The 831,509-nt window shown below is 39.2% G+C and carries 714 protein-coding genes, 6 tRNA genes, 1 other RNA gene, 2 pseudogenes and 2 riboswitches (1 of these 725 cut by a window edge); of the genes and pseudogenes, 399 read left to right on the top strand and 324 right to left on the bottom strand.

Annotated features, from left to right (window positions below; genetic code table 11):
- The 13 genes from NY014_RS01010 to NY014_RS01070 form a co-directional block, all read left to right on the top strand.
- Positions 1 to 742 carry the 3' portion of a phenylacetate--CoA ligase family protein gene (locus NY014_RS01010; RefSeq protein ID WP_259412663.1) on the top strand. The gene continues 596 nt to the left of window position 1, outside the view, so only the last 742 of its 1,338 coding nucleotides appear in the window; its start codon lies off the left edge, out of view; the stop codon is at positions 740 to 742.
- A gap of 81 nt (positions 743 to 823) precedes the next feature.
- On the top strand, positions 824 to 1,219 hold the full coding sequence (locus NY014_RS01015) for a GNAT family N-acetyltransferase (RefSeq protein ID WP_259412664.1): 396 nt from the start codon (positions 824 to 826) through the stop codon (positions 1,217 to 1,219).
- Positions 1,212 to 2,864, top strand: coding sequence for a hypothetical protein (locus NY014_RS01020; RefSeq protein ID WP_259412665.1), 1,653 nt, complete (start codon positions 1,212 to 1,214; stop codon positions 2,862 to 2,864). The genes NY014_RS01015 and NY014_RS01020 overlap by 8 nt, the downstream gene beginning before the upstream one ends.
- Entirely contained in the window at positions 2,839 to 3,921 is a 1,083-nt protein-coding gene (locus NY014_RS01025) for a lipid II:glycine glycyltransferase FemX (RefSeq protein ID WP_259412666.1), read from the top strand. Before NY014_RS01020 ends, NY014_RS01025 begins: the two co-directional genes overlap by 26 nt.
- Positions 3,918 to 5,111 (top strand): glycosyltransferase family 4 protein, encoded by a 1,194-nt coding sequence (locus NY014_RS16380; RefSeq protein ID WP_259412667.1) that lies wholly within the window; start codon positions 3,918 to 3,920, stop codon positions 5,109 to 5,111. The genes NY014_RS01025 and NY014_RS16380 overlap by 4 nt, the downstream gene beginning before the upstream one ends.
- Positions 5,111 to 5,983, top strand: a complete 873-nt coding sequence (locus tag NY014_RS01035; RefSeq protein ID WP_259412668.1) for an NAD-dependent epimerase/dehydratase family protein — start codon at positions 5,111 to 5,113, stop codon at positions 5,981 to 5,983. Before NY014_RS16380 ends, NY014_RS01035 begins: the two co-directional genes overlap by 1 nt.
- A 3-nt stretch (positions 5,984 to 5,986) precedes the next feature.
- Positions 5,987 to 7,021: a glycosyltransferase family 1 protein gene (locus tag NY014_RS01040; protein WP_259412669.1), complete on the top strand. Its 1,035-nt coding sequence runs from the start codon at positions 5,987 to 5,989 to the stop codon at positions 7,019 to 7,021.
- A 2-nt stretch (positions 7,022 to 7,023) separates the two neighbouring features.
- Positions 7,024 to 8,871 (top strand): asparagine synthase (glutamine-hydrolyzing), encoded by a 1,848-nt coding sequence (asnB, locus tag NY014_RS01045; RefSeq protein WP_259412670.1) that lies wholly within the window; start codon positions 7,024 to 7,026, stop codon positions 8,869 to 8,871.
- Positions 8,872 to 9,155: 284 nt separating this feature from the next.
- Positions 9,156 to 16,322: a PKD domain-containing protein gene (locus tag NY014_RS01050; RefSeq protein WP_259412671.1), complete on the top strand. Its 7,167-nt coding sequence runs from the start codon at positions 9,156 to 9,158 to the stop codon at positions 16,320 to 16,322.
- Between the two features lie 367 nt (positions 16,323 to 16,689).
- Positions 16,690 to 17,727, top strand: a complete 1,038-nt coding sequence (locus NY014_RS01055) for an N-acetylneuraminate synthase family protein (RefSeq protein ID WP_259412672.1) — start codon at positions 16,690 to 16,692, stop codon at positions 17,725 to 17,727.
- Positions 17,714 to 18,874 (top strand): UDP-N-acetylglucosamine 2-epimerase, encoded by a 1,161-nt coding sequence (gene neuC, locus NY014_RS01060; protein WP_259412673.1) that lies wholly within the window; start codon positions 17,714 to 17,716, stop codon positions 18,872 to 18,874. Before NY014_RS01055 ends, neuC begins: the two co-directional genes overlap by 14 nt.
- Complete coding sequence (locus tag NY014_RS01065; RefSeq protein WP_259412674.1) at positions 18,871 to 19,578, top strand: acylneuraminate cytidylyltransferase family protein; 708 nt, start codon at positions 18,871 to 18,873, stop codon at positions 19,576 to 19,578. The genes neuC and NY014_RS01065 overlap by 4 nt, the downstream gene beginning before the upstream one ends.
- Positions 19,579 to 19,742: 164 nt before the next feature.
- Positions 19,743 to 20,561, top strand: coding sequence for a glycosyltransferase (locus tag NY014_RS01070; RefSeq protein ID WP_259412675.1), 819 nt, complete (start codon positions 19,743 to 19,745; stop codon positions 20,559 to 20,561).
- Between the two features lie 41 nt (positions 20,562 to 20,602).
- Here NY014_RS01070 and NY014_RS01075 read toward each other — a convergent pair whose 3' ends face one another.
- Positions 20,603 to 21,508 carry a hypothetical protein gene (locus NY014_RS01075; protein WP_259412676.1) on the bottom strand — a complete coding sequence of 302 codons (906 nt, stop codon included), beginning with the start codon at positions 21,506 to 21,508 and terminating at the stop codon, positions 20,603 to 20,605.
- 5 nt (positions 21,509 to 21,513) lie between these two features.
- Complete coding sequence (locus NY014_RS01080; RefSeq protein WP_259412677.1) at positions 21,514 to 22,530, bottom strand: MBOAT family O-acyltransferase; 1,017 nt, start codon at positions 22,528 to 22,530, stop codon at positions 21,514 to 21,516.
- Positions 22,531 to 23,173: 643 nt separating this feature from the next.
- Here NY014_RS01080 and NY014_RS01085 point away from each other — a divergent pair.
- The 35 genes from NY014_RS01085 (at position 23,174) to NY014_RS01255 (ending at position 59,718) form a co-directional block, all read left to right on the top strand.
- On the top strand, positions 23,174 to 24,145 hold the full coding sequence (locus NY014_RS01085) for an MraY family glycosyltransferase (RefSeq protein ID WP_259412678.1): 972 nt from the start codon (positions 23,174 to 23,176) through the stop codon (positions 24,143 to 24,145).
- 447 nt (positions 24,146 to 24,592) lie between these two features.
- Positions 24,593 to 25,063 (top strand): nucleoid-structuring protein H-NS, encoded by a 471-nt coding sequence (locus NY014_RS01090; protein WP_259412679.1) that lies wholly within the window; start codon positions 24,593 to 24,595, stop codon positions 25,061 to 25,063.
- A gap of 22 nt (positions 25,064 to 25,085) precedes the next feature.
- Positions 25,086 to 25,664: a hypothetical protein gene (locus NY014_RS01095; protein WP_259412680.1), complete on the top strand. Its 579-nt coding sequence runs from the start codon at positions 25,086 to 25,088 to the stop codon at positions 25,662 to 25,664.
- Positions 25,661 to 26,500, top strand: a complete 840-nt coding sequence (locus NY014_RS01100) for a hypothetical protein (protein WP_259412681.1) — start codon at positions 25,661 to 25,663, stop codon at positions 26,498 to 26,500. The genes NY014_RS01095 and NY014_RS01100 overlap by 4 nt, the downstream gene beginning before the upstream one ends.
- Complete coding sequence (locus NY014_RS01105; protein ID WP_259412682.1) at positions 26,487 to 28,940, top strand: leucine-rich repeat domain-containing protein; 2,454 nt, start codon at positions 26,487 to 26,489, stop codon at positions 28,938 to 28,940. The genes NY014_RS01100 and NY014_RS01105 overlap by 14 nt, the downstream gene beginning before the upstream one ends.
- Before the next feature lie 416 nt (positions 28,941 to 29,356).
- Complete coding sequence (locus tag NY014_RS01110; protein WP_259412683.1) at positions 29,357 to 30,298, top strand: glycosyltransferase family 2 protein; 942 nt, start codon at positions 29,357 to 29,359, stop codon at positions 30,296 to 30,298.
- Positions 30,299 to 30,307: 9 nt separating this feature from the next.
- Positions 30,308 to 31,183: a methionyl-tRNA formyltransferase gene (locus tag NY014_RS01115; RefSeq protein WP_259412684.1), complete on the top strand. Its 876-nt coding sequence runs from the start codon at positions 30,308 to 30,310 to the stop codon at positions 31,181 to 31,183.
- Between the two features lie 12 nt (positions 31,184 to 31,195).
- The gene (rffA, locus tag NY014_RS01120; protein ID WP_259412685.1) at positions 31,196 to 32,383 is read left to right on the top strand and encodes a dTDP-4-amino-4,6-dideoxygalactose transaminase; all 1,188 of its coding nucleotides are present in this window, start codon (positions 31,196 to 31,198) and stop codon (positions 32,381 to 32,383) included.
- 83 nt (positions 32,384 to 32,466) lie between these two features.
- On the top strand, positions 32,467 to 33,945 hold the full coding sequence (locus tag NY014_RS01125; RefSeq protein WP_259412686.1) for a hypothetical protein: 1,479 nt from the start codon (positions 32,467 to 32,469) through the stop codon (positions 33,943 to 33,945).
- Between the two features lie 670 nt (positions 33,946 to 34,615).
- Positions 34,616 to 35,497 carry a hypothetical protein gene (locus NY014_RS01130; RefSeq protein WP_259412687.1) on the top strand — a complete coding sequence of 294 codons (882 nt, stop codon included), beginning with the start codon at positions 34,616 to 34,618 and terminating at the stop codon, positions 35,495 to 35,497.
- Positions 35,498 to 36,087: 590 nt separating this feature from the next.
- Positions 36,088 to 36,687: a hypothetical protein gene (locus tag NY014_RS01135; protein ID WP_259412688.1), complete on the top strand. Its 600-nt coding sequence runs from the start codon at positions 36,088 to 36,090 to the stop codon at positions 36,685 to 36,687.
- 136 nt (positions 36,688 to 36,823) lie between these two features.
- Positions 36,824 to 37,330 carry a winged helix-turn-helix domain-containing protein gene (locus NY014_RS01140; RefSeq protein WP_259412689.1) on the top strand — a complete coding sequence of 169 codons (507 nt, stop codon included), beginning with the start codon at positions 36,824 to 36,826 and terminating at the stop codon, positions 37,328 to 37,330.
- Between the two features lie 164 nt (positions 37,331 to 37,494).
- On the top strand, positions 37,495 to 38,271 hold the full coding sequence (locus tag NY014_RS01145; RefSeq protein ID WP_259412690.1) for an ABC transporter permease: 777 nt from the start codon (positions 37,495 to 37,497) through the stop codon (positions 38,269 to 38,271).
- Between the two features lie 125 nt (positions 38,272 to 38,396).
- Complete coding sequence (locus NY014_RS01150; RefSeq protein WP_259412691.1) at positions 38,397 to 38,783, top strand: endonuclease domain-containing protein; 387 nt, start codon at positions 38,397 to 38,399, stop codon at positions 38,781 to 38,783.
- A gap of 332 nt (positions 38,784 to 39,115) precedes the next feature.
- On the top strand, positions 39,116 to 40,624 hold the full coding sequence (locus NY014_RS01155; protein WP_259412692.1) for an MBOAT family O-acyltransferase: 1,509 nt from the start codon (positions 39,116 to 39,118) through the stop codon (positions 40,622 to 40,624).
- Between the two features lie 10 nt (positions 40,625 to 40,634).
- Complete coding sequence (locus NY014_RS01160) at positions 40,635 to 41,555, top strand: hypothetical protein (RefSeq protein WP_259412693.1); 921 nt, start codon at positions 40,635 to 40,637, stop codon at positions 41,553 to 41,555.
- A 48-nt stretch (positions 41,556 to 41,603) separates the two neighbouring features.
- Positions 41,604 to 41,810 (top strand): PglD-related sugar-binding protein, encoded by a 207-nt coding sequence (locus NY014_RS01165; protein WP_259412694.1) that lies wholly within the window; start codon positions 41,604 to 41,606, stop codon positions 41,808 to 41,810.
- 122 nt (positions 41,811 to 41,932) lie between these two features.
- Entirely contained in the window at positions 41,933 to 42,205 is a 273-nt protein-coding gene (locus tag NY014_RS01170; protein WP_259412695.1) for an LbetaH domain-containing protein, read from the top strand.
- A gap of 32 nt (positions 42,206 to 42,237) precedes the next feature.
- The gene (locus tag NY014_RS01175; RefSeq protein WP_259414116.1) at positions 42,238 to 43,089 is read left to right on the top strand and encodes a polysaccharide pyruvyl transferase family protein; all 852 of its coding nucleotides are present in this window, start codon (positions 42,238 to 42,240) and stop codon (positions 43,087 to 43,089) included.
- On the top strand, positions 43,079 to 44,131 hold the full coding sequence (locus NY014_RS01180; RefSeq protein WP_259412696.1) for an acyltransferase family protein: 1,053 nt from the start codon (positions 43,079 to 43,081) through the stop codon (positions 44,129 to 44,131). The genes NY014_RS01175 and NY014_RS01180 overlap by 11 nt, the downstream gene beginning before the upstream one ends.
- A 1-nt stretch (position 44,132) precedes the next feature.
- Positions 44,133 to 45,365 (top strand): ABC transporter ATP-binding protein, encoded by a 1,233-nt coding sequence (locus NY014_RS01185; RefSeq protein WP_259412697.1) that lies wholly within the window; start codon positions 44,133 to 44,135, stop codon positions 45,363 to 45,365.
- The gene (locus NY014_RS01190) at positions 45,365 to 46,084 is read left to right on the top strand and encodes a class I SAM-dependent methyltransferase (protein WP_259412698.1); all 720 of its coding nucleotides are present in this window, start codon (positions 45,365 to 45,367) and stop codon (positions 46,082 to 46,084) included. The genes NY014_RS01185 and NY014_RS01190 overlap by 1 nt, the downstream gene beginning before the upstream one ends.
- Positions 46,054 to 46,971, top strand: a complete 918-nt coding sequence (locus tag NY014_RS01195) for a glycosyltransferase family 2 protein (RefSeq protein WP_259412699.1) — start codon at positions 46,054 to 46,056, stop codon at positions 46,969 to 46,971. The genes NY014_RS01190 and NY014_RS01195 overlap by 31 nt, the downstream gene beginning before the upstream one ends.
- Entirely contained in the window at positions 46,958 to 48,079 is a 1,122-nt protein-coding gene (locus NY014_RS01200; protein WP_259412700.1) for a glycosyltransferase family 2 protein, read from the top strand. The genes NY014_RS01195 and NY014_RS01200 overlap by 14 nt, the downstream gene beginning before the upstream one ends.
- Complete coding sequence (locus NY014_RS01205) at positions 48,076 to 49,035, top strand: glycosyltransferase family 2 protein (protein WP_259412701.1); 960 nt, start codon at positions 48,076 to 48,078, stop codon at positions 49,033 to 49,035. Before NY014_RS01200 ends, NY014_RS01205 begins: the two co-directional genes overlap by 4 nt.
- Positions 49,025 to 49,885 carry a glycosyltransferase family 2 protein gene (locus tag NY014_RS01210; protein WP_259412702.1) on the top strand — a complete coding sequence of 287 codons (861 nt, stop codon included), beginning with the start codon at positions 49,025 to 49,027 and terminating at the stop codon, positions 49,883 to 49,885. Before NY014_RS01205 ends, NY014_RS01210 begins: the two co-directional genes overlap by 11 nt.
- Positions 49,878 to 50,762, top strand: coding sequence for a glycosyltransferase (locus NY014_RS01215; RefSeq protein ID WP_259412703.1), 885 nt, complete (start codon positions 49,878 to 49,880; stop codon positions 50,760 to 50,762). Before NY014_RS01210 ends, NY014_RS01215 begins: the two co-directional genes overlap by 8 nt.
- 4 nt (positions 50,763 to 50,766) lie before the next feature.
- On the top strand, positions 50,767 to 51,486 hold the full coding sequence (locus tag NY014_RS01220) for an FkbM family methyltransferase (protein ID WP_259412704.1): 720 nt from the start codon (positions 50,767 to 50,769) through the stop codon (positions 51,484 to 51,486).
- Positions 51,479 to 52,348: a glycosyltransferase family 2 protein gene (locus NY014_RS01225; RefSeq protein WP_259412705.1), complete on the top strand. Its 870-nt coding sequence runs from the start codon at positions 51,479 to 51,481 to the stop codon at positions 52,346 to 52,348. The genes NY014_RS01220 and NY014_RS01225 overlap by 8 nt, the downstream gene beginning before the upstream one ends.
- Positions 52,345 to 53,682, top strand: coding sequence for a glycosyltransferase family 4 protein (locus tag NY014_RS01230; RefSeq protein WP_259412706.1), 1,338 nt, complete (start codon positions 52,345 to 52,347; stop codon positions 53,680 to 53,682). Before NY014_RS01225 ends, NY014_RS01230 begins: the two co-directional genes overlap by 4 nt.
- Before the next feature lie 10 nt (positions 53,683 to 53,692).
- Entirely contained in the window at positions 53,693 to 55,318 is a 1,626-nt protein-coding gene (locus tag NY014_RS01235) for a glucosamine inositolphosphorylceramide transferase family protein (RefSeq protein WP_259412707.1), read from the top strand.
- Positions 55,315 to 56,400, top strand: coding sequence for a glycosyltransferase (locus NY014_RS01240; RefSeq protein WP_259412708.1), 1,086 nt, complete (start codon positions 55,315 to 55,317; stop codon positions 56,398 to 56,400). Before NY014_RS01235 ends, NY014_RS01240 begins: the two co-directional genes overlap by 4 nt.
- A gap of 268 nt (positions 56,401 to 56,668) precedes the next feature.
- Positions 56,669 to 57,847: a hypothetical protein gene (locus NY014_RS01245; protein WP_259412709.1), complete on the top strand. Its 1,179-nt coding sequence runs from the start codon at positions 56,669 to 56,671 to the stop codon at positions 57,845 to 57,847.
- A 201-nt stretch (positions 57,848 to 58,048) separates the two neighbouring features.
- On the top strand, positions 58,049 to 58,450 hold the full coding sequence (locus NY014_RS01250) for a four helix bundle protein (RefSeq protein WP_259412711.1): 402 nt from the start codon (positions 58,049 to 58,051) through the stop codon (positions 58,448 to 58,450).
- Positions 58,451 to 58,746: 296 nt separating this feature from the next.
- Entirely contained in the window at positions 58,747 to 59,718 is a 972-nt protein-coding gene (locus NY014_RS01255; protein ID WP_259412712.1) for a polysaccharide deacetylase family protein, read from the top strand.
- 46 nt (positions 59,719 to 59,764) lie between these two features.
- Here NY014_RS01255 and NY014_RS01260 read toward each other — a convergent pair whose 3' ends face one another.
- The 3 genes from NY014_RS01260 to NY014_RS01270 form a co-directional block, all read right to left on the bottom strand.
- Positions 59,765 to 61,012, bottom strand: a complete 1,248-nt coding sequence (locus tag NY014_RS01260) for a glycosyltransferase (RefSeq protein WP_259412713.1) — start codon at positions 61,010 to 61,012, stop codon at positions 59,765 to 59,767.
- A 515-nt stretch (positions 61,013 to 61,527) separates the two neighbouring features.
- Positions 61,528 to 62,451 (bottom strand): GNAT family N-acetyltransferase, encoded by a 924-nt coding sequence (locus tag NY014_RS01265; RefSeq protein ID WP_259412714.1) that lies wholly within the window; start codon positions 62,449 to 62,451, stop codon positions 61,528 to 61,530.
- A 52-nt stretch (positions 62,452 to 62,503) separates the two neighbouring features.
- Entirely contained in the window at positions 62,504 to 62,644 is a 141-nt protein-coding gene (locus tag NY014_RS01270) for a hypothetical protein (protein WP_259412716.1), read from the bottom strand.
- Positions 62,645 to 63,241: 597 nt separating this feature from the next.
- Here NY014_RS01270 and NY014_RS01275 point away from each other — a divergent pair.
- From NY014_RS01275 to NY014_RS01285, 3 genes are all read left to right on the top strand, one after another.
- On the top strand, positions 63,242 to 64,066 hold the full coding sequence (locus NY014_RS01275) for a polysaccharide biosynthesis/export family protein (RefSeq protein ID WP_259412718.1): 825 nt from the start codon (positions 63,242 to 63,244) through the stop codon (positions 64,064 to 64,066).
- Positions 64,067 to 64,071: 5 nt separating this feature from the next.
- A complete protein-coding gene (locus tag NY014_RS01280; protein WP_259412719.1) occupies positions 64,072 to 66,531 on the top strand; it encodes a GumC family protein in 2,460 nt (819 codons plus the stop codon).
- Positions 66,532 to 66,663: 132 nt separating this feature from the next.
- Positions 66,664 to 67,458, top strand: a complete 795-nt coding sequence (locus tag NY014_RS01285) for a cation efflux transmembrane domain-containing protein (protein WP_259412720.1) — start codon at positions 66,664 to 66,666, stop codon at positions 67,456 to 67,458.
- A 323-nt stretch (positions 67,459 to 67,781) separates the two neighbouring features.
- Here the strand turns inward: NY014_RS01285 and NY014_RS01290 are convergent, their stop codons facing one another.
- Positions 67,782 to 68,252, bottom strand: a complete 471-nt coding sequence (locus NY014_RS01290) for a heme-binding domain-containing protein (protein WP_259412721.1) — start codon at positions 68,250 to 68,252, stop codon at positions 67,782 to 67,784.
- A 5-nt stretch (positions 68,253 to 68,257) separates the two neighbouring features.
- Positions 68,258 to 68,644 (bottom strand): heme-binding domain-containing protein, encoded by a 387-nt coding sequence (locus NY014_RS01295; RefSeq protein WP_259412722.1) that lies wholly within the window; start codon positions 68,642 to 68,644, stop codon positions 68,258 to 68,260.
- Positions 68,645 to 68,970: 326 nt separating this feature from the next.
- Here NY014_RS01295 and NY014_RS01300 point away from each other — a divergent pair, with 326 nt between their 5' ends.
- Genes NY014_RS01300 through NY014_RS01310 form a run of 3 tightly spaced genes read left to right on the top strand, consistent with a single transcriptional unit; the run spans position 68,971 to position 71,481 of the window.
- On the top strand, positions 68,971 to 69,744 hold the full coding sequence (locus tag NY014_RS01300; protein WP_259414117.1) for an MlaE family ABC transporter permease: 774 nt from the start codon (positions 68,971 to 68,973) through the stop codon (positions 69,742 to 69,744).
- Positions 69,745 to 69,754: 10 nt separating this feature from the next.
- Entirely contained in the window at positions 69,755 to 70,495 is a 741-nt protein-coding gene (locus tag NY014_RS01305; RefSeq protein WP_259412723.1) for an ABC transporter ATP-binding protein, read from the top strand.
- Positions 70,492 to 71,481 carry an MlaD family protein gene (locus NY014_RS01310; RefSeq protein WP_259412724.1) on the top strand — a complete coding sequence of 330 codons (990 nt, stop codon included), beginning with the start codon at positions 70,492 to 70,494 and terminating at the stop codon, positions 71,479 to 71,481. Before NY014_RS01305 ends, NY014_RS01310 begins: the two co-directional genes overlap by 4 nt.
- Before the next feature lie 293 nt (positions 71,482 to 71,774).
- Here the strand turns inward: NY014_RS01310 and NY014_RS01315 are convergent, their stop codons facing one another.
- Entirely contained in the window at positions 71,775 to 72,161 is a 387-nt protein-coding gene (locus NY014_RS01315) for a hypothetical protein (RefSeq protein ID WP_135069594.1), read from the bottom strand.
- A gap of 194 nt (positions 72,162 to 72,355) precedes the next feature.
- Positions 72,356 to 75,586, bottom strand: coding sequence for a S41 family peptidase (locus NY014_RS01320; RefSeq protein WP_259412725.1), 3,231 nt, complete (start codon positions 75,584 to 75,586; stop codon positions 72,356 to 72,358).
- Positions 75,587 to 75,798: 212 nt separating this feature from the next.
- Here NY014_RS01320 and NY014_RS01325 point away from each other — a divergent pair, with 212 nt between their 5' ends.
- A complete protein-coding gene (locus NY014_RS01325) occupies positions 75,799 to 77,364 on the top strand; it encodes a sulfatase family protein (RefSeq protein ID WP_259412726.1) in 1,566 nt (521 codons plus the stop codon).
- A 28-nt stretch (positions 77,365 to 77,392) separates the two neighbouring features.
- Here the strand turns inward: NY014_RS01325 and NY014_RS01330 are convergent, their stop codons facing one another.
- The 16 genes from NY014_RS01330 to NY014_RS01405 all read right to left on the bottom strand — a co-directional run bounded on the left by NY014_RS01330 (position 77,393) and on the right by NY014_RS01405 (position 94,314).
- Complete coding sequence (locus NY014_RS01330) at positions 77,393 to 78,949, bottom strand: glycoside hydrolase family 99-like domain-containing protein (RefSeq protein ID WP_259412727.1); 1,557 nt, start codon at positions 78,947 to 78,949, stop codon at positions 77,393 to 77,395.
- A gap of 149 nt (positions 78,950 to 79,098) precedes the next feature.
- Positions 79,099 to 81,867 (bottom strand): carboxypeptidase-like regulatory domain-containing protein, encoded by a 2,769-nt coding sequence (locus NY014_RS01335; RefSeq protein WP_259412728.1) that lies wholly within the window; start codon positions 81,865 to 81,867, stop codon positions 79,099 to 79,101.
- 92 nt (positions 81,868 to 81,959) lie between these two features.
- Positions 81,960 to 82,961 (bottom strand): DUF6515 family protein, encoded by a 1,002-nt coding sequence (locus tag NY014_RS01340; RefSeq protein WP_259412729.1) that lies wholly within the window; start codon positions 82,959 to 82,961, stop codon positions 81,960 to 81,962.
- A 12-nt stretch (positions 82,962 to 82,973) separates the two neighbouring features.
- Positions 82,974 to 83,705, bottom strand: a complete 732-nt coding sequence (locus NY014_RS01345; protein ID WP_259412730.1) for a DUF2092 domain-containing protein — start codon at positions 83,703 to 83,705, stop codon at positions 82,974 to 82,976.
- A 110-nt stretch (positions 83,706 to 83,815) separates the two neighbouring features.
- Complete coding sequence (locus NY014_RS01350; RefSeq protein ID WP_259412731.1) at positions 83,816 to 84,367, bottom strand: GNAT family N-acetyltransferase; 552 nt, start codon at positions 84,365 to 84,367, stop codon at positions 83,816 to 83,818.
- Between the two features lie 102 nt (positions 84,368 to 84,469).
- Positions 84,470 to 85,432 carry a transketolase family protein gene (locus NY014_RS01355; RefSeq protein WP_259412732.1) on the bottom strand — a complete coding sequence of 321 codons (963 nt, stop codon included), beginning with the start codon at positions 85,430 to 85,432 and terminating at the stop codon, positions 84,470 to 84,472.
- Between the two features lie 23 nt (positions 85,433 to 85,455).
- A complete protein-coding gene (locus NY014_RS01360) occupies positions 85,456 to 86,307 on the bottom strand; it encodes a transketolase (RefSeq protein ID WP_259412733.1) in 852 nt (283 codons plus the stop codon).
- Between the two features lie 12 nt (positions 86,308 to 86,319).
- Positions 86,320 to 86,769: a thioredoxin-dependent thiol peroxidase gene (gene bcp / locus NY014_RS01365; RefSeq protein ID WP_259412734.1), complete on the bottom strand. Its 450-nt coding sequence runs from the start codon at positions 86,767 to 86,769 to the stop codon at positions 86,320 to 86,322.
- 27 nt (positions 86,770 to 86,796) lie between these two features.
- Positions 86,797 to 88,674 carry a M23 family metallopeptidase gene (locus NY014_RS01370; protein WP_259412735.1) on the bottom strand — a complete coding sequence of 626 codons (1,878 nt, stop codon included), beginning with the start codon at positions 88,672 to 88,674 and terminating at the stop codon, positions 86,797 to 86,799.
- Positions 88,661 to 89,272 (bottom strand): fumarylacetoacetate hydrolase family protein, encoded by a 612-nt coding sequence (locus tag NY014_RS01375; RefSeq protein ID WP_259412736.1) that lies wholly within the window; start codon positions 89,270 to 89,272, stop codon positions 88,661 to 88,663. The genes NY014_RS01370 and NY014_RS01375 overlap by 14 nt, the downstream gene beginning before the upstream one ends.
- Before the next feature lie 125 nt (positions 89,273 to 89,397).
- A complete protein-coding gene (locus tag NY014_RS01380) occupies positions 89,398 to 90,078 on the bottom strand; it encodes a DUF4377 domain-containing protein (protein WP_259412737.1) in 681 nt (226 codons plus the stop codon).
- Entirely contained in the window at positions 90,075 to 90,794 is a 720-nt protein-coding gene (locus NY014_RS01385; RefSeq protein ID WP_259412738.1) for an SGNH/GDSL hydrolase family protein, read from the bottom strand. The genes NY014_RS01380 and NY014_RS01385 overlap by 4 nt, the downstream gene beginning before the upstream one ends.
- Entirely contained in the window at positions 90,791 to 91,837 is a 1,047-nt protein-coding gene (locus NY014_RS01390) for a S66 peptidase family protein (protein WP_259412739.1), read from the bottom strand. The genes NY014_RS01385 and NY014_RS01390 overlap by 4 nt, the downstream gene beginning before the upstream one ends.
- A gap of 78 nt (positions 91,838 to 91,915) precedes the next feature.
- Entirely contained in the window at positions 91,916 to 93,217 is a 1,302-nt protein-coding gene (locus NY014_RS01395) for a D-alanyl-D-alanine carboxypeptidase/D-alanyl-D-alanine-endopeptidase (RefSeq protein ID WP_259412740.1), read from the bottom strand.
- Positions 93,218 to 93,598, bottom strand: a complete 381-nt coding sequence (locus tag NY014_RS01400) for a DUF423 domain-containing protein (RefSeq protein WP_259412741.1) — start codon at positions 93,596 to 93,598, stop codon at positions 93,218 to 93,220. It lies immediately after the preceding gene.
- Between the two features lie 44 nt (positions 93,599 to 93,642).
- The gene (locus NY014_RS01405) at positions 93,643 to 94,314 is read right to left on the bottom strand and encodes a YggS family pyridoxal phosphate-dependent enzyme (RefSeq protein ID WP_259412742.1); all 672 of its coding nucleotides are present in this window, start codon (positions 94,312 to 94,314) and stop codon (positions 93,643 to 93,645) included.
- Between the two features lie 300 nt (positions 94,315 to 94,614).
- On the opposite strand from NY014_RS01405, the gene NY014_RS01410 reads away from it, so the two are divergent.
- On the top strand, positions 94,615 to 95,604 hold the full coding sequence (locus NY014_RS01410) for an SH3 domain-containing protein (RefSeq protein WP_259412743.1): 990 nt from the start codon (positions 94,615 to 94,617) through the stop codon (positions 95,602 to 95,604).
- Between the two features lie 83 nt (positions 95,605 to 95,687).
- On the opposite strand, the gene ald is transcribed toward NY014_RS01410, so the two are convergent.
- Entirely contained in the window at positions 95,688 to 96,800 is a 1,113-nt protein-coding gene (ald, locus tag NY014_RS01415) for an alanine dehydrogenase (protein WP_259412744.1), read from the bottom strand.
- 422 nt (positions 96,801 to 97,222) lie between these two features.
- On the opposite strand from ald, the gene NY014_RS01420 reads away from it, so the two are divergent.
- The gene (locus tag NY014_RS01420) at positions 97,223 to 99,637 is read left to right on the top strand and encodes an alpha-ketoacid dehydrogenase subunit alpha/beta (RefSeq protein ID WP_259412745.1); all 2,415 of its coding nucleotides are present in this window, start codon (positions 97,223 to 97,225) and stop codon (positions 99,635 to 99,637) included.
- 132 nt (positions 99,638 to 99,769) lie between these two features.
- Here NY014_RS01420 and NY014_RS01425 read toward each other — a convergent pair whose 3' ends face one another.
- Positions 99,770 to 100,447, bottom strand: coding sequence for a hypothetical protein (locus NY014_RS01425; protein WP_259412746.1), 678 nt, complete (start codon positions 100,445 to 100,447; stop codon positions 99,770 to 99,772).
- Positions 100,448 to 100,509: 62 nt separating this feature from the next.
- On the opposite strand from NY014_RS01425, the gene NY014_RS01430 reads away from it, so the two are divergent.
- Entirely contained in the window at positions 100,510 to 101,505 is a 996-nt protein-coding gene (locus tag NY014_RS01430; RefSeq protein ID WP_259412747.1) for a LuxE/PaaK family acyltransferase, read from the top strand.
- A gap of 185 nt (positions 101,506 to 101,690) precedes the next feature.
- Here the strand turns inward: NY014_RS01430 and NY014_RS01435 are convergent, their stop codons facing one another.
- Positions 101,691 to 102,848 carry a sigma-54-dependent transcriptional regulator gene (locus tag NY014_RS01435; RefSeq protein ID WP_259412748.1) on the bottom strand — a complete coding sequence of 386 codons (1,158 nt, stop codon included), beginning with the start codon at positions 102,846 to 102,848 and terminating at the stop codon, positions 101,691 to 101,693.
- 17 nt (positions 102,849 to 102,865) lie between these two features.
- Positions 102,866 to 103,281: RNase P RNA component class A (gene rnpB / locus NY014_RS01440), an RNA gene on the bottom strand.
- Positions 103,282 to 103,627: 346 nt separating this feature from the next.
- On the opposite strand from rnpB, the gene NY014_RS01445 reads away from it, so the two are divergent.
- Positions 103,628 to 104,194, top strand: a complete 567-nt coding sequence (locus tag NY014_RS01445; RefSeq protein ID WP_259412749.1) for a DUF3109 family protein — start codon at positions 103,628 to 103,630, stop codon at positions 104,192 to 104,194.
- A gap of 82 nt (positions 104,195 to 104,276) precedes the next feature.
- Here NY014_RS01445 and NY014_RS01450 read toward each other — a convergent pair whose 3' ends face one another.
- Positions 104,277 to 105,422, bottom strand: coding sequence for an acyltransferase family protein (locus NY014_RS01450; RefSeq protein WP_259412750.1), 1,146 nt, complete (start codon positions 105,420 to 105,422; stop codon positions 104,277 to 104,279).
- A 101-nt stretch (positions 105,423 to 105,523) separates the two neighbouring features.
- Here NY014_RS01450 and NY014_RS01455 point away from each other — a divergent pair, with 101 nt between their 5' ends.
- Both NY014_RS01455 and NY014_RS01460 read left to right on the top strand, forming a co-directional pair.
- Positions 105,524 to 106,408, top strand: coding sequence for a PPK2 family polyphosphate kinase (locus NY014_RS01455; RefSeq protein ID WP_259412751.1), 885 nt, complete (start codon positions 105,524 to 105,526; stop codon positions 106,406 to 106,408).
- A gap of 88 nt (positions 106,409 to 106,496) precedes the next feature.
- Entirely contained in the window at positions 106,497 to 107,900 is a 1,404-nt protein-coding gene (locus NY014_RS01460) for a S8 family peptidase (protein ID WP_259412752.1), read from the top strand.
- Between the two features lie 87 nt (positions 107,901 to 107,987).
- Here NY014_RS01460 and NY014_RS01465 read toward each other — a convergent pair whose 3' ends face one another.
- The 4 genes from NY014_RS01465 to NY014_RS01480 form a co-directional block, all read right to left on the bottom strand.
- Positions 107,988 to 110,198, bottom strand: a complete 2,211-nt coding sequence (locus tag NY014_RS01465) for an adenylate/guanylate cyclase domain-containing protein (RefSeq protein WP_259412753.1) — start codon at positions 110,196 to 110,198, stop codon at positions 107,988 to 107,990.
- 174 nt (positions 110,199 to 110,372) lie between these two features.
- Positions 110,373 to 113,336 carry a DNA polymerase III subunit alpha gene (locus tag NY014_RS01470; protein ID WP_259412754.1) on the bottom strand — a complete coding sequence of 988 codons (2,964 nt, stop codon included), beginning with the start codon at positions 113,334 to 113,336 and terminating at the stop codon, positions 110,373 to 110,375.
- Between the two features lie 447 nt (positions 113,337 to 113,783).
- Positions 113,784 to 114,029, bottom strand: a complete 246-nt coding sequence (locus NY014_RS01475; protein WP_259412755.1) for a GIY-YIG nuclease family protein — start codon at positions 114,027 to 114,029, stop codon at positions 113,784 to 113,786.
- Between the two features lie 192 nt (positions 114,030 to 114,221).
- Positions 114,222 to 114,295, bottom strand: a tRNA-Ile gene (locus NY014_RS01480).
- A 281-nt stretch (positions 114,296 to 114,576) separates the two neighbouring features.
- On the opposite strand from NY014_RS01480, the gene NY014_RS01485 reads away from it, so the two are divergent.
- Both NY014_RS01485 and NY014_RS01490 read left to right on the top strand, forming a co-directional pair.
- Positions 114,577 to 115,206 (top strand): HAD family hydrolase, encoded by a 630-nt coding sequence (locus NY014_RS01485; protein WP_259412756.1) that lies wholly within the window; start codon positions 114,577 to 114,579, stop codon positions 115,204 to 115,206.
- Entirely contained in the window at positions 115,199 to 116,305 is a 1,107-nt protein-coding gene (locus tag NY014_RS01490; RefSeq protein ID WP_259412757.1) for a site-2 protease family protein, read from the top strand. Before NY014_RS01485 ends, NY014_RS01490 begins: the two co-directional genes overlap by 8 nt.
- A 35-nt stretch (positions 116,306 to 116,340) precedes the next feature.
- Here the strand turns inward: NY014_RS01490 and NY014_RS01495 are convergent, their stop codons facing one another.
- The 6 genes from NY014_RS01495 to NY014_RS01520 form a co-directional block, all read right to left on the bottom strand.
- The gene (locus tag NY014_RS01495) at positions 116,341 to 116,637 is read right to left on the bottom strand and encodes a rhodanese-like domain-containing protein (RefSeq protein ID WP_259412758.1); all 297 of its coding nucleotides are present in this window, start codon (positions 116,635 to 116,637) and stop codon (positions 116,341 to 116,343) included.
- A gap of 1 nt (position 116,638) precedes the next feature.
- Positions 116,639 to 118,465, bottom strand: coding sequence for a T9SS type A sorting domain-containing protein (locus tag NY014_RS01500; RefSeq protein ID WP_259412759.1), 1,827 nt, complete (start codon positions 118,463 to 118,465; stop codon positions 116,639 to 116,641).
- 5 nt (positions 118,466 to 118,470) lie between these two features.
- Positions 118,471 to 119,211: a PASTA domain-containing protein gene (locus NY014_RS01505; protein ID WP_259412760.1), complete on the bottom strand. Its 741-nt coding sequence runs from the start codon at positions 119,209 to 119,211 to the stop codon at positions 118,471 to 118,473.
- Positions 119,212 to 119,349: 138 nt separating this feature from the next.
- Positions 119,350 to 122,421: a M43 family zinc metalloprotease gene (locus NY014_RS01510; protein WP_259412761.1), complete on the bottom strand. Its 3,072-nt coding sequence runs from the start codon at positions 122,419 to 122,421 to the stop codon at positions 119,350 to 119,352.
- 14 nt (positions 122,422 to 122,435) lie between these two features.
- The gene (locus NY014_RS01515; protein ID WP_259412762.1) at positions 122,436 to 122,684 is read right to left on the bottom strand and encodes a NifU family protein; all 249 of its coding nucleotides are present in this window, start codon (positions 122,682 to 122,684) and stop codon (positions 122,436 to 122,438) included.
- A gap of 3 nt (positions 122,685 to 122,687) precedes the next feature.
- Positions 122,688 to 123,782 carry an Mrp/NBP35 family ATP-binding protein gene (locus NY014_RS01520; protein ID WP_259412763.1) on the bottom strand — a complete coding sequence of 365 codons (1,095 nt, stop codon included), beginning with the start codon at positions 123,780 to 123,782 and terminating at the stop codon, positions 122,688 to 122,690.
- Positions 123,783 to 123,935: 153 nt separating this feature from the next.
- Here NY014_RS01520 and dnaG point away from each other — a divergent pair, with 153 nt between their 5' ends.
- The 5 genes from dnaG to NY014_RS01545 all read left to right on the top strand — a co-directional run bounded on the left by dnaG (position 123,936) and on the right by NY014_RS01545 (position 130,695).
- On the top strand, positions 123,936 to 125,876 hold the full coding sequence (gene dnaG / locus NY014_RS01525) for a DNA primase (protein ID WP_259412764.1): 1,941 nt from the start codon (positions 123,936 to 123,938) through the stop codon (positions 125,874 to 125,876).
- 79 nt (positions 125,877 to 125,955) lie between these two features.
- Positions 125,956 to 127,167: a bifunctional 3,4-dihydroxy-2-butanone-4-phosphate synthase/GTP cyclohydrolase II gene (locus tag NY014_RS01530; protein WP_259412765.1), complete on the top strand. Its 1,212-nt coding sequence runs from the start codon at positions 125,956 to 125,958 to the stop codon at positions 127,165 to 127,167.
- Between the two features lie 57 nt (positions 127,168 to 127,224).
- On the top strand, positions 127,225 to 127,875 hold the full coding sequence (locus NY014_RS01535) for a hypothetical protein (RefSeq protein WP_259412766.1): 651 nt from the start codon (positions 127,225 to 127,227) through the stop codon (positions 127,873 to 127,875).
- Complete coding sequence (gene surE / locus NY014_RS01540; RefSeq protein ID WP_259412767.1) at positions 127,875 to 128,654, top strand: 5'/3'-nucleotidase SurE; 780 nt, start codon at positions 127,875 to 127,877, stop codon at positions 128,652 to 128,654. The genes NY014_RS01535 and surE overlap by 1 nt, the downstream gene beginning before the upstream one ends.
- Positions 128,655 to 128,742: 88 nt before the next feature.
- The gene (locus NY014_RS01545) at positions 128,743 to 130,695 is read left to right on the top strand and encodes an ATP-binding protein (RefSeq protein ID WP_259412769.1); all 1,953 of its coding nucleotides are present in this window, start codon (positions 128,743 to 128,745) and stop codon (positions 130,693 to 130,695) included.
- On the opposite strand, the gene NY014_RS01550 is transcribed toward NY014_RS01545, so the two are convergent.
- The 4 genes from NY014_RS01550 to NY014_RS01565 form a co-directional block, all read right to left on the bottom strand.
- Positions 130,666 to 131,538, bottom strand: a complete 873-nt coding sequence (locus tag NY014_RS01550) for an ABC transporter substrate-binding protein (protein WP_259412771.1) — start codon at positions 131,536 to 131,538, stop codon at positions 130,666 to 130,668. The genes NY014_RS01545 and NY014_RS01550 overlap by 30 nt on opposite strands.
- Before the next feature lie 12 nt (positions 131,539 to 131,550).
- A complete protein-coding gene (locus NY014_RS01555) occupies positions 131,551 to 132,876 on the bottom strand; it encodes an MFS transporter (RefSeq protein WP_259412772.1) in 1,326 nt (441 codons plus the stop codon).
- A gap of 21 nt (positions 132,877 to 132,897) precedes the next feature.
- The gene (locus NY014_RS01560) at positions 132,898 to 135,336 is read right to left on the bottom strand and encodes a glycoside hydrolase family 31 protein (protein ID WP_259412773.1); all 2,439 of its coding nucleotides are present in this window, start codon (positions 135,334 to 135,336) and stop codon (positions 132,898 to 132,900) included.
- A gap of 184 nt (positions 135,337 to 135,520) precedes the next feature.
- Positions 135,521 to 136,558, bottom strand: a complete 1,038-nt coding sequence (locus tag NY014_RS01565) for a LacI family DNA-binding transcriptional regulator (protein ID WP_259412774.1) — start codon at positions 136,556 to 136,558, stop codon at positions 135,521 to 135,523.
- A 344-nt stretch (positions 136,559 to 136,902) separates the two neighbouring features.
- Between NY014_RS01565 and NY014_RS01570 the strand changes: the two genes are divergently transcribed.
- From NY014_RS01570 to NY014_RS01615, 10 genes are all read left to right on the top strand, one after another.
- Positions 136,903 to 137,937, top strand: a complete 1,035-nt coding sequence (locus tag NY014_RS01570; protein WP_259412775.1) for a SusE domain-containing protein — start codon at positions 136,903 to 136,905, stop codon at positions 137,935 to 137,937.
- 79 nt (positions 137,938 to 138,016) lie between these two features.
- A complete protein-coding gene (locus NY014_RS01575; protein WP_259412776.1) occupies positions 138,017 to 140,815 on the top strand; it encodes an alpha-amylase family glycosyl hydrolase in 2,799 nt (932 codons plus the stop codon).
- A gap of 17 nt (positions 140,816 to 140,832) precedes the next feature.
- Positions 140,833 to 141,894 (top strand): class II fructose-bisphosphate aldolase, encoded by a 1,062-nt coding sequence (fbaA, locus tag NY014_RS01580; RefSeq protein ID WP_259412777.1) that lies wholly within the window; start codon positions 140,833 to 140,835, stop codon positions 141,892 to 141,894.
- 73 nt (positions 141,895 to 141,967) lie between these two features.
- Positions 141,968 to 143,524, top strand: a complete 1,557-nt coding sequence (locus NY014_RS01585) for an alpha-amylase family glycosyl hydrolase (RefSeq protein ID WP_259412778.1) — start codon at positions 141,968 to 141,970, stop codon at positions 143,522 to 143,524.
- Positions 143,525 to 143,814: 290 nt separating this feature from the next.
- The gene (locus tag NY014_RS01590; protein WP_259412779.1) at positions 143,815 to 144,981 is read left to right on the top strand and encodes a glycosyltransferase family 4 protein; all 1,167 of its coding nucleotides are present in this window, start codon (positions 143,815 to 143,817) and stop codon (positions 144,979 to 144,981) included.
- A gap of 98 nt (positions 144,982 to 145,079) precedes the next feature.
- The gene (locus NY014_RS01595) at positions 145,080 to 146,216 is read left to right on the top strand and encodes a DegT/DnrJ/EryC1/StrS family aminotransferase (protein WP_259412780.1); all 1,137 of its coding nucleotides are present in this window, start codon (positions 145,080 to 145,082) and stop codon (positions 146,214 to 146,216) included.
- A 2-nt stretch (positions 146,217 to 146,218) separates the two neighbouring features.
- A complete protein-coding gene (locus NY014_RS01600; protein ID WP_354003151.1) occupies positions 146,219 to 146,875 on the top strand; it encodes a sugar transferase in 657 nt (218 codons plus the stop codon).
- A gap of 199 nt (positions 146,876 to 147,074) precedes the next feature.
- Positions 147,075 to 148,985: a polysaccharide biosynthesis protein gene (locus tag NY014_RS01605; protein ID WP_259412781.1), complete on the top strand. Its 1,911-nt coding sequence runs from the start codon at positions 147,075 to 147,077 to the stop codon at positions 148,983 to 148,985.
- 128 nt (positions 148,986 to 149,113) lie between these two features.
- Positions 149,114 to 150,694: an NAD(P)/FAD-dependent oxidoreductase gene (locus NY014_RS01610; protein ID WP_259412782.1), complete on the top strand. Its 1,581-nt coding sequence runs from the start codon at positions 149,114 to 149,116 to the stop codon at positions 150,692 to 150,694.
- Positions 150,695 to 150,752: 58 nt separating this feature from the next.
- Positions 150,753 to 152,147 (top strand): exonuclease domain-containing protein, encoded by a 1,395-nt coding sequence (locus NY014_RS01615; RefSeq protein WP_259412783.1) that lies wholly within the window; start codon positions 150,753 to 150,755, stop codon positions 152,145 to 152,147.
- A gap of 28 nt (positions 152,148 to 152,175) precedes the next feature.
- On the opposite strand, the gene NY014_RS01620 is transcribed toward NY014_RS01615, so the two are convergent.
- Entirely contained in the window at positions 152,176 to 153,375 is a 1,200-nt protein-coding gene (locus tag NY014_RS01620; protein WP_259412784.1) for a PQQ-dependent sugar dehydrogenase, read from the bottom strand.
- A 90-nt stretch (positions 153,376 to 153,465) separates the two neighbouring features.
- Between NY014_RS01620 and NY014_RS01625 the strand changes: the two genes are divergently transcribed.
- Together NY014_RS01625 and NY014_RS01630 are read left to right on the top strand one after the other, a co-directional pair.
- Complete coding sequence (locus NY014_RS01625; protein WP_259412785.1) at positions 153,466 to 155,397, top strand: ABC-F family ATP-binding cassette domain-containing protein; 1,932 nt, start codon at positions 153,466 to 153,468, stop codon at positions 155,395 to 155,397.
- A 37-nt stretch (positions 155,398 to 155,434) separates the two neighbouring features.
- Entirely contained in the window at positions 155,435 to 156,703 is a 1,269-nt protein-coding gene (locus NY014_RS01630; RefSeq protein WP_259412786.1) for a type IX secretion system plug protein, read from the top strand.
- A 70-nt stretch (positions 156,704 to 156,773) separates the two neighbouring features.
- Here NY014_RS01630 and cas6 read toward each other — a convergent pair whose 3' ends face one another.
- From cas6 to NY014_RS01655, 5 genes are all read right to left on the bottom strand, one after another.
- Positions 156,774 to 157,658: a CRISPR-associated endoribonuclease Cas6 gene (gene cas6, locus NY014_RS01635; RefSeq protein WP_259412787.1), complete on the bottom strand. Its 885-nt coding sequence runs from the start codon at positions 157,656 to 157,658 to the stop codon at positions 156,774 to 156,776.
- A gap of 97 nt (positions 157,659 to 157,755) precedes the next feature.
- The gene (gene ychF / locus NY014_RS01640) at positions 157,756 to 158,853 is read right to left on the bottom strand and encodes a redox-regulated ATPase YchF (protein ID WP_259412788.1); all 1,098 of its coding nucleotides are present in this window, start codon (positions 158,851 to 158,853) and stop codon (positions 157,756 to 157,758) included.
- A gap of 4 nt (positions 158,854 to 158,857) precedes the next feature.
- Positions 158,858 to 159,946 carry an AI-2E family transporter gene (locus NY014_RS01645; RefSeq protein ID WP_259412789.1) on the bottom strand — a complete coding sequence of 363 codons (1,089 nt, stop codon included), beginning with the start codon at positions 159,944 to 159,946 and terminating at the stop codon, positions 158,858 to 158,860.
- A gap of 77 nt (positions 159,947 to 160,023) precedes the next feature.
- Complete coding sequence (locus tag NY014_RS01650) at positions 160,024 to 160,353, bottom strand: DUF3276 family protein (RefSeq protein ID WP_259412790.1); 330 nt, start codon at positions 160,351 to 160,353, stop codon at positions 160,024 to 160,026.
- 172 nt (positions 160,354 to 160,525) lie between these two features.
- Positions 160,526 to 160,873 (bottom strand): 4Fe-4S dicluster domain-containing protein, encoded by a 348-nt coding sequence (locus tag NY014_RS01655; RefSeq protein WP_259412791.1) that lies wholly within the window; start codon positions 160,871 to 160,873, stop codon positions 160,526 to 160,528.
- A 122-nt stretch (positions 160,874 to 160,995) separates the two neighbouring features.
- Between NY014_RS01655 and NY014_RS01660 the strand changes: the two genes are divergently transcribed.
- Positions 160,996 to 162,012 carry an acyl-CoA reductase gene (locus NY014_RS01660; protein ID WP_290426995.1) on the top strand — a complete coding sequence of 339 codons (1,017 nt, stop codon included), beginning with the start codon at positions 160,996 to 160,998 and terminating at the stop codon, positions 162,010 to 162,012.
- A 3-nt stretch (positions 162,013 to 162,015) separates the two neighbouring features.
- On the opposite strand, the gene NY014_RS01665 is transcribed toward NY014_RS01660, so the two are convergent.
- The gene (locus NY014_RS01665) at positions 162,016 to 163,773 is read right to left on the bottom strand and encodes a sensor histidine kinase (RefSeq protein ID WP_354003152.1); all 1,758 of its coding nucleotides are present in this window, start codon (positions 163,771 to 163,773) and stop codon (positions 162,016 to 162,018) included.
- A gap of 86 nt (positions 163,774 to 163,859) precedes the next feature.
- Here NY014_RS01665 and NY014_RS01670 point away from each other — a divergent pair, with 86 nt between their 5' ends.
- The 5 genes from NY014_RS01670 (at position 163,860) to NY014_RS01690 (ending at position 171,966) form a co-directional block, all read left to right on the top strand.
- Positions 163,860 to 165,167: a TIGR00366 family protein gene (locus NY014_RS01670; RefSeq protein ID WP_259412793.1), complete on the top strand. Its 1,308-nt coding sequence runs from the start codon at positions 163,860 to 163,862 to the stop codon at positions 165,165 to 165,167.
- A gap of 142 nt (positions 165,168 to 165,309) precedes the next feature.
- Positions 165,310 to 167,574 carry an aconitate hydratase gene (locus NY014_RS01675; protein WP_259412794.1) on the top strand — a complete coding sequence of 755 codons (2,265 nt, stop codon included), beginning with the start codon at positions 165,310 to 165,312 and terminating at the stop codon, positions 167,572 to 167,574.
- Between the two features lie 81 nt (positions 167,575 to 167,655).
- Positions 167,656 to 168,231: a hypothetical protein gene (locus NY014_RS01680; RefSeq protein ID WP_259412795.1), complete on the top strand. Its 576-nt coding sequence runs from the start codon at positions 167,656 to 167,658 to the stop codon at positions 168,229 to 168,231.
- A complete protein-coding gene (locus NY014_RS01685; protein WP_259412796.1) occupies positions 168,231 to 168,935 on the top strand; it encodes a DUF2490 domain-containing protein in 705 nt (234 codons plus the stop codon). The genes NY014_RS01680 and NY014_RS01685 overlap by 1 nt, the downstream gene beginning before the upstream one ends.
- Positions 168,936 to 169,050: 115 nt before the next feature.
- Positions 169,051 to 171,966 (top strand): ATP-binding protein, encoded by a 2,916-nt coding sequence (locus NY014_RS01690; RefSeq protein ID WP_259412797.1) that lies wholly within the window; start codon positions 169,051 to 169,053, stop codon positions 171,964 to 171,966.
- On the opposite strand, the gene NY014_RS01695 is transcribed toward NY014_RS01690, so the two are convergent.
- From NY014_RS01695 to NY014_RS01725, 7 genes are all read right to left on the bottom strand, one after another.
- Positions 171,954 to 172,886 (bottom strand): tetratricopeptide repeat protein, encoded by a 933-nt coding sequence (locus tag NY014_RS01695; protein ID WP_259412798.1) that lies wholly within the window; start codon positions 172,884 to 172,886, stop codon positions 171,954 to 171,956. The genes NY014_RS01690 and NY014_RS01695 overlap by 13 nt on opposite strands.
- Entirely contained in the window at positions 172,867 to 173,967 is a 1,101-nt protein-coding gene (locus NY014_RS01700; protein WP_259412799.1) for an AI-2E family transporter, read from the bottom strand. Before NY014_RS01700 ends, NY014_RS01695 begins: the two co-directional genes overlap by 20 nt.
- A gap of 35 nt (positions 173,968 to 174,002) precedes the next feature.
- The gene (locus NY014_RS01705) at positions 174,003 to 176,033 is read right to left on the bottom strand and encodes a M3 family metallopeptidase (RefSeq protein ID WP_259412800.1); all 2,031 of its coding nucleotides are present in this window, start codon (positions 176,031 to 176,033) and stop codon (positions 174,003 to 174,005) included.
- A gap of 173 nt (positions 176,034 to 176,206) precedes the next feature.
- A complete protein-coding gene (locus NY014_RS01710) occupies positions 176,207 to 178,624 on the bottom strand; it encodes a zinc-dependent metalloprotease (RefSeq protein ID WP_259412801.1) in 2,418 nt (805 codons plus the stop codon).
- A 72-nt stretch (positions 178,625 to 178,696) separates the two neighbouring features.
- Complete coding sequence (locus NY014_RS01715; RefSeq protein WP_259412802.1) at positions 178,697 to 180,796, bottom strand: ComEA family DNA-binding protein; 2,100 nt, start codon at positions 180,794 to 180,796, stop codon at positions 178,697 to 178,699.
- On the bottom strand, positions 180,784 to 181,533 hold the full coding sequence (locus tag NY014_RS01720) for a PorV/PorQ family protein (protein WP_259412803.1): 750 nt from the start codon (positions 181,531 to 181,533) through the stop codon (positions 180,784 to 180,786). The genes NY014_RS01715 and NY014_RS01720 overlap by 13 nt, the downstream gene beginning before the upstream one ends.
- A 177-nt stretch (positions 181,534 to 181,710) precedes the next feature.
- Positions 181,711 to 183,153: a POTRA domain-containing protein gene (locus tag NY014_RS01725; RefSeq protein WP_259412805.1), complete on the bottom strand. Its 1,443-nt coding sequence runs from the start codon at positions 183,151 to 183,153 to the stop codon at positions 181,711 to 181,713.
- A 57-nt stretch (positions 183,154 to 183,210) separates the two neighbouring features.
- Between NY014_RS01725 and yidD the strand changes: the two genes are divergently transcribed.
- The gene (gene yidD, locus NY014_RS01730) at positions 183,211 to 183,435 is read left to right on the top strand and encodes a membrane protein insertion efficiency factor YidD (RefSeq protein ID WP_237563102.1); all 225 of its coding nucleotides are present in this window, start codon (positions 183,211 to 183,213) and stop codon (positions 183,433 to 183,435) included.
- Here the strand turns inward: yidD and NY014_RS01735 are convergent.
- Genes NY014_RS01735 through NY014_RS01755 form a run of 5 tightly spaced genes read right to left on the bottom strand, consistent with a single transcriptional unit; the run spans position 183,432 to position 188,656 of the window.
- Positions 183,432 to 184,538, bottom strand: coding sequence for a prolipoprotein diacylglyceryl transferase (locus NY014_RS01735; RefSeq protein WP_259412806.1), 1,107 nt, complete (start codon positions 184,536 to 184,538; stop codon positions 183,432 to 183,434). The two genes, yidD and NY014_RS01735, sit on opposite strands and share 4 nt — an antisense overlap.
- 1 nt (position 184,539) lies before the next feature.
- Entirely contained in the window at positions 184,540 to 186,381 is a 1,842-nt protein-coding gene (gene nadE, locus NY014_RS01740) for an NAD(+) synthase (RefSeq protein WP_259412807.1), read from the bottom strand.
- Between the two features lie 18 nt (positions 186,382 to 186,399).
- On the bottom strand, positions 186,400 to 187,140 hold the full coding sequence (gene rnc / locus NY014_RS01745) for a ribonuclease III (RefSeq protein WP_259412808.1): 741 nt from the start codon (positions 187,138 to 187,140) through the stop codon (positions 186,400 to 186,402).
- Between the two features lie 9 nt (positions 187,141 to 187,149).
- Positions 187,150 to 188,400: a beta-ketoacyl-ACP synthase II gene (gene fabF / locus NY014_RS01750; RefSeq protein ID WP_259412809.1), complete on the bottom strand. Its 1,251-nt coding sequence runs from the start codon at positions 188,398 to 188,400 to the stop codon at positions 187,150 to 187,152.
- 19 nt (positions 188,401 to 188,419) lie between these two features.
- Positions 188,420 to 188,656 (bottom strand): acyl carrier protein, encoded by a 237-nt coding sequence (locus tag NY014_RS01755; RefSeq protein WP_024282156.1) that lies wholly within the window; start codon positions 188,654 to 188,656, stop codon positions 188,420 to 188,422.
- A gap of 152 nt (positions 188,657 to 188,808) precedes the next feature.
- Between NY014_RS01755 and NY014_RS01760 the strand changes: the two genes are divergently transcribed.
- From NY014_RS01760 to NY014_RS01785, 6 genes are all read left to right on the top strand, one after another.
- Positions 188,809 to 189,237, top strand: a complete 429-nt coding sequence (locus NY014_RS01760) for an IPExxxVDY family protein (RefSeq protein ID WP_135069846.1) — start codon at positions 188,809 to 188,811, stop codon at positions 189,235 to 189,237.
- 2 nt (positions 189,238 to 189,239) lie between these two features.
- The gene (pyk, locus tag NY014_RS01765) at positions 189,240 to 190,664 is read left to right on the top strand and encodes a pyruvate kinase (protein WP_259412810.1); all 1,425 of its coding nucleotides are present in this window, start codon (positions 189,240 to 189,242) and stop codon (positions 190,662 to 190,664) included.
- 136 nt (positions 190,665 to 190,800) lie between these two features.
- The gene (locus tag NY014_RS01770) at positions 190,801 to 193,110 is read left to right on the top strand and encodes a fasciclin domain-containing protein (RefSeq protein WP_259412811.1); all 2,310 of its coding nucleotides are present in this window, start codon (positions 190,801 to 190,803) and stop codon (positions 193,108 to 193,110) included.
- Positions 193,111 to 193,374: 264 nt separating this feature from the next.
- Positions 193,375 to 194,259: a sensor histidine kinase gene (locus NY014_RS01775; protein ID WP_259412812.1), complete on the top strand. Its 885-nt coding sequence runs from the start codon at positions 193,375 to 193,377 to the stop codon at positions 194,257 to 194,259.
- Positions 194,210 to 194,983 carry a LytR/AlgR family response regulator transcription factor gene (locus NY014_RS01780; RefSeq protein WP_259412813.1) on the top strand — a complete coding sequence of 258 codons (774 nt, stop codon included), beginning with the start codon at positions 194,210 to 194,212 and terminating at the stop codon, positions 194,981 to 194,983. Before NY014_RS01775 ends, NY014_RS01780 begins: the two co-directional genes overlap by 50 nt.
- Before the next feature lies 1 nt (position 194,984).
- Positions 194,985 to 195,350: a hypothetical protein gene (locus NY014_RS01785; protein WP_259412814.1), complete on the top strand. Its 366-nt coding sequence runs from the start codon at positions 194,985 to 194,987 to the stop codon at positions 195,348 to 195,350.
- Positions 195,351 to 195,352: 2 nt separating this feature from the next.
- Here NY014_RS01785 and NY014_RS01790 read toward each other — a convergent pair whose 3' ends face one another.
- From NY014_RS01790 to NY014_RS01810, 5 genes are read right to left on the bottom strand one after another with little or no spacing between them, the layout of a single operon-like run.
- A complete protein-coding gene (locus NY014_RS01790) occupies positions 195,353 to 196,927 on the bottom strand; it encodes an NFACT RNA binding domain-containing protein (protein WP_259412815.1) in 1,575 nt (524 codons plus the stop codon).
- On the bottom strand, positions 196,927 to 197,691 hold the full coding sequence (locus NY014_RS01795) for an MBL fold metallo-hydrolase (RefSeq protein ID WP_259412816.1): 765 nt from the start codon (positions 197,689 to 197,691) through the stop codon (positions 196,927 to 196,929). Before NY014_RS01795 ends, NY014_RS01790 begins: the two co-directional genes overlap by 1 nt.
- Positions 197,688 to 197,966: a hypothetical protein gene (locus NY014_RS01800; protein WP_259412817.1), complete on the bottom strand. Its 279-nt coding sequence runs from the start codon at positions 197,964 to 197,966 to the stop codon at positions 197,688 to 197,690. Before NY014_RS01800 ends, NY014_RS01795 begins: the two co-directional genes overlap by 4 nt.
- Before the next feature lie 2 nt (positions 197,967 to 197,968).
- A complete protein-coding gene (locus tag NY014_RS01805; protein ID WP_259412818.1) occupies positions 197,969 to 198,346 on the bottom strand; it encodes a response regulator in 378 nt (125 codons plus the stop codon).
- Positions 198,343 to 199,098: a response regulator gene (locus NY014_RS01810; RefSeq protein WP_259412819.1), complete on the bottom strand. Its 756-nt coding sequence runs from the start codon at positions 199,096 to 199,098 to the stop codon at positions 198,343 to 198,345. The genes NY014_RS01805 and NY014_RS01810 overlap by 4 nt, the downstream gene beginning before the upstream one ends.
- Before the next feature lie 43 nt (positions 199,099 to 199,141).
- On the opposite strand from NY014_RS01810, the gene miaA reads away from it, so the two are divergent.
- Positions 199,142 to 200,053 (top strand): tRNA (adenosine(37)-N6)-dimethylallyltransferase MiaA, encoded by a 912-nt coding sequence (miaA, locus tag NY014_RS01815; RefSeq protein ID WP_259412820.1) that lies wholly within the window; start codon positions 199,142 to 199,144, stop codon positions 200,051 to 200,053.
- 18 nt (positions 200,054 to 200,071) lie between these two features.
- Here the strand turns inward: miaA and NY014_RS01820 are convergent, their stop codons facing one another.
- Both NY014_RS01820 and pfkA (NY014_RS01825) read right to left on the bottom strand, forming a co-directional pair.
- Positions 200,072 to 200,407: a hypothetical protein gene (locus tag NY014_RS01820; RefSeq protein ID WP_259412821.1), complete on the bottom strand. Its 336-nt coding sequence runs from the start codon at positions 200,405 to 200,407 to the stop codon at positions 200,072 to 200,074.
- Between the two features lies 1 nt (position 200,408).
- On the bottom strand, positions 200,409 to 201,383 hold the full coding sequence (gene pfkA / locus NY014_RS01825) for a 6-phosphofructokinase (RefSeq protein ID WP_259412822.1): 975 nt from the start codon (positions 201,381 to 201,383) through the stop codon (positions 200,409 to 200,411).
- Positions 201,384 to 201,501: 118 nt separating this feature from the next.
- On the opposite strand from pfkA (NY014_RS01825), the gene NY014_RS01830 reads away from it, so the two are divergent.
- Together NY014_RS01830 and NY014_RS01835 are read left to right on the top strand one after the other, a co-directional pair.
- The gene (locus NY014_RS01830; RefSeq protein ID WP_259412823.1) at positions 201,502 to 202,392 is read left to right on the top strand and encodes an aldo/keto reductase; all 891 of its coding nucleotides are present in this window, start codon (positions 201,502 to 201,504) and stop codon (positions 202,390 to 202,392) included.
- A 62-nt stretch (positions 202,393 to 202,454) separates the two neighbouring features.
- Complete coding sequence (locus tag NY014_RS01835; RefSeq protein WP_259412824.1) at positions 202,455 to 204,635, top strand: acylase; 2,181 nt, start codon at positions 202,455 to 202,457, stop codon at positions 204,633 to 204,635.
- 458 nt (positions 204,636 to 205,093) lie between these two features.
- Here the strand turns inward: NY014_RS01835 and NY014_RS01840 are convergent, their stop codons facing one another.
- On the bottom strand, positions 205,094 to 206,206 hold the full coding sequence (locus NY014_RS01840; protein ID WP_259412825.1) for an alanine racemase: 1,113 nt from the start codon (positions 206,204 to 206,206) through the stop codon (positions 205,094 to 205,096).
- Positions 206,207 to 206,461: 255 nt separating this feature from the next.
- On the opposite strand from NY014_RS01840, the gene alaS reads away from it, so the two are divergent.
- The 50 genes from alaS to NY014_RS02090 all read left to right on the top strand — a co-directional run bounded on the left by alaS (position 206,462) and on the right by NY014_RS02090 (position 266,129).
- Entirely contained in the window at positions 206,462 to 209,086 is a 2,625-nt protein-coding gene (gene alaS / locus NY014_RS01845; protein WP_259412826.1) for an alanine--tRNA ligase, read from the top strand.
- 19 nt (positions 209,087 to 209,105) lie between these two features.
- On the top strand, positions 209,106 to 210,566 hold the full coding sequence (gene gatB, locus NY014_RS01850; RefSeq protein WP_259412827.1) for an Asp-tRNA(Asn)/Glu-tRNA(Gln) amidotransferase subunit GatB: 1,461 nt from the start codon (positions 209,106 to 209,108) through the stop codon (positions 210,564 to 210,566).
- 6 nt (positions 210,567 to 210,572) lie between these two features.
- Positions 210,573 to 211,691: a TlpA disulfide reductase family protein gene (locus NY014_RS01855; RefSeq protein ID WP_259412828.1), complete on the top strand. Its 1,119-nt coding sequence runs from the start codon at positions 210,573 to 210,575 to the stop codon at positions 211,689 to 211,691.
- 1,151 nt (positions 211,692 to 212,842) lie between these two features.
- A complete protein-coding gene (locus tag NY014_RS01860; protein WP_259412829.1) occupies positions 212,843 to 213,649 on the top strand; it encodes a polysaccharide biosynthesis/export family protein in 807 nt (268 codons plus the stop codon).
- A 1-nt stretch (position 213,650) separates the two neighbouring features.
- Positions 213,651 to 216,095, top strand: coding sequence for a GumC family protein (locus tag NY014_RS01865; RefSeq protein WP_259412830.1), 2,445 nt, complete (start codon positions 213,651 to 213,653; stop codon positions 216,093 to 216,095).
- A 35-nt stretch (positions 216,096 to 216,130) separates the two neighbouring features.
- Positions 216,131 to 217,951 carry an asparagine synthetase B family protein gene (locus NY014_RS01870; RefSeq protein WP_259412831.1) on the top strand — a complete coding sequence of 607 codons (1,821 nt, stop codon included), beginning with the start codon at positions 216,131 to 216,133 and terminating at the stop codon, positions 217,949 to 217,951.
- On the top strand, positions 217,935 to 219,719 hold the full coding sequence (locus NY014_RS01875) for an ABC transporter ATP-binding protein (protein ID WP_259412832.1): 1,785 nt from the start codon (positions 217,935 to 217,937) through the stop codon (positions 219,717 to 219,719). Before NY014_RS01870 ends, NY014_RS01875 begins: the two co-directional genes overlap by 17 nt.
- A 358-nt stretch (positions 219,720 to 220,077) precedes the next feature.
- Positions 220,078 to 220,986, top strand: a complete 909-nt coding sequence (locus NY014_RS01880; RefSeq protein ID WP_259412833.1) for a hypothetical protein — start codon at positions 220,078 to 220,080, stop codon at positions 220,984 to 220,986.
- 321 nt (positions 220,987 to 221,307) lie between these two features.
- Positions 221,308 to 221,547, top strand: a complete 240-nt coding sequence (locus tag NY014_RS01885; protein WP_259412834.1) for a PqqD family protein — start codon at positions 221,308 to 221,310, stop codon at positions 221,545 to 221,547.
- The gene (locus tag NY014_RS01890; protein ID WP_259412835.1) at positions 221,531 to 221,980 is read left to right on the top strand and encodes a lasso peptide biosynthesis B2 protein; all 450 of its coding nucleotides are present in this window, start codon (positions 221,531 to 221,533) and stop codon (positions 221,978 to 221,980) included. The genes NY014_RS01885 and NY014_RS01890 overlap by 17 nt, the downstream gene beginning before the upstream one ends.
- 221 nt (positions 221,981 to 222,201) lie before the next feature.
- Positions 222,202 to 223,248: a nucleotidyltransferase domain-containing protein gene (locus NY014_RS01895; protein WP_259412836.1), complete on the top strand. Its 1,047-nt coding sequence runs from the start codon at positions 222,202 to 222,204 to the stop codon at positions 223,246 to 223,248.
- A gap of 643 nt (positions 223,249 to 223,891) precedes the next feature.
- Entirely contained in the window at positions 223,892 to 225,253 is a 1,362-nt protein-coding gene (locus tag NY014_RS01900) for a hypothetical protein (RefSeq protein WP_259412837.1), read from the top strand.
- Positions 225,254 to 225,702: 449 nt separating this feature from the next.
- Positions 225,703 to 227,067, top strand: coding sequence for a hypothetical protein (locus tag NY014_RS01905; protein WP_259412838.1), 1,365 nt, complete (start codon positions 225,703 to 225,705; stop codon positions 227,065 to 227,067).
- Positions 227,068 to 227,118: 51 nt separating this feature from the next.
- A complete protein-coding gene (locus NY014_RS01910; RefSeq protein ID WP_259412839.1) occupies positions 227,119 to 227,679 on the top strand; it encodes a hypothetical protein in 561 nt (186 codons plus the stop codon).
- A 376-nt stretch (positions 227,680 to 228,055) separates the two neighbouring features.
- Positions 228,056 to 228,439 (top strand): four helix bundle protein, encoded by a 384-nt coding sequence (locus tag NY014_RS01915; RefSeq protein ID WP_259412840.1) that lies wholly within the window; start codon positions 228,056 to 228,058, stop codon positions 228,437 to 228,439.
- A 100-nt stretch (positions 228,440 to 228,539) separates the two neighbouring features.
- Entirely contained in the window at positions 228,540 to 228,959 is a 420-nt protein-coding gene (locus NY014_RS01920; RefSeq protein ID WP_259412841.1) for an adenylyltransferase/cytidyltransferase family protein, read from the top strand.
- 100 nt (positions 228,960 to 229,059) lie between these two features.
- Complete coding sequence (locus NY014_RS01925; RefSeq protein ID WP_259412842.1) at positions 229,060 to 230,028, top strand: GDP-L-fucose synthase family protein; 969 nt, start codon at positions 229,060 to 229,062, stop codon at positions 230,026 to 230,028.
- A gap of 12 nt (positions 230,029 to 230,040) precedes the next feature.
- Positions 230,041 to 230,889, top strand: a complete 849-nt coding sequence (locus tag NY014_RS01930) for a glycosyltransferase family 2 protein (RefSeq protein ID WP_259412843.1) — start codon at positions 230,041 to 230,043, stop codon at positions 230,887 to 230,889.
- Positions 230,890 to 230,901: 12 nt separating this feature from the next.
- Entirely contained in the window at positions 230,902 to 231,999 is a 1,098-nt protein-coding gene (locus NY014_RS01935) for a glycosyltransferase family 4 protein (protein ID WP_259412844.1), read from the top strand.
- Between the two features lie 106 nt (positions 232,000 to 232,105).
- Positions 232,106 to 232,897 (top strand): FkbM family methyltransferase, encoded by a 792-nt coding sequence (locus NY014_RS01940; RefSeq protein ID WP_259412845.1) that lies wholly within the window; start codon positions 232,106 to 232,108, stop codon positions 232,895 to 232,897.
- Between the two features lie 64 nt (positions 232,898 to 232,961).
- On the top strand, positions 232,962 to 233,918 hold the full coding sequence (locus NY014_RS01945) for a GDP-mannose 4,6-dehydratase (protein ID WP_354003153.1): 957 nt from the start codon (positions 232,962 to 232,964) through the stop codon (positions 233,916 to 233,918).
- Positions 233,919 to 233,975: 57 nt separating this feature from the next.
- Entirely contained in the window at positions 233,976 to 235,157 is a 1,182-nt protein-coding gene (gene gmd, locus NY014_RS01950) for a GDP-mannose 4,6-dehydratase (protein WP_259412847.1), read from the top strand.
- A gap of 119 nt (positions 235,158 to 235,276) precedes the next feature.
- Positions 235,277 to 236,209, top strand: a complete 933-nt coding sequence (locus NY014_RS01955) for a UDP-glucuronic acid decarboxylase family protein (RefSeq protein WP_259412848.1) — start codon at positions 235,277 to 235,279, stop codon at positions 236,207 to 236,209.
- Positions 236,210 to 236,224: 15 nt separating this feature from the next.
- Entirely contained in the window at positions 236,225 to 236,869 is a 645-nt protein-coding gene (locus NY014_RS01960; RefSeq protein WP_259412849.1) for an HAD family hydrolase, read from the top strand.
- 6 nt (positions 236,870 to 236,875) lie between these two features.
- The gene (locus NY014_RS01965) at positions 236,876 to 237,862 is read left to right on the top strand and encodes a GDP-mannose 4,6-dehydratase (RefSeq protein WP_259412850.1); all 987 of its coding nucleotides are present in this window, start codon (positions 236,876 to 236,878) and stop codon (positions 237,860 to 237,862) included.
- A gap of 59 nt (positions 237,863 to 237,921) precedes the next feature.
- The gene (locus NY014_RS01970) at positions 237,922 to 238,863 is read left to right on the top strand and encodes a glycosyltransferase family 4 protein (protein WP_259412851.1); all 942 of its coding nucleotides are present in this window, start codon (positions 237,922 to 237,924) and stop codon (positions 238,861 to 238,863) included.
- Positions 238,856 to 240,010, top strand: coding sequence for a glycosyltransferase family 4 protein (locus NY014_RS01975; RefSeq protein WP_259412852.1), 1,155 nt, complete (start codon positions 238,856 to 238,858; stop codon positions 240,008 to 240,010). Before NY014_RS01970 ends, NY014_RS01975 begins: the two co-directional genes overlap by 8 nt.
- Positions 240,011 to 240,032: 22 nt before the next feature.
- Positions 240,033 to 241,568 carry an aldolase catalytic domain-containing protein gene (locus NY014_RS01980; RefSeq protein ID WP_259412853.1) on the top strand — a complete coding sequence of 512 codons (1,536 nt, stop codon included), beginning with the start codon at positions 240,033 to 240,035 and terminating at the stop codon, positions 241,566 to 241,568.
- Positions 241,569 to 241,579: 11 nt separating this feature from the next.
- Positions 241,580 to 242,263: an acylneuraminate cytidylyltransferase family protein gene (locus tag NY014_RS01985; protein WP_259412854.1), complete on the top strand. Its 684-nt coding sequence runs from the start codon at positions 241,580 to 241,582 to the stop codon at positions 242,261 to 242,263.
- Entirely contained in the window at positions 242,223 to 243,506 is a 1,284-nt protein-coding gene (locus NY014_RS01990) for a lipopolysaccharide biosynthesis protein (protein WP_259412855.1), read from the top strand. Before NY014_RS01985 ends, NY014_RS01990 begins: the two co-directional genes overlap by 41 nt.
- Positions 243,503 to 244,306 carry a motility associated factor glycosyltransferase family protein gene (locus NY014_RS01995; RefSeq protein ID WP_259412856.1) on the top strand — a complete coding sequence of 268 codons (804 nt, stop codon included), beginning with the start codon at positions 243,503 to 243,505 and terminating at the stop codon, positions 244,304 to 244,306. Before NY014_RS01990 ends, NY014_RS01995 begins: the two co-directional genes overlap by 4 nt.
- On the top strand, positions 244,303 to 245,454 hold the full coding sequence (locus tag NY014_RS02000) for a glycosyltransferase family 4 protein (RefSeq protein ID WP_259412857.1): 1,152 nt from the start codon (positions 244,303 to 244,305) through the stop codon (positions 245,452 to 245,454). Before NY014_RS01995 ends, NY014_RS02000 begins: the two co-directional genes overlap by 4 nt.
- A complete protein-coding gene (locus NY014_RS02005; protein ID WP_259412858.1) occupies positions 245,447 to 246,331 on the top strand; it encodes a glycosyltransferase family 2 protein in 885 nt (294 codons plus the stop codon). Before NY014_RS02000 ends, NY014_RS02005 begins: the two co-directional genes overlap by 8 nt.
- A 5-nt stretch (positions 246,332 to 246,336) precedes the next feature.
- Positions 246,337 to 246,990 (top strand): class I SAM-dependent methyltransferase, encoded by a 654-nt coding sequence (locus NY014_RS02010; RefSeq protein ID WP_259412859.1) that lies wholly within the window; start codon positions 246,337 to 246,339, stop codon positions 246,988 to 246,990.
- A 96-nt stretch (positions 246,991 to 247,086) separates the two neighbouring features.
- A complete protein-coding gene (locus NY014_RS02015) occupies positions 247,087 to 248,061 on the top strand; it encodes a glycosyltransferase family 4 protein (RefSeq protein ID WP_259412860.1) in 975 nt (324 codons plus the stop codon).
- A 4-nt stretch (positions 248,062 to 248,065) separates the two neighbouring features.
- Positions 248,066 to 249,367, top strand: a complete 1,302-nt coding sequence (locus tag NY014_RS02020) for an O-antigen ligase family protein (protein ID WP_259412861.1) — start codon at positions 248,066 to 248,068, stop codon at positions 249,365 to 249,367.
- The gene (locus NY014_RS02025) at positions 249,354 to 250,568 is read left to right on the top strand and encodes a glycosyltransferase family 4 protein (protein ID WP_259412862.1); all 1,215 of its coding nucleotides are present in this window, start codon (positions 249,354 to 249,356) and stop codon (positions 250,566 to 250,568) included. Before NY014_RS02020 ends, NY014_RS02025 begins: the two co-directional genes overlap by 14 nt.
- A complete protein-coding gene (locus tag NY014_RS02030; RefSeq protein WP_259412864.1) occupies positions 250,565 to 251,704 on the top strand; it encodes a glycosyltransferase in 1,140 nt (379 codons plus the stop codon). Before NY014_RS02025 ends, NY014_RS02030 begins: the two co-directional genes overlap by 4 nt.
- Positions 251,705 to 251,707: 3 nt before the next feature.
- The gene (locus NY014_RS02035) at positions 251,708 to 252,259 is read left to right on the top strand and encodes a WcaF family extracellular polysaccharide biosynthesis acetyltransferase (protein ID WP_259412865.1); all 552 of its coding nucleotides are present in this window, start codon (positions 251,708 to 251,710) and stop codon (positions 252,257 to 252,259) included.
- 132 nt (positions 252,260 to 252,391) lie between these two features.
- Positions 252,392 to 253,147: a glycosyltransferase family 2 protein gene (locus NY014_RS02040; protein ID WP_259412866.1), complete on the top strand. Its 756-nt coding sequence runs from the start codon at positions 252,392 to 252,394 to the stop codon at positions 253,145 to 253,147.
- A complete protein-coding gene (locus NY014_RS02045) occupies positions 253,144 to 254,808 on the top strand; it encodes a capsule assembly Wzi family protein (protein WP_259412867.1) in 1,665 nt (554 codons plus the stop codon). Before NY014_RS02040 ends, NY014_RS02045 begins: the two co-directional genes overlap by 4 nt.
- Before the next feature lie 324 nt (positions 254,809 to 255,132).
- Positions 255,133 to 255,510 carry a GxxExxY protein gene (locus tag NY014_RS02050; protein WP_259412868.1) on the top strand — a complete coding sequence of 126 codons (378 nt, stop codon included), beginning with the start codon at positions 255,133 to 255,135 and terminating at the stop codon, positions 255,508 to 255,510.
- A gap of 292 nt (positions 255,511 to 255,802) precedes the next feature.
- Complete coding sequence (locus NY014_RS02055) at positions 255,803 to 257,560, top strand: SLC13 family permease (RefSeq protein ID WP_259412869.1); 1,758 nt, start codon at positions 255,803 to 255,805, stop codon at positions 257,558 to 257,560.
- A 1-nt stretch (position 257,561) separates the two neighbouring features.
- Positions 257,562 to 258,155 carry an adenylyl-sulfate kinase gene (gene cysC / locus NY014_RS02060; RefSeq protein WP_259412870.1) on the top strand — a complete coding sequence of 198 codons (594 nt, stop codon included), beginning with the start codon at positions 257,562 to 257,564 and terminating at the stop codon, positions 258,153 to 258,155.
- A gap of 236 nt (positions 258,156 to 258,391) precedes the next feature.
- Entirely contained in the window at positions 258,392 to 259,297 is a 906-nt protein-coding gene (cysD, locus tag NY014_RS02065) for a sulfate adenylyltransferase subunit CysD (protein ID WP_259412871.1), read from the top strand.
- A 243-nt stretch (positions 259,298 to 259,540) separates the two neighbouring features.
- Entirely contained in the window at positions 259,541 to 260,800 is a 1,260-nt protein-coding gene (gene cysN / locus NY014_RS02070) for a sulfate adenylyltransferase subunit CysN (RefSeq protein ID WP_259412872.1), read from the top strand.
- A gap of 121 nt (positions 260,801 to 260,921) precedes the next feature.
- Positions 260,922 to 261,677 (top strand): 3'(2'),5'-bisphosphate nucleotidase CysQ, encoded by a 756-nt coding sequence (cysQ, locus tag NY014_RS02075; RefSeq protein ID WP_259412873.1) that lies wholly within the window; start codon positions 260,922 to 260,924, stop codon positions 261,675 to 261,677.
- Positions 261,678 to 262,070: 393 nt separating this feature from the next.
- On the top strand, positions 262,071 to 263,141 hold the full coding sequence (locus NY014_RS02080) for a DegT/DnrJ/EryC1/StrS family aminotransferase (RefSeq protein ID WP_259412874.1): 1,071 nt from the start codon (positions 262,071 to 262,073) through the stop codon (positions 263,139 to 263,141).
- 3 nt (positions 263,142 to 263,144) lie between these two features.
- The gene (locus NY014_RS02085) at positions 263,145 to 265,133 is read left to right on the top strand and encodes an NAD-dependent epimerase/dehydratase family protein (RefSeq protein ID WP_259412875.1); all 1,989 of its coding nucleotides are present in this window, start codon (positions 263,145 to 263,147) and stop codon (positions 265,131 to 265,133) included.
- Positions 265,134 to 265,136: 3 nt separating this feature from the next.
- Positions 265,137 to 266,129, top strand: a complete 993-nt coding sequence (locus NY014_RS02090) for a hypothetical protein (RefSeq protein ID WP_259412876.1) — start codon at positions 265,137 to 265,139, stop codon at positions 266,127 to 266,129.
- A gap of 554 nt (positions 266,130 to 266,683) precedes the next feature.
- Here NY014_RS02090 and NY014_RS02095 read toward each other — a convergent pair.
- The 17 genes from NY014_RS02095 to NY014_RS02175 form a co-directional block, all read right to left on the bottom strand.
- Complete coding sequence (locus NY014_RS02095; protein ID WP_259412877.1) at positions 266,684 to 267,376, bottom strand: PepSY domain-containing protein; 693 nt, start codon at positions 267,374 to 267,376, stop codon at positions 266,684 to 266,686.
- Between the two features lie 18 nt (positions 267,377 to 267,394).
- Positions 267,395 to 267,826, bottom strand: coding sequence for a CHY zinc finger protein (locus NY014_RS02100; RefSeq protein WP_259412878.1), 432 nt, complete (start codon positions 267,824 to 267,826; stop codon positions 267,395 to 267,397).
- Positions 267,827 to 268,062: 236 nt separating this feature from the next.
- Positions 268,063 to 268,626 (bottom strand): DUF3347 domain-containing protein, encoded by a 564-nt coding sequence (locus NY014_RS02105; RefSeq protein ID WP_259412879.1) that lies wholly within the window; start codon positions 268,624 to 268,626, stop codon positions 268,063 to 268,065.
- An 11-nt stretch (positions 268,627 to 268,637) separates the two neighbouring features.
- Entirely contained in the window at positions 268,638 to 270,413 is a 1,776-nt protein-coding gene (locus NY014_RS02110) for an efflux RND transporter periplasmic adaptor subunit (protein WP_259412880.1), read from the bottom strand.
- A gap of 6 nt (positions 270,414 to 270,419) precedes the next feature.
- Entirely contained in the window at positions 270,420 to 271,718 is a 1,299-nt protein-coding gene (locus NY014_RS02115; RefSeq protein ID WP_259412881.1) for a TolC family protein, read from the bottom strand.
- Positions 271,719 to 271,721: 3 nt separating this feature from the next.
- On the bottom strand, positions 271,722 to 275,555 hold the full coding sequence (locus tag NY014_RS02120; RefSeq protein WP_259412882.1) for an efflux RND transporter permease subunit: 3,834 nt from the start codon (positions 275,553 to 275,555) through the stop codon (positions 271,722 to 271,724).
- A gap of 81 nt (positions 275,556 to 275,636) precedes the next feature.
- Complete coding sequence (locus NY014_RS02125) at positions 275,637 to 276,047, bottom strand: HYC_CC_PP family protein (RefSeq protein ID WP_259412883.1); 411 nt, start codon at positions 276,045 to 276,047, stop codon at positions 275,637 to 275,639.
- Positions 276,048 to 276,480: 433 nt separating this feature from the next.
- On the bottom strand, positions 276,481 to 276,891 hold the full coding sequence (locus NY014_RS02130; RefSeq protein ID WP_259412884.1) for a GxxExxY protein: 411 nt from the start codon (positions 276,889 to 276,891) through the stop codon (positions 276,481 to 276,483).
- Between the two features lie 335 nt (positions 276,892 to 277,226).
- Positions 277,227 to 277,436, bottom strand: coding sequence for a heavy-metal-associated domain-containing protein (locus NY014_RS02135; protein ID WP_259412885.1), 210 nt, complete (start codon positions 277,434 to 277,436; stop codon positions 277,227 to 277,229).
- An 86-nt stretch (positions 277,437 to 277,522) separates the two neighbouring features.
- A complete protein-coding gene (locus NY014_RS02140) occupies positions 277,523 to 278,503 on the bottom strand; it encodes a Kelch repeat-containing protein (RefSeq protein ID WP_259412886.1) in 981 nt (326 codons plus the stop codon).
- Between the two features lie 116 nt (positions 278,504 to 278,619).
- The gene (locus NY014_RS02145) at positions 278,620 to 279,471 is read right to left on the bottom strand and encodes a prephenate dehydrogenase (RefSeq protein ID WP_259412887.1); all 852 of its coding nucleotides are present in this window, start codon (positions 279,469 to 279,471) and stop codon (positions 278,620 to 278,622) included.
- Entirely contained in the window at positions 279,468 to 280,619 is a 1,152-nt protein-coding gene (locus tag NY014_RS02150) for a pyridoxal phosphate-dependent aminotransferase (RefSeq protein ID WP_259412888.1), read from the bottom strand. Before NY014_RS02150 ends, NY014_RS02145 begins: the two co-directional genes overlap by 4 nt.
- The gene (locus NY014_RS02155) at positions 280,619 to 281,440 is read right to left on the bottom strand and encodes a prephenate dehydratase (protein ID WP_259412889.1); all 822 of its coding nucleotides are present in this window, start codon (positions 281,438 to 281,440) and stop codon (positions 280,619 to 280,621) included. Before NY014_RS02155 ends, NY014_RS02150 begins: the two co-directional genes overlap by 1 nt.
- The gene (locus NY014_RS02160; RefSeq protein ID WP_259412890.1) at positions 281,437 to 282,660 is read right to left on the bottom strand and encodes a 3-phosphoshikimate 1-carboxyvinyltransferase; all 1,224 of its coding nucleotides are present in this window, start codon (positions 282,658 to 282,660) and stop codon (positions 281,437 to 281,439) included. Before NY014_RS02160 ends, NY014_RS02155 begins: the two co-directional genes overlap by 4 nt.
- Before the next feature lie 17 nt (positions 282,661 to 282,677).
- The gene (gene aroB / locus NY014_RS02165) at positions 282,678 to 283,712 is read right to left on the bottom strand and encodes a 3-dehydroquinate synthase (RefSeq protein WP_259412891.1); all 1,035 of its coding nucleotides are present in this window, start codon (positions 283,710 to 283,712) and stop codon (positions 282,678 to 282,680) included.
- A gap of 183 nt (positions 283,713 to 283,895) precedes the next feature.
- A complete protein-coding gene (locus NY014_RS02170; RefSeq protein WP_259412892.1) occupies positions 283,896 to 284,996 on the bottom strand; it encodes a bifunctional 3-deoxy-7-phosphoheptulonate synthase/chorismate mutase type II in 1,101 nt (366 codons plus the stop codon).
- Between the two features lie 424 nt (positions 284,997 to 285,420).
- On the bottom strand, positions 285,421 to 286,488 hold the full coding sequence (locus NY014_RS02175) for a bifunctional 3-deoxy-7-phosphoheptulonate synthase/chorismate mutase type II (RefSeq protein WP_259412893.1): 1,068 nt from the start codon (positions 286,486 to 286,488) through the stop codon (positions 285,421 to 285,423).
- Between the two features lie 158 nt (positions 286,489 to 286,646).
- Here NY014_RS02175 and NY014_RS02180 point away from each other — a divergent pair, with 158 nt between their 5' ends.
- Positions 286,647 to 287,825: a proline dehydrogenase family protein gene (locus NY014_RS02180; protein WP_259412894.1), complete on the top strand. Its 1,179-nt coding sequence runs from the start codon at positions 286,647 to 286,649 to the stop codon at positions 287,823 to 287,825.
- A 109-nt stretch (positions 287,826 to 287,934) separates the two neighbouring features.
- On the top strand, positions 287,935 to 289,641 hold the full coding sequence (gene lysS, locus NY014_RS02185) for a lysine--tRNA ligase (protein ID WP_259412895.1): 1,707 nt from the start codon (positions 287,935 to 287,937) through the stop codon (positions 289,639 to 289,641).
- Between the two features lie 150 nt (positions 289,642 to 289,791).
- On the opposite strand, the gene NY014_RS02190 is transcribed toward lysS, so the two are convergent.
- Positions 289,792 to 290,679 carry a dienelactone hydrolase family protein gene (locus NY014_RS02190; RefSeq protein ID WP_259412896.1) on the bottom strand — a complete coding sequence of 296 codons (888 nt, stop codon included), beginning with the start codon at positions 290,677 to 290,679 and terminating at the stop codon, positions 289,792 to 289,794.
- Positions 290,680 to 290,863: 184 nt separating this feature from the next.
- Between NY014_RS02190 and NY014_RS02195 the strand changes: the two genes are divergently transcribed.
- Positions 290,864 to 291,430 carry a Pycsar system effector family protein gene (locus tag NY014_RS02195; RefSeq protein WP_259412897.1) on the top strand — a complete coding sequence of 189 codons (567 nt, stop codon included), beginning with the start codon at positions 290,864 to 290,866 and terminating at the stop codon, positions 291,428 to 291,430.
- 27 nt (positions 291,431 to 291,457) lie between these two features.
- Here the strand turns inward: NY014_RS02195 and msrB are convergent, their stop codons facing one another.
- From msrB to NY014_RS02215, 4 genes are all read right to left on the bottom strand, one after another.
- Positions 291,458 to 291,874 (bottom strand): peptide-methionine (R)-S-oxide reductase MsrB, encoded by a 417-nt coding sequence (gene msrB / locus NY014_RS02200; protein ID WP_259412898.1) that lies wholly within the window; start codon positions 291,872 to 291,874, stop codon positions 291,458 to 291,460.
- Between the two features lie 82 nt (positions 291,875 to 291,956).
- Positions 291,957 to 294,332 carry a penicillin acylase family protein gene (locus NY014_RS02205; RefSeq protein ID WP_259412899.1) on the bottom strand — a complete coding sequence of 792 codons (2,376 nt, stop codon included), beginning with the start codon at positions 294,330 to 294,332 and terminating at the stop codon, positions 291,957 to 291,959.
- 58 nt (positions 294,333 to 294,390) lie between these two features.
- Complete coding sequence (locus NY014_RS02210; protein WP_259412900.1) at positions 294,391 to 295,575, bottom strand: aspartate aminotransferase family protein; 1,185 nt, start codon at positions 295,573 to 295,575, stop codon at positions 294,391 to 294,393.
- 3 nt (positions 295,576 to 295,578) lie between these two features.
- Positions 295,579 to 296,475 (bottom strand): class I SAM-dependent methyltransferase, encoded by an 897-nt coding sequence (locus NY014_RS02215; protein WP_259412901.1) that lies wholly within the window; start codon positions 296,473 to 296,475, stop codon positions 295,579 to 295,581.
- A gap of 265 nt (positions 296,476 to 296,740) precedes the next feature.
- Here NY014_RS02215 and glsA point away from each other — a divergent pair, with 265 nt between their 5' ends.
- The 5 genes from glsA (at position 296,741) to ppk1 (ending at position 303,285) form a co-directional block, all read left to right on the top strand.
- Positions 296,741 to 297,562: a lyso-glycine lipid O-acyltransferase GlsA gene (gene glsA / locus NY014_RS02220; protein ID WP_259412902.1), complete on the top strand. Its 822-nt coding sequence runs from the start codon at positions 296,741 to 296,743 to the stop codon at positions 297,560 to 297,562.
- On the top strand, positions 297,537 to 298,520 hold the full coding sequence (glsB, locus tag NY014_RS02225) for a glycine N(alpha)-acyltransferase GlsB (protein ID WP_259412903.1): 984 nt from the start codon (positions 297,537 to 297,539) through the stop codon (positions 298,518 to 298,520). Before glsA ends, glsB begins: the two co-directional genes overlap by 26 nt.
- Positions 298,513 to 298,887 carry a CoA-binding protein gene (locus tag NY014_RS02230; protein ID WP_259412905.1) on the top strand — a complete coding sequence of 125 codons (375 nt, stop codon included), beginning with the start codon at positions 298,513 to 298,515 and terminating at the stop codon, positions 298,885 to 298,887. The genes glsB and NY014_RS02230 overlap by 8 nt, the downstream gene beginning before the upstream one ends.
- Positions 298,888 to 299,103: 216 nt before the next feature.
- Positions 299,104 to 301,062: a DNA topoisomerase (ATP-hydrolyzing) subunit B gene (gene gyrB / locus NY014_RS02235; protein WP_259412906.1), complete on the top strand. Its 1,959-nt coding sequence runs from the start codon at positions 299,104 to 299,106 to the stop codon at positions 301,060 to 301,062.
- A gap of 96 nt (positions 301,063 to 301,158) precedes the next feature.
- Entirely contained in the window at positions 301,159 to 303,285 is a 2,127-nt protein-coding gene (gene ppk1 / locus NY014_RS02240) for a polyphosphate kinase 1 (protein WP_259412907.1), read from the top strand.
- A gap of 57 nt (positions 303,286 to 303,342) precedes the next feature.
- Here the strand turns inward: ppk1 and NY014_RS02245 are convergent, their stop codons facing one another.
- A complete protein-coding gene (locus NY014_RS02245) occupies positions 303,343 to 303,618 on the bottom strand; it encodes a DUF202 domain-containing protein (RefSeq protein ID WP_259412908.1) in 276 nt (91 codons plus the stop codon).
- 39 nt (positions 303,619 to 303,657) lie between these two features.
- On the opposite strand from NY014_RS02245, the gene NY014_RS02250 reads away from it, so the two are divergent.
- Complete coding sequence (locus tag NY014_RS02250) at positions 303,658 to 304,539, top strand: DUF3078 domain-containing protein (RefSeq protein WP_259412909.1); 882 nt, start codon at positions 303,658 to 303,660, stop codon at positions 304,537 to 304,539.
- A 294-nt stretch (positions 304,540 to 304,833) separates the two neighbouring features.
- Here NY014_RS02250 and NY014_RS02255 read toward each other — a convergent pair.
- Together NY014_RS02255 and sucC are read right to left on the bottom strand one after the other, a co-directional pair.
- Positions 304,834 to 304,910, bottom strand: a tRNA-Arg gene (locus tag NY014_RS02255).
- An 8-nt stretch (positions 304,911 to 304,918) separates the two neighbouring features.
- On the bottom strand, positions 304,919 to 306,133 hold the full coding sequence (gene sucC, locus NY014_RS02260) for an ADP-forming succinate--CoA ligase subunit beta (protein WP_259412910.1): 1,215 nt from the start codon (positions 306,131 to 306,133) through the stop codon (positions 304,919 to 304,921).
- 140 nt (positions 306,134 to 306,273) lie between these two features.
- Here sucC and NY014_RS02265 point away from each other — a divergent pair, with 140 nt between their 5' ends.
- Positions 306,274 to 306,924: an ABC transporter ATP-binding protein gene (locus tag NY014_RS02265; protein ID WP_259412911.1), complete on the top strand. Its 651-nt coding sequence runs from the start codon at positions 306,274 to 306,276 to the stop codon at positions 306,922 to 306,924.
- A 1-nt stretch (position 306,925) separates the two neighbouring features.
- Here the strand turns inward: NY014_RS02265 and NY014_RS02270 are convergent, their stop codons facing one another.
- Complete coding sequence (locus tag NY014_RS02270) at positions 306,926 to 307,375, bottom strand: peroxiredoxin (RefSeq protein WP_259412912.1); 450 nt, start codon at positions 307,373 to 307,375, stop codon at positions 306,926 to 306,928.
- A 112-nt stretch (positions 307,376 to 307,487) separates the two neighbouring features.
- On the opposite strand from NY014_RS02270, the gene NY014_RS02275 reads away from it, so the two are divergent.
- The 3 genes from NY014_RS02275 to NY014_RS02285 all read left to right on the top strand — a co-directional run bounded on the left by NY014_RS02275 (position 307,488) and on the right by NY014_RS02285 (position 311,998).
- Complete coding sequence (locus NY014_RS02275) at positions 307,488 to 308,315, top strand: DMT family transporter (protein ID WP_259412913.1); 828 nt, start codon at positions 307,488 to 307,490, stop codon at positions 308,313 to 308,315.
- A gap of 54 nt (positions 308,316 to 308,369) precedes the next feature.
- Positions 308,370 to 309,242 (top strand): hypothetical protein, encoded by an 873-nt coding sequence (locus tag NY014_RS02280; RefSeq protein ID WP_259412914.1) that lies wholly within the window; start codon positions 308,370 to 308,372, stop codon positions 309,240 to 309,242.
- 131 nt (positions 309,243 to 309,373) lie between these two features.
- Positions 309,374 to 311,998: a CHAT domain-containing protein gene (locus NY014_RS02285; protein ID WP_259412915.1), complete on the top strand. Its 2,625-nt coding sequence runs from the start codon at positions 309,374 to 309,376 to the stop codon at positions 311,996 to 311,998.
- Between the two features lie 58 nt (positions 311,999 to 312,056).
- Here the strand turns inward: NY014_RS02285 and NY014_RS02290 are convergent, their stop codons facing one another.
- From NY014_RS02290 to NY014_RS02300, 3 genes are all read right to left on the bottom strand, one after another.
- Positions 312,057 to 312,782, bottom strand: coding sequence for a hypothetical protein (locus tag NY014_RS02290; RefSeq protein WP_259412916.1), 726 nt, complete (start codon positions 312,780 to 312,782; stop codon positions 312,057 to 312,059).
- Positions 312,783 to 312,883: 101 nt separating this feature from the next.
- Positions 312,884 to 313,651 carry a hypothetical protein gene (locus NY014_RS02295; protein WP_259412917.1) on the bottom strand — a complete coding sequence of 256 codons (768 nt, stop codon included), beginning with the start codon at positions 313,649 to 313,651 and terminating at the stop codon, positions 312,884 to 312,886.
- On the bottom strand, positions 313,641 to 314,252 hold the full coding sequence (locus NY014_RS02300; RefSeq protein ID WP_259412918.1) for an RNA polymerase sigma factor: 612 nt from the start codon (positions 314,250 to 314,252) through the stop codon (positions 313,641 to 313,643). The genes NY014_RS02295 and NY014_RS02300 overlap by 11 nt, the downstream gene beginning before the upstream one ends.
- A gap of 159 nt (positions 314,253 to 314,411) precedes the next feature.
- On the opposite strand from NY014_RS02300, the gene NY014_RS02305 reads away from it, so the two are divergent.
- The 4 genes from NY014_RS02305 (at position 314,412) to NY014_RS02320 (ending at position 318,000) form a co-directional block, all read left to right on the top strand.
- Positions 314,412 to 315,899: a nicotinate phosphoribosyltransferase gene (locus NY014_RS02305; RefSeq protein ID WP_259412919.1), complete on the top strand. Its 1,488-nt coding sequence runs from the start codon at positions 314,412 to 314,414 to the stop codon at positions 315,897 to 315,899.
- A complete protein-coding gene (gene pncA / locus NY014_RS02310) occupies positions 315,892 to 316,518 on the top strand; it encodes a bifunctional nicotinamidase/pyrazinamidase (protein WP_259412920.1) in 627 nt (208 codons plus the stop codon). Before NY014_RS02305 ends, pncA begins: the two co-directional genes overlap by 8 nt.
- A 4-nt stretch (positions 316,519 to 316,522) precedes the next feature.
- Positions 316,523 to 317,038 (top strand): acyl-CoA thioesterase, encoded by a 516-nt coding sequence (locus tag NY014_RS02315; RefSeq protein WP_259412921.1) that lies wholly within the window; start codon positions 316,523 to 316,525, stop codon positions 317,036 to 317,038.
- Positions 317,039 to 317,412: 374 nt separating this feature from the next.
- Positions 317,413 to 318,000 (top strand): T9SS type A sorting domain-containing protein, encoded by a 588-nt coding sequence (locus NY014_RS02320; RefSeq protein WP_259412922.1) that lies wholly within the window; start codon positions 317,413 to 317,415, stop codon positions 317,998 to 318,000.
- A 51-nt stretch (positions 318,001 to 318,051) separates the two neighbouring features.
- On the opposite strand, the gene NY014_RS02325 is transcribed toward NY014_RS02320, so the two are convergent.
- Positions 318,052 to 319,284 (bottom strand): ADP-ribosylglycohydrolase family protein, encoded by a 1,233-nt coding sequence (locus NY014_RS02325; protein ID WP_259412923.1) that lies wholly within the window; start codon positions 319,282 to 319,284, stop codon positions 318,052 to 318,054.
- A complete protein-coding gene (locus NY014_RS02330; protein ID WP_259412924.1) occupies positions 319,285 to 320,247 on the bottom strand; it encodes a phosphotransferase in 963 nt (320 codons plus the stop codon). It abuts the gene before it with no gap.
- A gap of 162 nt (positions 320,248 to 320,409) precedes the next feature.
- Here NY014_RS02330 and NY014_RS02335 point away from each other — a divergent pair, with 162 nt between their 5' ends.
- The 3 genes from NY014_RS02335 to NY014_RS02345 all read left to right on the top strand — a co-directional run bounded on the left by NY014_RS02335 (position 320,410) and on the right by NY014_RS02345 (position 324,647).
- Entirely contained in the window at positions 320,410 to 321,567 is a 1,158-nt protein-coding gene (locus tag NY014_RS02335) for an acyl-CoA dehydrogenase family protein (protein WP_259412925.1), read from the top strand.
- Positions 321,568 to 321,618: 51 nt separating this feature from the next.
- A complete protein-coding gene (locus tag NY014_RS02340) occupies positions 321,619 to 323,301 on the top strand; it encodes an AMP-binding protein (RefSeq protein WP_259412926.1) in 1,683 nt (560 codons plus the stop codon).
- Between the two features lie 131 nt (positions 323,302 to 323,432).
- The gene (locus NY014_RS02345; protein WP_259412927.1) at positions 323,433 to 324,647 is read left to right on the top strand and encodes an arginine deiminase; all 1,215 of its coding nucleotides are present in this window, start codon (positions 323,433 to 323,435) and stop codon (positions 324,645 to 324,647) included.
- Between the two features lie 156 nt (positions 324,648 to 324,803).
- Here NY014_RS02345 and NY014_RS02350 read toward each other — a convergent pair whose 3' ends face one another.
- From NY014_RS02350 to NY014_RS02385, 8 genes are all read right to left on the bottom strand, one after another.
- Complete coding sequence (locus NY014_RS02350) at positions 324,804 to 325,871, bottom strand: branched-chain amino acid aminotransferase (RefSeq protein ID WP_259412928.1); 1,068 nt, start codon at positions 325,869 to 325,871, stop codon at positions 324,804 to 324,806.
- 48 nt (positions 325,872 to 325,919) lie between these two features.
- On the bottom strand, positions 325,920 to 326,474 hold the full coding sequence (locus tag NY014_RS02355; protein WP_259412929.1) for a cob(I)yrinic acid a,c-diamide adenosyltransferase: 555 nt from the start codon (positions 326,472 to 326,474) through the stop codon (positions 325,920 to 325,922).
- Between the two features lie 57 nt (positions 326,475 to 326,531).
- On the bottom strand, positions 326,532 to 327,248 hold the full coding sequence (locus NY014_RS02360) for an ABC transporter ATP-binding protein (RefSeq protein ID WP_135070153.1): 717 nt from the start codon (positions 327,246 to 327,248) through the stop codon (positions 326,532 to 326,534).
- A gap of 61 nt (positions 327,249 to 327,309) precedes the next feature.
- On the bottom strand, positions 327,310 to 330,090 hold the full coding sequence (locus tag NY014_RS02365) for a tetratricopeptide repeat protein (protein ID WP_259412930.1): 2,781 nt from the start codon (positions 330,088 to 330,090) through the stop codon (positions 327,310 to 327,312).
- On the bottom strand, positions 330,090 to 330,377 hold the full coding sequence (gatC, locus tag NY014_RS02370) for an Asp-tRNA(Asn)/Glu-tRNA(Gln) amidotransferase subunit GatC (protein ID WP_259412931.1): 288 nt from the start codon (positions 330,375 to 330,377) through the stop codon (positions 330,090 to 330,092). The genes NY014_RS02365 and gatC overlap by 1 nt, the downstream gene beginning before the upstream one ends.
- A gap of 3 nt (positions 330,378 to 330,380) precedes the next feature.
- The gene (locus tag NY014_RS02375) at positions 330,381 to 331,121 is read right to left on the bottom strand and encodes a lysophospholipid acyltransferase family protein (protein WP_259412932.1); all 741 of its coding nucleotides are present in this window, start codon (positions 331,119 to 331,121) and stop codon (positions 330,381 to 330,383) included.
- On the bottom strand, positions 331,114 to 331,491 hold the full coding sequence (locus NY014_RS02380; protein WP_259412933.1) for a globin domain-containing protein: 378 nt from the start codon (positions 331,489 to 331,491) through the stop codon (positions 331,114 to 331,116). The genes NY014_RS02375 and NY014_RS02380 overlap by 8 nt, the downstream gene beginning before the upstream one ends.
- 27 nt (positions 331,492 to 331,518) lie before the next feature.
- The gene (locus NY014_RS02385; RefSeq protein WP_259412934.1) at positions 331,519 to 332,868 is read right to left on the bottom strand and encodes an NfeD family protein; all 1,350 of its coding nucleotides are present in this window, start codon (positions 332,866 to 332,868) and stop codon (positions 331,519 to 331,521) included.
- A gap of 176 nt (positions 332,869 to 333,044) precedes the next feature.
- Here NY014_RS02385 and NY014_RS02390 point away from each other — a divergent pair, with 176 nt between their 5' ends.
- The 4 genes from NY014_RS02390 to NY014_RS02405 all read left to right on the top strand — a co-directional run bounded on the left by NY014_RS02390 (position 333,045) and on the right by NY014_RS02405 (position 336,268).
- Positions 333,045 to 334,205 (top strand): LysM peptidoglycan-binding domain-containing protein, encoded by a 1,161-nt coding sequence (locus tag NY014_RS02390; RefSeq protein ID WP_259412935.1) that lies wholly within the window; start codon positions 333,045 to 333,047, stop codon positions 334,203 to 334,205.
- 72 nt (positions 334,206 to 334,277) lie between these two features.
- Complete coding sequence (locus NY014_RS02395) at positions 334,278 to 334,880, top strand: DUF6992 family protein (protein WP_259412936.1); 603 nt, start codon at positions 334,278 to 334,280, stop codon at positions 334,878 to 334,880.
- A 60-nt stretch (positions 334,881 to 334,940) separates the two neighbouring features.
- Positions 334,941 to 335,495: a hypothetical protein gene (locus NY014_RS02400; protein ID WP_259412937.1), complete on the top strand. Its 555-nt coding sequence runs from the start codon at positions 334,941 to 334,943 to the stop codon at positions 335,493 to 335,495.
- A gap of 5 nt (positions 335,496 to 335,500) precedes the next feature.
- On the top strand, positions 335,501 to 336,268 hold the full coding sequence (locus tag NY014_RS02405; RefSeq protein ID WP_259412938.1) for a TIGR02757 family protein: 768 nt from the start codon (positions 335,501 to 335,503) through the stop codon (positions 336,266 to 336,268).
- 2 nt (positions 336,269 to 336,270) lie between these two features.
- Here NY014_RS02405 and NY014_RS02410 read toward each other — a convergent pair whose 3' ends face one another.
- The 5 genes from NY014_RS02410 to NY014_RS02430 all read right to left on the bottom strand — a co-directional run bounded on the left by NY014_RS02410 (position 336,271) and on the right by NY014_RS02430 (position 342,707).
- Complete coding sequence (locus NY014_RS02410) at positions 336,271 to 337,488, bottom strand: ATP-grasp domain-containing protein (protein WP_259412939.1); 1,218 nt, start codon at positions 337,486 to 337,488, stop codon at positions 336,271 to 336,273.
- A 1-nt stretch (position 337,489) separates the two neighbouring features.
- Positions 337,490 to 338,911 (bottom strand): leucyl aminopeptidase family protein, encoded by a 1,422-nt coding sequence (locus NY014_RS02415; RefSeq protein ID WP_259412940.1) that lies wholly within the window; start codon positions 338,909 to 338,911, stop codon positions 337,490 to 337,492.
- A gap of 6 nt (positions 338,912 to 338,917) precedes the next feature.
- The gene (locus NY014_RS02420) at positions 338,918 to 340,039 is read right to left on the bottom strand and encodes an alpha/beta hydrolase (protein WP_259412941.1); all 1,122 of its coding nucleotides are present in this window, start codon (positions 340,037 to 340,039) and stop codon (positions 338,918 to 338,920) included.
- A gap of 66 nt (positions 340,040 to 340,105) precedes the next feature.
- Positions 340,106 to 341,830, bottom strand: a complete 1,725-nt coding sequence (gene aceK, locus NY014_RS02425) for a bifunctional isocitrate dehydrogenase kinase/phosphatase (protein ID WP_259412942.1) — start codon at positions 341,828 to 341,830, stop codon at positions 340,106 to 340,108.
- A gap of 442 nt (positions 341,831 to 342,272) precedes the next feature.
- Positions 342,273 to 342,707 carry a hypothetical protein gene (locus tag NY014_RS02430; protein WP_259412943.1) on the bottom strand — a complete coding sequence of 145 codons (435 nt, stop codon included), beginning with the start codon at positions 342,705 to 342,707 and terminating at the stop codon, positions 342,273 to 342,275.
- A 332-nt stretch (positions 342,708 to 343,039) separates the two neighbouring features.
- On the opposite strand from NY014_RS02430, the gene NY014_RS02435 reads away from it, so the two are divergent.
- From NY014_RS02435 to NY014_RS02455, 5 genes are all read left to right on the top strand, one after another.
- Positions 343,040 to 343,672, top strand: coding sequence for an NUDIX hydrolase (locus NY014_RS02435; RefSeq protein WP_259412944.1), 633 nt, complete (start codon positions 343,040 to 343,042; stop codon positions 343,670 to 343,672).
- A 61-nt stretch (positions 343,673 to 343,733) separates the two neighbouring features.
- Complete coding sequence (locus tag NY014_RS02440) at positions 343,734 to 344,987, top strand: DUF819 family protein (protein WP_259412945.1); 1,254 nt, start codon at positions 343,734 to 343,736, stop codon at positions 344,985 to 344,987.
- A 15-nt stretch (positions 344,988 to 345,002) separates the two neighbouring features.
- Complete coding sequence (locus NY014_RS02445) at positions 345,003 to 345,254, top strand: (2Fe-2S) ferredoxin domain-containing protein (protein WP_259412946.1); 252 nt, start codon at positions 345,003 to 345,005, stop codon at positions 345,252 to 345,254.
- 212 nt (positions 345,255 to 345,466) lie between these two features.
- Positions 345,467 to 346,492 (top strand): hypothetical protein, encoded by a 1,026-nt coding sequence (locus NY014_RS02450; RefSeq protein ID WP_259412947.1) that lies wholly within the window; start codon positions 345,467 to 345,469, stop codon positions 346,490 to 346,492.
- Between the two features lie 180 nt (positions 346,493 to 346,672).
- Positions 346,673 to 347,425, top strand: a complete 753-nt coding sequence (locus NY014_RS02455) for an SDR family NAD(P)-dependent oxidoreductase (RefSeq protein WP_259412948.1) — start codon at positions 346,673 to 346,675, stop codon at positions 347,423 to 347,425.
- Positions 347,426 to 347,510: 85 nt separating this feature from the next.
- Here the strand turns inward: NY014_RS02455 and NY014_RS02460 are convergent, their stop codons facing one another.
- The 5 genes from NY014_RS02460 to NY014_RS02480 are packed head-to-tail and all read right to left on the bottom strand — an operon-like array spanning position 347,511 to position 350,378.
- Positions 347,511 to 347,705, bottom strand: a complete 195-nt coding sequence (locus tag NY014_RS02460; protein ID WP_024282374.1) for a cold-shock protein — start codon at positions 347,703 to 347,705, stop codon at positions 347,511 to 347,513.
- Positions 347,706 to 347,746: 41 nt separating this feature from the next.
- Positions 347,747 to 347,941 carry a cold-shock protein gene (locus tag NY014_RS02465; RefSeq protein ID WP_202615317.1) on the bottom strand — a complete coding sequence of 65 codons (195 nt, stop codon included), beginning with the start codon at positions 347,939 to 347,941 and terminating at the stop codon, positions 347,747 to 347,749.
- Between the two features lie 4 nt (positions 347,942 to 347,945).
- A complete protein-coding gene (locus NY014_RS02470; RefSeq protein ID WP_135070220.1) occupies positions 347,946 to 348,191 on the bottom strand; it encodes a cold-shock protein in 246 nt (81 codons plus the stop codon).
- A gap of 10 nt (positions 348,192 to 348,201) precedes the next feature.
- On the bottom strand, positions 348,202 to 349,398 hold the full coding sequence (locus tag NY014_RS02475) for a DEAD/DEAH box helicase (RefSeq protein WP_259412949.1): 1,197 nt from the start codon (positions 349,396 to 349,398) through the stop codon (positions 348,202 to 348,204).
- A gap of 2 nt (positions 349,399 to 349,400) precedes the next feature.
- Complete coding sequence (locus NY014_RS02480; RefSeq protein ID WP_259412950.1) at positions 349,401 to 350,378, bottom strand: fatty acid desaturase family protein; 978 nt, start codon at positions 350,376 to 350,378, stop codon at positions 349,401 to 349,403.
- 640 nt (positions 350,379 to 351,018) lie between these two features.
- Here NY014_RS02480 and NY014_RS02485 point away from each other — a divergent pair.
- The 5 genes from NY014_RS02485 to NY014_RS02505 all read left to right on the top strand — a co-directional run bounded on the left by NY014_RS02485 (position 351,019) and on the right by NY014_RS02505 (position 358,039).
- Positions 351,019 to 351,438 (top strand): hypothetical protein, encoded by a 420-nt coding sequence (locus tag NY014_RS02485; RefSeq protein ID WP_259412951.1) that lies wholly within the window; start codon positions 351,019 to 351,021, stop codon positions 351,436 to 351,438.
- A 113-nt stretch (positions 351,439 to 351,551) separates the two neighbouring features.
- Positions 351,552 to 352,640: an efflux RND transporter periplasmic adaptor subunit gene (locus NY014_RS02490; protein WP_259412952.1), complete on the top strand. Its 1,089-nt coding sequence runs from the start codon at positions 351,552 to 351,554 to the stop codon at positions 352,638 to 352,640.
- A gap of 27 nt (positions 352,641 to 352,667) precedes the next feature.
- Positions 352,668 to 355,922 carry an efflux RND transporter permease subunit gene (locus tag NY014_RS02495; protein WP_259412953.1) on the top strand — a complete coding sequence of 1,085 codons (3,255 nt, stop codon included), beginning with the start codon at positions 352,668 to 352,670 and terminating at the stop codon, positions 355,920 to 355,922.
- Positions 355,912 to 357,366, top strand: coding sequence for a TolC family protein (locus NY014_RS02500; protein WP_259412954.1), 1,455 nt, complete (start codon positions 355,912 to 355,914; stop codon positions 357,364 to 357,366). Before NY014_RS02495 ends, NY014_RS02500 begins: the two co-directional genes overlap by 11 nt.
- A gap of 205 nt (positions 357,367 to 357,571) precedes the next feature.
- Positions 357,572 to 358,039, top strand: a complete 468-nt coding sequence (locus NY014_RS02505; RefSeq protein WP_259412955.1) for a hypothetical protein — start codon at positions 357,572 to 357,574, stop codon at positions 358,037 to 358,039.
- A gap of 71 nt (positions 358,040 to 358,110) precedes the next feature.
- On the opposite strand, the gene NY014_RS02510 is transcribed toward NY014_RS02505, so the two are convergent.
- A complete protein-coding gene (locus NY014_RS02510; RefSeq protein ID WP_259412956.1) occupies positions 358,111 to 358,311 on the bottom strand; it encodes a dodecin family protein in 201 nt (66 codons plus the stop codon).
- A 239-nt stretch (positions 358,312 to 358,550) separates the two neighbouring features.
- Here NY014_RS02510 and NY014_RS02515 point away from each other — a divergent pair, with 239 nt between their 5' ends.
- The gene (locus tag NY014_RS02515) at positions 358,551 to 359,246 is read left to right on the top strand and encodes a class I SAM-dependent methyltransferase (RefSeq protein ID WP_259412957.1); all 696 of its coding nucleotides are present in this window, start codon (positions 358,551 to 358,553) and stop codon (positions 359,244 to 359,246) included.
- A 13-nt stretch (positions 359,247 to 359,259) separates the two neighbouring features.
- On the opposite strand, the gene NY014_RS02520 is transcribed toward NY014_RS02515, so the two are convergent.
- A complete protein-coding gene (locus NY014_RS02520; protein WP_259412958.1) occupies positions 359,260 to 359,604 on the bottom strand; it encodes a putative quinol monooxygenase in 345 nt (114 codons plus the stop codon).
- 227 nt (positions 359,605 to 359,831) lie between these two features.
- On the opposite strand from NY014_RS02520, the gene NY014_RS02525 reads away from it, so the two are divergent.
- The gene (locus NY014_RS02525) at positions 359,832 to 360,878 is read left to right on the top strand and encodes an NAD(P)-dependent alcohol dehydrogenase (protein WP_259412959.1); all 1,047 of its coding nucleotides are present in this window, start codon (positions 359,832 to 359,834) and stop codon (positions 360,876 to 360,878) included.
- Positions 360,879 to 361,188: 310 nt separating this feature from the next.
- Here the strand turns inward: NY014_RS02525 and NY014_RS02530 are convergent, their stop codons facing one another.
- Positions 361,189 to 361,902 (bottom strand): DUF2807 domain-containing protein, encoded by a 714-nt coding sequence (locus NY014_RS02530; RefSeq protein ID WP_259412960.1) that lies wholly within the window; start codon positions 361,900 to 361,902, stop codon positions 361,189 to 361,191.
- A gap of 162 nt (positions 361,903 to 362,064) precedes the next feature.
- Between NY014_RS02530 and NY014_RS02535 the strand changes: the two genes are divergently transcribed.
- Positions 362,065 to 362,514, top strand: coding sequence for a GNAT family N-acetyltransferase (locus tag NY014_RS02535; protein ID WP_259412961.1), 450 nt, complete (start codon positions 362,065 to 362,067; stop codon positions 362,512 to 362,514).
- A 23-nt stretch (positions 362,515 to 362,537) separates the two neighbouring features.
- Here the strand turns inward: NY014_RS02535 and NY014_RS02540 are convergent, their stop codons facing one another.
- Positions 362,538 to 363,842: an APC family permease gene (locus NY014_RS02540; protein WP_259412962.1), complete on the bottom strand. Its 1,305-nt coding sequence runs from the start codon at positions 363,840 to 363,842 to the stop codon at positions 362,538 to 362,540.
- A gap of 58 nt (positions 363,843 to 363,900) precedes the next feature.
- Between NY014_RS02540 and NY014_RS02545 the strand changes: the two genes are divergently transcribed.
- Both NY014_RS02545 and NY014_RS02550 read left to right on the top strand, forming a co-directional pair.
- A complete protein-coding gene (locus tag NY014_RS02545) occupies positions 363,901 to 364,989 on the top strand; it encodes an aromatic ring-hydroxylating oxygenase subunit alpha (RefSeq protein WP_259412963.1) in 1,089 nt (362 codons plus the stop codon).
- Positions 364,990 to 365,126: 137 nt separating this feature from the next.
- Positions 365,127 to 365,408, top strand: coding sequence for a hypothetical protein (locus NY014_RS02550; protein WP_259412964.1), 282 nt, complete (start codon positions 365,127 to 365,129; stop codon positions 365,406 to 365,408).
- Positions 365,409 to 365,602: 194 nt separating this feature from the next.
- Here NY014_RS02550 and NY014_RS02555 read toward each other — a convergent pair whose 3' ends face one another.
- Positions 365,603 to 366,025: a hypothetical protein gene (locus NY014_RS02555; protein WP_259412965.1), complete on the bottom strand. Its 423-nt coding sequence runs from the start codon at positions 366,023 to 366,025 to the stop codon at positions 365,603 to 365,605.
- A gap of 34 nt (positions 366,026 to 366,059) precedes the next feature.
- A complete protein-coding gene (locus NY014_RS02560) occupies positions 366,060 to 366,476 on the bottom strand; it encodes a hypothetical protein (protein WP_259412966.1) in 417 nt (138 codons plus the stop codon).
- A 140-nt stretch (positions 366,477 to 366,616) separates the two neighbouring features.
- On the opposite strand from NY014_RS02560, the gene NY014_RS02565 reads away from it, so the two are divergent.
- The 4 genes from NY014_RS02565 to NY014_RS02580 all read left to right on the top strand — a co-directional run bounded on the left by NY014_RS02565 (position 366,617) and on the right by NY014_RS02580 (position 370,607).
- Complete coding sequence (locus NY014_RS02565; RefSeq protein ID WP_259412967.1) at positions 366,617 to 367,249, top strand: hypothetical protein; 633 nt, start codon at positions 366,617 to 366,619, stop codon at positions 367,247 to 367,249.
- A gap of 478 nt (positions 367,250 to 367,727) precedes the next feature.
- Positions 367,728 to 368,570, top strand: a complete 843-nt coding sequence (locus NY014_RS02570) for a LytTR family DNA-binding domain-containing protein (RefSeq protein ID WP_259412968.1) — start codon at positions 367,728 to 367,730, stop codon at positions 368,568 to 368,570.
- A 102-nt stretch (positions 368,571 to 368,672) separates the two neighbouring features.
- Positions 368,673 to 369,602, top strand: a complete 930-nt coding sequence (locus NY014_RS02575; RefSeq protein WP_259412969.1) for a cupin domain-containing protein — start codon at positions 368,673 to 368,675, stop codon at positions 369,600 to 369,602.
- A gap of 78 nt (positions 369,603 to 369,680) precedes the next feature.
- The gene (locus NY014_RS02580; RefSeq protein WP_259412970.1) at positions 369,681 to 370,607 is read left to right on the top strand and encodes a CPBP family intramembrane glutamic endopeptidase; all 927 of its coding nucleotides are present in this window, start codon (positions 369,681 to 369,683) and stop codon (positions 370,605 to 370,607) included.
- Between the two features lie 148 nt (positions 370,608 to 370,755).
- On the opposite strand, the gene NY014_RS02585 is transcribed toward NY014_RS02580, so the two are convergent.
- Entirely contained in the window at positions 370,756 to 370,983 is a 228-nt protein-coding gene (locus NY014_RS02585; RefSeq protein WP_259412971.1) for a hypothetical protein, read from the bottom strand.
- A 402-nt stretch (positions 370,984 to 371,385) separates the two neighbouring features.
- Complete coding sequence (locus NY014_RS02590) at positions 371,386 to 371,760, bottom strand: hypothetical protein (RefSeq protein WP_259412972.1); 375 nt, start codon at positions 371,758 to 371,760, stop codon at positions 371,386 to 371,388.
- A gap of 193 nt (positions 371,761 to 371,953) precedes the next feature.
- Between NY014_RS02590 and NY014_RS02595 the strand changes: the two genes are divergently transcribed.
- Positions 371,954 to 372,430, top strand: a complete 477-nt coding sequence (locus NY014_RS02595; RefSeq protein ID WP_259412973.1) for a hypothetical protein — start codon at positions 371,954 to 371,956, stop codon at positions 372,428 to 372,430.
- A gap of 480 nt (positions 372,431 to 372,910) precedes the next feature.
- Here the strand turns inward: NY014_RS02595 and NY014_RS02600 are convergent, their stop codons facing one another.
- The 5 genes from NY014_RS02600 to smc form a co-directional block, all read right to left on the bottom strand.
- A complete protein-coding gene (locus tag NY014_RS02600; RefSeq protein ID WP_259412974.1) occupies positions 372,911 to 373,528 on the bottom strand; it encodes a hypothetical protein in 618 nt (205 codons plus the stop codon).
- A gap of 634 nt (positions 373,529 to 374,162) precedes the next feature.
- Positions 374,163 to 375,317: an AbiH family protein gene (locus NY014_RS02605; protein ID WP_259412975.1), complete on the bottom strand. Its 1,155-nt coding sequence runs from the start codon at positions 375,315 to 375,317 to the stop codon at positions 374,163 to 374,165.
- A gap of 400 nt (positions 375,318 to 375,717) precedes the next feature.
- Positions 375,718 to 376,260 (bottom strand): DUF4468 domain-containing protein, encoded by a 543-nt coding sequence (locus NY014_RS02610; RefSeq protein ID WP_259412976.1) that lies wholly within the window; start codon positions 376,258 to 376,260, stop codon positions 375,718 to 375,720.
- 63 nt (positions 376,261 to 376,323) lie between these two features.
- A complete protein-coding gene (locus tag NY014_RS02615; RefSeq protein WP_494337109.1) occupies positions 376,324 to 377,190 on the bottom strand; it encodes an HNH endonuclease in 867 nt (288 codons plus the stop codon).
- 164 nt (positions 377,191 to 377,354) lie between these two features.
- Complete coding sequence (gene smc / locus NY014_RS02620; RefSeq protein WP_259412978.1) at positions 377,355 to 380,894, bottom strand: chromosome segregation protein SMC; 3,540 nt, start codon at positions 380,892 to 380,894, stop codon at positions 377,355 to 377,357.
- A gap of 1,161 nt (positions 380,895 to 382,055) precedes the next feature.
- Between smc and NY014_RS02625 the strand changes: the two genes are divergently transcribed.
- The 8 genes from NY014_RS02625 (at position 382,056) to NY014_RS02660 (ending at position 395,083) form a co-directional block, all read left to right on the top strand.
- Positions 382,056 to 386,357, top strand: coding sequence for a PAS domain S-box protein (locus NY014_RS02625; protein ID WP_259412979.1), 4,302 nt, complete (start codon positions 382,056 to 382,058; stop codon positions 386,355 to 386,357).
- A gap of 55 nt (positions 386,358 to 386,412) precedes the next feature.
- Positions 386,413 to 387,729, top strand: coding sequence for a hypothetical protein (locus tag NY014_RS02630; protein ID WP_259412980.1), 1,317 nt, complete (start codon positions 386,413 to 386,415; stop codon positions 387,727 to 387,729).
- Between the two features lie 84 nt (positions 387,730 to 387,813).
- Positions 387,814 to 387,913, top strand: a riboswitch (SAM riboswitch).
- Between the two features lie 67 nt (positions 387,914 to 387,980).
- Positions 387,981 to 389,036 carry a homocysteine S-methyltransferase family protein gene (locus NY014_RS02635; protein ID WP_259412981.1) on the top strand — a complete coding sequence of 352 codons (1,056 nt, stop codon included), beginning with the start codon at positions 387,981 to 387,983 and terminating at the stop codon, positions 389,034 to 389,036.
- Positions 389,029 to 391,716 (top strand): methionine synthase, encoded by a 2,688-nt coding sequence (metH, locus tag NY014_RS02640; RefSeq protein WP_259412982.1) that lies wholly within the window; start codon positions 389,029 to 389,031, stop codon positions 391,714 to 391,716. The genes NY014_RS02635 and metH overlap by 8 nt, the downstream gene beginning before the upstream one ends.
- Before the next feature lie 4 nt (positions 391,717 to 391,720).
- A complete protein-coding gene (gene metF, locus NY014_RS02645) occupies positions 391,721 to 392,674 on the top strand; it encodes a methylenetetrahydrofolate reductase [NAD(P)H] (protein ID WP_259412983.1) in 954 nt (317 codons plus the stop codon).
- A 64-nt stretch (positions 392,675 to 392,738) separates the two neighbouring features.
- Positions 392,739 to 393,476: an energy transducer TonB gene (locus NY014_RS02650; RefSeq protein ID WP_259412984.1), complete on the top strand. Its 738-nt coding sequence runs from the start codon at positions 392,739 to 392,741 to the stop codon at positions 393,474 to 393,476.
- A gap of 201 nt (positions 393,477 to 393,677) precedes the next feature.
- A complete protein-coding gene (locus NY014_RS02655) occupies positions 393,678 to 394,526 on the top strand; it encodes a hydroxymethylglutaryl-CoA lyase (RefSeq protein WP_259412985.1) in 849 nt (282 codons plus the stop codon).
- A 5-nt stretch (positions 394,527 to 394,531) separates the two neighbouring features.
- Entirely contained in the window at positions 394,532 to 395,083 is a 552-nt protein-coding gene (locus NY014_RS02660; RefSeq protein WP_259412986.1) for a PepSY domain-containing protein, read from the top strand.
- Here the strand turns inward: NY014_RS02660 and dprA are convergent, their stop codons facing one another.
- The 13 genes from dprA to NY014_RS02725 form a co-directional block, all read right to left on the bottom strand.
- Positions 395,084 to 396,202 (bottom strand): DNA-processing protein DprA, encoded by a 1,119-nt coding sequence (dprA, locus tag NY014_RS02665; protein ID WP_259412987.1) that lies wholly within the window; start codon positions 396,200 to 396,202, stop codon positions 395,084 to 395,086. It abuts the gene before it with no gap.
- Positions 396,183 to 396,536 (bottom strand): MerR family transcriptional regulator, encoded by a 354-nt coding sequence (locus NY014_RS02670; protein ID WP_259412988.1) that lies wholly within the window; start codon positions 396,534 to 396,536, stop codon positions 396,183 to 396,185. The genes dprA and NY014_RS02670 overlap by 20 nt, the downstream gene beginning before the upstream one ends.
- A 127-nt stretch (positions 396,537 to 396,663) precedes the next feature.
- Positions 396,664 to 397,368 (bottom strand): RsmE family RNA methyltransferase, encoded by a 705-nt coding sequence (locus NY014_RS02675; RefSeq protein WP_259412989.1) that lies wholly within the window; start codon positions 397,366 to 397,368, stop codon positions 396,664 to 396,666.
- Positions 397,369 to 397,442: 74 nt separating this feature from the next.
- Positions 397,443 to 399,167 carry a DEAD/DEAH box helicase gene (locus NY014_RS02680; protein ID WP_259412990.1) on the bottom strand — a complete coding sequence of 575 codons (1,725 nt, stop codon included), beginning with the start codon at positions 399,165 to 399,167 and terminating at the stop codon, positions 397,443 to 397,445.
- Between the two features lie 216 nt (positions 399,168 to 399,383).
- On the bottom strand, positions 399,384 to 400,175 hold the full coding sequence (locus NY014_RS02685; RefSeq protein WP_259412991.1) for a queuosine precursor transporter: 792 nt from the start codon (positions 400,173 to 400,175) through the stop codon (positions 399,384 to 399,386).
- Positions 400,172 to 401,089, bottom strand: coding sequence for a ribonuclease Z (locus NY014_RS02690; protein WP_259412992.1), 918 nt, complete (start codon positions 401,087 to 401,089; stop codon positions 400,172 to 400,174). Before NY014_RS02690 ends, NY014_RS02685 begins: the two co-directional genes overlap by 4 nt.
- On the bottom strand, positions 401,086 to 401,475 hold the full coding sequence (locus NY014_RS02695; protein ID WP_259412993.1) for an STAS domain-containing protein: 390 nt from the start codon (positions 401,473 to 401,475) through the stop codon (positions 401,086 to 401,088). Before NY014_RS02695 ends, NY014_RS02690 begins: the two co-directional genes overlap by 4 nt.
- A gap of 8 nt (positions 401,476 to 401,483) precedes the next feature.
- Positions 401,484 to 402,428 (bottom strand): phosphoribosylaminoimidazolesuccinocarboxamide synthase, encoded by a 945-nt coding sequence (locus NY014_RS02700; protein WP_259412994.1) that lies wholly within the window; start codon positions 402,426 to 402,428, stop codon positions 401,484 to 401,486.
- Positions 402,429 to 402,509: 81 nt separating this feature from the next.
- Positions 402,510 to 403,574, bottom strand: a complete 1,065-nt coding sequence (locus NY014_RS02705; protein WP_259412995.1) for a toxin-antitoxin system YwqK family antitoxin — start codon at positions 403,572 to 403,574, stop codon at positions 402,510 to 402,512.
- A gap of 45 nt (positions 403,575 to 403,619) precedes the next feature.
- Positions 403,620 to 404,798, bottom strand: coding sequence for an acetyl-CoA C-acyltransferase (locus NY014_RS02710; protein ID WP_259414120.1), 1,179 nt, complete (start codon positions 404,796 to 404,798; stop codon positions 403,620 to 403,622).
- 45 nt (positions 404,799 to 404,843) lie between these two features.
- Positions 404,844 to 405,455, bottom strand: coding sequence for a hypothetical protein (locus NY014_RS02715; protein WP_259412996.1), 612 nt, complete (start codon positions 405,453 to 405,455; stop codon positions 404,844 to 404,846).
- Positions 405,445 to 406,095: a hypothetical protein gene (locus NY014_RS02720; RefSeq protein WP_259412997.1), complete on the bottom strand. Its 651-nt coding sequence runs from the start codon at positions 406,093 to 406,095 to the stop codon at positions 405,445 to 405,447. Before NY014_RS02720 ends, NY014_RS02715 begins: the two co-directional genes overlap by 11 nt.
- Positions 406,092 to 407,057, bottom strand: a complete 966-nt coding sequence (locus NY014_RS02725; RefSeq protein ID WP_259412998.1) for a vWA domain-containing protein — start codon at positions 407,055 to 407,057, stop codon at positions 406,092 to 406,094. The genes NY014_RS02720 and NY014_RS02725 overlap by 4 nt, the downstream gene beginning before the upstream one ends.
- Before the next feature lie 140 nt (positions 407,058 to 407,197).
- Between NY014_RS02725 and NY014_RS02730 the strand changes: the two genes are divergently transcribed.
- The 6 genes and pseudogenes from NY014_RS02730 (at position 407,198) to NY014_RS02755 (ending at position 412,631) form a co-directional block, all read left to right on the top strand.
- Positions 407,198 to 409,591: a TonB-dependent receptor gene (locus tag NY014_RS02730; RefSeq protein ID WP_259412999.1), complete on the top strand. Its 2,394-nt coding sequence runs from the start codon at positions 407,198 to 407,200 to the stop codon at positions 409,589 to 409,591.
- The gene (locus NY014_RS02735) at positions 409,591 to 410,424 is read left to right on the top strand and encodes a DUF4249 family protein (RefSeq protein ID WP_259413000.1); all 834 of its coding nucleotides are present in this window, start codon (positions 409,591 to 409,593) and stop codon (positions 410,422 to 410,424) included. Before NY014_RS02730 ends, NY014_RS02735 begins: the two co-directional genes overlap by 1 nt.
- Before the next feature lie 130 nt (positions 410,425 to 410,554).
- Positions 410,555 to 410,929: a BlaI/MecI/CopY family transcriptional regulator gene (locus NY014_RS02740; protein WP_259413001.1), complete on the top strand. Its 375-nt coding sequence runs from the start codon at positions 410,555 to 410,557 to the stop codon at positions 410,927 to 410,929.
- A gap of 305 nt (positions 410,930 to 411,234) precedes the next feature.
- Positions 411,235 to 411,660: pseudogene (locus NY014_RS02745) on the top strand (M56 family metallopeptidase); the annotation flags it as partial.
- A gap of 219 nt (positions 411,661 to 411,879) precedes the next feature.
- Positions 411,880 to 412,200: pseudogene (locus tag NY014_RS02750) on the top strand (energy transducer TonB); the annotation flags it as partial.
- A gap of 14 nt (positions 412,201 to 412,214) precedes the next feature.
- A complete protein-coding gene (locus tag NY014_RS02755) occupies positions 412,215 to 412,631 on the top strand; it encodes an energy transducer TonB (RefSeq protein WP_259413002.1) in 417 nt (138 codons plus the stop codon).
- A 50-nt stretch (positions 412,632 to 412,681) separates the two neighbouring features.
- On the opposite strand, the gene NY014_RS02760 is transcribed toward NY014_RS02755, so the two are convergent.
- Entirely contained in the window at positions 412,682 to 413,461 is a 780-nt protein-coding gene (locus NY014_RS02760; protein WP_354003156.1) for a 3-keto-disaccharide hydrolase, read from the bottom strand.
- A gap of 120 nt (positions 413,462 to 413,581) precedes the next feature.
- Here NY014_RS02760 and ypfJ point away from each other — a divergent pair, with 120 nt between their 5' ends.
- Positions 413,582 to 414,478: a KPN_02809 family neutral zinc metallopeptidase gene (gene ypfJ / locus NY014_RS02765; protein WP_259413003.1), complete on the top strand. Its 897-nt coding sequence runs from the start codon at positions 413,582 to 413,584 to the stop codon at positions 414,476 to 414,478.
- Here ypfJ and NY014_RS02770 read toward each other — a convergent pair.
- The 6 genes from NY014_RS02770 to NY014_RS02795 form a co-directional block, all read right to left on the bottom strand.
- Entirely contained in the window at positions 414,475 to 415,395 is a 921-nt protein-coding gene (locus tag NY014_RS02770) for a universal stress protein (protein WP_259413004.1), read from the bottom strand. The genes ypfJ and NY014_RS02770 overlap by 4 nt on opposite strands.
- Before the next feature lie 455 nt (positions 415,396 to 415,850).
- Positions 415,851 to 417,326 (bottom strand): lipopolysaccharide biosynthesis protein, encoded by a 1,476-nt coding sequence (locus tag NY014_RS02775; protein WP_259413005.1) that lies wholly within the window; start codon positions 417,324 to 417,326, stop codon positions 415,851 to 415,853.
- Positions 417,327 to 417,492: 166 nt separating this feature from the next.
- On the bottom strand, positions 417,493 to 419,628 hold the full coding sequence (gene feoB / locus NY014_RS02780; RefSeq protein ID WP_259413006.1) for a ferrous iron transport protein B: 2,136 nt from the start codon (positions 419,626 to 419,628) through the stop codon (positions 417,493 to 417,495).
- A 6-nt stretch (positions 419,629 to 419,634) separates the two neighbouring features.
- On the bottom strand, positions 419,635 to 419,856 hold the full coding sequence (locus NY014_RS02785; RefSeq protein ID WP_259413007.1) for a FeoA family protein: 222 nt from the start codon (positions 419,854 to 419,856) through the stop codon (positions 419,635 to 419,637).
- Positions 419,857 to 419,945: 89 nt separating this feature from the next.
- The gene (locus tag NY014_RS02790; protein ID WP_259413008.1) at positions 419,946 to 420,569 is read right to left on the bottom strand and encodes a hypothetical protein; all 624 of its coding nucleotides are present in this window, start codon (positions 420,567 to 420,569) and stop codon (positions 419,946 to 419,948) included.
- 107 nt (positions 420,570 to 420,676) lie between these two features.
- On the bottom strand, positions 420,677 to 421,936 hold the full coding sequence (locus NY014_RS02795) for an NAD(P)/FAD-dependent oxidoreductase (RefSeq protein WP_259413009.1): 1,260 nt from the start codon (positions 421,934 to 421,936) through the stop codon (positions 420,677 to 420,679).
- Positions 421,937 to 422,195: 259 nt separating this feature from the next.
- Between NY014_RS02795 and NY014_RS02800 the strand changes: the two genes are divergently transcribed.
- Positions 422,196 to 422,852, top strand: coding sequence for a Crp/Fnr family transcriptional regulator (locus NY014_RS02800; RefSeq protein WP_259413010.1), 657 nt, complete (start codon positions 422,196 to 422,198; stop codon positions 422,850 to 422,852).
- A gap of 1 nt (position 422,853) precedes the next feature.
- Here the strand turns inward: NY014_RS02800 and NY014_RS02805 are convergent, their stop codons facing one another.
- Positions 422,854 to 423,654, bottom strand: a complete 801-nt coding sequence (locus tag NY014_RS02805; RefSeq protein WP_259413011.1) for a universal stress protein — start codon at positions 423,652 to 423,654, stop codon at positions 422,854 to 422,856.
- Between the two features lie 306 nt (positions 423,655 to 423,960).
- Here NY014_RS02805 and NY014_RS02810 point away from each other — a divergent pair, with 306 nt between their 5' ends.
- The 4 genes from NY014_RS02810 (at position 423,961) to NY014_RS02825 (ending at position 426,303) form a co-directional block, all read left to right on the top strand.
- Entirely contained in the window at positions 423,961 to 424,770 is an 810-nt protein-coding gene (locus NY014_RS02810) for a sulfite exporter TauE/SafE family protein (RefSeq protein WP_259413012.1), read from the top strand.
- 9 nt (positions 424,771 to 424,779) lie between these two features.
- Positions 424,780 to 425,655, top strand: a complete 876-nt coding sequence (locus NY014_RS02815; RefSeq protein WP_259414122.1) for a sterol desaturase family protein — start codon at positions 424,780 to 424,782, stop codon at positions 425,653 to 425,655.
- A complete protein-coding gene (locus tag NY014_RS02820) occupies positions 425,634 to 425,888 on the top strand; it encodes a hypothetical protein (protein WP_259413013.1) in 255 nt (84 codons plus the stop codon). Before NY014_RS02815 ends, NY014_RS02820 begins: the two co-directional genes overlap by 22 nt.
- Positions 425,889 to 425,967: 79 nt before the next feature.
- Positions 425,968 to 426,303, top strand: a complete 336-nt coding sequence (locus NY014_RS02825) for a rhodanese-like domain-containing protein (protein ID WP_259413014.1) — start codon at positions 425,968 to 425,970, stop codon at positions 426,301 to 426,303.
- 29 nt (positions 426,304 to 426,332) lie between these two features.
- Here NY014_RS02825 and NY014_RS02830 read toward each other — a convergent pair whose 3' ends face one another.
- Positions 426,333 to 426,617, bottom strand: coding sequence for a TIGR03643 family protein (locus NY014_RS02830; RefSeq protein ID WP_259413015.1), 285 nt, complete (start codon positions 426,615 to 426,617; stop codon positions 426,333 to 426,335).
- Positions 426,618 to 426,656: 39 nt separating this feature from the next.
- Here NY014_RS02830 and NY014_RS02835 point away from each other — a divergent pair, with 39 nt between their 5' ends.
- On the top strand, positions 426,657 to 428,126 hold the full coding sequence (locus NY014_RS02835; protein ID WP_259413016.1) for an FAD-binding domain-containing protein: 1,470 nt from the start codon (positions 426,657 to 426,659) through the stop codon (positions 428,124 to 428,126).
- A 1-nt stretch (position 428,127) separates the two neighbouring features.
- Positions 428,128 to 428,271 (top strand): DUF2256 domain-containing protein, encoded by a 144-nt coding sequence (locus NY014_RS02840; RefSeq protein WP_259413017.1) that lies wholly within the window; start codon positions 428,128 to 428,130, stop codon positions 428,269 to 428,271.
- Here the strand turns inward: NY014_RS02840 and NY014_RS02845 are convergent.
- Positions 428,262 to 428,909 (bottom strand): sulfate ABC transporter permease, encoded by a 648-nt coding sequence (locus NY014_RS02845; RefSeq protein ID WP_259413018.1) that lies wholly within the window; start codon positions 428,907 to 428,909, stop codon positions 428,262 to 428,264. The genes NY014_RS02840 and NY014_RS02845 overlap by 10 nt on opposite strands.
- Before the next feature lie 59 nt (positions 428,910 to 428,968).
- Here NY014_RS02845 and NY014_RS02850 point away from each other — a divergent pair, with 59 nt between their 5' ends.
- The 5 genes from NY014_RS02850 to NY014_RS02870 all read left to right on the top strand — a co-directional run bounded on the left by NY014_RS02850 (position 428,969) and on the right by NY014_RS02870 (position 434,231).
- Positions 428,969 to 430,183, top strand: coding sequence for a tetratricopeptide repeat protein (locus tag NY014_RS02850; RefSeq protein ID WP_259413019.1), 1,215 nt, complete (start codon positions 428,969 to 428,971; stop codon positions 430,181 to 430,183).
- Between the two features lie 198 nt (positions 430,184 to 430,381).
- Positions 430,382 to 430,876 carry an Lrp/AsnC family transcriptional regulator gene (locus NY014_RS02855; protein WP_135070437.1) on the top strand — a complete coding sequence of 165 codons (495 nt, stop codon included), beginning with the start codon at positions 430,382 to 430,384 and terminating at the stop codon, positions 430,874 to 430,876.
- Between the two features lie 55 nt (positions 430,877 to 430,931).
- A complete protein-coding gene (locus tag NY014_RS02860; RefSeq protein WP_259414123.1) occupies positions 430,932 to 431,471 on the top strand; it encodes an NUDIX domain-containing protein in 540 nt (179 codons plus the stop codon).
- The gene (locus NY014_RS02865; RefSeq protein ID WP_259413020.1) at positions 431,472 to 432,815 is read left to right on the top strand and encodes an MATE family efflux transporter; all 1,344 of its coding nucleotides are present in this window, start codon (positions 431,472 to 431,474) and stop codon (positions 432,813 to 432,815) included.
- Positions 432,816 to 432,875: 60 nt separating this feature from the next.
- Positions 432,876 to 434,231: a M24 family metallopeptidase gene (locus NY014_RS02870; protein ID WP_259413021.1), complete on the top strand. Its 1,356-nt coding sequence runs from the start codon at positions 432,876 to 432,878 to the stop codon at positions 434,229 to 434,231.
- 23 nt (positions 434,232 to 434,254) lie between these two features.
- Here NY014_RS02870 and NY014_RS02875 read toward each other — a convergent pair whose 3' ends face one another.
- The 6 genes from NY014_RS02875 to NY014_RS02900 form a co-directional block, all read right to left on the bottom strand.
- Positions 434,255 to 435,436, bottom strand: coding sequence for an MFS transporter (locus tag NY014_RS02875; RefSeq protein WP_259413022.1), 1,182 nt, complete (start codon positions 435,434 to 435,436; stop codon positions 434,255 to 434,257).
- Between the two features lie 41 nt (positions 435,437 to 435,477).
- Positions 435,478 to 436,579, bottom strand: a protein-coding gene (prfB, locus tag NY014_RS02880) for a peptide chain release factor 2 (protein ID WP_259413023.1) whose coding sequence is annotated in 2 segments (ribosomal slippage) — positions 435,478 to 436,518 and positions 436,520 to 436,579 — 1,101 coding nt in all. Because the reading frame shifts where the segments join, the coding sequence is not laid out codon by codon here.
- A 65-nt stretch (positions 436,580 to 436,644) separates the two neighbouring features.
- Positions 436,645 to 437,151, bottom strand: coding sequence for a hypothetical protein (locus NY014_RS02885; protein WP_259413024.1), 507 nt, complete (start codon positions 437,149 to 437,151; stop codon positions 436,645 to 436,647).
- Between the two features lie 133 nt (positions 437,152 to 437,284).
- Positions 437,285 to 438,271, bottom strand: coding sequence for a 6-phosphofructokinase (gene pfkA, locus NY014_RS02890; RefSeq protein ID WP_259413025.1), 987 nt, complete (start codon positions 438,269 to 438,271; stop codon positions 437,285 to 437,287).
- Positions 438,271 to 438,642 (bottom strand): methylglyoxal synthase, encoded by a 372-nt coding sequence (locus NY014_RS02895; protein ID WP_259413026.1) that lies wholly within the window; start codon positions 438,640 to 438,642, stop codon positions 438,271 to 438,273. The genes pfkA (NY014_RS02890) and NY014_RS02895 overlap by 1 nt, the downstream gene beginning before the upstream one ends.
- Positions 438,643 to 438,729: 87 nt before the next feature.
- Positions 438,730 to 440,787 (bottom strand): S9 family peptidase, encoded by a 2,058-nt coding sequence (locus NY014_RS02900; protein WP_259413027.1) that lies wholly within the window; start codon positions 440,785 to 440,787, stop codon positions 438,730 to 438,732.
- A 199-nt stretch (positions 440,788 to 440,986) separates the two neighbouring features.
- Here NY014_RS02900 and mscL point away from each other — a divergent pair, with 199 nt between their 5' ends.
- The gene (mscL, locus tag NY014_RS02905; RefSeq protein WP_259413028.1) at positions 440,987 to 441,412 is read left to right on the top strand and encodes a large-conductance mechanosensitive channel protein MscL; all 426 of its coding nucleotides are present in this window, start codon (positions 440,987 to 440,989) and stop codon (positions 441,410 to 441,412) included.
- Positions 441,413 to 441,440: 28 nt separating this feature from the next.
- Here the strand turns inward: mscL and NY014_RS02910 are convergent, their stop codons facing one another.
- The 4 genes from NY014_RS02910 to NY014_RS02925 are packed head-to-tail and all read right to left on the bottom strand — an operon-like array spanning position 441,441 to position 444,109.
- Positions 441,441 to 441,881 carry a hypothetical protein gene (locus NY014_RS02910; protein ID WP_259413029.1) on the bottom strand — a complete coding sequence of 147 codons (441 nt, stop codon included), beginning with the start codon at positions 441,879 to 441,881 and terminating at the stop codon, positions 441,441 to 441,443.
- Positions 441,878 to 442,240 (bottom strand): hypothetical protein, encoded by a 363-nt coding sequence (locus NY014_RS02915; RefSeq protein WP_259413030.1) that lies wholly within the window; start codon positions 442,238 to 442,240, stop codon positions 441,878 to 441,880. Before NY014_RS02915 ends, NY014_RS02910 begins: the two co-directional genes overlap by 4 nt.
- 34 nt (positions 442,241 to 442,274) lie before the next feature.
- On the bottom strand, positions 442,275 to 442,823 hold the full coding sequence (locus tag NY014_RS02920) for an RNA polymerase sigma factor (protein ID WP_259413031.1): 549 nt from the start codon (positions 442,821 to 442,823) through the stop codon (positions 442,275 to 442,277).
- 50 nt (positions 442,824 to 442,873) lie between these two features.
- Positions 442,874 to 444,109, bottom strand: a complete 1,236-nt coding sequence (locus NY014_RS02925) for an Nramp family divalent metal transporter (protein WP_259413032.1) — start codon at positions 444,107 to 444,109, stop codon at positions 442,874 to 442,876.
- Positions 444,110 to 444,191: 82 nt separating this feature from the next.
- Here NY014_RS02925 and NY014_RS02930 point away from each other — a divergent pair, with 82 nt between their 5' ends.
- From NY014_RS02930 to NY014_RS02945, 4 genes are all read left to right on the top strand, one after another.
- A complete protein-coding gene (locus NY014_RS02930; protein ID WP_259413033.1) occupies positions 444,192 to 445,205 on the top strand; it encodes an alpha/beta fold hydrolase in 1,014 nt (337 codons plus the stop codon).
- Positions 445,198 to 446,430 carry a DNA recombination protein RmuC gene (locus tag NY014_RS02935; protein WP_259413034.1) on the top strand — a complete coding sequence of 411 codons (1,233 nt, stop codon included), beginning with the start codon at positions 445,198 to 445,200 and terminating at the stop codon, positions 446,428 to 446,430. Before NY014_RS02930 ends, NY014_RS02935 begins: the two co-directional genes overlap by 8 nt.
- Before the next feature lie 132 nt (positions 446,431 to 446,562).
- Complete coding sequence (trkA, locus tag NY014_RS02940) at positions 446,563 to 447,909, top strand: Trk system potassium transporter TrkA (protein WP_259413035.1); 1,347 nt, start codon at positions 446,563 to 446,565, stop codon at positions 447,907 to 447,909.
- A gap of 3 nt (positions 447,910 to 447,912) precedes the next feature.
- On the top strand, positions 447,913 to 449,358 hold the full coding sequence (locus tag NY014_RS02945; protein ID WP_259413036.1) for a TrkH family potassium uptake protein: 1,446 nt from the start codon (positions 447,913 to 447,915) through the stop codon (positions 449,356 to 449,358).
- Here the strand turns inward: NY014_RS02945 and NY014_RS02950 are convergent.
- Positions 449,355 to 451,814 (bottom strand): ligase-associated DNA damage response DEXH box helicase, encoded by a 2,460-nt coding sequence (locus NY014_RS02950; protein WP_259413037.1) that lies wholly within the window; start codon positions 451,812 to 451,814, stop codon positions 449,355 to 449,357. The genes NY014_RS02945 and NY014_RS02950 overlap by 4 nt on opposite strands.
- A complete protein-coding gene (locus NY014_RS02955; RefSeq protein WP_259413038.1) occupies positions 451,807 to 453,396 on the bottom strand; it encodes an ATP-dependent DNA ligase in 1,590 nt (529 codons plus the stop codon). The genes NY014_RS02950 and NY014_RS02955 overlap by 8 nt, the downstream gene beginning before the upstream one ends.
- A 125-nt stretch (positions 453,397 to 453,521) precedes the next feature.
- On the opposite strand from NY014_RS02955, the gene NY014_RS02960 reads away from it, so the two are divergent.
- Entirely contained in the window at positions 453,522 to 454,031 is a 510-nt protein-coding gene (locus NY014_RS02960) for a hypothetical protein (protein ID WP_259413039.1), read from the top strand.
- Positions 454,032 to 454,156: 125 nt separating this feature from the next.
- Here NY014_RS02960 and NY014_RS02965 read toward each other — a convergent pair whose 3' ends face one another.
- The gene (locus tag NY014_RS02965; RefSeq protein WP_259413040.1) at positions 454,157 to 457,282 is read right to left on the bottom strand and encodes a VPS10 domain-containing protein; all 3,126 of its coding nucleotides are present in this window, start codon (positions 457,280 to 457,282) and stop codon (positions 454,157 to 454,159) included.
- A 168-nt stretch (positions 457,283 to 457,450) separates the two neighbouring features.
- Between NY014_RS02965 and NY014_RS02970 the strand changes: the two genes are divergently transcribed.
- A complete protein-coding gene (locus tag NY014_RS02970; RefSeq protein WP_259413041.1) occupies positions 457,451 to 459,292 on the top strand; it encodes a M1 family metallopeptidase in 1,842 nt (613 codons plus the stop codon).
- Between the two features lie 59 nt (positions 459,293 to 459,351).
- Here the strand turns inward: NY014_RS02970 and NY014_RS02975 are convergent, their stop codons facing one another.
- Together NY014_RS02975 and NY014_RS02980 are read right to left on the bottom strand one after the other, a co-directional pair.
- Positions 459,352 to 459,528 (bottom strand): BF3379 family histone-like protein, encoded by a 177-nt coding sequence (locus NY014_RS02975; RefSeq protein WP_135070500.1) that lies wholly within the window; start codon positions 459,526 to 459,528, stop codon positions 459,352 to 459,354.
- 101 nt (positions 459,529 to 459,629) lie between these two features.
- Positions 459,630 to 460,880, bottom strand: coding sequence for an aminotransferase class I/II-fold pyridoxal phosphate-dependent enzyme (locus NY014_RS02980; protein ID WP_259413042.1), 1,251 nt, complete (start codon positions 460,878 to 460,880; stop codon positions 459,630 to 459,632).
- Positions 460,881 to 461,055: 175 nt separating this feature from the next.
- Between NY014_RS02980 and accC the strand changes: the two genes are divergently transcribed.
- From accC to NY014_RS02995, 3 genes are read left to right on the top strand one after another with little or no spacing between them, the layout of a single operon-like run.
- Positions 461,056 to 462,567, top strand: a complete 1,512-nt coding sequence (gene accC / locus NY014_RS02985; protein ID WP_259413043.1) for an acetyl-CoA carboxylase biotin carboxylase subunit — start codon at positions 461,056 to 461,058, stop codon at positions 462,565 to 462,567.
- On the top strand, positions 462,560 to 463,870 hold the full coding sequence (locus NY014_RS02990) for a DUF1015 domain-containing protein (RefSeq protein ID WP_259413044.1): 1,311 nt from the start codon (positions 462,560 to 462,562) through the stop codon (positions 463,868 to 463,870). Before accC ends, NY014_RS02990 begins: the two co-directional genes overlap by 8 nt.
- Complete coding sequence (locus NY014_RS02995) at positions 463,839 to 464,426, top strand: Maf family nucleotide pyrophosphatase (protein ID WP_259413045.1); 588 nt, start codon at positions 463,839 to 463,841, stop codon at positions 464,424 to 464,426. The genes NY014_RS02990 and NY014_RS02995 overlap by 32 nt, the downstream gene beginning before the upstream one ends.
- 18 nt (positions 464,427 to 464,444) lie before the next feature.
- Here NY014_RS02995 and NY014_RS03000 read toward each other — a convergent pair whose 3' ends face one another.
- The 5 genes from NY014_RS03000 to NY014_RS03020 all read right to left on the bottom strand — a co-directional run bounded on the left by NY014_RS03000 (position 464,445) and on the right by NY014_RS03020 (position 467,740).
- Complete coding sequence (locus NY014_RS03000) at positions 464,445 to 465,464, bottom strand: hypothetical protein (RefSeq protein ID WP_259413046.1); 1,020 nt, start codon at positions 465,462 to 465,464, stop codon at positions 464,445 to 464,447.
- Entirely contained in the window at positions 465,451 to 465,780 is a 330-nt protein-coding gene (locus NY014_RS03005) for a DUF3817 domain-containing protein (protein ID WP_259413047.1), read from the bottom strand. The genes NY014_RS03000 and NY014_RS03005 overlap by 14 nt, the downstream gene beginning before the upstream one ends.
- A 2-nt stretch (positions 465,781 to 465,782) precedes the next feature.
- Positions 465,783 to 466,367 (bottom strand): hypothetical protein, encoded by a 585-nt coding sequence (locus tag NY014_RS03010; protein ID WP_259413048.1) that lies wholly within the window; start codon positions 466,365 to 466,367, stop codon positions 465,783 to 465,785.
- 70 nt (positions 466,368 to 466,437) lie between these two features.
- Positions 466,438 to 466,965, bottom strand: coding sequence for an acyl-CoA thioesterase (locus NY014_RS03015; RefSeq protein WP_259413049.1), 528 nt, complete (start codon positions 466,963 to 466,965; stop codon positions 466,438 to 466,440).
- Between the two features lie 109 nt (positions 466,966 to 467,074).
- Positions 467,075 to 467,740 carry a protein-L-isoaspartate(D-aspartate) O-methyltransferase gene (locus tag NY014_RS03020; RefSeq protein WP_259413050.1) on the bottom strand — a complete coding sequence of 222 codons (666 nt, stop codon included), beginning with the start codon at positions 467,738 to 467,740 and terminating at the stop codon, positions 467,075 to 467,077.
- A 108-nt stretch (positions 467,741 to 467,848) separates the two neighbouring features.
- Between NY014_RS03020 and NY014_RS03025 the strand changes: the two genes are divergently transcribed.
- Entirely contained in the window at positions 467,849 to 468,442 is a 594-nt protein-coding gene (locus NY014_RS03025; protein WP_259413051.1) for a riboflavin synthase, read from the top strand.
- 40 nt (positions 468,443 to 468,482) lie between these two features.
- On the opposite strand, the gene NY014_RS03030 is transcribed toward NY014_RS03025, so the two are convergent.
- The 3 genes from NY014_RS03030 to NY014_RS03040 form a co-directional block, all read right to left on the bottom strand.
- Positions 468,483 to 469,580 carry a formylglycine-generating enzyme family protein gene (locus tag NY014_RS03030; protein ID WP_259413052.1) on the bottom strand — a complete coding sequence of 366 codons (1,098 nt, stop codon included), beginning with the start codon at positions 469,578 to 469,580 and terminating at the stop codon, positions 468,483 to 468,485.
- A 167-nt stretch (positions 469,581 to 469,747) separates the two neighbouring features.
- On the bottom strand, positions 469,748 to 470,305 hold the full coding sequence (locus NY014_RS03035; protein WP_259413053.1) for a ferritin: 558 nt from the start codon (positions 470,303 to 470,305) through the stop codon (positions 469,748 to 469,750).
- A gap of 95 nt (positions 470,306 to 470,400) precedes the next feature.
- Positions 470,401 to 471,744: a M28 family peptidase gene (locus tag NY014_RS03040; protein WP_259413054.1), complete on the bottom strand. Its 1,344-nt coding sequence runs from the start codon at positions 471,742 to 471,744 to the stop codon at positions 470,401 to 470,403.
- 66 nt (positions 471,745 to 471,810) lie between these two features.
- On the opposite strand from NY014_RS03040, the gene NY014_RS03045 reads away from it, so the two are divergent.
- From NY014_RS03045 to NY014_RS03060, 4 genes are all read left to right on the top strand, one after another.
- Positions 471,811 to 472,326 carry a DinB family protein gene (locus NY014_RS03045; RefSeq protein ID WP_259413055.1) on the top strand — a complete coding sequence of 172 codons (516 nt, stop codon included), beginning with the start codon at positions 471,811 to 471,813 and terminating at the stop codon, positions 472,324 to 472,326.
- Between the two features lies 1 nt (position 472,327).
- Positions 472,328 to 473,125, top strand: coding sequence for a PhzF family phenazine biosynthesis protein (locus NY014_RS03050; protein WP_259413056.1), 798 nt, complete (start codon positions 472,328 to 472,330; stop codon positions 473,123 to 473,125).
- A complete protein-coding gene (locus NY014_RS03055) occupies positions 473,122 to 473,829 on the top strand; it encodes a potassium channel family protein (protein ID WP_259413057.1) in 708 nt (235 codons plus the stop codon). The genes NY014_RS03050 and NY014_RS03055 overlap by 4 nt, the downstream gene beginning before the upstream one ends.
- A 70-nt stretch (positions 473,830 to 473,899) precedes the next feature.
- Complete coding sequence (locus NY014_RS03060) at positions 473,900 to 475,381, top strand: S10 family peptidase (RefSeq protein ID WP_259413058.1); 1,482 nt, start codon at positions 473,900 to 473,902, stop codon at positions 475,379 to 475,381.
- Between the two features lie 45 nt (positions 475,382 to 475,426).
- On the opposite strand, the gene NY014_RS03065 is transcribed toward NY014_RS03060, so the two are convergent.
- Entirely contained in the window at positions 475,427 to 476,305 is an 879-nt protein-coding gene (locus NY014_RS03065) for a glutamate--tRNA ligase family protein (protein WP_259413059.1), read from the bottom strand.
- A 30-nt stretch (positions 476,306 to 476,335) separates the two neighbouring features.
- Between NY014_RS03065 and NY014_RS03070 the strand changes: the two genes are divergently transcribed.
- Together NY014_RS03070 and NY014_RS03075 are read left to right on the top strand one after the other, a co-directional pair.
- A complete protein-coding gene (locus NY014_RS03070; RefSeq protein WP_259413060.1) occupies positions 476,336 to 477,001 on the top strand; it encodes a DUF6503 family protein in 666 nt (221 codons plus the stop codon).
- A 54-nt stretch (positions 477,002 to 477,055) separates the two neighbouring features.
- On the top strand, positions 477,056 to 477,793 hold the full coding sequence (locus NY014_RS03075) for a carboxypeptidase-like regulatory domain-containing protein (RefSeq protein WP_259413061.1): 738 nt from the start codon (positions 477,056 to 477,058) through the stop codon (positions 477,791 to 477,793).
- On the opposite strand, the gene NY014_RS03080 is transcribed toward NY014_RS03075, so the two are convergent.
- A complete protein-coding gene (locus tag NY014_RS03080; RefSeq protein WP_259413062.1) occupies positions 477,790 to 478,296 on the bottom strand; it encodes a DUF4442 domain-containing protein in 507 nt (168 codons plus the stop codon). The two genes, NY014_RS03075 and NY014_RS03080, sit on opposite strands and share 4 nt — an antisense overlap.
- Positions 478,297 to 478,389: 93 nt before the next feature.
- Here NY014_RS03080 and NY014_RS03085 point away from each other — a divergent pair, with 93 nt between their 5' ends.
- Positions 478,390 to 479,196, top strand: a complete 807-nt coding sequence (locus tag NY014_RS03085) for a M48 family metallopeptidase (protein WP_259413063.1) — start codon at positions 478,390 to 478,392, stop codon at positions 479,194 to 479,196.
- 57 nt (positions 479,197 to 479,253) lie between these two features.
- Here the strand turns inward: NY014_RS03085 and NY014_RS03090 are convergent, their stop codons facing one another.
- Together NY014_RS03090 and NY014_RS03095 are read right to left on the bottom strand one after the other, a co-directional pair.
- Complete coding sequence (locus NY014_RS03090) at positions 479,254 to 480,060, bottom strand: 3'-5' exonuclease (RefSeq protein WP_259413064.1); 807 nt, start codon at positions 480,058 to 480,060, stop codon at positions 479,254 to 479,256.
- A gap of 1 nt (position 480,061) precedes the next feature.
- A complete protein-coding gene (locus NY014_RS03095; RefSeq protein WP_259413065.1) occupies positions 480,062 to 481,417 on the bottom strand; it encodes a UDP-N-acetylmuramate--L-alanine ligase in 1,356 nt (451 codons plus the stop codon).
- Between the two features lie 98 nt (positions 481,418 to 481,515).
- On the opposite strand from NY014_RS03095, the gene NY014_RS03100 reads away from it, so the two are divergent.
- The 3 genes from NY014_RS03100 to NY014_RS03110 all read left to right on the top strand — a co-directional run bounded on the left by NY014_RS03100 (position 481,516) and on the right by NY014_RS03110 (position 484,862).
- Positions 481,516 to 482,217: a lycopene cyclase domain-containing protein gene (locus tag NY014_RS03100; RefSeq protein WP_259413066.1), complete on the top strand. Its 702-nt coding sequence runs from the start codon at positions 481,516 to 481,518 to the stop codon at positions 482,215 to 482,217.
- Between the two features lie 66 nt (positions 482,218 to 482,283).
- Positions 482,284 to 483,861 (top strand): replicative DNA helicase, encoded by a 1,578-nt coding sequence (gene dnaB, locus NY014_RS03105; protein WP_259413067.1) that lies wholly within the window; start codon positions 482,284 to 482,286, stop codon positions 483,859 to 483,861.
- Between the two features lie 2 nt (positions 483,862 to 483,863).
- Positions 483,864 to 484,862 (top strand): zinc-binding dehydrogenase, encoded by a 999-nt coding sequence (locus NY014_RS03110; RefSeq protein WP_259413068.1) that lies wholly within the window; start codon positions 483,864 to 483,866, stop codon positions 484,860 to 484,862.
- 68 nt (positions 484,863 to 484,930) lie between these two features.
- On the opposite strand, the gene NY014_RS03115 is transcribed toward NY014_RS03110, so the two are convergent.
- Entirely contained in the window at positions 484,931 to 485,266 is a 336-nt protein-coding gene (locus NY014_RS03115; protein WP_259413069.1) for a tetratricopeptide repeat protein, read from the bottom strand.
- Between the two features lie 74 nt (positions 485,267 to 485,340).
- Here NY014_RS03115 and NY014_RS03120 point away from each other — a divergent pair, with 74 nt between their 5' ends.
- The 4 genes from NY014_RS03120 to NY014_RS03135 all read left to right on the top strand — a co-directional run bounded on the left by NY014_RS03120 (position 485,341) and on the right by NY014_RS03135 (position 489,053).
- The gene (locus tag NY014_RS03120) at positions 485,341 to 486,078 is read left to right on the top strand and encodes an electron transfer flavoprotein subunit beta/FixA family protein (protein WP_259413070.1); all 738 of its coding nucleotides are present in this window, start codon (positions 485,341 to 485,343) and stop codon (positions 486,076 to 486,078) included.
- A gap of 35 nt (positions 486,079 to 486,113) precedes the next feature.
- On the top strand, positions 486,114 to 487,082 hold the full coding sequence (locus NY014_RS03125) for an electron transfer flavoprotein subunit alpha/FixB family protein (RefSeq protein ID WP_259413071.1): 969 nt from the start codon (positions 486,114 to 486,116) through the stop codon (positions 487,080 to 487,082).
- Positions 487,083 to 487,087: 5 nt separating this feature from the next.
- Entirely contained in the window at positions 487,088 to 487,684 is a 597-nt protein-coding gene (locus NY014_RS03130; protein WP_259413072.1) for a bifunctional nuclease family protein, read from the top strand.
- Positions 487,685 to 487,769: 85 nt separating this feature from the next.
- Positions 487,770 to 489,053, top strand: a complete 1,284-nt coding sequence (locus NY014_RS03135) for a NupC/NupG family nucleoside CNT transporter (RefSeq protein ID WP_259413073.1) — start codon at positions 487,770 to 487,772, stop codon at positions 489,051 to 489,053.
- A 65-nt stretch (positions 489,054 to 489,118) separates the two neighbouring features.
- On the opposite strand, the gene NY014_RS03140 is transcribed toward NY014_RS03135, so the two are convergent.
- The 3 genes from NY014_RS03140 to mnmA are packed head-to-tail and all read right to left on the bottom strand — an operon-like array spanning position 489,119 to position 492,591.
- On the bottom strand, positions 489,119 to 490,594 hold the full coding sequence (locus NY014_RS03140) for a M28 family peptidase (protein WP_259413074.1): 1,476 nt from the start codon (positions 490,592 to 490,594) through the stop codon (positions 489,119 to 489,121).
- A 57-nt stretch (positions 490,595 to 490,651) separates the two neighbouring features.
- Positions 490,652 to 491,356 (bottom strand): pseudouridine synthase, encoded by a 705-nt coding sequence (locus NY014_RS03145; protein WP_259413075.1) that lies wholly within the window; start codon positions 491,354 to 491,356, stop codon positions 490,652 to 490,654.
- 23 nt (positions 491,357 to 491,379) lie between these two features.
- Positions 491,380 to 492,591: a tRNA 2-thiouridine(34) synthase MnmA gene (gene mnmA, locus NY014_RS03150; RefSeq protein ID WP_259413076.1), complete on the bottom strand. Its 1,212-nt coding sequence runs from the start codon at positions 492,589 to 492,591 to the stop codon at positions 491,380 to 491,382.
- A gap of 209 nt (positions 492,592 to 492,800) precedes the next feature.
- Here mnmA and NY014_RS03155 point away from each other — a divergent pair, with 209 nt between their 5' ends.
- The gene (locus NY014_RS03155; protein ID WP_259413077.1) at positions 492,801 to 494,180 is read left to right on the top strand and encodes an MATE family efflux transporter; all 1,380 of its coding nucleotides are present in this window, start codon (positions 492,801 to 492,803) and stop codon (positions 494,178 to 494,180) included.
- Positions 494,181 to 494,229: 49 nt separating this feature from the next.
- On the opposite strand, the gene NY014_RS03160 is transcribed toward NY014_RS03155, so the two are convergent.
- The 3 genes from NY014_RS03160 to NY014_RS03170 form a co-directional block, all read right to left on the bottom strand.
- The gene (locus NY014_RS03160; RefSeq protein WP_259413078.1) at positions 494,230 to 494,985 is read right to left on the bottom strand and encodes a hypothetical protein; all 756 of its coding nucleotides are present in this window, start codon (positions 494,983 to 494,985) and stop codon (positions 494,230 to 494,232) included.
- Positions 494,986 to 495,063: 78 nt separating this feature from the next.
- Complete coding sequence (locus tag NY014_RS03165) at positions 495,064 to 495,726, bottom strand: CAP domain-containing protein (RefSeq protein WP_259413079.1); 663 nt, start codon at positions 495,724 to 495,726, stop codon at positions 495,064 to 495,066.
- Positions 495,727 to 495,794: 68 nt separating this feature from the next.
- Positions 495,795 to 496,043 (bottom strand): acyl carrier protein, encoded by a 249-nt coding sequence (locus NY014_RS03170; RefSeq protein ID WP_259413080.1) that lies wholly within the window; start codon positions 496,041 to 496,043, stop codon positions 495,795 to 495,797.
- Positions 496,044 to 496,311: 268 nt separating this feature from the next.
- Here NY014_RS03170 and rfbA point away from each other — a divergent pair, with 268 nt between their 5' ends.
- Positions 496,312 to 497,181, top strand: coding sequence for a glucose-1-phosphate thymidylyltransferase RfbA (gene rfbA, locus NY014_RS03175; protein ID WP_259413081.1), 870 nt, complete (start codon positions 496,312 to 496,314; stop codon positions 497,179 to 497,181).
- A gap of 10 nt (positions 497,182 to 497,191) precedes the next feature.
- On the opposite strand, the gene NY014_RS03180 is transcribed toward rfbA, so the two are convergent.
- From NY014_RS03180 to NY014_RS03240, 13 genes are all read right to left on the bottom strand, one after another.
- Positions 497,192 to 497,866, bottom strand: coding sequence for an ROK family protein (locus NY014_RS03180; RefSeq protein ID WP_259413082.1), 675 nt, complete (start codon positions 497,864 to 497,866; stop codon positions 497,192 to 497,194).
- A 120-nt stretch (positions 497,867 to 497,986) separates the two neighbouring features.
- On the bottom strand, positions 497,987 to 498,604 hold the full coding sequence (locus NY014_RS03185; protein WP_259413083.1) for an NADPH-dependent F420 reductase: 618 nt from the start codon (positions 498,602 to 498,604) through the stop codon (positions 497,987 to 497,989).
- Between the two features lie 335 nt (positions 498,605 to 498,939).
- Positions 498,940 to 499,572 (bottom strand): low molecular weight phosphatase family protein, encoded by a 633-nt coding sequence (locus NY014_RS03190; RefSeq protein WP_259413084.1) that lies wholly within the window; start codon positions 499,570 to 499,572, stop codon positions 498,940 to 498,942.
- 21 nt (positions 499,573 to 499,593) lie between these two features.
- Entirely contained in the window at positions 499,594 to 500,064 is a 471-nt protein-coding gene (locus tag NY014_RS03195; protein WP_259413085.1) for a DUF6428 family protein, read from the bottom strand.
- 37 nt (positions 500,065 to 500,101) lie between these two features.
- Positions 500,102 to 500,437, bottom strand: coding sequence for an ArsR/SmtB family transcription factor (locus NY014_RS03200; RefSeq protein WP_259413086.1), 336 nt, complete (start codon positions 500,435 to 500,437; stop codon positions 500,102 to 500,104).
- Positions 500,438 to 500,521: 84 nt separating this feature from the next.
- Positions 500,522 to 501,904 (bottom strand): tRNA uridine-5-carboxymethylaminomethyl(34) synthesis GTPase MnmE, encoded by a 1,383-nt coding sequence (gene mnmE / locus NY014_RS03205; RefSeq protein ID WP_259413087.1) that lies wholly within the window; start codon positions 501,902 to 501,904, stop codon positions 500,522 to 500,524.
- Positions 501,901 to 502,356, bottom strand: a complete 456-nt coding sequence (locus NY014_RS03210; RefSeq protein WP_259413088.1) for a thioredoxin family protein — start codon at positions 502,354 to 502,356, stop codon at positions 501,901 to 501,903. Before NY014_RS03210 ends, mnmE begins: the two co-directional genes overlap by 4 nt.
- 1 nt (position 502,357) lies before the next feature.
- Positions 502,358 to 503,257 (bottom strand): metal ABC transporter permease, encoded by a 900-nt coding sequence (locus tag NY014_RS03215; protein WP_354003157.1) that lies wholly within the window; start codon positions 503,255 to 503,257, stop codon positions 502,358 to 502,360.
- Positions 503,244 to 504,536, bottom strand: coding sequence for a metal ABC transporter permease (locus NY014_RS03220; protein ID WP_259413089.1), 1,293 nt, complete (start codon positions 504,534 to 504,536; stop codon positions 503,244 to 503,246). The genes NY014_RS03215 and NY014_RS03220 overlap by 14 nt, the downstream gene beginning before the upstream one ends.
- Positions 504,536 to 505,324, bottom strand: a complete 789-nt coding sequence (locus NY014_RS03225) for a metal ABC transporter ATP-binding protein (protein ID WP_259413090.1) — start codon at positions 505,322 to 505,324, stop codon at positions 504,536 to 504,538. Before NY014_RS03225 ends, NY014_RS03220 begins: the two co-directional genes overlap by 1 nt.
- Positions 505,321 to 506,235: a metal ABC transporter solute-binding protein, Zn/Mn family gene (locus tag NY014_RS03230; protein ID WP_259413091.1), complete on the bottom strand. Its 915-nt coding sequence runs from the start codon at positions 506,233 to 506,235 to the stop codon at positions 505,321 to 505,323. Before NY014_RS03230 ends, NY014_RS03225 begins: the two co-directional genes overlap by 4 nt.
- The gene (locus NY014_RS03235; RefSeq protein WP_259413092.1) at positions 506,232 to 506,894 is read right to left on the bottom strand and encodes a metal-dependent transcriptional regulator; all 663 of its coding nucleotides are present in this window, start codon (positions 506,892 to 506,894) and stop codon (positions 506,232 to 506,234) included. Before NY014_RS03235 ends, NY014_RS03230 begins: the two co-directional genes overlap by 4 nt.
- Before the next feature lie 314 nt (positions 506,895 to 507,208).
- Positions 507,209 to 508,336 (bottom strand): glycosyltransferase, encoded by a 1,128-nt coding sequence (locus NY014_RS03240; RefSeq protein WP_259413093.1) that lies wholly within the window; start codon positions 508,334 to 508,336, stop codon positions 507,209 to 507,211.
- 20 nt (positions 508,337 to 508,356) lie between these two features.
- Between NY014_RS03240 and NY014_RS03245 the strand changes: the two genes are divergently transcribed.
- Positions 508,357 to 509,172 (top strand): 2,3,4,5-tetrahydropyridine-2,6-dicarboxylate N-succinyltransferase, encoded by an 816-nt coding sequence (locus tag NY014_RS03245; RefSeq protein WP_259413094.1) that lies wholly within the window; start codon positions 508,357 to 508,359, stop codon positions 509,170 to 509,172.
- Positions 509,173 to 509,182: 10 nt separating this feature from the next.
- Positions 509,183 to 509,785 carry a tetratricopeptide repeat protein gene (locus NY014_RS03250; protein WP_259413095.1) on the top strand — a complete coding sequence of 201 codons (603 nt, stop codon included), beginning with the start codon at positions 509,183 to 509,185 and terminating at the stop codon, positions 509,783 to 509,785.
- Between the two features lie 29 nt (positions 509,786 to 509,814).
- Here the strand turns inward: NY014_RS03250 and NY014_RS03255 are convergent, their stop codons facing one another.
- A complete protein-coding gene (locus NY014_RS03255) occupies positions 509,815 to 510,516 on the bottom strand; it encodes an outer membrane protein assembly factor BamD (RefSeq protein WP_259413096.1) in 702 nt (233 codons plus the stop codon).
- A 192-nt stretch (positions 510,517 to 510,708) separates the two neighbouring features.
- On the opposite strand from NY014_RS03255, the gene NY014_RS03260 reads away from it, so the two are divergent.
- The 6 genes from NY014_RS03260 (at position 510,709) to NY014_RS03285 (ending at position 516,992) form a co-directional block, all read left to right on the top strand.
- Positions 510,709 to 511,116 carry a DUF4332 domain-containing protein gene (locus NY014_RS03260; RefSeq protein ID WP_259413097.1) on the top strand — a complete coding sequence of 136 codons (408 nt, stop codon included), beginning with the start codon at positions 510,709 to 510,711 and terminating at the stop codon, positions 511,114 to 511,116.
- Positions 511,117 to 511,200: 84 nt separating this feature from the next.
- On the top strand, positions 511,201 to 512,733 hold the full coding sequence (locus tag NY014_RS03265; RefSeq protein ID WP_259413098.1) for a DUF853 domain-containing protein: 1,533 nt from the start codon (positions 511,201 to 511,203) through the stop codon (positions 512,731 to 512,733).
- Between the two features lie 26 nt (positions 512,734 to 512,759).
- Positions 512,760 to 513,965 (top strand): BaiN/RdsA family NAD(P)/FAD-dependent oxidoreductase, encoded by a 1,206-nt coding sequence (locus NY014_RS03270; RefSeq protein WP_259413100.1) that lies wholly within the window; start codon positions 512,760 to 512,762, stop codon positions 513,963 to 513,965.
- Between the two features lie 7 nt (positions 513,966 to 513,972).
- Entirely contained in the window at positions 513,973 to 514,326 is a 354-nt protein-coding gene (locus NY014_RS03275) for a hypothetical protein (RefSeq protein WP_259413101.1), read from the top strand.
- Between the two features lie 145 nt (positions 514,327 to 514,471).
- Entirely contained in the window at positions 514,472 to 515,428 is a 957-nt protein-coding gene (locus NY014_RS03280) for a YheT family hydrolase (protein ID WP_259413102.1), read from the top strand.
- Between the two features lie 46 nt (positions 515,429 to 515,474).
- On the top strand, positions 515,475 to 516,992 hold the full coding sequence (locus tag NY014_RS03285; protein WP_259413103.1) for an FMN-binding glutamate synthase family protein: 1,518 nt from the start codon (positions 515,475 to 515,477) through the stop codon (positions 516,990 to 516,992).
- Here NY014_RS03285 and lhgO read toward each other — a convergent pair.
- Positions 516,989 to 518,191: an L-2-hydroxyglutarate oxidase gene (lhgO, locus tag NY014_RS03290; RefSeq protein WP_259413104.1), complete on the bottom strand. Its 1,203-nt coding sequence runs from the start codon at positions 518,189 to 518,191 to the stop codon at positions 516,989 to 516,991. The two genes, NY014_RS03285 and lhgO, sit on opposite strands and share 4 nt — an antisense overlap.
- 165 nt (positions 518,192 to 518,356) lie before the next feature.
- On the opposite strand from lhgO, the gene NY014_RS03295 reads away from it, so the two are divergent.
- From NY014_RS03295 to rplT, 5 genes are all read left to right on the top strand, one after another.
- Positions 518,357 to 520,834, top strand: a complete 2,478-nt coding sequence (locus NY014_RS03295; RefSeq protein WP_259413105.1) for a DUF5686 and carboxypeptidase-like regulatory domain-containing protein — start codon at positions 518,357 to 518,359, stop codon at positions 520,832 to 520,834.
- A 99-nt stretch (positions 520,835 to 520,933) separates the two neighbouring features.
- Positions 520,934 to 522,883, top strand: a complete 1,950-nt coding sequence (gene thrS, locus NY014_RS03300; protein WP_259413106.1) for a threonine--tRNA ligase — start codon at positions 520,934 to 520,936, stop codon at positions 522,881 to 522,883.
- An 83-nt stretch (positions 522,884 to 522,966) separates the two neighbouring features.
- The gene (infC, locus tag NY014_RS03305; RefSeq protein WP_259413107.1) at positions 522,967 to 523,518 is read left to right on the top strand and encodes a translation initiation factor IF-3; all 552 of its coding nucleotides are present in this window, start codon (positions 522,967 to 522,969) and stop codon (positions 523,516 to 523,518) included.
- Between the two features lie 25 nt (positions 523,519 to 523,543).
- A complete protein-coding gene (gene rpmI, locus NY014_RS03310) occupies positions 523,544 to 523,738 on the top strand; it encodes a 50S ribosomal protein L35 (RefSeq protein ID WP_024282492.1) in 195 nt (64 codons plus the stop codon).
- A 93-nt stretch (positions 523,739 to 523,831) separates the two neighbouring features.
- Positions 523,832 to 524,176, top strand: a complete 345-nt coding sequence (gene rplT / locus NY014_RS03315; RefSeq protein ID WP_259413108.1) for a 50S ribosomal protein L20 — start codon at positions 523,832 to 523,834, stop codon at positions 524,174 to 524,176.
- 277 nt (positions 524,177 to 524,453) lie between these two features.
- Here rplT and NY014_RS03320 read toward each other — a convergent pair.
- A tRNA-Met gene (locus NY014_RS03320) sits at positions 524,454 to 524,527 on the bottom strand.
- A 215-nt stretch (positions 524,528 to 524,742) separates the two neighbouring features.
- Between NY014_RS03320 and NY014_RS03325 the strand changes: the two genes are divergently transcribed.
- From NY014_RS03325 to bshB1, 8 genes are all read left to right on the top strand, one after another.
- Positions 524,743 to 525,138, top strand: coding sequence for an START-like domain-containing protein (locus NY014_RS03325; RefSeq protein WP_259413109.1), 396 nt, complete (start codon positions 524,743 to 524,745; stop codon positions 525,136 to 525,138).
- Positions 525,139 to 525,206: 68 nt separating this feature from the next.
- Entirely contained in the window at positions 525,207 to 526,997 is a 1,791-nt protein-coding gene (locus tag NY014_RS03330; RefSeq protein ID WP_259413110.1) for an LptF/LptG family permease, read from the top strand.
- 60 nt (positions 526,998 to 527,057) lie between these two features.
- Positions 527,058 to 527,333, top strand: a complete 276-nt coding sequence (rpsO, locus tag NY014_RS03335) for a 30S ribosomal protein S15 (RefSeq protein WP_259413111.1) — start codon at positions 527,058 to 527,060, stop codon at positions 527,331 to 527,333.
- Between the two features lie 97 nt (positions 527,334 to 527,430).
- Positions 527,431 to 529,578 carry a polyribonucleotide nucleotidyltransferase gene (pnp, locus tag NY014_RS03340; RefSeq protein ID WP_259413112.1) on the top strand — a complete coding sequence of 716 codons (2,148 nt, stop codon included), beginning with the start codon at positions 527,431 to 527,433 and terminating at the stop codon, positions 529,576 to 529,578.
- A 56-nt stretch (positions 529,579 to 529,634) separates the two neighbouring features.
- Positions 529,635 to 530,498, top strand: a complete 864-nt coding sequence (locus tag NY014_RS03345; RefSeq protein ID WP_026951708.1) for a sigma-70 family RNA polymerase sigma factor — start codon at positions 529,635 to 529,637, stop codon at positions 530,496 to 530,498.
- A 146-nt stretch (positions 530,499 to 530,644) separates the two neighbouring features.
- On the top strand, positions 530,645 to 531,589 hold the full coding sequence (gene trxB / locus NY014_RS03350) for a thioredoxin-disulfide reductase (protein WP_259413114.1): 945 nt from the start codon (positions 530,645 to 530,647) through the stop codon (positions 531,587 to 531,589).
- A gap of 7 nt (positions 531,590 to 531,596) precedes the next feature.
- Positions 531,597 to 532,637, top strand: a complete 1,041-nt coding sequence (locus NY014_RS03355; RefSeq protein ID WP_259413115.1) for a M23 family metallopeptidase — start codon at positions 531,597 to 531,599, stop codon at positions 532,635 to 532,637.
- 1 nt (position 532,638) lies between these two features.
- Positions 532,639 to 533,358, top strand: a complete 720-nt coding sequence (gene bshB1, locus NY014_RS03360) for a bacillithiol biosynthesis deacetylase BshB1 (RefSeq protein ID WP_259413116.1) — start codon at positions 532,639 to 532,641, stop codon at positions 533,356 to 533,358.
- On the opposite strand, the gene pdxH is transcribed toward bshB1, so the two are convergent.
- Entirely contained in the window at positions 533,359 to 533,991 is a 633-nt protein-coding gene (pdxH, locus tag NY014_RS03365) for a pyridoxamine 5'-phosphate oxidase (protein WP_259413117.1), read from the bottom strand.
- Positions 533,992 to 534,097: 106 nt separating this feature from the next.
- Here pdxH and NY014_RS03370 point away from each other — a divergent pair, with 106 nt between their 5' ends.
- The 3 genes from NY014_RS03370 (at position 534,098) to NY014_RS03380 (ending at position 536,932) form a co-directional block, all read left to right on the top strand.
- A complete protein-coding gene (locus NY014_RS03370; protein ID WP_259413118.1) occupies positions 534,098 to 534,667 on the top strand; it encodes a YqgE/AlgH family protein in 570 nt (189 codons plus the stop codon).
- Between the two features lie 48 nt (positions 534,668 to 534,715).
- The gene (locus tag NY014_RS03375; RefSeq protein ID WP_259413119.1) at positions 534,716 to 536,749 is read left to right on the top strand and encodes a DUF349 domain-containing protein; all 2,034 of its coding nucleotides are present in this window, start codon (positions 534,716 to 534,718) and stop codon (positions 536,747 to 536,749) included.
- 110 nt (positions 536,750 to 536,859) lie between these two features.
- Positions 536,860 to 536,932: transfer RNA gene (locus NY014_RS03380), tRNA-Thr, on the top strand.
- A gap of 53 nt (positions 536,933 to 536,985) precedes the next feature.
- Here the strand turns inward: NY014_RS03380 and NY014_RS03385 are convergent.
- The 4 genes from NY014_RS03385 to NY014_RS03400 form a co-directional block, all read right to left on the bottom strand.
- On the bottom strand, positions 536,986 to 537,660 hold the full coding sequence (locus tag NY014_RS03385; RefSeq protein ID WP_259413120.1) for a DUF2490 domain-containing protein: 675 nt from the start codon (positions 537,658 to 537,660) through the stop codon (positions 536,986 to 536,988).
- A 232-nt stretch (positions 537,661 to 537,892) separates the two neighbouring features.
- Positions 537,893 to 539,011 (bottom strand): Gfo/Idh/MocA family protein, encoded by a 1,119-nt coding sequence (locus NY014_RS03390; RefSeq protein ID WP_259413121.1) that lies wholly within the window; start codon positions 539,009 to 539,011, stop codon positions 537,893 to 537,895.
- Between the two features lie 105 nt (positions 539,012 to 539,116).
- On the bottom strand, positions 539,117 to 539,977 hold the full coding sequence (locus NY014_RS03395; protein ID WP_259414125.1) for a sugar phosphate isomerase/epimerase family protein: 861 nt from the start codon (positions 539,975 to 539,977) through the stop codon (positions 539,117 to 539,119).
- Between the two features lie 2 nt (positions 539,978 to 539,979).
- On the bottom strand, positions 539,980 to 543,483 hold the full coding sequence (locus tag NY014_RS03400) for a PVC-type heme-binding CxxCH protein (protein WP_435520613.1): 3,504 nt from the start codon (positions 543,481 to 543,483) through the stop codon (positions 539,980 to 539,982).
- Between the two features lie 129 nt (positions 543,484 to 543,612).
- Between NY014_RS03400 and NY014_RS03405 the strand changes: the two genes are divergently transcribed.
- Complete coding sequence (locus NY014_RS03405; protein WP_259413123.1) at positions 543,613 to 544,497, top strand: AraC family transcriptional regulator; 885 nt, start codon at positions 543,613 to 543,615, stop codon at positions 544,495 to 544,497.
- On the opposite strand, the gene NY014_RS03410 is transcribed toward NY014_RS03405, so the two are convergent.
- From NY014_RS03410 to NY014_RS03445, 8 genes are all read right to left on the bottom strand, one after another.
- The gene (locus tag NY014_RS03410; RefSeq protein ID WP_259413124.1) at positions 544,494 to 545,171 is read right to left on the bottom strand and encodes a LytR/AlgR family response regulator transcription factor; all 678 of its coding nucleotides are present in this window, start codon (positions 545,169 to 545,171) and stop codon (positions 544,494 to 544,496) included. The genes NY014_RS03405 and NY014_RS03410 overlap by 4 nt on opposite strands.
- A gap of 3 nt (positions 545,172 to 545,174) precedes the next feature.
- Positions 545,175 to 546,584 carry a sensor histidine kinase gene (locus tag NY014_RS03415; protein ID WP_259413125.1) on the bottom strand — a complete coding sequence of 470 codons (1,410 nt, stop codon included), beginning with the start codon at positions 546,582 to 546,584 and terminating at the stop codon, positions 545,175 to 545,177.
- Between the two features lie 213 nt (positions 546,585 to 546,797).
- Entirely contained in the window at positions 546,798 to 548,264 is a 1,467-nt protein-coding gene (locus tag NY014_RS03420; protein WP_259413126.1) for an SLC13 family permease, read from the bottom strand.
- Positions 548,265 to 548,399: 135 nt separating this feature from the next.
- Positions 548,400 to 549,206, bottom strand: a complete 807-nt coding sequence (locus NY014_RS03425) for a hypothetical protein (protein ID WP_259413127.1) — start codon at positions 549,204 to 549,206, stop codon at positions 548,400 to 548,402.
- A gap of 369 nt (positions 549,207 to 549,575) precedes the next feature.
- The gene (locus NY014_RS03430) at positions 549,576 to 550,304 is read right to left on the bottom strand and encodes an ABC transporter ATP-binding protein (RefSeq protein WP_259413128.1); all 729 of its coding nucleotides are present in this window, start codon (positions 550,302 to 550,304) and stop codon (positions 549,576 to 549,578) included.
- An 11-nt stretch (positions 550,305 to 550,315) separates the two neighbouring features.
- Positions 550,316 to 551,527, bottom strand: coding sequence for an ABC transporter permease (locus tag NY014_RS03435; RefSeq protein ID WP_259413129.1), 1,212 nt, complete (start codon positions 551,525 to 551,527; stop codon positions 550,316 to 550,318).
- A 10-nt stretch (positions 551,528 to 551,537) separates the two neighbouring features.
- Positions 551,538 to 552,755 carry an ABC transporter permease gene (locus NY014_RS03440; protein WP_259413131.1) on the bottom strand — a complete coding sequence of 406 codons (1,218 nt, stop codon included), beginning with the start codon at positions 552,753 to 552,755 and terminating at the stop codon, positions 551,538 to 551,540.
- Positions 552,756 to 552,757: 2 nt separating this feature from the next.
- A complete protein-coding gene (locus NY014_RS03445) occupies positions 552,758 to 553,510 on the bottom strand; it encodes an outer membrane lipoprotein-sorting protein (RefSeq protein ID WP_259413132.1) in 753 nt (250 codons plus the stop codon).
- Between the two features lie 548 nt (positions 553,511 to 554,058).
- Here NY014_RS03445 and NY014_RS03450 point away from each other — a divergent pair.
- From NY014_RS03450 to NY014_RS03475, 6 genes are all read left to right on the top strand, one after another.
- Positions 554,059 to 555,351, top strand: a complete 1,293-nt coding sequence (locus NY014_RS03450) for a glycoside hydrolase 5 family protein (RefSeq protein WP_259413134.1) — start codon at positions 554,059 to 554,061, stop codon at positions 555,349 to 555,351.
- A gap of 88 nt (positions 555,352 to 555,439) precedes the next feature.
- Positions 555,440 to 558,895 (top strand): 1,3-beta-D-glucan phosphorylase, GH149 family, encoded by a 3,456-nt coding sequence (locus NY014_RS03455; RefSeq protein ID WP_259413135.1) that lies wholly within the window; start codon positions 555,440 to 555,442, stop codon positions 558,893 to 558,895.
- Between the two features lie 21 nt (positions 558,896 to 558,916).
- Positions 558,917 to 560,665, top strand: coding sequence for a glycoside hydrolase family 3 protein (locus NY014_RS03460; protein WP_259413136.1), 1,749 nt, complete (start codon positions 558,917 to 558,919; stop codon positions 560,663 to 560,665).
- 144 nt (positions 560,666 to 560,809) lie between these two features.
- Entirely contained in the window at positions 560,810 to 561,973 is a 1,164-nt protein-coding gene (locus NY014_RS03465; RefSeq protein ID WP_259413137.1) for a glycoside hydrolase family 17 protein, read from the top strand.
- 43 nt (positions 561,974 to 562,016) lie between these two features.
- The gene (locus NY014_RS03470; RefSeq protein ID WP_259413138.1) at positions 562,017 to 564,365 is read left to right on the top strand and encodes an MFS transporter; all 2,349 of its coding nucleotides are present in this window, start codon (positions 562,017 to 562,019) and stop codon (positions 564,363 to 564,365) included.
- Between the two features lies 1 nt (position 564,366).
- The gene (locus NY014_RS03475; RefSeq protein WP_259413139.1) at positions 564,367 to 565,251 is read left to right on the top strand and encodes a glycoside hydrolase family 17 protein; all 885 of its coding nucleotides are present in this window, start codon (positions 564,367 to 564,369) and stop codon (positions 565,249 to 565,251) included.
- A 65-nt stretch (positions 565,252 to 565,316) separates the two neighbouring features.
- Here the strand turns inward: NY014_RS03475 and NY014_RS03480 are convergent, their stop codons facing one another.
- From NY014_RS03480 to NY014_RS03490, 3 genes are read right to left on the bottom strand one after another with little or no spacing between them, the layout of a single operon-like run.
- Entirely contained in the window at positions 565,317 to 565,799 is a 483-nt protein-coding gene (locus NY014_RS03480) for a hypothetical protein (protein WP_259413140.1), read from the bottom strand.
- Positions 565,800 to 565,810: 11 nt separating this feature from the next.
- The gene (locus tag NY014_RS03485; RefSeq protein ID WP_259413141.1) at positions 565,811 to 566,956 is read right to left on the bottom strand and encodes a DUF819 family protein; all 1,146 of its coding nucleotides are present in this window, start codon (positions 566,954 to 566,956) and stop codon (positions 565,811 to 565,813) included.
- A gap of 1 nt (position 566,957) precedes the next feature.
- On the bottom strand, positions 566,958 to 568,475 hold the full coding sequence (locus NY014_RS03490; protein WP_259413142.1) for a M20/M25/M40 family metallo-hydrolase: 1,518 nt from the start codon (positions 568,473 to 568,475) through the stop codon (positions 566,958 to 566,960).
- A 157-nt stretch (positions 568,476 to 568,632) separates the two neighbouring features.
- On the opposite strand from NY014_RS03490, the gene NY014_RS03495 reads away from it, so the two are divergent.
- From NY014_RS03495 to NY014_RS03505, 3 genes are read left to right on the top strand one after another with little or no spacing between them, the layout of a single operon-like run.
- The gene (locus tag NY014_RS03495) at positions 568,633 to 569,892 is read left to right on the top strand and encodes a sterol desaturase family protein (protein WP_259413143.1); all 1,260 of its coding nucleotides are present in this window, start codon (positions 568,633 to 568,635) and stop codon (positions 569,890 to 569,892) included.
- A 6-nt stretch (positions 569,893 to 569,898) separates the two neighbouring features.
- Positions 569,899 to 571,017, top strand: a complete 1,119-nt coding sequence (locus NY014_RS03500; RefSeq protein WP_259413144.1) for an XdhC family protein — start codon at positions 569,899 to 569,901, stop codon at positions 571,015 to 571,017.
- On the top strand, positions 571,014 to 571,595 hold the full coding sequence (locus NY014_RS03505) for a nucleotidyltransferase family protein (RefSeq protein WP_259413145.1): 582 nt from the start codon (positions 571,014 to 571,016) through the stop codon (positions 571,593 to 571,595). Before NY014_RS03500 ends, NY014_RS03505 begins: the two co-directional genes overlap by 4 nt.
- A 2-nt stretch (positions 571,596 to 571,597) precedes the next feature.
- Here the strand turns inward: NY014_RS03505 and NY014_RS03510 are convergent, their stop codons facing one another.
- Positions 571,598 to 572,740, bottom strand: a complete 1,143-nt coding sequence (locus tag NY014_RS03510) for a cysteine desulfurase family protein (protein ID WP_259413146.1) — start codon at positions 572,738 to 572,740, stop codon at positions 571,598 to 571,600.
- A gap of 155 nt (positions 572,741 to 572,895) precedes the next feature.
- Between NY014_RS03510 and NY014_RS03515 the strand changes: the two genes are divergently transcribed.
- The 3 genes from NY014_RS03515 to NY014_RS03525 all read left to right on the top strand — a co-directional run bounded on the left by NY014_RS03515 (position 572,896) and on the right by NY014_RS03525 (position 576,489).
- Positions 572,896 to 573,480 carry a Crp/Fnr family transcriptional regulator gene (locus NY014_RS03515; protein ID WP_259413147.1) on the top strand — a complete coding sequence of 195 codons (585 nt, stop codon included), beginning with the start codon at positions 572,896 to 572,898 and terminating at the stop codon, positions 573,478 to 573,480.
- A 235-nt stretch (positions 573,481 to 573,715) separates the two neighbouring features.
- Positions 573,716 to 574,177: a rhodanese-like domain-containing protein gene (locus NY014_RS03520; protein ID WP_259413148.1), complete on the top strand. Its 462-nt coding sequence runs from the start codon at positions 573,716 to 573,718 to the stop codon at positions 574,175 to 574,177.
- A gap of 272 nt (positions 574,178 to 574,449) precedes the next feature.
- A complete protein-coding gene (locus NY014_RS03525; protein ID WP_259413149.1) occupies positions 574,450 to 576,489 on the top strand; it encodes a glutamine--tRNA ligase/YqeY domain fusion protein in 2,040 nt (679 codons plus the stop codon).
- Positions 576,490 to 576,544: 55 nt separating this feature from the next.
- Here NY014_RS03525 and NY014_RS03530 read toward each other — a convergent pair whose 3' ends face one another.
- Together NY014_RS03530 and NY014_RS03535 are read right to left on the bottom strand one after the other, a co-directional pair.
- Complete coding sequence (locus NY014_RS03530) at positions 576,545 to 578,707, bottom strand: xanthine dehydrogenase family protein molybdopterin-binding subunit (RefSeq protein ID WP_259413150.1); 2,163 nt, start codon at positions 578,705 to 578,707, stop codon at positions 576,545 to 576,547.
- Positions 578,708 to 578,709: 2 nt separating this feature from the next.
- A complete protein-coding gene (locus NY014_RS03535; RefSeq protein WP_259413151.1) occupies positions 578,710 to 579,168 on the bottom strand; it encodes a (2Fe-2S)-binding protein in 459 nt (152 codons plus the stop codon).
- A gap of 207 nt (positions 579,169 to 579,375) precedes the next feature.
- Here NY014_RS03535 and NY014_RS03540 point away from each other — a divergent pair, with 207 nt between their 5' ends.
- The 4 genes from NY014_RS03540 to hrpB all read left to right on the top strand — a co-directional run bounded on the left by NY014_RS03540 (position 579,376) and on the right by hrpB (position 584,978).
- The gene (locus NY014_RS03540) at positions 579,376 to 580,491 is read left to right on the top strand and encodes an MBL fold metallo-hydrolase (protein ID WP_259413152.1); all 1,116 of its coding nucleotides are present in this window, start codon (positions 579,376 to 579,378) and stop codon (positions 580,489 to 580,491) included.
- Between the two features lie 156 nt (positions 580,492 to 580,647).
- Positions 580,648 to 581,796: a Gfo/Idh/MocA family protein gene (locus tag NY014_RS03545; protein WP_259413153.1), complete on the top strand. Its 1,149-nt coding sequence runs from the start codon at positions 580,648 to 580,650 to the stop codon at positions 581,794 to 581,796.
- A gap of 113 nt (positions 581,797 to 581,909) precedes the next feature.
- Positions 581,910 to 582,425, top strand: a complete 516-nt coding sequence (locus NY014_RS03550; protein WP_259413154.1) for a DUF2911 domain-containing protein — start codon at positions 581,910 to 581,912, stop codon at positions 582,423 to 582,425.
- Between the two features lie 63 nt (positions 582,426 to 582,488).
- Positions 582,489 to 584,978 (top strand): ATP-dependent helicase HrpB, encoded by a 2,490-nt coding sequence (hrpB, locus tag NY014_RS03555; protein WP_259413155.1) that lies wholly within the window; start codon positions 582,489 to 582,491, stop codon positions 584,976 to 584,978.
- Here the strand turns inward: hrpB and NY014_RS03560 are convergent.
- Both NY014_RS03560 and NY014_RS03565 read right to left on the bottom strand, forming a co-directional pair.
- Positions 584,975 to 585,598, bottom strand: coding sequence for a hypothetical protein (locus NY014_RS03560; protein ID WP_259413156.1), 624 nt, complete (start codon positions 585,596 to 585,598; stop codon positions 584,975 to 584,977). The two genes, hrpB and NY014_RS03560, sit on opposite strands and share 4 nt — an antisense overlap.
- Before the next feature lie 41 nt (positions 585,599 to 585,639).
- The gene (locus NY014_RS03565) at positions 585,640 to 586,161 is read right to left on the bottom strand and encodes a HEAT repeat domain-containing protein (RefSeq protein ID WP_259413157.1); all 522 of its coding nucleotides are present in this window, start codon (positions 586,159 to 586,161) and stop codon (positions 585,640 to 585,642) included.
- A 47-nt stretch (positions 586,162 to 586,208) separates the two neighbouring features.
- On the opposite strand from NY014_RS03565, the gene NY014_RS03570 reads away from it, so the two are divergent.
- Positions 586,209 to 586,913 (top strand): hypothetical protein, encoded by a 705-nt coding sequence (locus NY014_RS03570; RefSeq protein WP_259413158.1) that lies wholly within the window; start codon positions 586,209 to 586,211, stop codon positions 586,911 to 586,913.
- Between the two features lie 54 nt (positions 586,914 to 586,967).
- Here NY014_RS03570 and NY014_RS03575 read toward each other — a convergent pair whose 3' ends face one another.
- The 3 genes from NY014_RS03575 to NY014_RS03585 form a co-directional block, all read right to left on the bottom strand.
- Positions 586,968 to 587,357 (bottom strand): TM2 domain-containing protein, encoded by a 390-nt coding sequence (locus NY014_RS03575; RefSeq protein ID WP_259413159.1) that lies wholly within the window; start codon positions 587,355 to 587,357, stop codon positions 586,968 to 586,970.
- Positions 587,350 to 587,655: a DUF2752 domain-containing protein gene (locus NY014_RS03580; RefSeq protein ID WP_135070841.1), complete on the bottom strand. Its 306-nt coding sequence runs from the start codon at positions 587,653 to 587,655 to the stop codon at positions 587,350 to 587,352. Before NY014_RS03580 ends, NY014_RS03575 begins: the two co-directional genes overlap by 8 nt.
- A 109-nt stretch (positions 587,656 to 587,764) precedes the next feature.
- Entirely contained in the window at positions 587,765 to 588,847 is a 1,083-nt protein-coding gene (locus tag NY014_RS03585) for an oxygenase MpaB family protein (protein WP_259413160.1), read from the bottom strand.
- A gap of 49 nt (positions 588,848 to 588,896) precedes the next feature.
- On the opposite strand from NY014_RS03585, the gene NY014_RS03590 reads away from it, so the two are divergent.
- Positions 588,897 to 589,796 carry a TolB family protein gene (locus NY014_RS03590; protein ID WP_259413161.1) on the top strand — a complete coding sequence of 300 codons (900 nt, stop codon included), beginning with the start codon at positions 588,897 to 588,899 and terminating at the stop codon, positions 589,794 to 589,796.
- Between the two features lie 6 nt (positions 589,797 to 589,802).
- The gene (locus tag NY014_RS03595) at positions 589,803 to 590,720 is read left to right on the top strand and encodes an SMP-30/gluconolactonase/LRE family protein (protein ID WP_259413162.1); all 918 of its coding nucleotides are present in this window, start codon (positions 589,803 to 589,805) and stop codon (positions 590,718 to 590,720) included.
- Positions 590,721 to 590,775: 55 nt separating this feature from the next.
- On the opposite strand, the gene NY014_RS03600 is transcribed toward NY014_RS03595, so the two are convergent.
- Positions 590,776 to 591,486, bottom strand: coding sequence for a DsbA family oxidoreductase (locus NY014_RS03600; protein ID WP_259413163.1), 711 nt, complete (start codon positions 591,484 to 591,486; stop codon positions 590,776 to 590,778).
- Positions 591,487 to 591,709: 223 nt separating this feature from the next.
- On the opposite strand from NY014_RS03600, the gene NY014_RS03605 reads away from it, so the two are divergent.
- The 13 genes from NY014_RS03605 to NY014_RS03665 all read left to right on the top strand — a co-directional run bounded on the left by NY014_RS03605 (position 591,710) and on the right by NY014_RS03665 (position 606,540).
- On the top strand, positions 591,710 to 592,963 hold the full coding sequence (locus NY014_RS03605) for an aminotransferase class V-fold PLP-dependent enzyme (protein WP_259413164.1): 1,254 nt from the start codon (positions 591,710 to 591,712) through the stop codon (positions 592,961 to 592,963).
- A 373-nt stretch (positions 592,964 to 593,336) separates the two neighbouring features.
- Complete coding sequence (locus NY014_RS03610) at positions 593,337 to 594,020, top strand: GNAT family N-acetyltransferase (RefSeq protein ID WP_135070859.1); 684 nt, start codon at positions 593,337 to 593,339, stop codon at positions 594,018 to 594,020.
- A gap of 17 nt (positions 594,021 to 594,037) precedes the next feature.
- The gene (locus NY014_RS03615) at positions 594,038 to 595,228 is read left to right on the top strand and encodes an argininosuccinate synthase (RefSeq protein ID WP_259413165.1); all 1,191 of its coding nucleotides are present in this window, start codon (positions 594,038 to 594,040) and stop codon (positions 595,226 to 595,228) included.
- Positions 595,221 to 596,189 (top strand): N-acetyl-gamma-glutamyl-phosphate reductase, encoded by a 969-nt coding sequence (gene argC / locus NY014_RS03620; RefSeq protein ID WP_259413166.1) that lies wholly within the window; start codon positions 595,221 to 595,223, stop codon positions 596,187 to 596,189. The genes NY014_RS03615 and argC overlap by 8 nt, the downstream gene beginning before the upstream one ends.
- A gap of 61 nt (positions 596,190 to 596,250) precedes the next feature.
- Positions 596,251 to 597,381, top strand: coding sequence for an aspartate aminotransferase family protein (locus NY014_RS03625; RefSeq protein ID WP_259413167.1), 1,131 nt, complete (start codon positions 596,251 to 596,253; stop codon positions 597,379 to 597,381).
- Between the two features lie 15 nt (positions 597,382 to 597,396).
- Positions 597,397 to 598,341, top strand: coding sequence for a Rossmann-fold NAD(P)-binding domain-containing protein (locus NY014_RS03630; protein ID WP_259413168.1), 945 nt, complete (start codon positions 597,397 to 597,399; stop codon positions 598,339 to 598,341).
- 18 nt (positions 598,342 to 598,359) lie between these two features.
- Positions 598,360 to 599,160 (top strand): acetylglutamate kinase, encoded by an 801-nt coding sequence (gene argB, locus NY014_RS03635; protein ID WP_259413169.1) that lies wholly within the window; start codon positions 598,360 to 598,362, stop codon positions 599,158 to 599,160.
- Positions 599,160 to 600,236, top strand: coding sequence for a M20/M25/M40 family metallo-hydrolase (locus NY014_RS03640; RefSeq protein ID WP_259413170.1), 1,077 nt, complete (start codon positions 599,160 to 599,162; stop codon positions 600,234 to 600,236). The genes argB and NY014_RS03640 overlap by 1 nt, the downstream gene beginning before the upstream one ends.
- Before the next feature lie 4 nt (positions 600,237 to 600,240).
- Positions 600,241 to 601,578: an argininosuccinate lyase gene (gene argH / locus NY014_RS03645; RefSeq protein WP_259413171.1), complete on the top strand. Its 1,338-nt coding sequence runs from the start codon at positions 600,241 to 600,243 to the stop codon at positions 601,576 to 601,578.
- An 80-nt stretch (positions 601,579 to 601,658) separates the two neighbouring features.
- The gene (locus tag NY014_RS03650) at positions 601,659 to 603,203 is read left to right on the top strand and encodes a SulP family inorganic anion transporter (RefSeq protein ID WP_259413172.1); all 1,545 of its coding nucleotides are present in this window, start codon (positions 601,659 to 601,661) and stop codon (positions 603,201 to 603,203) included.
- Positions 603,200 to 603,853 carry a carbonate dehydratase gene (gene can / locus NY014_RS03655; protein ID WP_259413173.1) on the top strand — a complete coding sequence of 218 codons (654 nt, stop codon included), beginning with the start codon at positions 603,200 to 603,202 and terminating at the stop codon, positions 603,851 to 603,853. Before NY014_RS03650 ends, can begins: the two co-directional genes overlap by 4 nt.
- Before the next feature lie 75 nt (positions 603,854 to 603,928).
- A riboswitch (SAM riboswitch) is annotated at positions 603,929 to 604,039 on the top strand.
- 132 nt (positions 604,040 to 604,171) lie between these two features.
- Positions 604,172 to 605,476, top strand: coding sequence for an O-acetylhomoserine aminocarboxypropyltransferase/cysteine synthase family protein (locus NY014_RS03660; protein WP_259413174.1), 1,305 nt, complete (start codon positions 604,172 to 604,174; stop codon positions 605,474 to 605,476).
- A 2-nt stretch (positions 605,477 to 605,478) separates the two neighbouring features.
- Positions 605,479 to 606,540 (top strand): homoserine O-acetyltransferase family protein, encoded by a 1,062-nt coding sequence (locus tag NY014_RS03665; RefSeq protein WP_259413175.1) that lies wholly within the window; start codon positions 605,479 to 605,481, stop codon positions 606,538 to 606,540.
- A 7-nt stretch (positions 606,541 to 606,547) separates the two neighbouring features.
- Here the strand turns inward: NY014_RS03665 and NY014_RS03670 are convergent, their stop codons facing one another.
- Positions 606,548 to 606,991 (bottom strand): DUF2147 domain-containing protein, encoded by a 444-nt coding sequence (locus NY014_RS03670; protein ID WP_259413176.1) that lies wholly within the window; start codon positions 606,989 to 606,991, stop codon positions 606,548 to 606,550.
- A 122-nt stretch (positions 606,992 to 607,113) separates the two neighbouring features.
- Between NY014_RS03670 and pdeM the strand changes: the two genes are divergently transcribed.
- The 9 genes from pdeM to NY014_RS03715 all read left to right on the top strand — a co-directional run bounded on the left by pdeM (position 607,114) and on the right by NY014_RS03715 (position 615,634).
- On the top strand, positions 607,114 to 607,758 hold the full coding sequence (gene pdeM / locus NY014_RS03675; RefSeq protein ID WP_259413178.1) for a ligase-associated DNA damage response endonuclease PdeM: 645 nt from the start codon (positions 607,114 to 607,116) through the stop codon (positions 607,756 to 607,758).
- Positions 607,759 to 607,813: 55 nt separating this feature from the next.
- Entirely contained in the window at positions 607,814 to 608,704 is an 891-nt protein-coding gene (locus NY014_RS03680) for a cell division protein FtsX (RefSeq protein WP_259413179.1), read from the top strand.
- Between the two features lie 3 nt (positions 608,705 to 608,707).
- Positions 608,708 to 608,911 carry a DUF3098 domain-containing protein gene (locus NY014_RS03685; RefSeq protein ID WP_135070902.1) on the top strand — a complete coding sequence of 68 codons (204 nt, stop codon included), beginning with the start codon at positions 608,708 to 608,710 and terminating at the stop codon, positions 608,909 to 608,911.
- Positions 608,912 to 608,925: 14 nt separating this feature from the next.
- Positions 608,926 to 609,618 carry a tRNA pseudouridine(55) synthase TruB gene (gene truB, locus NY014_RS03690; protein WP_259413180.1) on the top strand — a complete coding sequence of 231 codons (693 nt, stop codon included), beginning with the start codon at positions 608,926 to 608,928 and terminating at the stop codon, positions 609,616 to 609,618.
- Positions 609,605 to 610,528, top strand: coding sequence for a bifunctional riboflavin kinase/FAD synthetase (locus tag NY014_RS03695; protein WP_259413181.1), 924 nt, complete (start codon positions 609,605 to 609,607; stop codon positions 610,526 to 610,528). Before truB ends, NY014_RS03695 begins: the two co-directional genes overlap by 14 nt.
- 11 nt (positions 610,529 to 610,539) lie before the next feature.
- Positions 610,540 to 611,235, top strand: a complete 696-nt coding sequence (locus NY014_RS03700; RefSeq protein ID WP_259413183.1) for a CoA transferase subunit A — start codon at positions 610,540 to 610,542, stop codon at positions 611,233 to 611,235.
- A 33-nt stretch (positions 611,236 to 611,268) separates the two neighbouring features.
- Positions 611,269 to 611,925 (top strand): CoA transferase subunit B, encoded by a 657-nt coding sequence (locus NY014_RS03705; protein WP_259413184.1) that lies wholly within the window; start codon positions 611,269 to 611,271, stop codon positions 611,923 to 611,925.
- 59 nt (positions 611,926 to 611,984) lie between these two features.
- Complete coding sequence (gldC, locus tag NY014_RS03710; protein ID WP_259413185.1) at positions 611,985 to 612,329, top strand: gliding motility protein GldC; 345 nt, start codon at positions 611,985 to 611,987, stop codon at positions 612,327 to 612,329.
- Between the two features lie 302 nt (positions 612,330 to 612,631).
- A complete protein-coding gene (locus NY014_RS03715; RefSeq protein ID WP_259413186.1) occupies positions 612,632 to 615,634 on the top strand; it encodes a TonB-dependent receptor in 3,003 nt (1,000 codons plus the stop codon).
- 77 nt (positions 615,635 to 615,711) lie between these two features.
- Here NY014_RS03715 and NY014_RS03720 read toward each other — a convergent pair whose 3' ends face one another.
- A complete protein-coding gene (locus NY014_RS03720) occupies positions 615,712 to 616,566 on the bottom strand; it encodes a PIG-L deacetylase family protein (RefSeq protein ID WP_259413187.1) in 855 nt (284 codons plus the stop codon).
- Positions 616,563 to 619,976 (bottom strand): HEAT repeat domain-containing protein, encoded by a 3,414-nt coding sequence (locus NY014_RS03725; protein ID WP_259413188.1) that lies wholly within the window; start codon positions 619,974 to 619,976, stop codon positions 616,563 to 616,565. The genes NY014_RS03720 and NY014_RS03725 overlap by 4 nt, the downstream gene beginning before the upstream one ends.
- A 339-nt stretch (positions 619,977 to 620,315) precedes the next feature.
- Between NY014_RS03725 and NY014_RS03730 the strand changes: the two genes are divergently transcribed.
- The 5 genes from NY014_RS03730 (at position 620,316) to NY014_RS03750 (ending at position 625,595) form a co-directional block, all read left to right on the top strand.
- Entirely contained in the window at positions 620,316 to 621,884 is a 1,569-nt protein-coding gene (locus NY014_RS03730) for an arylsulfatase (RefSeq protein ID WP_259413189.1), read from the top strand.
- Positions 621,885 to 621,941: 57 nt separating this feature from the next.
- Entirely contained in the window at positions 621,942 to 622,955 is a 1,014-nt protein-coding gene (locus tag NY014_RS03735; RefSeq protein WP_259413190.1) for an HAD family hydrolase, read from the top strand.
- Between the two features lies 1 nt (position 622,956).
- The gene (locus NY014_RS03740) at positions 622,957 to 623,511 is read left to right on the top strand and encodes a hypothetical protein (RefSeq protein ID WP_259413191.1); all 555 of its coding nucleotides are present in this window, start codon (positions 622,957 to 622,959) and stop codon (positions 623,509 to 623,511) included.
- Positions 623,512 to 623,593: 82 nt separating this feature from the next.
- Entirely contained in the window at positions 623,594 to 624,769 is a 1,176-nt protein-coding gene (locus tag NY014_RS03745) for a helix-turn-helix domain-containing protein (RefSeq protein ID WP_259413193.1), read from the top strand.
- A 172-nt stretch (positions 624,770 to 624,941) separates the two neighbouring features.
- Positions 624,942 to 625,595, top strand: a complete 654-nt coding sequence (locus NY014_RS03750; protein WP_259413194.1) for a porin family protein — start codon at positions 624,942 to 624,944, stop codon at positions 625,593 to 625,595.
- A 114-nt stretch (positions 625,596 to 625,709) separates the two neighbouring features.
- On the opposite strand, the gene NY014_RS03755 is transcribed toward NY014_RS03750, so the two are convergent.
- Positions 625,710 to 625,781, bottom strand: a tRNA-Glu gene (locus NY014_RS03755).
- Positions 625,782 to 625,812: 31 nt separating this feature from the next.
- Positions 625,813 to 625,887, bottom strand: a tRNA-Glu gene (locus tag NY014_RS03760).
- Positions 625,888 to 626,070: 183 nt separating this feature from the next.
- Here NY014_RS03760 and gap point away from each other — a divergent pair.
- Both gap and NY014_RS03770 read left to right on the top strand, forming a co-directional pair.
- Positions 626,071 to 627,090, top strand: a complete 1,020-nt coding sequence (gene gap, locus NY014_RS03765) for a type I glyceraldehyde-3-phosphate dehydrogenase (protein WP_259413195.1) — start codon at positions 626,071 to 626,073, stop codon at positions 627,088 to 627,090.
- Positions 627,091 to 627,492: 402 nt separating this feature from the next.
- Complete coding sequence (locus tag NY014_RS03770; protein WP_259413196.1) at positions 627,493 to 628,542, top strand: hypothetical protein; 1,050 nt, start codon at positions 627,493 to 627,495, stop codon at positions 628,540 to 628,542.
- A 93-nt stretch (positions 628,543 to 628,635) separates the two neighbouring features.
- Here NY014_RS03770 and NY014_RS03775 read toward each other — a convergent pair whose 3' ends face one another.
- The 13 genes from NY014_RS03775 to NY014_RS03835 form a co-directional block, all read right to left on the bottom strand.
- Positions 628,636 to 629,247, bottom strand: a complete 612-nt coding sequence (locus NY014_RS03775; protein ID WP_259413197.1) for a TIGR04282 family arsenosugar biosynthesis glycosyltransferase — start codon at positions 629,245 to 629,247, stop codon at positions 628,636 to 628,638.
- A 58-nt stretch (positions 629,248 to 629,305) separates the two neighbouring features.
- Positions 629,306 to 629,971: a beta/alpha barrel domain-containing protein gene (locus NY014_RS03780; protein WP_259413198.1), complete on the bottom strand. Its 666-nt coding sequence runs from the start codon at positions 629,969 to 629,971 to the stop codon at positions 629,306 to 629,308.
- Position 629,972: 1 nt separating this feature from the next.
- Complete coding sequence (locus NY014_RS03785; RefSeq protein WP_259413199.1) at positions 629,973 to 630,965, bottom strand: sugar kinase; 993 nt, start codon at positions 630,963 to 630,965, stop codon at positions 629,973 to 629,975.
- 132 nt (positions 630,966 to 631,097) lie between these two features.
- Positions 631,098 to 631,817, bottom strand: a complete 720-nt coding sequence (locus tag NY014_RS03790; protein ID WP_259413200.1) for a hypothetical protein — start codon at positions 631,815 to 631,817, stop codon at positions 631,098 to 631,100.
- A gap of 42 nt (positions 631,818 to 631,859) precedes the next feature.
- The gene (locus NY014_RS03795) at positions 631,860 to 632,144 is read right to left on the bottom strand and encodes a DUF1330 domain-containing protein (RefSeq protein WP_259413201.1); all 285 of its coding nucleotides are present in this window, start codon (positions 632,142 to 632,144) and stop codon (positions 631,860 to 631,862) included.
- A gap of 14 nt (positions 632,145 to 632,158) precedes the next feature.
- Entirely contained in the window at positions 632,159 to 633,553 is a 1,395-nt protein-coding gene (locus NY014_RS03800; protein WP_259413202.1) for a TolC family protein, read from the bottom strand.
- Positions 633,550 to 634,905: an HlyD family secretion protein gene (locus NY014_RS03805; RefSeq protein WP_259413203.1), complete on the bottom strand. Its 1,356-nt coding sequence runs from the start codon at positions 634,903 to 634,905 to the stop codon at positions 633,550 to 633,552. Before NY014_RS03805 ends, NY014_RS03800 begins: the two co-directional genes overlap by 4 nt.
- A 1-nt stretch (position 634,906) precedes the next feature.
- Entirely contained in the window at positions 634,907 to 636,610 is a 1,704-nt protein-coding gene (locus NY014_RS03810; protein ID WP_259413204.1) for a peptidase domain-containing ABC transporter, read from the bottom strand.
- Positions 636,600 to 637,280 (bottom strand): TetR/AcrR family transcriptional regulator, encoded by a 681-nt coding sequence (locus NY014_RS03815; protein WP_259413205.1) that lies wholly within the window; start codon positions 637,278 to 637,280, stop codon positions 636,600 to 636,602. The genes NY014_RS03810 and NY014_RS03815 overlap by 11 nt, the downstream gene beginning before the upstream one ends.
- A 95-nt stretch (positions 637,281 to 637,375) precedes the next feature.
- On the bottom strand, positions 637,376 to 637,768 hold the full coding sequence (locus tag NY014_RS03820) for a DoxX family protein (protein WP_259413206.1): 393 nt from the start codon (positions 637,766 to 637,768) through the stop codon (positions 637,376 to 637,378).
- A 135-nt stretch (positions 637,769 to 637,903) separates the two neighbouring features.
- The gene (locus tag NY014_RS03825) at positions 637,904 to 638,275 is read right to left on the bottom strand and encodes a DUF983 domain-containing protein (protein WP_259413207.1); all 372 of its coding nucleotides are present in this window, start codon (positions 638,273 to 638,275) and stop codon (positions 637,904 to 637,906) included.
- Positions 638,276 to 638,363: 88 nt separating this feature from the next.
- Positions 638,364 to 638,567, bottom strand: coding sequence for a hypothetical protein (locus NY014_RS03830; protein WP_259413209.1), 204 nt, complete (start codon positions 638,565 to 638,567; stop codon positions 638,364 to 638,366).
- Entirely contained in the window at positions 638,567 to 639,133 is a 567-nt protein-coding gene (locus NY014_RS03835; protein WP_259413211.1) for a DUF4920 domain-containing protein, read from the bottom strand. The genes NY014_RS03830 and NY014_RS03835 overlap by 1 nt, the downstream gene beginning before the upstream one ends.
- A gap of 216 nt (positions 639,134 to 639,349) precedes the next feature.
- Here NY014_RS03835 and serA point away from each other — a divergent pair, with 216 nt between their 5' ends.
- A complete protein-coding gene (serA, locus tag NY014_RS03840) occupies positions 639,350 to 641,242 on the top strand; it encodes a phosphoglycerate dehydrogenase (protein ID WP_259413212.1) in 1,893 nt (630 codons plus the stop codon).
- 51 nt (positions 641,243 to 641,293) lie between these two features.
- Here serA and NY014_RS03845 read toward each other — a convergent pair whose 3' ends face one another.
- On the bottom strand, positions 641,294 to 641,740 hold the full coding sequence (locus tag NY014_RS03845) for a DinB family protein (protein ID WP_259413213.1): 447 nt from the start codon (positions 641,738 to 641,740) through the stop codon (positions 641,294 to 641,296).
- A 41-nt stretch (positions 641,741 to 641,781) separates the two neighbouring features.
- Entirely contained in the window at positions 641,782 to 643,113 is a 1,332-nt protein-coding gene (locus NY014_RS03850) for a DEAD/DEAH box helicase (RefSeq protein WP_259413214.1), read from the bottom strand.
- 233 nt (positions 643,114 to 643,346) lie between these two features.
- On the opposite strand from NY014_RS03850, the gene NY014_RS03855 reads away from it, so the two are divergent.
- From NY014_RS03855 to NY014_RS03865, 3 genes are read left to right on the top strand one after another with little or no spacing between them, the layout of a single operon-like run.
- Positions 643,347 to 644,345 (top strand): carboxypeptidase-like regulatory domain-containing protein, encoded by a 999-nt coding sequence (locus NY014_RS03855; protein WP_259413215.1) that lies wholly within the window; start codon positions 643,347 to 643,349, stop codon positions 644,343 to 644,345.
- A 10-nt stretch (positions 644,346 to 644,355) separates the two neighbouring features.
- Positions 644,356 to 646,230 (top strand): gamma-glutamyltransferase family protein, encoded by a 1,875-nt coding sequence (locus NY014_RS03860; protein ID WP_259413216.1) that lies wholly within the window; start codon positions 644,356 to 644,358, stop codon positions 646,228 to 646,230.
- Between the two features lie 39 nt (positions 646,231 to 646,269).
- Positions 646,270 to 647,730, top strand: a complete 1,461-nt coding sequence (locus tag NY014_RS03865; protein ID WP_259413217.1) for an amidohydrolase — start codon at positions 646,270 to 646,272, stop codon at positions 647,728 to 647,730.
- 146 nt (positions 647,731 to 647,876) lie between these two features.
- Here the strand turns inward: NY014_RS03865 and NY014_RS03870 are convergent, their stop codons facing one another.
- The 4 genes from NY014_RS03870 to NY014_RS03885 all read right to left on the bottom strand — a co-directional run bounded on the left by NY014_RS03870 (position 647,877) and on the right by NY014_RS03885 (position 651,051).
- The gene (locus tag NY014_RS03870; RefSeq protein WP_259413218.1) at positions 647,877 to 649,544 is read right to left on the bottom strand and encodes a DUF6909 family protein; all 1,668 of its coding nucleotides are present in this window, start codon (positions 649,542 to 649,544) and stop codon (positions 647,877 to 647,879) included.
- A gap of 74 nt (positions 649,545 to 649,618) precedes the next feature.
- Positions 649,619 to 650,200 carry a peptide-methionine (S)-S-oxide reductase MsrA gene (msrA, locus tag NY014_RS03875; protein WP_259413219.1) on the bottom strand — a complete coding sequence of 194 codons (582 nt, stop codon included), beginning with the start codon at positions 650,198 to 650,200 and terminating at the stop codon, positions 649,619 to 649,621.
- 29 nt (positions 650,201 to 650,229) lie between these two features.
- The gene (locus tag NY014_RS03880; protein ID WP_259413220.1) at positions 650,230 to 650,475 is read right to left on the bottom strand and encodes a DUF3253 domain-containing protein; all 246 of its coding nucleotides are present in this window, start codon (positions 650,473 to 650,475) and stop codon (positions 650,230 to 650,232) included.
- A gap of 30 nt (positions 650,476 to 650,505) precedes the next feature.
- Positions 650,506 to 651,051, bottom strand: a complete 546-nt coding sequence (locus tag NY014_RS03885; RefSeq protein ID WP_259413221.1) for a class I SAM-dependent methyltransferase — start codon at positions 651,049 to 651,051, stop codon at positions 650,506 to 650,508.
- A gap of 298 nt (positions 651,052 to 651,349) precedes the next feature.
- Here NY014_RS03885 and NY014_RS03890 point away from each other — a divergent pair, with 298 nt between their 5' ends.
- From NY014_RS03890 to NY014_RS03905, 4 genes are all read left to right on the top strand, one after another.
- The gene (locus NY014_RS03890) at positions 651,350 to 653,026 is read left to right on the top strand and encodes an amidohydrolase family protein (protein ID WP_259413222.1); all 1,677 of its coding nucleotides are present in this window, start codon (positions 651,350 to 651,352) and stop codon (positions 653,024 to 653,026) included.
- A 19-nt stretch (positions 653,027 to 653,045) separates the two neighbouring features.
- Positions 653,046 to 654,428, top strand: a complete 1,383-nt coding sequence (locus NY014_RS03895) for an amidohydrolase family protein (protein ID WP_259413223.1) — start codon at positions 653,046 to 653,048, stop codon at positions 654,426 to 654,428.
- A gap of 18 nt (positions 654,429 to 654,446) precedes the next feature.
- Complete coding sequence (locus NY014_RS03900; RefSeq protein WP_259413224.1) at positions 654,447 to 655,748, top strand: amidohydrolase family protein; 1,302 nt, start codon at positions 654,447 to 654,449, stop codon at positions 655,746 to 655,748.
- Positions 655,749 to 655,850: 102 nt separating this feature from the next.
- A complete protein-coding gene (locus tag NY014_RS03905; RefSeq protein WP_259413225.1) occupies positions 655,851 to 657,953 on the top strand; it encodes a M28 family peptidase in 2,103 nt (700 codons plus the stop codon).
- 32 nt (positions 657,954 to 657,985) lie between these two features.
- On the opposite strand, the gene NY014_RS03910 is transcribed toward NY014_RS03905, so the two are convergent.
- The gene (locus tag NY014_RS03910) at positions 657,986 to 658,897 is read right to left on the bottom strand and encodes a helix-turn-helix transcriptional regulator (protein ID WP_259413226.1); all 912 of its coding nucleotides are present in this window, start codon (positions 658,895 to 658,897) and stop codon (positions 657,986 to 657,988) included.
- A 130-nt stretch (positions 658,898 to 659,027) separates the two neighbouring features.
- Here NY014_RS03910 and NY014_RS03915 point away from each other — a divergent pair, with 130 nt between their 5' ends.
- Entirely contained in the window at positions 659,028 to 660,611 is a 1,584-nt protein-coding gene (locus tag NY014_RS03915) for an ArnT family glycosyltransferase (RefSeq protein ID WP_259413227.1), read from the top strand.
- A gap of 21 nt (positions 660,612 to 660,632) precedes the next feature.
- Here the strand turns inward: NY014_RS03915 and NY014_RS03920 are convergent, their stop codons facing one another.
- Positions 660,633 to 661,139, bottom strand: a complete 507-nt coding sequence (locus NY014_RS03920) for a hypothetical protein (protein ID WP_259413228.1) — start codon at positions 661,137 to 661,139, stop codon at positions 660,633 to 660,635.
- A 145-nt stretch (positions 661,140 to 661,284) separates the two neighbouring features.
- Here NY014_RS03920 and NY014_RS03925 point away from each other — a divergent pair, with 145 nt between their 5' ends.
- From NY014_RS03925 to NY014_RS03945, 5 genes are all read left to right on the top strand, one after another.
- Positions 661,285 to 661,605: a YbjQ family protein gene (locus tag NY014_RS03925; protein WP_259413229.1), complete on the top strand. Its 321-nt coding sequence runs from the start codon at positions 661,285 to 661,287 to the stop codon at positions 661,603 to 661,605.
- 106 nt (positions 661,606 to 661,711) lie between these two features.
- Positions 661,712 to 662,614, top strand: a complete 903-nt coding sequence (locus tag NY014_RS03930) for a bile acid:sodium symporter family protein (RefSeq protein WP_259413230.1) — start codon at positions 661,712 to 661,714, stop codon at positions 662,612 to 662,614.
- Positions 662,611 to 663,612: a 1-acyl-sn-glycerol-3-phosphate acyltransferase gene (locus NY014_RS03935; protein WP_259413231.1), complete on the top strand. Its 1,002-nt coding sequence runs from the start codon at positions 662,611 to 662,613 to the stop codon at positions 663,610 to 663,612. The genes NY014_RS03930 and NY014_RS03935 overlap by 4 nt, the downstream gene beginning before the upstream one ends.
- A gap of 76 nt (positions 663,613 to 663,688) precedes the next feature.
- Positions 663,689 to 664,783, top strand: a complete 1,095-nt coding sequence (gene hppD, locus NY014_RS03940) for a 4-hydroxyphenylpyruvate dioxygenase (protein WP_259413232.1) — start codon at positions 663,689 to 663,691, stop codon at positions 664,781 to 664,783.
- 95 nt (positions 664,784 to 664,878) lie between these two features.
- Entirely contained in the window at positions 664,879 to 665,463 is a 585-nt protein-coding gene (locus NY014_RS03945; protein ID WP_259413233.1) for a DUF502 domain-containing protein, read from the top strand.
- Between the two features lie 12 nt (positions 665,464 to 665,475).
- Here the strand turns inward: NY014_RS03945 and NY014_RS03950 are convergent, their stop codons facing one another.
- Complete coding sequence (locus NY014_RS03950) at positions 665,476 to 666,225, bottom strand: hypothetical protein (protein WP_259413234.1); 750 nt, start codon at positions 666,223 to 666,225, stop codon at positions 665,476 to 665,478.
- A 164-nt stretch (positions 666,226 to 666,389) separates the two neighbouring features.
- Here NY014_RS03950 and NY014_RS03955 point away from each other — a divergent pair, with 164 nt between their 5' ends.
- Positions 666,390 to 668,120, top strand: coding sequence for a phospho-sugar mutase (locus NY014_RS03955; protein ID WP_259413235.1), 1,731 nt, complete (start codon positions 666,390 to 666,392; stop codon positions 668,118 to 668,120).
- A 71-nt stretch (positions 668,121 to 668,191) separates the two neighbouring features.
- Here NY014_RS03955 and NY014_RS03960 read toward each other — a convergent pair whose 3' ends face one another.
- On the bottom strand, positions 668,192 to 669,139 hold the full coding sequence (locus tag NY014_RS03960) for a succinylglutamate desuccinylase/aspartoacylase family protein (RefSeq protein WP_259413236.1): 948 nt from the start codon (positions 669,137 to 669,139) through the stop codon (positions 668,192 to 668,194).
- 67 nt (positions 669,140 to 669,206) lie between these two features.
- On the opposite strand from NY014_RS03960, the gene murB reads away from it, so the two are divergent.
- A complete protein-coding gene (murB, locus tag NY014_RS03965; RefSeq protein WP_259413237.1) occupies positions 669,207 to 670,220 on the top strand; it encodes a UDP-N-acetylmuramate dehydrogenase in 1,014 nt (337 codons plus the stop codon).
- Here the strand turns inward: murB and NY014_RS03970 are convergent.
- Entirely contained in the window at positions 670,217 to 670,699 is a 483-nt protein-coding gene (locus NY014_RS03970; RefSeq protein WP_259413238.1) for a deoxycytidylate deaminase, read from the bottom strand. The genes murB and NY014_RS03970 overlap by 4 nt on opposite strands.
- A gap of 126 nt (positions 670,700 to 670,825) precedes the next feature.
- Here NY014_RS03970 and NY014_RS03975 point away from each other — a divergent pair, with 126 nt between their 5' ends.
- From NY014_RS03975 to NY014_RS04000, 6 genes are all read left to right on the top strand, one after another.
- Entirely contained in the window at positions 670,826 to 671,401 is a 576-nt protein-coding gene (locus NY014_RS03975) for a DUF4136 domain-containing protein (RefSeq protein WP_259413239.1), read from the top strand.
- A gap of 332 nt (positions 671,402 to 671,733) precedes the next feature.
- The gene (locus NY014_RS03980; protein ID WP_259413240.1) at positions 671,734 to 672,099 is read left to right on the top strand and encodes a response regulator; all 366 of its coding nucleotides are present in this window, start codon (positions 671,734 to 671,736) and stop codon (positions 672,097 to 672,099) included.
- A 58-nt stretch (positions 672,100 to 672,157) separates the two neighbouring features.
- Entirely contained in the window at positions 672,158 to 672,637 is a 480-nt protein-coding gene (locus tag NY014_RS03985; protein WP_259413241.1) for a hypothetical protein, read from the top strand.
- A gap of 54 nt (positions 672,638 to 672,691) precedes the next feature.
- A complete protein-coding gene (locus NY014_RS03990; RefSeq protein ID WP_259413242.1) occupies positions 672,692 to 672,868 on the top strand; it encodes a hypothetical protein in 177 nt (58 codons plus the stop codon).
- Positions 672,869 to 672,952: 84 nt separating this feature from the next.
- Positions 672,953 to 673,099 (top strand): hypothetical protein, encoded by a 147-nt coding sequence (locus NY014_RS03995; RefSeq protein WP_202615334.1) that lies wholly within the window; start codon positions 672,953 to 672,955, stop codon positions 673,097 to 673,099.
- 38 nt (positions 673,100 to 673,137) lie between these two features.
- Positions 673,138 to 673,578: a DUF6526 family protein gene (locus NY014_RS04000; protein WP_259413243.1), complete on the top strand. Its 441-nt coding sequence runs from the start codon at positions 673,138 to 673,140 to the stop codon at positions 673,576 to 673,578.
- Here the strand turns inward: NY014_RS04000 and NY014_RS04005 are convergent.
- From NY014_RS04005 to NY014_RS04015, 3 genes are all read right to left on the bottom strand, one after another.
- Positions 673,575 to 674,672 carry a glycerate kinase gene (locus NY014_RS04005; RefSeq protein ID WP_259413244.1) on the bottom strand — a complete coding sequence of 366 codons (1,098 nt, stop codon included), beginning with the start codon at positions 674,670 to 674,672 and terminating at the stop codon, positions 673,575 to 673,577. The two genes, NY014_RS04000 and NY014_RS04005, sit on opposite strands and share 4 nt — an antisense overlap.
- Complete coding sequence (locus NY014_RS04010; protein WP_259413245.1) at positions 674,669 to 676,024, bottom strand: alanine/glycine:cation symporter family protein; 1,356 nt, start codon at positions 676,022 to 676,024, stop codon at positions 674,669 to 674,671. The genes NY014_RS04005 and NY014_RS04010 overlap by 4 nt, the downstream gene beginning before the upstream one ends.
- 136 nt (positions 676,025 to 676,160) lie before the next feature.
- Positions 676,161 to 677,768 (bottom strand): beta-N-acetylhexosaminidase, encoded by a 1,608-nt coding sequence (locus NY014_RS04015; protein ID WP_259413246.1) that lies wholly within the window; start codon positions 677,766 to 677,768, stop codon positions 676,161 to 676,163.
- A gap of 221 nt (positions 677,769 to 677,989) precedes the next feature.
- Between NY014_RS04015 and NY014_RS04020 the strand changes: the two genes are divergently transcribed.
- Positions 677,990 to 679,450, top strand: coding sequence for a Gfo/Idh/MocA family protein (locus NY014_RS04020; RefSeq protein ID WP_259413247.1), 1,461 nt, complete (start codon positions 677,990 to 677,992; stop codon positions 679,448 to 679,450).
- A 29-nt stretch (positions 679,451 to 679,479) separates the two neighbouring features.
- Here NY014_RS04020 and NY014_RS04025 read toward each other — a convergent pair whose 3' ends face one another.
- From NY014_RS04025 to NY014_RS04045, 5 genes are all read right to left on the bottom strand, one after another.
- Entirely contained in the window at positions 679,480 to 681,105 is a 1,626-nt protein-coding gene (locus NY014_RS04025; RefSeq protein ID WP_259413248.1) for an OmpA family protein, read from the bottom strand.
- Between the two features lies 1 nt (position 681,106).
- On the bottom strand, positions 681,107 to 682,078 hold the full coding sequence (locus NY014_RS04030) for a deoxyhypusine synthase family protein (protein ID WP_259413249.1): 972 nt from the start codon (positions 682,076 to 682,078) through the stop codon (positions 681,107 to 681,109).
- A gap of 92 nt (positions 682,079 to 682,170) precedes the next feature.
- The gene (locus NY014_RS04035) at positions 682,171 to 682,767 is read right to left on the bottom strand and encodes an OmpH/Skp family outer membrane protein (RefSeq protein WP_259413250.1); all 597 of its coding nucleotides are present in this window, start codon (positions 682,765 to 682,767) and stop codon (positions 682,171 to 682,173) included.
- 94 nt (positions 682,768 to 682,861) lie between these two features.
- Positions 682,862 to 683,764: a histone deacetylase family protein gene (locus NY014_RS04040; protein ID WP_259413251.1), complete on the bottom strand. Its 903-nt coding sequence runs from the start codon at positions 683,762 to 683,764 to the stop codon at positions 682,862 to 682,864.
- A 55-nt stretch (positions 683,765 to 683,819) separates the two neighbouring features.
- The gene (locus tag NY014_RS04045; protein ID WP_259413252.1) at positions 683,820 to 684,380 is read right to left on the bottom strand and encodes a hypothetical protein; all 561 of its coding nucleotides are present in this window, start codon (positions 684,378 to 684,380) and stop codon (positions 683,820 to 683,822) included.
- A 76-nt stretch (positions 684,381 to 684,456) separates the two neighbouring features.
- On the opposite strand from NY014_RS04045, the gene NY014_RS04050 reads away from it, so the two are divergent.
- Complete coding sequence (locus tag NY014_RS04050; RefSeq protein WP_259413253.1) at positions 684,457 to 684,900, top strand: AlbA family DNA-binding domain-containing protein; 444 nt, start codon at positions 684,457 to 684,459, stop codon at positions 684,898 to 684,900.
- Here the strand turns inward: NY014_RS04050 and NY014_RS04055 are convergent.
- Complete coding sequence (locus tag NY014_RS04055) at positions 684,883 to 685,248, bottom strand: phage holin family protein (RefSeq protein WP_259413254.1); 366 nt, start codon at positions 685,246 to 685,248, stop codon at positions 684,883 to 684,885. The genes NY014_RS04050 and NY014_RS04055 overlap by 18 nt on opposite strands.
- A 128-nt stretch (positions 685,249 to 685,376) precedes the next feature.
- Here NY014_RS04055 and NY014_RS04060 point away from each other — a divergent pair, with 128 nt between their 5' ends.
- Both NY014_RS04060 and NY014_RS04065 read left to right on the top strand, forming a co-directional pair.
- Positions 685,377 to 686,126 carry an acyl-CoA desaturase gene (locus tag NY014_RS04060; protein ID WP_259413255.1) on the top strand — a complete coding sequence of 250 codons (750 nt, stop codon included), beginning with the start codon at positions 685,377 to 685,379 and terminating at the stop codon, positions 686,124 to 686,126.
- Positions 686,127 to 686,284: 158 nt separating this feature from the next.
- Positions 686,285 to 686,614: a BlaI/MecI/CopY family transcriptional regulator gene (locus NY014_RS04065; RefSeq protein ID WP_259413256.1), complete on the top strand. Its 330-nt coding sequence runs from the start codon at positions 686,285 to 686,287 to the stop codon at positions 686,612 to 686,614.
- Positions 686,615 to 686,696: 82 nt separating this feature from the next.
- Here the strand turns inward: NY014_RS04065 and NY014_RS04070 are convergent, their stop codons facing one another.
- Complete coding sequence (locus NY014_RS04070) at positions 686,697 to 689,924, bottom strand: S41 family peptidase (protein ID WP_259413257.1); 3,228 nt, start codon at positions 689,922 to 689,924, stop codon at positions 686,697 to 686,699.
- A gap of 169 nt (positions 689,925 to 690,093) precedes the next feature.
- Here NY014_RS04070 and tyrS point away from each other — a divergent pair, with 169 nt between their 5' ends.
- Both tyrS and NY014_RS04080 read left to right on the top strand, forming a co-directional pair.
- On the top strand, positions 690,094 to 691,389 hold the full coding sequence (tyrS, locus tag NY014_RS04075; protein WP_259413258.1) for a tyrosine--tRNA ligase: 1,296 nt from the start codon (positions 690,094 to 690,096) through the stop codon (positions 691,387 to 691,389).
- A 125-nt stretch (positions 691,390 to 691,514) separates the two neighbouring features.
- Entirely contained in the window at positions 691,515 to 692,210 is a 696-nt protein-coding gene (locus NY014_RS04080; protein WP_259413259.1) for a TetR/AcrR family transcriptional regulator, read from the top strand.
- A 53-nt stretch (positions 692,211 to 692,263) separates the two neighbouring features.
- Here NY014_RS04080 and NY014_RS04085 read toward each other — a convergent pair whose 3' ends face one another.
- Positions 692,264 to 693,757: a peptide MFS transporter gene (locus NY014_RS04085; protein WP_435520614.1), complete on the bottom strand. Its 1,494-nt coding sequence runs from the start codon at positions 693,755 to 693,757 to the stop codon at positions 692,264 to 692,266.
- A gap of 345 nt (positions 693,758 to 694,102) precedes the next feature.
- On the opposite strand from NY014_RS04085, the gene pckA reads away from it, so the two are divergent.
- On the top strand, positions 694,103 to 695,704 hold the full coding sequence (gene pckA / locus NY014_RS04090; protein ID WP_259413261.1) for a phosphoenolpyruvate carboxykinase (ATP): 1,602 nt from the start codon (positions 694,103 to 694,105) through the stop codon (positions 695,702 to 695,704).
- Between the two features lie 143 nt (positions 695,705 to 695,847).
- Complete coding sequence (locus NY014_RS04095; protein WP_259413262.1) at positions 695,848 to 696,285, top strand: peptidylprolyl isomerase; 438 nt, start codon at positions 695,848 to 695,850, stop codon at positions 696,283 to 696,285.
- 27 nt (positions 696,286 to 696,312) lie between these two features.
- Here the strand turns inward: NY014_RS04095 and NY014_RS04100 are convergent, their stop codons facing one another.
- The 4 genes from NY014_RS04100 to NY014_RS04115 form a co-directional block, all read right to left on the bottom strand.
- Complete coding sequence (locus NY014_RS04100) at positions 696,313 to 697,017, bottom strand: TrmH family RNA methyltransferase (RefSeq protein WP_259413263.1); 705 nt, start codon at positions 697,015 to 697,017, stop codon at positions 696,313 to 696,315.
- 8 nt (positions 697,018 to 697,025) lie between these two features.
- A complete protein-coding gene (locus NY014_RS04105; protein WP_259413264.1) occupies positions 697,026 to 699,638 on the bottom strand; it encodes a DNA gyrase/topoisomerase IV subunit A in 2,613 nt (870 codons plus the stop codon).
- Between the two features lie 70 nt (positions 699,639 to 699,708).
- Positions 699,709 to 701,607 (bottom strand): DNA topoisomerase IV subunit B, encoded by a 1,899-nt coding sequence (locus NY014_RS04110; RefSeq protein ID WP_259413265.1) that lies wholly within the window; start codon positions 701,605 to 701,607, stop codon positions 699,709 to 699,711.
- Between the two features lie 5 nt (positions 701,608 to 701,612).
- Positions 701,613 to 702,110, bottom strand: coding sequence for a DNA topoisomerase IV (locus tag NY014_RS04115; protein ID WP_259413266.1), 498 nt, complete (start codon positions 702,108 to 702,110; stop codon positions 701,613 to 701,615).
- A 234-nt stretch (positions 702,111 to 702,344) separates the two neighbouring features.
- Here NY014_RS04115 and NY014_RS04120 point away from each other — a divergent pair, with 234 nt between their 5' ends.
- The gene (locus NY014_RS04120) at positions 702,345 to 702,746 is read left to right on the top strand and encodes a hypothetical protein (protein ID WP_259413267.1); all 402 of its coding nucleotides are present in this window, start codon (positions 702,345 to 702,347) and stop codon (positions 702,744 to 702,746) included.
- Here NY014_RS04120 and NY014_RS04125 read toward each other — a convergent pair.
- Genes NY014_RS04125 through NY014_RS04135 form a run of 3 tightly spaced genes read right to left on the bottom strand, consistent with a single transcriptional unit; the run spans position 702,727 to position 705,061 of the window.
- Entirely contained in the window at positions 702,727 to 703,659 is a 933-nt protein-coding gene (locus tag NY014_RS04125; protein ID WP_259413268.1) for an ROK family protein, read from the bottom strand. The genes NY014_RS04120 and NY014_RS04125 overlap by 20 nt on opposite strands.
- A 45-nt stretch (positions 703,660 to 703,704) precedes the next feature.
- Positions 703,705 to 704,193 (bottom strand): YkgJ family cysteine cluster protein, encoded by a 489-nt coding sequence (locus NY014_RS04130; protein ID WP_259413269.1) that lies wholly within the window; start codon positions 704,191 to 704,193, stop codon positions 703,705 to 703,707.
- 28 nt (positions 704,194 to 704,221) lie between these two features.
- Entirely contained in the window at positions 704,222 to 705,061 is an 840-nt protein-coding gene (locus tag NY014_RS04135) for a CvfB family protein (RefSeq protein ID WP_259413270.1), read from the bottom strand.
- 168 nt (positions 705,062 to 705,229) lie between these two features.
- Between NY014_RS04135 and NY014_RS04140 the strand changes: the two genes are divergently transcribed.
- Positions 705,230 to 706,120 carry a 3-hydroxyacyl-CoA dehydrogenase family protein gene (locus tag NY014_RS04140; protein WP_259413271.1) on the top strand — a complete coding sequence of 297 codons (891 nt, stop codon included), beginning with the start codon at positions 705,230 to 705,232 and terminating at the stop codon, positions 706,118 to 706,120.
- Positions 706,121 to 706,136: 16 nt separating this feature from the next.
- Complete coding sequence (locus tag NY014_RS04145; RefSeq protein WP_259413272.1) at positions 706,137 to 706,754, top strand: deoxynucleoside kinase; 618 nt, start codon at positions 706,137 to 706,139, stop codon at positions 706,752 to 706,754.
- A 1-nt stretch (position 706,755) separates the two neighbouring features.
- Here the strand turns inward: NY014_RS04145 and NY014_RS04150 are convergent, their stop codons facing one another.
- From NY014_RS04150 to NY014_RS04160, 3 genes are read right to left on the bottom strand one after another with little or no spacing between them, the layout of a single operon-like run.
- Complete coding sequence (locus NY014_RS04150; protein ID WP_259413273.1) at positions 706,756 to 707,400, bottom strand: DUF7255 family protein; 645 nt, start codon at positions 707,398 to 707,400, stop codon at positions 706,756 to 706,758.
- A gap of 3 nt (positions 707,401 to 707,403) precedes the next feature.
- A complete protein-coding gene (locus NY014_RS04155; protein WP_259413274.1) occupies positions 707,404 to 707,862 on the bottom strand; it encodes a DUF2452 domain-containing protein in 459 nt (152 codons plus the stop codon).
- 1 nt (position 707,863) lies between these two features.
- Entirely contained in the window at positions 707,864 to 708,010 is a 147-nt protein-coding gene (locus tag NY014_RS04160; RefSeq protein ID WP_259413275.1) for a hypothetical protein, read from the bottom strand.
- A 169-nt stretch (positions 708,011 to 708,179) separates the two neighbouring features.
- On the opposite strand from NY014_RS04160, the gene NY014_RS04165 reads away from it, so the two are divergent.
- The 5 genes from NY014_RS04165 (at position 708,180) to NY014_RS04185 (ending at position 715,488) form a co-directional block, all read left to right on the top strand.
- Entirely contained in the window at positions 708,180 to 708,518 is a 339-nt protein-coding gene (locus NY014_RS04165) for an Hpt domain-containing protein (RefSeq protein ID WP_259413276.1), read from the top strand.
- Between the two features lie 12 nt (positions 708,519 to 708,530).
- A complete protein-coding gene (locus NY014_RS04170; RefSeq protein WP_259413277.1) occupies positions 708,531 to 710,909 on the top strand; it encodes a S9 family peptidase in 2,379 nt (792 codons plus the stop codon).
- Positions 710,902 to 712,614, top strand: a complete 1,713-nt coding sequence (ggt, locus tag NY014_RS04175; RefSeq protein ID WP_259413279.1) for a gamma-glutamyltransferase — start codon at positions 710,902 to 710,904, stop codon at positions 712,612 to 712,614. Before NY014_RS04170 ends, ggt begins: the two co-directional genes overlap by 8 nt.
- A gap of 192 nt (positions 712,615 to 712,806) precedes the next feature.
- A complete protein-coding gene (locus NY014_RS04180; RefSeq protein ID WP_259413280.1) occupies positions 712,807 to 713,877 on the top strand; it encodes an alpha/beta hydrolase in 1,071 nt (356 codons plus the stop codon).
- A gap of 3 nt (positions 713,878 to 713,880) precedes the next feature.
- Entirely contained in the window at positions 713,881 to 715,488 is a 1,608-nt protein-coding gene (locus NY014_RS04185; RefSeq protein WP_259413281.1) for an amidohydrolase family protein, read from the top strand.
- Between the two features lie 21 nt (positions 715,489 to 715,509).
- On the opposite strand, the gene NY014_RS04190 is transcribed toward NY014_RS04185, so the two are convergent.
- Positions 715,510 to 716,469 (bottom strand): tryptophan 2,3-dioxygenase family protein, encoded by a 960-nt coding sequence (locus NY014_RS04190; RefSeq protein WP_259413282.1) that lies wholly within the window; start codon positions 716,467 to 716,469, stop codon positions 715,510 to 715,512.
- Positions 716,470 to 716,584: 115 nt separating this feature from the next.
- On the opposite strand from NY014_RS04190, the gene NY014_RS04195 reads away from it, so the two are divergent.
- Entirely contained in the window at positions 716,585 to 717,790 is a 1,206-nt protein-coding gene (locus NY014_RS04195) for an acyl-CoA dehydrogenase family protein (protein WP_259413283.1), read from the top strand.
- A gap of 79 nt (positions 717,791 to 717,869) precedes the next feature.
- Here NY014_RS04195 and NY014_RS04200 read toward each other — a convergent pair whose 3' ends face one another.
- Both NY014_RS04200 and NY014_RS04205 read right to left on the bottom strand, forming a co-directional pair.
- Positions 717,870 to 722,354 (bottom strand): T9SS type A sorting domain-containing protein, encoded by a 4,485-nt coding sequence (locus NY014_RS04200; RefSeq protein WP_259413284.1) that lies wholly within the window; start codon positions 722,352 to 722,354, stop codon positions 717,870 to 717,872.
- Positions 722,355 to 722,408: 54 nt separating this feature from the next.
- Entirely contained in the window at positions 722,409 to 723,500 is a 1,092-nt protein-coding gene (locus NY014_RS04205) for a DUF1573 domain-containing protein (protein WP_259413285.1), read from the bottom strand.
- 70 nt (positions 723,501 to 723,570) lie between these two features.
- On the opposite strand from NY014_RS04205, the gene trpS reads away from it, so the two are divergent.
- A complete protein-coding gene (gene trpS, locus NY014_RS04210) occupies positions 723,571 to 724,545 on the top strand; it encodes a tryptophan--tRNA ligase (RefSeq protein ID WP_259413287.1) in 975 nt (324 codons plus the stop codon).
- Between the two features lie 39 nt (positions 724,546 to 724,584).
- On the opposite strand, the gene NY014_RS04215 is transcribed toward trpS, so the two are convergent.
- Positions 724,585 to 725,007, bottom strand: coding sequence for a hypothetical protein (locus NY014_RS04215; RefSeq protein WP_259413288.1), 423 nt, complete (start codon positions 725,005 to 725,007; stop codon positions 724,585 to 724,587).
- An 83-nt stretch (positions 725,008 to 725,090) separates the two neighbouring features.
- Positions 725,091 to 726,059 (bottom strand): zinc-dependent alcohol dehydrogenase family protein, encoded by a 969-nt coding sequence (locus NY014_RS04220; RefSeq protein WP_259413289.1) that lies wholly within the window; start codon positions 726,057 to 726,059, stop codon positions 725,091 to 725,093.
- Between the two features lie 111 nt (positions 726,060 to 726,170).
- Between NY014_RS04220 and NY014_RS04225 the strand changes: the two genes are divergently transcribed.
- Genes NY014_RS04225 through NY014_RS04240 form a run of 4 tightly spaced genes read left to right on the top strand, consistent with a single transcriptional unit; the run spans position 726,171 to position 730,055 of the window.
- On the top strand, positions 726,171 to 726,938 hold the full coding sequence (locus NY014_RS04225; protein WP_259413290.1) for an SDR family NAD(P)-dependent oxidoreductase: 768 nt from the start codon (positions 726,171 to 726,173) through the stop codon (positions 726,936 to 726,938).
- Between the two features lie 5 nt (positions 726,939 to 726,943).
- Positions 726,944 to 728,152 carry an acyl-CoA dehydrogenase family protein gene (locus tag NY014_RS04230; RefSeq protein WP_259413291.1) on the top strand — a complete coding sequence of 403 codons (1,209 nt, stop codon included), beginning with the start codon at positions 726,944 to 726,946 and terminating at the stop codon, positions 728,150 to 728,152.
- Positions 728,149 to 729,177, top strand: a complete 1,029-nt coding sequence (locus NY014_RS04235; RefSeq protein ID WP_259413292.1) for a phosphotransferase family protein — start codon at positions 728,149 to 728,151, stop codon at positions 729,175 to 729,177. Before NY014_RS04230 ends, NY014_RS04235 begins: the two co-directional genes overlap by 4 nt.
- A 2-nt stretch (positions 729,178 to 729,179) precedes the next feature.
- Positions 729,180 to 730,055 carry a 3-hydroxyacyl-CoA dehydrogenase gene (locus NY014_RS04240; RefSeq protein ID WP_259413293.1) on the top strand — a complete coding sequence of 292 codons (876 nt, stop codon included), beginning with the start codon at positions 729,180 to 729,182 and terminating at the stop codon, positions 730,053 to 730,055.
- On the opposite strand, the gene trmB is transcribed toward NY014_RS04240, so the two are convergent.
- The 9 genes from trmB to holA form a co-directional block, all read right to left on the bottom strand.
- The gene (gene trmB, locus NY014_RS04245; protein ID WP_259413294.1) at positions 730,045 to 730,707 is read right to left on the bottom strand and encodes a tRNA (guanosine(46)-N7)-methyltransferase TrmB; all 663 of its coding nucleotides are present in this window, start codon (positions 730,705 to 730,707) and stop codon (positions 730,045 to 730,047) included. The genes NY014_RS04240 and trmB overlap by 11 nt on opposite strands.
- Positions 730,708 to 732,009 (bottom strand): bifunctional folylpolyglutamate synthase/dihydrofolate synthase, encoded by a 1,302-nt coding sequence (locus tag NY014_RS04250; protein WP_259413295.1) that lies wholly within the window; start codon positions 732,007 to 732,009, stop codon positions 730,708 to 730,710.
- A gap of 3 nt (positions 732,010 to 732,012) precedes the next feature.
- Complete coding sequence (locus NY014_RS04255) at positions 732,013 to 732,969, bottom strand: energy transducer TonB (protein ID WP_259413296.1); 957 nt, start codon at positions 732,967 to 732,969, stop codon at positions 732,013 to 732,015.
- Between the two features lies 1 nt (position 732,970).
- Positions 732,971 to 733,360 (bottom strand): ExbD/TolR family protein, encoded by a 390-nt coding sequence (locus NY014_RS04260; protein WP_259413297.1) that lies wholly within the window; start codon positions 733,358 to 733,360, stop codon positions 732,971 to 732,973.
- Between the two features lie 2 nt (positions 733,361 to 733,362).
- Positions 733,363 to 734,052, bottom strand: coding sequence for a MotA/TolQ/ExbB proton channel family protein (locus tag NY014_RS04265; protein WP_259413298.1), 690 nt, complete (start codon positions 734,050 to 734,052; stop codon positions 733,363 to 733,365).
- A gap of 1 nt (position 734,053) precedes the next feature.
- Positions 734,054 to 734,947, bottom strand: coding sequence for a hypothetical protein (locus NY014_RS04270; protein ID WP_259413299.1), 894 nt, complete (start codon positions 734,945 to 734,947; stop codon positions 734,054 to 734,056).
- Between the two features lie 63 nt (positions 734,948 to 735,010).
- Positions 735,011 to 736,690: a TonB-dependent receptor gene (locus NY014_RS04275; RefSeq protein WP_259413300.1), complete on the bottom strand. Its 1,680-nt coding sequence runs from the start codon at positions 736,688 to 736,690 to the stop codon at positions 735,011 to 735,013.
- Between the two features lie 3 nt (positions 736,691 to 736,693).
- Positions 736,694 to 739,681 (bottom strand): tetratricopeptide repeat protein, encoded by a 2,988-nt coding sequence (locus NY014_RS04280; RefSeq protein WP_259413301.1) that lies wholly within the window; start codon positions 739,679 to 739,681, stop codon positions 736,694 to 736,696.
- 16 nt (positions 739,682 to 739,697) lie between these two features.
- The gene (holA, locus tag NY014_RS04285) at positions 739,698 to 740,720 is read right to left on the bottom strand and encodes a DNA polymerase III subunit delta (protein ID WP_259413302.1); all 1,023 of its coding nucleotides are present in this window, start codon (positions 740,718 to 740,720) and stop codon (positions 739,698 to 739,700) included.
- A gap of 115 nt (positions 740,721 to 740,835) precedes the next feature.
- Here holA and NY014_RS04290 point away from each other — a divergent pair, with 115 nt between their 5' ends.
- A complete protein-coding gene (locus tag NY014_RS04290) occupies positions 740,836 to 741,537 on the top strand; it encodes a tetratricopeptide repeat protein (RefSeq protein WP_259413303.1) in 702 nt (233 codons plus the stop codon).
- Here the strand turns inward: NY014_RS04290 and NY014_RS04295 are convergent.
- Both NY014_RS04295 and NY014_RS04300 read right to left on the bottom strand, forming a co-directional pair.
- The gene (locus tag NY014_RS04295; RefSeq protein WP_259413304.1) at positions 741,524 to 742,366 is read right to left on the bottom strand and encodes a universal stress protein; all 843 of its coding nucleotides are present in this window, start codon (positions 742,364 to 742,366) and stop codon (positions 741,524 to 741,526) included. The genes NY014_RS04290 and NY014_RS04295 overlap by 14 nt on opposite strands.
- A 1-nt stretch (position 742,367) precedes the next feature.
- Complete coding sequence (locus NY014_RS04300; RefSeq protein ID WP_259413305.1) at positions 742,368 to 743,288, bottom strand: 2-hydroxyacid dehydrogenase; 921 nt, start codon at positions 743,286 to 743,288, stop codon at positions 742,368 to 742,370.
- Between the two features lie 132 nt (positions 743,289 to 743,420).
- Here NY014_RS04300 and NY014_RS04305 point away from each other — a divergent pair, with 132 nt between their 5' ends.
- Entirely contained in the window at positions 743,421 to 744,269 is an 849-nt protein-coding gene (locus NY014_RS04305) for a DUF2911 domain-containing protein (protein WP_259413306.1), read from the top strand.
- Between the two features lie 37 nt (positions 744,270 to 744,306).
- Here the strand turns inward: NY014_RS04305 and NY014_RS04310 are convergent, their stop codons facing one another.
- The 10 genes from NY014_RS04310 to NY014_RS04355 all read right to left on the bottom strand — a co-directional run bounded on the left by NY014_RS04310 (position 744,307) and on the right by NY014_RS04355 (position 758,598).
- The gene (locus tag NY014_RS04310) at positions 744,307 to 746,007 is read right to left on the bottom strand and encodes a sodium:solute symporter family protein (protein WP_259413307.1); all 1,701 of its coding nucleotides are present in this window, start codon (positions 746,005 to 746,007) and stop codon (positions 744,307 to 744,309) included.
- Between the two features lie 112 nt (positions 746,008 to 746,119).
- Positions 746,120 to 748,579 carry a PIG-L family deacetylase gene (locus NY014_RS04315; protein ID WP_259413308.1) on the bottom strand — a complete coding sequence of 820 codons (2,460 nt, stop codon included), beginning with the start codon at positions 748,577 to 748,579 and terminating at the stop codon, positions 746,120 to 746,122.
- A 102-nt stretch (positions 748,580 to 748,681) separates the two neighbouring features.
- The gene (locus NY014_RS04320) at positions 748,682 to 749,791 is read right to left on the bottom strand and encodes an acyloxyacyl hydrolase (RefSeq protein ID WP_259413309.1); all 1,110 of its coding nucleotides are present in this window, start codon (positions 749,789 to 749,791) and stop codon (positions 748,682 to 748,684) included.
- A 182-nt stretch (positions 749,792 to 749,973) separates the two neighbouring features.
- A complete protein-coding gene (locus NY014_RS04325; protein ID WP_259413310.1) occupies positions 749,974 to 751,182 on the bottom strand; it encodes a tetratricopeptide repeat protein in 1,209 nt (402 codons plus the stop codon).
- Positions 751,183 to 751,210: 28 nt separating this feature from the next.
- Complete coding sequence (gene gyrA, locus NY014_RS04330; protein WP_259413311.1) at positions 751,211 to 753,742, bottom strand: DNA gyrase subunit A; 2,532 nt, start codon at positions 753,740 to 753,742, stop codon at positions 751,211 to 751,213.
- Positions 753,743 to 753,837: 95 nt separating this feature from the next.
- The gene (locus NY014_RS04335) at positions 753,838 to 754,851 is read right to left on the bottom strand and encodes a hypothetical protein (protein WP_259413312.1); all 1,014 of its coding nucleotides are present in this window, start codon (positions 754,849 to 754,851) and stop codon (positions 753,838 to 753,840) included.
- 91 nt (positions 754,852 to 754,942) lie between these two features.
- Positions 754,943 to 755,467, bottom strand: coding sequence for a hypothetical protein (locus NY014_RS04340; protein ID WP_259413313.1), 525 nt, complete (start codon positions 755,465 to 755,467; stop codon positions 754,943 to 754,945).
- A 112-nt stretch (positions 755,468 to 755,579) separates the two neighbouring features.
- Positions 755,580 to 756,230, bottom strand: coding sequence for a ribulose-phosphate 3-epimerase (gene rpe, locus NY014_RS04345; RefSeq protein WP_259413314.1), 651 nt, complete (start codon positions 756,228 to 756,230; stop codon positions 755,580 to 755,582).
- A 39-nt stretch (positions 756,231 to 756,269) separates the two neighbouring features.
- On the bottom strand, positions 756,270 to 757,931 hold the full coding sequence (locus tag NY014_RS04350; RefSeq protein ID WP_259413315.1) for a S8 family serine peptidase: 1,662 nt from the start codon (positions 757,929 to 757,931) through the stop codon (positions 756,270 to 756,272).
- Positions 757,924 to 758,598, bottom strand: a complete 675-nt coding sequence (locus NY014_RS04355) for a hypothetical protein (RefSeq protein WP_259413316.1) — start codon at positions 758,596 to 758,598, stop codon at positions 757,924 to 757,926. Before NY014_RS04355 ends, NY014_RS04350 begins: the two co-directional genes overlap by 8 nt.
- Before the next feature lie 121 nt (positions 758,599 to 758,719).
- Here NY014_RS04355 and trpF point away from each other — a divergent pair, with 121 nt between their 5' ends.
- On the top strand, positions 758,720 to 759,340 hold the full coding sequence (trpF, locus tag NY014_RS04360; RefSeq protein WP_259413317.1) for a phosphoribosylanthranilate isomerase: 621 nt from the start codon (positions 758,720 to 758,722) through the stop codon (positions 759,338 to 759,340).
- Positions 759,341 to 759,361: 21 nt separating this feature from the next.
- On the opposite strand, the gene NY014_RS04365 is transcribed toward trpF, so the two are convergent.
- The gene (locus NY014_RS04365) at positions 759,362 to 760,312 is read right to left on the bottom strand and encodes an aldo/keto reductase (RefSeq protein ID WP_354003158.1); all 951 of its coding nucleotides are present in this window, start codon (positions 760,310 to 760,312) and stop codon (positions 759,362 to 759,364) included.
- Between the two features lie 93 nt (positions 760,313 to 760,405).
- Positions 760,406 to 761,383 (bottom strand): DUF6807 domain-containing protein, encoded by a 978-nt coding sequence (locus NY014_RS04370; protein WP_259413319.1) that lies wholly within the window; start codon positions 761,381 to 761,383, stop codon positions 760,406 to 760,408.
- A gap of 52 nt (positions 761,384 to 761,435) precedes the next feature.
- On the opposite strand from NY014_RS04370, the gene NY014_RS04375 reads away from it, so the two are divergent.
- Positions 761,436 to 762,392, top strand: coding sequence for a ThuA domain-containing protein (locus NY014_RS04375; protein WP_259413320.1), 957 nt, complete (start codon positions 761,436 to 761,438; stop codon positions 762,390 to 762,392).
- A 1-nt stretch (position 762,393) separates the two neighbouring features.
- Here the strand turns inward: NY014_RS04375 and NY014_RS04380 are convergent, their stop codons facing one another.
- The gene (locus NY014_RS04380) at positions 762,394 to 763,641 is read right to left on the bottom strand and encodes an NAD(P)/FAD-dependent oxidoreductase (RefSeq protein WP_259413321.1); all 1,248 of its coding nucleotides are present in this window, start codon (positions 763,639 to 763,641) and stop codon (positions 762,394 to 762,396) included.
- A 163-nt stretch (positions 763,642 to 763,804) separates the two neighbouring features.
- On the opposite strand from NY014_RS04380, the gene NY014_RS04385 reads away from it, so the two are divergent.
- Positions 763,805 to 765,019, top strand: coding sequence for a serine hydrolase domain-containing protein (locus NY014_RS04385; RefSeq protein ID WP_259413322.1), 1,215 nt, complete (start codon positions 763,805 to 763,807; stop codon positions 765,017 to 765,019).
- A gap of 11 nt (positions 765,020 to 765,030) precedes the next feature.
- Entirely contained in the window at positions 765,031 to 765,348 is a 318-nt protein-coding gene (locus NY014_RS04390; RefSeq protein ID WP_259413323.1) for an antibiotic biosynthesis monooxygenase family protein, read from the top strand.
- A 5-nt stretch (positions 765,349 to 765,353) separates the two neighbouring features.
- Here NY014_RS04390 and NY014_RS04395 read toward each other — a convergent pair whose 3' ends face one another.
- Both NY014_RS04395 and NY014_RS04400 read right to left on the bottom strand, forming a co-directional pair.
- A complete protein-coding gene (locus NY014_RS04395; protein WP_259413325.1) occupies positions 765,354 to 765,854 on the bottom strand; it encodes a hypothetical protein in 501 nt (166 codons plus the stop codon).
- A gap of 9 nt (positions 765,855 to 765,863) precedes the next feature.
- Positions 765,864 to 766,439 (bottom strand): hypothetical protein, encoded by a 576-nt coding sequence (locus NY014_RS04400; protein WP_259413326.1) that lies wholly within the window; start codon positions 766,437 to 766,439, stop codon positions 765,864 to 765,866.
- 151 nt (positions 766,440 to 766,590) lie between these two features.
- Here NY014_RS04400 and NY014_RS04405 point away from each other — a divergent pair, with 151 nt between their 5' ends.
- Both NY014_RS04405 and NY014_RS04410 read left to right on the top strand, forming a co-directional pair.
- Positions 766,591 to 767,178, top strand: a complete 588-nt coding sequence (locus NY014_RS04405; protein WP_259413327.1) for a hypothetical protein — start codon at positions 766,591 to 766,593, stop codon at positions 767,176 to 767,178.
- A gap of 3 nt (positions 767,179 to 767,181) precedes the next feature.
- Positions 767,182 to 768,243 carry an alpha/beta hydrolase gene (locus NY014_RS04410; RefSeq protein WP_259413328.1) on the top strand — a complete coding sequence of 354 codons (1,062 nt, stop codon included), beginning with the start codon at positions 767,182 to 767,184 and terminating at the stop codon, positions 768,241 to 768,243.
- Between the two features lie 50 nt (positions 768,244 to 768,293).
- Here NY014_RS04410 and xylA read toward each other — a convergent pair whose 3' ends face one another.
- The 3 genes from xylA to NY014_RS04425 are packed head-to-tail and all read right to left on the bottom strand — an operon-like array spanning position 768,294 to position 772,791.
- Positions 768,294 to 769,607: a xylose isomerase gene (gene xylA / locus NY014_RS04415; RefSeq protein WP_259413329.1), complete on the bottom strand. Its 1,314-nt coding sequence runs from the start codon at positions 769,605 to 769,607 to the stop codon at positions 768,294 to 768,296.
- A 34-nt stretch (positions 769,608 to 769,641) separates the two neighbouring features.
- Positions 769,642 to 771,144 (bottom strand): xylulokinase, encoded by a 1,503-nt coding sequence (locus tag NY014_RS04420; protein ID WP_259413330.1) that lies wholly within the window; start codon positions 771,142 to 771,144, stop codon positions 769,642 to 769,644.
- 3 nt (positions 771,145 to 771,147) lie between these two features.
- On the bottom strand, positions 771,148 to 772,791 hold the full coding sequence (locus tag NY014_RS04425) for a sodium/sugar symporter (RefSeq protein ID WP_259413331.1): 1,644 nt from the start codon (positions 772,789 to 772,791) through the stop codon (positions 771,148 to 771,150).
- Between the two features lie 419 nt (positions 772,792 to 773,210).
- On the opposite strand from NY014_RS04425, the gene sdaAB reads away from it, so the two are divergent.
- The 5 genes from sdaAB (at position 773,211) to NY014_RS04450 (ending at position 779,736) form a co-directional block, all read left to right on the top strand.
- A complete protein-coding gene (sdaAB, locus tag NY014_RS04430) occupies positions 773,211 to 773,888 on the top strand; it encodes an L-serine ammonia-lyase, iron-sulfur-dependent subunit beta (RefSeq protein WP_259413332.1) in 678 nt (225 codons plus the stop codon).
- Positions 773,889 to 773,897: 9 nt separating this feature from the next.
- Complete coding sequence (locus NY014_RS04435) at positions 773,898 to 775,241, top strand: TolC family protein (RefSeq protein WP_259413333.1); 1,344 nt, start codon at positions 773,898 to 773,900, stop codon at positions 775,239 to 775,241.
- Between the two features lie 3 nt (positions 775,242 to 775,244).
- Positions 775,245 to 776,558, top strand: a complete 1,314-nt coding sequence (locus NY014_RS04440; protein ID WP_259413334.1) for an efflux RND transporter periplasmic adaptor subunit — start codon at positions 775,245 to 775,247, stop codon at positions 776,556 to 776,558.
- 139 nt (positions 776,559 to 776,697) lie between these two features.
- The gene (locus NY014_RS04445) at positions 776,698 to 778,938 is read left to right on the top strand and encodes a heavy metal translocating P-type ATPase (protein ID WP_259413335.1); all 2,241 of its coding nucleotides are present in this window, start codon (positions 776,698 to 776,700) and stop codon (positions 778,936 to 778,938) included.
- A 111-nt stretch (positions 778,939 to 779,049) separates the two neighbouring features.
- The gene (locus NY014_RS04450) at positions 779,050 to 779,736 is read left to right on the top strand and encodes an SIMPL domain-containing protein (protein WP_259413336.1); all 687 of its coding nucleotides are present in this window, start codon (positions 779,050 to 779,052) and stop codon (positions 779,734 to 779,736) included.
- Between the two features lie 21 nt (positions 779,737 to 779,757).
- Here NY014_RS04450 and NY014_RS04455 read toward each other — a convergent pair whose 3' ends face one another.
- Positions 779,758 to 781,146: an arginine decarboxylase gene (locus tag NY014_RS04455; RefSeq protein WP_259413337.1), complete on the bottom strand. Its 1,389-nt coding sequence runs from the start codon at positions 781,144 to 781,146 to the stop codon at positions 779,758 to 779,760.
- A gap of 224 nt (positions 781,147 to 781,370) precedes the next feature.
- Between NY014_RS04455 and rocF the strand changes: the two genes are divergently transcribed.
- The 13 genes from rocF (at position 781,371) to NY014_RS04520 (ending at position 794,504) form a co-directional block, all read left to right on the top strand.
- Positions 781,371 to 782,321: an arginase gene (gene rocF, locus NY014_RS04460; RefSeq protein ID WP_259413338.1), complete on the top strand. Its 951-nt coding sequence runs from the start codon at positions 781,371 to 781,373 to the stop codon at positions 782,319 to 782,321.
- A 32-nt stretch (positions 782,322 to 782,353) separates the two neighbouring features.
- The gene (argS, locus tag NY014_RS04465) at positions 782,354 to 784,144 is read left to right on the top strand and encodes an arginine--tRNA ligase (RefSeq protein WP_259413339.1); all 1,791 of its coding nucleotides are present in this window, start codon (positions 782,354 to 782,356) and stop codon (positions 784,142 to 784,144) included.
- Positions 784,145 to 784,257: 113 nt separating this feature from the next.
- Positions 784,258 to 784,737, top strand: a complete 480-nt coding sequence (locus NY014_RS04470; protein WP_435520616.1) for a glutathione peroxidase — start codon at positions 784,258 to 784,260, stop codon at positions 784,735 to 784,737.
- Positions 784,738 to 784,749: 12 nt separating this feature from the next.
- The gene (locus NY014_RS04475) at positions 784,750 to 785,661 is read left to right on the top strand and encodes a 1,4-dihydroxy-2-naphthoate polyprenyltransferase (RefSeq protein ID WP_259413341.1); all 912 of its coding nucleotides are present in this window, start codon (positions 784,750 to 784,752) and stop codon (positions 785,659 to 785,661) included.
- A gap of 70 nt (positions 785,662 to 785,731) precedes the next feature.
- Positions 785,732 to 786,583 (top strand): universal stress protein, encoded by an 852-nt coding sequence (locus NY014_RS04480; RefSeq protein WP_259413342.1) that lies wholly within the window; start codon positions 785,732 to 785,734, stop codon positions 786,581 to 786,583.
- Between the two features lie 56 nt (positions 786,584 to 786,639).
- Positions 786,640 to 786,993 (top strand): translation initiation factor, encoded by a 354-nt coding sequence (locus tag NY014_RS04485; RefSeq protein ID WP_259413343.1) that lies wholly within the window; start codon positions 786,640 to 786,642, stop codon positions 786,991 to 786,993.
- Positions 786,994 to 787,725: an SGNH/GDSL hydrolase family protein gene (locus NY014_RS04490; protein WP_259413344.1), complete on the top strand. Its 732-nt coding sequence runs from the start codon at positions 786,994 to 786,996 to the stop codon at positions 787,723 to 787,725.
- 27 nt (positions 787,726 to 787,752) lie between these two features.
- Positions 787,753 to 789,021: a serine hydrolase domain-containing protein gene (locus NY014_RS04495; protein WP_259413345.1), complete on the top strand. Its 1,269-nt coding sequence runs from the start codon at positions 787,753 to 787,755 to the stop codon at positions 789,019 to 789,021.
- Positions 789,022 to 789,268: 247 nt separating this feature from the next.
- Complete coding sequence (gene hisG, locus NY014_RS04500; RefSeq protein WP_259413346.1) at positions 789,269 to 790,129, top strand: ATP phosphoribosyltransferase; 861 nt, start codon at positions 789,269 to 789,271, stop codon at positions 790,127 to 790,129.
- A 33-nt stretch (positions 790,130 to 790,162) separates the two neighbouring features.
- Positions 790,163 to 791,455 carry a histidinol dehydrogenase gene (hisD, locus tag NY014_RS04505; RefSeq protein ID WP_259413347.1) on the top strand — a complete coding sequence of 431 codons (1,293 nt, stop codon included), beginning with the start codon at positions 790,163 to 790,165 and terminating at the stop codon, positions 791,453 to 791,455.
- Positions 791,455 to 792,525 (top strand): histidinol-phosphate transaminase, encoded by a 1,071-nt coding sequence (gene hisC / locus NY014_RS04510; protein WP_259413348.1) that lies wholly within the window; start codon positions 791,455 to 791,457, stop codon positions 792,523 to 792,525. The genes hisD and hisC overlap by 1 nt, the downstream gene beginning before the upstream one ends.
- Positions 792,526 to 792,541: 16 nt before the next feature.
- Positions 792,542 to 793,639 (top strand): bifunctional histidinol-phosphatase/imidazoleglycerol-phosphate dehydratase HisB, encoded by a 1,098-nt coding sequence (gene hisB, locus NY014_RS04515; RefSeq protein WP_259413349.1) that lies wholly within the window; start codon positions 792,542 to 792,544, stop codon positions 793,637 to 793,639.
- Positions 793,640 to 793,706: 67 nt separating this feature from the next.
- Positions 793,707 to 794,504, top strand: a complete 798-nt coding sequence (locus tag NY014_RS04520; protein ID WP_259413350.1) for a tetratricopeptide repeat protein — start codon at positions 793,707 to 793,709, stop codon at positions 794,502 to 794,504.
- On the opposite strand, the gene NY014_RS04525 is transcribed toward NY014_RS04520, so the two are convergent.
- Entirely contained in the window at positions 794,501 to 795,379 is an 879-nt protein-coding gene (locus tag NY014_RS04525; protein WP_259413351.1) for an ATP-grasp domain-containing protein, read from the bottom strand. The two genes, NY014_RS04520 and NY014_RS04525, sit on opposite strands and share 4 nt — an antisense overlap.
- A 98-nt stretch (positions 795,380 to 795,477) precedes the next feature.
- On the opposite strand from NY014_RS04525, the gene NY014_RS04530 reads away from it, so the two are divergent.
- Positions 795,478 to 796,224 carry a polyprenol monophosphomannose synthase gene (locus NY014_RS04530; RefSeq protein ID WP_259413352.1) on the top strand — a complete coding sequence of 249 codons (747 nt, stop codon included), beginning with the start codon at positions 795,478 to 795,480 and terminating at the stop codon, positions 796,222 to 796,224.
- Here the strand turns inward: NY014_RS04530 and NY014_RS04535 are convergent.
- Positions 796,208 to 797,422: an ABC transporter permease gene (locus tag NY014_RS04535; protein WP_259413353.1), complete on the bottom strand. Its 1,215-nt coding sequence runs from the start codon at positions 797,420 to 797,422 to the stop codon at positions 796,208 to 796,210. The genes NY014_RS04530 and NY014_RS04535 overlap by 17 nt on opposite strands.
- 39 nt (positions 797,423 to 797,461) lie before the next feature.
- Here NY014_RS04535 and NY014_RS04540 point away from each other — a divergent pair, with 39 nt between their 5' ends.
- From NY014_RS04540 to NY014_RS04570, 7 genes are all read left to right on the top strand, one after another.
- On the top strand, positions 797,462 to 798,643 hold the full coding sequence (locus NY014_RS04540; RefSeq protein ID WP_435520606.1) for an exo-beta-N-acetylmuramidase NamZ family protein: 1,182 nt from the start codon (positions 797,462 to 797,464) through the stop codon (positions 798,641 to 798,643).
- A 52-nt stretch (positions 798,644 to 798,695) separates the two neighbouring features.
- Complete coding sequence (fmt, locus tag NY014_RS04545; protein ID WP_259413355.1) at positions 798,696 to 799,634, top strand: methionyl-tRNA formyltransferase; 939 nt, start codon at positions 798,696 to 798,698, stop codon at positions 799,632 to 799,634.
- Between the two features lie 68 nt (positions 799,635 to 799,702).
- On the top strand, positions 799,703 to 800,545 hold the full coding sequence (locus NY014_RS04550) for a DUF4412 domain-containing protein (RefSeq protein ID WP_259413356.1): 843 nt from the start codon (positions 799,703 to 799,705) through the stop codon (positions 800,543 to 800,545).
- Positions 800,546 to 800,641: 96 nt separating this feature from the next.
- On the top strand, positions 800,642 to 801,145 hold the full coding sequence (locus tag NY014_RS04555; protein WP_259413357.1) for a dihydrofolate reductase: 504 nt from the start codon (positions 800,642 to 800,644) through the stop codon (positions 801,143 to 801,145).
- Positions 801,142 to 801,927 carry an SDR family oxidoreductase gene (locus tag NY014_RS04560; protein ID WP_259413358.1) on the top strand — a complete coding sequence of 262 codons (786 nt, stop codon included), beginning with the start codon at positions 801,142 to 801,144 and terminating at the stop codon, positions 801,925 to 801,927. Before NY014_RS04555 ends, NY014_RS04560 begins: the two co-directional genes overlap by 4 nt.
- Before the next feature lies 1 nt (position 801,928).
- On the top strand, positions 801,929 to 803,185 hold the full coding sequence (locus NY014_RS04565; protein ID WP_259413359.1) for a competence/damage-inducible protein A: 1,257 nt from the start codon (positions 801,929 to 801,931) through the stop codon (positions 803,183 to 803,185).
- A gap of 85 nt (positions 803,186 to 803,270) precedes the next feature.
- On the top strand, positions 803,271 to 804,566 hold the full coding sequence (locus NY014_RS04570) for a dihydrolipoamide acetyltransferase family protein (protein ID WP_259413360.1): 1,296 nt from the start codon (positions 803,271 to 803,273) through the stop codon (positions 804,564 to 804,566).
- Positions 804,567 to 804,597: 31 nt separating this feature from the next.
- Here the strand turns inward: NY014_RS04570 and NY014_RS04575 are convergent, their stop codons facing one another.
- Genes NY014_RS04575 through NY014_RS04595 form a run of 5 tightly spaced genes read right to left on the bottom strand, consistent with a single transcriptional unit; the run spans position 804,598 to position 812,505 of the window.
- A complete protein-coding gene (locus NY014_RS04575) occupies positions 804,598 to 807,429 on the bottom strand; it encodes a PAS domain-containing hybrid sensor histidine kinase/response regulator (RefSeq protein WP_259413361.1) in 2,832 nt (943 codons plus the stop codon).
- On the bottom strand, positions 807,426 to 808,433 hold the full coding sequence (locus NY014_RS04580; RefSeq protein ID WP_259413362.1) for a PDC sensor domain-containing protein: 1,008 nt from the start codon (positions 808,431 to 808,433) through the stop codon (positions 807,426 to 807,428). The genes NY014_RS04575 and NY014_RS04580 overlap by 4 nt, the downstream gene beginning before the upstream one ends.
- A 21-nt stretch (positions 808,434 to 808,454) precedes the next feature.
- On the bottom strand, positions 808,455 to 808,694 hold the full coding sequence (locus NY014_RS04585) for a hypothetical protein (RefSeq protein WP_259413363.1): 240 nt from the start codon (positions 808,692 to 808,694) through the stop codon (positions 808,455 to 808,457).
- On the bottom strand, positions 808,691 to 809,110 hold the full coding sequence (locus NY014_RS04590; RefSeq protein WP_259413364.1) for an OsmC family protein: 420 nt from the start codon (positions 809,108 to 809,110) through the stop codon (positions 808,691 to 808,693). Before NY014_RS04590 ends, NY014_RS04585 begins: the two co-directional genes overlap by 4 nt.
- Before the next feature lie 17 nt (positions 809,111 to 809,127).
- Positions 809,128 to 812,505 carry a methylmalonyl-CoA mutase family protein gene (locus NY014_RS04595; protein ID WP_259413365.1) on the bottom strand — a complete coding sequence of 1,126 codons (3,378 nt, stop codon included), beginning with the start codon at positions 812,503 to 812,505 and terminating at the stop codon, positions 809,128 to 809,130.
- A 340-nt stretch (positions 812,506 to 812,845) separates the two neighbouring features.
- On the opposite strand from NY014_RS04595, the gene NY014_RS04600 reads away from it, so the two are divergent.
- From NY014_RS04600 to NY014_RS04615, 4 genes are all read left to right on the top strand, one after another.
- A complete protein-coding gene (locus NY014_RS04600) occupies positions 812,846 to 814,192 on the top strand; it encodes a sugar porter family MFS transporter (RefSeq protein WP_259413366.1) in 1,347 nt (448 codons plus the stop codon).
- Positions 814,182 to 815,060 carry a PfkB family carbohydrate kinase gene (locus NY014_RS04605; RefSeq protein WP_259413367.1) on the top strand — a complete coding sequence of 293 codons (879 nt, stop codon included), beginning with the start codon at positions 814,182 to 814,184 and terminating at the stop codon, positions 815,058 to 815,060. The genes NY014_RS04600 and NY014_RS04605 overlap by 11 nt, the downstream gene beginning before the upstream one ends.
- Before the next feature lie 99 nt (positions 815,061 to 815,159).
- Positions 815,160 to 817,466 carry a TonB-dependent receptor gene (locus tag NY014_RS04610; protein WP_259413368.1) on the top strand — a complete coding sequence of 769 codons (2,307 nt, stop codon included), beginning with the start codon at positions 815,160 to 815,162 and terminating at the stop codon, positions 817,464 to 817,466.
- Positions 817,467 to 817,486: 20 nt separating this feature from the next.
- The gene (locus NY014_RS04615; protein ID WP_259413369.1) at positions 817,487 to 818,089 is read left to right on the top strand and encodes a hypothetical protein; all 603 of its coding nucleotides are present in this window, start codon (positions 817,487 to 817,489) and stop codon (positions 818,087 to 818,089) included.
- Positions 818,090 to 818,173: 84 nt separating this feature from the next.
- Here NY014_RS04615 and NY014_RS04620 read toward each other — a convergent pair whose 3' ends face one another.
- The gene (locus NY014_RS04620) at positions 818,174 to 831,460 is read right to left on the bottom strand and encodes an HYR domain-containing protein (protein ID WP_259413370.1); all 13,287 of its coding nucleotides are present in this window, start codon (positions 831,458 to 831,460) and stop codon (positions 818,174 to 818,176) included.
- Positions 831,461 to 831,509: the final 49 nt, after the last annotated feature.

Raw genomic sequence — 831,509 nt, forward strand, 5'->3', positions numbered from 1 at the left:
TCAAAAAAATCCCAGGGACCATTTTGTAGCATATGCATCAAGCCTTTATTTATTTGCTAAAACTGCTATAAATCATAAGTTCACTTCTATACGATTCAAGTCTGTGATTTCATTAGGCGAAAAGTTATTGCCAGAGTTTCGTGAGACAATTGAAACAGCCTTTTCTTGTAAAGTATTTGATACCTACGGAGCATCAGAAGGATTTTTGATTGCTTCTCAATGTTCTGAAGGAAATTATCACATAATGAGCCCTCATGTCGTGGTTGAGTTATTGGATGACTACGATAGAGAAGTGAAGCCAGGCCAAGTAGGACGAGTCATATTGACTGGATTGGACAATTTTACGACACCCTTAATTCGGTATGAATTAGGAGACATGGCAGTCAAGTCTAAACTTAAAAAATGTCCTTGTGGAATGGAGCTTCCTCTTTTAGGGGAAGTAATTGGAAGACAGACAGAGTTCATCAATACCCCCAGTGGGAAATATATAACAGTACAGAATGTCGTAAGAGTATTAAAGAACTTCCCTGAAATAGATCAATTTAAGGTAGTGCAAAATAAAAAAGGTGAAATACGTATTCTTTATGTACTCAATAAGGAATATAATTTACTTAATCATTCTGAGGTGAAAATAATGTTTGAAGAAGTATTTTCAGAATCACTAGATCTTTCTTTTGAAAAAGTAAGCTTTCTCCCAAAAGCAAAGACAGGAAAGTTCCAACTTATTGAAAGAGAAGGTTAGAAAATGAAATTACTCAAAAAACTTAGGTTTTTTAAACCTCTTGAAATTGAAATGCTGGTATACCATTTTCCAAATAAGGAAATGGAGCAAATCGAAGTTGCTGTTGAAGGAAATACCTTAGAGAAAAAAGAAGACGAATTTAGGATAGAAATCAAGGGGAAATTGATTCATAGAAGTAGGGTGTTTCACAAAAGCCATCTTCTGACAAGCTTTCATTTTCCGAAACCGTTTTTAGTTATCGGTGATTGCTTAACTGATCCTAATTATAGAGGGATGGGGATTTATCCTAGAACAATCCAGTATATAGCCACTACTTACAGGCTACAAAAGCAAATTTTTATTTTGGTTTCTAAGGATAATATTTCTTCAATAAAAGGTATTGAAAAAGCTGGTTTTCAGTTTTTAGTCAGATTAAAAGGATTCCGATTTTTGGGTTTTTACCTTAAAAAAGAGATTCTCTGTACCAAAAATGATTGATTCAATTAGTTGTACTATCCTTGATGAAGATGGGGGGGAATTGTCTACTTCAAATTATACTTTCATTGAAATACGCTCAGATCAAAAGTTTGACTTTTCAATAAATTTTTCAAAGGATGTAACCTTAAGAGCAATTTGGCTAGATGTTTATTTTTCTTCTCCCATTACAAAATGGAGATATCTCGATTATTCCTGGGTATCGCCTAAATTAACATCTTTTGTAGCCAATATACATAGCCCTAAAATTGTAAAACTAAAATCAGATTTTTTAGTAGTTCCCAAGCTTAACACTGGCTGTTGGGAATATAAAACTCCTCATCATTTACGATGGTTTTTTTGGCATCCAATGCTTAGTCCAACAATGACCTATGATTCAAAGGATATACGTCATTTTTTGAGGTCAAAGAGATTTCTGAGTGAAATTAAAATAGAAAATGGCTTTTTATGGTCATCGGGAGTAGCTGAGGAATGGGCACGAACTCCAATAGGTTTCTTCCCCACAATTTGTTTCACAGATCATTCAGATTTTGATACAGTCCAAAATCTAAAAATTCAACGTGAGTTTTTTAAAAAACTTGGAATAAAAACAACCAAAGGTTTTTTTCTTTATGACTATACGCATAAAAAAGAAAATGCAAGTTATGAGCACCCGGAAGGAAAAATAGAATTGAAGGCATGGAAGGCCGACGGCCATGAATTGGCGTATCATGCACTTAGCCAGAGTTATAGAGGTGAAATTAGTGAGCAAGAATTTTTAAATTTTGAAGCTCCAGAACAGCTGAAACCTATTGATACCTATATCGATCACGGTTTTCATCCTTATAATTATACCAAACAAAAGCTAGGAAATTGGAGTGAATGGTATGATCATGTTTTTCAAAAGGGTATCAAGCGTATTTGGACTTATATAGATGGTGGAGAAGCCAATTATTTTAATTTGAATCAAATCAACCCCACTTACTCTACATTAGGCCACATGAGATTGTCTTCTAAGCTTGCAAAAGCAAATGGATTAAAAAGAAATTGGAAGACTAATATTCGAAACTTTCTAATGTATGGGGTTTCTGAAGAATTATTACAACAAGGAAAGTATTTGGGAGCTGATTTCAGAGGTTTGGTTAGAAAAAAATCCGGCAATAGTTTTTTGAAATTTCTTAAAAGTGGGAAAAGCTTTTTTTCTTTAGCCATCAAGCCTGAAAATATTCGTAAACAGTTTTCTAAATCAAAAGAAGTATTTGAATTTAATCGTTTTGGACCTGTTTTTTTTGAGGCGCCTAATCAGCTTGATACAAAAATTGATGCCTTCCAAACATTGGCTGTTAGAGACTATGATATTGCTTTTTCTAAGGAATCACTTGAAAGGTTTGTAAAAGAAAATGGCTTAGTTATAGCCCATACTTATTTTGCATATACAGGTCTAAATCATGAAGGGCGATTATTTGAGAATGAGCATTGGGATTTTAGACCTGAAGCAAAAAAAGGATTTGAAAGAATTGGAAAACTTATAGAGGAAGGTCAGCTATGGAACCCTACATTAAGAGACTTACATTCTTTCTACCAGAAGTTTGAAGAGATTGAATATTTTCTAACTCCAAAAGGATTAAAAATTAAGAATTTTGATGGCATTGTCAGAGAGGTCAGTTGATGTGAAAAGTTGGATTTGGACAAAAGATGTACCATGGACTGAAGTTTGGGATGGAATTCAAAAAAATGACCCAAATGGAATGTTTACACAAACTTCCTCATGGCTCGGGTCTTATAAGGCTTATGGGATTGATTATGAGCTTCTTCTCAAGGTAGAGGATGACCAAATAGTGGCAGGTTTTGGAAACCTGATTTTTAAAGCTGGACCTTTTTTAGCATACATATGCCCCTGGGGACCATTTTTAACTTCAGAAGCCTATTTACAAGAATCTATAGATGTATTAATTCAGAGAGCGAAAAGTTTAAATGCATTTTGTGTGCAAGTAAATCCAAGTGTCTTTGAGGATGAAAAAGATACTTGGAATTTGTTATTTGCTCATTTTCGATTCGAACGAGGAAAAATCTTTCGTAAAATTTACCTTCCAACTGATTTTAATCTGATTGAATTGAAGGAAGGGAAAGACTCTATAAGTGATCCTCAATTATTGAAAAGTTTTTCTGAAAACGCCAAGAGGAATATTAAAGCAGGCCTAAAGATTTCAATTGATTTTCATGAAGCTCAGACCTTAGAAGAAATTCGAGCAGCTTATGAGTGTTTTGAATCAAATGCAGCAAGGGAAGGATATTCGATACGAAATTGGCGAGATATTAAAGAGTCATTAGTAGATGGAGTTTCAAAAGGAAATTATCAAATTTTATTAGCAGAATATAATGGAGAAATTATGGGGGCTATTTGGACTGCAAATGGAGGCTTGATGAAGTCCTACATTATGGGTGGAGTGGACCGTTCAAAAGGTGATTTGAAGCTGGGGCATTTATTGCAATGGTTTTCCATTAAAAATGCAGTTGAATTGGGGTACGGTTTTTACAATATTTCTGTTGGTGGAAGCGATGGGGTTGTCCGATTTAAGAAAAGCTTCTACCCTAAAGCAAAAAGCTCAATTGGACCCTACTTCCTAAAGTTGAACAAATGGAAATTTTTCTTTTTCATTAGCCTATTTCCAGTCTTTGAAAAAAATAAAAGGCTAGCAGCCTTTTTCATGAAATTACTCAGGTGAAAATTCTTTACTTTTATCAATATTATGCAACGCCAAAAGGTTCTTGGGGAACGCGTGTCCATGAATTTGCCCAAGAATGGGTGAAAAAAGGACATGAAGTTCGGGTAGTCACAAGTATTTATTCCAAATCAGATTTAAAGGCAACTAAGTTCATTGAGCACCAAAATTTTGAAGGGGTTGATGTAACGGTAATAAATGTTCGAATTGACAATAAGCAGCCAATTCATAGGCGAATTTTTACATTTTTAGCCTACGCTATTTGCTCTACATGGTATGCATTGACTGTATCTGCCGATGTAGTGGTGGCCTCATCCGGACCAATTACTGTTGGCATTCCTGGATTAATTTCAAAATATATCAGAGGAAGAAAACTCGTTTTTGAAACCAGGGATCTTTGGCCTGAAGGAGCCATTGAGTTGGGTCTTTTGAAAAATAAATTTATTCAAAAAATTGCCTACTCATTAGAGGCTAGGTGTTACAAAGCATCATCTTTAGTTGTAGCTCTTTCAATTGGGATGAAGGAAAACATTAAACGAAGATTTCCCAAGGTTGAAGTTATTGATGTCACCAATGCTGCGAATATTCCCTTGTTTTCAACACCAGCACCTTTTCAAGGTGAGGGGTTTTTGGAGAAGAAAAAATACGCCATTTATACCGGTAATATAGGTCAAGTAAATAATTCTCTATGGCTGTTAGAAGCAGCTAAAGTCCTTCAAGAAAAAGGTCGGACTGATTTAAAAATACTGGTAGTAGGGGAAGGACAGCAACGTGAATATATCCAAGAACAAATTTCAAAATACCAACTTGAAACCATTACTATTTGGGGTTTGATGCCCAAAGTAAAATTAGTTGGGCTTGTACAACAAGCGATGGTTTCGTTAGTGCCACTAAAAGGCACTCCTGTTTTGGACACCTCCTCTCCCAATAAATTTTTTGAATCCTTAGCTGCAGGCGTTCCAGTGGTTCAAAATACCAAAGGTTGGATGAAGGATTTTTTAAATCAATATCAGGTTGGGTTTACGTTAAATCCGAATGATCCTGTTGAGCTTGCCGAAAAGTTGATTGAATTGGATTCACAAAAAGGCCTATTAGAAGAAATGGGACAAAGAGCTAGAAAGCTTGCTGCTTTGGAGTTTGATAAAGATTTTTTAGCATCTAAAATGTTGAATGCAATTGAAAAATCTATCTAATGAAAATCCTAATTACTGGAGCTAATGGATTTTTGGGAGCTATTATGGTTGACCATTTGTTGGAAAATCATGAAATAATTCGACTTGGAAAGTCTTATCAAAATGACATTGCAGTAGATTTAAGTGAAGAAATACCTACTCTTCCAAATGTAGATTTGATTGTTCATGCAGCTGGGAAAGCCCACACAATTCCCAAAAGTCCAGAGCAGGAAGCTGAATTTTTTAAAATAAATGTGGAGGGTACAAGAAATCTTTTGCATGCGATTAAAAATCCGCCAAAGCAAATGATTTTAATTAGTACTGTAGCAGTATATGGTGATGACGTGGGAGAGGGAATTGATGAGTCTAGTCCGCTAAAAGGAACTAGCCCTTATGCAAAAAGCAAAATCCAGGCTGAAACTATCTGGGAAAATTGGGCTAATTCTCATCAAGTTAATTTCTTGATATTAAGATTACCTCTAATTGTTGGGCCTAATCCTCCGGGAAATTTAGGAGCCATGATAAAAGCGATTAAAAAAGGCTATTATTTTAGAATTGGTAAAGGTAATGCCCGAAAGTCCATGGTTTTAGCTACCGATGTAGCACGTTTTATTCCTGATTGGAAAGATAAAAAAGGAATCTTTAATCTAACAGATGGAATTCATCCCTCATTAGCTGATTTTGATGATTTTCTTTGCCAAAAAATGGGTAGAAAATGTTTTTCTATTCCTGAATTACCGATTAAATACTTGGGTAAGTTGGGAGATGTGATTCCATTTTTTCCTATTAATTCATATCGAATTCAAAAGCTTTCTTCTTCCCTTACCTACTCAGATTCAAAAGCAAGATCTGAATTAGGATGGAGGCCGCTTTCCGTAATAGGTAATTTCTAATATATGCGAATTTTGTTTTTAGGTGAAACTTACCGGGCCGATGCCATTACTTGGATAAAAGGAGTTGAACAGGCTTCAGGTCATGAAATAGAAACTCGAGAATTGTTTCATAGCGGCAGTAGAACTAAGCGGAAGCTCGAAGCTTTTTTATTTATCTGGAGATTAATTTTTTCAAAGGAAAAGTATGATATAGTTTTGGCTGAAAGGTCTACCAGTTACGGTTTTTTTAGCTTAGCAGTTCGAGCCAAGGTTAGAGTAGTCGCTCAACAAGGAATTTCTGATATTTGGCCTTCTAGTGGATTTAGGGGTTGGTATAAAGGCTTTTTGCAGAGAAGAGTGTATCGAAGGGTTGATCTAATCCATGCGTGGGGTTACGTAATGACGTATGCCATGCTCAAATCAGGCGCTGATCCCAGTCGAATACTTGTGAGGCCAAAAGGTTTGGACCTTAGTAAGTTTCGCTTTTTTGAAAAATCCTTAGAAGCACCAATATTCACAGCTATCGTTACAAGAAGTCTTTTTCCTATTTATCATCATGATAAAATTTTAACTGCATTTTCTATTTTAAAAGAAAAGGGCATTCATTTGAATTGCCTGATTATAGGGGATGGAGTTGAAATGGAGCGATTGGTTTCTCAAACAGAAACTCTGGGACTTCAGAAACAAATTAATTGGCTGGGTAGGATCTCGAATGAGGATCTTCCAAATTATTTAGCTCAGGCAGAAATTTACATTGCCTTTCCTGAAACCGAGGGGGTCTCTGCCTCCCTTTTCGAGGCGATGGCATGTGGTTGTTTTCCAATAGTCACTGATCTTCCTGCCAATAGAGCTTTTATTGCAAATGGCCAAAATGGATTATTGGCAGAATCTTGTAATCCAGTTGATTTGGCAAATAAGATTGAACAATTTTTAAAGAATCCTAAAAAATATCAAAGAGGTATCAAAAGGAACCGAAAGTACATTGAGCAGAACTGCAACATGGAAGACAATATGAAATACTTTTTTAATCGCTATGCTGAGTTGCTAGCTCAGAAATAATTATGTGTGGAATAGCTGGTTTTTGGAATAAAAAAAATGTTCCTGCTTCTGAGGAGAGGCTCAGAATAATGACGGATGCGTTAATCCATAGAGGTCCAGATGCAGGTGGATATCAAATCTTGGATGATCTTGCTCTGGGACATAGAAGGTTGTCTATTTTAGATTTGAGTGAGCATGCAAATCAACCATTCGTTTCTCCTTGTGGAAATTTCAGTTTGGTTTTTAATGGCGAGATTTTTAATTATCAAGAGTTTTATCCTGAATTAAAAAATAAGGGATATCGATTCAAGACTTCCGCCGATACAGAGGTTCTCCTATTCTTATTGATGGAATACGGAGTACAAATACTGCCCCGTTTAAATGGGTTTTTTGCATTTGCCTTTTGGGACGGCTCCAACCGAGAACTGATACTTGTTAGGGACCGATTTGGGGTGAAGCCTTTATTTTGGTCCGAAAGTGAAGATCTTTTGGCTTTCGCATCCGAACCCAAGTCATTTTTTGCTTTAGGTCTTGAAAAAATCGTTGCTGAAGAGCATCTGGATGAATTGTTTTTTTACCGACATGTGAGTGGTGAGAATACGGTTTTTGAAGATATTAAAAGGTTTCTACCGGGGTATTACCAGGTTTGGGAGGACGGAGTTCGATTGAGAAAATATGCAAACTGGTATCATTTAGGTGAGGAATTAAAGGCACATTCTCCCATCAAAAATCCATTGCAATGGTATGAGGAGACCTTTTACGATTCGGTAAGACTTCGAATGATTTCCGATGTTCCTGTTGGAACCATGCTAAGTGGAGGACTAGATAGCAGTAGTATTTTATTCGCTCAACACCAGCTTGGCTATACGGGCTTAAGTAGCTGGAATTTGAAATTTAAGGGGTTTGAAAAAGACGAATCAAAACTAGCAGAGCGATTTTCCAATGATTTGGGGGTTGAATACCATGGGTTGGAATTTTTGGGAGAAAGTTTGAGAAGTATTCTTCATCGAAGTATCCAAATTAACGATGAACCTCTTATGCACTTCACAGATGGTTTGCTTTTGGGATTATCATTAGAGGCCAAAAAGAAGGTTTCCGTTTTGCTGACTGGTGAGGGGGCTGATGAAGTGATGGCTGGCTATGTCCGTCATAAAGTATTCAGCAATAAATTGAAATATGACGTTTTAAAGTATTTGGAATATATACCAGACCGCTGGATAAAATCTTCCCGATTAAAAAAAATTAAGAGGTACATCTCTTTTACTAATCCCGATTTTCACATTTTAACCAATGCTAATGATTGGTTTTTAAAAGATTTGGAATACTTAGGGCTAGGTTCTCTAAATGTTTTACCTACTTATCGAATTCAAAAGCTAGAGGAAGCTAAAAAATATTTCCCCAAAAATCCATTGAGGCAGTTGTTGTATCTTGACCATTTTACACATTTGGGTTCTTTGAATGATAAAAATGATCGAACTACTATGGGGGCTTCCATTGAATGTAGGGAGCCGTTCCTAGACCATCGCCTAGTAACAGGGATAAATAGTCTGCCAGATCAATATTTTTCTACCCAAGGAAAAGGAAAGTGGATTTCGATGAATTCAATTGGTAAAAAATTACCGGATTACATTCAGCAACACGAGAAAATAGGTCTAGCGATTCCGTGGAGTATGTATTTTCTGGAAGTGGAGGAGTTTCGAGAACATTTGGAGCACATGCATAAAAGTCCTCTTTTTGAAATGGGCTGGCTAAATTACCTAGATGTCAAGCGGGTTGTGAATGATTTTAAAAAAAATCCATTAGGATATAATCACCTTATCCGACCCTTATTTTTTAATTCATATTGGTACAAAGTGATTTTTGGAAGCTAAAAAGAATCTTAAATCTAATTGAACAATTGAAAGTTTTTGAAAACTCCTCAAATCAAATCCAGTTTATTTTAGGTTAAATTTCTCAGTATTTTAAACCATATTTTTTAAATTAATCCAAAGCCTTCTTCTATTTGTATTAAAAAATCTTTCGAAAATTAGAATACCCAGAATCAATTGCCCTTTAAAGATCAAAGATTTTATTTAATTCGATTTTAAGGTTAAAAGCAGATAGGTCTGATTATTGCTTTTCTTTCCGAATCCAATTTGATGGTTATACGAATTCGATGAATTTTAAGAAATTACTTGGTTACTTTATTCTTTGTTTGGCCTTTAGCATGGCCTTGCTGCAGGCTTATGGGATTGTCTTTAAAACCAGGGATTTTCAATTTTTTGAGACTGAGGCTGATTTATCTGCACGTTTAGATACGCTTACCCAACGGGTAGCTCGAATTCAAAATACGAATCAAAATGGTGTTGAAATACAACCTATTAGACAAGGTTTTCCTTATTGTGAACCTTTTACAGGTAATATCTTAGAAAGGGTAAATACTAAAGTAGGTGGTTCTGCTGTGTTAACAGCGGCTCCTGGTCAGAATAATGGTGTTCTTCAACTCACAAATATTAGCACAAATGGTCAGCTTGGTTATTCATTTATTGACTTACCATTTTCTTCTACTTATGGGATAAAAGTATCTTTTGAATACTTTATATATAATCCTTCAAATCCTTTAGAGCCTGGCGATGGGATAAGCTTTTTTCTTTACGATGGGGCCATCCCAGAGAGTGACTTCAGAATTGGAGGTATTGGAGGATCCTTAGGATATGCTCCTCATGGAAATCACAATCCTACAGTTGGCGATTTTGCATTTACAGGTGACCCAGGAGATGGATCGAATCTCTTATCAGAAGGTGAAAATTATTTTGGTGGTTTAAAGGGAGGCTATTTAGGAATAGGTTTTGATGTTTGGGGAAATTTTGGTAATGAATTCCAACGGAAGTATGGCGGATTTTTACGGCCCTCTGATTATTGGGCAAGATATACAGCTGCTGACATAGCGCCACTTACTGCGGTTCCAAGATATCCTCATAGCGTTGTGGTACGTGGTCCACAAATTAGGCAAACAGATGAATATCGTCGAAATGGAATGCCGAAAAAGTATTCACTTTCTGGTAAAATCACCCCCCCTTACAATAGTTATCAATTTATTGCAGGTAAAGTTACTTATAAAGATGCGATTCTTCCAGATGCGGCTGCTACAGAAGGGGTAGGTAATTTGCCAAATACCTCTCAATATTTTGTTTCGCCTACTTTTAAATTGAGTTCTCCAGGTAGAGTAGAGGACTGTTCACAAGATGGTTATAGAAAAGTATTTATAGACTTTAGGCCAGTAGATCCATCTAATACTTCTGCAGGTTATTTAATTGATGTAGATTTGTTGATAGGAGGGGTAAGTACTCCTATTGAAATACTTGATAATTTTTTCTTTAATCCAAGTCAAGCTGTTCCTGAAAATTTTAAACTCGGATTTGCTGGTGCTACAGGTTCAAAACAAGCCTACCAGGAAATTCGAAATGTGACAGTTCAGGTATCCAATGAAAATCAATTAAATAAACCGGTTACAAGTCCTTTAAATGCGAGTGCTTGTATAGGAGAGGAAGAGTTTTTTGAATTGGATGTAGATCTTCAAAATATCAATTCTCAAATTCAATGTATTCAGTTGTATCAAACAGAGGCTGAAGCGCTAGCAGTTCAAGACCAGTTGGATCAAATTACTAATGTTCAAAATTGTGAATCGGGAATTTGTCAAATTGAAGTCTGTAAACAAGAAAGATTGGTTGAGTCAACCAATCTTGGTGACTTTGAAGCATTTTTATTTCAAGAAAATGTAAATGGGAATGAGGTAGAAATTCCAAGAATTAAATTTAAATCTTCGACAGGAGCCTCAGGTACAACTACAATTTGGTATACGGTAACGGATAATTTTGGTCAAATCTCAGATCCAAAACCTATCAATATTACAATTAACCCTTACCCTTACATTGATGGATCGGCTACAATTATTGGACCTACATGTGATGGGCAATTTGATGGGTCTATTTCAAATGCAATATTGAAAGATCTTATTCCTGGCTATAGCTATGAATGGAGAGAAATAGATTCAAATGGTAATATTTTATCTGTTATTCCTGCGACTAATTATACTGAGTCAGGACCTACTTCCGATGGAAACTATCTTCAAACAGTAGTTGGGGTAACTGGCTTAAATTTGGGTGATTATGAATTAGTAGTTAGAAATCCCTCAACCAATTCTCCTTGCGATTACGTTTTTGGTCCTTTTTCTCTTACAGATGAACGTGGTAGCCCTGTTCAAGTAACTTTAGATGATCAAGAGATATGTGAAGGAACACCTGTAATATTTGAACCTCAATTAGAAGATCCTTCTGATGCAAATAATCCTTCCTACTTGTGGTATAAGGATAATGGCAAAACTCAACCGATAACCAATGGATTAACAGAAGGAAATGTTACTTATTCAATTACCGCTCCTGGAGTTCTTACTATTACGGGACTCTCACAGAATACTACACCTTATGAATATTTTGTTGAGGTAGCAGCTGATGCAAGCCAAAACCTTTGTGAGACTCCAGCGGGTCAACTTAGGCGGGTACAAGTCTTAGTGTTACCTCCGCTTACTATTGATGCTAATGTAACTGATGACTTATGTAGAGAAGCAACAGGTCAAATTGTTGTAAATGCTTCAGGTGGATTTGGAACTTATCAGTATAGTTTAAATGGAGGTGCTTTTCAATCTTCTAATATTTTTTCTGGACTTATTCCAGGAGTTTATACTATTGATGTCCAAGCTGGCTCTAATTGTATTGGGACCATTACAAGGGAAGTAATTGGAGCACCTGAATTGTTTTTGGTAGAGGAAGAAGTTATTCAACCTGCCTGTGGAGAAGAAAATGGATTGATTGAAGTGTCGTTTTCGGGCGGAACTCCAGGATATACTTTAGAATTATTTAAGAATGGAGTCCTAATTTCAAGTTCCTCTAGCCCTAGTACATCCACAATTTTTGGAGATCTAGCTCCAGGGAATTTTTTAGTAAGGATTACAGATAGTAATGGATGTACAAGGTTTTTTGAAAGAGAGTTGATAAATGATGTTGGAATCCCTATTACCATTGAACAAATGTCAGATGAACTTTGTGAGGGTGATATAGCTACTGTTTTACCCTTTGTTAATACTACGGGAAATGTGACATTGACATGGTATAAGGACCAAAATGCAACCGAAATAATAACCTCAAGTGATTCTCCTGATGAGAATGGTTTGACCTATACCATCGATCCCTTTAGTTTGGAATTAACTATTGAAGGATTAAAAAAAGGAAACTATTCATATTATTTATTGGCTGAAGGTCCAGGATATTGTCCGAATCCTCCGTTTGAAGCTACGATCTCTGTACTAGAGCCCATATCTGCTACACTTTCTATTGAAAATGAAGGCTGTTTTGGGGCTGCAGATGGCATAATTGAAGTTAATGCCGCAGGATCAGATGGGAATTTTGAGTATAGTATTGATGGAGGTGTCTCTTGGCAAACTTCCAATATTTTTTCAGGCTTGCCGGCAGCTACTTATCAACTAGCGATTCGAAGTACAGGAGATAATGATTGTGAATTGAGTATCGAGGGGATAGTGGATGGAGCAACCGGTCCAATATCAATCAATACGCCTACTATTCAGCGAAGTTTCTGTGATCAAGCTAATGGCCTTATATCCGATTTAGTAATATCGGGAGGTTGGGCACCTTATCAAGTAGAATGGAGAAAAGGAAGTGAAACAGGTTCTGTTATTCCAGGAAGTGAAACAGGAGCAATAGACTTGGCACCTGATACCTATTTTGTGATCATCACAGATTCAGAGGGTTGTACAGAAATTTTTGATTTTACAATAGAAGAGATGCCAGATCCTGACTATGTGTTGGCACCTGTCGATATTTGTATTGGTGAGGACGTCCTCCTTTCACCCGTGAATACCATCCCTGGGTCAGCTCCAACAGATTTACTTTGGTTTAAAGACGCAGGCCTTACCCAAGAAATAACCGCTGGGACTGATTCAGATAATCCTAGTATTGAATATGCGATTGACGGAAATGGTAACTTATCGATCATTAACTTACCAGGTGCTGAGGAACCTTATATGTTCTACTTGGAGGTTGCTTGTACAGGACAAATTGTCCCTGTTGAAGTGTTAGTCCGAATTGTTCCTGAGCCCGTATTTGAAACGGATTCTGAAGTATGCTTCGGAGCCGCTGATGGGAAAATTCGAGTGGTAGATGGTGGTTTGGCTGCCTTCACTTACAGCATTGATGGTGGAGTTGAATTAACTCAATCGGAACTCGAAGCACTAACTTTTGCACCGAAAACCTATACTATTGAAGTAAGAAATGGACCAAAATGTCCACAAGTATTTAATGTGACTGTAGAGGGTCCTGGAGCACCAATTAGTATCAATACTCCGGATATTATCCGTAGTACTTGCGGTTTAGCAAATGGCCGTATTGAAAATCTTCAAATTAGCGGAGGCTGGGGTAATTATTCCGTAGAATGGAGACAAGGAAGTGCGAGTGGACCTATCGTATCAACTGATCCTATTCAGGCTATTGATCTTGCACCAGATACTTATTTCTTAATCATTTCAGATGGAGAAGGTTGTGTCTTTGAAGAGAGTTTTGTGCTTGTAGAGCAGCCAAGGCCAGATTTTGTAGTGGCTCCTGTTGAAATATGTGCAGGAGAAGAAGTGGTATTTACGCCAGTTAATATCATTTCCGGTTCTTCAAATTCAGATTTAGTTTGGTTTAAGGATGCCGCCAAAACCCAAGAAATAGCGAATGGTCCTGATCCAACTGATCCAGCAATATCTTACTCAATCGATTCAGAAGGGGTGCTAACAATTACTGGATTGGAAGGGAATCGAAACCCATACACGTATTACCTCCATGTCGTCTGTAACGATGACTTAGTCTCTGCGGAAGTACTTGTAAGGACTGTTCCTGCTCCTATTTTTGAGACAGATCCTGAGCAATGTTTTGGTGCTGCAGATGGGAAGATTCGCATAACCGCTGGTAGCGATCCTCTGTATGAATATATTCTAGGAGGGGCTACAATGGATCAAGCTGAATTGGAAGCTTCCGACTATGCCCCCGGTACTTATACAATTTCTGTAACCAATGAAGGATTCTGTATCCAAGACTTCACCGTAGTGGTGGATGGGCCGGATGCGGCATTGGATGTTGACGCATTATCCCAGATTGATCCTGCATGTGGAGCTGACGTTGGAGTGATTTCTACTAGTGTCACTGGGGGCTGGTCGCCCTATGAAGTGACACTGGTTAAAGACGGTTCAGATTATAAAACAGCTACATTTAATGGTCCAGGTATTGAATTTGATGGATTAGCTCCTGGAGATTATTACTTGACTGTTAGGGATTCTGAAGGATGTTTAGTGACTTCAAATACAGTAACTTTGGTATATGGACCTACGCAAATTTTCGTCGACGATGTGGAAATATGTGAAGGTGAGGATGCTGTATTTGTGCCTTCCATCAATCCAACTGCGCCAAATCCTAGTTATTCTTGGTTTAAAGATGCCGCAGCTACCATACCGATTGTATCGAACCCGAATCCAGATTCAAATGGACATATCTTCCAAGTTGAATCTGATGGTAAGTTAATCGTTTCAGGTTTGACTGACACAGATTCTCCTCAAACGTATTATGTAAGTGTCTCAGGCGCTGGTGTTTGTGCAGGATTTGTAGCTTCTGCTCAAGTCACAGTAAATAGAATTCCGACCCTTAGTTTCTCAGTAGCAAATGAAATATGTTTTGGGGATAAAGGTGTGATTACACTTCAAGGAAGTGAAGGAGACGGAACATTTGAATACTCATTGAATGGAACAGATTGGCAAAGCTCAAATGTATTTGACGTATCCCCTGGAACTTACACAGGCTACGTTAGGAGTGGGGCTGGGTGTGTGGTTTCTGTTCCTAATATCTCAGTTTTTGGCCCAGTTTCGGAGCTTACTTACACAGATCCTGTGCTAGTAGAACCTACTTGCAATGAAAGTGATGGTAGCATTACCTTTACTATTGATGGGGGCTATCAAAATTATACCCTTCAGGTAACAAAAGATGGTTCTTTATTTGGAACCTTTCCGATATCATCAGGACAGGTGGATCTTCAAAATTTAAGTTCTGGTACTTATTCATTTGTGATTTTGGATGAAAACCCTGATGGGGTTAACTGTCAACTATCTCTTCAAAGTCAAATTGAGTTGTTGGATTTGCCTACCCCGCTATCCGCTACTGATGTAGCGATATGTGAAGGAGAGATGGCTAGTTTGCAGGCATCTACTACCCAATCGGGAATTAACCCTATTTTCACCTGGTATCAAAATGCCGATGGTTCAGGTCAAATTAGTTCCGGAACCACAGGCTCTCTAACCTATCAGGTAAATCCATCTACAGGAGAACTCTCTATAGATGGATTATCTGGGCGAGCAGAGCCATACACATATTATGTTGGAATTACAGGCGAAGGAGTATGTTCGCCGGAGCTTCTACCTGTTGAGGTAAAGGTTTATGCAATACCCAATTTAAGAGTATCAAATCCATCTATTGTCTGCGATCCAAATGGAACAGTAGATTTGACTCAATTTATCGAAGGATTTAATCCAAATCTTTATGATTATAATATAGTAGACCCGAATGGTGGAGCCATGCGATTAGAAGATATCAATGCGGTGAATTTAACAGGGTCCTACTGGGTGAGTTCAAGTATTCAGGGTTCTGCCTGTTGGTCTCCAGAACAACGAATTCAAGTAATTATTTCAGACACTGAATTGATCCCTGAGTTTAATTACGAGTTTGATTTGGGTGGAGGTACTATTCTGACTAATGCTGAGGTCCAGATTCAAGAACCTGTTCAGTTCCAAGATGTTTCACAGGGGAAAATTATTATTTGGAATTGGGATTTTGGGGATGGTACTACTAGCTCTTCTCAAAATCCAATACATGAGTATCAAAAGAAAGGCACGTATACTGTGACCCTAACAACAATTGATGAATTTGGTTGTGAAGCAGAATTTCAAAGAATTATTCAGGTTTTTGATGATTATGTGATCATGGTTCCGAATGCATTCACACCGGATGGAACTAAAAACCAGTTCTTCAAACCTCAATTTAGAGGGGTTGCCTCCATGGAATTTTATATTTTTAATACATGGGGAGAATTGATTTTTCAAGCCAATACCTTGGAAACACAGGGCTGGGATGGAACATTAAACGGCAAAAAATTACCAAATGGGAATTATGTTTACCGAGCTATTTTCACCACTAGATCCGGTGAGAAAGTAGAACGATCCGGTGTTTTTGTCTTGATTCGTTAAAAAATCAAGATTGTTTATCCCTTTAGGAGCTTTTTCCAAAATTGGCTTTCAATATTTGAAGGAGTAGGATCGAAAAATATTAATCCATTTCTTATTTCAAGTTCTGTCATTGTTATAAATGAGACTTAAAAGAAAGTCTTCTATAGAGTTTATTCCATTTCCTTTAATTAAATGTTCTTAAAAAAAGCTGTATTGGAAGTTCTGAAACTAAAAATAGGCTTTGCTCTTTGTTATCAGTTAATTACCAAATTCTTATAAATAGTTCGAATCAAGAAATTCTCTAAAGCAACTAGAGATAGATATATTTGTCAAAATTCTTTTTATAACTCAGAGCTTAATTGAGAAATACGCAAAAAATTTATATCAAATGCAAAAATTTAAAATTAAGGATAGAGAAGTAGGAATTGATTTTCCTCCCTTAGTTATAGCTGAAATAGGGATTAATCATGAAGGATCCTTACAGGTGGCTAAAGAAATGGTAGATGCTGCTTTCAGAGCTGGGGTGGAAGTAGTGAAGCATCAAACGCATATCGTGGAAGATGAAATGTCTGCTGCAGCAAAAAAGACCATTCCTGGAAATGCCAAAGAATCCATTTATGAAATCATGGAACGTTGCGCCTTGAATGAAGCCGATGAACTTGAACTTAAAGAATATGTAGAAGAAAAGGGGATGATTTTTATATCAACACCTTTTTCCAGAGCAGCGGCGGACCGATTAATTAAGTGGGATGTGCCTGCTTTCAAAATAGGTTCTGGTGAATGTAACAACTATCCATTATTGGAACATATTGCTGCCTTTGGTAAGCCTATTATTATGAGTACTGGCATGAATACGATTGACAGTATTCGAAAGGCAGTGGCAATATTTGAAAAATACCAAGTTCCCTATGCTCTACTGCATACCACCAATCTGTACCCTACTCCTAATCATTTGGTCAGATTGGGTGCAATGGTTGAAATACAAGAAAATTTCCCAAATGCTATAGTTGGACTTAGCGATCATACCCTTAGCAATCATGCATGTTTTGGCGCAGTTGCGTTAGGTGCATCCATTCTAGAAAGGCACTTTACCGATCATATGGATAGACCAGGTCCTGATATTATTTGTTCTATGGATGAACAAGCTTGTCGGGAATTGATTGAGGGTTCTAAAATTCTTCAGCTGCAAAGAGGAGGAAAAAAAGGTCCAGCTGAAGAAGAAAAAGTAACTATCGATTTTGCATTTGCAACGATTTGTACCATTAAGCCCATCAAAGAAGGAGAGATTTTTTCTAAAGAAAATATTTGGGTAAAACGACCTGGAAAAGGTGGAATACTTGCTGAGCACTATGAAGCTGTTCTTGGAAAAAAAGCGAGTAAAAATCTAGAGATGGATTTACAAGTGACTTGGGATGATATTGCATAAGAAGAAACTGGTATTTCTAACAGGAACGAGAGCTGACTTTGGAAAATTGAAATCTCTTATTGAGATTACTAAGAATCGCTCTGAATTTGAAGTCCATATTTTCGTGACGGGTATGCATATGCTTAAAGAATATGGTTACACCTTACTTGAAGTAGAGAAATGTGGTTATCAAAATATCCACCCTTTTAGCAATCATACAGATGAAAAAACCATGGACTTAAGTCTTGCAAAGACTATCCAGGGATTTTCTTCTTTTATCACTCAATTGAAACCAGATTTAATAGTAGTTCACGGTGATCGAATAGAAGCCTTAGCAGGTTCGATTGTTGGTGCCCTCAATAATGTCCTGGTTGCACATGTGGAAGGTGGTGAAGTTTCAGGAACGATTGATGAAATCATTCGGCACGCTGTTTCAAAAATGAGTCATCTGCATTTTGTCTCTAACCAAAGGGCCAAAGAACGACTTATTCAAATGGGGGAAGTTCCAGATTCAATTTATGTTATTGGATCTCCAGATGTTGATTTAATGCTTTCACCAAACCTGCCTTCTATTGAAGAAGTGAAATCCTATTATGAAATTCAGTTCACAGATTATGCTGTGGCAATGTTTCATCCAGTAACAACGGAATTTGATCAGATGGCTATCTATGCTAGAGATTTTGTGGATTCTCTTCTCGAAAGTGAACAGGATTATGTGGTTATCTATCCGAATAATGACTTGGGAAGTGCATTAATTCTAAAAGAATTTGAGAGGCTTGCTGGTATTGCTAGATTTAGAATTTTCCCATCAATTCGTTTTGAGTATTTCCTCACTCTTTTGAAAAATGCCAAATTTATGGTAGGTAATTCAAGTGCAGGAATCCGTGAGGCTCCGTATTATGGTATTCCTGTCGTTAATGTGGGTACCAGACAACAAAATAGAGCCCTTCACGAGGATATTATCAATTGTGGGTATGGCAAAGAGCAAGTTAAAAAAGCAATTAAAATTGCTTCTTCTAGTAAATTCTCTAAGGAGGATTTATTTGGCTCAGGAAATAGTGATCAGCTATTTTTAAAATCTCTTCTTAATAAGGACTTTTGGCAGTTTAGTAAACAAAAGCAATTCATAGATATTTTTTTAGGCGAAAAATTATCATTCAACCAATGAGAATACTTGCTATAATTCCTGCTAGAGGAGGTTCAAAAGGAATTCCAAGAAAAAATATCAAAAGTCTAGGGGAAAAACCTTTATTGTTTTATACTACTTCTATTGCTCATAGACTACAAAAAATTTCAACTGTAGTCTTAAGCACGGAAGATCCTGAAATAGCTAAGGTTGGAAGGGAATTAGGAGTAGATGTCCCCTTTTTACGTCCCCAAGAATTAGCGCAAGATCAAACACCAACCTTACCAGTTTTACAACATGCTTTGGAATACTATCACAGTAAGGGGCAATTCTTTGATGCTATCTGTTTGCTAGAGGTGACTTATCCTTTTCGGTCCTTGCACCATTTAGACCAAGCTATCGAAAAATTTATAAAGTCAAAGGCAGACTCTTTGATTACTGTTTTACCTGTACCTTCTCAATACAATCCTCATTGGACTTTTGAAGAAAAGGATGATGGATACTTAAAAATTGCAACTGGGGAGGAAATTATAATTTCACGAAGGCAGGAATTACCGAAGGCATATTTCAGAGATGGGTGTATGTATTTGGTTAAAAGTGAAACTCTGCAGAAAGGATCTCTTTACGGTAAAAAAATTTCATTTTATGAAAATATAGATGATTTTTATGCCAATATTGATACTCTAGAAGATTGGAAAAAGGCAGAAAAAATGCTTAACGATTATTTAGCAACAAGACCTTTTTGAGTTATTCCTTTTTGGGATTTCAATCGATTGACATGAATGAAATTATCAAATTACTAGCTATTCCCAACTCTTACAGTTCCTACTATCTTTTGGGTTTAATAGAAAATCAGCAAGTGGAATTTCATCCCGCTCCTGAATTTTCGCATTTTGAAAATCGTGGATACTTGATTTTTGAGTGGAAAGGAAAGTTGGGCGTAATTGATAATCATGACCCCGTGGGAGTTAATGAGGAATTGTATAAAAAGTCGGATTTTTATTTTGCCACCAATAAATTACTAAAGAGTGAAAGCTATAATCAACCAAAAGTAAAGCCTATTTTTCCGCATTATCCTATAAATATAATTTCAAAAAAAATGAAATTTATAGGGCTGAGATGGTTGAAAAGCTTGTCTCTAAGGGATTTTGCCAGAGAAATTTATATTCTAAAAAAACGCCCCGTTTACCAACTTCAGAAACCTGAATTTAAGTTTGGTAATTATGTGTTTTTTTCGGGAAGTACCTGGAAAAAGGAACCTTGGGCAAATCAAATTAGAGCAGAATTTATTAGAGTCTGTAAAAACCATCCTCAAATTGAATTTGAGGGAGGGTTTATCCCGAGGTCGGATGGGAATAACTTTGGGTATGATCAAGAGTTGAACCTGAAGCGATATTCTCCAACAGAATTTTCAAAACTTAGTTCAAGGTCCCTGATTAACCTTAATAACCCAGCAGTACTTGGGGCAGTTAGTTGGCGTTTAGCGGAATATTGGAATGCAGGAACATTTGTTGTTTCTTTTCCTTTTGAAATTGACCTTCCCATTTTCCCAAAGCAGGGGGAAGAGATACACTATGTCGAGAACTCATCAGAGTATCAAGAAGTGTTAAACTTAGTTTTAAGGGACAAGGCTTATCATGAAAAAATAGCAAGGGGCGGGCATTCTTATTTTCAAAAATATTGTACCCCCGATAAACAATGGGAATACATAGCATCCTTTTTTGAATAAGATCCACCTAGGGGCTAGAATTGCAGGTAATTTTTCTTCTACTAATTACTTTTTAAGATCGCTTGAAAATCCTCCATAAAAAGATTAGTAGCTTCTTGCTTCCCTAGTGTATTTACATGGTCAATATCAAAAAAGTAATTAGCACCTTGCAATGCCCCTGCGTGATTGATAAGAGGATAATTTGAAGGGTTAGTTACATAAATTGATTTATTGAAATAGGGTGCTATATAAAGGATGAGTTCAGAATTTTTTGTTTGTAGATAAGCCCTTATCTCTTCCAAGATTGGATTTTTAATCGCTTTCTGTATCTCTTGAACTTTTGGAGGAGAATCATTAGAAAAAACCATATCTGGATAGGAATAGTCTCCTTTTTCATCAAACCTGTTTTTATACCTAGGCTTTAAAGCCGCCATTCCAGCAGGCCAAATCAATTCCATATTATAATAACTGTAAGCAAAAAGAGGAAAATATTTAGACCATGTTAAAGGACGGATAATTCCCGTTTCATAAGCTCGATAATATTCATGAACATATGACCTATCACTGTAAGTGATGAATCTATAATCATTGTCGTTTAATTTTTTTTCAGACTCTTCAAAATGACTTACATCAAGTGTTAAAACACAATAATTTGCAGTGTTACCTGACTCAAAAAAATGTTTTATCATCAGGAATTGGCTAGGAAGTCCTGTGTCATCCATGGAAATATTGAATCCTTTAACCCCAAGTTTTGAATCAACCTCTTTGGTATCAATTGTCGTCAATCCACGGCTAGAACCAGCTATGATATAGTCCAATTTAGACGCTGATGAGAAATAATTTGAAATAAACTGGGGTTTGTAAAAATAGCTTTTTGAAAGGAAGTAATCCGCAGCACCAGTGATGCTTAATCCCACTAAAAAAGTAATGAGTAGATAAGTGAAAATCTGAAATAAGAACTTTTTCATAGGGCCTAAAACTGGAAATAAATAAAATCAAGGTGGTTTTTAAAGGCTCCCAAAAATAGAATAGAAATTCCACATAAAACCAAGTCAAATTTGTTCAGAGAAACCTCAAAAGCCCCTTTTCTATTTGCGGCAATTTCATAACTCATTAAAATAATAATTCCAAGGAAAGTGATTCCAGTCATGACAAGGTGCCTGCTGCTCGACATAAAAAACGCTGCTTCTCCATGACCAAAGAAAATACCATTCAAATAATTCAGTGAGTCTGAAACAGAAGGTGATCTGAAAAAAACAAAAGCGAAGGAAACCATTAAAAAAGTGAAAATTACCTGAACAATAGTTTTTGGATTCAATGAGAAAACTTCCTCTTCTTTATTTGTTCCGAAAGCAAAATAGAATAGGTAGCCGATCCCATGAATTAATCCCCAAATAATGAAAGTCCAATTTGCACCATGCCAAAATCCAGAGACTAAAAACACAATAAATACATTGATCATGGCTCGGTTTTTCCCTTTTCTGTTTCCGCCTAAGGGTATGTACAAATAATCCCTAAACCAAGAAGAGAGTGAAATGTGCCACCTTTTCCAAAAAACGCTTACATTTTTAGATAGGTATGGGAATTTAAAGTTGGTAATAAGGTCAAAACCAAAAATTCTACTTAATCCGATTGCCATATCTGAATACCCGCTAAAATCTCCGTAAATCTGGAATGAAAAGAAAATACTACCTAATATCAGCGAAAGGCTGGATTGTTGGGAATAATTTTCGAAAATTCCTTCTACAAGTATGGCTGAATTGTCAGCGATTACCACTTTTTTAAATAGTCCCCAAAGGAATATTTTGGCTCCAGAAATTGCCCAAGTGTAATCAAATTCACGTCGCTTGAAAAACTGGGGTAATAGATGACTCGCCCGCTCTATTGGGCCAGCAACCAACTGGGGGAAAAAGCTCACAAAAGTTAAAAAGCTAAGAAGGTCTTTTGTAGGTGTTAATTTTCGCTTATAAACATCAAGCGTGTAGCTCATAGTTTGAAAAGTGTAAAAACTAATTCCTACAGGTAATATTATATTCAAGCGTCCTATTTGGATGGGATAACCAAAAAAAGTGAAGGCTTCTGCAAAACTATCAATGAAAAAGTTGAAATATTTAAAGAAACCCAGCAATCCCAAATTGGCACCAATACTTAGCCAGAGTAGGACCTTTCTAATTCTTAGATTTTTTTCAAATTCCAGTTTCCTTCCAACAATGAAGTCAAGGATCGAACTAAATAATATTAAAAATAGAAATCTCCAGTCCCACCAGCCATAAAAAACATAGCTACTTATCAGAAGAAGCCAGTTTTGTAGCTTCACATTTTTTGAAAGAGGGAACCAATAGAGGAAAAATACTGGTATAATGAAAAGGAAAAACTCAATGGAATTGAATAGCATATACTATTTACACGGTTTTGGAAGCCCGAAATAATTGGTTTAGTCCGAAACTTCCTTAAGTATTGATAATTTTGTTAGTGAAGATCACTAAAAACATCCAGGAGCAAGAGTTCGAAAAATGTAGAAACTTTTAAAATTTTTCAACAAAATTAATTTATAGATGCGTTTCAATTTTTTGAGTTGTTAATTTCACACATCAATTAAATTCTAATTCATAAAAATACCCAGCTTGTAGAATATGATTCTTGACCAAACAGTCCTATTTCTCTGTTTTCTTTTGATTTCTTTTATATATCTACAAATTGGGCGAAAACTCCATATCATCGACAAACCCAACCACCGCTCTTCCCATACTAAAGTCACAGTAAGGGGAGGAGGGATTATTTTTCCAATTGCTGCAGTTATTTGGTGGGTGATTTCAGGCTTCCAAGACACCTTTATGATTCTTGGGCTTTTTCTAATATCAGTAATTAGTTTTTGGGATGATATTCAGTCTCTTTCTAGGAAGTTTCGCTTTTTGATGCAGTTTGTGGCATTGTCCCTTGGTTTCTACCAATTGGATCTATTCAGTCAAATGGACTGGTACTTACTTCCCATCTTTTATTTCATCGCATTAGGCATTATCAATGCAATCAACTTTATGGATGGCATTAATGGTATTAGCGGCCTTTATGGGTTAGTATTTTTCTCTTCTTTGCTGGCAGTCCAAAGCTATTTGCCGATTTTCCAGAGTCAACTTATACAATATGAGATTTTGGCCCTTTGCGTTTTTCTTCTTTTCAACCTTAGAAAAAGAGCTTTGATGTTTGCAGGTGATGTGGGAAGTATCAGCTTAGCTTATTTGATTATTTACTTCCTTACTCAATGGTATTTAGAAGTAGGGAAGTGGTCCATTATTCTTCTTCTTTTGATTTATGGAGTAGATGTGGTTTTAACAATGGTCCGAAGATACCGAAAGGGAGAGAAGTTGTCTGAACCTCACCGATCGCACCTTTATCAAATCCTAGCAAATGAATTTAAAATTAGCCATGTGCTCATCTCCTTGGGATATGCCGCATTACAACTTTTAATTAATTATTTGTTTTTTATTCAAACCAAAAGCTATCCCTCACCATTAGTTGCCTCAATATTGTTGATAGGAACTGGGATCGCCTATTTGCTCTTCAGACACTTGATTTCCTCTAGGCTTTCCCCAACTGATTCCAAGTAAAAAAGAAAATGCCCAAGGAAACCCTGGACATTTTCGGTCGGCATTGCCTGATTAAAAACTTAACACATTGTAAATATCGGTATTAAAAAAACACGAAAACATCCCCAAAAATGGGTATTTTTTGCCTATAAGAAATCCTTAATACGTCTATTTGATTAGTTTTTATTTCTGTCTTCCTTCTCTCTCCCAGAATCTCCAGAATTTTGTCTCAAGGTTTATTTAAAAAGCTGAAACCGTAGGAAATTACCTATCTGATCCTTTCAGTTTTCTGTAATTTCTTTTTTCATCCACCGCTCGTAAAAATTTTTAGAATCTTTGACAAAGTATCCTAGGGTTTTGGACCGCCCTTTGCCAGATAATCAATGCTTTTTATTTACTTTGCTATGAATTTCAAGGAACTTGAAACTTTCCATAAACCTTTCAAAATAATTAATTCAACCCTAAACAATGAAAGTAAATTTATTCACCTCCACGCTGAATCGCTCCTTGATTTTAGCGCTAGTAATGGTTCTAGCGATGGGAGCTTGCAAGTCCAAAAAGAAGGCTGTGCAACCTGAACCAGAACCCGCTCCCGTTGAACGAGTGGAAGAAAAGCCAGCTCCTCAACCACCAGCTCCAACAGCTGAGGAAGTGGCTGTAGAAAAGCTTGAAAACGCTTTCAATTCGGTGGCTGCTTCAGGAAATACCGGAATTGCTAACCAATCCATCGAGCAAACATTAGCGATGTTTTCCAATCAAGATACACCTGTTTTAATCGTGATTCACGAGGAAAATGGTGTAAAGGATTACGATGAGCCAACCACCATCCGTAAGTATCTTGAATACTTGAAGGACACTAAAAAGAACCTGAATTTCATTAGTGATATCCGTTTGGATGCTAATGGAAAGGTTTCTGAGCTTGAGTTAAGAAGAAAGTAATCACCGTTAGAACCTATATACAATGAAAAATACCCTAATCCTTTTTCTTGGTCTTTTTCTAGCCAGCTCTTTCACAGCAATGGCACAGTCCGAGAACATAAGCCCCGCAAGAAAGCAAGCAATCGACTCCTTGGCTCTTGAAAAGGTAAAAGACCTTAGTAAATACATCGCTATTATTGGAAGCAAAGACACACAATTCTCCGAGGCAAACCGAGTAATGGATCGTGCGGAAGAACTGTTTGCTCCTGGAGCTGAAATGGGAGTGTCCAGTATCAATTCTTCAGAAATTGCGTATTACAAAGTCAGAAGATACTTCGAGCGATTGATGGCTTTGAACTATGACCGGGTAAATATTACTTGGTATGATATTCAGTACATCTCTGATTTGGAACGTCAGCCTGACGGTAGATATGTAGGTGTAATTACAATCTTCCAGCGTTTCGAAGGTACTTCTATTGAAACAGGAATGAATTACAAAGACACCACAAAGAAAGACATCACCATTTACGTTGAGAAAAAACAAACTCAAATCGCTGGTCGTACCATCGAATTTTGGGATGTAATGCTCGGTGATGTACGAGTGACTGAAACTTCAGCATGAGATTAACCTTTATTACCATTGCGATTTTAATCGCAAGCATCTCGATTGTTTCCGCTCAGGGCATAGGCTCTGGCGGAACAATCAAAGATGATGGTCGATTTGCCGCTTCGACCAAACAACTCAATCAATTTTTTCGGCGCTTTAATGCGGAGGAATCCATCAATGGGAATGTCCGCTTTTATCCGGGAGACTCACTTTACCATAATCCATCCCTTCGGAAAGGGTTTCTTCAAGTATTATTTGATAATCAAACTAGCGGAATTACTCCGGCTCTCAAGTCCCAATTTGCAGAGCAGGTCATGTCAGAGGTTTACCCTCAATACCTAAGCTTCCATCGGGAAGGTTGGTTTGCGGAGGTCAAAGCAGAGTTCTTTTTTCAAGGAAAACGGGAAACCGCCAATTTGATTTTAAAAATTCAGCCTCAAGGTTTGGGATATGAATGGGTGATTGATGCCGTGGATTTCGGTCCTTTCAGAAATCTTTTTGATAAGCCAGTAGGCGATGAAAAAGACTTCTTGCATCCACTTTCTCATGAATTGGGATTTATGAATCTTCGTAGAGCTTTTCAGGATTCTGAATTGCCGGAAGCCTTTACCGGAAGCTCATTTTCCCCGGATTACCTTTCTATTTTTCTTTATGAAATGAAAAAAGGGAATCTACGATTTGATACTGTAAGTGATGTTCGGTTTCACTTTTTTCAAATCGAAGGATGGTATTTTGAAGTTTCCCAGTTTAACCGTCCAGGATTTAATACAGGTTGGTTGATTTCTAGTCTTGTCAAGCTTAACCCAGGAGATAAAGAAACCCTTCAAAAGTTTATTTATGGCCAGAATTAAAGGTTTTTTTATTCTAGTCGTTGTTTTCTTTTTGGGAATCAATTCGGGGTTTTCACAAACCCTCAAAGGATATACCGAAGAAGAAATCAAATCCTATACTTCCAAAGTGGAGGATCAGGTCCGATTTTTAGAATATTTGCTCAATACAATTGGAGCCCAGGATACACCTACCCGGGATAAGGATGTAATTATCCGGGAAAGTTATTTGAAAATCTTCCGAGATGGCACCGTGCAGGTAGAAGATGACCTCTTACTTGACCGAAAGGTGGTCATCAATAAGGATATTACTGCCTACATGAAGGACATTGAGTTCTTTTATCAAAATGTCGCTTTTCAATTCAAAATCCGGGATGTCAAACCAGGCCAAAAAGAAAATGGAGATGTTTTCTTTGTAGTATCCTTGGATCGAACAATTGAAGCTACTGGAAAGGATGGTGTGAAAGTAAATAATACTAAGCCCCGGTTCGTAGAGGTTAATTTGGATGAAAAGTCTCAAGAGCTAAAAATAGTTAGTATTTATACCACCAAACTCAGCAGAGACGAAGAGCTTTTGGAGTGGTGGGAAATTTTGGATCCGCATTGGAAGTCCTTCTTCAGGGCAGAGTTTTCACTTTCGGAGAATGATTCCATCAATTTGGATTTGTTATACCGATTTGTATCCATGGATTCCTTGGATATTTCTGGTACTGATTCCCTTTTAAACTTAAGTCCTCTCGAATCCCTTCGAGATCTTCGTTACGTGGATTTAAGTGATACTCGCATTATGGATTTGGGTCCAATCTCCAATGTAACTTTTCTGGAATATTTGGATGTATCCAATACACCAACTTCAGATATTCAGTTTATTAAATATTCGGACCGACTTAAAAGTTTGAATCTATCCGGAACCCAAATACAGGAAATTGACGAGCTTCAAAATCTGAAGTCTTTAAAATCACTCAAACTGGTCAATACGCCAATTGTGAGCTATCAGGTGTTGAATGAGTTTGATAGTCTGGAATCCTTAGATTTGACGGAAAGTGGCTTCAACAATGCTGAGAATATTCAGAATTTGAAGCAATTGAAGCAGCTCACTTTAAAAGGAAATTACCTGATTAATTTCTCTAATCTAAGCCAACTTAAATCTTTGAAATATCTGGATTTATCCCGGACAAATATTCAAGATTTAACTCCCTTGGTTGGTTTGGAACAACTCGAAACTGTGGATTTGACCGGGACGGAGGTAGCAGATATTTCTGGGGTTAATGGAAAACCCAATTTGAGGAAGGTATTAGCGGATGAAACCAAACTTTCCATTGCGTCTGCTGATAATTTTTCCAGAAGAAATCCACAAGTCCTTCTTATACACCATGTCAAAGATTTGGAGAGTTGGTGGTCAGCTTTATCCGAACCTTGGAAAAATGCGCTCAGAAAAGCCAATCCAGAAATTCGGGGAGATTCTCCGAATATTGAGATTTTGACTTCTACGATTGGTTTGGAAAAACTGGATCTATCCGGATTGAATATTGAGACTTTAAAACCGATTACCCGATTTGTGAAGCTACAAGAAGTGGACTTTTCTGATAATCCTGTTTCAGACCTGCTTCCGCTTTCTGAGGTAAAAACACTTACTAGGATCCAGGCTACCCAAACTCAAGTTCGGGATTTGAATCCTTTGGCCAATCAGGATTCCATTCAGGTTATGAATTTTGCTGGAAGTCCTGTCGAAAGCATTTTGCCTGTTATTGGGATGTCTTCCTTGTCCTATTTGAATGTAGATGGAGCGGCGTTTTTTGAAGAGGAAGTACCGGAGGTGCTACTGAAAAAGCCAGACTTGACGCTGATTTATCGAGTAGAGGAATTGAATAACTGGTGGGATGTATTAGGTACTTCTTGGAAGGAATTGCTTCGCCGACAATTCAGTTTGCCAGAGAACCCATCCACAGAACAGTTACACAATTTGACTGGATTAGCAGCACTTAGCTTTGAGCGTGTTTCAATTCCAGACCTAGTTCCTTTGAAGGAATTTGTCAACCTTAGAAAACTATCGGTTTTTGATGCTCCAATTTCTGATATTTCAGCACTTGCTGAAATGAAGCTATTGGAGGATTTGAGTCTTTCTCAAATGCCGGTTGTTGACTTTTCTCCTTTATCGGGTTTGTTCCAACTTCAAAAACTGAATATTTCCAATACGGGGATTGAGGATTTGACTCCTTTGGCTTCCTTGCTTGAATTGCGGACTTTAAATATTTCGGGAACCAATTTGAAGAGTTTGAAAGGTCTGGAGAATTTGATTCGCTTAGAAGAATTGGATGTAGCCAGTACCAATTTGCGCTCATTAAGACCCATCGAGGGATTACAGAATTTGCAAAAGTTATCTTGCTTTAATACCCGATTGACAAGCAGGGCAGTGGATCGATTTAAAGAAATTAACCCTAACTGCGAAGTCCGCTTTTATTAACCTCATTTTCAACCTGTATAAAAAAAGAGCCTGATAATTTTATCAGGCTCTTTTTTCAGTTAGACTTCCAAATTTTGAATTCGGAAAAAAGGGATTAAAAAGTAGTGGAAAAAGTCCCTTTTGTAATTCTCGAAAACAATTATGAGAAAAGTTGCTTAATCACCCTATTTCAAAGGTAGAATCTTCAAGCGAAAAAAAAATACCATAAACAGGGTAATTTTTGAGAGTAAGAGACAAAAGTTTTCCACATTTTTATATTATATCTGTTTTTGATATAACAAATCAAAGAATTTTAAAATTTATGATTTATAATCTTCTGTTTTTAGAATTCCTACTTTTCCAGATTTGGTTTGAGCTTCTTTAATTTCTTTCCGGGATGTCAAAGTCATTTTCTATTTTAGAAGTCTCATTATTTATTGCCTCCAGCTATTAATTCTAATCCTCACATATCGATTGTAATTCCAGTTTATTTTGGAAAGCATACCATTGATGAATTGACAGAAAGAATCTGTCAGGTCTTGAAGCAATTGGAAAAAACCTTTGAAATTATCTTAGTGGATGATGGAAGCCCGGATGATTCTTGGGAAAAGATCAAGGGATTAGCTCGGGAAGACAGATGTATAAAGGGGATTAAACTTTCAAGAAACTTCGGGCAACACTATGCGATAACGGCTGGATTGGATCAGGCAAAAGGGGATTGGGTAGTGGTGATGGACTGTGACTTACAAGACATCCCAGAAGAGATTTCCTGGCTTTATCAGAAGGCTATGGAAGGATATGATGTTGTTGTCGGAAAGCGGGTGGATCGGAAAGACCATTTTTTGAGGAAATTGGGATCCAAGTTTTTTTATCGCACCCTTTCTTATTTGACTGGCTCAGAGCAAGATGAAACAGTAGCTAATTTTGGGATATATCATCATCGGGTGATTAAGGAGGTGATCGGCATGCGGGAATCTATCCGTTATTTTCCTACCATGATTAAATGGGTTGGATTTCGGCAAACTTCCATTCCTGTTGCACATCAATCCAATCAAAACAGGAAAAGCACCTACCAAACGAGAAAGCTTTTCAACTTGGCTTTGGATATCATGCTGGCATACAGTGACAAGCCTATTCGCTTGACGGTAAAATTGGGGGTAGGAGTAGCCCTGACGGGTTTTCTATTTGCCCTATTTACTTTGATTCGCTATTTACGGGGGGAAATTATTGTTGCGGGTTATGCAAGTTTGATAATTTCCATTTGGGTCCTTGCCGGGCTTTTATTGATCACCTTAGGCGTAGTCGGGCTTTATGTGGGTAAAACCTTTGAAGGGGTCAAGAATCGACCGATTTATATCATCGAGAAACGTGTTAATTGAGAATGTTATATGATCACCTTTTTATCTCTAGGTTTTAAAGGCTTTTTCCTAATTCAGAATTTACCATCAAAGTATTATTCTTTAATTGATTGTGTCGTGGTTGGAAGGGACGAAGGAGTTAAGAATGATTATTCTAAAGAATTAATTACCTGGTGTAAAGAAAGAAAATTACCATATTTAGAGAGGTCAGAATTTAATATTTTAAAATCTAGCAGTGATTATTTAATTCTTTTAGGTTGGAGGTGGTTGATCAATCCTCCCGAAAAAAAAGAAATCATCGTTTTTCATGATTCCTTATTACCAAAATATAGAGGCTTTAATCCTCTAGTTACAGCATTAATAGAAGGGGATGAAGAAATTGGAGCAACGGCCATATTTGCAAATTCAGATTTTGACTCAGGGAATATCATTTTCCAAAAATCCATACGAATTAAGCACCCGATAAAAATTAATCAGGTAATCCAGAAGGTTGCTAATCTATATCTAGAAATGTTCTTGGAAATTGCTAGCTATATAGAGGAAAATCGCCCTATTCCATCAGTTCCTCAAAATAATCAACAAGCAACTTATAGTCTTTGGAGGGATGAGGATGATTATTTTATTGATTGGACTATGGACTCCGACATGATACTACGGAAAATCTACGCTAGTGGAGAACCTTATTTGGGGGCAAAGACAAATTTTGAAGGGGAGAAACTTAGAATTTTTGATGCTAAAGTGGTTGAAGACGTTCAAATAGTTAATAGAACTCCGGGAAAAGTAATTTTTAAAAAGGAGGGGAATCCGGTTGTGGTATGCGGGCAAGGATTGTTGATGATTACCGATATTAGGGATGATTCAGGTAATTCATTCACCTTTCCAAGATTCAGAGTTAAGCTTTTCTAATTAATTTGAATTATGGATTATGCTATCCCATTTAATAAGCCTTTCCTTGCAGGAAATGAATTTGCCTATATCCAAGATGCAGCAGAAAATCTGGGAAAACTTTCCGGAAATGGTTATTACACGAATAAGTGCCAAAACTTTTTTGAGGAGAGATATGGTTTTCTTCGTTGCTTTTTGACGACTTCCTGTACAGATGCACTCGAAATGGCTGCCATTCTCTTGGATATACAAGAAGGAGAGGAAGTCATTGTTCCCTCTTTTACCTTCGTTTCAACTGCCAACGCTTTTGCGCTGAGAGGGGCCAAAATAATTTTTGTGGATAGCCAAGAAGGATTTCCAAATCTAGAGGTGAGCAAAATTGAATCCATGATAACACAAAAAACCAAGGCAATTGTGGCGGTTCATTATGCGGGTGTTGCATGTCCGATTCTTGAAATGAAGGCTTTGGCAGAAAAACACGATTTATATCTTATTGAAGATGCTGCACAGGCAATAAATAGCTTCTTGGAAGATCAGCCATTAGGCAGTATTGGTCATCTTTCCACTTTTAGTTTTCATGAGACTAAAAATATTCACTGTGGGGAAGGAGGGATGTTGGTGGTGAATGATCCGCGTTTCATCCAGCGTGCAGAATTTATCTGGGAAAAGGGAACCAATCGCTCTGCTTTTTTCAGGGGTGAAATTGATAAATACAGTTGGGTAGATTTAGGAAGTAGCTTTTTACTTTCTGAAATCAATGTAGCCTTCCTCTGGGCTCAATTAGAGAAATTGGATGAAATCCAAGCCCGGCGGAAGCAGATTTGGGAGGATTATCAAAATTGGTTTTCAGGGGAAAAAAGAGATCCTGTGCTTCTTCCAAAAGTTTACTTGGAGCTTTTGGAGACATCCTTGAAAGAGGTTGTAGGAGATGTTTCCAAGGTAAGTTTCCAAAAGGATGAAGGAAATTTCCATCTATTTTATCTTCTTTTTGAAAATGCCGATCAAAGACAAACTTATATAGAACAATTAAGGAGAAAGGGAATATTGGCCGTGTTTCATTACCAAAGCCTCCATAAAAGCGCTTTTATCGCTCAAGCCCAACCCGAATCCTTTCAGCAGAGTCTCCCCAATGCTGAAAAATTCAGTGATTGCCTCCTTCGACTTCCTCTGTTCTACGACCTTCCCAAAGAGATTAGTAAAGAGTTTGGAATAAAGAATTAAGTATGACTACTTATCAATATTCAGTTTTTTGATTTTATTTCAACCTTACAACTTTACAACCTTACAACTTTTAAACTCAAATCATGCCCAAATTCCTTCTCGGAGCCGCGATTTTAGCTGTAGCCATCGTTTTGGCAGGGATAAATCGTGGCTTTGATGTGTCGGATGAGGGTTTGTATGTCCTGTTGGCTCATCCATTCCAGGAAAATCAAGGAGGGATATTCAATTACGACCTATTTTTCAAACTACTTTATGAATGGTCAGGAATCCATTTCGGAATTGTCGGACTTCGAGTACTCCGTTTAGCATTCTATGCTTTAGGAGCTTGGGCTTTGACAAGTTTCTATAATTCATTAAATCCCCAAAAAGCACCATTTTCAAAGGTATATCTATTAGCTTTCTTGGGGTTACTTGCCGGATATGGTTTTCTTCCTGCCAGCCTTTCTTATAATCATTTGACGGTTGTACTGACTTGCTTTTGGCTGGCTTTAATTGCCCAACCAAAATGGACATGGATCAATAGCATTTTGATTGGTTTAGTCCTAGCGGTGTTAGTATATGTCAAAGTGACCACCTCAATTCTTCTAGGAGGGATTTCATTAATCCTAGTCTTCTGGTTTCAAAAAAGGCCTTGGTATCAACTACTTGCATGGGTTCTTCCATTTTTTGTTTTGGAACTTACATTCCATTGGACTTTGGGAGAGAATGCAATCAGCCGACTGAGTGAAGGTATAGCTATCCAAAGCAGTAGGGGAGATTATCAATTTTGGATTTTAACCAAACACACTTTGGTAGGACTTTTTTGGAGCTTAATGATGTTTGGAGCAGTTTGGTTGATTCGGAAAAGCTTTAAAAATCCATTCCTGCAACTAGCTATTGTTTTGCCCATTTTCTCATTCCTATTTTTCAAAACCAAAATTACCGATGAATGGAATCACTTCTTCTTATTACTTGGTGCGGGAATTTGGGCCTTTACTTTAAATAATCTCTCTCCCAAATCAAAAAGGGAAAGAAGGCTTCCTTGGATTGTCTTATTAATTTTCCTGCCTTTTATCCTACACTTTGGGAGCAATGTCTATTGGCTTCGAATAGGGATTCATTATGCTGTTTTCTGGATTATTGGAATTTACCTTCTGATGGATAATTTTCCTGCAAAATGGAAATCAAGGTTTGGAATAGGGATTTCTTTGATGACTTTACTGCTTGTTTTTAATGGGCTTTGGTGGCATCCTTTTCAGCAAAAGGGGCTTTGGAATGCCTCTGAAAATTGGGAATATTTACCTCACAAATCAATAAAACTTTTTCCAAGCCAAATTGATGTTTTAGAAAATCTAGAAAGGAAAACAGGTGAAGAAAAAGGCATATTAGCAGTATATCGAATAAGTGGAATTCCCTATCTTTTGGGTAAGACGATTTCCAAAAATCCAGGAATTTGGGATAGAGCGCAATTGGAGAAATTCTTTCCGAATGGATATTCTGCCGGACAAATACTTTATTATCCAATTGACTCTTTACCTGAAAATTTCACTGTAGAACCTACCTTGATCTATACTTTTGAATAAGAAATTGAAGAAGCGTATTACCATATTGAGATCTTGGTATTTTTTATTAATTGCTTCATTAGTGATAGTTTGGTTTTTACCCTGGAGGTTTCAGACCAATGACGATGTAATTATGATGTGGCTGGTTTCGGGAGCTTACACAGGTGAACCCGAGTCTTATGCCTTATTCATAAATCCTATTTTGAGTCTAGTTCTGTCAAAGCTTTACCTACTTTTTCCGGAATTCAATTGGTACGGGGCTTTTTGGTTTTTGGTAGATTTTTTATCTGGTTTTCTTTTGCTCAATAGAATTCAATACTCCGAAATCCCATATTCCAATAAGAGGTTTTGGAATATTTTTGTATTACTTATTTCCATTCATTTTGCATTTTTTTCTCAGTTTACCTTGATAGCAGGATACGCTGGATTAGCTGGTTTAATTGCTTTGTCTCAATCTCAAAAAAAAGAGTACTTAACCATAATTTTCGGGGCAATAGCTGTTTTTTTGGGCTTATTGATTCGTTGGGAATCCGTAGGGTTGATCTGCCTAGGTTACATTTCGTCTGAAATTATGTTTTCTACCTATTCCGCTAGAAAGCCAATAATTATTGGAGCTTTCGTTTTTTTTCTGGCAGGGATTGTCCTTTCCGGGAAAGGACTTTACGAAAGAAAATTTGTTGATTCTGGGTTTTTGGAATTCAATAAATTAAGATCAAAAGTAATTGATCATCCTGTGTTCGTAATGCAGTCAAGATCAAATCAAATCGAAAAGGATACTGATTGGTTTTTCTTTTCCCGTTGGATGTTTGAGGAACTAGAAATAGGAAAGGAAGATCTAATTCAAAAAAAAGCTGAATTAGATAAAGAACTTTTTTCTTTGAAAGAATTGAAAAATGGCTTTTATAGAATTATTCTAGTTCAATTAACGGAGCTTTTTAAATCAATGTTGATTTTAACTCTGCTAATTGGATTTTTATACTTGAAATTTTCATGGAAAAAGAAGCTGGTATTTATTTTTTCATGGTTGACTTTCTTTCTGACCTTTAATCATTTTAACATGCTATTGGGGAGAGTAAATCTTTTGTTTTTCTTAATTCTTTTATTTCCAATTCTTAAAATCCAATACTCAGTTCTTAAATCTAATTTTTGGAATGTATCATCTATAGTTTTGGTCGGGTTTTTAGTGGTTCATACATTTAATTTTCTGAAAGAAGCCGATGGAAGAAAAATAATTAATAAAGAGTTCTATGATCTGCTTTCGTATACTAATTCTGAAACGCCGGTTTTTCTAGAAGGCTTTTTTGAATATAATTTTTTAGATCAATTTAATTATACAAATCTAGTTCCTGTTCTTTCTTATGGTTGGATTTCAAGGAGCTCTTTTCAGCGAAAAGCCTATCAGAAAAGGGGATTTAACAAACAAAGCGATTTGGAAGATTATTACATTCTGGCATTTAAGTTACCCGGACCCTTGGCCTTTTCGGATTACATGAATAAGATATCACCTGGATTTAATAAGAGTAAACGTTTCGAGACCACTAATTTAGAATTAATGTATTTTTCGAAGAGATGAAAATATGGAAGAGAATTAAACAATTACTGGATTTATATCCCCCTTTTTTTTGGGTTTCATTTTTTCTGTTTTTCCTATTCTTAGTCAGTCTTTACTATTTGATGGTTACGGATTCCATCTTATCTGATTTTCCTGCCCATATCCATCTTTGGAAACTCTTTTCCGAAAAAGGGAAACTTCCTTTCCCACCTCTTTATTATTTTTCCTTTGTAGGGATAGCTAAATTAATTCCGGGTTCATTTAGTTTGAACATTGGAATGGTGGTTTTAATGGCGACTTGCTGGATGATTAAATACAGGCAGACCTATGATTATTTGTCGCTTCACCTGTCAACTATTAAGGTTTTTCAGGTTTTTCCAATTGGTTTGATGTTTTTCTTTCCACTGTATCTCTTCGGCTTAGAAGGAGAGTACTTATATCTTGGAAAATTTACTCCAAACTTGTGGCATAATGGAAGTACAATTTTTGTCTTTCCATTTTGCTTTTGGCTTTTCATTCGTGCTATTTCTTGGATAAAACATGAAAGTGTTACCATTCCATACGATTTGATTTTGATTTCCTTTTTGATCCTTCTCTCAAAACCAAACTATTTGTTGGCATATATTCCTGCTCTTCCTACATACTTGTTATTAAAAAGTGACTCAAAAAAGAAATTCTTTATGAGTGTAGGTTTTTCTGCTACTTTCTTGGTTTTTATATACTTTTCAAAAATTATAATCTTTGATCTGAATCCAAATCAAAGCCCATTTTTTTATTTTGGAGAAAAAGGACAAATTCTTTTTCAACCATTTGCAGTTTGGACTTATTTCTCTGAAAGCCCTGTTTTGGATATTTTGAGTAGTTTTTTTGTGTTGTTTTTATCTGTGATTTTGTTTGGAAAAGTACTCTTGCAGGATTTGGAGTTTAAGTTTTCTTCCCTTATAGCAATAATTTCAATCTTAATTTATTTCCTTTTTGCTGAAGGCCCTGAAAGGTTTTTGCATTCTAATTTTTATTGGCAAATACCCATTTCATTGTTTATGCTTTATGTAGTTATGTTAAAAATTTTATTAAAAGAATTTGAAAAAGAGGGGGTTAAAGGTTCAAAGCAGCTCTGGAAATTTAAAGTAGTTGGGCTTGGTTATTTCTTACATATTCTTTCTGGAGGGTATTATTTAGCTAATTATATTAAGACAGGCTATTTTTTCTAAAAAAAAACTATTTGAGGATTTTTGGTATTTAAAGTTTTATTATAAATTTCAGTTGAGTAATTTTTTTACTCAGTTGCCTAGTTCCTAATTGGGAGTGAAAGGGCGAAGCTGTCATTAAATTTTAAATCCCTGATTTTTGCTTGATTCTTTAGTTACTTCTAAGACCCGTATTAAACTTTTATTAAAATTCTTTGCTCATCAGAATTCAGGTTATTTACGTTCTTTGGCTAAGGAGTTTGATGAGTCTACTAATTCCGTTCGGGTGGAACTGAACCGCCTAACTGATGCAGGATTATTACTTTCGGAAGAGGAAGGAAAGACAAAAATCTACCGAGCAAATGACAAACATCCATTTTTCTCTGAAATTACTGCTATGGTTAGTAAGTTTTTAGGATTAGATGATTTAATGGAACGAATTGTCAAGCGAATGGGGGAGGTACAAAAAGCTTACATAATTGGTGACTATGCAAAAGGGATTGACTCTGGAACTATTCAAATGCTTTTGATTGGGAATAATTTGGATCGTGAATACTTGGATTTTATCAGATTAAAGACTTTCGAAAAAGTAAATCGAAAAGTTGAGGTTGATATTCTCGATGCTGATCCTGGTGATATACAGGGTATTTTAATTTTTGGGAAATGATCTATTCGTCTGTTTATTCCCTAGTATATCATTAGTCAATTTCTCTCAACATTTAACTTTGAACTTCGAACACTTTAAACTAACGCTTAACCTTTAACGCTTAACAATTAACAATTAACTCTTCCCAACACTACAAAATAATCGAACCTTCCTCCGGATGGAAGATGGTGGACTTCAAGGAGCTCTGGCGCTATAAGGATCTCCTGTATTTCCTGACGCTAAGAGGTATAAAGGCCCGCTACGCGCAGTCTATTCTTGGTGTTTCTTGGGCGATTATCCAACCGCTTTTCACGACTGTGGTCTTTACCCTAGTCTTTGGCGGTTTAGCCAAGGTGGACTCGGATGGGATGCCTTATATTCTATTCTCTTACTTGGCTTTATGGCCTTGGAATTACTTCTCCGGCACGCTTACCGAATCAGCCAATTCCCTGATTCAAAATGCCAATATGATCACCAAGGTCTATTTCCCACGCATGGTCTTGCCGCTATCCGCCTTGCTTTCCAAGATGCTGGACTTTACCATAGCCTTTGTGGTAGTGATCTTTATGCTGATTTATTTCAAGCAGGTTCCCGGTTGGGGGGTGCTTTTTACGCCTTTTCTGATTATTCAGCTTTTGATGTGCAGTCTGGGAATAGGGATGTTTCTCTCAGCCTTGGCAGTGAAGTATCGGGATGTGAAGCATGCGCTGACTTTCTTGGTGCAACTCCTACTCTATGCTGCTCCAGTAGTCTATAGCACTTCAGCAGTTCCAGCAGAATACCAAAAATTCTACATCATCAACCCCATGGTAGGTGTAATTGAGGGTTTCCGCGCCGCCTTCCTGGACAGGTCCATGCCTTGGGAATGGATCTGGCCGGGGACTATCGTGGCAGTAGTCGTGTTTGTTTTTGGGATGATGTACTTTCGAAAGATGGAACGGACTTTTGCCGATGTGGCATAACCCCACCCCAACCCTCCCCTTGAGGGGAGGGAGAAAGTTTCGTTTCTAAAAAGAAAATGCTAAATCACTACTACAATGAATTCACAACCAAAGTCCCCCTGAAGGGGGATCTAGGGGGTAAATAAATGTCCTACTCAGATAACCTTTTTTACGGAGCTTCTCCAGAAATTCAGATAAGAGCAAGGGAGCTGCGGAAGGAAATGACTCCAGCAGAAAAGGTTTTATGGAACTTCCTTAAAAATAAATCTCTGGAAGGATTCAAATTTCGAAGGCAGCACCCAATTAAAAACTATATAGTTGATTTCTATTGTCATCAACAAAAGTTAGTGATTGAAGTATATGGGAGTGTCCATGATCAAATGGATCAAAAAGAGTATGACTCTGGGAGGACAAGTGTTTTAGAGGAGTTTGGGTTAAAAGTAATCCGGTTTCGAAATGAAGAGATATTGGATAACTTTCAAAGTGTAATTGAACGAATTTCGAAAGGTTTGACCCCTCCGGGCCTCCCTTGAAGAGAATTAGCACCTCCCCTGACCCCTCCTGTAGGAGGGGAAATAAGATTCAGCTAACCAAGAAATGATCACCAAGATTCAATTTTACCCACAATCCAAAGTCCCCCTCAAGGGGGATTTAGGGGGTATTTATCCCATGCCTTGGGAATGGATCTGGCCGGGGACTATTGTGGTGGTGGTCGTGTTCGTTTTTGGGATGTTTTACTTTAGGCGGATGGAGAGAATATTTGCGGATGTAGCGTAGGGTTCGAAGTTCTATGTTCAATGTTAGACCCAATTCCTAATTATTCATTCTCCATTCTTAATTCATAATTACCAATTAATTAAAGCCTTTGCTTTTCAATTCTTTCGAATTTCTGATTTTCCTTCCAATAGTATTTTTACTCTATTGGTTTGTATTTCAGAAGAATCTTAAAGCCCAAAATGCCTTTATCCTCCTCGCTAGCTATGTGTTTTATGGCTGGTGGGATTGGAGGTTTTTGTGGTTGATTATTGCCAGTTCGGCAGTGGATTATTTGTGTGGGTTGAAAATGGGGCCCGTCATTGCGAGGAGGAACGACGAAGCAATCTCCCCGAAAGGATCACCAAATACCGGTTTTACGACCAATCAGCTGTCGACTATTGACAGTGGACTGTTGACGAGAAAGGCCTATTTAGCCATCAGCCTTACCTTCAACCTCGGCCTCCTCGGCTTTTTCAAGTACTTCAACTTCTTTATCGAATCAGCTTCTGACTTTATCAACTTATTGGGTTTCCAGGCTCATCCCAGCACGCTGAATCTTATTCTCCCGGTCGGAATTAGCTTCTACACCTTCCAAACGATGAGCTATACCATCGATGTGTATCGGGGGAAAATGGAGCCAACCAAGGACCCGATCGCCTTCTTTTCTTATGTAGCTTTCTTCCCTCAACTCGTGGCAGGACCAATCGAAAGAGCATCACATTTATTACCTCAGTTTCTTAAAAAAAGAGAGTTTGAATATCAACAAGGATCGGATGGGATGAAGCTGATTCTATGGGGACTTTTCAAAAAAATGGTGATTGCGGATAATTGTGCCTTAGTGGTCAATCCTATATTTGAGAATTATCAAACAGCTTCTGGTTTAGAACTGATTTTGGGAGCTGTACTCTTTTCCTTTCAGATATATGGGGACTTTTCTGGCTATTCAGATATCGCTATTGGAACTGCTAAACTCTTTGGATTCGATCTTATGACTAATTTCAAAACTCCCTATTTCTCAAGAGATATTGGCGAGTTCTGGAGAAGATGGCATATTTCTTTGTCAACTTGGTTTCGGGATTATGTCTATATCCCTCTGGGTGGCAGCAGGGTTTCCAAAGCCAAAGCCATCCGAAATATCTTTATCGTATTCTTAGTCTCAGGATTCTGGCATGGAGCGAATTGGACTTTTATAGCTTGGGGAGCAATTCATGCTGCCTTGTTTATTCCATTCTTTGTCTTAGGTAAGAATCGAACCTATCTGGATGAAGGAAGGCATTTGGTTCCTTCTTTTGGTGAGGTTATTCAAATAATTGGAACTTTCACTTTGGTTACTGTTGCTTGGGTTTTTTTTAGGGCAGATAGTATAGAGACTGCTTTTGAGTATATAAATGCATTTTTCAATAATCCATTAAATGAGGGCTTTAGGTTCTCACTTTATCAACTTCCTTTTGCAGCAGTAATCATGATGCTAAGTTTAGAGTGGATTTTCAAAGGAAAACAAATTCTCGCTTTCGAATTCCCCTTCCTACGTTATATAGGGTATGTGGGGGTTGTAATGACTATTTTGTTTTTTGGAGCATTCTTTAATCCCCAGAATTTTATTTATTTCCAATTTTAGCTGAGTTCTAGTGAATAAATTTCTTCTGAAAGGGCTTATTTTTTCCTTGATCTGTTTAGGATTAGCTTATTTGTTAGATTATATGATTCAGGAGGGATTAAAAACTTCAAATTATAGAGAAATCACTAAATGGAATGAGGTTATCCAAGGTGGAATTGATGCTGAAATTTTGATAGTTGGTTCTTCGAGAGCACTTGTTCATTTTGATTGCGAATATATAGAGAAGGCCACTGGAAAATCTTGTTATAATTTAGGATTTGATGGAACCACCTATCCTCTTCAGAAATTAATGTTGGAATTGTATTTAAGTAAAAACAAAAAACCAAAAGAGCTTATTTGGTCCCTTGATTATCATTCCTTTAATGCGGTGCCTGATTATTATGGATTTGAACAGTTGGTCCCTTATATGGAAAATTCATTTGTTAAAAAAATGCTTTCAATGCATGAAACCCCAAACTACCAATTTCAAATTCCCTTGTATAGATATTCGTATAATCCCAAAATGAAGGTAATTGGTATTTATTCCTTTTTTGGAAAATACGATTATAATCCAATTCTTAAAAAAGGGTTTAGAAAGCAAAATAAAGTTTGGGATGGGGCTTTTGATAAATTTAGGGGACAAAATCCAAAAGGGGTTTTGGTGAATTTTGAGGAAAACCTATTTTCTGATTTTATATGCTTGAATAGGGATTTGATAGAAAAAGTAAAGGTCACATGGATAATATCTCCATATTATTTTGATTATTTTGGAATGGTTAATAATCATAATGAGATTCAAAAGAAATGGGAAGAGGCTGCTAAACAACTTAATATCACTTATTTAGATTTTTCTCTAAATAAAATTAGTTATGAAAAGGCTAATTTCTATAATTCCTCTCATCTTAATGCTCAGGGAGTAAAAAAGTTTATGGATGCATGGATTGAGTTTTGAGCATTTAAATTCAGGTTTATCAAAAATAATTATTATTAAAAAAATAATATGCTTGTAGCCGGTGCTGGTGGACATGCTTTCGAACTCTTAGATATCCTGATCTCAGAAGGAAAAACCAAAAATCTGTACTTCTTCGATGAGATTAATCCTGGGGAAGTCTTTCAAGATCGCTTCCCTATTATTCATACTGAGGAACAGGTTAAGTCCTACTTCGAAAAGGATCCCTTCTTTATCCTTGGAACAGGTAATCCCTAGCCATGATATCAGTTTTATTTGTGATTCACAGGATTAGGAGGGAGGTTGATTTCCGTGCAGGGTAAAAGAGTGGCCTTTAGCAATTTCTCTTCAAGAGCAGAGGAAGCGGATATATTCAACTTATGTTTTACCGGAGCAAATACCCAAATTGGAAAGGGTGCCTTATCAATACCGGAGCCCAAATCTATAATGAAGTAAAAATTATAGAATTTACAGAAGTAAATCCTAGTGCGGTTTTGCTTGGTAAAGTTGAGTTTGATAGCTTCTGTTCCATTGGGGAAAATATAACCATTTTACCAGGAATCAAGCTTTGGGATAGTCTTTCTATAGAGGTGGTTATTCATAATGTGGAAGATGGAAAAACGGTGGTTGGAATTCCGGGGAGAGAATTTTAATCTTAATTTAATCAGAATAGATCTTGAATCGAGTGAAAGTAAATCTGAATAGTTTTGTTAACAAGACCATTAATATCAGGTCTACTTTTCAAAGCATTTATTCGAACGTTCCTCTTGTTTATTATTGGGATCACAGTACGAATTGGGGTGATTCTATAAACAGTTTCGTCTTTCAATCAATTCTTGGAAAGAAGGTATTTAGTTCAAACAAGGTTTTTAACCTCAGCAATCGAGAAGTAGTAACGGGTATCGGAAGTATTCTTAACTCCAAACTCTCAAATTACTCAGTTTGGGGGTCTGGATTCCTTTCAGAAGGTCATGGTCTGCGTACTTCACCAAATAAAGTTCTAGCAATTAGAGGAAAGTTGACGGGAAAAAAGATTAAAGACCAATTCGGAATTGAATGTGAAGTTTTCGGCGATCCTGGCCTTTTGTTCAGAGAGTATTACAACCCTGACCAAAAATTAGAGTATTCAATAGGGATTATCCCTCATTTTAAAGAAATGAATGAGCCAATTATCCATTCAATTAAAAGTAGATTCGCTAGCGAAATTAATGTTATCGATCCAAGAATTGACATTTTTGAATTTGCAAATGAGGTCAAAAAGTGCGAAAGGATTTTGAGTAGTTCTCTTCATGGTTTGGTCTTGGCAGAATCATATGGTATTCCAACAATTAGAATTAAAATTTCAAATAAACTTATTGGAGGTGATTTTAAGTTTTTAGACTATTATTCTGGTGTTTCCATTAAGCATTTCGAACTTTGTTTTTTGGAATCTTTTGAAATAAGAGATGTAATAAAAATCTCTAAGAAAGCATCAATTAAAGACCTTAATTTTAATTCTGTATTATTAGCTTCTGTCCTCCGAGAATATGAATGGTGATTTAAGATTAGAAAAACTCGGTTATATCCCCGAATTAGATGGCTTAAGGGCTCTTGCTGTATTTCTAGTAATGATTGCACATTCAAATATTTATTTTGGTTCAAATGGTGGAATAGGTGTAGATATATTTTTTGCTTTATCTGGGTTTTTAATCACTACCTTGATTTTTGAAGAAAAAGATAGGTATGGTAAATTTAACTTTAAATTTTTCTACGCTCGACGATTCTTTCGATTATTCCCAGCACTTTTTTTTTTCCTAATAGTTTCATTAGTATTAGTACTGTTATTTTTCAAGGAATCTTGGGATATCTTTATTGAAGAGTTTGTAGTGAGTTTCTTTTATCTTTATAATATATCTTGGTATTGGGGAGTGGCAACTGAACCATTTATGTTGTTTCATATGTGGTCTTTAGGTGTTGAAGAGCAATTTTATATTTGGTGGCCTTTAATTATTGTTTTTTTGACTCAAATAGTTAAAAGCAAGGCTATATTCCAGTTCCTATTATTTCTTTCCTTCTTGATATTTTTATTTAGTTTTTATCTGCAGAAATATCTTTTTTTTAATTCAATCTTCATGGATTCTATTTTTTTTGGTTCTATTCTGGGGTTATTACGAAGGAATTATTCTCTCAAATTTATCGAGAATAATCTTGTAATGTTTATTTCCTTAATGTTATTGTTTACTTTTTCAATAATCGATTTCGATTTTATTTCTAAATTAATTAAATCTGGTTATAGAGGAATATTTGGATTTTTAACTTGTCTTGTCATTATTAATTTTGTTTCTAAAGGTCAGGAATCAAGTATAAAGAGATTATTCCGGAGTAAAATTTTCACTTTTTTTGGAAAACTTTCCTATAGTTTGTATTTATGGCATGTAGTTGTTTTTGTTTGTTTTCGTGAAATAAAAATTTTTGAACCTTTTTTAAATTATTTATTGAAATTTTTTGTCTCCTTTATAATATCGTTTTTTTCATACTTCCTTATTGAAAAGAAAATTTTAAGATTTAGTAATTCCAAATACTCAGTTTTAATAAAATAGTTTGAGAACTCTTATTTCTGTTTCAAGTCTTTCCAAACGCTACCGCCTTGGCCTCAAAGAAAAGCAAGCGGAAACGCTGGCAGGACAGATTGGAAATATCATTAAATCTCCTTGGCAAAATCTAAAGCGACTTCGGGGCCTAAACCGGTTTGGACAGGAGGATGAATCTGTATTTTGGGCCTTAAAGGATGTTTCCTTTGAAGTCAAAGAGGGAGAAGTATTAGGAATTATTGGAAAAAATGGAGCGGGTAAATCCACCTTACTCAAAATCCTTTCTCAAATCACCGAACCCACTTTAGGTAAGATCGAAATCCATGGCAGGGTAGCTTCGCTATTAGAAGTTGGAACTGGATTTCATCCTGAGCTTTCTGGGAGAGATAACATCTACATGAATGGGACGATTCTCGGGATGACTCGACGAGAGATGGATTCGAAACTGGATGAGATTATCGATTTCTCAGGCGTGGAAAAGTTTATTGACACTCCTGTCAAGTTTTATTCTTCTGGAATGAAAGTTCGCTTAGGTTTTTCTGTGGCAGCTCACTTAGACCCTGAGATTTTGATTATTGATGAGGTCTTAGCTGTTGGAGATTTTGAATTCCAGAAAAAGTGTCTAGGAAAGATGGAGGATGTCAGCAAGAGTCAGGGAAGGACGATCTTATTTGTATCACATCAAATGGAAGCTATTCGAAATCTCTGTTCCAAGTGTATGCTTTTAAAGGATGGTCAAGTAATAGCAACTGGTGAAACAAATCATACGATTTCGAAATACCTTGGTTCATATCAGTTTTCTTTGAGAAAGGAGTTTTTTGATATACCAAATGCATCTATTAAATGGGTAGCCATTGACCCTAAAGGAATTGAAAATGGGGAATTTATTTTGGAGGTTTGCTTTGAATCTTCTAGGCACGTTCAATATCCTGTAGTAGGTTTTGTTATTTATAACCAGCTTGGAGCTCCTGTCTTTGGGTCTAATCCTAGATTTCATAAAGAAGATTACCATCCAAAAGGTGGTAAAAAAGGATTAATTAGAGCATATTTAAAAGAATTATCTCTGCATTCTGGAATTTATAAAATATCTGTTTGGTTTGGAGATGGTCTTAATGATTTTGAACATCATGAAGATGTGTTAGCCTTTGAATACTTATCACCCAATTCCTATACTCAAAAACCAAACCCCTTGATAATTGGGTCTTTTGACCCTATGGTTACTTGGGAGGCCGAAACTTTTTGATGATTAAGTACATTCATACAAAAGAAACCCACAATGAAAAGGCTCCTGACCTCATTCTTCCAATAGTATTTGATTTTTTTTCTCCAAATAGCATCCTTGATATAGGCTGCGGAATAGGTACTTGGCTCTCAGTTGCAAAGAAATTGGGGTTTAGGGATGTAAAAGGAGTAGACGGTGACTATGTTGACCGAAAGCTTTTAGGGAAGTACTTAATTGATGAGGAGTTTGTATCCCATGACCTTACTCAGCCTATAGACTTGGGTAAAAAGTTTGATCTATGCATTTGTTTAGAAGTTGCCGAACACTTGCCTGAATCAGCAGCTGACACCTTGGTAGAATGCTTAAAACGTCACTCAGAGATAATTCTTTTTTCCGCAGCAATTCCTGGACAAGGGGGGCAAAATCATTTAAATGAACAATGGCCAGTTTATTGGGCAGAAAAATTTTCAAAGCATAGTTATGTATTTCTGGATATTATTCGTCCTTTAATTTGGAACAATCCTAACGTGGATTTTTGGTATAAGCAAAATATATTTTTGGTGGTTAAAGATTCCAATGAATTAGCTTCTAAGTTTCCAAGTTCTTCTCTTTCCTTGGTTCATCCGGAATTGTATGAAACAAAGAATCAAATTTTTGAAAAAAGAATTGCCTTTTTAGAAAGGCAGTTAAAAGTACATCCTTTAAAGCGATGGCTAAGCAAATTAATGATGAAAAAATGAAATTGATTGATTTAGCTCCTTTTGAAAGAGTTTCTAATTACAGTCTTCTGGGTGTCCATGATATTTCCATTTTGATCAAGACCCTAGAGCGAGAAGCTCATTTAATTCAGCTGCTTTCTTCGATTCAGAAATATGGTTTTCAAGGCCCAATTTTAATTGCAGATGATAGTAAGGAGCCTTATGGAAAATCTGTAAAAGCAAAATTCCCTGACCTTCAAATCCACTATTTGGAACTTCCTTATGATACAGGCACCGCAGAGGGTAGAAATAAAATGCTAAAGTTGGTGCAAACCCCTTATTTTTTACTTTGTGATGATGACTTTGTATTTGACAAACGAACCCGAATTCCCCTAATGATCAAACTACTGAATGACTTTAATTTAGACATTTTGGGAGGAGTGTTTCGGCAACATAACCGTAAAACCCGATTAGGAAAGTATTTGCTTCAGTTCAATAAGTTTTTGAATAGATTTGATTTGACACTACCTAGTTATCAGTTTTATGAATACCATGCTGGCCTGAGTGTTGAGAAAGGTCGGATAGCACTATTTCCAGTTGCCTATATGAATCCGGTTACTATTTGTGATTTGACTCATAATTTCTTTTTAGCCAGAACTGAGAAAGTTAAAGCTTTTGAAGGCTGGAATCCTCTCCTAAAAGGAGGAGAGCATCAGAATTTTTTTATTCGTGCTAAATTGGCTGGGTTGAAGGTAGGGACTACCCGAAAATGTGGAGTTATCCATGATCAATGGACTCCAAATTCGGAGACTTATATAGCCTTGAGAAATCGCGGGAATGAGTATCAGATGATAGCACTTGAGGAGTTTGGGGTTGATAGATTAGATAACTACAGAGAGGTTTTAGGAGGAACATTTGGATTACCCTAATATTCAGTTCTCGATTATTATTCCATGCTATAATCATTCAAAATATTTGAATGACTGTTTTGAATCAATTTTATGTCAAGGTTTTCAAAATTGGGAAGCCATTTTAGTAAATGATGGAAGTAAGGATGATACAGAGGAGATTGCAAAGAAACTGATCAAGCAAGAATCACGGATAAAATATTTTTATCAAGAAAATCGAGGTTTATCTGCAGCTCGAAATACAGGAATGGCAGTCGCAAGGGGTGAATACCTACTATTCTTGGATGCAGATGATTGGCTTTATCCAGATTGTCTGAAAACGTATTCAGAATTTTTAAAGGAAAATCCTAAAAGTGAGCTCTTTAGATGCGGCTATTCTTATTGGAATTATCCCGATGGTAGAAAATATCATTCCCACAATCCAGGTGAAGATGGTCTAATCTATCCAAAGGTACTAACTCAAAATATTGGTCCTTGCCATTCCATTTTGATTCGCCGGGATTTTGCTGAGTGCTTTGGAGGTTTTGACAGTTCCTTGAAGAGCTGTGAGGATTGGGACTTTTGGATTCGTGCAGGTAAAATGGGAGCTAGGATGGAATCGATTTCTGAAACTTTGGTAGCCTATCGCTATGTCCCCAATAGCATGAGTCGAAATCCCCAAGTGATGTATCAGGCATTGACTGAAGTGAGTCAAAGAGCAGGGATAAAAGATCCTCGCCTTCCTAAAGATGCGCCTTTTAATCAAGACTACGATTTAGACTATGCAGAAATCCAAAAGAAACACCTGATCCGTATGCTTGGTGTTATGCTTCATCAAGGAAAAGTACATGAGGCAATTGAATGGTATAGGGAAGAAAAAGAAAAATGGAATTGGAAAATAAAAGCTAAAGATTGGAGTGGCTTAAGTTCCTATCTTTCCTGGGGATATTTTTTTGAAATAAAGGATATAGAAGAATTGCAAAAAGAGACTTTTCTCTATGTAGAACATTTTTTTATTCATTTGGGGTATTCAAAAAAGGAGAGTTTAAACCATTCCCGAATGGTTTTCGCACCTCAGTTGAAAAAAATGAATCATATCCGATATGGAAAAGTATTTGGAGCCATTATAAATCGTATATCAAGATTTTGAGTTGTAGTATAATCATCTGCACCTACAATGGAGAAACAAAACTCCAGAAAACGTTAAAGGCAATAATTAATCAAGAAACTGCCTTTCCTTGGGAATTGATACTAATAGACAATAATTCATCTGATAACACTTTTCCCTATTCTGAATCTTTTCTCGAAAACTCTGGAATTGACTATCGAGTAGAACGATACTTAAAGCCCGGTAAAATGTATGCATTTTGGTTTGGGATGAGTTTAGCGAAATACGATTTCATTTTAGATTGCGATGATGACAATGAACTTTTCCCTGATTTTTTGGAGGAAGGTCTAAAAATATTGAATTCCAAACCAAAGGTAGGTGCTTTGGGAAGTCTTGGAATATTACCTGAACAAAAGGTGCCAGACTGGTTTATTTTTTTTTCTAAAAGTTATGCTTTAGGTCCACAAAGAAATCATTTAGAGCCCTTACCGAAATTTGCCCATTTATACGGTGCCGGTTGTTTTTATAGAAAATCTATTTTGGATGATTTAAAAAAGAAGGGATTTGAGTCCTTACTTTCCTGTAGAAAAGGGGAAGAATTGACTTCAGGAGGTGATGTTGAGTTATGCCATGCTATACAACTAATGGGATACGATTTAATGTATTCAGAATCCTCAAAATTCTATCATCATATTGGGGAAGAAAGGATTAATTTTGAATACTATCTTCGCTTAAAGAAGGGTATTAGTAGTAGTTTTCCGATTTTGCTAGCCTATCAGTTCGATGAATATTCTAATTTTAGCGATTTTAAAAAGGCTCTTCTCTCTAGTTTCATTATTTTGATTAAGGGATTGATAAAAACATTCATTTTACCTAGGAACACTTATCAACGGAAAGTGGACTTTGTAGTAGTAAGAGCCAAATTTTGGGCTTTTTTTAAAAATTATCGTACTGCTATTGATGGATACAAACGAAACCAAAAAATTTTTGGATCCTAAAATCTCCATCATTATTCCTTTTTTCAATTCTGAATTCACACTGAAAAGAGCGGTTGATTCAGTGATTTCTCAAGACTTTTCAGACTGGGAATTGATACTGGTTAACGATGGAAGCACGGATGATTCACAAGGAATTGTACAAGAATACCTGATGGATAAAAGGGTCACTTACCTTTTTCAGGAAAATAAAGGCGTATGTGCAGCAAGAAATAAAGGGGCTTTCAATTCAAAGGCACAATGGTTGGTTTTTTTGGATTCTGATGATATGCTTCTTCCGGGTACTCTCTATAACATGGGAGAAGAAATTCAACAAAATCCTTCATATCAATATTTTCATTTTGGTGTAAGCTATACCAAAGGACAGGTAAGGGAGGATTGGTTTCCTTCACATTCATCGAATTTGAGCAAGCTTGCAGGATCTTTTTTGTTAAAAAAATCTGTTTTTTCTAGAGTAGGAGGGTATGATGAAAAGCTTAAATTCTCGGAAAACACAGAGCTTTTTCACCGAATTGAGTTGCTAAATGTTAAATATAAAATGATCCCCCGGGTAAGCGTAAATTATTTTAAAAGCGAGTCAGGGGGATCTAAAAACACAAAAAATATCCTAGATGGGTTGGAGTATATTTTGGAAAAGCATTCTAAAACTCTGACTAATCATGTTAAGTTTTTATATCATCAGTCAGCTGGAGTGATTTATATTCGGTTTAGGGATTTTCCTTCAGCCAAGTATCATTTGATAAAGGCATTAAAATTCAAACCTTGGGAAATCGGCACCTGGGCTAGATTAAGTTTGACTTTTATTCCCCCCATAGCAAAGAAAATTTACAAAACTGAAGTAAGCTTTGATTAAGCTGGGAGCATTCATTATCACCTATCATCGACCACAAATACTTTTGGATACGATAAGGGCTGTTTTTTCTCAAACTTATCCTCCTGATTTTATCTGGATTATAGATAATTCTGAAAACTTGGAGACCGACCATGCCATAGCTTCCTTGCTTGATTCCCGACTTCGCTACCATCGGATGGGCTATAATGCTGGACCTGCAGGGGCTGCTGCCAAAGGTCTTGAACTCTGTGCTAAGGAAGGGTCGGACTGGATTTATTGGGGGGATGATAACGATCCGCCTTTTCATTCGGATTGCTTTGAGCGCTTATTGGCTATTCGGGATATCAATCCCTTTTGTGGGGTTTTAGGGGCAGTCGGACAGTTCTTTGATCGGAAAAAGGGAGTGATCAAACGTGTTCAAACCTGTCTTTTGGAAAAGAAGGATTGGATAGAAGTTGATACCATTGCGGGAGGGATGTGTATGTTAGTTTCAGTTGAGGTGGTTAAAGCAGGAATTTTCCCAAATAAGGATTTATTTTTCGGTTTTGAGGAATTAGATTTTTGTTTGAAGGTTTCAAGAAAAGGATATTCTTTAATTGTGGATACTTCTCTTTTTTTACAAGCGAGAGAAATGTGGGGAAGAATAGAATTTGAAAGGCCTCCATATAAAAAGAAAAAAAAACTTTCGAGGGAATACTATAGCCTTAGAAATCTCCTATATATTTCTGACAGTCTAACCCTAAAAACAATGAAAAGAAACTTAATCAAAAAGTGGTTTTTCAAAATGTTTTATGGGTTTCGATATGGTTTCAGGTATGGTTTTTCTAATATGAAAATGATTGCCTTAGCATTTTGGCATTACTCTAATGGAGTAAAAAATAAGACAATAGATATTTAATTTTATGAGTCTTTTCGATAAACTGTCTATTTCCTTGGGTTATAGATTTCAGAACCTTTCAACTAAGTTTAAGGCTCGATCTATTTTTAAAAGAATTGGTAAGAAGTTAATGATTAGAGATGGGAACTCTGACATTCGAGTTTTTAAACAGATTTTTATAGATGAAGTATACAACTTTTTTCCTGATCAGTTTGAACCCAAAATAATAATTGATGCTGGTGCAAATGTGGGCTATTCTCCCATATGGTTTAAGCTAATGTTTCCAACATCTAATGTACTGGCGATTGAGCCAGAGGGTAAAAATTTTAAGATTCTGGAAAGAAATATTTCAGGGATTCCAGATATCAAAGCTCTGAAAAATGGACTATGGTATGAAGAAACCTCCCTTTCTATTAGCAATCCTTCTTCTGATAGCTGGGGTTTCAGATTGAACACTACAAATTCAAAAGGTGGAAATAAGATAGAGTCCATCACTATTCCAGATTTAATCACCAAATATTCCATAAACCAGATTGATCTATTGAAAATTGATATTGAAGGAGCTGAGTATGAATTATTTAAATATAAAGCTGAAACTTGGCTTCCATATGTAAGAATGATAATGCTAGAGGTTCATGATCATATAAAAGAAGGGTGTTCTTCAATGATTGATGGAGTGGTAATGTCTATGGGTTTTTCGAAATTTACTTCCAAAGAGCTAACGATTTACATTCGAAATGACTGAGAGAAAAGTCGCTTTAGTTTTAGTAACCTTTAATAGACTGGAAATTCTTAAGACGAATCTGTCCTATATAGAGAGGCAAACTAAAAATCCGGATTTTATTGTAATTGTAAACAATGGAAGCACTGACGGAACAACAGAATTTTTAATAACCAAGTCTGAATTTCATATAATCAACAAGGAGGAAAATTTAGGCTTTGGAGCTGGATTAGCTATAGGGATCAGTTATGCTAAGAACAGCTTAAATCCAGAATATTTTTGGCTGATGGATGATGATAGTTTTCCTACTCCTCAGGTTTTATCATTTTTGTATGATAATGCCCAAAAAATAAATCTAAATGGAGCTTTAGGGATTACAGGATTTGACCTTAAGCGTGGAATTCCTAAAGAAGTAGATGCAGGCAATAGGATTACCGAAGTTGGTTTTATTTTAGCTGATAATGCGCTGGTTTCTAAGTCGGCTTACGATTCAGTTGGGAACTTCCGGGATGACTTGTTTATGATGTGTGAGGATTATGATTTTTGTCTTCGGTTAAAGAAAAGAGGGCTATTTGTAGGGGTAGTTCAATCTGATGAGGTAAAAGTTGATAGGAAGCATTTGGGCTCTCAACCAAATTCCCAAGGGATAATTTGGAGAGGATACTATCATGCAAGAAATCATTTTTTGATACTTAGATCAAATTTTTCTGTAGAGAACCTCTTTTTTTATTTCTATAGGCAATCAAAATATTTAATTCACATCGCACTTTTTGGGAAAAATAAATGGGATAGATTTCGATTTAGAATTTTGGGAATCTGGCACGGGATTAAAGGTTACACTGGAAAAACTCTTGATCCCATAACTTTGAAAATATCAAAAAATTGAAGATCCTCTTCACACAAGACGCCTTAATAAATGCCGGTACTGAGCGGAGTAATTTTGAATTAATTTCTCGGTTCAGTTCTGATTTGGAGGTGGCTCTTGTCTATTTTTATCCTCATCATGAGTTAAAAGAAGTATATGATAGAGCCGGAATCCGGCTCTTTTTTTTAAATATCCCAGAGCGATATCATTTACTAAAGGGAACTTGGAGACTAATTCAGCTTATTCGAAAAGAGAAACCGGATTTGGTTGTTTCATCTTTGTGGCGGGCAGATATTATGAGTCGATTGGCTTGTTGGTTTACAAATACTCCTTTGGTCGGAACCTTGGTAAATGACAGTTATGCACCATTAGCTTGGAAAGATAAGAAAGGCTGGAAACATCAGGTGGTTTATTGGTTAGATCGCCTGACTTCGGGGATTCCCTTTCATTGGATTTCAAATGCTCAAGCTTTGGTTGATTCACATGTTAAGACTTTGGGGATTGATAGGGAAAAGATAACGGTAGTTTACCGTGGTAGAATGATTCCTGAATTGGTATGGAATGGTATTGGAGAAAGGGGAAAAGGGAATGGAGAGAAGGGAATAGAGAATAGGGATAATGTACTTAAGGAACAAAAGGACAACAATAAGACTGCTTCGGCTTTTCAAGAATTAGGGGATAAGTCAGACATTCAAGGTAAAAGCCTCGCAGTGACGGGCTTGACGGTTACAATTAGAAATTTCATTTCTTACGGTCGTCTTCTTGAGCGTAAAGGTTTTCAAGATGCTATACGAGCCTTTGCTGCAGTTATCAAAAAATATCCGGATTGTACCCTGACCATATTTGGTGATGGACCGTACCGCCTAGAACTGGAAAGTTTGATCCAAAAACTTGACCTACAAAACTCAGTCTTTCTCCCTGGGAAAATCCCAAACCCAATAGATGCCTTGATAAATGGTTACAACCCGAAAACAAATGTCACCCTGAGCGGAGTCGAAGGGTCTTTCCCCTGTGCTTCAAATAAAGATTGCCAACTAACTGCTCACTGCTTCCTGTTTCCCAGTTGGTACGAAGGTTTCTCCGGTGCTTTAGTGGAAGCCATGATGGCCGGGATTCCTATTATAGCCTCGGAAATACCGATGAATTTGGAAGCGGTGGAATCCAATAAATCAGCTTTGATTTTTCCGGTTTGCGATAATAAAGCCTTAGAAAAGCAAATGCTATTTGCTATTGAAAACCCGGAATTCATGTATCATTTGGGACAAGAGGCAAGAAATCAAGCTATCAAACGCTTTGATATCGAGAAGATAGCCAAACAGTATGAGGAGACTCTTATTAATCTTGCCAAAAAATAGTAGAATCTAAATGCTTCGAATAGTTCTTTTATTGGATTCTTTAGAGGTTTCCGCCTGGGTATGGGAAGCGATTTATCAAACCATGAAAGTGGAGCGTACTCAAATTGTTTTGGCAGTGGTGAATGAAAGTCCCAAACCTAGCGGTAAAAAATCTCCCTTTATTTATCGCTTTTATCGATGGGCTGACCGAAAATTGTTCCTAAAGCAACCGGATGCCTTTGCTAAGAAAAACTTGAAATCAATCCCCCATTGGAAAGTTCCTGAATTAAGGGGCAAGCCAATTCAAAAAAAGTATTCAGATTATTTCAATTCCGAAACTTTAGCAAAAATCAAATCCTATCAGCCTGATCTGATTATTCGTTTTGGTTTCCGAATCCTTCGTGGTGAAATTTTAAACATTGCCCCCTTAGGAGTTTGGTCTTATCATCATGGGGATCCTAGCTGTTTCCGGGGAGGTCCACCCTGTTTTTGGGAAGTAATGAAGCAGGAAGAGACAACAGGGGTTGTACTTCAAAAGCTTAATGAAAAATTGGATGATGGAGTTATTCTCTATCAATCCTGGTCCCAAACGGATCCGCTTTCTGTGCAGCGAAATGCCAATAAGGTCTTCTGGAAATCCAGTTATTTTATTGCAAGAGTTTTAAAGCAAATTAACCTTGAGGGGCTAGAATCTTGGAAGAAGAACCTTGGGAAAAAAGAAATTTATCTAAAAGAAAAGGGCCCCATTCTTACTCCTCCAACAACCTCTGAAATGCTGGGGCTATGGTTTGATTTATGGAAACGAAATTCTCTTAGAAAGAATCAAGAAAATTCAAGAAAGCCTCATTGGGAAATAAAAGTTGCTGCCAGAAAGCCTTTCCAAAATCCTCTTGAACCAAACTTTGATTTTCAATCGGTTTTACCTCCAAAAAATGATCATAAAAAAGGAGATTTTTGGGCTGATCCTTTTCCTGTTGAAAAAGGGGAAGAAACATGGGTCTTCTATGAAGAATTTGATGCTAAAAAGAATAAGGGTAGAATATGTGTTGGAAAATGGGATGGAAAATCTTTGATAGATAGGACAGTTGCATTGGAAGAAAATTGGCATTTATCCTATCCTTTTATTTGGGAAGAAAACGGTTCTTTTTATCTGATTCCAGAATCTGGGGAGGCGGATAATCTATTTATTTATGAAGCCGTGGATTTTCCCTATACCTGGAAAAATCTAGGGTTATTTTTTCAGGGAGAAGCTTTTGACCCCACAATAATAAAGACTGACGAGGGATATTGGCTGTTTGTAAATCAAAGACCTCATACCGGAGCTTCACCTTTTGTTGAACTCAATGCATACTTTTCAAAATCCTTACTAAAACCTCAATGGGAAGCCCATGCAGCAAACCCTATTGTTTCTGATGTCCGCTCCTCCCGTCCGGCAGGAAGGATTTTTGAATGGGAAGGAAAGCTATACAGGCCTGCACAGGACTCCGGAAAAAGATATGGTCATCGGATTAAAATTCAGGAGATTCAAGAATTGACTTTGAAATCATATTTGGAGAAAACCGTCCGAATTTTGGAACCTGAGGAAGCAGCTTTGGGTACACATACGTTTAACTTTTCCAGCCATTGGATCTTCTCAGATTCCTATTTTAGAAGATGAAAATATTTCAGGTAATTCAGAAACCCCAAGCTCGGGGAGTAGAACTTTTTACTGCCTTACTTTCCGAAGAATTACAAAAGCTGGGGCATGAGGTGGTCTTAATATCTATTTTTCAAGGTTCTGCAAACCTTCCATTTTCGGGTAAACAAATTCACTTAAACAGACCCCTCAATAAAAGATTTTGGGATTGGTCAGCATGGAAAAATTTTGGGGAATTAGTGAAAAAAGAGTCACCAGACTTGATTCAAGCCAATGCAGCTGATACTTTGAAGTTTACCGTTTTTTCTAAAAAGCTTTTTGGCTGGAAGACACCCGTCATTTTTCGAAATGCCTCTTTGATGAGTACCTATATCCAAAATGTAGGAGTACGGAAGTTCAATGAATTTTTGTTGAATCAGGTGCAAGGGATTACTTCCGTCTGTGAAGCCTCTCAAAATGATATGAATGCAGCTTTTTCATTGAAAAAACCGAGTTTGAGAATTGTTCCTATTGGTATTCAATTTCCTGGCACTTCAACAAAAAGTCAAAAAAATGGGACAATGGAATTAGTTCATATAGGGGGATTTACTTTTGAAAAAAATCATACCGGACTGCTAAATATTTTTGGTGAAATAAAAGAGAAATATCCTGATACAAGGTTAAAACTGATAGGAGATGGACCACTTTTCCCCCAGATAAAAGAGGAAATCAAAAAAAGAGGGTTAACCAAATCAGTTGAGCTTCTGGGAGTACTTTCCAATCCGTTCTCTCATCTATCCACTAATTCAATTCTACTCATTCCCAGCTTAATAGAGGGCTTTCCAGCTGTGATTTTAGAGGCCATGTATCATAGAATTCCTGTCATCGCCTACGGGGTAGGAGGAATTCCTGAAATTTTAAAAAATGGGGAAACCGGCTGGTGTATTCCCCCTAATGATTCCCAAGCTTTTATTCAAGCCATCCATGAAGTCATGACCCTAGATGAAGATTCCAAACAAAAAATCCTCGATGAAGCCCACCATCTTGTCACCACCCATTATTCCCTCCCTCAAGTCACCCTCCAATTCGAACATTTCTACAAATCCCTCCTTAAACAAAATTGACCATTCCCCCCTCAAGGGGGGCTAGGGGGGTAATTAATCAATTCGTCAATTCGTCAATTCATAAGTTCGACAGTTCCTCAATTCCACAGTTCCCCAATTAAACAATTCCCCAACTCTCAACCCAAAACCTAGAACCTTTTAACTCTTAACCTTTAACGTTTAACATTTAACCTCTAAGTCTTTTATATTTGAAATAAACTAACCTGAATTCCCTTTGCTTGGAGCAGTTCTTCTAGTCATCTTTCTTTTTTTCGTCTCTCAACCTATTTTGAATAACCTTCAAAAGGAGCATAAATGGTTGAAAGCTGGACTATTGAACCAAATGTATTGGTATCATATGTTTTTTGGGTTGGTTTATTGGACCTATGCTCAATTCAATCGTTCCGATTCCCTGATGTATTTTCTTAGTTATAAACATTATAGAAATTGGTTTGATGCTTTTGAACCAGGTACACTTTTTATTGAATGGGTTAATTATCCATTTGCCAAGTGGTTCGGCTTCAATTATGATATGATGATGTTCTTCTCCACCTGGGTGGGATTTTGGGGCTTTGTCTACTTTTATTGCTTTATGAAGGAAAACTTGCGTTTCAATCCTAAGTTCGAAGGTTGGGATGCCATCACCATTTTTATGTTTTTGCCTAATATGCACTTTTGGACGGCATCCTTAGGAAAGGGAGCTTATATCTTTGCAGGCTTAGCATTTTTGACTTATGGTCTTTCCTGGCCTGGGAAACGAATCTTTTTAATGATTTTGGGAGGCTTTATTTGCTACATGATTCGTCCCCATATTTTGTTTGCTGTTCTAATAGGGATGGGGGTAGGTTTCATTCTCGGTAGGGAAAAGGTTCCTATGTATCAGAAATACCTAGCTGCTGCTGCAGGTATTGTAATCAGTATTTTAGTGTATGATAAGTTGCTTATTTACCTGGGCTTTGATCCTAATAATGTAATGCAAAGTTTTGAGGAAGAGACAGAGTTGAATGCACAGCGTTTGCAGTCTGCTGGTTCAGCAGTGGATATGACTTCTTATAGCTTACCTATGAAGCTTTTTACTTTTTGGTTTCGACCTCTTTTTGTGGATTCTCCGAATGCATTGGGATTGGTTGTATCCATGGAAAATGCCCTCTATATCTATATGTTCTCTAAGATTTTTAAGAAGAGCTTTATTGATTACATCCGCATTGCACCTGCCATGGTGAAGATGTCGGCGGTAGTTTTTGTGTCCATTTCTATCTCCATGACCTTTGTGATGTCGAATTTGGGAATCATCATCCGTCAGAAGTCCCAGATTATGTATTACATGCTTTTTGTGATCGTGGCCTTTATGGATTGGGAAAAAACAAACCGAATCAAGAAGCGCGCAGAAATCTATAATCGCATCGTCGAGCGGGAGAGAAGGGAAAGAGAGGAAGTTGCCGTGGGGATTGTAGGGAGTGGGGAATAATGGAGAAAAGAGAGAAGGGAAAAGAGAATAGGGAATAGGGAGTAGGGAAAAGGGATTAGAGAAAAGAGATAAGGTAATAAAGTCCAATCCCTTATCCCTTAATCCCTCAATCTCTTGTTCCCCAATCCCTCAACCCTCAATCCCTCATCCCTTATCTCTCAATCCCTCATCACTTAACCTCTTTATTTAATTTTTAAAATCATGCAAAAGTCAGATAGCTTTGAAGACTTGATCTGTTGGCAAAAGGCCTACAATTTGAAGCGTAGGTTGAAAAGAGAAGTTCTCCCAAAATTACCACGAACTGAAAAGTATGAGTTATATTCTCAGATTCTCCGGGCTTCTCGTTCCTCAACAGCCAATATAGCAGAAGGTTGGGGTAGATTTCATTATTTAGACTCCAATAAGTTTTATTATAATTCACGAGGATCTTTATCTGAAATACTCGATCATTTGATTGAGGCAAGGGACAATAATTATATCGATGAAGAGCTATTTACTGAACTTAAAAAAGATGTTTTAGAGGCAATTAGAGTTTTGAATGGCTATATTTTTTATCTGAAGCGAGAGCATGTAAATTCTTTGAGGAAAGGAAGAAGGGAATAGAAAATTGGGAATAGAGAAAAGAGAATAGGGAAAAGAGAATCCCTTATACCTCAATCTCTAATCCCTTATCTCTCAATCCCTCAATCTCTAGTCTCCAATCCCTTAATCCCACCCTGCACCCTGGCCCCTCGCTAAAATGCTCATCAAGCTTTTCTTAACGCTCGGTCCTCCCTCAATCCTTCAATCTCTCATCCCTCAATCTCTCATCCCTCATCCCTCATCCCCAATCCCTAATCTCTAATCCCTCTATTATTTCTTCTTTTTCTTATCTTCAAGAATTAAAGTAATACCTCACCATGCCCGGAATATTTACCATTTCACTGGACTTTGAATTGCTTTGGGGGATTTTTGACAAAGTAGGGGCAAACTACAGCCCGAAATATTTTTCTAATACCAGAAAGGTTGTTCCCAAAATGCTAGATCTTTTTGGTAAAAATGAAATTGCGGTCACCTGGGCTACGGTGGGGATGCTCTTTGCCGAGAATGAGGAGGAATGGGAGCAGTATTCTCCCGAACATTTGCCATCTTATCGAGATAAAAAATTATCAGCCTATCAATGGGCAAAAAATCATGGCATTCGGCCTGAGGTTCATTTTGCGCCGGATTTGATTAAGATGATTTTGGGTACCCCTTTTCAGGAATTAGGTTCGCATTCCTATGCCCATTTTTACACCCTAGTAAGAGGGCAAAGTCCGGATCAGTTTCGCAGTGATCTTCGAGCCACTCAAAAGATTGCATCGGATAAGTTTGGGGTACAGCTTCGTTCTCTTGTTTTTCCAAGAAATCATATCAATGAATTATACCTTCCCATTTGTTTGGAGGAGGGCTATGAATTTGTTAGAGGGAATCCGAAGAACTGGTTTTGGCAGGAGACCCAACATGAGAGTTGGAGTAAAAAATGGTTTCGCTCTGCTGATTGCTTTATTCCTACGGGTGAGCGAACAACTTTTCGAAGAGAAGATATTCTGCATTTTCCGAATGAACCTGTGATCATTCCTGCTTCTAGAATTCTTAGGCCTTATAATCCTGGCCTTCCTTTAATTAATCAGGCTCGACTCAAGCGCGTATTGGGGGAGATGGAATGGGCATCCAGAAATGGGGAGTATTATCATCTTTGGTGGCACCCTCATAACTTCGGTCATAATCCAGAAAGCAGTATGAAAGAACTCGAGCAAATCCTTCAAAAATTTCACGAACTGAATGAGGAATTCGGATTCCAATCCAAATCCATGAGCGAAGTAGGGGAAGAGATTTTGGAGCGGGTTTAGGAATGAAAAATAGAATTGGTTTTCTATCCGAATTGAAGGTTGCTTTTTAGCCTTTATCCAAGACTTGAAGATAAATCTTTTCCAAATCACCTACCATACGCTTCATACTGAAATTCCGCTCTACTTGTGATCTCGCTGCTTTTCCGAGGCTGGATTGTAATTTATTATCATTCAGAATTTTCAAACAGTATTCCTCTAGCTCTTCCCAATCATCGATTCCGGATAAGTAGCCTTGTACTCCATGTTGGATAACCTCTCCAATTCCACCAGCTCGGGTTGCAACTACCGGAATCTCACAGGCCATTGCCTCCAGCATCGCTATGGGAAGCCCTTCGAATTCCGAGCTACTGAGGTAAATATCCATAATGTTAAGGTAGGGGACTACCTCTTTTTGTACCCCGACTAGATGGAAATTTTTAGCCTTTCCTGAAGAATAGATTTGCTTTTCCAATCTTCCCCTCCATTCTCCATCACCTACCAAGAGAAAATGTACATCCTGCCTTTTTTCCAAAATCCGCAAAGCCAGCTCCACCCATAACCAAAGCCGCTTTTGCGACCGAAAGACGGCTACCTTCCCAATCACTTTCGCCTCTTTTGGGATTTTTAATTTTGATTTTAAGTCTCTTACCGAAATTGGTTTAGGGATAGCTACTTCTTTTTCTTTATTCACCTCAATTCCTAACTCCTCAATCCCCAATCCCTTTTCTCTATCCTCTATCGTCTTGCTACTTACTACTTGCTTCTTGATACTCTTAAATACTTCCGTATTCACTCCATTTTGAACAACCTGAATTTTGGGCTTTTCCCCTCTTTTATAAGGATCCCAAATAGAGTTCAATTGCATGGATAAGGCTACCTCATTGGATACTGCAATAGCGACATCCTGCTTTTTGAAAGTTAGTCGATTACCCCAATAGGAAACCTTATTGTAGCGATCCCAGGTATTGTGTTCGGTGTAGACGATAGGAATATCAACTTGTCTTCCCACCGCTCGGGCCAGGATACCTGCCCAGGGAAGATGGGCGTGAATGATTTGAAATCCGTTTTCTAAAATGAATTTTTTGACCTTAGAAACTTGAAAAAATAGACCCAGATTTCCAGAAGGGATAAGATGAACTTGAATCCCTGCTCTTTCCAGTTCGTCTATGATATTTTCTTTTTGACGATAAAAGTAGAGGCAGTGAAACTCGAAGCGGCTTTGGTCATGAACCAAAGCAGTTTCAGGAATCAGTTTCTCAGCTCCACCTCGGCCGAGGGATTTAATCAGGTGGAGTATTTTGATCTTTTGGGTCAATGTGCCTACTGTTAGTATGCAAACCTAAGGAAAGGTGCCTTGAGAATAAAATAAACGGTGCTAAAAAGACCTTGAAGGTTTTGATATCGTGTCCCTCTTGCTGGCACTAACTTCTAGTTTCCTAACAAGGATTATGGGCTAGCGCTTGAAAAAAATATATCCAATATACCCACGGTTAAAACCGCGGGCTATTGATTTATATAGCCGTCGTGAGTGCCTGGCTGCCATAGGCGAGGTTATCAAGTTTAGACCCCGCTGGGGCCTTAATCCCCTTTGCTACTGAATAGCTAATTATAAAGCGAGTCTTTCTAATAAGGCGACACATCATGTAAGGAATATCTTCTGCTGTGGTGGGAAAGCACGACTGAGGTGCGTATATCTAGCCGAAGGCGTATCTTACGAAGCGCAGCTGAGTGTTTCTTCTGCCACGGCAGGCAGGCGCTGAACGAAGTGAAGCATATCTCACTGAAAGCATATTTCGCCGTAGGCATATTCAACCTTATTTCCCAATTAATTTAAAACAACTCCAAATCCCCTAAACTCCATTTCCAATCCAGAAATCTAGGATCCAATCCATCCTGAAGTTTCCGGAGGGTGACTAGTGGACCTTGGGTTAATATTGGAACAGATCCTAAATTGAGAATTTTGGAATCATAGGTTAAGCCTGAGAAACTAATCCATACCGCTCCACTTTTTTTGCTTAATTCCTTGAATTGCTTTTGGAGTTCCTGCTTTTTGAAATTTGGGAATGTGAATAAATTTGTTACCCGAAGCTCCTTGCCTTTTTTACCATCCTTAAGTCGGTAAACCAATAAAAAAGTCTCCTCATCGCTTAAATAATGGTAGTTTGTAATAGGACAAGTTGAATAACGCCAATGAAGGTATCCCGGAACAATTTTCGTTTGAATCCCTGGTAGAATCGGATACTCATTTTCGATTTTCTTGATCAATGAGTCTATTTGAAACCAATCGGAAGCGGGGAGAGATTCTTTAGATTTTTGGGGAACTTTTAGCTTGATTTTAAGGGGAAGCTTCCCCCAGGTTTCCCAACCCATTTTCAGGTATCCGGGAAGACTTTTTTCGTTTGGGGTATTGAAAATGAATTGAACCCCTTCATTTTGTAATTCTTCAAGAAGTTTGAGGGTGAGTTGAGTGAAAAAGCCTTTTCCTTGATAAGCAGGATGGATGGCAGTGTCCACAGCTCGTCCTGAAAGGATTGTTTGATTTTTATCTTGAAACTCCCATCTTAAGAATGTTCGAATACCGGTCAGCTTTCCCTCATCTTCTGCTACCAAAATCGGAGATTTTCCGAAGGGATTTTGTTCATGTTTCCACTTCCAAAATGCCTCTGATTTCGGCATAAGGCTCTCCCCCAAGGATTCTTTGAGAAGTTGGATGATTTGGGGGATATCGGCTTCGGTTCCTTTTCGAAATAACATCCTCTAAAAATAGAATACTTTGTTTAAATCGGCTAGGAGTTTCTTTTTGGTGTTATCTGAGATTGTAATCCAAAAGGAACATATCCTGCTCGGGAATAGAAAAAACTTCGATATTCATCATTCTACATTCGATATTTAAAATCTTTATTAATCCTGAATTTCCATTTCCATCTTGCTGGCACAAATTACTCATTTCCATTCTTTAGATTCTGCGCCAGCGCTTTAATGGAGGGGGACTTTTTTACCCGGGGTTGAAACCCCGGGCTACCAATGTTGGGCTCCTCTGGAGCCTACTCAAAATCTAAAATATTCATTATTCTATTTTAGAAATTGTCAATTCCTAAACTTTCCTAAAACCTCATTTCCATTTTGCTGGCACCGATTATTCTTTTTCATTTTTTAGATTGTGCGCCAGCGTTGGCTGCGGAGGCGGATCTCCGGTACCCACGGTTAAAACCATGGCCTGTCTGCCGTAGGCGGGGCTATTGAAATTTGGCTCGGAAGTAGTCTTTTTCCTCGTGAGACCTATTCAATAACTTCGATATTCATCATTCTGCATTCCTCATTCCCCATTCCCCATTCCTCATTCCCCATTTCTCATTCCCCATTCCCCATTCCTCATTCCTCATTTCTCATTCAACATTCATAATTCTTCATTATTTCATCAATCCACCTCGTATTTCGTACATCGTAAATCGTACTTCATAAATCATGCTTCGTATTTTCCCTTTTTCTACTTCTTCACCCCAACAAATTATCTATATTTGAGAGGCTTTTGCATTTTATGTGTATGAGAAAAATCTCACTGTATTTTCTTTTTTTATTGCTTTTGGGAGCTAGCTGCATAAGCAATAAACGAATTACCTACCTTCAAAATTTATCTGATAGCACTTCCTATGAATTGAATGAGTTTATTCCTTTCGCAGAAATAGATTATGAATATATTCTCCAGCCTTATGACATGGTAGAGATTGACTTTGCGTCTTCTGATGAAGAATTGACGGAGGCTTTTTCCTATCAAAATAGTCGCAATATGGGAGGAATCCGTGGAGGTGCAGGAGGTGGCACTGGCCAAGGTTCAGATCCCCTTTACTTTATGGGTTATTCCATAGATAAAGATGGAATGGTGGAAGTTCCTAAATTGGGAAAGATCAAAATCGCCGGTCTTACTGAAGAGCAGGCAAAAGAGAAGGTAGAAACTGAAATCAATAAGTTTTTTAAGGAGGAAGTTTATGTCAAACTTCGAATTGCTGGGATACGCTATACCACCTTAGGTGAATTCAATAGCGTGGGAGTTCAGATTATTTATAAAAACAGAGCCACCATTTTTGATGCCTTAGCTAATTCTGGAGAAACAACCTTGCTTGGTAAGAAAAACAAGCTTTTTATAATTCGTCAATATGATGGGGGAGTAAAAATTCATCAGATTAACTTGAATGACCGAGCCTTGTTGGCTAGTCCTTTTTATTTCATTCAACCCAATGATATTTTGTACATGGAACCGATGAAAATCCGACAAATCGGTACTGCAGATAACTTAACTGCCTCGCTTGCACTTTTTGCAGGATTGCTGGCATCTACTTTGTTAATCATTAACTTAGTAACAGGGAATTAAGTACCATGGAGAAGTTAGATCTCAGTCAATTAGATAATGAAGAAAAAGCATTAGAGATTCGCTACGTCGTAGCGAAATATTCTCGGTATTGGCCATGGTATGCTCTTTTCATTATAATATTTCTGATTGGCGTTTTCCTCTTTCATCGATATACAGTGGAGGAATATGAAGTTCGGGGATCAATAGTGATTAAGACTAACAATTCTCCAGAATCAAGAATTCTAGACAGATCTAATATTTTTAATTCAGGTCCTAATCTTGAAAATGACATCCTTCGGCTACGTTCCAAAAATTTGGCTCGGGAGGCTTTAAAAAAATTACACTTTGATGTAGAGTATTTTGCTAAAACTAATATTAAGGACATTGAATTATATGATCGATCTCCTATCAGAATTGATGTGGATTGGAATCATTTGCAGGTGACAGATACTCCTGTAGAGTTAGTAATTCTATCCGATGAGAATTTTAAGTTGATGCCTCCGGAAGGTAGTGTTTTGGATTTTAATCCTGCTCAAGCTGCTGGAGATGAAAATGTTTTTAATAAGACTTACACTTTTGGACAAGAGGTAGAAACGGCCCGATCAAAGTTTACAGTTCATTTGGTAAATCCAGGCAGGGTAGGTGACATCGTTATCTTTAAATTCATCAACCCTTCAACTTTGGAAGATCGTTTGGCAAGATCAGTAAGTGTTTCCCTTGAAACTCATTTTAGTTCAGTCTTAACCATTACTACCACCACCAAAGTGGTAGAAAAAGGAAGGGACTATATCAATGCCTTGATGGAGTCCTACATTGATTATGACCTGAATGAGAAAAACAAAATTCAGGAAAATACTATCTCCTTTATCGAAGAGCAGTTAGGCTACTTGGAGGATTCTTTGAAGCAAAAAGAAAGGGAACTCCAGGAGTTTAAGGTTGAAAATAAATTGTTGGATGTCTCTGCAGAATTTTCTAATATCCTGAGCAAAATGAATTCCCTAGATGAGCAAAATGCTGAATTGGATTATCAGCTGGCTTATTTTGAGGAAATTAAACGCTATATGGAGCAGAAGAGTAAAGATTTTTCTGATGTGATTGCTCCATCTGTAATCGGTGTTCCTGATCCTTTGTTAAATGGTTTGATACAAACCTTGGTTACCCTTTCACAAGACCGAAGAAAGTTACTAGCCACTGTAAATGAAAACCATCCCGAGGTGATCAAGATCGATGTGCAAATGGAAAAAGTCCAGGATGCACTTTTTGAGAATGTGGTTAACCTTATTGAAAACACGAAAAAGCAACAGCGAAGCATTCAGCGAGAAATTGCCAACTATGATGCGGAGTTTGCAACACTTCCTGAATCCGAATCGCAGTACACTGGGATCTTTAGAGAGTTTAAGCTCCGAGAATCACTTTATACCTATTTGCTTGAAAAGCGTGCAGAAGCAGGAATTGCAAGAGCTTCAAATGTTTCAGATAATGCAATTTTAGATACAGCCAAACAAGGGACTTTGGTCTTTCCTAAGAAGCAGCAAAACTATGCTTTGGCTGTTGTTATGGGCTTTTTAATCCCATTTGGCTTCATTGTAATGCGGGATATTTTTGATGATACAATCAAGGATCAGCGCGATTTGAAGAAGCATTTCATGATTCCGCAATTGGGTATTATTGGATTTTCTACCAAAGGCACCAATAAGGTGGTATTGGAGCATCCAAAGTCAGCTGTTGCTGAATCCTTCCGTTCCTTGAGATCTGCGATAACCTATTTAGCCAGTGGGAAAAATACAAAGAAGATATTGGTTACCTCCTCTGTTTCAGGTGAAGGAAAAACCTTTACTTCCTTGAATTTAGCTTCTGCTATGGCCTTGGGATCAAAGAAGACCGTTGTAGTGGGCGGTGATTTGCGTAGACCAAAATTGGCGGTTTATTTCAATCACAATGATAAGGTAGGACTCTCTTCTTATTTGATTGGAAAAGTGCAGGCTGAGGAAATTGTATTCCCTTCAGAGCATGAAAATTTATTTTTCGTGCCATCAGGTGTTATCCCTCCAAATCCTGCCGAATTGTTACAAACCCAGAGGCTAAAAGATTTCCTAGCCTACTTGGAATCTGAGTTTGATGTGGTTATTTTCGATACTCCTCCAATGGGATTGGTTTCCGAGACCATTGATTTGATGCGTTTGTTTGACATCAATCTCTATGTGGTTAGACAGAATTATACTGTAAAAGACCACTTGGTAATGATTAATGACTTGTTCAATAACAAGCAGGTTTCCAATGTATATGGTGTATTCAATGGAATTATCAATTCCGGATACCACTATGAAGGTTACAACTACGGATACGGAAACACCTACTTATACTCTCAAAACAACAAGTACATGTATAATTACTACGGAGATGATTTGGAAACTAAAAAGAAGAAAATCAAATCCAAAAAGCCTTCAATTGTAAGCAAGCTTAAAAAGCTTTTCCGCACTAGGTAGTTTTTCGATCCTATATTTCAGCTTCCAAGAATTTGGGAGCTTTTTTCTTTATTTTTCGAATATCTTGGTTCTTCATGCCTGCTCTAGCTACTTTCGCATTAGAATCAAATCTCTAGAATAAATCCCTGTTTGATGGAGAAAAGTGTGTTCCATATTTCCCAAATGGATTGTCCTTCCGAGGAGAATTTGATCCAAATGAAACTGGATGGAATTGAAGGGATTAAAAATTTGGATTTTGATATTCCTAAAAGGACATTAACTGTATTTCATGAAGGAAATATTGAAGCCATCGAAAAGGCAATTTTGGATTTGAAATTGGGAGGGGATTTGGTTTCTACCGAGGAGATTGCTCATCAGGATTTTCAAAAGAATGCCCGGCAGCGCAAACTCCTTTGGACAGTTTTAGCCATCAATTTTGGGTTTTTTCTGATAGAAATCATCACGGGGTTCATTTCCAAATCCATGGGTTTGACAGCAGATAGCTTGGATATGCTAGCAGACTCTTTTGTGTATGGGATCAGTTTGTATGCTGTAGGAGGAACCTTAATTCGGAAGAAAAAGATTGCCAAAATTGCGGGATATTTCCAGATCTTTTTGGCTGTATTTGGATTCTTGGAGGTGTTGAGAAGGTTTTTCTTGGTAGATCAACTTCCGAATTTCAATACGATGATCATTATCTCATTCCTGTCTTTTTTAGCGAATGGATACTGTCTCTACCTTTTGCAAAAATCCAAGAGCAAGGATGAGGTTCATATGAAAGCCAGCATGATTTTTACTTCCAATGATGTCATTATCAATTTAGGAGTTATTGTCGCGGGCTTGTTGGTTCATTGGTTGGATTCCAATAAACCGGATTTGGTAATAGGTACCATAGTTTTTGTCCTAGTTATCCAAGGAGCCCGAAGAATTTTGAAGTTGGGGGAGTAGTGAAGCTTTTTTAGTCGACAGTCGACAGTCAACGGTCCATGGTCAATAGTCCATAGACCATGGTCCATAGATTGATGAATATGAGCCTCCAATACGGTTCTTCAAAAAAGAAGAAAAGATTGAGCTGTTTAGGCATTATAAAAATTTTGTAAAAGTCCGTATTCCTCCTTTTTAAAGTTGATTGAGGATACAAAATACCAAATAGGTATTCTCCTATTTCTTTTGTCTATAATCTATTGACTATTAATTATTTACTATCGACTATGGGCCATGGACTAACAACTAACAACCATGGACCGTCAACCGTGGACTGTTGGCAAAATTCATTCAATAGTCTCAGCGATCTCGTCCATCGTTCGCTCAGCCCATTCCATTAGAGCCTGTCGCTCTGAATCTTCCAAATTTGCATCCCAATGAACCCATGTATAAATGGGAAGAGGCATTTCTTCTTCCTCAACTTCTCCATAGATATCATCCAAAATAGCCAATTGATCGAGCGGGTCGTAATTTCCCCATTCAGAGAAATTGAGTTCCTCCCGTCCTTCCCGAATATCTTTTGCCACCAACCAGGAAAAGGGAGCAACATGGGAATACCAGGGATACTTGGTCTGATTACTATGGCAATCATAACAGGCTTTCTTGATGACTACTGAGATTTCCTCCTCCATCCAAGGACTTTCATGAATATCCGCTGGATTTTCAGGCTCAATAGCTGGTAATTCGTTGGGAACGAGCTGAATAGCGATTAAAACTATCAATAGCCCAATCCCAACATATTTCCAAAATTTTGACATGGATTTTATTTTTTCTTACCAGAACTCCAAGCTAAAAGTGTGGCTTTTTCTTCATCTGTTAATTTGCCTTCTGGCTTTCGCTCTAAGAATTTTTCCGGTGGCATTTCATCCCCTTCTAAAACTTCGGTGATTTTTTTCATGGTTGCGAGAGCCTTTCCTTTTTTCGCCGACTCCAATTCATCCCAGTCTAATTTCTCCTTTCCTTTTTCATTTTTGGACTCTGCATTGTGGCATCCGTAGCATTTTTGCTGAACTACAGCCATTACATCTTCGGGAATTGCCGGAGCTTCATCATTGAGTTCCGGTTGAATAGGGGTATCAGTTTTTGGCATAGCCTGTAGAAAAATAATCAGGGCAAAACCGAAGGCAGAAAATAAGAATAGTTTTTTCATAGTTAATAGAGATTTGCTTGAATTTTAGTTTGATTAATTATACGAATACGAAATAAAAAATGGTCTTTTAATTTAAATATTTCTATAAAATTCTGAAAATATGGGATAGACGCAAAATAATCAGGATAAATATGGATTAACTTCGCTTGATTTTTAACAGAATGGTGAAAAGAGGAGGCTTTTTTTGGGAAGAGGGGAAGATTTTGAATGAGTTAAATGGTGGCTTTACTCATTACCTAATAAACTGACAATTATCATCTTTTTACTTGAGTTTCTTCTACCGAATTTCTCTGGAAGATGAGGAAATTAGAATAAGAGAAATTCGTATGGCTCTATTGGATAAAATAAACAATCCCTTCTTCCAAGAGGTCGGAGATCTTGCCCGGTTTACAGGTCGCTTCTTTCGGGAAGTGGTCAAACCTAAGCAAGAGTGGGAGGAATTTATAAATCAGTGCTATTGGATTGGGTATAAAACGTTCTCACTCGTTGGCATTACTGCCTTTATAATGGGGCTTGTTCTTACAATTCAAACTAGACCAACTTTATTAGAGTTCGGTGCAGAGTCTTTTATTCCATCCATGGTTTCATTGGCTTTGGTTCGGGAAATAGCGCCTGTGATTACGGCTTTAATATGTGCTGGTAAAATTGGTTCAGGAATTGGTGCTGAGCTCGGATCTATGCGTGTAACCGAGCAAATTGATGCCATGGAAGTTTCGGGAACCAACCCATTTAAATATTTGGTGGTGACCCGGGTTTTGGCATCTACCGTGATGGTACCCATCCTTTCTAGTTTGGCTATTGCTATTTCCATTTATGGGGGCTATTTGGGGGTCAATTTGAAAGGAGATGTGAATTGGTCTTTGTATTGGTATCAGGCATACGATGCCTTAATTTATGGGGATTTTATTCCTTCCATGGTTAAGACCATTTTCTTCGGTTTTGCGATCGGGATTGTGGGAACGTATAAGGGATATAATTCCCAGAAAGGAACAGAGGGAGTAGGTAGATCAGCAACTACAGCTGTGATTGTTGCTTCCTTGTTGGTGTTTATTTTGGATTTGGTGGCAGTTCAGATTGCCGATGTTTTGGGTTTGACTTAAGAAAGAGAAAGTGGAAAAGCCCATCATCAAAGTCTCCAACCTTAATAAATCATTTGGAAGCAATCATGTATTGCGCGATTTTTCCCTTTCCTTGTTTGAGGGGGAGAATTTGGTGATCCTGGGTAAGTCAGGATCTGGAAAGTCGGTTTTGATAAAATGTATTATCCGTCTAATCGACCCTGAGTCGGGCGAAATAGTCATTTTGGATCAAGATATCAGTTTATTGGATCAGGACGAAATGGATTTGCTTCGTGCGGATGTAGGCTTTCTTTTTCAAAGTAATGCCTTGTATGATTCCATGACTGTCCGTCAAAATTTGGAATTTCCATTGCGTAGGCACTGGACGAAAGAGGAGCGGGCAGAAAAAGCAGAAGCTGCTGTATTGCAAGCCCTGGAAGATGTCGGACTTTCCCACACCATTGACATGATGCCTGCGGAATTATCAGGAGGGATGCGCAAAAGGATCGCTTTAGCGAGGACGCTGATTTTGAAGCCAAAGGTGATTTTATATGATGAGCCTACTACGGGTTTAGATCCAATAACTAGTAGGGAAATCAATGAATTGATGCTCAGCATTCAAAAAAAATATAAAACAGCGGCAATCATAATTTCGCATGATATGAACTGTATTCGGATGACTGGAAACCGGGTCATCATGCTGATTGATGGAAAAAATTATGCAGAGGGAAGTTTTGATGAACTATTAAAAAACACAGATCCCAAAGTCAGGGATTTCTTTGAGGGATTATGAAAAACGAGAAGCAAATATCAAATGCTAAATTGGGTGCCTTGGTACTCGCGGGACTGATGTTCCTGGTATTTTCACTATACATGATTGGAAAAAACCAGAATATCTGGGGAACTTCCATGAGTGTATATGTTGAATTGAACGATGTAAATGGCTTATTGACTGGCAATAATGTGCGGTATAAGGGGATGACCGTAGGGACTGTGAGTGATATTGATTTTTTGGACGAAGAGATAATTCGCGTAAGGCTTCTAATCCACAAATCCATGGCTCCTTATATTCAAAATAACTCCAAAACTACTATCAATACAGATGGCCTGATGGGTAATAAGATTATCGAAATTCATCCGCAAGAGGAAATAGCTCCACCTATTCAGGAAGGGGATGTGCTCTATCCTTTGGAGCAGGTATCCTCAGAGGATATGCTTCGTCAGCTGAATTCCTCAGGTGGATATTTGGAAACTACCCTGAAGAATTTGGCCCAGATCTCAGAAAAATTAAATGAAAATGAGAATTTCTGGAAAATGATTTCAGATACACTACTTGTTGAAGAGTTAAAAGGAACAATTCGATCTTTTACAAGAGCTGGAAATCAGGCTACCCAAATGGCTCAGGCTGGTAAGGAATTATTGGAAAATATTCAAAGTGGAGATGGTTTGGCGGCTTCCCTGATTTCCGATTCGGTGATGACTCAAAATTTTGAGCGAACGCTAAGCCAAATGGAGCAAACTACTCTTGAAGCCAAGGAATTAATGATGAATGTAAATCAGATTTTAGAAGAGGTGCAAAGGGGAGAAGGGACTGCTGGGTTGATTTTAGAGGACTCTTTATTCCGGGCGACATTGATGCAGACCTTGATCAATTTGGAAAATAGCTCGGATAATTTCAATACAAATATGGAAGCCCTCCGTTCCAATTTTCTTTTCCGGAAATACTTTAAAAAGCTAGAAAAGGAACAGAAAAAGGCAGAGAAAGAAAATAAGAAATAGAATTTAAAAAGGATACCTGAACCTATGTGGCCTATGTGGTGCTCAAGTGTTCTGAGTAAAATTTTCAACTATTTCATGTTTTTTTCTTGATAGGGTGGGACATCTTTTATTTGAATAATCTTGGATCCATAAATGCCTAGATTTATTCAATGTTCCCTATGTTTCTATGTGGTTTTTAATCTTTTTTATCAAAAGAAAAAGCCAAGCTACCTCTTTAGCTCAAATCACTTAGGACTTGAATTGAGAAGAAACTTGGCTATTGGATCTTACTTTCGGTAAGACTTTTTCTTAAATCAGAATGCTAATGCTGCTAAACCCAGCTTGGATTTGAGAGGATTTATTCCTTTTAAAATTTGACCGGTGTATTTTTTCACCAGGTCATTTCCCAGTAAATCCATCAAAAATTTGGTTCGCTTATCCTTTAAACCCAGGATGCTTGCTTTCTTATCATCATCAGAACCTGAGCCGCCTGTGATTTTCATCAATTCGTCCACAAAGCTTTTATTGTTTGTTTTGAGTTTCGATTCCTGATCAGAGTTTAATCCCAAGCCCTTGGTATTGTCCAGAATGTCCAAAACCTGTGAAGAAAGATCCATTTTTGGAAGTTTGACCTGTGCTTCAGCCTGAAAAGAAAAGAAAAATAGACCAACGATTGCGAGTAAGAATAATTTAGATTTCATAAGAGTTAGATTAAAATTGAAATGGAAGTTAATAAAATGAGATTGAATTAACAGAAAGCATTTGTTCAAAAAACTTGAATTTGGATGATTTAATGCACTTCATAGGCCTTTTTGTTTCATCCTTGGGTGTATATATTAAAATTAAAAAAACTGCCGAAAAATGAATCTCGGCAGTTTTTTTGACTTTGGCATTCTTAATTATCCTTTTTAGGTCTAAAGTATCTGATCGGAGCAGCAGGTTCAGGTTTGAGTTCCACTCCTTCTGTTTTCAAAAGCTCCAAGGCTTCTTTTACCGCTCGTTCCAATTGGGGATCTTTTCCGGCAACTACCTCAGCTGGGGTTTGCTCTACAGGAATATCCGGAGAGATACCAACTCCTTCCACTGCCCACTCACCATTAATATCATAGAATCCGCCTCTAGGAGCTACCATTCGACCTCCGTCCACAAAAGGAGGGGTGTCCCAGGTTCCTACTAATCCTCCCCATGTTTTCGTACCAATCAAAGGTCCTATTTTCATTTTATTGAATAAGTAGGGAAGTAAGTCCCCTCCGGAACCTGCTCGGCCATTGATCAACATGACCTTAGGGCCCCAAATTCCAGACATAGGAGTGGTAAAAGGTTTATGGTCATTTGCCCTGGAATTGAAATAGCCATGTAATTCTCTGGCCATGATATCGACCATGTAATCAGCTGCAGAACCTCCTCCATTATTTCGTTCGTCAATAACAGCACCTTTCTTGTCCTGCTGTGCAAAGTAGTATCGGTTGAAGAAAGTATAGCCTGGCTGACCTGTGTTTGGAAGGTAGACATAGGCTAACTTTCCACCTGAAAGTTCATCTACTTTTCTTCTATTTCCTTCCACCCAACCCATCAAACGTAATTGGTTTTCATTTGTCACAGGAAGTGTAGCAATCATCCGAGCTCCGTCCATTCCAGGTTTACTGTTCAAGTGAATGGTGGTGTATTGATTGGCAGTTCCTTCCAAATATTTATATAGGTTGGTATTTGGTTTTATTTCTTTACCATTGATAGCCACGATATACTCTCCAACTTTTGCTTGATTGCTGGGATGGGAGAGTGGTGCTCTTAGGTTTGGATTCCAGGATTCTCCTGTATAGATTTTTTTGATTCTAAAATTTCCATTCACCACTTCAAAATCGGCACCCAATAAGCCAATAGGAACTCGCTCGATATCTGGAAAGTCTCCTCCCCGAGTATAGGAGTGTCCGACGGCAACTTCTCCACCAAGAATATCAATGATGTAATTCATGTCTGTTCGATGTCTGACATGGGCTACCCAAGGCTTGTACCATTCATAAATCTCATCCCACGGAGCTCCATGGACATTATCGACATACAAAAAGTCCCGCTGATAGCGCCAGCCTTCCCGGTAGATTTGCTGCCATTCTTCCTGCGGATTGACTTTAATTTTCATGGAAGCAATTGCTTTTAAAGCCCCATCTCCTGGTTTTTTAGAGCCTCCATTTGTATCCACAATTCCCCAAGTAGAACCGCTTCGATAGAGGAGTGATTTTCGATCTTTTGAAACAACTACCTCATTGACCCGAGAAAGAAAATCATCGGCCTTCCTTTTTTTGAAATCATACTTTTTCAAAGCGGTTCCTTCGTTTGGAATACTCTCCATGAAGAAGACCGTTCCTTCAGGTCCAGGAGCTAAACCCGTATAATTTCTTGCAGGAATATCCACAGCAATTATTCGATCCATGATTCCAGAAGCTGTGACTTGAACCATCTTGTTCTCTTCAGACTTCTTGTCCTCTCCAGACATGTTCGTTCCCTCATCACTTTGAGGTAAGAGCGGTGATTTGTCATTTTCATTCAAAATGGTCAAATAAAGGCTGCGAGTTACCGGTCTATCATAGCTGCTCATATCCAGCCAACCTGTATTCAGGCCGAAATCCGTGCTTGCCAAGTAATAGAGATACATACCGCTATCATCCCAAGCAGGAGAAATGGCATCTGCCAAGGCATCGGTTACTTGGATTTTTTCTCCTGTTTCTACCTGATAAATGAAAATGGATTTATACTGATTATCCATTAATCGGGAATATGCAATCCATTTTCCGTCAGGAGACCAAACTGGATTCATACTCCGATTCGGATGAGCATAGCGATCTGTTTCGACGATTTTAGCGCTACCACTTTCCACGTTCACTACCCATATATTGTAATCGGTATCCGTAAATGCGAGATGATTTCCATCTGGAGACCATTCGGGTTTGAAGAAGAAACTAGGATCAGGAATGGCAATGGTTTTTTCGATTTTGGTACCGGTTTGATCGGAAATCACCAACTGATATTCTCCACTTTCATCCGAGAAATAAGCGATTTTTTCTCCGTCTGGAGACCAAGCGGGTGCGCGTTCAGCTGAAGCAGAGGAATTGGTGATATTTCTTCCAGCGCCATTTTCTTTGGGAATGGTGATGATTTCACCTCTAAATTCAAACACAGCCCGATTGCCATTTGGAGCTAATTGAGGATTTTGGAGCTGATTAGCAGAAACATCCACCCATCGCTCTCTGGCCCAGAAGAAGTCTCCTTTGACTTCAATGGGAACTTGCTTTAGCGATCCATCAGAAGGATTATACAAGTGAAGGTAACCTCCTTGTTCCAAAACAATGGCGTCCGGTCCGGCATCTATGGTTTTGATATCGAAATCTTTGAGAAAAGTTTCTTGTTTTTCCTGTCCGGTAGCCGGGTCAAATGACCAAAGGTTAGCTAAATAATCCCTCTCGGAAATGTAATATACCTTATTACCCAACCAAACTGGATCGGTATGTCGCTCTCCGTCCAATTGAGGAGTCATTTTTAAGTCAAGACTTTTCAAGTCTACTATCCATATGGGTTTTGCCTGTCCACCCCGATGGTTTCGCCATTCAGGATCCCAAAAAGAAATTTGTTGATAGGCGATATGGGAACCGTCAGGAGATATTTCTCCATTTACAGCCCGTGGAATTACCAAAGGTTGAGGCATTCCTCCTGTAAGAGGAATCTCGTAAAACTTGGACTCTTGGGTTGGATGACTTTCTCTTCCAGATGAGAAGATGACTTTGCTTCCATCGGCCGACCATCCTGTAACTAGATCATTTCCAGGATGCCAAGTCAGTCGTTTCGGTTCGCCTCCTTCAGAAGGAATGAGGTAAACGTCCACATTGCCATCATATTCACCGGTAAAGGCAATGTGTTTTCCATCGGGAGAAAAATGGGGAAGGCTTTCCTCTCCTTCATTGGAAGTAAGCCGAATGGCCTGACCGCCGTTTCGGGAGACTTTCCAAAGATCGTTTGCATAGACAAATACAATCTCATTTTGACTTAGACTTGGTTGCCTAAGTAGCTGGGTTCCTTGTCCCCAAGCGGAGAAAATCAAACCTCCGGCAAGGAAGAAAGTAATGAGTTTTTTCATGCTCAATTGATTTGGGTTTGATTAAAAATAGGGGAAAAATTCCTTCATCGCTAACCGATCATGTAGTTAGCAATCTTGGGTTTCAAATTTGCTTCAATTGCTTTACCTAAAAGTTCTTGGTTTTTGAAAAAATAAAGGGATTAGCTATTCTTTTCCTTTTTCGGCAAATTGATTAGTAATCGTATTCCTTATTCGCTCTATCTAATTTTCTTATGAAAAAACCGCATATCCAACTACTCATTTCCCTAATGGGTTTGCTTCTCCAATTTTCTTGTCAATCCAATTCTGATGATGTAAAAAATCAAACCGAGGCCAAAAAACCGAATATTGTTATCATCTACATGGATGACTTGGGATATGGGGATGTAAGTGCTTATCAAGCGGGGACTTTGAATACTCCCAATATGGATCAACTTTTCAATGAAGGAATCCGCTTTACCAATGGCTATGCTTCATCTGCTACCTGTACTCCAAGTCGCTATGCATTGCTGACGGGTGTCTATCCTTGGCGAAATAAAAATGCTAAAATTCTTCCAGGAACAGCTCCTTTATTGATCGATACGGCGCAATATACTCTTCCAAAAATGCTTCAGGAAAACGGCTACAGCACAGGGATTGTGGGAAAATGGCATTTAGGATTGGGCTTAGGGAATGTAGATTGGAATCAGGAAATCAAGCCGGGACCCAATCAGGTTGGCTTTGATTACTCTTATATTTTAGCTGCTACGCAAGACCGCGTTCCTACGGTTTATATCGAAAATGGGAGAGTAGTAGGCCTTGATTCAAAGGACCCAATCGAAGTGAATTATCAGGAGAATTTCCCCGGTGAGCCTACTGCTCTTTCTAATCCAGAAATGCTAGAAATGAAGTGGCATCATGGTCATAATAACAGCATTGTCAATGGAATTCCTCGAATTGGTTTCATGAAAGGTGGGGATGCGGCAAAATGGAGTGATGTGGATATGGCGGACCATTTTCTCGAAAAAGCACGACTTTTTGTGGATGAGCATGCTAATTCTGACAAGCCTTTTTTCTTGTATTATGCCATGCAGCAACCGCATGTACCCCGAACCCCTCATCCTCGGTTTGTAGGGAAATCAGGGATGGGACCTCGTGGAGATGTGATTTTGGAAGCTGATTGGGTGGTAGGAGAGTTTATGAAAACTTTGGAAGAAGCAGGAATTCTAGAAAATACCCTGATAATTTTCAGTAGCGACAACGGCCCAGTGATCAATGATGGGTATTTTGATGATTCAGTTGAAAAGCTGGGTGACCATACTCCATGGGGACCTTTGCGTGGAGGAAAATACAGTTTATTTGAGGCAGGCACCCGAGTGCCTTTTGCTGTATTTTGGAAAGGAACAATTCAACCACAAGTTTCAGATGCTTTGGTGACTCAGATTGATTTGATGGCCTCTATAGGTGCATTAGTGGGAGCGACTATTCATTCCAATGACAGCCAAAATCTACTTAATACCTTTTTGGGGAAAAGTCAGGAAGGACGATCCGAGTTTGTTTTGGAGGCTACGAGCAGAACAGCTTTTCGACAGGGAGATTGGGTAATGATTCCTCCATATCCGGGACCCGAGGTATTGGGAAATGTAAATATCGAAATGGGGAATTCCTCCGACTATCAACTTTACAATCTCAAGGAGGATATTGGACAGCAAAACAACCTCGCTAACTCTAATCCTGAGAAGCTACAGGAAATGATTCAAAAATATGAAGCCATCCGCAATCAGGAAGATATGGAGGTAGAACAGGTGGAGCTAAAATAAGCTTCTTGTGTTTATTTAACCGGCTCTCTTATTTCCCAAAAACTTCCTGTATGGCTTCTAAATAATCAAATCCATGACCTTCAGTAGGCTCAATGTAGTTGCCTTCTAAATATTCATTCCAACAGCAAATCATAACTGTATTTCCATTTGAGGATCGGTATTTTCTTGATACCTCTACAGCATCGCGAAGTTTATCCCGAAAAGTGGATTTGGTGCTGTGAACTCGGTCTTTATAGGGTTCAGATGGAAATCCTGTCTGCTGCGGCCATGTGCCACCTGCCGGTCGCATATCCCAACCCATAGCGACTGGCACCTGATATTCGAAATTTGGGTCGTTCTTGAATTTTTCTGACCACATATTCCAATGGCCTCGATACGTTTCCCGCATATCCGCATAGGATCGGTTATCTTTTTCCATAAAATTGTGGTATACATAAGCTGTCATCCCTTCAAATCCCATGGATTTTAATCTGGGAACATACTCCTGTAAAAGAAGCCGTTTTTGGTAATTTCCGCCTTCCCAAGGGCGATTTGGATTATTGGCTTTCCATTGGGTGGGAAGGCCATAAGCACGCTCTCGTTCTAGCATGGGACCAGCTGTAACCGCGATGAATTTAATTCCGGGGAGCTTTGCCTTTTTAGCTGTTGCCTGAGAAAGATCAAGTAAATCCTTCAGCGTCAAACCATAATAGGCCGCTCTGGATTCAGCATCTTGTGGGAAATAAAAATAGACAATGGGCCTTCCGTCCTTGTCCTTCAGATAATCTCCCCGCTTAAAGTATTGGTCTATCCAAAGCTGCGTGATTTTTTCATGGACTTTCAGATAAAGCTCTTTATCCGGTTTTTCTCCTGGATAATTTGCCTTTCGGGCAAGTTCATCAGGAGAGCCAACCTTCAGCCACAACATCCACCGCTCATGACTATCATCACACCAGTTAATGGCAAACTTCATTTGCTTTTCCTCGGGTAGTTTGGCATTTTCTGCAAGCAAAACTTCCAGTTGATCTCCCCATTCCACCAAACCTGGTACCGCTACTCGACCATCTCGATTGGGATCGATTTTCCATCCCTCGGGATAATAGATTTTTGATTGAGGACCAAAATATAAATGGTAATAATAATGCCTTCCAAAGAACCAGTCATAGGCAAAAAAATCAATCCCATATTCCTTCATGTATTGCAGTTGTTTTCTGGCAACTTCCGGATCGGTTCGCTTGTAAAAGCCTTTCAATTCTTTAATGGGCTTCCGATCCAAATAAGGGCCTTCATAAGGATATCTTCTATTATAAATTCTTCCACGAGGTCCCCAAATTCCGGTATTTTGAAGGCTAGCGCAATTTTTTGGATCCTGAAGGCAAGACCAAAAACTGTCTCGATCTACATTGGGGTCAGGGGAGGTGTTCCATGAAGGCATGAAATAAACGCCTACCAATTCATCCTCTGAATTTTGATTTACAAAAGATGGAATAATTGGTGCATTTCCGAATCCAGCTTGAAAGGTTTTAAAAGAGCTTGACTTTTCTTGGCATCCGAAAAGAAGTAAAACCACAAAAGCTGCATTGAAAAGTTTTCTAAAAGTCTTCATTTGTAATTTTTTTAATTGGCAAAAATGATTTCAATAAAAACCTGGATTAGATTCATGATTTAACCTTAATAAAGATTTTTATTTTTATCGATGAAGTCAAATTTGGGTTAGTAAACTTGCTTAAATTGAGTGAATTAGGGAGTTTTTTCCTATTTGATATCAAATCCTAAAACTCGATAAAAAGCCTCGCCATCCTCTGTAACTCCCTCAACTCTCAGATTTATTTTCTTGATTCCATAGGGAACAGGAATTTTAATTTTCAATGATCCTTCTTCAGTTTCGGCTAAGGGATCCCAATAAATCGTAGCTTTTTTGCTTAAGTATTGATCTTGTGGAGGACTTGTGGGGAATTCAGGAAAAGTAGAAAATCCTTTGATGGGAAAAATCTGGAAGCTTTCTGGATTGAACTTTTGTTCACTTTCAGCTTCTCGTCGGTATCCATTTTTTGTTTCAATCATAATGACTCCAGCATAGCCTGCCAATCCGAAGATTACATTGGAAATATTGTCATTATACACCTTGATGGATTTCAGCTGGGAAGGTTCAAAACCTAACAAAATTTCCCGGAAAGCTTGTGGCTCTAAAAATGAAAATTGTCTGCCATCAATGATCAAAAGGGGTGAACCTGTGGTTTCACCGAAAGTGTAATTTCTAAATTTCAGGGTGTTAATATTGAAGCGTAAAAGACCCAAAATCTCCGCCATGGTTTTGCTTTCAAGATCATTAGGCCCCACTTCTTGATTTGGTTCACCATAGCCGTAATTCCGTTCAGCAGAAGGTTCTAGATTTATTTCGCCTTCTTTTATAAACTCATCCAACTGAATGTAATCCCCACTAATGTCCAAGAAGCTTTCTTGTTCTTCAGGGACTCTTTGAGTGGAATATTTTTGTTTGGGAAAAGAACCCCGAAAAATCGGTGATTGAAAAGGAATTAATTCTATCCTACCGAGCGGTTTTAATTTTTCATCAAGGGCCGCTATGGCAATCTGAGATGAATCTTGAAAGTTCAAACCAGTGGCCCAGAATCTTCCCGAAGAATCGGAATTAACCCTTCCATAATCTTCCAAATCACCTAGGACTAAGGTTATTTTCTCGGCGAGTGGACCTTTTTTCTTGAAGGGAAAAAACCTACCATAGACCGAAATTCCATAGTCAATAGAATTGGGAAGTTGGCTGTCAAATGTTTCCGGTAAATTATCATCCAGCCAATCCATGGCATTTTCAAGTCTATATTTAGAATCCAATTCGACGGGGATAGATCCTTCAGTTGCAGAAAGGATAACTTGTGCCTCAACAGGATTTTCAAAAGCATCTAAAAATGATAATTCCAGATCTAGCAATTGATAGTTGATCGAATCCTGCAGACTGGAATTACTTTTTATTAGTATGTCTCCAAAAAGTACTTCTTCTTCCAATTCTGAGTTTTCCAATAGTTCATTGGTAGATAGGATAGGAAAGGGCAATTGAATGATGTCTTTTTCAAGAAAATTCAATCCCCATCGGGTATAGGCCCTAAGTAGATAATCTCCCTTTGATAAGGTGTCTGACAATTCAATTCCTCCTGAAATTCTCCCATCGACAATTGGAAATCTGTCCTGACGAATTGTTTCCAGTTTGGAATTCAACAAATCAATATAGATTATCCTACTTAAGCTGTCTTGAAGCGGAGGGTTTTGATAAAGCATTTTTCCTCCTAGCCAGAGTGTCTCTCCAGGATAGTAAAAGGGTTTATTGAGGGTGAGCCAAGGTTTTTCCCTCATTTTATCTAGCTTCAAATAACGACTTTGCAAGGCTTCCAATTCCTCTTTGAAATCGGCAAAACTCTCGTCTGGCACAAAGTCCAATGGCAAGGATCTCGCTAATCTTTGCCTTCCTATATAGCCAGAAAGCACTAATTGAGCGGGATGAATAAGCGTACCGTTTCGATCCACATCAAAATAGCCTGAGGGAGCAATCAGCCAGGAAATCGCGTGATAAATCTCTGAATAGTAATCATTTCGCCAGGGTTTGTTCAGGTGATGAACTTCAATTTTCCCAGGGAGAAAAATTCGGTAACTCCCATTTCCCAGAGGCTTAGAATACAAGGAGTCGATTTCCAAGGGGATAATGGATTCACCAACTTCTACCGAAAAATTATTGGTTCTAGCTCGGAAACCTGTTTCCGGTTTGACCAAATACAATTCAAAACCTTGGCTTTGGGGATTGCGAAGAAGAAGAGAAAGAGCCAAGTGCCGAACCGAGTTTTTGTAATTCAATTCCTTGTTGACTTTCCAAAGACTGTCTGTTTCGGGGTCTTCCGGTTCCAATTCTTGGTAATAAGCTTGACCGAAAAAACGTGATGCATTTCGGAGCATTCGGAAGTCTTGGAGATAAAAATCAATTTGATAGCCCATTGCCTTGTTGACGATTTTAAGGGGCAAGTCAGCTGTCGCTTGCGTGTAATTAAATCCCTTTTCGGGTTTGACTTTCTCGAATTCCAAGACCCATGGATTTAACAATTCAATATCCCTACCATACGGATCGTCTGGAACTGCCAGAAAAACGTCTGTGAATAATTTCAGATTTCTTTCCCAAGACCTATCCCGTTTCGCTTTCAATTCAACTTCAGAAAGTTGGTCTTCCAAAAATTCCAAGTCAAAAGCCTGATAATAGAGTTGTTTTCCTTTTCGCTGAATGAGAATGCTAGATGTCTTATATCCAACGAAGGAAGCAACTAATTCAAATTCTTCTGGAATTTCTCCTTTGATTTCAAACTCTCCCTTTTCATTTGTTGCTGCGCCAAAGGTGGAGTTATTGATGAATACATTTGCGTAAGGAAGGGGTAAGCCAGTTCCTTTTTCTCGAACAACACCTGTGATGGTTTGGGATTGGGACCAATAACTGGAAAAAATAAATATGGCAAACAGAAATTTGCGCATGTAGGTTACAGGGTTAAGTAAAAAAGGAAGCTACCATTTTTTACCCCTTTTCCCAAAAATCAAATTCTAAATGGTTTCGTAAATCGGTGGATTTAACCTTCCTCTTCTACCTGCACAATTTCATACATGTTTTTACCGTCTACCTCCACCGGCATATAGTAGGTATCACCATATTTCACAAAGGTTTGATCGCCTACCTTTACTTCTTCGGCGCCTTCGGGCAAATTAGATACTACTGACCCCGCGGGAGGAGGGACCACAGTGTAAGTTCCATCTTTCTGTTCGTAGAATGTTCCACCGTAGTAATAATTGTTGATTGTTGGGCTCACTTCTACTACTTCTGATTCCTTTGGAATGACTTTCACCGTTGCTCCTTGCGGTGCTTCCACTACCACATAGCCTCCATCAGACTCCACATAAAAGACACCTTCATCGTAGTGATAGTCTTGATTGTCGATAGAAACTACAATAGCTGTGACAGCAAGAGTGGCCACAAAAAAGCCCCAAGGATGCCAAACGGGTCCCCAATAGAAAGGGGTGAAGGGATGATAATAGTAGGGCCGATACCAGGAAAACCCAAAACCTCCCCACATATAAGGAGGTCTCGGGTAGGGGCGATAAGGGGGGCGATAAGCAACGTTCCTCTGATTCCTGATTACCGTGTTTCTACTATTATCAATGTTAATGTTGACGTCTCCTCTGCTTTTATCGACGTTTACTCGATTGTTGGAATTTCGGTCTCCTGTCCTAATTGAATTACTTCGATCATTACTTATGTTTCCGACTTTGCTTTCTACTCGGCTGGAATTGGTAGCTCTTTGGGAACCTCCATTCAAAGATCCACCTTGTCTCGTATTTCCTTGACCTAGATTGCTGTTTCGGGAAGAAGCTGAAGGCCTTGTTCTGCTTGGTGTGGATGTCATTTGTCTTGTGGAGGTCGGTCGACTTGCGGTAGGTCTAGCTGATGCAGGTCGGCTTGCAGCAGGTCTGGCAGCTGGTTTTCTTCCAGCCATTCGCTGAGATATTCCTTCTTCCGGCACATAGAGAAGGACCAAAAATGCGGAAAAAAAGATGAAAAGATTGAGCTTCTTCATGAGGTGTTGGAATTATTGGTTTTTTTGGAGCCAGATAATCTGTCTAGAATTAGGCGGTGGTAAAAATTCAAAAATGGTCTGAGGATAAATCTCATTGCTTTCCCAATTATCAAAATTCACCTCCATTTGCCTAGCATAAGGTTCGCCAAAATAGGTGAGGACAACTTTTTTAGGTTTCATTTCCAAATCTTGATGAATCCAAAGTTGGAAACTTAAGTCAGCATTGGCTCCGCCAATATGATAGTATTCTATTCCATCTAGATAGGCAGTTCCTAAAAACTCCAAGTAATCCATGTTTTCTACTAGCGAAATAGTAAAATCAGGATAAAGGAAATCAGCAAATAACAAATGAACTCCAAAGGATTGATCGAGCCAATCCAGCATTTCCAATGTGCTATTTGGTGCGTCTGCAGCTGTGTAATAATTATCTTCTTTTACATAATAGATGGCTTGTTCTCCATTGTATAAGAAAAACCTATCCTTTCCCTGATTGGAGATTTTTGCTGCCATTTTATTTTTTCCCTGAAAAATAAACTCGGCGTTTTTAAACTCTTTGATAAAAAAATTATCGGAAAATGCGACATCTTCTGAAATCTGGGTAGTAAACTTTAAAGAGTTCAATTGCCCGAAATATTCTCCTACTTTATCTAAAATGAGAAGAGCAGTGGAATCATGAAAAGTCGTCTGTGAATAAATACTTTGGGAAAGAAAAATGCCCAAAACAAAAACAAATAATTTCTTCATAATATGAGGTTTAATCTAAAATCGGAAAAAAATCGGAGAAAAAAGCTGAAGAAGGAATTTTGAATCGTTATGATTCACTGAATTTTGGCAAAACTTGAAATTTCATTGAATTATTCTTTAACCTCTTTTTTCATGATATGAATCAGCCGGTATTCAGGTAAAATCCTCTCGAAAGGCAAGACATAGCTATGGACAATTTGATAGCCCATTTTTTCATAGAATCGTAATGCTTGGGGTTGACAGGCCATGGCTTCCAACCAGAGATTTTCAAGCCCATTTTCTTTGGCAACTAATTCTCCGTATTCCATCAAAAACTTTCCTAAACCTGTTCCATGATAATCAGCGTCGAGATAAAGTCTATGGATTTTTAATGCATTTGGTATTTCCGTTTCTCTTGGTGAAAAGGGATAGTCATATTTAAAAATACCTGCCTTTTTTCCATTGACTTCTACAAAAAAATAGTGGGATCTTTCCCTACATAACTCCTTATCAAGTGTTTTTTGGCAGTATATCAAATCCAGATACCAATCTCCGTCATCTACCCAAATGTAGCGGTAGGCCTCTTTGTAGATTTTACTCATCAAAGAGAAAAGCCTTGGCTGATCGGTAGATTGGATAGGGATGAGCTTAACCTCTCCAAGTTTTGGAAGATGAAAAATCAAGGTTTTGAGTTTTGTTATTTATATCCAAATATGAATGCTAGAAATGAAAAAACCACAGAAAAAGAATCTGTGGTTTTTTGATGATAGGATATTGTTTCACTTTTATTTTCTCTCAATTGCTCTTTTGGCAGCCTTGACGATGTTTTCAGCATTTAATCCGTACTTTTCCAACAATTGAGCGGGAGTGCCGGACTCACCGAACTGATCATAAACCCCTACATATTCCAATGGAGCAGGATGATGTAGGATTAAAGTTTGAGCAATACTATCTCCCAAACCTCCGTTGATTTGGTGCTCTTCAGCAGAAACAGCACAACCTGTTTTAGCAACAGATTCCAAAATCGCTTCCTGATCCAAAGGCTTGATAGTGTGGATATTGATCACTTCAGCGTGAATGCCTTCTTCTCGAAGCATGGCCTCGGCAACCACTGCTTCCCAAACCAAATGACCGGTAGCAAAAATAGTCACGTCTTTTCCATCGATCATTTTCCAGGCTTTGCCAATTTCGAATTTTTGGTCAGCGGGAGTGAAGATAGGCCAACTTGGTCTACCAAATCGCAAATAAACTGGGCCATGATGATCAGCAATTGCGATAGTTGCCGCTTTGGTCTGATTGTAATCGCATGGGTTGATAACAGTCATATTTGGAAGCATCTTCATCATACCCACATCTTCCAAAATCTGGTGAGTAGCACCATCTTCACCCAAAGTCAAACCCGCATGTGATGCGCAGATTTTAACGTTCTTTTCAGAATAGGCTACAGATTGTCGAATTTGATCGTAAACACGACCTGTCGCGAAATTGGCAAAGGTGCCTGCAAAAGGGATTTTTCCTCCAATTGTCATTCCCGCAGCCAATCCAATCATATTTGCTTCAGCAATTCCGGTTTGGAAAAAGCGATCTGGAAATTCCTTTTGGAAAGCTCCCATTTTGAGTGAACCAATCAAGTCAGCACAAAGTCCCACTACATTGGGATTCTTTCTACCTACTTCCAAAAATCCGTCTCCAAAACCTGAACGGGTATCTTTTTTCTCAGTATATGTGAATTTTAAGTCTAAGCTCATCTTCTTTTCTTTTGTGTGGGAAATCAATAGTCACCAAGGGTTTCTTCCAATTGGCTTAAGGCATCAGCAAGCTGCTCGTCATTTGGAGGGGAGCCGTGCCATTTATGCGTGCCAACCATAAAGTCTACACCATAGCCCATCTCTGTGTAAAGTAGGTTTAGAATTGGTTTCCCTTTACCAGTCATGGATTTTGCTTTTTCCAATCCATCTAAAACAGACTGCAGATCATTTCCATTTTTTATTTCATTGACTTCCCATCCAAAAGCCTCCCATTTGGCCTTTAGATTTTTCAAGTCCATTACTTTTTCCGTAGGGCCATCGATTTGCTGACCATTATAATCAACCGTTGCGATGAGATTATCTACTTTATAATGAGCTCCATACAAGGCAGCTTCCCAGATTTGGCCTTCCTGTAATTCACCGTCTCCCATCAGAACGTAGACTAGACTATCATCACTATTCAACTTCTTGGCTTGAGCTGCTCCAATAGCCACAGATAGACCCTGTCCAAGAGAGCCTGAAGCTATTCGGATTCCTGGCAATCCTTCCTCCGTAGCCGGATGACCCTGCAATCGGGAATTGATTTTTCTAAATGTCCGAAGTTCCTCGATAGGGAAGTAGCCGCTTCGAGCCAAAACAGAATACCATCCGGCTGAAAGGTGACCATTGGATAAGAAAAATAGATCTTCACCTTTTCCATCCATATTGAAATCTGGATTGTGGCGAAGTTTGTCAAAATAAAGGCCTACAAAAAATTCTGCGCATCCCAAGGGTGCACCCGGGTGACCGGATTGGACGGCATGTACCATTCGGAGTACATCCCGACGCATCTGGGTACAGATTTTTTGAAGTTGTTCGATAGCTAGTTTTTCCATTAGGCTGGGTGTTTAATGAAGAATTTGTGCTGTATGATCTTTGGTTTTCACCTTGTCGATGATTTCGGCGATTTTTCCATCCTCGTCAATGACAAAGGTGGTTCGGGCAGTTCCCATATACTTTCTTCCGTACATGGATTTTTCTACCCAAGTGCCATAAAGTTCGTGAACTTTCTTGTCCTCATCCGCAATCAAGGAGAAAGGCAATTCTTGCTTTTCGATAAATTTTTGATGGGATTTTTCAGAATCAGAACTGATTCCCAAAACCACATATCCGGCTTTTTGCAGAGCTTCGTAATTATCTCTTAGGTTGCATGCCTGAGCAGTACATCCCGGAGTATTGTCCTTTGGGTAAAAATATAAAATGACTTTTTTGCCCCGAAAATCAGAAAGTTTGATGGTTTCCCCGGTTTGGATTTTTGCTTCAAAATCAGGAGCCATTTGGCCTACTTCTAGTGACATAGTTTTTTTAGGTTTAAATTAAAATTATCAAGAAATGGTCCCTTTCCATTCGCTGACGTTTCCAGCTTGGTCCGTGACCCTCAGTATAACTTGACCTGTCAAAGGTTGTTTATCCAAGGTTTCTGACCAAATCAGGGATTTCTTGTGTTCATATCGCATCAAAACCCACTTTCCATCCACGAAAGCTTCGAAACCCTTAATTCCTGAAAGTTCGTCTCGGATGGTAAAACGAATTTCATCTCTACTGATTCTAGCTGGACGAATGATTGGGCCAGTTTTGTCTTCAGCAAGGGTAAAAGTACCAAAAATTCTGGTCGAAAACCGAATAGATGCATCCTCCCAAGTGCCTCCTACAAAAGATTTTCTTCCACTTGGACTTACTTGGTACACATGGGTCCGGCTTTTATCATAATTTCCAGCTGATACATTCCAGAGAACTTCCATGGAATTCCAGAGATATTCTTCCGTGTCGTTGATTTGGAGACGTGGATTAGTGGAGGAGCCATTCTCAGAAATTCTAAGATATAAATCCTCTAATAGCGTATTTTCTTCGAATCGAATCTGTACTGACTTTTCTGCAAACAGATGCTCTTGCCCAACAGGGATTCGCTGTTTTACTTCCGGAATAACCACCTCGGAGCAAATGTCAACCTCTTCCGGAATTCCGAATCGCATATCCCATAAATAAACTCGCGTCTGATCATCCTGATAGGAAGGTAACATTTCAAAAATTCTGCTTCCTACATAGAATTTCGCCAGTCCTCCCAAATTACTGTTCGGAGCTTCGATTTTGAGAATATTTCCCTGATAATCAACTTGAGCGCGTTGAGGAGTTGCTGCCAAATTCACAAAAAACTCCTGGTCTTTTCCCAAAAGCTTGAAGTCTATTTTTCGCTCATTTCCGTAAGCATCTCGCAAGCGAAGTTGATAATTCACTCGCTCTCCAATGCCAGCTTCGAGATGGCCAGTAACGGGAGTTTTTGGGAAAAAATAATCAAACTTCAACTCCGGCTGGAAATAAAGTTTGGTGAATCGGTTTTGGTGGGTATGGAGTAAGAATTGCCGCGTGAAATTAAAATCTACCTTATCCACTGACATGGAAAAGGTCAAGGAGTCGTTTTTCCAAAGCTCGAAGTGGGGGAAACCATTTCTGTTACTTGCCCCATCCAGCTGATCAAAACTTCTAATTTCCACGCCAACTCTTCCGGTTATTTCTATGGTTTGAGGAATGGAATAATGAGTCCCGTTTTTCACTAAGGTAAATTCTCTTCTTGCAAATTCCCCATTGATTCTCGAATTGATATCCAAAGGAACGAGGGCGATGGTCTGCGGAGTAGGAGGGATATTGTCCAGAATTTCAGGAAAGCCAAATTGGAGTGGATCCATGGCTCGATCGAGGCTGTCTCGGATTTCGAAATGTAAGTGAGGACCACCGGAGCTTCCGGAATTACCTCCGTTAGCGATCAGCTCTCCTTTTTTTACAGGCAATTCTCCAGGTGCAGGCATGAGTTCCAACTCATTCACCTGTCGTTTATACATCTCTTCGATGATGTAGCGCTGTAGCTTGGGGATGAAATTGCGAAGATGTCCATAGACCGTGATATGTCCAGTTGGATGCTTGAGGTAAATGACATTTCCATAGCCGTAGGTGGAGATTTTGATTCGATGAACCCATCCGTCAGCTGCGGCATAAATTGGTTCGCCTTCCACTCCTCCAAACTTGTAGTCCAAGCCCGTATGAAAGTGATTAGGGCGAAGTTCAGAGAAATTTCCAGAAAGGTAATTTCTTCCTCCAGGTTTGACTGGGGAACGGAAATAATCCTGAATGATCTCCTGAGACCTAGCGCTTAGGATGGAAAGGAAAAAGACGACAAGAAAGTTGGAAAAAGCCTTATTTAACTTCAAAGTCCAGCATTTTTTGGTTTTGGATAAATCCTTCCAAGTGATCTCCAATTTGAACCGGGCCTACGCCGGCAGGGGTTCCTGTATAAATTAGATCTCCTTTCTTAAGTGTGAAAAATTGGGAAACATATTCGATGACGGTGCCGAAGTCAAATAGCATTAAGCTGGTATTTCCCTTTTGCCGCAATTCTCCATTTATCGTCAAATGAAAATCCAGATTTTCCAGAGATTCAATATCCGAAACAGGCATAAAGTCACCAATTGGAGCCGAGCCATTGAATGCCTTGGCAATTTCCCAAGGAAGGCCTTTTGCTTTGCATTGATCTTGAAGGTCACGAGCAGTAAAATCAATTCCAAGGCCGATTTCTTCAAAGTATCGGTTGGCAAATTTTTTCTGAATGTATTTACCCTCTTTGCTGATTTTCAAAACCAGCTCAACTTCATGGTGAATGTTTTTTGAGAAATCAGGAAAGAAGAACGGTGCACCATTTTTCAAAAGTGCTGTATCCGGTTTTAGAAAGACAACAGGATTGCCCGGTTTTTCATTTTTAAGTTCTTCAATATGAGCCGCATAATTTCGGCCTATGCAAATGATCTTCATAGATTTGAATGAATTATCAAGGAATAAAATTAATGGATTCGGCTAGGGATTCTTCGAATTCGACCAACTTTCTGAGGAATGGTTGAAAGCATGGATTGGCTGCTGGATGAATTAAACCCTTCCTGTCAATCAACTTCCATAAAGCGGATTAATTCCCTTCCCTCTGAATCGAAAAAGACTAGTTCCTTATCTTCAATTTTATAAGTTCTCGTCTCAATCAGAGCCTTGCTTAATTCCTGTTCGGTTGTCATATCAGGACACGCCATCATCGTAGTTGCACCGGGACTTAATATTAATTTCTCTCCATCATTTTCAAGGATTTCTCCTCGGATTGTATTACAACTCAAGTTCCCGAAATAGGTGTTTTCACTCGCATTGAATTCAAAAATCAAGTCCTCCCCACTTTTTAAATCCTGTAGGAATTCGGTCTCTCCAACTTTGATGACTTTCCAGCTATTCGTTAGCCGAAGACTTGGATCAGTTAGCTTTTGAATCAGTTCTAAAAGCTTGTAAACTTTGGATGAGGCATCGGCAGGAATGGGCTCAGCTTTATCAGAAACAAGGACTTTTATTTTGTAAAGATTTCCTGGCTCGTAATCAAAACCTTCAATTTGATCATAGAAAAGTTGCCAGTTTTGCCTATCCAATTCTTCTCCTTTAAATATCTGATAACAGGTTTGTGGACCCACCCCTGTACATTCAACTTTGGCTGAATTGATCCACCAAGTTTCAACGGTCCCTTCAGGTTGGGATTGACAAGCAATTAGGAGCAGAAAAGAAATAGCTAGGAAAAGAAGGTTTTTCATGGGTTTGGATAGATGGTAACAATATGGTCAAATAGCTTATCGGTCCAGCGTTCATAGACTTTTCCACTTGGGTGGAGGTCATCAGGAGCGACCATCTCAGGTTGGTTGCCAATCGCTCGATAATTCTCAGTGATATCAATAAATTTCACTCCAAACTTGTTGCATATTGCTTTCTTGGTGTCGTTGTAGGCATCGATTTCTGCTTTGACTTTTTCCTGATTTGTGCCTCGCTTGCTTGCAAAAGGAGTCACACCCCAGTCTGGAATAGATAGCACTACTACGTGATCGGGAAGATTTCCTGCAAATCCTATCGCTCTTCTCAACATTTGCTCAAAGTCAACCCGAAACTCATCAACGGATCTACCTCTGTATTGGTTGTTGACACCGATTAAAAGCGTGACTAGATCATATGGTTCTCCAGTCGGAGCTGCTTGATTGATACCATCATCGAGTTCATCCACAGTCCAGCCCGTCTTTGCAATGATTTCAGCATCAAGCCAAGGGGTGGAGGTTTCCTGGTTAAGCCTTCGGACTAATTGATTCGGATAGCGATCCTCTTCTGATACGCCTTCTCCAATCGTGTAACTATCCCCTAAAGCCAAATAGCTTTTACTTTCGATTTTCATTCCCGTAAATTCAGTTTCGCTGCTTTTAGGACCAGAAGGATTGCAGGCTGCAAACCCTAAAATAAATCCGGCTAAATGCATCCATTTCATGACTCTTTAAAAATTGGTTCTTTCAATGTAAAATTACCCATTTCAGCATTCATTTCCACCAGTGCTCCATGTGGTACGATAAACTGTTTGGAAATGTGACCGATCATGGCTCCACTATAAGCCGGGATTTTTAATGGGAGTATATAATCATCCAAAACTTGATCTACTGTCAAACTACCATATCCGCCGCCCGGTTCACAATCATTGCATTGGCCGAAAATGAACCCTTTGATTTTGTCTAAAGTTCCATTCAAGCGCAAGGTACTCATCATCCGATCGATTCTGTAGGGATCTTCTCCAATGTCTTCAATGAATAAAATAGCATTCTGAAAATCAGTGTAATAAGGAGTTCCTGATAAAGCTGTGAGTACAGTAAGATTTCCACCAAGAATTCGTCCACTGACTGTCCCGGGATAAAGTGTTTGAATTCGATTTGACTTGATGACTAAGTCGTCTCCCTTGGTTTGCTCATTTTGAAATTGAAGCAATTCCTGATCGAAGAAAAGCTGCTCAAATTGTTTGACATTGAAGCTGTTCCAGCTTCCGGTACCGTTTGGACCATGAAAGGAAATTAAACCTGTTTGGGAAAAAATGGCCTGATGTAAAGCGGTGATATCGGAGTAGCCTAGGAGAGGTTTTGGGTTTTTTTTGATTAAGGAATAATCAATCAATGGTAAAATCCGAGCTGCCCCCGAACCACCTCTGATACAGATGATGGCTTTTACCTCTGGATCAGCAAACATGCTGTTTAAATCTGCAGCCCGTTCCTCATCTGTACCTGCCAAATAACCTCGGCGATTCTGCAAGTTTTTACCTAATTTGACTTTAAAGCCTAGGGCTTCCATTGCCTCTTTGGCGAAGGTAAATTGCATCCGGTCGGCTGTTGCTGCCGAAGGACTAATCAATCCTACTGTATCGCCTTTTTTAATCGGGTTTGGGTAACGGGGTTTTTTCGCGAATTCATCTTTTTCGATGGAAAATCCCATAAATGGAAGACTCGCTGCCGCAATTCCTAAACTTTTTATAAAGGTTCTTTTTTGCATGGGGACTGGATTTGGATAATGGTTATTTCATTATTTCGAAAAGGAAAGGGCAAAATACCAATAAATCGAATGTTTTGCTTAGAGCATGTTCCGAAGCATCACGAGGACTTTTTCCATTTCCCGACGAACTTCGGAGGCTTTCCAAGGATAGTTGGAATTCATAAATGAAAAAGCGTACTGTTTGCCGCTTTTGCATTTGATTAGCCCCACCAAACTGTGATTATTGCTCATGGTACCGGTTTTGGCAAATATGTAAGGGGTGGGAGCTTTGTATTCATTTTCTATTGTTCCAGAAACTCCTCCAGTCGGCAATAAGTCCAAAAGCATTTCATCAGGGACGATTCGATACAATTTTTCAAATAGAGCTATCATCGTACGGGGAGTGAATAAATTGTATCGACTTAAACCACTCCCATCCACCCAAATAGGTCCGTCAGGAAGATCATATAGGTAGTTTTCAATCAAATATTCAATGGTTCGTTCAGTATCGATTTCTCCAAAAAGTCGATCTGAAACCATGAAAAGCAATTGCTCTGCAAGAAAATTGTCGCTTTCCAGCATCATTTCTTTGAGAATGGGAAAAAGGGGAGTACCTCTCCAAACTTCATGGTCATCAGGAAGACTGTCTGCTTGATAAATCCATTTTTTTCCGGTTTCATCTGCTGCTAACTCAATGAATAATTCGGGTGAGGTTATAAGAGGTAAGTAGTCTTCTCTTCCTCGATAGAAATCAGGATTGTAGTAAAATTCATTTTTGTGAAAATCCCGCTCCATATCCTTGATTTCCCTTTTGGTAGAATGGATTTTACTTTGAAATTTTTTTGGGAAAACCTGAGGATTTCTCTTTCCGGGAAAAATGTGGAGTAAATTCCCGTGAATTGGAAGGCTACTTCGTTCGGCAGAATAATAGTACAAATAATCATCCCACTGCCAACCCAAGCCCCAAGCAGGGGATTTTACATTGGCATCTGAAAATTGGATAACGGAATAGGGAGCGAAGAACTCTTCGAAGTCAGGTTGGGGAAGATTCAGGTAATTCCAGCTAGGATCTCCTGAACCCCAAACTTTCAATGTGTCTCCTGAAACGACATATCGCAAAGTCTGAGTAGAATCATTCAATATCAGTAAACTTGCGAAAAGTGTAAAAAGCTTAGTAGTCGATGCAGGAGTGAATCTGATTTGAGAGTTTTTTTCAAAAAGAACCTGCTGAGAATCCAAATCATATAATACAAAACCTGTCAAATGCCCACCAAAAAAGCCCGTTTCCTGGAATGCATTCTCAACCCTTTCATACTGACTTCTAGAAAGCTGAGAATAACTTGGAATGGCAGAAAATAAAAGCCCAAAAATCAGAAGGTATACCTTGGCTTTCTGATACATTTATTTGTTCTTTTTCATAGCCCAAAAAAGCCCCAGCCAACCCAGAATAAATGCAACTCCGCCGATTGGAGTGATCGCGCCTAGCCAAGTAATTCCGAAAATAGAGAGAATGTATAAGGATCCGGAAAAGATAATAATTCCGATCAATAGGTTAATCGCTGAGAAGTTGAGTCCTCTCCAATCAGGCTTGAGGACTGCTAATATTCCTACCAAGAATATTGCTAGAGAATGGTAAAAGTGGTATTTCACTGCTGTTTCAAACGTATCAACCCGTCCATTTTTCAAAAGTGTAGCCTCTAGGCCATGTGCTCCAAAAGCCCCAATTGCCACGGCAAGTGCTCCCAAAATTGCAGCTAGTTGGATGATTTGCTTTCCGTTCATACAGATAAAATAGGTTTGAGGATAAAAGATGATGAAAAATTCAATTAATAGTTTCTTGCTCCGAAAATAGCTGAACCGATTCGGACCATGGTGCTACCTTCTTCCTGAGCTATGAGGTAATCCCCGCTCATTCCCATGGATAATTCTTCCAATTGTACGAAATCAGGAAGGTCTTTGGTTTTGAGCTCTTCGAAAAGATTTTTCAGTCCTCTGAATTCCTTTCTGATTTGCTCTTCATTTTCGGTGAAAGTCGCCATTCCCATCAAGCCTCGGATGATGACATGTTCAAGTTGCTGAAATTCCGGGTCTGTGAGCATTTCTTCCAATTCATTTTTGTCAAAACCGAATTTACTTTCCTCCTCAGCTATATGGATTTGAAGTAAAACTGGAATTTTCCGCCCTACTTTTTTGCCTTGTTTTTCGATTTCTTTTAGTAATTTGAAGGAGTCTACTCCATGGATCAAATGGACAAATGAGGCGATGTACTTGACTTTGTTTCGCTGCAAATGACCAATCATGTGCCATCGCACATCATCTGGCATTTGCGGTTGTTTTTCTTGGATTTCCTGAACTTTATTTTCTCCAAAATCCCTAATTCCAGCATTATAAGCCCGCATCAATAGCTCTACCGGTTTGGTTTTACTTACTGCAACCAGTTGGCATTGAGGGTTTTTGAATGAATTTTTTACCGCTTCAAGGTTTGCTTTGATATCCATTTTCTATTTTTAGAATAAGATTTTTAGAAAAACAGCCTCAACAAAGATATGGCGATCATCAGTACTTTGCTAAAAAAAGGGGTTCGGCTGGGAGAAAGTTTGGAGGTGCCGGATAGCAATTCTTGTTTGTGGTTTTTAATAGCATAAAAGTAAATTTTTAGATAAATAGATGACTAATAGAATTTTTATTTAAACCAGTTTCAGTGGATTAATATTCACTAATTAGTTTATAGTCAGTCTATTCCACGATTTTTTGTAACTTAAATGCTAACCTTTTTATTCACTATTACCTTTTAAGATATGGATTCGAAATATGGATTTTTGAAAATGAACCTTGCGGAATTTGAAAATTGGATCAATTCCCAACGAATCGCTCGGACAATTCTCTATGTTCAACAGCATCATACCTGGGTTCCAAATTATTCCCATTTCAATGGAAATAATCATTTTGAAAGGCAATTAGCCATGAAAAACCATCATGTGGGATCAAATGGATGGAGTGATATCGGCCAGCATTTTACGATTTTTCCGGATGGAATGATTGTGACGGGTAGATCTCTAGAAGCAACTCCGGCCTGTATATACGGAAATAATCAGCATTCAATCTGCTTTGAGCATTTGGGGAACTTTGATATTGGTGGGGATCAAATGACAAATGAACAGCGAAACTCCATCATTCGAACAACTGCCTTGATTTGTCAGAAATTCAATCTTCCCGTAAATCCCATCAATATTATTTACCATCATTGGTTTGAATTAGGTACGGGAAGAAGAAATGATGGTTCGGGGAATAATAAATCCTGTCCGGGTACTAACTTCTTTGGTGGTAATAAGGTGCAGGATTTTAATCAAAACTTTGCTCCTTTGATACAGCGGGAGCTTTCAGGAAATCCCCTTCCGCCTGTACCATCTGATCTTCGGTATGGAGTTGTTACGGCAAACCTTTTGAATGTTCGGGTTGCTCCCACAGGTTCAGCAGCTAAGGCTAGTGACCGGAATCCAGTGGCTCGGGGTGCTGTTCTTCGAATCTATGATGAGGTGAACAACTGGCTAAAAATCTCTAGAAGCCAATCGCATTGGGTGTATAATCGGTATGTGGAGGAAGTAAAAAGAGCAACTGTCAATGCCTCAGTGCTTCGAGTGAGAAGTGGGCCCGGGACTTCTTATTCAATTGTAGGAAACCTGCCCAAATCCGAGGAAGTGTTTATTTCTGAGGAAAGTAATGGCTGGTGTAAGTTGGCACTAGAAGAAAAATGGCTGAGTAAGCAATACTTGGATTTCGTGGCATAATATCTATCCTAAGAATTTTTTAAGAAGCATAAAAAATCCCCTTAGTGAAGGCTAAGGGGATTTTTATAATAGGCCTAAATGGTTTAAAGATATTTCTCAACTGGAACGTAATCCATTCCGAATGCATCAGCTACAGCTTTGTAGACAATGTCTCCGTTGATCACGTTCAAACCTGGAACCAATTCCTTGTTTTCCTGAGCTGCTTTTTTCCATCCCTTATCTGCCAATTGAATAGCATAAGGTAGGGTAGCATTTGTCAAGGCTAGGGTAGAAGTATAAGGAACAGCACCTGGCATATTAGCAACGCAGTAGTGGACTACATCGTCGATGATGAAAGTTGGGTTTTCGTGTGTAGTTGGCTTACAAGTTTCGATACATCCGCCTTGATCCACTGCCACGTCAACAAGCACAGTTCCTGGCTTCATGTCTTTCAACATGTCACGAGTGATCAAGTGAGGTGCTTTTGCACCTGGAATCAACACTGCACCGATGATCAAATCAGCAGACTTAATCATTTCACGGATATTGTACTCATTAGACATCATGGTGTTCACATTGGCAGGCATGACATCATCCAAGTAACGCATACGTGGAAGAGAAACATCCATGATGGTGACATCTGCGCCTAATCCGGCTGCCATCCAAGCAGCTTGAGTACCAACAACACCGCCTCCTAAAATCAATACTTTGGCAGGCAATACCCCAGGCACCCCACCCAAAAGGATTCCTCGTCCTTTTAGAGGTTTTTCTAGGTAGTTTGCACCTTTTTGGATAGCCATTCTACCGGCCACTTCAGACATAGGGACTAAAAGAGGTAGGCTTCTGTCAGCTTTTTCTACAGTTTCATAAGCCAAACAAACCGCTTTGCTCGCAACCATTGCCTTGGTAAGAGGCTCGTAAGAAGCAAAGTGGAAATAGGTGAACAAAAGTTGATTTTCCTTAATTAAGGCATATTCAGGTTCAATTGGCTCCTTTACTTTAATAATCATCTCTGCGATTTCGTAGGTCGCTTCAATGGTAGGTAGGATTTTTGCTCCTGCGGCTTCGTAAGCTTCATCAGAAAATCCACTTCCTTCTCCAGCTGTATGCTGTACGTAAACAGTATGGCCTCTTTTTACCAATTCCTTCGCTCCTGCAGGAGTAAGAGCAACTCGGTTTTCATTGTTTTTGATTTCCTTTGGAACACCTATTATCATGGCTAGCTTGATTTGGATTTATATTGGCGCAAAGATAATCAGGGAGAGGGTTAGGAATGCAATTTTTAGAATAGTATTTGGTATGATTTTGAAAAATTTTAAAAATCAGAATAATATTTCTCTGGCAAGGAATTACTTGTATAATATTTCAAAATATAAATTTTAAAAGGTAAAAATTCTGAGAATTATTTTTGGGAAAAGCGCTGATAGACAGAATAATACAGAGGTTTTATTGTCGGATTTTTCTTATATAAAAATGAAATAAGCAGAATTTTATTCTGAAATAGCTTTTATAAACATTGTAATTCAAAATTTTTGATTGAATTTATATTATCTGGATATTTGCAAAATAGATGCTTTTGGTTATTTTTGATTTCGGAGAAATTCCATCAAAACCCAAAATAACTTTAGAATAGATTCGAATGGCAATAGTAGAGAAAAGCGCGAAGAAAGTACAGGACTCCCAAGCTGATCGAGAAGCAGTATTGAATGATTTCCGAATTGCCCTATTGAGTAGGCATGCTTCCTTGATGGGTAGAAAGGAAGTTTTCATGGGGAAGGCCAAGTTTGGAATTTTTGGAGACGGAAAGGAATTGGCTCAAATCGCCATGGCAAGAGCCTTTAAGAAAGGTGATTTCCGGTCCGGTTACTACCGAGATCAGACTTTTATGCTTGCTTTAGGTGAATTGACTGTTCAGCAGTACTTCGCTCAACTTTATGCGCATACTAATGTGGAAGCCGAGCCTGCAAGTGCAGGTCGCTTGATGAATGGGCACTTTGCAACCCGTTCGCTAAATGAAGATGGTTCCTGGAAATCTTTGACAGATCGCTATAATTCTGCTGCTGATATTTCTCCGACAGCAGCTCAAATGCCGAAGCTTCTCGGACTTGCCTTTGCTTCTAAGCTCTACAGACAAAATAAGGATCTCAAGAAGTTTAAAGACTTTTCAATCAATGGAAATGAAGTTGCCTGGGGCACAATAGGAAATGCCTCAACTTCAGAGGGGATGTTTTTTGAATCCATCAATGCAGCAGGAGTACTACAGGTTCCAATGGTCACTGCCATTTGGGATGATGGTTTTGGTATATCTGTGCCACAAGAATTCCACACTACAAAAGGGAGTATTTCAGAGGTTTTAGCTGGGTTTCAGCGAACTGAAGAAAAACCCGGTTTTGAAATCATTAAAGTGAAAGGCTGGGATTATGAAGGCCTTTTCAATGCATTTGCGAAAGCTGGTGAGATTGCCAGAAAAGAACATGTTCCAGTTTTAATCCATGTGGAGGAGATGACTCAGCCACAGGGTCACAGTACTTCCGGTTCGCACGAACGATACAAATCTAAGGAGCGTCTGGATTGGGAGAAAGAATGGGATTGTATTAAAAAATTCAGAGAATATATCCTTTCTAGAGATTTGGCTTCAGCTGATGAACTGGATAGAATAGATGCGGAAGCGAAAGCTCAGGTCAAAAAAGAAAAAGAAGCTGCCTGGTCTGCATTCATGGGTGAAATCAAAGAGGAATTGTCAGAGGCAGTTGCTTTGATCCGTGAAGCAGCTAAGGATAGCAATCGAAAAGTAGTTTTGGACCAATTGGCTCAGGACCTTTCAAAAACCATCAATCCAATTCGGAAGGATGTGATTTCTACCGTACGAAAGGCTTTGTTCAATTTACGATTTGATCAGAGTGAAGGAAAAACAAAGCTTCACAACTGGTACGAGCAGCAGCAGGAAAAGAACTTGGAGCGCTACAGTAGTCACTTGTATTCTGAGTCTGCTTGGTCAGCTCTTCAGGTACAGGAAGTTTCTCCGGTTTATTCAGAAAATACAGCACTTGTCGATGGAAGAGAGGTTTTACAAGCTTTCTTCGATTACAAATTAGGGCAAGATCCACGATTCTTTGCTTTCGGTGAGGATGTTGGAAAAATTGGAGATGTAAATCAGGCTTTCGCCGGTTTGCAGGCAAAATATGGTGAGCTTAGAGTGTCAGATACCAGTATTCGTGAATGTACTATAATTGGTCAGGGTATTGGTACTGCTTTGCGAGGCTTACGTCCGATTGCCGAAATTCAATACTTGGATTATTTGCTTTATGGTCTTCAGATGCTTTCTGATGACTTAGCTTCTTTACAATATCGTACTAAAGGTGGTCAGAAAGCCCCATTAATCGTTCGTACTCGAGGCCATCGATTGGAAGGAGTATGGCATGCCGGTTCTCCAATGGGAATGATTCTTTCAACGCTTCGTGGGATGCTTGTTTGCGTTCCTCGCGATATGACCCAAGCCGCAGGAATGTATAACACTTTACTTCAATCTGATGATCCTGCAATTGTGATAGAATGTCTAAATGGATACCGGTTGAAGGAGAGACTTCCTGAAAATATGGGAGAATACACCGTGCCGATGGGTAAGCCTGAAGTTCTTCGCGAAGGAAAAGATGTGACTGTGGTAACCTATGGTTCTATGTGTAGAATTGTGATGGAGGCTGCAGAAGAACTTTCTTCTATGGGTATTGAATTGGAGGTGATCGATGTTCAGACTTTGATTCCATTTGATCGATTTGGTGTGATCGGAGAGTCTGTGAAGAAGACCAATCGGGTACTTTTTGCTGATGAGGATGTTCCTGGAGGAGCATCTGCTTATATGCTACAGCAATCGATAGAAGGTCAGCAACTGTTTAAATTCTTGGATTCCGAACCTCAAACTTTAGCAGCAAAAGCGCATAGACCGGCTTATTCTTCAGATGGTGATTATTTCTCCAAGCCAAGTGCGGATGATGTTGTTGAAAAAGTTTACAACTTGATGCATGAGGTAAATCCGAAGAAATTCCCAAGACTTTAATAAAAAGAATAAGGAGACTTTCTTATTAATGACTTATGTCAGCTTGAGCGAAGTAGAAACATTTCTAAATCAATTAGAAAAGAATTTGACTTCGCTCAGTCTGATACAACTATTTTAAGACAGTCTCCTTTTTTATGGTGTGTTTCTAGTGATTTGTCTAAGTGTTACAGCGTCACTGGAAACTTCATTGCTTCGATTTAATTGCCTGTCCTGAATTTGGATGTCAATTCTGATGGTGTCATTTCTGAAAATGGACTCCCAACCTGAAGACAACATAGCATATTTGATATTTCCCTCTACTGCCTGACCTTCATCGCTGTTTAAAATTCTCGGAAAGCGGCCATTGAAGGTGGTGTAAAAAGGAGGATCTTCCCATCGGAATTCAGTAAACTGACCATTTCTTTTGATGAAGAATTTTACAAAAATATTGTACTGATTGGGGTTCTGCTTTACCCAAATCGTGTCTTTTACCACCTGATTGTTGATAATTGGATCAATCACCCAGTCGATAGGATTGTAGTTAGGGGCTTCTGGCGGGCGAGTGGAATAAGTGATTAAATTTCCTGCAACATTTCGCTGATATTCCAGTGCATTAAAGGGCGGATTAATATCCGTAGAAGAAAGTCCCAAATCTCCCTCGGCGTCCTGAAAGTCAATCCCAATAATCAAAGAGTCTGGACCCGAAGTGGGAACGTACTCCAAAGATTCAAATGTTATTGACGGAGTGGATGGGAAATTTTCAGGTGGGTTGACACAGCTACTTACCAAAAGAATGGAAAAGAATATACCTGAAAGTCTGTTGAAACGCATGTGGCGAATTAATTTAGTAGCGGAATAGTTTTCCTATCCGATTTGATGCAAATTATAAAACGATGCAGGATTTTAAAAGTTTTTCGGAAAAGCTAACAGATTTGAAGGAATCTGATTTTGAAAAATTGGCTTTGGAACTTTTTCACTTTCAGGCCAAGGCGAATCCTGTTTATAAGAGCTATTTGGAAGCACGTCAAATTCAGCCTGAAAAAATCACATTATTATCTGATATTCCATTTATTCCCATTCGTTTTTTTAAAGAGTTTCCAGTTGTTTGTGCTCCTTTGGAAAGCTTTGAAGGGGAGTTTACCAGTTCGGGAACAACCGGCATGATAAGCAGTCGACATTATTTCTGGTCAAAGGATTGGTATTTAAAGCATGCATTACAATTATTCGAAAAGGAATATGGCGCTATAAAAAACTTCCATGTGCTAGCTCTTTTGCCAGCTTATTTGGAGCGGCAAGGAAGTAGCTTAGTGGCTATGGCTGATCATTTCATTCAGCAATCAGAATCTCCTCATTCAGGATTTTATTTATACAATCAGGATGAGCTTCTCAAAAAGCTTGATGAGTTGAGGGGAGATAGAAAACAGGTTCTTTTGCTTGGTGTAACATTCGCATTGCTTGATTTGGCTGAGTCTGGTAAGAGCTTTTCACCAATGAAAAATCTTCTTGTTATGGAAACGGGAGGAATGAAGGGGAGAAGAAAGGAAATGATCCGGGAGGAGGTTCATGATATTTTAAAATCTTTTTTCCAGGTCTCAACTATCCATTCTGAATATGGAATGACTGAATTGATGTCTCAAGCATATTCCAAAGGTCAAGGGATTTATACGCTTCCTTCTTGTATGCGCGTTATGATTCGGGATATCAATGATCCTTTCAGCTGGTCAACTCGATCACAAGGTGGAATTAATGTAATTGATTTAGCAAATTTTCATTCTTGCGCATTTATTGAGACGCAGGATTTGGGAAGGATTAATGAAAAAGGAGAGTTGGAAGTCTTGGGTCGAATAGATAATTCTGAAATCCGCGGGTGTAATTTATTGGTGCAGTAATTGTTAGAATACAATTAATTAGACATATTTGATTTTAAAACTATAGAATACATGAAAAAATTAGCCACGATTGCCTTGTTGATTGGAGTTCTTGCATTGGGAGCTTGCGCTTCCAGTAAGCCATGTCCAGCATACGCAAAAGGAGACACCGTTGAGAGATCAAATGGATAAAAAAATGCTGACTTTTAGTAGTCAGCATATTTTTTAATGTCATTCAGACTGATAGGTTCTTCACCGAGTATCACTAGTCTTTCCACTACATTTCGTAATTCTCGAATATTTCCTGTCCAAGGATATTCTTGGAGTTTTTTGAGTGCTTCGGAACTGATGTTTCGTTTGGCTTCCCCGCTTTCCTGTGCAATATCCTGAAGGAATTTTTCCACCAAAAGAGGAATATCGTCGATCCGATCTTTCAAGGCTGGAACTTGGATGACAATCACACTCAATCGGTGATAAAGGTCTTCCCGGAAATTCCCTTCTTCGATTTCTTTTTTCAAATCCTTGTTGGTAGCTGCCAGTACGCGCACATCAACTTTTATGTCTTTATCGCTTCCGACGCGATTAATCAGGTTTTCCTGCAAAGCCCGAAGAACTTTGGATTGAGCTGAAAGCGACATATCCCCAATCTCATCCAGGAAAAGTGTTCCTCCTTGTGCCTGTTCAAATTTCCCGGCTCTTTGTTTATGAGCTGAGGTGAAAGCCCCTTTTTCATGTCCAAAGAGTTCTGATTCGATCAATTCGGATGGAATTGCTGCACAATTGACTGCGACAAAAGGCTGAGTGGCACGATTACTCTTTTGATGAATCCAATGAGCTACCAATTCCTTTCCTGTTCCATTAGGACCTGTAATCAAGACCCGGGCTTCTGTTGGAGCTACTTTTTCAATGGTTTCTTTGACCTGGATGATTGCTTTAGATTCACCCACCATGTCAAATTTCTTGGAGAGTTTTTTCTTTAAAACCTTGGTTTCTGTTACGAGATTCTTTTTCTCCAGTGCATTCCTAACAGTCAATAAAAGCCTGTTAAGATCCGGCGGTTTTGGAATGAAATCGAAGGCACCTTTTTTAGTAGCTTCAACTGCAGTTTCAATGCTTCCATGAGCCGAAATCATGATAAACTGGGGAGATTTTCCTAGTTCTTTAGCATGAGTAAGAACTTCGATGCCATCCATTTTGGGCATTTTGACATCACAAAGGACTAGATCAAAATCCTCATTCTTAATTTTTTCGAGTCCGGCTTCACCATCGCTGGCTTCCGATACCTCAAAATTTTCATATTCTAGAATTTCCCGAAGAGTGGCTCTGATGACTTTCTCGTCATCAATGATCAAGATTTTTGACATAAAGACTAAGATAGAAAGAAATGTGCAAGTCTGTAAGCCGGGTTCTGTCATCTTCATCCCAAATGGGAGAGATGGTCTGTCATTTATCTAGCCCTGACTTCACAGTCAAGGTCTATCGATCTACCCACCCCGGAATTCTGCCGAAACAGAAATCGAACGAGCAGCTCTTTGCCCGAGGCCTATTTGATCTTTCAACCCATAAGGTTTACCCTGCCCTCAATGTCACCACGGAGGCGGTGGGCTCTTACTCCACCTTTTCACCCTTATCCCGATAGCTATCGAGACGGTATATTTTCTGTGGCACTATCTGTAAACTGATCGTCACCAATCAGTCCCCTTCCCGTTAGGAAGTATGGCGCTCTATGTTGCCCGGACTTTCCTCCTTTCAATCCCGAAAGAATCGAGAAAGAACGGCGACAGACCGACTTGCACAGTGCAAATAACGTGAAATTTTATCATTTGATTCCTGTTAAAAAACCTTTTCAAAATCATGGGTTTTAGGTGGTATGGCCGTGTTTTTGGATTCTTCAGTTTGGTGATTATTTCTTTTTGAAAAAAAATATAAAAAAATCAAAGCATCTGAAAACCTTTTGTCTTAAGTGATGTTTCTATTTCCAAAGGCTAAAAATAGCTTTTCTTCATAGTGCTGGGTTGAGCCGCTCCTGACAAGGAGCGGTTCTTTTTTTATCCAATGCCAAACGATTCAAAGCTCTTTTGATAATTCTGATCAATAAGCTTTCCTTGAAGAATAATTACCTTTGTAGAAATAAAAAAATGAAATGATTCTAGTAGGGAATGCCGTCTTGTCGGATGATATAAAAGAGAATTTTTTTGTCTGTGATTTGGAAGCTTGTAAGGGGGCTTGCTGTGTTGAAGGCGATGCCGGTGCTCCTCTTGAAGAAGAAGAAACAAAGATTCTGGAGGAAATTTATCCTAAAGTCAAAGAATACTTATCTCCTGAAGGAATTGAGATTATTGAAAAGCAGGGAACTTGGGTGATCGATAAAGATGGGGATAAGGGTACGCCCACAATCGGGGACAATCGGGAATGTGCCTATGCAATCTATGATGAACGAGGAATTCTGAAATGCGGAATAGAGCAAGCTTATTTACAAGGTAAAACTGATTTCAAAAAACCTATTTCCTGTCATCTTTATCCCATTCGAATTACAAAATATGGTGATTTTGATGCGGTTAACTATGATCGATGGCATATTTGCGATCCTGCCTGTCAATTGGGTCAAAGTCTTCAAGTTCCGCTTTATAAATTTTTGAAAGATGCGCTGGTTCGTAAATACGGAGAGGACTGGTACGAGGAACTGCTTAGAGAAATCGAAGGAGCTTGAAATAAAAAAATCCAATGAATTCATTTCTATATAAGAATTCATTGGATTTCTATTTAGAGAGAAAATTCTAATTCTTTCCCTTTTAAACCTTGATATAAATCTTCTTTTTATCCATCCAAAGGCCTATCAACCAAATCAATAACATGTAGGAGATAGCAAAAAGGAAGGAAGCATTTTTAGGGCCAAGCCAACTAGTAAAGGCTTTAGCATAGATAAATCCTTTGAGTGAAGTGTCTCCAACAGGAATCATGGAGAATATTGAAATCACGATGCCAGAACATACATAAAGAATCAGTGGATTTCTTCCGAATACTTGGAAGAAGTATGTCCAAGAAACCGAGTTTTTAACCTCAATTAGGAAAACTAAGGCGGCTAAAAGTATCAAATCCCAACCCACTGTTAAGATTACATAAGAGCTAGTCCAGATTTTCTTATTGATTGGAAAGCCAAGATCCCAAAGATAACTTAATGCTATCATCACGATACCTGAAATAAGCAAAGTCCGTACAGTGGAAAGGTTATTTCCTCTTTTTTGGATCATTTTTCCTACAATAAAACCTGCTAATACATTGACTATAGAAGTCAATGTGCTCAGGATTCCTTCTGGATCAAATGGGATTCCTTCACCCATATACATTCTGTCTTCACCAACAAGAAGTAGATCGAGTTTAATCGCTGCATTACCAGTGAGACCATAAGGATCGCCAGAATCTCCAAAGAAATACATGATAGGCCAGTAAAGGAGTAAGGCACCTACTGAAAAAATCCAACCAGTTCTAACTCCACCATAATACAAGATTAATGCAGCGAAGAAGTATGATAGGGCAATTCGCTGCAATACTCCAAATAATCTTACTTCAGTGATATTGATAAATGTGATGGCGCCTGATTCTGTGTATTCGTAAAAAGGAAAGGCGTTGAGCAACCACCCAATCACGAAAATTAAAACAGCTCTTTTTCCAACTTTTCTAAAAAAAGCTCCTTTAGACATTTCGGAAAGCTTTTTCATGGAGAAGCTCATAGCATTTCCAACCACGAAAAGGAAAGTAGGAAATACTAAGTCGGTAGGAGTGAAGCCATGCCAGTCGGCATGAGCTAGAGGGCCATATAAATTGGACCAACTACCAGGAGTGTTTACAATGACCATGAACGCGATGGTCATACCTCGAAGGACGTCCAGGGCTAGGTAGCGTTGCCCAAGTCCCGATCGAATAGGGATTTCAGTCATGATGGTTTATTGTTCTTTAGGTTAGGTGATTTTGATCTCAAGTTAAAATATTATCTTGTTTTTCATTTCTATCTGAACTTTTGTTTTAAAAATACTGAAGTATGAAAAATATTTCCCCTGAAAATTTCCTCGCCAAACACCCTTTTAAACTGGATGATTATCCAACTCTGATTGATATCAAAATGTCAGATGAGAAGAAAAAGAAGATGCTTAATAAGTACAGGGAAGAATTGAGTAAGCATCAAGATACGCAGTATGCCCAGGGGAAATATGGAGTTTTGGTTTGTTTGCAAGGGATGGATACGGCTGGGAAGGATAGTTTGATTCGGGAGGTTTTTCAGGAGTTTAATCCACGAGGTGTAGTGGTACATAGTTTTAAAACACCCACTCCTTTAGAATTAAAACATGATTATTTGTGGCGGCATTATAATGCACTTCCAGAGCGAGGAAAATACTCTGTTTTTAATCGAACTCATTATGAAAATGTCTTGGTGACAAGGGTTCATCCCGAATACATTCTCAATGAAAATATTCCAGGAATTAACCAAATGGAAGATATAACGGAGGAGTTTTGGCAAAAGAGATTCGAGCAAATCCGGAATTTTGAATCCCATGTGGCAGCAAATGGAACAGTGATTTTTAAGTTTTTCCTTCATCTAAGTAAAGAAGAACAGCGAAAGCGTTTGTTGAGAAGGCTGGAAAATGAAAAACATAACTGGAAGTTTTCTCCTGGAGATTTAAAAGAGCGCTCTCTTTGGGAAAAATATCAGGAATGTTATCAGGAAGCAATTGCCGAAACTTCCGCTCCCCATGCACCATGGTACGTGATCCCAGCAGACGACAAGGATACCGCTCGTGTGATTGTAGCCAAGATTATCCATGATAAAATGACTTCAATGAAGGACATTGAAGTTCCGACACTTGAACCTGATATTTTGGCGAAATTGGACTACTACAAGAAAATGCTTACCAAAGAGCACGAATAAGAATTATAGGATTATTCAATGTTTATTTTACTGATTTTTATAAATTGAGGCTAATTGATTGATTTTTAATTCGTTGAGTTTTGCTGTTATGAAAAATTTACTCCTTCCTTTTTTACTTGTTTTTCTATTTGTTAAATGCTCCTGCAATCCAGACGGGGAACCAATAGTTGACCCAACAGTGCCAGAGCTAGAAGAGCTGGAAATTACCTTTAAGGATGTAAATGAATTTAAACCCTTGAAGCAGCTTCAGGAGTGTCAGGATTTTCAATCTGGAGCATGTAAAGGAGCTATTCAACAATTAAAGGCAAAGGTGGCTAATGAGCTGAAGAAAGAATTTTCTTTAAATATCGATCGAGATTCACTATTCATAAAAATGTCCTCGGGACAAGTCTCTGTTCTAGTCACGGATTTAGATCAAGCAACGAAGAAATCCATCATGGTTAAAGTTAATCAAAAGCCTGATAAATATGCAGCTCAAAATTCAATCGATATTCAGGGTAGGAGGCCTATGATGCAGTCCGCCTTTATTGAGCAAGGAAGAAGGCCTATGATGCAAGAGCAGCTACGCTATGATTCAAATGAAGGAACAAGCAAATTTATCCAACTCATACGCTCTGGAGAATCAACTTATCCAAATAAGGATACCAAAGTTTGGATAGTAGATACTGGGATTGATGTCAATCATCCTGATATAGCTTCTGTAGATGCTTCCCTCAGTAAGTCATTTGCGAAAAAGAATTCTGATCCTCTTACTGATGAATCAGGGCATGGAACATTTATAGCGGGTATCATTGGAGCAAGTAGCTCCGAAACCCCTGTTAATTATCATATGAATGGAGTGTATCCTGGAGCAAAAATGGTTTCTGTGAAGGTTTTTGATCAACAGCCAGGTCCAAACAAGTTTGCAAAAATTAAAGATGTCAAGACTACAGATAAGCGAGTAGAAATGGCCTTGGATTATATTTTAGTTAATGGAGTTGCTGGCGACATTGTCAATCTGAGTTTAGGAAAACCTGTAAGTGGGCCAAATTTGTGTAATTCCGGAAAATTAAATCAGGCCATAAAGGATTTGGTGGACGCAGGAATTTCTGTGGTTATGTCTGCAGGAAATGATGCAGAAGCATCTGAGGAAAATTTCCCAGGTTGTATAAATTATTCCAACAGCAATGGAGCTAGAACCTACACCATAGGATCAGTTCAAGGGGGAATTTCAGGCCAACCTTATCTCTACTCCTTCTTTTCAAATTATGATAATAGCGAAACGGATCGGATTATTGATTTTGTAGAACCAGGTGAATATATCTTTACTACTGCTCCTTTGGATGGGGGATCAGAGGCGATGTATACCTTGGTTTCAGGAACTTCATTCTCAGCAGCAATTTTCTCCGGTATTTTATATCACAATACAGGGGTTGATACACTGGGTAATGTAAAAAGAGGAGCTGCACCTGGAGATCCAGATCCAGATTATACAATTGGTAAAGTCAACTAACCAACAGGTCTAAAATCCGGAATACCTTCTTTGAAGACAGTTTTTATTATTTAGGCCAACTCCAAAAAATGGAAAGTTATGGAGTACCTACCTGTTTCTTTCCAGGTCGCTAGATTGGAGTTCTTGATTGGCTTGGATTCTTTCCTGTTGGATTTTCTCCAGAATGGAAATGATTTTTGGTTCCTTTAGATAATTTTTAAAAATCGGATTGTTGATGATGTAAAAATCATCTCTCAAGCCTTTTGCCTCAGCGATAAAAAGGTAATTGATGGCTTGCATGCGATTACCTTCAATTGCCTCTAATTGAGCTAAATCTAGATAAAGGTTGAAATCATCACCGAATTGCTCCATGGCACTTATCCGGACAGAATTAGCTTGGTTCCAAAGCTTTTTGGCCTCTTGAGTTTTATTTTCGTTTTTGTAAATGTAGGTCAAAAGAATAGGGGCCGTGAAATACTCATCTTGTTCAAAATCAGGAGTTTTTTCTATGCTCTTAATTAAAAACTCTTCAGCCTTATTCCAATCTCCAGCAAAGAAAGCAATCGTACCTGCAGTTGAATATTCTATTGCAGTGGTATCATCTTTTTCGATGAATAGAGAGTCGATGAAATACAAGGCCTGAGATAGGTTCCCGTTTTCAATTTCCATAAAGGCTTTCTGTTCTAAGGTAACAGGGTCTTTTTGAAGGGAAAAAGAGCGATCAAACCATTCATTAGCTTCCTCGAATTGATCTAATTCCCGATAAATCCAACCACAAATCTGATAAGGGATGAAATTGGTTGGGTTAAGGGAAACAGATTTTTTTTGAAGTTTTAGTGCTTCTGTTAAGTTACCTGAGACAAAGTAAACGGTAGCCAAATTCCCGATAGCCGAACTAAGGTTAGGATTAAGCACAAGTGCTTTTTCAAATGAAATCTTGGCGTATTCGTTCTGTCCGCGGTAATAATAGACATTGCCTTGGGACTTAAAACCTTCCGCTAAATATGGGTCGATAGCCAAAGCTTTAGCACTCATTTCCAAGCTTGAATCCTGCCATTGGTCGCCTTCCCCGAAGTAGTTTAATTGTGCGTAGCAATCGGCCAAGCTAGCATAGGCTAAAGCATAATTTGGGTCTTCTTTGAGTGCAGCCTTAAAGTATTCGATCGCTTCTAATACGGATTCCTTATCGTAGTTGGAATATAATTCCCGCCCTTTCAAGTGAAGTTCGTAAGCTTCAAAACTGCTAGTTTGTGTTTTGGAAAGTTGGCTAAGCTCTTCAGAGCTTAGGCTACTATTCAATACCCGAGCAATTTCTGTTGCAATATCTTCTTGTACTTTGAAAATTTCTGTTGCTTCCCGGTTATACGTTTCAGCCCATAAATTTTTGTTTTCCTCTGGGTCAATCAGCTGTACATTGATTTGGATTTTATCACCCATCCATTGCACACTACCTTTTAAAATTGTACTTACATCCAAGACCTTAGCAATGGAGTCAAGTGGAGCATTTGAATTTTTGAACTCCTGAACAGCATCCTCACTGATTACCTTGATACTTCCAATCTTTGATACTTGACTGATCACATCCTCTGTCAATCCTTCTGAAAAAAATTCTTGATCCGGATTCTCGGAACTGTTGACAAAAGGTAAAATGGCTACCGATTTTTCCTTTTCCCAGATGGCTTCGTTCCAAAAAACCGAATAAATCAGATACATAAGAACAAAGGCCGTAACTCCTAAAACCGCCCAAAATTTCCATGGGCTTTTTTCTTGATATTGGATATTTTTGATGATCTCTGTTCGCTTTGGAACAGCTAATGGAGGATTGGTTACAGCAAATAATTCAACCGGATGATCAACATTTTTCAGGCGAAAGGGACCTAATCGGCTAGTATGGAATTGTGAGTTGTCAGGAATTAAATCCTTTACCTGCTCAGAAATGAGCAAGCAGTTGGGAACTCCGATTCCTTGTATTCTAGATGTAAGGTTTACGGCATCCCCAAATACATCCCCTTTGTCGAAAATAATGTCTCCGATATGAAGTCCAATTCGAATGGATATGTCCGGAATGAGACTTTGCTGACGCTGAATTTCCAAACTTGCTGAAAGGGCATCAGGAACCGTCTCGAATACCGCTAAAATCCCATCTCCAAGTTCTTTGATGATTCTGCCTCGATAGTTGGATAGGACTTCCTGATGAATTTGTAGGTTTTGGCGCATCAGCGCGAATGCTCTATCCTCATCCTTGCCCATTAGTCGGGTGTAGCCGACAATGTCTGAAAAAAATACAACGGATTGCTTTCTACTATAATCTAGGCTCATTCTACAGGCTATGGATGGAGCAATAATCTTTAAAGATATGGGCTTTTGGGTTTTTCAAAAATTAGCCTTTGCTTTTTTGTCTTTTGCAAGCCTAATTGACTCGCGCAGAATAATCCAATTTACCTTAATTTTTTACAATGAGTATAATAGTGAAGGTAAATTTAAGTGGACGCCCTAGTTGTCTCCCGCATTCCAATAAGCCATTCGTTCCAGTCGATTTACTTCGATGGAATAGAAACCGAACTCTTCGACGACTTTTCCCTCAATTCGGTAGATTGCCCGGCCCTTGAAAGGATATTTTTTCACTACAGGCGGAAAGTGTACCGTATCGATCCAGTCTCCATCACGATCCAGAAAGGTCCCGAAGTTCATAACTTCACCTTTGACAGTGCGGGTGTATTTTACAGTCACCAAATAGCCCAGAATTAGGACTTGTTTACCCAGATATTGGGCTAATTCTCGTGCTTTGATTCCTTGTATGTTTTGATCTTTGACGAGGTGAAAAGGTGAGTCTAGTGGAAACTCCAAAATATCAATCTGGTCGAGAATATCTTGTCTGATATCTGTTTCGTCTAAATCTGGAACTTGTGGAGGTTTTTTGCCGAAGGTGATTTCTCCCGTTCGAAATAGCTCATTCGTGTTGACGATTGATTTTCGCTTGTTTTGAAGAAAATGGGCTTCCCAAAGGAGTTCTTGTTTGGTTTTGCCCGTAAAACGAAAACAAGTCATTCGAATTAGAATCAGCAATTGCTCCAAACCAACTTCCACGCGGGCCACAAAGTCTGCCAAACCTAAAAAAGGGCCATTTGCACGACGTTCATTCAGGAGTTTTTCCACCGTCGCTTTTTCCAGATACTTCATGTGGATGAAGCCTAGAAAAACGGTCTTTCCGGTGATTCGGGTTAGGTATTCGCTTTCATTCAAGTGGGGAGCTTGAATATCCGCTCCATTCATTCGGAGCTCGTGTACGTAAAACTCGGTGTGATAAAAACCTCCAAAATTATTGATCACACCTACCATAAACTCAAGAGGAAAGTAGGCTTTGAGATACAGACTCTGATAGCTTTCCACGGCAAAGGAAGCTGAATGTCCTTTTGCAAAAGAGTAGCCAGCAAAGCTTTCGATCTGATGCCAAACCTCAGCAGCGACTTTGTCTTCTCGGCCAAGCTTTTTACAATTGGTGAAAAACTGATTTTTCACCCGCTGAAATTCGTCTTTAGAGCGTGACTTTCCGCTCATGCCTCGCCTTAGTACATCTGCTTCAGCCAGGCTCAAATCAGCAAAGTAGTGTGCCACTTTGATCACGTCTTCCTGATAAACCATGATGCCGTAGGTTTCGGGCATGATATCGGCCATGACAGGATGAGCCTGTTTTCTACGCTCGGGATTGATGTGGCGAAGAATATACTCCCGCATCATGCCTGAACGCGCCACTCCCGGGCGAATGATGGAGCTAGCTGCTACAAGTTCGAGGTAGGTATCTGCTTTCATCTTGGCCAATAGCATGCGCATAGCTGGCGATTCCACGTAGAAAGCGCCAATGGTATGGCCAGTTCGCAGATGCTCCTTGATTCTTGGATCTTTTTTGAATTTCTCTACCTCACGAATATCTATTTTCACCCCTTGGTTTTGGTAGATGATTTCGAGTGCTGACTTGATATGACCTAGTCCCCGCTGACTTAGGATGTCAAATTTGTGCAATCCAATATCCTCAGCTGTATGCATATCGATATGGGCCAGGGGGAAGCCCTTCGGTGGCATTTCTGTGGCTGTATAGTAATGAATGGATTTGTGAGAAATCAAGATTCCGCAGGCATGGATGGTTAAGTGGGAAGGCATATCATGTAGAACCTTTGAATATTTGATGATCAATTTTCCGAATTGATCAGGTTGGTAGCCTTCCTTGTCTGCATGGTGGATTAGGGATTCGATATCGGTTTTAGGAAGCCCAAAAACCTTTCCTAGTTCCCGAAGCATGGAATTGTACTGAAAGGTACTGTAAGAACCCAGTAGAGCGACGTGTTCTTCTTGTCCTTCGTTATATTTCCTAAAGATGTAATCCGTTACTTCGTCCCGATCCGTCCAACTGAAGTCTATGTCAAAATCAGGTGGGTTTTCCCGATAGAGATTGATGAATCGCTCGAAATAAAGATCCAGTTCTATGGGGTCTACATCCGTGATTCCCAAGCAATAGGCTACAATGCTATTGGCGCCGGATCCGCGCCCTACATGATAGAAATTGCGGTGCTGCGCAAAAGTCACGATATCATAATTGATCAGGAAGTAGGATACAAATCCCTTTTGCTGGATGAGTTCGAGCTCCTTGGTAATTCGTTCACTGATTTTTGGGCTGAGATCAGGATAGCGGCGAATAGCTCCTTTGAAGGTTTCCTGTCGCAAAAAATCAAAATCCTCCCAGTCCGAACCTAAGATATCTCGTTTGTTTTTGACGGCTTGGAAATAGAAGGAAAACTGGCATTGTTCGAGTAGTTTTTGCGCATTTACCAAAAGGTAGCTATGGCTTTCACAGCGGGGGATCAGATCTGCATAGGAGTAAAGCTGGTCAGTAGGATCGGCTTGTTCTTCGCTTGGAAGTTTGCTCAGTAGGGTATTCAGATCCATGCTTCGCAAAAGGCGATGTGCATTGAATTCTAACTTTGAAGTGAAAGTAGCTGGCTGGAGAAGTACGAGCTTTTCCTTTCTTCGAATCCAAGGAGAAGTTGCCAGACGATTAAGTTGCTTGGGATGTACCCCTATGTATTCATTTCGCCGGAGAGAGAAATACTTTTCCGAAAAAGGGTAGATGATAAAAGCATTTTCGAACGCTGGAGCTCGAGACTTAAACTCTCGTTTGTGGATCAGGTATTCGGATAGGTGTTTGTTGAGTTCAAAGAAGCCTTCCTGATTCCGAGCCAAGCCAATGTATTGTTGCTTTACACCGTTGCGGAAGTCAATCCCAATCACAGGGTGGATACCGGCTTTTTGGGCTTCTCGGATGAAAGGGAAAACACCTGCCGTGCAGTTGATATCTGTAAGTGCTAGGGCGTCGAGTTTTTTGCCTTTCGCCTCAGCGACCAGCGCTTCCACAGACATCGTCCCATATTTGAAGCTGAAGTGAGAATGGCAGTTTAAGAACATGGTGAAATACGGAGTACGAGATTCGAAATACGAGGTAGTAGAAGAATTACCCCTGTTCGCTTTCTCTTGATGCTTTTTCGGAGAATAGCCTCAAGGGTGAGAGCTAAATGTTAATTATTTAAACATTTTAATGTTTATAATTTAATCAAAAAGAATTCACTCAGGCAAAAATTGTGTTGACTTTTCAGGGAAATTGTCGAGGAATTTTTGAAAAAATGATTTTCAAGGTAGGAGGAACTGAATCCAGAAATTGAGAAGAAAGTATAGCTTAGAATTTCTCAAAGCAAAAAAATAAACCCCGAATACAGAAAGTAAACGGGGTTTTGTGGGCCCAGCTGGGCTCTCCCGACAAGTCGGGACAGCGACCTCCTGCCCCGATGAATCGGGGGAGTCAGAAGCTCAAGTTTTTGTTTTATGAATAAGGTTTTGAAGAAGCTCAGGATCCTCTTAGAGTTTTCTTATGAAAGCAGAACTTTTCATTTTTTTGATATAGAGTTCCATTCTTCTGGCATGAGAAAGGGAGTCAGCTTGTATGCTTAGAAATAATTCCCAATCAGAAGCTTTAGCTGTATATCGATGCTTTCCGTATTGATACGAATTATGTTTTTGGATCCTAGTTTCTAGGGATTCTTGTGTAATTCGAGTGTAAAATTTCCTTAAAGAAGGACTAAAAATGATGTAGCAAAAGTTCATGTACAAAATAAAAAAGAAAGGCTGGAAAAAATCCAGCCTTTGTGGGACCAGCTGGGCTCTCCCGACAAATCGGGACAGCGACCTCCTGCCCCGATGAATCGGGGGAGTCAGAAGCTCAATCTTTAAGAGATTAAAGAATATTGTTGAGATTCAAAAAATAAACCCCGAATACAGAAAGTAAACGGGGTTTTGTGGGCCCAGCTGGGCTCGAACCAGCGACCTCCTGATTATGAGTCAGAAGCTCTAACCAACTGAGCTATAGGCCCAATAATGTTTATTACCTGCGACCTCCTGTCCCGATGGGTCGGGAGAGTCAGAAGCTCTAACCAACGAGTCCCGATCGTTATCGGGAGCCCATTATTATTTTATGTTTCCTGCGACCTCCTGTCCCAATGGGTCGGGAGAGTCAGAAGCTCAACCAATGAGTTCCCATTGTTATCGGGAGTTATGTGATAAACCTCATTTAGATGAAGCTATTCACATTTAATCTTGGTTTTGGGACTGCAATGTTACATATTTGAAAGGATATTCACAACCAAACTACTGGATGAAAAAAACACCCGATGCAGACTTTTTGATCTTTGATTTAGGGAATGTCATTATTGATATTGACTACGATCGGTCACTTTCCCTTATCAATCAGCATCTTCCATCCGAGTTACACTATTTATTAGCTGAATTTTACAAGACGGACTTCCATAAAAAATATGAAAGAGGGCAAATCGATTCATCCACATTTCGAGATGAGGTTCGAGCTTTTTTTCAGCAAGATTGGCCTGATGAGCAGGTAGATTTCTTTTGGAATTCTCTTTTGGGAACAATACCGGCTGAGCGCTTAGAACTTGTGAAAAGAGTTAGGCAGTTTTATCAGGTGGGTGTATTAAGTAATACAAATCTTATCCATATTCATGCTGTAAATGATATCCTAAAGCGTGATCATGGGCTAGGGAATTTTGATCCGGTTTTTGACTGGGTTTTTCTAAGCCATGAGATGGGACTTGCCAAGCCTCAAGCTGAAATCTATGAAAAGATGCTTACCGATTTAGGCACTGCACCTGAAAGAGTTGTGTTTTTTGATGATTTGAAAGAAAATGTGGAAGGAGCTGCAGCCCTTGGAATTCAGGCGATTCATGTAACAGGTGCCAACGTGATTTTTGATTTTTTAAAGCATGTATAGTACCAAAGAGTATCTAAAACACGGGCTTTTTTTCATATTAACAATCCTAGCTGCCACATTAGCAGGAAGTGAGTGGATTTACGGGAAATCCATTATGGTTTCAGGTGAAAATGCCTTGACTTGGGAATATTTTCTCAAATCATTCGCATACTCTATTCCTTTCATAGGAATCTTACTGATTCATGAATTGGGGCATTTATTCACGTCCATTCATCATAAAGTAAAATGTACTTTGCCTTTCTTTATTCCGGCTTGGTTTGGCTTTTTAGGTGCACCATCTATTGGAACGTTGGGGGCGATTATCCGAATGAAGGGCTTTGTCAATTCAAGGAAGAAGTTTTTTGATATTGGTGTGGCTGGTCCTCTTGCTGGATTTGTAGTTGCATTGGGAGTATTGATTTATGGTTTTACAAATCTTCCTCCCGCCGACTATATCTATGAAATTCATCCTGAGTACGCAGATCCGAATTTTGATGGTTATGAAGACGCTATTGATTTTGAGCTGGGACAAAACCTACTTTTTTGGACGATGAGTCAAACAATAGCCGATCCTGAGCGAATGCCTGAGATGTCAGAGTTGATCCATTATCCTTTCTTATTTGCAGGGTATTTAGCTCTGTTTTTTACAGCACTGAATTTACTTCCAATAGGCCAATTAGATGGGGGACATGTGATTTTTGGTCTTTTTCCGAAACATCATCGACAGATTTCTCTGGTGACTTTTACGGCCTTCTTAATGTATGCGGGTTTGGGGATTATCAGTCCTTATCATCCGGGGAATGAGCTGATTTTCCGAATTCCACTATATGTAGGCTTTCTTTATATAAGTTACCATAAGTCAGGCCTTTCGGTCCAAAATAAACTGACCTTAGCTTTGGGAATTGCTGCCGTTCAGTATGCAATGGTATTTTTCCAGCCTACTTGGCAAGGATATCAGGGCTGGTTATTATTTGCCTTTTTATTGGGAAGAGTGATGGGTATTAGACATCCTGAGGTTTCAGGATCTAAACCTTTAGATTCAAAAAGACAGTTAATTGGATGGTTGGCGATTTTGATTTTTGCGCTTTGCTTTTCGCCACAGCCATTTATTTTCAAATAAAAAACCCGGATTAACCGGGTTCCTAACTTGTAATTTTATAAATCTCGATAAGCAATAATTCCTCCTAAGACATTTCGGACCTTATCATATCCCTTGCTTTCCAGGAATTTTTTCGCGTTTCCGCTTCTCGCCCCACTTCTACAGTGAATGATGATTTCCTGGTCTTTTTTATCCTCCAACTCATCTAATCGATGGGGGAGTTCGCCTAAGGGGATATTGATTGCACCAAGATTATCATCATCATATTCCCATTCTTCGCGTACGTCAAGGAAGACGAATTTGTCTCCTCTTTCCAATCGCTCTTTGAGTTCTTTTACGTTGATATCTTCCATTTTACTTGACTAAGATTCGAATTGATTTCGGTCCCTGAGGAGTAATCACGTTGATGACATAGATCCCCGGGATTTGTTTGATAAAGTTAATGATTTCTCCTTGAGCATCTTTGATTCGCTCAGGGAAAATCTCTCTTCCAAATGAATCAAAAATCCGTAACTCTTGAAAATTCCCCTGAATATGAAGGTTACTCTCCACTGGGTTCGGGTAATAGCGAAGATTTTCCGGTCTAATTTCCAATTCTTCAAATGGTGGAGCTACACTTACATGTGGTCGTATGATTAGGGAACCTCTTACTTCTTCATTTTGTGCCCAAGCTCCATTGATATTATAAAAAATCTTATCGGCTTGATCATTTTCCTTACTCAAACCTACATACAGAAAGTCATTACTGAACTGAGCAAAGCCCACATAAAATTCTCCTTGAACCCGAATATTTGTATCAATTGGGAAGAAAATCAAATCCTCACCTTCTTCTTTTAAAGGGATTAATGTTTCCTTTTTAAATAGGGGAGTAGCTTCTAAATTATTCCAGATAAGAATATCTATCGGTTGATCAGCTTGGGAAGGATTGGTAAAGTCGATGGAAATACCCGTTAAGAAAACAGGTTGATCCACCTCATATTTCACAGCTAGCATTCCGGATCGCTGATTAATTCCTGCCGAATAATCTGCACTACCTACATCGTAGGCGAAGTAATCACGTACTGGAAAGAAAGTTCTTACGGTATCATTTATACGGTAATCAATATTTTCGAAAAAGGTGGTGTCACCTTGTGAAATTTCGAAATAGTTATTGTCTCCAGTAGTTAGATAAGTTAAGACTTCAAGGTCAGTCTGCTGTTGGATTTCCGGTAAATTGTTGATGGAATTACTCTCAAAAACTCTTCTTTCCTGAGCATTAGGTACGGGGTTGAAAGGTGTATTGAGGTTTACGGTAGTCCTGTTTCCAGATTCATTAGCAAGCAAAATGGAATATTCCATCGACCGAAATCTGTTTTCCAGATTGTTGAATTCATTTGCAATCGGAAGCACTTCCTCTGAAGATAATTCAGAGTAAAACTCCAGTGGGATCGCCGCGTAATCCCCGGCAAAAAAGTAGCTATTTCTCGTTAAGGCCCTGTCCAAATAAAATAGATCTTCAGAGTCTCGGCCTGAATTCAAATACACATAATCTAAAAGCCAAGTATCAAATGGGCCTGAGAGTCTCCCTTGATTTACAAATCGAAATCGGAATTCGGAATGAAAATATTCAGAGGAAATTGGAACTATCTCTTGTGTAAAATTCTCACGATCTCGCTCTGGTCCTCCATTCATTTGCCAGATGGTAGCCCAGACACTATCGGCTGTTAAAAACTCGAGTGTTAAGGCATCTCCCTCATCGGGCATTTCAGCTTTTCCACCTGCTTGCCAAAAAAAGCTCAGAAAGGTGCTTTCTTGTTGATTGCTGGGTATAACTGATAAGTCAATCGGCTTTGAAGTAATGTAATCGCCAGCGCCTTGTTCACGAATTTGTCTTGAGTAAGGACTTCCTGTTTCATCCACACCATCCAAGACGATTACTCCAAAAGAAGGGGCATGATTCCCTATACTGCTGCTATAAGTGCTTCCGGAGAATTCCCATTTTAGGGTGTCCATTCCTTCCGAAAAATCATCCCAAAAAGGAAGTTGATTTTGACTGTTTAGGCGGGCGTTTAAGTCAGCTTTTGATTGGTGTTTGATTTGAATCTTAGGAATGGGCCCGAATTCCACTAGTTGAGCATTGACTTGGGAAACCATGAAAGTCAAAAGAATGCTCCAAAAAAATATGTGGCGGCTTTTTCCCATGTTGATCAATTTTCTTTAGCCGATATCCAAAGGTCAATCATCTCACCTGTTTTTACCTGAGTTTCAAAAGGTGGTGCCTGTCTGAATACAAAACCAGGAGGAACTGTATCGTTTTTGAAATATAACTTTTCACCCATTCGCAAGCCAGAGCCCAGGATCAGAAATTCAGCATCGATTTCATCCATTCCAACGAAATTTGGAACGCTCAAGATTTGGTTTCCTAAACCATCGCCGACGACCAAATCGATTTTTTCTCCTTTGGGAATTTCAAAACCTTCTGTCACAGTCTTCCCCTTATATTGTTGCTCGAGTACCACATTGATTCCTATATCCGGAACATAAATGATTTCACCTCTTTCCAGACCCAGGTTGGCCAAGATTTCTTGTACATTTTTCAAAGGCATATTCACCAAGTTGGGAAGCCTTATCATTGGGGCATTTCTGGCATTCAAAGTCAGATAAATTTTCCTGCCATTTTTCACCTGATCATTCGCAGGCGGGATTTGTTTCAATACAGCCAAAGCTTTTTCATCCGTACTATATCCTGAATCCAAAGAGACCTCATAATTCAACCCGGACTTCTCCAGAATATTTACTGCTTCATCAAAAGTGTAGCCTGAAAGGTCAGGAACAGAAACAGTTTCCCCGTGATTGGTATAAGCAGGGAGGTAGATTTTCAAAAAAACAAATCCTAAAAGGAGGGATGCTCCAAAAATCAACAAGAGGTTTATAAGAATCTTTTTCAAGGAATTGAGTGTCTATTTTGACTTTTAATAGATGGATAAAGATAGTCGGGAATTTTATTCTCGACAAAGTTGACTGCCTTAGCCTTGCAATTTTTGGCAAAAAATAAGCCGAATTAGTTTATTCGGCTCGATTTTAAATTATTTAATAAATACCCGTTGGATTTCATTCAAGGAAGGGCTTACCATTCTCACTAAATACAGCCCCGGCGAGAATATATCTCTTGGAAAGGTGTAGGTCTGGTTTAAAGTCTGTGCGTAATTCACCTGATGAACAACCGAACCAGTGGAAGAGATGATTTGAATGGTGACGTTTTCATATTGCGGCAAATTGAAAGCAATATTGAAATATGCTGTGGCAGGATTTGGGTAGATCAAGGCTTCCCCATCTCCTGGAATCACCGGATTTGGATTAGCGCTGAGGAATAGCTCAAGATTATCCAGATAAATAGGTGAATTTTCACCTTCGCCAACAGTCAAGACTGCAGCTAAACGAACATCATTTTTCCGATCACCTGCAAAATCCGTCAAGTTGACATAAACCCTTTCATATTCTTCCTGATTGTTTGGATTTGCGATGCCTGCGACTGTTGAAAGTTCAGCTCCACTTGCTTCCCAAACTACTTCATAGCTTTCTCCAGCATCATCACTTGCCAAAATCTCAAGCTTGGTGTCCTCAGCTACTGACCCAACTGTATAATCAAAAAACAAGGATGCTTGTGTATTCCTAGCAAGATCAAATATTGGGGTTCCCAGCCAATAGGATCTATATGCAACGGGATTTTCGACTGCACTGGCATTTCCTGGTCTTGAACCTGTCACCGGAATAGAGGTCCAAGAACCATTGTCATTTTCAGGATTGATACTTTGCCAAGGCTCAATGTTAGTAGAAACATTAAAGTTTTGTCGCCAAGGAACCAAGCTACGCTCGGTCGTCTCGACTACATATCTTCGCAATTCACTTTCATTCCCACCATTTTGGTCAAAATTGGGGAGAATTACTCCATAGTCTAATCTGTTTTTCCCCTCTCTCGTACTGTTTCCTCCAGTGAGTGTAAAAGTTTCTCCTGGGGCTACTGCATTTCCACTTGCCAAAAAGGCCTGTTGGCTACCTCCATTGACACTTTTTACAAATACAAAATTGGAAACTGGAAGATTGCCGGTGTTGGTTACTTCAATTCTTTCATTTTGATACCTGCCATCAGAAATAGGGAAAGGAGTAATCAGCTCCTGCATAGTCAAGCTGTAGCGGAACTCCTCTTGTTGCAGAACTCGGATATTCTTCAGGTAAATATTGTTCCCAAAGGCATTCAAATTGATGAAAGCGATTCGAATTCTTCCCAAATCCGCGAAAGGTTCAAGGTTGACTAATTCAGTTCGGAATTGGCCGGAATTCGAAGGAATGAATTCATTCAAAGTGGCGGCTGATGTTGTAAGGGAAGTTCCTGATTTTTGATAAGTCGCTTCCGGAATATCAAATGTATTTCCACAATCCGCCGAAATAGCAACAATCAAATCGTCTTGGAAGCCCTGTTGATTATAAGGAGCATGAGCCATTTCGAATACCAATTGGGCATTTGGGTATTCACTTAGGTCAATTACCGGGGAAATAAAATAATCCAATTCTCCAGCAGCATCATACTCATAGTTTCTAATATAAATTAGATCTTCTTCCTCTCCTGAAATATTGAGTTTAGTCGGTTCCCAAGTGAAAGAATCATCAGGGTTTTTAATTGTCCAAGAACTAGGAATATTGCTCAGGTCCAAACTCAAAGGAAGGCTTACCGCCACTTGGACCACTGGATTAGAAATTGCTCTGTTGTTGCTTGGATTTTCGTCGGAGGAATTATTTACCTGTATTATTTCAAATTCCACCTCATTTTCAGACCCCATTAATTCGAAGGAATCAAAAGAAATCTCAGCGGTTTCCGCGGTTTCTAAATTCAGGCTAAAGTTTTTGACTTGGATAGTGTTGCCATTTAAGGAAACACTTATCCGGGCACTTGTAATGGTCTCTAGTCCAGCGTTTTTTATTTCCGCTAGAGGGTTGACAACCGCATCACAGGTGAAATCAGCTGGTTCGATAATTCTAGTAATTGCTAAGTCTCGATCAAAAAGTACTGGTTCTTGCGTAGCTCGATTATTAATCAGTGTAGTTCGTCGTGGGCTGTTCGCCAAGACCACATCAAACCGTTCCACTTGGCCAAACGTGAATAAATTCATACAAGCATCCGGTGTATAATCCATGAAGTTTTGGATCATATCATTGGAGTCACAACTGAATCTAGTGGGGTTTGCATTACAGGTTGAATTGGAATTGTCTTGGAGAGGTGTGTCTTCCACAAAATCATCTACTCCACATCCACCGTCTCCCCAGATGTGGCGTAATCCAAAATAGTGTCCCACTTCATGCGTTGCTGTTCTTCCCAGTGATGCTGCAGTTGAATTTCCTCCTGTACCAAAGAATTGGTAATCAATAGTCACCCCATCAATAATAGCAGGGGCAGGGGAGAAGTTGAGTCCGGGTAGATCTGAAATTGGGAAAGAAGCATAGCCGATATATGGCTGGGCTAAAGGTACAACCCAAATATTGAGGTATTCTTCAGGGTTCCATTGTGTGAGTTGACCTATGATGGTGGCGTCATCCGGAAGGTATGAATTATTTGGACCTTCAATTCGAACTACGCCATTGGTAGGCAGTCCATCAGGATCTTGTTTTGCCAAAACGAATTCGATATTCGCAGAAGCGGCAACTGGTAAAAACTCAGCTGGTGTTCTGTCCGCATCCGGGTTTAACCGGTTGAAGTCCTCATTAAGAATCCTGATCTGATTTTCAATTTGGGAAAAGGGAATATTAGCACCTTCTCCCACAGGAGTTCCATTGTGAATGATGTGTACAACAACTGGAATAAGCCTTTTTTCTTCTTGGGTTTTAGCCAAGATTTGAGGCTGATTTCGTTGTGCTTCTATTTTTTGGTCAATCCAATCCTCAAAGAATTCTCGGGTACCAAAATACCCCATATCTTTGACGAGAAGTTGCTCAATTACCCCATGACCGCATTTTTCATCATGCTCATGGGATATTCTCGATGAACTATTTTGAAAATGATCAAGCGGTGCAATAGTGAACTGCTGACCAAAGGCCTCATTCAAAGAAAAAATTGCTCCCAAAAGGAGCATAAAAGCCTTCGAAAAAAGGGGGATTCTATTCATTAAATACTTAATAATTAAGCCACTGTAAGATTGACGGCTTCCACTCTGACGATTTCCGGAATGGCTCGCTTGATGGCTTCTTCTACTCCCGCTTTTAATGTCATTGAAGACATAGGACAAGAACTACATGATCCAGTCATCTCAATTTTGAGGACCATATCATCTGTCAGCTCGACAATCCTTACATTACCACCATCTGCCTCCAAATATGGGCGAATGGCATCTAGAGCAAATTCAATTTGTTCTCTTAATTCTGCTTGCATTGTTTATGCTTTTATTTCTACGATTTCAGTTTTTTGTTGTGAAGCATTTCTGATCGCCACTTGACGAGCAACAGCTTCGGCTAATTCCGTATACGCTTGTTTGGTGATTCCGTTTTTGAAAACTGCCGGATAGCCGGTGTCTCCACTTTCCCGGATACTTTGTACAATTGGAATTTCACCTAAGAATGGAACCTGATACTTTTCAGCTAAGCGCTTTCCGCCTTCTTTGCCAAATAAATAATATTTGTTATCAGGTAATTCTTCCGGTGTAAAGTAAGCCATATTTTCTACAACACCTAAAACGGGAACATTAATTTGTGGCTGTTTGAACATAGTAAGTCCCTTTGTAGCATCAGCTAAGGCCACTTTTTGAGGAGTGGTTACAATTACAGCGCCTGTTACAGGTACGGTTTGTACCATGGTCAAGTGAATATCAGATGTTCCCGGAGGTAAGTCTATCAAAAGGTAGTCCAATTCTCCCCAATCCACATCAGAAATAAATTGACGCAAGGCAGAACTTGCCATCGGACCTCTCCATACAACCGCAGATTCGGCTGGAGTCAAGAATCCAATCGACATTAATTTTACTCCATATTGATTGATTGGAATAATGACGTTTTTCTCGCCTACCTTTTTCACTGCTGGCTGCTCAGCTTCCACATTAAACATGGTAGGGATGGAAGGTCCAGAAATGTCCGCATCTATCAAACCAACCTTAGCTCCAGTTTCCGCAAGGGCAACAGCCAAATTCACAGAGGTGGTAGATTTTCCTACGCCCCCTTTACCAGATGCGATAGCAATGATGTTTTTTACCTGAGGAAGAATAGGAGTAGCGTCACGTACGGTAGTAACCTGAGAGGTCATGGTAAGATCCCATTCGAAACCAGTTCCAAAGTCTTCTTCTAAGGCTTCAATACAGTTATTTTTGATCACCTCTTTCAAAGGACAAGCCGGAGTTGTCAAAACAACTTTGAAACTTACTTTTTGACCTTCAATCTGAATATTTTGGATCATTCCCAAGCTCACCAAGTCTCTTTTAAGGTCTGGATCCTGAACTCGGGAAAGAGTTTTTAAAATTGCTTCTTTAGAAAGTTGCATGAATTTGTAATTTGCCTGCAAGATAGTTTCTAGAAATGGCTTTCTGAAAGCTACTTGCTATTTATCGAAGATTAAACTCGCTACTTTGGCAAATAGTTCTTCCAAATAGCCATCAAATCAAAGCTCAGGCTTAACTTTGGTCCTTATCAACCTATGGGAATCAGCAAGCTTACAACAGATAAAGTCAAAGACCGAATGGACATTGAGGAGGTAATCTCCGATTATGTTCCATTGAAAAAAAAGGGGCAAAACCTCTGGGCTTGTTGTCCATTTCATGGTGAAAAAACGCCCTCTTTTTCGGTTTCACCAGCCAAGCAAATCTATAAATGCTTTGGTTGCGGTAAGGCTGGAGATCCTATTCAATTCATTATGGATATTGAAGGGATTGGGTTTCAGGAAGCTATCCGACATCTCGCTGGAAAATATGGGATTGAGGTAGAAGAGGACGAAACTCAGACACCTGAACAGGAACAGGCTCAAAATGAACGGGAAAGTTTATTGATTGCCCTGGGATTTGCCCGAGACTTTTTTGTCAAAAACCTCCAAACCGAAGAAGGTAAATCCATTGGACTGAGTTATTTCAAGGAAAGAGGATTTACTCCGGCGATTATCGAAAAATTCGATTTGGGATATGCGCTAGAAGGTTGGGATAATTTGCTTAATTCGGCAAAAAAGGCAGGTTTTCAAGAAGATATATTGTTGAAAGCTGGGCTTATTCTTGAAAAAGATGGAGATCCTTCGCGAAGGTATGACCGTTTTCGAAATCGAGTCATTTTCACCATTCACAATATTAGTGGCAAGCCAATAGCCTTTGGAGCAAGAATCCTCACAAAGGATAAAAATCAGCCCAAATACATTAATTCACCGGAAACACCTGTTTATCACAAGAGTGATGTGCTCTATGGGATGTTTCAGGCCAAAAAAGCCATCCGAGAAAAGGATAACTGCTACTTAGTAGAGGGGTATACAGATGTGGTTTCCATGCATCTTTCGGGAATTGAGAATGTGGTGGCTTCATCTGGAACATCTCTGACAGATGGTCAAATCAAATTGATCAAGCGTTTTACCGATCAAGTGACAGTTTTGTATGATGGGGATGCAGCGGGAATTAAGGCTTCTTTGCGTGGGATCGATTTATTATTGGAAGGGGGATTGACCGTAAAGGCTGTCGTTTTTCCTGATGGGGAAGATCCTGATAGTTATTCAAGAAAAGTAGGTTCACAGGCTTTTCAAAACTATCTCCAGGAAAATGCAAAAGACTTCATCGGGTTTAAAATTAACCTTTATAAAGATGAATTTGAGCGAGATCCTATTCGAAAAGCAGAAGTAATTCGGGAAGTTGTTCAGAGTATAGCTAAAATTCCTGATCCTATTATTCGATCTGTCTATGCTAAGGAAGCTTCCGGGCTCTTGGATATTGAAGAAGGGATTGTTTACGCAGAAGTAAATAAAATTCTACTTAAAGATCAGCGAGATCAATTTAGGAAAACACAGGAAGCTCCTTTGGATGCAGCTCCGATTGAGGAGTTTTTTCCTGTTGAAAAGGAAGGTTTTTCTGTTGCAGAAGCCCTTCGCCTTCAAGAACGTGAATTGATCCGTCTTTTATTGAATTATGGCTTGCAGCAGTTAGGAGATGAAGAATTGAATCTCTGTCAGTATTTATTGTCTGAAACTGAAGAGTTGGCCTTTGAAAATCCACTTTATGCTAAAATTTTAAAGATTTTCAGAGAAAATCTCAATAAGGGCGAAATCGTGGATTCCGATTATTTTTTAGGAATTTCCGATCGGGAAATTCGTGATGAAGTGATTGATTTGATTACTCCTAGACGGGAAGCTTCTATACATTGGACAGAGAAATTTCAAATTCTTATCCCAAAAGAAGATGACGATTTGACATTAACAAGTTACAAGTCTATTCTTCGATTAAAACGAAAATTTGTCCGTAGAATGATGGAAGAAGCTATTCAGAAAATCAAAAATGCGGAAGTAGAAAAATTATCCGATAATCAAATTCTTGAGCTTCAAGAAATATTTTTAGGATTGAAGCAAGTTCAGATGGATATTGACCGGGAACTTGGAATTGTTATCGGGTAAACCAAACTTTATTTGGTACTGTCCTGTTTTAGAATCGAAAGCAGTTAAATTTGTCTTTTAAACCGACTTGCTAAAATCTGTGGAAAAATACCAATTGGACTCAATCGAAGAGGCCATCGAAGCTATAAAAGGAGGAAAAGTCATCATCGTTGTAGATGATGAAGACCGTGAAAATGAAGGGGACTTTGTCTGTGCAGCCGAAAAAGTAACTCCTGAAATCATCAATTTTATGGCTAAGCACGGGAGAGGACTTATATGTGCCCCCCTTGTGGAAGACCGTTGTGAGGAACTTGGACTGGAATTAATGGTGGGTCAGAATACGGCAGCTTTTGAGACTCCATTCACGGTTTCTGTTGACTTGATTGGTCATGGATGTACTACTGGAATTTCTGCTTCTGACCGTTCAAAAACCATATTAGCCCTAGTGGATGAAAATATCGATCCATCCGAATTGGGTAAGCCAGGACATATTTTTCCTTTAAAAGCAAAAAGGGGAGGAGTACTTCGAAGAGCTGGGCATACAGAGGCGGCTATCGATTTCGCAAGAATGGCTGGAATGAAGCCGGCTGGAGTTTTGGTTGAAATCATGAATGAGGATGGAACCATGGCTCGTCTTCCGGATTTGGTAGAAGTAGCAAAGCGTTTTGATCTGAAGTTGGTTTCCATCAAAGACTTAATTGCATATCGATTAAAGCATGAATCTTTAATTAAGCGAGAAATAGGTGTTGATATGCCTACTAAATATGGGGATTTTGACCTAATCGCTTTCAGACAGATCAATACCAACGAGATTCATTTGGCTTTGATTAAAGGCACTTGGGAGAAAGATGAACCTATTTTGGTTCGTGTTCATTCCTCATGTGTGACAGGGGATATCTTCGGAAGTTGCCGATGTGATTGTGGGCCTCAACTTCATGCCGCCATGCAAATGGTAGAGAAAGAAGGCAAAGGTTTGATTCTTTACATGAACCAAGAAGGTAGAGGTATTGGCTTGATTAATAAGCTAAAAGCCTACAAGCTACAGGAAGAAGGAATGGATACTGTGCAGGCAAATTTGGCTTTGGGGCTTCCAATGGATAGCCGGGATTATGGAGTAGGTGCTCAGATTTTAAGAGATCTTGGAGTAGGAAAAATCCGCCTGATTTCCAATAATCCTCAGAAAAGGGTAGGGCTAATCGGTTATGGATTAGAGATCGTTGAGCAGGTTCCAATCGAAATTGCACCAAATCCTCATAATGAGCGTTACCTGAAAACTAAACGCGATAAAATGGGGCACAACATACTTAAATAGTGCTAAATTCAGGAAACTGGATTAAACAGAGTAAATACAATTATCGTATCAATTGATATGAAAAATACCATCAAACTTACCATTTTGACTCTTGGAATTTGGATCATGGGAATGGGGATGACTCAGGCTCAAGACAAATTTCCATCCCAAATATGGCATAAGGGAAATATCTACGATACTGAAGGTCAGGCCTTCTCAGGTCTTGTAAAGTATGACCTAGATAATAATCTTGTCCAATTGCAAAATGAGACCATCATTACATTCACTGCTTCTAATGTAGCTTACTTTGAAATTTACGATGAGCTTTACGGTGGCATACGTAAATTTTACAGTTTACCTTATTCACTGAATGGGGATTATGAAACTCCAGTATTTTTCGAAGTGCTTACAGAAGGAAAGGATATTGCACTTCTTTGTAGGGAATATATAGCAACCGATTCTCGGAATATGGGAGCCTGGGGGCCAGTCGGAATGAATCCATTTTGGGGACCTCAGAATATGATGGGCTATCGATTGGCATTCAATTATTATTTTTTCAAAGACAATCAAATCCAGCGCTACAGCTTGAAGAAGAAGGATTTGTATGATATGCTTCCAGGCTATGATGATGAAATCAGCCTTTTTATGCGAAAAAACCGACTGGAGCATGACAAGCGCGGAGACTTACTTCGAATTACAGCCTATTACAACGAACTCAGCAAAAACTAATGTCAAAGCCTCTCATTCTCGTCTCAAATGATGATGGGATCACTTCCAAAGGAATCCGAGTTTTAGTAGAAGTCATGAAAAAACTGGGGGAAGTCGTGGTAGTTGCACCCGATAGTCCTCAGTCAGGAATGGGACATGCGATTACCATTGGGGAAACACTCCGATTGTATGAAGAAGATATTTTTGAAGGGGTTTTAGCCTACAAATCAAGTGGAACTCCTGCTGATTGTGTTAAGCTGGCAAAGCATTATGTGTTAAAAGATCGCACTCCTGATTTGGTGGTAAGTGGAATTAATCACGGTTCAAATACGTCCATTTCTGTTCTATATTCAGGAACCATGTCAGCTGCAATAGAAGGGGCCTTGGAAGGTTATCCGTCTATTGGGTTTAGCCTTTGCGATTATTCTTCAAAAGCCGATTTTTCTCATGTGGAGGAATGGGTAGAGAAAATAGCTAGACAAGTGTTGGAGCGAGGGATTTCAAAAGGCGTTGCATTAAATGTGAATTTTCCTCCAAAAAGAAATGAAGCTATCAAAGGTGTAAAAGTTTGCCGTCAAGCAGATGCGAAATGGCAGGAGGAGTTTTCAGAGCGTTTTGATCCAACCGGAAGAAAGTACTTTTGGATGGCTGGCAACTTTGTGAATTTTGACAAAGGAGAGGACAATGATGAATGGGCTATTGCTAATAATTACATTTCTATTGTTCCTTGTCAATATGATTTGACAGCCCATCATGCCATTTCCCAAATGAATAAAGACTGGGATTGGGATCAATTTTAATTTCAGATTTTCTGCAGAAATTTTTAAGTCCTTTCAGCATTTAGGCTGATAATCTTTATTTTGCGTTCGATTTTCCAAATTGAATCTGGTGAGACCAAAAGTTTTTTACCTAGTACTCTTTATTTCTTTTTTTATCAGCCATGTCTCATTGGCACAAGATACTCGTACCGATTCACTTTTGAGGGATTTGAAAGGCGCTGAGCGGGTTGCCTTTTTAAATCAAATTGCCACTGAAATTCGTGAGTCCGAACAGGATAAAGCGCTACAATACTCATTTGAGGCTGATTCACTAGCCAAATTATTGGAGGATTTTGACGGACGAAGTCGCGCACTCGAAAATATCGGCTGGATCTACTACCGTCGAGGTCAGTGGCTTAAGTCCTTTGATTATTCAACGGAAGCCTATGATTTTGCTGTTTTGGCTGAAAATAAGCTGCAGGCTGCTCGCCTGATGAATAATTTGGGGGCTCTTTACTATGAACAAAAGAACTTCGACAAAGCAATTGAGCAATTTAAAAAGGGGTATGAATTAGCTACTGAGGCTGGTGATTTAGCTACCCAAATCAGGAGCCTTAATAATGTTGCGCTCAATTTCACACAAAGTGGAAGGCAAGATTCTGCTATGGTTTACGCTCAACTTTCAATTAAGACAAATGAGCAAGCAGGATCTCCTTATTTACTGTCTTTCGCTAATCGGGTGATAGGTGATGTGTATTTGGCTGAGGGGAAATATGATAGTGCTGTAATTATTTATGAAAAAGCACTTGAAATGGCTAGAGCTCAGGATGTTAAATCTTTTGAGGCTGGAGTTATTCATCGATTAGGAAATGCTTATCTACTTAATAATCAACTTTCTAAAGCAGAAGAGGTTCTTCGATATGCAATTGAGTTTTGTGAGGAAAACCAATTTTTGGATGAGCTTTCAAAAAGTCATAAATATCTTTCTCAAGTCTATCAAAAAAGAGGGAATTATCTCGCTGCATATGAGGAGTTGAATCAATTTTCAATTCTAAATGATACCCTTATAAATAAGGCCAGTCGAGATAGACTAGCTCTGATGCAGGGGATGTTTGAAGAGGATTTAGCAAGGTCAGAATTGGACCTGCTTAAAGCTCAGAATGAAGCCCAATCTTACAGATTAGAGACATCTAGACGCTATTTGATGTTTTTTGGCTTTGCTTTTTTAATCATTGCCTTGCTGGGAATCAGGCTTTATTTCTTGCATAGGAACTTGAAGAAGATCAATCAAAATCTGACAGTTCAGCAGAAAAAAATTGAGGAACAAAACCTCGCTTTGGAGCAGCAATCCAAAGAGCTCCTAGAGATAAATGAGGCAAAGAACAAGTTGTTCTCCATTTTGTCTCATGATCTCCGAAGTCCGATAGGTCAGTTGAAATCTACCTTGGATTTAATGCTTCAGAAAAAACTTTCTGAGGATGAATTTTATGAATTGCTGGATTACCTCAAAAAGGATGTAGACTCAATCAATAATACACTTGTCAACACCTTAAAGTGGTCCATGGCTCAAATGGAAGGCTTCGAAGTTCAATCTCATGAGTTTGACTTAAGCGGCATTACCAAGGATTCTTTGAATTTTTTGCAATCCTCGATTAAGGCAAAAGATTTGACAATATTTGACAGGACGACTGAGAGAGACAAGGTTTTTGGAGACCCGGATTTGTTGGAAGTTGCTGTCCGAAATATTATTAGTAATGCGATAAAATATTCTAATCCTGGAGATGCCATCACCATCTATTCGGAAAAAGGAGATGAATGGATTCAATATTGTGTTTTGGATCAGGGTATAGGAATGGCTAAAGAGCAGATTGATGAAATACTAACTGATAGTCAATTAGTTACTAAATCCAAACTGGGAACTCAAAAAGAAAAAGGCTCTGGTTTAGGATTAAAGTTGGTGAAGGAGTTTGTGAAAATGAACGGAGGTAGAATCGAAATCGAAAGTAAACCTGGTTATGGAACAAAGTTTTGCATTTATTTTCCAATCAGTCAATCAGTCCAAAATCTTCAGGCCCTCAACTAAAGCAAAATCAGAAATTTCCGGTTTACGAGAAATGATTCCAAAATGAATCAAATCCTTAAATATTTTTTCTAATTCAATACGGCTTATCTGATTATTATCGCTCCAGCTGGTTTGCAAAAGCCATTGATTCACATCCTCAAGATCTAATGTATAGGCCTTTGAAATAGTATTGATTAAATCAGCTTGTGTTTTTAAGGATTGAACGATGCTGTAAATTTGATTTCTAACTTTTATAGCGATCTCTGAGAATTCATTCAATGCTTTTTCACTAGCAACCATCACAAAACAAGGCCAAGGGCTTGGAATTTCATCCAATCGGATCATGTTTCCCTTTTTGACCTCAGGAGAAGTCGTGTATTTTTCCCAAAGGAATAATCCATTACTTCCTTTTTGAAATGCATCTTTTGCACCATCCAAATTTCCCACAATCTCAAAGTGAAGTTTTTCAGGAGACCAATTCATTTTTTCGGCTAGAACCAGAGCCATTAGGTGCGAGCCTGAACCCATTCGACTGACCAAAAATTGGGGATTTGTGATTGATTTTAAATCATCATAAGGGAAATCAGGTCTGGTATGAACTCCCCAGATGAGAGGAGATTTGACATGAAATCCAACTAATTTGAATTGATTCCCTTGGTCAATTTCTTTGAAAAAACTTTCCGTAAGTAGTAAAGCCATTTCAGCTTCCGAATTCTTGAGCATTTGGCTCATTTGACCGGAACCTCTGGACTCTTCTATCCATTCAATATGAATCCCTTCTTTTTCAAATGGCTGTTCCTTGGCTAAAATCCGAAATGGAAGGTTGAAATGCTCAGGTACTCCAACTATTCGGAAAGTCTTCATAAAAGTTATTGACTAGTCGTGAATTGCTTTTTTGTCAGTGATTAGCAAGTTAGACAATCCAGCCAAAATCAGCATGGTTCCAGCCAAAAGCATGGTGTTGATTACAGCTTCTCCAAATAAAAGTTTGTAAAGGAAATTTACTCCTCCCAAGGATGCTACAATTTGAGGTATTACAATAAACATGTTGAAAATCCCCATATAAACACCCATTTTCTTGGGATTTACAGAGCTGGAGAGCATGGCATATGGCATAGAAAGAATACTTGCCCAAGCAATTCCTACTAAAGAAAAGCTAATATGTAGCATCCAAGGCTCTGATATGAAGTAGATTAAAATGAATCCAAGCCCTCCTAGCACTAGACTTGCCAAGTGAAGGAGTCTTCGGTTGATTCGGATTCGGCTAGCTACAAATGCAAGAATGAGCGCATAAAACATGGATACAAGACCGTAAGTCCCTAAGTAATTCCCAACACTGTCCGCTGCATTATTATAAGCTTCCGAGGTGGTGTCGGTAGCACCAAAGACATGCTCCGTAATAGCTGGAGTAGCAAAGCTCCACATAGTGAAAAAGGCAAACCAAGAGAAAAACTGAACAACCCCTAGTTTTTTCATCACAGGAGGCATTCCTGCGATATTTTTGAAAATTTCTTTAACTCCATTTAGAAAGCCTTTATTAGCATCTTTCTCTTTTTGAAAAGCTTCCAAATCCTCGGGAGGATATTCATCAGTGGTTAAAATGGTATAAAGAATGGAGGTAAACAGAACTACGGCTCCAATTCCAAAGGCATATTTAACCGAATCTGGAACAACTCCCTCAGGAGCTGTATTTGGTACGCCCAATTGAGTCATTAGCCATGGAAGATTGGAGGCTACCCAGGTTCCAATACCGATAATCAAGGTTTGGACTACAAATCCATAAGATCGCTGAGAATCAGGTAGCTTATCAGCAACTAGTGCACGGAAAGGTTCCATGCTAATATTGATAGAGGCGTCCAAAATCCACAAGGCTCCTGCTGCCATCCATAAGGCTGAGGAATAAGGTGCTAAGAATAATGCAATGGTGCTAAACAAGGCGCCAAAAAAGAAGAATGGTTTTCTTCTCCCAAATTTGTGATGCCAAGTCCGATCACTTAGGTAACCAACGATAGGCTGAACCAATAAACCTGTTAAAGGAGCTGCAATCCAAAGAAATGGGATGGTGTCCTTATCTGCTCCCAATGTTTGGAAAATCCGGGACATAAACCCTCCCTGGAGGGCAAATCCAAACTGAATACCTAGGAATCCAAAACTCATGTTCCAGATTTGCCAGAAGCTCAGGTGCTTTTTTTGATCGGTCATATTGGGTTTGGGCTAATTGACTTAAAGAAGACCAGAAATCAGAATTTCATTTTTGTCGTGCTTGATCTTTATGCTTTTGAGATTTTTGATCTCATGAAAAGGATGATCGTGTTCGGGAAGTGGATCAAATTCTGTCAGTTTGCTTAGGAAAGCAAAATCTTGCTCAATGACTGTTTGATTTTTTCCATTAACCTGAACTGAATCAAATTGAAAACCGTGGAAGAAAATCTCAAGCTCACAAAAATCACTATGGTAGTTACCTTCAGCCTGTTTGAAAGTCAAGGTATTCTGATTTGGATCGTAGCTGATTTCTCGCCGGAAAAAGGCTCCTTGAGTATATTCAAAGGAATTTCCATCATCTTCGTAATGAACGAAAGTACTTCCTTTTTCTCCTCTATATACATGGATTCTTAGTATTCCGTCATTTCGTTCACCTGTGTGAGAAACGGATGATTGCATAGTGAAAATACTTCCCGACTTTACCATCACAGGGAGGTAATTTAATGGACAATCCAGATAGATTTCCTTTGACCCGGAATAAAATTCATCAGAATATAAATAGTACCATCCTCCCTCTGGAAGATAGACCTTGGTAATCTCTTTGGTACTTTCTACCGGCGCTACTAAAAAAGCATCGCAGAAAATAAACTGATTTTGATAAGCGGAGCTATAAACCTTTTTGTCTAAAGGGTAATGGATGGCTAAGGTTTGGGAAATTGGCAAACCATCTTCCGTACTTTTATAGAATTTTGAATAGAGAGTTGGTAAAATTCCATACCGGAATTTCATGTAGTTTCTCGAGATTTCCTCCACTTCTTCTCCAAAAGCCCAAGGTTCTGCATCATTACTATTGATCATCGAATGAGCTCTAAATAGGGGAGTGAAAGCTCCAATACTCATCCATCGAGCAAAGAGCGACTTGCTTGCCTCACCGGCAAATCCTCCTACATCAAAACCCGAAAAAGCGACTCCGCTCATTCCCAAACTATTTACCAATCGTACACCAGCAAGCATATGTTCCTCGCTGGCAACATTATCCCCGGTCCAAGCGGCTGCATAACGTTGAATTCCTGAATAACCAGATCGTGTAAGGATAAATGGTCGTTCTTTTTTACGTTGTTTGATAGCACCTTCCTGAGCGCTACGTGCCATTTGCATTCCGTAGATATTTCTCGCTTTTCGATGAGAAACTCCAGTCCCTTCAAAGCTAAATTCAATAAGATTCGGAGTGAATTGTCCCCAAGAAGCTGGTTCATTCATGTCCGTCCAATAGCCATCTACACCAGCTTCTTGATAAAATTTCATCTTTTCACCCCACCAGTTTCGAGTTTCTTCTTTCGTGAAATCAGGGAATGCGCACCATCCAGGCCAAACTTGGCCTTGATATTCCTGTCCATCAGGATATTTTACAAATAAGCCTTTTTCTTTTCCTTCAAGATAAGGGGTGTAATTTTCCTCAGCCTTAATTCCAGGGTCCATAATCACAACGACCCGGAAACCTTTCTTTTTCAGCTCCTTGATAAGGCTTTTGGCATCAGGAAATTTTTCACCATCAAAAGTGAATACCTTGTAGGCTTCCATGTGATGAATATCCAAGTAAATGACATCTGCTGGCATATCCTTATCTCGGAATGTCTGTGCCAATGTTTTTACTTCGGAGGCGGGATAATAGCTATACCGGCACTGCTGAAAACCTAAGGCCCATTTGGGTGGCATTTGCATTTTTCCAGTCAGGTAGGTGTAATCAGAAATAATTTCGGAGAGGGTAGGGCGGTGAACAAAATAATAGTCCATATCACCGTCTTCTGCGCCAAAATACATGAATCGATTGGTGCTGGCTCCGAAATTGAAAACGCTTTTATGAGGATTATCAAAGAATATCCCATAATTACCTCCCTCATGAGTGCCTAAATAAAATGGAATGCTCATGTAGAGAGGATCATCATCGATTCCGTATCCGAAATAATCCGTATTCCAATTGGTGAATGCTTTTCCCCGGCGGTCAAGTCCTCCCGTTTTTTCTCCTAATCCCAAGAAATGCTCATCCTTTTGAACCTTTTTGTAGCAATTTACTTCAGTTCCAAGCCAACCAATTCCTAAAGAATCATCTTCATTTAAGATGTTTCCTGAATGATCTCGGAAGCAAATGGCAAAATTGGATTTTTGAATTGAAAGGTGAATTAGCTCAGATTCTATAATCAAAAATTGTTCTGTCTCAGAAGTTTTGAAGTTAGTGGCCGTTGGCTCCAATACTACTGCGTAAGGGTTTGAGTCAAAAACTTCCGACTTACTAACTTGGACGCGAATTATACTCTCTCTATAAACTGTGATTTTGAAAAATCCATTCGTCGCCTTGCCGACAATTCCAAAAGTGTCATTGCTCCAAGATTGGATTTGTCCTAAACCCTCATGCCTTGAATTAGAAAGATTGTGGGTTGAAGAAGGTTGGGTTATTTGCATAATTTTAGGGAATTCATACAAAGGATTGATGCTAAGTTAGAAAGCTTCCTGAAACCTAAAAATCGATTTAAAAGCCCCCAAAGGCTATTTTTATGGACTACTAAAAAATTAAAATAGGTTATTCGATCAAATTTCAACTATTCAATCGATTGCACTTTTACCTATAAAATTTTTCAAATTTTTATCAATTTTTCGTCCTAACCGATGATTTTCGGATCAAAAGCTCGGTTGGAAGGGTAATTGGCTCATTAATTTGTTCGGGATCGAGTTTTTTCTCGATGATATCCAAAAGAATTTCTGTGGCTTTTGCACCCATTTGAAATCCTGGCTGAGCAACTGATGAAAGTCCAGGTTCAATCATTGAGCAGAATTGCCAGTTTGAGAAGCCAACAACGCCGACATCTTCTGGAACTTTAAGTCCAGCATCTCTGCAAGCCATCATGGCTCCTACAGCAGCCATATCATTATTTCCAAAAAATGCATCTGGTTTTTGGGCTGGGCTTTTTAGGATTTCAGCAGTGATTTTCCTGCTTTCATCATCGGTGCCCAAGGGACATTCCACGATTAGATTTTCATCTACTTGGATGCCATGGTCGGTTAAAGCATCCTTGTAGCCTCGAATTCGCTCTTTACTTATGGTTAGATTTTTTGGGCCGGCCAAATGGACTATTCGTTTGTATCCTTGTCTGATCAAATGGCTTACCGCATCATAGGATCCCCGATAGTCATCTACCATTACATTGATGGCTTTCGGAATGTCCGGAACGCGGTCAAAAAATACTATTGGATAACCTTGATCAAGAAGATTTGAGAAGTGATCAAATTCTTGGGTTTCTTTGGAATAGGATACCAAAAAACCATCAATTTGATTGGATAGCATGGTTTCTATACTACTTCTTTCCCGATCAAACTTTTCATTTGTTTGAGTAAGAATGACATTATACCCTCTCGAATACGCTACTTCTTCAATTCCTGAAATTACTGTTGAAAAGAAAAAATGGACGACTTCGGGTATGATTACTCCGATAGTAAACGATCTGCTTTTGCGTAAGGAGAGGGCAATGGCATTTGGCCGATAATTCAGTTTTGCAGCCAACTCCTTTACTTTTCGCTTTGTCTCATCACTGATCCCAGGGTAATCTTTCAATGCCCTAGAAACTGTTGAGGAGGAGACATTTAGCTCTCTAGCAATATCCTTAATGGTCGCTTGTCCTATTTTCATAAATTATACTATTCCGAGAATGGGAGTTTTGCTAAATCCCAGCCTTTTTGGAGAGTCAAGATTCAGCATTTTACCAAACTCGTTGAAATTACATAAAAGCTCAAAAATTTTCGATAAAAAAAGTTTAAGAATGCAAACGAAAACGCAAACGATTGCATCAAAAGAGAGGCTATTTTTTTTCAACGAAGTATTGTTTTGAAGCGATCAGACATTTAATATTTAATAAGGAATCAAGGGACTCCCTCCAAAGAAAACACAAAAAAGCACCATTCAATTGGATTATTCCGAGATTCTGATTTAAAAATTTGATTAACCAAATCAATTAACAATTACTCAAAAAACTTATGAAAGTTCTCAAAAAAATTGCGTGGATTGCAGCTGTAATTCCTGCTATGTGGGCATGTGATAATTATGAAATGCCACCGATTATTCCTCAGACAGGTTCTACTTTAGCTAACCCAAGTTCTGGTTCAAGTTTGGTTTTGACTGCAGACAACCCTGAAGAAGTGATTCCTTTTACTGTTACCGCTGCTGATTTTGGTATGACAGGTTCAGTGACTTATGAATTAGAGATGGATTTAGCCGGATCAAATTTCGCAAATCCAGTTTCATTAGGTTCTTCAACGTCCAATATTATCGAGTCAACCGCTGAAGCAATCAATGATGAGTTGTTGTCCAAAGGTGCTATGTTTGACACCCCGACAGATGTTGATTTTAGAGTAAAAGCGAGCATTAATCAACCGCTTTCTCCAATCTATGGTGAGACAGTCACACTTTCAGTTACACCATATAATTCAGATGTTGAATTTCCTGTGATTTACGTTCCTGGTGATTATCAGGGATGGAATCCTGAAAATGAAATGACCGTATTGAAGTCTGTGAATTTTGATAATGTTTATGAAGGCTACGTTCACGTATTACCTGGTGGGACAGGCGAATTCAAGGTGAATGAAACCAACAGCTGGGATATCAATTATGGAGATAGTGGAGCTGATGGTACACTTGACAGAGATGGTGATAACATTAAGGTGGCTGAATTCGGTACTATCTTCATGAAAGTTGATTTGGGTGCAAAAACCTATACGCTAGGCGATCCGCTTTATTGGGGAATTATTGGTGACGCTACTGAAGGTGGATGGGATGCTGAAACCAAGATGAAGTTTGACCGAGATGAAAACGTTTTGACCATCACGACTGATTTGAAAGTGGGTGAAATGAAATTCCGTGCAAATCAGGATTGGGGATTTAACTACGGTGGTTCAAATGGTGAGCTAACTGCAGATGGACCAAATATCAAAGTTTCAGAGGCTGGAAACTACACAGTTACCTTGGATTTCCGAACTCCAAGTGAAGTGAAGTATACGATGACAAAAAATTAATTTTTTCCAATCTATTTAATCAAACCGACTCTTAAGGCAATTGCTTTTGGAGTCGGTTTGTCTTTATTAATTTACCTAAATGAAAAGAGTAAACTCGCTATTATTCGTCTTTTTCTGGTTGTTTCTTGGAGCCATGGCTGAAGCTCAGGTAACTACTGAACCTGCAGTCCCCAATGCATCTCAATCAGTCAAGTTGATTTATGATGCATCCCAAGGTTCTGCTGGGTTAAAGGATTGTAATTGCGATGTTTACATCCACGTTGGAGCAGTAACAGAAGGCCCTCAGTCTACGACTTGGTCTATTGTACCATTTTCTTGGGGAACTGCCGATCCCAAAGCTAAAATGACCAAGGTGGAAGGAGAAAGTAATCTTTACACTTATGAATTGGTTCCAAACGAATTTTTTGAGAATCCCAATGGACTGACCATTTATCGATTGGGTTTGGTTTTTAGAAATGCTGATGGTAGCAAAGAGGGAAAAACCTCTGCCAATGGTGATTTTTTTGTAGACTTAGCTCAAGGGTTTACAGTTAATATTACCAATCCTTCAACTAGTCAAGTTTCCCTTGAGGTGGGGGAAAGTTTTGATTTTAAAGCTGAAACTTCTGCTACTGCTGATATTTCCTTTGAATTGGATGGAGTTGAAGTTGAGAAAGCGGAGTCTGTAAGTTCATTGAACTATCAATTCATAGCAAGCGAAGCGGGGACTTTTACTTTAACAGCAAAGGCAACATCGGGTGGAGAGACAGATTCAGAATCAATAACGATCAATGTTTTTGCTCCTTCGGAAGTTGAGGAGCTCCCATCAGGCGCCAGACTTGGAATAAATTATATCTCTGACACTGAAGTGATATTGGCACTTCAAGCCCCGGGAAAGCGAATAGCCCATGTGATTGGAGATTTTAATGATTGGAAAATTCTTCCGGAATATCAGATGAAGCGAACTCCAGATGGAGAAATCTTTTGGCTGAAAATTTCTGGTCTTACACCCAAACAAGAATATATTTTTCAATACTTGATTGATACGAGTATTCGAATTGGGGACCCTTATGCAGATAAGGTATCTGACCCTTTCCATGATCAAGAAATTATTGAACAAGGCAGATATCCTGGATTGAAACCTTATCCAAGCGGTAAAACTGATTTTCAAGCTACTTTTTTACAAACAGCTCAGGATCCATACGAATGGAAAAACATGACCTATACCAAAGTTGATCCAGAGGAATTAGTCATTTACGAATTATTAGTGAGGGATTTTGATGATCGACGGACCTATCAGGCTGTTATCGATCGATTGGATTATTTGGAAGAATTAGGAATCAATGCCATTCAATTAATGCCGATTGGTGAGTTTGAAGGTAATTTATCTTGGGGTTATAACCCTTCTTTTTTCTTTGCTCCGGATAAATATTACGGCACCAAAAATGGCTTGAAGCAATTAATTGATGAGGCACATGGGCGTGGAATCATGGTCATTTTGGATATGGTTTTGAATCATGCTTTTGGACAAAATCCATTTGTTAGACTTTATAATGACGGAGACTACGGAGCGCCAACTGAGGATAATCCATGGCTCAATCGTGTGGCCAAACATCCATTTAATGTCGGCTATGATTTCAACCATGAGAGTGAATATACTGCAGCCTTTGTCGATTCAGTCAATAATTATTGGTTGACCGAGTATAAGTTTGACGGATTTAGATTCGATTTGAGTAAAGGATTTACGCAAGTTAATTCAGGAAATGATGTGGGGATTTGGTCACAGTATGATCCGAGTAGAATCAAAATCTGGAAAAGGATTTATGATCGGATAAAGTCACATCACCCGGATGCTTATGTGATTTTGGAACATTTGTCAGCCAATGATGAAGAGAAAGAATTGGCTGATTATGGATTGCTTTTTTGGGGGAATATGAATTTTGATTTCCGGGAAATGGCGAAAGGAGAAAATAGAGATTTCGGTTGGGCTTATTATGGAAATAGGGGATGGAAAAATCCGAATTTAGTAGCCTATCAAGAATCCCACGATGAGGAGCGGGTTATGTGGGAAACTGTAAATTTTGGAAAAACTTCTCCAATTAATCTTCGGCAGCTGGAAAACGCAGTGAATAGAAATCAACTTTTAACGGCTTTCTATTTTGGCATTCCTGGACCAAAAATGCTCTGGCAATTTGGGGAATTTGGGTATGATGAAGAATTAAACAATGATCGATTGGGCATCAAACCGACCCGATGGAACTATTTAAATGACCCGCAACGGGAGAGACTTTTTAAGCTTTATCAAGAAATGATTCAGCTTAAAAAAGGTAATGAGGTGTTCAATAATCCAGAAAAAACCACTCTGAATCTTAGTGGAGGAGTTAAGTCCATTATTTTGGAACATCCGGATTTAGATGTGGTGATGCATGGGAATTTCGGGGTTGGAAATGTTGGGAATGTCCCGGTTGCTTTTCCTAATCCAGGCACTTGGTACAACTACTTTACTGGAGAAGAACTCCAAGTAAGTGGCTCTTCTGTCAATTTTAGTTTCCGGCCTTCTGAATTTTATTTGTTCACTTCGGAGCCTTTACCGACACCAGAGCAGGGAATCCTTCAAGAGGATTATGTGACCTCTATTCTTGATGAACAAATTTCACAAGATGAATTTAAAGTTTTCCCAAATCCGACATCGGGAAAATTGAATGTGCAATTTCCGGAAGGGATGACTGCTGCTAATTATCGCATAATTGATATTAGCGGTAGATTGATGCTTTCCGGTCAGCAATCCCAAATTCAAAATAATTTAGAATTTGATTTGGGTAATTTTAAAAATGGGATTTATATCTTTGAAGCGTTTGATAACAGACGAGTGCTACATCAGCGCTTTATTAAAAAGTAAACAAACCTATCTCAGACATGAAATTTAAACCTGGAGTAAAATACGGACAGGAATTACGAGACCTGTACGCCTACGCAAAAGAAAATGAATTTGCATTTCCTGCTGTAAACGTGATTGGAACCAATTCCATCAATGCGGTTTTGGAAACAGCTAAAAAAGTAAACTCTCCTGTAATTATTCAATTTTCTAATGGAGGAGCTCAGTTTTTCGCAGGAAAGAGTTTGCCAAATGATAAACAGCAGGCAAGTATCGCCGGTGCAATTTCAGGCGCTCACCATGTACATCAAATGGCTGAGGCCTATGGGGTGCCAGTAATTCTGCATACTGACCATGCCGCTAAAAAACTATTGCCTTGGATTGACGGATTGCTTGAAGCTGGTCAGGCTCACTATGACGCCCATGGTAAACCATTGTTCAGCTCTCACATGTTAGATCTTTCTGAGGAGCCACTTGAGGAAAACGTTGAAATTTCCTGCTCTTACTTCAAAAAGATGGAGCGTTTGCAAATGGCAATTGAAATTGAACTTGGAGTTACTGGTGGAGAGGAAGATGGAGTTGATAATACTGATGTGGATTCTTCTAAGCTTTATACACAACCTGAGGAGGTTGCTTACGCTTATGAGCATTTGAAGCAAATCGGGGATTTGTTCACGATTGCCGCTGCTTTTGGAAATGTTCACGGAGTTTACAAGCCAGGCAATGTGAGCTTGAAGCCGATCATTTTGAAAAATTCGCAGGAATATATCAATAAAAAATATGGAACTACAGGTAAGCCTTTGAATTTCGTGTTCCATGGTGGGTCAGGTTCTTCAGTTGAAGAAATTCGTGAAGCGAATTCTTATGGTTCTATTAAAATGAATATCGATACGGATATGCAATGGGCTACCTGGGAAGGAGTCTTGAATTATTACAAGAAAAATGAAGCTTATCTTCAAAGCCAATTAGGTAATCCTGATGGCCCGGATAGTCCGAATAAAAAATATTATGATCCACGAGCTTGGCTCCGAAAAGGCGAAGAGAATTTTGTGAAGCGCCTTGAAATGGCTTTCGATATGCTCAATGCAATCAATAGAAACTAATTTACGAAGTAAGAAAAGAGAGAAAAGTCACTTGAAACAGTGGCTTTTCTTTTTCCATTAAACCTTTATTTCTATGAGAAATTTTTCCATTCTAAACCTCTTGATATTGGCAGTAGTGGTACTTGAATCTTGTAATCAAAAAGAGAAGCCCGAGGTAAAAAACTATTGGCCAAAAGCGGGAGTAACCTATGAGATTTTTGTACAATCTTTTTATGACTCAAATGGTGATGGAATTGGAGATTTTATTGGGGTGACGGAAAAGTTGGATTATGTAAAGGAATTGGGAGCGAATGCTGTATGGTTTATGCCCATTATGCCTTCACCAACTTACCATAAATATGATGTGACCGACTATAAAGCAGTCCATCCCGATTATGGGACCATGGATGACTTTAAGAGGCTTTTAGATGAGGCACATAAGCGCGATATAAAAATCGTGATTGATATGATTATCAATCATACTTCTACTGAGCATCCTTGGTTTTTGGAATCTAAAAAAGGAAGAGATAATCCATACCGAGATTATTATGTTTGGGCCCAGAAAGATACTATTGCTGATTTTTTAAATAAAAAAGTAATTACTCTAGACTCGGATAATATTCGTCAATGGCATGATCCAGGATTCGGAGAGGATTATTATTATGGATTTTTCTGGGGAGGCATGCCCGATTTGAATTTTGACAATCCAAAAGTGCGTGAGGAGATTTACGAGATTGGACGATTCTGGTTGGAGGAAGTTGGAGTGGATGGATTTCGCTTAGATGCCGCTAAGCATATTTTTCCTGACGATAGGCCGGCGGATAATCACGAGTTTTGGAGGGAATTTAGAGCCAAAATGGAGGCTATTAAGCCTGATGTTTATTTAGTAGGTGAGGTTTATGATAAAAAGGAAATTGTAGCACCCTACCTTCCGGGTTTGCCTGCCTTATTCAACTTTGATTTCCATTATACATTGTTAGAGACTTTTAAGGAGGAGAATGGAATGTTGCTCGCAAAAAAACAGAAGGAAATTTTGGACTTCTACCAAGAAATTACTCCTGAATTTATTGATGCCACCATATCTTCCAATCATGATCAGCCTCGATTACTAAATGAATTGGGAAGTGATCCAGAAAAGTATAAACAGGCGATTAGTATCTTATTGACTATGCCTGGTGCTCCTTATTTATATTACGGAGAGGAAATTGGAATGAAAGGGCTTAAGCCTGATGAGCATATCCGTGAGCCGTTTCTCTGGGAAGAAAAAGAGAAAGATTCTGGACGAGCTACTTGGATCGAGCCTATATACAGCGTGGATGGGAAGGTCGAACCATTATCTCTTCAAAAGGAAGATCCGAAAAGTTACTTTAATCATTACAAGACACTTATTTCTCTACGAAATTCCTATCCTGCTCTCGCAATAGGCGATTTGGTTTTGTCAGAAAAGGATTACCCAAAAACTATTATGGCATATTTTCGAAAATCTGGAGACCAAGAAATATTTGTAGTTCATAATATTGGGAAATCGGAGGTTTCGCTGGAAATACCAAAAGGTTTTAATGAAGTGATTTTTGGGCTGGGTGATGGAGTGAATTCATCAGGAAATCTGACATTAGGTGCAAATTCTACGAGGGTTTATTTGAAGGAATAAAGGTCAAGTTTTGCTAATAAAAACGAAAAGTAATCAATTGATTGTTTTTAGTCTTGGTATAGTTTTTGGCTTTAATTAGCTGGTTAATAAAATTTATTTAAGAAAATGAGAAATTTTTTTTTGACTAAAAAGTAAAAATTTTGTATTTCAAGTGCTTGGCAAAACAACTTGTCTTTAAAATTCTGCATTTGAAAAAAATCATTCTTTTGCCAAGAAAATTAAGAATTTGTTAAAAATTTGGATTTAAAATTTGAAGTATTGTATTTTGAATTGTATTGATAGGTGTTGATATGCTATTTTTATTTGTTCTCCTTACCGCTTTTTCTATCGGTTTCGTATTGATGCCTGCGGTCATCAAAGTTTTGAAAAGAGCTCGCATTGGTGACCATCCAGGGGGTAGAAAAATCCACAAGAAATTTATTCCTTCAATGGGAGGAATTGGGTTTTTTGTTGCTGCCGCAGTTAGTATCGCTATATGGGGCTGGCAATTCCCTCTTCCTGATATTAGGTACCTCCTCGGAGCAATTTCTTTAATGTTTTTTGTTGGGTTACGAGATGACTTGGTTGAGTTGAAGGCTTCCCACAAACTTTTGGGTCAATTAGTTGCCGTTGTCTTAGTAGTTGTAATGGGAGATGTGAGAATAAAAGATTTTCACGGGTTCTTGGGTATTGGAGAGTTAAACCTATTTTTCTCTTATACCTTTTCTGCATTTGTATTATTGGTTCTGACTAATGCCTTTAATTTGATTGATGGGATAGATGGTTTGGCTGGTTCTACTGGCTTAATTGTTTCTGGATTATTAGGGATTTGGTTTGTACACCAAGGATTGGATAGTTTTGCAGTTCTGTCTTTTAGTTTTTTTGGCGGAGTCTTAGCTTTTCTATTTTTTAATTGGCATCCTGCAAAAATATTTATGGGTGATACTGGTTCGTTGACATTGGGGTTTACTCTAGGAACCTTGGTTATTGCTTTTATGGAATTTAATGCGGCGCTACCTGATGATGCCTCTTGGCGTTTTGAACCGACATTTTCAACTGGTATCGCATTGATGATTTTTCCGTTATATGACATGGCTCGTGTATTTACGAGAAGAATTCGAAGGGGGCAAGGACCGATGACTCCTGATAAAAGCCATGTGCATCATTTCTTATTGAGAATGGGGTTAAAGCATAACCAAGTAACCTTAGTACTAGCTTTAGTTCAATTAATAGTTATCTCTACCACACTAGTATTAATTAATTTTTCGGATCATATAGTGCTTCCAACTATTTCTGCAATTGTATTGATTTTGGGATATCGCTTAGATCGAATTGCAGTAAGGTATGTCAAGAAAAAAGTGGCTAATGAACCCCGGATTTTAGATTTATCAAAAAGTTATATTCAAAAAGAGGATGGTCAAAAAAGTGTTAAAATTGACCCCAAGGATTTTGAAAATAATACTATCAATTACAATTAATCCTATTCTTAAATTTTTTACTTCGTTGCTGTTTTCGAATTTTGGTTGGGTTTTTGTAAGATAAAAAATTATGTTTAGTAAAATTTCTTTATCGTTTAATGTCTTTTTATTATAAACTTTCTTCGCCAACCTTTTTTGGGAATGAAATGGCTTATTCAAGGCAAGCTATTCATTCAGGCATGTTGGCAACAAATGGGGAGTTTATAGATCGTTTCGAGGAAAAATTTAATAAAAGACTCAAGACACACCAGATTGTAGCTTTGAATTCAGGGACTAGTTCCTTGCATTTAGCCCTAGTTCTTTTGGGAGTTGGAAAAGGTGATGAGGTGCTTTGTCAATCCTTTACATTTTGTGCATCAGCTAATCCAGTCATCTATTTAGGAGCAAAGCCTGTTTTTATTGACAGTGAACCTGATACTTGGAATCTCTCCCCTGAATTATTAGAGGATGCCATTTTGAACCGTTTAGCTAATGGCAAAAAGCCGAAGGCAATTGTTTTGGTTCACCTTTTTGGTATGCCTGCCAAAATGAATGAAATCTTAGCTATTGCAAGAAAATATCAAATTCCTGTTTTAGAAGATGCTGCGGAAGCAGTTGGTAGTCAGTATGAGGGTAAATATTGTGGCACTCTAGGAGAAATCGGGGTATTTTCTTTTAATGGAAATAAAATATTGTCGGCAGGTGGTGGCGGAGCCCTTATTTCCAACAGTACTGCACTTATTCAAAAAGCTAAATATTTATCCACTCAAGCCAGAGAAGATTTACCCTATTACCAGCATTTAGAGATTGGATACAATTATAAAATGAATAATCTCAGTGCTGCCATAGGATTAGCTCAATTAGAGCAATTGGAGGGATTCATTGAAAAGAGGAGACAAATAAACTCAACTTACAGAGAGCTATTGTCAAATATTCCCGGGATTTCATTCCAAAATGAAATTAATGAAGCAAGATCCAATTTTTGGTTGACAGCTATTTTGATAGATGAAAGTGTAACAGGTTTTTCAAATGACCAATTGCGAATTTCTTTAATGAAAAATGGGATTGAGTCTAGGTTCTTATGGAAACCTCTTCACCTTCAGCCAGTTTTTAAAGAAATTCAATTTTTTGGTGGCTCAGTATCTCAGGATTTATTCCGCAAAGGGATTTGCTTGCCTAGCTCAACAGATCTCAATTATGAGGATCAGGAGAAAATAGTAGAGATTCTATTTAAAGAGTTGGCAAAAACATTTTAAAAGTGAGCTATCGGAGTATTGGTAAGCGGGTTCTTGATTTAATTCTCGCCTCCCTTATGTTCATAATCTTATTTCCTGTTTTTTTATTATTATTTGTAATTCTCAGTTTTGAACATGGTGGAAAACCTTTTTTTAAGCAGGACAGACCTGGGAAAAATGGTCAAATTTTTAAGATTTTTAAGTTTAAAACCATGTCCGATAAAAGAGATGAAATAGGAAATCTCCTATCAGATGCCGAGCGAATTACATTTTTAGGGAGATTAATCAGAAAAAGTTCATTAGATGAAATTCCTCAATTAATTAATATTCTGCGAGGAGAGATGAGTTTGGTTGGGCCAAGACCACTTCTGGTTGAATATTTACCACTCTATAACTCAAAGCAATTAAAACGGCACAATGTCCTACCTGGAATAACTGGCTGGGCTCAGATAAATGGAAGAAATACGATTTCATGGGAAGAAAAATTTGAATTGGATGTTTGGTATGTGAATAATTTGAGCTTGTGGCTAGATTTAAAAATATTGTTTATCACATTTTTTAATGTAATCAGGGGAAAAGGTGTTTCTCAGCAAGGGCATGTGAGTATGGGGAAGTTCCAAGGAACTGATAATCAAGGAAAAATAGAACAAAGCCATAAGAAAAGCTTAATCGAAAAATAATATTTACTTATTTCGTCAAGCATAATTTGTTCAAAATCCATTATAAATTGATCTTTATAAAAAAAATGCAAAATAAAATTGGATTCATCTCTTATTTACCTAAGTTTATTTTGTTGTAATGGTTAAAATGTCTTATTTTGCCATGATTTAATTTTAATCGTAGATTTTATAAATCATTCCATTTGAAGAAATATCTACTATGAATTTTTTAACCAGGTTAAAAATCCTTCCTAGATGGATAATAGCCACTCTAGATTCTTTAATTTTATTCCATTGTGCCTTATTTGGCTATTTGGTACGATTCAATTTTGAGCTTGCTCTAATCGAACAAAACGATGCTGTTGCTGGAAGTTTTACCTTTATGATAGGGGGACTGTTGGTAATGCAGAATACTCGAAGTTATGAGGGTATTGTTCGACATACCGGTTTTAAAGACGGTTCCAATATCTTTAAAACGGTACTGATCAACTTTGTATTATTTCTATTCCTTAATTTTTTCCACGGGAATTTCTTGAATGACCGGTTTTTATTGCCTACATCAGTATTAATCATTGCCAGTCTTTCTTCCTTGTTCATGCTTATCTTTTATCGATTGTTGGTAAAAGAATTGTTCGATTACTTGAAGAATGGTTTTATTAGCCGAGAACAAAAACATGGGGTAATTTTTGGTGCTGGGGAGTCGGGTCTTATTGCTCAGGAAGCGATAAAAAGAGATAGTAATAGCAAATTTAACACGGTTGCCTTTCTAGATGATGACCCAAAGAAAGAAGGTAAAAACATAGCTGGTATACGAATCTATCAAGGAATTGAGCCTTTGGCTAAACTTAAAGAACAGTATGGGATTACTGAGTTAATTATTGCAGTCCGTGACTTGGATGTTAAACGTAAAAGAGAAATAATCGATGAGTGTCTAAAGCTTGGTATTTCTGTATCTATTGTTCCACCAGTTGATCAGTGGATTAATGGGGGGCTTACCGTTGGTGCTATTCGAGAAATAAAAATTGAAGACTTATTGTCAAGAGAACCAATTATTTTGGATAACCCAAGAATTCAAGAGGATTTAATGGGGAAAGTGGTTTTAGTGACTGGAGCTGCTGGATCAATTGGAAGTGAGCTTTGCCGTCAAATTTCCCATTATCATCCAAAGCTCTTGATCATGCTGGATATAGCAGAGTCTGCTCTTTATGACATTGAAAATGAGTTTAAGGAGAATTATGGGGCTTGTCCAATAAAAATTGTTTTGGGTGACGTTCGCAATAAGCGAAAAATGAAAGAGATTTTTAAGGCTTTCAAACCACAGGTTGTTTTTCATGCAGCAGCTTACAAGCATGTGCCGATGATGGAAAATTATCCTGAGGAGGCAATTCAATCCAATGTGATAGGAACAAAGATTCTAGCTGATCTTTCAGTGCTTGCGCAGGTTGACAAGTTCGTTTTTGTTTCTACGGACAAAGCCGTTAACCCAACCAATGTAATGGGCGCTAGCAAAAGAGCTGCAGAAATGTATGTTCAGGCCTTGAATGAATATTTAGAAGTAAACCATAAAAAGTATCATACTAAATTCATAACTACTCGTTTTGGAAATGTATTAGGTTCCAATGGGTCTGTAATTCCGTTGTTTAAAAAGCAAATTTTACATGGAGGTCCTCTCACAGTCACACATCCGGAGATTACTAGATTTTTTATGACAATTCCTGAAGCTTGTCAGCTTGTTTTAGAGGCTGCAGTGATGGGAAATGGAGGAGAAATTTATGTTTTCGATATGGGAGAGCCAGTTAAGATTCTTGACTTGGCAAAAAAGATGATACAGCTTTCAGGCAAGAAAGAAGAAGAGGATATCAAAATCACATTTACTGGACTTCGGGAAGGTGAAAAATTGTATGAGGAATTATTAAATGATTTTGAAACAGTTAAAATCACCCATCATCCAAAAATCAAAATTGCCCAAGTTTTGCCTTCCGCCTACCACAAGATTGATGGGCAAGTTGAGCTTTTCCAAAGCATTGTTTTGAAAAATTCTGAAAATGAACTGGTAGGGCATTTAAAAACGATCGTCCCAGAGTTTATCTCTAACTCATCTAGATTTGAGGTATTGGATCGAATGAATTGATTTTGTTAACAATAGATTTAAAATGTAGGCCACCAATTTTGGTGGCTTTTTTTATTATTTAACTTCAATTCTATTGAGAATGGAATTCTATCTACCTTTGTAAATAATTTAAGGATAGAACCCTTACGATGAAAAAAATATTAAATCTTCAGCTCGATCCGGTAGAAGCTTATGATCCGGATCTTTTTAAGGAAGTTGCACATCAAAAAGCTGGAATTCCCTCTGATACCTCGGGCGTATTTGTTAGGCAAAATCGACGTTCTATTGATGCTCGGGGAAGGCGAGTGAAAGTAATTGTAGAGGCTGAAGTCTTTTTAAATGAGAATCCTAGTCCTAGGATTGAGAATGAATACCACTATAATTCGGTAAGAAATTCTGATCCAATAATTATTGTTGGGGCCGGGCCTGCAGGTTTATTTGCTGGTTTGCGGGCTATCGAATTGGGAGTAAAGCCAATTATTCTTGAAAGAGGGAAGGATGTTCGAGCCAGAAGACGAGATTTAGCGGCTATTAATAAAGCTCATGTTGTAAATCCAGATTCTAATTACTGTTTTGGTGAAGGAGGTGCAGGTACTTATTCGGATGGAAAATTATATACCCGCTCCAAAAAAAGAGGAGATATCCGCCGAATTTTAGAAATCCTGGTGGATCATGGAGCCACAGAGGAAATATTGGTGGATGCTCACCCTCATATCGGAACCAATAAATTGCCTCAAGTAGTCACAAAGCTTAGGGAAACAATTTTAAATGCTGGTGGAGAGATTCATTTTGAAACCCGAGTGGAGGATTTTATCATCCAAAAAGGTGAATTAAAAGGGGTGATTTCTCAGCATGGAGACAAGTTTGAAGGTCTTGGGGTGATTTTAGCAACGGGCCATTCCGCGAGAGATATTTTTAGTTTGCTTCACAAAAGGGAAATTTTGATTGAAGCAAAACCTTTTGCTTTGGGTGTCAGAATTGAGCATGCACAAAATCTCATTGACCGTATCCAATACCATTGTGAAGTGGATAGAGGACCCTATTTGCCCGCTTCTTCTTATTCATTGGTTCAGCAAACTTATTTTAAGGGAAAGCAGCGAGGGGTTTTTAGCTTTTGTATGTGTCCTGGAGGGTTTATCGTTCCAGCTGCTACAGCTCCCGGAGAGTTGGTTGTGAATGGGATGAGTCCAAGTCGAAGAGATAGTAAGTTTGCTAATTCAGGAATGGTTGTGGCCGTCGAATTAGAAGATTTACCCGAGTATCGAAAATATGGTCCTTTGGCTGCAATGCATTTTCAAGAAGATATTGAAAAAAAGGCTTGGGAACTCGGGGGACAAACTCAAACTGCTCCAGCTCAACGAATGATGGATTTTATGCAGCGAAAAGTCAGTAATCGATTGCTGGACACTTCTTATCAACCAGGTTTAAATTCTGTAGAGATGAGAGAGTTTTTACCTGATTTTATTTCAAATCGAATGGTTGATGCTTTCCAGGCTTTTGGGAAAAAAATGAAGGGATATTTAACGAATGATGCACAATTGATTGGTGTGGAAAGCCGAACATCTTCTCCCGTTCGTATCCCAAGAGATCGAGAAACTTTTGAACACACTCAAATAAAACGTCTTTTCCCATGTGGAGAGGGGGCCGGATATGCCGGAGGAATAGTTTCAGCTGCAATGGATGGAGAGCGATGTGCTGAAAAGTTAATTGCTGCTTATATCAGGACATAGAATTTGACCTTTTCTGTCAAGAACCTTCCAATGAGATATCAATTAGCTAAATTATGATGTGGAATTTGCGATAGTTGATATTGAAACGACAGGAGGCGACAGTAGGTCAGGAGGAATTACTGAAATAGCCGTCCTGATTCATAATGGTGAAGAGATAACTGAAACCTTTCAGACCTTGCTAAACCCAAGGCAGTCTATACCAGCATATATTACTGGATTAACGGGGATTGATTCTGAAATGGTAAGAAATGCACCCTATTTTGAAGAGGTAGCTGACAAAATATGGGGATTATTGGAAGGTAGAGTTTTCGTAGCCCATCAGGTCAATTTTGATTTTGGTTTTTTGAAAACAGCCTTTTCTTCACTTGGAAAGGACTTGACAAATGCAAAATTATGCACAGTTAGGCTTGCCCGAAAAGTGTTTCCCGGCCTTAGTTCTTATAGTTTGGGAAGGGTTTGTGAAGCCAAAAAAATACCAATTGAGGCTAGACATAGAGCTATGGGTGATGCCAAGGCTACGGCCATCCTCTTTGATCAAATGCTTAAGTTTCAACCTGAAACTGTCAGAGGATTTTTAAAGTCAAAAAACTCCTTCCGATTTCTTCCTCCCAATTTTCCTTCCCATAAATATTCAGATCTTCCAAAGTCATGTGGTGTATATTACATGCTTGATTCCCATGGTAAGGTCATTTATGTGGGGAAAGCGATAAATATTCAGGAGCGTTTTCGATCCCATTTTTCAGGGAATTTGTACTATCCTCAAAAACAAGAATTGAAAGCTGCTGTTGCAGATATTAGGTGGGAATTGACGGGAAGTGAATTCATGGCTTTATTGCTTGAAACCCTTGAAATCAAACGGATTTGGCCTAAGTATAATCAAGCTATCAAAAAGCCTAAAGCACTGTGGGGATTGTATTCTTATTTGGATGGAAATGGGTATACCCGTTTTCAATTAGCTCGTTTGAAGAAAAACCTTCAACCCATTGAGACATTCTTTTCTCAAGAGGAGGGAAGAGGGTTTTTGAAGGAAGCTACCGAAAGCTTCAAATTATGCCAAAGACTTTCAGGATTACGTTCTGTTACCTGTAGGAGTGTAATGGACGAATCATGTGAGGGGGCTTGTGAAGGAAATATTCCTTCAAAAAAATACAATGAGAAGGTTCAGAACTTTTTGAAGTCAATCCAAGATAGAAAAGGAGTTATTAAGATTGAACTAGAGGGTAGAAATGAAAATGAGAAAGCTGTTTGTGTTTTCGAAAAAGGAATTTTGACTCATTATGGTTTCAAAAATCTCAATGAAGAGGACGATTCCTTTGCATTAAAATCCGTGACTCCCTATCCTGAAACAGCCTACGTCTTCAGGCAATTTTTTCATCAATTTTCGCTTGAGCAAGTAGAGATTATTGATCGAATAGAACAAAAGCCAAGAGAAGTATTACCCCTTGGCTTTTGATGATTTTGGTTTCGAATTTTAAATCAATTTAATTTCCAGTATAGGTTACTCTGTAAATACAGTTAGCTACATCGTCGGAAATAAGGAGGCTGCCATCGGGAAGTTCTTGGACATCTACAGGTCTTCCCCAAACTTCCTGCGAAGCATCATCTAGCCAACCCGATGCAAAAGTTTCTACTCCGGTTACTTTTCCAGCATCATCAATTTTAGCAAGAACCACATCATAACCAGATTTTTTACTACGGTTCCAAGATCCATGCTTTGCGATGATTGCTTGGTTTTTGTAACTAGCTGGGAACATTCCTCCTTCATAAAAGCGAATTCCTAGAGGAGCCACGTGTGCTCCAAGTTTTGCAGCTGGAGCAACATAAAAATCCTGAGCCTCACCTTTATCACCAAATTCAGGATCCTTTACATCACCTGCATGCCAATAAGGGTAGCCAAAATGCTGTCCAGCTTCAGTTGCAACATTCAGTTCACAATCAGGAATGTCATCTCCCATCATGTCACGACCATTATCTGTAAACCAAAGATTTCCTGTCACAGGATGCCAATCGAAACCTACCGAATTTCGAACTCCATGAGCATAGACTTCTGGTTTTGGATTTGGTGAGTTAACATCAATTCTTGTGATCGAGGCAAAAATTTCATCCTCGGATTCACAAATATTACATGGTGCCCCTACAGGTACATAAAGCATCCCATCAGGTCCAAATGCTATAAATTTCCATCCGTGATGTCTTTCCGTAGGATATTGATCATAAACAACCTCGTACTTTGGGTTTCCAAGATTATTTAAAATGTCAGGGAATTTAAGGATTCTACTAACTTCGGCCACGTAAAGATCTCCATCCTTGTAGGCGACACCATTTGGCATTCGAAGGCCTTCTGCTAAAATGAATTTGGTATCGGCTTTTCCATCTGCATCTTCATCGATCACAGCATAGACATTTTTCTCTTGTCTATTTCCTACAAAGACAACTCCATTTTCAGCTAAAGCCATTGACCGTGCATTGGGGATGTCTGCTGCCCAAACGGAGATTTCAAATCCTTCAGGTAATTGAATCCTATCCAATTTTACATCTGCTTGAGCATTTTTGATTGATCGCTTATTGCTCGAATTAGGAGTTTTGACCTCTGTCAGCTTTTCAGAGCTTTGCTGACAACTGGCTTGGACCATCAAAAGGCCGAAGCAAACAGCAAGTGAAATAGTTTTAGAGTAGTTCATGAATATTTGATTTTATGAATACAAGTTAATTCTTTTTGGATTGTTTTAAGATAAGAGCTCAATAAGCGGTTGATTCTTTATTTTTGCCCCATGTTATCGATTAGCAATCTCTCATATTTCATCGGAGGAAGGGCACTTTACGAAAATGCAAACCTGCATATCAAGCCAAAAGATAAGATTGGTTTGGTAGGTCAAAATGGAACCGGGAAATCTACACTTTTAAAAATTATCGCTGGGGAATATCAACCCAGTAGCGGTGAAGTTCAAAAAGCCAAGGATTGTACCATAGGATTTTTGAATCAGGACTTGCTTTCCTATCAATCTGATGAAAGTATTCTGCAGGTTGCATTGGCAGCTTTTAAAGAAACACTTGCCCTACAGGATGAAATTGATGCCGTTCTCAAACAAATGGAAACGGATTATTCTGAAGAGGTTATTAATCGTTTGGCAACTCTTCAGGAGCGTTTTGAAGCGAATGAGGGGTATACTATTAAAGCAAAGGCAGAGGAGGTTTTGGAAGGGATCGGCTTCCGAACAGAGGATTTGGAAAAACCACTCCGAAATTTTTCCGGTGGATGGAGAATGCGGGTGATGCTAGCCAAATTGCTTCTTGAAAAACCGGCATTATTACTCTTAGATGAACCGACTAACCACCTTGACCTTCCATCTATTCAATGGGTTGAAAATTACCTCAAAACCTATGAAGGTGCTGTTGTGGTAGTTTCCCATGATCAGACCTTCTTAGACAATTGTGTGACTTCAATAGTAGAAGTGGCAAATAACACATTGACTTCCTATCCTGGAAATTATTCTTTCTATAAAAAGGAGAAAAAGGAAAGAATGGAAATCCAGCAAAATGCCTACGAGAATCAGCAGCAAATGATCAAGCAAACCGAGCGATTTATCGAGAGGTTTCGAGCAAAGGCCACCAAATCCAATCAAGTTCAATCCCGCATAAAGGCACTTGAACGAATGGAACGGGTTCAAGAGGTTGTTGATGATGAAGCTTTTGTGAATTTTAAGTTTAAATTCTCTCAAAAATCAGGGAGACATGTAATCACTTTAGACCATATCGGTAAAAGCTATGGTGATTTGGTGATTTTGGAAAATACTTCCGCTTCAATCGAAAGAGGGGATAAGATAGCCTTGATTGGTGCCAATGGAAGGGGGAAATCCACTCTCTTACGGATCATTGCTGGAACCGAACCTATTACTGGAACTCGAACACAAGGACATAATGTGATTCCTTCCTTTTATGCTCAGCATCAATTGGAGGCATTGACTCTTGATAATGAAATCATTCAGGAATTGGCTCAGGAAGGCTCTAATAAATCTGAAACTGAGCTCAGAAATGTTTTGGGATGCTTTCTATTTACAAATGATGATGTATTCAAGAAGATCAAAGTACTTTCCGGTGGAGAAAAATCAAGAGTTGCTTTAGCGAAGACTCTAATTTCTGAGGCTAACTTTTTGTTACTTGATGAGCCTACAAATCACCTTGATTTTCAATCTGTCAACATTTTGATACAGGCTCTTCAGCAGTATGAAGGTACTTTTATCACCGTATCACACGATCGTCATTTCATCAAAGGAGTCGCGAATAAAATTTGGTATATCGAGGACCACCAGATAAAAGAATATCCGGGTACATACGAAGAATATGAGTTTTGGAAAGCTCAACAGGATGAAGAGAAAGCCTCTGCCTCTCAAATTGCTGAAAAATCTGTGCAAAAAGCCAAGTCTAAGTCACATTCTACAAATTCAGAAATTCAGGATGCTAAGCGAAGCTTGAAAAAACTTGAAAATGAATTAGAGCAAGTAGAGCAGTTGGTTGAAAAATTAGAAAAAGAAGAGAAAGAGCTTAGCCTAAAACTTGCTGATCCTGAATTGTATCAAAATGATTCTGAAGCCAAAGCAGTCCAAGATTCCTATGGAGTAGTCAAATCCAAATTGGATGAGGCAAATCAAAATTGGGAAAGACTTGTGGATGAAATCGCGAATTTGCAGGAGAGCATTGCCTGATGTTTTTCAATCTATCTGAAATTGGCTATTTTTCTTTATGAAGGTTTTTCTGGGGTTTTTATTGGTTTATTTGGCTTTCGCTCAAAATGTATTTTCTCAGATTGAGGATCAGGTTTTTCGAGATCATATTCAATCGGTTAGAATTTTCCCTCAAGGGATTGAATTTGATAGTCAAATTGATGCTCCAACTATCAGTCTTCGGGATTCGCGAAGCCTAGTCTTGCTTTTTGATGATATCGCATTTGATCCTGAACTGTACACTGCCAAATTGATTCATTGTGACGCAGATTGGAAGCCATCCCAATTGAAGGATAATGATTTCTTGTCTGGATTTAATCAATTCAACGTGCAAGATTATGAATACTCGGTAAATACAAGATTACCATATATTCACTACCGTTTTGAGATTCCTAGGGTTACCAAATCAGGGAATTATGTTGTGAAGGTTTACCGAGGAAGGGAAGAATCGGATGCAATCTTAACAAAACGTTTTATGGTATATGAGGACTTGTTTTCTGTTGGAGCCAGTATTGTACCGCCTTCCCAAACCAGTGATCGGAGAACAGATCAGCAAATCGACGTGGTAGTCAATTATTCAAAAGTAGAAGTGGTGAATCCAAGTTCTCAGATAAAAGTGGTGATTAGACAAAATCAACGATGGGATCATGCGAAATTGATCAATGAACCCACTTTTTTAAATGAGATTTCAAAAACCATCCGATATGAAAATTTTGATGGAACTAACTCTTTTAGGGCTGGAAATGAGTTCCGATTTATTGATCTCCGTTTCATCAGAGCTACGGGTGCCAATATTGCTTCGGTAACTGTTGAGTCAGATGTGATTTACGCAGAGACGAAAGTTGATGTACCTAGAGAATGGGAAGTCTATTCTCAATACCTGGATTTAAATGGTCAATATATCGTCTATACAAATGATCGGCCTGGAGGAAACCCTGAAGTGGAAAGCGAGTATATTTTGACCACGTTCAGATTTTTTGCTCCGGAGAGTTCTCGAGAGATATATCTCTTAGGTACGCTTACAGATTGGGGTAAGAAGCCAGAAGCAAAAATGTCATGGAATCCAAAGTTAAAGGTTTATGAAACAACCCTTTTATTGAAACAGGGCTGGTATGATTACCAATTTGCAAGATTGGAAGACCAGCAATTTGATTCAATGGAGTTTGAGGGAAGTTATTTTGAAACCGAAAATGAATATGAAGTGCTAGTCTATTTTAGAGCCTTAGGTTCGCGTTATGATCAACTAGTAGGCTATGTTTACCTTCAGCCAAATCGAAGACGCTTATAAACCGTAACTTGAAAAAGTCTTAAAGTCTAAAAACAAAAAAAAGTCTGCAGGTTGGCTGCAGACTTTTTGATTAATTTTCTTCGCTTTCTTCTTCACTACTTTCTGAAGGCGCTACATTTTGACGCATTCGCTCAGTAGGTCGGTAAGGTACAAAACCTTCACGCTTAAATTTATAAGGAGAGGTTCTATTTCCAGAAGGATGATTTGCTAAGTCAAGCATACCAAAACCTTTATGTGTGAAAGCACCAAGACCACATTTGAATACAAAGTCCTGAACTTCTGGAGCAGCATAAAGAGTGAATGGTAGGGTATAGCCTCTAACTTCATACTTCACATCCATGTCATAAACTGAATAGATTCGGGCAAATTTTTTCTGCTGCTCTTTCAATTTATTGACATAATTCATGTCAGGTACCACTTGGAACTTGTAGAAGGATTCCATTTGCTCTGGCGTATACCATCCTGATCGCTCCATTCTGGTTAAGGTAGATTCATAAAGCAAATCGGAGAATTCATCGCTATCAGGGCTGATGAATCGCTTTCCAATTTCTTCATTGAATGCAGGTGTGATTAATACCAATGGAGAAATACAAACGAACTTATTGGAAGTCTCCAACTCAGGTTCGTTTTCAATCTCGGTATATTCCGGAGAAAGGATCAAGTTGCCCAATTCAATTTTTGGTGTTGCGAAAACTTGCTCCAATAGGTAGTCCATAAAATCCTCACTATGAGAAGATAGGACTAGGGTGACCAAACTGGAATAGTAATGCAATCCACTTCTACTCACCTTAGTTTGACCTTTTAAGCCAGAGAAGTTGAAGTAATTGTAATTGAAGAACTCTTCACGTCCACCTTTGACAATCAAACCCTTAAGGAATTGAGCCAAAATGTATTGGTGGTGGAAAGGCAAGTAGGAGCCTTTGTTTTTTAGGGAAAATATAAGTCTAACTCTCACGATTTTTTAAAAATAAATGAGACAAGTGTTAATAAAATTGTAAACGTAATTATGGGTGTATAAGCAAAGCAAAAGTACAATTTTTTTCTAAGAAATGTTAAACATTGAATCTAAAATGCATAATATCACCGTCTTTTACGATGTATTCTTTGCCTTCAATTGCAATTTTTCCGTTTTCTCGGCACCCTGCCTCAGATTTGAATTGCTGATAATCCGCTAGCTTGATTACTTCTGCCTTTATAAATCCTCTTTCAAAATCAGAGTGAATTACACCTGCTGCTTGTGGGGCCTTCCAACCTTTTTTGATTGTCCAAGCACGAACCTCCTGAGGACCGGCTGTAAAATAAGTGATAAGATCAAGTAGGGCATAGGCAGCCGCGATTAATCGATTCAAACCGCTTTCCTCAAGTCCATATTCTGATAGGAATAGCTCTTTTTCTTCAGCATCCTCAAATTCAGCGATTTGGGATTCAATCGCTGCGCAAAGCATGATTACCTCTGCGTTTTCCTCTTTAACTTTTTCCCGAAGCTTTTCTACATGTTCGTTTCCATTGATGATGCTTCCTTCATCCACATTTGCCACATATAGTACAGGCTTGATTGTAAGAAGATGAAGATCTCGAACCGCTTCTAAATCTTCTTTTTCAACATCAATAGCTCTGGCATTCAATCCGCTTTGAAGACCTTCTTTGAATTTTTGAAGGATTTCAAGTTCTTTCTTTGCTTTCGCATCTCCGGATTTGGCGATTTTTTCGATTCGGTTGATTTTTTTCTCTACCGATTCCAAATCCTTTAATTGAAGCTCTGTGTCAATTACCTCTTTGTCAAAAATTGGATCAACACTTCCCGCCACATGGACGATGTTATCATCTTCAAAACACCTTACCACGTGGATAATAGCATCAACTTCACGGATATTAGCCAAAAATTTATTTCCTAAACCTTCACCTTTACTTGCCCCTTTAACTAGTCCGGCGATGTCGACAAATTCGATCACAGTGGGAAGCACCCGCTGAGGATTTACCAGACTTTCCAATACTTTAAGGCGCTTGTCTGGAACGGTAACGACACCCACATTGGGTTCGATGGTACAAAAAGGGAAATTTGCTGCTTCAGCTTTTGCACTGGAAAGCGCATTGAACAAAGTGGATTTTCCAACATTAGGAAGTCCGACGATGCCACATTGTAAGGCCATTTATTTAGGTTTTTATTTTAAAGATCTGATAGGACTTATATCCCTGGTAAAACTCCATCACCGATACTCGGAAAATGGTATAAACAGGAATGGCAAAAATCATCCCGACTACCCCGGCGATTTTTGCCCCGGCAAAGATAACAACAAAAATTTCAAGGGGATGCGCTTTGACAGATTTTGAAAAAATCAAAGGTTGAAGAAAAATATTATCAGCTACTTGAACTACAGCAAATACCGCTAGGATCTTCAAAATCATATAAGAAACCTCACTTCCTTCTACAAAATTGCCTGTTGAGATTCCCACGATTATACCAAAGCTTGCACCCAAAATTGGCCCTGCATAAGGTATCAAATTCGCGATGGCAGCAAAAAGAGCAATTGTTAGTGCATATTCGATCCCGACTATGCTTAAACCTAAGCTTGCCATCGAAAAAATTGCAATTACCTGAATCAATAAGCCCGAAAGATAATTTGAAAGTAGTTTTTCGACTTTTGTGAAAGTTGCGACTGTTAGTTCAAAATATTGGTTTGGGGTCAGATGCAATAGATTTCTTCTCAACAAGCCATTTTCTAGCAAAAGGAAAAATGAAATAAATGCTACGGCAATTGTTCCAATAAACAACGAACTCGTCGTATTGATAATGGTACTGATAAACTTCCCAAAATCCATTCCTGCTACTGTCTCAAGAAGTGTGGTTTGAAGTTGTTCAAAAAGACTTCCTCTTGGGGTTTGCACCAATTGATATTGAATCAACCATTCTTCCAATCGGTTTACGGGAGTTTGGATCTGCTCATATATTCCTTCATAATCCAATGCACTAAGCACGGTTATTTGATCATTGATCAAAGGGAAGAACAAAAGGCCGAGTAGGACAGAGAAGAATATGATGGCTGCAAATGAAATAATTATAGCTAACCACCTTGGAATATGCTGTCCGAGCAAATGGAAATTATGAAGCCGATTTGTAAGCGGTCTAAGTAGAGCTGCTAAAATCAGAGAAAGGACTAGATAAACCGTGATATTGGAAAAATACCAGGCAAAAAGGATGAATCCAGCAATGAATAAGATTAAGTATATAAAAAACCGTTGCATAGCTATAAATGAAAAGGAGGCCTTAAGCCTCCTTAAATATACTATTTCCCTGACTCTCTCAAATCAGCTGTGGGATGCTATTCCCATCTTAGTTCGTCCCGGTACTCATTTTCCGGGTCATCAGATTCGTACTGTTCAAAGTCAAAATCCGGCATTAATTCATTTTTGACGTGATCTACAGTTTCATTCAAGGCTTCTACAAACTTGAAAAAATCCTCCTTATACAAGAAGATTTTATGTTTTTCGTAGCTAAATGAATCACCATGGGCCTTTCTTTTACTCTCTGTGATAGTGAGGTAGTAGTCGTTGCCCCGAGTAGATTTAATGTCAAAAAAATAAGTTCGCTTTCCTGCTTTTACTTTTTTAGAGAAAATTTCATCTCTATCAAATCCTCTTCGATCTTCCACAATGCGTAATTTTTTTTAGTTGCTGGGTAAATTAATCAGGAACTAAGATAGCAAAAACCGCTCCTAGAATTCAAAATAAACAATCAAATTTTTCTAGAAGCGACAGTTTTCTGTCAATAAAAGGTTGTAAATCAGTGATAAATGAAAAAAAGAAAAGGAGGTTCTACCTCCTTTATTCTCCGTGTAAATATGCCTTTTTTGCTAATAGCTCCTCTTCTGTTTCTCGATGGTCTGGGTCATCCACACAGCAGTCTACAGGACAGACTGCAGCGCATTGAGGTTCCTCATGAAAACCATTACACTCCGTGCACTTTGCTGTCACGATGTAGTAAAACTCATCTGAAACTGGTTCCTGCTTCGCATTTCCATCTACAACAGTCCCATCTTCCAAGGTAACTTCTTTAAGGGAAGTACCTCCAGCCCAAGTCCACTCGACTCCGCCTTCATAAATTGCTGTATTAGGACATTCAGGTTCGCATGCACCGCAGTTGATGCATTCGTCTGTAATCATTATTGCCATAGCTCTTCAAAATTTGTTTCAAAATTAATAAGGACAACACAGATCGACAATAAAAAGTTGTCACACTAACTAATTTAAAATAATTCTATCCGATTTTAGATCAATCAGGTAAATTTGTCCCCATGATACCTTTCAAAAATAGAGTTCAGGCATTCATTAATTTAGGGAATTTGCTAGCAGAGTTGCCGATAGAGGAAAAGGAGGGCTTGTTTCGTAGGGCTGAAAATCAAAATAATTGGTTTACCTATTCTAGCTGCGACAAAGCTTTTTCTGGATTGATTCACATGCTTGAATCCTCTCAATTAGAAAAATGGGTATCAGCTTATGATTTTTCGAAAGTCCAGGATAGCAAAGATGTTGGGGTTTTAATGGCTGGTAACATTCCTACTGTTGGTTTTCACGACTTAATGTCGGTATTATTAGCGGGTCATGGAATTAGTGCCAAATTGAGTTCAGCTGATTCAATATTGATGAATTTCCTGATTGAAAAGCTGATTGAAATCGAACCTAATTTGAAAAATTATATTCAAGTTTCAGAAATGCTCAAAGGAAAGGATGCCTACATAGCTACTGGGAGTGACAATTCCTCTCGTTATTTTCAATATTATTTTGGAAAGTATCCTTCTTTAATTCGACAAAACCGAACTTCTGTAGGAATACTAAAAGGAGATGAAAGCGAAGAAGAAATTAAGGCGCTTGGGGAAGATGTCTTCACTTATTTCGGACTTGGTTGTAGAAATGTTTCCAAAGTCTTCTTGCCGGATGAAATGTATGTAGAAGTTCTGTTGTCTAATTGGGAGTCTTTTTCTGGAATTGCCGATCACCACAAATACCATAATAATTACGAATACAATAAATCCATCTTCTTAGTAAATGGAGAGCCACATTTGGATAATGGCTTTTTAATCATGAAAAAGGAAGAGGCGCTAGTATCGCCAATCTCGGTTCTTTATTATGAAACTTATAATGACAAAACGGATTTGGAGAAAAAGTTAGAAGCCAACAAAAACAAAATTCAATGCATCGTTGCTAAAAAGGATTTTTGGCCAAATGCTGTTGAATTTGGGAACGCTCAACTTCCCGGTCCGAAAGATTATGCTGATGGGGTGGATACTCTGGAGTTTTTGTTGAGCCTCTAAAAATTATTTTGCCAGAGGAAGGAAAATACAGAAAGTAGTGCCTACCTGTACTTTACTTTCAATTTCCAATCGCCCCTTATTTTTGCTAATGTACTCTCGTACCAAAACCAATCCCAGTCCAGTTCCACTTTCATAGTTTACTCCACGAGTAGTAAATGAAACTCCTTCCTCAATTTTTTGGAGGTTTTCGGGAGAGATTCCCGTTCCAAAGTCTTGAATACAAATCTTAGCTTCCTCATTTACTTTTTCAATACTGAGTAACACTTTTGAACCCGGCTTAGAAAATTTAATCGAATTATTGATCAGGTTTCGGAGAACCAAATCAGTCATGTTTCGATCGGCCATGATGAAAGTTGGTTCACTTTCTTGAATTTTGATTTCAATTTGCTTTTCGTTCGCTATTCGATCGAGTAATTTTTTTTGTTGCTCAATTAATTGTAGAATATCAAATTCTTGGATTTCTACTTGTTCTTTCCTGATTTGGGATGAAGCCCAAGCGAGAAGGTTTTCTAAAAGAATGGCAACCTGTTCCATATTTTTGGATACCTCAGGCAACATTTCAAGTAATTCCTCCTTTGAAATCATCCCAATTTGAGTCATATGGATCAATTCTTTGACTCCGAATATCGGACCTTTCAAATCATGGGAAATGATACTAAAAAACTTATCTTTTAAATCGTTGAGTTTTTGAAGATCCTCGGTTTGTTTTCGAAGTTTTTCTGTGGTCTCCAGTTCTTCTGTCAGGTCATCAAAGAGAAAAATTAAACCCATTTGCTCTGAGTTTTTGTCATTAATCTGCATGACTTCTAAGCGAACGGTTCGGTCACTTCCCTCGGGTTTGAATGTGAGAATTTGTTCTATTGGGTTTTCAAAAATTCGAAGAAGAGACTCTTCAGATTTAAAAATTTCTTCTGCCTGTGCGCCTATTCTTATTTTTTGGGGATCCTTGCAGAAGGATTTAACTTTTGAGTTGAAATCTATTACGCGTTGGTGGATATTGAAAACCAAAACACCCTTGGTTAATGACTCCATGATTTTACTATGGGCTATTGGTTTAATGCTGAATAGTCCATATTTCAAGATTGCCAAACCAAGAATCAGATAAGTCGCTAAAAAGGCAAAAGGTGTCAAATCGATGAATCCTAAAGGAGAAATCAATCCAGTTTGATAAAAGAAATTAAACACCAAGGGGAATAATCCTCCTACAATCAAAAGACGTGTCTGATTTTTATAAAGAGGATCGGAAAATTGGAATCTCCTCCAAAGAATTATTGTCCCCAAAAGAAAAGCCAGGTAGGAATAAATGACATGAATGATGTAATATGGACCACGCTCGATTCCTAGGATAGGGAAGGGGCTTCCCTCGGTGACTAAAAATGTTTTAGCATAATGGAGATGGTGGAGATCGTTCGAGATCACCATAAAAAGTGTGAGAGCCGGAATTGTAAAAGTTCCGATAATGACAACTGGTTTGGCCCAGTTTCGATATCCTGTGTATCGTAGTGTGAAAATCAGCCAGACTGCAGGTGCAAAGGAAATTCCAATGTATTCAAAATGAATCCAATGGAGCATTTGATCAAGGGAGGTTGATGCCAGCTCTAGGCCATAAAAAAATCCCCAAACCGTAATTAGAATCATTGTGGTAGCCAACCATCTGATAAGCTGATCAAGGCTTAGGGCAATGTAAATTGACAAAACCATGACCACTAAGCTTGTTAGCACCAGGATTATAGAAAATACATTAAAGGTAAAATCTAGCACTGATTGAGGCTTTAAAAGAAGTTTTTCTTTTAGTGGATTTTCGTCTAATATTACAGAAAAAAAATTAACTCCGAAATAAATAAGACTTGAATAAAAAACGAGTTGCAATTTCTTTTCCAAGTCCCTTCGATCTAGTGCTGATTTTGAGTGGGTTGGTTTTAATAGCTGCTGTTTTTGCTTTAAGATCTCAAGGTAAATCGATAGGAGAAAGTATTCAGATGACCCTTCTTTTTTGGAAGGATGGATTTTTTAGTCTACTCGAATTCACGCTACAAATGATGATGATTCTCGTCTTTGGTTATGCCTTAGCCATTGCAAAACCTATTCATCATTTTTTGAAAAAAATCGCCCATTTACCAAATAATTTACTTCAAGCTGTCCTTTTCACGGGGATTGTGACCATGATTGCCGGGCTTTTAAACTGGGGTTTCGGACTAATCGTTGGAGCTCTTTTGGCAAGGTTTGTTCATCTAGCTATGGAAGAAAAAAAGATTCCTTCCAATGCACCTTTGTTGGCATCAGCCGGGTATTTGGGAATGGCAGTTTGGCATGGAGGCTTGTCGGGTTCTGCGACCTTAAAAGTGGCGGAACCCAATCATTTTCTAGCCGATCAAATAGGTCAAATTTCAGTAGATCAAACTATTTTTTCTGTGGGAAATCTAGGCATGACCTTGGGCCTAGTGCTTGTGTTTTTGATAGTTCTGACTTTTCTATTTCGCTCCAAAAAAACGAAAGAGAATCCAATTTACAGTCACCCACTTAGACCAATTTCTCCTGGAGTTAACAAAAAAGTAGGCTTTTGGATTGGCCTTTTTATGATTCTAATTTTCCTTTGGGTTGCTTTTAAAGAATCAGCCAATGGATTGAGCTTCTTCAATTTAAACTTGATGAATTTTTTGCTTTTCGGTTTGACTCTTTTTGTCTTCCGTGATTTAAAGAGTTTTACAGAAGCAGTTTCAGAAGGTGTAAAGAGTTCTTCGGATATTTTTATACAGTTCCCATTTTATGCCGGGATTTTAGGGATGGTTACCTATTCAGGTTTACTTGACGAACTATCCAATTTGTTCTTAAATAATGCGGATCAGAATTTTCTGGGTCCTTTTACATTGATTTCAGCTGCATTTGTAAATCTATTAATACCATCGGGTGGGGGGCAGTGGGCCGTTCAGGGACCGATCATCATGCAAGTCACAGAATCCTTAGGAATGGATCCTGCTAAGATGATTTTGGTCTTTTCCTATGGAGATCAGATTAGTAATCTTTTACAGCCTTTTTGGGCTTTGCCTTTATTATCCATTACTGGGGTGAAAGCCTCTCAACTTATCCGCTATACCTCTTGGTTGTTTTTGGCAGGTTTTATCTTTTTGATGACAGCTGTCTATCTCTTTTTCTAAATCACTAGACTTTTTGGGAGAATGATTCCAAAATTTTGGATAAAGGCCTTGTTTATGAATTTATTTGGTTACCGATTTCGGCCCTAATTTTCTATATTTGCACTTCGATTTTGAACCTTTTATCCACCTAAAATCCTATAAAATGGCTTTTGACATTGAAATGATCAAGGATGTGTACGCTCGCTATCCAGAGCGTATTGCGGCTGCGAGAAAAGCAGTCAACAGACCCTTGACTTTGACCGAGAAAATTTTGTATTCCCACCTTTCTGAGGGGCCAGCTTCTCAATCTTTTGAAAGAGGAAAATCCTATGTGGATTTTCAGCCAGATAGAGTCGCGATGCAAGATGCTACGGCACAAATGGCTCTTCTTCAGTTTATGCAGGCGGGTAAAGACAAGGTCGCAGTTCCTTCGACCGTACATTGTGATCACTTAATCCAAGCACAAGTAGGTGCAGATAAAGATCTTTCTGTTGCTAAGGATAAAAACCGTGAGGTGTATGATTTCTTGGCCTCAGTTTCAAATAAATATGGAATTGGTTTCTGGAAGCCAGGAGCCGGTATCATTCACCAAGTAGTTTTGGAAAATTATGCTTTTCCAGGTGGAATGATGATCGGTACTGATTCCCACACTCCAAATGCCGGTGGTCTAGGTATGATCGCAATCGGTGTTGGTGGAGCTGATGCCTGCGATGTAATGGCGGGTCTGCCATGGGAGCTGAAATTTCCGAAATTGATTGGCGTGAAGCTTACTGGAAAACTTTCTGGCTGGACTTCTGCAAAAGACGTGATTTTGAAAGTAGCTGGTATCCTAACCGTAAAAGGTGGTACAGGTTACGTAGTTGAGTATTTCGGTGATGGAGCAAGATCTCTTTCTGCCACAGGTAAAGGTACCATCTGTAACATGGGTGCGGAGATTGGTGCTACTACTTCTATTTTCGGATATGACGACAAATCAGCTGCTTATCTGGAAGGAACCGGCAGAGCGGACGTTGCAGCCCTTGCAAATGGTATCGCTGAGCATTTGACTGGTGACCCAGAAGTATATGCAGAGCCTGAGAAATATTTCGATCAAGTAATCGAAATTAACCTTTCTGAACTTGAACCACACATCAATGGTCCTTTCACACCAGACTTGGCATGGCCCCTTTCTAAATTTGCTGCTGCTGTGAAAGAAAACGGTTGGCCAGCAAAATTAGAGGTAGGGTTGATTGGTTCTTGTACCAACTCTTCTTATGAAGACATTTCCAGAGCTGCTTCTTTGGCGCAGCAGGCAGTAGATAAAAAATTGATCGCTAAATCTGAATTTACCATTACTCCAGGTTCTGAGCAGGTTCGCTTCACAGTTGAGCGAGATGGATTCTTGGATACCTTCGGAAAAATGGGAGGGGTAGTTTTAGCAAATGCCTGTGGTCCTTGTATCGGACAGTGGGCTCGTCATGGAGCTGAAAAGCAAGAGAAAAACTCCATCATTACCTCTTTCAACAGAAACTTTGCGAAGCGTGCTGATGGAAACCCAAATACTCATGCTTTTGTGGCTTCTCCTGAAGTAGTTACTGCTATGGCAATCGCCGGTGATCTTACTTTCAACCCAATGAAAGACAGTTTGATCAACGAGGAAGGTCAGTCAGTAATGTTGGATGAGCCGAAAGGTCTGGAATTGCCTACGAAAGGATTTGCGGTAGAAGATGCCGGATATCAAGCTCCAGCTGCAGACGGTTCAAAGGTTGATGTAATCGTAGACCCTAAATCAGAGCGTTTACAATTATTGGAATCATTCCCTGCTTGGGAAGGCACTGATTTGAAAGGATTGAAGCTATTGATCAAGGCAAAAGGAAAGTGTACAACTGACCATATTTCCATGGCTGGTCCTTGGTTGAGATTCCGTGGCCACTTGGATAATATCTCCAATAATATGTTGATCGGTGCTGTCAATGCATTCAATGACGAGACCAACAAAGTCAAAAATCAATTGACCGGAGAGTATGGAGAAGTTCCTGCTACGCAGCGTCAATATAAAGCTGAAGGTATCGGAACAGTAGTAGTTGGTGATGAAAACTACGGAGAAGGTTCATCACGAGAGCACGCTGCTATGGAGCCAAGATTCTTGGGCGTTCGTGCGATTTTAGTTAAATCTTTCGCTAGAATTCATGAAACCAACTTGAAAAAGCAGGGTATGCTTGCTTTGACCTTTGCAAATCCTGCTGATTATGATAAAGTTCAAGAGGATGATGTGATCGATATCCTTGGTTTGGAAAGCTTCGCTCCGGGTGTTCCATTGAAAGTGGTTCTTCACCATGCAGATGGCTCCAAAGATGAATTTGAAGTGAATCACACCTATAATGAAGGCCAAATTGAATGGTTCAAAGCAGGTTCTGCCTTGAATTTGATAAAAGCAGGTTTGGCTTAATTCACATAGGAAACCTTATATCAAAAGAACCGTTGCCATTTTTTGGTAGCGGTTTTTTCTTTTTGTACAACCAAATTAATCATGAGAGTAACCTTCATTTTTTTGGTATTCCTCGTTTTTTCTGGAAAAGCATTTTCCCAAAAGAAAATTGAACAAGAAAAGCGAATAAAGAAACAGGATGTGCCTGAGCTGGCAGTGGAGTGGCTAGAAGATTCCTTTGAAGGCAGAAAAAAAGTTCGTTGGTATCAGGAGATTTCAGATCAGGGGATCTCTTTTGAGGCCAAATTTCCCTGGAAAGGAAAATTTCACAGTGTAGAATTCGATTCCCTGGGGAACATCCAAGATGTGGAAATAGAAATCCAACAGAATGAGTTGGGCGCAGAGATTGAGTCAAATATCCTTTCGGATATAGCAAGCGAGTTTAGTGAATTTCGCATTCAAAGAATTCAAAGGCAGTATTCCGCTCAGTCGGATGATCTGGAAGACTTTTTTGATGAGGGGGAGATGGAAGGAATTACCATCCGTTTTGAAATCGAATTCATAGCAAAAGAAAAGTCGGGCCGTCAGGCCTTTTGGGAAGGTCTTTTTGATCAAAAAGGCAAGTTGATTTCCATACGGGAAGTTGAAATTCGGATCATGGATAACTTGATTTTTTGATGAGGAAAGTAACTTTATCATTCCTGGTATTTTTTCTATTCGGCTTCTCTTGTTTAGCCCAAAGACAAGCCTTTTTTACAGGCTTTTTCCCAGAAGTAGCTATAACCAAAAAGCTGTCGAATGGCAACAAAGTCAATTTTAAAGTTGAGAATCAGGAAATTATTTATCGGAATTTTGAAAATCCTGAAGATCGATGGCAATTTCGTCATTATCGGACCGACCTGATGGCTTTTTACGATTGGAAATTAAGTCCTTTAAGCAGTATGGCTTTGGGATTATTTTATAGAATTCAAGATGGCTCAAATGCTTATCGATTGATTCAGCAATTTGCTGTTTTGGATCGATTTAGGAGATTTCGGATGGGGCATCGTTTTAGATTAGACCAGACTTTTAGCCATAATGAAGCAGCAGAATATAGATTAAGATATCGGGTAGCATTGGATGTGCCTTTGCAAGGAGATGAATTAGATCCCGGAGAGGGCTACTTAGTGATCTCGACAGAACCTATTTTTAGTCTTCAGGAAAAGGAATTTGGACTCGAAAATCGATTAGTTCTGACCCTTGGAAAATTGATTAATTCTCAGCAAAAAATAGAATATAGTATCGATTATCGCACGGATGGATTTTTCAAGAGGGCTTTAGAACCCGCTTATGGGCAAAAATTGGCTATTTCTATAATTTTTGATGCATTTTTTCATATTTGAAAAGTAAAAAATTTGCTATGAAATACAAATTGCTGTATGTTTACAACATAATTTTGCGATAGGTAAAGAATCATCCAAAAAACGCTCAAATAGAACATTAGTAAGAAAAGGATTGATGAAGGACAGAGGGATTAATAGCACTTTTAAGAAGATCATTTATGAGTCCTCTGAGATGGTCTTTCTTGCTGACGATTCCTATCCGTATAATATTTTTTATGCCAATGAATCCTTTGAAGATCAAATAGGAGAGACACTTCAAGATCGAAGTCTCGCTGGTTTGGGTCTAGATATCAGCAATTATATTTTTAAAGAAGAACTACTTCTTAACCATGATGGCAAGGAGTTTTTATTTAGACTGGAATTACCTGAGGATAATGGAACTAACTATTACCTGTTTTACAAAGGGGTTGAAATAAAAACTCAGGGACTTCCTTCCAATCGGGAAATTCAGGAATTCTTTAAAAGAGGATTGGATATCCTAGCTGTAGGTCAGCACGATTACTTGACTTATTTGAATGATGCGGTCAAACCTGTGTTAGGATATGCCCCGGAGGAATTGATTGATACTAGCCTTTGTTCTTTTGTTCATGAAGATGACTTAGAGAAAGTCCGTAAAATCTGGAAAAATAAAGGAGGAGGGGATAAACTGGGCTTTTTCCATGTCCGGATCAAGAAAAAGTCAGGAGGTTATGCCTTGTTGGAATGTTCGGTCCAGTTTGCTGAAACCCATTTTTATTTGATTTCGAGGGATCAGACAGAGTTTTATCTGGAGCGAGACCTTTCGAAAAAATTGCTTCATATTCAGCAGCAAGTTCCAAGTCTTTCAAATTCAGTTAGTTTTAATTTGGACTTAAGGAAAGGGAAGATCAATTGGGATAAAGATGCTTTGGAAAAATTCAAAGTTGAATCGAAAAAAGAAAGGAAATCACTTTTTCAAAAGATTCAGCTTAAAATCGAAACTGATTCCAACAAGCCAAAAATTGATGCAAATATCAATTGGAAGGATCAAGATTTAAAATTAGTAGCTGAAAAAACCGAGTTGCCTAATGGTCGGGAAGTTTGGATAGGATATTTGGCTGATGATAGCACCCGACAGGAGTTACTTGATGAAAAGTCATTATTAGAAAGTTTTCTTTTCCGTTCCCCTGAGCCTTTGGTTGTTTCACTAGGAAGTAAAAATATTATTCATTGCAATGAGGCAGCAAGGAAGCTTCTCGGATTGGATAAGGAGACGTCCTTTGATGATTTGACACAGTTGGAAGAGCTATTTGAGGAAACTGAGAATTGGAAAGAATGGCTTGACCAAATCGAAAAAGGAGAGGAAGTTCAACCATTAGTGGCACCCATTCTTAATCAAAAAGGAAAGTCTTTAACACTAGAGATTTGCTACACAACCTTTGAGGAAAAGTCTAATCAATACTTTTTATTCTCCTTTAAGAATATTTCAGAGAAACTTTCACTCGAAAAAACTCTTGAAGAGAGTAGTAATTTCTTGATTAACCTGACAGAACAAGTTCCTGGAGGACTCTATCAGTTGGTTTTGGATAAAAATGGAGGAATGAATTTCTCTTTCCTTTCCAAAGGAATCACTTCTGTATTAGGAATTTCAGAATCAGAAATCGAAGAGTTTACAGATATCTCATCTACTATCACCAAAGTTCACCCACAGGATTTGCCTCATGTAATCATGACTTCGGTAGCTTCTGCAAGAAAGCTTGAACCATGGCAATGTCAGTTTAGGGTAAAGGACGAGCATCAACCCGGAGGGTTTCGTTGGGTTTTAGGTGCTGCTAGACCACAAATCTTGGAAAATGGAGACATGGTTTGGTATGGGTATCTGACAGATATCAGCAAGCAAAAAGAATTTGAAGCAAAACTGGATGAGGCTCGTCAGACAGCTGAGAAAGCCAGTCAGATTAAGTCCGATTTCTTGTCCATGATTAGCCATGAACTTAGAACACCTCTGAATGCAATCTCGGGATCAGTTTATTCTTTGCTTCAGGAAAATCCTTCCAATTCGCAGAAAAATACCCTGAATACCATCAGCTTCGCAGTAGACAATTTGATCATTATGATCAATGATTTGTTGGACTTCCAAAAAATCGAAGCTGGCAAGCTTTCTATTGAAAAGGCTCCATTTAATTTAACTGAGTTGGTACATCAAGTCATGAAAGGGCTTGCCTTCCACGCTCGCGATAGTAAAAACTCGTTGAACCTGCATCTTGATTCCAATTTGGACCTCGATGTCAAAGGAGATAAAACCCGTCTTTCTCAGATTTTGAATAATCTGATTACGAATGCACTCAAATTCACTCATGATGGAAAGGTGGATTTGACAGTTAAATTATTAAAGAAAAATACGAATCAGGTAAGAGTTTACTTCGAAGTGAAGGATACGGGAATCGGAATCGCTCCGGAGCATCAGGATAGAATCTTCAATGATTTTGACCAAATCAAACCGACTTTTAGTACCAAATATGGAGGAACCGGATTGGGACTTTCTATTACCCGAAAGCTCCTCAATTTGATGAATTCCTCTATTCAGTTGGAATCTGAGCCAAATAAAGGCAGCCGCTTCTTCTTCGAAGTTGATTTTGATTTAGTAGAAAATGAGGGTCCAAAGAATGTAATCCTGAATGGATTTAACCGTGATTTCTCCAGCCTTCATTTGTTAATGGCAGAAGACAATGATGTAAATGCTTTAGTTCTTGGAAAAATTATCAAGAAATGGGGCTATACCTTTGATCGAGTCCCAAATGGAGCATTGGCTGTGGAGGCGGTACAAACCAAGAAATACGATTGTGTTCTGATGGATATTCAGATGCCTGTTATGGATGGTTTTGAAGCTACAGTAGAAATCAAGAAGATTATCGACATCCCGGTGATTGCATTAACAGCAGCTGCCAAACTCGAAATCATGGAAAAAGTGGAATCCTGTGGTTTTGATGGATTTGTGGCAAAACCTATCGATGCCGCGGAACTACTAAAGAAAATCAAAGAAGTGATCTCAGAGAAGAATCACAATTTTTGAGCCTTTTCATAATATTCAGCTACCAAATCCATTTCTGGATAATCCCGATAGAGTTCCTGTAAGTATTGTAGGGCCGAGATTTTATCTCCTTTCATAACGTAATAAATTCCTTTGTTGCGGAGCGCATACGGATTGTTTGCATCCATTTTTAGGCTTCGATTAATAAACTCAAGACCTTCTTCAACTTGCCCAAGGTAGAGTAAGTATAAGCCTTTGTTGTTGTAAAAATAGGCTTGAGAAGTATTGAGAGAAATTGCTTTTTCTACAGCTTCAAATGCCATTTGATAGTTTCCACGATCAAAGGCAATCATCGATTCCAGATTATGCAAGTTTGGCTCCATGGGATTAATTTCCTTTGCCAAATCCAAAAGGGAATCAGCCTTAGCATAATTTTTTTGGTAATAGAAAATAGTTGCTTGGTTGACGATCAGGTCAGAATTATCAGGATTTAGCTCCAGCGCCTTTCCAAACGCTTCGAGAGCTAATTCATAATTTTGAAGCTTTTCCTGAACTAATCCACCCAAAAAGAACCCCTTCCACTCAACAGGTTGGTTAGTTTGAAGCCAATTTGCATCCTCTCGTGCTTTGTAAAATTCCCCATTATCCAAATAGGTTAAGCCTCGTTGAAAGTAAGCCTCTGGGTAGTCTGGTTGATAGTTGATAGCTGCAGAAAAATCTAAAATCGCCTCATCCAATTGGTTTAATTGAAGATGGGAAATTGCTTTGTTGAACCAAGCATCCGCATAGGTAGAGTCAAGATCTAAGGCTTCTTGGTAAAATTCCAAAGCTCCCCTAGGGTCATTTTCATCCAATTTTTCATTTCCTTTTAAAAGAAAACGTCCCTTTTTGTCTTCGACTGAATCGCAAGCTGTGATAGAAATTGCAAGAAGAAAAAGGAAACTAATCCTGATCTTGTTCATCTGTTGGTTTAGGTTTTTTTGGTTTCTCTTTTTCTTCACCAAGCAGAAAAGCGAATGGCTTAGTCTCTTCTGTGAGATCAAATATTTCTCTTAAAATCGCTAAAGTTGGAATAATTAAAATCATCCCTGCCACTCCCCAAATACTACCTCCTATCAACAATCCCAAGAAGGTGATGAAAGCATTGAGGTTGACATTACCTCCGACAATTTTTGGAGTTAAAAAGTTTCCTTCTACTAATTGAATTAGCTGGTAAGCAACCAAAATAGCCAAAGGATAAAATAGACTGTCTTTTGTCAAGAAAGAATAAACCACTGGTAAGAGTACTCCGAAAAATGGTCCTACGTATGGGATAATGTTTAGGATGGCTCCTAAAACCCCAAAAAAGATTGCATGCTTAATACCTAAAGCAGTATAGGCTGTGACATTCAACAAAGCCAAAATAAGCATCACTTTACCTACTCCGACAATGTAATGCTGTATCACTTTTCGAAGGCTTGTGATTCGCATTTTAACTAGAGTGGGGTCGCGATCCCGATAAATCATAATCATCATTTTGGTGAGATGATCACGATATAAAACCAAGAAGAACATGAAAACTGGAATCAAAACCACACCAGAAAGAGAACCCACTGTTTTCAGTGCAAAATTGGAGATGCTAGAGCTATGATCGTTTAAAACTTCCTCTATGTATTCGAGATTTGCTTTGTTTCTGAGCTCATAGTCTATACCAAAACTGCTTTGAGTCCAGTCGTCAATTTGATTTGCATAGTTTGTTACCCTGCCACTCACATCATCAAAATCATTGGTGAATGCTGCGACATTTCCAATAATGAATGACAAAAGCCCCCCAACTAGAAGCACCATCAAAAGCAAGGAAAGAAAACTCGCTAGTGTTCTTGGTACCTTCTTTTTTTCAAGCCAATTATTTAATGGCGTAAATAAAATCGCGAAAAAGCCTCCCATAAAAAGGGGGATAAGAAGGCTTTTGCCCACGATTAAAAAGAAGACCAATACAATGATAAAAACCAAAACCAGCAAGGCTTTGAGAAAGGAGGGGAGGGCTTGATACGGCTTTTGCATATCCAAATTTTTTCAGAATATACTGGACTTTTCTATCAAATCAAACCAGCTCTTCGAAGCAGGGCTTCCGGTTTTGGTTCTCTTCCTCGGAATCTTTTGTAGAGAACCGTAGGATGCTCTGTTCCTCCCGCAGAAAGAATGTTTTTCTGAAAGGATTGAGCCGTTTCTGGATCGAAAATTCCTCTCTCCAAAAACAATTCAAAAGCATCCGCATCTAAAACTTCAGCCCACTTGTAGCTGTAATATCCTGCTGCATATCCTCCTTGGAAAATATGAGAGAAAGAAGTACTCATTAGCGTATTAGGGACTTTTGGAAGGAGATCAGTTTTGGACATTATTTTTCGCTCAAACTCAAAAAGGTCTCCGATTTTTGATGGATTCCCTTCATGATAAGCCATATCCAATAATCCAAAGCTGATTTGTCTCACCGTTTGATAGCCTTGTTGGAAATTAGCAGCTTTTTTAATTCGCTCGATTAAATCTTGAGGAATTTTTTCTCCCGTTTTATAGTGTTTGGCAAATAGATCCAGACACTCTTTTTCATAGCACCAGTTTTCAAAAATCTGAGAAGGCAACTCTACAAAATCCCAATAAACACTAGTTCCTGAAAGACTTTGATAATGCGTTTTGGCAAGCATTCCATGAAGGGCATGCCCAAATTCATGGAATAGGGTAGTCACCTCATTGAAAGTCAAAAGGCTAGGTTTTGTTTTGGTTGGTTTGGTGAAGTTGCAAACTATAGAAATATGTGGGCGATGATCTATGCCATTCGCTTCGTATTGGCTCTTGTAGCTCGTCATCCAAGCTCCGTTTCGTTTTCCAGCTCTCGGGAAAAAGTCCGCATAAAATACGGCAACATGTTTTCCGTCTTTGTCTTTTACTTCATAAGCTGTGACATCGGGATGATAAACCGGAATATCTTTATTGGGAGTGAAATCTAGACCATAGAGTTTACCTGCTGTCTGAAAAACTCCTTCGATGACATGCTCCAATTGGAAATAGGGACGAAGCAACTCATCGTCCAATTCATACTTTTCTTTTTTAAGTAATTCGGAATAGTACGCAAAGTCCCAACGCTCTAGCTTTTCAATTCCATCCAGTTTCTTAGCGAATTCAGCTAATTCAGCGACCTCTTCTTCAGCTTTAGGCTTGGCTTTTTCTAAAAGGTCTTCAAGGAATTTCAAAACCTCCTCAGGGCTTTTGGCCATACGCTCTTCCAAAATGAATTGCGCATGGGATGAGTACCCTAGCAACTTTGCTCTTTCATATCGAAGCTCAAGGATTCTTTTGATAATTTCCTGATTGTCTAATTCATCCCCTTTGCATGATTTGGTATTGTAAGCGAGGAATAGAGTTTTTCTTAATTCCCTATTTTTCAGATAGGTCATGGCAGGGATGTAGGAAGGGTAAGCGAGTGTAAAAGCCCATTGACCTGCTTTTCCTTTTTCCTCAGCAGTTTGTGCTGCGGCTTCTTTGATACTTTCTGGTAGACCTTCTACATCGGATTCATTTTCTACGAAATGAACAAAGCGATTCGTTTCCGCCAAGACATTCTCGCCGAATTTTAGCGATTGTTGGGCAAGTTCTTGGTCAATTTTCCGCAATTTGGTCGCATCTTCTTTAGAAAGATTAGCTCCATTTCGAACAAATGCCTTGTATGTTTTTTCTAGGAGAGTTTTCTGCTCGGCGCTGAGCTTCAGTTCATCTTTCTGCTGGAAAATCTGGGCCACTCTTGAAAACAACTCTTGGTCTAGAAGAATATCATTGGAGTGTGCAGTTAAAAGCGGAGATATTTCTCTCGCTAGTTTTTGAATCTCGTCGTTGGTTTCGGCGGAATTTAGATTAAAAAAGATGGATGAAATCACGTTTAATTTATCACCTGATCTATCCAAAGCCTCAATTGTATTTTCGAAAGTTGGGAGAGGATTCGATTTTATTTGTTCTATTTCCTGCTTAGCCATTTGAATAGCCTCTTTTACAGCAGGTAGAAAATCTTCAGTTTTAATTTTATCAAATGGGGCAGTCTCGAAAGGATTGGTGAATTTTTCCAACAGAGGGTTACTCATAATTTCTTTGATTTTTAGTAAAAATCGACTCGATCACTTAATGGTTTCAATTGTTCTTCAAATTTATTTATCCCATCTGATTTGATAGGGATTTGGGAAAAGAATTAACGGATTTTTAAAGAATCTAGAGAAAATAAAAAACCTCCGAATTTGATTTCGGAGGTTTTCGTTTTTTAATACTCTAAATCACAGCTCATACTTTCCATTCCAATTGGAGCTCCATCAGGAATTTTGAGGCTTTCCGGACTGCTGATTTCATGGGGTTGATCTAAGTAGGCCTGGATTTTATCGCTGAGGTATTTTCTGTGGGTTCCCAAAAGTCCACCTTGAGAGGAGATTTGAGTTATTTTTTCCAATTGCATTCTCGCGATTGCCCGTACCGAATTTGAGGCATTTCCATTCTTGGAAAGATTGATGAGATAGTCTACAAATTTCGCTTCCGTCATCATCTTGATTTCCTGCTTTAGACCAGAAGGCAGATTGTTTTGAAACAACTGATTGCTAACCTGATTCAAAACAGATTCGAAGCTAGGGAGACTTGAATTCTGCATGGCTTGCAAGTGTAGGCGATTTGCTCTTCCACTTTCCAAGAGGAAGGTGAAAACGGCATCTACAATGTTTTCAGCCGGAGCAATTGGGTCAAAAATAGGCCCGGTTCTCGAAACAAAAGTTTCCCTGTTTTTTCCATAACCATAAGGCCTTGGAGGGATCAAAGCCAAAATATGCTGTGGGACTTCTAATTGCTCAGGCTCGATCGTTTTCAATAGTGCTGAAACAGCCTCATTTTGAAGTTTTGCATCAATCCAAGTATGATTTGGCTGATTGTCTCCTTTGACTTTGTATAGATAATCCAAGCCTCCTACAACTTTGCTAGTAGCTTCCACTTGATAACGATGCATGAGGAAAAGTGGAACAAGCACTTCTTCCAACAAAGCCTGTGGAGTTCCATTTGGAATGGCATTTAGTCCAAAAGATTGAAGCTTATTTTTTCTCAATTCCAGCATTCGAAGCAATTCTTCAGGTGCCGATTTTCCATTATCCCACAAATGGGAGCGAGGGTGAGCACCACTAGGGTCACGAGAGTCGGAATCAGTGATGAATTCATAACCTGCATCGAAGGTCTCTTCTAAAGTTCTATTCAAGAATATAGCCTCATCTTCACCTGCTTTTGGATATCCATAGCCATAAGTGATTGCCCATTTATCCCATTCGCCGATTTTATCATCATAAGCGGCAGAAAGGTCCAAATTTCCTTGGCTGTCTTGGGTTATTAAAGGATATGGATAGTCCATTACTGAAGATCTGCCTGAAGCTGAAGTGGCATAGCTGTGAGCCAAACCGATAGTATGGCCAATTTCATGAGCAGACAATTGACGTAATCTTGCTAAGGCTAATTCGAGCATTTTTGGATCGGCTGGTTTTCCATCCTCAAATGGCTGTAATAATCCCTGAGCAATTAAATAATCTTGTCTAACTCGAAGCGAACCCAAAGAAACCTGTCCTTTGATAATTTCGCCAGTTCTTGGATCTCGAATACTACTGCCATAAGACCATCCACGAGTTGAACGGTGAACCCATTGAATGACATTGTATCGCACATCCATCAGGTCCATTCCTTCAGGAGCTAACTCTACTCGGAAGGCATTTTTAAACCCTGCTGCCTCAAAAGCTTGATTCCACCAATTTCCTCCCTCGATCAAAGCGGAAGCAACAGGTTCAGGAGTTCCTCTATCCAAATAGTAAACGATTGGTTCGACAACTTCAGAAACGGCAGCATTGGGATCTTTCTTTTCTAATCTATGTCTGGAAATAAACCGCTTCATAATAGGTTCTGAAATCGGTGTTGTAAAATCCATGTAACTGATGGAAAAGAAGCCTCCTCGAGGATCAAATTCACGTGGTGTGTAATTGTCGTCAGGAAGCTGAATGAAAGAATGCCGCATCCTTACGGTAACTGCATCAGGACTAGGTGTTACAGATCTTATTAAACCTCCTGTAGCATTTCCGGTAAGGGTAATTGTCGCTTCTACCTCTGTGTTTTGCGGGAAGTTTTTCGTCATTTCATAGTAAAGGCCTGTGCGGGAATTATCTACTCGGTATGTCCCCTGTCGACGTTGGCTGAGGCGGTTTGACACGCCGTGTGCGTCTTGCATGTAAAAGTTGGTGGCATCCACAACAAATCCATCACTGTTGTTCTGCGCAATTTCGAATCCCCATAGAATGGATTCTGCAAAGGCATCCTGTACGGATTTTACTTCGTAGGGATTGGATGAAAAGGCTCGGAAATCATAGTTTTTGTGAATCAGGAATAGTTTGTTTCCTGACCTTCGAAATTCAACAATTCTGGTATTACCTAATTGACCTCGGTCCAAACCGATATCATTAGAGCCAACACCTGCAGTCAATGAATTGACATAAAGAAATTCTTTTTCTAAATCCTCGATATGGAGATAGATTTTCCCCTTTTCCCTGTCTAAATAAAAATCAACAAAACCTTCATTTCGCTCCAATTTGGATAAATCTAGATTTTGAGAAAAAACAGGAGAAATCATCCCGAAGAGGATAATCGCTGTAGTGAGTAATTTATTCATAAGATTTGGTGGTATAAACGAGAGTCTCAAATTATAAAAATGGTAGCTTACAAACTCACCATTGATGGAAATTTAACGATTTAGATAATATCGAAGTAGTAGGGTTGTTTCGGATTGTCGATTTCCTTTAATCTCCTGAAGTCCAGAACTGATTTTTTCCCGGTCAATGTAGGTAGTTCTTGCCCATCTGAAATACAATCTGAGTTTTCTGGATACATCGTATTCTCCTATCAAATAATACCGCTGTCCCTGACCGGAAAATGCCGGAATTGAAAAAGTCCATAAGACATGGTTCTCAAATGCATAGATTCTACTGTCGTAATCATCCGTGTCAAATAAGGCATATCTAGCCGTAATTTTCCAACGATTCTGATCTAATCGGATATCCTGAACTACCATCAATCCATTTCTTTTCTGGCTTTGGATAGTTACTTGACTCCACCAAACTCGGCTTCGGATAAAAAGATTTTTGCTGATGCGATAATCCAAATTGAAAAGACCATTTTGTCTCCTTACTGTAGCACTTTGATAGGTGGACTGAGGCTCATTTAAATCAGGAAGATTTCGGTCTTTTTGCTCCTGTCTATATTGAAGAAATACTTGGAGAGACTTCGATGGTTGAAAGCTAAGCCTGCTGAGCCATTCATTTTCAAAAGAGGGATTGTAGAGCCGGTATTTCAGCCAGGGAAACCGAAAAAAATCATAATAAGCATTGAACTTCCATTTTTTTATGGGTCTGATTTCCAGCCCAAAATATATCCCTCGTTCATTAATAGGTCGACTGCTTTCAGCAAATGCATTACCATAAAAGCTGTGGAAGTTTTTATCATAGTTTCGCCAAAGCATGGAAATGTCAACCTGAGAACTCAGGCTGGCGATCAATCCAAGAACACTTCCGTTTCCTCCTGATTTCGAAAGGGCGGATTCTCCGAAAAAGAGAAAATTTTTCCAATTGTAGTTAAAGTATAGGCTACCCATGTGGTTTGACTGTCCCTGAAATTCAAATTGGTTGTAGAGTCTTTTTGTAGGGATCCATTCCTGACTGAATTGGGTATATAGAAAGGTAGATCCAAATCTGAGTTTTGAATTTGCTTGAAATTGAATTGCCGTGCCAATATTGTATTCCCGAAATTGATTTTTGGTGCTTATTTCGGAAGGCGTGCGATGGAGTCCACTTTGATTAAAAGAGTTGATGGTAAAGTTTTCAGTCTCCAAACTATCCATCAATTCTATTGATCGGCCATCTCTTGGTACTGAGGAAGCTAGTGCGGTAAATTCCCAATTTTTATGTTGATAAGTGGCGGCTCCACCTCGGAAAAACCCCCATTCCAAAGAAGCAGTATAGGGTAAAATTCCTACAGAACTTCTCCGAATTGTAGGAACCGTTTCTGCACCTTTTCCCAAGGTGTAACCTGCTCCAAAAACCAATCCTTGGCCAAAAGAGGCCTGAAAATCTCCCAAGGCTAGAGTTTTCCATTTACCAACTTGGTATCGTTGAAAATGAAAAGAAAAAAAATTAAAGCCATATCGGCGGGAAGGATGATCCCAAGTAAATTGCTCGCCAGCATCTTTATCCAAGGTAAACCCAAAGCTAAAATCCCGTGAGTGCTGAGTTCTGAATCTTAAATACAAATCATTGGGATCACCGAGATAGCGACTGCTTATTCTTCCAGTACTTGAAGTATCCGTGGGACTAAAACCTTTTCTTTTTTCCCAAACTCTCCGATGCCTGACTATCAGATAGGTTTGTTCCTCATTTCGAAGCCGTTTCCAGAAAGGCTCAGTTCGCTTTTCTCCATCTTCTAAGGTTACAAAAGGGATAATTCGATTAATAGTTTCTGAATCAAACTCCGGTATTGCTTGAAGTTCATAGAGGGATAGTAAATCACCAAACTGACTTCGGTAAATAAGTAGGGCATCTATCTGAGACGGAGTCAGAAGATACATTGCCTGTAATGCTTCGTAATTTGCTTTATTTAGATTGATTGGATTTAGATAAAGTTGTAGCAAGACCTCGTAAATCCGTTCGTAATCCACATCTTCTTCTGGAATAGGGAAAAGTCGTTCAATTAAGGATTCCAGATCGATTTCAGGTTTGGGGACTTGCTGGGAAAATGAGTATTGAATTCCCAGAAATACTAGTATTAAAACAATGACAATTAATCTCCCCATTGGTAATTTAGGCTTAGGTGATTGGTAGAACCAAGAGGAGCTAATTGACTATAGGCATAATCAAGTCTCAAATTTCCTTTTTGAATACTAAAGCCAGCAAAAAAGCGCGAAGGTTGGGTGTTAATACCACTTCGCAAAAAAATCCATTCCTTGAGGCGATATTCTAATCCGGCCTTCAGCAGGGGAGACTGTTGTATATCTTTTTCAAGTTCAATCAGTAAACTGAGCGTCTCAGTTGGCAGGTAATGTAAGCCCAACTGGACTAAGGTAGGCAAACGAGAATCGGTCTCTTGACTAATTTTGCCACGGTTGATATTGCTAATGGAGGCTCCGAGGTAAAGTTTTGGGTTTAATTCAGTGATTCCTCCTAAACTGAAAAGTAATGATCCGCCACTTCCAAAACCCTCCATTTGAGTCTGGAAATATTCCATTTTCAGACCAATACTATTTACTCCCAAAGTATGGGAATATCCAATACCAATGGTTTGTTGGTTGAAAAGCTTACCCCCAAACCGGCTGATTCCCAAGCCGAAGGTTCCTTTCCTATTCTTTATAGCTGTAGCAAGATCAAAAGTCGAGAGTTCCTGAAGTCCAAAACGATGATCATACCCTACAGCGATCCCTGACTTTTTGGTCCTATCTAAGGCTCCGATATTGTTAAAATAAGACCAAGTAGAGGGGAGATGGACCCGCTGATTTCCGATCCCTTGATTTCGCGCTCCATGAACTTGTGTCAAGGGATCAGTTTGGGGAAATGCTGAAAATAGTATTCCCAGAAAAAAGAATAAAAAGCAACCTGCCTTCATAAAAAATGGCTAAAAAAAAACTACCATTAATTTAGGTAGAAATTTTTTAAACTACAGGTTGAGTCAATAAAAAATTAAGTCAAATAGGGTTTTTTAGCTAAAAAAGCTCTAGAAAGGAGCTTTAATATTCAGAAAGAAGTTGCCTTCTCCTTGATTGTTGAATGAATATTCAAATCGAAAAACGGAATCATAAAAGCCTACAAGGTCAATTCCTAATCCATATCCATAAAGATAGCGATTGGTTAATCGAGCATTCTCAGGAATAAAATTTCTATCCTTGACGTAGCCATGGTCAAAGTTCGCACTGAGATAAAAGCGGAATGGAATAGTACTGAATTGCTCCAGGGGCATGACGGAGGAAACATCAATCTCCCAATCGATAAACTTCCATCGGAAGCTATTTTTGTGGACATACAATTGTTGTCCTTCTATCACATTCAGTTCGTAGCCTCTGATAAAATTTGGAGAATAACCTATGCCTCTGACAAGTGTGTAGGGCTGTCTTTGGCTCAAAAACCAATTGCCAGATAATCCTGTAACAAAATGGAATCGTTCATTTAAAGTGAAGTATTTATTAGCGGTCAGGCTTACTTCGATTTCGTCAATATCTTCCGTGTTGAAAATCCCATATTTAGTAGCTGATAGCCTGAGTAGCTCTCCCTTTGTTGCGTATGCAGCCAAATTCCTATTATCATGCTGAAAAGTATAGCTCATGTAGAGATATTGAAGTTTATTCTCTCCATGTTGGAAATAATTAGGGTTTTGCACTAGGACTTCCGGATCTAATTTGGTGGAAGTATATCCTACAGTAAAAAAGTGGAAGTTGTAGAAAGTTCTCCTGAAAGTATATTGGATGGCTGCTGACAGGTTTTCTCGAAGCACATCCTCTGTTTCACTGGTGAAAAATACCTGTCTGTTATTGGCAGACCGAATAGGTATAGTTTTTTGTTCATAGTAGGTGAATTGACCGGCTAATCCGTGCTTCTGCTTCTTATCAATGTAAGGTTTGCTGTATCGCAAATCTAAGGCTCTGGTGAAGCCAAGTTGCCCACTAAATCTCAATTTCTCATTTCTTCCACCGACATTCGAATGAGATACTCGAAGGCCATAATTCACTCTGGAGAAATCCCTACCTTGATTTGTCCACCATTCGGAGAAGTTACGATCAGCCAATTGAAAAATAATGGAAGGAATGATATACCAGCGCTCTTTTACAGCAATCAAAACTTCCACTTGATCGCCTCCTGTAAATAGAGGAGTGATTTCTACTGAAGTAAAAAGTCGGAGATTATAGATTTTATTGCGATCGGCTTGAATAATTTCAAGGAAAGTGTCTAAATCATAATAATAACCTTCGCCGAAGTCCAATTCCCTCAGAATGATGTTTTTCTGAGTTTTTTCATTTCCAATGATGAAAATATTGTTGACAAAAATACTATCCGGAGTATCCATTTGTACCGGAGAGTAGGAGGTGTCTTGAGCAAAAACCTTGACAGACCATCCCCAAAAAAGGAAAGTAAAAATGAAAATATGTCTGATTGAAAGTCTCAAAGGGAATTTTCAGTTAGTACATTTGGTTTTGAAGAGGCCATGCACAATAAACAACCTATGTGGAAAAACCTTGTTAGAAAAATCGCCATTTTTCCCGTTTTGGTTTACCAATATACCATTTCGCCACTTTTTCCTTCATCATGTCGTTATACACCCACCTGTAGTCAATACATGAAGGAGGCTATTTTGAAGCATGGGCCTTTCAAAGGTGGTTGGCTCGGAATCAAACGAATATCCAGATGCCATCCATGGGGAGGGCATGGACATGATCCCGTACCTTAATTAGCCGGCTTTTTAAGCCCCATTTTCCAGGCTCTTGCGACCAAAATTATTCCTCCCAAAACCAAAGGAATGCTCAGAAGCTGCCCCATATTGAACTGCATGGCATCTTCAAATTCCACTTGATTTTCTTTGAAAAATTCCCACACGAAGCGCATTCCAAAAACCATTATTAGGAATAATCCCAATAGCAAACCATCGGGAACCCGTTCCTTGTATTTCGCCCAAATAGAAAGCAAAATCAAGAAAATCACGAAATAGGAAATTGATTCATAAATCTGAGTTGGATGTTTGGCTCTACCAAAAGTCTTGATCGTCGCCACATACATTGCCGGCTCTTCCTTCAATTCTAGATTCAAATCAGTTTCTAAAGGCTCAGCTAGGTATTCTTTAGAAGAATTGAACTGAGTTAAGGCATATTTTACATCACTCCTAAGTGTGTTTTCTAGGGTTTCTTTAGTGAAATTCCCCTTATTGATTTGAATTTCTATGTTTACAGGTAAAATTCCATTTCCTTGCAGCTCATTCGCGCGGTCTGTAGGTTTGTAAGCATCAATGGATTCGATCGGAACACGGAGGGATTGTAGAATTTCCTCAATATCCCAGGCGTAGACAATTCCTTGGTCGGTTCCAGTATCTTTTCCGCCTATTTCAGAATTCATCAAATTCCCCAATCGAATCAAGGCTCCGGTCATCGCCGTCACAATCACGATTCTGTCGACTACCCACAAATAACTTTGCCCAGGAGTCTTTTTTGCATAGATCCAAAGCGCAATCAAAATAGCAACAGCGGCTCCATGTGAAGCTAAGCCGCCTTCCCAGACTTTTAAGATTTCAATTGGATTGCTTAAATATTTTGCGGGCTCGTAAAAAATTACATGACCAAGTCGAGCACCAATGATAGTCGCTAAAACCATGTAAATGGTGAGTTTGTCAACCAGATTCTCATCATGACCTTCCTTTCGGAAAAAATACACCATGAACTGCTGGGAAATGATGAAACCCAAAGCAAAAAGTAAACTATACCAGCGTAAACGATCAAAACCAGCGAAAACAGCAGGATTTGGATCCCAAACAATGTAATTCAAAATGGAGGTAATGTTCATTTTAAAGTTGGTCTAGTTGCTCTAACTCTTCTTTGTAACCTGCCGACAAGATCGGGAATCTGTACCAGGTTTTTGGATCTACATTAAACTGGTCCAAATGGAAGGAAGGCGCTAACCTTTCGCGCTTCCATTGATTTCTGGCCCAAAGTTGGAAGAATTTTTTAATATATGATTTTAAAAGTTTGTCTTCTAGCTCAAGTTCTTCTTTGAGAATTAAAAATACATCCATGGGAGATCGTCGGTCCCGAATAGCGAGTTTTTCGATTTCCACAATTACCGAGTAGGGCATCAAATCCTTTTCATCGGTTTGGGTTCGCTCTTGAGGTCGTAATTCTGCCGTAGGTTGCAATGAATTGACTTTGGCAAGACCCGGACGGTTCAGATTTTTCTCTGCCCAATTTATCCAATGTAAAATGAAATGCTTATCCACTCCGGCAATGGGGGAAATGCTACCACTAGTATCTCCATCCATGGTGGTATAGCCGACATCTCCTTCAGAACGATTGGAGGTGGCAAGCAATAAGGCATTATTGAGATTAGCGAGCATCCAAATAATCGGAGATCGGGAGCGAGCTTGAATATTTTGAAGGGTAATATCGTCTTGTTCCCAAGTCAACTTCCTCCCAATTGCAGATTCGATTTTAGCCGTATAGGAAGCTACTTCCTCATCGATTGTCCAATGATGGAAAACAGCTCCCAGACTTTCTGCGAGAGATTTTGCACTCTCAAAAGTGTCATTGGAAGAATTTGCCGTTCCTTGATAGGCGGTTGTTAAAAGTTTTCCTACTAATTGTTTTTCGGGGTTCCCTTCAAATTTATCAAAGTCAGAAATCCCTATTTTTTCGCAGAAGCGCTGAAGCCCTAAATCTTGCAAGCCTCTTTTTACCATTTCAGCAACCAAAACGGCAACTGTGGAGGAATCTGCACCGCCAGAAAGAGAAAGAACAAAACCTTTACTTTTACTTTTTCTCAGGTAATCAAATAATCCGAGTGAGCTCGCTTGGGTAAATTCCCACTCCTTGCTTTTTATTTCAGCTATTTCCTGTTCTTTATCTTCCAAAATCACACAGTTCACTTGATAGTCTTGAAAGGATAAAAGCTGATTTCTAAACAGGGTTTTACCAGATTTAGCTAGGAGACTTTCTCCATCAAAAATCATCCTTCCAGCCTCATTTCCCAAAAGGTTGATATAGCCATAATAGCAATCAAACATCTTGGAGCTATCCTCAATCAGTTTCTTTCGCTCCAAGGTTTTTCCCATGGCAAAATGACTGGCACTAGGGCTGATAATAAGATCTACTTTTCGTTCGCAAAGTCGGTAACCAGGGCGTGCTTCACCTCTCCAAGCATCTTCACAGATTTCAAATCCATAGTGAACCCCTTTTTTCGTAAAAGTTAAATCCCCCAAAGAAACTTCCTTTCCAAAAAAATCAACCTTCACTTGTTGGTTTGCTCCCCAAGGCGTAAACCAGCGGAACTCATAGTGAACTCCATCGATGGCCATAAACTGTTTGGCGACAAAACCCAACAATTCTCCATCCTCGATAATGGCCATGGTGTTATAAACTTTTTCACCCATGCGATAGGGAAGCCCAACAGCTACAGTAGTATTTTGACAATGGGGGATCAATTTTTTCAGTTGGTCCAAAGCCTTTTTTGGATACCAATAGCTCAGGAATAGATCTTCGGAGCCATAGCCTGTAATGGCTAATTCTGGGAAAACGACTAAGTCAGCATTTTTCTGCTTGGCCTCTTCCAGGGCTGAAATTATTCGATGCAAATTTCCCTCCCAATCTAAAGGAGTCTGATTGACCGTAGCGAGTGCGAGCGAAAGTGAAGACATGAATGGGTGAAAGTTGGATTAGGTAGGTATTTGGAGTGTTTCACAGGCGTTTTTAGAAGCTTCCTGTTCCGCTTTCTTTTTCGTTGGACCTTTTCCAGTGGCCACTTCTTTAGAGTTTACAACCAGAGCAATAACAAACTCTTTATACCGTTGGTTGCCGTTAATTTCCAAAATTTTGAAATCGATATCCTTATTTTCCCGCTGAGACCATTCTACAATTTTCGATTTGTAATTCATGGTCGTGGAAATCATTCCTTCAATATCGAAATGCAGTAAAATTCGGGTTAAGATAAAATTTTTGGTAAAGGTATATCCCCTATCTAAATAAACTGCACCCACAAGGGCTTCCAGCATGTCTCCATAAAGAGATTTACTTGCAGTAAAAGGCTTCTCGAGAAAGTAATCTTGTAAAATGGTCCGAAGTCCGATTTTGATTCCTGATTCGTTCAAGCTTTCACGATTTACCAGTTTTGACCGGGTTTCTGTCAAGAAACCTTCGTCTCGGAGGGGATATTTTTGAAATAGATATTCAGCAACGACTGAACCCAAGACCGCGTCTCCTAAAAATTCCAATCGTTCATTGGAAATCTTGTGGCCTCGTTCATTTTCTTTTCCCAATCCGGCAGGAGTGAGAGCAAGTCTATAAAGAGAAATATTTAAAGGCTTGCGACCCACCATCAATTTGATGGAGGAGGCAAGCCTTTGATCTTTTTTGTTTAATAAAATACGCTGTAATCCGAGTCGCTGAAGGAGTCTCAAGCTTTTCTCTTAATTAATTTTTTTGAAAATGACAGAGCAGTTATGTCCGCCAAATCCAAAGGTATTGCTTAAGGCTACATTCACTTCGCGCTCTTGGGCTTTATTGAATGTCAGATTCAATCTAGGATCAAACTGCTCATCATCAGTGAAATGGTTGATGGTAGGAGGGATGATCCCGTTTTGAATTGCCAAAATAGAGGCAATTGCTTCAATAGCTCCAGCCGCTCCCAACAGGTGACCTGTCATTGATTTTGTACTGGATATATTCATATTGTAAGCATGCTCACCAAAGACTTTTTCAATAGCCTTGGTTTCACTGACATCGCCCAATGGGGTAGAAGTTCCGTGAACGTTGATGTAATCAACATCTTCAGGTTTCAGATTCGCATCTCGAAGTGCTGCCTGCATTACTTCACTTGCCCCTAATCCTTCTGGATGAGGTGCGGTAATATGGTTGGCGTCAGCAGACATACCACCACCTACCAATTCAGCATAGATTTTAGCACCTCTGGCAACTGCATGCTCGTATTCTTCCAAAATCAGTGCGCCAGCTCCTTCTCCCAATACAAAACCATCACGGTCTTTATCAAAAGGTCTAGAGGCTGTTTCTGGAGAATCATTGCGTTGTGACAATGCCTTCATGGCGTTGAAACCTCCAATACCAGCTTCGGTAACTGCAGCTTCAGAACCACCTGAAATGAAAATATCAGCTTTTCCTAGTCGGATATAATTGAATGCATCAATCAAGGCGTTGGTTGCAGATGCACAAGCAGATACTGTTACAAAGTTTGGACCTCTGAATCCATACTTAATTGAAATAAATCCAGCACTGATATCCGCAATCATTTTTGGGATAAAGAAAGGATTAAATCGAGGAGTCCCATCACCTGTGGCAAAAGCCGCAACTTCCTCTTGGAAAGTGCGAAGTCCACCAATTCCGGATCCCCAAATTACTCCTGCTCTGGATTTTTCAATTTTTTCTAGATCCAACCCGGAATCTACAATCGCCTCATCGGCAGTAATCATAGCATACTGGGTAAAAAGATCCATTTTGCGAGCTTCTTTTCGGTCAATGAAATCGTCAATGTTGAGATTTTTGACCTCACAGGCAAATTGGGTTTTGAAAAGTGAAGCATCGAATTTGGTAATTGGTGCAGCGCCGCTTACACCCGCTACCAATCCCTTCCAAAATTCTTCGGAAGTATTGCCAATGGGTGTAAGGGCACCTATACCAGTTACAACAACTCGTTTCAAATTCATGGAATGAATTTAAGGGTTATTATTTGACGTTAGCCTCCAGGTAGGAAACAGCCTGTCCGACTGTACCAATTTGCTCAGCCTGATCGTCTGGGATGGAGATATTGAATTCTTTTTCGAATTCCATGATCAATTCTACAGTGTCCAAAGAATCAGCTCCCAAATCGTTGGTAAAGCTTGCTTCCATAGTCACTTCAGATTCTTCTACGCCCAGTTTGTCAACAATGATGGCTTTTACTTTTTGTGCAATTTCAGACATTTTGTGATCAGTTTAGTTAATAACACTCCGCAAAGAAATATATTTAAAAGCTAATAGACAAAGAAATGATTCAAGTAAATTTTTGACAGAATCAAGACTGCCCTTCGAATGTTTTTTATTTCTAACTTTGAACTGCGCCATGTTGTGCCCCTATGAAGAAGGTAAAACTACAAATAGAACATACCTATGATTTTGAACTTTTGGGCATTGTATCCCCTGTAAAGGATTACAAAATGGCTTGGTTAATCAATCGGGAATTGAATATCAACTTGATCCGAACTGAAGATTTGGAAATTGAGTTTTTGTCCGTTCCCAATCTGAAAATTAGCCAATATTTCCTTTCTTTACCGCACGGATATATCCAGCTTTTGAAAAATAAAGCGCTAAGCTCCGAAAGACAAGTGTCTTATTTGATACCGGAGCTCAAATCCATGGATTACTTCCTGCTAGTACAAGATGAAACCTATCAAATTGATGCCCAGTTTTTTGCTTCAGAACTTTCAAAAAACCCATTTATTCAAAATGTCATCAAACTGGACATCACTAAACTAAAGTCGAAAGAAAACCTACTAACCTATTAAAAATGAGTCATTTCAATAAAACCAAAATCCTAGCCACCATTGGTCCTGCTTCCAATAATTATGAAACTATCAAAAGTTTGGCAGCAGCCGGGGCCAATGTTTTTCGGTTGAATTTTTCTCACGGGACGCACGAAGTGCATCAAAAAGTAATCGAAATCATTCGAAGAATAAATCAGGAGGAAAATTTGAACTTGGGTATCCTTCAGGATCTTCAAGGACCGAAAATCCGGGTAGGAGAGGTTGAGAATAATGGGGTGGAAATTGCTCCTGGAAATAAAATCACCATCACCAATGACCCTGTGGTGGGTACTTCCTCCTTGGTGTCAACAGTTTATCAGAATCTTCCCAATGACGTAGTTCCAGGTGATCGAATCTTGATCGATGATGGAAACTTGGAATTGGTAGTAGATGATACTGATGGAAAAAATGTCAACTGTACCGTCATTCATGGTGGAATTTTGAAATCCAGAAAAGGAATCAACCTTCCAAATACAAAAGTCTCTGCACCTTCTTTGACAGAAAAGGATATCGAAGACTTAAAGTTTGGCCTTGAGCAGGAAGTAGATTGGATCGCTTTATCATTTGTACGTTCTCCTGAAGATATTTTAGATCTAAGAGAGCGAATAGAGAAGGCAGGTAAGAGCTGTAAAATTGTAGCCAAAATCGAAAAGCCTGAAGCGCTTGAAAATATTGATGAGATCATCGAGGCGACTGATGCCATCATGGTAGCTCGTGGGGATTTGGGTGTGGAGGTTCCACAGGAGATTGTTCCTCTTTGGCAGAAAAAGATGGTCGAGAAATGTAAGTTGGCCTGCAAGCCTGTAATCATCGCTACCCAAATGATGGAAAGTATGATTAACAATCCTCGTCCAACCCGTGCGGAGACCAATGATGTAGCTAATGCGGTTTTGGATGGTGCAGATGCTGTAATGCTTTCAGCGGAAACTGCTTCCGGAAATTATCCGGTTAATGCTGTGAAGGCAATGTGCAGTATTATCACTTATTTGGAGGAAAACGCTGAGATTTATCATCACCTTTATAAGATTCAACAAGATGAACCGACTTTCTTGAGTAATAATTTGATCTTGATGGCAGCTCGTCTTTCCAGAAATGTGATGGCGAAAGCAATCGTAGGTATTACTTCTTCAGGCTTTACTGGTTTTAGACTTGCTTCTCATAGACCGAAGGCTAATATTTTTGTCTTTACTAGAAATAAAAAACTGATAACTCAAATGTCTTTGGTTTGGGGAGTTCGTGCCTACTATTATGAGAATCAGGTGTCAACTGATGCTACTTTCGAGGATATTGAAAATACTTTGAAGAATGATGAGCATGTAAACTCTGGAGACATCATTATCAATACTGCGAGTATGCCGCTCAAAGAGAAAGGCAGAACCAATATGTTGAAGATTCACATCGTCAAATAAATGAAAAGCCCTTAGGGCTTTTTTCATTTCAAGGGCCTTGATCGACAGTACACCCTTTTTATTCTACAGTTCACAGGAAAAACGAAATCAGAAAGAGGTATTGGAAAGTTTTGAAAGAAAACTAACCAATATCGCTATGTTCAAATTCTTAAAGTACCTATTTATTGGGGCTTTCGTTTTGACCTTCGTTTCTTGTGAAAATGAAGATTATCAAGGCCCTGTCCCTCTTCCTACTTTGATGCAAGCTGCTGAAGATGCAGGCTTGACTACTTTAGTGACTGCTGTTCGTGCTATTCCTGGATTGGAAGCTGCACTTCAGGATCAAAATGCTATTACTGTTTTCGCACCAACCAATGATGCATTTGCCAATGCGCTTGCTGAATTTGATGCTGGCAGTCTAGATGAGTTGGTGGAAAAAATTGGTGGACCTATGAATCTGGAAACTGTTCTTGGTTTCCACGTAGTTCCTAATGTGATTTTTCAGGATCAATTAAGTGAAACCAATGTTGTGACCACTTTAGCTGGTCAACAATTGACCGTAAGACGTGCGGGTCGGGACATTATTACTGTTGAAGATGCAGTAGGTAATGTTGCGCAAGTCGTTCAGGCAGATGTAAAAATCGAAAATGGTGCAGTGCATGTAATTGATAGAGTGTTAATTCCTTCTATCGAGTTACCTAAGCCTGATTTGGTTGAAGCAGGAACTGAGGCTGGATTGACTACCTTGTTAGCTGCGGTTACTGCTGTTGATGGTTTGGCTAATCAGCTTCTTTCAGCTGGAGCTATTACAGTTTTTGCTCCTACCAATGAGGCGTTTGCAGCTGCTTTGGAAGTGTTTGGGGCTCAGGATTTGGATGAGTTGGTATTGAAGATCGGTGGAGTAGAAAATCTTGAAAAGGTACTAGGCTTCCATGTAGTTCCTGCAGTAGCATTTTCTACTGACCTACAGCCTACAAATACTTTTACCACACTTTCCGGACAGGAGATTACTGTTGAAGTAGCTGGTGGAGTTGTAAATGTGATTGATCAGTTGGGTAGAACCGCTCAAGTGGTTGCTGCGGATATCGAAATTGCAAATGGTGTAGTACACGTTTTGAATGGCGTAATGCTTCCTGATTTGATGTTGCCAAATATTGTAGAAGCTGCGCAAGCTGCTGGTTTGACAACTTTAATTGATGCAGTGACTGCAGCTGATTTGGGAGGAGCCTTGTTAGGTGCTGATGCAATTACAGTTTTTGCACCTACTAATGATGCTTTTGGTGCTGCGCTTCAAGCTTATGATGCAGCTAATTTGAATCAGCTAGTTGCCAAAATCGGTGGTATAGAAAATCTTCAGACAATTCTCGGTTTCCATGTTGTGCCTGCTGTGGCATTTTCAACTGATCTAAATGAGACAAACACCTTTACCACACTAGCTGGTCAGGAATTGACTGTAACAGCGGATGGTTCCGGAGTATCAGTTACCGATGCTTTGGGAAATACTGCGAATGTAGTGGCAGCTGACGTTGCCATTGAAAATGGCGTTGTGCATGTAATTGATGGGGTTTTACTTCCTGAATTTAGCTTACCAAATGTGGTAGAAGCTGCAACTGCTGCAAATCTTACCGTTTTACTTGATGCGGTAACCGCCGCAGGTTTGGGTCAAACTCTTCTAGACGCAGATGCTATCACTGTTTTTGCACCAACCAATCAGGCGTTTTTAGATCTTCTTGATGCTTTGAACTTGAACTCTCTTCAGGAATTAGTGAATGCAGTTGGTTTGGAAGAAGTGACTCGAATCCTTGGCTTCCACGTAGTACCTGCTACTGCTTTCTCCTTTGATTTGGCAGAAGGAGCTCAGACAGTTCCAACTTTAGCAGGAGAAGATTTGACTGTGACTAGAAGTGGTTCTTCCGTGACAGTAACTGATGCTAGAGGTAATACCTTCAATGTAGCAGTCGCAGACGTAGCTATAGAAAATGGAGTGGTTCATGTTATCGATGGGGTATTATTGCCTGAGGAAGATCTACCGAATTTGGTTGAAGCTGCAACAGACGCAAACCTAACTATCCTCTTGGATGCCGTAACCGAAGCTGGATTGGGTCAGGCATTGCTTGACGCTGATGCCATTACAGTATTTGCTCCAACCAATGATGCTTTTGTTCAATTGCTGGGAGACTTGGGGCTAGCTTCATTGGATGAGTTGGTCAATGCAATTGGAATTGATGGCTTGCAAAAAGTGCTAGGATTCCACGTAGTACCAACAGTAGCTTTCTCTACTGATTTGGCTGAAGGTTCTCAGACTGTACCAACTTTAGCAGGAGAGGATTTGACAGTGACCAGAAATGGAGGAACAGTTACTGTAACTGATGCAGGAGGTAAAACTTACACTGTTCAGGTTGCTGATGTGGCTATCGAAAATGGTGTGGTTCATGTAATAAATGGAGTTTTGCTCCCCACACTATAAGTATCTACATTTAACTACCACATGCAAGGGGAGGGATAAAATTCCCTACCCTTGCTTTCTTATTTATCAAAATAGAAGGGAAAGGGAGTAGCTGAAATGTTTGGCCATCGATATAAATGGATTTTCCCCGGGTTATTGGGAATATATTCCTTCTTCAATATCCTAATTTTGGAAGGAGACAGACTTTTCCAGGCTGCCTTACCACAAAATCAACTTTTCATTCTCATACTGGTGCTTTGCTACCTAGTATGGGGAATAAATTTTTTGATTGAATCTTGGCTTCTTTCAAAACTTAAGCAGATTAATCCGCTGTTTATCCAGTTCATTTCAAGTTTCATTTTAATTTCAGGAATAGCCTTTCTATCAGTAGAAGTAACAGGCGTTTTGTTTGGTGGGCCATTTGGATTGACTAGGCCTAATTTTTTATTGACTTTGGGCTTTTTGTTTCGGATCAATCTTTTCTTGAACTCAGTAAATGCCATCTACTTTTTCAATAAAAAGTACGGGGAGAAAAAACTAGAAGCCGAACGATTGAAACTCCTTAGCACCGAAGCCAAATTGGAATCGCTTAACATGCAGCTCAATCCTCATTTTTTCTTTAATAACCTGAGCGCAATCTCTGTTTTAATCCACCAAGATGTTCAACTAGCCGATACCTATTTGCAAAAACTCAGTAATATCTACCGGTATCTTTTGAATAATAAAGTCAATGAATTGGTGACGCTTGAGGAGGAATTAAGCTTTCTGAATGATTACTTGGAATTATTGGAAATCCGATTTGATAAGTCCCTTTCTTTTCACCTAGATATTCAAACGGACGTCAAAAAGATGATGCTTCCACCAGCAGTCATGCAATTGTTGGTTGAGAATGCGGTAAAGCATAATTATTTCACAGAAGAAGAACCTTTGGAAATTAAAATTGAAGCCAATTCAAAACATTTAAAAATTACAAATCAAAAGCAGTATAAAGAGGCAGTGGAGGATTCAACCGGGATTGGCCTTCAAAACATTTCTGAAAGATATAGGTTTCTTAATCAATCCATTGATATCAGAGATGGAGAGAAGTTTTTTCAAGTCACTTTGCCTTTGATCGAAATAGATGAGAATCCTACTGGTAGAAGACGAACCGCTGGCACAGCAACGAATTAAGTCAATTATCAAGAAAAACTTTCCTGAATGGGAAGTGGTGGATTCTGTCCAAAGTATCAAAAGCCTAAAAGAACACCTTAAAAATGCAGGGAATTTTGATATGATTCTTTGCGATATTCATTTGGCCGATGGATTAAGCTTCCGTGCTTTTTCCGAATTTCCTGATATAAAAGTTCCTGTGGTTTTCATCACTGCCTATGACCAATATGCTCTTCAGTCATTCGATCATAATTGTCTCGATTATGTACTCAAACCGATAGATGAAAACCGATTGGTAAAAGCTCTTCAAAAAGCTTCAAAATATCAGGAAAAAGAGTCTAAATCAAAATTGAATCAAGAGTTAATCGAAAAATTGTTAACTATTTATCAGTCAAAAACTTATAAAAAAAGATTTTTGACAAAATTGGGTAATAAGTTTGTGTTTATTCCAGTAGAAAATATTGCTTATTTTTATTCGGAAGATGGCCTCACTTTTTTAGTGGAAGGTGATTCATCAACTCGATATATTATTGATCATAGCCTCAATGAATTAGAGTCGGATTTGCTGGATCCGTTAAAATTTTATAGAATTAATCGTTCCATGATTATTCATTTGGATAGCTTGGTTGAAATCAAACCATATGTCAATGGACGCCTAGAGTTGGCGATGAATGCCAAGGCCCAAGAAACAATGGTAGTTGCCCGTGAAAGGGTAAATGAGTTTAAAAATTGGATCAATCAATAATATGAAGCGATTTCTTCTTCTTATCATTTTTTTGGGATTGCTAGTTCCCCCATCATTTTCTCAAACGCAATCTCAACAGTCTAATTTAGACTCCCTTCGAAGAGAGATTCGCGCTTTGGATCAGGAGATATACGAAGTTCAGCTGAATCTAGATCAGTCAAAAAATCAACTGAAAAAAGGGATTTTTATCGCTACAATCGGTTATACCGTTACCATTATTGGAGGGCAATTACTTGGGAGCAACCCGGATGTTGGAAAAACATTGCTTTATGTTGGTGGTGCTACTGGCATCGTAGGAACCGTGGTTCTGGTTAAGGGATTTAACAAAATCTCGCTAAAGAAACCAGTTCCACCTCCTAATTACTGAGCTTACTTGGCGATTTCTTCAGAAGGTCCTTGAGGTTTTACCAAAATGGTACTTTCTCGATCAACTAGTACCATTCCCGGAGCGCTTCCTTTTACTTTGCGGACATATTTTGCTTCTGTGTAAATCACTGGAGCTAAGCTTTCATTTTTCAATTTTGAATAATAAGCAGCCAATGAAGCAGCTCTTTCCAAAACGGTTTTGGGAATTATTTTCCCCGACGCATTTCGGATAATCACATGTGAACCTGCTGCCTGCCTTGCATGAAGCCAAGTATCATTTTTATGTACAAAACTTCGAAGCATTTCATCATTGTCTTTGGCAGATTTTCCAACCCATACATCCATTCCATCGATATGAAAATGCTTAAAAGGTATATTTTCAGGCTCTTTGGAGATTTTTGTTTCCTGTCCATGATTCTTTTTAAACTCCTTTAAGGCTCTGAAATCTTCTAGTTGGCCTAATTCCTCCAACAAATCTTCTAAATGAATTTTTTGAAATTCCTTTGACTCTATGGATTCCCTAAGCTGATCTAGCTCGATTTGTCGGTTTTTACTTTTTCGATACAGTTGCGCAGCAAGATCCTGTGGTTTTTGCTTGGGTTTAAGTTCAACCCGAATAGGTTCCTGGGTGTAAAAATTGAATAATTCGTGGGTTAAATTTCCATCTTGGAAAACATGAAGATTGGCCATAATCACATCCGCCAACTGAGAGGGTGGAGGAGAAGTTTCCAATTCCTGAAGTTTTCCTTTGGCTTTTTTCAGATAATTCTCAGTTCGTTTCAACTGATCCGAAAAATGCTTTATCAATTGCCGTTTTTCTTTTTCAAAAGCCCCAACTACTAAGGCTTTGTAAAAAAGCTCATTCAGTGCATCAATTGGGTCTGAAAACTGAGCAATAGCCTTGTCTTCAGGCAATAAGCTGAGATAAACCTCTTCATCCTTTTTTACCAAAGAAAAAATAGGACTTTCCAGCATATCGATGAGCTCTAGCATGAGTTGCCACCTCTCTTCGAGATTAGCAGTTAAGTAGCCTTTGCTTTTAAGCCATTCTCTGGGGATTTTTCCAAGAGTTGGTAAAAACTGTGAAGCATTTCCTTCTAGCTCTAAAAATCGATCTTGACTTAGGTTCAAGTTTTTTTCTAAACTTCTCCAGTCCAAGGTGTGGTCTTCCTGAAATTCATTCCTAAATACGCGTAGAGGCTGATATTCATTGGGTTGGTAGAAAAGAACGTTGCTGCGATTCCCATGAAGTTTCAGCAATAGGGTAGCTCCAGATTCAAATTGCAGGTAGAATGCCCGCTCATAATTCAAGGCTTTACATGACACTACTTTTTCTCCGATTAATTCAGGGAAAAGGTTGATAGAGTTTCGTTTAGCCCGTTGGAAATTTTCCGGAAAAGAATAGTAAATGTGAGGGGAGAGGAAATGAGCTCGGAGGTACCTGAATTTCCCATTCCTCTGAAATTCAATTACTAACTCATCTTTATTCTGAGAAAAACAGGCTGTGATTTCAAATCCAGTCAAGACTTCCTGAAGCCTAGGACAGAGAAATCGTAGAAAATGGAAATTCAGGTGCATCAGGGTAAATTTAAGACGAGTCCATCATACGCAAGATGGATTCCCTCAGGAAGTTCCTTTTCTATTTCTTGGTGAAGCCCAAGTTTGTGAGAAATGTGGGTGAAATAAGCCTCTCCAATATCCAATGAATTTACCTGTTCAATTGCTTCATCTAGAGTGAAATGAGATTGATGAGGTGTCTTTTGAAGAGCGTTTAATACCAGAATTTTTGATCCTTGAATGAGTTTTTTGGATTCTTCAGAAATAAAATTGGCGTCTGTGATATAGGTGAAATCTCCGATTCTAAAACCCAAAACGGGTAATTTATTGTGCATAACGGGTATAGGAGTTACTCGAATTCCCTCCGCCTCAAATGGGCTATGATCGATTTCATGGGTAATTACGCGAGGGACGCCAGGGTATTTGACCTCCGAGAAGATATAGGAAAACTCCTGCTTGATTTGATCTATTACCTGTTTTCTCCCGAAGATCGGCATATCCCGATTCTGCCGGAAATTAAAAGGGCGAATGTCATCCAGTCCAGCTGTGTGATCTTTATGCTCATGTGTAAAGAGTACCGCGTCTAAATGAGAAATTCCTTCCCGAAGCATTTGCATCCGGAAATCAGGTCCTGTATCGATAACGATGCTTTTTCCATCTATCTCGAGATGAGCAGACGTTCTAAAACGTTTATCTCTAAAATCCAATGAGGTACAGACATCGCAGTTACACCCAATCACAGGGATGCCTTGAGAAGTACCTGTTCCTAAAAATCGGATTTTCAAAACTTCAATTGGGTTTGTTGTAATTCTTTGAGAAAATCTTGAACGGATTTTTCACTGAAATCCTGAGGATTAAACTGCAATTCCCCCAAAATGTCTACCAAGGCATTGATTTTTCCTTCTAGAGGAAAGTATTTATTGACAATGACAATTTTGGTGTCTTTCAATATGCAATAACCTGATTTGAAATTTCCTTTTTCATAGCGCAGCACGTAATCGGACGCTGCAAAAAGGTTTTCCAATTTGTCCAAAAAATGCCTTGTGTATTTAATTGCCATGATTAATTCAGGAATTTTTTAACTGTAGCCAATACCCGATCATAATCCAAGGGCTTTTGAATAAAGTCATCAAAACCTGCCTTTCGAAAATCCTCATGGGTCATGTTGTGGATGTTCCCGCTGATCGCAATAATGGGAATATTTGACTTCTTCTCATCTTTCATTTCCCGAATCATTTTGGTGCAGGCAATTCCATCTAAAACGGGCATGCTAATATCCATCAGAATCAGGTCAAAATCCTCATTTTGAAGTTTTTCCAAGACCTGCTTCCCATTCCTGGCAGCAGTCATCTCGTAGTTTTCAAAGGCTAAAACGTTTTTGGTAAGGTTAATGATGATGGAGCTATCCTCTCCAACTAGTATTTTTTTAGGCTGACTCATGGTTTAAAAATAATTTCTTCCTTGAAATATTGCTGAAATGATTCAATTTCTTTCTCAATTTGAGGTAGTGCTTCTTTCATTTTTTCAAATTCCTCACTTCTTCCGAAAGCCTCAGCTTTTGCTGCTACTAAATAAACAAGATTAATTCCTAGTGTACCTGCGTTCCCTTTGATGATATGAACTTGTTTGACTACATCGGCAGGATTTCCTGCCTCAATAACTTTTTTAGATTCTTCTACTAGGGAAAAAGCCTCATCCAAAAAATCCTGATAAATCTGACGAATTGTTTCCGGTTTATTGTATTTACTGAGTTGTTCAAATACTGATTTATCAAAAATTACTTTATTGATAATGAGATCATTGGACTCTTTTGATTTACTTATAGGTTTATTCTCAAGAGCCTGTCTAATTTTTTCCAAAAACTCCTTCGGACGGATAGGCTTTGTAATAAAATCATCAAATCCTTCCTGTATAAATGCGCTTCGATCATTTTCATCAGCAAAGGCAGTAACTGCTATAATCGGACATTGGCTTTGGCCTTGAGAACGGATTTTTTTGAGTGCATGAATTCCGTCAACCTCGGGCATTTGAATATCCATCAGAATCAAATCATAGTCTTTTTGACTCGCTTTTTCGATGGCTTCTTTTCCATTGAGGGCACTCTCATAAGTCCAGATTTGTCCAACCAGATTTTCAAAAAACCGACGATTTAAATCATTGTCCTCTACGATCAGTACGCTTTTGCTTTTCATTCCTTATTTTGGAATTTTGAAACGGAACTAAAACTCGCCCATTTTGCTTGCCCAACCCACCTTAATTTTGATCGTAGGTCCTACTGCTGTTGGCAAAACTGAACTATGCCTTAATCTAGCCAAAAAATTCAAAACAGACATCGTTTCCTGCGATAGTAGGCAGTTTTATCGTGAGTTGGAAATAGGTACAGCAAAGCCCAGTCCTAAAGAATTGGCTGAAGTACCTCATCATCTGATCAATTCCATTTCTATCTACGAGGATTATGATGTGAAACAATTTGAGCAGGATGCTTTGAGGATTTTGGGTGATTTGTTCAAAGAAAAGAAAGTTGTAATCATGACCGGCGGTTCCGGACTTTTCGCCAAAGCCATTTCAGATGGATTGGATGAAATGCCTGAAATTGATCCTCAAATTCGCACTCAAATCATACAAGAATATGATGAAAAGGGCTTGACTTTCCTTCAGGAAGAAGTTGAAAAAGGAGATCCGGTTTATTTCTCGGAAGTTGATATTCAAAACCCTCAGCGATTAATGCGCGCTTTGGAAGTTATTCGAGGAACAGGAAAGCCTTTTAGCTCATTTCGAAAGCAAAAAAAAACGGAGCGACAGTTCCGGATTTTGAAAATAGGGTTGACTAGAGATAGGGTAGAACTTTACCAGCGAATTGACACTAGAATGGATCAAATGATAGAAGCTGGCTTATTTGAAGAAGCTGAAAAATTCTTTGATCAATGTCACTTGAATGCTTTACAGACTGTTGGCTATCAGGAAATCTTCGGTTTCCTCGAAGGCAAATATGATCGGGAAGAGGCTATTCGTTTGTTGAAAAGGAATTCCAGAAGATATGCCAAAAGGCAACTGACCTGGTTTAAAAAAGATCCTGAAATTCAATGGTTTAATCCCAGTGAGTTAAATCAGATAATGAATTGGATTGATAAAGAATTGGCCTCTTAATCAATCTAAAAATCAAATTTAAATTTCCCGAAAACCGCCAATTGCAGCTACCCAGTTGTAAGGAGCTTTTTTGATCAGGCGGTTGTATTGCATTCGGTTAACTTTCAGTTCTCGCACGATTTCCAAAGCCTCTTCGATTTTAGGCTGTTTCTTTTTTGATTCCTTCAAATTCTCAAGAATTTCATCAGGATTTGGGAAGGAGTTTTCTGGGATTTGAAGTTCTGGGGAAAGCTTTCCCAAAGAATTCAAAAGATCACGCTGCAAAGAGATTTTTCTCTGGAGCGTGTATTTTACCGTCATGAAAAACAGAAGACTAGCTCCTGCAATTGTGAGAAATAAGGGAATGTAGCCCATGTTAGATACTTAGGTACTCGATTAATTTCAAATGATCTGGAATAAGCGGTTTGGTTTTACCAATACAATCTCCGAATGGAGTGTAAATCACTTCTTGATTCATGATTCCGGCCATGCAGTTGGTCTTTCCATCCAAAAGTCCTTCAACTGCAGCCATTCCACATCTAGATGCTAAAACCCGATCTCGGGCTGTAGGGTTTCCTCCTCGCTGAATATGTCCCAAAGTGGTAACCTTAAATTCTTTGTTTTTGTCAGCGATTTTGGTTTTTACTTTATCCATGATCTCTGCAGCACTTCCTTCCTTATCTCCCTCTGCCACGACGATAATGCTTGAGGTCTTGGTTTTTCGAAGGTTTTTGAGGGATTTGACTACAGCGTCCAAATCAGTTTTGGTCTCCGGAACCATCACAAATTCAGCTCCGCTGCCGATTCCGGATTCCACCGCAATAAAGCCGGCATCTCGGCCCATTACTTCGATAAAAAAGATTCTGTCGTGCGCTGCCGCTGTATCTCGGATTTTATCAATTGCGTCAAGAGCAGTATTCACAGCTGTATCAAATCCAATGGTATAATCAGTACCGTAAATGTCATTATCGATTGTTCCTGGACAACCTACCACCGGTATTCCGAATTCTTCATGAAAGATTTTTGCTCCAGTGAAAGTCCCATCACCTCCGATAGCCACCAAGCCTTCGATTCCGTGAGCTTTTAGGTTTTCGAATGCCTTTTTTCGTCCTTCTGGAGTTCGGAATTTTTCTGAACGAGCAGATTTAAGCATGGTTCCTCCTCGCTGAACAATATTGGAAACGGAGTAGGTATAAAGTCGCTTGATATCGCCAGCAATCATTCCTTCATATCCGTGGTAGATACCATAAACTTCCAGGCCCTTGTAAATCGCAGTTCGGACAACTGCCCGAATACAGGCATTCATTCCTGGACTATCTCCACCAGATGTAAAAACGGCTATTTTTTTCATTTTAATAGGTTAAAAGCTTTGCAAAAATATGGATTAAAGAAAGAAAGCCTTACTTTCTAAAAAGAATAAACTGTAAAATTTTATTCAAGCCAATTCAAAATCAGAAAATCCCGAAAGTATGAAAAAGGTTGCCATACCTCTTGCTGAAAATGAAATTCCGCAGATTTCCTTGGGTTGTATGTCTCTTCCGGAAAATTCTTTGGAAGCTGAGAAAATCATTCATCAAGCCTTGGATTTAGGAATTAACCTTTTGGATACGGCTGATCTATATCAAAAAGGTCTCAATGAGGAAAATGTAGGGAAAGCTATCAAGGGCAGAAGGGATAAGGTACTACTTAGTTCCAAAGTTGGGAATCAATGGCGAGCGGACGGAAGCGGTTGGGATTGGAACCCCCGGAAATCCTACATTTTAGAAGCGGTAGAAAAAAGCCTGAAACGATTACAGACGGACTATTTGGACTTTTACCTTCTCCATGGAGGAACAATCGATGATCCTTGGGATGAGACACTTCAAGCTTTTGAAATATTAAAGCAACAGGGAAAAATCAAAGCTTTTGGAATTTCTTCCATCCGCCCCAACGTCATTCGAAAAGTTTTGGCAAAGGATCCTCCAAGCTTAATCATGATGCAATACAGCCCTTTGGATAGAAGACCCGAGGAATCTGTTTTTCCCTACTTGGAAAAATCTCCAAGTAGGGTTCTTGTTAGAGGATCTTTAGCAAAAGGACTTCTGTTGGATAAAAAACCGGTGGACTACCTTAATTACAGTTCCGAAGAAGTCAAAAATATCCGGGAAGTAATTCTAAATACGGGATTTGATCCACAAGCAGTTCTGATAGCATTTGGACTTTCACAACCGGCGGTAGCATCTTTATCGGTTGGGGCAAGTTCGGTAGATCAGATTGATAAACTAGGAAAGGCCTATGAACTCAGTCAAACCATTCCTTTGAATCTGATTCAATCATTAAGGCAACAAATACCTGCCTTCACTTACGAAAATCACCGATAGTCCAATTTTTTTCAGCTGAACTGAAAAATCCCCTAATTTCGAATTCACCCAAATTCTGAATCATGCAAAGAGTAGCAATCCTATTCCTCTTTATTTCACTTTCATTTATTGCCTGTGAGCCAACAACGATTACTGAAATTGAACGTTGGGAAGCTCAAGCTGAACGTGTAGAAATCATTCGGGATGATTTTGGAGTACCCCATATTTATGGCAAAAGCGATGCTGATGCAGTTTTTGGATTGCTCTATGCGCAATGCGAGGACGATTTTAGAAGAGTTGAGCGAAACTACATCTGGGCAACCGGAAGATTGGCTGAATTGGAAGGAGAGGAGGCGCTTTATTCAGATGTTCGGGCAAATCTCTACATGACAGAAGAAGAAGCAAAAGCTGTCTATGAATCGGCTCCAGAGTGGTTGAAAGAACTTTGTCAGGCATTTGCAGATGGAATCAATTACTATTTGCATACCCACCCAGAAGTTGAGCCTCAGGTCATCAAAGTTTACGAACCTTGGTTTACGATGTATTTTTTCGAAGGCTCAATAGGAGGGGATATTGAGCAGATTCCTACTTCCCGTATTAAGGCATTTTATGAAAACAACGAGGCATTAGCCTATTCCGAGTTTCGGGATGGATTGAGTCATCCTGACCCGGAGGAAGAACCAAAAGGTAGTAATGGCATAGCAGTATCTGGAGAAATGACGGCTTCTGGGAATGCCATGCTGCTAATCAATCCTCATACCTCTTTTTATTTCCGCCCGGAAGTTCATGTTGTCAGCGAGGAAGGACTGAATGCTTATGGAGCCGTGACTTGGGGACAGTTTTTTGTTTATCAAGGATTTAATGAAAAAACTGGTTGGATTCATACTTCTACGCGTGTCGATTTTATTGATGAATTTATGGAAGAAGTATCGGAGGAAGATGGAAAGCTAGTTTATCGCTATGGGGATGAAAAAAAGGAAGTTGAGTCCTTTCCTGTGACTTTGTCCTATCAAACCGAAGAGGGCTTGAAGCAACGGGAATTTACTCTGTACCGTACGCATCATGGACCTATTACTCATCAACTTGAAGATAAATGGGTAGCCACAAAAATCAATTGGGACCCCGTAAATGCTTTGATTCAAAGTTTCACCCGAACCAAGCTTGCCAACTATGAGGAATTCAAGGAGATGATGAATATCAGAACCAATTCCTCCAATAACACTGTTTTTGCGGATGCGGAAGGAAATATTGCTTATTTCCATGGCAATTTCATTCCAAAAAGGAATCCTGAATTTGACTTTTCTAGGCCATTGGATGGTTCAAATCCAAAAACAGATTGGCAAGGTATCCATACAGTTGATGAAAGTATTACGCTTCTAAATCCGCCTACAGGATGGATTCAAAACTGTAACTCTACGCCATTTACTGCGGCTGGTGAATTCAGCCCTAAAGCAGAAAATTATCCGGTTTACATGGCTCCGGATCGTGAAAATTTCCGAGGAATTCATGCAGTTAAGGTATTGAAAGAAGCTTCGGACTTGACTTTGGATACCTTTATTGAATTAGCCTACGAACCAACATTGCCAGCTTTTGAAAGATTGATTCCGCACTTGGTGCAAGCCTTGGAAAAGTATGGAAATGACACGGAAATCAAACAAGCTACTGAAGTTTTAAAGGCTTGGGATTTCAAAACCGGGAAAGAATCGGTTGCGATGAGTTTGGCTCATTTTTATGGAATGAATCATCAGCGCAAATTCCGGGATATGCAGGATTTGGTGGACAATGAAACCGTTTCTTCTCTTTCTCAACCAGAAACCCAGAAAGAACTGGTTGAGGTTTTCGAAGAAACTTTGAATCAAATGAACGCTGATTTTGGAACTTGGAATACGCCTTGGGGAGAAATAAACCGATTCCAACGACTCAATGGTGATATTGATTTAGCCTACGATGATGATCAGCCTTATATCCCAATTGGGATGGCTTCCGGTCGATGGGGGGCTTTGGCATCCTATGGAGCGAGCACCAAAGAAGGCACCAAAAGACTTTATGGAAGTTCTGGGAATAGCTTTGTGGCAGTCGTAGAGTTTGGAGATAAGGTACGAGCTAAGAGCATCTTGGCAGGAGGTCAAAGTGGAGATCCAAATTCACCCCATTTCCTCGATCAAGCTCAACGCTATGCAGATGCAAACTTTAAGGAGGTTGCCTATTACCGAACAGATGTAGAAAAAAGAGCAGAAGAAAGGTATAAGCCAGGGAAGAGATAGGTTCAGTTTTGCTTATCCTTACTTTGGCCGTAAAATACAGCTTCGCTGAAATATACTTCGTGAAATACAATGGAAATACACTTCGCTACGCTCAGTGAAATATACGCATCGCGAGATAATAATAAGATACAGCTTCGCTGAGATATGCCTTTGTCGAGATAAGCTCTCCTTTGTCGAGAAAGATAATTTGCCCAATAGGAAAGACTCTTTTTATTATTTGCTAGGCAGTATCTGAGGATATCAAGACCCCAGCGGGGTCTATGTTAGCTAACCCTGCCTGGGGCAGGCAGGCCCGGGTAAGGAGGAACGACGCAGCCCGGGGAAAAAGCCTCCCCCTAATCTCCGCGCTGGTGCAGGATCTAAGAGGTGGAAACGAAAAGTTGATGCCAGCAAGAGGGACACGAGAAATTGGTTACTAGTTATTGGTTATTGAGAGGTTCTATAAAACTCGAGTATTCTTAAACCTTAAACTTTTTCTCTTCTGCATGGTCAATCCATTCTCCTGTTAGGCTAAGATAAGCACCCATGGCATCTGCTGTCATACAGGAGTGAACGGGTAGTATCCCTATCAAATCTCCAATTTGAACTTGGTTCAAAAGGTCTTCAGAAGCCTGAATTAAGCCATGTTCTTGGGAAATGCTTTTTACAAAAGAGCGGCTCTCTGGGATTTCCCAGCCACCTTCCTTAAGGATGACTATTTCTCCAAAATTCTTTTTGCCATCTGCTTCAATTAGATGGTCTTTTGCTAGATGAACTCCGCCTCCATGAACCAGGATTTCATTGCGCTCAGGAACAATATCTACTACTGGAATGGCTAAGGCTACAGCAATGTCAGATTTCTTACAACTTCCCAATTCCACTTGCATCAGGTCATAAAAGACAAAGTTCCCAGGTCCCATTTGATCTATATCTCCAAAATCAGTCGCCACGGAACAACCGGGAGTGTCCCCGATTCGGGTGACCAAATTTGGATGCTTGGACTCATACTTGGTTTTGAGCATGGCCAAAGCTTGTCGAGTTTCTTGATAGATTAGCTCTTTATCAGGCTTGTAATAAGTATGTCCCGGGTGAATGTAAAATCCAAAAAATGACAGATGTTCAGAGGTGGCCGCTATTTTTAGAATCTCATCAATTTTTGAAAAATCACTCATATGAACTCCTGTGCGACCATATCCGGCATCTATTTCTATCATAAAACCTACTGGGCTCGTAAGTTTATTTGCAAGCTCTTGGATGGTGGCGGTGTTGACTATTTGAACAGAAATCGGTTGCGTTTTCGCCAATTTATTGAGTAGAGGAATCTCCCGTATATTGAAAGGAAAAGCAATATGAATCAGCTCCCAGCCAGAATTGCTCAAATAAGCCGCTTGCCGGATAGAAGAGGCTGTGATTTTCCGAATCCCATATTCCCGAGCCCATTCTCCGATTTTTTTGGATTGGGCTGTCTTCCAGTGTGGAATTAATTCTAGCTGATGGAGTTCTGCCTTTTCTGCCATTTTTTGGATATTGGCACGACAGATTTTTTCATCAATCAATAATGTTGGAGAGGTTATTTGGGTTCGGTAATCCATAGGATTTTTTGATTTTGGATAATGTAAAGTTAAGCTTCCTTTTAAGATAAGAAAGTATTATAAACCCCATGAGTCTTGAATTTGACTGGGCTTTCAGCATTCGAAATTTAACTTAACACCTAAAATCCTATGAAACCTGCTGTTTTTCTGAAATCCATTTACCTAAGCCCATTAAAACTGCTATTTTTGTGAGCTTAAATCCAAGCCCCATTCATAGGGTTTTAAATTATCCTTAATTAGCGCAAGCTCAACTTCATGGAAGCAAAGAAAATACGAAGCACCTTTATTGAGTTTTTTCAGTCAAAAGGCCATCATTTCGTTCCATCAGCCCCAATTGTGGTAAAAAATGATCCAACCCTGATGTTTACCAATGCGGGGATGAATCAATTCAAAGATGCCTTCTTGGGAAATGAAGTGGCCAAATATCCTCGTGTCGCCAATTCTCAGAAATGTCTTCGTGTAAGTGGAAAGCACAATGACCTGGAAGAAGTAGGTGTGGATACTTATCATCACACCATGTTTGAGATGTTGGGGAACTGGTCTTTTGGAAATTACTTCAAAAAGGAGGCTATCGAATGGGCATGGGAACTTCTAACTGATGTCTATCAGCTTCCAAAGGATAGGTTGTATGTTTCTGTTTTTGAAGGTGACCCTTCCGAAAATCTTGAAATGGATCAGGAAGCCTATGATTTCTGGAAAGAGATTGTGCCTGAAGATCGCATCATCATGGGTTCCAAAAAGGATAATTTCTGGGAAATGGGAGACACGGGACCTTGTGGACCTTGTTCGGAAATCCATATTGACTTAAGATCTGAAAAGGAACTTTCTGAGATTCCAGGAAGGGAATTGGTTAATCAAGATCACCCTCAGGTAATTGAGATTTGGAACCTGGTATTCATGCAGTTTAATCGCTTGGCGGATGGTAGTCTAAAAGAACTTCCTGCGAAGCATGTGGATACAGGGATGGGGTTTGAGCGTCTAGTTCGTGCAATCCAAAAGAAATCTTCTAATTACGACACCGATATTTTTACCCCTTTCATCTCATTTTTGGAGGAAAAGTCAGGCAAAAAATATGGAGAAGACGAGCAGACAGATATTGCCTTTCGCGTAGTAGTTGATCATATCCGTGCAATCTCTTTTACAATTGCAGATGGTCAGCTTCCTTCTAATAACAAGGCTGGTTATGTAATTAGACGTATCCTTCGTCGAGCTGTCCGCTATGGCTATACCTTTCTGGGCCTTCAGTCTCCCTTCTTGTATGAATTATGCTCACTGATGGCAGAGCATTTTGGAGATATTTTCCCTGAGGTGCGGCAGCAACAAGACTTCATCGCCAAAGTGATTCAGGAAGAAGAAACATCATTCCTTCGAACCTTGGATCACGGTTTGAAAATGCTTTCAAGCATCAAAGCTGAGTTGAGTGAAAAAGGGGAGAATGTGATTTCTGGAAAAACCGCCTTTGAACTATACGATACCTATGGTTTTCCTTTGGATTTGACTTCTTTGATTGCGAGAGAAAGTGGTTTCTCTTTGGATGAAAAGGGTTTTGAAATCGAAATGGAAAAACAGAAAAACCGCTCTCGTGCTGCTTCTGAATCTGAAACAGGAGATTGGGTGCAGGTAGAAGAAGAGGTGGGCGTGGACTTCGTCGGTTATGATTATTTGGAAACGCAGTCTCACATCGTCAAATACCGTACTGTTAAGGAGAAAAAGGGAGAAAAGTATCAACTGGTACTAGATAAAACTCCTTTCTATGCGGAAAGTGGAGGGCAAGTCGGAGATACAGGTTGGCTTGTTTCGGATACTGAAAAAATCAGAGTAGTCGATACCAAGAAAGAGAATGATCTGATTGTTCACTTTGTGGAGAAATTGCCTGCAGAGCCTCACAAACCTTTCAAAGCTCATGTGGATGTAGCGCAGCGACAATTGATTATGAATAATCATTCTGCTACGCATTTGCTTCATGCCGCACTTCGAGAGGTCTTGGGTGATCATGTACAACAGCGAGGTTCCTTAGTGAACGATAGACTTCTAAGATTTGACTTTTCGCATTTCAGCAAAATGACGGATGCCGAAATTCAATGGGTGGAGGAAATCGTCAATAGAAAAATTCGTGAGAATATTGCTTTGGGTGAAAAACGGAATGTACCTATCGAAGAGGCCAAAAAAATGGGAGCTATGGCTCTTTTTGGTGAAAAATATGGGGATTTTGTGCGTGTTATCACCTTTGATCCAAGTTTTTCAGTAGAGCTTTGTGGTGGCACACATGTTCCATATACGGGTCAGATAGGTTTCTTTAAAATCGTTTCTGAAGGTTCTGTGGCTTCTGGTGTTCGCAGAATTGAGGCGATAACTTCTGTTGCAGCTGAAAAGTATCTTCGTGACCAGGAAGGCTTACTGAAAGAAGTTCAGGAATTGCTTAAGAATCCAAAGGATGTAAAAAAAGCAATCGAGTCTTTGCTTTCAGAGCGGAATGAATTGAAAAAAGAGCTTGAGGCTTTGCATTTGGAAAAAGCAGCTCAAGTAAAATCAAGTCTCCTTTCTCAATTTGTAGATCAAGGAGATTCAAAGATTTTGATTGCACAGGTAGAATTACCAAATGCAGATGCTTTGAAGAAATTGGCCTACGAGTTGAAAAATGAAGTAGATAAAGCCTTTGTGGTTTTGGCAGCTGATATTGATGGGAAACCTCAAATTGCTGTGATTTTGGATGAATCTTTGATCGAATCCAAAGGATGGAATGCGGGAGCAATCGTCCGGGATTTGGCGAAAGAAATCCAAGGCGGAGGAGGTGGTCAGCCATTCTTTGCGACAGCAGGTGGAAAAAACCTTCAAGGATTGCCTCAGGTTGTAAAAAAGGCAAAAGAAATGTTTCTTTAATCGGATAGAATCAAGCTAAATGCTTAGCGAGGAAATCAAAAATAAATATCAATTGGTAGTCGGTTTGGAGGTGCATGCGCAGCTCTTGACAGAGAGTAAAATGTTTGCTGCCGATTCCACCGAATTTGGGAATTTGCCCAATACTTTGATTTCCGTGATTACGCTGGGTCATCCTGGTACGCTACCAAAAGTCAATAAAAAGGCTATTGAATATGCCGTGAAAATGGGCTTGGCTTGCCACTGCGAGATCACGCGAACTAATATTTTTTCTAGAAAAAACTATTTCTACCCAGATCTACCAAAAGGTTATCAAATTACTCAAGATAAGGGTCCAATCTGCGTGGGAGGGAAAGCCCCAATTCGCCTTGCAGATGGAAGTACCCGTGAAATCCAACTCAACCGAATCCATTTGGAGGAAGATGCTGGGAAATCCATTCACTTAGATGGTGAGTCTGATACTTTGGTAGATTTTAATCGGGCGGGAACGCCATTAATTGAGATTGTTACAGAACCCAATATTTACACCTCTGAGGAAGCTTATGCATTTCTGACCGAGATAAAGAAGTTGGTAAAATACCTGGAAATCTGCGATGGAAATATGGAGGAAGGTTCACTTCGTTGCGACGCCAATGTTTCGATCATGTTGAAAGGAGCCAAGGAACTCGGGAAAAAAGTAGAGGTCAAGAATATGAACTCCTTCCGGAATGTGGTTCGGGCCATCGAACATGAATTTGAGCGAATGGTTGGTTTATTAGAGGAAGGAAAAGAAATCATCTCCGAAACTCGAACTTTTGATGCTGATACCGGTACCACATCCGGAATGCGGACCAAAGAGGAATTAAATGATTATCGATATTTTCCTGAGCCCGATTTGAGCCCTGTGGTTATTTCAGAAGAGTGGTTGCAATCCATTCAATCTGACATGCCGACTCTTCCGAGGGATCTGTACAAAAAGTTTATAGAGGAATACGGTTTGCCGGATTATGATGCCTCTTTTCTTACTGAATCCAAGGAATTGGCACTTTGGTTTGATGATTTATGTCGTGAAACATCCTTGTACAAAGCCGCGTCCAATTGGATGATGGGGCCAATCAAGTCATATCTGAATGAGACAGCTACTCACATTTATGACTTTCCGATTAAGCCCAAAACCTTGGCAGAATTATTGGCTTTGATAGAGGAGGGAAAAGTGAGTTCTTCAATTGCATCTCAGAAAATATTCCCTGAGTTGCTAAAGACTCCAAAAGTTTCTCCTTTGGAAATCGCTCAGAAGCTTAACCTGATTCAGGAGAGTGATGAAACTTCTCTGAAGCCAATTATTGAGGAGGTTTTAAAAGAAAACGGGCAAAAAGTAGCCGAATATAAATCCGGTAAAAAAGGCTTAACAGGCTTTTTTATGGGCCAAGTGATGCGAAAATCAAATGGGAAAGCTGACCCAAAAGTCGCTACCAAATTATTGACAGAATTATTGAATAATTAAAACAACATGAAGATAGTAATGAAAAGTCTCTGGTTTTTAGGTTTAATTTCACTCTTTTCCTGTGGAAATAGTGCTAATTCAGAGCAAGATGGAACAGTTGAGATTTCTGGAAAAATTTCCAATGCTCCTGAAGGAGTGGTGGTTTTATCTCAATTTACCGATGGAAGACCTCGGGTATTAGATACCTTAGATTTGGATTCTGAGGGCAATTTTTCATACGAATTGCAAGTTGAAGATCCTACCTTTTATGACTTAAACCTATTTGGGGAGCGATCAGTAAGATTAGCACTATTGAAAGAAGATGTGCAGGTGAATTATGATTTTTCCCAGCCGGAAAATATTCAAATCGAAGGCTCGAAGGATAGCCAAGAAATGCTCAAGTTGGAAAAGTTGATGGCTGATTATCAGGCTGATGTAAATGCTTTGAATGAAGCCTATTATGAGGCTATGAGTAATAATGATGCTGAAACTATCAAAAGTATTCAAGCTCAGGCTTTGGATTTGGAAGCTAATCAAGCGGAACGGGTAAAGCAGACAATTAATAGCATGGGGGATAGCTTTGCTTCCTTGGCAGCTATCGGATTATTGAATCCAAAAAATGACTTTCCATTCTTAGATGAATTGATCAATCGATTGGATCAGAAATATCCGAATACACTTACCATCATTCAATTGAAGCAGCAATTAGATGAACTGCGTGCTTTGGCTATAGGTGCAGTTGCACCGGAAATTGCTTTGCCAGGACCTGATGGAGAAATCAAGAAACTTTCGGATTTACGAGGAAATTATGTGTTGATTGATTTCTGGGCTGCTTGGTGTAAACCTTGCCGCGCTGAAAATCCAAATGTGGTTAGATTGTACAAGGAATATAATTCCAAAGGTTTTGAGGTATTTGGAGTTTCCTTAGATCGTGACCGAGAAGATTGGGTTCAAGCCATTGCAGATGATCAATTAGAGTGGACCCAGGTTTCTGATTTGCAATACTTCAATTCGGCAGCGGCTCAAACTTATCAGATTCAGGCGATCCCTGCTACCTATATGATCGATCCAGAAGGAAAAATCATAGCCAAAGATCTCCGTGGACCAACATTGGAAAGGAAGTTACAGGAGTTGTTTGATAATTAAGTTCGGCTGCGCCACACGATATACACCTCCTTTTAGTCGGTGAAATATATTCGGCTTCGCCTCATGAAATACGCCTGCGGCAAAATAGGCTCAGCTACGCTTCGCGAGATACGCTTCACTTTGTTCCGCGAAATATGCTCAGCTGCGCTTCGCGAGATAAGCTTCACTTCGTTCAGCAAGATATGCCTTCGGCGAGATAACCTCCTAGCCATTCCCCCTTTGACTTGTATTTATTGTAAAAATTAAAAAATAATATCCAAAGGGGGCTCGGGGGATTAAAACCTAAATTTTTATGGAGCCGTTGTGGATTACTCCTAATAATATTCTTGATAACGAAAAACAATAGATGCTTTCATTAAATGACCCCATAGGGGTCAAATTTTGGTAACCTAGGGTAAGCAAACCGAGGAACGAGGTGCGGCGCAACCCTAGGAATAGAAACCAAAAGGAAAAATCTCCCTCGGCCCGAGATATCAGTGAGACCTTCTTATTTAATGCCGAGGGATAGGAACGTATTATTTTCGGTAGCCACTTGCGAAGTATCCCTAAGGCGAAATAAGCTTCACTTGGTTCTGTAAGATAAACTCCGCTGCGCTTCGTTAGATATGCCTTCGGCGAGAAAGACTTAGCCCAAATTCCCCCCTTTGTCTTTTATTGTTATAGCAGAGATGCATTCTATTGTAAAGGGGGTAAGGGGGATTTGACTTCAAATATTAAAGAAAGACCGTTAGGGATTACTCCCAATAATTATCGTTGACCCTGAACAGAAATTAAAGTATCTCTGCGCAGCCATATCTTCCTTATCGGCGAAGCTATCTTAAAATAATATTGGCAGTCATGCCATAAATCTCCCGCTCCCGTTCGTGTCTTCACGAATGGTGGCAGCAATTCCCAAAAACAATAAAACAGTAAACAACCTTACCGATTACTACCTCGGCGCAGCCGTATCTTTTTTTATCTGCGAAGCTATCTTAAAATAATATTGGCAGTCATGCCTTAACATTTCAATGTAATCAAAACAATAAGGCAATCCTTCTACAGACAATTTTTGTTACCTATTTTTAACCTATTCTCAGCTATCTATTAAGGTGATTTTTGGCATTTTTTTCTATGTTTGCGAGGATTAATTCAATCATCCTAATCAACTTTCTATGATTCAACGATTGTCAGGTTTTGCCGTTTTACTGGCTTTTTTGAGCTTTTTTTCTTGTGTTTCAAATGAGAAAATTATTTACCTCCAAAATTTAGATGGTAATCAACCTATTTCTGAGGATGAAATGATTTCATATGAAATCCCAGAATACCGATTACAGTACAATGACATTTTGGATGTTCGAATTCAAACGGTCGAGGACTTGATCAAGAATGGCTTTAATTTCCAAAATCAGCAGAATAATCAAATGCAGGTTGGTGCCCAGGGAGGAGGAGATGTATTTTATATGACCGGTTATACGGTAGATAAAGAAGGTAATATTCGACTGCCTATAGTTGGAGAAGTGAATGTAAAAGACAAAACCATTGAAGAAGCTAGAGTAGAAATAGAAAAGCGCTTAAGTCAATATGTGACTTCCGAATTATATGTGAAAGTTAAATTGGGTGGTATTCGTTATTCTGCTTTAGGAGAATTTAGAAGGCCAGGGAAATTTGTAGTCCTACAAGATAGAATGACAATTTTTGAGGCTATCGCTAATGCAGGAGATTTGAATACAGTGGCCAAGCGGGATGAGATTATGCTGATTCGTCAATATCCGGAAGGCTCTAAATTACATCGCGTGAACTTGAATGATAGACAATTGATTCAATCTCCATACTATTTCATTCAGCCCAATGATCAACTGTATGCTGAGCCGATGAAAGTTCGTGAAATCGGAACAGGAGAAAATGCAGTTCAAACTTTTGTTTTGTTTACTTCAGTACTTACTACCACCTTGCTTGTGGTAAATCTATTTGCCAACTAATATGTATCCGAACGCACCACAAATAAGTAATGATCCTTCATCTCCTTTTTTGATTAAAAAGGATGATGATCTTGACTTGAAAGTCATCATTTTTAAATACTTACAGTATTGGCCTTGGATTATTGGATTTGCATTAATTGGTATTATTGGTGGATATCTAGTAAATAAGTATTCAACTCCCATTTATCGTGTTGAAGGAACGGTATTAATAAAGGACGAAACCCCAGCCTTTGGTGCTGATTTGTTTGCAAATGGAGGATTTGGTCGTGACTACAGTAATATTGACGATGAAATAGGAATCTTAAAGTCTTATTCCTTAGCTGAGGCAACTGTTCAGCAGATGGATTTGAATGTCCAGTATTTTTTAGAGGGCTTTGTCAAGACCACTCAGATTTATGGAAACACATCCATTTTTGTCAATTTGGATAAGACCAAACCCATGCTTGTGGGAGGGATGTTCAGATTAGAAGTGCTTAATGAGGATAGTTTTGAACTGAGCATCATTGAACAGGGATTTAGCATATTCGATCCTAAAGATCCATTTAATAGAAGAGGTAGGGAATTAGTAGAGTTGTCTCGTTCTGTTTATTCATTTGATGAGCCTATACAAATTGATTCTTTTGAATTTTCAGTAAGTCGTATTTCTGCTCTTCCGGGAGATCAGATTTTCTTCCGTTTCTTGGATGATCCCTCTATCGCCCATGAAATGAGAGGCCAATTGAGTGTTGCTCCTTTGGAAAGATACTCTTCGATTTTGACATTGAGTATGCAGACACCATTGCGGAAATTGGGCGAGGATTATCTTAATCAATTGGTGAAAACATATTTGCAGCGTGAACTCAATGAAAAAAATAGAGCTACTGAGAATACAATTAGCTTTATTTCTGATCAATTGAGAGGCATTACAGACTCTCTGCAATATTCTGAAGGCAGACTTCAGCAATATCGATCAGAGAATAAGATTTTTAACCTTTCCGAGGAAGGATCCGCGATTTTTGGAAGATTGCAGGAACTAGAAACACGGAGATCAGAGGTTGATTTAAATTTGAAGTACTATCGCTCTTTGCAATCCTATATTGCTAATAACGGAGTCGGGGAATTGGTTGCTCCATCTATGGTGGGAGTTTCGGATCCCTTACTAAATGCCTTGGTACAGAATCTCTCTAATCTCCAGGCTGACAAACAGCGCTTGATGGCCAATTTTTCGGAAGAGACTCCAGTAGTGAAAGATATTCTAACCCGAATTGAAAGTGCAACCCGAGCCCTTCAGGAAAATGTAAATTCTGCCATACGCAACACTGAAAGTTTACTCGCTGATTTGAATGGACAAATCCGGACAATAGAACGAGAAATAAGTACTCTTCCAGAGACCGAACGGAATTTGATAGGTATTCAGCGACAGTTTACCATAAACGAAAACATTTACATATATCTACTGCAAAAGAAGGCTGAAGCCGAGATTACATTGGCCGCAAACCTTCCCAAAAATGTAGTCTTGGATAAGGCTAAGACAGTAGGTCAGGTAGGGCCAAAAAGGACCCAAAATCTCCTTTTTGGTTTAATCATAGGGTTAATAATCCCAATTGGGATTATTACAGTTAAGGACTACCTCAATACCAAAATTGAAGATCCCAAAGAGCTTGAAAAAACTATTAAGGTGCCGCTTATCGGAATGATTGGAAGAAGTTATTCCGAAGGGACTCTTCCTGTCTTCAATAATTCCCGCTCCTCTGTGACAGAATCATTCAGATCCCTTCGAGCTGACCTTTCTTATTTAAGTCCGAAAAGAGAAAATTTATCCATTCTTTTTACTTCAACTGTTTCAGGGGAGGGGAAAACCTTCGTTTCCATGAATATGGCATCAGTTTTTGCCTTGATGGGGAAAAAGACAATTTTAGTAGGTTTGGATTTGCGAAAGCCTAGAATTGCTCAGGATTTTGGTTTGACTAATGACAAAGGGATGAGTACCTGTCTAAGTAGTGATTCGCCTTGGCAAGATGTGGTAAAACCTAGTGGCTATGAGAATTTGGATGTAATTCTTTCCGGTCCTATTCCTCCTAATCCTGCAGAATTATTACTTCAGGAAAAGTTTGGCAAAATCATCAATGAAATCAAGGATGCCTACGATGTGGTGATTTTTGACTGTCCTCCAGTAGGATTGGTTTCAGAAACAAAGGAATTGTTCAATTATGCAGATATAAGCTTCTTTGTTTTCCGTCAGGGTTACTCAATGAAAGGTCATTCGGATGTTCTAAATAACCTCGTCGAAAAAGGTGGAATCAAGAAGATATATGGAGTCCTAAATGATGTTCATATCGACAAAGGCTATGGTTATGGTTACGGCTATGGTTATGGCTACGGTTATGGTGGAAGTTCTTATGGATATCATGAGGAAAGAAAACCAGTAGCATGGTGGAAAAGAGCCATAGGAAAAAGACAAAGCTAGAGATTAATACCTTGCTTGATTAAAATGAAAAGGGTATGAAAGGTTTTTTGGGGATTTTAAATTTGGATAATGGTCCCATTCAAGAAAGTTCAAATCGATTCTTGAATCATTATCCGGAATTAAAATCCCTTCCTTTTTATAAGTCTCCTGATTTTTTTCTTTCATCCTTATCTAAGGAACTTCCTGTTTATTCTCTTAAAAATCATCCAAATCTAATATATGCCGGATGGTGTAGGCTAGATAATCTTGAAGAGCTGCGTGACCAATTAGGAATAACTTATCTAGCCCAAGAAAGTGAGGTAATCCTTCAGTCCTACCTTCGATGGGGAGAGAATTGCCTTAAAAAGTTTTTAGGAGATTTCAGTTTTGTGATCTTTGATCGAGAGAAAAAAGATCTATTTCTCGCAAAGGATCAGTTGGGGGTTAGGCCTCTTTTTTACTTGAAGCATCGAGGACTTTTTTACCTTGGAACAAGTATAACTTTGATCAAAAAAGCTGTAGGGCAGAAACTTCCCTTGAATGAAGTTTTTATAGCAAATGAACTTAAAAACTTTCCCCCTGATATTGAAAGTACCTTCTTTAGGGATATTAAAAGACTCAACCCAGCTCATTTCCTTACTTTTTCAAAAACCAATACTTATAAAGAAAAAAGATATTGGGATTTAAACCCTGTAGATTTAGGATTTTGCAAGAAGGATGAAGATTACATAAATCATTTAAAGTCAATACTATTTGAGGCTATACAATCCAGGATTCGAAATAAAAAAACAATTGGAAGCCAGCTAAGTGGAGGTTTAGACTCTTCCGCCATTACTGTTATTCTTTCCCGGTTGATGGATAAAAAAAATCTACATACTTATTCCTTTGTTTTGGATGATGTAACTAGGGAATATTCAGAGTTGAAGGTGGATGAGCAGGTAACACAAAGAGAGATAATAAATTATGCAGGTTTACTTCCTGAAAATCACCATCCAATTACCCGGTTTCATTTCCAAGATATATTCGAGGAATTGGAAAGACGAAATGAAATCATGGGAGGGTTAGGCCCCTATGATGCCATATATCAAGATTCCATGTTTAAACAAGCTGCTGAAAGGGATAAAGTAGAGGTCGTATTTAGTGGTTTTCCAGGAGATGAGGGTATTTCTGAACCGGGTAGTCTATTTTTTGCAGATTATATTTACAAACGTGACTTTTTTAACCTTCTAAAGTATATTCTGGAATTTAGAAGAGGTGGAGTTTCTAGGATTAAAAACTACTTCAAAGCAAAAAAGGTAGGTTCTTTTGTCCCTGATTACCATAAAACTCAAGAATTAAGAAGTCTTCTTAACCCTAAGGTTGATAAAGACCTTCAACTTAATGATAGATCTTTTAAGTTTTTTCCAGATTACAAAGGTTGGTTAAAGCATAGAATTTGTATGCCGGATACTTCTATCAGAATGGAATCTGAAAACCTCTATGCTAATGATTATAATATGGAAATGGCCTATCCATTAGCGGATATTCGGCTTTTAGAAGCATTAATCAGTTTGCCTTCCCATCTATTTAAGCCCAAACCGATGAATAGATCAATCTTTAGAAAGATCTGTAAGGATATTTTACCAGATAAGGTTCGACTTCAAAAAAAACATAATGGGGCTTTTACCCTTGCATTTTATGAATACTTATGTGAAAAGAATTATCGGGAATTTCAAGCTTATGAAGTAAAAAATCATCTGGGCCTTATTATTTCTGAAGATGAGCTTTTAAAGCGAGAACCAGAGTGCAGCTATTGTCAAAAGGAGCGATTGAACTATCGTAAAGAGATAGATTATTTAATTGAATTAAACAGCCCCCCGGATGAGGAGAATAGCTAAGGATTCTATAAAAGGATACGCACGAGTCTATCATCGGGCTATTTTATTGCTTTGGAGGGTTTCACCAATATTGGTGTCCATTCAGGTTCTACTTTTTTTGATACAGGCTATTGTTCCTGTTTTGACATTGATTGCTACCAAGAAACTGTTCGATGTCATTCTAGAGAGTAGCAAAAGCTTTGAAACCGTATTGCTGTGGTTACTATTCTTGGCAGGGCTTCAGCTTATACAAGTTCTGCTTTCCCAAGGATCCGCATTCTTTTCCGAAATCTATCAGGAAAAACTTACCGACTCTGTCAATGGCTTGATTCTAGAAAAGTCAATTGAAATTCCCTATCCATTTTTTGAGGATCCTAACTATTACGACAGCCTTCATTTGGCGCAGCGCCAATCCATTTACAAATTACCCATGCTATTCCAGCAAATTCAGGGAACCTTCAGTAATTCCCTATCCTTGGCACTCTTAATTGGCTATTTTTTCTCCTTGATTAGTAGCTATGCCTGGGTTATTTTGATAATTGCCCTGCCTTTGGCATTTGTCAAATGGTATAGCGGATTTGCCCTGCATCGCTTGGAGTCAAAAACTGTTCCCTTAGAACGGGAGGCTGATTATTACCACTACATCCTTACAGGTGAATCTTATGCTCAAGAAATTCGAAGCCTGAATTTTGGACAATCTCTTCTCAAGCGTTTTCGCGAATTAAGAACTATCATCTTTGAGCAGAAAAAAGCGCTCCAAAAAAAGTTGTTGGCGTTTTCGCTGATAGCAGAGCTGCTCGAGGTACTCGTATTGTTTTATATCCTAATTGGTGTTGCAAGGAAAGCCTTTGAGGGCGTATTGGGGGTCAGCTTATTGATCGTGTATATTCAAGGAATTCAACGCATGCAAAGTAACCTGAAGAATTTCCTAAATTCTTTGGTTCAGCTGATCCAATTGCGAATTTTCCTGAAAGACATATTTCGATTCTTGGACATTGCTACCCAAAGTGAAGCCAGTGGAAAAGAGCTGGAATTTCCTACTGACGATTTCAGTATACAGGTTCAAAATTTGAGTTTTTCTTATCCTGGAACGGAACAGGAAAGTCTTCAAAATATCTCCATGAAGTTTGAAGTAGGAAAGGTGATTGGAATTGTTGGAGCAAATGGTTCGGGAAAATCAACCTTGGTTAAATTATTGGCTGGGCTATACAGGCCAGGTTCGGGTGAAATTAAACTGGGAGACTACCAACTAGAGGATATCGATTCAGCTAGTTTTCGGGAAAATAGCCTTTTCTTATTTCAGGACTTTCAACGCTATTTTTTGTCTATCGAGGATTTGATCAGTTTGGGGAAAAGTAAGCAAACCGAGCATGAGTTGAGGTTACAATCTGCCATTCAAAAAGCCCAAGCAGAGAGTTTTATTTCCAATTTGCCGGATGGTTGGAAATCCAAACTGGGAAGAATTTTTGATGAAGGCAGGGGACTAAGTGGTGGACAGTGGCAAAAATTGGCCTTGGCAAGAGCTTTTTATAGGGACCCTAAGCTAGTTGTATTAGATGAACCTACAAGTGCACTTGATGCAATTTCAGAGATGCGCGTTTTTGAGGAATTGAAAAAAGAATCGGCCGAACGGATGAATATCTGGATTACACATCGTCTTTATAATCTAAAAGATGCTGATTATATCTATGTTCTGGATTCGGGTCGAATCAAACAGGAAGGGATATTTCAGGATTTGATTCGGGAGAAAGGAATTTTTCAGGACCTATACCAAAAACAAGGTTTTTGAAGAAAGCATAAACCTTTGTTTATCAATAGTTTTTACCCTCTTCTTATTGGATTTCTCAGCACCAATTCCCCCTTTTACTTGTATGTATCGAAGAGACCAAAAAATAATATCCAAAGGGGGCAAAAGGGGGATTTGATTCTAAATATTTATAAGACCATTCTAAATTACTTCCGATATTTATCTTGGATACCAAACAGCGATTGTTCCGAACAGCAATGTAAACCTCATCACACATTTGTGAAGACTTGTTTGATTTCTGGCAGGAACTAACGGTGGTAAGGAATCTAATCATTTATGAATTTTTGTTTAGAATTGGTTTTTAACTCTATTTTTGGACTGATTGAGGAGGGAATTTAAGATGTATCATTTTTTCAAAGTTTTTGGGCTTATATGCAGATCAGAAATAAATCTGTCTGCATTAATTAAGCTATCTGAATCTGAAAGCATTGATTTTGAGGTCAAGCTCATTCAGTCCCTGCCGGAATTTCAATTTCCAGTATTGGTTTCTGAGGAGGGATGCCGTTACAATGAGACTGAGTTTTTTTTGGAAATTGAAGGAGTTGCAAAATATTTGGTTCGGAATGGCAAAGAAATTTTGATCAAACCAACTTCAGAAGATTGGAATAGTATACTTCTGTTCTTTTATTCAAATTGTCTAGGAGCCTTATTATTCCAAAGAGATTTGATTCCCTTTCATGTTTCAGGTGTTTTAGATCCGGACGGGAAAGTATGGTTGTTTGCTGCTCCATCTCAAACTGGAAAGTCCTCCACGGCACTAAAGCTTAAAGAAAAGGGGTTTGAGATTTTTACAGATGATACCGCATTGATTTATGTTAGGGAAGGAAAATGTTGGTCCATTCCTTCCTATCCAATGATTCGGGTCTGGAAAAATACCCTCGATAAGCAATCTGTATTTCAACCTGAAGAAGCCACCCAAATACGTTCCGAGATTGACAAGTATGGAATATTTTTTCATGAGCATTTTCAGGACATACCGAGGGAGGTCAAAGGAATTATTTTTCTTGAAGAGGAGGGGCAAGAAATACAAATTAGAAAAATTGGAGTGATGGAGGCCCTGCCTTTATTAGGGAATAATATTTACCGAGGCTACTGGGTTGAAGGCATGAAAAAACAAATAATTCAATTTGAAGTTTTAACTTCAATTATTAGGTATACAAACTTTTGGAAGGCTATTCGCCCGAAAAATCAGGATAGTTTTAACTCATTTACTGATGAAATTATTGATCAGATACTAGCTGGGGGGTAAGTTTTGGCTCATTCTTGATAAAATTAGATCAATTTTTACCTGCTCTAATTAGTTTTTTTTTGATAGCAAGATTTTTTTCTGTAATTCAAACAAGCTGGATTAATACCAGTTATGTATTAAATCTATCGGTTTAAATAAAAATAAGACTACTAAAATTAGTTGGTTTTTTTAAATCAAAAATTCTTAATAAAAATCATAGTCTTTTTATTTGAATCAATATTTTTGTATTTCAAATACATTATTTGTTAGTTTATTTGAAACAAGCTTAAAATTGAAAGTAAAGTAATGGATAGGCGGTTTGTGCTGAAAGAAGATAAATTTTTGTATTCAAAAATCGAAGATGAAGGAGTGCTCTTTGATTTGGAATCAAACGAGTATTTGAGATTAAATACTTCTTTGAACAGTATTTTCAAATACCTGGGGGAAGGATTATCCATTGCTGAAATTAAGGAAAGACTGATGGGGGAGTACGAGGTGTCAGAGCAGGAATGTGAAGATGGGATTCGAGAAGCGATTGATTTATTGAAGAAGAAAGGGTTGCTTGATGAAAAAAGTGCTTAAAAAATTGAAAAGCTTCCACTCCCTTTCCCCTAAAGAGAGGAAGCTGTTTTTTCAAGTAATTTTCTTATCAATCTACAGGGAGATTTTATTTTTTATTGGTTCTGAAAAGGCCTTCTCGGAAAAAATCATGAGAGAACATCCAAGGAAAAATATTTCTGAAGAAAATGAAGAATATGCTGCTGAAATTTCAAAGGCTATTCAGTTAGCAGCCAAATATATTCCCTGGAGAAACAAGTGTAGACATCGGTCTTGGCAGGCAGTTTATCTTCTCAATAAAAAGAGAATTCCTTATTCCTATCAAGTTGGAGTAAATAGAAGTAAAATTTCAGAAGGTCATTCTTGGGTAAAGGTAAATGCTAGATTCATAACAGGGTACTGTAATACTTCAGATTATACTATAGTTGTAAATAGTCACCCATCAAATGAACTTTAATTTATTAATTATCAGTTAGATATATAAAATTCCAATAGGAACAAAGAGTAAATTGACAATGAAAAAAGGAAAAAATAAAGTTTGGGAAAAACCAAAACTCTCAGTCATCTCCATAAATAGTGGTCCTTCTCCCCAAAACAATGAAAATAAAAATCACTGTATAATTTGTAGTTAATTTTTAGCAGTTTTCAAATTGAATTAGATTTTCTCATTTCAATATTTTGAAAAGTTTCTTGGATTTTGATAAGGTTGATTTTATAGTATTAAATTCTCGTCACCGGCTTTCCCTAGCTCAAATTGATAAGTTGGGATTGCACAAGACAGAAAAAGAAGACTTAATCCAAGAAAAAGTAAAAGCCTTAGCTGAGCTAAAACAGGTACAATCTGCCTTAGACCAACTTGAAGCATCTGGAATTTCCTTTGTTCTATTGAAAGGAATTGGACTTTCTCAAAGAATCTACCAAGACCCCACTTTCCGATTTTCGAAAGATTTAGATATTCTCGTCCCAAATAGGGAGGAGGTAATTCAACTTAGAACTTTTTTATTGGAAAATGGCTGGGAACCTGTTTATCCCTATTGGGTTGAAGATTTGCCTCAGCGGGATTGGTATTTGGATTTAGCTAACGATGAACCTTTGGTAAATCCAGAAACTGGAATCAATATCGAAATTCACTGGGACTTGGATCGCTTAATATTTGATTTGCCTTCAACAGAATTTCAGGAATTAATTCAACAGAATACTACTAGGATTCAGGTTTTAAATCGCTCTATAAGAGTCTTAAGCCCAGAATTAGAATTGGTCTATCTTTTTGCTCATGGGGCTAGGCATGCCTGGTTTCGATTAAAGTGGTTGGTGGATATCATTCATTATCCGGTTGAGATAATTGATCAACATAAATTTCAAGAATTACTGAAGCGTTTTCATGCCTCTCATTTTCTCCCAGAGGCTAATGAATTGGCGAAATTTTATTTTGGAAGAGGGATTGAACTTCCAATGCAGGGTAAGTCTAATCCATTTGTAATTAAGTATGCTAAGGAACAAATAGCTAATGAAGTGGTAATTGGTTTTCCCAATTTGAAAGCTTTCCTCAAATACCTTTACCATCACTATTTCTTATTCGAAAAGAAAAGCAAAGCCTTTAAATTTCTATTTCGAACAATCGGAATAAGGCCTCAAGACATCTCAGCAATTAAATTACCCTATTATTGGCAGTACTTTTTTTATAGGTATTATTCTTTGTTGAGGAGGAAGATAATTACAAAATAGAAATATGCCGTTGGCGAAATATACCTCCTTTTCAATCGGTGAAATACGTTCGGCTTCGCCTCACGAAATATACTCCCTTCGGTCGTGAAATATGCCTGCGGCGAAATACGCTTCGCGCCTGCCTGCCGTGGCAGGAGATATGCTTCACTTTGTTCAGCTAGATAAACTCCGCTGCGCTTCGTTAGATATGCCTTCGGTAAGATAGCCTTAGCGCCAATTCCCCCTTTAACTTGTTGCTTTTGGTAGGACCTAAAAATAAAATCCAAAGGGGGCTAGGGTGATTTCACTTCAAATATTAAAGAAGGACTTTTCGTGATTTCTCCCGATAATTATCCGGGACCCCGATCAATAATTAAAATATCTCATCGTAGTCATATCTTTTTTTTCTGCAAAGCTATCTTTGAATACTATTGGTAGTCATGCCTTTAATCCCTTGCACCTGTTCGTGTCTTCAAGAACGGTACCGGGACCAGCCCCTTCTTTTTCCACCTGATCACCTATCTTTTTTACCATCAACCACCCACATAAATTGCAAACTCACCTTACTTTATTTCTATTTAATTCTCCTTTTATTTAGTATGTTAGTTTCACCAAACAACAAATTTCATCACTCAAAAAAATGGATGCCGAGCACCGGTTTTTCATGAAAAACACCCTTTTATTTATCCTCTTATTCATCGGTAGAGGCTGGGATGGATTTGCCTCGGACAAGGTGATGTTGCGGATTAAACCCGGAGAAATATCCAATAACTCAGAGTATTCAGAACTTGCTCCTCATTTTTCAGAAGAAATGATCAAATCCTTAAGGGATTTACCGCTCACCTATAATCGATATTTCCAATTAATCGTACATGATGAAAAGATTTATGCTTTTTCCCCTTGCTATTTGGATATATATCGCTGGGAAGGAGAAGAGTGGAATAACCTCTATCAATTTGACAATAAAGGCTATACCTGTGGAAGTCGCCTATTTTTTTATAAGAATCAGTTTCACTTATTGGGTGGCTATGGGTTTTGGAATAATCACACAGATCTCCTGCACTTCGATCAAAATTCCGGTTCCTGGTCTTTGGAAGTAAATGAGAACCAACCTGTTGATTACAATACTGAATTGATAGGCATAGGAGAGACCTCCGGATTTATGTTTTTAGGAATTCATCATAATCCCCGCCTGGGAATCGACAATGTCTATGAAGATGATGGGTTTATGTTGGATTTCGAATCCAAAACCTGGAATCGCTTGGATTTCGGCGGATTAATATCATTTTCTCCGGGTAAAGCTAAGTTCTTGATTCAGCAAGGAAGAGGAGTGGATACCGAAAATTTTATGGTTCTGAATGCCTTTACATCCACCGACCATAAATTGGGAATGCTTCTTTTTGATAAGAGGACTCTGGAGTTGCGCTTTTATAGAAGAGACTCACCTTTCGACTTTTTCAATTTTGCCAATTGGATTCTTGTTGAAGGTGATCAAATAAAATTTTCTGATAACCAAAATCAGATTCAAACTTTGGATATAGCAGATTTTTACCAAAAGGCTGATTTTGTTGGGAAGGCAGAGGTACAGCCTATTGCTGAAAGTTCTTATTTTCTAGAAAATTGGGAATATATTTTTCTTCTAATTAGTGCTGTTTTTGCTGGAACGGCTTTGGTCCTCTTTTTAGGTTTAAAAATATTTCCTTCTCAAACCCAAACTCTTCTCCAAAAATTCAGGTCAAAAAATATTCCAGAGAAGGAAGTCTTAAATGATGAAAAAAAGGAAGCGATAGAGCTGTGGGAAAAGTTACTTTATCTTCAAGGTGAAACTCTTACCACAGAGCAATTGGATCAAGTTCTCGAAATTGATGGCATTCCAAATTTGGATAGAAAGAAAGTGAAGCGCTCTCGACTTATCAAAGCAATTAATAAGCATAGCGTGGCAAAATGGGGCTACACCTTGATAACAAAAAAAAGGAACCCTGAGGATAAGCGCTTCATGATTTATAAGGTGGAAAAAGCACTTTAGTATAATTTTTTCTTATAATACCTATTTAAAGGAGTTGGTGTTGCCTGCCTTTTTAATTAAGTAAATCTATAGAAAATAGGAAATAATTTAAAATGCCTATATTTTTTTAATCATTTGTTTATCAATGTTTTAATCCATAAATAAAATATAGGTAACAGGTTTTGTTACCTATTTTACCTGATTTTATTAACTTAGTTCAAGCAATCTAATACTTTTGCATTGGATTTAAATGGTGTGATTCGCAGGAATTATATGAGATTTTTGTGTTTGTTTTTTCTAAGTCTAACTTTTTCAAAATGGGGATGTTCTCAAGTTCTCTTGAGGATGATTCCCCATACTTTGTTTAGTTATTTTTATGCAAAGCCATTTGGAAACTTTAATGATTCCTTTGTTGAAGGTATTCTTGTTAAGTATTCAAAAAACTTAAATGCATTTAACCTGACTCTTGCATGAGGTACATTTATTTATGCTTCGTGTTGTTTTTGGGTTTTAGCCCCTTGCTTTCTGCTTCTCAGTCTGTCAAGCTGAGAATTAGACCATATCAGGTAGGAGGAATAAAAAATTATGATTTACTCTCTCCATATTTTTCAAGGGAGCAGTTGGATTCTTTGGTTAATAAGCCATACGAAATTGGTGGAACTTACGACTTGGTCAAGGATGATACTGGAACTTATGCTTTTTCTTCCTGCTATTTGGACGTTTACGAGTGGAAATCAGGTGCTTGGGAAAATCTTTATGGCTTTGATAATAAAGGCTATACATGTAGTGCTAAGTTTTTTATTCATAATGATTCCATTTATTCTTTAGGAGGTTATGGATATTGGCGTAATCATTTGGATTTATTGTCTTTTGACAAAGGAACCGGATCTTGGTCGCTTTTGACTCCAAAAGATCAACCACTAGATTTTGCGCCCGGAATTCCAGCCCAAAGTTCGAATGGGATATTTGTGCTTTTGCCCTTTGAAGAAAATCTTAGAACTGGTAAAAAAGGAACACACAGCCAAGGCTTTTTCCTTGATTTGGAAGAAATGTCCTGGAAGTATCTTTCACTTGGAAATATGGTTTCCTACGATTCCTATGATACCAAATTTAAGACAGGGACCTCGGAGCCTTTGGATACTAAAGATTTTCTAGCCTTTGCTTCTAGCGGAAATCAAAATAGAAGAATCGGTCTTTTAATATTGGATAAGGCCTCTTTGGAATTGCGTTTTTACAGGCTAGAAAGTGTGGCGAATTTAATTATGCTTCCATCTTGGATTTTGCAAGTGGGTAATCAAATTACTATTGAAACCTCTTGGGGAGAGATTCAGGAATTGGATATTGAGGAATTTTTTAATCAAGGAGAGTATGTGGGAAAAGCAGAAATCCTTCCCATGGGTCCAAGTGAAATAGAGCAATTAAAAAGAGAATACGTTCTAATTATTGCCACGCTTTTAATCATAACCGGCGTAGTCTTGTTTTTTGTTGTTAGAAAAGCACTCAATCAAGCAAATGGGCAGGCAGAAGCTCTGGGTTTGGGTGAAAATGGAAAGCCAAGCAATTCTATTCCACCTGTTAACCTGGAAGAACAGGGCTTATTTCATCACATTCATTCCTATCAAGGAAAGGTTTTGACAGCAGATGAATTGGACAAGGTGCTGAATATTGATCACTTACCGAATCCTGATAATAAAAAAGTAAAACGCTCAAGATTAATTCGGGAACTAAATCTTCAAAGTGAGGAAACATTGGGTTTCCCTTTGATTACTAGAAAGAAAAACCCGGATGATAAGCGCTATCTCTTATATGAAATCAATAGTAAAAGGTTGAATTAAACCATCTAATAATCAATTGTTTAAAAGTTTTAGAAAACTAAAAAGAGATATATGATCTCCTATTTAAAGAATATTTTTAAAGGCTCTAAAGTGGTAAAAAAGACTATGAATGGCTTGCCTTATACCTATCAATTTGAAGGCAAACCAGTCTTTTTTGATCCCATACAAATGTTGCGAGAATTTAATTTTCGATATCAGGACCAAGGGGTTCAACGATTGCCTTACCAATTCGACCAAGACCCACTTCCCAATTATATAGAATTCCCCAATGAATCAGATAATCCATCGGTTTATTGTAAAACAAGACTCAATAACCAAGATTTTGAGGCTTTCCGATATGTATTTAAAATCTCCCATTACCCGGCGAGTCATTATCGCTTTATCTATGGAGGAGAAAAGATGGCGACCTTCACCCGCATTTACCATCAATCCTATTATCACCAAAACCTGGGACTCAAACTGGCTACCATCCATAAAGATTCCTTGGATCTTTCTTCAGAAAAATGGGCCTGGGAACATCCGGATGGTAAAGTCCTCTTTTTGGAGAAATTCGGATATCCTCAAGTTTGGAACTTTAACAATATCACTCAAGTCAATCAGTTGATCAACTGATTGAAAATCAACTTAAATGCTGCATTTGCCTACTTTCTGATGAAGAAAGCTCGGTATAAAATGCAAAAAAATAGATGTATAAATCTTACAATTTAGTTGCAAAAACTGAGTACTAAAACTACTCGGTTTTGTATATTTGGAATGCCAATTCACCCCCGTTTTTGAAGTTTCGAATTGGCTTTTCAAAAACCCACCTAAGGGTATACTTCTTTTTAATAAAGGCTAAGACCAAAGAAAGAAAAGATCGAGTTAGAAGGATTTTTGCTCAACTGAAGGTAGTAACAGTTCTGTTTTCCTTACACTCGATTTTTCTGGAAATGGGACTGAAAGGGCGAAGCTATATTTATCGTTAAGAGTTAATTGTTAAGAGTTAAAAGTGGCCCGAATTGAAAATTTTGAAGATTTAGATGTTTGGAAAATTGCAAGGCAATTGTGCATTGTTGTTAAAGGCTTTACATCAAAGAGTAAGTTTTTAAAAGATTTTAAATTTTCCGCCCAAATTAATTCAGCTGCTGGTTCAATTATGGACAACATTGCAGAAGGATTTGAACGAGATGGAAATAAGGAGTTTATAAATTTCTTATACATCGCGAAAGGGTCAAATGGAGAAGTCCGCTCGCAATCCTATAGGGCACTTGATTGGGACTATATTTCAAAAGAGGAGCAAAATGAAATTTTGGTTCTTACGGAAAAGTTAAAATTCAAGCTTCAAGGACTTATTAATACTTTAAAGAACAGTGGAGCAAAAGGATATAAATGAAAATAATCCCACTTGTTTTTGAGTTCAATACGTTTAACGATTTAACAATTAACATTTAACGATTTTTTCCTAATTATCAGGGTCTTAGTTCGAAAATAAAATGAATAAAGCCATTATCGTTTCCGGTTACTTCAACCCCCTTCACAAGGGCCACATTGAATATTTCAATAATGCCAAGGCTGCGGGGGATGAATTGATAGTCATTGTAAACAGTGATCATCAGCGAGCTTTGAAAGGAAGCAAGGAATTTCAGTTGGAAGATGAGCGCATGTTCATCGTTTCCAATATCAAAAGCGTCGATCGGGTATATCTTTCCATCGATCAGGATAGAACAGTCTGTGAAACAATCCGAAAGGTTCACCAAGAATTAGGAGATAAATACCAACTTGCCTTCGCCAACGGAGGAGATCAGAATAATCAATCCATTCCTGAGGTTCCAGTTTGCCAGGAATTGGGCATAGAACTATTGGATGGAATGGGAGAGAAGATACAGTCGAGTTCGTGGTTGCTGCGCAATTAAAAGTTCAAGGTTCAGAGTTCAACGTTTTAACCTCAAACTCTGAACCCAAAACGCTTTACCGCTTTAACGCTTAACAATTAACGCTTAACCTTACCACTTCTTGAACCCAAAACGAAATATCCGAATATTCATCGCCGGCCACCGAGGTATGGTAGGTTCTGCTATCTGGAGGAAGCTGGAAGCTGAAGGCTATACTAATTTGATTGGAAAAACTTCTACTGAACTGGACCTCCGAAATCAGGCGGCTGTTCATGACTTTTTCAAAGCCGAAAAACCTGAAGTAGTGATAGACGCAGCAGCTCGGGTAGGAGGGATTTTGGCGAATAATACCTATCCCTATCAGTTTTTAATGGAGAACCTCCAAATTCAGAATAATCTGATCGATACAGCATTTCATTCTGGAGTTGAAAAATTCATTTTCCTAGGTTCTTCCTGCATCTATCCAAAGTTGGCACCCCAACCTCTAAAAGAGGAATATCTACTCACCGCTCCCTTGGAACCTACCAATGAGTGGTATGCTATCGCTAAAATTGCAGGTGTAAAGGCATGCGAAGCAATTCGAAAGCAATATGGAAAGGATTACATTTCCCTGATGCCTACCAACCTTTATGGTCCTTTCGATAATTTCGATCTAAAAACCTCCCATGTTTTGCCAGCGATGATCCGGAAGTTTCATGAGGCGAGCCAGTCGACAGTCCACGGTCGACAGTCCACAGTGACACTGTGGGGTAGTGGTACACCTATGAGAGAGTTTTTGTATGTAGAGGATTTGGCGGAGGCGGTAGTTTTTGCTATGGAAAATAAATTCTCGGATAATCTCTACAATGTGGGGACAGGGGAGGACTTGACAATCAAGGATTTGGCCTTAATTATCCAAAAAATAGTGGGACACACCGGAGAGATCATTTGGGATTCAACCAAACCTGATGGTACTCCACGCAAGCTGATGGATGTATCCAAAATGGAAAAAGCCGGTTGGAAAGCAAAAACTTCACTCGAGGATGGCATCAGAAAGACTTATCTTTGGTTTCTTGAGAATCAGGGATCATTTAAGGAGGTCAAAATTTAATTTAATTAAGGGGTGAATTCTTTCAATATAGCAGTTCTGCTTACTTGCTTTAATCGCAAAGAGAAAACGAAGGTTTGCTTAGAGAATCTCTTTGCACAAGAGCTTCCAGAAAACACAAAGCTTTCAGTCTTTGTGTGTGATGATGGCTCAACGGATGGGACAGAAGAAATGTTAGCTACTGCATTTCCTCAAGTCCATGTAGTAAAAGGAAATGGAAAACTATTTTGGGGAGGGGGAATGCGTAAGGCCTGGAATCTTGCGATTGAAAAACAAAAAAATGATTTTTTTCTATGGCTCAACGATGATACTTTCCTTTATGAGAAGGCATTGGAAGACCTTTTCGAAGATTTCACAAAACTGGAAAAACCGGGAATCATTTCTGCAGCTTGCAAAAGACCTGGAAAAGATGAGATATCATATGGTGGTCTTTCAAATGATGGGTACATTTTACCAAATGGGAGTCCTCAAGAGGTTACCTATATTAATGGAAACCTAGTCCTGATCCCTGCAATTGTGGTCGATGAAATTGGGATGATTTCCAAAAGTTATACCCATTATTTGGGAGATTATGATTATGGTTTGAGGGCTCAAAAAGCAGGGTTTTCATGCTATACAACTTCAACTTTTCTTGCAGAATGTGAAATAAATGCGATTCCCTATTGGGGAGATCCCAATCAACCCCTTGCCACAAGATGGAAAATGGCTCATGATGTTAAAGGACTTGCAATACAAGAGTACATTGCATTCAAAAAATATCATCACGGTAATTTGGTTGGGCTAAAAACTTGGATAGACTCTTATCTGAAAATTCTCTTCCCTCATAACTATACCCGAATCAGAAACTTTCTGAAAGACAACTAATCTTCATTAGCTTTGAGGATACTTTTTGATGAACAAATATTTTTTTGGCAGAAATACGGGGGGATCTCTCGATATTATGCCCGTACTGCCGAAGAGCTGAAAAAGGTGAATCCTGATACAAAGGTTTTTTCTGGTTTTAATATTAACACCTATCTATCGGATACTTCAAAGGGATTGGTCGTAGGCAAAACGCTTCAAAAATATCCCAAAAAGGGCTTAGGCTTGATTCAACGTTTTAATCAAACTTGGTCTCGTACTTTTGAGTCCTATTATGGACCTGATATCGTTCATGAAACCTACTTTAGCACTAAAAAAAGTCACAGGAGTAAAGCGAAGGTTGTGGTTGGAGTTTATGATATGATTCAGGAGGTCTATCCAAACCTGTTTCCAAAGGAACACCTGGTAACAGTCCAAAAGAAAAAGGCTCTAGAAAGAGCGGACCATATCATAAGTATCTCACATCATACAAAGAATGATTGTGTTGAGTTGTTCGGAATAAATGAAAACAAGATTTCAGTAATTCACTTAGCCTGCGATCCTCCATTCCAAGGAATAGAAAAATCTCAAGAATTCTCAGATCGACCTTTTTTCTTGTATGTAGGGGATAGGAGAGGTTATAAGAATTTTACTTCCTTCCTTAGCGTTTTTGCATGTAGTAAGGAGCTGATGAATGGATTTAACATTGTGGCTTTTGGAGGAGGTGCTTTTTCTAAGGAGGAGACAGATCTCATGGTAAAACTTGGATTTCGACCTGATCAAGTTAAACAATACGGGGGAAGTGACAGGGTATTGGCTGAGCTTTACGCATCAGCACATGCCTTTGTTTATCCATCTTTATATGAGGGTTTTGGAATCCCGCCTTTGGAGGCGATATCCTATGGATGTCCTGTTTTGGCTAGTAATAAGTCCTGCATTCCTGAAATAATCCAAGATGGAGGTCTTCTCTTTGATCCGGAAAATCAAGAGGAATTCTTAGCTGCTTTGAAAGAAGTGTGCACATCTGAGTCAAAAAGGAAAAATCTAATTGAGAAAGGTAACAAGCGATTAAAGAATTTTTCCTGGAGTAAAACAGCTGATCAAACCCTAAAAATCTATAATCAAATCATTTAAACGTTTTCAAAGAGCTCTATTTAGAAGAATGGCTCCTACTCAACACCCAAAAGATGAAACAGCTCTGTTGGCATTAGGCAAAATGTTGTCTAATCAACAATGGAGTATGAATTCTACGTGTTTAAATGATTATGAATTTAAAATATTCAGTCAATTTGGAGACGATGGGATTATACAGTATTTGATCAAACACCTTTCTATCAAAAACAAAACGTTTATTGAGTTTGGAGTAGAAAATTATCTGGAATCAACTACTCGATTTTTAATGATGAATAACCTATGGTCTGGTTTTGTAATGGATGGGTCAAAATCCTTTATGGATTCCTTACAAAATCAACCTTGGTATTGGAAACATCAACTGCTCCATAAAGCTGCCTTTATAACTCGAGAAAATATCAATGGGCTGATAGAAGAATCAGGGTTTTCGGACATTGGATTGCTTCATATTGACATCGATGGAAATGATTACCATGTTTTAGAAGCGATGGATTTTACAAAATTGAATCCTTCTATCTTGATCATGGAATATAACAGTGTTTTTGGCATGGATAGAGCGATCTCAACTCCTTACAGGCCTGATTTTTATCGAACAAAAGCACATTTCTCGAATCTTTATTTTGGAGCCTCCCTTCCAGCATTGGATTATTTGGCGGATAAAAAAGGCTATTCCTTAATTGGGGGGAACCTGGCCGGGAATAATGCCTATTTTGTTAGAAAGGATCTCCTAAATTCAAAAATATCTGCCTGCTCTTTGGAAGAAGCTTTTCAGGAAAGCCAATTTATGGAAAGTCGGGATGAAAACTCTCAATTGACATTTTTGAGAGGGGAACAGCGGATCAAAGAAATTCAGGGGCTTGATGTCATCAATGTGATTTCAGGTCAATTGGAAAAACTATGATAATGAAAATTGCATTGGCAAAGGGCATAGCGTTATTTTTTACAGCATCAAAACCCAAGATTTGTTGAAAGCTTTAATTATTGGTATTTCAGGTCAGGATGGAAGCTATTTGGCAGATTTGCTTTTGAAAAAAGGTTATGATGTTTTTGGTACTTCCCGAGATGCCCAAGGCGGTTCTTTCCGAAGATTGACCTATTTGGGAATCAAAAAGGAGATCCAATTGATCTCCATGGATCCAGAAGATTTTAGATCTGTTTTGGTGGCTATCAAAAAATCTAAGCCTGATGAAATTTATTTTTTGGCTGGACAGTCCTCTGTTGGGTTATCCTTTGAGCAGCCCGCTGAAACCATACAGAGTTTTACCATAGGGATTTTAAATGTTCTTGAAGCTGTAAAAATGGAACCCCGGGATATCAGGGTATATCATGCGGGAAGTTCTGAGGCTTTTGGGGACACCGAAGGCGCCGCTGCAAATGAGAAAACCCCATTCCAGCCTCGAAGTCCTTACGCTTTGGCCAAGGCTTCTTCCACTTGGTTAGTAAATAATTACCGGGAGGCCTATGATTTATTCGCCTGTACAGGGATTTTGTTCAATCATGAATCGCCCTTACGTCCTGCACGCTTTGTAACTCAAAAGATTATCCAAACTGCAAAAAGAATAGCTAATGGGTCAGGCGAAAAACTTGTTTTGGGAAGATTGGATGTTTCCAGAGACTGGGGCTGGGCTCCTGAGTATGTAGAAGCCATGTGGCGAATGCTTCAACAGGAAAAACCGGATGATTATATCATTGCCACTGGCAAAACCCAAAGCCTAGAAGATTTTGTCTCTAAAACATTTGAGTTATTGGGACTTGATTGGCAAAATCATGTGGTTCAATCCCCTGACTTAATGCGTCCTACCGATTTAAGTATTTCCAAAGCTGATCCCCAAAAGGCAAAAATAGCCCTGAATTGGGAAGCGCAGATTGGCTTAGAACGACTAATCAAAATGATGCTGGAGGGAGAGTTCCTCAACAGTTAACCCATAGCCCAAAGTAATAATCTGCTTGCTAACGAAAACCGACAACATTAAAACCTAATGAATACTAATCAACAAAAAGTCGCCCTTATCACAGGTATCACCGGCCAAGACGGCTCCTACCTAGCCGAACTACTTTTAGAAAAAGGCTACATCGTCCACGGGATCAAGCGCCGGGCTTCTTCCTTTAATACCCAGCGTATCGATCACCTCTACCAGGATCTGCATGAATCTCATGTTAACTTTGTCCTGCATTACGGTGACCTAACCGATTCCACCAATATCATCCGCATCATCCAGGAAGTACAACCAGATGAAATCTACAACCTCGGGGCCATGTCCCATGTAAAGGTTTCCTTCGATTCTCCAGAGTATGTAGCCAATGTCGATGCAGTCGGAGCCCTTCGGATCCTGGAAGCGGTGCGTATCCTCAAACTGGAAAAAAAGACCCGAGTCTATCAGGCTTCTACTTCCGAACTTTATGGCGGGATGCCCGAAAACAAGAATGCAGCAGGTTTCTACGATGAAAACTCCCCTTTCTACCCTCGATCTCCTTATGGTGTAGCCAAAATCTACGGATTCTGGATTACCAAAAACTACCGGGAGGCCTATAATATGTTTGCCTGTAACGGCATTCTCTTCAATCATGAATCCCCTAGAAGAGGGGAGACCTTCGTCACCCGAAAGATCACCATGGCTGCAGCGGCCATTGCCTTGGGTAAGCAGGATTGCTTGTATTTAGGTAACCTCGATGCACAGCGAGACTGGGGACATGCCAAGGACTATGTGAAGGCTATGTGGCTAATCTTACAACAGGATAAACCAGAAGATTTTGTCATCGCCACCGGTCAAACCACCAAAGTTCGTGACTTCGTCCAAATGGCCTTCGCCCATGTCGGCTTCCACATCAGATGGAGTGGTTCAGGTGTAGAGGAAGTTGGAATTCTCGATTCGATCGATGAACAACGGTACGAAGCAGCAACTGGCAGGAAGTTGAACGTTAATGCGTTAAACGTTAAAACGTTAAACGATTCCTCCATTAACGCTGAACGCTTAACGCTTAACGTCGGCGACGTAGTCGTCCGGGTTGACCCTCGATACTTCAGACCCACCGAAGTCGACCTCCTGATCGGCGACCCTACCAAAGCCAAAACCCAACTAGGCTGGGAACCTGAATATGATCTTCAAGGACTGGTTGAGGATATGATGAGGGGAGATATTCAATTGTTTAAGAAAAGTTGAAAATCCTCTATTTGCGAAGTCGTAGGGTTCAAGGTTCATGGTTCAACGTTCTTTCAATCTTGAGCCTCGAACTTTTAACAAAGTCAATAATGATTTACCATTAACTCTTTACACCTTTAGTGAAACGCATACTTGTCACCGGCGGTGCCGGATTCTTAGGCTCCCACCTTTGTGATCGACTGATTCGGGAAAGAAATGAAGTTCTTTGCGTGGATAATTTATTCACCGGAAGAAGATCCAATATTCACCACCTATTAGATCACAAAAACTTCGAGTTTTTGCGCCATGATATTACTTGGCCGTTATATGTGGAGGTAGATGAAATATATAATCTTGCCTGCCCTGCTAGTCCGGTTCATTATCAATTTGATCCAGTACAGACAACCAAGACATCGGTTTTGGGAGCAATCAACATGCTGGGGCTTGCCAAGCGTTTAAAAATCAAAATCCTTCAAGCTAGTACCTCTGAAGTATATGGTGATCCGGAGATTCATCCTCAGCCCGAATCCTATAGGGGTTCGGTAAGTACGACTGGAATCCGTGCTTGTTACGATGAGGGAAAGAGGTGTGCAGAAACCCTTTTCTTTGATTACCACCGTCAGCATGGAGTTGAGATCAAGGTGATGCGCATTTTTAACACTTATGGCCCGCGTATGCATCCTAATGATGGTAGAGTGGTTTCCAATTTTATAGTGCAAGCATTAAAAGGAGAAGATATTACCATCTATGGCGATGGACAGCAAACGAGGAGCTTCTGCTATGTGGATGATAATATTGAGGGTATGAATAGATTGATGAATTCTCGGGATGGTTTTACGGGTCCAGTGAACATAGGGAATCCAGGGGAGTTCACCATGCTGGAATTGGCAGAAATGGTTCTAGAACTTACGGGAAGTAAAAGTAAACTTAAGTTTCTTCCTCTTCCTCAGGATGATCCTATGCAGCGAAAACCAGTAATTGATTTAGCGAAAAGTGAACTGGATTGGGAACCTAAAATTTCATTAAGAGAAGGCTTGGAAAAGACGATTAATTATTTTGAAAAACTTATCTAGTTATTCGCTTTTAAGATGTCTTTGGAAAAATTAAAAAAAGCGAAAATTATTATTTGGGATTTCGATGGAGTTATTCTAAACTCCAATGGAATAAGGTCAGAAGGTTTCAGAGAGGTTCTTCAAGATTATCCTGAAGATCAGATAAATCATTTACTCGAGTTTCATGAAAAAAATGGCGGATTATCTCGCTTTGTGAAGTTTGAATACTTTTTTTCAGAAATCAGGAAAGAAAAAGTAAATCAAAAATTAATTGGACAGATGGTTCAGAATTTTTCTATGATTATGAAAAAGAGGTTGTTAGATCGGAGACTACTTTTTTCGGATACACTCAATTTTATAGAGAAGAATTATACCAACAAAGTTTTTTATATCGCCTCAGGATCAGAGGAGAAAGAACTCAATTATTTATGTAATCAATTAGGAATAGATTCTTACTTCAACAATATAAAAGGTTCTCCAAAATCAAAAATTGAGATCGTTAAAGAAATTGTAGAGAACCATAAACGGGACTTAAATTATACTATTCTAATTGGAGATTCTATCAATGATTTTGAAGCAGCCTTAAAAAATGATATTTCCTTTTTTGGATTTAATAATCAGGAGTTAAAACAATTGGGAGAAGGGTATATTTATGATTTTAATTCAATACTTAGAACTTAGATAAGTTTGAAAACAGCACTAATCACAGGGATAACAGGCCAAGATGGAGCCTATTTGGCAAAATTGTTATTGTCAAAAGGCTATCGAGTAATTGGTCTAACTAGGCAAACTGATTCAAAGGCCTTATATCGTTTGGCTTATTTAGGAATTGACGACCAGGTTGAATTAGCTCATCATGATTTGACCGATCCTAAGTCAGTGCTTTCTTGTTTGGAAGAGTATCATCCTGACGAAATTTACAATTTAGCAGCTCAAAGTTCCGTAGGGCAATCTTTCAAAATACCTCAAGAGACTTTTTCTTTTAATACTTTGAGTGTAATGAATTTGTTGGATGCAATTCGGCAATTCGATAAGAAGATTCGTTTTTATCAAGCATCTAGTAGTGAGATGTTTGGGAATGTAACTCTCCAAAATCTTCCAATTCGTGAATCTTTGCTCTTCCATCCAGTGAGCCCCTATGGGATTTCCAAAGCTTCAGCTCATTGGTTGGCTGTAAACTATAGAGAGGCCTATGGCATATTTACAGCATGTGGAATCCTATTCAATCATGAATCCGCACTTAGAGGAGATAATTTTGTTGTCAAGAAAATTATCAACACTGCGATTCGGATAAAAAATGGTGAAGTAAATGAATTAAATGTTGGGAATTTAGCTATCAGCAGAGATTGGGGATATGCTCCAAAATATGTGGAGGCAATGTGGATGATGTTACAGCAAGACCTCCCTACCGATTATGTAATTTGCTCAGGGAATGTTACTAGCTTGCTTGAACTCCTTAGGCAGGTTTTTAGACATTTGGACTTGGATATGCGAGCTCATATCCGACTAGATCCCCAATTCATGCGCTCACTCGACTTGGCTATGATATACGGGGACAACACCAAAGCGAAGAGCGACTTAGGCTGGCAATATAACATGGATACCCAAGCATTGATCGACCAACTAATCAATGACGAAAAGTCGTGGATGGCTTGGAAAGAAAAGTTAGGGTGAGGATGCCGATTAATGTTGTTTTTTTTCACCGGAAGCCTAGAAAATACGGGAATTTTAGCGTGGAAATCTTGTTCGAAGCTATTCGAAAAGCCCTCCCCAATAATATTCATTCTTCTGTGGCCGTATCAAGTTATACAAGTGATGGTTTTTGGAAACGAGTCTATATTTCAATTGAAGCTGTATTTCGACAAGGCGACATAAACCATATTACGGGGGATGTGCATTTTTTAGCCACATTTTTATCAAAGGAAAAAACTGTTTTAACCGTTTTGGATGTAGGTTTTATGAAGCACCCATCCAAGATTGCCCGTGCTTTATTACAATTTTTTTGGTTGACTATCCCTGTAAAAAGAGCAGGAATTATTACCACTATCTCCCATGCTACCAAAGAGGAATTGTTGAAATATGTGAACTGCGATCCCAATAAAATTAAAGTGGTATATGTACCAATTTCGGATCACTTTAAGCCAATTCCAAAAAAAATTAATAAGGAGAAACCTACCATCTTACAATTAGGGGTTGCATTCAATAAAAATATTGAACGATTGATTGAAGCATTAAATGGAATTTCATGCCATTTGGAAATCGTAGGGAAATTGGAAGAAGGATTGATCGAAAAAATGAAACAATACAATATCAGTTACCGTGTTTCTTGGAATTTATCGGATAAGGAAATCTTGCAAAAATACACAGATTGCGATATAGTCACGCTAATATCTACCTATGAAGGCTTTGGGATGCCTATCGTGGAAGGCAATGCAGTAGGGAGGCCAGTCATAACATCCAATATTTTATCAATGCCTGAAGTAGCGGGCAATGCAGCCCATTTAGTAAATCCGTTTGATGTGGAAGATATCCGTAAAGGGATAGTAAAGGTTATCGAAGATGATTCTTTCCGTGAGCAAATGATTAATAATGGCTTTGAGAATGCTAAGCGGTTTGCTGTGGAGAAAATTGCTTCAGATTATTGTGAAGTATATAAAACCTTGATCAATGTCTAGCCAATACAGACGTTTTGTATTTATTAACTCTCATCCTATCCAATATTTTGCACCTCTCTATAAAAAAATGACTGATGAGGGGTTACATACTCAGGTTTGGTATGCTTCTAATGAGAGTGTTAATGGAGGGTTCGATAAAGAATTTGGACAGAAAGTAAAATGGGATGTTCCCTTATTAGAAGGTTATAGCTATCGTTTTTTTAAAAACTATTCTTTGAATCCTTCAATCAATAATGGATTTTTTGGACTTCTTAACCTTGGGATGCTAAAAGCTTTATTGAAATTACCAAAAAGCTTGGTAATTATCCATGGTTGGGGATATTTTACTAATGTGTCGACACTGATAGTGGCGAAATTAGTAGGTCATACAGTCGGAATTAGAGGAGAAAGCCCGTTGAATCAGGAACTTCTGAAAAATAAAAATAACTTATTCTTTAAGCGAATTTTTTTAAAGTATTTTCTTTTCCAGTTTGTAGATAGGTTCTATTATATAGGTCAGCAGAATAGGGCGTTCTATAAATATTTTGGTGTAAAAGAGTCAAAATTGGTTTTCACCCCTTATGCAGTAGATAATGAACGATTTCAGCAGGCAGCTAAAGAATTATTATCTCAAAAAAAGATGCTCAGACAAGAACTAGGCTTGCCTATAGATTCAAAAATAATCTTGTTTTCAGGTAAGTATATTTATAAAAAAAGACCAATAGACTTGCTGCAAGCGTACAATTCCCTTCAAATACCAGGCAAAGCATTAGTGATGGTAGGAGAGGGCGAACTGCGACCTGAAATGGAGGAGTTCATTGCTAACCACAGCTTGGGGAATGTATTTCTTACAGGGTTCGTGAACCAAAGAGAGATTGTAAAATATTATGCTATTGCAGATTTGTTTGTCATGTGCTCTGGGGATGGGGAAACGTGGGGACTTGCTACAAACGAGGCTATGAATTTTGGGATTCCCATCGTGCTATCGGATAGAGTGGGGTGTGCAGCAGATTTGATAAATGAACAGACAGGAATCATTTTTCCGCTAGGGAATACAAATGCTTTGACTGAGGCCCTTCGGCTGGTACTCAATAAAAAATATTTGTCATCAGGAATTATTAAAAAAATCAACCAATACAGTTATCGGCAGATAATAGATTCTTTTTAAAATTTATTGAAAATAATAAAAAATGATAAAACTTCTCGACTGTACCCTAAGGGATGGTGGGTATTATACCAATTGGGATTTTGATAAAACTCTTGTGGATCAATATGTGGCAGCTATGGAAGCTTTGCCGGTTAGCTATTTGGAATTGGGTTATCGTTCCTTACCACAAAAAGGTTATTATGGTGAATATTTTTATAGCCCGGTCGATCGTCTTAAGGCTCTTAAAGAAATGGCTCCCAATACGGGTTTTGCCTTGATGATTGATGAGAAAAATGCAGATCCACAAGTAATCCCCCAACTATTTAAACCTCTACAAGGCATCTGTGAAATGGTTCGAATGGCTGTAGCCCCTAATAAAATTGCAGATGCGATAGTTTTAGCACAGATTCTGAAAGATTTAGGCTTTTTGGTAGCAGTCAATATCATGTATATTTCCAAAATCAAGCTAGAAGCCCGGTTTTTTGATCAAGTAAATCAAGGGGAAGGCTTTGTGGATTTCTTGTATTTAGTAGACTCTTATGGTGGAATCATGCCAAAGGAAGTTGGCGAGAAAATTCGAATGGCTAAGGAAAATACTCCATTTACCATTGGTTTTCATGGTCATAACAATATGGAATTAGCTTTGGCAAATTCTTATACCGCCATGCAAAATGGTGCCGGAATGATTGATGCTACAGTAACGGGGATGGGACGTGGTGCAGGAAATTTGAAAACTGAATTAATTCTGACTTACCTTCAAGCACAGCTTGATTGGCGGGTAGATTTTTCACAATTATCACATATACTGCCTTTCTTCGAAGAAATGCAGCGAAACTATGGCTGGGGTACCAACCTCCCTTACATGATTTCAGGTGCGTACTCCTTGCCACAAAAAGATGTGATGGATTGGATGGGCAAGCGTCGTTATACCATTAACGGTATCGTACAGGCGATGACCCAAAGCCAACAAAAACCTTCACAGGCTTATCCAAATAGTTCCACCTTTAATATTCCTAAGCCTTCAGGCGTTCTGATAGTGGGAGGTGGACAAAGTGTAGCCACGCATCTCCCTCAAATTCGGAGGGTATTAGCCGCTAATCCAGACTGGCTTGTTATCCATTGCAGTACGCGCAATATGGCTTATTTTACCCAATTGGCCAATCCACAAGTAGTTTGTCTTACAGGACAAGAAGGTAAAAAAATGCAGAAAAGATTAAATGAAGTAGCCGAATTGAACTTGCTTGCATGTGTTTTACCGCCCTCTCCTCGGAAAATGGGAGCTTTTGTGCCACCTGCTCTAGAAAACAAGATAATGGAACTGGAAGGGTACAGTTTCGAACATTCCTATCCTGATGGCCCCCTGGCATTGGCATTACAAATGGCATGGAATAGTGGATCAAACTATGTTGGATTGATCGGGATGGATGGTTATCAACAAACTCTGCATACCGATTTTGAGTTGCGCACCGAAAGTCAGGTTGTTTTAGATGCATTTGGAAAGTCTTATGTTGGGAAATGGGAAGCCCTGACCCCTACCGGTTATCAGATGCCTCAAGGTTCTATTTACACATTGGCTTAACCGATTAAGCGATGATTACTGCATTTGTACCTTGCCGAAAAGGCAGCGAACGAGTCAAAAATAAAAATACACGTCCTTTTGCGGGCGTAATTGGAGGTTTAGTACGTATCAAATTGGAGCAGCTGATACAGGTGAGATCTATAGATCAAATTGTGCTTTCAACCAACGATGAAGAGGTAAAAGCTATAGGCCGTAGTCTTGGTCATGCCAAAATAAAAATTGTAGATCGCCCTGAAAACTTAGCTACTTCAAGTGCAAGTACCGATGATCTCATCACTTATGTGCCAAGTATCATTTCTGCGGGAACTGTATTATGGACACATGTCACTTCACCCTTTATTGGAGCTGAAGACTATGACGAGATGATTGAAGCCTACCAAAAAGCGTTGGGAGAGGGCCATGATTCGCTGATGACCGTAACCAAGTGGCAAAAATTTTTGTGGAACGAACAGGGGCCGGTCAATTACGATCGAGATATTGAAAAGTGGCCGCGTACTCAGACTTTACAACCCTTGTACGAAATAGACAGCGGAGCATTTATTACAGACATTAGTGTATATCAACATTTAAAAGATCGAGTAGGGCAGAAGCCGAAATTATTTTTACAGGAACAACAAAAAAGCTTTGACATTGACTGGGAAGAAGATTTTAAGATTGCGGAATATTATTGGAAAGGCCAAAGCCATTCTTTTTAGTGAAACCGGTAAAAGGTCTACTCAAGTATTAGGATTTCAGTTGATAGTATTTTTGATGAGTTTTGGTTCTAATATTATAATTATTCGGTCTTTAGATAAAAATGACTATGCTATTTTTACTTTGGCTGCAACAATTATCGGTATGTTGAGTGCTATTTCTGATTCGGGTATCAGTGTGGGATTTAGACAACTTGCTGGAAAAATTTGGGATCATCCAGTCAAATTCGCCGATTTACTTGAAACACTTGTACCGACCCGTAGAAAAATCCTCCTATTTACTGTTCCTATCGTAGGACTCATTGGGGGCTTTCTATTCTACGAACAAGGTTTGGATCCTATTCCTAATATTATACTCATTATCCTAATAGTATTAATTGCAATCTTGGAAATACACAGAGCTATATATATAGAAGTACTTCGTTTCCAATCAAAAGTCCATGAAACCCAATGGTCTGACATTTTATTACAATTCACGCGGCTAGTTTTTGTGGGAGCATTCTTTTATATATTGGATATATATTGGGTTATTCTTGTATTCATTGCTTCCTCCTATTTAGCAACTACTTTCATCTTGAAGAAGGCAAAGCCATATCATTCAGATGAAGCTGTATTCCGAGCCGATTATTACAAGGTATTGATCGATAAATTCAAAAAGTTATTGCCAAATACATCCTTTTACTTGATACAAGGGCAAATAAGTATATTTATACTTTCAATATTTAATAACTCTTCTTCTTTAGCAGATTTTGGAGCTTTATCAAGAATTACAATTTTTTTTACATTAGTCCAAAGTGTTACGAATAATATTTTGGCACCAAATTTTTCTCGATTGAATAACCCGATAGCTGAAAAAAAGTATTTAATCAATTTCATGTTAATAATAATTTCAATTTCTATTTTCGTAGTCCTAGCTGTATTTCTAAGTAAAAATATTATTTTGATGGTATTGGGTGATAAATATCAATACTTAGGGTTAGAACTATTATTGATGGCTGTAGCTACGGCAGTTAATTTTATTTTTACAAGTATTAGTAGTATGAACCTTTCTAAAGGTTGGGTTAATTTTAATGCTCGACTTGCCATACCAGTTTCTATTCTTTGCCTGATTGGTGGTGGATTTTTCCTTAATTTAGAAAATCTCTCTCAAGTAATAATTTTTTCTACTTTACCAGTTATTGGAACAGGATTTTTGAAAATTCTCGATACAATTAATGGCTTGAAAACCTCCGTTGAATCAATATGATACAGAAAGAAATCCTAAATCCATATAAAACAGCTTTTGGTAAGATATACAGAGCTATCTTCCATGATATAGTTGACAGATTACTATGGGACTTAAATCCTGAGTCTTGGAAAAGCCGCAAAAAGCTAAAGGCTTTACATAATAAATATGCAGGCCAAAAAGCAGTGATTTTATTCAATGGTCCATCATTAAAAAATGTAGATTTCAGCTTACTGGAAGGTGTTTTCACAATTGGATTGAATAAAATAAATTTATTATATGAAACTGTGCCCACATTTAGGCCTTCTATGATTGTGGCGTCAGATTTAATTATAAATAAACAAAATCAAGATTACTTTAATACTGAAAAAAACATTCCTATTTTTTTAGATCATAGGTGCAGTGGATTTATAAAAAAAAAACATAACATATTCTTTTTGCATTCTCTAGTAGATTCTTCATTTGTTAAAAAACCGCTTTACTCTATATCACACATTGGATCAACTCCTTATTATGCATTTCAATTACTTTATTTTATGGGTTTTAAGGAGGTAGCTATAATTGGGGCCGATCATAATTTTCCAGATATAAAACCTTTACAGGTTGGGGAAAACCTAGAGGAGGACAATTTTCATTTTCATAAAAATTACCATAAGAAGGGGGAAGTAAACCAAGCCCCAGATAAAATCCGGATGGAATTGGCTTTTCGTGATGCAAAACTTGCTTTTGACGGAGACAATAGAAAGATATATAATTCAACCTCAGGTGGGAAATTGGAGGTTTTTGAAAGAATTGGATTGGAAGAATTTTTGAAAAAATGAAATTGGTTTTTATCACCAATAACTTCCCTCCCATCTCCTGCGGCGTAGGTGATTATACCTACAACTTAGCCCAGGAGTTTGTGAAGACCGGACATGAAGTGGGTATTGTTTGCCGTATTGACTCGCGCATTTCCTCGCATTGGGGTAAAGGTCTAGAAGGCATCACTGTTTATCCCATCGGCGTGAATTGGGGGCTTAGTGATTGGAAACGTGTAATGAATCTACTGCAAGACTTAAAGCCCGATCGTGTGTTGTTACAGTATGTGCCTTATTCATTTTCTAGATTTGGAACACCTGTGCTTATTCCACTGGTATGGTTTATTTTGAGGTTAAAAAAATATAATATACATATTACTTACCATGAAATCGCCATGTGGGCTGGATGGGGTAAAATTAAATACTTGCCTATTAGTTTTATACAATTTACTATTGCATATACAACCCTATTTTTAAGTAAAAGTGTTTTTGTAAGCACGCAGTTTGTATCTAATCAGTTACAATATTTTTATAAATCAAATAAAATTGCTGTTGTCCCAATTGGTGGAAATTTTCCATTTAATAAAGTAGAGAAAGTTGATTCTGATAAAATCATCATTTGCACAGCAGGGTTATCTCCATCCAGAAATGTTTTACTTATCAAGACTTTTTGTGAAATGGCCGAAGAAATACCTTTCCTAGAGTTATGGGTATTAGGCAAGTATAATGAAAAAACTTTCTTGAAGGTTGAAAGTAACTATGCAGCTTCAAAAGGTTGGAACAGAATCGTATTTACAGGAGTGATCTCCTCAAAAGACTTTGCTGCTTTCCTTAGCCAAGCTGATTTTTTTTGCTTTATAGACTATGTAGATAAAAATGGAATTGGAGGAATCAGTACAAAAAGTAGTATCTTGCCTTCTGTACTAAATGCGTCTTTACCCATTATTGGTACGAAAGGAAGTCTTACTGATGATTTTTTCTATAAGCACGGATGTAATATTCACTTAGTTGATTATGATCAAAAGATGCTTAAAGAAGCTATATTAAAACTTTTTAATGATAAAAAGTATGCTCAGAAATTAGGTGAAAATGCCTTCTACACTTTTAAAAAATTCATGTCTTGGGAGAAGATAGTTGAGAAATATTTAGATCGTTTCGTGTGTAATGTATAGACAATTAACTGTAGGCATTGTTATCCCAGTTTACAATAGATGGGACCTTACATTTAGGTGTGTTTCACAAATTTTGAAGTTTGATAATCAATTAATAGATAAAGTTTTATTGGTGGATGATTGCTCGCCTGTTAGCAATCCTTATGAATTCGACGAGATTGTTAAGATCTTGCGGAATCAAGTGAATTCAGGTTATGTTAAAACAGTTAATAATGGTTTTAAAAGTATAGATACCGATATCGTAATTTTGCTTGATTCAGACGCATATCCAACTCATCCATTTGTGAAACAATTAATAGAATCATACAATGCTGAAGAGGATTTGGGTTTTATTGGTTTCAAAACAGTCAATGAATTCGGTGAAGATACTGGTAACTTCAGCTATGAACCGAGTTTATGGGAGTTATTGCTCGGTCAAAAAATGTCTTCTTACTTATTAAAATTTAAAAAGAAAAAAAATATCATCCCGTATTCCTGTGCGGTGTCTATCCGCAAAAAGTGTTTGGATGAGCTAGGTATTTACGATGAGCAATTCAAATTTTTAGATGGAGATTTTGATCATTGTATGAGGATTCATCGGTCTAAATGGAAGCTGATCTATGACCCGAAAATAGAAATATATCATGTTGGAGGAGAATCAATTGGCAGAAATTCCAAACGGGTATTAATGTATTATGAAAGCAGATGGTTGTTATTAAAGAAATATAATAAGTTAGGAATACATATTGTTTCAAAATATCTTATAATCTCCAGGCTCTTAATAGAGTTTATTTTTCTAATAATATTTGGAAAACTCATTATTAAGGATTGCGCTGTCTTAGATGATAAAAAAACGGGTAGAATTAAATTGATTTCATTTTGTTTGGCTAATTATTAATCGATATGAAGACTTCTGATAAAAAGTATGATGAGAAATATTATAATTCTGTCTATAAAACACATTTAAATAAATCAGGTTATAGTTTGAAGCTCTCTTCTTTTTGGATGTATAATATATTTACATATTATGGATTTGATTTGAAGGATAAGAAAATATTAGATTTTGGTTGTGGTCCAGGGCATTTAACTGATTCTATAAATGCAGATTGTTTTGATGTTTCAGAATATGCAAAACAAAAATTAAAGGATAAGGGAAGGTTTTTTTTTGAATTGAGATCCGAAATTCCCCAAAATTATTATGATTATATACTTTCGTCTCATTCTCTTGAGCATTCCATAGAACCGAATATTGAACTCAAAAGGCTTTATGAAAGTCTGAAAGATAATGGTTATTTATTTTTGTGTCTACCCATTGAGTCATCCCCAGGTCAAAAAGTCTTTCATCAAGATATTCATAAGCATATGTATTGTTGGAATTTCCAAACTATAACAAATCTCTTAATAGAATCCGATTTTTCAATAGTAATACAGGATATAATACATGGACCTACAGGTCTTAAATATTTAAATAATTTTAAGATGATCAGAAGTTTAGGAAGGATAAAATCTCATTTTCCTTCAATTTTTGTAGTTGCTCAAAAGAATAATGTAAAATAGATTCTTACATTATTTTTCTAAGGAAATAAGAATTAAAAAGTATATCATCTGAAAATTCTCATTTTTTCTTCTGTCTTTTATCCTTCCGTAGGTGGTATGGAATCGGTTGTCGAAGTGTTAGCATCTGGTTTTGCTAATGCAGGACATGAAGTGGTTTTGGTAACCCGAACAGCACTTACGGAAGGGAAGGTAGAAAAAGAGTGGGGATTTAATTTACACCGAAATCCACCAATTTTCCAATATTGGAGGTGGGCGAATAAGGCAGATGTAATTTTGCACAATTGTGTCAGTCTAAAGCATTTGATTCCTGACCTCTTTTATAATCACAAATTTTTTGTGATCCATCATACCTGGTTCAGCAAAACCAAAAGGGGGCAATTAACTTTTACTGCAAGCTTAAAAAGATGGGTGAGTCGTTGGGTTCATAATTGTTACATTAGTCCTGCTATAGAGCAAAGTTTGGGGATCAAAGGGAAGGTGATTCCCAATCCGTATGATTCAAAGACTTTTAAAATCCATCCATCCATCCAAAGAACAAAAAACTTGGTTTTCCTAGGGCGGTTAGTTTCTGATAAAGGATGTGATATATTGTTGCAGGCACTATACCTGTACGTACAGGCCTACCCGAATTCCACCCCTCGGCTAACAGTGATTGGTGATGGGCCCGAGCGAGAGGGGTTGGAAGCCTATGCGCAGCAGCATTTGCCCGAACAAGTGACTTTCGTGGGCAAACTGCAAGGCGAGGCATTGACAGCTTGCCTAAACGAACACCAAATCATGGTAGTACCCAGCATATGGGATGAACCGTTTGGTGTTGTTGCCTTAGAAGGCTTGGCATGTGGCTGTTTGATAATCGGATCGGAACGCGGCGGGCTGAAAGATGCGATTGGGCCATGTGGATGGACTTTTCCTAATGGTAATGCTTTAGCCCTAGCGAAACTGCTACAAGAAGTATGGACTAACAGAGCCGAATGGGAAGAAAAATACGCTGCTATACCAGCCCATCTATACCGCCACCAACCCGCACAGGTCGTGAACGCTTATCTTGATTATTTTAGTCAGTATGTTTAGGTTCTTGCAAGGCTTACTTTCACCAAAGAACCTTTTCCCAAAAAGTAACTTCCAGGGTGGGAATGCTTTATTGGGAGCAGTTTGGTTCTTGATTGTATTTACTGTTTTCAGCGGAGCAATCCGGAAATGGGTAGTGGGACCAGGAACTTTAGGAAACCTTATTTTTTTCTTTCAATTAATATTGCCCTTTGTTTTTTATGGAATAGTATCTCGAAACCACCTTTCCTCAAGATTTAAAACACCCTTCATCTTTTGGCTGTACATTGGATACTTGATAGTTACTGCCTTTAACCCAATGAACCATACAACTTTTCATGGGTTTTTTGGAATTTTGTTGCATTTAGGCTACTGGTTAGTATGGTTAGGATATTTACAAAAAAGGCAATGGATGGAATTGGAAAAATTTGTTCCCCTGCTTGTTTTGATTTTACTTATTGAGTTTTCAATATCTACCCTACAATACAGTTTACCTGGCACCCACTTCTTAAATCAGTTTGCTTCTGGGGAAGATAATACTGCTAGCGTTGGAGATGCTGTAAGGATATCAGGGACATTTAGTTATATTGGAGGGATGCAGGCGATGATCCCTTTTTTTGCCTTTTTAGGGTGGTATTTGTTACTTTTAAGAAAGCAAAACTTTTTACTTTTACTTGTTTTCGGTTTAGGTCTTTTGCTTGCTTTTATGAGCGGATCAAGGGGAGCAGTTGGTTTTTATATACTGATCAGTTTGTTTGCTTTTTTATCAGTAAATAACCTAAACACTAATTTAAAATTGGCTGGATTAGCTATAAGAAGTTTTTTTATAATTTTTGTTTTATTCAGTTTGAATAATAGTTTACAAGATACTGTTATTAAAATGTATGAAAACTTTATGGTTCGTGTGAACAGTACTACTGACCTTGGTGACAGGATTTTTTTTTCTTACATAGATATTTGGGATTTTAGAGGTAATTATCCTTTATTTGGTGTAGGTTTGGGATCTACCTATCAGGGAGCAAATGCTCTTTTTGGAGAATCACGCTATGTTCAGGAATATGGCTATTATGAGAGTGAGTTAGCAAGAATAGTTTTAGAGGGTGGTTACATATTATTTATATTGAGATTGATTTTATTATTTGTATTTTTGAGGAGGACATTTCTCCCTATCTCAGTTAAGTTTTTATTTTTTATTTTTTTTATTAATAGTATGATTGTGTTTAGTGCATATCAAGGAGTTTTTTTTATATTGCAAATAATGTTTTTAGATAGAGCATATTATATTAGAAGTTCTCAAAATCTTATAAATGTAAAATATGTCAAGTCATAAGATAAAAATAATTGTTTCACATCCGAATACTCAATATGTTAGATTTTTACTTTCTGGTTTATGGAAAAATGGTTATTTACAAGTGTTCTATACCATGATTTCTGTTAAGAAGTATTGGTTGCCCATATTTCCATCTAAAATACAGAAAGAGTTAAAGAAGCGTGTTTTTGATATTATACCTTCAGATAAAATTAAATCAACTCCTATTTTATTTTTAATCCAAAAAATATTTAGAGGTAATTTGGTTTCTACAATAAAGACAACATATAAATGGTTTGATCAATATGTAGCAAATGCTATATGTCATAAGGATTTTGACTTATTGATTGGCTACGAAAACACTACTTACCACTCATTTAAAAAGGCAAAAGATCTTGGGAAGATTACGGTATTGGATTTGGCGCAAATCCACCATCAAGCTATTAAAGATATTGTAGAAAGGTTTGGTTTTGAGGATGATATAACTAAAAAGGAACAGGACTACATGGATGCTCGTAAAGAAGCAGCTTTAGTGTATACTGATCATATTCTTACTCTTTCTTCTTTTGCCGCTCAGTCTCTATATGAACAAGGGTATTCCAAAGAGCGTATTCATGTGGTAAATTTAGGAGTCAATCAGGAAAACTTTGTCCCAAAGGAAACCTATCATTACAATGGCACATTATTTAGGTTTTTATTTGTGGGCACAATTACAAGAAGAAAAGGTCTGGATTTATTATTTAAAGCCTTTCAAGAACTTTCGCTCCCAAATTCTGAATTGGTTTTGATAGGGCCTATGGCTGATGGGAAAGAATTACTAAAAGCAAATGAAGGCGTTTTTCATTATTTGCCCTTTTTGCATCACGAAGAATTAGTGAAACAGTATCAAGAGGCTGATGTTTTTGTATTCCCATCTTATTTGGACAGTTGGGCTCAAACAGTAGTAGAAGCGATGGCTTGCGGTACTCCTGCAATTGTTTCTGAAAATACAGGCGCAAAAGATGCAGTAATACAGGGAGGAGGTTTTGTGGTGCCAGTAGGTGACATATCAGCCCTCAAAGAAAAAATGCAGTATTGTTATGAGAATCGTCACGAAGTTGAGCGTTTGGGGATACAGGCCTCCCAAATAGCCCAACAATATACTGTGGAGAATTACCATAAACAGCTATTTAGTGCATTGCATGATATTGCACAAAAAGAAGGAATTACGGCAAGTCTTTGAATAAGCTTCTCATCTTTTATGATTTTTTCACCCCGGCTTATAAGGGAGGGGGAATTATTCGTTCCCTTGATAATTTGTCTAGATGTTTAGTTGGGGAGTTTGAGATATTTATCTTTACTAGTAACAACGATTTGGGTTCCCTTGAGTTGCTGAATGTTCCTAGTAATCAATGGGTACAATATACCTCAAATGTGCATGTTTGGTATAGCCAAGCAAATACAAGGGGATTTGCTCAAATTAAGAAACTATTGATTACTGTTCGGCCAGATGTGGTGTATATCAATGGGATGTTTACTCCTTCTTTTGTACTGTTTCCCTTGTTGCTTCGCAATCACTTGCCTTTTTCTGCCCGTTGGGTAGTAGCGCCTAGGGGAATGTTGCAGCGGGGGGCATTGTCTGTTAAGCCTTTTAAGAAAAAGATTTATTTGAAGTTTTTTAAAATATTGAAACTGCATCGAAATATTCAATGGCATGCTACTGATCAACAAGAAGGCCTAGATATCAGAATAAACTTTCCTCATGCAAATGTCTGTTTGGCCTATGATACGCCAAAAATAGACACCCCAGTTTATAAGCCTATTAAAAAAGAATCAGGGTATTTGCATTTAGTGTTTATCTCTTTAATTACTGCAAAAAAAAATATCAAGGAATTATTTGAAACACTGTCCAAAGTACTTCCCTTTTGTCAAATCGAATTAGATGTTTATGGTCCTATAAAGGATTCGGATTATTGGGAAGAGTGTCAACCGTTTATTCAAAAACTTCCTGCTCATGTTAAGACTACCTATCATGGAGAAATAAACCCTTCTCAGGTGACAAGTTGCTTACAAAATGCGCATTTTTTTGTTCTTCCTTCTTTGGGGGAAAATTTTGGGCATGCCATTTATGAATCTTTTCATGCTTGTCGACCAGTAATCATATCTGATCGTACACCTTGGAAAAATCTTCAACAATATCCAGCAGGATGGGACTTTTCTTTGGAAGAACCTGATAGGCTACTTGAAATTATTATGGATGCAGCAAAAATGGGCCAAGAGAAATATGATCAATATTGCATAGGTGCTCAAGAAGTAGCCAATAAGTATTTGAAGGACAATGATTTTTTATCACAGTACAAAAAATTATTTGGTTTCTAAGCTTTGGGAAAAACAGATTTAGGTAAGTTTCAAAATGACTGGTTTAAGCCAGGTTCCAAACTGAAAATTGGAGTTTGGTATTTGGTGAATTTGTTATTTTTAAAAAGTTCTTTAAATCCATTCTCTGGATTCAAAGTGGCTTTGCTTCGATTTTTTGGAGCTAAAGTAGGAAAAGGCGTTGTCATCAAACCTCATGTAAATATCAAATATCCTTGGTTTTTAGAAATTGGAGATCATGTATGGATAGGGGAAAATGTATGGATTGATAATCTCACGAAAGTTGAAATCCAATCAAATGTTTGTATTTCTCAAGGAGCCATGCTGCTGACAGGGAATCACAATTATAAAAAGCCCAGTTTTGATTTAATGGTAGGCTCTATCACCTTGGAAGAAGGAGTTTGGATTGGAGCAAAGTCAGTAGTTTGCCCAGGAGTTATATGTTCTTCTCATTCGGTTTTGGCCGTTGGTTCGGTGGCGACTCATGATTTAGAACCATTTACCATTTACCAAGGAAATCCTGCTAAAGCTGTTCGAAAGCGAGAAATTTCCAGATAATTGGTCAAGGTTCTATGTTCGGTATTTTGGAAAATACAGTTCGAAATTTGTTTTAAATTTTTATTTAACGATTAACGATTAACGATTAACGATTAACGATTAACGATTAACGATTAACGATTAACGATTCCATTGAAAGTATCCATAATCACAGTCACCTATAATTCTGCATTAACACTTCAGGACACCATTGATAGCGTAGCCTCGCAGGACTATCCGGATATTGAATACATCGTTGTAGATGGTGGTTCCCAAGATGGTACGGTAGAGCTTATTCAGAAAAATCAGGACACCATTAGTCAGTGGATTTCCGAACCAGATAATGGGTTATATGATGCCATGAATAAGGGAATCCGGATGGCTACAGGAGATGTGGTGGGGATTATTAATTCGGATGATTTTTACCATAGACCTGATTCCATCTCCCAGATTGTGAATGCCTTTCAGGAATTTGGAACTCAATGTGTATATGGGGATATACGTTTTGTGAATCCAAAAAATTTGGAAAAGACAGTTCGCTATTACAGTTCGGGGCGCTTTGCCAAGCATAAGTTTAAGAGGGGGATTATCCCAGCCCATCCTACATTTTTTACTTACAAGAAAAATTTTGAAAAATACGGTTACTATAGAACAGATTATCAAATAGCAGCTGACTTTGAATTATTGGTTCGTTTCCTCCATAAACATCATTTAAGTCATCATTACCTTCCTTTGGATATCATGAAGATGCGCACCGGAGGTTTAAGCACTAGATCCTGGAAAAGCACCCTCATTATAAACCAAGAAGATTTACGGGCTTGTCTAGAAAATGGGGTAAAAACCAATTATTTTTGGTTGTATTCCCGTTACTTTAAGAAATTATTAGAGCTCATACCCGCTTTATTTTGAGAATACTACTTACTGGCATTTTCTTTCTTTTTATTCAAGCGCTTCCCGCTCAGGTAATTCCGGCGGGATTTCCTGTTTTAGAAGAATTGGTTCGAAGAAATCAGCTGGAAAATTCGGACTATTCCCAAGGATCTTTTTTGCTTCGTCCAATTATAAAAAATGATTCTTTATATAGGATCACAGAAGAGTTAACATTACCAATTGACCTAGGTGAAGAAATCAAAGTAGGAGTATTACCTTTTCTCAATACAACAAGAATTCTGACAGGTCGCCCTTATGGATGGGGGGATTATGGATTAATCCCTAATCCCGGATTTCAGACCTATTTTTCAGGCGGGATTCAGGCTAATTATAAATTTATTAATCTAAGTTTTCGTCCAGAAATTGTAATTGCTCAAAATTCAGGATTCCCAACCTCTCTAAATGAAATGACAATTGCTCAGATTAGAAGTAGGTTTTTCTTATGGAATTGGGGAGACAATCCTGAACGTTTTGGAAACGGAGTTTATTTTCGCCCATGGTGGGGGCAATCCAAACTTACCATTCAATATGGAGCGTTTGAAATAGGAGGGAGTACAGAAAATATCTGGTGGGGACCTGGACAGTTTAATGCCTTGACTTTTTCCAATAATGCGCAAGGCTTTCCGCATTGGACTATTAATACCACCAAGCCTGCAAAAACATTTTTGGGAAATATTGAGCTGCAAATGGTGATAGGGAAATTGCAAAATTCAGGTTTTGATCCATCTCAAAACCAAGAGTTGAATGATCAGTATTTTATTCCTTTTACAGGAGATTCTAGATATGTAAATGCAGTAACTTTTTCTTGGAATCCAAAATGGGTAAAAGGGTTTTACTTTGGTTTTTCCAGAACTTTCCAGCAATACAATGCCAATCGGGGAAATACCTTTTATGATTGGTTTCCTGTATTTGAAGGATTTCAGAAAAAGAACTTTTTCAATGATGGCAATTCAGTGGATTTTGATGCCAATGGACGTGATCAAACGATTACTCTTTTTGGTCGATTGGTTGTTCCAAAAACTAAATCGGAGCTTTATTTCGAATTTGGCCGAAGAGATCATGCATATGATTGGAGAGAATTTATCCTAAACCCAGAACATGCGCGTGCCTTTATTTTTGGGTTTAATCAGTTATTTGAAATTCCTGAAATGCAGAAAACTATTCAGATTCGATCTGAAATTACTCATCAGCAAGAGTCTGTTAATAGATATTTAAGATATGGGCTTTCTGGTGCGGGGACTTGGCATACAAATGGGAGGGCAAGAGGCTTTGTGAATTATGGGCAGCCATTAGGGGTAGGAATTGGTACAGGATCAAATGTACAGACTTTAGAAATTTCTCTCGTTGATGGAATTGATAAGATGGGGGTTCTATTTGAACGTTTGGCAAATAATCAGGATTTTTACTATAAAGCCTTACTTCAATTCACTGAACGCAGACCGTGGGTTGACCTTTCTCTTGGCTTTTTATATGACAAGCAGTTTGGGAATCTGTTGTTGAGTTCCAAGTTGCAGTTGATCCATGCCCGAAATTATCAGTGGCAGTTGGATCCAAGTAGCACCCCTGACTTCCCGAAGGGAAAGAACCTGACGAGTGTGATGGCGCAGGCGTCTGTGGTCTATTTTTGGAATAATGATTAATCAACCACGAAGGACACGAAGAGTTAAACCACGAAGGACACGAAGGGCACAAAGAATAATTAAAGAAAAAAAGCTTTGTGATCTTGGTGCTCTTAGTGGTTTTTTATTTTACCGCGAAGGGCACGAAGAATTATTGAACCACAAAGGACATTAAGAGCACAAAGAATAATTAAAGAAAAAAGCTTAGTGAACTTGGTGCTCTTAGTGGTTTTTTATTTTACCGCGAAGGACACGAAGAATATTTTTAAGAAAGCTTTGTGAACTTGGTGTTCTTAGAGGTTTTATTTTTTTTATATTTAGTTATTATTAAACAATCTTTTTAAAATGGACTTTTTGACTGAATTAAATTATAAGAAACTTTTAGATGCTTGTTTTAATGTTCACAAGGCACTAGGCCCTGGGTTACTCGAAAGCTCTTATGAATTATGTCTGGCCTATGAACTTCAAAAATCAGGTTTGCAGGTTGCCACGCAGGTACCCATGCCCATTACATATGAAGAAATCAAGTTTGATGCAGGTTATCGGATTGATTTATTGGTTGAAGATTCCATTGTTGTCGAATTGAAAGCTGTAGAAGAGTTTCATCCGGTGCATCTGGCTCAGATTATGACCTATATGAAGCTTTCAGGGAATCGCTTGGGTTTGTTGGTGAATTTTAATGTGCAGCTTTTGAAAAATGGGATTAAGCGGGTAATTATCTAAATAACCACGAAGGACATAAAGAACGCGAAGATAAATTAACCACGAAGGATACGAAGAACACAAAGAAATTTTTTAAAAAAAGCTTTGTGAACTTGGTGCGCTTTGTGGTTTTTTATGTATTTCCCTCCAATTGGCGATTAACCTTCGACAATTTCCCATAATTGACTCCGAACCAATAACCTTTAACCAATAACAAATAAACCCTATCTTATTGAGGAATTCGAACTTTGAACCTTGCCTGCCTATTGTGGCGTGAACTATTAACGATTAACCTTTTACCGCTTACACTTTCGTGACTTTAGAAATATTAGCGACCTTATTTATTGTCATTAGTTTAATCCTTACCCTATTCAGGGGGTGGATTAGACCTTCATTGGCATTTTTGGGAGCGGTATTGGCTTTGATGATTCTTCGGATAATCCAAGTGGAAGATTTGCTTCAAGGCTTAGCGAATAAGCAAATCATTCTAATTTTTTTATTGATCATCCTGACTGCAGGGATTCAACGAAATTTGGGCAGAGGATTTTTCTTTAAGCTATTCAAAAAGGAATTGAAGCCTTCCCAGTTTCGAGTCCGAATGATGCTTTTGGTTTCTGGGCTTTCTTCTGTTTTGAATAACACTCCGGTTGTGGCCTTTATGATTCCTTTTGTGAAAAACTGGGCAGATACCAATAATTATTCGGCTTCCAAGTTTTTGATTCCACTTTCCTATGCGACTATTCTGGGAGGGATGATCACCTTGATTGGAACTTCTACAAACTTGGTTTTAAATGGTTTGATTGATCAAGCTGGTTTGACACTTTTAGGTTTTTCGGATTTTCTTTACCTGGGATTACTGGTAACAGTTTTGGGTTTAGCCTACCTCAGTATTTTTTCGAATAGGTTGCTGCCTGATCGAAAGGGAAGCAAAGAGGAAGTGATCGGGCATTTGAATGAGTATTTGGTAGAAACCCAGGTCAGTTCTTCATCCAATTTAATTGGAAAAAGTATTGAGGAAGCGGGGCTGCGACATTTGAAGGAATTGTTTTTGGTTGAAATCAAGCGGGGAAATGAGCTGATTACAGCGGTAGATTCTGAAGAAAAGATTTTCGCTGGAGATCAATTATTCTTTGCAGGAAAAACTGGAGCCATTCTGAATCTGATCAATGAAAAAAATGGATTGATTTTACCTGAGCATTCACATGTACAAGAAAATGGCTTTTCTGATTTGACCGAGGCTATTGTACCTACTGGGAGTTCCTTGATTGGTCAATCCTTGAAAAAAATGGGTTTCCGAGATAGATTTAAGTCCTCGGTAATTTCTATTTATAGAAAAGGGGAAAAGGTAAGCGGAAACTTAGGAGAAACCGTATTGCAGGCAGGTGACTTATTGTTGATGCTTTGTTCCAAGGAATCTCGAAATTCTTCCAGCTATAGGGATTTGATCATTTTGTCTAAGGCAGGAGAATTGGATGGAGAAATTTCTTGGAAACGAATTCTCCCAAGCATTCTAGCTGTAGGCTTGCTCTTAATTGGTATTGTAGGGCTAATTGACTTGTTCTTGGCAGTGTTTTTAGGGATTTTGTTTTTGTTGCTTGCGAAGGTTTTGGATGTTCAACAGATCAAATCAGCAGTAGATTTAGACTTATTGGTCATTTTGGTTTCCGCATTAGCAGTTGGAATGGCCATTCAGAAGTCGGGAATGGCAAGTTTTTTAGTTCAGATTCTCTTGGATATCAGTCCTGGAATTCCTGTTTGGGGAACCCTCACTTTGCTATTTATTCTGACTTTGGGTTTGACCACATTGATTACAAATGCGGCTGCAGTCACGATTATGTTTCCTATTGCCTATGAGTTGGGTCTCCAATCAGGAGGAGTTTTGACACCATTTTTCGTAACCATTGCTTTTGCTGCATCGGCAGATTTTATGACCCCGATTGGGTATCAAACAAATTTGATGATTATGGGTCCTGGGAATTACCGTTTTTCGGATTTTTTCCGAATTGGTTTACCTTTGACCCTGATTTATTCAATCACCGTCTTGATTTTTATTACTAACTATTATTTCTAAGATGGGGAATCATATTCATCCTACGGAGTTTAAAATTTCCAAAGCCGATCGCAGAAAGCGATTAAATCAAAACCCGAAATTGATTTGGTTTACAGGGCTTTCTGGATCTGGGAAATCCACCATAGCAAATGCTGTTGAAGCTAGGCTATTTGAAAAAGGGCATATGACTTTTTCAATGGATGGAGATAATATCCGGACTGGATTATGTAAGGATTTGGGTTTTTCTGATCAAGATCGAGTTGAGAATATTCGACGTATTGGAGAGGTTGCCAAATTGATGCTAGACGCAGGTTTGGTTGTGATTTCATCCTTTATTTCACCCTTTAAATCCGAAAGAAAATTAGTGGCTGAATTGGTAGAGGAAGAAAATTTTATTGAAGTCTTCGTGGATTGTCCCTTAGAGGTTTGTGAGCAGCGGGATGTGAAAGGGCTTTATAAGAAAGCTCGAGCCGGGGTGATTAAGAGTTTTACAGGTATTGATTCTCCTTATGAGAAACCTGAAAATCCAGCAGTTCATATTTATTCAGACCAGGAAGAATTACAGGAATCAGTTAATAAGGTAATTGAGTTTGTATTGAAAAAGATAGCCGATTAAGAATGAAGAGTGGAGAATTAAGAATGGAGAATGAGGAATGAAGAATTAAAAGTGAGGAATTAGGAATGTTGAATTATGAATTGAAGATAATCTCAATAACAGTGAGAAAATTGGTAATTCAATCTAAAAACACTGTTAACTATTAACTATTAACTTTTAACATCAAAATAGGAATACTATACTAGCTCGTTTCGAATAATAGTAGAGAAAAGATTAAGCAAAATTTAAAACACCTAATGGGAACCTATTATTTACCGCATTTAAAAGAACTGGAGGCTGAAGCGATCTTCGTGATTCGTGAAGTAGTGGCACAGTTTGAAAGGCCTGCTCTTTTGTTTTCTGGAGGAAAAGACAGTATTGTCTTGTCTCATTTAGCCAAAAAAGCTTTTTACCCTGCTAAGATTCCATTTCCCTTAATCCATATAGATACGGGGCATAATTTCCCGGAGACAATTCAGTTCCGGGATTCCTTGGTAGAAAAGTTGGGTGTGCAATTAATCGTGGGTTCTGTTCAGGAAAGTATAGACAAGGGGAGAGTACGAGAGGAGACCGGGGTTAATGCCAGTAGAAATGCGCTTCAGACGGTTACTCTTTTGGATACCTTGGAAGAATATAAAATCGACGCAGCTATGGGAGGCGCTCGACGGGATGAGGAAAAAGCGCGAGCCAAAGAACGATTCTTTTCCCATAGAGACGAATTTGGACAATGGGATCCCAAAAATCAGCGTCCTGAACTGTGGAATCTTTTCAATGGGAGAAAGCATATCGGTGAGCATTTCAGGGTATTTCCCATTTCAAATTGGACGGAAATGGATGTTTGGCAATATATTTTGCAAGAGCAGATTGAATTGCCTTCCCTTTATTTCTCCCATGAGAGGGACTGTATTGTCCGTGATGGAGTGATTTTGGCTCATTCGGAATACATCACCTTAAAACCAGAAGAAAAGGTGGATCGCATGACGGTTCGGTATAGAACATGCGGGGATATGCCGATTACCGGAGCAGTTCTATCTTCTGCGAATAGCCTGGAAATGATTATAGAGGAAGTAGCAACTACTCGGACAACAGAACGAGGAACTCGAGCTGATGATAAGCGGGGAGAGACAGCTATGGAGGACCGGAAGAAGCAGGGGTATTTCTAAGTATCAAGTAGCAGGTATCAAGTATCAAGTGCCATTTACCAAGAATTTTCACTATTGCCGTCATTGCGAGGAGGCCAAAAAGCCGACGAAGCAATCTCTTTTAAAAATATAGAGACTGCCTGCCCCTCGGGAGGCGGGCCACGGTTCGTTCCTCGCCTCGCAGTGACGAAAATACCTTGAACTATGAACCCAAAACCCTGAACATTTAACTTTTTAACCCTTAACGATTAACATTTAACAATAATGTCCATACAAGAAAATAATCAACTATTACGCTTCACAACAGCTGGATCAGTAGATGATGGGAAGAGCACGTTAATTGGTCGTTTGCTTTACGATTCCAAGTCCATATTTGAAGATCAGATTGAACAAGTCAAAGCTTCTTCTGAAAAGAAAGGCTTTGATTATGTGGATCTTTCCTTGTTGACGGATGGACTTAAGTCAGAAAGAGAGCAGGGAATTACGATCGATGTTGCCTACCGCTACTTTGCCACACCAAGGAGGAAGTTTATCATAGCAGATACTCCTGGACATATTCAGTATACCCGAAATATGGTCACAGGAGCTTCTACCGCTAATTTGGCTATTATTTTGGTGGATGCTCGGAAAGGATTATTGGAGCAAACCTATAGACATTCCTTTATTGCCTCTTTATTGAAAATCCCTCATTTAGTAGTCTGTGTCAACAAGATGGATTTGGTGGATTATTCGGAAGACGTTTACAATCAAATTGTGGCTGATTACGAAGCATTTTCCTCCAAGTTGGATATCAAAGACGTTCAGTTTGTGCCTATTTCTGCCTTAAAAGGTGACAATGTGGTGGAACGATCGAAAAATATGCCTTGGTATGAGGGTTCTACTTTGCTATACCATTTGGAGCATGTTCATATTGCCTCGGATTCCAACCATATTGATTGCCGCTTTCCGGTTCAGATGGTAATTCGACCTCATACTTTGGAGCATCAGGATTTTAGAGGCTATGCTGGCCGAATTGATGGGGGAATTTTCAAGCCTGGAGATGAAGTAAAGGTTTTACCTTCTGGATTTACATCCCGAATTAAATCCATCGAATTGAATGGCCAAGCTATTGATGAAGCCTTTTCACCGATGTCTGTAACCATGACTTTGGAGGATGAAATTGATATTAGTAGAGGAGATATGATTGTTCGTCCAAATAATCAACCAGAAGTAACTCAGGATTTGGAAGTGATGGTGTGTTGGATGAATCAGCAGGCTTTACAAGCACGTACAAAGATGATTTTAAAGCATACCACCAAGGAATGTCAGGCAATGATCAAGGAAATCCAATACAAAGTGGATGTAAATACACTGCATCGGATAGAGGGAGTTTCCCAAATAGGAATGAATGATATCGCTAGAATTTCAATCCGTACAGCTCAGCCTATTTTTAAAGATTCCTACCGAAGAAACCGGCAGACGGGATCTATTATTTTGATCGATCCAAATACCAATGAGACGGTAGGAGCGGGGATGATTATTTAAGTAGCAAGAAGCTAGTATCAAGTAGCTAGGATCAGGTATCAAGAGGTTGGAGTTTCAGGGTTCAAGGTTTTTGCCAGTATAACCTTGAACTTTGAACCATGAACATATAACCATCAAATTGATGAATATTAAAGACCTAACGGACATTGCCAAAGAAGCCGCTAAGGCTGCGGGACAGGAAATATTGAAAGTTTACCATTCTGCAGATTTTGGTGTGGAGTTGAAGGGTGATGATTCCCCTTTGACTTTAGCAGATCGTGCGGCCCATGAGGTAATTGTGGAAGCATTAAAATCCACAGAATTGCCAATTCTTTCAGAGGAAGGCAAGGAAATACCCTTTGAAATCCGTAAAAACTGGGAATATTTCTGGATGGTTGATCCATTGGATGGAACCAAGGAGTTTATCAAGCGGAATGGTGAATTCACAGTAAATATTGCTATGATTCATCAAGATACTCCGGTAATTGGAGTACTCTATGCACCAGTTTTGGATTGGCTTTATTGGGGGAATAAGGAAGAAGGAGCCTGGAAGCAAGTTGGATCGGAAAAGGCAATAAAGCTTGATAAAAAGCCTAGTTCTTCCATTCAAACAATAGTTGCTAGCAGATCTCATTTGAGTTTAGAAACCCAAGAGTTTATTGATCGATATCCTGGAGCTGAGGTGGTTTCTATGGGTTCTTCCTTAAAATTCATGTTGGTAGCTGAAGGAAAAGCTCAGGTTTATCCTCGATTTGCCCCAACCATGGAATGGGATACAGCTGCGGCCCATGGAGTAATTTTAGCTAATGGTGGTCAAGTTTTACAATGGCCTAATAATAGTCCATTGGTTTATAATAAGGAGAACCTGTTGAACCCGTGGTTTATTTGTTGGCCATAAAAGATGAAGAAATAAAGTTAAAAGACGCCTCTGGAAACGGAGGCGTTTTTTTTGATAAAAGGAAGTCAAATTATTTCCAAATATGTGTCAGGTTATATCCTATCAGGAAGTAAAGATTGAAATTCAAATCCACGACCTTTTAATGAGGATTCTTAAAATGAATTTGTCAAAAAGAGTAATTGAAATAAATTTACCAGAGTATTGCTTAAATAAATTTGAGTTTATCATTTTATTCCTAATTGCCATTATTTCATTATTCACCCAAAAATCCCAAATAACCTATCATTATGCCTAATAATAAGTGATTTCGAAGCCTTATTTCTTTTTCCTATACCCAATAAGTAACTGAACCTGGACCTATCGAATTCATTATTGTTGTTGCGTAAATTCATTATGATACCTGTTACAAAAACTTTTTTTCCACCCCTAGAGGAGTATCAATCAAGGCTTGAACGAATTTGGAAAAATCAATGGTTAACAAACAATGGGGAATTATTGAAAGAACTCTCCTTAAAACTTAAAAATTATTTAGGTGTAAAAAATATTATTCCCACAACTAATGGCACCCTTCCTATCCAAATAGCATTAAAAGTTTTTGGGAAAGAAGGAGAAATTATCACCACTCCATTTTCTTATGTTGCGACAAGTGCTAGTATTATTTGGGAAAATTGTAAGCCGGTCTTTGTAGATATTCATCCTGATTACCTTACCATAGATGAAAGCAAAATCGAAGAGGCAATCACAAAGAGGACTACTGCAATTTTAGCAACTCATGTATACGGAAACCCATGCAATGTCAAGGCAATCGAAAGCATTGCTAATAGATATAATCTAAAGGTAATTTATGATGCAGCCCATTGTTTTGGAGTAACTTTTGAAGGTAAGTCCATCTTTAATTTTGGAGATGTGAGTACCTGTAGTTTTCATGCCACCAAAATCTTTCATACAGGAGAAGGCGGGGCATTATTTTGCCAAAATGAAGAGACCTATTCGGAATTACATTATCGCCATAATTTTGGTCATAAAGGCAAGGAAAAGTATTTTGGATTAGGAATTAATGCCAAAATGAGCGAATTACAGGCAGCTATGGGCTTGTGTGTATTGCCTTATATGGATTATATTTTTTCCGAGCGTAAGCGTGTTTGTGAATATTATGATCGATATCTGGATTTTTCCAAATTAAGTACAATCAAAATTCGCCAAGGAACAGAATGGAATTATTCATATTATCCGGTAATATTTTCCTCTGAGTCTTCTTTATTGGAGGTGAAAAAACGGTTAGAATCGCAAAAAATTTTTCCTCGAAGGTACTTTTTTCCAAGTTTAGAGCAATTGCCATACATTGAAAGTCACAATTGTAAAATAGCAGAGGATATTGCTAGCAGAATCTTATGTTTGCCTATATATGCAGAATTAACAGAGCTGCAATTGAGCAAAATAGTTGATTCTATAAATCATGATTAATTAATGAAAGAATACAGAGTTGCTATTAGTTGTATTGGAAGTGGTGTAGGTCAATCCGTAATTAATTCTCTAAAGAATTCAAATATTTCATTTTTTACATTAGGGCTTGGTACAAATCCTTATGCATATGGGTCCTATGAATGTGATGCATTTGATTATACAAAATCAATTTACGAGGAAGGCTTTATTGATGATCTCATAAAGAAATGTGAATCTTATGAAATTGATTTGGTGATTCCAGGTTTAGATGATGAAGCTCTTTTATATGCTAAAAACCTTGAAAAATTTAATAAAGCAGGTTTAAAAACGATTGTCTCTGATGTAGGGTTGATTGAACTATGTCGTGATAAAGAGAGAATGAGCGAAGTTCTTAACCCGATAGTCAACATTTTTGTAAAGAGCTATAAAAAGGAGGAAATAAGAGATAATCTTGAGAAAGGAATTGTGAATTTTCCCTTCATTGCAAAACCACGTGGAGGTTTTGCATCGCGAGGAATTGAAATTATCAGGCAAGAGAAAGATTTAGAAAAAATCCAAGACTATCACATACTTCAAGAACTTGCGGCGCCCTTAAAATCTGACCCTAATTACGCTGTTTTTCAGACTCAAATCGAGAAGAATATCAATCCACAAGTTGCTGAAATTTCCATTCAATTGGTTTATGGGGAAGATCAAAATTTGCTTGGTAAAATGGCTTCTTACAATAAGCTCAGAAGCGGGGTACCTATTGAAATTTTACCTTATGATCAGCCCGAAATGTGGGAAGTTATTGACCAACTAGCCCCGGAATTGTTAAAGCTGGGCTTAAGAGGGCCAATCAATATTCAGGGCCGAATGACAGAAAAAGGTCTTAAAATTTTTGAAATGAATCCAAGGTTTACTGGAATTACGGGATTGCGGTCATTAATGGGTTTTAATGAGGTAGAATCTTGTGTAAAAGAGTTCCTTGGTATTGATAAAGGTAGAAACCAAATAAATATAAATAGGAGAAAATTCGGGATGCGTCAGACAGCTGACAAAGTAGTTTTAATTGATAGTAATCATAAAGTCTCGGAACAATTTAAGGCACTAAATCCAGGTTATAAGAGCATTGAAAAGCCAGTCCTATTATTAACAGGGTCAAGTGGACTGTTGGGAAGACACCTTGTGCAGGAGATAAAGAAAAAGCAATCATTTGAGATTTGGTTATTAGGGAGGGATAAACAAAAACTAAAAGACCTTTTTGGTTCAGACTTCAATTATTTTGATTATGAGGATTTTCAAAAGGATCGAATATCTCTAGGATCTGTAGACACTTTAGCACATTTGGGTTTTGCAAGACTACATACAGGTGATTTTGAGATTGCTAAAAGTGTAGCCATTAGTAATCAACTTTTTATGAAAGCATGTTTGCATCAGGTCCCATATATCATAAATATTTCCTCACAAAGTGTATATGGAAATTCGACGGAATATGCTTGGTCGGAAAAATCACCGATAAACCCTAAAACAACTTACTCCCAGGCTAAATATGCGGTTGAATCCTTTCTGGAAAACTTGAGATTCGTTAATAAGCAAGGGAAGCTAACCTCATTAAGATTATCAGCTTTAGTTGGAGTAGACAATGATGTCGATTTTGTTTCAAAAATGATAAAATCAGCTCTTGAACATAATCAAATTCAGGTATTTGGAGGAAGTCAGGTATTACAGCGTTTAGATGTGAAGGATGCCGCTCAAGCAATTAATATTCTAATTGAAAAGAGAAATCAAATAAATCAGCGTGTATATAATTTAGGTTCAGAAGAGCAGCTAAGTGTTCTTGAATTAGCACAAATAATAAAACAACAAGTTGAAAATACGAGCCCTCACCCAACTGTCGAGATTAAAAGGCTTGAAGTAGAAAATACCTACCCCAACATGATGATGGATTCTACTTTATTTTATGAATCTTTTCAATGGAAACCATCAAAAAGCATGAAGAAAAGTATTGAGGAAATTATTAAAAATAGTTGAGTAATGAGTTATAAAAAGAATGAACTTCTAGAATATGCATTGAAAGAAATAAACTCTTTACTTAAGCCAGTTGAAATTGAACAAATCTCAAAGGTTGGTAAACCAAAGTTCCCAAATTTATTTTTAATTGGCGGCCCACGTTGTGGGAGTACCTTCTTTACGCAATGGGCAGCAGATTTAGATATTTTTTCCTATCCATCTAACTTTTTATCTCGACTTTATGAGGCTCCCTACCTTGGGGCCTTGATTTACAACATAGTTACTAAGCCAGAATACCAATACAGAGATGAATTTGCTGATGTTAATGTTGACTTTAAACTCAATTCATCAATAGGAAAAACAAGCGGATTTAAAGCTCCCCATGAGTTTTGGTATTTTTGGCGTCGCTTTATGAATTTTCCGGAAGTACCATTTTCTGAGAGCGAATTTGAAGATCAATTTGATTTTGACACTTTTCAAAAGGAATTAGCATTAATTCAAAAGGCGTTTGATGATAAACCATTTCTCTTTAAAGCAAAAATCGCCAACTGGTATTTAAAGCCCCTTAATGAAAATATTGATGATGCGATTTTTTTGCATCTCCATAGAGATCCAATTCCAATGACAAGGTCTCTTTTGAAAGCAAGAGAAAAGTGGGTTGGAAGCCGTGAAAAATGGTTTTCTTGGAAACCAAGAGAGTATAACTTGCTAAAAGATTTGGATGTATATCATCAAGTAGCAGGTCAGATATATTTTTTAGAAAAAGAGATATTAACTAATAGAAAGTGCTTAGGAAGCAAATATTTATCTTTTAGTTACGAAGAATTTTGTGAGAATCCAGAGCGCATTTATTTCATGATTACTTCAAAAATACAGGAGTTTTCACCTGACTTTTCCATTCCTGACTATAAGGGAGATAAAGAGTTTTCTCCATCAAACCCAATTTCAGAAGATGATAAGCATATCAAAAAAGCTTTTGAATTTTTTGAAAATAAATATGGAGAATTGGTTTATTGAATGAGCCTATTTACTATTAAAGGCTGCGTTTCAAAAGCATAGGTATTTCGTGTAGTTTTATTAAGGTCTTATTTGGTTGGCAAAGCTGGTTTAAAGTCAATTTTGAAAAATCAGGAATTAATTCAGGTTTTTTCCAATAGTTTATAATGAGGAAATCTTCCAAGAGATAGTTTTATATTTGAATGTTAAAGTGATGTAGAAATAGTATTCATAGACGCCTCTGGAAAAGGAGGCGTTTTTTATTTGTGAGGTTTTGAATACGCTTCAAGGTTCTACGTTTAAGTAGTTTTTACTATTTACCATTTCTCTAAAACGAATATTCGTTGCCATCTTGCTTTGGCTGAATTTTCATTTCCATTTTTTTAATTTTTGGTCCAGCGCTGAGGGAGAATTGGAATCCCTTCTCCCACGGTTAAAACCGTGGGCTATTGATAAACTAGATAATGATTGTGAAATCAACATTGAACCTTGAACCCAAAACCTAGAACAAATTAAGTCATTGTATGAGATCGGAAGCACACCGTTAATCATCAATAACAATTAACCAATAACCATTAACCCTTCTTCCTCTGCTTCCTTATCGTCATAAAAAACAAGGTAAACCCAGAACCAATAGTCAACAAACCGAAAAGGGAAAACGCTCTTAATAAGAGATTATTGAAGTTGTCTCTTCCTGCATAATCCATGGTGTGGAACATCCATAAGAAATCAAACCAGCGCCAACTGCGATGACGGACACGTTCAAAACTTCCATTTCTGGCATCGATATAGGCAGTAAGATTCTCCGGATGATCAAAATGAATTGCCCAAGCTGGTAAAGGTCTCTCACGAAACTCATGATGTGATCCAGTTTCTGTCAAATACTCAACCGACTTGATTCCAAAATCACCCTTGATGTGTATTTGAGCAATCTCTCTTGCTTCTTCCTCCGAAATCTCTCCCTTTAGTTCTCCTGTTTTAGCATCAAATAATTGGGCATCATTGATCCAGTAAAAAGGTTGATGTTTGATATAGCGCAATTCTAAACTTGAAATCTGTAAAATAGAATCTAGGGAAGCTGGGTCTAATAAATTGGAAGCACTGACTTGCATTTGATGAGTTTCATGAAAATGATCTCCATGAATCTCATCGATATCTGTCCAGGAGAAATAGATTCCCGATAGGGTCCAAAAGAAGAATTGAATCCCAATAAATACGCCAAGGAAGCGATGTGTTCTTCGGATGTAATACTGATTGTTTTTACGCATGGGCTGGGGTAGGGGAAATTACTGTTTGGGTTCCGTCTCGAAATAAAGGTGATAATGTTTGCTACAACCTGGATTGAAACTGGATTTGCATTTTGGACAGGTATTGTTGGAGTCCATGTATTCCTGAATTCCTAGTTCCGTTCCGCAGACTCCGCAAAGGATGGCTTTTTGATCAAATTCTGTTTTGGGCCAAACTTGATGCTCATGGTCGGCTTCTTCTTCATGGCAGGAAAAGCATGGATAATATTTATCACAGCATTTAAACTTTATGGCAATGATGTCCAAGTCTGAATGCCAATGAACACAACGGGTTTGATTATCCACCGGCTTTCCGAAAACATTGATGCCTCGAATTTGAGAAATCTTCAAAGGCTCCAAAATCTTTTCCTGAGCGAATGCAAAGGAGCTGATGGAGAATATGAAAAGGAGGAATAAGACTGTTTTTTTCATTTGGATAAAATTCAAATAGCGACTTTATTTTCATATCACCCTGAGCGCCTGCTTTACCGTCAGGCAGGGAGTCGAAGGGTCTTTTTTCTCCAGACTCCTGTCTGTAGAATGCTCGGACTGATAAAGATTTTTAGTGCTTCAAGCTGTCGACTGTGGACTGTGGACTGTGGACTGTTGACCATCGACTATTGTCCATGTACTGTCGACTGTGAACCGTCGACTGTTGACTAAACCAATTAATTCACCTCAATCGTATCCTGCACCGAACCGCAAGTCAGCATAGAACTTCCGAATAAGGGATTTTTGATATCTGTCGATGCACTCAACCAAACTCCTCCGGTATTATTCTTATACATCGGGCAATATTGCTCATAAAGTGTGCGATCCGTGCCGGCGATTTGAATAAAATCCTTCATCAATACGCTCAAGGTCTGAAAACTCTCCCGCTGTGCTGCGATATCCTCTGAGTTAAGGTTTTCAGCCACCATAGCAACTTCCATTTGCAGTCTTTCTGCTTCTTCTATGTCTTCACCCTTGGAAGAAGCGACATCGAAGGATTTTAAAGCAGCTACCAAGGCTTCACTTTTGGATGCTGCCTCTCCAGAGTTATCATTTACCAATGCATCCTTCACTTCTAGGTAAGCATCGATGATGGCTGAAGTTCCAGTCGCTTCAGAAACGACCGCGCTCTCGGCGGAAATTTCCTGGGTTTCAGTTTGCGTTTCTTGTTCAGTTTTACTTTCAGAACAAGCAAATAGGATCATTCCTAAGGCAAGTGCGAATAATGAATTTTTGATCATGGTTTTTAAAATTAATGATTATGTGTTGTAGAAATTTGAGTTGATACTGTTTGGGTAGCCAAAACAGGCTGACCTTTAAGGTAGGTTTGCTTTACTTCACCGCAAGTTAGCATGGAAGCGCCAAAGTAAGGGTTGGTAATATCCTTTCTTTCCGAAAGCCAATAGGCTCCCTGATCCCCAAAAGCCATGGGACAATAATCCTTGTAAACGACCTCCTTGTCCAAGCCGAATCGCTCTGTCATTTCCAAAATTCCTTCTGATAATCCAGCAAAAGCCAATCTGGCTTTTTCAAGATCTTCTGCTGTTTGAAGTCGTTCAATAGCACTTTTCAGTTGGGTTTGAACTTGCATCCATTCATTATGAGTAGATCCACTTAATAGATTCAGATCAACCTGATCTAAAATGGATTGAGTATTTTTAGCTTTTGCTAAACTTTCATCAAATTCATCTGCTACTAAAGCATTTTTTAGCTCAAAGTATGCATCTGCAAGGCGAGTTATTTGAGTTCTAAATTCCGGAGAAACGTCCAGGGTTTTAGTTTCGGGTCGGTTCATCATGCTAAACTGACCCGAAAGCTGGGCAGCAGCGTCAATAGCAAAAACCCCATTGCTTACAATCTCTTCTCCGGCCTGAAGGCCAGCCTCCACTTGGTAGGAATCACCGACTTTGGAACCCAAGGTAATTTCCCGCATTTCAAAGGCTGGAACTTCTGAGCCCGGAACTTTGACGTAAACCACGGATCTTTTTCCTGACCATAGGATAGAAGTTCTAGGAATGGAAATCTCCTGGGAACCGCTTGATGCTTTTGATTTCAATTGGGCAGTGACAAACATCTCAGGTTTTAGCTTTTCTTGGCTATTGGAAACCTCTGCACGAACGGATGCTGCTCTTGTGGAAGGATTAATCAAAGGGTCGATATAAGACACTTGGGCCTTGAAAGTTTCACCTGGTAATCCTGCCACTGAAAATGATACCTCATTACCTACACTTAAGAATGGGAGATCGGACTCATAAGCATCCAAAAGCACCCAAAGTTTGCTTAGGTCTACGATATTGAACAAGACAGAACCGGTAGAAACATAATCTCCAACAGCGATTTTTCGCTCCAATACCACACCACTATGCTCGGCAACAATATCGATTTGATCCCGAACTTGGCCTGTACTTTCTATTTGGGAGATTTGAGACTCACTCAATTTCCATAATCTGAGTTTTTCTTTGGCTGCTTGGTAAAGTTCTGGGAACCGATCTTTGGATTTGGCTGCTTCAATTAATTCCTGCTGCGCAGTCAATAACTCAGGCGAATAGATACTGGCCAGTTTTTGGCCTTCACGAACCTTCTCACCTGTAAACGTGATATATAATTTTTCTATTCTTCCCGGGAATTTGGCAGTAATGGCAGCGTTTTCCCTCTCATCAGCCTGAATTTTTCCGGTGAGGGTAACTAGCCCACCAGATGCATTCCCTCCCACAACCGTAGTGCTGATATTTGCCAAAGCAGCTGCTTGAGGACTCATTTCAAAAACCAAAGGATTGTCGTTTTGACTACTTGAAGCAGCCGAAAGTGGAATCAGATCCATTCCACATATCGGACAATCTCCCGGTTCATTCAGCTTGATTTGCGGATGCATGGAGCAGGTCCAAATTTGACTGGCTAATTCTCCCGGGTGATTGTGATCAGCTTCCGGATTTGGTTCTGAACTAGGTTTGATCAACCATCCGATTCCTATTCCCAGCACTAAAATGCCGGCGATTTTTATCCATTTATTTGAAAGTAGCTTTTTCATAGCTTATTAGTTTAAAGAGGAAATATCATTGGAAAGCAAAGACTCCAACTTGGCCAAACTTTGGTGCTGCATGACGACAGCATTGATTTCTTTCAGCTGAAAATCCAATAATTGCTGTTGAACTGCCAACACATCTTCCAGTCCATTTCCATTTGCTGTTAATGAGGTAGTGAGCAATTTCAACGTTTGCTCTGCGATTTCTTTTTGTTCCTGATAGAGTTCGATTTTCCGATTTGCATTTTCCAGATCCCGGATGGCATTTGCCCATTCCATAGCCAACATGTTTTGTTCTTTTTCTTTGCGCAAAAGCGTGGCTTCCCGGAGTAATTCTGTCTCCTTGATTTTTGAATCGGTCTTTTTTCGGTAGATAGGTAAGGTAATACTCACCATGGGCATGATCATATCTCTTCCGCCCATCATCATATTTCCCTCAGGTCTAGGTTGGAAAGGCATGTAATCAATTCCCGCACCCAACATCGGTCTCCCTTCCAATCTTGCCATCCGTTCTTCTTGTTCCAAAGCAGCATACTGGGCATCAAAATTCGCCAGTATGGGATTGTTTGCCTGAATGCTATCTAAAAGAACCAGTTTATCGGTGAGTAATTCTGTAGGCTCCAAGGTATCCAAGCTTGAAATCTTCGCATGAATGTCCCGGTTCAGCAATTGGTTGAATTTGATCTGCAGAGGAATCAATTCGTCCTCAAGAGTCAAAATGGAATTATTCAATTCCAACTGCTGCATGCGGATCCTTAGGATGTCACTCATTTGAGTGCCTGATCCAGCTTTGGACATTGACATATCAGTTGAGGAACTTTGATTTGAAGAACTGCTGTATTTCACCAAAGCCAATCGCTCATATTCTTTCAGGTATTCAAGGTTTTCCCGATTGATTTCAATTTCCTTTTGAATGCGATACAACTCAAACCAAGTAGATTTCACTTCGAAAAAGAGCTTGTTTTTAGCATCCAAAAAGAGGTGGTATCGTGCCTCTGCCTGAAGGTTTGCAGCCTCTTTTCGAGTTCCTAAAGTTCCAAACCAAGGAAACATCTGCATCAAGCGGATATCTGCTACCTGATTCCCCATAAATCGCTCCATAGGAGAGAAGAATATTCCTGCATTCAATTCAGGATCTGGTAGGGTACCCACTTGAGGGGCTTTTTCCAAAGCCGCCAAATACTCTTGGTAAAATGCCTTCAGCTCAGGGTTATTTTCACCAGCCAACACCAGATAATCATCTAAGCTTTGGGCTGGGCTAAAAGACCAAGAAACGGCAAATAGGATGAAGAATAGGATTTTCTTTCTCATGGCCTATTGATTTTGATCTGCTGTGAATGCAGATGGATTAGTCGATAATTTTCTTTCTGCCCACCAGCAATAAAGGGTAGGAACCAGAAACACGGTTGTCAATTCCAAGACCATTCCTCCCAAAGCAGGAATGGCCATTGGAATCATAATATCCGATCCTCGTCCAGTGGAGGTTAAAATCGGAATTAGCGCCAAAAGGGTAGTTGCTGTGGTCATCAAACAAGGCAGTACCCGACGCTTTCCAGCTTCCAAAACTGCTTCACGAATCTCCTGAATGGTTTTGGGTTCGTTGGATTTGAAACTTTGATCCAAATAGGATGCGACCACCACTCCATCGTCGGTAGCGATTCCGAATAGAGCGATGAATCCTACCCAAACAGCGACAGAAAGGTTGTAGACTTTCATCTGAAATAAATCCCTCATAGAAATATCAAACAGGGAAAAATTCATAAACCAGTCCTGCCCGTAAAGCCAAAGCATCAAAAATCCTCCTGCAAAGGCCATTGCGATTCCAGAGAAAACAAATAGGCTGGTAGATACGGCTCTAAACTGGAAGTAAAGGATTAGGAAAATGATGATCAAGCAAAGCGGTACCACGATCGAAAGTCTCTTTTCGGCCCGAACCTGGTTTTCATAGCTTCCTGAGAATACATAGCGGACTCCTTGTGGAACCACCAATTCACTGGTAGCTATTTTTTCTTTCAAATAATTCTGGGCTTGCTCTACCACACTCACTTCGGCGAAGCCCGGTTTTTTATCCAGAAGAACATAACCCACCAAAAAGCTATTTTCCCCCCGAATCATATCCGGCCCTTTGCGATAGCTGATTTCCGCCAATTGACCTAATGGTATGTAATTGCCTTGAGGAGTCGGAACCTGTAGATTTTCAATGGCTGCCGGATCATCTCTATACTCCCGCGCATAGCGAACCCGTATAGGGTAGCGTTCCCTTCCTTCCACAGTAGTGCTCAACTGCATTCCCCCAATCGCAGTTTCAATAAATTCCTGAACATCTACCACATTCATTCCATATCGAGAAATAGCCTCCCGGTTGATGTCCAGTTCTAGGTAAGGTTTGCCAACAATTCGATCTGCAAATACAGCTTCACTCTTTACGGATGGAACTTCCTTAAGGAATTTTTCAAGTTGGAGTCCAAAACTTTCAATGGTCTGTAAATCTGGACCGTAAACTTTTATCCCCATAGGAGCTCGCATACCTGTCTGTAGCATGACGAGACGGGTTTCAATTGGCTGAAGTTTAGGAGCAGAGGTGACTCCCGGAATTTGAATAACGGAGACAATTTCACCCCAAATATCATCCGGACTTTGGATATGGGATCGCCACTGTCGGAAATACTCCCCATCTGGATCAGGAATCAATTGAGAAGCATTGATCAAATGGGGTTCCATGCTCTCTGGATCAAACAAGGTTCCATTTTTCAATTCATATTGCCCCTCTGAATTGACCTTGAATCGAATCCGATTTCCATTTTCATCCCGGGCAAACTCACTCTTATAGTTGATGGTGTTTTCAAACATCGTGAGCGGTGCAGGATCGATAGCTGTCTCAGCTCTCCCTGCTTTCCCTACCACCAATTCAACCTCCGGAATGGCCGTTACCAGCATATCCAATTTTTGGAGAACTTCCTTGTTTTCCTGCACACCTGCATGCGGCATGGTTGTAGGCATAAGGAGGAATGAACCTTCATCCAATGAAGGCATAAATTCTTCACCTAAACCCGGGAAATTGTGAGCTAGGCTGGACCAGAGTGGATTTGTTCTGATATTCCAACCCATTTGGTCAAAGGTCTTTGGAACAAAACCGAAAACATTTTCAAATCCCAACCAAACATTGGCTCCAAATAGAATCACAAACGCAGGGAAGGCAATAAAGGTCTTTTTGTGTTCCAAACACCAGCGAAGGATCTTGGGATAGACTTTGATGAAAAGTGAAAAACCTCCCAAAACCAGAGTCAGCAAAAACGAGATGAATAGGAAATTGATCCAGGTGCTATTTGATACTCCCAAAGGCATCCACTCCAAGGTTAGGAGGGAAGCCACTGCTACAAGCGTGACAGTTATTATGAGGAAGTTCTTTCTAGACTCAATTTGTTCTGGAAAATGAAAGGCCAAAGAATGAATCAAACCATAGGTAGCCAATACCCATCCTGCCCAAGACCAAATAGTAAAGGCGATGACTATTCCTCCAAGTACCAAAGCATAGTTCCAATACCTTGCAAATTTTCCCTTACAGCTTTTCCAGGAAAATAACCAATGCGAAAAGGCCGGCATGATTAGTAGCGTGAAGATTACAGCTGAGATCAATGCAAAGGTTTTGGTATAAGCCAGGGGACCAAAGAGTTTACCTTCAGCTGCCTGCAGTGTGAAGACAGGAAGAAAACTGACAATGGTTGTGCTGACGGCGGTAAGTATGGCACCCGCAACTTCAGAAGTTGCCTCGTAAACAATAGTCAACTTACTTTTTCCAGAAGGAGCTAATTCGAGATGGCGGAGTATGTTTTCATTTAAAATAATTCCCAAATCCACCATGGTGCCTATCGCAATGGCAATTCCCGAAAGGGCTACGATATTGGCGTCTACGCCAAAGTACTTCATAAAGACGAAGCAGAGTAGCACCGCTAAAGGCAATAATGCAGAAATCAATAAGGAAGCCCGTAGATTGTAAACCATCACGATGATGACGATGATGGTAATTAGGATTTGAAGGGAAATGGCTTCGTAGAGCGTTCCTAAAGTCTCATAAATCAGATTTGTTCGATCATAAAACGGAACAATAGTGACTTTCGAGATTTGTCCATTGCTCAGGGTTTTGCTTGGAAGCCCTTCGGAAATTTTTTCGATTTCGGCTTTAACCCCTTCGATGACTTTAAGAGGATTATCTCCATAACGCGCGATGACAACTCCTCCGATTGCTTCAGCTCCTGATTTGTCAAGAATCCCACCCATGTTTCGAGGTTGAGGACCGATATTTACTCGGGCAACATCCTGAATTCGGATAGGGACATTATTAGTGACTTTGACTACGGCTTTATCCAAATCTGAAAGCTCTTCCACATAACCCAAGCCTCGGATAAAATAATCAACTCGGTTGACCTCAATGGAATTTGCGGACACATCCAAATTAGATTTTCTGACCGCTTCCATGACATCCATCAAGCTGACTCCATTAGCTTTCAGGGCAGCAGGATCAATGTCAACTTGGTATTCTTTGATATAGCCTCCAACTGATGCGACTTCAGATACCCCTTCGACTGCAGTCAAAGTATATCGGATGTAATAATCCTGAATAGAGCGAAGTTCATGAAGATCCCATCCACCGATAGGATTTCCTTCCGCATCTCTTCCTTCTAGCGTGTACCAAAAAACTTGCCCCAAAGCGGTTGCATCTGGACCTAATTTTGGTTGTACCCCCTCGGGTAAAAGTCCTGCGGGTAGGGAGTTGAGTTTTTCTAGAACTCGGGATCTGCTCCAGTAAAACTCAATATCTTCTTCGAAAATGATATAGATGCTGGAAAAGCCAAAAGCAGAACTACTTCGAACGCTTTTGACCCCCGGCAACCCTAAAAGAGAGGTAGTTAATGGATAAGTGATTTGATCTTCCACATCTTGTGGAGATCGCCCCATCCATTCCGTAAAGACGATTTGTTGGTTTTCACCAATATCCGGGATGGCATCTACCGGAATAGGATCGCGAGGGATGATTCCGGTTTCCCAGTTAAAGGGAGCTGTAGAAATTCCCCATCCCACGATGAGAAGTAGGAGTAATACGGTGACGAGTTTATTCTCGAGGAAATACTTGATAATTGAATTCAGCATGATTCATTCCTTTAATTGAAAAAGAATAATGGCTTTGGTGCATTCCAAAGCATTCACGCGGTGAAACCGCAGGAATGAATCCTAGATTAAAAAGGTTTGGTAAAGTATATGGAGAGGGGTAGTGGGAGGCGGAGAATCAGTATGAAAAGGAGTGTATACTTCTTTTTCAACTTCCTCAATTCCGAAGATGAAAACCTGAGTAAATGCTGCAACAAACTCGAGGTCAAAAGAAATTGTGTGTTTTTCAGCAGAAAAATCGTCTTCCACCTGTATGTGTTCAACGATATTTTGACAACAGCTTGTGGGATCTGATTTAGGCGAATCTTCATCCTTGGAGGAATCCATATTCATTCCACAGTCCACATTTTTTTCTCCAAAACCGATTTCCGACTTCACTTCATGTCCCATACAAAAATGGGTTGTCTTCGCCATACCAATGGTAGCGAAGAGCATAAAAAGAGATAGCGATATGGAAATCAGCTGTTTCAACATGGTAAAAGTACGAAATTTAAATTGGTAAGTTCAAATGTTTGTTTGTCTTGGGTTATACACATATGATTGTGGGAAGATATTTTTACCACATAGGATCATTGTCAAAATAGCTTTTTTGAGAAGAGAGTTTTTTTCACAACAAATAAATGAGTTCTAAGCTTGACATTTACAAAGCTTTGCTTCGATGTTCCTATGTGGTTTGATTTCTATTATATAGAATCATATCGAACATAGATTTTTTAGGCAATAATTCCTTCTCAAAGCAAATTACTAAATGCTAAGTTTGATCTTTATTGAAGATTCCCTCTATGTATTCTATGTAGCTATGTGGTTTTAATTTTAGCTTTTGTTAATAAAGTGTGAGACTTTTTTACCACATAGGATCATAGTCAACATAGCTTTTTTGAGAAGAGAATTATTCTTTCCTTTTTACTCAGAATAATTCTTCATAATATCTATTTACGAAGGTTTTTTGCCCATGATGAAAGAGGTTTGGAACATTGAAGTTTATTAAAATCCCTTTTGGTATTTTCAAGATGTTCATGTAATTGAAAACTTGAGCCTCATGTATTGGCAAAATATCTGAAGTCGCTTTTAGTTCGACTACTATAAGTTCCTCTACTAAAAAATCACATCGAAATTGGGTGTCTAATACATGTCCCTTGTATGTGATTGGTATTTCTAATTCCTGTTTGAATTCAATTTTACGGTCAGAGAATTCTAGTGCTAAACATTTTTGATACACACTTTCCAACAGACCTGGACCAAGCTGTTTGTGAACCTCGATGGCTGCGCCAATGATTCGGTAGGATAGGTCATCTATTTCTTTTCTCCTAGACAACATAAAACAATGAAATTTTCTTCACCAAATTAAAAACTAAATTCTAAATACCTTTGCAAAGCAACTATTTAGCTATGTTTTCTATGCTGCTATGTGGTTTAATAAAGATCTATACTTAAGGTGTTGAATTTTAGGAGTTTCAGAAAAAATTATGTTATCCATAGACTAAGCTTAATCAGAAGTATATTTTTAAAAAATTGGAAGAAGCATAGTCCCTATGGCAAACTAACTTAAGTTCCTTCAGGATCTTTCAAGGAATTATTGAAATTATCGATTAAAAAAAATCAATTTCACCAATTCAACGATTCATCCAACCCTGAAATAGAACTCTGAAACTACTAAAGTGGCTTCGCAATAAAACCTGCTTTTAAGACAGTTTTAAAAACTTCTTCCTCTGTTATATCCTCTGATTCAACTGTCAAAATTCTATCATCACTTTTCAAATCCACATCCCAAGACTGGATTTTGGATTCAGCATTCAATTTAGGCTCAACTTTAGCTAAGCAATTCCCACAGTTGATATTGGTTTTGAATTTTAGTGTTTTCATAATGTAAGCTCTAATGTTTTGAGAAGTACTTTTCCATCAAAAATGTTCCCTCAAACTAAAATTTGGAAGAAAAGTCCAGGGTGAATTTATTGCTTCATAGCTTTTTCCCAATCTAAAACTTCAATGGTGTTCAGTTCTGGTCCACCGCCTCTATTTGCTGAACCGGCTGCTACATAGATTTTTCCGTCCAAAAAAACTGTTCCTGTTCCATGCCTACCTTGGTTTAATGGAGCTAAGGTTTTCCAGGTATTATTTCTTGTGTCTAAAACTTCCACTTCTGCATGAGCGGACTCCTGAGCAGCACTTTCTCCATTCATGATAACTAGGTATGGGCCTATACCCAAATTGGAATTACCAGCTCTTGGGGTAGGGATTTTGGTGGAAATTGTTTCCCATTTCCCCGTTTCAAAATCATAATAATCAATCTCATCTATGGTAGTTTCCAAAACCTGTCCGATAGCGGCATGGGAAGTTCTACCGCCTGCGAGATATAATCGATTTCCAACGATGGCGGCACTTACATGATCGCGTGCTCTCGGGGCATCAGGAAGGGATTCCCATGTTCCGCTCTTTGGATTTAAAACATCAAACCAAGGGACAAAACCTTCATAGTGACCATCTTGAATTCCGCAGACCAAATAGATCTTTCCATCTTTAACCGCAACTCCGGCAGAACCTCTTAGTCTTCCTTCCGGAAGTTTAGGCCCTTCTCTCCAGCTTTTGGTTTCTGGGTTAAAAATCCAACAGTTTTCTATGGGAGTTTCATGGGGGTAGCCTCCAGTAAAAGCGCCGACAATCCAGATTTCATTTTCAAAACTCACCGCTTGAAAATGACTGATCTCCATGGGTGCATCCGCTACCTTTTTCCAAGTGGAGGTTTTTGGGTCGAATTCATCAACCGAGCGATCCCCACGTCCTCCCAAAGCATAAAATTTCCCATTGCATTCTACAAAAGAGTTTTCATGCCTTTTCATAGCTTCTCCCTTTGCTGGGATTTCATGCCAAGTTTCCTGAGCGAAAAGATTTAAACTCAAAAAGATAAGTAGGAGGGAAAATTGAGTTTTCATAGGTTCTGGGTTTTGATTTGTCAAATTAAGGATTGACAATAAGTCTTCCTAAATAAAACGATCTCAATAGGCACCTTACAACTTTCCAACTTTACAAACTTTTACTATCATCACCCTCAACCTTTCCCCAAATCCAAAATATCTCGAATCTGGTTGATCTCAGCCAATTCCTGATAGATGCTTTCTTTTTCGCTAGAAGAAATCTTATCTCGGATTGCGCTCAAATTGGTGATGTATCCATCCAAAGCAGCCAGGATGTTTTCTTTGTTTTCGGTTAAAATTGGTGCCCACATCGCCGGACTGGATTTAGCCAAACGTACAGTGGAGGCGAATCCTGAACCTGCCATATCAAAGATGTTTCGGTCGTCTTCCATTTTTTGAAGGACCGTTTTACCCAACATAAAAGAGGAGATATGGGAAAGGTGGGACACAAAGGCCAAATGACGGTCGTGCTCTTCCGGATCCATAAACCGCAACTTCATATTCAAGGCTTCAAAAAGCTGATAGGCCTTTTCCTTGAGATAGAGGTCTGTTTTTTCGAGTTCGCAGAGAATCATCACTTTCCCGTCCAATAAATCAGCAAAAGCTGCTTTAGGTCCACTATACTCTGTTCCTGCAATAGGGTGGCCTGCCAGATATTGTTTTCGCTTTGGGTGTTTTTCGACAAGTTGACAAAGCTTGGATTTGGTGGAACCTAGATCAATTACCAAAGTTTCTTCTCCGATTTGGTCTAAAGTTTCCTCAAGAATTCTTCCCAAGCTATCAGCAGGGGTCGCCAATAAAACGATATCCGTATCGCTGTCGGGTTGGTTTTTAGCTTCGGTAATAATCCCCAAGATTTCAGCGTCTTTCTGGTTCTTTTCTGAAATGTCATACCCAGTGACGATGAGTTCTGGGAATTTTCTTCGCGCTGCCAAGCTGAAGGAACCTCCCAATAATCCCAGTCCAATAATGTGTATTTTTTTCATAGGTTTTGAGCTTTGATGCGTTTGATCGCTTCTAAAATTTTGTATTCCGGCATGCAAAGGGAAATTCGAACATAGTCCTTGCCTGCATTCCCAAAGATTTTTCCCGGAGTGATGAAAATGTATTTTTCGTAAAGCAATTGATCCACTAATTCCTCAGCCTGAATGTTCGAAGGAACCTTTCCCCACACGAATAGACCTGATCGATCTTTTACATAGCTTAAGCCCAATAGATCAGCTAGTTCCCAAACCAATTTTCTTCGATTGCTGTAATGCTGATTTAAATCCTCATACCAAGTTTTTCCAAGTTTTAGGGCCGCAGTTGCTCCTTTTTGAATCCCTAGAAACATCCCAGAGTCCATATTGGATTTAACTCGAAGAATGGCCTGAATCCAGTCTTTTTTCCCACAAACCATCCCAACTCGCCAGCCTGGAATGTTGAATGTTTTACTGAGTGAATTAAGCTCTAGGGCAACTTCTTGTGCTCCATCAATGGATAAAATGCTCAAGGGTTCGGGGTTCAAAATATGGCTGTATGGGTTGTCGTTTACCAAAATGAGTTCATTACTCTTCGCAAAATCCACCAACTTTTCGAACAATTCCTTTGACCCCCTGTATCCTGTTGGCATGTGCGGATAATTCACCCAAAAGAGCTTTATGCGGCTTAAATCCAGGTTTTTCAAATAATCCCAGTCAGGGGCCCCGTCCTCAAGAAGGGGATAATAAATTGCTTCACACTCCAAAAGTTGGGTCACAGAAGTGTAAGTTGGGTAGCCTGGGTCTGGAATCAGGACAGCGTCCCCAGGATTAAGGAAAGCCAGACTGATATGTAAAATTCCTTCTTTGGAGCCCATCAAGGGAAGAATCTCCTCGAAGGGATTAAGTTCAACTTGAAATTGGGATCTATAATAATCACTCATCGCAATCCGCATTTTAGGAATTCCCTGATAGGATTGATAGCCATGAGTTTGGCTTTGTGAAACCGTATTTTGTAATGCCTGAATGACGCTAGGATCCGGTGATAAATCCGGGCTTCCAATTCCCAGATTAATGACTGGTTTCCCATCAGCAATGAGTTGATTAACCTCCCGAAGCTTTGCCGAGAAGTAATACTCTTGAGCCGTTTTCATTCGATTTGAAAAGCCCTTCATTATCTCTTGCTTTGGTATTCTCCTAAAATCTTCAAGGTTCCAAAATCCTTTTTCACCAATTGCATGGCTTGGATAAACTGCCTGTAATCATCAAATACGGCATCAATGAAAAATGCGTATTCCCAAGGTTTTTCGATAACGGGAATGGATTGGATTTTACTCAAGTCCAACCCATAATCGCTTAAATGAGTCAATAGCTTGGCTAAACCTCCGGCTTCATTTTGAATGGTAATCTTAAAGGAGGCCTTGTCAGGAACGTACTGCTTAGCGCTTGTCTCTTTTTCCAAAATGATAAAGCGGGTAAAATTGCTTTTCACCGTTTGGATATCATGTGCCAAAATCACTAATCCATAAATTTCCGCGGCTATTTCACTGGCAATAGCTGCTACTCCTTGGAGATTTTCATCCGCGATTCGCTTCGCAACACTTGCGGTATCAATATCTTCTTTTGGCTGAAGGTTGGGATGCTTTTCCAAAAATGATTTGCACTGCAAGAGCGCCATAGGATGGGAGCGAACCTCTGTTAATTCCTGGAGATTTTCTCCTTTTAATGCCATCAATTGATGAGAAATCGGCAAGTAATATTCATCTCGAATAGTCAGATCATAACGATCAATCAAATCGTAATTTGGTAAAATGGCTCCTGCGATGGAATTTTCAATTGCCATAACCCCTGCGTCAGCTTCTCCTGAAGCAACTGACTTGGCCACTTTTTCAAAGGTAGAAAAGGTTAATAATTCGCATTCCTTACCAAAAACCTGTAGGGCAACTTGATGATGAAAAGAGCCTGGAATTCCTTGAATAGCTATTTTTTGACTCATAAATATTGAATTTGAATTCCAGTCAATTTGCAATGCTTCCAAAAACTTGGATAGGATTTATTGACTACGTCAGGATCTTCTACCAATACCTTGGTTTTGGTAAGAAGGGGCATAAAGGCCATAGCCATTCTATGATCATCATAAGTATGGATTTGGACCTTATGAGGCATAGTAACAGATGGAATTACTTGGAATACTTCAGGTTCAACCTCTTCAAGTTTTGCGTTGAACTTCCCTAATTCTTGCTGCAGGGCATAAATCCGGTCTGTTTCTTTGATCCTTAGACTTTCCAAACCGGTAAATTTGGAGTTTTGTCCAATGATGGCACAAGTTACCGCAACGGTTTGTGCTAGATCGGGGCAGTGGGTAAAATCAAAACTATCTAAACCCTTTACTGCTTGTTTTTCCAAAAGCACTCCTCCGTTTTTGAAGGTGCTTTTTACTCCCAAGTGATCCATGATTTCCACGATTTTGGCATCCCCTTGGAGGCTATTTTCTTTCAATCCTTTCAAGAATAAGGAGCCTGAGTCTGCGCAGGCAACCAAGCTAAACCAATAGCTGGCTCCAGACCAGTCACTTTCAACAGAAAAAGTCGCAGGTTGGTAATCTTGATGAGGAACTCGGATTTTCCGGTCTTCCCAGCTGTATTGAATACCAAAGTGCTTCATCAGCTCCAAGGTCATTTCAATGTATGTTCGGCTACCAATTTTTCCCTCCAATTCGATTTCCAGTCCTTTCGGTATAAGCGGAGCAATCATCAACATGGCTGAAATGTACTGACTTGATACATCTCCTCGCATTTTTATTTGGTGAGCTGTTTGTTGCTTTAGCCCGTGGACTGCCAAAGGAGGGAAGCCTTCCTCATTCATGTAATGAATTTCTGCCCCCACGCTTCTGAGCGCCTCTACCAAAATTCCAATGGGTCTTTGGCACATGCGAGGCGTTCCAGTCAGAACTTTATGCTGGTTTGTGATAGCTGCATATGCAGTCAAAAAACGCATGGTTGTCCCTGCATCCAATACATCATAAATGGGTGGATTGGTCTGCAAAATATCAATCATGGTCTGTGTGTCCCGAGCTTCTGCCAAATTGGAAATCTTATTTTGACTTTTGGTCAATGCGTCGATAATTAAGACGCGATTGGATTCACTTTTGGAAGAAGGAAGAGGAATTTCAGTATAGTTGAAATTTGATTTTTGGCTTAATTCAATGATATCCATAGATGGAATAAAAAGCTTTAAAGCGATTGATAGTGGGTGATTGCTGCTTTGATTTCTTCTGGTTTTATAGGAATGTTGTACTGGCAGTGACCAATTCGATCGATAAGTGATAAAAGCAAGGTATTGCCTTCATTTTTTTTGTCCTGAAAGCAAAGGTCTAGAATGGGCTCCAAGTCTTCGTCTTTGATTTTTATTTTATCATAAACTTTCAAAATGGATTCTGTGATTTTTTTATAGTCGGATGTGCTTAAGCCGCATTTTTCCACTGATAGCATGGCTTCGCAAATCATTCCGGCAGCAATCGCTTCTCCATGCAAAAGGTGGCGAGGAGTATCCAGATAATTCGTTTCGAAAGCGTGACCAATAGTGTGACCAAAATTCAAAATTTTTCGTAGTCCAGCTTCCTTTGGGTCTGATTGGACAACATCTTTTTTGATTTCGACGGATTTTTGGATCAGTTTACTCCAATCATTTTTTTCCCAATCTTCGAAATTGAGTTCATGAAAGTAGCTTTCGTCTTGAATCAATCCATGCTTGATAATTTCAGCAAATCCGGACCGAAGTTCGCGAGTAGGGAGGGTTTGTAGAAATTCAGGAGCAATTAAAACCCATTCAGGTTCATTGAATACTCCCAAATGATTTTTCAGACCTTCAAAATCCACCCCCAATTTTCCGCCTACACTAGCATCTACCTGTGAAAGTAGGGTAGTAGGTAAATTGACAAATCGAATTCCCCGCTTGTAAATACTCGCACAAAAGCCTCCCATATCTCCAATAACACCACCGCCTAGGTTGAGCATCAAGGCCTTTCGATCCAGACCAGCTTCCGTCATATCAAACCAAATGGCAGCGCAGGTATCAAGATTTTTATGCTTTTCGCCTGCTGGAATAGTGAAATGGAAGTATTTTTTTGGAAGGGCTTCTTCGATTAAGGGGAAGCAAAGTTCCTGAGTATTTTCATCGCTTAAAATGAAAAGAGCCGAGTAAGAAAGGCTTTCCAATTGCTTTCGAAGCTCTTTTGCAATCTGTTCAGTATGAAAAACTGGATTCACGGGATTTTCTTTTCGATAAAATTAATGGAATTCAAAGTGAGGCTTTCTCAAAAGGCGAATTTTTTGTCAGTTTGAGCGAAGTCGAAAGTTAATTTTTGATTGAATTAAAGCGTTTCGACTCCCCTCAATGTGACATAGGCAATTAAAGAAAAGACTCTTTTGAAATTCTGTTCAGCCTAAGAATTACGCCTTTTTCACAGGATCTGATTCCCGAAGTTGCTTTTCCTGTCTCTTAACTGACTCTTCGTGAATGGAATACAATAATTCCTTCATGAATTTTTCGCTGAGATTTTTAGCCATTCCTTTTTGAGTTCGGCTTTCCATCACCTCTTTCCAGCGATTGGATTGGAATACGGTAAGGTGATGCTCTCGCTTATGTTCACCAATTTGATCGATGACGGCAAAGCGCTCCTGCAAAATATCGAGCAGTTGATCATCCAAGTGATCCACAGCTCTTCGAAGATCCTGAAGGCGCTCATCAGGCTTCATATTTTCCAATGGCTCCTTGAAATCAATTGCATTTAGGATTTCCCGTAATGCTTTTGGCGTAACCTGCTGTTTGGCATCAGACCAAGCATTGTCTGGGTCATGATGCGTTTCGATCATTAAGCCATCCAAACCAAAGTTGATTGCTCGTTGAGAAACCTCTAGAATTCCATCTCGACGACCTACGATGTGAGAAGGGTCATTAATTACTTCCATTCCAGTCCAAACGCGCTTCAGGTGGATAGGCATTGACCAGTTTGGCTTATTTCGGAAACGCTTATCATAGGCATCTGAGAAACCTCGGTGGATCGCAGCCAATTTATCCAAACCTACGGCATGCATTCTTTCCAAAGCTCCAATCCAAAGATCCAAATCCGGATTCATCGGGTTTTTCACCATTACGGGCACATCAGAACCTCTTAGTGCTTCTGCAATTTCCTGAACTGCAAAAGGATTAACAGTCGTGCGGGCACCAACCCAAATCACATCCACTCCATGCTTGAGTGCAAGTTCGGCATGAGCTGCATTTCCTACTTCCACGGTGATTGGGATATTCAAATGATGACGAACGATCTCCATCCACTTTAGGCCATCTTCTCCAATTCCTTCAAAAGAACCTGGCCGGGTACGTGGTTTCCAGATACCTGCACGGAAAAGCTGAGGAACCACGTTGGCTTCCTTCATGTCCAAACAGATTTTTTCGATTTGCTCTGGGCTTTCTGCAGAACAAGGACCTGCAATGATCAATGGGGTGGTCAATCCTAATCCCCAATCTTTGATTTGTTTGTGCGTTTTCATACGACTGAGCGTTTAAATAAAAAAGCCCGACTCTTTCGAATCGGGCTTTTGTGTTGTTTATGTTCTTTTAATTTTTGACTGGACAATACACAGCTCCGATTCGATTTTGGCTTCGAAAGTAAAAGTAAAAGAAAGTAAAATAGATCGCTGCTGTGATTAACATGCTGTAAATGTAAGCGCATGTTTTTTAAATGCAAAATTATTTTTTGGGCAAATGATTGAAGAATTGCTAAGAAAATGAGCTGTTATTTTTGAAAATTCTAAAATGGGGTATTTCAAATATTTGATTCAGAATTATATTCTTCAAAAAGATAATTTTTTAGAATAAAAGATTGAAAATAATTTCTAATAAAAATTAGCCTTTGCTCATTTAGGTAATTATAGATCGCTTAATCTTCTTTTTTGTTTGAGAAATGACCCCAAATCAATCTTTATCCAGAATTTCAGTTTGCTTTCGAATAGATTCCTGATGAAGTAAACCGAATATTTCTGCAATCAATTCAGGGTTGATGCCTAGTTTTTGTGCCCAATCTGGTCGGGTTTTTAGAATTTCTTGCCAACGCTCTAATTGGAGTACTGCCACATTGTTCAATTTCTTGTATTCGCCGATTTTCTCAATCAGTTCCATTCTCCGGTGAAGTGCCTCAAGCAAATCATGGTCAGCTTGGTCAATTTGCTGCCGAATGTCTTCCAATTGATTCAAAGCTTCAGATCCTTCGAAGTGAACTTTCCGGGTTTTGAGATGCTGAAGCATGACTTGGAGATCTGCAGGAGTCAACTGCTGAGCGGCATCGGTCCAAGCTTGATCGGGATTGATGTGTGATTCAATCATTAAGCCATCAAAATTCAAATCCAATGCTTTTTGAGCGATGACAGGAACCAAACTTCGTTTGCCAGCAATATGGCTAGGGTCATTGATCATCATCAATTCCGGAAATTGAGTCCGAAATTCAATGGGAATTTGCCACAATGGGGAGTTTCGATGAACAGTGTCCCGAAAATTACTGAACCCACGATGAACGACCGCCAAGTCATTAATTCCTGCTTTCATTATTCGCTCTACCGCTCCAATCCAAAGGCTTAGGTCAGGATTGACCGGATTTTTGATCATCACAGGAATATTGACTCCTTTCAGGCTTTCGGCAATTTCCTGAACAGTGAAAGGATTCACAGTTGACCGGGCTCCGATCCAAAAAATATCAATTCCCGCTTTCAATCCTTCTTCCACATGGGATGCAGATGCTACCTCAATCGCAAATTTTACAGGGTACTTTTGTTTGATTTCCTGAATCCAAGGCAAAGCGATTCCCCCTAGGCCTTCAAAGCTTCCCGGTCGGGTTCTAGGTTTCCACACACCACCTCGAATGATTGAAATTCCTTGTTGCACCAAGCCTTTCACAGTTTGCTCCAATTGCTCAGGAGTTTCTATGCTACAAGGACCAGCAATAATAAGTGGTTTTTGATATGAATTTTTATGGAAAATCGCCTTCAATTCTATTTGGGTTTATGTGGTTTTAAACCTTAGGACAAAGCCTTTGTTTTCAATTCAAATTTGGGGCAAATGTAAAGCAATTTGGGCTTACCATTATTCCCAACAAAATAGAAGTAGAAGCTGTTTTTTTGATATCTTTGCGACTTAATTTGCGCTTGATGGCCGTGAAACCCAAAATTTCTTTCGAAAACTTAGAGGTAGCCTTTGCTTCCAAGTCGGATGCGGAGCTGCGTAAAATGTACTTGATTTTCGCCACCCTAAACAATAATCTGATTTCTGATTTGGGGATTGGTTTGGCGAATTTGGCGTTCAAACTCAAACTCCCTGTAAAGGGAATCATGAAAAAGACCATGTTTGGTCATTTTTGCGGGGGAGAAACCATCGAAGAATCCATTTATGCATGCAATGAATTGGCAAAATATGGTGTTCAATCTATTCTTGATCTTTCGGTAGAAGGCAAAGGAACGGAAGAGAGCTTTGATCAGACTACTGAGGAGATTTACCAAACTATGGTTCATTCAGCTGAAAAGGATTACATGCCTTTTGGAGTGTTCAAAACCACTGGTTTGGGAGATTTTCACATCATGGAGAAAATTCAGGCGGGAGAAAAACTCAGCAAAGCTGAAGAAGAAGCTTTTGAGAGAATCCGTGGACGAGTAGATCGGTTGTGCAATACTGCTCATGACCTTGGCTTAAAAATATTGGTTGACGCAGAAGAATCCTGGTTTCAAGATGTCATCGATAATTTGGCCTATGAGGCCATGGAGAAGTATAATAAGGAACGATGCGTCGTGTATAATACCTATCAAATGTATCGTCATGATTCCTTGGGTAGGTTGAAGCGCGACTTTGAAAATGCTAAGAAAAAAGGCTATTTATTGGGGGCAAAGCCTGTGCGTGGGGCATACATGGAAAAGGAGCGGGAGCGGGCTGAAGAAATGGGTTATCCAGATCCTATACAACCTAATAAAGAAGCTACTGACCGGGATTACAATGCAGCTATCAGATTCTGTGTAGAAAATGGAATTTATCTAGTTTGTGCTTCTCACAATGAGAAGAGTAATATGGAATTGACAGAGTTGATGGATGAGTTTGGCTTGGAACCGAAAAACGATCATGTGTATTTCTCTCAGTTATACGGCATGAGCGACAACATTTCCTTCAATTTGGCAAAGGCAGGTTATCAGGTAGTAAAATATGTTCCTTACGGCCCTGTAGAAAAAGTAATGCCTTACCTGACTCGTCGGGCTGCAGAAAACACTTCGATTGCCGGACAAAGTAGCCGGGAATTTGAATTAGTGAGAAGGGAAATGCAACGGAGAAAAAGTAAGCAGTAGGCAGTTTGCAGTAGGCAGTTTTCAGTAGGCAATAGGCAGTGAGCGGCTTATGAGGTTGGTAAATAGATTAGATTTAAGTTATTGAATTATAAATAATTAGATAGATAAAATGCAAGTATTGAGCGAACAGGAAATTGAACGCAGAAAAGACCGGGAAGAGTTGATGCGATTGGGGATAAACCCTTATCCTGCAGAGGCTTTTCCAATCAATGTGACTGCGGAGGATATTCATCGGAATTATGAAAACCGAAAGAATGACTACAAAAATATTTCTATTGCAGGTCGCTTGATGAGCCGTCGAATTATGGGTTCAGCTTCTTTTGCTGAAATCCAAGATTCTACCGGAAGGCTTCAAATCTATGTTCGCCGAGATGATATCTGTCCTGAAGAGGATAAAACTCTATACAATACGGTTTTCAAAAAGCTTTTGGGAATTGGAGACTTCATTGGGGTCAAAGGCTACATTTTTACTACACAAACTGGTGAAATTTCACTTCATGTAACTGAATTGAAGGTTTTGTCTAAGGCTGTGAAGCCTTTGCCTGTTGTAAAGCGAGATGAGGAAGGAAATGTATATGATGGATTTACAGATCCCGAACTAAGATACAGACAGCGTTATGTGGATTTGACGGTTAATCCTGAAATCAAACAAACCTTTATTACCCGTTCAAAGATTATTTCCACCATGCGTCGCTATTTCGATGATCATGGATGGTTGGAAGTGGAAACTCCAATTCTTCAGGCTGTTCATGGTGGTGCCGCGGCTCGTCCGTTCCAAACGCACCACAACACCTTGGATATGCCACTTTTCCTTCGAATTGCGAATGAATTGTATCTCAAGCGCTTGATTGTAGGAGGTTTTGATGGAGTGTATGAGTTTGGAAAAATGTTCCGAAATGAAGGAATGGACCGAACCCACAATCCGGAATTCACCTCCATGGAGATCTATGTAGCCTATAAGGATTATGTGTGGATGATGGAAATGGTAGAGGAGTTGCTTGAGCAAGTTACCATCGCCATACACGGAGATACCAAAGTGAAGGTAGGTGAAAATGAGATTGACTTTGCGGGGCCTTATCGTCGTTTGACCATGTTTGATTCCATCAAGGAATATGCTGGGGTGGATGTTAGTCAAATGAATGAGGCAGAACTTCGGGAAGTATGTAAAAAGCTTGCCATTGAGGTGGATGACTCCATGGGAAAAGGAAAATTGATCGATGAGATCTTTGGAGCGAAGGTAGAAGCTCATTTGATTCAGCCTACTTACATCATCGATTATCCAATTGAAATGACGCCTCTAGCGAAAAAGCACCGAACTGAAGCTGGTTTGGTAGAGCGATTTGAGCTTTTTGTAAATGGAAAGGAAATAGCTAATGCCTATTCCGAGTTGAACGATCCAATCGATCAGCGGGAGCGTTTTGAAGATCAGCTGAAATTGGCTGAACGAGGAGATGATGAGGCGATGGCAATGGATGAGGATTTCTTGCGGGCATTAGAGTACGGAATGCCGCCAACATCTGGTCTAGGAATTGGTATTGACCGATTGACCATGCTGATGACGAATAATTCTACCATTCAGGAAGTTCTTTTCTTCCCTCAAATGCGACCTGAGAAAAAGGCGGTTGAGTTGACCGAAGAGGAGAAAATTATTTTCGATTTGTTGAGTAAAAATCATCCGGCAAATCTATTGGAAGTGAAAGAGCAGGCTGGTTTGAGCAATAAAAAATGGGATGTCTCTATGAAAGGTTTGACCAAGAAAGGCGTTGCAAAGGTTACCAAAGAAGGAGATACCCTAATCGTAGATTTGGTAGATTAATTTTAAAAAGTAACTCCAAATAATTTAACTATTCAAAAAAGGGATGAATGATCGGATTTCCGGTTATTCATCCCTTTTTTCTTGGGTGGAAGTTTCAATAAAAAGGGCTGACATCATAAGGATTAATGAGACAGCCCCTTCAGTTTCGATTTATTTCAGCTTTTCCTTAAAAAAGGCAATGGTTCGATCCCAAGCTAAATTTGCAGCTTTTTCGTCGTAGCGCGGAGTTGTATTGTTATGGAAACCGTGATTGACACCTTCATACATGTGCATCACGTATTCCACGCCATTTGCTTTTAGAGCTTCTTCATAAGCTGGCCAACCTGCATTCACACGCTCATCCAAGCTTGCATATTGAATCATTAATGGAGCTTTGATTTTTGCAGCCTCTTCAGCAGTAGGCTGTCCACCATAGAATGGAACCGAAGCTCCCAAATCAGGGATTCGAACAGCCATCATATTTGAAATCCATCCTCCAAAGCAGAAACCTACTACCCCCACATGTCCATTACAATCGGGATGATTTTTCAAGTATTCATAAGCGGCGATAAAATCCTCCAACATTTCTTCTCGGGTTCTTTTTCGCTGCATTTCACGTCCATCATCATCATTTCCTGGATATCCTCCCAAAGGCCAAAGTGCATCAGGAGCAATGGAAATAAATCCAGCAACGGCACATCTTCTTCCAACATCTTCGATATATGGATTGAGACCGCGATTTTCATGAACCACCACAATTCCTGGGGATTTTCCACCTCCAGCAGGTTTGGAAAGCAATCCGCGAATTTCACCACCACCTTTTGGGGAATTGTAAAAAACATAATCCGAGCTTTGCATGCGCTCATCATCTGGTTGTACGGTAGCAGTACTGATATAATCAGGCATCATGGTACTCATTAATGTAGCTAGGGTAATGCCTCCTACAGCATAGGCTGATAATTTTTCCATGAAGGTTCTTCGATCCAACTGATTATGGGCATAATAGTCGTAGAGATCATAAACCTCCTGAGGGATGTCTTCTTTGTTCAATTTTTTCATATCACAAAATTTTTTGTAGAAAATAGGATTATTTGGTGAGAATAGATACTTGCTATTGCTGTATGGAGAATTTTTGATTTTAAAGGTTCTGATTATCTGTGCTCTATCAAAAAAGAGTTTCTACAATAATTGTTTATGCCTGCCTGATTTTTCTTATTTTCAGGTGACAAACCCACCACTCTCTATGGAAGAGAAGAATTTTATAAAAAAGCTGAAGGACAGAACGAGCCGGGAAAGACAGACTTTCTTTCGGGTGACTTTTAATAATAATTCCCAGCTTTTGAAGATTGCCGATAATAAAGCCAACATCATCATTAGTATTAATGCTTTGGTGATTTCCTCAATGGTAGCTTTAATTGGTTATGGATCAGTTTCTAGGCAATTGGACATGCAGAATTTCTCCATGCTGGTTCCGATTATTTTGTTCGTCTTGATGTGTTTGATTTCTACGGTTTTAGCTGTTCAGGCAGCAAAACCAAAAATTGTAGGAAGATCAGATAATCAATCCCAAGAAAATCGATCACTAATATTTTTTGGATCGGTGACTCATTTTACCAAGGATGGGTATATCGAAAGTATTAAAAAAGCAATGGACTCCAAAGATGAAATCTTGGAGCAAATGTCCACCTCACTGTACTATCAAAGCATGGTTTTGAATCAAAAATACCGTTTGCTCAGCTATGCCTATTTGGTATTTATGGCTGGTTTGAGCATCGGGGTTATTGCTTTCTTAATTCAGTTGATTTACTGATAAGCTACCTAGAAGCTCTCCGAAAATTTATTCTTCTTTAAAGTCCATGCTGACGGAATTGATGCAATATCGGATTCCACCACGGTCGCTAGGTCCGTCTGGAAATCGATGCCCTAAGTGTCCACCGCATTTTCCGCAAAGAATTTCTTCCCGAATCATAAAGTGGGAATAATCCATTTGCACATCAATCGCATCCGGCCGTATTGGCTCTGTAAAACTTGGCCATCCGCATCCACTGTCATATTTCTTGGATGAATGAAAAATCTCATTACCACAAACCTTGCATTCGTAGATTCCGGTTTCATGATTGAGGTAGTATTCACCTGAAAAAGGTCTTTCTGTACCTTTCTCTATAAGAACATGGTAAGATTCAGGGTCCAACTTCTCTCGAAGTTCTATTTCTGTGAATTTTATTGGATAGACTTTTTTTTCTTTCTTTTTCATAATCCTGATTTTTGACTTTTCAGTCAGCATTGAATTAAGAGCTATTTTTCTCTCTTAATTAACCCAAGTATTAGCTAGAAGTTTACCTAGGTTTAAAAACCAAAGGATCCTTTGATTCTTCAAGAATGTCCTCTTTATTCATCAGCTGATAGCGGTATTTCCCTTTTGCATAAAGGGAAGCCTGATCTTTATAATGCTTACTGAAACGATTTCCACTTTGACCGGTAGGCAATACGGATAGGGACCTTTCCACATCCATAAAGTCAAGTAAAATCCTCATCGCAGGACCCGATGTCACATGGTAGATTCCCTCACTATTTAATTTGAAAGCAAGTTTATTAATTGATTCATCATTTGCTGGAATAGGGGATGTTCTCACATTGAATAACTTATCCAAAGGCTTTTTGCTTCCCAAAGGATGTGGATGCTCGGCCACAACGACTTTTTCCCAATACCAGGAATTTACATTTTTACCAAGTTGGGCTTCAAGTTCTTCTAATGTGATTTTGAGACTTTCCGCGAAAATCTCTGAAGCAGTTTCTTTTTCAGGTGTATCGATATTGTCCCACCAAGGATTTTCAAGATTTCTTACAAAAGGCAAATTCGATCGGATCATCATAAATGTGCCCAAATAATTCTCAAAAGTATCCTTTCCCAATTCATCCTCCATGGCAAGTCGTAGGGTATGGTATAGCCATTTATAATAAACCGTAGGAGCAATTGAGTTTAATTCATGGTTCCCATCCCAGTTTTCCAGCTTAGCTTTCACACTTTCTTTATCTCCGATATCAAAATCCGGGAGTTGTTGAAGCATAATTTTCGCGATCTGGGGATGATCTGAATTAATCACCTCCAACTGAACCGCTTTCAAAGCTTCTAATGTCCAGTCATTTTTTGAATTGATGGCGTCAGCAATTCTTTTCCAGCGTTCACCTGGATAATAATATCCAGGAAAAAATACGCCGTTTCTTAGAGTATCAGGCTGATTGTTAGCAGAGGCTACAAATCCAGTAGGAGGATTGATGCTCATGGGATTTTCGCTAAATGGATACCAACCTTGGGGCATAGTTTCGGGATCAGATCCATTCGCAAATATCTTAGAATAAACCTTCTCGGATCGAATAGGCAATTTGGCGGCAGCCCACCAAGCAATATTACCTAGACTATCTCCATACATGATATTTAATCCTGGTGCGTGGATTAATGCTGCTGCCTCTGCCACATCCTCCATATTTTTTGCATGGTTGATTTTATACATGGCCTCCAAGGCCTTGGTTGGTTCTTGGGTGTAGACCCACCAACTGCTCACAGGATTAGAAGTTAAAGCCTGGATTTCAGGAACTACAGGATTCATGACAGGTCCATGTATAGTTTCTTTTATCTCAAAGTCTACAGGTTCTTGTCCCTTTACTGCGATTTTTTCCTTACGGAAAGTAAAAGGGAGGAACTCTTCACCGAAGCGGTATTCATTGGGATTGTTGGGGTTCAATTCAACCTCGAAAAAATCCTGATCATCATTTTCAAACATGGTAAGCCCAACGCTGTGATGCTTACTGTGCCCAACCAAACCAAATGGAATTCCTGCCAGATGATTTCCATAGAAACTAAACCCGGGATATTCTAAATGAGCTTCATACCAAACCGAAGGGGAGGAGAATCCAATATGTGTGTCATTGGCAAAAATGACTTTACCACTTTTGGTTTTACTTCCAGAAATCACCCACCCATTTGATCCTTCCAAAAGAGGAACTGGTAATTTTTCCAAAAGACTAATCAAGCTTTCATTTTCAATTGTATCGGGATAAAAATTTGGAATAAAATGATGTTCGGGTAGTGTTTGAATGGAAAGCGCTTCAAGATATTCAGGACCTAATTTTCGACTCAATTGGGTCACCAATGGGTCAGTTTTTAAAGCCATGGCAAAGGTAAAGGACATATAACCTGTAATTGCATGGATGTCATTGATGGTAAACTCTCTCGGCTTTTCTCCAATTAGTGTGTACTCTACTGGCAAATTACCTTCTTGAATAAATTCATTTACACCAGCGATATAAGCCTCTGTGGCAGCTTTCCAAGGAGAATCAGGTTGGGTGTTCCATACTTCTGTAGAACTTAGCGCATGCTCTGGAATGCCCAAGGTTCTAAAAAATTGATCAATCTCCAGCAGGTCAGGCCCAAGAAATTCCGCCAAAGTTCCGGTACCCACTCTTCGCATCATCTCTAATTGAAAAAGTCTATCCTGAGCATGGAGATACCCGAATACTCGATAAGCATCGGTTTCATTAGCTGCATAAATATGGGGAATCCCATATTCATCAAAATAGGCGGTTGTTTCTTCCGAAAGCCCACTTATAGCTATTTCTCCTTTGTATTGAGGAGAATGATAAATGGTAAATATCAATATCCCGACTGTGAGGAGAATAATCAGGAAGCCTAAAAAGGCACCAAGTTTTTTCATAAAAGCATTCTATTGAATAATGACTAAATAAATAAAAATTAGACTGTTTCAGAAATTCCTAACGGTAATCTTCTATTGCCTGCAAAATAAGATTACAGGCAGTCCGAATTTCATCTTCAGTAATTGTCAGGGGAGGAGCAATTCGCATGGAATCATCGCAGAACAAGAACCAATCTGTAATCACTCCCAATTCGATAGCCCGGTCAATAATCGGTTTTAATACCTCAAAAGACTCGAATTCTACAGCCATCATCAGCCCTTTGTTTCGGATAGCTTTGATTTTGGGATGCTTCAACAATTCACGGAAAAGCTTTGCCTTCCCTTCAACCAGGCTGATCAAGTTTTCTTCTTGCAAAATTTGAATGGTGGCCAAAGAGGCTGCTGCACTGACTGGGTGTCCTCCAAAAGTGGTAATATGTCCTAGGAGCGGGTTATTTTTAAAAACAGCCATCATCTCCTGATTGGCAATGAAGGCTCCGATAGGCATTCCGCCACCCATACCTTTGGCACAAACCAAGATATTCGGCACGATCTCAAAATGCTCAAATGCCCAAAACTTGCCTGTTCGTCCAAAGCCAGCTTGTATTTCATCCAAAATCAAAAGAGCTCCTGTTTCATCACATCGCTTTCGCAAAGCCTGAAAATATTCCTTACAAGCTACTCGGATACCTGCTTCGCCTTGAATAGTTTCGACTACAATCGCAGCAGTCTTTTCATTGATCAATTCTAAATCAGAAAATGATCCATAGGTGATATGACTTACACCTGGAACTAGAGGGCGGTAGGCGCGTTTGAAAATTTCATTGCCTCCTATACTCAAAGCGCCCTGAGAACTGCCATGATAGGCATTCACACAGGAAATAATTTCTGCTCTTCCAGTATAACGCTTGGCTAGTTTCAAAGCGCCTTCTATCGCTTCTGAGCCACTATTTACCAGATATACATTGTCTAGTTTTTTGGGGAGGGTATCGCAAAGAGCTTTTGCGAGGAGGGTTTGAGGGCTTTGAACATATTCCCCATACACCATCAGATGCAGGTAATGATCCAATTGATGTCGGATGGCTTCCAATACTTTGGGATGACGATGTCCCACATTGCTGACACCGATTCCAGAGATTAAATCCATGTATTTCTCGCCATTCGGGCCATAGAGGTAGACTCCTTCTGCTTTTTCCACTTCAATTAAAAGTGGGAAATCTGTGGTTTGAGCTAGATGAGAAAGGAAAAGTTGACGATGATTCATGCTTTAGAAACTTCTAAAACGGTAAAAAATTCCCAAAGGAAGCTTTTTGTGAAAAGAATCTTCCAGATATAATTCTCCATGCTCAGCATTTTGAACGTTATTAAAATTCGATTGAATCAAGTTAACTGCGATCAAGGAGGAAAAACTCAAGGAATACATATTCAAGAGAAGAAAATGCTCCTTTGGATCCAGAATTTCAGCACATACTTTTAACATTTCATTTATTTGCTCTTCAAGAACCCACTTTTCTCCATCTGGACCACGGCCATAAGCAGGAGGATCTAAAATTATTCCTTGATAGAAATTTCCTCTTCTAGCTTCCCGTTTGATGAATTTCATGGCATCATCCACAATCCATCGGATTCCATCCAAATTGGAAGCCTCCATATTATGTCGCGACCAGGTCACTACCTGTTTGACAGCATCCAAGTGGGTAACCTCTGCTCCGGCGGCTCTTGCCGCTACGGAAGCTGCACCTGTGTAGGCAAAGAGGTTCAAAACTTTAGGTTTGTTACCCGGGAAATTTCGAATCGTCTGATAGATATAATCCCAGTTTACAGCCTGTTCGGGGAATAAGCCAATGTGCTTGAAAGATGTCTGGGCTAGGTTTAGTTTCATGTTTAGACCTGCCTGATTCTCATAAGAAATCTGCCAATTATGTGGCATTTTCTTAAGCTGCTCCCATCGCCCTTTCTCAGGGTTATTCTTTTCTTTTGCAAAGTGAGCATGCGCCCTCTTTCTCCATTCTGATTCTGAAAGGGATTTATCCCAGATAGCTTGAGGTTCGGGTCTACTGATAATGAATTCACCAAAACGCTCGAGTTTTTCAAAGCCCCCGGTATCAATCAGTTCGTAATCTTTCCAAAGCCCTGGGCTCAGTGACAGAATGCTCTCTTTCATCTTTTAAAATTATAGCTCCAAAAATAAGGGATTTAGAGGAGTTCCTTAGAGCACATGGACTTTTGTCTGATTTGGATAGGGGCACAGGAGGCATTTCTTGCTTCTTCTTCAATTAAAATCTAAAAAAATATGCCATTGGTTATCAGGATTCTGAAGAAAAGTAGGGGGATAAAAACTCGAGGCATGGAGGTATTTTAAGACAGAAATTGTATTTTTCACCTCCTTGTTAAAATGCATTTCTTTATATAATCCTTTCATTTGATTCATGTCAAAAAAATTTATTGATGTAGAAAAGGCGATACATTCCAAAAATCCAAAATTGCTTAAATGGATGCCTGGGTTTGTCTTGTCATACATTAAAAATGTGACTCATGAATCTTGGATGAATTCCATCATGGAGCGAATTGGAGATCTGAAAGGATTGGATTTTGTAAATGCTTTGGTGAAGGAGTTTGAACTAGACATTCGACTCGAAGGAGCTGAAAAAATTCCAAAGAAAGGGGGCGTAATCATTGCAGCAAATCACCCTTTAGGAGGAATGGATGGCATTGCACTTATGCATGCAATCGGCAAAATTCGGCCGGATATCCGCTTTTTGGTCAATGATCTCCTGATGACCTTTGATAATTTTGACCCGCTTTTTGTGCCGGTCAACAAGCATGGAAGAAACTCCATGGAAACCTTGAATAAAATTGAGGATGCTTACTCGGGGGATTACGTGGTATTAATTTTTCCTGCAGGATTAGTGTCTCGAAAATCAAATCAGGGCATTCGCGATTTGACTTGGAGAAAGAGTTTTGTAACCAAAGCCAAGAAATACAAGAAGGACATTATCCTATGTTTCATTGAAGGTAGAAATTCAAATTTCTTTTACAATTTGGCCAATTGGCGTAAAAAACTGGGGATAAAGGCTAATTTAGAGATGTTTTATTTGGCCGATGAAATGTATAAGCAGCGCGGCCATCAGGTGACTATTCGATTGGGAGAGGTGATTAGCCCTGACCAATTGACCCATGAGAAATCAGAAATCAAATGGGCGGAGTATTTGAAAAATAAGGTGTATGAAATCGGATCTGAAAATGGATAAAGAAGAAGCGATCATCCCGGCAGTGGATCGGGAATTGTTGAAGTCTGAATTGACGCCTGAACGTTTTCTTCGTTACACAAATAATGGTAATAATCTAGTTTACTTGGTCAATCACCACAATTCTCCCAATGTGGTAAGGGAGGTAGGCCGTTTGAGGGAACTGACTTTTAGAGCTGCTGGTGGAGGTACAGGCTTGAGTTTGGATTTGGATGATAATGATACTTGTCCAAATTGCTATGAGCAGCTGATTACCTGGAATCCAGAAGATGAGGAAATCGTGGCAGGCTACCGACTTATTCATTGTAAAAATGCCATTGATCAGGATGGGAAAATCAATTTATCAACGGTTCACCTTTTTGAATTTTCTGAAGAATTCGTCAAAGATTATTTGCCATACACCATTGAGCTGGGAAGATCCTTTGTCCAGCCTAAATACCAGCCGAGTATAGACAATAGAAAAGGGATTTTTAGCTTAGATAACTTATGGGATGGGTTAGGAGCTGTGGTTCTACTTCATCCTGATGTTAAGTACCTCTTTGGGAAAGTCACCATGTATCCGCACTATAATAGAGAAGCGAGGGATTTGTTATTGGTTTTTCTAAACCATTATTTCCCCGATAATCGGAATTTAGTTGAGCCTAGGGCTGAGTTGAAATTGAATTACGAAACAGCTGTTGGTACTGGTCCAAATCCGTTTGAAGGAATGGATTACAAGGAAGGCTATAAATTACTGAATTCACGAGTTCGAGCCTATGGTGAAAACATTCCTCCATTGATTAATACCTACATGAATCTTTCTCCAAGCATGATGACTTTTGGGACTGCTTTGAATGATGAATTTGGAGAGGTGGAGGAGACCGGGATTTTGATCACCTTGGAGGATATTTATGAATCCAAAAAGCATAGGCACATGGATACTTTTGAAAGGGATCGGGTTTTTGGTTCAAGAGATGTCTGAAATACACACTGCTCTGATCGTCGGAGCAACAACAAATCCTTCCCGTTACGCTTTCATGGCTGCTCGCATGTTTGATGAACGAGGAATTCCCTTCATACCAATCGGAATCAAAAAAGGGGAGGTATTTGGACAAGAGATTTTAGATCTTCGATCCAAGCCCGAGTTGAAGGGAATCCATACCATTACTCTTTATATCGGCCCACAGCATCAGGAGGAATGGATTGAATATTTGATTGGTCTGAAACCCAAGCGCATTATTTTTAATCCAGGTACAGAAAATATGGATTTCGCCAACAGGGCAAAAAAAGAAGGGATCGAGGTTCTTTTTGCCTGTAATCTGGTGATGCTCAGCACGGGTCAGTTCTGATTTTTCCTTTTTTGTTTTATTAATTTTCTAGAAAAATCAGATCTATCAAACCTAGATTTTAATAAGTGCTGAAAAAGCTGAAAAATTGCAAAAAAGCCTTTTTCAACCCTGATTTTTTACTCGGTCAACTCACATTTTTTGCTTATCTTGCCGAATCATTTGAAAATTTAAAAATCACCGACTGAGGCCCTTTTGAAGGGTTTTTTTCTAAGAAATATGAGCGACGAAAAACCGAAAAATCCGGCTGAGTACGGGGCCGGGAATATCCAAATTTTAGAGGGATTAGAAGCTGTACGAAAAAGACCTGCTATGTATATCGGGGATGTGGGCATCAAAGGGCTCCATCACCTGATTTGGGAAGTAGTCGACAACTCCGTCGATGAAGCTCTTGCAGGTCATTGCGATACCATTCATGTGACTGTTCATGAGGATAATTCCATTACTGTTGAAGACAACGGTCGTGGTATTCCTACAGACATTCACCCAAAAGAAAAGAAATCAGCCCTAGAAGTTGTGCTTACTGTACTTCATGCAGGGGGTAAATTTGATAAAGACACCTATAAAGTTTCCGGAGGTCTTCATGGTGTAGGGGTTTCCTGTGTGAATGCTCTTTCTACTGATTTGAAAGCAACAGTTCACCGAAATGGGGTCATTACAGAGCAAGAATTTAAGATTGGTGTTCCTCAGTATGCTGCCCGGCAAATTGGAAAAACTGATAAGCGTGGAACGATCATTCATTTCAAACCTGATGCTTCCATTTTTACGGTTACGGAATTCAAATATGAAACCATTGCCAACCGACTTCGGGAAATGGCTTACCTCAATGCGGGTATTCGGATTTTCTTGACTGACCTACGGGAAATTGAAGAAGATGGAAAGCCTAAATCCGATGAATTTTATTCAGAGGGAGGATTGGTAGAATTCGTGCAGTATTTGGATGAGACCAAAGAAAAAATCATTGATGAACCGATCTATATCGAATCCTTAGATCAGGAAGTACCGGTTCAGGTTGCGATGAGCTATAACAGTTCCTATTCGGAAAATGTGGTTTCCTATGTCAATACCATCAATACCTATGAAGGAGGAACTCACGTAACCGGTTTCCGAAGAGCTTTGACAAGAACTTTAAAGTCTTATGCCGATAAATCCGGCATGTTGGACAAGTTGAAGATTGAGGTTTCTGGTGATGATTTTCGGGAAGGATTGACTGCTGTTATTTCAGTGAAGGTTGCAGAACCTCAATTTGAAGGTCAGACCAAAACCAAATTAGGTAACTCTGAAGTTGTGGGAGCAGTTGACTCTGCTGTTTCAGAGACTTTACAATTTTGGCTAGAAGAGCATCCGAAAGAGGCAAAGACCATTGTGGGTAAAGTTATTTTGGCTGCTCAGGCAAGACATGCTGCAAGAAAAGCCCGTGAAATGGTTCAGCGAAAGAACGTTTTGGGCGGTGGAGGTCTTCCTGGTAAGCTTGCCGATTGTGCCAATAGTGATCCTGCAGTTTGCGAACTATACTTGGTGGAGGGTGACTCTGCAGGTGGTTCAGCTAAGCAAGGACGAGATCGGGATTTTCAGGCTATTCTTCCTTTGAAAGGAAAAATCTTGAACGTGGAAAAGGCTCACGAACACAAGATTTATGACAATGATGAGATCAAGAATATCTTGACCGCCTTGGGTGTCAAGTTTGGTACAGCTAATGATGACAAGGAGCTTGATCTATCTGGACTGCGCTATCACAAAATCATCATCATGACTGACGCCGATATTGACGGTTCTCACATTCGAACATTGATTTTGACGCTATTCTTCCGATACATGCGTGCCTTGATAGAGAAAGGTTATGTTTATATCGCACTTCCTCCTTTGTATTTGTTGAAGAGAGGAAAAGATGAACGCTATTGCTGGACTGAAGAGGAGAGAAAGCAATTGATCTCTGAAATGGCGAAAGATGGTAAAGAGGATAGCGTAAATATTCAGCGTTACAAGGGTCTTGGAGAAATGAACCCTGAGCAACTTTGGACTACAACCATGGATCCAAATGCTCGTACTATCAAACAAGTAACTATTGAATCTGCGGCGGAAGCGGATCACCTATTCAGTATGCTGATGGGAGATGAGGTGGCTCCAAGGAGGGAGTTTATCGAACGAAACGCCAAATACGCCAAGATCGATACTTAAAACTATCAAAAGGGCTTTCAAGCCCTTTTTTTGATCGGTAATCGGTGAATTTGAATCTTCTAAAAATGCTATTTACAGGCAATTGGAATTAAGATTATGAAACAGGGAATTAGAGAACGTTTTGAATCAGTCATTCAACAAAGTGACTTGATTAGCCGGGATTTGAGTTGGTTGAAATTTAATGATCGGGTTTTGGATCAATCCAAAAAAGAACACCGTTCAATATTCGAGAAACTTAAATTTCTGGCTATCACTGCCTCCAACTTGGATGAGTTTTTTATGATCCGGGTAGGTTCCTTGTACAATTATCTGGATTATGAAAAAGAGCGAGTTGACTATTCGGGACTTCGTGAGGAGCCCTTTAAGTCAACCTTGATGGAAGAGTGTCAGAAATTTCATGATGCTCAACACACACATTTTACGGAGAATATTTTACCAAAGCTTCCTGAAGAGGGTATTACCCTTTGTAATATTTCCAAACTGACTGAGGCTGAACAAAAGAAAGTAAAGCAATATTTCGAGCGGGCTATTTATCCAATGCTTACTCCGATGGTCTATGATGGCTATCGAACCTTCCCGATCCTGATGAATAAGCTACTCATTTTTGGAGTGGTGACAACTAGTCCAGGAGAGCGTAAGGATATGCGAAAACTTTCTTTTGTACAGATTCCAGCTAATATTCCACGCTTTTTTGAGATAGAACGAGCTAACTCCCTCATGTTGATCCCTATTGAGGAAGTCATTCGGGAGCATATCGTTTCGCTCTTTAGAAATGTCGATATTCAGTCCATCAGTCTTTTCCGAATTACCCGAAATGGGGATTTCACTCTAGAGGAAACCGAGGATATGGATGCCAATTTCCTTGAAGAGGTGAAGCGTAAACTCATGGAGCGAAAGACGGGGCGCGTAGTTCGGATCGAAATAGAGGAGGGCTATAGTAAGTGGATGCTCAACTCTCTATTGGAGCGCTGGAAGTTGAAGTCTGATTCTGTTTTCCATGTAAAGCGTCAAAGTATGATTGACTTTACTGGGCTGTGGCAAATTGTGGGAAATAAGCGTTTTAAAGACAAACTTCCTCAAATGCCGGATCCGGTAAAGCCACTTTCCTATCAAGAAGAGGGCGAGGTAGAGATATTTGATGTGCTACAGGAAAAGGATATTTTGTTGCATCATCCTTATAATAACATCGATTCAATCCTAGATCTGATTGAAAAAGCTGCCGATGATCCTGGAGTCATGGCTATCAAAATGACCATTTATCGACTTGCAAAGGAAAGTCGGATTACTAGAGCTCTTCTTAGGGCTGCTGAAAATGGAAAGCACGTATCCGTGCTTTTCGAAGTGAAAGCGCGCTTTGATGAGGAGAATAATATTAGAGAGGCGAAAAAACTTCAAAAGGCTGGTTGCTTTGTGATTTATGGAATCACTCATTTGAAAACTCATACTAAACTTCTTTTGATTGTGAAGAAGGATGGGGATGAAATCACCCGATTTGTTCACCTTGGTTCAGGTAATTATAATGAGGATACAGCTAGATTGTACACGGATATAGGTTTGCTGACTACGAATGAGGTTTTAGCAAATGATGTATCTGAGTTCTTCAATGTAATTACAGGGCACTCTATGCCTACCACTTACCAAAATTTGATTACGGCACCCCGAGATATGCGAAATCAATTGATCGCATACATTGAGCAGGAAGCAGAAAATGCGAGAAATGGTTTGCCAGCTGGGATTTTTATCAAAGTGAATTCTCTAGAAGATTCTGAGACAATCTATGCTTTGTATAGAGCATCTCAGTCTGGAGTTACCATCAAGTTGATTGTGCGGGGAATTTGCTGTTTACGTCCGGGTAGGGAAGGTCTTTCTGAAAATATTGAGGTGATTTCAATCGTGGGGGACTTTTTGGAGCATTCTCGTATTTATCATTTCCATAATAATGGAGATACCAGGACCTACGCAGGAAGTGCTGATATGATGGTTAGAAGTTTTGACAAGCGATTAGAAAGTTTGTTCAAGGTGGAGGCACCACTTTTGGAAAAGCAATTGATGAATATTCTGGCGTACAACCTGAAGGATAATTTCAATGCCTATGTCATGCAAGAGGATGGAACTTATGTTGCTAAGCATCCTGTAGGAGACGAACCGGTATTCAATGTGCACAAGGAGTTTTTCAATTTGGATCCAGAAAAAGTTATGGAGGTTCAATTGATGCCCAGCTAATGAAAACCAATTCAAAACAAATTAAAAGGCTACACTTTTCGAGGTGTGGCTTTTCTTTTACATTTTGGTATAGTGTCCTTTTTGGAGTCGCTTTCTGACTCTGAAATAGTTGATAATCCCAACGATCAAAAAGATAATGCTTAAGGCAAAAGCCAGGTATCCAAAATTCCGTATGTGGTTTAAGCCTTTCACCTGAAATAGCGCTGTTCCACTGACCAAGAAATAAAGAGAGGTACGAATGTATGACAATAAGGTCCGGTCATTGGCTAGTGTAGTTCGCTGACGAGCCAAAAAATCTCTTACTATCAGGTCATTTTCAGTATCCTTTTCCATATTTTTAGCAATCAATTAATTTTCAAGAAGATAAATTTTATGAAAAGATTTGTAGCGATTTTGATTTTCACTTTTGTATCTGGGGTGACTTTAGCGCAAGAAGCAGGGAAAGATACAACATTTTGGTTGAAGGAAATTGGAGGCGGTTTGAATTTCAACCAAGGTTCATTCAGTAGTAACTGGACCGGTGGTGGTGTGAATTCCATTGCTCTGGGGATGTATTTGAACGGTCGGGCAAATTATGCTAAGGATAAGTGGACTTGGGATAATACCCTGGATATGATTTATGGGGTTGTGAAAAATCAAGGCGAGGATACCCGTAAATCCAATGACCGTATTTTCTTGGATTCGAAGGTTGGTTACAATATTGGTAAGCACTGGAATGTATTTACTTCTATCAACTTTCTAAGCCAGTTTGCTCCCGGTTACGATTTTTCTGATGGGAATAGAACCCTGATTTCGAAATTTGCCAACCCGGCCTATTTGATGTCTTCTTGGGGTTTGGAATACAAGCCGAATGATGAGTTTATGCTTCGTCTTTCACCTTTTTCTCCTCGATTCACTTTTGTGACTGATACGGAGTTGTATTTGACGGTTCCTGAGAATTATGGTGTGCCGATTGGTGATAAGGTTCGTTCTGAATGGTTGGCTTTCAGTTCACTTCTGGAATGGAATAAGAAATTGTCTGAAAATGTAAGTCTACTCATCAGACATCAACTTTATGCTAATTATGAAACCTTCTCTTTCAAATCAATTGACCAGCGTTTAGATGTAGCTTTAACAGCAAAGGTCTCCGACTTGATTCAGGTTTCTTTGACCAGTTTGAGTATTTATGATTTGGATCAGGACGAAAAAATCCAATTTAGCCAAGGCCTTGCTTTGGGAATTGCATTCAAACGCAGTACGTTTCCTAAGGAATAAATAAATTTTAACAAATTTTTATTTTGTATTTTGATTTGAAAAGAATTGTATTATTTTTGAAATCATTGTGGTAGTTAAATAATAGTTGGTTTAGTTTTCAAATAAAGGGCAGGGGATTTTCTCCTGCTTTTTTATTGCCCATATTTGAATTATTCAATTTTTTACTAACCAAAATCCAATAAAAGTCATTCCTTCTTATTTTCTGAAATTTGGAGATTTGTATTTTCCCAAGATTAAAAGTTTTGACCGAATTGGGGATTGAAACAAAAAAAGCCCAGACAATTGTCTGAGCTTTGGTACAGGCGGAAGGATTCGAACCCTCAACCCTCGGAGCCGAAATCCGATATTCTATCCAGTTGAACTACGCCTGCATTTATTATTAGCCTTTCAGTACAGCCTGTACTTTTTCGGCGGCTTCTTTCAAAGTAATCGCAGAGAATACTTTCAATCCTGACTCGTCAATGATTTTAGCACCTTCTTCTGCGTTGGTTCCTTGCAATCTTACGATAATTGGAACGCGAATATCGCCAATTGATTTGTAAGCTTCAACAACCCCACTTGCAATTCTATCACATCTCACAATCCCACCAAATACGTTGATCAAAATGGCTTTAACATTTGGATCTTGAAGGATAATACGGAAACCAGCTTCTACAGTAGTTGCATTTGCTCCTCCACCTACATCTAGGAAGTTAGCAGGCTCACCACCGGACAATTTGATCATGTCCATAGTTGCCATAGCTAAACCAGCACCATTCACCATGCAACCTACGTTTCCGTCAAGTTTTACATAGTTAAGACCGGATTTTCCAGCTTCTACTTCCAAAGGATCCTCTTCGGTGATGTCTCTTAGCTCAGCCAAGTCTTTGTGTCTGTACAAGGCATTGTCATCCAAGTTTACTTTAGCATCAACAGCTAGAATCTTATCGTCAGAAGTCTTAAGAACTGGGTTGATTTCAAATTGAGATGAATCGGTAGCTTCATACGCTTTGTAAAGAGCGGCAATAAATTTAACCATCTCTTTGAAAGCATTTCCTGAAAGACCAAGTTTGAAAGCTACTTTACGAACTTGGAAGCCTTGCAAACCAACTTTAGGGTCGATCCACTCCTTGATGATTTTCTCTGGGCTTTTTTCAGCAACCTCTTCGATATCCATACCACCTTCGGTAGATGCCATGATGACATTGCAACCTTTAGCGCGGTCTAGTAGGATTGAGAGGTAATATTCTTTTGGTTCGGAATCACCTGGATAGTATACATCCTCAGCAATCAAAACCTTGTTTACTTTTTTCCCTTCAGGACCTGTTTGATGAGTTACTAGGGTGCCACCCAAAATATTTCGGGCTTTCTCACTTACCTCTTCCAACTTTTTGGCCAAAACCACACCGTTAGACCCGGTTTCTTGGATTTTACCTTTTCCTCGTCCTCCGGCGTGAATTTGAGCTTTCACTACGTACCAGGAAGTACCGGTTTCTGCATTTAGTTTTACTGCTGCTTCATGTGCAGCTTCTGGTGTGTCAGCTACGATTCCTTGTTGAACCCGTACACCATAACCTTTCAATACTTCTTTTGCCTGATACTCGTGTATGTTCATTGCTCAAAATTTTTGGCGAAGTTAAGCCCTTCCTTTTTATAAATCAAACCTACAAAAAGCCTTTTTTATGAAAAAAAAGCCCTTTATTTCGATTTTCCAGTTAAAATTGGAAAGTCTATTTCATTTGATTGCAATCTAGTATGCTGACAGCCAGAGAGATTCATAAGTCCTACGGAAGCCTTCATGTTTTGAAAGGAGTAAATCTGGAAATATCCCAATCTGAGATAGTGTCCATTGTGGGCTCCTCAGGTGCAGGAAAAAGTACCTTGCTCCATATTCTTGGAACTTTGGACCAACCTGACTCTGGTCAGGTGCTTGTTGATGGCGTGGATCTTTTCGGAATGAAACGGGAAAAGTTGGCTGGATTTCGGAATCAGCAAATCGGGTTCATTTTTCAATTTCACAATCTTTTGCCGGAATTTACAGCCTTAGAAAATATCCAAATTCCTGGATTTATTCAGGGAACAGCTGAAGAAAAACTAAAAAAGCGTGCTCTTGATTTAGCTGAATTATTGGGGATTTCCCACCGATTGGATCATAAACCTTCTGGCCTATCGGGAGGAGAGCAGCAAAGAGTCGCAGTTGCCCGGGCTTTAATTAACGATCCCAAAATTGTTTTTGCAGATGAGCCCAGCGGAAACCTTGATACAAAAAATGCTCACCAACTCCATGAGTTGTTTTTTAAGCTTAGGGATGAATTGGGGCAGGCTTTCGTCATTGTAACTCACAATGAGGAACTCGCTCAAATGGCTGACCGGAAACTCGAGATGAAGGATGGAGTGATGGTGTGATTTATTTCTGAATCTGATTCAGCATGCTTTGTATGTGCGCTTTCGATTCAAACATATCCTGAAATACACCAACGATTTTTAATTCCGAGTCGATTAAATAGGTGATGCGTTTAGGCATTTTGATCAAGGGGATCAAGGCATCATAAGCTTTACATACCTTGCCGCTCTCATCAGAAAGCAGTTCAAAAGGCAGTCGGTGCGCTTTTTTGAATTTTTCGTGAGTTTCCAAATTATCCCGACTGATTCCATAAACAGGGACATCCAAATTTCGGAATGCTTCAAATTGATCTCTGAATTCGCAAGCTTCAGCTGTACAACCCGGAGTAAAATCTTTTGGGTAGAAATAAAGAATGAAAGTTTTCCCAGCTAAATCCTGATGTAAATTCAATTCCAATCCAGCCGTTCCCTTCAAGCTGAAATCCGGTGCTTTTGTTCCAATTTTTAATGCCATAAAGCCAAAACAAGAATTTTTGTCAAAAGTTAGACAAAATTGAAAATTGAGGAAAATCGAAACTTTCCACGAACTTTGCGTGGATCATGTTTTACCCTAAGTTTATTCACCCTTGAAATTATCAGGAGTTCAATCCATGCTTTTGGCGGGGATATTTTTTGCCCTGATGAATGTATCAGTCAAGTTTATACCTCATATCCCCGCGATTGAGATTATTCTTTTTCGCTCTCTTTTCAGTCTGATTTTCAGTTTTATCGTGCTTCGAAAGCAACATGTGCCCGTTTTTGGGAATAATAAACTTCTATTAATTATTCGTGGGATAGTGGGATCGATTGGACTGATTTCATTTTTCTATACTCTTCAAAAAATCCCCTTGGCAAGTGCTGTTACCATCCAATATCTATCGCCCATTTTCACCACCATCTTGGGGATTTTCATCGTGAAGGAAAAGGTGAAACCTATTCAATTTATCTATTTCGGACTTTCTTTTGTGGGGGTTTTGGTAATACAAGGTTTTGATCCTAGGGTAAATTTACTTTACGCTTCTATTGGAATTGTTTCCGCATTGTTTTCAGGGATGGCCTACAATGTGATCCGAAAATTGAAGACTTCAGAACATCCGCTCGTCATTATTTTTTACTTCCCTCTAGTGACTATGCCTATAGCAACCATTTTTAGCTATTTTTCTTGGGTTCAGCCGGAAGGAGTGGATTGGTTATTGTTGCTTTGGATCGGGATATGTACACAAGCAGCCCAGTATTTTATGACGGTAGCCTACCAAAAATCGAATGTTTCCAAGGTTTCTAGCCTGAGTTATTTGGGGATTGTTTATGCACTAGTTTTTGGTTTTATCCTGTTTGGGGAAACTTTCGAATTGGCTTCGTACCTTGGGATGGGGTTAGTGCTGTTGGGAATTTTATTGAATTTGAGAGAAAAATAAATGGAATGGTTACAAAATGGTGGGTTGTTACGACTAAGGAAAAAGCATAGTACTATGAGCCCTAAGCAATTTTCATACATTGCCTTTATTGTGGCAATAGCATTCTTGATTTTTTCTTGTAACAAGGAGGTTGAAGGTCCTGGTGGTGGAGCTTCATTCGATTGTAATCAATTAAGCTACGCAGATACCATTTATTATATCAGTGCAACTCAATCGGTTTTGGTGAGCCCTCAGAATAATCTTGAAGGTGAAGGAACATTTGAAGTTTCTCCGGAAGGGCTTGCCATTGACCCCAATACCGGTGTTATAGATGTGAATGCAAGTGAAACAGGTCTTAAATATAAAATCACTTTTATACCCAACGGATCAACTCAGGCATGCGAGACTTTTGTTACCATAGGTGGGGTTAATTATTTAGACGGCATTTATGTTTTGGATCAAAATGAAACCCTTGCTGGTCCAGTTTACAATGGAGTTCCTGGTCTTCCTTTACCATGTCCGGATGATGATTCTGATGATGGAAGTGATGATAATAGTTGTGATTTTGATGTAGAAAACCCTACTGGGCAATTGTTGGAAGATTTAGGTTTTGAAATTTCCAGTAAGGGTGTTTTTGACTTATTGGAAACAGTAGAAAACGGGACCTTTGGATCTGTACCAGTAAATGGAGAATCTCTAGATGTGGAACTATATTATCAATTGCCCGATTTGAGTGCGAATGCCCTAAATTCTATTCCATTGCGCTTTTTTTATTATGAAACAGTAGCAGATATTCCTCAAGCTCTTTTGGATGATATAGAGGAAAAAAGTGACCTAATCAATGAAAGTAGGTCGGGAAATTCTTTTAATTTCAGGGTGTTGAATGAAACCAGGCCTCGAAGATCCCCAAGACCGCCTTTTATAGTAATCGTTGCTAGATTGGAGTAGGGGCCTTAATAGCTCCTTCTGTGTTCAAATCTATTCTTCAAATATTTTTTTGCATTCTATTATTTCTTCCTTTTGGAGCCATAGGCCAATCAGTAAAAAATCTTATTCGAAAAGCAGACTCTCTCTATAACTTGCCCTATCCCCAAGAGGAGGATGATTTACTCGCAATAGAAATTTACAAGCAAGTATTGGCTGAAGTTCCAGACAGCGCTCAAGCAAGGGCTTTTGTTCGAGCTTCGGAGAATCTTGGTAGTTTGTTACTCCTATATAATCAACAGCAAGAGGCGGCGAACTCTTATAGAAAAGCCATCAATTATGCCAAGGTTTTTGGGCTTGCAGACAGCTCAGTTTATAATTCAAATTTATTCTTAGGGGAAGTTCTTTTTAGAATGAGTCGATTGGACTCTGCTATTTTACACCTGAAGGAGGCTGAACGTATTCAGCAAAATCTGGGAGCTTCTGCTTTGCCGGAGCGATTGTTCAATGCCTTAGGTGTCTATTATTTTGAAACAGGAAATTACCTTCAGAGCATTACCTATTTTACTCAAGCCGAAACCTATTTAGAAGGGGGAGATCCTGATTATATTCAATATGCTCGGTATAGCTTTTTAAGCAATAAAGCCTCCGCACTCTATCATTTGAAGGAATATGATAGCGCTCGAAGCATCTATTTTCAATTATTGGACTGGAATATTAATACCAACCAAATCCGGATCAATTTGGCAAATACTTTTTTGAAGGAAAATCGGGGAGAAGAGGCCTTGACGGTCTTAAGTCAAATTCAAAATCCTGGTGAAGGAAATCAACTTTCTTTCTTAAACCTTATGGCTAAAGCTTATTTACAGACAAATGCTTTAAAAAAAGCGGATAGCCTTTTAGTTCTTACGGAGCAAACCCTGGATAGCCTTGGAATTCCTCAAAAGAATTATCAAAGAGGGATCTATTTCCAAAATAAGGGCAACTACTATAGATTATTGAATCAGGAAAAAGAGGCACTTAATTACTTTCATCAAGCGGTTGTAGAACTCCATCCCGAATTTAGTTCTGAGGATTATTTTTCTAACCCCTCAGATCTATCGTTGGGAATGGCTTCCATTTCACTCTTTGAGAATTTGGTCGCCAAAGCGGAAACGGCATGGCTAATATTTCAAAAGGAAGAAGACCAATCATATTATTCCCTTGGTAAGGACACTTACCAAGTTGCCTTTTCTTTGGCAGACTACCTTTCTTCCAATTTTGATAATGATGAAGCCCGAATTTTCTTAGGGGATCAGGTTATCGAGGCTTATAAAAATGCAATCGCTAATCTTTTCACTTTTTATTCAAAAAGTGCTGAGATTGAGTATAAAAATCAGGCTTTTATCTTGGCAGAACAAAGTAAATCAAGTGCTTTGAGGTTGGGAGTGCTTGAAAATAAACTAAAAGAAAATTCAGGTGTTCCTAGAGAGCTTTTAGCAACAGAAAAAGAACTTCAGCAACGACTAGCTATAAACTATAGAAAGCAATATGAGTCTCAAGACCCCTCTGAAATAGAGGGATTAAAAGAAGAGTTTAATGGCTTGCAGATTGAGCTTTCCCGAACAAGAGATAAAATCAAAACATTTTATCCGCAAGCTGCAATAAGGACGGAAATTAAATTGGAGTCAATTCAAGAACAATTACCAGATGAGGCAATTCTTTTTTCAATTTTTGAAGGAAATGACCAACTCAACCTTTTTGTGCTTGATGAATCCGGCTTGGATTGGCACATGATTCCATGGGGAGAGACAGAAAGAAAGTCAATTCAAGATTGGAAAAATAAACTTCGGACTTGGAGGGCAGGTCTTCCATATAAAAGGCCTGAAATTCTTTCTGAACTAAGTGAAAGCTTCTTTTTGGATATCGAATGGGAAAGAAAAAGCGTCTTAATGATTATTCCTCATGGAGTATTTTCAGGAGTATCTTTTGATGAATCTCCAGTAGAAGACGAGTTTTTGATACAGAAGATTCCAATCATTTACCAATTCACGGCATTACAAATTCGAAAAATGGGCAGGACTGATTGGGAAGGCGATGAATTATTCAGTTTTGCTCCTTTCTCAGATGCTCAGGTTGGTATTGAAAACTTGCCGGCATTACCGGGATCTCAAATAGAAATTGACAATCTTCCAGGTAAAAAATATTTTGGAAAAGATGCAGATAAATCAACATTCTTAAAAGATGCTGGACAATCCCGCTACATTCATTTAGCAACTCATGCTATTGCTTCCGGAGAGCAGTCTGAAGCGTCATTTATTGCTTTTTATCCATCTGGTGACTTTCGATTATTTGATTCTGAATTAAGTTATCAGCCTTTGGATAAAGTTGAGTTGGTTTTCTTAAGCGCATGTGAAACAGCTTCGGGTCGATTTAGTGAATCGGAAGGATTGGTTTCTTTGGCAAGAAGTTTTGCAATGTCTGGTGTTGAGCAATTAGTCTCTACGCTTTGGTTGACAGAAGACCAGGTAGCAGCCTATTTATCTCAGAAATTTTATGAGGAATTGGAAGGTGGAAAAACCTATGCTGAAGCATTGCAATTAGCCAAATTGGAATTGCTAAATGACCCTCAAATGGCTCAATTTGCAGAAACCCCTTATTGGAGCAATTTTATATTACTAGGTCAAATACAATCCGTGTCTCAGCAAGACCGATTACTTCGATTCATTTTATATTTCGCTGTTTTCCTTTTGATAGCAGGATTGGCATATGGAATAGCGATTCGCTTTTTTAGAAAGTAGTTTAAATAAAAAAATCCGGCAAATTACTCTGCCGGATTAGATCGAAAGAATTGAGGCCCTAGTTCAATTCCAATTCGATGTCAGAAGATTCTTCGATTTTCTTCAGAATTCTATAATAGATTGAAGAGTTTATATCTCTGGAAATTACTAGCACACCATCTGTAAATTCAGCATCCTCCAGTTCAGATTGTGAGATTCCACTGAACCAGTTTTCAGCGTTTATCTCCATTAAGGCTAATGGATTGTTGATTTCGTCGATGTAAAAGAGTTTATCATCGTCCCCTTCAAGTTCGAGCTCAAAATCAAGATCATCGTCATCATCTCCATAAACTTCTAGTCGGAGTGGAATAGTACTTCCGTCTGATTTCCCGAAAGTTCCTTCTAAGAAAATACTAGGTTCACTTCGGTGATCAATAAGGTCTATTTCGAATTCGATTTCCTCATAATTTCCTGATTCGATATTGATGAAAAAGTCTACATCAGATGAAAACTCATCGAAGTTGATTTTTTTGATCTCTGGGAAACGATAGGACACTTCGCGCTCAAATTCCCCATTGTCATCTCTACCTTCGACTTCTAGTTCAACTTCTTTTACTTGCAAAAATCCGCTTGTAATCCTTACGCCTTGTTCCAAAATACGACCGTTTGGAGTAGAGCTATTGCTTAGCTTTACACCAATTCCCAATTGAATGTCTCCACTTCCAATAGCTACTGGTTCTTCTTTTTCTCCACAAGAGAAAAGTGAAACTAGGACGGCGATTGTTACTAATTGATAATTTTTCATGGTTCAGTTCTTTTGTTTTGTCTTAAGTCGAAGCAGTTCCAAAAAATGTAACCGCGATTTTCAATTTTTTTTTAACGAATTGAATTAGGGATTAGTGCAAATCAGTTTTTCCAATCCAAAATTTGAATTTTAAACGCATCCCATCTATCCACGTTTCTTCTGTATTTATGATTTGGGGTTGATCGAATTTTATCCACTTGATTCTTGGCCTTTGAATAATCACCTTGAAGGATGTAAGCTTTAACGAGGTAATAATCGATCTCATCATCTAGAAATGAGACTTCATCCTGCTGATTCTTATTTTGAAGCTCCAATAGTTCTGAAGCTGCTTCCATTCCATTTCCTAATTCCAAATTACTCATCGCGACAAGGAACAGGCCCTCCTTATCTAGATTTTGTTGATTTGATCCAAGCTCTATAACTAGTTGAAAATCATTCTTACTGTAGGCTTCTTTTAATTGACTTAAGGTGGATTCCCCTTCCCCTCGCATTACTGGTACTTGATAAGAAAGGAAATTCTTCTCTAAATTTTCTGGCGTGGTGCTTAAAACAAGAAATGAACCCAACCCCACCAATACAACGATAAATGAAGCAGCTATTCGAAGGAACCAGGTGCCAATACTTGATTTGTTTCCATCCGTGTTCAATGAATGTGTTTTTCGATATTCTAGAAAATCAGATTGGCTTGAGGCGATGACTTTTTTCCATTCAGCCAGTTGAATGGCGTTTCGACTTTTTTCAAGAGTCTTAAGTTCTAGATTAAGATCCCCATCTTTAGCCAAAGCGTTTTCTACCTCCAATTGCTTCTCTGGTGTCAATTTTTTGTCCAGGTAGTCTTCTAATACATTCAGGTCGATATTAGTCTTCATTTCTCAGCGCTTTTTGGAAATTGGATTTGATTGATGGATTTGCCAATACAGATTCATTAAGTGCTTTGAGGCATTTATACTTTTTGTTTCGCAACACCTGTTCTGAACTGAATTCCATTTGCTCACATATTTCTTTCATGGGTAATTCTTCATAGTAAAATAGCTGAAGTATTTTTCGGCATTTTTCACCTAGCCTTTCAAAAAGACTCATGATAAAATTGTAGTCTTCTTGCTGGGATATGGCTTCTACAACTGCAACTGAATCATTGTCATCCTGAGTATGGAAATATTCATTCCTCTTTTGACTACTTTTTCGTTTCCTTAATTCAGATATCCACTGGTTTTTTGCAATGCTGTAAAGGATAGATTTTATGGCGGATTCACCTCGAAATTTTCCTGATATAACCATTTGAACAAATACCAACATTGTTTCCTGAATGATGTCTGCAGCATCGTCAGCAGAGCCTGAATTTTGAATGATCAAATTTTCCAGTAAGCCATAATGCTGTTCATATAGTTGAGAAATTGCCAAATTCTGATCTTTCTTTTGTAGGATCATTTGGACTAATTCATCATCTCTCCACTTGCGATTTACCTTCATTTGATCATTCGTTATTTTGTCGAAACAGGTGTAAAAAACGTAACCATAAAATTTGAAATTTTAATGGCTTTGTAGTAAAAAGAGTAATTGCTGATAAAAATAGGGCAAAATTATCGGTACTAGCAGATACTGGCTTAACTTTGAAGGAAAGCAGATTCTATGAAAATCACCAAAGACCTTTATCAGGGAAGTTTAGCACTGCTCACGGATTTTTATCAACTCACTATGGCCTATGCCTACTGGAAAGCCGGTAAAGGAGAAGAAGAGGCGGTTTTCAATCTATTTTTTAGAAAACATCCTTTTCAAGGCGGATTTACAATAGCAGCAGGCTTGGAATATGTGGTTGATTATTGTCGCAACTTTCATTTTGAGAAAAAAGACATTGAATATCTCGCGGGGATGAAGGCCCCTGATGGCTCTCCCCAATTTGAAAAAGGCTTTTTGGATTACTTGGAAAATCTTCGGTTTAGCTGTGATATTGATGCAGTGGAAGAGGGGACAGTTGTCTTTCCCAATGCGCCCATTTTACGAGTCAAAGGACCTTTGATTCAGTGTCAATTGCTGGAAACGCCTCTTTTGAATATTTTGAATTTCCAGACTCTTATCGCCACCAAAGCCGCTCGTATTACATTAGCTGCCAAAGGTGAGCCGGTACTTGAATTTGGTTTAAGAAGAGCTCAAGGGATTGATGGTGCTTTGGCTGCCAGTAGAGCTGCTTACATCGGTGGTTGTACTTCTACTAGCAATGTCATGGCAGGCAAACTTTTTGGGATTCCTGTTTCAGGTACACACGCTCATAGCTGGATCATGTCTTTTGAAAGCGAACTAGAGGCTTTTGAAGCCTATGCTGATGCTTTCCCGGATCAATGTGTCTTTTTGGTAGATACTTACGATACCTTGCAAGGGATCAAAAATGCCATAAGAGTTGCTGAGATTTTGAGAGCCAAAGGAAAGGAAATGGTGGGAGTCCGGATCGATAGTGGGGATTTGGCTTATTTTTCCAATCAGGCGAGAGAAATGCTCGATGCAGCAGGTTTTCCAAATGCCAAGATCGTAGCCTCCAATGATTTGGATGAGTATATCATTGCTTCTTTGAAGTCTCAGGAAGCTTCTATCAATGTGTGGGGAGTGGGTACCAAATTGGTCACTGCTTTTGATCAACCTGCCTTGGGAGCGGTATATAAGTTGTCTGCGATTCGAACTGAAGAAGAAGAGTGGCAGCCAAAAATCAAGGTGTCTCAGCAAACCTTAAAAATCAATATCCCGGGAATTCATAATGTGAGACGCTACTATTCCCAAGGGAAAGCAGTGGCAGATATGATTTTTCTTGAAGATCAAGAGGTCAATCCTCGAGGTACGGTAATTATTGATCCTTTGGACCCAACCCGACGGAAACGCATCATGCCGGCTTTTTATCAAGGCGAGGATCTTTTGAAGCCGATTTTTAAGGATGGGAAGGTTATTTATTCTTGTCCTCCTATTGAAAAGATCAGGCAGCGAACCAAAGATCAATTGGGATCCTTTGACAAGACTCACAAGCGATTAGTCAATCCACACATTTATCCTGTTGGATTAGAGGAAAACTTGCACCATTTACGGATGGATTTGGTTTTGAAAGCGAAAAAATTTGAAGATGAAAATGAGTAAAAAGGACGCATTAATCATAGTAGATGTCCAATATGACTTTTTACCCGGTGGAGCATTGGCAGTATCAGAAGGGCATCAAATCATTCCTATCATCAATAAGATTCAATCTCAATTTGATCTAATTGTGGCTACACAGGACTGGCATCCTGCTGAGCATTTGAGTTTTGCTGCCAATCATCCGGGTAAAAATCCAGGTGAGGTTATTGATCTGGATGGGATTTCCCAAGTTCTTTGGCCAGTTCACTGTGTCCAAGGATCAAAAGGGGCAGAATTTCATCAAGATCTGGATAAGTCTAATTGGAAAGCCATTTTTCAAAAGGGAATGAATCCTCGAGTTGATTCCTATTCTGGTTTTTTTGACAATTCCAGAAGAGGAGATACGGGTTTAGCGGATTTTCTTCGAAAAGAAGGTGTGGAGCGAATTTTTGTATGTGGATTGGCTCAGGACTATTGCGTAAAGTTTACAGCTTTAGATGGGCAATCCTTGGGTTTTGAGACCTATCTGATTCAAGATGCAACCAAAGCAGTGAATTTGGATGCAAATGATGGGGAAAAAGCGTTGCAAGAAATGAAGAGTAAAGGCATACAATTGATCGATTCAAGTTATTTTCAATCCTAAAGCTATGTTTGAGTATAATCAAGAGAAGCATTATCCCAAAGAAACCGAAAGCCGAGTGGTGATTCGTTTTCAGGATTGTGATCCTTTACAGCATTTAAACAATGCGAAATATTTCGATTACTTCTTCAATGCCCGGGAAGATCAGGTTCCCAAGCTCTATGGGGTGGAAGTCATAGACCTTATTAGAAAGTATAAAGCGGCTTGGGTGGTGTATAACCATAACATCAGCTATGTAAAACCTGCTATGGTAGGTGAGTGGGTTCGTATCATGAGTCGAATAATCTGGCATAATCACAATACTATTGTAGTGGAATATTACATGACAGATGATAGTAAGACTCAATTGAAGACAGTCCTGTGGTCTACTATGCGCTATGTGACTTTGGCAGAAGGGAAATCCACTGACCATCAAGGAGCGGTTGTAGACTTTTTAAAAGCAACTTCACTGGATATGGATATTTCAGATATTTCTATTAAAGACAGGGTAAAGCAACTCAGTTTGGAGCTTAAAAAAGTTTGATTTAAATCAAAAGACTGTTTCAGGACGGACAAGAGCTGTACACATTCGTACAGCTTTTTTGCTTTGTAGTCAGGGAGTTATGTCCGTGAAAATTTTTTTCAAAATTAATTTACCTTAATCTCTATACTAAAATGCAACCCTCGATTTGAGTGTTTTTGACTCAAAGTGTTCGGTTTTGTGGCATTTTGTCTAAGAATAGTTCAGAATTAAAACAGGTTTTGGTTCAAATTCCTCAAGCATTCAAAATTTTATTCGGTTGATTCCTTAATTTTTACAAAAACTGGAAGTCAGAATTGGTAGCGTAAATTTTTTCCAATTGGCATTGGTACGTGCTTGGCAACAGGAAAAGCACAACACTAAACCAACTACACATTATGAAAACGTTATTCACATTCGCACTTGCTGGACTTTTAGCTACCAGCACTCTAGCAGCCAATTCAAACGAGGATCTTTTAGAAAACACCGATGCTCGGGCAAAATTTAAGAAAGTAAATGTCCTTTTAAATGAAGGCATTGGAAAGACAAAAGTGGCCATCATGGATGAAGATGGTAAAATCCTTCATCAACGTAAAGTCAAAGTAGGTGATGAAAAAGTTTTGATTCCTTACGATTTGAACAATCTTCCTTGTGGAGAATATCAAGTGAAAATTTCTACTGAAGAGGATGAGGTAATTTACACCGTAGAAACTTTTGACAAGCGTCCTAAAATGGATGAATATCCTTTGATGGCATACGGAAAAGTAGTCGATTCTGAAACAGTCAATATTGCTGTGATTGGATTGACAGAACCAGGAGTTGATGTAAAAGTTCGCTACATGGATTCTGATAAGTTAATTCATGCTGAAACTATCAATCATCCTGACGGATTCCGCAAAGATTTCAAATTGAAGGGTGTAAGTCCTGATGAGGTCTATTTTGAGATCACAGATAATTTGGGAAGAACCAAGAATCTGTATTTCTAAATTCATCAAATTGAATGGAAAAGTCCCAAGTCTAGCGATTTGGGACTTTTTTTATTTACCAAGAAGGTGGTCACTTAATTTTTTTCCAGATTCTTCCAGATCAATTCCCAGTAATTCTTTATTGACCGATAAGACCTGTTGCTTTTCCTTTATGGGTAGTTTTTCAAATCCATAATAAGCTCCTAAAATTGCTCCGGCCAAAGCAGCTGTGGTATCGTTGTCCCGACCATAATTCGTAAGAAAGATCAGGGTATTCATAAAATCGAAGTCAGAATAAATCATTGCCGTCAAAGTCTGAAGGAAAATTTCCCCTGCATGAAATGGCATATCCTGAATCCGGGCATCCAATTGAGAAAAGGCAAATTTTAAAGCTGGACTTTCAGGGTCCATGTGATTTCCTAAAGAATCTAATTTCTTTGCTTCTTCGACAATGAAAAGAGCATCATTGATAATCCGGTTAGCAGTTCTACCAACTAAACGGCTTTCAAAATAATGTTGTGGATCCACCTCCAAAGAAGCCAACAAAGAATCCGGGCTTGCATTCTTTTTCATCCCTGCGGCTGTCATGGCAGCACTTAATGCTGTTAAGTCTTTGGCATAGCCCAGATCATAAATGGATAATTTGTAGGCTTCCTGATAAGCTTTTTCAGGATTTCCGGGAAAATAGGTCCCTAAAGTAGGAGCATATAGTAAGCCTGCACAGACCATTTCTCCACCATAGAATTTACCCAGGGAATCTGCATATCCAACAAGATTATCGGAAATAAAAGGCTGGCTAACCTTAGCCCATTCCTGAAGCCAACCCAACTTGAGATTAACTTTTTCGATTTTAATGGAATCTTGCCTATCTAGCTTGTCGGACTCTTCCAGATATCCTTGGTAGGTATCTAATATTTTTTTTGCAAAGTCCCTTGCTGAAAGTTGATCGGGATTTTGAGTACTCAAATAGTCAGCAGTGAAAACTTTCCATCTGGTATCATCCGTAGTTCCTCCTTCAGGAAGATTGGGGAGCCAAGTGCCTTCAGGGGAAGCTTCTCGAATCAAGGAGTCCAATTCTTTGACAAAACCATATTCTAATTGTATAGACGCTCTAGGCCACATTTCAGTCGGAGCTCCCATGGCGTCTCCAATGGCACTGCCTACGATCATTCCTAGGATTTTGTCTTGGAGTTCTTCTTGGGTTAAACCACTTTCAAGCAGTTTTTTTTCAAAGGTAGGGGAGGGTTCAGGGCTGGAACAGGCAAAGAATCCTAAGAGAAAGAAAATTAATATCGAATATCTCATTTAGAAGAGGTAAGTTTTAGCCTTATTCAATAAAGCTTCTTTTTGACTTAGGTTCAGTTTCAATGGAAGTTGGGCTATTCCAATCAATCTGCGCATGATTTCTATTCCTCGGTAAGCCTGAACCAAATTCCAATCTAGAGGGATATTGTAATTAGATTTTAACTGGGTTTCGACTTCATTTCCCTGATTTCCAAAATCCCCATGAGCCAAGAAAACCCCTAAGTCAAACTCCGCATCTCCCAAAAAAGAAAATTCATGGTCAATTATTTTTATTGAATCATCTGCATTCATCCAGCTGCCTGGGTAATAGTCACCGTGAATAAGCACTTTCCCTTTCTGTAGATACCGTTTTCCCAGCTCTGTAATTCTATCTTTTAATTCCTGATCCTTTTTATAAGCCAAGCTGAGCTCCTGTAAACCATCTTGAATGGTGTTCAAATTGAATCCATTTTCCTCCTGAAAAGGAAAATGGAAGATATGCACGTGGTTTAATTCTCGCATTGAGAGGTTATCAGGGAAATCCACAGGTTGTAGCTGATGCAGCTTATTCAAATAGGAGATAAGTTCTTGGATTTGGTTTGTCTGAAGTTTCTTCTCACCGGAATAGATACCGGAAAAATCACCTAACTCTCCCAAATCCTCCGTAATCAAGAGGTAGCTTTCTGGATACCAAGCTAGGATTCGGGGACTGAATCCGGCTAACTCAGATTCCTTTTGAATTTCTTCATAATAGCGTTTTTCGGTTTGAATTCGCTCGATTGGAGCAGGGATTTGAGGGAATTTTCGAACGAAAGGTCGAGATTGTTTTGCGATAACACTTCGCTGATTTGTATGGATGCGAAGGACCTTGTTCATATTACTGTCGTTCACATCTGATACGCCAATAATGATTTCACCTTCCATCCAGCAATCTAAAGCTTGTATTTGATCAATTGGACTTTCGTTTTCCAGCGTAAACTTCATTTTTTAAGTTTCTTCAATTTTGATTTCAAACATATAGTATCCTTTTCGAATTTCTATTCTTAAGAGGAAAGCCTTTTTGTAAACAAAGGTTCTCCATCAAAAAATCCATTTCGGAATACGTTTGAATTTTTATTTTTACCCGACTAAAAAATATAAACCCAAATGTTTGGACTACCACGAAAACTATTTACTGAAGAACATGAGCTATTCCGGCAGAGTGTTCGGGATTTTATCGCAAAAGAAGTCATTCCTCATAATGATGAATGGGAAAAGCAAAAGATGGTCTCCCGAGAATCCTGGAAAAAATTCGGTGAGAACGGATTCTTAGGAATGCAAGCTCCCGAAGAACTTGGAGGCTTGAATATTCAGGACTTTAGATACAATGCGATTTTAATCGAAGAATTGGGATTGAGTGGCTGTTCTGGTCCGGCAATCGGCTATCCTTTGCATTCGGATATAGTGATGCCATACATCCTTCATTATGGAACCGAAGCTGCGAAAAAGCGATATATTCCTTCGATGATCAGCGGAGATTTTATTGGTGCTGTGGCAATGACAGAACCGGGTGCTGGCTCAGATTTGCAGGGAATTCGGACTTCTGCAGTAGACCATGGAGATTATTATTTAGTAAACGGTTCCAAAACCTTCATCACCAATGGATATCTCAGTGATGTAGTAGTGGTTGCTGTAAAAACAGACCCTTCCAAAGGTGCAAAGGGAATCAGTTTGTTGCTCATTGATCGAGATATGGAAGGATTTTCTAAGGGGAAACCTTTTGAAAAGGTAGGTCTGCATGCTCAGGACACCTGTGAACTTTTCTTTGAAGATGTAAAAGTTCCCAAAGAAAATCTGCTTGGAAAAGAAGGGGAAGGCTTTAAGTATTTGATGACAGAGCTAGCCCAGGAACGTTTGGTAGTGGCATTGGCTGCTATTGCCTTAGGAGAGTACATGTTGGATAGTACTATTTCTTATGTCAAGGAAAGAAAAGCGTTTAACAAAAGCCTATCTGATTTCCAAAATACCCGTTTTAAACTAGCTGAAATGACAGCAGCCTTGGAGCAGGGTAGAATTTACTGTGATTATTTAGTGGATCTTCATAATGAAGGGAAATTGGATTCTGCGATGGCTTCGGCTGCGAAATACAACATGACGGAGTTGCAGTGTAAAGTGGCAGATGAATGCGTACAACTTCATGGAGGATACGGATATATGTGGGAATACGGAGTGGCAAGAGCCTATGCAGATGCCCGAGTACAGCGAATCTATGCCGGAACCAATGAGATTATGAAAGAACTCATTGCCCGAAAAATCTTGAAATAAACTTATATTGAAGCAAAATCTAAATTAACAATTCACCCAAATTGATACGATATGAAAGATTTCCCCTGGTTTAAGCATTATCCTGAATTGGTGGATAAAGAAGTTGACTGCGAAGCCTATTCAAGCATAAGCGATTTATTTGAAGAAAGTGTCCAGAAGTTTCAGGATGCTGTCGCTTATGAATGCATGGGGAAAACGCTTTCTTTCAATGAGTTGGATCGAATGAGTGCAAACTTTGCCAATTATCTGATTCATGATTTAAAGCTTCCAAAGGGATCTCGGGTTGCCATTCAAATGCCAAATATTCTGCAATATCCGGTTGTGATGTTTGGGGTATTGCGAGCAGGAATGGTGGTTGTTAATACGAATCCTTTGTATACACCAGCCGAAATGAAGCATCAATTCAATGATTCTGGTGCTGATGTGGTGGTGATAGTAGCCAATTTTGCATACAATCTCGAAAAGATCAGAAATGATATTCAGGCGAAGCACGTGATTGTGACTGAGCTTGGAGATTTGTTGGGAGGTCTAAAGGGTACAATCGTGAATATGGTTGTGAAACACGTGAAAAAGATGGTTCCAGCCTATTCACTTCCAGGTGCTGTTACCCTTAAATCAGCATTGTCAAAAGGAGCCCGCCATAGCTTCCAAAAGATAGATTTAAACTTAGCCGACACAGCGTTTTTACAATATACAGGAGGAACCACAGGTGTATCTAAGGGTGCAGAATTGACCCATGGTAATATCGTGGCCAATATGCAGCAGATATCTGCTTGGATGAAACCCAAGTTGCGGGAGAAGGAAGAAATCGTCATGACAGCCCTTCCATTATATCACATTTTCGCTTTGACTGTCAACTGTCTAGCTATGTTGAAAATTGGTGCTCACAACTTGCTGATTACCAATCCACGAGACATGAAAGCCTTCATCAAAGATCTTTCTAAGCATCAGTTTACGGTCTTTACTGGGGTGAATACATTGTTTAATGGACTGCTTAATCAAGATGCTTTTAAGTCGTTAGATTTCAGTAAGTTGAAAATTGCTGTTGGTGGAGGTATGGCGGTGCAAAAAGTAACTGCAGAGAAGTGGAAATCTGTAACGGGAGTTCCTTTGGCTGAAGGTTATGGATTGACAGAAACATCCCCAGTAGCAACTTGTAATCCTATTGACGGAACCGAGCGAATCGGAACTATTGGCTTGCCATTACCAAATACTGAGGTGATGGTGGCAGACGATGAAGGAAATCCACTTCCGATTGGAGAAAGAGGAGAGATTTGCATCAAAGGACCTCAAGTGATGCGTGGCTATTGGCAGCGTCCTGAGGAGACGGCTAATGTCATGCATGGAGAGTGGTTTAAGTCTGGAGACATCGGCGTCATGGATGAGGATGGCTTCTTCAAGATCGTGGACAGAAAGAAGGAAATGATTCTAGTTTCCGGATTCAATGTCTATCCAAACGAAGTTGAAGATTGTATCGCTAGTTGTGCGGGTGTTTTGGAAGTGGGTGTGATTGGCATGCCTGACCCTAAATCCACCGAAAAAGTTGTGGCTTATGTTGTGCCAAAAGACAGTTCCTTGACTGCCGATCAAGTTATCAAACACTGTCATGAATCTTTGACTAATTATAAGATTCCTAGAGAGGTTTATTTCACCGATGAACTTCCAAAATCCAATGTGGGTAAAATCCTTCGAAGAAAAATCAAGGAGGCCCATATTGAAAAAATGAATGAATAAGTTTATTTGAGTTTATGATAGAAAACCCGCTTCGAAAGAATAGCGGGTTTTTTATTTTATTTTTAAAATTCTTCCTAATTCAATTCCTGTTTTTGCAGAAAATCAATTAATTTTTTGAAAACATTTCAATAATGAATCTGAGAATAAATTCTGAATATGGTACCCTTCGAGCCGTTTTGATGCATAGGCCGGGGAAAGAAATTGACAGACTTACTCCATACAATAAAGAGTATTTGCTTTTTGAGGATGTTCCTTACTTAGAAGCTTTGCAGCAGGAGCATGACGCATTTTCAAATTTGATTAAGTCATCCACAGGAGCAACTGTTTACCAATTAAGGGAATTATTGATTCGCGTACTTTATGATCGGGAGATTCTGTTCAAGCTAATTCAGGATTCCTTAAAGCGTTCAGGATTGGTTCATTTGGCAGAAGAAATCCTCAATAGATATTCAACAGCAGAATGTGCAGGTATTCTAACAGCAGGCCTGAAGGTTCATGAATTTCGAAGAAAATATCCCAATCTTGATGCTGGTGAGTTATTGGAATATGCCTTTTTGATTTCTCCTTGTCCGAATTTGTATTTTCAGCGGGACCCAATGGCTTTGACTCCTGGAGGAATTATTTTTTCTTCCATGAAAATGGAGGGACGTCAGCGTGAGGCCGATTTGCTTCGAACAATATTTGAAAACCATCCGGAATTTAAAGACCACGTAAATCCAATTTATCCTTCCGATGGAATGACAAATCCACCAAGTATTGAGGGTGGTGATGTCATCGTGTTATCTCATGAGGCTGTGGCGATAGGGAATTCTGAGCGAACTGATGAAAAAGCCATTTATCATGCTGCAAAGAGACTTTTAGCGGAAGGATCTGTGAAACGGGTTTACGAAGTACATCTGCCTTCTCGTAGAAATTACATGCATTTGGATACCGTGTTTACCATATTAGATGAAAATCTGGTTCTGACTTATCCGGATGCTATGAATGCAGTTTTAAAGACTTCCTGCTATACTTTGAAAGAAATTCAAGGGGACAAAGTGCATATACGAAGAGAGGTTTTGAAAGAGTCTTTGTTGACTGTTTTAGACCGTGAAATCCCTCATTTAGAGGTTTTGGCGACTGCCGACGGTAATCCCGATTATTCCCTTCGTGAACAATGGTTTGATGGGGCTAATGTTTTTGCTATTGGACCGAGAAGGGTGATTTCCTACAATAGAAATATTCATACAAATAGAGCCCTACGGAATATGGGAGTGGAGGTTTTAGAGATCCCTTCTTCCGAATTGAGCCGTGGACTTGGTGGCCCTCGATGTATGACTATGCCGCTTAGTCGGGCAAGAGTTTAATAAAAATAAGCTATCTCAAATTCTTTTTGTCGTTAGAGTGAGAGTCTGCCTGAACGGAAGTCAGGGAGTCAAAGTCGTTTTTCTAGAAAAATAACTCCATTTCGACTTCGCTCAATGTCACATAAAAAGGATATGAGATAGCCTCTAATTCTTAATTCAGAACTTCATAATCCAGTTATGAGAGTCTTCTTTGCTTCCATACTTTATTCCATCCAACTCAGCTAAAACCCGATGTGAAAAAGCATCTGCTGATTTTTCTGGAAGCTCATAATCTTTCCCATCTATGTGGATTCGCTGAATGTGTGCGATAGTTGCTGCGGTACCTGTTCCGAATGCCTCTTCCAACGTGCCGTTTTCCAATGCTTCTTTCAATTCCTGTACGCTCAAGAACCGTTCTTCCAAAGGTTCATTCCAGTCTTTTGCAAGCTGAATTACGGAATTACGGGTAATCCCTTTCAAGATTGTTCCGGTATTGGTGGGAGCAGTAATCAAAGTTCCGTTGATTTTGAACATCACGTTCATTGTTCCACTTTCCTCGATATTGGAATGAGTTTTTCCATCAGTCCAAAGCAACTGATCATATCCCGCCTTTTGAGCTTGAAGAGCTGGGTATAGGGAAGCCGCATAATTGCCAGCAGTTTTTGCAGCTCCTGTACCACCTTCGGTTGCACGGGTAAATTTCGTTTCAACTTTTACACTAACTGGCTTGGAGTAGTAATTCCCAACAGGGCAGGTGAATATGATGAATTTGTAAGTATCAGAAGGTTTTACTCCAATGTAATCATCGGTAGCAAACATATATGGACGAATGTAAAGGGATGATCCTTTTGCTGAGGGAACCCATGCTCTGTCCAGTTCTATGAGTTGTCTCATGCCTTCCATAAAGATTTCTTCAGGAATGGATGGCATACACATGCGTTCAGCAGATTCATTCATTCTTCGCCAGTTGGCATCAGGTCGAAAAATCAAAACTTCACCTTCCTCATTTTTATAAGCTTTCAATCCTTCAAAGATTGATTGCCCGTAATGCAATGCCGCATTGGAAGGATTTAATTGAAGTGGACCATATGGCTCAATTCTGAGGTCAGTCCATTCCCCATTTTTATAATCTGCCACAAACATGTGGTCGGAAATAGTTCTTCCGAATACCAAGTTTGAAAAATCGGTTTCTGCCAGTTTGGAAGACTGCGTTTTTGTAACCGGAATGGCAAGTGAAGTTTTCATAGCAATTTGGTGAATAATGGATCGGATGATCCAATTTTTATTTGGGGATTATTTTTGAATTCTTGGACTCCAGGTGACTTCTTCCACACCAAGTTCTTGGGCCATTTTTCTACCCAAAATGAAGAAATAATCTGAAAGTCTGTTGAGGTATTTGATTACTAGGGTATTGACTTCTTCGTAAGAGGCGAGTTCCACAACCAATCGCTCGGTTCTTCTACAAACTGTCCGGGCTAAATGGCAAAATGAAACTGATTGGTGGCCTCCAGGAAGAATGAAAGCTGTCAAAGGAGGAAGGCTTGCTTCCATTTGATCCATTTGCGCTTCAAGAAACTCGATATCCTTTTCGAATAAATCAGGCTTTTTGACCTTGTCTTTACCCGGACTGGTTGCCAAATCTGCGCCAATGGTAAAAAGACGGTCTTGAATTTCTTTTAAGACATCACTTCGTTCGCCATTCACCTCCTGATCCCGAAGAAGACCTACGTATGAATTGAGTTCATCAACCGTGCCATATGCATCAATCCGTAAGTCTGATTTCGGCACTCTTATCCCTCCCAATAAAGAGGTGATTCCTTCGTCTCCTGTCTTTGTGTAAATTTTCATTCCACTCCCGTCTTTGCTGCCACAAAAATAAGAATCTTATTGGAAAAGGAGGGGATATTATACCTGAGCAGTAGCTGCCCGAGTTGGATTTGGGTTAATCGTATCAGATTCTACCAGTCCATCTCGCAAGCGAACGACCCGATGGGCATAATGAGCGATATCATCTTCGTGGGTTACCATGATGATTGTATTCCCTTTGCTGTGCAATTCATGGAAAAGCTCCATAATATCATAAGATGTTTTGGTGTCCAAGTTACCCGTCGGTTCATCTGCAAGGATAATACTTGGATCATTTACTAGAGCCCGTGCAATAGCTACCCTCTGACGCTGACCACCGGAAAGTTCATTGGGTCTGTGCTTAGTACGATCTCCCAAGCCAACGTTATCAAGGGCTTTGAAAGCCATTTCTTCTCGTTCTTCTCGGCTATAGCCAGCATAAACTAAGGGAAGAGCCACGTTTTCTAAGCAAGTTGCTCGAGGAAGCAAGTTAAAAGTCTGGAAAACGAAGCCGATTTCTTTATTCCGAATCTCTGCTAATTCGTTTTCACTCATATCAGAGACGTCCTTATTGTTGAGGATATAGGTTCCTGCGGTAGGGGTATCAAGACACCCGATGATGTTCATAAGGGTAGATTTTCCCGATCCGGAAGGCCCCATAAAGGCTACATATTCTCCTCGATCTACAGTGATAGAAATGGATTTAAGGGCTTGAATAATTTCAGCCCCCATTTTATAGGTTTTGTTGATTTCGTGAGTTTCTATGACTCTACTCATGTGGCGCAGGTTTAGTTTGCTTAAAAATAGATTCAATTATCAGAAAAAGCGAAATTTGGGGTTAAAATTTCCGCAATTGGAGTTGATAAAGAGTCTCTTCGTCAATCCATTCACTCATTTTTCCCAATGCATCGCTTGCATAATTGCTTAATCCAATTTGACGAGCTACTTGAACTTTTTTAATCCAAAGCAATGGGTCTCGGTTAAATTCAGTGGCTGCATTTAGAATTTCATATTGAACCAAAGGATCGCTTTGAATTAGCTGTGCAGACCAAATTAAAGGAGAATAATAAGGATTTCCAGTAAGCTCATCACCCAAATCCAACCAATTCAAAAAGGCCTGAACTGATTCTTGATTTTGAAAATCAGGATTCTGTGAAAACTCCCTCAAATGTTCATTTTCACCGAATATCTTCTGAACCATTTCAGCCAATTCCTGAATCTGCTTTGGATTTAATCCATGAGATTTTGCTTTTAAAAGTTTTGCTGCAAGGTCAGCTTTAAGCATTTCATTTGTCAAGCCTTCCCATTCTTCAAAAAGCTTCTCAGGAAGGGATTCATAAAGTTTTTCAATGATTTGAAGATAAATCCCTTCCTCCGAATCCAGGTTTTGAATCCAGGCTGGAAAGTCCAAACTGTATTCCAAACGGATTTCTTCTGCTTCTTGCTCAAATCCACCCAGAACCAATAATTCCCAATGGTAATTAGAAAATGCTTGAAAACCTTTTTCCCTTGCAGCCAAAAGTTCTGTTCCTGCTTTTTTGAAATCCAATTGCTGGGCAAGAATGGTGGAAGATAGGTGAAGGAAATAGCCCGCATCTCCTGGATTTCGAAAGGCTAGACCATTTAGGTTTTTTATCACGTCTCCAACTCTACCAGCAGACAAGCTTCGAATTACAGCCGTTTCCTGAAGAGACATGATGTAAGGATTCATCTCTTCCTGTTGCCAAAGTGAATCCAAAAGTGCTAAATCTTCATCGGGACTAGGTTGGTCTAGAACCGAAAAAAGGTTTCGAAGAGCAGCTTGAGTCAAAAGAGGTGTATCACTTTCTTGAATGGCCTTTTCAGTAGATTCAATCAGTTTTTCTAATGGAAAATTTCCCAAAGCATGCTGATGGGCCAATTCATTGATAAAGCCAGGTAGGTCTTTTGGCTGCTCTGTTTCCATATCTAATTGCCCTGATTTCAATTGCGTAGCCAAGAGATTATTCTTACTTACTAATTGATTCGAAGGAGCTTCCTCCAAAAGTTTTTTGGCATCCTCAGGCCGATTGGATTTGGTATAAAATAAAGCTAGGTTGTTTCGGATTGCCTCACTTTTTGGGAAAAAAGAAAGTCCTTGCTCCAAGGTAGTTATGGCTTGAAACATTTTTTGCTCTTGGTGATATCGATCTGCTAAAAGGACAATGTTGTCTTCCTGTGGAGCTTCCGAAAAACTTTGTTCCAAATGGCTTTTTGCTAGAGAGGGCTGCTTCATCTCAAGTAGCAAATGAGCTAATGCATTTTTCGCTTTTGGGTTGTTTCGATATCGAAACCAAGCATTCTCGTATAAAATACTTGCTTCTAATTTTTGATCAGTTTCGTAGTAATAATCACCGAGAACTTGGTTGCTCAAGGCATTTACCTGAACACCAATAATCCCATCCGCATAGGTGGTCAGGACAAGCATGGCGATCAATCCTCCCAAACGCAAATGATAATAAGGAAGGGAATAGGGTTTGAAAAGCACTCGTTCTACATCTTTCCCACTATCCATTAGAGTGAAGAAATTGGAAAAGACATAGACCATGAAAAAAGCTGAGAACCCGATTTGGGAATAGGTAAATAGATGTTTAAGAAGTTCTTCAGCTGGTTGATTTCCTACCAACTTCAGCTTCCAAATCACCCAAAGTGTAATCCCAAAACCTAATAAATGAAGTGACTCTAATGAAAAAAGGTTGAAACTTGGGTCTAGGTCATTTTTTGATTTTACTCTTAGAACTAACCAACCCATCAATCCAACTGGAATTACCAAAATCAAAGGATGGAAAGTAGGAATCCAAGAAATAGGTAAGCCTGTCAGATCCAAAAGCATGTTGAATACTAAGAGCAAATAAAGAAGGCCTATGACTAGAAATTGGATTGAAACTCTAAGCCCCAAGTTTTTATTAGCTCGCGTAAGCAGAATATAAGTTCCGGATAGTATCGCATGACCATTCCAAAAAATCCAAGCTATGCTAAGCCCCAGTAAAATAATGAAGGAATGTTCAGCCAGAAATACGTTTGGACTTGGGATCGGGCTAGCTGATAAAAGAGTAGCAGTTGTTCCAATTACTAAAGTCAGTATTACGATCCAACGGAGAAGCAAAGGCCTATTTTTCCCTTCCAAATGAAAAAAGACAGGACCTGCTAAGGTTCCGATGATGGAAATGATCAATGGGTAATTGCTGTTGATGCCATTGATATTCAAACCATTCAAATTGCTAAAAACCAATAGAATGATCCAGGCTATTCCTGCTGCCAAAAAGTGCCATTTTTTGAAAGATGAAATGATGGCTAAAAAGAAAGAGACGCTAATGCCTGCCAGGATTCCAAAAATCTCATTTTCCAAATAAGGAATACGAGGAGCAAAGGATTGGAATTCCTGAAAAACCAGAAAATTATCAATCAAAACCGGGAAGGAAAGAGGGCCAATGGAAGCCCAATCGAAAGGGATAGGTAGTCTATCCAAAAAATATCCGGGTAGGAGAACCCGATAAGCTACCGGATCAAAAATGAGGTAATAGTATGAAAAAAGCCCTCCCAAAAGAATAAATAGGAGAGCAGGAAAATAGCCCAAGAATGGGGATTTTGCTTTCTGCATTATTCTAAAACCTTTGGAACTCGGAAATAATCGGAATCACGTTTTGGGGCATTTTTTAATCCTGCTTCATGATCCAAATGGTTCCCTACTTCATCTTCCCGCATATCATTTACTTCCGAAGACATGGTGGTCAAAGGATCTACATTTTCGGTGTCGACTTCATTCAATTTTTCTACCCAATCCAGAATTTGGCTCATATCCTGAGACATTTTCTCAGCACTGCTTTCATCAAATTCAAGTCTGGCTAAGTGGGCGATTTTCTTGATAGTATCTTTATCGATTTTCATTTTCTAATTATTGTAAAAAACGGCATTATCCTCGTTTAATTGTTTTTGGATAACTGCAAAACATGCATTTTTCAAATCTTCTTCGCTGGACTCTTCAGTAGGCACAATAGCTTCATGCAAGACCATTTTTGCTGCATGGAAGTCCAATAGCAGGCGGCCGTCGTCGGGTAAAATTAGATGATTATACGATAAGGTGACAGGAATTATGGGGATTTGTTTTTCCAAGGCCAATCGAAACGCCCCATTTTTAAAATGTACCATAGAAGGTGGATGGTGCGTATAAATTCCTCCTTCCGGGAAAATCACAATGCTACTTCCCTCATCGATTGCAAGTCCTGCACGACGCATGGTTTCTGCTCTACTCTTCACTCTCGCTCGATCTACTGCGATATGTAGTTTTTTAAAGTAGTAACCAAAAAGAGGAGCTTTTCGAATAGATGCCTTCCCGATGAATTGGACATCTCCGGGTATAAAACCCATCATGGGGATGTCTAAATAAGAAAAATGGTTTGCTGCAAAAATATAGGATTGGTTCTTTTCCAATTTACATCTGATTTCTAGATGTACAGGCTTGAAAATCAAAATGAAATAGACCTTTGCCCAGTATCTGTTGATCTTTCTTCCAAATGGCTTCCAGCCTGGAATCCAAATACAAATCAGGAAAAAAGGGAAGATGATCAAGAAACTGACCACAAAGAGTAATCCTGCATAGATGGTGTAAATCCTCCTTAAAAGATTACGCATGATTGATCATGTGATTGGCAACCTTGATAAAATATCCCATCATCATTTCCCGAACTTCCTGGTCTAATTTTACTTTGTCCATTGCTTCAAACATGGTATTTAGCCAATGATTTCTAAGTTCGGAGCCGATTTTCCATTGCATATGTCGAAGTCGCAATCTGGGATGACCACGTTCCTCCGAATAGGTTTGAGGTCCTCCAAAAACCTGAAGCAAAAATAAAAAAAGACGCCTTTCTGCAGGACCAAGATCTTCCTCAGGATAGAGCTTTCGAAGTTCATCGTTTTTTGCTACTCCCTGATAAAAATGATGAACCAAGTCTTGGATTTTTTCCTCGCCGACGGCTTCGTAGATGCTTTGAAAGGGATTCATGGCCCAAACTTAGCAAAAAGCAGACGTTTAGCCTTCCTGTTTTTTCACTTTCAAAGAAGTGCCTTCTGTAGAGATGACGATGATTTTTTCTCCCTGCTCGATGAATTCACCTCGGGAATAGGCATCGAAGATTTCACCATCGATTTCGATTCGGCCACTTGGTCTAAGTCTGGAATGAACGACTCCGATTTTCCCTTTCAAAGATTCAGGATAAAAGGTAGAAGTATAGCCCTCATTTCTGTCTTGGGTGGTGGCGAGAGTAATGGTATTGAAGGCTTTCCATGAATTTACTTTTGGCGTAAGCCAAAAGATGAGTCCAACAGCAGTGATCGCTGCGAGAATTACCGTCAATAAGGCAGTGAATAACTGCTCTGCTGGTACGAACTGAAAGTCAAAGTTTTCGTTGGGAAGCATTCCCAAAACCAAGCCAGCAAAAATTCCTATAATCCCCAACACACCAAAAACTCCAAATCCGGGAACTACAAATAATTCGATCGCTAATAGTATAACTCCCACTATGAAGACGATCATTTCCCAGTTTTCGGCCATTCCATTGAGGTAATAAGGAATGAAGTATAAAATGGTGGCAATAATAGATGCCGCTAAAGGAAATCCCACACCTGGTGTTTGGAGTTCAAAGTAAATTCCTCCAATTATTATTAAAATTAAAATTCCTGAAATGGCTGGGTTGAGGAAAAAGGAAATGATTTGTTCCGTTCCCGAAACTTCGTAGGAAATGATTTCAGCATCTTCGATTCCCTGAGCAGCTAGGATATCATCGATGGAACGGTATTCTCCTTCGCAAAAACCGTATTTAATAGCTTCTGAAACTGAAAAGGTGAGAACAGATCCCTTTTCGCTAATTCCTTCCAGTTCAATATTTTCATCCACCATCGCTTCAGCGATCTTAGGATCCCGACCTGAAGCTTCTGCGGTACTTCGCATCATGGAACGCATGTAAGATTGATACTTGTCAGGAGCTGCGGCACCATCCGCTCCGTTGACGACTGTTGCTGCACCAATACTCGAACCAGGAGCCATGTAAATACTATCGCTTGCTATAGAAATCAAAGCTCCAGCAGAGGCCGCATCTTTGTTGATGAAAGTATACACAGGAATGGGGGATTCCAGAATCATGGTTCGAATATCATCTGCATCATTCACGGCTCCACCATAGGTGTCCATCTCGATAATGATCAAATCAGCTTCCTGCTTTTCAGCATTTTCCAATGCAAGTTTTACCCGTCTGTTCATTGCAGGATCAATGTCCCGATCAATTTTAAAGGTATATATCCGCTCAATTTCTTGATTTTGAGCGAGAGAGGGGAGGAAGGTTACTCCAAAAAGAAGAATGAATAGTAAGATGAATCGACTCATACAGCAAGATACCTTTTTCAATGAATTTCCACGATGATAGTTTCTCAAAAGATGTGTTTCAAGGTCAATTTCTAGTTTCCAGTTTAGTTTTTGCCGTCTTCAAATTTTCTTTAGCATAATTCTTGATATCTAAAGGGTGTTTGATTTTATCCTTGAATTCAATTTCGATAAACACTATGCATTTGCCCAAATATTTGACTTTGACAGCAATTCTTTCATTGACCTCTTGGGGAGCTTTTTCAGCTACCGGATTGGATTCTCTTCGAACAGAGAAAATTGGGGGTCAAAACTTTGTCATTCATGAGGTAGAGGCTAAAGAAACTCTCTTTGCCATTTCCAGACGCTATAAGACTCCTGTGGGAGATATAGTAAAAGCAAATGAAAGTCTGAAAAGTGGACTTCAAGTTGGTCAGCAAATCAGAGTGCCTTATATCAGTGAGGCAGCGATTCCTGAAGGATCAGATTTGCATAAAGTGGCATCAGGAGAAACTTTATTTGCCATTTCTAAAAAATATGGGGTCTCTGTGGATGAGTTGAAGCAGTGGAATAATCTAAAAGGAAATGATTTGAGTGTGGGTCAGGCTTTGGTGATTCGAAAGACAGTGAGTGAACCATCACCACTAGCAGAGGTAAAAGAACCGACTCCATCAACTGCTCCTGTTAAGGAATCGCCAAAGAAAGAAGTTACTTCGAAACCAGTTGCAATTGCAGAAACTCCAAAGGAAGAGGTGAAGAAAATTGAAAAAGTAGTAGAAGAAAAGCCAAAATCAGAGCCAAAAGCTACTGTGTCTGCTCCTTCTAATGCCACACCAATAGTTCCTGGAGATTGGATTTCTCACGAAGTTCGATCTGGTGAAACATTATTTTCAATTGCTAATCAATACAATGCACCTATTGAAGATTTGATCACTTGGAATGCCCTTAGCTCCAATAATTTGAAAGTTGGTCAAGTTCTTAAGGTAGGTCGAGCCGAGCCAGGACCTTCCAAGGTACCTATAGTAGGTGACCCAAAAGTGGCTACGTCCATGGAAGAGATGCATCAAGTTCCTGATGGTGCTAGTACAGGTGGTTTTAAGAATATTTCCGAAATGGGTCAAGCAGAAGTGATTCCAGGAACAGGAGGCCATAAAAAGTATTTGGTTCTTCACCGAACCGCTCCTGTTGGTACAATCATGCGAGTGAGAAATGAGGAAAATGACATCACGATTTTTGCTCGCGTAGTTGGCGCTTTGCCAGAAACTGGTGATAATTCCAAACTCGTGATTAAGCTTTCGCAAGCAGCTTATGAACAACTAAAGGCTGTGAATTCGCGCTTCCCTGTAGAAGTCACTTACTAATAATTCTTACCAAGCCCGGTTTTTTAATCGGGCTTTTTTTGAACCTTGTGTTTTTCGCTAAGTTCTAATTGCATGTCTTTCAAATCCTATTTTCTTCCGTTAATTCTAATCTTTTCATTACTCCTATCCTTTGACCTTTTTGCGCAAACCGGTGAGGAGTTGATGGATTTTAATCAACAACGACTGGATTACAATCGAAAGGGAATGTTGATACTTGGTTCTTGGGCGATTGGAAATATGATTTGGGGAGGCATTGCAGCAGGTCAAACTTCAGGTGAGATAAAAGCTTTTCACCAAATGAATTTGTACTGGAATTCCGTTAATCTGATCATTGCTGGTTTTGGCTATTGGCAGGCTACACAAAATCCTGGACAATTAGGTTTTATGGAAACGATCGAAGCCCAACATGGAATTGAGAAAATCCTCTTGGTCAATGCGGCATTGGATGTTGCCTACATGGCTGGAGGTTTATATTTAAAGGAAAGAGGCCTACGGAAATCCAATTTAAAACTTCAGGGATTTGGAAAATCAATTATACTTCAAGGAGCTTTTCTTTTAGCATTTGATGCAATCATGTATGGGATGCATCATCAGCATGCCCAAGAACTTCCTGCAATTTTTGAGAATTTGGCACTTGGTCCAAATAGCATTTCCTTATCGATTCCTTTGCATTGATAGACTCTTCGTTTGTCATTGTAGCAAAGCAAGGGTACCTTTGTACCCTAGTACAATCCCATGAATAAGTTTCAGTTGTTTTTCCATCATGTATTCCGCTTTATTTGGAATCTGATTTTTATAATTTCTTACCCCATTCTCGCAAGTTTTGGATTACTGTTTATTGGGCTTACCTGGCTCTTTTCCCAACTCTCCAAATTGCTGACTCGAATTAAGCCTGAAGGAAGAAAGGTGGTTTTAAAAGAAACTGAGTGGGAAGAATTACCCCATTCAGATGGTCTTTTAGAAGCTAAATTGGTAAAAACAATCATGTTTGGTCCTTCTGGATTTCGATTAAGGCGGATAGATGGAGTTCCAAGTGTGCTTTCAGATTTTGTTTTTGGGAACAAAGTTCGGGTAATCGAAGAGGGGTTTATTTTGGAAAAATGGAATAGTACCGACCCAAAACAGCTTCCTGATTTTGATATTTGTCTGTATAATCCTGACGATGATTCCTTGAGGTCGCTCACCAATATGAAATGCTTCGATTGGCATGTCTCCGAGAAAAATGAGAATCAGCTTTTCTTCAAATGGTTTGATGGTACCCAGGGTGGGGAAGTAGAAGTTGCTTTGTGAATTCAATGCAGGATTTAAAAGGATTTCTAGACGAAAAAGTTGAGCAGTATAATCAACCGGGTTTTATTCCGAATGACCCCATTTCCATTCCCCATATATTCCAAAAGAAGGAGGATATAGAAATTTCAGGTTTTTTTGCGGCCATTCTAGCTTGGGGGCAACGGAAAACCATCATTTCGAAATGCTTGGAATTGATGGCCTTGATGGATAATGCACCTCATGATTTTATGCTGAATCATCAGGATTTAGATCTGAAACCATTTTTGAATTTCAAGCATCGTACATTTAATGATGTGGATACGCTTTATTTCATCCACTTTTTTTCGTGGTTTTATAAAAACTATGATTCTTTGGAGGAAGCATTTTTGACTGGATCAAATTACGATGGAGAAGCAATGGAAGGAATGTTAATTCGTTTCCATGAGATGTTCTTCTCACTTCCGGAAGCACCTAAGCGGACTAAAAAGCATATTGCCACCCCTGCTAGAAAATCTGCTTGTAAGCGAATGAATATGTTTTTGAGGTGGATGGTCCGATCAGATGACAAGGGAGTGGATTTTGGAATCTGGAAAAAGATCAATCCATCTCAGTTAATCTGTCCTTGCGATTTGCATGTGGACAGGGTAGCTAGAAAATTAGGATTGATTACCCGAAAACAAACCGATTGGCAAACTGCCGTTGATCTTACGGAACAGCTGAGGGAATTCGACCCCAAAGATCCCGTGAAATATGATTTTGCTCTCTTCGGTTTAGGAATTGAAGAGAAGTTCTAGACCTAGTGGAATTTTTTTACCTCCGGTGCAGCTGCCGTGGTCGAGAAGTCTTTTGTCAATCGCTCGGCATAATCATCCAATAATTCCAATACCCTTTCTCTGCTTTTTGATTTTACGATCAAACCAGCATGGTAGTCCAAAGGAACTCGGAAGTAAATTTCCGGATCATTAAAACTGCTCAAATCAGGATTTTGGAATTTGGAAAGTGTTAAGACAATTCCTGCATAATTCTTCGCTGACTTGGGTAATTTGTATTCCTTTCCCTTTACCAAAGCATCTTCAATTTTTGCCCATTCAGACCAAAGGTTGATCTGTGTAGCAGCTTCTACCATTTCAGCTAGGTGAGCGCCGCCAACTCGGGAAGAGGTTTCTAAAAAATAGATTTTTCCATCTTCATGGCATTTGATGAATTCAGTATGGCTTGCTCCGGATTTAAGTCCAAAAGCTTTCATGATTGCTTTATTCGCCTTTTTGATTGCCTGCTCATCTTCTGAACCATACTCCAAATTTGCCGATCTGAAAATTCCTCCTCCCTGAGAAATTTCCATTGGTGTAGCGAGGTATTTTGAAACGGTGAGGAATAGACTTTTTCCTTCCAAAATCAATCCATCCGCATGATACACATCCCCGGGCTTGAATTGCTCAACCAAATAGTGTAAACGATTATCGCCCAATTCATGAATATGCTTCCAAAGATCTTCCTTGGTGTGAACTTTTATGATTCCATGCGCAGACGCTTCTGAACGGGGTTTTAGTACCCATGGAGCCTTTACATGGTCTGCGAATTGATTGATATCCTCATCATTGAAAAGTGGGGAGAAAGGAGGTACGTTAATTCCTGCATCCTGAGCTTTGATTCGCATGGCGAGCTTATCTCGGAAATAGCGACCCGTCGTTTGTCCCATTCCAGGAATTCGAAGGTTTTCTCGAAGGAATGTGGCTTTTTCTACATCATAATCATCCAATGCTACAATAGCATCAATCTTATGGTTTTTCATCAAGCCGCCAACTCCTTTTAGTAAGAGGTCCAAGTCCCAGTCCAGATCCTGACCAGGCATATAAAAAACCTCATCAATGTATTCATACGCCCAAGGGGAATCCTTCAGCTTTTCTGAGGTTACTAAAAAAACTTTATTGCCTTGCTTCTTGAGCGAAACCAAAAAAGCATTTCCTTTGAAATAATTGGAAATACAGAGAAAAGTATGATCTTGATTTTCCATGTTAAAGATGATTTTCTATCAAATTAAGCAATAAACCCACACCAAAGGCGGTTCCTGTTTTGCTTTTTGAGAATTCACTATCTCCAAAAGCTACGCCAGCTACATCCAAATGTGCCCAAGAAGGGTGGTCATTAGTAAAAGCCTGCAAAAAGGTTGCTGCTGTAATAGCCCCTGCGATGGGTTTTCCATGATAGTTTCGGATATCCGCTATTTCGCTATCCATTTCCTTGGCATATTCTTTCCAAATTGGCAAAGGCCAAGACTTTTCGCCGATTGCCATTCCGGCTTGCTGAATCTGTTCAGAAAGTTTATCGTCATTTGAGAAAAGTGCGGCACATTCGTAACCAAAAGTTCCAACAGCTGAACCTGTCAAGGTCGCAAAATCAATCAGGTGATCAGGCTTATATTTTTGATTTAAATAGGATAGACCATCCGCTAAAATCAATCGGCCTTCAGCATCAGTATCTACGATTTCTATAGATTTTCCGGAGTGACTTCCAATTACCTCGGAAGGAAGATAGGCATGCTGATCGACAGCATTTTCAACGGCAGGGACGACGGTAGTTAAATTTACTGGTAGCTTCAAACTTGCAATAACTTGAGTTGCAGCCAAAACAGCTGCCGCACCTCCCATATCGGATTTCATATAATGCATGCCTTGGGTCTTGATATTCAAACCTCCCGTATCGAAAGTGACTCCTTTTCCAACCAATCCCACATGTTTGAAGGCATCGGGATGGCGATATTCCAAAATGATAAATCGAGGTTCCTTCACAGATCCTCTAGCAACTGCTAAAAAGGCCTCCAAACCTTCTTTTTTTGCCTTTTTGGTATCAAAAACTTGGACTTTTAATTCCTGACTTTTGGCTAATTCCTTGGCCCAATCAGCCAAGTATTCTGGAGTGAGAATATTGGGAGGGAGATCAACCATTCGGAAAGCCTCGATTTTGGCAGCGAGAATTTTTTCTGCTCGATGTATAGCTTTTTTGCTCTCAGGCGAAGGATGATTAATTCCCACTTTAAGTTTTTGGAAATCATTCTTTTTGGTCTTTTTGAAAAAATCAGCTTGGTAAGAACCTAATCCCAAACCAACCAAAGCAGCTTCTATTTGAGAAGTAGTAAATGAATCAGGAAAATCTAAAATGACCTGTTCTTTTACCATATCACCATTTTTTGAAAGAATTCTCCGAAAAGCCACTTCAATTTCTTTGTAGCTTGGATCTTCTCCTAGTCCCAATAACATGATCAAATTCTCTTCTGAGGGGAATGTGTACGTAGTGTCTTTTTTTCCGGAAAAAAGGGTCGATGGAAAAGTTAAATTTGGAAATTTTTCTTTTAGAAATTCTTCACGTTGGTTTTCAAAAACGGGAAAAACAATCAGGCTTTCCTGATTAATTTTTTTTGGTTGGAATTGAAATTTCATAGTTGATCAATCAGGTTTATCACTGAAAAATAGCCACTCAATGGCTTTAGGGAACTCATCGCTCCAGTATGTTTCATTGTGCTTTCCTTCCATGTTGATGGAAAGACGGATTTTCATTTTTCCTTGTAGACTTTCTCGTTTCAAAAGCCTTTTCCGCAATTTGGTTACATGGTTCACCATGGTTTCGCTTTCATCACCTCCAGCGTACAGATACATGTGGGTTTCTTGTGGCTCAAAAAAGTCCAAAAATCCCAGTTTAATCTTAGGAATCACCCAAAGTGAAGGGGAGAAAACCATTAATTTCCCAAAGACTTCCGGATATATCAGACCAGAGAAAATGCTGACAAGACCGCCCATTGAACTACCGCCTATACCTGTGAATTCTCGCTCAGGCTTGGTTCGAAAGGTTTTATCGACAAAAGGCTTCAATGTGTCGGTAATAAAACGGATATACTTTTTACCATGACCAACACCTAAAAGCGTCCTTCCTACATTATATTCTTGAATTCGCTCAGTTTCGGCATGTTCAATCGCAATGATGATAATTTTCCCGATTCCATAGTCGGACATCACCGCTAGTTTTTTATCGATCTGCCAATTGAAATCTGACTTTTCATTGAACAGATTTTGAGCATCTTGGAGGTAAAGAACCGGGTAATGCTCATCACTTGTTTCGTAATCGTGTGGCAAAAGCGCCCAAATTTTCCGAGTCTTATTTAATTGGGGAATTTCAAATTCCTCTGATATCAAATGGATTTTTGGTAATTGACTAGGGCGATAAGGAAGCCAGTTGTGACGCCATTTCGCTACTTTTTCGGTTCGAACTAAATCGGAATCATTCCATGTTCGATTTGGCGTTTTATTACCATAGCGATCGATTTCAACCTCTGACCAATCACCCTTGGTAAATTTGTAAATCAATTCCCCTTCAAAAGCTTTTCCTTCAGGAAAGGTAAATTCATATCTCCCTTCCTTGATTTTTTCCATTCGGAATTTATAATCCTGGGTAGCCCAATTGTTGAAATTTCCCGCGATATACACAGGCCTATCATCATCATTTGGGGTGAGCAAAATGATTTTCTTGGTTTTAGTCGCTGTGGTAAAATCAGGTGATTGCGTGACTTTCATGGATGGGATTTGGGATCAATCCAAGGGTGATATACAAAAATAGGTGTTGGGGATAGGAAAAAGAAATTAAACTTTCTCTTGAGGCCTGAATCGAATTTCCTCCGGATAGGGGAAGGCATGTAGTAATTCCTTATTTCTAATTTTAGTTTGAATCTTCTGCCAATAAAGTGGATCAAAAAGTTTCTGATGGTAATCCAAAAAATGATCCTTCAAGTCAGGGCGACCGATCATCCAGCGTTTAAAATCTTCAGGGAATACATCATTCTTTGCGATATCATACCAAGGCTCAGAAGCATAAATTTGCTCATAAGTTTCCGGTTTGGGTTTGACTCGGAAATTCATATCCGTTAAAAATTCGATTTCATCATAGTCATAAAAAATCACCCGGTTTTGACGAGTTAGACCAAAGTTCTTGGTCATCATATCTCCCGGGAAAATATTAGCCTGTGCCAACTGAAGGATGGCCCGACCATAGTCTTCTACAACATCCCAGCCTTTTTCTTTAGTACATCCTTCTAGATACAGATTGAGAGGTCGCATCTTTCTTTCTGTATACAGGTGTTTGATTATCAATTGGTTGTTTTGAATGTCCAATAAAGAGTTAGCGGTATTGCGAAGTTCCTTCATTAATTCCGGACTTACTCGATCCAAGGGGATATGAAAGTATTCAAACTCATGGGTATCAGCCATTCTTCCGACTCGATCATGAAGGGAAACCAACTTGTATTTTTCCCGCACCTCCTGTCGAGTCATGTTTTTGGGTGGTTCGAAGTGGTCTTTGATGAGTTTGAATACCACATCAAAAGAAGGGAGTGTAAATACTGTCATTACCATTCCTTTGACTCCCGGAGCAACTACGAATTGGTCAGTGGAAGATTGCAAATGATACAGGTAATCCCGATAAAAAAGAGTTTTCCCATGTTTGTTAAAACCAATGGCATTATACAATTCATGCGTCTTTTTGTGTGAAATAACCGAACTCAAAAAGCCCACGATTTGGGAAGGAATTTCAGCGTCCACCATAAAATAGGAGCGGGTGAAACTGAAAAGGTGACTCATGATATTTCGGTCAAAAATCAACGTATCTACAAAAACACCTTTTTCTCCGTGCATAAGCGGTATAATAAAAGGCATCCATTTATGGCCCACGTAGGTTCTTCCGATCAAGTATGCTGCTTTATTTCGGTAAAAGACAGGTTTGAGAATTTCTGTTTTGGTTTCAGGACCAGGGTTATACCGAGTAAGGATGACCTCTCTTACGCTTTTGATTAGAAATTGCACATCCTCTTCTTTATTAAGAAAAGGGACGCCAGGATCGAAATCATCCAATATTTTTCGAATGATGGGCTCCAAACCCATTTGGCTTGGATATGTATGAACTAAGTGGCTGTTTTCTCTCCATTTGCAGATTTGGTAGCCCTCCATAACATACATGAGTTCTTCATCTATGGACATACCCGGAAAGGCCTTTCGAATCACCGAATTAAAAAAAGTCTCTGCCAATTCAACATCGGGACGGTCAGCAATCATGGATTGATATTCCTTTCGAATCAGTTTCCAGATCTCACGATTTGCCGCATCTTCACCGAGCATTTCATTGAATTCAGCAACCAATTGAAAAAGAAGATCCTTGTAGAGTCTTAATCTTTGCCGGTGATTAAGTTGCATCATCACCCAATTCCTCTCCCTGAAATATTGGGGAGCTAACCTCGTGTAGATTTTGAAGCTGCGGATATAACTTTCAAATCCCGAGTAAATTTTTTGGGCTAATGGAAGAGCTCTTTTGGGCATAGTGCAAATAGCTGATTTTTGACAAGAATTGAAAAAGATTCAAAATCAGGATGTCAAATTTTGATGGGGTAGGAATAGAGAGGAAAAATCATGCACACGATTGCATAAAATTGCTGCTCTTTTTCAGTGAAAACTTTTTTCAAAAAAGTAAAAAATAATTTTCCCTCTTTAGGCTTGATTTTAAACGATTTAAATCAAAAAAACGGCGGAAAATAAAATTTTGAAAATCTTTCGCAATCGATTGTTTGGAGTAATAGAAAACATTTTCTACTTTTCGCCAGTATTCATAATCGAATATCTACAATAGGTTTAATAGGTTTGAGAGCAGGAAAAGGTCGGGTCAATAGCCCGACCTTTTTTATTACCAAATTCCCATATCTTCCTCTCTTAAAAATGGGTGCATTTTCCTTAAAATTTAGCCATTTCATTCGATCATATTACTTTATAATACGGGGCCCATACTTAGATCAATTGTTGACATATAAATTATAAATCCAATCAAAACAGTAGCAGGAATTCCTATGGAAATAAAATAGTTTGTTCGAAAAACCTTTAACGTTTCCACCTGATCCATAGGAATCTCAAATGGTGTTTTGATAATATTTTGCTTTTTCTCTGAGGCTGTTTGAATCACATTCGTATAAATTGTTTCTCTTGTATGAGATAAATACTCCAAATCATATTCCTCCCCATCTTGTAAAAAGACTTTTATTCTCTCATTTGCTTTTACTTGGTCTAATTGCAAATCCAGTTTTTCTTGTTGACTTAAGCTTTTTTGAGATTCACTGGTACTATTTCCCAGGGACTGATAAGTCTTACAAGCTTGAAAATGTCCGAAAAGCATAAGTGCTAGGATGATTTTTAGGAAAGTTTTCATCTTTTTCCGGTATAATGTTTAGTCTCCCATCTACATAGAATTTTTAAGGAAAAGAATGGATATGTAGCTATTCAAATTTTCCCAACCGGCTCCAGCTTTTTTATGGATTTTGGCTATCTATTAATCCATAGTGTTTCATTTGTTTGGATTAAGTATTCAAAAATTTCAGATCAAATCATATGATATGGAATACGTTGTAAGGTGATTAAAATCAGAGTTTTAAGTTTATGTTATTCCTTTTGACCACTAATCAAACCCAAATAAAAATTTTGAAAAATTTGGATGTTTTTTGAGGTGAAACTTTATTGAGAAATTATTCGACTTACTATTTAATGACCCACTCTGAAATCGTCAATTTTCTTCAAGATCGCTTGGCAAGCGAACTTCCAGGTCAAGTGGCTCATTTAGAAATGGCACCCCAGCCAGTGGACATGAGACGTTTTCAACCTAAGGTTCCGGAAAGTCATCGTAAAGGAGCGGTTCTCTTGCTGCTTTATCCCACAGAGGAAGGAGTGATGTTTCCATTGATCAAGCGACCTGTTTATCCCGGCGTGCATAGTGGTCAAATTGCCCTTCCTGGTGGAAAAATGGATGAAGAAGATGAGAATATCATCTATACAGCTTTGCGTGAGGCAGAAGAGGAAGTAGCTGTAAATAAAGGAAAGATCGAAATTTTGGGGCAATTGAGTGATTTATATATCCCAACCTCCAATTTCCTGGTGACTCCAGTATTAGGAAGCATTTCTGAAATACCAGATTTTGTTCCTGAGGAACGGGAAGTTGATTCCATTTTACCAACCGGATTGGATTTACTCTTGGAGCCAACTCGGAGGAAAAGGACCCTTCTCAAACTCGACAACAACCTTAATTTGGATACACCTTATTTTGATTTGCATGGGGAGATTGTTTGGGGAGCGACTGCTATGATATTAAGTGAGTTGTCCCACTTGCTTCAAAGAGCTTGATTTTTTGTGTTGGGCTTTTGCCCAATTGTTGGTATTGTTGCAAGGAGATCAACTTGGAATTATGGAATCAACGCAACCCCTTATTACCAATGATGCCATCGTGTTTGGGCTTTTACTGGCAATTTTAGCACTTGTTTTTAGCACTGCTTCCAGTAAGAATAAGTTCTTTCAGAAGTTTTATCGGGTGGTTCCTACAGTTTTACTATGCTATTTCATTCCTGCGGTTTTCAATTCCTTGGGAATCATTTCAGGAGAATCTTCCCGCTTATATTTTGTAGCAAGTCGCTATTTGCTTCCAGCATCCCTCGTTTTGTTTACCCTTAGCATTGATCTCAAAGGGATTCTAAAATTGGGTCCAAAGGCATTAACCATGTTTTTGGCTGGTACCTTGGGAATTATGTTGGGAGGACCGATGGCTTTGTTTACCGTTGGACTGATTCAACCCGATGTTTTAGGAGGAAGTGGGCCAATGGAAATTTGGCGTGGATTGGCCACAATTGCAGGTTCTTGGATCGGGGGAGGAGCAAATCAGACGGCTATGTTGGAAGTGTTTGAAGCGGACGCAGACTTGTTTGCTCAAATGATTGCGGTGGATGTTTTGGTTGCCAATTTATGGATGGCCTTTTTACTGTATTGGGCAGCCAAACCAGAAAAGCTGGATAAATTATTCAAAGCTGATACTTCCGCCATCTATGAACTTCGGGATAAAATTGCTGATTTTCGATCTAAAATCATGCGGATTCCCACACTCTCGGATAGTATGGTGATCTTGGGAGTTGCTTTTGGAATAACCGGTATTTCCCATTTGATAGCGGATACATTAGCTCCTTTCATCGGGGAAAATTATCCTCAATTGAAGGATTACTCTTTGGATTCCACTTTTTTCTGGATTGTTGTGGTTGCTACCACGGCAGGTTTGGGTTTGTCTTTCACCAAGGCTAGAAACTTGGAGGGAGCGGGAGCCTCCCGGTTTGGATCTGTCTTTTTATACATTTTGGTTGCCACCATTGGAATGCAGATGGATCTGGGAGCTGTGCTAGATAATCCCATTCTCTTCGTCATCGGTATATTGTGGATGTTCTTCCATATCCTGATTATGTTGTTGGTAGCTTGGATTATCAAAGCTCCTTTCTTCTATGTAGCTGTGGGATCCCAGGCAAATGTCGGCGGGGCTGCATCAGCACCAATTGTGGCAGGAGCATTTGATGCTTCTTTAGCTCCTGTGGGAGTTTTGCTAGCTGTGCTTGGGTATGCAGTAGGAACCTATGGGGCCTATCTATGTGGCTTAATGATGCAGGCTGTTTCAGGTATGTAATTCAAAAGGTTTGCAATGAGACATAAGCGGGAATTGGTATTTATCTGTACAGGTTCTGATTGTAAAAAAGCAGGGGCTAAGTCTATCAAAAAACAACTTAAAGAGGATTTAAAATCCGGTCCATTAAAAGGTCATTGTAAACTGATCCAAACCAAATGCATGGATTTTTGTAAATCTGCTCCTGTAGTTATTGTGGGTGATCATTTTTGTAAAAAAACCGATTCGGAGAAAGTTCTAAGCATACTTTCCAAAGGAACCCAAAAGTAAGAAGCTTCTAAGCTTTTCAATTTAAAGAAACCCTGTTTTCTTTTTCTCTTTATTTAAAGGAATCCCTATAAACTTCATAAACTATAGTAATAGAAAAATACGTCATTTGACGTATAGTTAGTTGATATGCTTGTATCATAATTTTAGGTCAAAAAATAAGAATCAAAACCTATCTTTTTATTTCCTAATCAGTCAAACAAATCAACTTACTTATGAAAAGAATAATGCTAATCGCAGTAACTGGGTTACTTTTTTCAACCCACCTGCAAGCCCAGGTTTCATTTTATGGAATTGGGGAAAAAGGGTATTACAACAAAACGATTAAGGGTGCTGAGGGCTTTGTTTTGCCTCAGATGAGCCTAAATTTTGAAACTTTTGTAGAGACAGGTGTTGTCGTTCAAGAAAGTGGCTTAAGTAGAGCAACAAATAATTTTTCTGCAATGAGCAAAGGCGGCAGCTACGTCGGTCAGACCGGTTCTGCAAAGGCCACAACGATTCTTGATGCAGGATTGGAATTGGCGGATTTTCAGGAACTGGCCAATGACTTTCAAAAAATCATGGAAGAAGAGATTGCAAATGCAGGTTTTAAAGTAGTATCTCTTCCAGATGCACGAGCTATGGAATCTTTTGGAAAGATTGCTGAGCGTTATGATGCGAAAGCTGAACGCAAAGAAGGAAAAACTAAAGAAGAGGATATAGGAGTAGGTACGATTCAGGTTTTTCCTGATGGAAGCATTTTCATATTTAATGATAAATCCGTGGCACGGGGTGGAGGCGTAGCATTCGTGGGTATGATGAAGAAATTCTACGGTGAGACAGATGCTGTGATATTACTTCAAAACATTGACATTGATTTTTCAACAGTTGAATTAAAGGTAGGTCTCGAGGCAGGGGTGAAAAGAAAAGTGACTTCAGCGGATGTTCAAGTCTTCCCAAAAATGAGGATTTCAAAAGCAACTTTTGATTTCATTGGAAAAATTGGCTCTCCAAATAATGTCTCAGCTAACTTAGAGGGTGATTTTGTTTCCGAAAAACCATACAAGGCCCGTATTTATCAGGACAAAACAAAAAGCGATAGTTTCATTAAAAAGTTTTTTGCTGTTAATCCCCCAAATATTGATTTCGATCCTTTTATAGTTGAAATGACAAAAGAAGATTACATAGCAGCAGCAAGGGATTTATTCCGTGATTATGCGAAAGAGTTTGCCAAGGTTTTGGTAGTTGGGGTAAACAAGTAAAAATGATTGAATCAGGAAGCCGGAGATAATTTTTCTCCGGTTTTTTTGTTTCCTGATTTTTGTCAGAAACATCAAAAAATAGATGAAAATCGAGTCCATATTTTTTTAAAATCCGTTTTTTAAAAGAGGAGTGATATCTCTCATTTAGTTTGATTTTCAACTATTTAAAAACAAGAAATCATGAAAACTTTAGAAAATAAAGTCGCTATTATTACAGGTGCAGCATCAGGGATTGGAAAAGCAGCCGCATTTTTATTTGCCAAAGAAGGAGCTAAAGTGGTGGTTTCGGATATCGATGAAAAGCAAGGCAAGGAAGTGGTAGAAGATATTAAAAAGGATGGAGGAGATGCCTATTTTTTCAAGGCGGATACGTCCAAACCTGAGGAAAATGAAGCGCTGGTAGCTGCTACGGTAAAAAAATATGGAAAGCTCGATATTGCAGTTAATAATGCCGGTATTGGTGGACCTTTAGCTGAAACGGAGGATTATCCCTTGGATGGATGGCAAAAGGTAATTTCGGTGAACCTATCTGGTGTCTTTTACGGAATGCATTACCAACTAGCAGCCATGGAAAAAAATGGAGGAGGAGTAATCGTGAATATTGCTTCTATTTTGGGTATGGTTGGTACTCGAATGTCTCCCGCTTATGTATCAGCAAAACATGGTGTTGTTGGTCTGACAAAAGCCACAGCCTTGGAATACGCAGCAAAAAATATACGAGTGAATTCCATTGGTCCGGGTTATATTTTGACTCCATTACTTACCAATAATCTAGATGCAGAAACTTTAAAATCAGTGGAAGCATTGCATCCAATTGGAAGGCTGGGAGAAGCTGAAGAAGTTGCAGAATTGATTTTGTGGTTGAGTTCGCCTAAGTCTTCCTTTGTGACTGGTTCTTATTATCCAATTGATGGTGGTTATTTGGCTCAGTAAAGAGACTTGAGTTTTATGAGGTTCGGAAAACAAAAAAGGTGGAATTGTAAAATTCCACCTTTTAATTTTTAAAGCTAGGTAGCTTTTATCCTACAACCTTCACATTCACTGCGTTGATTCCTTTTTTTCCTTGTACGGTATCATAAGTGACTTTGTCATTTTCTCTGATTTCATGTACAAGACCGCTGATATGGACAAAAACGTCCTCGCTATTATCCGCTGGAGTGATGAATCCAAAGCCTTTAGATTCATTAAAGAATTTTACTGTTCCTTCGTTCATGATTTTTTGATTTAAATACTTTTTAAAGATGGTTGATCGTATTAGCCAATGACTTTTACGTTTACCGCATTGATTCCTTTTTTACCTTGAACTAGATCAAAAGTAACTCGGTCATTTTGACGGATTTCGTCAACGAGTCCGCTGAAATGCACGAATACATCTTCGCTCTTGTCAGATGGGGTAATGAAACCAAAACCTTTGGTGTCATTAAAGAATTTTACTGTTCCTTCATTCATAATTTTACTTGTTTTGTGCAGCACCTTTGCTGTATGATTTGTTTTGATTTAATTGTTTTTTTGGTGTGGGTGGCTCAGGAGGAGAGTCGGAAAAGTTTCCGAATTCGTCTACATAAACCATCATATTTTCAAGACTTCCATCTTTAGGTTGGGCTTTTCTTTCAAGCTTTTTCTCGAATTTTTCCTTTTTCTTTCTCTGCTTGAGCTGGGCTTTTTGTTTTTTGATAAATGAGTTTTGGTTTTTTGACATAAAGAGATGTTCAATTTATAAAGGTGATTGCTCGGCCTGTTTTTCCAGCCCGCCCAGTTCGGCCGATTCGGTGGATATATGAATCCATCGTCATGGGCAGTTGATAGTTGATGACATGACTTACATCTGCGACATCAATTCCCCTCGCGGCGACATCCGTCGCTACAAGTACCCGAATGGTTCCTAATTTGAAATCATTCAGCATTTTATTTCTGAAATTTTGAGATTTATTCCCATGAATCTGTCCGGAAGGAATCCCATTTTGATTGAGTTTTTTAGACAGTCGATCAGCAAGGCGTTTGGTCTCAGTGAAAAGGATAACCTTCTTCAGAGCTCCATCCTGAAACAAGTCCTGCAACATCAAAAACTTATCTTTTCCTTCAGGAACTCGAATGGTTTCCTGTTCTATATGCTCATTCGCAACAGTACCGGAATCCACATGAATTTCTTGAGGATTATCCAATAATTCATCAATCAGTTTTTGCTGGGCTTTGTCTAAGGTTGCTGAAAAAAGAAGCGTTTGCTCCCTTGAACCGATTAGTGAAACCAAGCGCTTGACATCGTGGATAAATCCCATGTCTAGCATTCGGTCAAATTCATCCAAAACAAGTGTCTTAACCTGGTTTAAATGAAGTGCCTTTTGATTTGATAAGTCTAAAAGCCTTCCAGGTGTACCTATGATTACATGAGGCTTTTGTGCCAAATGCTTGAAATCAGAATTGATATTTGTTCCTCCAATAAAGGTTGCGCATCGAAGATTCATTCCTAAGGTTAATCCCCGAAACTCATCTCCAATTTGTAAGGCCAATTCCCTTGTAGGTGCAACGATCAAAATGGAAGATGCTAAGGGTCTCTCCAAAAGCTGAGTGATAATCGGTATCAAAAATGCAGCTGTCTTTCCAGAGCCTGTTCTAGCAATGGCAAGCATATCTCTTCCATCTAACAACACAGGAATTGCCTGTTCTTGAATAGGGGTAAGATACTCATAGCCTTTCTTTTGAATATTTACTTGAAGCTTTGAATGAAGTTCAAGGTCATCGAATCGTGTCTCAGTTTTTGAGTTTGAATTAATAGGAGTTGCTTTGGCCTTTTTGACCAAAAGACTGGGATCCAAAGAAGAGACAGGTTTTCGTTTCGTTTGTTGTCTTTCTGAAGATGTATGGTTGTCCCGACGATTGGGACGAGTATTTTTTCTAAATGTGTTCATAATTAAAATGATTTGCTTTTCACAGGGACAGTTTCTAATGTTCCCAAGTGGTGAAGCATTTGAAAATGGGCTTTTAGGGCCTCCAAAAATGTTTTTTTAGAATAGTAAGGCAGTTGAAATTCAGCTGCAGTTTTTCTGACAATAGGAGCGATGTTTCGATAGTGGACATGACAGATATCCGGAAACAAATGATGCTCGATTTGATAATTTAAGCCTCCAATCATCCAAGAAAAGATTCGGCTTTTTGGGGAGTAATTACAAGTGGTGACCAATTGATGGACAAGCCGTTCTCCCTCGACAATTCCTTGTTCGTCCATTTGCGGAAATACCACATCAGGCATAATATGAGCCGTCTGAAAGACTAAGGAGATACAAAGTCCAGTCACGAAATGTAGGGAAAGGAAGGCTAATAGAATTTCCCAAATCCCAAAAGGAGAGAAAATTAACGGTAGTCCTAGGGTAAAGGTGAAATAGACTACTTTCCAAGCTAAAATCTTAAGAAAGGTATTTCTATAGCTATTTTTTCCTTTGATAAGCCCCATTTTATGGTAGCGATCCAGGCGGATAAAATCTTTGGTAGTCACCCAAGAAAGCGTGGATAATCCATAAAAGAACCAGGTATACCAATGCTGGTAGGGATGTAGTCGATTTTTCTTGGCATGAGGAGAAAACCTCAGAAATGCAGGTGGTACATTGATGTCATCATCTCCTTCGTGAATATTTGTGAAGCTATGATGAAGCACATTGTGCTGAACTCGCCACATAGTGGCATTGGCTCCTACCATGTTCAAAGTATATCCTAAAAGTTTGTTGATTTTAGGATTGGAAGAATAGGTTCCATGAATGGCATCATGCATGATTCCCATCCCGATTCCGGCCATTCCAAATCCACTAAGGATGAATGCAGCAAAAAGCTGCCAGGTATGGGTAAGCCAACCGGAACTGACTAGTAAAACTGGCACAAAATAGATAGACAGCATGAAAATGGTCTTGAGGACCATCTCTGCATTTCCGAATTTACTTTGTTGGGTAGATTTGAAATAGGAATTGACGCGACTGCGTAGGGTAATTGAGAAATCAGAAAGAGCTGATTCCGAAAATCGAATGGCTTTAATAAGAAGGGTTGTTAATTAAAATAAGAATGGTACTCAAGATGTTGTTAAATCAAACTGCGGCATTCAATTCGTCGCTGGATCTAATCCAGAATTGGAATTAAAAAGTAGAAGAAAAGAATTGAAACCGTGGGAAATAACTCTTGATTTGCTACTTGTGGCAGGGAAATTACCGATGCTATAAGATAGAAAGATGTGCCTTACTTTTAAGATTTTGCATTTCTATCGTTACAAAGGTACGGAAACATTCGGGCTTTATACTATCCGTGTCTTTTTATTTTCAAAAGTTTAGGTCATTTGGTTTGATAATGAATGAAGGAATCTCAGTCATCTTGTTTAAAATGGTGATTTTGAGCTAAAAATGATTCTGAAAAGTTCTCTAAAATATTTTTCAGAAATTGAAACTTTTATCCTCGATTTCCATTTTTGAATCAAATTGGTGTATTCTTTGCCGGTTTGAAAAAAATTCTTTTTGATATATGAAAAATATTCAAATACCTTTGTAACGATGTGTAAAAAATCCTACAGGGTTATTGGACTGATGACAGTGATCTCCTCACTGCTTCTGACTTTTTTCGTCCCAGGACTGTCTTCTGGGTTGCAGCTCTCCAACTATATCCAGCAGGATCAAGAAAAAGTAGCTTCTTTTGATGCTTCTGATGAGTCTACCATCGTTTTCAACAGCTCTGATGAGCTAAAATCTCAAGCAAATCTTCTCTTTTCTGTAGAACCAGAGGGCTTAGAGCAGGTCGAGGAAAGTTTCCTTGATTTGGATTCAGAACTCAAGCTAGCAATTTCAGCTATTTGGTTTTGCCTTTTGGCAATAAGCCTTGGAAAAGATCAGACGCGTTTTCTACGTTTCTACAAAAACTTCTTCAAACCGATTCCAAATCGGTTACACATCTACCACTGCGTTTATCGTATTTAGGATTTTTTGATTGGGCTTTAAAAGGCCATGGTATGGGTTCCCGAGCAAGTATGCCTATCGACGCTCAGGTTCCGATTTAATTTCTTTTTACCTACAATTCAAAATTCATAAATATGAAAACTAACAGGAATATTCTGTTCCTAGCAGTGGGCTGTGCGATGTTTTTGGCATCCTGCGGTTCATCACATAATACACATGAAGAAACTGCCACATTCAAAGTTTCTCAACCTATTAAACAAGACACAGTCTTGATCAAAGAATATGTGAGTCAAATCCGGGCCATTCAACACATTGAATTGCGGGCCTTGGAGAAAGGGTACCTTCAGAAAATCTTTGTGGATGAGGGGCAACATGTCAAAAAAGGACAACTTCTCTTTCAAATTCAGCCAACGATCTATCAGGCTGAATTTCAAAAGGCAAAATCTGAGGTGGAATTTGCGCGGGTGGAATATGAAAACACTAAAGCGCTAGCGGACAAAAATATCGTTTCCCAAAACGAGGTTGCTTTAGCCAAAGCACAATTGGAGAAAGCGAAAGCGGAAATGGCTTTAGCCGAAACTCATTTAAGCTTCACTGAGCTTCGGGCTCCTTTCGATGGAATTGTTGGAAAATTCGAGGAAGTGCGTTTGGGAAGTTTATTGGATGAGGGGGAATTGTTAACTACGCTTTCTGATAACAGTAAAATGTGGGTATACTTCAACGTTCCAGAAGCGGAATACTTGGATTATGCCATGACCGAAAAGGATACAGCGGAAATGGTTCAATTGCGATTAGCTAATAATCGGGTTTTCCCTGAATCGGGTATAATCGAAACCATAGAATCCGACTTTAACAATGCGACTGGTAACATTGCTTTTCGTGCTACCTTTTCCAATCCTAATGGTTTGTTGCGACATGGTCAAACGGGAAATATCTTATGGCCAAAGCCATTGGATGAGGTGACCATGATTCCACAGAAAGCCACTTTTGAGGTATTAGACAAGAAGTTTGTCTATCTAGTGGATGATGAAGGCAATGTAAAGTCACAAGAGATCAAAATTGAGGGAGAACTCAACCACGTATATCTGGTAAGTGCTGGGCTGACGCCGCAGGACAAGTTTCTTTTGGAAGGCCTGAGAAAGGTGCAAAATGGCGGAAAAATTCACTTTGAATTGATTAAGCCGAAGGAAGTATTTGAGGGATTGCATCTGCATGCCGAATAAGTCCATTCACCTTAAAATCCGAAAGAAATGTTTAAAGATATTTTAAGAAGGCCTGTATTGGCTATTGTGGTCTCCTTCATGATTGTGTTTGTGGGATTGCTTGCCATTACCCAATTGCCTATTTCGCAGTTTCCAGAAATTGCACCTACCACGGTCAATATTTTCGTGGCCTATCCGGGTTCTAGTGCAGATGTGTTGACCAAGTCAACTTTGATTCCTTTGGAAACCTCAATCAACGGGGTGCAAGGAATGCGATACATAGCTTCTGATGCGACTAGTGCCGGTGAGGGTACAATTCGAGTGGTATTCGAACCGGGTACTGATCCAAACCAGGCAGTGGTTCGGGTAAAGACTCGAGTCGATCAAGTCATGCCAAACTTACCTCCTTTGGTACAAAGAGAAGGTGTGATTATTACTCCTGTTCAGCCAAGTATGCTCTTGTATGTTGATATCTACGGCGAAGAGGGGGCAGATATTGATGAGAAATTCCTTTACAATTATGCCTATACCCGGATTATCCCGGAATTGCAGCGAATAGATGGGATTGCACAAGCTCAGATTCTAGGATCTCGAAAATTCGCTATGCGTGTATGGCTAAAATTAGACCGTATGCGTGCCTACAAGATTTCCGCCGAGGAAGTGCTAGAGGCTATGGAAGAGCAAAGTGTGATTGCTCGTCCGGGTCGATTGGGGCAAAGCTCCGGAAAGCAGGCTCAATCTGTTGAGTATGTATTGACTTATCAGGATCGATTCAATGAGCCAGAACAATATGAAAATATCATCATCCGAAGTAATGAGGAAGGTGAGCTAATCAAATTGAAGGATATAGCCGAAGTAGAATTGGGAAGTGAATTCTTTGATATTTATTCCAATTTGGACGGACGGCCTTCATCCTCTATGGTGCTGAAGCAGACACCTGATAGTAATGGTAGCGAGGTAATCGCACAGGTAAAGGAAAAACTCAAGGAATTGGAAGTTGACTTTCCTGAAGGTGTGCATTACGAATATAGCTACGACGTATCCAAATTCTTGGATGCTTCTATTGAGCAGGTAGTTCATACCATTCGAGATGCTTTTATCCTCGTAGCCTTGGTGGTGTTCCTTTTCTTGGGTGATTGGCGGTCAACATTGATTCCCATCATCGCTGTACCGGTTTCTTTGATTGGAGCATTTTTCGTCTTGCAGCTTTTTGGCTTATCCATGAACCTGATTACGCTTTTCGCTTTGGTATTGGCGATTGGGGTGGTAGTGGATGATGCGATAGTGGTGGTAGAAGCTGTTCACGCCAAAATGGAGGAAGACCCACATTTGACTCCTTACAAAGCCACACAAAAAGCTTTGGGTGAATTGAGTGGTGCGATCATCGCGATTACACTTGTAATGACTTCGGTTTTCGTGCCGATTGCTTTTATGAGTGGTCCGGTTGGGGTTTTCTATCGTCAATTCTCCATCACCATGGCGAGTTCTATCATTATTTCCGGAATTGTCGCCTTGACCTTGACTCCGGTATTGTGTGCGATGATTTTGAGAAATCATCATGGTAAACGAAAGAGATCCCTTTTCGATCGATTCATCGACGGATTCAATAGGCTTTTTGAAAGATTTACAGGGCACTATATCAAGGTGTTGAATGTGATTGTTGCTCGACGAATTGTAACCTTTGGAATCTTAGGGATTTTCATCGCAGGAATTATCTACACCAACAAGATCCTTCCTTCCGGTTTTGTGCCTAACGAAGATCAGGGTACTATCTATGCAATCATTCAAACACCTCCAGGATCGACCTTAGAATTGACCAATAAGGTTGCTCAGGAATTGCAGCAAATTGCAGAAGAAGTGGAAGGAATTGAATCCGTGACCTCTTTGGCTGGATATGAAATCATGACTGAGGGTCGGGGTTCTAATGCGGGTACCTGTTTGATCAACCTTAAACCTTGGTCAGAGCGCGAGAAAAGCGTTCATGAAATCATGGAAGAACTAGAAGAGGAAACCAAGGATTTGGGAGCGGTAGTGGAATATTTTGAGCCACCTGCAGTTCCAGGTTTTGGTTCCTCAGGTGGTTTTTCACTCCGTTTATTGGATAAAACAGGTGGTGATACAGACTACGATGAATTTGATAAAATCAACCAGGAGTTTCTAGCTGCTCTTCGAGAGCGGAAAGAGCTCAAAGGTTTATTTACCTTCTTCGCTGCCAATTACCCTCAATACCATTTGGAGATAGATAATCAGGCTGCTATGCAAAAAGGGGTAACCATTGGAAAAGCCATGGAGAACCTCAACATACTTATTGGTAGTACCTATGAGCAAGGTTTTATCCGCTTTGGTCGATTCTTCAAGGTTTATACCCAAGCTGCACCCGAATTCAGAAGATATCCATCCGATTTGACGGATTTGTTTGTGAAAAATGAAGAGGGAGAAATGGTTCCTTATTCATCTTTCATGAAGGTGAACAAAACTCAGGGACCCAATGAAATTACCCGATACAACCTTTTCAATTCAGCTGCCATTCGTGGATTGCCTGCTGAAGGTTTTACCACAGGTGATGCAATTCAGGCAATTCGGGAAGTAGCCGCAGAGACTCTTCCTAAAGGTTATGACATTGCTTGGGAGGATTTGTCTTTTGATGAATCAAGACGTGGAAATGAGGCCATCTATATTTTCGCCGTGGTGGTGCTCTTTGTGTATCTGGTTTTGGCTGCCCAGTATGAAAGTTTTGTATTGCCGTTGGCGGTACTTCTTTCTCTGCCTATCGGGATCTTCGGGTCATTCGCAATGCTCAAACTCATGGGCTTGGCCAATGACGTTTATGCGCAGATAGGTATGATTATGTTGATTGGTTTGCTGGGTAAAAACGCCGTGTTAATTGTGGAATTTGGGGTGCAGCGTCACCGCGAAGGAGCTACAGTTTTAGCAGCAGCTATCGAAGGAGCCAAGATGCGTTTCCGACCAATTTTGATGACCTCCTTTGCCTTCATCGCTGGTTTGATCCCATTGGTTATTGCACATGGTGCGGGAGCTGTTGGTAATAAAACCATCGGTTCATCTGCCATGGGAGGGATGTTCTTAGGGACAATGATTGGGGTCTTGGTGATTCCGGGTCTCTATTACTTCTTTGGAAGTATGATTGAAGGAAAGAGTTTATTGCAAAACGAGGCTGATTCTTCGCTTTCTGAAGCATTTGTTGAAGAGGGTCAAAATAGAGCTTCGCTTCTGAAAAAGATCGGTAAACTCAGTGTATTACTTCAGGCCGCAAAACGAAACAATAGAAACAATGACAAGTAATCGTATAAAATTCTATACAGGGATTTCCTTGGTCATGATGGTTGGTTTTTGGGGCTGTAAATCCCAGGAAATCAACTTCAGAGAACCATCTGCGAACCTTCCCGAACTATTTGATAAGCAATTGGAGGATACTACTTCCTTTGCTTCAGTAGATTGGCGAGCCTATTTCGAAGATGAGCATTTGAATGCTTTGATCGATTCGGCTTTGCTGAATAATCAGGAACTGAATATTGTCTTGCAAGAGATTGAAATCAGTAAAAATGAAGTTCTCGAGAAGACCGGTGAATATCAACCCTTCGTGAATTTAGGCTTGGGGGCAGGAGCTGAAAAGCCCGGAAGATTTACTCGGGATGGTGCTGTGGAACATAATTTGGAAATCAAAGAAGGGAAAGAATTCCCTGAACCTCTGGGTGACTTTGTGCTGGGAGCCACTGCTTCTTGGGAAGTGGATATTTGGCGAAGACTTCGGAATGCTAAGGATGTAGCCCAACTTCGCTATTTGGCACAAACAGAAGGAAAAAACTTCTTGGTTACTCAGTTGATTTCCGAGATTGCTGAATCCTATTATGAATTGATGGCTTTGGATAATTTGTTGGAAATCATCAATCAAAACCTAGAAATTCAAAAGGATGCTTTAGAAAAAGCCCGTCAGTTGAAAGAGTATGCAAAAGCCAATCAATTGGTGGTGAATAGATTTGAAGCACAATATCTAAATACTCAAAATCAGCAATTTGCGATTCGCCAGAAATTGGTAGAGACTGAAAACAGGCTTTACTTCCTAACGGGTGCATACCCTTCGAGAATCCCTCGAAATTCGGATAGAATGATGGAGATCCAATTGGATAGCCTTCAATCTGGTATCCCTGCCCAATTGCTGGAAAACCGTCCGGATATTCGTCGGGCTGAATTGGAAATGGCAGCTGCTAAACTAGATGTGAAATCTGCCAAAGCAAATTTCTACCCTCGCTTGGATTTACGGGCAGGTATTGGTTATCAGGCCTTCAATCCTTCTTACCTTTTCAATCCCGAATCGTTGATTTTCAATGCAGCTGGAGATTTGATGGCCCCTCTGATTAATAGAAAGGCTATTCAAGCTCAGTATAATATGGCTACTGCTCAGCAGATACAGTCCGTGATTGAATATGAGCAAACCTTGCTTCAAGCCTATACAGATGTGTTGAATCAGTTTGCCAAGTTGGATAATTACACCCAAAGCCTTGATACAAAATCCCAAGAAGTGGATGTACTGAGGCAATCAATTGATGTAGCCAACAGTTTGTTTCAGTTTGCCAAAGCCGACTATGTGGAAGTCTTACTGACACAGGAGGAAGCTCTTGATGCTGAGATGGAACTTGTTGAAATCAAATTGAAGCAGCTTCACGCTAAAGTACAAATCTACAGAGCCTTAGGAGGTGGATGGGATAAAAATGCCATAGTTGAGTGATAGGTAAAAAGATAGGCTTTTGAACGGAAACCATCCGGCTTTTGGCTGGATGGTTTTTTGTTTATTCAATGACTCTCTTTAAAAATATTCTCAGGTATCCTGAGAAGAGGGGGGTTTTTCCTGAAAAAACTTACCGAGCAACTTGATTATTATCATGTTTCAGGTGATTGATAAAACTTAGGTTTGGAGATTAACCCTATCTATTATGAATCATCTAGCATCCTTTGGAAGAGTCTCTCTCTTCATCATTTATTTCTGGTTTGGCCTATTGAAAGTAATCGGCATTTCTCCAGCAGAACCTTTGGTTCACAATCTGTTTGATCAGCTTTTGGCTGGTTTCATACCTTTCGATTTATTTAATCAACTTTTTGGCTTAGCTGAATGTCTGATTGGAATCAGCTGGTTGGTTCCGCGATTTACTAAATGGGCTTTGTATATCCTCTTAGCGCATATGGTGCTGACCTTTCTTCCGGTCTTTTTCTTGCCGAATGATACCTGGCAAACATGGTTTACACCGACTTTGGTTGGGCAGTATATCATTAAAAATTTTGCTTTGATATCCCTTGGTTTACTCATCTTCAAGGAATACCAATTGAGAGTTACTATCAAATCACCCGAAGACTTGGCTAAAAATTATATTGCTAAAGAGGTGAGGGGAAATAGCGTTGCTTAAGAAAGATTTATTCCTAAATGGAAAAAACTCCAGAATTTGGGCTCTGGAGTTTTTTTCTTTTCTAACCTGGCTTAATCCACACGGAAGGAAACCTTACAAATAACTCCATAGGAGCTGATTTTCCCGTCTTTCACATGAACTTTGGTATCCTTTATGTAAACCGAATCGATATTATGGATGGTTTTGGATACTTCAGTTACGGCATTTTGAATTGCATCCTCAATACTTTTATCGGAGGAAGCAATAATTTCGAGGACTTTAACAATAGACATGGTGTTAAATTTTAGAGTTTGACATTTGGACATACGACCCCAAAAATCACTGTTTTTTGAAGGGGAAGTTGTTGATTTTGAATACTTTATAATTTACCCAATTTTCATCCGAAAAAATCTTTTTTATGGCTGATTTTCATCATGTTAGTGGTTTTTACTTCCCTCTAAATTGACTTATGTGATAAGGTTTACTGAGTTTGGTTTGCAAAATTTTAATATTTGGTCTTTATAAAATTAGGATGACCCAAGGCCCTTCATGTAAGCTGGAAGACAAAAACAAAACCTGTTGTTCTTCCGAAGAAAGTGGTATAGAAAAGGATTCTATTTCAAAATATTGGGATCAAGCATATCTCAATAGTTCAGAAGATCAATTGGGATGGTTTGAAAATGATTTTAGTCCAAGTTTCCGTCTTATTAATCAATGCAACCTGGATTCAAATGATGCAGTTTTATTGGTTGGGTCAGGAAGTAGCCGATTACCTGATGAATTATTATCAAATGGACTTTCCGAACTTTGGGTTTCTGAAATTAGTGAAGTAGCTCTTCAGGAAGTAAAAACAAGACTAGGAGAGCGTATTAATTACCAGTTAGGTGATATTTTATCTTCCGAAATTTTGAAAGGAATTCCTCCAGTAAAATTATGGTTTGATCGGGCCGTGATGCATTTTTTCATGGAGGAGAAAGAGCAGGCCTCCTATTTTCAGAATCTAAAGGAAAAAGTAAGGCCAGGAGGCTATGTTATTTTTGCTGAATTCCATCTTTCTGGAGCTGACAAATGTTCAGGTTTATCGGTCTTCAGATATGATGAAAAAATGTATCAGGAGCGATTGGGAGATGAATTTATCTTATTGGATTCCTTTATTCATTCCTATTTCATGCCCTCTGGACAAGAACGACCTTACAGCTATGCCCTTTTCCAGAGGACTGAATATTAATTATGATTGGGGTTTATAAGCCCTGATAAAAGGAAAAATGATTGACGGGGAGGGTTCCCATTGCAGCTTTAAGTTCCTCGGATAGATTACCATAGATATCTCCTGACAAATCCGAAATAGCCATCAATTTTCCAAGCAATTCTCCCGCATTTCCCATGTGAGCCATGACAGCATCCGAATCAGAATAGGTCTCTACAACATGGCATTTGGTTCCATCCGAATTAAAATACCAATTATAAGTTTCTGCTCCAGGTTCATTGGCTTTGACCTTGTCAATTAATTGAGGAATGATTTTTTTGAATACAGACTCTTTTCCAGCATGGATGTGGAATTTGGCACATAGGGTTATTTTTTTCATAGTGATTTAGGTTGAGTTGAATAATAAGGTATTGAAATTATGCTTGATTTCCTATCAATTAGGATGTGCTTAGAGTTTGTTAATCATAGGTTTATACTGAATTTGATCTTTTTTTCTACGGGATTTTTCTTCTAGCTTTTCAAGATATATTTTGGTATCTATCAGGGTCAAGTCAGTTATTTTTTGTAGAATCACATAACATCCACTTGTACTAAAATTCTTGAGCCATGCCCATCGTAAAAGCCTATGCTGCCACCCAAGCTGATCTTCCTTTAGGACCTTTTGATTTAGAAAGAAGAGATCTAGAGCCCTTGGACGTTCAAATTGAAATCATGTATTGCGGGGTTTGTCATTCGGATATTCATACTGCTAGAAATGAATGGGGAGCTACCATGTTTCCGGTAGTCCCAGGACATGAAATTGTCGGAAAGGTCAGTGCCATTGGTTCTGAAGTGACTCGATACAAAATCGGAGATACAGTAGGAGTGGGGGTCTTTGTGGATTCTTGTGGACACTGCACAAATTGTCATGATCACTTGGAGCAATACTGTGAAAATGGACACTCTCAGACCTATAATTCTCTTTTGCAGGATAAAAAGACCATCACCTATGGTGGATACTCGACTCATATTGTGGTGACAGAAAAATTTGTCTTGCGAGTCCCGGGTAATCTTCCACTTCCAGGAGTGGCTCCACTTCTTTGTGCAGGGATCACTACCTATTCTCCCTTACGACATTTGAATGTGAAAAAGGGGGATAGAGTGGCTGTTGTAGGTTTAGGAGGATTGGGACATATGGCGGTGAAATTGGCTGCTGCTATGGGTGCTGCGGTAACCATGCTTAGCCGAAGTCCTGAAAAAGCCCAAGATGCCAAGAAATTAGGGGCTCAGCATTTTGTGTTGACTACAGATCCGGAACAGATGAAAATGGCAAAGTCTTATTTTCATTACATCATAAATACCGTTTCGGGGGTGCATGATTACAATTTCTATTTGCCTTTGCTAAAAACCAATGGGACCATGGTGGTCTTGGGAGCACCACCCGAACCTAGCACCGTACAAGCTGGGCTTTTACTTCGGGGAAGGAAAAGTATCCTAGGTTCTCTAGTAGGAGGGGTCAAAGAAACTCAGGAGATGTTGGATTTTTGTTCAGAGCATGGAATTGTTTCTGAAGTGGAGGTGATTCCTATTCAGCAGATCAATGAGGCGTATGAACGGACTATTGCTGCCGATGTGCATTATCGTTTTGTGATTGATATGGAGTCGTTGAAGTAGCGAAGGCTGATAGGTTTTTTAATAAGGACTGAATGGTTCAGGATTGGGATTCCACTAGGCCTAGAACGATATGATGTGAAAAGTAAGCGGTAAAAGGTAAATAGTGAATGTTTCAACTTAGATCCCTAGTGTGAAGAAAGTGCCGCTAGGCACGAAAGTTATGTAGCATAAGTTTGTGTCTGATTTCAGGAGTGCCGTAGGTACGGTATTTTTGGCTTTTTAGGCAGGTGCTTTGTATTTATTAATTGAGATAATTAAAAAACCCCAGATAGAAATCTGGGGTTTGGTATTATTAATTGGAAGAAATAGATCAATTACGATCCACAACTCCCAATCCTTTGATTTCTTCCTTGAGGATGGTTGGATTTCCGGTATAACTCACAATACCCATTCCTTGTGCGGTAATGGAAAGTTCTCCTTCACAATGCACAGCCACATGTCCCATGCCATTGGAATTGATTTCCATTTTTTGGGTAACTAAATCGGATGCCTCAAGATTTCCCATGCCTTTAAAATTGATCTTTGCCACTTCCGCCTTTCCGGAAAGATTGGTATTTCCCATCATATCCAATTCTGCTTCGAGTCGATCTGCTTCCATTTCCAATTCCAAATTGACAACTCCCTTTCCTTTGATTTGGAGTTCATTCAATAGGAAGCGTTTTTTGGTTTGAATATTCCCGACGCCATCAAATTGCAATTTATTGAGGCTGGAAAGAGTTAAGTGGATTACAGGGGTTTTATCATCCAAAAAATCCGCTTGTTCGGGATCAAAGTCAATCAATAATTCAGAGCCATTTTCAGAAATAATCAAGTAGTCCAAAACTTCTTCATAGGCATTGATTTCCAAGGTTTCACCATCTCCCTGCTCGAGATAAATGTTGAATACTCCATCAATTTTTAACTCACTGATTCCACTGATGGGACGAGTTTCCGTAATCAGTTCTCCTAGGTTCTTGTTACCGCGAGGGTTACAGGAAAAAGCCAATAGGGCTACTAGAAAAACGAGCGTGTGTTTAGTTTTCATCATTATGCTGGTTGGTTATCTGAAAGTACGAAATTCTTCGCGGAGGTGTTTGGTCTCCTTCGATTTTTGCTAGTCAAGTTCTGTTAGGGAAGAAGGAAGACATTCGAGGTCAATCAACAAATAGTATATTTGGCTGGTAAAATCACCTTCAATTGTACTCTCATGAACCTATCCCATACAGTCAAAGCTTTTAGCGAACTCACCCAAGATGAATTGTATGATTTGCTCCGATTGCGAAGTGAGGTTTTTGTAGTGGAGCAAAACTGTGTCTTTTTGGATATGGATAATAAGGATCAGAAGTGCCATCACTTGCTTTTGCACCTCGATAATGAATTGGTAGGATATTGTCGGATCGTTCCGGCCGGATTGTCCTACAAAGAGGTTGCAATTGGTCGGGTAGTGACCGCTCTCTCGGTTAGAGGTAAAGGTTTTGGGAGAAAAGTCATGGAGTTAGGAATCGAAGCTTGTCAAAATCTCTATGGACCCTGCGATATCCGTTTAGGTGCCCAAACTTACGCCTTGGGTTTTTATGAATCCTTGGGTTTTCAGGCTGAAGGGGATGTATATGACGAAGATGGGATTGAGCATATTGAGATGGTGAAGAGGGGTTAAGAAAAAGTAAGAGTTAAAGTGCTCTAGCCTTCATTTTTCTTTTTACTCCAAAAATATACAGGTAAGCCCAAGGCGATTCCTCCCATTCCCCAAAGAATGGCCTCCAAACCCGAGCCCGCAAAAAGCCAAAGGCTGAATCCTAGACCTAGAAGCGTAAGAAATACAGTTTTTGCATTTAAGGAAAAACCGAATCGGCCTCGGTAACAGAAATACCCAAAAGACAAGGAGGCGGATAGGTAAAAGAACAAGGAAGTGACCGTAGTCAGGCGGATCATAAAGGAATAGACATTTCCAAAACTTTCGCTGAAATTGAAAATCATCACCACTGTCACCAGCAAACTGGAGAAAATCAAGCCATTTCCGGGAATCCCAAACCGGTTTTTATTTGCTAGTTTTTTAGGCAAAAGTCCGTCTTTGGCCATGGAGTAGGAGATTTGACCCTGAATCAAAATCCATGCATTGAGGGCTCCAAAAGTGGAAATACAGGCACCCAAGGCTATGATGTAGCTGGAATTTTTCCCGAAAATCAATACTCCTGCATCGCTGAGTGGAGCAAGGCTGCTTGCTAATTCACTTGGAGAAAGTACTCCAAAAAGCGAAATCGTACTGAATAGATACAGAAAAACCACCAAGGACACTCCAATCAAAGTTCCTTTGGGAATATTTCGCTTTGGATTTTTGATGTTATCGGCAGGAATGGTAGCTGCTTCAATTCCCATGAAGGCAAAAAAGCAGAGCACGGAGGCTGTGGTAATGGCTTGGAAATCTGATCCCCCGGAAAGATTCAAGGGCTGAAAATGACTACTGTCAAAAAAGAAGAAGCCTCCAATAGCCACAATTAACAAGGGAAGTATTTTTAAAAGGGTGGTGACTACCTGAAGATTACCTGAGGATCGAATCGAGTAATAGTTTAGCGCAGTCAGACTCCATATAGCAGCTAAAGCTGTTGCGCTAAATCCTGCAAGCGAGCTTTCCAAAACAGGAAAAAAAACGCTTAGGTAACCGGTGAATGCCAAGGCAATGGCAGCGTTGGTGGTACAGGTGGAAAGCCAATAGCCCCAAGCCACCAAGAAAGCTGATAGTTCCCCAAAGGCAGATTTTGTGTAGGCATAGGCCCCTCCGCTTTCTGGGATAGCTTTGCTAAGTTTCCCTAGGATAATAGCCAAGGTGTAAGCTCCAGCAGCGGCCAAAATCCATCCTAACAAACTTATGGCGCCTAATTGGCCCAAGACTGCCGGCAAGGAAAATATCCCGGAACCTATCATTCCTCCTGCAACAAGGGAAATAACAGTGATTAGGCCCAGCTGTCGAATGGAAGAATTTTTCAAAAGCAAATCGGGTTTTGTGGCTTTTCCTTAATTTGTGGCAATAGTAAGATAAATAATTATGTCCAAAGCCTTTTACATCCATCCGGATATTGCCCAAGCAGGAACCCTTCCTTCTTCTTTTTATCGTTCACAGACTGTTTTTGAGGATTTGATTGAAAAGGTCTTTGCCAAATCCTGGCAATTTATTGGAGACAAAAGCCAAGTGGAGATGCCCGGACAGGTGAAGCCTCTACCTTTTTTGGAGTTTGGATTGGAGGAACCTATGTTGTTAACCAACGATCAAGGTACAATTCATTCTTTGTCCAATGTTTGTACTCATCGTGGAAATATCCTCTGCCATGACCCCTGCAAAACCAAGCAATTGATTTGTGGCTATCACGCCCGGAGATTCAATCTTCAGGGGGAATTTCAATTTATGCCTGAGTTTAAGGACACGAAGGATTTTCCTAGAAAAGAAGATAATCTGACCCGCTTTCCGCTTAAAAATCTTGGGCCTTGGTTGTTTGCTTCTTTGGGGGAGGATGCGTTTGATTTTGAGCCGGTATTGGAGGCGATGAATCGAAAGATTGGTTTTTTACCATTGGATGAATTTAAGGAAGACAAAAGCAGGAACAAGGATTATTTGGTGAATGCACATTGGGCATTGTACTGCGACAATTATCTGGAGGGTTTTCATATCCCCTTTGTCCATGAAGGCTTGAATGCGGTGTTGGATTACCGGAAATACGAGACCATTCTTTATTCCCATTGCAATCTGCAAGTAGGGCATTCCTCTGGTGGTGAGCATGTATTTGACCTGCCCAAAGATCATGAAGATTATGGACAGCAGATATCTGCCTATTACTTCTGGGTCTTTCCTAATATGATGTTCAACTTTTATCCTTGGGGTTGCTCAATCAATGTGGTTAAACCCATTTCTCCCAATCGAACAAAAGTCAGTTTTATCAGCTATGTCTATGATGAATCCAAGTTGGATACCGGAGCCGGAGCGGCCTTGGATAAAGTAGAAAGGGAAGATGAGTTTGTGGTAGAAGGGGTTTTCAAAGGAATGGCCTCCCGGGTTTATAAGACAGGGAGATTTTCTCCTAAAATGGAAAAGGGAGTTCATCATTTTCAGAGTTTGCTGGCTGAGTTTCTGAATCAGTAGTTTAGGGTTGTAAGAAGTAAAATGTAAATAGTAAACAGTATGGAGTGCTCTAAAAAGCTTCATAGGGATTTAATTTTTTAATAGGTAAGGGGATTAAACTGTTCGTATAGACCTGACTGCTTCAAAGGCAAGGACGAATGGTGGCAGAAATTACTGAAATCCAAAAGCTCCGAAGGAGCGAAATTATCAATAGCCAGGGGTTTCAACCCCTGGATAAAAGGCGCCTAATAGACAAGCGCTGGCGCAGGGTTTTTGGTTTGGAAACGTGGCTTGGTGCCAGCAAGATGGAAAAGATTTCTTCATTCTTTTTTCTTGACAAAAAAGAATCAAAAAGTCAAGACGCAGCAAAGCTTCCTCGCGCAAACCCAACGCATGGCCCGCTGCTGCGTCGGCCCACCGCACACGTTGGCAAAGCCTAGAATTTTAAATAGCTCCGTAGGAGCGTAACATTGGTAGCCCGGGGTTTTAACCCCGGGTTATAAGGTTCATTATTTCCCCAGCGCTGGCGTGGGATTTTTTGTTTGGAGACGTTGAATTAGTGCCAGCAAGATGGAAATGCCGATGTGATATAATCATTTTTTTGATTAACTATGAGATTGTGAAGGCTATTGGCCTAAATTGAAAATCCACCAAACTGCATGTTTGAATATAATGTGCCTATCATAATTAAAATAGATGTAATTCCTAAGCCAGAAACAATTATAGTTCCCAAAGGATCGATTTTTTTAACCCTTAATTCTTCAATTTCATCAATTGCAATTTTTGTAGGGAATTTATTTTTGGGCAGGTTGTAATTTGCATACAATGTGTCACTGGAATGGGACTGATATCTTAATTCCATTTCTCTCCCTGATTTACTTAGGATTTGAATTTTTTCATCCTTTTCTAAGGTCGATAGATTCCTTATAATAATCGCTGTTTGATTCTCATCAGAAAGTTCTTGTGAATTTTTTGATCCCATTGGCTGATAGGTTTTGCATTGTGAAAGCAAAAGCACCATTGAAAGGAAGATTGTGATTTTTTTTATGTCTTTCATATTTGAAGGCTTTTATTCTGTAATTGATTTTTACTTAAAATGGAATTCCTATATCAGGGGCAAAGTTTGAAAAACTTACTGCTGTAATCAATATAAACCCGCCTAAACCCACTGCTGAAAGAATCACTGTGGTCTTGACATCGGACTTCAAAACTTTTATTTCCTCGATTTCCTGGATAGGGACCTTAACTGGAAACTTATTCTTGGGTAGGTTGTAATTCGCATACAATGTATCCCTGGAATAAGAAATGTATTTTAACCTTAATTCCGTACCTGATTTACTAATCACCTTGATCTTTGAATCCTTTTCCAAAGTCAAAAGACTACTTATAATGACTTCATCGTGATTCTTTTCAGATGCTGCATGATGGTCTTCATGCCTGATAGATTGATAGGTCTTGCAAGAGCTAAAAATGCAAAGGCATACAAAAAGGAAAACAATAGATTTCATGAGATTAGGCTTTAGGAATATTTTTAATTTACCATTTTTCCCTGACAATCATCAGCTATTGTCCTGAGCATTTTCGTTGGCTATCCTTTTGAATTACTGTATTTTAACATACAACCAGAGGAAATCTAGTTATTGGGAAAATGGACCCGAATTCAATCATATATAGATCCATCATCACATTCATTTCTTCTCTTCTGATGCTTTTTGTTTTCACATCCTGTGAAGATCAAGAGCCTAGGACTCCTGAGATGGCAATACACTATTTCCCAATTTTGAAGGGGAACGTATGGAACTATGAGGTGAAACAGGTTTATTCTGACGGTACAAGCTCTTCTCCTTTTTACATTACCTACACCATGGGTGATGGCAGGATTGATATTTCCAGTAGTTCTCCTTCTTATGATGGAGCCTACCAAATTATGTATATAGGTTCAGACAGCAATATTTATAATGTTGTAGGAGAATTTCTAACGACTCGTTATATATCCCGAGAAAATTCAGAACAATTTCTTTTATCCCAACGAGATGGAACGGTGCCCGCATATCAATTTATGATAGGGGGCAAAAAGAGAATTAATAGTCGGGATTACATTTATGCAAAGGATTCCATTATTAATCCCAACACCAGTGTGAGGGTTCGGGTCTATACCTTTGGAAAAGGTATCGGGATTACTGAAATCCGAACACTTTATTATTATACAAACTCCTTAGGCGAATATCTAAAGAGCGATTATGAGCGGGTACAAAGCTTAATCAGCTACGAGCTACGTTAGATTTTTTGGTTACAGATATAACTTCTGAATGGCCATCATGATAAAGAAACAAATCAAACTTTTGCCTTGACGCAAAAGAACCAAAAGGTCAAGAATTGCCCCGATAAAAATCGGGACAAGACGCAGCTAAGCTTCCACCCACTTGCCCTACGCACACCTCGCGCCTGCCTGCTGCAGGCAAGGCTGCGTCAGCCCACCGCACACGTTGGCAAAACCTAGGATTCGTAATAACTCCGGAGGAGTTTAATTTTTTGTAGCCCCGGGTTTTAACCCGGGGTAAATGAGATCTACGAATTCCCCAGCGCTGGCACAGGATTTTTTGTTTGAAAATGGGGGATAGGTGCCAGCAAGATGGAAACGGATTTTTTTCGTTCATTTTTTCCTGAACTAATCGGGGCAGGCTTTGACCAAAAAGAACCATCCCGATAAAAATTGGGACATGTGCTCTAGGTCCCCGGAAAAATTCTATATTGACTTGATGACTGCAGATTATAGCTTTTTTAATCTTCGTTCCTACAAGCTGACCCTTGCTTTGGCAGTGGCAATTTTTTTTATGTTTTTCCTATTGATTTTTCAACCTTTTGGGGTGAATGATTACTCGCCTACTAGAATTTTTACCCTACAGTTTATAGGTATCCTTACCCTAATTATGGTAAAGACTTTTACGCTTTCCCTTTTTAATGAATTTCTGATTCGCCCTATGGTTTTCACCAAAGTAACTTTAGGAAGAATAATTGCGTGGACGATTTGGTCCTTTATTTTTCTTGGGACTGGTATCTTTTTGCTTTATAATTATTTAGGGAATTGGCATGATCTATCTTTTGGAAGTTGGGTGGAGTTTGTTTTGGATATTGCCTCGGTTCTTATTTTCCCTACCGTGGGGACATTTTTTTATTTCCGCTATCAAAATTTAAATCAAGCTTACCAGCAGATTCTTAGCAACAAAACAACTTCTATTCCTGCCGACCAAATGATCCATTTTCAGGGAAGTGGTGTCAATGACAAACTGATTATTTCCATAAAGGATTTTATTTATGCACAGGCTCAGAACAACTATGTGGAGCTTATTTATAAAAAAGAGACAGGTTTAGGGAAAAGTCTTATTAGGACTTCTCTTTCAGAACAGGTTGATAAAATCCAATCTCCTTATCTGGTGCGATGCCATCGTTCGTATTTGGTCAACCTCTACCTTGTAAGAGCGATCTCAGATGGCTCTGATATGAAACTGTATTTAAACTTTGTCACCCATCCCATATCCGTTTCTAAATCCTACCGGGATAGTGTTCATGCGGCGATAATGAAAATGAAAAACTTCGATTGAGTTTCATTCACCACAAATAGCCAAATTTCACCACAAAGGCCCTTAAAAATTCGTCTTCGAGCAATTGGATAGCGTAACTAGCAGCAAACAAATCCAAAAACTATGAAGACTACAAAAACTCTATTTCACTTGTTCTTAGGACTTTGCTTTTTCCTAGGAACCTATTCTTTGCACGCTCAAACTTCCTCCATTGAGGAATCTCTTCAAAATTTTGTAGAGAGTTATAAAACCGATCCCATGGCACTTTCCACTACTTTCGGAATCAAGGTAGGAGATGAGTGGTGGACCGTTTCGGTTAGGCGATTTCAGGAGCCTTACTTGGTAGGGAAAAACAAGCAATACACCTTTCATAATTTTGGCCCCCATGAAGTTACTTTGTCAAAAGGACAACCTTCTATTCCTACCTGGTATTTCCGTTTTGTAGATCAATCTGTTCTAGAAAAAATTGAGCGCATGGAGTGGACGGCAACGACTGCAGTAGCAAAATCTACTCCCGCAGACGTTACCGCTTTGGATATATTGGATATGGATGGCTATCAATCCAGCCAAGGTGCCACTGCTATTGCTTATCAGACACTTGAGCATTTCTGGAAAACCAATCCAGGAGAGGTGACGCGATTTAGTCGTGACAGCTCACTTCCAAGTCATGGTGCTCAACTTGTTGCGCTATATACGATGAAAGACAAGCGGATCAGTTGGTTTACCCTTGGGACTGATGAGGTTGCCAATGGAGACCGTGGATTGGATAAAGGTCAGGTGCCTAACCTTTTTATCATTACCAAAGGGAAGGGAAAAGCACAAATTGGGGAAGAGGAAATCGATCTGGAACCAGGGATGAGTGTATTTGTAGGACCTTATGTATCTCATGTACTATACAATCCATATCAAGAGCCCTTAGAAGGGATTTTGATCCTGTATGGGGATAATATCGATTATGCCTTGGGGCAATCATATCTCGATTTTTTGGATCAGGAATATGCTTTCTATGAAAAGAATGAGCAGGCTGTTAAATCGCTTTCTCAGAACAAATAAGATTGGGTAGACCCTATTGAAAAAGAGATCTTAAATAATTTCCAACAACCTTTTCTCAATTTAGAAAGCACATTATTTATGAAAAATATATTCATTAACCCATCTACAAAACGCCTAAAGGCTGGATGGAGAATACTGTTGACCTTTGCTATCCTAATAGGTCTTAATATAGCGCTAGGCGAAACGGTAAGAGCAATCAATGGTTCCTTAAAAGCTGCAGGTACGCTTTGGTTTACAGTTCTTGGAATTTCGGCAACCATAGCTGCCTACCTAGGGAGAAAATATTTTGACAGGAAAAGCCTTGCTTCCTTAGGTTTGAATCTCAATAAGCAGGCCTTGCTGGATCTACTATTCGGGGTAGCAAATAGTGCTTTAGTTATGCTCCTTGTTTTCGCAGTCATGCTCAATGTTGGTTTGATAGAATTTGATGGGTTGAGCTGGTGGACCGAGGGTGTGGATTCAGCTTCACTGAGTATTGCAGTGATCCCAGCTGTTCTTGCTCTGATCTGGAGATTTATGGTAGTTGCATGGTGGGAAGAGCTTTTTTTTAGAGGTATAATATTCCAAAATATTAGGGAGGGCTTAAATCTCAAATGGGCCATTACGATATCTACCCTGGTCTTTGCTTTAATTCATGCCGGAAACCCAAGTGCTACTGTATTGAGTACGGTGATGATTATCATAATTACACTTCAATTGGTCTATGCCTATTTAAAGACTCAGCAACTTTGGATGCCAATAGGTCTACACCTTGGTTGGAATTTTTTCCAAGCTTCCATCTTCGGGTTTGCCTCGAGTGGGCATAAGTCTCCTTCTCTAATTTCCCAGCACCCTATCGGACCAGATTGGCTGAGTGGGGGAGAGTTTGGTGCAGAAGGAAGTATCTTATTGCTTCCGCTGGTCTTTGGATCAATCATTCTGATCAATCTTTATGTCAATGGTACAAGGGGGAAGCAGCAGAGTCAAAATGTATTGTCCTTTGATGTTTCAACTGAGGGTTTATAAGGTAACCTTATGAAAGATTCGGGATTGCAAATCCCGAATAGCTACTAGCATTTGGTTCCGTGCGTGAAGACCTGCCTATCCGGCAGGCAGGCTCGGGTTTTAACCCGGGGTATAATGATCAGTAATATCCCAGCACTGGTGCAGGATTCTAGGTTTGGAAATGGGAAATAGGTGCCAGAAAGATGGAAACGATTTCTTCATTCTTTTTTCCCCGAAATAATCGGGGCAGGCTTTGGCAAAAAAGAATCAAAAAGCCAAGACGCAGCAAAGCTTCCTCGCGCAAACCCAACACATGGCCCGCTCCTGCCTGCCGCAGGCAGGGCTGCGTCGGCCCACCGCACACGTTGGCAAAGCCTAGAATTTTAAATAGCTCCATAGGAGCGTTACTTTGGTAGCCCTGCCTACCGGCAGGCAGGCCGGGGTTTTAACCCGGGGTAAATGAGTTCTACGGATTCCCCAGCGCTGGCGTAGGATATTTTGTTTGGAAATGTTGGATTGGTGCCAGCAAGATGGAAACGATTTTTATTGTTCTTTTGCCTCCGAAATAATCGGGGCAGGCTTTGCCCCAAAAGAACCAAAAGGTCAAGATTTGGCCAAGCTTCAGCCCACATGGCTTGCGCACACCCTGCTCCTGCCTGCTGCAGGCAGGGCCAAATCCTCCCACCACACACGTTGGCAAAGCGGTTATTTGGAGATATTTCAGTTGTAGCTGAAAGATCGTCACTGCGAGTCCCGTAGGGCGAAGCATGCCTCCCGAAGGGCAGGCAGTCTAAAAGTTTTAATCTAAAACTACCACTTCAATGTCATGGTTTTTGGCAAACTGCTCCATAATGATATCTCCCTTACCACAAATTGCCACACTTCTTATCGACTTTGGGTTAAACCGTTCCATTAATAATTTGCTGAAATAGGCTTGACCCAATAAATACATTCCTAACCGTGTAGCTTTTGTTTGAATAACGATAATATCCTTTCCTTCTACATCATAATAATTTTCATGATGTATTCTATTGTCTTCGTTTAATACAATTACGGCATCTAATAAACGTTGGCCTTGATTTTTATCCCTTCTTATAGCTTTGTATTCTTCAATCAAAAGGCCACCTACCTTTTCCCAATACTTCCTCGTTCTCCAAGTCTCGTTTTTACTCATAGGGTGAATTCTAATAGTAAAGTTTTAAATGAATCGAAAGATTATTTGAACATAAAATCCATTGAATTTTTGATCAAATAATTTCATTTAAATGGTTTTATTTCTAGATCAACTAATATTTGCATCTTTAGTTCAAAAGCACTAACTTTTTAGACCTTTTAATAATTATTCTTTAACAAAAACTATTTTTACTATGGAAAACAAGATTTCCATCGAGATCCCAGCAGCGGATCTACAGGCCGCAAAGGCGGCGCTGGAGCAGGTGCAACAAATCCTTGCACCTTATGTGATTGCCCTCACTCCGGATCAGCGCAAGACGATTCCGAAGATGAGTGATGGCACGGAACCTTTCGTAGGAAAGGTCATCGAGTACGCGGAAAGCTATCCTCAGTTTTTGCCTCCTTTTGTAGATAAGGGGGAGTTTGACAAGGACTGGGAGGCGATCAGCGGATTACTTCCACTGCTGCGCTTGTGCACGCAGATTCAGGACACCTTGAGTGATACAACCATGCTGGCGGGTTCGGAGGCGTATATCAGCGCGCTGAGCTATTACAATTCCGTCAAGCAGGCCGCCAAGGTCAATGTCCCGGATGCAAAGGCCATCTATGAGGACCTGCGCAAGCGCTTTAATGGACAGGGTAGAAGATCTTCTTCCGGTCCACTAGAATGAAAAATGCTAGCCTATTAATACTTAACACACTGCCGGGCCCGAAAGGGCTCGGTTTTTTTATGGACTTTTTATTCTAAAAGGGAAGTGGGGGTACTTCAGAAGGGAGTCAGTTTACCAAAAAGGTGAACTAGTTCGGTAAAAAGGCCAGCGAGTTCACCTCCGAGGAGAACTAGTTCGCCAAAAATGTCAGTGAGTTCGGTAAAAAGGCGAACTATTTCACCAAAAAGGTGAGTGAGTTCAGTAAAAAGGTGAACTAATTCACCAAAAAGGTCAGTGAGTTCGCCTCTGAGGTCAGTCAGTTTACCTAAAAGGCAAACTCGAGGACTTCTGAAGTGGGAGGGGGTACTTGGCAAGTGAGTAGGGGTACTTCCGAGGTAGGGTAGGGTACTTCTGAAGTACCCCTATTTGTTTGTAAGAATTACAAATTCTTAGAATTGAAATAGCGTAGCGGCAATCTACGCTTAGTATGTGCCTCTATTTTCAAATATTTTCCTTGAATATTGCTCCAACCTTCCATTCATCCTTGATTAAATACATACAGATTGAAACCTTAAAAATACCGCCTGTAGTTATAGCTTTATAGTAATATCTTTTTTCAGGAACAGTTTCTTCATATTTAATGTATTCATTTTCTTCATCAAAATAGCAGCTAGGATTTTCTTGGCATTGCTTCAATTTTGCATTTTTAAACTTATCATAAGTATCATGTATTAAGTTCATGTATTCTGTCCCATAGTAGTAATGAGTGCTTATATCCTCAATTTCTAAATATTTATTATCAGGATTGTCCCAAGAATCTAGAAAATCATAAGATAAAATATTGTTTGGTAAATTGAACATGATTCTTTGCAATCTAAACATATCTGATTCGGTGTTGTACAGGCGATTTTCCTCACTTGTGATATGACGAAGGACTCGATCAGTAGTTCGAAATTCTTTGTCATATAGAATCACACCATCTACTCCTTGTAAATAGGTGAAATCTCCATTTGAAATATCTTTCATTATATCATCTGCGATACTTCTAGGATTATTTGAACATCCGATGCAAAAAATAAGGAATAAAATTGCTGTTCCAGCCTTAATTTGTTTGATCATTTATTTATCAATTAAGTCTTATATTTATTTTTAATTATTTTAAAATTTAATTTACCTTTTATGTGGTTATAAATAGTTCTATTTTTTTGTTTTTATTCAATATTCTGGGTTTTCCAAACTTTCGATAGATCCTGATGATTTTAAAATTACTTTCATGCTGGTATATGGGATTCCATTATGTTTTTTAATTTATTTAGATAAATAGATTAAATACTATTTGTTTATTTTGTTATCTTAAATATTTATCGATAATCTCATCTATAATCCCATCTTCATTAAAATCATAAGATATTTTCATAAACAAGGTTGTAGAAGTTAAATTTTCGATAATACCTAATCGAGTATTATTTCCATCTGTAGCGATAATGAAATCACCATTTTTTGTATAAGAAATTACCCTCTTTGATTCAGAACAATTGTAAAAGGTTGTGATTTCAATTGTTCCGTTTTGGCGAAATTCTAAATAGTCTTTTCCGCAATTGTCGTTATTTTGATATGGGATATTGGATCCATTTACTATATATCCATCATAAAACTATTTTCCTAATATGGATATTTCTTCGTCTATTTGGTTTGTGTCAGAACAGAATAATATTAAAACCGAAAAGACTAAAAAAAATATTTTTTCATTTTCTTATGATTTTTGGTTATGTGTTTTTTGACCCATTGGTTCAGAATATTTCTTATTTACCACTTTCGATCGAAGAGCTGACTTACTCCTAAAGTGTCTGGAAATGGCAAATGTCTTCTGCTCATAATCATCTCCATTTTCTCTTTTATGGTAAAATAGTTTTATCGAGATGCAATTTTCATGTTCAAAAATGGTATTCAGGAGAGTTCTGTCAGATAATCCGAGTGAATGTCCATATACCTGTACCTGAAATGGACTACTTTCTATAAATTCCAATAGGCTTCGATAGCTTTGAAATTGAAGATATTTGAAGGATTTTATATGCTTGAATAGCTCATCGTTCTCCATATTTTCAAATTTTAGATACTCCTCGTCTAGCTCATCCCCAAAACCAAATACTGGGCCTTGAGAGGAAATATCATTTCCATCCAATCCGCCATGAATTTTTATGTGCTGATAAGTTTCTTCCAAAAACTCACCAAAATACAGTTCTGGAGTATTGGTATAATTGAAATTTAAAACACATGTGGATTTTACATTTTTATCCTTTTGTACTGTGAATGGCTGTGAATGATTTTTTTTAATTTTCTCTTTGAACTGTTGGTGAATTTTAGAAATGGGTTTTGGCTTATTCTTTTCAACTTCCTTTAGTAGGTAATTTTTAAGCAGGCTTTTCAAAAAATCCATTTCCATGTTAAGTTTCGTCACGGCTTTAGGATTCTGTGCAGCTCCTTTAAGCATTTTAAAAAAAATCAATTCAATATCTGCCCAGGTTTTTGCCTCAATTTCGCTAAAAATATTTTTCAGTAATTCAGATTTAATTTTACTTTCTAAACCTTTGCCGTTCATCGCGGCTCGTAATTTTTTATATGCCATGTTTGGCGAATAGGAATCAAAATCAGGAAAATGATGATGAAATCTTGCTCCGTTAGTCACTGATATGAGCTTATCTTCGAATGAACCTTCTTCTCTTATTCCATTAAGTATCTGCAAGCAATAATCCTCAATAAAGTCTTTAAAACTCGTCTTTAATCCATGAGCAAGATCAAAACCATTTCCAATAATAATTAATCGATTAACCTCATGATATTTATCAAAAATAGAAGGATCTATTTCTGGAATTTTGTTTTGGCTACCTATCAAGCTTGTAAAATCCATAATCTAAAAATCAATTTATTACTCCTTCCTCAGGCTCCAAAGCTTCCCGTAACACCTGCTGCAAAAGCAACTCATTTAGCTGCTGACTTTCCTGATGCTTGCTTCTAACTCATCGCAATACGCCATCAACTCATCCAACTTGGCGACTATGCGTTGTTGTTCGGAGAGTGAGATTTACAATTTTTGAAGTAGTTAGCGATATCTACTTCTTTACTATTTCTGATTTGACCTGATTAATTTTAATTCGTTTAATATTTCTTTTTGTAGCTTAATTACTTCATCAATTCTTAACATCCAAGCTCCAAAGAGTCTCATGACAAATACGAAAGCGACAAGAAAAGCAATTGCAATAATTAATTCCATTGTTATTAGTGTTTAATTTTTTTAATTGGGATATATTTTAAAAATCATCGACTTTTGATTTTGAGTTCATATGGCTTTGGAATTCCTTTAAAAACTCTTCAAATAATTTAGGAGCGTCTTCCTTAATATCTCTCCAGGCATTTCTAGTTAATAATATATATCCACAATCTGGCTTTTCATTTGTTAATAAACCACCGACAAAGCCATTCTGGTTTCTTAAACCATCATGATATATTTCATTAATGATACATCTATATCTATTCTCTCTTACATCAATGGTAATTGTAAAATTTAAAATATTGGGATATTTAGAAATTCCTGTTTTAGTATTTAATGTTATATTCCCTTTTCCTATAATTCTTCCAATCTCTTTATCATCCATTTGAATAACAGATTTAGAATCCTTGAAAGAGTAAGCCATAAATGACCTTGCTTTAGAATAAAGCTCCTCTTTGGATTGATCTAGAGAGTCAATTAAAACATACTCAAATTCCTCCTGAGAAAAGGCACTAAAAGAGATAAAAAAAGCCAAAAATAATAAATAGACATTTTTCATTTTTTCTAAATTTTTATTTTTCAAAACTTATGGGGTCTTTGTTTTAGGCCGTTGATTCATTTTTGAAATAGAAATGAATTTACCAATTCATAAATTGGATCTGTGAATTTCTAAATACTCTAAATTCCCTTGACTTAAATTTGAAATTTTTTCTTTTCCATTTACTCCAATTTTCTTAAAATCATCAAAGGCAATTTGTTCTGAAAGAATAATTTTTCCTGAATTTTCAAAGCTGATTAGATGGCGATCGAATAATGCGTCATAAGTTGGAGAGAGTAAAATTCCATTATCTATATCTAATCTTTGATCGTCATTAGCTTCTTTCCAAGGTATAATATGAGACGCTATTAAAATTCTTGGATCATTAAAGTCAGTCACTGCACATTTATAATTCCAGCGATGGATTATACCTTTTCTGTAGGCTCCTTGACCAACTCTGGAAGTTACCAAGCCTTCTCTTTCTGTAGAATTAGGTATCCTGATTTCATATTTACCTCTTTGCATTTCAGCTGCCAAATCCAATTTCAATTGCTCTGGTTGATAAGTGGGTCTTGCTCCAATCTTATTGAAGAAGAATTTTATTCCAATCCTATTATTTCCATTTCGATCTGGAGTTTCAAAAAAATCAGCGTCATAAAATTCTAATTCTGATTCAAAACGAACCCATCCTCGCTGAACATATTCAAATAGAAATACTCTTTTTCCTGAATCTCTATGATTGTATAATGCTAAATTCCCTCTTGTAAACTCCATATCACCTACTTGACCTTCTCCTGTGTAAGAGTAGACGTTATCATTCACCCACTGATCCTTATATCCGTGCTGATTTCCTTGGGAACCTGAAAAAATAAAAATATAAGGTCCTTGGGTAGATGGACAAATTCCGCTCTGCCTGTTTCCTCCATATTTATCATGAATTTCTGAACGTTTATATATTTGACCCGGGATAAACATGTCAAGAATTTAAAATGATCTTGGCCAATTTTTTCTTTAAAAACCTAGATGAAATTTTAATGCACTTCATCGTAAAAATACTTCTCGTTTAATAAACAATACTAAAGATGTTAGTTTGAAGCAAAACTAAAAATCCATTTAAATAAAAATGAGGTAATTTTTCCCTACGCCAACTCCCTTAAATCCACAGGCACAACTCGTGAAACACCTGCCTCGATCATGGTAATGCCATAGATGATATCGGTGCTGGCCATGGTGCGCTTGTTGTGCGTCACGATGATAAACTGGCTCTCCTCGCTGAATTTCTGAATGATCTGATTGAACTTGTCGATGTTGGCATCGTCCAGCGGGGCATCCACCTCGTCGAAGATACAGAAGGGGGCCGGCTTCAGCAGGTAGATGGCAAAAAGCAGGGAAGTGGCCGTCAGAGTCTTTTCCCCACCGCTAAGCTGATTGATGGTCAGCGGACGCTTGCCCTTCGGCTTGGCCATGATCTCGATGCTGGACTCTAAAGGATTGTCCGGGTCGGTGAGCTTGATATCGCAGTCGTCCTGCTCGGTAAAAAGGGAGCGGAAGACCTTCACGAAGTTTTCCTTGATTTTGCCGAAGGCATCCAGGAAAGTCTCCTTGGCGACCTGATCGATCTCGGAAATGGTGGTGAGCAGGGATTCTTTGGCCTTGACCAGGTCTTCCTTTTGGCTTTGGATAAAGGTATGGCGCTCCTTGATCTCGTCGTAAGCCTCCATGGCCATGGGGTTTATAGGGCCGATCTTTTCCAGTTTGTCCTTATGCTTTTGCACCAGATTGCGGAGATCTTCTTCGGAAAAATCCACAAATTCTTGATCCAGTGCTGGATTTTCTTCCATCAATTGATCCAAGTCCAGTTCGAATTCCACGCTGAGCCTCTCCTTCATGGAGGTCATTTTTAGCTTGATCTCGTTGATGCTTTGCTGCAGTTCCTGCAAGAGCAGGTCATGGCTTTCTTTGGACTTTTGCAGGCTGCGGATCTTTTGATCGGTCTCATCGATCAAGCCTCGGCTGCCATAGTAATCCTTTTCGGCCTCGGTCACGCCCTGTTCGATTCCTTCCTTTTCCGCATACAGTTCGATCAGTTCCTCGTCCTGCACCTCATTGTTTTCCAGCAAACTTCGAATCTCAGAATCCAGATGCATCAATTCCTGCTGGGATTTTTCGATGCGCTCCTTAGAAGATTCGTAAGCGTTTTGCTTGAATTCGATTTCCTGATTGAGGCTATTGACCCGGTTGAGTTGCTGATGGTAAAGGATGTTTTCCTGATTGTAGGCCTGGGATTTTTCGGAAAGCACCTGCGATTCCTTTTCCACTTCCTCGGTCAGGATATCGAGGTCCTGTGCCAAAGACTCAAACTCGGCCCGCTCATCCAGCAGGGTAGGTTGAATATCGGTCAAACTCTCTTCGAGTTCGGCGATACGATCCAGAATATCCTCCCGCTTGTTGGCATTGGAGGAAAGGAGTTCCGCCAATTGTTCCTTTTTGGTGCGGATGGACACATAGGATTGATTGAGCTCATTGAGTTGGGCCTGCTTTTCCTCGATTTGTTTTTTGAAAGAAATCTCCTTCAGCTTGGAGAGCTCGGAAAGCTTTTGGTCCAAGTTGGCGCGGGTAGCCGACACCTTTTTATTCAAGTCTTTGATCTCCTTGTCTAGCTTTTCCAGGTTTTTGGCCCGGCCTATTCTTTTTCCTTCGAAAAGACCCACCGAACCTCCGGAAAGGGAGAACTGACGCTTGGTGAATTTGCCGCTTTCGGAAATAAAGACGGCCTCGCTATCCGTCGGAAAATCCTTGTAATCCCCCTGCACTATGTAGACATTGTCCAGGATGAAATTGATCAGACGGCTGTATTTGACATCGAATTCGATGATCTCCGTGGCAGCGATGGCATTGGAGAAAAGCTTGGTAGGGCTGGGTTTGAACCGCTCAAAATGCTCCAAGACAAAGAAGTTGGCCTTGCCTCGGGAAGCATCCGAAAGCAATTGAATAGCCGCGATGGCCTGCGCTTCGGTTTCCACCACATAGTAATTCATGTATCCCTCCAAGTAATTCTCGATGGTCACCCGGTATTTTTCATCCGTAGTGAGGAGATCGGAGAGGAGGGGCACATCCTTCGCCCAGGTGGAATTTTTCTTGAGGAATTTGATGGCTTCTGGAAAACCTTCCAGATTTTCCACCAAGGACTTGGTGAGGTTGTATTCGTTTTGCTTGGAATCCAGCTTGCGGGAAGTAGTGGTGAGTTCCTCCCGGATCATCTCGATCACGCGGCTGGACTCTTCGATCTTTTGATCGAGATCTTCCTGTTTGCTTTTCAGTACTTCGAATTCCTTGATTTCCTGATCAAGTTCGTGTTTGATATCCACCATTTTGGCTTCGAAGTCCACGAGGGAAGCTTCTTGGTTAGAATCATCCGAAGAGGTTCGCTCCAATTCCTGCTTGAGAGTGGAAAGCTGAATTTGTTTGATCTCCAAGTCCTTGTTGAGCTGATAGACCCGCTCCTTAAGCTGCTCGTAGCGGGTCTGCAGGCTTTTTTGCTGCTGCTGCTTTTCCGTTTGGATTAGCTTTTGGGAATCATAAGCCTCTCGTAATTCGGAGACGATGAATTCCTTTTCAGCCAAGAGCTTTTCGGCAGATTCCATTTCCTGCTGCAGGGAACGAATGGAGAAGCCAGCCCGATCATTGGACTTGCGGTCGGCTTCGATTTGCTCCCGCAATTTTTGGGAACGGTCCTCCAAAAATCGAAGGCGCTCGTTTTTGATTTTCTTTTCCGACTCGAAGGAGCGGATTTTATTGACATGCTCGTTGAGCGTGCGCTGTCTGGAAGCCAGGAGTTTTTCCTTGGCGATAAGTTCGGTTTTAAGTTGGGATAGCAGCGCTTCCTGATCGGCGATCTGGGTTTGGATTTGCAGTTTGCGATCCGTTTCCTCCTGAATTTTGCGATTGTTATCGAGTAAGGATTGGGTGTACTTCTCGATGCTCTTCTTGGCTAGATTGATGCTGGCCGTTTTGTATTCTGCTTTGATCTCAAAGTATTTGGAAGCTTGTCGAGCCTGCTTTTCCAGGGACTTGAGGTTTTTCTCGATTTCGAAGAGTAAATCTTCTACCCGATCCAAGTCTGCATCGGTGTCCTCCAGCTTGCGGAGGGTTTCTTTTTTACGGGTTTTGAATTTGGAGATTCCAGCTGCCTCTTCGAAAAGCTCCCGACGGGAGTTGTTCTTATCGTTTAGCAGTTCGTCGATCATCTTTAGCTCGATGATAGCATAGGAATTGGAGTTGATCCCCGTATCCATAAAGAGATTGGTGATATCCTTCAATCGGCAGGTGACGCCGTTGATTTGGTATTCACTTTCACCGGAGCGGTAGTAGCGCCGGGTGATAGTGACATGCGTGTACTCAGTAGGGAGGAGGTTTTTGGTATTTTCAAAGGTCAGAGATACTTCGGCCAGGTTGGAGGGTTTGCGGTTTTTGGTTCCGTTGAAAATGACGTTTTCCATCTTATCGGAGCGCAGCATGCGGGTTTTTTGCTCACCCAAAACCCAGCGAATTGCATCGACGACATTGGATTTTCCGCAACCATTAGGACCGACGACACCGGTAATCCCTTTGTCGAAGTTGATCACCATCCGATCGCCAAAACTCTTAAATCCCTTGATCTCCAGTTTACTAAGTAGCATGTAGTTTTTTCCTCCTTGTAAAAAGGAACAAAATAGTAGGAAAAATTGAAAGATTAAACTCCATTTGGGGAAATACGCCTTTGGCGAAATAGGCTTCGCTGCGCTTCGTGAAATATACTCAGCTTCGCTTCGTGAAATATGCCTTCGGCGAAATAAGGTCACTTCGTTCCCGAAATACGCCTGTGGCGAAATATGCTCCCTGCGGTCGCAAGATACACTCACTTCGTCCGTGAGATACGCCTGCGGCAAGATATACCTTCGGTGAAATACTTAGAAATAGGCTCAGCTGCGCTTCTCAAGATATGCCTTCGGCAAGATTGGCTCTCCTTCGGCGAGCCAGATAAATTGTATTTTTAATGTTGGTGGGAAAGTGCCGTTAGGCACGGAAGCTTGGTTGATTAGGTGATTTTGGATTTTGGATAGTGCCGTAGGTATGGTACATTTTTATTTGTAAAAAGTAAGAGGTAAATGGTGAGCAGTATCCTGCACCGCTTACTCTTCACTGGTTACTTTTTACAAAACGCCATTTTGGTTCCCTAAAAGGAAAGGGTTTTAATTTTGTAAGAAGTAAGAGGTAAATGGTAAGCAGTATTCAGTACCGATTACTATTCACTATTTACATTTTACAAAACGCCACTTTGGTTCTCTAATAGGAAAGGGTTTTAATTTTGTAAGAAGTAAGAGGTAAAGGGTAAGCAGTATTCAGTACCGCTTACTCTTCACTGTTTACTTTTTACAAAACGCTAATTTGGTTCTCTAATAGGAAAGGGTTTTAATTTTGTAAGAAGTAAGAGGTAAAGGGTAAGCAGTATTCAGTACCGCTTACTCTTCACTGTTTACTTTTTACAAAAAACCTTCAAGCCTTCTACTGAAAACCTCACTTCGATTTCGATGCAATTGGTAGAAACCCGCCTTCCAGAGGACAGGCAGTCTCAATGAGATCGCTTCGCCCGATTCTCTGGCTCGCGATGACGTTGGACTATTTCACCTTGCGCAGCAAGGTTTATTTCTACCTATTTCCACTGTATTTCCATTATGTTTCAATCATTTCCCCCTTTTTATCGCTGGGTATTTCCTTTGACAATTATCTCCTAAAACTTGTTTTTTGATTGTTCTTTTTATGATATTAGGGACCTCAACACCCGTGTCTATCACTTTTTCATGAGTAATTTTAAACAATTTGATATTTCTGATTTTCTCAATGAGATTCAGGAGCCGCTGTTCTTGATGGATGAGGAGGAAATTATCTTTTGGAATAAATACTCGGTAGAGAATTTTTCAAACCTTCCTCAAGAATGGGAAAGCTGGTTTTCTCAGCCTGAGTTGATTGAGCAAATTGAGCAGTTTTTTTCCAATGGAAAGGTGCCCGATTCCCGCTATTTCAAATCTCTGGAATCCAAGGATGGAGGCATGCGTCGCTTCGAATGGTCCTTTACCAATCTGCCTTCTACTTACAATTCCCGCTTTTTGATCGTCAAAGCCAATCCTATTCGCTATTTCGGAGAGGATACCGGTGAAAATATTTTAATGCAAAAAGATAGCAAGGCTGTCGAAGAACTTAGCTACATGCAGAGTATTCTAAATCATAGCCATGATTTGATTGCTATTTTGGATGAAAAGGGGAATTACAAGTTTATTTCTGATTCAGTAGGTGAAAAATTGGGTTTTCCTACGGAGTCTATTGTGGGGAAAAATTTCAATGATTTTATCCAAGCGGGGATTCTGCAATTGGTGAAGGGAAGTTTTGAGGAAGCCCTGCAATCGGATCGGGAAGTAGCTGTGGATTTTTGGATCAACAGACAAAATGGGGAGCGGATTTATCTGGAGAGTTTTGCCAAAAACCTACTTCATCACCCGGAGATCAAAGGTGTTTTGTTTTCCAGTCGGGATATCACCGAGTTTATCCAAATGGACCGGGATCTTCAGAGGCGATATGAAATTGAGAACCTGATCAACCAGGTTTCTTCTCATTTGATCAATGCGACACTGACTCAGCCTGAAATAGAATTTCAGTTTTTGCTGGAAAAATTCGGGCAGTTTCTACATGCCGAATTGGGATATATCTGGATTCTGAATCGGGAAACGGATGAGTTGGAATTATTGAATACTTGGACTAGTCAGGAAGATACTGAACAGAAATTCCAAAATATTCAGGAAGAAATTAAGGCACGAAGAAACCGCCTGGAAAAGGGCATGATTAAGTTGGTGGATTGTCCTGAAGGAAAGGAAGATGGGCGATTCCTACTTCTGATTCCGATGATTTCTTTGAATAAACTACGAGGCGTATTGAGCTATGAGATAAAAAAATCCAAGCTCGAATACACAGAAAAACAACTTCAGATTTTCCGACAGCTTGGGGATATTTTAGCTGGAGCTTATTCAGGAAGTTTGTTGACCCGTCGCATTCAGCGAAATGAAAGTTTATTGGCTACGACAGAGCGACTTTCCAAATCCGGTTCTTGGAGATATAGCACGCAAAAAGACCTTTTCTATATCTCTGGAGGTTTGGCTCAGTTATTTGGATTGGGAGTCGAACCCTTAATCTGTGAGTTTACTACTCTGATTTATAAAATTGATAAGTCGACTCGATCGGAATTTGTCAAAAAGCTTAAGAAAAGCATTGCAGAGAAAAGTCAAGAATCTGGAGAATTTACGATTCAAAGGCCTTCCGGAGGGACTGCTTATATTTTCTATGAAATAGAAGCGACAGAAAACTTCCTGAATCAAGGCTTAGAAGTGACTGGCTTCTGTACTGATGTCACCCATAAGCGAGCTGCAGAAGAAAATTTGCGCTTGCAGTCTCAAATTCTGGCCCAGGTAAGTGACCCTATTGTGGTGACAGATTTGAAGAACCGGGTCATTTATCTGAATGAGGCAGCCATTCAACTTTGCTGTCCGGAAACCGCCATGTTTTTTGAAGGGCATGTTGATGAATTGCTTAGTTGCGATTTAACCTCCGGTCAATTGCCTATTTCCAAATTGCTTCTGAGGGTAAAGGACGGGAAAGTTTGGAAAGGTGAGGTCAATTTAGAAACCAAGCATACGCCAAATTCTCCTTTTGAAATTTCTATACAGGCAATCTTTTCAGAGAATCAGGATAAAATTGGCTATTCCATCATTCTTCGAAATCTGAGTGAGAAACGTGAAAGCGAAAAGTTGGCAGCTCGGGCTCGAATGATTGCCGAAAACAGTCCTGCCATACTTTTCCAAGTGGATCCTTATGATAATTATCGAATTGAATTCATTTCTGAGAATATCAGTCAGTTTGGCTATCAATCCGCTGATTTGATGGGGGGAAAGGTCTCCTTTTTGGACTTGATTCATCCGGAAGATTGGGATGGAATTATTATTCTTCGCGATTCCAAAAAAACAGAATCAGGGATTCTTTCCTTCTCTGGGGAGTACCGATTCAAAAAAGCTTCTGGTGAATACATCTGGGTGGAAGATAAGACCTCAGATGTATTGGATATGCAGGGTAAAATCACCTTGCATCAAGGGATTTTCCAGGATATCACGGATCGGAAAAATTTCGAGCAATTTAAGGAAGAGAAGGAAAAGCAGTATCGAATGCTGGCTTCTCAAATTCCCGGAACCAACATTTTCCTATTAGATAAGAATAGAAAATACATACTGGCAGAAGGAACAAACTTTGAGCATTGGGGCTTGGGTCGAGAAGATTTTGAAGGGAAGTCCTTGAAAGAGATTTCCCTGACTGATCGCAAAGAAGTCAGTGTGATTTTGGATCGAGTCTATGAAAAACAAGAGGTAGTAGAATCCGAGTTTGATTTCAAAGACCGAAAATACCATCGAATCATTCGACCCATTCTCGAAAATGGGCAGGTAGAATATGCCCTGAGTATTATTCGTGATGTGACGGAGGAATATATTGCCAAGAAGCAACTGGAGGAGTCAGAGGAAAAGTATAGAACGCTGGTAGAGGAATCTACAGAGATCATTTTCTCACTGACCGATGCCTATATTTTTGAATATATCTCTCCTAATGTGAAGCAATTCTTGGGTTACGAGGTGGAAGAAGTTTTGGGAAGAAGCTTTTTTGATTTCCTCTATCCCGAGGATTTGGATGTTTTTCAAAGTATGCTTCAAGAAAGTCAGGACTTCCTTTCTGAGAATCAATATTTGGAATTCCGCTTACCGCATAAGAATGGAGAGATCCGAGTTTTTAATTCCAATGGAAAGATCATTTGGGATAAGGACGGAAAGCAGCGCCTTTATACAGGGGTTGCGAGAGATATTTCCAAGTTGAAGCAGGCACAAAAGGAATTGGTAAAAGCCAAGGAGAATGCGGAGGAGGCTTCGCGAGTCAAGTCTCAATTCTTGTCCGTGATGAGTCATGAAATTCGAACTCCAATGAATGCGGTCATAGGCTTGTCTCACTTCCTGATGGAAGATGATCCTCGGCCCGATCAGTTGGAAAATTTGAAGACACTTCAATTTTCTGCGGAGAATCTGATGGCTTTGATCAACGATATTCTGGATTACAATAAGATTGATTCCGGAAAAATCGAATTGGAACATCTCCCTTTGGATGTTCGTCACTTGCTACACCGGATTATTCATTCTCATAGTTTCCAGGCACATGATAAAGGCTTGAAGATTTCCTGCGAAATCGATGAATCTATTCCTCAATGGATTTTGACAGACCCAGTTCGCATGGGGCAGGTAATCAATAATTTGGTGAGTAATGCCATCAAGTTTACCGAAAAGGGTTATGTGAAAATTGGTTTGCAGGAAATGGGAAAAGATTCTGAGGGAAGAATTCGAATCCAATTCCGATTTGAAGATTCGGGTATTGGAATCCCTGAAGAGAAGTCCCAGCGGATATTTGAAGCCTTTACCCAAGCCGCTTCTGATACCACTCGTAAATATGGGGGTACAGGTTTAGGTTTGGCGATTGTAAAACGATTGGTAGAGCTTTTTGAAGGAGAAATCAATTACTATCCTAATCCGAATGGGGGAAGTATCTTCGAATTTGAAGTTCCATTTGAGATTGATAAAAAGCATTTGGATGAAGAGCAGGAGATAAATACAACAGCAAGCCGATCCTTGGCTGGATATTCTGTATTGGTGGCAGAGGATAATGCGGTTAACCAAGTCCTAATCAAAAAATTCCTTCAAAAATGGAATGTGGGTCAATTAGAATTGGCGGAAGATGGGAAGGATGCCATTGAAAAATTTGAGGCAGACAGTTTTGATATTTTGTTGGTGGATTTGCAGATGCCGTATTTGGATGGCTTTGAAGTTGCAAAAAAAATTCGTCAGCATTCCAACACCAAAAAAGCCAGTATTCCAATTTTGGCATTGACGGCTTCTTCCTATGAAGAGGTTAAGAATGAGCTGCTTGAGGCAGGAATTGATGACTACATACCGAAGCCTTTTTCCCCTGAAGTTTTGTATGAGAAACTATCCAAATATCTTCGATCCAGAAGCTTTTTATCGGATTAGCACAAATTTTGCCACTAAGGCTTGGTAAATTTGTCTCGAGTCAAAGCGATTTAAAATGTCCTATTTTTTCAGGATTTTCCTACTGATTTCATTTGTCTTTATTTCGGTGTTCGGCCATGCTCAAGGGCTGATTACCAAAAGAAGTACTTTTTATGCTTTGGTAGGGACAAGTGGAGCCCGACTCAATCAGTTCAATCAGATGCTGGATGATCGGGGACTTTCTCCTTTAAGAAATCGCTATCGCACGCTTGGCTTAGGCTATCAAAACCGAATCAATGATTTTGTACTAGGTCTGGAATTGTTTCATAATCAAGGAGGAAGGAGTGAGTTTGACGGCTATAGAATGAGCTATCGGACTTCCCGGGTTCTTCTGAATGTTGGTTACTCTTTTACAGAAGAGTCTAATTTTCAGTTGATTCATTACATGTCTTTGGGGATGGGCTTTTTGAATTTTCAAATGCTCCCCATGGAGTATTCATCCAATCTCGTCGATTTCCTAGCGAGTCCTGAACAGGGATTTATTTTACGGGAAAACAATATTCACCGAGGAAGTAGGAAGTATGGTGATTTTTTGACTGAGATTGGATTCCAACTTAGCTATGATTTCCCGATTCCGGGCAGAAAAGAGTCATTGGAAGTAATCGCCAAGTTAGGTTATGCTTTTAGTCCTTTTGAAGGCAAATGGAATATGGCTGACATGTCCTTCCAAAATACCCAAAGTGGTGCCTTTATTCGGGTGGGTACCGGTATCAGTATTCCGGATCGTAACTTCTTTTACAAGGATGCTTCTATTGCTTTGCAATTGGTTTCTGGGATTCATTTTACCAAGCCCGATCGCTTGAATGAGCAATTGATAGAGGCTGGTTATGATCCTTTGAAGGGGAGACCTTCGAATTTGGGATTAAAAATCACCGGAGAAACCGAAGGAGTGCTTTACGGAGTGGAAGTTTACAATTTAGCCATGGATGGATCTGCCAATGCCTTGAAGTCGCAGACGCTGAATAGTCTTCGTGTATATGCAAATGGTGGATTAAAGTTTTTGCAGTATAAAAATATGGCTTTGGGAGCTCTGGGTGGTATAGGTTTTGGAAATATACGCTATACTCTTTCCCATGTTGAAAAGCCTGATTTTCCCGAACTTTTTGAGCAGCGAAACTTTGATGGATATCTGAAAAACAGTGGCTTGATGGCAAAGCCGGAAGTCTTTTTAGAATATGCCTATCCCGTGACCGAGCGTAAAATTTTTGATTTAGTCTTTAATGTTTCTTTGGGCTATGAGCTTGCCTTGGCTAATTATAGATTGGGTGAATTGGATATGGCTCAATACATGTCTGCTCCCTATTTGATGTTTGGGGTGGGGGTTCGCCCTTGATGAAAAGTGTAGGACAATTTCATTTTGACCCGTTTTTAATCCTGAGTCTGTAGTTTTATTGAGCATTAGCTATTACCTTTGGGAGGCTTATCGAGAAAGACCGAGGGAAGGGCCCTACGACGTCTTAGCAACCTGTAAACAAGGTGCTAATTCCCATTCCGGAATCGCCGGAAAAAGATGAGCGGAAAAGAATACCCTGTACTTTTCTCCGTGTTTTGCTCGATTAGCTTTTTGAATGATTAATTAGAAAGATGCAAAACAGAACGGAATTACTTCTAAAAACCATAAAAAATAGAATTCTGGTGTTGGATGGTGCCATGGGTACCATGATTCAGCGATATACCTTGACCGAAGAGGATTTTCGAACGCCTGAGCTTAAGAACCATCCTAAGGCGCTAAAAGGGAATAACGATTTACTTTCCTTGAGCCGGCCCAATATTATTAAAGCTATTCATCGGGAATATCTGGAAGCTGGATCGGATATTATTGAGACTAATACCTTTTCCGGGACTTCCATTGCACAGGTGGATTATGGTTTGTCTCATTTGGCTTATGAGTTGAATTTTGCTTCGGCAAAAATCGCCAGAGAGGTTGCTGATGAATTTACAGCCAAAGACCCTTCTAAGCCTCGTTTTGTGGCAGGTGCTATGGGGCCTACCAACCGGACAGCATCTATTTCTCCTGATGTCAATGACCCGGGTTATCGCGCAATAACTTTTGATCAATTAGCTCAAGCTTATGCAGAGCAAGTTCGCGGGCTTTTGGATGGAGGAGCGGATATTTTATTGGTTGAAACCATTTTTGATACCCTAAATGCTAAAGCAGCCTTGTATGCTATTCAGGATGTATTTGAAGAAAGAAATATTCCGCTTGACCCTCATGAAGGTGGTATTCCGATTATGATTTCAGGTACTATTACCGATGCTTCCGGGCGCACACTTTCCGGTCAAACTACCGAAGCATTCCTGATTTCTGTTTCTCATGTGCCTTTATTCTCGGTTGGTTTGAATTGTGCTTTAGGAGCAAAGGAATTAAGACCTTATTTAAAAGTATTGGCAGATAAAGCCCCATTTTATGTTTCGGCATATCCGAATGCTGGCTTGCCCAATGAATTTGGAGCTTATGATCAGGGAGCAGGTGAAATGGCTGGAGAAATGGAGCATTTTCTTCAGGATGGCATGCTAAATATTTTGGGAGGATGCTGCGGAACAACCCCGGATCATATTCGAGCTTTGGCAAAAATCGCTGACCGTTATTCACAAAGAAAAGTAGAAGAAAAACTTACAGAAGGGGAGGAAAATGTCTAAGTCTAGCTATATGAAATTATCGGGTCTAGAGCCCTTGGTTTTTACCCCGAACATCAATTTTGTCAATATCGGGGAACGAACCAATGTGACTGGTTCGAAGAAATTTGCCCGATTGATCCTAAATGAACAATATGATGAGGCCTTAGAAGTGGCCTTGGATCAGGTTAGAGGAGGTGCGCAGATTCTAGATGTCTGCATGGATGAAGGGATGCTGGATGGAGAAGCAGCCATGGTTCGCTTTCTTAATTTGATTGCCTCCGAACCTGAGATCAGTCGTATTCCAATCATGATTGACAGTTCCAAATGGAATATCATTCTGGCTGGTTTGAAATGTATTCAGGGAAAAGGGATTGTGAATTCTATTTCTCTAAAGAATGGAGAAGAAGAATTTATTGAGCAAGCCAAGACCATCAAGAAGTTTGGGGCCGCGGTAGTTGTGATGGCTTTTGATGAAAAAGGTCAGGCAGATACTTTGGATCGACGAATTGAGATTTGCTCAAGAAGCTATAAGATTCTAGTCGAGCAGGTCAGATTCAATCCACAGGACATCATTTTTGATCCAAATATCTTTCCGGTTGCTACCGGAATGGAAGAGCACAGACGGAATGCCTTGGACTTTTTCTTGGCCACCAAATGGATTAAAGAAAACCTTCCTGGGGCCAAAGTAAGTGGAGGTGTTTCCAATGTTTCCTTCTCGTTCCGAGGAAATAATCCGGTTAGGGAAGCTATGCATGCTGCATTTTTGTATCATGCTATCCATCATGGAATGGATATGGGAATTGTCAATCCAACTATGTTGGAGGTTTATGATGATATTCCAAAGGATCTCCTTGAGCGCGTGGAGGACGTACTTTTTGACCGAAGGTCAGATGCTACTGAGCGCTTATTGGATTTTGCAGAGACGGTAAAATCATCCGGTAAAAAGGAGTCGGTCAGTGAGGCTTGGAGAAATGATCCCGTTTCCAAGCGGATTGAGCATGCCTTAGTAAAGGGAATTTTGGATTTTATCATTGAAGATACCGAAGCGGCAAGGTTGGAATTAAATGACCCCTTGAAGGTGATTGAAGGCCCTTTGATGGATGGGATGAATGTAGTGGGGGATTTATTTGGTGAAGGGAAAATGTTTCTTCCTCAAGTCGTTAAGTCAGCTCGGGTGATGAAGAAGGCAGTAGCCTATTTGGAACCCTATATGCCATTGCCGGAAGAAGGACAGGAATCTTCCAGTTTGAAAAAGATCCTCCTAGCTACTGTGAAAGGGGATGTGCATGATATCGGGAAAAATATCGTTGGGGTGGTTTTGGCCTGTAATAGTTACCAAATCATCGATCTCGGTGTGATGGTAGATGCTCAAAAAATCATAGATGAAGCCATTAAAAACAAGGTTGATATTATTGGATTGAGTGGCTTGATCACACCTTCTTTGGATGAGATGGTCAATGTGGCTTCCGAAATGGAGCGACAAGGGTTGAAAATTCCATTGCTAATCGGAGGAGCGACCACTTCACGAATTCATACAGCCGTGAAGATTGATCCGGTTTATTCTGGTACGGTTGTCCACGTGACAGATGCGAGTAAATCTGTTCCAATCGCAGGCGAGGCGATTTCAGAGGAGACTCGAGAAGCCTATCACAAACAAATCAAGGAAACTTACCGACAACTTCGGATTGAGCATGAAGCCAAGCAATCCATCAAGCAATTGGTAAGTTTTGAAGAGGCTATTTCCAATCCGGTTGACATAGATTGGTCCCAATTTGAACCTGTTCGACCAAAAGTTTTGGGAAGGACTATTCTAGAAGAGTTGGACTTGAATATTTTGCGGGAATACATTGACTGGACTCCATTTTTCAGTACCTGGATGTTGAGCGGTCGTTTTCCAAAAATTCTTGAAGATACACTGGTAGGAGAGGAAGCTAAGAAACTCTATGCCGATGCTCAATCCATGTTGGATCAAATAATTGAAGAAAACTGGTTGCAGGCAAAAGCTGTGTTTTCCCTACTTCCTGTTGAAAGAAAAGGGGAAGACGTGTCAGTATTGGATTCGGATGGAAAGAAGCTGGCTGATTTCCATTTCTTGAGACAGCAAGGCAAAAAAGGGAAAGGCGTACCCAATCGTTCTCTTGTAGATTATTTGCATCCTGAGAGAACAGATTATCTGGGTTGTTTTGCGGTGACAGCTGGCTTAGGGATGGAGGCTAAATTGACTGAATTTCAGGCTGCTGGGGATGATTATCATGACATTTTATTTAAAGCTTTGGCAGACCGATTGGCGGAAGCTGCAGCGGAATATGTGCATGAATTAGTGAGAAAGGAATATTGGGGATATGCTTCCGAAGAGCATTTGGAAAATGAAGACTTGATTCGCGAAGCTTATCAGGGAATTCGTCCTGCGCCAGGCTATCCTGCTTGTCCTGAGCATTCTGAGAAGGAGACAATCTCCAAAATATTGGATTTGGAAAAAACGGTAGGGATTAAGTTGACTTCCAGTTATGCTATGATTCCGACTAGCTCTGTTTCTGGCTTTTATTTTGCACATCCAGATGCCAAGTATTTTGGCTTAGGAAAAATCGCAGAGGATCAGGTAGCGTCCTACGCAGAAAGAAAGGGAATTTCTTTGGCTCAGGCCGAGCGATTACTTTCCCCAAATTTAGCCTACCAACCAAAACCTATTGTAGAAGCATAAGTACATGAAAATAACCGAACACTTAACGAACGCGAAGTCTACGCTTTTTTCCTTTGAGATTTTATCTCCATTGAAAGGGCAGAGCTTGAAGGATTTGTTGGAAGGAATTGAGCCTTTGATGGAATTCAAGCCACCTTTTGTTGATGTTACCTATCACAGGGAAGAATATATTTACAAGAAGCACCCTAATGGTCTTCTTGAAAAGATTAGCACCAAAAAGCGTCCGGGAACGGTGGGAATTTGTGCTGCTATCATGAACCGTTTTCATGTGGATGCTGTGCCCCATTTGTTATGTGGAGGGTTTACCAAGGAGGAAACAGAGAATGCCTTAATCGACTTGAATTTCATTGGGGTTGATAATGTCTTGGCTTTACGAGGAGATGCTCCTAAGACGGAGGGTAAGTTTGTCCCTGAAAGAGATGGACATCACTATGCCAGCGAGCTCGTGGAGCAAATCGTGAAGATGAATCAAGGGAAATATCTCCATGAGGAAACGGAGACGAATTTTCATACTGATTTTTGCGTAGGTGTTGCAGGTTATCCTGAAAAGCATTTCGAGGCTCCTTCCATGAAGTTTGATTTGAAAAACCTGAAGGAAAAAGTGGATAAAGGGGCTGAATACATTGTGACTCAGATGTTTTTTGATAATCAGAAGTATTTTGAATTTGTCAAAAAGGTTAGAGAGATCGGAATAGAAGTACCCATAATTCCAGGAATCAAGCCTATTACCACAGTTAATCAAATTACCATGCTTCCACGAACTTTCTTTTTGGATCTGCCGGATGCATTGATGGATGAATTAGAAAAGTGCAAGACCAACGCAGAGGTGAAAGAGGTAGGAATTGAGTGGGCGATCGAGCAGTCCAAAGAATTGATTGCTGCTGGAGTTCCGAGTTTGCATTTTTATACCATGAGTAAAGCAGACGCAACTTATAAGATTGCAAAGGCGGTTTTTTAAACTTATTTATTAATAAATATTTTAGCTTTAGTTTGTTTTTACTTTTTTAGTAAAAATGAATTTTATGCGTAAATACCTTTATGTCTTTCTTTTTTTGATTCAAAGTTCAATAGCCTCAGCTCAAACATTTGAGTATTTGAACTTTATGGAAATGCCTGTTGTGGATATTTCGAAGTATGGATACGAATACTTCAAAATTGTTTTGGAAGAAAAGAGCGTACGACATACTCAAATTTTCACCAAGGATACCATTAAAGTTCGCCACACCACAGCTCTTTTGGATGAGAATGGGAATATTAAAAGTGGCAGGACACTCACATATTTTCCCAATGGTGAGACAGAATCCACAAAGCGTTTTGACAATATAAATTCAGCTAGCGAAGAGAAAACCTTTTATTCAAATGGAGCTCTAAAGAGTGAAATTATTGTGAATGATGGTGAGTTGGTGTCGGAGGTATATTATTCTGAAACAGGGGAAGTTATCCCAAAACCAATTATTGAAGATCCAGCTCCTAAGGGCGGGATGAAAGAATGGAATAATCATTTAGCTAGAAATTTGCGCTATCCACCAGATGCCCGGGCTGCTAAAGCCGAAGGAACAGTTCTTTTGGAATTTGATTTGAATGAAAAAGGCGAGATAGGAGAAGTTCGGGTAGGCAATCCAGAGTTTATCCATAAAGCATTATGGGTGGAGGCTGTCAGGGTGATAAAAATCTACCCTAAAAATTGGATACCCAAAAAGGAAAATGGGGTTCCCGTGCCATCTACAGTAAGACTTCCCATTCGCTTTAAGTTGAGTTGACTTGGGAATAGTTTTTTAGATCATTCTTGCCTCAATTCCCCCTTTACAAAGGGGGAGTTGATTCGTTGGTGACGAAAGTATTTTATTCAAAAACCTATGACATTTTTTAAAGTGAAATAATTAAGTACTCCATCATTTTCTCAAATAAACCACTCCTCCAAATCTTCATTTTCCTTTTCCTGATTCTCCCTATCTTCGGATATGATTCAATTGATTGAGTGTCCTAGGGATGCGATGCAGGGATTGCCAGATTTTATTGATACTGCTATCAAAGCAGCATATATCAATCAATTATTAGAGGTTGGATTTCATACGATTGATTTTGGGAGTTTTGTAAGCCCCAAGGCAATTCCTCAAATGCGAGATACTGCAGAAGTTTTGGAAATGCTGGACTTACATAAATCCAAATCCAAGCTGTTGGCAATCGTGGCAAATGTTCGGGGAGCAGAAGATGCTCTTCAATTTGAAGAGATTGATTATTTAGGTTTCCCCTTATCTATTTCAGAGACTTTCCAGCAGCGAAATACCAATGCCAATATTGAGCAGGCATTAGAAACGGTAGAAACTATTCAAAACCTTTGTGAGCTAAAGGGAAAGGAGCAGGTCGTTTACCTCAGTATGGGATTTGGAAATCCGTATGGAGACCCTTACTCACCGGAATTAGTGGCAGAATTTGTTCAGAAATTGGATGAAATGGAAATCAAAACCATTTCCTTAAGTGATACCATTGGAGTGGCGGAACTCGCTTTGATTACTGATTTATTCAAGGTTCAGGTTGAAACTTTTCCCCACATCACATTTGGAGCTCATTTGCATAGTCGAAAAGATCAGATTGAGGAGAAAGTCCTAGCTGCTTTGAAAGGTGGTTGTAGACGGTTTGATGGGGCTCTTCAAGGATTTGGAGGTTGCCCAATGGCCAAAGATGAATTGGTGGGAAATATGGCCACAGAAGTGATGATTGAAACTTTAGAAAAGGAAGGCTATGAGTTGAATTTGGATAAGTCTGAACTACGGGAAGCAATGAAATTATCCAATTCTGTCTTTTTTTGATTTTTATGAGTAGTTCAAAAATCCAACAAAAAGTTAGAGTCGTCCGCCTTTTTAGGACTTGGCATAAATGGATGGGGATTCCCTTGATTATATTTCTCCTATTAATTGGAGTTACTTCCATTTTACTTGCCTGGAAAAAGAAAGTTGAACTCCTTCCTCCAACACAAAAGACTCAGATAGAGGGCGGAACATGGATTTTGCCCTCAGAGATGGTCAGAATCGGAGAGGAGGAAATGAGAAAATTAGGGAGAGACCCTGAAGTTGATCGAATTGACATTCGTCCGGATAAAGGAATTGCTAAGGTGACTTTTAAGACCCATTTTTCAGAGGTACAGGTTGATGGCTATTCCGGAGAAGTTTTGTCCATTTCTACGCGACATTCCGATTGGATTGAAAAGCTCCATGATGGAAGTATTGTGGATTATTATACTTCAGGAGATGAAGGAGTGAAGCTGTTTTATTCAACCCTAACTTCTATTGGTTTGATATTTTTAGCGCTAAGTGGCTTTTATCTTTGGTACTATCCAAAATTGATCAGAAGGCTAAAGACCAAATAATCAGACCAGTAACTTGAATTTTTTACCCGGCAAAGACTTCACTATTCCTTCAAATTCAAGGGAAAGTAATTTGGAAGATAATTTTCCTATAGGGATCTCAGTTGCATAAGAAATCAAATCGATTTCTGATTCTCCTTTTTCCTGTAAATGAATCAAAATCGCTTTTTCCTCTTTTTCTCGATTGGAAAAATCCAGTTTGGGTTTTGGAGTAGCTTTTTCTCCCGGTTTGCTCCAAAATAATGCTTCAGCAATATCATCCGGACCTGTATAAATGGATGCCTTCATTTTTTTAATCAAATGGTTGCATCCTTCTGAATAGGTGGATTGAAGATTCCCGGGTACGGCAAATATTTCCCTGTCGTAACTGTAAGCGATCTCAGCTGTGATTAAAGCCCCACCTTTTGCAGCGGCTTCTACCACGATGAGTGCGTCGGATAATCCTGCTATAATTCTGTTTCTAGCCGGAAAATTTCCAGGCATCATTTTGCTCCCTGGAGCATATTCACTCAGTAAAGCTCCATCTTTTTGAAGTTGCTCTGCTGTCTTTCGGTGGACAGCCGGATAAATCTGATCGATCGGAGAGCCCATCACAGCGATTGTGGGAAGGCCTGCTTGCAAAGCTGCACGATGAGCTTCTATATCAATTCCATAGGCTAAACCTGAGACAATTACAGGTTTATAGACAGCTAAGTCATCCACTATTTTTCGGGTGACAGATTTACCGTATTCTGTTGCACTTCGTGTGCCCACAATTCCGATAGACTTTTCAAAATTCAAGTCTGAAATTCCTTTTGAAAAAAGTAGGACGGGTCCATCTTCAATGGCCTTTAAGCGTTTGGGAAAATGGGGGTCTAAATAGGTGTGAATTTGGAAATTTTTCTTTTCTGTCTCCTCCAAAAGGGCATCACTTTTTCTGAGTAATTCGTCTTTTGATTCTCGAATAGCGAGAAGCTTTGGACCTACCTTGGGTATTTTAGAAGCCTTTCCTTTTGGGATTTCGAAGAAGTTTTTTGGGGAACCAGCATAGGCTGAAATAGCTTTAAAAACACCTGGGCCTACTTTTGGTGCTAGGGAAAGCGCTAGAAAATATCGGATATGTTCATGATCCGGCTTGGCCATTGATTTCGTTCCGCAAAGTGATTAAAAAGTCTTTGATCTCTTGAAGTTTTTGGACTGCCTCCACTTTGTCCAATCCCTTATCTTTTCCTTGGGAGATTACTTCTCTTGCTCCATCCAGGGTATATCCCTTTTCCTTTACCAAATGATAAACATATCGGATTTTCTGAATGTCATCCTTGGTATAGCGACGGTTTCCTTTCTTATCCTTTTTGGGTCGAATAATATCAAATTCACCTTCCCAATAGCGGATTAAGGACGGAGCAACTTTAAACATAGATGCCACCTCCCCAATTGAATGATATTTTTTTTCGATGACGCGTTCTTTGTAAGGCACGGGCTTAAACTTTAAAAATTGAATCTAAACTACAAACCCACAAATGCTGGGATTATTGCAATACTCTAAATTAAGAATTTCTCTTTTTAATCGATTAAACTTCAAGTGAATTCTATAAAGTAATTGCTTATCGGTTGACTATCTGTAGCATTTGAACTGCTGCTAATCCAGCGGTTTCTGTACGAAGTCTGCTTTTTCCTAGGGAAACGGGAGTAAAGCCTTGTTGAAAAGCATCTTCAATTTCACTTGGATCAAAATCCCCTTCAGGTCCAATTAGGATCAAGTACTTTTTTTCAGGTTGGGCAATATCAAAAAGATGGTTTTGATGATTCTCATCTACATAAGCAATGAATTTTTGAAAACCTTCAAATTCATTGGATCTGATCAGTTCCTGAAAATCCCAATCGCTAAGAATACTTGGTTTTCGGTATTGCTTGCTCTGTTTACAAGCTGAGATAATCTTTTTTTCCAATCGATCAGTCTTCAAAAAAGAACGCTCTGAATGCTGACTTTTCATCAGGTAGAGCTTGGTAAAGCCAATCTCAGTTATTTTTTCTACCATCCATTCCATTCGATCAGGACTTTTGGTAGGGGAGATCGCTAGGTGAATTTCAAAGTTTTCCTGAGGAATCTCCTCGGTGGAAATCACCGTGAGTTCTGTTTTTTTAGGATCAGGATTGGAGATTTTGCAATGAAAAAGATTTCCCTCTCCATCAGTCACCTGAACTTCATCTCCTGTTTTTTTTCTTAAAACCCGAATCAGATGTTTGGATTCGTCTTGGCTTAAAGTGATGTTTGGAGCTGTACTATTTTCTTGAAAAAAGAGTGGCATTGATCCTTTTTTACACAAAAAAAGCACATTTCCCGAAAGAAATGTGCTTAAACCAAATTAACCTTAACCTATAATCAACCTTTTGAAATTTCCATATTAACGGTCTTTCCCTTGATCGTGTTGTGCTTCATGGTACGAATTACGTGATCCGCATCTTTTTTAGGCACATCCACAAAAGAGAAGTTGTCGTAGATATCGATTCCTCCGATGCTCTTTCCGGGAATACCTGCTTCACCAGCGATTGCACCTACGATATCATTCGGACGGATTCGGTCTTTCTTACCCAAATTCAAAAACAATCGGGTCATGTTGGCTTCAGTAGTTCTTCCACCACCTCTACGCTCTCTTCCGCCGTCTCGTCTTTCTCCTCTTCGGCCTCCATCTCTTCCACCTCGCTCAAATCGACCTCCTCTTTCTGAACGCTCTGAACGCTCACCACGCTCTCTTCTTCGGTCTTGGTATGATGGCAAGGAGAAATCCTGATCTCTCAATTCTTGAACAGCTTCACCCATGGTCATTTTGATCAAACCAAGTGCTACTTGCTCAGGAGTCAATCCCTCTGTTAACAGCTGACCAAGGGTTTCTTCGAAAACTTGATTGTCTTCGTCCTTAGCAAGGATTCTATGAACATCCTTCACCAACTGTTTCTTTTTCATCTCGATCAGTTCGGATACAGAAGGAGGATCCATTCGGGTGATACTTGCTTTAGTAAATCGCTCCAAATCCTTGATTTTCTGCATGTCCCGACGACCGGTCACGAAGTTGATTGCAACTCCGGATTTTCCAGCACGACCGGTTCTACCGATTCGGTGTACATAGTATTCCTCATCCAAAGGCAAATCAAAGTTGAATACTGCCTCTACATTGTCAACGTCGATACCTCTAGCAGCTACATCTGTTGCTACCAAGACGGTGCAAAGTCCTTTTCGGAATTTACCCATCACCTTATCTCTTTGAGCTTGAGATAGGTCTCCGTGCAATGCTTCGGCTAAAATGCCTCGAGAACCTAAAGATTCGGTAACCTCGTCAGTCATTCGCTTAGTATTGCAGAATACTACGGAGAGGTTATAATTATTGACAGTCATCAATCTTACCATCAATTCCATTTTCAAGGTAGGTTTTACCTCGTAATAGATTTGCTCAATGCGATCGACTGTTAATTCTTTTTTGGCGATTTTGATGATGTGAGGCTCGTTTTGGTACTTGCGAGTCAAGTCCATAATCGGCTTTGCCATAGTTGCTGAGAAGAAAACTGTTTGTCTTTCCTCAGGCATTTCCTGCAAAATCGCCTCGATATCATCTCTGAAGCCCATGTCAAGCATTTCATCTGCTTCATCTAAAACGATGATACCAGCATCATCCAATTTCAAAGTTCCTCTGTTAATATGGTCTTGAACTCGACCTGGAGTACCAACAACGATTTGTACACCTTTTCTCAAGATTCGAATCTGCTTGTCGATAGATTCTCCTCCGTAGATGGCTACAGAACTGATTTTTCGGTGATGCTTGGCTAGTTTTTGAAATTCTCCTTCTACCTGTACAGCAAGTTCACGTGTAGGGCAAAGGATAATAGCTTGTGGCTTGTGAAAGTCAGGATCTACCAAATCAATGATTGGAATGGCAAATGCTGCTGTTTTTCCCGTACCTGTTTGAGCCTGACCAATTACGTCTTGACCTTCTAAGATGTAGGGGATAGCCTGTTCTTGAATTGGGGAAGGTTGGGTATAGCCCATTTCTTCCACTGCCTGTAAGATTTCTTTAGAAATCCCCAGGTTTGAGAATTTTGTGTTGTTTTCCATGATGTTTCCTTACTTTTTCCTGCCATGTTCCTTGATCCCAGACAAGCGACAGTAAGGAAATCACGGCTCAGAAAAAAATTTTCTATGTCAAAATTGACGGTGCAAAAGTATGGATAAATATTTTGTAAAACAAGTGATCTTCTGGATCATTTAGAATATTCTTTAAAATATCGAAAAGAATGTAAAAAATTATTTGGTGTATTTAGCTTAAATCATTTAAAGAAAGGTACGATCAGCGGATGCTTCTTTCATCATTTTCTCAGCCAATTCCTTTCCTAAATACTTATCAATCATTCCGTGGCCAACATATAGGAGTGGAGTCAATATAACTGCAACGACGAATTTGTATACGTAATTGATGATTCCAACTGCAACTACTTGACTGATACTCCAATTGCCAAACAGGTAAAATGCAATTCCTAAAACCACGAAAGAATCAAAAAACTGACTGATCAAAGTTGATCCAGTGGCTCTTAACCAAATCATCTTAGGACCTGTAACTGCACGAAGTCGCTGAAAGACAAAGACATCTACTAATTGTCCCAATAAGAAAGCAGTCAAAGAACCTACAATAATTCCCAATCCCTGACGAAAGATGGTGTTGAAGGCGTAAGAAATGTCAAATTCTTCACCAGAAGGGGTTACAGCATTTACATCCAACCAGAAATCAGCCGGGACTAATTTGGTGACTACGGTGATGACTAAGAAAATGTAAGCAATCAATCCGGCGGTGATAAAACTTACCTTTCTTACTCCCTTTTTGCCGAAATACTCATTGATGATATCTGTTGTAATGAACACTATTGGCCATATAACAGCACCAGCTGTCAAATTGAAGTCCAGGACATATTCATCGAAAAAGGTCCAGTTAACAGGATCAAATCCAAAGGTTTTCTCAGCTGAAAAAATCTTCACTCCGATGATTTCCGCCAAAATTGCATTTGTCAGAAATATGGAACCTAGTATTAGAAAAAGATTGGTTTTTTTCGAAGATTCTGAGCGGGTCATATGCTGTAGGTTTTTCCTTCTTCACTCAACTCAACCTCTGAGAAGATGTTTTCAGCTTCTGCTTTCATTGGACTTAAATCCTTGTATCTAGAGGAAAAGTGCCCCAATAGAAGCTTTTTGGCTTTACTAATTTTAGCGATTTCTGCAGCCTGCGATGCGGTGCTGTGATATGTCAATTCAGCCCTTTCTTTATCGGTATCAAGGAAAGTAGATTCATGATATAGCAAATCCACACCTTTTATGAATTCCACCAGCTCCGGCCAAAAAATAGTATCCGAACAATAAGCATAAGATCGAACCGGGTCTGACGGATAGCAGAAATCTCTAACAGCGTAAAAAGAGCCATCTACTCCAATGTAATCCATTCCATTTCGAAGTGAAGTAATTGCTTCTAAGGGTAGTTTTTTCTCTTCTAATTTTGCCTTAATCAGGTTTCTAGGTCGTGGTTTTTCACGTACCAAAAAACCTGTTGTTGGTAGTCTATGCTTCAGCGGAAAGCTATAGACCATGAATTTGGGATGATTCAGTAATAGGTTTAACTGATCATCTTTAGTTTCCTGAAAATGAATAGGAAAGGTGAGTCTAGTATTGCTCCATCTAAAGTGTGTGGTGATGATTTCATCCAGACCTTTTGGGCCATAAATGTTTAAAGGCCTGCTTCGTTTTCCTAAGTGAAAACTTGAAAGCAGGCCTACTAAACCCAGATAGTGATCCCCATGTAAATGGGAGATAAAAATATGATCGATTTTTGAAGCTTTGACTTTGAATTTTCGGAGCTGAATTTGGGTTGCTTCCCCACAGTCAATGAGTAGCCATTCCTGCCCGATCTGCACAACCTGAGCAGTATGGTTTCTTCCATGAACGGGAATTGAAGAAGTATTCCCTAAAATCGTTACCTCAAATTCTGGCTTCAATCTTCTGTCTCTTCTTCATCCTCGCCGCTGCCATTTTCGATTTCGTGCATGAAAATGGTCTCTCCAGCTTCTTCCAAATCAGAAACGATATTCAATTTTTTATCCAACATGGAAATCTGAAGCAGCTTCATCACATGATCCTGTACACCAGAAATCAAAAATAGGCCACCATTATTTCCGTATTCTCGGTCCCCAACCAATAATGCACTCAACCCTGAAGAGTCCACATACTTCACATAGCTCATGTCCAAGACTAATTTTCCATAGCCTTCTGCATGCACGGTCAAAAGTTCGGATTTCAATTTTGGAGCTAGGAGAGAGTCTAATTTTTCCTCAAGAGGAGTAAAAATCACGTATTGCTCTTTCTTATCAATGCTGTATTTCATAGTTGTATTTAGTTTTCTTTAAGGTAATTATTAATGGCATTTTCGATCCGCTTCGTAATGTTGGACGTATTTGCCTTTTGAAACTTTTCTCCGGTGATTTTTTCGAATAATTCAATATAGCGATCAGAAATGCTATCTACAATTTCATCCGTCATTTCGGGAACTTGCTGCCCATCTTTGCCCTGAAAGCCATTTTCGATCAACCATTGCCGAACAAATTCTTTGGAAAGCTGACGTTGCGGAAGGCCTTTTTCCTGATTTTCTTCATAGCCATCCGCATAGAAATATCGACTTGAATCTGGAGTGTGAATTTCATCTATGAGGTAGATTTTGCCATCATGCTTTCCAAATTCGTATTTGGTATCTACTAGAATCAAGCCTTTTTCAGCAGCCATTTCCTGACCTCTTTGGTATAGGGCTCGGGTATATTTTTCCAAAATCACATAATCCTCCTCACTGACAATCCCTTTGGCTAAGATATCTTCTCTTGAAATATCCTCATCGTGCCCTTCTGAAGCCTTGGTAGTTGGGGTGATGATGGGAGTAGGGAAGGGATCATTTTCTCGCATTCCATCGGGCATAGGTACGCCACAAATGCTTCTTTTTCCAGCTTTGTATTCGCGTGCAGCATGACCTGACATGTATCCCCGAATAACCATTTCTACTTTGAATGGCTCACATCGCTTCCCGATTGTTACATTAGGGTCAGGGGTTGCAGTTACCCAGTTGGGAACGATATCAGAGGTTGCTTCCAAGAATTTAGCAGCGATTTGATTAAGTACCTGACCTTTAAATGGAATTGCACGGGGCAAAACCACATCAAAAGCAGAAATCCGGTCTGAGGCTACGACCACCAATTCCTTTTCGAAAATATAAACATCCCGTACTTTTCCTTTGTAAAAGTCAATTTGTCCGGGAAATTGGAAATGGGTTTCCTTGATCGCTTGGTTCATGAGGATGATGTTTTGACAAAAATAGAAAAGCTTTCTTTTCTATGGAGGATTTATTGGGGATTCCTTTTTCTAATCTTTGTTTTACTTTTTTTCTGTTCGAATTTGATTGCCTTCTTCATCAAAGAAAAGCCAAATACCTGTAGGTCGTCCATTTTTGAAATATCGGATTTCTTCTACAGTTCCATTTTCACGATAAACCTTTACTTCTCCCTGAGATAATCCATTTTCATAATTAATTACTTGTTGAATTTGGCCATTGGGATGGTAAAAGGTTTCCTTTGAGACATAATCTGACTTTGGTTCAAATTCACGAATCAAAGTAAGTTTTCCTTCTTGGTTGTAGCTTTTAAAAGGAGTAGTAGGTATTCCATTTTTAAAGGTGATTTCGGATCGTATTTGACCATTTTCGAAATATTCCCGAGTGGTTCCTGTCTCTACACCATTTCTATAGAATGACTCTGTTCTTTTTTTTCCATTTGGGAAAAACTCCAGAAAATCACCATTGTAGACTCCGTGTTTAAAATCAATTTGAGATTGAACCTGTCCATTGTCAAAATAGGTAATCTCTTTCCCCTCTAAATCACCTTTTTCATAGGTTGCTTTTGCCTTCAGGTTGCCATTTGGATAATACTCCAAAAGCTCACCATCAAGCTTTCCATCCTTGTAATAAGCCGTTCGCTCAGGCTTCCCGTCTTCATAAAAACGTTCACTTTTTCCATTTGGCAAACCTGCTTCAAAATGGGTGATATCTTGAACTTGACCATTTTCAAAATAAGTGGTTACCTTATCTTGGATTTGGTCATCTACATAGGTCAATTCTTGGTGAATTGATCCATTGATATAGAAATTTTTGCTAAGTCCCTGTTTTTTGTTTTGGACAAAGGGGATGATTCTTAAAGTATCTCCAGTTTCAGGATTGAGCTCTACGAAAAGCCCTTCCCGTTGATCGTTCTTCAGTTGACCAGTTAAGACAAGTCGGCCCTCCTCATCATATCTTTTTAAAAGCCCTTCTGCTTTTCCATTTACCGTATAGTAAATTTCTTTGAGCATCATTTTTTGCTCGTCATAATAGGTCCTCACTGCTTCTTGTGCAGAAGCAGATCCAAGGAGAAAAATAGAAAAGAGACAAAGAAGGATTCTTTTCATAAAAAAATCCGCGACAGCTTATTTGCCGCGGATTGAATTTAGAGTTTACATTTTTTCGATAACAATGGCTGAAGCACCGCCACCTCCATTACAAATTCCAGCAACTCCAATGCTGCCTTCTTGCTGATGAAGTACAGAGTTCAGCGTAGAAATAATTCTAGCTCCTGAAGCACCTAGCGGGTGACCTAATGAAACCGCTCCGCCATAAACGTTTAATTTGGAGGAATCCAAGTTCAATTCTTTTTGGTTTGCCAAAGCTACCGCGGAGAATGCCTCATTGATTTCATAAAAATCAACTTGCTCAGGAGTAACACCTGCATGCGCTAGAGCTTTTGGAATTGCCAAAGCAGGAGCAGTCGTGAACCAAAGCGGATCTGTCGCAGCATCTGCAAACCCTCTGATTTTGGCTAATGGCTTCAGTCCCAATTCCTCAGCTTTTTCTTTGCTTACTAAAACTAGCGCAGAAGCCCCGTCATTCATAGTGGAAGCATTTGCAGCGGTCACTGTTCCTTCTTTTTCGAATACCGGTCGCAGATTTGGGATTTTTTCAAACATTACATTTTTATATTCCTCATCTTCATCGATCAAGATGGTTTCTCCTTTTCTTCCCTTAAGTTCTACAGGAACTACTTCGTCTTTGAAATAACCTTTAGCCCAAGCATCAGCTGCTCGCTGATAGGATTGAATAGCGTAATTATCCTGTTCTTCTCGAGTAATATTCATTTCTCGGGCAGTATTGTCTGCGCAATTACCCATCGGGAATTTATAATACACTTCGAAAAGCCCATCCTTTACTAAACCGTCAACTAATTCAGCATTGCCGTATTTATATCCAAATCGTGCTTTGGGAACATAAAAAGGAACATTGGACATGCTTTCCATTCCGCCTGCTATCACTACGTCATTGATACCTAGCATGATGGTTTGAGCTCCTAGCATCACGGATTTCATGCCGGAAGCACAAACTTTATTGACGGTAGTACAGGGTACATTGTATCCGATTCCAGCTCCGATCGCAGCTTGCCTCGCAGGTGCTTGTCCAAGGTTAGCAGAAATCACATTTCCCATGAAAACCTCCTGTACAGCCTCTGCCTTTACTCCAGCCTTTTCCAAAGCTCCTTTGATTGCAGTCGTTCCCAATTCAACAGCAGTAAGTCCGGATAATTTCCCTCCAAAACTGCCAAGGGGAGTTCTAACTGCGGAAACGATATATACTTCTTTGATCATGTTTATTTGGGTTTATCTGATAAATATATTTTGAGTCAATTCTTACCAATCAGGAATTCCCCGCTTTGGTCTTTGTGTAGCCTTTTTTCGGTTTTGCTGAATGTAGCGAAGATCAGCGGCATTCATACTTTCCAAAATCTGAGCTGCTTGTTCAGGAGTCAGATTCATTGCTTTTAATTTTTCTTTGAACTCTTCCAAAGCTTTCTGTCTATCTGCAAGGTTAGCATCCATTTGATCATTGGCATTCTCACTGGCAGGATCCTCACTTTTTTCCTGAGGATCTCCTGATTGGGATTCCTTTGCCTGATCCTGATCAGTTTTGTCGCCTTGATCCTGATTTTCCTGCTGCTCTCCTTGTTCTCCTTGGCTTTGCTGATTTTGTTGCTGCTGCTCTTGGTTTTGCTGGTTTTGTTGTTCTTGATTTTGGTTTTGTTCTTGCTCTTGTTCTTGCTCTAATTTTTCCTTTAAAGCCTGAAGTTTAGAGTCTCCTGGAAACTTGCTCAAGCCTTCATTGACTGTGTTCAAGGCTTGTTCCCGCTCTGTTTTGACATAAGATCGAGCTGCTCTGTTGAAAAAATCACCAGCAGTCTGTGCCTTTGTGGAAAGACTTAGAAATAAAGCAAAAATGAAAAGAAGAAAGCTTTTATTTTTCATTGATTTCAGTGACTTCTTGTAAGTGGGTAATAAACTCCTGATAAGCTGCAACAGTAGAATCTTGTTCTAGTGCTTCTGTCATTACATTTAACGCATCCCTAAACCTAAATTGTTCAACTAATCGGTCAGCTTCTGCTTTCTTTCGCTTCGCAAATTCAGATGGTTCAGGTGGATTTTCTTCCTGGTTTTTCCGCTCTTCTTCCCGCTTCAGCCATCTCGCTAATAATTCATAATTATGTCGAGCTACTTCATTGAATGGATCCTTGATGAGAGCTGATTTAAATTTACTCAAGGCAACCTCATATTCCTTTTTATTTCCCAATAAAACGCCGCCTTGATTATAGGCAAATGAGGAAAGCATAGCATTGGAACTAGTACTTGCTTTGTCATAAAAGCCAGTGGCCTCTTCTAGCTTTTCAGCATATTGAGCACTTAGGCCTAGGTTAAAGTCCAATTCGGATGATTGAATTCCAAATTGCTCTTGAATAGCCAAATGATTTTGAAGGGATTGTTCGTATTCGGCATTTGCATAGCTTTCCGCTGCCACATCGATAGCCGCATTCAACTTGGAGTTTTTGACCCAAGAAGAAGGAATTAAAAGGAAAAGTCCGAAAATGAGTTTAGCCCAATTCATACTCATAGTTTAATGGTTTTGATGGGTAAAATCATATCCAAAATAGAAAGAACTAAGCCTGCCAAAAGGAAATAAAAGTATTTGTTGGAAGAAGCTTCTACTTGCCTGGTGCCTATGCTTCCTCCTTTTAGCTGCTCCAAACTTGTTACCAAACTTGAGACTTCCTGAGTTTGGTCTGATATTTCAAAATACTGACCTCCGGTCTCCACGGCAATTCGCTGTAGGGAACTTCGGTCTAATTTACTTTCAGCTGGCTGACCTGTGTTTGGATCAATTACGACACCATTTCCTCGTGGGATAGGACTTCCTGACTCCGTTCCGATTCCCAAGGAATAGACTTTGATTCCTTGCTCTCCCAAAGAAGATATCACCGATTCATAATCCTCCCCAAAATCCTCTCCGTCGGAAATTAACACAACGGATTTTGATTTAACTTCAGGAGAAGGATCATTTGTAAATCGGTCCAAAGCCATGCGAAGGGGTCCGCTTAGATCTGTTCCAGCATTGGGAACAAGTCCTGTGTTCAATCCATCTATATAAAGCTGCAATACATTTTGATCAAAAGTCAAAGGACATTGCATGTATGCTTCGGAAGAGAAAATAATCAAGCCGATCCGGTCTGAAGGGAAACTTTTGATAAGCTCTTTTAACTCGAATTTAATGCGCTGTAGTCTGCTAGGGCCAATATCTGTGGCGTTCATGGATTGGGATAAATCCACCGCTAAAAAGATGTCTTTGCCTTCCTCTTTTACTTCTTTGGTAGAAGTTCCGATAGATGGACCTGCAAATGCCACCAAAAACAACAAAAAGTAGAGGGTACGAAGAATTAGCTTGGTTAATAATCTCCTTTTTTCAACCTTCAAGCGCCGATTGATCAACCAAAACCTAGAAATGTAAAATAGGTATAGCAGCGCAAAAATTGCCCCTAGAACCAAAATCAGTCGGAAATCTGGATATGCCCAAATCATGGCCTGAAATTAAAAAATAATTGGCAAGGAAATAACCTTTGGGATGGACGGTAAGTTTAGAATTGGAACAGAATCTAAAAATTAACAAACATTAATTTTGTGAGCACGTGTTTGAAAAATATGTGTGCTTCTTTTAACTCATGAAATACCCGTTTTCGGCTCTTTTAGCTGCTTTTATTTTCCTTTTTTCCTTTGAGTCTATTCAAGCTCAAAATCAATCTCAACTTCAAGGGATTGTTCTAGACCGTGAAAACTCGCTTCCGCTTCCAGGTGCAAGTGTGTTTTGGGAAAATGATATCAGTTCGGGTGTTGTTTCAGGCTTGGATGGTACTTTTTCTATTTCTCTTCAAGAGCTTCCTGCAGTTTTGAAAGTTTCCTTCGTCGGATATGAAACCTCAACTCGGGAGATCACAGAAAAGGATTTGGGTAAGCAGATACGATTTTTTCTTAGTCCAGAAGAGCTTTCATTGGAAGAGGTTTTGATTCAGGAATTACGGCCTGATGAAAACTTGAGAAGCCTGGAGACAGGAAAGAATCGGGTACCCATTCAGACGATTAAAAATATCCCGGCGCTTTTTGGAGAAGTGGATTTGTTCAGAAGCCTTCAGTTACTTCCAGGTGTGCAAACGGCAGGAGAGGGAACGACCGGATTATTTGTGAGGGGTGGTTCTGCCGATCAGAATTTAGTACAGATTGATGGTGCTCCTGTTTACAACCCATCTCATTTCTTTGGGTTCTTTTCTGTTTTCAATCCTGATGCCTTGAGTGAGGTGGAAATGTACAAAGGGAATATGCCTGCTTCTTTCGGGGGAAGGCTTTCATCCTTAATCGATGTTTCGCTTCGGGAGGGAAATAATTCTAAAATTCACGGGGAAGGCGGAATAGGAACCATTTCTTCCCGATTGACTTTGGATGGTCCACTTTTTTCTGAAAATTCAACTTTTGTGATTTCTGGAAGAAGAACTTATGCAGATGTTTTTTTGGGACTATCATCTGATGAAGACATTCGAAATAACAAGCTTAACTTTCATGACCTTAGTGGAAAAGCTGTATTTAGAGTCGGCGATCGGGATAGAATAAGTGTAAGTTCTTATCAAGGCCGCGACTTTTTGGGCTTGGATGATCAGTTTGGTTTAGGTTGGAGCAACTGGGTAAGTTCTGCTCAATGGTCTAGAAACATCAATGCACAAGCTTTTTTTGATTTAGAGGCTTATCATTCTCGATATTATTACAGTTTGGAGTTTGAAGACCCCGAGAATGGATTTGACTGGGGAAGTCGTCTTTCTCAATCCGGGCTGAAAGGAACCTGGTCACAAATTCGGGATGAAGTTCAAACCTATTGGGGTTTCCACTCTCAATTTTACCATTTTGCTCCCATCGATTTGATTCCAGTTCCAGGAGCTAGTTTTGATGGTATTTCAACTAATCCCAAAAATGGGCTTTTGAATAATATTTTTGCGGGGGCAAGTGTTGAACTCAATTCAAAATTAAGTTTGGAAGGAGGGCTCAGGTGGGGGTTTTATAATCAACTGGGCTCGGGTGTGGAATACGTGTATGATGGAGGAATACCCGGTCCGGATGTTGAAGTTCTTGATTCTGTTCGATATGATAGATTGGAGAATATCCAATTTTACCAAGGACTTGAACCACGTGTGGCTTTTCGATATTTGATCAATGATCAGTTTTCTATTAAGGCAGCATATAATCGGAACTTTCAGTATGTACAGATAGCATCTAATAGTTCTGCCGGTTTGCCAATTGATCGCTGGATTTTAGCAGATAAATATGTAAGTCCTATTCGAAGTGATCAAGTTTCACTTGGCTTCTTCAAAAACTTCCAAGAAAACAAATGGGAATTGTCAATCGAAGGATATTACAAGACTTTGGATGGAATAATTGACCTTCGAAATGGAGCTCAGGTGCTATTTACCGATAATGTGGAGACCGAAATTCTATCCGGTGAAGGTTGGAGTTATGGAACAGAATTTTTGCTACGAAAAAATACCGGGAAGACTACAGGTTGGTTGGCTTATACCTGGTCCCGGGCTTGGAGAAAAATTGAAGGAATCAGTCAAGGGCAGGCATATAACCCTCGATTTGACCGGCCACATGATGTGACATTGGTTTTAAATCATGAGTTTTCGCCTAAATGGTCTGCTGGTGTGACCTTTGTTTACACTACTGGTCAAGCTGTTACCTTTCCAATAGGCACCTACGAATCCGACAATCAACAACTCCCGCTTTTTTCACCTTTTCGAAATGAGGATAGATTTCCTGATTATCATCGGATGGATGCTTCCATCACCTGGAAAAATGATAACAAAGGGAAGAAATGGAGAGGAAGCTGGAATTTTAGTATTTACAATCTCTATGGGAGAAAGAATCCTTTCGCTTATGAATTCCGGGAAATTTATAACGATGATATAGCTTTTAATCCAGGAGATGGAGATCCAATTACATCATCCAGGCAGGGAATAATAATGACCTATCTTTTCACCTTTTTGCCTTCAATCACCTATAATTTTCAATTCTGATGAAGAAGTGCCTGTTTATCTTATTCCTAATTGCTAGCCTTGGTTGCCAAGAAGAAGTAGATCTTCCATTGGCTACGATAGAGGGTGATATTCCGATTATTGAAGGAAATTGGACGAATATTCCAAACATGAATGAAGTAAAGCTTTCCTTGGCTCAAGATTATTTTGATAATGAAGATGCGACGATAATAGGAGATGCAGAGGTATTCATTCGCAATTTAAATACTGGAGAAGCTATTCCTTTTCAATTTTTATCTCAATTCTCTATTTATAAACCTTTGGATCCTCGTAGAGTCGCGGTGATAGGAGAGCGATATGAATTGATAGTACGATGGAAAGGGAATGAATATCGCGGTCAAGGAGAGATGCTTCCACCTCCAATTTTAGACAGTTTGAATTATCAATTTCAGGAGGAGCGGATTTTTCGGGAAGAAGGATACTATATCAAGGCTTTTGGAAAGATTCCTTTCGATGAGGATAATTATTATCGGATTCGAGTCATTGAAAATGATACCCTCAAAAATGATCGGGATGATTATCTTCTTTTTGATGACACTTTTGGAGTCGAATTTTTTGAAGAAGGACTGGAACTCAATTATGCCTTTGAAGAAGGGGATCGGGTTCGATTGGAATTATTCCGTATGAATAAGGATGTTTTTGATTATTTCAATCAATTGGTAGGTTTATTATTTAATGATGGAGGTTTATTCAGTCCTCCTCCTCAAAACCCGGATACAAATCTTCAAATTACCCAAGGTCAAGGGTCAGTATTAGGATATTTTTTGGTAGGCCCTGTTTTGCAAGAATCTATCGAAATCCTTCCTGAGGATTAAGCTTTTCATCCTTTTCTAAAATTGCTTTTTGCTTTCCTTTGAATTTTAATAAATTGAGGAATGTTTTCAAATATCGTAGAATTACGAAAAAATAGTTGTTTAAATAAAAAATAAATTATAGTATTGAGTTATGAAAGAGATTTCAGCACAAGAAGAGAGAGTTATGGCTGTTCTTTGGAAGTTAGGCCAAGGATTAATTCGGGACATTCTCAACGAAATGGAAGAACCGAAACCACCTTATACAACCATCGCATCAACTGCGAGGCTTTTGGAGAGTAAGGGATATTTGACGCATAAGGTTTATGGAAATACACACATGTACATTCCGCTGATTTCCCAAGAGGAGTATTCAAAAGGAAGGATTCAGCATGTTGTGAGCAATTTCTTTCAAGGATCGGTCAGTAATTTCTTATCCTTTATGGTGAAAGAAAAAGAAATTTCGAAAGACGAGATTGAAGATCTTCAGAAGTTTATAGATGAAGCAGAGCAAAAAGCGAAAAAATGAAGTGGTTGATTGATTTTTGGATTGAGGGAAGTCTCATTTTAGGCATAGGCTTGTTGTTTTATAAGCTAGTGCTAGAAAAGCTTACATTTTTTGATTGGAATAGAGTCTTCTTGCTTTCCTTAATGGGAATGGCTGTGGTGATTCCTTTTCTTTCTATTCAATTATACGAAGCGCAACCTGTACTTCAGGAATTTCTATTGCCGGCTTTTGAGTTTGGGCAAAATAAAGCCGAAGTACAATCATTTAATTGGTTAGACCTTCTTCTGAAAGTGTACTTGATAGGGTTTGGTGTAAGCCTGATTCGAATGATTTTGGGATTAGTAAAGCCGATTTTTCAGCTTCAATTAGCTGAAAGGTTTACATACCAAGGTTTGGTTTTAGCAGTTCATCCCAAATTTGAACCAGCTTCATTTTTTGGCACTATTCTGCTTCCGAGTTTTAATCCAGAAAATCCAGAACATCAGCAAATTTTGCTTCATGAATCAGTGCACGTTCGGAAAAAACATTCATGGGATCTTCTTATTACCCATTTATTCAAATCCCTCTTTTGGTTTAACCCTTTAGTGCATCTTTTTGAGAAAGTCTTGAGAGAATTGCATGAGTTTCAGGCAGACTATGGAGTGATTGGTTCCTACTCACAATTTGACTATTCCCGCTTGCTTCTTCGATTGATCGTTCAGGACAGAGGATGGCAGCTTGCGCATAGTTTTAATCAATTTCAAACCAAAAAAAGAATTCTGATGATGAATCGAGAAAAGTCTAATTCCGTAGCAAAAAGCCGTTTTTTAATGGTTGTTCCACTCGTGGCAACAATGGTATTGGTTTTTGCCTGTGATCAAAATATCGCAGATGAAAATGCTATTAAGCCGGAAAATACAGTTGAAATCATCAATGAAAACGGGGATACCGAACTTCATGGCATGGTGAATGGAAAACTGGTGGAAATCGGAGCTGATGAGATTTTTGATGTGGTGGAAAACCCTCCACAGCCTAATGGAGGAATGTCGGCTTGGGGTGAATATTTAATGGCCAATCTCAAATATCCAGATAAAGCAAAACAAATGGGGATAGAAGGTACTGTGGTCCTAGCATTTGTGGTAAATACAGATGGATCTATCTCGGATGTAGAAATTCTTCGAGGAATTGGGGCTGGTTGTGATGAAGAGGCTCTGCGTGTGGTACAAAATGCACCGAACTGGGAGCCAGGAAAGCAAAGAGGGCAAGAAGTTAGAACTCGTATGCGGTTACCAATTCGATTCAAATTGAGTTAATTCATGGATTATTTATGATGCAAGACTTATTTAAAAAAGTTGGGGGGACTGTTCTAATAATACTTTTTCTAGCAGCCTCACAAGAGATTATTGCTCAGGAATCAACCGTTTCAATTAGTGAAATGGAAACGCTGGATTCACCGCCAAAACCTCCTGGTGGAATGGATGGATGGTTTACGCATGTTGCAACTAACCTCAAATACCCAACTATGGCAAGAGACAAAAAAATAGAGGGTACAGTTGTTTTAAAATTTATTATTGAAAAGGATGGATCCATTTCTGAAACTCAAGTCCTTCGAGGAATTGGGGGAGGTTGTGATGAAGAAGCGCTGCGGGTTTTAAAGCTTTCTCCAAATTGGACTCCGGGAATCAAAAATGAACAGCCAGTTCGAACTGAAATGAGACTTCCTATTCGATTTAAGCTAGGATAATCAATTTGTTTAAATGAAAAAGGCTTCCAATTTGGAAGCCTTTTTTGTAATTAAAAATCCGTGGTTTTTCCATCAAGATTCAATGGTTTGATCCAGATGTTTCGGTAAAAAACATCATGTCCTTCTGCTTGAAGTTTAAGTCCGCCCGGTCGATCTGTGATTCCTTTTCCTCCGTCATTTCCTCCATCTATTCCTGAGTTAGGACCTCCCCACACTTGCTGAATAGAGACATCTTCGTGGATCTTCTTCCCATTAAAATAAATGGTTACTCGGGCCTTTTCAGTCAATTTTCCGTTTTCAAATCGAGCGGCTTTGAAAACAATATCATAGGCATTCCATTTGCCCACTCCATTGTAAGCTTCTTCTTTTGGAAGATGCTCATTAATCACGGCAGCCATACCATGTAAGCCATAGTCCCCATCTAAGATTTGAATTTCATAGCGGTTTTGAAGATAGACACCACTGTTTCCTCCTTCATTATTAACTAGGAATTCCACATGAGCTCTGAAGTCTCGATATTCCTTTTTGGTTACAATATCAGCAGCTCCATATTTCCCACCGGCTGCCGCTGGGTCATTACTGCTGATTGCTTTTCCTCCATCAACTGGATCTTTGAATTCCATCCATTTGATGGGAGCTTGTGCTGAGAATCTTGGACCTTCCCAGTATTGCCATTTTTCTAATAGCATTTCTTTGCTTCCATCTAGCATTAATTCCGCACCTTCAATAGGGGCTACTCCTACACCAATTTGTGCAAAAAGTGAGGTCGAGATTCCTAAAAAAAGGAGGGTAGTTAAGGAAATATTTAATAGGTTTTTGAAGAGCTTCATAGTATTTAATTTTGGGTTTTTGTTATTGGATGACCCTAATTTGGCTATTTTTAATAAATCGAAAAAGTAGATTTTGTTATACTGGGAAATAGTTGTTCATTTTTCAATTAAATATTCGCTATGAAATGGCAAGGAAGAAGAAGGAGTAGTAATGTAGAAGATAGGAGAGGTCAAAGAGGAAAAATGGGTGGAGGGGGAATGAATCCCTTGCTCCTAGGTTCTTTAGTGAAGTTTTTATTCTCTAAAACCGGCCTGGTAATCGTGGGGATTCTGTTGATTTTCTCATTTATCACTGGAACCAATCCATTGAATTTTTTGGGTAATATCATAGGTGGTGGAGGTCAAAGTTTTACTACCGAAGCCAATTACACCCCTACTGCAGAAGAAGATCGATTAGCTGAGTTCAGCTCTGTGATTTTGGCAGATACTGAATTGATTTGGAGTCAGTTAATTGAAAATTATCGTGAACCAACCCTAGTACTTTTTACTGGAGCAGTTTCTTCTGCCTGTGGAAATGCAAGTGCAGCAACAGGTCCTTTTTATTGTCCTGCTGACGAAAAGCTATATATAGACCTGAGTTTCTTTGAAGAAATGGAGCGGAGACTCAATGCTCCTGGAGACTTTGCGCAAGCTTATGTAATTGCTCATGAGGTAGGCCACCATATCCAAAATATTATGGGAATCACCGATGAAGTGCAATCACTTCGTGGGCAAATTTCAGATACGGAATACAATCAATATTCTGTTCGACTTGAGCTTCAAGCTGATTTCTTAGCGGGAGTATGGGCCCATCATTCCCAGAAAATCAGTGGCATGATGGAACAAGGGGATTTGGAAGAAGCCCTTAATGCAGCCAACGCCATCGGGGATGATCGACTTCAAAAACAGTCAACAGGTAGGGTAGTACCTGATTCTTTCACTCATGGTACCTCCGCCCAAAGGATGCGTTGGTTTAAGAAAGGATTTGATTCCGGAGATTTAAGTCAAGGGGATACCTTTTCTGCTGAAAGACTTTAAATCTCCAAGATGTAATCTAAGATACCTGCGTTTTTACCTTTTGGTCGAGTAACCAATAGTGGAAGGCTATCATTGTATTGAATTAATCGTTCTGCCATACTCCCAATAAAGAGGGCAGTAGCCGCTGTTCGTCCTTTTGCACCAATAATGATTCCATCAGCCTCGATTTCCAATGCTTTGGCGATTATTTCCTGAACGGGATCATCGTCATCATCTTTGGTATAAATAGGCGTTATTTTGATGCCTTTGGTGTCGATTTTTCGAATGAATTTCTTGTAGTTGATCTCTGCATGCATTTGCATGATCTGGGTAAATTCCTCGTAGGTTTTACCCGTAAAGTGATAGCCCGATGGTACATTGTACACGTTTTGGCAAATAATCTCCGCTTTTCCATGTCGATCCGCGATCATAATCGCTTCTTCCATGGCATCTCTTGAATACTCAGAAAAATCAGAAGGTACTAGAATCTTTTTCACCTTAGGGACAGAGTCCTCCGGTACAATCAATAAGGAGCAGCTGGCCCTTCTTGCTAGGCGCAAAGCGGCAATTCCGGTACCTGGTAAATTGGTCTTTCTACCAATTAAAATCATATCCACGGATTTCTCTTCCGCTAGCTTCAATATTTTTTTGGATAGATTTCCTTCCTTGACAATGAAGTTTAAGGAGACTTCTTTTTGATTCCCGAAGACTTCATGAACTGATTTTTTCATGGCATTTTGTCTTTCAGATACCATGTTTTCAATCAGATTGGGAAACTCTTCCAATACCTCTTTAGGTACGGAAAGATTCTTGATCACATTCACAAAAAATATCTTTTTGGTATGATTTACCTGCGCCACGAATTTGGCGAACTCAATCAAAGTCTTGTCCAGAGAGGTCTGATCAAGACAAACAATCATTTTTTTAATCAAGTACATGGGTTTCCAAAATTTTAGAATGCAAAGTTAAGTCCTTATTGGAACAGCTTTGATAAATTTTGAAATAAAATATCGAAAATTCCAATATTTTAAATGATTATTTAGAATAAGTCCTTAGAAAAGTCCAATTCGCCAAATAAATGATATGGATAATTGGATATCAATCATCAGTGAAATTAAGCTTGAAAATTAAAAATCGATTTTGTTCTAAGAATAAAGACCATGGTGTTTAACCCTGCTTCGGATTATCCGTATATTTGCGCAAAGCCTGGATCGCTGACATGTTCAAACTTCACAATTTAATTACAATACCGAGTGAAGCCCTTTCCAAAAACAGGCCTCATCCCGTCCCGATAACTATCGGGATCGTGACCTCGCCCTAAAAGCAGGATAACAGTGGAAGTTTGCGGATTTTAGGCAGCTCAAATCTTGTCTATATGGAGGTTTGTAACACTCTAAGGTCCAGGCTTTTTTAATTTTTTGGATATCCAATTCAATTCTTCTTTTCCTGAAAACCCGATTTTTGCAGCAAGGAAATAGATTAGGATTATCAAACCGCTTTTGATCAATAAATTCAAAATCGGATTTTCAGTTTCCGGGATAAAATCAACCAACACTATCGCTATTATTCCTAAACCAATGATCTTGAGGCTTTCTAATCCAAAAGGTGAAAAACCAAGCCTAATCTTTAAATAGAGGAACTTGGTGAAGTTGAATGCCAACATTACCAAGGCAGAAGCAATCGCTGCGCCTTCGATTCCATAGATTGGTATCAGAAGGTAATTCAAAAGAATAATCATCCCGCTCATGATAACGGTCGCGGTAAGGTTGAACTTATAGTATTTTGAAAAAACTAGGACCTCTGAATTAGCAGAAAATCCTGCATCGATCACTTTTCCCAAACCAATCCAAAAAACTACCCATTTGCCACTTTCATAAATAGTACGATTGGGAATCAAGTAATAAATCGAATCAATATTTATCCAAATCCCAATGAAAATTAGGAGGCAGAGATACAACTGTCGATGGGAAACTTGCTTATAAAGCTGGTTGATTTCAGACGTTTTATTTTCAGAAAAATGCTTGGCAATGACAGGCATGATTACCTGTGAAATGGCTCTTCTTGGCATTTCAATTACCAAGGCCATGCTGAAGGCAATGGTATAAATAGCATTTGCTTCCAAACTAATCATGGAACTGACCATGATAGAGTCAATCTTCATAATAAGTGTAGAAGCTGCTGTAGCTAAAAATGTAATCAAACTGAATCGGATAAAAGCTCCTCTGAATCCAGTTGGGAATTGACTCCAAGAAAAGTCGACATTTAAGACTTTCAGCCAAGCTAAATATAAAATCATCCCAAAAAGCGGAATGGCGTAGACAAGGATCAACCCACCCATCATTTGATCAAAATTGATCCAATCTGCCAAGAAGCATAAAATCCATAGGCCTGTCAGTAATCTGAGCAACACTTCCCGGAAGAATGTCGGAATAGAAACCTTTAAATAAGAGCGGCTATAGGCATCTAATATAGAGTTTGCCAAAGCCAGAAAAGTGATGAATAAAACAATCCATAGGTATTGAATTACCTCAGGAGAATTGGATGCAAAAAGGGAAATGATTTGATCTTGAAAAATCCAAAATAGACTGGCAACTATTAAAAACCCTGCAAGCGCGATGAGTAAGCTAAAGCTTAGAAAGGCGGTTTGTCCTTTTTCAAGTTTGGGGAAATATCGAGTGATCCCATGTCCTAATCCTAACTGAGCGAAGGGGACAATTAAAAGGGCCAAATCTTGGATCGTACGAAAAGTACCCAATTGAGCTGCTTCTAAAGCATAGGGATAGAGCCAAAGGACATTGATGTAGCCGATAACTACGCCTACGTAAGAAAAAATTGCAGTTTGGAAGCTTTGATTGGCGACTTTGCCCATGGGTTGAAAATATCAAAAAATCAGGAAAAGCTTATGATTTGATTTCAATCAATAGCCTGCGCATTTCTCGCAGCCCTGCTTTTTAGTGGGCTTTCCAAAGAAATGCTTCCAAAGGTAAGCTAGTGCTCCAATTCCTGTCAGTGCGATAATGATTTCCTGCCACATATTAGGAAAATATTTGATAGGTGATAAATGCTGCGATATAGGCTAATGAAGTCATGTAGACAGTTTGAATCAACGGCCATTTCCAACCTTTGGTTTCTCTATAAACCACAGCCAAAGTACTCATACATTGCATAGCAAAGACATAAAATACCATTAATGAGAAAGCCGTGGCTTTGTTAAATACCTTATTTCCCGTTACTGGGTTAATCTGTCTATCTAAGGTTTCTCGGATAGTTGCATCATCCTCCGGGTCACCTCCAATACTGTAGATCGTTGCCATGGTGGAAACGAAAACTTCTCTAGCTGCAAATGAAGCAATCAATGCGATTCCTATTTTCCAATCGTAACCTAAAGGTTGAATTACCGGCTCGATTGCTCTTCCCATGATTCCTATGAAAGAGTTTTCCAAAAGGGCAGAGGAAGCCTCCATTTCAATTTCTTCCATTTGCTCTGGTGTTTCAGCTAGGGCAATTTTTGCATCGCGATCTTCCCGGATGGAATCCATGGTCGAAGGTGGGCCATATGTTCCCAAAATCCATAGAATGATAGAAATAGCAAGAATAACTTTCCCCGCTGCTGTCACGAAAGTAAGAGACTTGTTGTACATGGTTAACAGAACATCCTTCCATCGTGGAGTTCTGTAGGTAGGAAGTTCCACCATCAAAAAAGACTTCTCATCCGTTTTTAAGATGGTTTTTAATCCGTAGGCGGTCGCTAGAACACCTATCACGCCTAAAAGATATAGGCCCAATAATGCCAAGGCTTGTAAATTGATAAATCCAAGTATATGCTCGTTTGGAACAACTAATCCGATTAAAATGATGTAAACCGGTAATCTCGCAGAACAGCTCATTAAAGGAGTCACCATAATGGTGATCATTTTCTCTTTCCAGTTGCCGATATTTCTGGCTGCCATTACACCTGGAATTGCACAAGCAACTCCCGAAACCAATGGAACAATACTTTTTCCATGAAGTCCAAAAGGACGCATCCATCGGTCCATCAAGAAAACAACCCGAGACATATATCCGGTATCCTCTAAAATCGCCAAGAACCCAAATAACAAAGCAATTTGAGGAATGAATATGACTACGCCTCCAATGCCTGGAATTACTCCTTCGGCCAATAAATCTGCAATCGGTCCTTCGGGAAGTGCTTCGGTAAGCCAAGAACTAAGGTCAGCAAAAAATCCATCAATCAGATCCATTGGAACAGAAGCCCAAGCAAAAATCGCTTGGAAAATCATTAAAAGGATTCCTCCGAAAATCAAATAACCCCAAACTGGGTGTAGGAGAACTTTGTCTAGTTTTGATTCTTCGGCGTCAACAGTTTCTTTTTTGACAAGTACCTGCTGAATGACGGAACTGATTTTTCGATATCGAATTTTAGTTTCTTCAAGTTGGGCAGCCTCTAAATCAATGTTTACTGATTCCAGCTTATTTAAAATCCAGGTACGTTTTTCCTCAGAAAGTCCTCTGTCTTTCAATCCAAAACGTAGTAATTGATAAGCCCGGTAATCATTATCCAATTGAAAAAATTCACGAACATCACTGAGCTCATTGGTGTCTAAAAACTCCTTTGCTTCAATGAAAGGACCGGGATTAGAAAAATTTTGTTGGTGAATTAACTCTCTTATCTGGTCGATTCCTTTTTGATGTCTCGCATCGGTCCGGAGGATAGGAACACCTAATTTTTTGAATAATTCAAAGGTTTTTATTTCCAAATGGCTTTTCTCGGCCAAGTCGGACATATTTAAAACCACAGCAAGATTTAATCCCAAATCAATCAATTGAGTAGCCAAAAACAAACCTCTGGAAAGCTGTACCGAATCAATGACCATAAGGACAAAATCCGGTTTTTCAACTTCACTTAATTGGTTGAGAACCCGATGCACAATGACCTCGTCCTCTGAATTTGGATATAGGGAATAGGTGCCAGGAAGGTCAATAATATCATAGGAATTACCTTGATAGCTCATCACACCTTTCTTCTTATCCACAGTGACGCCAGGATAATTACCGATCTTTTGGTTAAGGCCAGTCAGCTGATTGAATATCGTGGTTTTTCCTACATTAGGATTGCCAATGAGGGCGATTTTCAAGGTCTTGGTCAAGGGAGAAGAGAGGGTTTCAGCCATGAATTATTAAACGATTTTGACTTGAATTATGGCAGCTTCTTCTTTTCTAAGTGCTAGGAGCGTTTCATCAAGTCTAAAAGCCATCGGACCATTTCCAGGTGCGATATGCTTTAAGGTGATTTTCTTTCCCGGAAGAAAACCTAATTCCATCAAATTAACTTTCAAAGGTGATTCTTGGAGAGTTTCGATGGTTGCAGTATTTGAAACGGATAGTTGGTCAGCTGTCATGAAGAATCAGGCTTTCTTCTAATTCGTGCAAAAATAAGTTATTTGGAATGAATCTAAGTAAAAATTCAAAAGAAATTTGGTGATTTAAATCAGGATTGGGAGCGAATACTTAGAATTTCATTCGAAAGATTAAAATCCAGCCCATTTTCCATTAAAATTCTGATACTAAATTCCAATTGAACTTCCTTCTGAGGATCTTTGATCCAAACGAGTTTGAACAAATCTTCCATAAAAAGTGGAACAGGCGTATTGAAAAATTCTGGAATCGGTTTTGTTTGCTCACTGAAGAAATTGTTCATTTCAAAATAGGATGTTAAATCTTGACCTACTTTTAGAATTTCACCGTCGCCAAGCTCTACTTCTCTGGAATTGATAATCTGAATCCCGATCATTTTTTCTTGAGACTGAGGAGATGGGGGGGAGCAAGCCAAAGCCATTCCCCAAGTAGAACTGTTAGAATTTTTTCGCTCCGAAAGGGTTACAATTTCTTTGATTCGAAAAGATTTGGTGATGAAGTTATAAGGTAAACTGATAGTCGGGCTTACTTGCTGACCTTCTGTAGTAAGGGAGATGGTTTCAAAAGATTGTACTCGAAAATCACTGACATCAAAGATAGGTCCACAACCGCATGGATTTCCACAGAAATCGTTGCATGCCATGGGGATCAAGCCTAAAAAGAAGAAAAGGCTAGAGGTGAGAAAAAACTTCTTCACGTTTCGAAATAATTGATATACAAAGAAATAAACTCGGAATTTTTCATTTGGTTATAAAAAACAAAGCCCAGATATTAATCCGGGCTTTGGTTCTGAATCTACTTGCATTAGGCCTTGCCTCTTAGCATCAGGTTCCAATACATAAATGGCAAACCGTATTTTTTAAGCAGCCACATGCTGTATTGTTCTTTGGATGTATCCACAAATTTGGAAATCATTGGGTCTGAATCCCGGACATTATCATACTTGAATTCAGCCAAGACCATTCTTCCATATCTGGTTACCAAAGGACAAGAGGAATACCCTGAATAAGATGCATGTCCCACTTCATGCGTTTTGATTAGCTTAAGTAGGTTTTCTACAACTACAGGAGCTTGTTTACGGATAGCGGCACCTGTTTTTGCTGTAGGCAAATGTGCTACGTCTCCCAAAGCGAAAATATTTGAGAATCGCTTATGCTGTAGTGAATGAATATCCACATCTACCCATCCTTTACCCGGACCTTCCTGAATAGAAATATCAGAGTCTTGGATAAATTTTGGAGCTGCTTGTGGTGGTGCCAAATGCAGTAGATCAAAGTGAACCTTGATTTCTTTTGACTCGGTCAACTCTTCACCAATCGGGTTGTCACTTGGAATTGAATAATCTTCCTCCGGTTTGATGTATTTGAAATAGATATCTTGGTTTTTGGCGTCAATTTTAACTGGAGCCATGAATGGTTTGAATAGGATATTTCGGTCGTGAATGATTTTGTTTAGCGTCTTTGCAAAATCAGGTACACCGAATATAATGGTGCCAGGAGTATAAAAAGCCACATTTGCTTTATCACGGATTCCATGCTTTCTGAAATAATCTTCAGCTAGGTACATGATTTTTTGAGGTGCTCCACCACATTTGATAGGGGTAGTAGGTTGGGTGAAAATGGCATTTCCTCCTTTAAAGTTTTTCAATACTTCCCAGGTATGTTTTGGATCGGTGTAATTGGAGCAAACGACTCCTTTGTCCATTGCCTCTTTTAGACCCGGGATTAATTCAGGCGCCATCACTAAACCAGGAGCTACTACTAAATAATCATAGGTTACATCTCCTGAAGAAGCGGTACTGACCGTATTTGTATGAGGATTTACCCCAGTTGCTTTGTCTTTAATCCAATCTACCCCTTTAGGAATGTAATCAGCTTCATCTCGCTCAGTATCGTCAAAATCAAAAGTTCCTGCACCTACCAAAGTCCAAGCAGGTTGGTAATAATGCTTCTCTGATGGTTCGATAATAGCAATTTGAAGATTTTTATCTTTTAGTTTAAGCTGGGCTGCCACTGTGATACCGGCGGTCCCTCCACCGATAATTACAATCTGATAATGTTTCATAGCAAGGTTATTTTGACAGATAAAAGGTATAAAGATCCAACACTTAATTTAGTGACATTCGTCACCTTATCCCATGACTTGTGCATCTTGAGTTTGAAAAATATTTTTAAGAATCGGCTGGAAATGGGCAGGTTAGTACTTATGTGATATTAGTCACATTGGGAAAAATGCTTTAAATTTCCTCTAGAATTATATTTTTGTTCGCTAAGTATCTTTTTGAACCTTTAAAATAACAATTGGTCAATCCTTATTTTACATCATGACAACTGAAGAATTAAAGACTTTCCTTCCAGAGTTTACAGACCCAAGACTTCTTGAAACCTTATTAGAAAAGGGGCAAATCATGAAATTGGAGCCGGGAAAAGTTTTAATGGAGCCTGGAAAATTCGTCAAAATGGTTCCCATAGTACTTGAAGGATCCATCAAAGTGATGCGAATGGATGAGGATGGAAAAGAACTTTTTCTTTATTATTTGGATGCCGGCGAAACCTGTGCATTGTCCTTGACTTGTTGTTCTGCCGCTAGGCCAAGTGAAATTAAGGCAGTTGTGGAAGAGCCTACCACTATCATTGGCATTCCTGTTTCTTTACATGAGCAGTTGACTGATGAATTTAAACAGTGGAAGGATTTTGTGTCTGAAACATATCAAAGCCGTTTCCATGAAATGTTAGTTGCTTTGGATGCTGTTGCATTCAAGAGAATGGATGAGCGATTGATGCGCTACATTGTAACGAAAATGAAGCAGCATAAGACCAATGAACTGAATACTACACATCAGGAAATCGCTAACGAATTGGGTACCTCCAGAGAAGTAATTTCTCGACTATTAAAGCAACTGGAAAAAAAGAAATGGATTGAATTGGGCCGTAATGTGATCTACATTCGGGATGATTTTGAAGAGTTGATCAGTAAATAATCTAGACCATAACAAGCAAAGGGATCCTAACCCTGTAAGCCATTTCTATTGAAGTGCCTTTACGGAGAAGTTGATCCCAAAGGTTTTTTTGGGAATGGCACATGGTGAGCATGTTATCTTTGTGTCCATTTAACAACTCCTGTATCCCATGAATCACATCATTATCCCTTTGGGAATGAATACTTGGGGTATATCCTAAACGTTCTTTCAGGTATTTTTCCAAACCAAGCAGGGCTAGTTTTTCTACAAAACTCTCCTCCTTAAATACATGAAGAATCTGTAAGTCCATGGTCCAGACTTTCGACCAATTCACAACTTTTTCAATTAATTCCTCTTCGTGATCAGCTAATTCCAATGCCAAACTGATTTTTCGCGTACTGGAAGTTTCAGCTTCTTCCGGAACCAACAGCACAGGAATAGATGATTCTTTTAGGACATTCACTGCTGTGGAGCCTACCAGCACTTTTTTTATTCCGCTGATTCCATGGGTTCCCATAATTACCATATCGGCATTTTTTTCTTCAGCCAATTTGGCAAGCTGAATAGAAGGTGTGCCTTCCAAAATTTCGGCATGAAATTCTGCATTTGGAGAATCGTACTCCAGCATGAGTTCTTCCAAATGTTTCTTTGCACTAGCATGAAGGCCTTCAATAGCAATCGCCGCTTGTGAGGCGAAATCATAAACCATTTCAACTACATGGCAGAGAATAAATGTGTTCTCGCTGTCTTGAAAAATCCCTAACGCAAATTCAAGTGCTTTTTTTGAATTTTCTGAGAAATCCAACGGTATGAGAATCTTCATGGTTCTTTAATTTTTTCCAATATAAGAATGAAAGTATTGGATAAACATGAGAAAAATCAACTGAGAATGAGACATTAACTAAGCCTTGGGTTTTCTTTAATTCAGATTTTTAAAGTGAAAATTTAACGAACTGGTCTAGAGCTTCTTTGGATAAAAGCCCAGTGGAATACTAAATATCCACTTACATTCAAATTCCCATGAAACCCAAAATTTGAAAAAGCAAAAGGAATGGCAATGTAACTTTTGTTACTGCTGCTCAGCTAGGGCTAGCCTTAATTTTGTTCTTAAATTGAAAACTCGAAATCTATGGACATCATTATTGTTATAGGGTATTTAGCTGCTATTCTCATTGGAGTCAGTTTAGGACTTATTGGAGGCGGTGGATCGATTTTGACTGTACCGGTATTGGTATATATTCTTCATATCGATCCAGTTTTGGCTACGGCCTATTCTCTATTTGTAGTGGGCACCACCTCTTTGGTAGGAGCCGGAAACTACATGCGACAAGGATTAGTGGATTATAAAACCGCTGTTGTTTTTGCGATTCCATCCTTTATTGCCGTTTTCTTAACCAGAAAATTCTTAGTGCCTTGGTTGCCTGATCCATTGTTTTCTGTCGGAGAAATGGAGATTACTAAGAATGTGGGAATCATGGTGTTTTTTGCGATCATCATGCTTGCTGCATCTTATTCCATGATAAAAGGCAAGAAAAAAGGGTCTGAAGAAGAAGGAGAAGGTGAAGTGAAATTTAACATTCCGATGATTGCCTTAGAAGGATCTGTTGTAGGAGTTATCACCGGTATAGTTGGTGCAGGTGGTGGATTCTTGATTATCCCTGCATTGGTTCTATTGGCTAGACTTCCTATGAAACTTGCTGTTGGTACTTCTTTGTTAATCATTGCTGCCAAATCCTTGATTGGATTCTTGGGAGACTTAGGTAACCAAACCATTGATTGGAAAATGCTGTTGATATTTACCGGACTATCTGTAGTCGGTATCTTTATTGGTAGCACCCTGTCCAAAAAGATCAACGACAAAGCTTTGAAGAAAGGCTTTGGATGGTTTGTCTTGGTGATGGGAATTTATATCATTGGAAAAGAATTACTGAGTTTATAAATAGGAATGTTGGAAAAGTATTTCAAAATTTTTCTTGACGGGTATTACGGGTATTGGAATTATTTAAAAAGTGAAATCCTCTATCCATCCTGGCACAATTACTTCTATTGGTTAGTAAGCCTTTCCTTGGTTGTTTGGCTTCTAGAAATAGTCTTCCCTTGGCGTAAAAACCAGCCAATTTTCCGAAAGGATTTTTGGCTGGATGCCTTTTACATGTTCTTTAATTTCTTCCTCTTCTCGCTTATTGTTTATAATTCGTTGAGTAATGTGGTGGTTGAGGCATTCAATGATTTCTTGGGGCTATTTGGGGTTACTAATCTTGTGGCTATTGAGGTGGCAACCTGGCCAACATGGGCTCAGTTTTTACTGATGTTCCTTGTAGCCGATTTTATTCAATGGAATACCCATAGACTTTTGCATCATGTGCCTTGGTTATGGGAATTCCATAAAGTACACCATTCGGTAGAACAAATGGGTTTTGCTGCTCATCTTCGATACCATTGGATGGAGACGATTGTCTACAAATCCATTCAATACATCCCGCTTGCGATGATTGGTTTTGGGCTGGATGACTTCTTTATCTTGCATATTTTCACCATTGCAATCGGTCATTTGAATCACGCTAATGTGAAAATATCCTACGGACCATTAAAATACATTTTGAATAACCCTATCATGCATTTGTGGCATCATGCTAAGCATCTTCCTGAAGGAAGTCACGGGGTTAATTTTGGCATTTCATTGAGCTTGTGGGATTATTTGTTTGGGACCGCATACATTCCAAATGAAGGTAGAGATGAACCTCTAGGCTTCGAAAAAATTGAAGAATTTCCAAAGACCTTCTGGTCTCAAATCACCTACCCATGGCTGCGAAAGAAGAAATAAAACAAACAAATCCACTTAATAATTGGGGTACAGTCATTATTCTATCCATGACCTTGGGATTAGCTCCATTTTTCCCAGAACCTCATTTCTTTGGTAAAGTTCGATGGGTAATGGGTGGTGCCGTTGGAATGAAACTGATCGATTGGGGAGACTTGGTTTTTCATGGGTTTCCATGGGTATTATTAGCTCGACTTAGCATCATTACACTTCGTAAAAAATTTGCCAAGGCCTGATTATGTGATTTTGATTACTGCGAATGCCTATTCAGATAAGGTAATTTTGTAGCAGTTCTTAAAATTGAAATATACAACCATGTTTGACTTCTTTAAATCAAAACCTAAAAACTATGAAGACATCTCAGTGGGAGAATTCCACGATCTGATGCTTCAAAAAGATACCGTAATTCTAGATGTGCGCACCGCGGGTGAGTTTTCCTCTGGGAAACTCCGAGGCGCAAGAAACATCGATATCATGTCGCGAAACTTCGTAGAGCAAATTAAAAACCTTCCAAAGGATAAGACTTATTTGGTTTATTGTCGAAGTGGAAACCGTAGCGGGCAGGCCTGTGAGATTATGTCAGATATGGGTTTCACTAATTTGAAAAATATGGCTCGTGGTATTATGAGCTGGCCATTTGAAGTGGTATAAAAAGAAAGCGGGCTTAGAGCCCGCTTTTTTTATCTTTTTGAAATTTTATTATCACTGATCGAACGTTGTCGGCTGCATTTAAATCGGGAAGAAACTACATTTGACATTTTTGAATGCTTTGTAACTCTTCCTTGAACACGAGCTCGCCACATACGAAAACTACTGGCTTTCATATTTTTTCTCATGAGAGAAATGACTTCTGATTCACTCAAACCAAACTGATTTTCGATGGCTTCAAATGGCGTCCGATCTTCCCAAGCCATTTCGATGACTCGATCTATATCTTCCTCTGAAATCATGGATATTTTCTTCATGTATTAAAAACCATCTTTCGGCCCAGTGGTTTTATTTCCGTGCAAAAAATTTCCATTGTTTGGCTTAAAAGAGATCTGCGCCTTCATGATCATCCTCCTTTGTGGAATGCAATCAAAGCAGGGTATCCAGTCTTAGTTCTTTATGTTTTTGAACCCTCCCTGATTCATGCACCTCAAAGTGATGAGAGGCATTGGCGTTTTGTGTGGGAAAGTTTACAAGATTTAAATAGTCAATTGGAGCCATATCAGGCTTCAATAGAAATTTTCAATTCAGAAGTAATCGATGTCCTGAAAAAAATTGTCGAAGAATATCAGATTCAGGAAGTTTATTCTCATCAAGAAACGGGAATAGGAATCACTTTTGAAAGGGATAAACAAGTTTCCAAATTTTTAAAGGAGCATAACATTGATTGGTTTGAATTTTCACAACAGGGAGTGCAAAGGACTAGAAAAAATCGAAAAGGTTGGAGAGAAAATTGGTTTGCTTATGCAAAAGCGCCTATTAAGAAAATCGATTTGAACAAAGTTCAATTTTTCTCATTATCAAAAGATTTTCAAGAAAAAGTTCAGCAACATCCAATTCCAGAATCTTGGAAAGCCCCTAATCCTAAAATGCAAAAAGGAGGAGAGCGAATGGGATGGCGGTACCTTAAGAGCTTTTTGGATGATCGGGTAAAAAACTACAACAGACACATTAGTAAGCCTGAATTGAGTCGAACGGGATGTAGTCGGCTTTCCCCTTATTTAGCCTGGGGATGCTTATCTATTCGGCAAGTTTACCAAGCCTCTGAAGCAAAGAAGAAGGAAGGAAAAAATATTCGAAACTTCACCAATTTTCAATCTCGATTAAGATGGCATTGTCATTTTATTCAAAAGTTTGAGATGGAGTGTCGAATGGAATATGAATCGATTAATCGGGGGTTTTTGGAAATCGAGCAAGCTCCTGATTTTGAATTGATTCAAGCTTGGGAAAATGGGAGAACCGGTATCCCTTTGGTTGACGCCTGTATGCGTTGTTTGATACAAACTGGCTACCTCAATTTTCGAATGAGAGCCATGTTGGTTTCTTTTCTGACTCATCATTTAAATCAAAATTGGAAGTATGGAGCAGATCATTTAGCTAGGGTGTTTTTGGACTTTGAGCCTGGAATTCATTATCCTCAGATTCAAATGCAAGCAGGTGTAACAGGAATCAATACCGTTCGGGTTTATAATCCCGTCAAGCAATCTCAGGATCATGACCCGGAAGGAGTGTTTATTAAAAAATGGATTCCAGAGCTGGAAAAATTACCAGCTTCTTTGATTCATGAGCCTTGGAAAATTCCGCCTTTGGAAATGCAAAGTTTGGGATTTGAATTAGGTGTTGACTATCCGTTCCCAATTGTGGATTTGGAGAAAGCTGCCAAAGAAGCAAGAGATCGGGTCTGGGGAGCTCAAAAACTTCCTCAAGTCAAAAAGGAAGCTCAACGAATTTTAGCTAAACATACCTTACCAAATCGATGGGCTTGATATGAAAAAGCAATTTTTACCAGAAAAAATCTGTCCTGTTTGTAATAGACCATTTTCTTGGAGGAAAAAGTGGGAGAAAAACTGGGAACAGGTAAAATATTGCTCAAAAAGATGCTCAGGTGAAGCCAAGAAAAATCACCGATAAACCATGGCGTACCAAGTGATCCAAATTAGTAAGGGGAGGAAATAGGAAAGCAGAATCACCCATACAGACTCTTTTATGCTTCTTCTGCTTATTGTATGAAAACCTAGCACCCAAACAAACCCATAGAGCAATTCAAAGAAATTGATACTTCTGAAAGGATACCTGTACCGTTCTTCCACTTGGTCGTAACCAAATAGACTTAAAAGAGACAAGGGGCGATTCTCTTGGATTTCCAGGTAAGTGACTGAATTACCTGGATATAGAAATATCAAAAATCGAAGTAATTCTGGAAGTAGGAATACGATTTCAGCAACCAAGGCAAATTTCCAAAGCTCTTTGTATGGTACTTTATATCCTAATGCAAAGGCTCCCAACCAAATCAAAAAGGAGACAACTGTAAACTTCCAAAGTAATGCGAAAGGAGTCCAGAGATATTCCAGCGTATTGAATATGTAGAAAAAGGTGAAGGCTCCTGAATTCTTTAAATTTTGTGAATCTGGAATTGCTTCTACGATTAATGTGTTGGTAAGAAAGCGCACCAAAATGAATAAGAGAACCAAAAGCAAAAAATAAAGTCGTTTATCAAAATCAAGAAGTTCTTGAATTCGTTTGGATAAAGGACTAAGTGTTGGTGCCATAGAATTAAGGTATGTGGAAAGATAGCATATTTATCAGTTTTAGCGGTAATTTTGCAGCTATGAGGGGAAAGTTCCAGGTTTTTCTTTTGGTAATCTTTTTTGCAGCAGCAAATTTGGGTATAAGTAGTAAAGTTTATTCCCAATCGCCGCCCGTGGATAGTCTTTTTGAGACAAAGGTCTCTCCCTATCTATTGTTGGACCGTGGACTTCAGTACCGTATTACAAAGTCCATCAATAGCATGTATAATTTTGATTTTGAGACTGCTGAACGGGACTTTAGGGTAATCGCTTACCAATATCCAGAGCATCCGCTTCCAGAATTCTTAATGGCTTTGGGCTATTGGTGGAGGATTGAGGTAGATGTGACCAATGAAAAGTATGATGACATTTTTCTAAACTATCTGGATCGAGCGAATGAAAAAGCTGAACGGCTTTATGATGAAGACCCAACGAATAAAGAAGCTGCTTTTTTTCTAGCAGCTGGGTATGGCTTTAAAGGAAGACTTTTAGCTGAAAGGAAAAGCTGGACCAAGGCAGCTTGGGCTGGAAAAAATGCCTTAAAATACATGGAAATGAGTCGGGGAGAGGAGGAGTTCAACCCCGAATTGCTCTTAGGTGATGCCTTGTTCAATTATTTTGCAGAGTGGATTCCTGAAAATTACCCTTTGTTAAAACCTGTCTTGGCTTTATTTCCAAAGGGTGATAAAGAGTTGGGATTGCAGCAGTTAGAACAGGTGGCAAGCAATGCCTTTTATACGCGAATTGAAGCCATGTATTTTTTATTCAGGCTCTATGCTTCGGAAGAAAAGAAGCCTTATGAAGCACTTCGCATATCATCTTATTTACATGAGAAGTTCCCAAATAATCCCTATTTCCACCGATCCTATGCACGGCATTTATATACTGTGGGGCGCTGGGTCGAAGCAGTGGAAGAATCAGAAGAGATTCTTAATCGGATTGATGAAGGATGGGTAGGGTATGAGTCAAATAGCGGGAGACATGCTGCCTTTTACCTTGGTCAGTTTGAGGAAAAAATAGGGAATAGGGATCAGGCAAAATATTATTATTTGAAGACCCTTTCCTATGGAGAGGAATCTGAATCCCAAGAGAGTGGATACTATCTCCATGCTTTGGTTCAATTGGGTCAGATAGCTTTGGAAGAAAATCAAAATAAGCTAGCCAAAGAATATTTCAAGAAAGTCAAGAAGTACGCAAAGCGAAAACATCCCGCTCATCAGGCTGCAAGAGATTTTATCAAAAAGAATAAACTTTAACTCAAAAGTTTACGTTTTTTACTTTTGTGACAAGAGATAATTTGAAAATTCCTGAAAAGATTGAAAGTTTTGAATTATTTCTTTGCCAAAATCGACCGAAAATTGAATAAAATTTCGATTTTTGCCCTCTAAAAAGGTTTTAACCCTTTTAAAACTTTCATTAAATATTGTACATTTGCACCATATTATATTTTGTATATGCAAGAGAACGTAGATAATAACATCCGAATCAAGTTTGACAAAATTGACCGAAAAATCCTAGAGATTCTACAGGCCAATGCTAAGATAACCAACGCACAATTGTCCAAGGACATCGGACTTTCCCCGGCGCCAACGCTTGAGCGCGTGAAGAAATTGGAGCAGTCTGGAATAATTAAAAGTTATCATGCGAAACTTGATCCAGAAAAAATTGGATTGGGTGTGAGCACTTTTGTTTTGGTCAGCCTAATCGGTCATAACAAGGCAAATATTGATGCCTTTATGAAGGAAATCAACGGTATTCCTGAAGTAATTGAATGTCACCACATCACAGGTACCGGAGATTTCATCCTTAAAATCATTGCAAAAGACATTACTGCTTATCAAAAGCTAATGTTGGAAAAGGTATCTGAAATCAAAGAGGTGGATTCCATGCAATCCATGGTCATTCTTTCTACCTTTAAGGATTCAAAAGTATTGCCAATTCCTGTTTAATAGATTTAATCTCAAATATTGAAGGGGTGGCGAAAGTCACCCTTTTTTTATGCTTATGGATAACCCTTGGAAAACCCTGAAAATCAATCATAAATACGAAAATCCTTGGATCAAATTGGAAGAACATGATATTCTCAATCCAGCAGGGAATCCAGGGATTTATGGGAAGGTTCATTTCAAAAATAAAGCCTTGGGAATCATCCCTGTGGATTCTGAAATGCATACCTGGCTGGTAGGGCAATATCGATACACCTTGGAAGAGTATTCTTGGGAAATTCCAATGGGTGGTGGACTAATTGGTCAAGATATACTTCAAAGTGCACAGCGGGAACTTAAGGAAGAAACAGGCTTAATTGCTAAAAAATGGACTCAAATCATGAGGATTCATACTTCCAATTCTGTAACGGATGAGGAAGGATTTGTTTTTCTAGCGGAGGATTTGATTCAGGAAGAGCCTGAATTTGAAGAAACAGAGGTTCTACAAATCAAAAGAGTTCCCTTTCTGGAAGCATTAGATTGGGTGATGGAAGGAAAAATTACCGATGGGATCAGTATTGCCGGTATTTTAAAAGCTGCAAAAATTTTGGGTCTTTAAATGAAAATAAAAGAGCATTTTTCGATCACTTTTCATTTGGCCTATCCAGTCATTCTTAGCCAATTGGGGCAGGTAATGGTGGGAGTTGCGGATAGCATGATGGTAGGTCAGCTTGGAGCTTTGCCCTTGGCTGCAGCTTCTTTAGCCAATTCCATATTTTTTGTGTTGATGATGTTTGGGATGGGTGTTTCAATGGGTATTACCCCTTTAGTATCTATAGCAGAGGGAAAAGGAAAGACAAAGCGAATCGGTCAGCTTTTAAGACATGGCCTTTGGATCAATATTTTTACAGCATTGATTCTGACTTTTATAGTATTGGGGCTTTCCTCTGGGCTTTCTTTTTTAGATCAACCTGAGGATGTGGTTTCAGCTGCGATTCCTTATCTATTTGTTATTAGCGCATCGCTATTGCCTTTTATGATTTTTCAAGCCTTTAAGCAGTTTGCGGAAGGCCTGAGTCAAACGAGGCAGGCCATGTATGTCACGATATTTTCCAATTTGGTCAATGTCTTTTTGAATTGGGTTTTGATTTTTGGCAAGCTAGGATTCCCTGCATTAGGATTGATGGGGGCAGGATGGGCTACACTTATTTCACGGGTCCTGATGGCCGTTTTAATGGCCGCATATGTTCTAGGATCCAAACGTTACAAGGGGTTTCAGTTGAAATTGGGTTTTAAAAGTATAAGCTTCCCAATGGTTACCAGGATTTTAAAAATTGGGGTTCCCACTGGTTTCCAGTTTATTTTCGAAGTAAGTGCCTTTGGTTCCGCTGCCATTATGATGGGCTGGTTGGGTGTCACCGCTTTAGCTAGTCATCAGATTGCGATCAATTTGGCATCTATCAGCTATATGATGGCTGCAGGTTTGGGTACTGCCGGAATGGTTCGTGTAAGTAATCAAATTGGAAGGAATGATTTCCAAACCATGCGGGAGGCAGGTATGATGGTTTTTGGAATGGTTTTGATCATTATGAGTACCTCGGCTATTCTTTTTATAAGTCTGAAAAACTTTCTTCCTACACTCTATATTGATGATCCGGATGTGATCGCTACTTCTGCTATTCTTTTGGTAATCGCTGGGATGTTTCAGCTTTCAGATGGAGTTCAGGTGGTAGGTTTGGGTGTTCTTCGAGGGATGGAAGATGTTCGTTTCCCAACTTGGTTGACTTTTATTGCCTATTGGATTATTGGTTTGCCACTTGGCTATTTATTGGCATTTGAATTCGGAATGCGTGAACGAGGGATTTGGTATGGTTTGTTGATAGGGCTAAGTATGACTGCTATTCTTCTATTTTATCGATTTTACAAATTGAGTCAAAAAGCCATTCAGCTGGGTAAGGTCTAAAATGTTTTTTCTATTTTTCAGAATAGAAAATCAAAAAACACGTACCTAATTTAATTCCTTATGATAAAGCGATACTTTTTGCTTTTGGCAGCTGCCCTCATTTCTTTGAACCTTTGCTATGCTCAAGAGCCAGTGGTTTTGCCCTTAAAATCTCAAGCTGAATTGATTGATAGCTGGCTGGATGAACGAATTGAAAACGTTCTGCCTGATTTGATGACAGAAACGGGGATCGATATGTGGGTAGTAATTTCCCGTGAATACAATGAAGATCCTGTCATACGAACTCTTTTGCCAGCTACCTGGATGGCAGCCCGGAGAAGGACGATTTTAGTCATGTATCAACCACAGCCAAATGCTGAAGTAGAAACCTTTGCGATTGCACGTTATGATGTAGGAAAGGCCTTCAAAAGAGCTTGGGATCCGGAGTCACAACCAGATCAATGGGAAGCTTTGATGGAGCTTATTTCAGCAAAAAATCCAAAAAAAATTGGATTGAACATAGCGAAAGATTATGGTCATGCAGATGGTTTGACACATACTGAATATCAGTCTTTTATGGAATATCTTCCAAATCAGATGACAGACCGAGTGGTTTCAGCACAAACTCTTGCTGTTCGGTGGTTAGAAACTCGAACACCTTCCGAAATGGCCACTTATAGACATATTCAGGAATTAGCGCATTACATTATTCAGGAAGGACTTTCAGAACGGGTTATTACCCCGGGAAAAACCACCACAGAAGATGTTGTATGGTGGTATAGAGATAAAATTAAATCCATGAAATTAGATACTTGGTTTCATCCAACGGTAGATATTCAGCGTCCTGATCCTAGTTCTAATGAAGCTTCTCGATCCTTTTCGTCAAGGCCTTCAGAAATGACCATTATGCCTGGTGATTTGCTTCATATTGATTTTGGAATTACCTATTTGAGGCTAAATACCGATACGCAGGAATTAGCATATGTATTAAAAGCTGGTGAAACTGAGGTTCCAGATTATTTGCAAAAAGCTTTTGAAGTTGGGAATAGGTTGCAGGATATTTTGACTGAGAATTATGTCACTGGAAGAACTGGAAATGAAATTCTTCGAGCAGCTCGAACCCAAATGGAGAAGGAGGGAATTAGAGGAAGTATTTATACCCATCCATTAGGATTTTATGGACACTCTGCTGGACCTACCATTGGTATGTGGGATAATCAAGGGGATACCCCAGGAGCTGGGGACCATAAGCTTTTTCCTAATACTGGCTATGCTATCGAACTCAATGCAGTGGTATATGTGGAAGAATGGAAAAAGGACGTTCGAATTATGTTGGAAGAAGGGGCGTTTTTCGATGGAGAAAAAGTCACTTATTATAATGGTAGACAAAAGAAAATTTTGGCTATTCCTAGATCTTCTAATTATCTGGGAAATTGAGAAAAGAGGCGAAAGCCTCTTTTTTATTTCTCTGATTTATACTTTGATGCCTTAGTAAACAAAAGCATCAATAAGGCTAGTCCAGCCATGGATGCACAGAATATAAATACCCAAGGAAAATTACTAGTGTTGTTTCCATAGATAAGCCCAGAAAAAATCGCTCCTAAACCGATGCCAGCTTCCAAAAAGATATACATGGTTGCCAATGCTCTTCCTCGATAAGCATCCAAAGAAAGATCTATTACCCAGGCTGCAGTAGTAGGGCTATTCATTCCTACAGCCGAACCAAATAAAATACCAGCAACAAATAGCATCCATTTGCTATCTGCCATGGCAATAGTAAGCATTGCTAGGATTATCATGGTAGAAGCCATCCTTAAAACAGGTACTCGTCCATAACGATCTGACGCTCTTCCAGCTACCAGTCTAATGCCTAGTGAGGAAAGGGTAAATATTGCAAAGAATAGGCCTTTATTTTCTATGCCTAAATGCTCACTGAAATCAGGAATAATTGTCAAAACTGCTCCAAAGGAGAAGACTGAGAAAAATAAGATGAGTGAAGGTAAAAGAACTCGTTTTTCAATGATTTCATCTTTTTTGAGTCGGAAATGCCTAAAGCTAAATCGCTCGGGGTCTGAGATAGTTTCTTTTAAACGAACCAAAATCAAAATGGAAAATATAGCCGTAAAAGCCGACGCATAGAAAAGGTATTCTATTGGCCAGAATGTTGCAATCCAACCTCCAATCGCTGGACCTGCAGCCATTCCTAGCGAACCAAATAAAGACTGAATCCCCATGGCCTCTCCTCGGCTGTAAAAAGGCACAATATCAGCCACATAGGCAGAAGTCCCAGTTGGAGTAAAACCGGTGGAGAATCCATGGATAAATCGCAAAAACAAGAATCCTCCAACAAAACTTAAAATGGGATATAAAAGGCCGGAAATAAAGCAGACCGTTGCTCCAAAAATCATTACAGGTATTCTACCGATTTTATCTGCTAATTTTCCCGAAAATGGCCTAGATAATCCAGCAGACAAAGTGAAAAGTGAAATTATCAACCCTTTATAATCTTCTCCTCCTAGGGATGACAAATAGGAGGGGAGCTCTGGAATGATCATATTGAAGGAAGAAAAAAACAAGAAAGAGCTCAGGCAGAGCAAGAAAAAATCCAGCGTGAAAAAACTTGGTAAAAAGGACTTTTTCATAGGTTGAGTTAAGAAAAAAGGCCGGAGAATTCCGGCCATTGTTATTCCTTGTTTGCTTCTTCTTCGCTTTGCGCCAATAAGTAAGCCTTCATGAATTCATTTAAGCCCCCATCAAGCACATATTGGGTATCCGAAGTTTCATAGCCTGTTCTGTTGTCTTTCACCAATTTGTATGGGTGAAGGACATAGTTTCGGATTTGTGATCCAAAGTCAACCCGAAGCTTAGATGCCTCAATTTTAGCTATCTCAGCATTTCGCTTTTCCAGCTCCATTTGATACAAGCGGGATTTTAACATTTGCATCGCCTTTTCCCGGTTAGCTAACTGAGATCGCTCAACCTGACAAACGACGACAATCCCAGTTGGCTTGTGAGTCAATTGAACTTTGGTTTCAACCTTATTCACATTTTGACCACCTGCACCTCCAGAACGAGAAGTTTGCATCTCTACATCTGCTGGATTTACCTCAATTTCGATGCTATCATCCACTTCTGGATAAGCATAAACTGAAGCAAAAGACGTATGTCGACGACCTCCTGAATCAAATGGAGAAATTCGCACCAATCGGTGAACACCAGATTCAGATTTCAAAAAGCCATATGCTAATGGGCCTTCGAATTCCAAAGTAGCGGATTTGATTCCGGCAACTTCTCCAGGCTGTACATCCACTTCCCGAACTTTATAACCATTCTTCTCACCCCACATGATGTACATTCGCATCAGGATAGAAGCCCAATCGTTACTTTCGGTACCTCCAGCACCTGGATTGATTTCCAATACAGCATTGAGTTGATCCTCTTCTGAGGAAAGCATCTTTTTGAGCTCAAGGTCTTCTACGGCCTTTTTTGCTTTCTCAAATTCTGCTTTGATTTCTTCTTCACCTACCTCATCAGTGGTATAAAATTCATACAATACCTCCAAATCCTGTATTATCTGCTCCAATTCCTCAAAGGAAGTGGTCCAGCCTTTTCTTACTTGGATTTGTTTCATTGTTTTTTCCGCCTCTTCCGGATTATTCCAAAAGTCTGGTTGAGAGGAGACGGCTTCTAGATCTTGGATTTCTGCTTTCTTCCGATCGTAGTCAAAGATACCTCCTTAAAGCCGAGGTGCGAGCTTTCAAGTCTTTCAGTTGTTCCGAAGTCATGTTTTCCTTAAAATTTCAAGCTGCAAAAGTCTCAAAAATTTCGGCATTTGGCAAGAAGAATACTTTTAATCCATCCGCATTTGAATGATTTGAAGCTTATTTCTTCCCTGATTTTTAAAAGTTTTATAGCGAACGGGTAGAAGGGCTATACCTGTGCCAACCAAAACACCTCCAATTATTCCTACTTCCCGATCAATGGTTAATTCGCCTTGTTGGTAGATCGAATTGATTGCATCCACACTGAGTAGCATAAGCCCTGATCCCAAGGTTAAAAAGTTTAAGGCTCGAAGCCTCCCATTTCTTTTGTCTTTGTTTTGAATATCTATTTCCAAGATATCATTTGGAGAAATTATGTTTTCGGAAAGATAGATGTATTCTGAGCTGAACTCTTTGATAACATCGGTTACAAAATAGCCCAATTTGGCGCTTTTGTAGGTGATTTGCTCCCCAGGATAAAACCGAATCTGAGATTTTGTGTTGGTCCCACGTTTCAATAATAGAAAATCAGAGGATTGAGCAAATCCTGAAGTAAGGCCAAAAAAACATAGAAAAATCAACAGAATTTTTTTCATCCTCTAAGTCTAAAATATCCTTTATAAACAGATACTAGTTTAGGGATTTTATTTTGAATTTGGGATAATTAGAATAAATAGGTTTAAGGATAAACAATAAAAAAGGCTGTCTAAAATGACAGCCTTCAAATTTTTAGGTAGAAAGGATCTTTGCAACCCTGAAATCATCTTCATCTACGGTTTTATCATCCACAATTGCTTTTTTGATTGGGGTATAAACAACCTTGTGGTTTATTAAACCAGCCATGACATCGTATTTTCCATGAAGAAGACCTTCCACTGCCGCAACTCCCAATTTGGAAGCTAAGAGCCTATCAAATGAAGAAGGTGCTCCTCCTCGCTGCAAATGGCCCAAGATGGTCACCTTGATATCATAATAGGGGAGAAGTTTTTTTACTTTGGAAGCTATCTCTGCAGCTCCTCCACTTTTTCCACCTTCGGCAACGATCACAATGTTGGAGGTTTTCTTTGCCTTGGTTCGGACTTTTAGTTTTTCCACCAAATCTTCAATTGGCATCTTCTTTTCAGGAATCAAAATAGCCGCAGCGGCAGAACCAATGCCAGCATTAATCGCAATAAATCCAGCATCACGACCCATTACTTCCACAAAGAATAATCGGTCATGAGAAGTGGCAGTATCTCTGATTTTATCGATTGCCTGAATAGCTGTATTACATGCTGTATCAAATCCAATCGTAGAATCAGTTCCGGATAGGTCATTGTCGATTGTTCCAGGCAAGCCTACTGCAGGAATTCCAAATTCTTTATAGAAAAGGTGAGCACCAGTAAGGGAACCGTCTCCTCCAATGACCACCAAGGCATCAATTCCATGTGCTTTGAGGTTTTCATAAGCTTTTTGACGACCCTCCGGCGTTCTGAATTCCTCGCTTCTAGCTGATTTTAGGAAAGTTCCGCCCCGTTCTAGTACGTGAGCGATGTTCTTGGAATCTAGTTTTTTGATTTCATTATGGATCATTCCTTCGTATCCTCGGTAGATCCCAAACATTTCAATATTGTAATAAAATCCGGTTCGTACAGCAGCTCGAATTGCCGCGTTCATACCGGGGGAGTCTCCACCTGAAGTCAAGACTCCGATTCGTTTGATTACTTTAGGTTCCATTAGGCTTGTGTTAAGGCTTTAAACATGAGTTCGGCTGATGCTGGGTTTGTTGCCAAAGGAATATTGTGCACGTCACAAATTCGCATGAGCATTTGTACATCAGGTTCATGGGGATGTTTATCCAACGGGTCTCTGAAAAATATCACCATATCCAATTCTTTTTGAGCAGCCATAGCGGCTATCTGCGCATCCCCTCCAATTGGTCCTGAAAGGAGCTTTTTTACTTTGAAGCCTGCTTTTTCGATATGTGAACCGGTTGTTCCGGTAGCAACCAATTCGATATCATCCTTATGAAGGCGGTCTTTGAAACCGCTTAAAAAATGGACCATATCGGCTTTTTTGCCATCATGAGCAATGAGAGCAATTTTCATAAATTAGGTTTAATAGGTACGCTCCAAAGTTAGAAAAAAATCCTATTTGCTAAGTTTTGATATGATTAAAGAAATCAGGCTGAAATTCTATTTCAACCCGATTTCTGTTTTCTTAGAAGCTAATTTTAAAAGAAAAGCATATTCCAAAGCCAATTCTTTAAGCGCTTCAAATCTTCCTGAAGCTCCTCCGTGACCTGCTTTCATATTCGTATGAAGTAAAATGAGGTTTTGATCAGTTTTTAGATCTCTCAATTCTGCCACCCACTTTGTTGGTTCCCAATATTGTACCTGAGAATCATGAAGCCCTGAAGTCACCAAGATATTTGGGTACTCTTGACTCTGCACTTGATCATAAGGGGAATAGGAAAGCATATAGTGGTAATATTCTGGATTATTGGGATTTCCCCATTCTTGATATTCTCCTGTTGTCAATGGAATACTTTCATCCAGCATTGTTGTAACTACATCAACGAATGGTACAGCAGCAATAACCCCGTCAAATAAATCAGGACGCATATTGATCACTGCTCCTATCAACAATCCTCCAGCACTTCCTCCCATCGCATACAAACGGTCTGAAGAGGTGAATTTTTGCTCTATGAGGTGGTTTGCGCAAGAAATAAAGTCTGTGAACGTGTTTTTCTTTTTGAGAAGTTTGCCATCCTCGTACCATTTTCTTCCCAAATCTTCTCCTCCTCTTACGTGAGCAATTGCAAAGACAAATCTACGATCCAGTAAGCTCAGGCGATTACTTGAAAAGTATGCATCCGAGCTGAAACCATATGATCCATAGGCATAAAGTAACAATGGGTTTTTGCCATTAGCCTCAAAGTGTGATTTTTTGTAAACCAAAGAAATGGGCACCATAGTCTCGTCTTCAGCTTTTGCCCAAACTCTTGCAGATTCATATTCTGATGAATCATATCCCCCGATGATTTCCTGTTGCTTAAGAAGTTTCTTCTCTTTGGTAACCATGTGGTAGTCATAGGTGGAAGCAGGAGTAATCAAGGAATTGAAGCCAAATCGAAGGTATTCGGTTTCAAATTCCGGATTATGCCCAATCCAAGCCGTGTAGGTTTCTTCTCCAAAATCCAAAGAATGCCCAGGGCTACCATCCCATGGTTGGATCATTAGTTGAGTGAGTCCATTGTTTCGTTCTTGAGATACAAAGAAACCAGCAAATAGATCAAAATCTTCAATAAGGACATCTTCTCTGTGAGGTATGAAATCCTCCCAATTTTCCAATGTGGGATTCTCAATTGGGGCTTTTACAACTTTAAAATTTTGAGCCTGATGATTGGTTCTGATCCAAAAGTGATCTCCATAATGGTCTGCAGCATATTCCAAATGGGGGATTCTTTTCTGAAGAATTTTCCATTCTTGATTGGGGTTTTTTGCATCCACAAATCGAATTTCAGACGAAATGGTGCTTTCTGAATGAATAAAAAGGAAAGCCTCAGATTTGGTTTTGTGAATATGACAAGAGAATTCCTCATCATCTTCCTGAAAAATCAATTGATCTTTTTCAGGGTTTGAATGAATTGTGTGTTGGTATATCTGATAGGATCTGAGTGTTTTTTCATCTTGCCGACTGTAAAAAAGATGCCTGTCATCCGCGGCCCAAGTTAGATTTCCTGTTGTATTGGGAATGGAATATGAGAGTGTTTCACCTGTATTAAGATTTTTGAAAAATACAGTATAAATCCGCCTTCCTACTTCATCTACTGCAAAAGCTAGATATTCTTGATTATGGCTTACAGCCATACCAATGACCTGACAATAGGATTTGCCTTCAGCTATTTTATTGACATCAAGTAAAATTTCCTCTTCTCCATCAAGGCTACCTTTTTTGCGGCAATAAATAGGGTATTCTCCACCTTTTCGATAGCATACATACCAATAATATCCCTTTTTGAAGTAAGGAACACTTTGGTCATCCTCCTTGATCCTGGATTTCATTTCTTGGAAAAGTAATTCCTGAAATTCCTCCGAATCTTTCATCTGTTCTTTCAAATAGGCATTCTCAGCTTCGAGATATTGAATGACTTCAGGATTTTCCCGGTCCCGCATCCAATAATAGGGGTCAACTCGTTTATGTCCGTGTTTTTCTAAAACTTCAGGGATTTTCTTCGCTTCAGGCTTCATTTGTAATCATTTTTCGGATGCAATTTTAGTGAAAATCTCTCGCTCTGAAGATCGAATTTGCTTTTGGAAATTGAGACGAGTCTATCTTAATCGGCTTATCCTGCTCGGAAATATTGAAAAAAATGAATTCTCAGTTGTGAAAGTTGGAAAAAATGTAAGTTCTTAATAAAATATTTTATCAACCATTAATTCAACTCGTATGGGAATGCTTAAAGAGTTTAAAGAGTTTGCTGTCAGGGGTAATGTCATTGACCTGGCTGTTGGTGTAATCATTGGTGGAGCTTTTGGAAAAATTGTTTCCTCTTTTGTCAATGATGTCGTAATGCCTCCGATTGGACTTTTGGTGGGAGGGGTAGACTTTAAGGAGTTATCCTGGACACTAAAAGATGCCGAACTTGACGCAGCGGGAGAAACCATTGCAACAGCTGTGACTGTTAATTATGGTATGTTCATCCAAAATGTAGTCGATTTTATAATCGTTGCATTTGTGATTTTCTTGGCTGTGAAGGGGATTAACAAAATGAACAAGAAGGAGGAGAAAAAAGCAGAAGCTGCTCCACCGCCACCACCACCAAAATCAGAAGTATTGCTTGAAGAAATTCGAGATTTGCTGAAGAAGCAATAAAAAAGAAAAGCTCCATTTGGAGCTTTTTTTATTGTTTTCTTTCCTGCCTTTGTCGCTGATAGAGCATCCTCGCAAAATCTCGGTTTATCCCATTTAATTTTAGGATTTGCTGATAACTGATAACCTGAGAGACTTTTTCTACAAATTTTTCCTCCTCTACAATCATTTGTTTTTGAATGGAGAATCTTTTTGAAATCACTTCCTTTGCTTGCTCATTTGTCAATTCGCTACTTTGATTTCTAGGGGTCAAATCAGCTATTTCCTTAAGATTTGCCTCACGTTTTTTATTGTATTCGTTAAAGATCGGCCAAAATTTTTCGGCTTGTTCAGAAGACAAATCCAATCGTGTGGTAATGAAAGCTACTCGAGCAGCTTCCAACCGCTCCGAGTCAATATTTCCTCTTCGCTGGGCAAATCCCAATGAAATAATAAGGAAAAAGAATAGTAATACTAATCCAGTTTTTTTCATTGCTCGGTAGGTGTTAAGTATTCGTCATTAAAGATTTCTTCCAGTATAGGCATTTCTTCCTCAATCAATTCATCAAGAATCATGTCAGGTTGATCGCTCATACTAAGTATGTCTTCCGCTGTCCAATAATTTGCATCGATATACAAATTAACCTCTTCATCCAGTGCAATTAATTCGTTGCTTTGTGTTGTAGGGTAGAAGAAATAAACTCCAACCGAAAGAAATGCAATGAAAATAGCTGCCCATCTCACCCATGTCCAATCATGTTGAGGGTGGACTTTGTTGAGAATTTGGTCAGGAAGTGTATCAAAATACCCTTCCGGAGCATTTATTTCTGAGAATTTGGGTAACTTTTCCATTTCGCTTTGTTAGACTTTAATTCCTTTAAATGGTTTATTCTTGCTTTAGAAATTCTTCGATTTTTTTGACTGCATGATGATAGCTCGCTTTCAATGCCCCCACGCTCGTATCCGTGACTTGGGCAATCTGTTCATAGGTCATATCTTCTTGATACTTAAGGTTAAATACAAGCCTTTGTTTTTCTGGTAGAAGAAGTAGGGCTTTTGCAAGTTTTTTCTCGATTTCACTTCCATTTAAACTATCCGGTCGATCAATGTAGGATTCTAATCGGTCCTGATGATCTTCAATAGAAAAGAAGAATCGCTTTTTCTTTTTTTCGAGGAAAGTAAGGGTTTCATTGACTGCAATTCGATATAACCAAGTGAATAAACCAGCATTTTCCTGAAACTTATCCAAATGCCTATAGGCTTTAATGAAGGTGTTTTGAGTTAAGTCATCAGCGTCCTCGTGGATCAAGACCATTCTTCGTACGACTTGATAAACCCGCTTTTGGTATTGCTCGATCAGAATCCGAAAACCAAGCTCTTTGGTGCTTGGATCCCGAATGAGTTGGAGAATTTCCTGATCATTGGTTTGCTTCATTGTTGCTTAGACTGCAAGTGGATGGGAAGGTTTACTTCTTTTCACATTATTTAAAAAAGATTCCAGTTAAAGACAGAGCTCAAAGCGCGTATGCCCAATAAAAAGGTAAGCAATACAATCAGAATTGAGATGAATTGTAGCCATTTGGGATTTTGACGTCCCCCCATCCATTTTTTTTGATTAGCTACCCAAATCAGCCAAATACTGATAAAAGGTAATAGTACTCCATTTGCGACTTGAGCAATTGTAATCAATTGTACAGGTCGAATACCAAAAGAGGCGAAAATGAGTCCAAAACCCATGATCAAAAGAAAGGACCATCTCATGGGAGGAGATTGGGTGGATTGATCTTTTCCTAATAAGCCACAAATGACCAATGCTGCTGCCAAAGGGGCTGTGATCGAAGAAGTGAGTCCGGCAGCCATCAATCCAAATCCCATCAGGTATTTGCCCGCATTTCCAAAAACAGGTTCAAGGCCTTTTGCTACTTCTGCTGCACTATCAATAGTTTCACTTTGGTTGAAATTTCCCACTACCAATATTGCCATGGAGACTATCCCACCAAGCAAAACCGATAAACCAATATCCCATCGCATCCAAGAGAGTGAACTACTTGATTTCCACTTGCTTTTAGCAAGGGAAGCATATAAAAATAGGTTATAAGGAACAACTGTTGTTCCAATTAAGGCAACAATTGATGCCGTATTTTCTGAACTGATTTTTGGGATTAATCCATAAAAAAGATTTTTCCAATCTGGTTGAAGTGCAAAAGCTGTATAAAGAAAAGATATGGACATGCCTATCACCAAAAAGATCAAGACTCTTTCTATCAATAGGTAGTTGGCAAACCAGAGAAGAAACAACGCTGTAAGACCAATTATCAGGTTTCCTGATTCGATTGAAAGTCCTGCGATTTGCCATTGTGGAAAGGAAAAGAAGACTTCTAACCCCAACCTAGCACCAGTCAAATTTCCAGATTCATAAGCGATATTTCCTATGACGATGGCGGCAAAAACCAAAAGGATCTGGATGGTCTTAAATATCCAACTGCTTTCCTGGGATCGAATTAATTCTCCTAGATCTTTTCCTGTTGCTATCCCTATTCTTCCAGCAATTTCTTGAAGAATAACAGTAATTAAAATCGATAATGCTACAGCCCAGAGTAATTCATATCCATAATTAAAACCGGCTAGGGTACAAACCATTACGGTTCCTGGACCTATAAAAGCAGCGGCTACTAGCGGCCCTGGACCTAATTTTTCTATGATATTTTTGATTCCTGCCAAAATCCTTTTTTGGCAAAATAGCCTTTTGGGAAGAATTTTTGTTATAGTTTAAACAAAATATCTGAGCTCTATTTTATAAGCTATGCGTTGGATCAGTCTTCTACTTAAGATCAGTGCAGGGGTGTTATTATCCCTTGTATTTTTTCTATTGTTAATGTTTCGCAGTGATATTCCCGAAGAAGAAATAATTGAAAAATACAGCACTCCGGAATCTCATTTTATTGAAGTGGATGGAGTAAAGCTTCATGCTCGTTTTATGGGGGAGGGAGTGCCAATTATTTTAATTCATGGAAGTTTTTCCTCTTTACATACTTGGGATGAATGGCAACGTGAGCTAAGCCCTTATTTTTTGACTATTTCTGTGGATTTACCCGGTCATGGCTTGACTGGACCCGATGAATTGCAGCGCTACTCTATCATGGATTACAGTCAGATAATTCTTCGCTTAGCCGAAAAATTGAATATTTCGAGATTTCATCTTGCAGGTAATTCTATGGGTGGAGCTGTGGCGCTGCAAGTAGCGAGTACCCGACCAGATCAAGTTTTGTCCTTGAATTTGATTGATTCTTCGGGTGCTCCTCAATTGTCCCCGAGGACTTTAGAAGGAGAAAATTCTCCTTCTAATTCCAGTCGCCCTTTGATTTTTCAGGTAGCCGAAAACCCTATTTTCTCTAAAGTCTTGTTGAAGTGTACCCCCAAGTTTTTGTTTGGGATGAACTTGAAGCAAGTGTATGGAGATGAATCGAAAATTCAACAGAAGACCATCGATCGCTATTTCGAATTGATGCTGCGGGAAGGAAACAGGCAGGCTACTTTGGATCGACTGAAAGGACCTAGAAACTCAGATGTAGATTTTGAAAGATTAACCATGCCCACTTTAATTATGTGGGGGAAAGAAGATTCTTGGATTTCTGTTTCACAAGCATATTCTCTAGAAAAAGCCATTCCGGGCTCCCATTTGGTGATTTTTGATGGTGTAGGGCATGTTCCAATGGAAGAAATCCCGACAGAATCTGTCTCAAAATACCTTTCTTTCTTGGGTGTAGAAGTTCGAAAAAACTACCTTGATGAGCCCAAATTTATGACTTATGACTAATGAAACGCTTTTATATCTAGTACTCTTTTTTCAACTGTTTATTCTTGTTTTTTTTGCCATAAAAGTTTTCGGCCAAAGCCAGAAAAAAGAAATCCAAGAGTTGAAGGAGGAAATTGCTCAATCTCTTTTGGACGGTAGGAAAGAAAGCCGTCAAGACCTATTAGCTCAATTTAGATTAGTATTTGATTCTCTGAGAAATAACTCTCAGGATCAACAAAATGCTTTAAAAGATTTCGGGGAAGTATTCCGTCGTAATGTTCGGGATTTCAATGATTTGCAAAGAGAGAAGTTGGATGCCTTGAATAAGAAGCAAGAAGAACTTCAAAAGACTACCGAATTGCGTCTGGAAAAAATACGGGAAACCGTAGATGAGAAACTTCAAAAAACTTTAGAAGCTCGATTAGGTCAATCTTTTGAAATGGTGAGCAAGCAATTGCAAGCTGTTCAAAAAGGTTTAGGGGAAATGCAACATCTTGCGAATGGAGTAGGGGATTTAAAGCGGGTTTTGAGCAATGTCAAGAGTCGTGGAGTTTTGGGGGAATATCAGTTGCAGGCTCTATTGGAAAACATGCTTTCTCCGGAGCAATACTTAACTAATGCTGCCGTAGGAAAGGGAAATAGAGAACGGGTAGAGTTTGCTGTAAAAATGCCTGGAAACGATCATTTGGTACTTCTTCCGATTGACTCTAAATTCCCTCAAGAATCCTACTTGAGATTGGTGGATGCCTATGACACCGGGAACCCAACTGAGATTGAATATTTTCGGGCAGAATTAATCCGAACCGTCAAGAAATCAGCCCAGGCCATTCAGTCAAAATATTTAAATCCTCCTCATACGACAGATTTTGCAATTCTATTTTTGCCAGTTGAAAGTCTTTATGCGGAGATTCTACGTCAGCCTGGGTTAGCTCAACAGATACAGCAAGACTATAAAGTTTTGGTTACGGGACCGACCACACTTTCAGCTATTTTGAACAGTCTTCAAATGGGATTCAAAACTTTGGCGATCCAAAAAAGAAGCTCTGAAGTTTGGCAAATTTTGGGTGCTGTGAAGACGGAATTCTCCAAATTCGGTGATCTGATAGAAAAGACTCAAAAGAAGCTTCAGGAAGCCAATGCAGATTTGGATAAGTTGGTTGGGGTGAGAACCCGAGTCATTCAGAGGAAGTTAAAGGATGTTGAAGAATTGCCGGATGCCGATTCGGATCGGCTACTGGAAGATTAATCTTTTTATCCAGTAAATGCTTTCCTATTTTTTTCCGGCCTTTGTTCCAAACTCAATTTTTTCGGTTAAATACTGATAACCATTTAGAAAGGTATTACTTTTGTTTACAGTTTTATCACCAGAAAAAATTATATGGGGATGCACATTGTAATTGCTGGTGCAGGGGATATGGGATATCACCTTGCAGAGCAATTAAGTTATGACAATAAGGACATCACACTTATTGATACCGAGCGGGAGGTTTTAGATTACGTTTCTTCCAAATTGGATGTCCTGACAGTAATGGGAGACGCGACTTCAATCGAAGTACTTCAGCGAGCCAACGTTACCAACGCCAGCATGCTTTTGGCGGTGACGACTTCCGAAAAAACCAATATTGTAGCAGCAGTTCTTGCTAAGCAGCTTGGAGCAAAAATGGTGATGGCTCGGGTCCGCAACCACTCTTATCTTAATAGCGAAAACGTTCAATATTTCCACAATCTCGGAATTGATAATTTGATTTCTCCCACCATGCTTTGTAGCAAGGAGATTTTCAACATGATTCAAAATTCAAGCTTTACAGAAGTGTTTGATTTTGAAGGTGGAAAACTGAATATCGTTGGTGTAACGCTGGATGATAGTAATCCCTTGGTGAATCAACGGATTATGGATATGAAGTCCAATCCTATTTTTGATGATATCCGAATCATTGCGATTCTGAGAGATCAAAAAACCATCATTCCAAGAGGTAGTAATATCATTCGAAACCACGATCACGTTTTTTTCATCTCCACCAAAAAGCACACAGAAAGCATTTTGGATCTGATCGGTCAGAAAAAACGTGAAGTTAAAAATATCATGATCATCGGAGGTGATGACATGGCTTTGACTACTGCTTTGCGGTTAGAGCATCATTATCGTGTGACATTGGTCAATCGTGATAAGGAGCGATGTAAATGGCTTGCAGAACAGTTGCCAAATACGCTGATTATCAATGGTGATTACAAAAATGTAGAGTTGCTTATCGAGGAAGGATTGGAGCAAATGGATGCTTTTTTAGCATTGACTGAATCATCCGAGACCAATATCATCACCAGTCTTTCTGCTAAAAATCACGGAGTTTATAAAACGATTGCACACGTAGATACACGAGAGTATATCCATATTTCTCACAGTATTGGGGTGGATTCTTTGATTAATAAAAAACTGGTGGCAGCTAACGAAATTTCCCGTTTCCTAAGAAAGGGGACAGTTGATGCAGTATCTGGAATTTATGGTGTGGATGCTGAATTCATTCAATATTCCGTAAGCAAAAATAACAGACTTACCCGCTATCCATTAAAGGATTTACACTTCCCGGATACCGCAATTGTCGCAGGAGTAATTCGTGGTGAAGATGTTTTTATTCCAGATGGAGAGTTCCAGATGCAAATGAAGGACAAGGCGATTGTATTAGCCTTACCTCAGGCGAAAGCTGCGTTGGATAAATTATTTCATTAATTCATGATTCACTTTAAAGAAATTGCCAAAATCATGGGGGCACTCTTGTTGCTGATTGCCCTCCTCATGCTTCCGGCAGTTATTTTTTCTTATTACTTCGGAGAAGATCCTTGGCCCATGCTTATTTCTATGGGTATAACAGGCTTTGTTGGGTTGGTTTTATCTATTTCCTTTTCTAAGCAAGATCAAAACATTCGAAAGCGGGAAGGTTACCTCATCGTAGCTTTGAGTTGGACTTTTATGGCTTTGTTTGGAATGCTTCCTTTCCTATTAAGTCATCAAATTCCGACTTTTCAAGATGCCTTTTTTGAAACACTTTCCGGTCTCACTACCACTGGAGCAACCATTTTGACTGATATTGAAGTCATGCCAAAGGGCTTGCTTTTTTGGAGAAGTATGACCCAATGGATTGGTGGTTTGGGTATTATCGTTTTGACTGTCGCCATTTTTCCACTCTTGGGAATTGGTGGAATTGAGCTTTTTGTGGCGGAATCTCCAGGACCTACTTCTGATAAGGTTCACCCTCGAATTTCCGAAACTGCTAAGCGTCTTTGGTATGTGTATGTTGGTTTGACTCTTTCTGCTACAATTCTTTATTGGATAGGAGGAATGACCTTTTTTGATGCCATCAATCATGGATTGACTACCCTTGCAACTGGAGGTTTTTCCACCAAGAATGCCTCAATGGCTCACTATGATTCGGCCTTTATCCAATATGTTGCAATTCTCTTCATGTTTCTTGCAGGAACAAACTTTACAGTTATCTACTTTGGACTTTTAGGGAAATTCAGAAGAGTATTCCAAAGTGATGAGTTTAAGACTTATACGCTTGCTGTTTTGGCGATTACAGTGATTGTGTTTTACCCAATTGCAGCAAATGGTGGGAGTTATGAATTGGCTTTCCGTAAGTCACTTTTCCAAGTTGTTTCACTTGTAACAACCACCGGCTATGTGACAGATGATTATACTCAATATGGCCAAGGGTTGACTTTCATTTTCTTCATGCTCCTTTTCATAGGTGGATCTGCTGGTTCCACAGCTGGTGGGATTAAGTTTGTCCGTCATCTTACTTTTATAAAAAATTCTTGGTTAGAGTTTAAGCGTCTTATTCACCCAAGGGCTGTAGTTCCTTTGATGATTAATGGTGATCGGGTAACAGGTAGAATCATTACCCATATCATGAACTTTTTGTTGATTTACCTGCTCACTTTCGTTTTAGGAGCTCTGGTTCTTTCCTTGATGGGATATGATCTGCCTACTTCATTGGGAGCCGTTGCTACAAGTTTGGGTAATGTGGGACCTGCTATCGGGGATGTTGGACCAGTGGATAATTTTGCCTTCTTCTCCCCAGCGGCGAAAGTCTTCTTGGCATTCATCATGTTGCTAGGAAGATTAGAGCTCTTCACCATTCTGGTACTATTTACACCATTCTTCTGGAGAGCTAATTAATCCAATACCTCAAATTGAGCTTGAATTTTAGCGATTCGATCTTCTAGACTTTCTGAGGAAATTGTAGTTCTGCTGAGTCGGTCAACCATGATCGGAAAAGAAAAAGGCGTAAACTGAACCGGGTAGCGGACATCGATTCTAAGCCGATTTATTTTTTTAATAGCTTCTACAAATTTCTCTTGTTCCATTTGTTGGTTCAAGGCTTCCTTTTGGGCCTGTTTCAGAAGTAAATTATCCGGATCGTATTGCTCAAAAACCTGGAAAAGTAAGCTGGAATTGGATTGAATGTGTTTGAAAGTAGCTGGCTTTCCCGGATATCCCTGAAAGACCAATCCTGCGATTCCTGCGATCTCTCTGAATTTTCTACGGGACATCTCGCTTTCATTGACACAGCGGAGTGCATCTTCTTCAATATTCTTCAAAGAAAAAATATCCTCCTCCAAAATCTCCTCAATAGGAATTGGGCTATCTGAAAGTAATTCGAAGCCATAATCATTCATAGCCATATTGAAAGTGACTGGATAACTGATGGAAATCCTGTAGGCGATCAGGGCACTCATTAATTCATGGATCATCCTCCCTTCGAATGGATAGAAAAACAGATGATAGCCCTGCTTGCTTTGATGGGATTCAATTAAAAATGTATCGGGGTCCGGGACGATGGAAAGCTTACTTTGAAGATCTAGAATAGGAGCGATTTGTTGTACCTCTTCTGATCGGAGTAACCCCTGAATATACTCTTGTAGGATTTGTAGGATTTTATCAGCAAGCATAGAAGACAAAGACATGCGGGCTCCCATCCAACTGACAACATGATTGGTTTTCTTTTCAGAAACTTTGACAATCGCGGTAAGATCTTTGATTTGCAATAACTCTAATGGTCTTCCAGCGAAGAAAAACCGGTCTCCAATTTTCATTTTGGAAATAAAATATTCTTCAACCGTTCCTAGATAAGCCCCATTTTTAAATTTGATTTTGATCATGGGTTCGGAAACAATGGTGCCCATGGAAAGGCGATGCTTCATTGCAATCCGTTTGTTTTTGACTCGATAGCTTCCGTCTTCATCTTGAATAACCTTTAAAAAATCCTCATAGCTGCTTAAGGAATCTCCTCCCTGAGTAATAAATCGCATGACCCAATCCATTTCCTCCTGACTAAGTTGAGAGAAAGAGTAAGTCCTTTTGATCAAAGGAAAGATATCTTTCTTCAAAAAGCCTTCTCCAACTGCCAAAGTCACCAGAAACTGAATTAAAACATCATAGGGCAAAATAGGAGGGAATTGGGACTCCATATCATCGGATTCAATAGCATTCCTAAGAGCTGCAGCTTCAATCAATTCTAGCGAATTGGTAGGAACAAAAAAGATTTCAGAAGGAAGTCCAGGTTGATGTCCAGCCCGACCGGCTCGCTGAATAAATCTAGCAACTCCTTTTGGACTTCCGACTTGAATTACTCGATCAACAGGACGGAAATCTACACCCAAATCCAGACTGGAAGTACATACTACTAATTTGAGTTTACCTTCATGCAGGGAGTTTTCAACCCAAGCTCGGACATTCATGTCCAAGGAGCCATGATGCATTGCGATCCATCCTGCCCAATCTGGTCTAGCTTCTAAAAGTTTTTGATACCAGATTTCTGTCTGGGATCGAGTATTAGTGAAAAGTAATACTGTTTTTCCTTCCTCGATGATGGGAATGACCTGATCTATCATCCGGATTCCTAAATGTCCTGACCTAGGGTATTTTTCGATTTCTTCAGGGATTACGGATTTTAAAATGATCGGCTTATGAACATTCGCTTTAACCATGTGAATGGGAAGATCAAAACCTAACAAAGCTCGGCAGGTTTCTTCCATATTGCCTATCGTTGCCGAAATTCCCCACCTTCGGAATGTTTGAGGACAAAGTGATTGGATATATTCCAGCGCTAGCTGTACTTGGACTCCTCGTTTATTTCCAACTAGTTCATGCCATTCGTCGACGACAATGCATTGTAGGTTTTTGAAAAGCTTTGGATGATCTTTTTGGGAAATTAAAATGTGTAGTGTTTCAGGTGTTGTTATTAGGACTTCTGGCGGTTTTCTTTTTAAAGCAGCACGGGTTTTTGGATCTGTATCTCCATTTCGAACTGCAACTTGCCACGGAAGCTCCATTGCATCACAAACTTCCTGCATAGCTTTTTGAATGTCCTGAGCCAAAGCTCTAAGAGGGGTAATCCAGATTAGCTGCAATCCATTGTTTTTCTTTTCTTTCCAATCATTAGGATTCTTTCGAATAAAATCCAAAATGACTCCAAACCAAAGTGCAAAGGTTTTTCCAGAACCCGTAGGAGCGTTAAGTAGCCCTGATTTACCTGAAAGGTAATCTTTCCAGGTTGATTTCTGAAAATCAAAGGCTTCCCAGTTTTTAGACCTAAAATAGGAAAGGGCAGGTTCTAGTTCCTTATCATCCATAGAGTTCAAGTAGTGCTCGGAGTTCTTGAATGGTATTTGCTTCTTCTTTGGGTTTATCTTTTCTCCATCTTAAAATTCTGGGAAATCGGAGAGCAATCCCACTTTTGTGACGAGGACTGTCTTGGATTCCTTCGAAAGCTATTTCAAATACTAATTCCGGCTTGACCGTACGAACAGGACCAAAGCGTTCACAAGTATTCTTCTTAACAAATTGATCCACTTCTCGCATTTCTGCATCCGTGAGTCCAGAATATGCTTTTGCGAAGGGAACCAATTGATCCCCATCCCAAACGGCAAAAGTATAGTCGCTGTACAAATCTGCTCTTCTTCCATGCCCTTTCTGGGCATAAATCATCACACCATCTATGGTCAGTGGATCGATTTTCCATTTCCACCAATTGCCTCTTTTTCTTCCAGTTTCATAGGGACTCTCCTTATGTTTGAGCATCAGGCCTTCGGCTAATTCACTTCTGGATTTTTCACGGATTTTGGCAAGGTCATTCCAGGAATTAGCCTGAATTGGAGGAGATATTTCCAATCTTTCATGATTAATTTCTCCGTGGATCAATTCCAGCTTTGATCTCCGAATATGGAGAGGTTGGTTTCGAAAATCCAGTCCTTCCCATTCCAAAAGATCATAAGCTAAAAAACTGACAGGAGCGGTTTGTAGAATTTTTTTGGTGATATTCTTTCTGCCAATTCGTGTTTGAAGTAAGGAAAATGGGAGTGGTTTTCCATCTTGATAGGCTAGAATTTCCCCGTCGAGAACCGTCCCGTCTGGAAGCTTTTGACCTAGATCCAACAACTCTGGAAATTTTTCATTCACCAATTCTTCTCCTCTGCTCCAAACAAATACTTCATTTTTTCGAGAAATAAGCTGTCCTCGAATTCCATCCCATTTCCATTCTGCTTGCCAATGTTCTAAGTTTCCCAAATCAAAAGGTTCTTTTTCTAAGGGATGTGCCAGGAAAAATGGATAAGGTTTCGATAAATCTTGTTCTGTTGAATTTGGATTAAAAAGCTCCTCAAATTGAATCTTATTTGGGTCCCAATTACCCATCAATGCATAGGCGATTTCTGATTTTTCAGAGTCGAGAAATTGAGCCAATGCTTGTGTGATCAAATTTTGACTGACTCCAATTCTGAAGCCTCCAGTGATGATTTTGTTAAAGACGAATCGCTCTGTGCGATCTAATCGAGACCAGGCATCTAATAAAAACTCCTTTTTATCATCTTCTTCTTTGTCCCTTAGGCTATTTAATTTTTCAATCCAGTCGCTCAGGTCATAAGAATGGCTATTGGTAGGTAGGGGAAGCAGTAAAGAGATGGTTTCTGCTAAATCTCCTACAGTGTGGTAGCATTCTTCAAATAGCCAATTGGGAATCCCCGAATACTCCATGCACCACTCTCGAAGTTGCTTAGTGGAAATTTGACGCTTAGGACGTCGATGGGTGAAGAGCGCGATTCCCCAAACTTTATCCCGATCAGAGGCTTCCTTGAAAAAGTGATGCAGGGCCGCCAACTTATCCTTTGTTTTATTGGATTGATCTAATTGGGAAATTAGGCGGGCAAAATGCTTCATTGGAAAGTATCAATTCACAATAATGTGACAATTATCAACTGGCAATATCTGAAAATCGATATTTTTAGTAAAAATTGAACAGGTTTTGATTTGTTATCGTTCTGAGTATTGAAAACTTCACAACTATGAAAAAGTTACTGATAGCCTTTATTGTTTTAGGATCTGTTTGGGCTTGTACCGATTCAGAACCAGATCAGTATACTGGCAAAATCTATGAATATCAATTATATAAATCTTCTGACTTTGATTTTACAGGAAATCTAACCGTCAAAGAATTAGTGGGAGGGAACCTAGAATTGACCATTGATTTGGATGGGGTAAATAGTGATTCTGATGTTAGTTTCCCAGCACATTTGCATTTTGGAAATTATCAGTTGCAGGATGCACCAATCGCTTTTATTCTGAATCCAGTTAGTGCAAAAGATTTAAAAAGTGTAACTGTTTTGGGTCAATTATCAGATGGTTCAACATTGAGTTTTGAAGACTTCAAACTATTTGATGGACATGTTAAGGTTCACTTAGCAAATGATGGCCCTGATTATGAAATTATTTTAGTGGCTGGGGATATTGGTTTAGAAGCTGAGCAATCAGTATTTGATCCTTCAAAAATGGCTGTCTGCGGAAAGGATTTCTAACAAATAAATCTTTAAAAAAACATTTGAAAGCTTACTCTTTATATTGGGTAAGCTTTTTTTATTGGCTAACAAAAAAATAAGCACCCAACCGGGTGCTTATTTTGTAATCAGAATTATGATGAGAATTAATCTTTTATGGTTTCAAAAAGATTCACTTGAGTTGTATTCACCTTTTCCTCAAATGTCTTCCAATCTCCATTCATGAACTCATCCAATACAGCTAGCGCTTCATCAGCTGCTTCTTTTGCCTGCTGGTAAGTTCTTTCTTCTGTTGGTCCAGGAGCTGCATAGGAAGAACCTGCATATCTTCTTGGAACAAACTGAAGACTCATAGTAGTAGGATAGAGATTTCGAACAATTCCCTGTCCCTCACGAGTAGGTCCGTTGAATGCCTCTTTAACTTTATCCAACTTCTTACTGATTTCTTTTGCAGCATCCGCGAGAGATTTGGCCTCTTCAGAGTCAATATCTTTCACCATATCCTGCACCTTTTTGATGGTTTTTTCAGCCTCACTCATTTGATAGTTGGCCTTATTCATCACAGTTTGCAATGCTTCCAATTTCTTGAAGAAATCATCTCTTGCTTTCAAATCAGCTATTCTGACTTCAATTCTTGGATCAGCATGTACATTGATGGTTGTTTCGGATTTTTCATCTCCATATACGAATTCCACTCGATAAGTACCTGGAACCACATCTGCACCACCTGGCTCAAAGAAGCCTCTTCTGTTTCTTCGGTTTGTTTCAAAGAATTCTGCAGTTGATTTTCGGTCAAGTCCCCAATTGATACGGTTTACACCTTTTTGAGGAACTGTTTTTAAGGTTCGAATTTGCTCGCCGGATTCATCGTAAATATTGACTGTAACGGTATCCAGTTTTTCTTTATCATCATTTAGGATAAAGCTCAGTCTGCCTCCAGTTTCTCTGTTTTCCCCAGCATATTTTCCATCAGCAGGGAATCGCTCACCATGTGGTTGCTGAATTTCAACTTGGTATGCATCAGGAGCCTGTACTGCCAATATTTTTCCTTCAGGCAATTTTCCATTATTTGCTGCGAAAATTCGAAGTGGTCTGATATCATCCAATACCCACATAGATCGTCCAAAAGTGCCAATTACCAAATCGGCTTCTCTTTCTTGAATAGCCATGTCATAGGTTGAAACAGCCTTAGGATAGCCATGTTCCCACTTATTCCATGTTTTGGCTTTATCAAATGAAACATACAAGCCATATTCTGTTCCAAGGAAAACCAAATTCGGTTCTACTGGATCTTGCTTGATAGATAAGGTATAACCCCAAACTTTAGAATCATCTGCGATTCTGGTAAAGGTTTTTCCAAAGTCTGAGCTGTGATAAGCATAAGCGCTGAAATCATTGTTTCGGTAGTTGTTCGCAATCACCCAAACTTCACCAGCTGCATAATCTGATGCTTGGATTTGAGCAATCCAGCTATTCTTAGGCAATCCAGGAAGCTTAGAAGCTAGGTTTGTCCAATTTTGGCCTCCATCCTGCGTCAATTGCAAGTTGCCATCATCTGTACCAACCCATATAACATTGGAATCAACTGGACTAGGAGCAATAGCGATTATTGTAGTGTGATTTTCTGCACCAGTAATATCAAAGGTCAATCCACCAGTTTGTTGTTGACGCTGTTTAGTAGAATCATTGGTAGTCAAATCTGAAGAAATTATCTCCCAAGTTTCTCCACTATCTGTGGACTTATGTAAGAATTGAGAACCATAATAAACCCCGTTTTCATTGTGTGGATCAGCTGCGATAGCAGCATTCCAGTTGAATCTCAAGAATACATCTTTGTCTGGGTGAGTAGGACGAATTACCCGGTTGTGACCAGTCAACTTGTCAAATCGAGATACATTACCTCCCTGAGACATGGTGTATCCATATCTTGAATTTGCTGGGTAAGGAACCACATCAAATCCATCACCGAAGGAAACTTCCTGCCAGTAGGTATTTCGGATACCATCTCTTCTCCATACATAAGCCGGACCAGTCCAAGAACCATTATCCTGCATACCACCATAGATATTATAGGGTAGTTCATTGTCTACATTGACATGGTAAAACTGACCAACTGGTATTTTTTCGGCGAAATACCAGGTCTTTCCTCCATCTCTAGTAATATTCAAGCCTCCATCATTTCCATCAATCATAAGTTTTGGATCATTTGGATTGATGTACCATGCGTGATGGTCAGGATGGACCCCAGCATATTGAAGAATTTGTGTGAAGGACTTTCCGCCATCTTCACTCATTCCAACTCTGGAATAAAGCGTATAAATGCGGTTTTCATTCTTAGGATCTGCATGAATTTCAAAATAGTAGAAAGGACGGTCACCAATCTCTGGTTTGTCATTTACCATGCTGAAATTTTCACCACCGTCTTCAGAAACATAAAGGGCGTTTTTCTTTGACTCAACTAGGGCGTAAACCTTATTGCTGTTTGCAGCGGAAATGGCCAGTCCCATGCGGCCATAGTCGCTTTTTGGAAGACCATTTTTATCGTCAAGCTTTTTCCAATTTTCGCCTCCATCATGAGTTACATAAAGACCAGAGGAAGGTCCTCCAGACTCAAAAAACCAAGGATAGCGACGGTGTTGCCACATATTGACGAAAATCTTATTGGGATTATTTGGGTCCATGATCATTTCACCGACACCGGTTTTTTCATCGATATAAAGGATCTTTTCCCAAGTTTTTCCTCCATCAGTTGTCTTGTAAAGACCACGATCTTCCTGCTCACCCCAAGGTGAACCGATTGCTCCCACATAAACAGTGTTTGGATCGTCAGGGTGAACAATGATTCGGTGGATAGCACGGGTTTTCTCCAACCCCATCAACTCCCAAGTTTTACCTGCATCTAATGATCGATACACGCCATAACCTAGGTTAAGTGAGTTTCTAGGGTTTCCTTCCCCAGTTCCCACCCAAATAATGGAAGGGTTTTTTTGATAAATGGAGATAGCACCAATAGAGTGTACTACCTGATCGTCAAAGATGGGCTCCCAATGGATACCTCCTGAGGTAGATTTCCACAAGCCACCTGAAGCAGAACCTGCATAAATGATGGAAGGATTGTCGTCAACAGCATCGATGGCTGTGATTCTTCCACTCATTCCAGCTGGTCCTACATTTCGAGTTTTCATGGATTTGAACCAATCCATGTCCACTTCCTGAGCTAGAACGGTTGATCCAATTAGGATCATTAGCCAGAGAGTAATGAGTTTTTTCATGTAGTTGATGATTTTTTCTTTTAAATAAAGCAAAACAACCGAACTAGCTTTCAACTTTTATTTCAATGGAAACAAAATCGGTTGAAGCTAATTCTACCACTAAAATATGATTATCGGTTTGGTGAGGCTGAGCAATTTTCCTTTTCTTTAGAAAAAAATTTAAAATCTATGTTGAATCGTTTTAAGAAGCCTTTTTTAGGGCTTTTTCTATGTCTTTTGGGAGGAGTTGGCTTTGCCCAATCCGGGAGATTTCAGCAGTCCGTGAACTATGAAATGGAAGTATTCATGGATGTGGAAACAAACCAATATGAGGGAAAACAAAAATTGGTTTATTCCAACAATTCGCCTGACACGCTTTATCGTGTGTTTTATCACCTTTATTACAATGCTTTTCAGCCTGGAAGTATGATGGATGTGCGGTCAAGAACGATTGCAGATCCAGATCGAAGAGTGGGTGATCGCATTGCTAATCTTTCTCCTGAGGAAATCGGATACTTGCATGTTTCCAATTTGACCCTAAACGGAAAGCCTGCACATGCTATCGAGGTAGGGACTGTGTTAGAAGTTCACCTTCCTGAACCGATTCTTCCAAATTCTCAGGCAGTTCTGGAATTGGATTTTAATGGTCAAGTTCCAATCCAAATTCGAAGATCAGGAAGAGATTCTGCTGAAGGTGTTCGGTATTCCATGTCTCAATGGTACCCTAAAATGGCTAATTACGATGAACAAGGCTGGCATGCAAATCCTTACATAGGTCGCGAATTTTACGGTATCTGGGGTGATTTTGATGTCAAGATTACTATTGATAAAAGCTACACGATTGGTGGAACCGGTTATTTGCAAAATCCTAATCAAATCGGTCATGGCTATGAAGACGAAGGGGTAACTGTTCCTGAGCCTCAGGGAAATACCTTGACTTGGCACTTTAAAGCTCCTATGGTTCACGACTTTATGTGGGGAGCTGATCCAAAATACAAACATGACAAAGTGGTAATGGATAATGGAATTACAGTTCATCACTTTTTTATTCCAGGAGAGAAAACTTCTGAAAACTGGGAAAAGCTGAAAGAATACACGCCTAAGGCCATTGCTTATATGTCTGAGCATTTTGGTCAATATCCATACAAGCAGTTCTCAGTTGTTCAAGGCGGAGATGGAGGTATGGAGTACGCGATGTCGACTTTAGTAACAGGCGAGAGAAGCCTTCCTTCCTTAGTGGGAGTGATGGTGCATGAATTAGCCCATAGCTGGTATCATGGAGTTTTAGCTACTAATGAATCACTTTACCCTTGGATGGATGAAGGTTTTACCTCTTATGCTACCAACTTAACCATGGGGGCGATTTTCCCTAGAAGAGAAGGAAATGTTCATCAAGGAAGTTACCGAGGGTATATTTCTTTGGCCCTTTCCGGTTTAGAGGAACCGATGAGTACGCATTCCGACCATTATCATACTAATCGTGCTTATGGCTCAGCAGCATATTCTAAAGGTGCTGTTTTCATGGAGCAGTTGGGCTATGTGATTGGCGCTGATGTGCGAGATCGTGGATTGCTTCGCTATTTCAATACCTGGAAATTCAAGCATCCAAATGTCAATGACTTGATCAGAATCATGGAAAAGGAGAGTGGTATCGAATTAGATTGGTACAAAGAGTATTTTGTATACACTACCAAAACCATTGATTACGCTATCAAAGAAGTTAAAGCAAATGGAGATAAAACTGAGTTGACTCTTCAGCGAATCGGCTTAATGCCAATGCCATTGGATGTGGTAATTACCTACAAAGATGGATCACAGGAGATGATTTATCTGCCTTTGGTGATCATGAGAGGTGAAAAAGCTGAGGAAGCTGGTGCTCCTAAAAGAATTCACACCGAAGATTGGCCTTGGGTAAATCTTGAAAAAACTTTGGTAATCGATCGAAATTTAGAAACTATCCAATTCATTGAAATCGATCCGAGCAAACGAATGGCTGATGTACAGCCTGAAAATAATAAAGTGGAGTTTTAAGGCTCCACTTTAAAAACTTTCAAAAAAGAAAGGTGGCTTATGCCACCTTTCTTTTTTGATTAACCAGCATTTTTCATGTCTTGTACTTCCTTACGGATATCCTGCGCCATGTTTTTCAACTCCTGCATTCCTTTTCTTACTCTGGTGCCGGCTGCTTGGTTACCTTTTTCGTAGAACTTTTCGAAATCAGCCTCCAAGCTCATTACAAGATCTTTAACTTCACTAAATCTGCTCATAGTAAAAGTGTTTAATTTTAGGTTGATGATAAGTTTATGGTTTCAATATAGCCCAAATACTTACTATTTCAATCCTATTGGCCTTTTTTTTGGAAAAATTTTTATTCTCCAAAAGCTTCAGCCAACTCTGAATTGCGGTACTGACCGCTAGTCAATTTGTCTTTTACAGCAGCGAAGGCAGTCACTGTTTCTTTCACATCGTCCATGGTGTGAACAGCCGTAGGAATTAACCTCAAGATAATCATGCCTTTAGGTACAACTGGATAAATTACTACTGAACAGAAGATGTTGTAATTCTCTCGAAGGTCATGTGAAAGTGCCGCAGCTTCGCCTACGGTTCCATTCAATACGACTGGAGTTACAGGAGAATTTGATTTTCCTGTGCTGAACCCATTTTCATGCAATCCGCTTCGAAGCGCATTGACAATTTTCCAAAGGTTATCCTTTAATTCAGGGCGTGTACGAAGCAATTCCAAGCGCTTCAATCCACCTTCCACAAAAATCATAGGAAGAGATTTAGCGAAGATTTGAGATCGCATGTTGAATCGTAGGTAATGAACCACCTTTTCTTCACCTGCAATAAATGCTCCGATGGAAGCCATGGACTTCGCAAAAGTAGAGAAGTAAAGATCTACTTCGTTGATTACACCTTGCTCTTCATGAGTTCCGGCACCGGTTTTACCCATTGATCCAAAACCATGCGCATCATCAACCAAAAGACGGAATTCGAATTTTTTCTTAAGATCACAGATCTCTTTCAATTTTCCTTGGTCTCCAGTCATTCCGAAGACACCTTCAGTGATCACCAAGATACCTCCACCGGTTTCAGCAGCGAGTTTGGTTGCTCTTTCAAGTTGCTTCTCGCAGTTTTCGATGTCATTGTGTGGGAAAACGTATCGCTTACCCATGTGCATACGCAAAGCATCAATGATACAAGCGTGGCATTCTGAATCGTATACTACTACATCCTTTCTATCCAACAAGGCATCGATTACGGACATGATTCCTTGGTATCCGTAGTTCAGCAAATAAGCCTTTTCTTTACCTACAAATTCCGCTAGCTCGTTTTCAAGCTTTTCATGCAAGGAAGTTTGTCCTGACATCATACGTGCACCCATAGGATAGGCAGCACCCCATTTTGCAGCAGCATCAGCATCAGCTTTTCGAACTTCAGGATGGTTTGCAAGTCCTAGGTAGTTGTTCAAGGACCAAGTCAAGACTTCTCTTCCCTGAAACTTCATGCGAGGAGCAATTTCTCCTTCAAGCTTTGGAAACATGTAATACCCATCTGAGAATTGTGAATGCTTCCCTAATGGGCCTAGGTTTGTTTGTAGTTTAGCAAATAAATCCAAGGTGATCTTATTTTATGTGATGATATAATTTCTCTTTTAAAAGTCGCCAAAAATACAACTTATATACCTACCACGCAAAATTTGAATCTTATTGCTGCTTTAGCCTACCTTTACTCCGATAATTTTCCGTTATTCGTTGTTTTCTGAATTTGAGACCCAATTATACTTTAGAAATATGTCGAAAATCCAAAAGCTTTTGGTTGCCAACCGAGGTGAAATAGCACTTCGAATTATGCGTTCTGCAAGAGAACTTGGAATCCAAACAGTTGCGGTGTACAGTGAAGCAGACCGATTGTCACCCCATGTTAAATATGCCGACGAGGCAGTTTGCCTTGGTCCTCCACCTTCCAATCTTTCTTATTTGCTATCGGACAAAATCATTGAAGTTTGCAAGGAACTTGGAGTCGATGCAATTCATCCCGGTTATGGGTTTTTATCAGAAAATGCCGACTTCGCAAAAAAAGTAACAGATGCCGGATTGATTTTCGTAGGTCCTTCTCCTGAATCCATTGAGGTGATGGGAAGTAAATTGGCGGCGAAACAGGCAGTTTCAAAATATGATATTCCTCTTGTGCCTGGTACGGAAGAGGCTATTTCTGATATAGCTGAAGCAAAACAAAGAGCAGCAGAAATTGGCTATCCTATTCTTATTAAAGCATCTGCCGGAGGAGGAGGAAAGGGAATGCGGATTGTTGAATCTGAGGATGATTTTGAAGAGCAAATGCAGCGAGCTGTCAGTGAAGCACAATCTGCTTTTGGAGATGGGGCTGTATTTATTGAGAAATTTATCACCTCTCCACGCCATATTGAGATTCAGGTTTTGGGTGATCAACATGGTAACACAGTTTATCTTTTTGAGCGAGAGTGCTCCATTCAGCGTCGCCACCAAAAAGTAATTGAAGAAGCTCCTTCTGCAGTTGTAAGTCCAGAGATGCGAAAAGCTATGGGTGAAGCTGCTGTAGGTGTGGCTAAAGCTTGTAATTATTATGGTGCTGGAACAGTCGAGTTTATTGTAGACGAAAATCTGAATTTTTACTTCTTGGAAATGAATACCCGACTCCAAGTGGAGCATCCTGTGACGGAGATGATTACGGGTAAAGACCTAGTAAAGGAACAGATTTGGATTGCAGAAGGAAAACCCTTGAGTTTTTCTCAGGAGGACCTTCAAATCAATGGGCATTCTTTGGAAATTCGAGTTTATGCTGAAGATCCAAAGAATAACTTTCTTCCGGATATTGGAAATCTCCAAACTTACAGACGTCCTCAAGGACCAGGTATTCGGGTAGATGATGGTTTTGAAGAAGGAATGGACATTCCTATTTATTATGATCCAATGATCGCCAAACTAATTACCCATGGCCAAAATCGTGAAGAAGCAATATCACGGATGATACGTGCCATCGATGATTATCAAATTACTGGAATTCAAACCACCTTGGATTTTTGTCGTTTTGCTTTGAAGCATGAAGCTTTCACAAGTGGGAATTTTGATACAAAATTTGTGGAGAAGTATTTTCATCCTGATTTATTGGATCAGCCCCTTACTGAAAAAGAAGAAGAGCTTATAGCAGCCTTGGCAGTTGAATTTTTTCTTCAAGAAAAAGGACAAGAAATGATGAAGGGAGCGAAGCAGGAGGTAACATCCGGTACTTCTGCTTGGAGAAAAAGGTTGAAGATAGATGGCTGAGATTTTACCGCTTCGTGCTTGGCGTTATGCTGATCATTTGAGTGAAAAAATGGAGGAGATGACAGCTCCTCTTTTTGATGTCGTTTCTTCTAAGCAGCGGGAGTTATTGTATGAAAATGCCTATAATAGCATTCACTTGTCTGTTCCAAAGGGGGAAGATCCCGCACAAACTGCACATGAAACACTAGTCCGCTGGAAGAAAGAGGGAATTATTCAACAGGATGCCTTACCTGGGATATATGTGTACTACCAATATTTTCGACTTCCGGGAGAGCATATTGAGCGATGTAGAAAAGGCTTTATCGCTCAGATTAAAGCGTATGATTGGGAAGAAAAGCAAATCCTTCGCCATGAAAATACCATTGTTTCTGCTGTAAATGATCGAGTTGAATTACTGAAGCGATCCAAAATCCAAGCTTCTCCAACCCATGGTTTGTATGATGATCCTGATTTCCACTTGGAAAAGTACATGGATGAAGCCATGAAATCTCCACTTTATGAAATTGAAGATTATCAGGGAGTAAGAGAGGTATTAGCTGTCATTCATGATGCTGATATCATTGCCGAATTCGTAGAATATATAGCTCAAAAGCAAATCATTTTGGCGGATGGTCACCATCGAATTGAAGGGAGTATTTCCTTAAAAAACGAATGGAAAGATGCTTTTCCAGAAGAAAAATGGAAAGCACATGATTATCATCTGATGTATTTAACCAATGCATCATCAGATGACCTTAAAATACTGCCTACACATCGCCTGTTTTACAATTTGACCTTGAGTCAAGAAGAGTTTTTGGAAAGATTGAAAGAATGGTTTACCGTTAAAAAATTCCCTGATGCTGAGGAAATAGGGATGTATGCCTTTCACAAATCCTGGACCTATGGTATGTTGATTGGTGAAGAAAGTTATTTTTTGGAATTGAAACCTGAAAAATTTTCATCTATTCAATCTGAATTGCCAGAGGTGGTTCGCAAACTTGATTTATCAGTCCTTCATGAAGTGGTGTTTCACTCGGTTTTGGGCTTAAGTAGGGAAGAGCAGCGCCAATCTTCCCAAATCAGCTATGAACGGAATTTTTCTCGCTGTCTACGGGAAGTACGTTCAGGAGCTGCAAGTTTTGCAATTATTACCCGAGAATTAGAAATGTCTCAAGTATTGGAAGTTTGTCGTTCTGGAGAGTTGATGCCCCAAAAATCTACGTACTTTTATCCAAAGACCTTGAGCGGGTTGCTATTTGCGAGTATTGATCAAAAAGAATTTGAATTCCCTTATGACGCGTTTTTTAGAAAACATCAAGGATAAAAAAATCATTTTAGCTTCTAATTCTCCTAGGAGACAGGAATTGCTGCGGGGTTTGGAAATTGATTTTGAGATCAGGACCAATCCTGTAGATGAAACAATCCCGTCTGATATTCCTGCTGAATATGTGGCAGCATATCTATCCAAATTGAAAGCGGAATCTTTTCCGGATGAACTATTGGAAAATGAGATTTTGATTACTTCGGATACGGTGGTTATTGAAAATGGACATGTTTTGGGAAAACCAAATTCAGAAAAGGAAGCCTTTGATATGCTAAAAAGCCTTTCCGGATCAACCCACACTGTGATGACTGCTGTGACAATTACGGACCGCTTGAAGCGAATAACTTTGGAGGATGAAACCAAAGTGACTTTTAAATTCTTGGAAGAGGAAGAAATCTGGCATTATATCAAGGAATACCAACCTTTTGATAAGGCCGGTGCTTATGGCATTCAAGAATGGGTAGGTTTTATTGGTGTTAGCAAATTAGAGGGATCCTATTTCAATGTGATGGGATTTCCGCTTCACTTGGTTTATGAGCAGTTGAAAAAATGGTAAGGTGTTTTTAGTAAAATATTACCGGAGAACTTGCTCCAAACTTACCCGTAAAATCTGCCCCATATTGGTGCAGGTCATGAATTTCTGGTTTTTGTAATGTCTTGCCAACTCTTTCCTTAGATTAAAAACATTTTCCGAAGGAGCTATCTCATCCTGTTCCATAGCTTTTAGAATTCCCTCAATTTCATGTTGTGAGGATTTGAGGCGAAATGCAATTAAGGCACGTTCTTCTTTTTGATATTGTCGCATTGATTCAGGGGTGATGTATTTCATCCCCAGTTCGATCAGTGCATTGTTTTCTTTGAAATATTGAGGAAGGTATATGGATTTTTTTCCCTCGTAAGATTGCTGATCAAAATCTATCGCTCGAATTCGATAATGCGTTTCCTCGAAATCAGGCGTTACATCAATCACGAAATTGGCCGAATGCATATCACCCAAAAGCCGAACAAAACACCGCTCATTGAATTTGACAAACTCTTTGGCTAATCGAATGGGGTTGAGGTTTTGGTCATTGATATAGAGCTGCATGAACTTGTCCCCAGGAATTCCAGCAATATGTTCTTCAATTAAGGTGTTTTTGTGGACCAAATAGCTAATTCTATTAGGAGAGAGGAGATGCTCCAATTCCAAACCATAAACCCGAGAAGCGTCTGCATTCTTAATGTAGAAATAATCGAAGTTGTCATTAATTCGATTTACAATTCGGATTCGAAAAGGTTGTGTATTTCCATAAATGCAGAGATCGATTCGGTCTACATAGAGGTGTTCCATAACAGAAGAATCCCCTCCAGCCTTTAAAATAGCATAGATACGCTTGACGCTTTGATGGATTTCTTCCCGGTCATTTTGCTCATAAAAAACAGTTTCCCAGAGCGTGTCATGATCCTTGGAGTCATAAAGCGCGATGGAGTCTTTGTAGCGAAGGAGTTCTTCGTAATGGATAGGAATATTGACTTCCCGCCCATATTTTTCAAGATGAGCCCTTAATCCATCACTGATGGGATAAACCTGCTTCTTTTTACTAATCAGAGCCATGTTCTATAAAATCTACATGTTGACTCTTTTTGAGATTTCTATCAAAAATAAATGGGCCAAAAGGTAGTACCGATGCTATAAGTGCGAACAGTGTTCTTCCAAATTCCCATTTCAATTTGGAAGCTGTTGGGAAAACGGAATAAATGTAAATGATAAACAGGATTCCATGAGCCCAACCTACAACAGTGACCGCCTGAGGGATATCGTAGATATATTTTAGTGGCATGGCGATGAAAAGTAAAACCAAAAAGGAAACTCCTTCTATTAGGCTAATCCATTTAAATCTTCTTGCCCAGCGAATTTGTTCTGAATTCATGTTTATGAAATATTAAATAGGGTTTTAAGCGTTTCCCAAAGTTTCTTTTTCAAGGCTCTATCCATGCTGATTTGAGTCAATGAATCAGCAAAAAGATATTCTGTTTCTTCTTCGGTTTTGATTTGGTAATTATGGATAGGCAAGGCATTAATAGGGTGTGAGATTCTACCAAATTTAATCACTTTGTGAGCATTGATAGCTTGAAAATCTTCTAGAGTCTTTCCTTCCATTTCCTTGCTACTCAATAAGCCTATGTCATTCATGGACTGATTTACCGCGGTGATTATCTTAGAAAGCATGTCCATAATTTCATCACTGAGTACTTCTTCTTCATGGAGAATCAGAATACCTTTTTCAAATCCACCTCTAATGACGGGGGGTGAAGGTTCTGCGACTTCCTGTGTAATGCTTTCCTCTGCTTCAATTTCATCTTTTGAATCCTCGAATTGGTCTGGATTCTCCTGTATGATTTCAGCTGAAATTTTCTGACTTTTAGGCTTCTCCAAAATCAGATCAACTTCTTCACCTAGAAGATAAAGTTCCTCATGAAGAAATAATTTTAAGGAATTAAGAGAGTCTTTTTCCATACTGGAAAATTGCCGAAAAATTGCTCTTTGGCCAAAAAAAGAGGAGACTTTGTGAGTCTCCTTTAACAATTTATTGAGGCATGTCCATATTGAAAATGGACTTGAGTTCTACTGCTTCTTCTGGCTTCATTCGTTTTGCCAAAACCAATCGAAGTTGTCTTCTTCTAAGAGCTCCTTCAAATAATTCGATTTCCTCTTTGGTTTCGGGTACTACTTCTGGTACCTCTATTGGTTTTCCATTTTGGTCTACCGCCACAAAAGTGAAAAATGCTCGGTGTGTAGTTGTTTTTTTACTTGCGGGGATATCTTCGGCTGTGACTTCAATAAAAACCTCCATGGAGGAGTTGAAAGCTCGGGTAACTTTCGCTTCCAGAGTCACTACATTTCCTAGAGCAATTGGCTGTTTGAAAGATATACTATCGGCAGATGCTGTTACCACAATCCGATTGGAATGCTTTTGGGCAGCAATAGCAGCCACGACATCCATCCAATGCATCAATCGTCCTCCCATGAGGTTGTTTAAGGTATTGGTGTCATTGGGTAGCACCATTTCAGTCATGGTGGTTGCCGACTCTTTTGCAAATTTCTTTTTAGCCATATTTTTACTGATTTAACGCAAAAATAAAAATATTATTTCAATTTAGATTAAAACTGTCAACTGAATCAGAATTTTATTCTAAACCATCTTTTATGGATTTAAAGCTTTTCTATCTCCAACCTTCTTTTCCTAAAAGTGGTACGAAAGCAAAATTGTCAAATTCTTCTGTACTATACGAACAATTGGCCTTTTTGGTGATTTTCAGCATTTTTTGGGTTGTACGATCGCCTACTGGGATGACTAAAATCCCGCCTGTTTTAAGTTGTTTGATTAAAGATTCAGGAACAACGGGAGCACCTGCAGTAACCAAAATCCGATCATAGGGTCCATATTTAGGAAGACCTTGGGATCCATCTCCATAAAAGAGGTGAAGGTCATGGATTCCCATTCTAGCCAAGAATTTTTTGGTTCCTTCAAATAGTTTTTGCTGGTACTCTATGGTATAAACCTCGCCACCCAATAAGTGTAAAATCGTCGCCTGATATCCTGAACCTGTGCCGATTTCAAGGATTTTATTCCCTGGTTTTACATCCAATAATTCGCTTTGAAAAGCGACGGTATAGGGCTGTGAAATGGTTTGTCCTTCACCAATAGGGAAGGCTTTATCTTCATAGGCATGGGAGACTAAAGCTGAATCGAAGAAAAAATGTCTAGGCAGAGTATTGATGGCATGCAGGACTTTTTCATCCTTGATTCCTTTTTGTCTTAATTCAGCTACAAGGGCTCTTCGCTTTCCTTTATGTAAATAGGTGTCTTCTAGCTTTAGAAGTGGCATGTTTTGTATTAATTTCGACCGAAGATAAGTGATTATTTTGCTTATTTGGAAACCCTTCATTGGGAAAATCACTTACTAATTGAGCCTCAATTCATAATAAGAAAGTCCATGTTTACAGGAATAATCGAGCGTTTTGGAATTGTAACAGAAATCATTCGAGAAGGAAGTAATGTTCATTTTATTTTGGAGTCAAACCTAGCTCTAGAATTAAAGGTTGATCAATCGCTTGCCCATGACGGAGTTTGTCTCACTGTGGTGAAAACAGATGCAGACAGCTATCAGGTGACAGCTGTAGATGAGACTTTAAAAAAGACCAATTTATCAACATGGGTGCCGGGTAAGAAAGTTAACCTAGAACGCTGCATGCCCGCCAATGGTCGATTTGATGGGCATATTGTACAAGGCCATGTTGATCAAGTAGCTACTGTTAAGGCTATTTCAGATCAGAATGGATCTTGGGTTTTTGATTTTGAATATGATGCTGATCAGGGAAATGTAACCGTTGAAAAAGGATCGATTACGGTTAACGGAACAAGCCTCACTTGTTTCAATTCAAGACCGGGTGGTTTTTCAGTGGCTATTATTCCCTACACCTATGAGCATACCAATTTTCATCAGCTTCAGGTAGGGGATAAGGTGAATTTGGAGTTTGATATTATTGGTAAATATATCAAACGCATCCTCCAAGGGTATGGTGATTAATTTATTCTTAAGATTCTGATAATATGTATTTAAGAATAGATTACTTCATGCTTAGATTCTGTTCTTTCGAATCTTTTACTAGTCTAAATCCAACATTAGAAGTTCCTGAGTCATAGGCATGACCTTGTCTTGCCGAAGGTCTATAATTTACACAGTAGTTTTCTGCGCACAAGAAGGACCCGCCTTTAATTACCCGCTCCATAGCATAAGGGTTATCAGGATTATAGCAAGGGTTCATTCCAGCATCCAACTTCGGCGCTTGGCCTGCTATTCTTGCAAACTTCAAGGCATCATACCAATCGCTGGTGAGTTCCCAAACATTTCCGATCATGTCATACAGCCCAAAGCTATTTGGGGCAAAGGTTTTCACTGGGGATGTACCTATAAATCCATCTTTCCCAGTATTTTCATTGGGGAAGGTTCCTTGGAAAGTATTCGCTAAAAATTGACCATTTGGTGTCAATTCATCACCCCAGGCAAATCTTTTTCCGTTCATTCCTCCACGTGCTGCAAATTCCCATTCAATTTCAGTAGGCAATCGCTTTCCAGCCCATTTGGCATATGCCTCTGCATCTTCATAAGCAATATGTACAACGGGATGATTTTCTCTTCCTTTCAAATCACTATTCGGTCCTTCTGGATGTTTCCAACTTGCACCATCAACCCATTTCCACCATAGGGAAATATCCTGAAGAGGTACAGCATACGGAGGAGGTGAAAATACCATAGATCCTGGAACTAGGATAGAATCATCTGGTTTAGGAGTGCCTGGAGGTAATTGCTTCTTTAATTCTTCCCAATCTGGTTTTCTTTCAGCAACGGTAACATAGCCAGTTGCCTCTACAAACTCAGCGAATTCACGATTAGTAACTTCATGTATATCCATCCAAAACCCATCTACGCTAAGGTTGACAGCAGGTCTTTCTGCAGCGTAAGCATTTACCTCATCAGTACCCATGATAAATTCCCCTCCGGGAATCCATACCATGTCTTTAGGAGCTTCTTCTTTGGGTTTATTTTGGTTCGAAATCGTGAATTCCTCGGGTTGTTTTTCAGAAGTAGGAGTTTTCTCCGAACAGGCGAATCCCGTAAAAATCAATAACGGCGTTAAGTATTGTAGTAATCTTGGTTTATTCATTTTTTCTCTAAAAAGACTTTATGGCAATGTACTGAATCTGAAAGAAAAATGCAGATTGTATTAATAGTGCTTTTGTATAAAGTGGTAGAAACTTGATCAAATTCAATCACTTTTCACAAAACAAAAAAGCGGCATTAAGCCGCTTTGATTAACTAAAGATAGGATTTTTATTCTCCTTGACCTCCTGCGTCAGCATGCGCTGCTGCATTTAGCTTGCCAAGTTCTTGGTCTATAGTCCAAAGTCCAATTCCTTCTTCACCAATAATATCAAATAGCTCAAGCGCTCTTCGAGACATGGTCTCTTCCTCTCGCTGCTCGGTAACATACCATTGCATAAAGCTGAAGGTCGCGAAGTCTTTCACAGAAAATGCGTGGTCTACAATATGATTAATGGATTTGGTCACCTGAATCTCATGCTCCAAAATCAATTCAAATACCTCTCTAAGGGAATTGAAATTATGTCGGATACCTGTGATCTCTGGTTGAATCGCATGTCCTCCTGCTTCATTTACATAATGAAACAACTTCATCATGTGCATGCGCTCTTCATCTGCATGGGTGTATAGGTAATTTGCTGCATTCTCATAGCCCATCTTGTGACACCATGAGGCCATGGAAAGATAATAAGCAGAGCTTTTACCCTCCATTTCGATTTGCTTGTTCAACAACTGTTCTGTATCAGTCAATAATGACCGTTGTAAGGTGACTATTTCTCTTTCTTTCATAACTATCTTATTTATACACCAAATAAACCAATTCTAGTGAAACAAGTTTCATAGAGCTCCTTTCACGACTAAATTTAGAATTGATTTAATTAAGTCTATCTAGTTAGTGGAGATGGGAAAACAGCCAGGCTTTCTCCTCCCAATTCAGATACGGATTGTACTGCAAAGAAGTAATTGTCTTTAGAGTAAGGAAGAGAAATCTCTGTTTCGGTGGTGAAAAATTTCTTTTCCCACATTGGAGAACTTGTCTCTCGCATCAATACATAGTAGCCTTTCACTTTTCCCGTTTTTGGAGCTTGCCAAACTAATTTTGAGAAATTGCTCAATCCTCTTACATCGATCCGAACTTCTTCAGGTATTCCTGCAGAAAGCGCCAAATTAGCTAGAGAGGAGAGGTTTACTGCAGAGATTTTGCGCAGGTATTCAAAATCCATGAATTCTGGGAGATCTCCATATTGAATTCCATCTTCTACCCGAACATTTTCGTGCTGATAGTAGAAGTTTTCATTCATTTCTGACATTCGAACAGCGGTAAACCCATTTCTAGCGAAAGCAGTTTGGTCTCCACCTCTCAAAAACCGATCAGGTCTGTAAATCAATTTTACCTCCATCTGATCAACATATCGCTCCCCAGTTTCCTTAATGTATCGCGCCAATTGTCTGGAAGGACTATCATTATCCGAACCGCTATATCTCCGGATTGCCGCCATTCTTTCGGTTTCTGCTACTGGAATGGTTTCAGAGAAAATGCGCATTTTCAAATTGTCCTTGATCAATGTACCTGAAGATTCGCTGTTTCCTACAATGTCGTTGTTAAGAACCGCAATCAGGTTTTTTCCTTCTTCCTTGATTTTGTCAGATAAATAAGTTGCGCCTTTAAGTCCTTGCTCTTCGCCTGTAAAGGCTACAAAAATGATGGTTGCCGGAAATTCACGAGAAGCCATTACTCGGGCTAATTCAATAACCAAGGCAGTTCCACTTCCGTCGTCATTGGCACCCGGAGCTGGGTTATCTGCATCCATAACGTCTTTATTTCGGGAATCCATATGACCAGAAACGATAAAAATCCGGTCATCATTAGGATCGGTTCCTTTTAAAGTTGCCATGACATTGGCAGCTGGAGAATCCTCCTGAATCCGTCTTCCATCAGCTGGGATGGTAAATTCATCAATGATTGCTGTCATACGACCTCCCGATTGAGTGGCGAATGACTCAAATTTTCCTAGAACCCATGCCTGTGCTGCTAGCATCCCATTTTCTGCATCACGATTCAGCGTGTGTCTTGAATTGAATGAGGCGAGTTTTCGAACGTAGGCTTCAAGCGAATCAGCTGATACCTCTTGAACCATTCCGCTAATAAATGGATCCCGGTTAACAAGTGTTTGGGCACCAACTTGAAGTGTACTGAAAATAAAAAAGGTGAATAAAATTTTTCTCATTGTAAGGTTGGTTTTATACTAAACCCTAAATTTATCTACTGAGACAGAAAGTTTAGCTCTTTTTACATGGATAACTTCAATTTGCCTAAGAAAGGCGATTACCCTGCTTATTATGACCATTATCTGAGCCTATTGGATGAGTCAGATTATTGTCAGCTGATTCAGAATCAAATTGCTGATTTGGAAAAATTGTTTTCTTCAAAACCGGATCAATGGTTTAATACTCCTTACGAAGTAGGGAAGTGGACCCCAAAGGAGGTTCTGGGACATGTGATCGATACTGAGCGGATTATGACTTTCAGAGGTCTTTGTTTTGCAAGAGGGGAACGATCTTCTTTACCGGGATTTGACCAAGACCCATATGTGCTTCATGCTCGTTTTGGACAAGTTCCTGAAAAATTGCTCTTTGAGGATTTTGTTGCGCAGCGAAAAGCTTTAGTCACCTTGATACACACGCTTTCTGAAGACATGTTGGATTTTGTAGGTGAAGCTAATGGAAGTCCTATAACACCCAGAGCATTGTTTTGGATAATACCCGGTCATTTTATTCACCATCTGAATATTCTTAAAAATCGATATTGACATGAAATTGACACTTGGAGTTGTAGATGCTTTTACTTCTAAGCCTTTTTCAGGGAATCCGGCGGCTGTTTGTCTTTTGGAAAAAGAAATCTCTCCTGAATTAATGCAGCAAATTGCGATGGAGATGAACCTGAGCGAAACGGCATTTGTTCAGAAAACAAATCAAGTAGGACATTATAACTTAAGATGGTTTACTCCAACCTTGGAAATCGACCTTTGTGGCCATGCAACTTTGGCTTCCAGTCGCTGGATGTTATACAAAGGTTGGGCTACTGAATCAGATTCCATTCATTTTCATACTAGAAGCGGAGAGTTGATTGTTCGATCAACTGATTCAAAGCTTGAAATGAATTTCCCGCTTATTCCAACTTATGAGGATCAGCATCCTTTCTATCCCAATTCGCTATTTGGTAAAAAGATTGTAAAGGCCGCCAGGTTGAATAAAAACTGGATTTTTCAATTAGAAAATGAAGATGCTGTCCGAAGCCTTGTTCCTGATTTTATGGAAATTGCCAAGCATAGCGAAGAAGGTTTTATAATTACGGCGGAAGGAGAGAAATACGATATTGTTTCCAGGTTTTTTGGGCCAAATGTCGGAGTTCCAGAGGATCCTGTGACTGGATTTGCTCATTGTGCCTTGATGGATTTTTGGTATCAGGAGCTGGGGAAAATGAAATTACATGCATTTCAGGCTAGCCGAAGAGGGGGTGAATTATGGTTGGAAAAGCATGATGATCGTGTTCTCCTTCAAGGCGAAGCTATTGTAGTTTATCAAGCAGAAATGAAATTAGAATTATGAGCGATGAAGTAGTCAAAAGGCGTCCGGTTTCCATGTCGAGGTATTTTAGGCATTTCACGAACTATTGGTTGACAGATGCCAGTTTCGGTATTTTGCTTCTGATTTTACTTTTTACCGTTTTCGTACTTCCTATTTTGATTGAATATGGGCATGTCCATATGCTTTTTGTCAATACCGTTTTCCTATTTCTGTTTTTTACTGGGATTTGGTCATCTAAAAATCAAGTATTTGTTTTCATTACAAGCGGATTATTCTTTACGCAGCTAGGCTTAAGAATTTTACGATTCAGTGATATTCCCATCGAATTCTACCTTTTGGAGCGGATTGTGGGTATCATGAATATGATGGTTTTTATTTTGCTCAATTTCCGACTCTTATTTCGGGATCGGGAAATTAACTTTTACCGGGTTGTTGGCGCAATTAATGTCTATTTAAGTGTGGCGATTTTAGGTGCTTTTGTCTTTGAAATTATACACCTGACCATAGGAAACAGTATTCAAGGAATCGATAGGGAACTGGTGGGATTGGATGAAGACTTCGCCGAATATATTTATTTCAGCATGGTTTCCTTGACTACAGTTGGCTTTGGGGATTTATACCCAATTAATATTCTATCTAAAATGCTTTCTGTGTTTTTATCCACGATTGGAATCTTGTATCCGGCTGTTGTCATTGCCAAATTGGTTGGTGAATCCCGTCGCTAATTCCACTGGTGTAAATTCAACTGATATTGAGCTTTGCTTCGATTATTTTCCCAAAAAAATCAAAATCACTATGAGAAAAACTAAGCTGATTCTTTTCCTGACATTCCTTATTCAAATAGGATGGGCTCAGGAAACAAGAAAACTTCCTGTTGAAACAAAAGTCGAAAAAACAGCGGAAGTAACGATCAAAGGTAAGCGAGTGCCTTATCGTTCTGTAGCTGGTACTCAGCCCGTATGGGATGAAAATGGCGACCCGATTGCTTCGCTTTTTTATACCTACTATGAGCGAACTGACATCAGTGATAAATCCAAAAGACCTTTGGTTATTTCCTTTAATGGTGGCCCAGGTTCTGCTTCTATTTGGATGCATTTGGCTTACACTGGCCCAGTTCTATTGAAAATTGACGATGAAGGCTATCCTGTACAACCTTATGGTACGAAAAGCAACCCGCATTCTATTTTGGATGTGGCTGATATCGTTTATGTTGACCCTGTCAACACAGGCTATTCTCGAATCATCAATGAGGAAACTCCTCGTTCTAAATTCTTTGGTATCAATTCAGATATCGCCTATTTGGCGGATTGGGTAAATACTTTTGTTACCCGTCAAAATCGGTGGGCCTCTCCAAAATATCTAATAGGAGAAAGCTATGGTACTACCCGAGTAGCTGGTTTGGTTTCTCGTCTTCAAAATTCACATTGGATGTATTTCAACGGTGTGATTTTGGTTTCTCCAACAGATATGGGAATAGACAGAGGTGGTCCTGTAAAAATGGCAAACTATTTCCCGTATTACGCAGCTACAGCTTGGTATCATGGCCAACTTCCGGCTGATCTCCAAAGTAAGGATTTGGATGACATCATTCCTGAAGTTGAAAAGTTTGCAGTGGAGGAAGCTTTGCCGGCAATGGTAAAAGGTGGAAGTCTTTCTGCTGCTGAAAAGGATGCCATGGCAACAAAAATGGCTCGTTACTCTGGATTGGATAAAGAAGTGTTCCTTCAAAATAACCTTATGGTAGGAACCAGTCTTTTCTGGAAAGAGCTCTTAAGAGATGAAGGAATGACGGTTGGTCGATTGGATAGCCGATATAAAGGTTTTGATCGGGCTGAAGGAGGGGAGCGCTATGATTTTGACCCTGCCTTAACTAGTTGGAATCATGCCTTTGCCCCAGCATTTAATCTTTATGCGAAAAATGTGTTGGGCTTTGAAACTGACCTAACCTACAATCTTTTTGGCCCGGTACATCCTTGGGATCGTTCTAATGAAACCACAGGATATGATTTAGGTCAAGCCATGCGTCAAAATCCATATTTGCATCTGATGGTTCAGTCAGGATACTTCGATGGGGGAACGGATTTCTTCAATGCGAAGTATAGCATGTGGCATATCGATCCCAATGGGAAATTGGCAGATCGAATGAGTTTTAAAGGCTATCGATCTGGTCACATGATGTATTTGAGAACGGAGGATTTGGAAACAGCCAATGAAGATATCCGTCAGTTTATTCAAAAATCCATGGTTGGAGAAGGTGTTCCAGCCAAGTATGAATAAAGTATTTTAAGCCCGGGTTGATTAACTCGGGCTTTTTTCTTGAGTCTATAATTGGGTCATTTTTTTGAAATCCTCGAAATTTTCAATCGGTTCGCGACTTCCCAAGGATTCCCCAATAAGTCGAAATATATCCGATAAATTCTTTCCACTTTGTCTCAAATATTGAATAGAAGAGGCACCTTCAGATTTGGATAATTTTTTACCCTTTGGACCTTTTAGTAAAGGGTGATGTAAAAATGATGTATTTTTAAAAGTTTGATAATCAAGTGAATTAGATAAAAAATCTTGAGCTATACTTGAACTATATAAATCCTTGCCTCTCACAATCAGATCTACTCCAAAATACATATCATCAACCAAAGAAGTTAATTGATAGGCAGGCATTTCGTCTTTTTTCCGAACCACAAAAAAAGCTACATCCTGAGGAATTACTTCCTCTGTCTTCTTTCCAGCTATATCTAAAATACTTACTAGATCCTCTTGCAAAGTATTGATTCTCCAAGCAGTTTCTTTGCGGGTCTTTGGAATATTTCGATCCAAACAATGACCTAAATAATAGCCTGAAGAATCCATTTGAGTGATCTTTTTTCGAGAACAGGTACAAGCAAAAAGCATCCTTTTTTCCCAAAGCTTATCCAATACTTCCCTGTACAAATCCAATCGGTTGAGCTGTGTCCAATTAACCAAAAAATCCTCAGGACTTTTGGGTCCTATATCGTAAGGTATTTCTAAAAATTCCAAGGTTTCGAAAATGTCGATCAAATACTCCATTCTGAATCGTTCTCTATCCAAATCATCGATTCGAAGTAGAATTTTTGCCCCAGATTTTTCTGCCAATGTTTTCGTCAAAAGGAATGAATAGGCATTTCCAAGATGAAGAAAACCACTAGGCGTTGGGGCGATTCGAGTTAACTTGAAATTCATAAGACGAAATTAATTACATTGAAAGGAAAAATGCGCTATTTATTTCTCCTTTCCTTCTTTGTGTTTTTTGCATGTCAGTCTTCGGAAAAGAATTCAGGACCTGGCTTAGAATTAATTCAGCGCTCAATTGCTTTTCATGATCCCGAAGGAAATTGGAAAAACTTTAAGGGGACGCTGGAAATTCATGACAGTTTGCCTCCAGGAAGGAATTCTAGGAGCTATCAGGTAAGCTTTGATAATACTCAGTCAAAAATGGAATACCTGAAAAATGATCTTCATTTTCAGGTTTGGAATGATTCCGTTACTGTTTTGAATGGTGAGGTAGAGCAGGATAGGGCATTGATGCTTAGAAATTATTATACCTATTTGTGGGGTTTACCAATGAAATTGCTTGATAAAGGAACAGATTTTAGTTCCGAACCTAGAAAGGGATTTTTAAACGGAGCCGAATATTGGGTAGTGGAGGTTCCATATGAAAAGGATACCTGGTATTTTTATTTAGATCCAACTACTTATGAATTAAAGGCTTATAAGTTTTATCAGGATCTAGAAGCTAAAAAAGGAGAGATAATCTATCTCGATGGTTTAGTGGAAGTATCAGGTATGAAAATTCCTCAAAATCGAAGTTGGTATAGAACAGAAGTGGATGAGTTTTTAGGGACTGATCGTTTGGTTGATGCTTATCCCAATGATTAAGTTCTTTTAACTGCAAATATTTCTTGTATGAGTTTGTGAAAGGTACTTTTGAATGTGAGTAAGTGCCTTTTCATATTCATTTTTGTCATCCTTACAATTCCTTCCTTTGGACAGGCGATTTATTCAGGAAATGTCCTGGATAGTCAGGATAAAGGCTTTTTGGAAGGGGTGATTGTTTCATCAATCCAAAATCAAACTCAGGTTGAAACGAATATCCGTGGCTATTTTTCTATTCAGTCATTTCCGGGAGATACTTTATTGATTTCCTTTCCTGGTTTTATCAGTCAGAAAGTTGTTTTGGGTGCTGATCGGTTTTTGATGATTGAACTTCAGGATGAGGCAAGATTTCTACCAGAGTTCGAGGTTCAAGGAAATGCTTATTCCTACCGATTAAAAGATGGGAGGTTAGTGCTTAAAGATGAAAATGAACTTATTCCCCCATCTAGGAAAGGAGAAGTGATAGCAGGTACGCTTTCAAATGATGATGGTACGGGAGGTGTTGCGGTAAGTGGAGTGATTTCTTACTTCACAAAAAAAGCCAGATTAGCTAGGGAATATGAAAAGAAGAAGGAATGGCATGCACGCAGAGCTGGATATTATCAAGTTATTGAATCTGATTCAATTCGAGCCGAACTGATGCAAAAGCATGCGTTGTCTTTGCAGCAATGGGATGAATTAGTCATTCGATTTAATCAATTTCATCTTGCACATGAATTTCTAGATTGGCCTGAAGCCAAGGTTCAAAAAAGTTTGGAAGAGTTCATTGAAATTGAAACGCAGTTTTTGAATTAGGCTTTTCGCTTGAAAGACCAAGTGACATAGAACCGAGCCACCATTTCTCCATTTTGATTCATTCCCGTAGAAATCATGGTCAATTGAGCGGTATCATTAACTTCTAGAGAATCAATCAGAGAAAATAATTCACTTCCCTGTTCGCAAGTAAAAGAGATTTTTTGGTCAGCTTTTTTGTGATATTCTGCTCGGAAATCCACGACAAGCATGCTGAATTTTCCTTTTCCTGCTAGCGCTAATTGGCACAAAGCTCCTGTGCTCAACTCAGCTGCTCCTGCTAAGGCTGCAAAATAGATTGACCGAAAAGGATTTTGGGATCTCCAGAAATAAGGAATCGTCACTTGGCATTTTTCGGCATTCAATTGCTTGACTCTTAATCTCCAAAAAACAGCAGAAGGGAGTTTTGCCAGCATCGCAAACCAAAAAATAAATGGATTGGACATTTTTCGCTGATAATCCAATGCTTGTGCATTAAGTTGAATTTCATTCTTGGTGATATTCATATGCTAAAATTTTTCTGAATTTAATAAAATTTGAAAGCCAAGATGAATCTTGGTACCTTTCTTGAATTCCAGTTTTCAAAATTTAAAAGAGTAATGAAAAAGGTTTTTTCACTATTACTGATCGGTTTACTATGCTATGCCTGTGCTACTGTTCCCTTGACGGGAAGGAAACAATTGGCAATGGTTTCTAGCGAAGAGATTCAGCCTTTGGTTAACGAGCAATATGAAAAGGTAAAGAAGGAATCCAAGCTATTGACCAATACTACAGATGGGCAAAAAGTTGTTCAAGTTGGAAAGCGAATTTCTCAAGCTGTGGAAGCTTATCTCATTGAATCTGGATACTCGGATTTAGTTGAGAGTTTTGATTGGGAGTTTAACCTGATCGAATCAGATCAGGTAAATGCTTGGTGTATGCCTGGTGGTAAAGTTGCCTTTTACACCGGTATCATGCCAATTTGCCAAGATGAGAATGGAATTGCTGTGGTAATGGGGCATGAAGTTGCACACGCTGTAGCATCGCATTCTAGAGAGCGTATGTCAAAGGCTTTGGTACAACAATTTGGTATGTCAGTGATTTCTACTGCTATTGGTCAAAATCCTACACTTACACAGCAAATTTTTTATCAATCTGTTGGAATAGGAAGCGAAATTGGAATGCTGGCTTTTTCAAGGCAGCATGAATTGGAAGCTGATGAATTAGGATTGATTTTTATGGCCCTGGCGGGCTATGACCCGCGAGTTGCGCCAGAGTTTTGGGAGCGTATGTCACAAGGAGGCGGAGAAGCTCCACCTGAATTTCTTTCTACTCACCCGGGACCTGACAGACGAATTGAACGCCTGAATGAAAATATGCCTAAAGCGATGGAGTATTATCAGGCAAGTCAAACAGGGAATAATTAAAAAACTAAAACCGAATCAGGTCAATGATTCGGTTTTTTTATTCTTCTAATTTAAATTTTATCTGTTGGCGAACCCTCGAAGCTTGATTTGGGTAAGCTTTCGCTTGGTGTCCAAAGGAAAGTCTCCCCGCATCATCCAATCATAGTATCCGGGCTCTTCCTTCAATACCTGTTCGATGGTTTTTCCTTTATGCTTTCCAAAATTGAAAACTTCGATTCCTGCAGAATTGAAGACAAATCGGCCTGCTAAATCCACCATTTTCTCATTTACCAGATCATGGAGCTTTTTCATGTCATTTTCAAAAATCCCCAGTTTATTACCTTGAAGGTCTTCTACTTCTTCTCCTTGATAGCGCTTGACCTGCGCCTCAAAAACTTCCACTGTGGCTAAAGTATCTGCTTCTGCGCTATGGGCATTTTCTAATTTTTTGCCGCAGTAAAATTTATAAGCGGCAGAGAGATTTCTCTTTTCCATCAAATGAAAAATCTTCTGTGCGTCCAAGAGATTTCGCTTATCTAAATCAAAGTCAATCCCGCTTCGAAGAAATTCCTCGACGAGTAGGGGAATGTCGTATTTCAGGACATTGAATCCAGCCAAATCAGAGCTCCCAATGAATTGGTGAACATCCTTGGCGATGTCTTTGAAATAGGGCTTATCCTTCACATCCTTATCATAAATTCCATGGATAAGCGAAGATTCCAGAGGGATTGGAATGGTGGGATGGACCATTTGCGTGTAAACTTTCCGTGATCCATCTGGGAAAAGTTTTACTAGGGAAATTTCGACAATTCGATCTGTTCCGATGTTCGTTCCGGTAGCTTCTAGGTCAAAAAATACAATTGGGTTTTTTAGCTCTAAGGTCATTTTATTTGAATTTTTCCTGAATGGTTTGGAGATCCATGTTGTCATAGTTTCCAGAACTCATCAACAGGAGGTTGCAATTTGAATAATCTTTTTCCATTAAATATTGATGTAGCTTTTTACTGTCTGTAAACAGCTTTAAATCTGATCGATTAAACCCCTTTCTGAGAGTTTCTTCGTCCATCAATTCCAATTTTTTCAATGCCGCAGCATGAGGGTTCATGTAAATAATGGCCTCATCGGCAGCATTCATGGTATTTGCATAATTAGGCAGAAAATCTTTATTCAGCGAAGAATAGGTGTGTAATTCTTGCACTGCGATCAATTTTCTTTCTGGAAACTGTTTTTTAACAGCCTCTGTCGTAGCTTGTAATTTAGAAGGAGCATGGGCAAAATCACGGTAAAGATCCCCATCATTTTTTGAGGCCAACTTTTCTAAACGTTTGGCTGCTCCTTTGAAAGACTGAATTGATTGATAGAATTGAATCTCGGTCAAACCTAGCTGAACACAAACTTTTAAAGCTCCGCTTAAGTTCTGAAGATTGTGATCCCCAAATAGTTGTATGGGAATTTCGCCTTTCTCTGTTTCTAGGAAAGTTTGCCCATTAGCGATCCTTGCTGGTAATTTATGATAGGGAATTTTCTTCCCGGAAATTGATACTTTTTCTGCGATTTCTTTGACTAAGGCATCTTCTTCACAATAAATGAGGGAACCATTAGCAGGAGTCATTTCCATTAGATCTTTGAAGAGGCTTTTGTAGACTTCAAAATCAGGAAACACATTGAAATGATCCCAAGCGATGCCAGAAACCAACGCAATGTCGTGATGGTAATGAATAAACTTTGGTCTTCTATCCAACGGTGAGGTGAGATATTCATCTCCCTCAATGACAATGATCGGTGCATCGGAAAGCCCCACCATTAAATCAAAACCCTCAATTTGAGCACCCACGAGGTAATCAAAGTCAATTCTTTGATCCTTGAGTACATGTAAAATCATGGAAGTGATAGAGGTTTTCCCATGCGAACCTGCGATCACTACCCGCTTTTTGTCTTTGCTTTGATTGTAAATGAACTCTGGGAAAGAATAAATCGGAATACCGAGTTCTTTGGCTTTTTGGAGTTCGGGATTATCAATCCGAGCATGCATCCCTAAAATGATTCCGTCCAAGCCAGAATGGATTTTTTCAGGAAACCATCCATATTTTTCAGGAAGTATTCCTGCTTTTTCCAGTCTGCTTCGTGATGGTTCATAGATTTCATCATCCGAACCTGTAACCCGATAGCCTTTTTTGACAAGTGCCAGCGCCAAATTGTGCATGATAGCACCACCGATCGCAATAAAGTGGAAGCTTTTCATAAAGGGTGTTTTAGTTTTCGACATAAAATTAAATCTTTGCCAAAGCTTATGGTAACTGCATAAGGATTATTTTCAACGTTTTTAAAAGCCCTTTATTTATGGAAGACCGATATGCCTATTTGATGCTTTCCTTGCTTTATATGGTGGCATGGGGCATAGTTTATTGGAAAAGCCCTTGGAAAAGAGGAATGGTCAAAGTTGGCGCTGTGGGTGGAATCATGGGGGTGATTGCCGAAGTTTGGTATTTTAGAGATTATTGGAGGCCGCCTACCTTGTTTGGAGAAGCTGTAGCTGGAATTGAGGATTACATCATAGGCTTTGCGTTGTTCGGGGTAGGAGGCTATATACATTCAGCATTTACCAAATTGGAGATAGACTATGATAAACAAACACCCGCTAAAAACAGAGATTTCTTTTTTCTGTTTTTAATCGGTTGTACGAGCCTCACTGTCTTTAGTGTATTGCTGAGCATTCACTCCGGATATGTTACGTTTTTGACTTTCTTTTTCTTATCCGTTTATATTTGGTTTCAACGCCCGGATTTGATTCACATATCCATTAAGTCTGCCTTTGCTACCTTGGCAATTTCCTTTTTGATTTACTATATCAATTTCAATCTTCTTTTCCCGCATTTCTGGGATCAATACGGAATGTTGGAAAAACCTATTCTAGGTTATAGAATTGCCAATATTCCCCTTTCCGAAATGCTTTGGCATTTTACCTGGGCAATGCTTTGCAGCATGTTTAGGGGATATAGAAATGGGGTTTATTATAAGTCTCCAAAACTATCACAGGCCTAATTTTTGTGGACAAGTTTGGGATAACTTGTTTAAAACTACTAGACGAAAGAAGGTACATTTGTTCCTATGAGTGAAAGACCCGCCAACCAAAGAAATAGCCGTAAAAAGCCAATACACGAGAATCCAAATACCTTAGGGAAAATACCCCCACAAGCAGTTGAGTTAGAAGAGGCCGTTTTAGGTGCCTTGATGCTTGAAAAAGATGCTTTGACTCAAGTGATTGATATCCTTAAAGTTGAAAGCTTTTATAAGGATGCTCATCAAGTAATTTTTCAAGCCATCTTGGATTTGTTCCAAGATTCTCAGCCAATTGACTTGTTGACTGTCACATCTCAACTTCGGAAAAACGGAACATTGGAAGTTGCTGGTGGTGCTTTTTACATCACCGAACTGACTTCAAAAGTATCTTCCGCTGCAAATATTGAATATCACGCTCGAATTATCACAGAGCAGGCCATCAAGCGGGAATTGATCCGTATTTCTTCTGACATCCAGAAAAATGCCTACGAAGAGACTACGGATGTTTTTGAGCTTTTGGACGAAATGGAGCAGTCTCTTTTTGAGATTTCTGAGAAGAATATTCGAAAGAATTACTCAGACATGCGCTCCATCATGCGAGAAGCTATCGCTGAGATGGAATCCAAAAAGGACCAAAAGGATGGTTTGACAGGTGTTCCTTCCGGTTTTACAGCTTTAGATCGAGTTACTTCGGGTTGGCAAAAGTCTGATTTGGTAATTATTGCGGCACGACCTGCGATGGGTAAGACGGCATTTGTGCTTTCCGTACTTCGAAATGCTGCAGTTGATCATAGTCGTCCTGTAGCGATATTTTCCCTGGAAATGTCTTCCGTTCAGTTAGTCAACCGATTAATTTCCTCTGAAGCGGAACTGGATTCCGAAAAAATTAAAAAAGGAAGTCTTCAGGAGCATGAATGGGCACAGTTGGTTCATAAGACAGCCAAACTTTCCAAAGCACCATTGTTTGTAGATGATACTCCTGCTCTTTCGATCTTGGAGCTCAGAGCTAAAGCTAGAAAACTGAAAGCCCAGCATGACATTCAGATGATTGTAATCGATTATCTGCAGTTGATGTCTGGAGATAGTAAAGGTGGTGGCGGAGGAAACCGTGAACAGGAAATCGCCAGCATCTCCCGTGCTTTGAAGAAAATCGCCAAAGAACTGGAAATTCCGGTTATTGCACTTTCTCAGTTATCCCGTGCGGTAGAAACCCGGGGAGGTGATAAGCGCCCTCAACTTTCTGACCTTCGGGAATCTGGAGCCATCGAACAGGATGCTGACATGGTAATGTTCTTGTATCGCCCAGAATATTATGGAATTCTGCACGATGAAAATGATGCAAGTACACAAGGTGTAGGTGAGGTAATCATTGCGAAGCATAGAAATGGTTCATTGGATACCGTTAAACTTCGATTTATTGGTAAATACACCAAGTTTACTGATTTGGATACTTTCGGGAATTTCCCACCGAATCAGGCAGTGGAGCCACTCTATGGAAATAAGTTTACATCTCAATCTTCTGGAGCATCAAGTTTTGATCAATCAAATACTGTGAAGTTTACAAGTAAGGCGAATGATGATCATGAAGACTTTTTAGGTACGCCGGGAGAAAAGCCACCATTCTAATCATGAAAGGAATTGTATTAGATCGAAGCCTTCCCTCTAAAATTGAATTTAGAGAGGTAGAAGAAAGTCCAATTCAACCCAATCAAGTACGGGTAAGCATCAAAGCTGCCGCTTTAAATCACCGGGATGAATGGTGCCGACAAGGGCTTTATCCTAATATTTCAGATGGAATAATTCTTGGATCGGATGGGGCAGGAGTGATTTCTGAGCTTGGAAGTGAGGTAACTCAATGGAAAGTTGGTGATGAGGTAATTATCAATCCGGCTCTTTTTTGGGGAAATGATCAAAAAGCCCAATCCAAGGAATTTCAAATTATTGGAATGCCAACTCATGGTACATTGGCGGATTCCATCCTTGTTTCATCAGATAGAATTCATCCAAAACCAAAGAATCTCAATTGGGAAGAAGCGGCCGCTTTACCCTTAGCCGGCTTGACTGCATTTCGTGCTTTGGTTTATCAGGGGAATGTTCAAAAATCGGATAAGGTTCTTATCACAGGTTTTGGAGGAGGTGTGGCTCAATTCGCAGCTCAATTTGCTATTCAATATGGTGCGGAAGTTTATGTGAGCAGTAGCAGTGAGCAAAAAATTATGAAGGCTATAGAATTAGGCGCAAAAGCGGGATTTAATTATAAAGAAAGAAATTGGATAGAAGAGGCTTTATCGGTTTGTGGTGGATTTGATTTAATCATTGATGGAGCAGCAGGTGATGGGTTGAATGATCTTATAAAAGTAAGCCGACCTGGGGGAAGAATAGTCATATATGGTGCCACTATGGGTAACCCAGGTAAGTTGGAGGCTCGTAGGATTTTTTGGAATCAGTTAAAAATTATGGGTACCACAATGGGGTCTGACGAGGATTTTCAGGCTATGCTTGATTTTGTGAATGAAAAGAAAATTCATCCGGTTGTTGATCAGGTTTTTCGATTTGAGGAAGCAGAGCGGGCCCTTGACCGTATGAAAGCAGGTAACCAAATGGGGAAAATCATTTTGGTGCCTTGACAATAAGGTCTATTCCTAGAAAAAATACCTAACTTTCTAAAATTGAATTCGTTGCATTAATGCATGATTTAGAAATCTAAATCATTTTCAAATAGAAAGTTTTGGAAAGCGTTTTGGAGTTCTCGAAGTGTTTTAAGTTCAGATTGATCTTTTGCCAAGCTAATGCCTTTTTCAAAGGCCTTTTTAGCTTCCTCTAATTTATCTAAGGCTGCTAAAAAATGAGCAGCAGGGTAGTAGGTCGGTAAATATTCGGGAAATTCAGCTAGAAGTTTTTGGAAATATTCGAGGGCTTTTTGAGGTTGACTTTCCTGAGTTTCAAGAGCCAGAGCGTACCAATTAAAAGGGTCTTTTGGCTCATCGGCAGCAAATTGTTCTAAAAGCTTTAAGCGGTCCAAATTGCTCATGAATTGTTTTTTTAATTAAGGTCTTACTATTAATTTCACGCGAAATAAATCTAAAATAATCTAATCCTAAACCAATGAATATTCTTGTTTGTATCACCCACGTTCCTGATACGACTTCTAAGATTCAATTTACTGATAATAACACGAAGTTTGATTCTACAGGAGTTCAGTTTATAATCGGTCCATACGATGACTATGCATTAGCTCGGGCTGTGGAGTTACGGGATCAAACAGGTGGAAAACTGACGGTTTTGAACGTAGGTCTAGCTGAAAGTGATCCAACTTTGCGGAAAGCTTTGGCTATTGGTGCTGATGAAGCGATTCGGGTTAATTCAGAACCGAAAGATTCATTTTTTGTAGCTAAGCAAATTGCACACTATGCTAAAGAAGGTGGCTATGATTTGATTTTAATGGGACGAGAATCCATTGATTTCAATGGTGGTATGGTTCACGGTATGGTTGGTGAGCTTTTGGGAATGCCTTCCTTTTCTCCTGTTATGAAATTGGATGTTGAAGGAACCACTGTGAAAATGGCAAGAGAAATTGAAGGTGGAAAAGAGATGTTAGAAGCAAGCCTTCCTTTGATTGCTGGTTGCCAAGAGCCAATTGCAGAATGGAAGATTCCTAACATGCGTGGAATTATGTCTGCTAGAACCAAACCTTTGAATGTGGTTAATCCGGTGACTGATGAAACACAGGCGGTAGCTACTCAGTACCAACTTCCTCCTGCAAAAGGAGCTGTAAAATTAGTTGATAAGGACCATGTGGAAGAATTGGTGAAGTTGCTAAAAAACGAAGCTAAGGTTCTTTAATTCAAATTATTTAACTATTTTAAATTCAGATATTTATGTCAATTTTAGTATATATAGAGCACGCAGAAGGAAAAGTAAAAAAGACCAGCTTAGAAGCTGTTTCTTTCGCTAATGCACTTTCTGCGAAGACAGGAGAAGGAGATGTTGTAGCACTTGCACTTGGTACAATTGGTCAAGACGAATTAGCAGCTGTTGGAAAAGCGGGTGCGTCAAAAGTTTTGCATGCTTCTGATGATAGACTTACTGCTGGAGTAATTCAAGCTCATGCAAGTGCAGTTGCTCAAGCCTTTGAAAAAGTAGGAGCAAAGACAGTGGTATTGGCAAAATCCTCTTTAGGTGATGCAGTAGCTGCAAGATTGGCGATCAAAATCAATGCAGCCTTGGTATCTAATGTGGTTGAGTTGCCAGATACAAGTGCTGGATACAAAGTGAAGCGAAGTATTTTCACAGGAAAAGCCTTTGCAGAGACCGAGGTTACAACTGAAAATAAAATTCTTGCGATCAAGAAAAATGCTGTAGACCTTAAAGCTGATGGAAGTGATGCTGCAGTTGAATCTTTTGAGGTATCTCTGGCAGATTCTGATTTTGCATCCAAAATTACAGCAACTGAACGTGCTACTGGAGAAGTATTACTTCCGGAAGCAGATATCGTAGTATCAGGAGGTCGAGGATTGAAAGGTCCTGAGAATTGGGGAATGATTGAGGATTTGGCAAAAACCTTAGGTGCTGCTACTGGCTGTTCCAAGCCTGTATCTGACATTGGTTGGAGACCTCATCACGAACACGTAGGACAAACAGGGGTAAAAGTTGCTCCAAGTTTATATATCGCAATAGGAATTTCAGGTGCTATTCAGCATCTTGCAGGGGTAAACTCTTCAAAATGCATTGTTGTGATTAATAAAGATCCAGAGGCTCCTTTCTTTAAGGCAGCTGATTATGGAATTGTTGGAGATGCATTTGAGGTAGTCCCTAAGTTGAATGAAGCATTAAAAGCTGAACTTTAATTTTTGTGGAAAAGGAAATCGAACTGGAAATTTTAGGTCTTTCGTCAAACCACTCCCAGTCAGGATCATTCACACTGGTTTTAGGGGAAGTTGGTGGGATTAGAAGGTTGCCCATCGTCATCGGCATGTTTGAAGCACAAGCCATTGCTTTGGAAATTGAAAAGATTGTACCTAATCGCCCTATGACGCATGATTTGTTTAAATCATTTGCGCATGGGTTCAATTTTGAAATCGATAGGATTGTGATCACTGATATGAAAGAGGGGGTGTATTATGCCAAAATTGTATGCAAAAGTGAGTTAGCTGATGTGGACATTGATGCCAGACCATCTGATGCTATTGCGATTGCGATTCGATTTGGCTGCCCGATTTTCTGCAGTGAAAAAGTCATGTCTGAAGGTGGTGTAGAGCACTTCGATGTAGAAAGTACCGAGCCCCAGACTTCGAAACCTTCCGCGAAACCCGGTTTCTCCGCTAAAAAAGAACCATCCTTAAAAGATTATAGCTTAGACAAGCTAAATCAATTGCTAGAAAAGGCAATTAACAATGAGGATTATGAAAAAGCGGCCCGAATTCGGGATGAAATTAACAAGCGAAATTAAATTTTAATGAAAGCCTGAGCAATCAGGCTTTTTTCTTGTGGTTCGCTTCTCTATTTTTAGGCCCGATTGAATCATACAAACATTTATGGATTATATAAGAGGAGCATTTGGACTATTTGTCATTGTAGTTATTGCCTATATTTTTTCAGCTAATAGAAAAAAAGTCGACTGGAGACTGGTATTTATTGGAATTGGTTTACAACTGGTTTTTGGTTTGTTGATTACAAAAGTTCCTCTTGTTGCAAGTGGCTTTTCCGCTCTATCCAGTGCATTTGTGAAATTTTTGAGTTTTAGCGAAGAAGGGGCTCGATTTATATTCGGTGATCTTGCAGGCGATAGTTTCGGATTTATTTTCGCTTTCAAGGTATTGCCTACCATTATTTTCTTTTCCACTGTTTCGGCAGGCTTATATTATCTGGGCATATTACAAAAAGTGGTTTTTGGGATAGCCTGGGTTATGGCTCGAACTATGCGATTATCTGGTCCGGAAAGTCTTTCTGCCGCTGGAAATATTTTCTTGGGACAAACTGAGGCACCTCTACTCGTTCGTCCTTTCATTCCAAACATGACCAAATCCGAATTGATGTGTTTGATGACAGGTGGAATGGCCACCATCGCCGGTGGGGTTTTGGCTGGTTATGTTGCTTTTTTGGGTGGAGATAGTTTGGAGGAGCAAAGTAAGTTTGCAGCCTATTTATTGGGCGCAAGTATTATGAACGCTCCAGCAGCTATTGTTCTTTCTAAAATTTTTATTCCTGAAGTGGAAAAGGATAGAGTGCAGGAAAAATTGGAAGTAAATAAAGAAAGCATGGGAGTCAATTTAATTGACGCCATGTCCATTGGGGCTTCTGAAGGATTGAAGTTGGCATTGAACGTTGGAGCGATGCTTTTGGCGTTTATCGCTGTCATTGGGGCTGTTAATTACTTCCTGGAAGATATCGTCGGTGGGGTCACAGGAATCAACGGCTTTGTTTTGGATTCTACTGGGGGACAATTCTCAGGTTTTTCTTTGGAATATATCTTTGGTCAGATTTTCCGGGTATTTGCTTGGGTGATCGGGGTAGAATGGGCTGATACCTTGCAAGTGGGAAGTTTGCTGGGGCAGAAGACAGTAATCAATGAATTTGTGGCTTATTTAAGCCTTTCTGAGATGAAAGCTGCAGGTACACTATCTGATAAGTCCATTGTCATTGCAACCTATGCCTTGTGTGGTTTTTCCAATTTTAGCTCCATTGCAATTCAATTGGGAGGTATTGGAATCATTGCTCCTAATAAGCAGGGAACGCTAAGTAAACTTGGTTTAATTTCACTTTTCGCAGCTTCTTTGGCCTGTTTAATGACAGCTACCATAGCAGGAATGCTTTTCTAAAATGGATGATGAAGAAATAAAAAAGGTCGGTTTGAAGCCGACCTTTTTTGTTAAGATGAATTTGGTTATTTCAATCCATAAAGCTCTTTGGAAACGTCTTCATATTTATCGCCAGCATTCCAAAGTGGTTTATTTGGATCATTAGCGATTAATTCTGCTGCAAGGATGTAAGACTTCCAGTACTTGACAGCATAATCCAAATCAAAATTGTCTACTTGGTCACCCGGCTTATGATAGTATTTGTTGATTTCATCATCAAATGCCCGGAATCCTAGAGAGAAGGTTGGAGATGGAATTCCCTTTCTAGCAAAATTTACATTATCAGAACGGTCATATAGGCCCTGTTCAGGAGCTGGGTCAGCGATAGCTTCTAATCCAAATTCACTTACAGCTTCGCTTATCAATGGATCGCTTGAAGTTCGCCCTAAACCAATGACTGTGATGACTTCCGTGTCATTGTAGCCTCCATTATCGATATTTAAGTTGAAGATAATCTTATCCAAAGGAACCAAAGGGTTATTGGCAAAATAAGCCGATCCAAGAAGTCCTTTTTCTTCAGCTGTCCAAAGTGCAAAAATCACCGATCTCTTGGGTGGGTTTTTAGCAAAGTATTTGGCAGCATTCAAAACAGCCACTGTTCCAACTGCATTATCTCGTGCACCATTGTATATAGAATCTCCTGCTGCGTCTGGAGTGCCTACTCCCACATGGTCGTAATGAGCTGAAAGTAGGACGTATTCGTCCTTTAGATTATCATCTGTTCCTTCAATCCAGCCAATTACATTTTTTCCATCAATTGCTCGATTTTCTTTTCCTTTAATATCCAATTGAGCGGATTTGACTGCTCCATCACTGATTTTTTTGGCTAGAGAATTTTCTAAATCTTTTACCCATAAATATGGCAAACTGGAGCTTTCACCTTGGTCTAGTCCTAAAGTAGGACGATTCAAAAAATTTGAAATCAATTGCCAAGGAACTGATGGGATATTGAATTTCTCGATAAGGGCAACCGCTCCCGCTTCCTGAGCTCGTGCAGCTTTTTCCCGACCAGCCGAAAAAAGCTGGGCGGGACTCATCCGATCCGGTGCTCCTACGTTGGTTACAATTACCTTTCCTTTTAGATCTTTTCCAGCAAAATCTTCAGGATTTCCAAACCCTAAATCCACTACTTCAAAGGTTCCCGAAATAGCATCTCCATTTAAGACAAGCATTTCCTGACCTTGAGAAAATTTAGAATCTCCCAGAGTCAAGTTTCCTTCTTTTGGTGGAGTGGAGAGTCTAAAAGGGATATTTTGAAAATAGCCGTCCGCACCTGGTAAAGGTTGGGTTCCATATTTTTTTAGTTGGTCAGCAATGTAATTATATGCCATTGCTATCTCAGGCCTGATGGGGTCACGTCCCATCAATTCATCTGAGGCTAAATAAGAGAAGTGGCCGATGGCTTCTTTTTCTTTAAATCTTTTTTCAATATCCTTCTTTTGGGCCCAAGAAGGAGCTGAAAGGACCAAAACAAGCCCTAGGGTTAAGCAAACATTTTTCATTTTCGTGATTTATTTGGCTGAAAATAAAATAAAAGCAACAAAGGCTAATAGCCATTCCTAAACTTCTTCAACAGGAAATCCCAATTCCTTTAAAATCGTCCGAAAGTGTACAGGAATTTCAGAATGAATGGACACACTTTGTTGACTTACTGGATCTTGAAAACTTAATTCAGAGGCATGCAATAGAAGGTTTTGGAGATTGAATTGCTGCTCAAAAAATTTATTCTGTTTATTGTCCCCGTGCTTTTTATCTCCAAGGATGTAATGCCGTGCTTGGGCTAAATGTCTTCTAATTTGGTGAGTTCTACCTGTAAATGGCTGAAGAGATAAGAGTGAATAACGGCTCGTAGGATAGCGGCCTGTGGTATCAAATGGAATTTCAACCGAATTTACGACTTGATAATCAGTTTTAGCTTCTTGAAGTTTCCCACTTCTTTCGTTGGTTAATGCACGATCAAAGCTTCCTTGTTCCAATGATGGGATTCCTCGAACGAGAGCCAGGTAGTTTTTTCTAACCCTTCTTTCAGCAAATTCAGCTTTGAACAGGGGTAGAAGTTCTTTTTTCTTTGAAAAAAGTAACACCCCTGAGGTTGGTCTATCCAAACGATGAACTGGATAGACTGCCTGCCCAATTTGATCCCGTAAAAGCTGAAGTGCAAAATACTCTTTTTCTTCAGCAGCTATTTTGGTGCGATGAACCAAAAGACCGGCCGCCTTATTGATGGCAATCCAATCTTCAGTTTCTTTTAGAATTTCAATCACAGTTATGTTTGATTGGAAATTTCTTAAAAGATGGTACCTGAACCAATACACTCATCTCCATCATACCAAGCTACAAATTGACCGGAAGCGATTCCACGTTGTGGCTGATCAAAAAGAACATATAATCCATTTTCTTTTTGAATTAAGGTAGCTTTTGTGAGTGGTTGACGGTAACGTATTCTAGCACTGTATTCGGTACTTTGTCCTGGCAGAAGACGCAAATCTTCTCGTATCCAATGAACCTGGTCTTTTTTTACAAAAAGAGCATGACGGAGCAAGCCTGGATGGTCTTCTCCTAATCCGGTATAGATTACGTTTTCAATCGTATCTGTTGCAATTACAAAAAGCGGCTTCCCAGTACCACCGACTTGAAGACCTTTTCTTTGTCCTATGGTAAAATAATGCGCACCATTATGTTCACCGACTATTTTTCCCTGACCTTTTTTGTACCGAATAGGTAAGGCTAAATTATCCAAGGTTTCCTGATCTAACTCGGAATAGTCCATTCCTGCTGGAACTTGATACTTAGCAAACTCAGGAAGATTTTCTGGAATTTGAATGATAGGCCCCTTTTTGGGCTTGAGTTGCTGCTGTAAAAATTCAGGAAGCCGAACCTTTCCAATAAAACACAAACCCTGAGAGTCTTTTTTCTCTGCTGTGATTAGATCTAGGTTTTTGGCTATTTGGCGAACTTCTGATTTTTGAAGGTGTCCGATAGGGAAAAGTGCCTTTGACAATTGCTCTTGGGTCAATTGGCATAGGAAATAACTTTGATCCTTGTTTGAGTCCGCACCAGCTTTCAATTGGTAAACAGGCTTTCCATCCACCAAAATTTCTCCTTTTTGGCAATAATGACCTGTTGCTACAAAATCCGCTTTAAGCTTCTGAGCAGCTTTGAGAAAAATATCAAATTTGATTTCCCGATTACAGAGAATATCTGGATTTGGCGTACGGCCCGCCTCATATTCGGCAAACATGTAATCTACAATTCGTTCCCGATACTCCTCGCTGAGATCAATGGCTTGGAAGGGTATTCCCAATTTTTCAGCCACAAGCATGGCATCGGTAGAATCCTCCATCCACGGACATTCATTGGAAATCGTGACTGATTCATCGTGCCAGTTTTTCATAAACATGCCGATGACCTCATATCCTTGCTCAATAAGAAGGGCTGCTGCTACAGAACTGTCGACGCCTCCTGATAGGCCGACAACTACTCTTGGTTTTCTATTCATTATAATTCACGTTATGGATTCAAGGTCCATAGGTGGACGAGTTTTTTGGAAACTTCTTAAACTCAAGTAGAGTTCAAATTCTTTTCAAATATCCTGAAATAAAAGGAGGAGACAAGGAGAATTTGAATTCGATTTATTTCAAGGTAAAAGGCTAAGGCTCTGAAAAAAAGAGTACTTTTGGCGCTTCTATCAATTTTTTACTTCACTTTATGAATTTCCAACTGATAAAGGATGCCTTAGCAGGAAAGGAGCAAGACTTTACCAAGCTTTCTCTTAAGACGGCCATTTTCGTTTTGGCGCTTCCTATGATTTTGGAAATGATGATGGAATCCCTCTTTGCGGTAGTGGATATTTTCTTTGTTGCAAAGCTTGGAGAAGATGCTATTGCGACGGTGGGCCTTACCGAATCGGTTATTGTACTGGTTTATGCTGTGGGTTTTGGAATTAGCATGGCTGCCACAGCATTGATTTCAAGAAGATTTGGGGAAAAAGAATATAAGGAAGCTGGAGCTTCAGCCTTTCAGCTTTTATTAGTAGGAGGAAGCATCTCTCTTATTTTTAGCATTCTAGGGGTTTTATTCGCTCCGGATATTCTCTATTTGATGGGTGCTGAGCAGGATGTTGTTCAAAATGGAGCTAGTTTCACACGGATAATTTTTGGGGGAAATGCAGCCATTCTTTTACTTTTCTTGATTAATGGTGCTTTTCGAGGTGCTGGGCAGGCACATCATGCCATGCGCTCCCTTTGGATTGCCAATGGGTTTAATATCATTTTAGATCCTATATTGATTTTTGGTGTTGGAAGTTTTGATGGCTTTGGTTTGGAAGGAGCGGCTTGGGCAACTACTACCGGCAGAGGCTTAGGCGTAATTTTTCAGCTTTACCATTTATTGAATGGAAAGCACAAGCTTTGGATATCGCGTGAAAGCCTTCAAGTAAAATGGAATACTATTAAGAAGATTATTGATATCGCAGTGGGAGGAATGGGGCAGTTTCTGATTGATTCTATTTCTTGGGTTGCTTTGACTCGAATGAATGCTGAATTTGGTTCAGCTGCCTTAGCTGGGTACACTATTGCCATGCGGGTTTTGATTTTTACAATTTTACCAGCATGGGGAATCTCTGGTGCTGCTGCAACATTGGTTGGTCAGAATTTGGGAGCAAAGCAACCTATTCGGGCTGAAGAAGCCGTCTGGTTGACGACTCGCTATTGTGTTATTTTCATGGCTGCCGTGACTGGAATTTATATTTTCTTCTCAGATCAATTAGCAGGTTTGTTTACTGATATAACTGAAGTTCAGGGTATCGCCTCTCAAGGACTTTGGGTAATTGCTATGGGCTATGTGTTTTTTGCGGTTGGAATGGTTCTTACACAGGCCTTCAATGGGGCTGGAGATACTAGAACTCCTGCTTGGATTAATATTGGCGTTCTGTGGTTTTTGGAAATTCCTTTGGCCTACAGTTTGGCTTTTGTCTTTGACTTGAAATATTTGGGGATTTTTATTGCCATAGCAGTGGCGCATTCCTTGCACGCTGTGGTCGCTTGGTATCTGTTCCGAAAAGGGAGATGGAAGCGAATTGCGGTATAAAAAAAGCCGATTTGAATCCAAACCGGCTCTGTGTTAAGTTTTATTGACCTTAATTCAAAGAGACAAACTTGCTGTCTACAGTTTCATTGATGAAGTAAATCTTCTTTCCGCCGACAGTTCTGCTTTCAGTATTGTAAGCTGCTACCTGTACGATTCCCTGACTGGTTGATCTCAAACCGCTAAGTTCAGATGAAGAGAAGGTCACGCTTGTACTTCTTGCTTCTTTGGTGACAACTTCATTACCATCAGAAATTACCCAAAGCAAGTTGTCCACATTGGAAGGGATACTTTCTATGCTTAAAGAAACATCCCCGGAGATTGAAATATCATCTGGAATACTGGCAGTGAATCTCACCACACCTGGCATTACTTTTCCAGTAGTATGAGTAAACCCGTCAAAACCATTTGCTCCTGCTACGACCCAATCATTATTCTGGCCCGAATTGATGCCCAAAGTCACGTCCGTGAAGTCGTTTACGTAGGTATTGTTTAGATTTTGAAGTGGAAAATCATTGAGGCTTACATCCCCGACATTTACCAAACTGCTATTTCCTCCGGACGAGGAATAGAAATTTGCATTCGCCACGTCTAGCAAAATATCCGAAATACCCGGAACATTAGGAGTTCCGGATGGTAGGTTAGACTTAGCTTTGATGGCAGCTAAAATCCCATCTGCATCTCCGGGAGTTGGGATCGGGTTTGCCTGCGTTTGCTGCTGAGGTTCATCGTCATCATTGTTGCAAGATGTACCAACCCATAGAATTGCGGTAGCGAGAAAAAGAATTTTAAAAAACTTGAGTTTCATGTTTTAGAAAGTTTAGTGTAACGATTCAAAACTCGCTTTTAAGACTACACAAAACCATACGTCATTTGTCATATTCTTTTAATCGCTGAAACATTGAACATTCATAAAATAAGGCATATTGAAAAAATTTTTCTCTCCATAAACCTGAGAGCCACAACCCAATCTTTTGAAAGAGGGGTTGAGGATATTTGCTCTATGACCAGGGGATTCCATCCAAAGTCTTACAACCTCTTTTGCATAGGAGATATAAGTATGGGAAGGAATTGCCTCTTTTTTGTTTGCATAAGTAAATTCTCCTGGAGTTTGAGGAGGACTAACTTGTCTACCATATTCATAATCCAATCCAGCTGTACTGCTGATATTTTCAGCGATTAGGTTTGGATTTAATCCTTGAATTTGAAATCTGTCCCGAAGCTTTCGTTTGTTTCGAATTTTGCTTTGATGGCTGAAAAAATTGTATCTCGCCATGTCCCGAGCATGATCAGCAGCAAGAAGCTCAATTTTTAAGGAATAGGCCAATTGTGGCAAACCATGAATTTCCCGTTGCTCATTGGTTATATAAAATATTGCAGCATGAAGTAGGGGATAGTCAATTTCTTTAGGATCCAATTCTTGGTATATAGCTTCCAGACGAAGAAAACCTCTCCAATCCATTTTTTCGTAGTCTTCTGCTGTCCAGGATTGGGCATGAGAAATAGTGCTTTGAAAAAGAAAAATGACTAATACAAAAAGCTTCTTCATGAATGATTAAGAGTGTTTTTCTCTGTAATCACGCTCAAGAAGCTTATTTATTGTTTTCTGGCTCCCTGTTAATTATTCTGAGGAATTTCCAGAAGTAGGGAGATTAATTCCTTTGGCGTCGATACTTCTCGTAGCTTTTCATCTTGGAGATAAAGTTGAAGTTGATACTCCAATTCAAAAATCAGCCCGTTCACAAAAATCGGATCCATATTTAGTTTTTGGATAAAATGGTCATTCTTGCGGTGTCCAGTCAGGGTAATTCCATAAGTATGAAATACCTCAATTGCCTTTTTTAGTTTCGAATATTGTTGGTTCATTTTTTCAGGATTCTACTAATAAACGATAAAGCCTCATTAATCAATTCTCAGATATAAACGGAGAAATAAGGATTTGTTTAGGTAAATGATTCCCGGAGCTAGATTTTTTGAAGAATGTCAAAAAAATCAATGAATAAGATAAAAGTCACAAATGAATCAAATAGAAATTCATTCAAAGAAGGGAAGTCACCAAATTATTTTTTGAAATAGCTGTCTATTCGTAGCTTTGTCCGAATATTTTCGTGCAATTGATAATTGTTTTAAGACTATGAAAGGAATTATTTTAGCTGGAGGCTCAGGAACTAGATTATATCCATTGACTATCGCTGTAAGCAAGCAGTTGATGCCGGTATACGACAAGCCGATGATTTACTATCCGCTTTCTGTTTTGATGATGGCAGGCATTCGGGATATTTTAATTATCACCACTCCAGAAGATTCAGGGTCCTTTCAAAAGCTGTTAGGAGATGGGAGCCAAGTTGGGTGTAATTTTCAATATGCAGTTCAGCCGGCACCTGAAGGACTTGCCCAAGCATTCATTATCGGTGAAGAATTCATTGGAAATGATAAAGTAGCGCTAATTCTTGGCGATAATATTTTTTATGGTTCTGGATTGCATAAGACCTTAAAGGAAAATACAAATCCCGAAGGGGGAGTGGTTTTTGCTTATCATGTGACCGATCCTGAAAGATATGGTGTAGTTGAATTTGACGAGAACCAAAAAGCCATTAGCATTGAGGAAAAGCCCACCAATCCCAAGTCTAATTATGCTGTTCCTGGGCTTTATTTTTATGATAATCGAGTTGTAGAAATAGCAAAGAATATCAAGCCCAGCCCAAGAGGAGAGTTAGAAATCACTGACGTAAATAATGCCTATTTGAAGATGGATGCTTTGCAGGTGGCTATTTTGAATCGAGGTACTGCTTGGTTGGATACTGGAACGCATCAATCATTGCTTCAGGCGGCCCAATTTGTAGAGGTCATTGAGGAGCGACAAGGATTGAAAATAGGCTGTATAGAAGAAATTGCCTATAGATCGGGATTTATTGGTAAAGAGGAACTCTTGAAAGCTGCTGACCGATTAGGAAAAAGCGGCTATGGCGACTATTTGAAGCGGTTGGTTACCCTAAAACATTAAAGACTTTTGGTTAAATCCAAAAGTCTTCTTCCCACATTTTGAAACCTCCTTTGAAGGCATTTTGATTGGTTCCCAATCTACATCCACCTGGAAGATTTTGCAATAATTTCGAATTTCCTCCCCCTAAGACGATATCGTCTGGTTGAAGCGCATCAGAGAATATTTCTACCACTTTTCTGACATGCTTTTCCCAGCGTTTTTGCCCGTTTTTCTGCAAATAAGCTTTACCGAGGTAGTTTTCAAAAGTTGATTTTTTGTAAGGGAGATGTCCTCCCTCGATCGGGATAATGGTATGATTCAACACCATTGCGGTGCCTAAACCAGTTCCCAAGCCTAAAAACAAAAGTTTTTTCCCTTCATAACTTCCCAAGGCCTGCATAGCAGCATCATTTAGAATTTTAATGGGCATTCCAAATGCTGCTTCGAAATCAAATTTAGACCAACCAGAACCCATGTTAACCGGGTCATTTATAATTTTATTGTGCTTGACTACCCCAGGGTATCCAATTGTAATCATATCATATTCCCAGTTGGAGGCATTTTCTTTCACCAAAGGAACCATCTTTTCAGGTGTGAAATCAGGGCCTGAAGGGATCTTAATTCGTTCTTTTGCGCCTGATGCAAGGATTTTTACATTTGAACCACCAATGTCGATTACAAGGATTTTTTTTGAGGTTTTTTCCATTCGAGTGATAAGGGCTTTAGGATATAAAGCTGTTTGGTATTCGTTTAACACCCGAAACTAAAAAAATTAATAGAAAAAGCAGGTTTTGAAGGGCGATTAAATCCCAGTAAAATTCAAAAATTAAACAGCAATCAATTTAAAGTGATAATGGTCATTATTTTCTCTGTTTCTTTTTATTTCCTGGCTGAGATGGTAGAATGCTTCCAAGAGTATAGCATTTTCCAGCATTCCTGCATAAATAGCTTTATAACCGATCAATTCGATTAATCGCTTGACCTGTTTTTTATGGTCTAGCGAGTTTCCACAGAAATAAGTTTCTTTTACAAAGCCTAATATATCTGCCTCAGGATAATCTAGTCCAAGGTTATTAAAGGCTTTGAATAGAATAGCTTTTGGAATGGCTTCCTGAATTTGTAAAGTATTGGACTTGTACAAGTCATTACTATCTAGCCTATTGGTGCAATCAATGATGATTTTTTCATCCAAATCCACACCTTTTAAGCTTTCACAAATAGCAGGCAGGTATTGATCATCACAACAGATCAAAACAAAATCTGATTGGATAATGGCAGACTCATAGGGGCAGAGTCGATTATAAAATCTATTGAGAATTTTCCATTCTGGAAGTTCTGTATCAAAATCACTTCTTACACCGAAAACTACATCAACTCCGGCCTCAAGAAATTTTTTGCCTAGGGTTTTACCTAGGTTGGTTCCGCCTAATATTCCGACTTTCATAAGTTTTAATTTAAGGGTAGAAAAAATCGAAAACTACTTGATAATCAGACGAAAGCTATTGTATAATTTAATTATTACAAAATTTAATTTTGGATTTTACTTATAAATAATGCACAAACCAAAATAATCTATTCCAACGTCAATTTTTGTAAGTTGAATTAAAAGCTAAAAATCAAGTAATGCTTGTTAGATGCTTGAAAATCAGTAAAAAGTGGAAGGTGATTCATGAGAAGAACCACTAAAAAAAGAGAAAACTTGTAATGCTTTTGGTTGGCAAAGTAAACATTGGATAATGTTCAATAGAATGAAATTGAAATGAAAAACGAGAGTTTCCTTTATGCTGGCATTTTCACATTCGAGAATACATAAAACATCTCACTTGCTATTTGCAACGATCGCTCATCATACTTTGCCGATTCCTCGGAGGTATTATCAAACTCCTTGGGGTCTTCATACCTGACAGGGATTCTTTTTTCTGTTCCAGGAATAAAAGGACAGTTTTCATCTGCATGAGAACAGGTAATCACGGCCGCAAATTGTGAGCCCTTATTGATGGGGTCATTAAAGAGTTTGGAAAACGCAGTGATGGCTTCCTTGTCATCCGAATGAAAAACATAATAAACAGGATTAGCATCACCTTTAGCTGATACCTTAAAACCACTTCTTTTGATTGATGCAACGGCTCTCTCATTGAATGCGGTAATTTCAACACCTCCGGAGTAGCAATTAGCAGGAATTCCAAAATAGTCGGCTGCTGTTTGTGCCCAAATCTGGGAGAACTGACTTCTTCTGGAATTGTGGGTACAAATAAAGTTGAGGTTGATTTCCTGTCCCTGATCGATTTTTGATTGAATATATTCGATAAGAGGATTAAGCACTCGAATTCGATCTTCCGGTATAATCAGTTGCCTTGCCTTTTCAATCGATGTTAAAAGCTCAGGATATACTCCAAGTTTTTTTGTTGGCATGCTTAAGAGGCTTTAATATTATTAACAACAACCAGAGCCAGGGATGCAAGCATCTTTCTGAATTTGTTTGGTAGAAAGCCTGATTTTTGGTTTTTCTTGAGGTATCCCGCATTTATCTTTCGCAAGGCAATCAGTCTGAGTGCTTGTTAGAAGAAATTTACCGTCCTGAAATTTCAATCCATACTTACCGATTGTATCTCCCTGATATTCTACTTCAATTTCAAGATTTTCCAGTCCAAGTTTTTCCTCTGATAGTTCAATAATAGAGCGAAGTTTATGAGCGCTTAATCGGTGGTCATAATCGGTAGATGTAAATAGCTGAAAGTTGATAACTGATTCTTTGCGGATCGTTCCTCCACAATCGATGAAGTGTTTTTGAATGCTTCCTACTTCAGTTACATGGAAATAGGGAGGAATTTGTTTGCCACTTGGAAGAATAAATACTACTTCGTTTAACTCTGACAATGCTGATTTGATTTCTGATAAGTTCATTTAATTGCAATATTACGATAAAGAGGAATAAATTTTTTTAGCAACAATCTCCTGAAGATGGAGACGCAAATTGATTGAATATTTCATTAAACTGATTTTTAATTTCAGCCCATCGCTCAGGATTGATGCAATAGCTAATTCGTGAGCCTTCAATAGTTCCCTGAATAATGCCAATGTCTTTTAATTCCCGGAGGTGCTGACTGATGGTTGCTTGGGCCAGGCCTAACTCCTGAACCAAATCCCCATTAATACAAACATTGCTTTTTAGTAGATATTGAATAATTGCGACCCGGGCTGGATGAGCAAATGCCTTTGCGGCAATTGCAATATGATTTTGCACGTCTGTGAAAAGTTCTGTTTTAGTTACTCCCATTTCATTTATTATTATATTGCAATATTACGATTAATATTGAAAACAAAATAATTTGTTATTCGAATTTCATGAGAAGGGGAGGAATTACTTCCCGATACAGAACTTTGAAAAGATGTTTGCTAATAGGTCATCTGTTGTGATCTCTCCCGTAATCTCTCCAAGAAAATAGAGTGACCTTCTGATATCCATTGCCAAAAAATCATTGGTGACTTGATTATCCAATCCTCCTAATACTTCCAATAAAGATTCCCGAGTTTTAGTAAGGCTATCGTAATGTCTAATATTTGTGACAACAGTATTTCCAGTCTTGAATTTATCAAGATTTACCAACTCCAGAATTTTGGCTTTCAATCCGTCAAGATTTTCCTTTTTATCAGCAGAAATAAAAATGGTATCAGGGTGTTTTTCCTTTAATTCTTTGACTAATTCTGGATTCGCTTTGTCAATCTTATTTGCGACCTTCAAATAGGGGACTCCCAAATTTTCGAGCTTGTTGATGTCCCGATTGATTTCTACCAAATCTGTATCACTCAAATCAAAAAGGTACAAAATCAAGGAAGCGGTTTTCATTTTTTCCTGAGTACGGCTTACCCCAATAGCTTCAATGGTATCGGTTGTTTCTCGTAAACCAGCAGTATCGATAAATCGAAAAATAACCCCGCCGATGTTGATTTCATCCTCAATAAAATCGCGAGTTGTTCCGGCAATATCAGAAACGATCGCTTTTTCCTCATTGAGGAGGGCGTTTAAAAGAGTAGATTTCCCAGCATTCGGTTTCCCTGCGATGACAGTAGGAACGCCATTTTTGATGACATTTCCTAAGTCAAAGCTCAAAATCAATTCTTCAACAGCTCGTAGTAGCTTTTCAACCAAAACCCGAAGATCATCCCGGCTGGCAAACTCTACATCCTCTTCCGTAAAGTCCAATTCCAGTTCAATAAGGGATGCAAAATGAATTAATTGAGCTCGCAACTCTTGAATTTCTGAAGAAAAGCCTCCGCGCATTTGATTGAGAGCAGCTGCATGTGAAGCCTCTGAGTCAGCATTTATCAAATCGGCTACAGCCTCAGCTTGCGCTAGGTCAAATTGTCCATTTAAAAAGGCTCGCTGAGTAAACTCACCGGGTTTTGCAGGACGAACTCCTTTTTTGACCAAAAGTCGAATGACCTGATTGATAATGTAAGAAGAGCCGTGGGTAGAAATTTCCACCACGTTTTCTTTTGTGAAAGATTTTGGCGCAATAAAAACTGATACAAGAACTTCGTCTATAATTCGTTTACCATCTCTAATAGTCCCAAAATGAATCGTATGGCTGGCTTGTTTTTCTAGATCTTTTCCAAAAAAAACCTGATTGGTTAATCGGATAGCGTCTTTTCCGGAAAGACGAATAACCGCGATGGCACCTACTCCCTGAGGAGTTGCTAAAGCGACGATGGTGTCTTGCTGTTCAGCTAAAGAAAAGCTCATGGTTTAGGTCGGAAGGCCTTTTCAATCAATTCATTGAGACCTGCAAGAAAAGCATCAGGTTCTCTATAGCCAGGAAGTTGAGCTATATTTTGAAGCTTTGGTTCTATTACCACAAAATTAGGATAGGATCGCACGCGCATGGCTGCAGCCATTTGGGCTTCGCTGAATTTCTTTCCCATGAAATCAAAAGTGCGTTGAGTGTCCTCAGCATTTAGCTTGACAGCATAAAAATTAGCATTGATATATTCAATTACTTCTGGATCAGTGAACGTCTCAGCATCCATTTTTTTGCACCATCCACACCAATCGGTGTAAACGTCCACCAAAAGCATTTTTGGATTGGATTGATTGGCTGCAACAGCTTCTTCAAATTTTAGCCAAGTGATTTTTTCTTGAGAATATGCAGTTGCTGCGAGAAATAGAAATCCGAAAAGGAAGATTAATTTTTTCATACTACGAACTAAACGCCTTTGCTTCATTTTGGGTTCCGAATTTTATTTTGGATCGGTATCGAGTTAATCCTACTGACACAAAGAAAATAATTCCTGCGACAGTTACCATCATGCCCGCAATGGAAGAGTCCAATAAATAGGCCAAATAATAACCCAACAAAGAAACTGCAATTCCAATAATCAAAGTTAATTGGATTAATTGTCGAAGTTGACGAGTCCAAAGAAATGCTGTGGCTGGTGGGACAACCAAGAGAGCAACAACCAAAATGGCACCTACAGCTTCAAAACTGCTGACGGTTGTGTAGGATACCATACTCATTAAGCCTAAGTTGATAGCAGAAGCCGGAATACCAATCACCACTCCAAATTTTTCATCAAAACTGGTCAGTTTTAATTCTTTATAGAATAAGGTGATAAAGCTCAGAACCAAAATTAGATTCAGAATTGCTAACCACATGATTCGGGGTCCTAGGCTTTTTCCCGCATCAGTTATCCATAAATCAATCGGTAAATAAGCTATTTCACCATAAAGGACACATTCTTGGTCTAAGTCAACTCGATAAGCAAAGGCACTGATTAAAATAATTCCTATAGCGAATAGGAGGGTAAAGGTAATTCCAATAGAAGCATCCAATTGTACTCTTGCTTTTTTACGGAGCCAATCAATCATCAAAGTGGCAAGAATTCCCAAGATTCCTGCTCCTACAATTACTTCCAAGCCTCTTTGTGTTCCGGAAACCAAAAAGCCAATAACAATACCAGGTAAAACAGCATGGGAGATAGCATCTCCAGTCATTGCCATTTTTCGGAGCATCATAAAAACTCCCAACAGTCCACAAGAAATTGCTATCAGGGAAGCGGTGAATATGATCAAAAAAGCGTTTTGGTCAAATGTCATCATGGTCTCTTGGGATTGTTTCCTGATGGGGATCCAAGCGTGGAAAATTCAGCCTAGTTTCCAATAATGCTTCCAGTTCAGGGGTTAATAAATGCTCCAATTTTTCAGCAGATTCGTGGACATGATCTGGAGCGATATTCATGTATTCATTGAGATAAAGTTCCCAAAGTCGGTGGAGTCTCACAATTCGTTTAGCCTCCATCTTTCCGGGCTTTGTAAGTTTTATAAGGTTTTGATTTATAAATAATTGACCTTCTTTTTCTAATTCCTTGATTGAATTTTTAATTGCTTGCTTTTGGTGAGGATAAATATGAGTTAACTCCTCAAGACTCAAAGCGGGTTTTCCTAACTCTTCTGCTTTATAAATGCTCTTCAAGACGTGATCCCGCTGAGTTTTGTCGATATATTTTTTTCGATGATAGAAGCGAAATAGGATGCCTTTTTTAGGGGCAAATAGAAAGGAGAGTAGGGCAATGAATGATAAGATCACCACGACCCAAGGACCTGTTGGCATTTGCGGAAGAGTGTAAGAAATATAGGTTCCGAAAATGCCTGAAATGATTGCAAAAACTGCTGCTAGTATTAAAAGTGTTTTTAATCGATCTGTCCAAAATCTTGCTGCTGCTCCAGGGGTAATCAATAAGGCAGCCATCAATACCACTCCAATAGCTTGAATGCCGATAACCACAGCTAAAATGATTAGGATGTTAAAAACCAATCGTATGTGGTGCATTGGTAGCCCTAAAGCTTTTCCAAAATCAGGATTGAAAACAAGGATTTGGAATTCTTTGAGCATAAAGACCAAAACCCCAATTATTCCTATAGAAAGACCTCCATATATCCAAAGATCACGCTCTACGATACCAATAGCATTTCCGAAAATGAATTGATTGAGACCTGCCATTTCAGGATTTCCACTCTTTTGAATAATGGTCAAAAAAACAATACCTATTCCAAAAAAAACCGATAAGACGACAGCAATGATGGAGTCCTCGCTTAATTTGGTATTATCTTTTAGCCAGGAAGTCAAGTATGTGGCAAGACCTCCAGATGCAATCGCTCCACCAACGATAAAAAATGGATTCTTTTCTCCTGCCAGCATAAAGCCCAAACAAATTCCCGGAAGAATAGCATGTGAAATTGCATCCCCAAGTAATGCTTTATTGTCTAGAAAGCTAAACGTGCCGACAAAGGCAGAACCGATACCTAGTAGCGTAATTCCTAAAACCACAAAAGCTATGGATGCATCCTGAAAAGAAAAGAAATAAAGAAAATCTTCCATTAGTCTTTGAGAGGATTAAATTCTTTCTGTCGGATGAGTTCGGATACTTTAGAAAGTAAGTTCAACTTTCCACCATAGGTTTTTCTGAGCAATTCCTCAGTCACTACTTCGTTTTTGGGTCCTGAGGCTACTAAATGAAGATTCAGCATTATAAACCAATCGAAATAATTAACAGCTGAATAAATATCGTGATGTACCACGATTACGGTTTTTCCACTTTGGCTCATTTCCTGAAGCAAGTTGAAAATCGCCGTTTCTGTATTCATATCAACCCCGGCAAAAGGTTCGTCCATTAAATACAAATCAGCTTCTTGTGCCAAGGCTCTTGCTATGAACACGCGCTGTTGCTGACCACCCGACAGTTCAGAAATTTGTCGATGAACATAAGCAGTCATTCCAACTTTTTCCAGGCAGGAAAGTGCTAATTCTCTCTCTTTTTTTCCAGGTCGCTTAAATAGTCCCAGTTTTCCATAGGTTCCCATTAAAACCACATCTAAAACCGAGGCAGGAAAATTCCAGTCAACCGATTCCCGTTGCGGCACGTAGCTGATTTTGTTCCGAACTTTATCTAAGTCCTGATCAAAAATCTTCACATAACCACTGTTTGGTTCGATCAATCCCATAATTGCTTTGATCAAAGTGGATTTTCCAGCACCATTCGGGCCAAGTATTCCGATCAGTTTTCCAGCAGGTAAACTGAAGTCCACATTCCACAATACCGGACTTTGGTCGTAGCTAACCGTCAAATCGTGAATTTCTAGGATTGGTTGCGTTACTTGCTTGATCATGGCAATAGGGCTTGATAGATGGTGTTAAGATTGGTTCGTACCATTCCAATGTAGGTCCCCGCTTCAGTGTCAGGAGCGTCTAAGCTATCGGTGAATAGAGGGCCAGCTAGTTGGATAGGGTGGTCGCGTTTTTCACATGCCTGTACCAAAGCATTCAATGCTCTGGGAGAAATGGTTTGCTCTGCAAAAACAGCTTTGATGTTTTGGTCAATAATGAACTGAACTAGATTTCCTAAATCGCGAAGTCCAGGTTCACTCAAAGTAGAAAGTCCTTGTAAGCCTCTCACTTCGATTTGGTAGGCCTTTCCAAAATAAGCAAAAGCATCATGAGCTGTTACTATGGCCTGTCCAGATGAAACTAGTTCTCCGGTTATTTTTTCAGCATAAGCATTCAGCCCTTGAAGTTCTTTCTGATAAGCCTTCCAATTTTCTCGGATTTGCGTTTCCCATTCAGGCTTCCATTGAATTAGTTTTTCTATGGTGTCCTCCAATGCCATTTCCCAAAGCAGCACATCAAACCAAATGTGAGGATCTACACTGTGTGCCTCAGGCCCTGATCGTAGCAATTTACTTTCGGGTAGGTCTTCAGATATATTGATGAGGTTTTGACTGTAGGCCAATTTTTCAAAAATCTCAGTCATTTTACCTTCAAGAAATAAACCATGGTAAACCACCAAATTTGCATTAGTCAGCAAATCCAAATCTCTGACTGATGCTTTGTAAAGATGAGGATCCACTCCGGCAGGCATAAGGGGTTGTACGTCGGCCAAATCACCCATTATTTCGGATATTGCATCTGCCAAGATGCTGGTAGTAGCCACGATCAAAGGCTTCTCCCGATTTTCAGGAGAAGAGCTTTTGCAGGAAAAAATTCCGATAGTTAAAAGTATAACAACAATAACCCTTTTCATGACTGAATAGCGAGAATATTTGATGCTACATCTTTGGACATGAAAATGCTTTTCTTTTGATCTACTAGGATTTCGACAGAGCCATCGAATTCAACCTTGTCTAGGATTTTTACTCTTGCTCCGATATATGCGCCGACTTTATCCATGTAGCGAAGGAAGGCTGCCGAACTATCCTTGACTGCAACGATTTGTCCTGATTGATCGATTTCCATTTCACTGATTGGAACTCTAGGTCGTGCTTTTACATCTCCAAATTCATCTGGAATCGGATCGCCATGTGGATCAAACTTTGGATAGTTTAAAAATGCATCGAGCCGCTGAATAAGTAGGGGAGATTGAATATGTTCTAATTCTTCTGCTACCTCATGAACTTCATCCCAAGCGAAGTTTAGTTTTTCAACCAAGAACACTTCCCATAGGCGATGCTTTCGAATTGTTTGAAGCGCAAATTTTTTGCCTTCAGGTGTAATGTTGACACCGTAATATTTCCGATAGTTAATCACACCTTTTTCGCCAAGCTTCCGAAGCATATCTGAAACGGAGGCAGGTTTTGTCTTCATCTCAGCTGCAATGTCATTCGTCGAAACTGACTTACTGGCTCCATCTGATAGGTGATAGATGGCCTTTAAATAATTCTCTTCTGCTGCAGTCAAATTCATTTTCAATCAAATTTGAAACAAATATAAAAATTAATTTAGATATAGCTAAAATAATATTTATTAATATCTAAATCAGCTGTGGAAAACCTATTTTCAAATGTGATTATGAAATTAGCCTTATCTAAAAATAATTTGAGGCAAAATAAAAAATATCTGTAAAGGTCTATGAATAAATAAGATGTGAATCTTTCAAATACGGTTTTGAATCAAAAAGCGATGAAATGAACTTTAGAATTTCAGTTTCCCAAAATCAAAAATTGGTTTCTAAAAAGGGAGGGGAGTGGATAAAGTGGATAGTTTTCCACCAATTTTTATCAGGCTAAAAGATCTTCGATTAATTGGCGAAAGAGTTTGCCTTCTTTATTCCACTTAAAAAAATCTGATTCTAGACCATCGAAAAAATGAGAATTTAGTCCTGAATGAAACTCATTAGCTGCTTTTCGGACTTGGTTATAATGTACTGAAATCCCAAGATTATATTCTGTGATTAATGAATCCCATTTTGGGTTGGAATTGATAATTATGGGGCAACCTAGTCCACATGCCTCGAAAAGTTTGCTGGGAAGTTTATTGATTATCGCTGGATGAAGCTGGTATGGTAAGAGTAAGAAATCAGCTCTTTTGATGGCATCTAAAACAGCTTCATGAGGGATGGGTGAGGTAGACAATTCCAAATGAATTGCCCTGTTTGCTTTTCCTATTTTTTGAATCTCATTTTCAAATTCTTTAAGGGTTACATGCCCGATTATTCTCAATTGAGAGCCAGGAAAATCAGCCAGTATGTTTTCGAAAAATTGAATCCCTTCTAAGACTCCATAAGATGGCGTTAGTGTTCCAGTGATTAAAAAATTAAATGACTTTTTGTTTTTATAAGATTTTGGTGAAGGAATTAAATCAGGTCCTAGATATTTATTTTCAAGAATTAGATTTGGTTTCTTTTCCGGCATTTCATCTGCGTAGCAGGCTTCAGCGAAAATGTGAAAATCAATCTTGTTTGGTTTTTCTGATTTTTGAATTATCCATTTAGCCAGGGTCCTTTTTATAACCGATAAGTTTGGATTGAGTTTGAGGTTTTGAACATAGTTTTCCTGAACATCATAAATCAACTTGTACTTAATCCAAGGCTTTAAAAACTTTGCTACAAGTAGTGTTTCCCAACTGCAGCAAATCAGGACTTTGGGTTTGATTTTCAATAGAAGAAAGCCCAATCTAAAAGGGAAAGTAAACCTTTGCCATCGAGAATGGTAATCATTGATAGAAACAAAAAATCGATCTTCAGCTGATTTTGGTAGTGATTTGCTGGAAAATCCTATGAAGTTTAATTGGTATTTATTTGTTTCACGCAGCGAAAAGCCCAGCCTCCCAAAAGATCTGGAATCCAGTATGGGTTTTAGGGAGGAAGCAAACAAAACCGAAATCATGTGGGCTTTTTGATCACTCATAAACGAAACTAATCAAATTCATGGAACTCAGAACAATTATCGAAAGGGCCTGGGAAAACAGGGAATTGTTAAAAGAGAAAAACACCGAGATCGCGATCAAAACAGTGATTGCTGATTTGGATGCTGGTCAATTGAGAGTAGCTGAGCCTCTTCCAAATGGAGAGTGGCAGGTAAATGACTGGATCAAAAAGGCAGTGATTCTTTATTTCCCAATTCAAAAAATGAAGACTATTGAGGTTGGTCCATTTGAGTTTCATGATAAGATGGCATTGAAGACCAACTATGCAAAGCAGGGTGTACGGGTAGTACCTCATGCTGTAGCTAGATATGGAGCACATTTGGCTAGTGGAGTTGTGATGATGCCAAGTTATGTTAATATCGGAGCTTATGTGGATAGTGGCACGATGGTTGATACTTGGGCGACTGTCGGTTCTTGCGCACAGATCGGCAAAAATGTTCATTTAAGTGGTGGTGTAGGTATCGGTGGAGTTTTGGAGCCTATTCAGGCAGCTCCAGTGATCGTGGAAGACGGAGCTTTCATTGGTTCAAGAGCAATTATCGTCGAAGGTGTTCGAGTAGGAAAAGAAGCAGTTTTAGGAGCAGGAGTAACCCTAACAGCTAGCTCAAAGATCATCGATGTAACTGGTTCAGAACCTGTAGAGTATAAAGGATATGTTCCTCCACGTTCAGTAGTAATTCCTGGGACAATTTCTAAAGATTTCCCAGCTGGAACGTTCCAAGTTCCATGTGCTTTAATCATTGGAAAGCGCAAAGCTTCAACTGACCTCAAAACCTCTCTAAATGATGCATTAAGAGAAAATAACGTGGCAGTCTAAACCAACTAGAATGAAAATAATTTATCGTTTAGGAGTGGCCTTACTTATCAGTGGGGCCACTTTTGCTTGTACCGGTAAATCCAGTAGTGAAGGAGACCGTGCTTTTAATCGAGGAGCCTATGAGGAGGCGGTAAATGAGTACTCTCAGGATTTGAAATACAATCCCAATGATGTGATCTTGCTTTTCAATCGGGGAAGAGCTCATGAGGAGCAAGGGCAATTGGATTCCGCAATTGCGGATTTTGAAAAGGCTTTAGAAATTGAACCGAATAACTTTCAGGTTTTATTGGCAATCTCCAATTTGCATTATTCTCAAGACAATTATTCAAGGGCATTGATTTATGCGTCCAAAGCTGAAGAAATTTCAGGTGCACCCGCTATGGCTTCTTTTATGAAGGCAAGAGCTTTACATCACATGGGGCATACAGCAGATGCCATGAAAGCTTATGGAAATGCCATTCAGTTAGATAAAAACTTCGCGCAAGCTTATTTCAATAGAGGAATGCTTAAAGTGGCACTTAAGCAAAAGCGAAGCGCTTGTGAGGATTTCCAATTGGCAAAAAGTCTGGAATATCCTGGAGCAGAGGATGCTCTCGCAAAATTTTGTAAGTAAAAAGAAAATCGGCTTAAGGGCCGATTTTTTTATTTTTCGCTGGAGTGATCGTGTTCTTTATGATCACAAATAATTTCTCCCGACAAATAGCCTAAACCTCTGCAGGTTTTGCAATCACTCACTTCTTTTAGGCTACCGTTACAAGTGGGACAATCCAATCGACCTTTTCCTGAGCAGCGATCACATTCGAAGTATTCTACGATATTAAAAATGTTACGCTTGGTGATTAGACCTTTTCCGGCACATCGACTACATCCTACTACTCCAACACCTCGGCAATAGCTACAGTCCTGTTGAATTTGTTTTGAACCGGAGCAGGTTGGGCAAGTTTCCCATCTATAGCCCTTGTTGTCACACAATTGACAGGCTTTGATTTCAGCTATAGGAGCCTTGAGGTCTTCCTGTAGATTTTTTGCCAAATCATAATTCTCCCCATTAAAGCCATTTAAATCAAAATACTTGTTAAGGAAGTTTGAGCTGTTGTCATATTGGCCTAATTCATACAAGGTTAAAGCAAAATAGTAGGGCATTTCATTAGGAAGAGGGAGTCCTGAATCAATTAGGTTTCTGAATATTTGATTGGCTGTTTGATAATCATTTCTCTCCATTGCAGCCAATGCCCCTTTCATCCACTGGTCGGTTTGGCCTAGGTTAGGGATTCCCTGACTATGAACACGAAAGGAAAAAGCAAGCAAAAGTGCTATTGAAAATAGAAGTACTGTTTTTTTCAAGATGATGAGATGCTTTAAGTATTTCCGGAAAATTAAGGACTAAAGCGGATTCACAAAGTTAATGTTTCCAAAAGAGGATTTTTTAAAAATTTGATGAATGAGATTTAAGCATAAAAAAATTGTCTTTATTTAATATCATCCTAAATTTATAAACCTTTAAAGGAAATTTAATCATTTTAAACTATTCAAATTATGGGAAAAGCAATTGATGCTATCGAAGGAATTGGACCTGCTTACAAAGCAAAGCTTGCAGAAGCAGGAGTAAAAACTGTTGAAGGACTTTTGGAAAAGGGAGCCACAAGAGCAGGAAGACAAAAGCTTGCTGAGGCTACAGGATTGGACGCAAGTCATATCTTGAAGTGGGTTAATATGGCTGATCTTTTCAGAATTAATGGAATCGCAAGTCAGTTTGCAGAACTTCTAAAAGCAGCTGGTGTGGATACTGTAAAAGAACTTCGTAATCGAAATGCAGAAAATCTTCATGCTGCCTTGGTTAAAACCCAAGAGGAGAAAGGCTTGACGCGGGTTGTTCCAAATGCTGAAAAGGTTGCTGATTTCATTGCTCAGGCAAAAGCACTTGAGCCTGTAGTCACTTATTAATTATCCAAAATTCTCTCAAAAAAACCTTTTTGCCATCGGCATCAAGGTTTTTTTTATAGTTTCATTTTTAGAAATCAAAAATCCATGAACCGTCGAGATCAATTCATTCAAACTTTAAACGAAGGTCAAACCTATAAAAAGGACTTTATCATCTTAGGCACAGGCATCTTGGATGGAGAAGCGATTACAGAAGCCAATGTAAAAGTTCCTCTAAAGACCATGAACCGTCATGGACTGATTGCCGGGGCCACAGGAACCGGGAAGACCAAGACACTCCAAGTGATTGCCGAGCAACTCTCTTTGAAGGGTATTCCCTCTGTTTTGATGGATTTGAAAGGAGATTTATCTGGTTTAGCTCAACCTGGAGAAGTAAAGGACTTTATCATAAGCCGTTCTGAAAAAATCGGAGTAGAATATGAGCCAATGGGTCTACCTGTTGAACTGATGTCGATTTCCGATGAAAAAGGTGTTCGGCTCAAAGCGACTGTATCAGAATTTGGGCCGGTACTCATCTCTCAAATTTTGGATTTGAATGATACCCAGCGTGGAGTCATTGCCTTAATTTTTCAATACTGTGATACACATCATCTTCCCTTATTGGATTTAAAGGACCTTAAGCGAGTTCTTCAATTCATTAATAATGAGGGAAAAGAACAAATTAAAAATGAGTTTGGGCAAGTTTCTGCTGCCTCTGTTAATACGATCATGCGCAAAATTATCGAATTGGAGCAGCAGGGAGCTGATAAGTTTTTTGGGGAGCGATCATTTGAGGTAGATGACTTTGTCAGAACAGAAGATGGGAAAGGTGTTATTTCGGTAATCCGATTGACCGACATTCAAAGTAAACCCAAGCTATTTTCGACTTTCATGTTGAGTTTGCTTTCAGAGATTTATGAAACCTTTCCGGAACTTGGAGATGCAGATAAGCCAAAGCTTTGTTTATTTATCGATGAGGCGCATTTGGTGTTTTCGAACGCCTCAAAGGATTTATTGGAAAAAATAGAGGCCATTATCAAATTGATTCGATCAAAAGGAGTTGGTGTGTATTTCTGTACCCAAACTCCAACTGATGTTCCAGACTCTGTCTTGGGACAGTTAGGACTTAAGGTTCAGCATGCGCTTCGTGCCTTTACGGCAAAAGATCGAAAAGCCATTACCAAAACGGCTGAAAACTATCCACTTTCTCCATTTTATGAAACTTCCGAAGTTTTGACGTCAATGGGGATTGGAGAGGCTTTGATAACAGCCTTAAATGAAAAGGGAATTCCGACACCACTGGCGCACACATTGGTAAGAGCTCCAATCACCCGAATGGATATTCTCAGTCCTTCAGAGATTGATGAAGTGATTTCCAAGTCAAACTTGATTGCCAAATACAATGTGAATTTGGATCGTGAGTCAGCTTTTGAAATCCTCAACCAAAAAATGGAACAAGTAGAAAAAGAACAGGAAAAAGCTACACTACCTGGTCCTAAACCTCGCACTGCAACTCGAACGACTAATGATGAATCTTTGCTTGAGGAATTGAGCAAGAATACCATGGTACGTCAAATTGGAAGAACGATTTTTAGAGAATTAACAAGAGGTATTTTAGGTTCCTTCAGCAGGAAACGCTGATATTTCCATGAAATAACTAAGAGAAAGTGAAAATTGGTGTAATAGGAGGAGGTGCTGCTGGCTTTTTTGCGGCTATTCATGCAGCAGGATCTGGCAGAGAAATCCACATTTTCGAAAAGTCATCTAAGCTACTTTCCAAAGTTCGTATTTCCGGAGGGGGTCGATGTAATGTTACCCATCGTCCCATAGAAATCAGCAAGCTTGTGAAATTCTATCCAAGAGGAGAAAAATTTTTAAAGCGTGTTTTTCGGCATTTTTCAATTCCTGATACCATAGATTGGTTTCAAAGCAGAGGTGTTGCTTTAAAAGAAGAAGCGGACGGAAGGGTATTTCCCCAATCTGATTCAAGCGAATCTATCATTCAAGCATTAACAAAGGAAGCTAATCGGCTTGGGATAAAAATTCATCTAAATTCTCCTATTCAATCCATAGAACCGGATCAGAATGGCATTAAGATTATTTCTAGGGAATCAGAGTTTAAGGTTGATCAATTGATTATAGCTGCTGGAGGAAGTCCTAAAATGGATGGCTATCACTTTTTATCCAATCTAAAACACACGATTTTTCCACCGATTCCTTCCTTATTTACTTTCAACACACCTCAGGAACCTATTCGAGAATTGATGGGTATCAGTGTGCCGGATGCTCATATAAGACTGGAAGGCACTAAGTTGTCTTATCAGGGGCCGCTATTGATTACTCATTGGGGTGTGAGTGGGCCGGCTGTTTTGAAACTATCAGCATTTGGCGCAAAATGGTTATTTGATCATGCTTATAAAGCCAATGCTGTCATTAATTGGAATGCAGATTTAAAAGAACAAGACTGGGATCAGAGTATCCGAAACTATAAATCACTGCATGGAGGAAGAAAGGTGAAAAATTACCCACTTCATGATCTTCCAAGTAGGTTGTGGGAATTTTTGGTTCAAAATTCAGGCATCGATGCAGATGAAACCTATGGAAATCTTTCGAAAAAGCAGATAAATAGACTGGTTCAGAATCTTTTTTGCTATATTTTGAAAGTTGAAGGAAAGACTACTTTCAAGGAAGAATTTGTTACAGCTGGAGGTGTAGATCTTCAGGAGGTTAACCCAGAGACAATGGAAAGTATTTTTCACCCAAAAATATTCTTTGCAGGAGAGGTTCTCAATGTAGATGGAATTACGGGAGGATTTAATTTTCAAGCGGCATGGTCAACGGGTTATTTAGCCGGAAAGTCTACCCATTTATAGAAATTTTATGAGCCTGATTTATCCTGAATTGAGCCAACGGATAGAAGAAATGTCCGAAGGCGATGAGGAGTTTAAAAAGGAATTGACTCAAGCCATTTTTGCAGGCTTGAAGGAGTTAAAACAATTCTATTCCGATGGGATGGTCCAAAGAGATTTGGAAGTCATTCAGCAGATCCGTCATAAAGTAAAACCTACTTTGGGGATGTTTGAATTTGAAGACCTAGCCAATTCTTTGCAGAATGGAAAAGAAATTCTGGAATCAGTTGGTTTTGGTTCTGAATTTCAGACTCATTATGAAAGCTTTATTAAACAAGTAGATAGAGCAATCGATGAGGTGAAAAGACTTGCAGAGCAAGTTTAGATTATAATTTATAAAAAAAGGAGCTGACACCTGTCGCTCCAATTTTTTTTAATACCCTATGTTTTAAACTTGAATGCAAAGGTAGTTTGTGCTTGTGTTGTAAATTTGAAGCCAAAAAGATCATTTAATGATCTTTTTGAAAACTATGCCTGAATTCACTTCCACATATCCTGGCCCTCCTTTTTATTTATTCAACGGTCATCTAGAAACTATCATTCCTAGTTTGTATCGAAAGATAGAAGGGGTGAACTATGTCCGAGAAAAGATTTCCACGCCTGATGGAGACTTTTTGAATTTGGATTGGTCGAAGGTTGGGAGTGATCGGCTTCTAATTGTTTCCCACGGGTTAGAAGGTGATTCTGAGAGACATTATGTCCGTGGCTTAGCAAAATTGTTTAACCAACATCATGTGGATGTTCTTGGCTGGAATAATCGAACCTGCGGTGGTGAGATGAACCTTCAACCGATACTGTATCATCATGGGTCTAGCCATGATTTAGATACGACAATAGAACATGTCCTTAGCTTAGGTCAGTATCAGGAGATTTTTCTTGCAGGAATTAGTATGGGTGGTGCGCAAACATTGAATTACCTGGGAAAGAAGGGGAATAGTCTTCCCGTTGAAGTAAAAAAAGCGGCTGTGTATTCCACTCCTTGCAACTTACCATCTAGTGCTGCGACACTCAAAGAGAAAAGGAATCGATTTTATAAGAATCGTTTTTTGGGAAAATTGAAAAAGAAAATGCGGTTAAAAGCCGAGCAATTCCCTGATTTAATTGATTTAGAGCTGCTGGAAAGAGTAAATGACTTCGATACTTTTGACACCCATTTCACTGCCAAAATTCATGGTTTTAAGGATGCTAAAGATTTCTACCAAAGTGTAAGCCCGGATCAGTGGATGGAAAGCATTACCATTCCGACCTTGATTGTCAATGCATTAAATGATCCACTTTTGGGACCAGAATGCTATCCTGTGGATTTGGTTGGCAGGAAAAAAGAGTTGAGTCTAGAAATGCCAAAAAGAGGAGGCCATACGGGTTTTATGCTAAAAGGACAGGAATTTACTTGCGTAGAACACCGCCTTTTAGAATTCTTACTCTAGGCTTCTTCCATTCATTTTTTAAATTGGGGAAATAAACACTTTCCCTATGAGAAAATTATTTTTCTTTTCGATCATCTTTCTTTTTGCACTCACCCTTTTTTTAATGTGGCTATATTCCTTTCGGGAGTTCCGTTTGGGGTATTTGGTGCTTGGAATTTTGGGTTTATTGACTGCTTTGGGTATCTATGATTCCTTCCAAAAAAAACATGCAATTCTTAAGAACTTTCCAGTAGTAGGACATTTTCGGTACATTTTAGAATCAATCAGTCCGGAAATCCAACAGTATTTTATTGAAAGCAATACAGATGGAAAGCCATTCAGCAGGAATATTCGATCGCTAGCTTATAGAAGAGCAAAAAGTGTGAATGATACCCATCCATTCGGGACCCAGAGTGATATTGGCGGGGAAGATTATGTTGCGCTAAGGCATTCCATTTATGCTGTGCATCTCAAGCCGGAAGACCTTCGAGTTACGATTGGTTCGGATTATTGTAATCAACCTTATTCGGCTTCTATTTTTAATATTTCCGCCATGAGTTTTGGCTCCCTCTCATCCAATGCAATTAGAGCTTTGAATTTGGGAGCGAAAAAAGGGAAGTTTTTTCATAATACCGGTGAAGGGGGGATTTCACCCTATCATTTGGAAGGTGGGGATATTTGTTGGCAGATAGGAACAGGATATTTCGGATGTCGGGATGAAGAAGGAAATTTTGACTCCAAAAAATTCCAGGAAAAAGCCAATTGGGAACAAGTCAAAATGATTGAAATAAAAATTTCCCAAGGCGCTAAACCCGGCCATGGTGGGGTTTTACCTGGAGTCAAAAACACTAAAGAAATTGCAGCAATTCGAGGCTTAAAAGCTGGTGAAACTGTATTGTCTCCACCAGCTCATTCTGAGTTTACAAATCCTAAAGAACTGATTCAATTCATTGCAAAACTTCGAGAACTGTCAGCAGGAAAGCCCATTGGTTTTAAACTTTGTATTGGTAGGACTGAAGAATTTATTGAAATCTGCAAAGAGATGGTTGCTCAAAATAATTGGCCTGATTTCATCACCGTCGATGGAGCAGAAGGAGGTACAGGAGCGGCGCCATTGGAATTTTCAGATAGTGTTGGATTACCCTTGGAGCCAGCCTTAATTTTTGTTCGGGCAACTTTGGATAAGTTTAATCTTCGAGACAAAATCAGAATTATTGCTTCCGGAAAAGTTATAAGTGCTTTTTCTATTATCAAAAATATTGCTCTCGGGGCGGATCTTTGTAATACAGCCCGTGGATTTATGTTTAGTGTTGGCTGCATCCAAGCCCTTCGCTGCAATACCAATGAATGCCCAACTGGAGTAGCAACTCAGAGAAAAGGATTGGTTAAGGGTTTGGTTGTCAGCGATAAATCTGAGCGCGTTTATAATTTTCACTCAAATACTGTTAAAGCTGTAAGCGAATTGCTTGGGGCAGCAGGGCATAAGCACACCAGTGAACTGAGCGTGCATGACCTGGTAAAAGGTGATGAAATGATCAAGTTGGCAAACCGGTATTTCCCAGATACAGTAAATACACAAGTTTAGTCGAAATGCTTCAATGCCATTTCCGCTACCGTTCCTCCAATGGAAAGCGAACTGGTAGCAGCTGGTGAAGGAGCATTAAGAACATTGATTGCAAATTGGGATTCTCGAATTGCGAAATCATCCAATAATCCACCGCTTCGGTCACAGGCTTGGGCTCTCACGCCTGCACCTCCATCTACTAGATCAGATTCTTGAATTTCCGGAATTAATTCTTGAAGAGCTTTAGTGAATGCCGCTTTTGAAAATGATCGGTAAAGCTCCCCAAAACCTGTTTTCCAGTATTTTGCAGCCACTTTTTGAAAACCTGGCCAAGCCAACGTTTCGGCAAGTTCAGGGATATTAATCTGTGATTTTTTATAACCCTCTCTTCGAAAAGCTAAAACTGCATTTGGACCTGCCTCAACTCCACCTTTTTTCATTCGGGTAAAGTGGACTCCCAAGAATGGAAAATTAGGGTCTGGAACAGGATAAATTAGGTTTTTGACCAAATACTCTTTTTCTTTTTTCAGCTTGTAATATTCTCCTCGGAAAGGAATGATTTTGACATCTTCAATGGAAGAATCTGTTAATCGCGCAACTTTATCAGAGTAAAGTCCTGCACAGTTGATGACCAATTTCGCTTCAAAGGTTTTCTTTGAAGTCTCGATATAATTAATTGAGTTCCTTTGGTTGATTTCTAGAACCTTATGATTTAAAAATATTTCTCCTCCTTTCTGAATTATCTTCCTGCCATAAGCCAAAGCGACCTGATGGTAATCAACAATTCCGGTTTGTGGAACATGAATCGCAGCTACACCATGACAGTGAGGTTCATACTCTTTTAATTCCTCCAAAGTGATAGCTCGTGTTCCTGTCAAGCCATTTTCCAAGCCTCTTTTTAATAAATTTTCAAGAAGGGGCTTTTGCTCTTCTCTTGTAGCAACCACCACTTTTCCTGTGATTTCGTAGGGGATTTTTTCTGTTTCGCAGAATTCAACTAATTCATGATAGCCTCGGATGCAATTTGTGGCTTTCAAAGAACCTGGCTTATAGTACAAACCTGAGTGAATTACCCCCGAATTGTTTCCGGTTTGATGCTTGGCCAATTGATTTTCCTTTTCAATAACAGCAATCTTTATGTCCGGCCGATTTTTCAGGATTTTCATACCTGTTGCCAATCCGACGATTCCACCTCCAATAATTGCAATATCGTATACCATGAATTCGAATTTTGAAGGTCAAATATACAAGCGAGAAAGGAAACTTTTCCTCCAAAGGTTTCGATTCGGATTTAGGATTTAGGAAATATTCACAGCGAGTATCCGTCATTTCCGAGTAGAATGAATTTATTTTGCTGCCTCAGAGTTTCTAGGGAAATTTTATTCATGAAAAGACCTGTCTTTTTTCTTCTTTTCTTTTTCATATCCATATCCACCTTTGCTCAATATCGAATCAAAGGAAAAGTCACTGACGCGGAAACCGGAGATCCAATTCCCTTTGCTGCAGTTTATGTCCCTGGTGCTAGAGTTGGAATGAACACTGATTTTGAAGGCGGGTATGAGTTAAATCTAAAAACCTGGAATGATAGTATCAGAGTTAGCTATTTAGGCTATTTAACGCAGACAAAAGCTATCCAAGAACTCCCGGAACAAACCATCAATTTCCAGCTTAGACCTTCTGATTTTGAGCTAGAAGCCTTTGTTTTTGAAGCAGGAGAAAATCCAGCTTTTGAAATCATTCGAAGGGCTGTTGAAAAGAGGAAGGATTTTGATAAAAGAAGTCTGGAAGCTTACGAAACGAAGAATTACACCAAGATCGAGATTGATATCGATCATCTTTCCGAGGAGTTCAGACAAAGAAAAACTGTTCAAAAAGTAACTTCTGTTTTGGATAGTATCCGAGAGTTGACAAATGATGAAGGAGAGAAAATATTGCCGGTATTTTTCTCTGAAACTTTGAGTCACTTTTACTTCCGAAATAACCCACTTCTTAAGAAAGAAATTGTGGAAAAATCCAAAGTAACGGGGGTTGGAATTACCGATGGTTCAACGACATCACAAATTACCGGTTCTGCCTTTCAGGAATATAATTTTTATAAAAATTGGCTCACGATTCTGGAAAAGGATTTTATTTCACCCATTGCAGATGGATGGAAAACCTTTTATGATTATGATTTGATGGACTCCGTCTTGGTGGGGGCAGATACTTGTTATCAACTTCAAGTCTATCCAAGAAGGGAGCAGGATTTGGCATTTTCAGGAACAATTTGGATTAAGAAAGAAGATTATGCGCTTAAACAAGTTGATCTGACTATCCCAAAGACAGCCAACTTAAATTTTATCGAACGAATTAAAATCCAACAGGAATTGGAACCTACTATTATGGGGCCTTTAATTCCTGCTAAAACCCGTGTTCAAATCAAAATTGGGCAAGTAACTCCAAATACAGCTGGCTTATTAGCAAAATTTTACACAGCTACGGATAGTGTGTTTATCACTGATCCCAAGCCCACTTCTTTTTTCAATAATTCAGTGGAGCTTAGACCGGATTTTGGGGATGCCACAGAAGACTTTTGGGCGAAAAATAGGGTAGATCCCCTTTCTCCCGAAGAATTGGCCGTGCTTCAAATGGTAGACACCTTGAAGAAAATTCCAGTGATTCGTTTTTATTCTGAAGGTTTGAAGTTTTTTGCGACAGGATTTTTACCAGTTGGTAAAATCGACTTAGGTCCTTGGACAGAATTCGGGAATTACAACAATGTGGAAGGGCTTCGAGGAGGTTTTGGTCTAAGAACCAATTACAAGTTTAGCACGAAATGGGCCTTTCAAGGATATTTAGCCTATGGTTTTAAAGATCAGCGATTTAAGTATTCTTTATCGGCAAAAAATATTCTAGACCGAAAGCGCTGGACAACAATTGAACTAAGTTCAAGTAAAGAAATTGATCAAGTAGGTTTGGAAATGGAATCACTTGAAGGAAATTCCGTTTTCTTAGCTGCAAGTAGATTTGGCACTTTGAGAAGGCCATTTATCAGTACCAATCAACAGCTGAAGTTCCAGCGAGAGTTCTTTAAAGGATTTTTATTTCAAGCTGGTCTCAAGCTTTCCCAGTTTGATCCCCTTTATGACTTTTACTATTTGGAGAAAGGTACTGGCGATTACAAAAGTGAATTCCAGACTACAGAATTGAGAGCAAGCCTGCGCTATGGGAGAGATGAAATTATTCTGATCAACGATAATGAGAGGGCTTCATTCGGCCCATCAAAATGGCCTATTTTCGAGTTGAGATTTGCTCGTGGAATTCAATGGCTAAATGGAGAAGTAGACTATCGCAAATTAGATTTTTACATCTATCACCGAGTGAATATGGGCTTGTTTGGGGTATCCAGGTATGAATTGGATGCAGGAAAAGTTTTTGGAGAGGTTCCGTATCCCATTTTGGAAAACCATCTTGGCAACGGAACAGCTTTCTATACGACTGCAGCCTTCAACACTATGAATTTCAATGAATTTGCTTCAGATCAATTTATCAGCTTACGGTACCGGCACTTTTTTGAAGGGTTTTTATTGAATCGAATTCCTTTAATGCGAAAGCTAAAATGGCGAGCTTTGGCTAATGCAAATATCCTTTTCGGTTCTGTAAGTGATAAAAATATCGCCAATGCTCCGACATTTGATCCGCAAGGAAACCCAATTGAAACGTTTGGAAGATTGGATCCGACAAAGCCTTATTTGGAATTGGGTTATGGAATAGAAAATATCTTTAAGTTTTTCCGAGTAGACTTTTTCCATCGTATGACCTATTTGGATAGTCCCGATGCAAATGGCTTTGCTGTCAAAGTCAGTGCGCAGATTATTCTTTAAAAGAAACGGGATTGGTGGGTGGATAATTTTTCCTTTGCCTACACTCTTTGCATATTTGCACCTTCAACTAATGCCTGTTTGTAAAGGCCTAAAAAATTTATGTCAAAATCAATTGCAATTACACTTCCTGACGGATCGGTTAGGAACTATGAAAAAGGAATTACCGGACTGCAAATTGCTGCCAGTATCAGCGAGGGTTTGGCCCGGAATGTTCTAGCCGCCAAAGTAAACGGAGAGGTTTGGGATGCCACCCGACCTATCACTTCTGATGCAAGCCTTCAATTATTAACCTGGAATGATGGAGAAGGAAAAAACACCTTCTGGCATTCCTCTGCTCACTTAATGGCAGAAGCATTGGAAGCACTCTATCCTGGAATCAAATTCGGTATCGGACCTCCAATCGAAACCGGGTTTTATTATGATGTGGACTTTGGCGATCACAAATTGGAAGGAGAAGAGCTGGAGAAAATCGAGCAGAAAATGCTTGAGTTGGCCAGAGAAAAAAACGAATATATCCGAAAAGAAATTTCCAAAAAGGACGCTATCAATTATTTCCAGGATAAAGGCGATGAATACAAGCTGGACTTGTTGGAAGGCCTGGAAGATGGTAGCATTACATTTTATGAGCAGGGAAACTTTGTTGACCTTTGCCGTGGGCCACATATTCCGAATACTGGATTTATTAAAGCTGTAAAGCTTACCAATATTGCCGGGGCTTATTGGAAGGGAGATGAAAACCGTAAAATGCTAACGCGTATTTATGGTGTGACATTCCCCAAAGCGAAAGAGTTACAGGAATACCTCACTATGCTGGAGGAGGCAAAAAAGCGGGATCACCGAAAAATTGGTCGGGAATTAGAGCTTTTTACATTCTCTGAAAAAGTAGGAATGGGATTGCCCCTTTGGCTTCCAAAAGGGACCTTGTTGCGTGAGCGCCTGGTGTCTTTTATGAAAAAGGCGCAGGATAAATCAGGTTATCAGCAAGTAACTACTCCTCATATCGGTCATAAAGTTCTCTATGAGACTTCCGGCCACTATGAAAAATACGGAAAGGATTCATTTCAGCCGATAGCCACCCCAAATGAGGGAGAGGAATTTTTGCTGAAGCCGATGAACTGCCCTCATCATTGTGAAATTTACAAGCATAAGCCGCGGTCTTATAAAGATCTACCAATTCGATATGCAGAATTTGGTACTGTGTATCGCTATGAGCAGAGTGGGGAATTGCATGGATTAACCCGTGTAAGAGGATTTACCCAAGACGATGCCCATATCTTTTGCCGACCGGATCAAGTGAAGGATGAATTTATCAAAGTAATTGATTTGGTGCTTTACGTTTTCAAAGCTTTGGGTTTTGAAGATTACACTGCACAGATTTCATTGAGGGATCCTGAAAAACCTGAAAAATACATTGGATCTACCGAAGCATGGGAAAAAGCTGAAGCTGCTATTATTGAAGCAGCAGCCGAAAGAGGTCTTGAGACAGTGACTGAATTAGGTGAAGCAGCTTTCTATGGCCCTAAATTGGACTTCATGGTAAAGGATGCTTTGGGAAGAAAATGGCAATTGGGAACTATCCAAGTTGATTACCAGTTACCGGATCGCTTTGAATTGGAATACATCGGAGCAGATAATCAGAAGCATAGACCTGTGATGATTCACCGGGCTCCTTTTGGTTCACTGGAACGATTTGTTGCAGTTTTGATTGAGCATTGTGCGGGTAATTTTCCATTGTGGCTTGCACCTGAGCAATTGGTGATTTTGCCTATTTCCGAGAAATACCTTGATTATGCAGCTGAGGTAAAAGATCTTTTGGAAGAAGCAGGTATAACCGGAAGCATAGATAACAGAGATGAAAAGATAGGTCGTAAGATCCGTGATGCCGAGGTGAAAAAGGTGCCTTTCATGCTTATTGTTGGTGAAAAAGAAGCGCAGGAAAGGATGGTATCTGTACGTAAACACGGTGAAGGTGACCTAGGAAGCCACTCGCCGGAAGGATTTATAAAGTATTTTCAAGGGATAATTTCAGAATCATTAAGTAAAGAATAAGTTGGTAAAATTTTATTCTGATTTCAGTAATTAGAAATTATTCCGATATTTGCAGTCGATTTCATTAAAACAACCTAATTAATTTGAGAAACAGACAACCAAACAGAGGTCGAAGAGAAGAACCATATAAGGTAAACGACAAAATACGAGCTAGACAAGTTCGGGTAGTAGGAGAGTACGTAGAAGGTGGAAACGCTCTAATGCCTCTTGACAAAGCCCTTAGACTAGCAGAAGAAAACGATCTGGATTTGGTAGAAATTTCTCCAAATGTTGATCCTCCGGTTTGTAAGATTTTGGATTATGCCAAATTCAAATACGAGCAGAAGAAGAAACAAAAGGAAATTAAGGCTAATGCAGCCAAGGTCGTTTTAAAGGAGATCCGCTTTGGACCTAATACAGATGATCATGATTTCAATTTTAAGTTGAAACATGCCATCAACTTCTTGAAGGAAGGCGCCAAAGTGAAAGCCTATGTTCATTTCGTGGGTAGAAGCATTGTTTTCAAAGAAAGAGGAGAGATGCTTTTATTGAAATTTGCACAGGCATTGGAAGACTATGGTGTGGTAGAACAACTTCCTAAACTGGAAGGAAAGCGAATGAATATCTTTATCGCACCAAAGCCTCATAAAAAGTAATTTCAACCAACTAAATACAGCTAAAATGCCTAAAGTAAAAACCAAATCTTCCGCGAAAAAGCGATTCGCTTTAACCGGAACAGGAAAGATCAAAAGGAAGCACGCTTACAAAAGCCACATCCTGACTAAGAAAGCCACCAAAAGAAAGCGTAACCTTACCAAAACTGGTTTGGTACACGAGTCTGATGAGGGCAGAGTACGAGACATGTTGAGAATCTGATCAATCTGTCTAAAAAATTAAGGTTTATTTATTCACCAGACGCTTTGGTATTGAAGACTCTTCGGAGCACCTAGTGTCAAAAAACAAAAAGTTATGCCAAGATCAGTAAACGCAGTAGCGTCAAGAGCAAGAAGAAAAAAAGTGCTTAAGGCCACCAAAGGTTACTTCGGAAGAGGTAAAAATGTGTGGACTGTAGCCAAAAACAAGTACGAGAAAGGACTTCAGTACGCTTACAGAGACAGAAAAGCTAAGAAAAGAGAATTCCGTTCTTTGTGGATTCAGCGTATCAATGCCGGTGCTAGAGAGCATGGTTTGTCTTATTCTCAATTCATGGGGTTGTTGAAAAAAGCCGATATCGAGCTTAACCGTAAGGTTTTGGCTGATTTGGCGATGAATCACCCTGAGGCATTTAAAGCAGTTGTTGAAAGAGTGAAATAAGAGTTAGCACCTTATTTTACATGAAGCCTTCCTTCGGGAAGGCTTTTTTGTTTTATAGGTTTTTGATTTTGTCCTTTTTCAAAAGGAGTAGTGCTAAAAAAGTAAGAATAATAAAAAGGGTCTCTTTTACCGAAAGCTCCCGAAAGAATTCGGGATGAAGATAGGAGTTGAAGGTTCTTACCTTAGGCAGGTTCCTGCGCGCTAAGGCTTAGTTGATATGAATTCTGCCAATAGAATTTTGTGAAATAAAAAAGGCTTCCGTTTCCGAAAGCCTTTGTAGCGAGGACGGGAGTTGAACCCGTGACCTCAGGGTTATGAATCCTGCGCTCTAACCAACTGAGCTACCTCGCCAGAATATCTTAAGATTTTTTTGGTATTGAAATTTCAAATTAATGCCTATATTAAAACACCAACGATCAATACTTCTTTTTGACGCTGGAAACGTATTTTCCAACCTTGTAAACCTCCCGTCTGAATGGGAATGCAAATATGAGACCTTGTATTATTAAATGCAAGTTGGCGTTCTTTAAAAAAATGAAAATTTCACCCCGGTAATTTTAGAAATCATGGTTAAAAATAAGTTTGTCGCTGATTATCAAATCAATGCTTCGAAAAAAATTCTTTTTCATTATATCAGCACTGCAAGTGGTTTAGAAGAATGGTTTGCAGACCAAGTAAGAATCAACGAGGATAAAGTCTATATTTTTGAATTTGATAACGAGGAACATTATGCCCGGATGGCCTCGATTCGAAATAATTCCCATGTGAAGTTTGAGTTTTTTGATCCGAACAATCCAGATGAAGAGGATCATTCTTATATAGAATTCAAATTGGAAGAAAATGAATTGACCCAAACGCTTTTTCTAAAGGTTATTGATTATTCCGATGGGTATGATGATGAGGAGCTAGAGGCTATTTGGGATGGCTTGGTTGGAAAACTTAAAGAAATTATTGGTGGTTAATTGCTGAGGATTCACCAACTTTGAATCATGAATCTCGTAGCCTTCACTTGAAGGTGAACTGAGTATGTATGAAGAAGTTAGATAAACTTATTTTGGGCTCTTTTATAGGGCCATTTTTATTGACCTTCGTGGTAGTTGACTTCATTCTACTGATAGTCAACATGCTGAAGTATTTCGATGAAATTTTTGGTAAAGGGCTAAGCTTTTGGATTTATGCTGAATTGATCGGCTATTTTGTCGTCAGTATTTCACCTATGGCTTTGCCTTTAGCTGTGTTACTCTCCAGTTTGATGACTTTTGGGAATTTAGGAGAGCATTTTGAACTAACAGCCATAAAAAGTAGTGGGATTTCATTAGTTCGTGCCCTTAGGCCAATCGGAGTTTTTACAATTATCTTGGTGTTTCTGGCCTTCCTATCCAATAACTACTTGGTGCCAAGAGTCAACCTCAAAACTTTCAGCTTGCTGTACGATATCCGAATGAAATCACCTGCTTTGGATATCCGGGAAGGAATTTTTTATGCGGGAATTCCAGGCTACAGTATCAAGGTCAACAAAAAAATTGGGGACAATGAATTAAAGGATATTATCATTTATAATCACAATGATATCCTTGGCAATCTAGATGTTACCATCGCCGATTCTGGTAGAATGGAAAAATTTTTGAATGAGAATTACATGAAACTCACGCTTTATAATGGAATCAATTATAATGAGTCCAGAGCGATGAGAGGAATTTCAGAAAAGCCAGTTGAGTTTCGAAGGACCACCTTCGATGAAAATGTAATCATTTTTGATATGGATGAATTTCAGCTCAACCGGACACCTGAAGATCTTTGGTCTACCAATCGGGCGATTAAGAATATTTCAGAAATAAAGGTTGGGCTGGATTCTATCTACACACTTGTCAACGATCAACGCTACCTTACCTATCAAACTGCCTCAGGAATCTACCCATATTTTACTAGGAATAGAAAACTAAACCCTGTTTCTCAAATCGAAGAAAGAAAATCCATTGATGATTCCCTTCGTGCAGAAAAAGCAAGGATCGAAAGAGCAAAGCAGGATTCTATTTTAGAGGAGAAGAATTTATTGAAAAGGGATACCACTATCCAAAAAGTAGAATCTCCTGAAAACAGATTATCCGTCTCTGATACATCCCAGAGCCTTGATATCAAAGCTGCCGCCAAACTTTCAAAGAGTGACTCAATTTTTCAACTCAAACAAGTAAACAGATCTAGAGCACAAGATTCACTTCCTGATGAAAATGAAGAAGATTTTGTAGAAAACCCTGTAGAAGATGAAGTAGGGGAGCAAATGCTTCCTCAAAGGCTCACTCCTTTATCTGAAGAAGAAAGAGACAGGATAGACTCTATTGTTTTTAAGAGAGGGTATAGATCCAACGCTTTAACCATGGCGTTGAATAATGCTCGAAACTTGAAAAATAACTTTAATCAGAAAAAAGTTACAATAGAGAACTTTGAAAGGGAATATCGACGATTTGAAATTGCCTGGCATCAAAAGTATACCCAAGCTTTCGCATGTTTTGTAATGTTTTTGATCGGAGCTCCATTAGGAGCAATTATTAAAAAAGGTGGGTTAGGGATGCCTGTTTTGGTTTCTATCATTTTCTTTATCGTTTATTACATGCTAACTATAACTGGAGAAAAATGGGCTAAAGAAGGTGTGACGGATCCTATTATAGGCACTTGGTTTTCCTGTGTGATGCTTTTGCCTTTTGGTTTATTCTTTCTAAAGCAAGCAAGAAAAGATGCCCGGCTTTTTGAACCTGACTTTTACATCGAGTGGTGGAAGGGTATGAGAAGACGAATTGCTTCCCGAAAAGCAAAAACAACTTGATGTTTTATTTTCAAATTAATACCCTTACCTTTGTAGCTGTTTTAATTAATTTAGCTAAACATGTATTTAACATCAGAGAAAAAACAAGAGTTGTTTAAAAATCATGGACGGTTAAAATCTGAAACTGATACTGGATCACCAGAATCTCAGATTGCCCTCTTCACCCATCGAATCAAGCACCTAACGGAGCATTTGAAGCAAAACAAAAAAGATCACTCCTCTAGACTTGGTTTGTTGAAGTTGGTAGGAAAGCGTAGAAGCTTATTGGACTACCTCCATAAGAAAGACATCGAGCGATACAGAAGTATTATCGCCGAGCTAGGAATTCGAAAATAATCCTAAGTAAGGTTCTCCGAGTCGAGAACCTTACTTTTTTCTTTTTCAGCTGGACGCGTTTATTTTTAAAACAGAAGAAAAATCATTATCAATATTTATGTTACCAAACTTAATCACCAAAACCATCACGCTTGAGGATGGTAGAGAAATTATTATCGAAACAGGTGCACTTGCTAAACAAGCCGATGGTGCAGTTGTAGTGAAGTTAGGAAAGGCCATGCTCTTGGCTACAGTTGTATCCAAAAAAGAGGCTGGCGAAGGAGTTGACTTTTTACCACTTTCAGTAGACTATCAAGAAAAATTTGCGGCATCCGGAAAGATTCCAGGAGGCTTTTTGAAGCGAGAAGGAAGATTGTCAGATTATGAAATCTTAATTAGTCGATTGGTAGACCGTGCTATTCGTCCGATTTTTCCGGATGATTATCATGCCGACACCCAAGTAAATATTACCCTTATTTCATCCGATGAAGACGTTCTCCCTGATGCATTGGCAGGATTGGCAGCATCAGCAGCTTTGTCAGTATCAGATATTCCTTTTAATGGCCCAATCTCTGAAGTAAGAGTTGCGAAAATCGATGGCAAATTGGTTATCAACCCATCTCCAGCGGAGCTAGAGAAGGCTACACTTGAATTCATTGTAGCAGGATCTTTGGATTACATCTTGATGGTAGAAGGAGAAGCTTCTGAGATTTCTGAAGACGAAATGGTTGAAGCACTTCAATTTGCCCATGAGGAGATTATCCGTCATTGCCAAGCTCAGGTTGAATTAACCAAGATGGTTGGTAAAGAGGAAAAAAGAGAGTATTGTCACGAAAAGTCTGACCCAGCTTTGTATGAAAAGATGCGGTCAGAGCTTTATGATAAATTATATGAATCTGTAGGCAAGCAAATTGCCAACAAGTCAGAGCGTTCTGCTTTGATTCAAGCCATTAAGGAAGAGTTTGTGGATAGCCTAGGAGAGGAACATGAATTCGAAGCAAGCTTGATTGGACCTTATTTCCATAAAATCCATAAGGAAGCTGCTAGAAATCTGACCTTGAATGAGAAGAAGCGATTGGATGGCCGAAAGCTTGACGAAATTCGTCCGATTTGGTCAGTAGTTGATTATTTGCCTTCAGCACATGGTTCGGCAGTTTTCACTAGAGGAGAAACACAATCCTTAACCACTTGTACCTTAGGTACTAAGATGGATGAAATGATGATTGATGGAGCCGTGATTTCTGGCTTCAATAAATTCTATTTGCATTACAATTTCCCTGGATTCTCAACAGGCGAGGTAAAACCAAATAGAGGACCTGGTAGAAGAGAAGTGGGTCATGGTAATTTGGCCATGAGAGCTTTGAAAAAAGTTCTTCCGCCAGAAGAAGAAAATCCATATACTATCCGAATTGTATCAGACATTCTTGAATCTAACGGTTCATCTTCAATGGCTACCGTTTGTGCGGGATCTCTTGCTTTGATGGATGCTGGAATTCAGATTAAAGCTCCTGTTACCGGTATTGCAATGGGGATGATCTCTGATTCTTCAACTGGTAAATATTCCATTTTGAGTGATATTCTCGGTGACGAGGACCACTTGGGTGACATGGATTTCAAAGTGACCGGTACTGAAAAAGGTATTACAGCTTGTCAGATGGACTTGAAGGTAGAAGGTTTGGATTACAGCGTTTTGAAAGAAGCCTTGTATCAAGCAAAAGAGGGAAGACTTCATATTCTACACGAGATTTCTAAGACCTTGGCTGCTCCAAGACCTGATTTGAAACCTCATACTCCTAGATCTTACACCATGATGATTCCTAAGGAATTGATCGGTGCTGTAATTGGTCCAGGCGGAAAAGTAATTCAAGAAATTCAGAAAGATACTTCTACCACTATTGTGATTGAAGAAGTAGATAATCAAGGAAAGATCAATATCTTCTCCGCAAACCAAGATAATCTTAATAAGGCGCTTTCACGAGTTAAAGCTATCGTAGCACAACCTGAAATCGGGGAAGTGTATACCGGTAAAGTGAAAAATATTCAGCCATTTGGTGCATTTGTGGAATTTATGCCGGGTAAAGATGGTTTATTACATATCTCGGAGATTAAATGGGAGCGTCTTGAAAGTATGGACGGCGTTCTGGAGCCGGGAGAAGAAATCGTTGTAAAATTGATTGATATTGACAAAAAGACCGGAAAATTTAAGCTATCGCGAAAGGTTCTTTTGCCAAAGCCTGAGAAATCTGGTCCAAAAAATCAAGAGTAACTTCTGATTTATATTAATTTCATTATCTTAACTGAATTCAACCAATAATATTCTGAATGAGGCAGCTGAAGATTAGCAAGCAGATTACCAATCGAGAGAGTCAGTCTCTGGATAAGTATCTGCAGGAGATTGGTAAAGTGGATCTCTTGACAGCAGACGAAGAAGTAGTTCTTGCCAAGCGAATCCGTGAAGGTGATCAATTGGCTTTGGAAAAATTGACCAAAGCTAACTTGCGCTTTGTGGTTTCCGTGGCAAAGCAGTATCAAAACCAAGGTCTTTCATTGGGTGATTTGATCAATGAGGGGAATTTGGGTTTGATCAAAGCTGCACAGCGTTTTGATGAAACGCGAGGATTTAAATTTATTTCTTACGCCGTATGGTGGATTCGTCAGTCCATTTTGCAAGCCCTTGCAGAGCAGTCTCGAATCGTAAGATTACCATTGAATAGGGTAGGTTCCCTCAATAAGATTTCCAAGACTTTCAGTGAATTGGAACAAAAATTCGAGCGTGAGCCATCACCTGAAGAATTGGCGGAAGTTTTGGAAGTTACCGCTTCAGAGGTTGTCGATACTATGAAAATTTCTGGCCGTCACGTTTCTATGGATGCACCTTTTGTACAAGGTGAAGAAAATAGTCTTTTGGATGTGTTGGAAAATGACGGTGATGAAAAACCGGACGATGGTTTGATGACCGACTCACTTCGGAAGGAAGTTCAAAGAGCGCTTTCAACGCTTACTCAACGAGAAGCAGATGTAATCACTCTTTATTTCGGTTTGAATGGTGAACATGCAATGACTTTGGAAGAAATTGGAGAGAAATTCAATTTGACTCGAGAGCGTGTTCGTCAGATTAAAGAAAAAGCTATTCGAAGATTGAGACATACATCGAGGAGCAAGACTCTCAAACCTTACTTAGGTTAATAAAATAAAAGGGGTTTAGGCCCCTTTTTCTTTTTAAACTTTAATTTTCAAAAATGATATGAGTCACATTTGGGAATTTTAACAAGTTCTAATTTTGTTGGCTGATAGGAAAAGTGAAAATTTAACGTTCTTAATTTCATTTACAGATGAATCAAGATTTAGAAAAAGTAAAAGTTCTGATCATCGGATCAGGACCAGCAGGTTATACAGCAGCTATTTATGCTTCTAGAGCAGGTTTAAAGCCAGTTTTGTATACTGGAGGACAACCAGGAGGTCAATTGACAATCACTACGGATGTAGAAAACTATCCAGGCTATCCAGAAGGAATCATGGGGCCTGAAATGATGGAGGATTTCCGTAAACAAGCTGAGCGGTTCGGAGCTCAAATTCGTTATGGAGTGGTTACTAAGGTCGATTTCAATCAGAAACCACATTTGATCACAGTGGATGATTCAGTTCAGTTATATGCAGAGACTGTGATTATTTCTACTGGCGCATCGGCAAAATGGCTTGGTTTGGAAAGCGAAACCCGACTAAACGGTCGAGGAGTATCTGCCTGTGCAGTTTGTGATGGTTTCTTTTTCCGAGGTCAGGATGTAGCGATTGTAGGTGCGGGAGACACAGCCTGTGAGGAAGCTTCTTATTTGTCTAATATTTGCAACAAAGTATACATGCTTGTTCGTAGAGATGAGATGCGTGCTTCTCAAATAATGCAAAAGAGAGTTCTAAATAATCCGAAAATCGAAGTCCTTTGGAATACAGAGACGGAAGAGATTCTAGGAGATAAAGAAGTGACAGGAGTACGGGTAGTCAATAATAAAACACAAGAAAAACGGGATTTAGCAATTTCTGGCTTCTTTGTTGCTATTGGACACCAGCCAAACACCGAGGTATTTAAAGACTTCATTCATATGGATGAAGCTGGATATATCAAAACGATTCCTGGAACTACAAAAACCAATGTAGAGGGTGTATTTGCTTGTGGAGATGCTCAAGATAATGTGTATCGGCAGGCAGTTACAGCAGCAGGAACAGGCTGTATGGCCGCTCTGGATGCAGAGCGATATTTAGCTGAAATGGAAATTCATTAAATCATTCATGAAGTATCTTCGATTGATACTATTTACGGGAATTATGCTGAGCATTGGAATTACTAATTCCAATGCTCAAATTTTTCCTAAAATCATCAAAAAAGACCGAAATCAAACCCAAATAGAGACTCAAGAGCGAAAGAACATTGAATTGAGAGGGTTTGATCAGGAATCCTATTTGCGTACCCTTTCCTCGATTACAGATTCAATTATTTTTAAGAACAATGTGAATTTGGGTAAAGTCCGTTCCATCGTATCCGAGGATCAGGACTATATGATTTGGGCTCCAACTAATCGTCTGGCAAAAGTATCCGAGCAAGTTTTAATTGATAGTATCTGGGTAACTGCCTATGAATACTATTCCACATGGGATTCAAAAAAGGTAGATATCTACAATTTTGATATCAACAATTTTCAAGATACAGTCAAGGTTAGGCTTTACGATCCTTTTTTTGGATATGATTGGAAAATGCCTTTAGAGAAAACTCCAGTAACATCCCGCTTTGGTTACAGATGGAGAAGATGGCATTACGGGACAGACTTGGACTTAATTACAGGAAATCCAGTTTATGCTGCTTTTGACGGGATAGTCAGGGTCAGGTCTTATGATCGCTATGGTTATGGTTATTTCGTTGTAGTAAGGCATAAAAACGGCTTAGAGACCTTATATGGACACCTATCTAAAATATTGGTAGATGTAGGACAAGAAGTTAAAGCTGGAGACCTAATCGGAAAAGGAGGAAGCACAGGTCGAAGTACAGGTTCCCATTTGCATTATGAATTGCGCTACCGAGGTCTGGCTTTTGATCCCGAATTGGTCTATAACTTTGATGAATCAAAAATTCTGAGTCAGGAATATTTAATTACCCCAGAAACCTTTTCTCACTTGGCAAAGGCAAGACAACAGATTTACCATCGCGTAAAAAGAGGGGAAAACTTAAGCAGTATTGCTAGAAGATATGGAGTCTCTGTGGGAACTATTACCCGTTTAAATGGGATTGCTACTAGAAGCATATTACGAGTAGGACAAAATCTAAGGATTCGATAAGATGAACAAACTGGATATTTTAGTGATTGCAGCTCATCCTGATGATGCTGAATTGGGTTGCTCTGGTACTATCGCAGCACATGTGGCGAAAGGATATAAGGTTGGAATTGTCGATTTAACCCAAGGAGAGATGGGAACTCGGGGAACTCCTGAAACCCGAGTAAAGGAGGCTGCTGATGCATCTAAAATTCTTGGACTTTCTGCTCGCGAAAACATGGGATTTCAAGATGTATACTTTCAGGATGACACAAGCCATCAACTCGCTTTGGTAAAAGTTATTCGAAAATATCAGCCTGACATAGTGCTTGCGAATGCTATTTCTGATCGTCATCCTGACCATGGTAAAGGCTCTTCTTTGGCTTCAAAGGCCTGTTTTATGAGCGGTCTTCGTAAAATCGAAACATCCATGGATGGAGAACTTCAGCAGCCTTGGAGACCAAAGTTTGTTTATCACTTTATTCAGAACAATTATATAGAACCGGATTTCGTAGTGGACATCACGGATTATTGGGATGTAAAAATCAAGAGTATCCTAGCATTTAAGTCCCAATTCTATGATCCAAACAGTAAAGAACCGGAAAGTTTTATTTCAGACCCTGATTTTTTACCGTTCATCGAAGCGAGAGCCCGTGAAATGGGACATAAAATTCTTGCTACCTACGGAGAAGGTTTTACTGTAGAGCGGATGATGGGAGTAGAAAATCTATTTGATTTGAAATAATCAGGGAGCTAACCTGGATATAGTCCAGGTTCCCTCTCCATTTAATTCATACAAGATTCTATCATGCAGGCGACTTGGTCTTCCTTGCCAAAATTCAATTTGGTTTGGAATAATACGAAAGCCTCCCCAATGCGGTGGACGCGTTAAAGGTTTTGTTTCGAATTCCTTTTTATAGTTTTCAAGTCGTTTTTCTAAAAAATCTCTATTGATTTTTTCACTTTGAGGGGAAGCCCATGCTCCAATTTGAGATCCTATAGGGCGGCTCGTAAAATATTCATCAGATTGCTTCTCGCTAATTACTTCCACATCACCTCTGACACGCACCTGACGTTCTAACTCACCCCAATAGAATGTCAAGGCTGCTTTTGGGCTTTGAAGTAATTCTCTTCCTTTTTCACTTTTGTAATTGGTGAAAAAGACGAAGCCATAATCAAGTTCCTTTAGCAATACAACGCGTCCGTTTGGATAACCGTCTAGTCCAATCGTCGAGAGAGTCATTGCATTGACTTCCAAAACTTTGGAGTCGACCGCTTCTTGAAACCAAATGTGAAATTGGGTAAAAGGATGCTCTTTTACATCTTTGATTTCTAGTGATTTAAGTGTGTATTCTTTACGTATAGATGCAATGTCCATAAAGCTCGTGCTTTTGATTTTCTTTAGGAATAAAAGTACAATCAGTATTGCATTTATAAAATTTCAGCCTATATTTTTCCTAAGTTTTATTCAAAAATGTAGGCCAATGAAGAACGATGGTATTTCGACTCCAAAAGCCGGTGATTTGTTAATTTCCGAGCCGTTTTTACAAGACGAAAATTTTTCTCGGTCAGTAGTGTTACTGTGCGAACATAATGAAGAGGGGAGTTTTGGTTTAGTATTTAACAAACCCTCTATTTTAAGGTTAAATGAAATTGTAGAGGAATTAGAGTTTCTTGACGCAGAAGTATATGTTGGTGGACCTGTGGAGCAAAATACCCTTCATTTTGTCTATTCTGGTGAAAAAATATTGGAAGGCAGTATTGAAATAGGAGATAATTTGTGGTGGGGTGGAAATTTTGAGGAATTGGTTTCGGGTTTGAAAACCGGTTTAATTTCCGATGACTCCATTCGTTTTTTCTTAGGCTACTCAGGCTGGGGGCCAGGTCAATTGATAGATGAGCTTACAGAAAATGTGTGGATCATTTGTCGTGAAAACCTTGATTTGGAGAGTTTTTCAAGCACTCCTGAGGAACTTTGGAGAAGCTTATTGAAAAGCATGGGAGGGGAGTTTAAGGTTATTGCAAATTATCCTACTGACCCACGATTAAATTAGCCAAAATCCATACATTTGCCCATAGAGACTTGAAAAAGTAATGTTTTTATGACTGATCAGAGTAAAGAAAAGTCCCAAGAGGACAAGGTGACCCAAGCTTCCGAAAATGTTGAAGCAACAGGTAAGCAAGAAGAAAAAGTAGAAACCAATTCACAAAAGGCTGAGTCGGAAGAATCTGCGGTAGTTTCTGAAGAAAGTAAAGCTGAAGTGAAAGCTGAGAATCCTGTTGAGGAAGTTTCAGGTTCGGCAGAAAAAGTAGAAGAAACCGCTGTGACAGAAGAAACTCAAGAACCGTCTTCAGAAAATGAAGTAAAAGGTGAGGTTGAATCTTCTTCCGAAGAGGAGGATGAAGAGGAAGAAGACCATGATTCCGAAGAGGAATTAGATCTAGAAGGTCTAGGAAAGGCTGCTTTGGTGAAACTTATCAAAGAAAAAACTCTCCATGCTTCCAATCTCATCAAAATCGAACGGATTGTTAATGAGATCAAAACAGCGTTTGATGAAATTACTCACAAGGAGCGGGATGAAGCTTTAGAAAAATTCAAAGCAGAAGGTGGAGCAGAAGATGATTTTGATTTCCGGCCATCTGATGAGGAAAGAGAGTTCAATAAATATTATTACGAGTATAAGACCAGAGTAAGTGGTATCCGAAAGGAAGCTGAAAAAGTCAAAGAGAAGAATCTGGAGCTCAAAAATGAGATTCTCGATAAACTTCGGGATTTAGTCGATGGTGAGGAAACCACGCTTAGCATGAATGCCATTAAGGCTATTCAGCAGGAGTGGAAATCCATTGGACCTGTACCAGCATCTCAAAACAGGAATCTTTGGGCGAGTTACAATGCCTTAATGGATAGATTCTATGATAATCGAAGTATCTATTTTGAGTTAAAGGAACTTGATCGAAAGAAAAACCTAGAGAGCAAATTAGAGCTTTGTGAGAAAGCCGAAGCTTTAAAGGATGTAGCTGATTTGAAAGAGGCTATTAAAGCTTTGAATGAGCTTCATGAAGAATTTAAGCATATAGGTCCTGTTCCAAGAGAGGAACAAGAGCCACTATGGCAACGCTTCAAAGCTGCTTCTGATGCTATTTATGACCGAAGAAAGGTTTATTACGATAGCCAAAAAGAAGTCTTCAAGAAAAATCAAGATGAGAAAGAAGCACTGATCGAGAAATTGAAAGGGTTTCTTGAATTCAAAGGAGATAGAATCAAGGATTGGAATACCAAAACCAAAGAGATTCTTGAGATTCAAAAAGCCTGGGAAAAGATCGGTCCTGTTCCAAGAGAAAAAGGAAGAGAGATCAATAAGGCATTTTGGAGATCTTTCAAGCAGTTCTTCAGCCATAAAAACCAGTTTTTCAAAGAACTGGATGAAATCAGAGCTACTAATGCTGCAAAAGCAGAAGAATTGATTCAGAAAGCTGAAGGATTGAAAGAATCCACTGAATGGCAGTCTACAGCCAATGAAATGATCAAGTTGCAGCAGGAATGGAAAAAACTTGGTCCAATGCCGGAGAAGAATCGAGATTCTTTGTATAAGCGATTCAAAGGAGCGTGTGATTATTTCTTTGATAGCCGTAGAAATGCCAATAAGCAGGCAAATTCTGAATACGAGGAGAATTACAAAAAGAAAGTAGAGCTTTGCGAGCAAATTGAAAAAGCGGCCTCTGGAACTCCTTCTGAGGAAGAAATCACAGAATTTGTTCAGCAATTTAATGAGATTGGTTTTGTGCCTCGTAAGAATATGAAAGAGGTTCAAAATAAATTCAAAGCTGCAGTTGATGTCTATTTGGAGAAACTTTCCGAAGACTTTGACCGTGAAGATTTCTTGTTCAGGTTGAATTTGAACCGAATTCAAGGTGATCCAAATGCTACGAGAACCATGAACAAAAAAGAGCATGGAATCCGTAAACAAATCGCAGATTTGGAAAATAACATCACGCTTTGGAAAAATAACTTGGAGTTCTTTGCAGCTTCCAAGACTGCTGACAAATTGAAGGATCAATTCGACGCTAAAATCCAAAAGGCCGAGGAGGAGATTGAAAAGCTGAAGAAAAAGCTATCCATTCTTCGAGAGTTTTAATTTTTTTCTCGCTCAAAGTGAGGAAGATAGCTTTGAGTAGGAAAAAAATCATGATTAAGCATTTGGAGCAAAAAAGCCGAGCGCATATATTTGCACCACGTTAAAGGAAAGCCTCTTTAGCTCAGCTGGTAGAGCAACTGACTTGTAATCAGTAGGTCGCTGGTTCGATCCCGGCAAGGGGCTCAAAAAACCACTCAGAAATGAGTGGTTTTTTGTTTTATATGGGGTTTTGGGATTTAATTCAATCGATGAAATAAGCGTACGCGCAAGACATTTTGAGCAGGTCGAATCCCATCCTCATTAAAAACTCGGGAACGTTGAGAGATAAAATGAAACTCGTAGCGGAATTGCTTCGAAATTTTATGCCCTAAAGCAAAGTGTAAGCGAGTTTGATTTACAAATAATTCTCTTTCAACTTGTTTATCGATAGTTTGAAAGCCTTCAAAAAGAGATTGGAAGAAGATTGGCCGTTTTTCTCCCAACCAAGTGATATCTTTTGTGTTTACCCCAATTAAACCTCGAACTCTTACATTGAAAGTGTTATTTTCTTGAAAATAGAAAAAGCGCTCTTCAACTCGGAAACGGTAAAAAAAGTCGATAGGTCCTGCAGTTGGAGTTTTTAATGTGATACCTTGATGCAAGCGAAATTCATTCAAGACATTGCTATTTTCAAAGGAAGTTCCAAACCAAGCAACTGCACCCGAAAGACTTACTTGATTATTGACTTTAAATGTGGCTGTTGGTCGGATTAAAGTCTGTTTCCAATCCGGATTGGTAAAAAGGCCCCGAACTCCCGCATCTCCTCCTAGAGAAACTTTTTCGCTTAAAGGAAATTTCAAAGCATAGTTGAACCAAAACTGCTGATCAATCACACGAGCTTTGAGCTCTATAGATTCAAAGAATCCAAGCACACAGAATAGTAGTGTGATTAAAATTTTATGGTTTCCGGAAATTAGCATTCAGTCTAATCCTCAGGGTTCAGGATTGGTGTGAAACGATAGAATCCTAATTTATATTTTAGTATATAAATAGATAGATATTTTATGTAAACTGTCTCTTTTGAGGTATAAATGATAAGAAGAATAAAAAAAGAAAGCAGCTTCAATATGGAAACTGCTTTCTGACTACAACAGGTTATAAGGTTTATTTTTTGCTAAGTGTAAATTCAGGGAGATACTTGATTTTTCCACCTTCCATGGCTGATTCATGGGCTAAAATTCCTACACAAGTAATATTTGCTGATTGCCTTGCATTTGGATAAGCATCTCTGCCTTCATCCAAAGCAGAAAGGAACTCATGGACTAAATGCGGATGAGAACCTCCATGTCCAGAACCTTGAATAAAGGATAAATGCTGATTTTCGTCCGAGTCATATACTCCTTGGGTGGTGAAATTTTGAATGCCTTCCGGAAGTAGGTGAGCATAATCGGGAATTTTAACCCGCTCAGGAACTTCTCCAGTATGAATCACAGAATCTTCATGCTCGATCAAGGTCCATTCAAAGGATTTCTTCGACCCATACACGTCAAAGCTTTCTCGATATTGTCTGGCCGTATTAAACAAAGAACGTGTTACCTCTGCGGCAAGATCGGAGTCTTTCAATTTGATATGGCAAGTCTCAATCGCAAATGGAGAACCGTATTTTGGAATTAGATTTTCATCAATGCGTCCTGATCCTAAGCAAGAAACATATTCTGCTTCACCTTTAAGCAAGGCCAAAACTGGTCCCACACAATGTGTAGCATAATGCATAGGAGGGAGGCCTTCCCAATAGCCGGGCCATCCAGCCATTTCCTGCTGATGCGAAGCTCGAAGGAATTGAATCTTGCCCAATTCTCCTTTTTCATAAAGCTCCTTAACGAAAAGAAATTCCCGGCTGTAAATGACCGTTTCCATCATCATATAGGTCAATCCCGTTTGCTCGCTCAGCTCTACAATTTGTCTACACTCCTCAACGGTAGTTGCCATTGGGACTGTGCAAGCTACGTGCTTTCCTGCTTTTAGGGCTTTTATGGATTGCTCTGCGTGATTTTGAATAGGGGTGTTGATATGGACCGCATCGATGTTGGGGTCTTTCAAAAGCTCATCATAATCGGTATATACTTTTTCTATACCGAAAGCCTTTCCGATTGCCTCTGCCTTTTCCTTGTTTCGTTGACAAACTGCATACATGTTTGCCAAAGGATGCTTTTGATAGATAGGAATAAATTCGGCTCCAAATCCTAAACCGATGATTGCTATGTTAATAGGTTTTTTACTCATTAGTATATCAATTTTGGGTTTTCAAATTTTGTAAGTGTCACCCTGAGCGGAGTCGAAGTGTTGTTGATTCCTCTCAGGCTGACAAGATTATTGATAATCCTTGATCTAGTTTCTTGCCCACTTTTTAAGGAATTCCAATCCTTCTTTGGCAAAGCCATCTTGACTTGGAACCAATGGTTTCCATATACAAACCGCACCCGCCAATTCTTTTACATTGGGTGTGAAACTTTCAATAGAAATGGTGCCGCTATAGCCAACTTCTTCAAGACCTTTTTTCCAAGCAGCCCAGTTGGTTTGTCCAGTTCCCGGAGTACCTCTGTAGTTTTCCGACACCTGTACGTGGATTAATTTATCCCCAACACTTCTAATAGCCTCCTCAATACTTGGTTCTTCAATACTGACATGAAATCCATCTAATAAAGCTTTTGCCTGAGGTTCATTAATGTCAATTATTAATTGCTTCAATTCCTCGGCAGTGTTGATTAGGTCCGTTTCAAATCGATTGAGGGTTTCTAAAGCGATCTCTAAACCGAATTCACCTGCACGATGACAAACCTTGCGAAGATTTTGAACAGCACGATCCCATTCTACTTTCCGTTGCTCAGGAGATACCAGTCGTGCCTTGCCTACAGCCGAATACATTGGGCCTGCAACAAATCCAGCTCCTAGTTCGGCAGCGATTTCAAAGCAAGAATCTAGATAATCAAAGCAAGTTTGATGAAATGTCGGATCCTCATGGGTAAAATCCCTGGTAGGACCAAAAGCTCCACAAATGATGGGTTTTAGCTCATTTTCCTTCAGAGCAGCTTTTACCAATTTCAAATCAATGAGGTCTGGATCTTCTACAGGAATTTCCACAGCATCATATCCAAACGACTTGATTTTCGGAAAAAGAGAAACCGTATCCTTATTAAAAGGGGAGGTCCATAGCCAGGTACTAACTCCAAATGTTACATCTAAAGCCATACCTATTCTACTTTCATGATTCCATTCATCATTCTCCAGTGTCCAGGAACGGTACATACAAATGGATATTCACCTGGCTCGCTTGGAGCTACAAATACTAATGATTCTCTCCCTTCTGGATCTACCAAACGGGTTGCAATAATCACTTCTGGTATGCTTGGGACATAATTCTGCTCGGCTCCTTTAGGATTTCGGGCAAGTTCGTCTGCTGCTTTTCCAATAATCTCCAAAGATCCTTTCTGGCCTATCACCATATTGTGTTGCATGAAATCAGGATTTTCGAAATCTATGGTAACCTGAGAGCCTGCCTTTACGGTAAAGCTAGTCTTGTCATATTTCATTTCATGCGGAACCACTGCGATTTTGACAAAAGAGGTACCATTTGCAGCTACTGTTGCAGAAGTAGTTTCTTCCTCATCCAAGGCAGTTCCTGGTTTGCGAAGTGAAAGTGTGGATTTATTGCTTAGACGGCCTCCAAACCACCAAGTACCTTCATATTTTCCGACTACATTTCTGCTATCATTTTGTCCTACACGTACTCTATTTGGGCTGAGAGACTCTGTGAATAATCCTTTGGTCTTTCCTTGGCCGATTTCCTGACCATTGATTTTTAGGCTCATGCTACCATCTTCCAACAAGGAGGCATTAATGGTAAACTGTTCTTCAGGAAGTCCTTTTTTGGAGCTTAAAATCGTCAAATTGTTATCCTGTGCTACAGCAAAGTGCAAGGCATCCTGATAGATATAAAGGCTATACCCATTGGTGTTATTTCCTTGTGCAACTAATACGCCTTCGAGCGGATTCTCACCCTTAGAGACCATCATGCGAATGTCGATTTCTTTTCCTGCAACGTCAGGAGGGAAAAGGATACTATTGCGCTGGTCAAGTGGATATTGCTCTGCAACCAAACTTCTGCTGATCCGATCAGATAAGGAAAGCTCGGTGTTTTCATCTGCTTGAATCGCTGTAGAAATTTCCCGTTTTGCAAATTCAGTTGGATGAGATAAAACCGCGGCAAAAATTGCTTGTGGTAAATAAGCATCTTCTCCGTTTTCTTCGTTTTGGGATACTTCTACGAGCATTTTAGCAGCATCTTCTGAAAATGGCATATCCGAAATTGCCAAGAATGCTTCTTTACGAGTATGCAAATCCGAATCGTTAATAACATTGGAAGCCATAATTGCTTTCAGCGAAGTTGCAGTCCTTGGCAATACACGAATAGCATTCTTGCGAACCGCTGCTGAAGGATGGTTTAGAGCTCTTTCTACCACTCGAATAGCTACTTCATTTCCTCCATCCAATTCACCCAATCCATGAAGCGTCCATAGCGCATTAACGGCCGGTCCATTCAATCCAATTTTATCTACTTCCTGATTTTGTATGATTCCATACAAATCTTCCAATACTGATTTATCCTGCTTTTCAACAATCAAACGTTGAGCAGTCATTCTCCAAAACAGATTGTCACTCTGTAAGGCCTCGATTAACGTCGCTCCGTCTGCATTTTTAAGATCAAAGGTCTTGGAGTCTTCACCACCTTTATAGCTGATTCGATAGATACGACCATGTTGGCTATCTCGAAGTGGATTGATATAAGCATTTCCAGCTCCGTTTTCAAACCCTCTTGGGGTTGGATTGTGCTGAATGATAAAATTGTACCAATCAGCTACCCAAAGAGCTCCATCAGGTCCAACTTCTGCATGGACAGGAGAGAACCACTCGTCTGAACTTGCTAGAATGTTAAAGCCGTTTTTCTCAGTAAATCCAGAACCATCAGGGTTGATAATTGCATGGTGAAGAACGCGGCCGGTAGGCTCAGAAACGAAAGCAATCCGATTCCAATAATTTTCAGGGAAGCTTCTTGCCGTATAAAAATTATGACCTGCAGCTGCAGTATATCCTCCATGCCAATCCACCTGACGTAGGAAAGGAGTGAGGTGAGGCATGTCATAGTGGCTATCGATTCCATGTACTGTGTTGGCAGAGCCTTGGAATATGGGGCGTCTTACATAATTATTGGCCATTGAAAAATAAACACTGTGCTGACCGTTGGCAGTAGAAATGAATGTTTCAAAATCCTCGGTAAATCCTAGACCCCAAGTATTATTGGAGGTATTACCTAGGTATTCCATATTTTCTCCATTCGGTTCAAACCGATAAACACCTTGCCCAAAAGAATGCTGTTTTCCGCTGACTTCTCCTCTAAAACCTGAGTATCCTAATACGCCCCAGATTTTATTATCAAAACCATACTTTAGATTGGATGGACCTGCGTGAGTATCACTTTTGCCCCATCCTGTCATGATAACTTCTCGTACATCCGCTACATCATCTCCATCGGTATCTTTTAAGAAGACAAAATCAGGAGCCATGGAAATCAAAACACCTCCATTGACTGCCATAATGGAAGTTGGGATGTTTAGGTTTTCGGCAAAGACTGTCGCTTTATCAGCTTTACCATCACCATCCGTATCTTCTAAAATTTTGATTTTGTCATTTCCTCCTTCGGTTCTTACTTCATTTGGATAGTCAACGGTTTCGATGACATATAATCTTCCTCTTTCATCCCATGTCATAGCCATTGGGTTGATGATCATGGGCTCACTAGCAAAAAGCTCCATTTCAAAACCTACCGGAATCTGAACAAGCTTCATGCTTTCTTCTGGAGAAAGTGGCAATTGGAAACGAGGAGCTGGATCTCTTCGTTCATAATTTGGAATTTCAGCATCCCGAAATTGCGGAACAGGTATTTGATAATCTGCCAAAAGCTGATTCACTTGATCACCTACTGCCCAAAGGATTCCATTCGCAATTAGCTCTTGGAATTCAGGTTGCTTCCAGGTTTCCTCATTATGTCCATAAGCCGTGTAGAAAACACGCCCATTTCCTTCTTCCAAAGTCCAGGCATATGGCTCCCGATGATCGCCTTCGACACGCTCCATCAGCACATGCATATTGGGATTGAGCTGAGAATGCACATAAGTTTCATCCCAAGTTTCAAACTCCTCAATACCTTGCATGATAGGATGGGAGGGATCTATTATCTCAGCGGTGAATTTGCCTTCTTCATGGGATTTGAATTGTCCGCCTACAGTTTCCACATACCAATCCGAATTACGGAAACACCAAGAAGCACTATGAACCGGAATAAAAGCCTTACCGCTTTGAATAAAGTCTTTTAATGCTTTTTCCTGATCAGAGGTGATTTCATCATGATTGGCATAAATCATCAAGCCATCATAATTATATAAAACATCCTCATTCAGATCTTTGGGATCCGTCGTATAGGTTAAGTTGATTCCTTTTTGAAATAGGGGGATCCCCAGATGGAGCATCAATTTTTCTGAATTATGATGCTCACTTTCATGTCCAAGAACTAGAATTTCCACTCTTCGTGGTTCGGTCATGGATAAGTAGGTCTCCTTCTTTTTACTGCAGGACACGACCAGCAGCAGTAAGAGAATTAGAAGGGAATAAAGAGGTGATTTTCGATTAAATTGGGTCATCATTCTGATTTACTTTTTTGGAAAGCTATATTCTAAATAATTCAGGTTCAATGCTCACTGTATTTATTTGAAAACTGACTGAATTTTATCATTTTGTTGAACTAAAGGGAATAAAAACAAAAAGATACAGTGAAAAATCCAGTTAAGAAAACACGTATTCCAGAGCAGAAAGCCTTTGTGATTCAGGAATTAATCGCTCCATTTTTTGATGTTAACTGGCATTTTCATTCCGAGTACCAATTATTTGTTGTGCTGAAGGGGAGAGGTACCCGGTTTATCGGGGATCATATGCAAGCATTTCGGGAAGGCGACATGGTTTTTACGGGGCCTAATTTGCCTCATTTGTGGAAAAATGATAAAGAATATCATGATCCTAAAAATGGCCTCGGTACCCATGGTATCGTAATTTATCTTCCCGATAATTTTTTAAATCAATCGGTTTTTTCTCTAGAAGAATTTGAAGGAATCGCTCAAATGCTGAAAAAGTCAGAAAGGGGAATTGAAGTGACTGGCAAGACAAATCAGCTAATCACGGAAATGATGAAAGAAATGCTTCATTTGAAGGGGACCCAGCGAATTATTCAGTTATTGAAAATTCTCGAATTGATGGTTGATTCACCGGATTGTAGATTGATTACCAATGCGGGGTACATCAACTCCAATAAAGAGTCTGAAAAGGATAGAATGGGTCAAGTCTATGAATATGTGATGCAGAATTTTCAGGGAAAAGTTAGTCTTAAGGAGGCTGCACGAATTTCCAATCTTTCCCAATCAGCCTTTAGCCGATATTTTAAATCTCGTGTGAATAAGACTTTTTCTGAGTTTTTGACCGAGGTTCGAATTTCCCATGCTTGCAAATTATTGCATGAAAGTGATCTGAATATCAGTGAGATAGCCTATGAATGTGGGTTTTTCACCCTTTCTAATTTTAATAGACTGTTTAAGGAACGCATGAACCAAACACCACAAGAATATCGGAAGGAATTTTTGGATGCTTTTGCGGCTGTTTCTTAATCCAAATTGATTTTTTCAAAAACCTCATCAGCATACGAGGAACTAACAGGAACTGTGAATTTCCCAAGACGCAACTGATGCTTTTCGGCAACTTTGATGTGGTTTTTATTTGCCAAGAAAGAACGGTGAGTCCGGATGAAATAGGAAGGGAGTAATTTCTCGGCCTCTTGTAAAGTCATTCGGGTTTGATGACAAGCGTCTATGGTTTGAAAATGGACATAATTCCCCTTGGATTCACAAAAGATTAAATCTGAGAAATCAATTCGAACTTGTCCTTCATTAGTTTTGATAAAGATCCAAAGCTCTTCTTCAGCATGAGATGAAAACCAATCTCTAGCTTTTTGACAGGCTTTCAGAAAACGTGGAAAGCTGAATGGCTTCAATAAATAATCCATAGCATCCAAATCGAAGCCTTTTACTGCATAATCCGAATATGCGGTGGTGAAAATTACCTCGGTTCCTTTGGGAAGCAACTGAACCAAATCTATCCCCGAAATATCAGGCATATTGATATCCAAGAAAAGTAAAGGAATGGAATGCTCTTTCAAGTATTCCAAACCTTCTATTGCATTGGTGAATGTGGCCTGAATTTCCAAAAAAGGAACTTTGGCAGCATGGGATTTAATTACTTCGAGGGCAAAGGATTCGTCATCTATAGCGATGGCTTGGATCATGGTTTATTGAATTTGAACCGAAAAATGGACAAAGAAATCGGTATCGTTTGAAATGATGTTCAATTGATGTCGATTAGGATATACCAAATTCAGTCGCTTTTTGACATTATCCAAACCGATGCCCGAGGATTCTTCTGATTTTTCCTTTGATTTCGAAGCATGCACACTGTTTACCAAATCCACATGAACCGAACCTGAAATACATCGCAGGTTCATTCGAATCCAAGATTTTTCCTTTGCAGAAATGCCATGTTTGAAAGCATTTTCCAAGAAAGGAATCAAAAGCATAGGAGCTATCATTCCTTTGCAGGAATCATCATTGATCTGGAAATCAACTTCCAGATTGGATTGAGCTCCAAATCGCAGCATTTGCAGATCAATGTAATTTCTCAAATAATCGATTTCCCTGGAAAGAGGAATTTTAGCCTGTTGGTTTTCATGAAGCATAAAGCGCATCATATCTCCCAGCTTTTGAATTCCATCAGAAGTTTTTTCTGCATTTTCCATGAGGGCACTTGCATATAGCGTATTTAGCGCATTGAAAAGGAAGTGAGGATTGATCTGGGAGCGTAAGAAATCCAGGTTGGCATTCCCTTGATTTACCTCAGTAGTAAGGTTCAAAATTTGCCCGGTCATGGATTCATATTTTTTGAAAATTAAATTCGATAAAGGGTTGATTATTAATAGAATAATTCCATTCACCAAGAATCCAATTAAAATAACTTCTTCCTTATTGTTATAAGCTCCAATGATCATGAATAGCATAAATACTGCGATCAATAAAAGTGCTGTAAACCAATTGGCTTGACGTTGTTTGCCGGCTTTTCGCTTTCCGTAAATCAAGAAAAAATTGTAGGTAACAATCCCAAGAATGACTGGAAGAAAGATCAGGAATACGATAATCACTGATTCTCCGATGATTGTTTTTTGTCCTAAAAAGAGGAAGAAGATCAAAACAATAAAGGTCAAAATCAGTCGACTGAGATTGTAAAAAAAGTAATTAGGGAATCGGGGAGGTGTAAACATCCCCTTGAGTACCAAAGAGCCTCCCTGATGACTGATATACAGAAATATAACTCCCAAATAAAGCTGGAATAGATTTTCAAAGCTGGAATTGAGTCCAATGGTTAAAATCGATGAAAACAGAAAACCCAATCCTAATGTCAAGATTCCAAAGCCGACTAGTGGTCCTATTTTTTTTGTACTTAAATAGTTGGGAATCAATCGCATGTGGAAAATATAAAAAGTCACATACAAAGCTGTAGGAATGAAAATCTTGGCGTAGGAGGGAGAACCGCTAGAAAGCCAGCGATGGGAATTGATGGAAGTGAGGTTGAAGAGCACAATGCTCACAAAGAGTAAAGTGGTAATCCACCATTCAATCTGTCGGAAATCAAAACTTTTCGTTTTCATCTTTTAAATAAGAGTCAAAATGGAAATAAGGTGATAAATCAAGGCAACCAAAAGAAGAAAATAAAAGCCTTTATGTTTTTTGGGTATAGAAGCGATACGTTTCATCTTGTTGTCTGATCTTTTGACAACATTACTAGCAGAATAGATCAACCACAATTTCTTGGGATGAAAGGGCTGGATTTTGGGACAGAATGTGAAAATCCCCTTTATTTCTTAAAATGGATTGGTTTGAAGGTCAATATTCCAAAGAGTAGGCAATAGGTAATAAACCAAAAGCGTGACGATGAGAATTGATAAAATATTCAGCCAGAAGCCTGCTTTCACCATATCATTCATTTTTAAGTAGCCCGAACCAAATACCACCGCATTGGGAGGGGTGGCCACGGGGAGCATAAATGCACAACTGGCTGCCAAGGTTGCACCAACCATTAATCCAAAAGGATGAAGATCAAGTTTAAGGGCTACAGACGCCAAAATGGGGAGAAGCATGGAGGCTGTTGCGACATTGGAAGTCACTTCGGTCAAGAAATTTACAGCGGCTACAATAATTAGGAGCAATAAGAAAAAGGATATTCCTTCAATTAATGTAAACCGTTGACCAATCCATTCAGCCAAGCCTGTTTCTTTAAATCCTTCAGCTAAAGCCAATCCACCTCCAAAGAGTATTAAAATACCCCAAGGAATGGATTCTGCTGTTTTCCAATCGAGAATTCTTTTAGTTTTAGTTGAATCGGGGAGAAGGAATAGGAGAACAACTCCCGTTAACACAATGATGGTATCATCAATTCCCGGAATTAATTTGACCAATAAGAAGCTTCTTGAAATCCATGAAAAACAAACTAAAGCGAAAACCGCAAGAACAGTTTTTTCTTCAAATTTCATTTTGCCAAGCTTTTTCAATTGTTCTTTGACAATGGATTTTCCTTCCTCTAGGCGATAATTTTTAGGAAGGGGATTGGCAAAATTGACTAAATACCACCAACAAATAGCGATTAAAATCAAGGAAAGCGGGAATCCAAAAAGCAACCATTCATTAAACCCTATGGAATATCCATATAGATCTTTTACTACGGCTGCTAATATGGTATTGGTAGGAGTTCCGATTAAGGTGGCCACACCGCCTATAGATGCGCTGTATGCAATTCCCAACATGATATTTTTGCCAAGTTTCTTAGCCAGTTTTCCTTGATGACCGGATAATTGTTCTTGAAATTGTTTAACAACAGCCAATCCAATAGGTAACATCATTAACGATGTTGCTGAATTTGAGATCCACATGGATAAAAATCCAGTGGCTAAAATAAATCCTAAAACTATCGTTCTTAAGTCAGTGCCAATTAAGTTAATAATCGATAGGGCGATTCGTCGATGCAAATTCCATTTTTCGATTCCTGTAGCCATTAAAAATCCACCCATATAAAGCATCACAGTTGGATGCATATAATTAGCGGAAACATTATTTATAGGAAGAATTTTTAACGTAGGCATGATGATCAACGGAAGGAAAGCCGTTGCTGCAATAGGTAATGCCTCGGTAATCCACCAGATTGCCATCCAGGTAGCTAAGGCAAGCATAGATAAAGCTTCAGGATTCAATCCAGGAGATTGAACAAAAAATAAAATTGCAAGAAAAGAAATAGGTCCAAGGAATAGGCCGACAGTGGAAAGAGAGATTTTCATTCGTTGCTAAAGGGTAGAAACTTATGCGTCTTGAAATTAGAAATAAATATGAAATCTGAAGGCTTAAAATTATTTACTTAACATAATATAAATTATGTAACAATTGTCTATCAAATGGATATATAGTGAATTCTTTTAATAACTCCATTTAACTCTAAAATATGCTCTGTGAACAGCTCCTTTGAAAACTTCGTTTTGTTCTGCATAAAATGATTGCCAAAAAAAATCCAAATCTAAATTTGAAGCTAGATTATACTGAAAATTCGGAAGAACTAATAATAGATTTGTTCCTGGTGAATAAATGGTAGAAAAACTGCCCGAAAACAATGGCGTAAATTGTTTTGAAGTAATTATAGCTACATTCCATTTAGTTGGCATCAAATTTTGAGGTGTAAGTTCAAAGTCTGATAGATCCAATAAATTCAAAGGATTTGCTGTTCCAAGGCTATTCATTAAAAATCCAAGATTTATATACCAGCCTTTAGCAAATAAATAATCGGATTCCAGTGTTAAATTAATTTGGGAATTGTCTGCTTTATGGGCTGTGAAAAATTGTATTTCACCCTTAAATCCAAAATCTTTAATATTTCCTGACCATCCTGTACCTAGAGTTAATTTTTCTCGAAAAACTCCTGTAGAAAATTGAAAATCATAATTCCATTTATTGGTGAAGTATTTTAGAGCTGCTACAATGTTTTCTTTTTCAGAAGATGTTGCTAGGGCAAACTGAATATTGCTCATTCCAGTGAAATTATATTGGAATTTGATTGCATCACTCCCAGGTCTTTCCTCATAATCGAAATCCAAAAAATTATAGGTATTGAAGATGTCGTTAGGATTCCAAAGTGTGCTCATCCCCCAATTTATACGCTGTTTTCCGAGTCTAAAATCCCATTTATCTGCCCTATATTCCAGCCAAAGCCGATCAATATAGGTTTGCATTAGGACATTACCCGAATTAAACCAGATTATGGAAGTATTGAGTCTGGCTTCCGAGTTGGTGATCAAGCTGGAATAATTCGGGGTATTTCGGATTTCCTCACCCCAAAATATCCGGTTCCGAAATTCAGCTGCACCAGAAATTCGCTCACTAGGATTCCATTTGAAATTTAGACGATGATGAATCAGATTTCCATTAATGGACTCATCAAAATTTCCCGTAAAGGTTTTATTATTTAGGTATTTTAAATATCCACCAATCTCCCACTTCGGTGCTTTTTCGAGTTCCCATTCCTCTTCCTGTCCAAATAAAAAACCAGAGGACCCTACCACAATTAAATATAAGGTAAGTAGGAATTTGAATCTCATAACTTACTCTTTATCAATAGGAATAAAATGTTCACCTGAAGTATCAATAGCTCTTGTGTCGGAATGAACCTGTCCATCCACCAAGGTGATTACTCGCCTAGCTCTTTCAATTACCCTAGGATCGTGAGTTGAAAATATAAAAGTGATATTTTCTTCCTTATTCAGTTTGGCCATTATATCTAAAAGCTTGATAGCTGATTTGGAATCTAAATTGGCCGTTGGTTCGTCCGCTAGAATGAATTGAGGCTTGGATGCCAGTGCCCTAGCCACTGCGACTCTTTGCTGTTGTCCACCTGATAGTTGAGCCGGTCGGGTGTTCATTTTCTCTTCCAAACCGATTTCCTGAAATAAAATCTTTACCCGTTCATCTATCTCTGATTTGCTCCTATGCTGTAGTTGCATGATCAGTTCCACATTTTCCCGGGCGGTAAAAACTGGAATCAGGTTAAAGGATTGAAAAACAAAACCTATGTTCTTCAGGCGGAAATCAATCAAAGCATTTGGTCTCAAAGATGTAATATCCACTCCATTGATTAAAATATTTCCCTTGTCTGGTTTGTCCAAACCTCCCAGCAAATTCAGAAGTGTAGTTTTTCCGGATCCGGAAGGGCCAACCAAAGCGGTGAACTCTCCCCTTTCCAAATGCAAATGCACATCCCTAACCGCATAGATTGGGATGGTTTCCGGATTGAAGGTTTTGCTGATGTTATGTGCATCTATGACTGTATTCATGGTTCTTAATGTTATTGCCTCAAGGCATCTGCAGGTTGCAGTTTGATGGCTTTGATTGATGGAAAAATGGAAGAAAATAGAGCTGTACTTACGACTATCAGTAATACCGAAATCAAGTTTTCCAATGGGAATTCTGGGTAAATAATACTGGTGAATCCAAAACTGGACATAGCATCTTCGGAAAATGAGGATATATCAATTCCTGCTGTAGAATAGTGGTTTATTGAAATCCAACTCATTAAAATTCCCAAAGGAACCCCTATTAAGGTCAGAATGAAGGTTTCCCCCAAAATCAGGGAGAAGACCTTGAACCTGTTCATGCCCAAAGCTGAAAGCATTCCAATTTCCCGGGTTCTTTCCAATACTGACATTAGCATAGTGTTGATAATTCCGAAGGCTAGAGCAATCATGATAATGATGATGATGATAGTTGAATATTGATCGATTGTTCCTACCATCAAGTCAGTTTCAGGGGAATTTTCTCTCCATGTCTTCACGGAATATTCAGGAAACTGTGCCACGAGCTGAGTTTTTGTAGATTCCAAGTCCTCATCTTGATTCAGTAAAATGGCTACTTCATGACAGGTATCACCTAGGCCTAGGTAACCATTGAGTCGTTCACGGTGAATGTAAACAAAGCGTTCATCCAATGAAGTATTGATCGTCTGATAAATCCCCGAGATACGAAATGCCCCTGAAATGACATTATTTTCCCTATCTGTGAAGGTTAAAACCAGTTTGGAACCAAGCTTGACCTTCATTTTGTCAGCTAGCTTTCTTCCGATAAGTATCCCGTTTTTTTTGGCGGGTTCGAGAGTCTCTCCTTCTATTATCTTATCATCGAGGGAGGAAACTACAGCCTCCTCCTCTACCCCAATTCCAAAAATCTGCACTCCTGCACTTCCCGTTGTTGTTGCTAACATTCCTTGGGAAATCGAACGGAAAGCAGCTTTTCGTATGCTTTGAACTTTGTTCAAGCTTTCCCTGATTCGATCCAATTCTAGAATAAAATTAGGGTCATAATCCTGCTTGAATTCTGGATGATGGATTTGTAAATGCGCAACTTCCGTATCGATAACAACCCGGACTCTGGATCGCATCATCCCCTCATAGAGGCCCATGACGAACAGTCCGGCAAACAAACCAATAGCTACGGAAGCCATAATGATGAGGCTTCTACTTTTGTGTCTCCAGACGTTTCGCCATGCAAATTTCAGGTTCATAATAAGGCTTTTATTTTTTCATAGCCGTAACTGGGTTGATCTTGGCAATTTTCACCAAAGGATAAAGAGATAGGACCAATCCTAGAATAAGAACCAAAACTCCTTGATTAAGGAAGATCTCAGGATTTGTGGAAGTAGGAAATATGGCTTCAAAACCAAATTCCTCATAAACTTCAGCTAGCTGACCTTTGAAGCGGATGGGATTTCTGTACAGATATACCACAATAGGAATACTGACCAAAATTCCTAATAAACACCCACTCAAAACCGTAAAAAGGGATTCCAGCATCATGACTTGCATGAGTTTGAATTTCTTCATTCCAATAGCTATTAGCATACCCATTTCGTACTTTCTCTCCACCATCATCATGAGCAAGGTTCCAAAAATTCCAAATGCTATCAGCATATAGAGAACCAATTGAATGATCACCATGCTCCCCTTGTCAGTTCGGATATGTTGCACTACCTCCGGCATCATTTCCTCCCAGGTCATTGTTTCATAAGTATCACCCAAGGAAGTTCTGATGTTTACTGCGGTTTGGTCTAGTTCATTGGTATTTTCCAAACCAATAACATATGAAGTCAGACGGTTTTCGGCACTGAAAAGTACCTGAGCATTGCTCAAAGTCATGTATAGGGATTGGTTGTTCATTTCAGGTTGCCCAAAGCGTAAAATCCCTGTAATCGGATATTTTCCCACTGCCATTGCGCCATGATAGCCTTGACCTATAAGAACGATGGAATCATTCAGCTGGAGTTTTAGCCGATGTGCCAAACCTTCCCCAAGCATAATTCCTTCATCTCCATCTTTAAGGTAATTGCCTTCGGCTACCTTGTTTTTCAGTTGGGTGATTGCATCTTCCTTTTCGGGTAAAATACCAACCACCATACAACCTTTTGTTAGGGTATCTGATGAGGCTAGGGCAAAGGATTCAAATCTTGGAGTTACAGCCTCAACATTGTCAATTTGAATAACCTGCTCTTGCAGTTCGGGTAAATTTTCAAATGTGTTTTCAAGGATCTGCTCATCCCAATATCCGCTCTTATGGACTTGAATGTAACCGGAATAGAAGCTCACCACATTTTTGATCAGGTTATCAAATACGCCTTCCTGAAGGCTGTTGGTAAGTACGGATAGAATCACAGAGAAAAATACAGCCGTAATAGTGATGGCCGTTCTGTTTCGGTTTCTCCACATATTTTTCCATGCCAGCTTAAGCAACCACATCTTTATCTGAGATTTCGCATCTGATTCATGGTGAAAAATCGATCTTCTATATTCCTGTCAAAAAGAATGCTTTTGTAAATAATCTCTGTTTTCTGGTTTTTCTTGTCCTCAGGGATCATTACAAATCGGGTGGGAATCAAGCGCCCATCCATTTCCTTGACATCATATGCATACATGGTATTGACTAAATACCCATCTTCATCGTAAAACCTTGTATGCAGTTCCAAGAAATCTTTCTTGTCAATACAGACCACCAATTTTCCCCAGACCAATGCAGCTTCGGGTTTTGGGATCATTTCAATAAGATAAGCCTCTCGCTCATTGATTATCGTATCGCCCAAGATACTATGGGTATAATCCTCAAGAATGGAGGATTCTTTTACCAAATCATCGTTGGTGAAGTCAGTTCCCATCCAGGACTGATTCATCATAGAAGGTGGAAGTTTGATGGAGCGCTCCACCGTAGGTAGCCAGTTCCAAACCTCCTTACTTCTTTTTAGGAAAACGATTCCCTTATCCTTTGCAGGAGACTGGATCAATATCATGGCATAATTGGTCCCTTTGATCCAGGTTTTCACTTCCATTTCCCTATTCCAGGTTGGACGGCTAGTTTTTATAACCATTTCTGCCATGGAAGTCTTTCCACGCATTTTTTCATCGGCTTTGCGGACGATTTCTTTGGCGTCTTGAGCCTGAATTGAAATAACTGAAAAGAAAAAAAGTATTACGGAAAACAAGAACTTAAGGAACTCCATGATTGATCTCATTATCAACCTTAAGTTATTCATTTTACACCACCCATTTTATGAGAGGAATACCTTCAAAAAATGATATTTATCATTCAAATAGAGCTATTAAAAAATGAAGTTTTCTTCCAAAAAATGAAGTATTTGAACATTTTAATGTAGGAAGGTTTGATTTTTTCTTTTGCTCCATTAATCTGAAAGCATATTTTACTTACTCAATTTTGAACTGAATTTAACCTTGATATTTCACAAATCTTTTTGTCATTTAAGACGGGACCCAATTAAGTAAAGAGTCACAAACCTTAGATATTCAACTGCAATTTCCCTTCTAGTAAAAGAAATTCTCCATTCGCTTTATTTTTCCTATTGTAGTAGTGTGGTTTTCTAATAAATATCAAGAATATAGCTTGAGATTAAGAAAAATGAGGTTTTGTAGTACTACTTAGAAAGAAATGATGTAGTCACATTTTTTGATGATTCGGCTGTTTTCAAGTTCTTCATATCATCATAAAATTCATTTACCCAAATAACCATTTTGTCTTTCGACTTAAACTGCCATGAAAAATTTCTTCCTAACGGCAATGATTCTATTTGCTGTATCTTGTTCAACTGAGAATCTAGATTACCAAGTATCCGTTTTTCATGACGATTCTGGAATGAAACTTCAAGTAAATAATGAAGACTTTTTTATAAATGGAATGAATTGGGACTATTTTCCAATTGGTACTAATTACGAATATAATCTTTGGAATCAATCAGATGATTTTATAAAAAAAGCCCTTGACGATGAGATGTCCTTACTTCGAAACATGGGAGTCAATTCAGTAAGGATTTACACAGGAATTCCCCCAAAATGGATCACCTACATTTATAAAAATTATGGTATTTACACCATGTTAAATCACTCTTTTGGTAGGTATGGATTGACTGTAGATGGTGAATGGTTAACAAATACTGATTATTCAAACCCTAGAGTTAAAAATCTTCTATTAAAGGAAGTTACAGCATTGGTAAAGGAATATCGGGGCACTGAAGGCCTCCTACTCTACTTATTAGGAAATGAAAATAACTACGGATTATTTTGGGAAGGTGCTGAAACAGAGAATATTCCAGAAGAAGACTGGGAGTCGAAAGAAAGAGCTGTAGCCATGTATAAATTATTTAATGAGGCTGCTCTTGCCATGAAAAATTTTGATTCTAGAGTTCCGGTGGCAATCTGTAATGGCGACCTGCTATTTTTAGATATAATTAAAGAGGAATGCAAAGACATAGACATTTTTGGGACTAATATGTATCGAGGCGCTTCATTTGGAGATGCATTTGAAAGGGTCAAGAATGAATTAAATAAACCTATCTTATTTACAGAGTTTGGGACTGATGCTTTCAACGCAATTGAAAAGGTGGAAGACCAGAATTCACAGTCATTTTTTATGGTGAGTAATTGGAAAGAAATCTATGAAAATGCTGCCGGATTGGGAAAGGCAGGTAATTCTATCGGAGGATACACTTTTCAGTTTAGTGATGGTTGGTGGAAGAACGGGCAAACTGCTGAGTTAGAAATCCATAATACGGAATCCACTTGGTCAAATGGAGGGTATTTTTATGATTTTGTGGAAGGAGAAAATAACATGAATGAGGAATGGTTTGGGATATGTGCCAAAGGAGAGACGACTTCAGATGGTCACTACATCTTATTTCCTCGAAAAGCTTATTATATACTTAAAAAAGCTCATCAGTTTTACCCCTATGGCAGCGAAATAACACAAGATTCATTACAAAATCATTTTTCTACCATTTTACAAACTGTAGAAGTGGCCCAAGCCGACAGATATTTAAACTCCAGAAATTGATTATTAATACAAACTGATAGGATTTTATAAATTGAGCTGAAAAATTCGCCTCTTTTTGGAATCTATTATTAAGACTTATTCCACCCATATGCAGGAAAAAATAACCGAACACAATAACCTTAATCAAGTGAAATTGGATTCAATTACTATAGGATCTGAGGATTATTTGAAAATCACAGATTCAGATCAAATCCCTCCCTTTTTCATGAGTATTATTAGCCCGTCAAATCACTGGCTATTTATAGGAAGTAATGGAGGAATCAGTGCAGGTAGAAAGGATTCGGAAAGTGCGCTTTTCCCCTACTACACGGATGATAAAATCCTTGAGTCTTCTGAAAATACAGGTTCCAAGACGATTATCCGAGTCAAAAAAAATGGGGAAATCCATATTTGGGAGCCTTTTTCTATTCATTACGCCAATCTGTATACCCTAAAAAGAAATCTATATAAAAATCGATTTGGTAATAAAATCCTTTTCGAAGAAGAAAATCTTGACTTAAACCTCACCTTCCAATACCAATGGAGCAGCAGCGATCGATTTGGTTTTGTGAAAACAAGTAAGCTTTTCAATAGCTCTAATTCTAAAACCGATATTTCCATTTTGGATGGGATCCAAAATATCATGCCTTATGGTGTTGGAAGTGCCCTTCAGGGGATTCGAAGCAACCTAGTTGATGCCTATAAGCGAAATGAACTTGAGCCGGAAAGTGGAATTGGGATTTTTGCCTTAAGCGCCATTATCGTAGATAAAGCAGAGCCTAGCGAAGCCTTGAAGGCCAATATTGCTTGGTCACTTGGACTTGGTGATTCAAAACGTCTGGTATCCTCTTCACAATTGGATGCTTTTAGGAATGGGCACAATATCGAGGAAGAAACAGATATAAAAGCCAGAAGAGGAGCTTATTTCGTTCAAGCTGATTTGGAATTGAATTCTGAGGAAACAAAGGAATGGATGATTCTAGCTGATGTGAATCAAAATGCTTCCCAGATTCGAGCATTGGCTCATAAGATCAAAACTGAAAAAGACTTGGTGAGTCTAGTCAAGGATGATATTGAGCTTGGGACAAAGGAACTAATCAAACTCAATGCTGCTGCTGACGGCTTGCAGTTGACTGCTGATTGGTTGAAAGATACCCGCCACTTTGCCAATTCGATGTTTAACATTATGCGAGGTGGCATTTTTGACCATAACTATCAAATCGAAAAAGCTGACCTAATAAGTAATATTCGAAATGCGAATAAGGAAGTTTTCTCCAGGCAAAAAAATAGTCTCAACTCCTTACCAGAACAATTTCCAGTTTCAGCTTTAAAAAAGCTTGCCGAGGAATCGAATGATCCGGATTTCAAAAGGCTTTGTTTGGAATACCTTCCTTTGAAATTTAGCCGAAGACATGGTGACCCAAGCAGACCTTGGAATCATTTTTCCATAAACACCAAAAATGAAATCGACGGATCCAAAGTATTGGATTATGCCGGTAACTGGAGAGATATTTTTCAGAATTGGGAGGCATTGGCTCTCTCCTATCCTGACTTCATTGAAGGAATGATATTTAAGTTCTTAAATGCCTCAACCTTTGATGGTTATAATCCTTATCGGATTACTAAAAACGGCATTGATTGGGAAAGAATTGAAGCAGATGACCCTTGGTCATATATTGGTTATTGGGGAGATCATCAGATTATCTATCTATTGAAATTTTTAGAATTTGCTGAAAATTACAATTCAGGTCTCCTGTCAAAATATTTCAATGAAGATGTTTTTGTTTACGCGAATGTGCCTTACAAAATCAAGCCTTATGAAGATATTCTAAAGAACCCAAAAGATACCATAGATTTTGATCACGAACTGGATCAGACTATTCAGAAAAGATGGTCCTCACTAGGTGCCGATGCTGCTTTGCTAACCAATCAGAGTGGAGCGATACATCGAGTTAATTTTATAGAAAAAATTCTTGCATCCGTTCTAGCGAAAGTATCCAATTTCATTCCCGAAGGAGGAATTTGGATGAATACCCAAAGACCGGAATGGAATGATGCGAATAATGCGCTTGTAGGCAATGGCGTGTCAATGGTAACGCTTTACTATTTGAGACGCTTTTTTGACTTTTTCCAGAAAGAATTAAGAGAAAGCCCAATTTCAGAAGTCAAAGTTTCTGAAGAGTTGTTGGAGTTTTTCTTAGAAACATATCATGCGCTGCAGTCACATGAATCTTTGCTTTCAGGGAAATTTAGCGATAAAGACAGAAAGACCGTCTTGGATTCTTTAGGCATGCCAGCTAGTAAGTACCGGTCAAAAATCTACCTAAACTCATTCAGCAGTGAGCGAAAAGCGGTTTCTATTCAGGATTTGAAAGACTTTTCAGCTCTTTGTTTGAGGTATTTGGAACATACCATAAAGGCAAACAAGCGGGAAGACAACCTTTATCATGCTTACAACCTAATGACTGTAGAAAACGATGATGAGGTGTCAGTTTCATATCTCAGTGAGATGCTTGAAGGTCAGGTTGCGGTACTTAGTTCGGGTTACTTGACCTCCGAAGAAGTAGTTTCTACACTAGATAGTCTTAGGTCCAGTAAGTTGTACCGAGAAGACCAAAACAGCTATTTACTTTATCCAAATAAGGAATTACCAGGGTTTTTGGAGAAAAACAATGTCCCAAAAGCAGATGTCATTCAATCTACTCTTTTGACTCAATTAGTGGAAAAAGGAGACAAAAGTATTATCGAAAAAGATATCAATGGTGATTTTCATTTTAATGGAAATTTCAAAAATGCCTCTGATTTAGCTACTACTTTGGATTCCTTGGATTCTGTCGATTATTCTGTTTCACAACAAGAGAAAAAAGCAATTCTTAGAACCTTTGAAAAAGTCTTTAATCACAAAGCATTCACTGGTAGGTCTGGAACTTTCTATGGTTATGAAGGCCTTGGATCCATCTACTGGCACATGGTTTCCAAGCTTCAATTGGCAGTAGAGGAATGTTGTGTAAAGGCATTCAAGGAAAATGCATCAAAGGTGATTTTGGACAAGCTTATTGCTCATTATTATGAAATTAATGAAGGCATAGGAGTTCATAAATCTCCTAGTGTTTATGGTGCATTCCCTACTGATCCATATTCCCATACTCCAGCTAGTAAAGGTGCTCAGCAACCTGGAATGACTGGTCAGGTGAAAGAAGATATCATCTGTCGCTTTGGGGAATTGGGGGTGTTCATTGAAAATGGACAGCTTTCCTTCAAACCAATCATGCTAAAGAAATCAGAGTTTTTGAACAAAGGTCAAGTCTTCAATTATTTCAATGTGGAAGGAAAGGCTGTTCAAATTCCGGTTAATGAGAATTCTCTCTGCTTTACATTCTGTCAAGTTCCAATAGTGTATAAAATCGGTTCGAAAAATGGAATTGAAGCAAGCCTCGAAAATGGTAAAGAAATTCAGCAGAAAGGCAATTTGTTGCTTTCCAAAGAATTGAGCCAAAAGATCTTTGATCGAACCGGAGAGGTCCAGAAATTAATTGTCCATCTAGATAGTAGCTTCTTTCAATAAGGAGGTTTTTCCATTTTTTCTATGGCAAAAAAGTTTAATATCGATCTGGATTTAGAGCAAAAAGTGGATGCTTTGATTTCTCAGATGACTCTGGAAGAAAAAATCGGTCAAATGAGTCAGGTTCGTCACTTTGATGATATCAGCCCTGAGGATATCAAAACAAAGTATATCGGCTCTGTAATTCATACCCAAGGTCCCCTACCCGGTTCAAATGCTGAAGAATGGCAAGAGAAATTTGCCATGCTTCAAAAGCACGTATTATCTACTAGGCTTAAGATTCCTCTTCTATTCGGAGTGGATGCAGTTCATGGACAAAACACTTATGAAGGAGCTACTATTTTCCCTCATAATATTGGTTTAGGAGCTACGGGAAATGATGAATTGGTAGAAAAAGCAGCAGCCATTACCGCTTTAGAATCTAAGGCTACGGGATTCAATTGGGTTTTTTCTCCCTGCGTTGCTATTCCCATGAATGAAAAATGGGGACGTGTTTATGAAGCATTTTCTGAATGTCCTGATTTGACATCCCGGTTGGCAAAAGCCTCTGTCAAAGGACATCAAGGACATGGAGACACTGGAGTTATGGCTACTGCCAAACATTTTATTGGTGATGGAGCAACGGATTTCGGTGTTGAAGGTGGTAATTGCTCTCTTTCCCGAGAGGAAGTTGTCGAACGTCTTATTCCTCCCTATCAAGCTGCTATAGAATCCGGTGTAGCATCAATAATGGCTTCTTTTAATACACTGGACGGCATTCCTATGCATGCTCATAAAGCACTAATTACAGGACTTTTGAAGAACGAGCTTCAATTTGACGGGATTGTAGTATCTGATTGGAAGGCTTATTCTCGTTTCGGTAGAAATGACATTATCAATGCTGGTATCGATATGGTAATGGCTGTTGATGGGGATTTGGATGATTTTCAGGAAGGAGTAAAAAGTGCCGTTTTAGAAGGTGTCATCTCTGAAGATAGAATCAATGATGCTGTGCGAAGGATATTGAGGCAAAAATTTCGATTTGGTCTCTTTGATAATCCTTTTCCTGATAAAAGCCTAATTGGTAAAATAGGAATCCCTGAACATAGAGCTGTTGCGAGGCAGGCTGTTCGTGAATCCTTGGTGCTTTTAAAAAATGAAAATCAGGTTTTGCCTTTAAAGAAGAATTCCAAAATCGCTGTAGTCGGACCTTTTGCAAATAACTCCGGACTTCAGTCTGGCGGTTGGACGATCAACTGGCAAGGAAATACCGAAAGTTATCAAGGTGCTACCACCATCTTAGAAGGTATCCGAAAGTTTTCTTCTGGAGAAGTAATTTATGATCAGGACGGAACGGCGGAAGTGGATGATGTGGATGTCGCTGTGATTGTAGTTGGTGAAAATCCCTATGCGGAGTTTTTCGGAGATATTGGGGGTGAGATGAACTTATTTCAGCTGACATTGACTGAAGAGCATCAGAAATACATATCTAATTACACCGAGAAAGGTATAAAGACGGTGGTTATTTTGATTTCAGGAAGGCCTTTAGTGATCACGGAGCAATTGGAACAAAGCGATGCTTTTGTTGCCGCTTGGCTTCCTGGATCAGAGGGAGATGGAATAGCAGAAGTCTTATTCGGACAATTTGATTTCAAAGGTAAACTCCCTCATTCCTGGCCAAAAAGTGTGGAAGATTACCAAGGAAAATTTGGACCTAATTATTGGGATAATTCGATTGAACCGCTTTTTCCGTTTGGTTATGGTCTGAATTATCAAAAAAATACAAGCTCATAAATTAGTCTAGTATACAAAAATGACATTACCATGAATTTGAGGTACTTCAAATCAATATGCATCGGAATAGCTATAATGGTGGCTTTTTCATGCGCTAACAAAACAACGGAGAAGGAAACAAATAACTCAACAAATCAAAAAATAGTGACTGCAAAAGAAATTTTAGGAAACTCAGCTTATCAGGCGATTTCATATGAGGGGTACAGAGCTAAATCAAGAGATATTCAGCCTAGTATACCTCAATTAAAAGAAGATTTGAGAATCTTATCCGCAATGGGTATCAAAATACTCCGGACCTACAATGTGCAGTTTGCCCACGCTTCTAATCTTCTTAAAGCAATTAGTGAAATGAAGAGTGAAGATCCTGATTTTGAAATGTACGTGATGCTGGGAGCTTGGATTGATTGTAAGAATGCTTGGACTGACCAAGAACCTGATCATGATGTAGAAAGTGAGCAAAACGAAGGGGAAATCAATCGAGCTGTCGCTCTTGCCAATCAATATCCAGATATCGTGAAGGTCTTGGCAGTAGGTAACGAGGCAATGGTAAAATGGGCTACTAGTTACTACGTTCAGCCATCTGTTATCCTAAAATGGGTGAATTACCTACAAGACCTAAAGGCGAATGGCAAGCTTCCAAAAGATCTTTGGATTACGAGTTCGGATGATTTTTCCTCTTGGGGAGGTGGAGATCCTCTTTATCATACCGAGGACTTGGCCAAATTGGTGAAGGCTGTGGATTATATTTCCATGCATACCTACCCTTATCACAATACACACTACAATCCAGATTTTTGGAGAGTTCCTATAGAAGAATCAAAACTTTCTGAGATTGAAAAAGTGGATGCAGCAATGCTTCGAGCCTTGGATTTTGCAAAGGCTCAATATGATTCCGTCACCAATTACATGAAAAGCTTGGGTGTAAATAAGCCTGTTCATATAGGAGAAACAGGATGGGCTTCTGTATCTGATGGTCTTTATGGACCAGATGGTTCTCATGCTACTGATGAATACAAACAAGCTCGCTATTATCAGTTGATGCGTGAATGGACCGATGAAGCAGGTATTTCCTGTTTCTTTTTTGAAGGATTCAACGAACCTTGGAAAGACGCGAATAACCCGATCGGATCGGAAAATCATTTTGGCTTGTTCACAGAGACCGGTCAGGCTAAATATGCAATGTGGGATTTAGTCGATCAGGGTGTTTTTGAAAATCTCACCCGAGATGGGAATCCAATTGATAAAACCTTTGATGGGGATAAAGAACGTCTCATGCAGGGAGTCATGGCACCTCCTGCTAAATATTAACCAAAAAATAATCAATGCTTTTTACCATTAACCCTTAATAACCATGTCAACCACCTCGAAAAAAGTACCCATGGGCCAAAAAATTGCCTTCGGAGTGGGTATGCTAGCAAATCAAATGTTCCCCGCATCTCTAGGGATATTCATGGTTGTGCTAGTGCAAAACCTAGGCTTTCCAGGATGGATGTGGGGAATTGTCTATTTCCTCCCTCGTGTCCTTGATGCAGTAACAGACCCTATTATGGGTTTCATCTCAGATAACACAAAATCTGTTTGGGGAAGACGAAGGCAATATGTTCTACTAGGTGCGATTTTGATGGGTGTGGCTTTTTCCGTGATGTGGCAGCTTTATGGAGAAAATAGCGTGAATTATAACTTCACTTACTTTCTATTAATGTCTTTCGCATTTTATATAGGGCTCACCATATTTAGTGTTCCTTATGTAGCCATGGGCTATGAAATGAGTGAGGATTTCCATGAACGTACCCAAATTATGGCAATTGCTCAATGGATTGGTCAGTGGGCTTGGGTAATTGCACCTTGGTTTTGGGTGATCATGTACGAGCCAAGTTGGTTCCCAAATCCAGAATCAGCGACCCGAGAACTTGCCATTTGGGTTGGGGTGATTTTTGCGATTTGTGCTATGGTTCCAGCTATTTTTATTCCTAGTAAATCCACAAAAAATGAGAATTTTTCCCCTCTTACTTTTAATGCTATTGGAGATAGCTTAAGCCAAATTGTTAGAGGCTTTAAAGAAGCATTTTCTCTAAAGCCTTTCCGTAAACTTTGTATTTCCACATTTTTCATATTCAACGCCTTTAATACGGTAGCTGGATTTGTCTTCTTCATTGTTGTATGGTACCTGTTTAATGGCGATGCGGGCGCTGCTGGTTATTGGACTCCTATATTTGGAAGTGTGGGTGCTTTGGTTACCACCTTTATTGTGATTCCTATTGTAGCCTGGATGTCCAAAAAAATCGGGAAGAAAAATGCCTTTATGGTGTCACAGGGGATTGCTTTGATTGGTTATACTTCTTTGTGGTTCCTTTTCGTTCCCGGGAAACCTTGGATGTTTATCTTCTCACTTCCTTTTCACTCTTTCGGTATAGGTAGCCTTTTTGTGTTGATGATGTCCATGACTGCGGATGTGATCGATTTGGATGAATTAAACTACGGCAAACGAAGAGAAGGGGTATTCGGTGCTATTTATTGGTATATGGTCAAATTCGGATTTGCCATTGCCGGTGGTTTGAGTGGGGTGATTTTGACGGTTGTTGGCTTCGATGGAAATGCCGCTGTCCAACCGGAAGGAGCTGTTACTGGATTGAGGTTGTTCTTTTCAGGTTTACCCATGTTGGGTACTATAGTCGCTATGTACTTAATGCATGACTACGATGTAGATGAAGCAAGAGCAAATGAAATTCGGGAAGAATTAAAGAAACGAAAAGCAGAAAAGGATAAACCTGAAATTGCTTACACTGGATATCAAATAGAAAAAATCTTTACGCTCACAGAAAGGGAAAAGCAAGAAGTAGCGAATCTCAAGCATGAATACGGGAATAAATCAATTTCTGATTTGAAAAACCAATTTGCACAGGTTCTTAATGAAGGGTTTCATGGCATGTGCTTTAGCCCATACCTAGAAGGACAGAATATTGGTGATACACTTTCCGAAGATCAGATAAGACGAAGAATGGAAATCATCGCACCGCATACGCAATGGGTACGCTCTTTCTCTTGTACAGATGGAAATGAATTGATTCCAAAGATTGCACGAGAAAAAGGCTTGAAAACCATGGTAGGTGCTTGGTTAGGTACTGATAAAATCAAAAACGAAGCAGAAATAGCACAGCTTGTTGAATTGGCAAAAGAAGGGCTCGTAGACATAGCTGTTGTTGGTAATGAGGTATTACTTCGAAATGAACTCACAGAGCAGGAAGTCATCGATTATCTTCAACAAGTAAAAGAAGCATTGCCAACGTTACCCGTAAGTTATGTCGATACCTATTTCCAACTTTCGCAACGACCTGAATTAATCAAAATTTGTGATTTAGTCTTAGCTAACTGCTATCCTTTCTGGGAAGGTTGCGATATCGATCAAGCTCCTATTTATTTGCAAAAAATGTATGAAATGGTTAAGGCTGCTGCTGGTGGAAAAGAAGTCATCATCACAGAGACGGGATGGCCGGATTCAGGAGAAGGAATGCAAGAAGCAAAAGCTTCTCCTAAGAATGCCATGCAATACCTAATTGCCACCAATAAATGGGCAAAAAATGAAGGAATTGGATTGTTCAATTTCTCCTCATTTGATGAGCCATGGAAAGTACACCATGAAGGTGAAGTTGGTCAGAGCTGGGGTATTTGGGATAAAAACGAAACCTTAAAATATAAATAAAATGTCTTTTAACGCTGACAAAGTTTTGTCACTTGCAGGAAAAAACCTGCAGGGATTATCCTATCAGGAATTATCAGAAACATTTAATGAATTGCTTCAATCTGGAATGCATGGTCTCTGTTTCAGTCCTTATGTGGAAGGACAGCAGCCAGGTGATACATTGACCGAAGAGCAGGTTCGAAGAAGATTAGAAATCATCCGTCCATATACGAACTGGGTTCGGTCATTTTCCTGTACAGAGGGAAATGAATTGATTCCTATGATCGCGAAAGAAATGGGAATGAAGACCTTGGTGGGAGCATGGCTTGGAAAGGATGACGAAATAAATCAAGAAGAAGTTAAAGGCTTGATTAAGCTTGCCAAGGAAGGTTATGTAGATATTGCAGCGGTAGGTAATGAGGTAATGTACCGAAAAGACCTTACTGAAGACCAGCTCCTCGATTTCATCGAGATGGTCAAAAAGGAATTACCCAAAGTACCTGTTGGCTATGTGGATGCATACTATGAATTTGAGCTAAAGCCTCGTATCACCGATGCCTGTGATGTAATCTTGGCCAACTGTTACCCTTATTGGGAAGGCTGTGTTTTGGAGTATTCCTTATTGTATATCAAGGACATGTACAATCGCGCTTTGAGAGCTGGAAATGGCAAAAAAGTAATTATTACAGAAACAGGTTGGCCAAGTCAGGGAACTCCACTTTATGGAGCTATTCCTTCTGATGAAAATTTCATGAAGTATTTCATCAATATCCAAACTTGGTCCAAACTGGATTCAGTAGATATTTTCTATTTCTCATCATTTGATGAATCCTGGAAAGTAGGCGCAGAAGGTGATGTTGGCGCTTATTGGGGGATTTGGGATAAGGATGAAAAATTGAAGTATTGAAAGTTTTAAATCACAATGAGCCAATCGAATTCGATTGGCTTTTTTTTAGAATAAAAGCCAAGAACTCAATTAAAATCCTTAAGCTCTTCTAATTTGAACTGAAAATCTGCCTGAAGGTCCACATGTAAACTCTCAAGAATCCTCTGAGCTTTTCCAATTTGGATGTTAAAAAGGTTAGTAATTACGGGATGACGAAAATCCAAAAAACCGTGATCTTTTAATTTTTCGCAGAAATATAAAATCAGTTCCACTTGATCAGCTTTGTTTTTACTCAGCTTTAGTGCTTTGTTTAACTTTCTTCGAATGGCTTGAGCCGATTTTTTTGTATAGTAATAATTCCCTGTATTTACAGAATCGAATGCTTCATCCAATTCTTCTTTTACAGAGTCTACAAAGAGACGTGGATCAAACTTTTCATTCATTTTGAAGTAGAGATAAGCTTTATTATCCCTACTTAATTTGGAGAGATCTGTAATCAATGATATCAACTCTTTTTCAGAGAGAAAGCTTAATTCTTTTTTAAGTTCTGCCAAACTTGGAATCTGCATGGAAAAGGTTTTTAAAGCAATTGAAATAGATAAATGTTAAGCATTCCCCAGGCTGTACCGGTAACCATGCTTAATATAGCCAGTAAAACCGCATGAGGCATCAAATCCTTTCGATAGGCAGCTGTTACGGCTGGAGCAGTTGAAATACCTCCCAAATTAGCCATTGATGCGATTGGAGCCCAAATCAAATTTAGGTTCAGGACTTTAGATACGATAAGCATTCCTAAAAAATGCAAGATCAGCCAACAAATTACGATTCCCACAAAAGTCCAAGGCAAAGTTAAATTGCTGAAATCAAGCTTTAATCCCAAAATAGCCATCACTAGAATAATCCCAATTCCTCCTAACTTAAGTGAGTATTTGGTGTTCCAAATGGGAATAAAATTGCCCAAGGCTAATCCAATTAGAGATAGCACAATTACGGTATTCAGAAAAGATAGCTCTAAATAAAACGTAAGAAGGGCAATTCCAGCAAAAATTAAGATGATGAATAAAGGGCGAATCTTTGTTCCAGTTTGTTTCGTGGGATCGGCGTTTAGATTTTCAGGAAGTTTATCATTGATTCCAAAAAGTAGGCTTAACCTCTCCCCTTTTTTGATAAACTGGAACATTAGAATGGTCCAAATATTCACCAAAATATTGTCTAAGACTAGAACAGATAGAAATAGATTTTCTGGTGTTTCGGCTAACTCTTTTAGAATTAACTGGGAGGTGCTCCCTCCAATCCAACCGCCAACTATGGGAACTAATCCCTTCCAATAGGAATCCCCAATAAACATGGCTTCCGACTGTGGAGAAATTGCTCCAGAAATAAGGACCAATAGCACCGGTAGTGTTGCGATGATTAAACTTCCTGCTATAAATAAAATTAATGGTCTCCATCCTACAATTGTCAACTGTTTGATTGGTAAAGAAGACATCACAGCAAGCAAGGTAATTGGTATTATAGCATTCCTGCTCCAATTGTGAACTTCCACTTGAGACAAGTCCCATTGAAACGCGTGGGTAAAAGCAGCAGGAATGACATAAGCGAATAGAATTGCCGGAAACCAGTTTAATATCCCTTGAATAATCCTATTGTTTATAGTGTTGATTTTCAATACTATAAAAACTGTCACTGAAACTAGCAAAATAGAAATTATCTCTTGCGAATTCATTTTAAAAGGATTCAGAGATTATTCCCAAAACAGTCTGAATTCCTTCGAAGTAATTGCCTATCCGAATGTTTTCATTTGGTGCGTGAATATTATTATCAGGATTGGGAACGCGGACGGAAACTGCAGGAATCCTAAGAATATTTATGAATGGTGCCATAGGTTGAGATCCTCCGGTTTGTCTGGTTTTGATATAATTATTCCCAAAGACCTTTTGCATTCCACTCTCTAGCCATTTCCCAAATTCAGAATCCATTTCCGCTCGAAAAGGCTGTGATCCAATTCTGTAGGAAAAAGAGGCGATTTTTGAATATTTCCTTCGTTCCTCCTCATTGGGTTCTTCAGTTGAAATCAGATGATAACCTTGATTTTGAATATGGTTTTTAAGCAAGTCAACTTGTCTTTGGCCTGGAGTTTCCTGGACTGTTCTCATATCAATTTCAATGATCATCTCAGAGGGAATGATTGTGCGAACTTCCTCTCCTACCCAAGCAGCTTGAATTCCTCTGATATTCAAGGAAGGATATTGTAATGCTTCTTGGTAGGAGTTGCCTACCTCGTCTGATGAAGCTAAACCTAAATCCATTAAAATTTCATCTTTAGATTCAGGGACCTGCTCCATCGCTTTTTGATCTTTTTCTGTAAGATTAACTCCTTCATAAAACCCTGGAATCAATACTTTCCCGTTTTCATCTTTAAATGATGCAATCAGCCTAGCTGCTTCAAAAACTGGATTTGGAGCAAAATTTCCATATTGGCCACTATGCAGATCTCTGTTAGCTCCAAAAATTTTCAAAGTGACAGTTGCTATCCCTCTAGCCCCAAAAGTCAGGTTTGGTAGATTAGAAACATGTCTTGTTCCATCCATGATCAATATCCCATCTGCAGCCACTAATTCCTTGTTTTTCTCGATGACCTTAGCCAATTCTGGAGACGAAAGCTCTTCCTGAAAGTCCAGAATAAACTTAAGGTTGACCGCAGGTTCGATTCCCTGCTTTTTCAAGATTTCTAAAGCAGTAAAAAACACCATAGCTGGTCCTTTGGAATCAGAAGCCGATCTAGCAAATATCTTCCAATCAGGATCAATTTCTCCTTGAAGACTTGACCATGGTATTTGCTCCCAATGTCCGTTTACCTCATGCTTCAACGCAGGGAGATAAGGACTTTCTTGATTCCAGGCACTTGAATCCACAGGCTGTCCGTCTATTTGCATATAAACCAAAACCGTCTTTTTTGTTGGATTTTGGTCCTTAGATGCAAAAAGATGAGGAATTTGATTTGAACTTAGCACTTGCGTTTTATAGCCCAGTGATTTCAAATATTCCTGAGACCATTCTAAGTTTGCTTGAATGTTTTCAGGAATTCGGCCATTATTGGGGATTTTTAAAAATTCTGAAAAGCGATAAAGAGAAGACCTTAACTCTTCATTTGACAATTCCTCAATTTTATTGGCGTCAAGTTGAGCAAAGGCTTGCCCAATAAAGGCGTATAGGAATATTCCAATTAGAATTCTTTTTACCATGTTGATCGATGATTGATGGAAGATAGGAATTCTTCGATTCAGGTCCATCTATTGAATGCTTTCCAATTTGTTTTAAATCAATTTGTGGGCTTATAGCTATAAAACCTGTTGATGAAACTTTTGTAATTGGTTAAGTTTAGGGGGAAATAAACTCAAAATGGAAACCTACGGAAAGATACTGTTGATTGCTATGCCGGCATTTTTACTGCTGGTTTTGTTTGAAAAATTCTGGGGAATGTGGAAGGGAAAAGACACTGTTCCTGTCAATGACATGATATCCAGTTTGAGCTCAGGAATCACCAACGTTACGAAAGATGTCTTGGGTTTGAGCATAGTGGTTATTTCATACGAATGGTTGTATTCCAATTTTGCGCTTTTCAATATCCAAACCTCATGGATTGTCTATGTGATCGCCTTTATGGCTTTAGACTTCGCTGGCTATTGGACGCATCGGATAGCACATGAGTATAATATTTTCTGGAACAATCATATCATTCACCATAGCAGTGAGGAGTTTAACTTAGCTTGTGCTCTTCGTCAAAGTATTTCTTCGATTGTTAAAATATTCGCAGTATTTCTGATTCCTGCTGCCATTTTTGGAGTGCCACCACAAGTGATTGCGATTGTAGCTCCTTTGCATTTATTTGCCCAGTTTTGGTATCACACGCGTCACATCGGGAAAATGGGTTTCTTGGAAAAAATCATTGTAACTCCCTCCCATCACCGAGTTCATCATGCCATCAATCCGGAATATTTGGATAAGAATTATGGACAGATTTTCATTTTCTGGGACAAATGGTTTGGTACCTATCAGGAGGAACAAGATGATATTCCGGCAGTATATGGTGTAACTCGACCTGTAAAGACTTGGAATCCAATCAAGATCAATTTTATGCATCTTTGGCTATTGATGAAGGATGCCTGGAGAGCTAAAAAATGGTCAGATAAATTCAAAATTTGGTTTATGCCTTTGGGATGGAGACCGGCTGATGTGGCAGCAAAATATCCTGTTGAGAAAATTCAGGATGTCTACCACTTCGACAAATACAATCCTTTTTTACCAAAGGGAATGTTGATTTGGAGCTTTGGACAATTGATAGTGCTTTTACTTCTGATTAGTTATTTGTTTGGAAATATTGCCACAATTGGAGCCCCGGATATTTTCTATTATGGAGGTTTTGTCTTTCTGACAATCTACGCCTATACAGAACTGATGGATAGAAATCCTAATGCTTGGGCTTGGGAATTACTTAAAGCGGCGTATGCCTTTTACTTTATTTTTACTCGAGGTGATTGGTTTGGCTTGAATGCTTCTTTTCCTGGAGCTCTTCAGATTTTGATTATTTATTTGGCACTTTCAGCAGCATTAGCGATTTGGTTTTCTTTTAGAAAAAATGAAGTTCAATTCGCTAATTAAGAAATTATGAAAGAACTACAGCAAATACTCACAGCCTACCAATTTGCAAAAGAAGAGAATCGACAAGTTGCCTTAGCAACGGTAGTCAAGGTTGAGGGATCGGCGTACAGAAGACCTGGAGCCCGAATGTTGGTTGATTTGGAAGGTCAATTGACTGGTGCAATTAGTGGGGGCTGTTTGGAGGGAGATGCTCTTCGAAAAGCACAGGCCGTTATTTTTCAACAAAAATCCATGCTGGTTACCTATGATACCACTGATGAGGATGATCAGAAGTTTGGTGTAGGCTTAGGTTGTAATGGGATAATTCATGTTTTGATTGAGCCTATTAATTTCAATGATCCGACGAATCCTGTGGAGTTTATACAGGAAGCTTTAAAGGACAGAGATTTAGGATTACTACTAACCATTTTCTCAATTCCAAATTCACGATCTAGCCAAATCGGTACGGTTTTCTTGAAAAAGGGGAATCATGAATTTGGTAAGGTAGATCAATTGGATCCACAACTTTGGTTAAGGCTAAAGCATGAGATTCAAGCTTTCGATCAGAATCAAAATGAAATTCGTACTTACGCAGATCTAGGAGATATTTCTGTGTTTTTTGAATTGGTAAAACCTGCCGTTCGAGTTCTTTTGTTTGGAGCTGGGAACGATACGATTCCTGTTGCCCGGATGGCAGATTTACTGGGTTTTGAATTGATTGTAATTGATGGACGAAAGAATCTGGCAACATCAGGCCGTTTCCCTCAAAGCAAGGAAATCATCCTAGGTCCTGCCGAGGAAGTGGTTGAAAAAATAGAAACGGATGTCCACACGGTTGTGCTTTTGATGACTCATAATTTTGAATATGAGGCAATAGTATTGGAAAAACTCCAACAGACAATGGTTCCTTACATTGGTATTCTTGGTCCAAAAAGAAAAACTGAAAAATTGATTGATAGGCTTCAGAATAAAGGAATTCAGGTTTTTGAAGAAAATATCTTTGCTCCCATTGGATTGGATATAGGTGCTGAAACTTCTGAAGAAATAGCCCTATCTATTTTTGCCGAAATCAAAGCTGTCCTGAATAAAAAGGCTCCAATTTTCCTTCGGGATAAAGTGGGGCCAATTCACGAAAAAGGAGCATGAAAACCGGGGTAATAATCCTTGCAGCTGGTTCCTCTTCTCGGTTGGGGAGACCAAAGCAATTGATTGAGTACCAAGATAAAACTTTGCTTCAGGGAGCAGTTGATGTCGCTTTAGCAAGCAATACTGATTCCGTTGTAGTGGTTTTAGGATGGAATCCGGAATTGATTAAAGCAGGCATTGAAACAGAATCAATCGATTTTGTTGTAAATAAAAACTGGCAGGAAGGAATGGCTTCCAGCATGCAAGCTGGTTTGCGTTTTTTACAGGAAAAGATTAACCCTGATCAGGTTATTTTGATGCTTTGCGATCAGCCATTTGTAAATACAAGGTTGCTTAATAAACTGATTTCTAAAAAGCATATAACAGGAAAAGGAATAGTAGCCTGTGTCTACTCAGATACAATGGGGGTACCAGCCATTTTTGATCAGAAGTATTTTGAAGAAATGCTCAATTTGAAGGGCTTCGAGGGTGCTAAAAAAGTGATCTTGAAAAATTTATCAGATGCATCTTCAATTGATTTTCCCGAAGGAGCAATTGATTTGGATACAGAAGAAGACTTAAAAGGATTTTTTGGTTAAGTTCATTCTCGAAGTTTCGTTACAACTTCTTTTACCCAGTTAACAGTATTTTCTATATCATCTTCAGTCGTATTTCTACCTAAGCTGAATCGAATGGAAGCTCTTCCCAAATCCGGATTCAGACCCATAGCAGCCAAAACATGACTCGGTTTGGGAGAAATCGATGTACAGGCTGAACCTGAACTTACAGCGACCTTCTGATTTACTTTTTTCAATAACTCCTCTCCTTCCACTCCAGCAAAAGCTATATTACAAACATGAGGCAATCGGAAATCTTGACTTCCATTCAAAAATGTATCTGGGATATCTAATAGTTGGTTTTCTAACAAATCCCTTAATTCTTTTAGTCTTTTACCTTCTTCCTCCATTTCTTGGTTTTGAAGCCCTGCAGCCTTTCCAAAACCTACTATTCCAGGAACATTGAGCGTTCCGCTTCTCATACCCTTTTCATGACCTCCTCCATGAATTTGAGCAAAGGGCTTTGGAAGCTCATGATTGTGCCTTACGTATAGCGCTCCTACTCCTTTTGGACCGTAAAACTTATGAGCTGATAATGCCATCAAATGAATTCCTTTGGTAAAAACAGGGATTTTGCCAGCTGCCTGAACGGCATCTGTAAAAAATATGGTGTTGCTTGCTTCTACTATTTCTACAATTTTCTTTATGGGATGAATTACACCTGTCTCGTTATTAGCCCACATGAGGCAAATCATTTTGGTATGGGGAAGGATTGAGTTTTTCAACTCCTTTAAACTGATTTGTCCTTCCCTATTAACTTTCAAATAAGTGACTTCAGCTCCTCTTTTTTCTATTTCCAAAAAAGTATCTAAAACGGCCTTATGTTCTGTTTCGCAGGTGATATAATGTTGCTTTTCACCTAAATAGGATTCAAAAATTCCTTTAATCCCGAAATTGATTGCTTCTGTAGCACCAGAAGTAAAAATGATTTCCTTGGATTTTGCTCCAATCAACGAGGCAATTTTTTCTCTCGCTTCCTCGACTGCATTCTCGGCTATCCAGCCATATGGATGACTTTTACTAGCTGCATTTCCAAAGTGCGTACCAAAGTACGGAAGCATTTCTTCAATTACTTCCGGGGCACAGGGAGTAGTTGCATTGTAGTCCAGGTAAATCGGATAATTCATGTTTTAAATTCTAACTTTTTAACTCGATTTTAAACACCTCATCAAGTTGACTCAAAAATTATTTAATCCAAAAAACTAAAAATTTCACTTTGGTTTTTTTTCAAAAAATTTTTTCTTGTTGATAGAAGTTTGAAATAACCGCATAAAACCTAGTTTTGGAAAAATCATTTTTAGAATTTTTTAAAAAATTCAGTCAGCTAAATTTGAGTGATATTCTAGAGATTTATAAAATTTCCAGTATCAAATCTTACAAAGCAGGAGAAAAAATAGCTCAGGAAGGTGATCAATTTGATTTTGCTTTAGGTATTCTAAAAGGGGTAATAAGAACCTATGTTATCAAAAGTAATGGTGAAGAGCGGACAGTAAGAATTGCCTTAGAAAAAGATTTTACAGCCTGTGCAAATTGTTTGTTGAATGATGGTAAATCCAATGAATTTTTGGAAGCAGTAGAAGATTGTTTGGTAATTCAAATCAACACTAGAAAATTTAAAGAACTAACGCAACAAAATATTCGCCTATTGAGATTTTGGAGTGATAATATTGGTCAAGTATTAAATGAGACTACAAATCGGATACTTTTTTTTGTAGTAATGACTCCGGAGGAACGTTATCAGGCTTTACTAGATCAAAATCCTGAAATTATACTAAGGGTACCCCAAAAATATTTAGCCTCTTATATCGGGATTACTACTGTATCTCTTTCGAGGATTAGGAGTAGAAAAGCTAACTCCAACAATTAATTAACAAATGTTATTTCGTGGTTTTTTGATAAATCCTACAATTGTAAGGTGAATTTTATTTTAACCTTAGATTCAAAAACTATGAGCATTATCAAAAAAATGACTAATCAAGAAACTCCAACTTGGTTTACAAAAGTTGTATATCCTTGTAAATGCATTGCTTTTATGGCCTTTTTTCCTAGTATTTATTTTATAGGAAAACTTTTTATCTGATTTAGTTTTAATGGTTTGAGTTTTGGGTAGCGTAATTATTGACGTTAGGTCAAAAAAGGAATTTTCCGAGTTCTCTATTCCAGGAGCCATTAATATCCCTTCCGATTCATACACAATCGAAGAATACTTTCCATTTAAGGAAAAGCAGATTTGTCTTGTTTGTGAAAGCGGAAACCGTGCTTATAAGGTTTCCCAGGAATTGGAAAAAAATGGTTTTGAATACGTAAGCCTCCTAGATAGGCATATGGGAGAATTGAGTGAGAATTTGTCCACCAAGGGGTCTTGGACTATAGACAGGCAGTTTCGATTAATTCTAGCGATATTTTTAGCTGTTTTTCTAATTGGTATTTATTTCCAATGGGGCAATGGCGTTTGGCTAATTCCATTAATTTTATTTGCGGGACTTACTTTTTCAGCCCTTACCAACAATTGTTATTTAAAGATTTTAATCGCTCATTTTCCTTGGAATAGACAGAAAGAATGAGATTTAATTAATCTTTTTTTGCTTTTGGGCATTGTGATTTCATATAAAGAAAGCTTTGGATTTTAACATTTTTCAGAATGATTAAGATATTAACCTTAATATGATTTTTCTATTTGTTGTCTCACCTTTTATTTGATTTTAACCCAGGAAAATCAATAAAATTTTTTTGATGAACTGATAATTTTTCTATCCTGTTCTTTCCAAAAAGCTATTTGGGATTGAAGTTGTAAATCCTATCAATTGAAGTAATTTTGCTTTTCAATTTTTCAAAAATGAAAGAATCAGCAGCATCACTCAATTTCATTGAACATATCATAGAAGAAGATCTTGCAAATGGATTTCCGCAGGACAAACTTCGATTTAGATTTCCTCCTGAGCCAAATGGGTATTTACATATTGGCCATGCGGCCTCCATTTGTTTGAATTTTGGATTAGGAGAAAAATACAATGCCCCTGTAAATCTTCGGTTTGACGATACCAATCCTGCGAAAGAAGAACAGGAGTATGTGGACGCCATAAAAAAAGATATTGCCTGGTTAGGCTTTAAGTGGGCCAATGAGTGCTATTCTTCCGATTATTTTCAGCAATTATATGACTGGGCAGTTCAATTAATCAAAGAGGACAAGGCTTATGTAGATCAGCAAAGCTCTGAAGAAATTGCTGCGCAAAAAGGAACACCAACAACTGCGGGAACTCCAAGCCCCTATCGAAATAGACCGATTGCGGAAAGCTTGGATTTGTTTGAGCGGATGAAAAATGGGGAGTTTTCTGCAGGGTCTTATTTGCTACGTGCCAAAATAGACATGGCCTCCCCTAATATGCATATGCGGGATCCGATTTTATATCGAATCGTAAATGCAGCCCACCACCGTACAGGTACAGATTGGTGTATTTATCCAATGTATGACTGGGCTCATGGTCAGTCTGATTATATAGAACAAGTCTCACACTCCTTGTGTACGTTGGAGTTTAAATCTCACAGGGAATTGTACGATTGGTATCTGGATCAGATTAATGATTCAAATTTGCTAAGACCGAAACAGCGAGAATTTGCTCGAAGAAATTTGAGTTACACGGTGATGAGCAAGCGGAAACTGCTCGAATTGGTGCAGAAAAAGATAGTAGCAGGATGGGATGATCCACGGATGCCCACTATATCTGGATTGAGAAGAAGAGGATATACACCTGAATCTATTCGAAAATTTAGTGATGTTTCGGGTATTTCGAAAAGAGATAATGTGACGGATGTTTCACTTCTTGAATACTGTATTCGAGAGGATTTGAACAAACGTGCAACCCGTGTGATGGCAGTTTTGAATCCAGTAAAATTGGTAATTACCAATTATCCAGAAGGAAATACAGAAATGCTATCCATGGAAAATAATCCAGAGGATCCTAATTCCGGAACTCACGAAGTGCCTTTCTCACGTGAATTATACATTGAGCGGGAAGACTTTAAGGAAGACGGAGGAAAGAAATTCTTTAGACTTTCCTTAGGAAATGAAGTTCGACTGAAAAGTGCCTACATCATTAAAGCTGAGTCTGTGGTTAAAGATAAGGATGGAAATATATTGGAAATCCTGTGCACATATGATCCTGAGTCTCGCTCCGGAAGTGGTACTGAGGCAAGTATGCGAAAAGTGAAAGGAACTCTCCATTGGGTTTCAATAGATCACGCGATCAAAGCTGAAGTAAGAGAATATGATCGACTCTTTTTAGATGAGGCACCTGATTCGCATGAAGACAAGAACTTCTTGGATTTTGTGAATCCAGAGTCCTTGAGAGTGATTAAAGAAGCATATCTAGAGCCCTACCTTTCAAATGCCACTTTGGATGACAAGTTTCAATTCCAGCGTTTAGGCTATTTCACACTTGATACAGATTCCAAAGAAGGTCAGCTGATTTTCAATAAAACCGTAGGATTAAAGGATACTTGGGCTAAACAAAGTCAACAAGCGACACCTCAAGCTCAAAAAGCCGCTCCTGCTCCTTCCAACCAAGGAAAGCGAAAAGCACTGAATGAAATCCAACAAATCAGTAAAAAGCTAACCAATTTCTCTGGGGATAAATTGGAAAGTGCTTTGTCCTCAATTTTGGATTTGGCAGAAGAAGTTAGCTATGAAGAGTTGGAACCTTTGTTCAATACGGCTGCAAAAAAAGTGGGAACCCGAATCGGTGTAATGCTTAGCCTTGGAGTTTTATTGAAAAAAGGACAAGCACGAAATGAAGCAATAAATAGCTTTATTGAAGCTGGATTGGCAGATGATAATGAATTATTGAAAAGAGAGGCAGAAAAAGTAAATAGCCTTTAAGATTTACTATAATTAATAAAAATAAAGCCACTGATAATCAGTGGCTTTATTGGTTTTAGGATCTTCTAATTTCGAGTTTGATATCTGAAAATTCCTTTTGCTCTATAAAAGGTTGACTTCTTAGCCTCCTTCCGGTTGCAGCGAAGATTGCATTGGCAATAGCTCCGCCAGTTGGAGGTAGAGCTGGCTCACCCAAACCGGTAGGATCGTATCCTGAATCAATGAAATGTGTGTCAATTTCAGGAACTTCCTTCAAACGAATCAGCCTGTAAGAATCATAATTTCGCTGTTTAGGCAATCCATTTTCAAAAGTCAAATTGGTATACATGGCATGTCCCATACCATCTACAATACCACCTCTGACCTGATGATTGGCGCCTGTTGGATTGACTACCATTCCGCAATCTGTCACAGCAGTAATTTTCTTCAGAACAGGAGTTCCTCCTTGCATTTCGATATTCGCAACTTGAGCCACATAAGATCGATGAGAGAAATAGACACTAAAGCCCTGCTTAACATCAGGATTCTTACCCCAATTACCTTTTTCAGCGGCTGTTTTGACTACACCGATCATTCGATCCACATCATATCCAAGTTGACCTACAGGATTGTTTTTCGCTCGATCTAATAATTCCAAACGGAAAGCAACAGGATCCTTTCCTGCTTCCAAAGCCACTTCATCTAAAAAGCTTTGTTCTGCATATGCTAGGAAATTGGTGATTGGAGCTCTCCAAGCATTGGTTGTAATGCTTGATTCATAATTAACTGTTTCGATGAGAAGATTATCAACAGCTCCAGATGGGAAGTTATGTTCTCTGGTAGTATTTCCAGCATTCATCCCTACTCCTCGCAGTTTATAGCCAATCATTGTTCCGTTTGCATCCAATGCAGCTTCAAAACGATAGCGAACAGCTGGTCGATAAGCCCCGCCTGTCAATTCATCCTCTCGGCTCCAAGTTACCTTAACAGGTGCATTGATGGCTTTGGAAATATGAACAGCTTCATCAACATAATCCGCCCGAAGCCTTCTACCAAATCCACCTCCTAATCGTGTGATTTCAACAGTTACATTTTCCGCAGGAATTCCCAAGATGGAGGCCGCAGTTTGTCTGGCTCGATCAGGTGTCTGTGTAGGCCCGATCAATTCGCAACGGTCTCCTTTGACATGAGCAAAGAAGTTCTCAGGCTCCATAGGAGAATGTGCCAAGAATGGACATTGGTATTCAGCTGTTACTACTTTTGCAGCATTTTGAAATGCAGATTTGATATCACCGTCTTGGCGTCTTACATCTGATTTACCATTTGCCATTAGCTCCTGGAAAATCCGATCATGGTCAGCTGAACTTTCTACGGTACTCTCTGCTTCATATTCAATTTTCAAAAGCTTTTTAGCCTTCATCAATGGCCAGGTAGAATTACCAACAACGGCTACTGAATTGCCGAATTGAACAACATCAGTAATGCCTGAAACGGCTCTGGCAGCACCATCATCAATTGATTTGATCTTCATTCCAAAAGGAGCTCTTTGCACCATGGCGTGCATCATTCCTTCCCGATAAAAGTCCAAACCAAATAAAGGCTTACCAGTATAAATTTCATCAGCATCCACGTTCTTTACTGGTGTGCCAATGATCTTGAAATCTTTTTTGTCTTTAAGTTGTACTTCTTCTGGAGCTTCCATCTGCGCAGCTTCAGCTACAAACTCTCCGAAATGCCCAGACTTTCCTGATCCTTTATGAGAAATGATTCCATTTTCAACCGTAATTTCTTCCGCTGGAACATTCCACATTTTAGCAGCTGCTGCTACCAATACATATTTGGCAGTTGCTCCAGCTTTTCGAAGTCTTTCCCAGCTGTGAGGCATGGCGCCTGAACCACCGGTCAACTGACGGTCGTATTTTTCTGTATCCAAATTTGCCTGAATAACACGCACCTTTTCCCAATCAGCGTCTAATTCTTCCGCAACTACCATTGGGAATGAGGTTTTGATATTTTGTCCCAATTCCGGGTTAGGAGAATAAATCACCACATCTCCAGTTGGGGAAATGGAAAGATAGGCATTGAAAGGCTTGGCTTGCGCCAATACTTCTTCGGTGCTCAGTACTTCAACTTTTGGCGAATCGCAGCTAAACCAGTTGAAACCGATAAACAATCCACCAGCTGTGGTGCTGGCTATCTTTAGAAAATCTCTTCTACTTTCTCTAGTGACAGTTTTCATAATTACTTGTTTTTAGCAGCTAAAGCCACAGCTTCCCGAATTTTGTGATAAGTACCGCAACGGCAAATATTCCGATTCATAGCATTGTCAATTTCTTCCATGCTCGGATTAGGATTTTGCTCTAAAAAGGCAGCAGCCTGCATGATTTGCCCGCCTTGACAATAGCCGCATTGGGCCACATCTACTTCTTTCCAAGCTTGTTGCACAGGATGATCCCCGTTTTCTGAAAGCCCTTCAATGGTGGTTACTTCTGAATTTCCTACGCTGGAAACAGGTGTTACACAGGAAAAAGTTGGGTTTCCGTTGATATGGACTGTACATGCTCCACATTGGGCGATTCCACATGAAAATTTGGTTCCAACCAAACCCAAATGATCTCGAAGAACCCATAGTAAAGGGGTATCATCCTCGACCTCTACCTGGAAACTCTTTCCGTTTACTTTAAGATTGAAACTAGCCATGGTTATTTTTTTTAGGTAAGTTACAAAAAATCAAGCCTCTGAAAATGCCATTTGTGGAATTCTACCATGAAATTCCTAGGAAGTGAAAGCTTAATTTTGTTCTTCCATTCATTTATTGCTTAAAAAATCTCGTTGAAGGGATTTATTTAATGAGAATATTGTTTGAACCTATATTTCGAAAATTCACATCTCTAAACACTTTCTAAAGTGATTCGGTATCTTCTGCTTATCCCTTTGGGGATTATCGTTTTTCTCATAATATCAGTTGGATTATTTGTAAATCTCAGTCCTCAATTCGGAAGTAATCCCAGTGAAGAGCAGCGAATAGAATTCGAAAAACTCCCACATTATTCTGAAGGGAAATTTCAAAATTTGATACCGACGGAAATGAGTATGGATTTCGGAAAAAGCCTTAGGTTATTGCCGGAATTCTTCAAAAATGATCCATCTCGACAGCCAGATTTTGAATTACCCATTGAAAAGGTTAACTCTATACAACTAGCTGAACCTTCAACGAATAATTTGATTTGGTTTGGCCATTCTGCTTTTTTAATTCAATTAGACGGAAAAAATATCCTGCTCGATCCTATGTTTGGAGATGTCCCTGCTCCACATCCTTGGCTAGGAAATAAGCGCTTTTTTGATGAATTGCCAATAGAAATTGAGCAGCTTCCAAACATTGATATGGTCTTATTTTCACATGATCACTATGACCATTTGGATTATGAATCTGTTATGCGATTAAAATCCAAGACAAAGATGTTTTTGGTTCCCTTGGGAGTTGGCGCCCATTTAGAATCCTGGGGAATTCCAAAAGAAAATATTCAGGAATTGGATTGGTGGGATGAAAGGAGTTTGAATGGAATTCAATTAGCCTTTGCTCCGAGCAGGCATTTTTCTGGCCGTGGATTATCCAATCGGTTTAGCACCTTGTGGGGTTCTTGGGTGATTAAAGGACAAAACGATAGCATCTATTTCAGTGGTGATGGAGGATATGGACCACACTTCAAAGAAATTGGAGAAAAATATGGTCCTTTTGATTTGGCTCTACTCGAATGCGGGCAGTACAATGAAAACTGGAAAGAAATACATATGGTGCCTGAAGAAACCGCTCAAGCAGGCTTGGATGTAAATGCAAAACAAATAATGCCAATTCACTGGGGAGCGTTTAGTCTTGCCATGCATGGATGGACAGAACCAGTTGACAGGCTTTTAATCAAAGCAAATGAATTGGAAGTATCAGTACAAACTCCCTTGATAGGAGAAACTTTCTATCTCCGAGGAGAAGAAGTGTACAATAGGAAATGGTGGATTAGACCTTAATAATAATTCCACATTTCCTTCAACGGATTTTATTTTCCCCTTATTATCAAAAGCTATTTTCTGCCAAAGGGAAAAATGGGATTTCCAGATGCTCGATTTATAAGCATTTTTCATAATTTGAACACTCAATCAAATAATTAAAAACCTACATAACCTATGTCTAAGAAAATCAATGCTGCTATAGTGGGTACAGGCTTTATTGGCCCGGCTCATTTAGAAGCACTTCGAAGAATCCCAAATATTGAGGTAATAGGACTCGTGGAAGTCACTCAAGAGCTTGCAGACGAAAAAGCCAAGCTACTTGGAATTCCGAAGGCCTATACCTTTGATGAAATGTTAAAAGATTCGGAAGTCGATGTAGTACATATCTGTACACCGAACTTTTTGCATTATCCCCAAACCAAAGCCGCTTTAGAAGCTGGAAAGCATGCGATTTGTGAAAAACCACTTGCTGTAAAAATCGAAGAAGCTGAAGAGTTGGTTGCGATTGCAAAAGAAAAAGGATTGGTAAATGCGGTCCACTTCAACCTTCGCTATTACCCAATGATTCGCCAAATCAAAACCATGCGTGAAAAAGGTGAATTGGGAGATGTTTACAATGTAATGGGTTCCTATTTACAGGATTGGTTGTTTTTGAAGACTGACTACAACTGGCGCTTAGAGCCTGATAAATCAGGGGATTCAAGAGCAATAGCTGATATTGGATCTCACCTTTTGGATATAATTGAATATACCACGGGATTGAAAATTACCGAGGTTATGGCGGATTTCTCAACTGTTCACAAAACTCGCTTGAAGCCATTGAAAGCCATTGAAACCTACTCTGGCAAAATGCTTACCATGGACGATTATGAGGAAGTTCCAATCAATACAGAGGATCATGCAACTGTGATGCTTCGATTTGATAATGGGGCAAAAGGTTCTATCACCGTTTCACAAGTGAATGCCGGTCGAAAAAATCGATTAAACATTGAAATAGCAGGATCCAAGTGCAATTATGAATTCAATTCAGAAAGACCCAATGAATTGTGGATTGGAAAGCGGGAAACTGCTAACGGGCAATTGATGAAGGACCCTTCCCTTTTCCATGCCGAGGCTTCTGCATTAATCAGTTTCCCAGGCGGTCATAATGAAGGCTTCCCTGATACTTCCAAGCAAATGTTTAAAGAAGTTTACGCAGCAGTAAAAGAAGGTAAGCAACCTGAAAAGCCAAGCTTCCCAACATTTGCAGATGGTCTTCGGGAACTGATTATCGGTGAGCGAATTATTGAAAGTAATAAGAAACAAGCCTGGGTTAAGGTTTAAAAATCAAGAAGCGGGAAGTGAAGTTTATTTACTTTCCGCTAACCTTTTGAAGCTAAATCCAGTTTTTAGAATTAATTGAAATTATATACCCTTTAACCTCCTTAAAAAACATCATGATGAAATTTAAAAATCTTCTTTTTGCTGCAATCTCATTTGGCGCATTTGTGTTTTCAGCTACAGCTCAAGAAAAGGCAAGTCCAGCTAGAACTGCTGAAGGATCTGTCGGTGGAGCAAATATCACAATCAATTACTCCTCTCCTGCTGTAAAAGGCAGAATGATATGGGGAGATCTAGTACCTCTTGGTGAGGTATGGAGAGCTGGTGCCAATGAAGCAACCACCTTCACCACCGATAAGGACATTATGATTGAAGGTCAGAAACTTCCTGCAGGAACCTATTCCTTCTTTATTATTCCAGGTGAATATGAATCAACTTTCATTTTCAACACAGAAGCTAAGCAGTGGGGAGCATTTAACTATGATTCCTCAAAAGATGCGCTTCGTGTGAACGTACCCTCACAACAAACTTCTACCATGGAGGAGCGCTTGGTATATGAAGTAAAGGCGGATCGATTTGAGATTCGTTGGGAATACGGAAAAGCTGAGGCGAAAATCGCTTCAGCACAATAATTTTAAAACCACTTGAATGAAAGCCATCGGGAATCCTGATGGCTTTTTTAATTTTGTGCCTAGATGAGCACTTTTGATCCCCAGGCTTTTGACCTTCCCGTAGCTGAAATAATTCCTACGGTCCAAGAATCCCTTTCTAAATCCAATTCCTTAATCATTCAGGCACCTCCTGGAGCTGGAAAAAGTACTTTATTGCCTTTAGCCCTTCTGAATGAGCCATGGCTAAATGGTAAAAAAATCATCCTTCTAGAACCTAGACGTCTAGCTACCAAAAGTATTGCTCAGCGAATGGCTTTTATGCTTGGTGAGAATTTAGGTGAAAAGGTGGGATATCGGATCCGATTTGAATCTGCCATTTCCGAGAAAACAAGGCTGGAGGTGATTACAGAAGGAATTCTCACTCGAATGCTCCAAAACGATAATGCTTTGGAGGATGTTGGCTTAATTATTTTTGATGAGTTTCATGAAAGAAATCTTTTTTCAGAAGTGGCATTGGCTCTTTCTAGAGAAGTCCAAGAAATCTTGCGCCCAGATTTAAGGATCCTGATTATGTCCGCGACTTTGGATGCACAGAAGCTTTCTGAAATGCTTGGTGCAAATGTGATTCAAAGTCAAGGAAAACAATATCCTGTAGAGATTCACTATTTACAGGAAGTTGATGAATACGCAATTGGAGAGGATACTGCGAGGCAAGTTATTCCATTAACCAAACAGCATGAGGGGGACTTTTTGGTTTTTCTACCCGGACAAAATGAAATCAAGAAAGCTGCAGAAATTCTAAAAGGAGCTTTGCCCGAGGATATCGTTGTTCCTCTTTACGGTCAACTTTCTCCATCCGAACAGCAGCGGGCCATTTTACCGCATCCTTCAGGTAAGAGAAAAATTGTGTTTTCCACAGATATTGCTGAGACTTCATTTACTATTGAAGGAGTCAGAGTAGTGGTTGATTCTGGGTTTGCTAAATCAAATCGATTCGATCCAAGGTCAGGTTTATCTCGTTTGGTTTTACACCGAATCAGTAAAGATTCTGCTGATCAGCGAAGTGGGCGGGCAGGAAGATTGACCGCTGGTCATTCCTATCGGCTTTGGACCAAAGGCACTCAGTCTCAATTATTAGATTTTAGAACTCCAGAGATTTTGGAGGCTGATTTGACATCATTGGTTTTGGACATGAAAGTCTGGGGAAAAGAAAATATCCAGGAAATGGTTTGGTTAACTCCTCCTCCATCTGGAACCTTAGCTTTTTCTGAAAAATCATTGGAAGACTTAGGGGCTTTGGATAATGGAATACTGACCGAGCATGGTAAAGAAATTCACCAATTACCGCTTCATCCTAGGATTGCCCATATGCTGCTTTTCGCTAAAAAAGAAGGTCAATTGCCCTTAGCGACAGACATTGCTGCAATTTTGGAGGAGCGAGATCCTTTGCCACAGAATTCAGGGGTAGATATTAATCTCCGGATCGAAGCACTTCGAAAATATAGAGATCGAGGAGTAAGCATTGCTCGCATCAAAAAGATCGAAAAAGTAGCCGATCAATACCGAAAAATGTTTGGGATAAAAGCAGAAAATCAAATAGTTGACCCTTGGCAAACGGGTTTACTTTTGGCTTTTGCCTACCCAGAACGAATAGCGGCAGCTCGCCCGGGAAACAATGCTCAATTCCAATTGTCAAATGGAAAAATTGCTCAAATCAGCCATCGGGATGATTTGGCACATGAGTCTTGGCTAGCTGTGGCACATGTGGATGCTCGTGAAGGAATGGGGAAAATTTGGCTAGCTGCTCCCTTGAATCCAAAAGACTTAGCTCCTCTTCTAAAGATCAAAGAAGTTTTGACTTGGGATAGGAAAAAAGGAGGCTTGATTGCCCATTCAGAAGTTCGAATTGGTGCTATAATTTTGGGTACAAGACCATTGAAGACCATTCCCAAGGATTTGGCAATACAAGCTGTTATAGATGCCATTGTGGATGAGGGTGAGTTTTTATTGGATTGGAATGAGGAGGTAATTCAACTGCTCTATCGCGTCCAATCACTTAGGTTTTGGAATTCAGATCAAAATTGGCCTGAATGGTCAGTGATGAATTTATGTAGAAATGCTGAAGAATGGTTGGAGCCGTATTTGGAATCCGTTTCTAAAAATGAGGATTTGAAAAAATTAAACCTTGTTCAAATTTTAACACACAGCTTGGATTTCGAGCATCAGCAAATGTTAATTGAATTAGCTCCTGAACGAATTGAAGTTCCTTCAGGAAGTAAAATCAAAATTCAATATAGGTCAGATGGTGAGGCCCCAATCCTATCCGTAAGACTTCAAGAACTCTTTGGATTGACAGATACTCCGAGGATAAATCAAGGAAAAACTCCTGTATTAATTGAAATGCTTTCTCCGGGTTTTAAGCCCGTCCAAGTCACACAGGATTTAAAAAGTTTCTGGACTAACGGTTACTTCGAAGTCAAAAAGGAATTGAAAAGACGATACCCCAAGCACTATTGGCCAGATAATCCATTAGAATCAGAAGCTGTACGTGGCGTTAAGAAAAAGAAAAATTAATCTGGGAGATTATCGAGGTAATGCAGCAGGTGTAAGAATGAGGCAATTGTAAAAGGTGTCATTCCTTGTTTTTTGATTTCATCTAAATAGATTTTTCGTAATACAGGATAGTCTTCCGGGTTGTACAATTTGGCTAGCGTAATTCCCCTGAATGCATAGTAAACGAAATTTTGTGTGCTAAAAGCTCGTTCTTTTCGATCTGCAAAAGCTTTTTCGAGAGTGGTCGGATTAATCATTTGATCCATCCAATGGAATCCATGGGATACAAAAAACTTCTCTGCAGCCATAATCGCATCCGCAAGCTGCGAATCATTTTCAAGGACAAATCGAGCAGGAATACCCTTCCCGATTTTATTTGCTTTTTGAATCAATGTAATGGACCGCTGAGCATAATCACTTAAGGTGGGTAAAAATTGATGGATGATTTCTTCAACTCGATCAATTCGTACCCCCAAATTGTACTCCAGATAACTTGCTTCTGGATATTCGCTGTAATGGATGAATATTACTTGTTTGCCTTGAGGAAAATTCTTGAAAAACATGAGGTGGCTAGGATGAAAATCGAATCCAAATTCGCCCAAAAACTGGCTATGAAGCTCTATGACATCTAACTCCCTCATACTTTTATTAAACTCCATTACAAACCAAATGTTGTAGGCGTTTAAGAAAATAATTCTTTCATTTCTAGCAACATAGGCTCTACTTCCTTTCTTTTAAGTTCGAGACTGTCAGCATCTTCTGGATTATTCAAATAGTGATTCCAATGCTTTTCTGCTTTTCGGATGGTTCGGGGAGAAATTTCAAATTCTACCTGATCTAAATAATCCTTAGCTAATGTTGATGCCTTGAAATTGCCAAATAGGTAAACTCTAAAAACATCCACAAATCGCTGACTGAGGTCAAACTCTTCCAAAATCTGCACAAAGGCCCCCTGCTTTAATTTATTTTTCCGATCGTAGATGACTTTGAAAATTGCATCCAATGACTCCTCATTCCAAGGAGTTTTGGAGAGAGCTCGGCAAGCTAAATAGGCCTTTTCCCAATCCTCATCAGCTACCAATTCAATTAAGCGGTCTTTTACCTTTTCATCTGCTTTTTGTCCCAATTTATCCGCAAAATAGTAGGCCTCTGATTCTTCAGGATCTAGCATTTTTTGGAAAAGCTTTTCGATTTCCTCCTCCATTTTTTTGTTTTTATTTGCAAATATAGCCGATCACATTGAGTCCTTCCATGAAAATCCCCAATTACCAAGTTATCCGATTTGACCAATGGTCAAAGATTCGGAAAAAAGCTATGGAAATGGGCTTAGACATTGATTATAGCCCGACAAAACATCAGGTTGAAATTACTTTTCAGCACAATTGGCTGGCAAAGATTTTTCTTCCTTGGGATTATTTGTGGACAGATAATTCACTTCAAAAAATAGATGATTTTCATTTAGCACTTGTGTCCATTAAGGCCGGTCAAGCTTTTACTGGATATTTCCATAATGGTCATCTGATTGATCACAAAGTTTTTCGGGCATATATGGTGCGACAAAAACAAGGGAAATCCCAAATCAAACATCTGAAAACAAAAGGAAAATCACGAGCAGGCTCGAGAATTCGACTAGCAGAAACCGAACGATTTTTTATTGAGATCAATGAGCGGTTAAACTTTTATGCAGATCAATATCCCATTACTAGATGGGGGATTTCATGTGGTAAAACCTTATGGCCCTTTTTCTTTGATGCTGAAACCCCTCCTCCATTTTCCTCCAAGCAGACAAATTTTATATCTATTCCCTTTCATTATCAGCAAGCTTCCTTTGAGGAGTTAGAGAATAGTTATCATTCATTGACCCAGTTTCATCTTTTGCTTTCAGAAAAAGGAAAAGAATACTTTGAAGAAGGACCGGAAGAAAGTGAAGAGGCTTTTGATGATGACAATTGGTAAATAAAAAAACTCCAGGTTTCTGGAGTTTTTCGGTTAGTGGTTTAAGAACTTTTATCAAGCGTTAGAGCTATCGCTAGCCTCGTTGACTGAAGGGAATTGATTGGATAGCATCGCAAGTGTTTCATGAGCCATTTTTATGTTATACTCATAAGCCAGGCTTTTATAATTCACCAAGTCTACAATGGTACCGATGAAACAAAGTCCGACAGTAAGGATATACAAAATACCCAAGCCAATCTGACCAAGTATAAATCGGTGAAGTCCGGCAAATCCAAAGAATCCTAATAAAGTAAGAATTAGAATCATCTGAGCATCTTTTCTTCTAGCCCGGTAAACTTGGGCAAAGAGGGACGCTTGCTCATCGTCCATGTTTTTCATCAAGCCCTGAATGTAGCCTAATTCCATTCCTTCTAGTTCGGGCAAGTGTCTCAATACATTAGCCATAATTGTGTGTTGCTTTAAGGTTGTTAATTAAATTCCAAATTCGAGAAAGAATCACCACATACGCCAAAGAAGCCAGAGGGTGCATGTCCCAGGAAGCTTGAAACTCCCCTCTTGCGAGTAAGTTCATGGATCTTCCCAATCCACAGCCCGGACACCAATCGAATCCTAGATTTTCCAAAGGGCAAAGCGTAAAGTGTTGTGCTCCCCAAGGGTCAATCGTGAGAATCGCTAGGATGCTCCCAATCCAAAAGACAAGTTCCAACGGAATCTTTTTAAGTCTATGGATGATTGCTTTCATGTCTTGGAATTATACGAAAAGGATGCCAGCACCTAAATTGCTGTTTTTTGACCACTTTTAACCAATTTTTCTAAAAATATGCTAAATAAACGAACAAAAAACTGTCCGATTATGAACGCTCAAGGACAGGGATTTGCAATTGTATCAGTTTTCCAAACTGCTCTTTTTGCTGAGTTTCCATCATGGATCGGATTTTTTGGTAGGTCTTTTTGGAACCATAATTTTTCCAACCCGAGAATTTGAAAATCAAATCTACCAAGGAGCCAGGTAAATTTATTTCAGAGGAAATCCCTAATACTTGAGAAGCTTCTTTTCCCAAGAAAAAGCTAAATAAAGAATCGACTTGATTTCTGACGATTTGATCAGGAATGTTATGCTTATAATATTCAGCAAGAGCAGAAATCAATCTTTTTCCTGCCTTGGTTGATTTCATGTGCCTTTTCCTGATTAATCGATCCAATTCAAATGCTTCCTTGGGTGATTCTGGCCAAAATTTAACATCTACTCCTAATAGAGCTCCAAGCCATTTCCAATAAGACAAAACCAACTGGAAAGTTTCTGACTCTATTGAATAGCCCATCTTGGTCAAACCTCGAAGTACAATCATGCTAAAGGCAAGGTTTGTTCCCAGCATATCTTCTTGATTGATAGGAGCACCATATTCCACTTTCCAATCAGTTGCATAATGGGAAATAAAATAGCGACTGTATGCATGAATTAATCTGACTTTGGCGCAAGTCAAATAAGGACTTTGGTCCTTGTAAAACCCTCCAGGTTTGAAAAGCTCCATCACAAAATATCCCGTTTCTGCCAGTCGAATGCCTATCTCATCAACTATTCGCTTGGAGCGAACCAAAACCTGCGCTCCATCGCCAAATGCATAACAATATGGCAGGGAATAAAAGCCAAGAAGTCCTAAATAAATATCTCCCGTTTGACTAAAAAATTCTTGTCCCTTTTTTAATAAATCAGGATCTGCTAGTTCAGCTGCTTCTTGGAAAAAGAAAAAATATTCTCGTAAAACCTTTGGGAAATGACTTGGAAGTGGATCTGGGATTTGATTCCATCCATTGATTTCCCGAGCTAAATCAGGACTTTCAATCAAAGAGATGACAGCCAAATCTGCCAAGGGATCTTGCCTAGTTCGCAGCTGATCCATTTCTTCCTGATTGTAAAGCTTCAATTTTTCCACAGCATTCTAACCTTGATTTTGTAATTTGGTTCTGAAATTCATTTCATCTATGCGAAAATTTGTTTTCCTAGCTAGCTTATTTCTTTCTATCAGCTTTACCAGTTCTTTTGCCCAAAATGCCTTTGACCTTGTAGTAGTAAAGACTGAAGGAAAAGGAAAAAATCTAAAAATCGTTTCTGGTTCGGAAAAACTTCTGACGGACAGAAATGCCTATGATAATCAACCAAGTTTTATCAATGAATATCAGTTGGTATTTTCAGCAGCTGATGAAGATGGAAATCATGACATCATCGTCTACAATTTTGAAAGTGACAAATTCACTAATCTGACAAAAACAGCTGATCGAAGTGAGTTTTCCCCTTCCATTACTGAATGCGGTCAGTACATTGCCTCCGTGGTGATGGAGGCAGATGGAACGCAGCGAATCTGGCTCTACCCTACCAATTTTGGAGAACCTGAATTATTGTATGACGACATCCAACCGGTAGGATACTATGATTGGTATGACAACAAAGCGGCTATGTTCATTCTTGGCGAGCCCAATCAGCTTGTTTACGCCCAATCACGGGGTAATATTTTGACTTTGGATGAAAATATCGGTAGGTCTATCAAACGAAGACCCAAAACTGATCAAATCACCTACCTTTCTCTTGATAATCCCCAAGAATTATCAGAAGGATCTGCACTTGAGTTGCAGGCCTATGACATGAAGGAGAAAAACAAATCCTCACTAGGAAAGTCTCTTCCAGGCTCAGGAGACTTTATTTGGTTGGATAAAAACACCATTTTGATGGGGAGAGGTAATCAGATTTTTTCTCGGAAATGGAATGATAATATTTGGAATAAAATCGGAGAAATATCAATTGATTCCCACCAAAATATAAGTAGGATGGCATATAGTCCAGATTTAGATGTTTTGGTCGTAGTAATGGAAAGAATTAATCAATAATACAGAATGAAAAAATATCAGATTTCCCTACTTGGATTAGTAGGCTTACTTATGACTACCCAGCTTATGGCTCAGATTGAAGACAAAAAAGGAATAATTGAAAAAGGTGCTGAATTGGTAAAGGTGAAGGATGGCTTTTCTTTCACAGAAGGTCCTGCCGTTAGCCGAGTAGGTGATGTCTACTTTACTGACCAACCAAATAATCGGATTTTACATTGGAATGCCATTTCCGGGGAAGTATCGGTTTTCAAAGAAAATGCTGGCAGATCTAATGGCATGTACTTCAAATTAGATGGTACCTTGATCTCCTGTGCTGATGAGGAGAATCAATTGTGGGCGATCGATTCGAAAGGAAATGAAACGGTTTTAGTAAAGAATTTTCGAGGTAAAAAACTAAACGGTCCAAATGATGTTTGGGTCAGACCAAAAGGTGGCATGTACTTCACGGATCCATTGTATGTCCGCCCTTATTGGGAAGGAATTAGAGGAAATGAATTGGAACAAGATGGAGAACATGTGTATTTCCTTTCAGAAGATGGATCAGAATTTTTCAGAGTAGCTGAAGACCTGGTAAAACCCAATGGAATCATCGGAACTCCTGATGGGAAATATCTTTATGTGGCAGACATCGGAGACAGCAAAACTTACAGATATGAAATTCGGGAAGATGGATATTTGATCAATAAAGAGCTTTTCTGTGAAATGGGCTCTGATGGGATGACCATTGATAACCGTGGCAATATTTATCTAACCGGCGACGGAGTGACCGTATTTAGCCCGAAGGGTGAGAAAATCGCCCATATTCCTGTCCCGGCAAAGTGGACTGCGAATGTGACCTTTGCCGCTTTGGATCGAAAAACATTGTTCATCACAGCAATGGATGCTGTGTATACAATTAAGATGAAAGTTAGGGGCGTTTGGTAAAATTAATATTGAATACCTACCAAAGAAGAAGCTCCATTTTCTGGAGCTTTTTCTTTTAGCAATTCTCTTGGTCTATATCACAGGAATTACCAGATTCATTACTTTGAATAGTTATTGAGGATTTATCTATTGAATATTCCAGCCAGGATTTTTCCAAAGTTCCTTCAAACACTTCATCGGGTTGCGCACCTGATATGGCGTATTTTCTATCAAATACAAAAAATGGAACACCTCTGACCCCGATTAATCGAGATTCGTAGATGTCCTGCTCCACTGCTTCAGAATATCTTTCACTCTTGAATAGATCATTTATTCCTTCTTTTTTGAGACCTATTTCAAGTACGAGTTTCTCTAAGATGTCAGGGTCATCTACATTCAGCCCATCAACAAAATAAGCTTTCAGCAATCGCTCCTTCATCTCTCCACCTTTACCATTTTCTTTAGCAAAATGAAGCAAGCGATGAGCTCGATGTGTATTAGCAACCACAGTGTTTTCAAAATCAAACTTTATTCCCTGCTCAAGGCCCATTTCTACCACCTGAGAGGTTATTTGTCTGACTTGTTCCATGGTCCAACCTTTTGAATTCGCTAAATGCTCTAAGCTGCTGATCCTTGGATTTGACTTTTCATCAGGATTTAGCTGAAAACTTTTCCATTCAATCTCAACCTCGTTCTTATTCGGAAATTTTTCTAATGCTCGCTCGAGTTTTCTTTTTCCAATAAAACAAAAAGGGCAAACTACATCTGACCAAATTTCGATTTTCATAGACTTTTGATTTACTTAAGGGAGAAAACCCAACACCGTCAAAAGAGTTCAATCAATTTTGAAAACGAAGGAATGCCCCTCTTGTGCCATGGAAATAGATGAAAAGGCACAAGTTTGTCCTATCTGCAAATACGAGTTTCCAAAACGCTCTCCTTGGATCACTTGGTTGGCTATTCTCTTATTAATCGTTTGGATATTAACCTATATTCTCTGACCCTGCACCATGAAAAAACGAACCTTTCTTAAATCATTGGCCGGTTTAGGCCTTGGATCCCTTGCTTCCTTTGAATCAAATGCATCTTCCTTTTCTTTGGAAAATCTGGACTTCAATGCTCCTGACCTTTGGGATCAGATTCGAAAAGGATATAAACTGAAGCCTGATTACATCAATTTAGAGAATGGCTATTACTGCTTTTTGCCGCAGGAAACGCTAGAGAAATATATAGAGCATATTCGTGAAGTCAATTACCAAGGTTCTTATTACATGCGAACTGTTCAATGGGATAATAAAGCTAAATCAGCTGCAAAACTTGCTGAATTAGTCGATGCGGATCCTGAGGAAGTCGCAATTACCAGAAATACAACTGAATCCTTGGATTTGATTATTGCTGGTTTCCCTTGGAATCGTGGTGATGAAGCTATCATGTCTAATCAAGATTATGGAAGCATGCTGACCATGTTTGAACTTGCTCACAGAAGGCATGGAGTACATTTGAAAAAGATCGATATTCCTATGCATCCGCAATCCGATGAGGAAATTGTAGCAGTCTATGAGCGGGCTATTACCAGTAAGACCCGATTAATCATGGTCCCCCATATTGTCAATATCACAGGGCATATTCTTCCTGTACGAAAAATATGCGATATGGCTCATAGTTATGGGGTTGAAGTCATGGTGGATGGAGCGCATGCAGTGGGACATTTTACTTTTTCCATGAAAGACCTGGATTGTGATTATTACGGTTCCAGCCTTCATAAATGGTTGAGTGTACCTCTTGGTGCAGGCCTTCTCTTTGTCAAAAAAGGAAAAGCAGAAAAAATCCGCCCACTTTTGGCGCCATACCAATTAGATAGGCCGGGCATATTGAATCTTAATCATACCGGAACTCATCCTGTCGCAACGGATTTAGCGGTGCTTAATGCGATTGAGTTTCAGGAAAAAATCGGAGGAAAGCGAAAAGAAGACAGGCTTCGATATGTACAAAGATATTGGTCGGATCAGGTTAGAGGTTTGAAAAATATCGACTTAAATACCCCTATCGAACCACATAGATCCTGTGCTATTGCCAACGTGGGGATCTCCAGCATGAAACCAGCTGAAATGGCTAAACGATTGATGGATGATTATAAAATCTATACAGTAGCTATTGATGGCTCTGGTGTAAGAGGTTGTCGTATTACTCCAAATATTTACACAAGCACCGATGAACTGGATCAATTTGTCTTAGCGCTAAAAGAATTGTCAGGGAACGCATAAATAGCCCCAAATTATATTTCACAAATTTTCTATTTTAAAAATATTCAGCGGTTTTGGTTGTAATATTTTCAATTGATCGGTTGGAAAGAAGAATTTTTTGAAAATTATTTTGGATAATCTTTTCGATCGTTACAACTTTACAGCCTCAAATGAAAACCCTCTTTAACATAGCGCAAACTGAAAGTCTCCACAGAGTGTCTGTTGTGGTTTCTGAGCCTATTGTTAATTTTTCTCCAATTAGGAGGCGAAGGTATTTTTTCAGGGTTTGACCCTACAGCATGCATTATTTCCCTACGTGGGAAATCCAATATTCCGCGTTCCCTTTTCTTTAATTCATTTCCCGCTGTCAAGCATTTAATTTCTCCAAAAAATTATGGAAGAAATCACCTTTAAAATTCTGGTGGCTGACGCCAGCCACAAATCCTTTTCTCAGGAAATCACTGATGAAATGGCAAACTCTGCAAAAGCTCGAGGTACAGGTATCGCTAAGCGAAGCATTGAGTACGTTGAGACCAAGATGGAGGAAGGAAAAGCAGTTATCGCTCTTACCGGAGATGGCCGATGGGCAGGATTTTGCTACATTGAAGCTTGGGGTCATGGTAAGTATGTTGCCAACTCCGGTTTGATCGTTTCACCTGAGTTTCGAAAGTATGGTTTGGCTCGAAAAATCAAACAGGAGATATTTAAACTCAGTCGAAGTAAATATCCGGATTCCAAGATTTTCGGTTTGACCACAGGTCCGGCTGTAATGAAAATCAACTCCGAGTTGGGTTATATCCCAGTTTCTTATGCTGACTTGACGGATGACAATGAATTCTGGAAAGGCTGTCAGAGCTGTGTAAATTATGAAATTTTGATGTCTAAAAACCGTCAAAACTGCCTTTGCACTGCTATGCTATATGATCCCAATGCTCCTAAAAATAAGTTGGCGGAAATGGCATTGCGGAAAGATTTTAATAAACGAATCAAATTATTTGACCGCTGGGTAAGACTTAAGAAGTATGTTTTCCTGAAGCTATCCAATTCTAAGAAATCGGTCATGAGTATATTTATCTAATCAGAAAATCCTGAAAAATGAAAAAAGTTGTTTTAGCCTATAGTGGTGGATTGGATACTACCTTTTGTGCCCTGCACCTTTCCAAAGATTTAGGCTATGAAGTTCATGCTGTAATCGTAAATACAGGTGGCTTCTCAAAAGAGGAATTAAAAACGATTGAAGCCAGAGCCAATTCTTTGGGAATCGCCTCTTTTACTATTTTGGACGTAGTTCAAACCTATTACCAAGAAGTGATCAAATACTTGATTTTTGGTAATGTGCTAAAAAATGGGACCTATCCCCTATCTGTATCTGCTGAACGAATTCTCCAAGCTAAATCGCTTGCAGATTATGCTAAATCCATTGCTGCAAAAGCAGTTGCGCATGGTTCAACTGGTGCCGGAAATGATCAGGTTCGATTTGATATGATTTTCCAGACTATCGTTCCAGATATTGAAATCATTACTCCGATTCGAGATTTGAAACTTTCCAGACAGAAAGAGATTGAATACTTGAAAAAACATGGAGTAAGCATGAACTTCGAAAAAGCAGCTTATTCCATCAATAAAGGTATATGGGGAACGTCAGTTGGAGGAAAAGAAACTTTGACTTCTTCAGATTATCTTCCGGAGGAAGCTTGGCCAACTCAAATCACTGAAAAAGAGCCTAAGGAGGTCTCTTTGACTTTTGTTCAAGGTGAATTGAAAGGTGTGAATGGAAAAAGCTTTGATAATCCTGTTGATGCTATTCAAACACTTCAGGAGTTAGCAGCGCCTTATGGAATTGGTCGAGACATCCACGTTGGTGATACGATTATTGGTATCAAAGGAAGAGTTGGATTTGAAGCAGCTGCTCCACTAATTATCATTAAAGCACACCAATTATTGGAAAAGCATACGCTTACCAAATGGCAGCTTTTCTGGAAGAATCAAATGGCTGAGTTTTATGGCAACCACTTGCATGAGGGTCATTATTTGGATCCTGTTATGCGCAATTTGGAAGCATTCTTATCCTCTACACAGGAGTTTGTGAGTGGAGATGTATTCGTTCGTTTAGAAGAAAAACGATTTACCTTATTAGGAATATCCTCTTCCCATGACTTGATGTCTTCTAAGTTTGGAAGCTATGGGGAAATGAACAAAGGATATACAGCAGAGGATGTCAAAGGCTTCACTCGAATCTTGGGTAATCAAACTGCTATTTTCCACCAAGTAAATCATCATGACTAAAATCAAAACAGCTATAATCGGTGCTGCCGGATATACAGGTGGTGAGTTGATACGTTTATTGGTTCATCACCCTAACTGTGAATTGGTTTACATCCATTCGAATAGTCAAAATGGAAAACCTGTTACTACTGTTCATCCGGATTTGATTGGTGATTGTGATCTAATTTTCACGGACAGAGTTGAAACTGAAGGATTGGATGCGGTTTTCTTAGGTTTACCGCATGGCCAAACCAAAGCTTTTTTGGAGGAACATCCCTTTCCAGAATCGACTGTAATTATTGATTTATCTACAGACTTTAGAGATGAGTCAAATAGCTTTGTCTATGGTTTACCGGAAGTAAATAAATCGAAGATTAAGTCTTCCAAGAAAATTGCCAATCCAGGTTGTTTTGCTACTGGAATTCAATTGGCTCTTCTTCCGTCAATTGCGCAAGGCTGGGTGAAGGATATTGTACATATTTCTGGAATTACAGGGAGTACAGGTGCTGGAAAAAAATTGGCAGACACCTCTCACTTCAGCTACCGAAATAATAATATTTCTGTTTACAAGCTATTTACGCATCAGCATCTCAAAGAGATCAAACAGACATTTGGACAGGTAAATGTCGGTTTTGATTCAGATCTTCTTTTCGTCCCCTACCGAGGTAATTTTACACGAGGAATCTGGATAACGGCTTATTTTCCTTTTGAAGGAAGTTTGGAGGAAGCAGAAAAAGCATACAAGGAATTTTATCAGGATTCGCCTTTCACCCATGTAACCTCCGAGAATTTGGACCTAAAACAAGCGGTTAATACCAACAAATGCTTGATTCAAATTCAAAAAGAAGCAGGTCAATTGGTTGTTTACTCAGCAATTGATAATCTTTTAAAGGGTGCTTCGGGTCAAGCAGTTCAAAACTTCAATTTAGCTTTTGGTTTAGATGAGAAAACCGGGTTGAATTTGAAAAGCATCGCTTTTTAAAGGAAATATTAAAAAAATCCATGCTGAGGTAAAAACCAAGCCTCACAAATCTTATTTGAAAATGAAACTATTTGATGTTTATCCCTTGATTCCTGTCACCATTGAAAAAGCTCAAGGCGCAAGACTATGGGATGATCAAGGTCAAGAATATTTGGATCTCTACGGGGGGCATGCTGTGATCTCAATCGGGCACACACATCCGCATTTTGTAAAGCGTATTAAAGATCAATTGGATGCTATTGCTTTTTATTCGAATTCAGTTCGAATCCCAATTCAAAAAGCTTATGCAAGCAAATTAGGGGAACTTTCGGGTCTTCCTGACTATCAATTGTTCCTTTGTAATTCCGGAGCCGAGGCCAATGAGAATGCAATCAAATTAGCTTCCTTCGCAACCGGGAAATCTGGAATGATTGCTTTTAGTGGCTCATTTCATGGAAGAACTTCAGGGGCCGTTGCATTGACTGATAATCCCAAAATTGTAGCACCCTGTAATGCTCGGGAAGATTTTCATATCCTGCCTTTCGGAGATTTAGAGGCTGTCGAAAAGGCATTCGAAAACAATTCAATTGGAGGGGTCATCATAGAAGGTATTCAGGGAGTTGGAGGAATTCAAGTTCCGGATGCTGAATTTCTTTTAGGACTATCCAAACTTTGCAAAACATATGGAGCAAAATTGATTTTGGACGAGGTTCAATCTGGTTTTGGCCGAACAGGAAAATTCTTCGCTTTCCAGTGGGCTGAGGGTTTACAACCGGATTTAATATCCATGGCAAAAGGAATGGGAAATGGATTCCCAATTGGCGGGCTCTTGATTTCGCCTGATTTTGAAGCAAGCTATGGGCTACTTGGGACTACTTTTGGAGGAAACCATCTAGCCTGCGCTGCGGGATTAGCTGTTTTGGAAGTTTTAGAATCTGAAGAGCTTCAGAAAAATGCTCAAAAGTTAGGAGATCGATTGATAGAGGAGTTAAAATCCATCCCACATATCACTGAGGTCCGAGGAAAGGGCTTAATGATAGGAATAGATCTAGACAGAGAAGCGGGATCAATCCGTTCTGAACTAGTTTCCAAATACAAAATTTTCACTGGATCAGCCTCAAAAAAAGAAACGATTCGACTACTTCCACCCTTGTCAGTTGAATGGAATCAATTAAATTCGTTTATAAGCGCTTTGAAAGCATTATTGGCCTAAACGGCTAATCATACGATGAAACAATTCACACAATTTGAATCTAGGGAATTAGGACAGGAATTAATTGATCTTGGGCTTGAGTATAAATTCAATCCACGATTGGATATCCAAAAAGGCCAAGGAAAAAGAATTGGTTGTATTTTTCTAAATCCATCACTAAGAACCCGAGTAAGTACCCAAATAGCGGCTCAAAATTTAGGGATGGAAGCCATTGTCCTCAATATGGATAAGGAAGGATGGGCCTTGGAAATGCAAGACGGTGCAATCATGAACAAAGGTACTGTAGAGCATATCAAAGATGCCGCTGGCGTCTTGGGATCTTTTTTTGATGTGTTAGCAGTACGGGCTTTTCCAACTTTGACCCAAAAGCAAGAGGATTTAAGTGATTTTGTAATCAATCAATTCATCAAGTATGCTGGAATTCCTGTAGTTAGTCTAGAGTCCGCTATTCGGCACCCACTGCAAAGTTTAGCGGATATGATTACCATGCAGGAATATCAAAAGGAAAATAGAAAGCCAAAAGTTGTTTTGACTTGGGCTCCACATATCAAAGCTATTCCTCATGCGGTTGCCAATAGCTTCGCAGAATGGTCACTTGGTATGGGTTATGATCTAACCATTACTCATCCGGAGGGATATGATTTGGATGAAAGTTTTACAAAAGGTGCTACATTAGAATACGATCAAAGTAAAGCACTGGAAGGAGCTGATTTTGTGTATGTTAAAAACTGGTCATCCTTTCAGGATTATGGTAAAATCCATAGCACAGATCCGAGTTGGATGCTCACCCAAAAGCACCTTGTAAATGCTCCTAACGCGAAGGTCATGCATTGTCTTCCTGTTAGAAGAAACTTAGAATTATCAGATGAGATTTTGGATAGTGACCGATCCTTAGTCCAGGTCCAAGCAAAAAATCGAATCTTCGCTGCTCAAGCTGTTTTGAGTAAAATTATTGAATAATCACCTAGGTCCCAGCCTATGAAAATTTCCGTAATTAAAATCGGAGGAAATGTCATTGACAATCCAGAAAAACTGGAAGAATTTCTCCAACAATTCGCCAAGTTTCCGGGCTATAAAATCTTGGTTCATGGTGGAGGGGTTATGGCTTCCAGATTTGGTGAGTCTCTTGGTGTAATGCCAGAAATGGTGGATGGAAGGAGAATTACTGACAAGGACACCTTGGATATCGTGACTATGGTATATGCTGGATTGATCAACAAAAACCTGGTAGCTTCACTCCAAGCCTTAGGCGTCAATGCGATTGGGATGACCGGTGCTGATGGAAATGCAATTCGTTCAGAAAAACGTCCTTTCAAGGAAATTGATTATGGTTTTGTAGGCGATGTGAAGGAAGTAAACACATCCATGATCCGTCATTTATTGGATGCTAATTTGGTTCCCGTTTTCAATGCAATTACGCATGATGGAAATGGGCAACTCTTGAATACTAATGCCGATAGCATTGCTTCAGCCGTAGCGACAAGCTTATCAAGAGGCAATGAGGTTAACCTTTATTTTTGCTTCAATAAGGCTGGCGTTTTAGTCGATGAGAAAAATGAAAACTCAATTATCCCATTGATCAATGAGGATATCTACGCCGAACTCAGAAAGGAAAATGTGATCCATTCCGGTATGATTCCAAAGCTAGATAATGCATTTGCAGCTTTGCAAAAAGGCGTAAATCATGTTTGGATAGGTAAAGCAGAAAACCTTTTGCTTTCTACAAAAGGAAAATTATCAGGAACCGTCATTGAACGGCATCGCTACGATTTATACTGATGGATAACTTTGAACTCGTCACTGAAGAATGTATTCAGCTGTTGCAAGAGCTGATTTCTATCCCTTCATTTTCCAAGAAAGAGGAGGAAACAGCTACAGCAATCAGCAAATTTTTAGTCAAGAAGGAAGTTGATTTTGAGCGTTTTGGAAATAATATTGTTGCTTACGCTAAACCTTTTGACACCAACAAACCAACAGTTTGGCTGAATTCCCATCATGATACTGTAAAACCCAATAAGGCATACACTCGAGATCCATTTTCACCGGACATTGAAGAAGGAAAACTGTTTGGTCTAGGCTCTAACGATGCAGGTGGTCCACTTGTCAGCCTATTAGGAGCGTTTTTGATTTTGAGAGAAAAAGAACTCCCTTTCAACCTTGTTTACATTGCTTCAGCCGAGGAAGAAATTTCAGGTAAAAAGGGTATTGCAATGGTTCTAGAGCATTTGCCTGAACCAGAATTGGTGATTGTAGGTGAGCCTACTCAAATGAAAATGGCTTTAGCTGAAAAGGGCTTAATGGTACTTGATGCTGAAGTATTTGGGAAGCCTGGACATGCAGCGAGAAATGAAGGAATTAATGCTATTTATTTGGCATTGGATGACCTTGAAAAGGTCAAAAACTTTGAATTCAAAAAGATTTCACCCTATCTCGGAAAATCAAAAGTAACTGCAACTATCATTCAGGCTGGCAGCCAACATAATGTTGTTCCTGATCTATGTTCATATACCTTGGATGTCCGAGTGACAGATGCTTATACATTAGAAGAAGCGCTTGAAGAACTGGAAAATTCCCTATCCGCTAAACTTATTCCTCGTTCTCTCCGCCTTCGAAGTTCAAAAACTCCAGATGATCATCCAATTATTCGGGCCTCTGCGAAATGTGGAATGGAAACTTTTGGAAGCCCTACTTTATCAGATCAGGCGCTTATCCCCTATCCATCCGTAAAAATCGGCCCCGGTGATTCAGCCCGCTCCCACAGCGCTGACGAATTTATTTACGTCCGTGAAATTGAAAAAGCTGTGGTTGATTATGTTGTTTTGCTAGAAAAATACGCTCAAATCAAATCAGAATAGAATTATGAAAATTTGGCAAAAAGCCAGTGGAAATAAAAAAGAGGTAGAACAGTTTACCATCGGAAGAGATCCGGAGTTTGATATAATTCTAGCTCCTTATGATGTCTTGGGTTCCATGGCACATGCTGCGATGCTAGAAAAAATCGGTCTTTTAACTTCCGAGGAAAATCAAAGTCTTCAAAAAGGACTAAAAGAAATCTACCAAGAGATCGAGAATGGTGAATTCCAAATTGAGGAAGGAGTTGAGGATGTGCACTCTCAGGTGGAGTTTTTGCTGACTAATAGACTTGGGCCAGTTGGGAAAAAGCTACATTCTGGAAGAAGCCGAAATGATCAGGTTCTAGTTGATTTGAAATTGTACTATCGTGCTGCAATTCAAGAATTAGTAGCTGAAATCACCGATTTAGGGCTTCTTTTAAGCCAACTTTCAGAAAAACACCAATCTGATTTGATGCCAGGCTACACGCATACACAATTGGCTATGCCTTCTAGTTTCGGGCTTTGGTTTGCTTCTTTTTTGGAAGGGTTGGCAGAAGATCTTCAACTTTTGAAAACAGCTTTTGACCTTTCCAATAAGAATCCTTTGGGATCAGCAGCAGGATATGGATCAAGTTTTCCACTTGACAGAACGATGACCACCCAATTACTTGGATTTGCTGACTTACATCATAATGTGATTAATGCTCAAAATAGCCGTGGAAAGACAGAACGTACCTTAGCCTTTGCCATGGCTGGAATAGCAGCAACTTTGAATAGAATGGCAGATGATATTTGCCTGTTTATGAATCAGCATTTTTCTTTTGTGAGCTTTCCTGACGAATTGACAACAGGATCCAGCATTATGCCTCACAAAAAGAATCCTGATGTATTTGAATTGATCCGAGCCAAAACCAATCAGATTCAAGCTGTTCCTCAGACCATTTCTCTTTTACTGACCAATTCAACAACTGGATATCACCGAGATTTACAATTGCTTAAAGAAGAGGTTTTTCCGGCATTGGAAAGTCTAAAGGATTGCGTGCGAATGACCACTTTTATGCTTCAATCCATTCAAATCAGAAAAAACATTCTAAACGATCCTTTTTATCAACATGTCTTCTCCGTTGAAGTTGTCAATGATTTGGTTTTGAAAGGAATGCCTTTCCGTGATGCCTACAAAAAAGTAGGTCTAGATATTGAGTCAGGGGATTTCAATCCAGATCAAACACAAGTTTCCCATAGTCATGAAGGAAGTATTGGGAATTTGAACTTGGAAGAAATCAATCAAAAACTTCAAAAAGCCATTCGATCTTTTGATTTTGAAAGTGTAGAAAACGCTGTGAATAAATTGATTGGCAAATGATTGTTTGATCTCTTCTTGAAAATAAGCTAGGATTTACCTTATATTAGTTATAAGTAAATCTTATCTATTTTCAATCCATTATGCCCCAGTACTTTTCCACCTCATCTTTAAAATATGACCTCAAGGCTTCTCTAGTCGTATTTTTGGTCGCCCTGCCTCTCTGTTTGGGGATTGCAGTTGCAAGTGGTGCACCTCCTATGTCCGGACTGATAGCTGGGATTGTTGGAGGAATCATTATTGGATCACTTTCAGGTTCACATGTAAGTGTGAGTGGTCCCGCAGCTGGATTAACAGTTATTGTTTTGGATTCAATTTCCACTTTAGGAACATTTGAATTGTTCCTAGGGACTGTAGTTGTAGCAGGGATAATCCAATTGATTTTCGGCCTGTTGAAAGGCGGAATTTTGGGTTATTATTTTCCCCACTCTGTAATCAAGGGAATGTTGACGGCAATAGGATTGATTTTGATTCTAAAGCAAATACCACATGCTTTGGGTTGGGATAAAGATGCCATGGGAGATATGGCTTTTCTTCAATTAGACAATGCGAATACTTTTTCGGAAATCTGGTACGCCATTCAATATTTTTGTCCAGGAGCAATTCCCATTACCATAATTTCCCTGTTGATCATTTTCTTTTTTGAAAGGCCTAAAATCAAGAATAATCCTATTCTAGGAATAGTGCCCGGTGCTTTATGGGCTGTTGTTTTTGGAATTTTGGCAAACCAGTTTTACGCTATTTACATTCCAGATTGGCAATTAACAGGGGAACATTTAGTAAATATTCCGGTGGTTGAAAAGTTAGAAGATTTTGCTGGCTTAGTCACCTTTCCAAGCTTTTCTATGATTACAAGTGGGGATTTTTGGGTGATAGCTTTTACCATTGCAGTTATAGCAAGTATTGAAACTTTATTGAGCATTGAGGCGGGAGATAAAATGGATCCAAAGAAAAGAGTGACTCCTGCTTCCAGAGAATTAGTAGCGCAAGGAATTGGAAATTCTGTTTCTGGATTGATTGGGGGTTTACCTATTACAGCTGTAATCGTAAGAACATCTGCTAATATTGCCTCTGGTTCGAAAACCAAATTAGCTGCCATTTTGCATGGTGTTTTATTGTTGGTTTTGGTAATTGGAATTGCTGGCGTTTTAAACCAAATCCCTTTGAGTTGTTTAGCTGCAGTTCTATTTATGGTTGGCTTTAAGCTAGCAAAACCAGCAATTTTTGTTAGTGAGTATGAAAAAGGACTCAATCAATTTTTACCATTTATCATCACCGTATTTGCCATACTTTTTACAGACCTGCTGGTTGGGATTGGTATTGGTCTTATCGTTGGAGTATTCTTTGTAATGCGAACGAATTATCGAAAATCCATACAAATCACAGAGCTCCATGGAAGATATCTAGTCAAACTTCAAAAGGATGTCTCTTTCCTGAATAAAGCTCCCCTTCGCAAAGCGCTGGAAACTATTCCAGATGGAAGCGAAGTGATCATTAATGCCACCAAAGCCCAATTTATCGACCATGACATTCAGGAAGTATTGAATGATTTTATCAATTCCGCTCCCGAAAAAAACATTGAAGTCGATACGGAAGGATTAAAATACAACCTAGAAGAAACACTATGAATGATTACGAAAAGCTCCTATTACAAAACAAAGCCTGGTCAGAGGAAAAAACCGGAATCGACGTCAAATTTTTTGAACGTTTGGCCAAGCAACAGAAGCCTAAATTTTTGTGGATTGGTTGCTCGGATAGCCGTGTTCCTGCCAATGAAATCACTGGTACAGATCCAGGTGAAATCTTCGTTCATCGAAACATAGCCAATATGGTTGTGCATACTGACCTTAACCTATTATCTGTCTTACAATATGCAGTTGAAGTTCTAAAGGTTGAGCATATCATCGTATGTGGACACTATGGCTGTGGGGGTGTTGAAGCAGCTCTTTCCAATAAACATTTGGGCTTGATCAATAAATGGCTTCGAAATATCAAGGAGGTTTATCGTTTATACAGAGATAAAATCGATATGATAGAAGATCAAAATGGAAAGCTTGATAAATTAATTGAATACAATGTGATCGAACAATGTCAAGATCTTATCAAGACTTCTATTATTCAGAAAGCCTGGATGGAGCGTAAAGCCCCACACATTCATGGTTGGGTGTACGGAATCAAAGATGGCTTGGTAAATGAACTTGTTTCCATTCCTGCAGATTTCGATAATATTGACCCTATTTTCCGATATAGTGAGGAACAATTAAAAGTACCTCATTAAAAATTTCTTTTCGGCTTTGCTTTGATTTGTAAAAATGGGACACTTACTTTGAAGTGTCCTTACTTTTTTGGTGAGGATTTATAAAGAAGAGGCGAGAGACAGGCTCTACGACCCTCTGGCAACCTTCCAAAGTGGAAAGGTGCCAAATCCTGCCGGGTGAGATGGTCTCACTTGGAACTATAAATTCTTCACGATATGACGATTTATACCCCACTTATTTCCCCTTTTTCTTCAACTCTTCATTCGATGTTTAGAATCATACTTTGATTCTAAGGGGTTCACTGTATTCTTTTTTCTAACCTTTAATCCTTATTAATTATGTCTACCAATTACAAATTTGAGACACTTCAGCTTCATGCTGGTCAGGAACCTGACGCTGCTACCAATGCAAGAGCAGTTCCGATTTATCAAACCACTTCTTACACTTTCAATTCTGCTGAACATGGGGCCAATCTATTTGGCTTGAAAGAATTCGGGAATATTTATACCCGGATCATGAACCCAACTACAGATGTATTTGAGAAGCGAATCGCAGCTTTGGAAGGTGGTGTTGCAGCTGTTGCTACCTCATCCGGACAAGCCGCTCAGTTTCTAGCTTTAAATAATATTCTTCAAGCAGGCGAAAACTTTATTTCCACCTCCTTTCTCTATGGAGGAACATACAATCAGTTTAAAGTTGCTTTCAAACGAATTGGAATCGAAGCGCGCTTTGCAAAAGGAGATCAGCCGGAAGCTTTTGAAAAACTAATTGATGAAAAAACTAAGGCTATTTACCTAGAAACAATTGGAAATCCAGAATTCAATATTCCTGATTTTGAGGCAATTGGAGCTTTGGCAAGGAAGTACGATATCCCATTAATCGTAGATAATACTTTCGGAGCAGGAGGTTACTTATTCAGACCCTTAGATCATGGTGCCAATATTGTCACAGCATCAGCTACTAAATGGATTGGCGGTCATGGTACATCCATTGGAGGAGTAATCGTAGATGGAGGTAATTTCAATTGGGGAAATGGAATATATCCTCAATTCTCTAAACCATCCGAAGGCTATCATGGATTGAATTTCTGGGAAGTTTTCGGTGAAAATAATCCTCTAGGCCTACCAAATATTGCATTTGCTATCCGTGCTCGTGTAGAAGGGTTGCGGGATTTTGGGCCTTCTCAAAGCCCTTTCAATGCTTTTCTTTTATTACAAGGTTTGGAGACACTTTCACTTCGTGTACAGCGTACAGTTGATAATGCTTTGGCTTTAGCAGAATGGCTGGAGAAACATCCTAAAGTTCGAAAAGTAAATTATCCTGGACTTGCCTCTTCCCCTTATCATCAATTAGCGAGAAAATATCTAAGAAACGGATTTGGTGGAGTTTTGAGTTTTGAAGTTGAGGGTGAAAAAGAAAAGGCTACCGAGTTCATAGATAGCTTGAACTTGATCTCTCACCTCGCAAATGTAGGAGATGCTAAAACTTTGATCATTCAACCATCAGCTACTACTCATCAGCAATTAACTGAAGAGGAGCAATTGGCTTCTGGAGTCACTCCAAGCTTGCTTAGACTTTCTGTAGGAATTGAACATATTGATGATATCAAAGCTGATTTAGAACAAGCATTCGATAAAATCTAACCATGAACCTCACCCACCCGATCGTAAACATTGATATGCGGACTGATATTTTCCAATCAAAAATCCCTTTTGAGCTTGAATCAGGCGAAGCTTTGCCTGAATTAGAATTGGCTTATACAACGTATGGACAGTTAAATTCTTCTCAAGACAATGTCATCTGGGTAGTACATGCTTTGACAGGAGATAGTCGAGTTGGTGATTGGTGGAGCGGTATGGTGGGTGAGGATCAGTTTTATGATCCAGCGGATTACTTTATTATCTGTGTGAATTTGCCGGGATCCTGCTATGGATCAACCAACCCTTTGTCCTCAAATCCCAAAACAGGGAAGAATTATTATTATGATTTTCCCTTGTTAACAACCCGAGACATGGCAAATGCTTTGGAATTGATTCGCCAATCTTTGGGAATCAATCAAATCCATACGTTACTGGGAGGATCTTTAGGGGGACAAGTTGCATTGGAATGGGCCTATATTTTGGAAGACCGATTACAAAATTTGGTGATTTTGGCATCAACTGCGAAATCTTCTCCGTGGGTTATCGGATTTAATGAAACCCAGCGAATGGCAATTGAGTCGGATTGCACTTGGGGTGAAGAAATTGCAGATGCAGGTAAAAAAGGACTAGAAACTGCCAGGGCAATAGCTATGATGAGTTATAGACATCCTTGGGATTTTGCAAAGAAACAGGAAAGTCCTTCAGGAACTCTGGATAATTTCAGATCCTCTTCCTATTTGAGATATCAGGGTCAAAAATTGGCAAATCGATTTACTGCTTTTTCCTATTGGATACTCAGTAAGGCTATGGATAGTCATGATTTAGGTCGTGGTAGAAATGGTTATCAGGAGGCCTTACAAAAAATAAAGGCCCGAACCTTGGCTGTTGGCGTAGATACGGACCTTTTATTTCTTCCTGAAGAATCTGTAGAAATCGCAAAACATATTCCCAAGGCAAGCTATAGAGAAATCAAATCCACTGCTGGACATGATGCTTTTCTTATTGAATTCGAACAGTTACGATATATTCTTCAATCCTTTTATGTAAGCCATGGATCAAAAAATTGAACCAAGGTCAATCTTTTGCCTTGGTCCACTCAACTGTTCTTCCTATCCAAGAAAAACCCATATATCCGGTTACTTCCAAAACATCGGTGTTTAAAAGCTTGATTTCACATGAATAGGTATTGCCGGATTTAGGGTCGTAAATCTTCCCTCCTTTCCAAGCTCCATTCTTGTATTGAAGACCTTCCAAAATGGTTAATCCCATCAAAGGTCTTTTGCGAAGTTTTTCATCATCATTTTGATCATCCATCGCTGGTACACCATTCCGCTCTGGTTCAAGAAGCCAAATGATTTTCCCCATAAATTCCTTTCCATTTTGGGTAATTTGAACCTTGGCGGTTTTCTCTGTATTGTACCAAACTCCCAAGATTGATTCTTCACTTTGGGCAAAACCTTTCTGAACGGTAATTAAAAATACCAATGCAAAAATTGAAGCGAATTGACGTACTTTCATAGTTTAGGTGAATTTGAAAATAAAATCATTTTAGCTTTGAATTTGTTTTGAATTCGGCTCAAAAATCATCTGAGCCAATAACATTCGAATTTATCATCCATTTTAGTGAAAGAAGGGGAAAAATGCTACTAAGGCACGAAAATGTAGAATTAGAACTTTTGAAAGAAAAGGCGATTTGGTGGTCTGCGGAGCGAACCCTGTTCATTTCAGACCTGCATTTTGGAAAAGCTTCTCATTTTCGGAAGTCAGGGATTCCTATTCCAGAACCTATCCACCACAAGGATTTATATAAACTTCAGCAGCTATTCCAAACCTACTCTCCCTCAAAGGTTTATTTCCTAGGAGACTTATTTCACAGCGATTGGAATGAATCCTGGGAAGAACTGATGGATTTTTTGTCACGGTTTGAGGAAATTAATTTTTACCTGGTGAAGGGGAATCATGATATTCTGCCTCGAAATATTTATGAAAATGCTCCATTTGAACTTTTAAACCAGCCTGTATTCATTGAACGCTTGGTTTTATCCCATGAACCATTAAACGAAGTTCAGGAAGGTTTTTTAAATCTTTGCGGCCATATTCATCCGGGTGTGCGACTAAAAGGTTTAGGGAGGCAATCCGTTCGAGTTCCTTGTTTTTACAAAAACAATCAGACATTAATTCTCCCTGCATTCGGAGAGTTTACAGGTTTGGCTTTGGTTCAAGCATCTTCAGATGCTTCTATTTTTGGAATTACTCCATCGAAGGTATTTCCTATCGTTTCTTAAAATGATTGGCAAAATCCTTGGGGATGTTTAGCTTTGACTTGAATTTGATTTTTAAATGGCAAATTATCCTCGAAAAAAGAAACGACTAGGTCATTTTAAGTTTGGGAGTGTTCTATTTAGCACTACCCTTTCCCTTTTTATCGTTGGGCTCTTCGGCACAATCCTGATACAGGCAAAAGGGCTGACAAGTATGATTCGGGAAAATATCGAAGTGCAGGTCTTCCTAGATAAGAATTTATCAGATGCTGAACTTCAGGAATTGGAGAATAACCTAAGAAATAGGCCTTTTGTACTTCGAAAAGATGATTCTGTTTCTTTCCGTTTTATTTCTGACGAAGAGGCAGCTCAAACTTTTATCGAAAGTACAGGCGAAGATTTTACCAAATTTCTCGAAGACAACCCCCTACGGGACAGCTTTGTGTTTACTGTGGCAGAGGAATTTCAAACTTCTGAACAACTGGATCAAATAAGTCAGGAAATTCAATCTCTTGAAGGAGTATTTGAAGTTTCCTACATGACAGATTTGGTTGAATCAATCAATAAAAATCTCTTGAAAATCAGCTTAGTAATGGGAGGTTTTATCTTGATTTTGGTGATTACGGTAGTCATGCTTATTAATAATACTATAAGACTCGCATTATTTTCTCAGCGCTTCCTTATTAGGTCCATGCAATTGGTTGGAGCTACAAGAGGATTTATTAGAAAACCTTTCTTGGTTCGTTCTTGGGTATTCGGAATGATCGCAGGCCTGATGGCTTCTTTTATTCTTTATGGATTGATCTCTTATACCCAATCGGCGATAGAAGGATTTGCCCTACTCCAAAATCAAGAATTGCTATTTGCCTTATTTGGCGTATTGATTTTGGCGGGAGGTATATTATCTGTTCTCAGCACGTTGAGAGCTGTAAATAAGTATTTAAACATGTCATTAGACGAACTATATTAAGCTATGAGCAAAGCTTCATTTCCATTTTCTAAGAAAAATTACAAGCTGATGTTTATTGGCATTGGTTTAATTATTTTGGGCTTTGTCTTGATTGCCTTAGATCCTGAGCAGCATGGCAATGGTGTTCTTGGACTTACCATTGGCCCAATTGTAACCCTGAGTGGATTTTTGTTTGAGATTTACGCCATTTTGGCCAAATCTGAATAAAACTCCCCTACTTCATGAATACGCAGCAAGAGGCTTACGCTGAACTCTTCTTAGTAGACAAACCCTTAGAGTGGACTTCTTTCGATGTGGTAAAGAAGATTCGCAATGCTCTTAAAATCAAAAAAGTAGGGCATGCAGGAACATTAGATCCTTTGGCGACCGGATTACTGATCGTCTGTGCAGGTAAAATGACCAAGCAGATCGAGACTTTCATGGGAAAGGAAAAAGAATATACCGGAACATTCGTTTTGGGAAAAACCACGGAGTCTTATGATTTGGAAAAGCCCGTTATTGATGTCGCTGATCCTTCTCATCTGACACTGGAAGATATTCAAAAAGCAGCGGAACAATTAACTGGGGATATTCTTCAAGTTCCTCCTATGCATTCGGCTGTAAAAGTGGATGGAAAGCGGGTTTATGAATCTGCAAGAGCCGGGAAATCACTAAAGCTTGATCCAAGACCTGTACAGGTAAGAGAATTTGAGATTACCAGATATGAAGGAGATGAAATTGATTTTCGGATTTCTTGTTCCAAAGGAACTTATATTCGAAGTCTAGCCCGAGATTTGGGAGAAATTCTTCAGGTTGGTGCTTATATGAAATCCCTTTGCCGAACTCGAATCGGAGAATTTCATCTATCGGAAGCTCATTCGCTCCCTGAATTGATTGAAACCATAAAATCCCGTCATACACATGAAAATCTATGAAGGACTGAGTGAATTCAAGGCTGTTCCCAATCCGGTAGTTACTAGCGGAACTTTTGACGGGGTGCATCTTGGTCATCAAAAAATCCTTCATCGAATCCGAGAAATAGCGCGCTCAATTCAGGGAGAAACTATCCTATTGACTTTTTGGCCACACCCAAGATTGGTCTTATATCCTGAGGAACATAACCTAAGGCTTCTTTCAACTTTTGAAGAAAAGACTAAACTCCTTCGACAATTTGGAATTGATCATTTGATTACCATTCCATTTACTAAGGAGTTTTCTCAAATGACTTCCAAGGAATTCATTCAGAAAATCCTTGTCGATAAAATCCATACCAAGAAATTGGTTATTGGATACGACCATCGCTTTGGGAAAAACCGGGAGGGTTCATTTAATTACCTACAGGAACATGCATCTGATTTCGGCTTTGAATTAGAAGAGATTTCCCGACAGGATGTGGATGCTATTGGAGTTTCAAGCACCAAAATTCGTAAGGCACTGGAATCCGGAGATATTCAAACCGCAAACTCCTTTTTGGGCAGGTCGTATGAATTAAATGGAATAGTTATAAAAGGACAGCAAATAGGCCGATCAATCGGCTTTCCTACCGCTAATGTACATATTCCAAATAGTTACAAACTCATCCCAAAAGATGGAGTTTATGCTGTAGAGGCTGAAGTAAATGGTAGCTTATTCAAGGCTATGCTGAATATTGGGAATCGGCCAACTGTAGACGGAACCCAAAAAAGTGTAGAAACGCATCTCTTTGATTTTCAAGGAGATCTTTATGGCAAACAATTAACCATTTATTTGAAGGCATATCTTCGAGAGGAACAAAAGTTTGAAAGTCTTGCAGCACTTCAGGCTCAACTGTTGAAAGATCAGCAGCAAGCGAAAATGTTACTATAAACTCAAAAATAATGATAAACAAAACGGTTAAAGATGCCCGCGAAGCCGTCAAGGATATCCCTAGTGGAGCCTTTTTAATGATGGGTGGATTCGGGTTATGCGGAATCCCTGAGAATTCGATAGCAGCTCTCCTCGAAAGGGACATCAAAGATTTGACTATTGTATCAAATAACGCAGGAGTTGATGACTTTGGAATTGGTCTTCTCTTGAAAAAACGCATGGTTAAGAAAATGATTTCAAGCTATGTAGGAGAAAATGCGGAATTTGAGCGACAATTACTCAGTGGAGAATTGGAGGTTGATTTGATTCCCCAAGGAACATTAGCTGAGCGCGTTCGTGCAGGGGGAGCTGGTATTCCAGCCTTTTTTACTCCAGCTGGTGTAGGAACCGAGGTAGCAGAAGGAAAAGAAACTCGGGAATTTGACGGCAAACTCTATTTAATGGAGCGTTGGTTACGAGCAGATTTCTCCCTAGTTAAAGCTTGGAAAGGAGATACGGCTGGTAATTTGGTTTTCAAGGGAACAGCTAGAAATTTCAATCCTATGATGGCGGCAGCAGGGAAAATTACCATTGCCGAAGTGGAAGAATTGGTTCCAGCTGGTGAATTGGATCCAAATCAGATTCACACACCTGGAACCTATGTACAGCGGATTTTCCAAGGGGAAAATTATGAAAAGCGGATCGAGCAAAGAACCACAAGATCCTAAACCATTATTTCGTAAACCCAAATATCCAAAGACATGCTGAGCAAACAACAAATCGCCCAAAGAATAGCTAGAGAGGTAAAAAATGGGCAATACATAAATTTAGGGATTGGAATTCCCACCCTTGTAGCCAACTATATCCCAGAAGATCTTGAGATTGTTCTCCAATCTGAAAATGGCTTGTTGGGAATAGGTCCCTTCCCTACTGAAGAAGAAATTGATCCGGATTTAATTAATGCCGGAAAACAAACGATCACCATGGTAAAAGGATCAGCAATCTTTAATTCGGCTGATTCTTTTGCTATGATTCGAGGAGGTCATGTACACCTAACTATTTTAGGTGCGATGGAAGTTTCTGAGAATGGAGACATTGCCAACTGGAAAATACCCGGAAAAATGGTGAAAGGAATGGGTGGTGCGATGGATTTGGTAGCTTCCGCAGAAAATATCATTGTTGCTATGCAGCACTGCTCCAAAAGTGGAGATTCCAAACTTTTGCCTGAATGTACCCTTCCAATCACAGGAATTCGTTGTGTAAAAAAAATCGTCACCGACCTGGCAGTTTTAGAAATTCATCCCCAAGGAGGCTTTATTCTCAAAGAACGGGCTCCTGGTGTAAGCGTAGATGAAATCAAGCAAAAGACAGCAGGAAAACTCATAATAGAAGGAGAAATTCCTGAAATGATCTTCTAATACCTTTTCTTCGAAAGGTTTAGCTTGGATTTTGGAAAGATCAGTTTCAAATTTGCGGCATGAAAAAATCAGAGATTAATTTTCAAGTCGAGCTGGATAAGGATAATCTTCCTAAAGAAATCCTATGGAGTGCAACAGATAAAGAAGATGAAGGTGCGGAATCTACACGAAGTATCAGTGTAAACGTTTGGGACAACCTAAATCAAAGTACGCTGCGGATAGATTTGTGGACTAACGAAATGTCTGTAGTCGAAATGAAACGATTTTATATAGACATCATTGGAGGAATGGCACAGACTATTCTCAACAGCACAGGAGACGAGTATATGTCGGAGGAAATGAAAGACCTCTGTGATCGACTCGTGAGACATGTTAATGAAGAGAATTCAAGAAATAACCGCTAAAAGCAAGAAAGAGTCTGGAAAAATCCAGACTTCTTTTTTTTTATCAGCTTATTCACTTTTTGATGATTTTCTAATAAAAATCTTATCCAACTGATAAATCCTTAATTTTCAATACATATCCTTAATTGTTTTCTTAAAAAGCCGGCTAGTTTCCATTTTAGGTGAAAATTTTCCAAAAAATTACCTGAATGATTTTCTTTTTTATTCCATTGAATATTCACTTTTTGATATAAATTTCGACTGCAAAAATAGCTTTCACCCAAAGGCTGCAAGCTTTAATCAATTAAAATCCAAATTAGCCTATGAGCAATTTTACTTCAAAATTCCAGAGGACGGTACTACTCTGTTTCCTTTTGGTTTCCCTGGGAATGGGAAAAGTTTTTGCCCAAACAACTATCTCCGGAACAGTTACGGACGCAGAAACTAAAGAAACACTGGTCGGAGTAAACATCATCGTTAAAGGAAAAGTAATTGGTACAATTACAGACCTTGATGGAAAATACTCCCTCAATGTAAATCAAGCTCCTCCATTCACTTTGATTTTCTCCATGGTTGGATACAGCAGCCAGGAAGTCGAAGTCACCGGTGGTATGAGCACCTTGGATGTTCAATTATCAGAAGCCACAGTTTTGGGACAAGAAGTGGTGGTTTCGGCATCCCGGGTTGAAGAAAGCGTCATGAAATCTCCTGTGTCTGTTGAAAAAATGGACATCATCGCGATTCGTGAGGCACCTCAGGCTAGTTTCTACGATGCCCTTAACAACCTAAAGGGAGTGGAAATGAGTACTCAATCGCTCACCTTTAAATCTTTCAATACCCGTGGATTTAATGCGAATGGTAACGTAAGAACCGTTCAAATGATCGATGGTATGGATAACCAGGCACCAGGTCTTAACTTCTCAGTAGGTAACATTGTAGGTATTTCCGAATTAGACCTAGAGAGTGTTGAATTACTTCCAGGTGCATCTTCTGCCCTATACGGTCCGAATGCCATAAACGGTATCCTGTTGATGACTTCTAAGAATCCATTCCAATATCAGGGCCTTTCTGCAAATGTTAGAACAGGTATCATGAGCGAAGATGGACGATCTACAGCTTCAACTGGATTTTATGATTTCAGTGCTCGTTATGCAAAAGCTTTCAATGATAAAGTAGCTTTCAAAGTAAACTTGCAGTACTTGAAAGCAGATGACTGGCAAGCAAATGATTTCCGAGATCAATCTTTATTGAATGGATTTGGAATTGCGAATGGTACTCGTGAAAACAACCCTGGGTACAATGGTGTAAACGTTTATGGTGACGAAACCAACGTGAACATGTTCTCTGTAGCTCAAGGAATGGTTGCTGCAGGTGTTCTTCCTGAAGCTGCATTAGGTATTATCCCTTCTAATGTTAATGTATCCAGAACAGGTTACTTCGAGCGAGATGTAGCTGATTATGGAACAAAGTCTTTGAAATTGAATGCTGCTTTGCATTGGAGATTAAATGACAGAGTAGAAGCTATTCTTCAAGGTAATTATGGATTTGGTACCACAGTTTATACGGGTGCTGATAGATATTCCATCGCGAACTTCAATCTAGGTCAGTACAAAGCAGAACTTCGAGGTGCTAACTGGTATTTGAGAGGATATACTACTCAGGAGCGTTCAGGTGATGCTTATGCAGTAGGTATCGCTGCTCAAGGTATCAACGAAGCTTGGAAGCCAAGTACGCTTTGGTTCCCTCAGTATGTTGGTGCTTATGTACAAGGTATCCAAGGAGGTCTATCTCCTGACCAAGCTCACGGTGCTGCAAGAGCATTTGCTGATCAAGGCAGATTTATGCCAGGTACAGCTGAATTTAACCAAGCTTTGGCTGATGTAACTTCTAGACCAATTCCTGGAAATGCTTCAGGTGTGGGTGCTCAATTTGTGGACAAGACCAATTTATATCACGTAGAAGGTTCATACAACCTACGCGACCAAATCAAGTTTGCTGAGTTTGTGGTAGGTGCAAACTATCGTGTTTATCAATTGAATTCAGAAAAGACTCTTTTCGCAACTGACGAAAATGGAAACGAATTCAGCATCAAAGAATACGGTGGTTATGCTCAAGGATCCAAGTCTCTATTTGATGACAAATTCAAATTGACTGCTTCTGTTCGTTACGATAAGAATGAAAACTTCGCTGGTCAGTGGTCTCCACGTGTATCTGGTGTATACTCTACAGGAAATCACAATTTCCGAGCTTCTTATCAGACAGGTTTCCGTATCCCAACTACACAAGATCAATACATCGACTTGTTAACTCCTCAAGCTAGATTGTTGGGTGGTCTACCTCTTTTCAGAGATCGCTATAACTTCAACACCAATCCAGTTTATACCCTTACCACAGTTCAAAACTTCGGAGCTGGTGTAGGTGCTGACGTTTCTAATCCTGCGATTATTCAAGCAGCGATTCAGCAGGCTACTCAAATCGTTCTTCAGCAAGTTGCAGCTGGTCAAATTCCTAATGACCCTGCCGCTATTGCTGCTGCATTACAAGCTTTGACTCCTCAATTGGTTCCTGTGTTGGCTGCTCAAAACAACCTAGATTCTCTTCAGCCATTTGAATTGACTGAATTTAAGCCTGAGCGGGTTAAGTCTTTCGAAGTGGGTTACAAAGGAATTTGGGGTAACAGACTATTGGTAGATGCTTATGCTTACTTCAACCGATTTGAAAATTTCATCGGTGGTCAGGTATTGGTACAAGACGGCGATCCTAACACAGGAAGCCAAGGTCCTAACCCAATTACTGGTTTGAACCTTATCGGTGTAGGTCCTGGAGGTAGAAATGTATTCTCTATCCCTGTTAACAGAACTGAGATCATCAAGTCTTGGGGATGGGCTTTGGGCTTGGATTACAAGTTTAACAAAGGCTACACCTTGGGTGGTAACGTTTCTTACAATACCCTTTCCAACTTGGATGAATTGGCAGAAACTGGATTCCAGCCTTCTTTCAACACTCCTGAATACCGTTATGTAGTAAACTTTGCAAACCGTGAAGTTTGGAAGAACTTCGGTTTCGCAATGGCCTACAGATGGCAGGGTGAGTTTGTATGGCAGTCTTCTTTCGTAGGACCTGCTGTATCTGCCGGCCAACTTTCTGTAATGCCAGCATTCGGAACCTTCGATGCTCAAGTTAGCTACAAGTTGAAAAGCTTGAAGTCCATCTTGAAAATCGGTGGATCCAACTTGTTCAGCAATGGATATCGCCAAGCTTGGGGTAACCCAACTGTTGGTACCATGTACTTCGTGAGCTTGACATTCGACGAGTTCTTGAACTAATAAACAATCAACCACCAACCCTAATAAAAAGACCGCTGTATGGCGGTCTTTTTTTATGCTGGAAATTTACTTATCGTTTATTTCACCTCATGAAAATATTCTCTACCAAATACTCGTGAATAGATCCAAGTCGGGATTTGATCATGATAAGGCATTAAATCCTGGAAAACCTTTTGTTGACTTTGATGTGCATGCATAGCATCTAAAACCTGATGGAAATACAGATGGGTATCGATGGAAAAATCAGGAGTAGGAAGTCCTTTTTTAGGATCCCTTGGGTAATTCCGTTGAAATCCAGAAGATACTTTTAAAGCAAACTGAATTTGTTTGGGGGAAAGGGTAACCTGGAATAACTGGGTTGGTGAAAAATCTCCTTGTCCCTTGTTTTCTAAAAACACCTCTTCCATAGCAAGACCACTTAATCGATGATCTGAATGGCCATATAAACCAACCTTAGAATCATAACTTAAAAGGATATCAGGTTCAATTTGAGTAATCCAATTAAGTGCTATCCTTTTTAAACTATCCAATCCCAAATCCTCTAATCCACTATCAGGATAATCCAAATGATGTAAATGCTGGATTCCTAAACTACTTACAGCATCTTGCATTTCCTTTTCTCGAATAGCGCCTAGTTCTTCTCTGGTAAGTTTTCCTTCTGTATCTGCCGCCTCACCTTTTGTCAAACAAACCAAATGAACTTGATAGCCTGCCTCAATTAAGGAGATCAAGGTTCCTGCAACAGTTATTTCATCATCTGGGTGAGGAAAAAAAGCTAAAACAGTTTTGGACGCTTGATTTGAAATCAATAAATCCTTTTCTGGAATATCACGGTCATGAAGAAGTTGATTTCCAATAAAAATCAAAATAAAGGGGAATAGCAAGATTAAAGAAATCAATCCTGCTATCCCCCATTTCAAGAGTCTTTTCATTCTTCTTGATTCAAGGTAGACAAGAAGCTTACTAAATCCCGGATTTCACGCTTGCTCAATATTTGCCCCATATTTGGCATACTGGAAGGAGCTAATTTTTTGGACTTGATTTGATCAACAGAATAGGTTTGCTCTTCCCCATTTCCAGATCTTAAGCTTACACTTCCTCCTTCATCCGCTAATATGGTACCGCTTACGCTCTCGCCATTGTTCAATTCCAGAGTAACGAATCCGAAATTCGGAGCTAACCGAGCACTTGGATCCACCAAAGCAATCAACAATTCCTCTCTGGAAAGTTTATTGGCAATGCCATTCAATTTTGGGCCAGCATTTCCTCCCATATCATCATAGGCATGACATCGGATACATTGTGCTGCTTGATTTTGGAAGAAAATAGTTCGGCCATTTCGAACAGTACCTTCTGCCAATGCCCCTTGGAACACTTTCCATGCCTCACCATTTGATTTAGCTTCCAACTCCAGATTGAATTGGGAAATCAAATCTTGGTTACCTGTTTTATCAATCGCCTCTTCCAATTCAATCCAAACTGCAGGGTCTAAATTTCCAGATTTGAATTCATTCAAAATGGTATTCCAACCAGTAAAAGAACTGGTACCATCAAGTGTAGCTAATGTCAATAAAGCCTGCCTTTTCTCATCATTGGACCGATTTTGAATAATATTCAATAAAAGGCTTTCCTTCTGCTCAGCATCTAAGCCTGACTGAGATAATAAAGAAAGTCCAGCTACTCTAACAGATTGATTTCTATCATTCATTGCGGAGGGAATCGCTTCAGATAATTCAGGAGCACCCATCCTATCCAATGCCTCAAGCGCAGTAACTTTCAAATCTGGATCTGATGAAGTTTTTACCTCCGCAAGCAACGCTGGACCTGCTGCCGTAATACCCGCTTTTCCAAGCGCCTTGGCAGCTTCAAGACGAACATTAGGATTATTGTTTTTTAACAAGCCCAACAAAACAGGATAGGCTTTTTCTCTTAATAAAGTCGGCTCACGATTGACAACTCCTCTATATCGACCATCTACTCTATCCACCACAGAAGGCTTAGCCCAAGTTCCTATTGCAGCAATGGCTTCTGTTTTAAGTGCTTCAGGAATATTATTTCTAGCAGCATAAGCCAACAAATCATTTAACTGTTGCTCACCTCCTACCCGCTGATTAGCACTAATGACTCTTCGAAGCAATGGTTCGTTTTGGAAGGAGGTAGTTCGAATCAAAGCCGCCAAATCAGGTAAGGATTCTTCTACCGAAAAATCATCATGAATAGCTCTTGCAGCTTCAGTGACAATTAATTCATTTTCATCATTCAAGAATTGGGAAAGTCCGGGACTTTCTAATCTTCGAAGGGCAATAACTGCGCCCATCCGAACAGCGGGAGAAGTATGATTATAAAGACTTGTAAGTTTTTCCTCTTGGCCCAATCTTGCCAAAGCTAAACTAGCAGCGTGCCGTATATAAGCATCCTCATCATTATTTTGAGCTAACAATTCAACCAAACCATCGTAGGCATCTTGATTTGACGTTCGCCCCAAGGCTTCTGCGGCAAAGAACTGAGCTCTTGCATTTTCATCCTGAAGGTTTTTAATCAATTGCTCACCAGCTTTTGAATAACGGATATCTCCAAGCCATTTGGCGGCTTGCGCACGGATTTCGGAGTCTGAATCAGTCAAATAAGGAACTATCAAATCCCCATAGTCCATATTTTCAAGACGAGCCAATTGGCTCAAGCCCACAATTGCATGAATTCGGGCATATTGATAGGATGGATCAGCCAAAACCTCCTTGAAAATTTCGGCTCCTTTATCACTTCTTTTTGCAAGTTCAAATTGTGCCTTTCTCCGGACTCTTAGGTCTTCATGATAGAGTTTGTCTTTTAGCTCTTCCTCGGAAAGCTTTTTATAATCTGATTGAAGTTCTTTTTGTGTATCCGCTTGCAACTGCCATCCCTTAGCTGTTTCATCCTCAAGCTTCCAGATTCGACCATAATTTTTTGTACCCCAACCCGTAATCCAATCTGCAAAATACAAGGTGCCATCTGGTCCAAAATCCATTCCTGTTGGTAAAACTCCAGATAGTATTTTTTCGGTGGTTTTTAATTCAAAAGTGGCTCCTTTTGGTTCAAGGGTAAATGCATGGATTGCCGAATTTGATGCATTACCTACAAATTCCACTACAAAAAAGTGATCTTTCCATCGAGGACCCAGTCCGGCACCCGGATTAAAAACCATTCCCGTAGGTCCGGAGACATAATTTAGAATTGGTGGTGTAATAAAGGCTGCTTGTTTATCCCATCGTGGAGTAAATAAGCGTTCATCCATCCAAACTTTGTAGGGGTTATTATCCGGGTCACGGTATTTCCCAAATTGCCAGTTGATACGCCAACCTGTATCAGATCCGTTGGTCAGATATACCATTCGCTCTTTTTCTCCTGCATGATCCCCATCGTTATCTACCGAGATCAAATTGGTATGCGCATCAAAAACAAACTCATGGGTATTTCGAACACCCATCGCATAAATTTCAAAGTCAGATCCATCTGGATTAGCCCTCGCAATAACGCCTCGATTGGGATATTTCCATTCTTTTCCGTCAGGGCCTTTTCCATTAAAACCGATATCACCTATCCCCCAATAAATCCTACCGTCAGGTCCCATTTCCAAGCCGGACATCCCATGAGCTCCAAATCCAATATGAATTCCATATCCATGAGATAATGACTCCTTTTCATCCATGATACCATCTCCATTGGTATCAATCAAGCGCCAAAGATCAGGACCTACTCCAACAAAAAGGGCATCCTCCCCTTTCATCACAGCCCCTGCCACATCGGTTACTTCATCGTTGAAGTCTTCCACTACTAATTGGGATTCATCGGCATATCCATCCCCATCTGTATCAGAAAGGCGATAGATTTGTTCTTTTTCAACCGTCATATCCCGCCAATCATGGGAACCATCTCCATTGAGGTCATCTAACCAGGAATTGATTTCACTCCGTTCCGGAGATAATTCCTCGTGAAGAAATTTTCGCTTGTCCTCGATGGTTTGAAGACTGATAGAACGAATTTCCCAATCCTGATGACCTCGAATATCAAATTCTGAATTTTTCTGACGAATAGTTCGAGAGTAATATAAATCCCCATTGTCGGTAATGTGAATTGAGATTGGGTCATAAACCAAAGAATCGACTGCCCAAACCGAGAGATTAAGACCTTCTTTAATAACTGGACTAACTTGGGTTTTAGCAGCTTCAACTTGAGTTAGGATTTCCTCTTTGCTTAGTTTCTTTATTCGCAGATCTACCGGTTCCTTTGGCTTACATGCGAAAACTAGAGATGTGGAAATAAAAGCACCTAAAAGGAGCTTTGAATAGGAATGTGAAGTAGGCATATTTTAGGTTTAATGGATGTCAATTCTAAAATAGTGAAAATCAATTGATAGCCTATTCCATTTATCAATTTCAAAATTTTCAACCTGAATTTTAACCCTATTTATTTTAAAGGGATTATCAAAAAATCGATACTCAAAAAGATTATAAAAGATCTGAAAATTCACTCATAAATGCTTGAAAAGGCATTTTCTCCCTAAGAATTCATCAATTCTTGACAATATCAAAGGAATCTTTACAAGATTACCTGAACATTAATCTTTTACACGAATTAGGGGTTCTCCTTTTTTTATTTTTGTAAAATGAATAAATTCCAAAATATGTTTTTAAAAATATCTCAAATGAAAAACAAAATTTTACCGCTTTTTCTCGTACTATTTGGGTTCTCCTTTTTTGCTTTTTCCCAAAGTAAAAAGCCCAATATTCTGGTCATCTGGGGAGATGACATTGGCACTTGGAACATCAGCCATAACAACCGTGGAATGATGGGCTACATGACACCTAATATTGATCGGATTGCCCGAGAAGGTGTTGGTTTTACAGATTATTATGGACAACAATCCTGTACAGCTGGCCGTGCGGCTTTCTTGGGTGGAAATGTGCCAGTTAGAACAGGGATGACCAAAGTAGGTATGCCTGGAGCTCTTGAAGGATGGCAAGAATCTGATGTAACGATTGCTACTGTAATGAAAAGCCTTGGTTACAATACCGGGCAATTCGGAAAGAATCACCAAGGTGATAGAGACGAGCATTTACCTACCAATCACGGATTTGATGAGTTTTTTGGTAACCTATACCACTTAAATGCGGAAGAAGAGCCAGAAAATGAAGATTATCCAACTGGCCTAATCTTGGCTGATGGAACCAAATTTGAAGACAGATATGGCCCAAGAGGTGTAATCCATAGCTGGGCTGATGGAAAAGGTGGACAACGAATTGAGGATACGGGACCACTTACCAAGAAGCGAATGGAAACCATTGATGAGGAGACTTTAGTAGCAGCAAAGGAATTTATCAAAAAGCAAGTAGAAGATGGTAAGCCTTTCTTTACATGGTGGAATGCCACTAGAATGCACTTCCGTACTCACGTAAAGGAAGAGCATAGAGGAATCTCTGGACAGGACGAATACAGTGATGGAATGGTGGAGCATGATATGATGGTTGGTGAATTGTTGGATCTCTTGGATGAATTGGGAATCGCTGACAATACTATCGTCTTCTATTCAACAGATAATGGCCCACACTATAATACATGGCCTGATGCAGGAACTACTCCATTCCATGGCGAAAAGAACAGCAGTTGGGAAGGAGCATTCAGAGTTCCTGCTTTCGTGAGATGGCCTGGGCAAATTCCAGCTGGTGTAACCTTAAATGGTATCGTTTCACACGAAGATTGGTTACCTACTTTCGCAGCTGTGGGAGGAGATCCAAACATTTCCGAAAAAATCATGAATGGTGTAACTCTAAATGGAAGAACATATAAAAATTATATCGATGGAGTTAATCAGCTAGATTATTTGACAGGAAAAGCAAAAGAATCGCCACGAAAAGGCTTTGTATATGTCAATGATGCAGGTTCTATTGCTGCATTAAGATACTCTGATTGGAAAGCTATGTTTTTGGAAAATAGAGCTGATCAATTACAAATTTGGTTAGAGCCATTCGTAGAATTAAGAGCTCCTTATTTGATCAACTTAAGAAGAGATCCATTTGAAAAAGCTCTTTACGGCTCAAACACTTATTATGATTGGTACATAGACCGAGCGTATATCCTGATATCAATTCAAGGTTATGCTTTTAATTTCCTATCAACTTTCAAAGATTACCCACCTAGCCAAACGGCTGGTGATTGGAGCCTTGGAAAAGTTGAAAAACAAATTGAATCCATGGTTAAAGCTAACAATCAATAAATTTTAATCTAGAGCTATGCCAAATCCAATGGCATAGCTCTTTTCTTTTTTACAAATATGAATACAAGAATTATTCGCAAAAACTGGATTTTCACACTCTTTATATTTGGCCTTGCATGTCAAGCCCCTGAAGCTCAAAAAGAAGTAAAATCAGATGAGCCTAAATTACCTTCATGGAATGAGGGTGAAAACAAAAATGCAATTCTTGACTTTGTGGAAAAAACCACAACCGTAGGAAGTTCTGACTTTGTTCCGGAAAAAGATAGAATAGCAGTTTTTGATAATGATGGTTGTTTATGGAGTGAACAACCATTTTACTTCCAATTAGCATATGCTATAGACTACGTCAAAAAGGAAGCTCCAAATCATCCTGAATGGAATGATTCTCCAGTTTTAAAAAGTGCTATTGATGGGGATATAAATGGCATTTTGTCAAAAGGCGAACATGGAATAATTGAAGTGGTAATGGCCTCTCATACAGGTATGACAGCTGAGGAATTTTCTCAAAATGTAAAAGATTGGTTAGCTACAGCGAAACACCCTGAAACAGGAATGGCTTACAATCAGATGATTTATCAGCCTATGGTGGAATTACTTTCATATCTGAGAGCTAATGGCTTTAAAACCTTTATTGTCTCGGGAGGAGGAATTGATTTCCTGAGAGTTTGGGCAGAGGAAGCCTATGGCATTCCTCCCTATCAGGTGATAGGTTCTTCAATTAAAGCCCAATACGAAGAAGTAGATGGTAAAAAAGCAATAGTCAAGACACCTGAATTAAACTTTATCGATGATAAAGAGGGAAAACCTGTAGGAATCCATCAACACATCGGAATGCGCCCAATTATCGCAGCAGGTAATTCTGACGGAGACTATCAAATGCTAGAGTACACTACACAAGGTAGCGGTCCAAGATTAGGAATTTTGATTCACCACACCGATTCTGAAAGAGAATTCGCTTACGATAGTTTGTCTCCTATTGGAAACCTGAAAAAGGGCCTAATTGACGGCCCAAGTTTAGGCTGGGTTATCGTTGATATGGCAAAAGATTGGAGTCAGGTTTATCCTAAATAAAATGAGGAAAATACTTTTAGCCATTCTCTTTTTCTATGTATGGCAATTTGGCTTTAGTCAAGAATTAGAATCAGAAAAGTCTGAACAAGAAGAGGAATTCAGTCCAATTATTAGAGTAGCTTTAATTACGGGAAACTCACACGTTCCAAATGCCTTTGAAGGTGAAAAGCAAGTCTCAATAATTCCCTTTTATGGTTTCGATGTAGACTATTTTGTTCATCCACGATGGTCTTTTGCATTACAGGGAGACCTCAAATTACAAAGCTTCGAAGTTGAACATGAAGGAGTAGCTTTAGAGAGAAGCTACCCTTTTTCTTTAGCGACGGTTGCTCATTATCATTTCAAAAGACATTGGTCTGTTTATTTTGGACCCGGCTGGGAATTTGAAAAAAATGAAAACCTATTTCTATGGAAATTGGGCTCTGAGTACAGCTTTGAAATAAGTGAGACCTTTGAAATTGCTCTAAATCTCTCTTATGAAGACAAACAAGAAATTTATGACTCTTGGAATTTTGGAATAGCGTTCAATAAGCTTATTTGGAAGAAAAATAAATAAAATAAGTTTTTTTAGACTTTTATAAAGTTCTAGATAAATTTAAAGATTATTCGATTTTAAATTCTAGTACTTAACACGAGTCATGCAGTTTTCTTTAGAAATCAAAGATCTTATTTATCTGGGATCTATTTTTCTTGGATTTATTACCGGGACTGTTTTATTAATTTTTGGGTTTAAAAAGAAAAAAGCCAACATCTTGATAGGCTTATCCTATCTAACTATTTCTTATGGAGTTTTTTTAGTGTTTTTAATTAGTTCAGGCTACCATATTTATTTACCTCAAATTTATAGAACAGGGAACATAGCTGGGTTACTATTTGCCCCCCTTTCCTATTTATATATTCGACAAATCATTGAAGATAGACCTGTCAAGCTAGTGGATATCTTACACTTGGTTCCCGCACTATTATTCATTATTGATTTTTTTCCAATTCTATTTTTGATCCCTATTGAAGAAAAAATAGCTTTAATACAGTCAGAAATAGATGATCCTGCGGTATTTGTCTATTTCAATCAGAGCCGTTTCTTCCCGCCCAACTTTTATACTTATGCAAGAACCTTGTTGATTTTGGCCTATTGGGTTGCTTCAGTAGTTATTCTTTTCCGGTTTGGTAAAACCTTTGAAGAAAAGAAAAATGCATTCGGTAAAGAGTGGATTATTTGGATGAAAACATTTTTGATCAGTAATCTCTTATTATTCGTTCCATTCCTTCTTTTATCCCGTATTGTTGATTCTCAATTGGGATTTGATTTATTGCACTTTTCTGGCGCTATCGTGATTTTGATCAACTCAATCATGGTATTATTCTTCCCTAAAGTTCTGTATGGATTAGATGAGTTTGATTTTATTCTAAATCAGGAAAAAGAAATAAATGACAAGGATAAAGAAGAATCTCATATTCTCACACCTGATAAAATCCAACTAATTGAAATGAATCTTGAAAGAGTAATTGAGGCAGAGAAGGTTTTTCTTCAAAATGGATTAACTATTTCTGAATTGGCTCAAAAAGCTGATATACCTAATTACCTTTTGACCATTTATTTGAATCAAATCTTAGGCGTCAGTTTTTCTGATTTTATTAATGAAAAAAGAGTTGAGGAGTGTTGCAAAAAAATAAAAGAAGGTAAGCTTCAACAGGTAACACTAGAAGGCTTGGGTATTTCATGTGGTTTCAATAATAGAAATTCCTTTATTGCTGCCTTCAAAAAATATAAAGGAATGACACCTTCAGCCTTTACCAAATCACTTAATCAATAAGGTAAAAATCATCATCTTTTCAAACGATACCTTTTGACCAATAAAAACACATAAAATCCCCAAGAATCTGTTCATAATCATTGAGAATGGACAAATTCTCAAAAGATAATCTTAAAGATTTCCAATAAATTGTAAGTAAATGTATTTGAAACTTCATTCACAAAATCAGACTATGAAAAAGCTAATTGGATTGTTAGTGCTACTTTTTGTGGCTCAGATCACTTATTCCCAAGAAATAAGGCTAAATACTTATGGCGGTTATATTTTTAAAAATACTGTAAACTCCTATTACACGAATTCTTCTTTTTACGAAGGAACGATACAAGACGGATTTCGATGGGGAGCTGGAATAGAATATTACATCCAAGATAAGGGTGGGATTGAAATTCAATATTTAAGGCAAAATACCAATGTACCTACACGCTATGCTGATGGTATTTTTGGTGGAAATATTCAGTTTACTGATTTTGATTTAGGGATCAATTATATAATGATCAATGGAACAAGGTATTTTTCAGTAAGTGAAAAAGTGGAACCTTTTGCCGGTGCTGGATTAGGTTTAGGTATTTTTTCGGTAAAGAATCCTGACAATGGAAACAACAATACTGCTACGAAGCTCTCTTGGAATGTAAGAGGTGGGGCTAATTTATGGTTAGCCGAAAATGTAGCGTTACGCGTACAAGCTTCCTTGTTTTCGGCCGTGGAGGCCATTGGCGGAGGGTTATACTTTGGAACAGGAGGATCTGGTGCCGGTCTTAGTACCTACTCAACTATGTACCAGTTTGGTTTAGAGGGAGGATTAGTGTTCCGGATCCCTCAAAAGTGATTCACGACACCATAAAAAACAAGTTCCCGACCAAAGGCCGGGAACTGTTCTCTTTAACCACTAACAACCATAAATAAAAAAGATTTTTTCTCCGGGTGATTGAGTTGGAGATAGTAGTCCGTACGGGAATCGAACCCGTGTTTCATCCGTGAAAGGGATGCGTCCTAACCCCTAGACGAACGGACCGGGGTATTTTGATCTAAATAGACCCATGAAATGGTAGTCCGTACGGGAATCGAACCCGTGTTTCATCCGTGAAAGGGATGCGTCCTAACCCCTAGACGAACGGACCATTTTTATCGGAAAAGATGCCATTTCCGAAAGGTTGTGCAAATATAGAGGTCTGTTTTAAGAATAACAAAGCACCCAAAAAAAATTCTTTATTTTCTGCCTAAGTGTTTGATTCAAAGGAGGAAAAATTTTCACTCCATAAAAGCTTGGAATTATTCCTAATTTTGAATCAAATATCAAATAAATGAACCCAAACAAAACCATTCGAGTAGCTATCAACGGATTTGGAAGAATTGGAAGATATACTGCCAAATTACTTCTCTCTCATCCATTTATTGAATTGGTGGCTGTCAATGACTTAGCAGATAATGCCTCACTAGTTCATTTGCTAAAGTATGATTCCATCCATGGAAAGTTTGAAAAAGACCTGGTTTTGGAGGATGGTAAATTAAAAATTGGAAACAAAGAGATTAGACTGTTGACTCAAGCTAATCCTGAATTGCTTCCATGGGCTGATTTGGGTGTTGATATTGTGATAGAGTCAACCGGAAGGTTTACTTCAAGAGAAGCTGCAAATAAGCATATTCAGGCAGGTGTTAAGAAAGTCATAATTTCCGCACCTGCAACAGATCCATCTATAAAAATGGTTGTGCTTGGAGTCAACGATTCAATATTAACCGGTGAAGAAAAAATTATCAGTAATGCCTCCTGTACCACCAATTGCCTGGCACCTATGGTTCAGGTTTTAGATGAAGCATTTGGCGTAGAAAAAGGTTATGCTTCTACCGTGCATTCCTATACCAATGATCAAAACCTGCACGATGCGCCACACCGAGATCTTAGAAGGGCAAGAGCTGCGGCATACTCTATTATCCCAACAACCACCAACGCCGGAAAAGCATTGGATAGCGTATTACCCAATTTAGAAGGAAGAATAGAAGCTTCCGCTATGCGGGTACCTGTACCGGATGGTTCACTGACTGATTTGATCGTAGAACTGAAAAAAGAAGCAAGTGCGGAAGAAATCAATCATGCGTTTGAGTTAGCAGCAGCAGGAAAATTAAAAGGTATATTAGAGGTAACTCATGACCCAATTGTTTCCATGGATATCATTGGAAATCCGCATTCATGTATCATTGATTCGGCATTAACTTCCAGCAAAGGTAATTTGATCAAATTGGTTGGCTGGTATGATAATGAAGCGGGGTACTCAAATAGACTTGTAGAATTGATTGAATATATTTTCAATCTGGGAAGACAATAGATTTTCATGAAGTAACCCAAAAGGTTACTAGTTAAAAATTCGAAAAGAGTCTTTCCAACCATTCTTTGAATGATTGTCTCCCTTTTTTGAAAACAAGATTTTTTTAGGTGGAAATTGAATAGCAGTCTAGAGTAATTCTCGGAAATTTCGCTTATTCAGAATTGAAGAGTCTTCGGTTCAAAAATCAAACTATTTACTTTTCGGTCTGATTTTTTCCACAAACACCTATTCCTTACATTTTAGCAATTAAGAGGAGAAGTCTGAAGCTATACTAGACTATCTCTGAAATATTATATCATAAATAGGATATTTTATATTTAGGTTATTTTTTAATGTATTTTTTTTATTTTAAAGATATTTGAGCCTATATTTTAACTTTAACCAACCTTTTATTCTTTAATCATGAAAAAAGCAATCTTTAATTTATGTGGATCAAAATCATTTGAAAAAAGTGGAATCAGTTTATTTTTAATTTTCGCAATCGCTGGTTTAAGTATGCTATTTAACCAAGCTGCATTCGCTCAAAAAAGTTTATCTGAAATTGCCGAAATGAATGATAAGCAATGGGATAAACTAGTCAAATCTCATAAAACCGGGTTAAACCACATTTATGCAGTGGAAGGACTAATTGGCGCAGAGCTTTTCGAAAAGGAAAATATGCCTGACCCTAAGAAAATCGGGGTTTTGACTTTTCAATTATGGGATGAATCAACTTGGAAATCTTCTAGTGCAGGAGGCTGGGTCTATTACGAAAAGAACTTTATCACAGAAGAAGGAAGTAATTTTATTTCGAATGAATTATTAGGTCAGATGCTTCCAGTGGTTGAAAGTAAGTTTTCTGAAGTCGGTATAGAAGTTCAGGAGCCTGATGAATACATTGATAATGAGGAAGAAAGAACATTATACAATGAAGGCCCAAATAAAATTGAGTTGAGCGGAATTTTGAAGGTTTTTAGCGGAGGACTTTTAGATAGATTGCAAGGAAAGAAAGATGGTCAGGGAACCGTCTCAGCGGATGGATATGAATTCTACCCAATTACCCCATCAATATTATCCAGTGATTATAAAGCCCCTTCTACCTTGGGTCTATTGGCTGAGGATCTTGGGGTGGATGCCCTGCTTGTCGTGGCTGTAAGAGTAAGTATCGAAAAAGCAGGTAAATTATTGGTCTGTAACGGAATTGAAATGGGACTCTATGGTCCTGTAGCAGACGATGAATCCATTGATTATTCTGGAGTTATTGGAGCAAAGACGGTCAATATATATAGAGGGGGGATGATGTATAGTACAGCATTTTTCGAGGTAGAAGAGGTTCCTTTGGGAGATATGGATAAGAATACTGGAGAAATTACCCAGTGGTACACAGACGGCCTTCCTACGATCACCGAAAGGATGATGGATGATATGATCTATGGATTGGAAAAGTTTAAAGCCATGGATACCTCTAAATAAAATATTTCAAACCTTAAAAAAGTCTCCCTCAAAGCAATAATTGGGGAGACTTTTTTATTCACTGATTATAAAGCTGGGAAGAAAAGAATAATGTTACCCTGGAATACTCACTATCAAATGTTTTAATCGATTCCAATCATCCAAAGTATCTAGATCAGAAAGCTCAGTAAGTGATTTATAGCTAAGACCTATCGAGGTACATTTTTTAATAGTTTTCTCCAAAACTTCATTGGTACTCCATGGAATACCTTTAAATAGTTCAGGTCTTGGTCTTTTCATCCCAATGAGGTAGTAGCCCCCATCCAAAGCAGGACCCAAAACCAATTCATGACTTTCTAAATATTCAAAAGCTTGCTTCAAATGCTCACTAGTCAATTCAGGACAATCCGTCCCGATTAGCACCACTTTTTCATATCCTTTGGCTAGAATTCTTTGTATGGCTTCATTCATCTTATTTCCTAGATTCCCGATTTCTTGGATTTGATAGTGAAATCCTTCTGTTCCCGGAATATTTTCAGAAGGTAAATAAGAATCAAAAAACAAGAATTTATCAGCCGGATAGGAGTTGCAGGTTTTATAGCATGTTTCACAAAGCTTTAGATAAACCTCCAAAGCCTGATCCTCTCCTATATCAGCTGCAAGTCTTGTCTTAACTCTTCCTTTTTCGGGGTTCTTCTGAAAAATGATAATTGCTTCTTTTCTCATTTTACAAAACCTCTGAATCCATTTTAGATAAAGAGAAAATTGAAAATTTAATTGGGATTTAAATCTCTTTGAAACTTTCTGCCAAAGCTAGAGCAGCTTGAATTCGATTCTTTAGCTCAGTCCATTGTTTATTTTTGATCAGGTTCTTATCAAAAAGTTGTGAACCCATTCCAACCAATAATACACCCGCATCAAACCAAGGCTTCATAGATTCTGCTGTAGGTTCCACTCCCCCAGTTGGAATAATTTCAATAGTAGGCAACACGGCATGGATTGAACTCACAAAAGTTGGTGTTAGGACATTAGCAGGATAGACTTTAACCAATTCAGCTCCCAATTCCTGCGCTTCCCAAACTTCGGTAACCGTTCCACATCCCGGAACCCAAGGAATATCATTTGCCATGCACCATTTCCCCAAGACTGGATTCATAACCGGAGCTACAATAAATTCAGCTCTTTGATCAACAAACTCTTCTGCTTGCCAGGGATGATAGATGGTTCCAACACCAAGAGACAAGCCGGGCATTTGATCTGCCAACTTTCTCAATTCCGGGAATATTCTGGTGGCCTCTTTTCCACGGTTGACCATTTCAATCACGCGAATCCCGGCCTCATAAGAAACTTCAATCAAACGAAGGCTGGTTTCCAAATCCGGATTATAAAAAATGGGCATCATACAAGCGGATCCCATTTTCTGGATAAATTCACTCTCAGGGTTTCTCATTTTATCGTTTTATGGCACCACTATTTCCTCTCAAAACTTCTTCTATTTCCTCTATAGAAGCTATTAAAACATCACCGGGAATGCTGTGTTTGTATACGCTACAAGCCAATGCAAAATCCAAGCTTTGCTTTGGGCTTTTATTCATCAAAAGGCCATAAATCAAACCTCCAGCAAAAGCATCTCCTGTTCCAACTCGGTCTATAATAGGCTGAACACTAATAGTTTCAGTACTCAGTTCTTGATCTTTAGTGTAAAGATGAGCTGCTAAATCATTGTGTGAGGCTGAATTTATTTGTCGTTCAGTTCGCACGATCGTTTGAAGATTTGGAAATGTATCGAAAGCAAAAGATTTGACCTCATTAATAGATTTAAAGTCTCTATTCAAACACTGATTAAAATCTCTAGTACCTGCTATCATCACTTGAGTAAGCTTCATTAAATCAGGCATAATTTCATGAGCTTGCTTCCCATAATTCCAAAGATTGGAGCGATAGTTTAAATCACCTGAAACAGGAATATTCAAAGCATTAGCTGCTTCCAAAATTCGAAATACTAAGTCTGCTGCCTCCTGAGAGATAGCTGGGCTTATTCCTGACCAATGAACCCAATCGGTATTTTTCAGAACTTCTTTCCAGTCAATTCCTTGTCCATCAAATCTGGAAAAACTACTTGCTGCCCTGTCATAGATAATCTTCGATCCTCGGGAAGCAGCTCCATGCTCTAAAAAATATACACCCATCCTACCCTCAGTGAAATGAATTAGCGAGTCATTTATTCCATTTTTCCTAAGGTGGGCTGCAGCAGCATGTCCTAGATCATTTTTTGGAAAGGAAGTAACATGTCGCACATGAATCCCCCAATTAGCCAAGGCTGCCCCCACATTTGCTTCGGAACCTCCAAATTCCAAATCCAAGGAAGTGGCTTGAGCAAATCGCTGATGATTAGGTGGAGAAAGGCGGAGCATCACTTCACCAAGTGTAAGAACTGATTTCATATCGTTTGACAGGAAAATGGAAATTACAGTTTCCCGAATCCAATTCCAATGCAGGCATATAAAAAATGGAAAGCTTAGGCAATAAAAAAAGCAGCACTAAGGCTGCTTTTTTATTGAATTAAGGGTGATGAACTACTCTTTAAGTGTAATTTCCGCAGAAACTGTAGATTGTCCTTGACCATTATTTGGGTTATACCAACCAGTCACTTGTCCAGTTCCTGTTACTCCTTTATATTTTTTTGTTCCTCCTACAATAATAACCTCTGCCTGAAACTCAATTCTTTCATTTGAAACAGGAGTAGCAAAATTTGTTTTTGATTCCATGAACAGAGCATGTTCTCCGCCATTTACAACTACTGTAGATATATTATCAGTTAAGTCTTCAAGGTCTATACCAAGCTCAACTAATTCTTCGAAAAAAAACATGGTTACAGGAGCTCCTTCTGAAGTAATAGGCCCTGTAACAACCTGATTAATAAATGAATATGACTTCCCAAGTCTTGAAGCTTTTCCAACCCCTTCACCTGGAAGAAATACTCCATCATTTGTTGGAGTTGGAATTATTTGATTTTGAAAAGTGTCAACATATTGAAAAGTCCAGCCTTTCCGAAGATTCTCTTCACCGGTTTGTCCGATGTCCTCTAGTGCTATTTCTACCTGATCATCTTGAATTACAGGGCTTTCAGCATCAGTCATACAAGAAGTAGCAATCAGGGATCCAGTTAAAAGAATCAAAAGATTCTTTCCTAAGAAGTAATTCTTTTTCATTTTAATTTTTTTTAGGTCGATTGAACATTTTAAGGTGTTAGAATTTACTTTAAAGAATACTGGAATCGAAATTTTGTATTTCATATTCCAATTTTTGAAGTATACACCAATAAAAATGCCAAATTTCTAACCTTCAATTAAAATAAATTTTGCAGAGGACCCGGAACTGCGGATTTCCTTTGCTTTTTGATACTCCTTAGAATAGTACCAATTCCTTGCACTTTCTTTATCTGGAAACTCCAACATAACCAATCGATTATGATCCCATTCCCCTTCTAACACTTCTACTGGACTACCTCTTAAAACAAATTTCCCGCCGTGAGCTTTCACGGTATCAGGGGTTAATTTCTTGTACTCATCGTACTTTTCATTATCGAAAATATCGACCTGAACAATTACATATGCTGGCATCTTATTCCTATTTATTATTCAAAACCAATTCCGGAAGCATAGCGAACTTTAGCAAAAGCAATCTTTCGCTTGGCTTCCAATCCATTTAAAGTAATTCGGGCATCAAAAACAGAAACTTCCCGGGCATTGACCAAGAAAAGACTGCTTTCACCCATTTCAAATTTCCTCATTTCTGCGGAAAGTAAACGCTCCAAGTTATTGACATTTTCCCTTACTGTCTGCACTTGCATGTTGTATGTATTCCAGGAATTGATTTCTGCTTCCAATTTATTCCGAAGTTCCAATTCCTTCAAGTCCCGTGAATTCTGCTTAAAGTCAATCTTGGCTTTTGCTAAACCAACCGATCCCCTAGCCTTTCTCCATAGAATCGGGGTATAGACAGAAACGCCAAACTTATAATTGTTCTCGAAAAAAGGAGCCTGATCAAACCCGTCTAGTGATTCTACCAGGAAATTGTATTTCAGTTTAACCACCGGGAGTAAAGACTGACTCTTTAACCTTCTTTCCACATCTAAACTTTCCAACTCAAAATCAGCCATTCGAAGTTGTGGATGATTTACTACTAGCGTCCGCAATTCTTCATTGTTGATGGCAAAATTATCCTGAGAACTCAAAGGCTGAGGAATTACTTGCTCTTGCAAAATCATCGGCTCCTCTTCCTCGTTCCAAAGAAATGCACTCAACATTTGTGTCTGAACGAAATACTGGTTTTGCAATCCTTGCAGACGGTATTGTCTACTAAGTAATTGCGTGTAGGCTTCTACCGTATCGATAGCTGCCACATCGCCCTGCTCAAAACTTCGCTTTACAGCATCATAACGTATCCTTGTCAAGCGAACAGCCTCTTCGAAAGCTTTCATATTAGAATAGCTCTCAGACCATTTCCAATAAGTTTCAGCTCCTTTTAAATAGAGTTCATTCAAAAGAGTCAAGCGCTCAGCTTCTGTTGATTGCTGATAAATTTTAGCTTGTCGAAGTGCAGCTCGACGCTCATCTAAAATCAATCCTTGACCTATATTCACTGAAGCTCCTGCAGAGAACAGACCTCCTGAAGGAACGATATTTTCTGGGTCAAGAAACTGTCCTGTATTTTGTTCGAAAGTCCCCAGGAGCTCGATCCCCGCCATAGTAGGAATCGTCACTCCTGCCTCTCTCCGATCATAATAATCTGTGGATTTGTAAGTCTTTTGGTCCAAATTGCCATAAATCAATGGGTCAAAACCTCCTCTTGCAGTACGAACTTCCATCGCACCCATTTCCAGGGTAATGTCCGCTTGTCTTGAAACAGGATGAAAGACCCTTACCCAATCAAGAAAATCCTGAAAGCGAAGGGTATCCTGAACAAGTTCTTGCCCAAAAGCCCAGTGAAAGGAAAAAAACAGAAGAACTAAAAGAATATACTTTCTCATTTTTTCTCTTTCTCTATAGCGTCTTTTTGTTCTTGAGTGTAATAATCTGCCGGGAATCCATTTAACTGACGCCAGATTTCATACCATACAGGAACATCATTGAGTAAGGCAATTCCGTCGGCACCAGATCCAATACGAAGCATTTCAGGCCAAGGCTCTTCCTCAGGATCCTCAACAACCAATACACGGTATTGATTATTTGGTCCGGCAAATTGATCAATGGCGGTAACCACTCCCCCAAAGGTACCATTGGATATTTGTGGCCATCCTGAGAAAACAATCGCAGGCCAACCGTCGAAGATGAAGCGAACTTTATTTCCAACTTTGATCAAAGGCAAATCCACTGGCTGTACATACATTTCTACCGCCAAATCCGCATTAGCTGGAACGATATTCAAAATAGCATCCCCTTCTTTGATGGTTTCGCCAATACCTACTTGAATGGATTTGGCTAGATAACCATCCTGAGGAGCCAAAATATGCCGGAAGCCTGTTCTTGCCTCATAATTTGAATACTGATTCTCCAACTTTGTTACGGTGGCTTCCGCATCAAATTGTGAAGACAAGGCTGTATATAACTCAGATTCAGCTTTGGCTAACTTATCTTTGAATTCATTGTCAATTGCATCCAAATCAATTTGTGCGGTAATCAACTCATTTTGACTGCTCAAATACTGGTTTTCAGCAGCAATTAGCTTGGCCTGGACATCCTGAAACTTCAATCGTCTAGATTCCAAATCAGTCAAGGATCGGATTCCTTCCTGATATAGTGTTTCCCATCTATCTAACTGCTGTTTACCAATTTCAAAATTGATCTTCGCCTGCTGAAACTTGATACTATCAGATTCCACCTTTAATTCTGACATTTGAAGTTTATTCTCAGCCTGCTGAAGTTTCAACACATTATTTCTTCGCAGAGCCTCGATCTGATTCCGCAAGGCAACAACCTTACCTTCGTAAGATTTTACAGACAAAGCTTTTGCCTCGACCTGCTGTTGGGTTCTTGGTAAGAGCAAGGAGTCGAAGTACTCATCCTTAATTTCAGAAACGGTCAGAATGGTATCTCCTTTTTGTACGAAAGCACCTTCATTGACATACCACTTTTCAATCCGACCAGCAATAACCGAATGAATGGTCTGTGGACGCTGATCAGGTCTTAGGGCTGTCACATAGCCTTTACTTCGAATATTCTGAGTCCAAGGCACAAATAGAATGATAAAGAAAACCATCATAATGGAAAGCAGGATCCTTACCCGCTTTTGGCTTTCCCGCAAGGGCAAAGTCATCACCAGACTTTTTGCTCCACTGAAAGGAATGGACTCTTTGATTTTGATCCTAGATATATTCAGCATCTTATAATTCCTTTTTCAATTTAACATAACCTGCATAATCGCCCTGATAAATCAGTTTGCCATCATCCAATAGAATAACTTCATCCATTTTGGCTATGGCATTTTCATCCTGAGTTACTAAAAGCAAGGTCCAATCTCCATTGATTAGATATTCTGTTACCTTTTCTTTCACATCCGCAAACAAATGATCTAAGGCATTCTCCATAACCATAGCTTTTGGATGTCCTAATAATGCACGGCATAAAAGGATACTTTGAATTATTCGTTTAGAAAACCCTTTTCCCTCTGGCTGAACCTCTGTATCCAGATCATGTGGCATTTGATAAACCTGATCTTTCAGACCAGTTAACTCAAGGATCTCCTCCAGTTGAGCTTGACCATATTCCCTACCAACAGTAATATTTTCTAAAATGGACCCATGGAATACCTGCTGCATTTCCAGAAAATCACCAACCATGGATCGGTATTTTTCTTTCTGAATCATATCAAGGGAAAGGTCATTGATTGTCACTTTGCCTTGATATTCTTCATACAAGCCAGAAAAAAGCATCAGCATGGCACTTTTTCCTGAACCGCTTCGACCTGTTACAGCCACCTTTTTACCAGGCTCAATCTTCATACTGACGTCTTTCAGAATGGGTGAAAGATTATCCTTTGGCTGGAAGGTTACATTTTCCATCCCAAACTTTAATCCGGTAGAAGTAACAGAAATAACTTTTTCATTTCCTTCGGCATCCTCCAATTCCAAATCCATCACATGACCAAGTTTCTCTGTAGCAACAAGCGTATCATAAACTGTTTCCAAAGAAAGAATCAGCTTTTCAACTGAATTGACTACCAAAATAATGATCACCTCGGCCGCTACAAACTGCCCGATACTGATCTGCTCTTCCATCAAAAGCAAACTTCCTGCAATCAGCAAACTGGCCACGATTAAAACCTTGAAGGCAATCATGATTTTGTATTGGAAAATCAAGACACCAAAGTGTTTGGAGCGGAAGTCCACATAATGCTGCAATAACTTATCCGCACGAAGAATAGGCAGCCTTGTATTTCCTACCAGCTTGAAGGAATTCATCGTACGAGCTATTTCTTCCAACCAATAAGCAGTCTTGTACTTATAAGTGGATTCTTTCAATGCTGTTTCCATTCCTCTCGGTCCAGAGAAATAGAAAATCAAGCCCAGAATACTGATTAAGACTAAACCAAAGATGATAAAGGTGAAATGGTAAATGGAAAGCAAAAGCAAACCAAATATCACTTGCAACAAGGCCGTGGAGAAGTCGATCAAAATCTTGGCAAGACCTTTCTGAAGATTGACCGTATCAAAAAACCGGTTCACGACTTCAGGTGCATGGCTGCCATGCATCAACTCCGGCTTTACTCTTGGGAGTCTATAGGCCAATGAAAGTCCAGCCTTTGCAAATACCCGCTGTTGCAGTTTTTCCATGATCTGCAATTGGGAAATCTGTAGGAATCCTCCAAATGCAACACCTGCTGCCACAATAACGACCAAAATCACCCATGAAGTAGAAATCCTACCACCCAAGATAAAATTCAAAATGGCCTGAATCCCTAAGGGTAAGGTCAAGGTGATTAGCCCGTTCAAGACGGCGTAGAAATAAATAGAATAAACCTGACTCTTTTCCTCTTTTAGCAGTCTGAAGAGGCGAGCCATTGGTGTAATACCAGAATTAGTTGTCATTTTGAATGGTTTTAATAACCAGTTGATAGAAAAACTTAAATCGTTCGGCAGAATTAATGGAGTTTTCTGTCATGCCGGGCAAATGCTGTGAGTTGAATGACTGTAATAAACTCGATTCCAAAACTGTATAAACCAGTGTTTTTGGATACTTATAGTTAGGATTCAACTCAGAAATAATTTCTGCTATTCTTGCCCCAAACTTGTACACTTGAGCAAAGACACCAGCTTCATGCTCATGATCCACCTCTTTCGTCAAAAATCCCTTTAATGACTCATTGATGACGATCTCTCGAAGCATAATAGGATTCAGGTATTCATTTTTTTGGAAAATTGGACCATCGGATAGTAATCGAATAGCCAATTCCAGTCTTTGGGCAGGATCCTCCTGATTTGCCGTACCAAAAACTAGATTATGCTCCATCCAACCCCAATACCAAGCTGTCAAATACAAGAGTAGTTTGTGTTTGTTCTCAAAATACCGATAAATAGCCGCTTCTGTGCTACCGATCTCTTGAGAAAGCTTTTTAAATGTAAAATTCTCCAGTCCCAACTCCTTGATTAATCGCGTGCCTTCCTGCACTATTGCGATTCCAAGGGTAGAACTGAAGGGTTCTTTTTGATAGAGGTTTGGGTTTACCTCTACCTTCATTTTGCTTAGAATTGCCTCCATTATTTTTCTGTAATATGAGGCTATAACGGGTAATACTTCGATTGGGTTTAGTAATATTCAACTTTTTGTTAGTAATATTTACAAAAATCAATCTATTACTTACTAAAGCCCCGATAATTCCAAGCCCAAAGCATTAAAAGTGGATGAATAATTACCAAACGGGCCCAGGCTACCCATTCTGGAGTACAAAGACTATCTGGTACACATGAACCTATTTGAATAAAATAAACATGACTGGGAATGAAAGCCAAAAGCATGAGAATAATTCCGTAAACAGCCCATTTTCGAGATTTATTAAAAATCAACCCAAAAGAAAATGAAATTTCAATGATCCCTGAAAGAGTATTTAAAATGTCTTGTTGAGGAAAATAATCGGGTATTAAAGGAAGGTAAAAATCTGGATTAAGAAAATGATTAATCCCTGCAAAAAGATAAAATATAGCTTGAATGTAAAGCCCCAAAGTGATTATTCTATCTTTTAATGCCATAAGGATTTCATTTTGAAATTAAATCTAGATAATCAGTAAACTCTCCGGGTTGAAAATGTTTCAATACCGAGAAATAAAAAGAGCTTGCCAAAATTGACAAGCTCTCTTTTTACATTTTAAATTACTTATTTAAGCTTAGTATCCTCGGTATTTCAATTTCCCAAGTCCATACAGATATAGAACTTTTGAATAACGCAACATCACGGGAACAAGAAGCAAATTGAGCGAAATAATGGTCGTCAGATACATCCAAAGCTCAGGTTTTTCGATCAGGATGTTGATTGCTACAAAAACCGTAATGAATAATGCCACTGAAAAAGCATAGCTGATATACATAGCTCCATCATAAAAGCTGGGTTCCGGTTGAAAACTAGCTCCACAAACAGAACAGGTCTTATTTACAGCGGTCAATTTTCTGAAACTCACTATAGAAACCGGAAAGATATTTCCCTCTCTACATTTTGGGCATTTCGCCCCCAACATCGCTTGTCCTAATCCTTTTGCCATTTTTCTCTGAAAATATCTGCAAAGCTAGAATTGCTGCTACTTTTTTCTGTGACTTGAAGCACTATTGAAAGGTAAAAGGGAAAATAAATCATCGGATTTCTTCCAACTCATAATCCTTCCCTTTTCCCCATCGCAAAAGTTCTTCCATGGTATAATATTCTAAGGTTTCTAAGTCCTTAACCTTGAAATTATCACCACTTAATCGGGCCATGATTTCCAAATAGCGAACCTCACCCTGATTGACGAAGAGGTACTTTCGGCCAACCCGTAAATTATCTAGTGCTATGGGCATTAGGCTTTGTCAAGAATCACAACCCCAGTTGCTTCAAAAGTAATTTCCTTTTTAGGGGAAACAATCGCATCAATCTCTTCTTGGCTTTTTCCTTGGTCTTTGGCGTAGTGACGTAGCGTTTCAACATCTGTCTCTGTAAAAACTGCTACCCCTTCCAAAACAATTGGAAAGCCTTGAGAATTAGTAGGCACAAAAAATCCATAGTCTTTAAAAGTAACTCGGATACTTTCACCATCAGGCAATTCCATGGTCAGCCAGCATCCTTTTGAGGTACAAACGTCCTGAATTTCTCCAGTGATTTTTCCTTCATAAGATCCAGAAGCCTCTACTTTTTCTACTAAATCAACTAAAGTAATTGCTTCAGCCCCACTAATTTCTGCTCCGTAATTTCCGGGTACAATCTCTGCTACTCCGATTACAGCTTCAGTTGAGCTTTCCTCATGATGCATACCTCCTTCATGGTGCATTTCTTCTTCATGAAGAGCCTCGGATGTTTCTGATTTTTGGCAGGAGTAAAATGTAATAGCGGATGCCGCTAATGCTAGGCCAAAATATTTTTTCAACATGTTCTTTTTATTTTATCCAAAAATAAAGGCAATTCCCGAAGTCCTAAAATATTTTAAGTGTGAATTGTCACCAATTGCTCTTTTGGATTCAATTAGTTTCAGCTCTAATTGCAATAATTATTGCTACCAAAATGATTTAAAACATTTATGACAATAAAACTTCTGAAATTTTGACAATCTCTTAATTTTACATCAGATTTTATAAAAACCCTGCACATGCCTCAAACCAAAAAATTTATCATTGATTTTGACAGTACTTTTACCCAAGTAGAAGCTCTTGATATCCTGGGAGAAATTTCCCTAGCCAATGACCCGGATTCTCCTCAAAAGCTACAGGCAATCAAGGACATTACCGATCAAGGCATGGAAGGTTCCCTTACCTTTCGGGAAAGCCTTGAAAAACGATTGGAAATTCTAAGAGCCGATAGAAATCAGATTTTCGGACTTATTGATGAATTAAAGCGAAAAGTTTCCAAATCATTTGAACGAAACCGGGAATTCCTTCAGGAAAACGCGGACGATATATTTATCATCTCTAATGGTTTCAAGGATTTCATCATCCCTATTGTTGCAGATTATGGAATCAAGGAACACAATGTTTTTGCCAATGAATTCGTCTATGATGAGGAAGGCAAAATCATTGATTTTAATCGCGAAAATCCACTTTCAAAGAATAATGGTAAAGCCCATACAATCAAGAATTTAAATCTTGAAGGTGATATCTATGTAATTGGTGATGGATATACCGATTATGAAATAAAAGCATCTGGATTGGCGAATAAGTTTTATGCATTTACCGAAAATGTGCACCGACCCAAAGTCACATCCAAAGCAGACCATATTGCACCTAGTTTTGACGAAATCCTTTATATCAACAAGTTGAATACGAAATTTTCATACCCAAAAAGCAGAATCAAAGTTCTCCTTCTCGAAAACATCCATCCTATTGCGGTAGATCTGTTGACTGAAGAAGGCTATCAGGTAGAAATCGCAAGCACAGCGCTTAGTGAGGATGAACTTTGTGAAAAAATCAAAAATGTGTCGATTCTGGGTATTCGTTCCAAAACGAACGTAACCAAGAAAGTTCTTGAGAATGCTAATCGGCTTTTGGCTATTGGTGCTTTCTGCATCGGAACAAATCAGATTGATCTTGAAACTTGCCAAGAGAAGGGAATTGTCGTGTTCAATGCACCATTTAGCAATACGAGATCGGTTGTGGAAATGGCCATTGCTGAAATCATTTTCCTTATGCGGAATTTCTACAACAAATCTGTAGCCATGCATGAGGGCAAATGGGACAAATCTGCAAATGGTTCTTTCGAAGTTCGAGGCAAAAAGCTAGGCATCATTGGTTACGGAAATATCGGGGCACAACTTTCCGTCCTGGCGGAAAATATGGGCTTGAATGTCTTTTATTATGACATAGTGGAAAAACTTGCCTTGGGTAATGCAACCAAACTTGAATCCCTAGAAGAATTACTTCAAACCTGCGATATTATTTCACTCCACGTAGATGGTAGAAAAGAGAACAAATGCCTGATTGACGCCAAGAAAATCAAAATGATGAAGAAGGGCGCCATTTTGGTCAATTTAAGTCGCGGACATGTAGTTGATATTGCTGCACTTAAAGAAGCCATACTTAGTGGTCATTTGGCAGGATGTGCTGTGGATGTATTTCCAGAAGAGCCAAAAAACAATTCAGAGCCATTTGTTTCTGAATTAATAGGCTTGCCAAATACCATTTTGACTCCACATATTGGAGGAAGCACCCTAGAAGCTCAACAGAATATTGCGCGTTTCGTTCCGGGCAAGATTATGGAGTACATTAATACCGGAAATACCTTTAATTCTGTCAACTTCCCGAATCTTCAATTGCCGTTCCTTCAGGACGCTCACCGCTTGATTCATATTCACCATAATGAACCAGGGGTATTGGCCAAGATCAATAAAATTTTGGCGGATTATGAAATCAATATCGTGGGACAATACTTGAAAACGAATGAAAAAATCGGATATGTGATTACTGATATAGACAAAGCATACACGGAAGAAGCAATTCGAGCATTGAAAGCAATTCCGGGTACTATTCGATTCAGGATTTTATATTGATCCCTATTTAAGAAATGAAAAAACCACTTCGATCGAAGTGGTTTTTCTTTTTTACGATTTATCCAATAATCGTCGGCAATAATTAATCTGCCCAAGGTGATAATTGAAATGCCCATATAGATGCAAAAGGAAATATCCATAGGTCATGGGCTTCCCAAATTTTTCGATCGGGTAAATTTCATTAAGTAAGCCTTCATCTAATTGATTTAAACTTGCAGGAAGCTGCTTTTTCAATAATTGAATCTCATTCAATATTTCTTCCAATGGTACGTTTTTAGCCGCAAATTCTCGCTCCCGATCTCGTTTATAATCAAATCCACCCATCTCATGACAAATAAATGTTCGGAGATTTCCAATTAGATGAATTGCCAAATTTCCTGCACTATTACTTATTTTTCCTTCTACCTTCCAAAGGTTCTCTTGAGATTTAAATGAGTTCAATTCATTTTCCAAACGCTCCAAATCTCTAGAAAAAAGTATTTCAAATGATTCTACCATATACATTGCTTAAAATTTAACTTCAAAAAATCCTCTCAATTTTAATCAACCACATTTTTTCGATTTCCAAACCTACTTCCTGATTGTTTTGGTGAAGATTCAGGTTGTGGCTTTTTTGCTTCACTTTTCTCTTTATGATGAGAGGCCTTGGGATGAGACTTTCTCTTGAATTTTGAATTGGAATTCTTTTTCTGTTTAAATGACTTTTTGTTCTTTTTTGAAAAATCACCTCTTGCATACTCAGGGCCTTTTTCAAATCCTTCTGGAAGCGACATTTGATTTACTTCCATTCCAATCAGTTCTTCAATACGCCGAAACTTGTATTGGTCTTTTGGATTAACGAATGTAATTGCCTCCCCTTCCATATCAGCCCGAGCTGTACGCCCCACTCGATGTACATAATCCTCAGGATCATTAGGAGTATCATAGTTTATTACTAACTCAATCCCTACCACATCAATTCCACGGGAAATGATATCTGTACCCACCAGAATTTTTATGGATTTATTCTTGAAGTTGGACATGATTTTTTCACGCTCAACTTGCTCCAAATCGGAATGAAAAGCTTCCACTTCAAAACCCTTTCGAAGTATTTTGTAAATGGATTTCACTTTTTCCTTGGTGGATGCAAAAATGATAACCGCCTCGTAATCCTTTTGAGAAAGAATATGCTTGACCAGTGCTTCCTTTTGCTCATCATAAACTGAATAAAAGGATTGGGTAACACCCGCAGCAGTCTTTCCTATCGCAATGGTAATTTCTTCAGGATCTCGGAGCAGTTTCAGACTAAATTGTCTGATTTTGGGAGGCATAGTCGCTGAAAACAAAATGGTCTGTCTGTCTTTGGGCAAATAATTGACAATCTTTAAAATATCATCTGAAAAGCCCATATCAAGCATTCGGTCAGCTTCATCCAAAATCAAATGCTCTAAGCTGCTCAAATCCATCTTTCCTCCAGCCAACAAAGCAATCAATCGACCTGGAGTGGCAACCACGATTTCTGCGCCTAATTCCAAGGCTTTCTTTTGCTGCTCCCAAACAATACCATCTCCGCCTCCATAAATTGGGATGGAACTAATACCCAAGAAATAAGCAAATCCTTGAATCTGCTGATCAATTTGAATGGCTAATTCCCGAGTTGGAGCCAAAATCAAGGTGTTTAAAGTAGTCTTTCCTGACTTGGAAATCTTATTCAAAACGGGAAGGATAAAAGCAGCTGTTTTGCCTGTTCCGGTTTGGGCACAGGCAATCAAATCTCTTTGCTGTATGATTACAGGAATAGCCTTTTCTTGTATTGGGGTAGGCTGTTCAAAACCCATGGCATCCAAGCCTTCTTGCAAGCTTGGTTCAAAATTAAATTCAGAGAAATCCAATTGGAGGGTAATTATGTGATAAAAAACGAATGTAACTTAATCAAATATAGGGTGAATTAACGGGGAAAGCCAATTTATAAAATTCATTGGAGCCGTTGGAAAATCTCGCATTGAATTAACGTCCCCTTTTGCCTATCTTCCCATACTTTAAATAAGCAGATTAAATGTCAAAAAGAGTTACCAGTTTTATTTATTGCCTGAGCTTAATCCTCTCATTTTTTTCTTTTCCAAGCTTGGCACAAAACTTCAGTCTTTCAGGAAGGATAGTTGATTCAGAATCCGGAGAGTTTGTTGATGGAGTTAGCGTTACCCTCAGAGGAACTGCCTACGGAACAACAAGTGTTGCAGGTGGCTATTTTGAGTTTAAAAATATCCCAGAAGACCGATATGTACTTTCACTTACTTTGGAAGGTTACAACCGACTGGAAAAGGTGATTCGGCTGAAAAATGATACCGATTTGGGAGATATTCCATTGGTAAAATTTGGTGCTTCAGGAAGTGGACAGGCACTTCAAAAGACGATTAGATCCGACAATATTGTCCGCTTACTAAATGAGCGACCCAATTTCATTGGAGGTAATATGGTATATGGAATTGCTCCAGAACCAAAAAAATTGGAGGGAAACAATTACCTGGATTCAAAATGGAATCGGGCTTCCATTCTACTCTATCGCGACCAGCAAATTTTGGAGGGTTTTCGGGCGAGGTACAATATCGTTTCGAATATGTTTGAATTGATGGAACCTGAAAACAACCTAGTATCAGTAATGCCAGGATTACGAATTCAAAATATCGTCTGGATTGACTCCACCCATCAGGTTCCTCGGTATTTTGTAAATGGAATGGACTTTTTAGATGAAGGCGTTCCGATATCGGGATTCTTTGAAGTATTGGTTGATGGGGAACTACCCCTTATGCGTAGAACCGAAGCCATTCTAAAAGAATCCAATTACAATCAAGCTTTGATGGTTGGCGAAAGAAATGATCAAATTGTCAAACGAAACACCTACTATTATCTGAAAGGAAAAAACGTAATTGTTATACCTAGAAAACGTAAAAAGTTCTTCGAACTATTCGGAGATAAAGCAGCTGAAATGGAAGCTTTTGCAAATGAAAATAGCTTCTCTGTCAAAGACCCAAGTGCTATTTTCCAATTATTCACTCACTACAATTCTCTTTTCCCGGGTTTCAAGCCTTTGATGGATCAACTTCTAGATGGAATCGACAATTAATTCACCCAATATGAAAAACATAAAACTACTTCTCGTCTTACTGGCTTTTCCACTATTGACTTTTGGTCAAAGCTTACCAGGATTAGCACCAGGTCAAAATTCAACACAAAAACCTGTACTCCACGGAAAAAATTGGATGGCGATAACAGGTAAACCATTAGCTGCGACAGCAGGCGCTTCCATCTTTCAAAAAGGTGGAAATGCCATTGATGCTGCATGTGCTATGCTAGCTGCAACTGCAACTATGTGGGATGTGCTCTCGTGGGGAGGTGAAACACAAGCTTTGATTTATCATCCGGAGCTCAAGAAAGTTATTGCCATTAACGCCCTAGGCTATGCCCCGACAGGAGCCACTGTAGATTTTTATAAATCACAGGGAATGGAATACCCTCCAGCCTATGGGCCTTTAGCAGCTACAACTCCAGGAACACCCGGAGGGCTGATGACCATGCTTGCTGAATATGGAACCATGAGCTTGGAAGAGGTATTGGCTCCTGCAATGCAATTGGCAAAAGGCTACCCAATCGAAGCTCAGACAGCCAATTCTATCGAAAACGGCAAAGAGCGAATCAAGCAATGGCCATACTCCAAAAAGGTTTTCCTAACTCATTTGGGAGAAGAAAGGGAAGCTCCGGAACCTGGAGAAATTTTCGTTCAAGAGGACCTTTACCAAACACTCAAAAAATTGGTTGACACCGAGAAGGAAGCCTTAGCAAATGGAAAATCACGAAAAGAAGCAATTTATGCTGCCTACGATCGCTTTTACAAGGGTGATATCGCAAAGGAAATTGTTCGAGGTACCCGGGAACAAGGAGGTTTGTTTACCGAAAGCGATTTAGCCAATTGGGCGGTTAAGATTGAAGAGCCCTTGATGGTGAATTATAAAGGAATCGATGTTTACAAGCTTCAAGAATGGACTCAAGGCCCTGCCCTACTTCAATCCTTGAATATCTTGGAAAATTTTGATCTTAAAAATATGGGATACAACAGTGCTGAATATTTGCACACTGTTTATCAAGCCATGAACTTAGCTTTCGCAGATCGGGACTTTTATTATTCGGATCCAGCTTTTGAGCCAAAAAGCCCTATCGAGGGATTACTTTCCAAAGAATATGCAAAACAAAGAGCTCAATTAATCAAAGATAAAAACGACCCTAATATGGGTCCTGGTGACCCTTATCCTTTTCAGGGTGGTACTAATCCGTTCAAGAATCAATTAGAAAATCAAGGTGAATCAATTGCAGAATACACACATACAGAGCCACTTCAAGGACCAAGTGATCCGTATTTTGATGAGTTCTTTAGCGGAACCACTTCGATCCAAGCTGTTGATAAAGACGGATGGGTTGTTTCAGTTACTCCAAGTGGTGGCTGGGTTCCGGCAGTCATCGCAGGAAATACGGGAGTTGGATTAAGTCAGCGAATGCAAAGCTTTGTTTTGGATGAAAAATTGAACCCCTACAATCTTCCTGAACCTGGAAAAAGACCCCGAGTTACCTTGACTCCGAGTCTTGCTTTAAAAGACGGAAAGCCATTTTTATCATTTGCAGTTCAAGGCGGTGATTCTCAGGATCAAAATCTATTACAGTTCTTCCTAAATGTGGTCGAATTTGATATGAATGTTCAGGAGGCTGTAGAAGCAGCAAATATGAATTCACTTCAAATGCAGAGTTCTTTCGGAGCACATGAAATCAAGCCGGGACATATGATCTTGCGAGAAGATACCCCAAATTGGATTCGAGCCGAATTAGTCAAAAAAGGCTACAAAATGGAGTTTTGGCCTCGTACCTCAGGGCCAATTAACGCCATTTGGTTTGATTGGAAACATGGAAGTTTCTGGGGAGGAAGCTCCAATTATGGAGAAGATTATGGCATTGGCTGGTAAATCAATAAATACAATTCAACAAATTAAAATCACCCTCCTATGAATAAATTTAATTATCGAATCAGTTTGCTAATCACCTTAATGGGTATTTCCATCTCGGTTTCGGCACAGAAAAAACAAAAACCAAATCCCCTGAAGGAAGCAGTAATTGCTTCCGTTGATAGCAGGTTTGAAGAATTAACTGATGTTTCAGATCGAATATGGTCATTTGAAGAAATCGCATTTCAAGAAACACAGTCTGCAGCTGCCCTGTCCGATTATGCCGAATCTCTTGGATTTAAGGTTACTCGTGGGGTAGCTGAAATCCCAACTGCTTTTGTCGCAGAATACGGATCAGGAAAACCAATTATTGGAATCTTAGGAGAATTTGATGCCTTACCGGGACTTTCTCAAAATACTGTACCATATAAAAGTCCTTTACATGAAGGAGCTCCAGGACATGGTTGTGGTCACAACTTGTTTGGAACAGCTTCATTGGGGGCTGCAGCTGCGATCAAAGACTTGATTGAAAAAGGTGAAATTCAGGGAACTGTTCGGTTTTATGGAACACCTGCCGAAGAAAAATTCTTTGGAAAGCTTTGGATGGTTCGCGAAGGATTATTTGATGATGTGGATGTGGTGATGGATTGGCATCCGGCAGCAGAAACAAAAACTGCCGTACAGAAAGGCCTAGCATTGGTGGATTTTCAGGTTGAATTCTATGGGCAAGCAGCCCATGCTTCAGCTGATCCTTGGAATGGTCGTAGTACCGGGGATGCGTTGGAATTATATACAACAGGCATTAACTACTATCGAGAGCACATCAAACCAACTGTTCGGATCCATTATCATATTCAGGATGCAGGAAAGGTAGTAAATGTCGTTCCTGATTATTCTAGAATTTGGGTTCGGGTAAGAGATAGTAGCCGAGAAGGATTGATTCCTGTTTGGAAACGTGTGGAAGCCATGGCGGAAGGTGCCGCTATCATGGCTAACGTTGATTATAAAGTAAGTTTGATTTCAGGTGTACATGAAGTTTTGGTAAATCGTACCGGATCAGCTGCTTTACAAAAAAATCTAGAATCCTTGGGCCCTATTACATACACTGAAGAGGAACAAGAGTTTGCAAAGAAAATTCAAGAAGCGACTGGCAAACCTCAAATAGGCTTGGTATCCAAGATTGAACCAATGGAAGAAACTGCTGAACACAGCATGGGAGGAAGTACCGATGTTGGTGATGTCAGCTGGGTTGTGCCTACTATTCGATTATCAGCTACCACTGCTCCAAACGGAACTCCTTGGCATTCTTGGGCTGTAGTTGCATCCAGTGGAATGTCCATTGGACATAAGGGTATGGCTTATGCAGCCAAAGCTTTATCCATGACCATGGTAGACCTTTTCCAAAATCCAGAATTGGTTGAAAATGTGAAGGCCGAATTCAAAGAAAAAAAGGGAGATTATGTGTACAAAGGCTTTGTTCCAGATGGTCCTCCCCCAATCAACTCTAATCTTCAGGATTAAATAAAGAGTCTTCTAAAATTCATGTCACATTGAGCGAAGTCGAAATGTCTTTAAATTTTGAATGACATCGACTCCGCTCAGTATGACATTTAACTCTTTTAGAGAAGTAGCTAAATTTTTAAAAGTGATTTGAGAAAGCCAAAGGATTATTTCATCAACTTTTCAAGAATCTTATAAGTGATTAGGTAGGTAGGCCGAACCCCTTCCATTCCCAATGCTCCAGAAGCCAAAGTACTACCCGTTTCTAAAGGGTTGTCAGAAGCATAGTAGGCATAAAGTACTTTAACATTGGAGCGAATACTTTTTCTGATTTTAGAAGCAGATTGAATGGCTTTTTGATAATGCGCACCTTCCATTTCCAGTCCGATTGCATTCCAAGAAGATTCCATAAAATATTTGAGGATGTCCTTGTTTTGAAGTGATGTTCCCAAAACAGTAACCATACTTCCTGCATAAACACCAAGCCCGAAACCTTCAAAATCAGATTTTTTTAATTCATTATGGAATGGGTAATTATCCGCAGTCCCTTCAAAAACATGAGCATCAGGAATCATCAAGTCGCCTTTTCCACCATACAAAATCCCCGCTTTCCCCATAATTGAGACGGAAATAATATTAAGGGGAATTTCTTTTTTATCCTTTTTATAAGGCTTCAAAAGCTCATCCATGCACTCATAAGCCTGCTCACCGAATGCATAATCCATCACCAAGAAAACAGGGCGATTTTCTTTTTCTGACGGCAAGTTTACACCCGGTATCAGAAAATCTTTTTCCAATTTGGCGGTATCAATAATTTGGGCCCCAATGTTGGTTCCTGAATCATCAGGGATATCCACAAATCCATGCTTTGAAGCATAATCGTGAATCTTTTTGGCTGGATTCCCTTTTTCACCTACAGCTATCGAAGAAGCTACCTTTTCTATGTCTTCAAAGGATTTCAGGTTTTGAACTTGAGGTGCATAAATCGTATTCAAAACCGAATGGAGATTTGCAGAAATAATATGAATTGGACGTTCCAGAAGTTTCAAATCATCTAACTTTTGCTTGATTTTCTTCGCCCATCTTTCTCCATATACGTGATGTCCAATCCGCTCCCTTAGCGTTGCAGAAAAAGAAATTTCACGGTCTTTATCATCTCGGATTTCCTCCATGGCAAGTTTTCCGAGATTGTAAACGATCGAATATAAACTGTTTGAGTTGCTACTCTTTTCGAATTTATCAACGGCCCGAACCGTTTCTTCATAGGTACGACCAATCAGATGACTGAGATAGGCAGATGCAGCCTCTTTATCAAATTTCTTCCCGGCTTGCTCCTTTTCAACAATTTCCTCCAGCATTCGCCAGTTGATGGAAATATTTCCTTTAGGATCTGTACTGTTATTATAGATTTTATTGCTTTCGATATATAGGAAAGTCAGGTGAGTCAGAATATCGTAGATATCGGACCTTCCACGAGTCATTTCCACATACATCACATGCTCATCCAGTCGATAGCAGTTTCTCCTTCTTTTTGGTGGCACAATGGCCTCCAAATGAGATGTTTCATAACCTTCTCTACTAATCAAACGAACGTAGCGACATTGTTCAATACCTTTTGGAAGTCGCTCCATCACATAAAGAAGACCATCTAATTCTACTTTTTCTGGGTCGTTGACGGTGCCATAAATTTCAGGACTTAATATCCGCAAAGCATTAACCAAGCTTTCGCCCGACACACCCATCGGCTTGTAGGTACCTCTGGTAAAGAGGTGACGCATGGTGATATAAAGCCTTTCAATAGCTGCTCGGGATTCTTGTGCTCTATTTCGCTGCATATAGGTGTTTTTAGGATAAGGAAACCTCAAGTTAGAGGCCTAGAAAATTGGGAGGCGAAATTTTCGCTTTCAGGTTATTTTTGCAATAAATCAGAAAAATATTTTTCCAATTTATCCACTTTGGGTTTGATTACAAATTGACAATAAGGCTGAAATCCATTTTCATTATAGTAATTGTGATGCATGGACTCAGCTGGATAAAAATTACTGAAAGGAGTAATCTCTGTTACGATAGGTTTATTAAAAACCTGCTGATTATTCATTTCATCCTTAAGCCGCTGAGCAATTTCTCCCTGTTCGGCACGATGAAAAAATATGGATGAACGGTATTGAGGACCAACGTCTGCCCCTTGTCGATTTAAAGTTGTTGGGTCATGAGTAGCCCAAAAAACCTTCAAAATCTCCTCTAATTTAATTTTCTCAGGCTGAAAGAAAACCTGTACTACCTCTGCATGTCCGGTTGTTCCAGTACAAACCGCCTTATAGGAAGGGTTTTCAACAAATCCTCCCGCATAGCCTGAAGTTACTTTTTCCACACCTTCCAGTCTTTGGAAAACAGCTTCAGTACACCAAAAGCAACCTGCTCCCAAAGTAATAACAGATTGTCCCAAAGGGATTTCAACAGATGTTTGCGGAAGAGATGGGTTTTCTTGCATAGTTTTTCAATTTAGGTCTTCAAACCAAATTATTTGCCTTTTGGTTTCGATATTCGAATGGGACCTTTCGGATCCAGATTGGGATCAATTGGTTCATCTTTCTGTGTAACCAAAATTTCTCCATTTTTATACATCTCCATTGCCTTCGACCGAATCTCCGGAAGGAAATGTCTCCAAGATTCCGGATAAAGGCGCCTAACAACTTCAGAAGGACAAAACGTACTAGTTGGCCTTTGTCGGCAAAACTCCAAAATCGCTACTCGAAGTATATCCATTAGATAAAAATCCCTTTTCCAGTTTGATTGTTATGGATGGCAAACCATCACGAAAGCCGGAGGAAGATTCTTTAATGTAAATGAAACCGAAACTCGATTAAAGTATTTTTGAAATAGATTTTTCAGAAGGTAGGAATAACAAATCTGAATAAAAGCTCCTCCTTCTTCCAAAGCAGAATTTGCTTGCTTCAAAATGGAGTCTACCACCTCTTTTGGGATCAAAGAAAAGGGTAAAGAAGAAAATATAAAATCAACCTTTCTTCCTTTGAGATAGGTATTCAACTCATCAGCTGAAGCATTAATAATATGTACATTATCTTGAGGAAACTGCTTTTCCATAGCTTCACAAAAAGAAGGATTGATTTCAAATACCAAGAGTTCTGTAGAAGAGTCCATTTCATCCACAATACCTTGGGTAATACTACCATCTCCGCCTCCCATTTCCACGATTAATTTTGCTCCTTTTAAATCGGCTTGGGAGACCATTTTTCTCACTAGTGCTTTGGAGCTAAAAGTCAAGGCTCCAGTTGTACTCAAATTGCTATAAAGTTCAAGAAGTAGGTTTGGCTTAGTCATTATTCTAAAATTCAACTCTTGAAGATAGTCCTTTATTCTTAAAACTAGTTTTTAAGCATTCAATCAAGAATAAACCTTTGGCAAAGTCTTAATTTGTCGGGATTGATCTCGGTTGAATAGTTCTAATAATTTAAAACAATATCCATTCAACATTTATAAAAAATTATGAAAGAATGCTTAGCCCCTAAAGGGCGATTTGCTGCCACTAATCACAAAAATCCGAGGAATAAATAATTCAATAAGGAAAGGCTCAAAGCTTTTATTAGCTTAGAAAATTAAATTAAAACCATCAATCCTTATGAGAAAAACACTTTGGAAGGCTAGCCTATTCGGGCTGTTTATGATGGGTTTTTTCAGTGGGGTATCTGTTCACGCACAAAGTGACCCTACCGGAAAAAAATCCATCACGAATACCTATGCCATTACCAATGCAATGGTACATAGTTCCCCCGGTGCGGAGGGCAAAAAGGCAAGTATTCTTATAAAAGACGGAGTCATTCTTGGAGTTGGCGAAAACTTAAGCATTCCAGCCGAGGCAAAAGTAATTGCAGGTGATTCTTTGCATGTCTATGCGGGTTTCATCGATGCTGCATCTCGAGCTGGTATCACTAGGCCAGAAGATCCTGAAAGACCAAAAGACTTTGTGTACTCCAGTCCACCGGATGAGATTGCCGGAATTACCCCTTGGAGATCTGCAGTTGATCAATTTGACATTGAATCATCTCAGGTAAATGATCTTCGAAAAGCTGGATTTACCATGGCGCATGTCCTTCCTGACGGAGGAATGATTCCTGGCAAAGGTGCTTTAGTTGTTTTGGGAGATAGCGAATCAACCAATGTCCTCAAAACTAATACTGCCCTTGCTGCTAACTTAAACGGTGCAAGAGGAATGTATCCTGGTACTACCGTTGGGGTTATGGCCAAATTCAGAGACGTTTATCAAAACACAAAATTGACGAAGGAGCGGATGGCTCTTTTTGCTTCCAATAATGGTGTTTCCCGTCCTGAAATCAATCCTACCTATACAGCGATGAGCGAAGTAGTAGACCGGGCAATTCCTGTATTCTTTGAAGTAGAAGATGACTTGGAAGTTCGTCGGGCGTTAAGTCTTCAAAAAGAGTTGGGATTCCAATTGGTACTTTTCGGCTTAGAAGAATATGAATCAGTAATCGATGTCTTGAAAGGAAGCGGTGCAGGCGTTTTACTCAAATTACAAATCCCTGATGACAAAGCGATTAAAAATCAAAAGGAGGATGTAAGTGATGCAGTGAAAGCTCAATACGAGCGAGTAAAAGAAGCTTATGACAAGACGATCGCTCAAGCTGGAAAATTAGCTGCTGCTGGAGTTCCATTTGCATTCTCTACCATTGGTGCAAAACCAAATGATGCCATGAAAGCCATGCAAACCATGATTGAGTCAGGTTTGACTGAAAAAGATGCCTTGGCAGCTTTGACAACAAATGCAGCAAATATCATTGGTGCAAGTAGAATTGCCGGAACTGTCGAAAATGGGAAGTTGGCAAACTTGGTATTATCTACAGGGCCAATTTTTGATGCTGAAAGTCAGATCAAGCATGTCATTGTAGATGGAAAAGTCTTTGACTATGAAATCAAAGCGAAGAAAAAGAATGGAAATGGTGATACTGCTTCAGTAGAAGTAGCTGGAAATTGGGAATACAAATCAGAAACTCCGGCAGGAAGTTCAGGTGGGACAATCACTATTCAGAAAAACGGAAATGGTTACGAAGGAACGATTACCTATGATGATCCTGCAGGTTCCGGTAAAGCGTCTTCCACTCTATCCGATATTGCCGTTTCTGGCTCTACTTTGAGCTTCGTATTTGAAGTTAATGCAGGTGGCATGTCCATCGCTGTGGATGTATCCGGAGATGTTTCTGGAAATACTATGGATGGCAGCATGAATATCTCACAGTTTGGATCTTTCCCAATTTCTGCAACCCGAAATCCAAACTAAAATTCAAAAAAGTATGAATATGAAAAAGAGACATATATTTCTAGCCCTGCTGTTGAGTTTGAGTTTGAATTTCTCTTGGGCTCAAACCCCAAAAGGAAGTGTTCTAATTAAGAATGGAACAGTTCTGACAGTAACCAACGGCACCTATGAAAACACAGACGTCCTTATTCAGGACGGAATAATTAAAAAGATTGGGCAAAATCTTAGCGCCCCTTCTGGAGTTACTACCATCGATGCCACAGGTAAATATGTAATGCCAGGAATTATCGATGCACACTCTCACGTTGCACTTGATGTTGTAAATGAGGCGACTTCTCCAATCGTTGCTGAAGTACGCATGAAGGATGTGGTAAATCCCTTTGAAATTGGAATTTATCGTGCCCTAGCAGGTGGTGTTACAATTTCACATGCAATGCATGGCTCTGCCAATGTCGTTGGTGGCCAAAACGCTACCTTAAAGCACCGATGGGGAATGGATGATCCTGCTGAAATTATCATGCAAGACGCCCCAAGAACAATCAAGTTTGCATTGGGTGAAAATCCAACTCGTGTTCATGGTAGAGGAAACGGTCAGCAGCCACGTTCACGGATGGGTGTGGAAGCCATCTTAAGAAATGGATTTAACGAAGCTCTTCAATACAAGAAGGCTTGGGAAGATTACAATAAGGCTAAATCTCAAAAAGGAAGCACTGCAATAGCTCCTATTTACAATGAGCGTCTACAAACTTTGGCTGATATTCTAGATGGAAAAATCATCATCCATTGTCACTCTTACCGAGCTGACGAAATCTACATGCTAATTAATGTAGCTAGAGATTTTGGCATCAAGAAACTTGTATTCCAGCACACCAATGAAGGATTCAAAGTAGCACCAGAAATCGCAGAATACACCATGGGTGCTTCTGTATTTGCAGACTGGTGGGCTTATAAATTCGAGGTGTACTATTCAACTGCATTTAATGCAGCAATCCTTCAAAAGAACGGAGCAATCACTTCCATCAATTCTGACTCTGCTGAATTAATCCGTCACTTGTACCATGAAGCTGCTAAAACTCAGCGTTATGGAGGATTGACAGATGAAGAAGCTTTGGCAATGATTACTATCAATCCTGCTAAGCAATTGGGAATTGAAGATAAGGTTGGTTCTCTAGAAGAAGGAAAACAAGGAGACGTAGTGATTTTTGAAGGACATCCTCTTTCATCCTATGCTATTCCTCAAATGACTTTCGTAGATGGTATCAAATACTTTGATATTAAGGAAGATGCTGATGATCAGCGTCAGCGTATTAGCCCTACCGAAGCGGTTGAGCCAATCTTGTTGAGCGAAGAAGATCATAGATGTATGCAGGACACTGAGCATCTGTTTGAAACTGCTAGTGCACTCTTCCAAATGAATCAATAATCCCCAAATAAAGAAGTTATGAAAAGATTCAATAAAACCTTTTTGACCTTCCTAATCGCGCTCATGCCATTATTGTCTTGGGCGCAGATCGATGGGGAATTCATTAAACCCCAAGGAGGAAAGTTCCTGTTGCAAAATGCAACAGTTCATACCATCACAAACGGTGTATTAACCAATACATCAATCTTGATTGAAGATGGAAAGATTGCCCAATTGGGAAGCAACATCTCTGCTTCTGATGCAGAAGTGATTGACTGTAGCGGATTGGTAATTTATCCGGGTATGATTGATGGAGGCACCACTCTTGGTTTGGTAGAAGTTAATTCCGTCCCTGAAACAGTCGATTACCAGGAAATCGGAAATGTGACTCCAAACATGCAGGCACTTACCGCTGTCAATCCTAATACAGAAGCAATTCCTGTAACAAGAGTCTCTGGGGTGACTACTACCCTTGCGGTTCCTCAAGGTGGTTTATTCCCTGGAACTGCCGCCTTGATCAATTTGGTGGGATATACTCCTGACCAAATGTATGCTGGATTTAAAGCGGTAGTGATGAATTTCCCAAATTCCGCAAGAAGAGGTCGATGGGATCGACGTTCTGATGAGGATATCAAAAAGGACAATGAAAAAGCCCTTAAGGAAGCCAATGAATTATGGGAAAAGGCTAAATCATATAATGAGTTAATCAGTAAAGGAGCAGAATTGGATTACTACCCTGAAATTGCTCAATTGGCTAAAGTCGTTTCTGGAGAACTTCCATTGATGATCGAAGTAAATGCTGCTTCAGATATTCAAAATGCGATCAAATGGGTAGCTGATAAGGATGCCAAAGTGATTTTCTCAGGAGTCAAAGAAGGATGGAGAGTAGCTGATGAAATAGCAAAAGCAAACATCCCGGTGATCACGGGCCCTGTACAGGATCTTCCTTCCCGTGCATCAGACAGATATGATGCAGCTTATTCCAATGCTGGTAAAATGGCAAATGCTGGCGTGAAGGTTGCTTTACGTACCAATGATTCTGAAAATGTGAGAAACTTACCTTTCCACGCTGCCTTTGCTGCAGCTTATGGAATGGGTAAAGAAGAAGCTTGGAAAGCGGTAACGATTAACCCAGCCGAAATCTTCGGATTGCAGGATCAATTAGGTTCAGTAGAAACAGGCAAAGTTGCAAACCTAATCGTTGCTACCGAGGATCCATTCGAAACAAGAGCTCAAATCATGCATGTCTTTATCAATGGTTTCCGAATTCCTTTGAGCAACCGACATATCCGCTTGTATCAGGAGTTCTTGGATAGAAGTCCTGGCCTAAAAAGCAATTGATTAAAACTCTAATAAAAAACCACAAGCTCTGAGATAATTGGGCTTGTGGTTTTTTCTTTGTATCCCATTCTATTTATTAGGAATTATTTCAATCCCAGCCATATGAAAATTCATTTAAGACTCCTTTTTCTATCAATCCTTTCCATCTCAACATTCAACAATGGTATTTTCGCTCAGGATGGCTTTTTTGCCAAAAGCATTGAAAAGGAAAAATCAATTGAAGCCAAATTTTTAGAATCGGTGGATTATGACCGATTCAAGGTCCATTTGCAAGAGCTTACCAAAAATCCGCACATTGCTGGCACACCAGAAAACGAATTGGTTCAGCAATACATGAAGAAAATCATGGAAGATGCGGGGATGGAGGTTAAGCTTTATCCTTATGATGTCTATTTGCCAAATAACCCTGGGAAATCTGAATTGGAAATCATTTCGCCAGTTAGAATGAGACTTTCTCAACAGGAAAAGATTCTAGAAGAAGACCCTTTTAGCTCAGATAAAAGATTACATCTTGGTTTTAATGCTTATTCAGGAAGCGGAAATGTAACAGCTGAGGTCGTATATGCTAATTATGGCCGAAGAGAAGACTTCCAAAAATTAGCTGAAATGGGTGTGGATTTAAAAGGTAAAGTTGTTATTGCCCGATATGGGGGAAATTTCCGTGGATTTAAAGCAAAATTCGCGGAACAGTACGGAGCAATTGGTTTGGTTGTTTACACCGATCCAAAAGACAATGGCTATACCAAGGGTGAAGTTTATCCAAACGGACCTTATTATAATGAAACGACTATCCAAAGAGGCTCTATGCTAACCTTAGACTGGACGGGTGACCCTTTGACTCCCTATGAGCCTGCACTTCCTTTGGATGATCCAAATTCACCGGAAAGACTTGATCCTAAAGATGTAGATTTTCACACCATTCCAGTCACTCCTATAGGATATGGTGCGGCTCAGGAAATCCTTTCCCGAATGAAAGGACAAGCTGTACCAGAGGATTGGCAGGGAGGTTTACCATTTGATTACAAAATCGAAGGAGGGCCTGAATTGAAGGTCCGAGTTATGGTGGAACAGCCGGTTGACTATATCCGAGCCAATAATGTCATCGGAACTTTCAAAGGTGCCAAATATCCAGATGAGTGGATCATTTTAGGATCTCACTTTGACGCTTGGAGCTTTGGTGCTACCGATCCTAATTCAGGAACTGCCATGTTGTTGACCTTAGTCGAAGCCTTAGGAAAATTGGCAAAACAAGGGATTCAACCTGATCGATCCATCTTAATCGGACATTGGGACGCGGAAGAGCAAGGTGTGATTGGTTCTACCGAATGGGTTGAGCACCTTCGGGATGAACTTAAAGCAAAAGCAGTAGCGTATATGAATTTTGACGGTGGAGTATCGGGCAGGAATTTCGGTGCTTCTGCGGCTCCTACCCTGAAAAAACTCATAATCGATGCTTCTCAGGAAATCATGTATCCAGATTCTGCTAAAACAGTTTTTGAAGTTTGGGCTGGGAAAAATAAAGAACCACGAATCGGAAATCTTGGTGGCGGATCAGATCACATCGCCTTCTACATGCACGTGGGTGTACCTAGTTTAAGTGGAGGTGCTGGTGGAACTACTGCATACCATTCCAATTATGACAACTTCAACTATTACAGCAAGTTTGTAGATCCAAGTTTCAAAATGGGTGGAGCTGTTGCTCAACTCTTTGGATTAGTGACCCTAAGAATGGCAAACTCTGAAGTCATTCCTTATGATGTACCCCGATATGCACAAGATTTAAAAGGTCACTTTGAACAAGCTGTTGAAAATGTGAAAGAAATTGATCCTGGATTTCAGGATTTTGACTTGGTTAAATCTGCCCTAGTCAAATTGGAAAATAGCTCAAAAACTTATCAGGAAGCATTAAATAATGCCATGGCGAAAGGTAAGCTTTCAAAGAAAAAAATCACTAAAGTCAACAAAGGTTTGATTGATTTGGAAAAAAGCTGGATTGATCCGAAAGGCATGTATTATGGTGATTGGTACAAATCCCTTTACGTTTGCAATGATCCATTTTCAGGATATGCATCCTGGATTTTGCCAGGTATTCAATATGAAGTAGCAATCAATCGTACTGAGAAATTGGAAGAATGGGATGAGCGATATGCAGCAGCTATATTAGATCTTAGTTCCAAAATTGATAAGATCAGCAAAATGCTCTAAAAACAAATGCCGGTGAAAATCACCGGCATTTTTTAATAATTCACCTTTGAAAGTTGAGCAGCTAAATATTCCTTCATTTCCTCTCCCCGTTCAACGCGAATTTCACCGGGAAGCCCCAAAATAAACCTCCCCAAACCTGGAAGTTGAGGAATATCCCCTTCAAAATAGTAGTGGTTTCTATTTTCAACCTTCATAAAAGGTCTGGCATTAGGATGTTCCTCAAGCATCAATTGATAGGCCTTTTTGCTCAATTTTAAGCGGACATGAAATCGCTTCTTGCCGGTATATCCAAAAAAGGATTCTTCAGGTACTTGATGGAGTTTTTCATGTTTCCAGTCATCTTTCGAAACAACGACCTCTCCTATTCGCTCAATCTTAAAAACTTTCATGGAATTACTCTCAGGCTCAAATCCATGAATGAATTCATAATTTTTTGAAAAAGCGACAGGCTCAATCAAACGATCACTGACTGAATCACTATGAAGCGAATAATATTCTTTCAACCAAATTTGCTTCTGATCTTCAATGGCTTTTCCAATTTGATCGATAAACCGTCCCAGATTCGCTTTGAATAACTCATCGGTTCCTTCTCTCAATTCAGATCGTAATTGAAGTTTCTGCAAAATGGAATCCTTCAAAAGATTTTTCTTCCCCTTTGATTCAATTATCTCTTTCAACCATTGGCTTTCTTCCGCAGAAAAAGTGGCATAATTCAAGGTATCCAAAGAACCCGGAAATTCAGCCAATTTGTATTTGCTAAATTCTTTCTCTACTCGAAAACCCAAAGCTTCCAAAAGTTTGAAATAGCGATAAATTGTCCGTGCATCTGTCTCCAAAAGTTCTGCCAAGCGATGAACGGTTTTACCCACATTCCCACGCAGAAGATTGATCAATTTGAAAACACGAAGGATTTTTTGCTGTTCGATTTTCCCGGATTGCGCCATTTTGAAAAAGATTTATGAAACCCAAAGATACTTTTTTGATCAAAGCTGTTGACTATTTTGTCACATATTGTCAAAATTAATTCCGGTTTCAAAAATTCAAACTTCTTGAAATCCTTTATTTTTGTTCGGAATGGAAACAAAACTCCAAGTACCAGCACTTCATTTTTCGAATAGTCAAATCATTGGCTTTAGCTGGTTGTTTCTTTTACTGTATTGGCTTTTCGGGTACGATGGGATCACCTTTAGCGATGATGTCTATTATTTATTGGCTGGAAGGGATTTTTGGAATGGTAATTTAGAAGTTAATGATTATCATTTTTCGAGTCGTTGGGGAGCTTATATTCCATCAGGATTGATTACTCATATTTTCGGACTAAATCCCCATTTAGCCTCCTTAGTTTCTTTATTCTACTACCTTCTCTCCTATTTCCTGCTCGGTACTTTATTCAACAATAATAGTGAGCGTCTGATTTTTTCGCTTTGGTTTATTACTCCAGTGTATTTTCTTCATTTTATTTCAAAAGTTTATCCAGACACTTTATTGGTTTTATGTGTATCTGTCATTTTCTGGAGTTCTTTCCATCGAAATGAAAGGCCAGTATTAAGTGGCTTACTAATGAGTCTCGGCTTTATTATTGGTATTTTGACGAAAGAAACCATCATCCTTTTAGGCTTATTTCCGATTGCTTTATTTCTCTTGGACTTAAGATTGAAGCTATTCAACTTCAAATTCTATTTAAGCTTAGTTCTTGTTGGAACCTTTCTTTTGGTTCTTTATCTCGGTTATTTTTGGGTCAAGTTTGACGATCCATTTTTCAGAATCCAATCTGTCAATGCAGGTCATTACATTTCTGAATTCACCTACGCAGACAAGGGTTGGTTAAAGATAGTTGAGCGAATTACCTATTTACCAATATTGACTTTTGTAGAAAGAGCCTATTGGCCTTGGATAGTATTTTCCTTACCTGCCATTGCGATTGGTATTAAGACTAGGCAAAAAGGATATTTAGAATATGGGTTAGGGGTCCTTTGCCTTTTGATAGGCTTTTGGTTTATGAGTTCTACACTAGAAATCTATAACCCTATTTATCTGAATCCCCGACATCTCATCATTCTAATCCCACCATTAGCATACCTTATAGGCAAAGGCTGGAATGACTGGCGGAATTCTAAGTCATGGAAAAATATTCTAAACGGATTAATAGTCTTTGGAGTAATCATTAGCCTTTTCCAAAATGACTGGAAAATGGCACTCTTTCAAATTGGATTTTTTGCACCCATATGGATTTCCAATTCAATAATAAATTTCTCGTTTTTAGCAGTCCTTTTGATTTCACCAGCCCTTTACTCCATCCATTATCAAAAGCAATTAAAAACCTATTCATATCTAGTTGATACTTTAAACATAGAATCACATATTCCTGAAAAGCAATCTATTATACTCACAAATAACTTTATTGATTTTAGTAAAGAAGTCCTTCTTCCAGAAGATGAAGAGGCTCAGAGCTTACTTTTGCCCATTGAAAAAGTAGATAGCTTAAAGTTAAATCCTCCAAGAAAAATTCGAGTTTTGATTTACGAATATTACCAACATGCTTATCCTCAGGAAGAGGAAGATATTCGAAAACTAGAGGCGTGGCTAAAGTCTAATTATCGCCAAGTAAATGAACTAGCGGAAGGTCAAGTTTGGGTCAGATATTTTGAAAAAAATTAAATCAGGCTTGTTGATTGAGAATCAAAAATGCTTTCTATCCAAAATCTCCTTTAGCACAATTGCCTGCTTTATTGAACTCTTGTTTTTCAGCAATTGAGCGTATGGATTAGCTTTTGATTTGGAAGAATATTGATCGAAACGCTCTACCTCAGTCTTTGGAATATCAGGAATACCTTCTGAAGTCTTAACCTTTTTAGGATCTACATTTTCAAAAGCTCCTTTGTAATATTGAATTTCGTCATCGTTTTCCTCGAGAGACTTGTAAACAGTACGTTCTGCTTTTTGTGATCTGACAGGTTCAAATTGAGGTCTTGGCTTTGGCTTTTCGATTGGTTTTGGAGTTGAGGTTCCTCTTTGGGCATCACGAATTTCACGCAATAAATCCTCAAAAGTCACCCCTTTTTCAGGTGTAGGATTTCCTTCATTGGACGGAGCTCCGGATTCCTCAACATTTTTTTTCCCTTTAGTTACCTGATATATAAAATAGGCAATGATTGCCAGGATGTAAATTACATTTCCTAAATCCATGACTCAAGATAGTTTATTTTCTTATTAGCTAAATAGCCTTTCTTCTTTTTGTTGATTAATTAAATTTCCATGTCTAATCCCCATTCTGTAACCAAATTCTACAAATAGCGTCTTATCTTGAGATTCAAACCATAAAATTTACACTATGCTAATTACTACAACCAATTCGCTTGAAGGACACAAAATCGTAAGTTACCTGGGAATCGTTTCAGGTGAGACAATTATAGGAGCGAATGTTTTTAAGGATTTTTTCGCAAGTATCACAGACATTGTCGGGGGCCGATCCTCTGCATATGAGCGAGTTCTTCGAGAAGCCAAAGCAACTGCAATGACTGAAATGGAAATGCAAGCTCGTAGTTTTGGCGCAAATGCCATCGTCGGAATTGATTTAGACTATGAAACCATCCGAGACGGAATGCTGATGGTAACTGCTAGTGGAACTGCTGTCAAAGTAGAGAAAATATAGAAAATCGAATCTTAGGCTCTGAATTCAGAGCCTATTTTTTTAAAGGCTTTCTTTAATCCTCCCATGAAATTTTGCTTTTATCCAAAATCCCTAGATTTTTGGATTAATGACATCACCTCATGAACTGGACTCTGTCCGCTTAAATTTCTCTCCAGACGACCTACTAGTGCTGAATTTAGCTTTAGCATTTATTATGTATGGAGTAGCTTTAGATTTAAGGGTTAAGGATTTCAATTATTTGGTAAAACATCCCAAACCCTTCTTTTTAGGAATTTTAGCCCAGTTTATTTTTCTTCCATTGGTCACTTATGGACTTGTTTTACTAATGAAGCCTCCTCCTTCAGTGGCCTTAGGAATGTTCTTAGTAGCAGCTTGCCCCGGAGGCAATGTATCTAATTTCTTATCGAATTTAGCAAAAGGAAATACTGCTTTATCAGTCAGTTTGACGGGGTTTTCTACTTTAGCTTCAATGGTTTTGACCCCCTTAAACTTCGCTTTATGGGCAAGTTTTTATACACCTACTCAAGAATTGTTACGTGAAATTAGCTTAGACTTTTATGAGGTTTTTATAACCGTAGTTTTGATTTTGGGAATTCCCTTAACGCTAGGAATTATTACAAGATCAGCTGCGCCGTCTTTTGCGGATAAAGCGAAAAAAATACTACAACCTTTGAGCATTTTAATTTTTGCCAGTTTTGTGGTCGTAGCTTTCGCTGGCAATTTTGATTTATTCATTCAATACATTGCCTTGATTTTTGGATGGGTACTAGCACATAATGCGGTAGCATTAGGAACTGGCCTATTAACAGGAGTTATAGGAAAACTTCCACTTCCAGATGTGAAAACATTAAGTATTGAAACTGGAATTCAAAACTCCGGTTTGGGGCTGGTATTGATTTTCACTTATTTTGACGGACTTGGAGGAATGGCCATTATCACCGCTTTATGGGGTATTTGGCACTTGGTATCAGGAATGGGTATCGCAGTATTTTGGAGAAAATTCCGATGAAAAACTTATTTAACGGCATTTTAAGGATTCTGGTAAAAATTGCACTTCACCTTTTTTACCGAAAAATCTATGTAAGTGGAAAAGAAAACATTCCTAAGAATGTACCCATCATTCTTGTAGCGAATCACCAAAATGCACTGATTGATCCATTACTTATTGCTACCCATACTAGACTTAATCCATGGTTTCTAACCAGAGCTTCCGTTTTTAAAAATCCAATTGTTGCAAAAATCCTGCACTTTATCCGAATGCTTCCAGTATATCGGGTCAGAGATGGATTTTCTACCATCACCCAAAACCAAAAAACATTTGAGGCAACATTTGATGTGCTAAAAAGAAATGGAACTGTTGTGATTTTTGCAGAAGGTAGTCATAGCCACAACCGATATGTAAGGCCTTTAAGCAAAGGTTTTACAAGAATGGCTTTTGGTCTAAAAGAAAAGTATCCTGACTTAGAACCTGTAATTTTGCCTACGGCCTTAGAATTCAGTGCCCATAAGAATTCCGGATCAATTGTCAGAATAACCTTCGTAAAGCCCATACCCGTTGACATGCCTCCTGCACAATCGGGACAATTAACCAAGAAAGTAGAGAGGACATTGAAATCCATGGTTGTGGAAATTCCTGAGGAAAACTACAATCAAAACCTTGGAAAGTTACTGAATGCTGGTGTCGATGTGACATCAAAAGAAGCTGTTGATCGATTTTTTGAAAAGGGTGAAATCGAGGAAAAAGTAGATATACCTTCTGGACTTCCGAACAAGGTGATGAAGATCTTTCATTTCCCTTTGTATTGGATATGGTTAGGGATTAAACCAAAAATTGATGACCATGTGTTCTATTCCACCTTTAAGTTCTTAATTGGTTTTTTCTTGGCTCCCATTTGGTATTTCATTCTATGGTTAGCGATTTTAGAAAGTAGTTGGGGATCATGGGCTTTGACCTTTTTCATCATGGGAATCATTGGCCTTTTTTGGAACAAAAACCCTCAAGAATAGGAGGTTTCTACCAAATATTATTTGGACAGAATTCTTAACTTTGAGGAAAAGAATAATAACCCAAAATATATAACTCATGAGTGAAGATTTCCTACCAATAAACGGTACAGACTACATTGAACTTTATGTAGGTAATGCCAAGCAATCTGCACTGTTTTATCAATATGCCTTCGGATTTGAATTGATAGCGTATGCAGGCCCTGAAACAGGTGTTCGGGATCGTGCTTCTTATGTTTTGAAGCAAGGTAAAATCAGATTAGTCCTTACCTCTCCCCTTCAATCCAACCATCCTATTTCTGAGCATATTCAGAAACATGGTGATGGTGTAAAAGTCTTGGCGCTTTGGGTGGATGATGCTGCCAAGTCATGGTACGAAACCACATCAAGAGGTGCTGAATCAGCAGGTGAACCTACCGTCATCTCTGATGAAAACGGAGAGGTAAAAGTTGCCTCAATCAAGACATATGGAGATACAATTCACACATTCGTTGAACGCAAAAACTACAATGGAGTATTTCTTCCAGGCTATATTCCACGCTCAAGTACTTACCAATCTACTTCCATAGGTCTTAAATATATTGACCACTGCGTAGGAAATGTAGAGTTGGGAGAAATGAACAAATGGGTAGAATTCTATGAAAATGTCATGGGATTCAAATTATTGATCACTTTTGATGATCAGGATATTTCCACAGAATATTCGGCTTTGATGTCCAAGGTAGTTTCCAATGGAAATGGCTATATCAAATTTCCAATAAACGAACCTGCTGAAGGAAAGAAGAAGTCGCAAATCGAAGAGTATTTGGATTTCTATAACGGTGCTGGAGTTCAACACATGGCGATTGCGACGGATGATATTATTCATACTGTCAGTGAACTTCGCAAACGAGGAGTTGAATTCTTGGAAGTACCCGGAACTTACTACGACGACTTATTTGAGCGAGTAGGTGAAATAGATGAGGATATTCAGCCTTTGAAAGATTTAAATATTCTGGTGGATAGGGATGATGAAGGATACTTACTTCAAATTTTCACCAAACCGCTTCAAGACAGACCAACCTTATTCATCGAAATTATTCAGCGGAAAGGAGCTACTTCTTTTGGAAAGGGTAATTTTAAGGCTTTGTTTGAGGCAATTGAACGAGAACAAGCCCTAAGAGGAAATCTTTAAAATAAATTGTAACGATACATTAAAAGCTGTCCAATTGGGCAGCTTTTTTATTTTTCATAAATAAAGTTTCGCTAGCTTTCTAAAAAGAAAAAGCCATGAAGAAGTTTGTTTCACAGATTTTTACCGGAGGAATATTTTTCATAATCCCATTTGTCATAGTTATCATAGTATTTGAAAAGCTTATTCAAATACTCAAACCCATCAGCGCGAAATTAGGAGCCCTATTATCCATAGAGCATTATCTATTAGATGTCCCTTACTTCTTTTCCATTTTGCTCATTATTCTTATCTGTTTCATAGCAGGGTTAATCGCAAAACTCGGAGTGGGCAAAAGAATGGTGAACTGGATAGAATCAAATATCTTAACCTTATTTCCAGGTTATCAATTGATCAAAAACACCTATGAGACCAAACTAGGTTTGGATCAAAGTGAAAATTTTCCAGTCGTACTTGCACCAATTGACGGATGGATGTTTGCTTTCTTGGTTGAAGAATTAGATGAGAAACATTCACTAGTTTTTGTTCCATCTTCACCTGACAGTTGGAGTGGAAATATGGTGATTTTTGAAAAATCAAAACTTAAAAAAACAAGTCTCCAAAAGGCTGATTTGATCAAAATGAATCGCAGACTTGGAATAGATTCAATGGGGGTTTTGGAAGGAAAGATTGATTTAAGCTGATAAAAAATGATTTCAGTTAAAATCAAACCACAAAACCAATGTGGCTTTTTCGAGAGAATCATCACCATTCAAAGACTGAGAATTAGGTGTTTCCTCAATGGGTTTAGTGGATTGATCAACGGATTTTTTTTCAAACTTCATCGAATCTGAATCTTCCAATAAAAGATCAACTGGTTTCGACTCGGGAGTTACTTTTAGCTGAACGGTTTCAAACTCCAAAACCACGTAATCAATATCATTGCTAAGAATTGGTAATTCTTCCACCTCTTCAGATTGAGGATAAGCTATAGTTTTTTCGCTTTGTTTCTCGCCAGTCCAACGTAAGCCCGTCAATTGAGATTTAGAAAATTGAAAGGAAATTGAAGAAGGGTCACTATTCTCAGTTACCAATGATTCCATCTTCAACCTTCCCGAAGCATGAATGGTCCACACTTGATGCTTTTCATCATTGGATGTGAAAATCTGAACATCTCCATTCTTCAACCTTTTCCATCTCGAACTCCCTTGATCAGAAAGTTTTTCTTGAGAAAAATAGATCACATTCATCCCAATTTTCACTTTTTCCAAAATCCCACTGGACTTTGAAAAAACGTAAAGATGCTCCCCTGCACGAACCTGAAAATCGATTGTCGACTCCCTGATGACTACTGATGATACATTTTCCTCAATTGATTTAGAGAAATCATTTTCTAAAAACCCATTTTTGAAAGGAATAAAAAAAATGACTAATGGACTAAGCAGTCGAAATAAAGAAGCTAGCATAAACTCAAGGTGATTGAACTCAAATTTACTCAATAATCCTGAAGGAAGGAAAATATGTCATCAGAATGAGCCTAGATGATTTTTTTCAGGCTTTCATCACCCAATTTAGGCTAGCATTTTTTCACTTTTTCCATAAATTAGATATCTAAATAATTTTTGAACCAATGAGCGAAATAGACCCTAAAATTATGGTGCGAGCACAAGCCTGGCTCGAAGGTAATGTAGATGAAAATACTAAAAAGGCTATCCAAAAATTAATTGATGAAAATCCAACTGAACTGGTTGATTCATTTTATCAGGATTTGGAATTTGGCACTGGAGGTCTAAGAGGCCTGATGGGTGTTGGAACCAACCGCATGAATGTCTACACAGTTGGAATGGCTACTCAAGGCTTGGCGAATTACCTACATCAGTGCTTTCCAAATCAGGAAATAGCTATAGCTATAACTCATGATAGCCGTAACAACAACACATTGTTTGCCAAAACAACTGCAGATGTGTTCACAGCAAATGGAATTAAGGTTTACTACTTCCGTGAAATGCGACCTACTCCTATGCTTTCTTTTGCTGTTAGACACTTTGGATGCAAAAGTGGCGTCATGATTACTGCTTCCCATAATCCTAAAGAGTACAATGGTTATAAAGCTTATTGGGAAGATGGAGCCCAAGTCGTAGCTCCTCATGATAAAAACATTATAGCAGAAGTAAAGAAAATCACCTCTTTCGATCTGGTAAATTGGAATAAAAATGATGACTTGATTGAATATATTGAAGAGGACTTTGATCAAATTTACCTAGATCTGGTAAAAGGTCTAAGCTTAGAACCTGCGGCAATTCAGGCCCAAAAGGATATGTCCATTGTTTTTTCTCCCATTCATGGAGCTTCAGGAAAAATGGTGCCTGCTGCGTTAAGAAGCTTCGGCTTTGAAAATATTCATGTAGTCAAGGAGCAAGCCGAACCAGATGGAAATTTCCCAACTGTTATTTATCCAAATCCAGAAGAAGCAGAAGCTCTATCCATGTCTATTGATTTGGGCAAAAAAGTCAATGCGGATTTGATTTTGGCTTGTGACCCAGATGGAGATCGCTATGCAGCAGTAGTACCTAATGAATCTGGTGAATTTGAATTATTGAACGGGAATCAAACAGGCACGCTTCTATCCTTTTATCTATTGAGCAAATGGAAAGAAGCCGGAAAACTGGACGGCCATCAGTTCATGGTGAACACCATCGTTACCACAGAACTCATTAATCGCATTGCTGAAGGTTTTGGAGTACAATGCTTTAATGTTTTGACCGGCTTCAAAAACATTGCGGCTATTATTCGAGACCTCGAAGGTAAAGAAAAATTCATTGGAGGTGGCGAAGAGTCATATGGCTATTTAGTTGGAGATTTTGTTCGTGATAAAGATGGAGTAAGTGCTTGTGCTATGGTAGCAGAAGCTATTGCCTATTACAAAACCCAAGGGAAATCTGTCTTTGATGTATTGGCTGAAATCTACCATCAATTTGGCTTCTACAAAGAATCGTTGATTTCTGTCACCAAGAAAGGAAAAGATGGAGCCGAGCAAATTCAGGCATTAATGATGGATTTTAGACAAAATCCTCCAAAATCTATGAATGGAATTCCGGTGGCAAAAATCGTAGATGTCAAAGAGGGCACCATCTTAGATGTGAAATCAGGAGAAAAAGAACTCTTAGGGCTGGAGCATTCCAATGTGATGCAATTTTACCTAGAAGATGGAAGTAAAATTTCAGCAAGACCATCTGGGACCGAACCAAAGATCAAATATTATTTCTCCGTTAATGCACCATTAGAAAATATAAGTGATTATCGAAAAGTGGAAGGAGAATTAGTTCAGCGATTAGAAGATCTAAAACGCTATTTCTCTTAATTAGCATAATTCTAAAAGAAGAAAAGGCAGCATTTAGAAGTGCTGCCTTTTTTATTTCAATGAAAATCGAATTATCCCTCTTTACCTAGGTGAATCAATGCCTCTCCTACATTTATCACAGGTAGATTATTAATCCCGATTACATAGCCATTGGAAGGAGCTTTCACTGGAACTTTCACCTGACCATAGGGATCGGAAATCCGAGCTAAAACCTGACCCTTTTTAACATAATCTCCTAACTGAATTGAGGAGTTAAATATTCCTGAAGCCCTTGCTCGTATCCAACTGGACTCCTTCAAAATTATACTTTCTCTTTTTTCAGAAGCATATTCAATCATCCCAAAATGATGCAAGACTCGCTTGATTCCAGCTACACCCTCTTCAATCGCTTGATCATCTAGACGCATAGATTCTCCACCTTCAAAAACCAAAACATGTTTTCCAGCGCTTTGTGCAGCTTTACGGAAAGATTTGTCGATGACTTTTGAATTGACGATGTAATAAGTACCAAAAACCTCAGCCAGTTCTTTGGATTTTTTATCCTTGAAATCTACTCGAATTTGAGGTTGATTACTAAGCATCCTACCACCTGTGTGGAAATCAAACCCATAGTCGATTAGAGGAATGATCTGTTCATTAAGTATGTGTGCAATTTGACCAGCAAGAGACCCCTTTTTACTTCCGGGAAAACTTCGATTGAGGTCCCGACCATCAGGAAATGTCCTGCTATTGGACAAAAACCCATAAATATTCACTAAAGGAATGATAATGATGGTACCCTTTTGAAGCTCCAAGCCTGAATCTATCTCTTCCAAAATCCTTCGAGCTGTAACGATCCCGTTTATTTCGTCTCCATGAACTCCCCCACAAACCAAAATTACTGGCCCATCTTCTTTTGACGAACGAATGAAAATAGGAAGATCAATGAGGGTGTGACTTGGAAGCTTTGCTATCGGTAATTCAATATTTACTTTTTGACCAGGTCTGATTTTGGTACCATTAATGTTTATTTCCCTCATAGCTCGAAAAGCCTAAAATTTCAATTTCTTGCAAAACTTATTTCCTTTGCACTGCACAAAGTAGCCTATGAATATACAAGAAAACATTTCTTTAAAGTCTTACAATACCTTCGGCATTGACAAGAAAGCTAGATTTTTTACTGCTGTTGAATCCATAGAGGATTTACGTGAGGCTTTGGTATTTGCCAATCGAGAAAATATCCCAGTTATCATATTAGGCGGAGGTAGCAACATCCTCCTTACAAAAGACCAAGATGCTTTAATCATAAAAGTCGATTTAAAAGGAATTCAGGTATTGGAAGAAAATGAGGAATCCGTTTTGGTCGAAGTAGGTGCAGGTGAAGTTTGGCATGAATGGGTCCAATATGCCATCAATAAAAACTGGGGCGGATTAGAAAACCTATCGCTTATTCCTGGGACTGTAGGTGCATCCCCAATGCAAAATATCGGTGCTTATGGTGTGGAAATCCGTGATGTTTTCAAAAGCCTGAAAGCCTTGAATAGAAAGACGCTATTATTGGAAAGCTTTTCAGCAGAACAATGCGAGTTTGGATATAGGGAAAGCGTATTTAAACATAAACTGAAAGATCAATATGTTATCTGTTCGGTTACTTTCCGACTTTCAAAAAAGCCCAATTTTCATACGGAATATGGAGCCATTAAGGAAACTTTAAAGGAAATGAATGTTCCGGAAATTAATATTCAAGCAATTTCCCAAGCCGTTGTAAAAATCAGACAATCCAAACTTCCTGATCCAAAAGTAATCGGAAATGCAGGTTCTTTTTTCAAAAATCCCACTGTGGATTTGGAGGTTTATGAAAAAATAAAAGAGTCCTATCCTACCGTACCAGGTTATCCTCAAGAGAATGGAATAAAAGTTCCAGCAGGTTGGTTAATTGAGCAAGCCGGGTGGAAAGGATTCAAAAAAGGCCAAATTGGAGTGCATGACAAACAAGCACTTGTTCTGGTAAACTTTGGAGAGGGTGATGGGCAAGAAATCGCACAATTGGCTTCTGAAATCCAAAATTCTGTCAAAGAAAAGTTTGGAATTCAACTTAAACCGGAGGTGAATTTCCTTTAAATCAAAGGATCATGTACATCTACTTCTTTTGAGTAGCGATCAACAGTGACTCCAAATTTCCTTAGGAAATCAACCCCTTCATCACTTCCAATCCCTTTATATTCCGCATAGGAAAAAAGGTAAACGACCTTTGAGATTCCCATAGAAAAAATAATTCGGGCGCATGCCAAGCAAGGTGCCAAGGTTACATATAGGGTTGAACCCTCAACCGAAGTATTATTTTTAACTGCATAAAGAATGGCATTTTGCTCGGCATGAAGAGCTAGGGAGCAACTTCCCTTGCTATCTCTTGCACAGCCTTTTTCAGGAAACTCCACATCACAATTATGCGTACCTGCCGGTGGACCGTTATAACCAATCGAAATAATTCGAGTGTCCTTTGTCAATACAGCACCTACATGCTTTTTGATGCAATGAGACCGTTTGGCTAGGTTTACAGCCAATTCCATAAAAATATCATCAAAATCTGGTCGATTCATGTCGCGAATTTTGTTCAAAAATAGTATTTGACTTGAAGCATAAGAAAAAGAAAGCTGAAACCTTTAAAAAAATGTTTTAAAAGGTAAGGCTTTAAGTAAAAAGGTAAAAAAAAATTATTTTGAGGTATGAATTGGAGACTTTCATTTATTTGGGCTATTGCTATACTTTCTTTGGGCTTACAAGCATGTAGTAGTATTGAGGTTTTTAAAGAAAATTCTGAAATCCCTCTACGTAAAAATTATAAAAGCTTCGTGATTGTAAACCAAGAAGTAAACATGAGAGGTTTTTCCACTCAATTTTTAGATGCAAAAGTGCAAGATCGAATCCAGGAAGTTTTAGAATCGGAAGGTCTGGTATACGATAGAGTTAAGCCAGAACTCGTCATCCGCTACACCTCAAATGAAGATCCAAGACAACGAGAAGTAAATACCTTCAACAACCCCTATCCATTTTGGGGCTATCGAGTTTGGGATCCTTGGATGTATAATCCATACATGTATGATAATCGGCCACGTACCGACAATTATGAATTGGTACAGGTGATTATTGATTTCATTGATTCCGGAGAAGATAAGTTCTTGATGACACTCACGGGAGTTACTGAAGTTAGCAGTGCAAAGACTAAGGAAAAAAAGGTAATAAAGGCTACCGATAAAATTCTAGAAAGGTTTCTTCAGGAATCCCAATACAATCAAAATTAATTTCCTAGAGGTCAACTGTTTTTTTGACCCAATAACTATTTGTGTTTATAGGAAAAAGCTAAAAATTTCAAATTGAAAACATTTTTTGGTTTTCAACTTACCACCCGTCTACACGACTGAAAGAGCTTTAAAATTTACCTATTTTACCTATCTGTTACTTATTACTGTTCAAATCAAAAAGAAAAACCGTTTTAGAAGACCGGGAAAAGTATAAAATAGATGAATATTCACTAATTATTAAAAACTTATTTGGCAAATTATTTGTAGAGACAGGAAAGAGTTGTACTTTTGTATAACAATTATTGTATTTCAGTCTAAGATATTTGCATTTAATGTTGACAATCGTTCTCATAGATGATGACCCTATCAGCACCTTCGTGACTGAGAAGCTCATTTCAAAAAATGTGAAGGAGCCGTGCAAATTTTTTAAATATCAAAGTGCAAAAAAAGCATTGAATGAAATCTACGATATAAAGCCAAATTATCTCTTTTTAGACTTAAATATGCCAGAAATGACCGGATGGGATTTCTTGGATAATTTTGATACCGCAAAAAATGAGGCTGAAATATACATTCTCAGTAGCTCAGTTGATGAAAGAGATATTAATAAGGCAAGCAAATACCAGGTAGTAAAGGATTACCTTTCAAAGCCACTTATTAAAAAATACATTCAAAGCATCTTTCAACGGCCCAACTAGGGTCATTTTTATTTCAACCATTCTCTCTTTTTTCAGTTATTTGAGAAAAGAGAAAATCATGAAACCAATACATCCTGAATTGATAGCTGCAATTGAACGGACAGCTAAGAAATTGAAAGAAGGAGCCGCCTATCAATGGGGACATATGGGAGCATGCAACTGTGGGAACTTAGCCCAGGAATTGACTCCTTTTTCAAAAGCAGAAATTCATCGTTATGCAATGGAGCGTTCCGGGGATTGGAATGATCAAATTTTAGAGTTTTGTCCAAGTAGTGGGTACCCTCTGGATTTGGTTATCGAGCGAATGCTAGATTTTGGAGTCACCCTGGAGGATTTAAGACATTTGGAACGGCTTTCCTCGCCTGAAGTATTAGCTGTTATGCCTTTAAAACGAAGAAACTCCCTTTCTCACAACAAGAAAGATGATGTCATTTATTACCTCGAAACATGGGCAAAGATGCTTCGCGAGAAGTGGGAAAATCAGCAATCTGAAGTAAAAATTGATACATTGAAAAAAAATTCAATTTCGGTGCATTGAGCGAATTGAAATTTTAATTTAATTCGCACCATATCAACCTTTACCAAAAGAGCTATGGAAGATTTCGAAGATGATTTTGATGAAATGGACGATTTCGAAACAGAAGACGATTTCGACTCCGATTTCGAAGATGAGTACGATCTAGAAGAGGACTCCGAATTTATCGATGACAACATTCTAGATTTCGATGAGGATGAAGATCTTGAAGATGATTTTGAGGATGACTTTTAAATAAAGCTCGTATTAAATCAAAAGTTGTGAAAATCAACCTTTGGTTTTATCTTCGGGCGTTGAAAAATATTTAAATTCATACACATGATCTTGCTTGATATCTTCAGTTCCCCAATTGCGTCTGGCGCACAACTATTCTTATTGATTGTAGTCATTTTGATTGGTTTAGGTGCCGGTCTTTCAGCGATGGATGCGAGAAAAACATTCTCCAAAGGAAAAAAGAATCATTAATTAATATAAAGGAGGCTCGCCTCCTTTTTTTATGCCCTATGAAAAAGGATCAAAATTTTAAAAACCACGCAAGATATTTTCCATATCACCATTTTTTTCTCTTTCCACTTACACTAACATATTTTATCTGGACTATTATTGATCTGGATTTTGCTACCGCATCAGCAACTTCAGAAAGTATTAAATCCCTAATCCTTGCTTTGATTGTAATTAATCTACCTTTTCTCGCTAGGATTTATGCCCTCAAAAATCAAAATCGCATAATCTATGCTGAGATGCGAGCACGGTATGCTGAATTAACGGGAAAGCCATTTAAAGAACTTGAATCAAGACTGTCAGGAAGTCAAATCATTGCGCTTAGATTTGCATCTGATGAGGAGTTGCTTGTTTTGATCGATGAAAGCATCAAGAATAATTTGAATGGGAAGGAGATCAAAATGAAAATTAAAAACTGGAAAGGTGATTACCGGCGAGTTTAAATCCGAAGCTTTGTCGCTATCGTTTTTCTAAATTGATCTTTAGCTGTGTTTTTAAAATCGGGTTTGGAGAAATCCAAATCAGGAAGTTGGATAACTTTCTGAAATGCATAATTATTTGCTTCATTCCCTGAAGTGATAATTTCAATAGGCTTAGAATATTTATTAGCTAATTGAAGTAGTTCATAGCACCCTTTCCCTCCTAAAGATTGTCCATCAAACCTTCCCTCTCCTGTCAAAATCAATTCGGTATCAGCTATGGTTTTTTCCATTTTTACCTGATCAAAGAAAAAGGAAGCACCGAAATTTATCTGAATAGGAAAAAAGGCATTTACCCCCACGGCAATTCCTCCTGCAGCCCCAAAACCAGGCAGGTCCTTAAACTCCATTCTAGCTTTTGAGTAGAGTAAATCAACTGCCTTTTTAGCATCCTTTTCAAACCCTTTAGCTATATCCTCGCCCAATCCCTTTTGAGGTCCAAAGACTGCAATAGCGCCATTCTCACCGAAAAATGGATTATTCACATCACACAAAAATTGAAAGCTCAAATCAGGAATTTTTGGGGAGCGTTGGATATGGACTACCTTACTCAAAAGATGATCGGAAAAAGGCAAAATAGCTCTACCCAATTGATCCAAAAATTCAAAGCCAACGGCTTGAAGAACCCCTATTCCTAAATCAACACTAGCACTTCCTCCCAATCCTAGTACAACATTCTCTACACCATATTTTATGGAATCCTTAATAAGCATTCCTGTTCCAAATGTAGAAGCCACCCTAGGATTCAATTCATTTACTCCCAAATGAGTTATTCCACTGGCTGATGAAACATCCAAATAGATGGTCTTTTTGGCTTTATCCAGGCCATAATAAGTATAAATTGGTCTTCCAATAGCATCCAAAGACCAAGCACCGACTTTTTCTAGATCTAAATATTCTGTTAAGAGTTCGCATGTACCATCACCACCATCTCCAATTGGAATAGAAGTAATAGATGCAGCTGGATATTTTTTTTCAATAAATTCTGAAAGAATTCTAGCTGCTTCAGATGCACTCAGAGTTCCTTTGAAAGCATTGGGAGCAATTAGTACTTTCATCTCTGTTTAGACTCCATTCTAAAGAAATAATCTTTATAAGCAGCCTTAACTCTTGGAGCTAAATAAATAGTGGAAATCATGGTAGGTATAGCCATGACAGCATACATACCATCCACCAAACTAACTACCACTTCCAAGGAAGCAACAGCTCCAGCAACAATGGTGATCAGGTAGAAGTAATTATAAAAATCCGCTCTTTTAGCTCCAAATAGGTAATTGAAGCACTTATGGCCATAGTAAGAATAGGTAAACATGGTAGACAGAGCGAAAATCAATACCGCGGCCATTAACAGATACTTTCCTATTCCTGGTAAGGCAGACTCAAAAGCATTCAAGGTCAAGCGAACACCATCAGCTTCGGTAGATTGCCAAACACCCGTAACCATGATTACTAAAGCAGTGAGTGTACAAACTACAATAGTATCGATAAAAGGACCCAGCATCGCAATCAAACCTTCACGAATAGGTTCTCGGTTTTTAGAAGCTCCATGAACCATTGGGGCAGTACCAATTCCCGCTTCATTTGAAAATGCAGCTCTACGAGCACCCGTAATAATCACGGCACCCACAACTCCTCCAGCTGCTGCTTTTCCAGTAAATGCATCAGAGATAATCATCCAAAGCATTTCGGGAACTACTGTGAAATTTTTACCCACAATTATCAAAACAGTAATGAAGTACAAGGCAACCATAAATGGCACTAATTTGGAAGCTACCGCTGCAATCCGCTTAATCCCACCTAAAATCACAAATGCTACCAAGACCATCATCGAAACACCAATGATCCATCTTACAGATTCTGTAGATTCAATACCCACAGGTTCTAGCATTACTGCTCTAAATACGGCCGATAATTGATTTGCCTGAAAAATCGCTAAAAGACCTAAAACACCGGCAACTGAGAAAATGATGGATAAAAACTTAAATCGTTTTCCCATTCCTTCCTCTATTACATACATAGGACCACCTTGAACAACTCCAGCCGAATCTGTTCCTCGATACATAATTGCTAAGCTACAGCTGTAATATTTGGTGGCCATGCCAACGAAAGCAGACATCCACATCCAAAAAATTGCTCCCGGCCCGCCCATATTGATAGCAATAGCAACACCACTAATATTCCCCAGACCAACGGTAGCGGCAATAGCTGCTGAAAGTGCCTGGAAAGAAGTGATTTGACCTGGTGCCAAGTCATCATCATATTTTCCACGAAGAAGACTTATTGCATGGCCAATTTTTCGAAAAGGGACAAAACCCGAATGAAAAAGTAAAATCAATCCCCCTCCCATCAACAAAACAAGCATTGGTGTGCCCCAAATCCAATTCGCAAAAGTTACGATAATATCACCCATAAATAATCTGGTATTTCTTGTGGTTTAAGTTCTAAAATAAGCTGCCATAATAGCCCCAATTTATTCAAAAACCAATTTTAAACAGATTGGAAATGAAAAACCCGGACTTAAAATCCGGGTCTCATTAAGGTTTTTTTTACCAATTTACCTTCGAGGTCCGGTAAAAGTCTATCCCTTGATTTTCCCAGCTTTTTCCTAACTCCTTGATTCGAGCTTGGAAACTAACCCAATCTCTGGTACTGGCGGGTGACCAAGCAACTTCAGCTAATGCAGCAAGTCTAGGGAAAACAAGATATTCAATATCAGCTCTGTTCTCAACAGTCTCAGTCCAAAGCGGCGCTTCAACTCCAAAAATATCACTCTTAGAAATTCCAGAAGCGTAACTTGCCGGATCCCATAGATAAGCAGAATCCAACTCGATATAAGCTGCCCAATGGAGGCCGATTCTACTTGTAGAATCATATTGCATATCCAAATAGGCTTTTTTAGCGGGTGACATCAAGATTTTATTTCCCTGACCTACAGCCAAACCTGCATTCTCTTCATCAGCCCAGAATTGGGCTATATTTCCTGAAAGTAACTTTGCTGTAGCAATCTCATCCCAGCCAATACTGGTTTTTCCATATTTCTGAACGATTTCCTGCACCTTCTCCACAAACACCACATAATCGTCTTTTCTTGTCACATGAGACTCATCACCGCCAATATGGATATAAGGACCAGGAGTAATTTCGGACAATTCACGAACCACATCATCTATGAACTGGTAGGTCAAATCTAAATCAGTGTCAAAGGTGCTAAACCCTACTTCAGTTCCAGTGTACAATTCAGCTGGCTCCCGAATGATCATCTTGGATGAAAAATCTATTTCCGAACCATGAACAGGCTTATTTACTGTACTTAAATCTCCATCTGGCAAATTGATTCCAGGATTTAACTCTCCATAAGAGGCCAAAGCTGCATTAGTATGCCCCGGCATGTCGATCTCTGGTACGATAGTAATGAAACGCTCTGCAGCATATCTAACTATTTCCTGGTAATCCTCCTGTGTAAAGAATCCACTTTCTCCACCTCCCACTTCAGTGCTACCACCGATTTCAGTCAATCTTGGCCAAGATTTTATTTCAATTCTCCATCCCTGATCGTCGGTCAAATGCAAATGGAAATGATTTAGCTTCAAATGAGCCATTTGATCAATAAAATGCTTGACATCTTCCATACCTATAAAATGTCTAGCTACATCCAACATAGCTCCACGATAGCCATATTCAGGTGAATCAGTAATAGAACCTGTTGGCGCTAACCAAGCCACGGACTTCCTTTCATTGGAAAGAATCTCTGCTGGAAATACCTGCAAGAGAGTTTGAACTCCATAGAAAATCCCAGCTGGAGAATTTGCCGTGATTTTGACTTGTTCCTTTTCAATTTCAAGTTGGTAGGATTCATCGGAAGGATTATTTCCTGTCAATTCAAAAACAAGATTTCCAGTTTCAGCGACTTGAATATCAAATCCTGTTGATTGGCTTACCTGATCGGCAAAATAGGTGGCAATAGGTGAAAGACTTGCTTGATCTCCTACCAATTGGATAGCAGAAGAACTCATTAATTCAAAAGTACCATTTGAAGAAGAGACTTGGCTGGGAATAGGAATAATTCCTCGATCTTCTAAAGCTGGACCCGATGGCTGACAACTGTAGATGAAAGAGGAAAAGATTAGGGCGATAATTACATTAAACTTTTTCATAGACAAATAAATAAGGGGACATAAACTTACTCTATTTTTTTTCAAATGTTGCCCCCATTTAAATATTTCTTTAAAAATGCAGTCTAATAAAATGACATGAATAAAATCAGAGAAATTAGGCTCCGTCCATCATTTCATTTGGTATTTAATCCTAAAATCAAAAGATTTATCTTATCAATTTTAATAGTTTAGAATACTTCAAAAACTGAGATAATTCTGATATGAAAGGAAATTCAAACAAGCCGGAAAATTCAAGAAGGAGCTTTATCAAAGGAACCGCTTTGGCAATGACTGGATTCTACATTGTTCCTCGTCATGTTTTAGGCGGACCGGGCTATGTAGCGCCCAGCGATAAGCTTCGAGTAGCAGGAATTGGTGTCGGAGGAATGGGATACAATGATGTAAGTGGAGTCTTTCGAAGTGGGAAAGCAGATATTGTAGCTCTTTGTGATGTGGACGACACAAGAGCAAAAAGAAGCCGAGACGAGCATCCAAAAGCGGCCTATTATAAGGATTTCCGAGTCATGCTAGAGAAGGAACAGAATAATATAGATGCAGTCACTGTGTCCACGCCTGACCATATGCATGCAGTGCAAGCTATGATGGCGATGAAAATGGGAAAGCATGTCTATGTTCAAAAACCCCTCTCCCATGACATATATGAAGCTAGAATGCTCACTGAAGCTGCTGAAAAATACAAGGTCGTTACCCAAATGGGAAATCAAGGTTCATCTGGTGATGGAGTCCGAAAAATGGTGGAATGGTATAATGCCGGACTTATCGGTGAGGCTACTAAAGTTTATTCCTGGACCAACCGACCTGTTTGGCCACAAGGTATTCCCTGGCCTACAGAGGCACAAACGCCACCAGCAGATTTAGATTGGGACCTTTGGCTTGGTACTGCACCCTATCGAGATTATGTCGGCAACCTTGTTCCATTCAATTGGAGAGGATGGTGGGATTATGGAACAGGAGCATTGGGTGATATGGCCTGTCATATCATGGAGCCTCCTTTCCGAGTTTTGGGTCTTGGTTATCCGAAATCCGCAGAATGCTCAGTCGGTTCTGTATATGTTGGGGAATTTCAAAGAGGATACTTCCCGGATAGTTGTCCTCCATCCTCACATATTACCTTGAGGTTTGATATGCCAGGTGGTAGGGAGCTAGAATTCCATTGGATGGATGGAGGAATACAACCTACTAGACCTGAGGAACTTGAACCAAATGAAGTAATGGGAGATGGTGGGAATGGGGTAATTATCGAAGGAACCGCTGGTAAAATGATGTGTTCAACCTATGGAATTGACCCAAAACTTCTACCAACATCCAAAACCCAATACATTCAAGTCCCAGAGACAGAATATCGAGTTCCGGGTGGAGATAGAGGTCATTATAATAATTGGGTGGAAGCTTGTATAGCAGGTCATGGTTCTGAAGAGTATAAGCGTCTGAGCTCTCCATTTAGTGTGGCAGGTCCTTTGACAGAATCTGTCTTGATGGGAAATCTAGCTATCAGAAGCTATGATTATCGAGTACCAAGACCTGGTGGAAATGCAAACCAATTTGACTATCCTGGAAGAGGAATAAAACTGGTTTGGGATGGGCCGAATATGAAAATCACCAACTTCGAACCGGCTAATCAATTTGTAAAAAGGACTTATCGAGAAGGATTTAGCCTTTAAGCAAAAAGCCCGATTAAATCGGGCTTTTTTTAGTTTTCTACAGTAATCTCTACTCGTCTATTTTTACTTCTTCCAGCTTCTGTGGCATTAGAGGCGATTGGTCTTGTACCTCCCCAACCTGAAATACGAAGACGTTCAAAAGCCACACCTTTTTCGAACAAATAATCCCTAACGGATGTAGCTCTATCCAATGAAAGAGCCTTATTTAATCCAGGATCTCCAGCATTATCAGTATGGCCGCTAATCCGAATGATTACCTCCGGATTCTCATTTAAAAATTTGGCAATTTGATCAAGGAACTCCATCGTAGCGCTCCCTTCTAATTCAGAAGTACCCCGCTTAAAACCAACTTGATCCAGGAGAAGACTATTTCCAGCTTCAGCTCTTGTCATCAAAATCACATTGGGTTCATTTGTTCTCAGGGAAGAAATTGAAACTGTGACAGGAAAGAATTGAGGAGCTTCAAATCTCAGGAAATTAGCATTTGATTGGATATCCGATAGCTTGATTGTTCTAGAATCTAAAGTTTGACTAGATACGCCCTCTCCAAAATAAACCGTAAAATCTTCAACACGCGTCCTGTTTTTTTGATCTATCACCAGCCATCGCAAAGGTTCTTCTTCAATTGCTACCTCCTTTTCTTCTAATCGCACTTCAGGAATTCCTACAGCATTTGAAGGAAAAATTGGTTTAAGCTCCGATACTTTTGTCGTAGACTCATTTTGTTCAGTTTGGGCAATTGCAACCGTAGAAGGAGCTTCAAATTCAGCAGGAATTTCCAAATCAACAGGCTCTTTAAACGTTACTAAATCTGCAAATCCATCACTGTTTTGGGTAGTGGTCCAAACAACTTCCTGGTCTGAAATGAAAGTAACCGAACTTTCAGACCCTGCACTATTCAGTTGAACCCACTTTTCTGGAGCACTCCACTGATCAAAATCATCAGAAAGCTTTTTGGCAATGAAAATATCTTTTCCTTCCGCTCCTACTTGCATATTGGATGAAAAATAAAGGAGGTTTGAATCAGGGTCAAAAAAGGGGCTGATTTCCTGTCCAGGAGTATTAATCACATTGCCAAGGTGTTTTGGTATTGACCATTGAACAGGAGCAATTTTTTCACTTACATAAATATCCTCATTGCCTCTGCTATCCTCCCTTTTACCGGATAAAAAAATCAACTTACCGCCTTTAGCAACCCTTCCAGATATTTTTCCTTCAAGATCAGAAAGCCCTTCCATTGAAATCGGACGAAGGAAATTCCAATCACTTCCAAATTTCGAATATTGAAATATTCCATTTCGCTCAGACCCTTGATGGTAAACCAACAAAGTCAAAAGGTCCTCTAATCCCAAAGCAATATCATAACCCGAAGTACTTAAATCAGGTCTATGAGTAGCTTCTGACCAATTTCCATCCGCATCTTTTTTGGTCATCCAGATATCTCCTGGATCAGTGATTCCACCTAAATTTTGAAAATGGTTAGCCCTTGTAAACAAAAGCACCCCATCACCAATCCAAACAGGATTTTGGTCATCCTGAGGACTATTTGCTCCAGATAAATTTTGAATCTCTTGGGCTTTTACAATGGTTGAAATAAAAAAAGCAAGCAGAGAAACTCTGCCTGCCTGAATAATGTACGAATTAAGTTTTTTCATTTTACTGATCTAATACAATAGCAAACACCAGGGGTGCTACAATGGTGGCATCCGATTCGATAATGAATTTTGGAGTGTCCAAACCAAGTTTACCCCAAGTAATTTTCTCATTAGGAACCGCGCCAGAGTAAGATCCATACGATGTAGTGGAATCTGAGATTTGGCAGAAATAACCCCAAAGAGGCACATTATCCCGCTGCAAATCCTGATGTAGCATAGGTACCACACAAATTGGAAAATCTCCTGCAATACCACCTCCGATTTGGAAGAAACCGACTTTGCTGTCTTCGGTAGCATTTTTGGTGTACCATTCAGCCAGAAACATCATGTATTCAATTCCAGAACGAACAGTATGGACATTCTTTACATCCCCTGATATCACATGTCCTGCAAACATATTGCCAAGCGTAGAGTCTTCCCATCCTGGAACGATGATTGGAAGATTCTTTTTGGCTGCTTCTAAAAGCCAGGAGTTTTTAGGGTCGATTTGGAAGGAATCATCCAACTTTCCTGAAAGAAGGATTTTGTAGAAAAATTCATGAGGAAAGTAAGCCTCTCCTGCTTGATCGGCCTTAACCCATTCTTCCAAAATCACATCTTCAATTCTTCGCATAGCTTCCATTTCTGGAATACAGGTATCTGTTACCCGATTCATATGCCGATCCAACAAATCCTGCTCTTGCTCAGGAGATAAATCACGGTAATTTGGAATCCGCTCATAGTAGTCATGAGCAACCAAATTGAACACATCTTCTTCCAAGTTAGCACCGGTACAGGTAATGATTTGAACTTTATCTTGGCGAATCATTTCTGCCAAAGAAATTCCCAATTCAGCGGTGGACATCGCACCAGCTAAAGTGATCATCATCTTTCCGCCTTCATCCAAATGTTTTTTATACGCATCAGCCGCATCAATCAAAGCTGCTGCATTGAAGTGGCGGTAATGATGTTTCAAAAATTCCGTGATCTTCATGATATGTGTTTTTTAAAATTGAGGCACAAAAATACCTAAAATAAGGCATAAAAAAACCCGGACTAGCCGGGTTTATGATTTGTTGATTCAGATTATTGTTCAGTCGTCGTTGAAGAAGCGTATTCTTCATTTAGTCCAGTAACAACCTCTTCAGTTAAATCCAAAGCTCCTTTACCGTACCAAACTGCTCCACCTCGGGTATAACTTAGAATAAGATCCAAGCCTTGCTCTTCAGCATATTTTTTCAAATAAGCCTGAACTTTGTCATAAACCTCGCTGTAAAGGGAAGACTCATCAGTTGCTAATTCCTGCATCAAATTGTCCCGATACGTCATCAAATTTTGTTCTTTTTTCAAAAGCTCTTCTTGTTTTGCTCGCTGCTGATTTGGTGTCATATTTCCACCAGTTTGCTGGAAATTAGCAACCTCTTGCTCAAATCCACGGGCTCTACTCTGAAGGTCTCCTTCGAATTTCTTTCCTTTTTCAGTCAACTCCTCTGATTTCGCTTTGAAGTACTCATACTTACTGATTACACTATCTGTATAAACATAGGCTACTTTCAAATCTGAAAATGAAGCGTTTGCTTCAGGTTGTGATGCTGTTTCGGTAGTCTCAGTTGCTTTAGGCTGACATGCAATCGCTACCAATAAAATTCCAAAGGATACAAAGATGGGTAATACTTTTTTCACGATTAATTCTTTATAGTTGACAAGGGCGCAAATATAAAGAAAGAATTGATTTTCCAAGAGTCTGAAGCCCTTGCCTACTCTTAAATAATCCTAATCAGAAAAATAACTCCTGTGCTAATCGGTAAACCTGAGCATGAGCTTCGATAATATGTCGAATCTGAGGACTATAGCCTCCTCCCATGCAGCACATGATTGGGATCTTATTTTTTCGAGCTAAAGAAAGTACCAAATGGTCACGTTTTTGAACCCCAGCCAAACTCATTCCCAATCGACCTAATTTGTCGGTCTTCAAGACATCCACCCCGGACTGATAAATAATAAATTCAGGCTCCAACTTTTCGATCAATCTAGGAAGATGATTTTCCAATAATTTCAAATAAGCTTCATCCCCTATTCCATCTGGTAATTCAATGTCCAGATCAGACTTTTCTTTTCGATGGGGATAGTTCTTTTGTCCATGCATACTAAAAGTAAAAACCTCGGACCTTTCTTGAAAAATGGATGCTGTCCCATTTCCTTGATGCACATCCAGATCGACAACCAGTACTTTTTGAACTGAACCGGAGGATACTAAGAAATCTGCTGCCAAGGCTATATCATTCAATAAACAAAACCCCTCTCCACGATCAGCAAATGCATGATGGGTCCCACCGGCAATATTCATGGCTATCCCATTTAATAAAGCAAATTGTGCAGCTTGAACAGAACCACCCATTATTAGGATTTCTCTTTGGACCAAAGCTTCACTTAAAGGAAAACCGGTAGCACGCTCTTCTGATCTACTTAGGGTTAGGTTCTTTAATTTTTGCCAATAAACCGGATCATGAACTTTGATGATTTCCTTTTCCTCCAATGCATTTGGCTTGAAAAAATTCGAAGACGTGACAGTTCCTTCATAGACTAGCTGCTCCGGAAGCAATTCATACTTCTCCATTGGGAAGCGATGTCCTGGAGGCAAAGGATGAGCATATTCGGGTGACCAAGCAATTTTAAGCATAAAAAAAACGCTTGATTTTTAACAAGCGTTAGACTGAATTGTTCCAATCAATTTTTTAAACATCCTCTTCCTCAGATTGAAAGGAATACATGGTTTCATCCAATTGAAGTGTATCATCATTAAATTCCAAGATAAATTTCTGAATGACCGAATCGTCAATATGATCCACATTCAAAGCGACATCTACACCTATCCCATAATCATGATGGGTATCGATATCGACAAACTCTTGGACTTTAACAGATTCCTCCTCTTCGATCTCCATGATCATTTCGGTAATAAACCAGCCGATCTCTTCTTCTTCACTCGTCAATGGAATTAAATTTCCATTTTCGTCTTCTTCATAGCGGATCCCGTTAAAATCCGGGAATTTCTTAGCAGCCTCATGTTCTGCTAATTCATATACCTCACTTGCATGATGAAGTCTTAGTGTATAAAGCGCTGCATCATAGATGACTTCCTTACCTTCGTACATGCCAATAAAATAGAAATTGACATATTCATCAGAATTCTCTGCTTCCGGAACCAAGTAGTAAGGCTTACCTGAAGCTTCTAGAGAACTCCTAAGCTTGTCGATTTCTTTTGGATCAAATCCTGGGTTTTCCAACGAATTCATTATTGAGCGTTTTGTATTTGACTAGAAAGTTAACTTTCTCTAACTAATAACAAAGAAAATTGATAGCAAATCACTGATGAATAAAGATAAATTTGAAAACTTCGACCCTGAAACCTTTCAATCTCTTCTAAAATCCAAAGAAGATACCCGCCTAGACAGAAAATTAAAGATCACTTCACGTGAAAAAATTGCGAAAACCATCGCAGCCATGGCTAATACCGAAGGAGGACAATTATTGGTAGGAATTTCAGATCATGGAAAGCTGATTGGGATAGATCCTGAAGAGGAGATGTACATGATCCGAACAGCTAATGAAAAGTATTGCCATCCTCCAGCTAAGCTTAGTTTTCGGACAATTCAATATTTAGATTACGATACCAACCCAATAGAACCTCTAGAAAAATACTTCCTAATTGTGGGCATAGCTAAGTCTCCAGGAATTAACTGCTTTGATAAAAAAGGAAATTCGAAATACTATGTCAGAAAAAATGATCGGACAGTATCAGTTGTCCGCACTTAGGCTATTCCCGAATAGTGAATTGATAATACTCAATACTACTGCAAACAAAAGAGCCCACCAAAAATTGTCAACCACAAATCCTGGAATAAAGTAATCAGCAATCATGACAGTAAGTGCATTGATTACTAATAGAAATAAACCCAATGTGACGATCGTTAATGGAAAGGTTAGGATGATCATCAAAGGTTTGATGGTGATGTTGATCAGGATTAAAACAGCGGCCAACAAAAAGCCAGTGATCCAAGAATCAATGTGAATACCAGGTAACAAAAATTGGGCAATCAATACGGCGATTCCGCCTAGGATAATTTTCACCAAAAAAGAGGGTGTTTTACTTTCAGAGCTCATGATTTTTGTCAGTTTTCACTTCTAATTTATTCAATTCCAACAAATATTCACCACTGCTCAAATTCCTTCTCTGCATTTTACAAGATGATCGTCTATATTTGTCAAAAACCAATTTAATTTAAATACGAGTGATTATTATTATTTTCTTCCTATTACACTGGTACTTCTCTTTATTCTGCCAGAGTTTCTTCCTACACCGTTATGCCGCCCACCAAATGTTTGTCATGAATAAATATTGGGAGCGGTTTTTCTATCTTTTCACCTGGATATGGCAAGGTAGCTCATACCTTTCACCAAGGGCTTATGCAATTCTTCATAGAATGCACCATGCATACAGTGATACGCCTAAAGATCCTCATTCTCCACATCATACAGAGAACTTGTTCACTATGATGTGGAAGACAAAAAATATTTACAACGATTATTTCTCATTCAGATTAAAGCCAGAAGAGCGTTTTTCAAAAGACATCCCAGACTGGAAATCCTTCGACAAGTTTGCCGATAACATGGGAGTGCGAGTAGCATGGGGGCTTCTCTATGTATTAATCTATGTACTTTGTATTTCAGTATTTGAACTTCCAGGTACGCACTGGTGGATGTATTTCTTGCTTCCAATTCATTTCCTAATGGGACCTGTTCATGGAGCTATCGTGAATTGGAGTGGTCATAAGTATGGTTATGCAAATTTTGATAACAACGACAAATCCAAAAACAGTCTTCTATTGGACGTGTTGATGCTTGGAGAACTTTTCCAAAATAATCACCACAAGCTACCAAATCGTCCAAATTTCGCTGTGAAATGGTATGAATTTGATCCTACCTATCCTATTGTAAAACTCCTGCATGCATCGGGAATTATCCGATTGAGGACAGCATAAAAAAGAAAGGAGCCCAGCGCTCCTTTTTTTATTTCATTGATTTTTAACGAATTAGAAAATTCTTTAACTAAATAGTATTACTAATTCGATTATTTTTTTTGGAATTAAGAAACTAAAGCCATAATTTTCTGACAATTAAAAACTTAACACAAACACCTATGAAACCATTAACTAGAGCAGAAGAGGAAATCATGCAAATCCTCTGGGATATCGAAAGGGGATTTGTTAAAGATATCCTAGTCCCTATGCCGGAACCCAAACCAGCATATAACACTGTATCAACAATCGTTCGTATTCTGGAAAGAAAGGGCTTCGTAAGCCATAAGTCTTATGGAAAAAGCCATGAGTATTTTCCAATTGTATCAAAGGACGAGTATCGAACCTTCATCATCAAAAAAATGCTTGAAGGATACTTTGATAGTTCATTCGCTAAGTTGACAAAGTTCTTCAAGGAAGACGAAACACTTAACAACAAAAACTATCAATAATTAGTAAAACGTAATTTTGGGTTAAGCATTAAAAAAGGCTGGTAGAATAATCTACCAGCCTTTTTATTAAATACCGATGGAATTAATTTCCAACGTCCTTCAGTAGTTCTTCCACGGCCTTTTCCAATTGCTGATCAATTCCTTGGTCAATTTTACCTGGCATATTTTTCACCTCAAATTGAGGTCTTGTCTCATTATTCTCCAGCCATTCTCCTGCTTTATTTTTAGCAGAAACCGGAACAGCACCCCAACGAACTCCATTTGGCAAGCCTTCCCAGCCAGCAAAAGAACATGTTCCCGGAGTAGGCATACCAACAGTTTTACCAATATTCAAATCGGTGTATCCACAAGCAAAGCAATGACCATCTGAATAATTTGCTTCATTGAACATTGCCAAAGTTGGCTTAGTCCATCTTGCAGTTGGTTCATAGCCAAATTCCTTGGCAGTGGTTGCATAAGTCAAAAATCGCTCACCAGTAAAGAACATAGCCAAGTCGGCAACCAAGTCTCCCCCACCATTAAAACGTGTATCCACGATAACTCCATCTGTATCATGGTATTTACCCATCATTTCCTCATACACATTTCGATAAGGACCATCACTCATGCCAGGAATATGCACATATCCCAATTTCCCATTACTAAGCCTAGTTACTTCCTCCTGATTCTTCTTCACCCATCGCTTGTAGAGCAAGCTTCCCTCTTCACGCAGAGAAATTGGCTTAATAGTTATTTGCTGCACATTTTGTCCTTGAGCATCGCTCACTTCCAATAAGGTGAATTTATCTTCTTTCCTATTAAGAAGTTTCGCAAAGTCAACGGCTTCTGATATAGCTTCACCATCGATTTTTTGGATAATCATTCCTGGCTGAATATTCAAATCAGCTTTATCTAATGGCCCTCCGGAAATTACTTCGGTAATTTTAATACCATTTCCTTCATGCCCATAATCCCAGAAAATCCCCAAAGAAGCGGTTTGATCCGGCATTGGAATACTTCTGGAAAAGCGTGCTCCTGAATGGGAAACATTTAACTCACCAAGCATTTCGGAAAGCATTTCCGCGAATTCATAATTGTTCCCAATATGTGGAAGGTATTTCTCATAGTCGACACGCGCTTTTTCCCAATCCACCCCATGCATTTCAGGAGTGTAGAAGATTCCTTTTGTTCGCTGCCAAACATGATCAAAAAGATGAGCCCATTCTGCTTCTCTATCATAGGTCATTTCATCTTTAATCTTAATTGACTCTCGTTTCATAGATTCAGGATTAATCTTGGAAATGGAGCCATTACTCAAAAGGAAAAGACTTTTCTGATCTTTATCCCACATCAAGCTTCCAAAATTCGTGTCCAAAGAAATCTCTTTTTTGGTCTCTTTGGTTCTTAAGTTTGTTGACCAAAGATCATAGCCTTTTTCAAATCGAGAAAGGTAAAAAAGCTTTTCCCCATCCTTACTCAAAACAGCATCACCTAGCATGCTGCTATGAATAGTCAAACGGGCTTTTCGGTCTTCAATTCCTTTCCAATCAAATTTTATTGCTTCGACCTTATCATCTTTTGATTCTGACTTGTCTTTATCAGCATCTTTTTCGCTTTCCTTGGTTTTCTGTAGTTCTTTCCAGAGTTTATAATCATCCTCATTCAGATTAAACAAATCCCAAGAAGCTTTATCAAAGAATAGCGAATAAACGTCTCGTTCACTTCGACCGGAAGTAGCATAACTACGCAAGCCATCCCTATTGGTAAACCACAGCATTTGCTTTCCTTTATTTACCCAAATCGCACGTCCATCATCATAACCGCTCTCTGTCAAGTTTCGAAAAGGCTCCTTTCCACTTGCATCCAAAAGAACCACCTCACCATTTACCATTGTTGGATTGTAGGTCGCCAATAACCATTTACTATCAGGGCTCCATGTGAAGTACTGATCTCCATCTCGCATATGCAACAATTCATCTGGAGAAAGAAGGGTCACTTTTCCCTTACTTTCCAAATCCAAAACGACGATGGACCTTCTATTTTCTACATAAGCTAATTTTTTTCCGTCAGGTGAAAGCTTAGGTAAATATGCGTCTACATCCAATTCCAACATAGGGCTCTCTTTGATCAAGGTAGATGCAAAAAAGAAGGGTTCTTCAGCTCGTACCTTTTCAGCTTTTAAAATTTGCCATCTACCATCCCGCTCACTGGAATAAAGAATATATTTTCCATCTGGAGAAAATTCAACAAACCGCTCCTGCTCTGGTGTTTCAGTAATTCTTTTTGTCAAACTTCCATCCACAGAAGTAACGAACACCTCTCCTCTAGCAATAAAGGCAATCTCTTTTCCATCGGGAGAAATACTCATTTCACTTACTCCCCCATTGATAGAAATAAAATTATCCGGATTGGAAATCGCTTGAGTCAAAAGCTTCACGGAAACTTTTTGAGGTACTTCACCATCTCTTAGCGTGTATAATTCGCCATCATAGCTGAAGCTCATTAAGCCATTCTCAGAAGCAGTCAAAAATCTGATTGGAAAATTCTCAAATTGCGTTAAAGCCCTGACTTGAGAAGGATTTTCCAAAGGCATCGCAAAAACATTGAAACTTCCATTCTGCTCGCTTAGGTAATAAATTTCAGATTCATCTGAAGAGAAAACAGGATTTCGGTCTTCGCCATAAAAAGTGGAAAGCATTTGGTGTGTATTAGAACTAGCATCATACATCCAAATATCCCGAGCAATTCCCGATTCATGATGTTTTCTCCATTCGTTTTCCCCTCCTTTTTTATCATGATAAATCATTTTAGAGCCATCCTTGCTACTTTGAACATACTCTGCAGGAATAGTCCATATCTGATCGACGCGACCACCTGTTACAGGGACTTGGTACAATTCCGGTTGGGAACCTGTAGGATATTGTCTATGAGCGGCAATATCCATTCGTTGCGCACCAAAAATCACATGAGTACCATCCGCAGAGAAATCATAAGGGGTTTCATCGTTGGAATGAAAAGTTAATCGCTCTGCAGGCCCACCCGTAGCATCCATTATGAAAATATCAAAATTCCCATAGCGATCTGAAGCAAAGGCAATCTTTTGACCGTCATTACTCCAAATGGCCTTGTAATCATGAGCTTCATGAAAAGTCAATTGTTTAGCCTCTCCGCCTTTACTTGGGACAGTAAATAAATCTCCTTTATAGGAAAAGACTATCTGACTACCATCTGGTGAAATAGCAGGATATCGTATCCATTGTGGATTTGCTTGACCCAAAACCATTTGGCATAGCATTACCGAAAGAACTCCTAAAAGACTGATTTTTTTCATTTTTATAATCAATAAGATGTCGCACCGAAAGTAAGAAAAAAGAGACTCCATAGCTAACAAACTTATTTTAGAACCAAGAATTCAATTTTAAGCCAGGAATGCCTTCTATTTTCTTTCCATCCCTAAGCCAAGCGTCCTATATTTGCAGGCTAAATACCAAAAGGCAAAAATGAATTCATTTATAGAAGAACTACGCTGGAGAGGAATGCTCCAGGACATGACTCCTGAAATTGATGAACACCTAAATAAAGGGATGGCAGCTGCATACTTGGGTTTTGACCCAACAGCAGACTCATTGCACATTGGCCATTTGGTTGGCGTCATGACGCTTTTGCATTTTCAGCGTGCTGGTCATAAGCCTTTCGCATTGGTAGGTGGAGCGACCGGAATGATTGGAGATCCCTCTTTCAAGTCTGCAGAGCGAAATCTTCTGGACAAAGCCACCCTAGACCATAATGTTTCCTGCATCCAGAATCAGCTTTCTAAATTCTTGGACTTCTCTTCAGCTTCTCCAAACAAAGCTGAACTAGTCAATAATTACGATTGGATGTCTGAGTTCTCCTTTTTGGATTTTATCAGGGATGTGGGTAAGCATATCACTGTGAACTACATGATGGCTAAGGATAGCGTCAAACGCCGTCTGGAAGAGGGAAGCGGCTTATCTTTTACTGAGTTTTCTTATCAATTGATCCAAGGATATGACTTTTACCATCTTTGGAAAAATAAAAACTGCACCGTTCAATTAGGGGGATCCGATCAGTGGGGAAATATTGTCACTGGAACTGAGTTAATCCGTCGAATGGGAGGCGGTTCAGCTTATGCCCTAACCGTTCCATTGATTACCAAAGCAGATGGAAGCAAATTCGGAAAAACCGAAAGTGGTTCAGTTTGGCTGGATCCTGAGAAAACGTCGCCTTATGCATTCTATCAATTCTGGCTGAATGTATCGGATGAAGATGCATCAAAATACATCCGAATCTTCACCACCTTGGACCGGGAGACAATAGAAAACTTGGAGAAGTCGCATCAAGAAGCACCTCACTTGCGGATTTTACAGCATGAAATCGCTAAGCAGGTAACTATCATGGTACATAGTGAAGAGGACTATTTGATGGCTCAAAAAGCTTCTCAGATTCTCTTTGGAAAGTCTTCAACCGAAGATTTGGCTACGTTGGATGAAAGAACCTTTTTGCAAGTGTTTGAAGGAGTACCTCAGGTAAAAATCTCGAAATCCCAATTCGAAGAAATTTCAACCGTTTTGGATCTTTTTGGTGAAATGACCCAAGGCGTCATCTTTTCATCCAAAGGCGAAGCAAGGAAATTGATTCAAGGAGGTGGCCTAAGTATCAATAAGGAAAAGCAAACTGATCCAAACGGAGCTTTCGATTCCAAACTGCTACAAGGAAAATACCTATTGGTTCAAAAAGGAAAGAAAAACTATTTTATCGTCGAAGTGACAGAATAAATCAATCCTTAATTATGGGCCGAAATAAGAATTTCGGCCTTTTTTAAAAATTGAACTTGGTTTAATTCATTTTTTTGACCAAGGTTTAATATTTTCACATAGCAAAAGAAATTTGAATTGTTAAGATGCCAAAGGAGAAGAATAAGGAGAAGTTAATTCTGGATACAGCCATCTCCCTTTTTACAAAAAAAGGTTTTCAAGCCACCCGAATGGACGATATAGCTAAATCCGCGGGGATCAGTAAAGGCTTGACTTATTTTTATTATAAGAACAAAGAGGATTTGTTCATGGCTTTGACCAAAAAGGCATTTGACCTTTTTAAAGAAGAATTTCGCGAGGTTTATCTGATGAAAGGAATAAACGGCTTGGAAAAGCTCAATGAACTTGTAATTCGGGTCGTGGAATTCGCGAAGAAAAATCAGATCTTATACGATTCCATCATTGGCTTTATGGACCTTGTCAAGAAATATAATGATGAGGAAGCCAGAAAAACGATAGACCCTTTGATTTTGGAAAGTCAACATTTCCAGAAGCTTTTAGAAATCCATCACGAACCGGCAAAATTTGGTGTCATGATGGTTAGCCAAGGTATCAAAGATGGAAGTATCAGACCTGAACTTCAGCCTGAAATCACCTTCTACACTGTTTGGAGCATGATTATTGGATTTGAAAAAATGCTCGGTCCGATCGGATATGAAGGAAAAGAAGTAAAAATCAACCCAGAAAACTGGCAGCATGGATTTCTGAAATTACTACAGGACATGCTTAAAGGCACGATACAAGCCAGTCGTCCAGCAACAGTTCAGACTAGCTTATTTTAATAAAAAAGAAGGCAATCCTTGAGGATTGCCTTCTTTTTGAATCTAAGGGAAGATTAATGAACCTCTCCCATCATTTTTCTAATAATTGGCTTTAGTAAGAATAGAACTGCCGCTGAACCAATTACGGTATAAACAATCATCATGTATTGGTCGGGCATTTGCGCCAAAGCCTCTTCTGTTCCACCACTTGCTTCCCCTGCGATCAAACCTGCAAATAGGTTACCCAAAGAGACTGATAGGAACCAGATACCCATCATTTGTCCGCCATAACCCTTAGGTGCCAATTTGGTCACCAAACTCAAACCAACTGGAGAAAGCGCCAATTCACCAAAAGTGTGCAGCATGTAAGTCATGATCAACCAAGTTGGAGCAGCTAATTCACCAGAAGCAGCAATTTTGGCGGCGAAATACATTACTAGGAAACCAAGCCCCAACAAGAAAAGACCAAAGGTGAATTTCAAAGGAGAACTTGGCTCGAGGTTCTTTCTTCCCAGCCAAACCCACATTCCTCCAAAAATTGGAGCAAAAATGATAATGAACATGGAATTAATAGACTGGAAATAACCCGTAGGAATTTCAAATCCTAATACGGTCCGGTCTGTGAATCGCTCAGCAAACAAATTCAGCGTAGAACCCGCCTGCTCAAAACCCGACCAGAACATGGCTGAGAACAGGAATAAAATTGCAATTACTCCAACTTTGTTTCTATCAGATTTATTGAGCCCTCCAAAAAGAATCACGTAACCAAGATATCCAAATGCTACCAACGCGATAATAGTACCGGAAAGACTTGCAATTGCCGCAGCATTAATCGGAACAACACCTGTAAATAATACTGCTATAATTCCTAAAACCACCAAGCCGATCCAACTCACGGATTTCTTAAGGCGGCTTTGTTGTGATTTTTCAACCTCATCAACAGGAACCGGCGCCTCACCATATCCATCCAGAGAACTTCCGGTTAACTTATATTGGATCAATCCTAAGACCATTCCAAAACCAGCCAATCCAAAGCCCAGGTGCCAATCATATTCAGCAAGCGTACTACAAGCAATAGGTGCAATCAAAGCCCCTAAATTAATCCCCATATAAAAGATAGAGAATCCAGCGTCCCTCTTTGTGCTTCCTGTTGGATATAATTGACCTACAATGGAACTGATATTTGGCTTCAAAAGACCGGTTCCAAAGACAATTAGAATCAATCCCAGAAAGAAAGAATTAATATCAAGCGAACTCAGCTCAGTCTTGGAGGCGTAATCTCCAGAAGAAAAAATCCCCGGCAAAGCCATTGTGAAGTGGCCCATGGTAATGATTATCCCACCATACCAGACCGATTTTTTCAAACCGAATAGTCGATCTGCCAACCAACCTCCTGGCAATGCTAAGAGATAAACTCCCATCGTATATAGCCCATAAATAGCTCCGGAAGTTTTGTCATCAAAGCCTAAACCTCCATCTGCAATGGCAGCAGTCATAAATAGAATAAGGAGAGCCCGCATTCCGTAGTAGCTGAAGCGCTCCCACATCTCGGTAAAAAACAAGGTCATCAGACCTTTTGGATGGCCAAAAATAGTAGGCCCTTCAAATTCAGGATTATTTGGTGTTTCCAAGGATCAAGATTTTTTGGGTGTATAGATTTTACAATGATAAAGCAATTTGGTACTTACTTCCAAAAAAAGCCTTTGTAGATACTAAGATTATTCAATTCTTGACATGACAATAATCAGGCTAAGTCCAGCATAAAAAATAGAAATTCAAGATACCACCAAATAATTTTCTGAATTTTCTTCGTAATCGATTGAATGAGCAAAAAATGAAGATTTTTTGGTAATTGGTAAAAGGTATTTACTTAATTTTGAACAGACAATTTTCAGTATATAAACCCATTATTTATGCAGGATTTAGCCATGGATTTACAAACCTCTCCCCTGGATTTCCTTGATCTAACAACGAGCGGAAAAATCCACTACAATCTAACCCCAGCGGAGCTAATTGAACATTCATTAGCACGCAAAGAAGGTTCTTTGACTTCCACCGGTGCCCTAATGGCTGATACCGGAAAATTCACAGGAAGATCTCCAAAAGACCGCTACATTGTCAAAGATGCCAAAACCGAGCATACGGTTTGGTGGGGTGATATCAACATCCCCTTTGATGCAGAAAAGTTTGATAGTCTTCTTGAAAAAATGAAGAACTATCTGCAGGATAAAGACCTGTATGTTCGAGATGCTTTTGCAGGCGCAGATCCGGATTATCGATTAAACATTCGAATAATCAATACTTGGGCTTGGCATAATCTCTTCTGCAACAACATGTTCCTAAGACCTACTTCGGAAGAATTGGAGAATTTCGAACATGATTTCACCATCATTTGTGCGCCAGGGTTTGAAGCTGATCCCGCGATAGACGGTACCAAAAATCCCAATTTCGCTATTCTCAACCTGAGCAAGCGAATGATTTTAATTGGGGGCACAGGTTATGCCGGAGAAATGAAAAAAGGAATTTTTTCTGTACTGAATTACATCTTGCCTGCAGAAAGAAATACCCTTTCCATGCACTGCTCTGCCAACGTAGGCGAGGAAGGTGACACTGCGATTTTCTTCGGTCTTTCAGGTACTGGAAAAACCACCCTTTCTGCAGATCCAAAACGGGCTTTGATTGGAGATGATGAGCATGGATGGGCTGAAAATGGCGTATTCAATTTCGAAGGTGGCTGTTATGCAAAGGTCATTGACCTAAATCGGGAAAAGGAACCGGAGATTTATGACGCTATCAAGTTTGGAGCAATTGTCGAAAACACACGATTCAAACCGAATAGCCGAGAAGTGGATTTCATGAATAAATCTGTCACAGAAAATACTAGGACAGCCTACCCTATTCATTTCATTCACAATGCTAAAGATCCCTCAATTGCAGGCATTCCAAAAAACATCTTCTTCCTTACCGCAGATGCTTTTGGGGTGATCCCTCCTATTTCGAGACTTAATAAAAGTCAGGCAATGTATCATTTCATTTCTGGATATACAGCTAAGGTTGCGGGAACAGAAATGGGAATTACAGAGCCAAAACTCACCTTTTCAGCCTGTTTTGGAGCAGCATTCCTTCCATTACACCCTACGGCTTATGCAACGCTTTTCGGAGAAAAAATGGAAGAGTATCAAACCAATGTTTGGCTGGTGAATACCGGCTGGACTGGGGGGCATTATGGTGTAGGTTCTCGAATGAAGCTTTCCCATACACGAGGAATGATTACAGCAGCTTTGGAAGGAAAGCTTAACGATGTAGAATATAAAAAGCACGCTGTTTTTGGTTTCGATGTTCCTCAAAGCTGTCCGGGAGTTCCAAGTGATGTCCTAAACCCTAGAAACACCTGGAAAAATCCAGAGGATTATGATAAACAAGCCTGGGTTCTTGCTGAGTCCTTCATCCAAAATTTCGAACAGTTTGAGGAATTTGCATCTGAAGACATTCTGAAAGGAGCTCCAAAAATCTAAATACATTCAATAACCCAACTATAACCCCAAGCCCACTTTTAATGAAGTGGGCTTTTTTCGTCTCAAATCTTAATTAAAATCAAATATTTCAGATTCAAATCTTATTTTTGGCAACCTTAAATAACTTAACTCCAACCAATTCCATGAAAACAGCTGAAATAATCACTGAAAAGGGAACAATGAAAGTTGAATTCTATGAAAAGGATGCTCCCAATACAGTGAAAAATTTTATTGACTTATCGAAAAAAGGATTCTATGATGGACTCACTTTTCATCGAGTTATTCCAAATTTTGTAATCCAAGGTGGATGCCCTGAAGGAACAGGAAGAGGAGGACCAGGTTACATGATCGATTGTGAATTGACTGGAGAAAATCAATTCCATGACCGTGGCGTTCTTTCCATGGCGCATGCTGGAAGAAACACAGGAGGATCTCAGTTTTTCATTTGTCATAATCGAGAAAATACCCGACATCTAGACCGTAATCATACTTGCTTTGGAAAAGTCTATGAAGGATTGGATGTGATAGATGATATAAGAGCTGGTGATAAAATTGAAAAAATTATCATTCACGAAGAATAAAGAAAAAATCCCCGATTGGGGATTTTTTTATGCCTTACTAATTTTCCAATAGTGCTTTTCATGAAGGTCCGATCGCTTAACTATTGACCGATACCATTTCATTCGGAGGATATCTTTTTCGTATTCTGAGAGATAAAAATCAGGATGATTAAAACTTTCAGCTTTTTGTATCAATTCATAAAGAAAGATCGATGCAGAAACTGAAATATTGAAGCTTTCTGTAAACCCAAGCATTGGAATATGAACCAAACCGTCTACCTTTTCTTTTACCTCTTCAGAAATTCCTTCGTGCTCATTTCCAAATACCAAGGCTATTTTTTCCTTGGGTTCTAACTTTTCCAAAGGAATGGAATTTGGTGATGGACTGGTACCGAAAATTTTATATCCTTTTTCTCTTAATTTATCAAAGCAAGCATCAACTGAGGAACCTTCCTTTCGATAGTATTTATGTAAATCTACCCATTGGGCGGCTCCTCTAGTGACGTAAGGATTGACTTTATAGGCATTGGTTTTTTCGATCACGTGCATATCCTGAATCCCGAAGCAATCACAAGTTCGAATCACCGCACTTGCGTTGTGAGGTTTGTGGATATTTTCTAAAACAACCGTAATAAAACGTGTCCTTTTTTCGAGAACATCATCAATCAGTTTCTTTTTATGGTCTGTAATGTATTGACCTAAATAATCCAAAAGTCCCTGATCAAATGCTATTTCTGGCTGTTTTTGACTCATGAATTTATTTAAAACAAGCCCAACTGTTCTTCATCAGAATCTTTTTTAGGACTTAGATCAATGGTACTACCTACTTCCAACTCATCTGAGTCATCATCCTTTTTATCCGCCTTTTCTTTATTTTCAGACTTTTGGGAAGAAATTAAATTCACCTGTTTAACCGGGTGAGAACTCAATTTATTTCCAATAGCCTTCCAACCTTTCACATCGATCAGCATATCCAGATCATATTCCTGCTCCTCTTCAGTTTTTCCTTTTAGAACAAGAACCTTGACTTGAGGCTGTTTTTCAGTAGAAATCAATTTGAGATAAGAAGATCGATGGTCTGTAATGAAGTTGAACTTCTTGTTCATCGTCGTGGTCTCAATTTGGAATCGCTTCACGTAATAAGTTTTGCTACCTCCATCATAATAAACTGCCGACAAGACTTTCTCAGGATCAAATTTTTCAATCAAAAGAACTTCATTCGGCTCATATCGATTGGTCAATTCAAATCCTGTCAACTCATAATCTCCTGATTTGTAGCAAACCAAAATTTTATCTTCTCCCAAAAAATTACCGATTAATTGTCCTCTTTCATCGGTATTCAACCGGCCAACAACCGGGTCATAATAAATATCCAAACCTCCTAAGGTGGAAACACCTTCCATCTTAAGCTGAACTTTTCTTACTGGATATTTTGTCAAAATATTTCCTCCTGCACCTCGCCCTTTGATATCCAAGTCGGCAAAATCAAAATCAAAAACTTTTACTCTAGCCTTCGCCCCTTGAGTGAGATAAACCGTCACAATTTCAGCTTCTCCATTTGGATTAGCCGTCAAATACAAAACCTTTGATCCTTTGGTGCCTTTGGTCAGATCATATTCCCGATCCCTGGTAACACCGCCTGGCTGAAAACGCTTCACCATCGCGCGTCCACTGGTACCATCCAGGTAAATCAAATTGAAGGTCAGCCGGTCATCGTTTTTCCTGAAAATCCCCACATGAAGAATGTCCTTTCCCATGAAAAGCTTATCCTGAATCTTGGAAACCATCATTTTTCCATCCTTTCGGATCGCGATGATATCATCCAAATCAGAACAATCACAAACGAATTCATCCTTCTTGAGACCAAACCCAACGAATCCATCTTTGCGGTTTACATATAGTTTCGCATTGTTGGCCGCTACAACGGTAGCCTGAATAGTATCAAAGGCGCGGATTTCAGTTTTTCGCTCACGACCTTTCCCGTATTTCTCGAGAAGTCTTTGGTAATATTTAATCGAATATTCAGTCAGATGACGGAGATTGTAATTCACCTCCTTCAACTCTTCTTGCAATCGACGCATTAATTCATCGGCCTTGAACGAGTCATACTTGGAAATTCGCTTGATTTTGATTTCTGTAAGGCGAACCAAATCCTCTTGAGTGATCTCTCTATAAAAATCAGGCTTATAAGGATCCAGCCCCTTGTCAATCGCTTGAAGAACTTCTTCCCAAGTGGTACATTCTTCTATATCTCTATAAATCCGATTCTCGATAAAGATTTTTTCCAAAGAGGAAAAAAGTAACTTTTCCATTAACTCCCCTTTGCGGATTTCTAATTCCTGCTTGAGAAGCTTTTTGGTTTGCTTGGTATTGTACTCTAAAATGTCATTGACAGAAAGAAATACCGGCTTTTCATTGATGATCACACAGGCATTTGGAGAGATAGAGACCTCACAATCCGTAAATGCATAAAGCGCATCAATGGTCACATCAGGTGAAACTCCTGTAGCTAAATGAACCTGAATCTCAACATCTTTGGCAGTATTGTCTACTACCTTTTTTATTTTGATCTTCCCTTTATCATTGGCTTTCAAAATAGAATCGATGAGAGAATCCGTGGTTGTACCATACGGTATTTCTTTGATTACCAAAGTCTTGGTATCCTCTTCTTCAATTCTTGCACGAACCTTTACTTTTCCCCCTCGAAGACCTCCGTTATACTCACTAAAGTCAGCTAAACCTCCAGTAAGGAAATCAGGAACAATATTGGTTTTGTTGCCTTTTAGAATTTCAATGGAGCCTTCAATGAGTTCACAGAAGTTATGAGGAAGGATTTTTGTCGAAAGTCCAACCGCAATTCCTTCAACCCCTTGAGCCAATAAAAGCGGGAATTTTACAGGTAGCGTAACCGGTTCTCTTTTTCTACCATCATAGGAAAGTTGCCATTCAGTCGTTTGAGGATTAAAGACAACTTCAAGAGCAAATTTTGAAAGTCTTGCCTCAATATATCGTGCGGCAGCAGCTGAATCCCCTGTTCGAATATCACCCCAGTTACCCTGAGTCTCAATCAATAGATCCTTTTGACCCAAATTCACAATAGCATCACCAATTGAAGCATCACCATGCGGGTGATATTGCATGGATTGGCCGATGATGTTTGCCACTTTATTGAATCTGCCATCATCCATTTCCTTCATGGCGTGCAGAATTCTTCTTTGAACTGGCTTTAGACCATCTTCAATAGCTGGAACAGCTCGCTCCAAAATCACATATGAAGCATAATCCAGAAACCACTCCTTATACATTCCCGTCACTGGGACTGAATCGTGCAGGTTCTCGTCTCCAGGATTAATTATATTTTCGTTGTCACTCATGTCAACAGTTTTATCTCAAGCTCAAACCAATAAAAACACGCTTTATAGCGAAATTTCAAGCATGTTAAACTTATGCCGCCTCTTCCTCCTCAGTTTCAGGCTCATTTTTGGGATCGTCCAAAGCCAGGTCTTTTTCAACCTTCAGATTTTTGATAATGAAGTTTTGACGATCAGGGGTATTTTTCCCCATATAGAATCCCAACAAGTCAGCAATTTTGGTGTCTTTTCTCAGAATAATAGGCTCAAGGCGAATATCCTCCCCAATAAATTTCCCGAATTCCTCAGGAGAAATTTCCCCTAAACCCTTGAAGCGGGTAATTTCTGGCTTATTCCCAAGCTTATGAATAGCTCTTTGACGCTCTTCATCTGAATAACAATAGATCGTCTCTTTCTTATTTCGAACTCGGAAAAGGGGCGTATCCAGAATAAATAAATGACCATTTTTTACCAAGTCTGGGAAAAACTGCAAGAAATAGGTCATAATCAAAAGCCGAATATGCATACCATCCACGTCGGCATCGGTCGCAATTACAATCTTTCGATAACGAAGCCCTTCGATTCCATCCTCAATATTCAAAGCATGCTGAAGAAGGTTAAATTCCTCATTTTCATAGACCACCTTTTTGGTCATTCCATAGCAATTCAGAGGCTTTCCACGCAGTGAAAAAACAGCTTGAGTCTGCACATCACGGGATTTGGTGATGGAACCTGAAGCTGAATCACCTTCTGTAATGAACAACATGGTGTTGTTTTTCAAATCCTCATCTGCTTTGTTATCGTCGTAATGAACCCTGCAATCTCTCAACTTTTTGTTATGAAGATTAGCCTTTTTAGCCCGTTCATTCGCCAATTTTTTGATACCGGAAATTTCCTTACGTTCCCGCTCAGACTGAAGAATTCTTTTTAATAAAGCATCCGCAGTTGCAGGATTTTTATGCAAGTAATTGTCGAGTTCAGTTTTAACAAAATCATTAACAAAGGTTCGAAGAGTCGGACCCTCTGGACCTACATTTTGAGAACCAAGTTTAGTCTTTGTTTGGGACTCAAAGACTGGTTCTTGAACCCGAACAGCTATCGCTCCAACAACGCTCTGACGGATATCAGAAGCATCGAAGTCTTTTTTATAAAACTCTCGAACAGTTTTAACAATAGCCTCACGGAATGCTGCTAAATGTGTCCCCCCTTGCGTAGTGAATTGTCCATTCACAAAAGAGTAGTATTCTTCACCATACTGATTTGAGTGAGTCAAAGCCATTTCGATATCATTTCCCTTCAAATGAATGATAGGATATCGAATAGTCTCTTCATCTACCTTATTGGAAAGAAGGTCATACAATCCCTTGTCAGAAAAATACTTCTTCCCGTTGTAGTTGATTGTTAAACCAGCATTGAGGTAAGCGTAATTCCAGATTTGATTTTCGAGGTATTCTGGAATGAAGTGATAGTTCTTAAAAACAGTCGAATCCGGTGAAAAAATCACTTTTGTACCGTTTCTTTCTGAGGTTTTCTCGATTTTTTTATCCTCAATCAAAACTCCTTTTTCGAACTCGGCAACTTTGCTTTCTCCATCACGGAAAGACTGAACTTTGAAATACTCTGAAAGCGCATTCACAGCTTTGGTACCAACACCATTCAAACCCACAGATTTTTGGAAGGCGCCGGAATCATATTTACCCCCTGTATTGATTTTGGAAACACAATCAATCACTTTTCCTAAAGGAATACCTCTTCCGTAATCCCTTACTTCTACTCGATGTTCGGAAATCTTTACGTCGATGGTTCGTCCATACCCCATCATATGCTCATCGATAGAGTTGTCGAGCACCTCTTTTACAAGGACATAAATCCCATCATCTTGGGCGCTACCATCTCCTAATTTCCCGATATACATACCTGGCCGGAGGCGAATATGCTCTCGCCAATCCAGGGATTTTATACTGTCTTCTGTGTAGTTTACAGGGTTTGCCATAACTGTTACTCAGATTGATTTTGGAGTTGCTTGGTTTTTCCAACAAATAGCAAAAAGAGTGCGAGGACCCAAATTGCAAGTAGGCTTGGAATTAAATAAAAGAAAAAACTGAATTGCTCGGCTCCAATTTCTTGCTGATTATTGATAGAATGTGTGTAAAAAACCATCATTCCTAAACTCAAATTCAAGATTCCTCCAAAGGAATAAAACCAAGTCAAAATATAATCCCGAAAAGGATCGCCCTTAGGAAAAATACGATGAAATTTGACAGAGGTCTTGGTTTCTAGCATTTTAGGAGGAAGAAGTGCAATGGCATTGAATAGGACAAAAAGAGCTACCATACCATAGAAGAAATTCCCCTTTTCCCATCTAAGCAACTCCTCTCCCTCTACCTGAGGACGAAGTGAAACTTGCTCTGGCAATGCAGAGTAGAAATACAACAAGAAAAAGAGGAAAAACAAGATGCTCAGGAAATAGAAAGCTTTCCCAAATCGATAATACATATGCTTGAATTTAGTTGCGCTAATATACAGGATTTGACTAAACAGCGGGAGGATAAAAGGGTTTACCCTTAAGACAAATTGTGTCAAAAAATTCAATAAACTGAAAGTCAAGCAGAAATTCCTTGGCACAGAATTGAAATACTTGAATCAATCCCAATTCTATCTACTAATCACTCTTTGAAAAGATAAATTGAACTTGCTGTCTATGAAATGCACATTACCTTTGTAAAAGCTATGAAAAATTCCATTTATTCTGTTTTCGCATCTGTCTTTCTGATGGTGATTTCTTTTGCAACCTTCTCTTGTAGCCAGAAATTGGATGCAGGTGCTATAAACTTAGAGAATTGGAAAGCAGATCGGGATGGATGTAAAGGCCTTCGACTCCAAGATTTGAATGAAATAGAAAATGTAAAAAATAATTTTCTTGGAGCCAGCAATCAGGCTTTGATTAAGACTTTTGGAAGGCCCGATCGAGTTGAATTAGTCGACAAAAGCCAAAGCTTTTTTTTCTATTATTTGGAACCAAGTTCAGATTGTGAAGGGATAGAAAGCGAAAAAGAACCCCTTAAGGTTCTTTTCCGAATGAATGCTCTGTCTAAAGTTTCTGAAGTAACAATTACAGACCTGAACCCATAAAGCACAATGCCGCAGCACCTAAGGTGCCAGCATTATTTTCTAAAGTCGCTTTCTTCAAATTCAGGTCTTTGTTGTAGTAATTGGTGAGGTGTTGACGTATGGTACGTTCCAAAGCAGGCATCATAAATTCCAATCCAGCAGAAATTCCTCCTCCAAAGTAAACCTCTGTCACGTCCAAGATTCGAACGGTAGAGACAATAGCTTGTCCCAGGATCTCCCCTACTTCCTCAAAAACCATCAAAGAAACCTCATTCCCTTCACGGGCTGTTTCTACTAATAAATGAGCTCCTAAAGTTGCGCCTTCTAATCTCCCGGCTTTGTGAGGAAAAGCGGCTATCATCCGCTCAAGGATATCCAAGATTCCTTTTCTACCAATCAAAGTTTCCAGTCGCGCATTTCCTTTAGAAAGCATATGCCCCATTTCCATCGCATTTCCACGAGAACCTTTGAACACCATCCCGTCCAAAACCAAAGCACTTCCAATTCCAGTGCCTAATGTAATGAAAAGAAAATTATCAGAAGGATCATCTTTTCCGAAATAGAATTCACCGATCGCTGCTGCTGCAGCATCATTTTCCAAGAAAAACTCTTTGTCGGGATAAGTTGCCTCTAAACTTTCCTTCAGGTTAAAATTATTTAAACTGGGAATCGCTGGAATTTCAAGTGGAGTTGTTCGGTCTTTAGAAATCAATCCTGGTAATCCAATTCCTACCTTTTCAACTTGAGGGTATTTACGGAAATATTTGGAGAGTCCTTCGGTAAATGCCTGGCCAAAACCCTTTGGATGATCCCGAAAAGGCGTCGTATCTTCCTTCTCAAAATCAAGGATTTCTCCATTTTTATTGACTAATCCAATCTTTAAATGGGTTCCCCCCACGTCCACTCCCAAAAAGTGTGTTTCCGTTTGTTCCATAGAGTTATTTATAGGTTTGATTCTCAAAAAAGCCAAAAATTCGGCTTACTTCCTATATTCTTTATCCAACTGGCGGAAAATTTTATGAACCGCCGGGCAGATCAAAGTATTTTTCAGGCTTAAGTTAAGAATACCTCGCATATTTTTCCGATTGGTATGGGGATATTCCCGACAAGCCTTTGGTCTATCCTCATAAACTAAGCATTTATTGTCCTCTCCCAAGAAAGGACAAGGGGAAGATTTTAAGACATAATCCCCTTCTTCATCCCGATCCAAATACTCATCAATAAAGGCTGCACTTTTTTGCCGGAATACCCGAGCAAGTCTATCAATATCTGTTTGCAAAAAAATCGGACTTGTGGTTTTACAGCAATTCGCACATTCCAAACAGTCTATTTCCTCGAATACTTCCTCATGAAAATTTTCGAATTTTTGATCAAGCTCTTTTGACTTCAATCGCTTAAGCCTATCCAATAATTTTTTATTAGCTGGGTAATCCGACCGACTTTCTTTCTGAAAATTTTCTAAATCCATTTTAGAATCAGGTTGTTAAAGGACTCACTCATGAACCCTTTTTGGAAAGACTGATACCGTCCTCTAAGATCTGGATTTCTCTTGCTTTATAGAGTTGTCCAATGCACTGCTTAAAATGCTTTTTACTCATTCCAAGCAAAACCTTGATTTCTTCCGGGTCAGATTTATCATGCAAAGGCAAAAAGCCCTTCTCTTTCAAAATTTCAAGAATCTTTTCAGCACCTTCTTCATATTTGACTCGACCAGTGGGTAATAATTGCAAATCTAACTTCCCATCATCTCGTCGCTTTTTAACAAAAAGACGCTTTTTTTCTCCCAACTGAAGCTGCTGAAATACTTCATTTGCATAAAGCAAACCCTCATATCGGTCTTCTAATAGAACCTTATAACCCAAATCAGTTTTCTCAAAAATCAACCCTTCGACCTCGTTTCCGGGTTCATAGTCTTTTGGAGCCGGATAGAAAAAGTCACGATATTTTCCAGAACCAATCAGTCTATTGGTTCGGTAATCCATACAAACTTTTACCAGGTACTTATTTCCCGCTTGCATGGGCTTTCCCATTTCTGCCTTTGGGACAAAAAGATCTTTGGGTAGTCCCCAGTCTAAAAAAGCCCCAATCTGTGTCACTTCTTTGACTTCAAGCACAGCCCATTGATCCAAAGTGGCTTTGGGGGTATCCGTAACAGCAACAGGTCTGTCTTCACTATCAGTGTAAATGAAAACGGAAAGAACATCTCCTTCACGTTCATTTCCAGTCAGATAACGCTTTGGCAACAAAACTTCCTCACCGGATTTGGTAGCCAAATAAGCACCAAAGTCAGTAAACCGGTTGATGGGAAGTAAACTGATTTGACCGAGTTCTTCCATACTTCAAAGGTAAGATATAAATCATCTACCTCCTGAAAAATAAGACAAACAAAGTCAGAGAAGCTAAAGTTAAAAATTGGAAATGCTCCTTTTGAGGGGTAGTTTTGAAACTCGATTTCAGAGAGAAATTTAAACCCAAATAATTCATCTTTAAACGTACCTTCCTTCATGAAAAATATTACAGTAATCGGTTCTGGAACCATGGGAAATGGGATTGCCCATGTTTTTGCCCAGCGAGGATATGAAGTTTCACTTGTAGATCTCAAGGAGGAATTTTTGCAAAAAGCATTGGCTACCATAGGCAAAAATATGGATCGTCAAGTATCCAAGGGACTTATTTCTGAAAGTGAAAAAGAAGCTTCCCTTTCTCGCATAAAAATTTTTACCGATTTAAATGCAGGAGTTCAGTCTGCTGATTTGGTAGTAGAAGCTGCAACTGAAAACATGGCCATCAAATTGGATCTTTTCCGTCAATTAGATGAATTGACTCCACCTGCTGCCATTCTTGCTACAAATACTTCTTCCATTTCAATCACAAAAATTGCAGCAGCTACTAAGCGCCCCGGGCAAGTAATCGGCATGCATTTCATGAATCCAGTTCCAGTGATGAAGTTGGTAGAGGTGATTCGTGGCTATGCTACTTCGGATGAAGTGACCAAAACTATTATGAATCTTTCAAAGGACTTGGGAAAAGTGCCTGTGGAAGTAAATGACTATCCTGGATTTGTTGCAAATCGAATCTTGATGCCAATGATCAATGAAGCGATTTACAGCTTATATGAGGGAGTTGCAGGAGTAGAAGAAATAGACACTGTGATGAAACTAGGAATGGCTCATCCTATGGGTCCACTTCAATTGGCAGATTTCATTGGATTGGATGTTTGTCTTTCCATTTTAAGAGTACTTCATGATGGATTCGGAAACCCTAAATATGCCCCATGCCCGCTATTGATTAATATGGTCGAAGCAGGGTATAAAGGAGTTAAAACCGGTGAGGGATTCTATAAATACACTCCAGGAAGCAAAGATTTGGTCGTATCACCAAGATTCATCAAATAATAATTAAGTAAGAAATATGCATTTAGCAGTATCCGGAAATATCGGAAGTGGGAAGACTACGCTTACAGAGAAGCTGGCCAAGCATTATAATTGGAAGGCTGAATTTGAGGCTGTGGACAATAATCCTTATCTCCCGGATTTTTATGAAGACATGAAGCGGTGGGCTTTCCACCTCCAAGTCTATTTTCTCAATTCACGCTACAATCAAATCCGAAAAATTCAGGAAAGTCAAGAGAATACGATTCAGGACAGGACGATCTATGAGGACGCTTATATTTTCGCAGCTAACCTGTATAAAAGCAAACTTCTAACGGAGCGGGATTATTGGAATTACAGAAGTTTATTCGATTCCATGATTCAGCATGTAAAGGCTCCGGATTTGTTGATTTATCTTAAAGCCGATATTCCCAAGTTGGTAGGTCAAATTGAGAAGCGAGGAAGAACTTATGAAACCGCCATGCGGATCGATTACCTCAAAAACCTGAACCAGCACTACGAAGATTGGATTGCGGGCTACAAAGAAGGAAAACTCCTCATTATAGATGTGAATGATCTGGACTTTGTGGAAAGGCCTGAGGATTTTTCCTTTATCGTAGAAAAAATTGAACGAGAAATGTTTGGCCTGTTTGCTTAAATCAGGCCAATTTTCTCATTAGCCAATTGAAAATCATCTCTCGCTGTTCTTCTTTCGGATTAATTAGAATTTGATCCAATCGCTTTAAAGAACCTCCAGTCATTAGCGTTTCGTAGGGACAAAGCCGGATTAACTTGTATCCATGAATTCTCGTCAAAATATCTATTTGACTGTCATTATAGGCCTGCAATTTCCAACCTGAGGCTCCATTTCCTGAAAAATCTCCCGGCTCGTTGGCTTTCCCAAAAAGCCGTTCAGCAATGGGAGGCCCATTCCAAATCCTAGATTGTAAACCCGACTTGACTGCATCTTTCTCGTAATTTCTACAAAGCCTTTTATAGGCGTCCACAAATGAAAAATTCATCTCTGAATACAATTCAGAGCGTAATGAGACAAGCCTATATCGGTTGAAATGAACTTCTGCATCCCACAAAATCAAATGGCGATTGACCTTAAAGTCCAATTTGATTTTTTCAAAAAGTGGGATCGATCCTTCACCTCCTAAATCTGAAAATATTTCTTTAAGCCAATTTTTGCCTTTTTCATCCAAATAATGAGGAACTATTGGAAGATCAACTTCCGACTCATAGTCAGCGCCACCATCTTTGAGAATTAAGTCAAGCTGACGGGTCATCAAATGCACCATGGATCAGACGTTTTCTCGAATGATTTCCCAAGTATGATCGGCGAGCAACCTCACTTCTGCAATGAAATGTGCCCAATCCTTTTTTCTACCCCATTCCTCCGGAGCTATCATACTTAGGAAGTCTGTACCATCAGATTTTTGATACAAAAAATAGATATGATTTATCAGTGGTTCGAATCCTATTGCTGCTTGATAAATACGCTCTGAAACTTCAACTCGAGCCTTGATTTTCTCTGCCTGCTCAGCCAATAATTTCATCTGCTGGTAAATCTGGGCCATTTGCATATCGGTTTGTGAATGCATGGCGGCCACAGCTCGACCCGTAATTTTACCCTTGTCTTCAGGCTTGACAATAGCGCTTCCGGAATGATGTGCATAAGGCAAAGTCCCTGGATTTTCAGATACTTTGTCTTTCATCCGCTCCAAATCAAGCTCTTCAATATTGATTTTTTTTCCGTTCATTTTACTCTTGTCCGGTAGAGATCCGTTCCTTCAAATTTCCTTTTGATCCCGGGAAAGTGGTCTTTTGAGAAATGTCATACCCTATCCACAACATGATAGCCATGAAAATGAAGAAAAGGATTAAGAATATTTTTTTTCCTCTGCTCATAAAGGTCACGAAGCTTAGATAGAAAACAAAATTAAACCCAAATACCCAAAAGATGATTCCCTCGGTTCAATTCTTTCTTATTAGAAATAATGCTTTTTGAAAAATGTTTATATTTTTAAGAAAACTCTTATTAGGGTAATCATTCAATCTCAGATTTTTCGCCAAAGACATGTATCAATACATCAGTGAATCTTCCATTTACCAATATTTTGGAGAAGACGATCCGGATATGATTCGGGAAATGATCCAAATTATTCTTGATACCAATATTCATGATTTGGAAGAATTGCCTCATTTTTATCACGAGAAAGACTTTTTGACCATTAAAAAAAGATGTCACAAGGCGAAACCTTCCATGAGCTATATTGGAGCGGTAAAAACCAGAAAACTTCTGGAGGAAATCGAAGAAAATCTAGAAGCCTCTCAAGACATTAATGAAATGCTTCAATCTCATTTGGCAGGAATTAAACGAGAATTGGGAGATTTTCTGGAAACAGTGAGGAAATAAAAACCATTACACATGCGAAAACTTTCATTGTTTGGGCTATTTATTTTAGTCCAAGGAGTTCTGTATGCTCAAAGCACATTGAGTGTTGAATACATCATGCGGGATCCGAAATGGATGGGATATTTTCCTTCGGATATCCGCTGGAGTGATGATAGTCAAACCATTTATTTCGACTACAATCCAGAAGGAAATCCAAGTGATTCCCTTTATCAAATCCGGCTGAATAAACTTGAAGAATTCGGCAAAGTGGACTGGAGAAAGGAACGGTCTATGCGCCGAAATCAAGCATCTTATAATAAGGACAAAAGCAAAAGACTTTTTATAATGCCGAATGATCGGATCATCCTGGAAAGTCTACCTAGTGGAGAGCAAAAGGAAATTTTGAATTGGTACACAAGGGTAAGCATTCCAACCTTTTTGGCAGATGAAAACTTGATCTCTTTTGTTAGCGAGCAAAACATTTACACTTTAAATCTGCAAACCGAAGCGATTAAACGTGTCACCAATATCTCTACAGGAAATAAGCCAGGAAGACAAGATCGAAGAAATTCGGATTCAGATTCCTCAAAACCCTTTCTGGAAGAAGAAAATCTGAAACTCTTGGAAGTTGTACGTCAGCGTGAGGAGAAACGGAAGCAAAGTCAAGCCTATCGAGAAGCAACTCAATTAGAGCCTGAGGAGGAATTCACATTCTACACAGAGGGAAAAAATCCATCCAACCTCCAACTGTCCCCAGATGGAAAATTTGCAAGCTTCACTTTCTACAAAGCAGCCAGCAATAAAAACACTAAGGTTCCGAATTATGTAGATGCCTCCGGCTATACAGAAGACTTGAATGCACGGCCAAAAGTTGGAACAAACCCAACTACTTCGGAAATAGGAATTTACAATTTAGAAAAGGATACTGTTTACTTTATCAATACTTCTACCCTGCCCGGATTGTCAGATCTTCCTGATTATGTCAAAGACTATCCTGATAAAGAATGGTCTCAAAAAGAACGAGACTTAGCTTTATATGGACCCGTATTTTCGCCAGATGGATCTAAAGCAATCATTCAAGCTCGTTCTTTGGACAATAAAGATCGATGGATAGCTCTTGTCGATTTAGAGACCGGTGAACTAAGCAGCCTAGATAGGCAAAGGGATGAAGCTTGGATTGCAGGCCCTGGAATCGGCTGGACATTTTCTGGAGGAACGCTGGGATGGCTCCCCGATAACAAACACATCTATTTCCAATCCGAAGAAACCGGGTATTCTCATCTCTATTTACTTGATGTAGAAAAAGGAAACAAGAAAGCACTTACCAAAGGAGAATTTGAGGTTTTTGATCCCTTCCTATCCAAGGATGGCTCACATTGGTATTTGACTACATCAGAGGTTGATCCTGGAGAAAGAAATTTCTACAGGATGCCAGTTACCGGAGGGAAAATGGAGAAACTCACCGAAATGACCGGAAACAATCAGGTTACCTTATCTCCCGACGAAAAACACCTTGCAATCCTTTATTCCTACAGCAATTCGCCCGCAGAGCTTTATTTGCAGGAAAACAAAGTTGGAGCAAAGCCAATCAAATTGACTGATGGTCAAAGCGAGGAATTTAAATCCTATGATTGGCGAGATCCAGAGATTATAAGATTTACAGCACAAGATGGTGCAAAAGTACCCGCAAGGATTTACGAGCCAGATCCTTCCAAGAAAAATGGAGCTGCTATCATTTTCGTTCATGGTGCAGGCTATCTCCAAAACGTGCATAAATGGTGGAGCAGTTACTTTAGAGAATACATGTTCCATAATCTATTGGCTGATTTGGGATATATTGTCTTGGATATTGATTACCGTGCCTCAGCTGGATATGGTCGAGATTGGCGAACTGGAATTTACCGTCACATGGGTGGAAAGGACCTTTCTGACCAGGTGGATGGAGCCAAACACCTGATAGAAGAATATGGAATTGATGCGGATAGAATTGGGATTTACGGAGGTAGTTATGGAGGTTTTATCACCTTGATGGCTTTGTTTACAGAGCCAGAAGTATTTAAATCAGGCGCTGCACTTCGTTCAGTGACAGACTGGGCGCATTATAATCATGGTTACACCTCCAACATTTTGAATACACCTGAGGAAGATCCGATCGCCTATCGAAGATCCTCTCCTATTTATTTTGCCGAAGGCCTAAAAGGAAATTTATTAATGGCGCATGGAATGTTGGATGTTAATGTGCATTTTCAAGACGTAGTTCGTCTTTCTCAACGATTAATCGAATTGGGAAAAGATAATTGGGAAATGGCTATTTATCCGGTGGAAGATCACGGATTTGTTGAGCCAAGTTCCTGGACAGATGAATATAAGCGTATCCTTAAACTCTTCAACAGCACTTTATTGAATGAATAGAACCGCCTACATCCGTTTTGCTGCTCTTCTTTTGAGCATCCCCTTTCTGGTATTTTCCTGTAAAACACCTACAGAAGAAAAAGAACCAAAAAGAGGATTAATCGCAGAAAATGCCATGGTTGTTTCAGCGCGTGGTGAAGCTTCAAGAATAGGTGTCGAAATCATGCAAAAGGGAGGAAATGCCTTTGATGCGATGATGGCTACCGAAATGGCACTTGCCGTCACTTTTCCCTTTGCAGGAAATTTGGGAGGCGGAGGCTTTGCTGTTTATCGTATGGCAAATGGAGATATAGGCTCTATAGATTACCGGGAAAAAGCTCCGGGAGCTGCATATAGAGACATGTATTTGGATGAGAATGGAGAAGTAATTCCTGGTTTAAGTACCAAAGGAGCACTAGCCTCAGGAGTTCCAGGAACCATTGCAGGGATTTTTGAAGCTCAATCTAAATTTGGAAAGCTCGACCCAAAGGAAATTTTACAACCTGTAATTGATCTGGCAAGAAATGGTTTTGTGGTTAGTACTCAACAAGCAAACAGACTTCAAGGCATCCGAGATGTAGTGCGAGAAGTAAATGGAGAAGACACATTTTATGGCAAGGAATATAATGCAGGCGACACCATCAAAAATATCGCCTTAGCAGAGACTTTAGAGCGAATAGCAAACAATGGCCGCGATGAGTTCTACAAAGGAGAAACAGCCCAAGTTCTGGTAAACCACATGAAGGAAATGGGTGGAATTATAACGCTAGAAGATCTAGCTTCCTATGAAGCAGTTTGGAGGAATCCTATTGTCTTTGACTACAAGGATCTTCGGGTAATTTCAATGGCACCCCCAAGTTCAGGCGGAGTGACTATCGGACAAATTTTGAAAATGGTTGAGCCTTTTGATCTAAAAAGTATGGGCCATAACTCGGCTGACTATGTTCAGGTGCTCACAGAAGCTATGCGAAGAGCCTATGCTGATAGAAATTATTATTTAGGCGATCCAGACTTTGTAGAGATTCCAATTGCTGAGCTTTTGGATGATGAGTATTTGAAAAATCGAATGGAAAGCTTTAATCCAGAAAAGGCCACACTATCCTCAGATATAGCAGAAGGATCTGTTCTTTTTGCCGAAAGTATGGAAACAACCCACTACTCCATCATGGATGCTGAGGGAAATGCTCTTGCTGTGACCACTACCTTGAATGGTGCCTATGGATCTAAAGTTTACTTGGATGAATTGGGCTTTTTCATGAATAATGAAATGGACGACTTCAGCAGCAAAGCAGGAGTTCCAAATATGTTTGGTTTAATAGGGGCTGAAGCAAATAGTATAGCACCTGGAAAGCGAATGCTGAGTTCTATGACTCCTACATTGGTAGAAAGAGACGGACAACTCTGGATGATTGTAGGAACTCCGGGAGGATCTACCATCATTACGGCAGTAGCCCAAACGATTCTGAATGCTTATGAATTTGACATGACCATGCAAGAGGCTGTGGAAGCCCCACGCTTTCATCATCAATGGCTTCCTGATCAAATTTTATTTGAGGAAAATTCTCTGGATAGTACTTTATTGAAAATATTAACTGCAAAGAATTACCTGATTAATGAAGGGCGTACTCCAATCATTGGTTCCGTCGATGCAATTATGGTTTTGCCAGATGGAAAGCTAGAGGGAGGAGCAGATCCTAGAAGGGAAAATGAAGCAGCTGGATATTAAGATTCTAAGGCCTTGAATTAACTCAAGGCCTTTTTCTTTTGCTAAAATCACTTACGGTATTGAGTTGATTTCAAAAGCCAAAACATTTGTAAATCAGGCAATTATTTTTAAAATTAAGTAGGATTTTTATTCCAGCCACATCCTTAAAGGCTGGATATTGAATCATTTTTAACCCTTAAAATCTCTTTCACCATGGTTACCCATTACATTATTACCAACCGGGAAGTTACTTCCAGAAGAAGCCGAAACTACATTTCTGTCAATGAAAAGGAGTATATGCGAAAGGATGGAGATGAAGAAGCAAGACACAATCTCCGGTACGGAACAGTAAGCTTCGATCCTAAAAAAGCCAAGAAGCTGAAGGACTTCAATATTCAAATCATACCTGAAGTTGACGAAGCTCTACTAGCAAGTTATGCGGATGATAAAGATGTAAACAAGGCAAAATTTCCCTCAACTCACATTTTCAATGAACTCTATGAATCCGGGATAAAAGCTAGTAAGAAGACTCCTGGTGGAGATCATATTAGAATCTCAGAAGATATCATGGTTTTTGTCCATGGCTTTAAGTCTGATCTGGAAACAGCCATGCAAACGCTCTGTGAACTTCACAAAAAATATGTGGAACCAGATAACTCGACCATAAAGCACATAGTCCTATTTACCTGGCCCGCTAAAAAGAAATTACTGAAATATAGATCGGACGCTTATGATGCTATGCAGTCCGGGTTTGCTTTAGCAAGATCTATGGCTTCACTTCGCGAGTTTTTCAAAAAGAAATTTGTGGAAGAACGAAAGCCCCTTTGCGATCAAAAAATTCATTTAATGTGCCACAGTATGGGGAATCGCGTGCTTGAAAACATGGTAAAAGGCGTACAGGATATTGGCATGGATATCAATTCTATCTTCGGAGAAATTCTTCTTGTCGGGGCTGATATAGATTATTACGCATTGGAGCGCCCAAATCCCCTTTATCGATTGATTGATTTTGGAGAACGTGTTCATGTTTACTATCACAACAAGGATCAGGCTCTAGGAATCTCAGAATTAACCAAGAATGCATTTAATAGATTGGGAAGATGGGGAGCCAAAAACTCGGTGAATTTAGCCGATGACATCTACCAATGTGATGTAACTGATATAGAGGATGATAAAGGAATTTTAAATGATACCGTTCACCATTGGTATTATTACAATTCTCCTTCTGTGGTTGACGACATTATAGAGGTCATGAAAGGCGGACATTCAATTTTTAGCATGTAAGCAATGGGAAAGCGTAAATTTTCAGACCTGCATTGCCATAATCATATGCGCGCTCATTTTCATATGCAGGAAAAAGAAAAAAAGTTTAGAAGAAAAGAGGAATTCAGCCCTTGGACAGTAATTGCTTCCAATCACCGCAATCATCAGCAAGGAAAAATGGGCGCCAGCTACAGTCAAATTGATTTAGTGAAATGCTGGAATTCTAATCTTAGGCTTACTTTTAATTCTTTATATCCCCTAGAAAGGCAATTTGTAAAAGGAATAGATCCAAAAATCGGAAAAGACAAGTGGTATCGGTTTCTAACCTCAGCAATTCTAGGCTCAAAAGGTCTTAGAAGGGATTTGTTGCAAACAGCTTATATGCGTATTCCCGATAAGGTGGTGGATTATTTTCAATCAGACGATTATGACTATTGGGAATCCTTACAAAGGGAACGGGATTTTGTCTTGATGGATTCAGGAAAAAGAATTCGAAAAAATGAAATTCATGTTCCTAAAGCTTTCCTTCGAGAAGAACGACTAGCAAGAAAATTTGCAAGTCAACATCCCCGCTCCTACCAAGTAAAAGAAGCCTGCTATCGAGTTCCAAAGGATAAAGCAGAATTAGTCCAATCCATAGATGACGATTCCGAGATCACGATGATTTTAACAATTGAAGGGGCTCATGCTCTGGGAACAGATAGAGTTGACTCCATTGAGGAAGTCTCTAAACGAGTGAAATCAATCAAAAAAGACTGGCCTACACCTGTCTTTTTCATCACGTTTGCACATCACTTCGACAATCATCTTTGTGGCCATGCCCATTCTATTCCAGGAATGGGAAAAATCCTGATGGATCAATCCAAACGAATGAATGCTGGATTCAATAATAATGGAAGGAGAATACTCAAGGAATTATTGAGTCTCAATTCCGATTTGGTTAGAGATGATTCTTTGGGATATCGAGTATTGATCGATGTAAAGCACATGAGCGCCCGTTCTCGAAAGGAGTTTTATAGTTTGGTCAAAAAATGCCTTGAAAAAGGTGATCGAATTCCGGTTATCGCTTCACATTGTGGCTATTCAGGAATTTCCTCCTTAGATCAACACATTGAATGGGAGAAAAAGGAAAAAGATGATTACACTGACCCAAGTGGAAAATTCAATGCTTGGAACATCAATATATGTGATGAAGACATTGAAATGTTCGTCAAAACCAAGGGAATGTTTGGACTTTCTTTTGATCAACGGATTTTAGGAATTACAAAGGAAGACCTTGAAAAAAATCCAAACCGAAATGGCATTCAACTGATTTGGGAAAATATTGAAGCCGTATTGAAAAGTGCCTATAAAAATCCTAATCTCTCTCCATCTGAAAAGGCTCAAATATGGAAATCTATCACAATAGGGACGGATTTTGAAGGGCTAATTGATCCAGTTGATCCCTTTCCAACTGCCTTAGAATTTGATAGCTTCAGCAAGAAATTGGCTAGTGAAATTGATTCAGCCCGTTTGGAAGCAAATAAGCCCCATCTCGCTCATCTCAAAACCAAAGAAGATGTGGAAAAAGCAGTAGATGATTTTTGCTTTAACAATGCCTCCAATTTTGTAAAGGAGAATTACCCGAAATAATTGGATTAAGAAAAATCGATCTTAATCCTCTCCAAATATCTCTTTTACAACCCAACCTTTGCCCCACTCTTCTTGTTCTTTTTCGGTCCAGAGCTCCGGGAAGAAAATCACTTTCTGAAAACGTGGAGGAAGATATTTCTGCCAGTTAGTGCCGCCTGTAGCAGCAATATCCACTGGATCTTTCTGAAGATATCTGACAGCTGATTTATAATGCGCCAGTGGCCAAAAAACATTTGCCTTTAGATCAAATTGCTTCATTAATTCAGTCATCTCCTTAGATGGATTTTCCAGCTCCATATATCGCTGCCAGATGTTTTTGCGCCTATATCCATCGATCAACTCCTTCAATTTTTTCCCGTATTTCAAATTGAAGTTTTTCAAAGTCAATGTTTTTTGACCAGTTGCCAATTCGATAGCTCCACGCTGCCAATATAGATGCTCGAAAATATCATCTGCCGGAGAATGATAATCAAAGTCCTTTCGGTCCGACAAGGTTACCAGTTGATATGCATCCGTAGCCATTAGCTCTATCTCACGATATTGAGCACTTTGGAAACCAGAGGAAGGAAGCAAGGACATTCTGAATTTCAAGAATTGGTCTCGTTCCATTCCTTTCCACATCATTGCAAAGGAAGAAATCAGGTGATCAAAATACATCAGAATTCGACCTAACCTTGTTTTAAAAAATCCCTCATCCAAATCTTCCTTATCAGAAATCTGCTCCATTTCTGAAATGATCAATTTGAAATAGAGTTCGGTGATTTGGTGGTAAATAATAAAAATTTTTTCATCCTTAAAGCTGGTTTTAGGCTGCTGAAGGGACAATAGAACATCCAAATTGATATATTCCCAATACGTCAAATAGTCTGCATACAAAAGACCTTCCAGATAGGAAAGCATGTCTTGACCAGAAGCTTTAAACTTCTCTTCAAGCTGTTTGATTTTTTCAAGGATTCGGGGATCAAATTGGGGGTTTTCCATCTCAAAATTTTATCAAAAATGATAGTTTTTTACCCCCCGATCTGTTTATTTCGAAAGGCATTGGGTTTACTTCCCGACAAAAATCACTGATTCAATTCAATAAACCAAAAAACACATGCAGGCTGTAGAAATCCAAAAATCCCAAAAGCAAGATACCTTCGAAGGAGTAGACTTTTTGGATATTGATGATCTGCTTACAGAGGAACATCAATTGATCCGAAACTCCATTCGGGATTTTGTGAAGAAGGAAATATCACCCTATATAGAATCATGGGCGCAAAATGCTTACTTCCCTGAATCCATTGTGAAGAAGTTTGGAGAAGTGGGTGCCTTCGGACCTCAAATTCCTGTAGAATATGGAGGTGGTGGATTGGATTATATTTCCTACGGCCTGATCATGCAGGAAATAGAGAGAGGAGATTCTGGAATGCGCTCTACCGCATCTGTTCAAGGATCTTTGGTCATGTATCCTATTTACAAATTCGGTTCTGAGGAGCAACGAAAAAAATACCTTCCTAAGTTAGCCTCTGGTGAAATGCTAGGATGCTTTGGTTTGACTGAGCCTGACCATGGTTCAAATCCATCAGGAATGGTGACCAACTTCAAGGATATGGGAGATCATTATTTGCTCAATGGTGCCAAAATGTGGATCTCCAATGCTCCAAAAGCTGATATAGCAGTGGTTTGGGCGAAAAATGAGGAAGGCAGAATTCACGGTTTGATTGTGGAACGTGGTATGGAAGGATTCTCTACCCCAGAGACACACAACAAATGGTCTCTAAGGGCCTCTTGCACAGGAGAGCTAGTCTTTGACAATGTGAAAGTTCCAAAGAAAAATCTCCTTCCTGGGAAATCGGGACTAGGTGCTCCCTTGATGTGTTTGGATTCTGCACGATATGGAATTGCGTGGGGAGTAATCGGGGCAGCGATGGATTGCTATGAATCAGCACGGAAATACGCAGCTGAACGAATCCAATTTGATAAGCCAATTGCGAGTTTCCAGTTGGTTCAAAAGAAACTTTCTGAAATGCTTACAGAAATCACTAAAGCACAATTACTCGCCTGGAAAGTAGGAAAGATGATGAATGAAGGAAAAGCCAAGACCGTCCATATTTCAATGGCCAAACGAAACAATGTTGAAATGGCACTAAATATTGCCCGGGAAGCAAGACAAATTCACGGTGGAATGGGAATTACTGGAGAATATCCAATCATGCGTCACATGATGAATTTAGAATCCGTGATTACGTATGAAGGTACCCATGATATTCATTTATTGATTCTTGGAAATGAAATAACAGGAATCCCTGCTTTCAAATAAAAAATTGAAGACTAAAAGAAAAAGGTTCATGATAGTTTACATGAACCTTTTTTATTGCCTTTATACCAAATGTTCAGTTTTAATGAACCTTAATCAATTTTCCCTGATAGATAGTTTGATTTTCAATTGGAAACTGTATCCAATAAATACCAGGACTAAGTTGGCGAACATCCAATTCAGCTTTTCCAATTTGCCAATTATTAACATTCACTGAAGAAGTGACATTTTTTCCATCTGCACCATAGACAGACAGATTGCTAGCCTTAATCGGGGTATCTTCTGGGAATTCCAACATAACTGTTTCTCTTGCTGGATTCGGGTAAATTCGAATAGCTTTTACCTCAAAAGCTGGTCTACCACCCAATCCTGCAATTGTCATTGTCACAGGTTCTATTAATGCTTGGCAGCCTTCTAAACTTGTTAGTAAAACTGAATATTCCCCCATCAAATGTACCCGTAAAGAAGATTCTGTGGCATTTGGAAGTAGCTCTCCATTTCTAAACCATTGATATTCGAATACTCCGGGAGGAGCAATTAAAATATCTCCATTAACTTCAATTTTTCCTTTTGGAAGCAAATTCACTTTTACTTCCACTACATCAGATTCAGCAATGCACCCCCCCTGATACCGGATAACCGCTTTATAAATTCCACTTTCGGATAAAGGTAAACTGGAGGAGTTTTGATTTGGAATTTCACTTCCATTTCTAAGCCATCTTATGACTTCAAAATCACCCAAGGCTTCAATAGATAAGGAGGACTCCTCTCCTTCACAAAATTCTAAATTTCCAGAAAGCGTAACAGGCGTTTGCTCAAACCTATTTACAGAAACAAGAGCCTGAACTTCTGTTACATTACCTGAAAGGTCAACAGCTCGAAGAATTACCGGAATATCCTTTCCAATATCCTCACAGGTAAATACTTCTTGACTTAAAGTAATTTCCTCAACAGAACAATTATCCTTCAATTCAAGAATCAAATCATCTTTTGAAATGGATTTGCTTCCTTGAGTAATATCAAGATCAATCTCGATATTCCGCACTTCTAAAATTGGTGCCAGTTTATCTTCGATCAGCACGGCAATATCAAAGGACCATTCTCCCCCATCTTGATTGGCTATAGATAATTGAATATCATTTTCTCCCAAATCCCCACAGCTAAACTGACTTTTGGATAACTCCAAATTCAATCCAGTAGTATCAAAAGGCCAGTTTTCAAAGAGGGATTCAAGGCCTAAGGTAGCCAAGCCTTGCGCATTCAATTCTAGACTCACCGCTTCCTTTACCGGTGGGAAAGGCCATTCCTCAACTTCCACAATCAAGGACTCCGAACTGACGAAACAGCCATTTTCCAAGGCCAAGACAGCGGTATATCTTCCAGGACTGTCCACGATAATCGAATTTCCTTTCTCTCCCGGAAGCTGCTCTAAATCCTTTCTCCATTCCCAAACATCGTAATTCAATTCCTCTCCCAAGCGTAATTCTACGCTTCGCCCTTCATAGAGTGGGCCCTGGGCAGTCAAGGAAACCTTTTGGGATTCGAAAAATGTCAGTTGGGCATAGGTGGGATAAATCGTGGTGTTTCCAGAAGCATCAGTCACGATTACATCCAGGTCAATGGGGTAATTTACCCGCTCAGAATCGATATCCGCGCAGGTCACGGATGTTTTACTCAGTCTAACTTGAATACCTTCTGGACCACAATTATCGGTAGGTGGTGAAACGATGAAATCTTCCACGTCTAAGGTGAGTTCGCCTAGACTTAGATCAAAGTCATATTCAGCTGATTTCCATTCTAATACAGGTGGGATTTCATCGATTACTTGAATATTTATTTCCGATTCTTTTTTCGCACCATCCAATTTGGACAAGGTGACAAGAACGGTGTTCTCTCCAAGATCATTACAAGAGAATTGGCTTTGACTGAGGCTAACCTCTATGTCCTCGGCAATTGGCCATTCCATGAAAATTTGATCATTAGTCAGCTCAGCTAGACCATTTTGGTCCAGGCCTAAGCTTAGAGAGACTTTGACCTCCGGAAAATCATCCACTACCTGAGTGACTTCAATGGTTTCGGATTGGACTATACAGCCTTTACTAAGTAATAATTTTGCATAATAAACTCCAGGCTGATCGATGCTTAGGGTTTTGGCAGTTTCACCCTCGATCGGGATGGAAGACTGGAAGAACCAGCCAACTACTTCATAATCCAATTCATCACCAAGTACCAAATCGATGGTCTGTCCAGAGACAAGCACCCCTGAGGGCTCAAGACTTACTTTGGTTGATTCAACGCTATTTAAAATCTGAACTTTTAACTCCCGAATAAACCGATTGCCTGATGCATCTTCAGCGATCAATCGAACAGGGAATTCACCAAAAAACACTTCCGGATCCTCAAAGCTGCTACAGGTGATTTCAGGTCCTTCTACCCTGATCGGAAATGTTGAACAATTATCTAAGAAATCTACCGGGTCAAAGTCGGCAATAGAATACTCTGCTCTTCCAATGCTAGGATCAAACACTACAATGGCATTTGCTGCATCAAAATACGGCGCGATGGTATCCAGTACGATCAACCGAGTGGTATCCTTGAAGACCTCCCCATCAAACTGACGAGTTGAAGTGACGATCAATTCCTGCTCTCCGATTGCATCACAACTGAGTTGGAAGCCTGTAGAGTATTCAAATGAAAAATCTTCATTGGGCTGCTCAACGAGTACTGCCTCTGGTGATAGAAAGGCCCTTCCTCCTTCATCGAGGAAGAGTTGCACCGAGTCCTTCAATACAGGTTCAAAGACTTCAGATTTTAGCAAAACCTTCAGAGAGACTTCATCATTGTAAACCCTTCGCTCTACATTCTGAAGGTTATAATTCTGGTCCAAAACCGGAAAAACATAAACCGGGGTAAAGTCAATTCTTGCATATTCTTTTCCATTTTCTGAAATCCGATTCACATTGACTTCCAAATGCCCATAATGCTTTCCTCCATCAGTTAAGATCGGATTGTTAAAGCTTTGATCCCATTGTTCTATACTATTCTGGTCTGCAGTCCATTTTTTATATGGATTGTAATTGAGCAATTCCAGTCGGTTTTTAAGGTAGTTGCGTTTTTCGCCTCGCATTCCATCTCCGGCAACTCCTACATCATAATACATCACCCCTTGACCATCTTGGTTTTCATCGACATAAGACCGCTCAAATAATTCATCATGTCCAGCAAAAACCGCGATCACTCCATATTCTTCAAACTTGGGATGAAGGATTCGCATTGGAACCCCTCCTTGGCCTGTAGCTAATTCATGATTAATAGGAACCCCATGCTCTCCTGAACTATAGGGGATATGATGAAATTGAACAAAAACCAATTGACCAGCTTCCTTTGCGTCCTTCAAGTTTGCCTCAAGCCAATCATATTGTGGACTTCCCGGGCCAAAACCACTCAAGTCATTTCCTCCAGCTGCCTGATAATCCGATAAGGTGTAATTTTCCTGAGTATCTGTTCCTAATGCACCTAATTCTTGATTCTTAAGCTTCTGTTCACTAGGAAAATCTGATCGTTTTTGGTCTGGAGTTCCGTTGGAGGAATCCAACGTCAAAATAGTAATAGGGCCGTAATCAACCCGATAATAACTTTGTCTATGTTTCTGTAATGGATCTTCGGTGGATGTTTCAAAGTAGGCATGGAATCGAGACCTACCTAATTTTGGAAGGAATTCACCCCGCTCATTAAAACCATATCCACCATTTTTTGAACCATAATTTTCCCAATTCCCTAAAGCTGGAATAATAGGATATTTTGAAAGCCCCTGATCATATTCTCCCGCATTATGCCTCCAAAATTCATCCCAAGCTGGTTGATATCCTGATCCTTGAACCAAATCTCCGGGCATCAACAAAAAATCAGGGAGTCTTGAATTGACGGTCTTTAAATTGTATTCATATCCTTCCTTTTCGGTTAGGATATAATTCGAAATTTCGAAGCCTTGGTCGAGCGTGACTCCAAATTTTTCTTTCCAAGGTTGGAAAAAAGCAGCCGGTCTGGAGCTAATACTAGCAGGATACCAAGCCCTTCTTGTTACTCTTCCTAAAGGCTCTGTCTCACTGTCAGAAAGCGCTATAAATCGAATGGATGACCAGTTATTTTTATCCGGAGCAGTGGTGAATCCACTAGTGAAAGACTCAGACCCTAGCTTAACTTGATAAAAATAGGGAGCATCTCTTTTTAACTCCTTCAAGACTATTTTGAACTTGTAGGTTTGATCCGGAAAAAGCCAACTCCCCTGATTCAATCCATTGATATTTTCAGATTTTTCAATTTGAGTGTAGTAAATCTCAGGAACTTCTTCTCCATTCAAACTCTCCGTTAAAATATGGTTTTGGTTCTCATCTAATAATATAAACTCTGCTACAGAAGTACCTGTTGACCAGAAAGTTATTTGATAATCACCATTGCCATATACTTGAAGATACGGTTTGACTCTAAATTCAGAATCCGAATTTGGAAGGAATGCCGACAGTCCAAAAACAAGCAATAAAAAAGCTGAAAAGTAGTAACGTTTCATGGACTGCATAAATGGCTAGCTATCAATAAAATAACAAAAGCTAAAAATGCAAAATTATTTGATGCGAGATTTCAGAATAACAGACTGAATTGAATTCAGCGGATCATTTGAAAAAATGTAGATATTTCGCTGATCTATCCCTTTTCTTCCTTTTGGATCAAAAACAACTTTCAGATCCATACTTTCACCCGGCGCCAATTCGAGTTTAGGAAGCGTCAATTCCAAACATTCGCAATTTCCCTGCACTTTTTTAATCTCCAAAAGTTCTCTTCCACGATTGGTAAAAGTGTAGAACACTTCTTGAATTTCATCTTCCGAAATTTCCTTCAAATCAATTTCTGATGGGGAAATCCGCAAAGTTGGAACCAATCCCAATTGATCTTTGGAAAGGCTTGGATAAAACTCAAATACATTTGCGATGACATCAGCATCTGCTACTAGGGAATCCGGCCAGGTAAGTTGAATTGGATCCTCAAAAAAACCCAAATCATTCTTTTCAGCTCCAGAATAGGTGATTTCAAGTAAACCTCGATTTTTGCTTTCAATTGAATCCTGAAGCTGTTGAACCTGTATATGAGCAGGCCCAAAGTAATTCAAGCTATCACGATACAAGGTTGAATCTGAAAAATTATAGATTTCAACTGTTCGACTTGATGGTTCATTCGTAAAAACATCCCCCATATTGATTTTTTCCATCCTCAAACCAATTTGACCTCGGACAACTGGATAATCAACTTCTGGATCAGTAGGAAAGGGAATAGATTTACCTTCAATAAACAGTGTATCCTGCATCCCAGCTAAATTTCCTTTCACTACCACCATTCTAGAAAAATCACCAACCGCAGAAGATGGATCAAAACTCACTTGTAAATGACCTGATTCCCCGGCCGATATCGTATCCTTGGAATAATCAGCAGTAGTACAACCACAGTCTGTCCATACTCGCTCAATCCAAACACCAGAATCTAAAGAATGAGTGAATTCAAAAACCGCCATTTGTTCGCCCTGTTCTTCAAGAATAGTTCCTAAATCTACCTTATTGACTTTCCAAACCAGTCTGGATGGAATAGTATCCTGAGCTACAGCAGGTTGAATAAAGAATATCAGATTGGCTAGAAAAATGAATAAAACCGTAAATCGAATCATGGTGGCAAATAACGTATAAATCCAAACGATTTATAGGCTCTTTTACGTATTTTGCGCCAAAATTTAACAAATGGCAAGAGTACTGACAGGAATTCAAAGTAGCGGAAGGCCTCATCTAGGAAATATCTTAGGAGCGATCAAGCCTGCTATCGAATTAGCAAAACAAAATGCTGAGGAGTCCTTCATTTTTATAGCAGATTTTCATTCCCTTACTACCACTAAGGATGGAGAATTGAGGAAGCAAAACACCCTTGCCGTAGCTGCAGCATGGCTGGCTTTTGGATTGGATATCGAAAAAACAGTTTTCTACCGTCAATCCCGGAGACCAGAAGTAGCAGAATTGACTTGGTATCTAAACTGCTTCACTCCTTTCCCTATGCTAGCCAATGCCCATAGTTTCAAGGACAAAGCAGATCGATTAGCAGATGTGAATGCTGGTCTTTTCACCTATCCAGTCTTAATGGCTGCTGACATCCTACTCTATTCCGCTGATTTAGTACCAGTGGGCAAAGATCAAATGCAACATCTGGAAATGACTCGGGATATAGCTTCTGCATTCAATAGGATTATGGAAGAGGATATTTTCACAATTCCTGAGGCGAGAATTGCAGAGGAGGTAAAAACCATTCCGGGGACAGATGGGCAAAAAATGAGTAAATCCTATCAGAATACCATCGATATTTTTCTTCCAGAAAAACAGTTGAAGAAAAACGTCAATCAAATCGTAACTGATAGTACTCCATTAGAAGAACCGAAAGATCCTGACACCTGTAATGTCTATAAAATCTACAGTCTCTTAGCTTCTAAGGATCAAATTTCAGAAATGAGGCAAAAATATCTTGGTGGGAATTACGGCTATGGACATGCCAAGAAAGAATTATTGGAGTTGATCCTTGAAAAATTCGTAAAAGAAAGAGAGGCATTTGACTTCTATATGAGTAATCCGAAAGAAATCGAAATTAAACTTTCTGCCGGTGAGGAGAAAGCAAAAATTGAAGGGGAAAAAATTCTTTCAAAAGTTCGACAGAAATTAGGATTCGCTTAAAAATTAAACCCCGTTTGAGAATATCAAACGGGGCTATTTTTATCTACTCCTCCAAAGATCTTTTAAAGGCCTCCCATTTATCAGCATTACAAACCGGGCTGGATTTGGAATCAGCACAATCCGAACATCCTGTCGGTCAAATTGATCGGATTCAATAGGAACTCCTTCATGTCCAGACACTTCATAACTCACCACACCTTTAGCATCAGCTTGAAGTGGTTTGTACTTATTAGCAATGTAAGCTGTAGGAAGTAAGATGTCAGTATCCGACTTCAAAAGCTCATAGATTTTTTCAAGCTCCTTTTCTAAAACCTCCTCATATTCTTCATTGAAATCATCCTCCAAATCATGGAGGACTTCCTCAAGATCATCGTAACTCTCATCACTATAATCCATCGCCGCTAGTTGGATCCGCTTTTCTACAATCTCAGTTAGTTCTTGGTCCAGCTTTTCCCAATTCATTCGTATTTGTTTTGGTTTTGAAAATTAATTTGAGCCACAAAGATCGGTAATAAGCCTCGCAAAGCATGGCATTTTCAAAGAAATTAACCCATTAATAGAATCTTCCCATTTCTACCTGGCTTTTCATATTCCATAATTGCCTCCCGGAAAGATTCTAATGGAAATTTCCCGGCAATATCAACTTGGGAATCTTCACTCATCAGAAAATGAAAAACTTTACCAAATGCCTCAATTCGAGCTTTATGATCCAATTTTTCAGTCCAAGTACTCAACCAAAATCCTTCTAAAGTCAAATTCCTAAAGATCAACAAACCGCTATTGATAGATAAATTATCCAAACTCAAAGCCCCAAAAACCATCATTTTCCCATTAGCTCTAAGACAAGACAAAGCTTGTGAACCAATTTTTCCTGATACTGCATCAAAAACCACATGTACCCCTCCTCCTGTTTGTTCAGGGATAATCTTATAGATTTTTTCCTTTTCGGTATTTACCACCAAGTCAGCCCCTAATTTTTTTAAAAGTTCTACTTGATCATCATGACGAACAGTAGCAGCTACCTTAATTCCCCTTTCCTTAGCCAATTGAATGGCAAACTTACCAAAAGCAGATGCTCCTGCAGTTATGAGCAACCATTGCCCCTCTTCCAGGCCTGATTCTTCCAACATTCCAAATGCAGTAAGCGGATTTACAAATGCTTGACAGGCTAACTCATCGGGCATATTTTGAGGAACAGGAATTACCCCTCCTACTGGTACGGCCACATATTCTCTCCAAGTTCCTAATGCGGTAAACATAACTCGCATTCCTTTTGAAAAACGACCGGAAGCGTCTCCTTTTTCAATAACACCTGCAGCTTCAAATCCGGCACTACTTGGGAGTCTAGGCGTGATCCCATACATACCTTGGATAAACATGATATCCGAAGGGTTAATGTTTCGAGCCGTAACTCGAATTAACACTTCATTTTCCTTGGGTGTAGGAATTTCAGATTCTCGCAATTCAAGTACTTCTAAAGGCTTACCTAGCTTTTCAAAAATGATCTCTTTCATAGGATTATTTCATGAGTTTATTTTCAATAAAACTAGGGATATATTCTAGCTCTGCCCTTACCAAAGGCCATTTTTTTTATATCTTGAAAAGAAAACACCAAACGCTGATATATGGATTTATCTAAAATTTTTTCTCTGGATGGAAAGGTTGCCTTAATCACGGGAGCCAGTAAAGGAATCGGTTTAAGTATCGCTGAAATATTTGCCGCAGCAGGTGCCAAAGTTGTGATCAGTAGCCGGAAACAAGAAGTTTTGGACGAAATGGCAAATCAACTTAAATCAAAAGGCTATGAGGCTACAGGTATCGCCTGTAATGTTGGAAATATGGAAGAACTTCCTGGCCTCGTAGATCAAACAGTCGAAAAATATGGACAGATTGATATTTTGGTAAATAATGCAGCTTCCAACCCGGTTTTTGGTCCAGTCCATGAGACAAGTCTCGAGGCTTTTGACAAAATCATGGATGTCAATGTAAAAGCACCTTTTGAACTGACACGTCTATGCTTCCCTCACCTCCGAAAATCATCCAATGCCTCTGTTATTAATATCAGTTCTATCGGAGGGATTTCCCCTGAAAAAGGACTGGGAATCTATTCTGTAAGCAAAGCAGCATTAATCTCTCTAACAAAGGTTTATGCAAAAGAATGGGGAGGTGCAGGAATCCGAGTGAATGCTATCTGCCCTGGTTTGATCCAAACCAAGTTTTCAGAAGCGCTTTGGAGCAATGAAAAAATCATGAACATGATCCTCCAAAACCTGTCCATCAAGCGTGCAGGAACTTCTGAAGAAATCGGAGCAATGGCCCTCTTTTTGGCATCAGAAGCATCAAGCTATACAACAGGCGCAGTCTTTACTGCTGATGGAGGGTTTACTATTTGATATTTATGAGTACAAACGAAAATTTATCCAAGGAAGAGCTAGATTCTCTACTGTCTTCCTACAGGCATTTTGTTGAAAACGAGCTTTTTCCAATTGATTTAAAGGTCGTTAAGGGACCATTCAGATCCTTTCTTCCTCAACTTCACGAACTTCGAGAAAAGGCAAAGAAGCTAGGATTATTTGCCCCCCACCTTCCAAAAGATGTCGGAGGTTTAGGCCTAAGCTTAGTGGATTTCGCTAAAGTCTCTGAAATTCTCGGTCAAAGTCCAATTGGTCATTTTATTTTCAATTGCCAAGCTCCAGACATTGGAAACATGGAGTTGTTGGAACTTTTTGGTTCCGAATGGCAAAAAGAAAAATTTCTAAAGCCTTTACAGGAAGGAAAAATCAGAAGTTGCTTTGCTATGACAGAGCCTGAAAATGCAGGAAGCAACCCGATCATCCTCAGTACAACGGCGAAGCGTGAAGGGGATTTTTATAATATCAATGGCCACAAATGGTTTACAACTGCAGCAGATGGAGCCACTTTTACTATTGTCATGGCAGTAACAAATCCAGAAGCTGATTCTCCCTACAAAAAGGCTAGTATGATCCTAGTTCCGCTAGATAATCCAGGGTTTTCCCTGATTAGAAATATCCCAATCATGGGTGAAGAAGGGGAAGACTATATATCACATGCAGAAGTTAAATTTGAAAATTGTAAAGTTCCAGTCGATCATCTTATCGGCTCTGAAGGACAGGGTTTTGCTTTAGCACAAGAGAGGCTTGGTCCGGGAAGGATTCATCACTGTATGCGATGGATAGGAATTTGTGAGCGCGTATTTAGCTTAATGTGCCAACGGGCTCTTACTAGGGAATTGTATCCAGGAAAACCATTGGCAGAAAAACAAACAATTCAAAACTGGATAGCAGAAAGTCGTGCCGAAATCAACGCAAGTAGGTTAATGGTTTTGGACGTAGCTTCCCGAATGCAAGTTCATGGATCAAAAGCAGTCAAAGAGGAGATATCCATGATCAAGTTTTTTGTAGCGGATGTCCTAATGAAAGTAATAGATAGAGCTATCCAAGTTCACGGTGCTTTAGGAGTTACCGATGATACCCTTCTTTCATTTTGGTATAGGCATGAAAGAGGGGCTAGAATCTATGATGGGCCAGATGAAGTTCACAAGGCCTCTTTAGCTAAGTCCATCCTTAAAAACTTCCCAAAAGCATGAAGGAAATGAATTTTGATGCACTCAAGGAATTTTTGGGTGAAGAACTCAACTGTGATTCTCAAGAAATAGAAATCAGCTCCTTATCTGGTGGGTTTTCAAATTTGACCTATCTATTAAAAACGCCAGTTGGAAAATTCGCTCTTAGAAGACCTCCTTTTGGGTATAAAATAAGTACCGCCCACGATATGGGAAGAGAAAGCAAGGTATTGGAAGCTTTGCAAAAAGCGCATTACTCCAAAGGACCAAAGCCCATTCTATTTTATGAAAGTGAGGATGTTTTGGGAGCACCATTTTTCATCATGGAATTTGTGGAAGGAAAAGTACTTCGCAATAAGCTTCCCGCTTCAGGACCAATTCCCAATGAAGAAACACTCCGAAAATTATCTCAAAATACAATTGACAGCCTTCTCGAACTTCATAAGCTGGAATTAGAAGAATCTGGACTTATTCAACTGGGAAAGCCCGAAGGCTATGTGCAGCGGCAAATATCAGGCTGGACGGAGCGATACAATAGGTCTCAAACTGATCCAATTTCTGAAATGGATAAAGCTGCCGAATGGCTGGGAAAGAATATTCCTCAAACAGAAAATAGAGGTTTTATTCATAATGATTTCAAGTATGATAATCTGGTCTTGAATCCTGATAATTTATCCCAAATCAAAGCTGTGTTAGATTGGGAAATGGCCACCGTCGGAGATCCATTGATGGATTTAGGAACAAGCCTAGCTTATTGGGCACAAACTGAGGATGCAGATATTCTAAAAATGTTCAATCTCACCCATCTACCTGGAAATTTTACTCGGAAAGAAGTAATTGAATATTATTCAAAACATTCAAATCTGAATTTAGAAAACATCTTATTTTATTATGCTTTTGGCTTATTTAAAGTTGCTGTGATTGCCCAGCAAATTTATAAACGGTACAAGTTGGGGCAAGCCAATGACCCACGGTTTGCTGCACTGATTGAGGTAGTAAAAGCGGCTGCTAAAAAAGCAGAAAAAAGTATTCTAACTGAAAAAATCTAAGCATGACTATTCATAAAATCTGCATCCTTGGCGCTGGAACACTTGGTTCTAGAGTAGCTCTTCAAAGCGCTATTTCTGGTTTTGAAGTCTCTGTTTTTGACATAAATGAGAAAGCCCTTGATTTTGGTTTTAAGACCATGAAGAAAATCCTTGCTCAATTGGAAAAAGGACAGCTTTTAAACGAACCTCAAGAGAAAATACTTTCCAGAATTTACTTCACGACGGAGCCAAATAAAGCCATCCATGATGCTGACTTTATCAATGAAAGCGTTACCGAGGATGTAGAGATCAAAGAGAAGGTTTGGAAACAATTTGGAGAGATAGCCCCCGAGAAGACCATATTTACTACCAACACTTCTTACCTATTGCCTTCCATGTTTGCCGAAGAATCAGGCAGACCTGAAAAATTCTGTGCCTTTCATTTTCACGATGTCTTCTACTCAAGAATTGTCGATATCATGCCTCACCCCGGTACAGACCCCGAATTAATTCCACTTTTGGAAGAATTGGGGCGAAAACTCAATCAAGTCCCTGTTCTGGTCAAAAAGGAAAACCCAGGTTATATTTTCAATACCATGCTTTTGGCTCTAATTGGAGCAGCAGGAAAGCTATTGACTAGTGAAGTTGGGAGTATAGAAGATATTGATCGCTCATGGATGGTCAATTTCCATATGCCTATGGGACCTTTTGGAATCTTGGACTCAATCGGATTGGATACAGCCTGGCATGTCACCAAAAACAGGAAAGATTCTGCATCACAAGCGTTTGCGGCTTTATTAAAAACCTATATTGATGCGGGGAAATTGGGAGAAAAAACCGGTGAAGGCTTTTATAAATACCCTCATCCAGCTTACAAAGCACCAAACTTTATCCAATAAACTGGAACTTCAGATATTTGATTTTTTCGCCTTTTTCGGTAAAAATCTTTTCATATCTAGTCTTTATGCCAAAGTGATCGTCTTTCCATTCACTCTGGTAAAAGTCATGCGTGAAACCAATCAATTTTATATCTTCTCGGGATTTCAATAAGTCAAGAGTGTATTCAAAAAGCCCTGTATTATCGGTTTTAAAATGAACAACACCCTCTTTTTTGATCAAAGGCTTATACATATCCAAAAATCGAGGAGAGGTCAAGCGACGCTTTTCATCGCCATCTCGAGGAAAAGGATCAGGAAAAGTAATCCAAAGCTCATCAATTTCTCCTGAAGCGAAGAACTTATCTAATTGTTGGATTTGTGTTCGAAGAAAAGCTACATTTTGGAGCCCTTCTGCCGTAGCCGTAGAACTCCCTTTCCAGATTCTACTCCCCTTTATATCAACTCCAATAAAATTTTGATTGGGAAAAACACGAGCAAGTCCAACAGTAAACTCTCCTCGCCCACAGGCCAATTCAACCACAATTGGATTTTTATTTTCGAATTGACGCTCCTTCCAATTTCCTTTGATTTCCTCAAAAATTGGTTTCCCAGCCTGAATTACGTTGGGATTTTCCTCATTCGCTTTGAAGCGAACCAGTTTCTTTCTACTCATTTAAAGTTCCTTGATTTCTGCGACCACAAAAGTACTGCCTCCTATAAAAATCAGGTCATCTGGTGCTGCATTTTTTCGAGCATATTCGATTGCTTCTGGAATATTGGGGATTATTTCTCCAAACAGAGAAAATTCCTCAGCCTTTTCAGCTAAATCTCCGGCAGCAAAAGCACGAGGAATCTTTGCTTCACAAAAAATGTAATTGGCATTTTTAGGCAAAAGTGCTAAAATTTTGGAAACATCCTTATCGTTCACCATCCCTAATACCATCCAAAGCTTTCCGAAAGAATACTTACCTAACTGATTTAAAATAGCACGAATTCCAGGTTCATTATGACCCGTATCAGCAATAATCAAAGGTGATGAACCCAAAATCTGCCAACGCCCCTTCAAACCAGTAAGCTCCGAGATATTAGAAAGCCCTATTTCTATGTCCAGATTGGAAATATTCCAACCCAATTTTTGAAGTTGAAAAATGGTCTCCAGAATTCCAGGAATATTCCAGACCTGATAATCTCCCAACAAGCCAAATCTCAATTTTGAAAACTTCCCTTCATGAAAAACTTCATAATGTGCTTTAGAGGATGAATTTTGAGTTTCCTTTTCTTCAATCCGTTTAACCTTCCATTTTTCATCAGCAAAAACGATTAGAGCATGCTTTTCAGTAGCTTTCTCAACAAAAACCTCTCTACATTCCTCTTGAGTTTGGCTAATGACTACAGGAGTATTTTCCTTGATAATTCCAGCTTTTTCTCCAGCAATTTTTGGTAAAGTATCTCCCAAAAATTGCATATGATCCCAGCCAATATTGGTAATCAAACAAAGCTCTGGATTGATCACATTGGTACTATCCAATCGCCCTCCCATTCCTACTTCAATGATTGCGATATCGACCTTTTCCTTGGCGAAAAACCAAAATGCCATCGCAACGGTCATTTCAAAAAAGCTAGGCTTTAGCTCTTCCAAAAAGTCTTTGTTTTCGGCCACATAAAGAACCACTTCTTGTTCTGGAATTTCAATCCCATTGATTCTAATCCGCTCTGTAAAAGACTTTAAATGTGGAGAAGTATATAGCCCCGTTTTATAATCTGCCTGTTGTAAAACTGCTGCTAATGCATGCGAAGAACTTCCTTTTCCATTTGTTCCTGCAATGTGAACTGCTTTGAATTTCTCTTGAGGATTTCCCAAATGCTCACATAAAGCCCAAGTATTCGAAAGGTCCTTTTTAAATGCTGAAGCTCCCACTCGTTGAAACATGGGAAGAGCGTTAAATAAAAAATCCAGGGTCTCCTGATAGGTCATTTTTTAATCTACCTTAATAATAAAAGTGATTTTCCCTGTTGAAAAATCTGCGACAGGACCACCTTGACGTTTAAAGGAAACTTGATTGACAACCTGCCTGTAATAGGCCAAAACTTCATTAGAAACATTGTACTCTAAAGGAACGGCTTGCACGACTCTACCTGAATCATCCACCGTAATTCTAAATACAATTTTTCCATTTCGGGAAGAAACACGGTCATTGATATTGGGTCTGGCAGCAAAATCCCAACCTGCTAAATCCAAACTATATCCAGAGCCTGAATTTGTCCCCTGCCCTGTTCCCTGTCCCATAATAGCTCTTCCATCAACCGTTCCTTTAGGATCTCCGGCATCACCTTTTTGATTAGAATCACCTTGAGCACCACCTGCGGCTGGCTGATTGCTTTTCCCTTTTGTTCCGCCAGCACCCATCAATGCTCTTTCATTGATTTTGGGCTGTTCAGGAGCTTTTTGGACAGTTTCTTCAGCTTTTGATTCAGCTGGTGTAGTCACAGTTTTGGAAGGTTCGATAGGCTTAGGATCGGGCTCTTTATTAACCTCACTCGCTTTCTCCTCACCTTTGATTGGTGAAGGATTTTTAGAAACTGCCTGATTTGCTGAAGGCTGAGGATTGGACTTCGGTTTCGCCTGAGTCGTTTGTGGTGCTGGAGTTGGGGTAGCTTCAGGAGTAACTTGTTTAGCAACTTCCCCGGGCGCTGCAGACTCTACCACAGAGGAGGGAGTTTCAGAAGGTGGATTAGGACTATTGATTTCTCCTGATCCGGCTTGATCAAAACCAAGGTTTAACTCCAATCCAAAGGTTGGAAGTGGCGGAATGGGCTGTTTCCAAACTACGATAAAATAGATTGCAATCAGCAATAAGATATTTAGCAAGAGAGTAATCCAACCAGCTCGCTTCTTATTTTCACTTTCTACCTTATCCGCATTCCAAAATTCCATTTTAATACGGTTTTGTTGCGATTGAAACATTCGCCTCTAAACCAGCAGCAATGCCTCCGATTTCAACCAGATATTCAACAGGAACTTCTTTATCAATATGAAGTACCACTTGTCCTTTTTTATCTTTTAATAAAGTGGTCAATTCAGACTTGATTTGCTCCCTATTGACCACTTTATCATTGACCGCATAACGGAGATCTTTCGTTACAGACACGGTTACTTCCTGCATGGCAATATCTGAAGTCTCGCTAGATGGTAAGTTAACTGGCAAGCCTGACGGAGTGATAAAGGAGGAAGTAAGCATAAAGAAAATCAATAATAGAAAAATGATATCTGTCATTGAGGACATGCTAAATGCTGATTCGACCTTATGTTTTGACTGAAGTGCCATGATTATTTCTCTTGAAGCAATTCAATAAACTCAATGGAAGCGTATTCCATACGATGAACCAATTTGGATACCTGGGTAACCAAATAATTGTAGCCCAAATAGGCCAAAATACCTACTACCAATCCCGTAGCCGTAGTAATCATTGCCTCGTAGATACCTTCTGAGAGGAGTTTTGGCGAAACCATTCCTTCCTCTTGAGCGATGGCAATAAACGCCTGAATCATCCCTGCTACTGTTCCCAAGAAACCGATCATTGGAGCTGCACCGGAGACAGTTGCTAACAAGCTAAGATTCTTCTCAAGCTTATAGATCTCGATCTTGCCTACATTCTCAATAGATACTTCAATATTTTTCAAAGGAGAGCCAATTCGCTCTATTCCTTTGGCTATCATATTGGCGATTGGAGTTTTTTCATCAGCACAAAGCATCTTGGCCTTTTCTACCTGACCGCTTGAAACCAATACTTTAACCTGATCTAATAAATGAGCTGGTGTTTTAGATGCCTTTTTTAGAGTCATTAGCCGTTCCACAAAAATATAAATGGCTAAAATGAAGAGTAGGTACAAAGGGATCATCATGTAGCCTCCTTTGATCAAAAGATCAAGAAGACCGATTTCTTGGCCCATACCATTCATGCTCAGACTATCCGCCATCGAAAGCGAGTCTGTAGAGAGAGTTTGTAGTAAAATCATATTAATATTTCAAAATCCACAATGCTTCGGAATAATCGTCTTTGATTTCCGAAAGAGCTTGATTCGCTTGGTAGAAGGAATAATATCTCCCAATTGCCAAACGATAATTTGGGGAATCTTCGTATGGCGTGATCAAATAAAGCTCTGAAGCGCGATCCCAGTATTCTTCAGATTTTGAAACTGCTAGCCGTTCGGAAGGCAAACTTCCAACAACAATGAAATAGCGGGATCGATCTTCTCTTGATTCTATTCGGATCAAAGATCTCTCTACACTACGCTCAATTGTTGTACCAGTTTCGGTTGCTGGGGGAATTGGATTTTGAGCTTGAGGAATTTCTTCTTCAGTTTCCTGATTTTCAGCGACCTCCTCAGGTGCTTCTTCTTGAATATTTTCTGATTCTTGAACTACCTGTTGCTCATTCTGAGCAATAGGCTCTTGTTGAGTATTTGTCTGTTCAGTTGCTACTGGGATAGGTTCCTCCTCCTTCATTAGCTGCCAGACTATTGCAGAAACTAGGAGTAGTCCAATGAAAAGGACATAAATAACCCAACTTTGAGATTTTTTTTCTGGAATGGTTTGTTCAATAGGCCTTTGAACAGCTTCCTTTTCTTTCTTTGGCTTTTCTTTTTCAGGTTCTTGAACAGAATCCTCCTCTTTTACAATCGTTTTTTCCTTTGGAGGAATTTCTGTTTGTTCAGCTGGCTTTACAGGTATTTGAGAGCGGATTTTCTTTCGTAATTCACCTGCTTCCAAAGGCTTTTCCTCAGCAGGAATAGTCTCAGTCTTTTCCGATTTTTGCGGAATTTGTTCTTGCTCTTTCAGAGTTTTGACTTCTACGAAAGGAAGCCCAAAATCCTTAGAATCATTCCAGGTTTTACTTACTTTTTTCTCCACAGCGAATTTTGAAAAATAGCCTGCTACGAAACTAATCGATTTGAAGGGAAAGCCAAACCCAAATTAAAATTTAAGCCAGGCTCCACCTAACAATTGAACTCCTCTTACAGGATAATTTTGCCAACGGATATTTTTTCCATTCAGCAAATTATTTCCCTCGGCAAAAACTCCAATCTTCTCTGTGATCTGATATTCAGCCTTCAAATGTAAATCTGCGATAGATTTTAGATTTTTTACTGCAAAATAATCCGGTTCTTCTGTTCGCTGAGGAGCTTTGATTCCTCCCATCAAATTGAAGTTCATTTGAATCAGTAAGCTCTCAAAAGGAGTAAGTTGATTATTGATTCCTACTTGCCAAGTAGGTCTATGCCAAGCTTCTGATAAGGTATTCATGTCATATTGGTACAAATCCAACCGGGTGGATAATCGATACATTGATTGAATCTGTATACCCAATTCAGCATTGATATTAAAGACGCTCACCTTATCATCATAGACCAATTGAAATCGAGAAGTATCAGCTGGTGAGTTGATGAAAAAGTGCATCTGATTAAAGCGACTAATATCTATACCAGCTTTATAATGGACTTTATTTTGAACTCGCCCTTCTATCCCTCCTGCTATTTTGTAATTGTTAATTGTGTTTAAAAGCTGAGATGAAGGTCCTAGAAATGGGTTCTCCATTACAAAACTATAATAGGTATTTCGCTGAACATCACCGGAAAACTCACCAAAAAATCCAAATTCATCCGCAAACAGATACGAAGCCTTTAATACAGGGAAAATTCTAAAATCACTGGATTTCCCAGGCACAGAATCGTTTTCAGACACAATATTCAAACCTGCCGAAAACCGAAAAGCATCTAATTCATATCCAACCTCTGGCCTAATAGCAAAATAGGTTCTGGTTTCATCATACCCTTCATCCTCCGGAGTAGTGTGAAAATAGGACACTTCTAAAGACCCTTTCCAATCTTCTAATGCTCTAAAAATTCCTTTTCCCGAAAGCCCAATTTCACTTTCCTGAGCAAGATAGCTGTCCTTGAAATTTCTGAAATGAACTTTCCCCTCATACGAGACAGGTCCAACTTTTTCAATATCCCTGATACCAGCAGATAAATGAATCGTACTTAATACATTGCCTTGAATACCTCCAAAATCCAAATTCGGATTACTGAAAACAGAAGTATCTATTCCATAAAAAGAATAAGAATCCTGATTCCAATTTAAGCCTCCAAAAACCTCAGCCTGATCTAGAAAATAACTGAAGGCTCCTCCCAGTTGAGTATGGGATTCTTTTGACTGTTCATCAAGAATTGGCCCTTTTCCAAAACTTTGGTGCTTGAGGCCTATGCTATAATTCCAGTCATACACCTCTGTAGCCATAAATCGGGCTTCCAGCAAAGGGCTAGCAAAATTACCGTACCCAAGCTTCAAATAACCTGGAAACAAATCCTTGTAGTCTCGTCTGTAGACCTTTTGTGCAGGCTCAACATCTAGTGATACTGGGGGCAGATCCAACTCATAAAATTTCACCGTATAGTTGAAATCGGATAGGCCTTTTGGCTGAGGTAAGACAGGAAGTTTTTCAAATATCCTTGGCTGCGTGGGCAAGGTTAAAACCCGATCTTTTCGAATTACAAACTCCTGATCCTGAACTTCTCCACGAGACTGAATTTGTCCCAAGAGATCATTCGAGATCCAAGAAAAAACAAGGGCTAGGACTAGATATCTTTTTCGCATGGATTAGTTCAGTTTTTGAAGTTTCTCTTGAGCAATCTTTCGAACCTCTTCATCGGTTGCATTTTCTACAATGGATTCCAGCGTTGCTTTGGCTTGAAAAGCCTCACCTAGCTGCTGGTAATTATCAGCGATTAGCAAAAACATTTGGCCATACCAATATCCAAAATCCGCAAAGGGACCTGACATTTCGAAAATGCTTTCATTCGATTGTTCTATTTGACCTTTTTCCTGATAATTTTTCGCCAATAAATACAAGCCTTCTGCTCCTTCAAGAGTCTTGTACTCATCCACCAAAACGGAAAGCGTAACCTCGGCTGCTTGATCTTGATTCAAAGCAAATTGTGCTTTTGCTTTGCCCAAAAGGGCCTTTGGAGTAGATTCTGGTAATATACCATCCAAGGATTCAAGCTTCTCCGCAGTAGAAATCACTTCCCGATAGCGCTTAGTTTGATTATAGGCTTCCAATAAACCCATCAAAGCTTCAGCTTCTTCTACCTTGCTGCGAGCATTTGAAGCAGCCAATTCCAAGTATGGGATTGCTGCTGTATAGTCTTTCTGATTCAACCTGATCTCCCCTATTTTTTGCATTGCGCGAAGTCGCTGCGGAGATGCAGGTTCTTTTTCCAATTCTAAAAACGCAGCTAAAGCATTTTCCTGATTACTTGATTGGAAATAGGAATCACCCATGTAATAAAGAGCATCATTGCGCTGAGCTGTTTGAGGATAGCTCCTCAAATAATTTTCAAAAGCTCTTGCAGCCTGTGCAAAATTCCGTTCGAAATACAAACTCTTGGCTGATTCAAACTCCAAAGATTGAACTGATCCTCCATCAGGATTCGCTTGCTTGTATTTATCCAAATAAGCTGAGAACTCTCCCGCTCTTCCTTGAAGCGCCAAAGCCTCTTGAAGTCCTTTTAATGCTGTTTCAGAATTGGAAGAATTAGGATGTTCATCTAGAATGGTCGAGTAATCCCGAATGGTCTCATTGTAGTTTTGAAGTGAAAAATTAGCCACAGCTCTTCCTTCCAAAGCAAATGGTACAAATGGACTATTTGGTCTCCTAGAAATCAAATCCGAAAAGGCATAAGTCGCATCACTGTACCTAAGTTCTTCCATTAAGATTTGACCACGCTGAAACAGGGCATCCTCTAGATAAAGCGAATTGGGATAATTCGCGATCAATTGATCCAAGTTCCGAAGAGCAGCACTATTATTTGTTTGGAAATTTTGAACAACACCCAATCGATAATAAGCATAATCAATTCCTGAATTCCTTTCAGAGATCGCCTGTTGGAAAGTGGATTCGGCCTCAGAAAATCGTTTTTGAACGTAATAGCAATCCCCTAGACGAAGTAAGGCATCGTCATAGTTTTCTTTGTTTTCTCGACTTCGAAGTCTATCGGTGTAGGTTTTAAACTGAAATTCCGCCTCTCGATATTGCTTGGAGTTGAAATAAGCATACCCCAAACCATACAAACTTTTGTTCAAATACGCACTTGAAGTGGTTCGTCCTAGATCTAAGGCTTTTTGGTAGGAAGAAATTGCCTGATCCAATTGGCCATCAGCAGAATAAATTTCCCCTTTCCAAAAATGTGCTTCGAGTACTAAATCCCGATTTACTGGAAATGCCAAAGATTTATCCAAATAGGCAATTGCCCCAGGATACCTCTTATCTCGGAAGTATACCATTGCTTGATAGTAAGCCACTCGCTGATATGCCTCTCGAATTCTTGGAGATTTATTTTGAATACGGTCCATTTGTTCAATGGCGCGCAAATAATCACTGGTATTAATCAACGCTTCGGAAAGCAAGGTTTCAGCTTCTCGCCGATAAGTCCCGTTAGGATATTCATTTAAGTATTGGTCCAAGCCAGAGATCCCTTCTTGAAAGCTCCCTTTCTGAAGATTGGATTTAGCATAATTGAATAAAGCTTCTTCTTTTATTTGTTGGTTAAAATCAGAATTTGCAGCTGATTTAAAGGAGGTACTGGCAAATTGAAAGTTATCCAACTTGAGATAAGCATGCCCCAAATAATAGGAAGAGGCTTGCCCCATTTCATTTTGCGCGGAAGCTGAAACCTTCAAATAATCCGTTGCTCGCTGGTAATTTTCAATTTCAAACTGCGCAACTCCACCTTTATAAACTTGCTCTAGACTTAATTCCCCTTTTCTGGAATTAACAAATGCATCATAATTTTCGGCAGCCTTAGCAAATTCTTTTTGCTCAAAATAAGCTTCTGCCAAATACAAGTGAATCATTTCCTTCCGCTCCAAATTTGCATTGGAAGCTAGTTTTGATTCTCCATAGTTAATCAAATCCTGATAGCGACCTTCTTGGTAATATAGAGACGCCAATAAGTAAGGGACCTTAGGAGCATAAAATGCCGATTGACCCGCTTTTTCCAAATCAGAAATAGCCTTAGCAGTATTTCCCGATTGCATAGCGATATAGCCGCTGTAATAGTAGGCATCATAACTAATCGGCTGTCCCAATGTCTTTGCCTGATCAAAGAAAATTGCTGCCGAATCCAAGTCTTTTAATTGGAAATAGGCATACCCTTGCTTGAAAAGTACATCGGCTTGGCTTTCAGGATCGAGATCAGAAGCATTTACCATCCTATATCCATCAACTGCTTCCTTGTAGTTTCTTTTGTAGAAAAAATGATCACCTAAATAAAGTCCAGCAGAATTGACGGAGGGATGATTCCGATTATCAGAAATATAGGATTTCATTAATCCAACCCCATTCGGACTTTCTAATTCCAAAGCAGATTGAGCGGCTTTAAGCTTTCCTAATCGAACTTGGTCATCATAAAAATTCCTGGAATCTAATTGTTGGTTTTCCAGAAGAGTAGCTGAAAAAAGCTGGTTTTGAAAAAAGGAAGCCTGTTCATCCAAAACACGCTGAGGACTGGTCTGGTAAAGAGTAGACTGGGCGGATGCCTTCCAACTCAAACCTAGACTAGCCAATAGCACTAGGTAGTATCGCATAGCTGGTAATTGAGGTTCAGTGTAAAATCTTATACACAAGATCCCGGAGGATTTCAGCATCGCTCATACTTCCAGATTCTACTCCTTTGTAACGAAGATCTGCCTCCCGAATGTGTTTAAACACCTCAATTATCTTGCCCAAATTATAATTTCTTGAAACAGCCAGGTATTCCCTAGCGATGAAAGGATTCATTTTTAAAATACTAGCCACCTGATCATTGGTTCTTGCCTTATTCTCATGAATCAATGCCAATTGCCGGAAATAAAAGTAGATTAATGAAAAAAGCGGAATCACCGGATGATTCTTAGGGTTTTGAGAAAAGTATTGGATGATTTGATTGGCTTTGTAGGCGTTTTTATAACCAATCGCCTTTAGCAATTCAAAATTATTGTAGTCCTTATTGATCCCCACATATTTCGAAATGTGATCAACCGTAATCTGGGTAGGCTCCTTAAAGTTAATTAGCATTTTACCAATTTCATTGGTCATAACCTCCAGATTATTTCCAATGGAATCAGCCAAAAGAGCTGCTGCTTTTGGATCAATTTGATGGCCTGTTCCTTTGATATAAAGCTCTACCCACTCATTCATTTTATAATCCGGCACCTTTTCAGACCGGACATAGACTGCGTATTTATTTAGAGCTTTCCCAAGACTGGTCTTACCATCTATTTTCTTGTATTTGTAGGCAAATACCAAAATGGTACTCGGAAGCGGATTCTCTATGTATTTGATTAAAAGTTCGGGAATCCCTTCATTTCCCCAATCCGGTAAACTTTGAGCTTCTTTGACCACTACGAGTTGGCGCTCTGCCATCATGGGGAATTTACGGGCATTATTCAAAACCACTCCCATATTGGCATCTTTGCCATAAATCACCAATTGGTTAAATCCACGCTCGTGCTCCGGAATAGCCGTTTCTTCAATGATTTTGGTAATCAGATCAATGTAATAAGGCTCTTCTCCATCCAAAAAATAAACCGGTGAAAACTTTCCGGCTTTCAAATCTTTGACAACGTCATTTGGATTTTTAGGCATAGATCTGTGATTTGGGACTTAAAGATAAGAGTACTCCTGAAAAGCCTCCAAAAGCAATTTGATTATTTGAAAAACTATTCATGCATTAACTTTGTATTTATTCCAAAACAGAGACATGAACTTTCAAGTAGGCATAGAATATTACAAGGCAGGAAAATTCGAAGAAGCACTTACGGTATTTAATCAGCTCATCGAAAAAGATCAAAGTCAGACTTCATACTTTCTATATCGAGGAAGAATTTTATCCAGAATGGGTAAAACAGAGAATGCGCTTGAAGATTTTGATCAGATTATTGCTCTTGAACCATACAACACCGATTTTATTGCAGACCGGGCAGTAGTTCTACACTTATTGAATCGAAATGAAGAAGCCTTGGCCGAATTCGACAAGGCAGCCAACTTAGACCCAAACAATCCTTACCGATACAGTAGCCGAGCTTTTTTCAAAGACAGAATCGGAGATTTGAAAGGAGCGATCGAAGATTATGAAAAAGCTATTGAATTAGACCCTGAAGATGCTGTAGCATACAACAATAAAGGGCTGGTTGAAGAGAAACTAGGCTATAAAAAGAAATCGAAGGAAAGCTTTGATAAGGCTGATGAGTTAGTCGGTTATAAAGCCCCGGAAAACAAACAAACCACTGCTCCAAAAGAAGAAAGTCCTGCTCTTTTTCCAAAAATTCAAAAGGAGGAAAAAGCAACTTTGACTTTTGGTTATTTTGTAAAAACTCTGAAAGATGTTTTTGTAGATGAAAAGACCAGAAAGGACTTTCTTCAATTCTTAAAAAAGCCTTTTGGAAAGCCTAAAAATTCTTGATTACCCAAAGGGGCTTTGTGATGAAATAAGACATCTTTTTAGAGACGCTTTTGGTGAAAATTTTATTGAAAAAATCCTGCTGACGACTTAAAGTAATCAGCATATCACCTTTAGCTGATTGCAAATAATTTTCCAGTCCTAAAGCCAAATCATCTCGAAAAGACTTCAGAACGAAATTCACTCGATCATACTTAATGAAAGGCTTTAGTTCCTCAATCATGACCTGATGAAGTGGCTTTTCGAGTTTGTTTTTTCCCTCTGAAGCATGGACAATGTCAATTTCGGCATCAAAGAATTTCGCGAATTCTACAATTTTTTGAATAGCAACTTTATCCTCCTCTCGGTAATCAGTACCAAATACTAATTTTCGAGGTTGCTTATAAAACACCTTTCGAGGAACAACCAGAACATCCACTTTTGATTTTTCTACAATTCTGCTGGTCCGACTTCCAATAATGTTTTTCCGTAATTCATTCATCCCTTCCGTACCCATCACCAAAAGTTGCGCTTTCGTCTCTTCACTAGCTTTGATCAGTTCCTTGACAATATCCCCGTCACAAATCAAGACATGACATTCTTTTAAGCCTTTAGGAATTGATTCATTTCTTACGGTCTGCTGCAAATTGGAAAGCTTTTCTTTCAAAAAAGCTAATTGATAATCCGCCTCGTTGCTCAAAGGATTCAACTTAAAATAATCCTCCCGATTGGCTACATGAATCAAAATCAAAGTGGACCCATAACGCTCCCCTATCCTTGCCGCATATTCAATTGCGTTCAGAGAGCATTCCGAAAAATCAGTGGGACAAAGTATGACGTTTGGTGAATCCATCTTAATAACCTCTTTTCCGATTGACGAGATTTAATAGGGGTTCGTTACAATCCATGCGACGAATATTCTCTACCACCTGCGGAGCTGCCGCGGCTGGATTTGTTACACTGGCAATATGAGGAGTCATAGAAATTGCCGGATTTTCCCAGAAAGGATGGTTCTCAGGCAAGGGTTCCTCTCGATAAACATCTAAAAGAGCTCCTGATAAAAACCCTTTTTCTATTGCAATTGGCAAATCCTCTTCTACTAAATGTTTACCCCTAGCCACATTAATCAAATAGGTGCCTGGGGTACATTTTTCGAACAGTTTCATGTTCAGAATATTTTCAGTATAAGGTGTCAATGGAAGCAGACAAACCAAAACATTGATTTTTGAAAGAAACTCCTGTAGATGCTCTTTGGAATAATAAGGATAAGGAAAATCTGTTTTTTCAGAGTACCCAAAGCCAACCACGGGGAATCCCATGAAATCTAATTTTTCTAACACATCAAATCCCAATGCTCCTGTACCCATCACTCCGATAGTTACCGGGATTTCAGGATTAGACATATCCCAAACCTTTCGCTTTTTATCAGCCTCATAGCGTTGAATTTGGCGATGGAAGTTTAGAACTCCCATTACCACATAATTAGTCATGGACCAGGTTAGCCTATCATCCACAATCCTCACGATTGGAAGATTCTCAGGAATATTCGGATCACTCAATATATGATCAACTCCAGCTCCCATTGAACTGACTAATTTCAAATTGGGATATTCTGATAAAATCCCTTCCGGATGCTGCCAAAGTAAGGCATACTCCACTTCATTAGGATTTTTCACATCGGGAAAAACCTCTATTTCCAAATTGGGATTTGAATTTTTGAGAGCCTTAATCCAAGGTTCAGGATTTCTTCCGGGACTGATAATAACCACACTCATACTTACAAATTTCAGAAAAGCAACTTGTGAATAACGGCTATGGAAAACAGGATATTTCCACTAATCAAAAAAAGAAACAATTACCTCTTAAATTTGGTAAAAATTATCCGAATAAAATTTAATCGATTTCACATGAATAAGCTAAGATTTATCATTTTGATTGCCTTGATGGGCTGGTCATGTTTGTCTTTTGGACAGCAACTTCAAATGCCTCAAGCTTCACCTTCAGCAAAAATTTCCCAAAAAATCGGATTGACCGATGTAACGGTTGAATATTCTAGACCAAGTACAAGAGGAAGAAAGATTTTTGGAGAGCTAGTGCCTTATGGTCAGGTTTGGAGAACCGGTGCCAATGCAGCAACAACGTTGGAGTTTTCAACCGAAGTGATGCTGGAAGGAAATAAAGTACCGGCGGGTAAATACGCCATTTACACCATCCCGGGAAAATCTACTTGGACGATTGTTATCTCAAAAAACACCCAACTTTGGGGAGCTATTGGCTATACCGCGGATGACGATTTGTTGAGATTCCAAGTTGAGCCAAAGAAACTGAGTCGAAAGTATGAGACCTTTGAAATCAGCTTCAATAACATGACGGATGATGGAGCTGACCTTTCTATGAAATGGGAAAATACTAGAGTAGATTTTAGAATTTCTATGGATGTTGATCCTGTAGTTATGTCCCAAATCAAAGAAATGGTGATTGATACGAATACACAAGATCCAAGTCTATTATATGCTGCAGCCAATTACTACTTCACTTCTCAGAAGGATTTGAATCAGGCGTATGAGTGGATTAAAGTTTCCACTGACTCTGATCCCAAATATTGGACAATGCACTTGAGAGCTAAAATTGAAGCAGCTCTAGGCAAAAATGCTGAAGCGATTGCCTCAGCTCAGCAATCCATGAAAATGGCAGAAGAAGCCAAAAACCCTGATTATATCAGTTTAAATGAGCGATTGATCAAATCATTAAAATAAGCAAAAAAGCCTTCCTCAATCGGGGAAGGCTTCTTTTTTACTTTTTGAAAACTTGGATTATGGTTGCAAAAAGCATCACTGATAAACATCCAATGGCATTGTACCATAGAAAACCAATATCCCAAGTGAATCCCCACAACCCAACTCCATTTTTGAAGTGAATGATCAGAATTAAAACCTGAGATAACAAAGCAGCTAAAAACACGGCGGATCCTTTTATCCATTTCATGAAAAAGCCTACCATAAAAATACCTAGGATAGTTCCGTAAAAAAGCGAGCCTAAAAGATTGACAGCTTGAATCAGATTTTCAAAAAGGGAAGCATAAATCGCAAATAAGATTGCAGCACCTCCCCAAAAAGCGGTAAACAATTTTGAAGACAAAACATAATGCTGATCCTGTTCTTGAGAACGAATAGATCGCTTATACAAATCGATCGTGGTGGTCGAGCCAAGGGAATTAAGTTCAGAAGCACTTGAAGACATAGCTGCTGAAAAAATTACTGCAAAAAGAAGTCCCACAATCCCTACAGGTAAATGATCCATCACGAAACGCATGAAAACATAATCGGTATCTCGTGTTTCAGCTACTGGGTCATTTCTTACAATCAGTTCTTTTACCTCATCTCGAATTTTTTCTTGTTCTTGCTTTAGTTCAAAAAGTCCCGCCTTCAATTCTGTTTGCTTGATTTCATCACCTGCCTCAATCGCTTGAATCAATTCTTGATAGGCCGCTTTACTTTTTTCAAAATTCTCTCCAAAACCATTCTGTAATTCCTCAAACTCAGGAGCGTAATTACTTTCTTGAAGTTTTTCGATTTGAACTGTATTAAAAACTACTGGAGGCTGATAGAATTGGTAAAAAACAAAGACCATAACTCCGATGAACAAAATGATGAACTGCATGGGGACTTTCAAAAATCCATTCATAATCAATCCCATTCTGCTTTGGCTCAAGGTCTGCCCGGAAAGGTAGCGCTGCACCTGACTTTGATCCGACCCGAAGTAAGACAAAAACAGAAATACCGCCGCAGTCATCCCTGACCAGACATTATACCGGTCAGAAGGATCAAATTCCAGATTGACCAAATTCAGCTTCTCCATTTTCCCTGCAATATGCAGCGCCTCACCAAATGAAACTGGAAGCAATTGAATAACGATAATCCCAGCCAAGATCATCCCTCCCATCATTACTGCCATTTGTTGTTTTTGGGTAATAGATACTGCTGCCGTACCTCCAGACACAGTATAGAGAATCACCACAGCTCCGATAAATACCACTGTCCAGGTCAAATTCCATCCTAAGAGTGTTGAAAGAATAATCGCTGGTGCATAGATGGTAATCCCCGCAGCCAATCCCCGTTGAATAGTGAATAATAAGGCTGCAAGAGTTCTGGTTTTTAGATCGAAGCGACTTTCAAGGTATTCGTAGGCGGTGTAAACTTTGAGCCGATAATAAATCGGAATAAAGGCCACAGAAATAATAATCATAGCCAGAGGAAGCCCGAAATAGAATTGAATAAAGCCCATTCCACTTTCATAGGCTTGCCCAGGTGTACTTAAAAAAGTAATGGCTGACGCTTGGGTAGCCATTATAGAAAGCCCAATGGTCCACCAATTCATGGTATTTCTTCCACGCAAATAGGAATCTAAATTTTTCTGACCTCTCGTTTTATAAATCCCATAGGCAGCAATAGCCCCTAATGTTCCAAATAAAACAATCCAATCGAGTGTACTCATGAATAGCTGGTCATCAAAAGGTAAAACAAGAGTATCAAAACGCCTAGACTAATCATCAAAGCCCAATAGAGGCGATTCCAATTCATGGGTTTTTCTTCCATTACAAAGTCGATTATTGCTCCAAGAGATTGATGAATAACTTAACCGCCCCAGGCACTCCAGCTGGTAATTCTCTAAAGAAAGAGAGCCCTGTATAAATAAAATTCCCCTCTCCGTACTTGGCATAAATCAAAGATCCATTGCTCGGGTCTTCACCGGGATCATTCATGATTAATGGGGTTTCATAAGCGGAATCAAGTTGGCCTGCGAAATACAATCCTCTTTCCTGAACCCATCCATCAAAATCTGAAGCATTAATTTGATTAGGACTGGAAAGAATAGGATGGTCAAAATCTGCGGTTACCGGAGCATTCTCTACTGAAACCCTATTTCTTGTGATGGAGAAAGGAAAAGGTCCCAACTGATTGGTGAGCAAACGTGCAGTCGTATTGTATTGTACAATTAAGTTCCCTCCTGCCCTAACATAGCCCATCAATGCCTGTTGATTTGAGGCTAATTCCTCATTGGTGTTGTATGCACGAATTCCTACAACGATGGATTGAAACTGAGATAAATAATTAATGTCATAATCACCATCATTAATGATGGTGACTGGATAACCCAATGACTCTAATACATCCGGAATCTCATCACCAGCACCTGGAATATAACCAATAGGTTTCTTGGAGATTTTCCAATCTTCTTGAATCCAATCAATCGTAGCAGGGGCAAAATAAGTGAGATGAGGAATATGCTTGTAATTAATTCGATTGGTAATCAAATCAAATTCCCCTGAATTGGTTTTATAAATCGCTTTGATTTTTCGCTTCCCCATCTCATTGGACATAAACTCCACCTCATATCGCCGACGCTTTTGGCCAGGAATATCCTCAGCTTCCAAAATCCTAAATTCAGTTTCGTTTAAGTCTTCAAAATAAAGAACGCCATCTTCGATTTTATCCCGAAAATTCACCCAAACAGTAACTTGGGGTTTAATATCACCTATTCCAAAAATGACTTGCTTGGAAAGTTCCAGATCAACTGAAGGAACTACAGCAACAGGCTCCTTAACTTCTCCATCCACTGGATCATTGAATTTATAATTCAATGAAACTTGAATGCTCATGCTTGCACCATCAATCTCTAATTTCAATTCTGCATAAAGACTCAGATCATTGAATGGTTTTCCGATCAATTGCTGATCTGAAATGGTATACATAGGTTGGTCAACATCACCATTTAGCCAATAAGGCTGAGAAAATGGGAATTCCCGATCAAGGCCCACTTCAACAGATTTACGGTATGGATCATTATTTTTAGCAGAAACAGCTACTTCTAATTGTTCTTCAGAAAGCACTTGAATGCTGGAAATAGCTAATTCGGTATCAGTTGGGTTATTTACAATTATTTCACCTTGCAAAAGAGCACCCGGAAAAATCGATTCTTGATCTGAGTTGAATTCTATCTCCACTCCCATTGCTTCCAAAATCAAAGAATTGATTTGATTTTTCTTTTCTTGAACCCAAACTAATTCGTTCGGAAGTTCATCGATTTTTGCTTTAATTTTTAATAATTCTGGAAGGCTGGAACTTGGTGATTTGAAATCAAAATCATCGATCAATTGATCAATCAACACCTTGGCTTCTTTTCCTGTCTCATAGGATTCCCATCTGTCATCTACTCCATCAAAAGGTGAATCAGTAAATGGTTCTCCTTTGATAAATTGGATATGATCCACTGCATTTCCAATTCCCGCTGTAGAACCAAACCCTTGTGATTTATGCATAGTACGGCTATCCGCAGCTATTTGGCTATAGGTTTCTCCTAGCAAGGAATTGTAATTTCCCGTAGGAAATTCAAAGTAAATTTCACCTTCCTCCTCTTGAAATTCACCACGGAAATTATAAGCATTCCAGAAAATCCGTTTTGGGCTCCAAGGCTCTACATATTGAAGTTGATCCGGAAAAGCCGTTGGATCTCCAGCTAGTGAAAATGCCTCTTCTGCTAAAATTGCGGACGTGGTATGATGACCGTGAGTTACTCCAGGAATCGTATTAAATCGGGTAATAATGATATCTGGCCGGAATTTCCGAACTACCCAAACCACATCTGAAAGGATTGTTTCACGATCCCAGTTTTGTAAGGTCTCATCTGGGTTTTTACTGTAGCCAAAATCTTTCGCCCTGGTAAAAAACTGTCTACCTCCATCAGTTTCTCGGGCCTTCAGGAGCTCTTGAGTACGAATTTGTCCTAAGCCAATACCTAACTCAGGGCCAATCAAATTTTGTCCACCATCTCCCCGAGTTAAACTTAAATAGGCAACTTGAGCTTTTGTCTCATTTGCCAAATAGGCTATTAATCGGGTATTTTCATCGTCGGGATGAGCCGCCACGTATAAAACCCGCTTCGTTTCCCTCAACTTGAGAAGTTCATGATAAATAGAGGAAGAAGGAATTGATTGGGAAATTACCGGCGAATAAAGCCCAAGTATCAGGGCTATGGCTATAGGAAAGAACGCAAAAGATTTCTTCATGAAAAAAACACAATTCTATCAGATAGCAAGCTACCATTAGCCTTGGGTAAATAAAATAAATTTTTGATTAGTGGAATCTATCGAATCTATGTTCCACCATGTTTATTTGAAGCTATATCCAACTGTAAACTCAAAAAAGTCTGCCTTGAGTTTATGAGCTTTGATTTGGATTCCGGTGAAAACCTGATTATTCAAACTATACCGAAGCCCTACTCTTTCATAGAACCAAGTAAACTCCTGATTTTCTTCATTTCTATGCAGGTATACTCCGAAACCAACAGGAATATATAAGTTTTCCGTAAGCTTCCATTCCCAAGCACCTGCTGCCGCAATGCTAGTTTGATCCCAAAAAGAAACATCAGAAAGGCCTTCTCGATCCTTAAGCCCAGGAGCAAAAAATACATCTAGCCCAATTCCATATCGATATTTATAAGACTTCTCCCACATATAGGTCAAATTCGCTCCACCTCTAAAATAGGAAGCACCTCCTACCTCATAATTTTTTGAGCCTAAATAAACCGCAGTATTCCAATATCCTTTCTGAAGAAGTTCAGGTCTTTCCCAAAGTTCGGGTGTTTGTGCTTCACGTTTATCAAAATTATATCGCACTCCCACCGAGAAAGGTACAAGGTTTATTCCCGCATTCGGCTTTTTGGTAGATCCATTGGAAAAATGCTTGATACCAAGCATAAGAAATAAGTGGGTCTGTTCTGTAAGAAAGTAATTGCCTTTGATTCCTAAGTGGATATAACTATTCAATTCTGAGCCTATGTATCTATTTAACGGGTTTTCAAGAGAATCATAGGGATTAAGATTAAACCCTAAACCCAAATGACCGAAATAGGAAAAGTTCACTTTTCGATCTTTAGAAAACTCTTTGAAAGGAATATCAAAAAACCAATAAACTCCTTGAGGCCTTCCAATTTCGGATTGATATGGAAGAGTGGTAGAAATCCCTATTCCAAAAACAGGATATCTGTAAATTTGACCGTAATAAGAATTAGTGTTTTTTCTCCAACCTAATCTCACGTCAACTGCATGATAGGAGACTAAATCTTTTATTGCATTTGCCCAAGGCTGACCATTGCTGATTAAAGGGCCAGATTCAAAAGAAGCTTCTAAAACTTTTTTGTACTCCTTCTGACTCCATGCTTTTATTGAGCAGGCGAAAAGTAAAAAAAACACAAAATAAATCTTCACAACCTTCCTCATGCCTTAGACCATAAACAGTTGAAATTCAAGATAAAAAAACATATCATTTTCTTGATTTCAAGCCTTTTAACAAAAAATTATACTTTAAATTTTAATCAATTCTTACTTGATCAAAAAATGATCCAAAGCGATTAAAACAAAAAAAGCTGCCAGTTGGCAGCTTTTTAAAAGTTTTACTTTTCTTATCGATCCATCCAGTTAGGACCTAGCAATTCGATAAGCTTCTTGTTATATTTTTCAGCTTCAGCATCATTCTTCAGACGAGTGTGGATTTGGTAAAGAATCTCCATAATTCCAGTATCTTCAGGTTTGATCTCAAGAGATTTCTCAAAATACTTCACAGCGTCAGCGTAGTATCCATTTGCTTCCTCACCCATGGACTGAGATCTTTTTTCCCATTCTTCATCAGAAAGAGAGTTTAGCTCAGCAAGCACTTCTCTAGCCTTTTCAATCAAAAGAGCAGCAGTGTAATAGTTACCTTCGTAGAAATTAGGGTCAATTTCAACTGATTTCTTATAATCTGCCAAAGCACCTTCTACGTCACCAGATTGCTCTTTCAAATAACCGGATCTCAAAAGAATAGAAGTGTTATTAGGATCATTCTTCAAAGCCTCTTGGATTTGAGCCATAGCCTCATCCATTTTGTTCAATTGAAGCAACAATTGGATTTCATACTCAGCCAAAACTTTATCAGATGGATACTCTTCTTTTCCGCGAGTAACGATTTCGTAAGCTCCTTCAGGATTTTGTTGCTCTGTGGAAAGAATTTGAACCAAGAAATAGTATGCGTTCAGTTTATTATATCCAGGTACATCCAACAATGCCATAAAGTGTCTTTTAGCATCCTCAAATCTTCCCAAATCGTTGGCAAGGAAGCCTGCATTGTAATGGATGGTAGTATCCTGAGGATCAACTTTACCTGCAAGATTGAAAAACTCATAAGCCATCTCATAATCATCCATGTTGTATTGAGCGATAGCTTTATCAAAGGATACGTTTTTCAATTTATTGATAGAGTTTGGTCTTAGGTTATCAGGAGCACCAGGGATATCCTCTTCCCAAATATCTTCACCTACACCATTCTCTTTATCTTCGCCTCCCATTTTGAAAGCCTCCATGAAAGTATCAAAAGAGGAGTTTCCGCTTTCAAGAGTCTCCATGGTGTTTGAGGAATCAGAAGCAAACATACCCAAGTAAATCTGAGCTTTCAATAGGGTAGTTTCTGGATCGGAACCAGTTTCTGGGTCTTGTAGAGCAGCCTCGATTTCACTAAGGGCAGTAGCGTAATCACCACTTTTTAGGTTCTTCTCAGCAGATCTTACTACTTTTTTTTGTCCAAAGGCCAAGGTTGTAGCACCAACCAAGACCATTGATAGAATTAGCTTTTTCATTATTAGCGTTTATCTTTTTTAAGGTTGATTATTCTTGGTTTTCAGAGGAGTTATCAGTTTCCTCTTCGTTATTTTCCGCAATTTGTGAAGAATCTGATTCTTCTTCATCTTCTTCCCTAGAGATTTTTTCAACTGAAGAGATTTCATCACCTTCTGAAATCTTAATCAGTCGCACTCCTTGGGTAGCTCTTCCCATGACTCTAAGGTCATCTACCGAAATTCGAATAGTGATTCCGGATTTATTAATAATCATTAAGTCATCTGTATCCACCACCTCTTTGATTGCTACCAAAGCGCCCGTCTTTTCTGTGGTATTCATGGCTTTCACACCTTTTCCTCCACGATTGGTGATTCTGTATTCTTCTAGGTTAGAACGTTTTCCATAACCTTTCTCCGAAACCACCAATAGGGTTGCATTTCCTTCAGAGGCACATACCATGCCAACGACATAGTCATTAACATCATTTAAGGTGATGGCCTTAACCCCTGTTGCTGTTCTACCCATTGGCCTCACTGCAGACTCATGGAAGTGAATAGCTCGACCTGATTTTGCAGCGATTACAATGTGTTGATCACCATTGGTCATATCCACATTCACCAACTGATCATCTTCACGAATATTCAATGCAATGATACCATTGGTTCGTGGACGGCTATATTGCTCCAATGTGGTCTTTTTAATCACACCCTTTTTGGTTACCATTACCAGGAAGTGATTATTGATGTAATCCTGATCATTCAAATCATTAACCTGAATAATCGCTCGGATTTTATCATCTGAAGCAATATTAATCAAGTTTTGAATTGGTCTACCTTTTGAAGTCTTGCTTCCTTCTGGAATGGCATAGGTCTTCAGCCAGAATAACTTACCTTGGTCAGTAAAGATTAAAAGGTAATTATGCGTGGAAGCCGTGAATAGATATTCAGTAAAATCATCTTCTTTGGTACTCACACCTCTTGAACCAACTCCTCCACGTCCTTGAGTTCTATATTCTGTTAAAGCGGTTCGCTTCACATATCCTTGGTGGGAAACTGTGATAATGACTTCCTCATTTGGAATCATATCCTCATAGCTGAAGTCTTCGGCATTATGCTCGATTTCAGTACGACGATCATCGCCATAGCGCTCCTTCATCTCAAGAAGCTCTGTTTTGATGATATCCATTCGTCTGTCCTCATTGGCAAGAATATCTTTCAACTCTTCGATCAAGGCCATGATTTCCTTATACTCCTGCACGATTTTGTCCCGTTCCATTCCGGTCAATCGTTGCAATCTCATATCCAAAATGGCTCTTGCTTGGATTTCACTTAATTCAAAGCGCTCCATCAAACCATTCCGAGCAGTTTCCGGATCAGCAGAATTTCGAATTAAAGCAATCACCTCATCCAGATTATCCAAAGCAATAAGATACCCTTGTAAGATGTGAGCTCTCTTTTCAGCTTCTTTTAACTCATACTGAGTTCTTCTGACTACTACTTCATGTCGGTGATTGACATAATGTAAGATCAGGTCCTTCAGATTAAGCGTCTGAGGACGACCTTTCACAAGCGCTACATTATTAACTGAAAATGAGGTCTGTAGCTGCGTTTGCTTATACAAATTATTAAGAACTACATTAGAAATTGCATCCTTTTTTAATTCGTATACAATGCGCATTCCTGATCGATCAGACTCATCGCGGATTGCAGAAATTCCTTCTATTTTCTTTTCATTGATTAAGGCAGCAGTCTTTTCAACCATACTTGCCTTATTCACCATATATGGGATTTCGGTAATGACAATCATTTCCCTATTCCCATTGTCCTTGGTTTCAATGTTTGCCTTACCCCTTACAACGATACGACCTCGGCCTGTTTCAAATGCTGCCTTTACTCCATTGTAACCGTAAATAATACCACCTGTAGGAAAATCTGGAGCAATAATATGTTCCATCAATTCAGCAACTGTGATATCTCTGTTGTCAATGTAGGCTACAATTCCATCGATAACCTCGCTCAAATTGTGGGGCGCCATGTTAGTGGCCATACCTACTGCAATACCGGAAGCTCCATTCAACAATAAAGCAGGAACTTTTGCCGGCAATACAACTGGCTCTTTGAGAGAATCGTCAAAGTTGAATTGGAAGTCGACTGTATCCTTATTGATATCTACCAAAAGCTCCTCAGCTATTCGCTTGAGTCTAGCCTCGGTGTATCGCATGGCAGCTGGGTTATCCCCATCGATGGAACCAAAGTTACCTTGGCCATCAACAAGCTGATATCTCAAGGACCAAGGCTGGGCCATACGGACCATTGTATCGTATACAGCAGAATCACCATGCGGATGATACTTACCTAGTACCTCACCGACAATTCTCGCCGACTTTTTATAGGGTTTATTATGCAAAACGCCCAGTTCTTGCATCCCGTAAAGAATTCTTCGGTGAACGGGCTTGAGTCCGTCTCGGACGTCTGGAAGGGCTCTTGAAACAATAACCGACATCGAATAATCGATGTAGGCTCCACGCATTTCCTCCTCAATATTGATAGGAATAATATTCTCGTTTTCTCCTTGGGCCATATAAAGCTATTTCACAGGGTAGATTAAGGCCGCAAGATAGTAAAAACGCCCTGCTTTTGAAAAGGGAAATTCAAAGTCTAGAAGCTAAATCTGAATCAATACCATTGACCTATCTTTCGATCCTGAAGTCTAAAAATCGAACTTCCTCGGTATTCAATTCCATTATGCATGTGCTTCATCACTACACCACATCCTTGGATTTTACAGCGCTTGGTTCCTGGGATTCGAATAGCTAACCCGATTTGCATAGCATATAAGCGCTGGTCAAGCTCCTGAAATTCAGAAAAATCCGAAGCGGAATAAGTAAAAGAGCGCAAGTCAACTCCACCTTTTAAAAATAATTTGGTGTACTCTGAAAAATCCCGCTCAAGTCTCAAACCTAAAGCAAAATAGGGATCTGCAACTGCTAACCTAGGCGTATAAGTTCCATTCTGAGTTAGTGCTGGATCCACAAAATTTTTTATGGATAAATTTCCATATTCTGCCTCCAAAACAAGTCTCCAAGGATAAATTTGACGAACTCTCTGTCGGAGTTCTGACTGCATATACAAATTTGCCGATGCATATTTTCTATAGCGCCACTGAAGATATTTGGCTCTTCGATTTGCATCCCAAAGAATTATCCCAAAAGTACCATAGAGTTTACTTGCCCTGTAGGAAGCTCCTTCAAAAGGAAATTCGAAATTTCCTCCACGCATTGGACTGATATTTCCGGATTCGATACCATATCCTCCTCCAATTGTAAATAGATTGAAGAGATTGATTCTAACCCCTGCATTTAGTACAGGAAAAACCCAATCTCCTCCCTTCATGGAAAGAGGGTTTTCTTCTGAAATATCTAAGGGTTCATCAAAATTTTGATATTGAAAAAGCGGATATAGGTCTGGGTTTTCAGTAAAAAAATCTGTTCTAAATTCTTGATAGCCTCCACCTGTTGAAATTTCCAAAGCAAATTGCTCCAAAACATTTCGATAAACATTCCCTATTGCAGATTCACTTTTCGGATTTTTTGCCTTTCTGGAAATCCCAAAAATATCCTCCTCCTGAGCAAAAGAGGTAGCGCATACCATAAAAGAAAGTCCAATGAAGAAAAGTTTTTTGAAGGCCATATGTTGATAAACGGAATGAAACTTTAATTAGTGTTGAAATATAAAAAAAGCCTCCCAAGGGAGGCTTCTTAAAGTGAGTATTTTTAATATTTTATTTTCCGTCTTCAGCTGCTTCAGCAGATCCATCTTCTTCGCCTTCTGAAGCCTCTTGCTTCAATTCTTCAATTAGGCTATCCAATTTTTCTTTTACGGAAGGATCTTCTTTCAAAGCTCCCAACACCTTGTTGTAAACAGATACACTAATTACATCGCTATCAGTAATCAAGTTTGTTTTGTAGTCTACAACACTCTGCTGAAGCGATCCTTGGAAATCCAAAATAGCCTGATAAGCAGCTTTTTCTTCCTCAGTGATATTGGCTTCAGTCATTTTAGCATCATCACCCCAAGCTGCCTTTATTTCATTATATCTAGCTCCCCCGTCAATCACTTCGTTGTTCAAAATCATATTCCGAAGTTCTTCAGTTTTTTGATCCACGAACTGTGAAGTCATTACCTCAACAGTTGCATATTGAGTCAATTCTTCATCAGTAACTGCACCTTCTGTAGCTTCTTGAGCATAAGAAACCATTCCGAAGAAGGATAGAAACAAGGCGGAAAGCAATAGTTTTTTCATCATGATTAGTTTGTTTGGTTCGTTACAAGATTGCAAAAAATAGAACCCTGGCTAAAAAATCAAGTAATTCGGCCTTATTTTGGATTTTTTATGACAAGCGGTAGAAGACTGAAACTCAGATTGCTTTTAAATCTGCAATTGTTTGGATAGGATCTACCGAATTGAAGACAAAGCTACCTGCCACTAGTATATCCGCTCCAACCTCTTTCAATCGGGGAGCATTTTCAAGATTAACTCCACCATCTACCTCAATTAATGTTTTGGCATTTTTGGAAAGAATCAAATCCTTTAATCGACTGATTTTGGAATAAGTATTTTCTATGAATTTTTGCCCTCCAAAACCAGGATTCACAGACATCAAGCAGACTACATCCAAAAGTTCAATTGAGTCTTCCAGCAAAGCAACGGAAGTATGTGGGTTTAAAGTCACCCCTGCTTTTGCCCCCAAGGACTTGATTGCCTGTATACTTCTATTAAGATGAGAACAAGCTTCCAAATGAATAGAAATTACCGAGGCACCTGCATTTCGGAAAGCCTCTAAATACAAATCAGGATTGGTAATCATCAAGTGCACATCCAAAGGCTTTTTAGCATGTCTATAAATCGCCTCTGTAACAGGAATACCAAAAGAAATATTGGGAACAAAAACCCCATCCATTATATCAACATGGATATAATCTGCCTGTGATTTATTCAATAATTCTACTTCAGATTGAAGATTAGCAAAATCGGCAGCTAGGATTGATGGAGCAACTTGAATGGGCATATTTTCTATCTTGAATTTACAGGCAAATTTAGGCTTTGTTTAATAGCGAATTAATTTTTGGCGTTTTATATCGGTTCCATCCTGCATTTGAACAATAAAGAAACCAGAAGGAATAGCATCTAGACTCACTTCAAATGGATTTTTGTTAGAGTTTCTCTCCAGTTGAAGTGTAGAAATAATCTTTCCGCTAGGATCTAATAGTGTAAAATTTGCTTTCAAATTTGTTCCAAAATGAATTTTAAGATCGTTCCCAATTACTGGATTTGGATAAATCTTCCAGCTTACATTTTCATCTTTTTCTTCAACTGATAGAATTTCCCCATAATATGCCTTATAAAAATCGGGAATGCCGTATCCTATTGCATTATCCGGGTTATCATAATTACTTGCACTTCTGAGGAGGTTATCAATTAATTCCTTTCTTGTCCAATCTGGTCTTGCCTGCCACAATCCAGCGGCTAAAGCGGCAATCTGTGGTGCTGCAAAAGAGGTTCCACTTCCAGGACCAATACTTCCATTCGTACGGATGAGTGATACACCATTTCCAAATGCAGCCAAATCAGGCTTGACTCTTCCATCCGAAGCAGGACCTCTAGAGCTGAAATTGGAAACAGCCATATCCTGATTCACCGAACCAATGGCTAATACCTCGGGAGAATCAGAAGGCGCAACCAAACTTGGTTCATTGGGACCATAATTACCGACACTATTTATTACTAAAACACCTTTCTCCGAAGCGAAATTTGCAGCCTGTGTGATAATAGTAGTTTTCCCATCTAAATCTTCATAGGAGTAATTCATGGATGGATCATCAAAATCATAATAGCCCAAGGAGCTATTAATAATATCCACCCCAATTGAATCCGCATACTCAGCAGCTCTAAGCCAGTTAAACTCTTCGATTCGATATTCAGTAGCCAATTCTTCAGTCATGGCTAAAAAATACTCAGCATTAGGAGCACCTGACACATAAGCACCTTCTTCCATTGCGCCAATTAATGAAAGAACATTTGTTCCATGTTGGTAATCTGTAAAAACATTATCATTCCACGGTCTAACAAAATCTTTTTGATCGATGATCTGACCATTATTAATTAATTGAGAAAAAGCACTAACCGTGTTGACAGCTGGGAATCCAACATCGAAAACCGCAATGCGAATTCCCTCTCCTTTAAAACCTTCTTCATGCATTTTATGGATTCCAAGAAGTGAATTCTGAAAATCAGACGGTAATTCCTCTGTTTTGAGGGTTCTAGAGGTTGCCTCTTCGAGCGGAATAAATTTTTTAATTTTTGATTCTAAAGCAGGGATTTCAATTCGCTCATTAGGTTGGGGATTGTATCCTTTAGCTACCATTTCTACTTTATCCACGAAAGGCAACTGCTCAATTGTTTTAATTGACTCTGATTCAGCTACAATCAAAGAGGCATTCAGCCATTTTGTTTGATATAAAATTGAAATAGCATGTTCCCTTACCTGATCAATATAAACATCTGAAACAGGCAAATCCGTACTGTCTGGAGAAACACCTTCCCTATTCCTTCGTAGCAGAGCTCTATCAGTTAGAAACTCAGATGGTCTATCTAAACTAAAACTTGATTGAGGTTTGTATTTATAGAAAACCACATAGCGATCTTGGGCGTGAACAAATTGAATCAAGCCTAAAAAAATAAAAAGTAATGAAATCAAATACTTATTCATTCCCATAATCTATCAATTTCATATGAGTGATTCTTCCCGAGTCTATCAATTGATCCCCTAAGCAATCATTCCTTGAACAATAAGTTAACACTTCATAGTATCGTTCTGTTAAACCCACATTTTCTTCAAAAACATCATACCTATTATCCCTAAATGTGATCAAATCATCAGCCTCTTCCTGTATCACCCGTACTATTGAATTTCCAGGGTTAGAAGAATTTTCAATTTTTAATTCAAATTCATCTAAGGAGGCATCCCGAAATTTATTTCCATTCCAGATCAAGCCTTCCTTGACTGGATAGACCAAAACGATCAAAGGCTGATTCTGAAGATTCATGATTAAATTATTTTCTCTAATCACCAAGGTATATTCCACTTCAAACTCCCAAGCTTCATTATTCTCTGACTTATCCCTTCTAACAATGAAAACCTGTTCTCCTGCATCATTTACAAATACAGTGCGGATTTGATCTCGATAAAAAAATGAATAATCCTCAAAATCATTTTCTCCAAAATAAATCCGTTCCTCAACTTCATAGGTCCAATAATTCCCAATGAAAAGAGGAAAGAAATTAAATGAATCTGATATCACAGGATTTTCAACTTCCCGATCACAGGAAAAAAGAAAAAGAAAGGAAATGAGAAAAAGTGGTACCTGTTTTTTCATAAATGCTAATTGCCTAAAATTAAACTTTTTCTACCAAAAACAGCACCAAGGCTCTTTCCTAACTAGTCAACATACTGGTAAAACAAGGACGAATGAGTAACTTCGCCTAAAATTCAATAGAATGGCTTTAAGTACTTTTGTAAAAATAAGTAGCGTCACAAATCTTAGCGATGCTCGATACAGTTCAGGAATGTATGTGGATGTAATCGGATTTTGCCTTGAAGAATCATCCGATAAGTTTGTCCCACCTACATCCTATTCAGAAATCACAGGTTGGGTATCTGGCTGTGAATTTTGTGCTGAATTTAAAGATGATGAAGCTACCATAGTTTCTCAAAAGCTGAGTAAATACCCGAATATCACCTGGATTCAGCACAATCACTTGAATACGCTCATGGAATTTGCGGATCAGGGTTATCAACTGATTTTTGAAGCTCCTCTACAGGAAATTCGTCATATAGAAGAGGAAGTAGGTAAAAAAATTCAAGATAAAGGAATCCATTTATTACTAACCACAGACTCTGAATCATTGGATGGAGATGAGATGAAATCCATAGCATTGATTGCAAATAAAGCCAAAGTCATTCTCTCTGGTGGTATTTCTCCTTTTAATGTAAAAACCCTAATAGCTGATTTGAACCTATTTGGAATTGCTCTTGAAGGAGGCGAAGAAATCAAGCCAGGATTAAAGGATTATGATGAGCTAGCTGAAATTCTGGAAGAATTGGAAATCGAAGATTAATTCAAAATTTCAACTACTCTCCTATTCCCAAAGGTCGCTTAACTCATAAGGACTTTGTCCTTGAGTGAAAAACGTGCCATCTACAAAACGATGGGAAATACCTATATCTCTTAATTCCATCAAATCGTGATCATCTAGCTTAAGGTCTACCGCCCTTAGGTTCTCAACTATTCGCCTTTGGTTAACCGATTTGGGAATTACAACAACTTTTCGAGCTACTGACCAAGCAATCAAAACCTGACCTTCAGAAACCCCATGTTTTCGAGCAATTTCACAAACCACTGGATTTGATAAAAGTTTGGGGTCTTTTTGGTGCTTTTCTGCTCTAGAATCTGGTGAACCTAGTGGGCTATAGGCTGTCAATAATATTTGATGCTGTTTACAAAACTCCACCAAATTTTCCTGAGGAAGAAAAGGGTGCATTTCTATTTGGTTCATTTCAGGCACCTCCTCTTTCATTTTTATCAATTCTAATAATTTGGTGCTGTTAAAATTAGAAACACCAATATGCTTGGTTTTCCCCAAGGCTTTTTGCTCCTGCATGGCTGACCAAGTTTGAGTCAAAGGAACATCCTCATAGGTGTAAAATTCTTCGCGAAGGGTGGCAAAATTGACTCCGTGCTTGAAAGAAATTGGCCAATGGATCAGATAGAGATTCAAATAATCAACTCCTAAATCATCCAAAGTCTTATCCAATGCTGGTCCAACATCTTCATAGCGATGGGAGTCATTCCATAACTTTGAAGTCAAAAATACATTTGAACGTTTTACAATTCCCGCTCGAATTGCTTCGGCCAACCCTTCACCAACTTCTTTTTCATTTCCATAAATTGCCGCACAGTCAATATGCCGATAACCTGCTTCCAAAGCCCAATAAACGGCCTGCTTGACTTCTCCAGGTTTACTTTTCCAAGTTCCCAAACCCAAAATCGGCATTTTATCCCCGTTCCTAAAAATCACATTTTTCATCATGTTGTCTTGTTCGAAGTATTATTCTTGAAATAAACGATTCCCATCCAAAAGGTCAATCGAAACCTCCTATTTGGATCCATTCAATGAGTTTACTTATCGGTATTTTTGAAGCGAAAAAGCCTTCCAATATTCCTCCGCCTCTATAACCTTCATATCCCCATCAAAAACAATTAACCTATATTGAAGTCTATAAGTTTTTCCCGCCAATATCTCCCAAGATTTAAATCGTGTTGGGGTAAAATTCAAAAAGACATTTTCAATCCCTTTATTTGAATCTTCCGGCCAAACCCGTAATGGTTCAGGATGATCAAAATTCTCTGGATGACTCAAAATCAATAAACCGCTTGAACCTTGAGAGGATCCCGTAACTCCATCAATCAAAACCCAACGAGCCTTCGCTCCATCTGAATTCCCCCTATCATTTCCTTCAGAGGTTAAGATTCTACTGTTTTCTGGGCCCCATTCCTTTCTTGCCCGGAATGCAATACCACCACCATAGCGGTAAGATTCAAATAGAATTGAAGAATCCAATTGATTGGTAAATTCCGAGATGTAGTCAACTTGATATCTATCCTCATCCAAGACTTCAACCCTTATCCGTAAATTTTCAACTATTGCTAGCGAAGGAGATTCCCCTGCAGTCAAATCAAAATGATTCTGACGAACTGTAATTTCAGCGCTTTTTTCATCAAGGCTTTTTCTAACAACCTGATCAAAATACACTCTTCCCTTCCCATCACCCAAATTCCAAAAATCAACCTCTCTTTCTTGAATCTTGGTTTTCGTCCAAGGCCCCCAAATCCCATAATGGTGATAATGATCTTCAGGTTGAATGCGAGTCAGAACCTGTCCGCTTGCAGTCGCCAAAGGATGGATAAACCCAGACTTTGAGAATGTGGGATCAACACCAAAAGGAACAGCGGTTTTACTTTTTTGATAGACCAAAACCTGAATATCATTCACCAAGAAATTAACACTTGAGTCAGTCTCTAGTAATTGAATCGATTGAGAATATCCCGCGATTGAAATTGTCCAAAAAATAATCCCGATAATAATCACTTTGAATCGCATGGTATTTTATTGAAATTGGAAATCAGTTGATCTAAACAAAAGCTACTAAACTTTGAGAACTTTCAGAATTAATTCCCTCATAAGCTTCCAGATAATTCTAGGATTATCGATCCTGTTTAAATTCCAAAACTCCTATTCCCAAGACCTACCCGAAGTTCCATTTGATGAAACATGGATTCAAAAAATTGAAGAACAAGCCCCTTCCAAGACAAGATTTCCTTTTTCAAAAAAGAAAAGTGTTTTGGTTTTTTCGCTACATACTGGTTTCGAGCATTGGGTAATTCCGCATACAGAAGAAATAATCAAAATATTGGGTGAGAAATCTGGGGCTTTTGAAGTGATGGGATCAAAAGATATCAGCCAATTTGAATTGGAAAATCTAAAGGGTTTCGATGCAATTGTCTTAAACAACACCTGCTCCAAGCCAGATCATCGAAATCTGTTTTGGGATCAATTGAGTAATGAATCCGACGAAGATTCAGTCATCTTGATGAAAAAGGCACTTCAACTAGAAAGAAACCTGATTGATTATGTGAAATCCGGCGGAGGATTAATGGTTCTTCACGGCGGAATTACGACACAAAATAAATCCATGGAGTTTAGTGATTTAGTGGGTGGTAGTTTTGATTATCATCCACCTCAGCAAGTCATTGAAGTACGGGTAGAAGATCCAAAACATCCATTGACCCAAGCTTTTTCTTCTGGAAGCTTCACTCATGTAGATGAACCATATTTCTACATGAATGCCTATGAAAAGAAGGATTTTCGCCCTCTCCTATACTTCAACAATCAGGAAATCAAAAATCAGCGGAAAGGACAAGAGAAAATTAACGGCAAAACTTATGCTGCCTGGATTCGATCAGAAGGAAAAGGAAAGGTATTCTATGCAGCACCTTCCCATAATGCCCAAAGTTTTGAAAACCCCAAGTTGCTTCAGTTTTTCTTAGATGGACTTCAATATTTGGTCGGAGATGTAGCTTGCGATGATTCTCCTATTCAAACTCAATAAATCAATGAGTAGGCATGTAAGAATGAATTACGGCCTCAGCAGCTATCCTTCCTGAAGTCATAGCAGCATTTATCGATCCATTCAGCAAATAGTCACCAGCCAAATAAACCTGATCTGAAATTTTAGACTGGGTAAATGGAATGGAGTTCTTCAAATCATTCACATGAGGCAAAGCATAATTGATTTGATAGCTTTTGATAAACTTAAAGAAATCAGCTTTGATCCCTGAAATTCTACTCAATTCCTTCTGAACTTCTCGAATCAATTCTTTCTCATCCAAATCCGATTCTAATACAGTCACAGAAAGAAGCGCTTTTCCTTCTTTACTATATGCTGGTGAAACATCATCCATAAACACAATATTATTGACGAGGTGATCACCCGGAACTAAGCCGATCATAGGGCGAGCCAAAAAGGATTTTTGAAGGGAAAAGTACAGGTTAATCACCGATTGAGGAGGAGCAAATTGACCTTGAAGCTGCTTCATCACTTTATCTGGCTGCACTGCAATAATGATTCGATCCGCTTCTAACTTCTCCCCATTCTTAAGGAAAATCGTTGACCCCTGAACTTCTTCTACAGGATGATTGAAATAAATCTGAGTTGAACTCAATTGCTCTCGGATCATAGCGGGGATTTCACCCATTCCTTTTTCTGGAATGGCAGCATGCCCAATTGCAAACATTTTGAAAACAAACTCAAACATTCGGGAGGAGGTATTCATATGCTTTTCCAAGAAAATCCCTCTAAAAAACGGCTTAAAAAAATTTTCTATGATCTGATCAGAAAACCCATAATCCTTTAAATACTGATGGGTAGGTTTATTCTTTGAATTAAAAATATCATCAACACTCTTTTGCTTCAGATCTTGAGTCAGGGTAAACATTTTCACCTTGTCCATAAAGGTTCCCACTTTTGAAAAAGCCATACTAACCACTTTCAATGGATTCCTCATGGGATCTGAGATGATGTAGGATTCATTTTCGCCTAAAATGACGGCTCCCGGATCAAATTTCTTGAGATGAAGCGCCTGGAAATCCAAGTATTTCTTGGCTTCTGGATATGCGGTATTCAAAACCTGAAACCCATGATCCAACAAAAACCCATCTACTTCATCAGTTTTCATTCGGCCACCAATCCGGTCTGTAGCCTCTAAAATAATAGGTTGGAATCCGGATCTTTCTAATTCCAATGCAGCAATCAAACCGGACAAGCCAGCTCCGATAATGTAAATTTTTTCTTCTCTCATAGTTTACTGGGTAAAATTGCACAAAACAATTTTGTCTAGAAAGTGCTAATTTCTATTCATCAATAACTGAGGACAGGTCAAAGAGTTTGGCTTATGTTGAACAAATCCATCAATGGTTTCAGCCAATTCAAAGGTTTTTCTTAAAATCACAAAAAAATCCAAAATGAAGAATTTACTCCTACTTGCTTTCATCCTATTAGTTGGTTTCTCTCAAGTCAATGCCCAAATCTACTTTCCTGAAAAAGCGAATTGGGAGAAAAAATCTCCTGAAGAGCTTAATCTAAACCCAGATAAAATTCAGGAAGCAATCGATTTTGCTATTTCTCACGAAAGTGATGCAAATCCAAATTTAAAAATCGCGCATTATGAAAGTGCCTTTGGAAGGGAACCTTTTGGGTATCCTATTGGACCAATGAAAACCCGTGGGCCAGCTACTGGATTAATCATTTATAAAGGATATGTGGTGGGTCAATGGGGTGATCCTAATCGAGTGGATTTGACTTTTTCAGTAGCGAAAAGTTTCTTATCGACTACAGCAGGGCTTGCCGTAGAAGAAGGACTGATTCGTAGCGAGCATGATTTGGTTTATCCTTACATGGCTCCTATTTATCCTTATCAGCCTGAGCGTCTAGCCATGAACAAGGCCGATCATTTTGAAGAAGAAGATGTTTTTGAACTTTTTGACACAGAGCATAACCGAAAAATAACCTGGGATCATCTCTTAAGGCAAACTTCTGATTGGGAAGGAAGTCTTTGGGGAAAACCTGATTGGGCGGATCGTCCAGCAGAAGGTGTAGCACAAAAGCGTGCCAGACCTCAAAATGAACCAGGAAGCAAGTATGAATACAATGATACTCGAGTAAATGTCTTAGCTCTTGCGCTTTTGAATATTTGGCGAAAGCCACTTCCAATCGTACTGAAAGAAAAAATCATGGACCCAATTGGAGCAAGTGATACTTGGAGATGGACAGGTTATGAAAACTCCTTTATTGTTTTGGATGGACAAATCGTCCAATCAGTTAGTGGAGGTTCCCACTGGGGAGGTGGTATGATGCTTTCAGCTTGGGACCAAGCCAGATTTGGGTATTTGACCCTTAGAAATGGTAATTGGAATGGAAAACAATTAATCCCTGAAGAATGGATCAAAAAGTCTAAAACCCCAACACCTGCAAATCCGGGTTATGGTTTCATGAACTATTTCTTGAATCAAGATAAGCAACAAGTACCTGCCGCTCCTGAAACTGCCTTTTTGCATATTGGTGCAGGAACCAACATGATTTATGTTGATCCTGAAAATGATTTGGTGATTGTGGCAAGATGGATTCCAAATGGAGACAAAGCTGAATTGGTCCGATTAGTTTTAGAAAGTATCCAATAATTGCGCTTCAAATGATTGCTTCTACTCCAAATCCGCCCTATTACGCGGTGATTTTCACAAATTATTTAACTGAAAATCAAGATGGATACCATGAAATGGCTGAACACATGGTGGAATTGGCAAAGGAGCAATCGGGCTATTTAGGACATGAAAGTGTGCGAGACCAAATGGGAATTACGATTAGCTATTGGAAAGACTTAGAGTCCATCAAAAAGTGGAAAGAAGTAGCTGAACATCAATTAGCCCAGAAACTAGGCAAAGAAAAATGGTATCAATCCTTCAAAACGAGAATCTGCTTGGTGGAAAAGGATTATGGATTTGAGCGGTAAGCTATTTAAAAAGCATACCCAAAACTGATTCCTACAGATAGTGGCCAAAAGAATTCACTTGTGAATACAGGAGTTAAAGAAGCTCTGAATAAAAACCCACCATCCACAGGTTCTCGACGATAGCCAAAAACCATTGTTCCCACGAAACCATCACCCACAGTTCGGGAATCTCCGACAGTAAAATTATTGTTTTTATCGGCTCCCCTGAGATAGGTACCTCCCATTCCTACTTCGAAATATTTCCCTTCCTTCCCTAATAAGTAATTCAATCCTAAAGGAATGGTGGCTAATGAACTTCCGTCTATAGCGAAATAAGAAACGCCTGCTTTAAAACCTAATCCATCAAATCGGTTTGAAAATCGCTGATCATAATTGAAAGAGTACATGATCCCGTTTCCAAATAATTCCACATAGACTCCTCTACTTTTTTCCCTTTCGGAGGATTGTGCTTGAGCAAAGAATTGAAATCCTAGCAAAACCAGGAATACTAAAATGTATTTTTTCATCAATCCACCTTAAAAAGCATACCCCAAACCTACACCTGCATACAAAGGCCAAAATCCATTGTTGTTGAAGATGGGATTTAAACTGATCTTCCACATAAACCCACCATCCACGGGGATTCTACGATACCCAAAATTCATGGTTCCCATCAAACTTGGAGAACCGTCCACATCTAGAATAAAATTGTAATCATTTCCACCATAATTGGTGCAAACATATTGCCCTGTGTTTTGATCATAATACCCATCTAGACAATAGTAATCTTCGCTTTGATTATCAAAGGCAAAAAAAGTTAAGCCAAAACCCATCTCAAAATAGTGAGGCCCCTTTCCATAAAGACGATTTGCCATCATGGGTAAAGAAAAAAAGGACTCTCCTCCAGAGAACGCATATCCACTTGCTCCAACACGAAGCCCCCAGGAATCCATTTTTTCCTTGTTGAATCGAAAATCATAATTGAAGCTGTAAGGCAATCCCGGACCACCCAATTCTACAAAAATAGATTGATAAGGTAAGCGAGTTGACTCTTGTGCTTGAATAGATCCTGCGAAAACAAGGATCGAAAGAATTAGAAGAAGTTTTTTCATAGGGATTAAAATCGTATCGTATTCAGGGTGGTGAACGTAATTGGGGATTTAAAGGATACTAAAACGAAGGTAATTTCTAATTAATGTTAAAGAAATAGCATTTTCTGAAAGCTCGTAATATTTCCATTATTTTAGTACTAAGTGAATGAAAATGAGTCAGAAAAAAATCATATCTCTCTTTTCCATTTTCATGGGCTATTTGGCTCTTATGATTGGGCAGGCTTGTGTTCAAGAGCAGCTTCCTGATTTGTATGGCCGTTGTCCAGATCCACGAAATGCGACAGCAACAGATTTAGAGGTAAAATATCTTCCCTACAGGAATGATCGATTTTCCACTTCATCAGATGTGGTTCCTTTGCAGGATTTTGAATTGGTCATTGAATTAGATTTTGAATTACTCAGCGAAAATTATGATACGGTATCAGGATTTGGTTTCGCCTATGCCCTTACATGTATCCCTCTTTACAATTTTCAAAACATCTCAAACATTACCATAACCCTAACTCAACCACTTGGCAACATTCAAGCAGGTTCAGATATTTCCTATCTTTTCAAAAACAGGGAAGACACTCCACTTTCAGAAATTCGGGATTTCAGAAAGTTTGAAACCACCTTTGGACTAAAGTTCACCGGGGATTTAGCAAATAATTCTCAATTGCATACGAGAACCTACTTATTTTTGAGAGATGGAAGACAGCTGATTTTTGATTCAACTTCTCCAATAATCACAACCAACTAGACTATGATCCGGAAAATATTTCTTGTGTTTTTTTCTTTAGCAATGGTCATTGCTATCGTCTATATGCTTGGCCCTAAAGTGGAAAAGCAAGAGCTAATTGTTCATTATCCCGAAGTTCCCACTCGGGTCAATGAACTGATTGACTATGTAAAAACACGAGAAGATACCGTCATCGGTCTCAAGGAAGGGAATGAAGCCTATATACAATGGGCAGATGAAAGTAATCCAAGAAAGACCCCCTATTCTATTGTTTATATCCATGGATTTGGAGCAAGCCCTATGGAAGGTGACCCTGTGCATCGGTTTTTAGCGGAGCATTTTGGGGCAAATCTTTACGTGACCCGACTTCCCGAACATGGAATTAGGCGAGAAAATGGAATGGAATATCTTTCTGCCCAAGCCTTGGTGGATGCAGCAGGAGAAGCTTATCAAATCGGAAAAAGCTTGGGAGATGAAGTCATTGTAGTGGGAACCTCAATGGGTGGAGCACTTACTTTGGTTCTAGCATCTCAGCAGCCTGACATCAAAGCTGTGGTGCTTTACTCTCCGGCAATCCGAGATAATGGGGAGAGATTGGAAGGCTTTTTCAGTCCATGGGCACAATGGATTATGGAAAAAACAATGATGGAAAATAAGGTTATTCATCAAAATCGAGAGGGTGAAAAAGCAGCCTATTGGTCCGAAGATTATCATATGAACGCCTACGAAAGTCTCGCTGTGCTACTTTACAGCATGATGAACCAAAACACCTTTGAAAAAATTAACCAGCCCCTTTTCCTAGGCTACTATTACAAAAGTGATGAAGAGCAGGATCCGGTCGTTTCTGTACCAAAAATGCTAGAAATGTATCAACAAATAGGAACGCCTGAAGAATTGAAAAGAGAAAGAGCTTTTCCTAAATCAGGAGATCACGTAATCGGTAGTTCCATCACCTCTGACGACTGGGAAGGTGTTTTATTTGAGACGATTGACTTTTTGGAAAATGTGGTGGGAATTCCTCCAAGTCCAAAATATCAACAAGAAGTGGAAGAATTGATTGAAGCTAATTCCATGATGGAGAAATAAAAAAAGCCCGCTGAAAAGTAATTCTGCGGGCTGATTTTTTGAATATTTAATTAAATAAAGCGATTCAATAAATTTTCATAGTACTCTTGCTTTCCACTTATTTGAGTAGGCTCACCTACTTCAGCTGCATAATTCCGAAGATCTTCCAAGGTTAATTTTCCTTCTTCGAAATCTTTGCCTTTTCCAGCATCAAAACTTGAATAGCGCTGTTTTCTTCGCTCGAGATAATCAGATTTTTCCAAAATGTCATTTGCAATCAGCATTCCTCTTGCAAAGGCATCCATACTTCCGATATGAGCCAAAAACAAATCATCAGGATCGGTAGAGTTTCTTCTTATTTTTGCATCAAAATTCACTCCGCCACCTTTTAAGCCTCCGGAAGTTAATAACACCAACATAGCCTCAGTTAATTCTTGAAGATTCAAAGCAAATTGATCGGTATCCCAACCATTCTGATAGTCTCCTCGATTGGCATCAATACTTCCCAAAAGACCTGCATCCGCCGCTACCTGCAATTCATGTTGAAAGGTATGTCCTGCCAAAGTCGCGTGATTAACTTCGATATTTAATTTGAAATCCTTATCCAAACCATAATGTCTCAGGAATCCTATAACGGTTGCTGAATCGTAATCATATTGATGTTTTGTAGGCTCCATTGGTTTAGGCTCGATGAAGAAAGTACCTTTAAACCCATTTTTTCGTGCATAATCGCGAGCAATGGAAAGGAATTTCGCCAAATGCTCTACCTCCCGATTCATGTCTGTATTGAGAAGAGACATGTATCCTTCTCTTCCTCCCCAGAACACATAATTCTCTCCTCCTAACTTGATGGTAGCATCCAGTGCATTTTTCACTTGAGCACCCGCCCAAGCAACCACATCAAAATTTGGATTGGTAGAAGCACCGTTCATGTAGCGGGGATTACTGAAAACATTGGCAGTACCCCAAAGCAATTTCACTCCTGTTTCCTTTTGCTTTTGAAGCGCATAATCTGTGATGATTTCCATCCGCTTTTCATATTCAGCTAAGGAACCTCCCTCATCAATCAAATCCACATCGTGAAAACAATAATAAGGTGCTCCAATCTTAGTGATGAATTCAAAAGCGGCATCCATTTTATCTTTTGCTCGCTGAATCGCATCAGGGTTTTCATCCCAAGGATGTCTGATCGTACCAGGACCGAAAGGATCAGCACCTGTACCACAGAAGGAGTGCCAGTAAGCGATAGCAAACTTGAAGTGCTCCTTCATCGTTTTTCCACCAATCACTCGATTTTCATCGTAATATCGAAAAGCAAGTGGATTGTCACTCTGAGGGCCTTCATACCCGATTTTTCCAATTTCCGGAAAATACAATTTTGACATATTGGTTATTTTTAGGTTTGAGTTTATTGATCAATTATAGATTCATTTTTTGAATTTCCTGAAGGCAATTTTTCCAACGGGAAAATAATTCCTCATAGGGCTCAAAGAAATTTTCGTTGGGTTCATATGTCTCCAAGAGTTGTAATCCTTCAAATGCCTCTGTTTCATTGGAGAAAATTCCAGCACCTATTCCAGCGCCTCTTGCAGCTCCTTGGGCTCCATCTGTATCGTATAATTTCAACTCCACACGATTCATATGGATAAAGGTTTTTCTAAAAATCGGACTTAGAAACATATTAGCTCTACCTGCTTTCACGGTCTGTAGGTCCAAACCCATTTCCTTCATGATTTGGAAACCATAGGTCAAAGCAGCTACGATTCCTTCCTGAGCAGCACGAATCATATGTCCTTTATCATGCTTCAGTAAATCCAAGCCAATCATGTGAGCGCCCACTTGCTTATTCTGCAAAATTCGCTCAGCCCCATTGCCAAATGGAATAAAAAGCAATCCATCTGCACCAATTCCAGCTGAGGCTGCGAAATTGTTCATTTCATCATATTCAATTTTGCCAGCACCCATCAACCGCTTGATCCAGCTATTCAAAATCCCCGTTCCGTTCACACAAAGCAATACTCCATAGGAAGGCCTATCTTTTTGATGATTGACATGAACGAAGGTATTAACCCTAGAAAGTGGATCAAACAAAGGGGTATCACAGACTCCATAGACCGTACCAGAAGTACCTGCAGTGGTAGCAAGTTCGCCTGGTTTTAGTACCTGTAGCGAAAATGCATTATTAGGTTGATCACCTGCGCGATAGGAAACCGGAACGCCCTCCTCTATTCCAGTGAGTTTAGAGGCTTGGGATGTTACTTTTCCTTGAATCGAAAAAGAAGGAACAACCTCTGGAATCCATTCTTCCAAAATTTGGTAATCCTCCAATAGCTTTTCTGAAATTCCATTCTTTTGGAAGTCCCAAAAAATCCCTTCAGAAAGACCTGTTTCAGAAGTCAAAATCTCCCCCGTCAGTTTCATCGCAATGAAATCTCCAGGTAGCATGATTTTATGGATTCTAGAAACTAGATCCGGTTCATTTTCAATAATCCACCGTAATTTGGAAGCCGTAAAATTCCCAGGGGAATTCAAGAGATTATTCAAGCAATATTCCTCTCCCAAGCGCTCGAAAGCTTTTTCTCCAATCTCTACTGCTCTACTATCACACCAAATAATGGAAGATCGAAGGACTTGCTGATTTTCATCCACCAATACCAATCCATGCATTTGGTAGGCAATTCCAATACCTTTCAATTCACCCTTTTTTACCTGAGCTTTATTGAGAACGTATTTAGAAGCTTGCTGAACATATTTCCACCACATTTCAGGATCTTGTTCAGCCCAACCGGACTTTGGAGAAGAAATCGGCATTTCTTCACTGGGAAATGCCTTGGCAACAAGGGCCGTTCCCGAGTCAGCATCCAGCAAGGATGCTTTGACTGAGGAACTCCCAATATCTAATCCAAGCAACAATTTCCTCATGGCTTACCAGAATATGATATACAATGCGGCAATGATTCCGGAAATCAGGAAGGCACCAACTTTAAATCCAGTACTGGTACGGAAAAGATCCCGATTGATATCAATGCTATTTGGATGATCTTTTCCTTTTCCTTCTATTAAACTGATACTGATCATCAACACTGCCAAAATCAAAAAGACAATTCCCATTCTATCGATGAATGGAAGATCAGGCAAACCAAACTTAAGAACCACAGAAAGTGGAATACTCAATGCGGCTCCCACTAAAGCGGCATTGGAAGTGGTTTTTTTCCAGAATACACCAAAGAAGAAAATAGCAAATACTCCTGGGCTAATGAAGCCTGTATATTCTTGAATAAACTGGAATGCTTGATCCAATTGACCTAAGGCAGGAGCTACAAAAGATGCAATGATAAAGGCGACAATAGCAGTAATTCTACCTACTCGGACCTGCTGTGTTTCAGTTGCATTTTTACCAAAATACTTGCTATAAATATCCATGGTAAAAATGGTTGAAGTACTATTAGCCATAGAAGCTAAGGAAGATACAATCGCAGCTGTCAAGGCAGCAAAAGCCAAACCTTTCAAGCCAACAGGAAGCAATTGAAGCAATGTTGGATATGCTCTATCGGACTTAACCAAGCCTGTCATCGGATCTTGCATGGAAGCAAGAAAACTTGAATCCATTCCTTTATTGACGATAACCAAAGCAGCGATTCCTGGAATTACCACGATCAATGGCATCAAAATCTTCAGGAAACCAGCGAAAATCATCCCTTTCTGAGCCTCATCCAAACTTTTTGCAGCCAATGCTCGCTGGGTGATATATTGATTGAAACCCCAATAACTGAGGTTTACTATCCACATCCCGCCAACCAAGACACTCAAACCGGGAAGATCCAAATAAGCATCATATTCCCCACCTTTTCCATCAGGAATCATCATTTCACCTTTTGAAAGAATCATGGAGAAGTGATTCGGAACTTCCTGACGAAGAAGGCTGATTCCTTGCCAAACGTCTCCCTCACCGACCATTTGAAGTGCGATATATGTAGTTGCCAAACCACCAGCTATCAAGAAAAAGACTTGAACTACATCCGTCCAAGCAACTGCTTTCAAGCCACCATAAATGGAATAAATCATGGCGAATAAGGCCAAACCGATGATTCCGTATGTAAGAGGAATATCAAGAATCGTATTCAAACTCAATGCTCCCAAATAGAGAACTGAGGTTAGGTTTACGAAAACATAAAGCAATAACCAGAAGACCGCCATGGTCGTTCTTACCCTTGTATCATAGCGATCAAGCAAGAAGCCAGGCATGGTATAAATACCTTTTTTGATGTAAACAGGCAGGAAGAAAATTGCCACTACTAATAAGGTAGCGGCGGCCATCCATTCATAAGTGGAAATTGCCAAACCGAGTGCAAAACCAGAACCGGACATCCCGATAAACTGCTCGGCAGAGATATTAGATGCGATCAAGGAAGCACCTACTGCCCACCAAGGAAGTGCTTTCGATGCTAAAAAATAATCTGATGAATTTTTTACGTGGCCTTTTTTTTCACGGGAGACAAATATTCCCATGCCAACAATTAACAAGCAGTATCCAATGAATACTACGAGGTCTAAGGGTTCTAAGAGCATAGATTTTGGGGTTATTGGGCTTAGTAATAAGTTTATAGGTTAAAGACTAATAGCTAAATAAGCCACTAAATATAAAACTTTCAGATAAAGGTCAGCATCCACTACTGTCAATTTTATATGTAAAATATACTTAGCCTTATCAATGGTCAAAAAACTTCCCTATTTCCAAAAAATTAGATTACATCAAAACCGACTACCAATACACTTATATTTAATAGCGAGGTTTTACTGAATTAGCGTGTTCAAAATCGCGCATAAAAACGTTCGATTATGAACAGAATTTAAATTTGAATTATTTAAACCGTATTTAAATTTGACTATTGGTCCAAAATAATTCTGTAAAATCCTCAAATATTTTCATTTTTGAGCTGAATATTAATTCAAGCGATTATTAGCATAATAATTGGTCATTTGGTGCCATGGCAGGAAAAAGCAGTGTATTTGACATGATCGGTCCCGTGATGATTGGACCATCCTCCTCGCATACGGCGGGAGTGGTTCGGATAGCACGAGCTGCCATCCGAGTTTTAGGAGGTATTCCAGAAGAGGCAAATATTGTCTTCTATAATTCTTTCGCTAGAACGTATGAAGGACATGGAAGCGACAGAGCAATTATCGGTGGCCTAATGGATTACAAAACAGATGATGAGCGAATCCGGGAAGCTTTGGTACTGGCTAAAGAAAAGGGGCTTGTTTATCATTTTAAATCAATAGGAAACTCTTCAGTTCATCATCCAAACACTATCAAGCTCAATCTTCGAAAAGGAGAAAAAAAGGTGGAGGTCGTAGGAGAAAGTTTAGGTGGTGGATTAATTAATATTGCAGAAGTTGATGGATTTGTTGCCAACTTTTCCGCTCAGCTTCATACGCTGATTATTAAAGCGCAGGATGTTTCTGGGGCAATCGCTTTCATTTCATCCGTAATTGCCCAGGAAAAAACCAACATTGCAACCATGTCCGTTTCCCGAAAAGGAAAAAACGACTTAGCTTGTCATGTCATTGAGATGGATTCAGGCATACGGCCTATTACCATCGATTATTTGAAATCATTACCTTGGATTAAAGAATTAATTTACATACCAGATATAGATCTATAAGCTACCACAATGAAAAAGCTTTTTGTAAGCTTCGCTTTGATCTGCGGATTGTTTTTTGAGACTAAAGCACAGGAAATCACAGGTCCAATTGACCTGGAAACTGCTGTAGAAATCGCACTTGAAAACAATTTGACACTCAAACGAAGTCAACTCAACCAAATTGGCAACGAAGCAAATTTGTTGCAAAGAAAAGGAAGTAGATTCCCTACCCTATCCACAGGCGCAAGCAGTGGTTACCGTTGGGGTCGTTCGATTAACCCTGTAACCAACCTCTTTGAAACGGAGCGAATCGGAAACATCAACCTTTCGATGAACTCCAACATGACCATTTTTGGTGCTGGGAGAATAAATAATTCAGTCAATCAGGCAAAGTCTGATTTGGAAGCTGGACTATATAATATTGAGGCCACCGAAAACACAATTACTCTGAATATCATCAATTTATTCATCAATGTTGTGTTTAATCGCGAGCAAGTGAAAATCGCAGAAAATCAGCTTAAAACCACCAAAGAGCAGCTGGAAAGAACTACCAAACTGGTGGAGGCTGGTTCCTTGCCTTATTCCGACCAGTTGGATTTGGAGGCTCAAAATGCTACCAATGAATCAGAAGTAATCAATGCTCAAAATGCTTTGCGGATAGCTAAATTAAATTTAGCGCAAGCCATGCAAATACCATTCACAGAGGATTTTGAAGTTGTAGAACCTGCTTTAGAATTTAATGAATCCCTGATGGCAACTGAAAATCCAACGATGATTTACAATACAGCGGTGGAAATCATGCCTGAGATTTTGGCGGCACAAAAAAATATTGAAAGTGCAGAATATGGGGTTAAATCCGCTAAAGGGGCGTTCTATCCTTCCTTAGGTGTTGGAGCAAATATTTTCTCAAACTATGTGGATAGAGCTGCTCCAGGACAGGAGCCTGATCCATTCAGAACACAGATCGAAAACAACCTCTCTCAATCTGTCAACCTTTCTTTGAATATTCCGATCTTTACACAGTTCAATAATAAATCGAATTTGCAGAGAGCAAGGGTTCAGCGTCAATTAGCAGAAGTAGCAGAGCTAGAAGCCAAAAACCAATTACGTCAGGACATTGAGACAGCATACAACCAAGCTTTGGCAGCAGAACGATCTTACCAAGCATCCTTAACCCGAGTGGAAAGCTTGGAAGAATCCCTTCGGATAGCTCAGCAACGATTTGATTTAGGAGCAATCAACTCTGTGGACTTTCAAGTAGCACAGGTGAATTACTTCAATGCGCAATCTGATCTTTTGAACGCTAAATACACCTACATTTTCAGAGTTAAAGTCCTTGATTTCTATTTAGGAAACCCCATCAACCTTAACTAAACCATGACAACGAAAAAATCAAATAAATCTCTTTACTACCTCCTGGGAGTTGTTGGATTAATTATCCTATTCGCAATTATTGGAAAATCTGCAGGTTGGATTGGGGGAGAAAAAGTAACCCAAGTTCAAACAGCGAAAGTTTCCAAAACAAAAATCATTGAAAAGGTTTCTGCATCCGGAGAAATTCAACCTGAAATTGAAGTAAATCTTAGCCCTGACGTAGCTGGTGAAATCATCGAATTGAATGTTGAGGAAGGTGATTCTGTAGAGGTTGGTAAACTGTTAGTGAAGATTCGACCTGACAACTTTATATCAGCTTTGGATCGTGCCCGTGCAAACTTGAATCAGCAAGAAGCTAACTTAGCTCAGGCTAGAGCAAGCCTTCAAAGAGCAGAAGCTCAATTCACTCAAAGCGAATTGAATTACAAGCGTCAGAAGGTACTTTATGAACAAAAGGCTATTTCTGATGCAGATTTTGAGCAAGCTGAAGCTTCCTATATTTCTGCACAAAAGGATTTAGAAGCTGCTAAGCAAAATGTGGTAGCTGCAGAATTTATTGTAAAAAGTTCACAGGCGACAGTTAACGAGGCAGCTGAAAACCTTCGACTAACCAATGTTTATTCTCCTGTTTCCGGTATCGTATCCAACCTACTGGTTGAAAAAGGGGAACGTGTGGTAGGAACTCAGCAAATGGCGGGTACTGAAATGTTGACTATTGCAGACCTTTCCTTGATGGAGGTTCGGGTAGATGTGAATGAAAACGACATCGTTCGTCTTAGCAAAGGAGATACTACTATCATCGATGTAGATGCATACTCCTACTCTGGTAAGAAGTTCAAAGGAGTTGTTACCAGCATCGCTAATACTGCCAATACGAAAGCTTCTGCTGATGCTGTTACGGAATTTAAGGTGAAAATCAGAATCCTTAACTCTTCTTATGAGGACTTGGTAAAAGAAGGAAACAGATATCCTTTCCGTCCGGGAATGACAGCTTCCGTTGAAATCATCACTACCGAAAAATCAGATGTACTTTCTATTCCTCTTTCCTCTGTAACGACGAGAGAAAATGAAGTAGACACCTTAGAAGGTGGAACAACCACACAATTGAAGGAATTGGTATTCGTAGTAGAAAATGGAAGTGCAGCGATGCGTCAAATCAAAACCGGAATTTCTGATTATCAGAATATCGAAGTTTTGGAAGGTTTGAAAGAAGGTGAAGAAGTAATTTCAGGTCCTTATTTCATCGTAAGTAAAGAGCTAAAAGACGGTGATAAAATCGAAGTTACAAAAGCTCCTGAAGGTGTACCTGGCAACTAATTTAAGAAGCCATATTTCGAGCCCTGAAATCAAATTCAGGGCTTTTTTTTGATCTTTAAATTAATTCACAAAGTGAACTATTTACCATTACATTCAATTTTTAGACTATACGCAAGCTTTGTTTTCAGAATAATTACCAATGGAATCTTCAACAGCAACTAAAGGCACTCACACACAGACTTTTCCAGTGACGGGTATGACCTGTGCTGCATGCGCCTCTAGTGTGGAAACTATTTTATCCTACACAGATGGAGTCAAATCTGCATCCGTAAATTTTGCCAACAATACCGTCCAAGTAGAATATGAGGATGGAATTACTCCTCAAGCATTAAATGACGCCCTTCAAGACGTAGGATATGGGTTGATTATTTCTGATAAAAGTATTCAGGAGAGTGTAGAAGAAGAGCAGGAAAGGCATTACCAAGAAGTAAAAAAGCAAACCATTGGAGCTGCAATTTTGACTATTCCTGTTTTTGTATTGGGAATGTTCTTTATGGACTGGACACCAGGAAGATGGATAAGTTTGGTTTTGACTATTCCTGTTCTATTCTATTTTGGACAGCACTTTTTTATCAATGCCTGGAAAAAAGCAAAAAACAGAAAAGCCAATATGGATACCTTAGTGGCTTTATCAACAGGAATTGCCTTTTTATTCAGTGCATTCAATACAATTTTTCCCCAATTTCTAATTCAACAAGGGATAGAGCCGCATGTCTATTTTGAAGCGGCTACTGTTATTATCACCTTTATATCATTTGGAAAATTACTGGAGGAAAAAGCTAAATCAAGCACATCCTCCTCTCTTAAAAAATTGATAGGACTTCAACCCAAAACCTTAACGAGAATCGGGGATGAAAAAAATGAAGAAATCCCGATAGAAGAGGTTCAATTAGGAGACAGAATTTTGGTAAAACCTGGTGAAAAAATCCCTGTTGACGGTAAAGTAATCAGTGGTTCCTCTTTTGTGGATGAAAGCATGATTTCAGGCGAACCTATCCCCGTTCAAAAAGAGACCGGGGAAAAATTATTTGCCGGCACTATCAATCAACAAGGAAGCCTTCAGATGCAAGCTACTGCAGTGGGAGCTTCCACGATTTTAGCTCAAATCATCCAACGAGTACAAGAGGCTCAAGGCAGTAAGGCTCCTGTCCAAAAATTGGTCGATAAGATTGCAGGAATTTTTGTCCCAACTGTCATTCTTATATCAATTTCCACTTTTGCGATTTGGATGATGGTAGGATCCGAAAATGGACTTACCCATGCCCTACTTGCCTCTATTGCGGTGTTAGTGATTGCTTGTCCATGTGCTCTAGGCTTGGCAACGCCTACAGCTGTGATGGTAGGAATGGGAAAAGGTGCTGAAAACAATATTTTGATTCGGGATGCTGAAAGCCTAGAGCTGGCCCAAAAAATAGATACCATCATTCTCGACAAAACAGGGACAATCACAGAAGGAAAACCCAAGGTTGAGAATATCCTATGGAGTGATGATTTGGATAATGATGAAATTCAAAAATTATCAGCCAATCTTCTGGGTATAGAATCCCAATCAGAACACCCACTTGCAAAAGCTATTTGCTTGGAACTTGAACAAAAAAGTCATAAGACTAATGCTCCCAATCACTTTGAGAGCGTTACGGGGAAAGGAGTTGAAGCGAGCTATAAGGATGATTCCTATTTTGTTGGAAATCAAAAGCTACTTGAAGAGAATCAGATTGATATTCCCCAAGCCTTCCAAGTTTTTGCTGAAGAAAGAGCCAACCAAGGAAAAACGCTCGTCTTTTTCGCTCAAAAAAATAAGGCTCTTGCCATTATTTCAATCTCCGACCAAATAAAAGAAGGTTCAAAAGAAGCTATAAAATCCCTTCAGGATTCAGGAATTGAGGTTCACATGCTTACTGGTGACCAAAAAAATGCAGCACTTCACATCGCAAAAGAAGCAGGGATCCAACATATAAAAGCAGGCGTTTTGCCTTCTGAAAAAGGCAATTATGTAAAAACTCTTCAAGAGCAAGGAAAAATAGTTGCCATGGTTGGAGATGGAATTAATGATTCAGAGGCATTAGCTATGGCTGACGTAAGTATTGCTATGGGGCATGGTTCAGATATAGCAATGGATGTCGCCAAAATTACCCTGATCACATCCGATCTCCGCAAAATCCCACAAGCAATACGACTTTCGAAATTGACTGTTAGGGGAATCAAACAAAACCTATTTTGGGCTTTTATTTACAATGTAATTGGAATTCCGATAGCAGCTGGGGTTCTCTATCCTATCAATGGATTTCTATTGGATCCCATGATTGCAGGAGCGGCAATGGCATTTAGTTCAGTATCGGTAGTAAGCAACAGTCTCTTGCTTAAAAGAAAAAGAATCTAAACCAAAACCGGAAAGAGTCCTAAATCCTGTTAAAATTCAGTAATTTTTGTAGCCCTTAGCTAGTTTGAGCTGTCTAGTTCCTGACTTAATTTTCAATTAAATCCTAATCAAATGAAAAATTCTATCGTCACCCTATTTTTGGTATTTGCTTTTTCTGTCTTGGCTTTTGGACAAGAAAACAATGCCATCCCGCTTATTGAAGTGCAGGGAAATGCCTCTCGAAAAATCGCTCCAGATCAGGCTTCTTTTAACATTTATCTTTCAGAAAAAGCTATGAATGTGGCTACTGCGACAAGTGTATTGAACACCAAAACGGAAAGCCTAGCAAGTGCTTTGAAAAAAGCCAAAATCAAAGATTACAAACTGATTGCGGATAATTTTTCTGTAAATATCAACCGGGTTCAGAGAGGGAATAATTGGGTTGACAGTGGCTATGTTGCTCGTCAAAATCTACAAATTGTGACCACAAGTCAAACAGAAGAACTTCAGAAAATAGTAGAAGCAATCCAATCTGCTGGCGATATGGTTTTCAATCTTCAATTTACGGTTTCAGATGAGCAGCAGAAAGCTATTGAAAAGACCCTGATTACAGAAGCTCTATTAGATGCTCAAAATCAAGCTCAATTGATAGCGGAAACATTGGGAATCCGTAGTATTCGAGTTCATCATGTTACTTTTGAAGGAGGATTTATGCCTGTAGCAAAATTCAGGGTGAATGCAGAAGCTGCCGATGCTCCTTTAATTGCCCCAGATGGACAGGAAATCAGCAAACGAGTTTTTGTCAAATACACATACTAAAAACAAAAAAGGTACTGGGTTTTAATATCCCAGTACCTTTAGCATGCTTTCCTCTGTTTGATCATCTGCAAACAATCGATGGGTCACTTTTCCATTTTCATCCCGATCGATCAACACATGTTTAGGAGCAGGAATCAGACAATGCTGAATTCCTCCATATCCTCCCAATGATTCTTGATAAGCCCCAGTATGGAAGAATCCGATGTATTGAGGTTTTCCCTCCTTAATTTTTGGCAGGTAAATATTGAACTGGTGTGCTTCTGAGTTATAATAATCCATGCTATCACAAGTCAAACCACCCAGTGAAATATTGTGGTATTCCTCATCCCAATTGTTGACAGCAAGCATTATGTATTTTTGATTGAGTCCCCAACTATCCGGTAGTTGAGTAATGAACGAACCATCAATCATATACCAAAGCTCTTTGTCATTTTGAAGTTTTTGATTCAAAACTGAATAGAGCACGGCTCCACTTTCTCCTACTGTGTAGCTTCCAAATTCAGTAAAAATATTTGGTTCCTTCGTATTGTTTTTAGCACACATCCACTTAATGTTTTTCACGATTTGCTCTGCCATATATTGGTAATCGTAATCGAAAAACACGTTTGTCTTGATTGGACAACCACCTCCAATATCCATTGTGTCTAATGTCGGCGCGATCTTCTTCAAATCCACATACTTCTGAATAAAACGGGTCAATTCTGACCAATAATAAGCGGTATCCCGAATGCCTGAATTGATGAAAAAATGCAACATTTTCAGGCTCACCAAAGGATGGTCTTTAATTTTCTCCTCATAAAGTTTGATGATATCTGCATAGCGAACACCAAGTCTAGAGGTATAAAAACCGAATTTTGGTTCTTCGTCTGCAGCGATTCGAATCCCAACCTGGAAAGGCACCTTGACATGCTCTAGGTAATAATCGATTTCACTCAGATTATCTAGGATAGGAATACAGTTTTTGAACCCATCATTTAGCAATTCGGTAATGTATTGAAGATATTTTTCACGCTTAAAGCCATTACAAACGATGTAAGTGTCTTTTGTGATTTTACCTTTTTCAAAAAGCGTACGAACCAAAGGAATATCAAAAGTAGAGGAGGTTTCAATATGAATGTCATTTTTCAAAGCCTCATCTAGCACAAAGCTGAAGTGAGAAGACTTAGTACAATAGCAATATGTATATTTCCCTTGATAATCATGGGTTTTCATTGCATTGTGAAAATAGGTCTTCGCATTTTGGATATTCTCCGAAATCTTAGGTAAGTAAGTAAGCTTCAGAGGAGTACCATAGGTTTTAATGATATCCATCAAATTAACCCCATTGAAAAAAAGCTCATTATTCTCAACATGAAACTCTTTAGTGGGAAAGTCAAAAGTTTGTTGGATCAGATCGATGTATCTATTCATGGGGCAATTGCTTTTGGATTACAAGGTCGCAAAATTTGAACAATAAGATGGATTTTCAAACCAATCGGATGGAATATCTAATCAGAAATCGCTAATGACTTTCAATTTAAAAATCATTTGCCGGAATTACGGGTAAGAATAGCTTTAAAGAAATTATTCAGGCTGGATTCCTAGACCAATTTGAGTACTTTTGCAAGCTGAATGTAAACCCGAACTACTAATTCATGAGAAATATCAAGCTAGTAGAAGTAAGATCAGAAATCGCAGCAGGAACCCGCGGAGCAAGCTTGGGAATTGATGCATTGAAAATCGCTTCGCTTGACAAGAAATCCGACTTTTTCACCAAGTTTGATCCTATAAATGTTCCAGATGCGAATAATTACCTCTGGAAAGGAAATAAGTTTCCGCACGCCAAATACATCGATGGGGTTTACCAGGTTTTGAAAAACGTTTACAGCACTATTGAATCCCTTCGACTAGAAAAAATCTTTCCTATTGTATTGGCGGGAGATCACAGTACCGCGGCAGGTACCATCATGGGTATCAAGGCAGCAGATCCTGAAAAACGCCTGGGTGTGATTTGGATTGACGCACATGCCGATCTTCACACGCCCTACACCACTCCTTCTAGCAATATGCACGGTATGCCTTTGGCAATGACCGCTCAGCTTGATAATAGAGACTGCCAGGTCAATGAACCAACGGAAGAAACGATCCATTTCTGGGAAAGAATCAAGAGAATCGGTGGAGACTTCCCGAAAATTGATCCCCAAGACATCGTATTTATTTCAGTTAGAGATACCGAAAAACCCGAAGATTACTTAATCGACAAATATGGAATCCGAAATTTCAAAACAGAGGAAGTTAGGAAGTTAGGAATCCAAAAAGTGGCAGAGCAAACTCTTGAGATTCTAAAAGACTGCGATCAAATCTATATCTCTTTTGACGTGGACAGTTTGGATTCTTCCATTTCAGTAGGAACAGGAACTCCGGTGCCAAATGGGTTAACGGTAGAAGAGGCTATCACCTTAAATGCTGAATTGATCAAAGATAAGCGTGTTTGTTGTTGGGAAATCGTAGAGGTAAACCCAACTTTGGACACTGAAAACACGATGGCAGAAAACGCCTTTGAAATCCTTGAAATTACCACCAATTCCTTGGTTGAACATTTTTAATTCCCCCACCTTTGTGTTAGAAAATTAAAACCATGACCATACAAGAAAACATCCTTAAAGGAATCCAAGAGGCTTTCCAATCCCTTTTCGATCATTCGGTGGACTTGGAGCAACTATCCTTGGCTCCTACTCGAAAGGAATTTGAAGGCACATACACCTTTGTGGTGTTTCCTTATTTGAAGGTTTCCAAAACCTCTCCAGAAAATACTGCTAAGCAAATTGGAGATTATTTGGTAGCCAATGTTGATCAGGTAGCTGATTTCAATGTGGTCAAAGGCTTTTTGAACCTAGTTCTCAATCAGCGATCTTGGTTGGATATTTTTAGCAAAATCTATCAAAAGCCTCATTGGGGTCAATTGCCTTCCAATGGACAAAAGGTTATGGTGGAGTATTCTTCCCCTAATACCAATAAGCCCCTACACCTCGGGCACCTTCGAAATAATTTCTTGGGCTATTCAGTTGCTGAGATCCTAAAGGCGAATGGTTATGAGGTTATCAAAGCTAATTTAGTAAATGATCGAGGGATCCATATCTGTAAGTCCATGGTGGCATATCTTCATTTTGGAAATGGAGAAACTCCCGAATCTTCAGGATTGAAAGGAGATCATTTGGCCGGTAAATATTATGTCATTTTTGACAAGGAATACAAAAAACAAATTGAACAGCTGAAGGATGAGGGACAGACTGAGGAGGAGGCGAAAAAGAATGCGCCAATTCTACTAGAAGCTCAGGAAATGCTTCGAAAATGGGAAGCCGGAGATAAGGAGGTTGTTGCCCTTTGGAAGCAAATGAACGAGTGGGTATATGCTGGATTTGATGAAACCTACCGAAAAATGGGGGTTGATTTTGATAAATTCTACTATGAATCAGACACCTATTTACTAGGAAAAGATATCGTCGAAGAAGGACTGAAAAAAGGCGTTTTCTTCAAAAAGGAAAATGGATCCGTTTGGGTCGATTTGACGGCTGAAGGATTGGATGAAAAGCTGGTTCTTCGTGGAGATGGAACTTCCGTTTACATCACCCAAGATATGGGGACGGCTGATTTGAAATACAAGGATTTCCATATCGATAAATCTGTGTATGTAGTTGGAAACGAACAGGATTATCACTTCGACGTCCTTTTCAAAATCATGCAAAAGCTTGGTAGACCTTATGGACCAGGCTTATATCACCTCTCCTATGGCATGGTCGATCTTCCAACTGGAAAAATGAAATCCAGAGAAGGAACAGTTGTAGATGCTGATGACTTAATCCAAGAAATGGTTGAAACAGCTGAAAGGCATACCAAAGAACTAGGAAAAATTGAAGGTTTTTCAGAAAAACAAGCCGCTGAGTTATATGAAATCTTAGGTCTTGGAGCCTTGAAATATTTCCTTTTGAAGGTAGATCCTAAAAAACGAATGCTTTTCAATCCTCAGGAATCTATTGAATTCCAGGGATTCACCGGTCCATTTGTTCAATACTCTCATGCACGTATTGCCTCAATTCTTCGCAAGGCAGATCAAATTGGAGTAGAGTATAAAAACTTGGATTTCTCAAGCATCAAAAATGTAGAGGATTCGGAAAGCAGTTTGATTTTCTTATTGAATGATTTTGAGAAAAAAATTAAAATAGCCGGAGAGGAATATTCACCTTCTGTTATTGCCCAATATTTGTTTGATTTGGCTAAAGAATACAACAGATTCTATGCAGACCTCCCGATTTTCAGTGAGGAAAATCCGAATGTAGTAGCATTTAGAGTTGCACTTTCTCAGCTCACTGCTCAAACAATCAAAAAAGGGATGAGTTTGCTAGGTATACAAGTACCCGAAAGAATGTAATTATGAAGAAATTATCCATCATCCTATTTAGTGTATTACTAATTGCCTGTGGCAAAACGCTTGAGCGTCCCGAGCACATTCAGGCAAGTATGATTCCTGTAAGTTCAAATACCATGGAAAGCGAATTCTATAATTTCAAAATGAAAGACTTGGACGGAAATGAAGTTGACTTCAACCAGTTCAAAGGAAAAAAAGTATTGATCGTAAATGTGGCCTCCAAGTGCGGTTATACACCACAATATGCAGCCCTTCAGGAATTGCATGAGAATTATGGAGACAAAATCCAAATCCTCGCCTTCCCTGCAAATAATTTTGGTGGTCAGGAGCCAGGTTCTAATGAGGAAATCAAAGAATTCTGTACTGCTAATTATGGGGTAACTTTCCCGGTATTTGAAAAAATTTCCGTGAAAGGATTCGATAAGCATCCGCTTTACAGATGGTTATCAGATGAAAAACTAAATGGATGGAACAGTCAGGAGCCAACTTGGAATTTCTGCAAGTACTACATCAACGAAAATGGAGAATTGATGAAGTTTTTCCCCTCTGCTGTAGCTCCTTTGGACGAGGAAATCTTGGCACTAGTTGAAGCTTAAGCATTTCTCTTAGTGAAAAAAACAATTACTAATAAAAAAGAGGCCTGGCTGCACGCAGTCAGGCTTCGTACTTTACCCCTAGCACTTGCTAGCATTTTTGCAGGATCTATAGTTGCTGCTTTTGAGGGCATATTTCGATGGGAAATCTTTGTTCTTGCATCACTGACTACCATTTTTTTACAGATCCTTTCCAACCTATCCAATGATTATGGAGACAGCGTTCACGGTGCCGATTCTGAGGATCGCTCAGGACCAGTGAGAGCTGTTCAATCCGGAGTAATTACACTAGCAGAAATGAAAAAAGCTATGTATTTATTCGGAATGCTTTCTTTTATTTCTGGGATAAGTTTGGTCTACCTTGCCCTGAATGATTGGCTACTTTTTTCTCTATTTATGGTTTTGGGACTATTGGCAATTTGGGCTGCTATCTCTTACACATCAGGCTCAAATCCATATGGTTACGTTGGGTTAGGAGATATTTCGGTATTTATATTTTTCGGAATTTTGGGAGTAGTAGGCACCTATTTTTTACATGGTTTACAATTTCATTGGGAAGTCCTTCTAATTGGAGGCTCTTTGGGATGCTTCAGTACAGCTGTATTAAACATCAATAATATTCGAGATATAGAATCCGATGAAAAAGCAGGAAAACGATCTATACCTGTTCGAATTGGGAGAAATGCAGCAGTGCTATACAATTGGATTTTGATCTTTGGTGGCTATCTCTTTTTAGTCGGATATGCTCTTCTGATTCAATCTTCCAAACCACTTTTTGCATTTGTCGCTTTACCCCTAATGTTTCTTATCGGCCTTGGTGTACAAAAAGCAAAAGATGCACATTCCACAGATCCTTTCCTTAAAAAAATGGCTTTGAGCACTTTGCTTTGGGTGATTCTATTTGGAATCGGGCTTTTACTTTTTTGAAACCTGACCAAAGTCCTTTTTTCCTCTAATTTTTATGCTAATTTGGCATAATACATTAACAAACCATGCCATGACCAAAGTACTTGTACCTTATGATTTTTCGGAAGAGGCACAAAATGCCCTTGATTTCACCACTGCCTTAGCCAGTAGACTCGATAATGTTCAGATAGAAGTATTACACGTTTTGGAGGTTCCGAGCAATACAGGCTTTGGAACCATGGGCGGAGGGGAAATGATGCCTGAAATCGAAAATCAAATATTTTTCGTGGAGCTAGCAGAGCGAAGAAAGCAACAAATGGAGGAATTAGCTGAATCTCATCGCGGTAAAAACTATTCCCTAAAAACCAAAATCGAGTTGGGAAATGCCTTCAAAGGCATCACCAAATCTATTTTAAATGAGAATCCTGATTTAGTTGTAATGGGCTCCAAAGGCTCCTCTGGCTTAGAAGAGGTTTTGATCGGTTCGAATACTGAAAAGATTGTTCGAACTGCTAAGTGTCCCGTGGTAACCATCAAAACAGCAGTAAACCCTAAGGATCTCAAAAAGATTGTTTTTGCAAGTGATTTCCGTCAAAATTCAGCAGAAATAGCGGCTAGATTAAAAAGACTTCAACATCTTTTTGATGCTGAGGTTTATCTGGTGATTATAAATACTCCTAGCAATTTTGAAGAGACCCGAGAATCTCTATCCCGTATCAAACGATTTGTGAAAGAGTTTGATTTGAAAAATGTGAAAGCGGAAATTTATAATTCAACTTCCGAAGAGTCCGGAATCATCCAATTTGCAGAAGATATTGATGCAGATTTAATTGCAATGGCTACAAATGGTCGTACAGGTTTCCTTCATCTAATCACCGGTAGTATTGCTGAAGATGTCGTCAATCATGCTAAGAGGCCGGTCTGGACACTAAGAGTTGAATAATCACTTATCATCACCAAGAAAGCCTGCAAATCCGCAGGCTTTTTTAATTTTACAGCATGGGTAGAAAAAACAACGATTGGAAAAAAAGAGATGGGGTGGTTTACTCTACTTCCTCGGACTTTGAATATAATTACGATTCTGAAGAAAGTGCTGAAACCTTACCTCCTGCGCAGCAAAACCTGAAGGTAATGCTGGACAAAAAAGCCCGAGGTGGAAAACAAGTGACGCTAGTGAGTGGATTTGTAGGTACAGAAGATGATCTGAAGGATCTTGGAAAGCTCTTAAAATCGAAATGCGGTGTGGGTGGATCTGCAAAAGATGGAGAAATTTTGATTCAAGGCGACCATCGTGATAAAATCCTTCAAATTCTTTTAAATGAAGGATATAAAGCCAAAAAATCCGGAGGATAAATGAAGGGCTATTGGTGGTTTCAAACGCAACTATATCCAATGTTGCCCTACCTCATTTATCAGGCAAAAACAGTTCGTAAAAACAATCCTCTCCCGCCAGCCAATAGCAATCATTTAATCCTTGGAAATTCTCAAAAGCGAATCCTTATCCTTGGAGAATCAACGGCAGCTGGAATGGGTGCTTCTCAACCTGAAACAACCTTAGCAGGAAATATTTTCAGACTTTTTCAGGAAAAATATCAAGTCATTAATCTTGGTAAAAATGGACTTCGGGCAAAAGAGTTGATCCCGACATTTAAAGAAGATTTGGAAATAAACCCTTCCAAGGTTGAAGGGGTATTTTTATTTATTGGAGCTAATGACTGCTTTCGACTCACTAAACCTTTGAATTATAAATCAGAACTTGAAAATATCATTTCTTGGTTGAAGAAGAATTTTTCTCCGAATTGGATTTATTTATCCGCAATACCTCCTGTTCATATTTTTCCTGCATTTACACCCCAATTAAAATATTTCCTTTTGAGACAGCGAAAGTTCCTTTCCTCAGAAATGGAGCAAATAGCGTCGCAAGATTCCAATGTTATATATCAGGAAATCAGGTTCGATTTAACCCCAGAATTTTTCGCTGATGATGGTATCCATCCATCTGACAAGGGGTATCAAGGTATTGCTCAATTTGCCTTTGATGGAATAAAAAGATGGTCAAAAAGATCTAAAGAAGATATTTTTTAATTTTCCATTCCGATAACCTTTCAGAAAATGAGATACGCCTTTTGGACAATTATCCTGTTTCAGCTCCTTTTCATTGCTTGTTCAAGTCCAACAGAAACTTCCACACTCCTTTTTGATAATGCTGCCAGAAACCGAGTAGACAGTACTTTAAATGCTTTTGTGCAAGCTGGAAAAGTGGCTGGTATTTCTGCTTTGATTTATGAAAAGGGAGAAGAAAGATATTTTCAGGCTTTTGGCTATGCTGATCGTGAGCAACAAAAACCTATGACTCGTGAAACCATGGTTCAGATTTATTCCATGACAAAACCGATTACTGGGACAGCATTAATGAAGCTTTATGAAAGGGGAATATTTGAACTGGATGATCCGCTTGAAAAACATCTGCCCGAATTCTCTAACATGAAGGTGTATCAAGGGGTGGATGAAAATGGAGAAATGATACTTTCTGAAGCAGATCGATCAATTACAGTTAGGGATATCACAAGACATACTGCAGGCTTTCCTAACAGGGATAATATTCCCGGTTTGAGTGAAGTCATGAGAGAAAAAGATGCTCGGAATTATAACAACACATTGGCGAGCATGGCAGAAAAAATCGGGAGCACTCCCCTATGGTTTCAGCCGGGAACCCAATGGGAATATGGTTTATGCGTGGATGTTCAGGCCTATTTGGTAGAAAAGCTTTCAGGAATGCCCTATGGAGAATTCTTACAAAAGGAAGTTTTGGATCCGCTCGAGATGAATGAAACCATGTATTTCGTCCCAGAGGAATATCGGGATCGAATGGCCGCTGTTTACGAAAGGCAAACTGATGGAACATTGGCACGCCAAAATGATTCTATCGCTTATCGATTCAGCTATAATCATTGGCCATTAACCCCCGGAGGATTTGGATTGAGTAGTACCATCGATGATTACCTGAAATTTACCAAAATGCTATTGAATGAAGGAAAGCATGGAGATCAAATAATACTTGAGCCTTCCACGGTTGAATTAATGCGGACAAATCACCTTCCAGATTCAATAAAGGAAAGATCTTGGTTACCACATCGAGGACAGGTCGGTTTTGGGATTGATTTTGCAGTACGAATTGCACCGCCTCAAGATGCACAGGAAAATCAAGGGAACGTAGGAGAATTCTTTTGGGACGGGGCTTTGAGTACTCTTTTCTTTATTGATCCGGAGAATGAGTTGATTGCCATCATGTTTGTCCAACTTACCCCCTACGATGGTATTGGCCTTCACAAAGCATTCCGAGATGCGGTTTACGGTCCTTGGAAACCCGCCGCTAATTAAATTCTAAAACCTTCTACAAGATTTGCATGTTACGATGCTGTAGTTAACTTTGTCGGAACGAATGAACGCTCAGGCTAAAAATATCGCCATTTTTTGCTCACATCACCATCAGGTGCATGTGCACCATTTCCATCATTCCTCTTGAGGAGGAATAAGATTACACCCAAGCCGGTGACGTCACAATCCAGGATTGGACTTTTCACCAAAAATCATTCATCAAGTTTATTTCTTAGCGTAATTTAGACTCATGGAAAAAATAATCCGTATCGCTGTCCAAAAAAGCGGACGTTTATCCGATGATTCTTTGAAATTGATCAAAGAATGCGGGATCAAATTTTATAATGGAACAGGAAAGCTAAAATCAACCTCTACGAATTTTCCTATTGAATTTTTGTTTCTCCGAGACGATGATATACCTGGCTATGTAGCTGATGGTGTAGCTGATCTCGGAATTGTGGGAGAAAACGAATTGGTCGAAAAAGACAAAAAAGTAAAAACCCTCAAAAAACTTGGCTTCTCAAAATGTCGCCTATCACTAGCTATTCCAAAAGGTCAAACCTATTCCGGCCTATCTTATTTTGAAGGAAAAAATATAGCGACATCCTACCCAAAGATTTTGGGAGATTACCTTGAAAAAGAGGGAATCAATGCTGAAATCCATGAAATCAGTGGATCTGTAGAAATCGCACCTAGTATTGGTTTGGCTGAAGGAATCTGTGACATCGTCAGCTCGGGATCAACCTTGATGATGAACGGGCTCAAGGAAGTGGAAGAAATCTTTACCTCAGAAGCAGTCCTCATTGCCAATGAAAACCTAGAAAATTGGAAACAGGAGATTGTTGAAAAACTCTTATTCCGAATCAATGCCGTACAGAAGGGAAAAAGCAACAAATACGTCCTTTTAAACGCCCCAAATCATGCCTTAGATAAAATCATAAACTTGATCCCAGGGATGCGTAGCCCTACCATTTTGCCTTTGGCTCAAGAAGGTTGGTCTTCTGTTCATTCAGTTTTGAATGAGGATCAGTTTTGGGAAAATATAGAGGAATTACGGGCAGCAGGTGCTGAAGGCATCTTGGTGGTTCCAATTGAAAAAATGGTGATATAAATTCAAATAAACTCCAACGTAAAAAATTGACGGATGAAAATTCTCCTCAACCCAGATAGTTCTACTTGGAAAGAAGAATTGGCAAGGCCAGTTTTTAAAACCAAAAAAATAAATCGTATCGTCAAACCAATTCTTCGAAAAGTTAGAAGAAATGGGGACAAGGCTTTGATCAAATATGCCTATGAATTTGATCATGTCGAATTGGACAATTTACAAGTAGATCAAACTGAAATTAAAGAAGCTACAGCCGCTCTTCCAAGCGATTTGAAGGAGGCAATTTTGGTGGCTAAGAAAAATATAAAGCGATTTCATGCTGCCCAAGCTCAACCTGAATTGGTTGAGGAACTTATGCCTGGTGTGGTTTGCAGAAGAAAAAGTGTGCCTATTCAGCGAGTTGGGCTATATATCCCAGGCGGAACAGCTCCCCTTTTTAGTACGGTCTTGATGCTTGGAATCCCAGCTAAACTCGCTGGATGCAAGGAAATTGTGCTTTGTACGCCACCAAATGAAGAGGGTAAAATTCATCCGGCTATTTTATTTACAGCAGACCTAATCGGAATCCATAAAATCATCAAATCCGGAGGAGCTCAGGCAATTGCTGCTATGACTTTTGGGACAGAATCCGTTCCACAAGTGGATAAGATTTTTGGACCTGGAAATCAATTTGTGACAGCAGCTAAGCAACTAGCCACCAACTTCGGGGTAGCAATTGATATGCCTGCAGGACCTTCTGAGGTTTTGGTTTATGCCGATGATACGGCTATTCCCGCATTCGTGGCGGCTGACTTACTCTCTCAAGCAGAACATGGAGTGGATTCCCAAGTCGTGTTAGTGACGCATAGCCAGAAGTTTGCGAAAAAGGTTACAAAGGAAATAGAAGAGCAACTAAAGCAGCTTCCAAGAAAGGATATCGCTAAAAAATCACTGGAAAATTCAGTAGCGATAGTTTTGGATGATTTAGAAACAGCTCTTGATTTGATTAATTTCTATGCACCGGAGCACCTTATTATCAGCGTGGAACAAGAGGAAGAAGCTGTACAGGGAATCGTGAATGCAGGCTCAGTATTTATTGGAAAATATACACCTGAATCTGTGGGAGATTATGCCTCAGGAACAAATCATACGCTTCCCACCTACGGTTATGCCAGAAACTATAGCGGTGTTTCCTTAGACAGTTTTGTTAAGAAAATCACCTATCAAAAATTGAGTCCTGAGGGACTAAAAAATCTTGGACCAACTGTAGAAGTGATGGCTCGAGAAGAATTATTGGAAGCACATAAAAATGCTGTCACAATTCGACTTAACTACCTGAAAAAGAATTCCTAATGGTATTTGATCTAAATTCTTTACTTAGGCCTCATATTGCTTCTTTGAAGCCCTACACTTCTGCAAGGGATGAATACACCGGCAAGGAAGGAATCTTCTTGGATGCCAATGAAAACCCATTAGGATCGGCTACAGATGAAGACTTCAATCGCTACCCAGATCCGTATCAATGGGAGATCAAAAATCAGCTCTCAAAAATCAAGAATGTTCGACCTGAACAGATCTTTTTGGGGAATGGATCCGATGAGGCGATTGATCTTTTGTTTCGGGCGTTTTGCAACCCAGGAAAGGATAATGTAATTCTTCTGCCTCCTACCTACGGAATGTATGAGGTCAGCGCATCTATCAATGATGTGGATACCAACAAGGTTTCTCTGACAGAAGATTTTCAGTTAGATTCTGAAAAGGTTCTTAAAGAGGTAGACGAACATACCAAAATCATCTTTATCTGCTCTCCCAATAATCCAAGCGGAAATAAAATTGATCGGAATTCGATATACAAAATCCTAGATCAATTCCAGGGCTTGGTGGTTATTGATGAGGCTTACATTGATTTCAATGATGAGCCAAGCTTTACTCAAGATTTGGATATCTATCCCAATCTTTTGGTGATGCAGACACTTTCAAAAGCCTGGGGATTAGCTTCACTTCGCCTAGGAATGGCTTTCGCCTCGGAAGAATTGATTCGAATTCTTAACCGAATCAAGCCTCCATACAATATATCCGGACTAACTCAGGAATATGTCCTCAAAGCGCTTCAGAACGAAAAGAAAGTGCGATCCATGATTCAGACCATCCTTGATGAAAAGGAAAGACTGGAAAAGGAATTGGAAAAGCTGGATTTTGTTCAAAAAGTATATCCATCCAATGCCAATTTCTTCTTGGTGAAAGTTCCTCAGGCAACTGATTTCTATAATCATTTGATCAATCACAAAATCATTGTGCGAAACCGGTCCAAAGTTCAGCTTTGTGAGGATTGCTTAAGAATTACCATTGGGACAAAAGATGAAAACCAAGCCTTGATAAATGCTATGAAAAAAGTGTCTAAGGAAATCGGGATTCAGAATTAAATAAAAAAGGATTTTGATGAAAAAGAAAGTATTGTTTATAGATCGGGATGGGACTATTATCAAAGAGCCCCCAACTGACCATCAGGTGGACAGCCTAGAAAAGTTGGAATTCATCCCAAAGGCCATATCCAATCTTCGAAAAATTGCCGAGGAGACGGATTACCATTTAGTTATGGTTACAAATCAAGATGGTTTGGGAACTGATTCTTTTCCGGAACAGGACTTTTGGCCCGCTCAATACAAAATGTTAAAAACCCTGGAACAGGAAAATGTTTTATTCAAAGCTATCCATGTGGACCGCTCTTTCGAACATGAAAATGCACCCACTCGCAAACCACGAACAGGAATGCTGGAAGAGTATTTTTCTGATGAATATGATTTGGCAAATTCCTTTGTTATCGGAGATCGGGTAACTGACATTCAGTTGGCTCAAAATTTGGGTTCTCAGGCCATATTTTTGGGAGAATCACACGAAGATGCTGCACTTTCAACCTATGATTGGGACGAAATCTACCAGTTTCTGAAAATGCCTCCGCGCAAAGCCTCGGTGATAAGGACGACTTCAGAAACTGACATTCGAATAAATCTCAATTTGGACGGAAGTGGAAAATGCAAAATCAACACAGGCTTGAGCTTTTTTGATCACATGCTTGAGCAGCTTGGAAAACATGGGGCTACCGATTTGGAGATTGAAGTGAATGGTGACCTCCACATCGATGAGCATCATACGATAGAAGATACTGCTTTGGCTCTGGGAGAAGCCTATTTAAAGGCTTTAGGGGACAAAAAAGGCATTTATCGATATGGTTTCTTATTGCCGATGGATGATGCGCTCGCACAGGTGGCTATTGACTTTGGGGGAAGACCTTGGTTGGTTTGGGATGCAGAATTTAAGCGAGAAAAAATCGGGGACATGCCTACGGAGATGTTTTACCATTTCTTCAAATCATTCTCAGATACAGCTAAATGTAACCTCAATATCAAAGTCGAAGGAAATAATGAACACCATAAAATTGAGGCAATATTCAAAGGCTTGGCTAGAGCTATCAAAATGGCAGTGAAAAGAGATCCTCAAACTATAAATCAACTCCCAAGTACAAAAGGAATTCTTTGATTGGTAGTCGGGTTTGAAAAATTGTTAAATGACTTTTTTTCAAACCCATTTTTTTGTTTCTTTCGTTATGCTACGAAAAATTAATATATCAGCCTTTATTTTTCTGTTCCTGGTATTTACATCTTGTCGATCAGAGCTTTATGAGGCCGAGCAATTATTTTTGGACAAACAATACGAAAGGGCGATCAGCAATTTAAATACCTACCTATTTTTTAATGTAACGGATATTAAGGCATTTCACCTTCGAGCACGCTCTTATGAAGAGATGGGAAGAATTCAGGACGCATTAGAAGATTATGAACGAATTATTTCCCTGAATCCAGAATATGCGCAAGCTCATGCCGGCATCGGGAAAATCCTTTTTAATCAAAAACAATACAAAGAAGCAGAGCTTCGCTTATTACGGGCTGCAAAATATGATCCAGCGGATTTCGATATTCTGTACCTCTTGGGAAGAGCTTTGCTCCAAAATAAAAATTACTCCCTAGCGGAGGAGTTTTTCCAAAAAGCAAAGGAATTGAATGATCAGCATGCACGACTTCATTTTTATCTAGGAATGGCAAGGGCTTACCGCGGAGATGTTTTGGGCTGTGCAGCTTCTTTTAATCAATACGTCAAACTAGAACCAGATAACTTGGTTGGTCGGTACAATCGAGGTTTTGCCTTGATGAAAGTAGGTTACTTGGAATGGGCTTTGGAAGATTTTGAAGCCGTTTTGAAGAAATATCCAGACCACTTGGAGGCACTGGCAAAAAAAGGAATTTGCTTAGCTCAAATGGGAAATACCGAAGGTTGCCAATATATCCAAGAAGCAGCTTCTCAAGGTTCTGATTACGCTTTAAATCATTTAGATCTCTGTTCTTAAGAAAGCCTTTGGTTTATTGCAGCTCTATAATTTGGAATAGCTTCGCCTGTTAATCCCAGAAACAGATAAGGCTCAATCAGTTCCAATTCCATTAAATAGAACTCCCCAGCTATTTCCACACCATCAACTCTAGCATAAAGGGAATTTGATGCAAATTGCTCCACGAAGCGCTGAGCGATTTGAAGAATTTTGTTGCTTGGCTGAATCACTTGGATCGTTCCCCCGAAGTAATGCTGAACTCGGAAATCCTCCTTTTTTGGAGTTTTCAAAACCGCATGAGAAAATTTCCCATTAAAGAAAATCAAGGAATACTCCCCTATTTCAGCTACTTCCTTTACAAATGGCTGAACGATGAAAGCTTCTTCTTTTAAAAGCTCCTCAAGCTTTCCTGCGTACTCTTTCCAATTTTCTTCAGAAATTTTAAAAGTATTTTTCGCTCCACCACTGACCAAAGGTTTAACTACAGTCCAACCTGATTTCATTTCTTTTTTGATTTGGGAAAAGTCTGGTTTTGATCCTTTTTCCAAGACAAATCCTGAAATAACCGGAAAACCTTTCTCCGCCATTTCAATCAAATAGCGTTTATTACTATTCCATCGAATGGTTTTAATATCATTTAGGACTGGAATTTTTAGCGATTCAATTCGGTCCAACCAATCCAAAAATTCAGGATAGTAATCGAAATAATCCCAAACAGATTTAATTAAAAGAGCATCAAATTCTTCCCATTGAACCTTAGGATCAGACCATGGTAGAATTTCATTTTCAAAACCTAAATCCTTTAAAATCCCAGAAAGAATTTGATCCTCATCGATGGTATTTGCATCGTATGCACCTGTAGAAATGTAGCTAACTATTCCAATCTTCTTTTTCATATTCCTATTTTGCCCCAAAAATAGCCTTTAACCAATTTTTGTATAGACCATTCTTCAAAAACCGAGACGAAGGTTTACTTTTGAGCACTGCAAAAAATATGGAACATCGAAAGCTAGTCATTATCCCTACCTTCAATGAAAAAGAAAACATTGTAGACATGATTCAGACAGTCATGGGATTGTCTGGGGATTTTGAACTATTGGTGATTGATGATGCATCTCCGGATGGCACAGCCGAATTGGTAAAAGAGCAGCAGAAAAGCTTTGCTTACCGTCTGCATTTAATTCACCGGAAAGGAAAATTAGGACTTGGAACAGCCTATATCACTGGATTTAAATGGGCTTTGAACCATGGCTATGATTATATTTTTGAAATGGATGCTGATTTTTCACATGATCCAAAAGACCTCGTGAGACTTTATGAGGCTTGTGCACAGGAAGGTTTTGATATGGCTATTGGTAGTCGCTATATCACCGGGGTCAATGTGGTCAACTGGCCTATGGGTAGAGTTTTAATGTCCTATTTTGCTTCGGTCTATGTCCGGTTTATCACTGGCTTGCCTATCAATGATGCTACTGCAGGTTTTAAATGCTACCATCGTTCTGTTTTAGCAGGGATTAAACTTGATGAGATTAAGTTTATTGGCTACGCTTTTCAAATCGAAATGAAATTCACCGCCTGGAAATTGGGATTCAAAATCAAAGAGGTACCCATCATTTTTACAGACCGAACGAAAGGCACCTCAAAAATGAGTAAAGGGATTTTTAAAGAGGCCGTGTTCGGAGTGATTTGGATGAAGATTAAAAGTATTTTCTCACCCTATAAGCTTAATCAAAGCGTATAGACTGAATCGGGTTCACTCTGGAAATCACAATTACAGGAATCCATAAAACCAGGGCAGTCAAAACCGTGATTCCAAGATTAATAGCCACGAATACAGGCCAATTCCATTCAATCGGAACATAGCTCATATAATAGCTTTGAGGATTTAGCGGGATAATTCGAAACATATCCTGAATCAATCCAAAACCAAGTCCAATTGCATTTCCAATCAAAAGTCCTCTACCTAAAATCCGCATTCCGTTCCAGAAAAATATTCGACGGATTTGAAAATCTTGAGTCCCTAATGCTTTCAATAAACCGATCATTTGGGTGCGCTCCATGATTAAGATGAACAAGATTGCACCCATATTGAAAATAGCTACAAAACCAATTAAACTGATAAACACATAAACATTGGTATCCAATAACTTAAGCCAATCAAAAATCTCTAAATATTTATCTTCAGAATTGATCAACTTGAGATCCAAATCCAGAATATCTTCAATAGATCGACTCAATTCTTGGCTCGGTTTATCCTTGATAAAAACCTCCAATCCACCCACTTCATCATCCTGCCACCCATTGAGATTTCGGATAGTTTGAAGCTCTCCTAAAACGATCTTTTGATCAAAATTTTCCAGCAAGGTTTCATAGATCCCAACTACTTCTACTCGACGGTATCGAGGAGGATTTTGGACAAAATACAGGATGATCCTATCTCCAACTTCCAATAAAAGCCGGTTAGCCAAATAGCGACTTATCACCACCTCGTTGGAAGTCCCCTCATCAGGAAAATTAATGAAACGACCTTCCACTAGGTATTGTTGAAAATTGAGGGTATCAAAATCATTGGACAAGCCCTTCATTAAGACACCCTCTACCTCTTGCTCGCCCTTAATCAAAGCAGCTTTGTGCGCAAAAGACTGTACCCTTTCAATCTCTGGAATGGAAGAATAATTCTTCAAAAAATCAGCTTTCAGAGAAAAAGGATTTTCCTCAAAGGAATTGCTCATGGTAAAGCGCTGAACCTGATATTGCCCGGTAAAATCATAGACTTTTTCGGAAACAGTCTTTTGGAATCCACCCAAAACCATGAATGCAATGATGGAAACCGCTACCCCTATTGCCAAACTTCCAACAGCAATCCGATGGATGATAGCTGAAAACCCACCAACTCGACTAAAACTGATTCTTTTGGCAATGAAATAGGAAAGGTTCAACGGAGTGATTTAATTTGTCCTAATGCATCGCAAAATAGCATGAACCACATGAAAAAATTAATCTCAACTTGTTTTTTGTCACTTCTTCTTTTTTTGACCCTTGTTCAATCCAATTCAGCTTGGTCACAAGTTCTAACAGGCTCTGAAAGATCTGACTTATACTTACCGCTTTTGGAAGGAAAGAGAGTGGGAATTGTTGCCAATCAAACTTCCATCATGCCACAGAGCGAAAATAAGCATGTGGTTGATTTTTTATTAGAAAAAGGAGTTGCCTTGAAAAAAGTATTTGTTCCAGAACATGGATTTAGAGGTACGGCAGATGCAGGTGAAAAAGTAGATAACTCTGTCGATCAAAAGACAGGTTTGCCTATTGTCTCTCTTTATGGAAACAACAAAAAACCATCTTCCAGCCAAATTCAGGATTTGGATATATTGATTTTTGACTTGCAAGATGTCGGCGTTCGATTTTTCACCTATATCTCAACCATGCACTATGTGATGGAGGCTGCGGCAGAAAATGGAAAGCAGGTGATTATATTTGATCGCCCCAACCCATTGGGAGATTACGTGGATGGCCCAATTCGAAAAGAGGGCTTTCAAAGTTTTGTAGGAATGCATCCTATTCCCATTGTACACGGGCTAACTGTAGGTGAGTTAGCTCAAATGATCAATGGAGAAAAATGGCTAAAAGGAGGCTTAGAGGTAGATCTAAAAGTCATTCCTGTAGAAAATTGGGTGCATGATCAAGAATATCACCTACCAATCAAACCTTCTCCAAACCTACCTAACGATTTAGCCATTCGCCTTTATCCTAGTACCTGCTTTTTTGAAGGAACAGTTGTATCGTTAGGAAGAGGCACTTTATTCCCTTTTCAGGTTTATGGCTATCCAGATCCAAAATTTGGGGATTTCACCTTTACACCAATAAGTATTGATGGAATGTCAAAAAATCCACCGCATCAGGATAAAATGTGCTATGGGTATGATTTGAGAACTCAATCCCTCGATCACCGATTCACATTAAGGTTCCTATTGCAAGCCTACCATGACTCCGAAATGGGCGAAAAGTTCTTCAATAATTATTTCAACACATTAAGCGGAACAGATGAATTGAAGAAACAAATCTTAGAAGGGAAAAGCGAAGAAGAGATTAGAGCAACCTGGAAAGGAGGATTAGAAAATTATAAAGAAATAAGAAATAAATATCTGATTTACATTTGATTAAATTATTTAATATAAATCGATTATTTCAATTAAATAGAGTAAAAATTTTATGACGAATTCAGCTCAATCTAAAGATTTGAGAATTGTATATATGGGTACGCCTGAGTTTGCAGTACCGGCACTGGAGCAATTGGTAGAAGCGGGTTGGAACATAGTTGGAGTAATTACTGCACCGGACAAACCCAGAGGTAGAGGACAAAAACTTATTCCATCACCAGTTAAAGAGGCTGCGTTGAAATATGGGTTGAATGTATTACAGCCAACCAATTTGAAAAGTCCTGAATTCTTAGAAGAGCTAAAAAATTTAAAGGCCGACTTACAAATTGTAGTTGCTTTCAGAATGCTCCCTGAAGTAGTTTGGAATATGCCTCCTTTGGGCACTTTCAATCTACATGCTTCCCTCCTCCCAGATTATCGTGGGGCAGCTCCAATCAACTGGGCGATTATCAATGGCGAAAGGGAGACTGGGGTAACAACATTTTTTCTTAAACATGAGATCGATACTGGATCTATCATTTTCCAAGAGAGAGTTCCAATTTTACCAGAAGAGGATTTAGGAGACGTTTATACCAAACTAATGAACCTCGGCGCAAACTTGGTTTTAAGAACGGTGGAAGCAATTGCGAAAGATGAAGTAAGACCAATTCCCCAGGACGAAAGCAAAGCTCTTCATCACGCTCCGAAGATTTTCAAGGAAACTTGTGAAATTGATTGGAATCAAAGTGCTAGCAAAGTCAATAATCTAATTCGAGGACTTTCCCCCTATCCAGCGGCATGGACACTTTTACAAGGCAAGATTTGCAAAATTTTTAAAGCAAAACCTCATTCTCAAGATTTATCAGGGAAGGAACCGGGCGATTGGGAAAGTGACGGAAAAAATTACCTAAAATTCCAATGTGGAAATGGTCACTTGGAAGTTCTCGAAATCCAACTAGAAGGTAAAAAACGAATGAGTATCAAGGACTTCCTTCGAGGAAATACTCTTTAAAATCCTCTATTCTTTTTCCTTTTGAGCATAATTTTTCCAAACTTTATAGGAATCAAAATTTTTATATCATGAGAAATTTCAAATTTATTTTCAGCTTATTCTTTTTGATTTCGATTGGATTTTCTGCCAATTCCCAAGTCCTCAAAAAACTCAAAAAAGCAGTCGAAGAAAGTGTAAGCAAATCCGCCAATGATAAAACAGAGGAGGAAACAAACAAAATGCTTGAGGGCATGATGGGCGCTTTGGGAGAACCTGCTGATGTGGAAGAATCGTATGCATTTAAAGGTTTTATGATTTTGGAAATCACATCCACTAATAGCCGAGGAAAGTCCGAAGATCCGGTAAGGATGAAATCGTATTTGTCTGAAAACCCTGATTTTTCAGGAATAGAAATCCAAGATCCTGATCAGGAAAACATGAAAACTCTTTTGATCATGGACCTTAAAAATCAAGCTACAGTATTGCTAATGGATGATGGCGAAAGAAAATCATCCATGGCAATTGGATCTGATTTTGATAAAATACAAGAACAGGTGGACTTGAATTCTGAAGATGAATCCAGCCCTGATCAAATTAAAATCACCAAAACTGGAAATACCAAAGAAATCTTGGGTTACCGCTGTGAGGAGTATGAGATTGAGCAAGCAGATGGAAAAGGAACCTATTGGGTATCAGAAGAACCAATTGAAGGCTTTTCCCTTTTTTCTCCAGGATCTAGCCCCATGGTATCCAATTCTGCTATGGAACGATACCAAGAATTATTTTCCTCAATGCCAAAAGGAAGTATCCTAGAGATGCATTACCAAGATAAGGACGGTTCGACTGCCGACATGAAAACTATTGATATTCAAAGCTCCTCTCCAAGCCTCTTTAATTTGCAGGAATATCCAAGTGTCTTTGCAGGAAATTAGCATCAAAAATTATTCAACTCGAAAGGGGCCCAATGGTCCCTTTTTCCTTTTTTAAGCAAAATATCTCCGGTATCTTCAAGCCTTATTTTATCAATCATGGAGATTCTAATCATTGCTGCCAAGGCAAAAAACAATGTTATTGGAAAAAATAATGAACTGGTGTGGAGATTACCTGCGGACTTTAAGCGATTTAAAGCTCTGACCACCGGTCATTACCTTTTGATGGGAAGAAAAACTTTTGAATCATTGGGAAGCCCACTTCCAAACCGCACTCATTTAGTCATCTCAAGGGACGAGAATTATCAGGTTCCTGAAGGACATTTTGTCTTCCAAAATATTGAGGATGCCTTTACTTTTTGTAACAAATTGAATGTAGATAAGCTTTTTGTAATTGGAGGTGGCGAAATCTATAAGCAGACGCTTCCACTAGCTGATAAAATGATTCTAACAGAAGTTGAAGCTAGCCCTGAAGGGGATACTTACTTTCCTGAATTTGATCCTCAAAATTGGAAGGAAGTCTTTCGGGAACACCATCCCGCCGATAGCAAGCATCGCTACGCCTTCTCTTTTGTAGATTATGAAAAAGTGAATGAAGCATGAATGAACCCGTGATTTGGATTACCGGAGCCTCTTCAGGAATTGGTGAGGCTTGTGCCAAAAAGTTTTCTCAGGAGGGTTATCAGGTCATTATTTCCTCCCGAAAAGAAGCTGAACTCGAGCTAGTTAAAAATGCCTGTTCAAATCCGGAAAATGTCAAAATACTAAAACTAGATCTAGCTGATCAATCCGATTTCGAAAACATCGTTAAGAAGGCAATTTCGCTTTTTGGAAAAGTTGATATCCTCTTACACAATGGAGGCATAAGTCAGCGTTCACTGATCAAGGAAACAGATCTAGAAGTGGACCGGAAATTAATGGAAGTCAATTTCTTTGGAACTGTCGCTTTAACCAAAGCAATTCTGCCTTATTTCATGGAAAGAAAATCCGGCCATTTTGCTGTTGTAACAAGCTTGGTTGGGAAATTCGCCTCTCCCTACCGATCCGCTTATGCGGCTTCCAAACATGCTCTACATGGCTTTTTTGATACGTTACGAGCGGAACATTATCAAGACAATATCGCAGTGACATTGATTTGTCCTGGCTTTATTAAGACACAGGTTTCAGTGAATGCACTTACTGGCGACGGGTCTTCTTTGGGAAAAATGGACGATGCCCAAGCCAAGGGAATGAGTCCCGAAGATTGTGCAAATGCAATTTTCAAAGCCATAACAGGAAAAAAGGAAGAAGTCTTGATCGGAGGAAAAGAAACCTACGCTGTATACCTGAAGCGCTTTTTCCCACGTATTTTTTCAAAAATCCTAAGAAAAGCCAAAGTCAGATAATATGAAACTGGTAAAAGCTGAAATCATTGCCATTGGAGATGAGCTTCTTTATGGACAAATCATGGATACCAATAGTCATTGGATATCTCAGGAATTGGATTTGGTTGGAGTGAAAGTGGTCCGAAAAACGACTGTTGGAGATAACCGAAAGGATATCTTGGATGCTTTTAGTGAAGCTGATAAAAGAGCTGATCTTATTCTTATTACAGGAGGCCTAGGCCCCACTCAGGATGATTTGACTAAGCCACTTTTGGCAGAATATTTTGGATGCCCTATTCAGGAAGTTCCCGAAGCAGTAGAAGCAATCACGGAATTTTTCAAAAGAAGAGGGCGTGAAATGACTCCATTAAACATTCTTCAGGGACATTTGCCATCTTGTTGTGAATATGTGCACAATGAAGTGGGAACAGCACCAGGTATGTGGTTTGAACGAAACGGAACTTATTGGATGTCAATGCCGGGGGTCCCTCATGAGATGAAAAAACTCATGAAGGACTTAGTCTTGCCTAAACTTCCCCAAATTTTTGAATTGCCAGTTATATATCACAAAGTCATCAAGACTGCTGGCATTGGGGAAAGCTGGTTAGCCGACCTTATCAAAGATTGGGAAAATGCTCTTCCTGAACATATCAAACTTGCATACTTACCTTCTTTGGGTCATGTCAAATTACGCCTAACAGGATTTGGAACAAATCTGGAACAAATTCAGGCTGATATTGAAGAACAGATCAGCTTGGTTTTCCCTAGGATTCAAAAATATGTGTATGGCTATAATGAGGAGAGTCTAGAAACAGCTATCGGCAAACTTTTGAAGGAAAAAGGGAAAACCTTAGCTTTGGCTGAAAGCTGCTCAGGAGGCTACATTACTCATTTGATCACTACTGTTCCTGGAAGTAGCGATTACTTACAAGGTACAGTTGTGCCCTATCACAATCAGTTCAAGGAAAAAATCTTAGGAGTCAAAAAGGAAACCTTGGAAACGGTAGGAGCTGTGAGTGAAGAAACGGTGGAGCAAATGAGCCAAGGAGTCCGAAAGCTTTTTGGAGCGGACTTTGGATTAGCGAGTAGCGGAATAGCTGGACCTGACGGAGGAACTCCTGAAAAACCAGTAGGAACCGTTTGGATTGCCTGTGCAGGAGAAGGGTTTACAGAGACAAAAAAACTACAGCTGACCCAGGACCGAATGTTAAATATTCAATTGACAGGGGTTGCTGTTTTAAACTTGTTAAGAATTTGCATTCAGAAATACGACAAATAAAATTTTATACGATCGGTTTTGATGGATCATATTTAAAATTTAATTTTAAAACTTGAATATATACCCAATTAAATATTAAAAAAGAATGGCTAGTGTAGAAATGCTCATGCCCAAGATGGGTGAAAGTATCATAGAGGGAACTATCCTAACTTGGTTAAAAAGTGAGGGTGATGTGATTGAGCAGGATGAGTCTGTATTGGAAGTAGCTACCGATAAGGTAGATACAGAGGTTCCAGCAACTCATGGAGGGATCTTGAAAAAAATATTGGTAAAGGAAGGTGATATTGTAGCCGTTGGTGCTCCGATTGCCATTATTGAAACTTCTGGCGAAGTAGCCGATGCTCCAACACCAGCTGTTGAAAAAGAAGAGAGCAAAGAAGAGCTTGTAGCTGCTGCTCCTGCAAATACTGATACGATATTACATCAACCAGAACCAATTGCCTCTTCCACCGGAGAAGATGGAAGATTTTATTCCCCTCTGGTTAGAAGCATAGCTAAAGAGGAAGGCATTTCTGCCGCTGAACTAGCCAAAATCCCAGGTACTGGAAAAGACGGTAGAGTAACGAAGCAGGATATGCTTTCTTATCTTAAAAACAGAACTTCAGGGAATATACAAACTACTCAAGCTGCTCCTTCTATCGCAGAACCTAAGGTTCATGTTAGTGTATCTGCAAGTGATGAGATCATTGAGATGGATAGAATGCGCAAAATGATTGCCCAACGAATGGTCGAATCAAAACGCATTTCTCCTCACGTGACCTCATTCGTAGAAGCTGATATGACCAATATTGTCCTCTGGAGAGAAAAGAATAAAAACGCCTATAAGGAAAAGTATGGTGAACCAATCACTTATACTCCATTCTTCATCGAGGCGGTAGCAAAGGCAATCCGTGATTTCCCAATGATCAACATCTCTGTAGACGGAGATCGAATCATTAAGAAAAAAGACATTAATGTTGGAATGGCAGTAGCACTTCCAAGTGGCAATTTGATTGTTCCTATTATCAAGAATGCAGATCAGTTGAACCTCGTTGGGATATCCAAGAAGGTAAATGACCTCGCTAATCGAGCTCGAAGCAATAAATTGAATGCTGATGATTTAGCCGGTGGCACCTACACAGTTTCCAATGTAGGTTCATTTGGTAATGTAATGGGCACTCCTATCATCCCTCAACCTCAAGTCGCTATCATGGCAGTGGGCGCCATAGTTAAAAAGCCGGCTGTAGTAGAAACCCCTACTGGAGATGTGATTGCCATCCGTCACAAGATGTTCCTCTCTCACTCCTATGATCACAGAGTGGTCGATGGGTCTTTAGGAGGTATGTTTGTGAGAAGAGTAGCCGATTACCTGGAGGCATTTGATATGAATTCAACCTTTTAAAAAAATTAGCCCCGACTAAATCTGGGCTTTTTTATTTAATTTTTTGAAAATGATGTTCAAGCCTTTCCGCTAAAATCCCTAAGCGAATGGGCTTCGTCAGGTAATCATCCATCCCTGATTCAATTGCTGCTAATTTATCATCATCAAAGACGTTGGCAGATAAACCAATTATGATAGGCTGCTTGGATAGATCCATTTTTCGAATAATTCGCGTGGCTTCCAAACCATTCATTACTGGCATCTGAACATCCATCAATAGAATATCAAAATTCCCAGTTTTAACCTTTTCAAGAGACTCTTCTCCGTTTCTAGCCACTTCGTAAGTGAATCCCAGTTGATCCAACATCATCCCCATTAATTGTAAGTTCAGGTCGTTATCCTCTATCAAAAGAACCTTAAAAGGATATTTACCGGATGACTTTCTGATATCTGCCCAACTGATGTCTTTGGAAGTCTCAGAATCCTCTCTGCTTGATACCTTTTTAACCAACACAGAAAATTCAAACTTAGACCCCTTACCTAATTCACTCGTGACTTCAAACTCCCCTCCCATCAATTCTGTGAGTTTTTTGGCAATAGCCAATCCTAAACCTGTTCCTTGATGACTTCTGGTATTTGAGCTATCAATTTGATAGAAAGGATCGCTAAGGTGCTGCAAATGATCCTCCGAGATTCCAATCCCTGTATCTTCTACACTACACTCCAAAAATCCTGTTTCCTCACTTATTGGCGAGAAATTAACCTCAACCTTCACAGAACCACCTTCAGGAGTGAACTTCACCGCATTACCAACTAGGTTCAAAAACACTTGATTGATTTTAAATTTATCCGCTTCAATTAGCAAGGATTCATCAAACCCTTTTTGAAATGAAAACTGAATATTTTTCTTTGAAGCTAATCCCAAAAATATCTTACACTGATTCTCCAATTCTTCAAAAGGATCAAATACCTCAGGCAGTATTTCCACCTTTCCTGCTTCGATTTTAGAATAGTCCAGAATATCCTTAATTATTCCCAAAAGGGTATTACCACTATTCTTGATAATATCTACATACTGTTTTTGAATTTTGTCCAGTTTGGTCTGCTCTAGAAGGTCAATGATACCCAACAAACCATTCATTGGAGTGCGAATTTCGTGACTCATATTCGCTAAAAATTCGGACTTGGCCCTACTTGCTTTATCGGCTGCAGCAATTGCTTCCATGAGTCCTTTTTCCCAGATTTTTTGACCAGTGATATCACGCGAAATAGACATCATCTGATTTTCATCCAACGGAAAGTAGCGATTCTCGAAAAACCGATCTTTTCCAAAGTCTTTTAAGGCAACCTCCACAGAATGAATCTTTCTGGATTTCAAGGCATTCTCAAAAGCACTCTTAACGTCCGCTCTTTGATCCTTCGGGAAAATTTCAGCATAATTTTTCCCTATTGCTTTTTGCAATTCAGGTAATTCTTTGGCCTCCTCAGGAAGATGAATATCCAGGATTGCACCTTGATTATTGTATATAAAAATGATATCAGGAATACTTCTAATCAGGTTTCTTAATCTATTTTCACTTTCCTGAAGCTTGACCTGGGATTGATACTGTTCGGTGATATCGGTACAAATACCCATTCCCCCTAAAAAATTCCCATCAGAATCGTAGACAAATTTTTCAAAAATCCGAACCCGAAGCTTTCTTCCATCTCGACGGAAAAAATCGTACTCCAGGTCCATTACGTCCAGTTTTTGACTGATTTTCTCTAAAACAATCTCTCGTATGCGATTAGCTTCTTCATGGGTAGAATTGCTTTGAAAAGCATTGGTAAATTCCTCCTGATTGTATCCAAGAACCCCCTCCACTTCTTCACTTACCCGGATAATTTCGCCTCGCTGATTATGGAAATAAACAAAGCCTCGAAGTTCCTGAAGCAGCAAAATCTGTTGCTCAAAAAGGTCTCGGATCTCCTTGATATTCCTTTCTTGAGTCCGTTGAAACTCGAGGCTATTTTTCAATGAAACCACAAAAAACCCGACAGTACCCACCAACAGAATCATGAATCCAAGAAAAAGGAAAAAGTAAGTCCTGTAAATACCCGAAGAAAGACTCTCTATAGGAACCACAAAGACAAAAGCACCTGTCTTATTCGAAATATTGAAACGGAATGGATATTGAGAAACGACGCCAGAAAAATCCTCCCCATCTATACTCCAATTCACATCATACATTCCTTTGAGTCCCAATGCTAAGTCTTCCTTTACTTGCCTTAGCGCCTCTTCAGACAGTTGAATTTGACTCCGATTCAAAGGAGTAATTTGATCCTCAAAAAACAGAAATTTGGCCCCCGTTGGGTTCAAATAATAATTCTCCGAAAAGTCAGTGACATATTCCAGAAAATCAAGAGAGTATAAAATTCTAAAACCCTTTCGTCCTATGACCAAAGTGGAATATTTTTTAGAACTGGATTCAGGAAAACCAGTATCAACAGCTTTTCGGAAAAAGTCATTTCGCTCATTAAACGTAAAAGTCAAAACCGAATCCTGCATATCCACCCAAGCCGAATCAATCAAGCTGGGAAAGGCATTGAAAAGTCTTCGGGCTGCAGAGGTGAATTCCTCATCATAATCATCCAATTCATGGCCTGGATCTTCCAAATACCCGATCAAAGCTCTTGACTCTTCCTCGAATCTTCTAATTTCCATTTCCAAGCCTCTGGCAGCCAATTCTGATTGCTTACTTAAAAACTCCCTTCTGGAATCGATTTGGGTATTATAAATGGCGTTGAAAAAGGAAAGCCCCAAAACCAAAATCAAAAAAACGAGTAAAGAGCCAATCAAAAAATTGACCCAAAACTCTCCAAACATTGGGAATTTGATTTTCATTTGATTCGTGGGTTTATTTTTAACATAAACCAGTCAATATCCTCGAAGCGTTGACATACTGCATTTTGCAAATAGGACTCTTCCACAAAAGGAAATAGATCCTGCCCTTCTATCAAAAAGCGACTCGCCATTTTACGAACCTCTCTACTTTTACTATTGAATAGATTGAAGTCTGTAATTCGGAAATAATCAGCATTAATGGTCTCCCTGTAAACGTGATTCTTGAGAGGGGGCATACTGAGAGATTCAATCGCTGATGAAGTTCCAGCTACGATATCTCCTTTCCGATTCACTATCAGGAAACTTCCCTCATAATTATCAAAGAAGTTTTGAATAATCTCATCGACAGTCACGTCAATTCCAATCACTGCAAAGAGCTCATCCCCATCGTAAACCGGGTGAACTAAAGACAAAATCCAACCTTTTCCTGCAGGATCCACATAAGGTTCCTGAATCCAAACAGGTCCTTTCTCCGGGTTATGCTCTTCATCTGCTTCATAATAAAAATTGAAACCTGTCACATCGATATTCGGATCAACCATATTGACCACATCGTAGGATGGATACACCCTGGATACTTGATTGGCAGAATTAAAATATACTTGAGCAATATTCACATAGTTTGAATAGAGATTTGCAAAAACACTGTCCATGGAATTGGTCAGCTTAATTTCTTTCAATCCTGCTTCGTAATCATCGGTAGAATTAAGTAAAATGACTGTACTTCTTGCTGTATCTCCTAAAGTTGGAATGGAGGAAAAGGGACCTTTCATTAGATACGGATCCGACAAATCTTGGGAAAGTATGGCCTCCTTATTTCTAACTAAGGAATCCATATAATCTGCAAGAACCACAATTTCCCTTGTCAGAGTTGCTGCTTGTTCCTCCAAAACGGATACCATTTGCCCAAGCAACAATTTATCAGATCGATAGCCTTCTTGAATGGAATCACTACAGGCAATCAAAATAAAAAATAAGGAAAAGAGACTTCGTACTTTATTCATTTCCTGACGATTTCAGGAAAATTAAAGATTTTCGAGCTGCTTACGCAATGATTTTCCCATTTCTTCAAATCGATTCTTCACAGAATCAAAAAAATCTCCTTGGAAAAAGACCTCCAAATCCTCCTCTGAAAACACATCCAATTCGTTCACTTTGAAGGTCTGTTCCATAGGCCCAAATTCAAATTTGATCAGGTATTTATTGTTCCAGGAAAAAATACTGATTCGAATGTCTTCCTGAACCAACTCTTTTACCACTCTCATAGAACTCGTTTTACGGATGAGCTGTAAGAAATCCGTGATTTTAAGGAAGAGGCAACAGAGCAGTATTTATCTACGGAAAGAGCAACTACTTTCGCAAACTCTTCTTCTTTGGCATCAGGCGAGACCAATACAAAGTGAAGATGAATATCTGTGTAAAAAGAAGGAACACCTTCATTTCGATCTCCAGTGACTTCCACATAAAAATCAACCACCTCTTTTCGCTTCTTTTTCATCATCAGCACCGCGTCCACAGAAGCACAGCCTCCCAGTGAACTCAACAACAAATCCATTGGAGATTGGGCTTTTTTCTCCGGTGCATCATACATATCAATCTGCACCGTATTTCCTTGCTGATTTACAGCTTCGTATTCAAAATCCGCCTTCATTCGGACGGTTACATTTCTAGTATGTGCCATGAATTCTATTGAATGGATTACATATTTCTTCTATACTGCCCTCCTACTTGGTAAAGGGCTTGAGTAATTTGTCCCAAAGAACAATATTTTGTAGCCTCCATCAAACGCTCGAAAACATTTTGATTGGAAACTGCCGCTTTTTTCAACGCTTGTAGCTCTTCCTCGGCCTTTCCGGCATAATGCTTATGAAGGTTTTGAAGCGTATGAATTTGGTTTTCTTTTTCGTCTTTTGTAGCACGAATGACTTCTCCAGGAACAATTGTAGGAGAACCCTCTGATGAAAGGAAGGTATTTACTCCAATGATTGGATATTCACCAGTATGCTTCAACATTTCATAATGCATACTTTCCTCCTGAATTTTTCCACGCTGATACATGGTCTCCATCGCACCTAAAACTCCCCCTCGCTCAGTAATGCGGTCAAACTCCATATAAACAGCTTCCTCAACCAAATCAGTCAATTCTTCGATAATGAAGGAGCCTTGTAGTGGGTTTTCGTTTTTCGCTAAGCCTAACTCTTTATTAATAATCAACTGAATGGCCATCGCTCTACGAACGGAAGCTTCTGTTGGAGTGGTTATTGCCTCATCATAAGCATTTGTATGTAGGGAATTACAATTGTCATAAATCGCATACAAAGCCTGCAGCGTAGTTCGGATATCGTTGAAATCAATCTCCTGAGCATGAAGGGATCTACCGGAAGTCTGAATGTGATACTTGAGCATCTGTGAACGCTCATTGGCTCCGTACTTCAACTTCATCGCTTTTGCCCAAATTCTTCTAGCAACCCGGCCAATTACCGCATATTCCGGATCAATTCCATTAGAGAAAAAGAAAGATAGATTTGGAGCAAAATCATTTACATTCATCCCACGGGAAACATAATACTCCACGTAGGTGAATCCATTGGAAAGCGTTAAGGCCAATTGGGTAATAGGATTGGCACCTGCCTCTGCAATATGGTATCCGGAAATAGAAACAGAATAGAAGTTTCGGATTTTATGATCGATGAAATACTGCTGAACATCCCCCATCAATCGAAGCGAAAATTCAGTAGAGAAAATGCAGGTATTTTGAGCCTGATCTTCTTTTAGTATATCTGCCTGTACAGTTCCTCTTACTTTCGAAATAGTATCTGCCTTGATTTGCTCATATATTTCGGCAGGAAGAACCTGATCCCCACTGACTCCCAAAAGCCTCAATCCCAATCCATCATTTCCATCCGGTATCGGGGCATTGTATTGAGGTCTTGCTATTCCTTTTTCCTTGTAAAGAGCTTCTATTTTTTGATTAACCTCTTCTTCCAAGCCATTGGCCTTGATATAGAGTTCGCACTGTTGATCGATAGCCGCATTCATAAAAAATGCAGTCATGGTAGCCGCAGGTCCATTGATAGTCATGGATACCGAAGTCATCGGATCAACTAGATTAAAGCCGGAATACAACTTCTTAGCATCATCTAGGCAACAAACATTCACACCGGAGTTTCCAATTTTACCGTAGATATCAGGTCTATAATCCGGATCCTCACCATACAAGGTCACTGAATCAAAGGCTGTGGAAAGCCGCTTTGCCGGCATATCCTTGGAAACATAGTGGAAGCGCTTATTAGTACGCTCAGGTCCGCCTTCCCCTGCAAACATCCGAGTTGGATCCTCTCCTTCTCGTTTGAAAGGAAATACACCTGCTGTGTATGGGAATTTACCAGGAACATTTTCTCTTAATCCCCACTTCAAAAGTTCACCCCAAGCCTCATACTTCGGCAAAGCCACTTTTGGAATTCTAGTATCAGCTAAGGAGCTGTGGTAGGTTTTTACTTTTATCTCTTTATCCCGAACCTTGAAAACATAGAAATCCTCAGAATATCGGGCAGCCTCCTCCGGCCATTCTTCCAACCACTTTTTGTTTTTGGGATCAAGATTAAGTTCTACCTGAGCATAAACCTCCTGAAGCTCTTTCAGCAATCGGTCTTTATCATCAACCTTGATAGCAGAAATTGCCTCCATGGATTTTTTGATCGAATAAAGCTGTTGAGCAATTTCCTTTTGCTCCTCTACCCATTTATCATAATTGCGGTTGGTTTCCGTGATTTCGCTCAAGTAGCGTGTTCGTGCAGGAGGAATGATATAAATCTTCTCAGAATTCCCACCGGTCAATTCAAAACCGCTTTGGAAATCTCCAAACTTTTCACTTATCCGTTCAATTAATGACCGATAAAGTTGATTCATTCCCGGGTCATTAAACTGAGAAGCAATTGTTCCAAATACCGGAATCTCCTCATCTGAAGCATCCCAGAGATTATGGTTTCGTTTGTATTGCTTTTTGACATCACGAATCGCATCCAAAGCACCCCGCTTATCAAATTTGTTAAGCGCAATCACATCTGCGAAGTCCAGCATGTCAATTTTCTCCAATTGAGATGCCGCTCCATACTCAGGAGTCATTACATAAAGTGAAAGGTCAGAGTGCTCAATAATCTCTGTATCGGATTGTCCAATTCCGGAAGTTTCCAAAATCACCAAATCAAAGCCTGCTGCCTTCACAGTATCAACAGCATCCTGAACATATTTTGAAAGGGCCAGATTGGATTGTCTTGTAGCCAATGAGCGCATAAAGACTCGCGGATGATTGATAGAATTCATACGAATTCGATCGCCCAACAAGGCTCCACCAGTTTTTCTTTTTGAAGGATCTACAGAAATAATGGCTAAGGATTTATCCTCAAAATCCATCAAGAAACGACGAACCAATTCATCAACCAAAGATGATTTTCCGGCTCCTCCGGTACCGGTAATTCCCAAAACAGGAGTTTTGCTCGCCTTACTCTTTTGACGAACTCTTTCCAGCAATTGAGCAGAATCCTCTGGGTAATTTTCAAAAGCAGAAACAATCCGCGCCAACTTACCCTTATTCTTTGTATCGAATTCAATATCTGAAGGGACATCCTTTCCGATCGGGAAATCACATTTCTGAACCAAATCATTGATCATTCCCTGCAAACCCATGGCTCGACCGTCATCAGGAGAGTAGATTCGGCTAATTCCATATTCATGCAATTCCTTAATCTCCTCAGGAAGAATAGTTCCTCCCCCACCTCCAAAAATCTTGATATGTCCGGATCCTTTTTCATGAAGTAGGTCATACATGTATTTAAAAAATTCCATGTGACCACCCTGATAGGAAGTAATCGCAATCGCCTGAACATCCTCCTGAATGGCACAATCCACAATTTCTTGAACGGACCGGTTATGCCCTAAATGAATTACCTCACAACCTGTAGACTGAATGATTCTTCGCATGATATTAATAGCAGCATCATGGCCATCAAAAAGGGAAGCTGCCGTAACGATCCGAATGTGATTTTGCGGTTTGTAAACAGTTGTTGCTTGAGTCATGGATTTGGGTTTATACTTCTCTAAACTTCCTAAGCCTTAAAAAGGATTCTACAGGCTAAATTTAATGTGTGCGAATATAGGAAATTTATAATGTCAGAAGGACAAATTTTACATCAGAATCGAAATAATATTTTGATTTTTAGCAGAAAAAATATTTTTTAAATGGATTAACCTACTCAAACCTAAAAATTGAAAAATATTCCATCTGCCGAAGAAAATTCCTAGATCATGAATATTTATGAAATAAATACTTCCCAATAGAAAAATATTACATATTCCTTTCAGGAGTTTTGAAAATTTAGCGTTCTCTGTAGTTTCGTAAAACATTGCCCTTATCAATATGTCCAATAACCGCTACGTTTTTTTTATCTCAATCACTGCTGCCTTAGGAGGCTTTTTATTTGGTTTCGATACAGCCGTCATCTCTGGAGCGGAGCGAGCTATTCAAGACATCTGGAAATTGGATGACTGGACGCATGGCTTAGCTATCGCCTCTGCTCTTTACGGAACAGTCATAGGAGCCTTGTTTGGAGGTATTCCTGCTGATCGTTTTGGAAGGAAGAAATCCCTGCTTTGGATCGGACTGTTTTATTTTATTTCAGCCTTAGGCTCAGCAATCGCTTGGGATGTGGGCAGTTTCACCGCATTCCGTTTCTTGGGAGGTTTGGGAGTTGGTGCTTCATCTGTAGTTGCCCCCATGTACATATCGGAAATAGCTCCCGCTAAAAACAGGGGACTATTGGTAGCTCTTTATCAGTTCAACATCGTTTTTGGAATCGTCATCGCCTACATTTCAAATTTCTTGATTGGGACAGCTGAATTGCCAGAGGACTGGAGATGGATGCTTGGTGTAGAAGCAATTCCGGCCTTGATCTACAGCGTGATGATATTCAGAATTCCTGAAAGTCCACGTTGGCTCATTTCCAAATTCAACAATCAACAGGAAGCAAGAGCTATCCTAACCAGAACAGACCCTGAGGGTGTAGAAGAAGCTATTCGCTTGGCAATAGAGGAAGAAAATCAAGTCAAATCCAAGGGAAGCTTTGGTATCCTATTTAGTAAAAAATACCTTTCCAGCACTTTTTTAGCGATACTAATCGCCTTCTTTAATCAAGTCTCCGGGATCAATGCGATCATCTATTTTGCTCCACGGGTATTTGAAATGGCTGGGATTTCTACCGAATCAGCCCTAATATCAACCATTGGAATCGGGGTAATAAACTTGATTGGAACATTTCTGGGTTTGTATTTAATTGATCGGGTGGGAAGAAAAATTTTAATGTACATCGGATCTTTCGGATACATCATCTCCTTAAGCCTGATGGCCTATAATTTTTTGGGTCCCGGTATTCCCACATTTTGGTTACCTATTTTCGTTTTCGGCTTTATTCTTTCTCACGCAATAGGGCAAGGCTCTGTAATTTGGGTTTTCATTTCAGAAATGTTTCCTAATGAATTCCGGGCCTATGGTCAATCCATCGGGTCCTTCACCCACTGGATTATGGCAGCAGTGATTGCGAATGTATTTCCCTTTTTCGCTAACTCATTCGGACCGGGATACATATTCACCTTCTTTGCTATCATGATGTTCATCCAATTGCTTTGGGTACGATTCAAAATGCCAGAAACAAAAGGGCGATCTCTAGAAGAAATTCAAAAAGACTTACATAAAAACTATGTCCAATAAAGTACTTGTATTCGGTGAAATGCTATGGGATTGTCTGCCTCAGGGAGACGTACCCGGTGGAGCAAGCATGAATGTTGCCTTGCACTTGCATATCATGGGTTTTGAAAGCCGACTGATCTCTGCAGTGGGAAAGGATAATTTGGGAAAAAAGCTGCTGAAGTATTTTAAGAGCTACGGAGCTTCGGATGAGCTAATCCAAATAAATGAGCATGAAACTTCCCGGGTATTGGTCGACAACAGTGATATTGAAAATGTAAAGTATAATATCATTTCTCCGGTAGCCTGGGATTTTATTGAGAACAATCCCCTGCTCACAGAGTCCGCAAAAAATTGCGACGCATTTGTATTTGGCACACTTGGCGTAAGAAACCACCAAAGTCTACAGACCTTGTTGGAATTATTGCACCACGCCGAATTACGAATATTTGACGCCAACTTACGCCCTCCCTACTACGACTTTGAAGTCATTGAAACCTTATTGGGATTCACAGAAATCCTGAAAATCAACGAAGATGAGCTGGTGGCATTTGGTGATTATTTCAACATTGAAGCCAAGCCAGAACCAATTTGTGAATTTTTGGATAAGCATTTCCCTATTGAAACCATTTGCATCACATTAGGGTCAAAAGGAGCTCTTATTTATCAAGATGGAAAATTCTATTCTCATCCCGGTTATTCAGTGAAAGTAGTAGATACGATTGGAGCTGGCGATGCTTTTTTGAGTGGCTTTGTAAAAAGTCACCTAGATAAAAGCAGCCCAGAAAAAACCTTGGATTTTGCCTGCAAAGTAGGGGCCTATGTAGCTTCCAAGCAAGGAGGTTCTCCAAAGTATAAACTCTCGGATTTGGATAATCTTAAAAGGAAATAGGCTATCCCCGAATTTCTCAGGAATAAACCATTTATCCCTTTTTGCAACTTTGTTTCATTTTTTCTGGTTTAAAGATGGAAAGCCCACTATTTTTGGACCGTGAAACAAGTTTTGTCCATTTTATTTCTCTCGATACTTACTGCTAGCTTGAGTTTTCAGGCGAATGGGCAAGACTGTCGTTTAGTTATCCGAGGGAAAGTAATCCACTTAGAAAACAACGAATCCATTCCAGGAGCATACGTATGGATTGATGAAATCCATAATGGAACCGTCACGGATGATTCTGGGAATTTTCAATTTAGAAACCTCTGCCCTGGTGAATACACGTTAAAGATTCAATTTTTAGGACACCAGGAAATCATCGAAAAGATCATACTTGGAAATAACTCTTTCAACAAAACTTTCCGGTTACAGGAGGAAGCCACTGATTTAGGAGGAGTTGAAATCCACGGTCACCGAGATGCAGTCCAAACTACTACAGCTATCTCTGCACTTTACGGGGAAAGACTTTTAGAAGCAAGAGGAGAAAACCTGGGTGAAAGTTTAAAACGAATAGCTGGTGTCACCACCTTTTCGACTGGAAACAGTATCGCAAAACCTGTCATTCACGGATTACATTCCAATAGAATCATGATTCTTAATAATGGAATCAGATTAGAAGGACAGCAATGGGGAGCAGAACATGCACCTGAAATTGATCCATTTCTTGCAAATGAAATCACCGTAATCAAAGGAGCTGAGACAGTACGTTTTGGTCCTGAAGCTATGGGTGGAGTGATTTTGGTAAATCCGGGTGAAATTCCAACCGGAAAAAATCATCAAACAGATCTTTATTTGGTTGGGGGAACCAATGGCAGAACAGGAAACCTATCCATTTCACATGCCAGCGGTTTTGAAAAGATTGCAGGGCTAGGTTATCGTGTGCAGGGCTCTGTAAAAAGAGGTGGAAATGTCAAATCCCCTGAGTATTTCCAAGGCAATACCGGAATGAGCGAAATGAACTTTTCGGGTGCATTGAATTATACCAGTTCAAAAATCGGTACAGAGCTCTATTACAGTTTTTTCAATACCGAACTGGGAATCTTACGGGATGCACACACTGGTAATTTATCTGATTTGGAAGAGATCATTGAAAATGGTCGTCCATTTACCAATGCAGATTTCACCTATGAAATCAACAATCCAAAACAGATTGTTTCTCACCACCTGGCGAAATTAAAAGCCCACTACCATTTGAATGACAGGTGGAAAGCAAATATTCAATATGGATTCCAACTTAATCAGCGGCAAGAATACGATCGACGCCGAGGCGATTTGAATAGTAGGGCAAGTTTAGATTTGGAACTTTTCACAAATACGCTTGATCTTTTTGTGGACCACACTCATGAAAATGCACTGAGCGGAACTTGGGGAATTAACGTCATCCAACAAGCTAACTCTAATGTCCCAGGCACAGGGGTCACTCCATTAATTCCCAACTATGACATGGTCAATTTTGGACTTTATTTAATGGAGAAATACTCCAAAGGACCTTTAGAATTGGAAGGCGGACTTCGATATGACTATCGTACGGTAAATACAGCCCGTTATATTGGAAATGAGTTGGAAGAAGCTGATCTGAGCTATAATAATGTGACAGCTTTTTTGGGAGCTTATTATCAAATCAGCCCAACAGTATCCTTCAGATCAAATCTAGGTTCGGCATGGAGACCACCTAATGTGAACGAGCTTTTCTCCCAAGGCTTGCATCATGGAGCAGCTGCCGTAGAAATCGGAGATGCTGATTTGCAGTCAGAAAAATCGCTGAAGTGGGTAAACTCATTGGAGTTTGAAGGCAAAAGATCAAGTGGAGAGATTACGCTTTATGCTAATCAAATTCAGGATTACATCTATCTGAATCCAACAGGAGAAACTTTCGTGAGTTTGAGAGGGACTTTTAATGTCTACGAATACTTACAGGCCAATGCATTCTTCTGGGGATTTGATTTCTCGGGAAGCTATGAAATCAATGATGGTTTTCAAGCTTATGCCAAAGGCTCAATCATCCGGGCAAGAAATACAGAAACGGATGAGTTTTTCCCTTTTATACCATCAGATCGAATGGATTGGGGAATTATGTACAGCATTGGCAATGAGGAAAAAAGTCACAACATCACCTTATCCAATATTTTGGTCGCCCAACAAAAAAGAGAGCCATCCTTTGATTTAGCCCCTGCCCCACCGGCCTATGCTTTATTCAATTTAGCATATCGCTATCAGGTTCCTTTTCAGGGTAATCGCTTAAACCTTGGATTCCAAGCACAAAACCTATTCAATACCGAATACAAAGAATACATGAATAGATTCCGCTACTTCACTGCGGATATGGGAAGAAATATCTTACTAAAAATCAATTACCAATTCTAATTATTTACTGCTTACTTATTATGAAAAACCTACAAAAACTACCTATCTATTTGCTTGCAGCAGGATTGTTTGTCTTTGCATCGTGTGAGAGTGATGATCCAATTCAGGAAAATGAAGGAGAAGTAATTACTGATGTAACGCTTTTATTCACAGAGCTTGATAATGCCGGAAATCCAGTTGGTCTTACCTTCTCTTTTGATGCTACTGACCCTGAAGGAATCGAAGTAGGAGGAGCTCCAACAATTGAAACTGTTACATTAGAGGCAGGTAAAACCTACCGCATGCAGATTGAAGTACGCAATAGTATCGAGAATGAAGATATAACAGAAGAAATCCTAGAAGAGGCAGATGAGCATCAGTTCTTCTTCCTAGGTTCTGCCTTCTCTGGTTCTTCAGCTCCTTTGACTTATGTGTATGCTGATGAATCTGGAGAATTAATTGGTGTAAGAGGAACAGTAACTGTAGCTGCTAACCCTTCCTTCAACAATGCTCAAATGCGTGTGGTACTTCGTCACGATTTGGATAAAAATTATCCGGGTGCAGACAGCCCTAATTTTGAAAACTTTGTTCAAGCTGGAGGAGAAACTGACTTAGACATCACTTTCCCATTGGTGTTGAATTAATTCCTATTCATTTCTAAAAAAATGCCAGCCTTTATCGGACTGGCATTTTTTGTTTTAGAAAGAATTAAACTAGTCGAAACTCTCCTATTGGTTCTTGATAAGACGCTTGGTAATAACCTCAAATCCAATTTGAACCTGAACTTGGTACATACCCGGACTTAAACCTTTCAAATCCAATTTCTGAACGAAGGATTTTTCTCTGAGGCTACTTTCCTCAAGAACCAGCTTTCCTGTGGCATCAAATACTCGAATTGTCACTTGATCACCATAGGATAGATCTACTTTCAGATTGGTTTCTTCATAAGCAGGGTTTGGATATAGAATCACCTCATTTGCTCCAATTTCCCTTCTCAAGGTAATTTCCCTATTGATTGCCTGACCTGCTCGATCCAAACTGATCACTTTCAGAATATATTCCTGAACTTTTTCATGAGAACCTTTCCAAATTACCCGATCACCATCCAATTCAAAATTAGGATGAGGTTCCATTGAGTAAAGATGGATGGAATCAACTGGATCTACGGTTGAAAGGATTCCAATTACATTTCCTTCTGAAGAAGCTTTGGAAATAAGATCCTCGCTAATCGTAATATCCAGGGCCTTTGGTTTATCAAGAACCAAGACATTCATGACTACCCGATCTGTCAGGAATCTGGATGAATAGATAGTCGATTTAATCTGACCTTCTATCGGTTGCAGACCAGGAGTAAGAGGATCATACTTTGCCTCATCCCAGTCTACTTCCATTTCTAGCAATTCCTCACCAGTGTCAATGGACCAAGTATAGGTCTTCAATTCTTCAAAAGGCGTATTCCAATCAACAGTCACCAAGGAGTTCGAATCAATGGATTTGTTTTTGCCTTTCGCAGGCATGTGGATTACGATATTACCTCCTGAAATTTCGGTGGAAGCATCCGTAAAATCAGAACTTCCCAACTGATTGTCATAAACCGTATTCCCACTGATAGTTTCCCAAATCTTTATTCTAAACTTATCTGATTCAGTTGATTCTTTGAGAGCTCCATCGATAGCAGACACCATAAATGAGTAGCCTTCTACACCATTAATCTTACCAGTTCCCTTATATATTCCTTTTGCCCCTGCAATTACCAAAGACATATCTTCATGAGAAGAACTGTTAAAATTCAAGTCTCCATTTTTAAACTGGAACTCTGTATTTCCATCTACCCGATTGCTTCCTTTTCTGTATTTGGCTACAAATCCAAAATTGGCTCGTCCTTCTAAATCAGAATCATTTAGATACGCACCTTTTGGAGACCAAATCCATCCACCTCCAGTGATAAATCCTCCATTAGGATCAAAGATTACAGCAAGGTCTGTTAAAGCTGTCCACTCATTACCGCATACATCTACAAGTACCAATTGGATCTGATACACACCTGCCTGTGAATAGGTATATTCTGCTGCAAAATTCTCAAATGGAGCCGTTAAAATGGTTTCATCTCCATTATCCCACACCCATTTTGCTTCTACAATTTCACCAGAAATAGATGCATCCACTTGAAGAGGATTGTTGATTTGAATTGGATCAAGTGGACCTGAAATACTTGCTACAGGAGAGGCATCAAGACAAGGATTAACAGAGCAAGACTCTGGTGCTCCCGGATTTTTATTAGGATCCTGGTCATCACAATCCAAATTATTATCGGCATAGCCAATTTGAGCTAAGCAGAAATATTCAGGTTCCGCATTTTCACTTCCATAACCATCTCCATCCGCATCGATATAGAAGGCAGTTTGCAAACCTTCGTCAATCGCTCCATCACAGTTGTTGTCCTTACCATCACAAACCTCAGGCGCACCAGGATAAATCGTGTCGTCGGTGTCGTCGCAATCCAAATTATCAGTCACGTAGCCCTCTGGAGCGGCACAAGCAAATACTGCCTCAGCATTTACATCTCCATAGCCATCTCCGTCCGCATCGATATAGAAGGCAGTTTGTACACCTTCGTCGATCGTTCCATCACAGTTGTTATCCTTACCATCACAAAGCTCAGAAGCACCAGGATAAACCGTTTCGTCGGAGTCATCACAATCACCTTCATTTGGAGTAAATCCATCATTATCTGAATCTAAATCTCCAGGATCTATAGCGTTAATACTTATTGTGACAATAGCAGTAGCTGAACCCTGATTTCCGTTTACATCAGTTAAGGTCAAAGTGACGATATTCTCTCCTTCATCTGCAACGATGAAATCAGTTTGACTTAATTGGTAACTCAAGATTCCACAATTATCGGTAGAGCCGTTATCCACATCTAATGGATTCAGAACAAGAGTTTGATCCGCATCAATTTCAAATGCTCGATTACGGGTCAAAACCACTGGAGCTTCATCGTCGGTAACAGTTACATCGAAGCTGCAAGTAGATTGATTACCTGCTTCATCGGTGGCAGTATAAGTTACTCTTGTTGTACCAATTGGGAAAACTGAACCAGGTTCAATGTTGCTTATTAAGTTTACAACTACACTATTATCTGTTGCAAATGGTTGACTCCAAGAAACTGTAGCTCCGCAGATTCCGGGATCATTTGAAACTGAAATATTTGTAGGGCAATCATTAATTATTGGATCAATATTGTCTTCACTTTCTGCAATACTTACTGTAAAACTGCATTCTGCAGAATTTCCAGAAACATCAGTAACCCGATAAGTAACAATAGTTTCTCCCAATGGGAACTCCGTTCCACTTGCAAAGCCTTCAATCAACTCAACCGAAGAAATACCACAATTATCTGTGGCAACTGGTGCATCATATATGATAACTTTTCCAGTAGCTCCAAATTCAACTGTAGTACTTATATCGGAAGGACATGTAATCACCGGAGCCTGGGTATCGTTCACCGTCACCGTGAAGCTCGCTGCCTGGGTATTGCCATGGATGTCCGTAGCCGTGTAGGTGACCGTGGTCGTTCCTACCGGGAACTGATCTCCTGAAGCATAGTCAGCAGTGAAACTTTCTATGCCACAGTTGTCCGCTGCTTGCGGCTCGGTCCAGCTTACCAATGCTCCGCAAGTGTTCAGATCATTGTCAATAATGATATCCGATGGAACATTTGTGATTGATGGCTTCTCGGTATCATTGACCGTTACCGTGAAGCTCGCTGTTTCAATGTTGCCATGGATATCCGTAGCCGTGTAGGTGACCGTGGTTGTTCCTACCGGGAAGGTTGATCCGTTCACCTTGTCAGCAGCAAAGCTTTCTATTCCGCAGTTGTCCGCTGCTTGAGGCTCTGCCCAGCTAACCAATGCTTCGCAAGTATTCAGATCATTGTCAATAATGATATCCGATGGAACATTTGTGATTGATGGCTTCTCGGTATCATTGACCGTTACCGTGAAGCTCGCTGTTTCAATGTTGCCATGGATATCCGTAGCCGTGTAGGTGACCGTGGTTGTTCCTACCGGGAAGGTTGATCCGTTCACCTTGTCAGCAGCAAAGCTTTCTATTCCGCAGTTGTCCGCTGCTTGAGGCTCTGCCCAGCTCACCACTGCTTCGCAAACGCCTCCATCATTACTGATTTCGATGTTTTCTGGCATGCCCGTGATTACCGGTTTCTCGGTATCGTTCACCGTCACCGTGAAGCTCGCTGTTTCAATGTTGCCATGGATGTCCGTTGCCGTATAGGTGACCGTCGTGGTGCCTACCGGGAAGGTTGATCCGTTCGCCTGGTCAGCAACAAAGCTTTCTATTCCGCAGTTGTCTGCTGCTTGCGGCTCGGTCCAAGTCACCACAGCCCCGCAAGTATTCAGATCATTGTCAATAATGATATCCGATGGAACATTTGTGATGGTTGGCTTCTCGGTATCATTGACCGTCACCGTGAAGCTCGCTGTCTCGGTATTACCGTGGGTGTCCGTAGCCGTGTAGGTTACCGTCGTGGTGCCTACCGGGAAGGTTGATCCGTTCACCTGGTCAGCCGCAAAGCTTGCTATTCCGCAGTTGTCCGCCGCTTGCGGCTCTGCCCAGCTCACCACTGCTTCGCAAACGCCTGCATCATTACTGATTTCGATGTTTTCTGGCATGCCCGTGATTTCCGGTTTCTCGCTATCGTTCACCGTCACCGTGAAGCTCGCTGTTTCAATGTTGCCATGGATGTCCGTTGCCGTGTAGGTTACAGTAGTCGTTCCTACTGGGAAGGTTGATCCGTTCACCTGGTCAGCAGCAAAGCTTTCTATTCCGCAGTTGTCCGCTGCATTCGGCTCGGTCCAGGTCACCACCGCTCCGCAGACTCCCGCATCGTTGTTCACCGTGATGTTGGCCGGAACATTTGTAATGACCGGAAGCTCATTGTCCGTAACAGTCACCGTGAAGCTCGCCGTCTCGGAATTGCCGTGGATGTCGGTTGCCGTGTAGGTGACCGTGGTCGTTCCTAGCGGGAACACTGATCCGTTCACCTGGTCAGAAGAGAAGCTTTCTATTCCGCAGTTATCCGCTGATTGCGGCTCGGTCCAAGTCACCACAGCCCCGCAGATTCCTGGATCGTTGTTCACCGTGATGTTGGCCGGAACATTTGTAATGACCGGAAGCTCATTGTCCGTAACGGTTACCGTAAAGCTCGCCGTCTCGGTATTGCCGTGAATATCGGTTGCCGTGTAAGTGACCGTGGTCGTGCCTACCGGGAAGGTTGATCCGTTCACCTTGTCAGCCGCAAAGCTTTCTATTCCGCAGTTGTCCGCTGCATTCGGTTCAGTCCAGCTCACCACTGCTCCGCAAGTATTCAGATCATTGTCAATAATGATATCTGATGGAACATTTGTGATCACTGGCTTCTCGCTATCGTTCACCTTCACCGTGAAGCTCGCTGTTTCAATGTTGCCATGGATGTCCGTTGCCGTGTAGGTTACCGTCGTCGTGCCTACCGGGAACAGATCTCCCGAAGCATAGTCCGAAGTCAAGCTGGCAATTTCACAGTTGTCTGCAGCACTCGGTGCCGTCCAGGTTGCCACTGCTCCGCAAAGACCTGCATCATTACTGATTTCGATGTTTTCTGGCATGCCTGTGATTACCGGTTTCTCGCTATCGTTCACCGTCACCGTGAAGCTCGCTGTCTCGGTATTACCGTGGGTGTCCGTAGCCGTGTAGGTTACCGTCGTGGTGCCTACCGGGAAGGTTGATCCGTTCACCTGGTCAGCCGCAAAGCTTTCTATTCCGCAGTTGTCCGCTGCATTCGGTTCAGTCCAGCTTACCAATGCTCCGCAAGTATTCAGATCATTGTCAATAATGATATCCGATGGAACATTTGTGATTGATGGCTTCTCGGTATCATTGACCGTTACCGTGAAGCTCGCTGTTTCAATGTTGCCATGGATGTCCGTTGCCGTGTAGGTTACCGTCGTCGTGCCTACCGGGAACAGATCTCCCGAAGCATAGTCCGAAGTCAAGCTGGCAATTTCACAGTTGTCTGCAGCACTCGGTGCCGTCCAGGTTGCCACTGCTCCGCAAAGACCTGCATCATTACTGATTTCGATGTTTTCTGGCATGCCTGTGATTACCGGTTTCTCGCTATCGTTCACCGTCACCGTGAAGCTCGCTGTCTCGGTATTACCGTGGGTGTCCGTAGCCGTGTAGGTTACCGTCGTGGTGCCTACCGGGAAGGTTGATCCGTTCACCTGGTCAGCCGCAAAGCTTTCTATTCCGCAGTTGTCCGCTGCATTCGGTTCAGTCCAGCTCACCACTGCTCCGCAAGTATTCAGATCATTGTCAATAATGATATCTGATGGAACATTTGTGATCACTGGCTTCTCGCTATCGTTCACCGTCACCGTGAAGCTTGCTGTTTCAATGTTGCCATGGATGTCTGTAGCCGTGTAGGTGACCGTGGTTGTTCCTACAGGGAAGGTTGATCCGTTCGCCTGGTCAGCAGCAAAGCTTTCTATTCCGCAGTTGTCTGCTGCTTGCGGCTCGGTCCAAGTCACCACAGCCCCGCAAGTATTCAGATCATTGTCAATAATGATATCCGATGGAACATTTGTGATGGTTGGCTTCTCGTTATCATTGACCGTCACCGTGAAGCTCGCTGTCTCGGTATTACCGTGGGTGTCCGTAGCCGTGTAGGTTACCGTCGTGGTGCCTACCGGGAAGGTTGATCCGTTCACCTGGTCAGCCGCAAAGCTTTCTATTCCGCAGTTGTCCGCTGCATTCGGTTCAGTCCAGCTTACCAATGCTCTGCAAGTATTCAGATCATTGTCAATAATGATATCCGATGGAACATTTGTGATTGATGGCTTCTCGGTATCATTGACCGTTACCGTGAAGCTCGCTGTTTCAATGTTGCCATGGATATCCGTAGCCGTGTAGGTGACCGTGGTTGTTCCTACCGGGAAGGTTGATCCGTTCACCTGGTCAGCAGCAAAGCTTTCTATTCCACAGTTGTCCGCTGCATTCGGTTCAGTCCAGCTCACCACTGCTCCGCAAGTATTCAGATCATTGTCAATAATGATATCTGATGGAACATTTGTGATCACTGGCTTCTCGCTATCGTTCACCTTCACCGTGAAGCTCGCTGTTTCAATGTTGCCATGGATGTCCGTTGCCGTGTAGGTTACCGTCGTCGTGCCTACCGGGAACAGATCTCCCGAAGCATAGTCCGAAGTCAAGCTGGCAATTTCACAGTTGTCTGCAGCACTCGGTGCCGTCCAGGTTGCCACTGCTCCGCAAAGACCTGCATCATTACTGATTTCGATGTTTTCTGGCATACCCGTGATTACCGGTTTCTCGCTATCGTTCACCGTCACCGTGAAGCTCGCTGTTTCAATGTTGCCATGGATGTCCGTTGCCGTGTAGGTTACCGTCGTCGTGCCTACCGGGAACAGATCTCCCGAAGCATAGTCCGAAGTCAAGCTGGCAATTTCACAGTTGTCCGCTGCATTTGGTGCCGTCCAGGTTGCCACTGCTCCGCAAAGACCTGCATCATTACTGATTTCGATGTTTTCTGGCATGCCCGTGATTACCGGTTTCTCGCTATCGTTCACCGTCACCGTGAAGCTCGCTGTTTTAATGTTGCCATGGATGTCCGTAGCCGTGTAGGTTACCGTCGTGGTGCCTACCGGGAACAGATCTCCCGAAGCATAGTCCGAAGTCAAGCTGGCAATTTCACAGTTGTCCGCTGCATTTGGTGCCGTCCAGGTTGCCACTGCTCCGCAAAGACCTGCATCATTACTGATTTCGATGTTTTCTGGCATGCCCATAATTACCGGTTTCTCGCTATCGTTCACCGTCACCGTGAAGCTCGCTGTTTCAATGTTGCCATGGATGTCCGTAGCCGTATAGGTAACCAATGTTTCGCCTACCGGGAACTCATCGCCTGAAGCATAGTCCGAAGTCAAGCTGGCAATTTCACAGTTGTCGGCTGCATTCGGTGCCGACCAGGTTGCCACCGCTCCGCAAAGACCTGCATCATTACTGATTTCGATGTTTGCAGGAATATTGGTGATCGCAGGTTTCACCTCATCCAAAACCACCACATTAAACGATTTGACTGAAATATTTCCATTGGTATCAAAAACTTTGAAATCAACGGAAATGGTCTGACCAACATCTGTACAAGCATAAGTAATTGAAGAAACTCCCTCATTGAAATATTTGGAACTGATTCCACAATTATCAAAAGAGGCATCATTTAGTCCTTCAACTGTCAATTCAGCAAATCCACTTTGATCTAGGTAAAGTGTTACTTCCGTTGGAATATCAACAACCGGATATTGGAAGTCACCAACTATCAATTCTACTTGTTCTGTCAAAGTCTCAGAATTGGAATCAGTTACTCGAACTTCATAAGATCCCGCTGATAGATATTCTAGTAAAGCACCAGTTTCGGATAATAACTGACCATTCTTATACCATTCAATGGTATATGGAGCTAGTCCGGCAAAAACATTAACCTGAAGTTTTCCATCCCCAGCTTCAAAACAAGATTCATTGGTTACACCAAGTCGAATTCGGAAGTTTTCTGCGAATTCAGCAACGATCTGCTTATCTGCATTCATAGTAAGCTGAAGTGGATTATCAGAACCAGTTGCATCACCTGACCATTTTACAAAACTCCATCCTTCCGCAGGAATCGGGGTAAGTGAAACAGTGGATCCATCTAAGAATTGATTTTGATTTGGATCCCGAACAATAATTCCTTCACCAACCACACTAGTTGTTAAAGAATATTCAGCTACTACATCCGTACAGAAAGCCTTTTCTATACTGTTATCCAGAATATCATATTCAATTGGATCAGCTCCTGACAATTCAGCATAGATATTAAAAGTATTACTCAAGAGGGTAATCGGTATGGCTACATCAATTGTTTCTTGAGGCCCTACGCTTACCAATTGAGATGATATCTCATCAAGTAATTCCCCCGTTTTATAGTAAAGTTTCAAAGTAGCTTCTGTTCCTACATCGCCTTCATTAATAATGGTAGCTGTTACTAGAAGCTCATCTCCATTTGCAGGACAATCATCACTAAAAATCAGGTTAGTAAATCGAAGATTTGGTGCATCACCAACAAAAATGCTTCGAAGTGCTGTATTATTATCTCGATTTTTATCAGGCTGTTCCTCTAATACATCAATGATAGCTTCAAGCGTTTTCAGTCCACCAATGATAGAAGAATATGTATCCGAAATTGCAACGGTACCATCTTCTCCGGCTGCAACTCCACTTACCTGAGCGTCTTCCCCAATTTGCTGGCCATCAACCAACAATCTAACCTTGAAAGGTCCAGATGGAACAACACCTAAATTCTCATAGGAAACAAAGAAATTTACTGGTTCCCCAAGGTCAGGATTGAGTTTAGTAGGAGAAATAAATTGAGGCTCTACAGAGAGGTCCGGACCAGGAGTTAGAATAGTAATTTGCTTACTGAATACATTATTTCCCTCTTGGCATTCTATATAATTATTCTCTTCATCTACTACTACTTTTAAAGTAAAAGTACCAGGCTCTACGAACACGTAAGGTATTTGAACAAATTTGCTAGAACCACTTGTAACATCAGATACAATTGTGCTTCCAATCTCTACATCATCCAAATAGAATCTTACTGAAACTTCCTCAGAATCAAAAAGTCCAGTATTTTGGATATAAGCTGTTAAATACTGCTCAGTATAAATTTGATAATTTCCTCTCCATGCATTGTATGAGGCGAATGAACCAGTTAATAAGTTAAAATCAACACATAGGAATCCAAAACCAGTATTATTCGACTCATTAGACTCAGAAATTTCAGAATTAGCATCCAGCTGATAATCAAGTCTATTATTACCATAAGCTGTTAAGGTAGTATAAATACTATCAGCTCTGGAATCTCCTGGCTCAATCGAATCTTCTATGCGATTACTAATCACCCGTTCTACCCCATTTTCGTTAATTATAAATGAATTTGTAAATGGAGCAACAGTTGCAGTTCGTCCAATATTTCGATAAAGACGCTTGATTTTAAATGTCTCTCCAAGATTTGGATGGCCAGGCTCAATTTCAAATCGCTGATAATAAGTATCAAGATCGGGCTTCTTAGGGGAGTATCTTATCGTAAATTCCAAGACATTATTGGTTTCATCAAACTCATCAATAACGCCAGTCCCAATTGGTGTATCGGCCTCAATTCGAATCACTTTATCGTCCGTCGTTGTAAACAACCAGCTCAAAGAATATAGCTGTGAACGACCACAATTTTTAATATTTTCAGAAATCAGTCTAGAATCGACTTCAATATCGTCGATATAAACTTTCATTGTAAAAGGCTCTCCATTAACTACCCCTCCAAGATTTTCAGCATATACCCTTAAAGTGTAGGGATCCTCTAGATTGAATGTAGAAAGAGAGGATTTTGCCGGTTTGACATCAGGTTTTTCAGCATAAATCTTTTTGGATATTTGAACGGTATTATTGGATTCGGAATACTCAGATACCTGACCGAGATAATCTGCTGTTGCGGAGAAATAGCAATAATCTAAATATCCCGAACAAGTATTTACTTGAGAAGGATCAGAGATTGTAGTTACAAAAGGATATTCAATAAATTCCCCAGGCTGCAATAGAGGGATAAATACTTCTCCAATTACTCCTTGACAAGAGGAATACCTGAACACAAAATTTTCTGCAGGTTCATCCCCCCTATTAGTTACCCGAGCAATACCCTCTATGGTTTCTCCTCGCAAATAATAAGCTCTTTCTTCTTTTGGAAATAAGGAGAATTGAGTTTCAAGGTCAGGAAGTTTTACAGCTTCCTCGGAGTTGTCCTCTACTACTTGAATGGTCAGCGGACCAAAAGATTGTACAAATCTACCTTCATCAACCTCCCCTATGATAGTGTAAGTTCCAATTTCGAAAGGACCAGGGAAAGTAGAATAAAACCCTCCGGCAGAATTTGTTACTGTTTGTTTTTCCTGGCCATTACTCATAGTAAGTCTTACAGTAGCTCCAGAAACCTTTGGGGTAATAGCAAGGTCTAGCCCAAAATAACTTGCTACACCAGATACCGTGAAACTTTCATTTGGAAATATAGTTGGCGGATTAACAGATGAAGTGACATTAATTCCTTCTGGCAATGCATAAAAACGAATAGCGAAGTTATTTAGCTCATTTTTCTCGTCAAGGACATCTGTTTCATCCAAAACCACCTTGACTTCATGGTATCCTGAGACAGTGAAAGCGTAATCAAAAAGGACCCATGCAGTATCCTGTGGAGCAACAAATTCTACAGTTTTAGAGGAAATAAATTGCTCATCATCATAAACAGAAACCACAAAGTTCTCTGCAGGAAAATCAGATGTATTTCTTATAACACCTGTAATTGTAAACTCCTCTCCAACAGCAGGTTCATCATTACTGAATAAAATATCTCCAGCAAATATCCCCACATCCAACAAATCGCTGGTTACTAGAGGAGTAGCATCCCAGCCTGAGTTTACTTCACACCCTTCTGAAGTCCGAACCGCAATTTGAGACTCCCAATCACCGTCCTCAGCCAAGTTTGTAACCAAAGCCCGGTATATTTTTCCATCCGTTACATCCAAGTCACTTGGATCCTCTTCCACCAATGCAATCTCACGAGTTTCAATAAAACTTTTTAAAGTCAATTTAGGGAAGCCAGTGGCAGGTAAAAGCCCAGAAGATTCTGTGTATTTAAATCGGAATACGAACTCGGTGGAATTAACACCAACCGTAGGTGACACGTAAGAGGATTCAAACCCTGCATCTCCTACATAATCAATTTGTGGAAGCTGATTAACTGTAACAGTAATGGATTTTTCAACCGAACACCCATTTTGATCTGTAATCAAAACCGTATAAGTCGTGGTTTCCGTAGGTTGAACACTTAGCCCTTTGGCTGTACTTCCATTGTGCAACCATAAATAACTGACTCCTCCATCCGCAATCAAGGTGGTGAATTCTCCTTGACAAATTGTGGTGTTACCGGTTAGGCTTACATTAGGTTCAGGAAAATGAGTGATGGTTTTTTCTTGTTGATTATTTGTAAGGTCTTCATCGGATTCAAGCACACTCACCACAATGGTATAATCACCTTTTTGTATAAAATCAGCTAATTGCTCGAAGGTGTAGACAAAGCTTTGACCTGGAGCCAAAACCAAAGAAGATGGCAAAACTTCCTCAATAGCTGAGCCTCCATTGATTTGATAACTCAACGTAATATTCCCAATAAAGGAAGTACCTACATTTGCTATCCGAACCTGAATTTCTTCCTGATCACTTAACAAGCAATTTGAGGAAGGGGACAAAATTTCGGAAATGGCTAAATCTCGTCCACTTTCAGAGAAAAATTGCACCGCTCCAATACTTACAGGAACTATGCGAGGGACTCCATTGATATCATCTGAAACAATGGCAGTCAAATCCGTACCATTTACCGATAAAGCATCTTCTTGAGGTGTAAGGTCTAAGCTAGAAACAAATTGCGCATCAACTGTCAACGAGTTGGTATCAAAACCTGAAGCTACTTTCCATGCATCTAAATCAATTGCATCACTACTACCCCATTTACCCAAGTTTGATCCTTGACTGTAAAGGTTATTGTAATCACTAGATGAAATAACAGAAGGAGTACCAATCTTTAAAGCATAACCAGAACTTGCTTGGAATATATTATTCACCAACTGATTATTAGCTCCTCCCGAAGCAGATTCAAATGCAGCTCCGTTACCTTGATTCCAAACAGAATTATGGTAGAAATAAAGGTAATTTGTACTTGAAAAATAAACAGTACGGTTAGCTCCCTGACCTTGGAAGAAATTGTTGTATACCAAATTTGGAGTAGTAGCACTTCCAGAGGCATTGATTATACGAAGAGCATTTCCTGCTTGACTGCTTACTCGGTTATTTTTAACCAAAGAGCCTCCTATTACATTATTTAAATAAATCGAGATTTGGTCAGCAGAGGAAGAGGAAGCTATAATATTTCCTATTATCTCTGGAGCATCTGTCAACTCCAAATAGATTGATCTGAAATAAATATCGTGCAGCTCATTTTCTGCAATGTAAACCTGACCTACTCTAGATGAAGAACCGGATCCTTTAATGTACACTCCATACGAACCTCCCGAAATAGTATTTCCGATAGCCCGAATATTTTCTATAAAAGTACCGGCAACATGAATGGCAGTTCTTGAATCAGATTCTTGAGTAGTGACAGGACTTTCAATTATCAAATTTTCGAATTCAAGATTTACAGCACGATTTCGAACCTGAATTACCTGAGCAGTTCCCAATGTTTTAAATGTCAAATTCGAGAACTTATAATGCTCTGCATTATTTAACTTCATGGTGTAAGTGTCACTATGAATCACTTCTAAACTTTCAGGATTTCCACTTGCAGCACGGAAGTTTATGGTAGCGGAAGTAGAAGCTCCAGGAACAGCCCCAAAATTCAGCTGCTCTTCATAAATACCATCAGCTACCAAAAAGTCCACTTGACCTGCAACACCATTCACTCGTAAAGCTTCTGAAGCAGCTGCAAATGAAATGAAATTCCGATCTCCAGTCCCAGATGGGTCGATGGTATATTCTCCAATTAAAGGGTCTCCAGCTTGAGCAAATTCGACCGCACCTATACTTACTGGAACCGTTCTTGGGTTATTATCGATATCAATAGACACAAAAGCAGTCAAATCTGTCCCTGCTTCCGTAAGAACAGGGTTCTGAGGAGTCAGATCTGTATCAGAAACAAATAAAGGACCTTCGTTTAATGAATTGACATCCCTGGAAGAAAGAGACTGCCAGGAAGCCAAATCAGCAGCATCAGTACCCCCCCATCTAGCCAAATAAGTCCCCGAAGTATACAGATCATTATAATCCATCTCCTCCAAAGCATTCGAGTTCGATACATAAATCGCCACTGCACCATTCGACTTGAAAATATTGTTTGTGATCCTATTTCCTGTATTA

The sequence above is a fragment of the Algoriphagus limi genome (assembly GCF_024919275.1).
GTDB lineage: Bacteria > Bacteroidota > Bacteroidia > Cytophagales > Cyclobacteriaceae > Algoriphagus > Algoriphagus limi.

Coding starts and splice junctions, on each gene's coding strand:
- NY014_RS01905 (WP_259412838.1), top strand. CDS start 225,703: ATGAGGTACATTTATTTATGCTTCGTGTTGTTTTTGGGTTTTAGCCCC.
- NY014_RS02630 (WP_259412980.1), top strand. CDS start 386,413: ATGTCCTATTTTTTCAGGATTTTCCTACTGATTTCATTTGTCTTTATT.
- NY014_RS03200 (WP_259413086.1), bottom strand. CDS start 500,437: ATGGGAGTAACTAAAACAGAACTTTTCACAGACGTGCAAAATCATATT.
- NY014_RS02840 (WP_259413017.1), top strand. CDS start 428,128: ATGAAAAAGCAATTTTTACCAGAAAAAATCTGTCCTGTTTGTAATAGA.
- NY014_RS04130 (WP_259413269.1), bottom strand. CDS start 704,193: ATGGATTTAGAAAATTTTCAGAAAGAAAGTCGGTCGGATTACCCAGCT.
- pdeM (WP_259413178.1), top strand. CDS start 607,114: ATGCTACTAAGGCACGAAAATGTAGAATTAGAACTTTTGAAAGAAAAG.
- NY014_RS01860 (WP_259412829.1), top strand. CDS start 212,843: ATGATTCAACGATTGTCAGGTTTTGCCGTTTTACTGGCTTTTTTGAGC.
- NY014_RS01050 (WP_259412671.1), top strand. CDS start 9,156: ATGAATTTTAAGAAATTACTTGGTTACTTTATTCTTTGTTTGGCCTTT.
- NY014_RS01810 (WP_259412819.1), bottom strand. CDS start 199,098: ATGAAAAGCAAAAGCGTACTGATCGTAGAGGACAATGATTTAAATCGT.
- rffA (WP_259412685.1), top strand. CDS start 31,196: ATGGATTATGCTATCCCATTTAATAAGCCTTTCCTTGCAGGAAATGAA.
- NY014_RS04380 (WP_259413321.1), bottom strand. CDS start 763,641: ATGAGAGAAGAAAAAATTTACATTATCGGAGCTGGCTTGTCCGGTTTG.
- NY014_RS02090 (WP_259412876.1), top strand. CDS start 265,137: ATGAGTTATAAAAAGAATGAACTTCTAGAATATGCATTGAAAGAAATA.
- NY014_RS03815 (WP_259413205.1), bottom strand. CDS start 637,280: ATGGAGGCAATTCTAAGCAAAATGAAGGTAGAGGTAAACCCAAACCTC.
- NY014_RS02530 (WP_259412960.1), bottom strand. CDS start 361,902: ATGAAAACTAAACACACGCTCGTTTTTCTAGTAGCCCTATTGGCTTTT.
- NY014_RS03220 (WP_259413089.1), bottom strand. CDS start 504,536: ATGGAAGATTTTCTTTATTTCTTTTCTTTTCAGGATGCATCCATAGCT.
- NY014_RS01145 (WP_259412690.1), top strand. CDS start 37,495: ATGGTGGACTTCAAGGAGCTCTGGCGCTATAAGGATCTCCTGTATTTC.
- dprA (WP_259412987.1), bottom strand. CDS start 396,202: ATGGCCAAGCCGGATCATGAACATATCCGATATTTTCTAGCGCTTTCC.
- NY014_RS04440 (WP_259413334.1), top strand. CDS start 775,245: ATGACAACGAAAAAATCAAATAAATCTCTTTACTACCTCCTGGGAGTT.
- NY014_RS04015 (WP_259413246.1), bottom strand. CDS start 677,768: ATGAAAAAGTTTAATGTAATTATCGCCCTAATCTTTTCCTCTTTCATC.
- NY014_RS01660 (WP_290426995.1), top strand. CDS start 160,996: ATGATACCTTTCAAAAATAGAGTTCAGGCATTCATTAATTTAGGGAAT.
- NY014_RS01875 (WP_259412832.1), top strand. CDS start 217,935: ATGAGGAGAATAGCTAAGGATTCTATAAAAGGATACGCACGAGTCTAT.
- NY014_RS02560 (WP_259412966.1), bottom strand. CDS start 366,476: ATGAAATCTATTGTTTTCCTTTTTGTATGCCTTTGCATTTTTAGCTCT.
- NY014_RS02190 (WP_259412896.1), bottom strand. CDS start 290,679: ATGAAAAAATTGAACAAAGAAGACATCCCTCAGGAGGTTTATGATCTC.
- NY014_RS04385 (WP_259413322.1), top strand. CDS start 763,805: ATGAAGAATTTACTCCTACTTGCTTTCATCCTATTAGTTGGTTTCTCT.
- NY014_RS01735 (WP_259412806.1), bottom strand. CDS start 184,538: ATGAACATTACCTCCATTTTGAATTACATTGTTTGGGATCCAAATCCT.
- NY014_RS04240 (WP_259413293.1), top strand. CDS start 729,180: ATGACTATTCATAAAATCTGCATCCTTGGCGCTGGAACACTTGGTTCT.
- NY014_RS01560 (WP_259412773.1), bottom strand. CDS start 135,336: ATGCAAATAACCCAACCTTCTTCAACCCACAATCTTTCTAATTCAAGG.
- NY014_RS03050 (WP_259413056.1), top strand. CDS start 472,328: ATGAAATTGACACTTGGAGTTGTAGATGCTTTTACTTCTAAGCCTTTT.
- NY014_RS03870 (WP_259413218.1), bottom strand. CDS start 649,544: ATGCAGCGAAATAGAGCACAAGAATCCCGAGCAGCTATTGAAAGGCTT.
- NY014_RS02085 (WP_259412875.1), top strand. CDS start 263,145: ATGAAAGAATACAGAGTTGCTATTAGTTGTATTGGAAGTGGTGTAGGT.
- NY014_RS04390 (WP_259413323.1), top strand. CDS start 765,031: ATGATTGCTTCTACTCCAAATCCGCCCTATTACGCGGTGATTTTCACA.
- NY014_RS02995 (WP_259413045.1), top strand. CDS start 463,839: ATGACGCGTTTTTTAGAAAACATCAAGGATAAAAAAATCATTTTAGCT.
- NY014_RS04585 (WP_259413363.1), bottom strand. CDS start 808,694: ATGAGAGTGGTAAAAGAGTTGGTTCAGGAAGACATTCGAATCAGTATT.
- NY014_RS03435 (WP_259413129.1), bottom strand. CDS start 551,527: ATGAACCTGAAATTTGCATGGCGAAACGTCTGGAGACACAAAAGTAGA.
- NY014_RS03735 (WP_259413190.1), top strand. CDS start 621,942: ATGAATACAAGAATTATTCGCAAAAACTGGATTTTCACACTCTTTATA.
- rpe (WP_259413314.1), bottom strand. CDS start 756,230: ATGCCCATTCAAGTTGCTCCATCAATCCTAGCTGCCGATTTTGCTAAT.
- NY014_RS04320 (WP_259413309.1), bottom strand. CDS start 749,791: ATGAGGAAGGTTGTGAAGATTTATTTTGTGTTTTTTTTACTTTTCGCC.
- NY014_RS04255 (WP_259413296.1), bottom strand. CDS start 732,969: ATGGAATTTTGGAATGCGGATAAGGTAGAAAGTGAAAATAAGAAGCGA.
- gatC (WP_259412931.1), bottom strand. CDS start 330,377: ATGAAAATCGATAAAGATACTATCAAGAAAATCGCCCACTTAGCCAGA.
- NY014_RS02350 (WP_259412928.1), bottom strand. CDS start 325,871: ATGAAAACTTCACTTGCCATTCCGGTTACAAAAACGCAGTCTTCCAAA.
- NY014_RS03910 (WP_259413226.1), bottom strand. CDS start 658,897: ATGGCGCAATCCGGGAAAATCGAACAGCAAAAAATCCTTCGTGTTTTC.
- NY014_RS01700 (WP_259412799.1), bottom strand. CDS start 173,967: ATGCAAAAGCCGTATCAAGCCCTCCCCTCCTTTCTCAAAGCCTTGCTG.
- pfkA (WP_259412822.1), bottom strand. CDS start 201,383: ATGAAAAAAATAGCCGTTTTTACATCTGGTGGAGATAGTCCAGGAATG.
- NY014_RS02210 (WP_259412900.1), bottom strand. CDS start 295,575: ATGAATCATCGTCAACTTTTCCTTTCTCATCTAGCTCAAACCACAGAT.
- NY014_RS03800 (WP_259413202.1), bottom strand. CDS start 633,553: ATGAGAAAGTATATTCTTTTAGTTCTTCTGTTTTTTTCCTTTCACTGG.
- NY014_RS01630 (WP_259412786.1), top strand. CDS start 155,435: ATGAAGGTTTTTCTGGGGTTTTTATTGGTTTATTTGGCTTTCGCTCAA.
- pnp (WP_259413112.1), top strand. CDS start 527,431: ATGTTACCAAACTTAATCACCAAAACCATCACGCTTGAGGATGGTAGA.
- trpF (WP_259413317.1), top strand. CDS start 758,720: ATGGCTTTAAGTACTTTTGTAAAAATAAGTAGCGTCACAAATCTTAGC.
- NY014_RS03100 (WP_259413066.1), top strand. CDS start 481,516: ATGGAAGACCGATATGCCTATTTGATGCTTTCCTTGCTTTATATGGTG.
- smc (WP_259412978.1), bottom strand. CDS start 380,894: ATGCTACTTAGTAAACTGGAGATCAAGGGATTTAAGAGTTTTGGCGAT.
- NY014_RS02730 (WP_259412999.1), top strand. CDS start 407,198: ATGAAATACCCGTTTTCGGCTCTTTTAGCTGCTTTTATTTTCCTTTTT.
- NY014_RS04220 (WP_259413289.1), bottom strand. CDS start 726,059: ATGAAAGAGATCATTTTTGAAAAGCTAGGTAAGCCTTTAGAAGTACTT.
- NY014_RS03135 (WP_259413073.1), top strand. CDS start 487,770: ATGGATTATATAAGAGGAGCATTTGGACTATTTGTCATTGTAGTTATT.
- NY014_RS01410 (WP_259412743.1), top strand. CDS start 94,615: ATGGATTCGAAATATGGATTTTTGAAAATGAACCTTGCGGAATTTGAA.
- NY014_RS03275 (WP_259413101.1), top strand. CDS start 513,973: ATGAGCCTGATTTATCCTGAATTGAGCCAACGGATAGAAGAAATGTCC.
- NY014_RS02345 (WP_259412927.1), top strand. CDS start 323,433: ATGAATCTGAGAATAAATTCTGAATATGGTACCCTTCGAGCCGTTTTG.
- NY014_RS03230 (WP_259413091.1), bottom strand. CDS start 506,235: ATGAAAAGGGTTATTGTTGTTATACTTTTAACTATCGGAATTTTTTCC.
- bcp (WP_259412734.1), bottom strand. CDS start 86,769: ATGTCACTAGAAGTAGGCCAAATGGCTCCTGATTTTGAAGCAAAAATC.
- NY014_RS02495 (WP_259412953.1), top strand. CDS start 352,668: ATGTTTAAAGATATTTTAAGAAGGCCTGTATTGGCTATTGTGGTCTCC.
- NY014_RS02975 (WP_135070500.1), bottom strand. CDS start 459,528: ATGAGCAGATTTAGTGAAGTTAAAGATCTTGTAATGAGCTTGGAGGCT.
- NY014_RS03920 (WP_259413228.1), bottom strand. CDS start 661,139: ATGGATTTAGGAAATGTAATTTACATCCTGGCAATCATTGCCTATTTT.
- NY014_RS01555 (WP_259412772.1), bottom strand. CDS start 132,876: ATGACCGATCAAAAAAAGCACCTGAGCTTCTGGCAAATCTGGAACATG.
- NY014_RS03195 (WP_259413085.1), bottom strand. CDS start 500,064: ATGAACTTATCAGAAATCAAATCAGCATTGTCAGAGTTAAACGAAGTA.
- NY014_RS02365 (WP_259412930.1), bottom strand. CDS start 330,090: ATGCAGAAAGCAAAATCCCCATTCTTGGGCTATTTTCCTGCTCTCCTA.
- NY014_RS02160 (WP_259412890.1), bottom strand. CDS start 282,660: ATGGATATCATTGAATTAAGCCAAAAATCAAATTTCAACTATACTGAA.
- NY014_RS04335 (WP_259413312.1), bottom strand. CDS start 754,851: ATGGCCTTCAAAAAACTTTTCTTCATTGGACTTTCTTTTATGGTATGC.
- NY014_RS03915 (WP_259413227.1), top strand. CDS start 659,028: ATGGAAACAAAACTCCAAGTACCAGCACTTCATTTTTCGAATAGTCAA.
- ald (WP_259412744.1), bottom strand. CDS start 96,800: ATGATAATAGGTGTTCCAAAGGAAATCAAAAACAATGAAAACCGAGTT.
- NY014_RS02080 (WP_259412874.1), top strand. CDS start 262,071: ATGATACCTGTTACAAAAACTTTTTTTCCACCCCTAGAGGAGTATCAA.
- NY014_RS02535 (WP_259412961.1), top strand. CDS start 362,065: ATGAACCTATCCCATACAGTCAAAGCTTTTAGCGAACTCACCCAAGAT.
- rpsO (WP_259413111.1), top strand. CDS start 527,058: ATGTATTTAACATCAGAGAAAAAACAAGAGTTGTTTAAAAATCATGGA.
- trxB (WP_259413114.1), top strand. CDS start 530,645: ATGAATCAAGATTTAGAAAAAGTAAAAGTTCTGATCATCGGATCAGGA.
- NY014_RS02110 (WP_259412880.1), bottom strand. CDS start 270,413: ATGAAAAAGCTACTTTCAAATAAATGGATAAAAATCGCCGGCATTTTA.
- NY014_RS02510 (WP_259412956.1), bottom strand. CDS start 358,311: ATGTCTATTGTTAAAGTCCTCGAAATTATTGCTTCCTCCGATAAAAGT.
- NY014_RS02580 (WP_259412970.1), top strand. CDS start 369,681: ATGAAAAATATATTCATTAACCCATCTACAAAACGCCTAAAGGCTGGA.
- NY014_RS02605 (WP_259412975.1), bottom strand. CDS start 375,317: ATGGATTTTACAAGCTTGATAGGTAGCCAAAACAAAATTCCAGAAATA.
- NY014_RS02245 (WP_259412908.1), bottom strand. CDS start 303,618: ATGGAAAAGGATACTGAAAATGACCTGATAGTAAGAGATTTTTTGGCT.
- NY014_RS04570 (WP_259413360.1), top strand. CDS start 803,271: ATGGCTAGTGTAGAAATGCTCATGCCCAAGATGGGTGAAAGTATCATA.
- NY014_RS02865 (WP_259413020.1), top strand. CDS start 431,472: ATGAAAATAAAAGAGCATTTTTCGATCACTTTTCATTTGGCCTATCCA.
- mnmE (WP_259413087.1), bottom strand. CDS start 501,904: ATGAGCTTTTCTTTAGCTGAACAGCAAGACACCATCGTCGCTTTAGCA.
- NY014_RS03260 (WP_259413097.1), top strand. CDS start 510,709: ATGGGAAAAGCAATTGATGCTATCGAAGGAATTGGACCTGCTTACAAA.
- NY014_RS01065 (WP_259412674.1), top strand. CDS start 18,871: ATGAGAATACTTGCTATAATTCCTGCTAGAGGAGGTTCAAAAGGAATT.
- NY014_RS04595 (WP_259413365.1), bottom strand. CDS start 812,505: ATGACTCAAGCAACAACTGTTTACAAACCGCAAAATCACATTCGGATC.
- pyk (WP_259412810.1), top strand. CDS start 189,240: ATGAGTCATTTCAATAAAACCAAAATCCTAGCCACCATTGGTCCTGCT.
- NY014_RS02005 (WP_259412858.1), top strand. CDS start 245,447: ATGTATAGACAATTAACTGTAGGCATTGTTATCCCAGTTTACAATAGA.
- NY014_RS03500 (WP_259413144.1), top strand. CDS start 569,899: ATGAAAGAACTACAGCAAATACTCACAGCCTACCAATTTGCAAAAGAA.
- NY014_RS01880 (WP_259412833.1), top strand. CDS start 220,078: ATGTATCATTTTTTCAAAGTTTTTGGGCTTATATGCAGATCAGAAATA.
- NY014_RS04085 (WP_435520614.1), bottom strand. CDS start 693,757: ATGACCTTGTTTTTTACCGAGATGTGGGAGCGCTTCAGCTACTACGGA.
- NY014_RS04275 (WP_259413300.1), bottom strand. CDS start 736,690: ATGCGAAAAAGATATCTAGTCCTAGCCCTTGTTTTTTCTTGGATCTCG.
- NY014_RS01590 (WP_259412779.1), top strand. CDS start 143,815: ATGCTATTTTTATTTGTTCTCCTTACCGCTTTTTCTATCGGTTTCGTA.
- NY014_RS01785 (WP_259412814.1), top strand. CDS start 194,985: ATGAAGCGATTTCTTCTTCTTATCATTTTTTTGGGATTGCTAGTTCCC.
- NY014_RS04365 (WP_354003158.1), bottom strand. CDS start 760,312: ATGATGAAAAATGTGATTTTTAGGAACGGGGATAAAATGCCGATTTTG.
- xylA (WP_259413329.1), bottom strand. CDS start 769,607: ATGTCAAAATTGTATTTTCCGGAAATTGGAAAAATCGGGTATGAAGGC.
- NY014_RS03745 (WP_259413193.1), top strand. CDS start 623,594: ATGCAGTTTTCTTTAGAAATCAAAGATCTTATTTATCTGGGATCTATT.
- NY014_RS03410 (WP_259413124.1), bottom strand. CDS start 545,171: ATGATCCAAGCCATCGCTATAGATGACGAATCCTTTGCCCTCGAAGTA.
- NY014_RS01115 (WP_259412684.1), top strand. CDS start 30,308: ATGATCACCTTTTTATCTCTAGGTTTTAAAGGCTTTTTCCTAATTCAG.
- NY014_RS04200 (WP_259413284.1), bottom strand. CDS start 722,354: ATGAAACGTTACTACTTTTCAGCTTTTTTATTGCTTGTTTTTGGACTG.
- NY014_RS03280 (WP_259413102.1), top strand. CDS start 514,472: ATGCCTGAATTCACTTCCACATATCCTGGCCCTCCTTTTTATTTATTC.
- NY014_RS01585 (WP_259412778.1), top strand. CDS start 141,968: ATGAGAAATTTTTCCATTCTAAACCTCTTGATATTGGCAGTAGTGGTA.
- NY014_RS03225 (WP_259413090.1), bottom strand. CDS start 505,324: ATGATCAAGCAAGTAACGCAACCAATCCTAGAAATTCACGATTTGACG.
- NY014_RS03865 (WP_259413217.1), top strand. CDS start 646,270: ATGAATAAATTTAATTATCGAATCAGTTTGCTAATCACCTTAATGGGT.
- NY014_RS03215 (WP_354003157.1), bottom strand. CDS start 503,257: ATGATGACATTTGACCAAAACGCTTTTTTGATCATATTCACCGCTTCC.
- NY014_RS03685 (WP_135070902.1), top strand. CDS start 608,708: ATGAGCAAAGCTTCATTTCCATTTTCTAAGAAAAATTACAAGCTGATG.
- NY014_RS03740 (WP_259413191.1), top strand. CDS start 622,957: ATGAGGAAAATACTTTTAGCCATTCTCTTTTTCTATGTATGGCAATTT.
- NY014_RS02800 (WP_259413010.1), top strand. CDS start 422,196: ATGACAACTGAAGAATTAAAGACTTTCCTTCCAGAGTTTACAGACCCA.
- NY014_RS01445 (WP_259412749.1), top strand. CDS start 103,628: ATGATTCTAGTAGGGAATGCCGTCTTGTCGGATGATATAAAAGAGAAT.
- NY014_RS04575 (WP_259413361.1), bottom strand. CDS start 807,429: ATGAAAATCAAATTCCCAATGTTTGGAGAGTTTTGGGTCAATTTTTTG.
- NY014_RS03095 (WP_259413065.1), bottom strand. CDS start 481,417: ATGAAAAGCTTCCACTTTATTGCGATCGGTGGTGCTATCATGCACAAT.
- NY014_RS02715 (WP_259412996.1), bottom strand. CDS start 405,455: ATGAAAAATAAAAGCTTTCTTCTTTTCATTTTTGCTTTATTTCTAAGT.
- NY014_RS02475 (WP_259412949.1), bottom strand. CDS start 349,398: ATGAACACATTTAGAAAAAATACTCGTCCCAATCGTCGGGACAACCAT.
- NY014_RS04480 (WP_259413342.1), top strand. CDS start 785,732: ATGACCAAAGTACTTGTACCTTATGATTTTTCGGAAGAGGCACAAAAT.
- NY014_RS04170 (WP_259413277.1), top strand. CDS start 708,531: ATGCGAAAACTTTCATTGTTTGGGCTATTTATTTTAGTCCAAGGAGTT.
- NY014_RS01575 (WP_259412776.1), top strand. CDS start 138,017: ATGAAAAGAGTAAACTCGCTATTATTCGTCTTTTTCTGGTTGTTTCTT.
- NY014_RS02725 (WP_259412998.1), bottom strand. CDS start 407,057: ATGATTTGGGCATATCCAGATTTCCGACTGATTTTGGTTCTAGGGGCA.
- NY014_RS01655 (WP_259412791.1), bottom strand. CDS start 160,873: ATGGCAATAATGATTACAGACGAATGCATCAACTGCGGTGCATGCGAA.
- NY014_RS04010 (WP_259413245.1), bottom strand. CDS start 676,024: ATGGGTGATATTATCGTAACTTTTGCGAATTGGATTTGGGGCACACCA.
- NY014_RS03240 (WP_259413093.1), bottom strand. CDS start 508,336: ATGAGTGATCAAAAAGCCCACATGATTTCGGTTTTGTTTGCTTCCTCC.
- NY014_RS03720 (WP_259413187.1), bottom strand. CDS start 616,566: ATGAAAAGACTCTTGAAATGGGGGATAGCAGGATTGATTTCTTTAATC.
- NY014_RS01940 (WP_259412845.1), top strand. CDS start 232,106: ATGAATTCTACGTGTTTAAATGATTATGAATTTAAAATATTCAGTCAA.
- argB (WP_259413169.1), top strand. CDS start 598,360: ATGAAAATTTCCGTAATTAAAATCGGAGGAAATGTCATTGACAATCCA.
- NY014_RS01805 (WP_259412818.1), bottom strand. CDS start 198,346: ATGAGTCAGCCTAAAAAAATACTAGTTGGAGAGGATAGCTCCATCATC.
- NY014_RS04150 (WP_259413273.1), bottom strand. CDS start 707,400: ATGGTGCATTTGATGACCCGTCAGCTTGACTTAATTCTCAAAGATGGT.
- NY014_RS03530 (WP_259413150.1), bottom strand. CDS start 578,707: ATGAAAACTGTCACTAGAGAAAGTAGAAGAGATTTTCTAAAGATAGCC.
- NY014_RS01535 (WP_259412766.1), top strand. CDS start 127,225: ATGAAAAATACCATCAAACTTACCATTTTGACTCTTGGAATTTGGATC.
- NY014_RS03470 (WP_259413138.1), top strand. CDS start 562,017: ATGTCAACCACCTCGAAAAAAGTACCCATGGGCCAAAAAATTGCCTTC.
- NY014_RS04100 (WP_259413263.1), bottom strand. CDS start 697,017: ATGAGTCAAAAACAGCCAGAAATAGCATTTGATCAGGGACTTTTGGAT.
- NY014_RS03730 (WP_259413189.1), top strand. CDS start 620,316: ATGAAAAACAAAATTTTACCGCTTTTTCTCGTACTATTTGGGTTCTCC.
- NY014_RS02920 (WP_259413031.1), bottom strand. CDS start 442,823: ATGAAGCAAACCAATGATCAGGAAATTCTCCAACTCATTCGGGATCCA.
- NY014_RS04050 (WP_259413253.1), top strand. CDS start 684,457: ATGAATAAAGATAAATTTGAAAACTTCGACCCTGAAACCTTTCAATCT.
- NY014_RS02860 (WP_259414123.1), top strand. CDS start 430,932: ATGGATAACCCTTGGAAAACCCTGAAAATCAATCATAAATACGAAAAT.
- NY014_RS04425 (WP_259413331.1), bottom strand. CDS start 772,791: ATGCTCTTAGAACCCTTAGACCTCGTAGTATTCATTGGATACTGCTTG.
- ppk1 (WP_259412907.1), top strand. CDS start 301,159: ATGAAACAGGGAATTAGAGAACGTTTTGAATCAGTCATTCAACAAAGT.
- NY014_RS02290 (WP_259412916.1), bottom strand. CDS start 312,782: ATGAAAAATTATCAATTAGTAACAATCGCCGTCCTAGTTTCACTTTTC.
- NY014_RS02405 (WP_259412938.1), top strand. CDS start 335,501: ATGCAGGATTTAAAAGGATTTCTAGACGAAAAAGTTGAGCAGTATAAT.
- NY014_RS01510 (WP_259412761.1), bottom strand. CDS start 122,421: ATGAATAGAATCCCCCTTTTTTCGAAGGCTTTTATGCTCCTTTTGGGA.
- NY014_RS02615 (WP_494337109.1), bottom strand. CDS start 377,190: ATGTTTATCCCGGGTCAAATATATAAACGTTCAGAAATTCATGATAAA.
- NY014_RS03090 (WP_259413064.1), bottom strand. CDS start 480,060: ATGACCTTAGAGCTAAAAAACCCAATTGTATTTTTTGACCTAGAAGCT.
- NY014_RS03375 (WP_259413119.1), top strand. CDS start 534,716: ATGACTGATCAGAGTAAAGAAAAGTCCCAAGAGGACAAGGTGACCCAA.
- NY014_RS03295 (WP_259413105.1), top strand. CDS start 518,357: ATGAAAAGACCTGTCTTTTTTCTTCTTTTCTTTTTCATATCCATATCC.
- NY014_RS04080 (WP_259413259.1), top strand. CDS start 691,515: ATGCCAAAGGAGAAGAATAAGGAGAAGTTAATTCTGGATACAGCCATC.
- gyrA (WP_259413311.1), bottom strand. CDS start 753,742: ATGGCCCAAGGAGAAAACGAGAATATTATTCCTATCAATATTGAGGAG.
- NY014_RS04105 (WP_259413264.1), bottom strand. CDS start 699,638: ATGAGTGACAACGAAAATATAATTAATCCTGGAGACGAGAACCTGCAC.
- NY014_RS01570 (WP_259412775.1), top strand. CDS start 136,903: ATGAAAGTTCTCAAAAAAATTGCGTGGATTGCAGCTGTAATTCCTGCT.
- NY014_RS01715 (WP_259412802.1), bottom strand. CDS start 180,796: ATGGGGAGATTAATTGTCATTGTTTTAATACTAGTATTTCTGGGAATT.
- NY014_RS04025 (WP_259413248.1), bottom strand. CDS start 681,105: ATGAAAAAACTTAATTCGTACATTATTCAGGCAGGCAGAGTTTCTCTG.
- NY014_RS04020 (WP_259413247.1), top strand. CDS start 677,990: ATGAAAGGAAATTCAAACAAGCCGGAAAATTCAAGAAGGAGCTTTATC.
- NY014_RS04325 (WP_259413310.1), bottom strand. CDS start 751,182: ATGAAAAAGCTAATTCTATCAATGGTCTTGGTTGGTGCTACAACCTTG.
- NY014_RS02740 (WP_259413001.1), top strand. CDS start 410,555: ATGAAAGAGATTTCAGCACAAGAAGAGAGAGTTATGGCTGTTCTTTGG.
- NY014_RS03750 (WP_259413194.1), top strand. CDS start 624,942: ATGAAAAAGCTAATTGGATTGTTAGTGCTACTTTTTGTGGCTCAGATC.
- NY014_RS01755 (WP_024282156.1), bottom strand. CDS start 188,656: ATGTCTGAAATTGCACAAAAAGTAAAAGCCATCATTGTTGACAAACTG.
- NY014_RS01980 (WP_259412853.1), top strand. CDS start 240,033: ATGATAAAACTTCTCGACTGTACCCTAAGGGATGGTGGGTATTATACC.
- NY014_RS02455 (WP_259412948.1), top strand. CDS start 346,673: ATGAAAACTTTAGAAAATAAAGTCGCTATTATTACAGGTGCAGCATCA.
- NY014_RS02945 (WP_259413036.1), top strand. CDS start 447,913: ATGATTCACTTTAAAGAAATTGCCAAAATCATGGGGGCACTCTTGTTG.
- NY014_RS04470 (WP_435520616.1), top strand. CDS start 784,258: ATGGAAAGCGAATTCTATAATTTCAAAATGAAAGACTTGGACGGAAAT.
- NY014_RS03120 (WP_259413070.1), top strand. CDS start 485,341: ATGAATATTCTTGTTTGTATCACCCACGTTCCTGATACGACTTCTAAG.
- NY014_RS01760 (WP_135069846.1), top strand. CDS start 188,809: ATGAAGAAGGTAAAACTACAAATAGAACATACCTATGATTTTGAACTT.
- NY014_RS02435 (WP_259412944.1), top strand. CDS start 343,040: ATGACCCACTCTGAAATCGTCAATTTTCTTCAAGATCGCTTGGCAAGC.
- NY014_RS02295 (WP_259412917.1), bottom strand. CDS start 313,651: ATGAAGACTAATATCGACCTGAATGTATTAGAAGACTACCTGGACAAA.
- NY014_RS02385 (WP_259412934.1), bottom strand. CDS start 332,868: ATGAGTCGATTCATCTTACTATTCATTCTTCTTTTTGGAGTAACCTTC.
- NY014_RS03670 (WP_259413176.1), bottom strand. CDS start 606,991: ATGAAAGTACGTCAATTCGCTTCAATTTTTGCATTGGTATTTTTAATT.
- NY014_RS03185 (WP_259413083.1), bottom strand. CDS start 498,604: ATGAAAGTCGGAATATTAGGCGGAACCAACCTAGGTAAAACCCTAGGC.
- NY014_RS03825 (WP_259413207.1), bottom strand. CDS start 638,275: ATGGCAAAAGGATTAGGACAAGCGATGTTGGGGGCGAAATGCCCAAAA.
- NY014_RS02095 (WP_259412877.1), bottom strand. CDS start 267,376: ATGCGTAAAAACAATCAGTATTACATCCGAAGAACACATCGCTTCCTT.
- nadE (WP_259412807.1), bottom strand. CDS start 186,381: ATGTCTTCACTTTCGCTCGCACTCGCTACGGTCAATCAGACTCCTTTA.
- NY014_RS03455 (WP_259413135.1), top strand. CDS start 555,440: ATGCAGGAAAAAATAACCGAACACAATAACCTTAATCAAGTGAAATTG.
- NY014_RS04410 (WP_259413328.1), top strand. CDS start 767,182: ATGATCCGGAAAATATTTCTTGTGTTTTTTTCTTTAGCAATGGTCATT.
- fmt (WP_259413355.1), top strand. CDS start 798,696: ATGACGAATTCAGCTCAATCTAAAGATTTGAGAATTGTATATATGGGT.
- NY014_RS04300 (WP_259413305.1), bottom strand. CDS start 743,288: ATGAGTGTGGTTATTATCAGTCCCGGAAGAAATCCTGAACCTTGGATT.
- NY014_RS02430 (WP_259412943.1), bottom strand. CDS start 342,707: ATGAAAACTTTCCTAAAAATCATCCTAGCACTTATGCTTTTCGGACAT.
- NY014_RS02830 (WP_259413015.1), bottom strand. CDS start 426,617: ATGAAGAAAATATCCATGATTTCAGAGGAAGATATAGATCGAGTCATC.
- NY014_RS03040 (WP_259413054.1), bottom strand. CDS start 471,744: ATGAGAAAAATTTTATTCACCTTTTTTATTTTCAGTACACTTCAAGTT.
- NY014_RS03575 (WP_259413159.1), bottom strand. CDS start 587,357: ATGGCTAATGTATTGAGACACTTGCCCGAACTAGAAGGAATGGAATTA.
- NY014_RS02785 (WP_259413007.1), bottom strand. CDS start 419,856: ATGACAGCTGACCAACTATCCGTTTCAAATACTGCAACCATCGAAACT.
- NY014_RS02585 (WP_259412971.1), bottom strand. CDS start 370,983: ATGGAGCTATTTAAAATTCTAGGCTTTGCCAACGTGTGCGGTGGGCCG.
- NY014_RS01865 (WP_259412830.1), top strand. CDS start 213,651: ATGTATCCGAACGCACCACAAATAAGTAATGATCCTTCATCTCCTTTT.
- truB (WP_259413180.1), top strand. CDS start 608,926: ATGAATACGCAGCAAGAGGCTTACGCTGAACTCTTCTTAGTAGACAAA.
- NY014_RS03580 (WP_135070841.1), bottom strand. CDS start 587,655: ATGAAAGCAATCATCCATAGACTTAAAAAGATTCCGTTGGAACTTGTC.
- NY014_RS02700 (WP_259412994.1), bottom strand. CDS start 402,428: ATGAACCAAGCGATCAAGGAAACCCATTTCCAATTTCCCGGACAAATT.
- NY014_RS03020 (WP_259413050.1), bottom strand. CDS start 467,740: ATGCCACTTCTAAAGCTAGAAGACACCTATTTACATAAAGGAAAGCGA.
- NY014_RS02755 (WP_259413002.1), top strand. CDS start 412,215: ATGATGCAAGACTTATTTAAAAAAGTTGGGGGGACTGTTCTAATAATA.
- NY014_RS01290 (WP_259412721.1), bottom strand. CDS start 68,252: ATGTCAAAATTTTGGAAATATGTTGGGATTGGGCTATTGATAGTTTTA.
- bshB1 (WP_259413116.1), top strand. CDS start 532,639: ATGAACAAACTGGATATTTTAGTGATTGCAGCTCATCCTGATGATGCT.
- NY014_RS04235 (WP_259413292.1), top strand. CDS start 728,149: ATGAAGGAAATGAATTTTGATGCACTCAAGGAATTTTTGGGTGAAGAA.
- NY014_RS02600 (WP_259412974.1), bottom strand. CDS start 373,528: ATGATCAAACAAATTAAGGCTGGAACAGCAATTTTATTCCTTATTTTT.
- NY014_RS03390 (WP_259413121.1), bottom strand. CDS start 539,011: ATGAGTAAAAAACCTATTAACATAGCAATCATCGGTTTAGGATTTGGA.
- NY014_RS02805 (WP_259413011.1), bottom strand. CDS start 423,654: ATGAAGATTCTCATACCGTTGGATTTCTCAGAAAATTCAAAAAAAGCA.
- NY014_RS03235 (WP_259413092.1), bottom strand. CDS start 506,894: ATGAATTTGACTGCAGCAGAAGAGAATTATTTAAAGGCCATCTATCAC.
- NY014_RS02205 (WP_259412899.1), bottom strand. CDS start 294,332: ATGAAAAAACTTGGTGCCTTTTTAGGCTTCCTGATTATTCTCCTCACA.
- NY014_RS02820 (WP_259413013.1), top strand. CDS start 425,634: ATGGCTGCGAAAGAAGAAATAAAACAAACAAATCCACTTAATAATTGG.
- NY014_RS01170 (WP_259412695.1), top strand. CDS start 41,933: ATGTTTTACCGGAGCAAATACCCAAATTGGAAAGGGTGCCTTATCAAT.
- NY014_RS01855 (WP_259412828.1), top strand. CDS start 210,573: ATGAAGATAGTAATGAAAAGTCTCTGGTTTTTAGGTTTAATTTCACTC.
- NY014_RS03445 (WP_259413132.1), bottom strand. CDS start 553,510: ATGGAGTTCCTTAAGTTCTTGTTTTCCGTAATACTTTTTTTCTTTTCA.
- NY014_RS01300 (WP_259414117.1), top strand. CDS start 68,971: ATGGCTCTATTGGATAAAATAAACAATCCCTTCTTCCAAGAGGTCGGA.
- argC (WP_259413166.1), top strand. CDS start 595,221: ATGACTAAAATCAAAACAGCTATAATCGGTGCTGCCGGATATACAGGT.
- ggt (WP_259413279.1), top strand. CDS start 710,902: ATGAATAGAACCGCCTACATCCGTTTTGCTGCTCTTCTTTTGAGCATC.
- NY014_RS01240 (WP_259412708.1), top strand. CDS start 55,315: ATGAAAATATTTCAGGTAATTCAGAAACCCCAAGCTCGGGGAGTAGAA.
- NY014_RS04095 (WP_259413262.1), top strand. CDS start 695,848: ATGAAAACAGCTGAAATAATCACTGAAAAGGGAACAATGAAAGTTGAA.
- NY014_RS01610 (WP_259412782.1), top strand. CDS start 149,114: ATGAAAAAAATATTAAATCTTCAGCTCGATCCGGTAGAAGCTTATGAT.
- NY014_RS02900 (WP_259413027.1), bottom strand. CDS start 440,787: ATGAAGCCTGAAGCGAAGAAAATCCCTGAAGTTTTAGAAAAACACGGA.
- NY014_RS01520 (WP_259412763.1), bottom strand. CDS start 123,782: ATGCAACTTTCTAAAGAAGCAATTTTAAAAACTCTTTCCCGAGTTCAG.
- NY014_RS03210 (WP_259413088.1), bottom strand. CDS start 502,356: ATGAAAAAATTAATCTTCCTTTTCGGATTTCTATTTCTCGCAGCAACT.
- NY014_RS03005 (WP_259413047.1), bottom strand. CDS start 465,780: ATGAATTCAGAACAAATTCGCTGGGCAAGAAGATTTAAATGGATTAGC.
- NY014_RS02010 (WP_259412859.1), top strand. CDS start 246,337: ATGAAGACTTCTGATAAAAAGTATGATGAGAAATATTATAATTCTGTC.
- NY014_RS03560 (WP_259413156.1), bottom strand. CDS start 585,598: ATGAGGGAGTTAGATGTCATAGAGCTTCATAGCCAGTTTTTGGGCGAA.
- NY014_RS01220 (WP_259412704.1), top strand. CDS start 50,767: ATGAGTCTTTTCGATAAACTGTCTATTTCCTTGGGTTATAGATTTCAG.
- NY014_RS04225 (WP_259413290.1), top strand. CDS start 726,171: ATGGATTTATCTAAAATTTTTTCTCTGGATGGAAAGGTTGCCTTAATC.
- NY014_RS01550 (WP_259412771.1), bottom strand. CDS start 131,538: ATGAAGACTTTCCGAATAGTTGGAGTACCTGAGCATTTCAACCTTCCA.
- mnmA (WP_259413076.1), bottom strand. CDS start 492,591: ATGAATAGAAAACCAAGAGTAGTTGTCGGCCTATCAGGAGGCGTCGAC.
- NY014_RS02895 (WP_259413026.1), bottom strand. CDS start 438,642: ATGAAAATTGCTCTCATTGCTCATGATGGCAAAAAAGCCGATATGGTC.
- thrS (WP_259413106.1), top strand. CDS start 520,934: ATGTCAAAATCAATTGCAATTACACTTCCTGACGGATCGGTTAGGAAC.
- NY014_RS03640 (WP_259413170.1), top strand. CDS start 599,160: ATGGATAACTTTGAACTCGTCACTGAAGAATGTATTCAGCTGTTGCAA.
- NY014_RS01790 (WP_259412815.1), bottom strand. CDS start 196,927: ATGCACCTGAATTTCCATTTTCTACGATTTCTCTGTCCTAGGCTTCAG.
- NY014_RS02550 (WP_259412964.1), top strand. CDS start 365,127: ATGGTGGCAGAAATTACTGAAATCCAAAAGCTCCGAAGGAGCGAAATT.
- NY014_RS02135 (WP_259412885.1), bottom strand. CDS start 277,436: ATGAAAACACTAAAATTCAAAACCAATATCAACTGTGGGAATTGCTTA.
- NY014_RS02590 (WP_259412972.1), bottom strand. CDS start 371,760: ATGAGTAAAAACGAGACTTGGAGAACGAGGAAGTATTGGGAAAAGGTA.
- NY014_RS02130 (WP_259412884.1), bottom strand. CDS start 276,891: ATGTTGTCTAGGAGAAAAGAAATAGATGACCTATCCTACCGAATCATT.
- NY014_RS01340 (WP_259412729.1), bottom strand. CDS start 82,961: ATGAAGAAGCTCAATCTTTTCATCTTTTTTTCCGCATTTTTGGTCCTT.
- NY014_RS01625 (WP_259412785.1), top strand. CDS start 153,466: ATGTTATCGATTAGCAATCTCTCATATTTCATCGGAGGAAGGGCACTT.
- pfkA (WP_259413025.1), bottom strand. CDS start 438,271: ATGGAACCTAAAGTAATCAAACGAATCGGAGTCTTGACTTCAGGTGGA.
- NY014_RS02960 (WP_259413039.1), top strand. CDS start 453,522: ATGAAAAAGTTACTGATAGCCTTTATTGTTTTAGGATCTGTTTGGGCT.
- NY014_RS03510 (WP_259413146.1), bottom strand. CDS start 572,740: ATGAATTATCCGATTTACCTGGACTACAATGCAACTACTCCCTGTGCC.
- metH (WP_259412982.1), top strand. CDS start 389,029: ATGTCTAAGTCTAGCTATATGAAATTATCGGGTCTAGAGCCCTTGGTT.
- lhgO (WP_259413104.1), bottom strand. CDS start 518,191: ATGGTATACGATATTGCAATTATTGGAGGTGGAATCGTCGGATTGGCA.
- NY014_RS01675 (WP_259412794.1), top strand. CDS start 165,310: ATGGCTTTTGACATTGAAATGATCAAGGATGTGTACGCTCGCTATCCA.
- NY014_RS02150 (WP_259412888.1), bottom strand. CDS start 280,619: ATGAAGGGCTTTTCAAATCGAATGAAAACGGCTCAAGAGTATTACTTC.
- NY014_RS03480 (WP_259413140.1), bottom strand. CDS start 565,799: ATGCAGATTCCAAGTTTGGCAGAACTTAAAAAAGAATTAAGCTTTCTC.
- NY014_RS03770 (WP_259413196.1), top strand. CDS start 627,493: ATGAAAAAAGCAATCTTTAATTTATGTGGATCAAAATCATTTGAAAAA.
- NY014_RS01490 (WP_259412757.1), top strand. CDS start 115,199: ATGTATAGTACCAAAGAGTATCTAAAACACGGGCTTTTTTTCATATTA.
- fbaA (WP_259412777.1), top strand. CDS start 140,833: ATGAAATTTAAACCTGGAGTAAAATACGGACAGGAATTACGAGACCTG.
- NY014_RS03330 (WP_259413110.1), top strand. CDS start 525,207: ATGAAGAAGTTAGATAAACTTATTTTGGGCTCTTTTATAGGGCCATTT.
- holA (WP_259413302.1), bottom strand. CDS start 740,720: ATGCCTAAAAATCCAAATGACGTTGTCAAAGATTTGAAAGCCGGAAAG.
- NY014_RS02635 (WP_259412981.1), top strand. CDS start 387,981: ATGCAAAACAGAACGGAATTACTTCTAAAAACCATAAAAAATAGAATT.
- gldC (WP_259413185.1), top strand. CDS start 611,985: ATGAAAAAATCAGAGATTAATTTTCAAGTCGAGCTGGATAAGGATAAT.
- NY014_RS03495 (WP_259413143.1), top strand. CDS start 568,633: ATGGAAACCTACGGAAAGATACTGTTGATTGCTATGCCGGCATTTTTA.
- NY014_RS01780 (WP_259412813.1), top strand. CDS start 194,210: ATGAGAATCCTACTGGTAGAAGACGAACCGCTGGCACAGCAACGAATT.
- NY014_RS01020 (WP_259412665.1), top strand. CDS start 1,212: ATGATTGATTCAATTAGTTGTACTATCCTTGATGAAGATGGGGGGGAA.
- NY014_RS03285 (WP_259413103.1), top strand. CDS start 515,475: ATGAGAAAATTATTTTTCTTTTCGATCATCTTTCTTTTTGCACTCACC.
- NY014_RS01995 (WP_259412856.1), top strand. CDS start 243,503: ATGATACAGAAAGAAATCCTAAATCCATATAAAACAGCTTTTGGTAAG.
- NY014_RS04370 (WP_259413319.1), bottom strand. CDS start 761,383: ATGCGATTCAAAGTGATTATTATCGGGATTATTTTTTGGACAATTTCA.
- NY014_RS01195 (WP_259412699.1), top strand. CDS start 46,054: ATGGCTAAGCAAATTAATGATGAAAAAATGAAATTGATTGATTTAGCT.
- hisD (WP_259413347.1), top strand. CDS start 790,163: ATGAAAATTCTCCTCAACCCAGATAGTTCTACTTGGAAAGAAGAATTG.
- NY014_RS02850 (WP_259413019.1), top strand. CDS start 428,969: ATGAGGGGAAAGTTCCAGGTTTTTCTTTTGGTAATCTTTTTTGCAGCA.
- NY014_RS03820 (WP_259413206.1), bottom strand. CDS start 637,768: ATGGCATTAAAAGATAGAATAATCACTTTGGGGCTTTACATTCAAGCT.
- NY014_RS02695 (WP_259412993.1), bottom strand. CDS start 401,475: ATGAAATACAGCATTGATAAGAAAGAGCAATACGTGATTTTTACTCCT.
- NY014_RS02825 (WP_259413014.1), top strand. CDS start 425,968: ATGTTTGACTTCTTTAAATCAAAACCTAAAAACTATGAAGACATCTCA.
- NY014_RS04350 (WP_259413315.1), bottom strand. CDS start 757,931: ATGAATAAGTATTTGATTTCATTACTTTTTATTTTTTTAGGCTTGATT.
- NY014_RS03660 (WP_259413174.1), top strand. CDS start 604,172: ATGTCTACCAATTACAAATTTGAGACACTTCAGCTTCATGCTGGTCAG.
- NY014_RS03355 (WP_259413115.1), top strand. CDS start 531,597: ATGAAGTATCTTCGATTGATACTATTTACGGGAATTATGCTGAGCATT.
- NY014_RS01320 (WP_259412725.1), bottom strand. CDS start 75,586: ATGAAAAAACTCATTACTTTCTTCCTTGCCGGAGGTTTGATTTTCTCC.
- NY014_RS02380 (WP_259412933.1), bottom strand. CDS start 331,491: ATGAATCCCTTTCAAAGCATCTACGAAGCCGTCGGCGAGGAAAAAATC.
- cysD (WP_259412871.1), top strand. CDS start 258,392: ATGGGAACCTATTATTTACCGCATTTAAAAGAACTGGAGGCTGAAGCG.
- msrA (WP_259413219.1), bottom strand. CDS start 650,200: ATGCAAGAAAACCCATCTCTTCCGCAAACATCTGTTGAAATCCCTTTG.
- NY014_RS03180 (WP_259413082.1), bottom strand. CDS start 497,866: ATGGAAAAAACCTCAAAAAAAATCCTTGTAATCGACATTGGTGGTTCA.
- NY014_RS02195 (WP_259412897.1), top strand. CDS start 290,864: ATGGAAGAGAAGAATTTTATAAAAAAGCTGAAGGACAGAACGAGCCGG.
- NY014_RS04135 (WP_259413270.1), bottom strand. CDS start 705,061: ATGGAAGAACTCGGTCAAATCAGTTTACTTCCCATCAACCGGTTTACT.
- NY014_RS01385 (WP_259412738.1), bottom strand. CDS start 90,794: ATGAAATGGATGCATTTAGCCGGATTTATTTTAGGGTTTGCAGCCTGC.
- NY014_RS03190 (WP_259413084.1), bottom strand. CDS start 499,572: ATGCCAACAAAAAAACTTGGAGTATATCCTGAGCTTTTAACATCGATT.
- NY014_RS02100 (WP_259412878.1), bottom strand. CDS start 267,826: ATGAAAAAAACAGTCTTATTCCTCCTTTTCATATTCTCCATCAGCTCC.
- NY014_RS02335 (WP_259412925.1), top strand. CDS start 320,410: ATGTTTGGACTACCACGAAAACTATTTACTGAAGAACATGAGCTATTC.
- NY014_RS02440 (WP_259412945.1), top strand. CDS start 343,734: ATGGAATCAACGCAACCCCTTATTACCAATGATGCCATCGTGTTTGGG.
- NY014_RS02705 (WP_259412995.1), bottom strand. CDS start 403,574: ATGAAAAGAATCCTTCTTTGTCTCTTTTCTATTTTTCTCCTTGGATCT.
- NY014_RS04070 (WP_259413257.1), bottom strand. CDS start 689,924: ATGAAAAAAATCAGTCTTTTAGGAGTTCTTTCGGTAATGCTATGCCAA.
- NY014_RS01275 (WP_259412718.1), top strand. CDS start 63,242: ATGAGAAAAATCTCACTGTATTTTCTTTTTTTATTGCTTTTGGGAGCT.
- NY014_RS03995 (WP_202615334.1), top strand. CDS start 672,953: ATGATCTTGCTTGATATCTTCAGTTCCCCAATTGCGTCTGGCGCACAA.
- gmd (WP_259412847.1), top strand. CDS start 233,976: ATGAATACTAATCAACAAAAAGTCGCCCTTATCACAGGTATCACCGGC.
- NY014_RS01695 (WP_259412798.1), bottom strand. CDS start 172,886: ATGAACAAGATCAGGATTAGTTTCCTTTTTCTTCTTGCAATTTCTATC.
- NY014_RS03860 (WP_259413216.1), top strand. CDS start 644,356: ATGAAAAACATAAAACTACTTCTCGTCTTACTGGCTTTTCCACTATTG.
- hppD (WP_259413232.1), top strand. CDS start 663,689: ATGAGTGAAGATTTCCTACCAATAAACGGTACAGACTACATTGAACTT.
- trpS (WP_259413287.1), top strand. CDS start 723,571: ATGGCAAGAGTACTGACAGGAATTCAAAGTAGCGGAAGGCCTCATCTA.
- NY014_RS04115 (WP_259413266.1), bottom strand. CDS start 702,110: ATGTATTATCGATTTGGGAAAGCTTTCTATTTCCTGAGCATCTTGTTT.
- NY014_RS01150 (WP_259412691.1), top strand. CDS start 38,397: ATGTCCTACTCAGATAACCTTTTTTACGGAGCTTCTCCAGAAATTCAG.
- NY014_RS03550 (WP_259413154.1), top strand. CDS start 581,910: ATGATGAAATTTAAAAATCTTCTTTTTGCTGCAATCTCATTTGGCGCA.
- NY014_RS03395 (WP_259414125.1), bottom strand. CDS start 539,977: ATGGCTTTAGATGTAACATTTGGAGTTAGTACCTGGCTATGGACCTCC.
- NY014_RS02595 (WP_259412973.1), top strand. CDS start 371,954: ATGGAAAACAAGATTTCCATCGAGATCCCAGCAGCGGATCTACAGGCC.
- NY014_RS01345 (WP_259412730.1), bottom strand. CDS start 83,705: ATGAAGAAATTATTTGTTTTTGTTTTGGGCATTTTTCTTTCCCAAAGT.
- NY014_RS04000 (WP_259413243.1), top strand. CDS start 673,138: ATGAAAAAGGATCAAAATTTTAAAAACCACGCAAGATATTTTCCATAT.
- NY014_RS01180 (WP_259412696.1), top strand. CDS start 43,079: ATGAATGGTGATTTAAGATTAGAAAAACTCGGTTATATCCCCGAATTA.
- cysQ (WP_259412873.1), top strand. CDS start 260,922: ATGAATATTAAAGACCTAACGGACATTGCCAAAGAAGCCGCTAAGGCT.
- NY014_RS03835 (WP_259413211.1), bottom strand. CDS start 639,133: ATGTTGAAAAAATATTTTGGCCTAGCATTAGCGGCATCCGCTATTACA.
- NY014_RS02145 (WP_259412887.1), bottom strand. CDS start 279,471: ATGAAAAAAATACACATTATTGGACTGGGATTATTGGGAGGTTCCTTC.
- NY014_RS04265 (WP_259413298.1), bottom strand. CDS start 734,052: ATGATTTTACTACAAACTCTCTCTACAGACTCGCTTTCGATGGCGGAT.
- NY014_RS03725 (WP_259413188.1), bottom strand. CDS start 619,976: ATGCCTACTTCACATTCCTATTCAAAGCTCCTTTTAGGTGCTTTTATT.
- cysN (WP_259412872.1), top strand. CDS start 259,541: ATGTCCATACAAGAAAATAATCAACTATTACGCTTCACAACAGCTGGA.
- NY014_RS01840 (WP_259412825.1), bottom strand. CDS start 206,206: ATGGATTACCGAACCCAAATAACCTCTCCAACATTATTGATTGATGAA.
- NY014_RS01255 (WP_259412712.1), top strand. CDS start 58,747: ATGCCCGGAATATTTACCATTTCACTGGACTTTGAATTGCTTTGGGGG.
- NY014_RS03695 (WP_259413181.1), top strand. CDS start 609,605: ATGAAAATCTATGAAGGACTGAGTGAATTCAAGGCTGTTCCCAATCCG.
- NY014_RS04400 (WP_259413326.1), bottom strand. CDS start 766,439: ATGAAAAAACTTCTTCTAATTCTTTCGATCCTTGTTTTCGCAGGATCT.
- NY014_RS04315 (WP_259413308.1), bottom strand. CDS start 748,579: ATGAAGAAATCTTTTGCGTTCTTTCCTATAGCCATAGCCCTGATACTT.
- NY014_RS03535 (WP_259413151.1), bottom strand. CDS start 579,168: ATGGCTAGTTTCAATCTTAAAGTAAACGGAAAGAGTTTCCAGGTAGAG.
- NY014_RS02360 (WP_135070153.1), bottom strand. CDS start 327,248: ATGAGTAGAGTCATAGAAACTCACGAAATCAACAAAACCTATAAAATG.
- glsB (WP_259412903.1), top strand. CDS start 297,537: ATGAAATCGGATCTGAAAATGGATAAAGAAGAAGCGATCATCCCGGCA.
- surE (WP_259412767.1), top strand. CDS start 127,875: ATGTCAAAGCCTCTCATTCTCGTCTCAAATGATGATGGGATCACTTCC.
- NY014_RS01470 (WP_259412754.1), bottom strand. CDS start 113,336: ATGTTCTTAAACTGCCATTCTCACTTCAGCTTCAAATATGGGACGATG.
- NY014_RS03160 (WP_259413078.1), bottom strand. CDS start 494,985: ATGAAACTCAAGTTTTTTAAAATTCTTTTTCTCGCTACCGCAATTCTA.
- NY014_RS03110 (WP_259413068.1), top strand. CDS start 483,864: ATGAAAGGAATTGTATTAGATCGAAGCCTTCCCTCTAAAATTGAATTT.
- NY014_RS02450 (WP_259412947.1), top strand. CDS start 345,467: ATGAAAAGAATAATGCTAATCGCAGTAACTGGGTTACTTTTTTCAACC.
- NY014_RS02180 (WP_259412894.1), top strand. CDS start 286,647: ATGGCCGTGAAACCCAAAATTTCTTTCGAAAACTTAGAGGTAGCCTTT.
- NY014_RS03780 (WP_259413198.1), bottom strand. CDS start 629,971: ATGAGAAACCCTGAGAGTGAATTTATCCAGAAAATGGGATCCGCTTGT.
- fabF (WP_259412809.1), bottom strand. CDS start 188,400: ATGAATTTGAAACGAGTTGTTGTAACTGGTATAGGTGCCCTTACACCC.
- NY014_RS03930 (WP_259413230.1), top strand. CDS start 661,712: ATGACATCACCTCATGAACTGGACTCTGTCCGCTTAAATTTCTCTCCA.
- NY014_RS02675 (WP_259412989.1), bottom strand. CDS start 397,368: ATGCCACTCTTTTTTCAAGAAAATAGTACAGCTCCAAACATCACTTTA.
- NY014_RS03810 (WP_259413204.1), bottom strand. CDS start 636,610: ATGACAACTAATTCTGGTATTACACCAATGGCTCGCCTCTTCAGACTG.
- NY014_RS01225 (WP_259412705.1), top strand. CDS start 51,479: ATGACTGAGAGAAAAGTCGCTTTAGTTTTAGTAACCTTTAATAGACTG.
- NY014_RS04230 (WP_259413291.1), top strand. CDS start 726,944: ATGAGTACAAACGAAAATTTATCCAAGGAAGAGCTAGATTCTCTACTG.
- NY014_RS01705 (WP_259412800.1), bottom strand. CDS start 176,033: ATGAGTAACCCTCTGTTGGAAAAATTCACCAATCCTTTCGAGACTGCC.
- NY014_RS02320 (WP_259412922.1), top strand. CDS start 317,413: ATGAAAACGTTATTCACATTCGCACTTGCTGGACTTTTAGCTACCAGC.
- NY014_RS04560 (WP_259413358.1), top strand. CDS start 801,142: ATGAATGAACCCGTGATTTGGATTACCGGAGCCTCTTCAGGAATTGGT.
- NY014_RS01500 (WP_259412759.1), bottom strand. CDS start 118,465: ATGGGAAAAAGCCGCCACATATTTTTTTGGAGCATTCTTTTGACTTTC.
- NY014_RS02735 (WP_259413000.1), top strand. CDS start 409,591: ATGAAGAAGTGCCTGTTTATCTTATTCCTAATTGCTAGCCTTGGTTGC.
- NY014_RS04260 (WP_259413297.1), bottom strand. CDS start 733,360: ATGGCACTTCAGTCAAAACATAAGGTCGAATCAGCATTTAGCATGTCC.
- NY014_RS03325 (WP_259413109.1), top strand. CDS start 524,743: ATGGTTAAAAATAAGTTTGTCGCTGATTATCAAATCAATGCTTCGAAA.
- dnaB (WP_259413067.1), top strand. CDS start 482,284: ATGAGTGAAAGACCCGCCAACCAAAGAAATAGCCGTAAAAAGCCAATA.
- NY014_RS02875 (WP_259413022.1), bottom strand. CDS start 435,436: ATGAAAAAGTCCTTTTTACCAAGTTTTTTCACGCTGGATTTTTTCTTG.
- lysS (WP_259412895.1), top strand. CDS start 287,935: ATGCAAGTATTGAGCGAACAGGAAATTGAACGCAGAAAAGACCGGGAA.
- NY014_RS02325 (WP_259412923.1), bottom strand. CDS start 319,284: ATGAGATATTCGATATTAATTTTCTTTCTCTTAGGATTCTTTGCCTGT.
- NY014_RS03070 (WP_259413060.1), top strand. CDS start 476,336: ATGCGCTATTTATTTCTCCTTTCCTTCTTTGTGTTTTTTGCATGTCAG.
- NY014_RS03605 (WP_259413164.1), top strand. CDS start 591,710: ATGAAAAAACGAACCTTTCTTAAATCATTGGCCGGTTTAGGCCTTGGA.
- NY014_RS02680 (WP_259412990.1), bottom strand. CDS start 399,167: ATGGAAAACAACACAAAATTCTCAAACCTGGGGATTTCTAAAGAAATC.
- NY014_RS02685 (WP_259412991.1), bottom strand. CDS start 400,175: ATGACCCGCTCAGAATCTTCGAAAAAAACCAATCTTTTTCTAATACTA.
- NY014_RS02955 (WP_259413038.1), bottom strand. CDS start 453,396: ATGAAGCATTTTGCCCGCCTAATTTCCCAATTAGATCAATCCAATAAA.
- NY014_RS01025 (WP_259412666.1), top strand. CDS start 2,839: ATGGCATTGTCAGAGAGGTCAGTTGATGTGAAAAGTTGGATTTGGACA.
- pckA (WP_259413261.1), top strand. CDS start 694,103: ATGCAGGATTTAGCCATGGATTTACAAACCTCTCCCCTGGATTTCCTT.
- NY014_RS03680 (WP_259413179.1), top strand. CDS start 607,814: ATGGCAAATTATCCTCGAAAAAAGAAACGACTAGGTCATTTTAAGTTT.
- NY014_RS04450 (WP_259413336.1), top strand. CDS start 779,050: ATGAAAAATTCTATCGTCACCCTATTTTTGGTATTTGCTTTTTCTGTC.
- pncA (WP_259412920.1), top strand. CDS start 315,892: ATGAGTAAAAAGGACGCATTAATCATAGTAGATGTCCAATATGACTTT.
- NY014_RS01515 (WP_259412762.1), bottom strand. CDS start 122,684: ATGCAAGCAGAATTAAGAGAACAAATTGAATTTGCTCTAGATGCCATT.
- pdxH (WP_259413117.1), bottom strand. CDS start 533,991: ATGGACATTGCATCTATACGTAAAGAATACACACTTAAATCACTAGAA.
- NY014_RS04205 (WP_259413285.1), bottom strand. CDS start 723,500: ATGATTCGATTTACGGTTTTATTCATTTTTCTAGCCAATCTGATATTC.
- NY014_RS04495 (WP_259413345.1), top strand. CDS start 787,753: ATGAGATACGCCTTTTGGACAATTATCCTGTTTCAGCTCCTTTTCATT.
- NY014_RS04435 (WP_259413333.1), top strand. CDS start 773,898: ATGAAAAAGCTTTTTGTAAGCTTCGCTTTGATCTGCGGATTGTTTTTT.
- NY014_RS03060 (WP_259413058.1), top strand. CDS start 473,900: ATGAGAAAAACTAAGCTGATTCTTTTCCTGACATTCCTTATTCAAATA.
- NY014_RS02230 (WP_259412905.1), top strand. CDS start 298,513: ATGTCTGAAATACACACTGCTCTGATCGTCGGAGCAACAACAAATCCT.
- NY014_RS02465 (WP_202615317.1), bottom strand. CDS start 347,941: ATGAATGAAGGAACAGTAAAATTCTTTAATGACACCAAAGGTTTTGGT.
- NY014_RS01420 (WP_259412745.1), top strand. CDS start 97,223: ATGGCAATAGTAGAGAAAAGCGCGAAGAAAGTACAGGACTCCCAAGCT.
- NY014_RS01975 (WP_259412852.1), top strand. CDS start 238,856: ATGTCTAGCCAATACAGACGTTTTGTATTTATTAACTCTCATCCTATC.
- NY014_RS02280 (WP_259412914.1), top strand. CDS start 308,370: ATGAGCCCTAAGCAATTTTCATACATTGCCTTTATTGTGGCAATAGCA.
- NY014_RS04195 (WP_259413283.1), top strand. CDS start 716,585: ATGCAGGCTGTAGAAATCCAAAAATCCCAAAAGCAAGATACCTTCGAA.
- NY014_RS02505 (WP_259412955.1), top strand. CDS start 357,572: ATGAATCATCTAGCATCCTTTGGAAGAGTCTCTCTCTTCATCATTTAT.
- NY014_RS01310 (WP_259412724.1), top strand. CDS start 70,492: ATGAAAAACGAGAAGCAAATATCAAATGCTAAATTGGGTGCCTTGGTA.
- NY014_RS04180 (WP_259413280.1), top strand. CDS start 712,807: ATGGTTACCCATTACATTATTACCAACCGGGAAGTTACTTCCAGAAGA.
- NY014_RS04215 (WP_259413288.1), bottom strand. CDS start 725,007: ATGAATTGGGAAAAGCTGGACCAAGAACTAACTGAGATTGTAGAAAAG.
- NY014_RS01335 (WP_259412728.1), bottom strand. CDS start 81,867: ATGCGCAAATTTCTGTTTGCCATATTTATTTTTTCCAGTTATTGGTCC.
- NY014_RS02315 (WP_259412921.1), top strand. CDS start 316,523: ATGTTTGAGTATAATCAAGAGAAGCATTATCCCAAAGAAACCGAAAGC.
- argH (WP_259413171.1), top strand. CDS start 600,241: ATGAAAATTTGGCAAAAAGCCAGTGGAAATAAAAAAGAGGTAGAACAG.
- NY014_RS01820 (WP_259412821.1), bottom strand. CDS start 200,407: ATGGGCTACATTCCCTTATTTCTCACAATTGCAGGAGCTAGTCTTCTG.
- NY014_RS01475 (WP_259412755.1), bottom strand. CDS start 114,029: ATGAACTTTTGCTACATCATTTTTAGTCCTTCTTTAAGGAAATTTTAC.
- NY014_RS03700 (WP_259413183.1), top strand. CDS start 610,540: ATGATAAACAAAACGGTTAAAGATGCCCGCGAAGCCGTCAAGGATATC.
- can (WP_259413173.1), top strand. CDS start 603,200: ATGAATGATTACGAAAAGCTCCTATTACAAAACAAAGCCTGGTCAGAG.
- mscL (WP_259413028.1), top strand. CDS start 440,987: ATGGGAATGCTTAAAGAGTTTAAAGAGTTTGCTGTCAGGGGTAATGTC.
- NY014_RS01460 (WP_259412752.1), top strand. CDS start 106,497: ATGAAAAATTTACTCCTTCCTTTTTTACTTGTTTTTCTATTTGTTAAA.
- NY014_RS03525 (WP_259413149.1), top strand. CDS start 574,450: ATGAAAGAATCAGCAGCATCACTCAATTTCATTGAACATATCATAGAA.
- NY014_RS03415 (WP_259413125.1), bottom strand. CDS start 546,584: ATGAAAACGAAAAGTTTTGATTTCCGACAGATTGAATGGTGGATTACC.
- NY014_RS04040 (WP_259413251.1), bottom strand. CDS start 683,764: ATGCTTAAAATTGCTTGGTCACCCGAATATGCTCATCCTTTGCCTCCA.
- NY014_RS01015 (WP_259412664.1), top strand. CDS start 824: ATGGAGCAAATCGAAGTTGCTGTTGAAGGAAATACCTTAGAGAAAAAA.
- NY014_RS01090 (WP_259412679.1), top strand. CDS start 24,593: ATGAAAGTAAATTTATTCACCTCCACGCTGAATCGCTCCTTGATTTTA.
- NY014_RS02855 (WP_135070437.1), top strand. CDS start 430,382: ATGCAAGAGAACGTAGATAATAACATCCGAATCAAGTTTGACAAAATT.
- NY014_RS01380 (WP_259412737.1), bottom strand. CDS start 90,078: ATGAAAAACCTTCTTTTCCTAGCTATTTCTTTTCTGCTCCTAATTGCT.
- NY014_RS02265 (WP_259412911.1), top strand. CDS start 306,274: ATGCTGACAGCCAGAGAGATTCATAAGTCCTACGGAAGCCTTCATGTT.
- NY014_RS02575 (WP_259412969.1), top strand. CDS start 368,673: ATGAAGACTACAAAAACTCTATTTCACTTGTTCTTAGGACTTTGCTTT.
- NY014_RS03370 (WP_259413118.1), top strand. CDS start 534,098: ATGAAGAACGATGGTATTTCGACTCCAAAAGCCGGTGATTTGTTAATT.
- NY014_RS04565 (WP_259413359.1), top strand. CDS start 801,929: ATGAAACTGGTAAAAGCTGAAATCATTGCCATTGGAGATGAGCTTCTT.
- NY014_RS03600 (WP_259413163.1), bottom strand. CDS start 591,486: ATGAAAATCGAAATTTGGTCAGATGTAGTTTGCCCTTTTTGTTTTATT.
- NY014_RS03795 (WP_259413201.1), bottom strand. CDS start 632,144: ATGCCAGCATATGTAATTGTTCAGGTCGATATTTTCGATAATGAAAAG.
- NY014_RS03165 (WP_259413079.1), bottom strand. CDS start 495,726: ATGAAGAAGCTTTTTGTATTAGTCATTTTTCTTTTTCAAAGCACTATT.
- NY014_RS04280 (WP_259413301.1), bottom strand. CDS start 739,681: ATGCGATACTACCTAGTGCTATTGGCTAGTCTAGGTTTGAGTTGGAAG.
- NY014_RS03015 (WP_259413049.1), bottom strand. CDS start 466,965: ATGGCTAAAAAGAAATTTGCAAAAGAGTCGGCAACCACCATGACTGAA.
- NY014_RS01355 (WP_259412732.1), bottom strand. CDS start 85,432: ATGAGCTTAGACTTAAAATTCACATATACTGAGAAAAAAGATACCCGT.
- NY014_RS02520 (WP_259412958.1), bottom strand. CDS start 359,604: ATGAAAAAAATAACCCTATGTGCCAAATTCCACATCCATGCTGGAAAA.
- NY014_RS03460 (WP_259413136.1), top strand. CDS start 558,917: ATGGCAAAAAAGTTTAATATCGATCTGGATTTAGAGCAAAAAGTGGAT.
- NY014_RS02915 (WP_259413030.1), bottom strand. CDS start 442,240: ATGGAAAAGTTACCCAAATTCTCAGAAATAAATGCTCCGGAAGGGTAT.
- NY014_RS04110 (WP_259413265.1), bottom strand. CDS start 701,607: ATGGCAAACCCTGTAAACTACACAGAAGACAGTATAAAATCCCTGGAT.
- NY014_RS03590 (WP_259413161.1), top strand. CDS start 588,897: ATGCGAAAATTTGTTTTCCTAGCTAGCTTATTTCTTTCTATCAGCTTT.
- NY014_RS02215 (WP_259412901.1), bottom strand. CDS start 296,475: ATGAAAGAGAGCATTCTGTCACTGAGCCCAGGGCTTTGGAAAGATTAC.
- NY014_RS02445 (WP_259412946.1), top strand. CDS start 345,003: ATGAGACATAAGCGGGAATTGGTATTTATCTGTACAGGTTCTGATTGT.
- NY014_RS03830 (WP_259413209.1), bottom strand. CDS start 638,567: ATGCCCATAGCACTAGATAATTTACGGGTTGGCCGAAAGTACCTCTTC.
- NY014_RS04445 (WP_259413335.1), top strand. CDS start 776,698: ATGGAATCTTCAACAGCAACTAAAGGCACTCACACACAGACTTTTCCA.
- NY014_RS03440 (WP_259413131.1), bottom strand. CDS start 552,755: ATGTGGTTGCTTAAGCTGGCATGGAAAAATATGTGGAGAAACCGAAAC.
- NY014_RS02930 (WP_259413033.1), top strand. CDS start 444,192: ATGCGTTGGATCAGTCTTCTACTTAAGATCAGTGCAGGGGTGTTATTA.
- NY014_RS02420 (WP_259412941.1), bottom strand. CDS start 340,039: ATGAAAGTCACGCAATCACCTGATTTTACCACAGCGACTAAAACCAAG.
- NY014_RS03055 (WP_259413057.1), top strand. CDS start 473,122: ATGAGCGATGAAGTAGTCAAAAGGCGTCCGGTTTCCATGTCGAGGTAT.
- argS (WP_259413339.1), top strand. CDS start 782,354: ATGACCATACAAGAAAACATCCTTAAAGGAATCCAAGAGGCTTTCCAA.
- NY014_RS03000 (WP_259413046.1), bottom strand. CDS start 465,464: ATGGCTCTGATTAGTAAAAAGAAGCAGGTTTATCCCATCAGTGATGGA.
- NY014_RS01985 (WP_259412854.1), top strand. CDS start 241,580: ATGATTACTGCATTTGTACCTTGCCGAAAAGGCAGCGAACGAGTCAAA.
- NY014_RS03950 (WP_259413234.1), bottom strand. CDS start 666,225: ATGCTAGCTTCTTTATTTCGACTGCTTAGTCCATTAGTCATTTTTTTT.
- NY014_RS02390 (WP_259412935.1), top strand. CDS start 333,045: ATGCATTTGCCCAAATATTTGACTTTGACAGCAATTCTTTCATTGACC.
- NY014_RS01830 (WP_259412823.1), top strand. CDS start 201,502: ATGAAAAAGGTTGCCATACCTCTTGCTGAAAATGAAATTCCGCAGATT.
- NY014_RS03845 (WP_259413213.1), bottom strand. CDS start 641,740: ATGGTAGAATCATTTGAAATACTTTTTTCTAGAGATTTGGAGCGTTTG.
- NY014_RS01465 (WP_259412753.1), bottom strand. CDS start 110,198: ATGAGCCTAGATTATAGTAGAAAGCAATCCGTTGTATTTTTTTCAGAC.
- NY014_RS04155 (WP_259413274.1), bottom strand. CDS start 707,862: ATGAACGGAAAAAAAATCAATATTGAAGAGCTTGATTTGGAGCGGATG.
- NY014_RS03945 (WP_259413233.1), top strand. CDS start 664,879: ATGAAGAAGTTTGTTTCACAGATTTTTACCGGAGGAATATTTTTCATA.
- NY014_RS03345 (WP_026951708.1), top strand. CDS start 529,635: ATGAGGCAGCTGAAGATTAGCAAGCAGATTACCAATCGAGAGAGTCAG.
- NY014_RS01835 (WP_259412824.1), top strand. CDS start 202,455: ATGCAAAGAGTAGCAATCCTATTCCTCTTTATTTCACTTTCATTTATT.
- rpmI (WP_024282492.1), top strand. CDS start 523,544: ATGCCTAAAGTAAAAACCAAATCTTCCGCGAAAAAGCGATTCGCTTTA.
- NY014_RS02300 (WP_259412918.1), bottom strand. CDS start 314,252: ATGAAGGTAAATCGCAAGTGGAGAGATGATGAATTAGTCCAAATGATC.
- NY014_RS03665 (WP_259413175.1), top strand. CDS start 605,479: ATGAACCTCACCCACCCGATCGTAAACATTGATATGCGGACTGATATT.
- NY014_RS03245 (WP_259413094.1), top strand. CDS start 508,357: ATGGAACTCAGAACAATTATCGAAAGGGCCTGGGAAAACAGGGAATTG.
- NY014_RS01055 (WP_259412672.1), top strand. CDS start 16,690: ATGCAAAAATTTAAAATTAAGGATAGAGAAGTAGGAATTGATTTTCCT.
- NY014_RS03805 (WP_259413203.1), bottom strand. CDS start 634,905: ATGCTGAATATATCTAGGATCAAAATCAAAGAGTCCATTCCTTTCAGT.
- NY014_RS02015 (WP_259412860.1), top strand. CDS start 247,087: ATGGAATCGGTTGTCGAAGTGTTAGCATCTGGTTTTGCTAATGCAGGA.
- NY014_RS04250 (WP_259413295.1), bottom strand. CDS start 732,009: ATGACCTATCAGGAGACCCTGGATTTTTTATTTAACGCTCTTCCCATG.
- NY014_RS04420 (WP_259413330.1), bottom strand. CDS start 771,144: ATGAGGAAATTGTTGCTTGGATTAGATATTGGGAGTTCCTCAGTCAAA.
- NY014_RS03980 (WP_259413240.1), top strand. CDS start 671,734: ATGTTGACAATCGTTCTCATAGATGATGACCCTATCAGCACCTTCGTG.
- NY014_RS04120 (WP_259413267.1), top strand. CDS start 702,345: ATGAAAAATTCCATTTATTCTGTTTTCGCATCTGTCTTTCTGATGGTG.
- NY014_RS02810 (WP_259413012.1), top strand. CDS start 423,961: ATGGACATCATTATTGTTATAGGGTATTTAGCTGCTATTCTCATTGGA.
- NY014_RS03080 (WP_259413062.1), bottom strand. CDS start 478,296: ATGAATATCACCAAGAATGAAATTCAACTTAATGCACAAGCATTGGAT.
- NY014_RS01125 (WP_259412686.1), top strand. CDS start 32,467: ATGCCCAAATTCCTTCTCGGAGCCGCGATTTTAGCTGTAGCCATCGTT.
- NY014_RS03715 (WP_259413186.1), top strand. CDS start 612,632: ATGAGCAATTTTACTTCAAAATTCCAGAGGACGGTACTACTCTGTTTC.
- asnB (WP_259412670.1), top strand. CDS start 7,024: ATGTGTGGAATAGCTGGTTTTTGGAATAAAAAAAATGTTCCTGCTTCT.
- gatB (WP_259412827.1), top strand. CDS start 209,106: ATGCTTAGCGAGGAAATCAAAAATAAATATCAATTGGTAGTCGGTTTG.
- NY014_RS02000 (WP_259412857.1), top strand. CDS start 244,303: ATGAAATTGGTTTTTATCACCAATAACTTCCCTCCCATCTCCTGCGGC.
- NY014_RS02270 (WP_259412912.1), bottom strand. CDS start 307,375: ATGGCATTAAAAATTGGAACAAAAGCACCGGATTTCAGCTTGAAGGGA.
- NY014_RS04520 (WP_259413350.1), top strand. CDS start 793,707: ATGCTACGAAAAATTAATATATCAGCCTTTATTTTTCTGTTCCTGGTA.
- NY014_RS02140 (WP_259412886.1), bottom strand. CDS start 278,503: ATGAAAACTCAATTTTCCCTCCTACTTATCTTTTTGAGTTTAAATCTT.
- NY014_RS03425 (WP_259413127.1), bottom strand. CDS start 549,206: ATGCAAACCTATATTGATCGGCTTTGGCTGGAATATAGGGCAGATAAA.
- NY014_RS03990 (WP_259413242.1), top strand. CDS start 672,692: ATGGAAGATTTCGAAGATGATTTTGATGAAATGGACGATTTCGAAACA.
- NY014_RS02485 (WP_259412951.1), top strand. CDS start 351,019: ATGTGTAAAAAATCCTACAGGGTTATTGGACTGATGACAGTGATCTCC.
- NY014_RS04065 (WP_259413256.1), top strand. CDS start 686,285: ATGAAACCATTAACTAGAGCAGAAGAGGAAATCATGCAAATCCTCTGG.
- NY014_RS01890 (WP_259412835.1), top strand. CDS start 221,531: ATGAAAAAAGTGCTTAAAAAATTGAAAAGCTTCCACTCCCTTTCCCCT.
- NY014_RS02355 (WP_259412929.1), bottom strand. CDS start 326,474: ATGAAAATTTACACAAAGACAGGAGACGAAGGAATCACCTCTTTATTG.
- NY014_RS04140 (WP_259413271.1), top strand. CDS start 705,230: ATGAAAAATATTACAGTAATCGGTTCTGGAACCATGGGAAATGGGATT.
- NY014_RS02375 (WP_259412932.1), bottom strand. CDS start 331,121: ATGCGTAATCTTTTAAGGAGGATTTACACCATCTATGCAGGATTACTC.
- NY014_RS03170 (WP_259413080.1), bottom strand. CDS start 496,043: ATGAACCAACAATATTCGAAACTAAAAAAGGCAATTGAGGTATTTCAT.
- NY014_RS01435 (WP_259412748.1), bottom strand. CDS start 102,848: ATGTCAAAAATCTTGATCATTGATGACGAGAAAGTCATCAGAGCCACT.
- NY014_RS03625 (WP_259413167.1), top strand. CDS start 596,251: ATGAAACTATTTGATGTTTATCCCTTGATTCCTGTCACCATTGAAAAA.
- NY014_RS01620 (WP_259412784.1), bottom strand. CDS start 153,375: ATGAACTACTCTAAAACTATTTCACTTGCTGTTTGCTTCGGCCTTTTG.
- NY014_RS04600 (WP_259413366.1), top strand. CDS start 812,846: ATGTCCAATAACCGCTACGTTTTTTTTATCTCAATCACTGCTGCCTTA.
- NY014_RS01330 (WP_259412727.1), bottom strand. CDS start 78,949: ATGAAGACTTTTAGAAAACTTTTCAATGCAGCTTTTGTGGTTTTACTT.
- NY014_RS02720 (WP_259412997.1), bottom strand. CDS start 406,095: ATGAGTATGAATTGGGCTAAACTCATTTTCGGACTTTTCCTTTTAATT.
- NY014_RS02770 (WP_259413004.1), bottom strand. CDS start 415,395: ATGTACTTGATTAAAAAAATGATTGTTTGTCTTGATCAGACCTCTCTG.
- sdaAB (WP_259413332.1), top strand. CDS start 773,211: ATGGCAGGAAAAAGCAGTGTATTTGACATGATCGGTCCCGTGATGATT.
- NY014_RS01710 (WP_259412801.1), bottom strand. CDS start 178,624: ATGAATAAATTACTCACTACAGCGATTATCCTCTTCGGGATGATTTCT.
- NY014_RS02515 (WP_259412957.1), top strand. CDS start 358,551: ATGACCCAAGGCCCTTCATGTAAGCTGGAAGACAAAAACAAAACCTGT.
- NY014_RS01605 (WP_259412781.1), top strand. CDS start 147,075: ATGAATTTTTTAACCAGGTTAAAAATCCTTCCTAGATGGATAATAGCC.
- NY014_RS02395 (WP_259412936.1), top strand. CDS start 334,278: ATGTCTTTCAAATCCTATTTTCTTCCGTTAATTCTAATCTTTTCATTA.
- NY014_RS03485 (WP_259413141.1), bottom strand. CDS start 566,956: ATGAATTCGCAAGAGATAATTTCTATTTTGCTAGTTTCAGTGACAGTT.
- NY014_RS03085 (WP_259413063.1), top strand. CDS start 478,390: ATGAAAAAGGTTTTTTCACTATTACTGATCGGTTTACTATGCTATGCC.
- NY014_RS04550 (WP_259413356.1), top strand. CDS start 799,703: ATGAGAAATTTCAAATTTATTTTCAGCTTATTCTTTTTGATTTCGATT.
- NY014_RS01450 (WP_259412750.1), bottom strand. CDS start 105,422: ATGACTGAAATCCCTATTCGATCGGGACTTGGGCAACGCTACCTAGCC.
- NY014_RS04340 (WP_259413313.1), bottom strand. CDS start 755,467: ATGATGAAAAAACTATTGCTTTCCGCCTTGTTTCTATCCTTCTTCGGA.
- NY014_RS04295 (WP_259413304.1), bottom strand. CDS start 742,366: ATGGATTCACCAAACGTCATACTTTGTCCCACTGATTTTTCGGAATGC.
- NY014_RS02935 (WP_259413034.1), top strand. CDS start 445,198: ATGACTAATGAAACGCTTTTATATCTAGTACTCTTTTTTCAACTGTTT.
- NY014_RS04160 (WP_259413275.1), bottom strand. CDS start 708,010: ATGAGCAGAGGAAAAAAAATATTCTTAATCCTTTTCTTCATTTTCATG.
- NY014_RS02795 (WP_259413009.1), bottom strand. CDS start 421,936: ATGAAACATTATCAGATTGTAATTATCGGTGGAGGGACCGCCGGTATC.
- NY014_RS01565 (WP_259412774.1), bottom strand. CDS start 136,558: ATGAAAATAGGACAAGCGACCATTAAGGATATTGCTAGAGAGCTAAAT.
- NY014_RS04605 (WP_259413367.1), top strand. CDS start 814,182: ATGTCCAATAAAGTACTTGTATTCGGTGAAATGCTATGGGATTGTCTG.
- NY014_RS01100 (WP_259412681.1), top strand. CDS start 25,661: ATGAGATTAACCTTTATTACCATTGCGATTTTAATCGCAAGCATCTCG.
- NY014_RS02340 (WP_259412926.1), top strand. CDS start 321,619: ATGAAAGATTTCCCCTGGTTTAAGCATTATCCTGAATTGGTGGATAAA.
- rocF (WP_259413338.1), top strand. CDS start 781,371: ATGAGAAATATCAAGCTAGTAGAAGTAAGATCAGAAATCGCAGCAGGA.
- NY014_RS03155 (WP_259413077.1), top strand. CDS start 492,801: ATGAATTTCCAACTGATAAAGGATGCCTTAGCAGGAAAGGAGCAAGAC.
- NY014_RS02305 (WP_259412919.1), top strand. CDS start 314,412: ATGAAAATCACCAAAGACCTTTATCAGGGAAGTTTAGCACTGCTCACG.
- rplT (WP_259413108.1), top strand. CDS start 523,832: ATGCCAAGATCAGTAAACGCAGTAGCGTCAAGAGCAAGAAGAAAAAAA.
- hisB (WP_259413349.1), top strand. CDS start 792,542: ATGAAAAAGAAAGTATTGTTTATAGATCGGGATGGGACTATTATCAAA.
- NY014_RS01495 (WP_259412758.1), bottom strand. CDS start 116,637: ATGGAAGATATCAACGTAAAAGAACTCAAAGAGCGATTGGAAAGAGGA.
- NY014_RS03615 (WP_259413165.1), top strand. CDS start 594,038: ATGAAAAAAGTTGTTTTAGCCTATAGTGGTGGATTGGATACTACCTTT.
- NY014_RS04525 (WP_259413351.1), bottom strand. CDS start 795,379: ATGAAAAAGAAGATTGGAATAGTTAGCTACATTTCTACAGGTGCATAC.
- NY014_RS01190 (WP_259412698.1), top strand. CDS start 45,365: ATGATTAAGTACATTCATACAAAAGAAACCCACAATGAAAAGGCTCCT.
- NY014_RS04055 (WP_259413254.1), bottom strand. CDS start 685,248: ATGAGCTCTGAAAGTAAAACACCCTCTTTTTTGGTGAAAATTATCCTA.
- NY014_RS04125 (WP_259413268.1), bottom strand. CDS start 703,659: ATGGAACAAACGGAAACACACTTTTTGGGAGTGGACGTGGGGGGAACC.
- NY014_RS03890 (WP_259413222.1), top strand. CDS start 651,350: ATGAGAAAAACACTTTGGAAGGCTAGCCTATTCGGGCTGTTTATGATG.
- NY014_RS03885 (WP_259413221.1), bottom strand. CDS start 651,051: ATGACTAAGCCAAACCTACTTCTTGAACTTTATAGCAATTTGAGTACA.
- NY014_RS01105 (WP_259412682.1), top strand. CDS start 26,487: ATGGCCAGAATTAAAGGTTTTTTTATTCTAGTCGTTGTTTTCTTTTTG.
- NY014_RS02965 (WP_259413040.1), bottom strand. CDS start 457,282: ATGAAAAAACTCATTACTCTCTGGCTAATGATCCTAATTGGATCAACC.
- NY014_RS02025 (WP_259412862.1), top strand. CDS start 249,354: ATGTCAAGTCATAAGATAAAAATAATTGTTTCACATCCGAATACTCAA.
- NY014_RS03900 (WP_259413224.1), top strand. CDS start 654,447: ATGAAAAGATTCAATAAAACCTTTTTGACCTTCCTAATCGCGCTCATG.
- NY014_RS01235 (WP_259412707.1), top strand. CDS start 53,693: ATGCTTCGAATAGTTCTTTTATTGGATTCTTTAGAGGTTTCCGCCTGG.
- NY014_RS03570 (WP_259413158.1), top strand. CDS start 586,209: ATGAAAATCCCCAATTACCAAGTTATCCGATTTGACCAATGGTCAAAG.
- NY014_RS02525 (WP_259412959.1), top strand. CDS start 359,832: ATGCCCATCGTAAAAGCCTATGCTGCCACCCAAGCTGATCTTCCTTTA.
- NY014_RS01455 (WP_259412751.1), top strand. CDS start 105,524: ATGAAAAATATTTCCCCTGAAAATTTCCTCGCCAAACACCCTTTTAAA.
- NY014_RS02470 (WP_135070220.1), bottom strand. CDS start 348,191: ATGTCAAAAAACCAAAACTCATTTATCAAAAAACAAAAAGCCCAGCTC.
- NY014_RS01400 (WP_259412741.1), bottom strand. CDS start 93,598: ATGAACGGAAAGCAAATCATCCAACTAGCTGCAATTTTGGGAGCACTT.
- NY014_RS02120 (WP_259412882.1), bottom strand. CDS start 275,555: ATGCTGAATTCAATTATCAAGTATTTCCTCGAGAATAAACTCGTCACC.
- NY014_RS01085 (WP_259412678.1), top strand. CDS start 23,174: ATGATTCTTGACCAAACAGTCCTATTTCTCTGTTTTCTTTTGATTTCT.
- NY014_RS03025 (WP_259413051.1), top strand. CDS start 467,849: ATGTTTACAGGAATAATCGAGCGTTTTGGAATTGTAACAGAAATCATT.
- NY014_RS02155 (WP_259412889.1), bottom strand. CDS start 281,440: ATGAGTCAAAAAATAGCTATTCAAGGAATTCCAGGCTCTTTTCATCAT.
- NY014_RS02500 (WP_259412954.1), top strand. CDS start 355,912: ATGACAAGTAATCGTATAAAATTCTATACAGGGATTTCCTTGGTCATG.
- NY014_RS04485 (WP_259413343.1), top strand. CDS start 786,640: ATGGGTAGAAAAAACAACGATTGGAAAAAAAGAGATGGGGTGGTTTAC.
- NY014_RS03785 (WP_259413199.1), bottom strand. CDS start 630,965: ATGAAATCAGTTCTTACACTTGGTGAAGTGATGCTCCGCCTTTCTCCA.
- NY014_RS01265 (WP_259412714.1), bottom strand. CDS start 62,451: ATGTTATTTCGAAAAGGAACCGAAGCCGATATCCCCCAAATCATCCAA.
- NY014_RS04310 (WP_259413307.1), bottom strand. CDS start 746,007: ATGAGTACACTCGATTGGATTGTTTTATTTGGAACATTAGGGGCTATT.
- NY014_RS03970 (WP_259413238.1), bottom strand. CDS start 670,699: ATGAATCGACCAGATTTTGATGATATTTTTATGGAATTGGCTGTAAAC.
- NY014_RS03450 (WP_259413134.1), top strand. CDS start 554,059: ATGAAAAATTTCTTCCTAACGGCAATGATTCTATTTGCTGTATCTTGT.
- NY014_RS04580 (WP_259413362.1), bottom strand. CDS start 808,433: ATGAATAAAGTACGAAGTCTCTTTTCCTTATTTTTTATTTTGATTGCC.
- NY014_RS01375 (WP_259412736.1), bottom strand. CDS start 89,272: ATGAAGATCATTTGCATAGGCCGAAATTATGCGGCTCATATTGAAGAA.
- NY014_RS04045 (WP_259413252.1), bottom strand. CDS start 684,380: ATGAATTCGTTGGAAAACCCAGGATTTGATCCAAAAGAAATCGACAAG.
- NY014_RS03650 (WP_259413172.1), top strand. CDS start 601,659: ATGCCCCAGTACTTTTCCACCTCATCTTTAAAATATGACCTCAAGGCT.
- NY014_RS04590 (WP_259413364.1), bottom strand. CDS start 809,110: ATGGCACATACTAGAAATGTAACCGTCCGAATGAAGGCGGATTTTGAA.
- NY014_RS03490 (WP_259413142.1), bottom strand. CDS start 568,475: ATGGTAAAAAGAATTCTAATTGGAATATTCCTATACGCCTTTATTGGG.
- NY014_RS03985 (WP_259413241.1), top strand. CDS start 672,158: ATGAAACCAATACATCCTGAATTGATAGCTGCAATTGAACGGACAGCT.
- NY014_RS01685 (WP_259412796.1), top strand. CDS start 168,231: ATGAGGAAAGTAACTTTATCATTCCTGGTATTTTTTCTATTCGGCTTC.
- aceK (WP_259412942.1), bottom strand. CDS start 341,830: ATGCCCAAAAGAGCTCTTCCATTAGCCCAAAAAATTTACTCGGGATTT.
- NY014_RS02170 (WP_259412892.1), bottom strand. CDS start 284,996: ATGAAAACGCACAAACAAATCAAAGATTGGGGATTAGGATTGACCACC.
- NY014_RS01390 (WP_259412739.1), bottom strand. CDS start 91,837: ATGCAAAAAAGAACCTTTATAAAAAGTTTAGGAATTGCGGCAGCGAGT.
- NY014_RS01960 (WP_259412849.1), top strand. CDS start 236,225: ATGTCTTTGGAAAAATTAAAAAAAGCGAAAATTATTATTTGGGATTTC.
- murB (WP_259413237.1), top strand. CDS start 669,207: ATGAATATACAAGAAAACATTTCTTTAAAGTCTTACAATACCTTCGGC.
- NY014_RS01425 (WP_259412746.1), bottom strand. CDS start 100,447: ATGCGTTTCAACAGACTTTCAGGTATATTCTTTTCCATTCTTTTGGTA.
- NY014_RS01395 (WP_259412740.1), bottom strand. CDS start 93,217: ATGTATCAGAAAGCCAAGGTATACCTTCTGATTTTTGGGCTTTTATTT.
- trmB (WP_259413294.1), bottom strand. CDS start 730,707: ATGAGTAGAAAGAAACTGGTTCGCTTCAAAGCGAATGAGGAAAATCCC.
- glsA (WP_259412902.1), top strand. CDS start 296,741: ATGTCAAAAAAATTTATTGATGTAGAAAAGGCGATACATTCCAAAAAT.
- NY014_RS02910 (WP_259413029.1), bottom strand. CDS start 441,881: ATGAAAAAAACTGGATTAGTATTACTATTCTTTTTCCTTATTATTTCA.
- NY014_RS04030 (WP_259413249.1), bottom strand. CDS start 682,078: ATGAAGATCACGGAATTTTTGAAACATCATTACCGCCACTTCAATGCA.
- NY014_RS04490 (WP_259413344.1), top strand. CDS start 786,994: ATGAAGGGCTATTGGTGGTTTCAAACGCAACTATATCCAATGTTGCCC.
- NY014_RS03775 (WP_259413197.1), bottom strand. CDS start 629,247: ATGAGAAAAGAAGCAATTATCATTTTTCAGAAGAACCCCGAAAAAGGA.
- NY014_RS01165 (WP_259412694.1), top strand. CDS start 41,604: ATGCTTGTAGCCGGTGCTGGTGGACATGCTTTCGAACTCTTAGATATC.
- tyrS (WP_259413258.1), top strand. CDS start 690,094: ATGAATTCATTTATAGAAGAACTACGCTGGAGAGGAATGCTCCAGGAC.
- hisC (WP_259413348.1), top strand. CDS start 791,455: ATGGTATTTGATCTAAATTCTTTACTTAGGCCTCATATTGCTTCTTTG.
- NY014_RS01095 (WP_259412680.1), top strand. CDS start 25,086: ATGAAAAATACCCTAATCCTTTTTCTTGGTCTTTTTCTAGCCAGCTCT.
- NY014_RS01405 (WP_259412742.1), bottom strand. CDS start 94,314: ATGGATATCAAAGCAAACCTTGAAGCGGTAAAAAATTCATTCAAAAAC.
- NY014_RS04005 (WP_259413244.1), bottom strand. CDS start 674,672: ATGAAAGTACTAATTGCTCCCAATGCTTTCAAAGGAACTCTGAGTGCA.
- ypfJ (WP_259413003.1), top strand. CDS start 413,582: ATGAAATGGCAAGGAAGAAGAAGGAGTAGTAATGTAGAAGATAGGAGA.
- NY014_RS02845 (WP_259413018.1), bottom strand. CDS start 428,909: ATGGCACCAACACTTAGTCCTTTATCCAAACGAATTCAAGAACTTCTT.
- NY014_RS02570 (WP_259412968.1), top strand. CDS start 367,728: ATGACTGCAGATTATAGCTTTTTTAATCTTCGTTCCTACAAGCTGACC.
- NY014_RS03955 (WP_259413235.1), top strand. CDS start 666,390: ATGAGCGAAATAGACCCTAAAATTATGGTGCGAGCACAAGCCTGGCTC.
- NY014_RS04355 (WP_259413316.1), bottom strand. CDS start 758,598: ATGAAAAAACAGGTACCACTTTTTCTCATTTCCTTTCTTTTTCTTTTT.
- NY014_RS02105 (WP_259412879.1), bottom strand. CDS start 268,626: ATGATCAAAAATTCATTATTCGCACTTGCCTTAGGAATGATCCTATTT.
- NY014_RS02330 (WP_259412924.1), bottom strand. CDS start 320,247: ATGAAGTTTACGCTGGAAAACGAAAGTCCAATTGATCAAATACAAGCT.
- NY014_RS02480 (WP_259412950.1), bottom strand. CDS start 350,378: ATGCTGTCTATCTATTTTGTGCCAGTTTTACTAGTCAGTTCCGGTTGG.
- NY014_RS04290 (WP_259413303.1), top strand. CDS start 740,836: ATGAACTTTCAAGTAGGCATAGAATATTACAAGGCAGGAAAATTCGAA.
- NY014_RS03925 (WP_259413229.1), top strand. CDS start 661,285: ATGCTAATTACTACAACCAATTCGCTTGAAGGACACAAAATCGTAAGT.
- NY014_RS02115 (WP_259412881.1), bottom strand. CDS start 271,718: ATGAGAAAGAAAATCCTATTCTTCATCCTATTTGCCGTTTCTTGGTCT.
- gyrB (WP_259412906.1), top strand. CDS start 299,104: ATGAGCGACGAAAAACCGAAAAATCCGGCTGAGTACGGGGCCGGGAAT.
- gap (WP_259413195.1), top strand. CDS start 626,071: ATGAACCCAAACAAAACCATTCGAGTAGCTATCAACGGATTTGGAAGA.
- metF (WP_259412983.1), top strand. CDS start 391,721: ATGAAAATAACCGAACACTTAACGAACGCGAAGTCTACGCTTTTTTCC.
- NY014_RS03595 (WP_259413162.1), top strand. CDS start 589,803: ATGAAAAAATATCAGATTTCCCTACTTGGATTAGTAGGCTTACTTATG.
- NY014_RS01430 (WP_259412747.1), top strand. CDS start 100,510: ATGCAGGATTTTAAAAGTTTTTCGGAAAAGCTAACAGATTTGAAGGAA.
- NY014_RS04165 (WP_259413276.1), top strand. CDS start 708,180: ATGTATCAATACATCAGTGAATCTTCCATTTACCAATATTTTGGAGAA.
- NY014_RS03250 (WP_259413095.1), top strand. CDS start 509,183: ATGAAAATAATTTATCGTTTAGGAGTGGCCTTACTTATCAGTGGGGCC.
- NY014_RS01770 (WP_259412811.1), top strand. CDS start 190,801: ATGTTCAAATTCTTAAAGTACCTATTTATTGGGGCTTTCGTTTTGACC.
- NY014_RS02400 (WP_259412937.1), top strand. CDS start 334,941: ATGAATAAGTTTCAGTTGTTTTTCCATCATGTATTCCGCTTTATTTGG.
- NY014_RS04190 (WP_259413282.1), bottom strand. CDS start 716,469: ATGGAAAACCCCCAATTTGATCCCCGAATCCTTGAAAAAATCAAACAG.
- alaS (WP_259412826.1), top strand. CDS start 206,462: ATGGAAGCAAAGAAAATACGAAGCACCTTTATTGAGTTTTTTCAGTCA.
- NY014_RS04305 (WP_259413306.1), top strand. CDS start 743,421: ATGAATAAGCTAAGATTTATCATTTTGATTGCCTTGATGGGCTGGTCA.
- NY014_RS03265 (WP_259413098.1), top strand. CDS start 511,201: ATGAACCGTCGAGATCAATTCATTCAAACTTTAAACGAAGGTCAAACC.
- NY014_RS01595 (WP_259412780.1), top strand. CDS start 145,080: ATGTCTTTTTATTATAAACTTTCTTCGCCAACCTTTTTTGGGAATGAA.
- NY014_RS01250 (WP_259412711.1), top strand. CDS start 58,049: ATGCAAAAGTCAGATAGCTTTGAAGACTTGATCTGTTGGCAAAAGGCC.
- NY014_RS02460 (WP_024282374.1), bottom strand. CDS start 347,705: ATGAACGAAGGAACAGTAAAATTCTTTAATGAATCTAAAGGCTTTGGA.
- NY014_RS02885 (WP_259413024.1), bottom strand. CDS start 437,151: ATGAAAAAAATTCTGTTGATTTTTCTATGTTTTTTTGGCCTTACTTCA.
- NY014_RS03960 (WP_259413236.1), bottom strand. CDS start 669,139: ATGAGGGAAATAAACATTAATGGTACCAAAATCAGACCTGGTCAAAAA.
- NY014_RS03905 (WP_259413225.1), top strand. CDS start 655,851: ATGAAAATTCATTTAAGACTCCTTTTTCTATCAATCCTTTCCATCTCA.
- trkA (WP_259413035.1), top strand. CDS start 446,563: ATGGGGATGCACATTGTAATTGCTGGTGCAGGGGATATGGGATATCAC.
- NY014_RS04145 (WP_259413272.1), top strand. CDS start 706,137: ATGCATTTAGCAGTATCCGGAAATATCGGAAGTGGGAAGACTACGCTT.
- NY014_RS03045 (WP_259413055.1), top strand. CDS start 471,811: ATGGATAACTTCAATTTGCCTAAGAAAGGCGATTACCCTGCTTATTAT.
- NY014_RS01040 (WP_259412669.1), top strand. CDS start 5,987: ATGCGAATTTTGTTTTTAGGTGAAACTTACCGGGCCGATGCCATTACT.
- NY014_RS01080 (WP_259412677.1), bottom strand. CDS start 22,530: ATGAGCTACACGCTTGATGTTTATAAGCGAAAATTAACACCTACAAAA.
- NY014_RS03420 (WP_259413126.1), bottom strand. CDS start 548,264: ATGAAAATCTCTCTTTCCACTGTCGGCCTATTCCTTGGACCTATTTCT.
- NY014_RS03035 (WP_259413053.1), bottom strand. CDS start 470,305: ATGAAAGAAAGAGAAATAGTCACCTTACAACGGTCATTATTGACTGAT.
- NY014_RS03565 (WP_259413157.1), bottom strand. CDS start 586,161: ATGGAGGAGGAAATCGAAAAGCTTTTCCAAAAAATGCTAGATCCTGAA.
- NY014_RS03065 (WP_259413059.1), bottom strand. CDS start 476,305: ATGAATTTCAAGTTAACTCGAATCGCCCCAACGCCTAGTGGTTTTCTT.
- NY014_RS02650 (WP_259412984.1), top strand. CDS start 392,739: ATGCGTAAATACCTTTATGTCTTTCTTTTTTTGATTCAAAGTTCAATA.
- NY014_RS03125 (WP_259413071.1), top strand. CDS start 486,114: ATGTCAATTTTAGTATATATAGAGCACGCAGAAGGAAAAGTAAAAAAG.
- NY014_RS02415 (WP_259412940.1), bottom strand. CDS start 338,911: ATGAAATTTCAATTCCAACCAAAAAAAATTAATCAGGAAAGCCTGATT.
- NY014_RS04615 (WP_259413369.1), top strand. CDS start 817,487: ATGAAAAACCTACAAAAACTACCTATCTATTTGCTTGCAGCAGGATTG.
- NY014_RS03505 (WP_259413145.1), top strand. CDS start 571,014: ATGAAAACCGGGGTAATAATCCTTGCAGCTGGTTCCTCTTCTCGGTTG.
- NY014_RS01280 (WP_259412719.1), top strand. CDS start 64,072: ATGGAGAAGTTAGATCTCAGTCAATTAGATAATGAAGAAAAAGCATTA.
- NY014_RS03430 (WP_259413128.1), bottom strand. CDS start 550,304: ATGAATACAGTCATAGATGCACATAACATCAGCAAAACCTTCAATCCG.
- sucC (WP_259412910.1), bottom strand. CDS start 306,133: ATGAACATACACGAGTATCAGGCAAAAGAAGTATTGAAAGGTTATGGT.
- NY014_RS02565 (WP_259412967.1), top strand. CDS start 366,617: ATGGACCCGAATTCAATCATATATAGATCCATCATCACATTCATTTCT.
- NY014_RS02990 (WP_259413044.1), top strand. CDS start 462,560: ATGGCTGAGATTTTACCGCTTCGTGCTTGGCGTTATGCTGATCATTTG.
- NY014_RS03400 (WP_435520613.1), bottom strand. CDS start 543,483: ATGACCCAATTTAATCGAAAATCACCTCTTTATTCCCTTCTAATTCTC.
- NY014_RS01360 (WP_259412733.1), bottom strand. CDS start 86,307: ATGGAAAAACTAGCTATCGAACAACTTCAAAAAATCTGTACCCAGATG.
- NY014_RS04395 (WP_259413325.1), bottom strand. CDS start 765,854: ATGAAAAAATACATTTTAGTATTCCTGGTTTTGCTAGGATTTCAATTC.
- NY014_RS03975 (WP_259413239.1), top strand. CDS start 670,826: ATGAATTGGAGACTTTCATTTATTTGGGCTATTGCTATACTTTCTTTG.
- hrpB (WP_259413155.1), top strand. CDS start 582,489: ATGAGCACTTTTGATCCCCAGGCTTTTGACCTTCCCGTAGCTGAAATA.
- yidD (WP_237563102.1), top strand. CDS start 183,211: ATGTGGAAAAACCTTGTTAGAAAAATCGCCATTTTTCCCGTTTTGGTT.
- NY014_RS03935 (WP_259413231.1), top strand. CDS start 662,611: ATGAAAAACTTATTTAACGGCATTTTAAGGATTCTGGTAAAAATTGCA.
- dnaG (WP_259412764.1), top strand. CDS start 123,936: ATGGGAATCAGCAAGCTTACAACAGATAAAGTCAAAGACCGAATGGAC.
- NY014_RS02250 (WP_259412909.1), top strand. CDS start 303,658: ATGAAAAGATTTGTAGCGATTTTGATTTTCACTTTTGTATCTGGGGTG.
- NY014_RS01910 (WP_259412839.1), top strand. CDS start 227,119: ATGATCTCCTATTTAAAGAATATTTTTAAAGGCTCTAAAGTGGTAAAA.
- NY014_RS04405 (WP_259413327.1), top strand. CDS start 766,591: ATGAGTCAGAAAAAAATCATATCTCTCTTTTCCATTTTCATGGGCTAT.
- NY014_RS04185 (WP_259413281.1), top strand. CDS start 713,881: ATGGGAAAGCGTAAATTTTCAGACCTGCATTGCCATAATCATATGCGC.
- NY014_RS02760 (WP_354003156.1), bottom strand. CDS start 413,461: ATGAAGCTCTTCAAAAACCTATTAAATATTTCCTTAACTACCCTCCTT.
- NY014_RS03545 (WP_259413153.1), top strand. CDS start 580,648: ATGTCTAAGAAAATCAATGCTGCTATAGTGGGTACAGGCTTTATTGGC.
- NY014_RS03010 (WP_259413048.1), bottom strand. CDS start 466,367: ATGGAAAAAGACTCTCTTAATTCCTTAAAATTATTTCTTCATGAGGAA.
- NY014_RS02870 (WP_259413021.1), top strand. CDS start 432,876: ATGATAAAGCGATACTTTTTGCTTTTGGCAGCTGCCCTCATTTCTTTG.
- hisG (WP_259413346.1), top strand. CDS start 789,269: ATGGAAAAAATAATCCGTATCGCTGTCCAAAAAAGCGGACGTTTATCC.
- NY014_RS01325 (WP_259412726.1), top strand. CDS start 75,799: ATGAAAAAACCGCATATCCAACTACTCATTTCCCTAATGGGTTTGCTT.
- NY014_RS01075 (WP_259412676.1), bottom strand. CDS start 21,508: ATGAAAAAGTTCTTATTTCAGATTTTCACTTATCTACTCATTACTTTT.
- NY014_RS02775 (WP_259413005.1), bottom strand. CDS start 417,326: ATGGGCAAAGTCGCCAATCAAAGCTTCCAAACTGCAATTTTTTCTTAC.
- NY014_RS04455 (WP_259413337.1), bottom strand. CDS start 781,146: ATGAATAGATACATCGATCTGATCCAACAAACTTTTGACTTTCCCACT.
- NY014_RS01295 (WP_259412722.1), bottom strand. CDS start 68,644: ATGAAAAAACTATTCTTATTTTCTGCCTTCGGTTTTGCCCTGATTATT.
- NY014_RS03705 (WP_259413184.1), top strand. CDS start 611,269: ATGCTGAGCAAACAACAAATCGCCCAAAGAATAGCTAGAGAGGTAAAA.
- NY014_RS02625 (WP_259412979.1), top strand. CDS start 382,056: ATGAGTAATTTTAAACAATTTGATATTTCTGATTTTCTCAATGAGATT.
- NY014_RS03610 (WP_135070859.1), top strand. CDS start 593,337: ATGGAAGAAATCACCTTTAAAATTCTGGTGGCTGACGCCAGCCACAAA.
- NY014_RS01270 (WP_259412716.1), bottom strand. CDS start 62,644: ATGAGTAATTTGTGCCAGCAAGATGGAAATGGAAATTCAGGATTAATA.
- NY014_RS01680 (WP_259412795.1), top strand. CDS start 167,656: ATGAGAGTAACCTTCATTTTTTTGGTATTCCTCGTTTTTTCTGGAAAA.
- serA (WP_259413212.1), top strand. CDS start 639,350: ATGCCTCAAACCAAAAAATTTATCATTGATTTTGACAGTACTTTTACC.
- NY014_RS01900 (WP_259412837.1), top strand. CDS start 223,892: ATGAAAAACACCCTTTTATTTATCCTCTTATTCATCGGTAGAGGCTGG.
- NY014_RS01285 (WP_259412720.1), top strand. CDS start 66,664: ATGGAGAAAAGTGTGTTCCATATTTCCCAAATGGATTGTCCTTCCGAG.
- NY014_RS03115 (WP_259413069.1), bottom strand. CDS start 485,266: ATGAGCAATTTGGACCGCTTAAAGCTTTTAGAACAATTTGCTGCCGAT.
- NY014_RS03895 (WP_259413223.1), top strand. CDS start 653,046: ATGAAAAAGAGACATATATTTCTAGCCCTGCTGTTGAGTTTGAGTTTG.
- NY014_RS03475 (WP_259413139.1), top strand. CDS start 564,367: ATGTCTTTTAACGCTGACAAAGTTTTGTCACTTGCAGGAAAAAACCTG.
- accC (WP_259413043.1), top strand. CDS start 461,056: ATGTCGAAAATCCAAAAGCTTTTGGTTGCCAACCGAGGTGAAATAGCA.
- NY014_RS01690 (WP_259412797.1), top strand. CDS start 169,051: ATGAAGGACAGAGGGATTAATAGCACTTTTAAGAAGATCATTTATGAG.
- NY014_RS03630 (WP_259413168.1), top strand. CDS start 597,397: ATGAAACAATTCACACAATTTGAATCTAGGGAATTAGGACAGGAATTA.
- NY014_RS01485 (WP_259412756.1), top strand. CDS start 114,577: ATGAAAAAAACACCCGATGCAGACTTTTTGATCTTTGATTTAGGGAAT.
- NY014_RS02490 (WP_259412952.1), top strand. CDS start 351,552: ATGAAAACTAACAGGAATATTCTGTTCCTAGCAGTGGGCTGTGCGATG.
- feoB (WP_259413006.1), bottom strand. CDS start 419,628: ATGGCTGAAACCCTCTCTTCTCCCTTGACCAAGACCTTGAAAATCGCC.
- NY014_RS01920 (WP_259412841.1), top strand. CDS start 228,540: ATGAATAAAGCCATTATCGTTTCCGGTTACTTCAACCCCCTTCACAAG.
- neuC (WP_259412673.1), top strand. CDS start 17,714: ATGATATTGCATAAGAAGAAACTGGTATTTCTAACAGGAACGAGAGCT.
- NY014_RS01870 (WP_259412831.1), top strand. CDS start 216,131: ATGAAAGGTTTTTTGGGGATTTTAAATTTGGATAATGGTCCCATTCAA.
- NY014_RS02410 (WP_259412939.1), bottom strand. CDS start 337,488: ATGGAAAATCAAGATCATACTTTTCTCTGTATTTCCAATTATTTCAAA.
- rfbA (WP_259413081.1), top strand. CDS start 496,312: ATGAAAGGAATTATTTTAGCTGGAGGCTCAGGAACTAGATTATATCCA.
- NY014_RS02655 (WP_259412985.1), top strand. CDS start 393,678: ATGATTCAATTGATTGAGTGTCCTAGGGATGCGATGCAGGGATTGCCA.
- NY014_RS03140 (WP_259413074.1), bottom strand. CDS start 490,594: ATGAAAAATGTTTGCTTAACCCTAGGGCTTGTTTTGGTCCTTTCAGCT.
- NY014_RS02950 (WP_259413037.1), bottom strand. CDS start 451,814: ATGGATGATAAGGAACTAGAACCTGCCCTTTCCTATTTTAGGTCTAAA.
- NY014_RS01800 (WP_259412817.1), bottom strand. CDS start 197,966: ATGGCAATTAAATACACAAGGCATTTTTTGGACAAATTGGAAAACCTT.
- NY014_RS01035 (WP_259412668.1), top strand. CDS start 5,111: ATGAAAATCCTAATTACTGGAGCTAATGGATTTTTGGGAGCTATTATG.
- cysC (WP_259412870.1), top strand. CDS start 257,562: ATGGGGAATCATATTCATCCTACGGAGTTTAAAATTTCCAAAGCCGAT.
- NY014_RS03880 (WP_259413220.1), bottom strand. CDS start 650,475: ATGGATATACTTCGAGTAGCGATTTTGGAGTTTTGCCGACAAAGGCCA.
- NY014_RS01645 (WP_259412789.1), bottom strand. CDS start 159,946: ATGCAACGGTTTTTTATATACTTAATCTTATTCATTGCTGGATTCATC.
- msrB (WP_259412898.1), bottom strand. CDS start 291,874: ATGAAAAAGAAAGAAAAAAAAGTCTATCCAATAAAATTCACAGAAATA.
- NY014_RS02050 (WP_259412868.1), top strand. CDS start 255,133: ATGGACTTTTTGACTGAATTAAATTATAAGAAACTTTTAGATGCTTGT.
- NY014_RS02545 (WP_259412963.1), top strand. CDS start 363,901: ATGTCCAAAGCCTTTTACATCCATCCGGATATTGCCCAAGCAGGAACC.
- NY014_RS04555 (WP_259413357.1), top strand. CDS start 800,642: ATGGAGATTCTAATCATTGCTGCCAAGGCAAAAAACAATGTTATTGGA.
- NY014_RS02125 (WP_259412883.1), bottom strand. CDS start 276,047: ATGTTGAAACAGCTGATTTCCATATCGCTATCTCTTTTTATGCTCTTC.
- NY014_RS03030 (WP_259413052.1), bottom strand. CDS start 469,580: ATGAATAAACCAAGATTACTACAATACTTAACGCCGTTATTGATTTTT.
- NY014_RS02660 (WP_259412986.1), top strand. CDS start 394,532: ATGAGTAGTTCAAAAATCCAACAAAAAGTTAGAGTCGTCCGCCTTTTT.
- NY014_RS02555 (WP_259412965.1), bottom strand. CDS start 366,025: ATGAAAGACATAAAAAAAATCACAATCTTCCTTTCAATGGTGCTTTTG.
- NY014_RS01315 (WP_135069594.1), bottom strand. CDS start 72,161: ATGAAATCTAAATTATTCTTACTCGCAATCGTTGGTCTATTTTTCTTT.
- NY014_RS02970 (WP_259413041.1), top strand. CDS start 457,451: ATGTTGAATCGTTTTAAGAAGCCTTTTTTAGGGCTTTTTCTATGTCTT.
- NY014_RS03790 (WP_259413200.1), bottom strand. CDS start 631,817: ATGAAATACAAAATTTCGATTCCAGTATTCTTTAAAGTAAATTCTAAC.
- NY014_RS04530 (WP_259413352.1), top strand. CDS start 795,478: ATGGAACATCGAAAGCTAGTCATTATCCCTACCTTCAATGAAAAAGAA.
- ychF (WP_259412788.1), bottom strand. CDS start 158,853: ATGGCCTTACAATGTGGCATCGTCGGACTTCCTAATGTTGGAAAATCC.
- NY014_RS04540 (WP_435520606.1), top strand. CDS start 797,462: ATGAACCACATGAAAAAATTAATCTCAACTTGTTTTTTGTCACTTCTT.